Consider the following 909,991-nt stretch of genomic DNA (forward strand, 5'->3'; position numbering starts at 1 on the left):
GAGGGCGGCGGCCTGGTGGGGGTTCTCGCCGTAGCGGAGGGTCGACTTGCGCTCCCAGGCGCCGGCCAGGAACTCGGGCAGGACGGCCTCGGGCTCGGGGGCGTAGGTGTTTGTGAACCAGGAGGCGACGGCCACGTCGTAGGCGGCCGTGTGCTGGAAGGCCTCGGCCGCGAGCCGCTTGCGGGCGGTCAGGTCGAAGCCACCTCCCTGGGCGGCGGAGAGGACGTCGGCGTACCGCTCGGGGCTGGTGACGACGGCGACCGAGGGGTGGTTCTTGGCGGCGGCGCGGACCATCGAGGGGCCGCCGATGTCGATCTGCTCGACGCACTCGTCGGGGGTGGCTCCGGACTGGACGGTCGCCAGGAAGGGGTAGAGGTTGACGACCACCAGGTCGAAGGGCTCGACGCCCAGCTCGGCCAGCTGCCGCCGGTGGTCCTCCAGGCGCAGGTCGGCGAGGATGCCGGCGTGCACGCGCGGGTGCAGGGTCTTGACCCGGCCGTCCAGGCACTCGGGGAAGCCGGTCAGCTCCTCGACCTTGGTGACGGGCACACCGGCCGCGGCGATCTTGGAGGCGGTGGAGCCGGTGGAGACGAGGGCGACGCCCGCCTCGTGCAGGCCGCGGGCCAGCTCTTCCAGTCCCGTCTTGTCGTAGACGCTGATGAGCGCACGACGGATCGGCCGCTGGGTCGTGGTCGGGTCGTTGCTGCTGTCTGCGGTCTCTACGGCGGTCACTGGATTGTTACCTTTCGTCCCTCAATGCGGTAGCCGTGCCGGGCCAGGCGCCCCACGACGTCGACGAGCAACGTGCGCTCGACTTCCTTGATGCGCTCATGGAGAGCGGCTTCGTCTTCCTCGTCCCGGATCTCGACGACACCCTGGGCGATGATGGGCCCGGTGTCCACGCCGCCGTCCACGAAATGGACGGTGCAGCCGGTGACCTTGGCCCCGTAGGCGAGGGCGTCGCGGACGCCGTGCGCGCCCGGGAAGGCGGGCAGCAGCGCGGGGTGGGTGTTGATGAACCGGCCGCCGAAGCGGCCGAGGAACTCCGGGCCGACGATCTTCATGAATCCGGCGGACACCACCAGGTCCGGCTCGTGGGCGGCGGTGGCCTCGGTGAGTGCGACGTCCCACTCCGCGCGGGTGTCGTACGCCTTGACCGGGCACACGAAGGTGGGGATACCGGCCTTCTCCGCGCGCTCCAGGCCGACGATGCCGGCGCGGTCGGCGCCGACCGCGACGACCCGGGCGCCGAAGCCCTCGGGGCCCTCGGGGTGGGAGTCGATGGCGTCGAGCAGGGCCTGGAGGTTGGTGCCGGAACCGGAGACCAGCACGACCAGGCGAGAGGCGGCCATGGAAGGCCCTTTCTTGGGGGGCATCGCTTGCACTTCTTGCGCTGTGACACTTGTACGGTCATACGAAACTCAGGGTCCCCGATATACGGGGAACCATACGAAGCGGTGGACCGCCTGCAACGATACCGGCACACGGGACCGCCCCCGAGGTACGGGGGGACGGCCTGGGGGTAGCGTGCGGCGTGGAAGCCGCGAACCGCGTGACGCGACGTGTTCCACACCGGAACCACGCGATGCCACGTCCACGACACCTCTACGACACAGTCCACGACACAGGGGAAGTAACGCACTCGATGCCGGACCGCCGTCAGCCCGACTCCTCGACCGACGACAACCCCTTCGCGGCGCCCCCCGAGGGCAGGCCCGACCAGCCGTGGCAGCCGCGCGGCGGTGACGGCGCGGGCGGCCCCGGCGGCGGCCGGGACGGCCGGGACCCGACCCCCGAGGGCCCGGCCCGCTGGGACCCGACGGACCCGATCCAGCGCCGCGCCCGGTACGCGCTGCTCGCGGGCATGTGGGGGTTCTTCTTCGGCATCTTCGGGATTCCGTCGGTGGGCCTGCTGCTGGGCGCGCTCGCTCTTTACTGGGGCGTCAGCGCCCTCCGCGGCGGCGTCGAGGCCCTCGGCCCGGCGGCTCGCCCGCAGCGCACGGCGGCGGTCAGCGGCCTGGTGACGGCGACGCTGGCCCTGATGCTGGCGGCCGGCTCGTACGCGGTGCAGTTGACGTACAAGGACTTCTACGTCTGTCGCGACGACGCCCTGACGAAGACGGCCGAACTCGAGTGCAACACCCTCCTCCCGGACAACTTCCTCGGCAAGGTCCTCAAGGTGCAGCGCTGACCCGCCCGCCCTGGCGGTACGCCCCCCGGCGGTGGCCGGGGGAGTTCGAGGCGCGCGGGGGTTGAGGTGCGGGTGTACGGAGGGCCGGCCCCGGCGCCGGCCCGCCGCACGTTCCGTCAGGCGGTCGGCCGCCGCGACAGCACGCGCGCCCCGGACACCCCGGGCACCAGCTCCGCCGCCACGACCGGCACGGCCGGCACGACCGCTGCGGGCTCCGACGGCGCGTCAGGGCTCGCAATGACGACCGGCCCCGTGACCACCGCTCGCGACGCCCCGTCAGCGACCGAACCCGGCTCGACCACGCCCCGCTCGACCACGCCCCGCTCGACCACGCCCCGCTCGACCACGCCCCGCTCGACCACGCCCCGCTCGACCGCACCCCGCTCGACCGCACCTGACTCGGCGGCACCTGACTTGGCGGCACCTGACTCTGCGACACCCCGCTCGACGGCACCCGCTTCAGCCACCCGGCGCTCGGCCGCGACCGGCTCGACCGCACCCGACTCCGCTTCAGGCGACTCGGCCGCACCCGCGGCCCCCGCCGGCGAAGCCACCATGGGGACCGCCGCCTCCTTCAACACCGCCCACCGCAGCTCCCGTACGCCCGAGTCGTGCCACTCGTCCGCCACATGCACCGCCCTCGCCCCCCTCACCGGCCGGACCCGCCACGCGTGCACCGCCACGGCCACCGGTACCGCCAGCACCACCGCCCACACCACCGCCGCGCCCCCCACCTGCCACCACACCGGCCCGAACCGCACCAGTTCCCGCGACCCCAGCGGCCCCGCCGACACCGCGGCGAGCCCCGCCATCAGCACCCCGCACACCACCGCCCCCAGCGCCGCGGTCCACGCCGTCTCCCCGTACGAGACCTCCCGCGCCCGCCGCACCGCGAACCACCCCACCGCCAGCCCCGCCACCATCGGCACGGCCAGCGTCGCCCACGTCAGCGGCGTCCCCGGCCCCACCCCGGGCAGCGCCTCCAGCAGCGGGAACCTCGGCAGCGCCGCATGCGATCCGACGGAGCCGAGCGGCGTCGCCGTCGCCCCCGCGCCCAGCGCGAAGCCCGGCCCCAGGCCGTACGCCGCGCCCCACACCATCGCGTTCGGGACCAACGTCACCGCCAACAGCAGCACCGCGAACCTCCCCGACCACACCCCGGTCAGCCCCAGGAACGATCCCCGCACCTCCGCCCCGTGCCACACCAGCGACGCCCCGACCAGCAGCACACCGCCTCCCAGCAGCACCAGGGCTCCCGCCGCGCCCGAGCGCAGCGCCAGCTCATAACGGGGGCGCGCGATGGCCCTCCGTACGCCCCCCGCCAGCCGCGCCGGCACCCATCCGGGGAACTCCCCGAGCGGCCTTCCCCGCGCCGCCCACACCCCGGCCGCCGCGGCCAGTACGGCGACCAGCGGCACGTGCCACGCCGCGCTCAGCGGGTCGGCCGGCATCGGGCCGCCCGACGCGTACACCGTCGCCAGCGCCCCGACGCCGAGGTACCCGCAGGTCACCGCCGAGAACACGACACCGGCCGGCAACACCTCGTCGTCCCCTTGGCCGTCGCCCGGGGTGTTCCCCAGCCGCGCGGCCCGCCGCATCAGCAACACCGGCAGCGCCACCAGGAGCAGCGGTGTCACCCCGACGGGCGAGGGCACTCCCGACAGCGTCTCGTAGCGCACGAGTTCGGTCCCGTGGGCGAGCAGCCACAGCCCGGCCGCGAGGTGCAGCGCGCCGCCTGGGCCGCTGTCGGGATAGGGGGAGCTGATCCACAGCACGATCACGAGCACGGCCAGGAAGCCGAGCCCCAGTCCCGCGGCCACCGCCCCGCCGAACACACACGCGGCGGCCGCCGGCGAGCGGCGGCGCCGCAGGGCGGCAGGCGGGACGGTCGGCAACGAGGTACCGCGTTCGGTCACTTGGGTCACCCCGCCATGGTGCCAACGACACGCGCTATGGGCGGGTAACAGGCGAATGTCCGTGGTGTCGCCCAATATACGTTTATGTACTTTTTCGCGCAGAGCTACCGGGTCGCGGGGAGAGTGGCATGACACAAGGCGTCGGAACGACCTCCTCCCCGGGCGAGGCCGACCTCCCCTCCCCCCAGGAACGCCGAAGGCTGCGCGAGTCCGCCGAACTGACGCACGGTGAGGTGGCGGCAGCCGTGGGGGTCAGTCCTGCCACGGTCCGTTCGTGGGAGTCGGGCCGGACGCAGCCGCGCGGCCGCAAACGCAAGGCGTACGCCCGGTTCATCACCCGTCTCGCGGCGTCCGGCCCCGCCGACGGGGCCGAAGGCGAAGCCGAGGCGTCCGAGGGCGCGAAGACCGCCGCTCCCGCCGCCGTTCGGGTCTCTCCGGCGCCCGCACGGCCGATCAGCTCGCGCAAACGGCCCAAGGCGGCGGCGAAGCGGGCCGCGAAGCCCCCTGCCGACTCCTCGCGCCACGAGAGCAGGCCCCCCGGCGGGACCGGCGGGACCGGCGGGGACCACGCCCCGCCTCCCCCGACACACGGGCCCGACCCTCAGCCGCGACCCGAGCACCGGACCGACCCCGCACCCAGCGCCGACGCAGGCGCAGGCACAGGCGCCGGTACCGACACAGGCGCAGGCGCAGGCGCGCCGACCGTAGCGGCCGACACGCCGACCGCCGAAGCCGACGCACCCCCCGCGGACCCACCCGCCGCGGACCCACCCGCCGCCGAAGCCCCGGCCGAGGTGGAGGCCACGGCCGAGGTGGAGGCCAGGGCCGAGGTCGAAGCCCCGGTCGACCCGGGTCCTTTGACTCCCGCTCGCGCCTTCGACGCCCTGCACGCCTATGCCGCCCCGGCCCTCGTCCGCCAGGCGTACCTCCTCACCGGTCGCCGCTCCCTCGCGCTGGAGGCCGTCGACAAGGCGTTCCTCCAGGCCTGGGCGCGCTGGCCCGAGGTCGCGACCGACCCGGACCCGGTGGGGTGGGTGCGCGCGGTCGCGTACGAGTACGCCCTCTCTCCCTGGCACCGGTTCCGCAGGGCCTTCCGCCACCCCGACAAGCCCCCGGCCGAACCCGCCGACCGGATCACGATGGACGCGCTGCTCGCGCTGCCCACCGCGTACCGCCGTGCCGTCCTGCTCTACGACGGGGTCGGCCTCGACCTGCCCGACACGGCCGCGGAGATCGAGGCGTCGACTCCCACGGCGGGGCTGCGCCTCCTGAACGCGCACGCCGAGCTCACCGCCCGGCTTCCCGATCTGGACGGCCTGCCGCCCGCCCAGCGCTCGGCCCGGCTGCGCGAACGCATGGGCTCGGTCCGTCCGGCCGTCTGCCTCGACCCCCGTCCGGCAGCGGCCGTACGCACCTCCTGTGAGCGCCGTTCCCGGGCGCTGAGCCGGGCCGCGCTCGGGCTGACGGCGGTGATCGCGGTGGCGACGGCGTACACGGCGACCACGTCCCCGAACCAGTACATCGCCCCGATCGCCCCGGGTTCGAGCGTCTCGGGGGTGCCTCCGCTCAGCGGACCCCAGCGGTTCACCGAGCAGAGCAAGGAGCTCCACGACCGGCTCCACTCCCATCCGGCGGCCGGCCCGGCCCGCCTCGCCCCGAAGGTCGAGTAGCGGCGGCGGGCAAGGAAAACGGGCGTGGCCCGCACCCCGGAGGGTGCGGGCCACGCCCGTACGTACGGTGACTGCCTACTGGGCGGCGTTCAGGATCTCGCGCGCCAGCTTGGCCGTCTCGGTCGGCGTCTTGCCGACCTTCACGCCCGCGGCCTCAAGGGCCTCCTTCTTGGCCTGTGCGGTGCCAGAAGAACCGGAGACGATGGCGCCGGCGTGACCCATGGTCTTGCCCTCGGGGGCGGTGAAGCCCGCGACGTAGCCGACGACCGGCTTGGTGACGTTCTTCGCGATGAAGTCCGCCGCACGCTCCTCGGCGTCGCCGCCGATCTCGCCGATCATGACGATCAGGTCGGTGTCGGGGTCCGCCTCGAACGCCTCCAGGGCGTCGATGTGCGTGGTGCCGATGACCGGGTCGCCACCGATGCCGACGGCGGAGGAGAAGCCGATGTCACGGAGCTCGTACATCATCTGGTAGGTCAGCGTGCCCGACTTGGAGACGAGACCGATGCGGCCGGGCTTGGTGATGTCGCCCGGGATGATGCCGGCGTTGGACTGGCCGGGGGTGATCAGACCCGGGCAGTTCGGGCCGATGATCCGGGTCTTGTTGCCCTTGGCGATCGCGTACGCCCAGAAGGCGGCGGAGTCGTGCACCGCGATGCCCTCGGTGATGACGACGGCCAGCGGGATCTCGGCGTCGATGGCCTCGACGACGGCGGCCTTGGCAAAGGCCGGCGGGACGAAGAGGACGGAGACGTTGGCGCCCGTCTTCTCCATCGCCTCGGCGACCGACCCGAAGACCGGGACCTCGGTGCCGTCGAAGTCGACGGTGGTGCCGGCCTTGCGCGGGTTCACGCCGCCGACGATGTTGGTGCCGTCAGCCAGCATCAGCTTGGTGTGCTTCATGCCCGTGGCACCGGTCATGCCCTGGACGATGACCTTGCTGTCCTTGTTGAGGAAGATAGCCATGTGAGTCTTTGACCTCTGCCCTTACTTCGCAGCCGCGAGCTCGGCGGCCTTGTCGGCCGCGCCGTCCATGGTGTCCACGCGCTGCACCAGCGGGTGGTTGGCGTCCGAGAGGATCTTGCGACCCAGCTCGGCGTTGTTGCCGTCGAGACGGACGACGAGCGGCTTGGTGACCGCCTCGCCCTTCTCCTCCAGCAGGGCCAGCGCCTGGACGATGCCGTTGGCGACCTCGTCGCAGGCGGTGATGCCACCGAAGACGTTGACGAAGACGGACTTGACGTCCGGGTCGCCGAGGATGATCTCGAGACCGTTGGCCATGACGGCGGCGGAGGCGCCACCGCCGATGTCCAGGAAGTTGGCGGGCTTGACGCCGCCGTGGTTCTCGCCGGCATAGGCGACGACGTCGAGGGTGCTCATGACGAGACCCGCGCCGTTGCCGATGATGCCGACCTCACCGTCGAGCTTGACGTAGTTGAGGTTCTTCGCCTTGGCGGCGGCCTCCAGCGGGTTCGCGGCCGCGTGGTCCACGAACTCCTCGTGGCCCGGCTGGCGGAACTCGGCGTTCTCGTCGAGCGAGACCTTGCCGTCCAGCGCGATGACGTCGCCGTTGGCGACCTTCGCGAGCGGGTTGACCTCGACGAGGAGCGCGTCCTCGGCGATGAAGGTCTGCCACAGGGTCACGAGGACCTCGGCGACCTTCTCGGCGACCTCGGAGGGGAACTTCGCCTGGGCGACGATCTCGCGGGCCTTCTCGATGGTCACGCCCTCGTTGGCGTTGACCGGGACCTTCGCGAGGGCCTCGGGGGTCTTCTCCGCGACCTCCTCGATGTCCATGCCGCCCTGCACCGAGGCCATGGCCAGGAAGGTGCGGTTGGTGCGGTCGAGGAGGTACGAGACGTAGTACTCCTCAAGGATCTCGGGAGCCGTCTCGGCGATCATCACCTTGTGGACCGTGTGGCCCTTGATGTCCATGCCGAGGATGTCCGTCGCCCGGGCGACGGCCTCGTCCGGGGTGGCGGCGAGCTTGACGCCGCCGGCCTTGCCTCGGCCACCGACCTTCACCTGCGCCTTGACGACCGACTTGCCGCCCAGCCGCTCGGTGGCCTCGCGAGCCGCCTCAGGCGTGTCGATCACTTCACCGGCCAGCACCGGTACACCGTGCTTGGCGAAGAGGTCCCTCGCCTGGTACTCGAACAGGTCCACGCGCGTCCGTCCCTTGTCTTCAAAGATTCGCAGTGATTCGCGGTTGTCTGCTATCTGCGTGGGCGTGCCGCGGAGGGCAACGTGACGGCGCTGTCACAAGGAAGGCGCACACGGTGACCGTGGACGCGGCATGTCCGTCTCGCAGGTTATCCCCGTGGGACGTGCGTCCCTAAATCGCAGGTCACACCTGAGCGGTGATACCTGTCACAGATCGCCTCACGGTTGAGCTGCGCGTTCGTACGATCCGCCGAGTGCCGGTCGGGGGCGCCGGGGCGCTCACGGCACGGGCAGCGGCCGCTTCTCCAGCGCCGCGGCCATGACGTCCGGGAAGAGGTCCGGGGTGCAGGCGAAGGCGGGCGCGCCGAGCGCGGCGAGGGCCGCCGCGTGCTCGCGGTCGTATGCGGGGGCGCCTTCGTCGGACAGGGCCAGCAGCGCCACGAACTCCACTCCGGCGCCCTTCATCGCGGCGACCCGCTTGAGCATCCCGTCGCGTATGCCGCCCTCGTAGAGATCACTGATCAGGACCACGACGGTGTCGGCCGGTCGGGTGATCTTGGACTGGCAGTAGGCGAGGGCCCGGTTGATGTCGGTGCCGCCGCCGAGTTGGGTGCCGAAGAGCACGTCGACGGGGTCGTCGAGCTGGTCGGTGAGGTCCACCACCGCCGTGTCGAACACCACCAGCCGGGTGGCGATCGCGCGCATCGAGGCGAGGACCGCGCCGAAGACGGAGGCGTAGACGACGGAGGCCGCCATGGAACCCGACTGGTCGATGCAGAGGATGACCTCCTTCTTCACCGACTGCGCCGCCCGGCCGTATCCAATCAGCCGCTCGGGCACGACGGTGCGGTACTCGGGAAGGTAGTTCTTGAGGTTGGCGCGGATGGTGCGGTCCCAGTCGATGTCCCGGTGGCGGGGGCGGCTCACGCGGGCGGAGCGGTCGAGGGCTCCGGTGAGGGTGGCGCGGGTTCGGGTGGCGAGGCGCCTCTCCAACTGTTCGACGACCTTGGCCACCACGGCGCGGGCGGTCTCGCGGGTCGTCTCCGGCATGGCCTTGTTGAGGGAGAGCAGGGTGCCGACGAGGTGGACGTCCGGTTCCACGGCCTCCAGCATCTCCGGCTCCAGCAGCAGGGCGGACAGGCCGAGCCGCTCGATGGCGTCGCGCTGCATGACCTGCACCACGGAGCTGGGGAAGTACGTCCTGATGTCGCCGAGCCAGCGGGCCACCTGCGGCGCGGACCCGCCGAGCCCGGCCGAGCGCTCCCCCGCTTTCTTGCGCGCACCGCCGCCGCTGCGGCCGTAGAGCGCCGTGAGCGCGGCGTCCATCTCCGCGTCCCGCCCGGAGAGCGCGTGTCCGGTGCCCTCGCCGTCTCCTCCGCCGAGCACCATCCGCCACCGCCGCAGCCGCTCCCCCGCGTCCGTCGGCCGCCCCGTGCTGATCTCCATCTCCACCTGTCCGTCCCCCTCGTCCCGTGTCCCGTTGTCGCGCTGTCCCGCTGTCCCCGCCCCATCGGCTCTCGCCGGTGGCGCCCTCCCGTCCGGCGGCGCCGGGCGTCAGCCGGCCCCCACAGCCGCCCCGGTCGCCTCCGCCGCCCGGGCGAGCAGCATGCGGACCAGGTCCGCGGCCGCGTCCGCTCGGACGGGGTCCAGCTCCGGGCCGAAGCCCTCGGGCGCCGAGCCGGGTCCGGTCGGGCGCGCCCGACCGGACGGTCCCCGCCGGACCAGTTCACCCAGGGCCCGCTTCACACCCGGCTCGTACGCCCCGAATGTCCGCCGCAGCAGGGGCAGTACGTCGACGAAGGCGTTCGCCGGCACCGACACCAGCCAGGTGTCGATCAGGCCCAGCAGCCGCTCGTCGTGGACGAGCAGGGTGCCGCCGCCCGCGCTGCCGCCGGCGAAGCCCTCGATCCAGCCGGCCGCGTCGGCGGGGGTGGCCGCCGGGGACAGCGCGAGCCCCATCAGCCGGGCGGTCTCCTCGGGCGGGAGGCGGCCGTCGTCCAGCAGCAGGCGGGCGGCCCGGCCCCGGATCAGCCCGGCCACGGTGTCCCGGCCGGCCAGCGTCCGCAGCACCGCCGACCAGCGCTCGCGCAGCCCCTCGTCGACGTCGGCCAACAGGGCGATCGCCCCGTGGACGGCGTCGACGTGCCCGCGCAGCTCCGCCGCGGCGTCGGCGTCCAGCCCGGCCGCGCAGGCCGACGGCAGCGCCACACATATCCGCTCCGCCAGCCCGGCGGCGACGGTGCCGAGCGCCTCGGCGTCGGTGCCGCGTACGTCCCCGTACCGCAGCGAGCGGGCCAGCGCCGGCAGCGCTTCGGCGAGGCGCGCCACATCGGTGTCCAGCGCGGCGCGGTCGGCGAGGGCGCGCAGCACGGCGGGCAACGCCTCCGACAGCCCGGCGAGCAGGCACCGTTCGGCGAGGGCGGTGACCTCGCCCAGTTCCCCCGCGCCCGCCGCGAGGGCCTCGGCGCGGGCGGCGGCCGCCCCCAGGACGGTGGTGCCCCAGATCCCGGCCTCCGCGACCCGCACGGACAGCTCGGGCTCCCAGCGCAGCCGCCAGGTCTCGCGGAAGGTGCCGGTGCTGCCGCGGGAGGCGGTGGGTATCCCCCAGTCGACGCCGAGCAGCCGCAGCCGGTGCAGGAGCAGGGACTTGGCAGCGTCGGTGTCCTTGCGCAGGTCCAGCTCCAGCTCGCGTTCCTGCGCCTCGGCCTTCAGGCGCAGGGACCGCTGTCTGCGGGTGAGGTCCCGCTGGAGCGGTACGACGGGCGCCGCGTCGGGGACTTCGCCCAGCACGTCCCCGACCACCAGACGGTCCTGGATGAGGGCGAGCGGTATGTCGGAGCCGTCGCACATGACCGCCCGGACCGCTTCCAGGGTTTCGGTGAGCCCGGCAACCGGCCGCCCCCGCACGGCGGCTAGGGTCTGCGCCAGCCGGACGGCCTCGATGACGTGGGCGGAGGAGACCTGCCGGTCCTCGTCCCGGAGCAGGCCCGCGACCTTCGTCAGCCAGCGCTCGACGGGCCGGTCGCGGGCGGTGAAGAGGTGCGCGTACCAGCCGGGCGAGGTGATGCCGGCGCCGTAGCCCCCGGCGCGGGCGAGCCGGCGGTGCGTCCAGGGCACCCAGGTGGTCTCCACCTTGATCCTGGGCAGTCCGCCGAGCAGCGCCTTGTCGGCGGTGGCCGTGGCCGGGGCGCGCAGGGCCGGGACGTGCCAGGCCCCGCAGACCACCGCGTAGTCGTCGCCGAACTCCCGGCGCGCGGCCCGCATGCGCTGTCGCATGTTCGCCTCGCGCACCAGGTCTCGGTGGCTGCCGCAGCCGTACTCCTCGCGCAGCGCCCCCATCGCTTCGCCGAGTGCCTCGAACACGGCCAGGGGGGCTTCCCGTACGGCGTCCCGGTGCTCGACGGCGTCTTCCCACCAGCGCTCGGGTTCGTCGTACCCGGCGCTCTCGGCCAGCACGGCGAGCGGGTCGATCCGGACGGAGTCGGCCTGCGCGTCCCCGTCCCGCGCCTCCTCGTCCCGCGTCGCGGCCAGCGAGTGCGCGGCGGGGAGGTCGATGAACCGGACGGGTACGCCCCGGGCCTGGGCCCAGCGGATGGCGACCCATTCCGGGGAGAAACCGGCCAGCGGCCAGAAGGCGGCCCGGCCCGGATCGTCGGCCGCGTGGGCGAGCAGGGCGACGGGCGGCCGCATCTGCGGGTCGGCGGCGAGCGGCAGCAGCGCGTCGCCTTCCGGCGGCCCTTCTATGAGCACCGCCGACGGCCCGGCTTCGTCCAACGCGGCCCGCACGGCGCGGGCGGAGCCCGGTCCGTGGTGCCGGACCCCCAGCAGGAGGGGGCCCTGGTCCCGGGGGTTCATACCGTCACCTCCCGGCAGGCGCGGTAGAAGTCCTTCCAGCCCTCCCGCTCGCGGACGACGGCTTCGAGGTACTCCTGCCAGACCACCCGGTCGGCTGCCGGGTCGCGGACGACGGCGCCGAGGATGCCGGCTGCCACGTCGGAGGGGCGCAGGACGCCGTCCCCGAAGTGGGCGGCCAATGCCAGGCCGCCGGTGACCACGGAGATGGCCTCGGCGGTGGACAGCGTGCCGCTGGGCGACTTGACCTTGGTGCGGCCGTCGACGGTGACACCGTCGCGCAGCTCGCGGAAGACGGTGACGACGCGGCGGATCTCCTCCAGGCCCTCGGGCGCGGCCGGCAGGTCGAGGGCGCGGCCCATCTGGTCGACCCGGCGGGCGACGATGTCCACCTCGGCGTCGGCGGTGGCGGGCAGCGGCAACACCACGGTGTTGAAGCGGCGGCGCAGCGCGCTGGACAGCTCGTTGACCCCGCGGTCACGGTCGTTGGCGGTGGCGATGAGGTTGAAGCCGCGCACGGCCTGCACCTCCTGCCCGAGCTCCGGTATGGGGAGCGTCTTCTCGGACAGGATGGTGATGAGGGAATCCTGGACGTCGGCGGGGATGCGGGTGAGTTCCTCGACGCGGGCTGTCATGCCGTCGGCCATGGCGCGCATGACGGGGCTGGGGACGAGGGCTTCGCGGCTCGGGCCGTGGGCCAGGAGGCGGGCGTAGTTCCAGCCGTAGCGGATGGCCTCCTCGGGGGTGCCGGCGGTGCCTTGGACCAGGAGGGTGGAGTCCCCGCTGACCGCGGCGGCGAGGTGTTCGGACACCCAGGTCTTGGCGGTGCCGGGGACTCCGAGCAGGAGTAGGGCGCGGTCGGTGGCCAGGGTGGTGACGGCGACTTCGACGATGCGGCGCGGTCCGACGTACTTGGGTGTGATCACCGTGCCTCCCCCAGACTTCGTCCGGGAGGTGCCCCCAGGGAGCGTGCCGCCGAGCAGGTAGGTGGCGACGGCCCACGGGGAGAGCTTCCAGCGGGTGGGACGGGGCCGGTCGTCGGCGGCCGCCAAGGCTTTCAGTTCGTGCGCGAAGGCGTCTTCGGCATGCGGTCGCAGTGCCTCTGCGCGGTGTTCGGTCCCGATCGTGCTCATGGTCCCCCTCCAATGCTCGGCAGCCGCTTCCGACTGCTGACACCACGGTGCACCACCCCACTGACAACACCCCTCGTTCACAACGTTGTTGCAGGTCAGAGCGATTGTCAGTGGGGGTCTCTACGGTGGGACACATGACTGAGCAGGGGGTCCGCTGGACAGCGGAACAGGTGCTGGCTCTGGCTCCTGACGAGGCGTCGCGCAAGGCGGGCGGCAAGCTGGGTGGGGCGGGTCCGTGGTCGCAGACCGGAGGTTCCGCTTCCGGTGCGGTGTGGGGCTCGTGCAAGGGCAGCGGCAGGACGCCGTACCGGACGGTCGTGGACCTGACGGGCCCGGCGTACAAGTGCTCTTGTCCGAGCCGGAAGTTCCCGTGCAAGCACGCGCTGGGGCTGCTGTTGCTCTGGGCGGCGGAAGGAGTGGGTGATCCGGCGCAGGCGCCGGAGTGGGCCGGCGAGTGGCTGGCGGAGCGGGCGGCGAAGGCGGTCCGGCCGGTGGTCGCGAAGCCGGTGGACGAGGAGGCGGCCAGGAAGCGGGCCGAGCGACGGGCGGCCCGGATCGGGGCGGGGGTCGGCGAGCTGGAGCAGCGGCTGGCGGATCTACTCCGGGGCGGACTGGCCGGCCAGGAGCAGGCGGGGTACGCGGCATGGGAGGAGACGGCGGCCCGTATGGTCGACGCCCAGGCTCCGGGACTGGCCGCCCGCGTGCGGGAGTTGGGGACAATACCCGGTTGCGGCCCCGGCTGGCCCGCCCGGATGCTTGAGGAGTTCGCGCTGCTGCACCTGCTCGACCGGGCCTGGCTGGGGGTGTCCGGGCTGCCGGGGCAGATGGCCGCGACGGTACGGACCCGGGTGGGACTTCCTCCTTCGGCGGAGGGCGAAGCCGTACGGGACCGCTGGCTCGTGCTGGCCCAGTACGACTCGGTGTCCCCGGACGGCCGGCTCACCACCCGCCGGATATGGCTGCGCGGGCTGGCGAGCGGGCGGCCGGCCCTCGTGCTGGACTTCGGACCGCCCGGGCGGCCTCCGGGACTGGCGCTGCCGGTCGGACTGGTACTGGAGGCGGAAGCCCACTTCCGGCCCGGTTCGGCGGGGCTGCGGGCGGACCTCGGAGAACGGGGTGCGGCAGCGGTGCCGGGCGGTCGGGCACCGGTCGGGGTAGGTCCGCAGGCGGCTCTGGAGGCGTACGGGGCCGCGCTGCGGGAGGACCCCTGGCTGGAGTCGTGGCCGGTGGTGCTGGGCCCGGTGGTGCCGATACCGGGTGAATCGGGTTGGCGGTTGGCGGACCCGGAGGGGACGGCGGCGCTTCCGGTACCGCTCGCGGGGCCGGGGAGCAGATCCCGATCGGGTTTGTGGCAGCTCGCCGCGCTCTCGGGCGGGGGTCCGGTGACGGTGTTCGGGGAGGTCGGCCACCGGGGGTTCACGCCCCTGACGGCCTGGCAGCCGGATTCGGCGGAACCGGTGGCCCTGGTCTGACGGCCGGGGCCGGTGGCCCGCGGTCCGCGGCCAGCTGTCCGCGGTCTGCGGTCTGCGGTCTGCGGTCTGCGGTCTGCGGGGAAGGCAAGGGGCGATCGACGCGGGGGAGCGTCGGCGCCGGGGAGGGACCGGCGGCGCGGGGGCGCCGTCGTGCGGGACCGAGAAAGCCGGGGGGCTTTGATGAACGACAACCACGCCAGCTGACAGGCGTTTTGAGCCGACATTTCACCATACTGCTCCGGTCCCGTGGAGGGGGCGGGACCGGAGCACCGCACGGCACACCACGAGGGAGGGGTCCGATGAAGACGGCTGGGACGGCGCACGCCGCACACACGGCGCAGGCGGGAGACGCGGCGGAGCGGAAGGCGTACGCCGACTGGGACGAACTGGTGGCCACGGCGCTGCTCGGCACCGAGCGGCGCCGGGGCGGCTCGCCGGAGGCGTTGCTGGACGAGGCGGCCGTACAGACCCTGCGGCGCCGGGCCGGTCTGCGGCCGGCGCCGGTGCGGGCCGGGGAGTGCCCGGAGTCGGCACCGCGCGATCCGCGTCCGGAGCCCCCGGAAGCGGCCCGGCGGCGCCTCGCGCAACTCCTGGCGGGCCGAGCGGGCACGGGTGGGTCGGGCGGGCGGCGGGGGGCCGCGCCGGATCTGACGGAGCTGCTGCCGCAATGGCTGGCCGCGGCCGTCCGGCACGGGTACCGCGCTCCGGCGGCGCTGGTCCCGGCGCTGCTGGACGCGGCCAAGGCCCGCACCGATCTGCGACCGCTCGCGCTGGCCTTGGCCGGGAGCCGGGGCTTGTGGCTGGCCCGGCTGAACCCGGACTGGCGGTTCGCGCTGCGCGGTGGGGCCGGCGGCAGCCTGGAGCTGCCCGACCCGGAGGACCGCGAAGGGGTGGAACGGCTTTGGGAGGAGGGCCTGTTCGCCGAGCGGGTGGCACTCCTGGACGCCGTACGGGCCCACGACCCGGCCGCCGCGACCCGGCTGCTCGAAACGACCTGGAGCACCGAACGGGCCGAGGACCGGCTGATGTTCCTGGACTCGCTGAGGGTGGGGCTCTCGGATCAGGACGAGCCGTTCCTGGAGGCGGCCCTGGGCGACCGCAGCCGCAACGTCCGGGCGACGGCCGCCGAGCTGCTGTCGGCCCTGACGGGTTCGGCGTTGGCGGGGCGGATGGCGGAGCGGGCGCTGGCCTGCGTCGGCCCGGAGGGGATCGCTCCCCCGGCGGAGTGCGACGCGGGGATGCTGCGGGACGGCGTGGTCAAGCGGCCGCCCGCAGGGCGCGGTGAGCGCGCCTGGTGGCTGGGCCAGCTGGTGGAGGCGGCTCCGCTGTCCTGTTGGCGGGAGCGGTTCGGGGGACTCGATCCCGCGGGGATCGTGGCGCGGCCGGTGGGTGACGGCTGGGCGGAGGAACTGCATGCCGCGTGGTGCCGGGCGGCGGTGCGCCAGCGTGACGCGCGGTGGTCGAAGGCGCTGCTCGGCTCTGCCTCCGCTCCGCCGGCGGCCGGTCCGGGCACGGCGTCCCTCGCGGAACGGGCGAAGCTGCTGTCGGTCCTGCCGGACGGGGAGCGGGCGCGGTGGGTGGCGGAGTTCGTACGGGCGCACGGGCTGTCGGAGGCGTTCCAGCTCCTCGGGGTGTGCGTGGTGCCCTGGGCGGGAGTGCTGGGCCGGGCGGTGGTGGACGCGCTGGACGCGGCCCGGGAGGCCGGCGGCTACCCGTGGAGCTTCAGCGGGGTGATGGGCCTGGCGGAACGCTGCCTGGACCCGGCGGACGCCTCACGGCTGCAAGCCCTGACCAGAGCCCCGGCGGACCCCGCGGAGCCGGCGAACCCGGCGGACCCCGTCGAGCCCGCCGCGGGGGCGGCGGCGTACTGGGAGGAGGCCTTCCAACGTCTGGCCTCCACCCTCCACCTCCGCGCCGCCATGCTCGCGGAGCTCATACCACCCGTCTGAGCGGCCCGCCACCGGGCCGGGGGGCCCTTGGCCGGCCGGGCGGCCGCCGGGGTCAGGGGCGGCGGATGTTCGCGTTGACCCAGTCCACGATGGCCGTGGTCGTGGCGCCCGGGGTGAAGATCTCCGCCACGCCCTTCTCCTTGAGCGGGGCGATGTCGTCCTCAGGGATGATTCCCCCGCCGAAGACCTTGATGTCCTCCGCGTCCCGTTCCTTCAAGAGTTCCAGCACCCGCACGAACAGCGTGTTGTGGGCGCCCGACAGGATCGAGAGGCCGATCGCGTCCGCGTCCTCCTGGATCGCGGTGTCCACGATCTGCTCGGGGGTCTGGTGCAGCCCCGTGTAGATGACCTCCATGCCCGCGTCCCGCAGCGCACGCGCGATCACCTTGGCCCCGCGGTCGTGGCCGTCGAGACCCGGCTTGGCCACCACCACACGGATCGGACCGGTCACACCCATCGCACTGCCTCCCGAGTGAACGAACGTTAAGTACAGCATCGCGCACCAGCCCGTTTCGCGGTCAAGCAGGAGGGGGAAATCACACGTGGGAGCGTGGAGCCATCGCCAATGGTTCACCGCCCCCACCAGTGATTCACGGGGAGCGACACCGAGTCGTCCCGCCACCGTGCCGCCAGCCGCACGGCACGGAGGCGGGGCACGTCGGCAATACGGCCGCATTCCCAAGAGGCCCGGAGGCCGCCATGGGGCTGTCGATCACGCCGATATCCACACCCTTACCGCCCTCCGTCTCACAGTCGGCGGCGGCCCTTCGGGCAGCCGTCCTGGAGGCGGTGGTGCTGACTGGGCACCTGTTCCTGTACCCCACCGGGGTTCTCGCCGAACGGCTCGCCGCCGATCCGGCCGCCGGGGTGACGGGACAGCGCCCCCCGGTGTTGCTGCTGCACGGCTTCACCGACAACCGTTCCGTGTTCGTCCTCCTGCGCCGCGCGCTCGCCGCGGAGGGTACGCGGCGGGTGGAGACGTACAACTACTCGCCCTTCACCCGCGACCTGCGCGCCACCGCCGGGCACCTGGCCCGCCGCGTCGAGGAGCTGTGCGAGCGCACCGGTCAGGAGCGGATCGACCTCGTCGGGCACAGCCTCGGCGGTCTGGTCGCCCGGTACTACATCCAGCGACTCGGCGGTGACGCACGCGTGCGCACGCTCGTGACGCTCGGCACCCCGCACGCCGGCACCAGCGTGGCGCCCTTCATGGACGCCCACCCGCTGGTCCGCCAGATGCGGCCGGGCTCCGAGGTGATGAGGGAGTTGGACGGACCCGCACCGGGCTGCCGCACCCGCTGCGTGGCCTTCTGGAGCGAATTCGACGCGCTGATGACGCCGCCGGGCACGGCCCGCCTCGACCACCCCGACCTGATCGCCGAGAACGTGCTGGTCACCGGCATCGGTCATCTGGCGCTCCCTGTCCACCCCACCGTGATCGGCGCGATCCGGCGCACCCTGGACGGACCGCTCGCACGGCCGTCGTCGCCCGCCGAGGAAACCGAAGTGCGCCGTATCGCCCTGTGAGGTAGGGGCAACACCGGACGACCGACAGTCGAACGAATATCGAACTCAAGGCCAAGGCTCGGTGTGTACGGGACCGAAAGACAGCCGAATGCCCGGTTCCCCCGAGGTCGAAACCCGCCGAAGATTGTCGTCTCCAGTAACCGCCGGGTACAGTCGCGCCACTGCTCTCCTCCGGGGAACCTTCGATTCCCCGGCCACCCAGGCCCCCACTGCCGAGGCGAAAGAGAAGTTGGTGAACGACCGCCCCTCGTCGGGCCAGTACCCCGAAAACGGGTACGACGGCCTCTCCACCACCACTTTCGCTGGTGACCAAGCCTACGTTTCCTATGAAACGCAGGGCCAGGGTTACAACTACGTTGATTCCGCCGGGTACAACACCTACGGCGGGTACGAGTCGACCGGCACCTACGACGCCACCGCCTGGACCGGACAGGAGAGTTACCTCTCCTCGGTCCCGCACCAGGCCGTGTCCGAGGACACCACGGGCCAGTGGGACGCGAACGCCTGGACCGACGCGAACTCCGCCGCGTTCCAGCCGACTTCCTACGGCTACGACGCGACGGGCGCCGAACAGCCCTCCGACCAGACCGCGCAGTGGAACACGTTCACCGCGTACGGACAGCAAGACACCGGCGCGTACGACGCCACCGCCTGGAACACCGGCCACGCCGACGGCGGCTACGACGCCACCCCGCACCACGACTCGGCGCACACCGGTTATGAGAGCTACGCGTACGAGGCGACCAGCGTCGTCCCGATGGTCGTGCCGCAGGACGCCCCCTCGGGCGCCGGCGATCACCACGCCGCCGACCACCACCCCGCCGACCTGCACGCCGCCGAGACCGCCGTCTTCGAGACCATCTCGGACGAGGACGGTCCGGAACCCCCGGCCACGGTGCACGCCATGGCCACCCAGACGATGCCTGTCGTGCCCGCGGAGCCGCGCGCCTCACGCCGCGCCGGCAGCAACAAGCCCGGCAGCACGTCCAACTCCAAGGCCACCAACACCAAGGCCGCCAATTCAAAGACCACCAACTCCAAGACCACCGGCGGGAAGACGACCGGCGGCAGCAGCCGGCGCCGCACCCCGGCGAAGCGTTCCGCCCTCCTGACCGTCGCCGTGCCCTCGGCCTGCGTCATGGGCGTCGCCGGAGTCGCGGCCGCCTCGGTCGGCGGGCTCGGCGGCACCGACCAGCCCGCCAAGGACACCACGACGATGGCCGCCGCCGATCCGGCCTCGGTGAAACCCGTCGCGGCGAACAACAAGCTGGACACCCAGCTCACCGCCCTGAGCGCGGACGCCGGTGACTTCGCGGACCGCGCGAGCCGCACCCAGGAACGCCTCGACCTGAAGCAGCGCCAGGAAGACGAGAAGAAGAAGCGTGCCGAGGAGGCGGCGGCCAAGGAGGCCGCCCGCCCCAAGTTCGCGCTCCCCGTCACACAGCACGGTCTCAGCGCCGGGTTCGGGCAGGCCGGCGGCATGTGGATGTCCGTGCACACCGGCATCGACTTCCCGGTCTCCTACGGCACCCCGGTCATGTCCGCCACCGACGGCACCGTCCGCACACAGTGGAACAGCGCCTACGGCAACATGGCCATAGTGACTTCCCCCGACGGCACGGAGACCTGGTACTGCCACCTCAGCAGCACCAAGATCCGCTCCGGCCAGGTCAAGGCCGGTGACGTCATCGCCTACTCCGGCAACTCCGGCAACTCCACCGGCCCGCACCTGCACTTCGAGGTACGCCCCGGAGCCGGCTCGCCCATCGACCCCCAGGCGTGGCTGCGCAATCACGGCCTCGACCCGACGTAGGCCGGCCTCCATGGCCTTCCCGTTTCCCCACCCGGCCTCCCGCTCCCTCCCGTTCCCCACCGGGCCCGCTGTCGACCTCCGCTGTTGACCCTCGACTTGGTGGAGGGCCCAGAGTCGCGGGTGTGGAGAGCGAGATGCGCAGTATCGGTGAGATGGCCCGGGACAGTGGACTGGGCGTGAGCGCCCTGCGGTTCTACGACCGGGCCGGCGTACTGGTCCCGGCCTGGGTGGATCCGGTGAGCGGCTACCGCTGGTACGGCTCGCGGCAACTGGAGGAGTCCAAGTTGCTGGCCCTGCTGCGCCGGACCGGTATGCCGTTGGCGGACATCCGTCTGGTGCTGGCCGGATGGTCCGGTAGGGACACCGAGTTGGTCCGGCAACTGCTCCAGGCGCATCTGCGCCGTCTCGAACTGGGGCTGTCCGATGCCCGCGGCGCGTTCTCCACGATCCGAGCACTACTCGAGGACAGGGAGAACCCCATGGCAGTACCGCGCACGATGACCGTCCGACTGACCGTTTCCGCACCGGACATGGCCGCCGCGCTCGACGCGGTCCGTTTCGCCGCCGGCGCCGACCCGGAGCTGCCGATGCTCGGCGGCGTCCTGTTCGACATCGAGGGCGACGAGCTCCGTCTCGTGGCCACCGACCGGTACCGGTTGGCTGTCGCGCGAGCCGCTACCGCCGGACACGGCGGGCCCAGGGCGCAGGTCACCGTGCCGTCCCCGCTCGTCGACGCGATGCGGGCACTGCTCGCTGACGACGCACCCGCCCGGCTCACGGTGGACGGCGACCGCGTGCTCCTGGAGACGGAGGGCCGTGAGGCGGCCGGCCAGTGCCTCGGTCACGACTTCCCCGACTACCGTCGCCTCGTTCGGCTGCCGGCAGGGCGCCGTGCCCTCGTCGACGTCGCGGCCCTCCGGGAGGCAGTGGAAACCGGCCCCGTCCGGTCGAACGCCGTGCGGGAGCAGGACGGCGTCTCTTGTGACCTCAGTGTGCTCAAGGTGTCCGCCGACGGTGCTGTGACCGTCTGCGAGGACGGCGAGGACGGCGACGACGACTGCGACCACGTCGCCGTCAACCGCGACTTCCTCCTGCACGCCCTCGCCGCCGGAGCCCGGAACCAGTTGGTTCTGGAGTTCGGCGCCCCCACGGCGCCCCTGGCGATCCGCCGGACCGACAGCGAGGACACCTTCTCGCTACTGATGCCCGTCCGACTGGAGAACTGACCCCTCGGGCAAGCGGCGGCAAGCGTGGTCGGCTGTTGTTCCTGGGCCGGGATCACAGTCCCGGGACCAGGGACAACGGTCCACAGAGCCAGGGACTACAGCTTCTGCACCGGCGCGTAGCGCAGGAGCAGCCGCTTCGGCTTGTCGTCCCCGAAGTCGATGGTGGCCTGCGCGTCCGCGCCCGCTCCCCGGACCTCCATGACGGTGCCCAGACCGAACTGGTCGTGGGTGACCCGGTCTCCGACGGTCAACGCGATGACCGGCTTGTCGGAGGCCCGGCGCGTCGCGAAGCCCGACGGGCCCGACCTCGTCCGCGACGAGGACAAGAACGACTCGGGCGAGGTCCCGAACGAGGCCTTGCCACCGCCCGAACCGCGCACGGGACCGGCCGGCTTCTGGGACGCGCCCGTCCGCTTCCACTGCAGGTACTCCGCCGGGATCTCCTCCAGGAAGCGTGACGGCGGGTTGTACGAGGGAGTGCCCCACGCGCTGCGCATCGAGGAGCGGGTCAGGTAGAGCCGCTCGCGCGCCCGGGTGATGCCGACGTACGCGAGGCGCCGCTCCTCCTCCAGTTCCTTGGTCTGGCCGAGCGCGCGCATGTGCGGGAAGACCCCGTCCTCCATGCCGGTCAGGAAGACCACCGGGAACTCCAGGCCCTTCGCCGTGTGCAGGGTCATCAGTGTGATGACCCCGCTGCCTTCGGTGTCCTCGTCGGGGATCTGGTCGGAGTCGGCGACGAGCGCGACCTGCTCCAGGAACTCGGCGAGGGTTCCGGGGTTCTCGTCGTCCCGGGCCTGCTCGAATTCGAGCGCCACCGCCGCGAGTTCCTGGAGGTTCTCGATCCGCGTCTCGTCCTGCGGGTCGGTGGAGGCCTGGAGTTCGGCGAGGTAGCCCGTGCGCTCCAGGACCGCTTCGAGCACCACCGCGGGGCCCGCGCCGGATTCGACGATCGTGCGCAGTTCCTCCATCAGCGCGTTGAACCGCTTGACGGCGTTGGTGGAGCGGGCGGCCATGCCGAAGGCCTCGTCGACCCGACGCAGCGCCTGCGGGAAGGTGATCTTCTCGCGCATCGCGAGGGCGTCGATCATCGCCTCCGCCCGCTCGCCGATCCTGCGCTTGGGGACGTTGAGGATGCGGCGGAGGGGGACGTTGTCCTCGGGGTTCGCAAGCACGCGCAGGTACGCGAGGACGTCGCGGACCTCCTTGCGCTCGTAGAAGCGGACGCCGCCGACGACCTTGTAGGGGAGGCCGACGCGGATGAAGATCTCCTCGAACACGCGGGACTGCGCGTTGGTCCGGTAGAAGATCGCGACATCGCCCGCCTTGGCGTCGCCGGCGTCCGTCAACCGGTCGATCTCGTCGGCGACGAACTGCGCCTCGTCGTGCTCGGTGTCCGCGACGTAACCGGTGATCACGGCGCCGGTGCCGGCCTCGGTCCACAGGTTCTTGGCGCGGCGGTTCTCGTTGCGCTCGATGACCGCGTTGGCCGCGGAGAGGATCGTCTGGGTGGAGCGGTAGTTCTGCTCCAGCAGGATCGTCGTCGCGTTCGGGTAGTCCTCCTCGAACTGGAGGATGTTGCGGATCGTCGCGCCGCGGAAGGCGTAGATCGACTGGTCGGCGTCGCCCACGACGCACAGTTCGGCGGGGGGCAGGTCCGGGTAGCCGGTGCCGACCAGCTCGCGCACCAGCGTGTACTGGGCGTGGTTGGTGTCCTGGTACTCGTCCACCAGCACGTGGCGGAAGCGGCGCCGGTAGTGCTCGGCGACATCCGGGAACGCCTGGAGCAGGTGCACGGTGGTCATGATGATGTCGTCGAAGTCGAGCGCGTTGGCCTCGCGCAGCCGCCCCTGGTACATGGCGTACGCCTGCGCGAGGGTCTTCTCGAAACCATCGGTCGCCTGGCCGGCGAAGGCCTCCTCGTCGATGAGCTCGTTCTTGAGGTTCGAGATCTTCGCGTTGAAGGCCTTCGGCGGGAACTTCTTCGGGTCGAGGTCCAGGTCCCGGCAGACGAGCGCCATCAGGCGCTTGGAGTCGGCCGCGTCGTAGATCGAGAACGAGGAGGTGAATCCGAGCCGCTTCGACTCGCGGCGCAGGATGCGTACGCACGCGCTGTGGAAGGTGGAGACCCACATGGCGTTGGCGCGCGGGCCGACGAGGCCTTCGACGCGCTCCTTCATCTCGCCGGCGGCCTTGTTGGTGAAGGTGATCGCCAGGATCTGGCCCGGGTGGACGCCGCGCGCGGCCAGCAGGTGCCCGATGCGGTGGGTCAGCACCCGGGTCTTGCCGGAACCGGCGCCGGCCACGATGAGCAGCGGGGAGCCCGCGTGCACCACGGCGGCGCGCTGCTCCGTGTTCAGCCCGTCCAGGAGCGCCGCCGGGTCGATGACGGGCTTGGGCGCCCCGTTGCGGTAGTAGGCGTCCCCGCTCATGGGTGCGTCGAACCGGCCGCCGAATAGGTCGTCCGCGCCCGGCTCGGGGGCGGGGTGGTCCTCGGGCGGCGGGGGAACCTCGTCCGAGGGGGAGAGGTCCGCCAGGAAGCTGTCGTCAAAGAGGCTGCTCATCGCTTTCCGAGTCTAGGGGGCGGGACCGACAGCCGGTCCCGTCCCGGGAAATCTCACAGGCCCCGCCCACGGCCGGCGGTGCGGCGCCTCAGCGCAGTACGAGCGCCAGCAGCCCCGGGAAGCGCCGTTCGAGGTCGTCGCGGCGCAGTGTGAGGTACTGCCGCCGGCCCTCGGGGCGCTGGCAGATCACGCCGCTCTCGCGCAGCGTCCGCAGGTGGTGGGTGACGGAGGAGCGGGGCAGGTCCGGGACGACCTCGCCGCAGAACGCCTCCTCGCCGGAGGCGAGCTTGCGGACGATCTCCAGTCGGGCGGGATGCCCGAGTGCCGCGAGGACCTCGGCCAGGTCGAGGGCGTCGGCGGCGTCGGCGCGGTCGACGTCGGGGTCTGCGTCGACATCGGGGTCGCCGTCGGGGCGGGTGGGTTCGGCTGCGGCCATGGCCCCACTGTACGCAAATCCGGTACGGACATTGACCGACCGTACGAAGATCCCGTACGGTCACCGTTGCAGCGATCGTACGAAATCTTCGTACGGAGCCGTTCCGACCGGAGGACTCCCCATGCCCACCCCCGCACCCCTGGACGACGCCTCCCTCGCCGCCTCCCTCGACGGCGGCTTCACCAGCCGCCACGCCGACGTCAACGGCATCCGGCTGCACTACGTCGACGGCGGCGCCGGCCGGCCGCTCGTGCTCCTCGGCGGCTGGCCCCAGACCTGGTGGCAGTGGCACAAGGTGATGCCCGCCCTCGCCCGCACCCACCGCGTCATCGCGGTGGACCTGCGCGGCATGGGCGGCTCCGCCAAGCCCGAGGGCGGCTACGACAAGAAGACGATGGCCGCCGACGTCCGCGCCCTGCTCGCCCACCTCGGGATCGAGCGCGCCCACCTCGTGGGCCACGACATCGGCGCGATGGTCGCCTACGCCCACGCCGCCAACCACCCCGGGGCGACCGACCGGATCGCCCTGCTCGACGTCTCCCACCCCGACCCCGGCTGGTACGAGGGCACGCTCCTCCCCCGGCCCGGCCGGTTCCACAAGTGGTGGTTCGCCTTCAACCAGGTGGAGGAGCTGCCCGAACAACTCCTCGCCGGCCGCTACCACCACCTGCTGGACTGGCTCTTCGCCCGCGCCGCCGCGGACCCCGTCGCCGTCGACGCCCACTCCCGGGCGGTCTACGCCCGCGCGTACGACTCCCCCGAGGCGATCCGGGCGTCCAACGACTGGTACCGCGCCTTCCCCCAGGACATCGAGGACCTCGCCGGCTACGCCCCGGTGGCCGCCCCGCTGCTCGCCCTCGGCGGCGAGTTCAGCAACCACGACCTGCTGACGGAGGCGGTGCCGCCGCTGGGCACCGACACCCGGGTGGTGCGCGTCGACAAGAGCGGCCACTACCTCCCCGAGGAGCGGCCGGAGGTCGTCGTCGAGGAGTTGCTCCGCTTCCTCGGCTGACGCCCGACCTGGCCACGGGCCGCCGCCGGCCGCCCCGTACGCTCGACGCCATGGACGTACTGATCAGCGTTTTCCTCGGCCTGCACATCATCGGCATAGCCTCGCTCCTCGGCGGCTTCCTCACCCAGATGAAGGCGATGGGCGCCGGTACCGCCCGCTTCGTGCCGGCGATGCTGCACGGAGCGCTGACGATGCTCGTCACCGGTGTGCTGCTGGTGGGCTTCCACGAGATGGACGGCGGCAGCGTCGACAACATCAAGATCGGCGTGAAGCTCGCGGTCCTGTTCGTCGTCCTGGCGCTCGTCTACGTCAAGCGCGACGAGGAGCGGGTGGAGAAGGCGCTGTTCGGCGCGGTCGGCGGTCTGACCATGGCCAATATCTTTATCGCCGTCCTCTGGCACTGATCGTTCAACACCACTGATCGTTCAACAACGGTCAGTTCGGGGCATCTCGTCATCTCCCCGTTACCTCCAGGTTTAGCGTCCTCCCCCAAGACCGACGGAAGGACGTGAGGCCCCCGTGGCCAGTCATCGAAAGCCCAGGCAGCGCCCGTTCTCGGGCGGCCCCGCACGGGCCGCCGCCACCACCCTCGCCCTCGCGGGCGCTGCCACCGCCACCGCCTTCGAAGGCACCTCGCAGGCCGAACCCCGCCAGACGCCCGCGCAGGTCAAGGCCGAGGTGGACCGGCTCTACCAGGACGCCGAAGCGGCCACCGAGCGGTACAACGGGGCGAAGGAGAAGGCCGACGAGGCCGAACGCGCGCTGTCCGGCCTGCGCGACGAGGCCGCCCGCAGGGCCGACCGGCTGGGCGCGGCCCGCGGCACGCTCGGCGCGCTCGCGGCGAGCCAGTACCGCAGCGGGGGGCTGGGCCCCGCCGTCCGGCTGGCGATGTCGGGCAACCCCCAGGAGTACCTCGACCGGGCCGCGTTCCTCACCCGGACCGGGGACCGCACGGCCGCGCGGGTGGCCGCCGTCCGCCGCGGGCTCGACGAGGCCGACCGGCTGCGCGACCAGGCGTCGGGGACGTTCGCGGAGCTGCGGGCGCGGCAGGACGAACTCGCCGCCGCCAAGGCCGCCGCCGAGGGCAAGCTGAGCGCCGCCAAGCACCTGCTGGACAAGCTCACCGCCGAGGAACGGGCCGCGTACGAGGCGCAGTCCGCGCCGGCCGGCACGCGGGGCCCGCTGCCGGTCCCGGCCGGGGACGGGAGCCGCGCCGCCCGCGCGGTGGCGTTCGCGTACGGGGCCATCGGCAAGCCGTACGTGTGGGGCGCCACGGGGCCGGGCTCCTTCGACTGCTCCGGCCTGACCCAGGCGGCCTGGGGCGCGGCCGGGGTCTCGCTGCCCCGCACCACCTACACCCAGATCAACGCCGGACAGCGCGTCTCCCGCGACGGGCTGGCCCCGGGCGACCTGGTGTTCTTCTACTCCGGAATCACCCACGTCGGCCTCTACATCGGCGACGGCAAGATGATCCACGCCCCGCACCCCGGGGCGCCGGTCCGCATCGCCCCGATCGACTCCATGCCCTGGGCCGGCGCGGCCCGCCCCACCTGAGGCGCTACGGCGCCTTGACCGTCTTGCTCAACCAGTCGAAGGTCTGCGGGATCTGCTTGGACCACGATTCGAGGTTGTGGCCGCCGGTCACCTTCTCCGCGTGCACCACGGTCGGGCTCTTCGCGATCGCCTTGAGGTCCATGCCGGACAGGTAGCCGTCCTGTTCGGCCCCCGACAACCACAGGGAGACCGGCGGCGGCGCGGGCGCGGTCGTCAGCACGCTCTTGAGGTTGTGGGTGCGGCGCAGCTCCGGGTCCTTGGCGACCAGCGACGAGGGTTCCTGGCCGGGGTCGTTGTAGCCGGACAGGGAGACGGCCGCGCTGTACCGGTCGGGGTGGTTGATCGCCAGCTTGGCGGCGCAGTACGCGCCGGCCGAGTACCCGGCCACTCCCCAGGTGCGGGCCTCCGACGTGACCCGGAAGTTGTCGGTGACCATCTTGCGTACGTCGACGCTGAACCAGCTGTCGGCGTTGACCTTGCCGGGGATGTTCGCGCAGCCGGTGTCGGCGTTGCCGAGCAGCATGGCGCGCGGCGAGACGAGGACGAAGGGCTGTACCTTGCCGCTCTTCATCAGCGGTTCCAGCACCTCGTGCGCCTTCAGCCCCTGGAACCAGGACTTGCCCGTCCCGGGTATGCCCGGGATCAGCTCGACCACGGGGAACTTCTTGTCCTTGAAGGCGGGGTCGTCGTACTGGGGCGGCAGCCACACCATGACGTCGCCCTTGACCCCGGAGACCTTGCCGTCGAGCTCGGTCTTCCTGACGCGGCCGCCGAGTCCCTCGACGGGCTGGAAGTCCTGGCGCACCTTCGGCTCGGCTTCGACCTTCTTGCCGCCGAGTCCGTCCGCCCCGAGGTCGGGGGCGGCGGTGACGTAGCTGCCGGTGCCGAGCAGATCGCCCCACGAGGCGTAGAAGGTCTCCTGCCGGTTCACCGCGACGAACACCAACGCGACCGCCGTGACCTGGGCGAAGGCCACCATCAGGGCGCGCGTGGCGACGCGTACGACGAGCGGGCCGCGCGCCCTGCCCCACAGGAACAGCGGCAGCAGTACGGCGAGGACGGTCAGGGCGATCGCCGTGGCGAACAGGGGGGTGCCGGTCAAGCTCATCACGTGTGCCAAGAGGCGCGGCGCACGCACCGGGGTTCCCGTTCCCCGGTGCGTCGTTGATCACAGCCGGTGCGGCGGGGAGCCCGTCACACCAGGCGGCGGGCCGTCGCCCAGCGGGTCAGCTCGTGCCGGTTGGAGAGCTGGAGCTTGCGCAGGACGGCGGAGACGTGCGACTCGACCGTCTTGACGGAGATGAACAGTTGCTTGGCGATCTCCTTGTAGGCGTAGCCGCGCGCGATCAGCCGCAGTACCTCGCGCTCGCGCTGGGTGAGCCGGTCCAGGTCCTCGTCCACCGGCGGCGCGTCCGTCGAGGCGAACGCGTCGAGCACGAAACCCGCCAGGCGCGGGGAGAACACCGCGTCGCCGTCCTGTACCCGGAACACGGAGTCGACGAGGTCGCCGCCGGTGATGGTCTTGGTGACGTAGCCGCGGGCGCCGCCCCGGATGACTCCGATGACGTCCTCGGCGGCGTCCGACACCGACAGGGCGAGGAACCGTACGGGGTTCTCGGCCGCCGCCATCAGCGGGGCGCAGCGCCGCAGCACCTCCACGCCTCCGCCGCCGGGCAGGTGTACGTCGAGGAGGACCACCTCGGGGCGGGTCGCGGTGATGACGGTGACGGCCTGGTCCACGTCGGCCGCCTCGCCGACGACCTCCACCCCGGTCCGGGCGGTGTCGCCGATCTCCGCCTGTACGCCGGTGCGGAACATCCGGTGGTCGTCGACGAGCACCACCCGGACGTTCCTGGTCTGCTGCGCCCCACTGTCCTCGGTCATGCCGCCCTCTCCATCTCCAGCTCGACTTCCGTGCCGCCGTCGGGCGCGGACCGCAGCCGTGCGGTCCCGCCGTTGCGCCGCATCCGGCCGATGATCGATTCTCGTACGCCCATGCGGTCGTCCGGTACCGCGTCGATGTCGAAGCCCGGTCCCCGGTCGCGGACGGACACGAACACCGTGCGGCCCTCGACTTCCGCGTAGACCTGTACGGGCCCGCCGTCGCCACCGTACTTGGCGGCGTTGACCATCGCCTCGCGCGCGGCCTGGATCTGGGCGGCCAGCTTCTCGTCGAGGGGACAGTCGCCGACGACGACGACCTCGATGGGGACGCCGTGGTGGTCCTCCACCTCGGCGGCGGTCTTCTTGACGGCCTCCGCGAGGGTGGTGGGTTCCTCGGCCTCGTCCTTGCCGGTCCCCTCGGGCTTGTACAGCCAGTTCCGCAGCTCGCGTTCCTGGGCGCGCGCGAGGCGGCGCACCTCCCCCACGTCCTCGGCGTTGCGCTGGATCAGGGTGAGGGTGTGCAGCACCGAGTCGTGGACGTGGGCGGCGACTTCGGCGCGTTCCTGCGCCCGGATGCGCATCAGGCGTTCCTCGGAGAGGTCCTGGGTCAGCCGGATCAGCCAGGGTCCCGCGAGCAGGGCGACGCCGACGAGGACGGCGAGCGTGGCCGTGAGGACGTTGCCCAGTTGGGCGGCGGAGCCCCGTACGACTATGAAGACGGTCAGGCCGACCCCGACCAGCACGACCCCGGCGAGCGCCCTGCCGACTTGGAGCAGACGCCTTTGGCGTCCGGCGGCGGCGCTCCAGTGGGCGCGGCGGGCGTTGTCGGCCTGCCGCCACACCAGGACGACTCCGGCGCCGACCAGCAGGGTGGGCCAGACGTAACGGCCGTTGGAGCCGCCGACCCGGAGCTGGGAGAAGTAGATGGCGGCGCCGACGCACAGCGCGATCAGGGCGGTGATCTGCCCCTTGTCCGGTTTGCGCAGCCGTCGGGTGCCGTCCGCCAGGGTCTCGAAGTAGGAGCGGTGGCCGGTGCGGCCGCCCACGCCGAGCGGTACGAACACCCAGAACGCGGCGTACAGCAGCACGCCGAGGCCGTCGCCCCACATGAACATGGCGAGGAACACGAGCCGGACCCAGATCACGGGCAGCCCGAGGTGCCCGGCGAGTCCGCGCGCGACGCCGCCGAGCATCCGGCCGTCGGCGCTGCGGTAGAGCTTGCGGTGCGGGGCGTCCTCCGGGTCCTTCGGCGCGTTCGGGAGGCGGGGGACGGCGGCTACGGGCATGTCACCGATGGTCACATGTCCGGCGGCCCGGGGTCATCAGGGCGTTCCCCCAGTTCGATGCGGGGGATATCAGGGTTGTCCCAGGGTCGGGCCGGATGTCACGGGCCCGGGCGGCCCGTCACCATGGACGCATGACCGAAGTACACGACTCCCCGCCGGCAGCCTCCGGGGCCCCCGCCCCGGAGGGCCGCCCCGCGCTGCGCCGCAGCAAGCGCGACAAGGTCCTCGCGGGCGTGTGCGGCGGTCTCGGCCGGTATTTCGACCTGGACCCGGTGGTCTTCCGCATCGTGCTCGGCGTCCTCGCGGTCACCGGGGGCGTCGGCCTGATCTTCTACGGGTTCGCCTGGCTGTTGCTCCCGCCGGAGGGCGAGGAGGACTCCGAGGCGAAGAAGCTGCTCACGGGCCGGGTGGAGGGGGCGACCCTGGCGGCGTTGTTCGCGGCGCTGGTGGGCTGCGCGCTGTTCCTGTCGATGCTGGACAACGGCGGCCTGGGCATCTTCTCCATCCTGGTCGTCCTGGCGCTCTGCGGGGCCGCGTACTGGTCCCGACGGCACCGCGCCTCGGCCCCGCCGGAGCCGGCTTCGCCCGAGGCCCCGCGCAGCGCCGCGCACCGGCCGGTGCCGCCGCCGGAGACGCAGGCGCCGCCCGTGCCCGGCACCCCTTCGTGGTGGCGGGACCCGCTGGTCAAGGACGGCACCACCGGCCCCGTCGGCGGGGCGGGCTACCTGTGGGGGCCGGACGACAGCGCCGGCCCGAGCGGCCCGGCCCCGGCTGCGCCGGCGCCCGCCTCCAAGGCGGCGCCCTCGGGCGCGATCGGCGGCAGGGTGTTCGTCCTGGCCCTGCTGGTGGGCGCCGGCGCCTGCGCGACGGTGTGGCGGGGCAGCACCCTCTCGCACTCCCTCCAGGTCGGTCTGGCCGCCGCGCTGGTGGTCTTCGGTCTGGGCTTGGCCGTCAGCTCCGTCAAGGGCCGCACCGGCTTCGGCACGGTCCTGCTGTCCCTGCTCACGGCCGGGCTGCTGGCGGGGGCGGCCGTACTGCCCCGCGACGTCGGCACGGACTGGCACGACGTGCTGTGGCGGCCGGCGGCGGTCACCGACGTACGGCCGCGGTACTCCGCGGGGACCGGCCTCGCCACCTTGGACCTGAGTCGGCTGGACGTGACGAAGGGCAGCACCCTGACCGTCCGGGCGTCGATCGAGGCGGGCCGGCTCAAGGTGGTCGTGCCCCGCGAGGTCACCGCGAGGACCGACGTCTCGATCCGGGTGGGCGACATCCGGATGCCGGGCGAGACGAGCCGGGACGTACGGATCAAGAGCGGTGGCGAAAGGCGGCAGGTGACCCTGCCGCCGGCCGCCGGCACCGAGGCCGGCGGGACGATCGAGCTGCACCTGGACGCGGGTGTGGGACAGGTGGAGGTGGCCCGTGCGGCGTCATGAGTTCCTGCCCGGACGGCTGATCGCCGGCTTGGCCCTGCTGGCGGGCGGTGTCCTCTACCTGCTCGACGCGACCGGTGAGACCGACGCGCCGTGGTACGCCGTCGTCCCGTTGACGATCGGTGGTTTCGCGCTCGCGGCGCTGGCGGGGCTGGTGACCTACGCCGTACGTCGGGACCGGCGCGAGCGCAGCAGCCCGTCCAGCGACAGGTAGGGCGCCCCGGCGAGGATCAGCGGCAGCCAGGCCATCAAGTAGGCCAGGTCATTGCCGTAGTAGTACGGGGAGACGGCCCAGGAGACCGTGAGCCACAGGCTGAGCGAGATCAGCGCGCCGCCGGTGGCCGCGATCCGGGTCAGCAGCCCGGCGAGGACGCCGAGGCCGACGAGCAGTTCACCGACCGCGAGGGCCACGGCGAAGCCGACGGGGGCCTTGAGGGCCAGGTCCACCAGGGCGGGAACCGCCGAGGTGTCCCGTACGCCGTGCATCAGCTCGCCGATGGAACCGGGGCCGGAGGCGGACAGGAACGCGGAGTCGGTCAGCTTGTCCAGACCCGCGTAGACGAAGGTGACGCCGAGAAAGACCCTCAGCGGGAGGAGCGCGTACCGGGCGGCACGGCCCCGCAGGCCGGCAGCGGCCTCGGGAGGGACGTCGGCCGCGGAGACATCAGTTCGGTTCACTCCCCCTGTGTACCCGCTTCATTCGGCCACGTCGACGGCACAGCGGTTGGATTCCACACCCGCGGCCGTGACGACCTGGATCTCGACCCGGCCCGGTTCCACTTCCGCGGGCACGGGCACGGTCAGCACGGTGTCCGACGGGTTGGCGAAGCCGCCCGCCACCGGCACCAGCGGCACGTGGACGTGCACGGCCCCGATCCGCACCACCAGCCGGGCCAGCATCTCCGGCGTCTGCGCCCCGGGCGGCACGAACCCGACGCCCCGGATCTCGATGTCGTCGCCGGGACGGACGGCCGCGTCCAGGTCCCCGGGCTCCCGTCGGCGCACCACCGACAGCACCAGCGGCCGGCTGCCCTCCGCGTACTTCGCCGCGAGGTACACCGCAGCCGACAGCGCGACCAGCAGGGCGAGCGCCCACGGCAGCCGTGGCAGCCGGTCGGGGAAGCGGGCCAGTGACACCGCCGCGAAGGCCAGTACCACCGTGGAGACCAGCACGTACTGGGCGTCGGGGAAACTGCCCCGACCGGCGTCGTCGGTGAGGAGGTCCGCGCCGCCGGGGCGGTCCGCGGGCAGCTTTTGCAGCCTCTGGCCCATGATCCGTACGGAGACCACCCGGCGCACCAGCACCGCGACGCCCGAGGTCAGGGCGAGCACCGCGAGCAGCGGAAGCGCCCGGCCGAGCGCCAGCCCCGCGTACAAGGTCTGGCGTTCCGGTCCGGGCGAGGAGGCGGCCAGGCGCAGCGCCGGCAGCAGCGCGGCGAAGGAGGTCAGTACCAGCCAGGCGACGGGCACCGCCTTGGAGGTGGACAGCCGGTTGTCCTCGCCGACCAGCGGGGCCAGCAGCCCACCGCGCAGCGACTGCGCCCGGGCGGCGACGGTCAGCAGCCCGGCCAGCACCAGCGCGGCCAGCAGTCCGGCGGTGCGGGTGGTGGACCAGCCGGTGCCGAGGGCGGTGCCGATCTGGACCACCAGCAGCACCCCTGCGGCGATCCACAGGGTGAGGACGGCCCGTCGGGAGAGCAGGTACAGCCATGAGTGGCCGGCCTCGCGGCCCCGGTCGGCGACGGTGCGCGCGGACAGGGTCAGCTCGTCGGAGACCCACTGCCGTGACGCGCCGGCGGAGCGGGCCACCGCGGCGGGCAGGCCCTGCCCGGCGGCGAACTCCTCCCGCTTCTCAAGGAACGCGGCCACCGCGCGGCGGTGGCCCTCCCGGGCGCCGTGCGGGCAGTCGTCGCAGGTACAGGTGCCGCCGTGGGTACTTCGGGGGATCTCTTGGACAGCCACGTGCGTGCCCGCCTCTCTGAACTCCGGTGCGATGCCAGCGAATTGTGCACCACTGCGGCACTGTTCCGGATTGCGCACGATGTCAGAGCAGGTGATTAACCGTTCATGATGTTGACGTCACCCGTCCGGCTGCTCTCTGCGCCCTGTTGCAGGGGTCCCCGCGCCACCGTCTGCCACAGCGGCTGGTAACTCACCCAGGCGGCCAGGTCCGTCCCGAACCGTTCCCGCGTCGCCGCCGCGGCGCGGTGGTCGACGGGCACCGGTTTCCCGGCCGCCCGCGCGATCAGTTGGACCCGCGCCGCCCGCTCGGCGGCGATGAACCACCAGGCCGCCGCGTCCACGGAGCCGCCGACCGTCAACAACCCGTCGTTGCGCAGGACCAGTGCCTTGTACGGGCCGAGGGCGCGGGCGATCCGTCGGGGGTCTCGTGGCTCCGCGTACTCGTCGAGGAGGGCGTGGTCCTCGTAGAAGACGCAGGCCTCACGGGAGACCGGGGCCAGCAGCTCGCCGAGCGCGGCCAGCGCACCGCCGTACGGGGCCTGTACGCGCACCACCGCCACCACATCGGGGCGCGCCCGGTGCACCGCGGCGTGCACGGCGAAAGCCAGCTGGTTGACCCGCCGGGCCCCCTGGAGCACCCGCCCTTCGCCGTCGACCAGCAGCAGGTCGGCGGCGGTCAGGGAGGCGAAGGGCCGGCCGAAGGGGTTCACCCAGTAGCAGTCCTCGAACTCGGGGTCGCGAGCGGTGAGGTGCCCACCGACGCCGTCCTCGTAGCCGAGCCGGGCGAACAGCCGCAGCGCCCCGGCGAGCCGTTCCCGGCGGTGGGCGCGCTCCTGCGCCGGGTCCGCGTGCACGGGCGGCAGCTCGAAGCGCAGCCGGTCCGCGGGCACGGGTTCGGGCCCCGATACGGGCTCGGGGTCGGATACGGCTTCGGGCACGGGTCGTTCGGCCATGGCCCTCCTTCGGTCGCGGCGCGAGGTACCGACTCGGGTCGCGGCGCAAGGTACCGGCGGGCGCCCCAAGAGGCCATACACGCGGCGGCCGTACACGCGGCGAAGCCGCCGCTCCCGGGGCGGGGGCGGCGGCTTCGTCAGCGGGTACGGGCGGGGATCACTCCCACTCGATGGTGCCCGGCGGCTTGCTGGTGCAGTCCAGGACCACGCGGTTCACGTCCGCCACCTCGTTGGTGATGCGGGTCGAGATCTTGGCGAGCACCTCGTACGGCATGCGCGTCCAGTCCGCGGTCATCGCGTCCTCGGACGAGACGGGGCGCAGCACGATCGGGTGGCCGTAGGTGCGGCCGTCACCCTGGACGCCCACGCTGCGCACGTCCGCGAGCAGGACGACCGGGCACTGCCAGATCTCCCGGTCCAGGCCGGCGGCGGTGAGCTCCTCGCGGGCGATGGCGTCGGCCTCGCGCAGCAGGTCCAGGCGTTCCTTGGTGACCTCGCCGACGATGCGGATGCCGAGGCCGGGGCCCGGGAAGGGCTGGCGGTGGACGATCTCGTCCGGCAGGCCGAGCTCCTGGCCGACCATCCGGACCTCGTCCTTGAACAGCTGGCGCAGCGGCTCGACGAGCTCGAACTCGATGTCGTCGGGGAGGCCGCCCACGTTGTGGTGGGACTTGATGTTGGCGGTGCCGGTGCCACCGCCGGACTCCACGACGTCCGGGTACAGGGTGCCCTGCACCAGGAACGCGACCGCCGGGCCGTCCTCCTGGAGGATCTCCAGCTGGGCCTGCTCGAAGACGCGGATGAACTCGCGGCCGATGATCTTCCGCTTGGTCTCCGGGTCGGAGACGCCGGCGAGCGCGTTCAGGAAGCGCTCCTGCGCGTCGACGACCTTCAGCTGGACGCCGGTCGCGGCGACGAAGTCCTTCTCGACCTGCTCGGTCTCGCCCTTGCGCATCAGACCGTGGTCGACGTAGACGCAGGTCAGCTGCGAGCCGATGGCCTTCTGGACGAGGGCGGCGGCGACGGCGGAGTCCACGCCGCCGGAGAGCCCGCAGATCGCGCGCTTGTCGCCGACCTGCTCGCGGATGGCCTCGATCTGCTCCTCGACGATGTTGCCGGTGGTCCAGGTCGGCTGGAGGCCCGCGCCGCGGTAGAGGAAGTGCTCCAGCACCTGCTGGCCGTGCGTGGAGTGCATGACCTCGGGGTGGTACTGCACGCCGTACAGCTTCTTCTCGTCGTTCTCGAACGCGGCGACGGGGACGACGTCGGTCGAGGCGGTGACGGAGAAGCCCTCGGGGGCGGCGGAGCAGGCGTCGCCGTGCGACATCCACACCGACTGGTTCTCGGGGGTGCCCTCGAAGAGGGTGGAGCCGGCCTTGGAAACGGCGAGGGGGGTGCGGCCGTACTCGCGGGAGCCGGTGTTGTCGACCTGCCCGCCCAGGGTGGTCGCCATCAGCTGGAAGCCGTAGCACATGCCGAAGACGGGGACCCCGGCCTCGAAGATCGCGCGGTCGAGCTGCGGGGCGCCCTCTTCGTAGACGGAGGACGGGCCGCCGGAGAGGATGATCGCCTTCGGGTCCTTGGCCAGCATCTCTGCCACGGGCATGGTGCTGGGCACGATCTCGCTGTAGACCCGTGCCTCGCGGACGCGGCGGGCGATGAGCTGGGCGTACTGTGCGCCGAAGTCGACGACGAGAACCGTGTCCGGGGCGCTGTCGTGGGCGGCGGAGGGTGCTTCTGGCACGGGGGCGGCCTTCCGGCGGAGAAAAGGTGGCTGTTTTGTCGATTCTAACGGCGGCGGCACCCCCTGCTTTGTCGTACCGTCCGAGGATCGGCGACCGTGACGGAGGGCGACGCCCCGCTCACCGGAAGCACACCGGGCCCGTCTCACCATCCGGGCCGGTTTGGCCCCGAACGGGGCGGATGGCCATAATCCCTTCCATGCGCAAGCAGCTGAGCTTCCTCTTTACCTATGGCACCGGCCGGTCCGGTCGCCATGGGTCATCGTGATGCTCGCTTGAGCCGCTGACTTCCCAGAGCGCCCCGGTCCGACAGGACCGGGGCGCTCCGGCGTTTCCGCTCCTGACGGCACGACCCACAGGAGAACCGCCATGAGCACGATGACCACCACCAAGACCGCCACCTTGACCGCAGCCCCGCTCGCGACCCCGCTCGCCACCACCCCCGAGCAGCTGATCACCGACTCCCGCGAGCGCATCGACGCGATCGACGACCGGATCATCGGTCTGATCCAGGAGCGGATGGCCGTCTCGACTGTCATCCAGGAGGCCCGGATCGGCTCCGGCGGCCGCCGGGTGCACCTGTCCCGCGAGATGGAGGTGCTCTCCCATTGGAGCGATGCCCTCGGGAAGCCCGGCACCTCCCTCGCCATGACCCTGCTGGAGCTGTGCCGCGGCCGGGTCTGAGGCCGCAGGGCCCCCGGCGGGCGGCTGTTCGTCACCCGTCCGGAGTGTGACCGCCGCCGCCGGGCCGTCGTTGATGCCGGTGTCCGCGCCGGCCAGGGCGGGCCTGCACCACCACGCGTGACTGCGCGGGAGCGATGAGACGTACCGCCCGACGGGTGTGCGTCGTGGGACCCCGCGCCCGCGCGTGACCGGACGGCAGGGGACAGCGGCCCGGTCACCCCAAAGGAACGGCCGGCCCCGGGGGACGCCCCGGGGCCGGCCGTTCCGTCGTGCCGCGAAGACCGGCGCGCTACCGAGAGCGCCGTGCCGCGCGGACCGCTATCCGCGCGCGGACCGCCGGCGGACCGCCACGTACAGCGCGCCGCCCGCCGCGACCAGCGCCGCGGCGCCGATCGCCAGCGGACCGACCGTGCTGCCGGTGGAGGCCAGGTTGCCGCCCTGCGCGGTCGTGCCCGTACCGGTGCCGGAGGCGCTCGCGGTGGGCGAGGCGCTCGCCGACGCGCTCACGGACGGGGACGGGGACGGGGAGGGGCTGCCGCTCGGCGACGGGCCGGGGGTCGCGCCGGTGCCCGTGCCGCCCTTGGCGTTGATGACGACGGCCGCGGTGTTGTCCGCCGCGTTCGGGTCGAAGGCGTGCGGCCTCGGCGCGCTCGCGCCCCAGTCGCCCACGGTGACGGAGCCCTTGGCGTCCTCCACCACCTTCTCCACCTTCAGGTCGAAGGGGTAGACCACCTTCTCGTTCTCGCCGATCCGGCTGCCGAGCGCGCACTCGTAGCGCGGCGCACCGAGCTGTTCGACGCGCTTGGTGCCGTCCGTGTCGACGGCGAGGCACTCCTGCGGCTTGCGGGTGACCTTCGCCCCCTCGGGGACGACGACGACCGTGCGGGCCAGGGAGTCGGCCGGGCGGGCGGCGCGAATCCAGGCCGGCCCCTTGTTCTCGAACGTGAAAGCGGTGGTGAGGGTGTCGCCCTTCTTGCCCTTGAGGGACACCGGACTCGTCGCGAAGTCGGCGGTGTTCTGGGTGTGGAAGGCGAACTCGCGCCGGTTGTCACCGGGGTTCAGGTCCGTCGCGCGCAGCGCGGACGCGGCCGGCGCGCTCTTCACGGGGGCCGCGGTCAGCTTCCGGCCGGTCGCCGCTTTGCTGCTCCACGACGTGGCCTTCGGCTCGTCACCGGCCGGGTGGATGCCGTAGACCAGCGTGTCGTCGTAGGCGTGCCGGGTGGCCTTGATGTGCAACGGGCTGTCGCCGGCCAGCTCGTAGACCGCGCCGGGGACGAAGTCGCCCTCGACGGCGCAGAGCACGGTGGTCAGGTCCCCGGCGCCGCGGGTGCGGCAGTTGTCGTACGTCTCGACGAGCTCCATGCCGCGCGTGGTGCCCAGTTCCAGGACGACGCCGTGTGCGGCCTGCGTGCCCGCGTTGGCGAACACCAGCGGCATGGGCTGGCTCTCGCCCGGCGTGAGGTCCTTCTTGAGCTTCATCTCCCGCATCACCAGGTCGGGGCCGCCGACACTGACCTTGGTGGTGAGCGGGGTGACGGTGGCGTCGGGGACCGTGCCCGTCACCGTGATCTCGCCGGTCACGCCGTTCGCGGCCCCCTTGGCGGCGGCGACGTCCAGTTCGAGGCTGACCGGCAGGCCCTTGTAGGAGCAGACCAGCTCGCCGTCCTTCTCGGTGCACTGGTGCGAGGGGTCACTCGCGTGGTCCCTTACGGTCGCGACCCCGGCCACCTTGCGCAGGTCGACCGTGAACAGGCCGGCGAAGGGTGCGCCGGTCGCGGGGTGGTCCAGGGCGATGCTCAGCCGCTGCTCCCTGGCGCCGGAGCCGTCCACGGGCAGCGGAAGGTCGAGGGCGGCGGGGCCGATGAGGGGAAAGACGGGTTCCGCGGCGTTCGCGGGGACGGTGGCCGTGCCCAAGGCCACCAGGCCGCACGCGGCCAGCAGGGAGATGCGCTTTCTCATGTCCCCCTTGACCCCCGAACGCGCGGTCCAGTTGCCCGCGCCGCCGTGTGATGGACACCACAGCCGCCTTGCGGTGATTCCGCTACAACCTTCTACGTCGGCCACCGGTCACTCATGTGGGTAAGGCGGGCACCGCGCTCGGAGGGGGAGCGCGGTGCCCGCCGCCGTCGTACGGGTCCCCCGTCCCGTCAGTTCCCGGGTTCCGCTTGCCTCGCGGGAATCTCGGGCACCGCGAGGAACGGCAGCCGCAGCGCGCCGAACGCCTCCTTCGGGACGGCCGGGGCGACCGGTTCCACCGCGGCGAGACGGACGTATCCGGCGCCTTGCGCGGGCCGCGGGTCCGGCTCGCCCTTGTTGGGCCAGTACGACATCGCCCGCTCAGCCTGCGCCGTGATCGTCAGCGACGGGTTGACGCCGAGGTTCGCGGAGACCGCCGCACCGTCGACCACCGAAATGCCCGGATGTCCGTACAGCCGGTGGTAGGGGTCCACGACGCCTTCCTCGCGGGTCGCGCCGATCGGGCAGCCGCCGAGGAAGTGCGCGGTCAGGGGGGTGCCCATCAGTTCGCCGACGTTGCTGCCGGGGAAGCCGTTGATCTCCTCTGCCAGCAGGGTCGCCGCCTCGGTGGCCTCCGCTATCTGCACCGGGTTGGGGGCGCCGTGGCCCTGGCGGGCCGTCAGCAGGCCCTTGCCGAGGCCGGCGGGCTTGCGGTGGGTGGTCAGGGAGTTGTCCAGGGACTGCATGACCAGGCCGATGATGGTCCGTTCCGACCAGCGGCGGTTGGAGAGCGAGCGCAGCAGTTGCACCGGGTGGGTGGCGGTCCGGGCGAACCAGGCCCGGACCCGGTGCGTGTGGTGGGGCACCTGGAGGATGGTCAGGAACCCCATGGCGTTGGAGCCCTTGCCGTAGCGGACGGGCTCGATGTGGGTGTCCGCGTTGGGGTGCACGGACGAGGTGATCGCGACGCCCTTGGTGAAGTCGGCCCGGCCGGCCCCGCCGTGGCGGCTGCGGTAGCGGCGGTCGTCGGTCTGGGCGCCGACCAGGCCCTCGGAGTTGGTCCGGGTCAGGTCACCGAGCCGGTCCGAGATGCCGGGCAGTTCGCCGCGGTCCTTCATCGCGTGCAGCAGGGTCTGGGTGCCGTACGTGCCCGCCGCGACGATGACGTACCGGGCGCGCAGTACCTTGGCCTTGCCCCGGCGCCGGTCATCGGTGGCGACGGTGCGTACGCGGTGGCCGCCGCCCGGGTGTTCGGAGAGCGCGGTGACGGTGGTCATGGGGTGGATGACGGCGCCCGCGCGTTCCGCGAGGTGGAGGTAGTTCTCGGTGAGGGTGTTCTTGGCGCCGTGGCGGCAGCCGGTCATGCACTCGCCGCATTCGGTGCAGGCCCTGCGGGCGGGGCCGGCGCCGCCGAAGTAGGGGTCGGGCGCCTCCTCGCCGGGCCGGACCTTGCCGTTCCCGCCGGCGTCCGCGCCGTCGCCGAAGAAGACGCCGACCGGGGCCATGTGGAAGGAGTCCCCGACGCCCATCTTCTCGGCGACGGCCTTGAGGTGGACGTCGGAGGGGGTCATCGTCGGGTTGAGCCGTACGCCGAGCATCCGCTTGGCCTGGTCGTAGTACGGGGCGAGTTCCTCGCGCCAGTCGGTGATCGACGCCCACTGCCGGTCCTCGAAGAAGGCGGTGGGCGGCACGTACAGGGTGTTGGCGTAGTTGAGGGAGCCGCCGCCCACCCCGGCGCCCGCGAGCACCATCACGTTCCCGAGCAGGTGGATGCGCTGGATGCCGTACAAGCCGAGGGCCGGCGCCCACAGGTAGTTGCGCAGGTCCCAGCTCGTGCGGGGCAGGCTCTCGCGGGTGAAGCGGCGCCCGGCCTCCAGGACGCCGACCCGGTAACCCTTCTCGGTGAGCCGCAGTGCCGAGACCGACCCCCCGAAGCCCGATCCGATGACGATGACGTCGTAGTCGTAGCCGTTGTCGTGGTCCTGGTCGTGGGCGTCGTCGTACGACACTGCCGTGCCTCCCGGTCGGTGCTGCTAGCGCAGGTGGAGAGCCTTCATGATCTTGAGGCTGCGGGTCATGAACGCGGCGTACTTCTCGTCGTCCATGCCCAGCGAGGGAGCCATCGGCAGCAGCCGCTGGTGGGCGACGGTCTGCGCCTCGGTGTACTTGAGGATGCCCTCGGAGCCGTGGCGGCGGCCGAGGCCGGATTCCTTCATTCCGCCCATGGGCGACTGGGCGCTGCCGTAGGCCGGCGCGTACCCCTCGTTGATGTTGACGGTGCCCGTGCGCAGGCGCGCGGCGACGGCGTGGCCGCGGCGGGCGTCCTTGGTCCAGACGCTGGAGTTGAGCCCGTACGGGGTAGCGTTGGCCAGCGCGACGGCCTCGTCCTCGTCGGTGAACCGGTAGATGGAGACGACGGGGCCGAAGGTCTCCTCCCCGCACACCGCCATCGGGGCGTCGACGCCGTCGAGGATGGTCGGCTCGTAGAAGAGCGGGCCGATGTCGGGGCGGGCGACGCCGCCCGCGACGAGCGTGGCGCCCTTGGCCACGGCCTCGTCCACGTGCCGTCGCACGGTCTCCAGTTGGCGTTCGCCGACGAGCGAGCCCATGTCGGCGCCGTACGCGAGGGAGTTGCCGAGCCGCATCGCCTTCGTGCGGGCGGCGAAACGCTCGACGAACGCGTCCGCCACGGAGGCGTGGACGTAGAGCCGCTCGATGGAGATGCACAGCTGGCCCGCGGAGGAGAAGCAGGCGCGGACGGCGCCCGCGGCGGCCTTCTCCACGTCGGCGTCGTGCAGGACGAGCATGGCGTTCTTGCCGCCGAGCTCCAGACTGACGCCGACGAGACGGGCCGCCGCGCCCTGGGCGACCTCGCGGCCGGTACGGGTGGAGCCGGTGAAGGAGACGTAGTCGGCGTGGCGGACCACCTCGGGGCCGACGACGGGGCCCTCGCCGAGCACGATCTGGAACACCTCCGCCGGCAGGCCCGCCTCGATCAGCAGGTCACGGGCCCACAGGGCGGTGAGCGCGGTCTCCGTGTCGGGCTTCATGACGAGGGCGTTGCCCGCGACGAAGGCGGGCAGCGCGTCACCCACGGACAGTTCGAGGGGATAGTTCCAAGGGGCGATCTGGCCGACGACGCCGCGCGGCTGCCGCAGCTCGGTGACCTTGGTCAGCGTCGGCATCGCGCCGGTATGGCCCTTGGGCCGCAGGTAGGACGCGGCCTTGCGCCCGTAGTGGCGGGCGCCGACGGCGACGGCCTGGACCTCCTCGTGGGCGTGCAGGCGGGCCTTGCCGGTCTCCAGCTGGATGAGGTCGAGCACCTCGGCCTGCCGCTCCAGGACGAGGTCGTGGAAACGGAGCAGGACGGCCGCGCGCCGCCGTACGGGGACGGCCGCCCAGGCGCCCTGGGCGGCCCTCGCCCGGTCGAAGGCCGTCGCCACGTCCTCGGGGGTGGCCTCGGGCAGGTCCGCCAGCTTGGCCCCGGTGAAGGGCGAGTGGTTGGCGGTGCGACCGGAGCCGATCACTCCGCGGGTCAGCCGGGCGACCAGTTCGGGGGTCACGACCTCGGCCGCGGTGCGGGCACCGGCCGGGGCGGCGGCTATCGGGTTGGTGGGCTGCGGTACGGAGCGGAGAGGGGCGGCGGGGGCCTGCGAGTCCGTCATGGCGGTGAGCGTATGCCGCCCCCGGGGGCTTTGGGTACCCGTCGGTAACCGGATTTTGCCATTTCCGCCAGTGTCCGCTGGCAGGATGACCGGCCGGCGCCGGTTCAGCCCGCCTTGGGGGCGGGCTGCCAGCCGCTGAGCACCGTGTCGAACTGCTGCCGGGTCGTCGCCCAGTCGGACGCCGGCCCCGACATGTACACCGCGTACTCGGCGTTGTCAGGCGTGACGTACATCTGCTCGATCGCCCTGCGCGGCCCGGCCTGCGCGCCCTTCTCGGTCCAGCTGAAGTCCCACAGGGCAGCCCGGGTGGTGTCCCGGAAGGTGTTCCCGTGCAGGTCGTGGCGCTTGTAGTCGGTCCGCTCGCGCAGCTGCTTCTCCAGGTCGAGCAGGTGCGTGTACGGGTTCTCGTAGTCCGGGGTCTTGTCGAGGGCGATCCGGATGAAGTGCCTGCCCCCGTCCGGCGTGTAGTCGATCTGGTCGCCGTCCATCCGGCGCGACCAGTCGTTCGGGACGAAGAGCGAGAAACCGGCCGGGTCGACGACCTTCTTCCAACCGGACGGCGGGGCGACGGCATCGTTGTCGACGTCCTGCTCCCCGTCCGGCGCGCTCGCGTTCTTGTCGGAGCCGCCGCCCCCGTCGGTGTCCTGCGTGAGCTTGAGCACGCCGAAGACCCCGCCACCGCCGATCAGTGCCGCCACGAGGGCGACGATCGCGGCGCGTCGGATACGGCCCCCCGCCGGATTGCCGGGCGACGCACCCGGACCGGGCGAAGTTCCCGGACCGGGCGGCGGCTGTTCGGTGAGGTGCGCCGTCCGCGCCTCGGGCGCCGTCGCGTCCGCGCGGGCCGCCCGCGCCTCCTGCGCGGGGCCCAGCTCGTCGGGGGTCACCGCGCGGGTGGGCACGTACGCATGGGCCGACCTCGGCTCCCGGCCCTCCATCGCCTCCAGCAGCATCCGCTCGGCCTCCTGCGCCGACGGCCGCTCGGCGGGGTCCTTGCGCAGCAGGGCGGTGATGACGGGCCCCAGCGCGCCGGACTGGCGCGGCGCGGGCGGCTCGTCGTTGACCACGGCCTGGAGGCTGGAGATCGGCGAGGTGCGGCGGAAGGGCGAGCGGGCCTCCACGGCGGTGTAGAGGGTGGCGCCCAGCGACCACAGGTCGGAGGCCGGGTCGGGCGCCCCTCCCGTGACCCGTTCGGGGGCCAGGTAGTCGATGGAGCCGACCAGTTCGCCGGTGCGCGTGATCGAGGTGTCGCCCTCGATCGCCGCGATCCCGAAATCGGTGAGCAGGACCCGGCCGTCCTTGGCGAGCAGTACGTTGCCCGGTTTGACGTCCCGGTGCAGGACGCCGACCGCGTGCGCCGCGCGCAGGGCGCCCAGGACGTGCAGCCCGATCCTGGCCGCCTCACGGGGCTCGATCCGGCCCGCCGCCTTGGCGGCCTCGGCCAGCGAGGGACCGTCGATGTACTCCATGACGATCCAGGGCCGGTCGTCGTGCTCCAGCACGTCGTGGACGGTGACCACCGCCGGATGCTGGATCCGGGCGGCGGCCCGGGCCTCCTTCTGCGTCCGGGCGTGCAGGACGTCCCGGTCCGCCTGCGCCACGTACAGACCCGCCGTCAGTTCCTTGACGGCCACGGTCCGGTGCAGCAACTCGTCGTGCGCGCGCCACACCTTGCCCATGCCGCCGCTGCCGATCGGCTCGACGAGCCGGTACCGGCTCGCGAGCACCGCGCCCGCGCCTGTCTGCTGTTCCACGAAACCCCGCCACTCTGTGCACTTCGGGCCAGATTACGGAGCCCCGGGCGATGCTCCCACCGCGCGGGGGCCGTGAGACAGCACTGTGACGGAATCGCCGTACTGACTGTCCGTCAACCCGCCGTCAACCCCCGGTTCGGTAACTGGCCGTGGCCTTGTCGAAGACCTCGGTCACCTTGCCCTCTTCGTCCTGCGGACCCGTCACCAGCAGTACGTGGTAACTGCCTCCGAGCGCGACGACGAAATTGCGCGCGACGACGGACCGGCCGGCGGAATCGATCCACGTGTACCGGCCGGTTGCCCGCAACTGGTTGCCGACCTTCGTCGTCTTCACGTCACCGCCGCTCGCCCAGGTGGAGGAGCGGTACGGGGACAGTTCCGGCTCCTTGTCCTTCTGGTACGTCGCCGGGTCGGGGCTGCCCTCCACCTTGTCCCGGCCCGGCACGACGGTCAGGGTGAACTGACCGTCGGTGTACCGGACCTGGCCCGCCTCGTTGATGCCGCGGCGCTCCCAGCCCTGGGGGACGGTGATCTCGAAGTGCTCCGGGTCCTGCTGCGTCGTGTAACCGGGCGGCGCCGGGGCCGTGGTCTGCGGCGCCGGCTTGGACTCGGGGCTGCCCGACGGCGTCCCGGCGCTCGCCTTGGGCGGGGCCTGGCTCGGCACGGGCGTCGTGGGCGCGCCCGGGGCGGCCCGCGGGGGCTTCGTCGTCGCGGGATCGGCGGAGCGGGGCATGAACAGCACCGCGTACGCCACCGCCGCGGCGAGGACCGCGAGGATCGCGACCAGCAGGGTCCGCCCCAGGGAGCGCGGGGCGCGGGTGGTGTCCGCGCTGCGGTGGCGGCCGTGCAGCTCACCGCGCCTGCGTACGACGGGCAGCCGCGCCGGGTCGGGTTCGGGCATCGGCAGCATCCCGAAACCGGCGTCCGGCTCGGGCGCGGAGCGGATCAGGGACCGCAGCCAGCCGCGGAGCTCCTCGAAGTCGGGCCGCTCGGTGGGGTCCTGGCGAAGCAGCGACTCCACGATCGGGCGCAGCGGTCCGCACTCCTCGGCGAAGGCGGGCGGCTCCGCACACACCATCTCGACCAGTTCGGCGACGCTGTCCTCGGGGTAGGGGGCGTGCCCCTGCACGGCGCGGTACAGCAGCGCGCCGAGCGCCCACAGGTCGGTGGCGGGGCCGACGGGCGGGGCCAGTTGCCAGTGGCCGTGCACGGGACCGGCCTGTTCGGGCGCCCACCGTTCGGTGACGGCGCCGACGACGGCCATCCGGGTCTGTCGCGCGCGCTCGGCGTCGAGGCCGGTGCGCGGGCCGCCGGCCCAGCCGGCAGTGGGCGCGGGCGGCATGGCGGGCTCCGGTGCGGCGGCCTCCGGCGCGGCGTCGGGCGCCTCGGCCTGGTGGTAACCCTGGGGCAGGGCGAGTTGCGCGGGCAGGACGGACCGGTCCGGGGGCAGGGCGACGGGGGCCGCCTGCGGCTCGGTCGCGCGCTCGGACCCCGCGTCGGGGCGGCGGCGCGGAGTGGCACCGTGCCAGGGCGCGGCGGCGTCGTCGTCCGGGCCGCCGTACGGGTACGCGTACCCCTGCGGCAGGTTGGAGCCCCCGTTGGGCCCCCCGGGCAGCGCTTCGGGGCGGCCTTCCGGCAGCCCCTCCGGCAGGGCCGCGTCGGCTGCCCGGCGCTCCTCGACGACCCGGGCGGCGGCGGCCCGTGCCCCGGCCCGGTAGGCGGCGATGGTCCCGGCTCGGGCGGCGGCCTGCCGATCGGGCCCGTCCTGCGACGGGCCCTCGGAGCCCCCGTCCGGGCGGATGTGGTCGGTGTACCGGGGCCCGGTGTCGTACCCCGGCGCGACCAGCGGTGCGTAGACGGGCGTATACGGCTCCCCTTCGGGGGCGTACGACTCCGAATCGGGTTCCGCCGCGTACGACTCCGACTCGGGCGCGTACGGCTCCGTCTGGTGACCGGTCGCGTAGGAGTCGACCTCGGGGCGGTACGGCTCGTCGCCGCGCGGCCCGGTGTCCCGCGTGTCCCAGGCCGCGGCGTCACCATCACCGGCGCCACCGTCACCGCCGGCGACGGCGCCGCCGTCGGAAGCCTCGGGCACCGGGTCGTACCCGCACAGGGCCTCCTCGGCGGCGCCCGCCGCCAGACCCGTCAGGACGACCCGCCCGTCCTCGCATATCAAGACGGTCCGGACGGTGATGTTCCGGTGGGTCCAACCGTGGGCGTGCAGCACCCGCAGCGCGGTCAGCACGTCGGAGGCCACCTCCGCCGCCCGGTAGGGGCTCAGCGGCTCATCGGCGATCAGCGCCGCCAGCGGCCTCGCCGGGACCAGTTCGCTCACTATCCACAGCGACCCGCCCTCGGCGAACACGTCGAAGACCTGGTCCAGCCTCGGATGGTCCGGCACCGACGCCGCCGCCTGCGCCGCGGCGATCGCCCGGCGCACCGCGGGAAGTTCCCCGGACGGGCGCCGCCCGCTCACCGGCCCGCGCGTACCGTCGAGCAGTTCCGCGTCCACGACCTCCGGCAACGGCACCTGCCGTACCAGGACTTCCTGACCGCTGCGCGTGTCGAACGCGCGCGTCTCGACCAGTTCGTACTCGTCCGACGGCGGCAGCGGCAGACGGTAGCGGTCCGCCAGGATCCGCCCCGCGTAGTCCTCCACTCCGCCTCCCCCGAGTGCGCCGGGTCCCCTTTGGTCCCCGCGGACACGATACGTCGCCGGGGGCGCCCGCGTCCCGGGCCCGGCGAGGCCCGCCCCCGGTCGGGGGCTGTCGGGCGGTCAGCCCAGGATCTGGAAGGTCTGGAACGCCGTGTCGCGCAGCTGCGTGCACTCCGGGCCGTCCCACTGGTCGGAGGCGCAGGTGATCATGATGGCGTAGCCGTGTTTGGCGTCGGCCCTGAAGCCGCGGTTGAGCACCCGGACCCGGGTGCCCTGCTGATCCCGCTCGAACTCCCAGTCGGCGACGGTCGGGTAGCCGCGGTAGTCGGTGGTGTCGATCCGGATCTGATGGTAGTTGTTGCTGCTGCCCGCGACGGCCGGGGCCAGCTCGACCCAGGCGAGGCGGGCGTCCTTGCCCGGGCTCTTGTTGAAGTCGACCTGGACGCTGGGGAGACCACCGTTGCGGCTGAAGATCCCGCCGGAGTCCTCGCCGGCGGTGCCGGTCTGGTGGAACCCCTCGGGCATGGCCATGGAGAAGTGGAACCGCAGGTCCGTCACCTGGGCGTAGCCCGCGGGCAGTGCGCCGCCCGGCGATCCCGGAGTGGCCCCCTGACCCTGGTTCTGGCCCTGCCCCTGGCCCTGACCGGGATTGGTCGCCGGGTTGCTCGCCGCGCCTCCCGGGGTGGTGCTCGGGGTCGGGGTCGGGCCGGCGGCCGTCGAACCGCCCGCCGACGCGCGGGGGCTCGGGGTCCGGGAGGCGGACGGTTGCGGGCCGCCCTTGCCCTCGTTCTTGTGGGCGGACGCGTCGTCATCGCTGAAGGCGTAGGCGATCAACGAGCCGACCAACGCGAGCACGACCACCAGCCCGGCTATCGCCAGGGCTATGGTGCGGGGCGCCATCACGTCGGTCAGCGGCGCCACGATCTTCGCGGGCCGTGTCGGCGGGGCCTCGACGGCCGAAGCCGCGGCCGCCTCGGCGGCGGCGGCCTTGCGGGCCGCCTTCAGCGCGGCGCGGGCCCGTTCGCGCTGCTCCCGCTCACGCCGCTCGCGTTCCTTCTTCTCGGCCTTGGCCGCGGCGGCCTCCGCCGCCCTGGCCGCCTTCTCCGCCTTCTCCGCTTTCTCCGCGGCGGCCTTGTCCGCCGTCGCCTTGTCCGCCGCCGCCTGGGCGTCGGCCAGGGATATCGCCCGGGTCTCCTCGACCGCCGGGGGCAGCACCTCCGAAGCGGGCTCGGGGTCGGGGGCGTCGATGACGGCGGTGAGCATGGCCCGCGCGCCCACCTCGTCGAGCCGCTGGGCGGGGTCCTTGACCAGCAGGCCGTAGATCACCTCGGTGAGCGGCCCGGCGTTCTTCGGCGGGTCCACCTGTTCGGTCATCACGGCGGTGAGGGTGGCGAGCGCGGAGCCCTTGTCGTACGGGGGCACGCCCTCGACCGAGGCGTACAGCAGGCCGCCGAGCGACCACATGTCGGCGGGCGGCCCGGGCTTGTAACCGCGTGCGCGTTCGGGGGAGATGTAGGAGGGGGCACCCACGAGCATGCCGGTGGAGGTGACGGAGGGGTCGCCCTCCACCTGGGCTATACCGAAGTCGGTGAGGACGACGCGGCCGTTGTCGGCCATGAGCACGTTGGACGGCTTCACGTCGCGGTGCAGGATGCCCTGGCGGTGGGCGGCGCTCAGCACGTCGAGCACGGCGAGCCCCACCTCGGCCGCCCGACGCGGGGTCAGGGCGCCGCGCTCGCGGATGAACTCCGCCAGCGAGGGACCCTCGATGAGCTCCATGACGATCCACGGCCGGGCGTCCTCGTCCACGACGTCGTAGACGGTGACGGCGCCGCCACTGCGGATGCGGGCGATGGCCTTGGCCTCGCGGAGCGTACGGGTGATGAGCCGGCGCTTCTCGTCCTCGTCGACCCCGTTGCCGAAGCGGAGTTCCTTGACGGCGACCGTCCGGCCGAGGACCTCGTCCTCGGCGCGCCACACGGTCCCCATCCCGCCCTTGCCGAGCACGGCGCCCAACCGGTACCGCCCGGCCAGCAACCGCCCCCGGTCCCGGCCCGCTCGCTTCGCCTCGTCCGCGTCCGCACGGCTGTCGGCCGCACGGCCGTCGGCGGACTCGCCGTCAGCCGCCTTCCCGGGCACCGCCTTGCCCTGCCGCCCCTCGTCCCGGGCCGCCTCGCCCGGGCCTGCCTTAGTACCCCGCGGCGCGGCGTCAGCCGCCTTCCCGGGCTCCGCGTCGCCCGACGCCGGCTTCACGGCACCTGCGTCCACGGGCGCGGCCTTGCCCAAGTCCGCCTTCGCGTCCTTCGACTCGGCGCCAACCGCCTTCACGGGCTCCGCTTCCACGGCCTCCACGGGCACGGCCTTGCCCGGCCGCGCCCCGTCCCGGGCGGCCTTGCCCGGGCCGGCCTCCGCCTTCACCCCGACAGAAGCGCCCTCTTGCGGCTTCCCGTCGGCGGGTTCGACGCCGGGCTTCCCACCAAGGGGCTCGGCGCCGGACTTCCCGTCGGCCGACTCGGCGCCGGACTTCCCGTCGGCCGACTCGGCGCCGGACTTCCCGTCGGCGGGCTCGGCGCCGGACTTCCCGTCGGCGGGCTCCGGGCTCGCCGACTCGCCGTCAGCCGCCTGTGCCAAACCCGATTCCTCCGGCCCGGGCCTGCGCGCCGCGGGGACCGTCTTCAGGGGCTTCGCCCTGCCCGAGCCTGCCGTCGCTTCGGACTCCGCCTCGGCAGCACCCCGATTCGCAGCGGCAGCATCCCCGGCGGCAGCGTCCCCGGCGGCAACGCCATCGGCAGGCGATTCGGTGTGTTCCGGCTTCGACATGCGTCCCCTCTGCGATCGTGCAGCCTGCCCCGGCTGCCCCGGCAGCCGCCGGGGGGCACGGTAAAGCGCCCCGGCAGAAACCTCATTGTTGCTCACTCCGCAACGGACGGACGCCCCGGGTCCGCGGTTCCCCCTCCCACATCCCGGAGTTACAACGGAACGATGTCGGGCGCCCCGAGCCGTGCCGCGTCCGCCGTCTGATCGTCAGGCTGACGCTGCGATTCCCGCTCGGCCTCCACCCTCTTCTCGTAGTGCTCGATCTCCTTCGCGATCTGCTGCTCGTCCCATCCCAGAACCGGAGCCATCAATTCCGCGCACTCCCGCGCCGATCGCGTCCCCCGGTCGAACGTCTCGATCGAGATCCGTGTCCGTCGCGTCAGCACGTCCTCCAGGTGCCGCGCCCCCTCGTGCGAGGCGGCGTACACCACTTCTGCCCGCAGATAGTCGTCCGCACCCGACAACGGCTCCCCCAACCCGGGATCGGCCTCGATCAGGTCGAGCAACTCCTCCGTCAGCGAGCCGTACCGGTTCAACAGGTGCTCCACCCGCACCACGTGCAGGCCCGTCCGCCCGGCGATGCCCGCTCGCCCGTTCCACAGCGCCCGATATCCCTCCGCGCCCACCAGCGGCACGTCCTCGGTCACGCACTCCGCCACCCGCTGGTCCAAGCCGTGCACGGCCTCGTCCACCGCGTCCTTCGCCATCACCCGGTACGTCGTGTACTTGCCGCCCGCGACCACCACCAGCCCCGGCACCGGGTGCGCGACCGTGTGTTCGCGCGAGAGCTTGCTCGTCGCGTCGGACTCGCCCGCCAGCAGGGGCCGCAGGCCCGCGTACACGCCCTCGACGTCGTCCCGCGTCAGCGGCACCGCCAGCACCGAGTTCACGTGCTCCAGCAGGTAGTCGATGTCGGCGCTCGACGCCGCCGGATGCGCCTTGTCGAGGTCCCAGTCGGTGTCCGTGGTCCCCACGATCCAGTGCCGGCCCCACGGGATGACGAACAGTACGGACTTCTCGGTCCGCAGGATCAGCCCGGTGGACGAGTTGATCCGGTCCTTCGGTACGACCAGATGGATGCCCTTCGACGCCCGGACGTGGAACTGGCCGCGCTCCCCGATCAGCGCCTGGGTGTCGTCCGTCCACACGCCCGTCGCGTTGACGATCTGCTTCGCGCGGATCTCGTACTCCCCGCCGCCCTCGACGTCCCGCACCCGCGCGCCGACCACGCGCTCGCCCTCGCGCAGGAATCCGACGACCTTCGCCCCGTTGGCGCAGTGCGCCCCGTACACGGCGGCCGTCCGGACCAGAGTCGTGACGTACCGGGCGTCGTCCATCTGGGCGTCGTAGTACTGCAGGGCCCCCACCAGCGCGTCCTTGCGCAGCGCCGGCGCGACCCGCAGCGCGTGGCTTCGCGTGAGATGCCGGTGGGTCGGCAGGCCCCGCCCGTGTCCGCTGGACACCGACATCGCGTCGTAGAGGGCCACGCCCGAGCCCGCGTAGAACCGCTCCCAGCCCTTGTGCTGGAGCGGGTAGAGGAACGGGACGGGCTTGACCAGGTGCGGGGCCAGCCGCCCCAGCAGCAGACCGCGTTCCTTCAGCGCCTCGCGCACGAGCGCGAAGTCGAGCATCTCCAGGTACCTGAGGCCGCCGTGGATCAGTTTGCTCGACCTGCTCGACGTGCCCGCGGCCCAGTCCCTGGCCTCCACCAGTCCGGTCGACAGGCCTCTGGTCACGGCGTCGAGCGCGGTTCCGGCGCCCACCACGCCCGCACCGACCACCAGCACGTCCAGTTCGCGTTCGGCCATTGCGGCGAGCGCCTCGGCGCGCTGCGCCGGTCCCAGTGTCGCTGTCCTCACGGCTGCCTCCCGTTGGTGCGGGCGAACCCGCTCGATGCGGGCGTACCCGCCTGCCGCGGGCGTACCCGCACACATCCCCGTTCACGATTCTCACCGGCCGGTTCCGACTCGGCCACCGCCTGTGGACAACACAACGGTAGCCAAACCCCCAGAATGCGACATTTCTGTCATATATATGCCTAGTCTGACATTGCGCCGGCTTCGATCATCCACCGACCGGATCATCCACGGACTTGCGCGCCCAGCCCGCTCATGTAAGGGAAGGGAAGGGACGGCTACCCCCATGCCCGCAGATCTCGCCGTCATCGGACTCGGCCACCTCGGCCTCCCCCTCGCCCAGGCGGCCGTCGCCGCCGGAATCGAGACAGTCGGCTACGACAGCGGTCCGGCCACGGACACCACCCTCACCGCCGCCGAGATCCGCCGCATGTCGGCGGCCGGCTTCCGGATCACCACCAACCCCGCCGAGCTGGGCCGGGTACGCACCGCCGTCATCTGCGCCCCCACCCAGCTCGGCGCCGACCGGGCACTCGACCTCTCCGCCGTCGGCGAGGCCGGCCACACGCTCGCCGCCCGGCTACGGCCCCACACCACCGTCATCCTCGAATCCGCCGCCCATCCGGGTGTCACCGAGGACTACCTGCTCCCGATCCTCGAAGCCGGCTCCGGACTGCGCGCCGGCCGGGACTTCCACCTGGCCTACTCCCCCAGCCGCCTCGACCCGGGCAACCGCACCCACGGCATCGCCAACACCCCCAAGGTCATCGGCGGCCTCACCCCCGCCTGCACCGAGTCGGCGCACGCGTTCTACGCCCGCATCACGGAGAAGGTGGTCCGCGCCCGGGGCCTGCGCGAGGCCGAGACCGTACAACTGCTGGAAACCAACTACCGGCACGTCAACATCGCCCTGATGAACGAGATGGCGGTCCTCTGCCACGACATCGGCGTCGACCTCTGGGACGTCATCCGGTGCGCCGAGACGAAGCCGTACGGGTACCAGGCCTTCCGCCCCGGCCCCGGCGTCGGCGGCCACGGCGTCCCCCTGGACCCCACCTACCTCCCCCACACCACCCGCACCCCGGGCCACCCTCTGCGCATGGTGGGTCTGGCGCAGGAGATCAACACCCGGATGCCGCAGTACGTCATCCAGCGCTCCGCCACCTTGCTGAACGAGCACGGCAAATCCGCCCGCGGCGCCCGCGTCCTGCTGCTCGGCGTCACGTACAAGCCCGACCTCGCCGACCAGGAGGGCTCCCCGGCCCCGGAGATCGCCAGCCGGCTCATCGACCTCGGCGCACTGGTCAGCTACCACGATCCGTACATCTCGGGCTGGCGCGTCCGGGACCGGCCGGTCCCCCGCGCCGAATCGCTGTACGAGGCCGCGGCCAACGCCGACCTGACGATCCTGCTCCAGCACCACCGCACCTACGACCTCCAAGGCCTCGCGGTGAAGGCCCAGTTGCTCCTCGACACCCGCGGCGCCAGCCCCCCCGGCGCCGCCCACCGGCTCTGACCTCCCGGGATCCCTCCGGTGGTCCAGGCGGCCTGGGGACAACGCAGGAGGGCCGGCACCCCGAGCGGGGTGCCGGCCCTCCTGCGTACGTACGGAAAGCGGTCAGCGGCTGTGCTGGGAGTCCGCGACCGTGACCTCGACCCGCTGGAACTCCTTGAGCTCGCTGTAGCCGGTGGTGGCCATCGAGCGGCGCAGCGCGCCGAAGATGTTCATCGAACCGTCCGGGGTGTGCGACGGGCCGGTGAGGATCTCCTCGGTGGTGCCGACCGTACCGAGGTCGACCTTCTTGCCGCGCGGCACGTCCTCGTGGACGGCCTCCATGCCCCAGTGGTTGCCCTTGCCGGGCGCGTCCGTGGCGCGGGCCAGCGGGGAGCCGATCATCACGGCGTCCGCGCCGCACGCGACGGCCTTCGGGATGTCCCCGGACCAGCCCACGCCACCGTCGGCGATGACGTGCACGTACCGGCCGCCGGACTCGTCCATGTAGTCGCGGCGGGCCGCGGCCACGTCCGCGACGGCGGTGGCCATCGGGACCTGGATGCCGAGCACGTTGCGCGTGGTGTGCGCGGCGCCGCCGCCGAAGCCGACGAGGACGCCCGCGGCGCCGGTGCGCATCAGGTGCAGGGCCGCCGTGTAGGTGGCGCAGCCGCCCACGATGACGGGCACGTCGAGCTCGTAGATGAACTGCTTGAGGTTCAGCGGCTCGGCGGCGCCGGAGACGTGCTCCGCCGACACGGTGGTGCCACGGATCACGAAGATGTCCACGCCCGCCTCGACGACGGCCTTGGAGAACTCGGCGGTGCGCTGCGGGGAGAGCGCGGCGGCGGTGACCACACCGGAGTCGCGCACCTCCTTGATGCGCTGCCGGATCAGGTCCGCCTGGATCGGCGCGGAGTAGATCTCCTGGAGCCGGCGGGTCGCGGACGTCTCGTCCAGCTCCGCGATCTCGTCCAGCAGCGGCTGCGGGTCCTCGTAGCGGGTCCACAGGCCTTCGAGGTTCAGCACGCCGAGGCCGCCGAGCTCGCCGATGCGGATCGCGGTCTGCGGGGAGACCACCGAGTCCATGGGGGCGGCCAGGAAGGGGAGCTCGAAGCGGTACGCATCGATCTGCCAGGCGATCGAGACCTCCTTCGGGTCCCGCGTACGCCGGCTCGGGACGATGGCGATGTCGTCGAACGCGTACGCCCTGCGGCCGCGCTTGCCGCGCCCGATCTCGATCTCAGTCACGTGTGGTGGCCTTTCCTCTGGGTCTGCCCGTCCAGTATCCCCGAACCCCGGGGGGCCGCGTTCCGGTGACCGCTGTACGGACGCATGACGTCGTACGGGCACGTGACGAAGGGGCGGGCACACATGACGAAGGGGCGGCCCGCCGTGCGCGGGTCCGCCCCCTTCCTCGAACCGATCAGCCCTTGCGGGAGTAGTTCGGCGCCTCGACCGTCATCTGGATGTCGTGCGGGTGGCTCTCCTTGAGCCCCGCCGAGGTGATCCGCACGAAGCGGCCCCGGTCCTGGAGCTCGGGGACGGTGCGACCGCCGACGTAGAACATCGACTGGCGCAGGCCGCCGACCAGCTGGTGCACGACCGCCGACAGCGGGCCGCGGTAGGGGACCTGGCCCTCGATGCCCTCGGGGATCAGCTTGTCGTCACCGCCGACGCCCTCCTGGAAGTAGCGGTCCTTGGAGAAGGAGCGCTGGTCGCCGCGGGACTGCATCGCGCCGAGCGAGCCCATGCCGCGGTACGACTTGAACTGCTTGCCGTTGATGAAGAGCAGCTCGCCCGGGGACTCCTCACAGCCCGCGAGGAGCGAGCCGAGCATCACGGTGTCGGCGCCGGCGACGAGCGCCTTGGCGATGTCACCGGAGTACTGGAGACCGCCGTCGCCGATGACCGGGACGCCCGCGGCCTTCGCGGCGAGCGCGGCCTCGTAGATGGCGGTGACCTGCGGGACGCCGATGCCGGCGACGACGCGGGTGGTGCAGATGGAGCCGGGGCCGACACCGACCTTGATGCCGTCGCAGCCGGCGTCGATGAGCGCCTGGGCGCCGTCGCGGGTGGCGACGTTGCCGCCGATGACGTCGACGCCGGAGTTCGACTTGATCTTGGCGACCATGTCGCCGACCAGGCGGGAGTGTCCGTGGGCGGTGTCGACCACGATGAAGTCGGCGCCCGCCTCGATCAGGGCCTGCGCGCGCTCGTACGCGTCACCGGCGACGCCGACGGCCGCGCCGACGAGCAGTCGGCCGTCCTTGTCCTTGGCGGCGTTCGGGTACTTCTCCGCCTTGACGAAGTCCTTGACGGTGATGAGGCCCTTGAGGATGCCCGCGTCGTCGACGAGCGGCAGCTTCTCGATCTTGTGGCGGCGCAGGAGCTCCATGGCGTCGACGCCGGAGATGCCGACCTTGCCCGTGACCAGCGGCATCGGGGTCATGACCTCGCGCACCTGGCGGCTGCGGTCCGACTCGAAGGCCATGTCGCGGTTGGTGACGATGCCCAGCAGCTTGCCGGCCGCGTCGGTGACCGGGACGCCGGAGATGCGGAACTTCGCGCAGAGCTGGTCGGCCTCGCCCAGCGTCGCGTCCGGGTGGACCGTGATCGGGTCGGTGACCATGCCCGACTCGGAGCGCTTGACCAGGTCGACCTGGTTGGCCTGGTCCGCGATGGACAGGTTGCGGTGCAGCACGCCGACGCCGCCCTGGCGGGCCATCGCGATGGCCATGCGGGCCTCGGTGACCTTGTCCATGGCGGCGGAGAGCAGCGGGACGTTCACCCGGACGTTGCGGGAGATGAGGGAAGAGGTGTCGATCTGCTCCGGCGCCATGTCCGACGCGCCCGGCAGCAGCAGGACGTCGTCGTAGGTCAGTCCGAGCGTGGCGAATTTGTCGGGCACTCCGTCGGCGGTCATGACACCTTCCCAATGGTCTTGCTCAGCGCGGATGTCCATGCTAACGGGATCGCGACGCGTCTCATTCCACTACCAAGGTCAACCGGCACTTTCGTCGGTTCCTACGACCGAGGGCGGATCGCTCGGCCACCGGCTCGACCACTGGCGAGGGCTTCACCACTGCTCGGCCACTGCTGGGCGACGGCCCGCGACTACTGCTCGGCGAGGGCCCGCAACCGGCTGAGCGCCCGGTGCTGCGCCACCCGGACGGCGCCGGGCGACATGCCGAGCATCTGCCCGGTCTCCTCGGCGGTCAACCCGACCGCGACCCGCAGGACGAGCAGCTCGCGCTGGTTCTCCGGGAGGTTGGCCAGGAGCTTCTTCGCCCAGGCGGCGTCGCTGCTGAGCAGCGCCCGCTCCTCGGGTCCCAACGAGTCGTCGGGCCGTTCCGGCATCTCGTCGGACGGCACAGCCGTGCTCCCCGGGTGGCGCATGGCGGCCCGTTGCAGGTCGGCGACCTTGTGCGCGGCGATGGCGAAGACGAACGCCTCGAAGGGGCGGCCGGTGTCGCGGTAACGGGGCAGCGCCATCAGGACGGCGACGCAGACCTCCTGCGCGAGATCCTCCACGAAGTGACGAGCGTCACCCGGAAGCCGCGACAGACGGGTGCGGCAGTACCGGATGGCGAGCGGGTGCACGAAGGCGAGCAGGTCATGGGTGGCCTGCTCGTCACCCTCCACCGCCCGGCGCACGAGCGCGCCGACAGCCCCGGCACCGCCGCCTTTGGCGGCGTCCGTAGGGCTCGTGGCCGCGGGTGACCCCTGGGCCTCGTCGTCGCGCATCGATCCATGGTGCCTTGGCGCGGGACCGTTCGTCGCATCGCGGTCCTGGTTGTGCGTCGAAGCGTTATGAGCGGGTGCGCCGGAACTCATGGTGTGCGCCCTCCCCTCCGCTCGGCCCGAATGTCCCTGAGGCCACATCCTCGAAAATGCGGCACACCCTCAAGGATGCGGCATCGCGCCCGAAGCGACACGTCCCCCGGATTGTGCCCCGCCAACCACCGCTTGCGCACCGGGTACGGCGGGACACTCTGGGTGGTCCGCGATCAGCGGACGAGGCCCCAGCGGAACCCCAGCGCCACGGCGTGCGCCCGGTCCGAGGCGCCGAGCTTCTTGAAGAGCCTGCGGGCGTGCGTCTTGACCGTGTCCTCGGAGAGGAAGAGCTCGCGCCCGATCTCCGCGTTGGAACGGCCGTGGCTCATGCCCTCCAGCACCTGGATCTCGCGCGCGGTGAGCGTGGGCGCGGCGCCCATCTCGGCCGAGCGGAGCCGGCGCGGGGCCAGTCGCCAGGTCGGGTCGGCGAGCGCCTGGGTGACCGTGGCCCGCAGTTCGGCGCGCGAGGCGTCCTTGTGCAGGTAGCCCCTGGCGCCGGCGGCGACCGCGAGGGCCACGCCGTCCAGGTCCTCGGCGACCGTCAGCATGATGATGCGGGCGCCCGGGTCGGCCGAGAGCAACCGGCGAACCGTCTCCACACCGCCGAGGCCCGGCATCCGGACATCCATCAGAATGAGATCGGAGCGGTCGGCACCCCAGCGGCGGAGGACTTCCTCGCCGTTGGCAGCCGTCGTCACACGCTCGACGCCGGGCACGGTGGCCACCGCGCGACGGAGCGCCTCTCGGGCAAGCGGGGAGTCGTCGCAGACGAGGACGGAAGTCATGACCGCCCTCCGCAGCTGATGCGCGTCACCTTGAGCCTCCAGGCTGGTACGTATCGTCACCTGTGCGGTCGATGCCCCCGGACACCTGTCCGAGACCTTCTTGGTTCAACCGCCTTCGCACTCTCAACGATGGTCACTCGAAAGAGTTACGGGTCGGACGGACACCTTCGGCACTCTACGTGAGGACGCGATCACGGCGCAGGAGCCACGGGCCCCCCGTCCTCCATCTGGAGCTATGCCCTATTTGGCGGCTTTCCTTCCGTTCGCCATGTGTCTGAGGCTAGATTCCCAATGAGTCATATTTACATCTACTACGACTGTAGATGTGGAGACATGGATCCCATTCGCCTCAGTACCGGCACCAAGAGGACTACCCATGGCAGATTTCTCCCGGCTCCCCGGACCGAACGCCGACCTCTGGGACTGGCAGCTACTGGCTGCCTGCCGCGGGGTCGACAGCTCCCTCTTCTTCCACCCGGAAGGCGAGCGGGGCGCGGCCAGGAGCGCGCGCGAGGCCTCGGCTAAAGAGGTCTGCATGCGCTGTCCGGTGCGCGCGGAATGCGCCGCGCACGCACTCGCCGTCCGTGAGCCCTACGGGGTGTGGGGCGGCCTCACCGAAGACGAGCGCGAGGAGCTGATGGGTCGCGCCCGGCACAGGCTGATCCCCGCGTCGAGCGCGACCGGCCCGGCCGCTCCGCACTGACCGGCGCTCCCCCCACCGCTTGAAGGAACGTTTCCTCACTCCAAAGGCGGATCATCCGAAGATCACCCCGGAAATCCCGCGACGGACGTCCGAACCCCTTCCACGGAAACTGCGACGCGGCGCACGCCCGGGCGTGTCGCACCCCTCCCCGGGCCGTGTCGTTCGCGGAGCGGTGCCGTCACGCCCCCATGGACGCGGCGGCCCGCTCCAGTTCCACCAGGGTCGCGGCCACCGCCGGTACCCGTGCCAGGTCGGGCAGGGTGAGCGCCACGACCTCCCGCTCGACGGCCGGTTCGACGACCACGGCGGCGACTCCCTTGGCCCGTACGGACTCCACCGCGAGCTCCGGCAGCACCGCCACCCCCAAACCCGCCCCGACCAGGCCGACCACCGCCGGGTAGTCGTCGGTCGCGAAATCGATCCGCGGGGTGAAACCCGCGTCCTCGCACACCTCCACCAAATGGCGGCGGCAGCGCGGGCAGCCCGCGATCCAGGGCTCCCCGGCCAGCTCGGCCATGCCCACCCGTTCGGCCCCGGCCAGCCGGTGCGCCCGCGGGACCAGTCCCACGAGCCGGTCGGTCAACAGGGGCCGCACCACCAGGTCCTCCCACTCGGCGGCGGACCCGGCCGAGCCCCCGTACCGGAAGGCCAGCGCCAGATCGCAGTCGCCCTCGCGCAGCATCTCCACCGAGCGCGGCGGCTCGGCCTCGACCAGCGAGATCCGGGTGCCGGGGTGCTCGGCGCGCATGGCGGCCAGCGCGGTGGGGACCAGGGTGGAGCTGCCGCTGGGGAACGACACCAGTCGGACCCGCCCCGCGCGCAGCCCGGCGATCGCCGCGACCTCCTCTTCGGCGGCGGTCAGCCCGGCCAGGATGCCGGCGGCGTGGCGGACCAGCGCCTCGCCGGCCTGGGTGAGCCGCATCTCGCGGCCGGTCCGGATGAGCAGCGGGGTACCGGCCGACTGCTCCAGCGCCTTCATCTGCTGGGAGACGGCCGGTTGGGTGCAGCCCAGTTCGCGGGCGGCGGCTGAAAAGGACCCGGTCCCGGCGACGGCGCGCAGGACCCGTAGATGACGTGCCTCGATCACCCTTCGAGCATAAGCCCTCCTTTGAGCGTGCAGGAGATGCCCATGGCACGCTTTGGGACTGCCCGCCGACGCCGGGGCCTGTAGGCGAACCCCGCTCCGAATAAAGCTAGGTTGCGCCTATGACGACTGCGTTGATTACGGGATCCACGGCGGGCATCGGCGCCGCCTTCGCCCGGCGGCTCGCCGCCCAGGGACACAACCTGGTGCTGGTGGCGCGGGACACGGAACGCCTGGGCGAGCAGGCCACCGAACTGCACGACCGGCACGGCATCGAGGCCGAGGTACTGACGGCCGACCTGTCCACGGAGAAGGGCATCGCCGCGGTCGAGGCGCGCCTCGACGACCGCACCCACCCGGTGGACCTGCTGGTCAACAACGCGGGCTTCGGCAACAAGGGCCGCTACCTCCAGGTTTCCATGGCGGACGAGCTGACGATGTTGAAGGTTCACATCGAAGCGGTGCTGCGGTTGACCTCGGCGGCGGCCGAGTCGATGCGCTCGCGGGGGCGCGGTGGCGTGATCAACGTGGCCTCGGTCGCCGCCTTCGTACCGCGCGGGACCTACGGGGCGAGCAAGGCCTGGGTCGTGCAGTTCACCCAGGGCGCGGCGAAGGACCTGGCCGGGAGCGGGGTGCGGCTGATGGCGCTGTGTCCGGGGTTCGTACGGACCGAGTTCCACCAGCGGGCCGGGATGGGAACCGACAACATCCCGGGCTGGATGTGGCTCGACGCCGACAAGTTGGTGGCGGCGGCGCTGGCCGACCTGGCACGCGGCAAGACCGTCTCCATCCCCGACCCCCGGTACAAGGCGTTGATGGGCGTGGTGAAGCTGACGCCGCGCGGGCTCCTCGGTGGGGTGTCCTCGCGTACGGGCCGCAAGTACGGCCCCCAGTAGGCCGCCGGAGAGCCGCGCCGACCGGGGCAAACGTCCCTAAACTGGATGTGTCCCATCCACCCCGGGAGGCGACGCGATGACTTTCGTTCAGGTGATTGATTACGAAACCAAGCGGTTCGAGGAGATGAACGCGCTCATCGACCGCTGGGCGGAGCAGGCGAGCGGCCGACGGACGGTCACCCACACGATGATCGGCCGGGACCGCGACGCGAAGACGCACTACGTCGATCTCGTCGAATTCCCCTCCTACGAGGAGGCGATGAGGAACTCTCAGCTTCCGGAGACGGACCGGATGTTCCAGGAGATGGTGGCCCTCTGCGAGGGCATGCCGAAGTTCATGAACCTGGACGTCGTCCGCGACGAGTACCTCAACAAGCTGCTCGTGAACCGGATCTTCGAGGAGCTGGCGGAGAAGGGGAACTTCGACGTCATGGAGGAATGCGTCGCGGCCGACTACACGGAACACGACATGATGCGGCAGCCGGGCACCGGCGACGGTCGCGAGGGCCTGCGCCGGAGCATGACCATGTGGCGCGACGCCTTCGAGTTCACCTTCGACCTGCACCGCCAGATCGCCGAAGGCGACTGCGTCACCACCCTGTGGAACTGGACCGGCCGGCAGAAGGGCGACTTCATGGGGATGCCCTCGACTGGCCAGGAGGTCGCCATGTCGGGCTGCACCACCTTCCGGATCGAGAACGGCCAGATCGCGGAGGGCTGGTGGTACTACGACGCCCCCGGCCTGATGAGGCAGATGGGCATGGGCATGGGCACGGGCATGGGCACGGCCTCGGGCGGCACCACCCAGGACATGGGCATGTGACGCCGCGCGGGGTGCGCACGGCGCGACCCACCGCACGGGAAAGCCCCGGTCACCACCGCTTCGCAGCGGCGGGAACCGGGGCTTCCTCAGTTCAGCTCAGCTCTGACGAGGTCAGTGGCTGTGGCCGTGGCCGTGACCGGCGTCGGCCTCTTCCTCGGCCGGCTTCTCGACGACCAGGGTCTCGGTCGTGAGCAGCAGGGAGGCGATGGAAGCGGCGTTCTCCAGCGCGGAGCGGGTGACCTTGACCGGGTCGATGACGCCGGCCTTGACCAGGTCACCGTACTCGCCGGTCGCGGCGTTGAAGCCCTGGCCCTTGTCGAGCTCGGCGACCTTGGCGGTGATCACGTAGCCCTCGAGGCCCGCGTTCTCGGCGATCCAGCGCAGCGGCTCGACCGCGGCGCGGCGGACGACGGAGACACCGGTGGCCTCGTCGCCGGTGAGGCCGAGGTTGCCCTCCAGCACCTTCACGGCGTGGACGAGCGCGGAGCCACCGCCGGAGACGATGCCCTCCTCGACCGCGGCGCGGGTCGCCGAGATGGCGTCCTCGAGGCGGTGCTTCTTCTCCTTGAGCTCCACCTCGGTGGCGGCGCCGACCTTGATGACGCAGACGCCGCCGGCGAGCTTCGCCAGGCGCTCCTGCAGCTTCTCGCGGTCCCAGTCGGAGTCCGTGGACTCGATCTCGGCCTTGATCTGGTTGACGCGGCCGAGGACCTCGTCGGAGCTGCCGCCACCGTCGACGATGGTGGTGTCGTCCTTGGTGATGGTCACGCGGCGCGCGGAACCCAGGACGTCGAGACCGGCCTGGTCGAGCTTGAGGCCGACCTCCTCGGCGATGACGGTGGCACCGGTGAGGGTGGCCATGTCCTGGAGCATCGCCTTGCGGCGGTCACCGAAGCCGGGGGCCTTGACGGCGACGGCGTTGAAGGTGCCACGGATCTTGTTGACGACCAGGGTCGACAGGGCCTCGCCCTCGACGTCCTCGGCGATGATCAGCAGCGGCTTCGAGGCGCCGGCCTGGATGACCTTCTCCAGCAGCGGCAGGAGGTCCTGGATGGAGGAGATCTTGCCCTGGTGGATCAGGATGTACGGGTCGTCGAGGACGGCCTCCATACGCTCCTGGTCGGAGACCATGTACGGCGAGAGGTAGCCCTTGTCGAAGGCCATGCCCTCGGTGAACTCCAGCTCCAGGCCGAAGGTGTTGGACTCCTCGACGGTGATGACACCGTCCTTGCCGACCTTGTCCATCGCCTCGGCGATGAGCTCGCCGACCTGCTGGTCCTGCGCGGAGAGCGCGGCCACGGCGGCGATGTCGGACTTGTCCTCGATCGGGCGGGCGGTCGCGAGGAGCTCCTGCGACACGGCCTTGACGGCGGCGTCGATGCCCTTCTTGAGGGCGGCCGGGGAGGCGCCGGCGGCGACGTTGCGCAGACCCTCGCGGACCAGCGCCTGGGCCAGCACGGTGGCGGTGGTGGTGCCGTCACCCGCGATGTCGTTGGTCTTGGTCGCCACCTCCTTCACGAGCTGCGCGCCCAGGTTCTCGTACGGGTCGTCCAGCTCGACCTCGCGGGCGATGGTGACACCGTCGTTGGTGATGGTGGGGGCGCCGAACTTCTTGTCGATGACGACGTTGCGGCCCTTGGGGCCGATCGTCACCTTCACCGTGTCGGCAAGCTTGTTCACACCGCGCTCAAGGGCGCGACGGGCGTCCTCATCGAACTTCAGAATCTTCGGCATGGGAGCGGTTCAGTCCTCTCGTTGCGATCCTCGGCCGCTCACCGCGACCGCCACCGCCTAGAACGAACCACGCCCCTCGCCCCCCGGCATCAGCAGGGTGACCAGGGGCGCAGCTCAAAGCAAAACTGGAGAAGTGTCTTACTTCTCGACGATCGCGAGCACGTCGCGGGCCGAGAGGACGAGGTACTCCTCGCCGCTGTACTTCACTTCGGTGCCGCCGTACTTGCTGTACAGCACGATGTCGCCGACGCTGACGTCCAGCGGGAGACGCTGGCCGTCCTCGAAGCGACCCGGACCGACCGCAAGGACGACGCCCTCCTGGGGCTTCTCCTTCGCGGTGTCCGGGATGACCAGGCCGGAGGCCGTGGTCTGCTCGGCGTCGAGCGGCTGGACCACAATGCGGTCCTCAAGCGGCTTGATGGCAACCTTGGAGCTGGCGGTCGTCACGATCCGACCTCCCCCTTCGGAGATCCGGGGTTAACTGTCTGAGGTGGCGACCAGGTCGATCCGTCGTCGCGGGTGCCGGACCTGCCTGTCGCTGTGTTGGCACTCACCAGGGGCGAGTGCCAGGTGCGAGACTATTCCGGCGATTAGCACTCGGTCAAGCGGAGTGCCAACACGCCACCCGACGGATTGTGGATCGCCCCCTTCCGGACCGCCCCGGCCAGGCCTCCAGGAACCATCGTCAGGGGTTCCTCGTCGTAGTGGATATGAAGATAAAACGCCCCAATAGCGACGGCGAAGGCCTCCCGTGCGGGGACTGAGGCCGCTGACGATCGCCGGCGCCCGCCGTCGTACCGAAGCATTGCTGCTCGTCCTCGTCATCGGCATCGCCGTTTTCGGCCACGCCGGGGCCGGTCTTGCCATGAACGGCGTGCTGCCGCCCCAGCTCACGGGCTTCACGATCAGCCTGTCGTTGCTCGCGCTGGTGGGGCACCTGGGCATCCGCCGGTTCGCGCCGTACGCCGATCCGCTGATCTTCCCGCTCGCCATGCTGCTGACCGGGCTCGGGCTCGTCCTCATCCACCGTCTCGACCAGGGGTACATCGAGCGGTACGGCTCCGACGCCAACGCGCCCGGCCAACTGATGTGGACCGTGGTCGGGGTCGCGGCCTGTCTGCTGGTGGTGGCACTGCTGCGCGACCACAGGCTGTTGCAGCGCTTCATCTACATCACGATGGCCGTCGCGCTGGTGCTGCTCATCGCCCCGGCCTTCTTCGGCGCGGACACCTACGGCGCGAAGCGCTGGATCATCCTGTTCGGGTTCTCGCTCCAACCCGGCGAGTTCGTGAAGATCATGATCGCGGTGTTCTTCGCCGGGTACCTGGTCGTGCACCGCGACTCGCTGGCCCTGACCGGCCGCAGGTTCCTTGGCATGCGGCTGCCGCCGATGCGCCAGCTCGGGCCGATCGTCACCGTGTGGATCGTGTCCCTGCTGGTACTGGTCTTCGAGCGCGACCTGGGGACGTCGCTCATCTTCTTCGGCGTGTTCGTGGTGATGCTGTACGTGGCCACGGAACGCACCAGCTGGATCGTCTGCGGCCTGGTCATGGCGGCGGGCGGCGCGTTCGTGGTGGGCTCGACGGAGCCGCACGTGAAGGCGCGCGTGGCCGCCTGGCTCAACCCCCTGTCCTACTACTGGAAGGACCGGCCGCCGGGCGTCACCTCCGACCAGTCGGCGCAGGCCCTGTTCAGCTTCGGCACCGGCGGGATCACCGGTACCGGGCTCGGCATGGGCCACCCGGAGCTCATCAAGTTCGCGGGGCGCAGCGACTTCATCCTGACGACGGTGGGCGAGGAACTCGGCTTGGCGGGCGTGATGGCGGTCCTGCTGCTCTACGCGCTCCTCGTCCAGCGGGGGCTGCGCATGGCCCTGGCGGCACGGGACCCGTTCGGCAAACTCCTGGCGGTGGGCCTCGCGGCGGCGCTGGCGCTCCAGGTGTTCGTGGTCGCCGGCGGCGTGACGGGCCTGATTCCCCTGACGGGCAAGGCCCTGCCCTTCCTGGCGAAGGGCGGCTCGTCCCTGTTGGCCAACTGGATCATGATCGCCCTGCTGCTCCGCATCAGCGACAGCGCGGAGCGCCAACGCGAGGCGGACGCCCAGGGCCCGGTGGAAACCACCATCACACCGCTGGTGCCGCCGTTGAGACGGTGAGGGGTCTCACGGCGGGGCGGGGGCTTCGGGGGCCGGGTTTCGGGGGGGCGGTGTCAGGGACGGTATGGGGGTTCCCCGTCAGTCCCATCGTCTCTCCGGGTCGCGCCGGTCCCTCAAGGGCGCTCCTTCGTCGCGTCGCTACGCGATGGCCTTCGGCCACCCTTGACCGACCGTCCCGCCCCGGATCAACGAAGACTGCCGAGAAACCCCCAAAGGAACGGTCACGGGGCGGAGAGGCGCAGGAACGGCCCTCTCAGGGACCGTCAGGGCGCCCCAGGACCAGCCACACCAAGGCCCGGCCCCTTTGCACGCGGATTCCGCACCGGGCAGGCCCAGACCACACCAGAGAGCGCCCCAGACAACGCAAGGGCACACCAGGCGCGTCAGATCGCTACGTGCTCCTCTCGTCCGGCGACTGCGAGCCGTCCGGGGCCGCTCATGGACCCACACGTAAAGTCGGTGGACATCGCTCGTTGGGCCGGTCGATAGTGCGCGAATGGCTTCCTTGATCCGACACATCACCATCGACTGCTCCGATGCCTACGGCTTGGCGCAGTTCTGGGCCGCTGTCCTGGACGGTTCGCTCGCCCCCGACGACTTCCCCGGCGATCCCGAGGCGACGGTCGTGACGTCCGGCGCACACCTGCTCTTCGTGACCGTGACCGATGCCAAGACGGTCAAGAATCGGGTCCACGTGGACCTGCAGCCGCAGGACCGGTCCCGGGACGAAGAGGTGGAGCGCTTGACGGCCCTGGGCGCGACGGTGGTCGGCGACCACCGCAAGCCCGACGGCACCGGCTGGGTGACTCTGGCCGATCCCGAAGGCAACGAGTTCTGCGTGGAGCGCAGCGCGGCCGAGCGCGCCAACTGACGGTCCTGTGTGCCCTTGTGTTGTCGGGGGCGCCGTCCAGTGTGGTTTGGCTCCCCTGGGGCGCCCTGACGGTCCCTGAGAGGGCCGTTCCTGCGCCTCTCCGCCCCGTGACCGTTCCTTTGGGGGGTTCCCGGCAGTCTTCGTTGATCGGGGCGGGACGGTCGGTCAAGGGTGGCCGAAGGCCACCGCGTAGCGACGCGACGACGAGGAACGAGGAGGAGCGCCCTTGAGGGACCGGCGCGACCGGAGAGACGATGGGACTGACGGGAAACCCCCATACCGTCCCTGACACCGCCCCACCGAAACCCCGCCCTCCCGAAGCCCCGCCCCCGAAGCCCCCGCCCCGCCCCCTACAGGTAGTCCTCCAGGCGGGCGATCTTGAAGCCCTGTTCCTGGATGCGCTGGAGCATGTTCGTGGTCATCCGGGTTTCCGACTCGCCCTTGAGTTCGGCCGGGCCGCGGAAGTGGGCGAGGATGATGTCCCCGGGGCGGAGGGCGGAGCCCTCGGCGTACTGGAAGCCGGTTATCTGCATCGACACGCGCCACAGCAGGACCTGCGAGATGCCGCACTCGGAGGCGGCCCTGAGGGTGTCGTCGTTGTAGTTGCCGAACGGCGGGCGGAAGCGGGTCGGTTTGGTGCCGAAGCGCTTCTCCAGGCGTTCCTGCTGACCGCATATCTCCTTCTTCTGCGCCGCGAAGTTCAGCGTCCGCAGGTTCGGGTGGGTCAGGGTGTGGTTGTTTATCGTGCTGCCGCTGCCGTTGTCGCGCAGCGTCTGGAAGTGGCCGTAGTCGGACGAGGCCACGTTGTCCGTCAGGAACATGCTGATCGGCAGCTTGAGGTCGGCCGCCATCTTCAGGAACTGCGGGTCCTTCTCCGCGCCGTCGTCGAAGGTCAGGAAGACGACCTTGTCGCCCGGCGCGACGGGTATTCGGTCTATGACGGCCGGCTTGCCCGGTGCGGGCTTGGGCAGTTGCGGCTTCTGGGCGGGCTTCGGCGCGTACTGGACCGGCGTCGTCAGGCCCCACTTGCGGTACGCCTCGTCGGCCGAGGGCGCCGGCGCGGGGGACGAGGCGGCGGTGGACGGGGAGGCCGAGGGCTTCCCCGTCTCCTGCTTGGTCTTGCGGCCCAGTCGTTCGATGGGGTCCACGCTGTTCCCGCACCCCGAGAGGGACAGCGCGAGCGCGCCGGCTGCGAGCGTTCCGGCTACCAACCGGCGCGCGTACTTCACAAGTAGTCCTCCAGGCGAGCCACGGCGTAACCCTTGTCCGTGACGGTCTTCATGACATGACGGATCATGTCAGGCATCGTGCCCTTCCAGTCCTCCCGTCCCCGGAAGTGCGTGAGGATGATGTCACCCGGGTGGAGGTCACGGTCCCATTCGCGCCAGTCCATGCGGTTGACGAACGCCTCGGCGTTCCACAGGGGGACCGCCTTGATGCCGCAGGACTTCGCGGCCTTCAGGGTGTCCTGGTTGTAGTTGCCGTAGGGCGGCCGGAAGAGCGTCGGCCGCTTGCCGAACTCCTTCTGGATGGTGTCCTGCTGCCCACAGATCTCCTCGCGCTGCTTCTCGTAGTCGAGGGCCGGCAGGTAGCGGTGGTTGAGCGTGTGGTTGTTCAGGGTGACGCCCGCGGCCTGCATCTCCTTGAAGTACGGGTAGTTGTCCCGGACCAGGTAGTCGCTGAGGAAGGCCGTGTAGGGGATCTTGAGTTCCTTCATCATCTTGAGGAACTCGGGGTCCTTCTCGGCGCCGTCGTCGATCGTCAGGAAGACGACCTTGTCCTCGGTGGGGACCGTGGTGAAGACCGGCGGGAGGTCCTCCTGGCCCTCGACCTCGAAGCCGTCGCGGGTGGTGATCTCCGGCTTGGTCTTGGGCGCGGGCGGGGCGGTCAGTGGCGGCTTGGCCAGTCTCCACTTCTTCGCCGCGGCGATCCGGGCCTGCAGTGTGGCCTTCTGCTGCTCGGCCGGGTTGGCGAGCGCGCCCGCCGCGCCCGCCCCCTCGGCGCCCTGGCCGCCCTTGGGCTTGGTGGCGGGCGGGTTGGAGGAGCCGCATGCGGTGCCCAGCGCGGCGACCAGCAGCGCGGCGAGGGCCACCCCGTACCGGCCGAGCGGACGCGCCGCCGACCGATGACCTTGTTGCGTCTTATTTCCCTTTTGTCGTACAGGCTGCATAGCGACGGATACTCCCAGGACACTCCCCCGGTCCCCGGCAGACACCGCGAGCGGACCTCGACCTTCCATCGACTGGCCCACACTGGCCGACAATGGACGGCGTGACCCCCGAAGACTTCGCCGCCCTCCTCACCCCCGAGGGGCGCGCCCTCCTCGACTCGCTCCACGACTACGACCCCGCCCAGGAGCTGGCCGTGGCCACCCGGCTGCGCCGCGAGCACCCCGCCGCCCTGGTGTCCGCCGCGCTCGGGCAGGCCCGGCTGCGGCAGCGGGCGGTGGCCAAGTTCGGGGCCGAGGACGCCTTCCGGATGTACTTCACCCCCGGCGGCAGCGAGATGGCCACCCGCGCCTCGGTCGCGACGTACCGTGCCGGCCGGCTCGCGGCCCTCGGCGTGCGCAGCGTCGCGGACCTGTGCTGCGGCATCGGCGGGGACGCCCTCGCCTTGGCCCGGCTGGGCATCCGGGTGCTGGCGGTGGACCACGACCCGTTGACGGTCGCCGTCGCCCGGGCCAACGCCGAGGCGCTGGGCCTGGCGGACCTGATCGAGGTCCGGGAGGCGGACGTGACCGCCGTCGACACCGGTGGCTACGACGCCGTCTTCATCGACCCGGCCCGGCGCGGCGGACGGGGCCGGATCTTCGACCCCGAGAGCTACTCGCCGCCGCTGTCCTGGGCCGTCGCGACCGCGCGCAGCGCCCCGTACGCGGCGATCAAGATCGCCCCCGGCATCCCGCACGAGGCCGTCCCGGCGGAGGCCGAGGCCGAGTGGATCTCCGACCAGGGGGATGTGAAGGAGGCCGTGCTGTGGTTCGGGACGGAGCCCGGCAGCGTACGGGCCACCCTGCTGCCGGGGCCGCGCGCGCTGCGCACCGCCGATCCGCTGCCCGATCCCGAGGTGGGACCGGTCGGCCGGTACCTCTACGAGCCCGACGGCGCCGTGATCCGAGCCCATCTCGTCGCGGAGGTCGCCGAGCAGTTGGGCGGCCGCCTCATCGACCCGACCATCGCCTACATCACCGCCGACGAGCTGCGCGCGACCCCGTACGCGACCGCGTACGAGATCACCGACGTGCTGCCGTTCGGCCTGAAGAAGCTCAAGGCCCTGCTGCGCGAGCGAGGCGTCGGCATCCTGACGGTGAAGAAGCGCGGCTCGGCGATCGAGCCTGAGGAGCTGCGCAAGAAGGTCAAGCCGCAGGGTCCCCACTCGGCGACGGTGATCCTGACCCGCGTCGACGGCGCTCCCTCGATGCTGATCGGGGGCCCCGCCGAGGCCCGGTGACGGGCCCGGCGCCCCAGCCGGACGCCCTCAGCCGGACAGGCCCCGGCCGGCGGTCCTGAAGGCGCGCACGGCCCAGCGGTAGTGCGCGCCGGCCTTGCCGAGGCCGAGGAGGCCGGTGATCCACAGGATCAGGCCGAGCCCCATGAAGTAGGTGACCTCGCCGTACGTCACCTGGCCCGGCCTGGCCTCCGCCGCCGTCCCGAAGGTCACCCACAGCCCGAACACGCCGAGGGCGAAGGACGTGAGCAGCCAGGTCAGGCTCCGCCAGGGGGCGCGCACCAGGGCGTCGGCCGCCGGGTCCCGGTCGGATTCGGCCCACGCGCACAGCAGGTGGCGCATCTGCCGGTCCCGTTCGATGCCCTTGGCGAACCAGATCCCGGCGGGGACGAGTACGCCGACGCCGAGCAGGCCGAAGACGAGCCCGAAGAGGGAGGAGAGCGGATCGCCGCTCTCGAACGCCATCAGGGCCATGCCGATGAAGGTCCAACCGAGGGCGAAGACGGCGGCCACCGCCCAGAGCAGCAGCAGCCGGCCCGGGCCGAGGGTGCGCCGGCCCAGCTCCCGGAGGAAGCGCGCGCGGTCGGCGCGTACGACGGACTCGTCCATCCAATCCCGCAGGTGCGCGGGCGGCGGCGGAGGCGGCAGGTCACGACGGGACATGCACATGACCATACCGGGATCTGATACAGAGTCACTCGACGGGCGCTCAGCCGCCCGCGACCTCCACGGACTCGAACCGCCAGCGGTGCACCGCCCGGGTGATGAGGTCGGTGGCCGGCTCGGGCAGCTCGGGCAACTCCGCCGCCACGCCCTCGGCGGCCTCCCACCAGGTGACCACCAGCACCCGGTCCTGCGGCGCCCGCAGCACCTCGCGGCGCACCGGCTCCCGCGCCAGGACCTGGGAACGGGCCCACTCCAGCAGCTCGTTCCCCCGGCCGGGCACCGCCCGGGCCTCCCACATCAGCGCGACCGTGCTCACGAGTAGAGGTTGTCCTTGCTCAGCTCGTGCACGTGGTCGTGGTCGTGGCTGTGACCGGGTCCGTGATCGTGTCCGGGGTCGTGCGCCTGCGTCCCCGGCACGTGCGGGTCCGTCACCGGCAGCGAGGAATCGGCCGACAGGTCCCAGTCCGAGGCCGGACGGTTCCGCTTGACCATCTCCGCGCCCAGGGCGGCCACCATCGCGCCGTTGTCCGTGCAGAGCTTGGGCCGCGGCACGCGCAGGACGATCCCCGCGTCGTCGCACCGCTCCTGGGCCAACGCCCGCAGCCGGGAGTTGGCCGCGACGCCGCCGCCGATCATCAGGTGGTCGACGCCCTCGTCCTTGCAGGCGCGGATCGCCTTGCGGGTCAGCACGTCCACCACGGCCTCCTGGAAGGATGCCGCCACGTCGCGCACCGGCACCTCCTCGCCCGCCTTCCGCTTCGCCTCGATCCAGCGGGCCACCGCCGTCTTGAGGCCGGAGAAGGAGAAGTCGTACGCCGCGTCGCGCGGCCCCGTCAGCCCGCGCGGGAAGTTGATCGCCTTCGGGTCGCCCTCCCGCGCGAGCCGGTCGATGACCGGACCGCCGGGGAAGCCCAGCTGCAACACCCGGGCGATCTTGTCGAAGGCCTCGCCGGCCGCGTCGTCGATGGTCGCGCCGAGCGGCCGTACGTCGGCGGTGATGTCCGGTGCCAGCAGCAGCGAGGAGTGCCCGCCCGACACCAGCAGCGCCATGGTCGGCTCCGGAAGCGGCCCGTGCTCCAGTTGGTCGACACAGATGTGCGAGGCCAGGTGGTTGACCCCGTACAGGGGCTTGCCCAGGGCGTACGCGTACGCCTTGGCCGCCGAGACGCCCACCAGCAGCGCCCCCGCGAGGCCGGGGCCGGCGGTGACGGCGATGCCGTCGAGGTCGCGGGCGCTGACGCCGGCCTCCTTGAGGGCGCGGTCGATGGTCGGGACCATCGCCTCCAAGTGCGCGCGGGAGGCCACCTCGGGCACGACCCCGCCGAAGCGGGCGTGCTCGTCGACGCTGGAGGCGATCGCGTCGGCCAGCAGGGTGGTGCCGCGGACGACGCCGACGCCGGTCTCGTCGCAGGAGGTCTCGATACCGAGGACGAGCGGTTCGTCAGCCATGGGTCTCACCTTGTACGTGTACGGAGGGTGCGGAGTCTGGGGTTGTGGGGCCGGAGAGGCGCATCACGAGCGCGTCGACGTTGCCGGGCTGGTAGTAGCCGCGCCGGAAACCGATCGGCTCGAAACCGAAGCGCTCGTAGAGCTTCTGGGCGCGGGTGTTGTCCACCCGCACCTCCAGCAGCACCTCGGCGCACTCGAAGGCGGTCGCCGCGCGCAGCAGGTCCTCCAGCAGCCGGGCGCCGAGACCAGTGCCCCACTGGTCGCGGGCGACGGCGATGGTCTGTACGTCGCCCAGGTCCCCGGTCGCGGCCAGCCCGGCGTAGCCGACGATGCGGCCCGCGGCCCCCGGGGCGGCGGCGCCGCTGCCCGACGGGCCGTCGGGCAGGCCCTCAGGCAGGCCCTCGGACGGGCTCTCGGCGACGACGTAGTGGCGGGTGGCGTGCGGGCCGCGCGCGTGGGCGAGCTCCGACCAGAACATGCCGGCGGACCAGGCGTCCTCGGGGAACAGCTCGTGTTCCAGTTCCAGCACGGACTCGATGTCCCACCAGCGCATCTCGCGCAGTACCGAGGTCACTGCGGGGTGACCACCTTGTAGTTCTTGGGCACCTGGGCGTCGGGCCGGCGCAGGTACAGCGGCGTCGGGGGCAGGCCCTCGGCGTTCTCGAAGGGCGCCCCGGTCGCGAGCCGTTCCGCCGCCAGGCCGGCGAGGGCGGCGGCGCTCTGGTGCTCGGGCTGCCGGGCGTCCGTGAAGACCTCCGGGTACAGCAGCGCGCCCTGTCCGACCGCGGGCAGCCCGGCGACCCGCTCGGCGATGTCGGCCGGGCGGTCCACGGCCGGGTCGCCGACGCGCGTGCGCGGGTCCTCGTACCGGGCCCAGTAGACCTCCTTGCGCCGCGCGTCGGTGGCGACGGTGAAGGGGCCCTCGATCCCGGCGGCGCCGGCCGCGTAGGCCAGGCCGTCCAGGGTGCACAGGCCGTGCACCGGGACCCCGAGGACGGCGGCGAAGGTGGAGGCGGTGACGAGGCCGACCCGCAGCCCGGTGTAGGGGCCGGGGCCGACGCCGACGACGATGCCGGTGACGGCTTCGAGCTTCACCCCGGCCTCGGCGAGGACCCTGTCGACGGAGGGCAGCAGCAGCTCCCCGTGGCGGCGGGCGTCGACCTGGTTCGATTCGGCGAGGACTGACTCGCCGTCGTGCAGGGCGACGGTGACGGCGGGCGTGGCGGTATCTACAGCGAGCAAGAGCACGCGAACAGCCTACGACTCCCCGGGCCCCGGCCCTTGCGGCCGGTCGCGGGCGACCCCGGCTGCTACCTTTCGACCGAGGCGTCAGTGCGGTACTCGACCGGGCTTTCCGGTCCCCGGCGGCCCGGCGCCCCGCGGACGACCCGACCCGGACGACGCGACACTGAGAACCGACACACAGACCCACACACAGACCCACACGGAGAACGCGGGGAGACCGCGGAGAGGCGGAGCAAGGTGGCACGCAGCAGCTCGGGAATCGTGGCCGGGCTCACCGTCGCGGCGTTGGTCGCCGTCGCCTTCCTCGGCTACCAGGCCTCGGCCACGGCACCCGCGCACCCCTCGAAGGCGGCCCCCCAGGCGCCGGCGCCCGCGCCGGGCCCCGCCAAGCCGGACCCGTCGAAGATCGCGGCGGTGCCGGCGGACTCCGGGACCGGGGTACGGGTCGTGTACTCGGTGTCGCAGAAGCGGGTGTGGCTGGTCGGCGAGGACGGGCAGCAGCCGAAGTCCTTCGCGGTCATGCCGAGCACGGTCCACCCGGCGCCGGGCAGCTACCCGGTGGGCTCGCGCTCGGGCACGGTCACCGGCTCGGACGGGGTGCCGATCGAGCACGTCGTACGGTTCGCCACCACCGACGGCATCGCCGTCGGCTTCAGCGCGCGCGTGGACGGCTCCGTGCCGGAGCCGGACCAGACGAAGAAGACCGGCGGCATCCGCATGTCGAGGGCGGACGGCGACGCGATGTGGGCCTTCGCGACGATCAACACCAAGGTGATCGTCGTGCCCTGACGGGCACCCTTCATCTTTCACCCGTACGGACGACGCTCCCGTACGGGTGACGCCCGTACGGGACGTCAGGCCGCTTCGGAGTCCGGAGCGGCCTGTTCCTCTTCAAGGGCCCCGTCTTGGCGCTCCGGGCGTCCCGACAGGGATGCGGGCGGCGTGGACACGGCGGTGGCGGCCGCGCAGGAGGCGAGCAGCGCCCCCATGGACACGCCCGTGACCGAAGCGCGCCCGGCTCCCGCTGCTGCGCGTGCTGCTCCTGCTGCCGACATGGCTGCCTCCTGGACCGGCCCGGGGCGCCGTACTTAGGTAGCCCTAACCGGCGCTCGGTACCATGTCACCACGAGCGTCCGCCCTCGCGCAACGTTTTCCCGACGGACTGTCGGAACGTCGGGCCGGGCGCCGGCCCGCTACGGGGCGACGCGTTCCGCCAGCCCGGCCACGCCGTCCGCCGCGGCGGACCAGCGGGTCCCGATCCCGCGCACGGACACCTGCCGTACGTCGTCGAGGACCTCCTCGTGGCCGACGGCGCGCGCGATCACCACGTGCAGCCGGTCGTCGGAGAGCTCCTCGACCTTGCCGTCGCCCCACTCGACGACGACCACGGACTCCGGCAGCGAGACGTCCAGGTCGAGGTCCTCCATCTCCTCCAGCCCCCCGCCCAGCCGGTAGGCGTCCACGTGCACCAGGGCCGGCCCGTCGCCCAGCGGCGGGTGCACGCGGGCGATCACGAACGTGGGGGAGGTGACGGCCCCGCGCACGCCGAGGCCCTCGCCGAGGCCGCGCGTCAGGGTGGTCTTGCCGGCGCCGAGCTCGCCTGTGAGCAGGACCAGGTCGCCCGGCCGCAGCAGGCCGGCGATCCGACGCCCCAGCTCGCGCATGGAGTCGGGCGAGTCGACGGTGATCAGGGTCTCGGTGACGGCGCCTTCGGCCGCGCCGGGCCCGGAGACCTCAGGAGCCGGGGTGCGCGGCGCTTCTCGCGGTACTTCTTCCATGCGCGCCAACGTTAGTCGCTCCGGAAGTCGCTCCGGACGCCTCGGCGGACACCGCGCCGGGCGCGTCCGCGGCCACCGCCGCCGGCACGACGCCGGTGCGCGCCAGCAGGCCGATCAGCAGCGCGGTCACGGCCTCCGGGCGCTCCAGCATCATCAGGTGCCCGGTGTGCTCCAGGACCGCCAGCTCGGCGGCCGGCAGCACCTCCTTGATGGCCAGGCTGTGCTCGGGCGGGGTGATCATGTCGCGGTCACCCGCGATGACGGTGACCGGGATGTCCGCGAACCGCCGGAGCGCGACGGTCTTGTCGTGGACCTGAAAGGCCGGGTAGAACTCGGCGACCACGTCGATCGGTGTGGCCTCGATCAGCCGCTCGGCGAAGCGGGCCACCCCCGGGTCGACGTCCCTCGAACCGAACGAGTACTGCTTGATCATGCCCGCGAACAGGTCGGCGGTGGCCCGGCGGCCCCGCTCCACGAGCTCCACCTGCGAGCCGAGCACCTTGAGCACCCCGGGGAGGAGACGGCGTACGGCGCCCATCCCGACGGCCGGGAGCCCGTAGGTGACCTCGGACAGCCGCCCGCTGGAGGTGCCGACCAGGGCCACCCCGAGCACGCGCTCCCGTACGAGGTCGGGGAACTGCTCGGCCAGCGCCATGATCGTCATACCGCCCATGGAGTGACCGACCAGCACCAGCGGGCCCTCGGGCGTGGTGGCGTCGATCACCGCCTTGAGGTCGCGGCCGAGCTGCTCGATGGTCACCGGTTCGCCGTCGGCCTGGGCGACGCCGCGCATGCTGCGGCCGTGGCTGCGCTGGTCCCAGTAGACGGAGCGGACCGTCGCGCGCAGGGCGGCGCGTTGGAAGTGCCAGGAGTCCTGGCCGAGGCAGTAGCCGTGGCAGAAGACGACGGTCGCGGCGGGCGGCTTCTTGCGGCGCGGCCTGCCGCGCCGGCCGGGCTCCTCGGGCGGTTCGTCGATCTCGTAGTACAGCTCGGTGCCGTCCTCGGCACGGCAGGTGCCCTCGGTCCCGCGCAGGGACCCGTAGTCCCCGGCGGCATCGAGCGCGAGCCGCGCCTTCCTGCGGATGCCGCGCCCCACGGTGATCCGCTCGACCGCGACGCCGGCGGCGGCGCCGGCGGCTATGACACCGATGGCCGCGCCGGCCCAGCCGGCCTTGCGCCAGTTCTCGCTCACGCGGTCGCCGTCCTCACTCGGCCGTACTCAGCAGCCGTATTCGGCCGTGGTCAGCCGTTGCGGTAAACCCTGGGCACGCGGCCCCCGATACGGGTGACGATCTCATACGCGATGGTGTCCGCCGCTTGAGCCCAGTCCTCGGCGGTGGGTTCGCCCAGGTCACCCGGTCCGAAGAGGATCGCCGGATCGCCCGCGCGGACGTCGGCGCCGTCGATGTCGACCACGAACTGGTCCATGGCCACCCGGCCGGCGACCCGCCGGACCGCGCCGCCGACGAGGACGGGACCGCTGCCCGAGGCGTGGCGGGGGACGCCGTCCGCGTACCCGACGGGGATGAGGGCCAGCCGCGTCTCGCGTTCCGTCACGTAGTGGTGGCCGTAGCTGACGCCGTGACCGGCGGGCACGGTCTTGACCAGCGCGACGGAGGCCCTGAGGGTCATCGCGGGGCGCAGGCCGAGCTGTTCGGGCGTGCCCAACTCGGGGGCGGGCGAGACGCCGTAGACGGCGATGCCGCAGCGCACGAGGTCGAAGTGGCTCTCGGGGAGGGTGAGCGTCGCGGGCGAGTTGGCGATGTGCCGGACCTCGGGCTCGACGCCTTCCTTCTCGCAGTAGGCGAGCATCTCGCGGAAGGCGGCGAGCTGGAGGGCGATGGAGGGGTGCCCGGGCTCGTCGGCGCAGGCGAAGTGCGACCACACGCCGGTGACGCGGACGGTGCCCTCGGCCTGCGCGGCGACGGCGGCGCCCACGAGTTCCGCCCAGTCGGCGGGCTGGCAGCCGGCCCTGCCGAGGCCGGTGTCGGCCTTGAGCTGGACGCGTGCGACCCGCCCGGCCTCGCGGGCGGCGGCCCGCACCTCGTCCAGGGCCCACATCCCGCTGACGGACACGTCCAGATCGGCCTCGACGGCCTCGCGCCAGGGGCCGCCGGGCGTCCAGAGCCAGCACATGATCCGGGCGCCGATCCCGGCGGCGCGCAGCGCGAGCGCTTCCTCGGGGGTCGCGGTGCCGAGCCAGGTGGCACCGGCGTCCAGGGCGGCGCGGGCGCAGGGGACCGCTCCGTGGCCGTAGGCGTCCGACTTCACGACGGCCATGAGCTCGGCCCGGGGCGCCCGCTCGCGCAGTGCGCGCACGTTGTCCCGCACGGCGGCTAGGTCGATCTCGGCGTACGCGCGCGTCGGTGTCTCGTTCATCGAGCACAGTCTCTCAGAACCCCCACCACCGGCCTTGCGCACCGCCCTCCGGCCCCTCCGGGGCACGCGAACGGCCGGCCCCGGGGCGTGACGGTGCGCCGGTCACCGACGCGGCCGACGTCCCCTCCGGCGACCGGGAGGGCCCACGCGGCAAAGCCGGCCGGGGCCCGGGGCGTCCGCCGGGCCCCGGGCACGCGGAAGGTACGCCGGTCGCACGGACGCGGCCCGGGCACGGCCCGGCAAGGGACCCACGCCCGGCCGCGGCGGGAGGACGGGGGCGAGACGCGGGAGGAAGGGCCGGTCGCGGCCGGTCGTCGGGCGCGACACCGCCGGCCCGCGCCCCGCGCCGGCGGATCAGGGGGTGCGGGTGTCGCGCCACGCGGACGGGAGGGCCTCGGCCACCTCGTGGGCGAGGAGGGGGGCGCCGGAAGCGGCGTGGCGGGCCGCCAGGCCATGGAGGTAGGCGGCCACCGAAGCGGCGTCCGGCGCGGACAGTCCCGCCGCCAGCAGGGAGCCCGCGAGCCCGGACAGCACGTCACCGCTGCCCGCGGTGGCCAGCCAGGGGGTACCGGTCGGGTTGACCCGGACGACCCCGCCGTCGCAGACCAGCGTGGTCGAGCCCTTCAGCAGCACCGTCGACCCGTACCGCTCCGCCAACGCCCGTACGGCGGCCAGCCGCCCCGCCTCCACCTCCTCGCGCCGGACGCCCAGCAGCGCCGCCGCCTCGCCCGCGTGCGGGGTCAGGAGCGTCGGCGCCGTCCGGGCCCGCAGCGCCCCGGGGTCCAGCCCGCGCAGCCCGTCCGCGTCCACCAGGACCGGCACCGGGTCCGCGAGGACCTCCGGGGCCCGCTCGTCCCCCAACCCCGGCCCGATCACCCAGGCCTGCACCCGGCCCCGCCCGATCAGCGTCTCCGGGTACCTGGCCAGCACCGCCTCCCCGGCCGCCGCCGGGCCCACGTACCGCACCGCGCCCGCGCCGCCGCGCAGCGCCCCCGCGACGGCCAGTACGGCCGCCCCCGGGTAGCGGGCCGACCCGGCCACGACCCCGACCACACCCCGCCGGTACTTGTCACTGGCCGCGCCCGGCTCCGGCAGCAGCGCCGCCACATCGGCGTGCTGCAACGCCTCCGCGTCCGGGGCGGGGAGGGTCAGCCCGATGTCCACCAGCCGCACCGCGCCGGCCCGTGAGGCCCCCGGGTCGATCAGCAGCCCCGGCTTGTACGCCCCGAACGTCACCGTGACGTCGGCCCGTACCGCCGCGCCCGCCACCTCGCCCGTGTCGGCGTCCACCCCGCTCGGCAGGTCCGCGGCCACCACCACCGCGCCGGGCGGAATCCGTTCCACCAACGCCGCGGCGGCGGGCCGCAGTCCACCGCGGCCGCCGATCCCGAGCAGTCCGTCCACCACCAGGTCCGCCCGCCCGGGCATGGCCGCGGCCACCCGGCCGCCCGCGCCCAAGAGGGCGGCCAGCCCGCCCGCGTGCACCCGCTCGGGGTCCATCGGCACGGCCGTCACACCCGCGCCGCGCCGGGCGAGCCGCGCGCCCGCGTACAGCGCGTCGCCGCCGTTGTCCCCCGGGCCGACCAGCAGCACGATCCGCGCGCCGTACACCCTTCGCAGCAGTCCGGCGCACACGGCGGCCAGCCCGGCCGCCGCCCGCCGCATCAAGGCGCCCTCCGGCAGCCGCGCCATCAGCTCGCGCTCGGCGGCCCGTACGGTCTCCACGCTGTAAGCAGTACGCATGCCACCACCCTGCCCGAAAAGCCGGCCCGGACGACGGGAAGACCGCGGCGACGAAAGCCCGCCCGGACATGGCCGGGCGGGCTATCCCTCGGCGATGACCACGGCGGAGGCCACACCCGCGTCGTGGCTCAGCGAGACGTGCCACGACTTCACGCCGAGCGCCACCGCCCGTGCCTCGACCGTCCCGGACACCCGCACGCGCGGTTGCCCGGTCTCCTCGACGTACACCTCGGCGTCGGTCCACAGCATCCCGCCGGGCGCGCCGAGCGCCTTGGCGAGCGCCTCCTTCGCGGCGAACCGGGCGGCGAGCGAGGCGGTTCCGCGCCGCTCGCCGCTCGGCAGGGTCAACTCGGCGTCGACGAAGAGCCGTTGCGCCAGGTGCGGCGTCCGCTCCAGGGCGGCGCCGAACCGCTCGATCTCGGCAACGTCAATCCCCACACCGATAATCACAACACCAGACCCCTACTCGACCGTGACCGATTTGGCGAGGTTACGCGGCTGGTCGACCTCGTTGCCCCGCGCCGTCGCCAGCTCGCACGCGAACACCTGCAACGGCACGGTCGCCACCAGCGGCTGGAGCAACGTCGGCGTGGCCGGGATACGGATCAGGTGGTCCGCGTACGGAACGACCGCCTCGTCGCCCTCCTCGGCGATCACGATCGTGCGCGCACCGCGGGCGCGGATCTCCTGGATGTTGGACACGATCTTGTCGTGCAGCACCGAACGCCCGCGCGGCGACGGCACCACGACCACCACCGGAAGGTCCTTCTCGATCAGTGCGATCGGCCCGTGCTTCAGCTCGCCCGCCGCGAAGCCCTCCGCGTGCATGTACGCCAGCTCCTTGAGCTTGAGCGCACCCTCCAGCGCCACCGGGTACCCGACGTGACGCCCGAGGAACAGCACGGTGTTCTTGTCGGCGAGCGACCGCGCCAGCGCCCGTACCGGTTCCATGGTCTCCAGCACCGTGTCCACGGCCGCGGCGATGTCGGACAACTCCCGGACGACCGCCCGGATCTCGTCACCCCACTTCGTACCCCGCACCTGCCCGAGGTACAGCGCGACCAGATAGCAGGCGACCAGCTGCGTCAAGAACGCCTTGGTCGAGGCGACGGCCACCTCCGGACCGGCGTGGGTGTAGAGCACCGCGTCCGATTCGCGCGGGATCGTCGACCCGTTCGTGTTGCAGACGGCCAGCACCTTGGCGCCCTGCTCGCGCGCGTGCCTGAGCGCCATCAGGGTGTCCATGGTCTCCCCGGACTGCGAGATCGCGATCACCAGCGTCCGCTGGTCCAGGATCGGGTCGCGGTAGCGGAACTCGCTGGCCAGTTCCGTCTCGCACGGGATGCGGGTCCAGTGCTCGATGGCGAGCTTCGCGATCATGCCCGCGTGGTACGCCGTACCGCACGCCACGATCACGACCTTGTCGACCTCGCGGAGCACCGAGGCGGGGATGCGCACCTCGTCCAGGGACAGCGAGCCGCTCGCGTCGATCCTGCCCAGGAGGGTGTCGGCGACGGCCTTCGGCTGCTCGGCGATCTCCTTGAGCATGAAGTAGTCGTACCCCCCCTTCTCGGCCGCCGAGGCGTCCCAGTCCACGTGGTACGCCCGCACCGTCGCGGCCGAACCGTCGAAGTTGGTCACCGTGACCCCTTCGCGGCGGAGCTCGACGACCTGGTCCTGCCCCAACTCGATCGCGGACCGCGTGTGGGCGATGAACGCGGCCACGTCCGAGGCGAGGAAGTTCTCGCCCTCCCCGACGCCCACCACCAAGGGGGAGTTCCGGCGGGCCCCGACCACCACGTCCGGCGCGTCGGCGTGCACCGCGACCAGCGTGAACGCGCCCTCCAACCGCCGGCAGACCCGTCGCATGGCCTCCGCCAGGTCCCCCGGGACGACGTCGAACTGCTCGGCGAGCAGGTGCGCCACGACCTCGGTGTCCGTCTCGGACTCCAGCTTGTGCCCGCGCTCGGTCAGCTCGGCGCGCAGCGCGGCGAAGTTCTCGATGATCCCGTTGTGCACGACCGCCACGCGCCCCGAATTGTCGAGGTGCGGATGGGCGTTGACGTCGGTGGGCCCGCCGTGGGTCGCCCACCGGGTGTGCCCGAGGCCCGTGGACCCGGCCGGCAGCGGATGCCCGACCAGTTCCTTCTCCAGGTTGACCAACTTGCCGGCCTTCTTGACCGCGTCCAGGCCCCCGTCCGCGAGCACGGCGACACCCGCCGAGTCGTAGCCGCGGTACTCCAGCCGCTTGAGTCCGGCGATGACCACATCGAGCGCCGACTGCGCTCCCACGTAACCCACAATTCCGCACATAGGGCGCAGGGTACGCCGTGGTCGGCCTCCTGCCCCGTACCCGGACCAGACGAAAAACCCGCCCCGGCGAATGTGCCGGAGCGGGGTTGACGCCCATCTGAGGGCAAGTCAGTCGAACAGCGGACCAAAGGCCGTCCGCTCGGCCGGTCCCGGACGGTCTCGGCCGGTCAGAGCTTCTTCGCCTGCGCCTCCACGACGGCCTTCGGCTGCTCGGCATCGCCGCTCAGGCTGAGCGCTGTGAAGGTCGCGAGGGTGCCGCCCTTGCGCAGGACGACGACGCGGGTCACGTTCTTGTCGCCGTCCCCCAGGTCCATCACGGTGACGAAGGAGACCGTCTCGTCGCCGCCGGGGAGCGTGGTGTCGGCCTTGACGCTCTCGATGGCCGTCTTCTCCCCCGCCTGCGTCACCGAGAAGCCACCCGCGCACGCCTCGATGCCCGCCTTGACGGCGTCGAAGGCCTCCTCGGCGCCCTTGCCGTCGTAGGAGACCAGCGCGACCGACGTGGCCGTCGTCTTGAAGGCGCCCACGGCCGCGTCCACCTTCTCCTCCAGGCCCGCGCCCTCGGCCGCCGCCCGGGGCTTCCCGCTCGCGACGGCACGGGCGACCCCGGCGGACGCGCCGATCGACTGCATGCCCTCGACCTGGGCCAGCGGCTTGCAGGGGGCCTTGTCGGTCTCGATCGGGTCGTCCTGCGCCGCGCTGTCCGCCACCGGCTCCAGCCGGTGGTCCGGCAGGTCCGCCTCGGTCACGAGCAGCGTGCTCAGCTCGCCGGCCGTCCTCCCCTTGGGGCCCGCCGGCGCCCCGCTCGAAGCGGCGGTGGCGGACGACCGGGCGGCGGACGGCTCGGCGCCGGCCTTGAAGGTGGCGTCCCCCGCCTTGCCCGACCCGCAGGCCGTGGCCAGCAGCGCCAAGGACACGGCCGAAGCGGTCAGGACGGCACGACGGACAATCACGGTACGCACGAAAGATCTCCCCCGGAACAAGAAAACACACAGAGGCAGCCCCGGGCGGCGCCCCCGGTCACGGGCGCGCACCGGAGCTGCGGCGATCAGCAATGTACGGGGGGAAGCCCGCCCGGAGGATCCGGTTTTCACAGACCGTCGTCAATCGTGATCGCCGCGAGACCGACACGACACTCGAATCGATACCCGGCCGTGCATCGCCTCCGGCGCGGGGACCCCGGCCCGTCCCCACGTGACCGACCACACCACCCATAAGCGAGCGCGAGCCCCGACAATGGCTGTGTGATCACTTCGCCGCCACGAAGCACGCCCGGCCGCGCAACGGAGCGCGCCGGCCACCGCCGGCCCCCCGAGGCCTCCCCCTACGTCGACCTCACCCGGGCCGAGTGGAGCGCCCTTCGCGAGCGCACCCCCCTCCCGCTCACCGCCGACGAGGTCGAACGGCTCCGCGGCCTGGGCGACGTCATCGACCTCGACGAGGTCCGCGACGTCTACCTCCCGCTCTCCCGCCTGTTGAACCTCTACGTCGGCGCCACCAGCAACCTCCGCGGCACCCTCAACACCTTCCTCGGCGACGCCGGCAACGGCCACGGCGCCCAACGGGGGACCCCCTTCGTCATAGGGGTCGCCGGCTCCGTCGCCGTCGGCAAGTCCACCGTCGCCCGTCTGCTCCAGGCCCTGCTCGCCCGCTGGCCGGAGCACCCCCGCGTCGAGCTCGTCACCACCGACGGGTTCCTTTACCCGATGAAGGAACTCCAGCGCCGCGGCCTGACCGCCCGCAAGGGTTTCCCCGAGTCGTACGACCGCCGCGCGCTCACCCGCTTCGTCGCCGACATCAAGGCGGGCAAGGACGAGGTCACCGCCCCCGTCTACTCCCACCTGATCTACGACATCGTCCCCGGCGAGCAGCTCGTCGTCCGCCGCCCGGACATCCTCATCGTCGAGGGGCTCAACGTCCTCCAGCCGGCCCTGCCCGGCAAGGACGGCCGGACCAGGGTGGGCCTCGCCGACTACTTCGACTTCAGCGTGTACGTCGACGCGCGCCCCGAGGACATCGAGCGCTGGTACCTCAACCGGTTCCGGAAGCTGCGCGAGACCGCCTTCCAGAATCCTTTCTCCTACTTCCGCAAGTACACGCAGGTCTCCGAGGAGGAGGCCCTGGAGTACGCGCAGACGATGTGGCGGACCATCAACAAGCCCAATCTGATGGAGAACGTGGCCCCGACCCGCGGTCGCGCCACCCTCGTCGTGCGCAAGGGACCGGACCACAAGGTGCAGAAGCTCAGCCTGCGCAAACTGTGAAAGCTACTGTTCGGGCATGCTGCACCTGCGGATGATCACACCGCCCGACCGGACGCACGCCGTCCTCCGCCTCGTCGAGGAGACCGTCGGCACCACCCATCTGGTGGTGCTGACCGGCGCGGCCCTCGTCCCCGCCGGTGACGTCGTCATGTGCGACGTCGCGCGCGAGGCGGGTGACGGGCTGCTCCACGGACTGCGCGAGCTGGGCATCGACAAGGACGGCTCGATCGCCGTCGACGACATCGACCTCACGCTCTCCGCGAGCGCCGACGAGGCCGAGGCGGAAGCTCCCGGGGAGGCCGCCGACGCCGTCCTGTGGGAGCAGCTGACCGAGGCGACCCAGGAGGAGTCGACCCTCTCGGTCACCTACGTGGCGTTCATGATCGTCGCGACGCTGATCGCCGCCTGCGGTGTGGTGCTGGACAACGCCATCCTGATCGTGGGCGCGATGGCCGTCGGCCCCGAGTTCGGCCCGCTCGCCGGTGTCTGTACGAGCCTTGTGCGCAGGGCCCCCAAGGCGGCCGCGCGCTCGCTGGTGGCCCTGCTGGCCGGTTTCGCCGCGGCGATGGCCGCGACCACCCTGTTCAGCCTGGCGATGAACGCGCTGGGCCTGTTCCAGCGGTCCATGCTGGAGAACCCCCGCCCGAACACCAGCTTCATCTGGCAGCCGGACTCGTTCTCCTTCACGGTCGCCCTGCTCGCCGGGGTGGCGGGCGTGCTGTCCCTGACCTCCGCGAAGTCCGGCGCGTTGGTCGGCGTGGCCATCTCGGTGACCACCGTCCCGGCGGCCGCCAACGCCGCCGTGGCCCTCGGCTACGGCGAGGTGGGGCAGATGTGGGGCTCGGCGGAGCAGCTGCTGCTGAACCTGGGCGGGATCATGCTGGCCGGCACCCTGACCCTCTACGCGCAGAAGCTGCTGTGGAACGGCCGGCGCGGCCGCTTGGACCGCACCCCGCCCGGAACCGGCTGAGCCCCGCCACCCCCGAAGGGGCGACGGGGCTCCGGCCGGTCCTGGGGCCTGGGGTCTAGCCGAGCGCCGACTTCACGACGTCCGCCAGGCGTCCGGCGACCGCGCGGGCCTGCTCGATGTCGGCGGCCTCCACCATCACCCGTACGAGCGGCTCCGTACCGGAGGGACGCAGCAGGACCCGTCCGGTGGCGCCCAGGTCGCGCTCCGCCTCGCCCACCGCGGTCGCCAGCTCGCCCGAGGTGGCGACGCGGGACTTGTCCACGTCGGGAACGTTGATCAGCACCTGCGGCAGTCGCTGCATCACGCCCGCCAGCTCCGCCAGCGACCGCCCGGTGGCCGCGACGCGGGCGGCGAGCAGCAGCCCGGTCAGGGTGCCGTCGCCGGTGGTTGCGTTGTCGAGGATGATCACGTGGCCGGACTGCTCGCCGCCCAGGGCGTAGCCGTGCTCCTTCATCGACTCCAGCACGTAGCGGTCGCCGACCCCGGTCTGCACGACCTGGATTCCCTCGGCCTCCATGGCCAGTTTGAAACCCAGGTTCGACATGACGGTGCCGACCACGGTGTTCTCGCGCAGCTGTCCCGCCTCGCGCATGGCCAGCGCCAGCACCGCGAGGATCTGGTCGCCGTCGACCTCCGCGCCGGAGGCGTCCACGGCCAGGCAGCGGTCGGCGTCGCCGTCGTGCGCGATGCCGAAGTCGGCACCGTGCTCGACCACGGCCTGCTTCAGCAGACCGAGGTGGGTCGAGCCACAGCCGTCGTTGATGTTCAGGCCGTCGGGCCCGGCGCCGATCGTGATGACCTCCGCGCCGGCCCGGGTGAAGGCCTCGGGGGAGACGTAAGCGGCCGCGCCGTGGGCCTCGTCGAGGACGATCTTGAGGCCGTCGAGGCGGTTGGGCAGGACCCCGATGAGGTGGGCGACGTACTTCTCGAAGCCCTCGGTGTAGTCCGAGACCCGGCCGACGCCCGCGCCGGTGGGACGGTCCCAGGGGGCGCCGGTGCGGTGCTCGTCGTAGACGGACTCGATCTGGTCCTCCAACTCGTCGGCGAGCTTGTGTCCGCCGCGCGCGAAGAACTTGATGCCGTTGTCGGGCATCGCGTTGTGGCTGGCGGAGAGCATCACGCCGAGGTCGGCGCCCAGCGCACCGGTGAGATACGCCACCGCCGGGGTGGGCAGCACACCGACGCGCAGGACGTCCACGCCCGCGCTCGCGAGGCCCGCGACGACCGCGGCCTCCAGGAACTCGCCGGAAGCGCGGGGATCGCGGCCGACCACGGCGGTCGCGCGATGGCCCGCGAAGGTGCCGGCCTCGGCCAGTACGTGTGCGGCCGCCACGGAGAGGCCGAGCGCCAGCTCGGCCGTCAGATCCGCGTTGGCGACGCCTCGTACACCGTCCGTCCCGAAGAGTCGTCCCACTGTTGTCCTCCCGAGTTCACGCTTCGCTTAGTACCGCTGTGTGCCAGGTATGTGCCGCTTTTGGCGGTAAACGAACCGCCCCGGCAGCACAGAGAGTGCTGCCGGGGCGGTTTCGTTGCAGAACAGCAGGCGCAGATTAACGCTTGCTGTACTGCGGAGCCTTACGGGCCTTCTTCAGACCGGCCTTCTTGCGCTCGACCGCACGGTCGTCGCGGGAGAGGAAGCCGGCCTTCTTCAGCGCCGGGCGGTTGTTGTCGACGTCCGCCTCGTTCAGCGCACGGGCCACGCCGAGGCGCAGGGCGCCGGCCTGGCCGGAGACGCCGCCACCCGAGATGCGGGCGATGACGTCGTAGCGGTTGTCGAGCTCAAGGAGCTTGAACGGCTCGTTGACTTCCTGCTGGTGCACCTTGTTGGGGAAGTAGTCCTCAAGGGTGCGACCGTTGATCTTCCACTTGCCGGTGCCCGGGACGATCCGGACGCGGGCGATGGCGTTCTTGCGACGGCCCAGGCCGGCGGCCGGCTGGGGGTCGCCGAAGCGACCGGCAAGGGACTCGGAGGTGTAGTCGCCCTCGACGACGACCTCGGACTCGCTGGTGTACTCCTCGACGTTGCCCTCGAACTCTTCGACGGGGGTCGTCTCGGCGGTGGTCTCGGCCACGATGCTCCTCAGAATTTTCTACGTCTTAGGGGGTGTGGCCGGAACTACTGCGCGACCTGGGTGATCTCGAACGGCACCGGCTGCTGGGCAGCGTGGGGGTGCTGGTCGCCCGAGTAGACCTTCAGCTTCGAGAGCATCTGACGGCCCAGGGTGTTCTTGGGGAGCATGCCCTTGATGGCCTTCTCGACGGCCTTCTCCGGGTTGTTCGCCAGGAGGTCGTCGTAGCGGACGGAACGCAGACCACCCGGGAAGCCGGAGTGGCGGTACGCCATCTTCTGCGTCGCCTTGTTGCCGGACAGGTGAACCTTGTCGGCGTTGACGATGATGACGAAGTCGCCCATGTCCATGTGGGGGGCGTAAGTCGGCTTGTGCTTGCCGCGCAGGAGGGCTGCGGCCTGGGTCGCCAGACGGCCGAGGACAACGTCCTGGGCGTCGATGACGAGCCACTGGCGCGAGATGTCGCCGGGCTTGGGGCTGAACGTACGCACGCGTATGCCTTCGCTTCTTCAGTGGTGGGTCATCCCATAGGGCATAAGCCCCGCGGGACGGGTCCTGACAGGGTCACCACGGACGATCACGACAGCCCTCGTTCACATCGGGGACGCAACCCGTGTGAACCGCTGGTCATCGGCCCGGTGGACCGGCGTAAGGCCCTTTCACGTGAGAATGAGCAAGCCAATACGCATAACAAACCAGCAGGGTACCCAAGCAAACCCGAATGGGTCAAAACGCGGTCCGCGATGCCGATTCTGCTGGCGTCGCGGCGCACTCCGGTTCGGTCCTGGGTGGGGACCCCGTAGTTGTTACGGTCTCCAGGGTAACCCGACCGGAGCGCAGCGCTTGACGCGCCAGCAGTCCCGAGAGCGTGCACAGCGTCACGCAATCGCGAAACGCCCGCCTCTTGTGCTCGAACTCCGAGGGCCACGGCACCCCCGCCAGCTGGGGTCCCAGCCCCACCCAGAACCAGGGCGAGCGCGGCATCGACCCCGCCCGCACCCCCGACGCCAGCAGCAGCGGCAGCACCACCAGCAGGTAGTGGTCGAAGGACGGCCTCGACACCAGGAATGCGGCGAGCATCACCATGCAGACCGTCTCCACCAGCCGCAGCTCGCCCTCGTCCGCGTCGTCCGTACGCCGCCAGCGGAACCAGGCCGACCACAGGCCGCCCAGCGCCCCCGCCCCCGCCAGCAGCACTGCGAACGGCTGCGGCAGCCCCAGCCGCGGCAGGACCGCGATGGGCGAGGCGTCCCACGGCAGCGCGTACGCGTCCTGCCCCTGGAACAGGAAGGGCAGCGTCTTGGTGAAGAACAGCGTCGGGCTGGGCATCATCAGCGCCCCCACCAGGGACACCGCCACCGGAACCAGCACCGCCACGGCCAGCCCCCGCCACTGCCGCGCCAGTACGAACAGCAGCCCGACCGGCACGAGCATCGGCTTGCAGGCGATGGCCAGCCCCACCACCACACCCGCCGCCACCCACGACCGCCGGTGGGCGAGCAGCAGCGCCAGCGGCAGGGCGGCCGCCGAGATCGCCGTCCAGTTCCCGATCAGAACCAGGTTCAGGTACGGCTTGTAGGCCAACGCGAACAGGGTGAAACCCCCGACCGCGAAGCGCGAGCGCACCGGTACGGAGAACAGCCGCAGCGCCGCCCACCAACCGACGCCGATCAGCCCGGACATCCCCGCCGGCAGCAGCCAGCGCAACGCCCGGTGCGGCAGCAGCGCCTCCGGTACGGCCATGATCACGGCGCTCGGCAGGTAGAGGAACCGCTTGTCCTCGTAGGGCGAGGTACCCGACAGCAGCGCGTCCGCGGCCTTCACCACGAACGCGTTGTCCGAGCCCCAGTTGTCGCGCAGGCTCGTGGAGACGGCGATCGACAGGAGGATCACGAGGGAGACGGCCCACCAGGAGCGCGGCGCCGGCCGCAGCAGCCAGTCGACCCGCCGTCCGGCCGAAACCGGACGGTCCCACTTCATGAGCCAGATGCTAGGCCGCAGCCCCACAACGCCTCCCTCGACCCGCGAGGGGGCCGGAGTCCCCCTACCGCTTGCGCTCGACCCTACGTTCGTCCCAGACGGGCTCCTGAGTCTCCCGCACAACACCGTCTGAACCGAAGACCAAGTAACGGTCAAATGTGCGCGCGAACCAGCGGTCGTGCGTGACGCAGAGCACAGTCCCGTCGTACGACTCCAGACCGTCCTGGAGGGCCTCCGCCGACTCCAGGTCGAGGTTGTCCGTCGGCTCGTCCAGCAGCAGCGCCGTGGTGCCGGCCAGCTCCAGCAGCAGGATCTGGAAACGTGCCTGCTGCCCGCCCGAGAGCTTCTCGAAGGGCTGGTCGCCTTGGCGTTCCAGCTCGTAGCGGCGCAGGACGCCCATGGCGGCGCCGAGCGGCTTGGCGGCCTCCGCCCACAGGATGTCGACGAGCGTGCGGCCGAAAAGCTCCGGGTGGGCGTGCGTCTGCGCGAAGTGGCCGGGAACCACACGTGCGCCCAGCTTCCAGGTGCCGGTGTGTTTGACGTCCTCGCCCGCCAGCAGCCGCAGGAAGTGCGACTTGCCGGAACCGTTCGAGCCGAGCACCGCGACCCGTTCCCCGTAGAAGACCTCCAGCGAGAAGGGCTTCATGAGGCCCGTGAGCTCCAGGTTCTCCACGGTCAGCGCGCGCACGCCGGTCCGACCGCCCTTGAGGCGCATCCGGATGTCCTGCTCCCGCGGCGGCTCCGGCGGCGGCCCGGCCTCCTCGAACTTCTGGAAGCGGGTCTGCATCGCCCGGTAGCGGGAGGCCATGTCCGGGCTGCTCGCGGCCTGGCCGCGCAGCCGCAGCACCAGGGCCTTCAGCCGGGCGTGCTCCTCGTCCCAACGCCGCTTGAGCTCCTCGAAGCGGGCGAAGCGCTCCTTGCGGGCCTCGTGATACGTGCCGAAGCCCGCGCCGTGCACCCAGACGTCGGAGCCCGTCGGGCTCGCCTCCAGGCTGATGATCTTCTCGGCGGCCTGGGTCAACAGCTCCCGGTCGTGCGAGACGAACAGCACCGTCTTGCGGGTGGCCTTCAGCTGCTCCTCCAGCCACCGCTTGCCCGGGACGTCGAGGTAGTTGTCCGGCTCGTCGAGCAGCAGCACCTCGTCCGGCCCGCGCAGCAGCGCCTCCAGCACCAGCCGCTTCTGCTCACCGCCCGACAGCGTGCGTACCTCGCGGAACTGCGCGGTGTCGTACGGGACCGCCAGCGCGGCCATGGTGCAGACGTCCCACAGGGTCTCCGCCTCGTAGCCCTGGACGTCGGCCCAGTCGCTGAGCGCCTGCGCGTAGGCCATCTGGGCGGCCTCGTCATCCACGGTCAGGATCAGCTGTTCGGCGCTGTCGACGGCCTTCGCGGCCGCCCGGATCCGCGGCTGGGCCACCGAGACCAGCAGGTCCCGTACGGTCGTCTCGTCCCGGACGGAGCCCACGAACTGCGACATCACGCCGAGGCCTCCGCTGATGGTGACCCCACCGCCGTGCGGCTGGAGGTCGCCGGAGATCAGCTTGAGCAGGGTGGTCTTGCCGGCCCCGTTCGCCCCCACCAGGGCGACGACCGCCCCCTCCCCCACGCGGAAGGAGACGTCGGGGAGCAGTACCCGCCCGTCGGGAAGGTAGTACTCCAGGTGGCTGGCTTCGAGATGTCCCATGCCGGGCATTGTCCAGGCCGGGCGCCGATCCGCCCAAACGGATTAGCGGACGGATAACGGACGGCTCGGAGGAAGGCCCGGCGGACCGGTCAGCAGCAGCCCGCCCCCGGCAGGGTCCGCAGGTTCCTGGCCTCCTTGCTGCGGGCGGCCAACAGCTCGTCCGCCGGGTAGCCGACCTCCTCCAGGGTCAGCCCGTGCGGCTTGACCACGTGCACCGAGGAATCCCGTACGGCGGCCCGCAGGACCTCCCCGGGCCAGGTCACCGGCCGGTGCCCGTCGCCCACGTGGAGCAGCGCGCCGACCAGCGAGCGGACCATGTTGTGGCAGAACGCGTCGGCGCGCACCGTCGCGGTGACGATCCCGTCGTCGGCACGCTCCCAGCTGAGCTGCTGGAGCGTACGGATGGTCGTGGCACCCTCGCGCTTCTTGCAGTACGCCGCGAAGTCGTGTTCCCCGAGCAGCGCGCCGGACGCCTCGTTCATGGCGGCCACGTCGAGCGGCCACTGGTGCCACAGGACGTGCCCTCGGCGCAGGGGGTCCACTCCGGCCCGATGGTCACCCACGCGGTAGGCGTAGCGCCGCCAGACAGCCGAGAAGCGCGCGTTGAAGCCCTCCGGCGCCCGCTCCGCCCTCCACACCCGTACGTCGTGCGGCAGCCGTCCGGCGAGGCGGCGCAGCAGCTTGTCGTGGTGTTCGGCCCACACCTCCTCGGCCAGGTCGAACTGGGCGACCTGCCCGCGCGCGTGCACGCCGGCGTCGGTCCGCCCGGCGACGGTCAGCTCGACCGGCTCCTTGAGCCGCATCACGGTCTGCAGGGCGCTCTCCAGCTCCCCCTGCACGGTCCGCAGCGTGCGCTGCTTCGCCCAGCCGGAGAAGTCCTTGCCGTCGTAGCTCAGGTCCAGCCGTACCCGGACGTGCCCGGGCTCCACCTCGTCACTCACGTGACCGATCCTCTCAAAGACGCGAGAACGTCGGAAAATGCAGAACGGGCCCGCCCCGGAAGGGGGCGGGCCCGTTCAGAGCCGATCAAGCAAGCGTGATCCCGGGGGATCAGGCCTCCTTGGTCTCCTCGGCGGCGGGAGCCTCGGCCACGGCCTCGGCGTCCTTCGCGGCACGCTTGGTGGCGGCCTCCGCCTCACCGGTGGCCTGCTGCGCGACCGTCAGGGCCTCGACCAGCTCGATGACCGCCATCGGGGCGTTGTCGCCACGACGGTTGCCGATCTTGGTGATGCGCGTGTAACCACCGGGGCGGTTCTCGTAGCGCGGGGCGATCTCGGTGAACAGCGTGTGCACGATGCTCTTGTCCGTGATCGTCTGAAGCACCAGGCGACGGTTGTGGATGTCGCCCTTCTTGGCCTTGGTGACCAGACGCTCGGCGTAGGGACGCAGGCGGCGGGCCTTGGCCTCGGTGGTGGTGATGCGGCCGTGCTCGAAGAGCGCCTTCGCGAGGTTCGCGAGGAGGTGCTTCTCGTGCGCGGCGCTGCCGCCCAGGCGGGCACCCTTTGCGGGACGCGGCATGGTGTTACTCCTTCATATCTGCACCGGCCGTGTCAGGTACCGGTGTCAGTTCCCCCGGAGCGGATGCCCCGGGAAAGTTCTGGTGGTGCTCAGTACTGCTCGGTCTCCACGAAACCGGCGTCCGCGTCGTCGTCGGCGCCGAAGGCGTCGGCGGCGGCGGTCGGGTCGAATCCGGGCGGGCTGTCCTTGAGGGCCAGACCCATGCCGGCCAGCTTCGCCTTGACCTCGTCGATCGACTTCGCACCGAAGTTGCGGATGTCGAGCAGGTCCGCCTCGGAGCGGGCGACGAGCTCACCCACGGAGTGGATGCCCTCGCGCTTGAGGCAGTTGTAGGACCGAACGGTGAGCTCCAGCTCCTCGATCGGCAGGGCCAGATCGGCGGCCAGGGCCGCGTCCGTCGGCGAGGGGCCCATGTCGATGCCCTCGGCGTCGATGTTGAGCTCGCGCGCCAGACCGAACAGCTCGACCAGGGTCTTGCCGGCGGACGCCATGGCGTCACGCGGGCGCATGGCCTGCTTGGTCTCGACGTCGACGATCAGCTTGTCGAAGTCGGTGCGCTGCTCGACTCGGGTCGCCTCGACCTTGTAGGTGACCTTGAGGACCGGGCTGTAGATCGAGTCGATCGGGATGCGGCCGATCTCCTGGCCCAGCTGCTTGTTCTGGACGGCGGAGACGTAGCCGCGACCGCGCTCGACGGTCAGCTCCATCTCCAGCTTGCCCTTGCCGTTGAGCGTGGCGAGGACCAGGTCCGGGTTGTGCACCTCGACACCGGCCGGGGGCGCGATGTCGGCGGCGGTGACCAGGCCGGGGCCCTGCTTGCGCAGGTACATCACGACCGGCTCGTCGTGCTCCGAGGAGACGACCAGCTGCTTGATGTTCAGGATGATGTCGGTGACGTCTTCCTTGACGCCCGGCACGGTGGTGAACTCGTGCAGGACGCCGTCCACGCGGATGCTCGTGACGGCGGCACCCGGGATCGAGGACAGGAGCGTGCGGCGCAGGGAGTTGCCGAGGGTGTAGCCGAAGCCCGGCTCCAGCGGCTCGATCACGAACCGCGAGCGGTACTCGTCGACGACCTCTTCGGTCAGCGAAGGACGCTGAGCGATAAGCATGTCTTTGTTCCTTCAGTCGTGGACGCCCACTATTTGACGCCCGACATGTACTGCTGGGTACTGCAAGGGTACGGGCGGCACGGCCCCCGAAGGGGTCGTACCGCCCGGACACTCAAGGACGCACAGGCGTCGCTGCGTCAGACGCGGCGGCGCTTCGGCGGACGGCAGCCGTTGTGCGGGGTGGGGGTGACGTCCTGGATCGAGCCGACCTCCAGGCCAGTGGCCTGGAGGGAGCGGATCGCGGTCTCACGGCCGGAGCCGGGACCCTTGACGAAGACGTCAACCTTGCGCATGCCGTGCTCCTGCGCGCGGCGGGCGGCCGACTCGGCGGCCATCTGCGCGGCGAAGGGGGTGGACTTGCGCGAGCCCTTGAAGCCGACGTGGCCGGCGGAGGCCCAGGAGATCACGTTGCCCGAGGGGTCCGTGATCGAGACGATGGTGTTGTTGAACGTGCTCTTGATGTGGGCGTGCCCGTGAGCGACGTTCTTCTTTTCCTTGCGGCGCACCTTCTTGGCAGCGCCCTGACGACCCTTGGGGGGCATCTAAATCTCCTACGGGAGGTGGTCGGTCCTACAGCGCAAGACCGCTGAACAGGACTACTTCTTGCCCGGCTTCTTCTTACCGGCGATCGCGCGACGCGGGCCCTTGCGGGTACGCGCGTTCGTGCTGGTGCGCTGACCGTGCACCGGCAGGCCACGACGGTGGCGGATGCCCTGGTAGCACTGGATCTCGACCTTGCGACGGATGTCGGCCTGGATCTCGCGGCGGAGGTCACCCTCGGTACGGAGGTTGGCGTCCACGTACTCGCGGATCTTGACCAGGTCCTCTTCGGCCAGGTCACGAACGCGGGTGTTCGGGTTCACGCCGGTGGAGGCGAGGATCTCCTTGGACCGGGTGCGCCCGATACCGAAGACGTAGGTGAGTGCGATCTCCACACGCTTTTCGCGCGGGATGTCAACACCGGAAACGCGTGCCATTCAATGGCTCCTGTGTGTTCGGGGGTCTTCCGCAGAACCGTTCCCGACCGCCGACCACTCCTGATGGGTGGTGGTACGCCCGGGTCCCCGGCCCCCGCCGGAGGTGCCGCCGGCCCCGTTCAGGGCTGGGCGGGTTCTGCGTATGTACGTTTTCTTACGTCGCGCGAAGAACTGCGGAAGGCAGGTCGGTCGGCGTGCGTCAGCCCTGGCGCTGCTTGTGGCGCAGGTTGTCGCAGATGACCATGACCCGACCGTGACGGCGGATCACCTTGCACTTGTCGCAGATCTTCTTGACGCTCGGCTTGACCTTCATGTTGGTGAGGTTCTCCGGGTCAGTGCCACCACCCGCGCCGGACCAGACGGCCGGTCGGGAGTGAGGACAAGATCTACTTGTATCGGTAGACGATCCGGCCACGCGTCAGGTCGTACGGAGACAGCTCCACCACGACCCGGTCATCGGGAAGGATGCGGATGTAGTGCATGCGCATCTTGCCGCTGATGTGCGCGAGGACTTTGTGACCGTTCTGCAGTTCCACCTTGAACATCGCGTTCGGGAGGGACTCGATCACGGTGCCCTCGATCTCGATGGCACCTTGCTTCTTGGCCACGCTTCGCCCTTCGAATCGGCTACCTTGATCAGCTCCAGCGCTCCACATGAAGACATGCGGATGCAAAGGAGCCGACGAGTCAGTCTACGTCAGGGCCCCCAGAAAGACGAATCCGGGAAGTTTGCCCCACACACTAGATCACCAATCCTGGGCGCCTCGCCCGGACCGGTGGTACGCGCTATCCGAGCGGGTCGGGGGCCGTGGTGACCCCGTACTCCGCCAGCTTCGCCTTGCCGCAGTCCGGGCTGGTCAAGACGATCGGGCCCGCCTCGGTCAGGGCGATGGAGTGCTCCCAGTGCGAGGACCAGGTGCCGTCCGTGGTGATGACCGTCCAGTCGTCCGCAAGGACCTCCGTCTGGGCGGTGCCCAGCGAGACCATCGGCTCGATCGCCAGGCACACGCCCGGGACCAGCTTGATCCCCTTGCCCCGCTTGCGCGAGACGTAGTTCAGCAGGTGGGGGTCCATGTGCATCTCGGAACCGATGCCGTGGCCGCCGTAGTCCTCGATGATCCCGTACTTTCCGGTGGCGGGCCGCGGCTGGCGGCGGATGTAGCCCTCGATCGCCTTGGAGATGTCCACCAGGCGGTTGCCGAGCTTCATCGCGGCGATGCCCGCCCACATCGACTCCTCGGTCACCCGGGAGAGCTCGATGAGCTCCGGCGCGTGACCGGTGCCCACGAACGCCGTGTAGGCCGCGTCGCCGTGCCAGCCGTCCACGATCGCGCCCGCGTCGATCGAGATGATGTCCCCGTCCTTGAGGACCGTCTTGTCGTCCGGGATGCCGTGGACGACGACCTCGTTCACGGACGTGCAGATCGTCGCGGGGAAGCCGCCGTAACCGAGGAAGTTCGACTTGGCTCCGGCGTCCGCGATGACCTTGCGGGCCACCATGTCCAGGTCCCGGGTCGTGGCGCCCGGCACGGCCGCCTCACGGGTCGCCGCGTGGATCGCGGCGACTACCAGCCCCGCCTCGCGCATCTTCGCGATCTGCTCGGGCGTCTTGAGCTGCACCATGGAACGGCCTTCCACCTTCAGAAATCGGACTTCTCAACAGTACGGCCGCGGTGTCCCTCGGACACCGCGGCCGTACCTGCACAACGGGGGGCTACTTCTTCAGGGCATCCATCGCGCGTCGCGTGACGTCCGCGACCTCACCGAGGGCGGGGATGGTCGACACGAGGCCCTGGGCCTTGTAGTAGTCGATGATCGGCTCGGTCTCGGCGTGGTAGACCGCCAGCCGGTTGCGGACCGTGTCCTCGGAGTCGTCCCCGCGCTGGTACAGCTCCCCGCCGCACCGGTCGCAGACGCCCTCGGCCTTGGGCGGCGCGTAGGTGACGTGGAAGACGTGCGCGGAGTCGTTGCGGCAGGTCCGGCGGCCGGCGATGCGCTTGACGACCTCGTCCTCCTCGACCTCCAGGTCGAGGACGGCGTCGAGGCCCAGCCCGGCGGCCTTGAGGATCTCGTCGAGCGCCTCGGCCTGCGAGAGGTTGCGCGGGAACCCGTCGAGCAGGAAGCCGTTCGCGGCGTCGGGCTGCTCCATCCGGTCCTTGGCCATCCCGATGGTGACGGAGTCCGGGACGAGCTCACCGGCGTCCATGTACGACTTCGCGCTCTTGCCGAGCTCGGTGCCCTGGCTGATGTTGGCGCGGAACAGGTCGCCCGTGGAGATGTGCGGGATCGACAGGTTCTTGGCGAGGAACGCGGCCTGTGTTCCCTTGCCGGCGCCGGGGGGCCCGACGAGGACGATACGCATCAGCGGAGGAACCCTTCGTAATTACGCTGCTGGAGCTGGCTCTCGATCTGCTTCACGGTTTCCAGACCCACACCCACGATGATGAGGATGCTCGTCCCGCCGAACGGGAAGTTCTGGTTCGCTCCGAAGCCCGCCAACGCCATTGTCGGCACGAGAGCGATCAGACCCAGGTACAGCGACCCCGGCCAGGTGATCCGGTTGAGTACGTAGCTCAGGTACTCGGCGGTAGGCCGGCCGGCGCGGATGCCCGGGATGAACCCACCATACTTCTTCATGTTGTCTGCAACTTCCTCGGGGTTGAACGAGATCGCCACGTAGAAGAACGCGAAGAAGACGATCAGGAGGAAGTAGGACGCGATGTAGTAAGGGTGGTCGCCCTTGACGAAGTGCTTCTGGATCCAGGTCGCCCAGCTCGCCGTCGAGCCGCTGAACTGCACGACCAACGCGGGGATGTACAGCAGCGACGAGGCGAAGATGACCGGGATGACACCGGCCTGGTTGACCTTGAGCGGGATGTAGGTCGAGGTCCCGCCGTACGCGCGGCGGCCGATCATGCGCTTCGCGTACTGGACCGGAATCCTGCGCTGCGCCTGCTCGACGAAGACCACCAGGGCCACCATCGCGAGACCGACGAGGATCACCACGCCGAACTCGACCCATCCATCAGCGATCTTGCCCTGGAGCTTGATCTGCCACATGGCGCCGATGAAGCCGGCCGCGATCGAGATGAACATCAGGATCGACATGCCGTTGCCGATGCCGCGGTCGGTGATGAGCTCGCCGAGCCACATCACGACACAGGTGCCGGCGGTCATGGTGAGCACCATCGTGATCATGGTGAAGATCGAGCGGTCCGCGACGATCTCGGTACGGAGCTGGCAGGAACCGAACAGCGCACCCGTCTTGGCGGTGGCCACCAGACCCGTGCCCTGGAGGATCGCGAGCGCGACCGTCAGGTAACGCGTGTACTGGGTGATCTTCGCCGTGCCGGACTGACCCTCTTTTTTGAGGTTCTCCAGCTTCGGGATGACCACGGTCAGCAGCTGCAGGATGATGCTCGCCGTGATGTACGGCATGATTCCGAGCGCGAAGATCGTGATCTGCAGCAGTGCGCCACCGCTGAACATGTTGACGAGGCCGAACAGGCTGTTGCCGGTCCCTGCCTGGTCCACACAGAACTGAACGTTCTTGTAGTTCACGCCGGGGACCGGGATGTGGGACCCGAGGCGGAACAGCACGATGATGGCGAGCGTGAAGAGCAGCTTCTTGCGCAGGTCGGGCGTCTTGAACGCCCGGGCGAACGCGGTGAGCACGGTGCCTCCTGCGACCCCCGCGCTACTGCGTCAGAGGTGACGGTCTGAGGGATCGACGAATACGTACAAGCAAAGGTGCAGCCACCTTACCGGCGACTGCGCCCCCCGTGGAACGACCAACCGGGGATGCCCCATATGTGAGGCACCCCCGGTCGGGTTTCAGCTATTTGTCACTTTTTTCGTCTTAGACGAGTTCGGTGACGGTGCCGCCGGCAGCGGCAATCTTCTCCTTGGCGGAGGCGGAGACGGCGTCAACCGCAACCGTCAGCGCCACGGAGATCTCGCCCTGGCCCAGGACCTTGACGAGGCTGTTCTTGCGAACCGCGCCCTTGGCGACCAGGTCGGCCACCGTGACTTCTCCACCCTCGGGGTAGAGAGCGCCGAGCTTGTCCAGGTTGACAACCTGGAACTCGGTGCGGAACGGGTTCTTGAAGCCCTTGAGCTTCGGCAGACGCATGTGGAGGGGCATCTGCCCACCCTCGAAGCGCTGCGGGATCTGGTAACGGGCCTTCTGGCCCTTCGTACCACGACCGGCCGTCTTACCCTTCGACGCCTCACCACGACCGACACGGGTCTTCGCGGTCTTGGCGCCGGGGGCGGGACGGAGGTTGTGGGCCTTCAGCGGGCTGTTCTCAGCCATGATTAGTCAACCTCCTCAACCGTCACGAGGTGGCGGACGGTCTGCACCATTCCGCGGAACTCGGGGCGGTCCTCCTTGACGACCACGTCGTTCAGGCGCTTGAGCCCGAGCGAACGCAGAGTGTCGCGGTGGTTCTGCTTGCTGCCGATGTACGACTTCGTCTGCGTGATCTTGAGGCGGGCCATCAGACACCCGCCCCAGCACGCGCACGAAGCAGGGCCGCGGGGGCGACGTCCTCGAGGGGCAGACCACGGCGAGCCGCGATCTCCTCGGGACGCTGCAGACCCTGGAGGGCCGCCACGGTCGCGTGCACGATGTTGATCGCGTTCGAAGAGCCGAGCGACTTCGACAGGATGTCGTGTACGCCGGCGCACTCCAGCACGGCACGCACCGGACCACCGGCGATAACGCCGGTACCCGGGGAAGCCGGCTTGAGCATGACGACGCCCGCGGCCTTCTCGCCCTGGATCGGGTGAGGGATGGTGCCCTGGATGCGCGGAACCTTGAAGAAGTTCTTCTTGGCTTCCTCGACACCCTTGGCGATGGCCGCGGGAACTTCCTTGGCCTTGCCGTAACCGACACCTACGGTGCCGTCACCGTCGCCCACCACGACCAGCGCGGTGAAGCTGAAGCGGCGACCACCCTTGACAACCTTGGCGACGCGGTTGATCGCGACAACGCGCTCAACGTAAGCGGTCTTCTCGGCGGCAGGGCCACCGTCGCGACCCTTCCGGTCCCGCCGCTCGCCGCCACCGGCACCGCTTCCGCGGCGCTGGGGTCCAGCCATTGGATTACCTCTCTCTGTTACGTCCGTGAGTCCCGGAACCGGGGCTTAGAACTTCAGCCCGGCTTCGCGGGCGGCGTCAGCCAGAGCGGCAATGCGCCCGGCGTATCGGTTGCCACCGCGGTCGAACACGACGGTCTCGACACCCGCGGCCTTGGCACGCTCGGCGACGAGCGCGCCGACAGCCTGGGCCTGGGCGCTCTTGTCGCCTTCGCCACCGCGGATCGAAGCGTCCAGGGTCGACGCCGACGCCAGGGTGTGACCCTGGAGGTCGTCGATGACCTGAGCAACGATGTTGCGGTTGGAACGCGTCACGACGAGGCGCGGACGCTCCGCCGTACCCGAGACGTTCTTGCGGATGCGGATGTGGCGGCGAGCCTTGGCAGCGCGCTTGTACGCGTCGCCCTTGGCGATCTTCACACCGTATGCCATGGCTACTTACCAGCCTTTCCGACCTTGCGGCGGATGACTTCGCCGGCGTACTTGACACCCTTGGCCTTGTACGGGTCGGGCTTCCGCAGCTTGCGGATGTTGGCGGCGACCTCGCCGACCTTCTGCTTGTCGATGCCCTCGACCGTGAACTTGGTGGGCGACTCGACCTTGAAGGAGATGCCCTCGGGCGCCTCGATCAGGATCGGGTGGCTGTAGCCAAGCTGGAACTCCAGGTCGGAGCCCTTCGCGGCGACGCGGTAACCAACACCGCTGATCTCGAGAGCCTTGACGTATCCCGTGGTCACACCGGTGATCATGTTCGCCACCAGCGTGCGGGACAGGCCGTGCAGGGCCTTGTTCTGACGCTCGTCGTTGGGGCGGATGACGTTCAGAACGCCGTCCTCACCCTTGGCGACGGCGATGGGCGCAGCGACGGTGTGCGAGAGGGAACCCTTGGGGCCCTTCACCGCGACCGTGCGGCCATCGATGGTGACGTCCACACCGGCGGGAACCTGGATGGGGAGCTTGCCGATTCGCGACATTGCTTTTCCTCCGTTCCCGACTACCAGACGTAGGCGAGGACTTCCCCACCTACGCCCTTCTTGCCTGCCTGCTGGCCGGTGAGGAGGCCGTGGGACGTGGAGATGATCGCCACGCCCAGGCCGCCGAGCACCTTCGGCAGGTTGGTGGACTTCGCGTACACGCGCAGACCGGGCTTCGAGATCCGCTTGATGCCCGCGATGGAGCGCTCACGGTTCGGCCCGAACTTCAGCTCGAGGACGAGGTTCTTGCCGACCTCGGCGTCCTCGACCTTCCAGCCGGTGATGAAACCCTCTTGCTTGAGGATCTCTGCGATGTGCGACTTGATCTTGCTGTGCGGCATCACGACGGTGTCGTGGTACGCCGAGTTAGCGTTACGCAGACGCGTGAGCATGTCTGCGATCGGGTCAGTCATGGTCATGAAGTGGCCTTCGGCCTCTCTCGCCGGGGTTTCCTGTATGCGCCATCCCTCTCCCCACTCAGTGGCGGGACGGGTGCGGTGCGGGGACCTACGGCGTAGTAAGTCGTTATGGGCGGCGGACGCCCAACCACACAAGCCTAAGGCATGCGCGGCCGGGCATCCGCCGACCAGATGCTTACCGAGAGTGCCTGGAACTTCCCAAGTCCTTGCGGACCTGCGGAGTTACCAGGAGCTCTTGGTCACGCCCGGCAGCTCGCCACGGTGAGCCATCTCACGAAGGCACACGCGGCACAGGCCGAACTTGCGGTACACGGAGTGGGGGCGACCGCAGCGCTGGCAGCGGGTGTACGCACGCACACCGAACTTGGGCTTGCGGGCAGCCTTCGCGATGAGAGCCTTCTTCGCCATCTCGCTTACGCCTCCTTGAAGGGGAAGCCGAGGTGACGAAGGAGGGCACGGCCCTCATCGTCGTTGGTCGCCGTGGTGACCACGGTGATGTCCATACCCCGGGTACGGTCGATCTTGTCCTGGTCGATCTCGTGGAACATGACCTGCTCCGTGAGACCGAAGGTGTAGTTGCCACGGCCGTCGAACTGCTTCGGCGACAGACCACGGAAGTCACGGATACGCGGCAGCGCGAGCGACAGCGTACGGTCCAGGAACTCCCACATGCGGTCACCGCGGAGGGTGACGTGGCAGCCGATCGGCTGACCCTCACGCAGCTTGAACTGCGCGATGGACTTGCGGGCCTTCGTGACGGCCGGCTTCTGACCGGTGATCGTCGTCAGGTCCTTGATGGCGCCGTCGATCAGCTTGGAGTCGCGGGCGGCGTCGCCCACACCCATGTTGACCACGATCTTCACGAGGCCGGGGATCTGCATGACGTTCTCGTAGGAGAACTCCTCACGCAGCTTGCCCGCGATGTCCTCGCGGTACTTCGTCTTGAGACGCGGAGTGGTAGCCATCAGATGTCCTCACCCGTCCGCTTGGCAACGCGGATCTTGTTGCCCTCGTCGTCGAAGCGGTATCCGACGCGGGTGACGACCTTCTGGCCGTCCTTCTCCACAACCAGCTGAACGTTGCTGACGTGGATCGGCGCCTCGGTGATCACGATGCCACCGGTCTGCGAACCACCAGCGGTCTGACCGGCCTTGGTGTGCTTCTTGACCCGGTTGACACCCTCGACGAGGACGCGGTTCTCAGCGGGGATGGCCGTGATGACCTTGCCCTGCTTGCCCTTGTCCTTACCGGTGATGACCTGAACCAGGTCGCCCTTCTTGATCTTCATGCTTACAGCACCTCCGGCGCGAGCGAGATGATCTTCATGAACTTCTTCTCGCGCAGCTCACGGCCCACGGGGCCGAAGATACGGGTGCCGCGAGGGTCGCCGTCGTTCTTGAGAATGACAGCGGCGTTCTCGTCGAAGCGGATGTACGAGCCGTCCTGGCGGCGGCGCTCCTTGACGGTGCGAACGATGACCGCCTTGACGACGTCACCCTTCTTCACGTTGCCACCGGGGATCGCGTCCTTGACGGTGGCGACGATGACGTCACCGATGCCCGCGTAGCGGCGACCGGAGCCACCGAGAACACGGATGCAAAGGATTTCCTTGGCACCAGTGTTGTCGGCGACACGCAGTCGCGACTCCTGCTGGATCACGTCTATCTCCTGATTGTCTGCCGGTTCCCGGCGAGGGGTCCGTTACCGGAGCCCCTCACCGAGCCTGGCGGAACTGACCTGAGGGAAACCCCCCAGGCTATGTCTGGCGGAACTCGCTCGCGCGAGATTCCTTACTTGGCCTTCTCGAGGATCTCGACGATGCGCCAGCGCTTGCTCGCCGACAGCGGACGCGTCTCCATGATGAGGACGCGGTCGCCGACGCCGGCAGCGTTCTGCTCGTCGTGAGCCTTGAGCTTGTTCGTACGGCGGATGACCTTGCCGTACAGCGCGTGCTTCACACGGTCCTCGACAGCGACGACGACGGTCTTGTCCATCTTGTCGCTGACGACGAGACCCTCACGGGTCTTGCGGAAACCGCGCTCGGTCGTCTCAGTCACGTTCTTCTCGCTCATCAGGCGCTCTCCACCGTCTCGATACCGAGCTCACGCTCGTGCATCAGGGTGTAGATGCGAGCGATGTCCTTACGGACGGACTTGAGCCGGCCGTTGTTCTCCAGCTGACCCGTGGCAGCCTGGAAGCGCAGCTTGAACAGCTCTTCCTTCGCCTCGCGCAGCTTGCCAACGAGCTCCTCGTTACCGAGCTCACGCAGCTCGGACGCCTTGGTTCCCGTCGCCATCACGACTCACCTGCCTCGCGCCGAACAATCCGGCACTTCATCGGAAGCTTGTGAGCAGCGCGGGTGAGCGCCTCACGAGCAATCTTCTCGTTCGGGTAGGACAGCTCGAACATGACCCGGCCCGGGTGCACGTTCGCGATCCACCACTCGGGAGAACCCTTACCGGAACCCATGCGGGTCTCGGCGGGCTTCTTCGTCAGCGGACGGTCCGGGTAGATGTTGATCCAGACCTTGCCACCACGCTTGATGTGGCGGGTCATCGCGATACGAGCCGCCTCGATCTGGCGGTTCGTCACGTACGCCGGGGTCAGCGCCTGGATGCCGTACTCGCCGAACGAGACCTCAGTACCGCCCTTGGCCATACCGCGGCGCTTCGGGTGGTGCTGCTTGCGGTGCTTGACCCTACGAGGGATCAGCATGTCGGTCAGGCCTCCGTTCCGGTGCTCTCGGCCGGAGCGGCGGCGGGAGCGTCGGCCTTGGGGGCCTCGGCACCAGCAGCCTGCTGCGGCTTGCGGCCACCACGGCCGCCGCGCTCGCCACCACGGCCACCACGGCCGGCGGGACGGTCGCCAGCGCCACCCGCGCCACGGGCCGGGCGGTTACCCGCACGGGCCGCGGCGTTCTCGGCGCGAACCTCGGCGATGTTCTTGACGTCGCCCTTGTAGATCCAGACCTTCACACCGATACGGCCGAAGGTGGTCTTGGCCTCGAAGAAGCCGTAGTCCACGTTCGCGCGCAGCGTGTGCAGCGGCACACGACCCTCGCGGTAGAACTCGGAGCGGGACATCTCGGCGCCGCCGAGACGGCCGCCACACTGGATCTTGATGCCCTTGGCGCCGGCCTTCATCGTGCCCTGCATGCTCTTACGCATGGCGCGACGGAAGGAGACGCGGGAGGAGAGCTGCTCGGCAACGGCCTGGGCAACCAGCTGAGCGTCGAGCTCGGGGTTCTTGACCTCGAGGATGTTCAGCTGGACCTGCTTGCCCGTGAGCTTCTCGAGGTCACCGCGGATGCGGTCGGCCTCGGCGCCACGGCGGCCGATGACGATGCCCGGACGAGCGGTGTGGATGTCCACACGCACGCGGTCACGGGTGCGCTCGATCTCAACCTTCGAGATGCCGGCGCGCTCCATGCCGGACGTCATCATCCGACGGATGGCGACGTCTTCCTTGACGTAGTCCTTGTACAGCTTGTCGGCGTACCAACGCGACTTGAAGTCGGTGGTGATGCCGAGCCGGAACCCGTGCGGGTTTACCTTCTGGCCCATTACCGGGAACCTTCCTTGCTGCTGACGACCACGGTGATGTGGCTGGTCCGCTTGCGGATCCGGTAGGCACGGCCCTGGGCACGCGGACGGAACCGCTTCAGGGTCGGACCCTCGTCCACGAACGCCTCGCTGATGACCAGCGTGGAGGCGTCCGGGTGGTTGTAGTTGTGTGCGGCGTTGGCAATGGCGCTGTCCAGCACCTTGCCGACCGGCACGCTCGCGGCCTGCGGGGCGAAACGCAGGACCGCCTGAGCCTCCGTGGCATCCATGCCACGGATAAGGTCCACCACTCGGCGGGCCTTCATGGGCGTGACGCGGATGTACCGCGCCTGGGCCCTGGCTTCCATGGTTGTCCCTTCGGTGTAAGTCATAGTCGTAACCACCCCGCCTTTAGCGGCGCTTCGACTTCCGGTCGTCCTTGACGTGGCCGCGGAAGGTGCGAGTCGGCGAGAACTCGCCGAGCTTGTGGCCGACCATCGACTCGGTGACGAACACCGGGACGTGGGTCTTGCCGTTGTGCACCGCGATGGTGTGACCCAGCATGCTGGGGATGATCATCGAGCGACGGGACCAGGTCTTGATGACGTTCTTGGTGCCGGCTTCGTTCTGGACGTCCACCTTCTTTACGAGGTGGTCGTCGACGAAGGGCCCCTTCTTGAGACTGCGCGGCATCTAAACCCGCTCCTAGCGCTTCTTGTTCGTCTTGCGGCGGCGGACGATGTACTTGCTCGAAGCCTTCTTCGGCGAGCGAGTACGACCCTCCTTCTGACCCCACGGGGAGACCGGGTGGCGACCACCACTGGTCTTGCCCTCACCACCACCGTGCGGGTGGTCAACCGGGTTCATCGCGACACCGCGGACGGACGGGCGAACGCCCTTCCAGCGCATGCGGCCGGCCTTGCCCCAGTTGATGTTCGACTGCTCGGCGTTGCCGACCTCGCCGACCGTGGCGCGGCAGCGCGCGTCGACGAGACGGATCTCGCCGGACGGCATGCGGAGGTGGGCCATGGTGCCCTCCTTCGCCAGCAGCTGCACGGACGCACCAGCGGAGCGGGCGAACTTGGCGCCGCCACCGGGACGGAGCTCGATCGCGTGGATCGTGGTACCGACCGGGATGTTGCGGAGCGCCAGGTTGTTGCCGGGCTTGATGTCGGCCGTGGGGCCGTTCTCAATCCGGTCGCCCTGCTTCAGGGCCTTCGGCGCGATGATGTAGCGCTTCTCGCCGTCGGCGTAGTGCAGCAGCGCGATGCGCGCGGTGCGGTTGGGGTCGTACTCGATGTGCGCGACCTTGGCCGGCACGCCGTCCTTGTCGTGACGACGGAAGTCGATCACGCGGTAGGCGCGCTTGTGGCCGCCACCCTGGTGGCGAACAGTGATCCGACCGGTGTTGTTACGGCCGCCCTTGCTGTGCAGCGGGCGAACCAGCGACTTCTCCGGCGTGGACCGCGTGATCTCGACAAAGTCGGCGACGCTGGAGCCACGACGGCCCGGGGTCGTCGGCTTGTACTTGCGGATACCCATTTCTCAGTCCTCGTCCGATTCCGGACGACTAGACCTCCGTTAGGAGGCCTGGCCGCCGAAGATGTCGATTCGGTCGCCCTCAGCGAGGGTCACGATGGCGCGCTTGGTGTTGGCGCGCTTGCCGAAACCGGTCTTGGTGCGCTTGCGCTTACCCTGACGGTTGATCGTGTTGACCCCGGTGACCTTGACCGAGAAGACCGCCTCGACGGCCTGCTTGATCTGGGTCTTGTTGGCGCCGGGCGCGACGATGAACGTGTACTTGTTCTCGTCCAGCAGCGCGTAGCTCTTCTCCGAGACAACCGGCTTGATCAGCAGGTCGCGCGGGTCAGTGAAGGTCTTGCTGGTAACGGTCGCCTCAGACATCAGGCGTCGCTCCCTTCGGTCTCATCGGCCTTGGGGCCAGACACGAAGGACTCGAGCGCGGCCTGAGTGAAGACCACGTCGTCAGAGACGATCACGTCGTACGTGTTCAGCTGGCCCGGCTCCAGGATGTGAACCTGGGGCAGGTTGCGGGCGGACAGCCACGCGGCCTCGTCGGCGCGCTCGACGACCAGGAGCAGGTTCTTGCGCTCCGAGATCTTGCCGAACAGCGTCTTGGCGGCCTTCGTGGAGGCGGCACCCTCGACCACGCCGGTGACGACGTGGATGCGGGAGTGACGCGCGCGGTCCGAGAGGGCACCGCGGAGGGCGGCGACCTTCATCTTCTTCGGGGTCCGCTGCGAGTAGTCACGCGGCTGCGGGCCGTGGACGACGCCACCGCCGGCGAACTGCGGAGCGCGGGTGGAACCCTGACGCGCGCGGCCGGTGCCCTTCTGGCGGTACGGCTTGCGGCCACCACCACGGACTTCGCCACGGGTCTTGGTCTTGTGCGTGCCCTGACGGGCAGCGGCCAGCTGTGCGACGACGACCTGGTGGATCAGCGGAACGCTGGTCTTCGCGTCGAAGATCTCCGCGGGGAGCTCGACGGTACCGGCCTTGTCGCCTGCCGGCGAAAGGATGTCAATGGTGCTCATTAACCTCAAGCCCCCTTGGCCGCGGTACGGACCAGGACGAGGCCGCCGTTCGGACCGGGGACTGCGCCCTTGATGAGGAGCAGACCCTTCTCCGCGTCTACCGCGTGGATGGTCAGGTTCTGGGTGGTGACGCGCTCGTTGCCCATACGACCAGCCATGCGCATGCCCTTGAAGACACGCCCAGGGGTGGCGCAGCCACCGATCGAACCGGGGGAGCGGTGCTTGCGCTGCACACCGTGACCGGCGCCGAGGCCCCGGAAGTTGTGCCGCTTCATGACACCGGCGAAGCCCTTGCCCTTGCTGTTGCCCGTGACGTCGACCTTGACGCCGGACTCGAACACCTCGGCAGTGATCTCCTGGCCGAGCGTGTACTCGCTGGCGTCGGAGGTGCGGAGCTCCACCAGGTGGCGGCGCGGGGTCACGTCGGCCTTGGCGAAGTGGCCCTTGAGGGGCTTGTTCACCTTGCGCGGGTCGATCTCGCCGAAGGCGATCTGGACCGACTCGTAGCCGTCGATGTCGTTCGTACGGACCTGGGTAACGACGCAGGGTCCGGCCTTGACCACGGTCACCGGGACGACACGGTTGTTCTCGTCCCAGACCTGGGTCATGCCGAGCTTCTCGCCCAGGACGCCCTTGATCTGCTTTGCCATCTTCTCGACGCCTCTCAGAGCTTGATCTCGATGTCAACGCCGGCCGGAAGGTCCAGGCGCATCAGCGAGTCAACGGTCTTGGGAGTCGGGTCGAGGATGTCGATCAGGCGCTTGTGCGTGCGCATCTCGAAGTGCTCGCGCGAGTCCTTGTACTTGTGCGGCGACTTGATGACGCAGTACACGTTCTTCTCAGTGGGCAGCGGCACCGGGCCCGCGACCGACGCACCAGTGCGCGTCACCGTCTCGACGATCTTCTTCGCCGAGGAATCGATGACCTCGTGGTCGTAGGCCTTGAGCCGGATGCGGATCTTCTGTCCCGCCATGGCTACTCCGTAGTCCTGTCTGTTGTGGAAACGCTCTGGCTCCCGGGCGGCTGTGGATCCCTCCACCGCTTCCCTCCGACCCACGCGGTCGGGCGTGTCGCACTCCCTCTACAGAAAAATTCCCATACGGAAATTCCCTCGTCCAAGGGGGTGCGGTCCCAAGACCGCGCTTCGGGGGAGAAACACCCACCGGGTGCCTGGTGGGCCCCGTGCTGACACTTCCCAGAAGATTCCCGTACGTCCGCCACCATTGCTGCCCCGAGGGACAGATAGAGACGACGAGTACTGTGGGACTCGCTTCCGGTCCTCCCGGCGGGAGGCGCGCAGCATCGGCACTCAACCGAGCAACTTGAGTAGTCTGCCATACGAGGCACGTACCTGGCCAATCGGGCGCAGAACAATACCCCGCCGCGCGGACACGTCAAACCTGCCGCGCGACGGGGGCCCTTGCGGGGACCGGGTCAGGAGCGGGAGACCGTCCCGCATCCCTCTTGCCGGCCTGTGTCGATGCTCTTGCTCCGGTCGTACGGATCGACCGGCGCGCCCGAGGGCGCCGGCCCACTGTCGGCCGGGTCCGAGAAGAAGGACGGGTGCACGTACCCGTCGTACCGGTCGCAGGCGCTGTTGGCGAGGTCCTGCCGGTACGACGTGAGCCGCACGGTACCGGGTGTCACCCGCCACTTGGCCGGGTCGGCGACCGTGAGGGTGAGCTCGCGCCGCACGATGGTCCGCGCCACGTCCTCCGAGTTCCCGCCCACCTTCACGAAGGGGTAGACGAAGGAGTAGTCCGCCTTCACGTCGGCCTGCCCGGGCTTCTTCCCCGGCTCCACCCACATCCGCCCCCGCACCTTGACCACGTCGCCGACGGGCTTCAATTCGGCCGGGTCGTACCGGGTGAACAGGTTCAGCGGGTCCCGCTCGCGCGTGGGCTGCGCCAAGGAGGCGTCCAGCTCCTGACGCAGCTCCTCGTCCTGCGGGTCCAGCAGCTTCAGCGCCGCCTCGGGCCGCTCACCGCGCAGGACCACGGGGTCCAGATTGGTGGCCACCAGGAACTGCTTCGCCTTCGCCAGCGCGTCCGCGACCCGGTCCTGGGCCACCCCGCCGACCGCCGTCGCCTGCGGGACCTCGATCGCGGCGGCGCCATCGGCCCACTGGAGCGCCGGCGAGCCCCGGAAGGGTTCCTTGAGGGTCGGCCGGTCCGGGTACTGCTGTGAGGGCGCGGCCGTCGGTCGTGCGGTCTCGCCGGGCAGCGGCCCGGCGCTCCGGGTGTTCTTCCTGGCCTCCGCCTTGCCCGTGAGCCGGTCGATGACCAGCTCCGGCCGGACGGCGATCAGCGCGAGGGCCGCGATGGCCACGATCGCCGCGGTCGCCTTGAGCCGCCGCTTGCCCTTCCCACGACCTTCCATCTCCTGCCAGGCGGGCCCGGTCCGCCACCCGGCGGGCTCGGCGGCCTGCCGGGCCTTGCGAGCCTTGCGCCCCTTCCAACCCTGCTCCCGTGCGGCCCGCTCGGCGTCCTCCCGCCGCAGCCGCTCGGTCACCATCCGCGCCCGCGCCGACGGCTCCACCGGGGCCTGTCCCACCCCGCCCTCGGCGTCCCGCACGAACCGCGCCCACTCCTCGTCGGAGACACCGGACCCACCGGCGCCGTCGTTGCTCCCCATAGCCCCACCTTGATATGTCCACACCATGCGTTGGGGAGCCTCCCACACCCCTCCGACCAGCCACTTTCCACCCCTGTCCAAAACCCCCCACCCCTGCCCCGGCACGAGCAAACTCGCCGTAACCTGCGCGGAACCATGGGGGTGGATCTTGAACAACGACAGTGGCAAAGACCTGGAGATGGACCCGGTCGCCGTCAAAAGCCTCACCGAGGGCCTGCGCGCGGCGATCGGCGAACTGCGCGAGTTCGCCCCGGACGCCGGCGCGACGGTGGGCGCGGGGCTGGAGAAGCTCACGCTGACGGGCATGGAGGCCGGCCACCCGGACGTCACCGCCGTCTTCCAGGACCTGTGCACGCGCTGGGACTGGGGAGTGCGCGCCCTCGTCGAGGAGGTCAGCGGCCTGACGGCCGCGCTGCACATCTCGGCGGGGATGATCTGGGAAGAGGACGAGTACCGCAGGGGCACGTTCAAGGTCGCGGCCAACTCCGTGATCGGCAATCCGCACGCCGACGAGGACACGGTCGAGAAGACCTCGTGGGACGAGATCAAGGCACCGTTCCGCGAGGAGACCCCCGAAGAGGCCCAGAAGGCGCGCGACGAGTTCCAGCAGCAGTGGGAACAGGCCAAGCGGGACGCGGTGACCAAGGGCTACGGCGCCCAACTGCTGGACGGGGCGGCCGATCTCGGTCAGCTGGACCCGGCCGCCCTCGCCCTCGTACGGGAACGGGCGCAACAGGGGGAGCACCATGAGCACGACGCCCCGCAGCAGGGTGAGCGCTGATGGGGCGCGACCTGCAGGGCTGGCTGCACGCCGGTACGAAGGCCGTCGGCGACGGCGTCGAATGGGTGGGTGACAAGGCGGGGGCCGGGCTCGACAAGGTAGGACTCCACGAGGCCGCCGATGTCGTACGCGACGGCGCCGACAAGGTCGCCAACCGGCTCGGCGCGGAGGTCGAAGAAGCCGAGCTGGGCCACACCGACGACCCGAAGAAGCTCATCCACGGCAGCCCGTCCAAGCTCCGGGCGACCGCCTCACACCTGGCGGACTTCCAGGCAGCCTTCGACAAGACGGGCGAGGGCCTCAAAGGGCTCGACGAGGACGGCATAAAAGGTGCGGCCGCCGAGGGCTTCCGGGTGCTCGCGCAGAAACAGCCGCCGAAGTGGTTCAAGGCCTCGGACGCCTTCGAGACGGCGGCAGGCGCCCTGAACCGGTTCGCGGACACGGTGGAGTGGGCGCAGGGTCGCGCCAAGGAGGCGTTGGACGAGTACGCGACCGCCGTCAAGGCGTCGCAGGCGGCCCACGACGCCTACAACAAGCGGGTCGACACCTACAACGCGGCGATTCACACCAAGCAGGACCCGCTGCCGCCCCGCCCCACGGGCTTCACCGACCCCGGTGCGGACGGCATCAAGGCGGCGCGGGAGAAGCTGGCCGAAGCCCGCCACCAGCGCGACGAGGCGGCACGAACGGCGGTCCAGGCGCTGACGAAGGCGCGGGACGCCGCCCCGCCGCTGCCGTCCGTGGCCAAGCAGCTGGTCTACGAAGGGGTCATCCGCGGACTGGGGTTGGAGCACCAGGGCGGGGGCTTCATCAAGGGGCTGGCGGGCACGGTCGATTTCTTCCGTGCGGTCGACCCCCTGGATCCGTACAACCGCATGCATCCGACCGAGTACAAGATGCGGCTCAGCGGCTTGGGCGTCGGCATGCTGACGATGGCGAACGACCCCGTCGGGGCCGCTTCCCTGATGTACGAGCAGTTCTTGAAGGACCCCGACGAAGCCGTCGGCAAGATCTATGGCGAGGCCGCCGGGTCGAAGGGGGCGAGCGCCGTCACCGGCACGCTCCGCAAGGCCTCCTTCCTGAGCCGGCTGGCGAACGGCAAACTGCCCGCGCCGCCCAAGCTCCCGGAGGGCCCGGCGGCCGGACACACGCCCTCGACCCGTGAGGCGCTCAACGGCAACGAAGGGCCCGGCGCCCGCGAGAAGAGGAACGTCCCCTGTGAGGGCGATCCGGTCGACGTGGCGACCGGCCGGATGCTCCTGCCGCAGACGGACCTCGTCCTTCCGGGCTCGTTCCCGCTCGTCTTCACCCGGACCTTCGAGTCCTCGTACCGCTCGGGCCGGTGGTTCGGCCCCACCTGGGCATCGACGGTCGACCAGCGCCTGGAGATCGACGCCGAGGGCGTCATCCTCGTCTGCGAGGACGGAAGCCTGCTGGCCTACCCGCACCCGGAGCAGGCCGGTCCTCCCGTCTTGCCCTCCCACGGCCGGCGTTGGCCGATGACGCTCAACCCCGACGGCGGCTATACGGTCACCGATCCCGAATCGGGGCACGTACGTCATTTCGCGGAGGACGGCGTCCTCACCCAGCTGGACGACCGCAACGACGCCTGGATCGCGTACACGTACGACGACACGACGGGCGCCCCGCTGTCGGTCTCCCACAGCGGCGGCCACGAGCTGCGCCTGACCTCCTCGGACGGTCGAATAACCGGCCTGGCCCTGGCGGACGGGACCGAAGTCCTGCGCTACGGCTACACGGACGGCCACCTCACCGAGGTCACCAACTCCTGCGGCGTCCCCCTGCGCTTCGGGTACGACGCACTCGGCCGGATCACCTCCTGGACCGACACCAACGACCGGCGCTTCGACTACGTCTACGACGAGCGGCACCGCTGCATCGCCCAGTCCGGTACGAAGGGCCACCTGAACATCCGGTTCTCGTACGAGGACGGCATCACGACCCTCACGGACTCCCTGGGCCACCGCAAGAGGTACGTGACTGACGACCGGGCGCAGGTCGTCGCCGAGATCGACCCGGCCGGGGCGACCACACGTTTCGCGTACGACCGCTACGGCCGCATGCTCTCCCGTACGGATGCGCTGGGCCACACGACCCGCCTGACGTATGACGAGGCCGGCCACCTGACGTCGGTGACCCGCCCGGACGGCAAGGTCTCGCGGGCGCGGTACAACGCCCTGGGCCTGCCGGTGACGCTCGTGTCGGCGGACGGTACGACGACGACCCACACGTACGACGCCCAGGGCAACCGCACCTCGACCACCGACCCCTCCGGCGCCACCACGCACTTCGCCTACGACACGCGCGGCCACCTGTCCTCGGTGACGGACACCTTGGGGCACACCACGACGTTCCGTTTCGACCCGGCGGGCCTGCTCGTCTCGGCCACGGACCCCCTCGGCGCGACTACGACCTACACCCGTGACGCCTTCGGCCGCCCGGTCACCGTCACCGACCCCCTGGGCCGCACGACCCACCACGCCTGGAGCACCGAGGGCCGGCTACTCCGACGCGTGCACCCGGACGGCACGTCGGAATCCTGGACGTATGACGGCGAGGGCAACTGCCTGACGCACACGGACGCCGCGGGCGGGGTGACAGTCAACGAGTACGGGGACTTCGACCTCCTCACCGCCCGCACCGGCCCGGACGGCGCACGCCACACGTTCGGCCACGACACGGAACTGCGCTTGACGGAGGTCAGCAACCCCCAAGGTCTGAAATGGAGTTACTCCTACTCGCCCACCGGTGACCTCGCCTCCGAGACGGACTTCGACGGTCGCACCCTCACCTACGAGTACGACTCGGCCGGCGCCCTCACGACCCGCACCAACGCCCTCGGCGCACGCGTCACCTACGCCCGTAACGAGCTCGGTCAGATCACCCGCAAGACGACGGCGTCAGGTTCGACGGTTTACGGCTATGACAGCTCCGACCGCCTGACCTCGTTGGTCTCGCCGGAGTCCTCGATCGCCTGGCTCCGCGACGGGAGGGGCCGGGTCCTGGCGGAGACGGTCGACGGCCGCACGGTCAGGTACGCCTACGACACCCTGGGCCGCCTTACGACCCGCACCACCCCCACGGGAGCGGAGTCCCACTGGACGTACGACGCCGCGGGCCACCGCACTGCCCTGACCACATCCGGTCGTACGATCACCTTCGAGCGCGACGCCGTCGGGCGGGAACTCAGCCGCACGCTGGGACCTGCCCTCTCCCTCACCCACGAGTACGACCCCCTCGGCCGCCGCACCGCCCAATCGGTCATCGGCCGGGACGGGCGCACCCTCCAGCGCCGGGGCTACGCCTACCGCGCGGACGGCTGTCTCACCGGGATCGACGACTCCCTGACCGGCTCCCGCACCTTCACCCTCGACGCGGCCGCCCGCGTGACGGCAGTGGACGCCGGGTCATGGTCGGAGCGGTACGCCTACGACGAGGCGGGCAACCAGACCCGCGCCACCTGGCCGGAGCGCCACCCGGGCGCCGACGCGCAGGGCGGTCGCTCGTACACGGGCACCCGCATCAACCGCGCGGGGGCGGTCCGCTACGAGCACGACGCCCTCGGCCGGATGACCCTGCGCCGCAAGACCCGACTCTCCCGCAAACCGGAGATCTGGCGCTACGAGTGGAACGCCGAGGACCAACTGCCGGCGGTCACCACCCCTGACGGCACCCGTTGGAGGTACACGTACGACCCCCTGGGTCGCCGTACGGCAAAACAACGCCTGTCGCCGGCGGGAACGGTCGCGGAGCAGATCATCTTCACCTGGGACGGCGCCACCCTCTGCGAACAGTCCACCGGCCCGATCACCCTCACCTGGACCCACCAGGGCCTGCACCCGCTGACCCAGTCCGAGAACGTCGATGACGACACGGTCGACGACCGCTTCTTCGCCATCGTCACCGACCTCGTCGGCACCCCGACCGAACTCCTCACCGAAGACGGCGCCACGGCCTGGCGCACCCGCCCCACCCTCTGGGGCACCACCGCCTGGAACCGCGACGCGACGGCCTACACCCCGCTCCGCTTCCCCGGCCAGTACTACGACCCCGAGTCGGGCCTCCACCACAACGTCTTCCGCACTTACGACCCCGAAACGGCCCGCTACCTCACCCCTGACCCCCTGGGCCTCGCAGGCGGTCCGAATCCGTGCTGGTACGGGCCCAACCCCTTGGAGTGGGTCGATCCCCTCGGCCTGGCCCTCTGCAGGGCAAAGCCCAGGCTGGAAGACGGGAACCCCAAAGAGGGCTGGCAGCATATCGACGAACGCCACATCTCGGGCAATCACGCATCAGGCCACGGAGACCTCATGCCTCCGTCCACAACGAGGCAGCAGGTGGAAGAAGCCGCCGCAAAAATGATCGAGAAAGGGAATCGCGTATCCGATCCAGCCCGTCGCATGCAGGTATTCGAGAAACGAATGAGCGTAAATGGAATGAGTGCTCGCTATCGCCTGCTCGTGGATTCACGACGGCAATCGCATCATCACCTTCTTCCCCGTAGGAAAGAGTTACATCCCATGATCGTGCAATTTACCGTTCGGCCGGGGCAGGGCAAGTCGAGCGGATTCGACCTCGGAGACATGCTGTGGACCGGCGAACTGGGCGAAGCCCGCTCCGCGGGTCGGTCGCCCGACCAGGGAATGATGATCCACGTTTCGGTCACCCAGCTCCTCGATTGCCTCGGCGAGCTCCTGAAAGGCCGGACGCAGAGCGTATCGTTCACGGGCGCCGACACCTCCTTCCACCTGACGTTCACGAAGACCAAGAAGGGAATCAGCGTTACCGGCCCATCAGGCCCCGTTTCGCTCCTCACGCCGGTCGAGCTTGCAGAGACGGTGCTTTCAGCGGCGGAAGAACTGGCACGGAAGCATCTCCACACCCTGCCCTCCGACGGCGTGGCAGATGACTACCAGGCCGCCCTCAATGGCTTCCGAAAAGCACACGTAAACGAGAATGAACGGAACCAACGGCGGTGATCGGTCAAAGCAAGCTCAACCGCACACTGGAGGAGCTCGACGGCCAACGCTCGGGTGGGCCTCCCGCCGATGCCACCGGCCTGGCGAAAGCGGTGCACATTCTGCGGCGCCGCGCCGTCGCCAGCCCGGCTGCCCGGCGGGCAAGTGATCACCCGGACCGTGTCCTACAACCGCCCCGGGTGCGTGGAGAGTGACCCGAACCCCGGCCCGAACTCCAGCCCGAATCCCGGCCCCACCGCCCGCCGCGGAATCCGCTCCCCCGACCACCCTGGTCGCCGGCGCCCCGGCGCACCCCGCCCCCCAGGCGCCCCCCGTCCCGAACCCCGCCGCCACCCCACAGGCCGCCGCCACCCCGTCCCTGCCCGGCCGGTGAACCCCGACAACCCCTGGCGGCGTGAGGCCGCCGTCACCGTCCTGGCCGACCTGCGCCGCCTCGACCCCCGCCTCCTGCTCGGTCGGCAGGACATCGAGCGGCTCGCCCCCGCGTCGAGGCCCGGCTGGAGTGCGGCGCCCGGCCCTTCGGCATCACCGCCGCGCTCACGGCCAACCTGCCGCCGCGGCTCCCAATCCCGCCGGGCTGATCGCGTACCGGCTCACCGACCAGTTGCCGCCGGCCCTGGCCGAGACGCCCCGCTCGGACGCCCCCGCACCGCCGGACCCCTTCCAGAACTGCACGGACGAGACCTGCGGCCTGGCCTTCCGGGCCCAGGAGCCGGGCCTGCGCGGAGAACGCCTGGCCGACCTGACCGACCAGACCCAGCAGACCGGCCACACCAGCCAGACCGACCACGCCGACGCGAGCGCCGCCTAGCAAGCACGCCAACGCCCCCGCGGGTACGACGAAGGGCCCCTCCCCCACCGCCGGAGCGGTGGGGAAAGGGCCCCTCTGTCAAACGTGGTGCTCGCTCGCGCGAGCTACCAGGTCAGAACACGAATTACTTCGTGATCTTGGTGACCTGGCCGGCGCCCACCGTACGACCACCCTCACGGATGGCGAACTTCAGGCCCTCTTCCATCGCGACCGGCTGAATGAGGGAGACCGTCATGTCGGTGTTGTCACCGGGCATGACCATCTCGGTGCCCTCAGGCAGGGTCACAACGCCCGTCACGTCCGTGGTACGGAAGTAGAACTGCGGGCGGTAGTTGTTGAAGAACGGGGTGTGACGGCCACCCTCGTCCTTCGACAGGATGTACGCGGCGGCCTCGAACTCGGTGTGCGGCGTGACCGAACCGGGCTTGATGATGACCTGACCGCGCTCGACGTCCTCGCGCTTGATGCCACGGAGGAGCAGACCGACGTTCTCACCGGCCTGGCCCTCGTCGAGGAGCTTGCGGAACATCTCGATACCGGTGACCGTGGTGGTGGTCTTCTCTTCCTTGATACCGATGATGTCGACGGTCTCGTTGACCTTCAGGACACCACGCTCGATACGGCCGGTGACGACCGTACCGCGACCGGTGATCGTGAAGACGTCCTCGACCGGCATCAGGAAGGGCTTGTCGGTGTCGCGCGGCGGGGTCGGGATGGCCTCGTCCACGGCGTCCATCAGGCCGAGGAGCTTGTCACCCCACTCCTTGTCGCCCTCGAGCGCCTTCAGCGCGGAGACCTGAACGACCGGCAGGTCGTCGCCCGGGAAGTCGTACTCGGAGAGCAGCTCACGGACCTCGAGCTCGACGAGCTCCAGGATCTCCTCGTCGTCCACCATGTCGGCCTTGTTCAGGGCGACGACGATGTACGGCACGCCGACCTGGCGGGCCAGGAGCACGTGCTCCTTGGTCTGCGGCATCGGGCCGTCGGTGGCGGCGACCACGAGGATGGCACCGTCCATCTGCGCGGCACCGGTGATCATGTTCTTGATGTAGTCCGCGTGACCCGGGCAGTCGACGTGGGCGTAGTGACGCGCCTCGGTCTGGTACTCGACGTGCGCGATCGAGATGGTGATACCGCGCTGGCGCTCCTCAGGAGCCTTGTCGATCTGATCGAAGGCCGAAGCCGCGTTCAGGTCCGGGTACTTGTCGTGCAGCACCTTGGTAATGGCGGCCGTGAGGGTCGTCTTACCGTGGTCAATGTGACCAATGGTGCCGATGTTGACGTGCGGCTTAGTCCGCTCGAACTTCGCCTTCGCCACGGGGGTCCTCCTGAGAGTGGTTCTGTACGCCTTACAGATCGGCGCCAGGTGATCTTTGCTGGGATGCCAGTCCCCCCGGGCAACAAGAGCGGGTGCTCCTGTTGCCCCAGAGGTACCGGTGACAAGCCTAAAGCGTGAGCTCCGAAGAGTTACTCGCCCTTGGCCTTCGCGATGATCTCCTCAGCGACGTTCCGGGGAACCTCGGCGTAGGAGTCGAACTGCATCGAGTAGCTGGCGCGACCCGAGGTCTTGCTGCGGAGGTCTCCGACGTAGCCGAACATCTCCGAAAGCGGCACGAGGCCCTTCACGATGCGAGCACCGTGACGCTCGTCCATGGCCTGGATCTGGCCACGACGAGAGTTGATGTCGCCGATGACCTCACCCATGTAGTCCTCGGGCGTGGTGACCTCAACGGCCATCATCGGCTCAAGGAGCACGGGAGAAGCCTTGCGCGCGGCCTCCTTGAAGGCCTGCGAACCGGCGATCTTGAACGCGAGTTCGGAGGAGTCGACCTCGTGGTAACCACCGTCGAGAAGAATGACGCGGACGCCAGTCATCTCGTAGCCGGCGAGGATGCCGAACTTCATGGCTTCCTGGGCACCGGCGTCCACCGACGGGATGTACTCACGCGGGATGCGTCCACCGGTGACCTTGTTGACGAACTCGTAAGCCGCCTCGCCGCCCTCGATGGGCTCGATCGCGATCTGCACCTTGGCGAACTGACCGGTACCACCGGTCTGCTTCTTGTGGGTGTAGTCGTGACGCTCGACGGACTTGCGGATCGTCTCGCGGTAGGCCACCTGCGGCTTGCCGACGTTCGCCTCGACCTTGAACTCGCGACGCATGCGGTCGACGAGGATGTCGAGGTGAAGCTCGCCCATACCACCGATGATGGTCTGGCCGGTCTCCTCGTCCGAGTGAACCTGGAAGGAGGGGTCCTCCTCCGCGAGACGCTGGATGGCAACACCCAGCTTCTCCTGGTCACCCTTGGACTTGGGCTCGATGGCGACCTGGATGACCGGGGCCGGGAAGTCCATGGACTCCAGGATGACCGGGGCCTTCTCGTCGCACAGCGTCTCACCGGTGGTGGTCTGCTTCAGGCCCATGACGGCGACGATGTCGCCGGCGCCCACCGAGTCGATCTCCTCACGCTTGTTCGCGTGCATGCGGTAGATCTTGCCGATGCGCTCCTTCTTGCCCTTGACGGAGTTCAGCACCGCGGTGCCGGCCTCCAGGCGACCGGAGTAGATCCGGACGAAGGTGAGCTTACCGAGGTGCGGGTCGCTCGCGATCTTGAACGCGAGGGCCGACAGCGGCTCGGAGTCGGCCGGCTTGCGCTTGACGACAACCTCCGCGTCCTTGACGTCGTGGCCCTCGATGGCCTCGACGTCCAGGGGGGAAGGCAGGTAGCGCACGACGGCGTCGAGCAGGGGCTGAACGCCCTTGTTCTTGAACGCGGTGCCGCAGAACACGGGGGTGACGGTGGTGTCGCCGCCCTTGCCGGACGCGATGGTGATACGACGCACGGCGGCGTAGATCTGCTCCTCGGTGGGCTCGGTGCCCTCCAGGAACAGCTCCATCATCTCCTCGTCGTTCTCCGCGACGGCCTCAACGAGCTTGCCGCGCCATTCCTCGGCGAGCTCGGTGTGCGAGGCGGGGATGTCGACGACGTCGTACATCTCGCCCTTGGACGCCTCGGCGGACCAGACGAGAGCCTTCATGCGGACCAGGTCGACAACGCCCTGGAAGTCCATCTCGGAGCCGATGGGCAGCTGCATGACGATCGGGGTCGCGCCGAGGCGGTCCACGATCATGTCCACGCAGCGGAAGAACTCGGCGCCGGTACGGTCCAGCTTGTTGACGAAGCAGATGCGCGGCACGCCGTAACGGTCGGCCTGACGCCAGACCGTCTCGGACTGCGGCTCCACACCGGCGACACCGTCGAAGACGGTGACGGCACCGTCGAGGACGCGGAGCGAACGCTCCACCTCTACGGTGAAGTCGACGTGACCCGGGGTGTCGATGATGTTGATGGTGTGGTCGACCTCGTCAAGAGGCCAGTGGCAGGTCGTCGCGGCAGACGTGATGGTGATACCACGCTCCTGCTCCTGCTCCATCCAGTCCATCGTGGCGGCGCCGTCGTGGACCTCACCGATCTTGTACGACACACCGGTGTAGAACAGGATGCGCTCGGTGGTGGTCGTCTTGCCCGCGTCGATGTGGGCCATGATCCCGATGTTGCGGACCTTGGCCAGGTCAAGCGAAGTGGTAGCCATAAGGCTTCGGTCTTCTCTCGGTCTCGATGTGGGGTGGGACTACCAGCGGTAGTGCGCGAAGGCCTTGTTGGACTCGGCCATCTTGTGCGTGTCCTCACGCTTCTTGACTGCGGCGCCAAGACCGTTGGAGGCGTCGAGCAGCTCGTTCATGAGGCGCTCGGTCATGGTCTTCTCGCGGCGGGCGCGGGAGTAACCCACGACCCAGCGCAGCGCGAGGGTGGCGGCACGACCGGGCTTGACCTCGATCGGCACCTGGTAGGTGGCTCCACCGACACGGCGGGACTTGACCTCGAGGGACGGCTTGACGTTCTCCAGCGCGCGCTTCAGCGTGATGACCGGGTCAGCGCCGGTCTTCTCGCGGAGGCCTTCCATGGCGCCGTAGACGATGCGCTCGGCGGTGGAGCGCTTGCCGTTCAGGAGGATCTTGTTGATGAGCGAGGTCACCAGAGGAGATGCGTAGACCGGGTCGATGATGACCGGGCGCTTCGGGGCGGGGCCCTTACGAGGCATTCTTACTTCTCCTTCTTGGCGCCGTAGCGGCTGCGGGCCTGCTTGCGGTTCTTGACAGCCTGGGTGTCAAGCGCACCGCGGATGATCTTGTAACGAACACCCGGCAGGTCCTTCACACGGCCACCACGCACGAGCACGATCGAGTGCTCCTGCAGGTTGTGTCCCTCACCCGGAATGTAAGCGGTGACCTCGATGCCGGAGGTCAGACGCACACGCGCGACCTTACGGAGCGCCGAGTTCGGCTTCTTCGGGGTGGTCGTGAACACACGCGTGCAGACGCCGCGACGCTGGGGCGAAGCCTCAAGCGCGGGGGTCTTTGTCTTCTCGACCTTGTCCTGCCGGCCCTTACGGACCAGCTGCTGGATCGTAGGCACTACTTCTCCGGTTTCTGTGTGCCGTGTAGTGAAGCTAACCTGGAACGTTGCCGACCCACGCGGTCGGGTGTGTCGGATCCGGTGGAGCTCCGCGCGAACGGAGACACATGGATCGCGGTGGCTGATGTGGCTCTCATGCGGTTGATGGACACGCACGGGAGCCCAGGCACACCCCAGGCACAAGGTCTGAGCGTACCCATCGCATCCACTCCGGTCAAAACAAAAGCCCGGCAGCCGCCGCCAGGCCTTCTCCCGCACAGACCCGCAGGCCAGACGGGGCAAGGGATCGGGGCCCGGACCCCCCTCCCGCAGCGGCGCGGATGTGCGGAACCCGCGCACATGTGGTACGTGGCCGCGCGCATCCTCCGCCGCCCTAGACTGACGAGTCGGACAAACCGCCGGCCGGCGAAGTCGATCAGCAGGGAGCACCGCATTGGGAACCGTGGCCTCGGAGCCCACCACACAGGAGGCTCCCGCCCGGCGGCGGCCGACGACGGCCCGGCGCCGCCTCGGCCGACTGCGCGGCCCCCTGCTCGCCTTCTTCGTCACCTCGGGCGCGTTCTGCACCGCCTGGGTGGCCCGCGGCACCTTCCCCTTCGGGAACACCGGCCGCGCGCTCAACGACCAGGCCAACCAATACGTCCCCTTCCACCGCGCCCTGTGGGACCTGGTGCACGGGCAGGCCGCCGGTGACCTGCTGTTCAGCTGGCGCGGGGGCTTCGGGCAGCAATTCCTGTCCGACTACTACACCTACCTCGGCAACCCGTTCTCCTGGCTCGCCGTCCTCGTCCCGCGCGCCCACGTCGACCTCGCGGTCTTCGTCGTCACCCCCCTCACGATGGGCACCGCCGCCGCCGTGATGACGGTGTACCTCGGCAAGCTGCAACCCGGCCCCTGGTGGCAGCGCGGGGTGCTCGGAGCGACGTACGGGCTGTGCGGGTGGGCGCTCAGCGACGCCTCGTACATCCCGATGTGGCTGTGGGGGCTGGTCGCCCTGCCCCTGCTGGGCATCGCCGTCGAGTGGTGCCTGGAGCAGCGGCGCTGGCCCGGCGTCGCGCTGTTCGTCGCCCTCGCCTGGTTCGGGAACTTCTACACCGCCATGATGGCCACGATGGCCGCCTGCGTGCTCCTGGCCGTCCGACTGGCCACCCGCGAGATGTCGGGCGCCGAGCGGCTGCGCGCCGTGTGGCGGGCCGCCACGGCCACCGTGACGGGCATCTTCCTCACCCTGCCGCTGCTCCTGCCGTCCTTCCTGTCCAGCGGCGCCGCGCAGCCCACCCGGGCCGGCTCCTTCGAACCGGTCCGGATCGAGATCCTGCTCGCCGGGATGCTCCCCGCCACGCACCTGTGGGGAGGCCGGCCGCGACTTTACGTGGCCTCGCTGGGTCTGATCCTGGCGGGCGCCTTCCTGTTCAACAGCGCGATCGCGCGCAGGACCCGCCTGGTGTGGGCGGGCGCGACCGTGCTGGTGCTCGCCTCGTTCCAGTTCCCGCCGACCCAGTACGTGTGGCACGGCCTGGCGGTCCCGAACGGCAACCCCTACCGCGAGGCCTTCGTGTTCAGCGGCATGGTGGTGATCGCCGCCTGGCTGGCGCTCGCCCACCGCCCGCGCCCGACGCACCTCGCGCTGTCGGCCGCCCTGCTGGTGGCGGCCACCTTCGTACTGCGCCACACCAACGACTTCGGCGGCTGGACGTGGCCGGCCGTACTCGGCGGCGGGGCCGTCTCCCTGTTCGCCCTGGTCGCGCTCTCCCTCAGCCACGAACACGGCCACAAGCGTCGCTACCTCGTCCCCGTCGCGGCCGTGCTGATGGTCGGCGTCGTCTTCGCGGAATCCTCCGCCGCCGCGCTCAACGCCGACATCCGGCGCGCCCGCGAACGCTGGGCGGCGCCCGCCGCCACCTCGAACGAGTCGATCAGCCGCCACTTCGACGCCGTCCGGGCCGTCGACGGCTGGCCCGCGTACCGCACCGACTCGGGCGCGCCGCAAACCTCGTACAACGACGCCCTCGCCCTGCGCGCGGAGGGACCGCAGTACTACAGCAGCTACCTCCCCGAGGCCACGTACCGGGCGCTGGAGCCCCTCGGATACGGCTTCAAGAACGACGGCCGGACCTTCTTCGGCGCCGACAACCCGGTCCTCGACGCGATCTTCTCGATCGGGGCGCGCGTACGGCCGGGGGCCACGAAGAACAGCTGGACCGCCGCGAAGTTCCCCGCCCCGCCGCTCGTCACGCTCCGCGGCGGCCCCTACGCCTCCCCCAACCCGGTCGACAGCGTCTACGCCCGCCAGGAGAACGTCCTGGGCGCGACCGTCTACACGGTCCCGCAGGTGACCCGGGGCGGCACCGCCACCGCCCAGACGTACTCGGCCCAGTGCGCCCCCGGCTCCGAGGCCTACTGGTACTCCCCCGAGCTCTACGGCACGCTCTCCCAGGGGGCCCTCTCCCGCCCCCTGGAGGACCGCATGAGCGGGGTCGTCCCGCTCGGCGAGGTCCCCGCCTCGGGCCGCCTGGACGTCACGGTCGCCACGCACACCGCGAACGCCACCGCCGGCGCCCACCCCGTCGGCTGCCTGGACCGGGCCGCGCTCGACACGACGGTCCACCGGCTCACCATCACCGGCGCCACGAAGGTCTCCGCGGACGGCCACACCATCGAAGCCACCCTCCCCAAGGGCTCCACGGGCACCGCCGTCTTCGCGATGACCGCCGTCCCCGGCTGGCAGTGCTCCGCCCCGATCCGCCCCTTCCACGGTCTGGTGGCCCTCCCCGTGCCCGCCGGCGCCACGAAGGTCTCCTGCACCTTCGCCCCGAAGGGCCTCACCCCCGGCCTCGCCGCCGCCACCCTCGCCCTCCTGGCCCTGGCCTCGGTCACGGTCGCCTCCCGCCGCCGCCGACCCTGAGGCCCGTTCCCGGAACACGAAGAAGCCCCCCGCCGCTCCTCTCGGAGCGGCGGGGGGCTTCTTCTTACGAGATCAGCCGTTGTACGGGCCGTAGTCGTAGTCCTCCAGCGGGACAGCCTGGCCGGAGCCGGTGCCGAAGGGCGAGTAGTCGATGTCGTCGTAGCCGACGGCCGAGTACATCGCGGCCTTGGCTTCCTCGGTCGGCTCGACCCGGATGTTGCGGTAGCGGGACAGACCCGTACCGGCCGGGATGAGCTTACCGATGATGACGTTCTCCTTGAGGCCGATCAGGGAGTCGGACTTGGCGTTGATCGCCGCGTCCGTCAGAACCCTGGTCGTCTCCTGGAAGGACGCCGCCGACAGCCACGACTCGGTCGCGAGCGAGGCCTTGGTGATACCCATCAGCTGCGGACGGCCGGAGGCGGGGTGACCGCCCTCGGTGACCACACGACGGTTCTCGGTCTCGAACTTCGACCGCTCGACCAGCTCGCCCGGCAGGAGCTCCGCGTCGCCGGACTCGATGATCGTCACGCGGCGCAGCATCTGCCGGATGATGATCTCGATGTGCTTGTCGTGGATCGACACGCCCTGCGAGTTGTAGACCTTCTGGACTTCGCCGACCAGGTGGACCTGGACGGCACGCTGACCGAGGATGCGCAGCACGTCGTGCGGGTTGGTGGCACCCATGGTGAGCTTCTGGCCCACCTCGACGTGGTCGCCCTCGTGCACGATGACCTTGGCGCGCTTGGAGATCGGGAACGCCGTCTCCTCGCTGCCGTCGTCGGGCGTGATGACGATCTTCTTCGTCTTCTCGGTCTCCTCGATCCGCACGCGACCGGCGGCCTCGGAGATCGGGGCGACACCCTTCGGGGTACGGGCCTCGAAGAGCTCGACGACACGCGGCAGACCCTGCGTGATGTCGTCACCGGCCACACCACCGGTGTGGAAGGTACGCATCGTCAGCTGGGTACCGGGCTCACCGATGGACTGGGCGGCGATGATGCCGACCGCCTCACCGATGTCGACCAGCTTGCCGGTGGCCAGCGAGCGGCCGTAGCAGAAGGCACAGGTGCCGACCGCGGACTCGCAGGTCAGGACCGAACGCGTCTTGACCTCCTCGACGCCGTTCGCGATGAGGGCGTCGATGAGGACGTCACCGAGGTCCACGTTCGCCGGCGCGATGACCTTGCCGTCGATGACGACGTCCTCGGCCAGCATGCGGGCGTAGACGGACGTCTCGACGTCGTCGGCCTTGCGCAGGACGCCGGCCTCGTCCTTGACACCGATCTTGAGCTTGAGGCCGCGCTCGGTGCCGCAGTCCTCCTCGCGGATGATGACGTCCTGCGAGACGTCCACCAGACGACGGGTGAGGTAACCCGAGTCGGCGGTACGCAGGGCGGTGTCCGCCAGACCCTTACGGGCACCGTGCGTGGAGATGAAGTACTCCAGAACGGTGAGGCCCTCACGGAAGGACGCCTTGATCGGACGCGGGATGGTCTCGTTCTTCGCGTTCGACACCAGACCACGCATACCGGCGATCTGTCGCATCTGCATCATGTTTCCTCGGGCACCCGAGTCAACCATCATGAAGATGGGGTTCGTCTTGGGGAAGTTCGCGTTCATCGCCTCGGCAACCTCGTTGGTCGCCTTGGTCCAGATCGCGATGAGCTCCTGCGTGCGCTCGTCCTTGGTGATCAGACCGCGCTCGTACTGCTTCTGGACCTTCTCGTCCATCGCCTCGTAGCCCGCGACGATGGCCTTCTTGGCCTCGGGCACGACGACGTCGGAGATGGCCACGGTGACGCCCGAACGGGTCGCCCAGTGGAAACCGGCCGCCTTCAGGTTGTCGAGCGTCGCCGCCACGATCACCTTGGGGTAGCGCTCCGCCAGGTCGTTGACGATCTCGGAGAGCTGCTTCTTGCCCACCGAGTAGTCGACGAACGGGTAGTCCTCGGGCAGCAGCTCGTTGAAGAGCGCGCGGCCGAGGGTCGTCTTCAGACGGAAGCTGTCGCCCGGCTGGAACTCCTGCTCGCCCTCTTCCGCCACCGGCGGCACCCAGCCGCGCGGCGGGATGGTGCCCACCGGGAAGCGGATGTCGACCTGCGACTGGAGCGCGAGCTCGCCGGCGTCGAACGCCATGATCGCCTCGGCCGTGGAGCCGAACGCGCGGCCCTCGCCCTTGGTGTCACGGAGCTCACCGTCGGTGGTCAGGAAGAACAGACCGAGGACCATGTCCTGGGTCGGCATCGTGACCGGACGGCCGTCGGCCGGCTTGAGGATGTTGTTCGAGGACAGCATCAGGATGCGGGCCTCGGCCTGCGCCTCCGCGGAGAGCGGAAGGTGCACGGCCATCTGGTCACCGTCGAAGTCCGCGTTGAACGCGGTGCAGACGAGCGGGTGGATCTGGATGGCCTTGCCTTCGACCAGCTGGGGCTCGAAGGCCTGGATGCCGAGACGGTGCAGCGTGGGCGCACGGTTCAGCAGCACCGGGTGCTCGGCGATGACCTCTTCGAGCACGTCGTAGACGACCGTACGGCCGCGCTCGACCATGCGCTTCGCCGACTTGATGTTCTGCGCGTGGTTCAGGTCGACCAGGCGCTTCATCACGAACGGCTTGAAGAGCTCCAGCGCCATGGCCTTGGGCAGACCACACTGGTGCAGCTTCAGCTGCGGACCGACGACGATCACGGAACGCGCGGAGTAGTCCACGCGCTTGCCGAGAAGGTTCTGACGGAATCGACCCTGCTTGCCCTTGAGCATGTCGCTCAGGGACTTCAGCGGACGGTTGCCGGGGCCCGTGACCGGGCGACCACGACGGCCGTTGTCGAAGAGGGCGTCGACCGCCTCCTGGAGCATCCGCTTCTCGTTGTTCACGATGATCTCGGGCGCACCGAGGTCGAGCAGACGCTTCAGACGGTTGTTGCGGTTGATCACACGGCGGTACAGGTCGTTCAGGTCGGAGGTCGCGAAGCGGCCACCGTCCAGCTGCACCATCGGACGCAGGTCCGGCGGGATCACCGGCACGCAGTCGAGCACCATGCCCTTGGGGCTGTTGCTGGTCTGCAGGAACGCGGAGACGACCTTGAGGCGCTTGAGCGCACGGGTCTTCTTCTGGCCCTTGCCGGTACGGATGATCTCGCGGAGGCGCTCGGCCTCTTCCTCGAGGTCGAAGGACTCCAGGCGCTTCTGCAGCGCCGCGGCACCCATCGAACCGTCGAAGTAGGTCCCGAAGCGGTCGCGCAGCTCGCGGTAGAGCAGCTCGTCGCCCTCCAGGTCCTGGACCTTGAGGTTCTTGAAGCGGGACCAGACCTCGTCCAGACGGTCGATCTCGCGCTGCGCACGGTCGCGCAGCTGCTTCATCTCGCGCTCGGCACCTTCGCGCACCTTGCGGCGCACGTCGGCCTTCGCGCCCTCGGCCTCAAGCTCGGCGAGGTCGGTCTCGAGCTTCTTGGCGCGGCCTTCGAGGTCCGCGTCACGGCGGTTCTCGATCTGCTGGCGCTCGACGGAGACGTGGGCCTCCAGCGACGGGAGGTCGCGGGTGCGGCGCTCGTCGTCCACGAACGTGATCATGTACGCGGCGAAGTAGATGACCTTTTCGAGGTCCTTCGGCGCGAGGTCCAGCAGGTAGCCCAGGCGCGACGGGACGCCCTTGAAGTACCAGATGTGGGTAACGGGAGCGGCAAGCTCGATGTGGCCCATCCGCTCACGACGCACCTTGGCGCGCGTGACCTCGACGCCACAGCGCTCACAGATGATGCCCTTGAAGCGGACACGCTTGTACTTGCCGCAGTAGCACTCCCAGTCCCGGGTAGGACCGAAGATCTTCTCGCAGAAGAGTCCGTCCTTCTCGGGCTTGAGGGTGCGGTAGTTGATGGTCTCCGGCTTCTTGACCTCGCCGTGAGACCAGGTTCGGATGTCGTCCGCGGTGGCAAGGCCGATCCGCAGCTCGTCGAAGAAGTTGACGTCGAGCACTGTGCGTCAATCCCTCTTTCGGGGTCGAGTCTCAATCATGGTCTGAACGGTCCCGGGGATGACGGGGGGCTCTTGAGCGAGCCCCCCGTCAGGCCCGTCAGACCTCTTCGACGCTGCTCGGCTCACGCCGGGACAGGTCGATACCGAGCTCCTCCGCCGCGCGGAAGACGTCCTCGTCGGTGTCGCGCATCTCGATGGACATGCCGTCCGAGGACAGCACCTCCACGTTGAGGCAGAGCGACTGCATTTCCTTGATGAGCACCTTGAAGGACTCGGGAATGCCCGGCTCGGGGATGTTCTCGCCCTTGACGATGGCCTCGTAGACCTTCACGCGGCCGGTGACGTCGTCGGACTTGATGGTCAGCAGCTCCTGGAGGGCGTACGCGGCGCCATAAGCCTCGAGCGCCCACACCTCCATCTCACCGAAGCGCTGGCCACCGAACTGCGCCTTACCACCCAGCGGCTGCTGCGTGATCATCGAGTACGGACCGGTCGACCGGGCGTGGAGCTTGTCGTCGACCAGGTGGTGGAGCTTGAGGATGTACATGTACCCGATCGAGATCGGGTCCGGGAACGGCTCACCGGAGCGGCCGTCGAACAGACGCGCCTTGCCGGACGGGAGGACCAGGCGGTCGCCGTCGCGGTTCGGGATGGTGTGCTCGAACAGGCCGGCGAGCTCGTCCTCGCGGGCGCCGTCGAACACCGGGGTGGCGACGTTGGTACCGGGCGCGACCTTGTCGGCGCCGATGACCTTGAGCCGCTCGGCCCATTCCTCGCCGAGCCCGGAGACGTCCCAGCCGCGGCTGGCGAGCCAGCCGAGGTGGATCTCCAGGACCTGTCCCGGGTTCATTCGGGACGGGACACCCAGCGGGTTCAGGATGATGTCGACCGGCGTGCCGTCCTCAAGGAAGGGCATGTCCTCGATCGGAAGGATCTTGGAAATGACACCCTTGTTGCCGTGACGGCCGGCGAGCTTGTCACCATCGGTGATCTTGCGCTTCTGGGCGACGTAGACGCGAACCAGCTGGTTCACGCCCGGAGGAAGCTCATCGCCCTCCTCGCGGTCGAAGACGCGGACACCGATGACCTTGCCGATCTCACCGTGGGGGACCTTGAGCGAGGTGTCACGCACCTCGCGGGCCTTCTCACCGAAGATCGCACGGAGCAGGCGCTCCTCCGGGGTCAGCTCGGTCTCACCCTTGGGCGTGACCTTGCCGACCAGGATGTCGCCGGCGACGACGTCCGCACCGATGCGGATGATGCCGCGCTCGTCGAGGTCGGCGAGGACCTCTTCGGAGACGTTCGGGATGTCCCGGGTGATCTCCTCGGGGCCCAGCTTGGTGTCACGGGCGTCGACCTCGTGCTCCTCGATGTGGATCGAGGAGAGGACGTCGTCCTGTACGAGGCGCTGCGACAGGATGATCGCGTCCTCGTAGTTGTGGCCTTCCCACGGCATGAACGCGACGAGCAGGTTCTTGCCGAGGGCCATTTCGCCCTCTTCGGTGGCCGGGCCGTCGGCGAGGACCTGTGCCTCGACGATCCGGTCGCCCTCGTTGACGATGACCTTCTGGTTGACCGAGGTGCCCTGGTTCGAGCGGGAGAACTTCGCGACGCGGTACGTGGTGTACGTGCCGTCGTCGTTGGCGACGGTGATGTAGTCGGCCGAGACCTCCTGGACGACACCGTCCTTCTCCGCCTTGATCGAGTCGCCGGCGTCGACGGCGCAGCGGTACTCCATGCCGGTGCCGACGAGCGGCGCCTCCGCCTTGATCAGCGGAACGGCCTGGCGCATCATGTTCGCGCCCATGAGGGCGCGGTTGGCGTCGTCGTGCTCCAGGAAGGGGATCATCGCGGTCGCGACGGACACCATCTGGCGCGGGGAGACGTCCATGTAGTCGACGTCGTCGCCGGCGATGTAGTCGATCTCGCCACCACGACGGCGAACCAGGACGCGGTTCTCGGTGAAGCGCATCTCATCGTTCAGGCCGGCGTTGGCCTGGGCGATGACGAAGCGGTCTTCCTCGTCGGCGGTCAGGTAGTCGACCTCGTCGGTGACGACACCGTCGACGACCTTGCGGTACGGGGTCTCGACGAAACCGAACGCGTTGACGCGACCGTAGGAGGCGAGCGAGCCGATCAGACCGATGTTCGGGCCTTCAGGGGTCTCGATCGGGCACATGCGGCCGTAGTGCGAGGGGTGGACGTCACGTACCTCGAAGCCGGCCCGCTCACGGGACAGACCACCGGGGCCCAGCGCCGACAGGCGGCGCTTGTGGGTCAGGCCCGACAGCGGGTTGTTCTGGTCCATGAACTGCGACAGCTGGCTGGTGCCGAAGAACTCCTTGATGGAGGCGACGACCGGCCGGATGTTGATCAGGGTCTGCGGCGTGATCGCCTCGACGTCCTGGGTCGTCATGCGCTCGCGCACGACGCGCTCCATACGGGCCAGACCCGTACGGACCTGGTTCTGGATGAGCTCGCCGACGTTGCGCAGACGACGGTTGCCGAAGTGGTCGATGTCGTCGGTCTCGACGACGATCGAACGGCCCGACTCACCGGTGGTCTCGGTCTCGCCCGCGTGCAGCTTCACGAGGTACTTGATCGTCGCGATGATGTCGTCGGTGGTGAGCACACCGGCGTCCAGCGGCTCGTCGGCGCCGAGCTTCTTGTTCACCTTGTAGCGGCCGACCTTCGCGAGGTCGTAGCGCTTCGGGTTGAAGTAGAGGTTCTCGAGCAGCGTCTGAGCGGCCTCGCGCGTCGGCGGCTCGCCCGGGCGCAGCTTGCGGTAGATGTCGAGCAGCGCGTCGTCCTGGCCCTGGGTGTGGTCCTTCTCCAGGGTGGCGCGCATGGACTCGTACTCGCCGAACTCCTCCAGGATCTGCTCGGTGGTCCAGCCGAGTGCCTTGAGGAGGACGGTCACGGACTGCTTGCGCTTGCGGTCGATGCGGACACCGACCATGTCGCGCTTGTCGATCTCCATCTCCAGCCAGGCACCCCGGGACGGGATGATCTTGGCGGAGAAGATGTCCTTGTCGGACGTCTTGTCGATGGAGGCGTCGAAGTAGACACCGGGGGAGCGCACCAGCTGCGATACGACGACACGCTCGGTGCCGTTGATCACGAAGGTGCCCTTGTTGGTCATGAGCGGGAAGTCGCCCATGAAGACCGTCTGAGACTTGATCTCTCCGGTCTCGTTGTTCGTGAACTCGGCCGTGACAAACAGCGGCGCCGCGTACGTGAAGTCGCGGTCCTTGCACTCGTCGACAGAGTTCTTCGCCGGCTCGAAACGGTGGTCGCGGAAAGTCAGCGACATCGACCCGGAGAAGTCCTCGATCGGCGAGATCTCCTCGAAGATCTCTTCAAGACCGGACTTGGTGGGGACGTCCTGTCCACTCTCGAGAGCCGACTCGACGCGAGCCTTCCAGGCGGCGTTGCCGAGCAGCCAGTCAAAGCTCTCGGTCTGCAGCGCCAGGAGGTTCGGAACCTCGAGGGGCTCCTTGATCTTTGCAAAGGAGATGCGCAGCGGGGCGGTGCTGGCACCGTTGTTCGTATTGGTCGAGGCGTTGCGCGAGGCGGCCAAGAGGGGGTCCTTCCGAGGGCTCGGACTCACTACGCGCGTACCGGTCCCAGCCGACACAGAAGACAGACGCTTTCAATCTGGCCCAAAAGACCAGGTCAGGGCGGATCAGTCAGGTGTGCTCAAGCGTGGGCATGCCCCTGGCGACGGGCAGGGGGCAGCTAACAGGCAGCGCAAAGGGTCAGTGTAGCCACTTGGCTCACTGATGTCCAGACCAGGTTTCCGGAAACCGGCAACAGGCCTTCCCCACTCGATCAACCAACACCGTGTTCAACCAACACGGTGCCCAACTTTGCCGCACCCGTAAACAGAGCGCGTATCAGTACTGCCCTCTTCGTAGTCGATCCATGCCTCGGACCGCAGATCCGTGACCGCCGATCCAGGGCCTCGGGCCGGAGCGGTGCGGGGGATCTCCCACGACGGGTCTGAGAATTGCGCGCCGCCGCCCGTTCGTCAAGGCCCCCTGCTCCGAGCGGATCACCTCCGGCCCCCGCTCCGGGACGACGAAGATCACCCTACTCCCCAACGAGAGCAGGGCAAATCAGGCACTCCGGGTACGCCGAAGGGCGACCACCCTTACGGGTGACCGCCCTTCGAAGAGGCCCCTGAGGGCCTCAGAGGTGTTACTTGACCTCGACAGCCGCGCCGGCAGCCTTGAGGGACTCGGCGGCCTTTTCAGCGGCCTCCTTGTTGACCTTCTCGAGAACCGGCTTCGGGGTGCCGTCGACGAGGTCCTTGGCCTCCTTCAGACCCAGGGAGGTCAGCTCGCGCACGACCTTGATGACCTGGATCTTCTTGTCGCCCGCACCGGTGAGGATGACGTCGAACTCGTCCTTCTCCTCCTCGGCCTCGGCAACCGGGCCGGCACCGGCGGGGCCGGCAACGGCGACGGCCGCGGCGGCGGTGACGTCGAACTTCTCCTCGAAGGCCTTCACGAACTCGGAGAGCTCGATGAGGGTCATCTCCTCGAACTGGGCGAGGAGGTCGTCCTGAGAGAGCTTCGCCATGATGGGCGATCCTTCCACTAATTCGGCAGGTGCCGGATGTATAGAGAGGCGGGCGTAAACGGCCCGCTACGACCCACGCGCTAGGCGGCGTGGATCAGTGCGCGAGCCGAATTACTCGGCACCGCCCTGCTCGGCGAGCTTGACGCGAAGCGCTTCCGCGGTGCGGACGAACTTCGACGGCAGCGCCTGGAAGAGCGAGGCAGCCTGAGACTGCTTGCCCTTGAACGCGCCGGCCAGCTTGCTGAGCAGAACCTCGCGGGACTCGAGGTCCGCGAGCTTCTTGATCTCATCGGCGGTGAGCGCCTTACCATCAAGGACACCCGCCTTGATGATGAGGTTCGGGTTGTCCTTGGCGAAGTCACGCAGGCTCTTCGCCGACTCCACCGGGTCACCGGTGATGAAGGCGACCGCGGTCGGACCAGCGAAGTGCTCGTCCAGCGCGGTGATCCCGGCCTGGTTGGCCGCAATCTTGGTCAGCGTGTTCTTCACCACGGCGTACTGGGCGTTCTCACCGAGCGAACGACGCAGCGTCTTGAGCTGCGCGACGGTGAGACCCCGGTACTCGGTCAGCACGGCGGCGTTCGAGCTCTGGAACTGGTCCGTGAGCTCGGCTACCGCGGCAGCCTTGTCGGGCCTTGCCATAGAGCGTCGGCCTCCTTCCGGGTGATGAGGACCGCTCAGAAGGGGCTACATACAAAACGCCCCGGCGCAGGCGCCAGGGCGTAGCTCAACCGAATCGTGAAACTCGGGAACTTTCCTCGGTCACCTACGCGGGTCGTCCGCATCCAGCGGATCCTTCGGCCGCCGCACCCTTGCGGGCACGGCAACGACCAGCGGTCTTTGGCTTCTGGAGGACTGTACGTGAAGCACGCGACCCGAGGCAAATCGCCCTCGGGTCACCCCACCGCGCCGGGCTCAACCCTGGGCGCCGCCGCTGTCCTTCATCATCTCGGCGAGGTCCACGACCTGGTCGGCCGGGGGCGCCGTGATGTCGACCGGCTTGTTGTATTCGGTGAACTTGATCGTGACGTCCATCGGGCCCTTGGCGGTCTGGCCCTGGGTGCGCACCTGCTTGGTGTGGTTGGTGTCGTCGACCCACATGTCCACCACGAGGCTCTGCACGCCCTGCGCCTCGAGCTGCTTGACGGACTTGTCCTGACGCTCCTTGGCCTCGGGCGAGCCCGCGGCCGCCGCGGCCTTCATCTGGTCCAGGCTGACCGTTCCGGACAGGTGCGTGGTCTTCTGCCCGTCGATGGTCTCCTCGCCGACCATCTTGAGGTCCTTGGCCCCCTGGAGCTGGTTCGCCCGGTCGCCCGGGTTCTCGCCGCTCTGGCCGGCCTTGCCGAGGGCGTCCAGCTGGGCCGCCGCGTCCGGGCTCGCGCTCTTGAGGTCGAGCTTGAGGAACTTGCCGTCGCTGCCGATGTACATCACGCCGCCAATGAGGCGCAGGTCGACGGTCCCGCCCTCGGCCTCCGGGGAGGCCATCTTCATCGACATGCCCACCTCGGGCTTGACGCGCATGGCGACGTCGCCCGAGACCGGCTGGCCGGCCGCGCTGCCGGACATGGTGTAGCGGAACGAGGTGATCTCCTCGGAGCCCTTCTTCACCTGCTCCAGGTAGGCGGCCGGCTCCACCTGCGCCGGCTTCTGCGCGCCTGACGCGGCGGGCGCGCCGGACGCGCTCTTCGAGGGAGCGGCGGCGCCGTCCTTCTTCCCCCCGTCGCAGGCGGTGGCCCCGCCGGCGAGCAGTACGGCCGCGGCCACGGCCACGACGGTCTTCTTGCGGTACGCGTTCACGTCCATGGAAATCCCCACCCCTGTCTGCCTCTGATCACCAGGCACATTACTCGGCGGTCATGACAGCGGTCGAACAGGTATACGCGAACGGGCCCCTCGCTCCCCAGGAAGGGAGCGAGGGGCCCGTTCAGCCACTCGGGGAGCCGTGACGCGAGTCAGGCTCGGTCCGGTCGGACTCAGACGGCAGCCGGGTCTTCCTCGACGAGGAGGTTCCGGGTGCGGTTGGAGTCCAGCTGGATGCCGGGGCCCATCGTGGTGCTGAGGGCGGCCTTCTTGACGTAGCGGCCCTTGGCGGCGGACGGCTTCAGACGAAGGATCTCGTCCAGCGCGGCGCCGTAGTTCTCGACCAGCTGCTCATCGGTGAAGGAGACCTTGCCGATGATGAAGTGCAGGTTCGAGTGCTTGTCGACGCGGAACTCGATCTTGCCACCCTTGATCTCGGTGACAGCCTTGGCGACGTCCATGGTGACGGTGCCGGTCTTCGGGTTCGGCATCAGGCCACGGGGACCGAGCACGCGGCCGAGGCGGCCGACCTTGCCCATGAGGTCCGGCGTGGCGACAACGGCGTCGAACTCGTTCAGGCGGTTGCCCTTGGCGATCTCGTTGATCAGCTCGTCGTCGCCGACGATGTCGGCGCCGGCGGCTTCCGCGGCCGCAGCACGGTCACCGGTCGCGAAGACCAGGACCCGGGCGGTCTTACCGGTGCCGTGCGGGAGGTTCACGGTGCCGCGGACCATCTGGTCGGCCTTGCGCGGGTCGACACCCAGGCGGAAGGCGACCTCGACGGTGGCGTCGAACTTGGTCGTGGAGGTCTCCTTGGCGAGACGGACGGCCTCGAGCGGGGCGTACAGCTTCTCCCGGTCGACCTTGGCGTCCGCAGCGCGGAGAGTCTTGCTGCGCTTCACTTCTGCTCCTGTATTTCGGCTTCAGGCATGGAGTCGTGGTGCGGGCCAGCGCTTGGCCCTACCACTGGTGGAACTGGGGTGGCTGAATCAGCCTTCGACCGTGATGCCCATGGAACGGGCGGTGCCGGCGATGATCTTCTCGGCGGCGTCGAGGTCGTTGGCGTTCAGGTCGGGAAGCTTGATCGTGGCGATCTCGCGGACCTGGTCACGCGTGAGCTTCGCGACCTTGGTCTTGTGCGGCTCGCCCGAGCCCTTCTCGATGCCCGCGCTCTTCAGGATGAGGCGCGCGGCCGGCGGCGTCTTGGTGATGAAGGTGAAGGAGCGGTCCTCGTAGACCGTGATCTCCACCGGCACGACCATGCCACGCTGCGACTCGGTCGCGGCGTTGTAGGCCTTGCAGAACTCCATGATGTTGACGCCGTGCTGACCGAGCGCGGGGCCGACCGGCGGAGCCGGGTTGGCCGCGCCGGCCTTGATCTGGAGCTTGATAAGCCCCGTGACCTTCTTCTTCTTGGGAGGCATTGCTCTCTCCGGGTCCTAGTGAGAGTTTTTCGCCGCCAATCCGGTCATCCGGATGGAGGCATACCGCACCACGATAACGGGTATCGGTGCGGGGCTGAAAACCGAGCAGGTCAGACCGCCCTTTACGGGGCGTTCTGACCTGTTCGGAAGCGTGGAAACAGAAGATCAGTTCTTCTGGATCTGGTCGAAGCTCAGCTCGACCGGGGTCTCGCGACCGAAGATCTCGACGAGGCCCTTGACCTTCTTCGAGTCCGGGTTGATCTCGTTGATCGTCGCCTGGAGCGTCGCGAACGGGCCGTCGGTGACGGTGACCGAGTCGCCGACCTCGAAGTCGAGGACCTCGATCTGGCGCTTGACGGCGGGCGCGGGCAGGCCGGCCTCTTCCGCGGCGGCCTTGGCGGCCTTCTCCTGCGCCTCCGGGGCGAGCATCTTGACGATCTCGTCCAGAGTCAGCGGGTACGGGTCGTAGGCGTTGCCGACGAAGCCGGTGACGCCCGGGGTGTTGCGGACGACGCCCCAGGACTCGTTCGTCAGATCCATGCGGACGAGAACGTAACCGGGCAGCTTGTTCTGCCGGACGTTCTTGCGCTCGCCGTTCTTGATCTGGACGATCTCTTCCTCGGGCACCTCGGCCTGGTAGATGAACTCCTCGACGTTCAGCGAGACGGCGCGCTGCTCCAGGTTGGCCTTCACGCGCTTCTCGTAGCCGGCGTAGGTGTGGATCACGTACCACTCGCCGGGCAGCCGGCGGAGCTCGTCACGCAGCGCCTCGATGGGGTCGACCGGTTCGGCGGGCTCTTCGGCCTCGGCCTCGGCGGCGTCCTCGACGGCGTCGGCCTCGGCGGCGTCGTCATCGTCGGCAGCGGACTCGTCGGCAGCAGCGTCGTCGGACTCGACGTCCTCGACCTCGACCTCGGCGGCGTCGGCAGCCTCGACATCGGCGTCGGCTTCCGCTTCGTCGGCGGCGGCGTCGTCGGACTCGACGTGCAGCGCGGCTTCCTCGGCAGCGGCACCCGCTTCGGCGTCGGCGGCCTCGGCCTCATCGAGGTCCGCGTCCGCCGCCTCGACGATGTCGAGCTCGTCCTCGACGGAGTCGTGGCTCGCGTTCAGGTTCGGGTCAGACACGGTGGCTGCTTCTTCCTGGATACAAAAGGTGGTCGAACATGCGAAAACGGGCGGCACCCATCAAGGCGCCGCCCTCCGCGGGGATCAGCCGAAGACGAACTTGATGGCTTGCTGGAACCCATAGTCAATCACGGTCACCAGACCGATCATGATGACGACGAAGACAATCACCACAGTGGTGTACGTCGTGAGCTGGTTGCGAGTCGGCCATACGACCTTGCGGAGCTCCGCGACGATCTGGCGGTAGAACAGCGCGAGCCGGCCCAGAGGGCCCTTCTTGCCGCGCTTGCCGCCCTTGCGGGCCTTCTTCTCGCGGGTGTCGTCCTCGGCGTCAGGCATGTCGATGGAGCCCAGGGCGTCCGTCACGTCTCTCACCTGAATCCGGGTCGTGGCCGTAGCCGCGCCCGGTTGCGCCGCACGGCGTTGCATCGAAGTACGTACCTGCGCACACGTCCGAGAAGGAGTGTGGAGCAGGGCCGGAGGGACTCGAACCCCCAACCGCTGGTTTTGGAGACCAGTGCTCTACCAATTGAGCTACGACCCTTTGCGTTCCCCAACCTACCGCATCCGGGCGAGTGCACGGAGTGCTCACGCTCTGGGACGGCCGGCGAGGACCAACGACAGGTGAGTGTACGTGGTCCGGGCCCTGACGTCGAACAGAAGCCGCCGGGGGCGCATCCGGATCTCCCGCGTCCGCTCAGTGAAACGGTGTGCGGCCGTCGTTTGCGGTCTGGGACGATTGCCGTATGACCTCTGCAACGCCTTCCTCCGAGCGCCGGGTGTCCGCCCGTATCGGCGCAATCTCCGAGTCCGCCACCCTCGCCGTCGACGCCAAGGCCAAGGCCCTCAAGGCCGCCGGGCGTCCGGTGATCGGCTTCGGCGCGGGCGAGCCCGACTTCCCGACCCCGGACTACATCGTCGAGGCGGCGGTCGAGGCCTGCCGCAACCCGAAGTACCACCGCTACACGCCGGCCGGCGGTCTGCCCGAGCTCAAGGCCGCGATCGCCGCCAAGACGCTGCGCGACTCCGGCTACGAGGTCGACGCCTCCGAGGTCCTGGTGACCAACGGCGGCAAGCAGGCCATCTACGAGGCGTTCGCCGCGATCCTCGACCCGGGCGACGAGGTCATCGTCCCGGCCCCGTACTGGACGACGTACCCGGAGTCGATCCGCCTCGCGGGCGGTGTCCCGGTGGAGGTCGTCGCCGACGAGACCACCGGTTACCGGGTCTCCGTCGAGCAGCTTGAGGCAGCGCGCACCGAGCGCACCAAGGTCGTCCTGTTCGTCTCCCCCTCGAACCCGACCGGCGCCGTGTACAGCGAGGACGACGCCCGTGCGATCGGCGAGTGGGCGGCGGAGCACGGCCTGTGGGTCCTGACGGACGAGATCTACGAGCACCTGGTCTACGGCGACGCGAAGTTCACCTCCCTCCCGGTGCTGGTCCCGGCCCTGCGCGACAAGTGCATCGTCGTGAACGGCGTCGCCAAGACGTACGCGATGACCGGCTGGCGCGTGGGCTGGGTCATCGCCCCCAAGGACGTCATCAAGGCCGCGACCAACCTGCAGTCGCACGCCACCTCCAACGTCTCCAACGTGGCGCAGGTCGCGGCGCTGGCGGCCGTCTCGGGCAACCTGGACGCGGTCGCGGAGATGCGCAAGGCCTTCGACCGGCGCCGTCAGACCATGGTCAAGATGCTGAACGAGATCGACGGCGTCTTCTGCCCGACCCCGGAGGGCGCGTTCTACGCCTACCCCTCGGTGAAGGAGCTCCTCGGCAAGGAGATCCGCGGCAAGCGCCCGCAGACCTCGGTCGAGCTGGCGGCCCTGATCCTGGACGAGGCCGAGGTCGCGGTCGTTCCGGGCGAGGCCTTCGGCACCCCGGGTTACCTGCGCCTGTCGTACGCGCTGGGTGACGAGGACCTGGTGGAGGGCGTGACCCGGGTCCAGAACCTCCTGGCGGAGGCCAAGGCGTAAGCCTCCGGCGGTCGTACGGATTCACCCCTGAGCGGTGACGCCCCTCCCGGGCGTCACCGCTCAGCCACATCCACCCCGCCCGACCCCCACCGCCGAGGGCCGCCTCGGAGCGGCGCCAATCCAGGCGGCGAGATCGAAGCGCGGGCCCGTACCCAGCCCCGCCGGCGATCGAGGCGCGGGCCCGGGCGGAGCCCGGAAAAGGCCGCCCGCGCGTTCGAGCAAGCCCCCGATCAGTAAAACCCCCTCCCGCCGAGCGCAGCGGTACGGCAGGATCACCGGATGGAGCACGTACGCGATCTCACGCTTCTGCCGAAAGCCCACCTGCACCTGCACTTCACGGGGTCCATGCGGCCGTCCACCCTGCTGGAGCTCGCCGACAAGTACGGCGTGCGCCTGCCCGACGCCCTCACCGCCGGCGAGCCGCCCAAACTACGGGCCACCGACGAGCGCGGCTGGTTCCGCTTCCAGCGGCTCTACGACGCCGCCCGCTCCTGCCTCCGCGAGCCCGACGACATCCGCCGCCTGGTCCGGGAGGCCGCCGAGGAGGACGTCCGGGACGGCTCGGGCTGGCTGGAGATCCAGGTGGACCCGACCTCCTACGCCCCCCTGCTGGGCGGCATGATCCCGGCCGTCGAGATCATCCTCGACGCCGTGGAGGCCGCCTCCCGCGAGACCGGCCTCGGGATGCGCGTCGTCATCGCCGCCAACCGCATGAAGCACCCCCTCGACGCCCGCACCCTGGCCCGGCTCGCCGTCCGCTACGCCGACCGGGGCGTCGTCGGGTTCGGGTTGTCCAACGACGAGCGCCGCGGCATGGCCCGCGACTTCGACCGGGCCTTCGCCATCGCCCGCGAGGGCGGCCTGCTCGCGGCCCCGCACGGCGGTGAGCTGACGGGCCCGTCCTCCGTGCGGGACTGCCTCGACGACCTGCACGCCGCCCGCGTCGGGCACGGCGTCCGGGCCGCGGAGGACCCCCGGCTGCTCAAGCGGCTCGCGGACCGGCAGATCACCTGCGAGGTCTGCCCCGCCTCAAACGTGGCCCTCGGGGTGTACGAACGCCCCGAGGACGTGCCGCTGCGCACGCTCTTCGAGGCGGGGGTGCCGATGGCGCTGGGCGCGGACGACCCGCTGCTGTTCGGGTCCCGGCTGGCGGCCCAGTACGAGATCGCGCGCCGCCACCACGCCTTCACGGACGAGGAACTGGCCGAGCTGGCGCGGCAGTCGGTGCGCGGTTCGGCGGCGCCCAAGGAGGTACAGGCGAAACTGTTGGACGGGATCGACCACTGGCTCACCGGGTGAGCCGCAGGTCCCCTTCGTAGCAGTCGGCGCGCACCCGGTCGCCGTCGGCGAAACCGATCTCCAGGTGCGTCCGGCCGGTCTCGGGTGTGGCGTACTCGGCGACGGTGGCGACCGTCTCGCCGAGATGGCGCAGGAAGGGGTGGTCGCCGAGGTCCTCACCGACCTCGATCCGGCCCCACTCCCCCATGTCGTACGGCTGGTGCGGGGTCTCGGACTCGATGATGAGGCACTGGTCGGAGCCCGTGGTGATGCGGGTGGACTCGCCTTCGCTGTCGAGGAGCCAGACGTCGAGCGGCGCCTCGGAGCGTTCGCCCTCGTAGACGTGCCAGGACGCGACGACCGCCTTGATCGCGCGGCCCACCAGCCGGGTGGGGTCCGTACCGGCCCCGTGCAGGGGACATCGCATGGGGGCCGGTACTCCTCAGATGCTGACGCCGACCGTCACCGGTTCGTTGACCAGGGTGACGCCGAAGGCCTCGTGGACGCCCGCGACGACCTCGCGGGCCAGCGCGAGGAGGTCCTCGGTGGTGGCCTCGCCCCGGTTGGTGAGGGCGAGGGTGTGCTTGGTGGAGATGCGTGCGGGGCCGGTGCCGTAGCCCTTGGTGAAGCCGGCCTTGTCGATCAGCCAGGCGGCGCTGGTCTTCGTACGTCCCTCGCCGGCGGGGTAGGCGGGCGGGTTGGTGTGGGCGCCGAGGCGGTCCTGGACGCGGGCGAGGAAGGCGGCGTAGGCCTCGTCGGTCAGGATCGGGTTGTGGAAGAAGGAACCGGCGGACCAGGTGTCGTGGTCGGCTGGGTCGAGGACCATGCCCTTGCCGGCGCGCAGGCGCAGGACGGTCTCGCGGGCGGCGGCGGCCGGTACGCGGTCGCCGGCCTCCACGCCGAGGGCGCGGGCGGTCTCGGGGTACTTGATGGGGGCGGAGAGCCCGCCGGCGTCTTCCAGGGCGAAGCGGACGCGCAGGACGACGTAGCGACCGGGCTGGTCCTTGAAGGTGCTGTCGCGGTAGCGGAAGTCGCATTCGGCGGCGCTGAGGGTGACCGTCTCCCCGGTGGTGCGGTCGTACGCGACGACCTCGGTGATGGTGTCGCAGACCTCTTGGCCGTACGCCCCGACGTTCTGGATCGGCGTGGCACCGGCCGAGCCCGGGATTCCGGCGAGGCACTCGACCCCGGCGAGGCCGGCGTCGACGGTGCGGGCGACCGCGTCGCTCCAGTTCTCGCCGGCGGCGAGCTCCAGCCGGGTCCCGTCGAGGTGGAAGCCGGTGGTGGCGATGCGCAGGGCGGTGCCGTCGAATCCCTGGTCGCCGATGACGAGGTTGCTGCCGCCGCCGATGACGAGCAGCGGGGTGCCGGCGGCGTCCGCGGCGCGGACGGCGTCGATGACCTCGGCGTCGGTGGTCGCGGTGACCAGCCGGGCGGCGGGGCCGCCGAGCCGGAAGGTGGTCAGCGGGGCGAGGGGGGCGTCGTGGAGTTCCTGCACGGGGACAAGAGTACGGTCCGTGCCCCTCGCATCCTCGCGGGGCACGGACCGTGGCTCGGGGGGCGGTGCGACGGCCTGTCGCCGTCGGTTCGCCGGCGTTTGGGGCTCAGCCCGCGGCGGGCACCTTGCGCGCGCCGGAGACGGCGCCGGCCGCGGTGTCCTGGGCTGCCTCCTGGACTGCGTCGGCCTCGGCCGCCGACGGGGCGGCTGCCGGCACGGTCTTCGCCTTGCGGGGCAGCAGCAGGGCCAGCACGGCGGCGAGGGCCACGGCCCCGGCGCCGATCCACAGTGCGGGAACGGTGCCGTCGGTGAAGGCCTGCGGGGTCTCGTAGCCGCCCTGGGCGGAGAACACGGAAGCCAGGACCGCGACTCCGAGGGCGCCGCCGACCTCGCGCAGCGCGTTGTTGGTGCCGGAGGCCTTGCCTTGGTCCGCGGGGGTGACGGTGGACATCAGCGCGTTGGAGGCGGGGGCGAAGTACAGCGCCATGCCGATGCCGCTGAGGATGAGTGCGGGCAGTTGGGCGGCGTAGGAGACGTCCGCGCTGAGGATCACCGCGAACCAGCCGAGGCCGACGGCCTGGAAGGCGAGCCCGGCGGTGACGACGGGGCGGCTGCCGATCCGGTCGGAGAGGATTCCGGCGATCGGCGCGACGATCATCGGCATTCCGGTCCAGGGCAGCATGCGCAGTCCCGCCTCGGTGGGCGAGTAGCCGGCGACGCCCTGGAGGAACTGGCTGAGCAGGAAGATCGACCCGAACATGCCGAGGAACATCAGGAGGCCCGCGAGGTTGATCCCGAGGAAGCCGCGGTTGCGGAAGAGGCGCATCGGGAGCATGGCGTGCGGGTTGCCGGAGCCGTGGCGGATGAAGCCGCCGACGAGCGCGACGCCGAGGATCAGGCCGGTCAGGACGGGCGTACTGGTCCACCCCTTGGCGTTGGCGTTGACCAGGGCGTAGACGATCCCGAAGAGACCACCGCTGATGAGGAGGGTGCCGGGGACGTCCAGCCGGGCGTCGGGGGCGGTGGACTCGGCGAGGCGCAGGCGGGCGAGCGGGACCAGCGCCACGCCGATCGGGACGTTGATCCAGAAGATCCACTGCCAGGAGACGTGCTCGGTGAGGCTGCCGCCGATGAGGGGGCCGCTCGCGACGGCGAGGCCGGTGACGGCTCCGTAGACACCGAGGGCCATGCCCCGGCGCGCGGCCGGTACGGCGGCGGTGAGGAGGGTGAGGGTGAGCGGCATCATCACGGCGGCGCCGACGCCCTGGACGGCGCGGGCGGCGATGAGCTGGTCGATGCCGGGCGAGAGGGCGGCCGCGGCGGAGGCGAGGGTGAAGACCGAGAGCCCGCCGAGGAAGAGACGCCGCCGGCCGAAGCGGTCACCGAGGGCGGAGCCGAACATGAGGAGGACGGCGAAGGTGAGCGTGTACGCGTTCACCGTCCACTCCAGGTCTTCGAGCTTGCCGCCGAGGTCCGCGCGGATGGCGGGGAGGGCGGTGGTGACGACGAGGTTGTCGAGGGCGGCCATGAAGCTGGCGGCGCCCGTGATGACGAGGGCCCAGACGGCGGAGCGACTGAGGGCGGGTGGTGCGGCTATCTGCTCGTTCACGGATTCCCCCTGGGAAACGTTGTTAGTTATTGCTGACTAACTTCATTGGGCAGACGAAGGGGCGGGGCACGACGCCCCACCGTTCACGCGCCCGACTTCCCGCCTGTGAGGTGGCAGCCCTCCCAGACGCGGTGGCCGGGTGGGAAGCCGAGGGCGGTGAGGGTGTTGATGAGCATCCCGTGCGCCATGAAGTCGGTGGTCTGCTCGACGTCGGCCCCGAGCGCGAGGTGGACGGTGTCCCACAGCCTCATCCAGCCGGCGCGGACCATCTCCCCGAACTCCGCCTCGCCGGCGGCCTCGGCGGCGGCGATGGTGAGGCTCGCCTGGAGTTGCATCTGGAGCTTGTCGGGGTGCTCGGCGATCAGCCGCAGGTAGGCGTCCCCCATGGAGTGGAGAGCCTCCTCCGCGGTACGCCCTTCGGCGGCCTCCTCGAAGACGGCCCGGATGTCCTCGGTGCAGCGGGCGACGGCGGCGACGAAGATCGCCTGCTTGTTGGGGAAGAGCCGGAAGAGGTAGGGCTGGGAAACACCGACACGCTTGGCGATCACCTCGGTGGAGGTGCCGTAGTAGCCCCCGCGGGCGAACTCCTGCATCGCCGCGCGGATGACGCTCTCGCGTCGCTCCTCTGCGCTCATCCTTGCCATGAGAGAAAGTTAGTGCTCAATCACTAACTTAGTCAACCGGAGCGCGCGCTGCGGGCGGGCGGACCACCTCTCCCGAGGCCCCCGCCCGTCCCACCTACGCCAGTCGGACCACCGCGCGGGACATGCCGAGCACCTTCTGGCCCGCGCTCATGGCCGTCAGGTCCACCCGGACCCGGTTGTCGTCCAGCTTGGCGGCGACCTTCGCGGTGACCTCGATCAGCGCGCCCTGGTCGTCGTTCGGGACGACCACCGGCTTGGTGAACCGCACCCCGTACTCGACGACCGCACCCGGGTCGCCCACCCAGTCGGTGACCACCCGGATCGCCTCGGCCATCGTGAACATGCCGTGTGCGATCACGTCCGGCAGCCCGACCTCCTTGGCGAACTTCTCGTTCCAGTGGATCGGGTTGAAGTCACCCGAAGCGCCGGCGTACCGGACGAGCGTGGCCCGCGTCACGGGGAAGGACGCCGCCGGCAGTTCGGTGCCGACCTCGACATCGGCGTACTGGATCTGCGCGGTCATGTCAGGCCTCCTCAGGGGCGCGGGACACGAGCTTGGTCCACGCCGTCACCACGTGCTCGCCGGATTCGTCGTGCACCTCACCGCGGATGTCGATGATGTCGTTGCCGGCCATCGACTTCACGGCCTCGATCGTCGAGGTCACCGTCAGCCGGTCCCCCGCCCGCACCGGGCGGACGTACGCGAACTTCTGGTCGCCGTGCACGACGCGGCTGTAGTCGAGCCCCAACTGCGGGTCCTCGACGACCTGACCGGCGGCCGCGAAAGTGATGGCGAACACGAAGGTCGGCGGCGCGATCACATCCGGGTGGCCGAACGCCTTGGCGACTTCCGGGTCGGTATAGACGGGGTTTTCGTCACACACCGCAACCGCGAATTCGCGGATCTTCTCCCGGCCGACCTCGTACGGATGGGTGGGCGGGTAGCTCCGCCCCACGAAGGTCTGGTCGAGGGCCATGGCTCACTACCTCCTGTTGAGGGGAAACGACACGAGGCCGCCCCCAATGAAGGGGACGACCTCATGACGGTGCCTGTGTTCGAGACTCGCTAGGGTCAGCGGGTCTCGCGGTGCGCGGTGTGCGAGTTGCAACGCGGGCAGTGCTTCTTCATCTCAAGACGGTCCGGGTCATTACGCCGGTTCTTCTTGGTGATGTAGTTCCGCTCCTTGCACTCCACGCAGGCCAGCGTGATCTTCGGGCGGACGTCGGTGGCAGCCACGTGAGTGCTCCTTGACGGACAATTGGGACGGATGAACGCATACAAGAGTAGCCGACCGGGAGACCGACCCCGCAATCGGCTACTGTGTGTAGCGGCGACCGGACTTGAACCGGTGACACAGCGATTATGAGCCGCTTGCTCTACCGACTGAGCTACGCCGCTTTGATGTGATCGACTCCCCACCCGAGGGTGGGGAACCTCTCTCACCAGAGCCCCAATGCGGAATCGAACCGCAGACCTTCTCCTTACCATGGAGACGCTCTACCGACTGAGCTATTGGGGCGAGCGATGAAGACATTACACGGTTGCCCGCCGATCGCCCAAATCCTTTGCGGCGACAGGGCTCGGCGGCCCTCGGGCCCTGATTCCCGATCGACCCACGAGCCGCGTCCGACCCGTTTTCCCCATGGATTCGCGGAAATTGTGGCGCACCTCACGAAGCGGGGAAGCACTTCGTCGCGCACCCGACCGCCCGCCTCGCGCACCCACTCCGCCGAGCCGTCTCACCCGGGCCGTCCCACCGACCGTCCCGTGGCACCACACCGGTACGACTATTGCGCTCCTCCGTGAACCGGCCACCCCCGCACCCTAGGCTCTGAACACGCTGCGTGATCTTGGGCCGCGGGCCGGGAGCCGCGGCCCAGGAACCGCCCGAGCCACCGCAGGAGCGCGATGTCCGACAGCCAGCCGCAGCAGCCCTCCCCTCCCCCGCGCGGTGGCCGGGGTGACGGCGGCGGGTACGGGCCCGCACGGGGCCCCGCCGGGGGGCCTGGCGGGGGAGGCGGAGAGGTGACCACGCTGCTCCTCACGGGCGCGCGCCTCCCCGACGGTCGCTCCGTCGACGTCCGGTTGCGCGGGGGCCGCGTCCAGGCGGTGGGCGCCGTGGGGAGTCTGCCCTCCCCCGCGCTCTCCCGGGTCGACCTGAGCGGCTACCTCCTGCTCCCCGCCCCCGCCGAACCGCACGCCCACGGGGACACCGCCATGACGGCGGACGTCGACGGCCCCGTCCCGTACACCACCGACGAGGTCCAGCGCCGGGCCACCGAGTCGGCCCTGCTCCAGCTCGGCCACGGCGCCACCGCCATGCGCTCCCACGTACGCATCGACGACGTCCACGGGCTCGGCCCGCTGGAGGCCGTGCTCCAAGCCCGCCGCTCCCTGCGCGGCCTCGCCGACCTGACCACGGTCGCCGTACCCCGGCTGCTCACCGGCGCCGCCGGGGCGGACGGCCGCGCCATGCTGCGCGACGCCGTCAAGATGGGTGCCTCGGTGATCGGCGGTTGCCCGGACCTGGACCCCGACCCCGCCGGCTACCTCCACACCGTCCTGGAACTGGCCGGCGAGCAGGGCTGCCCCGTCGACCTGCACACGGACGGTGACGATCCCGCCCGCCTCACCCGGCTCGCGGCGATGGCGCGGGACCTGCGTCCCGGCGTGACCATCGGCCCCTGCGGCGGCCTGTCGCGGCTCCCGCTGGACGTGGCGAGCCGCGCCGCCGACGAACTGGCCGCGGCCGGGGTGGGGGTCACCTGCCTCCCGCAGGGCGACTGCGCCGCCCTGGAACGCCGGGGCCTGCGCACCGCGCCCGTACGCCTCCTGCGCAGCGCCGGCGTCCGTGTCGCGGCGGGGAGCGGGGCGCTGCGGGACGCGGGGAACCCGGTCGGTCGCGGCGACCCGCTCGAAGCCGCGTACCTGCTGGCCTCCCAGGGCGGTCTGCGCCCGGCGGAGGCGTACGAGGCGGTCAGCGCCACCGCCCGGGAGGTGATGGGCCTGCCGGAGGTGCGGGTGGAGGCGGGTTTCCCGGCGGAGCTGCTCGCCGTACGCGGCGACCGCATCGCCGGGGTGCTGTCCCTGGCGTACAGCCGCATCGTGATCCACCGGGGGCGCGTGGTAGCCCGTACGAGTGCCGTACGGGAGTACTGCGACTCGGCGGTGGCGGTCGCCCTGGACCTGCCCCGGCAGGGGCGTACCGAGCCCGGGCCCTGAGCGGCGGCGGACGGGCACCGACCGTTCGCCGGACGTTCGCGGGCGGGCGGCCCCGGCTCGTCGTACGGTCGGGACATGCGCATCGTCATCGCGGGTGGACACGGTCGGATCGCGCTGCGGCTGGAGCGGCTGCTCTCCGCGCGCGGGTACGAGGTCGCGGGCATCATCCGCGACCCGGAGCAGGGCGACGACCTGCGGGAGGCGGGTGCCGAACCGGTGCTGTGCGATCTGGAGTCGGCCACGGTGGAACACGTGGCGGGAATCCTCCAGGGCGCGGACACCGCCGTGTTCGCGGCCGGTGCCGGTCCCGGCAGCGGCATCGAACGCAAGGACACGGTGGACCGTGCGGCGGCGGTGCTCTTCGCCGACGCGGCCGAACGGGCGCGCGTACGGCGCTTCCTGATGGTCTCCTCGATGGGCGCGGACGCCAACCACGAGGGCGAGGAGGTCTTCGACTACTACCTCCGCGCCAAGGGGGAGGCCGACGACCACCTCCGCACGCGCCTCGGCCTGGAATGGACGGTGCTGCGCCCCGGCACGCTGACGGATGCGGACGGTACGGGGCTGGTCCGCTTGGAGGCGCGCACGGGGCGGGGATCGATCCCGCGCGAGGACGTGGCGGCGGTGCTGGCGGAGCTGGTGGAGACCCCGGCGACGGCCGGTCTGACGCTGGAAGTCGTCTCCGGGTCCACCCCGGTCGCCGTGGCCGTCAAGGACGTGGCGGGCAACTGACCCCGGGGGCGGCGGCGCGTTGGGCGGACCGGCGGGGCGCACCGGGGTGGTGGGGCAGGCCGGCGGAGCGGCCTCGTAGGCCGCCGCGCTAGAACTCGGCCGTGACCTCGTCGTCGGAGCGGCCGACGGAGTCCTGTTCGTACTGCCGCTCGTAGGCCCGGCGGATGTGCTCGATGCGCACGCTTCGGTCGTCGGCCTCCTTCTTCGGGTAGAGCAGCACCACCTCGTACGACGTCTCGTGGACGATCGTCCCGTCCTTGCCGCGCCACTGGCCGTGGGCGCCCTGGACGGTGAGCCCTTCGGGGAACGCCGGGGTCACCTCGCGGTCGATGAAGCGGTTGAACTCCTCTTGCGCGACCGGGGCCTGACCGACCGGCCGCGCGGTGCCGAAGTAGAGCCGGGTCTCCTGGTACGGCGCCCCGACACGGGGGTGGAGGGCTGCTCCGACCAGTGCCGGGATGCCCGCGCCGAGCAGGGCGATGAGCACTCCGCCGCCGACCTTGCCACGTGTATTCGATGTCCAATTCACGCCCCGTGAACGACGGGACGTGATGATCGTTGCGCCCGGGGCGCCCGATAGGGTCACTGCGGTTCGGCCGCCGGTGGCGGTCGTGCGACGTACCGGGGGGCGGGTGTGGGCATGGGCATGGGCGAGGGCGAATGGCGCCTGGGCGCGGCGGAGGGCGGCCGGCTCGCCGCCCGGTGGTGGAAGTGGGCCATGTCGGCGCCGCGGGAGCGGAGTCCCGTCTTCGATACGACGGGGCGCGACGCGGGGTGGCGCCAGCCCGAGGACCTGTGGTTCCTCGCCGGCTCCTACGGCGGGCGGGTGGTTCGGCGGTGCGCCGTCCCGGCGGGCCGGCCGGTGTTCTTCCCGGTACTGAACACGCAGCGTGTGGCGCTGCCCTTGGTGACCGGGCCGTGGGCGCCCGGCGTGGCGAGGGCGTCGGCGGCGCTGAACAGCGCCCCGCTGACGGTGAGCGAGTTCAGCTCGAAGACCTTCTTGGTACGGGGAATCCCACGGGTGGCCTGGGGCCTGTGGTGCGGCCTCACCCTACTGCCTCCGGGCCAGTTCGTGCTGGAGATCGACGCCGCCGCGACCAACGGCTTTACCGTCGACACGACGTACCACCTGACGGTGACGGACCCGGCGAGCTAGCCCCCTCCCCGCGAGGAAGCGCCCGTCGAGGGAGGCGAGCACGGCGCGCGGCACGTCACGTCGCGTACCGGGCGGGTCCGTGCCCCGCCGCCCGCCGTGCGGCGGGACTTGCCGCCGGGCGGGGACAACGAAAAGACCCCCGTTCCACTGCGTTTCCGCAGAAGAACGGGGGCCTCACTCGCGTGGCGGCGCCAGGGTTCGAACCTGGGTAGGCTGAGCCGGCAGATTTACAGTCTGCTCCCTTTGGCCACTCGGGCACACCGCCATGGGATGTTGCCGTTTTTCCGCCTTGCGGCGGCGCTCCGTGGCAACGACGTAAACAATACCCGATGCCCGGGGGTGCTTCGCCACCGGATTGATCAGCACCGCACGGGGGCGTGGTGGCTAGGCTTTGCGGAGCGGTCCGGATGTCCGGCCGCGGCCCCACGGGGCACAGCCAGCCGACTTCAAGGAGCCACAGCACATGGCCGACTCCAGTTTCGACATCGTCTCGAAGGTCGAGCGGCAGGAGGTCGACAACGCCCTCAACCAGGCCGCCAAGGAACTCTCGCAGCGCTACGACTTCAAGGGCACCGGTGCGTCGATCGCCTGGTCCGGCGAGAAGATCCTCATGGAGGCGAACTCCGAGGAGCGCGTGAAGGCCATCCTCGACGTCTTCGAGACCAAGCTGGTCAAGCGCGGCATCTCGCTCAAGGCGCTGGACGCCGGCGAGCCGCAGCTCTCCGGCAAGGAGTACAAGATCTTCGCGACGATCGAGGAAGGCATCTCCCAGGAGAACGCCAAGAAGGTCGCGAAGATCATCAGGGACGAGGGCCCCAAGGGCGTCAAGGCGCAGGTCCAGGGCGAGGAGCTGCGCGTCAGCTCCAAGAGCCGCGACGACCTCCAGGCCATCCAGGCGCTCCTCAAGGGCAAGGACCTGGACTTCGCGATCCAGTTCGTGAACTACCGCTGACCAGCGTCTTCGCCCTGCGCGAGCGGGTCTGACGAGCGTGGCAGGGCGCGACGGGGGCACACCGCCGAGGACCGTCTCGACGGCTGCCCGCGTCGCGCCCTCGCCGTACCCCGGGACGCGATCGCGGACTTCCGGTACCGGTCCTTCTCGTACCTCCCCGTACGGCTTCCCAGACCGGTACGGCTGGCCCGCCCGTAACGGCTAGCCCCCGTACGCCGACCCGGTCGGCCGCACGCGCCCGGCGCCGGGGGCGTGACGAGGCCCGTCACGCGGGTTCTGCGCGGGGCGTGAGGCAAGGGTGGGGTGCGCCGGGCGTGAGCGGCGCGTGCTCCGCCAGGGCTCCCGGTGGTCACTAGGCACCGGGCTGGAGGCCCGTCACGCTGAGTGCCATCCGTCACCGTGTGACAGGGGGTTCTCGTATGCCTGGGGCCGACACGTTTCGCGAAGACTTCGGGGCGTCCGTCGTCGTCGCGCTCGTCGCGCTGCCGCTCTGTGTGGGGGTGGCCGTCGCCTCCGGCGTGCCGGCCGAGCTGGGCATAGTGACCGGCATCGTCGGCGGCCTGGTGACCGGCTGGTTCCGTGGGAGCTCGCTCCAGGTCAGCGGGCCGGCCGCGGGGCTGACCGTGCTCGTCTACGAGGCGGTGCAGGCGTACGGCCTGGCCGTGCTCGGGGCGCTGGTGGCCGCTGCGGGGGCGATGCAGTTGGGCATGGGGATGCTCCGGATCGGGCGGTGGTTCCGAGCGATCTCGGTCGCCGTGGTGCACGGGATGCTGGCCGGGATCGGGCTCGTGCTGATCGCCGGGCAGCTCTACGCCCTGGGCGGTGTGCAGGCTCCGGCGAAGACCCTGGAGAAGCTGGCCGGGGTCGCCGCGTTGGGCGGACGGGCCGACTGGGGGGCCGTGGCGCTCGGGGTCGGGACCATTGCCGTTCTGGTGGTGTGGCGCCGGATGCCGGCCCGGCTGCGGCTCGTGCCCGGGGCGCTGGTCGGGGTGGCGGCGGCCACCGCGGTGGCCGCGCTACTGCGGATGCCGGTCGAGCGGGTGCGGGTGACGGGCGTTTTGGAGGCGGTGTCGCCGCCCCGATGGGAAGACGTCGGGGCGCTGGCGTCCGTGGGCGCGTTCGGGACGGTGGTGGCGATCGCGTTGATCGCCTCCGCGGAGACCCTGTTCAGTGCGGCCGCGGTGGACCGGATGCATGACGGGCCCCGCACCGATTACGACCGGGAACTGGTGGCCCAGGGTGTGGGCAACCTGGTGTGCGGGCTTCTCGGCGCGCTGCCGATGACGGCGGTGATCGTACGCAGCGCCGCGAACGTGGAGGCCGGGGCTCGGACCCGGGCGGCCAGGGTCATGCACGGCGGCTGGCTCCTGCTGTTCGCCGTGGCCTTCCCCGGCGCACTGGAGGCGGTACCGCTGGCCGCGCTGGCCGGGGTGCTCCTGCACGCGGGATGGAAGCTGCTCCCCGCCAGGGCGGTCGCCGCTCTGTGGCGCACCCACCGGGGTGAGGCCGTGGTCCTGGTGGCGACGGCCGCCGCGATCGTCGCCACCACCCTTTTCGAGGGTGTTCTGGTCGGTCTGGGGCTGGCCGTCGCCAAGGCGGCCTGGGAGACCTCCCAGGTGCAGATCGAGGAGGTCTGGGAGGCGGAGGGGGACGTGCTGTGCGTGCGGATGGTGGGAACCGCCAGCTTCCTGCGGCTGCCCAAGATGCTGGACTCCCTCGATGGTCTGCCGCCGGGCCAGTCCGTGCGGCTCGACCTGACCGGCTTGCGGCATCTGGATCACGCCTGTCTGACCGCCCTTGACGGCTGGGAGAAGCAGCGCTCGCCACTCCCGCGCCCCCGGGGCGTCATGTAGGGCGGTTAGCCTCCCGCCATGGACGACCTGCCCATGGATGACTCACCGGCGGCCAACCCGCCGGGCCACAACCCCTTGGTCCACAAGCCGCCGGTGGACCCCGGGTTGAAGCGCACGCTCGGTGTCTTCGACGCCGTCGTGGTCGGGTTGGGCGCGATGATCGGCGCCGGAATCTTCGCGGCACTCGCCCCGGCCGCCCGCGCGGTGGGCCCGGCCCGCGGCGCGGTGGGCCCGGCTGGTGGCGCGCTCCTCACCGCCCTCGGCCTGGCGGCCGTCGTGGCCTACTGCAACGCGCGGTCTTCCGCGCGGCTCGCCGCCCGGTACCCGTCTTCCGGCGGCACGTACGTGTACGGGCGTGAGCGGCTCGGCCCGTTCTGGGGATATCTGGCCGGTTGGGGCTTCGTCGTCGGCAAGACGGCCTCGTGCGCGGCGATGGCGCTGACCGTGGGGGCGTACCTGTGGCCGCAGCAGCAGCACGCGGTGGCCGTGGCCGCGGTGCTGGCGCTGACCGCCGCGAGCTACGGCGGTGTGCAGAAGTCGGCCGGTATCGCCCGGCTGATCGTGGCGGCGGTGCTGGCGGTGCTGGCCGGGGTGGTGGTCGTCTGTCTGACCTCCGGCGCGGCGGAGCCGGGGCGGCTCGGCGGCGGCCTGGCGGTGGGCGGCCCGTGGGGAGGTTCGCGGGGGGTGGGCGTGTCCGGGCTGTTGCAGGGCGCGGGGCTGCTGTTCTTCGCCTTCGCCGGCTACGCCCGGATCGCCACCTTGGGCGAGGAGGTGCGCGATCCGGAGCGGACGATCCCGCGCGCCGTGCCGATCGCGCTGGGCATCTCTCTGCTGGTGTACGCCGCCGTGGCCGTGGCGGTCCTGTCGGTGCTCGGCGGCGGGGCGCTGGCGGGGTCCACGGCCCCGCTGGCGGACGCGGTGCGCGCGGCCGGGTGGCCCGGACTGGCCCCTGTTGTCCGGGTGGGTGCGGCCTTGGCCGCCTTGGGCTCGCTGTTGGCCCTGGTACTCGGGGTGTCGCGCACCGGTTTGGCGATGGCCCGGGACGGCCACCTGCCCCGTGTGCTTGCCGCCGTACATCCCCGGCGGCAGGTGCCGCACCACGCGGAGTTCGCGGTGGGCACCGTGGTGGCGCTGCTCGCGGCCACCACCGATCTGCGGGGCGCGATCGGTTTCTCCTCCTTCGGAGTGCTGGCCTACTACGCGATCGCGAACGCCTCGGCGTGGACTTTGGATTCAGGTGTCAAGGACCGGGCCGGGGCAGCGGTCGGGCTGGCCGGCTGTGTGGCGCTCGCGTGCGCGCTGCCTGTCGCTTCGGCGGTCGCGGGGGCGGCGGTACTGTTGTTGGGCGCGGTGGTCTATGCCGTGCGAGGGCGGCGCGGACAAGGCATGTGAGGACGGGTCAGGTCTTCGTGCGTGGGTGGCGGCCGCGGTCGGGAGCGGCCGCCTATGCGGTCGGCGCGGGAGCGCGTACCGGTCCCCGGTGGGGCAGATGAGGTCCTTTCGCAACTCCGAATTCGCACCGGCGGGGAGTTGGGTCCTCGGTCGGGAACTTGCTGTGGCAACCGCTTGGTCTCGTCCATGTGTTCATGGTGGACCACCCCACTGACAATCGCCCTGACCTGCGCCGATCACCTGCGAAGCCGATCAGCGGGAGGCGAAGGGGGCATCCGTCGGGACGATCTCGCGGCCCAGCGGCAGCAGTGAGAGCGGGACCATCTTGAAGTTGGCGATGCCGAACGGGATGCCGATGATCGTGACGCACAGGGCGAGGCCCGTGACGATGTGCCCGATGGCCAGCCACCAGCCGGCCAGGAGGAGCCAGAGCACATTCCCGACGCAGGACGCGGCACCCGCGTCGCGACGCTCGACCGTGGTGTAGCCGAAGGGCCAGAGGGCGTACACCGCGATGCGGAAGGCGGCGATCCCGAAGGGGATGCCGATGATGGTGACGCAGAGGATCAGACCCGCGAGGCAGTAGCCCAGGAACAGCCAGACACCGCTGAGTACGAGCCAAATGGCGTTCAAGATGGTTTTCACTGGGTTCTGCCTGCCATCTGTTCGAGCCGGGCGATGCGCTCGGCCATCGGGGGGTGCGTCGAGAACATCTTGGAGAGTCCCTCACCCGGGCGGAAGGGGTTGGCGATCATCATGTGGCTCGCCGTTTCCAGCCGGGGCTCGGGCGGCAGCGGGAGCTGCTTGGTGCCCGCGTCCAGCTTGCGCAGGGCGCCGGCCAGGGCCAGCGGGTCCCCGGTCAGCTGGGCGCCGGACGCGTCGGCCTCGTACTCGCGCGAGCGGCTGATGGCGAGCTGGATCACGGAGGCGGCCAGCGGCCCCAGGATCATGATCAACAGCATGCCGAGGAGGCCCGGCCCCTCGTCGTCATCGGAGCGGCCGACCGGGATCAGCCAGGCGAAGTTCACCAGGAACATGATCACGGAGGCGAGGGCTCCGGCGACCGACGAGATGAGGATGTCCCGGTTGTAGACGTGGCTCAGTTCGTGGCCGATGACGCCGCGCAGCTCGCGCTCGTCGAGGATGCGCAGGATGCCTTCGGTGCAGCACACTGCGGCGTTGCGCGGATTGCGGCCCGTGGCGAAGGCGTTGGGGGCTTCGGTGGGCGAGATGTAGAGCCGGGGCATGGGCTGGCGCGCGGAGGTGGAGAGCTCGCGCACCATGCGGTAGAGCGCGGGCGCCTCGAACTCGCTGACCGGGCGGGCGCGCATCGCGCGTAGAGCCAGCTTGTCGCTGTTCCAGTACGCGTACGCGTTCGTCCCGAGCGCGATGAGGACGGCGACGATCAGGCCGCCCCGCCCGAAGAAACTACCGATGACGATGATGAGTGCCGACAGCCCGCCGAGGAGTACGGCGGTCTTCAGCCCGTTGTGCCGGCGGTGCACGGTACGCCCTCCAGATGGTGCGGCAGGGGGAACCCGTCCGGATGTGTGGAACGGAGGGTCTTCCGGTCCAGTGGACCCTCCCTTCCTGGTCAACGCGAGGTGGGCGCGCCAGGTTCCCGGGGCCGCGGCGCCCCCGGCGCCCGGGGGCGGGTGGGCGTGGGGCGACCTGGGACGTTGCTCCGTCCGGGCTACCGCGCAGGTGCCGACGTACGGCTACTGCGGGAACAGGCTGCCCGACGCGAAGCGCAGCACCAGCTGCGGCGCACCCGAAAGGACGAGGGCGGTGACCGCGGTGAGCACGATCGCGACGGTGACCGGCCAGGGCGCGGGGGCCGGGGTGCGGGCTTGCCGGGTGCCGGCGTCACCGGTGGCCGCGGGGCGGAAGAGCAGGGCCGTCCACCGCAGGTAGTAGTACAGGGCGATGACCACGTTGACCGCCATGACCACGGCCAGCCACCCCAGGCCCGCGTCGACGGCCGACCGGAAGACGGTGACCTTGGCGAAGAGACCGATGATGCCCGGCGGCAGGCCGGCCAAGCAGAGCAGGAAGAACGCCATCGTCAGGGCGGTCAGGGGGCGCTCGGCGTACAGACCGCGGTAGTCGTCGATCCGGTGCAGCGGCTTCGTACGGGCCACCAGCGCGGCCACGGCGAAGGCGCCCAGGTTCACGGCCCCGTACATGAGCGCGTAGGCGACGGTGGAGCCGATCTGGTCGCGCTCCGTGTACGCGGCAGCGGCGATCGGCACCAGGAGGTAGCCGGCCTGTCCGACGGAGGACCAGGCGAGCAGCCGTACGGCGCTGTTGGTGCGGTCGGCGGCCTGGCGCAGGGCGGCTACGTTGCCGACGGTCATGGTGAGGGCGGCGAGGACCGCGAGCGCGGGGCCCCAGATGTCGGAGTACGCGGGGAAGGCGATGACCGTGACGAGGATCAGGCCGGTGAAGCCGACGGCCTTGCCGATCACCGAGAGGTAGCCGGCGATGGGCAGGGGGGCGCCGACGTAGGTGTCGGGGACCCAGAAGTGGAAGGGGACCGCGGCGGTCTTGAAGGCGAAGCCGACGAGGGTGAGGGCGACGCCCGCCATCGCCAGGGTGTCGAGCTGCGCGGGGACGTCTTCGAGGCGGTCGGCCACCCGGCCGAGGTGCAGGGAGCCGGTGGCGGCGTAGACGAAGCTGACGCCGAGCAGCGACACGGCGGTGGCGGTGACGGAGGACAGGAAGAACTTGAGGGCGGCCTCGGAGGAGAGCCGGTCGCCGCGGCGCATGCCGACGAGGGCGAAGGCGGGCAGCGAGGCGACTTCGAGGGCGACGATCAGGGTGGCGAGGTCGCGGGCGGCGGGCAGCAGGGCCGCGCCGGCGGCGGAGGAGAGCAGCAGGAACCAGTACTCGCCGGCGGGCATGCGCGTCTCGTGGACGGCGGTGACCGACAGCAGGGCCGTGACGAGGGCGCCGGCGAGGACGAGGAATTGGACGACGAGTGCGAAGTGGTCGGCGGTGTAGCTGCACGCGGTGGCGTCGCCGGTGAGGCAGAAGGTGGCGCGGTCGCCCGCGCGCAGCGGCAGCAGGCTGGCGACCGCGACGGCGAGCCCGGACACGGACAGCCAGCCGAGGAGCGCCTTGTGCTTCGGCGCCGTGAAGAGGTCGGCGACCAGGACGACGAGGGCGACGGCGGCGGGGATCACGACGGGCGTGAGGGCGAGCCAGTCGACGGACTGGACGAGGGCGGGCGCGGCGGCCGGGCCGGGGGCCGTGGCGGCCGCGACGGACAGGACCGTCATGAGTTGCCTCCTGCGAGGAGCTTCTGGACGGCCGGGTCGGTGAGGCCGAGGAGGACGGCGGGCCACAGGCCGGCGAGGACGGTGAGGGCGACGAGCGGGGTCCAGGCGGCGAACTCGTATCGCTGGACGTCGGCGAGGGAGAGTTCGGGGCCTTCCTTCGGGTCGCCCATGCACACCCGTCGTACGACGATCAGAAGGTATGCGGCGGTGAGCAGGGTGCCGAAGGCGCCGACGGCCATGTAGGTGAGGAAGGCAGGCCGGGACAGGCCCGCGGCCGGTTCGAACGCGCCGAACAGGGCCAGCATCTCGCCCCAGAAGCCGGCCAGGCCGGGCAGGCCGAGGGAGGCGACGGCGGCGAAGGCGATCAGCGCGCCGAGGCGGGGGGCACGGCCGTAGAGGGCGGCGCCGGTGACTCCGGAGAGGGTGTCGAGATCGGCGGTGCCGTAGCGGTCCTTGAGCGCGCCGACCAGGAAGAAGAGCAGACCGGTGATCAGGCCGTGGGCGATGTTGGCGAAGAGCGCGCCGTTGACGCCGGTGGGCGTCATGGACGCGATGCCGAGGAGCACGAAGCCCATGTGACCGACGGAGGAGTACGCGATGAGGCGCTTGAGGTCGCCCTTGTTGCCCTTGCGGGTCAGCGCGAGGCAGGCGAGGGACCCGTAGACGATGCCGACGGCGGCGAACGCACCGAGGTAGGGGGCGAAGGTGTGCATGCCGTCGGGGGTGACGGGGAGCAGGATGCGCACGAACCCGTACGTGCCCATTTTGAGCAGTACGCCCGCCAGGAGGACGGAGCCGACGGTGGGCGCGGCGGTGTGGGCGTCCGGCAGCCAGCTGTGCAGCGGCCACATCGGGGTCTTCACGGCGAGTCCGATGCCGATGGCGAGGACGGCCAGCAGCTGGGTGGTGTGGGTCAGTCCCCGGCCGTTGTCAGAGGCGAGTGCCACCATGTCGAATGTGCCGCTGTTCAGTCCGATCAGCAGCAGCCCGAGCAGCATGACCACGGAGCCGAGGAGGGTGTAGAGGATGAACTTCCAGGCGGCGGCCTGCCGCTGAGCGCCGCCCCAGCGGGCGATGAGGAAGTACATCGGGATGAGGACCATCTCGAAGGCGAGGAAGAACAGCATCAGGTCGAGGACGGCGAAGGTCGCGAGGGTGCCGGACTCCAGGACCAGGAGAAGCGCGACGAAGGCCTTCGGGGAGGGTCCGTCGGGCAGCTTGAAGTAGCTGTAGAGCGCGCAGAGGAAGAACAGCAGCGCCGTCATCAGGAGGAGGGGGAGCGAGATGCCGTCGACACCGAGGTGGATCCGGATGTTCAGCGCCTGGATCCAGCTGATGTCCGTCGTCGCCTGGAAGCGGGACGGGGTGTGGTGGTCGAAGCCCGCGGCGAGGGCGATCGTCGCGGCGAGGATCACGCCGGTCACGGTCACGCCGTGGCGCAGTACGGCCTGGTCGGGGCTCTTTCCCTTGAGCCCGGGCGGGGCGGGCAGCAGGGCCGCGACGGCGCCGAGGAGCGGTGCGGCCACGATGAACGCCAGAAGGAACTGCATCACGGACGGGCTGATATCAATCACGGCTGGCTCACGGCTCACGATCCGGCGTTGACGTTGGCGATGACGGCGGTGGCGATGGCCAGGACCACGGCGCCGGCGAGCAGGGCGCTCAGGTAGCTCTGCACGTTGCCGGTCTGGGCGCGGCGTACGAGGGTGCCGAGCAGCCGGGGGCCGGTGCCCGCACCGCGGACGTACGTGTCCACCACCTCGCGGTCGAGGAAGCGGACCAGGCTCGCGGCGCCGCGGACGGGGCGGACGAAGAGCCGGTCGTAGACGGCGTCGAGGTGGAAGCCGTCGGCGGCGTGGCGGTACAGCGGTCCGAGGAGGGCCTTGCCGGGGTCGGGGGCGGGACCGGCGGGCACGGCCGGGTGGTCGTGGGTGACCTCGGCGACCTCGGGGGTCTCGGCGGCCGACTCCGCGGCGGCGGCCGCGGCCGGCACCCCGGTCGCGGCGAGGCCCGCGCCGGCGGCGGCCTTGGCGGTGGCGCGCTGCCACAACCCGTAGGTCAGCAGGGCTCCGATGAATGCGGCGCCGGTGCCCAGGAGGGAGGTCGTCAGGGTGGGGGTGAGTCGCCGGCCGTCGAACCAGTCGGCGATCGGTCCGGCGGCGAGTCCGAAGCCGATCGACGGGATCGCCAGCAGCCACAGCACGCCGGTCATGGCGACGGGTTCCCTGCCGTGGTCGGGGGCGGCGGCGCCGCGGCCTCGGAAGGCCATCAGCCACAGGCGGGTGGCGTAGGCGGCGGTGAGCAGGGCGGTCAGCAGGGCGGCGACCAGCACGATCCAACCGGCGGCGCTGGGCGCGAAGTCGGATTGGCCATCGGCGGTGTGTTCGGCGGCGACGAGGACGGCTTCCTTGGAGAAGAAGCCGGCGAAGGGCGGGATCGCGGCGAGCGCGAAGAGCGCGATCGTCATGGTCCAGAAGGCGTCGGGGATGCGCTTGGCCAGGCCGTCCATCCGGGACATGGCGGCCAGGGAGTTCGTACCGGCGGCGTGGATGATGACGCCCGCGCCGAGGAAGAGGAGCGCCTTGAAGGCGCCGTGGGACAGGAGGTGGAAGACGGCGGCGCCGCGGTCGCCGACTGCCAGGGCGCCGGTCATATAGCCGAGCTGGCCGATGGTGGAGTAGGCGAGGACGCGTTTGATGTCGTCCTGCGCCAGGGCCGCGAGGCCCGAGCCGAGCATCGTGACGGCCGCCATGACGGCCATGACCACCAGCGCGGCGCCGGAGGCCGCGAAGACGGGGAGCAGGCGGGCGATGAAGTAGACACCGGCGGCGACCATCGTGGCCGCGTGGATGAGGGCGGAGACCGGGGTGGGGCCCGCCATGGCGTCGGGGAGCCAGCTGTGCAGCGGGAACTGCGCGGACTTGCCCGCGACCCCGGCCAGCAGGAGCAGTGCGATCAGCGTCGGGTGGCCGAGGCCGCCGGAGGCGACGGTGCCGAGGATCTTGGGGATCTCGAAGGAGCCGGCGTCGGCGGCGAGCGCGAACAGGCCGATGAGGAAGGGCACGTCGCCGAGCTTGGTGACGAGGAAGGCCTTGAGGGAGGCGGATCGGGCCGCCTCGGTCTCCCAGTAGTGGCCGACCAGGAAGTAGGAGCAGATGCCCATGACCTCCCAGCCGACGAGCAGCACCATCAGGTCGCCGGAGTAGACGACCACCAGCATGGCGGAGGTGAACAGGGAGACCAGGGCGGCGTACGAGGGGTAGCGCGGGTCCTCGCGCAGGTAGGCCGTCGAGTAGATCTGCACGCAGGTGGCGACGACCCCGACTAGGACGGCGACCAGTACGGCGAAGCCGTCGAGGTAGAGGGAGAGCTCGATCGGCACGGAGCCGGTCGGGGTGAGTCGGGTGGCGGCGTCGATGGCCGCGCCCCCGCCTTGGCGGATGGCGACGACCACGGCCAGGACGGCGGCGGCGAGCGTCGGCAGGACGGCCAGCGGCCGGGCGAAGCCGGGGGCACGGCGGCCGAGGAGGAGTCCGGCGACGGCGCCGAGGAAGGGGAGGACGGGGACGAGGACCGCGAGGGTCGTGGTGCTCACGCGGTGACCTCGCTCTGCTGGTTCGCGGCGGTGGAGGAGTCGGGGGCGGCCGGGGGCGGCTCGTGCCCTTCGGCGGTGTCGCGCAGCCGGTCGATGTCCGAGCTGCCCCGGTTGCGGTACACCATCAGCACGATCGCGAGGCCGATGCCGATCTCGGCGGCGGCGATGGCGATGGTGAAGAGGGTGAGGGCCTGGCCGGCGTGCAGGGTGTCGCGCAGCCAGACGTCGAAGGCCACCAGGTTGAGGTTGACGGCGTTGAGCATCAACTCGACGGACATCAGGACCAAGATGGCGTTGCGGCGGGCGAGCACTCCGTACAGGCCCGTGCAGAACAGCAGCGCCGCGAGCACGGCGGGGTAGGCGAGGTGCATCAGCGCTGCCCCTTGTTTTCGGTGTTTTCGGCGCGGGCGCGGAGGTCGGCGCGTTCGACGGGGCCGGCCGGGTCGAGGTCGGCCGGGTCGGGGTCGGCCGGGTCGGGATCGGCCGGGTCGGTCCTGCGGGAGAGCACGATGGCACCGATCAGGGCGGCGAGGAGCAGGACGGAGAGCGCCTCGAAGGGCAGTACCCAGTGCCGGAAGAGGATCTCGCCGGAGATCCGGGTGGAGCCTTGGACGGGGCCGTCGAGGTCGATCCAGGTGGTGCGGAAGGCGTCGACGACGACCCAGACGAGTGCGGCGGCGGCGACCGCCGCGACAGCGAGGGCGACCGGGCGGTTGCGGGAGTCGGCGTCCGGGGAGGGGCCGATGGGGGCCTTGGTGAGCATCAGCCCGAACAGGAGGAGGACGACCACGGAACCGAGGTAGATCAGCACCTGTACCCAGGCGATGAACTCGGCGGTCATCAGCAGGTACTCGACGGCGATCCCGCCGAGCGCGACGACCAGCCACAGGGCGGCGTGCACGAGCTGCTTCGTCGTGACGGTGATGGCGGCCGCGCCGAGGGTGGCGAGACCGACCAGGACGAAGGCGATCTCCACGCCGGTCGGGGACAGGAAACCCGGTCCCGCCGTCGCGGCCAGGGTGTGGACGGCGAGGCTCACGCGTCTGCCTCCGGCGTGCTGTCGGTGGCCGGCGCGGCGGCGGGCTCGGTGGGGGTGGCGGCCGCGGCCGCGGCGGCGGCCTCGGCCTTCTCCACCGCCTTGCGGGCGGCGGCGACTTCCTTCGGCTCCTCTGCGGCCGGGTCGAGGGCGGGCGGCGCCGGCACGGTCCACATCCACTCGCGGAGCTTGTCGCGCTCGTGGGTGAGTTCCAGGATGTCCGTCTCCGCGTACTCGAACTCCGGCGACCAGAACAGGGCGTCGAAGGGGCACACCTCGATGCAGATGCCGCAGTACATGCAGAGGGAGAAGTCGATGGCGAAGCGGTCGAGGACGTTGCGGCTGCGCTCGCGGCCGCCGGGGGCCGCGGCAGGCACCGTCTCCTTGTGCGAGTCGATGTAGATGCACCAGTCGGGGCACTCACGGGCGCACAGCATGCAGACCGTGCAGTTCTCCTCGAACAGGCCGATGACCCCGCGCGAGCGGGGCGGGAGCTCGGGCTGCACCTCGGGGTACTGGGCGGTGTGCGAACGCTTCGTCATCGTGCGCAGGGTGACGGCCAGCCCCTTGGCGAGACCGGATCCGGGGATGGGGGGCATTACTGGATCGCCACCTTCACGATGCCGGTGAGCGCGATCTGGGCGAGCGCGAGGGGAATGAGCACGGTCCAGGCGAGCTTCTGCAGCTGGTCCTCACGCAGCCGCGGGTAGCTCACGCGGAGCCAGATCACCACGAAGGCGAGGATCGCGACCTTGAGGAGGGTCCAGACCCAGCCCAGGCCGTCGGCGCCGAAGGGCCCGTGCCAGCCGCCGAGGAAGAGGACCGTGGTCAGCGCGCAGAGGACGACGATGCCGGCGTACTCGGCGAGCAGGAACAACGCGAAGCGCAGGCCGGTGTACTCGGTGTACGCGCCGAAGATGATCTCGGAGTCGGCGACGGGCATGTCGAAGGGGGGCCGCTGGAGTTCGGCGAGGCCGGCGGTGAAGAAGACGACGGCGCCGATGATCTGCCAGGGCAGCCACCACCAGTGGAACGATTCCAGGATGCCGGGCAGGGACACGGTCCCGGCGGCCATGGCGACCGAGGCGGCGGCGAGCAGCATCGGCAGCTCGTAGGCGAGGAGCTGGGCGGCGGTGCGCAGGCCACCGAGCAGGGAGAACTTGTTGGCGGACGCCCAGCCGGCCATCAGGCTGCCGAGTACGCCGACGCCCATGACGGCGAGGGCGAAGAAGAGCCCGGCGTCGATGACCTGGCCGACGGCGCCGGTACCGGGACCGAGGGGGATCACGATGAGGACGAGGAGGTACGGGAGCAGCGCGACGGCGGGGGCGAGCTGGAAGATCCGCCGGTCGGCGTTGGCCGGGACGATGTCTTCCTTCTGCGCGAACTTCACGCCGTCCGCGACGAGCTGGGCCCAGCCGTGGAAGCCGCCCGCGTACATGGGGCCGAGGCGGCCCTGCATGTGGGCCATGACCTTGTGCTCGGTCTGCCCGACGACGAGCGGGAGCACGAGGAAGACGGCGAAGACGAGGACCAGGCGCAGGGCGACGTCGAGTACGTCGTTCACGCGTCGCCTCCATCGTTGGGGTCGGGGGTGGTGGGGGTCGTGGGGGCGGTGCTGTCCGGCCGCTCGTCCGGCTCCGGAACCGGGTCGCCTGCGGCGGGCTCCGGGGAGGCCGGGGCGTCGAAGGCGGGCTTCGGGTCGTGCCACGGGGCGTCGCGCCTGGCCGGCGGTTTCGCGGTGGGGGCGGGCGCCTGCCCGGCGGCCGGGGTCTCCGGCGAGGCCTCCCCGGGCGGGGGCGCCTGGCTCGCCGAACCCTCCGACACCGAACGCGCACGCCGGGCCGGACGCACGGACGGGGTCTCCGGCACGGCCTCCCCCGGCGGGGGCGCCTGACTCGCCGAACCCTCCGACACCGAACGCGCACGCCGGGCCGGACGCACGGACGGGGTCTCCGGCGCGGCCTCCCCCGGCGGGGGCGCCTGGCTCGCCGAACCCTCCGACACCGAACGCGCACGCCGGGCCGGACGCACGGACGGGGTCTCCGGCACGGCCTCCCCCGGCGGGGGCGCCTGGCTCGCCGAACCCTCCGACACCGAACGCGCACGCCGGGCGGGGGCGCCCTCGCGCGCGGCGGCGGCGCGAGGGGTGCGGGCCGGGCGGGCCGGCGCCGGGGGAAGTTGGCCCTTGAGCGGGCCCCAGTCGTTCGGGTCGGGCACGCCCGGCGGCAGCATCTGCCGTCGCTTCGGCGCGTCCGGGTCGTGGCCCTCGCCCGGCTCCTTGGCGCCCGGCCATGCCTTCGCCACGCGCGCCGCCAAGACGAAGTCCTTGCGCAGCGGGTGTCCCTCGAAGTTCTCGGGCAGCAGCAGCGGCACCAGGTGCGGGTGATCGGTGAAGGTCACCCCGAACATCTCGAAGGTCTCCCGCTCGTGCCATTCCGCGCCCGCGTAGACCGCGACCGCCGATGGCAGCGACGGCGCCGCGTGCGAAACCGTCGTCCGCAGCAGGAGGCGACGTACGCGGTGGCCCTCCAGCGCGACCACGTGCGCGCAGATCACGAAACCGATGCCCGGCTCGTCCACCGCGCTCAGCCAGTCGAAGTAGGTGCAGCCCAGCTTGTCGCGGGCGATCTCCAGCGCGGGGATCCAGGACCCGACGGGCACGTCGATCGTGAGGACGTCGTACGCGAACGAGCCCACCGCCTCGGCTCCGAAGACCGTCGGGGCGGCGTCGGGCAGGGTGTCGTAGAGGTTCACTTCCCCGCCCCCTCGACGGCGGGCGGCGCGACCAGGCCGCTGGTGAGCTGGGTGACCGACGAGCCGGCGCCGGCGTAGCGGTCGGCGAGCGACTCCCGCGCGATCTTCTCCTGGAGCTTGAGGATGCCCTGGAGCAGCGCCTCGGGGCGGGGCGGGCAACCGGGGACGTAGACGTCGACGGGGATGATCTGGTCGACGCCCTTCGTCACGGAGTAGGAGTCCCAGTAGGGGCCCCCGCAGTTGGAGCAGGCGCCGAAGGAGATGACGTACTTCGGCTCCGGCATCTGCTCGTAGAGCCGCTTGACCGCCGGGGCCATCTTGTCCGTGACCGTCCCGGAGACGATCATCAGGTCCGCCTGGCGCGGGCCCGGCGCGAACGGGATGACGCCGAGCCGGATGAAGTCGTGCCGGGCCATCGACGCGGCGATGAACTCGATCGCGCAGCAGGCGAGGCCGAAGTTGAAGACCCACAGGCTGTACCGGCGACCCCAGTTGAGGACCACCTTCATGGGTTCGGGGGCCAGCCGGGAGAGCACGCCCAGCCTCTTCGGCTCGGGGAGGAGCTCCGGGGTGGTCGCGGCCGGCGACAGGTCCGGTGTCACGTCCGGTGTCACGTCCATTCGAGGACGCCCTTCTTGTACGCGTAGAGCAGGCCGACGGCCAGGAAGCCCAGGAAGACGAACATCTCCACGAGCGTCGTGGCGCCGTAACCGGCGGCGGCGAAGACCGTCGCCCACGGGAAGAGGAAGATCGAGTCGACGGCGAAGATGACGTAGAGGAAGGCGTAGACGTAGTAGCGGACCTGGGTGTGGGCCCAGCCCTCGCCCACCGGGTCCACACCGCATTCGTACGTCAGCAGCTTTTCGGGGGTCGGGACCACGGGCCGCAGCAGGCGGCCGGCGCCGAAGGCGACGGCGACGAAGAGCACGCCGAGTACGGCGAGCAGTCCGACGACCGAATAGCTTCGGAAGTAGTCCGCCGCGAGCACGTTTACGGTCGATACCGTTGGGTCGGGCACGTCCGTTTCCTCGCTCCTCGGCCACTGTCGACGATCTGGATGATCTGGTACGCACGGGAGTCTAGAGCCTGGGCCACAGCGGGTGGGGTTATCCCCCGTTCACTGCGGGCGGGCCACCCCATGGCATCCGGGCTGCGCACTTGGCACGCTGTGGCGCATGACCGCGAGCAGCCGCACCCCAGATGACGACCGCCCTCCCCGTGTCCGGGGCGCCTTCGACGCCTCGACGTGGAAGGAGATCGCGTACCTGCTGAGCAATCTGCCGGTGGCGTTGATCGGTTTTGTTTACACGGTTGTCATGGTTGCGGCGATGGGTGGGCTGTCCGTGACCGCCGTCGGACTGCCGTTGCTCGCGTGCGGCCTGTGGGGGGCGCGCCAGCTCGGGAAGCCGGAGCGCGCGCGGGCGCGGGCGCTGCTCGGTGTCCGCGTGGACGAGCCGACGCCGCTGCCCGGGCCGGAACGCTCAGGCGGTTTCTTCCCCTGGCTGTGGACGGGCATCAAGGATGCGGTGGCTTGGCGGACCGTGTTGTACGCGGTGGTCCGGCTGCCGTGGGCGGTGCTGACCTTCAGTATCGCGCTGGTGGGGCTGTTCGTGCTGTGGCCGGTGTTGCCGTGGCTGGTGCGCGGCATGGCCCAGGTGGACCGGGCGATGGTACGGAGCCTCCTGTCGCCGTCCGACGGGCTGGAGCGGCGCATCGCCGAGCTGGAGTCCGGACGTGGGGTGGTCGTGGACACGGCGGCGGCGGACCTGCGGCGGATCGAGCGGGGCCTGCACGACGGCGCGCAGGCCCGGCTGGTGGCGCTCGCGATGGGGCTGGGCCTGGCGAAGGAGAAGCTGCTGGAGGACCCCGACGCGGCGGCGGCGATGGTGGACGAGGCGCACGGCGAGGTGAAGATCGCCCTTCAGGAGCTGCGGGATCTCGCGCGGGGAATCCATCCGGCGGTGTTGACGGACCGGGGGCTGGACGCGGCGCTGTCGTCGTTGGCGTCGCGGTGCGTGGTGCCGGTGAAGGTGACGGTGGATCTGCCGGGGCGGCCGGCGGCGGCGATCGAGGGGATCGCGTACTTCGTGGTGTCGGAGCTGCTGCAGAACGTGAGCAAGCACGCGCGGGCGACGGGCGCGGGTGTCGAGGTGTGGCGGACGGCGGGGCGGTCGGTGGGACGGGGTCCGGGGCGGGGTGCGGGACGGCTGTTGATACGCGTGTCCGACGACGGGCGGGGCGGAGCCGATCCCCTGGCCGGGGGCGGGTCGGGGATGGCGGGGCTCGCGGAGCGGGTGGGGGCGGTTGACGGGGTCTTCGTGGTGGACTCGCCGGAGGGTGGGGGGACGGTGGTGACGGCGGAGCTGCCGTGGCGCGACCGCGAGGCGTAGGCCGTGCCCGGCTGCGGGCCTCACGGGGCTCCGCCCCGGGCCCCGCGCCTCAAACGCCGGCGAGGCTGGATCTGCTCCACTCCGGCGGGGCCGGGTGGGCCCGGGGTTGGGGGGTGGGGTTAACCCCCCGGGCGGGAGGCCCACGGGCCGGATGGTTCGGGGGTGGGGGCGGCGGCAGGGTGGAGGGGTATCCGGTAAGACGCGAAGGGGCGGGGACATGGGTGAGGGCAGTGCGGTCGGGCGAGTGGTGCGGGCGCCCTTGGCGGGGCGGACCTGGCGAGAGTTCGGGTATCTGATCAGCGGGTTTCCGCTGGGCCTGCTGTACTTCGCGCTCACCGTCACCGGGCTCAGCCTCGGCGCCGGACTGCTGGTCACCTTCCTCGGCGTGCCCGTGCTGGCCGGGGTGCTCATGATGGGCCGGGGTTTCGGTCGGGTGGAGCGGGCCCGGGTGCGGGGGCTGCTGGGCGGGAAGGTCGGGGAGCCGGCGCCGATCCGCGCCCGCAAGCCCGGGGTGTTCCCCGCCGTGGGGGCCGTGCTCAAGAGCGGGAGCGCCTGGCGGCACGCCCTGTACCCCGTGCTCCACTTCCCCTGGGCGGTGTTCGGGTTCACCCTGGCACTGGTGTTCTGGGTGTGCGGGTGGTCCATGCTGCTCTACCCGTTGTGGTTCTGGGTCTTCCCGACCTTCACCGACCAGCGTGGGCTGATCGTCTTCCAGAACGACGGCTACTCCTTCACCCTGGCGACCCCCGCGACCATCGCCGCCGCCGCCGTGTGCGGCCTCGCGCTCACCCTGGCGACCCCCTGGGTGATCCGCGCACTGACCACCGTCGACCGCGTCCTCGTGACCGCCCTCCTCGGGCCGACCCGGCTGGACAGCCGCGTCAGCGAGCTGGAGTCCGACCGGGGGGCGGTCGTGGACACGGCCGCCGCCGATCTGCGCCGCATCGAGCGGGACCTACACGACGGGGCGCAGGCGCGCCTGGTGGCGTTGGCCATGGACCTGGGTCTGGCCAAGGAGAAGCTGGCCGAGGACCCCCGGAGCGCCGCCCGGATGGTGGACGAGGCGCACGGCGAGGTGAAGGTCGCCCTCCAGGAGCTGCGGGACCTGGCCCGGGGCATCCATCCGGCCGTCCTCACCGACCGGGGGTTGGACGCGGCGCTGTCCTCGGTGGCCTCGCGGTGCGCGGTACCGGTGAAGGTGGCGGTGGAGCTGCCGGAGCGGCCGTCGGCCTCGGTCGAGGGGATCGCGTACTTCACGGTCTCCGAGTTGCTGCAGAACGTCAGCAAGCACGCGCGGGCCCGTACGGCGAGCGTCGACGTGTGGCGGACGGGGAACCGGTTGCTGCTGCGGGTGTCGGACGACGGTCGGGGCGGTGCGGACGCGCGGGCCGGGACGGGGCTCGCGGGGCTCGCCGGGCGGCTGGACGCGGTGGACGGGGTGCTGGTCGTGGACTCCCCGGCCGGCGGCGGCACCACGGTCACCGCCGAGGTGCCCTGGCGCGCCTGACCGACCGGGCGCGCAGGCCCCCACCCCCCACGTTCCCCCACTTGGCCCGGACTCCCCTGTTCCGGGCCATCGGGCTGGGATGCTTGGCTCAGCCAGGGATCACCGGGGTTCCGGCTACGAGTGGACGCGGGAGCTGCTGAGTCGTGGAAGACAGGGTGCGGGTGGTCATCGCCGAGGATTCAGTGCTGCTCCGTGAGGGCCTGACCCGGTTGCTGACCGACCGGGGGCATGACGTCGTGGCGGGCGTCGGGGACGCGGATGCCCTGATCAAGACGGTGGCGGAGCTGGACGCCGAGGGCGCGTTGCCCGATGTGGTGGTGGCCGATGTGCGGATGCCGCCGACGCACACCGACGAGGGCATCCGGGCCGCCGTGCGGCTGCGCCGCGACCACCCCGGCATAGGTGTCCTCGTGCTGTCCCAGTACGTGGAGGAGCAGTACGCCACCGAACTCCTGGCCGGTTCCAGTACCGGCGTGGGGTACCTGCTGAAGGACCGGGTGGCCGAGGTGCGCGAATTCCTGGACGCCGTGGTGCGCGTGGCCCGGGGCGGCACCGCCCTGGACCCCGAGGTGGTCGCCCAGTTGCTCGGACGCAGCCGGAAGCAGGACGTGCTCGCGGGTCTGACGCCGCGCGAGCGCGAGGTGCTGGGGCTGATGGCCGAGGGGCGCACCAATTCGGCGGTGGCCAAGCAGCTCGTGGTGAGCGACGGGGCGGTCGAGAAGCACGTCGGCAACATCTTCATGAAGCTCGGACTGTCCCCCAGTGACGGGGATCACCGGCGTGTACTGGCGGTTCTCACCTATCTGAAGTCCTGATCGACTGACACCCTGTCAGCCGGGACGGGTCGGAGCGGCCTCCATCGGCGCACCGGCCGGTCTCCAGGGCAGCACCGCCGACCGTTTGGCATATTCGCGTAATGAACGGCGTCTGTCGGACAGACCGTCCTCGAAACGACGGTCCAGAATTCGGGCGACCCAGGGACGAGCGACCTGACGGACGTAGGGTTGCCCTTGGGAGCGAACGCCCGCCTCGAAGGAGGTCCAGTTCAGTGACCAGCCAGGTCAGTAGCCCAGCCGAGCAGGCCGACGGGGCCGGAGAGACCGTGGTCGGCGAGCAGCGCACGCCACCGCGACCAGGTGGGGGTGGCAAGGAGGTCCGCCGTCTCGACCGTGTGATCATCCGTTTCGCGGGTGACTCGGGTGACGGCATGCAGCTCACCGGTGACCGCTTCACCTCGGAGACGGCGTCGTTCGGCAACGACCTCTCCACACTGCCGAACTTCCCGGCCGAGATCAGGGCGCCCGCAGGAACTCTGCCGGGCGTCTCGTCGTTCCAGCTGCATTTCGCGGATCACGACATCCTGACGCCCGGGGACGCGCCGAACGTGCTGGTGGCCATGAATCCGGCGGCGTTGAAGGCGAACATCGGCGATGTGCCGCGCGGCGCGGAGATCATCATCAACACCGATGAGTTCACCAAACGGCCGATGGCCAAGGTGGGCTACGAGACCTCCCCGCTGGAGGACGGTTCCCTCGCCGCGTACAACATCCACCCGGTGCCGCTGACGACGCTGACCGTGGAGGCGCTGAAGGACTTCGGCCTCTCGCGCAAGGAGGCCGAGCGGAGCAAGAACATGTTCGCGCTGGGCCTGCTGTCGTGGATGTACCACCGGCCGACCGAGGGCACCGAGGCGTTCTTGCGGAGCAAGTTCGCGAAGAAGCCGGACATCGCCGAGGCGAACGTGACGGCCTTCCGGGCGGGCTGGAACTTCGGTGAGACGACCGAGGACTTCGCGGTCTCCTACGAGGTGGCCCCCGCGACCCGCGCCTTCCCGACGGGTACCTACCGCAACATCTCGGGGAACCTGGCCCTCGCCTACGGCCTGATCGCCGCCGGCCGGCAGGCCGATCTCCCGCTCTACCTGGGCTCGTACCCGATCACTCCGGCCTCGGACATCCTGCACGAGCTGAGCAAGCACAAGAACTTCGGCGTACGGACCTTCCAGGCGGAGGACGAGATCGCCGGCATCGGCGCGGCCCTCGGCGCGGCCTTCGGCGGCGCCCTGGCGGTGACCACCACCTCCGGCCCCGGTGTCGCGCTCAAGTCGGAGACCATCGGCTTGGCGGTCTCCTTGGAGCTGCCGCTGCTGATCGTGGACATCCAGCGCGGCGGCCCCTCCACGGGTCTGCCCACCAAGACGGAGCAGGCCGACCTGCTCCAGGCGATGTACGGGCGCAACGGCGAGGCGCCGGTGCCGATCGTCGCCCCCCGTACCCCGGCGGACTGTTTCGACGCCGCTCTGGACGCGGCGCGGATCGCGCTGACCTACCGCACGCCGGTCTTCCTGCTCTCCGACGGCTACCTCGCCAACGGCTCCGAGCCCTGGCGCATCCCGGAAGTCGCCGACCTGCCCGATCTGCGCACCAGTTTCGCCACGGCACCCAACCACGTCCTCGCCGACGGCACCGAGGTGTTCTGGCCCTACAAGCGCGACCCGCAGACCCTGGCCCGCCCCTGGGCCCTGCCCGGCACCCCCGGGCTCGAACACCGCATCGGCGGCATCGAGAAGCAGGACGGCTCGGGCAACATCTCCTACGACCCGGCCAACCACGACTTCATGGTCCGCACCCGCCAGGCCAAGATCGACCAGATCGCCGTCGCGGACCTGGACGTCGACGACCCGGACGGGGCCCGCGCGCTCGTCCTGGGCTGGGGCTCCACCTACGGCCCCATCACCGCCGCCGTGCGCCGGCTGCGCACCGCCGGCCTGCCCATCGCCCAGGCCCACCTGCGCCACCTCAACCCGTTCCCCGGAAATCTCGGGGAGGTCCTGAAGCGTTACGAGAAGGTAGTGGTGCCGGAGATGAACCTCGGGCAGCTGGCCACCTTGATCCGGGCGAAGTACCTGGTGGACGCCCAGTCGTACAACCAGGTCAACGGAATGCCCTTCAAGGCGGAACAGCTCGCGACGGTCCTCAAGGAGGCCATCAATGACTGACGTGACCGACGCGCCGACCCCGTCGCTGCTGTCGCTGGTACCGAAGGCCCAGGCCAAGCAGTCGATGAAGGACTTCAAGTCGGACCAGGAGGTCCGCTGGTGTCCGGGCTGCGGTGACTACGCCGTCCTCGCCGCCGTGCAGGGCTTCATGCCCGAGCTGGGGCTGGCGAAGGAGAACATCGTCTTCGTCTCGGGCATCGGCTGCTCCTCCCGCTTCCCCTATTACATGAACACCTACGGCATGCACTCCATCCACGGTCGTGCCCCCGCCATCGCGACCGGTCTGGCCACCTCCCGCCGCGACCTGTCCGTCTGGGTCGTCACCGGTGACGGGGACGCGCTGTCCATCGGCGGCAACCACCTGATCCACGCGCTGCGCCGCAACGTCAACCTCAAGATCCTGCTCTTCAACAACCGGATCTACGGACTGACCAAGGGCCAGTACTCGCCCACCTCAGAGGTCGGGAAGATCACCAAGTCCACCCCCATGGGCTCGCTCGACGCCCCCTTCAACCCGGTCTCCCTCGCGCTCGGCGCCGAAGCCTCCTTCGTCGCCCGCACCGTCGACTCCGACCGCAAGCACCTCACCGAGGTCCTGCGCCAGGCGGCCGATCACCGGGGCACCGCCCTCATCGAGATCTACCAGAACTGCAACATCTTCAACGACGGCGCCTTCGAAGTCCTCAAGGACCAGGAGCAGGCCCAGGAGGCGGTCATCCGCCTCGAACACGGCCGGCCCATCCGCTTCGGCGCCGAGGGCCACAAGGGCGTGATCCGCGACCAGACCACGGGCGACCTGGAGGTCGTCACCGTCACGCCGGAGAACGAGGCGCGCGTACTGGTCCACGACGCGCACGCGGCGAGCCCGACCACCGCCTTCGCGCTCTCCCGCCTCGCCGACCCCGACACGCTCCACCACACGCCCATCGGCGTCTTCCGCGACTTCGACCGGCCGGTCTACGACACCCTCATGGCCGACCAGCTCGACGCCGCGATCGACCAGCGCGGCAAGGGCGACCTGACCACGCTGCTCACCGGCAACGACACCTGGACGGTGGTCGGCTGATCCGCCGACGCCCGCCCCGGGGCTCCTGCCGCCCCGGCTCGACCCGGCCCGGATCTCGCTACGAGGTCCGGGCTTCGTCGTAGCGGACGCGCGCCGCCTGGACGTCCGGGGTCCGCCGCTCGGTCCAACGGGCCAGCGCCCAGACCTGTTCGGCCGCCTCGCGGCCGAGGTCGGTGAGCGAGTAGTCGACGCGCGGCGGGATCACCGGGTACGCCCGGCGCAGCAGGAAGCCGTCGCGTTCCAGGGTCCGCAGGGTCTGGGTGAGCATTTTCTCGCTGACGCCGCCCACCTCACGGCGCAGTTCGGCGAACCGGTACGGCCGCTCCACGAGGGCCGCGAGGACGAGGACGCCCCAGCGGCTGGTCACGTGCTCCAGCACTCCGCGAGAGGGGCACATCGGAGCCTTCACACTTACGTCCATACCAGTACCTTACTTCAAAGTGGGTACTTCCGAATAGTTAGCGCTCTCCCTAGGGTGGTGACACAAGCGAACGTCGCACGAAGGAGAGCCGTCATGAGCCGCATCGTCGTCACCGGAGCCACCGGAGCCCTCGGCCGGCTGGTCGTCGCGGACCTGCTGGAGCGGGTTCCGGCGGGCCGGATCGCCGTCGTCGTCCGGAACGAGGAGAAGGCCGCCGACCTGGCCGCGCGGGGCGTCGACGTACGCGTCGCCGACTACGACGACCCGGCGAGCCTCGCCGGCGTCTTCGCCGAGGGCGACCGGGTCCTGTTGATCTCCGGCAGCGAGGTCGGGCGCCGCGTCCCCCAGCACACGGCCGTGATCGAGGCCGCGAAGGCGGCGGGCGTCGCGCAGCTCGCGTACACCGGCATCCTCGGCGGCCCCGAGGCCGACTTCGAGCTGGCGGCCGAGCACAAGGTGACCGAGCAGGCGATCCTCGACTCCGGGCTGCCCTACACCTTCCTCCGCAACGGCTGGTACCACGAGAACTACACCGCCCAGCTCCCCGTCGTCCTGGAGCACGGAGCGGTGGTGGGCAGCGCCGGCGAGGGCCGGATCGCCTCGGCCTCGCGGGCCGACTACGCGGCCGCCGCCGCGGCGGTGCTGACCGGCCAGGGGCACCTGAACCAGGTCTACGAACTCTCGGGCGACACCGCCTGGAGCCTGGAGGAGTACGCGGCCGAGGTGGCCGAGCAGTCCGGCCGCGAGGTCGCGTACGCGGCGCTCCCGGCCGACGCCCACCTCGACGTCCTCACCGGCGCCGGAGTACCCGAGCCGTTCGCGGCGATCCTGGTCGACGTCGACGCGGCGATCGCGCGCGGTCGGTTGGCCGGGTCGAGCGGCGACCTGTCCCGCCTGATCGGGCGGCCCACCACCCCCGTCGCGCAGGCGATCGCCTCGGCCCTGGCCTGAGTCGCCCGATCCCCGCTCCACAAGCGCTCGGACGTGTCATGAGTATCTCGCGCTGACGGGCATGACATCCGGGCGCCGCGGCGCTACGGTCGTGAAGTTGTGAGATTGGCCGGAAGTCGCACTGGAGGGCCCGTGAAGGCGGAGAACGAGCAGCGCACGGGTTTGCTCTACGGATTCGGCGCATACGGGATGTGGGGGCTGGTCCCCCTCTTCTGGCCGCTCCTCAAGCCTTCCGGGGCGATCGAGATCCTCGCCCACCGCATGGTGTGGTCCGTGGTCGTGGTCGGGCTCGCGCTCCTCGTGCTGCGCCGCTGGGGCTGGATCGCCGAGCTGGTGCGACAGCCGCGCAAGCTCGGCCTGACCGCGCTGGCCGCCTGCGTGATCAGCGTGAACTGGGGCCTGTACATCTGGGCGGTCAACCACGGCCAAGTGGTCGAGGCGAGTCTCGGCTACTTCATCAACCCGCTCGTCACCATCGCCCTGGGCGTCCTCGTCCTGGGCGAGCGGCTGCGCCGGGCGCAGTGGGCGGCCGTCGGCATCGGCTTCGCCGCCGTGGTGGTGCTCGCCGTCGGATACGGGCGCCCGCCGTGGATCTCGCTGGTGCTCGCCTTCTCCTTCGCCACCTACGGGCTGATCAAGAAGAAGCTCAACATGGGCGGCCTGGAGTCGCTGACCGCCGAGACCGCGCTGCTGTTCCCGCCCGCCCTGGCGTACCTGGTGTGGCTCGGGGTGCGGGGCGAGTCGACCTTCACCACCCAGGACCTCGGCCACTCCGCGCTGCTGGCCTCGACGGGCCTGGTCACGGCGCTGCCGTTGATCTGCTTCGGGGCAGCCGCGATCCGCGTGCCGCTCTCCACCCTGGGGCTGCTCCAGTACCTGGCGCCGGTGTTCCAGTTCGCACTGGGGGTCGTCTACTTCCACGAGGCGATGCCGGCCGAACGCTGGGCCGGCTTCTCCCTGGTCTGGGTCGCTCTCGTGATCCTGACGTGGGAAGCGCTGCGGACCTCGCGCCGGAACCGGGCACTGCTCGAAGCGGCCGCGTCGCCGGCGCCCGCGGGGCCGACCGCACCCGCGGGAACGACGGAGCCTGCCGGTCCGGCGACAGCCGGCGATACGGCGGCAGCCGCCGATACGACATCGACCGACGGTACGACCTCGGCCGCCGCGGCTCCCGCGGCCGTGGCCCCGACCCGCGAGTCCGCGTAACACCCGCTTCCCGCACCCCACCCCGATCCCCGGCACGGACCCACCGCGCCGGGGATCGTCCGTTCACCGAACATTCCGGTCCGGATTGCGCTCTTGACGGATCGTCACACCCTCGTTGAGCATCGGGCTCGCACTGACGCACGCACGCTCACTTGCTCGATCCCCGCACGTTCCGTCTCATCCCCAACGGAATCCGGAGCCCCCACATGAGCTTGTCCGTCTCCCGGCGCCTTGCCGCCGTGGCCGCGCTCGCGGTCGCGGCCACGGGACTGTACGCGGCCACCACCCCCGCCGCCCTCGCCGCACCGACCGCGCCCGCCACTGCGGCCACTGCGGTCGCTGCGGTCACGGCGGCGCCGCCCCCGCCCGACATCCCGGTGGCCAACGTCAAGGCACACCTGGCACAGCTCCAGACCATCGCCACCAACAACGGCGGCAACCGCGCCCACGGCAAGTCCGGCTACAAGGCGTCCACCGACTACGTGAAGGCAAAGCTGGACGAGGCCGGGTTCACCACGACCCTCCAGACCTTCACCTCCGGCGGCGCCACCGGCTACAACCTGATCGCCGACTGGCCGGGCGGCGACCCCAACTCGGTGCTGATGACCGGCGCGCACCTGGACTCGGTCAACGCCGGTCCCGGCATCAACGACAACGGCTCGGGCAGCGCCGCCATCCTGGAGACGGCGCTCTCCGTCTCCCGCGCCCGGCTCCAGCCCACCAAGCACCTGCGGTTCGGGTGGTGGGGGGCCGAGGAACTGGGCATGGTCGGCTCGAAGTACTACGTGAACAACCTGCCGGCCGCCGAGAAGTCGAAGATCTCCGGCTACCTGAACTTCGACATGATCGGCTCGCCGAACCCCGGCTACTTCGTCTACGACGACGACCCGAAGCTGGAACAGACCTTCAAGACCTACTTCGCCGGCCTGAACATCCCCACCGAGATAGAGACCGAGGGCGACGGCCGCAGCGATCACGCGCCGTTCAAGAACGCCGGCATACCGGTCGGCGGCCTGTTCTCCGGCGCCGACTACACGAAGACCGCCGCCCAGGCACAGAAGTGGGGCGGCACCTCCGGTCAGGCCTTCGACCGCTGCTACCACGCGTCCTGCGACACCTCCGCGAACATCGACGACACGGCGCTGGACCACAATTGCGACGCCATCGCGTACGCGGTGTGGACCCTCGGTGCGGCCGCGACGGTGCCGCCCGGCGCGTCCTTCGAGAACACGACGGACGTGGCCGTTCCGGACTCCCCCGCCCCGGCGGTGACCTCACCGATCACGGTCTCGGGCGTCGCGGGCAACGCGCCGGCGACCACCAAGGTCGACGTGAACCTCGTCCACACCTACCGCGGTGACCTGGTGATCGACCTGATCGCCCCGGACGGTACGGCGTACCGGCTCAAGAACTCCGACTCCGACTCGGCCGACAACGTCGTGGCCTCGTACACGGTGAACGCGTCGAGCGAGGTGGCCAACGGCGTGTGGAAGCTCCGGGTCCAGGACGTGGCGTCGCGGGACACCGGCTACATCGACAGCTGGCGGATCACCTTCTGACGGACCGGTACGCCACGCACGCCACGGACCGGTACGCCACGGACCGGCCGGCCCGGCTTCGCTACGCGTCCTCGCCGTGGGACCGCAGCGAGGCCGGGAGGGGCTCCCTGATGAGGGCCCGCAGTTCCTCGGCGACCGTCCCGATGTCCGCTCGACCGCCCTTCGCCGCCTCCACCAGATCACCGAGCTCCTCCGGCGAGGGCAATTGCTTCGCCCCCGCGACGCGCAGGTACGAGCGGGTCGCGGCGGCCGCGTAGAACTCGTTCATCGGGGATTCCAGCGCCGGGCAGACGGCGAGGGTGTGCAGAAACGCGGCGGCCCGCCACGCGGTGTCCGGGGCGGGCTGTTCGGGCACCAGGACGAGGTCGTTCTGGTGGCGGGCGACGGCGGCGGCCACCCCGGACGGGTCCCATACGGCGGGATCCGACGGCAAATGGTGGGCCAGGGCGGTCCAGGCCCACTCCATGGTGATCTTCAATGGCCGAACCGCTCCTGGAAGTAGCCCCAGTGGTCGGCGAACTCGTCGATGCCGGACAGGAACGACTTGCGGTCCTCGTCCAACTCGCGTTCGGTGACCTCGGTGATCAGCGCGGTGACCGTCGTACCCAGTGCCGCCGCGCGCGCCTTGAGGCGTTCGTGGAACTCTTCGTCCAGGCGGATGGTGACGTGTCTCGACATGTCCTCCACGGTACAGCGACCGCGCTGTACACAGGAGGGGAACGGCGCGAGGGTGGCCCGGGACACAGTCCCGGGCCACCCTCGCGCGCGGTGCGGCTACTTGGCGGAGTCGGCCGTCTTCACGAGCGCGTCCTTGGTGACCGCTCCCACGTAGACCTTGCCGTCGTCCGTGATCAGGGCGTTGACCAGCCGGGTCGAGAAGATCCGGCCCGAGCCGAACGAGCCGGTGACCTTGTCCCCGAGGGAGTCGAGGAACTGCTTGGCCTCCTTGGGGGCGTTCTTGTCCTTGGCCGCGCTCTCGGCGTCCTTGAGGCCCTTGCCTCCGGGTACGGAGATCTGCGCGACCGAGGCCCAGCCCTCGCCGAGCACCTTCACGTCGCCCTTGCCGGCTCCGGCGGCCCCGCCGGTCAGGCCTTCGAGGCCGGGGAGGGAGTCCAGGCCCTTCCACTCCTTGCCGTGGACGCCGTCCTTGCCGTCCTTGCCGTGCTCGTCGGCGCCCTCGGTCACCTTCGCGCCCTTGGGCGGGGTGAAGGCGAGGGCGTCGGCGGCCGGCTTGGCGAAGTCCACCTTGGTGAAGCCCGCGTCCACGATCGGCTTGCCGCCCTGGCTGGACAGCACCTGCACGCGCAGCGGCACGCCGTTCTTGGCGTCCACGGCGATCTGTACCGAGCCGACCGTGGAACCGGCCTGCTTGGGCTTGAGCACGAGCTGGTAGGCGTCCCGCCCGGCCACCTGGGCGGTGTCGCCCACACTGACGTCGGTGGTGGGGCCGGCGGCCTTGAGGGCCTCCTGCGCCATCTCCTGCGGCGAGGCCGGCATCCGCTCCCCGGCCTTGCGCCCGGTGCCGGTCCCGGACCGGTCGTCCTTCTCGTGGAAGACCTGGTTGGACTTGCTGTCGTACCCCCACACGTCCTTGCCGTCGTGGGTGAGGCTGTACTCGTCCTTGCCGTCGAGGACGGTGAGCTTCTGCCGGTCCGGTCCGTCGGCCGCGACGCGGAGGGTGTGCGTGCCGTTCGCCAGCTGCGCGACCTTGTCCTGGGGGTCGGCCGAGCCACCCGTGACACCGCCACCGGCGCGGCCGCCCAGCAGGCCGCCGGCCAGGGTGGGCAGGCCCAGGTCCGTGCTGATCTTGGCGCTGCCGGAGAACTGCTGGACGTCCGAGGCCGCGATCTTCTCGATGAGCTGCTGGGCCGTCACCTTGGGCAGGTCCGGGTTCCCGGCGTTGGCGAAGGCCGGGACCATCGCGATGGTCGCGGCCGCCACGCCGAACACCGCGACCGGTACGGCGTACCGAGCGGCCTTGCGGGTCTTCGTGTTCGTTGCCATCTTCTCTGCCTGCCTCCGTAGATGCGTCGCGTCCACTCCCCGCCGCCACTCTCACCCGATCTGGTGGGGATGTGCCTCTATCTGACCAAAGGAGGGGGGCCGAACGCGTCACTCCCCGGACTCAACCGGACGTACACCCCAGGGATGACACGACACGGGCTCGGCATCCCCTACCCGTAGGGGATGCCGGGCCCGTCGCGAGAGCCATCGGGCTAGCCCGCGCGGTGGACCACCGCGTCACACAGTTCTTCGAGCGCCGACTTGGCGAAGCACTCGGGGAGCGGGGCGAGCGTGGCCCGCGCGTCCTGCGCGTAGCGGATGGTGTCGCGTCGGGCCTGCTCCAGCGCGGGGTGCACGCGCAGTCGGGCCAAGGCCTCGGCGTGCCGGGCGTCGTCGCTGAGGTCCCCGTCCAGGAGCCGTACGAGGTCCAGGTCGTCGGGGTCCCGGTCCCGCTCCGCCATTTCCCGCAGGCGCAGTACGGGCAGGGTCGGGATGCCCTCGCGCAGGTCGGTGCCGGGGGTCTTGCCGGACTCGTGGGAGTCGGAGGCGATGTCGAGGACGTCGTCGGCGAGTTGGAAGGCGATGCCGAGGCGCTCGCCGTACTGGGTCAGGATGTCGACCACCGACTCGTCGGCACCCGCCATCAGCGCGCCGAACCGGCCGGAGACGGCGATCAGCGAGCCGGTCTTGCCCGCCATGACGTCGAGGTAGTGGGCGACGGGGTCGCGACCGTCGCGCGGGCCGGCCGTCTCCAGGATCTGGCCGGTCACCAGGCGCTCGAAGGCCTCGGCCTGGATGCGTACGGCCTCGGGGCCCAGGTCGGCCAGGATGTGCGAGGCGCGGGCGAAGAGGAAGTCACCCGTCAGGACGGCGACCGAGTTGCCCCAGCGAGTGTTGGCGCTCTCCACGCCACGGCGCACGTCCGCCTCGTCCATGACGTCGTCGTGGTAGAGCGTGGCCAGATGGGTGAGTTCCACGACCACCGCGGACGGCACGATCCCGGGGGCGTACGGATCTCCGAAACGGGACGCGAGCAGCACCAGCAACGGCCGGAACCGCTTGCCTCCGGCCCGCACCAGGTGCTGCGCGGCCTCGGTGATGAAGGGGACTTCGCTCTTGGTGGCCTCCAGCAGACCCGCCTCGACGGCGGCCAGTCCGGCCTGGACATCGGTCTCAAGAGCCTGGTCCCGCACGCTCAGTCCGAACGGCCCGACGACGGTCACGAGGGGTACTCCTGTCTGCTGACGATCACCTTGACGATCACATGGATTGTCGATGTGTCGCTGCCATCACTCAAGCCAGCGTATCCGGTCTGTTTTCGATCACCCAGAGCGCCTGCCCCGGCGCCACGCGCGCGCTGCCCGATGCGCACCGGTATGTTCGTCGGGAGCCGAAACAACCTGAGAACGCCTTTTGTCCACAAGTGTCACCGACACAGACGAGCCGACCGATCCGGAGGCGGACGCCATGGCCGGGCCGGCCCCCGTTCACCGAGGCGGTCCCGCATGATCATCCGTACCGACTTCCCCTACGAGACCACCCGCGAGGATGTCCGGATCCCGATGCCTGGGGGCACCTCCCAGGCCGAAGCCTCTGGGGGAGGGGTCGAGCTGTACGCACGGATCTGGCGCCCGGCCACCACAGAGCCCGTCCCGGCCCTGCTGGAGTACCTCCCGGACCGCCTCACCGACCGGACCGCCCCGCGCGACTCGCAGCGCCACCCCTGGTACGCGGGCCACGGCTACGCCTCCGTACGCGTGGACGCGCGCGGGCACGGCTGTAGCGGCGGCGTGCCGGGCGACGAGTACGACGCACGGGTGCTCGCGGACGGCGTGGCGGTGGTGGAGTGGCTCGCGGCGCGACCGTGGTGCACCGGCGCGGTCGGCATGTTCGGGATCGCCCGGGGCGGCTCCGACAGCCTCCGGATCGCCGCCCTCGCCCCACCGGCGCTCAAGGCGGTCGTCACGGTCTGCTCCACCGATGACCCCTACGACAACGGCGGCCACTACATGGGCGGCTCCGTCCTGGCCGTCGACATGCACGCGCGGGCCGCGAGGACCCTGGCCTTCTCCGCGCTCCCGCCGGACCCCCTGTACGCCGGCGACGGCCGGCGCGAGCAGTGGCTCACCCGACTGGAGGCCCTGGAACCGCCGATCCACACCTGGCTCGCGCACCAGACCCGCGACACCTACTGGAAGCAGGGCGGCGTCCGCGAGGACCACGGGAGCGTCCGCGCGGCCGTACTGGCGGTCGGCGGCCGGCACGACCCGCACCGGGACACCGTGCTGCGCCTGGTCGAGCACCTGCCGCGGAGCCGGGTCCGGGGGCTGATCGGCCCCTGGTCGCACCAGTACCCCGACCGGGCATCGCGGCCGGGCCCGGCGATCGGTTTCCTCCAGGAGACCCTGCGCTGGTGGGACCACTGGCTGAGGGGCGAGGACAACGGGGTGATGGACGAACCGCTGCTCCGCTCCTGGATCGGCGAGTCGCACCCGCCGGCCACCGTGTACGAGCGGATGGAGGGCCGCTGGGTCGGCGACGCCGCCTGGCCCTCGCCCTCGGTCGTGCCGGTCTCCTACGGGCTCCAGGGCGCGCCGGTGACGGTCGCCTCCCCGCAGCACACCGGGCTGGACGCGGGCCGGTTCCGCCCCCGCGGCAACGACGCGGACCTCCCGCCGGACCAGCGGGAGGAGGACGCGAAGTCGGCGTGCTTCGAGTTCCCGGTGGCGCCGGGCGACCCGGTGGAGATCCTGGGCCGGGCGCGGGTGACGCTGCGGCTTCGGATGGACGTCCCGTACGGGCAGGTGGTCGCCCGGCTCTGCGACGTCGCGCCGGACGGGGCCTCGACGCTGGTCACGCGCGGCGCGCTGAACCTGTCGGCGCGGGGCGGCCCGGACCGGGCGGCGCCCTGGCCGGTGGGCTCGTACGAGGACGTCACCTTCGAGCTGAACGGCATCGGGCACGCCTTCCCGCCGGGCCACCGCATCCGGCTGGCCCTGTCCTCGGCGTACTGGCCGTGGATCTGGCCGCGGGCCGGCTCGGAGGCGGGCTGGACCCTCGACCCGGCGGGCAGCACGCTGGAGCTGCCGTTGCGGACGGCGGGCCCCCTGGACGGCGGGATCGTCTTCGAGGCGCCGGAGCAGGCGGAGCCGCTGGGGGTCGTGTACGCGGCGACGCTGGACGAGCCGCGCCCGGAGCGGGTCGTCGTACGGGACGTCGCGCGCGGGACGTGGCGGCTGGAGGTGGACCCTCGGTACGGCGGCACGCGGACCTACCCGGACGGGCTGGAGTTCGGGGAGGACGGGGTGGAGGAGTACGAGATCCGCTCGACGGACGCCCTGTCCGCGCGGGCCGGCTCGCGGTGGCGGCTGCGGCTGCACCGGCCGGAGCCGGCCTGGGAGGTCACGGTGGAGACCCGCTCGGAGATCTCCTGCGACGCGGGCGGGTTCCTGACGTCGAACGAGGTGGTGTGCCGGGAGGGAGACGAGGTGGTCTTCCACCGCACGTGGGAACGCCGCCTCCCGCGCACGGCGGGCTGACCGGCCCGCGGGAGGCGCGTCGCCAGCCGGTCGGGGTGAGCGGGCCTGGCTCGGCAGCCGGTCGGCATGAGGCGGGTCGGCCCGGCGTGCGGTCGGGGTGAGCGGGCCGGCTAGGCGTGCGGTCGGCACGAGGTCGGTCAGTGGAACAGTCGCTCCAGGACCACCGCGATGCCGTCGTCCTCGTTGGACAGCGTCACCTCGTCGGCCACGGCCACCAGTTCGCGGTGGGCGTCCGCCATCGCCACCCCGTACGCCGCCCAGGCGAACATCGGCACGTCGTTGGGCATGTCGCCGAAGGCGATCGTGGCCGAGGCCGCCAGCCCCAGGACGTCCGCCGCCCGGGCGAGGCCGCTCGCCTTGTCGATGCCGGGCGGCTGGAGCTCCACGGTGTGCTCGCCCGCCATCGTCACGTTGACGAGGTCCCCGACCACCCCCCGGGCGACCCGGGTCAGTTCGTCGTCGTCCAGCTTGGGGTGCTGGAGCAACACCTTGTTGATCGGCGCCGACCACAGGTCCGCCCGGCGCCGTACCCGGACCGTCGGCAGGTGCGGGTGCGGCATCCGATAGCCCGGCCCTATCAGCATCTCCGCGTCCACCCCCTCCTGGTCCACGGCCACGTACACCTCGCCGATCTCCGCCTCGATCTTGCCGAGGGCGACCTCCGCCAGCCCGCGGTCCATGCACACGGAGTGCAACAGGCGCCCGCGCGCCGCGTCGTACACCTGCGCGCCCTGCCCGCACACCGCGAGCCCCGTGTACCCGAGGCCGTCCAAGACGTGGCGCACCTGCGGGACCGGGCGGCCGGTGACGATGATGTGCTGGGCCCCGGCTGCGCGGGCGCGCGCGAGAGCGGCGTGGGAACGGGCCGAGACGGTGTCCCCGGCGCGCAGCAGAGTCCCGTCCAGGTCGGTGGCGATCAAAGCGAAGGGAAGGGCCGAAGGCGGGGCGGAAGTCACGGCGCAAGGATACGGACCCCTTTGGACAAGTCCTACAAATAGCGCCCGAATCCGGCCTCCCGCACGCCCCACCAGCCACGTAACGTGTCAACGAGCCCCCGGGACACCCCCGGACCGCGTCGAAAGCGAGGCAGCAACCCATGCCCCAGCAGAGCCCCCTCGATGTCCCCGAGGGCGACCCGTTCGGACCGCACAACCTCCCCTACGGGGTGTTCTCCACCGCAGAGGACCCCCGGCGGCGGGTCGGTGTGCGGATCGGCGGGCACGTCCTGGACGCCGGAGCGGCCGCGCTCGCGCTCGGTTCCCCCTACGCGGGGCTGCTCGGGCGGCCCTCCCTCAACCCGCTGCTCGCCGCCGGGCGCACCGCCTGGCGCGACGTACGGCGCGCGCTGACCGCCTGGGTGACCGACCCCGGGCACCGCGACACGGTCGAGCCGCACCTGACCCCGCTCGACGCGGTCACCCTGCACCTGCCGTACGAGGTCGCCGACTACGTCGACTTCTACGCGAGCGAGCACCACGCCACGAACGTCGGGAAGATCTTCCGCCCGGACGGTGACGCCCTCACCCCCAACTGGAAGCACCTGCCGATCGGTTACCACGGTCGCTCCGGCACCGTCGTGGTCTCCGGCACCGAGGTCGTCCGCCCCTCCGGTCAGCGCAAGGCGCCCACGGACCCGGCACCCGTCTTCGGTCCGAGCGTCAAGCTCGACATCGAGGCGGAGGTCGGCTTCGTCGTCGGCACCCCCTCCGAACCGGGCCGTCCGGTCCCGCTGGGCGAGTTCGAGGACCACGTCTTCGGCCTGTTCCTCCTCAACGACTGGTCCGCGCGGGACATCCAGGCCTGGGAGTACGTCCCGCTCGGCCCGTTCCTCGGCAAGTCCTTCGCCACCTCCGTCTCCGCCTGGGTCACCCCGCTGGAGGCCCTGGACGCGGCTCGGGTCGCCCCGCCCGCCCGGGACTTCCCGCTGCTGCCGTACCTGGACGACGCAGACGCCGACCGGCCCGGCGGTTTCGACCTGCGCATCGCCGTCTCCATCAACGGGCAGGAGGTGGCCCGGCCGCCGTTCGCCTCGATGTACTGGACCGCCGCCCAGCAGCTGGCCCACATGACGGTCAACGGGGCCTCCCTGCGGACCGGTGACGTGTACGGCTCCGGCACCGTCAGCGGTCCCGAGATCGACCAGCGCGGCTCCCTGCTGGAGCTGACCTGGAACGGTCGCGACGCCATCGAGCTCAGCGACGGCAAGCGCACCTTCCTGGAGGACGGCGACACCGTCACCCTCACCGCCTGGGCCCCCGGCCCGGACGGCAGCCGCGTCGGCCTCGGCGAGGTCACCGGCCGTATCGTCGCCTCCCGCTGACCCCGGCCGGGGGCGACGGCCGGGGGGCGACGGCCGTCGCGACGCCCCGGACAGCCCGAGGGCCCGGCCCCCCTTCCTCGGGGGGCCGGGCCCTCGGTCGTCCGCGCGGGCGTCAACGGACGAACGTGCTCGCGTGACCCGCCAGGTCCAGGAAGTACTGCGGCGCCACACCCAGGACCAGTGTCACCGCCACGCCGACCGCGATCGTGGTCATGGTCAGCGGCGACGGCACCGCCACCGTCGGGCCGTCGGCCTTCGGCTCGCTGAAGAACATCAGCACGATCACCCGGATGTAGAAGAACGCGGCGATCGCGGACGAGATCACACCGACCACGACCAGCGCCCCGGCGCCACCCTCCGCCGCCGCCTTGAACACGGCGAACTTGCCGGCGAAACCGGACGTGAGCGGGATGCCCGCGAAGGCCAGCAGGAAGACCGCGAAGACCGCCGCGGTCAGCGGCGAACGACGGCCCAGCCCCGCCCACTTCGACAGGTGGGTGGCCTCGCCGCCCGCGTCCCGCACCAGCGTGACCACGGCGAACGCGCCGATCGTCACGAAGGAGTACGCACCCAGGTAGAAGAGGACCGACTTGACGCCCTCGGCGGAGGTGGCGATCACACCGGCCAGGATGAAACCGGCGTGCGCGATCGAGGAGTACGCGAGCAGCCGCTTGACGTCGGTCTGGGTCACGGCGATCACCGCGCCCGCCAGCATCGTGACGATCGCGACGCCCCACATCACCGGCCGCCAGTCCCACCGCAGGCCCGGGAGCACCACGTACAGCAGGCGCAGCAGCGCGCCGAAGGCCGCGACCTTGGTGGCCGCCGCCATGAAGCCGGTGACCGGGGTCGGAGCGCCCTGGTAGACGTCTGGCGTCCACATGTGGAAGGGAACGGCGCCGACCTTGAACAGCAGGCCCATGAGGATCAGTGCGCCGCCGATGAGCAGCAGCGCGTCATTGCCCATGGTGGAGGCGAGGGCCGGGTCGATCTTCGAGACCGTGCCTTCCGCCACGTCCGCGATCACCGCGTACGAGACGGAGCCGGCGTAGCCGTAGATCAGCGCGATGCCGAAGAGCAGGAACGCCGACGAGAACGCCCCGAGCAGGAAGTACTTGATCGCTGCCTCCTGCGACATCAGCCGCTGGCGGCGGGCGAGGGCGCAGAGCAGGTACAGCGGGAGGGAGAAGACCTCCAGCGCGATGAACAGCGTCAGCAGGTCGTCGGCCGCCGGGAAGATCAACATGCCGGAGATCGCGAAGAGGGCCAGCGGGAAGACCTCTGTGGTGGTGAAACCGGCCTTGACGGCCGCCTTCTCGCTGTCGCTGCCGGGGACCGACGCCGCCTGCGCGGCGAAGGAGTCGACCCTCTTGCCGTGGGCCACCGGGTCCAGTCGCCGCTCCGCGAAGGTGAAGACGGCGACGATCGAGGACAGCAGGATGGTGCCTTGCAGGAACAGCGCCGGGCCGTCCACGGCGATCGCGCCCATGGCCGCGATGTGCGCCTTGGAGTTCCCGTACCCGCCGGCCGCGAGGCCGACGACCGCCGCGAAGGCCGCGGCCAGCGCGGCGACCGCGAGGAACACCTGGACGTAGTAGCGGTGCTTGCGCGCCACGAAGGCCTCGACGAGGACGCCGAGGACCGCCGCTCCCACCACGATGAGCGTGGGCGCGAGCTGCGCGTATTCGATGTGCGGGGCCGGGATCTTGGTGGCCGGGTCCGCGGCCGCCAGTGTCAGCAGGCCCTGGGCAGCAGTCAGCGTGCTCACTTCGCCGCCTCCCCGTTCTTCGCTTGGACGGCGACCTCGGGCTTGGGGTCCGTCTGCTTCACATCCGACATGGTGTGCTTCACCGCCGGGTTGACGATCTCGGTCAGCGGCTTCGGGTACACGCCCAACCCGATCAGCAGCGCGATCAGCGGGGCGACCACCAGGATCTCCCGCAGGCGCAGGTCCGGCATCGCGCGGACCTCTTCCTTCACGGGGCCGGTCATCGTGCGCTGGTAGAGCACCAGGGTGTACAGCGCGGCCAGCACGATGCCGAAGGTGGCGATGATGCCGACGACCGGGTACCTGGTGAAGGTGCCGACCAGGACCAGGAACTCGCTGACGAACGGGGCGAGACCCGGCAGGGACAGCGTCGCGAGACCGCCGATGAGGAAGGTCCCGGCGAGGACCGGGGCGACCTTCTGCACGCCGCCGTAGTCGGCGATGAGCCGCGAGCCGCGCCGCGAGATCAGGAAGCCGGCGACCAGCATCAGCGCCGCCGTCGAGATCCCGTGGTTGACCATGTACAGCGTCGCGCCCGACTGCCCTTGGGTGGTCATCGCGAAGATGCCCATGATGATGAAGCCGAAGTGCGAGATCGAGGCGTAGGCGACCAGCCGCTTGATGTCCCGCTGGCCGACGGCGAGCAGCGCCCCGTAGACGATGCTGACGAGGGCCAGGACGAGGATCACCGGCGTGGCCCACTTGCTCGCCTCGGGGAACAGGCCGAGGCAGAAGCGGAGCATCGCGAAGGTGCCGACCTTGTCGACGACCGCGGTGATCAGTACGGCGACCGGGGCGGTGGCCTCGCCCATCGCGTTCGGCAGCCAGGTGTGCAGCGGCCACAGCGGGGCCTTCACCGCGAAGGCGAAGAAGAAGCCGAGGAACAACAGCCGTTCGGTGCTGGTCGCCATGTCGAGGGTGCCCGCGGCTCGGGCGGCGGTGATCTCCTGGAGGGAGAAGTTGCCCGCGACCACGTAGAGGCCGATGACGGCGGCCAGCATGATCAGGCCGCCGGCGAGGTTGTAGAGCAGGAACTTGACCGCCGCGTACGAGCGCTGCGCGGCCGCGTTCTCATCGGCCCCGCCCGCCGCGCCGGCTGCCGATCGGGAGGACGTCGCCCGGTCGCCGAAGCCGCCGATGAGGAAGTACATCGGGATGAGCATGGCTTCGAAGAAGACGTAGAAGAGGAAGACGTCGGTGGCCTCGAAGGAGATGATCACCATCGCCTCGACAAGCAGGATCAGGGCGAAGAAGCCCTGGGTCGGCCGCCAGCGTCGGCTCGCGGTCTCCAGGGGGTCGGCGTCGTGCCACCCGGCCAGGATGATGAAGGGCATCAGCACGGCCGTGAGCGCGATCAGCGCCACCCCGATCCCGTCCACGCCCAACTCGTAGCGGACCCCGAAGTCGGAGATCCAGGCGTGGGATTCGGTGAGCTGGTAGCGGGCGCCACCGGGCTCGAAGCGGACCGCGACGAGCGCGGCCAACGCCAGGGTCGCCAGGGAGACGAGCAGCGCGAGCCACTTGGCGGCGCCCCGGCGGGCGGCCGGGACGGCCGCCGTCAGGATCGCGCCGACCGCGGGCACGACCGCTGTCACCGTCAGAAGCGGGAAACTCATCTCACACCGCCCTCATCAGCAGGGTCGCGGCGATGAGGATCGCCGTGCCCCCGAACATCGAGACCGCGTAGCTGCGGGCGTAGCCGTTCTGCAGCTTGCGCAGCCGGCCCGACAGTCCGCCGACCGAGGCGGCCGTCCCGTTGACCACCCCGTCGACCAGGCTGTGGTCGACGTACACCAGGGAGCGGGTCAGGTGCTCCCCGCCGCGCACCAGCACGACGTGGTTGAAGTCGTCCTGGAGCAGGTCGCGTCGGGCCGCCCGGGTGAGCAGGCTCCCCCGGGGGGCGACCAGGGGGACGGGCTTTCGGCCGTACTGCATGTACGCGAGGCCCACGCCGATCAGCAGGACCACGATGGTGGAGGCGGTGATCGCCCCGGCGCCCAGGGGCGGGTTCCCGTGCTCGAAGGAGGTCACGGGCTCCAGCCACTTCACGAACGCCTCGTTGATGCTGAACAGGCCGCCGGCGAAGACCGATCCGAAGGCCAGCACGATCATCGGCAGGGTCATGGTCTTCGGGGATTCGTGCGGGTGCGGCAGCTGCCCGGCCTGGTGTTCGGCCGCGGGTTCGGCGCTGGGTACGGCGTCCGCGTCGGGCGCCGGCTGCCAGCGCTTCTCTCCGAAGAACGTCAGGAGCATCACGCGGGTCATGTAGAAGGCGGTGATCGCGGCGCCCAGCAGGGCCACCCCGCCGAGGATCCAGCCCTCGGTGCCGCCCTTCGCGAAGGCCGCTTCGATGATCTTGTCCTTGGACCAGAAGCCCGACAGGCCCGGGAAGCCGATGATGGCGAGGTAACCGAGGCCGAAGGTGACGAAGGTGATCGGCATGTACGTGCGCAGGCCGCCGTACTTGCGCATGTCCACCTCGTCGTTCATCCCGTGCATCACGGAACCGGCGCCGAGGAAGAGACCCGCCTTGAAGAAGCCGTGCGTCACCAGGTGCATGATCGCGAAGACGTATCCGATGGGGCCGAGACCGGCCGCCAGGATCATGTAGCCGATCTGCGACATCGTGGAGCCGGCGAGGGCCTTCTTGATGTCGTCCTTCGCGCAACCGACGATCGCACCGAAGAGCAGCGTCACCGCTCCGACCACGACGACCGCTGTCTGCGCGTCCGGCGCGGCGTTGAAGATCGCCCCGGACCGGGTGATCAGGTACACGCCGGCGGTGACCATGGTCGCCGCGTGGATCAGGGCCGAGACCGGGGTCGGGCCCTCCATGGCGTCACCGAGCCAGGACTGGAGCGGCACCTGCGCCGACTTGCCGCAGGCGGCCAGCAGCAGCATCAGGGCGATCGCCGTCAGCTTCCCCTCGGACGCGCCGCCCACCGCGCCGAACACCGGCCCGAAGGCCAACGTCCCGAAGGTGGTGAACATCAGCATGATCGCGATCGACAGGCCCATGTCGCCGACCCGGTTGACCAGGAAGGCCTTCTTCGCGGCGGTGGCCGCGCTGGGCTTGTGCTGCCAGAAGCCGATGAGCAGGTACGAGGCCAGGCCCACGCCCTCCCAGCCGACGTACAGCAGCAGGTAGTTGTCGGCGAGGACGAGGAGCAGCATCGCCGCGAGGAACAGGTTGAGGTAGCCGAAGAAGCGGCGGCGCCGCTCGTCGTGCTCCATGTACCCGATCGAGTAGATGTGGATGAGGGTGCCGACGCCGGTGATCAGCAGGACGAAGGTCATCGACAGCTGGTCGAGCTGGAAGCCGACGTCGGCCTGGAAGCCCTCCACCGGAATCCAGCTGTACAGCCGCTGGTGCATGGCACGGTCGTCGGCGCCGCGCCCCAGCATGTCGGCGAACAGGGCCACGCCGATGCCGAAGGAGGCGGCGGCGAGGAGGGTGCCGAGCCAGTGGCCGGCCTTGTCGAGGCGACGGCCGCCGCACAGCAGCACCGCCGCTCCGAGCAGGGGCGCCGCCACCAGCAGCGCAATCAGATTCTCCACTGTGAAGGCCCCTTACAGCTTCATCAGGCTGGCGTCGTCGACCGAGGCCGAGTGGCGGGTACGGAACAGCGACACGATGATCGCGAGGCCCACCACGACCTCCGCGGCGGCGACGACCATCGTGAAGAACGCGATGATCTGACCGTCGAGGTTGCCGTGCATCCGGGAGAAGGTGACGAAGGCGAGATTGCAGGCGTTGAGCATCAGCTCCACGCACATGAACAGCACGATCGCGTTCTTGCGGATGAGTACGCCGGCAGCGCCGATGGTGAACAGCAGCGCCGCCAGGTACAGGTAGTTGACCGGGTTCACTTCGCGGCTTCCTCTCGGCCGAGGCGCTCCGCCGACTTCTGCTCCAGCGCCTTCAGGTCTTCCAGCGCCTCGCTCGACACGTCGCGGACCTGTCCGCGGGCCCGCAGCGTCTTGTTGACGGTCAGCTCGGACGGGGTGCCGTCCGGCAGCAGGCCGGCGATGTCCACCGCGTTGTGCCGGGCGTAGACGCCGGGGGCGGGCAGCGGCGGGAGTTGGACGCCCTCGCGCACGCGCCGCTCGGCGAGTTCGCGCTGGGTGGCGGCCCGCTCGGTGCGCTCGCGGTGGGTCAGCACCATCGCGCCGACGGCCGCCGTGATCAGCAGGGCGCCGGTGATCTCGAAGGCGAAGATGTAGCGGGTGAAGATCAGTTCGGCGAGTCCCTCGACGTGCCCGGCGGAGTTGACCCGGCCCAGGCCGTTGAAGTGGGTGAGCTTGGCGTTGGCGATACCGGCGATCAGCAGGACGCCGAAGCCCAGCCCGCACAGGGCGGCCAGCCAGCGCTGCCCCTTGAGGGTCTCGGTGAGCGAGTCGGCGGCGGTGACGCCGACGAGCATGACGACGAAGAGGAACAGCATCATGATCGCGCCGGTGTAGACCACGACTTGGACGACGCCCAGGAAGTAAGCCCCGTTGGCGAGGTAGAACACCGCCAGGATGATCATCGTCCCGGCCAGGCACAGCGCGCTGTGCACGGCCTTCTTCATCAAGATCGTGCACAGCGCGCCGATGACGGCGACCGTGCCGAGGACCCAGAACTGGACGGCCTCACCCGTCGAGGTGGCCGAGGCCGCCGCGGCGATCGCGCTCATGCCCCCACCCCCTCGGCCGCGTCCTGCCCGGTGCCTTCGGCGACCTCGCCCCTGGAGCTCGCGACCTGCCGGGCGGTCCCCGGCGCCGCGCCCGTCACCAGACCTCGGTAGTAGTCCTGGTCGTCGGTGCCCGGGTACATCTCGTGCGGCGCCTCGACCATGCCCTCGGTCAGCCCCACCAGCAACTGTTCCTTGGTGTAGATCAGCGACGCGCGGCTGGAGTCGGCCAGTTCGAACTCGTTCGTCATCGTCAGCGCCCGGGTGGGGCACGCCTCGACGCACAGCCCGCACAGGATGCAGCGGGCGTAGTTGATCTGGTAGACCGCGCCGTACCGCTCACCCGGGGAGTAGCGCTCCTCCTCGGTGTTGTCCGCGCCCTCCACGTAGATCGCGTCGGCCGGACAGGCCCAGGCACACAGCTCGCACCCGATGCACTTCTCCAGACCGTCGGGATGGCGGTTGAGCTGGTGCCGCCCGTGGAAGCGGGGCGCGGTGGTCTTGTGCTGCTCCGGGTACTGCTCGGTGAGGCGCTTCTTGAACATGGCCTTGAAGGTCACGCCGAAGCCGGCCACCGGGTTCTGCCACTTCTCGTTCTCGGCGTCAGACATTCTCACCACCCTCCTCTCGGTCACTGTCAGTATTCGCCCCGCCACTGACAATCAGCTCCCGCTGCCCGCGAGGCCGCCTGCGCGGTACGGGTTCGGGCCGCTGGCCGGGCTTGGGGGGTACGGGGTATCCGCCCGCCATCGGGTCGAAGGGTTCGTCCGCCGCGCCGCCGGCCGCGCCCCGGGCCTGCTCCTCCCGCTTGTGCCGGAACAGGTCGGCGATGAAGGACAGGAGCAGTACGGCGATGACCGCGCCGCCGACGTAGAGCACGATCTGCTGGAAGTCGTAGTTCTCGTTTCGCAGCGCCCGGACGGTGGCGACCAGCATCAGCCACACCACGGAGACGGGGATGAGGATCTTCCAGCCGAGCTTCATCAGCTGGTCGTAGCGCACGCGCGGGAGCGTGCCGCGCAGCCAGATGAAGAAGAACAGCAGCAACTGGACCTTGATGACGAACCAGAGCATCGGCCACCAGCCGTGGTTCGCGCCCTCCCAGTACGTCGAGATCGGCGCGGGGGCCCGCCAGCCGCCGAGGAAGAGGGTGACGGAGACCGCCGAGACGGTGACCATGTTGACGTACTCGGCCAGCATGAACAGCGCGAACTTGATGGAGGAGTACTCGGTGTTGAAGCCGCCGACCAGGTCGCCTTCGGACTCCGGCATGTCGAAGGGGGCGCGGTTCGTCTCCCCGACCATCGTGATCACGTAGATGATGAAGGAGACCGGCAGTAGGACGATGTACCAGCGGTCCGCCTGCGCCTCCACGATCTTCGAGGTCGACATCGATCCGGAGTAGAGGAACACCGAGGCGAACGCCGCGCCCATCGCGATCTCGTAGGAGATCATCTGCGCGCAGGAACGCAAGCCCCCGAGCAGCGGGTACGTGGAGCCCGAGGACCAGCCGGCGAGGACGATGCCGTAGATCCCGACCGAGGCCACCGCGAGGACGTACAGCATCGCGATGGGCAGGTCCGTCAGCTGCATCGTGGTGCGCTGGCCGAAGATCGAGACCTCATTGCCGGAGGGCCCGAAGGGGATCACCGCGATGGCCATGAAGGCCGGGATCGCCGCGATGATCGGGGCCAGGACGTACACGACCTTGTCGGCCCGCTTGACGATGACGTCTTCCTTGAGCATGAGCTTCACGCCGTCGGCGAGCGACTGGAGCATGCCCCAGGGGCCGTGCCGGTTGGGGCCGATGCGCAGCTGCATCCAGGCGACGACCTTGCGCTCCCAGACGATGGAGAAGAGCACGGTCACCATCAGGAAGGCGAAGCAGAACACCGCCTTGACGACGACGAGCCACCAGACGTCCCTGCCGAAGAGGGACAGGTCCTCCGCGGCGAGCTGTACCGGATTCACGCGTCCACCTCCGCGGTGCTGTCGCCCGCGCCGGCCGCGACCGCCGGGCCGATGCGTACGAGGGCGCCCGGGCGGGCGCCGGTGTCGGCGAGGACGCCGGAGCCGGTGGAGTTCAGCGGCAGCCAGACCACCCGGTCGGGCATCCGCGTGATCCGCAGCGGCAGTTCCACGGTCCCGGCCGGGCCGGTGACCGCGAGGACGTCCCCGTCCTTGACGCCCGACTCGGCGGCCGTGGCGGCCGAAAGACGGGCGCTCGCCTCGTGCCGGGTGCCGGCCAGGGCGGCGTCGCCGTCCTGCAACCGGCCTTGGTCCAGCAGCAGCCGGTGACCGGCGAGGACCGCCTCTCCCGCGCCGGGCCTGGGCAGTGCCGCGGAGTCCGCCCTCTGCTCGGCGGCGCGCTCCCCGGTCCACGGTCCGAGCCGGTCGAGTTCCCGCCGTACGGCGTGTACGTCGGCCAGTCCGATCGGCCGGTCCGCCGCGTCGGCCAGCATGTGCAGCACGCGGTGGTCGGCGGGGGCGAGCCGGCGGGTCATCTGGTCGGGCTTGAGCGCCGCCTCGAAGGGCCGCACCCGGCCCTCCCAGTTGATGAACGCGCCCGCCTTCTCGGCCACGGCGGCGACGGGGAACACCACGTCGGCGTGGTCGGTGACCTCACCGGGCCGCAGCTCCAGGGAGACCACGAACGCCTCCTGGAGCGCGAGTCGGGCGCGGGCCGGGTCGGGCAGGTCGTTCACCTCGACGCCCGCGACGAGCAGCGCGGACAGTTCGCGTCCGGCGGCCGCCTCGACGATCTGGCCCGTGTCGCGGCCATAGCGGTGCGGGAGTTCGTCCAGCCCCCAGACCGCGGCGACCTCCTCGCGGGCCCGCGGGTCGGTGGCCGGGCGGGCGCCGGGCAGCAGCGACGGAAGCGCGCCCGCCTCCACCGCGGCCCGCTCCCCCGCCCGGCGCGGGATCCACACCAAGTGCGCGCCGGTCGCGGCGGCCGCCCGCACGGCGGCGGTCAGCGCTCCCGGCACCCCGGCCAGGCGCTCGCCGACGACGATGACGGCGCCGGGCTCGCGCAGCGCTTCGGCGGCGGCGTGGCCGCCCTGCTCCAGGCCGCTCCGCGAGGCCAGCGCGTTCAGCCAGTCGGGTTCGGTTCCGGGGGCGGCGGCCAGCAGGGTGCCGCCCGTCTTCTCCAGGCCGCGGGTGGCGAACGGGGCGAGGCCGAAGGTCCGCTGCTTGTGCTTGCGGTGGGCCTTGCGCAGCCGCAGGAAGACCCCGGGCGCCTCCTCCTCGGACTCGATGCCGGCCAGCAGCACGGCGGGCGCGGCCTCCAGGGAGGAGTACGTCACTCCGCCGCCCGAGAGGTCCTTGCCGGTCCCGGCGACGGTGGCGGCCAGGAACTCGGCCTCCTCGGCGCTGTGCACCCGCGCCCGGAAGTCGATGTCGTTGGTGTCCAGCACCACGCGGGCGAACTTGGCGTACGCGTAGGCGTCCTCGGCGGTGAGCCGGCCGCCCGTCAGCACCCCGGCCCGCCCGCGCGCGGCGGCCAGCCCGTTCGCGGCGGCCTCCAGTGCCTCGGGCCAGCTCGCCGGGGCGAGCACCCCGTCGGAGCCGCGCACCAGCGGGCCGGTGAGGCGGTCGGGGCGCTGCGCGTAGCGGAACGCGAAGCGGCCCTTGTCGCAGATCCACTCCTCGTTGACCTCGGGGTCCTCGGCGGCCAGCCGGCGCAGCACCTTCCCGCGCCGGTGGTCGGTCCGGGTCGCGCAGCCGCCCGCGCAGTGCTCGCACACGCTCGGGGAGGAGACGAGGTCGAAGGGGCGGGCGCGGAATCGGTACTCGGCCGAGGTGAGGGCGCCGACCGGGCAGATCTGGATGGTGTTGCCGGAGAAGTAGGACTCGAACGGGTCGCCCTCGCCGGTGCCGACCTGCTGGAGGGCGCCGCGTTCCAGCAGCTCGATCATCGGGTCGCCCGCGACCTGGGTGGAGAAGCGGGTGCAGCGCGCGCACAGCACGCACCGCTCGCGGTCCAGCAGCACCTGCGTGGAGATCGCGACCGGCTTCTCGTACGTCCGCTTCTTGCCCTCGAAACGCGATTCGGCGTTCCCGTGGGAGAGGGCCTGGTTCTGCAGCGGGCACTCGCCGCCCTTGTCGCAGACCGGGCAGTCCAGCGGGTGGTTGATGAGCAGGAGCTCCATCACCCCGCGCTGGGCCTTGTCGGCGACCTGCGACGTCAGCTGCGTCTTGACGACCATGCCGTCGGTGCAGGTGATCGTGCAGGAGGCCATCGGCTTGCGCTGGCCCTCCACCTCGACGATGCACTGGCGGCAGGCGCCGACGGGGTCGAGGAGCGGGTGGTCACAGAACCGGGGGATCTCGATCCCGAGCTGTTCCGCGGCCCGGATGACCAGCGTCCCCTTGGGAACGGACAGTTCGATGCCGTCGATGGTCAGCGAGATCAGGTCCTCGGGCGGAACCGCCGCCCCGCCGCCGCCCGCCGGGGCGTTAGTGGTGACGGTCATGCGTTCACCTCCGTGTCAGCCCAGAGGGTCGACTTCTTGGGGTCGAAGGGGCAGCCCTTGCCCGTGATGTGCTGCTCGTACTCCGCGCGGAAGTACGTGAGCGAGGAGAAGATCGGGCTGGCGGCGCCGTCGCCGAGGGCGCAGAACGACTTGCCGTTGATGTTGTCGGCGATGTCGTTCAGCTTGTCGAGGTCGCTCATCACGCCCTTGCCGGCCTCGATGTCGCGCAGCAGTTGCACCAGCCAGTACGTGCCCTCCCGGCACGGCGTGCACTTGCCGCAGGACTCGTGGGCGTAGAACTCGGTCCACCGGGTCACCGCGCGGACCACGCAGGTGGTCTCGTCGAAGCACTGGAGCGCCTTGGTGCCGAGCATCGAGCCCGCCGCGCCGACGCCCTCGTAGTCGAGCGGGACGTCGAGGTGTTCGTCGGTGAACATCGGGGTGGAGGAGCCGCCGGGGGTCCAGAACTTCAGCCGGTGCCCGGGGCGCATCCCGCCGCTCATGTCGAGGAGCTGGCGCAGGGTGATGCCGAGCGGGGCCTCGTACTGGCCGGGCCCGGCGACGTGCCCGGAGAGCGAATACAGCGTGAAGCCGGGGGACTTCTCGGTCCCCATCGCCTTGAACCAGTCCTTGCCCTTGTTCAGGATCGCGGGAACCGAGGCGATGGACTCGACGTTATTGACGACAGTGGGGCACGCGTAGAGGCCCTCCACAGCGGGGAAGGGAGGACGCAGCCGGGGCTGACCGCGCCGGCCTTCGAGGGAGTCGAGGAGCGCCGTCTCCTCACCGCAGATGTACGCGCCCGCTCCCGCGTGCACCGTGATGTCGAGCTTCAGCCCGCTCCCGAGGATGTTCTCCCCGAGGTATCCGGCCTCGTACGCCTCGCGCACCGCCTCGTGCAGGCGCCGCAGGACCGGCACGACCTCGCCGCGCAGGTAGATGAAGGCGTGCTCCGACCGGATCGCGTAGCACGCGATGATCATTCCCTCGATGAGGGAGTGGGGGTTGGCGAAGAGGAGGGGGATGTCCTTGCAGGTTCCCGGTTCCGACTCGTCCGCGTTCACGACGAGGTAGTGCGGCTTTCCGTCGCCCTGCGGGATGAACTGCCACTTCATTCCGGTGGGGAACCCCGCGCCGCCGCGTCCGCGCAGACCGGAGTCCTTCACGTACGCGATGAGGTCGTCCGGGGTCATCGCGAGCGCCTTGCGCAGGCCCTCGTAGCCCTCGTGCCGCCGGTAGGTCTCCAGCGTCCACGACTCGGGCTCGTCCCAGAACGCCGACAGGACGGGTGCGAGGAGCTTCTCCGGGCTGGTGCCGCCGCCGGCCTCCGGCCGGGAGCCCCCGTTGCCCAGTTCGGAAGACACGGACATCACTCCCCTCCCTCGGTGCCGGCGTCGCCGCGCGCTTCGCCGCGCGGGTGGACGATCGGGGTGTGCGGGGACTCGCCGCGGGCGATGCGCAGGCCGATCAGCGAGGCGGGGCCCGCTCCGCCGCCCGCCTCCACAGCGCCCTCGCGCTCGTCCGGGAACCCGGCCAGGATGCGGGCGGTCTCCTTGTACGTGCACAGCGGCGCGCCCCGCGTCGGCACGACCTGCCGGCCGGCCAGCAGGTCGTCCACCAGCGCCTTCGCGGAGTCGGGGGTCTGGTTGTCGAAGAACTCCCAGTTGACCATCACCACCGGCGCGTAGTCACAGGCCGCGTTGCACTCGATGTGTTCGAGCGTGACCTTGCCGTCGGGGGTGGTCTCGTTGTTCCCGACGCCCAGGTGCTCCTTGAGCTCGTCGAAGATGGCGTCGCCGCCCATCACCGCGCACAAGGTGTTCGTGCAGACGCCCACCTGGTAGTCGCCGGATGGCTTGCGCCGGTACATCGTGTAGAAGGTGGCGACGGCCGTCACCTCGGCGGTGGTCAGGCCCAGCGTCTCGGCGCAGAACCGCATGCCGGTGCGCGTGACGTGACCTTCCTCCGACTGCACCAGGTGCAGCAGGGGCAGCAGCGCGGAGCGGCTGTCGGGGTAGCGGGCGATGACTTGGGCGGCGTCGGCCGCCAGCCTCTCGCGGACCTCCGCCGGGTAGTCGGGGGCCGGGAGCTGGGGCATGCCCAACGACACGTCTGTCATCGGTCGACGCCTCCCATCACGGGGTCGATGGAGGCGACGGCGACGATGACGTCGGCGACCTGGCCGCCCTCGCACATCGCCGCCATGGCCTGGAGGTTGGTGAAGGACGGGTCACGGAAGTGGACCCGGTAGGGGCGAGTGCCACCGTCGGAGACGACGTGGACGCCGAGTTCGCCCTTGGGCGACTCGACGGCCGCGTAGGCCTGCCCGGCGGGGACGCGGAAGCCCTCGGTCACCAGCTTGAAGTGGTGGATGAGGGCCTCCATCGAGGTGCCCATGATGGTGCGGATGTGGTCCAGCGAGTTGCCGAGGCCGTCGGGGCCCATCGCCAGCTGCGCGGGCCAGGCGATCTTCTTGTCGGCGACCATCACCGGGCCCGGCTCCAGCCGCTCCAGGCACTGTTCGACGATCCGCAGCGACTGGCGCATCTCCTCCAGGCGGATCAGGAAGCGCCCGTAGGAGTCGCAGCTCTCGGCGGTCGGGACGTCGAACTCGTAGTCCTCGTAGCCGCAGTATGGGTCCGACTTTCGCAGGTCGTGCGGCAGTCCGGCGGAACGCAGGATCGGGCCGGTGGCGCCCAGGGCCATGCAGCCGGTCAGGTCGAGGTGGCCGACGTCCTGCATGCGGGCCTTGAAGATGGGGTTGCCGGTGGCGAGCTTGTCGTACTCCGGCAGGTTCTTCCTCATGGTCTTGACGAAGTCGCGCAGCTGGTCGACGGCGCCCGGGGGCAGGTCCTGGGCGAGGCCGCCGGGGCGGACGAACGCGTGGTTCATGCGCAGGCCGGTGATCAGCTCGAAGATGTCGAGGATCAGCTCGCGGTCGCGGAAGCCGTAGATCATGATCGTGGTCGCGCCCAGCTCCATGCCGCCGGTGGCGATGCACACCAGGTGGGAGGAGAGCCGGTTGAGCTCCATCAGCAGGACGCGGATGACGGTGGCGCGGTCCGGGATCTGGTCGGTGATTCCCAGCAGCTTCTCGACGCCCAGGCAGTACGCCGTCTCGTTGAAGAACGGCGTCAGGTAGTCCATGCGCGTCACGAAGGTGGTGCCCTGCGTCCAGTTCCGGAATTCGAGGTTCTTCTCGATGCCGGTGTGCAGGTATCCGATGCCGCAGCGGGCCTCGGTGACCGTCTCGCCGTCGATCTCCAGGATCAGCCGGAGCACGCCGTGGGTGGACGGGTGCTGCGGGCCCATGTTGACGACGATCCGCTCGTCGTCCGCGCGGGCCGCCGACCGTACGACCTCGTCCCAGTCGCCGCCGGTGACGGTGTAGACGGTGCCCTCGGTCGTCTCGCGGGCGGACGCCTGCCGCGAAGTGTTCGGGGTGTTCATCAGCTGTACGACCTCCGCTGGTCGGGAGCCGGGATCTGGGCGCCCTTGTACTCGACGGGGATGCCGCCGAGCGGGTAGTCCTTGCGCTGCGGGAACCCCTGCCAGTCGTCCGGCATCATGATCCGCGTGAGGGCGGGGTGCCCGTCGAAGACCAGGCCGAAGAAGTCGTACGTCTCGCGCTCGTGCCAGTCGTTGGTCGGGTAGACGGAGACGAGCGACGGGACGTGCGGGTCGCTGTCGGGGACCGAGACCTCCAGGCGCAGCACCCGGCCGTGGGTGAGCGACCGCAGGTGGTAGACCGCGTGCAGCTCGCGTCCCTTGTCCTTCGGGAAGTGCACGCCCGAGACGCCGGTACAGAGCTCGAAGCGCAGCGCCGGGTCGTCGCGCAGGGTGGAGGCCACCCGGACGAGGTGCTCGCGGGCGATGTGGAAGGTGAGCTCGCCCCGGTCGACCACCGTCTTCTCGATGGCGTTCTCGGGGACGAGGTCCTGTTCCTCCAGGGCGCCTTCGAGTTCGTCGGCGACCTCGTCGAAGTACGAACCGTAGGGACGGCTCGTCGCCCCGGGCAGCGCCACGGCGCGCACCAGACCGCCGTAGCCGGTGGTGTCGCCGCCGTTGTTCGCGCCGAACATGCCCTTGCGGACGCCGATCACCTCGGGGCCGGCCGTGCCCCGGGGAGCGGGAACGTTGTTGCCGTTGTCCACGGCGGGGTCGTCGCTCACCGCAGGAGCCCCTTCATCTCGATGGTGGGGAGGGCCTTGAGGGCCGCCTCCTCCGCCTCGCGCGCCGCCTCTTCCCGGTTCACGCCGAGCTTGGAGCCCTGGATCTTCTGGTGGAGCTTGAGGATCGCGTCCATCAGCATCTCGGGGCGCGGAGGGCAGCCGGGGAGGTAGATGTCCACGGGCACGATGTGGTCGACGCCCTGGACGATCGCGTAGTTGTTGAACATGCCGCCCGAAGAGGCGCAGACGCCCATGGAGATGACCCACTTGGGGGCGGGCATCTGGTCGTACACCTGCCGCAGCACCGGCGCCATCTTCTGGCTGACCCGGCCGGCCACGATCATCAGGTCGGCCTGGCGCGGGGAGCCGCGGAAGACCTCCATGCCGAAGCGGGCGAGGTCGTAGCGGCCCGCTCCGGTGGTCATCATCTCGATGGCGCAGCAGGCCAGGCCGAAGGTGGCCGGGAAGACGGATGACTTGCGCACCCAGCCCGCGGCCTGTTCGACGGTGGTCAGCAGGAAGCCGCTCGGCAGCTTCTCTTCCAGTCCCATGGAAAATTCAGCCCCTCAGTCCCATTCCAGGCCGCCGCGGCGCCAGACGTAGGCGTAGGCGACGAAGACGGTGAGCACGAAGAGCAGCATCTCGACGAGCCCGAAGATCCCCAGGGAGTCGAAGGTGACGGCCCAGGGGTAGAGGAAGACGATCTCGATGTCGAAGACGATGAAGAGCATCGCCGTCAGGTAGTACTTGATGGGGAAGCGACCGCCGCCGGCCGGCGTCGGAGTGGGCTCGATGCCGCACTCGTACGCTTCGAGCTTCGCCCGGTTGTACCGTTTTGGGCCGATCAGCGTGGCCATGACCACGGAGAAGATCGCAAACCCTGCGCCGAGGGCGCCGAGCACGAGGATGGGTGCGTACGCATTCACGCTCCTCGCTCCTTCCAGTCGTCCTTGACCGTTGGACCGCTGTGCCGGCGCCAAGAGCCCCGCCTCGCGAAGATCTTGCTCATGTGAGGCAGTTCACAAGCCGGACTGCTGCGCATCTTATGCCTGCCGATCTGTGATCTGCGACACGGGTTACAACAACGAGTTTGTGATCTCCACCACCCGACGAAGGATCATGAAGTCCGATGAGCGGTGATCTTCATACGCAAGGCATCCACATGGTTACCAAAGGTGACATCCACCCCCGTCGCCCCAGGTCGGAGCGGGGTTGCACTATCAAATGATGGCCATTGCAGGCAAATTGGCCACTGGGCGGACCCGGTGCTATGGGAAATCGCGTCCCCCGCGCGGGGGAGACAGCGTGGACCGGAGTGGACGCGTGGGGTCACCGGGGTGCCACGGGGGGCGGCGGGGAAGATCACGGCGCTCGCGAACGGAAGATCACGGGGGCGCGCGAACCGCACATCCGCCCACCAAGCCCACGGGAAGCTCACAGCCCGGTCACGGACCGGCCACAGCACCCGCACAGCGGTAGGTAACTGTGACCTGCGCCACTCGGAATCCGGACCGCCGAAAGGGGGCTTGGCCATCTGTCGGGAGGAATGGTAGGCGCGGATCAATTCGGACTTAATAGAGAAAGCCCATGATCACAGGCTTGTGAAGGCGTGTCCGATTCGCCCGTTACGGCGTCAATATGCCGCGCGGCGCGCCCGGTTAACCCGCCTCGCGCGCAACTGTGGCGCACACCACGTTTCTTGAAGCCAACCGCTGCGCCCTGATAGCGGTTGTCCCATGTCCCACACCGCTCACATACCCAGCCACCGGAAGCCCCGCCGCAGCGCATCGAAGCTCGCGGTCCGCGCCGGAGTTGCCGGTGGCGTCCTCAGCACCCTCGCCATGGCCGGCACCGCGAGCGCGTCCCCGTCCCCCGAGCCCGTGGCCGAGACGACGCTCGAAATGCCGGTCCTCAGCCTGGACCTGACCGCCGACGTCGCCTCCGCGGTCACCACCGCGGCCGAGAACACCCGTGTCGCAGCCGTCGAGGCGGCCGTCTCCGGCGAGCTGAACGCCCAGGAGGAGAGCGCCCGCAGCGGCGCCGCCGCCGAGGCCAAGCAGGCCAAGGAAGACGCCCGTCAGAAGGCCGAGAAGCAGGCGAAGGAGGAGGCGGACCGCAAGGCCGAGGCCGCGCGCGCCACCCGCGGCTCCGCCCGCTCGACCCTCCAGACCGCCTCCGCGTCCGCCGGCGTCTCCGCCGACGACGGCGAGGGCACCGTCACCGCACCGGCCACCGGTTCGGCCTCCGCCGTCATCAACTTCGCCCGCAGGCAGGTCGGCAAGGCGTACGTCATGGGCGGCACCGGCCCGTCCTCGTACGACTGCTCCGGCCTCGTCCAGGCCGCCTACCGCCAGGCCGGCATCTCCCTGCCGCGCACCTCCCAGGACCAGTCCTCCGAGGGCACCTCGGTGTCGCTGGGCAACCTGCAGCCGGGCGACATCCTGTACTGGGGCTCCCGCGGCAGCGCCTACCACGTCGCCCTGTACGTCGGTGGCGGCAGGTTCGTCGGCGCGCAGAACCCCAACACGGGCATCGTCGAGCGCAGCCTGGACTACGACATGCCGACGGGCGCCGTCCGCGTCCTCTGAGCCTCCCGACGGAGGCCGTACGCGTCCTCCGGGCCTCCCGACGGGCCCCGCAGGCCTCCTGAGCCGCTCTCAGGGCCCGCGGAGGCCCTTCGCGGCCGTCCCACGCCAGGCCTGAGGGCCGGTACTCCCCCGCTCGGGTTGGAGTACCGGCCCTTACGCATACCGATGTCCGCTTTCGTCGGCATTGCCCGAGGGTGCGTCAGGCGAGGGAGGCCGCCAACTTGAAGCGGGCATCGCGCTGCTTCTTGTAGAGGGCGAGGGTCTCGGCGTTCTCCTCCACGAGGCGCTCCTGGTACGCCTTCTCGACCGCGGCCCAGATGCCCACGAGGTTCACCTCGCGCTTGCAGGCGACATCGGCCTTGGCCGCGGTGACGGCCTTCGCACCGCCCTTGTCGTCGCCGAGGCCCAGCTTCTCCACGACGTCGTAGGGCGCGGCGATCCCCCCGTATCCGGACTTGTCCATGCACGTGGACCACTCCCGGAGCGCGGTGACGACCCGGGAGTCCTGCCGGGAGCGGTCGTGCGCCTCGGAGGCGAGCCCGAACGTGAAGAGCAGGTCGACGCTGTCCTTGGCCGGGGCGTACAGCTTCCGGTACCCCTCCCGCGCGCATCCGCCGGCCGGCACCTTCAGCCCGGCCACCGTCAGACCACTGTCCACCGCGGCGGCCTCCTCCTCCGTCCTCGCGTCGGGGATCGTCCCGCCGCGGGAACCGGGTTGTTCGCCGTTCATGACGACGTACGCGCTGTCGCTGAGCGCTGGGGCCGGGGGCTTGGGGGGTGTCCCCTCACCGGCGGACGCGTCGTACCCGTGGGCCGCCGCGAATGCCGGATCGGCCAGACCGAAGAGGTACCGGTGCCGGTCCCCGGCCCCACCGCCGGCAGACCCGGCCGACCTCACGCCCTCGTAGGCGAACCCGTACCGGGCCATGCAGCGGGAGATCAGCGTCTGTTGCACCTGGCCCATCCGGATGCGCTCGGCCTCGGTGTCCGTGTACGCGTCCATGGGCAAGGACAGGGCGGCCGTCGCCGGGTTCACCTCGACGGCTCCGAGGTCCGGTTCGCCGGCGCCCGAGCCGCCGACCCCGCCGCATCCGGCCAGTAACACGGCCGACAGGAGGACGGCCGTCAGGGCGGTGGTCGATCCGGCGGGCCGGCGACTGCGGGCGCTGCGCATCGCGTGGAGCTCCTTCTGCCGGACTACGCGTGGAGGGTGTACTTGGCGGAGCTGATCTTGTTCCTGAACTTGTCGGAGGCGTCGCCCCGGTAGCCCGACGGAAGCTCTCCGACGTTGCCGCCCATGTCCTTGTCGGTGCCGACCTGCCAGGCGTAGACGTCCCGGTTCCAATAGGACTCGGTGGTGTCGTTGATCACGGACCCTTGGGCCGAGCACGACCCCTGGTACTTGTCGTCGGAGAAGTTCATATCGGTCACCACTAGGTCGAAGACACAACCCGTTTGACCCCGGTAGTAGAAAAGACCGAATTCCTGGCTTTCCAGGGAACCGTCCCTTCCCCACGCGGCCGCCGGGCCGGCGGTACCGAGCACGACGGCGCCCACCGAAGCGGCGGCGACACAACCCGACGCCAGCTTGCGCATTACGTTTTCCCTCATCACGTGAACCCCACTCCTCGGGTGAAAATCCGGATGTCGGGGGCAGTCCTGATTCGCAGGCTGCGCCCGGCGGGGATTCAACGGTCCGCTCGCGTCCGCCAACAAGGCCATAATCGGCTGATGGGCCGTCACGTCGATTGGCCGATGTGCGTCTTGTTTACCCCTGCGTAACTTTCTACTGTCGGGCGGCGCACCCTTCCGCACCGTTGACGCGGATGCATGAATTCCATTTCCATCACCGCGAGGGAACCCCGTAGTGAACGTCCGATATCTGGTCCCGATCCTTCTCCTGTGCGTTTCCGTGACGGGGTGCGGTGGCGGTGACAAGGAGCCCCAGTCGAGCGACAGCCCGCCGCCCAGCGCCGAGGAAGTCGCCTACTACGACTGTTTGCAGAAGAACGGCGTGGCGATCGTCCACACCGATTACGGCGCGCCGCGCGAGGACAAGACGAAGCCGTGGAACGAGGCGGCTCACCAGGCCTGCCGGTCCATGCAGCCGCCACCGCCGAAGCCCCAGCCGGCCGACCCCGAGATTCTCGCCGCCGCCAGGAAGGAAGCCGCCTGCCTGCGGGCACAGGGAATTGCCTGGTACCCGGACCCGGACCCGGTCACGGCCGAGATCGACTCGAACAAGGCCACGCCCGAACAGTGGGCCGCACTCAAGTACGACCACATCGACGCGTTGAGAAAGTGCCGCTCGGACCGCTGAGCGCAACCGCGCGCCGAGACGGATTCGGCCTCGCCGATGCGACCCGACGGAATGAAGCCCCGACTCCGTCCGATTTCCGGTACCCGTGGATATTCCGGCCGGCAATGGCCGGTTTCCATGGGACTCGTCGGTACGGAAATCCGTTCTCGGGACAAGGCGACGGCGCGCTCGGCGGGTGAGCGGGTGGGGGTTGGTGGGCGAGTGAGTGGGGGAAAGCCGTGTGGGACGTGATCGAGGCGGGGCCGGGCGACGTGGCCGGGGCACAGGACGCGCCGGACGCGGGCGGGCTCGGGCGGGGGCGGCGGATCGTGCTCGGGGTCGTCGGCGGGGCCGCGCTGATGGCCATCGGCGGGCTGTTGGCCACCGCCTCGGTGAAGTCCCCCGCGCAGGTGGTCGCGGAGACCGGGCCGCCCGCGCAGGGTCCGCTGACCGCCGAGGTCGAACGGCGGGTGCTCGCGCAGACCGTCGTGATGCGGGGGACGGTCGTCGCCGACCAGAGCGTCGACGTGGCCCCGCAGCCCCGCACCGGGGACGGCACGGGCGCGCCCGTCGTGACGAAACTGCCGCTGGGGTCCGGGGACGCGGTCCACGCCGGCCAGTTGGTTGCGGAGGTGTCCGGGCGGCCGGTGTTCACCCTCAAGGGGACCCTCCCCGTCTACCGCGACTTGAAGCCCGGCGCCTCCGGCGACGACGTGGCCCAGTTGCAGCAGGCGCTGCGCGACCTCGGGCACGGCACCGGCTCCGACGCCAAGGGCGTCTTCGGCGCCGGTACGAAGGCCGCCCTCGCCGCGCGCTACCGCGCCATCGGCTACGACCCACTGCCCGCCGTGGCCGACCGCGGCGAGGGCCTCAAGGCCGCGCGGGAGGCCGTACGGTCGGCCGAGTGGGCCCTTGAGGACGCCAGGGAGCCCAAGGCGGACACGGGTGGCCAGGCGACACCCCCCGCCTCCCCGGCCCCCGCCGCAAAGCCCGCCTCCCCGGCCCCCGCCGGGAAGCCCTCCGCCCCGCCCTCCGGCGCGGGCGGCGACGCCCGGTTGCTCGCGCGCGCCCGGGAGGCGCTCACCGACGCCCGGACCCGGCTGGCCGCGGCCGAGGCCGCCGACGGGCCGATGCTGCCCGCCGCCGAGGCGGTGTTCCTGGGTGCCTTCCCGGCGCGCGTCAGCGCCGTCGGCGCGCGCGTCGGCTCGCCCGTGTCCGGAGCGGTGCTCACGCTGTCCGCCGGGGAACTCGTCATCGAGACCTACCTCAAGGACGAAAGGCGGCAGTTGCTGCGCGCCGGCATGGCCGTGGTGATCTCCTCCGAGACCGCCGGGACCGACGTACGGGGCAGGGTCGCGCTGGTGGCCACGGAGCGCTCGACGGGCCAACCGGCGGGTCGGCAACCCGATCCGGGCGGCCAGGGCGGCGACCGGGGCGACGGGCAGGGCGGGGCAGCGGGCAAGAACGGCGGCGGGGACCTCGGCCATCGGATGGTGGTCCGCGCCGACCAGCCGCTGCCCGCCGCATTCAACGGGCAGGACGTACGGCTGACCATCGAGTCCGCCTCGACCGACGGGGCGGCCCTCGTCGTGCCCGTCACCGCCGTGTCCGCCGGCGCTGACGGTCGTACGGTCGTCACCGCCGTGGCCGCCGACGGCACGCAGCGCCGTATCGAGGTCCGGGCGGGCACCGGCGGCGACGGCTACGTCGCCGTGACCCCGGTACGGGCCGACGCCCTCGCCGCCGGGGCCCGGGTCGTCATCGGCGCCGCGCCCAAGTCGGCGGGCAGGACGGCCCGATGAGGTTGCCACCCGGCCGTCACCCCGCCGACGACGCGCCCGCGGACGACCTGACCGTCGACGACGCGCCCCCCGCCGACCTGGACCCTGCGGACGCGCCCCCCGCCGAGGTGCCCGTCATCGAAGTGCCCGTCATAGAGTTCCGCGCGGTGGCGCTCACCTACCCCGGGCCGCCTCCCGTCGAGGCGCTGAGGCCTACCGACCTGACCGTGCGGCGCGGCGAGTTCCTCACCATCGTCGGCCCCTCCGGGTCGGGGAAGTCCACCTTCCTCAACGTCGCCGGGCTGCTCGACGCCCCCACCTCGGGTCGCTACCTCCTCGACGGGATCGACACCGGCCGACTGCCCGACCGCGCCCGTACCGCCCTGCGCGGGCGCCGGATCGGCTTCGTCTTCCAGGCCTTCCACCTGCTGCCCCACCGCAGCGCCCTGGAGAACGTCACCCTGGCCATGCTCTACACCTCCGTCCCCCGCTCCGAGCGCCTCACCCGGGCCCGCGAGGCCCTGCGGCAAGTCGGGCTCGGTCATCGGGCGGGCGCGGTGCCCCGCCGGCTGTCAGGCGGCGAGCGCCAGCGGGTGGCCATCGCCCGCGCCCTCGTCGGGCGGCCGTCGCTGTTGCTGTGCGACGAGCCGACGGGGAACCTCGACTCGGCCAACGCGGCTTCCGTACTGACCTTGTTGGACGAACTGCACACGGCGGGGATGACGGTCATGGTGATCACCCATGACGGCGAGGTGGCCGCGCGGGGCCGCCGGACGGTCACCGTGTGCGACGGCGAGCTGCGCGAGCGGGTGAGCACGTGAGGGGGGAGCGTGCAGCCGACCACGCCGGGGCGAGGGCCGGATCGAGCGCCGACTCCCGCGTGGATCCGACCCGGTTGACCGTCCGGGACGCCCTGTCCGAGGCCGTCGCCGGCATGCTGCGCCGCCCCGGGCGGGCAGTGCTCACCGCTCTCGGGACCGTGCTCGGCGTCGGCAGTTTCGTGGCCGTGCTCGGGCTCACCGCCACCATCTCCTCGCAGATCGACGGCCGGTTCAACGTCCTGACCGCCACCGAGGTGAGCATCGAGGACGTCGCCGCCCGACAGGACGAGTTCGCCGGCCCCGGCTTCCCCACCGACGCCGACCGGCGGCTGCGCGAGGTCGCGGGCATCCGCAACGCCGGACTGCTGTGGACCGTACGACTGGACTCGACCACCACCATCGGCGCCCTGCCCCCCGGCTCCGGCGCGAGCGGCCCCGCAGCCGCGGTCCCCGTCGTCGCCGCCTCCCCCGGCGCCGTCGCCGCCCTGGTGCCCACCCTGCGGGAGGGCCGCCTCTACGACGAGTTCGCCGAGCGGAGCCGCCAACGCGTGGTGCTCATCGGCAGCGGCGTCGCGGAACGTCTGGGCATCACCACCCTCGCCACCCGCCCCGCGCTGTACATCGGCCAGGAGCCCTTCACCGTGGCGGGCGTCATCGCCGACGTCGAACGCAAGCCGGAGAACCTGCTGTCCGTCCTCGTGCCCCAGGCCACCGCCCGGGAGCTGTGGGGGCCGCCGGCGCCCGGCGGCGCGACCATGCTGATCGCCACCGACCTCGGCGCCGCCCGCCAGGTCGCCGAACTCGCCCCGCTCGCGCTGCGCCCCGACCACCCCGAGTACCTGAAGGCCGTACCGCCTCCCGACCCGCGCACGCTGCGTTCGGGCGTCACCTCCGACCTGAGCGCGCTCTTCCTCCTGCTCGCCGGGATCTGCCTGGTCATCGGGGCGGTCGGCATCGCCAACACCACGCTCGTCGCCGTGTTGGAGCGGACCTCGGAGATCGGACTGCGCCGCGCGCTGGGGGCCCGCGGGCGGCACGTGGCGGCCCAGTTCCTCGTCGAGTCCGCCGCGCTGGGGGCGCTCGGCGGCCTGGTGGGAACGTCCCTCGGCGAGCTGACGGTGGTCGGGGTGTCCCTCGTCCGGGACTGGACGCCGGTCGTCCACCCGCTGACGGTGGCCGCGGCCCCGCTCGCCGGGCTGGCCACCGGACTGCTGGCCGGGCTCTATCCCGCCTGGCGGGCGGCCCGCGTCGAACCGGCCGAAGCCCTGCGAAGATAGCGGGGGGTGCAGCGCCCGATTCGCCCCAGGAGGTGTGGTCCGTGATCACCGAGCCGTACGACAGCCACGGCCCCGACGGCGACCCCACCGCCCTCCCCGCCGCCGGCGGTCTCGCCCTCCTCGCCCTGGGCGGCTGGCTGCTCACCACCACCCGCCCCTGGGCGAAGCCGGGACACCCCGTGACGCTCGCCGTGGACTGGACGGCCTCGGGACTGCTGCTGCTGTGGGCGCTGGTCCTGCTGACCCGCTGCGTACGCACGGTGCACACGCCCTCGCACGGCGACCTCCCCGCCCTCGACGGAGACGGCGGCCCCGGCCGGCCCGAAGGCCTCCCCGGCCGCCCCGCCGACGCGAACTAGAACAGGGCCCTACGCCTTCGGCGCCACCTTCGAGAGGCCGTTGATGATGCGGTCCATCGCGTCGCCGCCCGTGGGGTCGGTCAGGTTGGCCAGCATCTTGAGGGTGAACCTCATCAACACCGGGTGGCTCAGACCGCGCTGTGCGGCGATCTTCATCACCTTCGGGTTGCCGATCAGCTTCACGAACGCGCGACCCAGCGTGTAGTAACCGCCGTAGGTCTCCTTGAGCACCTTCGGGTAATTGTGCAGGGCCAGTTCGCGCTGCGCCGGGGTGGCGCGGGCGTTGGCCTGGACGATGACCTCCGCGGCGATCTGCCCGGACTCCATCGCATAGGCGATGCCCTCGCCGTTGAACGGGTTGACGAGCCCACCCGCGTCACCGACCAGCAGCAGGCCCTTGGTGTAGTGCGGCTGCCGGTTGAAGGCCATCGGCAGGGCCGCGCCGCGGATCGGCTGCGTCATGTTCTCGGGCGTGTAGCCCCAGTCCTGCGGCATGGACGCGCACCAGGCCTTGAGGACCTCGCGCCAGTCCAGTTCCCTGAACGCGGAGGATGAGTTGAGGATGCCGAGGCCGACGTTGGACGTGCCGTCGCCCATGCCGAAGATCCAGCCGTAGCCGGGCAGCAGCCGGTCCTGCGTACCGCGCCGGTCCCACAGCTCCAGCCAGGACTCCAGGTAGTCGTCGTCGTGCCGAGGCGAGGTGAAGTACGTACGCACCGCCACGCCCATCGGGCGGTCCTCGCGCCGGTGCAGGCCCATCGCCAGCGACAGTCGGGAGGAGTTGCCGTCGGCGGCGACGACCAGCGGGGCCTTGAAGGTGACCGGGGTCTTCTCCTCGCCCAGCTTCGCCTGGACACCGACGATGTGGCCGGTGCGCGGGTCCCGGACGGGCTCGCCGACGTTGCAGCGCTCGTACAGCCGCGCGCCCGCCTTCTGTGCCTGCCGGGCCAGGGTCTCGTCGAAGTCGTCGCGCTTGCGGACGAGCCCGTAGTCCGGATAGGAGGCGAGTTCCGGCCAGTCCAGCTGGAGCCGCTGCCCGCCGCCGATGATCCGCAGGCCCTTGTTGCGCAGCCAGCCGGCCTCTTCGGAGATGTCGATGCCCATGGAGACCAGCTGCTTGGTGGCGCGCGGGGTCAGCCCGTCGCCGCACACCTTCTCGCGCGGGAAGGCCGTCTTCTCCAGCAGCAGGACGTCGAGTCCCGCCTTGGCGAGGTGGTAGGCGGTGGTGGAGCCGGCGGGTCCGGCCCCGACGACGATCACATCAGCGGAGTGTTCGGAGAGGGGCTCGGTCACTGCCTCGGTCACTGCGGGCTCTCCCGAAGGCTCGATAAAGGGTGCCCAACGGCACGGGACATGTCGCAGTCTATGCAGCGGAAGAGATCGCGATCCGAAGGGCTGCCCCTGTGACCACCTCGCCGACCCGGCCGCCGCTCCCGGCCGTACAGCTTCGCGTGCCCACCGACGAGGACGCGCGCGCGTGGCACACCGTCTTCGACGACACCGACGTCATGGAGTTCCTCGGCGGCCCCGCCGAGCTCTCGTTGTACGAGGAGCTCACCGCGCGGCAGCGGCTGCACGACGCACAGCTCGGCTACTGCCTGTGGACCCTGCTCGACGAGGAGGGAACGGTGATCGGCTTCACCGGTGCGCAGCCGTGGCCCCGGGAGTGGGGACCTGTCGGCGAGATCGAGATCGGTTGGCGGCTGGGGCGTTCCGCGTGGGGGAAGGGGTACGCGTACGCCTCCGCGCTGGCCACCCTCGACCGGCTCAGGGAAGCCGGGGTCCCGCACGTGGTCGCGATGATCGACGCCAGGAACGCGCGTTCGGTGGCGGTGGCGGAGCGCCTCGGGATGGATCTGGCGGAGGAGCTCCTGTCCCCGGGCGGCAACCCGGCGCGCCGTTACGAGCTGACCCTCGCCTGAGCCGCCCGGCGCGGCGCCACCGGCGTCCCCAGTCCTCGGGGCCGCCGGGCGGGGGCGGCCCCGAGCCCGGAAGGCGCCCCGGCGCCGACCGGCGCGAGGGGCGCAGTGGAAGGGGAGTCAGAATACGGACATGCCGGTCAGGGTCGTGAAGCGGTCCAGCGCTGCCACACCCGCCACCGAATTGCCGTGCGCGTCCAACCCCGGACTCCACACGGCGAGGGAACACCGCCCGGGCACGACGGCGACGATCCCGCCGCCGACACCGCTCTTGCCTGGCAGGCCGACGCGGTAGGCGAACTCGCCCGCCGCGTCGTACGTCCCGCACGTCAGCATCACCGCGTTGATCTGCTTCGCCTCGCTGCGCGTCAGCAGCCGGGAGCCGTCCGCGCGCACGCCGTGCCGGGCCAGGACCCGGCCGGCGCGCGCCAGGTCGGCGCAGCTCATCTGGATGGAGCACTGCCAGAAGTAGTGGTCCAACAGGGTCGGTACCGGGTTGTCGATGTTCCCGTAGGACGCCATGAAGTGGGCCAGCGCCGCGTTGCGGTCGCCGTGCTCGTGCTCGGAGGCCGCCACTTCGGCGTCGAAGGCGACGTCCGGGTTGCCGCTCTCCTCCCGCAGGAACCGCAGCAGTTCACTGCTCGCGTCACCCGTCAGTGTCTGGAGCCGGTCGGTGACGACGAGCGCCCCCGCGTTGATGAACGGGTTGCGCGGGATGCCGTTCTCGTATTCCAGCTGCACGAGCGAGTTGAACGGGTTGCCGGACGGCTCGCGGCCCACCCGCTCCCACAGGCTGTCCCCGCCCTCGGCCGCCAGTGCCAGGGCGAGCGTGAACACCTTGGTGATCGACTGAGTGGAGAAGGGCACCTGCCAGTCCCCCACCCCGAAGACCTTGCCGCCCATGGTGACCAGCGCCATCCCGAACTGCCCCGGGTCCACGGAGGCGAGGGCCGGGATGTACTCGGCGGGGGTGCCGCCGCCGACCAGCGGGGCGACGTCCCGCTCGATCTGGTCGAGCACGGCCTGGTAGTCGAAGGGCGCGGGGTCGACGGGCGCGGGGCCGACGGGCGCGGGGTCGGACGGGGCGGAGTCCACCGGGCTCGTTCCTCCGTACGCCGCTACGCCTTGGTACCGCGGTGCAGCGCCACGATCCCGCCGCTCAGGTTCCGCCAGGCGACCTTCGACCAGCCGGCCTTCTGCAACAGCGCGGCCAGCGCGGGCTGGTCCGGCCACTCACGGATCGACTCGGCGAGGTACACGTACGCGTCGGGGTTGGAGGACACCGCTCGGGCCACCGGCGGCAGGGCACGCATCAGGTACTCCGTGTAGACCGTGCGCAGCGGCGCCCACGTCGGCTGGGAGAACTCGCAGATGACCACCTGGCCCCCCGGCTTCGTCACCCGGTACAGCTCCCGCAACGCCGCGTCGGTGTCCTGGACGTTGCGCAGACCGAAGGAGATCGTCACGGTGTCGAAGACACCGTCCTTGAACGGCAGCTTCGTCGCGTCACCGGCGGTCAGCGGCAGCCAGGGCCGGCGCTTCTTGCCCTCGCGCAGCATGCCGAGGGAGAAGTCGCAGGGGACGACGTACGCACCGGTCGCGGCGAAGGGCAGCGAGGACGTCGCCGTACCGGCGGCGAGGTCTAGAACCGTGTGCCCGGGGCGCGCGCCGACCGCCTTCGCGACCTCCTTGCGCCACAGCCGGGCCTGGCCGAGGGAGAGGACGTCGTTGGTGAGGTCGTAGTTCGCCGCGACGCCGTCGAACATGGAGGCGACTTCGTGCGGCTGCTTGTCCAGGGAAGCGCGGGTCACTGGCGTGGGGCCCCTCGGTGCGGTGTGGCTCGGGTCGGTCGATACCGGGCCATTCTCGCAGGCGGTCCCGGCGCCCCCTCGCGCGGCTCGGCGCCGGCTGGCTCGGCGCCGGCAGTGCGGCAGTCGGCGGTGCAGGGGTCGGCGGTCGGCGGGCTCAGCGCCGGCGGTGCAGGAGTCGGCCGCCGATGACGGTGGCCACGCAGCTGGTCGAGCCCTGCGCCAGGAGGTCCCGCGCGTCCGACGCCGCGAACACCGCGAACCGGGCGGGGGCGCCCGCCTCCAGCACCCCGTGGAACGCCTCCTCGGCGGCGGCCACCCCGGCCAGCGGGTCCAGGGACGGCGGAGCCCCGTACGGCAACGGCGCGAGGACCGTCAGCCCCGAGCGCACCACCGCCGTCCGCACCGCCGGCGCCGTCAACCGCCCGGCCACCGCCACCACCCCGCGCGCCAACAGCTTCTGCGTGGCCCGCCGGGCACTGTTGCCCCGGCGGGACTCGGTCAGCTTCAGGTCGGCGAGCGCCTCGGCGCCGCTGATCGGGTCCGCCCCGAGCTCGGTGGTCTCGTACGGGTCGTCCGGGTAGTACGTCCGCTCCAGCAGCTCGTCCGCCCCGCGTACCAGCAGACCCGGGGTCAGGACCCCGGGCCAGCGGCGGACCCGGGCGTGCGCGAAGGCCGCGCCGAGCTCCTCGTACGGTCCCACCCGGGCGATCCGGTCGCCCTCGACGAGGACCGCCCCGCCGGGCAGCGCGGCGCGGCCCGGCCCGGGGAGGAGGAGTTCGGCGGCGTGGAGCGTCAGCACGGCGGCGTCAGTTCGAGGAGATGAGCTTCAGCTCGGGGTGCGCGGTGCCGCCCTCGATGGCGGTGGAGGAGATGTGCGAGACGACGCGGTCGTCGACCGGGTCGTTCGCCGGGTCCTCGTGCACCAGGAGGTGCTCGTACGTCGTGGCGCGCTGCGCCGGGACCCGACCCGCCTTGCGGATCAGGTCGATGATCTCCTGACGGTTCGAGCGGTGCTTGGCACCGGCCGAGGAGACCACGTTCTCCTCCAGCATGATCGAGCCCAGGTCGTCCGCACCGTAGTGCAGGGACAGCTGGCCCGCCTCCTTGCCGACGGTCAGCCAGGAGCCCTGGATGTGGGCGATGTTGTCGAGGAACAGGCGGGCGATAGCGATCATCCGCAGGTACTCGAACACCGTCGCCTGCGTCCGGCCCTTGAGGTGGTTGTTCTCCGGCTGGTACGTGTACGGGATGAAGGCGCGGAAGCCGCCCGTACGGTCCTGCGTGTCACGGATCATCGCGATGTGCTCGATGCGCTCGGCGTTGGTCTCGCCCGTGCCCATCAGCATGGTGGAGGTGGACTCCACGCCCAGCTTGTGGGCGATCTCCATGATCTCCAGCCAGCGCTCGCCGGACTCCTTGAGCGGGGCGATCGCCTTGCGCGGCCGCTCCGGGAGCAGTTCGGCGCCGGCGCCCGCGAAGGAGTCGAGACCGGCGGCGTGGATGCGGCGGATGGCCTCTTCGGCGCTCACACCGGAGATCCGGGCCATGTGGTCGACCTCGGACGCGCCGAGGGAGTGGATGACCAGCTGGGGGAACGCCTTCTTGATGGCGGAGAAGTGGTGCTCGTAGTACTCGACGCCGTAGTCCGGGTGGTGGCCGCCCTGGAACATGATCTGCGTGCCGCCCAGCTCCACGGTCTCCGCGCAGCGGCGCAGGATGTCGTCGAGGTCCCGGGACCAGCCCTTGGCGGTGTCCTTGGGGGCGGCGTAGAAGGCGCAGAACTTGCAGGCCGTCACACACACGTTGGTGTAGTTGATGTTGCGTTCGATGATGTACGTCGCGATGTGCTCGGTACCCGCGTAGCGCCGCCGGCGCGCCGCGTCGGCGGCTTGGCCGAGCGCGTGCAGCGGGGCGTGCCGGTAGAGGTCGAGGGCCTCTTCCTTGGTGATCCGGCCCCCTGCGGCGGCACGGTCGAGGACAGACTGGAGAGCGGCCTGGTCGGTCACCGGTGCTTCACCTTTCGGCGGTGTGTCAAGGTCCGGACCGATCCAGACTACGTCAGGGCCGTCGGCCGGCGGGTTCCAGGGGGAGCCCACCGGCGGCGTCCGGGGGGGAGCGGCGCAGCGGACGGGCTCATGGGCTGCGGGTGAGGTCGCCCTCCGGGTTTCCGGCCGCCCGGTCGCCGGACCGGTAGTGGAGGGTCCCGTTCTGGTTGAGCGTGAAGCGCTCGTCGGCCGAGCCGTTGGAGCAGATCCCGGGGGCGGGGTTGGGGCCGCCCGACGTATCGAGGACCAGGGAGCGGTCGGTGGCGGAGGCCAGCTTCCAGTCGCCGCTACAGTCCGTGTCGAAGAGCGGGATGACGGACTTGTCCCGGGCGACCACCTCTCCCGTCCTGCCCCCCTTGATGGTGATCTCGAACTGGCCGGGGGCCCCGAGGTTGGTCGTGGTCGCCCCCTTCCAGGTGCCGATCAGCTCCTTGGGCACCGTGTCACGGGTGCCCTTGGCGCCGGTGGAGGGGGACGGGGATGGGGACGGCTGGGTGGAGGCGCTCGCCGAGGCCGACGGCTTGCTCCCGGCGGGGAACGGGCGCCCTTCCCGGCCGCCGTTCTGGCCGGGCAGCAGGTCCAACCCGTACAACCCGCCGGACAGCCCCGCCAGTACGGCGGCCGCGGCGACGACCACCGTGCAGCTCACCCGCCGACCTGACGCCGTGACGCTGACGCGGCGGCCCTCACGGCCATCACCGGCGGCGGCCGGTCCGGTACCGGCGTGACGCCCGGACCCGTCGGCCGTCCCGGTGGGCGCGTGCCCGGTGAAGGCGGCGGCGTCGGTGGGCGGACCGTACGGCCCGTAGACGGTCCGGCCCGCGCCCGCGCCCGGGCGGCCGGGGGCCGTGTACGAGGCGTGGGCCGGGCCGAAGCCGCCGGCGGCCGGACCGCCGTCCGAACCGCCGCCTCCGCCCGAAGCCTGAGTGAAGGGGACCGGCCCCGAGGCGAAGCCCTCTACCGGTTGCGAGTCCAGGTTCAACAGCGCCACCGCCGCGCGGCTCGCCTCCTCCACCAACGGAGCGGGCAACCACCCCGGCGCGCGCAGGGCGCCGTCCAGGGCCGTCGCGATCGCCGCCGGGGCCGGGCGGTCGGCGGGCGCCTTGGCCAGGCAGACCCCGATGAGTTCGCGCAGTTCGTCGGACGCGATCCCGTCGAGCTCCGGGGGCTCGTGCACCACCTTGTAGAGCAACGCCGCCGAGTGGTCCCCGGTGAACGGCGGACGCCCGCTCGCCGCGAAGGCCAGCACGGCGCCGAGCGAGAACACGTCCGCCGCGCCGGTGACGCCCTCGCCGATGATCTGCTCCGGCGCCATGTAGCCGGGCGAGCCGACGGAGACCCCGGTGGAGGTGAGGGAAGCCGTGCCCGCGGTGGCCCGGGCGATCCCGAAGTCGATCAATCGGGGCCCGGGGCCCTCCAGCGTCAACATCACGTTCGACGGTTTCACGTCCCGGTGCACGAGGCCCAGCGCGTGCACCGCCACCAGGGCGCGGGCAAGACCCTCGCCGATGGCCCGTACCGACGCCTCGGGCAGCGCGCCGTGCGCGGCGACCGCCCGGTCCAGGGAGGGGCCGGCCACATAACCGGCCGCCACCCACGGCACCTCCGCCTCGGGGTCGGCGTCCAGCACGGGCGCCGTCCACTCCCCGCCGACCCGCCGGGCGGCCGCGACCTCTCGGCGGAACCGGGCGCGGAACTCCGGGTCGGCGGCGAACTGGGGGTGCACGATCTTCACGGCGACGGTCCGGCCTCCGGCGCTCCGCCCGAGGTACACCCGTCCCATGCCGCCCGCGCCCAACCGGCCGAGCAGCCGGTACCCGCCGATGGTCCGCGGGTCACCGGCTTCCAGCGGCTGCATCGCGTCCCTCCCCCGTTCGCCGTGTTCCCCTGCGTGCCCCTGTGTTGCCCTGTGTTCCTTGCGCTGCCGCGTGTGTCCTGCGCTGCCGCGTGTTGTCCTGCGCTGCAACTGTTGCCCTGCGCTGCCGCGTCCGCCCTGCGCTGCCGCGTGATGCCCTGTGGCGCAGCCAAGGAGCACCTTAGGGCGGGGCGGCCGGGCGCGGCCACGGGTACCGGTATCCAGACGCCGGCGAGGGGGCGTGCGGGAGCCGGCTATGGGCCGGTTCCCCCTGCCGTCGATTCGTACGCGGAAAGCGAAAGGGAGACGAATTCTCGGGGAACGACCTATTGCGCGTTCCGCGATACGGAAAGGCGTGCGATCGCCCCCGCGTTCCCCCTCCGCCCGCCTCGGGCATAAGCCGCGCTAATGTCCGGGCGAGGCTGCGGCCAGCAGTTCCACGGCCACATCCGCCGCGTACCCCGAGGCCGATCCGGTACGGCGTGCGAATTCGCGCACGCCCGCCAACTGCTCCGGGCCGAAGCGGAAGTCGAGGGTGGTGAAGTACCGCTCCAGCAGCTCGGCGTCGAAGGCCTCCCAGCGCGCCGCCTGCTCGGCGACCTTGGTGACCTCCTCCAAGGAGACGTCCCTGGAGGCGAGGAAGGCCTCGTGGACCTTGCGGACGACGAGGGGCTCGCGGGCGAGGTAGTCCTTCCGGGCAGCCCAGACGGCGAAGACGAACGGCAGCCCGGTCCACTCCTTCCACATCAGCCCCAGGTCGTGCACCGCCAGGCCGAGCCGGGGCGCGTCGTGCAGCGAAGCGCGCAGCGCGGCGTCCCCGATCAGGACCGCCGCCTCCGCCTCCTGCATCATCACCCCCAGGTCAGGGGGGCAGGTGTAGTAGTCGGGGCGCACTCCGTACTGCTCGGCGAGCAGCAGCTGGGCGAGCCGGACGGACGTGCGGGAAGTCGAACCGAGGGCCACCCGGGCGCCGTCGAGCTGGTCCAGGGGGACCTGCGAGACGATCACGCACGACATCACGGGGCCGTCGCAGCCCACGGCGAGGTCGGGGAAGGCGACGAGCTGGTCGGCGTTGCGCAGGAACTCCACGAGGGTGATCGGCGCGATGTCCAGGTCCCCCTGGACGAGCCGTTCACTCAGCTTCTCGGGGGTGTCCTTCGTCAGCTCCAGGTCCAGCAGCGTGCCGGTTCTGGCCAGCCCCCAGTAGAGCGGAAGGCAGTTCAGGAACTGGATGTGGCCGACTCGGGGCCGGCTGCGATAGACGTCCACATCGCGAGACTAGCCCCCGGGGTCTCGTCAGCCTTCGGGCGGGTCTCAAACGTCCGAGTGACGTGATCTTTCCCTCTGGTCTCGGCCACAGGGTGCGTGCTAGGCTCGTCGCAAGTTGCAGTTTGGTTTCCCTTGCAGTACGAGGCCTGCGGAGAATGTGACCCGCAGGCTTTTGTAGTTTTCAGACTTCTTAGCAGGTTCTGGAGCAGGGCGACCCTTTGGCCCATAGGAGGGCTCATGGCTACCGGAACCGTGAAGTGGTTCAACGCTGAAAAGGGCTTCGGCTTCATCGCCCAGGACGGCGGCGGCCCGGATGTCTTCGTCCACTACTCCGCGATCAACGCCTCTGGCTTCCGCTCCCTGGAGGAGAACCAGCAGGTGACCTTCGACGTCACGCAGGGTCCGAAGGGCCCGCAGGCGGAGAACGTTATCCCGGCCTAGTCGCCTGGCCGACCGGATCGCGGTTGGATTAGCAGTACCCAAGGAGCCCTGCCTCCTCCGTGCGAGCGGAGGAGGCGGGGCTCCTGCCTTTTGTTGCCCCCTGTTGCCTGATGTGCGTCGCGTGTTGCCTGGTGTACGTCCCGTGCGCGCCTCTGCCGACCTTCTTGCTCGTCCGCAGACGTGAGCGCCCCCGACGCCGTGGGTACGGTGCCGGGGGCGCTCGGGGTTCCGCCCTACGGCTTGGTGGCCGGGGGGGTGCGGGTGGGGGCCGGGGTGCCGGCCGACGTGGAGTTGGGCGTGGAAGCGGGGGAAGGAGTGGACGTCGCGGCGGCGGTGATCTTGAGTTCCAGGATCAGTTCCACCTTGTCCGGCGTGACCACCCGGAGGAAGTAGGTACCCGGTGCCACGTCCGTGGTGAACAGCTCCGGAAGGGTGATCTTTCCGTCGGCGTCGCTCGGGTCGAGCTCCAGGGTGAACAGCTTCTTGCCGTCCTTGCCCTTGAAGTACGGGCCCGTCGTCTTCGCCGGGTCCACCGGGACCCAGACGCCGTCCTCGCCCTTCGCACCCAGGCCCGCCGTGGCCTTCGTGCCGGCGATCGGCTGGCCCTTGGCGGTCGCGAGCAGCCCGAAGTCCTTGACGCTGGTACCGGCGACGGTCTCCAGCGGCTTCGTACCGTGGTCCGCCCGCACCAGCAGGTCCGCGACCGGCTTCGCGGTGACGGCGCCCCGCAGCATCACCGTGAACTGGTTCGAGGCGTCGTAGGCCGAGGCGCGGAAGGAGAAGGTGCCGGCCTTCGGGCCCGCGGTGAGCGCGGGCACCCGCGCGATGCCCTGGGCGTCGGTGAGCGCGACGACGTCGGCCTTCTTGGAGTCCTGGAAGAGCGTGCCACCGGTGGTGTCCGCCTCGACGACGAACACGACCTTCTGCCCGACGGCCGGCTTGCCGTCGGAGAGCACCGCCTTGACCTTGGCGTCCGGGGTGAACACGGCCCCGACCTCGGCCTTGAGGTCCGGATCGCCGATCAACTCCAGCTTGGCGAGCCGGGGGGTCGACGGCTTCGGCTTCTCGGGCTCGGCCGGCTTGGTCGCCGGCGGCTTGGTGGCGGGCGGCTGGGGGGCCGGGGGCCTCGGCGTGGGCAGCGGGGCCGTGGGCGGAGGCGTCGGGTAGTTGCCCGCGGGCGGGTTCGGTACGTCGGTGACGCCACCGTCCTGGTACTGGCGCATGTACCCGAGGACGGAGTTCACGTAGTCGCGGGAGCTGTTGTAGCTGAGGATCGCCTGGTCGAGCTTGGCCGGATCGGAGAGGTCCCGGTCACCGGCGCAGAGGTAGAGGCCGGCGCCCAGCGCGGCGTCGTAGATGTTGTTCGGGTCGCGCTTGCCGTCGCCGTTGCCGTCGGCGCCCCAATCCTTCCACGTCTGCGGGATGAACTGGAGCGGCCCTACGGCGCGGTCGTACTCGGTGTCCCCGTCCCACTCTCCGTGGTCGGAGTCCTTGATCTGCGCGTAACCGTTGCCGTCGAGGCGGGGGCCGCGGATCGGCTTCTCGGTGTAGCCGTCGGACTTGAGCCCGTAGCCGGAGGCGTGGACGGACTCGATCCTGCCTATGCCCGCGAGCAACTGCCAGGGCAGGTTGCAGTGGGGAAGCGCGGCGGCCACCGACACGGCGCCGCGCTTGTAGGCGTCGAGGGCGGTCCCCGGTATGCCGCTGGCCCCCTCGGGGGCGCCGGCTCCGGGCGGCGGAGGCGGGTCGGCGACGAGCTTCGGCAGATCCAGACGGGCGTCACCGCGGTCGGTGGCCTGTGGACTGTCGGGCGTGGGCTCGGACTCCCCCGCGCCCGCGGTCGGCGTGTTGGTCACGACCGCGGCGGTGGTCAGGCTGGCCGCGAGCGCGGCGGTGCACAGGACCTTGCGCGAGGTGTTGACTACGTGGCGGTGAAGCGGCTTCACGGTGCGGCGATCCCCCCAAGGCGGCCGACAGGATGTGTGGCTGGTCGAGCCGTGAATATTCTGTCTATCAGGTATTCGCCCACGACTCGCCGTCACCCCGACAGATATGACACACCATTCGTCTCGGCTTCGCCACGAGTTCGACGGGGGTGTCTTACGGGGGGGTGTCTCACGGGGGGGGGTGTCTCACGGGGGGCATCCGACCGGGGGCGGGGGTGGGCGGAGTTGGGCGGGGGCTTCGGGGGCGGTGTTCCCCCTGGGCGGGGTCGGGTGGTGCTGGGGGCGTCCCGTCAGTCCACTGTCCTTTCGTGTCGTGCCGGTCGGTCAAGGGCGCTCCTCCTCGTTCCTCGTCGTCGCGTCGCTGCGCGATGGCCTTCGGCCACCCTTGACAGCCCGTCCCGCCCCGAAATGCCAAAGACTGCCGGAAAGCCCCCAGGGGAGAGGAACGGTCAGGAGGGTCGTGGAGGGGGCCGGTATATCCAGCCTCGCCGGCGTTTGAGGCGCGGGGTCCGGGGCGGAGCCCCGAAAGACCCCGAGCGCAGCGAGGCGGCACCCCCACGCGCCAGATCGCTACGCGCTTCCGTTGTCCCGGCGTCCGCAGCCCGGCATGGGCTAGATACGGACCTCACCGATCACCGCACGGTTGACGTGCCCTGGCGTCGAAGAGCTCGTCATCGGCTGAAAAAAAGCCGGGCGAACCGGCATCAACTACCGCCTTGAGGGCGCCCGCTGGCCGAGAAGGGCGAAATGCGCCATGTGGACCCACTGACGGGACCTGGGGTCGAACGGACCGCCGTCGATACGACTCGCAACCCGAATGGCTGGGACGGCCGCACGTGATGTTGGGCGGTTGATGTGACCTGGCGTCGATATGACCGGCGGTTCACACCGCTCGGACGAAGATGGAGGGATGACTGAAGCAGACGAAGTAGGTGAGGCGATCGCAGGTGAACTGCGATTGATGGACCCCGAGGTGCGTACGTCCCAGGCGCTCATCCGTCGTCTCCTCGACCCGAAGTTCGTGGAGGTGGGCGCCTCGGGCCGGCGTTGGACGTACGACGAGATGGTTGCCGCGCTGCCCGAAATGGAGGGTGTGGCGGAGGACGGACCGCGCTACGAGCCGTCGGAGATGACCGGCGTCGCATTGGCCCCGGGGCTGGTGCACCTCACGTACAAGACCGTGATCGACGGGCAGTGGGCCTGGCGGAGTTCTCTGTGGCACAGGAACGATGACGACGGCATGTGGCGCATGTACTACCACCAGGCGACCCCCGTTCCCCCCGAGGCCACGTAGCGATCGGGAGAGCCCGTGCTCGCCGTCCGGCCGGCCTGCCGGTTGCCGTCCGGCGGATGGGACGGTGGTTGCCCAGCGGCGTCTTCGACGCCAGGGCACGTCAGCCGTGTGGCTGTCGTTGGCGGTCATGCCCAACCCCTGGCGGGCGGCGGACGCGTGACTGCCGTCAACCGTGCGGTGATCGGTGAGGTCCGTATCTAGCCCATGCCGGGCTGCGGACGCCGGGACAACGGAAGCGCGTAGCGATCTGGCGCGTGGGGGTGCCCCCTCGCTGCGCTCGGGGTCTTTCGGGGCTCCGCCCCGGGCTCCACGCCTCAAACGCCGGCGAGGCTGGATATACCGGCCCCCTCCACGACCCTCCTGACCGTTCCTCTCCCCTGGGGGCTTTCCGGCAGTCTTTGGCATTTCGGGGCGGGACGGGCTGTCAAGGGTGGCCGAAGGCCATCGCGCAGCGACGCGACGACGAGGAACGAGGAGGAGCGCCCTTGACCGACCGGCACGACACGAAAGGACAGCGGACTGACGGGACGCCCCCAGCACCACCCGACCCCGCCCAGGGGGAACACCGCCCCCGAAGCCCCCGCCCAACTCCGCCCACCCCCGCCTTCCCATCCACCGCCCCCACCCCTACCCTGACGTCCCGTCAGGTGCAGAGCGACCGCAAGCCACAGGAGGGCGCATGCTGCTTCGTGGGAAGACCGTCATCGTTTCCGGGGTCGGCGCCGGGCTCGGGCACCAGGTGGCCGCCGCCGTCGTGCGGGACGGCGGGAACGCCGTGCTCGGGGCGCGGACCGAGGCGAACCTCGTCAAGGCCGCCGCCGAGATCGATCCCGACGGCGCGCACACCGCCCACCGCTCCACGGACATCACCGACGAGGCGCAGTGCGAGGCCCTCGCCGCGCTCGCCGTCGAGCGCTTCGGCGGCATCGACGCCGTCGTGCACGTCGCCGCCTGGGACTCCTACTTCGGTGGCCTGGAGGACGCCGACTTCGGGACCTGGCAGCAGATCATCGACGTCAACCTCCTCGGCACCCTGCGCATGACCCGGGCCTGTCTGCCCGCGCTCAAACAGGCCGGCGGATCCGTCGTCATCGTCGGCACCCAGTCCGCCGTGGCCTCGCCGTCCCAGGTGCAGCAGGCCGCGTACGCCGCGTCCAAAGGCGCGCTGACCTCCGCCATGTACTCGATGGCCCGGGAGCTCGGCCCCCACCGCATTCGCGTCAACACCGTCCTGCCGGGCTGGATGTGGGGGCCGCCCGTGCAGGCCTTCGTGACCTTCACCGCCCACTCCGAAGGCGTGCCCGAAGCCGAGGTGCACGCGCGGCTCACGGAGCGGATGGCGCTGCCCGACCTCGCCACCGACGGGGATGTGGCGGACGCCGCCGTCTTCTTCGCCTCCGACCGGGCGCGGGCCATAACCGGCCAGTCCCTGCTGGTCAACGCCGGTGAGCTGATGCGATGACCTCCCCCCGTCCGGTCGACCGGATCGTATGCTCGGGCCCATGACCACTCCGAGTGACGCTCCGACCGACAACGCGATGCGCCGCGCGCTCCGGCGTGCCCGTGACGGCGTCGCGCTCGACGCGACCGAGGCGGCCGTGCTCCTCCAGGCGCGCGGGGCGGCCCTGACGGACCTCACCGCCTCCGCCGCCCGGGTCCGCGACGCCGGTCTCGCCGCGGCCGGCCGGCCGGGCGTGATCACGTACTCGAAGAGCGTGTTCATCCCCCTCACCCGCCTGTGCCGCGACAAGTGTCACTACTGCACCTTCGCGACGGTCCCCGGCAAGCTCCGCCGCGCCGGTCACGGTATGTACATGTCGCCCGACGAGGTGCTCGACATCGCCCGCCGAGGCGCCGCGCTCGGCTGCAAGGAAGCGCTCATCACCCTGGGGGACAAGCCGGAGGACCGCTGGCCCGAGGCGCGCGAGTGGCTGGAAGCGCACGGCTACGACGACACGATCTCCTACGTACGGGCCATCTCGATCCGCATCCTGGAGGAGACGGGCCTCCTCCCCCACCTCAACCCGGGCGTGATGTCCTGGGCCGACTTCCAGCGTCTCAAGCCCGTCGCCCCGTCCATGGGGATGATGCTGGAGACCACCGCCACCCGCCTGTGGTCGGAGCCGGGCGGCCCGCACCACGGCTCCCCCGACAAGGAGCCGGCGGTCCGGCTGCGCGTGCTGGAGGACGCCGGGCGCTCCTCGGTGCCCTTCACCTCCGGCCTGCTCATTGGCATCGGCGAGACGTACGAGGAGCGCGCGGAGTCACTGTTCGCGCTGCGCCGTGTCTCGCGCGCCTACCACGGCATCCAGGAGCTGATCATCCAGAACTTCCGCGCCAAGCCGGACACGGCGATGCGCGGAATGCCTGACGCCGAACTCGACGACCTCGTGGCGACGATCGCCGTCGCCCGGCACATCATGGGGCCCTCGGGCTGTCTCCAGGCGCCGCCCAATCTGGTCGACGGCGAGTACGCGCGGCTGATCGGCGCGGGCATCGACGACTGGGGCGGCGTCTCCCCGCTGACTCCCGACCACGTCAACCCCGAGCGGCCCTGGCCCCAGATCGACGTGTTGGCCGAGCAGTCGGCGGCCGCCGGCTTCGAGCTGCGCGAACGGCTCTGCGTGTACCCGGAGTTCGTGCGACGCGGGGAGCCGTGGCTGGACCCGCGCCTGCTGCCGCACGTACGGGCGCTCGCCGATCCGGACACCGGGCTGGCGGACGAGACGGCCGAGGTGACGGGCCACCCGTGGCAGGAGCCGGACGAGAGCTTCAGCGCGTACGGGCGCACCGACCTGCACGCCACCATCGACACCGAGGGACGTACGGGCGACCGGCGTGAGGACTTCGACCTCGTCTACGGCGACTGGGACGCGTTGCGCGAGGCCGCCGCGCCCGGCATGGTGCCCGAGCGCATCGACACGGACGTACGGGCCGCGCTGGCGCGGGCCGCCGACGACCCGACGAAGCTGAGCGACGCCCAGGCGCTGGCGCTGCTGCACGCCGACGGGCCCGCGCTGGACGCGTTGTGCCGGATCGCGGACGACCTGCGCCGGTCGGTGGTGGGCGAGGACGTCACGTACATCGTCACGCGGAACATCAACTTCACCAACGTCTGCTACACCGGCTGCCGGTTCTGCGCGTTCGCGCAGCGCCGTACGGACGCGGACGCCTACACCCTCTCCCTCGACCAGGTCGCGGACCGGGCCGAGCAGGCGTGGGACGTCGGCGCGGTCGAGGTGTGCATGCAGGGCGGCATCCACCCGGACCTGCCCGGGACGGCGTACTTCGACATCGCGCGGGCGGTAAAGAAGCGGGTGCCCGGCATGCACGTCCACGCGTTTTCGCCGATGGAGGTGGTCAACGGCGCGACGCGGACGGGGATGTCCGTACGGGACTGGCTGACGGCCGCGAAGGAGGCGGGCCTGGACTCGATACCGGGCACGGCGGCGGAGATCCTGGACGACGAGGTCCGCTGGGTGCTGACCAAGGGCAAGCTGCCCACGGCGGACTGGATCGACGTCATCACGACGGCGCACGAGCTGGGCATCCGGTCGTCGTCCACGATGATGTACGGGCACGTGGACCAGCCCCGGCACTGGCTCGGGCACCTGCGCACACTGGCCCGCATCCAGCAGCGGACGGGCGGTTTCACGGAGTTCGTCACGCTGCCGTTCATCCACACCAACGCCCCCGTGTACCTGGCGGGCATCGCGCGGCCCGGCCCGACGGTGCGCGACAACCGGGCGGTGACGGCGATGGCCCGCATCCTGCTCCACCCGCACATCACCAACATCCAGACGAGTTGGGTGAAGCTGGGTGCGGAGGGCGCGGCCGAGATGCTCCGTTCCGGTGCGAACGACCTGGGCGGGACCCTGATGGAGGAGACCATCTCCCGGATGGCGGGTTCCGGTTACGGCTCGTACAAGTCCGTCCAGGACCTCGTCGCGGTCGCGGCGGCGGCCGGGCGGCCGGCGAGGCCCCGTACGACCCTGTACGGCGAGGTTCCGCAGGAGCGCCGCCGCGCGGCGGCGGCCTCGGACGGGCATCTGCCGGAGCTGCTGCCGCTGGTGGACTGAGTCCGGGCCGCGCGGCGCCCGCTCAGGCGGGCGCCGCGGGGTCCGCGATGGGCGCGGGGTCCGCGAGGGCCGCGTGGTGGGCGAGGGCCGCGTGCGGGTCGTCGTGGTCGTGGTCGGTGGTGTGGTCGGTGTGGACGGTGGCGGCAGTCAGCCGGGGCACGGCGTGGATCAGGGCGTGTTCGGCGGCGACCGCCAGGGCGTGGGCCTGTACGACGGTCAGGTGCGGGTCGACGACGATGTCGGCCTCGGCCCGCAGGGTGTGGCCGATCCACCGCAGCCGGACCTGCCCGAGGCCACGTACCCCGTCCACGCCGCGCAGCGCGTCTTCGGCGGTGTCGACGAGGGCGGGGTCGACGGAGTCCATGAGCCGGCGGTAGATCTCGCGGGCCGCGTCGCGCAGCACCATCAGGATCGCCGCGGTGATGAGCAGGCCCACGAGCGGGTCGGCGGCCCGCCAACCGAGCGCGGCGCCGCCCGCGCCGAGGAGGACGGCGAGCGAGGTGAACCCGTCGGTGCGGGCGTGCAACCCGTCCGCGACGAGTGCGGCCGAGCCGATCCGGCGGCCGGTACGGATGCGGTGCCGGGCCACCCACTCGTTGCCGGCGAACCCGACCACCGCCGCGGCGGCCACCGCCCCCAGGTGGCTGATCGGGCGCGGGTGCAGCAGCCGGTCCACGGCCGTGTGCGCGGCGAGCGCGGAGGAGGCGGCGATGGTCAGCACGATGACGATGCCGGCCACGTCCTCGGCGCGGCCGTAGCCGTAGGTGTAGCGGCGGTTGGCCGCCCGGCGGCCCAGGACGAACGCGATGCCCAGGGGCACGGCCGTGAGCGCGTCGGCCCCGTTGTGGAGGGTGTCGCCCAGCAGCGCCACCGAACCGGAGAGGGCGACGACCACGGCTTGGACTGCGGTGGTCAGCCCCAGGACGGCGAGGGAGAGCCACAGGGCGCGCATGCCCTCGCGGGAGGTCTCCATCGCGGGGTCGACCTTGTCCTGGGTGTCGTGGCTGTGCGGGACGAGGAGATGTGGCAGCCGGCGGCACGGTCTCCGCGACCGGCGGGTGGCGTGCGGGTGGTCGTGCGCATGGCCTTGGTCGTGCGCACGGCCTTGGTCGTGCGCGTGGCCGTGCGCGTGGCCGTGGTCATCCCCGTGGTCGTGGTCGTGGCCTTCAAGCACGCGACCACCATACAAACGGGCCCCCGTGGCGGCCGTCTCCCACGTCGGGTGCCCGCGCCGGGTTGCCGACGGTTTAAGGCGGGGCGGCGCCCCGGTTCCCCCCACCACATGCCCGGTGAACAGGTGTGGAACACAAGGCAGTTGGTGTTCCGGAGGTCGCTCTACGCGCGTCATCCTGGCCGACATGAGGATCTCCCCACGCATCGCAGCCCTCGGCGCGGCCGCCGCCGTCGCCGCCACTCTCCTCGCGGGCCCGACCGCCTCCGCCGCGCCCGCCCCCGCCTCCGCCTCGGCCGCCTCCGCCTCCGTCGCCTCCGTCGGCCGGATCTGTTACTCCGCCCTGCCTTCCCAGGCCCATGACACGCTCGACCTCATAGACCAGGGCGGCCCCTTCCCGTACTCCCAGGACGGCGTCGTCTTCCAGAACCGCGAGGGCCTGCTGCCCGGTCACACCACCGGCTACTACCACGAGTACACCGTCATCACCCCGGGCTCCCCGACCCGCGGCGCCCGGCGCGTCATCACGGGGCAGCAGACCGCCGAGGACTACTACACGGCGGACCACTACGCCTCGTTCCGCCGCGTCGACTTCGCCTGCTGACCCACGGCCCCACCGGCACGCGTACGCCCCCGGACGGTCGCGGACCGTTCGGGGGCGTCGCCACGCCCGCGTCAGCCGACGAGGAGGTCCTAATCCGATCGGCGAGACGATGAGACGACGAGCGACGGGACGACGGTCGGAAGTGTTCGGATTCCGGCCGTTCTCCGACCACTTCTGCGCGACCTGACTCATACCGTCCAGGTTCGACCGAACCTGTCCACTACAGTGCGCGCCAAAGCCTGGGGCCTGGGGGGAAACAGCATGGACACGAGCACAGCGACGCCTACGGCCCCGGACGCGGCGGCCCCTGCGGGCACCGGTCCGTCCGCGCCCATACCCGCGGCGGCGCCGACAGCCGGCGTCACCTCCAGCGCCACCTCCACGGCGTTCTGGGGCCGGATCGAACAGCAGGACTTCCGCAGCCGGGTCCGCGGCACCCTGCTCGGCTCCGCGATCGGCGACGCCTTGGGCGCGCCCGTCGCCGGCCTCTCCCTCGACGGCATCCGCGAGACCCACGGCCTGGCCGGTCTGACCGAACCCGCCCCCGCCTACGGCCGCCGGGGCACCGTCACCGCCTCCACGCAGCTCGCCCTCTTCACCGTCGACGGGCTGATCCGGGCCCACGTACGCCGGGACACCGGCGGCTGGCACCCGCCGACCGACGTCCACCGGGCCTACCTGCGCTGGGCCGCGACCCAGCACGACTGGGGCCCCGACGAGCGGCGCAAGGACAACGGCTGGCTCGCGCAACAGGAGTGGCTCTACGCCCGCCGCGGCCCCGACCGCGCCTGTATGACCGGCTTCGCCGACGACAAGCTCGGCACCCCCGACCAGCCGAAGAACCCCACCGCCCGGGACGCCGCCGCGACCGCGCGCTCGGCCCCCTTCGGCCTGCTGGTCGGCTGGGAACCGGCCCTCGTGCTCCAACTCGCCGTCGAATGCGCGACCCAGAGCCACGGGCACCCCACCGCGTACCTGTCCGCCGGAGCCTTCGCCGTGATCGTCCACGGCCTGACCCGCGGTGATTCGCTGGACGCCGCCGTACAGCGCTCCCTCGGCCTGCTCGGGGGCCGCCCCTCCCACCAGCCGGTCACCGACGCCCTCCAACGCGCGGTCTCCGCGGCCACGCAGGGGCAGCCGAGCCCCAAGGTGGTGGAGTCCCTCTCCCCGGGGGACGGCCGTGACGCCGAGGACACGCTCGCCGTCGCCGTGTACTGCGCCCTGGTCGCCGAGGACGTCCCGCACGGGCTGCGGCTCGCCGTCAACCACGGCGGGGACTCCACCGTCACCGGCGCCCTGTGCGGGGCGCTGCTCGGCGCACTGCACGGGGAGACGGCCCTGCCGGCGGCCTGGTTGGCCGACTTGGAGGGGCGCGCCACGATCCTGGAGCTGGCCGACGACTTCGCGCTGGAGATGACCCAGGGTCCCGCTCTCCACGGCCCCTCCGCGTCCGCCCCGGGGTGGCTGTCGCGCTACCCGCGCGCCTGACCCCTCGCCGAGATCCGCCACCGCTCGACGGACGGTGTGTCGGAGGCGTGGAGTAGCGTTCGATCATGAGCATGCCGCCGCCCCCTCCGTACTCCCCCGGCCCGTACGGGACCCCGCAACAACCCGGTCCGTACGACGGGCAGCAACACGGGCAGCAATACGGGCAGCAGCAGCCGTTCCCGCAGCAGTACGGGCCGCAGGGGCAGCCGGCCCCCCAGGGCTACCCGGGCGGCCCTCACGCGCAGCCGCCCTACCCCGGCCAAGCACCTTGGGGTCAGACCCCGATGGGGCCGCCGATGGGACGCCCGCCGCGCAAGAACCGGGGCGGGATGGTGGTCGCCGTCGTCGCGATCGCCCTGGGCGGTCTACTCGTCGCGGGCTTCGTGGTGAACCGGCTCGCCCAGGCGGGGTCCGTCATGAGCGGGGCCGGGTTCCCGGCCGCCACCTACCGCCTGACGGTGCCGAAGACGCTGCTCGGCACGTACCAGCTCTCCGAGGACGCGTCCCGGACCAAGGGCAAGGAGGTACTGGACGGCGCCTACGACCCGAAGGTCCGCAACCCCGAGCCGGTGGTCGCCCGGTACACCTCCGACTCGGACACCGACCCCGGCATCCTGGCCCTCTCCGGCATGTACGGCCAGTTCAAGGACCCGGCGGGCGCCCGCCGGAAGATAATCAAGGGCGCCCAGGAGGGCGACGGCGCGCAGCTCGCGGTTCCCCCGAGGGACATCACGCCGACCGGCTCGGACGTCGCCTTGACCTGTCAGGTGCTGACCTCGCTCCAGAACGGCACCAAGGTCACCCTCCCCATGTGCGCCTGGGCGGACGGGAACACGGCCGCAGCGGTCGGTGTGATCACCGCCGAGAGCGCCCGGCAGAGCCCCGCCTCGATCGACCTGAACCGGACGGCCGAGACGGCCCTCAAAATCCGGGCGGAGGTCCGCCAACCGATCGGCTGACGGCCGGCGAGGCGCGGCCCGCGCCCTGTCGCCGGGCGGTCGAGGCACCGTACGTTGGCCGCCCGACGTCTCGGAGGTGCCATCACGCATGCGGATCGCCACGACCATCTTCCTCACCGACCGCACCATCACCCCCACCCGCCTCGCCCTGGCCTTGGAGGGGCGCGGCTTCGCAGGCCTCTACCTCCCCGAGCACACGCACATCCCCGTCGCCCGCGACACCGCCGCGCCGATGGGCGGTGAACTGCCCGAGGAGTACGGGCGCACCCTCGATCCCTTCGTCGCGCTCGCCCAGGCCTGCGCGGTCACCGAGCGGCTGCACCTCGGCACCGGTATCACCCTGGTCGCGCAGCACGACCCGATCGTCCTCGCGAAGCAGGCCGCCACCTTGGACCACCTCTGCGGCGGCCGTCTCACCCTCGGCGTCGGCTACGGCTGGAACGTGGAGGAGGCCGCCGACCACGGTGTGGAGTGGCGCACCCGACGCGAACTGGTCCGCGACCGCCTGGCCCTGATGCGCGCCCTGTGGTCCCCCGAACCCACCCCGTACGAGGGCGCCTTCGGCTCCGTCCGGGCCAGCCAGGCCCACCCCAAGCCGGCCCGCCCGGCCCGTGAACTGGGCCCCGGCGCTCTACTGCACGGGCCGCGCACCCTCATCGGGGGCGCCGCCGGCCCGAAGCTCTTCGCGGCCGTCGCCGAGCAATCCGACGGCTGGCTGCCCATCGGCGGCGGCGGTCTCACCGAGTCCCTCCCAGTGCTGCGCCGGGCGTGGGAGGACGCGGGCCGCGATCCGAAGACCCTCCAGGTGGTCCCGTACGCCGTCCGGCCCGACCCGGGGAAGCTGGCCCACTACGCGGACCTCGGGATCGAGGAGGTCGTGTTGCAACTGCCGCCGGCGGCGGAGCCGGAGGTGCTCCGTACCCTGGACGACTTCGCCCGGTACCTCTGACGTCCGCCGTCCGCCGTTCCCCGTTCCCCGGCCCCCGGCCCCCGGCCCCCGGCGGCGCCGACGGTCCGTCGCCCCCGACGGTCCCGTGGCCTCGGGGCGGAAGTCAGCGGGCGGTCGGTGCCTCGCCCTGGGCGACCTCCACGTCGCGGTGCAGGAGGTCCAGCCCGACGCCGGTGGTGACGGTGGTTCCCGCCGCCAGGGCCACCAGCAGGCAGGCCGCCGCCGCTGCCGCGAGCGGTCGCGCCGCCGGGGGGTGGAGCAGTGCCCGTACGCGTTGCGGGACCGGGCCGCCGACGGCGCGGGCGGCGAAGGCCGGACGCACCGCGCCCGCCGCTCCGTGCCCGGCCAGCGCGGCGCGCCCGATGGCCCGCGCGGTGAGCCGGCGGTCTCCGGTGGCGGCCGCCGCGGCCTCGTCGGCGACCCGCTCCACGCTGAGGGCGATGGCGTCGCGTACGGCCCGCAGGGCCGGGTGGCAGCGCGCGGCGAGATCGGCGGCTGCGAGGAACCAGTGGTGGCGGCCGGTCAGGTGGGCCCGTTCGTGGGCGAGCAGGACCTCGCGCTCGGGCCCGTCCAGGGCCCGGAGCATGCCGGAGGTCACCACGACGCGCCCCGGGTTCCCCGGCAGCGCGTAGGCGTCCGGGTCGGGCCGGTCCAGGATGCTGAGGTCACCGGCCTCGGTGGCCCAGCGCACCTGCTCGCGAGCGCGGCGGTAGTGACGCAGCTGGCGGAGCACCGAACGGGCGATCCCGTACGCGCAGAGCGACAGGGCGCCGACGGCGAGCGCGGCCGCGGGGGCGGCGAGGACGGGCGGCGCGACGTCGAGCGGGTGGATCAGGTGGCCGAGGCGCGCCAGTGCGGCCACGCCGAGCGCCCAGGTGAGCAGCAGGCCGCCGAGTGCGGCGAGCCAGCCGGCCGCGAGGGCGCACGCGGTGACGGTCAGCGTCCACAGGGCGAGCGACGGACCCAGCCGGGGTGCGGCCCAGCGGGCCAGGGGCGGCGCGGCGAAGGGCAGCAGCAGGGAGGCGAGCAGGCCGGTGATCACTGCCCGCCGCCGTCCAGCAGTTCCCGTAGGACGCGCTCGTCGTCGGGGCTCAGCTCGGAGACGAACCGCGCGAGGACGGTCTCGCGGTCGCTGTCCTTGTCGAGCTCGTGGTGCATGCGCCGGGCCGTGAGGCCGTGGGTGTCCCGCACGGGGAAGTAGGCGTAGCCGCGGCCGGAGCGCTCCCGGGCGAGGGTCCCCTTCTCGTGGAGGCGGGACAGGATGGTCGTCACCGTCGTGCGCGCCAGGTCGGCCGTCAGGGTCCTTTGTACCTGGGCGGCCGTCTGGGGCGCTTTCGCCGCCCACAGTGCGGCGAGGACACTCGCCTCCAGCTCACCCGCCGGCCTGCGGTCGGCCGTCGACCCGCTCATCGCCCTCTCCCCGCCTCGCGATCGTCTACAGTGCCGTAGACCGTCTACGGGATTGTAGTCGACCGGATGTTCCCCCCGGCGCCCGGCTTCCGGCTGCGCGCATCCGTCACGAACCCAGTGAGAGGCCCCCCTCCATGGCCGTTGCCACCTCCTTGGCCGTTGCCACCTCCTCGGCCGTCCCCGCCGCGAGCGACCTCGCGGTCAACCTGCTCGACGCGCATTCCCTCCTGGCCACCTTCGGCATCGTCGGCATCGCGGTGGTGATGTTCGCGGAGACCGGGCTGCTGATCGGTTTCTTCCTGCCCGGCGACTCGCTGCTGTTCACTGCCGGTCTGCTGTGCGCCGGGAGCTCGGAGGGCGATCCGCGCCTCTCGCTGCCCCTGGTCCTGGCCGCCTCCGCGGTCGGGGCGCTGGCCGGGGCCCAGACCGGCTACCTGATCGGTCGGCGCGGCGGCGGAGCCCTCCTGGAGCGCAGCCGTTCCAAGCGCCTCCACGAGGGCGCGGAGCGCGCGGAGGAGTTCCTCGCCAAGTACGGGCACGCCAAGGCGATCGTCCTGGCCCGTTTCGTGCCCGTGGTGCGTACGGTCCTCAACCCGCTGGCCGGGGCCCTGAAGGTGCCGGCCCGCGTCTTCACCCTGTGGCAGGTCGTCGGCGGCCTCGTCTGGACGGTCGGTCTGGTCCTCGCCGGGTACGCGCTCGGCTCCTCCATCCCGAACGTCGACCGGTACCTGCTGCCGATCGTCGCCCTGGTCGTCGCCGTGTCCCTGCTGCCCCTCGTCATCGAAGTGCTCCGTTCCCGGCGGGCCCGCAAGCACCAGAACGGAACCGCTTGATGACCCTCGCGTACGACGGCTCGCACATCGACGGCGCGGCCTACGTCGATGTCATCGACGCCGCCCACCGGGCTCCGGGCTGGCTCAACTCCCTGACGGCCGCCTGGTCGGCCTACGGCCTCGCGCTCTTCGCCGTGCTGATGCTGGCCGGCTGGTGGCGGGCCCGCCGGGCGGCCACACCGGCGGCGGTCACCGCCCTCGCGGCCCCGCTGATCACCCTTGCCGCCTTCGGCGTGGACGCCCTGCTCAAGCTCGTGGTCCGCGAGGACCGGCCGTGCCGGACCTTCGGGGTCGCCACTTTGGAAGCCTGCCCGGCACCGGGCGACTGGTCGTTCCCCAGCAACCATTCCGCGCTCGCCGCCGCGGCCGCCGTCGCGCTGCTCCACGTGTCACGGCGGCTCGGCGCCGTCGCCCTGGCTGGGGCGGTCCTCATGGCGGCCTCCAGGGTCTGGGTGGGCGTGCACTACCCCCACGACGCGCTCGCCGGCTTCCTCGTCGGCGCCGTCGTGGCCGCCGCGGCGGCCACCACCGTCCGCCGCCACGCGCCGGCCCTCACCACGCGCTTGGCCGCGGGCCCGCTCCGCCCGCTCCTGGCTGCGGCGTGACCCGTAGGCCGCACGGGGTCCTGTCGCCCTACGGGCCTGCGGGGCCGGCGTCCCCGGCGTCCCCGGCCCGCGCGGCGACCGCCGCCTCCAGCAGGGTCCAGCCGTCGAACTCCACCGGCCGGCGCCCCCCGGGCAGCCGGCTGCGGGCCGTCGCCACGTCGAGCAGCGCCCGGACGGCGCCCGGCTCGTGCAGGTTCAACGAGGCCCCCCGGACGTAGCCCACGTCACCGGAGCCGACGTAGGCCCCGCCCGGGACGTAGCGGTCCGGCCCCTCGGCGAACACGATGCGCAGGGGAGCGCCCGTGCCGGCCGGGTGCGGTGTCAACGTGAGGGTCTGACGGCAATCCGCGGACCGGCCGCCGTCGGGGGCGCGGTGGCTGTGGCGGGTGCTCCACATGTACACGCGCCCGTCGGCGACCAGTCGGCGGGACTTCCTCTGATTGCGGGGCACGCGGGCGACGGTACGCGGCCTCGCGCCACGGGGCACCTGTTATTCGGTGAGGGACGCGACGGTGGGGGCGACGACGCCGAAGAGGTCCCCGATCGTGGTCAGCGCGGCCGTCCGGAGCGCGGCGGCGGGCACCACGGACCCGTCCGGTCCACTCAGCGCCCGGGTGGCCGTGGCCTCGGCGACGACGGTGGGACGGTAGCCGCGGTGGAAGGCGCCCTCGGCCGTGAAGGCGACGCACATGTGCGTCATGAACCCAGCCAGTACCAACTCCTTGCCCGCGCCCACCTCGCGCAGCGTCTTGTCCAGCTCCGTTTCGTGGAAGGCGTTGGGCACCTGCTTGACCACCACCGGCTCACCCTCGATCGGGGCGACCTCCTCGCTGATCGCGCCGATCTCCGCGCGGATGTCGTACGGGGTGCCCTCACCGCCGTCGTTGACGATGTGCACGATGGGAATCCCGGCGGCACGCGCCGCCCCCAACAGCCGGGCCCCGGCGGCGAGGGCCTGCTCGGCGCCTTCGAGGGCCATCACACCGGTGCGGTAGGTGTTCTGGAAGTCGATCATCACGAGGGTGGTGTCGGCGAGGCGCGGCAGCGCGTCGTCGAGGGCCAGCACGTCGCGAAGGCTCGTGGAAGCGGTCATGGCAAAGCTCCTTGGGTCGGTAGCGGAAATCACCGGACACGGCGCGCACGCGCCGGTCCGTCAGGAAGAGCGGACGCGGTGGTCCGTCGGGAAGAGCCGACGCGGCGGTCGGTCAGAGAGAGACGCGGAAGCGGCGGCGGTAGGTCGCCGGGGTGGCGCCGATCTGCTTGCGCAGCGCCCGGTGGAGGGTTTCCACCGAACCCAGCCCGCTGGCGGCCGCGACCTGCTCCAGCGGCTGGTCGGTGCCCTCCAACAGGCGACGGGCGACCTCCACCCGGGCGGCCTCGACGTACGCGGCGGCGGTCGTGCCGGTCTCCTGGCGGAACACCCGCGCGAAGTGGCGCTCACTGAGGCACATTCGCGCCGCGAGGGTCGCGGCGGACAGATCGCCATCCACGTGTTCGGCGATGTAGGTCCGCAGTTCGTCGATGTCCCTGCGGGAGGCGGCCGGCCTGCTGAGCGGGACGGAGAACTGGCTCTGGCCGCCCTGCCGCTTGAGGTACATGACCAGTTGCCGGGCCACCGCCAGTGCCACCTCCTCCCCCAGATCGTCGGCCACCAGGGCCAGCGCGAGATCCATGCACGCACTGATCCCGGCCCCGGTCCACACGTTCCCGCACCGCACGAAGATCGGATCGGGATCGACGGTCACCGCCGGGTGTTCGGCCGCCAGTTGGGCCGCGGTCGACCAGTGGGTGGTGACCGTCTTCCCGTCCAGCAGCCCGGCCGCGGCCAGCAGGTGCGCGCCCACGCACACCGAGGCCACCCGCCGGGCGAGCGGCGCGACCCTCCCCAGCCACGCCACCACCTCCCGGTCGATCCGGGCGACCGGCCCGTCCGGGTGCGCGTCCACGGCGCCGGGCACCAGCAGCGTGTCCAGCGCCCCGTCCACATCGCCGAACGCGAGGTCCGCGACCAGCCGCACCCCGGCCGACGTGGTCACCACCCCCGCCGACGGCCCCGCGAGCTCCACCCGGTACCCGGCCCGCCCCGCGGTCTCCCGGTTGGCGAGCGCGAACACCTCGGCCGGGCCGGTGACGTCGAGGAGGTCGACATCGGGGAAGACCGCGATGACGACGCGGCGGTTGGTGGACATGACCCCATCGTCACCCGGCCCCCGCATGACGGCAATGACGCCGTTCTGTCACATCCGGCCAAGCCGCCCACCGGGGACGCCGACGCTCCCGCGGCTAGGGCGGCGGAATGGGCCCGGGGGCTGTCACGCCGACCGCGGGACGCCAAAAACGCCCGTCAGGCAAGGCCTGACGGGCGCCGAGGTAGTAGTCCGCATCACGCTGGAAGCCGAGACCCGGAACGGCCTGACGCAGGTGGGGCCACAGGCCCGGCGCCACGCGGTACTCGCCCGTCACCATCCACGGGTCGTCACCCAACGCGAACAGGTGCCGTATCGCCAGGAACTGGTCCCGGGTCAGGGTGACGGACTCGACCATCTCCTCGTCGGCGCCGAAACCGGTCAGGTCCCAGACGAGGTTGTGCCCGTCGGCGAATGGATAGTCGCTGCTCACCGCCTCAAGCTAGGTCGCGCCGTTCGCGACCGCACCTGCTTTTAGGGCCGGTGACGAGCCGCGGGACCCGACCGGAAGCGCCCGCCCCCTACCCGCCCGCCGGCCAGAACTGCGCCGGCGCCGCCTCCTTGTAAGGGGCCGGACTGACACTCAGGTCCCCCGCGAACGGCCGGTCGAGGACCATCACCAGCAGCAGGCTGAAGCCGATGAGCGCCGCCACCGCCGACACGAACAGCAGCTGCATCTTCAGGCTCCGCAGCCCGAACAGGAACGTGAGCGGCAGGATCACCAGCGCGCCCCCGTACACCAGCACCTGCAACAGCGTCGGCAGTGAGGTTTCCGCCATGGTGACGCGCGCCCTGCGCTGCGCCGCGACGTCGTTGAGGCGAGTCGCGGCCTCCTGGTAGAAGGTCTCGCTGCGGGGGCCGGCGGGTTCGTACGCCTGGAGCGCCGTGTACATGGCGTGCGTCTGCTCGGCGGTCGCGTCGAAGCTGGGTCTGCCGTCGCGCATCATCGGCCATTGGACGTCGACCACGGCGTGTACGTACGCGCCCACCGCCCGGTCCACCTTGGCACGGTCGGCCGCCGGGAACGCCTCCGCGCTGCGCACGACCAGGGCCAAGTCGGTGGCCTCGCCCGCGACCACGTTCTGGGTGTTCTCCAACTGCGTCCAGAGCGTGACGACGACGAACGCGAGGATGATTCCGTAAATCGCGCCGAACATGCCCAGCGCGACCCCGACCATCTCGTTGTGCTCACCGGCCGCCAGGTGCGGGAAGCGGCGCCGGGCGGCGACGCTGCCGGCCATCGCGAGGGCCGTGAAACCACCGACGAGCAGGATGCCCAGGACGAACGTACTGAGGTTGTTGAGTAACCAGAGGATCATGTCAGGCTCAACGAGAGCGGCCGCCCGCGGCGACGGCCGCCGCGGGGGGGGGCCGTCGGCTCAGCCGACCTTCGGGGGCTTCGGCAGCCCGGCCGTCAGCGCGGAGCCGGCGCCCGTGAGGGAGTTGTCGGTGGCCTTGGTCGCGCTGCCCGCCGCCGAGGCCGTGGCGCCCACCGCCGTCTTGGTGTCCTGGACGGCTTGTCCAGGGTGGTCGACGATGTCACCGACGCGCTCGGTGATCGCGGGCGCCTGGGCGGCGGGCTCGTCGGCGTGGGCGAGGGTGGGGGTGAGGGCGAGTGCCGCGCCCCCGGTGAGGATCAGGGCGGTGAGGCTGCGCTTGATGGGCTTCATGCCCCTCCCAACGACCCCACGGCGCCGGGGGTCACCCCTCGGGCGCGTCCGGCGCGGCCCCCGGACCGCTCAGTCCTCGACCACCAGTGCCGGCGTCGACTTCGTCAGGACCTCGCCCCGGAAGAAGGCGGGGCTGCGGCGTTCGGTGACGAACATGACGACCAGGCCGAGGACGAGCAGCCCCACACCGATGATGAAGACGCTGCCGACACCGAAGACGGTCGACCCGGAGCCGTAGGCCGGGTTCCACATGTCGACCAGGGTCTTGCAGAAGACGGAGGCCAGCAGCAGTCCACCCAGGACGGGGAAGACGCCCTTGAAGAGCAGGTCACGGGCGGAGTCGCGCAGCTCGCGCCGGAAGTACCAGGCGCAGGCGAAGGCGGTCAGCGAGTAGTAGAAGCAGATCATCAGGCCGAGCGCGAAGATCGTGTCGGTCAGGACGTTCTCACTGACCAGGGACATCACGGTGTAGAAGACGCCGGTCGCGACACCGGCCGTGACCGTGGCGCGGCCCGGGGTCTTGAAGCGCGGGTGGACCTTGGCGTAGGAGGCGGGGAGGGCCTCGTACGTGGACATGGCCAGGACCGTGCGGGCCACCGGGATGAAGGTGGTCTGGAGCGAGGCGGCGGCGGAGGCGAGGACGGCGACGAAGAGCAGGATGCCGAGCAGCGGGCCCATCACGGGACCGGCGAGCGCGGCGAAGACGTTGCCGGAGGTCTGCGGGTTGCCGAGGCCGAGGCCCTTGGTGCCGGAGCCGACGGCCATCTGGGCGGCGATGCCGGTGGCCAGGTAGGAGCCGACGAGGACGACCATGGCGATCAGCGAGGCGCGGCCGGGGGTCTTGGCCGAGCCGATGGTCTCCTCGTTGGCGGTGAGGCAGGTGTCCCAACCCCAGTACATGAAGATCGAGAGGGAGAGCCCGGCGGTGAAGGCGCCCATGGACTCGACCGCGAAGGGGTTCATCCACTGCCAGGAGAAGTGCACCCCCGTGTCGAAGGTGCCGGAGGAGGCCTTCTGGAAGGCCATCGTCACGAAGATCGCGAGGACGGCCAGTTGGAGGCCGACCAGCGTGTACTGGACGCCCTTGGTGGCGGTCATGCCGCGGTAGCTGATCGCGGTCGCGGCGGCGATGAGGGTGAGGCAGGTGGCGATGTGGACGGTCTTGTCGTGGTCCAGGGCGGCTATCGCGTCGTTGCCCGTGATCTGCCCGGCCAGAAGCCAGAAGTACGAGGTGGCGACGCCCGCCAAATTGGAGAGCACGATGATCGTGGCGATCACCAGGCCCCAGCCGCACATCCAGCCGACGCGCGGACCGAAGGCCTTCACGGTCCAGGTGAAGGAGGTGCCGCAGTCGGGGACGGCCTTGTTCAGCTCGCGGTACGCGAAGGCGACCAGCAGCATCGGAAGGAAGCCTGCGAGGAAGACCGCGGGCATCCGGACGCCGACCTCGCCGGCCGTGGAGCCGAGCGTGGAGGTCAGGCAGTAGACGGGAGCGACGGTGGAGATGCCGATGACGGCGCTTCCGACGAGGCCGACGGACCCCTTGCCGAGCCCTTTGCCGCGGACGTCGCCGTCGGCGGCACCGCTCTCCGTCTCTGCGGCCGCCTGGGTCGGCCGAACGTCCAGCTGTGTCATGGGTCAGGACGTTAGAGGGTGCGGTTTCCACATCTGGAGGCTTCGACTCCGGATGACAGAGGGCCAAATGACCTTTGAATCCATCCATAAACACGGAATCTGCCACCGGAATACAAGGTTCGCTCAGGCATCTATCCCTAGGTCGAGAGGGGTCGGACAAAACCTTCCGTTATACGGAAACCGCAGTTGTGTCCGTTTTGTCGGCTCTTGAAGTTTCCGTGTGACCCGCGCCTCACCTCACCCCGCCCACACGATCGACTGGACCTCGCTGTAGGCGTGCAGCGCGTACGAACCGACGTCCCGCCCCACCCCGGACCCCTTGAAGCCGCCGAACGGTGCCTCCATGTTCCGCCCGATGGTGTTCACGCCCACCCCGCCGGCCCGCAGCCGCCGCGCGATCCGGAAGGCACGCGCCGGGTCACCGGACCAGACGTAGTTCAGCAGACCGAAGTCGCTGTCGTTGGCCAGCGCCACCGCCTCGTCCTCACCGCCGTCGAAGGGCACGACCACCACCACCGGGCCGAAGATCTCCTCCCGCACCACCCGCATGTCGTTCGTGCAGTCCACGAGCAGGGTCGGGGCCACGTAGAAGCCCCGGCCGTCCCCCACCACCGGGCGCTCGCCGCCGTACGCGATCCGACCGCCTTCCTTGCGGCCCAGCTCGACGTACGACTCGACCCGGTCCCGGTGCGCCGCGGAGATCACCGGGCCGACCACCGTGCCCCGGGCCCCCGGATCGCCCACCTTCATGAACGCCAGGTAGCCGGTGAGCTTCTCCACCAGCGCCCCGTACACCGACCGGTGCACGATCACCCGCGTCGGGGCGGTGCAGATCTGGCCGCTGTAGAAGGAGAAGGTGGTGCCGATCCCCGACACCGCCGCGTTCAGGCCGGCCTCGCCCACGTCGTCCATCACCACCGCCGCGCCCTTGCCGCCCAGCTCCATCAGCTGTCGCTTCATGGAGCGGCCGCACACCTCGGCGATCCGCTGCCCGACCGAGGTGGAGCCGGTGAACGACACCATGTCCACGTACGGGGAGTCCACCGCCGCCTCGCCGACCTCCACCGAGGCACCCGAGACCACGTTGACGACGCCCGCCGGTAGGCCCGCCTCGTCCAGCGCCTGCGCCATCTTGAACACCGACAGCGGGTCCTGCGGGGCCGGCTTGACCACCACGGTGTTCCCCATGGCCAGCGCCGGGGCCACCTTCCCCGCCGGGTTGGCCCACGGGTTGTTGTACGAGGTGACGCAGGTGACGACGCCGACCGGCTGGCGCACCTCCAGCGCGCCGAGCACGCTCGCGCCGCCCATCGGGCCCGCCTCGGTGACCTGCGGCGGGAGCCCCCGTTCCACCGGTTCCAGGGCGCCCTTCGCGTACCGCCGGAAGCGGGCCACCCCGACGCCCACCTGCATGCCGCGCGCGATGCCCGTCGGCGCGCCCGTCTCCGCCCGCGCGAGCGCCGCCCACGGCTCGTACTCCCGTTGGATGTTGTCCGCGGCCCGGTCCAGGATCGCCGCCCGCTCCTCCGGCTTCGTACGGGACCAGCCCTCGAAGGCCTCGGCAGCCGCCCGGGTCGCCTCCTCCACCTGGGCGCGGGTGGCCTCGGGGGCCAGGCCGACCACCGACTCGTCGGCGGGGTTGACGACCTCGTAGTGGCCGCCCGCGGGTTCCACCCACTCGCCGCCGATGTACAGCCTCTGCGGAGCGTTCATCGCGTGCTCACCGTCCTCGTGTCACGGCCCGAGCGCAGCACGGTGCCCGGGGTGGCGCCCGTCACCCGGTCGTCGCGGATGGTCTCCACGCCGTTGACGCGTACGGACACGATCCCGACCGCCCGCGCGTCCAGCCTCGGGCTGTTCCCGGGCAGGTCGTGGACGAGCGTCGCGGGGCCGGCCTCGATGCGCTCGGGGTCGAAGAGCACCAGGTCCGCGTGGAAGCCCTCCGCGATCCGCCCGCGCCCGCGCAGTCCGAACAGTCGCGCCGGGTCGTCGGTGAGCATCCGTACCGCCTGCTCCAGCGGCACCAGCTTGCGGCCGCGCAGGCAGTCGCCGAGGAAGCGGGTCGTGTAGGGGGCCCCGCACATCCGGTCCAGGTGGGCTCCCGCGTCGGAGCCGCCGAGCATCACGTCCTCGTGCTGCCAGGTCTCGGCGCGCAACGCCCAGCTCGCCGGGTCGTTGTCGGTGGGCATGGGCCACAGGATCGTGCGCAGGTCGTCGTTCGCGCAGATCTCCACCAGGCAGTGGAAGGCGTCGAGGCCGCGTTCGGCGGCGATGTCGTTCACGACCCGGCCCGAGAGGCCCTCGTTCTCCTTGCTGTACGTGTCCCCTATGACGTACCGGCCGAAGTTGGCGAGGCGGCGGAAGACCCCGGCCTCCTTGCTGTCGGCGCGGCGCAACATCTCGGCGCGTACGTCCGGGTCGCGGAGCTCGGCGATCCGCTCGGGGACGGGCAGGGCGAGGATCTCGCCCCAGCCGGGGATGAGGTTCAGCGCGCAGAAAGTGCGCAGCGACATGTTCATGGGGGTGAGGATCGGCATGGTCAGCGCCACGATCCGGCCACCGGCCTCACGGGCCCGCTCGCTCGGTATCAGCTGGCGCGGGACCCGCTCGGGCACGGAGGCGTCGATGGTGAGGACGTTCCAGTTCAGGGGGCGGCCGGCGGCCGCGCTCATCTCCACGAAGAGGTCGATCTCCTCGTCGGAGAACTGGTCGAGACAGCCCGCGACGATCGCCTCCAGTTGGGTGCCCTCGTGTTCGCCGACCGCCCGGGAGAGGGCGAGGAGTTCGGCCGGTTTCGCGTGCCGGGAGGCGACGGGGGCGCCGGAGCCGTCGGAGTGGGTGGAGGACTGGGTGGTGGACAGTCCCCAGGCGCCGGCGTCCATGGCGTCGTGGAAGAGGTCGAGCATCTGTCGCATCTGCTGCTCGGTGGGCTGTCCTCCGATGGCGTCCTCGCCCATGACGTGCCGGCGAAGCGCGCAGTGGCCGACCATGAATCCGGCGTTGACGGCGATCCGCCCCTCCAGGGCGTCGAGGTACTCGCCGAAGGTGGACCAGGTCCAGTCGACGCCCTCCTCGAGGGCGGCGAGGGCCATCCCCTCCACCTTGCTCATCATGCGGCGCGTGTAGTCGGCGTCCTCGGGGCGGTCCGGGTTCAGGGGCGCGAGGGTGAAGCCGCAGTTGCCGCCGGCGACGGTGGTCACGCCGTGGTTCATGGAAGGGGTGGCGTACGGATCCCAGAACAGCTGGGCGTCGTAGTGCGTGTGGGGGTCGATGAACCCGGGGGTCAACACGAGCCCGGTGGCGTCCTCGTCGGTGCGGGCCGTCTCGGTGACGGTGCCGGGTTCGCCGATGACGACGATCCGCCCGTCCCGGATGCCGATGTCGGCGACGTGCGCGGGCGCGCCCGTGCCGTCGACGACGGTGGCTCCCTTGATCAGGTGGTCGAGCATGACGCTGAGGCTCCTTCTTCCGTGACGTGACGTTCCGGCCCCGCCGGGGCGGGGCCGGGCCGGGAGCGGCCGGCGGGCGGGCCGCTCAGACGGCCTGGCGGAAGCGGGTCGTGCGGTGGACCGGGTCCGTGTCGATGTGCGGGATCACGTGTTCGCCGATGAGCTTGACGGTCGTCATCGTGTCCTCGTAGGACACGCCGGTCGGCAGGCCGAAGGACAACTGGTCGGCGCCGGCCTGCTCCCAGCGCTTGCACTGGGCGCGGACCTCGGACGGGTCGCCGCAGATCAGCAGTTCCTCGGCGATCAGCAGCTCGATGATCTCCGCGTTGTACTCGGGCAGGGTCTCGGGCCACTGCGGGATGGCCTCGGGGCGCGGGAAGGTGTCGTGGTAGCGGAACACCAGCGACTGGAACCGGTTCATGTTCGCGTTGACGGCGATCTCGACGGCCTTGTCGTGGGTCTCGGCACAGATCGCGGTCGAGGTGACCATCACGTTGTCGTTGACGAAGGCCCCGATGGCCTTCGCCTCCTGGATGGCCGTCTTGTACTGCTCCAGCACCCACTCCATGTCGGAGACCTTCTGCACGCTGAAGCCGAGGACCCCGAGACCCTTCTTCGCGGCCATGGCGTACGAGGACGGCGACCCGGCGGCGTACCACATCGCGGGGTGCGCCTTGCCGTACGGCTTGGGGAAGATCTTGCGCGGGGGCAGCGACCAGTGCTTGCCCTGGAACCCCTCGTACTCCTCCTGGAGGAACATCTTGGGGAACTCCGCGATGGTCTCCTCCCAGATCTCCTTGGTGTGGTTCATGTCGGTGATGCCGGGCAGGAACCCGAGGATCTCGTGGCTGCCCGCGCCGCGTCCGGTGCCGAACTCGAAGCGGCCCTTGGAGAGGTGGTCGAGCATGGCGACCTTCTCGGCCACCTTGACCGGGTGGTTCACCGGGGCGAGGGGGTTGAAGATGCCCGAGCCGAGGTGGATGCGTTCGGTGGCGTGGGCGAGGTAGGCGAGGAACACCTCGTTCGCGGAGAGGTGCGAGTACTCCTCCAGGAAGTGGTGCTCGGAGGCCCAGGCGTACTTGAAGCCGGACTTGTCGGCCTGGATGACGTACTCGGTCTCCTCGATCAGCGCCTTGTGCTCCGCCTCGGGGTCGACCTTGGACCGCGCCTCAGGCACGTATCCCTGCACGAAGAGCCCGAATTCCAAGGGGGTCACCGTCCTTAGTTTTCTGACGTTGCGTCAGATTCGATGAAGCCGACTGTTCCACCGCGCGCCGGGAGCGTCAATAGCTGACGCACCATCAGGAAACGTGCCCGCCGTGGTCAGAGAACGCTCACCCCGGCCGTCCAACCGCCGTCGATGACGAACGGCTGGCCGGTGATGTACGAGGAGTCCTCGCCGGTCAGGAAGAGCGCGAGCCGAGCGACCTCCTCCGGCCGCCCCACCCGGCCCAGCGGGACCACCCGCTTGTACAGGTCCGCCATCGCGTCGCGGGCCTCGTCGGTCATCCCCGCCGGGTCCAGCAGCCCCGGATTGGCCATCGGGGTGTCCACGGCGCCCGGGCACATCGCGTTGACCCGGATGTTCTTCGCGGCCAGTTCCAGCGCGGCGACGCGCGTCAGCCCGAGGACGGCCGCCTTGGTCGCGGCGTACGCGCCCACGTACGCCATGCCCGTCAGGCCCGTATAGGAGGACGTGTTGACGATCGTCCCGCCGCCCGCCGCCTCGATCTCGGGGGCCAGCGCCCTGATACCGAGGAAGGCGCCGACCTGGTTGACCCGCACGACCTGCTCGAACTCCTCCAGCGGGGTCGCGGTCAACTCGTTGAAGCGCAGGATGCCCGCGTTGTTGACCAGGCCGTCGATCCGCCCGAAGGCCTCCTTCGCCGCGGTGACGGCGGCCGCCCAGTCCTCCTCCCTGCGGACGTCCATCCGTACGTAGCGCGCCCGGTCCTCGCCGGTCTCCTCGCGGATCTCCTTCGCGACCGCGGCCCCCTGCTCGTCCAGCACGTCCCCGAGCAGCACCTTCGCCCCCTCGGCGGCGAACAGGCGAGCCTCCTGCTCGCCCTGGCCGCGCGCGGCGCCGGTGATGAGGACGACGCGTCCCTCCAGCTTGCCCATGCCGATGCTCCTAGTCGTTGAGGAGGGGGGCCACCTCGGCCCCGAAAACGGCGATCTGGTCGATCAGTTCGGAGCGGTCGCGACTGCGGAAACGCACCTGGATCTGGTCCACGCCGAGGGCCGCGTACTCCCGCAGGGACTCGGCGAGCACCTCCGCCTTGCCGGTGAGCGTGCGGCGGCCGGTGGCCCAGGCGGGCTCGCCGACGTAGAGCGCCTCGGTGATCGCACCGATCTCCAGCGGGCCATCCACACCGGCCGCCCCGCGCAGCTCCCTGATTCGGGCGATCTTGCCGGCGAGCTCCGCGCGCGGGTCGCCCTGCGGGAGCCAGCCGTCACCGCGCACGGCGGCCCGGCGTACGGCGGCGGGCGAGGAACCGCCGACCCACACGGGAATCCGCGCCTGGGCGGGCCGGGGCAACTGACCGAGGTCCGCGAAGGAGAACCGCTCGCCCTCGAACCGTGGGTACTCGTCCGGGCCGAGGGCCGCGCGCAGGGCGTCCAACGTCTCGTCCAGCACCGCCCCCCGACGCGCGAAGTCGACGCCGAGCACCTCGAACTCCTCCGCCACGTGCCCGGCGCCCACCCCGAGGATCAGCCGGCCGCCCGAGAGGTGGTCGAGGGTGGCGTACTGCTTGGCGGTGACCAGCGGGTGGCGCAGTCCGACGATCGCGACGTGGCTCAGCAGCCGGACGTTCTCGGTGATCCCGGCGAGGTAGGACAGCGTCGCCACCGGGTCGTACCAGACGGTGCTCATCGCCCCGGCGAGGCGGCGCGGGACGGCCACGTGGTCGCAGGTGGCGAGGTAACCGAACCCCGCCCGATCTGCGGCCCGGGCGACCTGCGCGAGGTCGTCGGCGGTGGCCGCGGCCTCCCAGGGCTCGGCGTACAGGGTGCTCTGCGACTGGATCGGGAGCTGCATCCCGTATGCCAGCCGGCCTTCGGTGAACACGCGCGCCATACCGTGACCGCCTCGCCTTCGTCTGGGCCGTGCCGATGCGTCGTACCGGTTCGAGGCATCGTCGTAGCTGACGGTCCGTCAGGCAAGGTGCGTGCACGAATCCCGGCGGACGCCGCGGGGCCCCCTCGCTGCGCTCGGGGCCTTTCGGGACTCCGCCCCGGACCCCGCGCCTCAAACGCCGGCGAGGCTGGAAGTGCGGGACGGCACCAGCCCATGCCGAGCGGCGGACGCGGATCTGCGGCGCCGTGGGGGTCGCCGACACTTCGCCTCAAACGCCGGCGAGGCTGGATATGCGGGACCGCTCGGGGCTTTCCGGGGCTCCGCCTCGTGCCCCGCGCCTCAACGCCGGCGGGGCTGGATGTTGCGGGACGGCGACGGCGCGCCAGCCCACGCCAGGCGGCGGAAGCCGGGACAACGGAACCGCGTAGCGATCCGGCGCGTGGGGGTCGCCGAGACCCCGCGCCTCAAACGCCGGCGAGGCTGGATATACCGGCCCCCCCCACGACCCTCCTGACCGTTCCTCTCCCCTGGGGGCTTTCCGGCAGTCTTTTGGCATTTCGGGGCGGGACGGGCGGTCAAGGGTGGCCGAAGGCCATCGCGCAGCGACGCGACGACGAGGAACGAGGAGGAGCGCCCTTGACCGACCGGCACGACACGAAAGGACAGCGGACTGACGGGACGCCCCCAGCACCACCCGACCCCGCCCAGGGGGAACACCGCCCCCCAAAACCCCGGCTCCACACAGGTACCGCCCCGACCCTTCCGACGTACCATGATCTGATGAGAACTCCACGTCAGGCAGCGCGGATTGTCGTACTCTCCCCGACTGGATCCGTGTTCCTCTTCCGAGAGAACAACAGCGAAGTCGGCATCCACTGGCTCCCGCCCGGCGGAGGCATCGACCCCGGCGAGAGCCCCGAGGAGTGCGTGCGGCGGGAGCTGCGCGAAGAGACCGGGTGGACCGACCTGGAGCCGCAGCGACTGCTCTGCACCTGGGAGCACGACTTCACCTACAAGGGCACACCGGTCCGCCAGCACGAGCACATCTACGTCACCACCGGCCCCCACCGCGATCCCGTCCCGGAGTACCCCGAGGCCCACTGGCGCTGGCTCTCCCAGAACGCGCTGGCCACGCTCGGGGAGCCGCTGTGGCCGCCGCGACTGAACGACCTGCTGGCCCGCGCCTCCACCGGACCGGTCCACCTCGGCCTGATCGCCTGACCACCTGACCACCTGACCGGCCGGGAAAGGGCCACCCACCGCCGAATCGCCCCGGCGCCGAATCGTCCCGGCGCTCAGCCCGCCGTCGCGCGGGCGTACAGGGAAGCCGCGTACTCCCCCAGCACCGTGCTCGTGGAGACGTCGTCCGTATCGCCGCCCGTCAGGATGCCGACGATCTTCCCGTCACGGGCGATCCACGCGCTGCCGCTCGTCCCGCCCGGAAAGTCGGCGCAGTCGAAGCGCTGTTCGGTCGCCTTCTCCCGGACCGACACCGCCGTGCACGTGCGGGGCACCTTGCGGTCGGCCGGGTAGCCCGTCACCGTGACCTCCTCGCCGGTACGACCCGATGTGTCCAGGACGGCCGCGCCCGTGAGGTCCTCGATGTTGCGGCCCGACGCGTCGGGGGCGAGACGGGCGAAGGCGAGGTCGTAGTCGTCGTTCCCGTCGTCCGTCCAGCGTTCGTCCTCGTAGACCTCTTCGAGCTTCCACGTACCGTACGGCGCCTTCCCGTTCGCGTACGCGGGTGCGAAGAGGGCACTGCCCACGCCGTCCTTGCCCGCCACCAGGCAGTGTCCGGCGGTGACGATCAGGTTCCGGCCGGGGCTGTGCACGACGGTCGCGGTGCAGAAGTGGTCGCCGTCCAGACCGCCCTCGAACAGCGCACCCGTGAAGGCGGACGGTCCGCCGGGACGCGGGGTCACCGGTGTCGAGCTCGGCCGCGGCGGCTTCGCCAGTTGGGGTTGCTTCGCCGATTGCGACCGCGACGGCGGCTTCGCGGAAGCCGTCCCCGAGGGGGCCGACTTCGGATGCGCCGACACCGCCCCGTCCGCGGCCGGCACCACCGTCGTCATGGCCGCGGACGCGCCCAGCGCCGCCACCCCGCACAGCACCGCGGTCACCACGGTCCGCTTGTCCACCCGAGCCACCCCTCGCCACGCTCCCCGCTTTGCTCTGGCGAAGCATGCCCTGGCACCCCCGCCGCCGCAAGGGCCGGACCCCGCCGAAACCCCGGGCTCCACCATCCCACTTGCGAGCCTTGGGCGTTGACACGAGCGGACCGCGTGAACCTCACACCCCTCTCACACGACGCGCCGGCCCCTCACCCACCCTCGGCATCCATCCTCACCCGCCCCCACCTGCCCCAACCCGCCCTCACCCCGCCCACAACCCCTCCGGGGTCAGACCGAGGAGGTCGATGGCGTTGCCCCGGACGATCCGCTCCACGACATCGGGCGCGAGGTGCCCCATCTGCGCCTCGCCGACCTCGCGGGACTTGGGCCAGGTGGAGTCCGAGTGCGGGTAGTCCGTCTCGTAGAGGACGTTGCCCACGCCGATCGCGTCGAGGTTCCGCAACCCGAACGCGTCGTCGAAGAAGCAACCGAAGACGTGTTCCGCGAACAGCTCGGACGGCGGGCGGTGGACCTTGTCCGCCACGCCGCCCCAGCCGCGGTTCTCCTCCCACACCACGTCCGCGCGCTCCAGGATGTACGGGATCCACCCGATCTGGCCCTCCGCGTACATGATCCGCAGGTTGGGGAAGCGCTCGAACTTGCCGCTCATCAGCCAGTCGACCATCGAGAAGCAGCAGTTGGCGAAGGTGATGGTGGATCCGACGGCCGGCGGGGCGTCCGCCGACGTCGACGGCATCCGGGAGGAGGAGCCGATGTGCATGGCGATGACCGTGCCGGTCTCGTCGCAGGCCTGGAGGAAGGGGTCCCAGTCGTCGGTGTGGACGGAGGGGAGCCCGAGGTGCGGGGGTATCTCGGAGAAGGCGACGGCCCGCACCCCGCGCGCGGCGTTTCGGCGGACCTCCGCGGCGGCCAGTCGGGCGTCCCAGAGGGGCACGAGGGTGAGGGGGATGAGACGGCCCCGGGCGTCGGGGCCGCACCATTCCTCGACCATCCAGTCGTTGTACGCCCGCACGCCGAGCAGCCCCAGTTCGCGGTCGGCGGCTTCGGTGAAGGTCTGGCCGCAAAAGCGCGGAAACGTCGGGAAGCAGAGGGCGGACTGGACGTGGTTGACGTCCATGTCGGCGAGTCGATCGGGAACCGAGAAGGAGCCCGGGCGCATCTGCTCGTAGGTGATGACTTCCAGTTTGATCTCGTCGCGGTCGTATCCCACGGACGTGTCGAGGCGGGTGAGCGGCCGGTGCAGGTCCTCGTACACCCACCAGTCGCCGATGGGCCCCTCATCGCCCTTGGCGCCCATGACGGGAGCGAACTTTCCGCCGAGGAAGGTCATTTCCTTCAACGGGGCGCGGACGACGCGGGGGCCGATGTCGCGGTACTTGGACGGGAGCCGGTCCTGCCAGACGTGAGGGGGCTCCACCGTGTGGTCGTCCACCGAGATGATCTTCGGGAAGGTCTCCATGACGACTACGGTAGCGTCGATCTGACGGATCGTCAGCTGGTTGCGCGTCGTTCAGGAGGGGATCACTCCGCTGCGGGCTGACGGGTAGACGCAAGACAGGGCAGACTGGCCCTTACACCGACGGAAGGCAGGGGGGACGACAGATGGACGGCATACCGGCCATCCCGCACCAGCGGAACCGCCCCGAGGCGGCCCGGAACACCCCCAGCCCCGCCGGCACACCCACGACCGCCGGCACACCCACGTCCGCCCCCACCGCCGAGCCCACCCCCGCCGGCCCCACCCCCGCCGAGTCCGTCGCCGCCGAGTCCGTCGCCGGCAACCGCTTCGCCGTCCTCGGCACCGTCCGCGCCTGGCGCGGCGCCGATTCGCTGCCCTCCGGCAGCCCACAGCAGCGCGCCCTGCTCGCCGCGCTGCTGCTCCGCGACGGCCGCACCGCCACCGCGCCCGAACTCATCGACGCCATCTGGGGCGAGGAGCCGCCGCAGCAGGCCCTCGCCACGATCCGTACGTACGCCTCACGCCTGCGCAAGGTCCTCGACCCGGGGCTCCTCGTCACCGACGCCGGTGGTTACGCGATCCGCCTGCACCACGCCGCCGCCCTGGACCTCGGCGTCGCCCGCGCCCTCGCGGCCGACGCCGACAAGGCCCGCGCCACCGGGGACCGCGTCCTCGCCCGTACGCTGCTCGCGCGCGCCCTGGACCTGTGGGACGGCGAACCTCTCGCCGGGGTCCCCGGCCCGCACGCCGACACCGAGCGCACCCGCCTCGCGGAATGGCGCCTCCAGCTCCTCGAAACCCGGCTCGACCTGGACCTGGAGGTCGGCCACCACGCGGAGGCCGTCTCCGAGCTGACCGCCCTCACCGCGGCCCACCCCCTGCGCGAGCGGCTGCGCGAGTTGCTGATGCTCGCCCTGTACCGCAGCGGCCGCCAGGCCGAGGCCCTCGCCGTCTACGCCGACACCCGCCGCCTCCTCGCCGACGAGCTCGGTGTCGATCCCCGTCCCGAACTCTCCACGCTCCAGCAGCGCATCCTGCGCGCCGACGCCGAACTCGCCCGCGCCGAGGACCCGGCCCCGGCCGCCACGCCCGTGGCCGTCCGACCCGCGCAACTACCGGCCACCGTGCCCGACTTCACCGGCCGGACCCCCTTCGTCAACGAGCTCGGCGAGATCCTGGCCGGCTCCGAGGGCCAGGTGATGGCCGTCTCCGCGCTCGCCGGCATCGGCGGCGTCGGCAAGACCACCCTCGCGGTGCACGTCGCGCACGCCGCCCGCCCGCACTTCCCCGACGGCCAGCTCTACGTCGACCTCCAGGGCACCGAACCGCGCCCCGCCGAGCCCGTCGCCGTCCTCGGGTCGTTCCTGCGCGCGCTGGGCATCCCCGACACCACCATCCCCGACACCGCCGCCGATCGGGCCGCGCTGTACCGCTCCACGCTCGACGGCCGCCGCGTGCTCGTCCTCCTCGACAACGCCCGCGACGCCGCCCAGGTGCGCCCGCTGCTGCCGGGCACCGAGGGCTGCGCCGCCCTCGTCACCAGCCGGGTCCGCATGTCGGGCCTCGCCGGGGCCCACCTCGTGGACCTGGACGTGATGAGCCCCGACGAGGCCCTCCAGTTGTTCACCCGCATCGTGGGCGAAGAACGCGTACGCGCCGAGCGGCAGGCCGCCCTCGACGTGGTCGGCGCCTGCGGGTTCCTGCCGCTCGCCATCCGCATCGCCGCCTCCCGACTCGCGGCCCGCCGCACCTGGACCGTCTCCGTCCTCGCCGCGAAGCTCGCCGACGAGCGCCGTCGCCTGGACGAGCTCCAAGCCGGCGACCTGGCCGTCAAGGCCACCTTCGAGTTGGGTTACGGCCAGTTGGAGCCCGCCCAGCAGCGCGCCTTCCGGCTCCTCGGGCTCGCCGACGGCCCCGACATCTCCCTCTCGGCCGCCGCCGCCGTGCTGGACCTGCCCGAGCACGACACCGAGGACCTCCTCGAAGCGTTGGTCGACTGCTCCCTGCTCGAATCCGCCGCGCCCGGCCGTTACCGCTTCCACGACCTCGTACGCCTCTACGCGCGCGCCTGCGCCGACCGCGACGAGCAGCCCCCGGGCGGGCGCACCGCCGCCCTCGACCGGCTCCTCGACTTCTACCTCGCCACCGCCGCCGGGGTGTACGCGCTGGAACGCCCCGGCGACCGGCTGCCCGCCCACATGTCCGCCACCCGCCACCCGGGACTGGCCTTCACCGAGGCGCGCACCGCGCTGGACTGGCTGTTCGCCGAGGCGGACCCGCTGCTGGCGTGCGTCCGGCAGGCCTCCGTACGCGGCGCCGAGCGGCCGGACGTGCTGCGCCGGGCGGTGGACCTGCTGTGGGCGGCGAAGGACCTCACCGAGTCCGGGGCCAACTCGAAGCAGTACGAGTCCGCCGCCCGCGCGCTCTGCGAGACGGCGCGCGGCGTGCGGGACCCGCACGCCGAGGGCCGGGCCCGCACCACGCTGACGATGGTCCACCTGGTGGCGGGACGCTTCGCGGAGGCCGACGACGAGGCGCGCCGGGCGATGGCCCTGGCCCGCGAGGCGGACGACCCGCTGCCCAGTTGCTGGGCCCCCAACGACCGCGGGATCATCGCGCTCTACCAGGGGCGGCACGCCGACGGCGAGCGGTTCCTGCTGGAGGCGATCGCGAACTTCCGGGCCGACGCCAACTTCGTGGGCGAGGCCAGCGCCCTGTGCAACCTGTCCCGTATCCACGTCGAACTGGGACGCCTCACCAGTGCCATAGACCTCGCGCAGCAGGGCATCGCCATCTACGACCGGATGGGACTGACCCTGCGCCTGGCCAACGGCCGCTACGCGCTGGGCATCGCGCTCACCCAGGCGGGTCGGCTGGGTGAGGCGTTGGAGCAGCTCGGCGAGGCGCTTTCGTTGTTCCACGAGAACCGGCAGCCGCTGTGGGAGGGCGTGACGCACTTCCGGCTCGCCGAAGCGCATCTGGCGGCGGGCCGGCCGACGCTGGCCGCCTCGCACGCCGAGCAGGCCATCGCGCTGCGCGGCATCGGCGGCGAGTGGCGCCGGGCGACCGTGCTTACGGTGCTGGGGAAGGCCCTGGTGCGGCTGGGTCAGCGGGACCGGGCGCGGGTGTGCTGGCGGGACGCGGAGAGCGTGTTCGCACGACTGGGTTCGGCGGAGCTGGCCGAAGTACGTACGTTACTGGCTTCACAGCTGGCGGCCTGACCTGCGCGGTAGACCGATGAACGAGACGTTCATCGTTCGTTTATCGCCGCCCGCCATCATGAATACATCGGCTCGGCGGGTCGGGGGACTCGCAGGTCGACTGGAGGACTACCCGTTCGGCGATCCACGGGGGAATCGCCGAACGGGCCCGACTCATCCATCAGGAGATCCGACGATGACGACGAACGAGAACGCCCTGCCGAACGACGGCGACATCAAACCGCTCGACAACCACGCGTCGGGCATCGAGATCAAGCCGCTGGACAACCATGCCTCGGGCGGTACGCCGCTGCTCGGGCAGGAAGACAAGGCTCCGGACGCGGACATCGTGACGCTGGACAACCACGCGTCCGTACCGCGCCCGTAACCGAGGCGAGCACAGCACGTACGGGGGAAACGTACGGGGGAGTACGGGGGAAGCCCACGGGGATGCGTACGGGGGGATGCGTACGGGGGAGACCCGAGGGCTCGTACGGGGGACGGCGGCCGCGGTGGCCCGGGGGGACCACCGCGGCCGCCGCACGTCGTTGTGACGGCCCTGTGACCGGAAGCATGGCCTCCGTCACAGCCGCGCGCATCCGCTCCTGATCTCCTGGACCGATGCGCCCCGTCACCTCCGCAACCCCGGTCGCCCTGTGCGCCCTCGCCGCCACCGTGCTCCTCGCCGGATGCGGAACGCACAGCGCCCGCTCCGGCACGGCCGGCGGCTCCGCCGCACCGAGTTGCGTCCCTTCCCCGACCACTGACCGGCCCACCGGCGCGGACCACGACGGCGTGAGCCTCATCGACCCGGCCTGCGGCCCCTCCCCCGCCTCGGACCCCGCGTTCCGGGTCACCAATACCGGCACGGAAGCCCTCACCTACACCATCACCTTCGACCTCCTGAACAGCTCCGGCCAGGACGTGGACACCGTCCGGCAGACCGTGGCGTCCGTGGGGCCGGGTCAGAGCGTCACGCGCACCGTCGAACGAGCCACCGGCGCGACCGGAACCGCTGCGGGAGCAGGAGCGCGAACCGGCGCCGGGGCCGGGACCGGAGCCGGGACCGGAGCCGGGACACAGGTGCGGATCTCCAAGGTCCGGGCCGTCCCGGCCGCCGAGGCGCCCGCCCCGCCGGGCGCCTGCCCGCCCTCCGGGGTCCGCATCACGGCCGACGACGGCGACGCCGCCATGGGACTGCGCGTGGTGGGCCTCCACCTGACCAATTGCGGCAACGGCGACTACCGGCTCGACGGCTACCCCGCTCTCCAACTCCTCGACGCGAGCCGCGAGCCGGTGACCGGCATCGAGGTCCTCCACGGTACCGCCGACATCTCCACGGGCCTGCCGGGCGACGTACCGCCCGCCCCGTTGACGCTCGGCCCGGGCGAGTCGGCGAGCTCGACCCTGGCGTGGCGCAACACCACCGGCTTCGGCGAGGCCGTGAACGCGCCGTACGCCAGGGTGACGGCGAAGCCCGGGGCTCCGGCCATGACCGTGACACCGGAACTCGACCTCGGCACCACGGGGCGGCTCGGCGTCAGCGCCTGGCGGAAGGACCGGCCGCGGACCCCGTGAGGCCGGGCGGCGCACCAGCCGTAACGGGAGAACGCGTCTAGGGTGGAGGGATGTTCACCTCCCAGGGGCCGACCCTCCGCGAGCTGGCCGTGCAGGCGCTGTCCTCCGTCGAGCGCGGTTACGACCTGCTCGCGCCGAAGTTCGACGAGACGCCGTTCCGCACCCCGGACCGGATGCTCGACTCGGTCGAAGAGGCCCTGGCGGAGCACGAAGGGTCCTTCGGCTCCGGGCTGGACCTGTGCTGCGGCACCGGCGCGGGTCTGCCGCTGCTGCGGCGGCTGTGCCGGGACCGGGTCACCGGCGTGGACGTCAGCGCCGGCATGCTGCGGCAGGCCTCGAGGGACCTCCCGGACGGGGCCGATCTCGTCCGGGCCGACGCGCTGGCGCTGCCGGAGGCGTTCGCGGACTCGTACGACCTGGCGGTGAGCTTCGGGGCCTTCGGTCACTTCCTCCCCGCCCAGCGGCCGGCCCTGTTCGCGGGCGTCCACCGGGTGCTGCGTCCCGGCGGCGTGTTCGCCTTCCCGATCGGGGCGCCGATCCCGCCGACGTCACCGCTGTGGTGGGCGGTGGCCGGCTTCGACGCGGCGATGCGTGTGCGCAACGCCGTGTGGCGCCCGCCGTTCGTCATGTACTACCGCTCCTTCCCCTGGGGGCCGGTCCGCGCCGATCTGCGCACGGCGGGGTTCACGGTCGGGACCGTTCCGTTGGAGCACTTCGGCCGCCGCCCCGACGGGACTCCGCGCTGGCGCCTGGTACTGGCCCGCAAGAACGGCCGTGCCCCGGCCGGGGGTTCACCCGGTGGGCTTTAGCACGCTTCGCCCCCTGGCGGCGGCATTCCGGTAAATTTTGTCCATTCTCCGGCAAAGGATTGGCCGGATCCTTGCCCTGCCGGGGGCAACCGGATGGGATGCGCGAAGCCCTCTGCCGAGGCACCACCCCGTGATGTGCCGGACGATCCGGTACCTCACGCACGAACATCGAGGTCGAGTCACACCGTGCGTCAGATATCCCCCGCCGGCAGGCTTCTCACCGTCGCGGCGCTTCCGCTGGCGCTGACCGCCTGCTCCACCATCGCCCCGAAGGCCGCCGGCTTGGCGGCGGCCGCCGCGGCGCCGGCCGCCCCCGATCCCAACAAGGGCCTGCTGACGGGCAAGCAGCTCAAGGCGGCGCTCGCGCCTGCCTCGTTCTTCGCGACCGGCTTCACCGCCGACCCGGAATCCACGCGCGACACCGGTGACGGCTACAGACTGCCGACCACCACAGAGGTGCCCACCCCCGACTGCGCCAAGCTCGACAAGACCGCGTGGACGGAGATCACCGGAATCACCGGGGTCTCCTTCGCGCAGGACGCGTACGTGAACAAGAACTCCTCCGAGGAGTTCGCCCAGGAGATCGACGTGTACCGGGGCACGACCGCCACGACCGTGCTGGACGCGCTGGGCAAGATATCCAAGGCCTGCCCGAAATACACCGACGCCGACACCAACGCCAAGGTTACGGTCACCGAGAAGCCCCTGGCGGGCGTGGGTGACGGCGCCTGGACCATTACCCTGACCAGCTCCGCCTGGCAGGGCGGCAACACGCTGGTGGCCGCGCGGGTCGGCACCGCGGTGGTGACCGTGCTCGCCAGCAGCAGCACCGACACCGGCCTGCCGGCCGCGACCAAGCTGACGAAGCAGGTGGTGGCGTCCCTCACGGGCAAGGCCTGACGGCAGCGGTTCTGCGACCGTAGGACGTCAAGTGCCGTCGGGGTCGGGCGCGTGATCTCCCGGATGTCATCTGGACCGCGCCTCAAACCCGGGTCCGCAGCTCCCTCTTGAGGACCTTGCCGCTCGCGTTGCGCGGCAGCTCGCTCACGAACTCCACCGTCCGCGGCACCTTGTAGTTGGCCATCTCCCGCCGGGACCAGGCGATCAGGTCGTCGGCGGTGAGGGTGGAGCCGGGGCGCCGGACCGCGTACGCCTTGCCGACCTCGCCGAGGCGCGGGTCGGGGACGCCGACGACGGCGACGTCCGCGACGTCCGGATGCAGGCCGAGGAGCTGCTCGATCTCGGCGGGGTAGGCGTTGAACCCGCCGACGATGAACATGTCCTTGATCCGGTCGGTGATGCGCAGGTTCCCGGCGGGGTCGAGGATCCCGACGTCGCCGGTGCGCAGCCAGCCGTCCGGGGTGATGGCGCGCCGCGTCTCGTCCGGGTCCTCGAAGTACCCCCGCATGACGTGGTGGCCGCGTACCCACACCTCCCCCGGGGTGCCGGCCGGCGCCGGGGCACCGTTCTCGTCGGCTATCCGTACCTCGGTGTCGGGGATGGCGCGCCCGGAGGTGGCGGCGATGACCTCGGGCGGGTCGCCGCGGCGGCACATGGTGACGATGCCGCCGGCCTCCGAGAGCCCGTAGGCGGTCAGGACGGTGGCGATGCGCAGTTCGCCGCGCAGTCGCTCGACGAGCCGGAGCGGGACGACGGCCGCGCCGGTGACGACCAGGCGCAGGGCGGACAGGTCGTGGTGGTCGCGCTGGGGGTGGTCGAGGAGGGACTGGTGGAGGGTGGGCGGGCCGGGGAGGACGGAGATCCGTTCGGCGGCGACGTTCGCGAGGACGGTGTCGACGTTGAAGACGGGCTGGGGGATCATCGTCGCCCCGCGCATCAGGCAGGCGATGATCCCGGCCTTGTAGCCGAAGGTGTGGAAGAAGGGGTTCACGATCAGGTAGCGGTCGCCTTCGCGCAGTCCGGCGAGCTCGCTCCACACGTCGTAGCAGCGCAGCGTCTGGGCGTGGGTGATGACGGCGCCCTTGGGGCTGCCGGTGGTGCCGGAGGTGAAGATGATGTCGGAGGGCGCGTCGGGGCGGAGCGAGTCGACGCGCTCGCGGACGGCCTCGGCCGGTACGGGGTCGCCACCGGCCAGGAAGTCCTTCCAGGTGCGGAAGGCCTCGGGGGCGTCTTCGGCGAGCACGACGACCTGTTCCAGGTGGGGTAGGCCGGGCAAGGGGCCGGTGCCGTTGCCTTCGGCTGTGGCGCGGCGCAGGGAGGCGACGTAGGAGGTGCCGAGGAAGGTGCCCGTGATGAAGAGGAGCCGCGCCCGACTGCGTCGGAGCACGTACGCGGCCTCGGAGCCTTTGAATCGGGTGTTGAGCGGGACGAGCACCGCGCCGGCGGAGACGGCGCCGAGGGCGGAGACGATCCAGTCGAGGCTGTTGGGCGCCCATACGGCGACCCGGTCGCCGGGTTCGATCCCGGCGGCGAGGCAGGCCGCGGCGGTGCGTTCGACGCGTTCGCCGAGCCGGCCGTAGCTCACGCGGACGCGGCCGTCGGCGACGGCCTCGCGGTCGCCGTAGCGGGCGGCGGCGTCGCGCACGAGCCTTCCGATGGTGCCCCAGCGCAGGTCGCCCCGGCGGGCGGCGGCGGGGTCGGAGTGCTCGTCGGTGGGTCGGTCCCTGTCTTGTCGGTGCTGCTCGTGCCGCTCCTCGTCCATCGCGCGTCGCCCTCCCCGGTGCCAGTAGCTGACTATCCGTCAGATTAGCTGTAGCCTTCGCGGCTGTCAGCACTGGCGCGCACCCGGAGGTGGCGATGGCGGCAACGCTCAAGGACGCTACGGCAATCGTCGGCATCGGCCAGACCGCCTTTGCCAAACGACTGCCGGGCAGCGAAAAGGAATTGGCCTGCCGCGCGATCCTCGCGGCGCTCGCGGACGCCGGCATCGCGCCGTCCGAGGTCGACGCCTTCGCCTCGTACACGATGGAGGAGACCGACGAGGTCGAGGTCGCCAAGTCCATCGGCGCCGGTGACGTCACCTTCTTCTCCAAGGTCGGCTACGGCGGCGGCGGTTCCTGCGCCACGGTCGGCCACCTCGCCGCCGCCGTCGCCACCGGCCAGGCCTCCGTCGGCGTCGCCTGGCGCTCGCGCAAGCGCGGCTCGGGACCCCGCCCCTGGAAGAACACGACCGTGCAGCTGCCCACCCCCGGGCAGTGGACCCGTCCGTTCGGGCTGCTGCGCCCGGCGGACGAGATAGGCATGCTGGCCCGCCGCTACATGCACGAGTACGGGGCCACCCGCGACCACCTCTTCAACGTGGCGATGGCCTGCCGCAACCGGGCCAACGAGAATCCCGCCGCGGTGATGTACGAGCGCCCGCTGACCCGCGAGATGTACATGACCTCCCGCATGATCAGCGAGCCGCTCTGCCTGTTCGACAACTGCCTGGAGACGGACGGGGCGCTGGCCTGCGTCATCGTGTCCGCCGAGCGCGCGCGGGACTGCCGCCAAAAGCCGGTCTACGTCCACTCCGTCGCGCAGGGCCTGCCGGCGCAGCACCACGGGATGGTCAACTACTGGAACGACGACCCGCTGTCCGGTCCGGCGTGGACGGCCGCCCGTCACCTGTGGAAGCAGGCCGACTTCGGGCCCGAGGACGTGGACGTCGCGCAGATCTACGACGCGTTCACCCCGCTGATCCCGCTGTCCCTGGAGGGGTACGGCTTCTGCGGGCGCGGCGAGGGCGCCGCCTTCACGGAGGGCGGGGCGCTGGAGATGGGCGGCCGACTGCCGATCAACACCGGCGGCGGCGGCCTGTCCGAGGCGTACGTGCACGGCTTCAACCTGATCAACGAGGGCGTCAAGCAACTGCGCGGCATCTCCACCGCCCAGGTGCCGGACGCCGCCACGTGCCTGGTGACGGCGGGCGAGGGTGTCCCGACGTCCGCGATCTTGCTGAGGAGCTGACACCGACCATGACCGCGCCCGCCGAAAGCCTCCTCCTCCCGGTCCCGGACGAGGACGGGGCCCCGTTCTGGGAGTACGCCGCGCGCGGTGAACTCCGTGTCCAGGCCTGCGCCGACTGCGGCAGACTCCGCTTCCCGCCGCGCCCCTGCTGCCCGCACTGCGGGTCGTTCGGCTCCGAATGGCGGCTGATGAGCGGCCGGGGCCGGATCTGGTCGTACGTACGGCCGCACCCGCCGCTGCTGCCCGCCTACGCGGCGCAGGCCCCGTACAACGTCGTCCTCGTGGAGCTGGCGGAGGCCCCGCTGATCCGGCTGGCGGGGAACCTGGTCACCTCGGCCGACGCCCCGCTGGACTCGGTGGACCCGGCCCGGCTGCGGATCGGGGCGCGGGTGCAGGTGGTGTTCACCGAGACGGGCGGGATGAGCGTGCCGCGCTGGGTCCTGGAGCGGCCGTGACGGTACGGGTGGATCGCGACGGGGCGAGCGGCGTCGCGGTCGTCACCCTCGACCGGCAGCGCAGGCACAATGCGATCGATCTCCCGACCGCCGGTGAACTGGCCGCCGTCTGGCGGGGGTTCCGGCAGGACGACGCCGTACGGGCGGTGGTGCTGACGGGGGCCGGTACGGCCGCGTTCTGCACGGGCGTCGACCGGGACGTTTCGGTACCGCAGCCCGCGTCCCCCTACTCCGTCGACGACCCGCTGATCGCCGTCGGCCCGAAGGCCAACGACCTGTGGAAGCCGGTGGTCGCGGCCGTCAACGGCATGGCGTGCGGCGGGGCCTTCTACCTGTTGGGCGAGTCGGAGTTCATCGTCGCGTCGTCGACCGCGACGTTCTTCGACCCGCACACCACCTACGGGATGGTCAGCGCCTACGAGGCGGTCTACATGGCCCAGCGCATGCCGTTCGGGGAGGTGGCCCGGATGTCCCTGATGGGGACGGCGGAGCGGCTCTCGGCGCGGCGGGCGTACGAGACGGGTTTGGTCTCGGAGCTCGTCGAGCCCGGGGAGCTCGTGGCGGCGGCACTGCGGTCGGCGCGGACGCTGGCCGGCTTCCCGACCGCGGCCGTCCAGGGGACGGTACGGGCGTTGTGGTCGGCGAAGCAGGCGGCGCTGCGCCAAGCCCTGGACCAGGCGCCGGCCCTGATCGCCCTGGGCAACCTGCCCGCCGCCGACCAGGCCGCCCTCTTCACCGGCCGCCGCACGTCACCGGAGCCCCGGGTTCGCTAGGCGCGCTCGGCCGGCGGCCTGCCGGGCGAGCGGGGCGGAGGTCGGGCCGGGCGGCGCCGCCCAGGCCCGGCGGCGCCCGTCCGCCCCGGCGGCATCCGTCAGGCCGGCGACGCCCGTCAGGCCGGGACGACGGACCCGACTCGGCAACCAAGGGCCGTCGAGGCCGTCGTGGGGTCGCCGACCGGGATCTCGACGGTGCGGCTCTCGCCCTTCTTGAGCGTGACCCGGCCGGAGGTGCGCTCGACGGTCCCGGACGCGTTGTCGATCTTGATCCGGACTTCGACCGTGCGCTCCGTGCTCGCGAGGGAGGTGACCTTGACGGTGACCTCGGGCCGGCCCGGGCCGGAGCAGGTGACGACCTCGGCGCGGGCGAGTGGACCCGTGTCGGTGGGGCTCGTGGTGGGACTCGCCGTCGACCCGCTCCCCCTGGTGGTGTTGCGGTTGTTGGTGGTGGTGCGGTTGGAGCTGCTGCTGCTCCTGTTGCTCTTGGAGCTGGAGCAGCCGCCCCCACCGCTGCTCTTGTGACCGCTCTTGTGGCCGGACGAGAACCCCGTGAGCGCGAACACCACCGCCACCAGCACCGCGCCGAATCTGATGCGACGTCCGACCACCACGGCCGACTCCTCCCCCTGGGCAACGGCGCGCCACGCTACCAGGCCCCCCGGACGCCCCACCCGAGGTGCGGGCACCCCGGGCCGCACGTAGCGTCGGGCACAAGATCCCTACCCCGGAGGGCCGGGCATGATCCGCAACGTACTCGGCTCGATCCTCGGTCTGATCGGGGCCGCGGTCGCCGTCTGGAGTCCCTTCCGTGCCTGGTACGACGGCCGGCACGGACGCGACTACCGCCTGGTGGAACTCTTCGCCCCGGGCGGGATCACCGGCGCCAAAGCCGCCCTGTTCACCGGGCTGCTGCTGCCGTTCTGCGCCGCGGCGCTGCTGGCCCTCATCGCGATCGTGCTGCGCTCACGCGCTCTGATGGCGCTCGCGGGGGTCGTGGTCCTCGGCTTCGCCGCACTGTGGATGGTCCGTCAGGGCCAGGCCGTGGGCAGCATCTCGGTCGGCGGCGGTCGAGGCGTCGGCGCGGGCGTGGCCAGCGCGTTCGGCGCCGGCGCGTTGCTCCTCCTGGCGGCGGCCGTCATGCGCGGCCGCCCCCGCCGCCGCGTCCGGGACCGCGACCTCCCGCCCACCAACCAGGCTCCGACCTCCCCCACCCGCCACGACGACGAGCCCTGGCCCCCTCCGCCGGACCGCCCCTGAAGCCCGTCGGACGGACGGGCCCTAGGCTTCTGTCGTGAACGACAGCACTGACGGCGAGGGCGCCGACGGCGGACGGATGCGGATCAGGCCCGGCGGCCCCGCCGACGCGGCGGTGATCTTGGGCATGCTCGACTCCGCGGTGCTTTGGATGAACGCCCGCGGCAACACCGAGCAGTGGGGCACGACACCGTATTCGCGGCGGCCGGGCGGGGTGGAGCGGGTCGGGCGGTACACGACCGAGAACACGCCCTTCATCGCGGAGTGGGACGGCGCCCCGGCGGGGGCCCTCGTCCTGGACTCCGGGCCCAGTGCGCAGCTGCCGATCGCGCCGGCCGGGGAACCCGAGCGGTACGTCCGACTGTTGGTCGGCGACCGCCGCTACGCGGGCCTCGGGATCGGGGCGGCGCTGCTGGCCCGCGCCGTCGAGGAGACCCGGCGGGCCGGCGTCGCACTGCTGCGGGTCGACTGCTGGGCGGGCGGGGGCGGCGAGCTGGTGGCGTACTACGAGCGCAACGGCTTCACGCCCACCGACCCCTTCATGTCCGGCACCTGGCCGGGCCGGGTGCTGGAGCGGCGCGTCTAGGGCGTGTTGCCGTCCGGGGCCGCCGGACCGCGGTGGCGGAGGTCCGACAGGGCGCCGGCGTACTTGAGCATCAGGCGGGCGAAGTCGAGGCGCTCGTCGTCGGACCAGTCGGCGGTGATGTATTCGTACGCCGATCGCTGGTGGCGGCGGAAGCGGGCCATCAGTTCGTGGCCGGCCTCGCTGAGGTGCAGCACCGTACGGCGGCCGTCGCGCTGGGAGGCCCCCCGGACCAGGTAGCCGGCCTTGATGTTGTCACTGACCATACGACTGGCGACCGACGGGTCCACGGCCAGCAGTTCCGCCACTCCCCCGACGGTGATCTCCTCGTCGGGCTGCCGGGTGCCCTCCAGGACGAGGTTCAGGACCAGGGTGCGACTGAGGTCCTTCGCCGAGATCGGGTTCTCGACCTCCAGCAGTGAGGTGCGACGCAGCTTGGAGAACGCCGGTCCGACGGCGTCCAGCAGTTCGTCGGCCGTCATCGTCTCGGGGTTCGCCATGCCCCGATGATACCCCGTGCTCCGACACAGACATGTGTTGACGTGGAAACGTGTGCATGCAAGCATGCATATCCATGACGATCCTTATCACCGGCGCCCGTGGTGCCGTAGCCCGGGCGATCACCGCCCGACTCCACGGCGCGGGCCATCTCGTCCGCGCCGCCAGCGCCCGCCCCGCCGAGCTCACCGTGCCGCCCGGCGTGGAGCCCTGCGAGCTGGCCCTCGACCGGCCGGAGACCTTCGCCGCCGCGCTGGACGGCGTCCGCCAGGTGTTCCTCTACCCCGAACCCGCCGGCATCGCGGCGTTCGTCGAGGCCGCGGAGAGCGCGGGCGTCGAGCACGTCGTCCTGCTCTCCTCCGCCTCCGTCCTTGAGCCCGGCGCGGAGAACGACCCGCTGGCCTCACACAGCCTCCGCGTCGAACGCGCCCTCGCCTCGGCCGACTTCACCGTGACCCTGCTGCGTCCCGACGCCTTCGCGGGCAACGCCCTCGGCTGGGCCCACTTCATCGCCCGGGGCCTGCCCGTCCCGCTCGCCTACCCGGAGGCGCGCATCGCGCCGATCCACCCCGCCGACATCGCCGACATCGCCGTCAGGGCACTGACCGGCGACTCCCTGCGGGGCCACGCGCTCACCCTCACCGGAGACCGGTCGTTGACCTTCCGGGAGCAACTCGCGATCATCGCCGACACCATCGGGCGGCCCGTCGCGGTGGCGGAGATCACCCGCGCGGAGGCCGAGGAACAGTTGGCCCGCCACATGCCCGCCGCGATGGCCGGCTCGCTCCTCGACCTGTGGGCCCGCGCCACCGTCACCCCAGTACCGATCGCCGACACCACGGCCTCCCTCCTGGCCACCCCGCCGCGCGCGTTCGCGCAGTGGGCCCGGGAGAACGCCGCGGCCTTCACCACCCGCTGACCACCGGAAACGGGGACCCGCACCCATCCAGGACACGGACAGACCCATCGGCTACTGGCTGGCACGCACCGACCAGGCCCTCACCGCCCACATGGACGCCATGCTGGCGGAGGCCGGCCTCACCCGCCTGACCTGGCAGGTCCTCAACGCGGTCGGAGCGGCCCCCGCGACCGATCGGGCGGTACGGGACCTCCTCACCGCCAACGCGGCGGCGCCGGCCCTGACGGCGGCGGTCGAGGCCCTCCTCACCACGGGCAGGCTCACCCGCCCGACCCCCGACATCCTGGCCCTCACCGACGCCGGACGCACGTGCCGCGCCGAGGCCGCCGTACGCGTCGACGCCTTCCGGGCGCTCGCGACGCGGGGCATCTGCGCCGACGAGTACACCACCGCCGTCGGCGTCCTCGCCCGCATGACCCGCAACCTCACGCCGGCCACCTGACGAGGGCCGGTCAGGGGCCGGACATGGCGGCGGCCCCGCTCCCCCGGAGGGGGCGGGGCCGGCCGGCCGGGGCTGGAGGGATCAGGCGGCGTCGACGACGCCCGAGGCCGCGATCTCGATCTTGGCCGAGGTGCGGCCGGACTGGGAGCCCAGGCCCTCGATCTTCTTGACCAGGTCCGAGCCCTCGACGACCTCACCGAACACGACGTGCTTGCCGTCGAGCCACGGGGTGGCCACCGTGGTGATGAAGAACTGCGAGCCGTTGGTGTTGCGGCCGGCGTTCGCCATCGACAGCAGGAACGGGCGGTCGTGCTTCAGCTTGAAGTTCTCGTCGGCGAACTTCTCGCCGTAGATGCTCTTGCCGCCGGTGCCGTTCTGGTTGGTGAAGTCACCGCCCTGGAGCATGAACTCGGGGATGACGCGGTGGAAGGGCGAACCGGCGTAGCCGAAGCCGTGCTGGCCGGTGGCCAGCTCGCGGAAGTTCTTCGTCGTGTTCGGGACGACGTCATCGAAGAGGTTGAAGACGATGCGGCCCGCGGACTCGCCGTTGATGTTGATGTCGAAGTAGACGTTGCTCATGGGGTCCATCCTGTCACTCCCGGTGCCGCGCGCGACTCAGGGGCCCGGCCGCGCTCACGCGGCGGTCCGGGTGCCCGTCCCCTTCGCCGCGTCCAGCGCGTACACGCAGCGGTCCTTGCTGCACGCGTACACCACGCCCGACTCCGCCACCGGGGCGCCGGTGATCTCGCCGCCCGTGGCCAGCTTCCAGCGCAGTTGGCCGCCCGCCGCGTCCAGGGTGTACAGGCAGTGGTCCGCCGAGCCGAAGTGCACCCGGCCGTCCGCGACCGCCGGCGAGCCGGTGATCTCCCCGCCCGCCGCGAAACGCCACTTCGGGGTGCCGGTGACCGCGTCGAGCGTGTACAGGGCACTGCCCGCGCCCAGGTGGACGCTGCCGGCCGCCACCAGGACCGGGTCCGGCGAGGGCCGCGACTCCGTCGCGATGCGCCAGCGGTCCTTGCCGGTCGCCGCGTCCAAGGCGTAGACGGTGCCCAGGTAGTCGACGAGGTAGACGCCGCCGCCCGTCACCGCCGCGCCCGGCGCGAAGGCCGGGGGTGCCAGGAAGACCGCCGGGGCCTCGAAGTGCCAGCGCACCCGCCCCGAGGCCCGGTCGACGGACAGGACGCGGGTGCCGGCGGCGACGTAGACGTTGCCGTCGGGCGCCGGGGTGACCCGTACCGGCACGTTCCCGCAGGACGCCGCGTCGCCGACCGGGTACGACCAGGCCTCCAGACCTGAGCGGGCGTCCAGGGCGCGCAGCCGGGCGTCCTGCCACACGTAGACGGTGCCGTCGTGCAGGACGGGCGCCGCCTCCGGGGTCTCGAAGTCGGACTGGGCGCCGCTGAGCTCCCACAGCTTCTGGCCGTTGGAGGCCTCCCAGCCCTGGACGCCGCCGCCGCGCGTGGCGGTGATCACGGTGCCCCGCTCGGCGCGCAGGGCGTAGACCCAGGCATCGGTGGCCAGCCGCCAGCGCTCGGAGCCGTCGGAGGCGTCGAGCGCGTACAGGGAAGGCCCGTCGGAGGCGTGGATGCGGCCGTCCGCGACGGCCATGGACCAGGCGACGTCCCGCGTCTTGAACTGCCTGCGGCCGCTGCCGACGTCCAGGGCGTGCACCTCGAAGGAGGTGACGTAGAGCAGGTCCCCCGCGACGGTCGGGGTGCCCCAGACCTCGTTGGACATGCGGAACCGCCAAGGCCGCCAGCGGCCGCTGTCGGGTGAGGGGCCGGACGGCCCGGGGGTCGAGGACGCCGACTGGTGCGGCACCGCCGCCACGGCGTCGGCCGCGGACGCGCCGCCCGGCGGGCGGACCCAGGCGGTGGCCACATCGACTCCGGCGCCGGCGGGCGCGGCGGCCGTCGCGCGCGGCCCGGGCCCGATCGGCACCGGGGAGGCGCCGAGCCGCACGGGCTCGCCCGACGGCACCGGGGAGGCGTCCGGCTGGTGCGCCGGGAGCGGCGGGGCGGCCTGGCCGGTGCGCGGGTCCACCCAGGACTCGGCGGGCTCGCGCCGCCGGTGCGTGGCGGGGCCCGACGCCGGACCCTCGGCCCCGCGCGGCTTGCGGGCGGGGGCGGGGACCACGGCGGTACGCAGCCCGGCCCGCCGGGCCTCGATCATGGCGACGGCCTGACCGGGCAGCCAGGCCGAGGCGGTGCCGCTGTCGTCGCCGCCGTCGAAGAGGTGCGGGGCCAACTGCGCCTGGAGGTCCGCGGGGGTGGGGCGGCGGGTGGCGTCCATCTGCATGCAGGAGTCGATGAGGGGCCGCAGCTCGTCGGGGAGCCCCTCCAGGTTCGGGCCCTCGCGCAGCAGCATGAACACCGTCTCGACCGGGTTCGCCCCGTGGTAGGGCGGGTGTCCGGTGGCGGCGAAGACGAGCGTCGAACCGAGCGAGAAGACGTCGCTGGCGCCCTTGACGCTGCGCGAGTCCTTCGCCTGCTCGGGCGACATGTAGGCGGGGGTGCCGACGGCGACGTTCGTCATGGTCAGCCGCGTGTTGGAGACCCCGCTCGCGATGCCGAAGTCGATGACGCGCGGGCCGTCCTCGACGACGAGCACGTTGGACGGCTTCAGGTCGCGGTGGACGAGGCCGGCGCCGTGGATGGACTGGAGGGCCTCGGCGATGCCCGCCGCGAGCCACCGTACGGCCTGTACGGGCATGGGCCCGCACTCGTTGACGATCTCCTCCAGGGAGGGGGCGGGTACGTACGCGGTCGCCAGCCACGGCACGGCGGCGCGCGGGTCGGCGTCGACCACGGCCGCGGTGTAGAAGCCGGAGACGGCGCGCGCCGCCTCCACCTCGCGGGTGAAGCGCACGCGGAACAGCTGGTCCTCGGCCAGTTCGGTCCGCACCGTCTTGATCGCGACGCGTCGTCCGGATGCCGACCGCGCGAGGTAGACCAGCCCCATGCCGCCGGCGCCGAGCCGTCCCAGCACCTCGAAGGGGCCGATCCGTCTCGGGTCGTGCTGCGTCAGCTGCTCCACCACTCGCCTCCACACCTCCCCGTACGGGCCGTCCGGGCCCACACCGGGCCCGCCCGCAGCGCGCGTCCACCGGCGCGCACGCCCGATTCTGTCAGGCCCGCGCCGGGTCCGGCCCCGGGTCAGGGCCGGGATTCGCCTCCGGCCTTCGTCCGCGGCTCCGAGAGCACCCCGAAGACCGCCCCTTGATTGTCGGCGACGACCGCGATGCGCCCGTACGGGGTGTCGACGGGATCGGCGGTGACCCGGCCGCCGAGGCGCCGCGCGGCGGCCACGGTCTGGTCGCAGTCGGGGACGGCGAAGTAGGCCAGGAAGTGCGACGGCATGATCTCCGGGAACGCGTCGGTGATGAGGCTGCGCCCGAGGACGGCGGTGGCGGAACCGGGGGCACTGCCGGGCGGGGACCAGACGCGGTACTCGATTCCGGAGGCGGGGTCGTCCTGGTCCTCGGGGACGTAGCCGAACACCTTGGCGTAGAAGACGTCGACGGCGTCGCGGGCGCGGGTGTAGACCTCCGACCAGCGGTACGTGTACGGCTCCCCCTGGGCTTCGAAGCCGTGGTGGGTGCCGGGCTGCCAGAGGCCGAAGACGGCTCCGCCGGGGTCGGCGGCCATCGCGGCCGTGCCGTACGGGCCGACGGGCTGCGGGTCCATGACCATCTGGCCGCCGGCGGCCCGGATGCGGGCGGCGCAGGCGTACGCGTCGACGGTGTAGAGGTAGATCCCCCAGACGGTGGGCATGCGGCCGTCGGGTTTCGGGGCGAGGGCGGCGACGTTGCGGCCCCGGCTGTAGGCCTGCGTGTAGTGCCCGTACTCGGCGCCCGCGCTGTCCCCGAAGGTCCACCCGAAGAGCTCACCGTAGAAACGCTTTCCCGCCTCGACGTCCGGGAGTGAGGCGTCGACCCAGCAGGGGGAGCCTTCCGCGAATGCCGTCATTGGCCCGGTTCCTTCCCTTGTGCGGGGGTATGCACCCCGCGTCCCGTGCGGGGGTGCGGCCCCTGCGTCCGCCACGGCCGCCCTGCGCCTCCCAGCCATGATGGGTCCGAAAACTTGTCCACAGCCTGTTGACAAGACTATTCGGGGGATTACGCCACGATACGGGTGGGGCCGGTGACGGTCCGCGACCGGCGACGCAAGCGGTGCGGGCAAGGCCGCAACGAGTGCGAAGAACGGCCGAAAAGCATCGGTCCATCGGGTGCGGGGACGCTGGGGCCCAGGTCGGCGACCGGTTAACCCCATTTGCAGGCGGCCGAATAGCGCGCCGATCACCCCTCGGTAAGCTGACGGCATGACAGGACAAGTACGCACCGTCGACGGGCGTGTCGCCGGCCGGCGCGGCCAGGCGACGCGGCAGAAGCTGCTCGACTGCCTCGGCGAGATGCTCAGCTCCTCGCCGTACCGCGACGTCAAGGTGATCGACGTCGCACGCAAGGCCGGTACCTCCCCCGCGACCTTCTACCAGTACTTCCCGGACGTCGAAGGTGCCGTCCTGGAGATCGCAGAGGAAATGGCCACGGAGGGCGCGCAGTTGACCGCGCTCGTCGAGGGCCGCAACTGGGTCGGCAAGGCCGGCTGGGCCACGGCCGAAGAACTGGTCGAGGGCTTTCTGGACTTCTGGCGCCGCAACGACGCGATCCTGCGGGTCGTCGACCTCGGCGCGGCCGAGGGCGACAAGCGGTTCTACAAGATCCGCATGAAGATCCTCAATTCCGTCACCAACTCCCTTACGGAGTCGATGAAGGAGCTCCAGGCCAAGGGCAAGGTCGACAAGGACCTGAGCCCGGCCGCGATGGCCGGCTCGCTGGTCGCGATGTTGGCCGCGGTCGCCTCGCACCAGAAGGGCTTCCAGACCTGGGGCGTCAAGCAGGCCGAACTCAAGCCGAACCTGGCGCTCCTCGTCCACCTGGGCATCACCGGCAAGAAGCCGACCAAGTAACGGCGGACCCCGGACCCCCGCCAGGGGTCCAGGTCCGCCGCCAGGGGTCCGGGTCCCCTTCCCGGGGTCGCGGTGATGAGCCGTGACGAGCCCGCGATCAGCGGCGATCAGCGGCGATCCAGGCGGAACAGCCGGATCTCACGCTCGATGCGCGCCTGGTACGTCGCGTACGGCGGCCAGAAGGCCAGGGCCTGCCGCCAGGCCTCCGCACGCTCCTCGCCTTGGAGCAGCCGGGCCCGTACGGCGATGTCCCGGCCGTGCCAACTCACCCGCGCGTCGGGGTGTCTGAGCAGGTTCGCGGTCCAGGCCGGGTGGCCGGGGCGGCCGAAGTTGGAGCCGATCAGCAGCCAGCTCGCGCCCTCGTCCAACGGCATGCAGGCGAGCGGCGTGGTGCGCGGCTCGCCGGTCTTGGCGCCCTTGGCGGTGAGGATCACCCCGGGCAGCATCTGCGCGCTCAGGATGACCTTGCCTCGGGTGAGCTTGTGCACCGCCTTGTCCATGGCGGGGATGACGTGGGGTGCGATCTTCGCGAACAGTAGGGTCGAGGAGACCTTCTGCATCAGGCGGACACCGACGGCTGTCATCGGACGACCGTCCCCTCTTGGATCGCCGGCCGCTCTGGCGTCGCCGGCCCCTCTCGCAGGGCCGGGAAGAGTCCGGCGCGCTGTGCGGCGTGCGCCCTCAGCCGGTGGGCGGGGCCGAAGAGCAGTTCGTCGGCCGCGGCCCGCTTGAAGTAGAGGTGCGCGTCGTGCTCCCAGGTGAAGCCGATGCCGCCGTGCAGCTGGATGGCCTCCCCGGCGATCAGCCGGAGCGCCTCCAGGGCCTGGGCGAGGGCGAGGCCCCCCTGATCGGGGTCCCAGGCCGCGTAGTACGCGGCGGAGCGCGCCGCCTGGACCTGTACGTAGAGGTCGGCGAGGCGGTGTTTGACCGCCTGGAAGGAGCCGACCGCGCGGCCGAACTGCTCTCGCTGCCGTACGTACTCCACCGTGCGGGCCAACGCGTGACCGGCGGCGCCGACCGCCTCGGCGGCGAGGACGGTCGCGACGCCGCGACCGGTGGCGGCGAGCGCCCCGGGCACGTCGGCGTCGGCGTCTGCCGCGCCCAGGAGTTCCGCTTCGACGTCACGCAGTTGGACGCGGCCCTGGGACCGGGTCTCGTCGAGGGTGGCCTGCCGGGCGCGTACGAGGCCGGGCGCGTCCGCCCGTACGAGGAACAGCAGGGTACGGCTGCGGGCGAAGCCGCCCGCGTGCGCGGCGACGAGCAGCAGCCCCGCGCTGTGTCCGTCCAACACCTGGGCGGCCTCCCCGTACAGGCGCCAGCCGCCGTCTTCGCCGCCCCGGGCCTGCACCCCGCCGGCGCGACCGCCCCCAGACCAGTCCCCGGGGGCGTTGTCCCCGGTCAGCGCGAGGGCCGTGGCCAGCGCCGGGCCGGGTACGGCGAGTGCGGCGGTCAGCGTCCCGGCGGCCAGCGGGGGCAGCAGCGCCGAGCGCTGGGCGGGCGTGCCGAGGGCGCCGATCAGCGGGGCGACGAGCCCGGCGGTGGCCAGCAGCGGGGAGGGCAGCAGCACGCGCCCGATCTCCTCGCAGGCCAGCGCCAGGTCGGCGGGCGCGCAGCCGACCCCGCCGTACTCCTCGGCGATGGCGATGCCCGGCAGGCCGAGCTGCCGGGCGAGCCGCTGCCACAGCTCGCCGTCGTATCCGGCGGCGGTGCGGACGGCGGCCTTGACCTCGTCCGGGCCGCAGCGTTTGCCCAGGATCTCGCGCAGGGTACGGCGCATCTCGTCCTGCTCCGCGGTGAAGGCGGCATCCATCGTCGGGCTCCTCCCGGGGGCGCTCCCAGCGGTGGCCGGGTATCTGACGGGCCGTCATGTTAGGCGGGTGAGCCGGGGATGCCCAGGGGCTGTCACCGCCCAAGTCGTCCGGCAGTACGTGCTGTTCCGCACGCGACCTAGCGCCTGACGGTACGTCAGATATACCGTCGCCCCATGCCTGGACCCCTCTCAGCCGCCTCCGCACCCCGCCGCAGGGTCGCGGTCGTCGGCGTCGCGCTCTCGGACTGCGGCCGGGTGGACGGACCCACCCCCTACGCCCTGCACGCCCAAGCCGCCCGCCGGGCGCTCGCCGACTCGGGCCTGGACCGCTCCGTCATCGACGGCCTGGCCTCGGCCGGGCTCGGCACCCTGGCCCCCGTCGAGGTGGCCGAGTACCTGGGGCTGCGCCCCACCTGGGTCGACTCCACCTCCGTCGGCGGCTCCACCTGGGAGGTCATGGCGGCCCACGCCGCCGACGCCATCGCCGCCGGCCACGCCAACGCGGTCCTGCTGGTCTACGGCTCCACCGCCCGCGCCGACATCAAGGCCCGCCGGCGCACCTCGAACCTGTCCTTCGGGGCGCGGGGACCGCTCCAGTTCGAGGTCCCGTACGGCCACACGCTCGTCGCGAAGTACGCGATGGCCGCGCGCCGCCACATGCACGAATACGGCACCACGACGCAGCAACTCGCCGCCGTGGCCGTCCAGGCCCGGGCGAACGCCGCGACCAACCCGGACGCGATGTACCGCGACCCGATCACGGTGGACGACGTGCTGTCCGCCGAGATGATCGCGGACCCCTTCACGAAGCTGCACTGCTGCATCCGCTCGGACGGCGGCTGCGCCGTGCTCCTCGCGGCGGAGGAGTACGTACCGGACACCGCGAAGGCGCCCGTGTGGGTCCTCGGCTCGGGGACCTCCGTCTCGCACACCACCATGTCGGAGTGGGAGGACTTCACCGTCTCCCCCGCGGCGGTCTCTGGCCGGCTGGCCTTCGAGCGGGCCGGGCTGACCCCGGCGGACGTGGACCTCGCGGAGATCTACGACGCCTTCACCTACATGACGCTGGTGACGTTGGAGGACCTCGGCTTCTGCGCGAAGGGCGAGGGCGGGGCGTTCGTGGAGAAGGGCCGGCTGCTGCGGGACGGCGAGTTGCCCGTCAACACCGACGGTGGCGGCCTCTCGGCCTGCCACCCCGGTATGCGGGGGCTGTTCCTGATGGTGGAGGCGGTCCGTCAGCTCCGCGGGGAGGCCGGCCCGGGCCGGCAGGTCACCCGGCGGGACGGCCGGCTGCCCGAGGTGGCACTGGCCTCGGGCACGGGCGGCTGGTTCTGCTCCTCGGGGACGGTCATCCTGGGCCGCTAGGCCTGTCCGTCCCCGTCGGCGGCTCAGTAGTTCCAGCGGGGCTGACTGCCGTCCTGGCGGCAGTAGATGAGGCGGCCGTTCGCACCGTGCGTCTCGCTGCCGACGTCGGCCTTGCGGCAGAACTGGCCCGCCTTGTAGCAGTTGCCCGCATTGGACACGATCTCGCAGGAGGCCTGCGCCGCGTGCGTAGCCTCCTTGGTCGGTTCGCGGGGCGGCTCCTGGGTCGGCTCCCGGGACGGCGGCGGGGGTGGGGCCGGGGCCTTGGTCGTCGGTGGCGCGGAGGGTGTCGATACGGCGACGCTCGCGGGGGCAGAGGCCGACACCGAGGCCGAGGGGCCGGGGAGCGGGGTGGAGGAGGGCGGTGCCGACGCGACGGCCGACGGTGTGGTCGGTGCCAGGGACCGGGCCGGGGCGCTCCCCGTGTCGGGCCCGCAGGCGACGGCCACCCCGGCCAGCAGCAGGGCCGCCAGCGTCCGTCGTAGCACCGCCCCCGTACGGCTTGCGCGTCTCGCGCCCGAGTCGTCCGCGCTGTCCATGAATACCCCCACCCCTAGCGGTCTGTTGCGGGCACATCATATGAACGCCCGGGGTGTGCCGGAGGCACTTTCCCCAGACCACCCGGGCTCGCATAACCAGCCCCGCCGGCGATTGAGGCGCGGGGGTCCGGGGGCCGGCCCCCGCAACGGGGTCGCAGCCGGGGGCGGCCGGGCCACGGGGGCGGGCCGGGCCCGTGGTGTTCCATAGGCGCATGACCAGCGATATCGGCGGCGACGACTTCCGCCGCACCCTGCACTCCCTGCGCGTCTGGGACGCCCCGCTCCCCTCCTTCGACCCGGAGGCGGCGCCCGCCGAGCCGTTGGAGCTGTTCCGGGAGTGGTTCACGCACGCCGCCCGCGCCGGGCAGCCGGAGCCGCACACGATGAGCCTGGCGACGGTCGACGCCGACGGGCGCCCCGACGTCCGCACCCTGATGCTGCACGACGCCGACGCCCGCGGCTGGCACTTCGCCTCGCACGCCACCAGCGCGAAGGGCCGCCAACTGGCCGGGCACCCCGAGGCCGCGCTGGGCTTCTACTGGCCGGCGGTGGGCCGCCAGATCCGCATCCGGGGCCGCGTCACGGCCTGCGGGGCGCGGGAGAGCCGCGAGGACCTCGCGGTGCGCTCGCGCGGGGCACTGGCCGCTGCCCTGACCGGCCGTCAGAGCGAGTTGCTGGGCTCACTCGCGGAGCTCGCCGAGGCCTCGGCGGCGGCGTGGGCCCGCGCCGGCGCCGACCCCGAGGCGGCGGCGCCGACGTGGACGCGGTACGTGCTGGACCCGGCGGAGGTCGAGTTCTTCCAGGGCGACGCCGCCCGCCGCCACACCCGGCTCCGCTACCGGCGCGACCCCGCCGGGACCTGGACGCGCAGCCTCCTGTGGCCGTGAGGCCGGCGCCCCACCGGCCCGCGCCGCACCGGCCCGCGCCTCAGCTCCGCGAGTAGGAGCCGAGCCCGATCAGGCAGTACACGTACTGGTTGATCGGCGCCCCGTTGAGGGTGTAGCTGTACGAGAACGCGTACTCGGTGCGCGCGGTGTCGTCGCAGCGGTGCAGGTCCGAGGTGAAACCGAAGCGCTGGATCACCTTGTAGTGCGCGTCCGACGCCGAGCAGGAGACCTCCTCCACGTTGTCGACGCGCTGCGCGGTGGTGGAGTCCGGCAGTTGCCCGTTCAGGCAGGTACCCGTGTCGAACGGGCTCGGATCGGCCGTCGTCGGCGCGGAGGAGGGGTAATAGGAAGGGTAGGAGGAGGGGTACGGGTTGGCGCCGGCGCCGCTGCTTCCCGTGCCGGAGGTGTACGAGGTGTCGGTCGGCAGCGGCGCCGGCGACCAGGAGCTGTACGTCGGCGTCGCAGTGGGCGACGACGAGGCGGTGTGTTTGCCGTCGTCGCCGCTGTTCACCACGATCGCCCCGATGATCACGGCCGCGACGACGCCGAGCACCACCAGACACCCGCCGACGCCGGACGACTTGGCCGGTCCGGGCTGCACGGGTACGGCGGAGGCGACGGTCGCCGGCCCGGCGGCGGCAGCCGCGCCGGCCCCCGCCGCGGGCGCGACCCGTATGCGTACCAGCACCTCGCTGTCGCCCACGCGGGCCCGTACGAGTTCGCCGTCCCGGCAACCCGCGGGAATCCGCAGGCGCCTCTCCCCGCCGGGCAGGGACACCGGCAGGATCACGCCGTAGGCGGCCTGCTCGGGGGTGATCGTGAGAGGGATCTCCTGCGAGGACACCGGCTCCTCCGAGGGGTGAGGTGGTACGGACCTTCCTGGCGAGATCCCAGGATCGCCGGGTTCCACCGGGGGACGCAGCGGTTCCGCCGGACCGGTGCCCGGCTGTGACATACGGCGTCGACCTGCGGTGCGCTACGCCGACGCCCCTGCTTCGGAGCCCTGTTGCGGGGTCGATCGCGGGTCCGGGCGGAAGACCGGGACGGCCACGCCCCCGCTGTTCTCGCGGAACGCGACCCGCAGCGGCATCCCGATGGTCAGCTCCGCCGCTTCGCAGTCCACGAGTTCCGTCATCATCCGCGGCCCCTCCGCCAGGTCCACCACGGCCGCCACGTACGGCACCCGCTCCCCGAAGGGCGGCAGGTCGTTGCGGTGGATCACCGACCAGGTGTAGAGGACGGCCGAGCCGTCGGCTTCCTCCCAGCGCACCCGGTCCTCCCCCGCCCAGCAGAAGGGGCAGAACTCCCTCGGGTAGTGGTGCGCCCGCCCGCACTCGGCGCAGCGTCGCAGCAGCAGGCGGCCTCGTGCGGCCGCCTCCCAGTAGGGACGGGTGAAGTCGTCCGCCTCGGGCAGGTCGTACCGCGCCGTCGCCGCGCTCACCGGAAGAGTCCCGTCGCCGCGTCGAGGGACCAGACCTGCCAGCCCATGGCGAAGAGCGCGACGACCGAGATGAGCGCCATCATCGCGTTCTGTCCCTGCTCGGCCCAGTCGTGGATCATCAGCACCAGGTACAGCAGGTTCAACAGCAGCCCCCCGATGAGCGCGACGGGTGTGAGCAGGCCGAGGACCAGCCCGAGACCGAGCGCGAGTTCGGCGTACACCACCACGTACGCGATGAGCTTGGGGCGCGGTCGGACGAGCCGGTCGAAGCCGCCCCTGACGAACGCCCAGCGGTGTTTGCCCGCCACGTCGGCGGCCCACGCGATGCCGGTGCCGCGTTCGAACCAGCCCTTCTTGTCCTTGTGCCGCCAGCTCTCCAGCCACCACAGGCCGAGGCCCACCCGGAGCACCGCTGTCCATTCGGCCCCAGTGAGCCAGGCGGTCCGCATCGGCAGCCTCCCATCCTCCGCGATCTGACGATACGTCAGCTGAAACGTCAGTTGAACCGATCGGGGCCCGTCCCGCAAGGCCCCCGGAGCGGGTCCGTGACCGATCCGCAATCGATTCCCTCCTTGTCCGAGACCCATCAACTCTCTGTGTCGATACGCTCACACCTCATGCCCGGTGCCCCCACACCCCCAGACCTGACCACCCAGCCGCGCCCCGTGTACGTGATCGGCGCCGGTCCCGGCGGCCTCGCAGCCGCCGCCGCGTTGCGCGCCCGCGGGGTCCGCGCCGTGGTGGTCGAGAAGTCCGATGCCGTCGGCGCCTCGTGGCGCGCCCACTACGACCGGCTCCGCCTGCACACCACGCGACGCCTCTCCGCGCTGCCGGGGCTGGCCGTGCCGCGCCGCTTCGGGCGGTGGGTCGCGCGGGACGACGTGGTGCGGTACCTGGAGAAGTACGCCGAGTTCCACGAGCTGGAACTGGTCACCGGCGTGGAGGTGTCCCGGATCGAGCGCGCCGCGGACGGCGACGGGTGGACCCTGTACGCCGGCGGCGGGCGCGTGCTGGCCGCGCGGGCCGTCGTCGTGGCGACCGGTTTCAACCACACCCCGGCGCTGCCCGACTGGCCCGGCCGGGACGGCTACGCGGGGCGGCTGCTGCACGCCGCCGAGTACCGCGGCCCGGCCCCGTACGCCGGTCGGGACGTGCTCGTGGTCGGCGTCGGCAACACCGGCGCGGAGATCGCCGTCGACCTCGCCGAGGGCGGGGCCGCACGGGTGCGGCTCGCCGTCCGCACCGCCCCGCACATCGTGCGCCGCTCCAGCCTCGGCTGGCCGGCGCAGCGCAGCGCGATCCTGGTGCGCCGACTGCCCGTACGGCTCGTGGACCGGCTCGGCGCGCTCGTCGCCAAGGCGACCGTCCCGGACCTGTCGGCGTACGGGCTCCCGCGCCCCACCACCGGGCTCTACAGCAGGGTCCGCGAGGGCGCCATCCCCGTTCAGGACGTCGGACTGATCCGCGCCGTCCGTCGCGGCACGGTCGAGCCGGTCGCCGCCGTCACCGCCTTCGACGGCGCCCGGGTGGAGTTGGCGGACGGCAGCCGGATCACCCCGGACGTGGTGATCGCGGCCACCGGCTACCGCCGGGCGCTGGAGGGCCTGGTCGGCCACCTCGGCGTGCTCGACGAGCGCGGTCGCCCCCGCACGCACGGCGCCCGCACCGCCGCCGAGGCCCCGGGCCTCTACTTCACCGGGTTCACCAACCCCATCAGCGGGATGTTCCGCGAGATGGCCCTGGACGCGGAGCGGATCGCCAAGGCCGTGGCCCGCCGACGCCCGCGCGAGGGCCACGGCGAACCTCGCTGAGGCGGCCCGCGCGAGGGCGCCGGGCGCGAGCGTGGCCCGTACGAGAGCCGCCCGCGCCGGGGTGGCCCGTACGAGAGTGGCCCGTACGAGAGCCGCCCGCGAAGCCCGGCGCCGGGTCGGCTGAAACCGTCCTGGACCCCCCGCCCGCGGATCTGGGACCGTTCCACACACCACCTCCACCATCTTTCCGGCGCAACCCTGTTCCTGACGGCGCGTCAGTTCAGTAATCTGACTGTGCGTCAGCTAGCGAGACCCATGGAGTTCATCGAGCAGGAGCGGGCGGAACGATGCTTGGATCTACTCACGGCACCCTCACCACCGACTTCCGCGCACGGGTCGAGGCCTGCGGCGAGACCCCCCGGACGGCCGTCCATTCCACGGCGGCCCCCGCCGCCGGGGACGCGGCCGCACTGGACGTCAGCGGACGGCCGCTGCGCTCCGACGTGCCCGACCTGGACCGGTTCTTCCGACCCGAGTCCGTGGCCGTCATCGGCGCCTCCGACGCCGAGGGCAGACCGAACACCGGCATCACCCGGCAGCTCATCGCCTGGGCCGAGCGCGTCGGGGCCCGCGTCCATCCCGTCCACCCCACCCGCGCCTGCGTCTTCGGTCTCCCCTGCCACGCCTCCGTGGCCGCGTTGCCCGAACAGGTGGACCTCGCGGTCCTGCTCGTGGCCGACCCGCTCCCGGTGATCGAGGAACTGGCCGAGGCCAAGGTCAAGTTCGCCGTCGCCTTCGCCTCCGGCTTCGCCGAGACCGGTGACGCCGGAGCCGCGGCCCAGGCCCGGCTCTCCGCCGCCGTCCGCCGATCGGGCCTTCGCCTGCTCGGTCCCAACACCAACCTCAACGCCTTCGAGGCGTTCCGCGACGACCTGGACGGCCCGGCCATCGCGCTGATCACCCAGTCCGGTCACCAGGGCCGGCCCCTCTACGCCCTCCAGGAACTCGGCATCCGCCTCTCGCACTGGGCCCCCACGGGCAACGAGGCCGATCTGGAGACCGCCGACTTCATCTCCTACTTCGCCGAGCGGCCCGAGGTCGGGGCCATCGCCTGCTACGTGGAGGGGCTCAAGGACGGCCGCGCCTTCCTGCTCGCCGCCGACCGGGCCGCGCGGGCCGGGGTGCCCGTCGTCGCCGTGAAGGTCGGCCGCACCGAGACCGGCGCCCGGACGGCGGCTTCCCACACCGGGAAGCTGACGGGCGCCGACGCGGTCGTGGACGCGGCCATGCGCCAGTTCGGGGTGATCCGGGTCGACGGCCTCGACGAACTCCAGGACACCGCAGCCCTGCTGGCCCGCGCGCGCGTGCCCCGGGCCGAGGGCGTCGTCGTGTACTCCATCTCCGGCGGCACCGGGGCCCACTTCTCCGACCTGGCGACGGAGGCGGGCCTGACGCTCCCGACCCTCTCGCAGGCCAAGCAGGCCGAGCTGCACCAGTGGATACCGGAGTACCTGGACGTCGCGAACCCCGTGGACAACGGCGGCCACCCCGTCGGCGACTGGCGCGGCCCCAAGATCATCGACGCGATCCTGGCCGACCCGTCCGTCGGCGTCCTGATCTGCCCGATCACCGGGCCGTTCCCGCCCATGAGCGACAAACTGGCGCAGGACCTGGTGGACGCCGCCGAGCGGACGGACAAGCTGATCTGCGTGATCTGGGGCTCCCCCGTCGGCACGGAGGAGGCGTACCGCACCACGCTGCTCGGCTCCTCCCGGGTGGCCACCTTCCGCACCTTCGGCAATTGCATCACCGCCGTACGGGCCTACCTGGGCCACCACCGCTTCACCGCGTCCTACCGCTCGCCCTTCGACGACGCCCCGCGCACGCCGTCCCCCTCGTACCGCAAGGCGCAGGCCCTGATGCGCCCGGGCCGGCAGCTCAGCGAGCACGCGGCCAAGCAGCTCCTGCGGGCGTACGGGATACGGGTACCGCGCGAGCAGTTGGTGACCAGCGCGGCGGCGGCGGTGCGGGCGGCGGGACTGGTCGGGTACCCGGTCGTCATGAAGGCCTCGGGACCCCAGTTGGGGCACAAGACGGAACTGGGTCTGGTCAAGATCGGCCTGACCTCGGCGAGCCAGATCCGTGACGCATACCGGGAGCTGACGGACATCGCCCGCTACGAGAACGTCCCGCTGGACGGCATCCTCGTCTGCCAGATGGTCGAACGGGGCGTCGAGATGGTCGTCGGCGTGACGCAGGACGACCTCTTCGGCCCGACGGTGACGGTGGGGCTGGGCGGGGTGCTGGTGGAGGTCCTGCGCGACGCCGCGGTGCGGGTGCCGCCGTTCGGGGAGGACCAGGCGCGGGCGATGCTGAACGAACTGCGCGGGCACGCGCTGTTGGAGGGCGTACGGGGCGCACCGCCGGCGGACGTGGACGCACTGGTGGAGGTCGTCCTACGGGTCCAGCGGATGGCCTTGGAGCTGGGCGACACCCTCTGCGAGCTGGACGTGAACCCGCTGATGGTCCTCCCCCGCGGCCAGGGCGCGGTGGCCTTGGACGCCCTGGCCGTCTGCCGATGACGCCGCGCCGGCTCCCCTGTGCCGTTCGTGCGCTCAATCGCCGCGGTGCCCGGTTCGTCCGGCCCCGCCGGGCCGGTACCGGGGCTCCGCCCGGACCCCGCGCCCCAAACGCCGGCGAGGCTGGAAGAACCAGCCCGCGCGGCGTTTGAGCGCACGGGCGCGGAGCGCACGTATCGGGGTCCGGGCGGAGCCCCGGGGAACGGAGGAAGGGCGGGGCGGGGAGACGGCTCCGCGCAGCGGCACCCAACGCGCCCCCGCGCCCGGAAGCGACCCGCACCGCCACCGGGATCACCACCCGGCCCACGCCGGCACCGGCACCGGCACCGGCACCGGCTCGCGCCACCACGGCCACCAACGGCACCCGCCACCCCCGAAGGGGAGTTCACATGACCAGCGCAGCCCCCGGTGACGAAGTACTGCACCGCATCGAGACCGGCGCCGTCTGCTGGATCACCCTCAACCGCCCCGAGGCGATGAACGCCCTCACCCGGGACAACCGCGAGCGGGTCATCGCACTCCTCGCCGACGCCTCCGCCGACCCCGCCACCCGCGCCGTCGTCATCACCGCCACCGGGAAGGGCTTCTGCGCGGGCGCCGACCTGCGCGGGGGGCCGGCCGCCGGTGAGCGCGTCGCGGGGGACGTGGCCCGGATGATCCGGCTCGGCGCCCAGCGGCTGATCACCGCGGTCCTCGACTGCGAGAAGCCGGTGATCGCCGCGGTCAACGGCACCGCGGCGGGGATCGGCGCCCACCTCGCCCTCGCCTGTGATCTGGTCATCGCGGCCGAACCGGCGCGTTTCATAGAGGTGTTCGTACGCCGGGGCCTGGTCCCGGACGGCGGTGGCGCGTACCTCCTGCCCCGCCTGATCGGGCCGCGGAAGGCCAAGGAGCTGATGTTCTTCGGCGACGCCGTGCCCGCCGTCGAGGCCGAACGCCTCGGGCTGGTCAACGCGGTGGTTCCGGCCGAGGCCCTGGAGGCGACCGCCCGCGCCTGGGCGGAGCGCCTGGCCCAGGGCCCGACCAGGGCCCTCGCCCTGACGAAACAGCTGGTCAACGCCTCCCTCGACGGTGACCGGGCGGCCGCGCTCGCCGCCGAGGCCGCCGCCCAGGAGATCAACATGACCACCGCCGACGCCAACGAGGGCGTCGCGAGTTTCGTGGAGCGTCGCACCCCCAAGTACCTCGGCCGCTGACCGGGTAGGGCGGCGAGCGCGTACGGGACCGCCGCCGCCCTACATCCGGGGGTTGGGCTTCAGCAGCGCGAACGTCGCCCCGAACGGGTCCGCCACCCAGGCGATCCGGCCGACGTCCGGCACGTCCGCCGCCGGCATGAGCACCGAGCCGCCGTTGCCCTGCACCGCGCCCACGGTGGCGTCCGTGTCGGCGGCGTGGAAGTACGGGACCCAGCTCGGTCCGGGCCCGCCGTCACCCAGCGGCGCGACCCCGCCGAACGACGCCTCGCGCTGGTCGCCGTCCGCGGTGCTCAGCACCCGGTACGTCATCCCGGGCGCCTGCATCTCCTCGCTGCGCCAGCCGAACACCCCGTTGTAGAAAGAGACGGCCGCGAGCGGGTCCGGCGCGTGCAGCTCCACCCAGACCAGCGAGTTCTCGGCCGAGGCCACCTCCAGGCCGGCGGTCTTCGCAGGCTGCCACGAGGCGAACTGGGCGCCCTGCGGGTCGGTGAACTGGGCGAGCCACCCCTCTCCCATGACGTCCATCGGCTCCGTCCGGACGGTGCCGCCGCCGTCCCTGACGGCCTGGGCGGTCGCCCGTACGTCCGGGCTCATGAAGTGGACCATCCAGGCGGATGTGGCGCCCTCCTCGGTGAGCGGGCCGATCGCGGCGACGGTCTTGCCGCCCTGCTGGAAGAAGCCGTATCCGCCCGCCTCCGGACCGGCGGAGACGAAGTCCCAGCCGAAGACGCCGCGGTAGAAGGCGACGGCCGCGTCGATGTCGGGGGTGCCGAGGTCGAGCCAGTTGGGTGAGCCGGTACGGAAATCGGTGCCGAGCATGGGGTCTCTCCCGGGTCTCTGCGGTGGTTCGGCGTACGGCGGCACGCCGGTTCCGCCACCATGCCGAGCCCGCGCGCGGCTGCCCGGCGTACGGGTCGGGGCCGGCCGGGGTTTCACCCGACCGGGGTAGAGCGGGTCGCGGCACCCTTGGCCGGGTCGTCCCGCCCCTTCCCATCTGACGAACCGTCAGCTTCAATCGAAGGGTGATGGGACACGCAGGGATGGCGGCCACCGTCGTCCGATACCTCAGGTCGGTCGGCTCCCCCACCTCCGCCGCGGCGGAGCCCGATCAGCTGCCGGGCGGCGCCCTGCCGCGCCCCGACCTGCGGGCCGTACGGGAGGACGAGCGGGCGCCGGTCGCCCCCGCCGAGTTCCGGGCCGTCCTCGGGAACTTCGCCAGCGGGGTCACCGTCATCACCGCCCCGGCCGCCGACGGCGCGGAGGGGCCGGCCGGCTTCGCCTGCCAGTCGTTCGCCTCGCTGTCCCTGGAACCGCCCCTGGTCACCTTCATGGTCGCGCGGACGTCGACCACCTGGCCCCGGATCGCCCGGGCGGGGGTGTTCTGCGTCAACATCCTGGGCGCCGAACAGGGTGCGCTGTGCCGGTCCTTCGCGGTCAGCGGCGCCGACAAGTTCACCGGCGTCGCGCACGGCCCGTCCCCCGCGACCGGGTCACCCCTGCTGGACGCCGTGCCCGCGTGGATCGACTGCCGTGTCCACGCCGTGCACACGGGCGGGGACCACCTCATCGTCGTGGGCCGCGTCGAAGCCCTGGGCGCGGCCGGCGAAGGCGACCCGCTCTTGTTCCACCGGGGCAGGTTCGGCCGCTTCGCCCCCTGACCGAACGGTTCGGGGCCCCCGGCCAGGGGGCCCCGGACGGCGTCAGAAGGTGAGCACCCCGCGCGCGACGCGCCCGTGCCGGGCGTCGTCCACCGCCTTCGCGAAGTCCTCCACCGGGTAGACCTCGGTCACCAGCTCGTCCAGCAGCAGCTTCCCCTGCCGGTACAGCTCGGCGTACAGCGCGATGTCGCGTTGCGGCCGGGAGGACCCGTACCGGCAACCCATGATCGTCTTGTCCAGGTACAGGGACGACACCTGGAAGGACGCCTCCTCCTTGAAGCCGGGCACGCCCAGCAGGATCGCCTGCCCGTGCCGGTCGAGGAGGTCGACGGCCTGTCGGATGAGCCGTACGTGGCCCACGCACTCGAAGGCGTGGTCCGCGCCGGTCGGCAGGATCTCGCGGACCGCCGCCGAGGTGTCCCCGGCGGTCGAGGCGTCGATGAAGTGGGTGGCCCCGAACTGCCGCGCCACCGCCTCCCTCGCCGGATTGGCGTCCACCGCGACGATGGTGGCGGCCCCCGCGATCCGGGCGCCCTGGAGCACGTTCAACCCGATGCCGCCGGCGCCGATCACGACCACCGACTCGCCGTGGTCCACCCGCGCCCGGTTCAGGACCGCCCCCACCCCGGTCAGGACCCCGCATCCGATCAGCGCGGCCGACGTCGCCGGGATGTCGTCGGGGATCTTCACGGCCTGTACGGCCTTGACGATCGTCCGCTCGGCGAAGGCCGAGTTGGCGGCGAACTGGAACAGCGGCGTCCCGCCGCGCGAGAAGGGCTGTCCCGGCATGCCGATGGCCTTTCGGCACATCGTGGGCCGGCCCCGGTCGCAGTCCGCGCACGCCCCGCAGTTGGCGAGGGTGGACAGCGACACGTGGTCCCCGGCCTCCACGTGGGTGACGCCCGGTCCCACGGCCTCCACCACTCCCGCGCCCTCGTGCCCCAGGACCACCGGCGGCGGGAACGGGATGGTCCCGTCGATCACCGAGAGGTCGCTGTGGCACAGTCCGGCCGCCGATATCGCGACCAGCACCTCCCCCGGCCCCGGGTCGCGGACCTCCAGGTCGTCGACCACCCGGGCCTGCTTGCCGTCGAACACGACGCCTCGCATGTCGTCACCGCGTCTCTCTGGGCAGGCCGAGCACGCGCTCGGCGATGATGTTCCGCTGGATCTCGTCCGAGCCGCCGTAGATGGTGTCGGCCCGGCTGAACAGGAAGAGGCGCTGTTCCTCGTCGAGCCCGTTCTCGTACGGGTCCTCCCGGCCCCAGTCCACCGGTCCGGCCGTGGCCCGCGCCCCCCGCACCGCCACGGCCAGCTCGCCGAGCCGCCGGTGCCAGCCGCCCCACAGGAGCTTCGCGACGCTCGGCGCGCCCTGGTCCCCCCGACCTCCCAGGGTGCGCAGGGCGTTCCACCGCATGGTGCGCAGCTCGGCCCACTGGCGCACCAGCCGCTCCCGCAGGACGGGATCGTCCGCGCCGGAGGCCGCGTACGCGGCGAGGACCCGTTCCAGTTCGGCCGCGAAGCCGATCTGCTGCACGAGGGTGGACACGCCCCGTTCCAGGGCGAGCAGGCCCATGGCCACGGTCCAGCCGTCGCCTTCGTCGCCGACGGTCTCGGCGGCGACCGCCCCGTCGAAGAACACCTCGTTGAACTCGCTGGTGCCGGTCAGTTGGCGGATGGGCCGGACCTCGATGCGGTCCGGCTGGTCCATCGGCACCAGCAGGAAGGTCAGGCCCCGGTGGCGCCGGGAGCCGGGTTCGGTGCGGGCCAGGACGAAGCACCAGTCGGCGTCCCGGGCGAGGGAGGTCCAGATCTTCTGCCCGGTGATCCGGTAGCGCCCGTCGGCGGGGTCGCGGACGGCCGCCGTACGGACCCCGGCGAGGTCGGAGCCGGCGCCCGGCTCGCTGTAGCCCTGGCACCACAGCTCCTCGCCGCGGGCGATCCCAGGCAGGTACCGGGCCCGCTGTTCCGCGGTCCCGTAGGTGACGAGGGTGGGCGCGAGGAGGTTCTCCCCGATGTGGCCGACCCGCCCGGGGGCGCGCAGCGCCGCGTACTCCTCCGCCCACACCACCTGCCCGGTCAGGGACAGCCGGCGCTGCCCGTAGGCGCCGTCGGGGACCTCCCAGCCCTGGCCGATCCAGCCGCCGCGGCCCAGTTCGCGCTCCCAGGCCCGCCGCGCTTCGACCCCCTCGTGCTCGCTGCCGGGCCCGCCGAGCCCCCGGGCGCGCGCGTACGGGCCCACGAGGTGCTCGCGCAGCCACGAACGGGCGTGGCGGCGCAGTTCCTCGTCCGCGGGCCCGAAGCCGAAGTCCATGGCTCTCCTCACACGTTGGGGCGGTCCTTGCCGGCTGCCGCCTTGGCCATGGCCTCCAGCTGCGCGAGCATCGGCATCGGGTCGGTGCCCACCGTCCCGGGCAGGAAGTCGGCGATCTTCTCGGGCGTCCAGGAGCCGTCCGCGTACGCGGCGCGCAGTTCGCGCGGCTGCGCCCAGACGGCAATCTTCGGGCCGGCGACGGTGTACACCTGGCCGGTGATCTCCGCCGCCTTCGCCCGGTCGCTGAGCAGGTACGTCACGAGCGCCGCGACGTCCTCGGGTTCGCCGATCTCCTTGAGTTCCATGGGGACGCCCGCCGACATCCGGGTCCGGGCGACGGGTGCGACGGCGTTGGCGGTGACGCCGTACTTGGCCAGGCCCAGGGCGGCCGAGCGGACGAGGGAGATGATCCCGCCCTTGGCCGCGCTGTAGTTGGCCTGGGCGACCGAGCCCTGGTGGTTGCCGCTGGTGAAGCCGATGAGGGTGCCCGAGCCCTGCCTGCGCATGACGGCGGAGGCGGCGCGGAAGACGGTGAAGGTGCCCTTGAGGTGGGTGGCGACCACGGGGTCCCACTCCTGCTCGGACATGTTGAACAGCATCCGCTCGCGCAGGATGCCGGCGACGCAGACGACCCCGTCGACGCGCCCGTACCGGGTGAGCGCGGTGTCGACGATGCGCTGTCCGCCCTCCATGGTGGAGACGTCGTCGGCGACGGCGACGGCCTCGCCGCCCGAGGCCTCGATCTCCTCGACCACGGACGCGGCGATCTCGCTGGTGGGTTCGCCGCCCTCGATGCCCACGCCGTAGTCGTTGACGACGACCTTGGCCCCCTCGGCGGCGGCGGCGAGCGCCACGGCCCGTCCGATGCCCCGGCCCGCCCCGGTGACGGCGACGACCTTGCCTGCCAGGAAGTTCCCCACGCCCGACCCCTTTCCGCAGTTTCTGACGGACCGTTAGATTCTATGGGCCATCCGATGCCACAGCACAAGCCCCGGGAGTTGATGAGGCCATGACCTTGCCGGCCGAGTTCCACGACATCGCCCAGCGCGTCAACAACTGGCGCCGCTGGGGCGCCGCGGACGAGAGGGGCACCTTGAACCTGATCACCGACGCGGTGGTGCGCGCCGCGGCCGGCGAGGTCCGCACGGGCCGGCGGATCGCGCTGGCGCTCCCCCTCAAGGAGGACGGGGTGCAGGCCGGCCTGATCCCCGGGCGGATCAACCCGCTGCACACGATGGTGCAGATCAACCAGGAGCTGTTCGGTCCGGGCACGGTGGCGTGCAGCGACGACGCCGTGACGATGGGGCTCCAGTCCGGGACGCACTGGGACGCCCTCACGCACGTCTCGCACTCGGGCCGGATCTACAACGGCCGCCCGGCCTCCACGATCACCGCGCACTCCCGCGCCGGGTTCAGCGGCATCGACAAGGCCGGCGCCGTCGTCTCGCGGGGCGTCCTGCTGGACGTGGCCCGCGCCAAGGGCGTGGACCGACTGCCGGGCGACCACGCGGTGACCCCCGAGGACCTCGCGGAGGCGGAGGAGTTCGGCCGGGTCACGGTCCGGGCCGGCGACATCGTCCTGGTCCGGACGGGCCAGATCCAGGTGTACCTCGCCGGTGACAAGCACGGCTACGGGTTCCCCTCGCCCGGCCTGTCGCTCCGGACCCCCGAGTGGTTCCACGCCCGGGACGTGGCGGCCGTCGCCAACGACACCCTGACCTTCGAGATCTTCCCGCCGGAGATCGAGAACCTGTGGCTTCCGGTGCACGCGCTCGACCTGGTCGAGATGGGCATGCTCCAGGGCCAGAACTGGAACCTCGAAAAGTTGTCCACAGCCTGTGCGGAAGAGGGCCGGTACGCGTTCTGGCTCTCCGCGATGCCGGAACCCTTCGTCGGCGGCACCGGTACGCCGGTGGCCCCGGTCGCCGTCCTGTGACCTGTTCACCTCATCGCCCCGGCAGGAGGCTGAACCAGACCGCCTTGACGCAGGCGCCCTGCGCCACCACCGCCCAGTCGTCGGCGTGGGCGGCGACGAGCGCGAGCCCCCGCCCGCCGGTGGCCAGGAGCGGTGGGACACCGCCCGAGGGCCGCAGTTCGGGCGCGCAGTCGTACACGTACACCGTCGCGCGCTCGTAGAGCGCCACTTCGACGGTGATCTCGCGGGTATCGGTGTGCCGGTAGGCGTTGGTGACGACCTCCGAGGCGCACAGCCGCGCCCGCTCCGCCACCTCGGCCCACCCGGCCCCGCGCAGGACGGACACCACCCAGTCCCGGGCGATCCTCACCGTCCCGGCCCGGCTCGGCGCGACCATCCGATAGGTCGCCCCCTGCCCAGACCCCTCGCCGGCGGCCGTTAACGCGCTCGTGTTCGTCATCGCGATCGTCTCCTGACGCGGTACGGGTCCGCGCGCCTGCCCGCCGTCCGTGGCATCGGCCGCCCCCAGGTGATACGCACCCCAAGGCGCGTGTCAGCGGCTGCACTTCGGTCTCACGGGCCTGCGACGCGGTGTTGGAAGAACCGTAGGGGCAACTATGCACCGGTGCAACCTTGTCGGCGAGGTTGACGGGAGGCGGTGGACCCGTGGCGCGGATACCGGCAGACTCATGCCAGACAAGGGGAAGGGACACATGCCGCCGAGGGACAACCCGACCGCACGCCAGGCACGACTGGGTGCCGAGTTGCGGAAACTGCGTGAGGCGGCAGCGACGACGGCCAGGCAAGCCGCCGGTCTGCTGTCGGTCGACCAAGCGAAGATCAGCCACATCGAAGCGGGCCGCCTGGGCATCAGCGAGGACCGCATCAGGCGACTCGCGACCTTCTACTCCTGCGACGACGAGGCCCTGATCGACGCCCTGTGCGCGATCGCCAGGGAGCATCGTGGGCAGTACTGGTTTGACGAATATCGGGGCATCCTTGCCCCAGGATTCCTCGACATCGCGGAGCTGGAACACCACGCCGTAGCGCTGCGGTCGATGCAAAGCGTGACTCTGCCGGGACTCTTCCAGACCGAGAACTATGCCCGCGCCCTGTTTTCCGGCGTCACGCCGAGGCTTCCCGCCGCGGAGGTGGAAGCCCGGGTCGAGCACCGCATGAAGCGGATCACGGTCCTCGACCGGCCGAACCCGCCCCGGTTCGACGCGATCATCCACGAGGCGGCCCTGCGCATGCGCTTCGGCGGACGCGACGTAGCCCGCGAGCAGCTTGAACGCCTCATCGAGGTGTCGATGCGGCCCGCCATAACGGTCCGCGTGATCCCGTTCACGAACGAGGACTTCATCGAAGTGACGCAGCCCGTCCTCTACGCACACGGAGTCGTTCCACAACTGGACACCGTGCAGATCGACAGCGCCTTCGGCGGGCGCTTCCTCGACGCGGACGCCGATCTGCGCAAGTACCGCACGTTGTTCGAGATCGCCGAGAAGGCCGCCCTAGACCCAGAAGGGTCGCGGCAGATCATCCACCACATCGCACGAGAACTGTGAGAGACAGCGCCATGAGCACATCCATCAGCTGGCAGAAGTCATCCTTCTCCGGAGGCGGAGGCGAGAACTGCATCGAGATCGGCCGGAAGGCCGACGGCATCGTCTTGCGCGAGAGCGACGACCCCGAAGTGGTCATCACCACGAGCCCGGCCAAGCTCGCCGCCTTCATCCAGGGGGTCAAGGCAGGGGAGTTCGACCACTTCGCTCGCTGACCGCTTTCGCCCCGGCGGACACGCCCCTCGCCGAGCCCGGCGGGGGGCATACGACTGGGCATACATGCCCCGGTGCACCCTTGCCGGGGATCACGAAGTAGCGATACGGTCACTGTACGTTGTTGATGCTGCCCGAAGCGCAACAACGCCCTTGGCCTGCGCAGTCTTTGCCGTCGCCATCCGGTGGACCGGCTAGGGCGCGCCCCAGCTCAGGAGGGCAACCGTGCCCCCATCCGACCCCCTCACATGCCGACACGGGACAAAGTTGTCCCGCGTTCGGGACTGTACGGTCGCCATCCGCACCGGATACTGGTTCGAGGCGCTCTGCTATCCCGACGCCTACACCGAGGTGCCCGAGCTGCTTGATCGGCTCATGTTGGACACTCCCGAAGAGGCCGTCCGCCTGATCCGGACGCAGATCCGGACCACCCGCCCCTTCGCCCTGGCCCCCGCCGAGGTCGATCGGGCGCTCGCCTGGGTCGACGGTGGTGGCCGCGTTCAGGCCCTCGCGGCTCTGCACCGAGGTGAACCCGCCGGCTTCAGCATCGTCCTGCGCAGCGGCTTGCGCCCCGAATGGCGCGTACGCCCCGTCGACTACCTCTCGATGGCGCCCGCCCACTGACGCGACCGGCGGCGCGCCGCGAGGTGACCTACTGGGTGGCGGCGTACGCGCATGCACGCCCCGAGCGCGGCACGGCAGCCGCCACCCCACGACCCGCACTCGTCAAGGCAGGACCCTTGGCGTCCCCTCGCGACGAATCGCTCCACACCAGAGTGATCAACAGGTGACGAGCCGTCAACACCTCGTTAGAGGTACACGCGGGGTTCCCGGATCGGGGCAAAGAATTCGGCAGGCCTTTCCGGGGCGTCCTCGGCGCGGTCGGCGCCCGCTTCCCGCGCCCGGTCGATCTCGCACCAGATCCGCTTCCCCGCGCCCTCGCGCTGCCAGCCCCAGCGGTCCGCGAGCCCGTCGACCAGCTCCAGGCCGCGCCCGCCGGTGTCGTCGCCGGCGGCCCGCCGCCGGGCGGGCGCCCGGTCGCTGGCGTCCGCGACCTCGACCCGCACTCCGGGCCCCCCGAACAGCATCCGCAGCACGGCGGGACAGCCGGTGTGCACGACCGCGTTGGTGACCAGCTCCGAGATCAGCAGGATCAGCGTCTCGGCGAGCGGCTCGTCGTCCCCTATCCCGGAGCCCGCCAGCCGGGAGCGCGCCCACCGGCGCGCTCGGCCGACCTCGGCGGGGTCCGCTCCTACCTCAAGCTGAACCTGAAGCACCTGCACCGCTCACACCATCCGAACCGGCGGACACTTCGCCTCACGACGGAACGGGGTCACGGCCAGTGACCCCCTTGAGGAGCAGCATGGTTGACATACAGTCACCACAACAAGCGCTTCGGGCATATTCCAGCGCGAAGGAGTAGGCCTGGTGCATACTGTGCGACGCTCACGCCGCGGGGCCGCTCGCATTCGTGGGAGCGTACCGGAGCGCACCCCTGACTCCGGTCCGTAAGGGGGCGAGCGAAGGACACAAACCGATATCAACTCTCTGTAATCGGACATGAGTCCCGCCTCGTTCCCCCCGTGCCTCACGCGGACGACCCCAAGAGGTCGGCCGCCAACAGCTCCTCGGCCCGCGCCGCCGTCCGCCACTGCTCCGCGCGGACCCACGCCCGCTTCAGGTGGAGGTGCACGTCCGCCTCCCAGGTGAAGCCCATCCCGCCGTACACCTGGAGACAGTCGCGGGCCCCCCGCACCGCCGCCTCGTCGGCCAGCAGCTTCGCCGCCGCGATCTCGACGCCGTCCCCCGTCACGGCTGCCGCGTACACCGCCGCACGGGCCACCTCCGCCCGCACCAGCATGCCCGCGCACAGGTGCTTGACCGCCTGGAACGCCCCGATCGGCTGCCCGAACTGCTCCCGCCCTCGCGCGTGGTCCGCCGCCAGCTCCACCGTGCGCAGGGCGCTGCCGAGTTGGAGCGCGGCCGTCAGCAGCGCGCCCTCGTCCCGGTACCGGTCGACCTCCCGGTACCGGTCGGCCCGCCCCGCCCGGGCCACCCGGTGCAGCGGCGTCAGCGGGTCCACCGAGCGCACCGGCTCGCCCTCAGGCGGCTCGGGCGCCCCCAGGACCGCGTCGGCCTCCCCGAGATGGGCCACCACGGGCCCCTCCAGGTCGTACGCCGTCACCACCGTCGTCCCGGCAGCGGCGCCCGGCACCACCCCGGCCGCCAGGAACGTGGCCACCAGCGGCCCCGGCAGCAGGGCGCGCCCGGCCTCCTCGAAGACGAGGACGGCCTCCGCGAGCCCGAGCCCGACCCCGCCGTCGGCCTCCGGCAGCCGCAGCGCGAAGAACCCGGCCTCGCCCAGCTCCCGCCACAGGCGCCGGTCCACCGCGACGCCCGCCTCCACCGAGGCCCGCAGCGCCTCGCGCCCGTACCGTCCGGCGAGGAGGTCCCGTACGCCCGCCCGCAGGTCGCGCTGGACCCGGCTCGGCTGGAAGTCCACGCCGCTCACCGCCCCTTCGGCAGGCCGAGGACGCGCTCGGCGACGATGTTCCGCTGGATCTGGGAGGTGCCCGCGGCGATGGTGTACGACAGGGACGAGAGCCGGTCCAGGACCCACTCCTCGTCCAGCGCGAGCGAGCCCGCGCCGAGCACCTGCGCCGCGGCGTCGTACAGCTCCTGCCGCGCGTGGGAGTACGCCAGCTTGAAGACGCTGCCCCCCGTGCCGGGGACGCCGCCCGAGCGCTCCGATTCGCTGACGTTCCACTGCGTCAGCCTCCAGAGGGCGCCGAATTCCCCGTGGAGCCGTCCCAGGGTGCGACGTAGGACGGGATCGTCCCAGCGCCCGTTCTCCTTCGCGCTGCGGGCCAGCCGGGCGAGCGTGCGGCGGCAGGCCACCACCTCGCCGACGAAGGCGGTGCCCCGCTCGAAGGACAGCGTCACCATCGTGACCCGCCACCCGTCGTTCTCCGCCCCCACCCGGTTCGCCACCGGCACCCGGACCTCGTCCAGGAACACCTCCGCGAACTCCGCCGATCCCGCGAGGGTGCGCAGCGGCCGTACCGTGATCCCGGGAGCGTCCATCGGCATGGCCAGCCAGCTGATGCCCTTGTGCTTGGGAGCCCCCGGGTCGGTGCGGACCAGCAGTTCGCACCAGTCGGCGACCTCCGCGTGCGAGGTCCAGACCTTGGAGCCGGTGACCACGTAGTCGTCACCGTCGCGGACCGCGCGGGTCCGCAGCGACGCCAGGTCGGAGCCGGCGTCCGGCTCGCTGAACCCCTGGCACCACATCTCGTCGCCGCGCAGCACCGGCGGCAGCCAGCGCGCCCGCTGCTCGGCGCTGCCCTCGGCGGCGATGGTGGGCCCCGCGTGCAGCAGTCCGACGAAGTTCGCGCCGACGTACGGGGCGCCCGCCCGCTCCGTCTCCTCCAGGAAGATCAGGTGCTGGGTGGGGGTCGCGCCGCGCCCGCCCGCGTCGAGGGGCCAGTGCAGGCCCGCGTATCCGGCGTCGTACAGCCGGCGCTGCCAGCCGGCGTCGTAGGCGCGGCGGGCCGGCCAGTCGTCGGGGGACGGCTTGGCGGGCAGGGCGGGCAGTTCCTTGGCGAGCCACTCGCACAGCCGGGCGCGGAACTCCTGCTCCTCGGCGGTGTAGGTCAGGTCCACTGGCGGACCTCGTGGTGACGGTCGAGGTCCAGGCCCAGCATGCGGATGGCGTTGCCGCGCATCAGCTTGTAGACGGTCTCCTCGTCGAGGCCCTTCACGTGGTCGAGCGCGACGTCCTTGGTGTGCGGGAAGGTCGAGTCGACGTGCGGGTAGTCGGTCTCGAAGGTCGCGTTGTCGCGTCCGACGACGTCGAGCGAGGCGATTCCGTGCTTGTCGCGGAAGAAACAGCAGAACATCTGCCGGTAGTAGTACGTGGACGGCGGCTCGGGGATCAGGTCGCGGACCCCGCCCCAGGCGCGGTGCTCGCGCCACACGTCGTCGGCGCGTTCCAGAGCGTACGGGATCCAGCCCATCTGGCCCTCGCTGTAGGCGAGCTTGAGCGTCGGGAACTTCACCAGCACCCCGCTGAAGAGGAAGTCCATCATCGAGGCCATCGCGTTGTTGAAGCTGAGAGAGGCCTGCACGGCGGGCGGTGCGTCGGGGGACGCGGCGGGCATCTGCGAGGAGGACCCGATGTGCATGTTGACGACGGTGCCGGTCTCCTGGCAGACGGCGAAGAAGGGGTCCCAGTACCCGGAGTGGATGGACGGCAGGCCCAGGTAGGTCGGGATCTCGGAGAAGGTGACGGCGCGCACGCCCCGCGCGGCGTTGCGCCGGACCTCCGCCACCGCGAGGTCGATGTCCCAGAGCGGGATGATGCAGAGCGGGATCAGCCGGCCGCCGCTGTCACCGCACCACTCCTCCACCATCCAGTCGTTGTACGCGCGCACGCAGGCGAGGGCCACTTCCTTGTCGTGCGCCTCGGCGAAGGTCTGGCCGCAGAATCGGGGGAAGGTCGGGAAGCACAGGGAGGCCTCGACGTGGTTGAGGTCCATGTCCGCCAGCCGGGCCGCGGGGTCCCAGCACCCGCGGCGCATCTCCTCGCGGGTGATGCCCTCCAGGGTCATGTCGTCGCGGTCGAAGCCGACGGCGGCGATGTTGCGCTTGTACGGGAACTTGAGGTCCTCGTAGATCCACCAATCGGTCGGCGGCCCGTCGGGGTCCATGGAGATCACGTACTTGCCGCCGGTGTAGACGAGCTCGCCGATGCCCGCGGTGAGCGCCTTGGGCCCGCGGTCGCGGTACCGGGCCGGCAGCCACACCTCGAAGAGGTGGGCGGGTTCGATCACGTGATCGTCGACGCTGATGATCCGTGGCAGTTCCGTGTCCATGGTGTCCGGTGTCCCCTCGCCGCGTCCGACCGTATCTGATGGATCGTCAGAAACAAGCTAGCGTCGCCCGCTCTGGACCGGCAAGCGTCGGAGCCCTACGCTCTCGCCTGATCTGACGCATCGTCAGTGGGCGGGTGGGCCGAGGGGAAGGATTCGGGATGACGAGGAAGGACCGGGCGGCGGACTCCGAAACGGCGGCCGACGTCTACGCGGCGGCGGAGCGCGGGGCGGCGGCCGACGTCCACACGGCGACGGGGCGCGGGGCGGCGGCGGACGTCCACACGGCGACGGGGCGCGGGGCGGCGGCGGACGTCCACACGGCGGCGGAAACGGCGCGGGACCTCGGCGGCTCCCGCACCCTCTGGGAGCTCGTCGCCCGCCGGGCCGCCCTCAGCCCCACCACACCCGCGCTCATCGAGGCCGCCCCGGACCCGGCCGACGACCGCACCCTCACCTTCGGCGCGCTCCACGACCGTGCGGAACGCGTCGCGGCGGGCCTGTACGCGATGGGCGTCCGCCCGGGCACGGTCGTCGCCTGGCAACTGCCGACCCGGATCGAGACGGTGCTGCTCTCCCTCGCGCTGGCCCGGCTCGGCGCCGTCCAGTCGCCCGTCATCCCCTTCTACCGGGACCGGGAGGCGGGCTTCGCTCTGCGGGAATCAGGGGCGGAACACTTCGCCGTCCCCGGGGAGTGGCGCGGTTTCGACCACGCGGCGATGGCCGCCCGACTGGGGGCGCGTGGGGTCTTCCGGGCCTACGAGGACCTCCCGACCGGCGACCCGGCCGCCCTGCCCGCACCGCCCGCCTCGGGGACGGACGTGCGCTGGATCTACTGGACCTCCGGCACGACCTCCGACCCCAAGGGCGTGCTGCACACCGACCGGTCCCTGATCGCGGGCGGCTCCTGCCTGGCGCACGCCCTGCGGCCGGCGCCGGGGGACGTGGGCTCGGTGGCGTTCCCGTACGCGCACATAGGCGGCCCCGACTACCTGGTGATGCTGCTGCTGTACGGGTTCCCGGCGGTCCTGTTCGAGAAGTTCGCGATGCCGGACGCCCTGGACGGCTACCGCCGCCACGGGGTCACCATCGCCGGCGGCTCCACCGCCTTCTACTCGATGTTCCTCACCGAGCAGCGCAAGGACCCGGGTACGAAGCTCGTCCCGAGCCTGCGCCTGCTGGCGGGCGGCGGCGCCCCGAAGCCGCCGGAGATCTACCACGCGGTGGTCCGCGAACTGGGCTGCAAGCTCACCCACGGCTACGGCATGACCGAAGTCCCGATGATCACCATGGGGGACCCGGACGACACCGACGAGAACCTCGCGACCACCGAGGGCCGACCCCCGCAGGGCATGTCGATCCGCGTCACCACCCCGGACGGCACCCCGCTACCGCCCTCCGTCGACGGCGAGGTCCGACTGCGGGGCGAGGCGGTCTGCCGGGGCTACCTGAACGCCGACCGGTCGGCGGAGGCCTTCGACGCCGACGGCTACCTGATCACCGGCGATCTCGGTCACCTCACCCCGGACGGGCACCTGGTCCTGACCGGCCGCAGCAAGGACGTCATCATCCGCAAGGGGGAGAACATCTCGGCGAAGGAGATCGAGGACCTCCTCCACCTGCTCCCCGACGTCGCCGACGCCGCCGTCATCGGCCTCCCGGACCCGGAGCGCGGCGAACGCGTCTGCGCGGTGGTCGAGCAGCCGCCGTCAGCACCCCCGTTGACGCTGACGGCGGTCACCGCCCACCTGCGAGCCCAAGGCCTGTCCCCGCACAAGCTCCCGGAACAACTGGAACTGGTCGAGGCACTCCCCCGAAACGACGCCCTGCGCAAGGTGCTCAAGTACAAACTCCGCGAGCGCTACGCCTGAGGGCGAACGCGGCGCGCCGGCCTTCGAGACGAGGGTGGGGGGACTCGGAGACCGGCGGGGTCGGAGACCGGGTGGCGTCGGAGACCGCCGGGAGCGCTTGCGCGGTGAGGGTTAGATGTTCTTCAGGTAGCCGCTCTTGAAGCCGTAAGCGTTGGCGACGACCTGATGGCGCTTGTCGATCTCGACGCCGAAGCCCTTGTAGATGATCGAGCCCTCCCAGACGACCTCGCCGATGGCGTTGCCACTGGCCAGCTGGGCCTTCGGGACGCCGTGGCCGATGGAAACGGCGCCGTTGAAGTTGCGCTTGCCGCAGTCGGCGTGGTCGACCTTGTCGATCTTGGAACCGTTGGTGTGGTAGTTCACCCACAGGCTCAGCTTGGTGATGGTGATCCCGAAGATCTTCTGGCGGACGGTGTAGGTGGTGTCCCACCAGCCGGCGTGCAGCTTGCCCGCGGCCGAGACACCGGAGGCGTCGCCGGCGTCGGGGGTGAAGGTGGCCTCGCTGTCCCCGGCGATCTGGACGTCACCGTTCTTGAGGTTCACCAGCGAGTGCGAGGGCACGCCGTCGGTGGGGACGTCGGCGGCCTCTTCGAGCAGGGCCTTGAGGTTCTCGGGGTCCTCGGCGTAGTTGAGGAACTTCACCTGCTTGTCGTGACCCAGGGCGTCGAAGTCCCGCAGGGCGTCGGCCGCGCCCTCTTCCGTGCTGCTCTTGAGGGAGTTCTGGTAGGCGGCGATGCGCGCGCCGTCCTGCGAGATGAGCGAGGCGCTGGCGTTGCCGGTGCCAAGCAGCGCGGTGGAGGCGAGAACGGCGAGAACGGCTGCGGTACGGCGGGGGGTTATGACCTTTGACATGGCTGAGCGGAAGCCCTTCACGTTGGGGGGTGGCTTGCGAAACTCAGCTAACCAGCGGAACAAATCGTTCCCGCTCAACGGATGCTCAGATCTCGGATCTTACTCGCGCCAGGATGCGTACAGGCAGTAAATACCGCGCCACAGCTGGCAGTTGGGCGAAATGGTGCGCCGGCGTCCGTTGCCGTGGGCGCCGGCCACGCCGACCTCACCCCCCAGCCAGGGGCGGCCGGCGCCGTGGCCCTCCTCGACGAGCCGGCCGTCACCCCCGCAGACCCCGAGCGACGTACCGTCACGTTTGCTCGGACAATCGAGGCGATCCCCACGGCACGGGCCACCAGGCGACCGGCCGGAGCGAGTTTCTCGGTGGTGATCACGGCGGCCAGGGCCACCATGGCCCACAGGTTCATCACACCGAACGCCGCCAGCAGCACCCGAGGCAGGAGATCCCGTGGTGGGCTCCGGCACGCAGATCGCGCGAGGCCCTGGGGTACGAGGCGTAGCGCAGCCTCAGGCCGATCGGCGAACGGCACCTTGCCAGACAACGGTCTTTGAGAGGCAGTACGGGATCTACGGGATCTCGAAGATGTCCACCAAAGCCGAAGCCAGGCGAGGACGGTCGCCGCGAACACCGAGTCCTGTTCCCGTCCACGCAGGTCGAACGGCATCCACGCCTCGCAGCAAGGCGTTGTTCACTCCTCGTCCAAGGCGTCGAGCACCTCAGATTCGAGAGAAGTAATCGGCGTGCCCGATACGTGGTCTTCCCACCTGGTAAGACGCACTCGACTCGTAACGAAATCGACAAATCCGTTCTCGATGAAAAATCCGCCACCTCGCTCAAAAAGGATGAGGAGCGGTTCGAAGGGGTCCGGGAGGTGCGAGAACCGAGCCAAAGACCGCTCCGAGAGTGACGCCCAGTTGAGAGCCGCGTGGCAGATTTTCCCAACAAGCACCCCGCTCGCATACTCGGACAGGAACGCATCGAGTCGCTGCGCAACGTCCTCTTCCGCTTGCACATGCGGGTCGACCCGTCGAGCGATGTCGAAGAATGGCCAGTTTTCCGACTGACCCACCCCGAACAGTGGGCGAGGTTCGTCCTTCTGTAGATCTTGGACCCAAAGTGCAGCCCTGCGAAGATATTCACGCATCAGATGCGCTCGGGAGGTCCCGTGCTCGAAGCTGTATTCGGCGGCTCGCCAGTCAATCCCCGTGATGCGGTCGACCAGGTGGTTAGCGCGCTCATTGCTCACGGTAGATTGAAACCCTTCTTCGCTGCCTCGACCAGGACATCGAGGTTAGACAGGTCGTCGGCCAGAGTGAAATCTGGAATTTTTAGGCCCATTTTGGGCCAGAGAACCAGCGTGCCCTTCGCAGTTAGCGGGGCCCCTCGCATGGAGATCGGCGCCACGTCGTGTGCACCCCAATGGCCGTTTGACCAGTCACGGACGTCCGCCCAAGCCGACGGGTGGCCGGAGGTGAAAGGCACTCCTGCCTCCAGGAGCTTACTTTCCACGTACTCGTGGATCAACAGACCACGGAACGCCCCCTCCATATCCTTTAGCGTGCCCCTTTCTGCTCGCGTCCACAACATCGCGATCTCGTCGTAGGCCGTAAAATAGACACCTGATTTGAAATTCTCGGGGCCCGGACCGTTGTAGACGTCATGCTTCTCCATGAAGAGGTTATTCTTCGCCCGCTCCACTATTGCAGGGTCGATCCCATAGTTCTCGGCGATCTGCGGTACGTCGTCGGTCGATGCACGGATTCGGTCGTACACTGCGACGGCCGTGTCATCCGGCTTGAAAGCATAGTTGACTGGCTCGCTATTGTGGGTCCCGTAGTTCTCCGATTCATCGGCGCCATGCGGACCTACCTGCTCCTCCGGCTCCTCGGGGTGTGGCGTAACGGGGTCGTCACCGGCGTGGACGAGGCCGTCCCCGCTTTCGCCACCGGGACCGTCCGCATGACTGCCTCTCGGGCCCTCCGTATGACCTCCGTGGGACGGGCCGTCCGGGTGGCCGCCGGTTGGGGTGGTGTCGTGGGAGTGGGGGGTGTTGTCGCCTGCGCCGCCGGGGGTTTCGTGGCTGTTGCGTGGCGTGCCGTCCGGGGCGTGGCCGCCGGGGGTGTGGTTGCCGGTGTGGGCGGCGTTGTCGGCCGCGTGGACCGGGTCGGACATGTCGGAGCCGAGGCGGATGGCGTTGTCGGCGTTGTGGGCGCCGACGCCCACCAGGACGGGGGCCTCCACCTTCGGGGCGTGGGCCGTGGTCGGGCCGGTATCGACCTTGGCGTCCTCGGCGCGCTGGAAGAGGCTGCCGTCCTTCTTGTAGAGGTTGCCGTCCGCGTCCATGTATTTTGCGGGGCTGTCGTCGAAGGGCAGCTTGACGGTGCCCGGGGGCAGGGTCGCGGTGCCCTCGGGGAGTTTGATGGTGTCGTCGGGGAGCTTGATCGCGCCCTCGGGGATCGCGGTGCCGGACGGGAGGTGAATCGTTCCGTCAGGCAGCATCGTCGAGCCGTCGGGCAGGGCGAACGCGCCCTCGGAGATCTTCGGTATCTCGATCTTGCCGATGCCCTTGAGGCCGGCCATCACATCGCCGATCTTCGACAGGCCGGCGCCCGCGCCCTTGAACACGTACGTCATCGGGTCGATGGCCCGTCCGGCCTTGCCCGCGAAGGACAGTGCCTTCGCCGCGATGCCCGCCTTACCGGCGCCCGAGGCCGCCGCGCCGGCGCCGTCGGTGAAGATGGCGGTGACCACGTTGAAGGTGACCGCGCCGGCCGCCCGCGAGGGGTTCTCGCTCCATTGGTCCCACGCCAGCATGGCCTTGCCCGTCTCCTTCATCGCCGTACGCGAATCACGGAGCCAGGACGGGAGGTACTTGCCGGGCATCGCCATGTACACCGAACCGACGCCCGGGATGATGGCGATGGACACACCGGTGGCCAGCTTCGCCAGGCCCGTCCACGCCTGCTTCGTGGCGTCCCAACCGTCGAAGCCGACCAGTGTGCCCAGGCCCTTGATGGTGCCCCACACGCCGTCGACGATGACGCCCTTGCCGAAGTCGTAGGCGTGCTCCCACACCTGCCACCACGGCACCGACTCCTCGACCGCGTCACCCCACGGCAGCGACTTGGAGTGCTTGAGCGCCTCCGCGTCATAGCCGTACATGTTCGCGCCGTGCGAGCCGTCGTCGACCTTCAGCGGCGTCCCGCACACCAACGCCACGATCTTGTCGTACGCGGTGCGCTCCGCCGCCTGGAACTGCGACCATACCTCCGCGATCTTGTTACGCCGGTCGAGGTTCTCGTCGACCAGGTCGCCGTCCTCGTTCCACTTGTGGTCGCCGGAGACCTTCGACTTGAACGAAGCCGCCTCGATCTTCAAATCGTCGAGTTGCTTGACGAGCGGACGGATCTCGTTCGCGTACGAACCGAGCGCGCCCGCGATGGTGCACATGTCGCCGCTGAAGGACATCGTGATGTCCGCGACCGGCTTCGTCACGGCGAAGAGCTGCTCGGCCTCGGGCGCCTTGTAGTACGCCGACAGGCCACCGAACGTGGTGTGCACCGACGAGCCGGCGTTCGCCAGCGCCCCGCCGTCCCCCGACAGCGCCTTCACCTTCTCGTCCAGCACCGCCAGTTCACCGGTGAACACCGGCACCTCGGCCGGATTGACGGGATCGTTGTTGCTCACTTGCCACCCCCCGTGGCGTCCCGCAGCTCGTCCAACCGCACGTTCTTCGCCGCGTCCTGGGCGTGCTTGGCCGCGTCCAAGTCACCCTCGATGTACTCGTTCGTCGCCTTCGCCGCACCCAGCACCGCGGCCTGGATCCGGTCGACCATCGCCTTCACGTCCGGCTGGCGCTTCTCCAGGTACTGCGACAACGCCGCACCCACCGGACCCATCGTCCCCCGGTGCGCCAACGGCACCTGCCCCGTCGCCACCGGACCCTGCCGCGCCGCGTTCGGCACCGTCGCCGCCGAGCCGGGCACCGCCGTACCCGCCGCGTACGCGGCCTCCGACATGTGCCCCATCAACGCGTTCAGCGCCTTCTCCAGATCACCCGCCCGCTCACCGGTGAGCTTCAACTGCGACTGCACACCCTGCGGCTTGATGTCCCACGACGTCATGCTTCCCCCGTAAAACCGTCCGGCCCGACCGACTCAGCCGATGTTGTCGACCGCGGCCTTCGCCCGCGCGATCGTCTGCGCCGCCGTCGCGTCGTTCTTCTCCAACGTCGACTTCAACAACCGGATGATGTTCTTCACCTCTTGCGACGCGTTCTTCCACCGCAGCTCCTTGCCGTGGTACTCGTCCGCCACGCCATCCGCCGCGAAGTCCGACATCGCCGCCTTCACCTGCGCGTCCCGGGCATGAATCACCTGCTCCAACTGCCCGATCACGACCTGGATGTTGCCCTGCGCCTCGGTCGACGCCCCCGTGTCATACGAACGACGGTCCGTGCCACCGGCCATCACACATCACACTCCCCGTGTGGTTGAAAAGACTTACGACCCTCAGCGATCAGCGATCAGCGATCAACGGCCGGCGAAACGCGCCGCGTCGAAGTTCGCCGCCGACATCTGCTGCCGCGCGTTGTCACCCTGCTCGTGGTCACCGGTCCCGAAGGCCTGCTCCATCCCCGACTGACCACCCAAGATCGCCGACAACGCGGCGTTCAGCTCCTTCGTGATCCCGTCCGAGTGCTCCTTGAACGAGTCGAACGCGACCTTGCCCTGACCGTTGAACTTGCCCTCCAACGGATGCGCCGCCGCGATCAACTGCCGGATCAACGTCCCCAGATCCGTACTCGACGTCCGCGACCCCGACATCAGGCTCGTCAGGACCTGCGTCCCCATGTCGAACTTCATCCCACACCCCCGTCACGATAGAACGACCATCAATATGGCCAATACTCTCAACTACCTTGGTGCCAAGCCTTTCGAATATTGCGTCAGTGGCGGGAGTCGATTGCCGGTGGGGAGCCTCAGTCCCGGTCCAGGGCGTCGAGGGCGGCCGGGGCGAGGGAAGGGATCGGTGGGGTCGTCACGTGGTCTTGCCATGAGGTGAGGCGGACGCGGTGTGCCTCGAAGTCGACGAAGCCGTTCTCGATGAAGAATCCGCCGCCCCGCTCCAGCAGGAGGACGAGCGGCTCGAAGGGGTCCGGCAGGGACGGGAATCCGCGCAAGGACTCGTCGGGAAGCGACGCCCAGTGGAGGGCCGCGCGGCTTACCGCGCCGACGAGGAAACCGCTCGCGCGCTCGGACAGGAACGTGTCCAGCCGGGCCACGACGGCCGGTTCGGCGCGCACCCGCGGGTCGACGTGGCGTGCGATGTCGAAGAAGGGCCGGTTCTCCGGTCGGCCGACGTCGAAGATCGAGCGCGGATCGCTCTCCTGTAGCTCCCGCGCCCAGAGCGCTGCTCTGCGGAGGTACTCGCGCATGAGCCGGGCCCGGGACGCGCCGTGTTCGAAGTCGTACTCGGCGGCCCGCCAGTCGACGGCGGCGAGGCGGTCCACCAACCGGTTCGGGCGCTCACGGGTGGCCGAGCTCGGTCGCCCCCGCCCGGCGCCGGTGGGCGGCGTCACTGGCGGGCGCGGCGGGCCGGGCGGGGGGTGTCGGAGGGGGCGTCGAGGGCGCCCTGCGCGAGAAGGCCGAGGATGCGCGTCAGGGCCTCGCGGTCGGTGGGCGGCAGGGAGCCGAGGGCGTCGGCGTGGACCTGGTCGACGATGCGTTGGCTCTCGGCGGCGACGACCGCGCCCCGTTCGGTGACGGCGATGACGCGGGCCCGCCGGTCCTTGGTGGAGGGGCGGCGCTCGGCCAGTCCGGCCTTCTCCAGCGCGTCGACGGTGACGACCATCGTCGTCTTGTCCATGTCGCCGATCTCGGCGAGCTGGATCTGCGTCCGCTCTTCCTCCAGCGCGTGGACGAGGACGCAGTGCATGCGGGCGGTGAGCCCGATCTCGCCGAGGGCGGCGGCCATGCGCGTGCGCAGGACGTGGCTGGTGTGGTCCAGGAGGAAGGAGAGGTCGGGCTCGGTCCGGGCGGGTGCCATCGCGGTCATGGGCCCCAGCCTAACAACTAGGTCCGCGATAAATCGTCTGCAACGAAACCATCTGCTACGGTCTCACCATCGCTCGTTCTTCCGCCGCTCACCGGAGAGAGACAGACCGATGTCCACCCTCACCCGCATCCCCCTGACCGCCGCCCGAGGCCCGCGCTCCCGCTGGACCGCCCTCGCCGTGCTTGCGACCGGCGTCCTGATGACCGTCCTCGACGGAAGCATCGTCACCGTCGCGATACCCGCCATCCAGGACGACCTCGACTTCACCCCCGCCGGCCTCAGCTGGGTCGTCAACGCCTACCTGATCGCCTTCGGCAGCCTCCTGCTCCTCGCGGGCCGGCTCGGCGACCTGATCGGCCGCAAGCGGATGTTCCTGGCCGGGACCGGCGTCTTCACCGCCGCCTCGCTCATCGCCGGGTACGCGGCCTCCCCCGCCGTCCTGCTGGCCGCGCGGTTCCTCCAAGGCGTGGGCAGCGCCATGGCCTCCGCCGTCAGCCTCGGCATCCTCATCACCCTGTTCACCGAGCCCCGCGAACGGGCCAAGGCGATAGCCGTCTTCTCCTTCACCGGCGCGGCCGGCGCCTCGCTGGGCCAGGTGCTCGGCGGGGTCCTCACCGACGCGCTCGACTGGCACTGGATCTTCTTCATCAACCTGCCGATCGGGGTCGCCGCGCTGCTCCTGGCGCTCCCCTCGATCCCCGCCACCCCCACGGCGCCCGCCGGCGCCGTGGGGGTGGGAGGCCGCCCGAGCCTGTGGGCAGGGGCCGACGTACTCGGCGCGGTACTCGTCACGGCCGGGCTGATGGCGGGCATCTACAGCGTGGTCAAGGCGGAGGAGTACGGCTGGTCCTCCGCGCGCACCCTCGGCCTCGGGGCGCCGGCCCTGGTGCTGCTCGCGGCCTTCACCGCGCGACAGGCGACGGCCCGCACCCCCCTGATGCCGCTGCGGATCTTCCGCTCCCGAGTCGTCGTCGGCGCCAACCTCGTTCAGATGCTGATGGTGGCCGCGTTGTTCTCGTTCCAGATCCTCGTCGCCCTCTACTTCCAGAAGGTGCTGGGGTACGGGGCCGGTGCGACGGGTCTGGCGATGCTGCCGGCCGCCCTGGTGATCGGCGCGGTCTCGCTGGGCGTCTCGGCCCGGCTGAACTCCCGCTTCGGCGAGCGCGCCGTCCTGTCGGCCGGGCTCGGCCTGCTCGTCGTGGCTCTGGGTCTGCTCACCCGCCTGCCGACGCACGCCGACTACGTGCGGGACCTGCTGCCGGTGATGCTGCTCGCCGCCGGCTTCGGCCTGGCCCTGCCGGCGCTCACCACCCTGGCCATGTCACAGGCCGGCGAACAGGACGCGGGGCTCGCCTCCGCGCTGTTCAACACCACCCAACAGATCGGCATGGCCCTCGGCGTGGCCGTTCTGTCCACTCTGGCGGCCTCCCGCACCACCACCCTGGCCGCCGCCGGCCGGACCCCCGCCGAGGCGCTCACCGGCGGCTACCACCTGGCCTTCGGCGTCGGGGCCGGCTTGCTGCTCACCGCGATGGTCATCGCCGCGACGCTGCTCCGGGGAGAGCGCCGCGGCTGATGTTCCACGTGAAACCTCGCGCCGTCCCGGGTCAGGCGTCCGGGGCGGCCACACCGCAGTAGCCGGCGAAGGCCGTGAGGATCTCCTCCTCCGAGATCCGTCCGTCGCCGTCCTCGTCGAGGCCCGTGGCGATCTGCGCCGCCAACTCCGGCGGGGTGCCGAGCACGCGCAGGACACGGGTGGCGGCCGCCGGGGAGGCACCGGCCGCCGAGCCGTCGTCGGAGGCCACCGCGATCACCGCGCGCAGGAACGGCCGGGCGATCTCCGCGAAGCGCTCCGGGTTGTCGCGCAGCCGCTTCACCGCACCCGTCACGAACTCCTCGCGCGACACCCGCTGGTCACCGTCGACGTCCGCGATCCCGGCCATTCCCTGCCAGAACGCCTCGGCGCCGGCGAAGACGGACTGACCCTTGTCCGATCGTGCCCGGACACCGAATTCGGCCAGCACGGCCCGCGCGGCGACGCTGAAATCCTCGCGGTCGATGTAGCCGGACCCGTCCTGGTCGAAGGTGGCGAATCGGGAGGCGATCTTGCGCTCGTACTCTGCGCTGTCCATATTCGGCGTTCCGCCTTCACATGTGCGTGTGGGTGCAGTTGAGGTGCCGTCAAGAGACGCGGTCGAGGAGTGCCGTCAAGCACCTTACGAGGCGCGGTTCAAGACAAGGCAGGAGCGTACGGCCTCGGTGGCCCGCACGTTAAGCCGAGCCGTCAGGGAGATGGCCGCATCGAACCCGCGCACGGGAAGCGCGGCGGGGCGCGTACAGATGTGCCTATGCGGGCGTCATGTTCCTTTCGTGCGGTGACGTCATGTTCCTTTCGCGCGACGCCCGATGCCGGTACCACGACGGGCACACTTCCCGGGCGGGCTTCGCCCAAAAACGGGCGCGTCCCACGTGTGCCGACTACATTCGTCGGGTCGACACACGGCTGGGAGCTGGAGGCTGGGGGCACTATGCCGAAGGACGTACCACCGCGCTGGGACCGCCGCATGCAGCAACGCCTCGCCCGCGGTGAGGCCGCCGCGCTCGGCGAGCTGTACGACCGGTTCGCCTCGCTCGTGCACAGCCTCGCGCACCGGGTGCTGGGTGACGAGACGGCCGCGGACCGGATCACCCGTGAGGTGTTCGGGTACATCTGGGAGAACCCGGACGCCTACGACCCCAAGCAGGGCTCCCTGCGTTCCTGGGTCGCCCGGATCACCCAGGGCCAGGCGGTGGCGCGGCTGCGCCAGGCCGAGCTGGGCCGCGGCTCCCGCGAGGAGCTGGAGCAGAAGGTACGAAGCGCCAACGCCGCCGCCCGCGCGGACTACATCGTCACCTCGATGCCGGCGCCGCTGCGCTCCGCGCTGGAACTCGCGTACTTCAAGCGGCGCGACTACCGGCAGGCCGCCGCCGACCTCCAGATCAGCGAGGACGAGGCGCGGCGCCGGCTGCGGCTCGGGCTCCAGTTGCTGTCGACCGCCAACGCCCTCCCACGGGAGGACACCGCCCCGCCCGGATACGGCCCACCCGGATATGGAACGCCACGATGACCGGACCCGCCGAAGACGTGCCCGACGACGGTTACGAGCGGCCCGTGGGCGGTGCGGCGCGGATACCGGGCCCGCGCGGGGCCGCCGACGACCTCGACCCGCTGCCGAGGCCCCGGCCCGCGCCGGAAGCCGCAGCGGCACCGGAGATCCCAGCCGCGTCGGAGCTCGTGGCGGAGACCGTGGCGGAGACCCTGGCCGCGCCGGAACCGCCGCCCACGCACGCCGTACTGAAATCCCTGCTCGGGGCTTGGGCGCTGGCCGCCTGCTCCGCCGAGGAGACCCAGGCGGTGGAGGACCACCTGACCGAGTGCGCGCCCTGCGCGGATGAGGCGCTGCGGCTGCGGGACGCCGTGGGGCTGCTGCACCCGGAGGAGAGCCTGGACCTGAAACCGCTGCTGCGCTCCCGGGTGCTGGAGGACTGCCTGGGCAAACGCCCGGCCCGTATCCCCGTCCCGGCGTGGGCGACCCCGTACGACACGGAGACCGCGCGGCTCGACGCCCTGCTGCGGGACTTCGGGGACTCGGAGTGGCACACCCCCGTACGGCTCAAGTGGTTCGAGGAGGAGCGGCGCCTGTCGCGGCGCACCACGGTGGCGGGTGTGATCGGTCATCTACTGACGGTGGACGGGCTCGTCGCGACGGCGCTCGGCCTGGACGATCCGCTGGGCCCGCAGGCACCCCTGGGCGGTACGACGGAACGCACCGAGTTCTTCTGGGACTCCGCGCGGCACCCGACCACCCGGCAGGTCCGCGAGCCCTGGCGGGAACAGGGGCACACCCTGGTCCGTACGGTCTCCTTCGCGGGCCACGGCGTGGCCGAGCTCGCGGTCGACTACGGGGGCTTCGCCCTGCCGCTGGGGGACGCGTTCCTGGAGCGGGCCTTCGAGTGCTGGGTGCACGCGTGGGACATCGCGGAGGCGGTGGACTACCCGTACGAGCCGCCGTCCGGGCCGCACCTGCACCGCATGATCGACCTGGCGGCGCGGCTGCTGCCGGGCGCGCTGGCCGAGCGGCGCCGCGCGGGTCTGGCGGGGCCGGCGCGCGGCCTGGTCGCGGCGGGCGCCCCGGGGCGGACCCTGCACCTGGAGATCGAGGGCGCGGGAGGCGGCGGTTGGGACATCGCACTGGACTCACCGGCGGCGAAGCCGTCGTCGGACCACACGGTCGCGGAGATCGCGCTGGACGGCCTGGAGTTCTGCCAACTGGCCGCCGGGCACATCTCGCCGGAGGAAGCGGCGGCCGGCCAGCACGGCGACCGCGAGGCCATCCGCGACGTCCTCTTCGCGGCGGCCTCCCTCAGCCGCCTCTAGTGCGGCCGTCTGTGGCTCGCCGCCTGTGACGCCGTCGTCCGGCGGCGCCACAGGCGGCTGAAACAGCTCACGCGGCTCAGACGGCTCCGGCCGCTCCAGCCGCTGGCCGCTGGCCTTGGCCGCTGGCCGCTCCAGCCACTCAACAGCTCAACGCCTCAACGCCTCAACGCCTCAGGCGAAGACCACCGTGCGGGTGCCGTTCAGCAGCACCCGGTGTTCGCTGTGCCACTTCACCGCACGGGCGAGGGCCTGGCACTCCACGTCCCGGCCGATCGCCACGAGCTGTTCCGGGGTCACCTCGTGGCCCACCCGCTCGACCTCCTGCTCGATGATCGGCCCCTCGTCCAGGTCGGCCGTCACGTAGTGCGCGGTCGCGCCGATCAGCTTCACACCCCGCGCGTGCGCCTGGTGGTACGGCTTCGCGCCCTTGAAGCTCGGCAGGAAGGAGTGGTGGATGTTGATGATCCGCCCGCTCAGTTCCTTGCACAGGGTGTCCGACAGCACCTGCATGTACCGCGCCAACACCACCAGCTCGACGTTCTGCGCCCGCACCAGCTCCAGCAGCTCCGCCTCGGCGTCTTCCTTCGTGTCCTTCGTCACCGGGATGTGCACGAACGGGATGTCGTAGGAGCCGACCAGCTCCGCGAAGTCGGTGTGGTTGGAGACCACCGCCGCGATCTCCACCGGCAGCGCCCCGATCCGCGACCGGAACAGCAGGTCGTTCAGGCAGTGTCCGAACTTCGACACCATCAGGACGATCCGCATCCGCTCGTCCGAGCGGTGGATCTGCCAGTCCATCTTGAAGGAATCCCCGATCGCGGCGAAGCTCGCCCGCAGCTTCTCCACGGTGACCGGCGCGTCCGCCTCGAAGTGCACCCGCATGAAGAACAGACCGGTGTCGCGGTCGCCGAACTGCCGGCTGTCCTCGATGTTGCATCCGGTCATGAACAGGTAGCTGGACACGGCGTGCACAATGCCCTTTTTGTCAGGGCAAGAGAGGGTCAGTACGTACTGCTGCGGCTGCGCCTGGCGCTGCGGGTCATCGCTCATGACGGCAAAGCCTTTCACACCGCGCGGGTGAGGATTCTCAGCAACTCCAGGGAGCGGGGCGCGGCGTCCGGATCGTCCCCGTCCGCCGTGGCGAGCCGCACATGGGCCTCGCGCGCCGCGCGGACCGCCTCGGGCCAGGCGTGGTGCTCCAGGTACGCGGACACCGGCGCGTCGGGGCCGACCTGGTGCAGGATGCGCAGCACGCGCAGGACCGCGAGGTCGACGAGGGCGGCCTCGCCGGAGTCGCGGAAGATCGTGCCGACGTACTTCTCGGCCGACCAGCTGTCGAGCCAGGTGTCCTCGACGAGCCGGTACACCGCGTCGGTGACGTCGCCGTACCCTTCGACGCCGGCCTGCCAGACCTCCTCCTGGAACAGCGGGTCGGAAAGCATGTGCAGCGCCGAGCGCACGTTGCTGCGCCAGCGCCACCACGGCATGTCGTTGAGGGGCATGCCGCCCATGGTGGAGGAGCGGCCGCCGCGGCGGGAAGAGTTCTTCGAACCTTGGGCGAATGTCACGCTTTCGATCGTACGTTCCCCCCTGGCGCGATCTTGAAGCACCTGCGCGCGCCCGCTCCCCCGCAATTCACCTCCTGGTCACCGAATGTTGTGTACACCTCATGCCCACGTTCCCCGTGGGGCGGAATGGTGCGTGGACATGACCGACCGGCTACGCACGACCTCCCTCTCCCGCACCTTCCTGGCCACGGCGATGGGTGCGTGCCTCATCGCCGGTTGCGGGATGGTCCCCGGGGGCTCGGGGGGCTCCGGGGGCACCATCACCGTGATGACCTTCGCCCCGATGGGGACGAAGGCGACCAACATGCCCGGCATGGTGGGCATGGCCAAGGCGTACGAACGCTGGGTGAACGCCAAGGGCGGCATCAACGGCCACAAGCTGCGCGTCCTGACCTGCAACGAGCAGAACACCCCGAGCGGCGCCGCCGACTGCGCGCGCAAGGCGGTCGCCGAGAAGGCCGTCGCGGTCGTCGGCTCGTACAGCCAGCACGGCCGCGCGTTCATGGCCCCGCTGGAGTCGGAGGGCATCCCCTTCATCGGCGGCTACGGGGTGTCCTCGGAAGAGTTCGAGAGCACCCTGTCCTACCCCGTCAACGGCGGGCAGCCCGTGCTCCTCGCCGGCGCCGGACACCAGCTCGGCAAGGCGTGCAGTCAGGTCGCCCTGATCCGCCCCGACACCCTCGCGGGCGATTCGATGCCCGTGCTCCTCAACGCCGGACTCCAGGCCAACAAGGTGCCGGAGGCCGCCGACATCCGGGCGGCCGAGGACAGCGCCGACTACACGTCCCAGGCCCGCGAGGCACTGGCCGACACCACCGGCACCGCCGCCAAGGAGCGGGGCTGCGTGACGGCGGTGCTCGGCGAGCGCACGGAAACCTTCCTCGACGCCTTCCGCCGCACCGACGAGAAGCACAGGAAGCCGCAGATCGCCTCCGTCCTCGGCAGCGTCAGTCAGGCGCTGGTCGACCGCACCGGCGGCCGGGAGAGCCCCTTCGAGGGCGCGTACCTCACCAGCTGGTACCCCGTGGCCGGCGACCCGCTGTGGGGTCCGATGCGCAAGGTGATCTCCGAACAGGCCTTCGGGGACGACAGCGTCGACCCCGACGACAGCGGGACGCAGACCACCTGGATCGCGTACACCGTGCTGAGCCAGGTCGTCGGGCGGCTCAAGGCCGACGAGGAAGTGACCGCCCACAAGGTCGCCAAGACCCTCAACCAGACCGCGGGCGTCCAGACCGGCGGTCTCACCCCCGAGCTGAGCTGGCGCCACCAGGACGTACGGGCCGTCTCCGGGTTCCCGCGCATCTCCAACGGCCGGGTGACCTTCCAGATCGTCCGGCAGGGCCGGCTGGTCGCTCAGCCGGGCGAGGAGCCCCAGGACATGACGCCGACCCTGGAGCAGGCACCCCGGGCGGCGTGACGGCCCGGGCGGCGTTCTGCCCCGGGGCCGCGGCCGTCACAGCTCGGTCTTGTCCCGTCGGGTGAGGCCGTACTTGGCCGCGATCGAGTTCCACATGGTCGCCGCCGACTCCTTCGCCCGCGTCGCCTCGCCGCTGGACTTGTTGCCGGCGGCGGCGTTGTCCGTGGACTTGGCCTTGCCGTCCTTGCACTTGCCCTTGTCGTGGCCGACGTCGTCCGCCCAGCTCGCGTAGCTGCGGTCGGCGGCGGCCGAGGACTTCCAGGCCTTGTTGAGGGCGGCGGCGAGCTTCACGTTGTCCGGCAGCCGGTCCATCTTCAGGTCCTGGAGCCGGGTGACCAGGTCCTCGCGCTGGCTGGCCGCGCCGCGCAGGTCCAGGGCCGCCTGGTCGAGGTTGCGGCAGCTCTTGATGTCGTCGACCGCCTTGATCACCGCCGCCCGGCTGTTGTTGCTGTCCGCGAGCACCTTGTCCAGCTGGACGGCCTGCGGGCGGGCCGGGTCGACCTGGGCGTCACCGGCCGCCGCCGCCGAAGATCCGGTCGGGGCGGGAGCCTCGGCGCCCGGGTCGCTGTTGGCGGGCTTGCCGCCGTCGCCGAGCAACGAACCGACGCCCAGCCCGGCCACGGCGAGACCGATGACCGCGGCGGCGATCACCCCGGCCGAGACCTTGCGCGCGGGCGCCGCCGGCGGCGGAGCGTACTGCTGCTGGGGTGGTACGGGGGGTGCGTACTGCTGCTGAGGCGGTACGGGTCCGGCGGGAGGTCCTACGGGGCCCCGGGCGCGCGGGGCCCGGGGCCCCGCCGGCTCCTGGATCTGCGGCAGCTGCTGGGTGCTGCCGGCGCTGTCGTCGTCGCTGCGGAACAGGCCGTCGAAACCCTGCACGGCGGGGTCCGCGGGCGCCGCCGGGACGGGCGGCATGAACTGGGTGGCCGCCTCGTGATGCCCCGGCCCGTCCACCACCGGCGGAATGTACTGCGTCGCCGCCTCGTTGTGACCCGGCGCCGCCGGGACGGGCGGCATGAACTGGGTGGCCGCCTCGTGATGCCCCGGCCCGTCCACCACCGGCGGAATGTACTGCGTCGCCGCCTCGTTGTGACCCGGCGCCGCCGGGACGGGCGGCATGAACTGGGTGGCCGCCTCGTGATGCCCCGGCCCGTCCACCACCGGCGGAATGTACTGCGTCGCCGCCTCGTTGTGACCCGGCGCGGCCGGGACGGGCGGCATGAACTGGGTGGCCGCCTCGTGATGCCCCGGCCCGTCCACCACCGGCGGAATGTACTGCGTCGCCGCCTCGACCGGGCCCGGCGTGCCCGGTATGGGCGGGAGGTACTGGGTCACCGCCTCCGGCAGCGGGGGGTACCCGTAGCCGTGCGGGTCCCCGGGCCCCTCGAAGCCCGGGCCGACCACGTGCCCCGGCTGCGGGTACCCGTACCCCGGCGGGCCGGCGTACTCGGGCGGCGCCTGAGCCGGGTAACCGTAGGCGGGACCGCCCGACGTACCGGGCTCCTGCGCCCCGTACCCCGGGTATCCGCCCTGCTCGGGCCGCGGCTGCTGCTGCGGAGAGCCGTGCTCGGGCCGCTCCCCGTACCCGCTCCGCGGCGCCCCTTGCCCGGGGTCCGGGCCCCACGGCGCACCGGCTTGCGGGGCGGCCTCATGACCGCTCCCCTGTCCGCTCTCCGTCACCGGGAACTCCTTCACCGACCTGCCCGCACGTACGGAACCGTCGGCCCACGCTACCCGGTCACCGGCCGCCCCGGTCGGTGACCTACGCAGCCGTACCCCGCCTCACACCGCCGCCACCTCCAGCCGGGCCGTGAACTCCCGCACCGCCGCCTCCTCCCGGTACGGCTCCAGCCGGGTCCGGAAATCATCCAGGTACTCCGCCCCGCGCCGGGACCGCAGCGAGTCCAACACATCGGCGGCCCTCGCCGCCGTCTGGCAGGCCTGCTCCACCTCCCGCTGCTGGACCCGCGCCGCCGCCAGCAGCAGCAGCCCGATCGCCCTGCGCCGCGCCTTCGTCTCGGGCAGGCCCAACAGGGCCTCCTCGGCGCGCCTGGCCGCGGCGTCGGCCTGGCCCAGGTCCCGGTGGCAGTGGGCCAGCTCGTCCGCGAGGTAGGCCTCGTCGAAGTGGCGGATCCACACCGGGTCGTCGCCGGACTCGGGCTCGGCCCGCTCCAGCGCGGTCACCGCCCGGCCCGACAGCACCGCCGTGGCCCGGGCGTCCCCCAGCAGCGCGTGCCCACGCGCCTCGGCGGCGTAGAACATCGCCTCCACCCTCGGGGTGACCTGCCCCCGCGTGCCCTCCTGGGCGGCCCGCGCCAGTTGCGCGATCTCCCTCGGGTTGCCGAGTTCGGCGGCGAGGTGGCTCATGGACGCGGCCAGGACGTAACCGCCGTACGCGCGGTCACCGGCCGCCTGGGCCAGCCGTAGCGCCTGGATGTAGTAGCGCTGGGCCAGGCCGGGCTGGCCCGTGTCCACCGCCATGTAGCCGGCGAGTTCCGTCAGCCGGGCCACGGCCGCGAACAGTGCCCGCCCGACCGGCTCCCGGTAGGAGCCGCCGATCAACCCGGACACCACGGAGTTGAGGTAGTGCACCACCACCGGGCGCACGTGCCCGCTGCCGAAGCGGTGGTCCAGCTCCTTGAGGGCCTCGGTGGTGGCGCGTACCGCTTCGACGTCGGGCATCCCGACGCGCGAGCCGCTGTTGCGCGCCACCTGCGGGTCGGCGCCGGTGATCAGCCAGTCCCGGCTGGGTTCGACGAGGGCGGAGGCGGCCACGCTGGAGCCGGAGAGGAAGTCGCGGCGACCGACGTCGCTCCGCCACAACTCGCTGACCTGCTCGATGGCGCCGATGACGGTCGGGGAGAACTGTAGGCCGACGCCGGAGGCGAGGTTCTTGCCGTTGGCCATGCCGATCTCGTCGATGGTGACGGTGCGGCCGAGTTTGCGCCCGATCGCCTCGGCGATGATGCCCGGCGCCCGGCCGCGCGGCTGTTGACCGCGCAGCCACCGGGCCACGGAGGTCTTGTCGTAGCGGAGATCGAGGCCGTGCTCGGCCCCGCACATGTTCACGCGCCGGGCGAGCCCGGCGTTGGAGCACCCGGCTTCCTGGATGAGCGCCTGCAGCCGTTCGTTCGGCTGGCGGGCGAGGAGAGGCCTGGCTGCCATGAAAACCCCCTGAAGCCGCGGGAGAGCGATGGAATGATCACTTCCCGCCTGATGTGCGGAGAATCTTCCTCTCTGCGTGGTGTCGCTACCCACGGACCGCGCTCCGGGCTCCTACGCGCCCCCGTACATGCTTCCGTGCGCCCCATTTGCAGGATCGATGCTCCGCCCACGGGCCGGTTTACGCCCGTAACCCCGGGTGGGTGCGGGAGTTGTGATGGGCGTGGAAGAGACCATCGGAGTCACGGAGACCGCACCCATCCCCAAGCAGCGCGGCGAGCAGCTGCTGGACCATGCCGTGCGGTACGCGGAAGAACGGCACTGGGATGTCTTCGCGGGCACCTGGCTGGAGGCCGGCGACGGCCGGGAGGTGTGCTCCTGCGGGGACCCGGAGTGCGCGGCGCCCGGCGCCCACCCGGCGGTGAAGGACTGGGCGGCGCTGGCCACCGGCAGCGCGGTGCAGGTGCGCCGGATCTGGGCGAAGCAGCCCGGCGCGTCCATCCTGCTGCCGACGGGGCGGACCTTCGACGCCATCGACGTGCCCTCCGCCGCCGGCATCCACGCGGTGGCGCGCCTGGAGCGCATGCAGCGCACCCTCGGTCCGGTCACCCTCACCCCCGACCACCGGATGCTGTTCTTCGTCCTGCCCGGAGCGGGGGCGAAGATGCCGGACCTCGTACGCAAGTTGGGTTGGTCGGCGTCCGCGATCGACATGATCGCGCGGGGCGAGGGCGAGTACGTCGCCGCGCCGCCCACCCGCTTCGGCGGCCGGGGCCCGGTGCAGTGGGCGTGCAAGCCCACCCCGGCCAACCGGTGGCTGCCGGACACCGAGGAGCTGATCGACGCGCTGGCCTACGCGTGCGGCAGTCAGGCGGCCGCGACCCGCGCCGGCGCGGGCATCGGTGTGGGCGTCGGTGTGGGCGTCGGCGCGGGCCACCCAGCCTGAGGTCGGGTACATGACACAAGGTTCATGACATACGTAACTGCCGCCGCCTGGCCCCTCCTCCTATGGTGAGGAACGTACGACCACGGGGATCCGAACGAGAGGCAGGCGCATGCCGGACCAGGGTGATGCGACGGGCAGGACGGACGGGGGAACGGGTGGCGCGCGATCCGCGCCACCCGCCGCCGTGCGGATAGAGGGGCTGTGGAAGCGGTTCGGCGAGCAGGTGGCCGTGGCCGGCATCGACCTGGAGATCCCGGCGGGCCGGTTCATCGGGCTCGTCGGGCCGAACGGCGCGGGCAAGACGACGACGCTGTCGATGGTGACCGGACTGCTGCGCCCCGACATGGGGCGCGTGTACGTCGCCGGACACGACGTGTGGGCGGACCCGACCGAGGTGAAGTCGCGGATCGGCGTACTGCCCGAGGGACTGAGGCTGTTCGAGCGACTCTCCGGACGGGAACTTCTCGGCTACATGGGCCGGCTGCGCGGCCTGCCGGGCGAGGAGACCGACAAGCGGACGACGCAGCTGCTGGACGTGCTGGACCTCGCGGGCTCCCAGCACAAGCTGGTCGTCGACTACTCGACGGGCATGCGCAAGAAGATCGGCCTGGCGGCGGCGCTGCTGCACAACCCGGAAGTCCTCTTCCTGGACGAGCCGTTCGAAGGCGTCGACCCGGTGTCCGCGCAGACCATCCGCGGAGTGCTGGAACGTTACACCGCGTCCGGGGCCACCGTCGTGTTCTCCTCGCACGTGATGGAGCTCGTCGAGTCGCTGTGCGACTGGGTGGCCGTCATGGCCGGCGGCCACATCCGCGCGGCGGGCCCGCTGGCCGACGTACGGGGCGACGCGCCCTCCCTCCAGAACGCGTTCCTGGAACTCGTCGGAGCACGGGACCGGACCGGCGACGACTCCTTGGACTGGCTGGGCGGCGCCCGATGAGCGCCCCGGTCACCACCATCGGCCCGGCGGCGCCCGTCACCGTGGTCCCGCCCGTCTCCCTGACACCGATCTTCGTCCGCCTCAAGCTGTCGCTGCTCAAGAACGGCCTGAAGGGCTCCTCCAAGCGCAAGGCAGCCTGGTTCACCACCCTCGCGCTGGCGCTCGTGGTGGGCTTCTTCGCCACGGTCGGGCTGGCCGTGCTGCACGGCAACGCGCACGCGGGAACGGTCGTCGTGATCCTCGCGGCGGTCCTGGCACTCGCCTGGAGCTTCATGCCGCTGTTCTTCCCGAGCGGCGACGAGACGCTCGACCCGAGCCGGCTGGTGATGCTGCCGCTGCGCCCGCGTCCGCTGGTGCGGGCCCTCCTCGCGTCGTCACTGGTCGGCATCGGGCCCCTGTTCACGCTCTGCCTGGCCGTCGGCTCGGTGGTGGCGGTGGCGCGGGGCGCGGTCGGGGCGGTGTTCGCCGTCGTCGCGGTCCCGCTGTTGCTGCTGGGCTGCGTGACCTTGGCGAGGGCGGTGGCGACCGCCAACGTACGGCTGCTGTCGAGCCGCAAGGGGCGTGACCTGGCGCTGCTGAGCGGGCTCGTGATCGCGGTCGGCGCCCAGTTGGCCAACTTCGCGAGCCAGCGGCTGTCCCAGGCGGGCGGACTCGCCCACCTGGAGCCGGCCGAGGCCGTGGTCCGCTGGCTGCCGCCCGCGACGGCGGTGGGCATGGTGGACTCCGCGAGCAAGGGCGACTACTTGGCCGCCGGGGCCCAGTTGGCGATCACCCTCGCCGCCTTGGCGGGGCTGATGTGGTTCTGGGAGCGGAGCCTGACCAAGCTCATGGTGACCCCGGACGGCTCGACCCTGGCGGCCTCGGCCCCCCGCGAGGACCGGGACTCGGGCGCGGGCGCCTGGGCCTGGCTGCCCGGGGGCCGTACGGGCGCCGTGATGCAGCGCACCCTGCGGTACGTGATGCGCGACCCGAAGACGAAGTCGGCGTGGGTGACCGCGCTGGCGATGGGCCTGATCGTGCCGGTGTTCAACGCCCTCCAGGGGACCGGCTCCCTCTACCTCGCCTGCTTCGGCACGGGCATGCTCGGCGTCCAGATGTACAACCAGTTCGGCCAGGACACCTCGGCGTTCTGGATGGTCGCTCAGACCCTGTCGACCCCGCGGGACGCCTTCGCGGAGATGCGGGCCCGTGCCGGTGCGCTGGCCCTGGTCACCGTCCCGTACACGCTGCTGGTCACCTCGGTCACGGCCGGGCTGCTCGGCGACTGGGCCGACTTCCCGACGGCGCTCGGCCTGGCGCTGGCCCTGCTGGGCGCGATGCTGTGCACGGGAGCGCTGGCCTCGGTCCGCTTCCCGTACTCCATCCCCACGGACGGGGCGTTCAAGAACGTGGCGCCGGGCCAGGGCGGGCTCGCCTGGCTGGGCATCTTCGGCGGCATGCTCGCCTCGGCGGTGATCTGCGCCCCGATGATCGCCCTGACGGTCTACTTCGCCACGACCCCGGAGCAGCGGCCCCTCGCCTGGACGGTCCTCCCCCTGGGAATCGCCTGGGCCACCCTGACGGCCTGGGCCGGCCTCCGCCTGGCAGCCCCGATGGCCTCCCGCCGCCTCCCGGAAATCCTGACGGCGGTCAGCAAGGGCTGACGGCCCGAAGCCCGGCCCGCGCTTCCCGGGGGAGCGCGGGCCGGGCTTTTCCGTGGCCCGATCAGACGGTGGGGAGCTTCGCCGTGAAGGCGGTCGGGACGCTGATCACGTCGTTGAAGCTGAGCTTGCCCTCGCCGAACTGGTCGGCGGTCATGGCCTTCTTCTTGCCGCCGATGACCTGCCAGACGGTGTTGCCGTCGGGCGACAGGAGCATGGTGCCGTCGGCCGGGGCGGCCTTGGCCGCAGCCGACTTCAGCCACTCGTCCGGGGCACCCTCCAGCGGACGCTTGTCGTAGCCGAAGCCCGTGAAGTCGGCGTACGCCAGCGGGACCGCGACGCCGCCCGCCATCACGTAGACCGTCGAATCGGCGCCCGACGCGTCCTTCACGATCGTGCCGTTGTTCAGCGGGCGCGCGGACGCCGAACGCAGCCAGTCACCGGGGACGCCCATCAGGGAGCGGGAGTCGTAACCGTTGGCGGTCCACTCGGCAGCCGAGATGTGCAGCGCCGAGCCGTTGACCATGACGTAGCGGGCCGGGTCGGTGCCCGACTGGTCCATGACCACGCGACCGTTGGACACGGCGCGCTGGGCGGCGCCCTGTAGCCAGGTGGTCGGAACGCCCATGTCGGCGCGCACGTTGTAGCCGTCGGCCGTCCAGTCCGCGGCGGAGATCGACAGCGCCGCGCCGTCGATGATCACGTAGCGGTTGGCGCCGCCCGCCTGGTCGTGGACCACGGTGCCCGCCGCGGGAGCAATCGGCAGGCCGTTGAACGCCGCGTTGTCGATGAGGACGATCTTGCCGAGGTCGTAGTGGTCGGGGGCGACGTCGGAGGCGGCGACCGGGATGCCCGCCCCATTGATCAGAACCTTGACGTCCGGGCCGTTCGGCGACTTCACCAGCGTCCCGGCCGGCAGGGTGGCGGGATCCGGGTAGGACGGGGCCGTGGGGTACGGGTTGGCGTGGTCGGCGCCGAGGCCTGCCGCGGGGCCGCAGGAGGGCCAGGCGCCTTGGCCCTGGCCGGCCAGGATCTTCTCGCCCGTCAGGATCTGCTGCTGCTTGGTCGCCTGGTCGGGGCGGGAGGCGTACTGGGTCCCGCCGAAGGCGCGCCATGTCGACATCGATATCTGGAGGCCGCCGTAGTAGCCGTTGCCCGTGTTGATGCTCCAGTTCCCGCTCGCCTCGCACTGGGCGACCTTGTCCCAGGTCGCGACGGAGGCGGCCGATGCGTTGGTGCTCGTCAGGAGCGGGGCGGCGACGGCGAGCAGGGCGGTGGCGGTGACGGCGAGTGCGGACTTCTTGCGGGCGGCGGAGCGCATCGAGGTTCCTTCGGGCAGCGTCTGGGAGGCGAGGGCGGGGCGGTTCCGAGCCGCCCGGCCGGCGGGAGCCGGGCGGCTCGGGGGTGTGCTCAGGTGCTCAAGCGGGCTTCGGTGCTCAGACCGTGGGGAACTTCGCCGTGAAGGCGGTCGGGACGCTGATCACGTCGTTGAAGCTGAGCTTGCCCTCGCCGAACTGGTCGGCGGTCATGGCCTTCTTCTTGCCGCCGATGACCTGCCAGACGGTGTTGCCGTCGGGCGACAGGAGCATGGTGCCGTCGGCCGGGGCGGCCTTCGCGGCGGCAGAGTGCAGCCACTCGCCCGGGGCGCCCACCAGCGGACGCTTGTCGTAGCCGAAGCCCGTGAAGTCGGCGTACGCCAGCGGGACCGCGACGCCGCCCGCCATCACGTAGACCGTCGAATCGGCGCCCGACGCGTCCTTCACGATCGTGCCGTTGGAGACCTGCTTGGCCGCGGAGGAGGCCAGCCACTCGCCGGGGACGCCCATCAGGGACTGGAGGTTGTACCCGTTGGCGGTCCATTCGGTGGCCGAGATGTGCACCGCGGCGGCGTTGATCATGACGTAGCGGGACGGGTCCGTGCCCGACTGGTCCATCATCACGGTGCCGGTCGAAGGGGCCTTGGCGATGGCAGCCTTCAGCCACTGGCCCGGGACGCCCATCAGGGTCTGCTCGTCGTAGTGGTCGCCCGTCCACTCGGATGCCGAGATGTGCAGGGCGGCGCCGTTGACCATGATGTAGCGGCCCGGGTCGTTGCCGGTCTGGTCCATCACCACGATGCCGGTCGTCAGCTGTCGCTGCGCGGCGTTCTGCAGCCAGGCGGTCGGAACGCCCATGTCGGCACGGGTGTTGTAGCCGCCGGCGGTCCAGTCCTCGGCGCCGATCAGCAGGGCCGTACCGTCGACGATCACGTAACGGTTGGAGCCGCCCGCCTGGTCGTGGACCACGGTGCCGGAAGCCGGGGCGCTCGGCAGGGCACGGAAGGCCGTGTCGTCCACGAGTACGACCTTGCTCAGGTCGTACTTGTCCGGGGTGACGTCGGAGGCGGCGACGGGGATGCCCGCGCCGTTGATGATGATCTTCACGTCGGGGCCGCTCGCCGACTTGACCAGCGTCCCGGCGGGCAGCGAGGCCGGGTTGGGCAGCGTGGGGGTGTTGCTGCCGGCGGGCGAGACGTAGCCGCTGATCCGCTGGCCCCAGGGCGCCGACCCCACGCCGTAGCTGGTGGTGGAGTTGGTGCTGACGTGGCCCGGCCTGCCGCCCTGGTTGCCGCCGGTGATGGTGACCGTGCCGCCGGAGACCCCGGTCACGAGCGCCACGTGGTCGGCGTAGTCGCTGCCGTTGTAGTTGTAGACGACCGCGTCACCGACGTGCGGAGTGCTGGAGATCGTCCCGTACTTCTTGCCGTAGTCCATGAAACTGGCCGCTCTGTCGTCGAGCGTGGACAGACCGGTGACACCGTTGCGGGCCCAGACCCAGCCGGCGAAGTCCGCACACCAGGCGTGGGCCGTGGTGGTACCGCCGTAACAGCTGCTCGACTGGTTGGCGCCGCCGACGTAACCGCCGTGCGCACAGGCGCCGTTGCCGTTCTCGGCGCGGGCCGTGGCCGAGATTCCGTCGGTCAGCGGCGAGGCGGCGGCAGGGGCGGCGCCGATCGCGGTGAGCACGGTGACGGCCAGGGCGGAGGCGGAGGTGAGGCGGATGGTGGCGGTCTTGACGGTGCGGGACATGACGAAGCTCCTGATGGCGTGAAATCGACGTGTGGTGGGCACCGCGGTGGCCGCAGGCCGGGCCTGACGAGGGCCGGAAGTCGGGGGGGCGCCGCGACGTGACTGCGCGGACGGCTGCCCTGCAGGAGCAGCTGTCGGACGGGCGGGCACGGGGCGCCGGGTGAAGCGCTGGGGCGGGGTGAGGGGTGGGGCAGGTGGGGCGGGCCCCGAGGGGGGGTTACTCCCAGACGGTGGTGGACTTGCCGGCCGGGGCGGTCTCCCACACGGTGGTGGCGGCGGTGTGGGTGGTGTGGCCGGCGGTCAGCTGCGAGGCGACCGCGGGAGCGAGGGCGGCGAGGGCGAAGGTGGTGACCGCGGCGGCCTGGGCGAGGCGGGTGCGAAGCATGGCAGTGGGTCCTTTGCGAGAGCTGGGGCGAAACGGTCCTGGTGTCCGGATTCGCGTCCCGCGGTGACGTCTCATCCGGTGTCGCCTGCCGGGTCCGTGTGCTGTTCCCTGCCGGCGATCACTACTTTCGCCGCAGCTCAGAGCGGGTGGAAGGGCTTTCAGGTGGACGGAAACGGCCCTGGACCGATCCGGCCAGGGAGACCGGAAGCGGCCTCCAGCAGCCGCTCGTAGTACGGCGTCACGAGCGGCGCGCCGACCCGTCCGACCGACCACCCGCACAACTCGGGCACCGCCCTCGTCGCCCGGCGGCACAGTGCCTCGGCGCGGCGTTCCGCCTCCTCCAGGGCGTCCGCGAGCAGATAGACACCGAGGACGGGGGACGGCTGCGCGTGGGGGTGGGCGGAGACGTGCTCCACAGGTATGTCGGCAGGCGCCAGGGCGCGTACGAGATCGGCCGCCTGCGACGGAAGGACGGCTTCCGCTGACGGGGCGTGCAGGCCCACGTGAATGAGGTACATGCGCGCCACTCTTGCGAACTCCCCGGAGTGGACACAGGGCGCGGACCTGGACAGTTGGGGCCGTGGCCGGAAACGTCCACGCGCTTCTCCCGCAGGTCACGACGTGCGACCATGCAGTTACCTTGATCGAAAAGGGCTCACACGGGGGGAACCGCTGTGCTCGCCACTCTCGGCCTCGACGCCACGTCAGAGGCCGTATACCGCGCCATGCTCGCTTACCCGACGGAGGGAGTGAGGGCGCTCGCAGACCGCCTCGCCACACACGAGGCCGACGTCCGGCGCTCCCTGGACGTTCTCAGTGAACTCGCGCTCGTCCGTCCGTCCTACGAGCGGCAGGGGAAGCTGCGCGCGGTGTCGCCCGAGGTCGGCATGGAGCTCCTCATGGCGCGCCAACAGGCCGAACTCGCCGCCCAGCAGTTGCGTATCGAGGCGTCGAGGGCGGCGGCGACGCAGCTCATCGCCGAGTTCGCCGACCTGACGCCGGCCTCGTCCAGCCCGGGTGTCGAGCAACTACTGGGGCTCGACGCCATCCGGGACCGGATCGCAGGCCTCGCACGGGAGGCTCGCACCGATCTGATGACCTTCGCGCCGGGCGGCGGCCACCGGGCCGAGAGCCTGGAGGCGTCCAAGCCCAATGACCAGGCGCTGCTCGGCCGGGGCGTGCGGATGCGCTCGCTCTTCCTCGACAGCGTCCGCAACAGCCAGACCACGGTGGCCTATGCGGCCTGGCTGGGCAAACTCGGCGGCGAGGTGCGGACCGCTCCGGAGCTGCCCACCCGACTGATGATCTTCGACCGGTCGACGGCCGTCATCCCGGTCAGCAGCGACGACAGCGCGGCGGGCGCGGTGGTGCTGACCGGTCAGGGCACGCTGATGGCGCTCTGCGCGCTCTTCGACAACGTCTGGGGCGCCGCGCGGCCGCTGGGGACGGCCGAGATCGTCCGTGACGTGGGCGGCCTCAGCCCGCAGGAGACCACCGTCATCCGCTTGCTGGCCCAAGGCCTGACCGACGAGGCGATAGCGAAGCGGCTGGCGGTCTCCCCGCGCACAGCCCGCCGGCTGGCCACGGACCTGATGGACCGGGTGAACGCCCGCAGCCGTTTCGAGTTCGGCGTACGGGCGGTCCAGCGCGGCTGGCTGCCGCGGTCGGCGGAGTGAGCCCGACCCCCTAGGAATCGACCTCGCTGCCGGCGAGGTCCAGGGAGGCCAGGCGGTCGGGGTCGCCGATGGCGGTGATGTCGACGATCAGGCCGTCGGTGACGGTGAGGGCCATGACCGAGAGCGGACGGCCCTTCTCGGAGACGACGACACCCGCCGTGCCGTTGACGAGCGCCGGGCGGACGAACGGCGAGAGCCCGCTGAACATGAGGGCCTGGGAGGCCACCGTCCGGGCGCCGCCCAGGACGACCGTCCGGCGGATGCGGCCGGGGACTCCACCAGCGGGGCGATGTCGGGGTGCAGCACCGAGACGAGCGCGTCGAAGTCCCCTTCGCGGGCGGCGGCGAAGAACGCGTCGACCACCCGCCGCTGTTCACCCAGGTCGGGGTCCGGGACCGGGGCCCGGCCCCGCATCCGGCGGCGGGCGCGGCTGGCCAACTGCCGCACGGCGACCGGTGACTTGTCCAGCAGCGGGGCGATCTCGTCGAAGGGCACGGCGAACATGTCGTGCAAGACGAACGAGAGCCGCTCGGCGGGTGACAGCGACTCCAGCACCACCATCAGGTGCCGGCCCGACCGAGTCGGCCGGCGTCACCTGCCGCTCGGGATCGGTGACCGCCTCACGGCTTACGACAGGGTCGGGGATGAAGGTCTCCAGCGGGTCTTCACGCCGGCCCGCACGCGAGCGCAGGGCGTCCAGGCAGAGCCGTGACACCACCGTCGTCAGCCACCCGCCCAGCTTCTCCACCGCGCCGACGTCACTGCGGCCGAGCCGCAGCCAGGCTTCCTGTACGGCGTCCTCGGCCTCGCCGAGGGAACCCGGCACGCCGTAGACCACGGCCCTGAGGTGGCCCCGGTCTCCTCGAACCGTCCGGCCGGCAGTTCGTCCTCGTCGACGACTCGCCTTCCCCCCCTCCTGCACGCTCCGCCTGCGGGAGCCACGTCCACGCATCCTCGACCCCGCCACGCCGAATCACCCAAGCGGTATCCGCGAGTCCGTCAGGAAGCGGCCCTGACGCCGTCCAGGAAGGGCTCCAGCACCGCGCGCCAGGCGGCCGGCTGGTCGTAGTGCAGGTAATGGCCGGCGTCCGGGATCTCGGCGTACCGGCCGGCCGGGAGGACTCGGACCATCTCTTGGGCTTCGGCGCGACCCAACTCGCCGTCGAGTCCGCGCACCACCAGGGTGGGGCAGCGGACCTGGGCCAGTTCCTCCCAGTGCGCGTCATGGACCCAGGTCTCACGGGCCGTCAGCATCTGGCGGCGGGAGAAGAGGGGGCGCCAGCCGTCGTCGGCCCGGTGCATGACCTCGGCGAAGAACGCGCCCCGGCCGGGGTCGGGGCGGTCCACCCGGGGATCGTCCTCGCCGAACCAGCGGCGGGCCGCGTCCTGGGTGGGGAAGGGCAACGGCCAGCGGCGGAACCAGTCCTCCCAGTCGCGCTGCGAGGCCTCGCCGAGGGCGGAGGCGCGCATGTCGCAGATGACCAGGGCCTCCACCAGATCCGGGCGGCGGGCCGCGAGCTGCCAGGCGGTGAGGGCGCCCATGGAGTGCCCGATCAGGGTGACGGGGGCGAGGCCGAGCTGCTCGACGGCGGCCTCGGCATCGGCGACGAACGCCTCGCGCCCGAATGCCACCTGCGCGGCCGGTGCGTCGGGGGCGGCCGGCGCGATGGGGGCCGCCGGTGGGCGACCGCTCTGACCGTGCCCGCGCTGGTCCAGGGCCACGACCCGGTGGTGCTCGGCGAGCCAGCGGGCGGTGCCGGCCCAGTGCAGGGCGCGGCCCATCAGGCCGTGGAGTAACAGGACGGCGGGCCGCTCGGGTTCGTCGGGCGCGCGGTTTTCCGCCCGGGGCTCACGGCCCGGTGCGAGGAACTCCCAGGCGACCAGGCGTACGCCGTCGGCCCCCGTGACATCGATGCGCTGTACCACCGCAGATGCACCCCCTTCGATCCCCGTCAGGGTATCGAACCTGTATTCGAAAACAGCCCTCTCGCCGACAACACCGCTCTTTCGAGTGACCTTGCTCAAGGATTGGCCGCCGCTGCCGATGGAGATCCTTTCAACAGGGAGGCGGGCCGCTCGGGGAAGACGGTCCGAAGGGGATGACCTTGAGAGCTCGGGGCTCCAGGTCAGTCAGGGGAGGATCGGTCCCGGCGCCGAAAGGCGCCGGGACCGTTTCATTACCCCTCCGGTGCCCGCGTCGCCGGCATCGACACGCGGCCGTCGACCGGTTTCGGTCAACGCCCCGGCCCGCCCCGAAGCCCGTCCGCCGGGGCGCCCCGGCCGCCTCAGCGCTTGGCGACGAACACGTGCGAGGCGACCTCCGTACCCAACTCCGCCGCCTCGCCGCCGCTGCCGACCAACACCCCGCCCGGGGACTCCGTCACACTCACCACCGAGCCGGGCTGCACGCCCGCCCGCCGCAGCGTGTACATCAGCTGGGCGTCCGTCTGAATCGGCTCGCCGATCCGGCGCACCACGACGGTCTTGCCCTCGCTGCCCGGATCCAACTCCGACAGGCTGACCATGCCGGCCTCCAGGAACGGGTCGGCCTCGGCCTTCTCGCCCAGCTCCTCCAGTCCCGGGATCGGGTTCCCGTACGGCGACTCCGTCGGGTGGCGCAGCAACTCCAAGACCCGCCGCTCCACCGCCTCGCTCATCACGTGCTCCCAGCGGCAGGCCTCGGCATGCACCTGCTCCCACTCCAGGCCGATGACGTCGACGAGCAGGCACTCGGCAAGCCGATGCTTGCGCATCACGCGCGTCGCCAGCCGACGCCCCTCCTCAGTCAGCTCCAGGTGCCGGTCGCTGGCCACTGCCACCAGACCGTCCCGCTCCATCCTGGCGACCGTCTGGCTCACCGTCGGGCCGCTCTGATCGAGCCGCTCGGCGATCCGGGCGCGCATGGGGACCACGCCTTCCTCTTCCAGCTCGAGGATGGTGCGGAGGTACATCTCCGTGGTGTCGATCAGTCCGGACATTCGTGCCCCTCGGATTGCGTGCGCTGGCCCTGCCCCCAATTCTGACGCATCGGGCCGACAACCGTCCCGTGCCGAACGTCCAGGGCGAAGAGGGACATGCGCCCGGGACCCCTCCCCCGCCCCCGCGTGCCTTTCGTCCACCGGTTGACGTTCGTATTGACACGCCCTTGGTACAGACCGCACGGTGAGCGGCGGACACGGAAGCAACCCACCGCACCCCACCCCTGGAAGGGCCTTCGGCGTATGAGCGAGAGCAAGCTGGCCGGGCAGTTCTTCGACGCCGCCATCGGCCTGCTGGAGCGGGTGCGGAACGAGGAAGCCGGGCCGATCGGCGCGGCGGGGGCCGTCGTCGCCGACGCCGTCGCAGCGGGGAACCGGCTCTTCGCCTTCGGCGCCGGGCACTCCTCGCTGCCCGCCCAGGACGTGGTCTACCGGGCCGGCGGGCTGGCCCTGATGAACTTCCTCGCCGTCCCGGGCACCGCGGGCATCGACGTCATGCCGGCCACCCTCGGCAGCGCTCTGGAACGCGTCGACGGCCTCGCCGCCGCCGTCCTGGACAGCAGCCCGGCCACCGAGGGCGACGTCCTCGTGATCATCTCCCTCTCGGGCCGCAACGCCCTGCCGGTCGAGATGGCCATGAACGCCCGCGCGATCGGACTCAAGGTCATCGGCGTGACCTCCGTGGCGTACACGACGGAAACCCGGTCGCGGCACGCGTCGGGCACCTTCCTCAAGGACCACTGCGACATCGTCCTCGACAGCAAGATCGCGGTCGGTGACGCCGAACTGAGCCTCGACGGCATCGACGCGCCGTTCGCACCCGCCTCCACCGTCGTGACCTGCGCGATCATGCAGGCCGTGATGGCGTCGGCGGCCGGCGAACTGGCGGCGCGCGGGGTGGAGCCGCCGCTGCTGCGCTCGGGCAACGTGGACGGCGGCCACGAGTGGAACGGCCGCGTCATGCGGGAGTACGGCGACCGGATCTTCTTCCGCCACTAGCCGGCCGCGGGCCGGGCACCCCGGCCGGGGGTCCCGCCGGCGCCGGGGCGCACCGCCCGTGGGCAGCCCGCAGGCCAGGGGGAAGGCCGCAGGCCCGGGGCCCGGGGGGCGGGCCGAGCCCCCCAGCGGACCGCAGCCCAGCACACCGGCCCGGGGACCCGCCCATCGCACCGGCCTAGCGCACCGGCCCGGGGACCCGCCCATCGCACCGGCCTAGCGCACCGGCCCGGGGACCCGCCCGAGGCCCCTCCTGGGGGCAGGCCCTGGGGAGGCAGGCCGCAGGCCCGGGGCAGGCCCGGGAGGGTGCAGGCCCAGCGGACCGCAGCCCAGTGCACCGCCCGGGGGTGGACCGGCGCGCCCGCCCGGCGGGGCAGGCCGGGAGCAGTGGCCCGGAGGTGCCGGCTCGGGGCACCGGCCCCGGGACGGTGGCCCGGGCACACCGCCCGGGAGCGGGCCCGGGGGTCCGGGGCAGGCCCGGCGCATCCACCCGGCGGGGCAGGGCCGGGGGGCGGCCCGGAGGTGCCGGACCGGGGGTTCGCCGTCGGTGGGGGCCCGGGGGCCCTCGTCGAAGGGGGTTGGTCACGGCGGGCAGGCCGACGTCCCTCCCGCGTGGCGGTGGCGTGGCCCGGGGGGCCGCCGTCGTCCCCGCGGGTTTGGTCAGAAGTCCGCCGGGCGGCTCGCCGGGCGGCGGGCCAGGTCCAGGTCCGCCGCCACGCGGGAGGCGACCTCCTCCGCGTACAGGGCGTCCGCGCGCTCGAAGGCGGGGCGCGACGGGCCCCGTAGGAAAGTCAGCGCCCCCAGGGTCCGGCCCCGGCTGCGCAGCACCGTGCACAGCGCGTGCGCCGCGTCCGGGGGCCAGTGCCGGGCCCGCGCCCACCGCTCGGAAGGCTCTCCCGCCGGGGCACTGGCCCGCACCGGGCCGATTCGGTCGAGGGCCTGCAACGCCGGGTGCGTCCCCGTGTACCGGACCGGGATCGCGCCCGGCGCCGGCAGCAGCAGGGTCTGCCCCGACGCCGACACGGCCGAGCGGACGAGCCGCCTGCGCCGCCCCGGGACGGCGGGTTCCGGGCCGGGGTCCGCGTCGGGCGGGCCGTCGAGGTCGTCCAGTACGTCCACCAGCGCGTGCTCCGCGAAGCCGGCCAGGGCGAAGTCCAGCCGTACGGCGGCCGCCTCCGCCGGGTCCTCGCACTCGGCGGCGGCCCGCCCCGCGCGGTAGAGCTGGTTCGACCGGAACCGCAGTTGCCCGGTGTCGAGCTCGGCCCGTCTGGCCTCGGTGATGTCCTGGAACAGCCAGCCGACGCCGAGCGGCACCGGCTCCTCCGCCAGTGGCGAGGCCAGCCTCAGGAACCCCGAGCGCCAGCAGCGCCGTCTCGCCCCCTCGGGCGTCCGGACCGTCACCCACAGCTCCACGGGCGCCGGCGGGGCGCCCTCCGCCAGCACGTGCTGGAGCGCGCCCTCCAGTTCCTCGACACCCTGCGCCAGCAGTTCCCCGAGCGGCCGCCCCAGCAGCGCGGTGCGCCCGGAGCCGAAGGCGCGGGCGGCGTGCAGGTTCACGACCGCCGGGCGTAAATCGACGTCGACCAGGACGACCCCCCAGGAGGCGTCCTCCAGCAGCGCCTCGCTCAGCGCGATCGAACGCTCCAGGTCGATCTGCGCGTGCACCTCGCTGAACGCGCAGTAGACACCGGCGGGCTTGCCGTCCGCGCCCGGCACCCCGGCGGACTGGGTCCGCACGAGGACCCGGCCGCCGTCCTTGGTCAGCAGCGCGAACTCGTGGACGTGCCGGCCCGGCACGTCCTGGGCGGACATCAGCCGCTCCTCCACGTCGTGCGCGTCGGCGGCGCGCACCGCCCACCCGGCGAACCCGCGCCGACCGACGGCCTCGGCCGCGGTCCAGCCCAGGATCCGCTCGGCCTCACGGTTCCAATGGGTGATCACACCGTCGGCGTCGAACGCGCACAGAGCCGCGTCCATCCCGTCCAGCAGCGCTGCGAGCAGATCGTCGGTCGTCTCGTCACGTCCGGAAACACTCACCTGGCACCCCCTGCAGGTGTTCGCGTATGCGGCACGTCAGATCATTGAACTGGAACGTGACGCAGCCCACATCCCCTTCCCGGAATCGTCCCGTTTTTTCCGTTCCGGCCGCCCGGGCGAACCCGTCGGATAAATGGCTTGAGCGACCGGCGACGGGCTCGTAGGCTCTGCGGTACACGAGAAGGGAGGTGGTTCCCGAAATGTACGGAAACCGGACGCGTGAGGTGGCTGCGGGCTAAAGCGCCCGTCGTCGCACGCACCCAGTGCGGTGCCCGGCGGGAACGCCAGGCGCCAATCCCAAGCAGTCACCCGACCCGCGGGCTCGCCGGTACGTCCGGCCGGCTCCTCTCACTGCAGGAGAGGATCCCGAGCCCGCGGGTCGTCTGCGTTCCCCGACCTGCGGGTCCGGGTCATGTGTGCCTACGCGGCTACGGGCAGAGCCGCTCGACTCGCCACTCGCCGCCCTCGCGGACGTAGCGCAGCCGGTCGTGCAGCCGGTTCTCGTGCCCCTGCCAGAACTCCACCGCGTCCGGCACCACCCGCAGACCGCCCCACTCCGGCGGCACGGGCACCTGCTCGCCCTCCGGATAGCGCTCCGCCAGCTCCGCGTACCGCCGGTCCAGCTCCGCGCGGGAGTCGATCACCTCGGACTGCGCGCTCGCCCAGGCGCCGAGCTGCGAGCCGTGCGGCCGGGAGCGGAAGTAGGCGGCCGTCTCGTCGCGGCCGATCCGGGCGGCCGTGCCCGTCACGCTGACCTGGCGGGCGATCGGGTGCCAGGGGAACAGGAGCGACACGTACGGGTTCTCGGCGATCTCGCGGCCCTTGCGGGAGGCGTAGTTGGTGAAGAAGACGAAGCCCCGCTCGTCGAACTGCTTGAGGAGGACCGTGCGGGAGCTGGGACGGCCTTCGGCGGTCGCGGTCGAGACGACCATCGCGTTGGGTTCGAAGAGGTGCGACGCGGCGGTCTGCCGGAACCACAGGGCGAACTGCCCCATCGGGTCCTCCGCGAGGGTCTCCTCGTCGAGGATCTCGGAGCGGTAGTGCTTGCGCATGGTCGCGGGATCAAGGTCCTGGTGGGTCACCCGGGCCATCCTGCCGCAGTATGACTGCCGGGGGTGTGCCGTATGTCACGCTTCCGCAGACCATCCGGAGCGGACAAAATCTTGGGGCCGGTCCGAGGGTCCCCGCACGGATGACCATCGACCGTGCCGGGCATCAACGGGGATGACCGCGCCGGACCGCGAATCACGCCGGGAGCCGCGCGTGTTCGCACTATCTGAGGAGCCGCCTGATGTCCGACTTCGTACCCGGGCTCGAAGGGGTCGTCGCGTTCGAGACGGAGATCGCCGAGCCCGACAAGGAGGGCGGGTCCCTCCGCTACCGGGGGGTGGACATCGAAGACCTGGTCGGCCACGTCTCCTTCGGGAACGTGTGGGGCCTGCTGGTCGACGGTGCCTTCAACCCCGGTCTGCCGGCCGCCGAGCCCTTCCCGATCCCCGTGCACTCGGGTGACATCCGGGTCGACGTGCAGTCCGCGCTCGCGATGCTCGCCCCCGTGTGGGGATTGAAACCGCTGCTCGACATCGACGAGCGCACGGCCCGTGACGACCTGGCGCGGGCGGCCGTGATGGCGCTGTCCTACGTCGCCCAGTCGGCCCGCGGCCAAGGGCTGCCGATGGTGCCGCAGAAGGAGATCGACAAGGCCGAGTCCGTCGTCGAGCGGTTCATGATCCGCTGGCGGGGCGAGCCGGACCCCCGGCACGTCAAGGCCGTCGACGCCTACTGGACCTCCGCCGCCGAGCACGGCATGAACGCCTCCACCTTCACCGCCCGGGTGATCGCCTCCACCGGCGCCGATGTCGCGGCGGCGCTCTCGGGCGCCGTCGGCGCGATGTCCGGGCCGCTGCACGGCGGGGCGCCGTCCCGGGTCCTCGGCATGATCGAGGAGATCGAACGCACCGGCGACGCCGTGGCGTACGTGAAGAAGGCCCTGGACAAGGGCGAGCGGCTGATGGGCTTCGGGCACCGGGTCTACCGGGCCGAGGACCCGCGCGCCCGTGTGCTGCGGCGCACCGCCAAGGAACTGGACGCGCCGCGCTACGAGGTCGCCGCTGCGCTGGAGAAGGCGGCGCTGGAGGAGCTGCACGCGCGCCGTCCCGACCGGGTGCTCGCCACGAACGTGGAGTTCTGGGCGGCGATCATGCTGGACTTCGCCGAGGTCCCGGCGCACATGTTCACGTCGATGTTCAGCTGCGCCCGTACGGCGGGCTGGTCGGCGCACATCCTGGAGCAGAAGCGCACGGGCCGCCTGGTGCGCCCGTCGGCCCGCTACATCGGACCGGGCCGGCGCGACCCGCGCGACATCGAGGGCTACGCGGACATGGCCGACACGGCCTGATCCACACCCGTGACACCGGGCGCCGCATCCCACGGGGGGTGCGGCGCCCGTCGCGTGTCCGGCGGCGGTTCAGGGGCCGAGCGTCGCGTCCAAGACGCGGGCCCACTGGCCGACGACCCGGGCCCGGCGGGCCGTGTCGTCGGACAGGACGTTGGCCAGACCGAGGCCGCGGGCCATGTCCAAGAGGCCCTGCACGGTCTCCCGTACGCCCGGCACCGACTCGTCCGCGCCGAGCAGTTCCACGGCGATGCGGTGCGTCTCGCGGCCGACGCGGGCTTCGAGCCCGGCCACGTGCGGGCGCAGCTGCTCCTCGTTGGAGGCGGCGACCCACAGTTGGAGGGCGGCCCGGAAGAGGGTGCCGGCGTACAGGTCGACCAGGGCCTCGACGACGGCCGCGCGGGGGGCGGGGCCGGCGTGGAACAGCTCGCGCAGGGCGGTGGAGCGTTCCTCGGCGACGTGCTCCACGGCGGCCGTGAACAGCTTCTCGCGGGTCGGGAAGTGGTGCTGGGCGGCGCCGCGCGAGACCCCGGCCCGTTCGGCGACGACGGCGACGGTGGAGCCCGCCCAGCCGTGTTCGGCGAGACAGGAGACGGCCGCCTCCAGGAGGTGGCGGCGGGTGACGCGGCTGCGGGCCTGCTTGGGTCCGGCCGTCGGTCCGGGGCCGGTCACCGTGCCCATGACGGGTCCCTGCGTTCGAAGCGGGCGGTGATGCCCTCGCGGGCTTCGACGGAGGCGAAGTGGCGGGCCGACAGCGCGGTCAGGGCGGCGCCGTGCTCGGCGAGTGCGGCCCTGACCGGTGCGGTGAGCAGCCGCTTGGTCGCGGCGAGGGCCTCGGGACCGGCCTTGCGCAGGCCCGCGAGGACGGGGGCGAGCACCTCGTCGACGTCCGTGCCGTGCAGGGTGAGCAGGCCGATGCGGGCGGCTTCGGCGGCGTCGAAGGTCTCGGCGGTCAGGAAGTACCGGGAGGCTGCGCGCGGGTCCAGGCGCGGCAGCAGCGGCGCGGAGATGACGGCCGGTACGACCCCCAGGTGGGTTTCGGTGAAGGCGTATGTGGACTGGGGTCCGGCAGCGGCGATGTCGCAGGCGCCGAGCAGCCCGAGGCCGCCCGCCCGGACGTGTCCGGTGACACGACCCACGACGGGCTTGGGTAGTTCCGCGACCTCCCGGAGCAGGGCCAGGAAGTCGGCGGGGCCACAGGGGGACTTGAGGTCGGCCCCGGAGCAGAAGGTGGTGCCGGTGTGGGTGAGGACGACGGCGCGGACCGACGGGTCCGCGCCCGCGTCGGCGAGGGCCGCGCGCAGCTCGCCGACGAGGTCCGCGGAGAGCGCGTTGCGGTTGGCCGGGGAGTCGAGCGTGAGCGTGGCGATGCCGGTCGCCTGGTCGGCGTGCACGAGTGGGGCCATGTCTCCTCCGGAGGGGGTGGGCCGGTCGGGGGTCCTCCCCCGGGGGAGGGTATGCGGACCCGGCGGCTGCTTGCCAAGTCACCCCCGGGCAGACGGGGGACGGGCCGGGGGGGGGCCGCGGGGGTTGCCGAGGTGCCGGGCCGGGAGGTCGGGTGGGGCGGCGTTGGGCCGGGGGTATCGGGACCGCCTCCGGGAGGTCGGGCCCGAGGGGCCGGGGGTTGGCCGCGGGCGCCCGAATTGGGCCGGGGGTGCCGGGGCCGCCTGAGGTCGGGCCGGGGGGCGTACGGGGCCGCTCGGCCGCCGGTTGCGGCCGGGCGGGGCCGGTCCGCGGGCTCGCCGATCGGTCACCGATCAGGTCCGTACGACCGGCCGACGCCCCCGCCCGCGGCCCGGCTGGGCCCCGGCCCCGCCCGGCCGTCAGTAGGACTTGGGCAGGCCCAGGGTTTGGTGCGAGACGAAGTTGAGGATCATCTCCCGGCTGACGGGGGCGATCCGGGCCACGCGGGACGCGGTGATCAGGGAGGCCAGGCCGTACTCGCGGGTGAGGCCGTTGCCGCCCAGGGTGTGGACGGACTGGTCCACCGCCCTGACGCAGGCTTCGGCGGCGGCGTACTTGGCCATGTTGGCCGCCTCGCCCGCGCCCATGTCGTCGCCCGCGTCGTAGAGGAGGGCGGCCTTGCGCATCATCAACCGGGCCAGTTCCAGTTCGATGTGGGACTGGGCGAGGGGGTGGGCGATGGCCTGGTGGGCGCCGATGGGTTCCTTCCACACCTGGCGGGTCTTGGCGTAGTCCACGGCCTTGGCGAGGGCGTACCGGCCCATGCCGATCGCGAAGGCGGCCGTCATGATCCGCTCGGGGTTGAGTCCGGCGAACAGCTGGAGCAGGCCCGCGTCCTCTCCCCCTACGCCTCCGGCTTGGGAGGGACCCCCACCGACCAGGGCCTCGGCGGGCAGTCGGACCTCGTCCAGGACCAGTTCGAACTGCTTCTCCGCCGCCTGGAGTTCCATCTCGATGACGGAGCGGGAGAAGCCCGGTGTCTCGCGGGGCACGATGAACAGGCAGGGCTTGAGCCGGCCGGTCCTGGCGTCTTCGGTACGACCGACGATCAGGGTGGCGTCCGCGATGTCCACGCCCGAGATGAAGACCTTGCGGCCGGTCAACACCCATGCGTCGCCGTCCCGGCGGGCGGTGGTGGTGATGCGGTGGGAGTTGGAGCCGGCGTCGGGTTCGGTGATGCCGAAGGCCATCGTGCGGGTGCCGTCGGCGAGGCCGGGGAGCCAGGCCCGCTTCTGGGACTCGGTGCCGAAGCGGGCGATGACGGTGCCGCAGATGGCCGGCGAGACGACCATCATCAGCAGCGGGCAACCGGCGGCGCCGAGCTCTTCGAGGACGATGGAGAGTTCGGTGATGCCGCCGCCCCCGCCGCCGTACTCCTCCGGGAGGTTGACCCCGAGGTAGCCGAGCTTGGCGGCGTCGGCCCACAGCTCGTCGGGGTGACGGCCCTCGCGGGCGGTTCGGGCGAGGTACTCGCGGCCGTACCGCTGCCCGAGGGCGGCCACGGCGGCGCGCAGGGCCTGGTGCTCTTCGGTTTCCACAACGGAGTTGCTCATGCGGGCGTTTCCTCCTGGACTACGGCGAGCAGGGCGCCGAATTCGACCTGGTGGCCGGTTGCGGCGTGGAGGGCGGTGAGCGTGCCGGAGGCGGGCGCGACGATGCGGTGTTCCATCTTCATGGCCTCCAACCAGAGCAGGGGCTGGCCGGCGGTGACGGCGCAGCCTGGGGCGAGGCCCTGGGCGACGCGGACGACGGTGCCGGGCATCGGGGCGAGCAAGGAGCCGGGTGCGGTGCGGTCCTCGGGGTCCGCGAACCGGGGCAGCCGGTTCAGGGTGTGGGCACCCAGGGGGCCGTCCACGTAGACCTCCGCAGGACCGACGCCCCCCTTGTTCGATTTATGTTTCACGTGGAACACCCGCCGGACGCCCTCCACTTCGAGGGCGACGAGTCCCGGCTCCACGGCCAGGACGCGAACACCCGGCTGGTCGACGGGGACCGGAAACCCGCCACGCGTCGGGTGGTAGCCGACCTCGTACTCGGCGCCGCCCACGGCGTAGCGGCGTACCTGCGGCTGCGAGCGCAGGTTGCGCCAGCCGCCGAGGCGGGCGGCGAGCGGGGCGTCGGGGGCGGGCGCGGCATCGGAGAGGGCGGCGGCGAGCGCGGCCAGGCAGGCAGCCCGTTCCGCGCCCGGCGCGGGCTCGGTGAGCCCGGCGAGGTGGCGGTCGTAGAACCCGGTGTCGAGCCGTCCGGCGGCGAAGTCGGGGTGTCGCAGGGACCGTACGAGGAGGTCCCGGTTGGTGGTCAGACCGTGGATACGTGCTCCGGCGAGAGCGTGGGCGAGGGTACGGACGGCCTCCGCCCGGGTCGGGGCGTGGGCGACGACCTTGGCCAGCATCGGGTCGTAGTGCGCTCCGACGGCGTCCCCGTCCTCGAACCCGGTGTCCACGCGCACCGCGCCCGGCACGGCGAAGGTGTGGAGCACTCCGGTCTGCGGCCGCCAGTCCCGGGCGGGGTCCTCCGCGTACAGACGGGCCTCGACGGCGTGACCGGTGGGCTCGGGGGGCACCGGCGGCAGGGCCGTACCCTCGGCGACGCGCAGTTGGAGGGCGACGAGGTCGAGGCTGAAGACGGCTTCAGTGACGGGGTGTTCCACCTGGAGGCGGGTGTTCATCTCCAGGAAGTACGGGCGCCCGTCGGCGGCCACGAGGAACTCGACGGTGCCGGCGCCCTCGTAGGAGACGGCTCGGGCGGCGGCCACGGCGGCCTGGTGGAGGCGCTCGCGCAACGATTCCGGCAGGCCGGGCGCGGGGGCCTCCTCGATGACCTTCTGGTGGCGCCGCTGGAGCGAGCAGTCACGGGTGCCGAGCGCCCAGACGGTGCCGTGGGCGTCGGCCAGGACCTGCACCTCCACGTGGCGGCCCCGCTCGATGTAGGGCTCGGCGAAGACCTCGTCGTCACCGAAGGCGGAGCGGGCCTCGGCGCGGGCGGCCTCCAGTTCCTCCTTGAGGCGGTCGAGGTCCCGTACGACCCGCATCCCGCGACCGCCGCCGCCCGCCGCGGCCTTGAGCAGCAGGGGCAGATCGGCCGCGGTGACGTCGGCCGGGTCGACGGGGTCCAGGAGCGGCACCCCGGCCGTGCGCATGAGTTCCTTGGCGCGGGTCTTGGAGGCCATGGCCTCGATGGCCTCGGGGGGCGGGCCGATCCAGGTCAGCCCGGCGTCGCGGACGGCGCGGGCGAAGTCGGCGTTCTCGGAGAGGAACCCGTAGCCCGGGTGGACGGCGTCGGCGCCGGCCGCGAGGGCCGCCCCGACGATCAGGTCGGCGCGCAGGTAGGTGTCGGCGGGGGCGGTGCCGGGCAGCCGTACGGCCGCGTCGGCGCGGCGTACGTGCAGGGCGTCGGTGTCGGCATCGGAGTGGACGGCGACGGTGGCGAGGCCCAGGGAGCGGGCGCTGCGGAAGATCCGTACGGCGATCTCGCCACGGTTGGCGACGAGGACTGACGTCAGGGGCGGTGTCATCTGCGGGCTCACATCCGAAAGACGCCGAAGCCGCCACGGGCGCCCTCGACGGGGGCGTTGTGGACGGCCGACAGGCACAGGCCGAGGACGGTACGGGTGTCGCGCGGGTCGATGACCCCGTCGTCGTACAGCCGTCCCGACAGGAACATGGGCAGGGACTCGGACTCGATCTGCGCCTCCACGAAGGCGCGCATCCCGGCGTCGGCCTCCTCGTCGTACGGCTGCCCCTTGGCGGCGGCGGACTGGCGGGCCACGATCGAGAGGACCCCGGCCAGTTGTGCGGGTCCCATGACGGCGGACTTGGCGCTGGGCCAGGCGAAGAGGAACCGCGGCTCGTAGGCCCGGCCGCACATGCCGTAGTGGCCGGCGCCGTAGCTGGCCCCGATGAGGACGGACAGGTGCGGGACCCGGGAGTTGGAGACCGCGTTGATCATCATCGAGCCGTGTTTGACGATGCCGCCCTGTTCGTACTCCTTGCCGACCATGTAGCCGGTGGTGTTGTGGAGGAACAGCAGCGGGATGTCACGCTGGTTGGCGAGCTGGATGAACTGGGCGGCCTTCTGCGACTCGGCGCTGAACAGGACCCCTTGCGCGTTTGCGAGGATGCCGACCGGATGGCCGTGGAGGGTGGCCCAGCCGGTGACCAGGCTCGTGCCGTAGAGGGGCTTGAACTCGTCGAAGTCGGAGGCGTCGACGATCCGGGCGATGACCTCTCGGGGGTCGAAGGGGGTCTTCAGGTCCTCGGGGACGATGCCGAGGAGTTCCTCGGGGTCGTACAGCGGGTCCCGGGCGGGCGGCGGGTCCTGATGGGGCTTGCGGTGGTTGAGCCGTGCGACGATCCGGCGGGCCTGGCGGATGGCGTCGTGCTCGTCGAGGGCGTAGTGGTCGGCGAGGCCGGAGGTGCGGGCGTGCATGTCGGCACCACCGAGGGACTCGTCGTCGCTCTCCTCCCCGGTGGCCATCTTGACCAGGGGCGGACCGCCGAGGAACACCTTCGAACGGTCCTTGATCATGACGGTGTGGTCGGACATGCCGGGGATGTACGCGCCTCCGGCGGTGGAGTTGCCGAAGACGACGGCGACCGTGGGGACGCCGTCGGCGGACAGCCGGGTGATGTCGCGGAAGACGGCGCCGCCCGGGATGAAGATCTCTTTCTGGGAAGGCAGGTCGGCGCCGCCGGATTCGACGAGGCTGACGCAGGGCAGGCGGTTCTGCCGGGCGATCTCATTGGCCCGCAGGGCCTTCTTGAGGGTCCAGGGGTTGCTGGCGCCGCCGCGGACGGTGGGGTCGTTGGCGGTGATCAGACACTCGACGCCTTCGACGGTGCCGATGCCTGTGACCATCGAGGCGCCGACGGGGTAGTCACTGCCCCAGGCCGCGAGCGGGGACAGTTCGAGGAACGGCGTGTCGGGGTCCAGGAGGAGCTCGACGCGTTGGCGGGCCAAGAGCTTGCCGCGGCCGAGGTGGCGGGCGGTGTACTTCTCGCCGCCGCCGCGCAGGGCGCCCTCGTGCGCCGCGTCCAGTTCGGCGAGGCGGTCCAGGGCGGCGGCGCGCGCCGCGGTGTGCTCGGGGGCTTTCGGGTCGACGGTCGTGGTCAGACGGGTCATGGGCCGGTCCCCTCCGGGGCGGACGACAGCAGGTGGTCCGGGATGTCGAGGTGGCGGGCGCGCAGCCATTCGCCGAGCGCCTTGGCCTGGGGGTCGAAGCGGTGGGCGGCGGCGACGCCGGCGCCGAGGATGCCGGTGATGGTGAAGTTCAGGGCGCGCAGGTGCGGCAGGACGTGCCGGGTGACGGGCAGGGCCGCGGTCTCGGGCAGCAGCAGCCGGAGCGCCTCCGTGGTCAATGTGTGCCGCAGCCACGCCCAGGCGTCGTCGCTCTCGACCCAGACCCCGATGTTGGCGTCCCCGCCCTTGTCGCCGCTCCGCGCGCCGGCCACCCGCCCGAGCGCCGCCCTGGTGGTGGGCCCGTCCCACGCCTGCGGCTCCGGCGCCCCGGTCACGGCGGGCGCGGCAGGCGCGGGCGCGGCAGGCGGGGACGCGGCGGAGGCGGGCGCGGCGGGCTCCGGCGGCGTCACCGTCGCGGCGGACGCCGGCGTGGGCGCGGATCGGGTGGACCCGGCCGGCGTGGGCGCGGCCGGGACGCGCATGCGGGTTCCGTCCGGGAGGACCGCCGTGTGGGGGACCTCCGTCGCCGGTACGAAGTCCGCCGTGAAGACCCCGTACGGCTGGGCCGGGCCCGGCGGGGCCGTGACGTGGAAGCCCGGGTAACTGGCCAGCGCCAGCTCGATCGCCGCCGAGGTCAGCGACCGCCCCACCCGGTCCGGGGAGGCGTCCCGCACCACCAGGCGCAGCAGCGCGCTCGCCGTCTCCTGCGTCGGCGCGTCCTCGTGGTCCGTGCGGGACAGGGTCCACTCCACTACGGCCGGCTCCCGCAGCGCGTCGGCCAGTTGTGCCCGGACCAGCGCGGCCTTCTCCTCGATGTCGAGGCCGGTCAGTACGAACACCACCTCGTTGCGCCAGCCCCCGATCCGGGTCACCCCCACCTTGAGGGTGTCCGGCGGCGGTTCCCCGAGGACCCCGGAGATCCTCACCCGGTCCGGGCCGGCCGGCTCCAGCCGGACGGTGTCCAGGCGGGCCGTCACGTCCGGGCCGGGGTACCGGACGCCATGGGTCTCGTAGAGGAGCTGCGCGGTTACCGTGCCGGGCGTGACGGCCCCGCCCGTCCCCGGGTGCTTCGTGATCACCGACGAGCCGTCTTCGAAGACCTCCGCGAGCGGGAACCCGGGCCGGCCCACGTCGTGCCGGGTGAAGAAGGCATAGTTGCCGCCGGTGGCCTGGGTCCCGCATTCCAGGACGTGCCCGGCCACCACCGCCCCCGCGAGCCGGTCGTGGTCCGAGGGTGCCCAGTCGAACCACCAGGCGGCCGGCCCGCTGACCAGTGCCGCGTCCGTGACCCTGCCGGTGACGACCACGTCCGCGCCCGCCCGCAGGCAAGCCGCGATGCCCGCGCCGCCCAGGTAGGCGTTGGCCGTCAAGGCGTCACCGTGCCGGGACGCGTACGGCGTCAGGTCGTCGCCCTCGACGTGCGCCACGGACACGGGGACGCCCGTCTTCGCGGCCAGCTCGCGGATCGCGCCGGCCAGTCCGGCCGGGTTGAGGCCGCCCGCGTTGGTGACGATCCGTACGCCCCGCTCGTGTGCGAGGCCCAGGTTCTCCTCCAGTTGGCGCAGGAAGGTCTTCGCGTAGCCGAGGTCCGGGTTCTTCAAGCGGTCGCGGCCGAGGATCAGCATGGTCAGCTCGGCGAGGTAGTCGCCGGTCAGGACGTCCAGCGGGCCGTCCGTCAGCATTTCGCGCACCGCGTCGAGGCGGTCCCCGTAGAAGCCGGAGGCGTTGCCTATCCGCAGGGGCCGGCGTCCGGTCATCGGGAGCCCTCCGTGTCGGACGCCGAGGGTTCGCGGCCGGGGCCCGGCGGGCCAGCGAAGGCCTGGGCGATGTCCAGCCAGCGGTCGGCGTCGGGGCCGGTCGCGGTCAGGGCCAGGTCGGCGCGGTGGGCGCGCCGGGTCACCAGCAGGCAGAAGTCCAGCGCCGGCCCCGTGACCCGCTGACCGGCGTCTGCGGGGCCGAACGCCCAGTTTTCGGCGCCGTCCGGGGCGAGCAGTTCCACCCGGAACTGCTCGCCCGGCGCCGGCAGGCCCCGTACCGCGTACGCGTAGTCCCGGGCCCGCACCCCGATCCGTGCGACGTGCCGCAGCCGGGCCGTCGGGGGGCGCCGTACGCCCAGCGCGTCGGCGATGTCCTGCCCGTGCGCCCAGGTCTCCATCAGCCGGGCGCTCGCCATCGACGCGGCCTTCATCGGCGGCCCGTACCAGGGAAAACGCGCTCCCGGGTCGGCGGCGGCGAGGGCCTCGTCGAGCGCGGCCCGCCCGCCTCGCCACCGCGCCAGCAGCTCGGCTGGTGCCAGCAGCGCACCCTCGTCGGCGCCCTCGTCCACGAAGGTGTCGGGGGACTTCGTCGCCTCCTCGGCCATGACCGCGAAGCCCTCGGGGTCGGTGAGGGCGAGCAGCGAGGCTCGGTCGGTCCAGTGCAGGTGGGCGATCTGATGGGCGACGGTCCACCCGGCGGCGGGCGTGGGCCCCGCCCACGCGTCCTTCTGCAACCCGCCCACCAGCGAGTCCAGTTCGTCCCCCTCCGCATGGAGATCGGCGAAGACGGCGACAGCGGACGGATCGGGCACGGTGCGCTCCCCTTCTCGGCGTGGGGGGAAGCCTGGCAGCCGTCCGCAAAACAATCAAGCATGCTTGCATGATTTTAGCGGAGGCTGTCGCGTTCCCGCCATGGGCACAACTGCGCTTCAGCACAGGCGAATTGAGGCGACCACGGGTCCGGCATGGGCAACGGCGGCCCGGCGCCGCGCGTCGGCACGGGGGCGATTTCGGCCGTACGCCGGAAACTCGCGGAAGGTCTGCGATGTCGCGCCGATACTGAATGCCCCGCCGGCGCCCCGCGGCGCATGCGCGCGCAGCGCGGAGCGCGGACATCCGTTCCTGTCATGGCACGTGAGGCACTCGACGAAGAGGACGAACCGACGTGACGTACGCGAACCCAGCCGCCTTCTCCCTCTACCCCGAGCTCGACGCCACCGCCCTGGCCGCCTTCGTCACCGCCCTGGAAACCGGCGATGTCACGGGGCTGTCCCCGGCCCGCGCCGCCGATGTGACCGAGGTGCGGGCGCTCGTCGTGTTCAGCCGCGGCAAGGTCACCGGAGCCGGCGGCGCGCTGCTCGACGCCGCCCTGTGGCGGCACACCGGACCGCAACCCCGCCCGGTGATCGTGATGCCCTCGCCGTGGACGGACATCGGCTGGCTCGCGTACGCCGTGCAGGCCGGCCTGTTCGCCGCTCGCGGGTACGACGTACTCGCCTACACCGCGCGCGGGTTCGGCGCCTCCGAGGGACAGGTCGAGGTGGCCGGCCCGCTCGATGTCGCCGACGGCAGCCGGGCCTTGGACCACCTCATCGAGCGCACCGCGGGGCCCGTCACGAGGATCGGCTTCCTCGGGGACTCGTACGGCTCCGGCATCGGCCAGCTCGTCGCCGCGCACGACTCCCGAGTGGACGCCGTCGTCGCGATGAGCACCTGGGGCGATCTGGGCGAGGCGTTCCTGGAGAACTCCACCCGCCACGTCGCCGCCGTACAGGCACTGCTGGGCGCCGCGGCGCGGGCCCGGCTCAGCCCGCAGACGGAGGGCGTCTTCGAGAACGTCCTGGCCAACCGCGACATCGAGGGCACCCTGCGCTGGGCCGAGCCCCGCTCCCCGTTCACCCACGTCAAGGAACTCAACCGCCGCCAGGTTCCGGTGCTGTTCGCCCAGGCCTGGCACGAGACGCTCTTCCCGGGCAACCAGACCGTGAGGATGTTCAACGAACTCACCGGCCCCAAGCGCCTCGACCTCTCCATCGGCGACCACTCGGGCCCCGAGATGTCGGGCACGCTCGGCCTGCCGAACCGGATCTGGACCGACGCGCACCGCTGGTTCGACCACCATCTCAAGGGCATCGACAACGGCATCGCCGCCGAGGGTCAGGTGGTCGCCGAGGTGATGTGGGGCAAGGCCCTCGAAGCGAGCCCCACCTGGCACGCCCTCACCGGGCGTGTCCGCCGGGTACACCTGACGGGGGACGGGGAACTGGCCGAGAAGCCCGAGGTGGGCTGGGCCGCGACCGTCGTGTGCGGGATGGACACCCCGGCGACCGTCGCCGACGAGATCGTCCGCTCCGGGTACGCGGAGATGTCCGGTCTGCCGAAGGCCTACCCGACCGGCGACATCGACCGCACCGTGGCCGCCGTCTGGGCCACGGCGCCCGAGGAGGCGGGCCTGCGCCTGCGCGGCACGCCCCGGCTGCGGGTGACGTACCGGGCCGCGAACCCGGGCTCCGGTTTCGTCGCGTACCTCCTGGACACGGCGCCCGACGGGACGGCGCACATCATCACGCACGCCCCGTTCAGCGACCTCGACTCGGCGCCGGACAGCCTGATCAGCGCGGACATCGACCTCCAGGCGACGGCGTACGACGTCCCGCGCGGCCACCGCGTCCTGCTGGTGATCGACGCCCGCGACCCGTTCTACGCGGACCCCAACCTGCCGCGCGCCACGCTCTCCTTCACCTCACCGGAGCGGACGCCCTCGTACCTGGACCTGCCGCTGGGTTGAGGACTCCCCCGGCCTACGAGGCCAAGCCGCCGGGCGGGGCGCCGGGCGGGGCGCCGACCTGGGACCGCACGGCGCCCATGCTCGCCGCGATGACCAGTGCGATCGCGAGGGCGTCCACGAGGGACATGCCCTGGTGCAGGACCAGGAAGCCGGCGCTCGCCGCGATGGCCGGCTCCAGGCTCATCAGGATCGCGAAGGTCGGGGCGGGCAACCGGCGCAGGGCCAGCAGTTCCAGTGTGTACGGCAGGACGGAGGACAGGACGGCCACGCCCAGGCCCAGCGCCAGGGTGCTCGGGACGACGAGGTCGGAGCCGGCCTCGACCACCCCGAGCGGCAGGGAGATGACCGCGGCCACGGCCATCGCCAGGGCCAGGCCGTCCGCCTGCGGGAAACGGCGGCCCGTCCGCGCGCTGAAGACGATGTACGCCGCCCACATCGCGCCCGCTCCGACCGCGAAAGCGGCGCCCAGCGGGTCGAGCCCCCCGAAGCCGCCCTCGCCGTGGCCGGCGAGCAGGGCCACCCCGGCCAGGGCCAGGGCCGCCCACAACAGGTTCACCAGACGCCGCGACACGATCACGGACAGGGCGAGCGGGCCGAGCACCTCCAGGGTGACGGCGGGGCCGAGCGGGATGCGGTCGATGGCCTGGTAGAAGAGGCCGTTCATGCCGGCCATGGTCACGCCGAACCAGAACACGGTGCTCCAGTCGGCCCGCGCGTGGCCGCGCACCTTGGGCCGGCACACCAGCAGCAGCACCAGTGCCGCCGCCGCGAGCCGCAGGGTGACCACGCCCGCGGCGCCCGTCCGGGGCATCACCATGACGGCGAGGGCGGCGCCGAACTGCACCGAGATTCCCGCCGAGACCACCAGCGCGACCGGACCGAACCGCGCCGCCCGGCCGCCGGTGGCGGACGGCGCCGCGGCGCGGGACGTGGCGTCGGGGGACGCGCCGTCGAGCGAGGCGGTGTCGAGCGAGGCGGGCACGGTGTCGGGAGCCGAGGAGGACGGGGTCATTGCACCAGGCTAAGGGGTACGTAACGGGTGCGATGCCGTGTTCTGCCTTACATTGCGCACACCCCCGTAACCCCCGCTAAAGACCCTCCTCAAGATCCTCCGCGCGGTGGCGGGCCGCGCGGCCCCCGGCCCCCGGCATCAGCCGGTGGCGCCCACCCGCGGCGCCGCCGTTCGTCTCACCGGGTGGACGCGCTCCCGAAACGACGACCGGGACCCGATACGCTCCGCTCGTGGCTGAGATCCAGATTCCCGCTGACATCAAGCCCGCCGACGGACGCTTCGGCGCGGGCCCCTCCAAGGTGCGGACCGAGGCGCTCGACGCCCTGGCCGCCACCGGTACCTCCCTGCTCGGAACATCACACCGCCAGGCCCCGGTCAAGAACCTGGTCGGCTCGGTGCGCCAGGGACTCCGGGACCTCTTCTCCCTGCCCGAGGGCTACGAGGTGATCCTGGGCAACGGCGGCTCCACCGCCTTCTGGGACATCGCGACGGCCGGTCTCATCGAGAAGAAGTCGCAGCACCTCACCTTCGGTGAGTTCTCCTCCAAGTTCGCCACCGCCGCGAAGCTCGCGCCGTGGCTGGACGCGCCCTCCGTGATCTCCTCCGAGCCGGGCACCCACCCCGAGCCGGTCGCCGAGGCGGGCGTGGACGTGTACGCGTACACCCACAACGAGACCTCGACGGGTGTCGCGGCGCCGATCAAGCGCGTCGCGGGCGCCGACGCCGGCTCCCTCGTCCTGGTGGACGCCACCTCGGGCGCCGGCGGTCTGCCGGTGGACATCACCGAGACCGACGTCTACTACTTCGCCCCGCAGAAGTCCTTCGCCTCCGACGGCGGCCTGTGGCTGGCGGCGTTCTCCCCGGCGGCCCTGGAGCGCGCGGCCCGCGTCCACGCGTCCGGCAGCCGGCACATCCCCGAGTTCTTCTCGCTGCCCACGGCGATCGACAACTCGCTGAAGAACCAGACGTACAACACCCCGGCGCTCGCCACCCTCTTCCTGCTGGACCAGCAGCTGGAGTGGATGAACGGCCAGGGCGGCCTGGAGTTCACCACCGGCCGTACCGCCACCAGCGCCCGCCACCTGTACGGCTGGGCGGAGGCGTCCAAGTACGCGACCCCGTTCGTCGCGGACCCCGCCAAGCGCTCGTCCGTCATCGGCACGATCGACTTCTCCGACGACATCGACGCCGCCGCCGTCGCCAAGGTCCTGCGCGCCAACGGCATCGTGGACACCGAGCCCTACCGCAAGCTCGGCCGCAACCAGTTGCGCGTCGCGATGTTCCCGGCGATCGACCCCGCGGACGTGCAGGCGCTCACCGCCTGCGTCGACTACGTGATCGAGAAGCTGTAGCGGGAAAGCCCGTACGAAGGGCCCCCGGTGCCGCCCGGCGCCGGGGGCTCCGTCGTTGCCCCCGAAGTCCCCGGCAGGCCTCCCGGCGGGGCTCGCAGATGTGTTCCGGGTGGTGTCTCGGGTGGTGTTCGCGCACCTCACCGGCCGGGAGGCCACCCGTACGCGATACCTTCAGGGGTCCGGGGCCGAGCGCCCCGGGTGCGGTCCACTGATACTTGGAGGCAGCGGCGTGAGCGTGCGAGTGACGGCGGCCCAGGGCGGCGTGGACCCCTTCGGTACGGCCCGGTTGCGGCGTGGGGTGCTCGACGCGTGGGGCGCGGGCCCGGCCCGGTTCCGCGAGGACGCCAACGCCGAGGAGGACCTGGCGCTGGGCGGCTACCGCGACCGCCTGGTGGTCGAACTGGCCCAGAACGCCGCCGACGCGGCCGCCCGCGCCGGGGTCCCGGGACGACTGCGGCTCACCCTGCACCCCGGTGACGGCGAACACGGTCACGCGGTGCTCGCCGTCGCCAACACCGGTGCCCCGCTGGACGCGGCGGGCGTCGAATCGCTGTCGACGCTACGGGCCTCCGCGAAGCGGGAGCCGGCCGGTTCCGGCGGTTCCGCCGAGACCGTGGGCCGCTTCGGCGTCGGCTTCGCGGCGGTCCTCGCCGTCACCGACGAGCCCGCCGTACTCGGCCGCCACGGCGGGGTCCGCTGGTCCCTGGCCGAAGCCCGCGAACTGGCCCGCGAGGCAGCGGGCGGCAGCCCCGGCCTCGGGGACGAGCTGCGCCGCCGCGACGGCCACGTCCCGCTGCTGCGCCTGCCGTTGCCCGCCGAGGGCACCGCGCCCCAGGGCTACGACACCGTCGTGGTCCTCCCGTTGCGCGACGCCGCCGCCGAAGAGCTGGTGGAGCGGCTGCTGGCCGGCATCGACGACGCGCTGCTCCTGACGCTGCCCGGGCTGCGCGAGGTCGTCGTGGAGACCCCGGCCGCCGGGCACCGGGTGCTGTACCGGCGCGCCGAGGGCCCGTACACCGTCATCGAGGACTCCGCCTCCGGCACGCACCGCTGGCGGACCGTCCGCCACAGCGGCCCCATCGAGCCCGCCCTCCTCGCCGACCGGCCCGTTGAGGAGCGGCTGCGCCCCTTCTGGACGGTCACCTGGGCGGTGCCGGCCGACATCGAGGGCGCGCCCCTCTACCCGAGCACCGCGCCCGTCATCCACGCACCGACCCCGACCGACGAGCCGCTGGGCATCCCCGCCCTGCTCATCGCCTCGCTGCCGCTGGACACCAGCCGCCGTCATCCCGCGCCCGGACCGCTGACCGACTTCCTCGTGGAGCGCGCCGCGGACGCCTACGCCGAACTCCTGGGCGCCTGGGAGCCGGTGAGCGCCGACCTCGTCGACCTCGTACCGGGCCCGCTCGGCAAGAGCGAGCTCGACGGGGCCCTGCGCGGCGCCGTCCTGCGGCGGCTGCCCCGGACGGCGTTCCTCGCGCCCGCCGCGCCCTCCGAGGAGCTGAAGGCGCTGCGACCCTTCGAGGCGGAGGTGGTCGAGGGCGCGGGCGTCGACACCGTACGGGTCCTGGCGGAGGTACTGCCGACCCTGCTCCCCGCCGGGCTGGAGCGCCGACCCGAGCTGCGTCACCTGGGTGTCGGCCGGCTTCCGCTGGGTGAGGCAATCGAGCGGATCGCGGGCATCGAGCGCACCCCCGAGTGGTGGCACCGGCTCTACGACAGCCTCGCCGGGGTCGACCCGGACCGGCTCTCCGGCCTGCCCGTGCCGCTCGCCGACGGCAGGACCGCGATCGGGCCGCGCCACATCCTGCTCCCCGGCACCGACACCCCCGCGGGGCTGGCCCGCCTCGGCCTCAAGGTGGCGCACCCCGACGCCGCCCATCCGCTGCTGGAGAAGCTCGGCGCCCTGCCCGCGACCCCGCGCGCGGTCCTGACGACCCCGCAGGTCCGGGCGGCGGTGGCGGCCTCACTGGACGCGGGTGAGATCTGGGACGAGGACGCGCCGGACCCCGACGAACTGGCCGAGATGGTCCTGACCCTGGTCCGGGACGCCGGTTTGGAGCCCGGTGACGAGCCGTGGCTGGGCGCCCTCGCCCTCCCCGACGAGGACGGCGAACCGACCCCGGCGGGCGAGCTGCTGCTGCCCGGGTCCCCGCTGGCCTCGGTGATCCGCGAGGACGAGATCCCGTACGTCGACGCGGGGCTCGCCGAACGGTGGGACGCCGAGACCCTCGCCGCCGTCGGCGTACTGGGCACCTTCCAACTCGTCCGCGCCACCGACGTGGTCCTCGACCCCGACGAATTGGAGCCGCGCGACGGCGACTTCGCCGAACCGGACGACGCGGGCCTGCTGGACGCCGTCGACGTGTGGTGCGAGGACCTCCTAGACCAGCTCCCGGACACCCCCCTGCCGCCGGTGGCCACCGAACTGATCGGCGTACGGGACCTGGACCTCGTCGACGACGACCGCTGGCCCCAGGCCCTGGCCATGCTCGCCCAGCCCCCGCTGCGGGACGCGCTGACCCAGCCCGTACGGGTCCTGCTCCCCGACGGCACCACCCGCTCCGTGCGCCCGTACACCGCCTGGTGGCTGCGCGACCACCCCGTGCTCGACGGCCGCCGCCCGGCCGGTCTGCGCGCGGCGGGCGGCGACCCGCTGCTGTCCGGCCTGTACACGCCCGCCGACGCCACCGGCTTCGAGGACGAGCAGGTGCTGCGGGCCCTGGGCGTACGGACCACCGTGCACGCCCTGCTCGACGAACCCGGCGGCGCGGCCGAACTCCTGGGCCGTCTCGCCGACGCCGACCGCGAGGTCTCTGACCGGCAGCTCCACGCCCTCTACGGGGCGCTGGCCGAGCTGGACCCCGAGCAGGTCACCCTCCCGGACGACCTGCGGGCGGTGGTGGACGGGGAGGTCCGGGTCGTGGACGCGGCCGACGCGGTGATCGCCGACGCCCCCGACCTGCTGCCCCTGACGGCGGGCCTGCCCCTGCTGCCGGTCGCCCCCGCCCTGGCCGCCGAGCTCGCGGAGCTGCTCCAGGTCCGTCGTCTGTCGGACACCGTCCCGGCGGAGGTCACCACACCGGGCGAGGAGCACGAGGTCCCGGAGGCGGTACGCGTACTGCTGGGCCCCGCGACGCCGCGGACGTTCGTCGAGCACGAGGAACTCGTTGCGGGGGGCGTCGAACTGGACTGGCGCCGCACCCCGGACGGCACCCTCCACGCCGCCACCCTGGAGGGCGTCGCGGCCGGTCTCGCCTGGTCGGCGGGCCAGTGGCCGCGCCGTTTCGAGGTCGCGGCCCTGCTGGAGGACCCCTCGCGCACGGCCGAACTGGCCCGCGACCGCTGGTTCGACTAAAGGCCCGCAGGGCGCCCCCTCGGCGGAAGAACACCGTTGGAGGGCGCCCCTCAGCGGAAGACCACCGCGGCCGCTCCCCACTGGGACGTGGTGGTCCCCGTGGCGGCGCACATCTGGGCCGCCGGAACGATCCGGTACGCCGTGGACAGCCGGTAGGACGACAGTCTGAGGGCGGGCAGCGCGGTCCACTCGGCGGTGAAGGCCGGGGCGGTGCCGCTGTTGGAGCCGACCGTGCCCACGACGAGGTCCCCGGCGGCGCAGTCCAGCCGGGTCGACGAGGTACTGAACGCGCTCTGGCCGGATTCGCCGTGCGCCTGCGCGTACCCGACGGCCCGGCTGATCCCGCTGAACTCGTCCACCGCCACGTGGTACTTGCTCGCGTGCGGATACTTCACCCGGATCGAGTCCGCCGTGGTGAGCGGACGGACGTGGAAGGCGGCGAGGACCAGCGTCCGGTGCAGGCGGGTGTCTGTCTCGTCGGCCACGATCCGGAAGGCGTTGCCCTGGGTGTCGGTCACAGTGACCGGGCCGGGGCAGGTGGCGGTCAGCATCATCGTGACGACGAGCGCGTCCCCCTCGGTGACCGCGTTGGTGACCGGCAGCACCACGTCGGTACCGCCGAGGATCTGCTGGTCCGCGGCGGCCCGCGCCACCCAGGCGGCCGACTCGTTCCCGGTCCGCGGGCCCGTGGCGGCGGCCCCTGCCAAGGAGGGCGCCGGATTGGCGGTGGGCGGCGGGCAGGGCTGCTCCTCCACCGGGAAACCCACCTTGACGCCGGCCGGACCCCCGGCGGGGTCCACGCCGGCCAAGCCCTCCACGGCGCCGACGCCGACGCAGACGCCGAGGAGCAGGCTCGCGGCATGCGTGAGCACCCGCTGTCGGGAGGGGCCGCGCCGAAGCCCTCGTACGGGTGCCGCCGCCCCTTCCACGGACCCGCCGCCCGGGGAGCCGTCCACCGGGGCTCCGTCGGCGTCCGCCGGGGTCCCGTCGGCCTGCGTGGGCGTTGTGTCGGACCCCTCCGCGTCACCCCCGGCCCGCGTACCGGCGTCCGCCGCCAACCGGAGCCCGGTCCACGCCCGCTTCCACCCGGGCAGCGCGCTCTCGTCCACCCCCAAGGCCCGCAGCAGGGCCAGGACCCGGTCCCACGGCGGCAGCGTCGGCCGCTCCTTGCGCAGGGCGTGCGCGATGGTCGTCCGGGGCAGGCCGGTGCGCCGCTGCAACTCGCGCAATGACAGCCCCTCCACCGCCTTGAGCGACCTCAACGCCCCGACGAACTCCGCGACCGACTCCGGCCTCCACGGCCCTTCCCGTTCCGGCATCGCCATGACTCCCCCGTTCCGTCCCCCTGGACCGGCCCGTCCGAAGGTGTCCCACGGCGGCCGGGTGGCCGGAGCCTACGAGGGTCCCGGGCCGCCCCGTAACGGCTCGACCGGCCAACTCCGCCGCGGCCCGCGGACCGTCCCGTCCGGGGCCGTCCGGGGCCGTCCGGGCTTGTCCCAGCACGTCGAACGGCCTTGTCGGACACCGGCGCCGCTGCTGATGGTTGGCCCCATCGCCGGACCCGGTGGACGGGCCCGGCAGCCGAATTCCGACAGGAGAACCCATGAAGTTCACGCTCGGGCGCCGCGGCGCCATGGCCGGCGCGGTCGCGGCCCTGACCGTAGGCGCGCTGGCCACGGGGATCACCACCGCCTCCGCCACCAGCGGGTGGACCCGCCTGTCCACCTCGCACGGGGTGGGCGTCTACGGCAACCACACCTCGGCGGCGGGCAAGGTCACCTCGGACCTCTTCAACGGGGACTACATCGACGTCCTGTGCTGGAAGCGTGGCGAGAACATCGCCAACCAGGGCAACGTCTGGTACTACGTCGACAACGAGTGGCACGCGAGCGGCTGGTACGGCAACAGCGCCGGCTGGGTGTACGCGCCCTACGCGGACGACTCCAACGCATGGCGCACCGGCCTGAACGAGTGCAACTTCGGCTGAGCCGGCTCCCTCGCCCGCCGGCTCCCGCCGGTTCCCGGCCTCACTGGGCAATACGCCTAGGCCGGGAACCTCCGGCCGATACGCCTAGGCCGGGAACCTCCGGCCGACCCAACGGAAGGCGAACTCGATCAGCGCGGAGGCGACGGCCGCGACGGCGACCGCCGTCCACGGCAGGGCCGTGCCCTCCAGCCGCAGCTGGAAGAAGTCCTGGAGCCACGGCACGACCAGGACCAGGAGGAACGCCGCGCCCATCGCCCCGACCAGGGTGATCCGCCACCACGTGTACGGGCGGGCGATGATCGCCAGCACCCACATCGAGGTCAGGAACAGGGTCAGCGTCGCGGCGCTGGTCTCGGCCTCCAGGCTGCCCACGCCGGTGTAGTGGTGCCGGGCGAGCAGGTACGTCACGAAGGTGGCGACCGCGGCGATCACCCCGCCCGGGATCGCGTACCGCATCACCCGTTTCACGAAGTGCGGCTGCGCCCGCTCCTTGTTGGGGGCGAGCGCCAGGAAGAACGCGGGGACGCCGATCGTGAGCGTCGACAGCAGCGTCAGGTGGCGCGGCAGGAACGGGTACTCCACCTGGGCGCAGACCACGAGGATCGCCAACAGCACCGAGTAGACGGTCTTCACGAGGAAGAGCGTGGCCACGCGGGTGATGTTGCCGATGACCCGGCGGCCCTCGGCGACCACCGAGGGCAGGGTGGCGAAGCTGTTGTTCAGCAGCACGATCTGCGCGACGGCGCGGGTGGCCTCCGAGCCGGAGCCCATGCTCACCCCGATGTCGGCGTCCTTGAGGGCGAGGACGTCGTTGACGCCGTCGCCCGTCATGGCGACCGTGTGGCCCCTGGACTGTAGCGCGGCGACCATGTCCCGCTTCTGCTGCGGGGTGACCCGGCCGAAGACCGCGTTGCCGTCCAGCACCTCGGCCATGTCCGCCTTCGCGTCCGGCAGCTCGCGCGCGTCGACCGTGTTCTGGGCGCCGGGCAGGCCGAGCTTCCCGGCCACCGCGCCGACGGAGACGGCGTTGTCCCCGGAGATGACCTTGGCCTTGACGTCCTGGTCCTCGAAGTAACGCAACGTGTCGGCGGCGTCGGGGCGCAGCCGCTGCTCCAGGACGACCAGAGCGGTGGGCATGACCCCGTCGGCCACGGCGGGGTCGTCCAGTTCGCGGGCGGAGCGGGCCAGGAGGAGGACCCGTAGTCCTTGCTCGTTGAGCGCCTCGATCTCCTCCAGGGCCGGGTCCCCCTTGGGCAACAGCACGTCGGGGGCGCCCAGCAGCCAGGTGTTGTTCTCGCCGTCGCCCTCGCTGAAGCTGGCGCCGCTGTACTTGCGGGCGGAGGAGAACGGCAGCGATTCGGTGCAGCGCCACTCCGCGTTGTCGGGGTAGGCGTCGATGACGGCCTGGAGGCTGGCGTTGGGGCGCGGGTCGGACTCCCCCAGCGCGCCGAGCACCTTCTCGACGTACGTCCCGTCCTCGCCGCCGAGCGGGCGCAGTTCGGTGACGTCCATGCCGCCCTCGGTGAGGGTGCCGGTCTTGTCGAGGCAGACGACGTCGACGCGGGCGAGGCCTTCGATGGCGGGCAGTTCCTGGACGAGGCACTGTTGGCGGCCGAGCCGGACGACACCTATGGCGAAGGCGACCGACGTCAGCAGGACGAGCCCTTCGGGGATCATCGGGACGATGCCGCCGACGGTCCGGGCGATGGAGTCCTTGAGGTCGGAGTTCTTGACGACGAGTTGGCTGACGACGAGGCCGATCGAGGTCGGGATCATCATCCAGGTGACGTACTTGAGGATGGTGGAGATGCCGGTGCGCAGTTCGGAGTGGACGAGCGTGAAGCGGGAGGCCTCTTCGGCGAGCTGGGCGGCGTAGGCCGCGCGGCCGACCTTGGTGGCGGTGAACGCGCCGCCGCCGGCGACCACGAAGGAGCCGGACATGACCGGGTCGCCGGGCTTCTTGAGCACCGGGTCGGCCTCGCCGGTCAACAGGGACTCGTCGATCTCCAGGCCTTCGGCCTCGCCCAGGGCCCCGTCGACGACGACCTTGTCGCCGGGCCCGAGTTCGACGACGTCGCCGAGGACGATCTCGGAGGTGGAGATCTCGGCGGTCCTGCCGTCGCGGCGGACGCTGGGTTTGGCCCCGCCGATGACCGCGAGGCCGTCGAGGGTCTTCTTGGCGCGCAGTTCCTGGATGATGCCGATGCCGGTGTTCGCGATGATCACGAAGCCGAAGAGACCGTCCTGGATCGGCGCGACGAACAGCATGATCAGCCACAGGACGCCGATGATGGCGTTGAAGCGGGTGAGGACGTTCGCGCGGACGATCTCGGAGGTGGAGCGCGAGGAGCGTACGGGCACGTCGTTGACGTCGCCGCGGGCCACGCGTTCGGCGACCTCCGCCGTGCTCAGACCGCCCGGCTTGAACCGGGGCGCGGGTGGACGCATCGGGTGGACCGGGTCCAGTTCGGCCCCCGCGTCGATGGCCGTTTCGAGGGCGGCCGCGCCATCGCCGCCGTCCGGCTCCGGTCCGTCGGTTTCGGTCTTCGCCCGCTGCGTCATGCTTTCGACGGTAAAGGGCGTTCGAACGCTCCACCCCTTGAGCGGCCGGAAGATCCGACTTCGGGACGACCCGAATCGTCCCCTGGTATCCCGAGCGGGCAGAGTGCCGTCAGGCCGCCTCCGGAGCCGCCGTCAGCCCTCGTGCCGGAGCTCGGCGGCCTCCGCGGCCTGCTGCTCCTTGTGCCGCTTGATCGCGGCCTCGCGGCCTCGGGCGTACCAGATGCCGAACAGGCCGAGTGCCGCGCCTGCCGCCGGGGTCCAGACCCACCACAACATGCCCCGGTCCGCGAACCACCCGTAGAAGGGGAGCTGAACGAGGAAGAGGACGAACCAGATGATCGTGCCGCCGACGACGGTCGCGACGACGGGGCCCTCCAGGGGCTCGGGGGCCTCGTGCTGTGCGGTCCATTTCGCCATGCGGCCAGTCTAGGCGGGCAGGTGGGGACGGCCGCGGAGAGGCCGTGCCGGAGGGCTTCGGGGCGGCTGGGCGTTGTCTACGCGCGGAGATGGACGGCCGTTCCCTCATGTGTTCATACTGAAACGGTTTGCCTGCGACCGGTTTTATTCGTATGAATAACCAAATGACCCCTTGAGGACCGCATGAGCACCTCGGCACCCGCCGCGGCCCCCACCAACGCCACGGACCGCTATTTCAAGATCTCCGAGCGCGGTTCGACCGTAGCCCGCGAGGTCCGGGGCGGCTTCGCGACCTTCTTCGCGATGGCCTACATCATCGTGCTGAACCCGATCATCCTCGGCAGCGCGAAGGACATGTACGGCCACCAGCTCAACGGCGGCCAGCTGGTCACCGCCACCGTCCTGACGGCCGCGTTCTCCACCCTCCTCATGGGCGTCATCGGCAACGTCCCGATCGCGCTCGCGGCCGGGCTCGGCGTCAACACCGTCGTCGCCCTCCAGCTCGCGCCCCGGATGAGCTGGCCCGACGCCATGGGCATGGTCGTCCTCGCGGGCTTCGTGGTGATGCTGCTGGTCGCCACCGGCCTGCGCGAGCGGGTCATGAACGCCGTCCCCCTGGGTCTGCGCAAGGGCATCTCGATCGGCATCGGCCTGTTCATCATGCTGATCGGCCTCGTCGACTCGGGCTTCGTCTCCCGCATCCCCGACGTCGCCCACACCACGGTGCCCCTCCAGCTCGGCGCCGGCGGCCACCTGCACGGCTGGCCCGTGCTGATCTTCGCGCTCGGCGTGCTGCTCACGCTGACCCTGATGATCCGCAAGACGCCCGGCGCCATCCTGATCTCCATCGTGGCCATGACCGTGCTCGCGGTCGTCGTCCAGCTGATCACCGACCTGCCGGCCTCGGCCTGGGGCCTGACCGTGCCGCAGTGGCCGGGCAACCCGGTGGCCGCACCCGACTTCGGGCTCGTCGGCCAGGTCAGCCCGTTCGGCGGCTTCGGCAAGGTCGGCTTCCTCACCGGCGTCCTGTTCGTCTTCACCGTGCTGCTGTCCTGCTTCTTCGACGCGATGGGCACCATCCTCGGCGTCGGCGACGAGGCCAAGCTGACGAAGCCGGACGGCACCTTCCCCGGGATCAACCGGGTCCTGCTCGTCGACGGCCTGGCCGTCGCCTCGGGCGGAGCCACCTCCTCCTCGGCCACCACCTGCTTCGTGGAGTCCACGGCCGGCGTCGGCGAGGGAGCACGCACGGGCCTGGCCAACGTGGTGACCGGCGCCCTGTTCACCATCGCGCTCTTCCTCACCCCGCTGGCGACGATGGTCCCCTCCCAGGCGGCGACGCCCGCCCTGGTGGCGGTGGGCTTCCTGATCCTGGCCGGCTCGGTCAGGGACATCGACTGGAGCGACTTCACCATCGCCGTCCCCGCCTTCCTGGCGATGGTGATGATGCCCTTCACCTACTCGATCACCAACGGCATCGGCATCGGCTTCATCAGCTTCTGCACCCTGCGCCTGACGACCGGCCGCGCCCGAGGCGTCCCGGTGGCCATGTGGGTGGTCGCGGCCGTGTTCCTCTTCTACTACGCGATGCCGGCCCTCGGCCTGACGTAGGCCCCGGGGTCAGGTGACCCCGTAGAACTTCTCCGTCTCGTCGACGGCCGCCTTGAAGCGCTCGTCGAAGTCATCGCGAATGAGCGTCCGGACGACATAGTCCTGGACGCTCATTCCGCGTTTGGCGGCATGAGTCCGGAGGCGGTCGAGCAGCTCCCCGTCTATGCGCATGCTCAGCACATGAGTCCCCATGCCGCAAAGGGTCGGGGCACGACCCCGGGACGCGCGTCGCTTTTCGCAAGCGACTCACCCGGACGAGTGACGAAACCCGCCCGCTGTCCGACGGTGTGACGTGTGACGCCCGGAAACCGGTGTTCCTTAGAGAGAGTAATGAGTTATTCTAAGGAACATGCACGACCTTTCCCACGGCGCCGACGCCGCCGCCGTGAACGACCTCCGCTCCGCCGTCATGCGGCTGGGCCGCCGGCTCAAGCACCAGCGCGTCGACGAGTCGCTGAGCCCCACCGAGATGTCGGTGCTGGGCACCCTCGCCCGCTGCGGTCAGGCCACCCCGGGTGAGCTGGCGCGGCGCGAGCACGTTCAGCCGCCCTCGATGACCCGCATCGTCGCGCTGCTGGAGGCCAAGGGACTGGTACGGCTGGAGCCGCACCCGGACGACCGCCGCCAGAAGGTGGTCAGCCAGACGGAGGAAGCCGAGGCGATGCTCGAAGAGAGCCGTCGCAAGCGCAATGCCTTCCTGGCCGGGCTCGCGGCCGAGCTCACCGAGGACGAATGGGCCAAGCTGCGTGCCGCGGCGCCCGTCCTGGAGAAGCTCGCGCACTTCTAACCGTCCGACGCCAGGAGGCGAACGCTTTTGAGTACGGGAACCGGAGCAGACTCCGCACCCGGCCACACATCCACCACTACGCGACCCGCGAGCCGGAACTCCATGTTCAGCTCGCTGAAGATCCGTAACTACCGGCTCTTCGCCACGGGACAGGTCGTCTCCAACACCGGCACCTGGATGCAGCGCATCGCCCAGGACTGGCTGGTCCTGTCCCTCACCGGCTCGGCCTCCGCGGTGGGCATCACCATCGCCCTGCAGTTCCTGCCGATGCTGATGTTCGGCCTCTACGGAGGCGTACTCGCCGACCGGCTGCCCAAGCGGCGGCTGCTGCTGGCCACCCAGGGCGCCATGGGCCTGACGGGCGTAGCCCTCGCCGCGCTCACCCTGGCCGGTCACGTCCAGGTCTGGCACGTCTACCTCGCCGCGTTCCTGCTCGGCCTGGTCACGGTTCTGGACAACCCGGCGCGCCAGACGTTCGTCCCGGAGATGGTCGGCAAGGACCAGCTCGCGAACGCGGTCAGCCTGAACTCCGCCAACTTCCAGTCCGCGCGGCTGGTCGGCCCGGCGATCGCCGGTGTGCTGATCACCGCCGTCGGCTCCGGCTGGGCCTTCCTGCTGAACGGACTGTCCTTCGCCGCGCCGATCGCCGCGCTGCTGATGATGCGGACGCGTGAACTCCACCCGGTGGAGCGGCAGCCGCGCGGGAAGGGACAGCTGCGGGAGGGCCTGCGGTACGTCGCCGGGCGCCCCGAGCTGGTCTGGCCGATCGTGCTGGTCGGCTTCATCGGGACCTTCGGGTTCAACTTCCCGATCTGGTTGTCGGCGTTCGTGGACGACGTGTTCCACGGGGACGCCGGAACGTACGGCCTCTTCAACACCCTGATCGCCGCGGGTTCCCTGGCGGGCGCCCTGCTGGCGGCGAGGCGCGGCCACTCCCGGCTGCGGGTGCTGGTCACGGCGGCGGTGCTGTTCGGCGGGCTGCTGGTCGTGACGGCCTTCGCCCCCGGCTTCTGGCTGTTCGCGGTGCTCCTCATCCCGATCGGGATGTTCGGCCTGACGGTCAACGTCACCGCGAATTCGAGCGTGCAGATGGCGACCGACCCCGAGATGCGGGGCCGGGTGATGGCGCTGTTCATGATGGTCTTCACCGGTGGCACCCCGCTCGGGGCCCCGCTGGTGGGCTGGATCACCGACACGTACGGAGCGCGGATCGGCATGGCCGCGGGCGGCGCGGTCTCCTTGGCCGCCGCCCTGGCGATCGCGCTGGTCCTCTCCCGCGTGGGCAACCTCAGCGTCCGCCTCTCCCGCCGCGGGGTCACCTTCGTCCCCGCCCACCGCGAGCTGGTCAAGGCGGCCTGACACACCCCCGCCGGCGGGCGCCCCTTCGCCCCCGCCGGCGTCGGGGGCGCCTCTCCGGCTCCCACCGGCATTCGGGGCGCGGGGTTACGGGGCGCGGGGTGCGGGCCGGGAGGCCCGGCGCGGCCGGGGCCGCCGGCGCGACGGTGTCGCCCCACCGCGGGGTACTAGGGTCACCCCATGAGGCTGTTCGCCGCCGTGATGCCCCCCGCCCCCGCCGTCGCGGAACTCCGCGAGGCCGTCCGGGCGGCGCGGGCCGCGTCGCCCCCCGCCCCGCACCTGCGCTGGACCGCGGAAGACTCCTGGCACTTCACCCTCGCCTTCATGGGTGAGGTGCGCGAGGAGCTCCTCCCCGACCTCCACGCCCGTCTCGCCCGCGCGGCGGCCCGAACCGAGTCGTTCCCCCTCCGCGTCCACGGCTGCGGCCATTTCGGCGACACCGCCCTGTGGGCCGGCGCGGCCGGGGACCTCGACCGGATGCGGCTCCTCGCCGAACGCGCCGACGCCGCCGCCCGCCGGGCCGGTATCCCGATGGAGCAGCACCGCCGCTACACCCCGCACCTGACGCTCGCGAGGGGCGCCCGCGGCGCCTCCCTCCGCCCCCACCTCGACGCGCTCGCCCCCTTCGAGGGCACGCCCTGGCGGGTCGACACCCTCAGCCTCGTCCGCAGCAACCTCCCCACGGGCGGCGTCCCCGGCGAGCGGCCCCGCTACGAGGTCGTCGGCGCCTGGCCGCTCGCGGTCAACGCCCCGCCCGTCTGATCGCCTCGTAGGAGCCCCGCCCCTCCGGCCGTTCGCGGACGGCGGCCACCCGCACCCGCCGGGTCCGTCCGTGTGAGCAGTCTCGCAGCCCCACGACCGGGAGCCGGCTGCTGCCGCGTTACGCTCGACGGGTGGATCCGAAGACCAGAAACCGTGTCATGGCCGGTGTGCTCGTCCTGATGTTCGTCGTCGTCGCCGTGGCGGCCGCCGTCGGCCAGTAACCCCCCGCGCCCGCGCTCGACGCCCGCGCGCTCTTGCCTGGAGTCGACTCCAAGCAGTTGGCTTGGGTCCCATGAAGTACACGCAGCTCGGACGCACCGGACTCAAAGTCAGCCGACTCGTCCTCGGCACGATGAACTTCGGTCCGCAGACAGACGAACCGACCAGCCACGGCATCCTGGACGCCGCGATCGACGCGGGTCTGAATTTCGTGGACACCGCCAACGTCTACGGGTGGGGTGAGAACAAGGGCCGCACCGAGGCGATCCTCGGTACCTGGTTCGCCCAGGGAGGCGGACGCCGGGACAAGACGGTCCTGGCCACCAAGGTCTACGGGAACATGGCCGCCGAGGGCGACCCCTGGCCCAACCACGACAAGCTGTCGGCCCTCAACATCCGTCGGGCCGTCGACGCGAGCCTCAAGCGGCTCCAGACCGACTACATCGACGTCTACCAGTTCCACCACATCGACCGCCTGACGCCCTTCGAGGAGATCTGGCAGGCCGTTGACGTCCTGATCCGGCAGGGCAAGATCCTCTACGCGGGTTCGTCCAACTTCCCCGGCTACAAGATCGCCCAGGCCAATGAGACCGCCGCCCGTCGCGGCTCGTTCGGGCTGGTCAGCGAGCAGTGCCTGTACAACCTCGCCGAACGGCGGGCCGAGATGGAGGTCATCCCGGCCGCCCGGGAGTACGGCCTCGGCGTCATCCCCTGGTCCCCGCTCCACGGTGGTCTGCTCGGCGGTGTCATCAAGAAGGAGACGGAGGGCGGCCGGCGTGCCTCGGGCCGCTCCGCGGACGCGCTGGCGAACAGCACGGTCCGGGGGCAGGTGCAGGCGTACGAGGACCTCCTCGAAAAGCACGGCCTGGAGCCCGGCGAGACGGCCCTGGCCTGGCTGCTGACCCGACCCGGGGTCACCGGGCCGATCGTCGGCCCGCGCACCTCCGAGCAGCTCGACAGCGCCCTGCGCGCGCTGGAGCTGGAGCTGAGCGAGGAGGTGCTGACGGCCCTGGACGAGATCTTCCCCGGCCCCGGCCCGGCCCCGGAGGCCTTCGCCTGGTAGCCGTCCGCCCCTGACCGCGGTGGCCGTCGTCCCGTTCGTCACGGGCGACGGTCGCCGGCCTCGTTCGGACGGACGCCCGCGCCGGCCCTCGTTCAGACGGTCGCCGCGCGGTAGGGGCCGCCGATGGACCAGGCCTGGTGGAGCGCCGAGGCGAACTCGGCCGCCAGGCGGTGCTCGCCGGAGGCGTTGGGGTGGGTGCCGTCGTAGGTGTCCTGTCCCAACTCGTAGCCCTGCGGGCGCGCCGCGAGCAGGATGGGCGAGGCGGGGGTGGACAGGTCCGCCACCGCCTTGGCGAGCAGCTCGTTGAAGGCCGTCACCTGGGCGGCGAAGGGCGCGTCGGAGTCGGCCCGGACGTTCGGGATGACGGGGAGCAGGACCATCCGGATGCCGGGGCGGGCCGCGCGGGCCCGCGCGATGAACCGGCGGACGTTGACGGCGGTCTGGGGCGCGTCGGTGTAGAAGCCGAGGTCTATCAGCCCGAGCGAGACGAGCAACACGTCCGGCTCTGCGGAGGCGACCGCCGGGCCGATCAGCGGCGCCATGTGCTGCCACCCCTCGCCCCACCCGGCCAGGTGGCGGCGGGCGTCCTGCGGGAACGCCGGGTCGGCGTACGCGTCGCTGACGGGCGCGTCGGTGGCGGCGTCGTAGAGCGCGTCGCGCGGGCCGACGATGCTGAAGGAGTCGCCCAGGGTGGAGCGCAGGTGCTGCCACATCCGGTAGCGCCAGGTGTAGTCGCCGGCGCGTCCGATGGTCATGGAGTCGCCGACGAACATGAAACGCATCCGGTCATCATCGCGGATCACCGGAGCACGGCCGCTGTGATGCCCGCCACGCCGGACGGCCTGGCAGGCTTGGACAATGCGCCCGCTGCCGCTCCTGACCGCGTTCACCGCCGCCGCCGTCCTCACCGCGTCCCCGACCGTCGCGTCGCCGATCGCCGCCGCCCCGACCGCCGCTTCGCCGACCGCCGCCCCCGCGCCGCCGGGCGTCTCGGACTTCACCATCCGGGACCCGCGCATCACGGAGTCCAGCGGACTCGCGGCGAGCCGCGTCCACCCGGGCGTCTACTGGACGCACAACGACAGCGACGACGGCCCGTACGTGTACGCCGTGGACTCCGCGACCGGCAGGACGGTGGCGCGGGTGACGATGACCGGGATCGGACGGCCGCGTGACATCGAGGCGATCTCACTGGGCCCGGACGGGCAGTTGTACGTCGCGGACATCGGGGACAACAGGGACGGCACCTGGGACCACGTCTGGATCTACCGCTTCCCGGAACCGCGGGAGTTGGCGGACGCGACGGTCAAGGCGGAGCAGTTCACGGTGCGGTACGCGGACGGCCCGCGCAACGCGGAGGCGCTGATGGTGCATCCGGTGACGGGACGGGTCTACATCGCGAGCAAGAACGAGCGGACGGGCGGGCTCTACGAGGGACCCGAACGGCTGTCGGCGGACGGCACCAACGTGTTCCGGCGGATCGCGGACGTGCCGTGGGTGACGGACGGGGCGTTCTCACCGGACGGCGGCCGGCTGACGCTGCGCGGCTACTTCTTCGCGAAGACCTACCCGTGGAAGGACGGGCGCCCGCAGGGGTCGGGGGAGGCGGTGGCCGCGCCCTGGCAGGGACAGGCGGAGTCGGTGACGTACTCGCCGGACGGCTCGACGCTGCTGTTCGGCTCGGAGGGGGTCAGCAGCCGGGTCATCGCGGTGCCGGTCCGCCCGACGGCCACCGCCCCCTCCGCACGGCCCTCCGCACGGCCCGCCGCACCGTCGGGCGCCCCGCCCGGGAGCGGCGCTCCCGGCGCTTCCGCGAAGCCGGAGGGCGGCGCCTTCACCAAGGGGGCGATGGTCCTCGTCCTGGCCACCGCCCTGGTGCTCGGCGGCCGTCGGCTCGTCCGGCGCAAACGCTGAAGGGGCCCGGAGCCGGCCGCGTAACCTGCGGGTATGGCCGATGACATGGTGGGGCTGAGCGGGCGGGTCACCGGGACGGTGGGGCCCGGCCTGGTGGGCGAGGTCATCGTCCGCATCCGGGGCGGAGCCGAGCACTTCCTGGCGTATCCGGCACTGGGCGAGCAACGGCCCCTGCCCGTGGGGACGGTGGTCACGGTGGTGGAACACCTGCCGCCGCGCACGGTGTACGTCAGCGCCGCGTACGTCAACTGACCCCTGGCTCCACCTGCGACTCCACCTGCGACTCCACCTGCGCGTATCAAGATTGCGACAAGACTCCGCCGACGCCTTCACGCCGGATGTCGGCAGGCGCACACTCGCCTTCACCGGTGCCGCAACGGCACCGCTCTAAGGGGGCGTTTGCCGATGGACATCGGCGTCGTGGCGGGAGTAGTTCTCGCCGCCGTACTTGTTCTGGTCGGACTGTTCAAGCTCATGTGGCGGGTGGCCGAACCGAACGAAGCACTCGTCATCTCCGGCTCCGCGCACCGGACCGAGGGCCTGGGCGACGGGATGGGGTTCCGGATCGTCACCGGGCGCGGAACGCTCGTACTGCCGGGGGTCCAGGCCGTGCGGAAACTGTCACTGGACCTGAACGAGACCCAGCTGGTGGTGGACTGCGTGACCCACCAGGGCATCCCGCTGAAGGTGCGCGGCGTGGTCATCTTCAAGGTGGGGGACGACACCGTCTCGATCGCCAACGCCGCACGCCGGTTCCTGGACCAGCAGAAGATGATCCCCGATCGCGTGCACATCGTCTTCGCGGGTCATCTGCGTTCGATCGTGGGCGGACTGACCGTCGAGGACATGATCCGCGACCGCGAGAAGCTGACCGGCCAGACCAGGGCGGCCTGCGGGAGCGAGATGGAGAAGCTCGGTCTGATCGTCGACTCCCTCCAGATCCACGAGATCGAGGACCCGACGGGTTACATCAAGAACCTCGCGATGCCGCACGCGGCGGCCGTGCAGCGGGACGCGCGGATCGCGCAGGCCGACGCGAACCTGCTGGCGACGGAGGCCGAGCAGGCCGCCTTCGCCCGGATGTCGGAGGCCACGCGGGACAGCGAGATCCTCCAGGCCGGCTACCAGGCCGAGCGGGACAAGGCCGCGGCCGCGGCCAAGCAGGCGGGTCCGCTCGCGGAGGCGGCCGCCCGGCAGGAGGTCGTCGTCCAGGAGACCAGGGTCGCGGAGCTGGAGGCCGACCGGCGCGAGCAGCAGCTCCAGGCGGACGTACGCAAGCCCGCGGACGCGAAGGCGTACGAGCAGCGCACCCTCGCCGAGGCGGACCGCGACTCGCGGATCTCGGCGGCGCAGGCGAAGGCCCAGGAGACGGAACTCGCGGCGGCGGCCGAGGCCACCCGGGTCAAGGCGGCCGCGGCGGCCGAGGCCCAGGCGGCGGAGACGCGCGGCCTGGCCAACGCGAAGGCCACCCGGGCGACGGGCGAGGCCGAGGCGGCGGCGACGCAGGCCAGGGGTCTCGCGGAGGCCGAGGCGGCGAAGGCCCGCGGTCTGGCGGACGCGGCGTCGGCGAAGGCGAAGGGCCTCGCGGAGGCGGAGGCCATCAAGGCCCGGGCGGCGGCGCTGGCGGAGAACCAGGAGGCGGTGGTCGCGCAGCAGCTCGCCGAGAACTGGCCCAAGATCGTGGAGGCCGGGGCGGGGGCGTTCGGCAACGTGGAGCACATGGTGCTGCTGAACGGGGCCGAGGGCATGTCGGAGATGTTCGCGAAGGCCCTGACGATGGGCGGCACCGGCCTGGGCCTGGCCCGGCAGCTGCTGTCCTCGATGGCGCAACCCCCGACCCAGCCGACCCCGCCCGTCCCGGCAATGACGCCCCCCGCCGGGGAGGTCATCCCGATCTCGGAACAGGCCCCCGGGGCCTGACGGCGGCACCGGAGGGGCCGTGCGGCCGCCGTGGGACGTGTCCCCGTCCCGGACGACACCGTGCGCGCGTGACGCGGCGGCCCGGGCGGCCATGCGGCCCGCCGGGGGACGTCCCCGTCCCGGACGACACCGTCCGCGCGCGACGCGGGGGGGCCGGGGGGGCCGTGCGGACCGCCTCGGAGCAGGCCACCGGGATCTGACGGCGGTACCGATGGGCCGTGCGGCCCGCCGGGGGGGCTCCGCCCCGGGCCTGTGCCGCAGTCTCGCTGCCGCGCTGCGGCGCAAGGGTCCCCGGCGCCGCCGGATTTTTCGGGGCTCCGCCCCGGGCCCGGGTCGCGGTCTCGCTGCCGCGCAGAGGACGCAAAGGCCCCCGGCGCCCGGCCCCGGGCTGCGGCTGCGGTCTCGCTGCGGCGCAAGGGCCCCCGGCGCCCGGCCTTGGGCCTGGGCCGCAGTCTCCCTGCCGCGCAGCGGCGCAAGCGCCCCCGGCGCCGCCGGGATTTCGGGGCTCCGCCCCGGGCCCGGGTCGCGGACTCCCCCCGGCTACTCCCCGGGCTCCGTTCGTGGGGGCCGACCCCCAGAGGTGCCCCCACGAGGTCGGATTCGGCTCGGCCGGCCCGGCTGACGGGCGGGCAGGGCAGGGCAGGGGCAGGCCGCACGTTGTTGGACTCGCTCCGGGGCCGCCGCGTCACGTCCGCACGGCTCGTCCGGAACGGGGACGGCCTCCCGGCACCGCCGTCGAACCGCAGCACCGGCCCAGGGCGGAGCCCGGAGGCTCTTGCGCCGCGGCGCGGCGCGGCAGGCTACGAGTGGCCCAGGTCGGACGGCGGGAGGTCCGACACCGGCACCGAGCCGGTGTCCGGCGCCGGCCGCAGCAGGAACTCGTCCGAAGCCATCGAGTCCAGCACCGGCGGCGCGGGCCGCAGCGGCTTCGGCATGACCGCGGCCTCCGAATGGCCCCCGCACCCGTAGGACAGCGACACCAGTCGCCCGTCCGCCGGACCGAACTCGTTCGCGCAGACACCGAAGGCCTGGCCCAGCGAGCCGCCGATCGCGACGAGGAACCCGCACGACACGCACGACGCCGGCGCCGCCTGGGCCATCGGGGTCTTCGCCCCGAACCCCTCGTCCCAGCGGTCCGCCGCACTGTGCAGCCCGTACCGAGACAGGACGCGCGCCCGGCGCATGCCGAGCTCCTCGGCGACCGAGGTGATGGAGCCCCGTACCGGCACCACCGTCCGGTCGGTGACGTCCGCGTCCTCCGCCTCGACCAGCTCGGCCATCTCCTCGGAGACCACCGAGTTCGGCGGCGGCGCGTCCTCGCCCGTCCAGCCCGGCTCCAGCCGCAGGTCGTCGGCCTCGGTGGGCAGCAGGTCGCCCGGCCCCAGGTCGCCCGGCCGCAGCCGCTCGCTCCACGGCACCCATTCGGGGGCGAGGAGCGCGTCATCGCCCGGGAGCAGCACCGTTTCGTCGAGGGTGACGAGCTTCGCGCGGGAGGCGCGCGTCACGGTGACGGCCCACCGCCAGCCCCGGTAGGCGGGGTCCTTGCACTCGAAGAAGTGGGTGACGACCCGGTCGCCCTCGGAGGCGACGGAGACATGCTCGCCCACCACTCCGGGGAAGGCGGCCTCCTCGGCCGCCGCACGGGCGAGGTCTACCGCCTCGGCACACAGGCGGTCGGGGGTACGGCTTCGCGTCGTCGCAGCACTCACAGGTCTCGTTCTCTCCTACGCCGTCTCACGAGTGCGCCGTCCGTACTGTCGTCCTCAACGACCCGTCGGTCTTGTCCGTACGTAGCGCGGGCGGAGCGGACCAGAGGGCCGCGTCGACGTCCGCACCCGATCGGCCTCGGGCGCACCTACCTGCAATCCATTCTGCGGGATCGCGAAGAGGCGCGCGGCCAAGAGCAACCGCCGGTGGCGCGCTACGCACGCTACCTCCTCCGACGCCTTCGGCCCACATGCAAGGTCCGATTCGCGGACAACCCGGGACCGACGGGGGCCCGAAACGCGCCGGGGCGGGTCCGGGAGGGCCGAGTGGGGCACTATGGCCAGGTGGCACCCGTACGGTCGTCCGCAGACGGCCCGGGACCGGCCAGTCGGGCCGGCCGGGCCGTCGGTCGTGCCCTGCACTTCCCCATCACCGGTACGGCCCGCGGGATTCGGCGGGCCACGCACGCGCACGGGGCGGGCGAGTCGGGGCTCGGCAGACTCATCGAACTGCACGCCATCAACGGCGCCGGCGACGTGATGATCACGGTGGCGCTGGCGTCGACGGTGTTCTTCTCGGTGCCCACGGACGAGGCACGCGGCCGGGTGGCCCTGTACCTCGCCATCACCATGGCCCCCTTCACCCTGCTGGCCCCGGTGATCGGTCCGCTGCTGGACCGGCTCCCGCACGGGCGGCGGGCCGCGATGGCGGCCGCGATGCTGGCGCGGGCGCTGCTGGCGGTGATGATGTCGGGCGCGGTGGCCACGGGCGGACTGGAGTTGTACCCGGCGGCACTGGGCGTACTGGTCGCGTCCAAGGCGTACGGGGTCGTGCGCAGCGCGGTGGTCCCCAGACTGCTCCCGCCGAAGTTCTCACTCGTCAAGGCGAACTCCCGGGTCACGCTGGCCGGGCTGCTGGCCACGGGCGCCGCGGCGCCGGTCGGCGCCGGGCTCCAGGCGATCGGGCCGCCCTGGCCCCTGTACGGGGCGTGCGCCATATTCATCTGGGGGACCTTCGCGGCGTTCACGCTGCCGCACAAGGTGGACGAGGCGAAGGGGGAACGGCGGGCGCGGCTGTCCACGCACGAGGCGCGCTCGCGCAAGCCGGGGCTGCGGACGATCAGCCGACCGGTGCTGTGCGGGCTGCTGGCGAACGCCGCGATGCGCGGGCTGTCCGGGTTCCTGATCTTCTTCCTGGCGTTCCTGCTGCGCGAGCATCCGCTGGCGGGACAGAGCGCGGCGGTGTCGCTCGGCATCGTCGGCGTGGCGGCGGGCGTCGGCAACGCGGCCGGTACGGCGGTGGGCGCGTGGCTGCGGGCGCGGGCGCCGGAGACCATCATCGCGGCGGTGCTGGCGGTGACCCTCGGGGTCGCGGTGCTGGCGGCGGTGTTCTTCAGCGGGCTGTTCGTGGCGGTCCTCGGTGCCACGGCGGGGTTCTGCCAGGCCCTCGCGAAGCTCTCCCTGGACGCGATGATCCAGCGGGACGTGCCGGAGGCGGTACGGACCTCGGCCTTCGCCCGGTCGGAGACGCTGCTCCAGATGGCGTGGGTGCTGGGCGGCGGAATCGGGATCGTGCTGCCGCTGAACGGGGTCCTCGGCATGTCGGTGGCGGCGGCCATAGTCGCGACGGGCACCCTGATGGCCTTCCGCGGCGCCCTCACCACCGCCCACCACCCCAGCTCCTCCCGGCCCCGCGTGGCGTAGCACCCCGACGGGGGCCGCCGTTCGAGGCACGGGCGGCAGATCCAGCCTCGACGGCGATTGAGGCGCGGGGGCCGGGGCGGAGCCCCGGAAAGCCCGGGCGCAGCCCGGGGCCGCACAGCGCGGCGGCGCCGCACCCACCCGGCACCCACCCGGCACCCACCCGGCACCCCCCCCCCGGCTCCCACTCCGCCTCCCACTCCGGCCCCCGCCCGGCCACCGCTCCCGCAGGGAGCCACGCCCCGCGCACCCCCCGTGCGGCAACGCGGCCCACCGGCCCGATAGCCTTCGGCTCATGACCGCACCGCTTTTCCCGGGTAGGGCCCACCGCAGCGTCGCGGCCCTCGGAGCCGTGTCCGCCGGCCTCCTCTTCCTCTCGGCCTGCGACACCAACAAGCCGACGCCGCTCGCGACCGTGACCGTCGGCAGTTCGACGGTGTCCTCGCAGGCCGCCTGCCGCCCCGGCAGCGGCGAGGAACTCTCCGTGGAGAGGGTCCAGAACTGCCTGACCAACATCAAGCACGCCAAGACCATCGAGTACGGCCGCGGCGACACGCTGCGCCTCGGTGTCGATCCCGACGTCGTCAAGGACGACAAGAAGTGGCAGGCGGTCCTCGACGGACAGCCGATCACCGAGCCGTCCGCGAACACCTACCGCAGCTTCCAGGGCGCCGACGTCTTCGCCACCGGCGGCCAGGGCGAGGCCCCCGCCTCGAAGATGCTGGGCTTCGTCCAGTTCGACGCGAGCGGCAAGCCGCTCGCCGTCTGGACCTTCAAGGTCAAGCTCAAGTAGCCGCACCGTGCGCGCGCTCATCGTGACCGCCGTGGCCGCGGAGGCGGACTCCGTGGCCGCCGGTCTCACCCCTTATCCGGACCCGGTCACCCCGGAGCCGCGCACGCTGCCCGGCAGTTATCCGATCCACCGCCGGGACCTGCCCGGTCTCGCCGCCGACATCCTCGTCGGCGGCGTCGGACCGGCCGCCGCCGCGGCCGCGACGGCCACCGCCCTCGCGCTGGCCGACTACGCGCTCGTCGTCTCCGCCGGCATCGGCGGCGGGTTCGCGCCCGCCGCCCCGCCCGGCTCCCTCGTCGTCGCCGACGCCCTCGTGGCCGCCGACCTCGGGGTCGACACACCGGACGGGTTCCTGCCGGTGGACGCGCTCGGCTTCGGCCACAGCGTGCACCTGCCCCCCACCGAGCTGGCCGCCCGGGCCGCCGAGGCGACCGGCGGACTGCTCGCACCCGTCCTCACCGTCTCCACCGTCACCGGCACCGCCGCCCGGGCCGCCGAGCTCGCCGCCCGCCACCCCTTGGCCGGCGCCGAGGCCATGGAAGGCTTCGGCGTCGCGGAAGCGGCCGTCGCGCACGGGCTGCCCGTCCTGGAGATCCGGGCGGTGTCCAATCCCGTCGGGCCCCGCGACCGCGACGCCTGGCGGATCGGGGACGCCCTGGCCGCGCTGACCGACGGCTTCCGCGCGCTGGGACCCGTACTCGTCCACTGGGGAGAACAGCATGAGCGGCAGCAACCCTGACAACGGCGACGCGCCGGTACGCATCGCCTATTCGCCGTGTCCCAACGACACCTTCGTCTTCGACGCCTGGGCGCACGGCCGGGTCCCCGGCGCGCCCGCCCTCGACGTCACCTTCGCGGACATCGACCTCACCAACGGCATGGCCGAGCGCGGCGAACTCGATGTGCTCAAGGTGTCCTACGCCGTGCTGCCCTGGGTGCTGGAGGAGTACGCGCTGCTGCCCTGCGGCGGCGCGCTGGGACGGGGCTGCGGCCCCCTCGTACTCACCCGTGAAGCCGGCGTGGACCTCGCCGGGAAGACGGTCGCCGTGCCGAGCGAGCGTTCCACCGCCTACCTGTTGTTCCGGCTGTGGGCGGCGGACGTGCTCCCCGCGCCGGTCGGCAAGGTCGTGGTCCTGCCCTTCCACGAGATCATGCCGGCGGTGCGCGACGGCCGGGTGGACGCCGGACTGGTCATCCACGAGGCCCGGTTCACCTACCAGGACTACGGACTTCACCGTCTGGCCGACATGGGCGAGCACTGGGAGTCCACCACCGGCCTGCCCATCCCGCTCGGCGCGATCATCGCCAAGCGCTCACTGGGCGCGGACGCGCTGCGTGCGCTGGCCGAGTCGGCCCGTGCGTCGGTGCGGATGGCCTGGGACGATCCCGAGGCGTCCCGCCCGTACGTCCGCGCGCACGCGCAGGAGCTGGACCCGACCGTCGCCGACCAGCACATCGGCCTGTACGTCAACGAGTTCACCGCCGACCTCGGCGACGACGGGTACGCGGCCGTGCGCGGTCTCCTGACCCGGGCCGCCGCAGAGGGTCTGGTTCCGGCCATCGCGCCCGACGCTCTGCGCTTCCCGTAGCCGGACCCTCCTGACCGCGAACGCCGGTGCCCCGCCCCCCTCCAGGGGGGCGGGGCACCGGCGTCACCTCACGTCGTGCGCCGGGCGCCTCAGACGTCGAGCTGGTCTGCGACCGCCCGCAGCAGCCCCGCGATCTTCGCGCCGTGCGTCTTGTCTGGGTAGCGGCCCCGCTCCAGCATCGGCGTGATGTTCTCCAACAGGGTCGTCAGGTCCTGCACGATGGAGGCGAGCTCGTCCGGCTTACGGCGCTGTGCCGCCGCGACAGAGGGTGCCGGATCGAGCACCGTCACCGAAAGTGCCTGGTCACCGCGCTGTCCGGCGACCACGCCGAACTCCACGCGCTGCCCGGGCTTGAGGGCGTCCACCCCGGCGGGGAGCACCGACGAGTGGACGAAGACATCGCCGCCGTCGTCGCGGGAGAGGAAGCCGAAGCCCTTCTCACTGTTGAACCACTTGACCTTGCCGGTAGGCACGTCCGTCCTCTGTTCTTGTGCGTGTCGGGTCCGGAGAGCCGTGTGACGGCTCCGGACAGCAGTGAAGCGGGTCCCCATGACCCGCCACCTCCAGGCTAATGCTCAGGAAACGGGTGACAAGTCGTTACCCGGTCCTTCCGGCACTGCTGCTTCGGCCAGGGAACTACCCTGGTGAGGTGACTGCTACTCCTGATCCCGATCACGACGATGACGCGCCCCGGCCGGGCGACGGACTGATCCGGGCCGGCGGCATCCTCTTCATCGTCGGCGCCGTCGCCACGCTCGTGACGATGGCGCCGATGTTCCTCGACATCGCCCCGTTCCCGCCGGCCGCGTGGGCGGTGTGCATGCTGATGGGCGTCGGGTTCGCCGTCTCGGCGGCCGGCGTGGTCCGCTCCGCCGCCGCGCAGCGCAGGGCGGCCCGCAAGACCCGGGCCGCCACCGGCTGAGGTCAGATCTCGCGGGTGCGGACGTACTCCTCCAGCCACTCCGGCAGCGCGGTGAGGTCCGTCAGTACGACGTCGGCACCGGCCGCGCGCAGCTCCGGCTCGGCGCAGGGGCCGGTCGGCACGGAGACCGACACGGCGCCGGCGGCGCGTGCGCCGCGTACGTCGCCGACGTGGTCGCCGACGTAGACCTGGGCCCCGTACTCGCGCAGGGCCTCCGCCTTGGCCTCGGCCCACAGCCAGCCGATGACGGCGTCGGGCTCGATGCCGAGGTGTTCCAGGTGCATACGGGCGTTGGGCTCGTTCTTGGCGGTCACGACGATCGCCCGGCCGCCGAGCCCCTGCACGGCCTTGACCGCCTCAAGGGCGCCGGGCATCGCGGGGGTGGTGTGGATCGCGTGGGTGGCGTAGATCTCCCGGTACCGGTCGACCATCGCGGGGATCTCCTCCTCGGGGAACCACCGGGCGATCTCCTCCTCCAGCGGTGGCCCGAGCCGGGTGACGGCCTCGTCGGCGTCGATGAAGGTGCCCGTCTCGGCGGAGAGCGCCAGGTAGTTGGCTCTGATGCCGGGGCGGGAGTCGATGAGAGTCATGTCGAGGTCGAAGCCCACCGTCAACGGCGGGACGGCGGGGGCGGTGGGGGGCGTCTCGGACGTCATGGGAGCCATTGTGCCGAGAGGGGCCAGACCGGTGGGTACGCGGCCTTGCGTCCGGCCGACCGCAGGGTGAAATGTACGGACTTGTCACGCTGAAACGTCCCTGCCGGTATAGGCCGCCTCAAGCGATCCATGACGCCGTGTCGAACTAACCGGAAACCCCACCCCCGCTTCCCGGCCGTTAAGTCCGAAACCAACCCCCTTCCAGCCCCGCCGGCACTTGAGGCACGGGCCGCCGCATCAAGCCTCGCCGGCGCTTGAGGCGCGGGGCGCGGGGCGGAGCCCCGCAAAGCCCGGCGCAGCCGGGGCCGCCTCGCGCGACGGCGCCGCACCCATGACCCCTCAGGGCAAGCCCGCCCCGACCAAACCCCGCCGACGCTCAAGGCACGGGCCGCCACCTCCAGCCCCGCCGGCGCTTGAGGCGCGGGGCGGAGCCCCTCAAAGGCCGGCGCAGCCCGGGCCCCGGGCAAGCCCGCCCCGCCCTCAGACCCGCCGCGAACGCCACGCCAAGTACACCGCCGCCACCACCCCCGCCACCCGCGCCAGCCACGGCCACATGTCCTGGAACACCACCCCCAGCTCCTGGTCCCCCAGCGCCTCCCCCCACCGCCCGGCGTGCCGCCCCCACAGCCACACCACCGCCCCCGCGAAGACCGTGCCCGGCACCCCGAACACCACCGCCTTGCGCTCCGTCGGCCCGAGCACCCGGGACGCGTACGCCAGCAGGAAGCCTGCCGCCAGGACCAGCCAGTACCCCGTCACCGCCCCCGCGACCAGCGCCACCGCCGCCAGCAGCAGGAACAGGTTCGGCTTCGGCCGCGCGGCCGCCACCACCACGTCCCCGACCGGCGCCGGGACCACCGCCGCCGCCTTGCGCCGCTCCCGCAGGGCCCGTACGACCACCCGCACGCGGGACGGCGGAGCCGACGGCTCGTCGGCGACGGGAGCCCGCGGCCCCTCCTCGTCCTCCTCGTCCCGCGCGAACCGGTCCGGGATCTCGATGCCCCCGGCGAAGCCCTCCACCTGCGGTCCCGCCCCGTAGCCGCCCGGCCCCAGCCGCCACCAGTCCGGCTCGCCGCCGTCGCCGTCGCCGAGCTCGTCCAGCCCGGCCAGGTGTGGCGGCACGTTCTCCGCCGGTCGCGGCTCCGGCCCCTGCTTGCGCAAGCCCCGCAAGCCCCCGCGGCCCCCGCCGACCCCGCCGCGCTGCTCCGGCACCGCCGGGGCCACCGGAGCCGCCGTCGTCGCCGCCTCCCCCGCCGGGCCCGGCAGGGCGGACAGCACCTCCTCCGGCGTACCGATCCGCTCCAGGATGCGCCGCACCGCCGCCGGGGTCTCCGGCTCGTACTTGGCGCGCCGTCGGTCGATCTCGTCCCGCAGCCCCGCCACCAGCCGCATCCGGTCCCCCGACGACAGCTGCCGCCGCTGCGCCAAGTCCCCGACCCTGCTCAGGTATTCGTAGACCAGCTGGTCGCTCTCGATCCCCACGCCCCGCCTCCTCCCGTCCCGCCTGCCCCGAAGGTAGCGCGTACGCCGTGGAGCCGCTGGCGGCGCAACGGAGACCACAGCGGATACCGTTGACCGGATGGGGACCGGCCGACGGACCGGCCGACGCGACCAGGAGGCGACCGTGCCCGACCCAAGCACCGCCGAGCCAAGCACCGCCGAGCCAAGCACCGCGCAGGCACGCACCGACCAGGCACGCACCACCGCCGCCACCGCGCCGCGCTCCCTCGCCGAGGCGCTCCGCGCCCGCGACGACGTGGCCCTCGCCGCGCTGCTGCACGCCCGCCCGGACCTGCTGACCCCGGTGCCCGGCGACGTCACCCAGCTGGCCACCCGCGCCGGGACCCGCGCCTCCGTGGTCCGCGCCCTGGACCGCCTGGACCGGTTCGCCCTCCAGACGGCGGAGGCCCTCGCGGTCGCCCCGGACCCATGCCCGTACCCGGTGCTGGAGTCGCTGCTGGCCGGAGACACCGGCAGCACCGGCGAGGACAACGGAGCCCGCGCCGCCCTCCCGCGGGCCCTCGGCACCCTCCGCGACCAGGCCCTGGTGTGGGGGGACGACGACCGCATCCGCCTGGTCCGCACCGCCCGGGAGCTGCTCGCCCCGTCCCCGAGCCGCCCCTCCCCCACCGGGCTGGGCCCGACCGTCGCCGAAGCCACCTCCGGCATGTCACCGACGCGCGTCCAGGAGATCGTGGCGACCGCCGGGTTGCCCGCCACCCACGACCCCGTCTCCGCCGTGGCGGCGCTGACCGGCCTGTTCACCGACCCCGAGCGGATGTCGGCGCTGCTGGACGAGGCCCCGGCGGAGGCGCACCAGGTGTTGGGCCGGCTCGTGTGGGGGCCGCCGTACGGGGAGGTGACCCCCGATCCGACGCCGCCGGTGCGCTGGCTGCGCGATCGGGGCCTGCTGCTGCCCGCCTCGGCGCGCACGGTCGTACTGCCCCGCGAGGTGGCCCTGTACCTGCGCGGTGGGCTCGCGCACCGGGTGACGGAGCCGGTCGCCCCGACCGTGCTCGTACACCGCGAGCACCGTCCACAGCTTGTGGACGCGAACGCGGCGGGTCAGGCGCTGGCGGCGCTGTCGACCGTGGAGGAACTGGTGAAGTCCTGGGAGCACACCGGTCCTCCCGTGCTGCGGGCCGGCGGTCTGTCCGTACGGGACCTCAAGAGGACGGCGGCGGCGCTGGACACCAGCGAGCAGTCGGCGGCGTTCTGGGCCGAACTCGCCTACGCGGCCGGGCTCGTGGCCGGGGACGCCGAGGCGGACGAGCGGTACGCGCCCACCCCCGCCTTCGACGGCTGGCTCGAACTTCCGCCCGCCGAACGCTGGACGGTGCTGGCCCGGGCGTGGCTGCCGGCGACCCGCACGGCCGGGCTGGTCGGCGAACAGGACAGCAAGGGGCGTACGTTGTCGGCCCTCGGCCCCGAGCTCGACCGCTCCGCCGCGCCCGAGGTCCGCCGCCGGGTCCTCGATCTCCTCGCCGAGCTGCCCGAGGGCGGCTCCCCCGACCCGGACGCGCTGCTCGCCCGGCTCGCGTGGGAGCGCCCGCCGCGCGGCACGAGCGACCTTCGCACCCGCCTCGCGCGGTGGACGCTGACCGACGCGGAGGTCCTCGGCGTCACCGGCCGGGGCGCGCTGAGCGCCTTCGGCCGCGCTCTGCTGGAGGGCCGCGACCCGGCGCCGGTGCTCGCCCCGCAGCTGCCGGAGCCGGTGGACCACGTCCTGCTGCAGGCCGACCTGACGGCCGTGGCTCCCGGCCCGCTGCGCCGGCCGCTCGGCGACACCCTGGCGGTGCTCGCGGAAGTCGAGTCCAAGGGCGGCGCGACGGTGTACCGCTTCACGCCGGGCTCGGTGCGCCGGGCCCTGGACGCCGGGCACACCGCCGTCGACCTGCACGCCTTCCTCGCCGAGCACAGCCGTACCCCCGTCCCGCAGCCGCTGTCGTACCTCATCGACGACGTGGCCCGGCGCCACGGGCACCTGCGGGTCGGCGCCGCCTCCTCGTACCTGCGCTGCGACGACGACGGCATGCTCAACGAGATCCTGGCCGACAAGCGCTCCGCGGGGCTGGGGCTGCGCCGGCTCGCGCCGACGGTGTTGGCCGCGCAGGCCGAACCGAAGGTTCTGCTCGACGGACTGCGGGCGATGGGCTACGCACCGGCCGCGGAGTCCCGTACGGGCGACGTCCTGGTGGCCCGGGCGGACGCGCACCGCTCCCCGGCCCGCTCGGCGCCGGCGCCGGTTCCGGACGGCCCACCGGTACCGGACGCGACCCTGCTCGGGGCGGCCGTACGGGCCATCCGCGCGGGCGACCTGGCGGCGACGGCGGTCCGCAAGGAACCCACCACCAACCCCTCGGGGGGCGCCGCCCCGGGCGAACTCCCGCGCACGAGCGCGGCGGAGACCCTGGCGACGGTGCAGGCGGCCGCGTTGACCGGCTCGGCGGTGTGGATCGGCTACGTGAACGCGGAGGGCGCGGCCAGTCAGCGCGTCATCGCCCCGGTCCGGGTGGAGGGCGGCTTCGTCACCGGCTACGACCACACGGCGGACGAGGTCCGCACCTTCGCCCTCCACCGCATCACGGGCGTGGCGGAACTGGCGGAGGACCAGGTCTAGGCGTGTCGTCCGGACGGGTCGTCTCGCCGGAAGGGTCCGGCGAGACGACCCGTGGCCACCGCCCCGTCTTCGGCGACCGTGACGCGGCGGCCCCGCCGACCTGCTGAGGCCGGTGGGAGCGGGCGGTAGGGCCCCTTCGACGTGGCACGACCCGCGTGTTCCCGGCCGGCCCCGTCGGACCGGTATACGGCACGTCGCGCGTCCACCGCCGGCGCGGCTGCCGAAACGCGGCTCCCGCGTGCGAACCGGAAGATCCGTCGCTTCCGCCGGCCGGGCCGGGTGCCGGGCGGCGGGTTCGCGGGCGCCGCGCCGCCCGGAAACCGGCCCGGCCGGCATCTGAGGCGCGGCGTCCGGGGCGGGGCCCCGGAAGCAGCCCGGGTCCGGGCAGCTCGGCGGCGCCGCAGCCGCCCCGCTCCCGCTGGGAGCCACGCCCCGCGCACCCGACGCGCGGCGACTCGGCCCACCGGCCCGACTGCGTTCGGCCGCGGCTCGGCGTACGCCGCCGCCACCGGCTCCGCGCCGCTGTGATCGGCGGCGAGCAGCGTCCGCCAGGCCGCTTCGGCCGTCCGGGCGCCGGTGGGGTCGGTCGTCCTGGCAGCGAGCCCGCCCGCCGGCGCGGGCGGAAAACCGCCGGCACGGCGGCCGGGCGCCCGGCACCCTGGGGGCATGTCCGTACAGCCGGGTCGGGCGGTCCGCGCCGCCCGCACCGCCACCACCGTCACCGTGTACCAGGCGTACGCGCCCGCCCTGGGCCTTCCCGCCGCCCGCGACGGGCGTTTCCCGGCCGCCTGGAAGCGCGAGCGGATGACCTGGGTCAAGCCCTCGTTCCTGTGGATGATGTACCGCTGCGGCTGGGCCACCAAGGCCGACCAGGAGACGGTGCTGGCCGTCGAGATCACGCGCGAGGGCTTCGACGAGGCGCTGGCCGGGGCGTGCCTGTCCCACTTCGAACCCCGCACCCACCCCGACCGCGCGTCGTGGCGGCGCGCGCTGTCCCGCTCCCCCGCCCGCGTGCAGTGGGACCCGGAGCGCGACCTGCACCTGAACCCGTTGCCTTACCGCTCGCTCCAGCTGGGCCTGTCGGGCCCGGCCTCCCGTACCTACGCCGACTCCTGGACGGTCTCCATCCGCGACGTCACCCCGCTCGCGCGGGAGATCCACGGTCTGGTCCGGTCCGGCCGGACCGACGCGGCGCGCGCCCTGCTCCCGGTCGAGCCCCCGTACCCGACGGGCCCCCTGCCCCACCTGGGCGCATAGCGGGCACCCTCGCCGGCCCCACCCCGCCCGGCCGTGCCTGGGCGGCCCGGCGGCGCTGGGGGCCGGGAACCGCCCCGACCACGCGGCGATGCGGCAGACTGGAGGTTTGGCCGTCCTCGTCAGGGCGGTCCACCCCACGCCGGAAAGGGACGCGTGTGAACGGGCCTCTCATCGTCCAAAGCGACAAGACCCTCCTCCTGGAGGTCGACCACGAGCTGGCCGGAGCCGCGCGCCGCGCCATCGCACCCTTCGCCGAACTGGAGCGCGCCCCCGAGCACATCCACACCTACCGGATCACCCCGCTCGGGCTGTGGAACGCCCGCGCCGCCGGGCACGACGCCGAGCAGGTCGTGGACGCGCTCGTCGAGTTCTCCCGCTATCCCGTGCCGCACGCGCTGCTCGTCGACGTCGCCGAGACCATGGCCCGGTACGGGCGGCTGACCCTGTCCAAGCACCCCGTCCACGGACTCGTGCTGACCAGCACCGATCGGCCCGTGCTGGAGGAGATCCTGCGGTCCAAGCGGATCGCCCCCCTGGTCGGGGCGCGACTCGACCCGGACACCGTGGCGGTGCACCCCTCCGAGCGCGGCCAGATCAAGCAGACCCTGCTCAAGCTGGGCTGGCCGGCCGAGGACCTCGCCGGTTACGTCGACGGCGAGGCGCACGCCATCGACCTGGTGGAGGACGGCTGGGCGCTGCGGCCATACCAGCAGCAGGCCGTCGAGGGTTTCTGGCACGGCGGCTCCGGTGTCGTCGTGCTGCCCTGCGGCGCCGGCAAGACGCTGGTCGGCGCGGGCGCCATGGCGATGGCCAAGGCGACCACGCTGATCCTCGTCACGAACACCGTCTCGGCCCGGCAGTGGAAGCACGAGCTGGTCAAGCGGACCTCCCTCACGGAGGAAGAGATCGGGGAGTACTCCGGCACCCGCAAGGAGATCCGGCCCGTCACCATCGCCACGTACCAAGTCCTGACGACCAAGCGGAAGGGTGTCTACCCGCACCTGGAGCTGTTCGACTCCCGCGACTGGGGCCTGATCCTCTACGACGAGGTGCACCTTCTGCCCGCGCCGGTCTTCAAGTTCACCGCCGACCTCCAGGCCCGACGGCGGCTCGGCCTGACCGCGACCCTGGTCCGGGAGGACGGCCGCGAGTCGGACGTGTTCTCCCTGATCGGGCCCAAGCGGTTCGACGCTCCGTGGAAGGAGATCGAGGCCCAGGGCTACATCGCGCCGGCTGACTGCGTCGAGGTGCGGGTGAACCTCACCGACTCGGAGCGGCTCGCGTACGCGACCGCCGAGACGGAGGAGAAGTACCGCTACTGCGCGACGACCGCGACGAAGCGGAAGGTCACCGAGGCGCTGGTGCGCAAGCACCAGGGCGAGCAGACCCTGGTCATCGGGCAGTACATCGACCAGCTCGACGAGCTGGGCGAGCACCTCGACGCGCCCGTCATCAAGGGCGAGACCTCCAACGCGCAGCGCGAGAAGCTCTTCAACGCCTTCCGCGAGGGCGAGATCAGCGTGCTGGTCGTCTCGAAGGTCGCGAACTTCTCGATCGACCTGCCCGAGGCCACCGTCGCGATCCAGGTGTCGGGCACCTTCGGCTCGCGCCAGGAGGAGGCGCAGCGCCTCGGCCGGGTCCTGCGCCCGAAGGCGGACGGGCACGAGGCGCGGTTCTACTCGGTCGTCGCGCGCGACACGATCGACCAGGACTTCGCCGCGCACCGCCAGCGCTTCCTGGCCGAACAGGGCTACGCCTACCGGATCATGGACGCCGACGAGCTCCTGGCGAGCGACTGACCCAGTCCCCGCTCCCGCCCCGGCGGACGTCCCCTTCCGCGACGGGTGACCTCGGTGAGGGCACCCGCGCGGCCGGGGCTCGCCGGCGACCGGCCGCGCGCGTCAGGAACGCCAGCAGCGGAACGCACCAGACCCACAGGTGCGGCAGCGCCGGCAGCAGGGCCCGACCGCCGGAGGCGAGGTGGCGGGTCCAGTAGTCGGCGGAGTCATGCGGGAGCACGACCAGCCCCAGCAGGCCGGTACCGGCGAACGCCGCCAGTGCCGTCAGGCCGGTCCGGATTCGGCCCGTCAGCAGCAGGTACGGGATGAGGACCGCCGGGGTCAGGGTGATCCCGGCGGCGGTGCCCAGCGCGAAGCCCTTGCCAAGCCCCCCGGACGGCCGACCCAGGTCCCAGACGGCGACGCAGGCCAGCGCCAGGTTGATCTGACCGGGCAACGGGCTCTGGATCAGCGGCTCGACCCACAGCCCGGCGACGGTGGCGGCCAGGACGTACCCCGGCCGGGCCCGCAGCCCCGCGAGGCGGCAGGACGACAGGACCAGCAGGGCGAGCAGTGCCGCACTCCCCAGGACGAGCACGGCCTTGAGCAGCCCGGCCGGCAGCCAGGCGGCCGGCGTGAACAGGATCGCGGCGAACGGCGGATAGGCGGTGGGCGGGCGCCACTCGGCGGAGGAGAAGCCGTGGACGAGGGCGTCGGCGATCGGGACGCGCGCGGCGATGCAGAGCACCCCCAGCGCGAGCAGCGAGCCGGTGATCAGCAGGCGGTAGAGGGGCGACGGCGAGCGGGCGGGCTCGGGGCTCGGGGTCACGCGCGTGACCCTAGTGGATCAATGACCCGACGCCGCCGGGATCAAGCCAGTCCACCGCGCGCGCCGCCCACGCCCGCCCGCCGGGGTACGCCCGGGAAAGCAGGCGCACACACTGGCGAACGTCCCGGACCCAGCAGGCACACGCCCTGCGCCCACCCCAGGCGCGGCCTGCGCGCATCGCGGCCTGCGCCCATCCCGGCTCGGCGCGTCGTCACCGGGCCACGCGCCCCGTGCGCCCTCCCCGCCGGCGCCCTGCGAACGTCCCGGGCACGCCCTGGTCAGCGGCGTATGAGGCCCGTCTCCTCGGAGTACTCACCGAGGACGGCGACGCTCACGGCGGTCGCGGCGAAGACCTTGACGGCGCGCAGGACGTCCCCGAGGCGGTGGCGGGGAGGGTGGTCGGAGGTGGCGGTGGCGCCGCCAGGGCGGCCGCCCCGGATAGGGGTGAAGGTTGCGGTGCTCATGTATCCATGGTGCGTTTTCTCCGGGGATGTCACATCGCCCTCAAGACGGAATCCACGGGCGTCCCGTCTCCTCCTCCCGACGCATGCCGGCCCCTGGGGCCCTCCCAAAGGTCTGACGCTCCCCCGTATGACACCCACACGGAGGTACCTGACGAGGAGCCTTAATCCATTCGCGCACCGGCCTCGCGGTGGCTACACTCGCCGCTCTTGCCGCCTCCCTCCGCCCCACCGGGAGAGCGCCCGCCGGCCGGTACCGGCGGGCACGTGTCCGTACCGCACCGCTCCCCGGAGCGAGCTCCCGCAGACCAGCCGTTGGAGGCAGCCCGTGCCCGCGCACGCCCCCGAGCCCGCCGGCCGCACCCGCGCCGAAGCCACCCCAGAAGCCCGCGCCGAAGCGCCCGCAGCCCACCCCGCCGCTGCCACCGCCACCGCCACCACCACCGCCGTCACCGGCCCCCGCTCCGGCCAGGGCCCCGACCCGGCCCACCCCCTCGCCCGGGAGCAGGCCCACCTCACCGCCTCCCGCGCCGCGCTCCGCGCGATGCGCGAGGACGTCGAGTCCCTCGACATCCGCGACGTCACCGCGAACTGGGTCAACGCGGTCGTCCTCCAAGGCCAGATCGACGACCGCATCAAGGCCCTCGCCGACCTCGCCCACACCCCCCTCTTCTTCGGCCGCCTCGACTACCTGCACGCGCCCGGCGCCGACCTGGCCGAAGGCGCCGGAGGCGAGCAGTTCTACATCGGCCGCCGCCACGTCCACGACGCCGACGGCGACCCCATGGTGATCGACTGGCGCGCCCCCGTCTCCCAGCCCTTCTACCGCGCCTCCAAGGCCGACCCGCAGGACATCGCCCTGCGCCGCCGCTTCGGCTACACCGGCGGCGAACTCACCGCGTACGAGGACGAGCACCTCAGCGACCCCGCCGAGAGCGCGGCGACGGTCAGCAAGCTCCTCCAGCAGGAGATCGAGCGCCCGCGCGTCGGCCCCATGCGCGACATTGTCGCGACGATCCAGCCCGAGCAGGACGAGATCGTCCGCTCCGGCCTCTCCGGCTCGGTCTGCGTGCAGGGCGGCCCCGGCACCGGGAAGACGGCCGTCGGTCTGCACCGGGTCGCGTACCTCCTGTACGCGCACCGCGAGCGCCTCGCCCGCACCGGCACCCTCGTCATCGGGCCGAACCGTTCCTTCCTCCACTACATCGAGCAGGTCCTGCCGGCCCTGGGCGAGTTGGAGGTCAAGCAGGCCACCGTCGACGACCTCGTCGCCCGCGACGGCCTGGAGGTACGCGGCACGGACGCCGCCGAAACCGCAGTGGTCAAGGGCGACGCCCGGATGGCGGAGGTGCTCCGCCGCGCGGTCCGCTCGCACGTCAACGAGCCGGTCGAGCCGCTGATGGTGGTGCGCGGGTCGCGCCGCTGGCGGGTACCGGCGTACGAGTTGGCCCAGATCGTCTCCGAGCTCCTCGCCCGGGACATCCGCTACGGCGCCGCCCGCGACGCGCTGCCGCAGCGGATCGCGCACACCGTCCTCGTCCGCATGGAGCAGGCGGGCGAGGCGCCCGACGACCGGGTGCAGGACGCGGTGGCCCGCAACCCGGCGGTCAAGGCGGCGGTACGGGACATCTGGCCCCCGGTCGAGCCGGCGAAGCTGGTGTTGCGGCTGCTGTCGGACGCGGACTTCCTGGCCGCCCACGCGGACGGGCTCCTCACGGACGACGAGCAGAAGCTGCTGCTGTGGCCGAAGCCGCTGCGCAGCGTGAAATCGGCGAAGTGGTCGGCCGCGGACCTGGTCCTGATCGACGAGGCGGCGGACCTGGTGGAGCGCACGCACTCGCTGGGCCACGTCGTCCTCGACGAGGCGCAGGACCTCTCGCCGATGCAGTACCGGGCGGTGGGACGGCGCTGCACCACGGGCTCGGCGACCGTACTGGGCGACCTGGCACAAGGCACCACCCCGTGGGCCACGCGCAGTTGGGGCGAGGCGCTGACGCACCTGGGCAAGCCGGAGGCGGTGCTGGAGGAGCTGACGGCCGGCTTCCGCGTGCCGCGCGAGGTGATCGCGTACGCGTCACGGTTGCTGCCGGCGATCTCACCCGGGCTGGCGCCGGTGTCGTCGGTCCGTGAGACGCCGGGCTCGCTGGTCGTGTCGGAGGTGGCCGGGGCGGAGTTGACGGCCGCGGTGGTCGATGCCTGCCGGGCCTCCCTCGCCTACGAGGGCTCGATCGGCCTGATCGCGGCGGACGCCCGCGTCCCGGAGCTGGCGCGGGCCCTGGAGGCGGCGGGGCTGCCGTACCTGGGTCCGGGCGAGGAGACGACGGAGCGGGCCCGGCTGACGTTGGTGCCGGCGTCGCTGGCGAAGGGCCTGGAGTACGACTACGTCGTGCTGGACGAGCCGGCGGCGGTCGTCTCCGGCGAACCGGACGAGCGCACCGGGCTGCGCCGCCTCTACGTCTGCCTCACCCGAGCCGTCTCGGGCCTCCACACCCTCCACGCGACCCCCCTCCCCGAAGCCCTGGCCTGACGCGCCCGGCGGCCCCCCTCCCGGCGGCCCTCGCACCGGAGCGGCTGCCGGACCGGGTGCCGGCCCACCCGTAACTCCGTTGGACACGGAGCCCGGACGGCCGGACGATGGAACCACCTCGTGAAGGTGCCCCCGGGCCGCCCCTGCGGGCGGGGTCCACGAGGCGCGGGGCCCGTGAGGGGCCACCGCTCCGAGAGCCCCGCGGGCTCCCGTCCCCCGCCGGGCCCAACACGCGCCGCACGCTGGTCGCCACGTGGTGCCCACTCAGCCGTCGCGTGGTTTCCGCTCGGCCGTCTTGTCTCCGAGAGAAGGACGAACAATGAACCGACGTGTACGACTGGCCGTACTGACGCCGCTGGCGGTGTCCTCGCTGGCCTTCGGGTCGGTGTCGCTCCTGGCGGGTTCCGCGCAGGCGGCGGCGCCTTCCCTCACCTGCAGCGTGAAGCAGACCCCGACGAGTCCGGGCCGCTACGACGTCAACGTCAAGGGCGCCCAACCGGGAGTAGAGGTGTCCGTCCAGGGCGGCACCGCCACCCACAGGTTCATCGCCAGCGGCTCCGCCAACGACGACGGTGAGTTCAACTCCAGCGGCTTCATCCCGGCCGGCAAGGTGACCGCCTCTTCGGACGACGACAAGGCCACCTGCGGCACGGTCAAGGAAGCCGAACAGCAGGGCGCGCGCGCCCAGTACTCCGCGGGCTTCAAGAAGGGCTTCGACGAGACGAAGGTCAACTGCAAGGCGGCGGCCCCGCCGAACAACCTCACCCAGCTCGACCCGAACTTCGAGAAGGGCTTCAACGCGGGCGCGAAGGCCGCGCTGGAGAGCAAGTTCTGCTGACGCCCCCCGGCCGCCGGGCATCGCCCCGCGCACCCACCGGGGTTGACGTGCCGTCAACCCCGGTGCACGACAGCCCTGCGACACCCGGCGCCCCGGCGCGGCCGCTCGGCTGAGAACCGCGCGCCGGCTTCCGGTCGGAGCGTCGCTCAGCCGAGGGCCGTACGCCACTCGGCCACCGCGGACGCCGCGACCGGGCCCGACCAGCCCGAGGCGCGGGCCGCGCCGCCGATGTGGAAGGCGTCGATGCCCGCCTCCCGCAGCGCGGGGAGGTGGTGCAGCGCCAGGCCCCCGCCGACCAGGATGCGCGCCGCGTACCCCGCTTCGCCCTGCCGGGCCGCCTCCGCCGCCAACACCGGCAGGCCCGCGTCCACGCCCGCCGCCGCCCCGGCCGTGAGGATGGTGTCCAGCCCCGGCAGGTCCGCGAGGGCCTTGCGGGTCTGGTCCCGGTCGGCGGCCCGGTCGATCGCCCGGTGGAAGGTCCAGCGGCAGCCGTCCAACTCCGCCACCACCGCCTGCACGGCGTCGAGGTCGGGCCCCCCGTCCGGGTTCAGGAAGCCGAGGACGAACTCATCCGCGCCCTCCGCCCGCAGCTCCCGCGCCTGCGCGACGAGGAGGTCGAGCCGGCCGGCGGCGAACCCGTCCGTCCGGCGGAGCATCACGCGCAGCGGGATGTCGACCGCCGCCCGGATCGCCGCGAAGGTCTCGCGCGGTGGGGTGAGCCCGTCGGCGGCCATGTCGGTGACCAGTTCGAGTCGGTCCGCCCCACCGGCCTGGGCCGCGACCGCGTCCTCCGCGTCGAGGGCGATCACCTCCAGGAGCGCACGGTTGCTCATTCGATCGATCCCATCCTTCGGAAACGCAAAATAGGTCTAGTCCAATCTCAGGGTACGGGCCCGCGCCCGCCCACCACCAGCACCCCTCACGCCACCCCCACAATGTGCCCATGACCTCAGACCTCCGCGACCGCTGGCGCGCCACCACCAGCGCCGCCGGCGCCGCCCCCGACCTCGACACGACGCCCTACGCCGACCGCCTCCTCGCCGCCTGGGCGGAGCCGCAGCGCCGCTACCACACCACCGCGCACCTGGCCGACGTACTCACACGCGTCGACGTACTCGCCCCGTACGCGCAGGACCCCGCCGCCGTCGAACTCGCGGCCTGGTTCCACGACGCCGTCTACCGCCCCGACCGGTCCGAGAACGAGGAGCGCAGCGCCGCCCTCGCCGAGCGCGCCCTGCCGGAACTGGGCATCGACGCCGCCCGCACCGCCGAGGTGGCCCGGCTGGTCCGCCTCACCGTCACCCACGACCCCGCCCCCGGCGACACCAACGGCGAGGTGCTCTGCGACGCCGACCTCGCCGTCCTCGCCGGCGCCCCGGACGCGTACGCCGCCTACGTCGCCGCCGTCCGCGCCGAGTACGGCTTCGTCCCGGACGACGCCTTCCGCGAGGGTCGCGCCGCCGTACTGCGCCAACTGCTCGGCCTGCCCCGTCTCTTCCGCACCCCCCACGGCAGCACGCACTGGGAGGCGCCGGCCCGCCGCAACCTGGCCGCCGAGCTGGCCACCCTGACGGAGACCTGACGCACGACACGGGATACGGATACGGATACGGATTACCGGATACCGATACGGGAATGCGCCACCGTTCCGGCGGGTTTGTACCGAACATGCCCGCAGCCACCGAACGCTCCCGCATGCCCGTCGCCGTCTACGTCCTCGGCCTGTCCGTCTTCGCGCTCGGCACGAGCGAATTCATGCTGTCCGGGCTCCTGCCACCCATCGCGGACGACATGGACGTCACCATCCCGCAGGCCGGCCTGCTGATATCCGCCTTCGCGATCGGCATGGTCATCGGGGCACCGCTGCTGGCCGTCGCCACCCTGCGCCTGCCCCGCCGTACGACCCTCGTGAGCCTGATCTCCCTCTTCGGCCTCGGCCAGGTCGCGGGCGCGCTCGCACCCTCCTACGAGCTGCTCTTCGCCTCCCGCGTGGTCTCCGCGCTCGCCTGCGCCGGGTTCTGGGCGGTCGGCGCGGCCGTGGCCATCGCCATGGTCGACAAGGACCAGCGGGCCCGCGCCATGTCCGTCATGATCGGCGGGCTGTCTATCGCCAACGTCCTCGGCGTGCCCGCCGGCGCCTTCCTCGGCGAGCAGTTCGGCTGGCGTTCGGCGTTCTGGGCGGTCGCCGTGGCCTCCGCCGTCGCCCTCGCCGGCATCCGGGCCCTGATCCCGCGCATCCCGCTGCCCGCCGAGAGGCCGCGGCTGCGCAGTGAGCTGCGCATCTACCGGGACCAGCAGGTGTGGCTGTCGGTGGCCGTCACCTCGCTCGCCGCAGGCGGGGTCTTCTGCGCCTTCAGCTACCTCTCGCCGCTGCTCACGGACGTGGCCGGACTGGACGCCGGTTGGGTGCCGTGGGTCCTGGGCCTGTTCGGGGTGGGCGCGCTGGTCGGTACGACCATCGGCGGGCGGGTCGCGGACGCGCACCTGTTCGGGGTGCTGCTGTGGGGCATCGCCGCCTCAACGGTGTTCCTCGTCGCGCTGGCCCTCCTGGCCTCCTTCGCGGTGGCGGCGGTCGCGCTGTCGTTCCTGATCGGCGTCTCGGCCTTCTTCACCGCCCCCGCGCTGAACGCCCGGCTCTTCAACGTCGCCGGGGCCGCCCCCACCCTGGCGGGCGCCACGACCACGGCCGCGTTCAACCTCGGCAACACCGGCGGCCCCTGGCTCGGCGGCACCGTCATCGACGCCGACTTCGGCTTCGCCGCCACCGCCTGGGCGGGCGCCGCGATGACGGTCACCGCCCTCGCCCTGACGGCCCTCGCCCTCCGCCTCGACCGCCCCACCCTCCCCCTCCCGGCGGTCACCGCCCCGCACCACACCGCCGACGCCCTGGCCGACCGCTAGGCGCGGCGTACGCGGCGGCCGACACGGACGGGGGCGGCCGGGCAACCGGGGCCGGCGACCGGGCGCGCACCGTTCCCGGGGACCAACCGGACCGCCCCGATCCGCGTCCCCGTGCCCCAGAGGCCCCGCGCCCCGGAAGCCTCGGGCCCCGGACGCCACGGGGCCACCACGCCGCCGGCAGCCGGAAGCCCACAGCCGCACACGGGTCGGCCGGGACGCCCGGACCGAAACGCCCGGGTCCGAACGCCGTCGCCCGAACGCCGGGCCGGCAGCGGGCACGTCCCCGGACCCGTGATCAGGCCGTACGTCCCTTCGGACGGCGCAGCCCCGCCTCGGTGAGCCGCCGGACCAGCTCCTTGCTGCCGATCTCCACCGCGCCCGCCGCCACCGCGTCCGCGTACCGGTACGACGGCACATCGTAGTGGTCCCGCTCGAACGCCCTCGGCGGGCAGCCGATCGACGCCGCGAAGGCGTGCAGTTCCTCGTACGAGACGTCGCTGACCAGGTGCGACCACATACGGCCGTGCCCCGGCCAGGTCGGCGGGTCTATGTACACCGTCACCCGCCGCTCACCGCCGGCCGAACACGGGTCCGAGCCCGCCCACCGCCGCCACCCGCACGCCCGCCTCCGAGCACACCCACTGCGGGTCCGGCCCGAGCTCCGGCTCCACGTCCAGCGAGTGCGGTTCGCCGTGCGCGCACACCGGGCAGAGCGGCCAGCGACCGTACTTCTCCAGCAGCGAGTCCTGGACGTCCTGCGCGACGAGTCCGGCGAGGTAGTCGACGCCCTCCGGCCACTGCTCCACCCACCACCGGCGGTGCGTGACCGCGTCCTCCACGAGGGACACGACATCGGCCTCCGCGACCTCGCCGGCGACGAGATCGGCGAGTACGAGGGCACGGGCGGCATGGAGTGCCTGCTCAAGAGGGGTCGCGTGGTCCATGGGCCCATTGTGAACCCGTACGGGCGAGTACGAGCAAAGCCAGTGCCCACTTCCACGGCAGTGGGCCGTCCGGGCATGGCGCCTTGACCCCCGCCCCGGACGAAAAATACGGTGCCGACCTCAGCCATCGGCCCGAGAAACGACCGAGCGACGAAGCCACAAGCGACCAAGCCACGAAGCGACGAAGCGACGAAGACACCCCAGCGCTAGGACCCGCCCATGACCGCCCACGCGGAACTGCGTGCCCAGCTCGACGCCCTCACCACCGAGGCCTTCCGCCCCGACCTCGCCGAGATCGACCGGCTGCCCACCCTCGACATCGTCCGTCTCATGAACGCCGAGGACGCGACCGTCCCGGCCGCCGTCGCCGCCCGGCTCCCCGAGATCGCCGCGGCCGTCGACGCGATCGCCGCCCGCATGGCCCGCGGCGGCCGGCTCCTCTACGCCGGCGCCGGCACCGCCGGCCGCATGGGGGTGCTCGACGCAAGCGAATGCCCGCCGACCTTCAACACCGACCCCCACCAGGTCGTCGGTCTGATCGCGGGTGGCCCCACCGCCATGGTCAAGGCCGTCGAAGGCGCCGAGGACTCCGCCGACCTCGCCGCCGAAGACCTCACCGCACTCGACCTCACCGCCGCCGACACCGTCATCGGCATCTCCGCCTCCGGCCGCACCCCGTACGCGATCGGCGCCGTCGAGTTCGCCCGCACGCGCGGCGCACTCACCGTCGGACTGTCCTGCAACGGCGGCTCGGCCCTCGCCTCGGCCGCCGAACATGGCATCGAGGTCGTCGTAGGGCCCGAATTCCTCACCGGGTCCACCCGGTTGAAGGCCGGCACCGCGCAGAAGCTCGTACTGAACCTCATCTCGACCGTCACCATGATCCGTCTCGGCAAGACGTACGGAAACCTGATGGTCGACGTCCGCGCCACCAACGAGAAGCTGCGCGCCCGCTCCCGTCGCATCGTCGCCCTCGCCACCGGCGCCCCGGACGACGAGATCGAGGCCGCGCTCGCCGCCACCGACGGCGAGGTCAAGAACGCCGTCCTCGTCATCCTCGGCGGAGTCGACGGCCCCACCGCCGCCGCCCTCCTCACCGAAACCGCCGGACACCTGCGCGACGCCCTCACCCGGACCCGCTGACCGGCAGCCCACCCGGGCCCGTCGACCGACACCCTCCACCGACCCGCAGCGAGGCGAACCACCACGATGTCCCCCGACCCGCACCGCGCCACCGCCGCCGCGATCCTCCCCCTGGTCGGCGGCCCGGACAACGTCACCTCCATCGCGCACTGCATGACCCGGCTGCGCATCGGCCTGCGCGACCGTTCCCTCGTCCGGGGCGAAGCGCTCAAGGCCCTGCCCGCCGTACTCGGCGTCGTGGACGACGACACCTACCAGATCGTGCTCGGTCCGGGCGCCGTCGCCCGCGTCACCCCCGAGTTCGAGGCGCTGGTGCGGGAGGCCGCCCCCGACGCAACCACCCCCACCACCCCCACCACGGCCGCCACGGCCGAGGCGCTCCGCTCGCGCGGAACGGCGCTGAAGGAAGCCCGCACCGCGCGCAACTCCACCCCCGTCAAACTGCTCCTGCGCCGGATCGCGAACATCTTCGTCCCCCTCATCCCGGCCCTCATCGGCTGCGGCATCATCGCCGGGCTGAACGGCCTGCTCACCAACTCCGGCCTGCTGCCCGCCGTCGTCCCCGCCCTCGCCGCGATCGCGTCCGGGTTCATGTCCTTGATCGCCGTCTTCGTCGGCTACAACACCGCCATGGAGTTCGGCGGTACGCCCGTCCTGGGCGGCGCCGTCGCCTCGATCATCGTCTTCCCGGGCGTCGCGAAGATCGAGGTGTTCGGCCACCACCTCGCCCCCGGCCAGGGCGGCGTCCTCGGCGCGCTGGCCGCCGCGCTGCTCGCCGTGCACGTGGAGAAGTGGTGCCGCACCTGGGTCCCACAGGCCGTGGACAACCTGGTCACCCCCACCCTCACGGTCCTCCTCCCCGGCCTGGTCACCCTCTTCGGCCTGATGTACGTCGCCGGTGAAGTAGCGGAGGGCATCGGCTGGTTCGCCGACCGCCTCCTCGCCACGGGCGGCGCGTTCGCCGGGCTCGTCCTGGGCGGTCTCTTCCTGCCGCTGGTCATGCTCGGCCTGCACCAGGCCCTGATCCCGATCCACACGACCCTCATCGAGCACTCCGGCTACACCGTGCTGCTGCCGATCCTCGCCATGGCGGGCGCGGGCCAGGTCGGCGCGGCCATCGCCGTCTACTACCGCCTGCCGCGCAACCGTTCCCTGCGCACGACCATCAAGTCGGCCCTCCCGGCCGGTTTCCTGGGCGTCGGGGAACCGCTGATCTACGGGGTCTCCCTGCCGCTGGGCCGCCCGTTCGTCACCGCCTGCGTCGGCGGGGCGGCGGGCGGCGCCTTCGTCGGCCTCTTCAACCAACTCGGCGCCGGCTTCGGCTCGACGGCCATCGGCCCCTCCGGCTGGGCCCTCTTCCCCCTGCTGGACGGCCCCGCCGGGCTGGGCACGGCCATCGCCGTCTACGCGGGCGGCCTGGCGGTCGGCTACGCGGTCGGCTTCGCCGCCACCTACTTCTTCGGCTTCACCCCACAGATGCTGGCCGACCTCGACACGGACCCGGACCCGTCCCCGGCCACCCCAAGCCCCTCCGCTGAACCGGCCCCGGCTTGACCGGTTCTCCGGACGGCGTGCATAAGGTGATCGGATGATCGAGATACGCCGCGCCACACCGTCCGACGGGGACGTGCTCGGGGAGATCCACGCCGCCTCCTGGGAAGCGGCGTACGCCCCCTTCTTCGAGGCGGAGTTCGCCTCCCGCGAGGTACGCGCCCGGCGCACCCGCTGGCACGCCCGCGTCGCCGACGACACCGGCACGATCCTCCTCGCCCGACTCGACGGCCGCCCTCTCGCGCTGTCCTTCTCCGTACCGTCCCCGGACCGGGCCGGCCTCGCGGAGATCCGCACCTTCTTCGCCCACCCCGACGCCTGGGGCACCGGCATCGCCGGCGCCCTCATGACCGCAACGCTCCGGCGCCTGCACGAAGACGGGTACGGCGGCGCGCACCTGTGGACCCTGCGCGACACGCCTCGCTCCCGCCGCTTCTACGCGAAATCCGGCTTCAGCGAATCCGGTGCTGTGCGGACCCACGACTTCGGCGACGGCGCCCCCCTCGCCCAGGTCGAGTACCTCCGCACCCCCTCCCCGGAACCGGCCCGCGCCTGACCGGCGTGCTTCCGCGCCGCGATACGGGCGGCCCCTGCCGTCACGCCCCACACCCCCCGGCGGCGGTGCGCAGGTAGGCCACCATGTCCTCGACGCCGTAGCCCAGCTTCGGTCCCCGCTCGGCGGCCATCAGCAGCAGTTGCCCCACGATCTCGGCGCCCCAGCCGTCCGCGCCGTCCCGCGACCACTCCCACAGCTTCTCGATCCCCAGACCCGACATCTGGAGCCCGTACCCGGCCCGGATCTCCCCGCACAGCGGGGCCACCGCGTCGAGCAGCCGCGCCCCCGGACGCTCGCAGCGCAGCCCGAAGCACCCGCCGAAGTCCTCGACCACGCACCCCGTCGGCGGCCGGGCCTTGATGGCGTCGTAGCGCCGGTCATCGAACCCCGGGGACTCGTCCACCGGGGTGTGGACCAGCGAGAACCGCTGCCAGCCGGGCGGCGGAGGCGGCTGCGGACGCCAGGCCTTGAGACCGAACGCCTCCTGGACCAGGGCCGTCGCCTCGTCCGCCGTGTCGGCCGTCTCACAGACTCTTCGCTTCCCGTCGTCGCCCACAGCGGTCCACAACCCGCTGCGCTCGTCCCGCGCCACCCGCACCGACAGACCCATACCCGCACGCTTCCACCCGTCCCTGACCATCCCCTTCTCCAGCCAGCACAGCTTCCACGCCAGCTCGAACTCCCACCCGCGCGCCGCCTCCGCCAGCCCCCTCAAGACCGCTTCGCAACGCGCCCGTTCGTCACCCGTCACGGGTGTGCCCGCTCGTGCAGCACGGCCGCGAGCCGCAGGGCGGTGTCCAGGTTGCAACGCCCGAGGTCCACCAGCGGCAGCCCGTAGGTCCCTGCGGCCGACACCCCGTCCACGCCGAGCGAGGGAAACACCACGCCCACGTCCCCGAGGGCCTCCTTCAACTGCCCCACGGCTTCCTCGGCCGCCAACAACCGTTCCTTGGGTGAGAGCACCATGACATGTCCCTTTCGCTCTGAGTAATCGCGTTCCGCACACAGCGTGGTCACTCGGTAGCTAGCCTTTCAACGTCGGGCAGCGCACAAACGCACTTGTTGGACCAGGAGTTGCCATGCCAGGGCCGAAGAGCCTCGATCCCGCCTCCTCACCGCGCGCCCTCCTGGGCGCCGAACTCCGCGTCGCCCGCGAACGCGCGGGCCTCACCCAGGCCGAACTGGCCGAACGGCTTTTCGTCAGCGGCTCGTTCATCGGCCAGCTCGAAGCGGGCACCCGCAGGATGCTCCCCGACGTGGCACGCCAGATTGACGAAGTCCTCCAGACGGATGACTTCTTCGCTCGCAACTGTGCGGCGGCCGCCAAATCCAAGTACCCGGACCACTTCGCGGCGGCAGCCGAGGCGGAGGCGCTGGCGAAGACGATCCGGGAGTACGCGCCGCTGATCATCCCAGGCCTGTTGCAGACGGAGGCGTACGCGCGGGAAGTGTTCCGCGCCTACCAGCCGACGGCAACGGAGGAAACGATCGATGAGCTGGTCAGGAACCGGCTGGAGCGGACGGCGCTGCTCAACGATCCAACAACCCCCGTGTTCTGGTGTGTGCTTGACGAGGCCATCCTGCGCCGCAGCGGGGACGACCCGGCGATCCTCGCCGACGCGCTGCGCCACATCGCGCGACTGACACGGTCGCACCGGATCGTCGTGCAGGTGCTGCCGTTCAGCGGGGGCTTTCACGCGGGCCTGCTGGGCTTCCTCCAACTGATGTCCTTTGAAGACACTCCCCCACTCTCATACGTACAGGGCGTGGGAACGGGCCAGTTGTTCGACGATCCAGCCACCGTCGCCCGACACTCCCTGACCTACGATCTCCTCATGGCCAACGCGCTCTCCCCGCGGAAGTCCCTGGCCCTGATCGAGTCGGTGGCGGAGGAATACGAACATGGCCAGCACGCCTGAGTACGATCTGTCGGCAGCCACATGGCACAAGTCCAGCTACAGCGGTGGCGACGGCGGTAGTTGCGTCGAAATGGCCACTTGGCGGAAGTCCACCCACAGCGGAGGCGACGGCGGCAACTGCCTCGAAGTCGCCGACGGCCTCCCCCACATCGTCCCCGTCCGGGACTCCAAGCGCCCCGAAGGCCCGCACGTGGTGTTCCGCGCGCGGGCATGGGCCGACTTCGTGGGGTCGCTCAGAGACCGTTGGTGAAGAGCAGCTCGTTGGGGCTGGCCGTGCCGACGCTGCTCAGCACGTCCTTGCTGGACCCGGTGGTGAGGAATTCGGTGATCTCCGTCGGGGTCGCGGCCGGGTGCGCCTGCTTGTAGAGCACCGCGACGCCGGCGACGTGCGGCGAGGCCATGGACGTACCGCTCAGAGCCACGTTGCCGCCGCCGAGCTTCGCGGAGGTGATGTCCTGGCCCGGGGCGTAGAGGGTTACGCAGGTGCCGTAGTTGGAGAAGCTCGTCTCCTCGTCGTACACGTTGGTCGCGCCGACCGTCACCACGCGCGACGCAGACGCGGGTGAGTCGTCGCAGGCGTCCGCCGAGGAGTTGCCCACCGCGAGGACCGGCAGCACGCCCGCGTCCGAGAGCGCGGTCGCCGCGTTGTTGACCGCGTCCGACTTCGCGCCGCCGAGGGAGGCGTTCAACACGGCCGGCTGCTTGGCGTTCTTGGCCACCCAGTCCAGGCCCGCGATGATCCCGGAGTAGGAACCCGTCCCGTCACAACCGAGTACGCGGACGCTGACCAGGTTCGCCTTGCGGGCCACGCCGTACGTCGAGCCCGCGACCGTGCCCGCGACATGGGTGCCGTGCCCCTGACAGTCCATGCCGTCCCTGCCGTCGCCCATGGCGTCGAACCCGAACGTCGCGCGACCGCCGAACTCGGCGTGCTTGTAGTCGACGCCGGTGTCGACGATGTACGCCGTGACCCCGGCGCCGTTGCCCTTGGTGGTGAAGGTCTTGTCGAGCGGCAGTTCCTTCTGGTCGATCCGATCCAGGCCCCAGAGCTCGGTCGGCGAGGTCAGCGCCCGGCCTTCGCCGCCCTCCCGCGAGGCGACGACCTTCGTGTCCTCCTCGATCGTCTTCACCCCGAGGGCCACCCGGGCGATCCGCAACTGGAGCGGGGTCATCCTGACGGCGAAGCCGTTGATGGCGTGGCTGTAGAGGAACGTCGCCTTCAGGCCCAGCTTCTTCGTCAGCGCGGCCGGGTCCACGCCCTTCTCCAAGGTCACGATGTACTGGCCGGGCACCGCGTTCGCGGAGGCGATCAGGGGCGCCGGAGTCGGCTCCGGGACGGCGGCGGACGCGGTTCCGGCCAGGGCCGGGGTCATGGCGAGCAGGGCGGCGGTCGTCACACGGGCGAGCAGGCGCATGGAGGAACTCCCTGGATGCGGGCGGAGGGTGTGGGGCCCGCCACCCCATCTCACGGACGGGTGTTCGGGGTGCGCGCCCCTTCCCTGCATCGGGCACCCGCCGGTGGGACTTGAGGGGGCCGCCCCCGGTCGGCCGACGGTCCGGAAGCGGGCGCGGACGCCCGCCGTACCGACCGCAGAACGATCGGCTCCCAAGCCCCGCACCACCTGGCGGCCGGCCGGCCGCGCTCGGCCCGGTCGCACCGCCCCCGCGATTTCCCCCGTACGGCCCTGCCCGCGTAAGCCCGCGTGGGGGCGCATTCGGCGGTCACCACCGGCGGCCGGGGCCACGCAGCCGGACGTTGTTGACCGGGGCACCCGCGCGTGATGGCCTCGCCCCCATGCGCACTCGACCGAGTTGGACCCGCCGGGCGGCCCTCGCCGTCACCGCACTCGCCGCCGTGGCCGCCCTCCCCCTCACCGCCGCCTCCTCCACCGCCGTGCCCCTCCCGGCGCCCGATCCCGCGCCCGCCACGGCTCCGACCCTGGTGCCGGTGCCGGCTCGGACTCCGGCTTCGGCTCCGGCGCACTGGCCGACGTACCTCGTGACCGTCCGGCGGGGCATGGACCCGGCGCTCCTGGCGAGCCACCACGGGATCACCCCGGTCCACGTCTTCCGCACCGCGATGAACGGCTTCGCCGCCCCGCTCTCCCCCGCCCAGGTCACCGCCCTGCGGGCGAACCCCTTGGTGGAGTCCATCGAGGAGGACGGCGTCGGCTCCTCGTTCGGCATCGCCGCCTGAACCGACCCGCCGGGAGTGTGAGCCGGCTCACCGGCAAAGGGTGACACGACGTCGTCGCCGACCACTGCGACCGTTTACGGCATGAACATCACAGACGAGGACTGCCTCGCCGAGACATTGGCGTTCAACGAGCAGTTCGAGGCCGCTGCCGCCGGCCGGCCGGCGCGCGAGGAGATGGGCCCCGACCTGCTCACCACCCTGCGGCGCAACCGGCTCGGTGGCGACGCGCCACCGGTGAGGCTGCCACACGGGGAAGACCGGAACGTCGCGGGCGGGGTCGGAGTACGGGTCTTCGTGCCGGACCACGTCGACGGTGTGTACCTCCACATCCACGGAGGCGGCTGGGCGTTCGGTTCGGCGGACGGGCAGGACGAGCGGCTTTGGCTGCTCGCCGAGCGGGCCGGACTGGCCGTGGTGAGCGTGGACTACCGCCTCGCGCCGGAGCACCCCTTTCCCGCCGGGCCCGACGATTGCGAGGCGGCCGCCCTGTGGTTGGCGCGGAACGCGGCGACCGAGTTCGGTACCGAGCGGCTGCTGATCGGCGGTGAATCGGCGGGAGCCCACCTCAGCGTGGTGACGCTGCTGCGCCTGCGTGACCGACACGGCGTCAGCGGCGCGTTTCGCGGGGCCCACCTGTCCTTCGGCCCGTACGACCTGTCCATGACCCCGAGCCAGCGGTCGTTCGGGTCCAAGCGGCTACTGAGCAACACCGACACGCTGCGGCGGAGCTATGAGCTGTTCACGCCCGGCATGGACGCGGAGCAGCGCCGGGATCCGGAGATCTCACCGCTGTTCGCCGACCTGGCCGGCCTGCCGCCGGCGCGGATCGTCGTCGGCACCGAAGACCCGTTGCTGGACGACTCGGTGTTCCTGGCCGGGCGGTGGCGGGCGGCGGGCGCGGCTGTGCGGCTCGATGTCGTCGCCGGCGCCATGCACGGCTTCACCCTGTTCCCGCTGACCGTCACCGAACGAGAAGCACGTCGGCAGCGGGACTTCCTGTCCGCGGCCGGGCGTCGGTAGCGTCACCGGCATGAAGCGCACGGCCCGCATGTACGCGCTGGTGGAGGAGTTGCGTTCGGCGGCGCCGCGACCGCTGACGGTCGCGGCGCTCGCCGGGCGGTTCGAGGTCAGTACCCGTACGGTGCAGCGCGACCTCCAGGCACTGATGGAGACCGGTGTCCCGGTACGCACCACGCCCGGGCGGGGCGGCGGCTGGTCGATCGACCCGGAGATGACCCTGGCCCCCATCCACTTCACCGCCGACGAGGCTTCGGCACTGGCCGTCGCGCTCGCCACGACCGACGCCTCCACCCCGTACGCCGGCGCGGCCCGCACGGCGGCCCAGAAGCTCGCGGCCTCGATGGGCCGCCCGGCCTCGGCAGCGGCGAGGCGACTGGGCGCACGCATCGTCACACTGCCATCGGCCGTCGACTCCACGGTCCGCGCGGCAGTGGAGCAGGCGCTCACCGCCGGCACGGTCCTACGGCTGTCCTACACCGACGCGACCGGCCACGAGAGCGACCGCGCGGTGGAGCCCGCCGGACTGCTCACCGTCGACGGCCGCTGGTACCTCATCGCGTGGTGCCGCACGCGACGGGCCGGCCGGGGGTTCCGGTTGGACCGCATCACCACGGCGGCAGCCACCACCGAGCGGGCCGGGTCCCACGACCTGACCGGGCTGTTGCGCGGCTCGGCCGCGGCGGGCGCGGTCCCGCCCGCCGCTCTGGCTTCCCTCTCGGCCGCCCCGCCGCGACCGACGGGGCTCAGGTGACGGGTCTCGGGTGACGGTCTCAGGCCCGGTCGGTCTCCAACGTGTCCGCGTGGCGGTGGGCGACCTTCCACTCGCCGTCCTCGCGGCGGTAGACCTGGGTCGCGCGCAGGACGTACCGCCGGGGCTCGCCGTTGACCGACGCGTGCGTGCGCTCGTAGCCGACCGTGTAGGCCGTGTCCCCGACGACATCGACCGCGATGATCTCGTGCTCGTACGAGGTGCAGTCCGAGAACGTCCGCGCCAGCTTGTGGAAGAGCGCGCCGAGCTCCTCGTACCCGACGACCGATTCCCAGGCGCCCATCACCGAGACCGGCTCGCGCCGGGACCAGATCGCGAAGCGCGGACCGGCGTCACCGTTGTGGAGGGCGATCTCGGCGTCCCGCAGACGCGTCCGCGTCCACTCCAAGAACGCGTCCCGTTCGTCGCCCATCGTCGGCCTCCCGGGGTTCTCCCGCCTCACCTTTCCACCGTACGCCGCTGTTCCCGGCCCCACCGGCCCCACCGGCGCCCTTCGGGGGAGACTGGAGGGGAGGCCGCAGCGGCGGGAGACGTGGGAGACGGCTCCGCGATCGATCTTGGAGGCGCCATGGCACACGCCGAACGGGTCCTTTGGAGCTCACACGCCTCGAACCGGTGGATGCAGGCGACGGCCGCCCTCCTCGCCCTCATCGCGGTCGGGCTCGCCGTCGCCGGGATCGTCGGGCCGGGGGGCGCGATGTGGGCGCCGGCCGTGGTGCTGTTCTTCTCTTCCCTCCTGCTCCTGGTGTTCGCCTCCGTGACCGTGCGGGTCACCGGCACGGCGCTGGAAGTGGCCTACGGGCCGGTCGGGCGGCCCGTGCGGCGCTGGTCCCCCGAGGAGATCGAGGTCCCGGCGCGCGTGGAGGAACGCCGCCCCTCACAGGTCGGCGGCTGGGGCTACCGCGTCAGCCGGCTCGGGACGACGGTGATGGTACGAGGGGGCCCGTGCCTCGTGATCCGCTCCCGCGGCCGGGACTTCGCGATCAGCGTCGACGACGCCCAACGCGGCGCCACCCTGGTGAACGCTCTCCCCCGCACCACCCCCTGACCCGCGGAACCGGCCGCCGGACCGCGCCCCACCGGCCGGGCCGCCGGTGGGGGTTGGCCGGGGGAAGTGACCGGGAGGGCTAGCCGCGGTAGACGCGCAGTTCGGAGACCTCGTAGGACATCTCCGTCACCTCCGGCTCGGGAGCCGGGTGGTAATTGCCCGCGCACACCGACAGGTTGACGATGAGGTACGCGTGCCAGCCCCGCCCCACGCCCCGGCGGTCCGAGAAGACGCGGGCCCCGTTGACCCACCAGACGACCGAGTTCCGCCCGAACTCCACCTTCAGGTCCACCCAGGCACCGGGCCGAACCGAGGGGTCGCGGTGGTAGCGGTGCGCCTCGCGGACGTGGTTGGAGAGTTCCAGCAGGTCGGGGTTGTCGGGGTGGTACTCGAAGACGTCGATCTCTTGGCCGCCGTCCCGCCAGGTCCAGATCGCGGGCCAGGCGCCTTCCTCCACCGGGAGCCGCACCCGCGCCTCCAGCAGGTCGCCGGTGCGGACCATGAAGCCCTCGTCGCTGCCCTCGGTGGTGAGCAGGCCGGTGTCCCAGTTGCCGTCCGGGCGGCGCGTGGCGCGGAAGACCCCGCCACGGCTGTAGGCGGGGTCGTCCACCAGGTGGTCGAGCTTGTTGTCGCCCGGGTTGACGGGGCCGCCGTCGGGATAGGCCCATGAACGGCCGGCGACCCATTGGGTGGGGGAGGCGAAATCGGCGGTGAAGACGGGGGCGCGGCGGGGGGCGGGTACCGCCGCTCCGCCACCGCCCCCCGGGGCGAGGCGGGACGTCAGGCGTCCAAGCCAGCCGAGCAGGTCCGTGTCCATACAGGGTGTCTGCCCGGCAGCGGAAGCAGCCATGCCGGATTCATCGCCCTGGGTAGTCGAACGGTTGCGTTCAGCTATCACCGTCGCGGGTGTCGCGCGCCGCCGCCAGGAACGCGCGGATGAGCTCCGGTGACTTCACCCCGCGCTCCCGCTCCACGCCGCTGGAGACGTCCACGCCCCAAGCGCCGGTCGCCCGCAGCGCCGCGCGCACGTTGGCGGGGTCGAGCCCCCCGGCCAGCAGCCAGCGGCCCCGGGGGGCGGTGAACTCGGCGGAGCCCCAGTTCCACGGCTTGCCGGAGCCGGGGTCGGGGGCGTCGATCAGCAGCAGGTCCTCTCCGTACTCCCCGGCCTCCGTGACGGCGGTGGCCGTGGCGCGGATGAGGGTACGGCCTTCGGCGCGCAGGGCCTCGTAGTACTCGGGGCCCTCGTCGCCGTGGAGCTGTACGGAGCGCACCCCGCTCTCCCGCGTCAGCCGCCCGACCTCCTCCACGGACTGCCCGCGGAACACCCCGACGGTGAGCACCCCCGCCGGGACTCGCGCGGCCAGCTCCCGCGCCGTCGCGGCGTCGACGGTCCGCGGACTGCCCGGGGCGAACACGAACCCGATGGCGTCGGCCCCGGCCTCGACGGCCACGTCGACGTCGTGCGCGGTCTTCAACCCGCAGATCTTGACGAAGGGTGCGCTGCTCTCGCTCATGCCTCCGAGTCAACCAGACCGCCGCCCGGCCCGCGGTCCCGTTCCGAGTGCCGGGCACACCCTTACGGCCGCCGCCCCGGCGACCGGCCGGGCGGGGACCTGGCCGGGCGGCGGACCTGGCCGGGCGGCGGACCTGGCCGGGCGCGAACGCCCGAGGGCGGCACCCCCAGTGGGGGTGCCGCCCTCGGAACGTGGTGCGTGAAGCGGATTACCGATCAGCCGGGGCCGATCAGAAGTCCATGTCGCCGCCCGGCATGCCGCCCGGCGCGCCGGCGCCGGCCTTCTCGGGCTTGTCGGCGATGACGGCCTCGGTGGTCAGGAACAGCGCGGCGATCGACGCGGCGTTCTGCAGCGCGGAGCGCGTGACCTTCGCCGGGTCGATGATGCCCTCGGCGATCATGTCGACGTACTCGCCGGTCGCGGCGTTCAGGCCGTGACCGATCGGGAGGTTGCGCACCTTCTCGACGACGACGCCACCCTCGAGACCACCGTTGACGGCGATCTGCTTGAGCGGGGCCTCCAGCGCGAGCTTCACGGCGTTGGCGCCGGTCGCCTCGTCACCGGTGAGCTCCAGCTTCTCGAAGACCGAGGAGGCCTGGAGCAGGGCCACGCCACCACCGGCGACGATGCCCTCTTCGACGGCCGCCTTCGCGTTGCGAACGGCGTCCTCGATGCGGTGCTTGCGCTCCTTGAGCTCGACCTCGGTCGCGGCGCCGGCCTTGATGACGGCCACGCCGCCGGCCAGCTTCGCGAGGCGCTCCTGGAGCTTCTCGCGGTCGTAGTCCGAGTCGGAGTTCTCGATCTCGGCGCGGATCTGGTTGACGCGACCCTGGACCTGGTCGCTGTCACCGGAGCCGTCGACGATGGTCGTCTCGTCCTTGGTGATGACGACCTTGCGGGCGCGGCCGAGCAGGTCGAGACCGGCGTTCTCCAGCTTGAGGCCGACCTCCTCGGAGATGACGGTGCCGCCCGTGAGGATGGCGATGTCACCGAGCATGGCCTTGCGGCGGTCGCCGAAGCCCGGGGCCTTGACGGCGACGGACTTGAAGGTGCCGCGGATCTTGTTGACGACCAGGGTCGACAGGGCCTCGCCCTCGACGTCCTCGGCGATGATCAGCAGCGGCTTGCCGGACTGCATGACCTTCTCCAGGAGCGGCAGCAGGTCCTTGACCGAGCCGATCTTGGAGTTGACGATCAGGATGTACGGGTCGTCGAGCGACGCCTCCATACGCTCCATGTCGGTGGCGAAGTACGCCGAGATGTAGCCCTTGTCGAAGCGCATGCCCTCGGTGAGCTCGAGCTCCAGACCGAAGGTCTGCGACTCCTCGACGGTGATGACGCCTTCCTTGCCGACCTTGTCCATGGCCTCGGCGATGAGCTCGCCGATCTGGGTGTCGGCGGCGGAGATGGAGGCCGTCGAAGCGATCTGCTCCTTGGTCTCGACATCCTTGGCCTGCGCGAGCAGGGCGGCGGAGACGGCCTCGACGGCCTTCTCGATACCACGCTTGAGGGCCATCGGGTTGGCGCCGGCGGCCACGTTGCGCAGGCCCTCGCGGACCAGCGCCTGGGCCAGCACGGTTGCGGTGGTCGTACCGTCGCCCGCGACGTCGTCCGTCTTCTTGGCGACTTCCTTGACCAGCTCGGCGCCGATCTTCTCGTACGGGTCCTCGAGCTCGATCTCCTTGGCGATGGAGACACCATCGTTGGTGATCGTGGGGGCGCCCCACTTCTTCTCAAGGACGACGTTGCGACCCTTGGGGCCAAGGGTGACCTTGACGGCGTCGGCGAGCTGGTTCATGCCACGCTCGAGACCGCGCCGGGCCTCCTCGTTGAACGAAATGATCTTGGCCATCTGAAGTGGTCCTCCAGGACTGGGGTGGATTGCTCCTGGACCGCGCCCGCGCCCGCGACGGACGGCCTGCGAGCCCGGCGGTTCCTTCCCGCCGGACCCTCGGGCCTCACCGACCCGGTCCTCGTTTCAGTAGCACTCTCGACTGGAGAGTGCTAACGCCAATGATTAGCACTCGACCCCGTCGAGTGCAAGCGGCTTCGGGCAACGCCGGGCGAAGTCCCCGGCCGGGACGCACGAGGGGCCCACATCCCGTGTCCGGGATGTGGGCCCCTCGTGCGTGTGTGGTCCTGAGACCTGTTGCGTCGGTGGTCGATCGCGCCGGGTCAGCCGAGTGCGAGCTTGACCATGTCCGCCTGAGGACCCTTCTGGCCCTGCGAGATCTCGAACTCGACCCGCTGACCCTCTTCAAGGGTGCGGTACCCGTCCATCTGGATGGCGCTGTAGTGGACGAACACATCCGCACCACCGTCGACCGCGATGAAGCCGTAGCCCTTCTCCGCGTTGAACCACTTGACGGTGCCCTGAGCCATGCCTAACTCCCCTATTACTGGCCCTTGCGCAGGACCGCACTTCGCGGACCCGGGTCAGAACTTGCGCCGGAACGCCTCGACCGCGGCTGAATGTATCCGCACCGGTGCTGTCTGCAACAGGTCATTCCGACGAGAATTCCGGACAAGAAGGAATAGGGATATCAAGCGAAATTTACGCATACTCCCGGGCAACTCGGGCCCGACATCAGGCACCAAAGGCCCATACCAGGCTCGCATGTTGACTCAATGTCAACCATCCGGTGGCCCGCTCATATGCGGCGGGCAAGAACAGCGGAGGGGACTTCCCCAACTCTACCGCGCCCAATCAACCAGAATTGCCCCCTCCGCTTTTAGCGGAGGGGGCAATTCAGGGATGTGGTGTCGGTGACCCCGGTGTCAGCAGCCGCCCGCCACGGCGGGGATGATCGAGACCCCGGCGCCGTCCGGCGTCGCCGCCTCCAGGCCGCCCTCGAAGCGCACGTCGTCGTCGTTGACGTAGACGTTCACGAAGCGGCGCAGCTTGCCCTGGTCGTCCAGGACGCGGGCCGCGATGCCCGGGTGGTTCTTCTCCAGGGACTCGATGACCTGGGAAAGGGTCGCGCCCTCGGCGGGCACCTCGGCCTGGCCACCGGTGTAGGTGCGCAGGATGGTGGGGATGCGGACGTTGACGCTCATGGCGCTACTGCCTTTCCGGGAACAGGGGGGTGGGTCGGACCTCAGGCCAGGCCGGCGGCGCGGAACGCGTCCAGGCTGGGGCGGATGGTGGCGGTCTGGCCGCTGTCGGCGGCCACCGCCTCCAGGGTCTTGAGGCCGTCACCGGTGTTGAGGACGACCGTGGTCAGCGAGGGGTCGAGCTGCCCGTTCTCGATGAGCTTCTTCGTCACGCCGACGGTCACACCGCCCGCGGTCTCGGCGAAGATGCCCTCCGCCCGCGCGAGGATCTTGATGGCTTCCACGACCTGCTCGTCGTTGACGTCCTCGACGTAACCGCCGGTGCGGCGGGCGATGTCCAGGACGTACGGGCCGTCCGCCGGGTTGCCGATCGCCAGGGACTTGGCGATGGTGTTCGGCTTCTGCGGGCGCACCACGTCGTGACCGGCCTTGAAGGCGGTCGACACGGGCGAGCAACCCTCTGCCTGCGCACCGAAGATCTTGTACGGCTTGTCCTCGACCAGGCCGAGCTTGATCAGCTCCTGCAGACCCTTGTCGATCTTCGTCAGCTGTGAACCGGACGCGATCGGGATCACGATCTGGTCGGGCAACCGCCAGCCGAGCTGCTCGCAGATCTCGTAGGCCAGCGTCTTGGAGCCCTCGCCGTAGTACGGGCGCAGGTTGACGTTGACGAAGCCCCAGCCCTCGCCCAGCGGGTCTCCGATGAGCTCGGAGCAGAAGCGGTTGACGTCGTCGTAGTTGCCCTCGATGCCGACGAGGTCGCCGCCGTAGACACCGGCCATGACGACCTTGCCCTGTTCCAGGTCGTGCGGGATGAACACGCAGGACCGGAAGCCGGCGCGGGCTGCCGCGGCGCCGACGGCGCCGGCCAGGTTGCCCGTGGAGGAGCAGGAGAGCGTGGTGTAGCCGAAGGCACGGGCGGCCTCGACGGCGATGGCCACGACGCGGTCCTTGAAGGAGTGCGTCGGGTTGCCGGAGTCGTCCTTGACGTAGAGCTTGCCGGTGACGCCGAGCTCCTTGGCCAGGTTGGCCGCGTCCACGAGCTTGGTGAAGCCCGGGTTCAGGTTCGGCTTGGACGCCACGTCCGCGGGGACGGGCAGCAGCGGGGCGTAGCGCCAGATGTTGTCGGGTCCGGCCTCGATCGCGGCGCGCAGCGCCTCCGGATCACCGGTGGGCAGGTCGTAGGCGACTTCCAGCGGTCCGAAACACTCGACGCAGGCGAAGATCGGGCCGAGCTCGAAGCGGGTACCGCACTCACGACACGAAAGGCCGGTGGCAGGTCCGAGATCGACAGAGGTGGCGACAGTCTGTGCAGCCATGATGGCGAGGCCCTTTCTCCTCATCTTCCCCATGGCGCACTTCGCCATGAGACGGAATTGGCACCTTCCCTAGCCGGGGACCTCGCTGACGTCGCCGTGGTGCGCGATCGCGAGAACCGACTGGAGGGTTGCCGGGGCTTCAACGGGCCGTGTCCCTCTGCCCCTCTGGATGAGCGGTATGGCACCGGGCCGCGCGCTCTGTGGCGCACCCGGGCATTTGTGCACGAGGACCCCGGCATGCCGTGGTCCTTCGCGTTGTTCAAGACTGTAACCGAAGGGCCGGGTGGTTGAGACAGCCGTCCGAACGGCGAGATGGATCATATTTCGCCCGAAAACCACCGCCCGATCCGTCCGCCCCGTCACCGATCCCCTGGAGTGTCCGAAGTGCTGGAAGAGGTGGAGCGCTGGCTGGCCGACCGGTCCTGGTCCGCCGCCGACCGACCGCTCGCCCAGCTGCTCGACCGCAAGCGCGCGTCGGGAGCCACGGTCAGCGTGGTGCTGCCCGCGCTCGACGAGGAGGCCACGGTCGGGGCGATCGTCGAGGTGATCCGGCGCGACCTGATCGAAGGATTGCCGACCCCCCTGGTGGACGAGCTGGTCGTGGTCGACTCCGGGTCGAGCGACCGTACGGCGGAGGTCGCCGCGAAGGCCGGTGCGCGGGTCGTGCACCGCGACGAGATCCTGCCGCGGCTCCCGGCGGTGCCCGGCAAGGGCGAGGTGCTGTGGCGCTCGCTGCTCGCGACCACCGGCGACATCGTCTGCTTCGTGGACGCCGACCTGCGGGACTTCTCCTCCACCTTCGTCTCCGGCATCCTCGGCCCGCTGCTGACCGAGCCGGACGTGCAGTTCGTCAAGGCGATGTACGACCGGCCGCTCGGCGACGCGCCGGGGCAGGGCGGCCGCGTCACGGAACTGGTGGCCCGGCCCCTGCTCAACCTGCACTGGCCGCGGCTGGCCGGATTCGTCCAGCCGCTGGGCGGCGAGTACGCCGTACGGCGCTCCCTGCTGGAACGTCTCCCCTTCCCCGTCGGCTACGGCGTGGAGCTGGGGCTGCTGGTGGACGCGCTGCACACGGTCGGGCTGGACGGGCTGGCGCAGGTCGACGTGGGCGTACGGCTGCACCGCCACCAGGACGGTCAGGCGCTCGGCCGGATGGCCGCGGCGATCTACCGCACGGCGCAGTTGCGGCTCTCGCGCGGGCATCTCACCCGGCCCGCGCTGACCCAGTTCGAGCGGGGCCCGGACGGCTTCGTACCGCGGACGCACGCCGTGGACACCGAGGAAAGGCCGCCGATGCTGGAGATCCGGGAGTACGCGGTCCGCCGCGTGGCGTGATGCGGCGTGATGCGGCGTGGCGTGGCGTGATGCGGTGTGGCGTGACGCGGCGGCGGGTTTGAGGCGCGTGCGGCGGGGTTAGGTTCGCGGCATGGCTTCCCAGGTACTCGTCGCCGCGAACCGCGGCCCCCTCTCGTACGCCCACGCCCCCGACGGCACCCTCAGCGCCCGGCGCGGCGGAGGCGGTCTCGTCTCCGGTCTCTCCGCCGCGCTCGCGGAGCAGCCGGACGCGGTGTGGATCTGCGCGGCGCTGTCGGAGGGCGACCGGGAAGCGGTGCGGCGGGGGGTTTCCGAACCCGGCGTCCGGATGCTGGACATCGATCCCGCCGTGTACGACGCCGCGTACAACGGCATCGCGAACTCGGTCCTCTGGTTCACCCACCACCACCTGTACGACATCCCGCGCGAGCCGGTCTTCGACGCGGAGTTCCGGCGGCGCTGGGACGCGTACGTCCTGTACAACCGTGCCTTCGCGGACGCGCTGGCGGCGGAGGCCGACCAGGGCGCGGCGGTGCTCGTGCAGGACTACCAGCTGGCGCTGGTGCCGGGCATGCTGCGCGTCCTGCGGCCCGACCTGCGCATCGCGCACTTCACGCACACCCCGTGGGCCTCGCCAGACGTCCTGCGGATGCTGCCGCGGTACGTGGTGGAGGAGCTGACGTGGGGGATGCTCGGGGCGGACCTGCTGGGCTTCCACACCGGGGAATGGGCGCGGGCGTTCTTGTCGGCGATGCCGTTCGACGGCGCGGAGGGCAGCGCGGAGGAGGTCCGGGAGGGGACCGTGGAGCACCGCCGGGAGTCGGGGTGGGCGCGGCGCACGACCGAGGTACGGGCGTTCCCGCTGGGCGTGGACGGGGACGACCTGCGGGCGCTGGCCCACCGGCCGGAGGTCGACGACAAGCTGGCGGGGCTGCGGGCAGAGGTCGGGGACCGCAAGTCGATCGTCCGGGTGGACCGGACGGAGCTGTCCAAGAACATCCTGCGCGGCCTGCTGGCGTACCGGGAGCTGCTGACGACGCACCCGGAGTGGCGCGAGCGGGTGGTGCACATGGCGTCGGCGTACCCCTCGCGGCAGGACCTGGCGGTGTACCGGGAGTACACGGCGGCGGTGCGGGACCTGGCGGCGGAGATCAACGCGGAGCTGGGGACGGCGGACTGGCAGCCGGTGCTGGTGTCGGTGGAGGACGACTTCGCGCGCTCGCTGGCGGCGTACCGGATGGCGGACGTGGCCCTGGTGAACCCGGTGCGGGACGGGATGAACCTGGTGGCCAAGGAGATCCCGGTGGTGTCGGAGGCGGGGTGCGCGCTGGTCCTGTCGACGGGGGCGGGGGCGTACGAGGAGCTCCGCTCGGACGCGCTGACGGTGAACCCGTACGACGTGTCGGAGACGGCGGCCGCGTTGCACGCGGCGCTGTCGATGCCGGAGGCGGAGCGCGCGGAACGCACGAAGCGCCTCGCGTCGGCGGCGACGGCCCTCCCACCGACGGCCTGGTTCACGGCCCAACTGTCGACCCTCCGCGACGCGTAACGCCGCCGCCCTGCCCGACGCACGGCCCGGCGTGCGCCCTGACCGGGGCGAGCCCGACGGGACCGGCGCGCGACCCTGACCGGGGGGACGGCCGGGCGCGGGACGGTGCGCGGCTTGATCGTCTGCGGCGCCACCGCGCAAGCGCCCCCGGGCTCCGCCCGGGCCTTGCGGGGCTCCGCCCCGCCCCCCGCGCCTCAAACGCCGGCGAGGCCGAAAATACCGGCCCCACCGGAGCACGAGGCTGAACCTGGACGGAGCCCAAGGCCGGCCCCGACCCAGCCGCCGCCTCAGCCGCAGGGCCGGGACTTCCCGGCCTGGCCGGCGCTTGAGCCGCGGGCCCGGGCACTCCCAGCCTCGCCGGCGATTGAGGCGCAGGTCTGAGCGGAACCCAGAACCCCCAACCCGGCTCACGGCTGAGATGCCGACCGGGCAAATCCAGCCCCGCCGGCGATTGAGGCGCGGGTCTGGGCAGAGCCCAGGGCCCCGGTTCCGGCCGGCGCACGCGGCACGGACCCCGGGTACACGCAGCGGTACACGCAGCCTCGCCGGCGATTGAGGCGCGGGCCTGGGCGGAGCCCAGAACCCCCGGCCCCGGCACCCCGCAGGGACCGGTACCCCGCAGGTCAGCCCCGCAGGGCCGCCGCCAGGGTCGCGAGGAACGCCGCGACCTCCGCCGGTCCCGGGAGGACCAGGTCCGCGCGGGACGCCAGTTCAGGGACCTCCGACGAGCTGCACACCAGCAGCCCCGGCAATCCCTCCGCGCGCCGCTTCTCGACGGCGGCGTACGCCGCCAGGTCCCCCAGGTCGTCGCCCGCGTACAGCACCGCCTCCGCGCCGACCTCCTCCAGGTACTCCGTCAGGGCGACGCCCTTGTCGACACCCGGCGGCCGCAGCTCCAGCACCGCCCGCCCCGGCTCCACCATCAGTCCGTGTCGGGCCGCCAGCTCCGCCAGCGGCGCCCGCAGCGCTTCGAACGCCGCCTCCGGGTCCTCGGCGCGCCGGGTGTGGACGGCCAGTGCCCGGCCCTTCTCCTCGATCCAGGTCCCGCGCCACGCCCCGATGGATTCCAGGAACCCGGGCAGCTCGGCCCGTACGGCCGCCACCCCCGGATGCTCGGCGGGCGCGTGGACCAGCCCGCTGACGGCGTCCCACCGCTCGGCCCCGTAGTGCCCGAGGACCACGAGGTGTTCCAGGCCCGGGACCCCCGCGAAGCCCCCGTGGCGGACGGCGACCCCGGCCGGCCGGCCGGTGACGACCGCCACGGACAGCACCTCCGGCGCGAGCGCGGACAGCGCCGGCACGGCGTCCGCGTGGGCGCGCGCCTGGTCGGGGTCGGGAACTATGTCGGCGAGGGTGCCGTCGAAGTCGAGGGCCACCACGGATCGGCGCGGCGCGCGGAGGAGGGCTTCGAGTCCCTCGCGTCCGGCGGCGGTGGCGGGCACGGGCATCGGCATATCGTGCGCATTGCTCCCCATGGGGAAGACCCTAACGGTCCATTCGTACGACTGCTATCGCCGGGCGCGCTGTGCCGCGCGGATTCTGCGGAGCCGGTTGACCGTGCCGGGGGCGTGCTCCAGGGCCCGCGGATCGTCCATCAGGGCGTTGAGCAGCTGGTAGTACCGGACCGGGGTCATCCCCAGCCCTTCCCGGATGGCCCGTTCCTTGGCTCCGGGCCCCGACCAGGTGCGTCCCTCGTACGCGAGCACGGCGGCCTCGGCGGCCGTCAATCGCCCGTCGTCCGTCATACGGCCAGATTAACGCCGTCCACCGACACGCCCCCGGCCGGACCCGAACGCCCCCGGCCGGACCCGCCCAGACCCACCCGGCCCCGGCCGCCGCCGCCTCAGCGGTCGCCGTCGGCCTTCCGCGCCGCGTCGGCGATGCCGCCCAGCACCTTCTCCGGTTGCCCGCCCGGCTGGACCACCTTGCCGATGTTCTGCTTGACGTCCTCGCTCACCCCGGCCCACGACTTCTTGCCGACCGGGTACAGCCGCGCGGTCGGCAGCGCCGTCAGGAAGGTCTTGAGCTGCGACGCCGAGCCCCCGCCGCCGGCCGCGGCGGCTTCCATGGCCCGGTAGCCGCTGGTGGTGACGGGCAGCAGGTCGTACTTGTTGGTGAAGGCCGTCACGTTCTTCGCCTCGTACAGGTAGTCGAGGAACTTGCCCGTCTGCGCCTTGTGGCCGTTCTTGAACGCCATGACCCAGTCGGCGACGCCCATCGTGGGGTGGTCGGTGCCGTCGGCCGTCGGCATGGGCACCATCCCGAACTTGATCCCCTTGCCGCCGGCCTGCTTGAGCAGGGTCGGGTGGCCGTTGAGCATGCCGACCTCGCCGCGCGCGAAGGCGTCGAAGGCGGCCTGCCGGTCGAGCTTGCCGGGCTCGACGGGACCGGTCAGGCCCTGACCGACCATCTTGTCGCGCAGGAACTCGAAGGTCTTGACGTTCTCGGGGGAGTCGATCTCGTAGCTGTCCTCGTTGTCGGTGTAACCGCCCCCGCCCGACAGCATCCACATCATCGACTCGGCCTGTGCCTCCTCGCGGCCCAGCGGCAGCGCGAGGGGGGTCGGGACGCCCGCGGCCTTGAGCTTCTTGGCGGCCGCTTCCAGGTCCGCCCAGCTCTTGGGCTGCCAGCCGCCCTTGGCGTCCTTGGGTATGACGCCGGCGTCGGTGAGCAGCTTCTCGTTGTAGAAGAGCAGCCGGGTGCTGGCGACGAAGGGCATGCCGTACTGGGTGTGCCTGACCTTGCCGGCGTCGGCGAGCGGCCCGAGGAAGTCGGCCTCGGTCTGCACGGAGAGCAGTTCCTCGGCGGAGTACAGCTTCCCGGCTTCCGCGTAGTCGGCGTAGGCGCCGATCTGCGCGATGTCGGGGGCCTTGTGGGCCTTGACCATCTCGGCGACCTTGGCGTCGACCTCGGTCCAGGAGTAGACGCTGACCTCGACGTTGATCCCGGGGTGGGTCTTCTCGAAGGAGTCCCCGAGCTCCTTCCAGTAGGCGGCGGAGGAGTTCTGTGGATTGTCGCCGTAGTCGGCCGCCACGACCCGCAGGGTCACGTCGTTGTCCCCGGTGAGGCCCAAGGCTCCGCAGCCCGTCAGCGTCACGACGGTCAGACAGAGCGCGGCCCCGGTCGCGGCCAGGCTCAGGTAACGGCCCTTCACAGTTCTGATCCACCCCTTGTCGTACCTACTATTCGTCGTAAGGTCTACACCACTTTCCGGCTGCTTCACATCCGGAACGCGCCGCTCGCCCGGACCGTGTCCGGACCGTTGTGGGAGCGGGCTCCCGGATTCGTATGGCTGCTCAACATTCCTCCCAATGGACTAGACCTTTGCCTCCCGAGCACGCGAGACTGTCCTCTGTGAAACCCGTGAAACACGTCATCGCCCTCGATGTGGGCGGCACCGGGATGAAGGCCGCCCTCATCGCCGAGGACGGCACCCTGCTGCACGAGGCGCGCCGCGCCACCGGTCGCGAGCGGGGCCCCGAGGCCGTCGTCGAGACGATCCTCGGCTTCGCCGCCGACCTCCTCGCGCACGGCCGCGAGCACCTCGGCGAGGCCGCCTCGGCCGCCGGCGTCGCGGTGCCCGGCATCGTCGACGCCGAGCAGGGGACCGCCGTCTACGCGGCGAACCTGGGCTGGCGCGACGTACCGATGCGCGAGCTGCTCGGCGCCCGCCTCGGCGGCATCCCGGTGGCCCTCGGGCACGACGTGCGCACGGGCGGCCTCGCCGAAGGCCGGATCGGCGCGGGTAGGGGCGCCGACCGGTTCCTGTTCGTCCCGCTCGGCACCGGCATCGCCGGCGCCATCGGCCTGGCCGGCCGCATCGAGGCGGGCGCCCACGGCTACGCGGGCGAGATCGGTCACATCGTGGTCCGTCGGGGCGGCCCGGCTTGCGGCTGCGGTCAGCACGGCTGCCTGGAGACCCTCGCCTCCGCCTCCGCCGTCAGCCGCGCCTGGGCCGCCGCCTCCGGCGACCCCGACGCGGACGCCGCGCACTGCGCCAAGGCCGTCGAATCCGGTGACGCCCGCGCCCGCGAGGTGTGGCTGGCCGCCCTCGACGCCCTCGCCGACGGCCTGGTCACCGCCATCACCCTGCTGGACCCGCGCACGGTGATCATCGGTGGCGGCCTGGCCGAGGCGGGGGAAACCTTGTTCACACCTCTTCGGACGGCCGTCGAGGAGCGCGTGACGTTCCAGCGGCTGCCCGAGATCGTTCCGGCGGCCCTCGGGGACACCGCCGGATGCCTGGGCGCAGGGCTGCTCGCCTGGGACCTACTCGCCACGGAGGTACCTGCCTGATGGCCGCAAGCACACAGAGCACTGTTCTGTCAGGTGCCAAGGTGGTGCTGCCCACCGGGATCGTGGCCGGCGGCCGCGTCATCGTCGACGGCGAGCGGATCGCGGGCAGCGCCGCCCCGGACACCCCCGTGACCGACCTCGCCGGGCACTGGATCGTCCCCGGCTTCGTGGACATGCACAACCACGGCGGCGGCGGCGCCTCCTTCACCTCCGGAACCGCCGAAGAGGTCCTCAAGGGCGTACGCACCCACCGCGAGCACGGTACGACCACTCTGGTCGCCTCCACCGTCACCGGCGAACTCGACGAACTGGCCCGCCGCGCCGGGCTCCTGGCCGAGCTGACGCAGCAGGGCGAGATCGCGGGCGTCCACTTCGAGGGCCCCTTCATCAACGCCTGCCGCAAGGGCGCCCACAAGGCGGAGCTGCTCCGCGACCCCGACCCGGCCGAGGTCCGCAAGCTGGTCGACGCCGCCCACGGCGCCGCCCGTATGGTCACCCTCGCCACCGAACTCCCCGGCGGCCTGGACTCCGTACGCCTGTTGGCCGAACACGGGGTCATCGCCGCGATCGGCCACACCGACGCCACCTACGACCAGACCCGGCGGGCCATCGACGCGGGCGCCACCGTGGCCACCCACCTGTACAACGCGATGCCCGGTCTCGAACACCGTGCCCCCGGCCCGATCGCGGCGCTGCTGGAGGACGAGCGGATCACCGTCGAGCTGATCAACGACGGCACGCACCTGCACCCGGCGATGCTGGAACTGGCCTTCCACCATGCGGGCGCCCACCGCGTCGCGCTGATCACCGACGCGATGGACGCGGCCGGTTTCGGCGACGGCACCTACCATCTCGGGCCGCTGGAGGTCGAGGTCAAGGACGGGGTCGCCCGCCTCGTGGAGGGCGGCTCGATCGCCGGCTCCACGCTGACCCTGGACACCGCCTTCAAGCGCGCGGTGACCGTCGACAAGCTGCCCGTCGAGTCGGTGGTCCAGGCGATCTCCGCCAACCCGGCCAAGCTGATCGGCCTGTACGACCAGGTCGGCTCGCTGGAGCCCGGCAAGTACGCCGACCTCGTGGTGCTGGACGCCGAATTCGGGCTCAAGGGCGTCATGCGGCGCGGCGAATGGATCGTCAACCCCGGCGTCGACCCCGGCGCCTGAGAGGCCGATCGGCTGGACGGGAAGGGCCGTCGCGCCGCCGGACTGGGCGGACGGCCCGCGGTTTGGCATGATCCCGGCACACACCAAGACCGGGGCTGACCATGATCCTCACCGTGACCCTCAACGCCGCACTCGACGTCACCTACCGGGTGCCTCGACTGCTCCCGCACACCTCGCACCGGGTCACCGGCGCGACCGAACGCCCCGGCGGCAAGGGCGTCAACGTCGCCCGCGTGCTCGCCGCGCTCGGCCACCGGGTCACCGCGACCGGGTTCGCGGGCGGCGCGGTGGGCGCGGTCGTACGGGAACTGCTGGCCGCCGACCCCGGCGTGACGGACGCCCTGCTCCCCTGCGCGGGCACCACCCGGCGCACCCTCGCGGTGGTCGACGAAGCCTCCGGCGACACCACGCAGTTCAACGAACCGGGCCCGCAGATCACTTCCGCGGAATGGACGCGCTTCCAGTCCCGCTACGAGGAACTCCTGGCCGGGGCCCGCGCGGTCGCGCTCTGCGGGAGCCTGCCGCCGGGCGTGCCCGTGGGCGCGTACGCGGTACTCGTCCGCACCGCCCGCGCGGCCGGCGTCCCCGTACTGCTGGACACCAGCGGCGAGGCGCTCCGCCGGGGCGTCGCCGCCCGCCCCGAGATGATCAAACCGAACGCCGCCGAGCTGGCCGAACTGACCGGCTCCCGCGACCCGCTGCCCGCCACCCGCGACGCCCGCCGGCGCGGCGCCCACGCGGTGGTCACCTCCCTCGGCCCGGCCGGGCTGCTCGCCGCCACCGCCGACGGCACCTGGCAGGCCGCCCCGCCCCGCCCGCTCACCGGCAACCCCACCGGCGCCGGTGACTCCGCCGTCGCGGGCCTGCTCTCGGCCCTGACGGAGGGTCTGGACTGGCCCGCCCGCCTGACCCGCGCCGTGGCCCTCTCGGCGGCCACCGTGCACGCCCCGGCGGCGGGAGAGTTCGACCCCCGCACCTATGAACAGGTACGGCACGCCATCTCCGTCACCGGCAGCAACTGACCGCCCCACTGAGGCGTCCGGGAAGGTCGTCGACCACCTCGCCGAGCAGCTGGACATCGCAGACACCTCGGCGCTGAGGGTAAGAAACGGTTATGAGACCGAAGACCCGCTCTAGCTTCTGAACGACCGTCAGTGCCGCTCTGTGCTTCTGCACTTGACAGCTGCTACAGGGGCAGGCCCGGAAGGCCGGTCGGGCTAAGATCAAAAGGTCATTTGATCTTAGAAGACACGAGGCTGAATCACGTGAACCGAATCGCCCGAAGGGCACTCGCCATCATCACCGGGGTGGTGGCCGTCTCCACTCTGGCCGCGGTCCCCGCTCAGGCCCAGACGATCTCGTCGGGCTCCTGCGGCGCGGGCTACTACTACCAGGACGCCTACCCACTCGGCGACGATCAGGGCGCTACCGGTGCCGGCGTCATGTTCCTTTACTACAACAGTTCCAATGGTGTGAACTGCGCGATCCTCCGCCGCGACCAACAGTTCTCTGTCACCGACGGCATGAACATCAGCATCGAGGACACCAGCGGCAATAGCGACATCGATGGCCAGCGGGCCTACACGAACTACGCGGGCCCGGTCTACCTCCGCGCCCCTGGCAGGTGCATCAAACTCTGGGGCTCTATCACAGGCGCCTGGGTTAGCCCCGGCTCCTCCTACCTTGTGAAGACACACTCCGAGAGCACGGGCTGGGTCCACTGCGGCTAGCACGCCGATGAAAGATGTCGGACTCTGGCTCTGCCGCGTGTGCGGTGGGGCCAGACCCTTCCGAGAACTGACCCCCTCCAGCCTGCTCCCTAGGTGTGTTGCCCGGACAGGTTGGTGACGCGGCCAGCTGGGGTTTGGCCTGCGATGCAGGTGTGGGGTCAGGGGCCAGGAGCGGCATTCCGTGACGGACCAGGATCCGGTGGGCGGTCGAGGGTGCGATTCCACAGCGGACCGCCAGCAGCAGAGGTCCGATGCGGTGCTCGCGTCGTAGTCGCAGGACGTGTTCGTCGGCGGCGGCCGGGGTTTGGGAAGGCTGGTGGTGGCGGTGGCTGGAACGGTCGCTCATTCCGGCGATCCCCAGGGTCCGGTAGCGGGCGGCGGCGTGTGGCTGACCTGGCAGCGTTCCGCAGCCCGTCGGACAGGTCAACCGTCGTCCACGACACAGCAGGCCAGACGAAGTCGCCAGTAGGCGTCAGTGGGGCATTCCGGCGGGATACGAGGGCCTCCCGGGCCGGTGGAGATGTCGCAATCCACACCAAACTGGGAGGCCCTCACCCATTTCAAGAACCCAACACGCGTGTCACCAACGTCCCCGGACAACACACCTAGGTCCTGGCGGCAGCGGTCATCCCGCAGACGGTGCGCGGCCCTTGCTAGGCCGTCCAGAACCTGCAGTGCGACCTGCGGGAGAAGGCCGCGTACCGTCTCCTGCACAACACCGAGTTCGACTCTCCGCTACCGGCCCAATTCCACCGCCGCCTGGCGCGTTCCGCCGTCGACGGCCCGTGGCGCCCCCACTCTGCGACAGGTCAGCGCTTGGTGTGCCCCTGTCCCAAGTAGAGCTGATCGAAGATCGCGTCGCACTGGTTGCCTGCCTCGCAGGAGATCTTCAGCGTGTTGGTGCCCTTCTTGAGGTCGATCCACGCGAACGTGCGAGTCCAGCCCTTTTCCCAGGCGCCGGCTTCGGCCTTGGCGAAGTTCGCCAAGTTGAGGGACTGTGTTGGGCTCTGCCCGTTGACCGTGAGGGTCACCTTGGCATCCTTTCCGGGCACTGCATAGTTCACGAACAGCGTGTACTCCCCGGCAGCCGGTATGTCCACGGTCCAGGTCAGCGCCGCGCCCGGCTGGTTGAAGTTGCCGACGTACTGGCCGCCCGTGCTCTTCGCACCGGGCACCGTGCTCGTCAGCGCCGCACCGCCGGTCAGGGTCATGCCGGAGCCCGAGGCGTCCGCCTTGGGCAGCGGCGCCTCCGAGGGCTGTCCGGAACCGCTCGGCTGCGGACTCGGCGAATTGTTCTGGGGCGCGCCCGACTGCTGGCTCTGGCCGTTCGCCTGGTTCTTGTCCTTGCCCTTGTCGCCGAAGGCCAGGGCCGCGCCGATGCCGATCGCGACGGCGGCCACCACCGCGACCGCCGCGATGAGCAGCCCGCGGCGGCTCGACCCTCCGCCACCGCCGTGCCCGCCGTGGCCCGGGGCCGGGTGTGTCTGCGTCTGCTGCTGCGGAACGGCGTAGCCACCGGCCTGGAGCGCCTCGGGAGCCTGGTACTGGGCCTGGTAGGCCTGCGGACCCGGCTGCGCCGGACCCGGCTGGTACGGGACGGCACCGCGCTGGCCGCGCCGATCGCCGACCGTGCGCACCTGGTTGTACGAGGTACGGGGGACACCGGGCTGTGCACCGCCCTGCCCACCGGCCGCGGGGCCGGGGTATCCGTACCCGCCGGGGGAACCGGGCGGGGTGGCACCGGCAGCCTGGCCGTCCGCGTAGAGGTAGCCGAACGGATCTTCGTCCTCGGGCTGGTTCGCCCCGCCGTGCGGACCGCTGTTCGCGGGCGTCGTCATCGCAGGTCACTCCTTTCGACCCACGGGAGCCTACCCCGAACACGTGCGCCCACGAGCGGTCGATCGACTCAGCCCGCCCGGCGGTGCGCCTTGGAACGGGACCTTTTCTCGATGTACATCCGCTGGTCGGCGGAGCGCAGCACCTCGTCCGCCGACATGCCGCAGCTGGCCCAGCCGATCCCGAAACTCGCCCCGACGCGGACCGCGCGGCCGTCCACCCGGATCGGCGGGATGATCGCGTTCCGCAGCCGGACGGCCAGGTCGGCGGCGTCGGCCGCGCCCAATCCGTCGGCGAGGACGACGAACTCGTCACCGCCGAGCCGGGCCACCGTGTCCCCGTCGCGCACGCCCGTCGTCAGCCGCCGGGCGACCTCGATCAGCACCGCGTCGCCCGTGTGGTGACCGAACCGGTCGTTGATCGACTTGAAGCCGTCGAGGTCGCAGAAGAGCACCGCCAGCCCCTTCGTCCCGTCGTCGATGTCGGTGGCGGGCGCGACGGTGTGGACGTGGTGGTCGTACGGGCCCACCTCGCCCGGGGGCGCCGCGGGACTTTCGAAGGGGTCGCCGTACCCGTCGGGGCGAAAGTCGTGCTCCCCGGCATCGCCTCCCGTCTCCGGTCGCCCCTCGAAGGCCGCGTCCAGCGCCTCCACGGCGGTGGCCCGCACCGACTGTGGCCGGCGACACAGTCGGGCCCCGAGCCGCGAGCGCAGTTCCGCGCTGTTGGGCAGGCCGGTCAGCGCGTCGTGGCTGGCCCGGTGCGCGAGCTGCAGCTCGTGCCGCTTGCGCTCCTCGATGTCCTCGACGTGGGTGAGCAGGAACCGCGGACCGTCGGCGGCGTCCGCGACCACGGAATTGCGCAGCGAGACCCACACGTACGTACCGTCGCGCCGGCCCAGCCGCAGCTCGGCCCGGCCCCCCTCGGCCGAGGTGCGCAGCAACGTGCCGATGTCCTCGGGGTGGACGAGGTCGGAGAAGGAGTACCGGCGCAGCACGGAGGCCGGCCGCCCCAGCAGCCTGCACAACGCGTCATTGGTCCGCAGCAGCCGGCCGTGCTGGTCGCCGCCCATCTCGGCGATGGCCATGCCGCTGGGCGCGTACTCGAAGGCCTGGCGGAACGACTCCTCACTGGCGCGCAGCGCCTGCTGCTCGCGCTCCAGCCGGACCAGGGCCCGTTGCATGTTCGCGCGCAGTCGCGCATTACTGATCGCAATCGCCGCCTGGAAGGCGTACATCTGCAGCGCCTCGCGCCCCCACGCGCCCGGACGGCGGCCGTTGCGCGGTCTGTCCACCGAAATGACACCCAGAAGTTCCCCGCCGGACGCATACATGGGGGCATAGAGCCGGTCCTCGGGATGCCACTCGTCCACGAAGCGGGGATCGGGTCCCTCGGTGTGCCACTGGGGCACGTCGTCCTCCAGCAGGACCCAGCCCTCGGTGTGCGGGATGAAGCGGAGCCCGTCCCAGTTCTCACCCATCGTCAGACGGCGTTCCCAGGAGAGGCGGGAGCCGACGCGACCGGTGATCAGGGCCTCGGCGGCCGGGTCACCTGCGAAGGCGGCCACGACGAGATCCCCGTCGGGGCGTACGAGGTTGACGCAGGCGAGTTCGTAGCCGAGGCCCGCGACGATGCCGTCCACGACGGTCTGCAGTGTGTCAGCCAGGCTCCGGGCCGTGTTGAGGTCGGCCACCACCCGGTGCAGCTGCCGCAGGGTCGCAAGACGGACGTACGGCTCCGACTCGGTCTCCATTGCTCGCTCTCCCCGAGACCTCGACAGCAACTCCAGGTGTGTCATCGGCGGTTCGTTGCGGTGTCCCGTCCACTGAATCACAGTGAGCTGTGCGGCAGGTACACAGGGTCAACAAATCTTGCCGTCTGTGACTCAAGTCACATGAGATGAAGAACGTGCTCCGAAGAGGCGCGAGTTCCCTCGTCCCGACGGGGAGCGCTCCCTCTCCTTTCCAGGGGCAAACGATACGCGCGGTCCCTCGTCCTCGGGGGTTCCGACGACGCCGGTGGCCGGGGGAAGTGCCCGGGAAGGGGCTTGGACGGCAGGGCCTAGGACCGGGGCCCGTACCCGCCTCGGACCAAGGCCCGATGTGCGGGGCGGGGAGCGAGACTAGCGTTCCAGGCGTGCCGAAGACGACCCTGGAACCCGCCCCCGCAGCCACCACCCCGCATCCTGAGGGGGTGACCGACGAAGAATTCCGGGCCGCGATGTCCCGCCTGGCGGCCGGCGTGACGCTGATCACCGCCCACGAGCCCGCCCTGACGGCCGACGGCCCGCGGGGGGAGGACGTCGGCATGACAGCGACCGCCTTCATGTCGGTGTCCCTGGACCCGCCGCTGGTGCTGGTGAGCCTGCGCGAGGGCTCACGGATGGACGACCTGCTGGCGGAGCAGCCGCTGTGGGCGGTGTCGATCCTTGCGGACAACCAGCTCCAGGTCGCGGGCCGGTTCGCGATGAAGGGCCGGATCAGCGACCGGCTGCTGTTCCAGGGCGTGCCCTACGAGCGGGGCGCGCTCTCGGGGGCCCTGCTGCTCACGGGGGCGCTGGCCACGCTGGAATGCCGCACGGAGTCCCGCGTCCCGGCGGGCGACCACACCCTGGTCGTCGGCCGCGTCCTGTCGGCCACCCTCCCCACCCCGGACGCCCCACCCCTGACCTACTTCCGCGGCCGCTACCGCCACCTGACGCCGTGACGGCCGAATCGAGCCCCGCGGCGAGCGAGGCGCGACCGGCCCACGGCAACCCCGCCGGCGATCGAGGCCCGACCGGCCACATCCCATCCCGGCCGCCGTTTGAAGCGCCGCCGACCGAAACCAGCCCCGCCGGCGTTTGAGGCGCAGGGCGCGGGGCGGAGCCCCGTAAGCCCGGCGCAGCCGACCGAAATCAGCCCCGCCGGCGTTTGAGGCGCGGGGCGCGGGGCGGAGCCCGAAAGCCCGGCGCAGCCGGGGCCGCACAACACCGCCGCACCCGACCCCCGGCGGCCCATCCAGCCCACACCGCCGAAACCAGCCCCGCCGGCGATTGAGGCGCGGGCCCGGGGCAGAGCCCCGAAAACCCGGCGCAGCCGGGGCCGCACAACCCAACGCCGCCGGAGCAACCCCGCGGAGCACCCCGCGGAGCGACCGGTCTACCAGTCCCGCCCCGTCCGCCCCCGCTTGGTCTCGGCCCGCGCCTTCTTCTCCCGCAGCCGCCGCTCATTGATCCCGCGCGGGATCTTCGTCGCCCGCCGCTGCTTCGGCGGCGGCGCCGTCGCCTCGGCCAGCAGCGAAGCCAGCCGCACCAACGCCATCTCCCGGTTGCGCAACTGCGAGCGGTGCTCGGACGCCCGGACCGTCAGGACCCCGCCCACCAGCCGGGACGCGAGCCGCTCCAGCGCGCGCTCCTTCCACACCTCCGGCAGCGCCTTCGTCGCCGCCAGGTCGAACAGCAGCTCCACCCGCGAGTCGGAGGTGTTCACGTGCTGACCACCCGGCCCGGAGGAACGCGAGAACCGCCAGCCGAGCTCCCCCTCGGGCAGCACGACGGAACCACGGATGACATAGGGACCAGGCATGCCCCTATGATCCGCCCCCGCACGGCGCCCCGTCACCCCATTTCCCCTCCGCCGAGCCTGCGCCACACGGGCCGGCGGAACCTACCGACCCCCTCCCCGCGTTATGAGGGGCAGCGGTAACTTGGCCACGTCCGGCGGTCATGTGATTGAGGAAGGGACACCAGTCAAAATGGCAGTAAGCCTGTCCAAGGGCGGCAACGTCTCGCTTAGCAAGGAGGCTCCCGGCCTCAGCGCCGTCACGGTCGGCCTCGGCTGGGACGTCCGCACCACCACCGGTGTCGACTTCGACCTCGACGCCTCCGCCATCGCGGTCAACGCGACGGGCAAGGTCGTCTCGGACGGTCACTTCGTCTTCTTCAACAACAAGTCCACCCCGGACCAGACCATCGTCCACACCGGTGACAACCGCACCGGCGAGGGCTCCGGCGACGACGAGTCCATCAAGGTCAACCTCGCCGGCCTCCCGGCCGATGTCGACAAGATCGTCTTCCCGGTCTCCATCTACGACGCCGAATCCCGCAGCCAGAACTTCGGCCAGGTCCGCAACGCGTACATCCGCGTCGTGAACCAGGCCGGCGGCGCCGAGATCGCCCGTTACGACCTCTCCGAGGACGCGGCGACCGAGACCGCCATGGTCTTCGGCGAGCTCTACCGCAACGGCGCCGAGTGGAAGTTCCGCGCCGTCGGCCAGGGCTACGCCTCCGGCCTGACCGGCATCGCCCAGGACTTCGGCGTCAACGTCTGAGTTCCCCGGCACCGCCGCCGGCGAGGCCCCTTCCCGCCATCGGGAGGGCGCCTCGCCGCGCCCTCGCCCGACCCCACCGCCCGTCCGCGCGGCACACCGGCCCGCACTTCCGTCCGACGGCGGCCCGCGAAAAAGCCCGGCACTGGCCGGGCTACGGCTTCGGGCTGTCCGCGCCGTACAGCCACACGTCCCAGACCTTCTTCAGGTCATGGCCCGTCTTCCGCTGCGCGTAGGCGGTGAACTCCGCCGTACTCGCGTTCCCGTGGTGGTGGTCCGCGGCCCAGCCCCGCAGCAGCGCGAAGAACCGCTCGTCGCCGACCTCCTGCCGAATGCGGTGCAGCACCATCGCGCCCCGGTAGTACACCGGCCCCTCCGAGATGTCCGCGGGCCCCGGCGGCGCCGCCGGCGGGAACGCGTCCCAGTCCGAGGCGAGCTTCCCGTCGAGGGAGGTGTCACCGGCGAGCAGCGCGTCGAACCGTTTCTGCGCGCTCGGCCCACCGTGGTCCTCCGACCACAGCCACTCCGCGTACGTCGCGAACCCCTCGTTGAGCCACATGTCCTTCCACGACTTCGGCGACACCGAGTCCCCGAACCACTGGTGCGCGAGCTCGTGCACGACGAGCTCCACCGAAGGGGCCCCCGAGAAGACGGGCTTGGTCTGCGTCTCCAACGCGTAGGGCAGCGTGCCGTCCGGCACCACGATCGTGCCCACGGTGGCGAAGGGATACGGCCCGAACCGCCCGGAACCCCAGTCCACCACCTCCGCCAACCGCCCCAGCGCGGCGGTACTGCGGGCCTCCTCCCCGGGCGCGACCGCGTCGTAGACGCCGATGCCCGAGGATGTGCGGCCCGTGGCCACCTTGAACTTCCCGATGGCGACGGTGGCCAGGTAGCTCGCCATCGGCTCGGTGCTGTGCCAGGCGAAGGTGGTCCGGCCGTCTCCGGTGTCCGTGCGGGAGCCCAACTCGCCGTTGGACACCGCCTCGTAGCCTTGCGGGACGGTCAGCGTGATGTCGTAGGACGCCTTGTCACTGGGGTGGTGGTTGCCCGGGAACCACGTCATCGACCCGACGGGCTCGCCGACGGCGACGGCCCCGTCCGCGGTCGTGATCCAGCCCTCGGGGGAACCGTCCGCGTCGGTGAGGGGCTTCGGCGTGCCGCTGTAGCGGACCTCCGTACGGAAGACCTCGCCCTTGCCCACGTCCTCGCGCGGACGCACGGTGAGCTCCCGGCCCGTCCGGTTGTAGCGGGCCGGCTTCCCCCCGACGGTGACCGAGTCGACGCGCAACCCGCTGAAGTCGAGATTGAAGGAGCTGAGCGTCTGCTCCGCGCGGGCGGTGATGACGGCCCTGCCGGTCAGCTGCCCGCCGGCGGGCCGGTAGCCGAGGTCGAGGGCGTAGTGGTCGACCTGGTAGCCGCCGTTGCCCGCCTTGGGGAAGTACGGGTCGCGCAGCCCCGACGCGCCGGGCCGCCCCTGCACGGTCGTCCCCGTACACCCCGCGGTGAGGGTGAGGAGGGCGGCGACCGCGGGGGCGGCGAGGCGGGTGAGCACGCGGTGATCCACGCGTTCGATCCTATGCGGGAGGGCCGGAAGGGCAGCCTGTTCACCGCCTCGCGCACTACTTGTCGAGGGCGTCGACCCCGGCCTTGGCGAACTTCTCGTCCAGGTCACCGCTCGGGGCGCCGGCCACGCCGATGCCGGCGACCGGGGCGCCCTTGGCCTGCACCGGGGCGCCGCCCGCCAGGAAGAGGGTGCCGGGGATGTCCTTCAGGTTCGGGGTCTGGGCGAGCCGGCCGGCGAGCACCGAGGTCGGGGCGTTCCAGGACACGGCGGTGTAGGCCTTGCGCTGCGCCGACTCGTAGGACTGCGGACCCGCGCCGTCGCCGCGCAGGGTGACGACGGTGTTGCCGTTCCGGTCCACCACCGCGACCGTCACCTTCTGGCCCTCCTTCTGGGCGGCCTGGAGCGAGGCCTGGGCCGCGCGGGTGGCGGCGTCGACGGTGAGGTGCGTCGTGGTGGTGAAGTTCTTGTCATCGCCGCCGTCGCCCTTCTGGGCGTCGCCCTTCTGCGCGTCGTCCTGCGCCGTGACGGCCGCCGGGGCGGACCCGGTCTGCGCGGCGCTCGCGCTGACGGCGCCGAAGGTCCCGGCGCCGAGCGCGACGGCGAGGGCGGTACCGGTGAAGACGCGGGTGCGGGTGTTCATGTCTGCTGCTCCTGAGGACGTCGGGGGCCGGGACCTGTACGGCCGGCGCGGCTGCTCCTGCTCGTGCTGCTCCGGCTGCTCGGGCTGTTCGCCGCTGGTCCAAGCCTCGGGCCGGACCCCGGGGTCGGCCGTCCCCGTACCGGCTCGCGTCGGCCACCGCACCGGATGACGCCGGGGTCATCCGATCGGTCGATGCGGACCCGGCACGTCAGGGATTGGCTCAGGATGGACGTACGCACCACCCACCCCAGGAGCACCCGTGAGCAGCCAAGCACCACCGCCCGGGACACCTGCCACCCCTGCTGCCCCTGCCCCTCTTGGCCCCGCTCCCGCCGGCTCCCACACCGGGACGCGGATGCTGGCCGCCGTCACCCACACCGCGTTCTTCCTCCTCCTCGGCGCCTCGATGGCCCGCTTCCTCCTCCACCACCCCGGCGACCCCCGCACCCCCTGGGTGATCGCCCTCGGCACCGCCCTCGCCCTGCTGTACGTCCTCGGTCCGGCCCTCGGCGCCGCGCCGACCCTGCGACGGCTGATCTGGCTCGGCGTGGTCGTCGCCACCTGGGTCGTCCTCGTCGTCCTCGCGCCCAGCTTCGCCTGGTGCGCCGTCCCGCTCTTCTACACCTCGCTGCGCACGCTGCCCCCGCGCGCCGCGGTCATCCTGGTCGCCCTGCTCACCGCCCTCGTCGTCGCCGCCCAGCTCAAGCTGTCCCCGTCCTTCGATCCGAACCTGCTGCTGGCCCCGCCCGCCGTCGCCGCGCTCGCCACCGCCGTCTTCGTCCACATGGAGCGACAGACCCGGGCCCAGCGGACCTTGATCGAAGACCTGCTGCGCACCCGGCGGGAACTGGCCGCGACCGAGCGCCGCGAAGGCACCCTCGCCGAACGCCAACGGGTCTCCATGGAGATCCACGACACCCTGGCGCAGCACCTGTCCAGCCAGCAGATGCTGCTCCAGGCCGCCGACCGCACCTGGGACAGCGACCCCGCCACCGCCCGCGCGCACGTCCGTACCGCCACCGACATCGCCGCGCGCGGCCTCGCCGAAGCCCGCCGACTGGTCCACGACCTGGCCCCGCCGGAACTGGCGGGTGGCGGGCGCCTCGCGGACGCCCTGCGCGCGCTGGACGCGGGGCCGGACATCGAGGTCCGCTTCCACCTGGAGGGCACGCCCGCGCCGCTGCCCGAGCGCGCCGAATCCGCCCTGCTGCGGATCGCCCAGGGCGCCCTCGCCAACGTCCGGGAGCACTCGGGGGCCCGTACCGCGGCCCTGACCCTGAGCTTCCTGGGCGATCAGGTCGTCCTGGACGTCGCGGACGACGGTCACGGCATCACCGCACGGCGAGGACCCCGCGGCGAGGACCCCGACCGGGGCCACGGCCTCCCCGCGATACGTGCCCGCGTACAGCAGCTCGGCGGCGCCCTCACCCTCGAATCCGCCCCCGGCGAAGGCACCGTCCTGTCCGCCGCGATCCCCCTGGAGCCGGTCCGATGACCACGATCCTGCTCTGCGACGACCACGCGGTGGTCCGCGCCGGTCTACTGGCCCTGCTGGGCAGCGAACCCGACATCGAGGTGCTCGGCGAGGCGGGCAGCGGCGAGGAGGCGGTCGCGCTGGCCGCGAAGCTCCGGCCACAGGTGGTACTGATGGACCTCCAGCTGGGCGACGGCATCGACGGTGTGGAGGCCACCCGCCGCATCACCTCGACGCCGAACCCCCCGCACGTGCTGGTCCTGACGACGTACGACACGGACGCCGACATCACCCGCGCCATCGGGGCGGGCGCCACGGGCTACCTGCTCAAGGCGGAACGCCCCGAGGAGCTCTTCACCGCGATCCACTCTGCGGCAGCGGGCCGCACCACCCTCTCCCCGCCGGTGGCGAGCCGCGTGATGGCCCACATGCGGGGGTCGCGTCCGACCCTGACGGACCGTGAACTGGACATCCTCGGCCAGCTCGCCCACGGCCTCGGCAACCGCGACATCGCCCGCGCCCTCTTCATCAGCGAAGCCACGGTCAAGACCCACTTGGGCCGCATCTACGACAAGCTCGGAGTCGACACCCGCGCGGGAGCCGTCTCGGTGGCCAAGGAACAACGTCTCCTCCCCTGACCCCCGGCCCCGCCCCACCGCCGGGGCCGCCCCAAGGCCCCCGCCCCCCGGCACCGGCCCGCCTCCCCACCGTGACACCATCAATACGTGCTCGACATCGGCTACTCCCTCTCCCGCCGCTTCCCCGACCCCCCGCAGACCGACTACCGCTCGGCGGACGTCCACACCCTGCGCCACGACCTCTTCTGCGGTGACGTCTACCTCGCCGACACCCACGCCGACCGCGAACTGTCCACAGCCTGGGGATGGGTCCCCGTCCTCGACTTCGCCTGGGCGCTCTGCGACATCGTCGAGCAACTCGACCAAGACCCCCGCGGCAGCCGTTCCGCCAATCGCCAGTACGCCGAACTCGACTTCACCGAGTCCTCCGACCGCATGCTCTTCGAGCGCCGCTTCGGCTGGGTCGACATCGAGGCCGACTGGATGCCGTCCGAGGAAGCCCCCCTCACCTTCACGCACCGCCTGCTCCGCCGCGAGGCCCGCGACTTCCTGCACGACCTCGTCGCCGACCTCATCGACATGCACGACGGCCTCGCCGACAACCCCGCCATCTGGACCCTCCAGGCCCGCTTCCCCCGCGTCCCCGCCTGACCCGCAGGCCCCGCCGCGGCCCCCGGGCCCGGGCCCGGCCGTTCCACCCCATACGGCCAATCCGGCCGTTACGGCACCACCCTCAGCCCCAGTTGCGCCGCCAACGCCGGCGCCAAGTCGTAGAGCTGCGCCGGACTGATCACCGCCCCCGCCAGGGCCTCCACCCCCCGCGCGATCCCCAGCTCCACCGCCTCCCGCAGGTCCACGTCCGCCATCCGGGCCCCCTGGAAGTCCGCTCCCCGCAGCGTGCAGTCCCGGAACTCCACCCGCTCCAGCACCGCCCCCGCGAAATCCGGCTCCACCAGCACGCACCCCTCGAAGACCACGTCCTTGAGCCGCGCCTTCCGCAGGTTCAGGTAGTCGATCTTGCCGCCCCGCACGACCACCCGCTCCAGCACCGCCCCGTGCAACTGGACGCCGCCCAGCCGCGCCTCGACCAGTTCCACGTCACGCAGCGACGCCCCCGACAGGTCCGTCCCCACCCCCCGCACCCCCTCCAGCACCGAGTCCAGGATCCGCGCCTTCGCCAGCCCCGCCTCGTCCAGCGCGCACCGCCGCACCGCGCAGTCCATGAACCGGGCCCCGATCCCCTCCTGGCCACCCAGGTCGAGGTCCGCGAACTCCACCCCGTCGTAGTCCCCGTCCGGTTCCAGCTCACCCCCCTCCCACGCCACGAGCTCCGGCAGCCGCACCTCCGCCCGCTTCGCCGCCTTCACCGAGCCGCCCTGCCCGCCCGGACCACCTTGACCGCCCTGACCCTGCCCCTTGCGCACCATCCCCCCATCGTGGCGCACACCACTGACAGCGGCCCGCCTACGAGGTCCCCGGCAAGCTCCCCGGCCCGGCCCCCGGCCCGGCCAGCCTGCCCAGCGCCTCGTCCGTCAGCCGGTACACCGTCCACTCGTCCTGCGGCCGCGCGCCCAGGGCCTCGTAGAACGCGATCGTCGGCTCGTTCCACTTGAGCACCGACCACTCCAGCCGCTCGTACCCCCGCTCCCCGCAGATCCGCGCCAGCTCCACCAGCAGCGCCTTCCCGTACCCGCCCCCGCGCGCGCCGGGACGTACGTACAGGTCCTCCAGGTAGATCCCGTGCACCCCGCGCCACGTCGAGAAGCTGAGGAACCACAGCGAGAACCCGACGGGCTCCCCCTGCTCCGTCTCCGCGACGTGCGCGAACGCCGCCGGCCGCTCCCCGAACAGCGCCTCCCGCAACTGCTCCTCGGTGGCCCGCGCCTCCTGGGGCACCTTCTCGTACTCGGCCAGCTCTCGGATCATGGAATGGATGACGGGAACGTCCGCCGCCTCAGCGCTACGAATCATGCCCGCACCCTACGACCGGCCCGTTCGACCGCCTCGCCCAGCCGCCCGCCTCGCCCGTCCGCCCACTCGGCCACCCGCCCGCATCAGCCAACCGGCCCCCGATCCGCCTCCGAAACGCGACACCGCGTCCCTGGACACCCCTGCGAAACCGGGTGTAGCAACTCCCCCATGACGATCAACGGCGGCATTTCCTTCTGGTACGCGACGGATCACACCGCCACCGCACCGCCCCGCGCCCCCCTCACCTCCGACTCCACGGCAGACGTCGTCATCGTCGGCGGCGGCTACACCGGCCTGTGGACCGCCTACTACCTCAAGGCCTCCGCACCCGACCTCCGCGTCACCGTCCTGGAGCAGAAGTTCTGCGGCTACGGGGCCTCCGGCCGCAACGGCGGCTGGCTCTACAACGGCATCGCCGGACGTGACCGCTACGCCGCGCTCCACGGCCACCAAGCCGCGCTCCGCCTCCAACGGGCCATGAACGAGACCGTCACCGAGGTCATCGACATCGCCGCCAAGGAGGACATCCGGGCCGACATCCACCACGGCGGCGTCCTCGAAGTCGCCCGCACCCCCGCCCAGCTCACCCGCCTCAAGGCCTTCCACGAGTCCGAGCTCTCCTTCGGCGAGACCGACCGCGTCCTCCACGACGCCACCGACACCCGCGCCCGCATCGACATCGCGGACGCCGTCGGCTCCAGCTGGTCCCCCCACGGCGCCCGCGTCCACCCGCTCAAGCTGGTCGCCGGCCTGGCGGCGGCCTGCGAACGGCTCGGCGTCGTCATCCACGAATCGACCCCCGTCACCGAGATCGCCCCCGGCCGCGCCCACACCCCGTACGGCACCGTCCGCGCCCCGTACGTACTGCGCTGCACCGAGGGCTTCACCGCCGCCCTCAAGGGCCACAAGCGCTCCTGGCTCCCCATGAACTCCTCGATGATCGCGACGGCGCCCCTCCCGCCCGAGGTGTGGGACTCCCTCGCCTGGTCGGGCCGCGAAGTGCTCGGAGACATGGCCCACGCCTACATGTACGCCCAACGCACCGCCGACGACCGCATCGCGATCGGCGGCCGAGGGGTCCCCTACCGCTACGGCTCCCGCACCGACAACGACGGCACCACCCAGCAACGCACCATCGCCTCCCTCACCACCCTGCTGACCTCCTTCTTCCCGGTCCTCACCGGAGTGGAGATCACCCACGCCTGGTCGGGGGTGCTCGGCGTCCCCCGCGACTGGTGCGCCACCGTCACCCTCGACCGCACCACCGGCCTCGGCTGGGCCGGCGGCTACGTGGGCTCGGGCGTGGCCACCGCCAACCTCGCCGGACGCACCCTGCGCGACCTGGTCCTGGGCGAGTCCACGGACCTCACCGCCCTCCCCTGGGTCAACCACCGCGTCCGCCGGTGGGAGCCGGAACCCTTCCGCTGGCTCGGCGTCCAGGCCCTCTACGCCGCCTACCGCGAAGCCGACCGCCGCGAGACCGCCACCCACACCCCCGCCACCACCCCGCTGGCCCGCCTCGCCGACCGCATCTCGGGCCGCTGACCGCCCCCGAACGCGCGGAATGCCCCGGACCCTGAGGGCCCGGGGCATTCCGTTTCCGTACGAATCCCTACGGTCCACAAACCTTCGACCCGGGACGGAGCCCCCTGTCGGATTCGAACCGACGACCTACGCATTACAAGTGCGTTGCTCTGGCCGGACTGAGCTAAGGAGGCGAGGCGACGCTGCGCGGCGCGCAGAATCGCCTTCACTTTACACAGCCCGCCAACCCGCCAGCCAAGAACTTTCCGACGTCATGTCGCGGGGGTGCTGACAGGAGGCGGGCGGGCCGGTAGCGTCGGGCGGAGTCCGGTTACTGGACTAGACCTTCCACTCGGATCGTCCGGCACGTTCCTGCCGGTAGAAGGGATTCACCACCATGGCTTCTGTCACCTTCGACAAGGCGACCCGGCTTTACCCCGGCGGCGACAAGCCCGCCGTCGACCAGCTCGAGCTGGAGATCGAGGACGGGGAGTTCCTCGTGCTCGTCGGCCCCTCGGGCTGCGGCAAGTCCACCTCGCTGCGCATGCTCGCCGGCCTGGAGGACGTCAACGGCGGCGCCATCCGCATCGGCGAGCGCGACGTGACGCACCTGCCGCCGAAGGACCGGGACATCGCGATGGTGTTCCAGAACTACGCGCTCTACCCCCACATGTCCGTCGCCGACAACATGGGCTTCGCCCTGAAGATCGCCGGCGAGGACAAGGCGACCATCCGTCGCAAGGTGGAGGAGGCGGCGAAGATGCTCGACCTCACCCAGTACCTCGACCGCAAGCCGAAGGCGCTCTCCGGCGGCCAGCGCCAGCGCGTCGCGATGGGTCGCGCCATCGTGCGCAAGCCGCAGGTTTTCCTCATGGACGAGCCGCTGTCGAACCTCGACGCCAAGCTCCGCGTGTCGACCCGTACGCAGATCGCCGCGCTCCAGCGGGACCTCGGCATCACCACCGTCTACGTCACCCACGACCAGGTCGAGGCCATGACCATGGGCGACCGGGTCGCGGTCCTCAAGGACGGCCTCCTCCAGCAGGTCGACACCCCGCGCAACATGTACGACCGGCCCGCGAACCTCTTCGTCGCCGGGTTCATCGGCTCGCCCGCCATGAACCTCGTCGAGGTTCCGATCACCGACGGCGGCGTGAAGTTCGGCGAGAGCGTCGTCCCCGTGTCCCGCGAGGCTCTGACCGCCGCCGCCGACGCGGGCGACCGCACGGTGACGGTCGGCGTGCGTCCCGAGCACTTCGACATCGGCGACACCGGCGGCCTGACGATCACGGTGAACGTGGTCGAGGAACTCGGCGCGGACGGCTACGTCTACGGTTCCGTCGCCGACGCCACCGCCGGCAAGCAGGACCTCGTGGTCCGCGTCAACGGCCGCAAGGTGCCCGAAAAGGGCTCGACGCTGCACGTCATCCCGCGCCCCGACGAGATCCACGTGTTCTCCACCTCCTCCGGCGCGCGCCTCTCCGACTGACGGTCCGCACACCACCGGTGAAGGGGCGCTCCGCCAAGGGGCGCCCCTTCGCCGCGAGTTGCGGCAGGCCGTAACCGGAATCCCGGGCAGATCGGGCCATTCGGCCCTACTCGTCAACCCGGGAATCGAAAAGCCACGTCGAACCGTCCCCCGACCGGGTGACTGAATGTCGCCACGTCTTCACCGAGCGCTACTCTCGCCTTCGTGACCCACACTGCCCGCCGTATCGGCCGTTCCCTCGCCCTGGTCCTGCCCGTCGTCCTGGTCCTGTCCGGGACGCTGGCGGTCACCATGGTCCCCTGGGCGGACAACTCCTCCTCCCAGATCCTGACCGCCTCCGCCGAAGGCGTGTCCGTTCCCGCCAAGCCGCGCGCCGCGCAGGATCTGCTGCGCGACAAGCTCCTCACCGAGCTGCGCCAGGGCGAGGAGCCGGGCGACGTCCTCACGCACCTCCAGCAGGAGGTCGACCGGCGGCCCTCGCTCGCCGAGCACTGCGTGGGCATCGCGCGGGCGCTGGGCCGGGCCGCCGTGGAGGCCTACGGGCCGACGAAGGCACAGTCCTTCGCCCGCCCCGTCTGCGACACCTCGTACGCGTCCGGCGTCGCCTCCATGGGCTGACGCTGCTTCCGGCCGGTTGACGGCCGTCCGGTCGGGGCCCGGTCGGGCGTCAAGGCTGCCGTCCGGTCGCCAGTCGAGTCGGCCGCCGCCACAGGAGGCCCCCTCCTAGGCTGGCGGACATGACCGACGTTTCTCCCGTACCGCCCCAACCCCCTTACGACGCGGCCGCGTTCCCGGCGGCGCCCGCCCAGGCCGTGGTCCTGGCGGGCGGCCAGGGCACGCGGCTGCGGCCGTACACGGACGACCGGCCCAAGCCGATGGTCGAGATCCCGGGAACGGGCATGCCGATCATCGGGCACCAGCTCGCCTGGCTGGCGGCGGAGGGGGTGACCGATGCCGTCGTCTCCTGCGGGCACCTCGCCGGTGTCCTCCAGGAATGGCTGGGGCGGACCCGGCTGCCGCTGCGCGTGACGACCGTGGTGGAGGCGGAGCCGCTGGGCCGCGGCGGCGGCCTCAAGTACGCCGCGCGGCACCTCCCGTATCCGGAGCAGCCCTGGTACGCGACCAACGGGGACGTCTGGACCCGTTTCTCGCTGCGCGAGATGGCCGCGTTCCACAAGGAGCGGGACGCGGTCGCCACGCTGGCGCTGGCCCGGCCGCGCATCCCGTGGGGGGTCGTGGAGACCAACGAGTTCGGGCAGGTGCTGGACTTCATCGAGGCGCCTCAGTCGCCGTATCCCGTCAACGCCGGCGTGTACGTGTTCAGCCCGCGGTTCGCGGCGCTGCTGCCCGACGTGGGCGACCACGAGCGCACCACCTTCCCCCGGCTGGCCCGCGAACGCCGCCTCGCGGGCTTCCCGCTGCCCCAGGGGGCCTACTGGCGGGCGATCGACACGGCCAAGGACCTGACCGAGGCCGCGCGGGAGTTGGCCGCGTACGGCGGCTCCTGAGCGATCGTACGGGGCGGGGCGTCCCGCGACTCGCCGAGGCGTACGGAGCCACCCCCGCGCGGAGCACCCGCCCGGGGCCCGGCGTACCCGGGCCCCGGCTCCCGACTACGCCGCAGGCCCCGGCACTCCAAAGCGCCCAGACACGCCCAACCGCCCAGCCCGCCGAACCGCCCGGCACACCGCAGACCCCAGCCCGCCGAACCGCCCGGCACACCGCAGGCCCCGGTACGCCGCAGGCCTGGCGTACCCCCGGGCCCCGGCTACACCGCAGACCCCGGCGCGCCCGGGGCCCGGGCCCCGGCTACACCGCAGACCCCGGCGCGCCGAAGGGCCCGGCGCGCTCTTCGCGCGCCGGGCCCCGGGCCTCGTAGGGCGGTCCCAGCCGGACCGGCGGTCCTCAGCCGAGCAGACCGCCGACCAGACCGGGCTTCTTGGCGGCGCCGCCACCGCTGCCGCCACCGCTGCCGTTGCCGTTGCCGCTGCCCGAGGACGACGTCGGCGGCTGCTGCGGGCTGGACTGGCGCGGAGCGCTGCTGCGCGGAGCGCTCTGGCTCCCGGCGCCGCTGCGGCTCGCGGACGGTGACTGCGCGCCCGCCCCGGCACTCTGCGAGGGCGCCGAACCGGCTCCGTCGCGACCGGACTTGGCCGCCGGAGTGGACGCGCTCGCCGAGGGCGTGGCGGGCTTCGAGGGCTGCTGCGAGGGCTGCCGCTGCTGCTTGGCCGGGGCCTGCGCCGGCAGCGGGGTACCGGGCAGGTAGTTGCTCGGGGCCCGACCGGGTCCGGGAACGGTGACCACGGCGGTGGACCGGACGGCCCCGCCGAGGAGGGAGCCGACGAGCAGGGTCAGCCCGCAGATCACACCGCCCATGAGGGCTCCGCGCCGCAGTACGCGCCGGCGCAGTTGCCAGACCTCGGAGCGCGGGCCGAGCGTGCGCCAGGCTTCGCCCGCGAGGCGCCCGTCGAGCGAGTAGACGGGGGCGCCCGCGATGATCAGCGGGCTCCAGGCGGCGAGGTAGATGATGTCGGGCGCGTCGTACGCCGGGACGGTCTTCCAGCTGACCGTCATCAGCAACGCGGCGGACAGCAACGCGCCGAAGCAGGCGGCGAACCGCTGCCACAGCCCGAAGACCGTGAGCACGCCGACGATGACCTGGAGGAACGCCACGGTGAGCCCGGCGCCGACGGGGTGCGCGAGCGCGAAGTCGCGCAGCGGCTCGGCCAGTGCCCAGGGGTGCAGGGTGTGCAGCCAGGTGACCATGGAGCCGCGTTCGCCGCCGTCGAAGTAGACGGGGTCGCACAACTTGCCCATGCCGGCGTAGATGGAGATGAAGCCGAGGAAGACGCGCAGCGGGAGCAGCACGACGCCCAGGTTCATCCGGCGGCCGGGGTAGTACGAGGCTTGCGCGCGGGCGTCGGAGGCCGGCCGCCGGGACTGGTCGACGCTGTCGCCGTCCCCGTCGTAGGCGTCGTCGTACTCGCTGTCGTACCCGTGGGGCGGCCCGTAGTCGTAGGCCGGCTGCCGGACCGCGCCGATGGGGCGGGTCTCGTCCGGGTCGCCGTAGGTGCGCTGCCCGATGACGGTCGGCGTGGCGAACGTGTCGTCGGCGAGGTCGTGCGCGAGGTCGACGCGCGGGATGGTCTGGGTGGCTCCCCCGTCGAACCTGTCGTGGCCCCGCCCCGCCTCCCGGGCGGCCTGGAGCAGTCCTCCCATCGCGGCGGTGTCGCCGGCGTCTGCCTTGCCGCTCCAGACGACGGGGGCCCGGCGGCGGGTCGCCCCGGCGGCCGCGACCACGGCGCCGCCGAGGACGGGGGCCCGGCCCGGGGCGTTGGAGGGCATCGAGGGCTTGGAACGCGCGCTCGGGCTCGGTGCGAGCCGCACGCGGAAGCTTGCGTGGTTGACGATGACCTGTGCGGGATCGCACGGCACCTTGACCATGCTCAGCGCGGGCTGGTCGTCGAACCCTGACGTTCTGGTGTCCACACTCATCTAACCGAGTGACGAGTGATAAGGACACTGCCTTGACAGCAGGGATGTGTCCGAGACCCGTCAAGATCAAGTCACCCCGCCCGCACGGGGCGGGGTGACACGCTCACGGGTCACGCTCCATGAGCCAACTGGATCAAGGAGCCAACCGAATCAAGGGAGTACGCCGGGTGCGCCGGGCTATCAGGTGCGCGGCGCCTCGGCGCGGCGGCGGGCGGCCTCGTACAGCACGACGCCCGCGGCGACACCGGCGTTCAGCGACTCGGCGCCGCCCGGCATCGGGATACGGACCAGGTAGTCGCAGTTCTCGCCGACGAGGCGGCCGAGGCCCTTGCCCTCGGAGCCGACGACGATGACGACCGGGCCGGCGAGCGCCGCCAGGTCGTTGACGCTGTGCTCGCCTTCGGCGGCGAGGCCGACGATGGCGATGCCGGCCTTCTTGTAGTCCTGGAGGGCGCGGGTCAGGTTGGTGACGCGGGAGACCGGCGTACGCGCGGCGGTGCCGGCGGAGGTCTTCCAGGCACCGGCGGTCATACCGGCGGCGCGGCGCTCGGGGATGACCACGCCGTGACCGCCGAAGGCGGAGACGGAGCGGACGATCGCGCCGAGGTTGCGCGGGTCGGTGACACCGTCGAGGGCGACGATCAGCGGGTCCTCGCCGTTGTCGTAGGCGGCGGTGGTGAGGTCCTCGGGGTGCGCGTACTCGTACGGCGGGACCTGGAGGACCAGGCCTTGGTGGTTGAGCCCGTTGGTCATGCGGTCGAGCTCGGGGCGCGGGGCTTCCATCAGGTTGATGTTGCCGCGCTGGGCGGCGAGCTGGAGGGCTTCGCGCACGCGCTCGTCGTTGTCGATGAACTGCTGCACGTAGAGGGTGGTGGCCGGGACGCCGTCGCGCAGCGCCTCGAAGACCGGGTTGCGGCCGACGACCATCTCGCTGGTGCCCTTGGGGCCGCCGCGGCGGGGGGCGGGGCGGCGCTTGGCGGCCTGGCGGGCCATGGCGTTGCTGATGCGGTTCGCCTTGTGCTTCTTGCGGTCCTCGGCCTTGGGCGTGGGGCCCTTGCCCTCCAGGCCCCTGCGCCGCTGGCCACCGCTGCCGACCGTAGCGCCCTTCTTGTTGGACGTGCGGCGGTTCCTGCGCTGGCTGTTCCCGGCCATGACCTCTACCTGTTTTCGTTGGTGCTGCGGTGTGTACGTATGAAGAGTGTGCCGCCCGGGACGCCGGGCGGCACAGCGGGACTGCTCCGGCGGGCTCAGCGGGGGCCGAGCGTCCAGCGGGGTCCCGTGGGGCTGTCCTCGATGACCAGGCCGGACTGCTGGAGCTGGTCGCGGATCGCGTCAGCGGTGGCCCAGTCCTTGCGGGCACGGGCGGACTCGCGCTGCTCCAGGACCAGGCGGACCAGCGTGTCCACGGCGCCGTGGAGGTCCTCCCCGCGATCGGCCTCGCCGGCCCAGGACGGGTCGAGGGGGTCCAGGCCGAGGACGCCCAGCATGGCCCGTACCTCGGACAGGCGCGCGATGGCCGCGTCCTTGTCGTCGGCGGCGAGCGCGCTGTTGCCCTGCCGGACCGCCGTGTGCACGATCGCGAGCGCCTGCGGCACGCCCAGGTCGTCGTCCATGACCTCGGCGAAGGCGGGCGGCACTTCGGCGGCCGGCTCGACGGGCCCGCCGGCCTTCTCGATGACGCGCTGGCAGAAGCCCTCGATGCGCGCGAAGGCGGACTCCGCCTCGCGCAGCGACTCCTCGCTGTACTCGATCATCGAGCGGTAGTGCGGGGTGCCGAGGTAGTAGCGCAGCACGATCGGACGCCACTGCTTGACCATCTCGGAGACGAGCACCGAGTTCCCGAGGGACTTGGACATCTTCTCGCCGGACATGGTGACCCAGGCGTTGTGGACCCAGTACCGCGCGAACTCGTCGCCGAAGCCCTTCGCCTGGGCGATCTCGTTCTCGTGGTGCGGGAAGATCAGGTCCAGGCCGCCGCCGTGGATGTCGAAGACGCTGCCCAGGTACTTGTGCGCCATCGCGGAGCACTCCAGGTGCCAGCCGGGACGGCCTCGGCCCCAGGGGGTCTCCCAGTCGGGTTCGCCCGGCTTGGACGCCTTCCACATGGCGAAGTCGCGCGGGTCGCGCTTGCCGGTGATGCCGTCCTCGGGGGGCTGGCGCAGGTCGTCGATGGTCTGGTTCGACAGGGCCAGGTAGCCGGGGAAGGAGCGCACGTCGAAGTAGACGCTGCCGTCGGCCGCGTAGGCGTGACCGCGCTCGATCAGGACGCGCATCATCTCGATCATCTCCGGCACGTGGCCGGTGGCGCGGGGCTCGTAGGTGGGCGGGAGGCAGCCCAGGGCCTCGTAGCCGTCGTTGAAGGCGCGCTCGTTGTCGTAGCCGATGGCCCACCAGGGGCGGCCCTGCTCGACCGACTTGGTGATGATCTTGTCGTCGATGTCCGTCACGTTGCGGATGAAGGTGACGTCGTAGCCGCGGTAGGCGAACCAGCGGCGCATGATGTCGAAGTTCAGGTACGAGCGGACGTGCCCGATGTGCGGGGCGGCCTGCACCGTGGCGCCACACAGGTAGATCGAGACGCAGCCCGGGGTGACCGGGGTGAAGTCGCGGATCTGCCGGGCGCTGGTGTCGTACAGGCGAATAGTCACGGCATCCAGGGTAGTGGGCCCGTAGCAGTGCCCCGCGACCGTTCGGGGACGCGGGGCACTGTTTGTTCTCGGAGTGCTGTCGCCGTACGGGCCCCTAGGCCCGGTTCGTCCGGTAGACGAGGGCCGTGGCGATGGCCGCGAGACCCTCGGCCCGGCCGGTGAGCCCGAGACCGTCGGTGGTGGTGCCGGAGACGGAGACGGGAGCGCCGGCGGCGGCCGTGAGCACCTTCTGCGCCTCTTCGCGCCGCTTGCCGATCTTCGGGCGTACGCCGATCACCTGGATGGCGACGTTGCCGATCTCGAAGCCCTCGGCCCGGACGATACGGGCGGCCTCCGCGAGGAGCGTGACCCCCGCGGCGCCGGACCACTCGGGGCGGGAGGTCCCGAAGTGCGCGCCGAGGTCGCCGACCCCGGCCGCCGAGAAGAGGGCGTCACAGGCGGCGTGCGATGCGACGTCGCCGTCGGAGTGTCCGGCGAGGCCGTCCTCGCCCTCCCACAGCAGGCCGGCGCACCACAGTTCGCGCCCGGCCTCGAAGGCGTGCACGTCGGTGCCGATGCCGACGAGCGGCATGGGCGGGGCGGCGGCGGCTCGGGCGTCGTGACCGGTGGGGTGGGTGGGGCCGGGGGGGTCAGTAGGCATCGGTGGCCCTCCTGCGGGCGAGTACGGCCTCGGCGAGGACCAGGTCGAGCGGGCGGGTGACCTTGAAGGCCTCTTCGTGGCCGGGGACCGCCACGACGGTGACGCCGAGGCGTTCCACCATTCCGGCGTCGTCCGTGGCGCCCTCGCCGTTGACGGCGAACTTCTCGTGGGCGCGGCGCAGCGTGGCGAGGTCGAAGCCCTGCGGTGTCTGGACGGCGCGCAGCCGCGCCCGCTCGGGAGTGGCGACGACGGGCTCCGGCTCGCCGGGCTTGCCGGGCTCGACCTCCTTGACGGTGTCGGCCAGCGGCAGGGCGGGCACCACGGCGGGCGCACCGTCGCGGACCGCCTCCACGACGGCGTCGACGGTCTCGACGGGGACCAGCGGGCGCGCCGCGTCGTGGATGAGCACGCAGGTGACGTCCGTCGGGAGCGCCTCCAGGCCCGCGCGCACGGACCCCTGGCGGGTCTCGCGGCCCGGTACGACGAGGATCTCGGTCCGCTCCGGCAGCGGGTGCTCGTCCAGCAGGCGGCGCACCTCGGCCGCGCCGTCAAAGGGGGCGACGACCACGACGAGGGACACCGCTCGGGAGCGGGCCATGGCGCGGACGGCGTGGATCAGCATCGGTGTCCCGCCGAGGGCCCGAAGGGCCTTGGGGGCGCCGGGGCCCAGGCGTACCCCCCGCCCGGCGGCCGGGATGACGGCGGCGGTGCGGTGGGTGCGCGATTCGTCAGACATCAGTAGCTCCGAGCCAGGTTTGTGACTTCGGCCGACATGGGTATGGCGTTGAACGTGACTCCGGGTGCGCCGCCCTCGCCCCTTCCGTGACGACCGGTCGAGTCGGCTGCCCGAGCCCGGCGTGAGGGCCCGTGACACGTGCGACCTGCGTGACACGTGTGATCTCGCTCAGGCGGGATAGACGTGAAGGACGCGACGAAGGATGTGGGGACAGACATGCCGCAGCGCCCGGCAACAAGTCTCCTTGTCATCGGGCACCGCGGCACAACTGTCTGCGAAGGGCCTGTACGACGGGATCTGTGGAGCTGACCCGTCCGGCTCGTCGCGTAGGGGTTCTCGCGTCAGGACGCGAGAACCTCGTCGAGGAGGGCCTCGGCCTTGTCCTCGTTGGTGTTCTCGGCGAGCGCGAGCTCGCTCACCAGGATCTGGCGCGCCTTCGCGAGCATGCGCTTCTCGCCCGCGGAAAGCCCGCGCTCGCGCTCACGGCGCCACAGGTCACGCACTACTTCTGCGACCTTGATGACGTCGCCAGAAGCGAGCTTCTCCAGATTTGCCTTGTAGCGCCGGGACCAGTTCGTCGGCTCTTCTGCATACGGTGCGCGGAGCACCTCGAAGACCCGGTCCAGCCCGTCCTGGCCGACTACGTCGCGAACGCCGACGAACTCCGCATTGTCCGCAGGCACACGAACCGTCAGGTCGCCCTGGGCGACCTTGAGCACCAAGTAGGTCTTGTCCACGCCTTTGATCTGACGAGTCTCAATGGCCTCGATCAGCGCGGCCCCGTGATGGGGATAGACCACGGTGTCGCCAACCTTGAACGTCATGTGACAGGTACCCCTTCCGTGGCTATCCAGGGTAACACGAGAACTGACCGTTATGAATGGCGTTTTCGCAGGTCAGGGCACATCTCGGGGCTTGACAACAGCGACACGTACGTGCTGCGAAGGGCTTCCGGAAGGGGGTATTCGCAGGTCGGAGGCGCTGTGCGGACCGGACGAAACGACCACGCTACACCCGGGGGACGCGCCGTTCGATGTGATGTACGTCCCGTTTTGCCGGGTTCGAAGGCCGGAAACCGAACTACTCCGTTCGACTGGCGGGCGCCCGTACGGAGCGGTTCCGGCCCAATCCTCGAATTGATCACCGGGTGGCGTTCGGGGGAATCCGGAAATCGATCAACGAACGGCGTCCGAACGGCATGCGAACCGCGGCCCTCGCGATCTTCGCGCGATTTGGGGAATGCGAGATCACCGGGCGGACGGCAGTGGATGTCGCGGTGATCGTGGACGGACGCCACAAGTGATCGTGGACGGATGCCGCAAGTGATGGTGGACGGATCTCGCGGTGATCGCGGGGGCCCGTACAGGGCGGCCCGGGCACTGCGGAGGGTCGGGTGCGGGGGCGGGGCGGCGGCTCGGTAACCTAAGCGCGCTGACACACCCTTAGGGCGGCTTTACCTCAGCCGTCCGACGGGGCACCTCCCCCAGCGCGAGCTGGGGTCGTCCACCTTCCGTCCGTACGTCCAAGGAGTTGCCGCCGCCGTGAGCCGCAGCCTTCGACGCGGCGCTCTCGCCGCTACCGCCATCGTGTTCTCGATCGCTTCGCTCTCCGCATGCGCTGCGGGCAGTGACGCGCAGACTCTGGAGATCAAGCCGGACAACGCCGCCGTCACCAAGGGCGACATCAAGATCCAGAACGCGCTCGTGATCACCCCGAGCACGAAGGACAAGAAGGGCCCGGCCGCCGTCTCCGCGACCGTCTTCAACGGCGGCAGCAGCCCCCAGACCCTCGACGGCATCACCCTCGCGGGTGGCAAGACCAAGGTGACGGTGAAGCCGGCCGAGGGCTCGGGCAAGGTCGTCGTCCCCGCCGGCGGCTCCCTGGTGCTTGGCAGCAAGGGCAACGCCTCCGCCGTGGTCGAGGGCGGCCGCGAGGCCGTTCAGGACGGCAACGTCCAGGAGGTCGTCTTCCAGCTGAGCAGCGCGGGCGACGTGAAGCTGAACGCCAACGTCGTCCCCGGCGCCGGCATGTACGCCGCCTTCGGCCCGACCGAGGCCCCGGCTCCCGCCCCCGGCGCGGCCGGCGCGAGCCCCTCGGGCAGCCCGTCCGGGACCCCGTCCGGCGCGCCGTCCGGCACCCCCTCGGGCGCCGCGTCGGGAGCCCCGTCGGGCGCCCCCTCGGGCTCGGCCTCCCACGCCGCCGGTCACTGAGCCGCGTAGGAACACCACGCACACACGGGAAGGGCCCCCATCCGCCGCGGATGGGGGCCCTTCCCGTGTGTGCGACGCCTACCGGTGCGGTTTACGGCTCGAACTTGTAGCCGAGCCCTCGGACCGTGACCAGGTAGCGCGGTGCGCCCGGGTCCGGCTCGATCTTGGCGCGCAGGCGCTTGACGTGCACGTCGAGGGTCTTGGTGTCACCGACGTAGTCGGCGCCCCACACCCGGTCGATCAACTGCATACGGGTCAGGACCCGGCCCGCGTTGCGCAGCAGCATCTCCAGCAGGTCGAACTCCTTGAGTGGGAGGTCCACCTTCCCGCCGGCGACGGTGACCACGTGTCGGTCCACGTCCATCCGCACGGGCCCGGCCTCCAGGGCCGCCGGGGTGACCTCCTCCGGCTCGCCGCGGCGGCGCAGGACCGCGCGGATGCGGGCGACCAGCTCCCGCGAGGAGAAGGGCTTGGTCACGTAGTCGTCGGCTCCTATCTCCAAGCCGACGACCTTGTCGATTTCGCTGTCCTTGGCGGTCACCATGATCACCGGGACGTTGGAGCGGCCGCGCAGCTGGCGGCAGACCTCGGTGCCGGGCAGGCCGGGGAGCATCAGGTCGAGGAGGACGAGGTCGGCGCCGTTGCGCTCGAACTCGTCAAGCCCGTCGGGGCCGGTCGCGGCGATCGCGACCTCGAAGCCCTCCTTGCGGAGCATGTAGGACAGGGCGTCGCTGAAGGATTCCTCATCCTCGACGACGAGCACTCGGGTCACGGAAGGACCTCCGGGGCAGGGATGACTGTTTCTGAGTCGAGCAGGGGTCGGACGGTGGAGGCGGTGGCCGGTTCGACGGACGGGCTGCCGGCCGAGTCGGTGGGGGGCGCTGCTCCCGGGGCGGGGGCGCCCGCCTCGGGAAGGCGCAGGGTGAAGGTGGAGCCCTGTCCCTCCGAGCTCCACACCGACACCTCTCCGCCGTGCGAAGCCGCCACGTGCTTCACGATGGCCAGCCCCAGCCCGGTTCCTCCCGTGGCACGGGAGCGGGCGGGGTCGACGCGGTAAAAACGCTCGAAGATGCGCTCGCGGTCCTTTTCCGGGATGCCGATGCCCTGGTCGGTCACGGCTATCTCGATCAAGTCTCCTCCCGGCGCGGTCACCCGGCGCGCGGCGATGCCGACGCGGGTGCGGGCCGGACTGTAGTTGACGGCGTTCTCCACGAGGTTGCCGAGGGCCGCCGCGAGCTGGCCTCGGTTGCCCCACACCCGCAGGTCGGCGGTGCCTCCGGCGGCCATGGTGATCTGCTTGGAGGTCGCGGTGTGGCGGCAGCGGTCGATGGCCTCCGCCACCAGGGTGTCCACCCGTACGGGCTCGGCGTCCTCCAGCGGGTCGTCGTTCTGTACCCGGGAGAGGTCGATGAGCTCCTGTACGAGGTTGATCAGGCGGGTGGCCTCGATCTGCATGCGGCCGGCGAAGCGGCTCACCGCCTCCGGGTCGTCACTGGCGTCCATGACGGCCTCGGAGAGCAGGGAGATCGCCCCGACCGGGGTCTTCAGCTCGTGCGAGACGTTCGCTACGAAGTCTCGGCGGACCGCCTCGATCCGGCGCGCCTCGGTCAGGTCCTCGACGAGCAGCAGCACCAGGCGGGAGCCGAGCGGCGCGACACGGGCGGAGACGGCCAGGGCCTCGCCGCGGCCGGTGCCGCGCCGGGGCAGGTCCAGTTCGATCTGGCGTATCTCGCCGTCCCGGCGGGTGTCGCGGGCCATGTGGAGCATGGCCTCCACCGCGAGCTTGCCGCCGCGGACCAGGCCGAGGGCATATGCCGCCGAGCTGGCCTTGACGACCGCGTCCCCCTCGTCGAGCACGACGGCGGAGGAGCGGAGCACGGAGAGGACGGTGTCCACTCCGGGCGGGAGCACCGCGTTGATGTCGGGGCGCATGGAGCTCCGGGTGGGGCGGGCCTGGTCGCGCTCGCTCCAGCGGAACGCCAGCATCGCGATCACACCGGTACACAAACCGGCAATCGCTGCAGCTGCGGCGACCGCCGCGTTCACGTCCATGCATCCAGGTTAAGCAGGCGCGATGACACTTCCACAGCCGTTCGGGTGGCAGCTCGAACACTCGTCGCCCAGAGTTCACCCTGGGGACGGGACTGATTCACTTGGGGTGCCGGAGTCGGACGCGTTCACGGCCCACCGTGTTGACGTGGGGCCGGATGCCCACGTGGCCGCCCGAGCGCATCACAGCGCCGAAAGAGCGAGCGGTAAGCAGTAGCGAGCAGGCAGAGCAGGCAAGAGAGGGACACCAATGCGCGACGCGTACCACGAGGAACTGGACTCGATCGGAGAAAGCCTGGTCGAGATGGCCCGGCTCGTCGGTTCCGCGATCGGGCGGGCCACCACGTCCATGCTCGACGCCGACCTGAAGCTGGCGGAGAGCGTCATCGCCGCCGACCAGAAGGTCGACGACCTCCAGCACGACCTGGAGGCCCGCGCCATCGCGCTGCTCGCCCGGCAGCAGCCCGTCGCCACCGATCTGCGCATCGTCGTGACCTCGCTGCGCATGAGCGCCGACCTGGAGCGCTCCGGCGACCTGGCGCAGCACGTGGCGAAGCTGGCGCGGCTGCGCTTCCCGGACACGGCGGTGCCGCGGGACCTGCACGCCACCATCCTGGAGATGGGGCAGCTGGCGCAGCGGCTGATGGCGAAGGCGGCCGAGGTCATCATCACGAAGGACGTGGACCTGGCGCTCCAGCTGGAGCAGGACGACGACGAGATGGACCAGCTGCACCGCACGCTGTTCCAGCACCTGATGGACGACCGCTGGAAGCACGGCATCGAGACCGCGGTCGACGTGACGCTGCTGGGCCGCTACTACGAGCGTTTCGCGGACCACGCGGTGTCGGTCGCGAAGCGGGTCGTCTACCTGGTGACGGGTGAGCACGCGGACGAGTTGCAGCCGCCGACCCAGGTCGAGGGCGTCTGAGCGCGTCGAGCTCCAATGCGCCGTTGACGCGCCGGGGCCACTGGGCGTGAATGGGTGCGAAGGCACACCGCCTGCGCACCGCCCGCGAGGAGGATCCATGCCCGATTCCCCCGTCCCCATCACCCCGGAGCACGAGCAGCCGCAGCCCCCGCCGTCGAGGGAGCCGCTGCGCCTCCCGCTGCTGGCGGCCTGCGGCTGCGGCTCGGGCTGCGGCTGCGGCTGCCAGTCCGGCGCCCCCTGCCAGTGCGGCGGCTGACGCCGACCCGGCTTCCGGTACACGCAGGGCCCCGGCCGCACCCGCGGCCGGGGCCCTGCGTGCCGGAGGGAGCCCTGCGCCGGACGGGGCCCTGCGCGCCGGCCGGGGCTCGCTCGGGCCTACTTGCTCCGGCTCTGGGCCTCGGCCCCGGCGTCAGCCATCGCCTTGGCCTCGCTCTCCTCCATGCCGATGGCGAAACCGAGCGCCTTGGCGATGTGCCCGGAGGCCGACATGACACGTGCCGTGCCCACGACGGGGGCGATCGCGATGAGTACGTCCTGCAACTGCTCGGCGCTCAGGTCGGCCTTGGCCGCGGCACCGATGTGGGCGAGGTAGGAGATCGGCGGCGCGTCCATGGCCACGAGCGCGGCGATGCGGGTCAAGATGAGCGTGCCCTCGTCCATGCCGCACCGCTCGATCGAATCGAGAGTCATCGCGGCGAGGGTGTCGAGGACCGGTGTGTCTGAGGTCATGGCCATGTTCGGACCGCCTATCGGTACGCGCGGAGCCGACACTCGTCACCCGGCGAACACGGGACCCCCGCGTGCCGGCCATTGCCCCTCCACCGTAGAACCGCCCCGAGTCGCGCGCTCGTCGGCCGGTGAGGGCGACCGAACGGCCCGCGGGACGACGCGTTGCCCCCTACCCGCTGGAAAGCAGCAGGTAGGGGGCTGTTTCGTGCGTGAGGGTTACTTCTTGCCCTGGTTCTTGACGGCCTCGATGGCGGCCGCGGCGGCGGTCGGGTCGAGGTAGGTGCCGCCCGGGGTGAGGGGCTTGAAGTCGGCGTCCAGCTCGTAGGAGAGCGGGATGCCCGTCGGGATGTTGAGGCCCGCGATGTCGGCGTCCGAGATGCCGTCGAGGTGCTTGACCAGGGCGCGCAGGGAGTTGCCGTGCGCGGCGACCAGGACGGTGCGGCCGGTCAGCAGGTCCGGGACGATGGCGTCGTACCAGTACGGGAGCATGCGGACGACGACGTCCTTGAGGCACTCCGTGCGCGGGCGCAGCTCCGGCGGGATCGTCGCGTAGCGCGCGTCGTCGGACTGCGAGAACTCCGAACCGTCCTCCAGGGCCGGCGGCGGGGTGTCGTACGAGCGGCGCCACAGCATGAACTGCTCCTCGCCGAACTCGGCGAGCGTCTGGGCCTTGTCCTTGCCCTGCAGGGCGCCGTAGTGGCGCTCGTTCAGGCGCCAGGAGCGGTGGACCGGGATCCAGTGGCGGTCGGCGGCCTCCAGCGCCAGCTGCGCGGTGCGGATCGCGCGCTTCTGGAGCGAGGTGTGCACGACATCGGGGAGCAGGCCGGCGTCCTTGAGCAGCTCACCGCCGCGGACCGCCTCCTTCTCGCCCTTCTCGTTGAGATTGACGTCCACCCAGCCGGTGAACAGGTTCTTCGCGTTCCACTCGCTCTCGCCGTGGCGGAGGAGGATCAGCTTGTACGGTGCGTCGGCCATGCGTACGAGCCTAATGGACGGCCCGGGGCGCTCGCGCGCGGCGTCCACGGCGGTCGGCGGGCCCTTTCCCACGCCCCTCCCTGCCCTTCCCGCCCTTGCCACGCCCGCCGTCGATTGACGCACGACGTCAATTGGGTGGCGTGTCCGCGACAGGCCCTCGTAGGGTGCCGAGAGCCGAAGAGGCACTTACTTGCTGACGCTTGATCGCCTGGGGGAATCCGTATGTCGGTGGGCCGTTTGACACGCGGGGCGCGGGAGAGCGTGGCAGGACTGCCGCGCGCCTTCTGGTGGTTGTGGACGAGCACGCTGGTCAACCGGCTCGGGGCCTTCGTCGCGACCTTCATGACCCTGTACCTGACCATCGACCGCGGCTACTCGGCCTCCTTCGCGGGCCTCGTGCTGGCCCTGCACGGTCTGGGCGGCGTGCTCTCCTCGCTGGTCGCGGGCGTGATGACCGACCGGCTGGGGCGGCGGCCGACGCTGCTCGCGGCGCAGCTCTCCACCGCCTTCTCGGTGGCGCTGCTGGGCTTCATGGAGCACCCGGGGGCGATCGCGGCGGTGGCGCTGCTGGTCGGCATGACCTCGAACGCCTCGCGCCCGGCGGTCACGGCGATGATGGCGGACATCGTCCGGCCCGAGGACCGGGTACGGGCCTTCGCGCTGAACTACTGGGCGATCAACCTCGGCTTCGGCGTCAGTGCCATGGCGGCCGGGTTGGTGGCGGAATACAGCTACCTGGCCGGCTTCCTGGGCGAGGCGACCCTGACGCTGCTGTGCGCGGTGCTCGTCTTCGTCAAGCTCCCCGAGTCCCGCCCGGTGAGGGACACGACCCCCGGCGCGGAGGACGGGCCGGCGATCGGGCTGGGGACGGTACTGCGCGACGGGCGGTTCATGGGGGTCGTCGGGCTGTCCTTCCTGATCTCGCTCATCTTCACCCAGGGGTCGGTCGGGCTGCCGGTGGCAATGGGCTCGGCCGGGTACTCGGCGGGGGACTACGGCTTGGTCATCGCGGCGAACGGGCTGCTGATCGTGCTGCTCCAGATCCCGGTCACGCGGTTCATCGAGCACCGGGACCCGCAGCGGCTACTGGTGGTCTCGGCGCTGCTGGCCGGTTACGGGTTCGCCATGACGGCCTTCGCGGGGTCGCTGTGGGCGTACGCGCTGACGGTGTGCGTGTGGACGCTGGCGGAGATCGTGAACTCGCCGACGCAGATGGGCCTCGTGGCGCGGCTGTCCCCGGTGCACGGGCGGGGGCGCTACCAGGGGATGTACACGATGTCGTGGGCGGTGGCCTCGCTGGTGGCTCCGCTGATGGCCGGTTACGTGATCGACCACCTGGGGGCCGCGTGGCTGTGGGGGGCGACCGGGGTGTTGGGGACGGTGGCGGGATCGGGGTACTGGCTCCTGATGCGCGGGCTCCCCGAGGGTGAATCGGCCGCCGTCCCGTCGGCCCGGCCGACGGCTGAGGGTCAGGGCGCCGTGGTCTCCGCTTCCCCCGCCCCCACCCAGGTGCAGGCCCCGGACCCGGCCGTCGCCTGAAAGCCGGCGGCCGGGCGGCGTCGCGCGTCAGGCCGGGCGGCTCAGGCCGAAGCGCGTCAGGCGGGGCGCGTCAAGTGCCGGAACGCGTCCAGGTTGCGGGTCGATTCGCCGCGCGAGACGCGCCAGTCGTACTCGCGCCGGATCGCGCTCGCGAACCCGAGTTCCAGCAGCGTGTTGAACGCGCCGTCCGCCGCCTCCAGGACCGTGCCGAGAAGGCGGTCCAGGTCTGCGGGGGTGACCACGCTCAGCGGCAGCCGCGCCGTCAGGTAGACGTCGCCGAGGCCGTCGACCGCGTACGCCATCCCGTACAGCTTGAGGTTGCGCTCCAGCAGCCAGCGGTGGACGCCGGCCTCGTTCTCGTCGGGGTGGCGGATGACGAAGGCGTTCACCGACAGGGAGTGCTTGCCGACCTTCAGCGAGCAGGTGGTGCTCAGCTTCCGCGTGCCGGGCAGTTGGACGACGTACGAGCCCGGTGACGGGCTCTCCCAGTCCAGTCCGGCCTCGGAGAGGGTCGCCTCGACGATCGCGGTGGTGTCAGCGTCTGCGTCAGCCATGGTGGGAGCGTACGCGACGGCGATGATCATGCATCGCCGCGGTGTACACGTCCGCCGTACCGCTCGCCGCCGTGTCCCAACCGAAGAACTGCGCGTGCCGCGCGGCCTCGGCCCCCATCCGGTCCGTCAGCCCCGGCTCGTCCAGGAAGCGGCGCAGCTCGCGCGCGTAGTCCACCGGGTCGTGTCCGGGTACGAGGATTCCCGTCACGCCGTCGTTGACCGCGACCGGCAGCCCGCCGACCTCGGCCGCGAGCACCGGGGTGCCCGTGGCCTGTGCCTCGATCGCGACGAGCCCGAAGGATTCGTTGTACGAGGGCATGACCAGCACGCTCGCCGCCCGGAACCAGTCGGCGAGCCGGTCCTGCGCCACCGGCGGGTGGAAGTGGACGACGTCCGCGATGCCGAGTTTCGCGGCGAGCTTCTGCAGCCCCTCGGGCTTGGCGAGGCCACTGCCGCTGGGGCCGCCGACGACGGGTACGAAGAGCCGCGCGCGCAGCGACGGATCGCGGTCGACCAGCTCCGCGACCGCGCGCAACAGGATGTCGGGGGCCTTGAGCGGCTGGATGCGGCCGGCGAAGAGCGGGATGACGGCGTCCTGTGGGAGCCCGAGGCGGGCTCGGGCGGCGGCCCGGCCGTCGCCGACGGTGAAGCGCTCCAGGTTCACGCCGGGGTGGACGACGGCGACCTTGCCGGGGTCGGCCTCGTAGTGCCGGACGAGCTCGTCGGCCTCCTCGGCGGTGTTGGCGATGAGCCGGTCGGCCGCCGCGACGATCTGGGTCTCGCCGATCACGCGGGCTGCGGGCTCGGGGGCGTCTCCCTCGGCGAGCGCCGCGTTCTTGACCTTGGCCATGGTGTGCATGGCGTGTACGAGCGGCACCCCCCAGCGTTCGGCGGCGAGCCAGCCGACGTGGCCGGAAAGCCAGTAGTGGGAGTGGACGAGGTCGTAGTAGCCGGGGCGGTGCCCGGCCCAGGCCTGCATCACGCCGTGGGTGAAGGCGCACAGCTGGGCCGGCAGCTCCTCCTTGGCGAGGCCCTCGTACGGGCCCGCGTCCACGTGCCGCACGAGGACGCCGGGCGCCAGCTCGACCCGGGGCGGCAGGCCGCCGGTGGTGGCCCGGGTGAAGATCTCGACCTCGATGTTGATCGCGGCCAGGCGCTTGGCGAGCTCCACGATGTACACGTTCATGCCACCGGCGTCGCCGGTGCCGGGCTGGTGCAGCGGTGAGGTGTGCACGCTCAGCATGGCGACGCGGCGGGGCTTGCGGGAGTGGCCCACGGCCGGGAGCCGCAGTCGGGGCGGCTCGTGGCGTGTCGAGCGGGCGGCGGCGATGCGGCCGCTGATACTGCCGCCGAGGCGGGACACGTACTGGCTCAAGGGAGCAGTTCCTCTCGCTCGGACGGCGCGCTGGTGGCATGGGGTAGGGCATGGCTCGCGGAGCGCGGTCAGCGCCCTGCAAGGAGTGCAACCCGGATGGACGCGTCCCGCATTCCGGGGTGGACGGATTTCCTCCCGATCTTTATGGGGAGAGCGGGGCGCCCTTTACGGGGAGAGGGGGCGCCGGCGCGTTTTCCGCTCCTCCGCCCGCTCCGCATACGCTCGGCGCATGGCTTCCCGCAGCACCCCACCGCCCCCCAGACGCCCCGTGGGCACGGTCACGCGCGGGACCACGAACCCGAACCGTCTACGCCGGATGGACCGCTGGATCGCGGCCACGCACGGGGCGGCCCTGCGGCGCGCCGAGGCGCCGGTCGCCGTGGACCTCGGCTACGGGGCCGCGCCCTGGACGGCGGTCGAGTTGCTGGACCGGCTGCGGGAGGCGGCGCCGCGCGTGCGGGTGGTCGGCATCGAGATCGAGCCGGCGCGGGTGGCGGGGGCGAAGCCGTACGAGCGCGACGGGCTCAGCTTCCGGCACGGCGGCTTCGAGGTCCCGCTGGACGGCGGGGCGGCGCCGATGCTGATCCGCGCCGCGAACGTGCTGCGCCAGTACGACGAGGAGCAGGTCGAGGCGGTGTGGCGGCGGCTGTGCGCACGGCTGGCCCCGGGCGGGCTGCTCGTCGAGGGGACGTGCGACGAGATCGGGCGGCGCCACGTCTGGGTCGCGCTCGGCCCGGAGGGGGCGCGCACGGTGACCTTCGCGACCCGGCTCGGCTCCCTTGAGCGCCCCTCGGACCTGGCGGAGCGGCTGCCGAAGGCGCTCATCCACCGCAACGTGCCGGGTGAGCCGGTGCACGCGTTCCTGCGCGACTTCGACCGCGCGTGGGCGGCGGCGGCCCCGTACGCCTCCTACGGGGCACGGCAGCGCTGGATACGGACGGCGCGGGCGCTGGCCGGCGACTGGCCGCTCGCGGACGGCCCGGTGCGCTGGCGGCAGGGGGAACTGACCGTGCGCTGGGAGGCGTTGCGCCCGGCGGGGTGAAGATCGCCCATCGGGGAACCGGTGTTGGCAACCGACCGTTGAGCCGGGAGGGGTGAGGGTGGCGCGACTCGGTGCGTCCCGGGCGATGTCGGGCGGTACCGGGGTTATCCACAGAGGGTGTCGGAATCCACCGACTCGTGGCACCATCCCGATGTCGGCAACAAGTTACTGATGAATAGTCAGATGTGATACCGGGTGATGTCCGGGATGTCTCCTCTGACTTGGGGCGCCTGGGGGGAACCATGGGGACCGTGAAGCGAGCGCGACGGCGAGGCGTCTCCGCTCTCACGCTGCTGTGCGCGATGGCGGTCCTGGCGAGCGCGCCGGCCCTCGGCCTTACGGGGACGGCGTACGCGGCGCCGAGCGCGCCCACCGCTCCCGGGGCTCCCACCGCTCCCGCGGCGCCGAGCGCGCCCACGGCGCCGGAACCCGGGACCAAGTCCCTGGAGCAGGTGCGCAAGGAGATCGACGAGCTGTACCGCCAGGCCGGGACGGCCACGGACGCCTACAACCAGGCGGAGAGCGAGACGAAGGCGCAGTCCGAACGGGTCGTGGAGCTCGCCAAGCAGATCGCGGCCGGCCGGGAGCGGATCACCTCGCTGAAGGACCGCGCGGGCGCCGCGGCCCGCGCCCAGTACCGCTCCAGCGGGCTGCCGCCGGGCGCGCGCCTGGCGCTGAGCGGCAGCCCGAGCCAGTACTTGGACGGCGCGGACCGGCTGCGGCAGGGCGAGAAGGCCACCGCGGACCTGCTCGCCGAGCTGAACCGCACCCAAAGCGACCTCCAGCGGTACTCGAAGGACGCGAGCGCGCTGTGGCAGAAGCTGGAGGCGAACCGGGTCAAGAAGGAGACCGCCAAGAAGGAGATCGAGGAGAAGATCAAGGCGGCTCAGGAGCTGGAGAGCAAGCTGGAGGCCGAGGAGAAGGCCCGGCTGCTCCAGCTGGAGCAGGACGCGCAGCGCCAGGCGCAGGCGGCCTGGCTGTCGTCCGGCGTCTTGAAGGAGATCAACGGCGCGGCCTCGGAGGCGGGGAAGAAGGCGATCCGGTTCGCCACCGCCCAGGTCGGCAAGCCCTACGAGTGGGGGGCCGTGGGCCCGCAGTCGTACGACTGCTCCGGGCTGACCTCGCAGGCGTGGCTGGCCGCCGGTCGGGGCATCCCGAGAACCTCGCAGGAACAGTTGCGGCTGCTGCCGAAGGTGGCGATCAAGGACATGCGTCCGGGCGATCTGATCATCTACTTCGACGACGCCAGTCACGTCGCCCTCTACGTCGGTGACGGCGCGATCATCCACGCACCGCGCCCGGGCCGAAACATCACCCTGGCCGGTGCGGGCTCGATGCCGATCAAGGCGGTGGTCCGCCCGGACGCGTAACCGGGCGGAGCGATCCGCCCGGGCCGGGCGGATGGTGGGATCGGCCGGGCGGATCGGATGGGGTCGGGGTGCGGGCATCCGGGAGCTCCGGAGGGGCGGGGCGCCGTCTCGATGGGCGGGACGCGAGGCGACCCGCGTCGTGACGTTGGTCATCCCGCGTCCGGGCTTTCCCCGCGATAACGGCATATGACGCGGGCTCCGTCCCGCGCCGCCGTTCCCCCGCCCGCACCGGCCCGCTAGGGTCAAGCGCATGAGCGCACCCTCGGGGGGAGCGAAGGAACCGGAGACGATGCCCGCACCCGTACCGCGGCAGCGGGACACCCTTGTCACGCAGGTCGGCCAGGCAGTCCTGCCCGCCGCCCCGGCCCCGACGGCCCCCGCGCCCTCCCTGACCCTCCTGGTCATCGAGGACGACCCCGCCGGCGACCTCACCGTCCCGGAGATACTCCACGCCGACGGCCACCGCATCCGGCTCCGCACCGCCCGCAACCTCACCGAGGCGGCCCGGCTCCTCACCCCCGACGTGCAGTGCGTGCTGCTCGACCTCTCCCTGCCCCACCCCGGCGGTGACAAGGACGACCCGCTCGCCACCCTCCGCGAGGTCCTGCGTCTCGCCCCGCGCCACGCCGTGCTCGTCCTCACCGCGGAGGCCGACGCCGAGCGCGCCGCCGAGGCCGTCCGCGTGGGGGCCCAGGACTTCCTCTTCCGCGACGAACTCGACGGCCGTCTCCTCAGCCGTGCGATCCGCTACGCCGTGGAGCGAAAGCGGGCCGACATCGCCCAGTACAAGCTTGCAGAATCGAAACTGCGCGCCCAGGAGAACGCCCGTCTCGAACGCGGGCTGCTGCCCAACCCGCTCCTCGAGGGCTCCGACCTCCGCTTCGCCGCCCGCTACCGCCCGGGCCGCAGCCGCGCCCTGCTCGGCGGCGACTTCTACGACACCGTCCGCACCCCCGACGGCACCGTCCACGCCATGATCGGCGACGTCTGCGGCCACGGCCCCGACGAAGCCGCCCTCGGCGTGGAGCTGCGCATCGCCTGGCGCGCGCTGACCCTCGCCGGTCTGTGCGGGGACGACCTGCTGGCCACGCTCCAACAGGTGCTGGAGGTGGAGCGGCCCTGCGAGGAGATCTTCGCGACGCTGTGCACGGTGGACATCTCCCCCGACGGCCGCCACGCCGGACTGTGCCTGGCCGGCCACCCGGCGCCGCTGATCGTCCGAGCGGGCGGCACGGCCCGGCTCCTGCCGTACGAGAGCAGCGGTCCGGCGCTCGGACTGCTGCCGAAGGCCCGCTGGCCCCGCCGGCAGGTCGAACTGGGCGGTGCGTGGAGCCTGATGCTCTACACCGACGGCCTGATCGAGGGCCGCGTCGGCGAGGGCAGGGAGCGGCTCGGCCAGGACGGCATGGTCGCGATGATCAACCGCCACCTCGACGCCGGACTGAGCGGCGAAGGCCTGCTGGAGGCTTCCGTCACCGAGGCCCGCCGACTCAACGGCGGCGAACTCACCGACGACGTCGCCGTGGTGCTGCTCTCCCGCGCCGAAGGCTGACCCGGCCGGCGCCGCCCTGGTCCGCTGACCCGGCCGGCGCCGAAAGGCGCACCCCTGATCCGCGGGAACTCCGGCGCGGGCCCGTCCGCTGCGGCGCCGGCGCGGCGCGGAGTCGCCGACGCCTGGCCGCCGGCAGCAGCCGGCTAACGCCCGCCGTTGTACGGCCCGTACGGGCCGTCGCTGCTGCTGCCGCCACTGCGCCGGCCACCGCCCGAGACCTGCTTGAGGGCCGGCCGGACATCGACCAGGAAGACGATGCTGGCCACCAGACCGGCGATCTCCAGGAACAGCATCCCCAGGAAGAAGTCCATGAGGACCGTGACACCGAGGATGACCAGCCAGAACGTCTTCGTCTGCTTGTCCGCGGCCCGGTAGGCGTCCTCGCGCGCGATCAGCGCGAGCACGAAGGCCACGACGGCGAGCGCCAGCATGGCGAAGCCGAGCAGGGGGAGCACCCCGTTGTCGAAACCGTTCATCAACATCGCCCGACCGCCTTTTCCCGCATCCGCCGCTTGATACCGCCCGATACCGCCTGACTCCACGCTACTGGCAGAGCCGCCCTCACCAAGGACAACGGACCGGGCACCTTCCAGGTGCCCGGTCCGTCATCGCTTCACTCGGCCCCGCTCGGCCTGGCGATCAGCTCTCCTCGCCGGGCGCGACGGCGGCCTTCTTGGCCGGGGCCTTGCGGGCGGCGGGCTTCTTCGCGGCCTTCTCCTCGTCCGAGGAGGCGGAGGCGGACTGCGCCTCGGGCCCGGACTGGGCCGGTACGTCCGGCTCCACGACGGCGGCGATGTCGACGATCTCATCGGAGACCTCGCCGCGCCAGGCCCGTACCGCCTGCTCACCGTGCTCGGCGACCTTGTCGTAGGTCTCCTTCGCCCGTACGGCGTACTCGGCGGCCACGCCCACCCCGCGCAGGGCCAGGTCCTGCGCGGTCTCGCCCAGCTTTTTCGGGTCGATCGCACCGAGGACCTCGGCGACCTTGGCCGTGACGACCTCCTGCGCCTCCCTGGCCTTCTCCTGCACGATCTTCGCGTCGGTGTTCCTGACGGCCTCGATGCGGGCGGGCGCCTCGGCGCGCAGCTGCTCGATCAGCCCGGGCACCTTCTTCGCCTGCTGCACGGCGAGGTCGGCGGTGCCGGCGGCGAAGTAGAGGGGGGTCGGGTCGGTGAGGGTCTTCTTCAGGTCATCGGCGATGGCCATGTGCTGGTCCTCCCGGATCACAGTCGGTTGGTGCGTAGGTCTTCGTGCTTGAGGTCCGCGTGCGTCAGTCCGCTTGGGGCTGCTCGTCGTCGGCCCGGACCGGATCTGCCTCTGCGGCGCTCTCCTTGCGGAACGAGTCGTAGATCTGGAGCAGTACCTGCTTCTGCCGCTCGTTTATCGACGGGTCGGCGAGGATGACGGCACGCGTCTCCACCTCGTCGCGATCCCGTTCGTCCAGGATCCCGGCCTGCACGTACAGCGTCTCCGCGGAGATCCGCAGCGCCTTGGCCAGTTGCTGCAGGATGTCCGCGCTCGGCTTGCGCAGCCCGCGCTCGATCTGGCTCAGGTACGGATTCGACACCCCCGCCGCGTCGGCCAGCTGCCGCAGCGAAAGCTGGGCCTGCCGCCTTTGCTCACGGAGGTACTCGCCGAGATTTCCGACGTTGAGCGATGCCATGCGCCCATGCTGCCCCACCCCGCTAACTATTGCAAGCAGCCGCTTGCAATAGCTCCCACGGGCCCGGTTCGACGGAGACCCCGGTGATACCGTCGGGTGATGGACCCGCAAGAACTCGCCAACCTCGCGCACCTGCGTCGGGCGCGGGACCTGATCGACCGGGAGTACGCCCGCCCCCTCGACGTACCCACGATGGCGCGCCACGCACTCATGTCACCGGCGCACTTCTCGCGGCGGTTCCGGGCCGTCTACGGCGAGACCCCCTACAGCTACCTGATGACCCGCCGGATCGAGCGGGCGATGGCCCTGCTGCGCGGCGGCATGAGCGTCACCGACGCGTGCATGACGGTCGGCTGTACCTCACTCGGCTCGTTCAGCACGCGATTCACCGAAATCATGGGAGAGACGCCCAGCGCTTACCGCGGTCGGGAGCACCGCGCGGTGACGGCCATGCCCGCCTGTGTGGCGAAGGTGTACACCCGGCCGACCCGGGAAACACCGAGCAGGATCGAAGAAGCGGGCCCCGCTGCCGCCGCCTAGCGTGGACGGCATGAACATCTCCCTCCAGTACTGCCACATCACCGTCAACGACGTGGACGAGGCGCTCGGCTTCTACCGCGACGCACTCGGCCTCGAAGTCCGCAACGACGTCGCCTCCGGCGATTACCGCTGGGTCACCCTCGGCAGCCCCGCGCAGCCGGGCCTCGAAATCGTCATCTCCGAACCGCACGCGGGCCGCTCCCAGGTCGACGGCGACGCGCTCCAGGAGCTGCTGACCAAGGGGGTCCTGCCGATGGTGGTCTTCCGCAGCGACGACCTCGACGCGACGTTCGAGAAGGTACGGGCGTCGGGCGCCGAGGTGCTCCAGGAACCGATCGACCAGCCGTGGGGACCGCGCGACTGCGCGTTCCGCGACCCCTCCGGCAACCTCGTACGCATCAACCAGGCGCCGGCGGCGGCCTAGCCCACGCCCCGGGCCGGGGAGTCGGGCCCCCGGGCCGGGGAGTCAGGCCACCGGGGCGGTGCCGATCACCACGGTGGCGTGGAACTCGTCCGAGGTGACGGCGCGCACCGCGAGGCCGCCCGACGTCAGGGCCGACGCCGTCAGCGGGGACTGCCGGGCACTCGTCTCGATCAGCAACCGGCCGCCCGGGGACAACCACAGGGCGGCCTCCGCCGCGACCCGGCGGTGGACGGCCACGCCGTCCGGGCCGCCGTCCAGGGTGGCGAGGGGCTCGTGGTCCCGCGCCTCCGTCGGCAGGAAGGCGATCTCCTCGGTCGGGACGTAGGGGGCGTTGACCACGAGCACGTCCACCCGCCCCCGCAGCGAGGCGGGCAGCGCCGCGTACAGGTCGCCCTGGTGGACCCGGCCCCGGTACGGCGCCACGTTGCGCCGCGCGTACACCAGCGCCCCCGCGTCGATGTCCGCCGCGTGCAGCTCGACCTCCGGGACCCGCGAGGCCACCGCCGCCCCGAGCGCGCCCACCCCGCAGCACAGGTCCACGACCACGGCGCCCCGACCGGCCTGCGCCACCGCCTGCCGCGCCAGGAACTCGCTGCGCCGGCGCGGTACGAAGACCCCCTCGCCCACCTCCATGCGCAGCCCGTGGAACTCCGCCCAGCCGACGACCGTCTCCAGCGGTTCGCCGGCCACCCGGCGCGCCCGCAGCTCCGCCAGGTGGTCCTCGTCGCGGGCGGCCTCCGTCAGCAGTGCCGCCTCCTCCTCCGCGAACACGCAACCGGCCGCGCGCAGGAGCTCCACCAGTGTCGCCACGTATCCCCAGTCCTCGGTTTAGACAGTCCTCGGTTTCGGCCGTCCTCGCCGGCGATGCTACGGGCGCCGCCGGCCGGCCGTGCACGGTGAGGGTCGCTCAGAACATGTCCGGGCACCACGGCCGGCGTGCCGTGCGGAACACCGCGTCCGCCAGTGCCACCGCGCCCGGCCGCTCCTCCCCGATCAGGCCGAGGGCCGCCAGTCGCACCGCCGACTCGTCGCCGAGGTACAGCGATCCGAGCGTGGCGACGTCCAGCCGCAGGTCGGCCGGCTCGCGCGTACGGGCGCACTCCCCCGTTCCCGCGTCCAGCCGGTAACGCCCGTCCGACAGGCCCGCCGGGTCCGTCACCTCCAGGACGAGGACACCCGGCACGGCGTACGTCCGCGCCCCCAACGCCCGTACGACGTCGAGCACCCGCACCCACAGGAAGTCCGCGGCGGTGACGAGGCGGGCGGCGCGCGGGTCCGGCAGGAGGCGCGGGAGCAGGTCGTCGGGGGCGCGGTAGCCGGTGCGTACCTGTTGCACCCAGTCGATGGAGCACAGGAAGTGCCACAGCGCGCGCTCCGCGGCCGGGCTCAGCGCGATCAGGTCCTGCACCCGCAGGGTGTTCTGCGGGGTCTTCGCGTCCGTCCACTTGTCGTCGGCGCGGTAACCGGCCAGTCCCGCCACCTCGCCGTCCGCCGTGCGGTACACCGCGAAGAACTTCTCCCGGTACGGGTTGGACGACATCTCCTCCGCGCCGGTGAACAGGTCCCACCAGCGCGCGTTCCGGTCGACCGCGCCGTGCGTCGCCGCGCGCAGCCGCTCGTGCAGGGCGGGCCCCACTCGCCGTACTTCGGCGCCGTCCACGAGGTCGATCCGGCCGCCGTCGGCGGGCACGGACCGGTGCGGGTCGAGTCCGCTGCGCGGTACGTCGATCTCCCACTCGCAGGTGCTCGCCGCGGGCCCGAACCCGTAACGCCCGTAGATCGGGAACTCGGCCGCGATGAGGGTCGCCACGACGTCGCCGCGCTCTTGGGCGGCCGCCAGCTCGGCGGCCATCATCCGCGTCAGCAGACCCTGGCGGCGGTGCGTCGGCAGCACGGTGACGTTCGTGACCGCGGCGGCGGGCACGGCCGCCCCGCCGGGCACCGTCAGCCGCTGGGCGAAGGAGCGGAAGGTCGAAACGCACCGGCCGGTGTCGGTGTCGAAGCCGCCCTGGGTACGGGCGAGACCACCTTGCTTGGCGCGCTGTGCGACATCCGAGTCGGTCACCCGGGAGGCCATCAGGAACCCGGTGTTCACGGTCTGGACCCATTCGCGGAGTTCCGCTTCGGCTATCGGCCGGATGTCAGCGCTCATAGCCGCCCACGCTAGCCGTCCGCCCGGCCGAGGTCGCTTGATTTTCCGGGCGGTCCGCCACCCGCGCGCGGTGAGCGCCGTGGGCCGGCCACCGCGCGATGGCGCCCGCGCCGCGCTAAGCCAGCAGGTCGTCCACCTGCGCCTCGCCCTCCCGGTAGCGCCGGGTGATCTCCGCGCTGGAGTCGTCCGCCATGCGCTGCAACTGCTGTCTGCGCCGCGACACCTGCTGCTCGTAGCGGATCAGCCGGGCCATCGCCTCGTGCAGCTCGGCGTCCGTGCGCGCGCCGAGGTCCGACAGCTCCACGTCCGACAGCATCTCGGCCGCCAGCAGCCGCGACTCCTCGCTCTGCGGGGTGCCGAGCGTGACGTGCCGGGCGGAGGCGCTGCGGCTGGACGGGGCGTCCGCGAGGATCTCCGAGAGCCGGTCCACCACCGGCGTCTCGGGGTCCGTACGCCGGGCCAGCTCGGCGCGCAGGATGTCGATGCGGCCGTGCAGGAGTCTGCGCACGTAGCTCAGATCGGCTTCGTCGCGCTGCGCGTCGCGGCGCAGGGCGCGCAGCTCCGGCAGCCCGAGCGCGGTGGCCGGGATGGTCATTCCCGGGTCGTCGCCGTTGCGCTGGGCGGGCGGCCGGCCCGCCGACGACGTGGATGACGCGGGTGACGCGGGTACAGGTACGGAGGTACCAGAGGTGTTCATGCGTTCGTGTCCGTCCCCTCGACCGGTGCTGGGGGCACCGCCTTCCTGCATCGTGCCACTGACCGTGGTGCCGACGCAGTCCCACGCCACCCGATCGGCCCCGGACGGGTGCACGCCTGGTACACAGGTGGTATGCGAGCAGTGGTGCAGAGGGTGGACGGCGCGAGCGTCGTGGTGGCCGGCGAGACCGTCGGGGAGATCGTCGGCGAGGGGCTGTGCGTCCTGGTGGGGGTGACCCACGACGACACTCCGGAGAAGGCGGCGCTACTGGCCCGCAAGCTGTGGTCGGTACGCATCCTGGAGGCCGAGAAGTCCTGCAGCGACGTGAACGCGCCGCTGCTGGTGATCTCCCAGTTCACGCTCTACGGGGACGCCCGCAAGGGCCGGCGCCCCACCTGGAACGCGGCCGCGCCGGGCCCGGTGGCCGAGCCGCTGGTCGACGAGGTGGTGGCGCAGTTGCGCGCGCTGGGCGCGACGGTGGAGACGGGCCGGTTCGGGGCGGACATGCGCGTCTCGCTCACCAACCACGGCCCGTTCACCATCGTCATCGACATCTGACGCGCCTACGGGGCGACGACGACCTCCTGCGCGGCGGCCGTCGTACCGACCAGCAGCGGCGCGTCCACCGGGACGTTCCGCTTGACCAGGGCCAGCGCGATCGGCCCCAGCTCGTGGTGGCGGACGGCGGTGGTCACGAAGCCGAGCTGGCGGCCGTCCTCCCCGTCCGCGGCGAGCCGTACCGGCGCGCCGTGCGCCGGGAGCAGCACCTCGGAGCCGTCCAGGTGCAAGAACACGAGGCGACGCGGCGGCTTGCCCAGGTTGTGGACGCGGGCCACCGTCTCCTGGCCCCGGTAGCAGCCCTTCTGGAGGTGCACGGCGGTGCCGATCCAACCCAGCTCGTGCGGGATCGTCCGGTGGTCGGTCTCCTGGCCGAGCCGCGGCCGGTGGGCCTCCACGCGCAGCGCCTCGTACGCGAGCAGTCCCGCGGCCGGCGCGTGCGCGGCGGCGAAGGCCTCAAGTTCGCCTCGGGGCAGGAACACGTCCCGGCCGTGCGGGGTCTCGCGTACGGCGAGTTCCTTGGGAACCTCGGCGATGGAGCCCGCCGGCAGGTGCACCACCGCGAAGTCGTCCGTCCGGTCGGCGACCTCGACGCGGTAGAAGAACTCCATCGACTCCAGATAGGCGATCAGCGACTCCTGGGTGCCGGGTTCGACGTGCGCCCACACCGTCTCGCCGTCGTCCACGAGGTAGAGGGCGTGCTCGATGTGCCCGTTGGCGGAAAGGATCAGGGCCTCGGTGGCCTGGCCCGGCGGCAGGTCGGTGACGTGCTGGGTGAGCAGCAGGTGCAGCCAGCTCAGCCGGTCCGCCCCGGTGACGGTGACGACCCCGCGGTGGGAGAGGTCCACGAAGCCGCGGCCGTCCGCGAGGGCGCGCTGTTCGCCGTACAGCTCTCCGTAGTGGGCGGCGACGCCCTCGTCGCGGCCTTCGGCCGCTACGGCGCCGGGGAGATGGAGCAAGGGGCTGCTGGTCATGGCTCCAAGCCTACGGCCCCCTCAGACGGAGTCGGAGCGCTTCTCGGCGGCGCAGTCGGCGCACAGTCCGAAGATCGCGAAGTGCTTCATGTCGGTCTCGAACCCGAAGGTGCTACGGAGCTTCGCGGTGAACTCGGCGGCGATGTCCACATCGGCCTCGATCACCTTGGTGCAGTCCCGGCAGACCAGGTGGATGTGGTGGTGGCGGTCCGCGAGGTGGTAGGTGGGGGCGCCGTGCCCGAGGTGGGCGTGGGAGACCAGACCGAGCTCTTCGAGCAGCTCCAGCGTGCGGTAGACGGTGGAGATGTTGACCCCGGAGGCGGTCTTGCGCACTTGGGCGAGGATCTCGTCCGGGCTGGCGTGCTCCAGGGCGTCGACCGCTTCCAGCACGAGCTGGCGCTGGGGTGTCAGCCGGTAACCGCGCCGGCGCAGGTCGGTCTTCCAGTCGGTGCCTTCGGTGCTCTCGGTGCTCACCACCCGGCCAGTGTAAGCGCGCGAAGGGGACCTGCGGTCGGCCCGCGGTCCCCTTCGTGCACGTGCTGTCGCTCCGGCTCGGCTCCGGCTCAGCGGAAGAACGCGATGCCGTCGTCCGGCATGTCCGGAAGGTTGCGCGCCATCTCGGCGACCTCCTCGGGCGTGACGACCTTCTTGAGCTGGGCCGACATGTACGGACGCAGCTCGACCTCAGGGGTCGCCTTCTCGCCGACCCACATCAGGTCGCTCTTGACGTACCCGTAGAGCCGCTTGCCGCCGCTGTACGGGCCGGAGGCGGCGGTGCGGGCGACGGCGTCCGTCACCAGGTCGATCTGCGGCTTCTGGTCGGCGAGCTCGCCGTACCAGACCTCGACGACGCCCTGGTCGCGGACCATGACGATCTCCACCTTGCGGTCACCGTCGATGCGCCAGTAGCCGCTCTCGGTCTCCAGCGGCCGCACCTTGTTGCCCTCGGCGTCGAGCACCCAGGTGCGCGAGCGGTACTCCAGGAAGTCCCGGCCGTCGTGGCCGAAGACGACTTCCTGGCCGAAGTTGCACTTCTCCTCACCGGGGAAGTCGAAGACGCCCGCGCCCTCCCAGGTACCGAGGAGGAAGGCGAGGGGGACGAGGCCCGGGTTCAGGTCGGACGGGATCTGGATCATGGGTGGCTGCTCAGACGATCTGTGTGAGGGGTTCCGGGGGCCGGGGCGGGCGGTGGCCGATCAGCGAGGGATCAGCGCTGGCCCTGGTACAGCTTCTTCACGGCGAGGCCGGTGAAGGCGAGGACGCCGACGCAGACCAGGATCAGCAGGGAGGTGAAGACTGCCTCAAGCACAGGGTGCTCCTCGGAGTTTTGTGGGCGGTACGGGGCCGGTCCCCAAGCCTACTGGCCCGGGGAGCGGCGCACTGTGTGAGGTAGGCCGTACCCGCCCTCAGCCGAGCAGCCGGCTCTGCAGGACCACCGTCTGGTGGAAGGGGACCACGGCCGCGCCGCCCTTTCGGGACTGGATGATCCCGGCCTGTACGTCGCCCGCCTGGAGGCACCCGAACCGGGTCTGTTCCTCCCCGAAGGGCTTGGGTTCCTCGTACACCTCGAAGTCGCTGCCGCTGCTGGCCGTATTGGTGTTGCCTTCGCTGCCGAGCTTGTCCCACCGCGCGTCGAGCGCGAGCGACGCCGCGCCGGACAGCCGGACGTCCGGCCGGCAGCCCTGGAAGGCGTCCGTGAAGCTCGACGAGTGGAAGCGCAGCAGGTAGATACGGGTGCGGGTGCCGTCGGGCGTGACCCAACCCCGACCGGCGATCCTACGGAGTCCGTCCCACTGGAGGGACTCCTTCAGCTTGGTCCGGTCCTCGGCCCGATACTCCTCCAAGAACGCGTCGGACGACACGATCCCGTCCTTGTCCGCCTTGAGCCCGGTGTCGGGCCGGGCGCCCGTGGGCGCCATCAGCAGCAGGGCGCCCAGGTCCGCGTGGTGAACGGCGCCCTTGTTGTCCGCGCCCCCGGGGAGGGGAGCGCCCGCCAGCAGCGCGGGCAGGGCCTGTGCCGGGTACGCCCAGCGGCCGTCGGACCGCGTCGACAGCCCCGGGAGGTCGGTGCGCTGCTGACGCGCGATCCCGTACGCGGTACCCGCGCCGGCGACCGCGAAGACGAGTGCGGCGGCGGTCCAGCGCAGCCCGGCGAACAACCTGCGGCGGTCCTTCGGCGCCGCGCCCCCGGCTGCCGGCGCCTGGATCCCCTCCGGTTCGGCGGGTGACAGGGCCTCGGCGGTCATCTGCTCGGTCACGCCGATTCCCCGGGGGCCTTGAGACGGGTCAGTTGCTTTTTGAACAGGTCGACAGCCTTGTTCACATCGATCGCGGAACCGTACGTCTGGAAATTCACCAAGACGTCCCCTTCGGCCGCCACGCATTCCAGCGAGTCGAGCGTGCCCTTGTTCGCACTCGCGTCCGGCCGTCCGTTGACGACGTCGGACAGGACTCACTTGGCCTGTGGGAAGCCGTCCACGGCAGGCGCCCGCCGGGTGCCTCCGGCCTTCTCCAAGACGTCGAACACCTTCTTGTTGACCTCCGCGAGGGAGGAGACGGCTTGGGGGTCGGCCTGCGTCAGCTCGATCTCGCTCACCGCCCCGCTCCGCCAAGTGCTGTAGCTGCGCCCGGCCACGCCCTTGAGCTTGAGACCGGCCAGCGCCTTGTCGCGTCCGGCTCGCGCCTCTTCGGAGAGGCCGGACCGGGAGGTTCTACTCTTCCCGCCGATCCTCGCGGCGGTCCTCCCGGCGTCGTTTCCCGTCCAGTTCGTCCCACCACTCATCGGACTTGGGATCGCCCGAGGGGTCGTCCCACCACCGGTCGTCCGGGCCCCGCCGGTTCGCGGTCATCGCGGCGATCGGCGGGATGACCATGGCGACGACGCACAGCGCGACGGCCGCCTCCACCGACCACAGGCGCACGAACGCCCAGGCGGAGACGAAGAGGAACAGGCATCCGCCCATCATCAGGAAATAGACGCGGCGCCGCTTGGCGTACATATCCCCAGGGTAGGGCGGAGCCGGGACGGCGGCGAGGGTCGTGCCGACCCCGGACGGCACGAAGGGCCGCACCCCGTTCCAGTGGCGTCCAACCCCCTGGGGTGCGGCCCTCCGGCCGGTCATACGTGGAGCGGCGGTCAGACCGCGATCGCCACGTCCGTCACTCCGCCGGCCTCGGCGACGACGACCGCACGGTCCGCCTGGGCACCCGGGACGAGCGCCCGCAGCGTCCAGGAGCCGGTGGCGGCGTAGAAGCGGAACTGGCCGGTGGCCGAGGTCGGGACCTCGGCGGTGAACTCGCCGGTCGAGTCCAGCAGGCGCACGTAACCGCTGACGGGCTCGCCGTCCTTGGTCACCTGGCCCTGGATGGCGGTCTCACCGGGCTTGAGCGTGGCGAGGTCGGGCCCGCCGATCTGTGCTCCACACATGTTTCTCTGTCCTGTCCTAGAGAGAGCTGGTACCGCGTACGGGGCGACGCGTGCCGCTGGTTACTTGTTCGGGCCGAGCTCGATCGGCACGCCGACCAGCGAGCCGTACTCGGTCCACGAGCCGTCGTAGTTCTTGACGTTCTCCTGGCCCAGGAGCTCGTGCAGCACGAACCAGGTGAGCGCGGAACGCTCACCGATGCGGCAGTAGGCGATGGTGTCCTTGGCCAGGTCGACCTGCTCGGCCTCGTAGAGGGCGGTCAGCTCCTCGTCGGACTTGAAGGTGCCGTCGTCGTTGGCGTTCTTCGACCACGGGATGTTGCGGGCGCTCGGCACGTGGCCGGGGCGCTGCGACTGCTCCTGCGGAAGGTGCGCCGGGGCGAGCAGCTTGCCGGAGAACTCGTCGGGCGAGCGGACGTCGACCAGGTTCTGGTTGCCGATCGCGGCCACGACGTCGTCGCGGAAGGCGCGGATCGAGGCGTCCTGGGGCTTGGCCTTGTACTGGGTGGCCGGGCGGTTCGGGACGTCCTTGCCGTCCACCAGGTCGCGGGAGTCGAGTTCCCACTTCTTGCGGCCGCCGTCGAGCAGGCGGACGTCCTGGTGGCCGTAGAGCTTGAAGTACCAGTAGGCGTAGGACGCGAACCAGTTGTTGTTGCCACCGTAGAGGACGACCGTGTCGTCGTTGGAGATGCCCTTGGCGGAGAGCAGCTTCTCGAAGCCCTCCTGGTCCACGAAGTCACGGCGTACCGGGTCCTGGAGGTCGCTCTTCCAGTCGATCCGGACGGCGTTGGTGATGTGGTTCTTGTCGTAGGCGGACGTGTCCTCGTCCACCTCGACGATGACGACGTCGGCGTCGTTCAGGTGGGCCTCGACCCAGTCGGCGTCAACGAGGACGTCACTGCGGCTCATGGTGTTCTCCTCCGGGGCAGTGTGCGGCGGGACGGTGCTGGTGCTGCTGCGGGGTGGTGCTGGTGCGCGACGCCCGGACCACGGCCGGCGGTGCCCTGCGCGGGGAGGCGTCAGGGGGCAGCGGGGCGGGTCGCGGATACGGTCACGCGGGAAAGGCCGTCGACGGCCGGTGGAGCGGAAGGGCTCACACCGCTAGATGGAGCGACAGAGCATGGCGGCGACGCGACACAGGTCTACTGCCCGCCGCTTCGTGAGGTCCGCCTGCTGATGCTTCATAGGTAGGGATCGTAGGGACGAATCGGCCGCCCTGTCACCGGCGTGTCATATGGCGAGACAGGATCGTCCGAATGGCGGGACGAGAGGAGCCCCGGAGGTCGTTTCGCGGCCTCCGGGGCTCCTCCTCGCGGTCCGTCCTCCTACGGGTCGGACCGGTTGTCTCACGATCCGGCCAGCACCACGTCCGTACCGGTCAGGGAGAGGTGTACGCCCTGCTCGTCCGAGGTCAGCGTGGAGAGCTGGAGCCCGGCCGGCAGGCCCCCGTCGACGGAGCGGTCGAAGTCGGTCTGCTTGCGGATGAGCCGTTCGACGCCGGGGATCCCCTCGCCCGGCACCTCGTCGGCGTGCACCCGGACGATCTTTCCCTTGCCGGACGGGGCGTCCGCGAGGCTGACGGTCGACACCACACTGCGCGTCAGGGTCTTGCCCAGGATGTCCACGCGGGCCGTGACCTTCACCTTGCCCGGCCGGCCGCCGTAGGCGACGGTGACGCCGGTCTGCGAGGCCTCGGTGAGGTCCGCGTACGAGACGAACGCGGTGCCCTCGGCACGCCGGGCCGTGCCGCCGCTGTAGTCCCCGTTCAGCTTGACCCCGTGGAAGGCCGCGTCGAGACGGGTCAGACGGGTCTTGCGGCCGTCGGCCGTGGCCTCGACCCCCTTGAGCGTCACGTCGACCCGGTCGAGGTCGTGGCTGAGCGCCTGGGTCAGGAAGGGGAACCCGCGGATGTCCACCTCGGCGCTGCCCGCCAGTCCCTGACGGGCCTGTATGCGTTCGGCGATCCGGTTCTCGGCATAGCCGACCGCCCACCGGTCGGCGCCCACGAAGAGCCCGCCCAGGATCACTGCGATGATGACGACGACGCGTAGAAAACGCACGTGCCCCTCCCCCTACTGATCGGTACGTGCGCTCTAGTTGACCATGTCCCGACATGTGGCCGCCGTCAGCACGGCGGTCAGCCGACCACCCGACCCATCAGGTAGACGGCGGGGGCGGCCGCCGCGAGCGGCAGCGCCACACCGGCCGTCATGTGGACGAACTTCGACGGGTAGTCGTACGCGGCCACTCGCAGCCCCACCAGCGCGCACACACCGGCGGCAAGACCGACCAGTGCCCCGCCTGCCCCGAGACCGTTCAGCGAACCGACGGCGATGCCCGCGCCGGCCGCGGCGGCCAGTGAAACGGCGACGGAGGCCGGGGTCGGGAGCGGCAGCGCACGGGCGAAGACGGCCACCGCCACGGCTGTCGCGCCGACTCCCACGGCGGCCGAGCCGGCGGCCAGGTACCCGGCACAGACGATGGCGAGCGCGGCGGAGGCCACCGAGGCCATCAGGCCGTACATCCGCTCGTCGGGGTCGGCGTGGCTGCGCAGCTGGAGGACCAGCGTGAGCAGCACCCAGGCGCCGAGGGTGCCGACGATGGCGCCGGGGCCGTACACGTCGTCCACCGCGAGCACCGCCGCGTCCGCGACGACGGCTCCGGCGAAGGCGAGGGCGATGCCCTGGCGGGCGGGCCACATGCCGTTGAGGCGGAACCAGCCGCCCGCGGTGAGCCCCTGGAGGGCGATCAGCGGTGCGAGCAGCGCGAGGCCGCCGAGCGCGGCGGCTCCGGCCAGCAGCAGCCCGAGGGCGGCGGTCAGCAGGGCCGACTGCGGGCCCGGGTCGATGATCGGCGACCGGCCCTCGGCGCGGGCCTGGGCGGGGTCTATGGCGCGCAGGGTGTTGCCCGCCAGGGTGGGCGGCGAGTACTCGGGCTCCTCGCCGGGCGCGGGCTGTCCCTGCGGGGTGGCGGGCTGTCCCTGCCGGGTGGCGGTCGGCCGCGGGGCGGCGTGCGCGCCGGTCGGCGGGGCCATCGCGTCCGTGATCGGCGGCAGATAGGCCGTGGCCGGGTCCCCGTCCCGCACCGGCGGAAGGTAGGCCGTGGCTGCGGCGTCGTCCCGCACCGGCGGCAGGTAGGCGGTCGCGGCGGCGTCGTCCCGCACCGGCGGCAGGTACGCGGTCGCGGCGGCGTCCGCGTGCTGGGGGGCGGCCGTCTGCGGCGGGAGGTACGCGGTGGTCTCGGCCCAGTTCCCGGCGGGAGCGGAAGCCGGGGACGCGGGGGCCGGAGCCTCGGGGGCGGGGCCCTCCTCCCGGAACCAGTCCTGGGGGACTACGCCCTCCCGGACCGGCGGCAGGTACGCCGTCTGAGCGGCCCAGTCCTGCGCGGGCGCCTGGGCCGGGGCCTCCTCGCGGAACCACCCCTCGGACGCCACCGGCTGCTGGTGCTGCGGCTCGTTCCGGTGCTGCGGCTCGTACTGCTGGTGAGGCTCGTACTGCTGGTGGGGCTGCTCGTACTGGTGAGGCTGCTGGGGTGCCTGCTGGTGCTGGTGAGGCTGCTGGGGCGGGGCCTGCTCCCGGTAGGGCGGCAGGTACGCGGTCTCCGCGGCCCACTCCTGCGCCGGCGGCCGGGCCGGGGCCTCGTCCCGGAACCAGCCCTCGGGCGCCACCGGCTGCTGCACCTGCCCGGGCACCCCGCCCAGCGGCGGGGCGGGCGGCTGCGGAACCTGCCGCACCGGCTGGTGGCCGGTCTCCCACGTGTCGGACTGCCAGGTCTGGGTCCCGTACGGGTCCTGCGGACCGCCCTGCGGCTGCTGTTGTTCGTCGGAGTTGCTCATCTGCTCCCGCTCACCCGCCCGCGAACGGCGGGAGCACCTCGACGGTGCCCCCTTCCGTCAGCAGGACGGCATCGTGCGGGCGCTTGCCCACAGGCTCGTCGTTCACGAGGAAGGAGCAGCGCAGCAGGACCCGGGTCAGTTCACCCGGGTGGCGTTCCCGCACGGCGTCGAGCGCCTCGGCGAGCGTGCGCGCCGAGTACGGCTCCTCCGCCGTCTCGGCGGCGGCCTTGGCCGCCGCCCAGTAGCGGATGGTTCCGGTTGCCACTGCTGCTCCCATCGTCGGCTCCTACCGTCGGCCTCCATGATGACGCCTCCCACCGGATGCCCGGCGTGGCGGGAACCACAGAAGCGGGATCGAATGAGTCCTCGGCCGCGAAAGGGCCCGTGGGCTATCCTGGCGGTGCAGAGGATCCGGGCAACGTTGCCCCCGGGTCCTTTTGTGCTTTCAGCACGTTGAACGGACCGAGAACAGGTGCCGTCCGGGCCCCAGGGCGCGGGGACCGGGCAGGCACCGCACGAAGTCGTACGAAGCAGTGCCGCGAAAGTCCTCGACGGGACCGAGGAGGAACCGAGTGATGGACCAGCGAACCGTGCACGCGCACAGGGGCGTGCACGACCACCCGACCCGGGCAGGTGGTCGGGCATGAGCTCGCTCCTGCTCCTCACCAACGCCCTACAGCCTTCCACCGAGGTGCTTCCGGCACTCGGACTGCTGCTGCACAACGTCCGGGTCGCCCCCGCGGAGGGCCCGGCCCTCGTGGACACGCCGGGTGCCGACGTGATCCTCATCGACGGCCGTCGCGACCTGCCGCAGGTGCGGTCGCTGTGCCAACTGCTTCGCTCCACCGGGCCCGGCTGTCCGCTGATCCTCGTGGTCACCGAAGGCGGCCTGGCGGCCGTAACCGCCGACTGGGGCATCGACGACGTCCTCCTCGACACCGCCGGACCGGCCGAGGTCGAGGCACGGCTGCGGCTGGCCACCGGCCGGCAGCAGCTCGGCTCGGACGACTCCCCGATGGAGATCCGCAACGGCGACCTGTCGGTCGACGAGGCGACGTACTCCGCGAAGCTGAAGGGTCGGGTCCTCGACCTCACCTTCAAGGAGTTCGAACTGTTGAAGTACCTCGCCCAGCACCCGGGCCGGGTCTTCACGCGTGCCCAGCTCCTCCAGGAGGTCTGGGGGTACGACTACTTCGGCGGCACCCGGACGGTGGACGTCCACGTACGGCGGCTGCGCGCCAAGCTGGGCCCCGAACACGAGTCGCTGATCGGTACGGTCCGCAACGTCGGCTACCGCTTCGTCACGCCGGAGAAGGTGGAACGGGCGGCGGCGGAAGCGGCGGCCCAGGCCGCCGCGGCCCTCCCCCGTATGGAGGAAGCTCCGGTAACCGTCCAGTCGGCAGGACGCCCTGCCCAGAGGTAGGTCACCCCGCGTAGACTGCCGCGCGTGGCCAAGGTGACGCGGGATGACGTGGCGCGACTTGCGGGTACCTCTACCGCCGTCGTGAGCTACGTCATCAACAACGGACCCCGGCCGGTTGCCCCGGCCACGCGCGAGCGTGTACTCGCCGCGATCAAGGACCTGGGCTACCGGCCAGACCGGGTGGCCCAGGCCATGGCCTCGCGGCGCACCGACCTCATAGGCATGATCGTGCCGGACGCGCGGCAGCCGTTCTTCGCGGAGATGGCGCACGCGGTCGAGCAGGCCGCCGCCGAGCGCGGGAAGATGGTTCTGGTCGGCAACTCCGACTACCGCGACGAGCGCGAGGTCCACTACCTGCGGGCCTTCCTCGGCATGCGGGTGTCCGGCCTGATCCTGGTCAGCCAGGGCATGAGCGAGCGCGCCGCCTCGGAGATCGAGGCGTGGGACGCCCGGATCGTGCTGCTGCACGAGCGGCCCGAGGCGATCGACGACGTCGCGGTCATCACGGACGACATCGGCGGCGCGCAGCTCGCGACGCGGCACCTGCTGGAGCACGGGCACCCGTACGTCGCCTGCATCGGCGGCGTCGAGAACACCCCGTCGGTCGGCGACCCGGTCGCGGACCACGTCGAGGGCTGGCGTCGGGCGATGCTGGAGGCCGGGCGGTCGGTCGAGGGCCGGCTGTTCGAGGCCCCGTACAACCGCTACGACGCGTACAAGGTCGCCCTGGAGGTCCTGTCGGGCCCCGACCGGCCCCCGGCCATCTTCTGCGCGACGGACGACCAGGCGATCGGTGTGCTGCGGGCGGCGCGGGAGCTGCGGATCGACGTGCCGGGCGAGCTGGCGGTGGCCGGCTTCGACGACGTCAAGGAAGCGGCCCTGACGGACCCGCCGCTGACGACGATCGCCTCGGACCGCCCGGCGATGGCCCGCGCGGCGGTGGACCTCGTCCTGGACGACGCCCTGCGGGTGGCGGGCTCGCGTCGGGAGCGGCTGAAGCAGTTCCCGTCGGCACTGGTGATCCGCCGCTCCTGCGGCTGCCGCCCTTGACGCGCCCCTCGCCTCTTTGACGCGCCCCCTCGCGCGACTCGGCGCGAGGGCGCCTTGTCGGCTTCGGGCCGCTGCGCCGGACTCCGTCCCCTATCCACCCTTCCACCGTTCCCCGGGGCTCCGCCCCGGCCCCCAACCGACCACTCCTGGGCGCCAAGGACGAGGGAGCCAGGCCGGGCAGGCCCCAGGCAGCCGCACCGCACCCGGCCACCGGGGCCAAATCCAGCCCCGCCGGCGATCTAGGCGCGGGGGCCCGGGGCCAGGCCCCCCGGCAACGGCGCCGCACCCGGTCACGGGGCCCTGCCAATCCAGCCCCGCCAAATCGAGCCTCGCCGGCGTTTGAGGCGCGGGGGTCCGGGGGCAGGCCCCCGGCAACGGCGCCGCACCCGGACACCCACGGGGCCCCGCCAAATCCAGCCCCGCCGGCGTTTGAGGCGCGCGGCGCGGGGCGGAGCACCGCAAAGCCCGGCGCAGCCACCCCGCCCGGGCGCGGCCTTATATCGGGCATACGCGGTTCTGTCGGGCTTCTCAGCCGGGACTCAGAGTGCTCTCATGAACCGCGGACATAGTCCGAGTCATGACCGACAGCTTCCGCCGCGAAGGCGAGTACCCCCAGGAGTACCCCCCGCCCCCCGCGTACCCCCCGGCGGCCCCGGCACCGGCATCGGCACCGGCTCCGCAGCGGGCCCGGCGGCCCGTCGCGCTCATCGCCGCCGTCGCCCTCGCCGCCGCCCTCATCGGCGGCGGGACCGCCGCCGCCGTCGAGGAACTGCTCGGCGCGCACGGCGCCGGCGCCGGCGGCGTATCCGGCACCAACGTCTCGCAGTCCAGCACCGGCACGGTGGCCGGCGTCGCCGAACAGGTCAGCCCCTCCGTCGTGCGGATCGACACCAGCACCGGCTCCGGCCAGGGCACCGGCTCCGGCGTCATCCTCAGCGCCGACGGCGAGATCGTCACCAACAACCACGTCGTCAGCGGCGCCACCGAGATCCAGGTGACGACGAGCGACGGCAAGAAGTACGCCGCCAAGACCCTCGGCACCGACCCCGCCAAGGACCTGGCCCTCATCAAGCTCCAGGGCGCCTCCGGCCTCAAGTCCGCGAAGCTCGGCAACTCCGACGACCTCCGCGTCGGCGACCAGGTCGTGGCCATCGGCTCCCCCGACCGCCTCACCGGCACCGTCACCAGCGGCATCGTCTCGGCGCTGAACCGGGACGTGAGCGTCCCGAAGTCAGAGGAGCAGCAAACCCCCCAGCGCCGCCAGGGCGGCGGCGGTTGGCCCTTCTCCTACGACGGCCGGCAGTTCAACGGCGGCACCGGCAAGAACACCACCTCGTACAAGGCCATCCAGACCGACGCCTCCCTCAACCCGGGCAACTCCGGCGGGGCCCTCGTCAACATGAACGGCGAGATCGTCGGAATGCCCTCCGCGATCTACTCCCCCTCCACGGACAGCTCCGGCGCCGGCAGCGTCGGCCTCGGCTTCGCCATCCCGGTCAACACGATCAAGGGCGAGCTGTCCTCGCTCCGCCACGGCGGAACCGGCACCGACACCGACAACGGCTCCGACAACGGCACCAGCGACAACGGCGGCAGCGACAACGGCGGCCTGAACTCCTTCTGACGCCCTAGCCTGGGGAAGCCGCCGCAGCACCGATCACACCACCACCCTGGGGGACCGACCATGGCCGCAACGACTGCCGGGAGCGCCGAAGGCGACCCCCAGCGCGTCCTCGTCGTCGACGACGAGCCGGCCGTCCGCGAGGCCCTGCGCCGTAGCCTCGCCTTCGAGGGGTACGCGGCGCAGACCGCCGTCGACGGGCTCGACGCCCTCGACAAGGCGGCCTCGTACGCCCCCGACCTGATCGTCCTGGACATCCAGATGCCCCGGATGGACGGTCTCACCGCGGCCCGCCGGCTGCGCGCCTCCGGCAGCACCACCCCGATCCTGATGCTGACCGCCCGCGACACCGTCGGCGACCGTGTGACCGGCCTCGACGCGGGAGCCGACGACTACCTCGTCAAACCCTTCGAGCTCGACGAGCTCTTCGCGCGGGTCCGGGCCCTGCTGCGCCGCAGCGCCTACGCCGCCCCCGCCACCGCCCCCGGCGGCGCACGGCCCGAGCACACCCTGACCTTCGGCGATCTGCGCATGGACCTCACCACCCGCGAGGTCACCCGGGCCGGCCGGCCCGTGGAGCTGACCCGTACCGAGTTCACGCTGCTGGAGATGTTCCTCTCCCACCCCCGACAGGTCCTGACCCGTGAGCAGATCCTGAAGACCGTCTGGGGCTTCGACTTCGAGCCCAGCTCCAACTCCCTCGACGTGTACGTCATGTACCTGCGCCGCAAGACCGAGGCGGGCGGTGAACCGCGCCTGGTGCACACCGTGCGCGGCGTGGGGTACGTGCTGCGCGCGGGCGAGAGCGGACCCGAATGAGCCCGGTCGCCCGGTTCCGCGGCCTGCCGCTGCGCTCCCGGCTGGCCCTGCTGGTGACCGTGGCGGTGGCGGTCGCCGTGGCGGCGGTCGCCGTCGTCAGCTGGTTCATGGTCCGTACGCAGCTGGTCGATCAGCTCGACAGCTCGCTGCGCTCCACCAACGCCAGCGCGCAGGCCAACCAGACGCTGTCCGAGGTCGGCTGCCGCGAGAAGGTGCCCGGCGCCATCGTCAACAACCTGAGCGCGCAGGTGCAGATCGTCCTGCCCTCGGGCGGTCGGTGTTGGGTGGACGGCAAGAACACCCTCCCGGTGACGGGGTACGACCTCCAGGTCGCCCAGGGCCGGCGCGGGGCCGTGCTGTACGACGGCCGCACCACCGAGGGCACCCCGGTCCGCGTCTACACCCAGCCGGTGAACGTCAGCGGGCCGGTGGGCGGCACCGTGGCCATCTCCGTCGCCAAGCCGCTCGCCGATGTCGACAAGCCGCTGTCCACCCTGGCCTGGGTGCTGCTGTTCGTCTCGGGCGTCGGCGTCGTCGGTGCGGGCGTGGCTGGGCTGTGGGTGGCCCGGACGGGCCTGCGGCCCGTGGACGAACTGACCGGCGCGGTCGAGCACATCGCGCGCACCGAGGACCTGACCGTGCGGATTCCCGACGACGGCGACGACGAGATCGCCCGCCTGTCGCGGTCGTTCAACTCGATGACGGCGGCCCTCGCCTCCTCGCGCGACCGGCAGGCCCAGCTGATCGCGGACGCCGGGCACGAGCTGCGCACCCCGCTGACCTCGCTGCGCACCAACATCGAACTGCTCGCGCGCAGCGAGGACACCGGTCGGGCCATCCCGCCGCAGGACCGCAAGGAGTTGCTGGCCTCGGTCAAGGCGCAGATGACGGAGCTGGCCGCCCTGATCGGCGACCTCCAGGAGCTGTCCCGGCCGGACGCCGCCGCGCACGTACGGCTGGAGGTGGTGGCCCTGCACGACATCGCGGAGACGGCGCTGTCCCGGGCCCGCCCGCGCGGTCGTGAGCTGACCTTCGGTTCGGACCTTCGGCCCTGGTACGTCCGGGGCGAGGCGGCGGCGCTGGAACGGGCGGTGGTCAACCTGCTGGACAACGCGGTGAAGTTCAGCCCGCCGGGCGGCGTGGTGGAGGTGGCGTTGCGGGCAGGCGAACTGACCGTGCGCGACCACGGGCCCGGTGTCCCGGCCGACGACCTCCCTTACGTCTTCGAGCGGTTCTGGCGTTCCCCGTCGGCGCGCGCCCTGCCCGGCAGCGGGCTGGGCCTGTCGATCGTGGCCCGTACGGCGCAGCGCGCGGGCGGGAGCGCCGAGCTGCGGGCGCCGGCGGACGGCGGGCCGGGGACGGAGGCGGTGCTGCGCATCCCGGGCGCTCCGACCCCGCCGCCGGCGCCGCCGGCGGCGCCGGGGAACGGGTCAGTTGTGCCGGATCAGTGAGTCGACCAGGCCGGTCCGGGTGTTCGGGAAGTCCATGGGGACGATCCCGAGCCCGGTGCTCCCGGTCAGCTCGCCCCCGTCGACGAACGCGTGGACCTGCGGGTTGAGCCGGTCGGAGTTCCAGCGCGGCGGCATGTACGCGGCGGTGCTGGTGTAGTTCACGAAGAGCTTGCCGGGCTGTCGGACGGCCCGACGGAACTGGTCCTCGATCTTGCCCCGCTTGGCGAACGGCTCCGCGTTGTAGTCGTCCTGGATGTCGAAGACGTTGCCGTCGCCGTACCGCAGGCCGGGCAGTCCGCCGTTGTCGGCGAGCAGGACGACCTTGCCGCGGGCCTGGCCCAGGGTGGGCAGGGTGTCGGAGATCCGGAAGAGCGGACGCCACCCGCGGTTGTCGAGGTAGTCGTCGAAGACCGCGCGGAAGGTCGCGTCGCTCTCTCCCGAGTACTCCTGCTTGACCCTCATCAGGACCGTCTCGGAGGGGTGCGCGGCGAGGAAGTTCCAACAGGCGACGAGGACGTCGCCGAACATCAGGTCCTGGAAGAAGGCCGCGTGGTGGATGGCGAAGGAGCCACCCGTGACGCGGCAGCGGACGTCGAGGAAGCGGATGCCGGAGTCCAGCTGCTGTGCGATCGACGTGTTCTGGCAGGCGACGTAGAGCCCGCCCTTGGTGGCGCCCGAGTCGTGGGTGCCGGGGATCGTCATCCGGTGTAGGGCGGTGGAATCGCCGAGCCCCGCCATCCAGTCCTGCCCGGCCAGGGTGCGGGCGGAGGCCGTCCCCGCGCCGGCGCCGAGGGCCAGGGCGGCGCCCGCCGCCAGCGCCCCGCCGAGGAACCGCCGCCGGTCGAGGCGCGTCGCCGACAGCGCGCCCCCGCCCGTGCGTGCGTCCGCCCCCGTCCGCGCGTCCGTGTCCCCGCCCACGCCTGTCTCCACGCCCATGTCCGCCCCTTTGCCGACTCGGTTGGTCGCCCGGATTATGGCGTGGCGGAGCGACGTTTACTACCCGTCGGTAGCGCTCACCTTTCGAGCAACTCGGCCATCGTGCGCAGACCTTGGGCGAGTTCCCGGCCGTCGGGCGCCTGCTCCGGGTCGGTCAGCGCCTGCACCATCACCCCGGACAACAGCGCGAGGTGCACCGACCCGAGGGACCGTACGTCCTCCTCGGCGACCGCGTCCTCGGGTACGCCGCGCAGCCCGGCGGCGACCGTGCGGCGCGAGCGGCGCTGACCCTCGGCGAGGGTGGCCAGCAGCTCGGGCGAGGACTGGGCGTGGACGAAGGCCTCGATGGAGGCGATCCAGAGCCAGCGCATGTCGCGGAAGTCCCGGATCTTGCGGTTCCACATGTCGGCGTACCGTTCCGCGTGCGTCTCCCCCTGCCCGGCGAGCCGGCCGGCCTCCGCGGACCACTCGTCCATCGCCGCGAAGAGCGCCTGGTTGAGCAGTGCCTCGCGCGAGCCGAAGTGGTAGCCGATCGCGGCCATGCTCACCCGGGCCGCCGAGGCGATGTCGCGCACGGTGGTGCGCAGGTACCCCTTCTCCTCCAGGCAGCGGCGCGCTCCGGCCAGCAGGTCCTCGCGATTTCCCATGCCCGGATGGTAGCCGCGCCCCGATTTTGGGCAGACGCCCAAGACGAACGTATTGCGCACTTGCCCAAATCCTGGCAGGCTCGTACGCGTCACCTTCACCGCACACACGGGTTCACCACACTCAGCGGGTTCACCGCACACACGGGGAGAACGGACCATGCGCCACACGCTGACCATCGACGGCCGCACACTGTCCTACCGGGACTTCGGCGGCCCCGGCCGCCCGCTGCTCGCCCTGCACGGAGGGATGTCCGAGGGCATCGCCTTCACCGGCCTCGCCGACGCCCTCGGCGAGCAATGGCGGGTCATCGCCCCCGACCAGCGCGGCCACGGCGACTCCGACCGGGCCCCCGACTACGGCCGGGCCGGGTACGTCGCCGACGCCGTCGCGCTCCTCGACCACCTCGGCCTGGATGAGCCCGTCGCCGTACTCGGCTACTCCCTCGGCGGGATCACCGCCTACCAGTTGGCCGCCGCCCACCCCGGCCGGGTCTCGGCCCTGGTCGACGTGGACGCCACCGTGAAGATCGACCCCGACACGGCGGGAGGGCTGTTCACCTTCCTCGGGGGCATGCGGTACACCGCCCCCACCCGCGAGGAACTCCTCGCCGCCGCCGGGCCGGTGGGCTCCCGGTTCGTCGAACAGGCGCTGCGCCCGCTCCCCGGCGGCGAGGGCTGGCGACTGCCGTTCCACCCGCAGGACATGACCGACTCCGCCGAGGCCTGCCGCGGCGACCACTGGGACAGCTGGCTCGCGAGCACCTGCCCGGCCCTGCTGATCCACGGCACCCGCAGCCAGACGCTCCCGCAGGACACCGCCGACGCGATGGTCACCCGGCGGCCCGGGACCTCGTACGCACCCCTCGACGGGGACCACTTCGTGCCGTTCACCGACCCGGACGGCTTCCACGAGGCCGTCCGGACGTTCCTCGCCGGACTCTGAGAACACGCGGACTCTGAGAACACAGCGGAAAGCACCGCAGGGGCGGCGGGCCGACCGGCCCACCGCCCCTGGTCTTGACTCGGTTGCTACTTGATGACGGTGATCCGGTCCGCGGCCGGCGGGGCGATCGGGGCCGCCGCGGAGGACTTGTTCAGGTACGCGTTGAAGCAGTCCAGGTCGGACGCGCCGACCAGCTTGTTCTTGTGGTCCTTGAGCACGGTGAAGCCGTCGCCGCCGCCCGCGAGGAACTCGTTCATCGCGACCCGGTAGGTCTTGGCGGGGTCGATCGCCGCGCCGTTCAGCTTCACCGAGTCCACGACGACGCGGTCCGCGCCGCTCTTGGTCGAGTCCAGGGTGTAGGTGAAGCCCTTCGAGACCTGGAGGATCTTCGGGTTGGGGCCGTTGACCGGCCCGGAGACCTGCTGCTGGAGCGCGGTGATCAGCTGGGCGCCGGTCAGGTCGACCACGTTCATCATGTTGGTGAACGGCTGGACCGTGTACGACTCCCCGTACGTCACCACGCCGTCGCCCTCGCTGCCGGCGGCCTTGTAGGCCAGGTCCGCGCGGATACCGCCCGGGTTCATGAGCGCGAGTTGGGCCCCGCCCTTGTCGGCCGGCGCGAGCGCCTCCAACTGCGCGTCGGCGATCACGTCACCGAGCGGCTTCTCCGGCGCCTCCGAACCCCGGCCCGGCAGGTCCGCCGAGATGTAGCCCTCGGTGCGGTTCGCGACCGGGGCCGCCAGCGCGTTCCAGCGCTGGATCAGCTCGGTCATGTCCCCGGCCTTCGGCAGGTCGCGGCTGACGACCTTCTGGACCGGCTTGGGCGACTTGACCGGCGTACGGACGATGTCCTTGGTCTGCCGGTCGTAGGTGAGGGTGGTGTCCGTGAACAGCCGGCCGTAGGAGGCCGCCGAGGTCACCGTGCGCGGGTTGCCCGCCGGGTCGGGGATGTTGCAGGAGTACGCCTGGTGCGTGTGACCCGTCACCAGCGCGTCGACCTTCGGGTCGACGTTCTTCGCGATGTCGACGATGGCACCCGAGATGCCCGCGCCCGCGCCGGGCACGTCACAGTCGTAGTTGTACGCGCCGCTCGCGGGCAGGCCGCCCTCGTGGATCAGCGCGACGATCGACTTCACGCCCTGCTTGTTCAGCTCGTTGGCGTACTTGTTGATCGTCTCGACCTCGTCACCGAACTTGAGGCCCTTGACCCCTTCGGCGGTCACGACGTCCGGGGTGCCCTCCAGGGTCACGCCGATGAAGCCGATCTTCACGTCCCCCTTCTTCCAGATGAAGGTGGGCGACATCATCGGACGCTTGGTCTTCTCGTCCGTCACATTGGCCGCGAGGTACTGGAACTGCGATCCACCGAAGGTCTTGCCGTACTCGAAACAGCCCTCGACGGGGTGACAACCGCCGTACGCCATCCGGCGAAGCTCCGCCTTGCCCTCGTCGAACTCGTGGTTGCCGACGCTGGTGACGTCCAGCTTCAGCTTGTTCAGTGCCTCGATGGTCGGCTCGTCGTGGAACAGGCCCGACAGCATCGGACTGGCGCCGATCATGTCTCCGGCGGCGGCGGTGACGGAGTACTCGTGGCCCTTGCGGGCATCGCGCAGAGCGGTCGCCATGTACTCGACGCCACCTGCGGGTATGGCCTTGGTCGTGCCGTCGGCCTGGCGCTCGCTCACGGTGCCGGACGAGCCCTGCGGAGGCTCCAGCGTGCCGTGGAAGTCGTTGAACGACAGCATCTGCACGTCGACGGTACGGCTCTTGGCCGCGCCGCCACCACTGGCCGCACCGGCCGGCAGTGCGGCGGCGACCATCGCGCCGGCCCCGGCCGTGAGGGCCAAGGCGGAGAAGGTCAACCGGCGGGCACGACGGTGCCGTTGTGGCGTCGCTGACATTTGGTCCCCTTTGTGGACAGCGATACAACTTGGGAGGTCCGCCGAAGCCTAAGGTCAACGCGCGTAGCGTGTCAGGCCCTAATCGGTTACGGGCAGGTTGCGGTCGTACCGTGGAGTCATGACTGACGCAGCAGCGGCCTTGGAGCCGGGACGGCAGATCGACATCCTCGACGAACTGACGGAGGAACAGGCCGACGCGGTACTGGCCCTGATCGCGGACGCGGCGCGGAGCGACGGCACCACCGCCGTGTCCGAGCAGGGCCGGCTGCAACTCCGCGGCGGACGCCGCGAGGGCATCCGGCACTTCCTCCTCACCGACAAGGGCCACCTCGCCGGATACGGGCAACTGGAGGACACCGACCCGGTGGAGGCCCCCGCCGCCGAACTCGTCGTGGACCCCTCACTGCGCGGCCGCGGCCACGGCAGGGCCCTCGGCTCCGCCCTGCTCGCCGCCTCCGGCAAGCGCATCCGGGTGTGGGCGCACGGCGGCAAGTCCGCCGCCCGCCACCTCGCACAGGTACTCGGCCTGACCCTCTTCCGCGAACTGCGCCAGCTGCGCCGCCCCCTCGGCCCCGACGCGCCGCCGCTGCCCGAGGCGGTCCTGCCGCCCGGCGTCACCGTCCGCACCTTCGTCCCCGGGGCGGACGACGCGGCCTGGCTCGCGGCCAACGCCGCCGCCTTCGCCCACCACCCCGAACAGGGCACCTTGACCCAGCGGGACCTCGACGACCGGATGACGCAGCCCTGGTTCGACCCCAAGGGCTTCTTCCTCGCCGAACGCGACGGGGAACTGATCGGCTTCCACTGGACGAAGGTCCACGCCGACGAGCGGCTCGGCGAGGTCTACGTCGTCGGCGTCCGTCCCGGCGCCCAGGGCGGCGGCCTCGGCAAGGCACTCACCGCGATCGGCCTGCGCCACCTCGCCGAGGCGGGCCTGCCCACCGCCATGCTGTACGTCGACGCCGACAATCCGGCGGCCCTCGCCGTCTACGAGGGCCTCGGCTTCACCACCCACGAGGTGGACCTCATGTACCGCACGGAGAGCTGAGCCGCGCCGGCGCACGCGGTACGGTCCCCGGAGCGCACGCGGTACGGTCCCCGCCCGAGGGCCGTACCGCCCGCGCCACCCCGTACCGCCCTGCCACCCCCTACCGCCCTGCCACCCCGTACCCCGACGGAGAGCCGTACCGCCCCGGCGCACGCCTTACGGGCGGGCCCCGCGCGCCCGGGGCCCGTGCCGCACGCGGGCGGACGCCGCGGGACGCGTACGCCACCGCGCGCCGCCGACGACGACGTACTCGTGCGCCAGGCGGACCCGGGAAGCCATGCGCCATTCACCGCGCATTAAGCAGCGCTTGCCAGTCTCCCAAACATGCACCCCCGACTCCGACTGACGGCCGATCCGTCCGACGCGCCTGTCCTTCCGCTCGCGCGGAAGAATGGAGTCATGAGCCACCAGCCCAGCGCAGGCCCCGCCGAGGTCCCCGCCCAGCAGCCGTCTCACACGTCCCCCGCGGCGAAAGCGCGCATCGGCTCCATAGCCGCGCACCGCCCCCACGTCGATCTCGCGCCCGACCTCGCGCCCGACCTCGACTCCGACCCGGACGCCTACGACGGCAAGGACAGCGACGAGCTGCCCGACGGGCGGTTCCTCGACCGGGAACGCAGCTGGCTCGCCTTCAACGAGCGGGTCCTGGAGCTCGCCGAGGACCCGGCCACCCCGCTGCTGGAACGCGCGAACTTCCTCGCGATCTTCGCGAGCAACCTGGACGAGTTCTTCATGGTCCGCGTCGCCGGCCTCAAGCGCCGCATCGCGACCGGCGTCGCCACCCGATCGGCCTCCGGCCTCCAGCCCCGCGAGGTGCTGGACCAGATCTGGACCCGCTCCCGCGAGCTCATGGCCCGGCACGCCGCCTGCTACCAGCAGGACATCGCCCCCCAGCTCGCCGAGGAGGGCATACACCTCATCCGGTGGCCCGACCTCACCGAGAAGGAGCAGGCCCGCCTCTTCACCCTGTTCCGCAACCAGATCTTCCCGGTGCTCACCCCACTGGCCGTGGACCCCGCACACCCCTTCCCGTACATCTCCGGCCTCTCCCTGAACCTGGCCGTCGTCGTACGCAACCCCGTCAGCGGCCACCGCCACTTCGCGCGCGTCAAGGTCCCCCCGCTGCTCTCCCGCTTCCTGGAGGCCTCGCCGCAGCGCTACGTCCCGCTGGAGGACGTCATCGCCGCGCACCTGGAGGAGCTCTTCCCCGGCATGGAGGTGCTCGCGCACCACATGTTCCGCGTCACCCGCAACGAGGACCTCGAAGTCGAGGAGGACGACGCCGAGAACCTCCTCCAGGCCCTGGAGAAGGAACTCATGCGGCGCCGCTTCGGCCCACCCGTGCGCCTGGAGGTCGAGGAGTCCATCGACCCCGGCGTACTGGACCTCCTCGTACAGGAACTCAACGTCAGCGCCGCCGAGGTGTACCCGCTGCCCGGCCCGCTCGACCTGACCGCCCTCTTCGGGATCTCCTCCCTGGACCGGCCCGAGCTCAAGTACCCGAAGTTCATCGCCGGCACCCACCGCGACCTCGCCGAGGTGGAGTCCGCGTCCGCGCCCGACATCTTCGCGGCGCTGCGCGAGCGGGACGTCCTGCTGCACCACCCGTACGACTCCTTCTCCACCTCCGTCCAGGCCTTCCTGGAACAGGCCGCCGCCGACCCGGACGTCCTCGCGATCAAGCAGACGCTGTACCGGACCTCCGGCGACTCCCCCATAGTCGACGCCCTCATCGACGCTGCCGAGTCCGGCAAGCAGGTCCTCGTCCTCGTCGAGATCAAGGCCCGCTTCGACGAACAGGCCAACATCAAATGGGCGCGCAAGCTGGAGGAGTCCGGCTGCCACGTCGTCTACGGCCTCGTCGGCCTCAAGACCCACTGCAAGCTGTCGCTCGTCGTCCGCCAGGAAGGCGACCAACTGCGCCGGTACTCGCACGTCGGCACCGGCAACTACCACCCCAAGACCGCCCGGCTCTACGAGGACCTCGGCCTGCTCACCGCCGACCCGCAGGTCGGCGCGGACCTCTCCGACCTCTTCAACCGGCTGTCCGGGTACTCGCGGCGCGAGACCTACCGCCGGCTGCTCACCGCCCCCAAGTCGCTGCGTGACGGGCTCATCGCCCGCATCGACAAGGAGGCCGACCACCACCGGGCCGGCCGGCCCGCGTACGTCCGGCTCAAGATGAACTCCATCGTCGACGAGGCCCTCATCGACGCCCTCTACCGGGCCGCCCAGGCAGGCGTGCCCGTGGACATCTGGGTCCGCGGCATCTGCGCCGTACGACCCGGCGTCCCCGGGCTGTCGGAGAACATCCGGGTCCGCTCGATACTCGGCCGCTTCCTCGAACACTCCCGGGTCTTCGCCTTCGGCAACGGCGGCGAACCCGAGGTGTGGATCGGGAGCGCCGACATGATGCACCGCAACCTCGACCGCCGCATCGAGGCACTGGTCAGGGTCGCCGACCCGGCCCACCGCACGGCACTGGACCGGCTGCTGGAAACCGGGATGTCCGACGACACCGCCTCCTGGCACCTGGGGCCGGACGGCGAATGGACCCGGCACAGCACGGACTCCGAAGGCCAGCCGCTGCGGCACGTACAGGAGATGCTCATAGACGCCCGGAGGCGCCGGCGTGGCTCAGCCAAACCATGACCTTATGACGGGGACCGCAGCGGCAGGCGACGTGCTCGGCACGTACCTGCACTCCCAGGCCACCGCCTTCCTGCGTGCGTTGCGCCTGCACGAGGAGAGCGCGGTGGGCGGGGCCGGGCCGGCCGAGGAGGGCGATGCGGCGCGCGGCCTGCGGGGGGCCGCCCGCCGCATCGCCTCCTCCCTGGCCACCTTCCGCGGCGTGGCCGAGTCCTCCTGGGCGGACGGGCTGCGCGGCGAGCTGGTCTGGCTGTCCTCGACCCTGGCCGACGAGCACGCGTACGCCGCCCGGCTGTCACGGTTGATGGAGGCCCTGCACCGGCTCTCGGGAGCCTCCGACGTCCCCGCGCAGCGGGGCGGGGCGGAGTCCTTGACGGTCGGCTCGGCGCGGGCGGGCGCGCTGCTGGAGCGCAGGCTGACCCTGGCCCGGACACGGGCCCACTCGGCCACGCTGTCCGCGCTGGGCTCCTCCCGCTTCCACGCGCTCGCCGACGCGGTGGCGGTCCTCGCCTCGGAGGTACCGCTGGACCCGGTCGCGGCGCGGGGGCGGGTCGAGGACGTGCTCGTCCCGCTGGCGGAGGTGGCGCGCACCCGCCTGGACGCGGCGGTGGAGGCGCTGCCGCCGCGGCACTCGCCGTACTCCGCGCAGGACGACGGCGCGTGGCACGAGGTGCGGCGGCTGCTGCGGGTGCACCGGTACGCGCGGGAGACGCTGGGCGTGGAAGTGACCCGCCTGGCGGCGGCCGGCGAGGCGTTGGACCGGCACCGCGACGCCTCCGAAGCGGCGGCCGCCACGGCGACGGCGGCCCGCACCCCGCGCATCGCCCCGACGACGGCCTACGCCCTGGGCGTCCTCCACGCGGACCAACGCCACGCGGTCCAGGCGGCCCGCCACTCGTTCGTCTCCCTGGTCCCCCTCCACCCCACGCCGTCTCCCTGACGCCCCCTCCCCCGCCCCGACACCGGGGCGGGGAACCGCCTTCGGACCGCTGCCCCGGACTCCGTCCACCATCTCCACCACCGGGGCCCGCCTCCCGGGGCGTGGGGCGGGGGCCGGCTCCCGGCCGCTGCCCCGGACTCCGTCCACCATCTTCGGGCCGGGGCCCGCGCTCCTGCCGTCTCCCGGCCGTTAGGCGCGGGCGCGCGCGGCGAGGGCCGGCTTCAGGCCCCCGCGCCGGACTCCGTCCACCGGTCTCCCGCGCCGAGGCCCGCGCCCCGGCCGATGGGCGCCCGGGGCGCCATGCCGGAGCCGGGCGGGGCGCCTTACCGGAACCGAGCCGCTGCGCCGGACTCCGTCCACCGGGGCCCCGCGCCGAGGCCCGCGCCCCTGCCGGGCCCCGGCCGCTGGGCGCCCGGAGCGCCGTGCCGGATTCAGGCCGCTGGGCCCTATCCGTTGTCCTCCGGGCCAGGGCCCGCGCCCTATCCGCCCTTGCGGCCACCGGCCGATGGGCGCCGGGCGCCCTACCGGTTCGAGGCCACTGCGCCCCGACTCGGTCCGCCTTCCCCGGCCGGGGACCCGCCGCAGCCATCCTTGGGGGCGGCCACGCGGGGCTGTCCCCTACCCGCACTTCCACCGTTCCCCGGACCCGCCCCGGACCCCGACCGGCCATTCCCGGCCTTAGGGCCCGGAGGCCGGGACCCGGGGGCGCCATGCCAACCCGACCAGCCCCGCCAAATCCAGCCCCGCCGGCGTTGGCGGGGCGCAGGCCCGGGCCCTGCGCCCCGAAAAACCCGGCGCAGCCAGGCCCGCCCAGCGCAGCCGCACCGCACCGCACCCGGTCGCGCAAGCCACCTTCGCCGTCCCGGCCCCACCGGCGTTTGAGGCGCGGGGCCCGGGGACCGGCCCCCGGCAACGGCGCCGCACCCGACCCCCGGACCACCGCCCACCCCAGCCCCCACCGGCGTTCGCGGGGCGCAGGCCCGGGCCCGCCCCGAAAAGCCCGGCGCACCCAAGGCGCCCAGCGCACCGGCGCCGCACCCGGTCACGGAAACCGCCTTCGCCACCCCGGCCCGCCAAAGCCGGCCCCGCGGCGTTTGAGGCGCAGAGGCCCGGGGGCGATTTCCGGCCACCACCACCCCACCCCAACGGCCAGGACAAGGTCACGACGGCATAACGTGCGGGTAACGTCCCGTTACGTCCAACTACAAACGCGCCACCCACACCAGCCCGTCCGCCATGGTTCACCCCCCGTTAACCAACCCCCGTCGACCGCTTCACCTGTTCTGCCTAATTTCAGTACCGCAAGGTGCGAGCCGAAGCCCCGGCCCGAGTTCGAGCCGACCCCGGCCCGCACCGACCCACCTGTAGTCCTCTTCGCACGCCGCCCCGATGCAGAAAGCGGCCGGCGGCTTCTGGAAGGAACACCCGAAAGTGAAGCTTCAGCGCAAGAGCATGCTTCGTGCCTCCGCCCTCGGGGCACTCGTCGTGTCCGGCGCCCTGGTCCTCACGGCGTGCGGCTCGGACGACAACACCAAGGCCGACTCCTCGGCGAGCGGCAAGGCCTCCGCGCCCGCCGCCGGCGACATCAAGTGCGACGACGCCAAGGGCAAGCTGCTCGCCTCCGGCTCCTCCGCCCAGAAGAACGCCGTGGACCTGTGGGTCAAGGCCTACATGTCCGCCTGCTCCGGCGTCGAGGTGAACTACAAGTCGTCCTCCTCCGGTGAGGGCATCGTCGCCTTCAACCAGGGCACCATCGGCTTCGCCGGTTCGGACTCCGCGCTGAAGCCCGAGCAGGTCGAGGACTCGAAGAAGGTCTGCACCGGTGGCCAGGGCATCAACCTGCCCATGGTCGGCGGCCCCATCGCCATCGGCTTCAACGTCGCCGGCGTGGACAAGCTGAACCTCGACGCCCCGACCCTCGCCTCGATCTTCAACGACAAGATCAAGAAGTGGGACGACGAGGCGATCAAGAAGCTGAACCCGGGCGTGACGCTTCCCTCCACCGCCATCCAGGCCTTCCACCGCTCCGAGGACTCCGGCACCACCGAGAACCTCGGCAAGTACCTCAAGGCCACCGCCCCCGACGCGTGGACCTACGAGCCTTCCAAGAAGTGGCCGGCTCCGGGCGGCCAGGGCGCCTCCAACTCTTCGGGTGTCGCCTCGCAGGTGAAGGCCGTCGACGGCGCGATCGGCTACTTCGAGCTCTCCTACGCCGCCTCGCAGAACATCAAGACCGTCGACATCAACACCGGTGCCGCCGCCCCGGTGAAGGCGTCCGCCGAGAGCGCCTCCAAGGCCATCGCCGCCGCCAAGATCGCCGGGACCGGCTCCGACCTGGCGCTTAAGCTCGACTACACGACCAAGGCCGACGGTGCTTACCCGATCGTCCTGGTCACGTACGAGGTCGTCTGCGACAAGGGCAACAAGGCGGAGACCCTGCCCACCGTGAAGTCCTTCCTGAACTACACCGCCTCGGACGCCGGTCAGAAGGTCCTGTTCGAGAACGGCTACGCGCCGATCCCGGCCGAGATCAACACCAAGGTCCGCGAAGTCGTCAAGTCCCTGTCCTGATCGCGACGCGCGACTCGCCCAGGCGGGTCGCCGTACGCGCGAGCAGCGCACACGTGAGTCGCCGAACACCTGAGCCGCTGAACACGTGAGCCCCTGGGTGCGGTGTCCGGTCCCCGTCCGGACCGGACACCGCGCCCCGAGGCCCCTCCCCTCCCTGGAGGGGACCCCGGACGAGGTCCGGGGAGAATCCGGTGCACCGCCGCCAGGGGGCCCGCCCCCGTCCAGACCGGAAAGACCATGGCTTCCACCACACCCACCCCGCTCGACACGGCTCCGCCGGTCTCCACGAGCGCAGGATCCACCGGCCGCGCCGGTGACAAGATCTTCGCCGGGCTCTCCAAGGGTTCCGGCATCCTGCTCCTGGTGATCATGGCGTCGATAGCCGTCTTCCTCACCTACCGCGCCTCGATCGCGCTGTCGAAGAACGAGGGCAACTTCCTCACCACCTTCGACTGGAACGCGTCGGCCAACCCGCCCGTCTTCGGCATAGCCGTCCTGCTCTTCGGCACGGTCGTCAGCTCGATCATCGCGATGGCCATCGCGGTTCCGATCGCCGTCGGCATCGCCCTGTTCATCTCGCACTACGCGCCGCGCAAGCTGGCGACGCCCCTCGCCTACGTGGTCGACCTGCTGGCCGCCGTGCCGTCGATCATCTACGGCATCTGGGGCGCCCTCTTCCTCGTCCCGTACCTCGGCGGTCTCAACATGTGGCTCGACGAGTACATGGGCTGGACCTACGTGTTCGACAAGACCCAGGTCGGCGTCGCCCGCTCGCTCTTCACCGTGGGCATCCTGCTCGCGATCATGATCCTCCCGATCGTGACCAGCGTCAGCCGCGAGGTCTTCCTCCAGGTCCCGCGCATGAACGAGGAGGCCGCCCTGGCCCTCGGCGCGACCCGCTGGGAGGTCATCCGCATGTCGGTGCTGCCCTTCGGGCGCTCCGGCGTCATCTCCGCCTCGATGCTCGGCCTCGGCCGCGCGCTCGGCGAGACCATGGCCGTGGCCACCGTCCTCTCCCCGAGCTTCCTGATCTCCGGCCACATCCTGAACCCGGGCGGCGGGACCTTCGCGCAGAACATCGCCGCGAAGTTCGACGAGGCCAACGAGTTCGGCCGGGACGCGCTGATCGCCTCCGGTCTGGTCCTCTTCCTCCTCACCCTGCTGGTCAACGGTGGAGCACGCGTGATCATCGCCCGCCGCAAGGAGTACTCGGGGGCGAACGCCTGATGAGCCACACGATCCAGGACCAGCGGCCCGCCCGGGCCCCCAAGTCCGCCGCCCCCTCCCGGCTGACCCGCGGCGGTCTGCCCCGCTGGGCCCCGGCCGGCATCGCCGCCCTCTCGGTCGCCCTCGGCTGCGGCATCGGCGCCGCCTTCGGCCTCCAGAGCAAGATCCAGTGGGGGCTGCTCGCCGCCCTGCTCTTCGTCGCCGTCACCTACCTCGCCAGCTCGATCGTCGAGAACCGTCGCCAGGCCAAGGACCGGGTCGCGACCTCCGTCGTCTGGGTCTGCTTCCTCCTCGCGGTCATCCCGCTGCTCTCGCTGATCTGGACCACCGTCAGCCGCGGCATGAACGCCCTCGACGGCGACTTCCTCAGCCACTCGATGAACGGCATCACCAGCTTCGAGAAGGGCGGCGGCGTCTACCACGCGCTGCTCGGCACCATCGAGCAGGTCGCCTTGGCCACCGCGATCGCCGCGCCCGTCGGCCTGCTGACCGCCGTCTACCTGGTCGAGTACGGCCGGGGTTCGCTCGCCAAGGCCGTGACCTTCTTCGTCGACGTCATGACCGGCATCCCCTCCATCGTCGCGGGCCTGTTCATCCTCACGACCTGGAACCTGATGCTCGGCTTCGGCCCCTCCGGCTTCGCCGGTTCGATGGCCCTGTCGATCCTGATGATGCCCGTCGTGGTCCGCTCCACCGAGGAGATGCTCAAGCTCGTCCCGAACGAGCTGCGCGAGGCCGCCCTCGCCCTCGGCGTACCGAAGTGGCGCATGATCCTCAAGGTCGTGCTCCCCACCGCCATCGGCGGCATCGCCACCGGCGTGACGCTCGCCGTCGCCCGCATCGCCGGCGAAACCGCGCCGATCATGCTGCTGGTCTTCGGTACGCAGCTGATCAACGGCAACCCCTTCGAAGGTGCCCAGTCCTCGCTCCCCCTGTACATCTGGGAGCAGTACAAGGTCGGCAGTGAAGCCTCCTACGACCGGGCGTGGGCCGCTGCCCTCGTCCTGATCGCCTTCGTCATGATCTTGAACCTGGTGGCTCGCGGCATCGCGCGCTGGAAAGCCCCGAAGACCGGCCGCTAGGTATCGACTATGCGGCTCCGCCGCGTGTGACCGCATGAAAGAGAAGTGACCCCCTCATGGCCAAGCGAATCGACGTCAGCGGCCTCTCCGCCTTCTACGGCAACCACAAGGCCATCGACGACATCTCGATGACCGTGGAGCCGCGCTCCGTGACCGCCTTCATCGGCCCCTCCGGCTGCGGCAAGTCCACCTTCCTGCGCACCCTCAACCGCATGCACGAGGTCACCCCCGGCGGCCGCGTGGAGGGCAAGGTCCTGCTGGACGACGAGAACCTGTACGGCCCGGGCGTCGACCCGGTCGCCGTCCGCCGCACCGTCGGCATGGTGTTCCAGCGCCCGAACCCCTTCCCCACCATGTCGATCTTCGACAACGTGGCCGCGGGCCTGCGCCTGAACGGCAGCTACAAGAAGTCCGAGCTGGCGGGAATCGTGGAGCGGTCCCTCCAGGGCGCCAACCTCTGGAACGAGGTCAAGGACCGCCTGAACAAGCCCGGCTCCGGCCTCTCCGGCGGCCAGCAGCAGCGCCTGTGCATCGCCCGCGCCATCGCGGTCGAGCCCCAGGTCCTGCTGATGGACGAGCCGTGCTCCGCGCTCGACCCGATCTCCACCCTCGCCATCGAGGACCTGATCGGCGAGCTCAAGGAGCGCTTCACGATCGTCATCGTGACGCACAACATGCAGCAGGCGGCCCGCGTCTCGGACCGCACCGCCTTCTTCAACCTCGCCGCGGTCGGCCGGCCCGGCAAGCTCGTCGAGATCGACGACACGGACCGGATCTTCTCCAACCCGTCCGTCCAGGCCACCGAGGACTACATCTCGGGCCGCTTCGGCTAAGCCCCGACCCCCGCGGATGTACTGAACGTCCTGCGGTGCTGCATGGCGGTGCCACCGCAAGGCGAAGGGCCGGCTCCCCCTGGGTGGGTGGAGCCGGCCCGCTTTCGTACCGTCGTCCTACGTCGCTTCGTACGACCGCTTTCGTACCGGGCGTCAGCCGACGAAGGCCAGGTCCACGATCCAGAAGCACAGCGCGGCGACCATGGCCGCCGCCGGCATGGTGATGAACCAGCCGAGGATGATGTTCTTGGCGACGCCCCAGCGGACCGCGTTGACCCGCTTGGTCGCGCCCACACCCATGATCGCCGAGGTGATCACGTGCGTGGTGGAGATGGGCGCCTGGTACAGGTAGGAAGCCGTGTACATGATCGACGCGCCGGTCGTCTCGGCGGCGAAGCCCTGCGGCGGGTCCAGCTCGATGATCTTGCGGCCGAGCGTGCGCATGATGCGCCAGCCACCCGCGTACGTACCGAGCGACAGCATCAGGGCGCACGCGAACTTGACCCACACCGGGATCGGATCGTTGGCCGACTCCACATCGGCGATGACCAGCGCCATGACCACGACGCCCATGGTCTTCTGCGCGTCCTGCAGACCATGGCCGAGGGCCATGGCGGCGGCCGAGACGGTCTGTGCGATCCGGAAGCCGCGCTTGGCCTTGTGCGGGTTGGACCGACGGAACATCCACATGATCGCGACCATCACCAGGTAGCCCACGATGAGGCCGACGACGGGCGACAGGAACATCGGGATGACGACCTTGTCCAGCACCCCGCTCCAGATGACGCCGATCCCGCCCGCGAGCGCCGCTCCCACCATGCCGCCGAAGAGGGCGTGGGAGGAGGAGGACGGCAGGCCGAAGTACCAGGTGACCAGGTTCCAGACGATCGCCCCGACCAGCGCGGAGAACAGGATCCACATGCCGCGGTTGCCCTGCGGCGTCTCGATCAGTCCCTTGCTGACCGTCTTGGCCACGCCGCTGCCGAGGAAGGCACCGGCCAGGTTCATCACGGCGGCCATGGCGAGAGCGGCACGCGGAGTCAGCGCCCGCGTCGAGACCGAGGTCGCGATGGCGTTCGCCGAGTCGTGGAAGCCGTTGGTGTACGTGAAGCCGAGCGCGACACCGATGGTCACGATCAGCGCGAAGGTGTCCACGAGGTTCAGGACTCCTTGACCGCGATGGTCTCCACCGTGTTCGCGACGTGCTCGAACGCGTCGGCGGCCTCTTCCAGCACGTCGACGATCTGCTTGAGCTTCAGCACCTCGATGGCGTCGTACTTGCCGTTGAAGAGCTGGGCGAGCAGCTTGCGGTGGATCTGGTCGGCCTGGTTCTCGAGGCGGTTGACCTCGATCCAGTACTCGGTCAGGTTGGTCATGGTCCGCAGGTGCGGCATGGCCTCGGCGGTCAGCTCGGCCGCCCGCGCCAGTACCTCGATCTGCTGCTCGACGCCCTTGGGCAGTTCCTCCACGTTGTAGAGGACGACCAGGTCGACCGCCTCTTCCATGAAGTCCATGATGTCGTCGAGACAGGACGCCAGACTGTAGATGTCCTCGCGGTCGAACGGCGTGATGAAGGAGGAGTTCAGCTGGTGGAAGATCGCGTGGGTGGCGTCGTCCCCCGCGTGCTCCGCAGCCCGCATCCGCTCCGCGATCTCGGCCCGGGCGGCGGTGTCCGCTCCGAGCAGTTCCATCAGGAGTTTCGAGCCCGTGACGATGTTGTCCGCGGATGCGGCGAACATGTCGTAGAAGCTCGTCTCCCTGGGGGTCAGACGAAATCGCACGTGGGGTCCTCGGGGTGCATTGGATTCGGTCAGGCTGATGCTAGGCGCATCCCCCGGTCACGGCTAACCGGCGGTTCCCCAGTGTCCTCCATCAGGCAGAGTGGGGAGCACGGACCCCCGCCCCCTCGGGCGCGGCCCAGTACCCTATACCCATGAGGGGTATACATCCCAGGTATACATCCCTCGTCCGGACCACGGGAGGACGCATGACGACCATCGAGGCGGAAGGCCCCGGAGCCGGCGGGGCCGCCGCGGCGCCCGTCCACGGCTACCACCACCAGAAGGACGAGCACCTCAAGCGGCTGCGCCGGATCGAGGGCCAGATCCGCGGTCTCCAGCGCCTGGTCGACGAGGACGTCTACTGCATCGACATACTCACGCAGGTCTCGGCGAGCACGAAGGCGCTCCAGTCCTTCGCGCTCCAGCTGCTGGAGGAACACCTGCGGCATTGCGTCGCGGACGCCGCCGTCAAGGGCGGGACCGAGATCGACGCCAAGGTCGAGGAAGCGACGAAGGCGATCGCCCGGCTCCTTCGGACCTGAGCGCCCCCGAGAACCCCGCGCACGAGCACCCACCCCCGACACCCAGCCAGGACACCAGCCCCGGGCCCGGCGGCCGACCGCCGCCGCGGCCGTCCCACGACCACGTCCCCGCCCGGTTTCCGAGGCTCAGGGCGCGATGCCCATCAGCACTTCGTCGATGCGGTCCTGGCTCAGCCGGTCCTCGGCAGCCGCCGAGGCCGCGATGATCAGTTCACCGCACAACTCGATCTCGGCGAGCGCCACGTGGTCCTGCACCGTCGTACCGCACACGGGAGTCACGCGTGTCACCTCTCTCTGCCGGTCTCTTGCCGCCCGGCTTCCCAGCGTAGGGAGCGCACCTCGCGGTGCGCATGACACGGATGGACCATTTCCGGATACCGGGCCATGGCCCGATCGCGGGGTCCCAGACGCGAAGCCCGACTATCCGGCGATCTTTCCGGCGTAAATGTCCCCGCTTGGCGGCAATGTGACGGTCACCGGAGTCCCGAAGCCGTACAGCAGCGTGGTCGACGCCACATCGATCACGCCATTGTTGACGTAGCTGAACCGGTGCCGGACCTTGCGCAGCCGCCCCTCCATGTCCAGGTACGCGTCGAAGGGGACCGTGTCCTTGCTGAACCCTTTCGCCGCCGCCTCCAGCGCTCCCCTGACCCCCGGCGAGGCGCTCCGCGCGGCCCGCCCGATGTCGGTGGTGCCCTGGTAGTGCCGCACCTTGGTACCCGCCAGGTCGGTCTCGCCGACGTACGTGACCTGCTGCGCACCCCGCAGCAGTTCGGCGGCGGCCAACGGGTCGGTGGCGCCGCCCGTGACCAGGTTCCCGTCCGCGAGGGTCGTCGTGTCCACACGGACCCACTTGTCGGCGGGGACGCCCGCGCCGCGGTTCTTCATGTAGAGCGCGCCGGGAACGAGGAGCTCGGTGATGGGTCTGTGCTCCGCCTTGCCGGTCACATCGGCCGGGAGCATCACCAGGAGCTGGCCCATCCGGCTCTTGAAGTCGACGCCGCCCTCGCCGCGGATGGTGACCCGGGTTCCGCCGGTCGCCATCTCCATCGCCGTACGGGCCTGCGCGCTGCCCGCGCCGATGAGCGCGTCGGCGGCGCCGCGGACCACCGCGGCCGGGTCCTGCGGGGGCCGGTCGTCGCCGCTCGCCGGGCCGCCGCAGCCGCTCGCCAGGGCCACGGTCACCGCGACGCCGACGGCAAGCACCGCCCCACCCGCACGCCCTCGTCGCCGCCTGTGCTGGTGCACCACCATCGCCTGCCAACCCCCAACGCGTGCCCGCTGTTTGCCCGAGGCCCCACCCGTTCCGTTTAACGAGGTCGGGGGTTTCCCGTCACGGGCGGCGGCGGTTCCGGGGCAGGGCCGCTCCGGGTACCGTGGTGGCGTGGATACGCACACCCAAGCGAGCGTGTTACCTCCGCTTACCGCTGTGCCGCTGCCCCGTGACCCGGGTGAGCCCGCACACACCACCAGCACCGCCGAACGCGGGGCGTTCTGCCTGGCCGTCTGCACCTGCGGCTGGACCGGCCCGGCCCGCCGCTCCAGAGACCTGGCCCGCAGGGACGCCACCCGGCACTCGGCGGGGTAGCCGGGCGCATCGCCCGTTCGGACGGCCCGGCTGGCCGGGTCGCCCGCCACCGGGTGCCCTTGACTCATGCCACGACCTCGACGGGGACCCCGACTCGCGGCGCTCGTCTGGGCCGTGTCGCTCGTCGCCCTCACCCCGGCCGCGGCCTGGGCCCGCCCGGCGGGCTCCGCCGACGGCCCGGCCGACGTGGCCTTGGCCATCGGCCTCACGACGGCCGCGGCGGTGGCCACGGGCCTCTGGCTCCGCTCCCGCTACCGCCGCGACGACCCGAACGACGACTGACCCAACCCCACCGGCCCCCCAACCCCACCGGACCACCCGCCCCGCGGGCCAAACCCAGCCCCGCCGCCGTTTGAGGCGCGGGGGGGGGCGGTTCAGCCGCACCGGCGTTTGAGGCACGGGGCCCTGGCAAATCCAGCCCCGCCGGCGTTTGAGGCACGGGCCCGGGGCGGAGCCCCGGAAAGCCCGGCGCAGCCGGGGCCGCTCCGCGCAACGCCGCCGCACCCAACCCACGCCACCCCCCGGCGGCCCGTCCAGCCCACACCGGCCAAACCCACCCCCGCCGGCGCTCAAGCCGCAGGCCAAACCCACCCCCGCCGGCCCTAAAGCCGCAGGCCAAATGCAGCCCCGCCGGCGTTTGAGGCGCGGGGCCCGGGGCGGAGCCCCGGAAAGCCCGGCGCAGCCGGGGCCGCTCCGCGCAACGCCGCCGCACCCAACCCACCGCCCGCGCCGCACACCGGCGACCCGCACCCGCACCGGCACCCGCACCCCCAACCGCCCGGCCAGGGCCTACGCCGCGAGGTCCTTCTCCCCGGCCCCCGCCTCAACCCCGGCACCCAACACCGGCCGCGCCACAACGGCCCCCCGCCCCTGCCCCCGCATCACCCGCACCACCGGCCCCAACACCGCCATCGCCAACGGCGCCGGCACCAACACCACCGCCGTACCCAACGCCAGCCCGCCCACCACGTCCGTCGGGTAGTGCACGCCCATGTACACCCGGCACAGCCCTTCCAGCAGCGCCAGCCCGACCCCGATCAGCCCGAGCCGCCGGTTCGCGACGAAGATCCCCACACCGAGCGCCATCGCCAGCGTCGCGTGATCGCTGACGAACGAGAACCCCGACCCGTCGAACCCGTGCCCCGCCCCGCCGCCCACCACTTCCAGCCCCTCGTGCTGGAGATACGGGCGCGGCCGCCCCACGAGCCCGCGCAGCGGCACGTTCACCAGCAGTGCGATCCCGGCCGCCAGCGGCGCCCACACCAGCGCGGCGAACGACTCGCCCGCGCTCGCCTCGTCCTGCCCCCGCACCCCGCGCCAACACCACAGCACGAGCAGGACCAGCGCCAGCGGAATCCCGTAGTCGCCGATGACGCTCACCGCGCGGTCGATCCAGTCCGGCGCGCGCCGGGCCAGGCCGTTGATCTCGTACAGCAGGCTTACATCCACATTCGGCCCACCGGTCGTGAGTCCAGCCATGGTGATGCGGTCCCTTGCCCTTGCCTAGGTCCGTGCGGACGCACCCGGCGCACGCTCCGTCAACCCCCGCCGATCAGCTCCTGTGCCCATGGAACGCCCGTGGTGGCACGTACGTTCCACTCTCCACGGGATGATCACTCCAACGTTATCCAAGAGTGACTGATCATCGCAGCTCAGGGCCCATGCTTAACGCTCCGTCACAAGGCTTGCGCGGGGGCCGCCGTGCGCTCCGGAAGAGCTTCCGCGCCGTCCTTCGTGACCCTGGTCGCACCGAAGTAGTCGGGGGTGTCGATCTTGTCGAAACGAATCACCGCACCCGTGTAGGGAGCGTTGATCATGTAGCCCCCGCCCACGTAGATGCCGACGTGCCGAATGTCCCGAGAGTTCGTCAGATCGTCGGAGAAGAAGACCAGATCACCGGGGAGCAATTCCTGCCGCGAAGGATGCGGCCCGGCGTTGTACTGGTCGTTCGCGACGCGCGGCAGCTCCACACCCACCGACTCGTACGCCGCCTTGGTCAACCCCGAGCAGTCGAACCGCCCGTCCTGGTCGGGCGTTCCGTTGCCGCCCCACAGATACGGGGTCCCCAGCTGCTTCTGCGCGAAGTACAACGCCCCGGCGGCCTGTTGCGAGGGCGAGACCCGGCCGAGCGGCCGCTCGAAGCTCTTGGCCAGGGTGGTAATCGTCTTTACGTACCCCTGCGTTTCCTTGTACGGCGGCACCCCGCCGTACTTGATGACCGCGTACGAGCCCGCGTTGTACGCCGCGAGCATGTTCCCGGTCGCGTCACCGCCCACCCCCGCCACGTCCTTGGCGAGCTCACAGTCGTACGAAGCCGCCGAAGGGATGGCGTCGTTGGGGTCCCAGATGTCGCGGTCACCGTCACCGTCGCCGTCCACCCCGTGCCCGGCCCACGTCCCCGGGATGAACTGCGCGATCCCCCGCGCGTCCGCCGGACTGACGGCATTGGGGTTCCAGCCGCTCTCCGAGTACAACTGGGCGGCCAACAGCGCCGGGCTGATCGCCGGGCACAAGGTGCCCCATTTCTGCACCAGCGACTGGTACTTCCCCGGTACGGCGCCCTTCGCGAGCCCCAACGCCCTGCCGCCCGCACCCGCGCCCACCAGGCCCGCCGCCGCGGAGTACGTCCCCACGACGAGCAGCACGAGGAAGCTCAGGGCCACTGCGATTCCGATCCCGCCTACCATCCAGAATCTGCGCACCCGTCAACCCTCCCCCACCCCGCGCCATTCTGACGGGTCATTCCCGTCTCCCGCGCCGACAACCCGACTAACCCACCCGGAAGCCGGAACAGGCGACGCCCCCGTACCGGTTCGGACCGTCCCCGACGCCGGAGAACACCACCCTCCAGTCTCCGGGGTCGTCGACAAACGGAAAAGCCTTACGGGCCCTCTCGGCCAAGTGCTCGGCGAAATCGTCCGAAACCGGCGCACGCCTCGGCCCGCGCCCGGAACGGGGCATGGCCTTCCGCGTCCCCGCCGGTGCGTCCCTCCACCCGGCGGCACCCTTACCCGGCCACCCCTACCCGGCCACCCCTACCCCTACCTCGGCGCGACGAACAGGCTCTGCGCGCCCCGCCCGATGGGCCCCTTCTCGTCGTGCAGTCGCGCGTCGGCGAGGCCGATCCCGGCCGCGTCCACGCTCGTACGGGCTTCCACGCACGTCCACTCACCCACCGGGTGGCGGTGCAAATGCACGGTGAGGTCGCCGTTGACGAACACGTACCGGCCGAAGTCCAGCACCGCGCTGATGCCGTTGCCCGAGTCGGCGGCGATCAGCACCCGGTCCAGCGGGCGGGCCTCCTCCCCCACGATCAGCGGCACCCTCATGCGCATCCAGCAGGTGCCCGGGCCCGGCTCGGCGAACGCCCCGGCGGCGAAACGGGTCTCCATGGCCGTGTGGTAACCGGTCTCCCACGGCAGCTCGAAGGGCGTTTCCGCCACCTCGCCCGGCGAAGGCAGCTCCGGCCCCGGCGCCACCGCCGGCACCGTTTCCCGATCGACCCGGATGCGCAGTGCCCGCGCGAGCATCACCGGCGCGGCCCCCGTCGGAGCGAGGGCGGCCTCCACCACCTCGGTACCGCGGCCTGCGCGCAGCACGCTGGTGGTGATCTCCAGCTCGCCGATCGGCACCGGCCGCAGGATCTCGTACGTGATCCGCGCGATCCGCATGTCCGCGCGTGCGCCGGCCCGCTCCTCGACGGCCCGCCCGAGCAGCGCGGCCGGCGGCCCCGCGTGCTGGGAGCGCTCGTCCCACGGCCCGCGCGTGTAGGCGGTGGCCAGGAAGCGCCCCGCGTCGACCCGCTCGAAGAACCCTTCAACAGCACCCATGCCCCGCACGCTACCCAGTGGTAACCCCGGGCACCACCCCCTCACCGCACACGAGCGGGGGCCAGGGCCGCCGGCATCCGCGACGGGCGACAATGGACGGGTGTCGACCAACCCCGCCCCCGCTCTGCACGCCGACTGCGCCAACTGCTTCGCGCTGTGCTGCGTCGCCCTCCCCTTCGCCAAGTCCACCGACTTCGCCGTAGACAAGGCCGCCGGGACCCCCTGCGCGAACCTCAAGCGGGACTTCCGCTGCGGCATCCACACCGGCTTGCGCGACAAGGGCTTCCAGGGGTGCACGGTCTTCGACTGCTTCGGCGCCGGCCAGCAGGTCTCCCAGGTCACCTTCGGCGGCCGCGACTGGCGCACCCACCCCGGCACCGCGCGGCAGATGTTCGAGGTCTTCCCCGTGATGCGGCAACTGCACGAGCTGCTCCACTACCTCACCGAAGCCCTCACCCTCCCCGCGGCGGCCCCGATCCACGAGGACCTGCGCGCGGCGCTCGCCACGACCACCGAGGCGACCCGGGCGGACGCCGACACCCTGGCCCCGTTCGATGTCGGCTCCCTGCGCCAGGAGATCAACGCCCTCCTCCTGAAGACGAGCGAACTGGTCCGCGCCACGGCACCCGGCCGCAAGAGGAAGAACCACCGCGGCGCCGACCTGATGGGCGCCCGCCTCGCGGGCGCGGACCTGCGCGGAGCCAACCTGCGCGGCGCCTACCTGATCGCCGCCGACCTCTCCGGCGCCGACCTGCGCACGGCCGACCTCATCGGCGCGGACTTCCGCGACGCCAACCTCCGCGGCGCCGACCTGCGCGAGGCCCTCTTCCTCACCCAGCCCCAGCTCAACGCCGCCCACGGCTCGCCCGCCACCCGCATCCCCACATCCCTGACCCGCCCCTCCCACTGGGCCTGAGCCGGCCCCACCCCTCCGCGCCGCGGCCGGCGCCTCAACGCGCACCGCCACACGACACCCGCCCCCACTGCGCCGAACGGCCGCCACTCGATCGGCCCGCCGCACGGCGGGACGGCAATCATTGCCCGACGTCACCCACCGTGATACACAGAGTGACCATACGTTCTTCCGTATACACACCACCTCCGCCCAGGTCAGGGCAACGAGGCGGGGGCCGGCCCGGGAGATCGGGTAAAGAGAGCCGTCAAGTCGACGACGAGGGCGGTTTCATCAGCGAAGATAGTGCGTAACCCCTGCCGTCGGGCAGGGACTACCGGAACTACCCATACTGGGGCGGTGAGTTACATGATCCTGGCAGCCGAAAAGGGCGACATCACCACCATCATCGGCGGAATCGCCCCGAACTGGGGGCCGTTCGGCAGTCTCGGCAACGAAGCGAAGGTCATGGTCGAGGTGGTCATGGCCGTCGCGATCCTCCTCTGCCTCGGCATCGCCATCTGGGGCGCCGCCAAACAGCGCATCGGCGCGACCGCCCTGCGCGACACGTTCAGCGCGGAACAGGGCAAGGGCCTGATCGTGGCCGGACTCACGGGCGTCTTCATCATCGGCTCGCTGGGCACCCTCTTCACGATCGTCTACGGAATGGCCGTCTAACCATGCCGCCCGCCGGCCGTCGTACCTGATGGCGAATCAACACACCGCGGCCACCGGGCCACGAGCGCTACCGTCGTACGACGCGGAGGGGGCGGACACGCAATGAGCAACGACGACCAGTACGGTGGCGGCGGCTACGGCGAGGTCGGCGGCACGGGCCAGACCCGCACCCGCCTCCCCGAGGCCCCCACCGACCCCTACGGCACCCCCCGTCGCGCCCCCCGCGCCTCCCGCGGCCTCATCACGGTGGTCGGCGTCGTGGTCCTCCTCATCGCCGCCATCGCGTTCGCGAACCAGTCGGGGGACACCACCCCACCCCCCACGTCCGACAAAGCCCCGACCACCACCCCCACCTCCCCCACGGGCACCCACCCGGTGAACACCACCCCCGGCGCCCTCCCCAAGGGCTTCGCCCACGACGAACAGGGCGCCCAGTCCGCCGCCGCCAACTACACGGTCGCCCTCGGCTCGGACGGCATGCTCAAGCGGGACCTACGCCACGCGATCATGGACGCGCTGTACACCCCCGCGGCGGCGGCCGCCCGCAAGGGCACCCAGGACTCCGCGTACTCCCCGACCTTCCTCGCGAGCCTCGGCCTCGACGCCGACGGCAACCCCCCACAGGGCAGCACCTTCGTCACCCGCGCCGTCCCCATCGGGACCCGCGTCGAGAACTACACCCCCGCCAACGCCAAGGTCACCGTCTGGTACACGGGCCTGCTCGGCATGTCGGGACCCAAGTCGACCGACCCCGTACGCACCACCTGGAAGACCTGGACGTTCGAGCTGTCCTGGGCCGGCGAGGACTGGAAGGTCACCGCCGACACCCAGCAGGACGGCCCCGCCCCCGTCCCCGGCGACGTAGCCGCCTCCACGTCCGACGACATCAGCAAGGCCGTCAAGGAGTTCGGAGGGTTCACCTATGCCCGGTAGCCGCCGCAGCCGACCCTTCCGCATCGCCGGAACACTGGCCGCCGTACAGACCGCACTGGTCCTGCTGACCGCCCGGGCCTACGCCGCACCCACTCCGACGCCCACCCCCACGCCCAGCGCGTCGGCTTCCCAGAGCGGCAAGTGCGAAGGGGTCATCGGCCCGCTCAAGGAATCCTGCGAGCGCAGCGTCGGCGGCAGCCCCAGCGGCAGTCCCAACACCGGCCTGACCACCAACACCCCCGACGCCATCAACCCCCTCGCCTCCCTCGCCAAAGGCTGCGCCGACGCCGCCGCCTGGATCATCGGCAAGCTCGGCGAAGCCATCAAGGGCACGGCCACCGTCGACTTCACCAACCCCGCCTTCCTCCAGCAGTACGCGGTCGTCTTCGCGGCCAGCACCATCCTCACCCTCGTCCTGTGGCTCCTCGCCGTCGCCAAGCGCGCCATCCGCGGCGTCCCCCTCACCACCGCCATGTCCGAGGCCATCGGCTTCCTCTGGCTCACCGTCCTCGCCTCCGCCTTCACCCCCCTCATCCTCTACACCGTCGTCTCCGCCACCGACGCCGTCACCCAAGTCATCGCCACCGCCACCGGCGGCCAGGGCGACGTCTTCTTCGGCTCCTTCGCCGAAGCCCTCAAGAAGGGCGACAACATCGGCGGCGGCCCCATCATGCTGATCGTCGTCGCCCTCGTCACCGTCCTCGCCGCCGGCGTCCTGTGGCTGGAGCTCGTCATCCGCGCCGCCCTCCTCTACGTCGGCGCCCTCCTCGGCACCGTCGTCTACGCCGGCCTCGTCGACCGCAACATGTGGGGCCACGTACGCCGTTGGGCCGGCATCATGATCGCCGTCATCCTCGTGAAGCCGGTCATCGTCATCGTCCTCGGCCTCGCCGGCGCCCTCGCCGGCGACAAGGGCCCCGACGCCTTCTCCGCCGTCGTCTCCGGCCTCGCGATCATCCTCCTGGCGATCTTCGCCTCCGCCATGATCTACCGCTTCGTCCCCGGCTTCGGCGACGAGATCGCCTCCGCCCGCTCCAACCGCAGCAAGGCCACCGACGGCGCCCAGGCGGCCGCCGTCATCAGTTCCCCGGCCTCCCTCGTCTCCCAGGGCATCAAGACACACAGCAGCCGCGGCGCCCACCGCGCCGGCGGCGGCGAAGGCGGCGGCGCCCCCCGCCCCGCCAACCCCATCTCCGGAGGCGTGGCCGCCCACAGCAGCCGCCCCACCTCCGGCGGCGCGTCCGGCGGCGGAACCGTCCCCTCCGCCGCACCCGCGCCCCGCACTGGATCGAGTACGAGGAACACAGGAGGTGACGGGCGTTGACGACCCAGTCCCACCAGCTCCACCCGGTCGCGCCCCGCCGCACGTATCTCATCGGCCGAGCCCGGCCGAACGCGATCGTCGGCAAGAACCGCGAAACCGGCGAGATCGCCCTGATCATCGTCGGCGCGTTCTTCGGCATGATGAGCGGACTGCTCGTCCCCGACCTCGCCCTGCGCATCGTGAGCCTCGCCGGCTTCCCCCTGCTCGCGCTCGCCGCCGTGTACGTCCCCTACAAGGGCCGCACCTTCTACAAGTGGTTCGAGATCAACCGCAGCTACAAGCGCACCCTGCGCCGCGGCGCCGCCTACCGCTCCGGCGCCATGGAAGCCGGCGTCCGCGCCGCCGACGGCCGCGAAGTAGAAGTCGGCCCACCCCCCGGCATCGGCCGCATCAACTGGCTCGCCGCCCCCTTCGGCCCCGACGAGATCGCCGTCCTCCTCCACGCCGACCGCCGCACCGTCACCGCCGCCATCGAAATCGAAGGACCCGGCGTTGGCCTGCGCGACAGCGAGGACCAAGAAGCCCTCGTCGACCGCTTCGGCACCCTCCTCAAGCACGTCGCCAACGGCGACGGCTTCGTCACCCGCCTCCAGATGCTCGCCCGCACCCTCCCCGCCGACCCCGACGCCCACGCCAAGGACGTCGCCCAGCGCGGCGACACCAAGGCCCCCGTCTGGCTGCGCGACTCCTACGACCAGCTCCAGTCGATGGTGTCCACCTCCTCCGAGCAGCACCGCGCCTACCTCGTGGCCTGCATGCACTTCACGCGCGAACTCGCCGCCGAGGCCCACACCATCGCCCGCGCCTCCACCCCCCACAAGGGCCGCAAACTCGACCGCGACGCCGGACTCGCCATCGTCATGGCCCGCGAACTCACCGACATCTGCGCCCGCCTCGCCGAAGCCGACATCCGCGTCCGCCAGCCCCTCGGCCAGGGCCGCCTCTCGTCCCTCGTGCACTCCATGTACGACCCGGACCACCCCATCGACCACATCCAGGCCATGACCAAACGCAACGCCTGGCCCGCCGAACTCGACGCCGTGGAACCCACCTACCTCCAGGCCAAGACCCGCGAGTCCTCCACCCGCGCCCCCTGGTGCCACGCCACCGCCTGGGTGAAGGAATGGCCCATGACCCCCGTCGGCGTCAACTTCCTCGCCCCCCTCCTCGTCCACACCCCCGACGTCATCCGCACCGTCGCCGTCACCATGGACCTGGAGCCCACCGAAGTGGCCATCGAGCGCATGCTCACCGAGAAGACCAACGACGAGGCCGACGCCAGCCGCGCCGCCAAGATGAACCGCACCGTCGACCCCCGCGACATCGCCGCCCACGGCCGGCTCGACCAGAGGGGTGAAGATCTGGCCAGCGGTGCGGCGGGAGTCAACCTCGTCGGGTACATCACGGTGTCCTCGCGATCACCCGAGGCCCTCGCCCGCGACAAGCGCACCATCCGCGCCTCGGCCGGAAAGTCCTACCTGAAACTCGAATGGTGCGACCGCGAGCACCACCGCGCCTTCGTCAACACCTTGCCGTTCGCCACCGGCATCCGACGCTAGCCGGAAGGAAGTGCCGCCCATGCGAGATCCCATGTCCGCTCTGACGGACGCCTTCACCAGCTTCCTCTTCGGCAAGGTCGAAACCACCCGCCTGCCCGTCCGCACCTCCACCGGCCAGGCGCAGGCCGTCTACCTGCCCACCGCCGCCCCCGGCCTCGGCGACTCCGGCGTCATCATCGGCCGCGAGGTCTACAGCGGCAAGGGCTACATCTACGACCCCTTCCAGCTCTACGGGCAACAGCTCCCCGCCCCCCACTGGCTGGTCCTCGGCGAATCCGGCAACGGCAAGTCCGCCCTGGAGAAGACCTACGTCCTACGCCAGCTCCGCTTCCGCGACCGCCAAGTCGTCGTCCTCGACGCCCAGGGCGAGGACGGCGTCGGCGAGTGGAACCTCATCGCCCAACAGCTGGGGATAACCCCCATCCGCCTGGATCCCATCGCCGCCAACGACGACGGAATCCGCCTCAACCCCCTCGACCCGGCGATCACCACCACCGGGCAGCTCGCGCTGCTCCGCACCATCATCGAAGTCGCCATGGGACACGGCCTGGACGAACGCTCCGGCTTCGCCCTCAAGGTCGCGCACGCCTACGTCGTCGCAACGGCCCGCGACCGTCAACCCGTCCTCACCGACATCGTGGAACAGCTGCGCCACCCCAAACCCGAGTCCGCCGAGGCGATGAACGTCGACATAGACGATGTCCGGGCCTGGGGCCTCGACGTCGCCCTCGTCCTCGACCGCCTCGTCGACGGCGACCTGCGCGGCATGTTCGACGGCCCCACCACCGTCGGCATCGACCTCGACGCCCCGCTCATCGTCTTCGACCTGTCCCACATCGACCGCAACTCCATCGCGATGCCGATCCTCATGGCGATCGTCGGCGTCTGGCTGGAACACACCTGGATCCGCCCGGACCGAAAAAAGCGCATCTTCCTCGTCGAAGAGGCCTGGCACATCATCAACAGCCCCTTCGTCGCCCAGCTGTTCCAGCGCCTCCTGAAGTTCGGCCGCCGCCTCGGCCTGTCCTTCGTCGCCGTCGTCCACCACCTCTCGGACGTAGTCGACGGAGCAGCGGCCCGAGAAGCCGCGGCCATCTTGAAGATGGCCTCCACCCGCACCATCTACGCCCAGAAAGCCGACGAGGCACGCGCCACCGGCCGCGTCCTCGGCCTGCCCCGCTGGGCCGTGGAGATCATCCCGACCCTCACCCCCGGCATCGCCGTCTGGGACGTCAACGGCAACGTACAGGTCGTCAAACACCTGATCACCGAAGCCGAACGCCCCCTCGTCTACACCGACCGCGCCATGACGGAATCCTCCGCCCCGCAACTCCCCGACGATTTCCTGGCCGCCGAATTCGAAGCGGAACAGCGCGCCCTGCGCATGGAACGCCATCGCAACGGCGGCCCCGGCTCGGCGACCACGGTGGCGTAGCCATGCCCGACCCCCGACGTACGGACCCACCCGCGCGCACCGGCGGCATCCCCGACGGAGTCCTGGTCGGCCTCCTGGCCTTCCTCCTCGGCCTCGCCGTCCTGATCTGGTCGACCACCGGCCTGGCAGCCCTCTTCGCGAAGGGCGCCTGGCCGGCCACGGTCACTTTCACCCGTACGCCGGGGGCCGTCCGCGCCCTGATAACGGAACCACACGACATCGCCGCGGCATGGCCCGACACCGACCCCTCGGCCCTCTCCGGGTGGGGCCTCTTCTGGGGCCTCTTCGTCAGCCAGCTGCTGATCCTCCTGGTCGTCACCGTCTTCACCATGGGCGTCATCACCCGCACCAAAGCCCGCCGCCGGCTTCCACCCTCCCCGGCGTTCGAGCCCGCCCCGGCACACCCGACCCCGCCGGCGTTCGAGGCCCGGGAGCCCGGGAACATCACCCCCGACAAGACCGCCACTCCGACCCTTACACCCACACCCGCGCCCACACCCGCCCCCACTGAAGACGCCTACCGCTACGGCTTCGGCTACGCCCCGACCCCCACAACCCCCCAGGGCCCCACAGCTGCCCCCCTCACAACCCCCACCCCCCGCATCTCCTACGCCCCACCCTCCACGCGCCACCACGCGGCTACGACCTTCCTCGCCTCCGCAGAAGGCGCGGCCCTCGTCGTCACCTCCTCCCCCACCCTCTGGGCCACGACCAAGGACGCCCGCGCCAAACTCGGCCCGGTCCTCCTCTACGACCCCTCCCACCTGTGCGACACCCCGGCCCGCATGCACTGGAACCCGACCGAAGGCTGCGCGGACCGCGACACCGCCGCCGCCCGAACGGTCGCCCTACTGGCCCCCGTACGCCCCCAGGCCCGCATGGACGCCGCCATCGCCGACACCGCGGAAACCCTCCTGCGCAGCTGGCTCCACGCCGCCGCCCTCGACGACCGGCCCTTCAAGCAGCTCCACCGCTGGGCCCAAGGCACCAACGCCCAGGACCCGGTCCGCATCCTGCGCACGCACCCCCAAGCCGTCGCGGGCTCCGCCGGCGAACTCGAAAGCGCCCTGACCGCCCACCCCCAACGACGCGAGCAGGCCCAGCACCTGACGGCACGGGCCCTGTCCTGCCTCACCTCGGTACACATCCGCGAGGCATGCAATCCCAATCGAACGGATTCGCTGACCCTGGCATCGTTCGTCACCGAGGGGGGAACCCTCTACGTGGTGGGCGAACCGCTGGAAGACCCCCGTACCCACCCGGGTGCGATGCCCCTGCTGACCGCACTCGCCGCAAGCGTGGTCGAGCACGGCCGTCGCATGGCCGCCAGGTCATCCCACGGTCGGCTCGACCCACCACTCACGCTCATCCTGGAAGACATCGCCGCGGTCGCCCCCGTCCCGCAGCTCCCCGAACTCCTCCAAGACGACACGCTTCCCCTCCTCGCCCTGTGCCGGAGCCGGGAACAGGCCCGCGCCCGCTGGCCCGAGGCCGCCGAGTTCACCCCCGCCGGCCCCCGGCAGCGCGACTAACCCCGCCCGGGCCTCGCGAAGACGTACTCCCGCTCCTTCGCCCCGCCCAGATCCCCCGGCATCGGCACGGTCACGCCGCTCTCCCGGAAACCGAACCTCCGGTAGAACGCCTCGGCCCGGGCGTTCTCCTCGTGCACGAAGAGACGTACGCGCTCCACCTCGGGCCCCTCCAACGACCACGCCCACTCCAGCGCGGCCTGGAACAACGCCTCGGTCAGCCCCGTCCCCCGCTGCTCGGCGCGCACGAACACACCCACCAGGTGCCCCTGCTCCTGCTCGACCACCTCACCGAAGTAGTCCGGCACGCCGGCCCCCTCGACCAGCAGCGTCACCGAGCCGTCCCACCGCCCGTCAGGCGCTTCGGCAATGAACTGGCGCGCCCCCCGCCCCTGGGCGGCCCGCTCGGTACGGCCCTGCCAGAACTCGTCCGGCTGGGCCTCCGCCTGCTCCACCGTCTCCAGGAAAGCGACGGCCGCAGCCGGGTCCCGAAGCGCGGTGAGCCGCAACTCCTTCGCCTTCTCCCACTCGTCGCGCCGCACCGGCCGTATTACATGTCGATTCATAGCAGCGAATCCAACCACTCCCTCTCGCGCAGCGCACGACATATTTCAGCGGTCGGGGCAACAGGGTCCGGAACGCAGAAAAGCCCCGCACCGAGCCGGTAAGGGCTGGTGCGGGGCTTTCCCACAATGATTGTTCGGCGGCGTCCTACTCTCCCACAGGGTCCCCCCTGCAGTACCATCGGCGCTGAAAGGCTTAGCTTCCGGGTTCGGAATGTAACCGGGCGTTTCCCTAACGCTATGACCACCGAAACACTATGAAGATATCCAACCGGATGAAAACACGGTCGTTACTTCAGAACTAACACAGTGGACGCGAGCAACTGAGGACAAGCCCTCGGCCTATTAGTACCAGTCAGCTCCACCCGTTACCGGGCTTCCACATCTGGCCTATCAACCCAGTCGTCTACTGGGAGCCTTACCCTCTCAAGGAGGTGGGAATACTCATCTCGAAGCAGGCTTCCCGCTTAGATGCTTTCAGCGGTTATCCCTCCCGAACGTAGCCAACCAGCCATGCCCTTGGCAGGACAACTGGCACACCAGAGGTTCGTCCGTCCCGGTCCTCTCGTACTAGGGACAGCCCTTCTCAATATTCCTACGCGCACAGCGGATAGGGACCGAACTGTCTCACGACGTTCTAAACCCAGCTCGCGTACCGCTTTAATGGGCGAACAGCCCAACCCTTGGGACCGACTCCAGCCCCAGGATGCGACGAGCCGACATCGAGGTGCCAAACCATCCCGTCGATATGGACTCTTGGGGAAGATCAGCCTGTTATCCCCGGGGTACCTTTTATCCGTTGAGCGACGGCGCTTCCACAAGCCACCGCCGGATCACTAGTCCCGACTTTCGTCCCTGCTCGACCCGTCGGTCTCACAGTCAAGCTCCCTTGTGCACTTACACTCAACACCTGATTGCCAACCAGGCTGAGGGAACCTTTGGGCGCCTCCGTTACCCTTTGGGAGGCAACCGCCCCAGTTAAACTACCCATCAGACACTGTCCCTGATCCGGATCACGGACCGAGGTTAGACATCCAGCACGACCAGAGTGGTATTTCAACGGCGACTCCACCATGACTGGCGTCACGGCTTCAAAGTCTCCCACCTATCCTACACAAGCCGAACCGAACACCAATATCAAACTGTAGTAAAGGTCCCGGGGTCTTTCCGTCCTGCTGCGCGAAACGAGCATCTTTACTCGTAGTGCAATTTCACCGGGCCTATGGTTGAGACAGTCGAGAAGTCGTTACGCCATTCGTGCAGGTCGGAACTTACCCGACAAGGAATTTCGCTACCTTAGGATGGTTATAGTTACCACCGCCGTTTACTGGCGCTTAAGTTCTCAGCTTCGCACGCCCGAAAGCGCACTAACCGGTCCCCTTAACGTTCCAGCACCGGGCAGGCGTCAGTCCGTATACATCGCCTTACGGCTTCGCACGGACCTGTGTTTTTAGTAAACAGTCGCTTCTCGCTGGTCTCTGCGGCCACCCCCAGCTCAGGAAGCAAGTTCCTTCACCAGTGATGGCCCCCCTTCTCCCGAAGTTACGGGGGCATTTTGCCGAGTTCCTTAACCATAGTTCACCCGAACGCCTCGGTATTCTCTACCTGACCACCTGAGTCGGTTTAGGGTACGGGCCGCCATGAAACTCGCTAGAGGCTTTTCTCGACAGCATAGGATCATCCACTTCACCACAATCGGCTCGGCATCAGGTCTCAGCCTTAATGAGGGACGGATTTGCCTACCCCTCGGCCTACACCCTTACCCCGGGACAACCACCGCCCGGGCTGGACTACCTTCCTGCGTCACCCCATCGCTTACCTACTACAAGTCTGGTTCGTCGGCTCCACCACTTTCCTTTCCCCGAAGGGTCCGGAACGGCTTCACGGACTTAGCATCGCCTGATTCGATATTGGGCGTTTCAAAGCGGGTACCGGAATATCAACCGGTTGTCCATCGACTACGCCTGTCGGCCTCGCCTTAGGTCCCGACTTACCCTGGGCAGATCAGCTTGACCCAGGAACCCTTAGTCAATCGGCGCACACGTTTCTCACGTGTGTATCGCTACTCATGCCTGCATTCTCACTCGTGAACCGTCCACAACTAGCTTCCGCTGCTGCTTCACCCGGCACACGACGCTCCCCTACCCATCACAACACCCGTTGGGGCTTATTGCTGCAATGACACGACTTCGGCGGTACGCTTGAGCCCCGCTACATTGTCGGCGCGGAATCACTTGACCAGTGAGCTATTACGCACTCTTTCAAGGGTGGCTGCTTCTAAGCCAACCTCCTGGTTGTCTCTGCGACTCCACATCCTTTCCCACTTAGCGTACGCTTGGGGGCCTTAGTCGATGCTCTGGGCTGTTTCCCTCTCGACCATGGAGCTTATCCCCCACAGTCTCACTGCCGTGCTCTCACTTACCGGCATTCGGAGTTTGGCTAAGGTCAGTAACCCGGTAGGGCCCATCGCCTATCCAGTGCTCTACCTCCGGCAAGAAACACACGACGCTGCACCTAAATGCATTTCGGGGAGAACCAGCTATCACGGAGTTTGATTGGCCTTTCACCCCTAACCACAGGTCATCCCCCAGGTTTTCAACCCTGGTGGGTTCGGTCCTCCACGAAGTCTTACCTCCGCTTCAACCTGCCCATGGCTAGATCACTCCGCTTCGGGTCTAGAGCGTGCAACTCAATCGCCCTATTCGGACTCGCTTTCGCTACGGCTTCCCCACACGGGTTAACCTCGCTACACACCGCTAACTCGCAGGCTCATTCTTCAAAAGGCACGCAGTCACGACCGTTGTTCCGAAGAACAACGGCGACGCTCCCACGGCTTGTAGGCACACGGTTTCAGGTACTATTTCACTCCGCTCCCGCGGTACTTTTCACCATTCCCTCACGGTACTATCCGCTATCGGTCACCAGGGAATATTTAGGCTTAGCGGGTGGTCCCGCCAGATTCACACGGGATTTCTCGGGCCCCGTGCTACTTGGGAGATTCTTAAGCAAGCCGCTGATGTTTCGTCTACGGGGGTCTTACCCTCTACGCCGGACCTTTCGCATGTCCTTCGACTACATCAACGGTTTCTGACTCGCCGACCGGCCGGCAGACCGATCAAAAGAATTCCCACAACCCCGCATGCGCAACCCCTGCCGGGTATCACACGCATACGGTTTGGCCTCATCCGGTTTCGCTCGCCACTACTCCCGGAATCACGGTTGTTTTCTCTTCCTGAGGGTACTGAGATGTTTCACTTCCCCTCGTTCCCTCCACACTGCCTATGTGTTCAGCAGTGGGTGACAGCCCATGACGACTGCCGGGTTTCCCCATTCGGACACCCCCGGATCAAAGCTCAGTTGGCAGCTCCCCGGGGCCTATCGCGGCCTCTCACGTCCTTCATCGGTTCCTGGTGCCAAGGCATCCACCGTGCGCCCTTAAAAACTTGGCCACAGATGCTCGCGTCCACTGTGTAGTTCTCAAGCAACGACCAGCCACCCATCACCCTGCACCGAAGCACAAGTTCACTGGGGCCGGCATCGCAGAAGGACAGCCATACGGCCGTACCCTCAGACACCCAACAACGTGCCAAGCACGATCCCGTCCACTGTCACTGTGTTCCACGCCGAAGCAGTACTTACAGGAAGTTTCCGAAACCGTGCCAACTAATCAACGTTCCACCCATGAGCTGACCGTGCAGAACATTTGTCTGCAATCGGTACTGTGCTCCTTAGAAAGGAGGTGATCCAGCCGCACCTTCCGGTACGGCTACCTTGTTACGACTTCGTCCCAATCGCCAGTCCCACCTTCGACAGCTCCCTCCCTTACGGGTTGGGCCACCGGCTTCGGGTGTTACCGACTTTCGTGACGTGACGGGCGGTGTGTACAAGGCCCGGGAACGTATTCACCGCAGCAATGCTGATCTGCGATTACTAGCAACTCCGACTTCATGGGGTCGAGTTGCAGACCCCAATCCGAACTGAGACCGGCTTTTTGAGATTCGCTCCACCTCACGGTATCGCAGCTCATTGTACCGGCCATTGTAGCACGTGTGCAGCCCAAGACATAAGGGGCATGATGACTTGACGTCGTCCCCACCTTCCTCCGAGTTGACCCCGGCGGTCTCCTGTGAGTCCCCATCACCCCGAAGGGCATGCTGGCAACACAGGACAAGGGTTGCGCTCGTTGCGGGACTTAACCCAACATCTCACGACACGAGCTGACGACAGCCATGCACCACCTGTATACCGACCACAAGGGGGGCACTATCTCTAATGCTTTCCGGTATATGTCAAGCCTTGGTAAGGTTCTTCGCGTTGCGTCGAATTAAGCCACATGCTCCGCTGCTTGTGCGGGCCCCCGTCAATTCCTTTGAGTTTTAGCCTTGCGGCCGTACTCCCCAGGCGGGGAACTTAATGCGTTAGCTGCGGCACCGACGACGTGGAATGTCGCCAACACCTAGTTCCCAACGTTTACGGCGTGGACTACCAGGGTATCTAATCCTGTTCGCTCCCCACGCTTTCGCTCCTCAGCGTCAGTAATGGCCCAGAGATCCGCCTTCGCCACCGGTGTTCCTCCTGATATCTGCGCATTTCACCGCTACACCAGGAATTCCGATCTCCCCTACCACACTCTAGCTAGCCCGTATCGAATGCAGACCCGAGGTTAAGCCTCGGGCTTTCACATCCGACGTGACAAGCCGCCTACGAGCTCTTTACGCCCAATAATTCCGGACAACGCTTGCGCCCTACGTATTACCGCGGCTGCTGGCACGTAGTTAGCCGGCGCTTCTTCTGCAGGTACCGTCACTTTCGCTTCTTCCCTGCTGAAAGAGGTTTACAACCCGAAGGCCGTCATCCCTCACGCGGCGTCGCTGCATCAGGCTTTCGCCCATTGTGCAATATTCCCCACTGCTGCCTCCCGTAGGAGTCTGGGCCGTGTCTCAGTCCCAGTGTGGCCGGTCGCCCTCTCAGGCCGGCTACCCGTCGTCGCCTTGGTGGGCCATTACCCCACCAACAAGCTGATAGGCCGCGGGCTCATCCTTCACCGCCGGAGCTTTCAACCCCCGCCCATGCAGGCAGGAGTATTATCCGGTATTAGACCCCGTTTCCAGGGCTTGTCCCAGAGTGAAGGGCAGATTGCCCACGTGTTACTCACCCGTTCGCCACTAATCCACCCCGAAGGGCTTCATCGTTCGACTTGCATGTGTTAAGCACGCCGCCAGCGTTCGTCCTGAGCCAGGATCAAACTCTCCATGAATGCTTACCCGTAATCGGGTGAAACACACACTTAGAGCGGGTCAACCAAGGTCGGAATAAGACCGGTCGACCACAACGTCCTCGCTGTGTTCATTGCCTGCCCCCAACGAATCGGGGCCAGGACTTTTTCAAAGGAACCTCATCCACCGAAATGGACGGGGTATCAACTTCTGGCGTTGATTTTTGGCACGCTGTTGAGTTCTCAAGGAACGGACGCTTCCTTCGTACTCACCCTCGCGGGTTTTCCTCCGGGCGCTTCCTTTGTTCTTCGTTTTGTTCTTGCGTTTCCGACTCTATCAGACTCTCTCGTGTCCGATTCCCGGTCGAAGCGGGATTCGCTTTCCAGTTCTTCGCTTTCGCGTTTCCCTTTCCGGCGAGACCGACTCTATCAGAACTTTTCCACCGGATTTCCCGGCTTCAGAATCCTGATCGAAGGGTCGAGGCGCCCCGATCGGAATTGCCTTCCTCGGGGGCGTGCTGCCGAACCTCTCAGCTCCAGGCAACCGTTCTACTCTACAACCCTGCCCCCCGCACGGTCAAAATCGCCCGTCCCCGACGCCGTGCAGGCCCCCGTGCGGACGCGGACTGCGCGATGGCGCCGCCTCCGCCCTGGCGGCGGATCGCCGACCTGTACCCCGGCGAGGCGAAGAACGACGCGAAAGACGCGTTCATCGTCGCTGACGCCGCCCGCGCGATGCCGTACACGCTGCGGACGATCGACGACGAGGACAAGACGATCGCTGAGCCGGAGATGCTCCTCGGCGCTGGGGCCACGCTTGCAGCACCCGGCCGTCCCCACGGTGCTGGAACGGTTCGGGCCACCGGCTCAGATACGCAAGACCGGACAGCGGCGGCTGGTCGCCCTGCTGCGACCGAAGCCCCCGAAGGTGGCCGAGCGGCTGGTCGAGGAGATGCCGGCCGGCCGGAGCGAGGAGCTGCTGGAAGCTCCCCCTTTCCAAGGGCCGGACCCTCGCTGCCGGGAGTCGGCGTCAGGACCGGAGCCCGCGTCCTGATCGAGGTCGGCGACGGCAGCACCTTCCCGACCGCCGGCCACCTTGCCCCCTACGCCGGACTCGCTCCGGCGACCCACAGCTCGGGCTGCTCAATCCGCGGCGAACAACCCTCCCGAAGTGGAAACAACCAGCTCAAGCGGGTCGGGCCGAACGCAGGCCGACGTCCTGTTACGCAATGCTCCTGGACGAAACTTCTGCCCAGCGGCGCCGAGCCGGCCGGGGCCAGGTCGCACCGGTCATCGGGGGAACCGGCACAAGAACGATGTCTGCGTCCGTGTCGAAGACGGGCAGCCCCGGTCCGGCAAAGGCGGCTCTCCGCTCAGACCCCGCGGTGAACACGAAGCGAGTCGGGCTCCACGGCCCGGCTCGTCGACCGATCCCCCGGTGGGCTGCCGCGGTGGACAGGTCACCGGCGGCTCAAGCGGCGGGCGGTGGAGCTCATCGACGCAGTGAACTGCGAGGGCGTGCGGAGATTGGGCCCCACGACCGGTGCGACGCAGGCCGGATGGATCGGAAGTGTGGGTCCAGCGACCGACGAGCCAGGGCGGTCTCACATCCGGCCTGGCGAAGCCGGTCGTACTGCTCGAAGTCTGGTTGAGCAGTGTGTCGTGCCATCCTCCGGGTCTGCCATCACGTTGTTCAACCACGGCAGCTCCCTCCCGAGGCACGTCACCCCCGCGCAGGGGCTGCTCGGGGGTGACGTCGTGCAGGCCGCGCCGCAGGCACAGCACACCGTCTGCGTAGAACACGAGGTAGGGATCATGCAGCCCTACTTCCACCACCATTGCCTTCAGTTCTTGCGGAGGGTTCAAGGTGAGAGCCCATTGCGCCTAGTGCTGTGACCGGCAAGGTTCGCCGATTGCTCGTTGTGCTGGTTGGAGATGAGTTCTCCAACCAGTCTGAGTAGGCGGGCTGACGCAACCGGTGCGAGTTCGCGGGCTGCCGGAGCAGGCGGGGCAGAGACTCCAGCACATCGTCCGGCGGGGCAGCACGAGTTCGGTGCGGTTCCGGCGGGTCGACAGTACTCCGGCTTCGGCCGGGGGCGGCGTGGCCCGTTTGCCTGAACCCTCGGGCGTGGCCCGTTTGCCTGAACCCTCGCTGGGCGGGAGCCGTCCCCGCCTTCCCGACCGTGAGGACGAGGGCTTCGTCGTCCAGACGACCACCACCTGACCAACCATGCCGGGAGGCCCTGCGGTGCTTACTCACCCGCCGCAGGATCTCCTGCCAGCACAGGAAGACCTGGAAGGAGTCTCCGGACTGCTTCCACGGGTGCTACTCCGTCGGTGACGACCAACTGTGGGGCACCAGCCGGCGCCGCAAGGGCATCGGCCACACCTCGGCCGCCCTGAGAACGATCCGAGCGGCCCGCCCGAACGGCGCCCCGCTCTACGTGATCCTCGACAACCTCACCGCCCTCCGGAACCGGAGAATCCGCAGGTGGGGGTCCACAACAAGGTCGAGCTGTGCTTCACCCCGACCCAAACGCCCGGCCGCCCCGACGTCCTCGCAGCACGACGACGCGAGCTAGCCCGAATCCGCCGCGAAAAAGGCATCCGCTGGGGCGGCAGACCACTACCCACCGCGGCCTGACCGCCCAACTCGGCGAACCTTCGCGGTCACAGCACTAGCCACCCAGCCAGGCAACCGGGGCCAGCTGTCCCCGGTGTTCCGTTAAACCACGGTTGCTCGTGCAGCCGGCACACCGTGGCCCGGCCGTCGGCGACCTCGTTGCGTTGCGCCACAAGTCGAACACGCCGCCCAAACCACCATCCCCGGCTCCGTACCACCCCGTGCCGTTTCGCCGGCCAGTCCGGTCCGGCCACGGCGTCGTGCGTGATGGGCGGGTGGCTGGCGAGGTCGGAGCGGGCGTCATGTCGCTACGTCACCCTGGCTGGCCGCCGACCTGGACGGTGCGGCGAAGCTAGTGGCCTCGACGTCGGCCTCGAGCTGGGTGATCTGCTCGGCTTCGAATGGTCTCTTCGCGGACCACCTCGCACAACGACCGCCTCGAGTCTGTCTGGCCGGCCGACCGTTCGCGGCGCCGTCAGAGGTTGACCCGCTTGAGGTACACACGGCTTCGGTGTGGGACGGTCTGGTACCAGAGCATCAGGTGCTCGTCCTCGTACGTACGCAGCCTCATGGGGTGGGGGTCCTCGTAGAGGCTGCCGTCCTTGGGGTCGATGGCCATGGAGGCCAAGTCGACCAGACCGTCCATCACCGCGCTGACGAGCATTTGCTGCTCAACGGGCATGTCCCCGAGCACCCATACCCGGCCGGGATCGCACTCCCAGGCCCAGCCGCTGTCGCTCTCGACGCCCTCCCCCCGCGGGGTCACAGACCGATCTCCGCCTGGGCCTCGGCCAGGATGCGGCTGCTCGTCTCCATGGCGGCCCGGAACTCCTGTTCCGTCGATGCCGGGTCCCCGGCGACACGTTCCGCCTCCAGGAGCGCTGCCGACCGCGCCGGCCACCGATGGATGGCCACATGAGTGGCCCACTTGATCAGGAAGAACCGCAGCGGGTTGATGGCACCGGTCTCCGCGGCCCGGTCGAACGCCTCGTTGCATTCCTTGTCGAGCGCGGCGAGGCTCGCCATGTCGATCCGCCGCACCGCGTCCCGCAGTGCCTCGCGCGTCATGGCCGGCTGGGGGATGAGCGGGCCGCCGGCGTCCAGCTGCTGTGCTGTCATCTGCCCTCCAGGGAACGTCGCCAGGATACCCAGCCCCACCGCCAAGCCGAGTGGCTTCCGTCGCCTCGAAAATGGTCCGGAACGCAGAAAAGCCCCGCACCGAGCCGGTAAGGGCTGGTGCGGGGCTTTCCCACAATGATTGTTCGGCGGCGTCCTACTCTCCCACAGGGTCCCCCCTGCAGTACCATCGGCGCTGAAAGGCTTAGCTTCCGGGTTCGGAATGTAACCGGGCGTTTCCCTAACGCTATGACCACCGAAACACTATGAAGATATCCAACCGGATGAAAACACGGTCGTTACTTCAGAACTAACACAGTGGACGCGAGCAACTGAGGACAAGCCCTCGGCCTATTAGTACCAGTCAGCTCCACCCGTTACCGGGCTTCCACATCTGGCCTATCAACCCAGTCGTCTACTGGGAGCCTTACCCTCTCAAGGAGGTGGGAATACTCATCTCGAAGCAGGCTTCCCGCTTAGATGCTTTCAGCGGTTATCCCTCCCGAACGTAGCCAACCAGCCATGCCCTTGGCAGGACAACTGGCACACCAGAGGTTCGTCCGTCCCGGTCCTCTCGTACTAGGGACAGCCCTTCTCAATATTCCTACGCGCACAGCGGATAGGGACCGAACTGTCTCACGACGTTCTAAACCCAGCTCGCGTACCGCTTTAATGGGCGAACAGCCCAACCCTTGGGACCGACTCCAGCCCCAGGATGCGACGAGCCGACATCGAGGTGCCAAACCATCCCGTCGATATGGACTCTTGGGGAAGATCAGCCTGTTATCCCCGGGGTACCTTTTATCCGTTGAGCGACGGCGCTTCCACAAGCCACCGCCGGATCACTAGTCCCGACTTTCGTCCCTGCTCGACCCGTCGGTCTCACAGTCAAGCTCCCTTGTGCACTTACACTCAACACCTGATTGCCAACCAGGCTGAGGGAACCTTTGGGCGCCTCCGTTACCCTTTGGGAGGCAACCGCCCCAGTTAAACTACCCATCAGACACTGTCCCTGATCCGGATCACGGACCGAGGTTAGACATCCAGCACGACCAGAGTGGTATTTCAACGGCGACTCCACCATGACTGGCGTCACGGCTTCAAAGTCTCCCACCTATCCTACACAAGCCGAACCGAACACCAATATCAAACTGTAGTAAAGGTCCCGGGGTCTTTCCGTCCTGCTGCGCGAAACGAGCATCTTTACTCGTAGTGCAATTTCACCGGGCCTATGGTTGAGACAGTCGAGAAGTCGTTACGCCATTCGTGCAGGTCGGAACTTACCCGACAAGGAATTTCGCTACCTTAGGATGGTTATAGTTACCACCGCCGTTTACTGGCGCTTAAGTTCTCAGCTTCGCACGCCCGAAAGCGCACTAACCGGTCCCCTTAACGTTCCAGCACCGGGCAGGCGTCAGTCCGTATACATCGCCTTACGGCTTCGCACGGACCTGTGTTTTTAGTAAACAGTCGCTTCTCGCTGGTCTCTGCGGCCACCCCCAGCTCAGGAAGCAAGTTCCTTCACCAGTGATGGCCCCCCTTCTCCCGAAGTTACGGGGGCATTTTGCCGAGTTCCTTAACCATAGTTCACCCGAACGCCTCGGTATTCTCTACCTGACCACCTGAGTCGGTTTAGGGTACGGGCCGCCATGAAACTCGCTAGAGGCTTTTCTCGACAGCATAGGATCATCCACTTCACCACAATCGGCTCGGCATCAGGTCTCAGCCTTAATGAGGGACGGATTTGCCTACCCCTCGGCCTACACCCTTACCCCGGGACAACCACCGCCCGGGCTGGACTACCTTCCTGCGTCACCCCATCGCTTACCTACTACAAGTCTGGTTCGTCGGCTCCACCACTTTCCTTTCCCCGAAGGGTCCGGAACGGCTTCACGGACTTAGCATCGCCTGATTCGATATTGGGCGTTTCAAAGCGGGTACCGGAATATCAACCGGTTGTCCATCGACTACGCCTGTCGGCCTCGCCTTAGGTCCCGACTTACCCTGGGCAGATCAGCTTGACCCAGGAACCCTTAGTCAATCGGCGCACACGTTTCTCACGTGTGTATCGCTACTCATGCCTGCATTCTCACTCGTGAACCGTCCACAACTAGCTTCCGCTGCTGCTTCACCCGGCACACGACGCTCCCCTACCCATCACAACACCCGTTGGGGCTTATTGCTGCAATGACACGACTTCGGCGGTACGCTTGAGCCCCGCTACATTGTCGGCGCGGAATCACTTGACCAGTGAGCTATTACGCACTCTTTCAAGGGTGGCTGCTTCTAAGCCAACCTCCTGGTTGTCTCTGCGACTCCACATCCTTTCCCACTTAGCGTACGCTTGGGGGCCTTAGTCGATGCTCTGGGCTGTTTCCCTCTCGACCATGGAGCTTATCCCCCACAGTCTCACTGCCGTGCTCTCACTTACCGGCATTCGGAGTTTGGCTAAGGTCAGTAACCCGGTAGGGCCCATCGCCTATCCAGTGCTCTACCTCCGGCAAGAAACACACGACGCTGCACCTAAATGCATTTCGGGGAGAACCAGCTATCACGGAGTTTGATTGGCCTTTCACCCCTAACCACAGGTCATCCCCCAGGTTTTCAACCCTGGTGGGTTCGGTCCTCCACGAAGTCTTACCTCCGCTTCAACCTGCCCATGGCTAGATCACTCCGCTTCGGGTCTAGAGCGTGCAACTCAATCGCCCTATTCGGACTCGCTTTCGCTACGGCTTCCCCACACGGGTTAACCTCGCTACACACCGCTAACTCGCAGGCTCATTCTTCAAAAGGCACGCAGTCACGACCGTTGTTCCGAAGAACAACGGCGACGCTCCCACGGCTTGTAGGCACACGGTTTCAGGTACTATTTCACTCCGCTCCCGCGGTACTTTTCACCATTCCCTCACGGTACTATCCGCTATCGGTCACCAGGGAATATTTAGGCTTAGCGGGTGGTCCCGCCAGATTCACACGGGATTTCTCGGGCCCCGTGCTACTTGGGAGATTCTTAAGCAAGCCGCTGATGTTTCGTCTACGGGGGTCTTACCCTCTACGCCGGACCTTTCGCATGTCCTTCGACTACATCAACGGTTTCTGACTCGCCGACCGGCCGGCAGACCGATCAAAAGAATTCCCACAACCCCGCATGCGCAACCCCTGCCGGGTATCACACGCATACGGTTTGGCCTCATCCGGTTTCGCTCGCCACTACTCCCGGAATCACGGTTGTTTTCTCTTCCTGAGGGTACTGAGATGTTTCACTTCCCCTCGTTCCCTCCACACTGCCTATGTGTTCAGCAGTGGGTGACAGCCCATGACGACTGCCGGGTTTCCCCATTCGGACACCCCCGGATCAAAGCTCAGTTGGCAGCTCCCCGGGGCCTATCGCGGCCTCTCACGTCCTTCATCGGTTCCTGGTGCCAAGGCATCCACCGTGCGCCCTTAAAAACTTGGCCACAGATGCTCGCGTCCACTGTGTAGTTCTCAAGCAACGACCAGCCACCCATCACCCTGCACCGAAGCACAAGTTCACTGGGGCCGGCATCGCAGAAGGACAGCCATACGGCCGTACCCTCAGACACCCAACAACGTGCCAAGCACCGAAGACCTTCCGTCTCCTCTTTCCACGCCGAAGCAGTACTCGAGAACCATCAGACCATCCGGTGCCAACTAATCAACGTTCCACCCATGAGCTGACCGTGCAGAACATTTGTCTGCAATCGGTACTGTGCTCCTTAGAAAGGAGGTGATCCAGCCGCACCTTCCGGTACGGCTACCTTGTTACGACTTCGTCCCAATCGCCAGTCCCACCTTCGACAGCTCCCTCCCTTACGGGTTGGGCCACCGGCTTCGGGTGTTACCGACTTTCGTGACGTGACGGGCGGTGTGTACAAGGCCCGGGAACGTATTCACCGCAGCAATGCTGATCTGCGATTACTAGCAACTCCGACTTCATGGGGTCGAGTTGCAGACCCCAATCCGAACTGAGACCGGCTTTTTGAGATTCGCTCCACCTCACGGTATCGCAGCTCATTGTACCGGCCATTGTAGCACGTGTGCAGCCCAAGACATAAGGGGCATGATGACTTGACGTCGTCCCCACCTTCCTCCGAGTTGACCCCGGCGGTCTCCTGTGAGTCCCCATCACCCCGAAGGGCATGCTGGCAACACAGGACAAGGGTTGCGCTCGTTGCGGGACTTAACCCAACATCTCACGACACGAGCTGACGACAGCCATGCACCACCTGTATACCGACCACAAGGGGGGCACTATCTCTAATGCTTTCCGGTATATGTCAAGCCTTGGTAAGGTTCTTCGCGTTGCGTCGAATTAAGCCACATGCTCCGCTGCTTGTGCGGGCCCCCGTCAATTCCTTTGAGTTTTAGCCTTGCGGCCGTACTCCCCAGGCGGGGAACTTAATGCGTTAGCTGCGGCACCGACGACGTGGAATGTCGCCAACACCTAGTTCCCAACGTTTACGGCGTGGACTACCAGGGTATCTAATCCTGTTCGCTCCCCACGCTTTCGCTCCTCAGCGTCAGTAATGGCCCAGAGATCCGCCTTCGCCACCGGTGTTCCTCCTGATATCTGCGCATTTCACCGCTACACCAGGAATTCCGATCTCCCCTACCACACTCTAGCTAGCCCGTATCGAATGCAGACCCGAGGTTAAGCCTCGGGCTTTCACATCCGACGTGACAAGCCGCCTACGAGCTCTTTACGCCCAATAATTCCGGACAACGCTTGCGCCCTACGTATTACCGCGGCTGCTGGCACGTAGTTAGCCGGCGCTTCTTCTGCAGGTACCGTCACTTTCGCTTCTTCCCTGCTGAAAGAGGTTTACAACCCGAAGGCCGTCATCCCTCACGCGGCGTCGCTGCATCAGGCTTTCGCCCATTGTGCAATATTCCCCACTGCTGCCTCCCGTAGGAGTCTGGGCCGTGTCTCAGTCCCAGTGTGGCCGGTCGCCCTCTCAGGCCGGCTACCCGTCGTCGCCTTGGTGGGCCATTACCCCACCAACAAGCTGATAGGCCGCGGGCTCATCCTTCACCGCCGGAGCTTTCAACCCCCGCCCATGCAGGCAGGAGTATTATCCGGTATTAGACCCCGTTTCCAGGGCTTGTCCCAGAGTGAAGGGCAGATTGCCCACGTGTTACTCACCCGTTCGCCACTAATCCACCCCGAAGGGCTTCATCGTTCGACTTGCATGTGTTAAGCACGCCGCCAGCGTTCGTCCTGAGCCAGGATCAAACTCTCCATGAATGCTTACCCGTAATCGGGTGAAACACACACTTAGAGCGGGTCAACCAAGGTCGGAATAAGACCGGTCGACCACAACGTCCTCGCTGTGTTCATTGCCTGCCCCCAACGAATCGGGGCCAGGACTTTTTCAAAGGAACCTCATCCACCGAAATGGACGGGGTATCAACTTCTGGCGTTGATTTTTGGCACGCTGTTGAGTTCTCAAGGAACGGACGCTTCCTTCGTACTCACCCTCGCGGGTTTTCCTCCGGGCGCTTCCTTTATTCTTCGTTTTGTTCTTGCGTTTCCGACTCTATCAGACCCTTTCGGGCCTGACCCCCGGTCAGCGGGGTTTGTCTTCCGGGCTGTTGGGCCCTTCCGACTCCCAGAACTCTAGTGGATTTCCCCGGCGATTCATAATCGGCCTTCGGGAATTCATTCGGGCATGCCGAATTGGTTCCCGGTGGGAGATCGTGCTGAGTTGGGTGCCGCAACGAGGCGGCGGGATATGCTGTCGCCGGAACCTTCCGATCCTGGGACAACTCGAAGAACCTTACGGACCTGTGGGGGGCGTGTCAACCCCGGGCTTGGAGGTCTTCCACGCGGTCCAGGAGGCGGGTGAGCATGTCGCCCAGCACCCCGCGTTCCGCCGTGGAGAGGTCCTGGAGCAGGTCCTCCTCGAAGACGGTCGCCGCGCGCATGGCGTCGAGCCACTTGCTGCGGCCCTCGTCCGTCAGCTCCACGATCACGCGGACGCGGTTCGACTCGTCCCGTTCGCGGGTGACCAGTCCCTCCGCCGTCATCCGGTCGATCCGGTGGGTCATCGCCGCCGGCGTCAGGCCGAGCTGCTTCGCGAGCTCGCTCGGGCCCATGCGGTACGGGGCTCCGGAGATGACGAGGGCCTTGAGGACCTCCCACTCCGCGTTGCTGATGCCCAGGGCGGCTGTCTGGCGCCCGTACGCGACGTTCATGCGGCGGTTCAACCGGCTCAGTGCCGAGACCACCTTCTCGACCTGGGGGTCGAGGTCCTGGAACTCGCGCTGGTAGACGGCGATCTGCTCGTCGAGGCTCGGTTCGTGGACGGGGGTAGTGCCGTCGGTTTCACCCATGCCCCGAAGTATCGCACGAGCTCATTGGCATCTAACTCCTTCGATGTGTAGAGTTAAGCATCGAACTTTAGGTATGAAGTCTTCAGGCTTCAGTTATTGGGGTGGGTGAGAAGTGACCAAGGTGATGGGCGCTGCGATGCGGCGGATCCAGGCCGGCAACGCGTTGACCGCGTTCGGCATCGGCTTCACGGTTCCGTTCCTCTACATCTACGTGGCGCAGGTGCGAGGTCTGGGTTCCATGGCTGCCACGAGCGCGTTCGTGGCGTTCGCGCTGGGTGCTCTGATCGCGCTGCCCTTCACCGGTCGCGTCATCGACCGGCGTGGTCCGGTCCCGGTCGTGATGGGTGCCGCGGTGGCCGCGGCCGCCGGCGCGCTGTCGCTGGGGCTGTCCACCGGTGTCGTACCGGTCCTGCTGTCCGCTCTGGCGCTCGGTGCCGGGCAGGCCGTGATGCAGCCCGCGCTGGCCACCATGATCGTGTGGTGTTCCACCCCGTCCACCCGGACGCGCGCCTTCGCCCTCCAGTTCTTCATGCAGAACCTGGGGCTGGGCATCGGCGGCCTCATCGGCGGTCAGATCGTGGATGTCGGCCGCCCGGGCAGCTTCACCATGCTCTTCGGCATCGAGGCCGTGATGTTCCTGGTGCTGGCCGGCGTCATCGCCACCGTGCGCATGCCGCACGCGCCGAGCATCAAGGACGCCGTACCGAAGGACCCGGGGGCCGGGGGCGGCTGGAAGCGGATGCTCCGGCACCAGGCCATGGTCAAGTTGTTGGTGCTGGGCTTCGTGATCTTCTTCGCCTGCTACGGGCAGTTCGAATCCGGGCTCGCCGCCTTCGGGACCGAGGCCGCGGGGATCTCCCCGTCGACCCTGGGGTTCGCGCTCGCCGCCAACACGGGGGCGATCGTCGTCGCGCAGTTCGTCGTGCTGAAGCTGGTCGAGAAGCGTCGGCGTTCCAGGGTCATCGCGTTGGTCGGTCTGATCTGGACGGGGGCGTGGGTGATCGCCGGGTTCTCCGGGCTGGGGCACGGAAGCACGCTGATGGCCGCCGGTGCGTTCGTAACGACGTACGCGCTCTTCGGTATCGGTGAGGCCATGCTGTCGCCGACGCTCGCCCCGCTGGTGGCGGATCTGGCGCCGGAGGGTTCCGTGGGTCAGTACAACTCGGCGTTCGCGCTGGTCAAGCAGATGGCGCTGGCCCTCGGGCCGCTCGGTGTGCCGCTGGGTGCGGGCGTGCCGATGCTCTACATCGGGGTCTTCATCGCCGTCTCGCTGGGGATCTCGTGGCTGGCGCTGCGGATCGGCAAGCAGCTGACCGCCGTGCAGGACAACCCGTCGACGGCCAAGGTCGTGGTGCGGGTGGAGCCGGCCGCCGTACAGGTGCCGGTACCCGTCGCCGTGTAGTCCGTGGGCTGGGCGTGGGTGTGGGCGTAGAGGTGATGTGGGGAGAAGGCCCGGTCCGTGGTGACCGGGCCTTCTCCGTGTCCGGCTAAGTGGTCGGCAGGGCGAATTCGCACCAGACGGCCTTGCCTCCGCCGGGGGTGCGGCGGGTGCCCCAGCTGGAGGCGATGGTCGCGACGATGGAGATGCCCCGGCCGGTCTCGTCGGCGGGCTCGGCGCGGCGGCGGCGCGGGAGGTGGTCGTCGCCGTCGGTGACCTCGACGATCAGGCGGCGGTCGGTGCGCCGCAGCCGGAGCCGCATGGGCGGGGTTCCGTGTTGGAGGGAGTTCGCGACGAGTTCGCTCGCGGCCAGGACTCCGAGGTCGCACAGCTCGACGGGGAAGCGCCAGGAGGTGAGGACGCCCTGTGCGAAGGCGCGGGCGCGGGGGGCGGCCTCGACTCCGCCGAGCAGTTCTAGGGCGGCGTTGTGGAAGAGCTCGGCGTCGGCGCCGGTGCGGGCGGGTTGCTGGAGGACCATGACGGCGACGTCGTCGTCGTGGTCGGCGTCGATGCCGAGGGCGCGCATCAGGCGGTCGCAGATGACGGCCGGGGTTCCTTGGGCGCCGGAGAGGGCGCGTTCCAGAGCTGCGACGCCTTCGTCGATGTCCTCGCCACGGCGTTCGACCAGGCCGTCGGTGTAGAGGACGGCGGTGGAGCCGGGGCCGAGCGCGATGGTGCCGGAGGTGTGGAGCCAACCGCCCGTGCCGAGCGGCGGGCCGGTGGGGTCGGCGGCGCGGCGTACGGTGCCTTCCTCGTCGCGGACCAGGATGGGGAGGTGCCCGGCGGAGGCGTAGGCGAGCAGGCCTTCGTTGGGGTCGTGGACGGCGTAGACGCAGGTGGCGATCTGGCTGGCGTCGATCTCGGCGGCGAGGCCGTCGAGGAGCTGGAGCACCTCGTGGGGCGGGAGGTCGAGGCGGGCGTAGGCGCGGACGGCGGTGCGCAGCTGACCCATGACGGCTGCCGCGCGGACGCCGCGGCCCATGACGTCGCCGATGACGAGGGCGGTGCGGCCGGCGCCGAGGGTGATGACGTCGTACCAGTCGCCGCCGACGGCCGCCTCGGTGCCGCCGGGCTGGTAGGTGGCGGCGATACGGAGGTCGTCGGGCTGTTCCAGTTCCTGCGGGAGGAGGGAGCGCTGGAGGGTGACGGCGGCCTCGCGCTGGCGTCGCTCGCTGGCGCGCAGGCGTTCGGCGGCCTCGGCGTGGTCGGTGACGTCGGCGAGGTGGACCAGGACACCGGTGTGGTGGGGGTCGGTTCGGCCCTCGCCGCCGGCCTTGGGGAAGGAGACGGGGGTGCAGGTGACGGTGTAGGAGCTGCCGCCGCCGGGTGCGGAGCGGTTCTTGGCGGTACGGGGCTTGCCGCTGCGCTGGACCTGGTCGAGGAGCGGGAGCAGGCCGAGCTCGCCGAGTTCGGGGAGGGCGAGGTGCGCGGGGGCGCCGGTGGTGCGGGCGCCGAAGCCGGCGGTGTAGGCGTCGTTGACGTAGGCGACGCGGTGCTCGGGGCCGTGGACGAGCGCGACGAGGGCGGGGAGCAGGCCGAGCACTTCCCGCGCGGAGAGTTCGTCGAGGGACGGCACTGCCGTGAGGGGGCCCGTGCCGGTGCCGCGGACGGTGGGGTCGGCGGGGACCCCCTCCGGGGGCGGGGGCGGGGAGGAGGTGGCCGCGCCGCGGGCCGCCGGGACCGAGCCCTCACCCCGTTTGGCCTGGGCGGCGGCGTGTTCGGTCCGGGCGGCGGCGCGGCGCTGCGTTCCGGGGAACCGTGCGCTCCAGCGCGTGAAGTTCACTGCGTTCAAGCCTCGTGGTGTCGCAAGTGGTCGCTGTATCTGCCCCAGCAACGGCCGGGAGCTGCCCCCGGGGTCGAGCGCTGGACGGTGTCACTCTGTGCAGGTGTGAGCCCACCTATGGTCACACGTCCAGTGTGGCCGGGCGCACTGACAGCGTCAGTCCCCCTTGTCTTTCGGGGGGTTGGCGGCGGGGCCCGATGGGGGTGCGGGCGGTGGTGGGGGCGTGGACGCGGGCGGGGGCTTGGGGGTGCCACCTACGGCGAGTTCGAACTCGGCGCGGGGGTGTTCCAGGGAACCGAGGGAGACGATCTCGCGCTTGAACAGGCCGGAGAGGGTCCACTCGGCGAGCACGCGCATCTTGCGGTTGAAGGTGGGGACGCGGCTGAGGTGGTAGGCGCGGTGCATGAACCAGGCGGGGTAGCCCTTGAGCTTGCGGCCGTAGATGTGCGCGACGCCCTTGTGGAGGCCGAGGGAGGCGACCGAGCCGGCGTACTTGTGCGCGTACTCGGTGAGGACCTCGCCGCGCAGCGCGGCGACGAGGTTGTCGGCGAGGGCCTTGGCCTGGCGGACGGCGTGCTGGGCGTTGGGGGCGCATTCGCGGCCGGATTCGTCCGCGGTGATGTCGGGGATGGCGGCGGCGTCGCCGGCGGCCCAGGCGTGTTCGACGCCTTCGACGGTGAGGAAGGCGGTGCAGGCGAGGCGGCCGCGTTCGTTCTTGGGCAGGTCGGTGGCCGCGAGGATCGGGTGCGGTTTGACGCCGGCGGTCCACACGACGGTACGGGTGGGGAAGCGGGAGCCGTCGCTGAGGACGGCGACGCGGTTCTCGCAGGATTCGAGGCGGGTTTCGAGACGGACGTCGATGTTGCGTCTGCGCAGTTCACGGACGGTGTAGACGCCCATCTCCGGGCCCACTTCGGGGAGGATCCGGTCGCTGGCCTCGACCAGCACCCACTTCATGTCCTCGGGCTTGATGTTGTGGTAGTACCGGGCCGCGTACCGGGCCATGTCCTCCAGCTCGCCGAGCGCTTCGACGCCGGCGTAACCGCCGCCGACGAAGAGGAAGGTGAGGGCGGCGTCGCGGATCGCGGGATCGCGGGTGGAGGAGGCGATGTCCATCTGTTCGATGACGTGGTTGCGCAGGCCGATGGCCTCTTCGACGCTCTTGAAGCCGATGCCGTAGTCGGCGAGTCCCGGGATGGGGAGGGCGCGGGAGATGGAGCCGGGCGCGAGGACGAGTTCGTCGTACTCGATGTGCATCGGGCCCGTTCCCTCGTCGGCGGTGGCGAGGGTGGAGACGGTCGCGGTGCGCTTGGCGTGGTCGATGTGCTCGGCTTCACCGATGACGATGCGGCACTTGTCGAGGACGCGGCGCAGCGGGACGACGACGTGGCGCGGGGAGATGGCTCCGGCGGCGGCCTCGGGGAGGAAGGGCTGGTACGTCATGTAGGGGTCCGGAGTGACCACCGTGACCTCGGCTTCGCCCGGTCTCAGCTTCCGCTGGAGCCGGAGGGCCGTGTACATGCCGACGTACCCGCCGCCGACGACGAGGACGCGCGCGCGGGGCGGGGTGCCGGGTGCCGTGCCCGGGGAGTTAGCAGCCTTCACCATCCCATGACGCAACGTGGCTGGGAGTTTGTCCACAGGCTGGGCAAATTGTGTGACCGGGGGGAGGGGTGGGACGGGGGTGTCCCAGGGTCTGGATACGAGAGAAGCGCAGCAGGTCAGAGGGTGCGGAGGCGATGATTCCGGAGGCTTCCGCCGGAAAAGTGGGGGTGAATGCTCCGATCGGGCGGTGCTCCGTGCGGGGCTGCCTCTTCTGAATTGACTCTGGCTCAACTATGTTCGTATCTCGTCGAGGAGCAGGACCGGGGCCCACTGACCGTGGCCCACCTCGGCACGAAGGCGGGGAGTGTCTCCGGGGGGAGACAAAAGATTACCGGGGGATACATATGAACATGTCCGATTTCCATGGTTCTGCGACCGCTCTGTCCGCTGACAGCGGCCGCGTGATGACTGGCGCGACGACTCACGGCGTGGGCCGTTCCACGCCCCTGCGCGTCGACGCCCAGCGCAACCTCGAACACGTCCTGCGCGCGGCGCGCGAGGTGTTCGGCGAGCTGGGCTACGGGGCGCCGATGGAAGACGTGGCCCGGCGGGCGCGGGTCGGTGTCGGAACCGTGTACCGGCGTTTCCCGAGCAAGGACGTGCTGGTCCGGCGGATAGCCGACGAGGAGACCGCCCGGCTGACCGACCAGGCGAAGGCCGCGCTGGGCCAGGAGGAGGAGCCGTGGCAGGCCCTCTCCCGCTTCCTGCGCACCTCGGTGGCGTCGGGAGCAGGACGGCTGCTGCCGCCGCAGGTGCTGCGGGTCGGCGGGGCCGAGGAGGACGGCGTCGAGGAGGCGGACGCCGTCCGCGTTCCGCACCAGCGGCAGGCCGTCGTGGCGGGAGCCCCGGACCTGCGTGTGGTCGGCTCGCGGACCGCCCAGGAGGAGCCGGCCGAGGAGTCCGGGGCCGCCGCGCTGCTGGAGGTCGTGGGCCGGCTCGTGGACCGCGCCCGGGAGGCGGGCGAGCTGCGCGCCGATGTCACGGTGGCCGATGTGCTGCTGGTGATAGCGACCGCCGCTCCGGCACTCCCGGACCCGGCGCACCAGGCCGCCGCGTCCGCGCGGCTGCTCGACATCCTGCTGGAGGGGCTGCGCTCGCGGACGGCGTGACGCCGGGCGGGTCTCGTCGGGGCGGCTCGCGGGGTTGGCGACTTGAGCGGGGGCTGGCCTGCATGACTTGAGCGGGCGCCTGCCCGAGTGGCCGGGCTGAGCGGGCTCCTGCCCGAGTGGCCGGGTCGCCGGCCGGGCTGAGTGGGCCGCCGGGCTGAGTGGGCGGCCGGGAGGTGCCTCACTCGAACGTCGGCCACTCGAACGGGTGGGGATCGGTACGGCGCTCGGCCGGATCGTCCCCGGACGAGTGGATGGTGCGGAGAGCTGCCCGGGGCGCCTGTGCCGTGTGCCACGCTGGGCCGGTGTACCGGTTGAGTGTGGCGTGCGGAGGCTTCCGCGATGAGCGTTGACGGGCGGAGCGAGTCGGTCGGTGACGCCGGTGACAAGGCCGAGGCCGGCGGAATGCCCGCCCGGCAGGTACCGGCGCAGCGTGAACGCCCCGGCCGGCACGCCGCCGCGGGTGGCTCGGGTGGAGAACTCCCGCCTTCCGACGCCGACTTGCTCGCCCGGATGCGCGCCGGGAACGACGGCGCCTACGAGGAGTTGTTCCGCCGGCACGCCGATGCCGTACGACGCTACGCGCGCACCTGCTGTCGGGACGTGCACACCGCCGACGACCTGACCGCCGAGGTGTTCGCGCGGACGCTACAGGCGGTACGGGGCGGAGCCGGGCCGGACCACTCGGTGCGGGCCTACCTGCTGACGACCGTACGACGGGTCGCCGCGACCTGGGCGAAGACGGCCAAGCGGGAGCATCTGGTCGAGGACTTCGCGGTGTTCGCCGAGCAGGCGACCGCGGGTACGGAGGCCGGCGGCGGGTTGGGCGGGGTGTCGGGGGACGACACCCTGGAACTGGGCGCCGATGTGCGGGCCATGCACGAGGCCGAGCGATCGCTGGCGATGCAGGCGTTCCGCAGCCTGCCCGAGCGGTGGCAGGCGGTGCTCTGGCACACCACCGTGGAGGAGTCGACGCCGAGCGCGATCGCCCCGTTGTTCGGGCTGAGCGCCAACGCCACGGCAGTGCTGGCCGTCAGGGCCCGTGAGGGCCTCAAGCAGGCCTACCTCCAGGCGCATGTGAGCTCGGCGCTGAGTGAGGGCGGCGACTGTGCCCGGTACGCGGACCGGCTGGGCGCGTACGCGCGGGGCGGTCTGCGGCTGCGGGCGGAGCGGGGGCTGCGCAAGCACTTGGAGGAGTGCGCCAAATGCCGGCTGGCCGCGCGGGAGCTGAAGGACGTGAATGCGGGGATTCCCGCACTGCTGCCGGTCGCGGTCATCGGGTGGTTCGCCGCCGGGTACGCGGCGAAGGCGGCCGGTGTGGTGGCGGGTGGGGCGTTGGCCGCCGGTGGGGCCGGGGCTGCCGCAGCGGCGGCCGGAGGTTCCACGGCGGGTGCCGGAGCCGCGGGAGCGGGGGCGGGAGGGGCGGGGGGAGGGGCCGGGAGCGCGGTGGTGTCCGAGGGGTTGGGGATGCCCGCCAAGGCCGCCATCGCCGCCGGGCTCGCGGTCGCGGCGGCCGCCGGGGTGGTGTTCGCCCTGGCCGGGGACGATGCCGAGCAGCAGGCCGCAGCACCGCCGGTGCCGGGGGTGGCGGCGCCGGTGCGGCATGCGCCCGGGTCTGCCTCGCCGCCCGTGGCGGAGCCGGGGCCGCCGCGGGCGGAGTCACCGGTGGCGGAGGTGCACGTACCGTCGCGGCCGAGTGTGGCGGCGCCGTCCGGAAGGCCGGTGGCCAAGCGGCCGGCTTCCCCGTCGCCGTCCCCGTCGCCGTCGCTTTCGAGGTCCCCGGCCGCGTCCCGGTCCCCGCTGCCCGCGCCGAAGCCGCCGCAGGGGTTCCAGCTGGCCCGGTTGGAGCACTCCGCGTACGGGCGGCACAGCGGGCCCGAGCTCGAGACCTGGCACAGCAGCTGGGTGTGGCAGCGCTGGGGGCTGGTCGTGGGTGGCCGACGGTTCGCGCAGGGGATCACCGTCGACTCCCGTTCGTCGGTGGAGATCAGCCTCAACCAGCAGTGCCGCGCCTTCTCGGCGCGGGTCGGGGTGGACGGCATGTCCCTGCTGACCGACGGCGAGGTGCGGTTCTCCGTGTACGGGGACGGACGGCGGCTGTGGCAGTCCCGGGCCCTCGGCCACGACGACGGCCCGGTCGGCGTCGACGTGCCGCTGGCCGGGACCAGGACGCTGCGGCTGGTCGTGGAGCGGGCCGGGGAGGGGCGGCTGCCGACGCTCGCGAGCTGGGCCGACGCGGTCGTCGACTGCGGGTGAGCAGCCCCGCGACCGCGGCCGGGGTGGGTGCGGCGCCCGCCGTCTCCTCCTCTGCGTAGCGGGCCCGTCCGAGTGCGGCGAGGTTCTTGCCCGGGAGCGCCCGCAGTGCGGTGGCCTCCGGGACAGACCGCGGCCGGCCCGCGCGCCAAACGGATGGCGGCCCCAGGGCCCGTACGGATTTGGCGGGCCGCCTGGCGGAGGCGAGTAACGAGGCAACGGTCGCCAGGACGCGTTCGGCGCAGTGGGCGGTGACGGCCGCCTCCAGGGCCGGCCCGATCCGCGCCAGTCCTTAGGTCAGGCCATGGCCGCAAACCGGGCAATTCTGCCGGGTCCCTGACCGGGTGGGCGGGGGTTTTCGGCGGGTGGTGCGGGCGCGGGCGCGCAGGGCTGCGCCGGGCAGTGTGGACCCGGACCGGCGCCTCGGATGCTGGCGAGGCTGAACAGGCACCGGGCGGGGCCGTCGCCCGGGCGGCCAAGGCTGTGCCGGACCGTGCGATGCGGGGGCCGAATCGGCGCCTCGGACGCCGGCGAGGCGGAACGTTTCCGGAGGCGGGGGGTCGGCTACGGCGCCGTCACCCACGCGGCCCCGGCGCGGCCCGGCAAGGGGGGCAGCCCGTGCCGAGCCCGGGCGGTCGCCCGAGCAGCCCCGGGTGCGCCGGGACGCGCGGGGGTCAAGCGCGCACCCCACGCCTTGGACTCTGGCGAGGCTGCTGGTGTTGGCCGGGGCGGGGTGCGGCGGTGGTCAGCCTCCGGGTGGCGGGGACAACTGGGGCGCAGCCTCGGGTGGTGGCCGCTTGGGGATCCTCCGCCGACCCGTGGCCGCCCAACGGGGCGGGAGCTCCGGCGGTTCATGTCCGGGCGCGGGGCGCGGGGGTGTCGCCCGAGCGGGCACGGCTGCGCCGGGCAACGTGGGGCTCGGCTCAACGCCTGGTACCACCCACGCCGGCGAGGCCCGACGTGCCCGGGACCGGGGCTGCGTAGGAACGCCGCCGCATGACTGCGCGCGCAGAACCCCGGCGCGGGCGGTACGACCCGGTGCCCGGAGCGGGGTGTGCTGCGGGCACGGCGCCGGCACGCGGGCGGGCGCAGGGCTGCGCCGGGCAGCGTGGAGCCGGCCCGCGCCTCAAACGCCGGCGAGGCTGAACAGGGACGGGGGCGGGGCCGCCCGGGGGGCCAAGGCTGCGCGGGGCGATGCGGGGGTCGAACCGGCGCCTCGGACGCAGGGTGCGGTCGGACGCGCCTTCACCGGTGGCTCCGCGATTGCGGGCGGCGGGTCAGGAGAGGGCCGGGCGGCGGTGGGGGAGGCCGGTTGGGACCGCGCGGCGGCGGGGGGTTGAAGTGCCCGTCCAGCAGGTGCCGCGGCGGGCCAGCAGGCGGCGGAGCCACAGTTCCATCGAGACGAGTTCCGCCAGCCCGTCCAGCGGCACCGGCCGCCCGTCCGCCGCGTCGAGCAGGGCCTGGCGCACCACCCGGGCCTCGATCAGGCCGGCGTCCGCCAACAGCGGTGCGGTGAACAGGGGCAGCAGGGAGGTCAGGGCGGCGCGCAGCCCCAGGCGGGTCGCCGTCTCATTGGGCTCGGGGGAGCTCACCCCCCAGCCCGGCGGGAGTTCCCGTACCCCGGAGGCCGACAGCACGCTGCGCAGGATCGTCGCCCGGGCCCCGGGCTGTACCCGCAGGGACTCGGGCAGGGCCCGCGCGGCCCGTACGACCTGGTTGTCGAGGAACGGGGCGTGCAGGCGCTGGCTGCGGACCTCCACGGCCTGCTCGAAGACCCGGTGGTCGGCGGCGTGTCGGGTCAGGGCGGCGCGGGCCCGGGCCTCGCCGGGGCGCAGGGACAGCGGTGGCCGGCCCGCGGCGGTGGCGAGCCGGATCGATACTTCCGCCAGCGCTTCGCCGGTCAGCCAGCCCGCCGCAGGTCCGGGCCTGGACCAGGTCAAGGCCGCCAGCGAGGCGTCCACCGGCCCGCCGGCGGCCGCCGCGACCGCTCCTTCGCGCAGCCGGGTCGCGGCTGCTTCCATGCCCGCGCGGTACGAGGTACGGGCGAGCCGGCGGGCCGCGGCGTAGACGGTCAGCGGCACCAGCAGGGAGCGTGAGTCCGCGGGCGCCGTCCGCGCCAGTGCGGCCACCGGGCGCAGCAGGTGGCGTCTGCGGCGGTCCATCAGGAGGTCGGCCAGCCGGGCGGGGTGCGCGTCGAGGACCTGGCGGGCGCCGTGCCCGGTGAAGTGGTCGGCGGAACCGGCGGCCAGGCGGCGCCGCTCGCGCGCGGCGAAGACGAGGGAGGGTCCGGGTTCGTCGGTCAGGGGTCCGTCGAGTTCCGCGTACGGGAGGGCTTCCTCGGCGGCGGCCACGACGACGTGGTGGAGCCGGGGGTCGGTCGCGATGGCGTGGGCCCGTTCCAGTTCGGCCTCGCGCCCCAGGGGTGTGGCGAGGTCGTTGAAGGTGACGGCGAGGAGCCGTGAGCCGGTTCCGGGCAGGGTTCCGGGTACTCCGGGCAGGCCTGCCGCGAGGAGGGCCAGGGTCGCGGAGGCGCTGCCGCCGGAGAGGTCGGCGCCGACTCCGGGCACGGGTGCGGGGGCGCCGCGTGCCGCGCGCCGGTCGGCGGGACCCATTCCGGGCACCGGGCCGGGGTCGGGACCCAGTGCGTCGGGAGCATGCCGGGGCGCCGTGAGCCGGGCGCGCACCGCGTCGACCAAAGCTTCCCGTACGCCCTCCACCGCGCGCTCGGGGTCGGCTTCGGGGGCGGCGACCGCGAGGGAGGCGACCGGTTCGTATCCGGTGATCTCCCTGGAGCCCTCGCGCAGGATCAGCGTGTGGCCGGGCGGGATGCGTCGGACGCCGACGTACGGTGTGCCGTCGCCCAGTGCCTCGGGGCTGTCGGGGCAGGCCAGCAGGGCGGCGAGATGGCCGATGTCGAGCTGTGCCTCGATGAGGTCGGCGAGCGGCAGGGCGGCGGTGGCGTACGCGGTGCCCCCCGCCCAGGGCGTGTAGAAGACGGGTCGGGCGCCGGCGAGGTCACCGAGGACGGTGATCCTGCGGCCGGCCTGTACGACGGCGGTGTAGCTGCCGGACCACTGGGTGAGGTGGCGCAGCGCCCCGCCCCTGGCGGCGTAGAGCGCGCGGCGCAGTTCGGCGTCGGTGGCGCCGCAGCAGCCGAGGACGGCGAGCCGGGTGAAGGGGTCGGTGGGGTCGGCCGTGATGGTGCGGATCTCGTCGGGGCGCCAGTCTCCGACGGCCCAGAGCGGGTCGGGGTCTCCCCACAGGAGTTGTGCCCCGACGGGGTGGACGGTGCGTTCGGCGTCCTGGGCGGCCGGGTCGTCGGCGTAGGCGGCGTCCGCGAGGCCGCCGCGGGGGGTATCCGCGTAGGGGGTCCCGGCGGTGGAGTCGTACGCGGTGGAGGTGTGGGCCGTCGAGCCGTACGCGGAGCCGCCCGTGGACCCGCCCGTGGACCCGTATGCGGACGCGGAGCCGGAAACGCCCTGGCCGGAGACCCTTCCGGCCGTGCCGAAGCTCGCGGCGATACTGCTCCACCCGACCAACCAGCGCACCGCCGCCGCCTCCCCAGCCTGTGGGCAAATGACCGGGGCACGGGCAGTGCGGTCGGCGTGCGGGCACGACCGTCCGGGGCCCCGGGTGGCTCGGGGTCCATGCTGCCACGAGACATGGCGTGCGAGAGGGGTTCGGGGGGCGCACATGCAAACGAACACGCCCCCAGCACACGGTATTTGGCGTTCCGTTCCCACCGTCCCATAGGTCGGTTTCAGCCATTCTTCGGCCGTACTGAGGGGTCGTGACGGCCCGCGACGGGCCCGTACGGTCCGTCGGCGGGGCGCGGCCCGGGGGGCGCGATCCACCCCCCGGCCCGTTCCGCCACCCGCGGGGATTGAGGCAGCGGCATCCCTCGGCCCACCCGGTTCCCACGGGATCCGCGCGGCGGGCCGACCCACGCACCGGACATCGAATCGTCGGGTCCGGCGGGCGGCCAGAGCGCACGGCCGGGCGCACGGCACCACGGGCGGAGCACGCGCTGACGCGTGCGCCCCGGGTACGGGCCCCCTCCCGACTGTGCGTGCGGACAACAATCTCGCCATACGGAAGTCGGGGCCTTAACGCTTGGGAGGCGGGGAACTACGCTGGGTTTACGAAATGCCGGGCGCCTATGCCCCGGCGGCGTCTGCGTTCCGCGTGTGACGAGGGGTGGCGCATGTCCAGGGAGCTCCGCGAGCCCAATGAGAAGCTCGGCGCCGTGCTCGCCCTGGCGGGCATCAGCAACGCCGGGCTGGCCCGGCGGGTGAACGACCTCGGCGCGCAGCGCGGCCTGACGCTCCGGTACGACAAGACCTCGGTGGCCCGGTGGGTGTCGAAGGGGATGGTGCCGCAGGGTGCGGCGCCGCATCTGATCGCCGCGGCCATCGGCGCGAAGTTGGGGCGTCCGGTGCCGCTGCACGAGATCGGGCTGGCGGACGCGGACCCGGCGCCGGAGGTGGGGCTGTCCTTTCCGCGTGACGTGGGGGCGGCGGTGCGGTCGGCCACCGATCTGTACCGGCTGGATTTGGCGGGGCGGCGCGGGGGCGGCGGGATCTGGCAGTCGCTCGCCGGTTCGTTCGCCGTGTCGGCGTACGCGACGCCCGCTTCCCGCTGGCTGATATCGCCCGCCGACACTTCGGTGGCGCGCGAGCCGGGGGGCGCGGGACCTGGGCGGGAGCCGGCGGCTGTACCGCCTGCGGCGGTGGAGCCCTCGGTGGCCGCCGGTCCCCCGGCGCCGGCCCCGCACAGCCCGCGCACCACGCACGCGCCGCGCGAACCGGGTGCCGAAGTGGCGCGCCCGGCAACGGGAAGCGCGGCAACGGGAAGCACGTACACGGGGAGCACAGGCACGGGAAGCACAAGTTCGGCGTCGGGAACTTGGGCGGGCGGCGGCGCGTTCGCGGACTCCTCGCCGCAGCGCGTCGGGCACAGCGATGTGACGAAGCTGCGCGAGGCCGCAGAGGACGCCCGCCGCTGGGACTCGAAGTACGGCGGCGGAGACTGGCGTTCGTCCATGGTGCCGGAGTGCCTGCGGGTGGACGCGGCTCCGCTGCTGCTGGGTTCCTACACGGACGAGGTGGGCCGGGCGCTGTTCGGCGCGACCGCCGAGCTGACCCGGCTGGCGGGGTGGATGGCCTTCGACACCGGTCAGCAGGAGGCCGCCCAGCGCTACTACATCCAGGCGCTGCGGCTCGCCCGCGCGGCCGCCGACGTACCGCTCGGCGGGTACGTGCTCGCCTCCATGTCCCTCCAGGCCACCTACCGGGACTTCCCCGACGAGGGCGTGGACCTCGCCCAGGCGGCCGCGGAGCGCAATCGCGGCCTGGCCACCGCCCGCACCATGAGCTTCTTCCGCCTCGTGGAGGCGCGGGCGCACGCGAAGGCGGGCGACTCCGCCGCCGCCGGGTCGGCCTTGCGGGCCGCGGAGGGCTGGCTGGAACGGGCCCGGGACGGCGACCCCGACCCGACCTGGCTGGGTTTCTACTCGTACGACCGTTTCGCGGCTGATGCGGCGGAATGCTACCGGGACCTCAAACTCCCCCGGCAGGTGCGTCGGTTCACCGAGCAGGCCCTGTCCCGTCCGACGGAGGAGTACGTGCGCTCCCACGGGCTGCGCCTGGTGGTGAGCGCGGTCGCCGAGTTGGAGTCGGGCAACCTCGACGCGGCGTGCGCGGCGGGCACGCGGGCGGTGGAGGTCGCGGGCCGCATCTCCTCCGCCCGGACGAACGAGTACGTACGGGACCTCCTGCACCGGCTGGAGCCGTACGGGGACGAACCGCGCGTCGCGGAACTGCGCGAACGGGCCCGGCCACTGCTGGTGACACCCGCGTAGCCGCGCTGTCGGTGGCGGGGTGCAGTATGCAGGGGTGGGAGGTGTCGGCTTGGGCGGCGGCGTGGGCGTGGGCGTGGACTGTGACGTGCTGGTGATCGGTGGCGGGATCGTCGGTCTGTCGACAGCGCATGCCTTGTCACGTCTGGCTCCGGGCACCCGGGTGGTCGTCCTGGAGAAGGAAGCCGGCCCCGCCCGGCACCAGACGGGCCGTAACAGCGGGGTGATCCACAGCGGGATCTACTACCGCCCCGGCTCGCTGAAGGCACGGTTCGCGGTGAGCGGGGCCGCCGAGATGGTCAAGTTCTGCGCGGAGCACGACATCGCGCACGAGGTGACCGGGAAGCTGATCGTCGCCACCGAGCGGGACGAATTGCCGCGGCTGCACGCGCTGGTGCAGCGGGGGCGGGAGAACGGCATTCCGGTGCGGGAGCTGGGCCCGGCACAGATCGCGGAGTACGAGCCGGAGGTGCGGGGCCTGGCCGCGATCCATGTCGGCACGACCGGGATCGTGGACTACGGGCGGGTCGCGGCGCAGCTGGCGGAGTCCTCGGGCGCGGAGATCGTCTACGGGGGGACGGTGGACCTGATCTCGCGCCGCCCGGCCGGGGTCGCCGTGCGTACGACGGCCGGGACGGTGGTGCGCTCGCGGGTGCTGGTGAACTGCGCGGGCCTGCAGTGCGACCGGATCGCCCGGCTCGCCGGGGACGAACCCGGGATGCGGATCGTGCCGTTCCGGGGCGAGTACTACGACCTGGCCCGGCCGTCGCTGGTTCGCGGGCTGGTCTACCCGGTCCCGGACCCGGCCTTCCCCTTCCTCGGGGTCCATCTGACCCGGGGCATCGGGGGCGGGGTCCATGTCGGGCCGAACGCGGTACCGGCCCTCGCGCGGGAGGGGTACGGCTGGGGGACGGTCTCGCCGCGGGACCTCGCCGACGAGCTGGCCTGGCCCGGATCGTGGCGGATGGCCGCGCGGCACTGGCGGTACGGGACGGGGGAGATCCGGCGTTCGCTGTCGAAGCGGTCCTTCACCGAGGCCGTACGGCGCCTGCTGCCGGCGGTCTCGTCGGCGGACCTGGTGCCGGCGGCGGCGGGGGTGCGGGCCCAGGCCGTACTGCGGGACGGGACGCTGGTGGACGACTTCCTGATCCGGGAGGCACCGCGCACGGTGCACGTCCTGAACGCCCCGTCCCCGGCGGCGACCGCGTCGCTGCCGATCGGCCGCGAGGTCGCACGCCGCGCCTTGGCGGCACTCGCCGCAGGCTGACCCGTGTACGGCGGCCCGGGACCCGGCCTGTCCATGACCGGTAACCGGCCTCACACCGGGAACCGGCCTCGTGCGGACCGGCCTGTCGTGCGGACCGGCCTGTCGTGCGGACCGGCCTGTCGCCGGGGGAGAACCGCCCTGCCGCAAAGGACCGACCTTCGAACCGCCACCGCCAGACGGCGCCACCGCCCGGCGGGGCGACGGTGAACGGCGGGGCGGCGGCGGACAGCGATGGACGGCGGGGTGGCGGTGGACGGCCTGATCGGGCGGGCGGGGTCCTGCGGGCTGCCCCTTGCCCACCCTCCCCCGCCCCGGCGCGGCGGACGGGGCGGCGCCACCACCCGTCCGCGGACGAAGCCGGCGCCGCCGGGCGGCCCGGTGCCCGGGTCGCCGGGGGCGGAGCCGGGCGGTGCCCGCGTCGTAGAATCGGCACATTGTGTCTGAGTCCCTGAACCCCCAGCAGTCGAGCGCCGACGACCCCGCAGAGGGCGCCGCCGCGTACACGCCCCCGAAGTGGCGCACCGAGCCCCGCTTCCCCGACGGGCCCGCCCCCGACCCGGCCGGCTCGCACCACGAGCGTCGCATCCGCAGCTTCCAGCCGCGCCGCAGCCGGGTGACCACCGGGCAGGGCGAGGCCTTGAAGCGGCTCTGGGGCACCTGGGGCCTGGACATCGACGGGCACGAGGTCATCGACCTCAAGGCCATGTTCGACGGGCTCCCGGTCGTCCTGGAGATCGGCTTCGGCATGGGCGAGGCGACCGCCCAGATGGCCGCCGCCGACCCGGACACCGGCATCCTCGCGGCCGACGTTCACACCCCCGGCCAGGGCAACCTCCTGGCCCTCGCCGAGCGGAGCGGGCTGACCAACGTCCGCGTCGCCAACGGCGACGCCATCATCCTGCTCCGCGAGATGCTGCCGCCGGACTCCCTCGCCGGGCTGCGCGTCTACTTCCCCGACCCCTGGCCCAAGGCGCGCCACCACAAGCGGCGCCTGATCCAGCCGGAGTTCCTCGACCTGGCCGCCACCCGACTGGCGCCGGGCGCGGTCCTGCACTGCGCGACCGACTGGGAGCCGTACGCCGAGCAGATGCTCGAAGTGCTCACGGCGCACCCGCGGTTCGAGAACACCCAGCCGGACGGCGGCTATTCGCCCCGCCCCGACTTCCGTCCCCTCACCCGCTTCGAGGGTCAGGGTCTCGACAAGGGGCACGTGGTACACGACTTGCTCTTCCGTCGCACGGAGAACTGACAACGTCACTCCCCGTGTCAGACCGGCTCGCTAGGGTGATGACGTGGAGTACCGAGCGCTCTCAGGTCTGCTCGTACGTCCGTCGGACCCGGTCCGTACGCGCGTGCTCGTCGTCCTGCTCGCCGCGCCCGGCGTCGCGATCCTCGAACTCGTACGGCAGCAGACCGGCACGGCCGGCTTCTGCGTGGGCCTCGCCCTGGCCGTGCTGCCGGTACCGCCGCTCATGGCGGCGTTCCGGTGGCTCGGGCGGGCCGCGCCCGGCCCCTGGCGGCAGTTGCTGTTCTGCTGCGGCTGGGGGGCCTGCGCCGCGGCGCTGATCGCCATACTGGCCAACAGCTTCGCCACCCAGTGGATAGCCGCGGCCACCGCCGACCCCTCCGATGCCGATCGGCTCGGCTCGGTGTTGATCGCCCCAGTGGTCGAGGAGAGCGCCAAAGCGGCGGCCCTGCTGCTGGTGTTCGTGTTCCGCAGGAGACAGCTGGCCGGGCCGGCCGACGGTTTCGTCATCGCCGGGTTCACCGCCACCGGCTTCGCCTTCACCGAGAACATCCTCTATCTGGGCAACGCCTTCGACGAGGACGCGGCAGAGGGTACCGGCGTGCTGGATTCCGTCACGGCGGCGACCTTCTTCGTACGGATAGTGCTGTCGCCGTTCGCGCACCCGCTGTTCACGGTGCTCACCGGACTCGGCTTCGGCATGGCCGCGCTCGGCCGACGCCGCCGGAGCCGGATCGGCCGGCCGCTGCTCGGGCTGGTCGCCGCCATGTGCCTGCACGCCCTGTGGAACAGTTCCTCGCGTTTCGGGGAGTACGGGTTCTACGTGGTCTACGGCTGCGTGATGGTCCCGGCGTTCGGGTTGCTGCTGTGGCTGGCGGTGCGGATACGGGAGCGCCGGCTGCGGGCCGTCGCCGCCGAGCTGGCGGTGTACGCCGCCGCGGGCTGGCTGGGTCCGGCCGAGGTCCCGGCCCTGGCTTCGATCCCGGCCCGCTCGCTGGCCCGTTCCCTGGCCCGGCGTAGCGGTGGCCGGGCCGCGGGCAGGGCCGTCGCCCTGTACGAGGCGGACGCGGCCGCCCTCGCCCTGCTACGCCACCGCGCCCGCCGGGGCGGCCCGGTCCGGGAGCGGGACTTCGCGGTGCACGAGCGGGAGTTGCTGCGGGGCCTGTGGCTGCGCCGGGCGACCGCCGGACCCGCTCTCGCCCGAGCGGCGGTGATGGAGGAACTCCTGCCACCGTGGTTCGACCCCGTCCCGGTACCGGCCCGGCCCGTCGTCGCCCCGAGTCCCAGGCCGGCGCGGGCCAGGACTGTGGGCACCCCGGTCGCGGACGCTAGACGTTGAGGCCCTTGGACGTCAGCCACGCCAGCGGGTCCATCGTGGAACCACCGCGGCGTACCTCCAGGTGGAGGTGGGCGCCGGTGACATTGCCGGTCGCGCCGACCCGACCGATGGTCTCCCCGGCGCCTACCACCCCGGCGGTCACCGACATCGACGACAGGTGGCAGTACCAGATCTCCGTGCCGTCATCGAGGCGGAGCACGATCCGGTAGCCGTACGCGCCGGACCAGCCCGCCGAGATGACGGTCCCGCCGCCCACGGCCTTCACCGGGGTGCCGGTGGGCGCGGCGAAGTCGAGGCCGGTGTGGTGGCCGGAGGACCACATGGAACCGGAGTCCCCGTAGTGGGAGGTGAGGGTGTAGGCGGAGGTCGGCAGCGCGTAACCGCCGGCCGCCTTCCCCGCGCCCGCCCCCTCCGCGTGGGCCGCTCCCGCCCGGGCCTCCGCCCTCGCAACCGCCTGCTGCTCGGCGGCCTGTTGCTCGGCGGTCTGCTTCTCGGCGGCCGCGCGGGCCTCATCGGCCGCCTTCTGAGCCGCCTCGCGCTGTGCCCTGGCCTCCTGGGCCGCGGCTTCGCGCGCCACCCGTTCCGCCTCCGCCCGGGCCTGGCGCTCGGCGGCGTCGTGCTGCGACTCGGCCTGCTGGAGAATCCGATGGCGCAGCGCCTCGCCCGCGTCGGCGTGCCCGAGGGCCGACGCGGGGCCCTGCTCTCCCGCCGGGGCGTTCGTCGCGGCGGAGGGCGCCTCGACGGTGTGACCGGCTCCCTCGTCCGCCGCCCCGCCGCCCGTCAGATCCGGGAACGAGGGCAGGGATATGGCGGCTTGGGGCCGGTCCTGCGCGGTGGCGATGCCGCCCGCGCCGACTGCCGCGATGACGCCGACACCGAGCACGGTCGAACTGCGGGCCAGCCCACCGCGCGGCTTGGGCACCCGGTGCTTGCCGCGGACCGGGCGGGCCGAGTCCTCGGTCGGGTTCCACTCGCCCCAGGCGCCGGCGGTGGGCGTTTCCTGGATGTCGGTGCCGTCGTGGGCAGGCGAGTTGGAGGCCACGGGGGCACACTCCTCATGGGCGGGAACGCGCACGGCGCCGTCTCTTGCGACGGCTGGGACGACCGCGCTGCGTTATCGAACGGTAATAGACACGGGGGAGTGATTCCAAGCTGTGGCGATTGATCGTTAACCCCAATCGGCCACCGCTTGCACAGCCTTGGCCGGAACATTGCGGCTGTTTGCCGCGATATCGGGGCGAACTCCCCCTAGAGAACGGCTACTTCGCGCCACGCCGGCCGTACAGCGCACCCGCCACGCCACCTCACGCAAGGGCGCCGATCGACCACCTTGAGTAACGAGCCGGTGGGCACCAAACGGTCCCATCCCGATCGCCCCTCGCCGACCGTCCCACCCCGCTCTCCCCGCCGGTTCGGGCCCTCGGGGCCTACGCTCCGCCGCGCCGTACCACCGGAACCGTGCGGCGGCGGTCCGGTTGACCCCGCGCCGGACGGCCCACGGCCAACAGCGCCATGTCGTCCGTGGCGCCGCCACCCGTGTGCCTGCGCACGTCGCTGGTCAACGCGTCCAGCAACGCGTCCGGCCCCGGGAAGATCCGCCCACCGAGCCGGGCCGCCGGGTCGTAGAACTCCCCCGCCGCGTCCCGCGCCTCCGTCAACCCGTCCGTGTACAGCAGCAGCGTGCTGCCTGCGGGGAACGGCCCTTCCTCCGCCCGGTCGGGCCACGCCCCCAGCTCGCCCATCCCCAGCGGCAGCGCCGGTTCGCCCGGCGCCAACACCTCCAGACGGCCGTCCGGATACAGCAGCAGCGGCTCGGGATGGCCACGGTTGACGATCCGCAGCACCTCCCGGTCCGCCGGGACCTCGGCCAGGACACAGGTCGTGAACCCCTCCACCGCGTCGAGGGTGTCCCGCCGCACGCCCTCCCGGGCCAGGGCGCGCTCCAGCCGCTGGGCGAGCGCCTCCAGCGTCGGCTCGGTCTCCGCCGCCTCCCGGAAGGCTCCGAGCACCACCGCGACGGCCTCCACCGCCCCCAGTCCCTTTCCCCGTACGTCCCCCACCACCAGCCGCACCCCGTACGGGGTGTCCTGCACGGCGTAGAGGTCCCCGCCGATGAAGGCGTCGGCCCGAGCGGCCTCGTACCGGGCGGAGACCTGCAAACCCGCGATCCGCTCGGCCGGCGTGGGCAGCACCGCGCGTTGGGCGGCCTCGGCGATCTGGCGCGCCGAGGCGAGCCGCTCCCCGCTGCGCCGCACGACCCGATTGATCAGCAGCGCCATGCCGGACACCGTCATCACGGTCGCCAGCTCGGTCAGCGCCTCGGCCCGCCGTCCCGTGTCCGCGTACGCGCGCAGGACGACCACCGCGAGCGAGGCCGCACAACCGGTCAGCGCGGTCGCCCGGAACGAGTAGAGCGGCGCGGCGATCAGGGGAGCGGCGGAGAAGAACGGTGAGCCGGTAAAGCTCGGTGGGGACGCCAGGTCGAAGACGAAGCCCAGGACGATCAAGAGGAACGGCAGCGACCGGACCACCCCCCGGGCCACACCGTCGCCGGCGCCCGTCCCGCGCTCGTCGCTGCCCTGCCGGCTCCGCCCCACCACACTGTCTCCTGCCGCCCGGTCCCTCGCGGGGTGCGGGCACACCGCCGCCTCGCCCCCCAAGGCTGCCGCCGGCCGGGCCCGTACGGCGACCCGGCCAAGGCCGTCCGGGTGACGACGACAGCGGCGACACCGACGCCGACCACGCGGACGACGCCGACGGACACCGGGAAACGGCCATCAGGAACAGGGACCGGGAACAGGCACCGGGAACCGGGAACGTGCCCGGGAACGACGAGGGCCCGGCTCCCCAAGGGGAACCGGGCCTTCGTACTGAGTAGCGGGGGCAGGATTTGAACCTACGACCTCTGGGTTATGAGCCCAGCGAGCTACCGAGCTGCTCCACCCCGCGTCGGTAAACACAACTCTACGTCATTCGGGGGACGCCCCTTGCCAATTAACCTCACGAAGCCCCCTCAGCCAGCCATAACCGCAGGTCAGAGGCGTGCAGAAAGGTTCCGCAGGGCAGTCCCACCGTCAGACGCCCCCACCCGGCACGACATCCGACAGGGCTGAACACCGGCCCGCGCGGTGGAAGTTCCCGCCCCCGGCCCCACGATCGCCGCTCCCGCGCACCCGCCGACACCCCCCGGCCGGAAGCCGCCCGGCCCGTTCCGGTCGATACCCGATCGGCCTTCCGCCCCTCTGCGGCTATGCTCTGGGGTGAGCACGCCGAGGGCCATTAGCTCAATTGGCAGAGCAGCGGACTTTTAATCCGTTGGTTGTCGGTTCGAGTCCGACATGGCCTACTGCTCCACGAACGCCCCGCCCGGTGGAAACCGGGCGGGGCGTTCGTCGTCTCCGTGGGCCGACAGGGCGGGGGAAGGGCCGGGGAACGGGCTCGGCCCCCACCGCACCGGAGTGCCGTGGGGGCCGAGTCTTCGTCAGAGGGCGTTCAGCCGTCAGCCGTTGCGCTTCCAGCGCGGCTTGTCGTCACGACGGCCACCGAAGGAGCCGGTGGAACCGGAGCCGGAGGGGCGGTTGTCGTCACGACGGCCGTAGGGGCGGTCGCCGCCACCGGAGCGGAAGCCACCGGACGGACGGTCGTCACGACGGAAACCACCGGACGGACGGTCACCACCGGAGCGGAAGCCACCACGGTCGCCACCGCGGTCGTCACGGTTGAAACCACCCGAGGGACGGTCATCGCGACGGAAACCACCGGAGGGACGGTCACCACCCGAGGGGCGGTCGTCACGACGGAAACCACCGGACGGACGGTCACCACCCGAGGGACGGTCGTCACGACGGAAACCACCGGACGGACGGTCACCACCCGAGGGGCGGTCGTCACGACGGAAACCACCGGACGGACGGTCACCACCGGAGCGGAAGCCACCACGGTCGCCACCGCGGTCGTCACGGTTGAAACCACCCGAGGGGCGGTCGTCACGACGGAAGCCACCGGACGGACGGTCACCGCCGGAGCGGAAGCCACCGGAGGGACGGTCGTCGCGACGGAAGCCGCCACGGTCGCCACCGCGGTCGTCACGGTTGAAACCACCCGAGGGACGGTCGTCGCGACGGAAGCCACCGCCACGGTTGTCGCCACCCCGGTCGTCACGACGGAAACCACCGGACGGACGGTCACCGCCGGAGCGGAAGCCACCACGGTCACCACCGCGGTCACCACCGCGGTCGTCACGACGGTTGTCGCGGCGCTCGTAGTTGCCACGCTCGTCACGGCTCTGGAAGGCCGGGCGCTCCTCGACGACCGGCTCGGCCGCGACGGCGGCCGCGACCTCGGCCACGGCGGCCTCGGCCACCTCGGCGACAGCGGCCTCCGGGTCCTCGCCGCGCTCACGGGCGGAACGGGCGACGAGGCGGTCGGCCTCCTCGCGCAGCTCCGCGGCGCGACGGGTCGCGCGCTCCAGCTGCTTGGTGAGGTCGGCGACCTCGCGCTCGGCCTGCTTGGCGGCGTTGTTCGCGGAGTCGGCCTGGACCTGCGTCAGCGAACGCGCACCGGTGATCTCGGCGACCTCGGGGTCGAAGGCGCCGACGCCCTGGACGATGTGGCGCGAGGCGTCGACGCCCGCGTCCTCCATCAGGCGGAAGATCTGGCGGCGCTGGTGCGGGAGCGCCAGCGACACGACGACACCGGACTTGCCGGCGCGGGCGGTACGGCCCGAGCGGTGCAGGTAGTCCTTGTGGTCACCGGCCGGGTCCACGTTCAGGACCAGGTCGATGCCGTCGACGTGGATGCCGCGGGCGGCGACGTCGGTGGCGACGAGCGCGTTGACGTAACCGTCCTTGAAGTCGGCGAGGACGCGGGTACGGGCGCCCTGCGTCATGCCGCCGTGCAGCGCGTCGGCCTTCACGCCGGCCTCGATGAGCTGCTCGGCGATGCGGTCGGCGCCCAGCTGGGTGCGGACGAAGATGATGGTGCGACCCTTGCGGGCGGCGATGGCGGCCGTGACCGGCGCCTTGTCCTTCGGCTTCACGACGAGCACGTGGTGCGTCATGGTCGTGACGTTGCCCTGGGCGCTGTCGACCTCGTGCGTGACGGGGTTGGTCAGGTAGCGCTTGACCAGGGTGCCGATCTCGTTCTCCATGGTGGCGGAGAAGAGCATGCGCTGGCCGCCGCCGGGGATCTGGTCGAGCAGCTCGGTGACCTCGGGCAGGAAGCCGAGGTCGGCCATCTGGTCGGCCTCGTCGAGGACCGCGATCTTGACGTTCTCCAGGGAGCAGGCGCCGCGGTTGATGATGTCGCGCAGGCGGCCGGGGGTGGCGACGAGGACGTCGACACCGCGCTCCAGGGCGTAGATCTGGTTGCTCATGGAGGTACCGCCGCAGACGACCTTCATCTTCAGGCCGAGGACGTCGCCGTAGGGCTGGAGGGCGTCCGCGACCTGCATCGCGAGCTCACGCGTCGGCGTGAGGATGATCGCGCGGGGCTTCTTCTTCTCGGTGTGCCCGCCGGCCAGCGAGGTCAGGGTCGGCAGACCGAAGGAGAGGGTCTTGCCGGAGCCGGTGCGGCCACGGCCGAGGATGTCCTTGCCGGCCAGGGCGTCCGGGATGGTCGCGGCCTGGATCGGGAAGGGGGCGGTGACACCGTTCTGGGCGAGCTTGCGCACGATGCCCTCGGGCAGACCGAGGTCGCCGAAGCTGATGCCGGGCTCGGCGTCGGCGTCGGCCTCGTCGGAGGCGGTGTCGGTGGACTGGTCGGTCGTCACATCGGCCTCAAGAGCCTCGATGATGTCGTTCGCCTCGGCGGCCTCGATGGCCTCGGTGACCACAAGGGCCTCAACGGCGTCGACGATCTCGTTGGAGTCGTTCTCGGGCATGACGGCACGGTCAGAACTGGAAATGGACATGCGAAATGCGAAACCTTCCGGAGTCTCGGCACGCGCCCAAACTCCGTGAATCGCAAATCGACCGCCTCAATGCGGTCAGCCACGGCTAGGGAGAGTACGCGCCACACGGCGCTCTTCGGATTCGGCGCCGGGCAATGGGATCAAACGATCTATAACCATACGCACCCTCCCCGGGGTCTGGCAAGTTCAGCCCAAAGAAAGGTTCTGACCTGCGGCTATGCCCGGGGGTGGAGTGCGTGCGGTGGTGCGGCGAGAGCCGCCGAACGGTCCTACGCCCCCGCGGGGGTGCTCGGTTCGGGCTGCGGCGGAGTGGTGGGCGTCGGCGTGGGTTCCGTCACAGGCGGCTGGGTGGGCGGCTGCGTGGTGGGCGGTACGACGGGGCCGCCCGAGCCCGATCCCGACCCCGAGCCGGACCCGGAGCCCGAGCCGGACCCTCCGGAACCGGAGCCACCACCTGCCCCGGATCCGCCGCCCGAGGGCACCTGGGACCCCTGACCGCCCGCCCCGCCACCGGGCCCGGCCGACGGCGAGGGGATCCCGGGCCGGGCGGCCGGAGCGCCCGGGCTGGGCGAGGCGCCCGCCCCGCCACCGGCCTTGCCGGCCTCCCCGGGCTTGCCGGACGGGTTGCCGGACGCGTCCTTGGTGCCGTGGCCGTCACCGTGTACCCCCGATCCCCGGCCGGAGGTGCCGCCCCCGACGGCGGCGGCGTCCTTGCCGCCCACTGAGGAGGAGGGACCGGGCTTGGCGGCGTCCTCGCCGACGCTCATGCAGCCGGCCGACGCCGCGACCGCGAGCGCGGCAGCGGCCAGTCGGAGGGAAGCGGACAACTGGCGCACGGGTGGCACCTCCGGAAGGGGACGGGGAGCGCGGCCCGCACCGGGCGGGTCAATGTGCCCAACTCCCTTTACCCCGTAAGAGACACGCCCTCAGGCGAACAGCGCTCGCGCCACCTGGGACCCGAGGTGTACGGAGCCCAGCCCGACCAGCACCGAAGCCAGCACGTTGGCGACGGCCAGGAATCCCCAGCCTCGCTCGGCCAGCCGCAGCGTCTCGTACGAGAACGTCGAGTACGTGCTGAGCGCCCCGCACAGCCCCGTCCCGAGCAGCGGGCCGAGCCGCGAGGGGGCCGCCCCGGCGAGCAGCGCCCCCGTCAGCAGGCCCAACACCAGGCAGGCGACGGCGTTCACCACGAAGGTTCCCCAGGGGAAGACCGAGTCGTGCCGGGCCTGTACCGCCCGGTCAGTGAGGTAGCGCAGCGGCGCCCCGACCACCGCGCCCGCGATCACGAGCAGCCAGTTCACCCGAGCCCCCGCACAGCGGAGCGGGTCGCCGTCGCCGCCGCCCAGACCGCCCCCAGCGCGGCGACCACCGTCAGCGCGGCGTACCCGAGCGCGGTGGCGGCCTCCCCCTCGTCCAGCAGCCGCGAGAAGTCGACCGCGTAGGTGGAGAAGGTGGTGAAACCGCCCAGCACGCCCACCCCCACGAACGGCCGGACCAGCGGGTGCGGCGCCGTCCGACCGCCCTCGCTGATGAGCACCATGAGCACGCCGATCAGCGCGCAGCCCACCACGTTGGCCCAGAAGGTCGCCCACGGGAAGGCGCCGGGCCCGGCCGGCCAGAGCAGGGCGAGCCCGTACCGCGCCGACGCGCCCACGGCCCCGCCCGCCGCGACGGCGGCGAGCACCCGCCCCTGCGGTTCGGTGCGTTGCTGCGGCACATGGAGGTCTACGTCCGGGTCGATGGCCTCCGCGCCGCGGACCGGCCGGGTCATCCGTAGCCCAGGTCGTGGAGTCGCTCGTCGTCGATCCCGAAGTGGTGGGCGATCTCGTGCACGACGGTGACCTCCGTCTCCGCGACCACGCTCTCCCGGTCCTCGCACATGCGCAAGGTGGGGTTGCGGTAGATGGTGATGCGGTCGGGGAGGACCCCCGCGTACCACTCGCCGCGGTCGGTCAGGGGCGTGCCCTCGTAGAGACCGAGCAGCTCCGGGTCCTCCGCGGGCGGCTCGTCCTCGACGAAGACCGCCACGTTGTCCATCAGTCGGGTGAGCTCCGGCGGGATCCGGTCCAGGGCCTCTGCGACGAGTTCCTCGAACTCCTCGCGCGTCATCTCCAGCACCCGGTCATTGTCCCTCCGGGACACTCGCGGAAACCGTTTTGGCGATAGGTCCCGACATCCCATATGCTTCTCACGTCCCCGACGCGCTGAAAAGTGCCCGGCGGGCCTTTAGCCCTCATCGTCTAGTGGCCCAGGACGCCGCCCTTTCAAGGCGGTAGCACGGGTTCGAATCCCGTTGGGGGTACGCAACACCATGTGCAAGACTTGTTCTTGCACAAACCAGGTCCTGTGGAGCAGTTGGTTAGCTCGCCACCCTGTCAAGGTGGAGGTCGCGGGTTCAAGTCCCGTCAGGATCGCTGAGGCTGGAAACAGTCTCGTGGCTGGGTAGCTCAGTTGGTACGAGCGATCGCCTGAAAAGCGATAGGTCGCCGGTTCGACCCCGGCCCCAGCCACCAGAGGAAGGCCCCGTCCATCGGACGGGGCCTTCTCGCGTTACCCGGCCGTCTCCGGGGCGACCGTCTCCCGGGATGCCGCTTCCCGGGCCTTGCGGCGCCACCGCGCCACGCCCACGGCGGGTGCTCCCACGGCGACCAGCGCCAGCACCGCCCAGTCCGGTACGGCCTCCGCCACCGACTGGACCCACCACTCGACGGCGAACGAGTCGTCCACGTCCAGCAGCCCGGGCAGGGCGCTCGCCCCGTCGTAGAGCAGGAACAGCGCGCCCAGGGTGACGAAGAACAGGCCGGAGAGCAGCGAGGTGGTGTGGAGCCCGTACCGGCCGACCCGGACGGTCCGGCCGCGCAGCCAGCGCCGCCCGCCCAGGTCGAACCGCTCCCACAGCAGCGCCAGCAGGAACAGCGGTACGGCCATCCCCAGCGCGTACACCGCCAGCAGCAGCCCGCCGTAGACGGGGCTGCCGCTGACCGCCGCCACCGTCAGCACGCTGCCCAGGATCGGCCCGGCGCAGAATCCGGCCAGCCCGTAGAGCGCGCCGAGCGCGTACACCGACAGGGCGGTGGTCGGACGGATGCGTCCCGAGAGTTCCGCGGCCCGCTTGGAGGCGAAGCCCAGGCCGAGGATCTGGGCGAGGCCGAGCGCGATGATCAGCCAGCCGCCCGCCAGGACGAGCGCGTCCCGGTGGCCGTGGAAGAACCGGCCCGCGTACGAACCGGCCGCGCCCAGCGGTACGAGGGTGCTCGCGAGGCCCGCGTAGAAGATCCCGGTCCGGGCGAGCAGCCGGGAGGCGGAATCGATCGAGTACGCGAAGAAGGCGGGCAGCAGCAGCGCGCTGCACGGGCTGAGCAGCGCCAGCAGGCCGCCCAGCAGGGCGGCGAGGTATCCGATGCCGTTCACTTCGAGGCCTTCGCGGACGCCTTGGCCCGGGCGATCGCGGCTTCGAAGGCGTCGAGCGGCTGCGCGCCGGCCAGCGGCTCTCCGTTGATCAGGAAGGACGGGGTGGAGGTCACCCCGATGCGGTAACCCTCCTCCTGATCTTCGCGGAGGGCGGCCGAGGCCTCCGGGCCGGCCATGTCCTGCCGGAAGCGGTCGAGATCGGGCACCCCGGCCTGCCGCGCCAGCTCGGTGAGGCGTTCCTCGCCGAAGCCCTTCTCCTTGGCCCCGTCGGCGTAGGCGGCCGCGTGGAACTGCGCGAACCGGTCCTGCCGACCGGCGGCCCAGGCCGCCTTCGCGGCGGCCTCGGACTCGGCCCCGAAGATCGGGAAGCCCCGCCACTCGATGCGCAGGGTGCCGTCCGCCACGTGCTCGCGGATCAGCGCGGGTTCGGTGTCGCGGGCGAACTTGCCGCAGTAGCCGCACTTGAAGTCGGAGTACTCGATCAGCACCACGGGCGCGTCGGCGCGTCCGACGGCCGTCTTGTCGTCGGGGTCACGGCGGGCGAGGGCCGCGAGCGGGTCCGGGGCCTCGGCGGCCTCGCGTGCGGAGGCCGCCGAAGAGGAGGAGGAAGAGGGGGCGACGGGCTGGTCCCGGGACCCGGCGGCCTGCCAGGACACCACCCCGAGGGTGATCGCGGCGAGGGCGGCCCCGGCGGAGTACAGCAGGGGCTTGCGGGAGGGGGCGGAAGGCATACGGGTGCTCCAGAGCGGTGATGCGGGAGGGTGAGGGGACCGGTGGGAAGGCCGGTCCGCTACACCCGCATCACGGACAGCTCCAGCGGCCCCGGGGCCGGGCGGTCCGGCCCTCGTACGCGCACACCCGCCCGTGCCGTCCGGCCGCCCGGGTCCGGCTCGGCGGGGAGCCGCACCGCCGGGACGCAGGCGTGGTCGCGACCGTCGCGCGGCGGTACCGCCGGGGCCTGACCGTGGTTTCCCGAGCCGGGCGAGCAGGCCGGGCCCCGACCCTCGTACGCCACCGCGGTGGCCTCGAAACCCGTGCCCCGGACTTCGGTGGCCACGAAGGCCCCGGAGCGCGGGGGAGTCGGCGGCGAAGCCACGAAAGCCACCGCGGTCGCGGGAGCCCCAAGCGCCCCGGCTGCCGCGGGCGCCGCCTGGGCCGTGCCCGCCGACAGCACCGCGAGGACGGCGCCGAGCAGCAGCCACCACACTCCACGGGCGCGGGACATGGCGGGCCTCTCACTCACGGGACGGGCGGTTTAAGGTGATCTCGTCCCGAAATGGTACGGGTAGGTGCGGCAAATGCGTTCGCCACCCGACGCTCCCGGGTGAGATCCTCGACCAGGTATGTCTACTTCCTTCGCCGCCCTGCAGACGCTTCTCGGTGAGATCTCCCTCCGTGACGCGCACCGCCTCGGCCGCCGCCTCGAAGGCGCCCGCCGTATCCGCAAGCCCGAGGCCAAGCAGGCCGTGCTCGACGAGATCGCCGCGGAGGCCGAGAAGGCCGCCGCGCGTCTGGCCGGCCGTGCCTCGCGCAGACCTACGGTCACGTATCCCGAGAATCTGCCAGTCAGCCAGAAGAAGGACGAGATCGCCGAGGCGATACGCGACCACCAGGTCGTGATCGTCGCGGGCGAGACCGGCTCCGGCAAGACCACACAGATCCCCAAGATCTGTATGGAACTCGGCCGCGGTGTGCGGGGCATGATCGGCCACACCCAGCCCCGCCGGATCGCCGCCCGCACGGTCGCGGAGCGCATCGCCGAGGAGCTGAGGTCCGAGATCGGGCAGACGGTCGGTTGGAAGGTCCGCTTCACCGACCAGGTGGACCAGGACGCCACCTTCGTGAAGCTGATGACGGACGGCATCCTGCTCGCCGAGATCCAGACGGACCGCGAGCTGCGCGCGTACGACACGATCATCATCGACGAGGCGCACGAGCGGTCCCTGAACATCGACTTCCTGCTCGGTTACCTCTCCCAGCTGCTGCCGAAGCGCCCCGACCTCAAGGTCGTGATCACTTCGGCGACCATCGACCCGCAGCGATTCTCCCGGCACTTCGGGGACGCTCCGGTCGTGGAGGTCAGCGGTCGGACGTATCCGGTGGAGGTGCGCTACCGGCCCCTGCTGGAGGAGGCCGATGAGGACGCGGCAGACAGCGACCGCGACCAGATCACCGCGATCTGCGAGGCCGTCGACGAACTCCAGGCGGAGGGCCCCGGCGACATCCTGGTGTTCCTCTCCGGCGAGCGGGAGATCCGCGACACAGCCGACGCGCTGAACAAGCGGAATCTAAGGTTCACCGAGGTCCTGCCCCTGTACGCCCGGCTTTCGCACGCCGAACAGCACCGGGTGTTCCAGCAGCACACCGGTCGCCGGATCGTCCTCGCCACCAACGTCGCCGAGACCTCGCTGACCGTCCCGGGCATCAAGTACGTGATCGACCCGGGCACCGCCCGGATCTCCCGCTACAGCCACCGCACCAAAGTGCAGCGGCTGCCCATCGAGCGGATCTCGCAGGCCAGCGCCAACCAGCGAAAGGGCCGCTGCGGCCGTACCAGCGACGGCATCTGCATCCGGCTCTACTCCGAGGACGACTTCGAGGCCCGCCCGGAGTTCACCGACGCCGAGATCCTGCGCACCAACCTGGCCTCCGTCATCCTGCAGATGACCGCGGCCGGCCTCGGCGAGATCGAGAAGTTCCCCTTCATCGACCCGCCGGACCACCGCAACATCCGTGACGGCGTACAGCTCCTACAGGAGCTCGGCGCGCTGGACCCGTCCGAGAAGGACGCCCGCAACAGGCTCACGCCGATGGGCCGCCAGCTCTCCCAGCTCCCGGTCGACCCCCGCCTGGCGCGCATGGTCGTCGAGGCGGACAAGAACAACTGCGTCCGCGAGGTCATGGTGATCGCGGCGGCCCTGTCCATCCAGGACCCGCGCGAGCGGCCCTCGGACAAGCAGACGCAGGCCGACCAGAACCACGCCCGCTTCAAGGACGAGACGAGCGACTTCCTGTCGTTCCTGAACATGTGGCGCTACATCCGCGAGCAGCAGAAGGAGCGCGGCTCGTCGTCCTTCCGCCGGATGTGCAAGCAGGAGTACCTGAACTTCCTGCGCATCCGCGAGTGGCAGGACATCTACTCGCAGCTGCGTACGGTCGCCAAGACGATGGGCATCCACGTCAACGACGCCGACGCCCCCGAACAGAACGTCCACGTCTCGCTGCTGGCGGGGCTGCTCTCGCACATCGGGCTCAAGGACACCGACAAGAACGAGTACCTCGGCGCCCGGGGTGCCAAGTTCGCCGTCTTCCCGGGTTCGGCGCTGTTCAAGAAGCAGCCGAAGTTCCTGATGTCCGCGGAGCTGGTGGAGACCTCGCGGCTGTGGGCGCGGGTGAACGCCAAGGTGGAGCCGGAGTGGGTGGAGCCGCTCGCACAGCACCTGATCAAGCGCACCTACAGCGAGCCGCACTGGGAGAAGGACCAGGCCGCCGTGATGGCGTACGAGAAGGTCACGCTGTACGGCGTGCCGATCGTGGCCCAACGCAAGATCAACTACGGCCGGATCGATCCCGAGGTCTCGCGGGAGCTGTTCATCCGCAACGCGCTGGTCGAGGGTGACTGGCGGACCCACCACAAGTTCTACGCAGACAACCGCAAGCTCCTCACCGAGGTGGAGGAGCTGGAGAACAGGGCCCGGCGCCGGGACATCGTCGTGGACGACGAGACCCTGTTCGACTTCTACGACCAGCGCATCCCCGACCACGTGGTCTCCGGGGCGCACTTCGACTCCTGGTGGAAGCACAAGAAGCGCGAGGAGCCCGAACTCCTCGACTTCGAGCGCGAGATGCTGCTGACCGAGAAGGCAGCCGGGGTCACCAAGGCCGACTACCCGGACACCTGGCGGCAGGGGCCGCTGAAGTTCCGGGTGACCTACCAGTTCGAACCGGGCGCGGACGCGGACGGCGTGACCGTGCACATCCCGCTCCAGGTGCTGAACCAGGTCACCGACGAGGGCTTCGACTGGCAGATCCCGGGCCTGCGGGAAGAGGTCGTCACCGAGCTGATCCGCTCGCTGCCCAAGCCGATCCGCCGCCACTACGTGCCCGCGCCGAACTTCGCGGCCCGTTTCCTGGCGACGGCGCGGCCCCTCCAGGAGCCGTTGCACGTGACCTTGGGGCGCGAGCTGCACCGGATGGTCGGGGTGCCGGTCTCGGCCGAGGACTTCGACCTGGGTCGAGTCCCCGACCACCTGAAGATCACCTTCCGGATCGTCGACGAGCGGCGCAAGAAGCTGGCCGAGGCCAAGGACTTGGAGGCGCTGCGCCTCCAGCTGCGGCCGAAGGCCCGCCAGGCCCTGTCCCAGGCCGCCGCGGCCACCGCCGAGCGGGCGGGCGGGGAGTCGGTGGAGCGGACCGGTCTGACGGACTGGACGATCGGCACGCTCAGCAAGGTCTTCGAGACCCGGCGCGCCGGGCAGCCGGTGAAGGCGTACCCGGCGCTGGTGGACGCCGGTGAGAGCGTGTCCGTACGACTCTTCGACACCGAGGCCGAGCAGCAGCGGGCGATGTGGCTCGGCACGCGGAAGCTGATCCTCCTGGGCATCCCCGTCAATCCGGCGAAGTTCGCCTCGGACAAGCTGACCAACCAGCAGAAGCTGGCCCTCTCGCGCAACCCGCACGGTTCGATCCAGGCACTGTTCGACGACTGTGCGACGGCCGCGACGGACAAGTTGATCGCCGACCACGGGGGCCCGGCATGGGACGAGGCCGGCTTCCGCAAGCTGTTCGACGCGGTGCGGGCCGATCTGGTGGACACGACCGTACGGACCGTCGGGCAGGTGCAGCAGATCCTGGCCGCCTGGCAGGCCTGTGAGCGGCGCGTGAAGTCGACGAACAGCCTGGCCCTGATGGCGAACGTCCAGGACGTGAAGGCGCAACTGGCGGAGTTGATGCCGGCCGGCTTCGTGACGCTGACGGGGCTGCGGCGGCTGCCGGACCTGATGCGGTACCTGGTGGCGATCGACCGGCGGCTCCAGCAGATGCCCACGGGCGTCCAGCGGGACACGACCCGCATGGAGAAGGTCCACGAGATGCGGGACGAGTACCTGTGGCTGCTGGAGCAGTTGCCCAAGGGCCGTCCGGTGCCGGAGGCGGTCGGCGAGATCCGCTGGATGATCGAGGAACTGCGCGTCAGTTACTTCGCGCACGCGCTCGGCACGGCGTACCCGATCTCCGACAAGCGGATCGTGAAGGCGGTGGACGCCGCGGCCCCGTGATCGGTTCGACTGCACCCCCTGAGCTGCTGTACAGTCTGTTTCGCAGCCGCCCGACGGGTGGTCGCATCGAGGACCTGTGGAGCAGTTGGTTAGCTCGCCACCCTGTCAAGGTGGAGGTCGCGGGTTCAAGTCCCGTCAGGTTCGCAAAAACGTCAGGGCCCGTATCCCCCAGGGGATGCGGGCCCTGACGCGTTGTCGGATGCGTTCAGCGTCTCGGCGTTTCAGCATGCCGAGCGCCCCGGCGCACCCGGGGGCCGCGCCGGGGGTGCCGGTACCGACTCCGAGTCGCCCTCGGGGCCGTGCGGGCGCTCCTGGGGTTGGGGCGAGGGACTCGGGCGCCCACGGGGGCCGTACGGGTCCCCATGAGGCGGCTGCGGCGTTGGGGGGGCGGGCGGGCCTGGGCCGCACTCCCAAACCCCTCCTTCGCGTGAAACCGCGGATGCGACACGTCCCCTTGCGGGCGCATTGCCGGATGTACAAGAGTCATCAGATGTGACGGGTGTCACCATGCGAGTTTTCGTGAGTCACACATTTATCGCACCCATATGCCGACTCAATTTAATATGTGCAATGGCACCTGCCCGGCCTGACCCCCGGGCGCCGGCGATTCGAGCCCCTTCCGGGCATAAAAAAGATCGCGCTGGACCCGGCGGAGTCCAGCGCGATCGAACAACGAGAACCTGTTGGGGCAGGTCCCGCCGTTTGAAGCCTTGTGGGTTTCCTCGGATTGGGGGATCCGGTTCATGCCCTCCCCCGGCCCTCAGCCGGGGGTGTCCCCAAAAAAAATGGGGTGGTGCCGCGAGCCTCAGGCCTCGCTGCGCTGCTGCGGAATTCCCGCGAGCAGTGCGCGGACCTCAGCCTCGCGATAACGGCGGTGTCCACCCAGGGTGCGGATGGACGTGAGCTTGCCAGCCTTGGCCCAGCGGGTGACCGTCTTCGGGTCCACGCGGAACATCGTGGCAACCTCAGCCGGGGTCAGCAGCGGCTCGGCATCAGGGGTGCGAGCGGTCATGAGCGGCCTCCTCGGGAGAACCGAACCATCTCGGTTCTTTCCTCTAAATTCTGCACCTTGGCCCACGTTGCCCGAAATGGACATACGCAGGCCGAGTCGGTTATAGGACGAACGGCTTGTCCTCGGCACTACAACTACACCATCTGTCCAGCCTTGACGGCCAAACCGATGGAATTGCCCTCCGAGGTGTTCATCAGCGGCGGAAGCCGATGGACCGTCCCATAACGGACAGTCACCCCACTGTGACGATCAGTCACAGAGCGATCAGGAGTCGTCAGACCCCCCGTAGAGTGCAATACCGAGCATTCCGCCCAAAGTTGGGTGGAAGGAACCCTCCCCGGACTCCTTGTCCTATTTTGGCACGAGGGTAGGGGAAGGGCGCAAGGGTGTGGTTAGTGCGGTCCGTCACGCTTGAGTCAATGGCCCGGATCGGGACGTAGGTCCTGGAACAAAGACCCAAATGCCGCGATCAAGCCTCTGATCTGCGTTTTACGGCCGATCGGACGATACGGGTGACCCGGCGGCCTGCGCTAGGGACAATCCGGGCCGGTTCGGCAGATGCCGCCCCCGGAACGGGCCCGGCGGCCTGCGGGGAAACCTCACCGGCCCCCGAGGACCGGGCACGAGCGACGGTCCGGCCCGGGTCCCGCGCAGCGGCGGCGACCGACCGGTGGGCGTCCTAGTTGGCGAAGAGCCGCTCGCGGACCGCCCTCCAGCGTTCCGCCAGATCCGCGAACGCCTCGGCAGCGCCCTCCGTGTCCCCCGCCCGCAGCGCCGCGAGGCCCGCCGCCATGTCGCGGGCCGAGCGGTCACCGGCCAGGCCGGCCTCCGACAACGCGTGCGGCAGGCCGCCGTAGTCCAGTTCCACCATCGAGCGCGGGTGGAACTCCTCCAGCCAGCTGCCGACCCCCACCAACCCCTCCGCGAGCGACGCGTACCCCTCGGCGGCCCGCAACGTCCGCAGCCCGCGCGCCAAGCGCCGCCGCGCCTGCACCATCGGCGTCCGGTAGCGCAGCCGCTCGCCCGGCAGGTACTCCCGCTCCTCGTCCGCCACCAGCACGAACCAGCGCAGCGGGACCTGCCAGACCGCCGTCCGGATCCAGGGGCGTCCCTCCGGGTTCCGCTCGCGCCAGGCCTCGTACGCCTCGGTCGCCGAGCGCCGGGTCGACGGAGGCAGGGCCGCGTCCAGCACCGGGCGCGGGAAATCGGCCTCCAGTTCCTGGAGCGCCAGCCAGCCGCGCAGCCTGGTCCGCCACGGGCACACCAGCAGCGCTCCGTCCAGCTCCGCCGTGAACGCGTCCCCGCTCTCGTGCGCCGGCACCCCGACCACGGGCACCCGGACCAAGTCCACCAGCGACCTGTGCAGTTCGTCCTGGGCCGTGGGGGCGTCCCCGCGCCGGGCGTAGCCCGCCCAGTGCGCGCGCTCGGCCACGGGGAAGGCGGCCAAGGGCTCGTAGACTCGCAGGTAGGAGGCGTACGGGACGGTCGGCCCGGTGCGCGCGGAAGGCAGTCGGCGGTCGGGGTATTCGCTCACGCTCTCGTACTCCCCCGCCCCGCCCGGCCGTACTCCGGACGAGGGTCCCCGCATCACCGGTAACCCGGAGGTGTTCCGATCTACGGACAGGGAGTTCCCATCCGCCTCCCAGGTCTTACGCTGCTCCCAGCGCGCCCTCCCCCACCCGCAGGGCGGGCGTCTTTCCGCCGCATCTCTTCCATGGGAGTCACCACCGTGACCGAAATGACCGACGGCGTCCTGCACACCCTGTTCCGTACGGAGCAGGGCGGCCACGAGCAAGTCGTGCTGTGCCAGGACCGAGCCACGGGCCTCAAGGCCGTCATCGCCCTCCACTCCACCGCCCTGGGCCCGGCCCTCGGCGGCACGCGCTTCCACGCGTACGCCTCGGACGAGGAAGCCGTCCGTGACGCGCTGAACCTCTCGCGCGGCATGTCGTACAAGAACGCCCTCGCCGGTCTCGACCACGGCGGCGGCAAGGCCGTGATCATCGGCGACCCGGACACCCTCAAGAGCGAGGAACTGCTGCTGGCCTACGGCCGGTTCGTGGACTCCCTCGGCGGTCGCTACGTGACCGCCTGCGACGTCGGCACGTACGTCGCCGACATGGACGTCGTGGCCCGCGCGACCCGCTGGGCGACCGGCCGCTCCCCCGAGAACGGCGGCGCCGGCGACTCCTCGGTGCTCACCTCCTTCGGCGTGTTCCAGGGCATGCGCGCGAGCGCCCAGCACCTGTGGGGCGACCCGACGCTGCGCGGCCGCAAGGTCGCCGTCGCGGGCGTGGGCAAGGTCGGCAAGCACCTGGTCGAGCACCTGCTGGAGGACGGCGCCGAGGTCGTGATCACCGATGTCCGCCAGGAGTCGGTGCAGGCGATCCTCGACAAGCACGCCACCGGGAAGTACGCGGGCCGGGTCACCGCCGTCGCCGGCACGGACGCGCTGATCCGCGTCGAGGGCCTGGACATCTACGCCCCCTGCGCGCTGGGCGGCGCCCTGAACGACGAGTCGGTGCCCGTGCTGACCGCCAAGGTCGTGTGCGGCGCCGCGAACAACCAGCTGGCGCACCCGGGTGTGGAGAAGGATCTCGCGGACCGCGGAATCCTCTACGCCCCCGACTACGTGGTGAACGCGGGCGGGGTCATCCAGGTCGCGGACGAGCTGCACGGTTTTGACTTCGACCGCTGCAAGGCCAAGGCGGCGAAGATCTTCGACACCACGCTGGCCATATTCGCACGTGCGAAGGCGGACGGTATCCCGCCGGCTGCCGCCGCCGACCGGATCGCCGAGCAGCGGATGTCGGACGCCCGCGCCGCGCGGGCCGTCTGATCCGTCCCGCGACCCCGGGGGGACCCTTCCGCACCGCCGGAAGGGTCCCCCCGGGCGCGAGGGAGACGGAACTCACTGTGCTTCGGCGGGTCGCCGGCCCGGAACGGGTTAATATCGCAGCTGACCAGCGAGTACGGGGTGTCTCGTTGGTCCTGCACCGGGGCGCGTCATGCGGGCGGCGTACCGTATGGCCGCGGAAGCAGGTACCGTTGAACCCCTACGGACGGTCTCTTCACGGAGAGCCCGCTCCGAACCATGAACGCGTGTCAGACTCTGGGGCCGTCGAGCCCCGTCACCGAGGGGGTCGAGCCATGGGGCGCGGCCGGGCCAAGGCCAAGCAGACAAAGGTCGCCCGCCAGCTGAAGTACAACAGCGGCGGGACTGACCTCTCGCGTCTGGCCAATGAGCTGGGCGCATCGCCGACAGAGCCGCTGCCTATCAGCGCGCCGGTCGAAGTCGATGACGATCTGGACGACGACGACCCGTACGCCAAGTACGCGGAGCTGTACAACAGCGATGACGACGAGGACGAGGACGAAGAGTCCGGTCCGTCGGCGCACCGTCGCGGCGCTTGACGCACACCGCGTCTGCACCCGCTCAGAGTCTTGAGCGACTCGAAGTAGTGAAACCCGGTCCAGGGCATCGCCCCGGACCGGGTTTCAGTGCTGCTCAGCTCGCGTAGGAACCGGTGAGGGTCGCGCCTTCGGTGTGGTCGCGGTCTACGCCGCGTCGATCCTCGATGGCGCCCGCGACCCAGGCGTCGACGCCCCGGTCGGCCAGCGCGGTCAGGGCCACGTCCACCGACTCCTGCGGGACGACGGCCATCATGCCGACGCCCATGTTCAGGGTCTTCTCCAGCTCCAGCTGCTCCACCCGGCCGGTCTTGCCGACCAGGTCGAAGATGGCGCCGGGGGCCCACGTCGAGCGGTCGATCGTGGCGTGCAGGTGGTCCGGGATCACCCGGGCCAGGTTCGCGGCGAGGCCGCCGCCCGTGATGTGCGAGTACGCGTGGACCTCGGCCGTACGGGTGAGGGCCATGCAGTCCAGCGCGTAGATCTTGGTCGGCTCCAGCAGTTCCTCGCCGAGGGTCCGCCCGAGCTCGTCGACGTGCTGCTCCAGGCCCATCTTCGCCTGGTCGAGGAGCACGTGGCGGACGAGCGAGTACCCGTTCGAGTGAAGGCCGGACGATGCCATCGCGATGACGGCGTCACCCGTACGGATGCGATCCGCGCCCAGCAGGCGGTCGTACTCGACCACACCGGTGCCCGCGCCCGCCACGTCGAAGTCGTCCGGACCCAACAGGCCGGGGTGCTCGGCGGTCTCGCCGCCCACCAGGGCGCAGCCGGCGAGGACACAGCCCTCGGCGATGCCCTTGACGATGGCCGCGACACGCTCGGGGTGCACCTTGCCGACACAGATGTAGTCGGTCATGAAGAGCGGCTCGGCGCCGCAGACGACGATGTCGTCCATGACCATCGCGACCAGGTCGTGGCCGATGGTGTCGTACACGCCGAGCCGGCGGGCGACGTCAACCTTGGTACCGACGCCGTCGGTGGCGGACGCGAGCAGGGGGCGCTCGTACCGCTTGAGGGCGGAGGCGTCGAAGAGGCCGGCGAAACCGCCGAGGCCGCCGAGGACCTCGGGGCGCTGCGTCTTCTTCACCCACTCCTTCATGAGCTCGACGGCGCGGTCTCCCGCTTCGATGTCGACACCTGCTGCTGCGTAGCTGGCACCGGTGGTCTTCTCTGTCATGACAGGAGAGAGCTTTCGTGTCGTTACTGCGGGTGGTGCACGGCCCTGGGAAAAGCCTGAAAGACAGGGCCGGGCGCAGGTTGAACGGGGTGGGCGGAGCGGACCCGTCCATGGGAAGGGACGGGTCCGGTGCGTCCTACGGGCGCCGGAGCGCGTCGGCGGCGTCGGTGCCGCCCGCGAGCTCGCTCTCCAGGAGCTGCTTTCCGAGCAGCTGCGGGTCGGGCAGCTCCATCGGGTACTCGCCGTCGAAGCAGGCACGGCAGAGGTTGGGCTTCTGGATGGTGGTCGCCTCGACCATCGCGTCGAGCGAGATGTACGAGAGCGAGTCGGCGCCGAGCGACGTGGCGATCTCGTCGACCGTCATGCCGTTGGCGATCAGCTCGGCCCGGGTGGCGAAGTCGATGCCGAAGAAGCACGGCCACTTCACCGGCGGCGAGGAGATCCGGATGTGGACCTCGGCCGCGCCGGCCTCGCGGAGCATCTTGACCAGGGCGCGCTGGGTGTTGCCGCGGACGATCGAGTCGTCCACCACCACCAGGCGCTTGCCCCGGATGACTTCCTTGAGGGGGTTGAGCTTGAGCCGGATGCCGAGCTGGCGGATCGTCTGCGAGGGCTGGATGAACGTCCGTCCCACGTAGGCGTTCTTGACCAGGCCGGAGCCGTACGGGATGCCGCTGGCCTCGGCGTAGCCGACCGCGGCGGGCGTGCCGGATTCCGGCGTCGCTATCACCAGGTCCGCTTCGACCGGGGCTTCCTTGGCCAGGCGCCGACCCATCTCGACACGCGAGAGGTAGACGTTCCGGCCGGCGATGTCGGTGTCCGGGCGCGCCAGGTAGACGTACTCGAAGACACAGCCCTTGGGCTTCGCTTCCGCGAATCGGGAGGTTCGCAGACCGTTCTCGTCGATCGCGATGAGCTCGCCCGGCTCGACCTCACGGACGAAGCTGGCGCCGCAGATGTCGAGGGCGGCGGTCTCGCTCGCCACCACCCAGCCGCGCTCCAGGCGGCCGAGGACCAGCGGGCGGATGCCCTGCGGGTCACGGGCGGTGTAGAGGGTTCCCTCGTCCATGAAGACCAGCGAGAACGCGCCCTTGACCTGAGGCAGGACCTTGGCTGCCGACTCCTCGATGGTCAGGGGCTTGCCCTCGTCGTCGGTCTGGCCGGCCAGCAGGGCGGTGACCAGATCGGTGTCGTTGGTGGCCGCCACTTGCGTGGCACGGCCGTCCTGACGGGGGAGGTCGGCGACCATCTCGGCGAGCTCGGCGGTGTTCACCAGGTTGCCGTTGTGACCCAGGGCGATGGAGCCGTGGGCGGTCGCGCGGAAAGTGGGCTGGGCGTTCTCCCAGACGGAGGCCCCGGTGGTCGAATAGCGGGCGTGACCGACCGCGATATGACCCTGGAGCGAGCCGAGAGAGGTTTCGTCGAAGACTTGGGAAACGAGGCCCATGTCCTTGAAGACGAGGATCTGGGAACCGTTGCTCACAGCGATTCCCGCGGACTCTTGTCCGCGGTGCTGCAGTGCATACAGTCCGAAGTAGGTGAGCTTGGCGACCTCTTCACCCGGAGCCCAGACACCGAAGACGCCGCAAGCGTCCTGGGGGCCCTTTTCGCCGGGGAGCAGGTCGTGGTTGAGTCGTCCATCACCACGAGGCACGCTTCCGAGTGTAGGCGAGATCGACCACTGGTCCGAATTGGGGACGGCCGGGAAATGTCACAGCACAGAGGGTGACGGGACGCTTCCGTCTCGGTATCCGGAACTCTTTGTTGACAGGTACGCGGGCATTCGACAGGCTCTCGCCCCATGCAGCCCCTCGGTGACCGCGCCGTCACCCTCGTCGAGCGCCGACACGTGGACCTGGTCCGCGTCGCGAGCGCCATCTGTCGCTGCTGCGCGTAGTCACACGCCGCTTCCCCGCGCACTTCTCGCGCCCCTTTCCCGCTCCCTTTGCGCGCTCCCCTTGCGCGCTCCGTTTGGCGCTCCCTCTTCCCGCTCCCCGCCGGAGCCCGTTCCGCCGTGTCGTGCGCCGTCCCGCGCCGCCCGGAGCCGGGCCGGCGGGCACTGCCTTGGAGTACTTGTGACCACGTACGAATCCCCCCTGTCCCGGCGCGCCTTCGGCGGCGCGGTCGGTGTGAGTGCGGCCGCCGCCGCGCTCGGCCTCGGCTCGGCGCCCGCCGCGGCCCGGACGCGGGAGGCCACCGCCTCCCGGGCCCCGGAGGCCGCCCGCGGCGAGCAGGAGTTCCGGGCGGCGCGCGGGCGCCAGTCCCGGCGCCCGAACGTCCTGTTCATCCTGGGTGACGACCTCGGCTGGGCGGACCTGTCCTCGTACGGCTCCCCGCACATCAAGACCCCGAACCTGGATCGGCTGGGCCGCCAGGGCGTCCGCTTCACCGACGCCTACTCGGGTTCCGCGACCTGCTCCCCGACCCGGTTCAGTCTGTACACGGGCCGCTACCCGGGCCGTACGAAGGGCGGCCTGGCGGAGCCGATCGCGGACAAGTCGGCCGGACTGGAGCCCACGCATCCGACGTTGGCCTCGCTGCTGCGCGACTCGGGCTACGCCACGGCGCTGATCGGCAAGTGGCACTGCGGCTACCTGCCCGACTACAGCCCGACCCGCTCGGGCTGGGACGAGTTCTTCGGCAACTTCGGCGGGGCGCTGGAGTACTACTCCAAGCTGGGCCTGAACGGCGAGTACGACCTGTACGAAGGCGACGCCGAGTACAAGGACCTGCGCTACTTCACGCGGATCATCACCGAGCGGGCGTGCGAGTACGTCTCCCGCGACCACCACGGCGAGCCCTGGCTGCTGAACCTCAACTTCACCACCCCGCACTGGCCGTGGATCGCGGAGGGCGACACCGCGGAGAGCGCCGAGATCGTCCGGCGGATCAAGGCGGGCGACCCCCGGGCGCTTTGGCACCAGGACGGCGGGTCGGTGGAGAAGTACAAGCAGATGGTGGAGGACCTGGACCGCTCCGTCGGCGAGGTGTTGAAGGCGCTCGAACGGTCGGGACAGGAGGAGGACACCCTGGTCGTCTTCGCCAGCGACAACGGCGGCGAACGCTTCTCCTACAACTGGCCGCTGTCGGGCAACAAGGCGTCCCTGCAAGAGGGCGGCATCCGGGTGCCGACGCTCGTGCGCTGGCCCGCCCGGCTGGACGCCGGTCAGGTCAGCCACGTCCCGGTGTTCAGCCCGGACTGGACGGCGACGGTGCTGGAGCTGGCCGGCGCCCGACCGCACCCGGCGTACCCGCTGGACGGGGTGAGCCTCGCCGGGTACCTGCTGCGCGGGGAGCGGCTCGCGGAGCGGGACCTGTTCTGGCGGGTGCGCGGGGAGCGGGCGCTGCGCCGCGGGGACTGGAAGTACTACCAGGGCAAGAGCGGCCGGGACCAGCTCTTCGACCTGGCCGGGGACGTGCGCGAGCAGGCCGACAAGGCGGCCGTGGAACCTGAGCGGCTGGCCCGGTTGCGGGCGGCGTGGGAGAAGACGAACGCGGGGCTGCTGCCGTACCCGGCGTGAGGCGTCACTCCGCCGCGGAGGCCGCCTCGGCGGTCAAGCCGAAGCCGGCCGCCCCGGTGAGGGTGAGGGTCCGGCCGTGGACCTGCCAACCGAGCGGGCCGGAGCCGAACAGGGCGGTGAGGGCCCGTTCGACCTCGCCCGCGCCTCCCGCGCAGGCCATGCGGGTCGAGGCGATCGGCCCGAAGGTGAGCGAGGCGCCCTCGACGGTGGCCCTGGCCGTGAACCGGTTGCAGCCGAGGCCCCCGCTCGCCGCGCCGTCGGGGGCGAGGGTGAAGCGGGCCCTCCCGTCGGCGTCGGCGGGTACGCGGGAGCGCTCGGCGTTCCGGTCCAAGGCGGTGACGATCCAGGAGGTGGCCGTCAGCGGGGCGTCGGCGTCCGGGGAGGGTTTCCCGTCGACGGTCCCGGAATGGACGGGCCGGGGCGTGGCGTCCTGCGCTCCACAGGCGGTGGCGCCGGCCGGCAGCAGGACGAGGGCCAAGGCGACGGCGGGCAGCGAGGGGCGTGGGGTACGCATGTCCCTGTGACGGACGGGCCGCCCGGCCGGTTCCCCGCTCAGCTCATCAGGGGCAGCAGCGCCGACAGGTCCGCCCGCTCCCCACTGGCCCGTACGTGCGCCTCCCGCACCGCCTCGGCCCAGCCGGTGCGGCCCGTCGCGAGCCGCAGCCAGGTCAGCGGGTCGGTCTCGACCACGTTCGGCGGGGTACCCCGGGTGTGGCGGGGCCCCTCCACGCACTGGACCACCGCGAAGGGTGGGATACGTACCTCGACCGAGCCGCCCGGCGCGGTCGAGGCGAGGGCGTCGGCGAGCAGCCGGGTGCACGCGGCGAGGGCCTGCCGCTCGATCGGGACGTCCAGCCCCGCCGCCCGGTTCAGGTCATCGGTGTGCACCACCAACTCAACGGTCCGGGTGACCAGGAAGTCCCCGAGGGTCATGGCCCCGATCCACAGGTTCAACACCCGGCGGTCCGGGTTCGCGGCGAGTTGTTCGGCCAGCCGCGCCCCGGCGCGCTCGTACAGCTCGGGCAGCGGCGCGCCGAGCAGGGTCTCCTTGGCCGCCTCGGCGATCTTCCCGGCGAGCGACCCGGTGGCGGAGGGCCACTCGACGGCGCTCAACTCCGGCACGGCGGCGGGCGGTCGGGCGAGACCCGCGGCCAGCGAGTCCGCGATCCACGCGATGTGCGCGGCCAGGTCCCCGACCGTCCACTGCCCGAGCCCACTGGGCCGGGCCAGCTGCTCGGGGGTCAGCTCCCGTACGGCGTCCGCGACATGGTCGAACTGGGCCGTGACGGCGGCGCGGATCTTGGCGGAGTCGTAGGTACGCGTTTTCCTCTTGGCGGGCGGCATGGCCCGACCCTACTTCGGCCGCGGCACGCCCCGCGGCGTGCGCGGGACGGTGAGCGCACGCACGAGCCCCCACCCGGAACTGCCGGGCGGGGGCTCGTGGAGGGGGACGTCTCAGGCGAGGAGAGCCGGGATCGTCGCCTCGTGGGCGGTACGCAGTTCCGCGAGCGGGATCGTGAACTCGCCCTGGACCTCGATCTCCTCACCGTCGACCACGCCGATGCGGGTCGCCGGCAGGCCCCGCGCACCGCACATGTCGGTGAAGCGGAGCTCCTCGCTGCGCGGGACCGCCACGATGGCGCGGCCCGCGGACTCGGAGAACAGGAAGGTGAAGGCGTCCAGGCCTTCCGGGACCACGACCCGCGCGCCGTTGCCGCCGCGCAGGCAGGACTCGGTGAGCGCCTGGATCACACCGCCGTCCGACAGGTCGTGCGCGGCGTCGACCATGCCGTCGCGCGAGGCCGAGATCAGGATCTCGCCGAGCAGCTTCTCGCGGCCGAGGTCGACCTTGGGCGGCATGCCGCCCAGGTGGTCGTGGACCACCTGCGACCACGCCGAGCCGCCGAACTCCTCGGCCGTGTCGCCCAGCAGGTACAGCAGCTGGCCGGCCTCCGCGAACGCCATCGGCGTACGGCGGTTGACGTCGTCGATCACACCGAGGACCGCCACGACCGGGGTCGGGTGGATCGCCATGTCACCGGTCTGGTTGTAGAGCGATACGTTGCCACCGGTCACCGGGGTGCCCAGCTCCAGGCAGCCGTCCGCGAGACCCCGGGTGGCCTCGGCGAACTGCCACATGACGCCCGGGTCCTCGGGGGAGCCGAAGTTCAGGCAGTCGGAGATCGCCAGCGGCTTGGCACCGGTCGCGGCGACGTTGCGGTACGCCTCCGCCAACGCGAGCTGCGCGCCCGTGTACGGGTCGAGCTTCGCGAAGCGGCCGTTGCCGTCGGTGGCCATCGCGACGCCGAGGTTGGTCTCCTCGTCGATGCGGACCATGCCGGCGTCCTCGGGCTGCGCGAGCACCGTGTTGCCCTGCACGAAACGGTCGTACTGGTCGGTGACCCAGGACTTCGACGCCTGGTTCGGGGACGAGACCAGCGCCAGGACCTGCGCGCGCAGCTCCTCGGAGGTCCCCGGACGCGGCAGCTTCCCCGCGTCGTCCGCCTGGAGCGCGTCCTGCCACTCGGGACGGGCGTAGGGCCGGTGGTAGACCGGGCCCTCGTGGGCGACGGTGCCCGGGGGCACGTCCACGATCTGCTCGCCGTGCCAGAAGATCTCCAGACGCTCGCCGTCGGTGACCTCACCGATGACGGTGGCGATGACGTCCCACTTCTCGCAGATCTCCATGAAACGCTCGACGTGCTGCGGCTCGACGATCGCGCACATGCGTTCCTGCGACTCGCTCATGAGGATCTCCTCGGGCGAGAGGGTCGCGTCGCGCAGCGGCACGGTGTCCAGCTCGACGCGCATGCCGCCGGAGCCGGCGGAGGCCAGCTCGCTGGTGGCGCAGGACAGCCCGGCGCCGCCGAGGTCCTGGATGCCGGCTACCAGCTTCTCCTTGAAGATCTCCAGGGTGCACTCGATGAGGAGCTTCTCCTGGAAGGGGTCGCCGACCTGGACGGCGGGGCGCTTGGTCGGCTTGCTGTCGTCGAAGGTCTCCGAGGCCAGCACGGACACGCCGCCGATGCCGTCGCCGCCGGTGCGGGCACCGTAGAGGATGACCTTGTTGCCGGGGCCGGACGCCTTGGCGAGGTGGATGTCCTCGTGCTTCATCACGCCGATGCACCCGGCGTTGACCAGCGGGTTGCCCTGGTAACAGGCGTCGAAGACGACCTCGCCGCCGATGTTCGGCAGGCCCAGGCAGTTGCCGTAGCCGCCGATGCCCGCGACCACGCCGGGCAGGACGCGCTTGGTGTCGGGGTGGTCGGCCGCGCCGAAGCGAAGCGGGTCCACGACGGCGACCGGGCGGGCGCCCATGGCGAGGATGTCGCGGACGATGCCGCCGACGCCGGTGGCCGCGCCCTGGTAGGGCTCGATGTACGAGGGGTGGTTGTGCGACTCGACCTTGAAGGTGACCGCGTAGCCCTGGCCGACATCGACGACGCCGGCGTTCTCGCCGATCCCGACGAGCATGGCCGTGTTCTCGGGGGCCTTCTCGCCGAACTGCTTCAGGTGGACCTTGCTGCTCTTGTACGAGCAGTGCTCGGACCACATGACGGAGTACATGGCCAGCTCGGCGCCCGTGGGGCGGCGGCCGAGGATCTCCCGGATGCGGGCGTACTCGTCCTCCTTGAGGCCGAGTTCCTTCCACGGCTGCGCCGCGTCCGGGGTGCCGGTGGCGTTCTTGACGGTATCGAGGGTCATGCGGAAACCAGCTTCTTCAGGACCGACGTGAAGAACGGGAGGCCGTCGGTGCGGCCGGTTCCGATCAGCGGCTCGACCGCGTGCTCGGGGTGCGGCATCAGGCCTAGGACGTTGCCGGCGGCGTTGGTGATGCCGGCGATGTCACGGAGCGAGCCGTTCGGGTTCGCGTCGAGGTACCGGAAGGCCACTCGACCCTCGGCCTCCAGTTCGTCGAGCGTGCGCTCGTCGGCGGTGTAGCGGCCGTCCATGTTCTTGAGCGGGATGGAGATCTCCTGGCCGGCGCTGTAGTCGCCGGTCCACGCGCTTCCCGCGTTCTCCACGCGCAGCTTCTGCTCGCGGCAGATGAAGTGCAGGTGGTTGTTGCGGAGCATCGCCCCCGGCAGCAGGTGCGCCTCCGTCAGGACCTGGAAGCCGTTGCAGATGCCCAGGACGGGCATGCCTGCCTTCGCCTGGTCGATGATGGTCTCCATCACCGGCGAGAAGCGGGAGATGGCCCCGGCGCGCAGGTAGTCCCCGTAGGAGAAGCCGCCCGCGAGGACGACCGCGTCGACCTGGTGGAGGTCCTTGTCGCGGTGCCACAGCGAGACGGGCTCGGCTCCGGCGAGGCGCACGGCGCGCAGCGAGTCACGGTCGTCGAGCGTTCCGGGGAACGTGACGACTCCGATGCGAGTGGTCACCGTCAGGCCTCGACCTTCACGGTGAAGTCTTCGATGACGGTGTTGGCGAGGAACGTTTCGGCCATCTTGTGGATGCGGTCGAGGGCGGCCTGGTCGACCGGTCCCTCCACCTCCAGTTCGAAGCGCTTCCCCTGGCGGACGTCGGCGATCCCGTCGAAGCCCAGGCGCGGCAGTGCACGCTGCACCGCCTGGCCCTGGGGGTCGAGGATCTCCGGCTTGAGCATGACGTCGACTACGACGCGTGCCATCGGGCACTCCCGTGTGGTGGTTGGTGCGAAGGCGGTTCCTCCAGCGTACCCGTCCGAAATTTCTACGCGGGTAGATATCTCTCGCCCCCACTGGCGCGCCGTTTGGGCTTCACCAACGCTTCGCAAAATCCACCGGAAAACCACTCGCCCGGCATTGCGGCCGGACACGCGGAGAGAATTAACTGGGCTTCGCAATTCAATGAGAATCGCGGTACAAAGGAATCCGTCGACTCGCGGACATTTTTCACCCCGCGACCGGGACGGATTGACGCATTGCTCCGAAACATCCACACAGGCGACATCACCGCACGTCAGCACGTGGTGACCTCGCACGAAGGGACCGATATCCGTGGCGCAGCGCGTAGTAGTCACGCTCTCCGATGACATCGACGGCGGAGAAGCGGCGGAAACGGTCTCGTTCGCCCTGGACGGTAAGTCGTACGAGATCGACCTCAATCCGGCCAACGCAAAGAAACTGCGGAAGAGCCTGGCGCCTTACGTGGCCGCCGGCCGCAGGCAGGCCCGCTCGGGCAAGGCGTACCGGCACACCAGCATCGCCCCCGACCCGGCCGCCGTCCGCGCCTGGGCCCGGTCCCACGACCACGACGTGCCGCCGCGCGGCCGCATCCCGAAGCGGGTCTACGAGGCCTACAACGCTGCCCACTGACCCCGGATTTGCCATCCACCCCCTCCGATCGGCTAATGTGTGGATCACGCCGAGGGGCCAGACCGCAGGTCAAAGCCCCGAAGGTCGTGCGGGTGTAGTTCAGTAGCAGAACACCCCCCTTCCAGGGGGGAGGCGCAGTGTGCAATCCCTGTCACCCGCTCTGCACGCTTTACCGGCCACGGTTGTGGATCGGGTAGAGTGTTGCACGCACCGCGACGGCACTCGTGCCGTGGCGAGCATGCGGACGTAGCTCAGTTGGTAGAGCACCACCTTGCCAAGGTGGATGTCGCGCGTTCGAGTCGCGTCGTCCGCTCAGTCGCAAAGGCCCTGATCATCGATCAGGGCCTTTGTCGTATGTGGTGTCGGGGTGGCCGGGAACTCGGGAGGCGGGGACGTGCCCAAGATGACCGGGTGGTGGCGCAACCGCGGCAGCGCGGGCAAGGTCGAGCTGTACACCCGCTGGTCGTTCCACTCCTTCGTGGTGCTCGAAGTCGCGTCCTTCGGCCTGGGCGTCCTCGCGTCCGCGGCCGGGCAAGACCCCACGCGCTCCTCCTGGCCCGTCGCCGGCGGATTGTTCCTGCTGGTGTGCGTACAGGCCGTGCTCGTCGGGTTCCTCTCCTCCCGGGCCCTGGACTGGCTCACCGGGCGCCGTGCGCGCCCGGTGCGGCTCACGATCGCGACGGCGGTCTTCACGGGCGCCGCCTGCCTCACCGCCCTCCTCCTGGTGAAGACGGGCCGTATGGACGAGGCCGTGGTCCCGGCCCCGATGATCGGCATGACCGGTTTCGCCTGCGGATCGTTCGTCCTGTGCCTCGAACGGGTCCGGCACATGACCTACGCGCCGCTCTGCGCGGCCGTCCTCACCGGTGGGGCCTCGTTCGCCACGGGCCTCCCGGCGGGCGTCTCCCTCGGGTGCGCCATCGGGGTGTTGGCGAGCGGTCTCTTCCTCAGCGTCGCCTGCGGCTTCTCCGCGTGGCTGCTGCGGACCGTGCGCGAGCTGGAGCGCTCGCGGGAGTACCAGGCGCGGTTGGCGGTGGCCGAGGAGCGGCTGCGGTTCGGGCGGGACCTGCACGATGTGATGGGCCGCAACCTCGCCGTGATCGCCCTCAAGAGCGAGCTGGCCGTGCAACTGGCCCGACGGGAACGTCCGGAGGCGGTGGACCAGATGATCGAGGTGCAGCGGATCGCGCGCGAGTCCCAGCGGGAGGTGCGGGACGTCGTGCGCGGCTACCGGGGAGCGGACCTGGCGGTCGAATTGGAGGGGGCGCGGGGGGTGCTGAGCGCCGCCGGGATGGACTGCCGGGTCGAGTTCGACGCCGGGCGCGCACTGCCGGCCGACGTGCAGTCCGCGCTGGGCTGGGTGGTCCGGGAGGCGACCACCAACGTGCTGCGGCACGGGGACGCCAGTAGCTGCCTGATCCGACTGTCGGCCGAGGAAGGGCCGGACGGCGCGCTGACGCTGCTGGTGGAGAACGACGGCGTCCGCGCCGGGGCTCCCGCCGGGCCGCCCGGGTCGGGGCTCGCCGGGCTGCGCGAGCGGCTCGCGGTCGTGGACGGCGCCCTGCGGGCCGGACCGGTGGAGGGCGGCCGGTTCCGGCTCGTCGCGCGGATCCCCGGCGCGCGGACGACGGAGGTGGGCGCGTGAACCCCGTACGGGTCCTGCTGGCCGACGACGAGCACCTGATCCGCGGGGCGCTGGCCGCGCTGCTGGCGCTGGAGGACGACCTGCTGGTCGTCGCGGAGGCGGCCACGGGACCGGAGGCGCTCGCCATGGCCCGGGCCCACCGGCCGGACATCGCGGTCCTGGACCTCCAGATGCCCGGTGCGGACGGTGTGAGTGTGGCCACATCACTGCGGTCCGAACTCCCGGACTGCAAGGTCATGATCGTGACGAGCCACGGCCGTCCCGGTCACCTCAAGAGGGCCCTGGCGGCCGGTGTCCGGGCCTTCGTGCCCAAGACCGTCTCGGCACAGCGGCTGGCCGAACTGATCCGGACCGTGCAGGCCGGAGGGCGTTACGTGGACCCCGAGTTGGCGGCCGACGCGATCAGCGCGGGGGATTCGCCGCTGACCGCCCGCGAGGCGGAAGTGCTGGAACTGGCCGGGGACGGGGCGCCGATCGCGGAGATCGCGGAGCGGGCGCGCCTGTCCCCGGGGACGGTACGGAACTACCTGTCCTCGGCGGCGACGAAGCTGGGGGCGGAGAACCGGCACACGGCGGTGCGTCTCGCACGGGAGCGGGGTTGGGTATAGTGGGTACCGCGCTACGGCGCCTGCGGACATAGCTCAGTTGGTAGAGCACCACCTTGCCAAGGTGGATGTCGCGCGTTCGAGTCGCGTTGTCCGCTCAATGTGGGAAGCCCCCCGGTCCGAGGACCGGGGGGCTTCTTCGTGTTCAGGACTCGGGGGTCGCGGGCGCCGCCTCGGACGCGGAGCGCGTCTGCGCGCCGTGTTGGGCGGCCCAGCTGAGGCCGGTGAGTCGCTCGTAGGCCTCGATGTACTTCGCGCGGGTCTGCTCGACGACCTCGCGCGGCAGCGCCGGCGGCGGGAGTTCGCCCTTCGGGTCCCAGCCCGAGGCGGGGGAGTTCAACCAGTTCCGCACGTACTGCTTGTCGTAGGAGAACTGCGTGCGGCCCGGCTCCCACTGGTCGGCGGGCCAGAAGCGCGAGGAATCGGGGGTCAACACCTCGTCGGCGGCGACGAGGGAGCCGTCGGCCGCGTGACCGAACTCGAACTTGGTGTCGGCGAGGATGATCCCTCGGTCCCGGGCGATGTCCCGGGCGCGGCTGTAGACGGCGAGGGTCAGCTGGCGCAGTGCCGCCGCCGTCTCGGCGCCGACGGTGCGCGCGACCTCCTCGTAGGAGACGTTCTCGTCGTGCTCGCCGACCTCGGCCTTGGCGGCCGGGGTGAAGATCGGGGCGGGCAGCTCGGAGCCGTCGACCAGCCCCTCGGGAAGCGCGAGTCCGCAGACGGTGCGGGTCTGCCGGTACTCGGCGAGGCCGGAACCGGTGAGGTAGCCGCGGGCCACGCATTCGACGGGGACCATGTCGAGGTTGCGGCAGACCGTCGTGCGGCCTGCCCAGTCGGCGGGGGCGCCGGCGGGCAGGTCCGTGCTGATCACATGGTTCGGGACGAGGTCCGCGAGCTGGTCGAACCACCACAGGGAGAGCTGGGTGAGGACGCGCCCCTTGTCAGGGATCTCGGTGGGCAGCACCCAGTCGAAGGCGGACATCCGGTCGCTGGCGACCATGACGAGGTTGCCGTCCTCGTCGCGGTAGAGGTCGCGGACCTTCCCGGTGTGGAGGTGGACGAGGCCGGGCACCTGAACCGGCTCGGGCTTTTCGACGAATCCGGACACGGGGTCTCCCTGTGGTTCTGTACGAGCGCGACCCCATTGTCCCGTACCGGGCCGGGCGGCCCGACTGGGGGTCGTGTCAGTCCCGCTTGCAGATCCGGTCGAGGAGGTTGGCGGTGGCGCGCTGCACCCGCTCGTCGACATGGCCCGGGCGGTCGAGCGCGGGGGACCAGGCGAAGGTCCCGGACGCGAAGACGAGGGCGCCGCTGGGCGCCCGGTAGAGGGACGTCTCCTGATGGCGCTTGGCGCCCTCGCTGTCGCGGTACGGCGAGTGCGCGAGGAGTATCCGGTCCTGGTGCTCGGGCAACTGGGTGCGCGGGAAGTACCGGTCGGCCTCGCCGGCGACCAGACCGTCGAGTTCGTCGTTCTCGACGGCACCGGTGGAGTCCCACAGCCAGTGGCCGGCGTTGCGGACGATGAGGGGCGCGGGTTCGGGGACCCGGCCCGCGTACTGGATGCCGAGCAGTTGCTGCTCCGGGCGGTCGACCTCGCGCCACAGGCCGGGTCGGCCGGGGCCACGGCGTTTTCGGCAGGTGAGGAGGCGGTCGGGGACCCCGGAGGGCGACGGGCCGAGCTCGACCTGCCAGTACATGGTGTTGGCGGAGAGGAACACCAGGGAGGTGCCGTGCTCCCGGGCGCGCTCGACGGTGCGGCGCATGGGCGCCGACCAGTACTCGTCGTGGCCGGGGAAGACCAGGCCCCGGTAGCGGGTGGGGTCGACGCGGCCGGCGTGGAGGTCGCGGGTGTCGGCGTAGGCCAGGTCGTATCCGTAGCGTTCGGCCCAGCGGATGAAGTCGTAGGCGTGGCCCACATGGAGGGGCAGGCCGGCGCCCGCGTACGGGCGGTCGAAGGACACGGTGGTGGCCGCGTCCTGTTCCCCCAGCAGTCGGCCCTCCTCGTCCCAGGCGTGGTAGAGGCTCGCGCCGGTGCGGCCGTCCTCCGGGTAGAGGTTGTAGGCCTGCCAGGTGATGTCGGGCAGCAGCAGGAGCAGATCGGCGCGGTGGTCGTCCCGGACCGTGAAGGGGATGTGGGACCGGTAGCCGTCGGCGGTGGTGAGGACCGCGACGTACGCGCCGACGCTCCAGTACGAGGGCACCTGGAGCCGCCACGACAGCCACCAGTGGTGACAGGAGACCGTGCGGTCGGCGGTGAGCGGGGCCGGCTGGACGATGCCGGAGAGGCGGGGGCTCGAATGGATCTTGCTGGCGCCGTCGCCGCCGTAATGGCCGATGCGGTAGATGTCGACGGAGAACTGCTGGGGCGGATCGACGGTGATGTGGAAGTCGATGGCCTCGCCGGGAGCGACGGCACCGGTGGACGCGAAGCCCTTGATCTGCCGGTGGACGTCATCGGCGGTGCGGGGACCGCCGTTGCTGCGGGCGCGGGGGATCTGTCCGGGAGCGACGGCCGGGTCGACGTACCAGGGCACGACGTGACCGGTGTCGTCGAAATACAGCTCGCTGCCCCGGAACCAGGGCAGCGGACCCTGGCCGAAGGGATCGGTCACCGCGTGCGCGAGCGCACCCGACTCCCACCGCCGGATCTGGTCCGTAGCCATACCGTTGCTCCCCTCCCTCGTCCCCGAACGTACATCCACGGCTTCCCAGCACATCACATAAAGCACGCGCTCCGTCACCGTTCGTCGCGAAAAGACCTTCGCGAATTCAACTTGTCGGGGGAGCGCCGCCCGCACGCGGGAACCGGTGACGGCGAGAGGGCCTAGACGAGCCGGACCGGCTTCTCCGGGCGTACGCCGATCTTCGCGAGCCACGCCCGCAGGGGCTCCGGGTCGCCGTCCTCCACCAGGCAGAGCACGCTCGGCGCGAGGTCCGAGCGCCGCTCGCCCGCCACTCGCAGCACCGGGCCGTCCAGCCAGTCCAGGCCCGGCTCCGCCCGGGCGGAGTCCACCGCCGCGCAACACACCAGCGCCGTCACGTGGTCGGTCAACAGGTCCCGCCCGCTCCTCGGCTCCTGGAGCGGGAACAGGGGCATCGCGTCGGCGGCCCGCGCCGAGCCCCCTGCCGGCTCCGACCCGCCTCCGACGGACCGTTCCTCCTGGGCCAGGTACCCGGCCAGCGACTCCCCGCGCGCCGCCGCTTCGGCGCCCTGCCCGGCGGTGCCGGTGAGGAAGCCCAGGACCCGCTCCACCGGCGGCCCCGCGGGCACGGCCAGCGCGTCGAGGGCCGTGTGCAGCCGGGCCGCCTCCAGGCGCCACTTGCGGTCCACGACCTGCTCGGGGTACTCCGCCCAGTCCACGGGCGACCACTGCGGCCCCGCCTCCCCCGGACCGCCGTGGAACAGCCGCGCGGCCAACAGCGAAGCGGCCTCGTCCACCGCGCCCGGCTGCTCCAGGAGATCGCAGGCGGGTCGCTCGCCCAGCCGGGAGGTGAAACCTTCGGCCAGCCGGTCCCGCCGGGACAGCTCGGTCAGCGCGGAGACCACCCCGGCATCGAGCCGCGCCGGCCACCGTCCCATGCGCCAGGCCGGCAGCGCGACCCGGGTGAGCAGCCGGTCCCAGCCCGCGTAGGCGAGACCGACCTGCTCCTGGGCCGTGATGCGCAGCCCGTAGTCCACGTCCTGGGCGCGGTCCGAGGCGGCGGCGGCCACACCACGCTCCATCTCCGCCGCGTCCACCCGGCACAGCCGCAACAGCAGCCTCGCGGGCCGGGCGACCCAGCCCAGCCCACGCCGGGACCCCACATCCACAGCGGCGTCCAGCCCGCGTACGAAGCCGCGCGCGTCGGCTATGTCCGGATGCGCGGAAGGGCCGGTACCGGCGATGACGGGCGCCAGCACGGCGCGGAGCTCCGCGACCCGCATCCACCACAGGAACGGCGAGCCGATCACCAGCACGGGGGCGGCGCCGGGCTCTGACTCCGGTCGGCCCGCCGCGATGCCCGACCGTCTGTGGGCCGGGTGCGTCCGGTCCTCCAGCCAACTGTCGCAGTCCGGTGTCAGGGCTATCGCGGAGGGCGCGGGGACGTCCATCCGGTCGGCGAGGTCCCGCACCAACCGATAGAGGTCGGGCGCGGCCGCCTCCGACAACGGCACGGTCGGGGTCAGCGCCGGGCCCGCGCGGAGCACCACCGCGGCGAAGGTTCCGCCGACGAGCAGCACCAGCGCGGCGACCACACAGACGACGAGGGTCACGGCGGGCCAGGGACCACCGGCCAGCCGGCCCGTAATCCGGGCGGCCACGAGCACCACGGCGACGGCGGCCGGGAGCAGCACGACGGCCAGCGCCCTGCTGCGCACCCGCAGCACGGCGAGGGCGCGGGAACGCGCGGACGGCACGCCCACTTCAGCGATCGAACCGATTCCGGACACGGCCGGACCTCACCCCCTCTGCCCTGCGGCGGCTTTGCTCACTCCCCCACTGTGACACCCGCCACTGACATCGCAATGCCGGTGGGCCATGTGCCGGAATGCTTGCGCCGCACCCTAGTTGGGGCGGGGCCGGACGTCAGGCAGACCGCGGCACGATCACCCGATGGAATGGCTTTGGGTAAAGCTGGCCGCCTTCGAACGCGGCTGGATGCACTCGCACGCGCGGGCCCGGGCGCGCTCTGCTCACCCGGGCCCGCGAGGAACCTGGAACCGCTGCTCAGCGGCGCTCGGCCGCCTTGGCCGCGATGTCCGTGCGGTGCTGCGAGCCGTCGAGCCTGATCCGCGCGACGGCCTTATACGCCCGCTCGCGCGCCTGCGCCAGATCGGAACCGGTCGCCGTCACCGACAGCACCCGACCACCCGCGCTGACGACGGCGTCGCCCTCGCGGCGCGTCCCGGCGTGCAGGACGTAGGCATCGGGGGCGTCCTCGGCGGCCACCTCGGCCAGGCCCTCGATCGGGTCGCCGGTACGAGGGGTGTCGGGATAGTTGTGCGAGGCGATCACGACCGTGACGGCCGCGTCCTCGCGCCAGCTGAGCGCGGGCTCCGCGTGCAGGGTGCCCTGGGCGGCGTTCAACAGCACGCTCGCCAGCGGGGTGCGCAGCCGGGCCAGGACCACCTGGGTCTCGGGGTCGCCGAACCGGGCGTTGAACTCGATGACGCGGACGCCGCGCGAGGTGATCGCGAGTCCGGCGTAGAGGAGCCCGGAGAAGGGCGTGCCGCGGTGGCGCAGCTCGTCCACGGTCGGCTGGAGGACGCTCTCCATGACCTCGTCGACCAGCTTGGGGTCGGCCCAGGGCAGCGGGGAGTACGCGCCCATGCCTCCGGTGTTGGGGCCCTCGTCCCCGTCGAGCGCGCGCTTGAAGTCCTGCGCGGGCTGGAGGGGGAGCACGGTCACGCCGTCGGTGATGGCGAAGAGGGACACCTCGGGCCCGTCGAGGAACTCCTCGATGACGACGCGGTCGCAGGCGAGCGCGTGCGCGCGGGCCGCGGCCCGGTCCTCGGTGACCACGACGCCCTTGCCCGCCGCGAGGCCGTCGTCCTTGACGACGTACGGCGCGCCGAAGGCGTCGAGGGCGGCGTCCACCTCTTGCGGGGTGGTGCAGACGTAGCTGCGGGCGGTCGGGACCCCGGCCGCGGCCATCACGTCCTTGGCGAAGGCCTTGGAGCCCTCCAGCCGCGCCGCCTCGGCGGACGGGCCGAAGACGGGGATGCCGACGGCGCGGACGGCGTCGGCGACACCGGCGACCAAAGGGGCCTCCGGGCCGACGACTACCAGGTCGGCACCGAGTTCGGTGGCCAGGCGGGCCACGGCCTCGCCGTCGAGGGCGTCGACCGGGCGCAGCTCGGCCACCTCGGAGATGCCGGCGTTGCCGGGAGCGCAGTACAGCGCGTTGACGTCGGGGTCGAGGGACAGAGAGCGGCACAGGGCGTGTTCGCGGGCGCCGCCGCCGATGACGAGGACCTTCACGTCGTGCAGCCTAGCCCGGCCGGCCGGACCGGCTTCGTGCGGCCACCCAATTACGAGCCTCTACTCGTTCGTGTATTCCTCTATGACGGTGGCTCCGAGCTCGCGCACGATCAGGTCGTGTCCGGTCAGCGCGCTCTCGACGAGATCGGGGTCGTCCTCCTCGGGGACGTCGTCCTCGGGGGCGACCGGCGGCGGCGCCTGCTGCGCCGGAGGCTGTGACGGGGGCGGCGCCTGCTGGTGCTGCTGGGGCTGCGGGTGCTGCGGGGCCGACTGGTACGCGGACTGCTGCTGCGGGGCCGAGGGCTGATGCGGGGGCGACGCGGGGGCCGGGGGCGGCGTGTACGAGGTCGGGGCAGACCCGGCCGGCTGGCCTCCGCCGCCTCCCACCACCGCGTCGATCTTCCAGTGGACCTGGAACTGTTCGGCCAGGACCGCCTTCAGGACGTCTTCGCTGCCACTGCTGGCGAAGTTGTCGCGGGCGCCGACATTGGGGAAGCCGAGCTGGAGGGTCGTCCCGTCGAAGCCGGTGACCTGGGCGTTCTGACTGAGCAGGATCCAGGTGAAGCGTCGGCGGTTCTTGACCGCCTCCAGCACTCCGGGCCACATCGCCTGCACCTGGCCGACGCCGGCCGCCATCCCCGGCGAGGGCGCGGCTGCCGGTGCGGCGGGCTGCCGGGCGGGGGTGGAGGGGGTGGGCGCGGCGGCCGGGGCGGACGCGGACGCGGCGGTGGGCCAGGCACCGGCGGCGGGGGTGGCGGGACCGGCCGGGGCGGACGCGGACGCGGCGGTGGGCCAGGCACCGGCGGCGGGGGCGGCCGGGGTGGCGGGGCCGGCCGGGGTGGCGGCTCCCGGCCAGGCCCCGGGCGCGGCGGCGCCACCGCCCGGCTGCGCGGCCCCGGGCCAGGCACCGGGGGCGGGGGCCGCGGGCTGCTGTACGGGAGCGGGAGTAGGGGCGGGGGCGGGGGTGGCCTGGGGGCCGGGCTCGGGCTGCGGCTGCGCCTGCGCGTGTGGCTGCTGCTCCTGCGGCTCGGCTTCCGGGGGCCGTACGGCGGCACGCGCCGCGGCGACGCCCCCGGCGGGACCGGCCGGAGCCATCGGGTGGGCCTCGGGGCCGGGAACGTACCCCATGGCCGGCACGGCCGGCGTCCCGACGGGCGCGGAGGCCATACCGGGCCCGGCGAACCCGCTCCGCTCCAGCCGGTCGAGCCGGGCCTGGAAGGACCGCTCGTCATCGAAGGCGGCGGGCAGCAGCACCCGGGCGCAGATCAGCTCCAACTGGAGCCGGGGCGAGGTGGCCCCCCGCATCTCGGTGAGCCCGGTGTTGACCAGGTCGGCGGCCCGCGACAGCTCGGCCGCGCCGAACACGGAGGCCTGGGCCTGCATGCGCTCGACCACATCGGCGGGCGCGTCGATGAGGCCCTTCTCTCCCGCATCGGGCACGGCGGCCAGGATCACCAGGTCGCGCAGCCGTTCCAGCAGGTCGGCGACGAACCGGCGCGGGTCGTTCCCGCCCTCCACGACACGGTCCACGACCTCGAAGGCGGCGGCCCCGTCCCCGGCGGCGAAGGCGTCGATCACCGAGTCCAGCAGCGAGCCCTCCGTGTATCCGAGCAGGGAGGTCGCCATGGCGTACGTCACACCCTGCTCGGCGGCGCCCGCGAGCAGCTGGTCCATCACGGACATCGAGTCGCGCACCGACCCGGCGCCGGCCCGCACCACGAGCGGCAGCACCCCGTCCTCGACGGTGGCTCCCTCCCGTCCGCAGACCTCGCCGAGGTAATCGCGCAGGGTGCCGGGGGGCACGAGCCGGAAGGGATAGTGGTGCGTCCGGGACCGGATCGTCCCGATCACCTTCTCCGGCTCGGTCGTGGCGAAGATGAACTTGAGGTGCTCCGGCGGCTCCTCGACCACCTTCAGCAGGGCGTTGAAGCCCGCCGAGGTGACCATGTGGGCCTCGTCGATGATGTAGATCTTGTATCGGCTGGAGGCCGGCCCGAAGAAGGCCTTCTCCCGCAGGTCACGGGCGTCGTCCACACCACCGTGCGAGGCGGCGTCGATCTCGATGACGTCGATCGACCCGGGGCCGTTGCGCGCGAGGTCGCGACAGGACTGGCACTGCCCGCAGGGATCGGGAGTGGGACCTTGCTCACAGTTCAGGCACCGGGCGAGGATGCGCGCGCTGGTGGTCTTGCCGCAGCCGCGCGGCCCGCTGAACAGGTACGCGTGATTGACCCGGTTGTTCCGCAGGGCCTGCATCAGGGGGACAGTGACATGCTCCTGTCCGATGACCTCGGCGAACGACTCGGGGCGGTAGCGGCGGTACAGCGCAAGGGACGACACGACTACGAGGTTATCCGGGCCCACCGACAACGGCGGCCCGTCCGATGCCCGCGCCCCGGCCCCGGAACGCAAAGCGCCCCCCACGCACCCGCCAGAGCCCACTTACCCTTGCTGCCTTCCGGCCCTGGGGGAGTTGGGTGAGATAGCGCCACGTGAGGGGCTGGGCCCCACCCTAGCGGATGGAACCCCCCGGAATCGACCCGCCTCCCACCGCGACCTCCGGCCGGCGATCACGTTCGCGAGCACCCCTCAACGTCTTGTATTGTTTGCGGCGGAGGATTCGCCTAGTGGCCTAGGGCGCACGCTTGGAAAGCGTGTTGGGGGCAACCCCTCACGAGTTCGAATCTCGTATCCTCCGCACCCGCCCGCAAGGGCACACGAAGACCCCGGATCGCGTCAGCGACCGGGGTCTTCGGCATCCCCGGGTCTCGACATTCACCACACGTCGGGCGGCATGTCGAGACCGTCGACAATCGGCCCTCACCGCTCGCCCCGGGTGAACCCGTCCGTACGGCACCCGCGGACCCGATGGAATGCGCGATCCTGGTCCCGGTGCGGGCCGGATCCGGCCCTCTTCTCCCTTCCCGGCCCGGCGAGGTGCTGTCATGACGTCCCGATCCACGCTGACCGCCTGGCTGGCCGGTCTCGACGGCGCGCGGCTGGCACGCGTCCTCGTGGCGCGCAAGGACGCTGTGGCCTCTCCGGAGCCCCGATCGTTGGGGGAAGTGGCGGAACGCCTTCAGCGGCCGGGGTCGGTGGCGCTCGCTCTGTCTCAGCTCCCGCTCCCGTGCGTGCAGGTAGCCGAAACGCTGGCCGCCTTGGGGAGCTTGTCGCGCGGGGACCTGGCGAGGGCGCTGGGAGCGACGGCGCCCGCCGCCGCCCGGGAACTCGACGTCGTATTGGAGGCTCTGGCCGATCACGCGCTGGTCTGGCCGGACGGTGACGGAGATCTCCACATGGCCGCGCCGTTGCGGAACGCATGGGACACCCCCCTGGGGCTGGACGCTCCGCTGGAGAAGTTGCTGGAAGGCGTGACCTCCGAGGAACTGCGCGGCATGCTCGTGGCACTGGGCATCAAGCCGGTCAGCACCAGGCAGCAGCGCGCGGCCGCCGTCCTGGAACACCACGGCGATCCGGAGCGCGTGGCCTCCCTGATCGCGAAGGCCCCTGCTGCCTCCCGGGAGCTGCTTCAGCGGCGAGCGAAGTCGGTGTCGCCGCAGACGGAGTTCATCGTGTTCGGGGCCTCCGAGGCCGATTCCCGACCGGGCGTGCGATGGGCCTTGGACCGGGGCTTCCTCGTCCGCGATCGCCGCGGATACGGGAGGGACCGCATGCCCGCCGAGGTGGCGCTGGCGTTGCGCGGGCCCGACTGGCATGCCCCGTTCCAACCCGTACCGCCCGCCACGGAGCTGGTGTCCGTCACCGCTGTGGAGGTGAACCGAGAGGCAGCGGCGGCAGCCACGGCCTTCGCGGCCCACGCCGCCTCGGTCCTGTCGGTCTGCTCGGCGGCTCCACCGGCCCGGCTGAAGTCCGGTGGGATCGGCGCACGTGAACTGGGCCGGATCGGCAAGGCCGCACATGCCATTGACGTCGTGGTGCGCATCGCCTTGGAGAGCGCGTACTCGGCCGGGCTACTGGCCGCGGACGGACCCCGCGTCACGCCCACCGAGGCGTACGACGCCTGGGCGGCGCAGGAACCCGCGGACCAGTTCGCCGTGCTGCTCCAGGCATGGTGGAAGCTGCCGCTCACCCCGTCCCAGGCCCTCGACGAGGACGGCAAGGCACTCCCCGCCCTGGCCGGAGCACCTCCCTGCGACGGCTGCCTGCAAGCGCGCGGTGGGCTCCTCGCCGCGGCGGCACGGCTCCCGGAGGGGCGGGGCGCGCGGGTCGCCACGGATCTGGGCGCGCTCGTGGCATGGCACCGTCCGCTCGCCCACCCGTCGTGCCAGGACGAGACACCATTCGCCACCGCGGTCCGCGAGGCCGAGTTGTTGGGCGTCATCGCCCGAGGCTCCGTTTCCCCGCTCGGCGCGGCTCTGCCGGCCGGTGACGCCGAGGAACTGGCCGCCGAGTGCCGGCGACTGCTGCCCGAGGCCACCGGCACGGCCCGGCTCGGCGGCGACCTCACGGCCGTCGTCAGCGGCACGCCCGCGGCACGCCTCGCCGAGCTCCTGGATGCGACCGCGGACCGGGAGACCAGCGGGACGGCCTCGGTATGGCGGTTCAGCGCCAACAGCATGCGACGGGCCCTGGACGCCGGCCGCACTCCGGACGAGGTCTCGGCCGAGCTGGCCGCCATCGCGGCAGGGCCCCTGCCCCAGCCGTTGTCCTGCCTCATCGCCGATGCCGCACGCCGTCACGGCCGGGTACGCATCGCCCCCGCCGCCTGCGTCATCCACGGCGACGAACCGGCGCTCTTGGCAGAACTCGCCGCCCACCGAGGACTCGCGCCGCTCGGGCTGCGGCGGCTCGCGCCGACGGTGCTCCTCAGCGCCGGCACGCCCGACCAGACCCTTGCCGCGCTCCGGGACCAGGGCTATGCCCCCGTCGCCGAGGCCGCGGACGGGACCGTACGCATCGAGAAGCTCCCTGCTCGGCGGGCCGCCGCTGTTCCGACGCCGCGAAGGGCCTCCTCGAGGGCCGGCGCAGGACGCGTGGCGCACCGGGCGGCAGAGGCGTCGATGGTCGTCGACTCACACACATTGGCGGCCCGGCTGCTGAACGCCCCGCCAACCGCCCCGGAGCCCGATCCCTTGGGCACCGGAGTCCCCTTCGGGACGGATACCGAGGAGATCGTCGCCGGGTACGCCAGGCAGCTGACGTACGCCGACGTCCGCCAGCTCGGCCACGCCCTCGACGCCGGCACCGCCATCACGGTCGAATACGTCGCCGCCTCGGGCAGCCGCACCGTCCGTACCCTCAGCCGCCTCGAACTCGACCCGCCCTACCTCGAAGCGTGGTGCCATCTGCGGGACGCCGAACGAGTCTTCACACTGTCCCGCATCCACGGCGTCATGCCGGTGTAGGGCGGGCCGCACACACGGGGTCAGCGCCGCGGCCCGAGGATCGGACGAACCGAGTCCTCCACACGTGTACGACTCGTCGTACTTCGTCGATCCGGTGTCAGGCCCGATCGGAACATGGGTGACCTGCGGGCCGGGCGTGCCGGTGATCGGCGCGACCGTCACCGAAGCGAGCGGTTCCGCGATCCGGTTGACGGCGAGGACGACGACGGGGCGCGGCCCACCGGTTGTGCAGTGCGCGGACCCACACCTCGCCGCGAAGCGCGGTGCCCGGGTTCACCACGGTCAAGGCCGAGAACCGCCACGAGCGGGACCTGGAGGGCAGCCCGGCCGACCGCACGCGGTCTCAGTTCCGAAGTCGTCACCGGGCTCCGCCACGTCCTCCACCGGCTCTCCACCAAGGCAAGAGCGTGAGGCGCACATGCTGCACGTCCGTCGACCATTCACGCCGGGGCCCGGCTCACCGGCCCGGCCGGAAAGGAACACCGCCATGCTCACCCTGACTCCCCGCGAAGGCGCGGCCCCGAGGGTCTTCGGCCCGGCCCCGCACGGCCAGGGCTCCCAGATCTCCCCGATCATGCTCCAGGAGGAGCTGTGGGGGCGGATGCGCTCGCTGCCCTACGTGTACATGGCCCCCACGCTCGTCTCGGTGCCGCACGCCCGTGCGCTCCACCTGCCCGAGGGCATCGGCACGGGGCCCGCCGAGGCCTTCCAGCGCGGTCGGGAGTGGGCCCACATCCATCCCCACCACGACGGCTCGCTCCACCTCACCCTGCCGAAGGAGGCCGAGGACGAGGTCATCTCCACGGGCTGGGGCGTGCACCACCCGGTCCAAGACGTGACGCTCGTCTACGGGCCCAGGACCTCGGCGGAGCTGGAAACGGTCTGGAAGATCATCCAGTACTCCTACCGGTACGCGGTCGGCGCGCGGTGAAACACCCGCCACCGCCGATCGGCGCGGTGGTTCAGGAGTAGGCGACGTCGTCCCACCCGAAGGAGTCCTGCCCTGATGCCCCGACAGAATGGGGGCATGGTCGCTGACTCGGTGTTCTTGGTGCCCGGGCCGCGCGGTAGTACCGCCGAGCTGTTGTGCGCGGAGGCCGCGCGGCGGGGGATGGAGGTGCGGGGGACCGTCGGTGGGCCGCGGGGCGAGGTGTATTGGCGCGGGGGGCCGCGGGCCGCCGGGCGCGTCGGGGCCGGGCTGGGGCTCGGGCTGCTGGAGCCGCCGGACGACTGGCTCGCGCGACTGCCGGAACGTCTCACCGGTCGGCGCGTCCGGTTGACCACCCTCGGCGCGGCGCGCGGCTCGGCGGGTCCGGCATTCGTGAAACCGCCGCGGGAGAAGTCGTTCCCGGCGTCCGTGTACCCGGACGGGTCCCACCTGCCGCCCGGGCCGGACGCGCGAACGCCGGTACTGGTGTCCGAGGTGGTGGAGTTCGCCGCCGAGTACCGGCTGTTCCTGTTGGACGGGGAGATCGCCGCCGCGAGCCGGTACGCCGTGTACGGACGGCTGGACTGCGCACCGCTCGGCGCCGATCCACGCTCCGGCGAGGTACGGCGCTTCGCGGAGGACCTGGGCGGGACCGGGCTGCCCAGCGGGGTCGTCGTGGACGTCGGGCTCACCGCGGGTGGCCGCTGGGCGGTGGTCGAGGCGAACATGGCCTGGTACGCGAACTGCTACGCCGCGCCGATCGCGGGCGTCCTGGACGTGGTGCTGCGGTCCGGGGGCCCGCTGGCCCGGGTGGCCGGGCCCGACCTGCCGTTCGTACGCGAAGGGGAGCGGGAGGACTGACGGCTCGTGCCCCGGGACCGAGTGGCAAATACTTTCGCCAGTAAGACTGTTCCGTCCGTGCGGGTGGACGGCGGGCCGGGGTCGGCCGAGTGGGGAGGGACCGCGTCTATAAAGGGCCCGTCCTGTTGACCTACCGGATGGGCTCCCACCATGCTGCAGGCCGCTCTGCGCGTACTCGCCGCCGTTTCCGTCGTCTCCGCCGTCGCCGTCTCGCCCAAGCCGTCGCGGCCACCTCCCTGGACGAGAACTGGCAGTGGCGCGACGACACCAACACCCTCTGGCGCGGCGACACCCGGGAGAACGTCGACGAGCTCTTCAGGACGGGTTTCACGCCCCGCGGTGACGAACTGATCCCGCTGGCCGACTACATCGTCAAGGGCGGCGGGCAGAACAGCGCCCACCTGAGCACCAGTTGTGAGAAGTGGGTGGCCCAGAAGTTCGCCACGTACGGCTCGGCCAAGACGGGATGGGTGTACGAGATCGAGGCCCCCGGCGGCATCGACGTGAACGCCACCGCGCACCTCAACCACTACGAATCGCCCTACCTCTGGAACAAGGAGATCGACTTCCCGGGCGGGGTCGAGGGTCGCTACATCAAGGGCGCCTGCAAGTTCCACCTCGTCTCCACCGACCCGGCCACGAAGGTCAACACCTACGAGAACCTCGGCTGCAAGCAGAACGACCGCTTCGCGCCGCTCGTCCTGGAGCCGGTCACCGCCCTCCGGTAGCGGCCCGGAAGCGGCCGGCGTCCCGCCCCGGCGGGGAGGATCTTCACGGGGAGCGCCTCGCCGGGGAGGGACCGGGACGCCGGTACCTCCCCAGGGGCGGGGCCGGGCCGGGGGTCGGCTCAGGCGGTCGCCAGGCTGATCTCGGTGGACTTGATCAGCGCGACGACGGAGGAACCCTCGGCGAGGCCGAGCGCCTCGACGGCGTCGTTGGTGATGGCGGCGGTCAGGCCGCCCCCGTCCACGTCGATCTTGACGGATGCCATGGCCCCGCCGCTGGCGAGGCCGGAGACGGTGCCCCGGATCTGGTTGCGAATGCTGATGCCGTCGACGGCGTCCGTGGCGAGGGCCACCTCGGTGGCCTTCACCAACGCCTTCACAGCCGTTCCGGGGGCGATGCCGAGGTCCTTCACGGCGTCGGTGGTGATGGCCGCGGTGATCACCTGGCCGCCTTCCAGCCGCACCTTGACCGTGGTCATGGCCTCGGCGGTGGTGACGTCGCTGACGGTACCGGCGATCTGGTTGCGGATGCTCAGGCTCATGGTGGTTCGACCTCTCGGGTGGACGCGTCGTACGGCCGGAGGAGCCGTACAAGATCGACGCTAACCGGCTCCGCGCCGGCCGGCGGCGGACCCGTCGCATCCGCCAGGCGAAGCCACTCGTGCGGCTCGCCCTTGCGTTCGGGCGTCCGGAGATCGGCAGTTGGGGATTGGCAGTTGGGGATTGGCAGTTGGTCCGATCGTCGCTACGCGAACTTCGGGGTCTCACCGACCGGTGTCGACATGTCGATCACCGCGAACGCCGCGCCCTGCTGGTCGGTCAGGGCCGCGAAACGCCCGAAGGGGCTGTCCATCGGCCCGAAGTGGAGCCGACCGCCCCGCGCCTTCGCCTTCTCCACCGCCTCGTCGCAGTTCGGTACGCCGAAGAACACCTGGATGTAGGGCGGGATCTCCGGCGGGAACTCGTCACCCATGTTCATCCGGCCCAACACCGGGTTCTCCGGGCCGCCCAGGCTGAACATCTTGTAGTCCATGCCCGCCGCCTCGGGGTCGTCGCCCAAGTCCATCTGCCGGGCCTGGTACGGGAAGACCTTGGGCAGGAACCCGTCCACCTTCGCCACGTCCCGGGTGAAAACCTCCGCCCAGGCGAACGAACCGGGCTCGCCGATCTTCTCGAAGCCCTTGTGGTCGCCGGGCTGCCAGATGCCGAAGACCGCGCCGCTCGGCTCCTTGGCGATCACCATCGTGCCGAAGCCGGCGACCTGCATCGGCCCCATCGCCACCTCGCCCCCCGCCGACCTGATCTTCTCCGCCGTCGCGGCCGCGTCCGGCGAGGCGAAGTACAGACACCATTGGGAGGGGGCGTCGACGCCCGGCATCGGCGGCACGACGGCCGCGACCGCCTTGCCGTCGGAGTAGGCCTGCGTGTAGTTGCCGTACTCGCTCGACGCGTCGCCGAACGTCCAGCCCAAGACATCACCGTAGAAGCCCTTGGCCCCCTCCACGTCGGCGAACATCGCGTCCACCCAACAAGGAGCGCCTTCCGGGTACTCAGTCATGATCGATCGACTCCCGTGTCGTGTACGTCGTCGTGACCCGTCTCGGTTCACACGCTAGGGGGCCGGTGCGCCGCCCGCGCGCGGAGGACGGCCAGGAGGGAGGCTGGGTCCATGGACAAGGACATCACCATCCGGTTGGCCCAGCAGCCGGAGGCCGACGCCCTGCTCGGCCGGAGCCCGCTCGCCGCGCTCGTCGGGATGCTGCTGGACCAACAGGTGCCGATGGAGTGGGCCTTCTCGGGGCCGTACACGATCGCCCGCCGGATGGAAGCGGACGACCTCGACGCCCACGCGATCGCCGCCTACGACCCGGAGGCCTTCGCGGCGCTGCTCTCCGAGAAGCCGGCCGTGCACCGCTACCCGGGCTCCATGGCGAAGCGGGTGCAGCAGCTGTGCGCGTACCTCGTGGAGCACTACGACGGGGACGCGGAGGGGATCTGGCGGGACGCGGGAACCGGTGCGGAGCTGCTGGGACGGCTCAAGGACCTGCCCGGCTTCGGGGAACAGAAGGCGCAGATCTTCCTCGCCTTGCTCGGCAAGCGGTTCGGGGTGCGGCCGAAGGGCTGGCGCGAGGCGGCCGGGGGCTACGGGGAAGCGGGTGTCCACCGCTCGGCGGCGGACATCACGGGACCGGAGTCGCTGGCCGAGGTGCGGGCGTACAAGCAGGAGCACAAGGCCGCCGCCAAGGCCGCGAAGGCCGCGGAGGCGCATCCCGCGAAGGAGTAGACCGGCGCGGCGCGGACTGCGAAGGGGACGGTCCGGGCAGGGCGCGGCCCGTGACGGCCCGCGCAGGGGACGGTCCGGGCAGGGCGTGGCCCGGCCGGCGTCGGAAGCCGGCCGGGCCACGACGACCGCTACGCGGAGAGCGAGGCCTTGGCCGGACCCCCGCGCAGCGCCGAGGCGTAGACCACGTCGGCGTCGAGCCGCCGCAGTTCCTCCGCGATCAGCTCGGCGAGGCTACGGATCTTCAGGGCCACCTTCCGGTCCGGCCACCCCGGCAGTGACAGGGTGGCCAACACCCCGTCGGGCCGGTCCACCCGGATCTCGCCCCCGGTCGTCTCCAGCCGGACCCGCGTCACCACCGGCCCGTCCGTGACCACCCGCTCCACCGTCACCCCGAGCCGGACCTCCAGCCAGCGCGCCAGCAGCTCGGCGCTCGCGTTGTCGGCCTCGCTCTCCACCGCCGCGCCCGTCACCGGCAGCGGCGCCTGCTCCAGGGCGCCGGCCAGCAGCGAGCGCCACGGCGTGAGCCGGGTCCAGGCGAGATCGGTGTCGCCTGGGGTGTACGAGGCCGCCCGATCGCGCAGTACGCCCACCGGGTCGGCGGTCGCCTGCGCGTCGGTGATCCGGCGCTGCGCCAGTGCGCCCAGCGGATCGCGGGCCGGCGCGGCGGGGGCGTCCGCAGGCCACCACGCCACCACCGGCGCGTCCGGAGCCAGCAGGGGCAGCACGACCGAACCCGCGTGCTCGGTCAGTTCGCCGTGCAGCCGCAGCAGCACGATCTCCCCGGACCCGGCGTCGGAACCGACGCGCAGCTCGGCGTCCAAACGGGTCTGGTGCAGCTTGCGCGGACCGCGAGTGGTCCTTTTGATCACCGCGATGATGCGGCTTGGGTGTTCGCGCGAGGCCTCGGAGGCCGCGCGTACCGCGTCGTAGGCGTTCTCCTCGTCGGTGACCACGACGAGCGTGAGCACCAGCCCCATGGCGGGGCTGCCGACAGCTCGGCGCGCTTCGAGGAGGGCCCGGTCGATCTTGCCGGACGTGGTGTCGGTGAGGTCTGTCCGCATGATCCGAGTCTGTCAGCGAAAGCCGTGGAAGTCGCAACCGGTTCACTGGATTCCGCCTGGACCGCCCGGGCGGAGGTGGCGTTGGGTTCAGCGTCGGCGGCGGGCCGTTCCGAAGATCGAGCGTGAGATCTCCCGGCCCAACTGGGTGCCGACGGACCGGGCCAGCGAGCGGAACAGCCCGCTCCCCACCACCTGCTGCGCCAGGGACGGCTCCGGCCGGGCCGCCCCGGGGGCCGGCTTCGCGGCCTGCCGGCCCTCCTTCTCGGCCTCCGCCGCGGCGGCGGCCCGTTCCGCCGCCGCCTCGGCGGCCGCCTGCTCGGCGCTGATCTTCTCGTAGGCCGACTCCCGGTCGACCGGATGGGCGTAGCGGGAGTAGAGGGGCGAGGAGGTCACCGCCCGGTCGAGCGCGGCCGCGTCGACCGGTCCCATCAGCGACTGCGGGGCGCGCAGCCGGGTCGCCGCGACGGGCGTGGGGGCGCCCTTCTCGCTCAGCACGGTGATCACCGCCTCGCCCGTACCGAGGCCGGTCAGCAGCTCCTCCAGGTCGTAGGCCGAGTGGGGGAACGTCTTCACGGTCGCCTTGAGCGCCTTCGCGTCGTCGGGGGTGAAGGCGCGCAGCGCGTGCTGCACCCGGTTGCCGAGCTGCGCCAGTACGTCCGCCGGCACGTCCTTCGGCGTTTGCGTCACGAAGAACACGCCGATGCCCTTGGACCGGATGAGCCGGACCGTCTGCGTGATGGATTCCAGGAACGCCTTCGAGGCGTCGTGGAACAGCAAGTGCGCCTCGTCGAAGAAGAAGACGAGTTTCGGCCGCTCCAGGTCCCCCACTTCCGGCAGGTCGGCATAGAGGTCGGCCAGCAGCCACATCAGGAAAGTGGAGAACAGCCGCGGCTTTTCCTGAACCGCCGCAAGTTCCAGTACGGACACCACCCCGCGCCCGTCGGGAGCCGTCCGGAGGAATTCGGCGCTGTCGAATTCGGGCTCTCCGAAGAAATCCACCGCTCCCTGCTGCTCGAAGGCGGTCAGGGCCCGAAGAATCACCCCGGCCGTCACCGTGGAAAGCCCGCCGATGCCTTTGAGTTCGGCCTTTCCCTCTTCGGATACGAGGAAGGCGACGACCGCGCGCAAGTCTTTGAGGTCGATCAGCTCCAGGCCCTTGGAATCGGCGTAATGGAAGATCAGACCGAGCGACTGCTCCTGCGTCTGGTTGAGCTGGAGCACCTTCGAGAGCAGGACCGGTCCAAAACCGGTAACGGTGGCCCGGAGCGGAATACCCGGCCCGATACCGCCCAGGGAGTAGAACTCGGCGGGACAGCCGCCGGCCGACCATTCCTGGGCCACTTCCCCGGCCCGCTCGCGGATCTTGTCGTTCGCGACGCCCGGCGCCGAAATCCCCGAGACGTCGCCCTTGATGTCCGCGAGGAAGACGGGGACGCCCGCCGCGGAGAGCTGCTCGGCGATGAGCTGGAGGGTCTTGGTCTTGCCGGTGCCGGTGGCGCCGGCTACCAGTCCGTGCCGGTTGAGCACGGCCAGTGGAACGCGCACCTGCCGGTCCGGCAGGCACCGGCCCTCCCAGAGCAGGGCTCCCAGATCGAGCGCGGGGCCGGTGAAGGCGTACCCGGCGGCGATCTCGTCGGCCGGGGACAGGGGGTCGGTGCTCTCGCTCATACGTCCCTCGCGGATTGGCCTTGCTCCCGGATTGGCCTCGTGTGCCACTTTTGCACCGCCGTCACGATGCTGCGCCCGCAGGCACCGGCCCGGTAGGCTTTCCGTGTGATCTTCAAGCGCATCGGAAGCGGGCGGCCGTACCCCGACCACGGCAGGGAAACCACCCGGCAGTGGGCGGATGTCGCCCCGCGCCCGGTCCGGCTCGACCAGCTCGTGACGACCAAGGGACAGCTGGACCTCGAAACACTGCTCGCCGAGGACTCCACCTTCTACGGGGACCTCTTCGCGCACGTCGTGAAGTGGCAGGGCGACCTGTACCTGGAGGACGGGCTGCACCGCGCCGTGCGCGCCGCCCTCCAGCAGCGGCAGGTGCTGCACGCCCGCGTCCTCGAAATGGACTGAACTGAACTGGACTGAAATGGACTGACCGGGCACGACGTGCGAGGCCCGGGGCTCCCTGCGCGGGGGGCCGCGCCGCCGCGACCGGCCGACGGTGGGCCGCCGCGACCGGCCGACTGCAAGCGCCCTGCACGGCGCGCCCTGCCGTGCTGACCGGCGACCATTGCCGTCATGTCCGGTGATGACACCCGCGCTGACCGGCCGATTGCGCCTTTCGGGTCGGCCTTTGCCGATCAATAGATCATTTAGTAGGCATCGTTCCGGTACGGCACTACGCTGCGCCCATGAGCATGCTCACTCCCCCCGGCATGGGCGGAAAGTACCGCGTCACCGGAGCTGCCTTCCCCCGCATGAGCCGCCCGCGGCGACGCCGCCGGATCATCCTCGCCCTGCTCGGCTCCGCCCTCGCGCTGGCCCTGCTCGGCTACGGGGCACTGCAGCTCATGGACGTCTTCCGGGGCGACACCAAGCACAAGACGGCCGCGTCCAAGGACTGCCCGACCGGCGCCCCCAAGGCCGGCCCGGCGGCGGCCCCGTCCAAACCCGCGGTGGTACTGCCCCAGCCCGGCCAGATCACGGTCAACGTCTACAACGCGACCCCGCGCGCCGGTCTCGCCAAGGCCGTCGGGGACGAGCTGAAGAAGCGCGGCTTCCTGGTCGGCCAGGTCGGCAACGCCCCCGCCGACTTCGACAAGAAGATCCCCGGCACCGGGATACTGCTCGGTTCACCGAAGACCGACAAGGCCGCGTACTCCGTGCTCGGCACCCAACTGGCCGGCATGACTCAGCACACCGACGCCCGCGAGGGCGCGGACATCGACCTGATCCTCGGCGACGGCTTCAAGGAGCTGAGCACGAAGGAGGACGCGGACAAGGCGCTGGCCGTACTGGCCAACCCCGAGCCCGCGCCCGCCGCCAAGAAGTGCTGATCCGCGCCTGAGGCGCGGCTCGGCCGAGCCGTTATTCGGCCGAGCCGTACATGCGGTCGCCCGCGTCGCCCAGGCCCGGCACGATGTAACCGTGCTCGTTGAGCCGCTCGTCCACCGCGGCCGTCACCACGGTCACCGGCGTGCCCGCCAGCTCGCGCTCCATGACCTCGACGCCCTCCGGCGCGGCCAGCAGCACCACGGCGGTCACGTCGTCGGCGCCGCGCTTGATGAGCTCCTGGATCGCGGCGACCAGGGTGCCGCCGGTGGCCAGCATCGGGTCGACGACGTACACCTGGCGGCCGGAGAGGTCCTCCGGCATGCGCGTCGCGTACGTGGAGGCTTCCAGGGTCTCCTCGTTGCGGACCATGCCGAGGAAGCCCACTTCGGCGGTCGGCAGCAGCCGCACCATGCCGTCCAGCATGCCGAGACCGGCGCGCAGGATCGGGACGACCAGCGGGCGCGGGTACGAGAGCTTCACACCGGTGGTCGCGGCGACCGGGGTCTGGATGTCGGCCTGCTCGGTGCGCACGTCCCGGGTGGCCTCGTAGGCCAGGAGGGTCACCAGCTCGTCGGCGAGGCGACGGAAGGTGGGGGAGTCGGTGCGCTTGTCGCGCAGGGTGGTCAGTTTGTGCGCCACCAAGGGGTGATCGACGACCTGCAAACGCACAACTTCCTCCAAGACCTCAACTGCCGCCAGCTGCCGGGTTTCGACCTGCGACCTGCGAAAACGGCCGCGATGTGCGGCCCACACCCGAAAGGCTACGCGTTGGGCGACGTCTTCCGTGTCCTCGGTGGCCGAAGGTCGACCTCGGGCGCCCCCCGGCATCGGGATTGCGGGCCGTACCCGGGCCCAGCACCCTGGACTGATGAGCAACGGACTGGTGATCGCCGCGGTCGACGGCTCCGAGCACAGCCTGGAGGCCCTGGAGTGGGCGCGCCTGGCGGCTCTGCGACACCGCGCCGGGCTGCTCGTGGCGCATGTGCTCTCCGACAGCGCCCAGTTGTACGCGGGCCGGCGCTCGTCCCTGCACGACGCCTCCCAGCCTCAGGAGTACGCCGATCCGGTGGGTGACCACGTACGGGCCCTTCTGGCAGCGGCGCCCGAACAGCCGGTCGAGGTTCGGTACGAGGCCCTGGAGGGGTCGGTTCCGGAGGCGCTGCGGGTGATCGGGGCCGAGATGCGGCCGCTGACGCTCGTGATGGGCTCCAGGGGCCGCGGGGGCTTCGCCGCGCTGCTGCTCGGGTCGAACAGTCGCGCCGTGGCCGGCTCCGCGCCGTGCCCGGTGGTGGTGGTGCCGCCGGCGGGGCGCCCCGGCGCCGACGCGGGCGTGAGCCCCGACACCGGCGTGGGCGGCGACGCCGGCGTGGCGGTGATCCTCGGGCTGCACACCGCCGAGACGCACGACGACGTGGTCGCCTTCGCGTTCGCGGAGGCCGCCGCGCGGGGGACGGCCGTCCAGGTGGTCTCGGCCTACCCGGTACCGCCGTCGCCGGCGGCCGCCGCACCTCCGGTCCCCGCCTTCGCGGTGATCACGCCCGAGGAGTTGGCCGGGGACGACGGCGACACCGCTCCGGCCGAGCGGGACACGCTGCGGGCCCAGCTGGAACGCCTCGCGCCGTTCCGCGAGCGGTATCCCGAGGTGCGGGTGGAGCAGGCGGCCGTGCCGGGTGAGGCGGCCGGGCCACTGGTCGAGGCCTCGCGCTCGGCGCCACTGGTGGTGGTGGGCCGCCACCACCCGAGGCGGCGCTTGGGGCCCGTGATGATGGGCTCCGTCGCGAACGCCGTGCTCCAACACGCGCACGGCCCGGTGGTGGTCGTCCCCGCGACCCACGACGAACCTTCCTGAGCTGGGACGACTTGGGTGGCATCAACTCGGAAGTCCCGGGGAAGGTGGGTAGCACAACCGGAGCAGAGCAGCCGGGGCGGTGGGCGATGGGGCCAGAGAAAGAGCCGGGCGATCCGGGGGAGCCGGAAAGCATGGCGCAGCGGCGGGCGCGCCGCGCGCAGTTCCTCCGCGACCTGAGCGAGGCGCGTGAACTGCGCGACCGCGTGCAGCCCAGACGCGCCCGCGCGGCCCGTATGCGCCAACAGATGCGGATGCGCACCTTCCGCTGGTAGACCGGGAAGACGCCGGCGTACCGCCCGGCCCACGCCTGCGTTCGAGGCGCGGGCCCCGGGGTGGTGCCGACACACCCCCGCACGAAACGACCGCATCACCCAGCCACCCAGCCCGGCCCCGGCCCCGGCCCCGGCCGCCCCGGCGCGGCGCGGACAACCCTGGGACCGGCACGCCGCGGCCCGCACCCCGGGCCGCCGCCCCCCGACCCCCGGGGGACACGCCCGCCCCTCAGGCGGGTCCCTGCCGCCCAACGCCGCCCCCGCACAACCCGTGGAGCGCACGGCACGGGACGACGCAAGCGCGGAAGACCTCTCGCAAAGCCGCTGTTTCTGCCACGATGCCGATGGGGCAGGGTACGAACGGCTCGCACACGGCCGGCGCGGACCCCAACCTCAGGCCGGGGGGACCTCCAACCGGCACGCCTACGACCAGTGGGAGAGTCACGGTGTACTTCGCCGCACTGCTCGCGCGCACCGAAGACGGGTGGGAAGCGAGCGACATGGAACTCGACGCCGTCGAGTCCTTGAGTGATCTGATCGATCTCGCCCGGTCCGCCGCTGTCGACGACGACACGGTGGTCGCCCTCATCGAGCAGGAGGACGCCTGGTTCGGCGTCATCCGCGTGGACGGCGAGGAGGACCCTCGGTACTTCGTATCGAACGCCTCCGCGGCCGACCGCAGCTCCTACGGCTCGATGCTGACCAAAGAGCTGCTGGGCAGCGAGGAGGAGGACGACGAACTCGACGAACTCGACCTGGACGGCACCGAGGACGGTGAGGGGGACGCCATCGTCGCCTTCACCACCGAGGCCGACGACGCAGACGAAGGGGTCCGTGGCGGCGCCGAGCCGGTACCGGCCGGTCCGCTCGGCGACCCTCGACTGCTCGACGACCTCGGTGTGAGCCACAAGCAACTGATGACCCTCGACGGAGAGGCCCTCTCGGAGATCGCCGAGTCGCTCGGTGCGACCGAGGTCCTGGAGGCCGTCCGCTAGTGATCCACGAGCACCACACGCACCACCCCGGTCCCGACCCCGTACGGGACCCCTGGCGGGACTCCATGCGCCTGGCCCTCCAGGAGGCCGCCCTGGCGGTGCCGGCCGGCGACGTGCCGGTCGGCGCCGTCCTGCTCGGCCCGGACCGGGAGGTCCTGGCCACCGGGCACAACGAGCGCGAAGCGACCGGTGACCCCACGGCACACGCCGAGGTGCTCGCGCTGCGCCGGGCTGCCGCCGGGCTAGGGGAGTGGCGGCTGACCGGGTGCACCCTGGTGGTGACCTTGGAGCCGTGCGTGATGTGCGCGGGCGCCTTGGTGCAGTCCCGGGTGGCCCGGGTCGTCTACGGCGCCGACGACGAGAAGGCGGGCGCGGCGGGGTCGCTGTGGGACCTCGTACGGGACCGCAGGCTCAACCACCGGCCGGAGGTGATCCGCGGCGTCCTCGCGGACGAGTGCGCCCGACAACTGACGGACTTCTTCCGCGACCTCTGACGCCACCACCGACGCGACCACTGGTTGACCTCCGACCCGACCTCCGACTCGACGTCCGACCGTCCGGGGGCGGCTCGCGGCCCGGTCCCGGATACGGATTTCAGAGCACGGCGCTCTTTGGGCTAAGCTCTCTCTCGGTAGCGTGTCCGAGCGGCCGAAGGAGCACGCCTCGAAAGCGTGTGATGGTGCAAGCTATCCGTGGGTTCAAATCCCACCGCTACCGCTCTGATCGAGAGCCCCGCCCCGCAAGGGTCGGGGCTCTCGTCGTTCCCGCCCGGCGGCGCGGCGCCCGAGCGGGAAGCGCTCATACGGCCGCCCTCTCGGAGCTCGTACGGCCGCTCTCCGGGGCACCCGCGTGACCGGGCGCCCGCTCGGCCGTTGTCACGACATGACCAAGACCCAGCGCATGCTCGCCGCCTTCGCCCTCGCGGGGGCCGCCGCGGGCCTCGCCGCACCCGCCGCCTCCGCCGCGCCCATCGCCCCGCTCACCCTGCCGGACCTGCCGCAGGCCGCCCCGGGGATGCCGAAGGGTGCCACGCCCGGCTCCGTCCAGGAGATCGGCGCGAAGCTCAACGACCTCAACCAGCTCAACAGGTTGATGGACCTCCCGAACGACCTCGCGCCGGTGATCGCCCCCGTCCAGCCCCTCACGGACCTGGCCGGCGCCATCGGCTGAGCCGACCGGCGCACCGCCCGGCGTGCACCCCGCCGATCGGCACGCACCCCGCTCGACCGGCCCGACGTCCCTCGACGCCCCCCTCGACACCGCCTCGCCACCCGAACCCGTGACGCGAAGAAGGCCCCGGCCGTAGCCGGGACCTTCACACGTGGACGGGGGAAGCGGCGTCGGGGGACAAGCCGCTCCCCCCGATGAGACGGAACCTGCCGGTCCGATCCGCGGTCAGGGGAAGCCCGCGGCTCGGACCCCGCAGCGAGGCCCTTTTCCCTCACCCGCCGGCTTCCTGCCAGAACCGGTGGGCTCGTGTCCCATCCTGCGTCCTCTCCCGTCACCCCGGGACCGACAAAAGGCCTGTAACGACAGGTCATTGGTCCTTAAAGGGCAGGTGAGTGTCCAAACATGACCGGTTAGACTCACCCGACTCAGCAGGACCGGTTGGGGAGGCCGACACCGCTCGTGGACACCAAGAAGATCGTCATGGGCGCGCTCGTCGTCTTCGCACTCTTCGTGATCATCACTCAACCCGTCAAAGCCGCCGATATGGTCCAAATAGGCTTCCAAGGCATCTCGGATGCCGCCCACGGGATCGGCGAGTTCATGACCGAACTGGTGCGCTGAACCCGTACGCCGAAGCGGATTCCGGGCTTACCGGCCCCCCACTCCGACGGGTGGGGGGCTTTTTGTGTTATCCGTGTTCACGACGAATATCCCGGTATGTCCAATCCATCCACTCTACCCTCAACACGGCGATATCAGGTGCTTGCACAAAGTACGCATCTCTTGTGATGCTATGACCGCTTTTGACGGATAGTTGACTGAAGGGGTGGCGTGACCGTGCCGGCCAGTACTGCGCCTCAGGTGCCACCCCAGCAGGACCCCCAGAGCCCCCAGAACCCTCAGAGTCCCCAGAGCACACAGGAACCTCCGGAGCCGACCGAGCAGCCGCAGCACGACCCCCAGGTCCCCCCGCAGCAGGAGTCCGCGCCGGACGTGCCGGAGGAGCCCCCGGCCGCCCCCAGGCCGCAGAGCAGGGGTGCCGACACCCGAGCCCTGACGCAGGTGCTGTTCGGTCAGCTCAAGAACCTCCAGCCGGGGAGCCGCGACCACGCCCGGGTCCGCGGGGCCCTCATCGAGGCCAACCTTCCCCTCGTCCGGTACGCGGCCGCCCGCTTCCGCAGCCGCAACGAACCGATGGAGGACGTCGTCCAGGTCGGAACGATCGGGCTCATCAACGCGATCGACCGCTTCGACCCCGACCGAGGTGTGCAGTTCCCGACCTTCGCGATGCCCACCGTGGTGGGTGAGATCAAACGATACTTCCGCGACAACGTGCGCACCGTGCACGTCCCGCGCCGCCTCCACGAGCTGTGGGTCCAGGTCAACGCGGCCACCGAGGACCTCACCACGCTGCACGGACGCACTCCCACCACCTCCGAGATCGCCGAGCGCCTGCGCATCACCGAGGACGAGGTGCTGTCCTGCATCGAAGCCGGCCGGAGCTATCACGCAACCTCGCTCGAAGCCGCCCAGGAAGGCGACGGAATGCCCGGCCTGTTGGATCGCCTCGGCTACGAGGACCCCGAACTGGCCGGCGTCGAGCACCGCGACCTGGTCCGCCACCTCCTCGTACAGTTGCCCGAGCGCGAGCAGCGCATCCTGCTGCTGCGGTACTACAACAACCTGACGCAGTCGCAGATCAGCGCCGAGCTGGGGGTTTCCCAGATGCACGTGTCGCGACTGCTCGCCCGGAGCTTCGCGCGCCTGCGATCCGCAAACAGGATCGAGGCGTAACCGGAACGGGTGGAGATCACCTGACGCGTTTCCCGACAGACCGGGCTCATTCCGGTCTGTCGCTGGAGATACATGTCGACATGGCGCTACAGCGCGTTGCCGACATGTGACATTCTGCTGGAACCGCGTTTGCCGCAGCCCCGCCTCCGGTATTCAGGTGGAGGCTGCGTTCCTCCGACGGGCGCGCAGAGAAGCGCGACCGTCCGCGACCTCAAGGGGGTGGCATGTCCGTAGACCAGGGCAGCTCCAAGGTGCTCACGCTCGTCAAGCGTGAACTGCCGGCAGTGTCCAACCGCTCGGAAGCCATCGACACCCGCACGCTCTCCCGCTCCCTCTTCCAGCGACTTGCCGCCCTGGACGTGGACAGCCCCGAACGCGCGTACGTACGAGACACCCTGATCGAGCTGAACCTCCCCTTGGTGCGGTACGCGGCGGCCCGCTTCCGCAGCCGCAACGAGCCGATGGAAGACATCGTCCAGGTGGGCACCATCGGCCTCATCAAGGCGATCGACCGCTTCGATTGCGAACGCGGTGTCGAGTTCCCGACCTTCGCCATGCCGACGGTCGTGGGCGAGATCAAACGATTCTTTAGGGACACTTCCTGGTCCGTGCGCGTCCCGCGCCGCCTCCAGGAGCTGCGTCTGGCCCTCACCAAGGCCAGCGACGAACTCGCGCAGAAGCTCGACCGGTCCCCCACCGTGCCCGAGCTGGCCGCCGTGCTCGGCGTCTCCGAGGAGGACGTGGTCGACGGCCTGGCCGTCGGCAACGCGTACACCGCCTCCTCGCTCGATTCGCCCTCCCCCGAGGACGAGGGCGGCGAGGGCTCCCTCGCCGATCGTCTCGGGTACGAGGACAGCGCGCTCGAAGGGGTCGAGTACCGGGAGTCGCTCAAGCCGCTGCTGGCCAAGCTCCCGCCGCGGGAGCGGCAGATCATCATGCTGCGGTTCTTCGCCAACATGACGCAGTCGCAGATCGGCGAGGAGGTCGGCATCTCCCAGATGCACGTCTCCCGGCTGCTCACGCGCACGCTCGCACAACTGCGGGTCGGCCTCATCGGCGAGTGACCGTCGAACGACCGCTGCCGCTCGCTTCCCATGTGACGGATCGTCAGTAACACTGGCGCGATGCGAACGGGAACCCGCCGGGCGGCAGCACTCACCCTCTGCGGCGCGGTCGCCGTCGCGGCTGCCCTGGGCGGCTGCGGCGGCCCGGCCCGCGGCGGCTACGTCGCCGTTGGGGCGGCCGCGCCCGGCCCGGGTGGGAACGTACCGCCACGCGGCGAGGTGGAGTTCCAGCGGCTCGGCGCCCCGGCGGCGGGCGGCGCCGCCGCGTCGGCCACCAGTGGTACGTCGCCCGGTGCGGGGGACTCGCGGACCCCGGCCGACTCCGCCCGGGGCGGACCCACGTCCACCTCACCCGGCGGCTCCACGCCCTCCGGCGCCTCCCCGGGCGCCGACCCCACCACCACCGCCCCCGGCACCCCCGCGAACCCGGGACCGGGAGCCGGGTCCGGGACGGGACCGGGTTCAGGGACCGGACCGGGGTCAGGGACGGGACCGGGGTCGGGATCGACGTCCTCGCCCACGCCGCCCGCGCCGGGCAGACCCGGCACTCCGCCCCCGGCGCCCGCCGGCCCGGCCCGGCTGACAGTCGGCGTCCCGCTCCGGTCGGCGGCCCCCGACCGCTGGTGCGAGCGCGTCACGGTCACCTTCACCAACACCGGCGGCACAGCCGTCCGCTCGGGCACGGTCGGCTTCGCCACGCACATCATCGGCGCGCTCGGAGTCGACTGGGCCACGATCAGTACGACCCAACCGCTGCCCGCGCCCATCGCGGGCGGCACGTCGAAGACGCAGACCTACACGGTCTGCGTCGAGTCCTGTCGGGTACCCCTCGGAATGCGGGTGGAAACCCGGAACGTCACCGCCACCTGGAGCTGAGTACGCGACACCACGGACCGCACGCCACGACGCCTCGAGACTCCCCGCCGCGAAACCCCACGCCGCGACGCCGCGAGGGGAAGGACTATCCCAGCGCCAGCCAGGCGACCGCCGCGATCACGACGAGTCCGACGAGGCCCAGGCCGATCCACAGGCCGGTCTTCGGGGCCGCCTTCTCCGGCCGGCGCCTGCGGGCTCCCGGCACGGTCGCCCGCACCGGCTCGGCCTCCTCGACGAAAGCCCGGAACATCTGGGTGCTGCCCGCGGGGTCGTAGTTGCCCTCGGGACCTGCCGAGTTGGGGCCTGATGAGTTGTGGTTCGCAGCCATGGCTCCGCACCCTAGCGGGTTTTCCCATCCCCTTTACCGCCCGGCCCCACGAATCCGTTTCCACAGTCCTCCTACACCTGGGACGTCACCGCCGCCCTCCTGTCGATGGCCTCCGCGCGCCCCCCTTGTGGAGCAAGCTGACCGCCCTCGTCCCCCGGCCTGGGTCACCTCGGCGATGACCGGCGGCGCCGTGGTGCTCGGCCTGCCCTTCCTGCGCGTCGAGGCCCGGGCGAGCGACCCATCACCCAGCTGCGCAGTTCCGCGACAAGACCATCGGGCACGGTCTTTTTCAGCCAGTACTTCCGGCTCGCCCCCGGCGAGTCCCCCACGATGTCCGGAATCCTCCCGGTTCCCGTGATCGGCGATCTCTTCGTCCCTTCCACCGTTTCCGGTCGGGTGATCACCACGGCCGGTCGCCGGCAGCCGTGGCTGCCCGCCGGCGGTGCGTTGCTGACGGCCGGCCTCGTAGTCGCCGGGCAGGGCCGCCCGCGAAACGGCAGGGCGCCGCAGACGAGGGTTTCGTCTGCGGCCCCCTGCGTTTCGCGGGTTCGGATCGGATCAGGACCCGCCGGTGGTGGGCGCGGTCAGGTCGTAGAAGGTGGCTCCTCCGACCGTGGTGGCCTTGAAGGTGGTCTTCACCCAACTTTCGATGGCGCCGCTCGTGCCACCGCCCGGACCGAAGACGGCGCGTCGGGAGCCGGTCGTCTCTCCGCCGGCTCCGCCCCGGCCCTGAGCCCGCGGCCTGCCCTGGTCCTGGTACTCGCTCTGCCCGATGAACCAGTGGATACGGCCCGCCTTCACATAGGCCTTGAACTGCTCCAGGGTCGGCGAGGGATCGCTGCCGTTGAAGCCGCCGATCGCCATTACCGGCGCACCGGAGGCAAGTTGATGGCTCGCTGCGTTCTGCGAGCCGACGGCCGCCGCCGCCCACGTGTAGCGCGCGGCGTCGGCCCGCAGTGCGGCAATGGCCTCGGCGCTCGCCTTGGTGCCGTTGAGCAGGCCGCCGGGGCCGCCGCCGGCGGTGCCCCGCGGACCGGTCGGACCGGTCGGACCGGTTCCCCCGGGGGCCTTGCCGCCCGGAGCACCGGGGGGCATCTGTGACCCGCCACCCCGGGTGCCTGGTGGCACGGCGCCGCCGGGGAAGTAGAACGCGCGCGTGCCGCGGCCGCCCGGCCCTCTGCCGCCCGCCACCGCCGGGCCCGCCGTCACGATGGAACCCGTGTGCGGGGTGTTCACCGTGGTCAGGCAGTAGGCGAAGGGTCCCGCCAGCGCAGCGCCGAGCCCGACGCCCGCCACCGCCAACAGCGCCCTGCGACCCAGCGGTGCGGCGAACGGCAGTGCGACGGCCGCGCCGAGCCCCGCGACGAGAACCGTCCAGCGCAGCCACGGCAGATATCCGCCGGCGCGGCCGAGCAGCACGAAGGCCCAGTACGCGGTGAGCGCGAGGGTTCCGGCAAGGGTCAGCGAGGCGGCCCGGCTACCCCGCTCCTCCCACAAGACGGCCACGCCCATGCCGACGAGCGCGGCCACGAACGGCGCGAGGGCCACGGTGTAGTACTCGTGGAAGATCCCCTGCATGTAGCTGAAGATCAGACCGGTGATCAGCAGCGAGCCGCCCCACGCCAGGAAGGCCGCGCGGGCCATGCTCTCCAGCGAATCCGTGGCCCGGCGGGCCCGCCAGGTGATCACCAGCCCGGCGACCAGCATGACGAGGGCCGCCGGGAGCAGCCAGGAGATCTGACCGCCGATGTTGGTCGAGAAGAGCCGGTCGATGCCGGTCTCGCCCCAGCCCCCGCCCGCGCCCCCGCCGGGGCGCCCGCCGCCGACGCTGCCGGTCTCGTTGCCGTTGATCCGACCCAGCCCGTTGTAACCGAAGGTCAGTTCCAGGAAGGAGTTGTTCTGCGAACCTCCGATGTAGGGGCGGGACGCGGCGGGCCAGAGCTCCACCACGGCCACCCACCAGCCGCCCGCCACCACCATCGTGACTCCGGCGAGCAGCAACTGGCCCAACCGCGCGCGCAACCGCGTCGGAGCGCACACCGCGTACAGGACGGCCAGCGGAGGCAGGATCACCAGGGCCTGGAGCGTCTTCGTCAAGAAGGCGAAGCCGACCGCGGCACCGGCCGCCACCAGCCAGCCAGTGCGTGCGCCGTCGAGCGCCCGCAGGACGCAGTACACGGTGACGGTCATCAGCAGGGCGAGCAGCGCGTCGGGGTTGTTGAAGCGGAACATCAAGGCCGCCACGGGCGTCAGTGCGAAGACCGTGCCGCTCAGCAGGGCCGCCACGGGGCCGAACTGGCGCCGTACGGCGGCGTAGAGCACCGCGGTGGTACCGACGCCCATCAGGGCCTGCGGGACGAGGATCTGCCATCCGCCCAACCCGAAGAGCCGCACCGACAGGGCCATCGGCCACAGGGCGGCCGGGGGCTTGTCGACGGTGATGGAGTTTCCGGCGTCGGAGGAGCCGAAGAAGAAGGCCTTCCAGCTCTCGGCACCCGCTTGGACCGCGGCCGAGTAGAAGGAATTCGCGTAGCCCGAGGCACCCAGGTCCCACAGCAGCAGGACCGCGGTGAGGAGCAGGAGCACGGCGTACGCGGGGCGCTCCCAACGGGGCCGACCGGTCGCCGCGGCGGTGGTGGCGACCGGCGGAGCGGGTGGGAACAGGGGCACTGCTGCCGTCGTCATCGGATGTCGTCCTTCGTGGGGTTGCCGCGCCGCTCGGGGAAGACCCAGGCGCGGAAGAGCAGGAAGCGCAGCACGGTGGCGGCGAGGTTGGCGGTGATCAGTACGGCGAGTTCGGTGCTGTGGGCGGGGTCGTTGGCCGCCGCGTCGAGTGCGGCGAGCGAACCGCTGGTCAGGGCGAGACCGATGGCGAAGACCAACAGCCCCTGTGCCTGGTGGCGTACCGCGCGGGCGCGTCCCCTCACCCCGAAGGTGAGCCGGCGGTTGGCGGAGGTGTTGGCGACGGCCGAGAGCAGCAGGGCGGCCGCGTTGGCCACTTGGGGACCGGCCGCCGTCCGGCAGACCGAGTACAGCGCCAGGTAGAGCAGGGTGCTGAGCAGCCCGACCGCGCAAAAGCCGAGGAGCTGGCGGGCCAGCCCCCGCGGTACTCCGGGCAGTGCCGTCCGGTCCCGAGGGTCGTCACCGAAGGGCCGGGCGAGCCGGTCGAGCGGCAGAGCGCCGACTGCGAGCCCCCGGCCGACCCGCCAGACGCCCTTGAGGTCCTCGGCGGCGGTGCGTGCGATGTGGACCGTGGAGTCGGGGTCGTCCACCCAGTCCACCGGGACCTCGTGGATGCGTAGCCCGGCTCGCTCGGCCAGCACCAGCAGCTCCGTGTCGAAGAACCATCCGGAGTCCTGCACCAGTGGCAGCAGCCGTTCGGCGACTTCGCGCCGGATGGCCTTGAACCCGCACTGGGCGTCGCTGAAGCGGGCGGCGAGGGAGGAACGCAGCAAGAGGTTGTAGGCCCGGGAGACGAACTCGCGCTTCGCTCCGCGGACCACGCGGGAGGAGCGCGCGAGCCGGGTGCCGATGGCGAGGTCCGAGTGACCGGAGATCAGCGGGGCGACCAAGGGCAGCAGCGCGTTGAGGTCGGTGGACAGGTCCACGTCCATGTAGGCGAGGACGGGAGCCTCCGAGCGCGACCAGACGGTGCGCAGGGCGCGTCCGCGCCCCTTCTCTTCCAGCCGGGTACTGCGTACCCCCTCCACGGCGGCGGCGAGGGCGGTCGCGACGTCGGGGGTCCGGTCCGTGCTGGCGTTGTCGGCGATGGTGATCCGGAAGGGGTAGGGGAACGTCCTGGTGAGGTGATCGTGGAGTCGGCGCACGCACGGGCCGAGGTCCTTCTCCTCGTTGAACACCGGGATCACCACGTCGAGTACGGGCTCACCGGGCACGGGTGCCAGGTGCCCGCGGGCCGGGAGGGCTTCGGGGCCGGAAGAGGTGTCGGTTGACATGCTCCGACCCTTGTCGGGCGAACTGTCACCGCTGTGTGGTGAGCCTGTGCTCCGTCTGTGAGTCGGTGCGCACCGTCGGTGAGTCGGTGCCCGTCCTGGCGTGCGCGAGGGGCAGGACGACCTCGAAGCAGGTCCGGCCGGGTCGGCTGTGGACCTCGACCCGCCCGCCGTGGGCGGTGACGACGGCCTGGACGATGGCGAGTCCGAGACCGGTGGAGCCCGCCGCCCGGGACCGGGACGCGTCGCCGCGGGCGAACCGCTCGAAGACGTGCGGGAGCAACTCGGCCGGTATGCCCGGCCCGTTGTCCTCGACCCGGAGGCGGACGAGCGGTGTTTCACGTGAAACACCGGACCCCTTGGGGCTTGTTTCACGTGAAACATGTGCGGTGACGGTGGTGCCCGGTGGGGTGTGGGTGCGTGCGTTGGCGAGGAGGTTCACCAGGACCTGTTGGAGACGGGCCGGGTCGGCCCGGATGGTCGCGGGTTCGTCCGGGAGCTCCAGCCGCCAGTGGTGTTCGGGACCGGCGGCCCGGGCGTCGCTGACGGCGTCGACGACGAGGGGGGCGAGGTCGGTGGGGGTGTCACCGGTGACGAGCGGCCGCCCGGCGTCCAGCCGGGCCAGCAACAGCAGGTCTTCGACCAGGCCGGTCATCCGGGTGGCTTCGGACTCGATGCGGCCCAGGGCGTGGCGGGTGTCCGGTCCGGGCTCCTCGTGGCCCCGGCGGGTCAGCTCGGCGTAGCCCCGGATCGAGGCCAAAGGGGTACGCAGCTCGTGGCTGGCGTCGGCCACGAATTGACGTACTCGGGTTTCGCTCTGCTGCCGCGCGGTGAGGGCGGAGGAGACATGCCCCAGCATCCGGTTCAGCGCCGCTCCGACCTGACCGATCTCGGTACGGGGGTCGGCTTCGGCGTCGGGCACCCGCTCGTGGAGGGCCGGCTCACCGCTGTGCAGGGGGAGTTCGGAGACCCGGGTGGCGGTGACGGCCACTCGCCGCAACGGGCGCAGCGCCACACCGACCAGCGCCTGACCGGCGAGGGAGGCCGCGATCAGGCCGGCCAGGGTCGCGAAGACCTCCACCGCGATCAGCGTCCGCACGGTGGAGTCGACTTCACCGAGCCGAAAGCCGAGGACGAGGCTTCCGTCGGGAGCGGTGAGTACCCGATAGCTCCCGAGCTCGGGCAGGTCCAGGTCATGCGGGCCGGACCGGCCTTGAGCCGCCTTGCGGGCGGCCTTCTTCAAAGCCGCGGTCTGGGCTTCGGTGAGGGGCTGGCGGTGGTCGAGCTCGGGGCCGCCGACTGCGGCGTTGCGGGCGCTGCCGATGACCTTGCCGTTCTCGTCGAGCCTGATGCCGGCCGCGTCCGGCGGGGTCCCGGCGAGCACGAAGCCGAGGTTGCCCTCCCGGGCCGCTTTGCCGGCGCCGGGACCCCGAGTGGCCATCGTGATGGAGGTGCGCAGCTGGTTGTCGAGTTGCTCGACCAGGTACTGGCGCAGGGCGAAGGTGGTGACGGTGCCGATGGCCGCGCCGACGACCGCGATCAGCGCCACCGCCGCCAGGACGAGCCGGGACCGCAGCGACCAAGGCCGCCGTGTCCGACTCCGCCTGACCCGCGCGGAGGGAGCCTCGACGGACCGGTGGTTCGCGGTGGGACGGGCCGGGGCGTCATCGTCGTCACTCGCGGCGGGACGGTCGGGCCCGAAGGCGAGGTGACGCCGCCCGACGCGCCCCCCGCGCCCGCGCCCGGGAAGACGTACGGCCACTACTCGGCCGGCTTGATCAGGTAGCCGGCGCCCCGCCGGGTGTGGATCATCGGCGGCCATCCCGGACCGCTCTCCAGCTTGCGCCGCAGGTAGGAGATGTACAGCTCGACCACATTGGCCTGGCCGCCGAAGTCGTAGGACCACACCCGGTCCAGGATCTGCGCCTTGCTCAGGACCCGGCGCGGGTTGCGCATCAGGTAGCGCAGCAGCTCGAACTCCGTGGCGGTCAGGTGGACCTCCTGGCCGCCACGGGTCACCTCGTGGCTGTCCTCGTCCAGCCGGAGGTCACCGACGGCCAGGACCGAGCCGCCGCGGGCCGCTTGCGCCGCGCCCGAGCGGCGGACCAGGCCGCGCAGCCTGGCCACGACCTCCTCCAGGCTGAACGGCTTGGTGACGTAGTCGTCGCCGCCCGCCGTCAGCCCGGCGATGCGGTCCTCCACGGAGTCCTTGGCGGTCAGGAACAGCACCGGCACGTGCGGGAGCTCCCGGCGCAGCCGGCCGAGCACGGCGAGGCCGTCCATGTCCGGGAGCATGATGTCGAGGAGCACCACGTCCGGGCGGAATTCCCGCGCGGTCCGCACCGCGGCGGCCCCGTCACCGGCGCTGCGGACCTCGCACCCCTCGTAGCGCAGGGCCATGGACAGGAGTTCGGAGAGCGCGGCCTCGTCGTCGACGACGAGCACCCGGCACGGGCCGCCGTCGGGCCGGACGAGGGCAGTGTGCTTGCCGGTGGACGTGGACGCTTGGGAGGTGGTCGTCGCGGTCATGCGTACACGCTGGACGGCACCTCTGAGAGCGTTCTTGCCCCTGCCTGTGAATTTCCTGAGAACCGGGGACCGGCGCGTCCTGGCCGTTCCGGTTCAGGTCAGGCGGAAGAGCCGCACACCGTTGTCGTGGCAAACCGCCCGCAGCCAGTCGTCCCCGAGGCCGAGCCGTTCGAGAGCGGCCAGCTGGTGCTCGTAGGGATAGGGGATGTTCGGGAAGTCGGTGCCGAGCAGAATCCGGTGGCCGAGGTCCGCTAGCCGCCCGAGGCCGGCCGCCGGGAAGCCGCCGAACTGCTCGGAGAAGTCGGTGAAGGCCATGGTGGTGTCGAGGCGGACCTCGGGGTACCGGTCGGCCAGGTCGAGGAAGTCGACGTATTCCGGCATGCCCATGTGCGCGATGATCAGGGGCAACCGGGGGTGCCGGGCCAGCAGGCGTGCGATTGGTTCCGGACCGGTGTGCTTCCCCGCCACCGGCCCCGAGCCACAGTGGATCACGGTCGGGACGGCGGCCTCGGCCAACAGCCCCCAGACCGGCCGGAGCCGTTCGTCGTTCGGGTCGTATGCGCCGACCTGGAGGTGCGCCTTGAAGATCCGGGCTCCCGCGTCGACGGCCTGGCCGACGTACTCCGCCACGCCCTCCTCCGGGAAGAAGGTCGCGGTGTGCAGGCAGTCGGGCGTCCGCGCGGCGAAGTCCGCGGCCCACGCGTTGAGCCAGGCGGCCATCGCCGGCTTGTGCGGGTAGAGCATGGCGGTGAAGGCCCGTACACCGAAAGCGCGCAGCAGCGCGACCCGCTGATCCTCCTCGTGCCGGTAGGTGATCGGCCACTCGACTCCGGTCAGCGGGCCGACGGCGTCGAAGTAGTCCCACACCTTGTCCAGGACCCGCTCGGGCATGAAGTGCGTGTGCACGTCGACCAGCCCGGGCAGTCCGAGCCGGTCACGGAAGGCGCGGACCGCCTCAACCGTCGTCGCGGACAAAACCGTGGCTCCGTTCGACCGTGGCGACGTGCAGCGTGTAGCTCTCGTACCAGTGGGCGCGGCCGTGCTCGATCGCGGCCCGGTGTTCCAGGTCCTCCCGCCAAGCGGAGAGGGAATCGTGGTCGCGGAAGTAGGCGACGGTGATGCCGAGGCCGCCGGGAGTGCGTGCGGACTCGTGGCCGAGGAACCCGGGGTTGCCCCGGACGATCTCTGCCATCCGGGCATTGGTCTGTGGGTATCCGCTGTCGTCGGAGGTGCGGACGCTCGTGAAAACGGCCATCACGTAAGGCGGTTCGTACGCGGGTAGGGGGTGGGTGCTCATGGCAACCACCCTCCGTGGCGGCCCTTCGCGTGTCCACCCGAAAGGGGGCCGCAGGGCCAAAGGGATCCAAGTTTTGACCTTGGTACCTCCCGGTCGGGACTCGGCCGGGGCGCCCGGTCCGGGCACCGAGGGGGCCGTCGGCGGTCGGGGGCCGGTCGGCGGTCGGGGGCCCGGCCCGGTCAGAACAGCCCGTCCTGCTCGGCGTCGGTGGGCGGCGCGATCACCGCCACCGGCACGTCGGTGACGGCGTTCCCCGGCGCGGCCACCAGTTCCCAGCCGGCCAAGAGTCGGGTGTCCACCACGAGCCCGTCCGCGAAGTGCAGGTCCGGCCCGGCCGCGCCGACCAGCAGCCCGGCCACGGCCCCGCCCGCCGCCAGCTCGGCGACCACCCCCGTCGGCGTGGGGAGCGCGTCCAACCCGAAGGCGGCCGCGTGGTCGACGACTTCACAGCCCACCGGCTCCAGGGACTCCGGCCACCCGGGCAGCGCCACGGCACGGGCGTGCAGTTCCGCTACCTCCCGGGCCCGTTCGGCCGGCGGCGGCAGGTGGGCCCGTACCGCTCGCTTGCGGGCGTAGGCGATCCGGTCCGGGACCCCGAGAACCGCCCGCAGGAGTTCCTCGGTGCGCCGCGCGGCCATCAGCGGGCCGCGCCCCAACCAGGCCCAGGTCACGGCTCCCTGTTCCAGCAGCCGGGCCGACCCCCGCTCCTCGGCGGTGATGCCGACCTTGATCAGGCCGGCGCCGAACCAGGCGAGGTACACGCGGTAGGGCCGCGGATCGGCGGCGTTGGTGTCGGCGGCCACGGAGAAGGACCGATCCAACCGTGCGCACTCGGGGCACTGGGCGCTCCCCGTCCGCCCCGGCACCGTCCGGCGCGCGGGACACGGCGTCCGCTTTCCCGCCCGCCGTACTCCCAGACAGTGCCGCTCGCCCCGGGCGACGAAAGCCAGCCGCTGTCCGTAGCCGAGCAGGCTTTCGCGCTCGGCGCGGTCGACTGCGTACCAGCCGACGCCGGGCCGCCCGTCCTGCCACCGGATGCCGGTGCACCACCAGGTCACAGCGGGAGCGGCCGCTCGAAGAAGGTCTCCAGGACGACGGTGGCCTGCGTTCCGCTGACGCCGTCGATGGCGTACAGGCGGCGCAGCACGTCTTGCAGCTGCTCGGTCGAGCCCGTGCGCACCTTGACGAGCACGGAGGCGCTGCCGGCGATGATGTGCGCCTCCTGGATCTCCGCGATGTCCTCGAACGCGGCCCTGGAATCCCCCATCCAGGCATTCGAATCGACCATCACGTAGGCCAGGACACCGCTCCCGACGGCCGCCGGTTCCACGTCGACCGTGGTCCGCCGGATGACTCCGCGGTCCCGCAGTTTCCGTACGCGTTCGTGCGTGGCCCCCGCCGAGAGCCCGACCGCCGCGCCGAGGGCGGCGTACGACTGGCCCGCGTCCTGCTGGAGCCGCTGGAGCAGCGCCCGGTCGATGTCGTCCACGCCATCTTCCCCTCATCCACCCATCAACACTTGCGAAGACAGTACCTGATCCTGCAATCTCGACCTCGCACCGAACAGAATTCGGATCACTCGACCATCGGGGGAAAGATGTCATCCATAGCGGACGCCACTCTGTACGAGATTCTGGACGATCGCTTCCGTACGGGCCGCTGCGCCAACGGTGACGACCGGCTGCAGCGGCTCTACGACGACTGCCGCTGGGCGGAGGGCCCCCTCTACCTGCCGGCGTGGCGACAGGCGGTATGGAGCGACATCCCCAACGACCGGATGTTGCGCTGGGACGAGGCCACCGGCGCCGTCTCGGTGTTTCGCACCGGCGCCGGGCACCCCAACGGCAACACCCTCGACCGCGAAGGCCGCCTGATCACCTGCGAGCAGGGCAACCGACGCGTCACCCGCACCGAACCCGACGGAACCCTCACGGTGATCGCCGAGCGGTGGGACGGCAAGCGCCTCAACAGTCCGAACGACGCGGTGGTGCGCTCCGACGGCTCGATCTGGTTCTCGGACCCGGACTTCGGCATCACCAGCGACTACGAGGGCCGGCGCGCGCCGAGCGAGATCGGCGCCTGCAACCTCTACCGCGCCGACCCGTCGACGGGCGAGGTCCGCCTGGTCGCGGACGACTTCCTCGGCCCGAACGGCCTCGTCTTCTCCCCGGACGAGAGCGAGCTCTACGCGGCGGACACCCGAGCGGGCCACATCCGCGCCTTCGAGGTCACCGAAACGGGAACCCTGACGAACGACCGCGTCTTCGCCGCCTGCCCCTCGGTCGACAACATCCGCTTCGATGACGACGGCCGGCTGTGGGCGGCCGCGATGCGGGACGGCGTCCGCTGCTACGCGCCGGACGGCGACCTCATCGGCCGGCTGCGCGTCCCCGAGCCGGTCTCGAACATCGCCTTCGGCGGACCGAAGAACAACCGCCTCTTCATCACCGCCACCACCTCGCTCTACTCCCTGGTCCTCTCGATGACCGGCCTGCCCCGCGTCCACCGAGCCTGACTCCAGCGGAAACAACGCAAGAGGCCCCCCGGCGAACCGGGGGGCCTCTTCGGCTGTGCACTCGGCAGGATTCGAACCTGCAACCTTCTGATCCGTAGTCAGATGCTCTATCCGTTAAGCTACGAGTGCTTGGGCTGTTCGGGGTTTTGCGCCCCGTTGGCCTTGCGAGAACAACAATACATGGACCACGGCGGGACGCGAAATCCATTAGCCCCACCGCTGCTGACCTGCGGAAACAGCGTGGAGGGAGATCATCCGGAGGCCTCCGGACGGCTCCCGGGAACCGGCCCGGTACCCCTCCCGGGGCGTTCGAAACACGAAGAAGCCCCGGTCCTCATGGACCGGGGCTTCTTCGAGGTGCGGAGGCGGAGGGATTTGAACCCTCGATGGGGGGTAAGCCCCAAACCGCATTAGCAGTGCGGCGCCATAGACCGGACTAGGCGACGCCTCCAGCACACCCTCGCGTACGAGGGTGCGTGCAGATGATGACACAGGCGCGGGGCCGGTCACCAATCCGCTCCCACGGTACAAGGAACGACGGGCCCGGGGCAAAGTCTTAAGGGCATCCACCAGCCGAAGCGCCGACGCTCCCGAAGCGGCCGCGAGAACCGCTCGCGCGGCCCCGGCCGGCCGCCTCGAACAGCCGCGTACCGCCGGGTGCCGCCGGGTGCCGCCGGGTGCCGCGTCGAACGGTCGCGTGCCGCCGTGGGCCGCAGGGACACGTACACGTACACGCGCACGCGTCGGCCCGGACGCAACGTCGGGGCGCGCGGGTCGTTGGTGAGGCGTACGACGTACGGACGACCTGGAGTGCCCATGCTGCGTCTCGCCGCCTTCGCCGTCACCTCCGCCCTGGCCGCCGCGGCCGCCGGGCCGCTGCCACCCCTGCCGTTGGAGCGGCTGCTGTCGACCCCGGACCGGCTCGGCATCGCCGTGTCCGACACCGGCAACCCGCGCACGGACGGCGAGTACCGGCTGGAGTGCGACCCGGTCGGCGGGAACCACCCGAAGGCGGAGGAGGCCTGCGCCCGCCTCGACACACTCGCACGGGAGGGCAAGGACCCCTTCGCCCCCGTTTCCAAGCGTCAGATGTGCACGATGGTCGACGGCGGCCCGGCCACCGCCCGGATCACCGGAACGTGGCACGGCAAAAAGGTGGACGCCACCTTCCGGCGGAGGAACGGATGCGACATCGCCCGGTGGAAGACCCTGGAACCTGTGCTTCCGAGTGGGCGCTCCTGACCTGGGAGGATGTCAAGGATGTGCGGTATCCGCCCCTCATCGGCCCTCCCGCCGCGGGGCGGTGCCCTTAGACTCCTCCCGTGACATGCCGGTAGTCGTGGTCAGGGAGGAAGCTCGTCGTGAGCAGCAGGCCATCCCGAGGCGCTGCTCGCCTCGCAGCAATACTCGACGCGCTTCCTGACGCGCTGTTGCTCGTCAATGCCAACGGCACTGTGGTCAACGCGAATTCGATCGCCCTCGAGATCATGGAGAGCCCCGGCACCGGTCTCGTCGGCCGCGGCGTGTTGGACCTCCTGCCCGAGTTCGACTCGAAGCTCATCCCCGGCTCGATGCGCCGTCCCGGTGACGACGAAGAGGGACGGGCGAAGCCCAAGAGGATGACGGCCCGACGCACCGACGGCAGCGAGTTCCCCGTCGAGGTCACCGCCGCGCACCTCGACGGCCGTGACGCCTACCGCGAGCCGCAGCCCGCCTACACCGGCGACGAACTGCTGATGCTCGTCGTACGGGACCTGTCCCAGACCGTCGACACCGAGGCCGAGCTCGCCCGCTCCCAGCGACAGACCGAGATGATCCTGCGCGCCGCCGCAGAGGGCGTGGTGGGTACGGACACCGACGGCAGGGTCGTCCTCGTCAATCCGGCCGCGGCGCAGATCCTCGGCTACCGGGCCACCGATCTGGGCAACCGCGAGCTGCACGGGCTGGTCCAGCACTCGCGCGCGGACGGTTCGCCGTTCCCCTTCGAGGAGTCCCCGCTCGCCGACACCCTGCGCAGCGGACGCAAGCACCGGGTCCGCAGCCAGGTGCTGTGGAACAAGGCCGGCCAACCGGTCTCGGTCGACCTGACCACCTCGCCCGTACGGGACGGTGATCTGCTCGTCGGCGCCGTCATGACCTTCACCGACCGGCGCCCCTACGACGCCCTGGCGGCCCGGCACGCCCAGTTGCTGGCGGTGCTCGGTGAGTCGCTGCGGGGCCCGTTGGAGGAACTGCGCGGGGAGCTGGCGACGCTGGCCGCCGATGACGCGGGCCAGCTGTGGCCCGAGGCGAACCAGCTGCTGCACCACCTGGCGGCCGGCTACTCGCGGATGACCACGCTCGTGGACAACGTGCTGGGCTATCAGCGGTTGGACGCGGGCAGCGACAAGCTCGCCAAGGAAAAGACGCTGATCAACAAGGTCGTCGCGGCGGGTGTCGACGGCGCGGTGGAGTTGATCGGTCCGGGCCGGGCGCAGTTCGCCGTGCACGCGCCGACGATCGAGGCCGAGGTGGACGGGGAGCGGATCGCGACCGCGCTCGCACACCTGGTCGCTGACGTCGCCGGGGTGGACGCGACGGGCAAGACCCGGCAGGGCAGCGGGTACAGCGACTCGACGATCGTCGTGGCCGCCGCGCAGCGCGGTGACGTCGTACGGATCGAGGTGCGCGGGCCGTACGAAGGCGGCAACCCGGTGCACGAGCCGATCGTGCGGGGCATCGTGGCCGCGCACGGCGGAGTCCTGCAGACGGTCGACGTGCCCGGCGCGCCGGGCGGTACCTACGTGCTGGAGTTGCCGCTGGGTGCGGGAGCCGGGACGGTGACGCTGCCGGAGCCGGAACCGGAGGAGCCCACGGCCGCGGAGGCGGCGGCCGAGCCGAACGCCAAGGACGGCGCCGGAGTCAGGGCCGAGTCCGGGGGCCGGCGGGCCCGGCGCGGCGTGGACGCTTTCCTCGACGACGCCGCCGACGAGGCGAAGGGGCCGCGGGAGACCGGCGGCGCGCTCGCGCTGTCGTCGGGGCGGCGCCGTGTGGACGGCGCGCTCGACGGAGCCGGTACGAACGGGCCCGGTGCGAATGGACCCGGTGCGAATGGACCCGGTACGAACGGGCCCGAGCTGGCGCAGTCTCCGGTGAACCCGGCGGGTCTGGGTACCGGGCGCAGGCGCGGCCGGGACGGTGACGGCAGTTCGGGCGGCCCGGGCGGACCCGGCGGCATCGGCGCCCCCGACGCCCCCCGGCGTCCCGGCGGACCGCAGCCCGCCCAGTCTGGACCCGGGCAGCCCGTGCCGGCCCAGTCCGCGGCGCGGCAGCCCGTGCCCCCGCGGGGGACCGGGATGCCGGCGCTGCCGCCCGTGCCCGCGGTGCCGCCTGTTCCGCTGACCGAGCATCCGGCGGGTCGCCGCCGCGCGTTGGGCCCGGCCGCGTCGGCCGGCTCGGCGGCGGGTCCGGTGGCGAGTGCGCTCCCGCAGCCGGCCGGTCCGGTTCCGGCGGCCGGGCTCACGGCTCCCGTTCCCCAGCGCCCCATCGCCCCCGAGGGCGGCTTCGCCCTGCCCGCCGGTACGACTCCCGCACCGGGCGCCGCGGCGGGACCCGCTCCGGCCGGGACCGACGCGGAGGCTCCGGTGGGCCGCCGAGGGCGCCGGGTGCTCGGCGCGCCCGCGGCCGAGGCTCCCGAAGCCGGCCCCGCTGCGGCCCCGGAGGTTCCCGGGCCGGTACCGCCCACCGGGCGGCGCCGCGCCCTGCCCGACACTCCCGCCTGGCCGGTGCCCGCGGCCCGTACCGCTTCCGAGGACGACGAGCCCTCGGCGGGCTCCGTACCCGTACCCGGTGCCCGGCAGCCGCACGACACTCCGACCGAGGCCTCTCAGCCGATCAGCGTGCGCGCTCTCGGCACCCTCGGCCAGGGCATCTCGGTCGACGCGGGCGGTTCCGGTCGTCGCCGTCGGCTGTCGGAGCCCGCGCCTCAGGGTCGCGCCTTCGCCATAGGAGCGCCCGAAGCGGGGTCCGACGAGGGCCCGGAGCCGCTCGACGGCCCCGGCGGCGCGGTCGAGGTGGTCAACCGGCCCGTACCGCTGCCCGTGGACGACGAGCTTCCGCCGGAGCCGCTGGACAACCCGCGTCGGCTGCTGGTGTGGCCCGCGCCCGACGCCCAGACCCAACAGGCGCTCAGCGACCGGGGCTACCGCCCGGTGATCGTGCACTCCCGCGAGGAGGTGGACGCCCAGATCGCCGCGTTCCCCGCCGCCTTGTTCGTGGACCCGTTGACCGGTCCCATCACGCGCACCGCCCTTCAGTCGCTGCGTCAGGCGGCGGTGGCGGCGGAGGTTCCCGTCCTGGTCACCGCCGGACTCGGGCACGCCACGCGCGAAGCAGCGTACGGAGCCGACCCCGCCGTCCTGCTCAAGGCGCTCGCGCCGCGTGACAGTGAGCAGCATCCCTCGCGGGTGCTGTTGATCGAGGAGCACGACGAGATCGCCACCGCGCTCACGGCCGCCCTGGAACGGCGCGGCATGCAGGTCGCGCGGGCGGGCGCCGACACCGACGCCGTGGAACTCGCCACCCGGATGCGGCCCAACCTCGTCGTCATGGACCTGATGCAGGTACGCCGCCGGCGGGCCGGGATCGTGGACTGGCTGCGCGCCAACGGGCAGCTGAGCCGCACCCCGCTCGTCGTCTACACGGCCACCGGGATCGACCCTGGCGATCTGCCGCGCCTGGCCTCGGGCGAGAGCGTGCTGTTCCTCGCCGAACGGGCCACGACCGCCGATGTCCAGGGCCGCATCGTGGACCTGCTCGCCAAGATCGGCACCAACTAGTCATCCTGGACCGATGGCCATCATCCACACGACCGAGCACAGCGTTCCCGCCGACAACGGTGAGGTGAGCCTCCTCATCGCCCGGCAGGTCGAGCCGGGCCACGAGGAGGACTTCGAGGCCTGGGCCCGAGGAATCCTGGAGGCCGCCGCGGGCTTCCCGGACCACCTCGGGTACGGGCTGTTCCGGCCGGCGGCGGAGGGCGCCCCCTGGTTCCTGGTGCACCGCTTCCGTCACCAGGCCGCCTTCGAGGCGTGGCAGAGGTCCGCGGAGCGCGCCGCGTTCTTCGCCAACTGCCAGGGCCATCACCACCACGAGATAGCGCGGCGGGAACTGCACGGCATGGAGACGTGGTTCGCGAAGCCGGGCACGACCCGGCCCGCGCCTCCGCGCTGGAAGATGGCGATCAGCTCGGGGCTGGCCATCTTCCCGATCTCGCTGCTCGGCAACGCGGCGCTCGGGCCGTTCCTGGTGGATCTGCCCTTCGTGCTGCGGACGGCCGCCTTCACGGTGGTCTTCAGCACCCTTATGACCTACGTGGCCATGCCCGCCGTCAGCAAGCTGCTGCGGCCATGGCTCACGCGCGGCTGAGGCCTCCGGCCGGGTCGGACCGGTCGAACCGGTCGGGCCTCATGGCGTCCGGCTCGGGCCGCTCGCAGCTGGTCACGTAGGACCTACTCACATGCGGCTCGGGTCAGTCGAGCCTCGTGACGTCCAGCTCGCCGTCCGCGTACTGCCTGCGGATCACCTTCTTGTCGAACTTGCCGACGCTCGTCTTCGGCACGGCCTCGATGAACGTCCAGCGCTCGGGCAACTGCCACTTCGCGATCGACTGCCCCAGGAAGGCGCGCAGTCCCGTGTAGTCCACGGTCCCACCCTCCTTGAGGACGACGGTCGCCAGCGGACGCTCGCCCCATTTGTCGTCGGGTACGGCTACCACCGCCGCCTCGGCCACCTCCGGGTGCGCCATCAGCGCGTTCTCCAGCTCGACGCTGGAGATCCACTCGCCGCCCGACTTGATGACGTCCTTGGCCCGGTCGGTCAAGGTCAGGAATCCGTCAGGGCTGATGACGCCGACGTCACCGGTCTTGAGCCAGCCGTCAGCGCTGAACTTGTCCGACGGACGCAGCGGTTCGCCGGACGCGCCGCCGTAGTAGGCGCCCGCGATCCACGCGCCGCGCACCTCCAGCTCGCCCGCCGACTCGCCGTCCCACGGCAGGCGGTCGCCACCCGGGCCGATCAGGCGGCCTTCGACGCCCGCCGGGAAGCGGCCCTGGGTGATCCGGTACGGCCACTCTTCCTCGGCGCTCAGGCCCGCCGGCGGGTGCGCCATCGTGCCGAGTGGGGAGGTCTCGGTCATGCCCCACGCGTGGCACAGCCGGACGCCCAGCTTCTCGTACGCCTCCATGAGGGACGGCGGGCAGGCCGCGCCGCCGATGGTGACCTGCTTCATCGAGGTGAGGTCGCGGGGGTTCGCGGTGACCTCGGCGAGCAGACCCTGCCAGATGGTGGGGACGGCCGCGGCGTGCGTCGGCTTCTCCCGCTCGATCATCTCGGCGAGCGGGGCGGGCTGGAGGAAGCGGTCGGGCATCAGCAGGTTGATGCCGGTCATGAAGGTGGCGTGGGGCAGGCCCCACGCGTTCACGTGGAACTGGGGAACCACGACGAGGGACGTGTCCCGGTCGGTCAGTCCCATCGACTCGGTCATGTTGACCTGCATGGAGTGCAGGTAGATGGAGCGGTGGGAGTAGATGACGCCCTTGGGGTCCCCAGTGGTGCCCGAGGTGTAGCACATGGCCGCGGCCTGACGCTCGTCCAGCTCGGGCCAGTCGTAGTGGTCGGAGCGCCCCGCCAGGAGCTCCTCGTACTCGTGCACGCGCACGTCGAGGCCGTCGAGCACGGAACGGTCGCCGATACCGGAAACGACCACGTGGTCGATGGTGGGCAGATGCGGCAGCAGCGGCGCGAGGAGCGGTAGCAGCGTGCCGTTGACCAGCACCACCCGGTCCACGGCGTGGTTGACGATGAAGATCAGCTGCTCCGGAGGAAGCCGCAGGTTGAGCGTGTGCAGGACGCCGCCCATGGAGGGGATCGCGAAGTACGCCTCGACGTGCTCGGCGTTGTTCCACATGAGGGTGGCGACCCGGTCGTCCTGCCGGACGCCCAGCTCGTCGCGCAGGGCGTTCGCGAGGCGGGTGGCGCGGGCACCGATGTCGGCGAAGCTGCGGCGGTGCGGCTCGGCTTCCCCGGTCCAGGTCGTGACCTGGGACTTCCCGTGGATCGTCATCCCGTGTCTCAGGATGCGGCTGACGAGAAGCGGTACGTCCTGCATGGTGCTCAGCAAAGCGTCCTCCCGGTGGGCGCTGCGGCGCTACGGCGGCTACGGATGCTGCCGATTCTGCGCACGTACCACGCGGTATGTCACTACCCGGGGGTAGAAACCGCGTCAGGCGCCCTGGCCGTTTCACGTGAAACATCCAACCGCGAGCGGCCGACGCGCCGTAGTGCGGCGTGGTTTCACGTGAAACATCTGGCCGGTTCGGGGCGTCGGGTCAGCGGACCGGGGCGAGCTCCGGGTCCTCGCGAAGCTTCCCCAAGGCCCGGGAGACGGCACTCTTGACCGTGCCGACGGAGACTCCGAGCAGCTCGGCGGTCTGCGCCTCGCTGAGGTCTTCGTAGTAGCGCAGGACCACCATCGCGCGCTGGCGGTCGGGCAACCTGGTCACCGCGCGCCACATCGCGTCTCGCAGGGCCTGCGCCTCCGCGGCGTCCGTGAACGGCTCCTGCTCGGCCTCCGGAAGCTCCTCGCAACAGAATTCGTCGACCTTGCGCTTGCGCCACTGGGAGGTGCGGGTGTTGACCAGGGCTCGCCGGACGTAGCCGTCCAGGGCTCGGTGGTCCTCGATACGGTCCCACGCGGCATACGTCTTGGCGAGGGCCGTCTGCAGCAAGTCCTCGGCGTCGCAGGTATTGGCGGTGAGCGAGCGCGCCGTGCGCATCAGGGACGTGCCGCGGGTCCTGACGTACGCCGAGAACGACGGGTACGGCGTCGGGTTCGAGGCGAGCGTGCAGACAGGCGTGGTCATGCCTCAACGCTAGAAGTGCGACGCCGCCCTGGGATCGGTCGCAGGTGCCGAAGCGAGATCCGTCTCAGGTTGTAGAGCCGGCCTCGGCCGCACCTCCTGAAGGTGGAGGAGACGGTATGCCGGACCGGCTTCCGGCTCAGCCGTCGGCACTGAGGATCAGGCCGGACGTCGGCACCCCCGTGCCGGCCGTCACGAGGCTGTGAGCAGCGCCGGAGAACTGGTTGACGGAGGTGCCGCGCAGCTGCCGAACGGCCTCGGCGATGCCGTTCATGCCGTGCAGGTACGCCTCTCCGAGCTGGCCACCGTGGGTGTTGAGGGGGAGCGCGTCGGCGGCCACGAAGTCCGCGGCCTCCCCTCGACCGCAGAAACCGAACTCTTCCAGCTGCATGAGAACGAAGGGGGTGAAGTGGTCGTAGAGGATGCCGACGTCGATGTCCGACGGCCGCAGTCCACTGGTCCGCCACAGCTGGCGCGCGACGACGTCCATTTCCGGCAGCCCGGTCAGGTCGTCCCGGTAGAAGGAGGTCATGGCCTCCTGGCGGCGCCCTGCGCCCTGCGCCGCCGCGGTGATCACGGCGGGCACCTGCCGCAGGGAGCGGGCCCGGTCGGTACTGGTGACGATCAGGGCCTGGCCGCCGTCCGTCTCCTGGCAGCAGTCCAGGAGCCGCAAGGGCTCGACGATCCAGCGCGACGCGGTGTGGTCGGCGAGGGTGATGGGTTTGCCGTGGAAGTAGGCGGCGGGGTTGTTCGCGGCGTGCCGGCGCCCGGTGACGGCGACGTGGCCGAAGGCCTCAGGGGTCAAGTGGTACGCGTGTAGGTAGCGCTGGGCCGCCATGGCCACCCAGGACGCCGGGGTGAGCAGTCCCCAGGGCAGCGACCAGCCGAGGGCCGCGCCTTCCGCCGAGGGTTCGCGCTGCTGGACCCCGGACCCGAAGCGGCGCCCGGAGCGCTCGTTGAAGGCGCGGTAGCAGACCACGATCTCGGCGACGCCGGTGGCGACGGCGAGCGCGGCTTGTTGGACCGTTGCACAGGCCGCGCCACCTCCGTAGTGGACCCGGGAGAAGAAGGACAGTTCTCCGATACCGGCCGCCTGCGCGACGGTGATCTCGGGGCTCGTGTCCATCGTGAAGGTGACCATGCCGTCGACATCGGCGGGGACCAGTCCGGCGTCGTCGAGGGCGGCGTGAACGGCTTCGACCGCGAGTTTGAGCTCGCTGCGGCCGGAGTCCTTGGAGAATTCGGTCGCGCCGATGCCCACGATGGCGGCCCGGCCGCCCAGCTCGTCCCGGGTGCGGACGCTCACTCTCCGGCCCCCTGGCGCTCCGGGGCGCCGTGGGCGCGGCGAGCTCCCAGGGACACCGTGACGGTGCCGGTGACGTGGTTCCCGATGCCGTTGGCGCCGACCACCCGGATCTCGGCGGTGTCCCCGTCGAGGGCGGTGACCGTGCCGGTGAGGGTCATGGTGTCTCCGGGGTGGTTGGGGGCGCCGAGGCGGATGGCCACCTTGCGGAGGGTGGCGGCCGGCCCGAGATGATCGGTGATGTAGCGACCGACCAGGCCGTTGGTGGTCAGGATGTTCATGAAGATGTCCGGGGAGCCTTTCTCGCGCGCCAGCTCGGCGTCGTGGTGCACGTCCTGGTAGTCCCGGGAGGCGATGGCGCCCGCGACGATGAGCGTGCGGGTCACCGGGATCTCCAGCGGCGGCAATGCGTCACCGACCCTCATGTGTCATCCCCTCTGTGCGGGTGGTCGCTGCGGAGGTGATAGCTGTGGAGGTCGACGTCCCCACCGCGGTTGTCAGGGGTACGTGCGACTCGGCGGCGTCCTGGGCCTGCGTCGGTCCCTCGGCCAGGAGCGTGCCCAACTCGGCCAGCAGCTCGCTGCCACAGCCCAGGTAGGCGTCCAACTGGCGCCCCCACAGGAAGTGGCGGTGGACGGGGTGGTCCAGGTCCGCGCCCATGCCGCCGTGCAGGTGCTGACCGGTGTGGACGACCCGCTTGCCGGCTTCCGATGCCCACCAGGCCGCCGTCAGCGCGTGCTCATGGGCGGACAGACCCTCGTCGAGGCGCCAGGCCGCCTCGTAGGTGGTGACCCGGATCGCCTCCGTGTCCATGTGGGCGTCGGCGGCCCGCAGCATGACCCCCTGGTTGGTGGAGAGGGGCCGGCCGAACTGTTCGCGGGTGGAGGTGTACTCAACGGCCCGGGCCAGCGAGCCCGCGCAGACGCCCGCCTGGAGCCCGGCGAAGGCGGTACGGGCGACGGAGAGGACGTCCTCGTAGACCCCCGGCCCCTGCCCGAGCGGTTCCGCCTGTACGCCGGTCAGCGTCAGCCGGCCCGCGCCCCAGGGCGCGGTGGTCTCCACCGCGGAGGTTTCCACACCGGGCAGGTCGGTCCGTACGAGCCACAGGGACCGCCCCGCGTCCGGGACCAGGACATGGGTGGCGTCGCGCAGCCACGGGACGACCGGGGCTGTGCCGGTGAGCCGGCCGTCCGGTGTGGCGCTGATCCCGCCCCGCCCGGGGAAGGCGCCCGTGGCCACCGCCTCACCCGTCCCGAGGGCGGGCAGCAGCCGGGCGCGTTGGTCGGGGCTGCCGTGCCGGACCAGGGGGAGGATTCCGTAGGCACAGGTGGCGGCGTACGGGACCTGGGCCGTCGTGCGGCCCTGTTCCTCCAACAGGAGCACCAGGCCGAGCAGGCCGATGTCCTCGACGGCGGCCGTCAACCCGGCACTCGTCAGGGCCTTCCACAGTTCGGCGTGGCTTCCGGTCCCGGCGGCCGCCAGGCGCTCGTGGGTGGAGAGGTCGCGGAAGATGCGGGCGGCGAGGCCGGCCGCGGCGGCCTGTTCCTCGGTCGGCCGGAAGTCCATCAGCCCTCGCCTCCTCGGAAGACGGGCAGTTCCAGGTCCTCGTCCACGCGCAGGAACTCCAGTCGGACGGGCAGACCGACACGCACCTTGTCATAGGGGACACCGGTGATGTTGCTGATGATCCGGACTCCCTCGGCGAGTTCCACGAGCGCGACCGCGTAGGGAGGGTCGAACGCCGGGAAGGGCGGGTGGTGCATGACGACGTAGCTGAAGACGGTGCCGGCCCCGCTCGCCTCGACGGTGTCCCACTCGGGGCTCGCGCAGGCGTGGCAACCGGGGAGCCAGGGGAAGCGGAGGGTGCCGCAGGCGGCGCAGCGCTGGATCAGCAGCTTGTGCGCGCGCACGCCGTCCCAGAAGCCCTGGTTGTCGCGGTTGATCACCGGCCGCGGGCGGCGCGCTTCGGGTTGTCGCTGTTGCGGGGGCCGCCGGGCCGGCGCGAACTTGAGGATGCGGAAGCGGTGGGTACCGGCGAGTTCCCCGTTCGCGCGCACGTCCATCCGGGTCGTCACGAAGTGGCCGGCGCCGAGCTTGGTCGACTTGCGCGGCGAGACCGACTCGATCACGGCGTCGAAGGTGACGGCGTCCCCCGGGCGCAGCGGGCGGAGGTACTCCTGCTCGCAGTCGGTGGCGACCACCGAGGTGCACCCGGCGCCGTCCAAGAGCGCGAAGAGCTCGTCGTAGGCGGAGGAGCGGTCGCTGTGTCCGGAGAGCCCGCCCATCGTCCACGCTTGGAGCATGGTCGGCGGGGCGATGGCGTCGGGACCGGTGTAGGCGGGATTGGTGTCGCCCATCGCCTCGCACCAGTGGCGGATCATCGGTGCGTTCACCAGGTCCTTGGCGCGTCCCGCGGTGGCGGCGGGCCGCCCTTCGAATTCCTTCAGCAGCGCGTGGAAGCGGGCCGCCTCGTCAAGGCCCCCGGCCGGGTCCGCGGTCATCGCTTCCTCCCCTTCATGCCGAGCCGCATCATGGCGACGATCTCCCGCTGGACCTCACTGACCCCGCCGCCGAATGTGTTGATCTGGGCGGCGCGGTTCATGCGCTCCAGCTCGCCTCCCGCGAAGCCCGCGGGCCCGCGTACGAGGGCCTCCTCGCCCACCGCTTCCTGGCACATCCGGTACACCTCGACGGTGGACTCGGTGCCCAGGAACTTGACGCCGCTGGCATCGCCCGGGCCGAGGGTGCCGTCGCCGACGTCCTGGACGAGGCGCCAGTTCAGGAGGCGTACGGCGGCCAGCCGTGCGTGGGCCTCGGCGAGGCGGGAGCGTACCCAGGGCCGGTCCGCCGGGCGCTCGCCGGTGACGGGGTCGGGGGTACGGGCGTGGGCCAGCGCGCGTTCGTAGAAGTCCTCGGCCTGCATGCCTATGGCGGCCAAGGCCACGCGTTCGTGGTTGAGCTGGTTGGTGATCAACCCCCAGCCGCCGTGTTCGGGGCCGACGAGGTGGCCGGCGGGCACGCGGACGGAGTCGTAGTACGTGGCCGTGGTGGTGAGTCCACCGACCGTTTCGATCGGGGTCCAGCCGAAGCCGGGGGCGTCGGTGGGCACCAGGATGATCGAGATGCCCTTGTGCTTGGGGGCCCGGGGATCGGTTCGGCAGGCGAGCCAGATCCAGTCGGCGTTCTGGGCGTTGGAGGTGAAGATCTTCTGCCCGTCGATCAGCCACTGGCCCTCGGGGCCGCCCTCGCGCACCGCTCGGGTGCGCAGCGAGGCGAGGTCGGTACCGGCCTCGGGCTCCGAGTAGCCGATGGCGAAGACGAGCTCGCCCTTGAGGATGCGCGGGAGGAAGTGTTCCTTCTGCGCCTGGGTCCCGTACCTCATCAGGGTCGGCCCGACGGTGTTGAGGGTGACCATGGAGACGGGGGCCCCGGCCCGATACGCCTCGTCGAAGAACACGAACTGCTCGTCGGCGCCGCGTTCTTGGCCGCCGTACTCCACGGGCCAGCCCAGGCCGAGCAGTCCGTCATCGCCGATGCGCCGCAACAGCGCGCGTTGGGCGTCAGGTTCTTCGGGCGGCCCGTCGGGGAGGAGTTCGCGGAAGTACTCCCGCAGTTCGGAGCGGAGCCGCAACTGGCTTCCGGTCGGGGCGAGGTGCACGCGCGGGCCTCCCGGCTTCACATCGACGAATAAACTGACTGTCCGTCAGATTTGCGGTCGGTGTCAAGGTGCCGACGAGCAACGAAGAGCGGCCGGAGGGCGCGAGGAGGGCACGACGATCAAGAGCGGTGGACATCAGGTGAGCGGGCATCGGCTGAGCGGGCATCGGGGGGAGGGGCTGCACACGGGGGCGCCCGCGCTACCGGACCCCAGCCGGTCCGGTCACACGGGCGCCCCGATCAGTCAGCCCCGATCAGGCGGCGTCACCGCCACGGGAAGAAGTTCACCGCCACATTGGTGCTGTGCTGCTGGATCGCCGTCCAGGCCGATCCGTTGACCTGCGCGGTGTTGTTCTGGTTGGACGCGCCTGCGCCCGTGGCGACCTGCTGCGAGGTGGAGGAGTTGCCGTGGTTGTTGCCGGCCACACCACTGCCGATGATGCCGGCGACGGTGGCGATGACGTGGGCGGTACGGATGCTTGCCATGTCTGAATCCTGCAGAAGACCGAAGTGGGTTCTCTCCCAAGGCAGTTGGCCGACCGCAATAAACCTGATTCGTGCCACCACAGCCTCAGATCAGCACCCCTGAATCGGCTGACACTCCTGCCACAGGGAAGGAGGATCGTTTCTCCAATCCCGCCAGGTCCGGGCATGCCAAAAAGGGCCGCGCTGTCCGGGAACCCACTGCCTCCCGGGCCTGCGACCCTGCGATGCCTTGCTTTGCGCTCCCGTGCGCCCCGGCGCCGCCGGAGCTCATCCACTCACGCCCCTCCGACGGGGCGCCTTGGGCGCGCTCCACGGCCGTACCCGGCCGGGCTCCAGCGCCCACTGTTCCACTTCGACCTGCCGCGCCCGCCTTGCACCTACGCGGCGAGCCCCCACTGCCGCGCGACGTCCCGGGCGCGGCCGGCGGCGACGGCCGTGGTCTGCGGGGCGGGGCCACCGGCCTCGGGAGAGCCGGTCGGCTGCGCGGCGGCTCCCGCGAGCCCACCCGCGGCCAGGGCGGTGGTCGAACGACGGACAGAGGGGGTCTTGCCGTGCGCCTCGGCCCTGATCCGCTGCTTGATCGTGGGCGGGAGCGATCCTCCCCGCATCATCGCCCGCCACGTCCGCCGTGCCACCATCGCCGGTCGGCGCCGACTCGCGGGAACCGCCATGGCCGTCTCGGCCGAGCGGGGCGCCTCAGTGGCCTTCACATCGAAACCGAGCGCGGCGAAGAAGGCCACGATCATGGCGAGGAGAGTGGTCCAGAACGACGAGACGGTGCTGCGGAGAGCCATGACGGGGTCCCTCATTTCGCGATGTTCCGAAGGGCGGATCTGAATACATTCGTCATGATGGTTCCGCAACCGCACGGACCCCACTGCGCACGCCGATCTTCCGACAAACACCACTCAAAGGGATCAATCTCTCTCAGTGGCTCCCCAGGCGATCCGAGGCCGTCGGCATCGGACAGAGGATCGGACCGTGGCTCCCGGCCCCGAAACGACAGAACGGCCCCCGACCGTGTTCCTGGTCGGGGGCCGTCCGTTCACCGGCGGTGGGTGTGGGATTTGAACCCACGGTGACTCGCGCCACGACGGTTTTCAAGACCGTTCCCTTAGGCCGCTCGGGCAACCCACCTGGCCGGTACAGAGTACCGGGCGAAGGGAGTGTGTGGGCCCTGGGTCAGGCGGATTGGCGCTGGTCGTAGGCCGCCTTGGCCGCGTCTCCGAAGTACGGGCCGAACATCTCGTTCGGTTGTTGCAGCCCCCGTTGAGCGGATGGTGTCTCCACTGCGGCCGAGGGACCGACGGACGCCGGGGCGCCGACGAGGAAGGCGCCCGTGGCGAGCGGGACGGCTGCGGCGGTGCGGCGTCGGTTCACGTACGGCTCCCCCTGCTCCGGCTTCAAGTGGTGAGCAGGACGCCCCCGTAGGACACTCCGGCGACCACCACCCAGGCACCGAGACCCAATACCGCCGCCCGGCCTCCGGTCCGGGCCAGGGTGGGGAGGTGGACTGCGGTGCCCAGGCCGAACAGGGCTGCGGCCAGCAGGGCCTCCTGGGCGGTGTGTGCCCAATCGAGCGCAACCTCGGGCAGTACGCCGGTGGCGCGCAGCGCGGCCGTCAGCAGGAAGCCGGCCACGAAGAGGGGCACCGGGGCGGGGCGCCGCCCCGAGGCCGTACGCACCCCGCGCCGCCGGGCCCGCACCGAGAAGGCCACCGCCGCCACGAGCGGGGCCAGCAGCGCCACCCGCATGAGCTTGACCAGGACCGCCTCACCCAAGGCGCCGGGACCGGCCGTCTGCGCGGTCGCCACCACCTGCCCCACGTCATGGACGCTCGCGCCCACCCACCGGCCGAATTCCAGGTCGGACAGGCCCAAGGGGCTTTGGAGGAGCGGAAGCACGGCAATGGCCAACGTTCCACACAGGGTCACCAAGGCTACCGATGAGGCCACGTCTTCCTCGTCGCTGCCGGACACCTCGCTCACCGCGCCGATGGCCGAGGCCCCGCAGATCGAGTACCCGGTGGCGATCAACAACGGCTGGTCTCCCGGCAACCCCAGACGCCGACCCAGCCACAGGGTTCCGAAGAAGGTGGCCGCGACCACCCCGCTCACCATCACCGCCGTCGACCAGCCCAGCCGGAGCACTTGGTCGAGGCCCAAGCCCAAGCCGAGCAGAACGATGCCGATGCGCATCAGCCTCCGTCCCGCCAGGGACAGCCCCGGACGCGCGGGTCCTCGTACGACGCTCCGAGTGACCGGTAGGTGTGCGACGAAGATGCCCAGCACCACCGACGCGGTCAGCATCGGCACCGCCGGCACCACCAGATGCACACACCACGCCAGTAAGGCGCCGAGGGCCGCGAACGCCAGTCCGGGCCAGGAGGAAGGAGAGGTTTCACGTGAAACACGAGCGACCGGGGCTGTTTCACGTGAAACATGGCGCAGCCGGTCCCACAGCGGACGGTGGGTGGGCCGGTTCAGCAAGGCCATCAGCCGGCCGGGATCGTGTAGACACGCCGGACGCTACTGCCCAGGCGGGCGACGTCCGCGCCATAGATGTGAACGGATATGGCGGTCGCACGACAGGAGTTGCGGACCTTGTGGATATCGCCGGGCGGGGCGAACCCGCAGACGTCACCCGGCCCGTTGACGACCTCCTCCGTCGGCACCAGGTGGGCGCCCGCCGTCGCCGTGGCCGGCGCCAGCCGGTAGCGGAGCTCGCTCTCGGCCCCTTCGTAGACGCCGGCCACGCACCACGCGACGTGATCGTGGATGGCGGTCTCCTGACCGGGTAACCACACCAGCGCAACCACCGAGAAACTGCCGTCCGGCTCGGCGTGCAGCACGTGCTGCCGGTAACGGTCCGCGTGCCCCTCCCGCTGTTCGGGCGTGAGGAGATCATCTCCGCGCAGGTAAGGGGCGAGACGCTCACCGACGAGGTGGGCGGTCAGGTCGGGTACGAGCCCACGCTCCACGACGGCGCGGATCTCACTGACGAGGGCGGCCATGCTCGTGGTCGTGCGGGCCGGTGTGGTGGTGGTCATACAGGGAGCGTCCGGGCAGCCCACCCATCACGTCCAACGACAGTTCCGACCCGAAATCCCAAGCTGCGTTTATGAATCGGCGGAGTCGCGGTACCCGGTGTCAGCAACCGACACGGTTCTCCGCGACCCGTTTCAGTTGCTCCAGGACCACCGCTGTCGCGGGAATCCTCAGGTGGTCGCGGTACACGTACGCGGCGATGTGGCGGCGCGCGGCCGGCTGGAGCGGGCGACCACAGACCTTGTTCAGTGAGAGGGAGGGGAGCACCAGGGCGGGCATCATCGCCACGCCCAAGCCCTGCGCGACGAGGCTCTGCACCACGAGGTTGTCGTCGGTCGCGAATCGAATGTCGGGGACGAATCCGAGCTCCGCACACTCGTGGAGCAGGTTGGCCCGGCACCGCGGGCAGCCGGCGATCCACCGTTCCCCGGCCAGATCGGCCAGATGGACGGCCCGGCGTCGGGCCAATGGGTGCCCTGTCGGCAGGAGCACCGTCAGCTGGTCTTCCAGCAGCTTTACCTCGGCGACCTCCTCCGGAACCTCCTCGTGCAACCCGGGGTAGGTGAAGGCGAGCGTGATGTCGCATTCCCCGCGCTGAAGCCTCCGCAGGGACTCCGGTGGTTCCCCTTCCAGCAATTCGACCTGGATGCCCGGGTGCTCCTTCCCCAGCCCACTGAGCGCCTCGGGGACGAGCGTGACATTCGCACTGGGGAATCCGCAGAGCCGCACCCGCCCGGTGCGCAGACGCGCGTACGCCTTCAGCTGGGCTTCGGCCGCCGAGAGGCTGCCGAGGATGGATTCGGCGTGCCGGGCCATGGACTCGCCGGCCTCGGTGAGCTGCATTCTCCGGCCGACCCGGGTGAAGAGCGGGGTGCCGACGGCGCGTTCCAGCGCCTTCATCTGCTGGGTGATCGCGGGCTGGGTGTACCCCAAGACGCGTGCGGCCGCCGAGTAGGACCCCGAGGCGACCACTTCATGGAATGTCCGTATGTGCCGAGAATCGAACACGAAGGAAGCATAAGCGGACGTTGGGAGGGGCCGTAGGCGGAATCCCGCCCACGGCCCCTCTCCATCAAGCCATTGGCCGGCACGCGTTGAGCGCGCGCCCCTGCCGTGCCCCGGTCAGGGCTTGTCGCCCACCCGAGAGCCGAGCGTGATGTCCACCGTGTTCGGCTTGCCATCGCGCAGGTACGTGAGCTTCACCGTGTCGCCCGGCTTGTACGTCCAGATCTCGCTGATCAGGGTCGGGCCACTGTCGATCGGCTTGCCGCCGAACTGGGTGATGATGTCACCGGGCTTGAGGCCCGCCTTGCCGGCCGGACCGTTGGGGTCGACCAGCTCGTTGGCGGAGGCGCCCTGCTCGGAGATCTTGGCCCCTTCGACCTTGGCCTGGAGGTCCACCGACACCGAGATGATCGGGTAGACCGGCTTGCCCGTCTTGATCAGCGACTGGGCGACGTTCTTGGCCTGGTTGATCGGGATCGCGAAACCTAGGCCGATCGAACCGGCCTGCCCACCACCGAAACCGCCGTTCCCGGCGGACTGGATCGCCGAGTTGATGCCGATGACCGCGCCGCGCCCGTCGAGGAGCGGGCCGCCGGAGTTGCCCGGGTTGATCGAGGCGTCGGTCTGCAGCGCGCTCATGTACGAGTTCTTGCCCCCGGAGGCGTCACCTGAGGCGACCGGGCGGTTCTTGGCGCTGATGATGCCGGTGGTGACCGTGTTGGACAGACCGAAGGGGGCGCCGATGGCGATCGTCGAATCACCGACGGCGACCTTGTCGGAGTCGCCGAGCGGAAGCGGCTTCAATCCGGTGGGCGCGTTCTTGAGCTTGATCACGGCCACGTCGTAGCCCTGCGCCCGGCCGACCACCTCGGCGTCGTACTTCTTGCCGTTGGAGAAGGTCGCGGTCAGCTTGCCGCCGTTGGCGGCGGAGGCGACGACGTGGTTGTTGGTGAGGATGTGGCCCTCTTCGTCATAGACGAATCCGGTGCCCGTGCCGCCTTCTCCGTCGCCGGCCGAGGCCTCGATGGTGACCACGCTCGGGAGCGAGCCCGCCGCCAGGCCCGCGACCGAGCCGGGCTCGCGCTTGAGGTCCTTGGGGGTACTGGCGGTGATCGTGGTCGAGCCGACGCCGTCGTTGCCGCGTTCCGCCGCCCAGTAGCCGACCCCGCCGCCGACGCCGCCGGCGAGGAGGGCCGCGACGAGTACGGCCGCGATCAGGCCGCCCCGGCCCTTGGGCTTGGGGGCGGGAGCGCCGTGTGCGGTCAGCGGGGCTCCCCAGGTGCCACCGCCGTGTCCGCCGTCACCGCCGTACGCCGGGACGGTGGGCGGCGGCGGAGGCCAGCCTTCCGCGCCGTGCGCCGCCGGGGCCTGACCGTGCGGGGCTTGACCGTGCTGGGCTTGACCGTGCTGGGCCTGGTCCTGAGGAACCTGCCCGTACGGGTCCTGCGCCCCCGGGGCCGTCTGCCCGTACGCAGGAGCGGCGGGCGGAGCCACCGGAGCCGCCGCCGGGATCTGCCGGGTCGGCTCGGTACCGGCCGCGTGCGCCGGAGGGTGCGCCTCGTGCGCGTTCGCGTCGACCGGTGCGGCACCGGGCTGGGCGGCGGACGAGGGCTCGGGGGTGGTGGAAGCGGCCACGGGCACGGGGGGTGCGGACGGGGCCGCGGGGGGAGTCGGGGCCGCGGTGCCCTCGTTCTCGGTGCTCACAGCGCTCTCTCCTCGTTCACACACACGGCTACTGGTGCTGGATATCTGGTATACCGGTCCGACTGAACGTTCGACGTGCCGCACAAGTTCCGGTACAGAGCTTTTCCCATCACCCGTCAGAGCACTGTAAGCCGGACCTGTGCATCTCCCCCCATTCTTTATATCCGACATTTCACACGCATCAGCAGGACTCACCCCGACGCGTGAGGCCCCCTCGGTGGCACCATGACCCGGTGACCCATGCAACGCCGCACCCCATTCAGGTCGTCGCCCACCGGGGCGCCTCGGAGGATGCCCCCGAGCACACTCTGGCCGCCTATCGGAAAGCCATCGAAGACGGCGCCGACGGCCTCGAATGCGATGTCCGGCTCACCGCCGACGGCCACCTCGTGCTGGTCCACGACCGCCGGGTCAACCGCACCTCCAACGGGCGGGGCGCCGTCTCGGCCCTGGAACTGGCCGATCTCGCCGCCCTCGACTTCGGATCGTGGAAGGACCGCGAGGAATCGCCCGACTGGGACGCCGACCCCGAACGCACCTCGGTCCTCACCTTGGAGCGGCTCCTGGAGCTGGTCTCCGACGCCGGCCGCCCGGTGCAGCTGGCGATCGAGACGAAGCACCCGACCCGCTGGGCCGGACAGGTGGAAGAACGGCTCCTCTTCCTCCTCAAGCGCTTCGGACTGGACGCCCCGACCACCGAGGGCCCGCATCCCGTCCGGGTCATGAGCTTCTCCCCCCGCTCCCTGCACCGGGTACGGGCGGCGGCTCCGACGATTCCGACCGTCTACTTGATGCAGTTCATCTCCCCGCGGCTGCGGGACGGGCGGCTTCCGGCCGGGGTGAGCATCGCCGGCCCCGGCCTTCGGATCGTGCGCAACCACCCCGGTTACATCCGAAGGCTTCAGGCAGCGGGCCGGCCCGTGCACGTATGGACCGTAAACGAACCAGAGGACGTTCAGCTGTGCGCTGATTTGGGTGTAGAAGCGATCATCACGAACAGACCGCGTCAGGTTCTGTCACAGCTAGGCCGCTGACGTCCCGATTTGCGCAGCCGCCGCATTCACCTCTCTCGTAACAGGGTGTGCGCTGGCGCATCCGGACCGCATTCGACCTCGTGAATGCGTCAGAGCTCCCGTCCGCGGCGGTTTCCGGTCCAGGCCATTGGGGCATCCAGACCATGGCGTGGGGCTAAGGAGGTTCCGGGGGTGGCGTTGGTGATGGCACAGGAAGTGCCCACGTCGTCGTGCATGGGCGTGCGCCATGGTCCTGCGGGCGTGGGCGAGGCGAGGCGCCGGATGCGCAAAGAGCTGCGTATCAGCGGGGTGTCCGAATCGGTCGTGGACGACGCTGTTCTGATCCTTTCCGAACTGCTCAGCAACGCTTGCCGACACGGCCGGCCGCTGGGTGCGCGGGAGGTCGGGGACGGGGAGATACGCGCCGCATGGGGCGTCGACGAAGCGGGACGACTGACGGTCGAGGTCACGGACGGTGGCGGGCCCACCCGCCCGGTTCCCGCCACGCCTTCGGTCACCGCGCGGGGCGGTCGGGGGCTGAACATCATCAGCGCCCTGGCCCAGGACTGGGGTGTCCGGGACGGAGCGGCGGGTGAGGTCACCGTTTGGGTGATCGTCGCCTGTGGGACCCGGCACGAGGACTTCGCTACGCGCGTCGCGTCCCCGGCGATCGACTTCGTCACGGCCTTCGGCGATCTCGACACCTGAGAGGCGACCTCGGTCACTCGGAGGGGTTCGACGGGGGCCGTCCGTGGGACGCGAGGAGATTCGCGGGCCTCGAAGAAGGCAGAGGGCGGCCGTCCGGGAGCGCACGCCGACCGTGCTCCCGGCCGCATCCACCGGCTGCGGCGGTACCAACGGCTAGGCTCGCGCCCAGAACCCGCCGTACCGCCGCAACCGGGAGACACCCACGATGGCAAAGAAGCGCCCCGCCGCGAAGACCGCGAAGCCTCAGCTCGACAACGGGGAAATCCCGGTGGTGGGCGCGCGTGAGCCCTGTCCCTGCGGTTCCGGGCGCCGCTACAAGGCCTGCCACGGCGCCGCGGCCGCGCACGCGGTCACCGAGCACGTGCGGCGCCCCTTCGAGGGTCTGCCGGGCGAGTGCGACTGGGTGGCGCTGCGCGAGCTCGTCCCCGCGGCCACCGTGCCGCTGACCCTCAAGGGCGGCCTGCCCGAGGGCGTCCCCTCCGTCACGCTGGTCACCGTACTGCCGATGGCATGGCCGGCCCTGCGCCGCGAGGACGGTTCCGTCCTGCTCGGCCTCCAGAACGACTCGACCACCGGCGACCTCGCCCGGGACATGGCGGACACGTTGGAGCGCGCGCTGACGGCGGAGCCGGGATCTCCGGTTCCGGCACGCCGGGTTCCGGCCGAGGGCCCGCGACTTCAGGATCTCCTGGACTCCGACGGCGTTTTCGAGCCGGTTGTGCACAGTGGCTTCGAATTCTGGATTCCGGATGCGGAGAGCGCTCAGAACGCCTCCCCCGAGGTCGCCGCCTCGCTGGAACGCGCCAACGCCGCGGCCATCCCGACGGTCAAGCTGACCGGCGTGGACGCCGCCTACTGGTGCGAGACCCCCGAGAAGAACCACCTGCGGTGGGTCATGCCGCACCCGGAGGAGAAGCTGCTTGACGCGCTGGCGCGGCTGCACGCGGCCGGCACCTCCTCGCTCGGCGAAGGCACCAAGCTCGTCGGGTCGTTCCGCGCCCACGGCCTGATGGTCCCCGTATGGGACCTGCCCACAGGGGTCTCGGCCGAGGACGTGGAGAAGCCCGCCGCGGAGCTCGCGGAGCGCCTGGCCGCGGCCTTGGCGACGGATGCCCCGCTGACCCCCGAGGAGCGCCGGGCGCGCGGTGGGCTCACCAACCGTCAGGTGACGCTCAGCTGACCCCACCACGTCCCCGAGGGGTCCGGTGACTGGAGTCACAACTCCCGCTCCCCGCCTGCAAATCGCTGTCTGAATATCAGAGATCGAATTTGCGAACAGGCGATCTCTTGTTACGGTTCTTGTAGCCCGGTCGCTGGTGCATCCCCCGTCGCCAGCGACCGGGCCCTTCCTTTTCCGGTGGTGATCAACCACCGTTCGGTGCCGGTGCGTTGCTCCCGGACCGCAGGAGCAGTGCACCTTCATCATCCGGAACTGCAAACTCCGCTACGGCCGAGTAACCGTTCGCGGTGCCCGCCGACGCCTCCTTCGGCGTCTCGCACAATCCCGGCTCGTCCCCCGCGCCCACAGGGCAGTGGATCTGCGTCGTGCGCCCTGCCGGCCCCATCACGGTCAGCACGGCTTCCAGTGGACGGCCGCTGGTGTTGCGGTAGTAGCTGCGGCCCCAGGTGTCGCCCTCGCTCATCAGGACGCAGGTCTGGGCCTCCAAGCCGTGCGGCGAGGTGAGTTCGGGACCGCACCGCGAGTCCGTACGCGGCTGCTCCGGTGGGCCCGGCTGGGCGGGGCGGCCGGCGGCCCGCGCCTTGTCCGACGCAGAAGAGCCGGAAAGGCCGAGCGAGGAGAGCAACCCGCCCGCTTTTCCGTCATCTTGACCGGCGAAATCCGGCCCGGCGATCGCTCCCGCAAGCGGAAGCGACAAGATGATCAGTACACCGGCACCGATACCGATCAGGCGGAGATTCATTCGCCGAAGATAGCGATACGGGAATGGGGCACGGAGACCCCCGCGCCCAATTCGCCTGCAAACCGGCCCTGCGGACACCCGTAAGAGTGATCCGGCAGACGCGTGACACCGTGCCCACACCACGCGCCCACCTGTCCGTACGCGGGGCAGGCCCGTGCGGCACGTACGTACGGGCCTGCCGTACGGCACATCACGGGCGGCCCGGCTCCGCATGCCGCGCGTCAGTACGCGAGCCGGCTCCCGCCGCCCGGCGCTCCACTGCTCGCCTCCACCAACGCGTGCACGAGCTCCTCGACCTCGGGCAACCAGAGTCCCTGCGATCCGGTGGACGGCTCGCGCTCCCAGCGGACCTGACCGCCGCCGGAGGCGGGGGAGGGCGGCAGGAGCAGGTATCCGCCCTCGCCGTGGAAGCGCAGCGAGGAGGGCACGTGGTCCTTGGCGTAGAGGAGTTCGCCGAGCCGCTCCAGCGAATACGGCGCCACCATGAGCGACCAGCGGGTGGGCGTCGCGACGATCGGCCCCAGCCGCATGCCCTGCGCGTCCAGTCGTACGACGGCACGCGCGGCCGCGCCGGCGGGGAGACTGACCGCGCACGGCGCCTCACCACCGGTGGCCATGAGGACCGGGGCGGCCGGTCTCCGGGACCACCACCAGGCCACCATCCGGGAGTCCGTGGTCGCCGCGAGCAGCCCGGGGTCGAAGGGGTGCGCGCCGGGCACCACGCAGTCGGGGTCCGGGCAGGCGCATCGGGCGCTGTCGGCGCCGGCCCGGCCCACGCCGGGCAGTACGGGCCACCGCCATACGGTCGCGCAGGTCAGGGCCGCATCGAGCAGGGAAGCGGCGCCGCCGTCCGGGCCGGTGGCGGCGGGAGAGATCGGGAACCGGGATTTCAAGCGATCGCGGAGCCGCTGGAGACGCCTTCCGAGGATCTCGCGCATGAGCGCTCGTTCCTTTCCGTTGAACGCCGAGGGCCACATCACACCACGTAAGCGGTGTTTCACCACACGTACACGTTTCGCGTCACTGTCCGCCGGAAGCAGGTTCACACGGTTCGTGCAGTTTTCTTACGGGTCCATCCAACGTACGACGGGGCCGAGCGCGACCCCCACCGGCACCGAGACCGGTTGCCACCGGTGACGAGACCGGCTGCCGCCGCTAAGGACGACGGCACGCGCCGGGCGGTTCCCGGCGGATGCCGATGGGCGTCAACTGACTTCGGGCACCACCGTTTACGTACCCGGACCCGCAGGGACGCCCGCTCAGTCGATCGCAAAAACCGTCTGCTTCCGGCTTTTTCCGGCCAAGTTTTACCCTTGACCGGACAGCGAGTTGTGGTTCGGCGGACACCAGGATTCCCACCTGGGCAATGCTGGACATCGCTCCTCGTGTGCGTGTAGATGTGGAGCCATTGATGGCGCGCAGCACGATCTGGGGGTTTGCGATGCTATATGGCGAATCGCACCAGGTGGAAAGGCGGACGCCATGAGCGCGTCGCATCTCCCGAAAGTGGCCGGAATCGATTCAGCAGTTACCGCGTCACCGCACACTGCGGCGCCCACCGCAGCGGCTCCCGCACGAACGACCGCCCCCGCCCCGACCGTGCCGCCCGCCGCGAGCACCGTCATCCAGGACCGGTTGGCGGGAATGGTCTCCGACCTGACCACCCTCCACGAGCTGACCGAACGCCTCGCCCGGGCCGTCGATCTCGACGCCTCCCTACGCGAGTTCGTGCGCGCCGGCGCGGCGCTGGTCGGAGCCCGCCGCGGCCTCGTCGTCCTGGAGCCCTCCGACGGGCTCGGGCCCAGCACCACCATCGGTCTCGGGCTCGGTCACGCGGACCTCGGCCACATCGAAACCGTGCCCCGCAGTGCCACCTCGTACGGCCGCATCCTCGACGGACTCCCGGACGCGCGGGGCGGCTCCGACGTGCTCCCGGAACCCGGCACCGCGGCGGGGCCGGGCGCGTTCGCCGTACCCGTCGACCCCCGGCACCGCGAGGTCGCCGCCCGGCTGGGATACGCCGCCAGCTACGCGCTCCCGCTGGCCGCCGAAGCCACCGGCAGGCTCGGCGCGGCCGTCTGGCTCTACGACGAACAGGCCGAACCGAGCGAACGCCAGCGCGACCTGGCGGGGCTCTACGTCCGGCATGCCGCCGAGCACCTGGCGCGGATGATGGAGGTCGAGCGCTCCCGCTCCCGGCTGGCCACCGTCGCCGAGGAGCTGCTGCCCAGCCGGCTGCCCAGGATCGTCGGGGTGCAGCTCGCGGCCCGCCACCACACCGGACCGCGCGGCGGAGGCGACTGGTACGACGCGCTGCCACTGCCCGAGGGCGCCATGGGGCTGGCCGTCGGCTCCGTCAGCGGCTCCGGCCCGAGCGCGGTCGCGGCGATGGGCCGTATGCGGGCCTCGCTGCGCGCGTACGCGGTCATGGAGGGCGAGGACCCCGTAGCCGTCCTGTCCGATCTCGAACTGCTGCTGCGACTGACCGAGCCCGCGCGCTCGGCGACCGCCCTGTTCGCCTACTGCGAGCCGGGCTCCCGCAAGATGATCCTGGCCGGTGCGGGCCACGCTCCGCCGCTGCTCATCGGCGAGCGGCGCACCGAGTACGTGGAGACCTCGCTGTCGGCGCCCCTGGGGATGCTGGCCTGTTGGGAGGCGCCCAGTGTCGAGATCGAACCCGCTCCCGGAGAAACGGTGCTGCTGTACACCGACGGGCTGCTGCGGCGTACCGGCGACCCCATGGACCGGGCCTACGCACGGCTGCACGCGGCGGCCGCGGGGGTGCCCCGCGGTGCCCGGGACGACCCGGCGGCCATCTGCGACCACATCCTGCGCACGCTCTTCCCGCAGGCGGACGGCGCCGAGGCGCACGGCGTCGACGGGAACGGCATCGGTGTGACGGGGTCGGGCGTCAACGGCGACGCCGCGAGGGGTGCGGGCGCGGGGGGCGACGGGGACCCGGCTGAGGACATCGTGCTGCTCGCGGCCCGGTTTGACTGATTTGTCACATGACCCGACACGGGTCTTCCGCTCACCCATACGATGGATGAGGTCCACACCCGGTCCGTTCTGTCGTAGCTGAGGAGAAGACGTGGCTGACGAGCTCACCCCGGAGACCCCGGAAGAAGAGCAGCCCCAAAAGAAGCACAAGCAGCGCAAGAACGGGCTGTACCCGGGCGTCAGCGAAGAACTCGCGGAGAGCATGCGCACCGGTTGGGCCGACACCGAGCTGCGCGGGCTGGAGCCGATCGCCCAGGCCGCCCACACCGCCGAGCGCCGCGCCGCCCTGTCCGCGCGCTTCCCCGGTGACCGCCTGGTCGTGCCCGCGGGCAGGCTGAAGACCCGCTCGAACGACACCGAGTACCCCTTCCGGGCGTCGACCGAGTACGCGTACCTCACCGGCGACCAGGCCGAGAACGGCGTCCTGGTACTGGAGCCCACGGGCGAGAACGGCCACACCGCCACCATCTACCTGCTGCCCCGCTCCGACCGCGAGAACGGCGAATTCTGGCTGTCCGGTCAGGGCGAGCTGTGGGTCGGCCGCCGCCACTCCCTCGCCGAGGCCGAGCAACTCCTGGGCCTTCCCGCGAAGGACGTCCGCGAGCTGCCCGAAGCCCTCGCCGAGGCCACCGGCCCGGTCCGCTTCCTGCGCGGCCACGACCCCGTCATCGAGAAGGCGCTGACCGACAAGGTCACCGCCGAGCGCGACGAAGAGCTCCGCGTCTACCTCTCCGAGGCCCGTGCCGTGAAGGACGAGTTCGAGATCAGCGAGCTACAGAAGGCCGTCGACTCCACCGTCCGCGGCTTCGAGGACGTCGTGAAGGTCCTCGACAAGGCCGAGGCGACCTCCGAGCGCTACATCGAGGGCACCTTCTTCTTGCGTGCCCGGGTCGAGGGCAACGACGTCGGCTACGGCTCCATCTGCGCCGCCGGCCCGCACGCCTGCACCCTGCACTGGGTCCGCAACGACGGCGACGTCCGCTCCGGTGACCTGCTGCTGCTCGACGCCGGTGTGGAGACGCACTCCCTCTACACCGCCGACGTCACGCGCACCCTGCCGATCAACGGCACCTACACCGATATCCAACGCAAGATCTACGACGCGGTCTACGAGTCCCAGGAAGCCGGCATCGCCGCCGTGAAGCCGGGCGCCAAGTTCCGCGACTTCCACGACGCCTCGCAGCGCGTGCTGGCCGAGAAGCTCGTCGAATGGGGCCTGCTGGAAGGCCCGGTCGAGCGGGTGCTGGAACTCGGCCTCCAGCGCCGCTGGACCCTGCACGGCACCGGCCACATGCTCGGCATGGACGTCCATGACTGCGCCGCCGCGCGCACCGAGGCGTACGTCGACGGCACGCTCGAACCGGGCATGTGCCTGACCGTGGAGCCCGGTCTGTACTTCCAGGCCGACGACCTGACCGTGCCGGAGGAGTACCGCGGCATCGGCGTGCGGATCGAGGACGACATCCTCGTCACCGAGGACGGCAACCGGAACCTGTCGGCCGGGCTGCCCCGCGCCTCCGACGAGGTCGAGGCGTGGATGGCCCGGCTGAAGGGCTGATCGGACGGCCCGGCGGGGGGCCCGATCGGCCGGCGCACGCGCGGGTGGGCGGGTTCCCTTCCGGGACCCGCCCACCGGTGTCTACGACACTCTGAGCAGCGCGCCCTCGCGCCACTTGAGGACCTTGTCGAAGCTGACCACCGCGCCCCGGCCCGGGCGGTTGCGGAAGCGGACGTGGTCGGAGAGCTCCGCGATGAGTCCCAGACCCCGCCCGTGCTCCTTCTCCGACGGTCCGGCCGGCCGGGGTCTGTGCCCGGAGACCGTCGACGGCGGGAAACCCGGACCCGAGTCGGTCACCTCGATACGGCAGTGATCGCCGTCCAGATAGGCCGTCACGCGGTACTCGGCGCAGACGGCGGTGTCCGGCTTTCCGACACAGGACGTGTCGGCGACCGGACCGCCGTGCTCGACCGCGTTCGCACACGCCTCGCTCAGCGCCAGCGACAGATCGAAACAGATGTCAGGGTCAACCCCCGCGGTCTCCATCGTCCCGAGCAGCAGTCGCCTGGCGAGCGGCACGCTCGCGGCTTCGCGCCTCAAGTGGAGAGACCACCAGATGCTCATACCGTTACCTATTGCCGCCCTCGGTCACCCGTAAGCCCCCGGCGGCCACCGGAGCCCTCATTCGGCCGCCGGAGTCCCCGTTCGGCCGATGCGACTCTCCCGACCGTCGGTGTATGGGGCCGCGAGCGCGGGACGGGTCGGCCGGGCGACCGTCGAATCCCGGTACCTCCGCGAGTCGGCCGCTCGAACACCGCTCGGGTTCACGTGGGGACGGATGGGATGTTCCGGACCTGCCGTATGGCGGTCCGTAGGGCAGTGCGATGATGGCCCGGCCATGACTGCCCTCCACGCGACGCGGGCCGGAGCGGGTCTCCGGGTGATACGGGCCGCGGTGTTCACCGCGGTCTGCGTCGTGTTGTCCGCGGTCGGGCACGCGATGGCGTCCTGCGCCACCGTGCCGTGGTGGGCCCTCGGACTGGGCTTCCTCGCCCTCTTCGCGATCGCCGCGCCGCTGGCGGGGCGCCGGCGTTCGTTGCCCGGCATCGCCGCCGGTCTCGCCGCCGGTCAGGTGACGCTGCACGCGGTGTTCGGCCTCGGTCAGCACGGCGCGGCGACACCGGTCGACGCAATCCCCTCGGACTCGTCGCTCGCCGCACTCGCCGCGCAGCTGATCTGCGGGGGCAACTCCGTACCGCCGAGCCCACAGGACGCCCGGCTGATCCTGGAGGCCGCCGGGTTGGACCCCGCCGCCATGGCCGCGCACGGGCACATGGCCCACACGCACATGGTCCACGCTCCGCAGACCGCCCTGTTCAGCCCTGCCATGCTGGTCGGCCACCTGCTGGCCGCGCTCGCCGGTGGCTGGCTGCTCGGGCGCGGCGACGCCGCACTGTTCCGGCTCGTCGAACTGTCCCGGCTGTCGACCGAGGCCGACCCGGTACGTCCACTGCGTACCGCCCTGGCCCTGGTCCGAGCCCTCGTCTGCGGGCTTCCGGACGCGCCGGAACTTCTCGCGCGGGCCCTTCGGGGCGCGACCTCCCCGGAGATCCCCACCGGTCGTGAGGCACTCCAGCACACCGTGATCAGGCGCGGCCCGCCGACGGCGACCCTCACCCTCGCAGCCTGACGCGGCACCCCCACTCCTCGGGACTTCACGGGAGCACCGGTGCCGTGATCCTCGCGCGCGCCCGCGTGCGGGGCCATGTCACCACTGTTTCCCTGTGGAGTGTTTCTGCCATGAAGACCTCTCGTGTCTCCTTCGCCGCAGCCCTCGCCGCCGGCGCGGTCCTCGTCCTCTCCGGTCCGGCCTTCGCCCACGTCGGTGTCCAGCCGGGCGAAGCCGCCAAGGGTGGTTACGCGGTGATCAACTTCAAGGTCCCGAACGAGCGCGACAACGCGTCGACCACGCAGGTCGAGGTCAACTTCCCGATCGACCAGCCGCTCACCTCCGTCATGCCGCAGGACATTCCCGGCTGGACCGTGAACGTCGAGAAGAGCAAGCTCGACAAGCCGCTCAACGTGCACGGCAAGCAGGTCAACGAGGCGGTCACCAAGGTGACCTGGAGCGGCGGCAAGATCGAGCCCGGCAAGTTCCAGCAGTTCCCGGTCTCCATCGGCAAGCTGCCCGACAACGCGGACCAGATGGTCTTCAAGGCCATCCAGACCTACGACAACAACGAGGTCGTGCGCTGGATCGAAGAGACCAAGGCGGGCGCCCCGGAGCCGCAGAACCCCGCGCCCGTCCTCAAGCTGACCGCGGCCGCGGCCGCTGACGGCCACCACGACGACTCCACGAAGACCGATGACGCCAAGGGCCAGGAGGACGGCCACGACAAGGCCGCCGCGACCGGCTCCGACACGACCGCGCGCGCCCTCGGTATCGCGGGCATCGTGCTGGGTCTCGGCGGAGTCGCGTTCGGCTTCGCGTCGCGCCGTCGCGCCTCCTGACCGACGGCCCCCACGGGCCCTGTCATGTAGACCATCCGAAACCCCGATCCCAGGGATTCTCCCCATGCGCACCACACGTGTGACGGTCGCCGCCTTCGTCGCGGCGGCCGCACTCGCCCTCACCGCCTGCGGTGGTGAACCGGCCAAGTCCGGCGGTTCGGTCACGCAGATCACCGGCACGACCAAGGCCGGGTCGGCGACCGTCCTCGACCGCCCCTTCGAGAAGCCGGATCTCGTCCTCACGGACACCACCGGCAAGCCGTGGAACCTGCGCGAGCAGACCAAGGGCCGGCCAACGCTCATCTACTTCGGGTACACCAACTGCCCTGACGTGTGCCCTCTGACCATGAGCAACATCGCGGTCGCCAGGAAGGCACTGCCCAAGGCGGACCAGGACAAGCTCCAGGTCGTCTTCGTCACCACCGACCCCCAACGGGACACCCCCGAATCCCTCGGCAAGTGGCTCAGGGCCCAGGACCCGTCCTTCATCGGACTGACCGGGGACTTCGCCACCATCCAGACCGCCGCCCGGTCACTCGGCGTCGGTATCGAGGCCGCCAAGACGGAGGCCGACGGCAGCGTCGTCTCCATGCACGGCGCCCAAGTCATCGCGTTCTCGCCCAAGACCGACGAGGGCTACCTCCTCTACGGCGAGAGCACCACCGTCGATGACTACACCAAGGACCTGCCGAAGATCGTCCAGGGAGAGAACCCGTGAACGCCCGCATCACCCGCACCCTGGCCGCCGCGCTCTCCCTGACGGCGGCGCTCGCGATATCCGGCTGCTCCTCCGAGTCCGAGGGCACGACCACGGACGCCATGCCGAAGCTCACGGTCAGCGGTGCCTTCATGCCCGAGCCCGTCGACGACAAGATGGCCGGTGCCTTCATGGTCATCACCAATGACTCGAAGACGCCCGACAAGCTCACCGGCCTGACCAGCCCGCTCTCGGACGATCTCCAGATCCACGAGACCAAGGACCAGAAGATGCGGCAGGTCCCGTCGCTGGGCGTGCCCGCGAACGGCCGGCTCAGCCTGGAGCGCGGAGGCAGCCACGTCATGCTCATGGGCCTCAAGAGCAAGCCGAAGGTCGGCGACAAGGTCAAGGTCGAGCTCAAGTTCGAGAAGGCCGACCCCATCACGATCGAGTTGGACGTGAAGGACCGCACGTACACCGGGCAGAGCTCCAACGCCCACTGACGGACCGAGGAACTGACACGCCATGACGGCCACCGCCCCCATCCCGGCCCGCGCCCGGGCCACGGCATTCCTGCCGCGGCTCGCGCTGGTCCTCGCAGCCCTGCTGGCAACGCTGTTCGCCGCGGCCGGACCGGCCACGGCACACGCCGCACTCACCGCGAGCGACCCGAAGGACGGGGCGGTGGTCGCCACGGCGCCCGCCCAAGTGACCCTCTCCTTCTCGGAGGAGGTCGCCATGGGCGACGACTCCATCCGGGTGGTGGACCCACAGGGCAAGCGGGTCGACACCGGCGAACTGCGCAACATGTGCAGCGGATCCACCGTCCGTTACGGCACCGCTCTGCACTCCGGCCTACCCAACGGCACCTACACGGTGGCCTGGCAGGCCGTCTCCGCCGACAGCCACCCGGTTTCGGGCGCCTTCACCTTCTCCATCGGTGCGCCATCGGCCACCCACGTCGTCCTTCCCACCCAGAAGGCGGGGGGCGGACCCGTCGGCGTCGCGTACGGCATCGCCCGGTACGCCGCCTACCTCGGCTTCACCCTCCTCGTCGGCGGCGCCGCCTTCATCCTGGTGTGCTGGCGCCGCGGCTCGGCCGAACGGCCGCTGCAGAAGCTGGTGCTGCGCGGTTGGGTACTGCTGACCGCCTCCACCCTGGCGATGCTGGTGCTCCGGGGCCCGTACACGGGGTCGGGCAAGTTCGCCGACGTATTCGATCTCGACGCGCTCAAGGGCGTCCTCGACACCAAGGCCGGTGCCTCGCTCGTGTCGAGGCTGCTCCTCCTCGGGGCGGCGGCGCTCTTCGTGGCCGTGCTCTTCGGCGCCTATGCGCGCCGGCAACAGGACGCCGGACCGGCAGCGGCGGGCACCGAACCGCTTGACGTCGGCGGGACAACCAGTAGCAACGACGCGGTGGACGAGCACAAGAACACGAGCGACCTCGCCTTCGGGCTCGGTGTCGGAGGGGCCGTCGTGGCCGGCGGCATCGCCGCCACCTGGGCCCTGTCCGAGCATGCCTCCACGGGCATCCAGCCCGGGATCGCGATGCCGGTCGACATCTTGCACCTGCTCGCCGTCGCCACCTGGCTCGGCGGTCTGGCCGCGCTGCTGGTCGCCCTGTACAAGGTCCCCGGCATTGAGCGCGAGGCAGTCCGGCGCTTCTCGAAGGTCGCGTTCATCAGCGTTCTGGTGCTGGTCCTCACCGGCGTGTACCAGTCCTGGCGCCAGCTGGGCAGCTGGTCCGCCCTGACCGGCACCAGTTACGGACAGCTCCTACTGATCAAGGTCGCCCTCGTCTGCGTCCTCGTCGGCATCGCCTATCTCTCCCGATCCTGGACCGCCCGGCTCGCCGATCGTGGGCCGGTGCCGGTGCCGGTGCAGGCGAATGTTTCACGTGAAACAGAGGGCCGTGGAGGACAGCGTCGTGACACGGAGGATGTTTCACGTGAAACATCGGAGCGTGAATCACCAAAGCCTGAGGCGTCGGAGAGTGAGACGGCTCCTGAGGCCGCGGCTTTGACGACGGTACCCGCCGACCCGGAACGCGCCGCGCAGCTGGCCCGCCAGCGCACGGTCAAAGACAACGCCCGCGCCAAGCAGGTGCGTGACGCGGACCCTGGGCGCGCCGGCCTTCGCCGCACCGTCCTGGCAGAGGCGGCGGTCGCGTTGGCGTTGCTGGCCGTCACCACGGTGCTGACCAGCACCGAGCCGGGGCGCACCGCAGAACTGGAGACCGGTCGCGGTCCGGCGACCACCACCGTTCCCAATCGCCCCATCAAGATCACCCTGCCCTTCGACACCGGCGGCCCTCAGGGCAAGGGCACCGTTCGCCTGGAACTCGCCCCGGGTCGGATCGGCGCGAACGGCCTGCACCTGTGGGCCCAGAACACGGATGGACAACCCGTCGACCTTCCCGAGGTGAAGATCTCCTTCACCCTCCCGGCCAAGGAGATCGGTCCGCTTCCGGTCCTCCCGGAGCGCGCGGCTCCGGGACACTGGAGCGCGGACGGCGTACAGCTGCCACTCGCGGGCGAGTGGCGCATCGACATCACCGTACGGACGTCCGACATCGACCAGACGACCGTCCAGAAGAACGTGAAGATCGGCTGACCAGCGTGAGCGACAGCACCGAGAGCAACCCCGACATCGAAATCTCGCGGCGTCGTCTGCTGGGCACAGTGGGCGCCGCAGGCGCCGCCGGTCTGGCACTCGGCGCCACCGGCGGCGCCCTGGCGCACTCAGCCTTCGCCGAATCCCCGCAGATCACGGCGAAGGGCGGCGCCGGTACGCTCGCCTCGCTCGGTGCCACCGAGGTCGCCTTCCACGCAGACCACCAGGCCGGCATCACCACCCCTCTCCAGGCCAAGGGGCACGTCGTGGCGTTCGATCTCGCGCCCGGCGCCGGGCGCACGGAAGCCGCCGCCCTCCTGCGCCGCTGGTCCGAAACCGCGCGGCGACTGATGGCGGGCGAGACGGCCCCGACCGCGGATACCGGGATCGCCCTGGACGCCGGGCCCTCGTCCCTCACCGTCACATTCGGGTTCGGGCACTCGTTCTTCGAGCGCACCGGGCTCGCCTCGCGCCGCCCTTCAGCCCTCGACCCCCTCCCCGATTTCTCCTCGGACCGACTCGACCCGCAGCGCAGCAACGGTGACCTCTGGATCCAGATCGGCGCCAACGACGGCCTGGTCGCCTTTCACGCACTGCGCGCCCTCCAGAAGGACGCCGGCGAAGCCGCTCGGGTCCGCTGGCAGATGAACGGTTTCAACAGGACCCCCGGGGCCACCGGCGCCGCCATGACCGCCCGGAACCTGATGGGCCAGGTCGACGGCACCGCGAACCCGAAGCCGGCGGACCCCGACTTCGACAAGCGGATCTTCGTGCCGGCGGCGGGCCCCGGCCCGGCCGAACACGCGTGGATGGCGGGGGGCTCGTACGCCGTCGTACGCCGCATCCGGATGCTGCTGGACGACTGGGACAAGCAGTCCCTCGCCCAGCAGGAGCAGGTCATCGGCCGCACCAAGGCCACGGGTGCCCCACTGACCGGCGGAAGCGAGACCACCAAGATGGATCTCGCGAAGCTCGGCGCCGATGGCAAGCCGGTGATCCCTTCGAACGCGCACGCACGGATCTCGGCCCCGGAGCAGAACGGTGGCGCCGCCATGCTCCGACGGCCCTTCTCCTTCCACGACGGCATCGGCCCGGACGGCTCCCCCGACGCCGGGCTGTTGTTCATCTGTTGGCAGGCCGATCCGCTGCGCGGCTTCGTGCCCGTCCAGCGCAAACTCGATCGGGGTGACGCGTTGTCCGAGTTCATCCGGCACGAGTCGAGCGGGCTGTACGCCGTCCCGCCCGGCCCGCGGCCCGGGGAGTACGTCGGACAGCGGCTGCTCGAAGGGTGAACATCCCGTCGGACGCGGCCGCCCCGGCATTAGGCTGATCGCATGTCGGCCACCCGCTTCACCTATCTCGGTCCCGAGGGCACCTTCACCGAAGCCGCCCTGCGCACGCTGCCGGAAGCCGCCACCAGGGAGCTCGTCCCGATGGTGTCGGTTCCGGCCGCCCTGGACGCCGTGCGCAACGGCGAAGCCGCCGCCGCGCTGGTGCCGATCGAGAACTCGGTGGAGGGCGGGGTGACCGCCACCCTGGACGAGTTGGCGTCCGGCGAACCGCTGATGATCTACCGCGAGGTGCTGCTGCCCATCGCGTTCGCACTGCTCGCCCGGCCCGGGACCAAGCTTTCGGACGTCAAGACCGTGACCGGACACCCCGTGGCGCAGCCCCAGGTCCGCAACTGGTTGCGTGCGCACCTGCCCGACGCGGTGTGGGAGTCGGCCGCCTCCAACGCCGACGGCGCCCGGCTGGTCCAGGAAGGCCGCTTCGACGCGGCTTTCGCCGGCGAGTTCGCCGCTGCCACGTACGGGCTCGAGCCGCTGGTCACCGAGATCCACGACGCGGAGAACGCCGAAACCCGGTTCGTGCTCGTCGGCCGCCCCGCCCGGCCGGCCGCTCCGACGGGTGCGGACAAGACCTCGGTCGTCCTGTGGCTGGGGGACGACCACCCGGGTGCGCTGTTGGAACTCCTCCAGGAGTTCGCCGTACGGGGGGTCAACCTGATGCTCATCCAGTCCCGGCCGACGGGAGCGGGCATCGGCAACTACTGCTTCGCGGTCGACGCCGAGGGGCACATCTCCGACCGTCGGGTCAGTGAGGCGCTGATGGGGCTCAAGCGCACCTGTCCCCAGGTCCGCTTCCTGGGCTCATACCCGCGGGCCGGCGTTGCGGTGAGTGACGTACGCGCGGCGCGTCCAGGCACCTCGGACGGCGACTTCACGGATGCCTCCGACTGGCTGGCCCGCTGTCTCGACGGCCGGCCGTAGCGTTCTCCCGCTGTCCACAGAGTTATCCACAGGTTGAGATGCGGGCCTGGGGACAAGTCGACAGAGCAGTGCGACAAGGTCGACATATCGGCAGGTGCTCTAGGGTTTCACGCAAGGGAGCGCGAGGTGAACGGCGTCACCTCCGTATCACCGATCAACTCTTTGGGGCGAGTCATTCCCACCCGAATGAGTGTGTGAGGGCGGTTTGAACCCTGATTCCCGGGGAGCGCCAACCGGTCGGGAATGATCTATTTCCGTGTCCACAGATCGGGCACACAGCCTGTGGATAAGAGTGCTCCGGGCGGAATTCCTGTGGACAAGGAACACCCTCCGCCCTGCTCAGGCTCGACCCCCACCCGAGACGGTGACCGCCCTTCGGGGAATAGGACCGCTTTTGCGAGCGCCTCGGAAGCGCTCCGAGACAAGCACGCCAGGGTAGTGGAGCAACAGTTTTACATTCCCTCAATTGGGACATAGTGACACGCAACGTGATATCGATGTGATCCTCTGAACCCCGGCCCGGTAGCCTGGAGGGGTGATTGACCTCCGGCTGCTCCGTGAAGACCCCGACCGTGTCCGCGCCTCGCAGCGCGCCCGTGGAGAGGACGTCGGCCTCGTCGACGCGCTGCTCTCCGCCGATGAGCGCCGCAGGTCCTCCGGCATGCGCTTCGACGAACTGCGCAATGAGCAGAAGTCGCTCGGCAAGCTGATCCCCAAGGCCTCCCCGGAGGAACGGGCCGAGCTGCTGAAGAAGGCCGAACAGCTCAAAGCGGACGTCAAGTCGGCCGAGGCCGAGCAGAACGAGGCGGACGAGGCGGCCAAGCAGCTCCTCCTCCAGCTCGGCAACATCGTCCACAGCGATGTGCCGGTCGGCGGCGAAGAGGACTTCACCGTTCTGGAAACGCACGGCACGATCCGCGATTTCGCAGCCGAGGGCTTCGAGCCCAAGGATCACCTCGAACTCGGCGAGTCCCTCGGCGCCATCGACGTCGAGCGCGGCGCGAAGGTGTCGGGCTCCCGCTTCTACTACCTCACCGGCGTCGGCGCCCTGCTGGAGCTGGCCTTGGTCAACGCGGCGATCGCGCAGGCCGGTGAAGCCGGTTTCATCCCGATGCTGACCCCCGCGCTGGTCCGCCCGCGTGCCATGGAAGGCACGGGCTTCCTCGGTCAGGCCGCGGAAAATGTCTACCACTTGGAGAAGGACGACTACTACCTGGTCGGCACCTCCGAGGTACCACTCGCCGCGTACCACATGGACGAGATCATCGACGCGGACAAGTTGCCGCTGCGCTACGCCGGCTTCTCGCCGTGCTTCCGCCGTGAGGCCGGAACGTACGGCAAGGACACCCGTGGCATCTTCCGCGTCCACCAGTTCGACAAGGTCGAGATGTTTTCCTACGTCGCACCGGAGGAGGCCGAGGCCGAGCACAAGCGGCTCCTGGAATGGGAGAAGCAGTGGCTGACCGGCCTGGAACTCCCCTTCCAGGTGATCGATGTCGCCACCGGTGACCTCGGCGCGTCGGCGTCCCGCAAGTTCGACTGCGAGGCCTGGATCCCGACCCAGGGCAAGTACCGCGAGCTGACCTCCGCCTCGAACTGTGACGGTTTCCAGGCCCGCCGCCTGTCGATCCGCTACCGCGACGGCAAGAAGACCCAGCCCCTCTCCACGCTCAACGGCACCCTGTGCGCCGTCCCGCGCACCATCGTGGCCATCCTGGAGAACCACCAGCAGGCCGACGGTTCCGTGCGGGTACCTCCGGTGCTCCGTCCCTACCTCGGCGGTCGTGAGGTCCTGGAGCCGATCTCCAAGTGAGCCCGGTCCCGTTCCCGTACAAGCTCGTCGCGACGGATCTCGACGGCACTTTGCTCCGCGGTGACGACAGCGTCTCGGAACGCACGCGTGAAGCGCTCGCCGCGGTCACCGCGGCGGGCGCGGCGCACATCATCGTCACCGGCCGGGCCGTGCCCTGGACCCGGAACGTATTGGACGATCTCGGCTACACGGGGATCGCCGTCTGCGGGCAGGGCGCTCAGGTCTACGACGCCGGCGCACACCGCCTGCTCACGTCGGTGACGCTGGACCGGCAGCTGGCGGGGCTGGCCCTGTCCAAGCTCGAGGCCGAGGTGGGGCCACTGGCCCTCGCGGCCAGCCGGGACGGAGTGGACGGCGAGGTGCTGTTCGGCCCCGGCTACCAGGTGCAAGAGGGCCTGCCGGCGCTCTATCTCGAGGACACCTCCGCCGTGTGGAGCGCTCCGCTGAACAAGCTGTACATCCAGCACCCCGCGATGGACGACGACACTCTCGCCAAGGTCGCCAGGGAGGTCGTGGGCAGCCTGGTGGACATCGTGATGGCCGGCCCCGGGATAGTGGAGATCCTGCCCCTCGGGCTGACCAAGGCCACCGGCCTCTCGCTCGCCGCGCGTCGGCTCGGCGTGAAGGCCGCGGAGACCATCGCCTTCGGTGACATGCCCAACGACATCCCGATGTTCGCTTGGGCGGCCCACGGGGTCGCGATGGCCAACGCCCATCCGGAACTGAAGGCCGTGGCGGATGAGGTGACGACGTCCCACCAGGAGGACGGGATCGCCGTGGTCCTGGAACGTCTGTTGGGCGCTGCCTGACAGCGGCCCCCAAGGCCCCTCGTAAGCCGGGAAGGTCCGGAACAGCCCGCGTCCGAAGACGCGCTCGAAGTGGCTGTTCCGGACCGTTTGTTACTCCCCGCACTCCTCACTCTGCCGCGCCCACAAGCCGCGTACCAGTGATTTTTCCGCAGGGGCCGGGGTCATGTTTCACGTGAAACATGCATGGCGGGACGCTGCGCGATCCCCTGCGGATGGCGGGTCAAGGGCCAGGCGAGAAGGCCGACGGCGAGTGAGATGGCGTGCCCTAGGTCGGTGAAGGTTCCGCCCGTGACCAGCGGGATGCCGAAGAAGGCGACGGTCCCGACGAGGTAGAACCATCTCCAGGGACCGGGCAGCCGGTAGGTAAGGACACCGGCGGCCGCCGCGAGTCCGTAACTCACGCCGATGTCGACGACATGGACCATGCTGCGGGGCGCCCGATGGTCCTGGATGGCCATGAGCACCACCTTCTGACTGATCAGGGTGGCGGTGATATGGGCGGTCGCCACGATCACCAGCCAGCGCAACGTGCCCAGCCATCGCTCGACGGAAGCGTGGAAGACCTCGAAGAGCACGGCGTACTGGGCGAGCGAGGCGGGGTTCTCGATCCAGAAGGCGCTGGAGACCAGGGCGCGTACCGGGTGCCGTGTGAGTTCGTGAAGATTGCTGCTGTTGCGGTGGAGCAGAACGTGCTCCAGGCGGTCGGGCGCGATCACGACGATGACGCTGGTGATGGCGATGATCAACAGCCAGATGTGCGTACCGGGCGCGGAACGTATCCAGGACCAGACGGGCCTGGACGGTTCGGCCTCGGGGTGGGGCGTCATGCCCCGATGATGCCCGGCATGTTCGTGCCCCGCCTGGCCGGTGGGCCGGGCGGGGCACAGGTGGCTGATGCGGGGCGAGGGCTACTCCTCACCGGCCAAGGTCAGCCTGCGCAGCTTCTGGCCCGCGTAGACGGTGGCCCCCACGGTGACCACCACGAGCAGGACGGCGGCGGTCGGCAGGGCCACGGTGGCGTCGACGTACCCTTCACCGGCGATCTTCTCCGCCAGTGCCAGGGACCACTGCTGCACGCTCAGCGTCTTCGCACCCGAAACGAGACTGCCGAAGAGCGACTCCCAGATCAGTGCGTAGACCAGGCCGAAGACGACGGCGTGGCGGCTTACCGTGCCCAGGAGCAGGAACAGCGCGCTGTAGGCGATCGAGGCGACCAGGGCGGCGACGGTGTAGGCGACGGCGATCTGCTGACCGTTGCCGTTGAGGATGAAGCCGGCGATCAGCGTGGGGATCGCCGAGAACGCCATCGTGACGGCGATCGCGACGATCAGCTTGGTCATGATGATCGTCGGCCGCTTCACCGGCTTGGAGAGCAGGTAGACGATCGAGCCGTCGTCGATCTCGGGGCCGATGGCCCCGGTTCCTGCGATGACGCCGATCAGCGGCACCATCGTCGCGAGGGCGAAGCCGCCGAGCAGATCGGCCGCGACCTTGTCGTCCACACCGGTGAGAGCGCGGACGGCGACGGAGATGAGGATCAGCAGCGCGGGCAGCGCGAAGAGGATCAGCGCGCGCCGCCTGCCGAGCAGGGCCCGGTAGGTGAGCCGCGCAACGGTGGGGTTGTACATGGAAGCCAGCTCCTCAGGCCGTGACGAGGTAGGAGAAGACCGACTCGAGGGACTCGTCGGAAGGGGAGACCGTGAGCAGCCGGATACCGTGCGCGCGGGCGACCCGCGGCAGCAGTTCGGTGAAACGGCCGAAGTCGACGGCCTGGATGCGCAAGGCGCCTTCCTTGAGGTCGACCTCGATGCCGGCGGTGGACGGATCGGCGATGAGGGCGGCCGCGAGCGCCCGGTCGTCGGAGGAGCGGATGAGGTAGCGGTGGGGGCGATCCGTCATCAGGCGCCGGATCTTGCGGAAGTCGCCGGAGGCGGCGTGCCGACCGGCGACGACCACCTCGATGTGCGAGGCGAGCTGCTCGACCTCCTCCAGGATGTGCGAGGAGAACAGCACCGTGCGGCCTTCGTCTCCCATGCGCCGCAGCAGTTCCATCAGCTGCATGCGCTGACGCGGGTCCATCCCGTTGAACGGCTCGTCGAGGAGCAGCACGGACGGCTCGTGGACGAGGGCGGAGGCCATCTTCACGCGTTGCCGCATGCCCTTGGAGTAGGTGGAGATCTTGCGGTCCTGGGCGTACTCCATCTCGACGGTGGCGAGCGCCCGCTGAGCGGCCGCGTCGTCGAGCCCGTGGAGTTCGGCGTTGGCGACGACGAACTCGCGTCCGGTGAGGAAGTCGTACATGGCCTCGCGCTCGGGCACGACGCCGACCTGCTTGTAGACCTGTTCGTTGCGCCAGATCGGCGTGCCGTCGAGGGTGACGCTGCCCGTGGAGGGCGCGAGGAAGCCGCCCATCATGTTGATCAGGGTGGACTTGCCGGCGCCGTTGGGGCCGAGCAGTCCGGTGACCCCCGGCCCGATGCGCATGGTCACGTCGTTGACGGCGACGACGTTCCCGAACCAGCGGGAGGTGTGGTCGATGTCGATGATGGTCACAGCCCGGCCTTCCGGTAGCGGGCCATCAGGGCGGCGTAGGAGCCGGCGATGAGGGCGAGGATGACGAGCAGGTAGACGACGCCGGCGCCGGCGGTGGGGCCCTCGCCGCCGGGGAAGGCCGAGGTAGCGCCTAGGAAGGCGGTCTGGAAGCCGTCGATCAAGGTGATCGGGGAGAACAGACCCATCCACTCGATGGCGCCGGCGGAGCCGGTGTTCCAGGCGATGCCCTGAACAGCGGTCACCGCGCCGTAGGGGATCAGCAGCACGGCGATGATCGCGGCGACACCGAACCCGCGGCGCGGGGTCAGGGCCGCCATGACCAGGCCCACGCCGGCGAACAGCAGCGACAGCAGCAGTACGGACACCAGTCCCTGCCCGAATCCCTTGGTCTGGTCCCCGAAGTCGAACTTCGCCAGCAGCGAGCCGATGTACATGATCAACAACGGGGTGGCGGTGAGGATGAACAGCGCGGAGGCCATGGCGGCGTACTTGGCCACCACGTAGTCGACGCGCTCGATGGGCCGCGAGAAGTAGAGCGGCACCGTCTTGAAGCGCAGGTCACGGGAGACCGACTGGGGCGCCTGGGAAGCGAGGTAGAGGCCGATCACCACCTGCGTGGTCAGGGCGTAGGTCGTGTACTTGACCGGAAGATCGGTGGAGCCGGGGACCGCGATGGCGACCGCGACGATGATCAGCGCGGGAACGCACATCACCGCGAAGAGGATCATCGGCAGCACCTTCGACTTGGCCGAACGGCCGAGCCCGTAGGCGCCGCGCAGGGACTGCGAGAACAGCGACTTGCGGGCGTAGGCGCGGCCGAGCCGGGGGCCGTCGTAGGACCGGTAGCCGATGTTGTGGATCTGGGTCGAGGTGTCAGGCGCCATCGGAACCGGCTCCCTTCCGCTGGGGGGTGTCACTCTGGCCGTTGTCGCGGAAGACCTCCGCGATGTGGTGGCGGCGCTGCTCCATGCGGACCAAGCCGATACCGAGGTCGGCGACGGTGTCGCGGACTTGGTCGTACGTCTCCTCGCCCGTCGCCTCCACGAGAAGGATGTGGCCCGCTCCCGGCAGGCCCTGCTCGTCGGCCGCGTGCAGCGTCAGGCCCGCCTCGGTGAGCGCCTTGCGCAGGGCGGCGCTGCCGTCGGGGTGGGCGTCTGAGTCGGTGACCTCCACGGCCAGCGTGGCGGTGTTCTGCGTGAAGTCACTCGTGGAGCTGGATCGCAGCAGCTTGCCACCGTCGACCACGACGACGTGGTCGCAGGTCCGCTCCAGTTCCCCGAGGAGGTGGGAGGTGACGAGGACCGAGATGCCGAAGTCGGTGTGGACACGGCGGATCAGGTTGAGCATCTCGTCGCGGCCGACGGGATCGAGCCCGTTGGTGGGCTCGTCCAGAAGGACCAGTTGTGGATCGTGGACCAGCGCTTGCGCGAGCTTGACCCGCTGCTTCATACCCGTGGAGTAGCCGCCGATGGGGCGGTAGCGCTCCTCGTAGAGACCTACGTGGCGCAGGGTGTCGGCGGTCCGTTCGCGTGCGGCGGTCGGCGGCAGCCCGGAGATGCGCGCCATGTGCACCACGAACTCGGTGGCCGAGACGTCGGGAGGAAGGCAGTCGTGTTCGGGCATGTAGCCGACGCGTTCGCGGATGGCGCTGCCGTGCGTGGCGACGTCCAGTCCGAGTACGGCGGCGCGCCCCTCGGTGGCGGGGGACAGTCCCAGCAGAATTTTGATCAGCGTGGACTTGCCGGCTCCGTTGGCGCCCACGAGGCCGGTAACGCCGGGCCCGATGTCCAAGGAGAGCCGGTCGAGAGCGGTCACTCGGGGGTACCGCTTGCTCAGGCTTTCGGTCGCGATGACAGTCACGGCTTCGACGTTAGTGGCGCGGCGCACCTCGATCGTCAGACCTGGAGCGGGATCGCGTCTCCGCCTTGAGGACTACGGACCCTGACGGAAGGCTTACGCGGCGGAGCCCCTGCGGGCCCTCACGCGGCCGGCGAACTTTATCCACAGGCTTGTGCACGGCCCTTGACGTGACCCCCGGTCATTGTCACATTCATCAGTGTCAAGTTACGGGCGCGTACGGCTCTATGGACGGACGGCTGGCATGACTGGGGATTCCACGCAACGCACGACGCAGGGCGCCGCGTTGACCGCGCGCCCGCCGCTCAGGCCCTCCACCGAGCTGCGCGGGTTCCGGGAGGTCCAGCGCCTCGCCTACGAGTGCGCGGAGACGGTGGCTGCGCAGCTGCGTGCCGGGGTGACCGAGCGCGAGGCGGCACGGATGCAGCGTGAGTGGCTGCGTGAGCGCGGGGTGCGGGACTGGTTCCACATGCCGTTCGCCTGGTTCGGGGACCGCACCGCCTTCGTGAACTTCAAGATCCCCCTGCAGTTCTTCCCGACGAACCGCAGGCTGGAGCCGGGGATGCCGTTCATCCTCGACATGGCCCCGGTCTACCGGGGGTTCGCGGCCGACGTCGGCTACTCGGGCAGCCTCGGGCTCAACCCCGTCCAGGACCGACTGATGTCCGATCTGCGACCCCACCGCGAGCTGATCTTGGAGCAAGTGCGCGAGCGCCGCCCGCTGCGCGAGATCTACGAGAACGTCGAGCGGCTCATGACCCGCCAGGGCTACGCCAACCGGCACCGCGCCTACCCCTTCGGCGTGATCGCGCACAAGGTGGACCGGGTCAAGAAGCGGCGCTGGTCGCCCACCGTCCTCGGCTTCGGCACCCAGTCCCTCAAGGGCCTGGCGAGCGACGCCCTGCACGGCCACCGCGAGGGCTGGTCACCGCTGTGGAGCCCCTACCACTTCTCCGACCACCCACCGCAGCCCGGACTGTGGGCGGTGGAGCCCCATCTGGGCTTCCGGGGCACCGGCGCGAAATTCGAGGAGGTCCTGGTCGTCACCGACTCCCGGGACCCCGAGGAGAGCGCCTTCTGGCTGGACGACGATCTGCCGCACGTGCGGCGCTGGGCTGAGGAGAAGGCGGCATGAGCAGCATGAACGGAGCGGGTTTCGCGGGCGCGCGCGAGCGACGGGTGCACACCGGCGGCATCGACCTTTGCGTCGTCGAGCTCGGCGAGGCGGACCGGCCGACCGTGGTCCTTGTGCACGGCTACCCGGACAGCAAGGAGGTCTGGTCGGAGGTCGCCGAGCGGCTGGCCACGCGCTTCCACGTGGTGCTGTACGACGTACGGGGCCACGGTCGCTCCTCGGCTCCGGCGCCACTACGGGGCGGTTTCACCCTGGAGAAGCTGACGGACGACTTCCTGGCCGTGGCGGACGCGGTCAGTCCGGACCGACCGGTGCACCTGGTGGGGCACGACTGGGGCTCGGTCCAGGGCTGGGAATTCGCGACGGTCGCCCGTACCGAGGGTCGGATCGCCTCCTTCACCTCCATGTCGGGCCCCTCCCTCGACCACTTCGGGCACTGGGTCAAGAAGCGGACGTCGCGTCCCACCCCGAGGCGGGTGGCCCAGCTGCTGAACCAGGGCCGGAAGTCCTGGTACGTGTACATGCTGCACACCCCCGTACTGCCGGAGTTGGCCTGGCGCGGACCGCTCGGCAAGCGGTGGCCGGGAATCCTCCAGCGCGTGGAGAAGGTCCCGGCCGGCGACTACCCGACCGCGTCGCTGCCCTCGGACGCGGCGCACGGGGCCTGGCTCTACCGCGACAACGTACGGTCGCGGCTGCGCCGTCCGCGCACCGACGCGTACGCCCACGTACCGGTCCAGTTGATCATTCCGACCGAGGACGTGTTCCTCTCGGAGCGGCTCTACGACGACCTCGAACTGTGGGCTCCGGACCTCGTGCGGCGGACGCTGTCCGCACAGCACTGGGTGCCCCGGACCCGGCCGGACCAGATCTCCTCCTGGATCGGCGACTTCGTCACCGCCACGGAGGAGCCCGCGACGCGGGCGCCGGAGCTGAAGGCGCCGGGCAAGTACGCCGACCGGTTCGGGGGGCAGTTGGTGCTGGTCACCGGCGCTGCCAGCGGCATCGGACGGGCCACCGCCTTCGCGTTCGCGGAGGCCGGGGCGCGGGTGGTGTGCGTGGACCGGGACGGGGAGGGAGTGGTGCGTACCGCCGAGATGGCCCGCCTGGTGGGCGCTCCCCAAGCCTGGGGCGAGTGCGTCGACGTCAGCGACGAGCAGGCGATGGAGAAGTTGGCGGCGAGGACCGCCGCGGAGTACGGAATCGTGGACGTCCTGGTCAACAACGCCGGGATCGGGCTGTCCGGCCCCTTCCTCGAAACGACCGCCGAGGACTGGAAGAAGGTCCTCGACGTGAACCTGTGGGGGGTCATCCACGGCTGCCGGATCTTCGGAAAGCAGATGGCCGACCGCGGCCAGGGCGGTCATATCGTCAACACCGCCTCGGCCGCCGCCTACCTGCCCTCCAAGACCCTTCCCGCCTACAGCACTTCGAAGGCGGCGGTCCTGATGCTGAGCGAGTGCCTGCGCGCCGAACTGGCGTCGAAGTCGATCGGCGTCTCGGCGATCTGCCCGGGCATCGTGAACACCAACATCACCACCACCTCACGGTTCGCTGGAGTGGACGCGACCGAGGAGAAGCGGCGTCAGGAGCGTTCCTCCCGACTGTACGGACTGCGCAATTTCCCACCCGAGAAGGTCGCCGACGCGATCCTGCTCGCCGTGGTCAGGAACCAGGCCGTGGTCCCGGTGACCCCGGAGTCCAAGGGCGCGCTGTGGATGTCCCGCTTCGCGCCCCGGACCCTGCGGCGGCTCGCCAAGCTGGAGCCCAGGCTGTGAGCCGGGCCGGGCCGTGTCACCGGGAAGAGCCCCGCACGGCCATACCCGGCGACCTGCGCCGGTCGTACCATCCCTCGCAGGAGGGCTCGCCGCGTACGGCGGTCGAGCGCCTGGTGGCATCACCTGCCGCCCGGGCCGCGGCGGGCGCGGCCGGCCGAGCCGCCATGTCGTAGGGAGCCGGGATTGTCCGATCAGGCGCTAGCCGAGTACCGGATCGAGGATCTGGCGCACCACAGCGGGGCAACGGTCCGCACGATCCGCGCCTACCAGGACCGCGGGTTGTTGCCGAAGCCGGAGCGGCGCGGCCGGTCCAACGTCTACCGGGACACCCATCTGGCGCGGCTGCGTCAGATCGCGGACCTACTGGATCGTGGCTACACCCTGGCCTCGATCAAGGAGTTGCTTGAGGCCTGGGACGCGGGGCGCGGGTTGGGCGGTGTGCTGGGCCTGGTCGCGGAGGTGCACGGGCCGTGGACCGACGAGGAGGCGGCGCGCATCAGCCGGGCCGAACTCAACGAACGGTTCGGGGGCAGACCCGACGACGACGCGGTGGGGGAGGCGTGCGAGCTGGGGGTGCTGGAGCGCATCCCGGGGCGGCCCGACGAGTTCCTCGTGCCCTCCCCGCAGGAGCTGGCGGTCGCCGCCGAGTTGTACGCGGCGGGGGTGCCGCTGGCGGCGATCACGGGGCACCTGCGGGAGTTGCGCGGTCAGGTGGAACACATCGCCTCGCGGTTCCTGGAGTTCACCACGGAGCACGTCTTCGGCCGCTATCTCGGGCACGTACCGCCCACGGAAGCGGACGCCGCCGAGGCGGCGACGATGGTACGGAGGCTGCGTCCGCTGGCCCAGCAGACGGTGGACGCCGAGCTCGCGCGGGCGATGCGGCTCTTCGCGACCCGGCACCTTCAGCAGCACCTGGGCGCCGTCGGGACGACACGGTCATCGGAGCCGTCCCCTGTGCCACTTCCCTCCGAGACGGTGCGGGCGGTGCGGGACCTGGTGGGCCCCGCACACGTGGCGGAGTTCATCCGAGCCGCAACGGAGCGGGAACTCCAGGCCCGGACGATGAACGAGCTGGCCGGCCGGGGTGGACGGCCGGTAGTGCTCGATCAGTAGTCCACAGGGCGAATCACACTCTTGCCGCCAAAACCTGCCGAACCAGCTGTGGACAACAGGGCCCTGCCTGTGGGCAACACGGCCGAGAGGTCATATCGAGACCGAATCCGCCGCGTTCGGGCGGCCGATATCAGCCACGAGCGTGGCCGGTTCAGGGGCTCGCGAGGGGCCGGGAGCGGCTACCGCCACGCCGGCGGCGGGGGCCGGGAGTTTCGACGGGGCCGCCTGGCGCGCCGCTTCGCCGTCTCCGCGCAGGCTTCCGCGCCCGGCTCCGTAGAGCAACCCGGCGAGCCCGAGGCCGAGAGCGCCCCCGAGCAGTTGGGCTGCGACGAACCCTGGCAGTGATTGCGGCGCGATCCCGGTGAACGAGTCGCTGAAGGCACGTCCGACGGTGCCGGCCGGGTTGGCGAAGGAGCCCGAGGACGTGAACCAGATCGCGGCGGCGATGTAGACGGCCACGGCCGCCGGGATCAGGCGCGGGCGACCGACCCGCCCGAGACCCTGGATGACCAGGACCAGTCCCGCGGTGGCGACGATCTCGCCGATCAGCAGGTGCCCACCACCACGAACCTGGGTGGCGAAGGTGCCCGGGGCCCTGCCGAACATGACCTCGGCGAGGACGGCTCCGCCGATGGCTCCGGACGTCTGGGCCGCGGCATAGACGAGGACGTCCCGGCCGCCCACCCCATCGCCACCGGACCGCCGCGCCCACCAAGAGGTGAGGGTGACCACCGGGTTGAGGTGGGCGCCGGACAGCGGTCCGAAGAGGGTGATGATCAGCCCGAGGCCGATGGCGGTGGCGATCGAGTTGGCGATGAGAGCGACACCGGTGTCCCGGCTGAGGGCCGTGGCCTGTATCCCGGAGCCGATCACCACCACGAGCAGTGCGGCCGTGCCGATGAGTTCGGCTGCGGCGCGGCGCGGCAGTGAAGCATCGATTGTCATGGATCCTCCCCCTGGGAAGCGGTTAATCGGAAAATGTATTCCGTATCTTGGAAACGCGATAGGGGACGTCGGAGTTCAAGGGACCGGCGAAAAATCGCTGCTGCCGCCACCCTCCAGGCGGCACCCTGGGACTATGGACGACAGACGCACCGTGAAGGTGTCCAAATACGTCTCGAAACATCTGCGGCACCAGCCGGAACGGATCGGACTGGTGCTCGACCCGCAGGGCTGGGTGGAGATCGACGACCTGCTCGAAGCCGCCGCGGCCCACGGATTCCCGGTCGGCCGGGCAGAGCTCGACAAGGTCGTCGCCACGAACGACAAACAGCGCTTCGCCGTCGTGGGAACCAAGATCAGGGCCAACCAGGGCCACACCGTCGCGGTGGACCTCGACCTGCCGGGGGCCGAGCCGCCCGCCCGGCTTTATCACGGCACCGTGGCCCGCGCCTTGGATGCCATCCGCTCGGAAGGCCTGCGGCCGATGGGCCGCCACCACGTCCACCTCTCGGCGGACCGGGAGACAGCGACCCGGGTGGGCGCGCGGCGCGGACGGCCGGTCGTGCTCTGCGTGGACGCCGCCGAGATGCACGCGACCGGGCACGTCTTCCGGATCAGCGCCAACGGTGTCTGGCTGGTCGACGCGGTTCCACCGCGATTCCTGCGCTTCGGGTAGCCACGGAAATCACGCGGAGATTGTCAGATCATCCCCCTACCCTGTTCCTCACTTCCGGGATCGGTGAGGAGGGCACCTCGCGATCGCCGAACCACCCACGCGAGCACACGAGGTGACGCTGCATGACGTCCACGACCCCTCCGCCGTCGATGGTCCCGCCGGAGCCGACGGCCCCGCCCGAACCGGCCGCCAACAGCTTTCAGGTCGACCTCCGCGGACTGGTGGACCTCCTCTCCCACCACCTCTACTCCAGCCCCCGCGTCTACGTACGCGAGCTCATGCAGAACGCCGTGGACGCCGTCACCGCACGCCAGGCCGTCGAACCGGACGCGGAGGTCCGCATCCGGTTGTGGGCCGCGGACGGAACGGTGGGCATCTCGGACAGCGGCATCGGACTGACCGCGGCCGAGGCACACTCCCTGCTCGCCACCATCGGCAGAAGCTCCAAGCGCGGTGGCGAACACGGCCTGGAGACGGCGCGCAAGGAATTCCTCGGGCAGTTCGGCATCGGTCTGCTCGCCTGCTTCGTCGTGGCCACCGAGATCCGCGTCATCACCCGCTCCGCACGCGACCTGACCGCGCGACCCGTCGAATGGCTGGCCGCGGACGACGGGTCGTACACCGTTCGCGAGCTGGACCAGGACGCCATGCACGAACCCGGCACCACCGTCCTGCTCCGCGCCCGCCACGGAGCCGAAGAATGGATGGCGCCTGCCAAGGTCGAACAGCTCGCACGCGACTACGGCTCCCTTCTGCCCTACGACATCACCTTCCGGGCCGGACCCGACGACGAGCCGCGCTCCCTCACCGACCGGCCCGCCGTGTGGGACCGCCCCTACCCGACCCCGGCGGCACGCCGGGTCGCGCTGGCGAGCCACTGCGCCCGGCTCTTCGGATTCACCCCGCTCGACAGCATCGACCTCGACCTGCCGGTCGCCGGCGTGCGCGGCGTCGCGTACGTCCTGCCCGAGCCGACCAGTCCCGCACACCGGTCCGGACACCGCGTCCACCTCAAGGGCATGCTGCTTACCGACCAGGCGGGCAACCTGCTCCCCGACTGGGCGTTCTTCGTCCGGGTCGTCCTGGACACCGACACACTGCGCCCCACCGCCTCCCGCGAGAACCTGTACGACGACGAGACCCTGGCCGCCGTACGGGAAGCGCTGGGCTCCCGCATCCGGACCTGGCTCGCCGAGCTGGCGGCCGGCGAACCCGAGCGGCTGGCCGCGTTCCTGGGCGTCCACCACCTCGGCGTGAAGTCCCTGGCCCGGCACGACGCCGAACTGCTCGGGCTGATGCTGCCGTGGCTGCCGTTCGAGACCAGTGACGGCTCGATGAGCCTGGAGGAGTTCGCTGCCGCGCACAGCGAGATCCACTTCACGCGCACCGTCGAGGAGTTCCGCCAGATCGCCCCGATCGCGGCGGCCCACGGCCTCGGCGTCATCAACGCCGGCTACACCTACGACGCGGACCTCTTGGCCCTGCTGCCCGCCGTACGACCCGAACTCAAGGTCACGGAGCTGGACGCCGGAGCCGTCACCGAGCGTCTCGATCCCGTCCCGACCACCGTCGAACTCTCCCTCGCCACCTTCCTGTCCACCGCGCGTACCCGACTCGAACCGCAGGGCTGCGACGTGGTGCTGCGCGCCTTCCAACCCGTCGCCGTCCCCGCGTTGTACCTGGACGACCGGCAGGCACGGCAGGAGCGCGATCGCACCGCGGCCCTGGACAGCGCCGATTCCCTGTGGACCGGGATCCTCGGTGCCCTGCGCGGCTCCGCACCCCGCGCCCGCCTCGTCCTGAACCACAACAATCCGCTGATCCGCCGGATCGCCGGCCTCCCCGACGAGACGCTGACCGGCACCGCCGTCGAATCGCTGTACGGGCAGGCGCTCCTGATGTCCCAGCGGCCGCTGCGCCCCGCCGACTCGGCCCTGCTCAACCGGGCGTTCCTGGGGCTCCTGGAATGGGCGACCCACTCCCACGACGCCCAGGAGGGCCAGAAGTGACGACGCTGACACGCGAAGAGATCGAGCGAGGTCTGGCGGAGAACCGTCGCGCGCCCGGTGGCGCCGCCCGCAACGCGCACGCCGAGGCACTGGCGGGCGCGGCTGAGGCAAGCGGGGACACGGCACTGTTCCGAGCGGCGTTGGACAACCTCATCAACGCCTACCTCTACAGCGCCGAGTCCCCGAAGCTGCTGGTGCCCTTCGCCCGACTGCTCCAGGAGTACGACAAGGACCCCGGCTCCTTCTCCGAGAGCGCCACTCATTCGCTGTTCTGGCAGTTCAAGTGGGTGGCCACGGCCATCGGGAACTCGCCTGACATCCCTCTGGAGTCCGCGGTCGGCTGGCTGGACGACATGGAGCGCCGCTACCGGATCGCGGGCTACAGCGAGCGGCCCGTACGGGAGGCGCAGATGTGGCTCGCCGACGTCACTGGTGACGACGAGCGGGCCGAACGCTCCTTCCATGCCTGGCGCGGCGCCGAACGCGACCGGATGAGCGACTGCCAGGCCTGCGAGGACAACAGCCAAGGCCAGTACGCCGCTCTGCGCGGTGATGACGCCCAAGCCCTGGACGTCTGGAAGCACGTGCTGGGAGGGGAGCGCGTCTGCGCCGAGGAACCCCACCGGGTCCTCGCCGTCTCGTTGCTTCCGCTGCTGCGCCTCGGGCGGTTCGACGAGGCACGCTCGCACCACCTGCGCGGCTACCGTCTGGTCCGGGGCAACGAGAGCCTGCTTCCCTCGGTCGGCAGGCACATCGAGTTCTGCGCGCTGACCGGCAACGAGTCGCGCGGGCTGGAGATCCTCGCCGAACACGCCACTCACATGGGGCCGCCGGCCAACGACCGCGACCAACTGGTTTTCCACGGCGGTGTCCTCGTATTGCTGCGTCGACTGAGGGAACTGGGCCACGGTCAGAGCCCGGCCGTCCCCTACAACGGCGCACCGCGCAGCGTCTCCGAGCTGTACGAGGCCCTCCTCGCCGGCTCGCTCGACAGCGCCCGGCGCTTCGACGCACGCAACGGCACGACCCGGATCTCCGACCGGTTCCTCGCCCGGATCGAGCGGGAGCCGCTGGTCGGTCTGCTTCCGCTCGGCGTGCGCAGCCCTGCCCTGCCGTCCACGACCTCAACCGGCTCCGGGCCCGCGCCCGCGGCGGCCCCGGCAGCGACCGGCTCGGATGACCTCACCGAACTCGTCGACCGGGCCCGGGCGGCGCGGGAGCAGGGGCATCCGGCCGCCGACGCGCTCTGGGCCCAGGTGGCGGCACGGGTGGACGGCCGCCCGGCCGACGACGTGGACCCGCTGATCTCGGCCGATGTCGCGGACCACCGGGCACTTGCGGCCGCGCGCGGCGGGGCCGACGACGCGGCGGAACTCCTGACCGCCGTTCGTGACACGTACCGGGCACTCGGACAGGCGGAGCGGGCTGCGCTCGCCCAGTTGCGGCTGGCGACCGTCGCCGCGCAGTCGGGGGCCGATCCGGTGAAGATCAAGGAGCTGCTGGGCCTGGCCATGCGGGCCGCTGAGGCACTGGACCCGATGGACCCGCTGCGCACCCGCCGGATCGCCCTCGCCGAACTGGCTTCGATCCGTGTGGACTCGTACCTGCGCTCGGTCCGAGAGCCGGCTCGGGCCACCGGGCACGACCACGCGCCCGGTGCGGAGCACGGGCACGGGCACGGCGAGATGTCGGCCGAACTCACCTCCTTCATCGCTGCCTACGCGCAGATGCTTCCCGATCTGGTGGCGGAGGCGGAGGAGCTCCTGGGGCGGGTGGCTCTGGCCCAAGGGGACCCGGAGCGTGCCCTGCCCCTGCTGGTCTCCGCTGCGAGGCGGGGGATCGATGCGGGCCGTCCCTGGAACGCGGTGGATCCTCTGGTTCTGCGGGCCGGTGTGCTGTCGTCACTCGACCGCCTGGAGGAGGCCGAGGAAGCGGCGCGTTCCGCCTGGGAGCACGCCACGGAAGTGACCGACGCCGAGACGCAGGGCGTCGTACGGCTCACGCTCGTCGACATCCTCTTGCGCCGCGCGAACACACCGGAAGGTGCGGGAGAGAGCGGGGTGGAGGAGGCCGCGGAACATGCGCTCACGGCGACCCATTGGTTCGACCAGGCCGGACTGAGCGCCGACGGTGGTGCCCAGGCCCGGCTGCTGCTGGCCCGCTCGTACGCCCGTACCGGCCGAACCGCCGATGCCGCGGAAGTGCTGCAGTCGGCCCTGCCGGATCTGCTGGAGCACGGCGAGGGACAGGCCGTCGCCGCTCACGAGTTCCTGGGTGATCTCCTGCGCGAGCTGCGGGAGTGGCGGCCCTCGGCGGAGCAGTACCTGCGGGCGGCGGAGATCGCCAGGGGCTGGGAGGACCTTCGTCCCCAAGCGGGCTTGGCCCAGTCGGCCGCCGATCAGCTCTCCGCCGCCGACCTGGTGCCCGAGGCGATCGCCGCCTACGAGCGGGCCCTCCAACTGCACCGGCAGGCAGGCGGCGCACTGGTCGCCGAGGTACGCATCCTGCGTTCGCTGGCTTGGCTGGGGCTGCGTTCGGACGTGACCGAGGCTGCTGTGACAGCGGCCCGGACCCGGATGGAGGAGGCGGCCGACGTACTGGCCTCCGCCCTCACCGTCGACCCTCAGTCCCGGGTGCTGCGGTCCGAGCTCGCCCAGACCTGGCACCAGCTGGCGCAGGTGCTGGACCGCTGGATCACTTCGCGGCAGGAAGCCGGTGACGGGGGCGAATCCGGTGACGACGCCGCCGCTCCGGCTGCCGGCTCACTCGGCGCGGCCGAGACCGAGGCGCTACGGCTGGAAGAGATCCTGCTGTGGGAGCGGGCGGCCGGTCTCTACGCCGAGCTGGGCGCCGACCACATCCAGGACCGCCTCCAGTGCCTGAACAATGCCGCGTGGACCGAGCACGAGTTGGACCGCCCCAAAGCGGGCGCCGCCCGGATCGCGGCCCTGATCGAGGAGGTACGGGCCCTCCCGGAAGACGATGTACCGGAGTGGGTCCTGCCGCAGGCCGAACGGATCATGGCAAACCTGCTGTCCTGACGCGCGTCCCGCTCTGTCCGGCCCCGCCGCCCATAGGTGGCGGGGCAGGACAGAGCGCAGGGAGGGCGGGGCTCTCCCGGCTCAGCCGTTCAGCTGGGCGAGTGCCTCGGTGGCGATCCGCTCGAAGACGGCCTCGTCGGCCGCGAAATCGGAGTCCGGAATCGGCGCGTGGATGACCAGCTCGGTGAAACCCAGCTGCTGGTGGCGGCCCGCGAAGTCCACGAACGCGTCGACGGAGTCCAGGACCGCGCTGCCCTCCGGTGTGAAGCCGGTGAGCAGGATCTTCTCCATCGAGGCAGGATCACGTCCCGTGTCCGAGATGGCCTTGGCCAGCTTCTCCAGCTGACCCCGCAGGGCCTCTCGCGACTGTTCGGGCGTACCGTCCTTCTCCAACTTCGGATCGCCGGTCGTCACCCAGGCCTGACCGTGCCGGGCGGCGAGCTTCATGCCCCGCGGGCCGGTCGCCGCAACCGCGAAGGGCAGGCGAGGCTCCTGTACGCAGCCTGGAAGATTGCGGGCCTCCTCAGCGGAGTAGAAGTCGCCGTGGTGCGTGACGGCCCCTTCGGTGAGCAGCCGGTCCAGGAGCGGCACGAACTCGGCCAGGCGGTCGGCCCGCTCTCGCGGCGTCCACGGCTCTTGGCCCAGCGCCGTCGCGTCGAAGCCGTTCCCGCCGGCGCCGATACCCAGGGTGATACGGCCACCGGAGATGTCGTCCAGCGACATGAGGTCCTTGGCGAGGGTCACGGGGTGCCGGAAATTCGGCGAGGTGACGAGGGTGCCCAGGCGCAGCCGGTCGGTGACGGCAGCCGCCGCGGTCAAAGTGGGGACCGCGCCGAACCACGGGCCGTCACGGAAAGTCCGCCAGGACAGGTGATCGTAGGTGTAGGCCGTGTGGAATCCGAGCCGCTCGGCCCGAATCCACTGGTCACGGCCTCCTTCGTGCCAAGGCCGTACCGGGAGGATCACAGTGCTCAGACGCAGACTCATGCGTTCGAGCGTACGGTGCCCCACGCGACAAGGACGCACCTCGGAGCGCAGCGACCTGCTGATGTTTCACGTGAAACATCAGCTGCGGCGTTGTTTCACGTGAAACATCGCCATGGGCGCACGCGGTGACCGATCTTGGTCTGGGTACCTGACCCCATGGGTGAAGATGGAGCGGTGACCTCGGCTCCACAGCGCCCGGACGGGCCAACCTCTGCTCCCCGGCTCATCGCCACAGACCTCGACGGCACCCTGCTGCGCGACGACAAGACCGTCTCTCCCCGCACGGTCGCCGCGCTCGCCGCCGCCGAGCAGGCCGGAATCGAGGTTTTCTTCGTCACCGGACGTCCGGCCCGCTGGATGGGTGTGGTGAGCGACCACGTCCACGGTCACGGCCTGGCGATCTGCGCCAACGGCGCCGCTGTGGTCGACCTTCACGCCGGTGGAGAGTTCGTCCAGGTCCGGCCCTTGCCCCGGGCCACCGCACAGACCGTCGTGGACACACTCCGCGCCGCAGCGCCCGGCACGTCGTTCGCGGTCGAACTGACCACCGGAATCAATTACGAGCCGACGTACCCGCCGTTCTTCCAAGACCCCGGTGCCACGATCGCCATCGCGGAGAAGTTGCTGAGCGAGGACCTCGACGACAGCGCGGCTCCGGTGCTGAAGCTGCTCGCCCATCACTCCGAACTGGCACCGGACGATTTCCTGGCCCTGGCCCGCTCCGCCGCCGGCGCCTACGCCTCGATCACCCGCTCCAGCCCTACGTCGCTGCTGGAAATCAGCGGACCCGGGGTGTCCAAGGCGAGCACGCTGGCGCTGTGCTGCGCCGAGCGCGGTATTTCGCCCGCAGAGGTCGTCGCCTTCGGCGACATGCCGAATGACCTGGAGATGCTGAGCTGGGCAGGCACCTCGTACGCGATGGGCAATGCGCACCCGGATGTGCTCGCGAGCGCCTCCGACCGTACGGCTGCCAACAACGAGGACGGTGTGGCCCTCGTCATCGAACGCATCCTGAGCACAGACGCCCCCCGGCAATCGGGGGTCTGAGCAGCGCAACCGGCGCTACTGACCAGCGCAACCCGCGGGCTGACCAGCGAGACCAGGTCTACGGGTCAGAGCGGGGCCTCCCAGACGACGGTGGTTCCGCCGCCGTTCTCGGCGATCCCCGGGCGGTACCAGCTCGCACCGCCCAATGACTCGGCCCGTCGGCGCAGGTTCCGCAGACCGCTGCGTCGACCACCTTCCGCGATGCCCACCCCGTCGTCGGCGACCTCCAGCCGCACGCCCGGTCGCCCGTCGGCCAGGTGAACGGTGGAGTCCAACAAGACCTCGATCCGGGACGCCTCCGCGTGGCGGAAGGCATTGGACAGGGCCTCACGCAGGGCCGCGATCAGGTTCTTGCCGACCAGCTCGCCGACAGCCGCGTCGATCGGGCCGACAAAGCGGTGCGCGGGCTTGAAACCCAGCGGTACCGCGGCCATGTTGATCTCACGCAGCACCCGGGTACGCAGCCCCGAGGGCGCCTCCGCCGGCCCCTGCTGCAAGGCGAAGATCGCCGTGCGGATCTCCTGGATCGTCACGTCCAGCTCGTCCACCGCCTTGCCGACTCCGTCACGGACCTCGGGGACGATGGAGCGGCGCTGGGCACCCTCCAGCATCATCCCCGTCGCGAACAACCGCTGGATCACGAGATCGTGCAGGTCGCGGGCGATGCGGTCACGGTCCTCGAAGACCGCGAGCCGCTCCCTGTCACGCTGGGTCTCCGCCATCATCAGCGCGAGCGCGGCCTGCGAGGCGAACTGCGTGGCCAGGGTGCGTTCGGCCTCACTGAACGGCCGGCCGCCCCGCGCCCTCGGGGTCACCAACGCACCCAGCACCCGCCCGCCGCTCTGCAGCGGAAGCATCATGCAGGGCCCGTACGGGCTGGTGAGCCGGCTGATCGTGCGGTAATCCGCAGCGGCGTCCTCGACGAAAACCGGTTCGCCCCGCAGCAGCTCGTGCACGACGGGGCTTTCGGGCGGGATCACCACGCCGAGCGAGGTGGCCGGATTGTCGGAGGAGACGGCGACGATCTCCATGCCGCCCTCTTTCGCGGGCAGCATCACGATCCCGGCGGCGGAGTCGGCCAGCCGACGGGCCTGCTCGGCCACCACGGCGAGTGCGTCGTCCGCGTCCCCTCCGGACAAAAGGGCAGTGGTAACGGCCACCGAACCGTCGATCCACCGCTCGCGCTGGGTGGCGGCCTCGTACAGCCGGGCGTTGCCGATGGCGATCCCCGCTTCCGTGGCCAAGACACGGACCATATGGACGTCGTAGTCGTTGAACTCGCCGCCACCGTTCTTTTCGGCAAGGTACAGATTGCCGAAGATTTCCCCCTGCACACGGATGGGGACGCCGAGGAACGACTTCATGGGCGGGTGGTGAGCCGGGAACCCCGCGGAACGCGGGTCCTTCGTCAGATCCGGCAACCGCACCGTGTCGGCGTGCGAGATCAGCGCCCCGAGCAGTCCACGCTTCCCGTCCGGGCGGTGTCCGATCTTGCGGGCCAGCGCCTCGCTCAGACCGAAGGTCACGAAGTCGGACAGGCCGTGGCGGTCGGTGTCGACGACACCGATCGCCGCGTAGTGGGCGTTGGCGAGTTCAGCGGCCGTCTCACAGATGCGGTCGAGGGTGGAGTGGAGTTCCAGGCCGGTACCGACCGAGCGCATCGCCTCCAGCAGTTGCGGCACCCGGGCGGTGAGCTCGGTGGACAGCCCCTGGAGACTGCGGGTCGCGTGAGCGGCGGCCTCCAGCGGGTCCGGTGATGCCCGTGAAGGCTCCGGCGATTCCTGAGACTGCTCCGCTGACATGCCCTTGAGCCTAGTTAGTCCCCATTAGCTGGGAAAGTCGGCCAACGCCCCATCCGTCTCCCGTTCGCGCTCCAAGAGCCGTCGCAGCGGCCCCTCGACCATGGCCAGCTCCTCGTACGCACCACGCTGCACGACACACCCGCCATCCAGCACGAGCACCTCGTCCACCGCAGCCAGGGCGGCCAGCCTGTGCGTGATCAGGACCGTGGTGCGGCCCTCGGTGGCGGCCAGCAGATCGACTGTCAGCGCGTCCGCGGTCGGCAGGTCCAAGTGCTCGGCCGGCTCGTCCAGAACGAGTACCGGGAAGTCCGCCAGCAGCGCCCGGGCCAATGCCAGCCGTTGGCGCTGCCCGCCGGACATCCGCTCCCCGTGCTCTCCGACCAGGGTCTCCAGGCCGTCGGGGAGGCTGTCGACCCATTCCAGCAGCCTCGCAGCCGCGAGCGCGTCCCGCAGCAGGGCATCGCTCGCATCGGTTCGGGCCAGGCGCAGGTTCTCCCGCACCGAGCTGTCGAAGAGGTGCGCGTCCTGGGCGCACAGGCCGACGAGGCCACGGACGTCGTCGCTGTCGAGCGTGCGGGCCTCCGTGGCGCCCAGGGTGTAAGAACCCTCGCGCGGGTCCAGGAACCGCAGCAGGATCTGCGCCAGCGTCGTCTTGCCCGAACCGGACGGGCCCACGACGGCGATCCGGCGACCGGCTTCGAGGGTCAGGTCCAGCCCGTGCAGCGCGTCCGTTTCCTGCCCGGGGTGGCGGGCCGCGATGCCCGTGAGTCTCAGGGGGAACGGCGAGGCGGGGCATTCGGCCGCCCGTTCCGGTTCGCCGACCGGCATGGGCGCGTCGATGACCTCGTAGATCCGCTCGGCGCTGCGGCGAACCCGCTGCCGGTACTGGACGGCCTGCGGGAGTCCGGTGACGGCCTCGAAGGCGGCGAGAGGGGTCAGCACGACCACGGCCATCGCCACTCCCGCCAGTCGGCCGCCGGCCACCGCGTTCGCGCCCAGAGCGGCGGCGCACACCACGGTCAGTCCGCACACGAGGGTGGACAGGCCACTGCCCAGTCCGGTCGCGGCCGCGCCCCGCGAGGCGATCTGGGTCAGAGCCCGGTCGCTGCGCTTCGCGGCGTCCTTGCGCCCCTCCAGCGCGCCGGCCACGGTCAGCTCCGCGGTGCCGGTCAGCAGATCGGCCACCCGAGTGGCCAGTTCGCCCCGGGCGGGCGCGAGCCGGCGCTCCGCGCGACGGGCCACGGCACCGCTCGCCAAAGGCACACCCACACCCGCCGCGAGCAGTCCGACGGCGAGCGCGGCCCCGGCCTCGGGCAGGAGCCACGAGGTGAAGACGATCGAACCGGATGCGACCAGGACAGCGGTGCCGACCGGCAAGAGCCAGCGCAGCCAGTAATCCTGGAGCGAGTCGGCGTCCGCCACCAGCCGGGACAGCAGATCTCCTCGGCGCTGCTCGCGCAGTCCGGCGGGGGCGATCCGTTCCAGTCGGCGGTACACGGAGACCCGCAGGTCGGCCAACATCCGCAACACCGCGTCGTGCGACACGAGCCGCTCCGCGTAACGGAAGACGGCCCGGCCGATGCCGAAGGTGCGGGTGGCCGTGACGGCCACCATCAGGTACAGCACGGGCGGCTGCTCGGAGGCTCGTGAGATCAGCCAGCCGGACACGGCCATCAGCCCGACGCTGCACCCCACTGCCAACGCCCCGAGCAGCAGGCCGAGACGGAACCGTCCTTGCCACGCTCTCGCGACCGCCCGGACACGGGTCAGCGGATGCGCGGCACCCGTGCTCCGCCCTTGGCCCTTGCCCGTGCGTTCGGGCGTGCTGCCGAGAATCCATTCCCCGGGACCGGACGGCGCGGCGCCGGGCCGCACGGTCTCCTCGGCCAATCCTTGGTACGGACCCTCGCCGGCCCTCACCGGCGGCTCGACGGTGGGAAGCTCCACCACCCGGTCCGCAACGGCGAGCAGGGCCGGCCGATGCACCACCAGCAGCACGGTCCGACCCACCGCGAGGCGCCGGACCGCCTCCACGACTCCCGCTTCGGTCTCACCGTCCAGCGCTGCGGTCGGCTCGTCCAGCAGCAGTACCGGCCTGTCCGCGAGGAATGCCCGTGCCAGCGCCAGCCGCTGGCGCTGCCCGGCGGAAAGCCCGGTCCCGCCCTCACCCAGCGGCGTGTCCAGGCCTCGGGGGAGGCCGGCCACGAACTCCCACGCCCCGGCGTCCTTCAACGCTTGGGTCACCGCGACGTCAGAGGCGGCGGGTCGGGCCAGCCGTACGTTCTCGGCGATGGTCCCCGCGAACAGGTGCGGCCGCTGCGGCACCCACGCGATTCGTTCCCGCCACTGCTCCAGCGCCAGTTCGGCCAGGTCCGTGCCCTGGACCCGTACCCGCCCGGAGGTGGGCGTCACGAAGCCCAGCAGGACCTGGAGCAGGGTGGACTTCCCCACGCCGCTCGGCCCGGTGAGGGCGACGCACTCTCCCGGTTCGACGGTCAGCGAAACGGGACCCGGCGAGTCCGCCGTCCGTCCGGGATACCGGACCGCCACCGCGTCGAGCTCGATCCGCAGCCTCCGCGCGGGCACTTCGCCGGTCCCACCCGCGGCGGTACCCGGTGTCTCCAGGACCTCGAAGATCTCCTCTGCGGCCGACAGTCCCTCCGCTGCCGCGTGGTACTGCGCCCCCACCTGGCGCAGCGGCAGGTAGGCCTCGGGCGCCAGGATCAGGATGACCAGTCCGGTGTACAGGTCCAGGTCTCCGTGGACGAGTCGCATGCCGATGGTCACCGCCACCAGGGCCACCGACAGCGTGGCGAGCAACTCCAGGGCGAACGAGGACAGGAAGGCGATGCGCAGGGTCCGCATCGTGGCCTGTCGGTAGTCCTCGGTGATCTTGCGAATCGATTCGGCCTGGGCCTTGGCCCGGCCGAAGACCTTGAGCGTGGGGAGCCCCGCCACCACGTCCAGGAAATGCCCGGAGAGCCGGGACAGCAGCCGCCACTGGCGGTCCATCCGGGACTGCGTCGCCATGCCGATCAGCACCATGAACAGCGGGATCAGCGGCAAGGTGACCACGATGATGGCCGCCGATACCCAGTCCTCGGTGACGATGCGGGCGAGCACTGCCACGGGCACGACCACCGCGAGCCCCAGCTGGGGCAGGTAGCGGGCGAAGTAGTCGTCGAGCGCGTCCACACCTCGAGTGGCCAGGGCCACCAGCGAACCGGTCCGTTGTCCGCTCAGCCACCCCGGCCCCAGGTCGGCGGCCCGGTCCAGCAGCCGGCCCCGTAGCTCCGACTTGACCGCCGCGCCCGCCCGGTGCGCGGCACGTTCCGTGAGCCAGGCGATCAGTGCGCGCCCCAGCGCCACCGCCGCGAGCAGCAGCAGAGGCGTCCGGAGCGTCCCCGCGTCCAGCCCCTTCTCAAAGGCACCGACCACGATCTCAGCGATGAACATCGCCTGACCGACGACCAGCCCCGCCCCGGCCAGCCCGAGGGCGACCACCGCGGCCAGGAAGACGCGGGTGGAACGGGCGTAGCGCAGGAGCCGCGGGTCGATCGGTTTCACGTGAAACATCCCCTCGGGAGGGTCAAGCGGGAGGGTCGGACAGCGCGCACCGGATCAGTGCGCGTCGACGATGTGCTGGGTCCCGATCCGCTTGCGGAAGACCCAGTAGGTCCAGCCCTGGTAGAGCAGGACGACCGGGGTGGCCACCGCGGCGCACCAGGTCATGATCTTGAGCGTGTACGGGCTGGACGAGGCGTTGGCGACCGTGAGGTTCCAACCGTCGTTCAGCGAGGAGGGCATGACGTTCGGGAAAAGCGTCAGGAAGAGCATCGCGACGGCTGCCGCGATGGTGATCCCGGAGAGCGCGAACGACCAGCCTTCGCGGCCCGCCAGGTTGAATCCCAGGGCCGCGACGAGGGCCGCGACCGCGATGGCCATGGCGATCAGGCTCTTGCCGTCACCGCGCGAGTACTGGGTCCAGAGCAGGAAGGCCAGTGCCAGGACGGCGGTGACGACACCCAACCGGGTCGCGAGCCGGCGCGCCCGGTCCCGGATGTCACCGATCGTCTTGAGCGAGGCGAACACGGCGCCGTGGAAGGTGAACAGGGTGAGCGTGACGAGCCCGCCGAGGAGGGAGTACACGTTGAGCAGGTCGAGGAAGGTGCCGACGTACTCCTTGTGCTGGTCGATCTTGACGCCCCGGACGATGTTGGCGAACGCCACACCCCACAGGAACGCCGGGATCAGCGATGCCCAGAAGATCGCGTGTTCCCAGTTGGTCTGCCACTTGTCCTCGGGGCGCTTGTGCCGGTATTCGAACGCGACACCGCGGACGATGAGGCAGACCAGGATGATCAGCAGCGGCAGGTAGAAGCCGGAGAAGAGGGTGGCGTACCAGTCCGGGAAGGCCGCGAAGGTCGCCCCGCCCGCTGTGAGCAGCCAAACCTCGTTGCCGTCCCAGACGGGCCCGATCGTATTGATCAGGACCCGCTTTTCCTGTCGGTCACGGGCGAGCAGCTTGGTCAGTACGCCGATCCCGAAGTCGAATCCCTCCAGGAAGAAGTAGCCGATCCACAGGACGGCGATGAGTACGAACCAGACGTCGTGGAGTTGCATGGTGTGGTCTCCTCAGCCTCAGTACGAGAAGGCCATCGGCCGGTCGGAATTCTTGTCGTCCCCACCGATCCTGGTGGGCGGGTTGAGGTCGTCCTCAGTGAGCTCGGGAGGTCCGGCCTTCACGTACTTCACGAGCAGCCGCACCTCGATCACTGCGAGCACGGCGTACAGAGCGGTGAAGACGAGCATCGAAGTGATCACCTCGCCCTGCGTGACGCTCGGGGAAACCGCGTCACGAGTGCGCAGCACGCCGTAGACGACCCACGGCTGGCGGCCCATCTCGGTGAAGATCCAGCCCCACGAGTTGGCGATCAGCGGGAAACCGAGCGTCCCGATGGCCGTCAGCCAGTACAGACGGGTGAGACGCGGGTTCAGGGCCCTGCGGAACAGGACCAGGTGCGGCCGCTCGTCATCGCCGGTGCGCAGGGCCGCCGGCAGCATGAACTTGCGCCGGGTCAGCCACAGCCCCAGGGCGCCGATGCCGAAGGACGCCATGCCGAAGCCGATCATCCATCGGAAGCCCCAGTAGGCGACGGGGATCGCGGGCCTGTAGTCACCGGGGCCGAACTTCTCCTGCTCGGACTTGTTGACGTCGTTGATGCCGGGCACGAAGGAGCCGAAATCGCTGTCGGCGAGGAAGGACAGCAGACCGGGCAGCTCCACGGCGACCTTGTTGTGGCCCTTGTCGACGTCACCGACGGCGAAGACCGAGAAGGGCGCGCTCTTCTGCCCGTCCCAGAGCGCCTCGGCCGCGGCCATCTTCATCGGCTGTTGCTTGAACATGACCTTGGCGAGCGTGTCCCCGCTGATCGCCGTCAGCAGGCCGCCGATGACCACCGCGATCAGGCCGAGCCGCAGCGAGGTCCGCATCACGGGGATGTGATTCTTGCGCAGCAGGTGGTAGGAGGCGATGCCGACCATGAACGCGCCGCCGGTCAACGCGGCCGCGGTGAGGGTGTGAAAGACCTGGGCGACGGCCGTGTTCTGGGTGAGGACCTGGAGGAAGTCGGTCAGCTCGGCGCGCCCGGTCTCCTTGTTCATCCGGTATCCGACCGGGTGCTGCATCCAGGAATTCGCGGCGAGGATGAAGTACGCGGAGAGGATGGTGCCGATCGAGACCATCCATATGCAGGCGAGGTGGATCTTCTTGGGGAGCTTGTCCCAGCCGAAGATCCACAACCCGATGAAGGTGGACTCGAAGAAGAAGGCGATCAACGCCTCGAAGGCCAGCGGAGCCCCGAAGACGTCACCGACGAATCGCGAGTAGTCGGACCAGTTCATGCCGAACTGGAATTCCTGGACGATGCCGGTGACGACACCCATCGCGATGTTGATCAGGAACAGCTTGCCCCAGAACTTGGTGGCCTTGAGGTACTTCTCCTTCTCGGTGCGCACCCAGGCGGTCTGCAAGATCGCGACGAGCGCGGCGAGCGAGATCGTCAAGGGGACGAAGAGGAAGTGGTAGACGGTGGTGATACCGAACTGCCATCGCGCCAGGGTTTCCGGCGCCAGAGCCAGGTCCACGGTCATCTCCTTCGGGTCGCCGTGGGTCGTCAGAGCCTCACTCCGCCTGTCACATCCCACGTGACGCGGGACAAAACAGCCGAGCTTGTGAACGCGTTCACATTCACAAGCATTATGGCGCACATCATTTTCGATCTTTCGAGCGGGGGGTACCCCTAGCCAAGAGATTCAACAGATTGTTGAATGCGGCTCATGAAGATTCGAATCTCCTGGCCCGCGGGCCAGCTCACCGCAACCCTGGAAGAGACCCCGACCAGCAAGGCCCTGGCTGCCGCACTCCCGATCTCCGCCTCCGCGAACACCTGGGGCGAAGAGGTCTACTTCGACACGGGCGTCTCCGTCGCGCTGGAGCACGACGCCCGGCAGGTCGTCGAGCCGGGCACGGTCGCGTTCTGGACGGAAGGCGACGCGCTCGCGCTTCCCTACGGCCCGACGCCCATCTCGCGCGCCGGCGAGAGCCGCCTCGCGAGCCCGTGCAATGTGCTCGGCTCGTTCGACGGCGACCCCCGCCTGCTGGACACCGTCCGCGACGGCGACCCGGTCCGCGTAGAACTCGCGTAACCGACGCGTAGAACTCGCGTACCCGATCCGCGTCGAGCTCGCGTAATCAGGTGCCGCCCTCTGCGGTTTGGCTACAGCTCCTTGAAGAACGCCCCCGCCGTCTGCAGGAAGATGTCATTCGCCTCGGACTCACCGATCGTGACCCGCAGGCCTTCGCCCGGGAACGGCCGGACCACCACACCGGCCTTCTCGCACGCCGCCGCGAACTCGGCGGTCCGCTCCCCCAGCCGCATCCAGACGAAGTTCGCCTGAGTGTCCGGGACCACGGTCCAGCCCTGCGCGAGAAGCGTGTCGTACACCCGCTTGCGCTCACAGACCAGCGAGCCCACCCGCCCGAGCAGCTCGTCCTCGGCCTGGAGCGAGGCGACCGCCGCGTCCTGGGCGAGCTGGCTGACGCCGAAGGGCACCGCCGTCTTGCGCAGCGCGGCGGCCACCGGCTCGTGCGCCACCGCGAAGCCGACCCTCAGACCGGCCAGGCCGTACGCCTTGGAGAACGTACGGAGGACGCACACGTTCGGGCGGCCGCGGTAGAGCTCGATGCCGTCCGGGACGTCCGTGTCGCGCACGAACTCCCGGTACGCCTCGTCCAGGACCACCAGCACGTCCGACGGCACCCGGTCCAGGAACCGCTCCAGCTCGGCACGGCGCACCGCGGTACCGGTGGGGTTGTTGGGGTTGCAGACGAAAATCAGCCGGGTCCGCTCGGTGATCGCCTCCGCCATCGCGTCCAGATCGTGCACGTCCCCGTCGGTGAGCGGGACCTGCACCGACGTCGCGCCGGAGATCTGCGTGATGATCGGGTACGCCTCGAAGGAGCGCCAGGCGTAGATGACCTCGTCGCCCGGGCCCGCGGTCGACTGGATCAGCGACTGGGCCACGCCCACCGAGCCGGTGCCCGTGGCGATGTGCTCGACCGGGACCCCGAAGCGCTCGGCGAGCTCGTTCACCAGGCCCGTACAGCCCATGTCGGGGTAGCGATTGAAGTGGCCGGCCGCCGCGATCGCGGTCTCCAAGACCCCCGCCAGCGGCGGGTACGGGTTCTCGTTGGAGGACAGCTTGAACGCCACGCGCCCATCCGCCGCCGCGGGCTTGCCGGGCTTGTACGTGGGGACGCCGTCCAGCTCGGGGCGCAGCTTCGGGCTCTTCTCGCTCACCGCAGGTCCTCCTCGACCGTCCCGTCGACGTCGCCGTCGACTCAATACTGCTCACCTTATGAGGATTACGCCGATCAGAGAATGGCGGGCGCCAGGATCACCGGGGGAGCGCACGCATATATGCGCGCGCTGGTGGCCTGCGCCGTGGCGCGCGTCCCTCGTGCAGGTGAGTTGAGAACCGCCCCGAACCGCACCGTTTTGGCGGGCCCGTCGCCGCCGACTCGCGGCTCACTGCCGTTCGGCGGCAAATCACCTTCTGTTCCAAGGTCATTGGGGGTGGCGAACCATGCAGAATCGTGCCTGTCAACGAGTGCATATGCAGCCGGGCCAACCACCCCATCGAGCCCTACTATCGGCTCGCCATGACAGCAGCAGGGAAGCATCAGGTGAGCCGGACCGAGACCACCCGGCGGGTCGGCGGCCGACAGGGCCGGGCCGGCATCAGGGACGTGGCCGCCGCGGCGGGCGTCTCCATCACGACAGTCTCCGACGCGCTCAATGGCAAGGGACGGCTGCCCGACGCCACCCGCCGCCACGTTCGCGAAGTCGCCGACCGGCTGGGCTACCGACCGTCCGCCGCCGCACGCACCCTCCGTACCGGCAAGTCCGGCCTCATCGGCCTGACCGTGACGACGTACGGGGATGAACCTTTCACCTTCACTGAATTCGCCTACTTCGCGGAGATGGCGCGGGCCGCCACGTCCGCCGCGCTCGCCCGCGGCTACGCCCTGGTCATCCTCCCCGCCACCTCCCGCCACGACGTGTGGTCCAACGTCGCCCTCGACGGCACCGTCGTCATCGACCCCTCCGACCACGACCCCGTCGTCAGTGAGCTCGTCCGCCAAGGCCTGCCGGTGGTTTCCGACGGCCGTCCGGCCGGTTCCCTCCCCGTCACCGCCTGGGTCGACAACGACCACGAGGCGGCCGTCCTCAACCTCCTCGACCATCTCGCCGCCGCAGGAGCCCGCAGGATCGGACTCCTCACCGGCACCACGACCGACACGTACACCCGCCTCTCGACCACCGCCTACCTCAGCTGGTGTGAGCGCGTCGGGCAGGACCCCGTCTACGAGTCCTACCCCGCCCACGACCCGTGTGCGGGCGCCGTCGCCGCGGATCGGCTGCTCGCGCGCCCCGACCGGCCCGACGCCGTCTACGGGCTCTTCGACCCGAACGGCACCGATCTGCTCGCCGCCGCCCGGCGCTACGGCCTGCGCGTCCCCGAGGACCTGCTGCTCGTCTGCTGCAGCGAATCGACCGTCTACGCCGCCACCGAACCGCCCATCACCACGCTCTCCCTCAAGCCGCGCCGCATCGGCACGGCCGTGGTCCAGCTCCTGATCGACGCCATCGAAGGGGTCGACACCGACCGGCCCGTCGAGCAGGTGGTCCCGACCGAACTCATCATCCGTACGTCCTCCCAGCGCAGGCAGCCCCGTACGACCGTCAGTCCGCCGCGCTCACCCGCACAGGACTGATCACCGGCGCACGATGGGGACTTGGTGCCACTCTGGCGGGGCTGACGGCCCCGCCAGAGATGTCAACAATCACCGAAATCGGGATAAAGGGGTGGAAAGGAACGGCTCCGGCCAGGATTCACCACCCCTGGTGCGTCACAGAGCGCGAGCTGCATTCCTATGATGGGCGCACGACATCACGGACCCTCCGCCACGGAGGCCAGAGGGTCCGCAGGTGTACGGCAGTGCGACGGTGGTGGAGGGGTCGATGACTCAGGGGGCCGGTCAGGGACCCGCGATGCGGACGGACACGCTGCGGGACTTCCGGGTTCCCGTCACCGAACCCGCGCCGTACACCACGTCCGTCGGCGTGCCCGGCGAAGCTCCCGTCTACGGCGAGTACCCGGCGTACTACGAGGAAGGCACTCCCGTGCCCCCGCCGCCCGCCTACGCACCCGAGGCCGCACCGCCTCCCGCGACCGGGCCGGAGGTGACGCCCGCGACCGCGGCCCCGCAGGACGAGGAAGCCGAAGACGGCTACACGCCCACGCAACGCGACCTGCCCGTCATCGGCCGCGGAGCGTCCGAGGGTCCGGGTGACACCGTCCAGGTCCACTACGTGCCCCAGGACCCGGCACCCACCGGTCCCGGCCCCCTGTACGTCGTGGGAGACGTCCATGGATACCTCGACGAGCTCGTCACGGAACTCCAGGCGCAGGACCTGATCGATGCCGACTGCCGCTGGTCCGCCGGCAATGCCCGGCTCTGGTTCCTCGGCGACTTCACCGACCGGGGCCCCGATGGCATCGGCGTCATCGACCTCGTCATGCGGCTGTCCGCCGAGGCAGCCGCGGCCGGCGGCTACTGCAAGGCCCTGATGGGCAACCACGAGCTGTTGCTCATCGGCGCCAAGAGGTTCGGCGACACCCCGGTCGTGTCCGGAGCCGGAACCGCGACCTTCCAGGCCGCCTGGCTGCTCAACGGCGGTCAGCGCACCGACATGGAACGCCTTCAGGACGTGCACCTCCAGTGGATGTCGCGGCTCGACGCCGCCACTCTGGAGGACGGACACCTGCTGCTGCACTCGGACACCACCGCGTACCTCGACTACGGCGACTCCATCGAGGACGTCAACGACACCATCCACGAGCTGCTCACCCGCAACGACGCCGACATCACCTGGGACCTGTTCCGCAAGTTCACCAAGCGGTTCGCCTTCCGGGACGAGGAAACGGGCCCGCAGGCCGTACGAGAACTCCTCGGGACCTACGGCGGCGGCCGCGTCGTGCACGGCCACAGCCCCATCCCCTACCTGCTCGGCGAGGTGGGCACCGAGGACGGCGACAACTCCCACGGACCGGAGAGGGTGGACGGCCCGCACGTGTACGCGGACGGTCTGGCCATCGCGATGGACGGCGGCGTCACCATGGCCGGCAAGCTACTGGTCGTCCAACTCCCTTTGCGCGACTGAGCGTTCCCCGAGCGGGGTATTTCCGGAAAGCCCCTGTCACCTCGTGGCATGGGCGCTCTACCATCGCTCTATCCGTAGCAGGCTCTCCTCCGTTTGTGCCGGCGCCCGAATCTACGCGGGCATACCGGCTTGTACGGAGCATCGGGGGATGCACATGACCAGCGCTCCGCACCTGCTCACCGAAGACCGACCGGAGTTCGATCGGCTCCTCGACGAGGCGCTGCGCACGGCGAAAGAACGGCCGGAACTCGCTTCCATAGGCGAACGGCTGAACGCCGAACAATTGCGCACCATGGCCATGAGTGCCATCGCCTTGCTGACGGCCGCGGCCGCGGCCGAGTACCACCACTACGTCAAAATCCGCGCGGAACTGCGCGTCGAACATCTATCGGCCCCGGGCACGGCGGGCGAGGGCGACGGGGACGGACAGAGCGGCGGCGTGGGCGTGAGCGCCGTGGTCGCGGTGCTGGCGCCGGTCCTGGCCGGTACCGCCATGCTGATCTTCCTGTTGGTCGGCTACAGCCTCAAGATGATCGATCCCGAGCCTGCCTTCGCCCGGACGATGCTGACGGCGGGCTGGCTCTTCGGCGGGCTCACCGTGGCCGCACTGCTCTTCGCGGTGATCGGGTTGCTCGTGACCGCCGTCCGCAACAGCTCCACCGAGGTCGCGGCCGAGGAGGCGGTGGCCGTACCCGACGAGCTCTCGCGGGCCCGAGAAGCGTGGCGCAATGCCCTGCTGGAACGCGGCATCATGCCGTTCCTCCGGGACGCACTGGCCGATCCGAGCGCCGGTCCCGGGTATCCCACCCCTCGAACACCGCACGCGGGACGCATCCCCAACCTGGGATACACCCGGCCGGACTTCACCAGCCCCGGTGCCACCTCCCAGAGCCCACTTCCCGACTACGCCCCACCGGACTTCACCAGTCCCGACTTCGGCGGCCCAGAGCCCGATCGGGAGTGATGTTTCACGTGAAACACCCGCGTGGAACGGACCCGCGACTCCCCCCATGGGTCGCGGGTCCGTTCCGTTCGGGTACTGCCCTCAGTCGGCGAGAGGGAGGTAGACCCGGTTGCCCGAGGCTGCGAACTCCGCCGACTTCTCCGCCATGCCGGCCTCGATCTCCTCGGCCTTGAGGTCTCCACCGTGTTCGCGACGGATGTCCTGGGAGATCTTCATCGAGCAGAACTTCGGACCACACATGGAGCAGAAGTGCGCGGTCTTGGCCGGCTCGGCAGGCAAGGTCTCGTCGTGGAACTCACGGGCGGTGTCCGGGTCGAGGGCCAGGTTGAACTGGTCCTCCCACCGGAACTCGAACCGGGCGTCCGACAGGGCGTCGTCCCACTCCTGGGCTCCGGGATGGCCCTTCGCCAGGTCCGCGGCGTGCGCTGCGATCTTGTAGGTGATGACACCGGTCTTCACGTCGTCCCGGTTGGGCAGGCCCAGGTGCTCCTTGGGCGTGACGTAGCAGAGCATCGCGGTGCCCCACCAGGCGATCATCGCGGCGCCGATGCCCGAGGTGATGTGGTCGTACGCGGGCGCGACGTCGGTGGTCAGCGGGCCGAGGGTGTAGAACGGCGCCTCCTCGCAGATCTCCTGCTGGAGGTCGATGTTCTCCTTGATCTTGTGCATCGGGACGTGGCCCGGTCCCTCGATCATCGTCTGGACGTTGTGCCGCTTGGCAATCGTGTTCAGCTCGCCCAACGTCTTCAACTCCGCGAACTGCGCGGCGTCGTTGGCGTCCGCGATGGAACCGGGACGCAGGCCGTCACCCAACGAGTAGGTGACGTCGTACGTCGCGAGGATCTCGCAGAGCTCCTCGAAGTTCGTGTAGAGGAAGTTCTCCTTGTGGTGCGCGAGGCACCACGCGGCCATGATCGAACCACCGCGCGAGACGATGCCGGTCTTGCGCCGGGCGGTCAGCGGCACGTACGGCAGCAACACTCCGGCGTGCACCGTCATGTAGTCGACGCCCTGTTCGGCCTGCTCGATGACCGTGTCCTTGTAGATCTCCCAGGTCAGCTCTTCGGCGCGACCGTCGACCTTTTCGAGCGCCTGGTAGAGCGGCACGGTGCCGATCGGGACCGGGGAGTTGCGCAGCACCCACTCACGCGTCGTGTGGATGTTGCGGCCGGTGGAGAGGTCCATGACCGTGTCGGCGCCCCACTTGGTCGCCCAGGTCATCTTGTCGACCTCCTCCTCGATGGAGGAGGTGACCGCGGAGTTGCCGATGTTGGCGTTGACCTTCACCAGGAACCGCTTGCCGATGATCATCGGCTCGATCTCCGGGTGGTTGACGTTGGCCGGCAGCACGGCGCGACCTGCGGCGATCTCTTCGCGGACGACCTCGGGAGAGACGTTCTCTCGGATCGCCACGTACTCCATCTCCGGGGTGATCTCGCCCCGGCGGGCGTACGCGAGCTGGGTGACCGCCGTGCCGCCACGGCCGCGACGGGGCTGGCGCGGGCGGCCCGGGAAGACCGCGTCCAGGTTCTTGAGGCCACCGCGCGGCGAGGTGTGCTTGATGCCGTCGTCCTCGGGGCGCACGGGACGGCCCGAGTACTCCTCGGTGTCTCCCCGCCCGATGATCCAGTTCTCCCGGAGCGGGGGAAGGCCCCGGCGGACGTCGGTCTCGATCTGCGGGTCGGTGTACGGACCGGAGGTGTCGTAGAGCGTCACGTCCTTGCCGTTGGTGAGGTGGACCTGGCGGACCGGCACCCGGATGTCGGGGCGGGACCCCGCCACGTATCCCTTGTGCCAGCCGGGCTGGCGCCCGGTCTGGCCGTCGGCGTCCTCGCCGACGGCAGGCGTGCGTGCATCCTGAATGGTCATGAGACCTATCTCCCTACGCCGGCATTACCCGGTAACAGGTTCGGCGGTCGACGCAGCCTCCTCCCGTACCCGCCCTTTCGGCGTGCGTACGGTGATCAGCGCCCTCTCAGCCCGGTGCTCCGAGCTCCCGCGTTGTGCAAAGTAGCCCCCACGCTAGCGTCATCTGTGGCGTGCTGAACAGTGGGCCCCCTCATCTCTTGCGATGATCGGTCGGTGACGTCCTCGCCGCAGCTTCCCACCCAGCCCTCCGAGCCCCCTGGTCACAATGACCACGCGCACGCGCCCCACGAAGATCACCACGGGTCCGCGAACGGTCACGCCGGGTCCGCGCACGCGCATTCCCACAGCCATGGCCACGGTCCGGCGGCGCCGGTCTCCCTGCACCTGCGCAAGGTCATCGCCGCCGTGCTGATCCCTTTCGCGACCGCCGTCTTCGTCGGGATGGTGGTGCTTTGGCCGGGCGGAGCTCCCGCGCACGAGCGGACCGGCGTCGGTTTCGACCGGCAGACGCAACAGGGCAAGGTCGTCGCGTTGGCGAGGGTGGACTGCAAGTCCGTGAACGCCTCCCAGGTCCCACCGACCGGCGACACCTCGACCCCCTCGGGGCGCGAGGCCACGGCGGAACAGACCGGTGCCTGCAAGAAGGCGACCGTCGAGGTCGGCACCGGCCCGGACAAGGGACGCACCTTCGTGGAGGTCGTCCAGCCTGGGGCTCCCCGACAGTTGGCGAACGGCCAAGAGGTGGTGGTGGCGTACGCGCCGGATGCTCCACGCGACCTCCAGTACTCGGTCATCGACCTGAACCGGAAGTTCCCGTTGGCCCTGCTGGCGGGCATCTTCGCCATCGCGGTCGTCGTGGTCGGTCGGATGCGCGGCCTGTTCGCCCTTGTGGCACTGGTCGTCAGCTTCGGCGTGCTGACCCTGTTCATCCTTCCGGCGATTCTCCAAGGCTCCAACCCGCTGGTCGTGGCGGTGGTCGGGGCCAGCGCCATCATGTTGATCGCGCTCTACATGTGTCACGGCCTGACCGCACGTACCTCGGTCGCCGTGCTCGGCACGCTGGTGTCGCTGTTGCTGATCGGGTTGTTGGGCTCGCTGTTCATCGGGTGGGCCTTCCTCAGCGGCAATACCGACGACAACACGGGGCTGATCCACGGCCTGTACCCGGACATCGACCTGAGCGGTTTGCTGCTGGCAGGAGTGATCATCGGATCGCTCGGTGTGCTTGATGACGTGACGGTCACCCAGACTTCCGCCGTCTGGGAGCTCCACCAAGCCGATCCCACGATGGGGTCACGGGCCTTGTACCGGGCCGCCATCAGGATCGGACGCGACCACATCGCCTCGGTGGTCAACACCCTGGTGCTCGCCTACGCGGGTGCGGCGCTTCCCCTGCTGCTGCTCTTCTCCATCGCCAACAGCAGCATGGGTTCGGTGGCCAACAGCGAGTTGGTGGCCGAGGAGATCATCAGAACGCTGGTGGGCTCCATCGGGCTCGTGGCCTCCGTACCGGTGACCACCGCCCTGGCCGCGCTGGTGGTGTCCGCCGACCGCCCCGGGGACCCTCACACCACCCCGGCCGCAGGGCCCGCGCGCGGTGGCCGAGGGCGTCGACGCAAGCGCTGATCCGTCGGAACCGATCATTCCGAGGGGGCAGGCCGTTTGACTGAGGGAACTTCCGTCAGCCGGCGTTCTGCTCGTTCTGCTCGTTTTGCCGGGCTTCGGCGAGGATTCTGTCGAGTGCCTCGTCGAGCGTCCCCTCGAAGTCCCCGAGGTTGCGCTCCTGACCGAGCGGAACGAGCCGGTCGGTGCGGTCGAGAAAAGCGACCAGCGGCGCCGCTCCCGCGCGGAACAGCGCCCGCTCGCCGCCCACCTGCAGACGGATGTGGACGTCCGACAGCTCGTCGGGGTGGGACGGGGCGATGTGCACATCGCCGTCGCCGCAGGGCTTGTTGATGCCATCGAGGAGCAGTTCGCGGCCGAACGCCCAGGTCACGGGCGCGTCTCCGGGCAGGTGGAAGGTCAGTCGCACCGCGTAGGGGTCGTGAGCGTCGTACCGGAGTTCCACCGGGATTCGGAAGGAGAGCTCCTCGGAGACGAGAAAGCTCATCATGACCTCTGCCTGTACCGACTCGCGCATTGACTACCCCGATGTTGTGGAAGTGGCCAGGAATGGTCCCCCCATGGGCCCTCTTGACAAGAGTGGTGGAAGCGCTAGCAGATCACAAGGAGTGAGATTTCAGATACTGATAGAGAACGAGAGGGTGCTCAACAGCGCGCCTACTTCACTACGTAGTCGCTCAACTGCATAGCGCAATCGGTCTTCTTGGTGCAAAGGGAACGAAATCGCCATGGTTGCGACGGTATCTCCCGCCGTAATGGGGATGGCGGCGCACACCGTGCCCAGTACATATTCCTGACGCTCCGTAACCACGTCCATGCGCTGCATGGAGGCGAGACGTTGCTCCAGAGCACGCTCGTTCCGCACTGTGTAAGGGGTTACCGCGCCAACCGGATGCCGGTCGTAGTGGTCCTTCCGCGCCTTCTCGTCGAGTTGCCCGAGCAGGCACTGCCCGATCGCGTGCGCGTGACCGGTCTCGCGGAAATCGGCCCACTCCTCACATGCGGGAGCGGCCGGAGTATCGGATACGCCCACCACCTCGATTTCACCCTCGCGGTAGACGGCGAAGTAGACGGGGGCACCGACCACGTCGCGAAAGTGCGCGAGAGAGTCGACGATCATGCTGCGACGTTTCTGCTGGAGCCCACCGCGGGCCAGACGCCAAGCCGCGTCGCCGAGGACGAAGACCCCGCCTTGGCGGCGCAGGTAGCCCTCGTGGGTCAGGGTCCGCAGCAAGTGGTAGGCGGTGGGCAGCGGGAGGCCGGCTTCCCGCGCCAGTTGTTTCGCCGGGGCCCCCTCGCTGTGGGAACCGACCGCTTCGAGCAGTCTCAGCGCCCGCTGCACGGAAGCGATCAGCGTCGGCACACCGGCGTTGTGGACTGCGGACAAGGCTCACCCCCAGGCGTGACGGCGAGCTCAGGAGCGGCCCGCCCTGCGGGGGCCACCCCCGCGTATGCCGTGCCTGGGGGTCGCGCTCGACAAGCTGATGAAGATAACCGCAGGTCAGAACGGTGATACCGCTATGGGTACCCAGGGACGGCCCAGATTGGCACTCTATCGGCCGGTTCTGACGACGTGGGAGGTTTCGTACCTCACGTTCCCTCGCCTGGGTTAATGCGGGTACCGCCTTCGGCGTGTCCTACCACTCACCGGCGGAGGACTTCGATCCACCTCGAGTGAACTTCTTCACCACGAAGATCAGTCCGCCCACCAGGGCCACGAAGAGCAGCAGCTTGAAGACGAAGGCGATCAGCGTCCCGAGGATGCTGGTGATGACACCCCCGAAGACGAACAGTGCGAGCAGCGGAACGGCGACCCACTTGACCCACCAGGGCATGCCCTCGAACATCGCTCGGATCCCGTCCATGTCCACAACCTCTTCCTCGTCCGTGACTTCCTGCTTCGATGCTAGGAGGCCGCGTTCTCGTCCGGGGGCCCGCGAGCCCTCGGAACCCCCTGATCCGACCCTTAGGGGGATCAGGGGCCTGACCCTCAGCCCTCGGGCGGGGAGAACACCACCATCACCTTCAGCGGCTCGGTGATGTGGTGGAACCTGTGCGGCACACCGGCCGGGACATAGACGACGCTCCCGTTCGCCACCGTCGTCGTCTCCTCCCCGACCGTGACCGACGCCCGGCCGCTCACGACGAAATACACCTCGTCCTGGCCATGCGGTTGCTGGGGGTCGGTCTGCCCGGCGTCGAGCGCGTAGAGCCCGACCGACATGTTCCGCTCTCTCAGGAACTGCAGGTACGCACCGTCGTTGGCAGCCCGTTCCGCTTCGAGCTCGTCCAGCCGGAAGGCTTTCATCCTCGTCCTACCCCTTACTCCGCCGCGTCGTCGAATCCGCTGATCTGACGATGTCCCACCAACATCTTCTCTGCAACGATCGGACCCATGACGAATTTCGTAGTCAAGACGCTCGCCAACGCGGCGGCCCTGGCCGTGGCCATCTGGCTGGTCGCGGGCATCACGCTCGACGAGGACGGGAACAGCACCGGCAAGCGGGTCCTCACCCTGGTCCTGGTCGCCCTGGTCTTCGGCCTGGTCAACCTGATCGTCAAGCCCGTGGTGAAGCTGCTCTCCCTCCCGCTCTTCATCCTCACTCTGGGTCTGTTCACCCTCGTGGTGAACGCCCTCATGCTGATGCTGACCTCTTGGCTGGCCAAGCAGTTCGATCTCAGCTTCCACGTCGAGGGGTTCTGGGCCGCGCTCATCGGCGGTCTGATCATTTCCGTCGTCTCGTGGGCCGTGAACCTCGCCCTGCCCGACAAGAACTGAGCGGGACCCGTACGAGTGCGTTGAAGGAGCCCACCCCGTGAACGATCACCACGCCTCATCGGTGGACCGGTACGGTGACGGGACCCGGGCCGTCCGCGCCGGGCTGCCCGATCCCGTGAAGAACGAGCCCCCACTGCCGGGGCCCGTCTTCGCCGCCCACTTCCACCTCCCCGGCGACGTCGAGGGGCCGTACGCCTACGCCCGCGACAACAATCCGACGTGGACTCTGCTCGAACGGGCCATCAGCGAGTTGGAGGCACCCGGACAGGACGACGTGGAGACCGTCGTCTTCGCTTCCGGGATGGCCGCCGTCTCCGCGGTCCTCCTGTCGCAGACCCGAGCGGGCGACACCGTCACGCTCCCCTCCGACGGTTACCAAGCGCTGCCGCTGCTCGGGGAGCAGCTGGAGGCGTACGGGATCCACGTGCGCACCGCGCCGACCGGCAACGACGTCCAACTCGCGGAACTCGACGCGGCCCGGCTGCTGTGGATCGAGACGCCCTCGAACCCCGGCCTCGACGTCTGCGACATACGGCGCCTCGTCGCGGCCGCGCACGCCGGCTCCACCCTGGTCGCCGTCGACAACACGCTCGCCACACCCCTCGGGCAGCGCCCGCTGGAACTCGGCGCGGACTTCTCCGTCGCCAGCGGTACCAAGGGGCTCACCGGTCACGGTGACCTTCTGATCGGCTACGTCGCCTGCCGCGATCCGGAGCTGGCCGCCGGTGTCCGCCGTTGGCGCAAGATCGTCGGCGCGATCCCCGGTCCGATGGAAGCCTGGCTGGCCCACCGCTCGCTCGCCACCATCCAGCTACGGGCGCAGCGCCAGTGGACCAACGCACTGGCCGTCGCGGAGGCGCTGCGCGAACGCGCCGATGTCGCCGGGCTGCGTTACCCGGGGCTCCCCTCTGACCCGTCGCACAAGACGGCCGCCATGCAGATGAGCGGCTTCGGATCGGTGGTCTCGTTCACCCTGGCGGACCGGCCGCACGCGGAACGCTTCATGAGCGCCCTGCGCCTGGTGGAGGACGCCACGAGTTTCGGTGGGGTACGGTCCACCGCCGAACGGCGTGGACGGTGGGGCGGGGACGCCGTGCCGGACGGCTTCATCCGCTTCTCGGCGGGCGCCGAAGACACCGACGACTTGGTCGCGGACGTCCTGCGGGCCCTTGATTCCGCGGGCCGGGACGGCTGACCGGACGAAGCAGGCGGTCCGAGCCTCCCCCCTCTTGGCTCGGACCGCCCTCGGGTTCCTTCGGCGAAGAACCACGTTGACAAGGCTAGTTGACTCTGCGTCAGAGTCCAATCACGGTAGCGACAGGGGCCTATCGGCATATTTATAGTTGAAGGCCCCCAACGAGAGGGGCCGCCATGGACCTGGCCCTGCTGCGTACCTTCGTCGCGGTGCACCGGGCCGGCTCGTTCACCCGGGCCGCCGCACTCCTCGGGCTGTCCCAGCCCGCCGTCACCTCGCAGATCCGCACCCTCGAACGACAACTGGGCCGGCCGCTCTTCCACCGCCGGGCCCGGGGGGTGACGCCCACCGCCATCGGTGACGAACTCGCCCACAAGGCCGCTCCCCACCTCGACGCGCTGTTGCGCATCGCCGAGACCGAGCGGGAGGCCGCCGGCGCGTTACGCACGTTGCACATCGCCGGACCCCCCGAGTTCGTGTGCCAGCGCGTGCTGCCCGCCCTGGCCCCTCTGGTCGGCCAGGGCCAGACCCTGCGCACCGCTCTCAGGACCGACGCCGAGGAGGTTCTGGACGGCCTGTCCGCCGGGCAGCACGACCTCGTGGTCACCACCGGCCGGCCGCGGGGCGGACCGGTCAGCGCGACTCCCCTGTGCGACGAGGAACAGGTCCTCGTCGCCGCTCCCTACTGGGCCGCCCTCGTCGATCCGGACCTGCTGCGCGACAAAGGCCCCGGCAGCCCGGCGGCTCTCGACGGGATCCCGGTCGTGGAGGTGCACGAGAGCCTCCCACTCGTCACGCGCTACTGGGCCGCCGTCTTCGACGCACCGCCGGAAGCCGCCGCCACGGTCGTCGTGCCCGACCTCAGGGCCGTACGCGAGTGCGTCCGGGCCGGAGCGGGTCTGGCCGTCCTGCCTCGCTACCTCTGCCAGGACGCCCTGGACCGCGGCCAGATCGTCTCCCTGCTTGAGCCCGTGGTGCCACCCCTGCGTACCTGGTTCGTCGTCGTACGGACCGGCAGTCTTGCGCTCGCCCACCTCGCGCGGGCCCACGATCGGCTGCTGCGCGCCGCCGCGGACTGGTGATCCGCCGCATCCCGGAGTCGCCGTCATCGCGCGGCGCACGGTCTGGGACCGCGCGTTTCGCGGGCACGCGTTTCAGAAGCGGAAGAGTGGGCCACTCTTCACCCATGACCGAACGTCCCGTGGTCAAACGCACCGCCCGCGCGATCCTGCTCGACGGTGACGACCTGATCCTCATCAAGCGCACCAAGCCCTGCGTCGATCCGTACTGGCTCACTCCCGGCGGGGGAGTGGAGCCCACGGACGCGACCGTGGTCGACGCCCTGCACCGGGAGGTACACGAAGAACTCGGCGCCAAGATCATCGATGTGGTGCCCTGCTTCGTGGACACCGTCGAGCACATCGCCGATGGCGGGGTGACCGGCGTCAAGGTGCAGCACTTCTTCGTCTGCCGCCTCGAATCGATGGATACCGACCAACGACACGGCCCCGAGATCGACGAGCCCGAGGGCGAGTACGAGATCGTCCGCGTGCCGTTCAGCCGGGTGGGTATCGCGGCCGTCCACCTCGTCCCACTGTCCCTGCGCCACTACCTAGACGGAAACATCGAAGGTGTGCGGGCGATGCACGCCCCGGACCTCGGCTGATCCACACGAGGAGCCGACGGGCGCTCGCCGGCGTCAGCCGGCGACGCCCACCAACTCCTCGACCGAGTCGTAGCGGATGCGCTCCCCCGGAATCCCGATCCGCTTGAGCGCGTCCACACCGCTGCGGATCATCGCGGGCGGACCCGAGATGAAGGCGTCGTACGAGCTCCACGGCCCGTTCACACCGACTGCCTGGGGCAGCTGCCCCGCAAGTCCTTCCCCCACGACCGGACGCACCGACAACCAAGGGTGCGAGCGCTGAAGCCCGAGCAGCGTGTCCTTGTCGTACAGGTCGTCATCACTGCGCGCCCCGAAGAAGACTTCCATCCGGCGCCGCTCACCGTGTTCGGCCACGTCTTCGATCAACGCTTTGATCGGGGCGATGCCCGTCCCGCCGCCGAGACAGAGCATTCCGTTGTCCGTGCTGTGGTCCACCACCATGGAGCCGGCCGGCGGGCCCAGACGTAGGACATCTCCCGGCCGCGCGTGCCGGACCAGGGCGTTGGAGACCCAACCGGCCGGAACGGCCTTGACGTGGAAGGACAGCAACCCGTCGGCCCGCGGGGCGGAGGCGAAGGAGTAGTGCCGCCAGACCCTTGGCCACCATGGGGTTTCCAGGCTGGTGTACTGGCCCGCCAGGAAGGCGTACGGCCGGTCCGGGCGCACGGTCAACACCGCGATGTCGGGGGTCCGCAGATCGTGGGCGACCACCTCCGCGTGCCACCACGCCGGCGCCTTGGTCTCGTCTTCGGCCGCCGCGTCGATCATGATCTGGGAGATCGTGGTGTACGCCCGCACCCACGCCGCCTCGGCTTCCGGCCCCCACGTCAGTTCCGCGTACCGGGCCAGTGCCCCCATCAGTGCCTCGCCCACCACCGGGTAGTGGCCGGCCATGGTGCCGTACTTGCGGTGCCCGGTGCCGAGCCGGCGCAGATAAGGAGTGAGCACCTCAGGATCGTCGATGTGTTCGGCTGCTGTGAGGAGCGCCTTCAGCAGTCGGTCGCGCTGGACGTCCATGGCCACGGGGAACATGTCCCGCATCTCGGGATGCCGCGTGAAGATCAAGGCGTAGAAGTACGAAGTGACCTTGTCGGAGATGGGCGCGACCTCCGCGAGCGTCTTGCGGATGAGTACGGCATCGGGGGAAGGCTCGGTCGCCCCGGCGCCGGGGGGTATCCGGTCCGTCCCCCGTCTCGCCGTTCTGGTGGGCGGAGCGTCCATGCGGTGCCTCGCTTAGAGCATCTGGGTCGGTCTGCACACACCACGGTCGAATCCGTGGTTCCGGGCTTTACAGCGTGCCAGCGGACCGTGTGCCCCGCGGGGGAATACGGAAACTTGGCGCTCGTTTTCCACCTTCCCCCTAAGATGCGGCGAGTTCCGGGCGTGCCGTCCCGAGGAGCCGGTACGCCTCCCGGAGGTCCCTGCCCTCGTAGACGTAGGTGGCCCGCTCCGCGAGATATGCCCGTGCGTTGACCGCCACCGATGTCGGCACCGCCTCGAAGAGCACCGAATCGGTCAGGGAGTCCCCGTACGCGACGCAGTCGGTGCGACTCAGTCCGAACCGTGCGCACAGACGGTCCGCGACCTCGACCTTCCCCTCGGGTGTGAGGATTCCGGTCACGTCCAGCGGCCCGGCGAACGGCACCGCGGGGTAGACCGAGCCATGCGCCGCGTCCGCTCCCCATTCCAGGAGCAGTTCGACGAAGAACGAGGGGGACAGCGAGATCACGGCGCAGAGATCACCGCGTTCCTTGATCTCTCGCCACACCTCTCGGATGCCCTCCAGCCACGGGGCACCGTCGAACGCCGCCCTGACGTGGGCGGCGGTCAGGTCCGACCACAACGCGTGCGCCGCCAAGGAGAACTCCCGCGGGCCGATCTCCCTGGCCGCGAAGGCCCGTTCCAGCTCGGTGATCTCGTGACCGACACCGAGTTGGCGGGAGATCTCGACCGGTGCCGCCGAGCCGTACATCAGGGTGCCGTCGAGATCGAAGAGGTGCAGACGCGTCATGGTCGTCGAGGCTAGCCGTCATGTTTCACGTGAAACAGCGTGTTTCACGTGAAACATGACGGGTCCGGCGGCGGGTCTGTCAAATCCCCTGGACGGCCTCCGTGCCATGATCCAGGCTGAACCGGTGACCGCACCAGATCTCACCGACCTACCGATCCGCTCGCTGGCCCTGAAAGATCTCCGCCACTGCGCCGACCTGTCCCAGGATCGCGGCTGGCCCCGCGAGGATCACAAGTGGGGACTCCTCCTGGCCGCCGGCGACGGTTACGGCATCGACGCTCCCGACGGCAGTGGCCTCGCCGCGGTGTGTGTCGTCACCCGCTACGGCCCGGCACATGCCGATCCGGAGCTCGCCGCGATCGGAATGGTCCTCGTCGCCGACCGGTACGCCCGGCAGGGCCTGGGGCGTCGCCTCATGACCTACATCTGCGACGACGTCCTCAAAGGGGCCCCGCTGACGCTTCACGCCACGCCCTACGGACGAGCGCTCTACGAGGAACTCGGCTTCGACACAGTCGGCAGCGCGGAGATGCTGTGCGGAAGCTTCCAACCGGATTCCACACCGTCTCCCCCCGGAGCCGCGTCCGTCAGGCGCGCCACCGCCGGCGATCTCGTCCGAATCGTCCGCTTGGACACGGAGGTATTCGGTAGCGACCGCACCCATGTGATCACGCGGCTGCCCGCCTTCGCGGACAGGTTGTTCGTCGCCGAGGACAATTCCGGCGAGCTCGTCGGCTACGCCGCCATCTGGCCCAACATGGAAACGCATGTCATCGGCCCTCTGGTCGCCCGGGACACTGTCACCGCCCAAGCGCTGGTCACGGCCCTCGCCGCCACCACCGAACGACCGCTGCGCACCGATGTCGACGTGCGCCACGAAGAGTTCCGCGCATGGCTCAAGGGCCGTGGTCTGAGCTCCTTGGCCTTCAACGCCGTGATGACCAGGAACCTCTCCTGTCTCCCGGGCGACTGGACCCGCCGCTGGGCTCCGGTCACCGTCGCCGCAGGCTGAGAAAGGAAACCCGCCATGGCCTACGACACCGAACCGACCATCCGCCCCGCCACCGAGGCCGATCTGCCCGAGATCGTCTCCATGCTCGCCGACGATCCGCTCGGAGCGACCCGCGAATCCCCGGACGACCTCACTCCCTACGTCGAGGCTTTCAGGCGTCTGGCGACCGATCCCCATCAGCACGTGATGGTGGCCGTCCGGGGTGAGCGGGTGGTGGGAACCCTCCAGCTCACCATCATCGCCGGCCTCTCCCGCAGGGGAGCCACCCGCTCCGTCATCGAAGGAGTTCGGGTCCACGCGGACGAACGCGGCAGCGGCCTGGGCACCCGATTCATCGAATGGGCGGTCGAACAGTCCCGCCGGGAGAACTGCGTGCTGGTCCAGCTCACTTCGGACGTCACACGAACCGACGCGCACCGTTTCTACGAACGGCTCGGCTTCACCGCCTCCCACGTCGGCTTCAAACGCGCGCTCTGACCAAGCTCACCGACGGCCGGGCCGCTGTCCGCGGCCCGGCCTACGATCGGGAGGGTGAGCCTCACCCTCCCTCTGATCACGCGAGCCGAACGCCGCCACCGGCTCGGCCACCGCCACGGCTTGGCCCCTTCGGCGCGCGCGGCCGGCGTCCCCCAGGCGGCGGATGCCGTCGTCGCCCTGCACGCCACGGACGCGGCAACCGTGTTCCTCTCACTCCGTGCGCGGCTCACCGCGAGCGACCCGACCACGGTCGAGCGGGCCCTTTACGAGGACGTGAGCCTGGTCCGGTTGTTGAGCATGCGCAACACCCTGTTCGCCGTCTCCACCGAACTCGCGCCCTACGTGGACTCCTCCACGGCCCGAGCCATCGCGATCAAGGAACGCCGAAGCCTCCTCAAGCACCTGGAAGAGGACGGCCAAGGCCTCGACGCCGCCTGGCTGGCCGGAGCTGAGCAGGCCGCACTCGACGCGCTCGACACCCTGGGTCCCTCCACCGGCAGTCAGTTGTCCGCCGCCGTACCCGCCCTACGTCGGAAGATCACCGTGGGCCGGGGCAAGAAGTACGAGGCGCAGACCGGTGTCGCGACCCGCGTCATCCGCCTCCTGGCAGCCGACGGGCGGATTCGGCGCGACCGCCCGCGCGGGGCGTGGACGTCCAGTCAGTACCGCTGGGTCCACACCGAGCCCTGGCCGGCCGTGGCCGTCGCCGAGGCGCGCGCCGAGATCGCCCGCCGGTGGCTGCGCGCGTACGGTCCGGCCACGGAGGTCGACTTCAAGTGGTGGACCGGCTGGACCCTGACCGAAGCGCGCAAGGCGCTGGCCGCCACCGGCGCGGAACAGGTGCGCCTCGAAGACGGCATGACCGCTCTCGTCAGCCCCGGTGACACCCTTTCCGAGCCCGCCCCGGAGCCATGGGCCGCGCTGCTTCCCGCGCTGGACCCCAGCGCGATGGGTTGGGCCGACCGGGGCTTCCACCTGTACCCGACGTACCGGACCGCTCTCTTCGACTACGCCGGCAACATCGGCCCCACCGTGTGGTGGAACGGCGAGATCGTCGGCGGCTGGGCGCAGCGCGCCGACGGCCGGATCGTCTGGCGGCTACTGGGCAGCGTGGAGCGTGCAGCCGAGCGGGCCGTGACCGCCGAAGCCGCCCGCCTCGCCGAGTGGATCGGGGACGCGCGGATCACCCCGCGCTTCCGCACTCCGCTGGAGCGCGAGCTGGTCTCCTGAGGAGCGGACGCCGGGCCCCTGCGCGAGTCGGCCCGCGACCGCGCCCTGGCGCCCGATCACCGTGCTACCCGATGCCGCGCCACCCCCCGGGGTCCACGCCCCCGGGAACCGGTGCCCCGGCGTCATACGGCTCACGTGTGAAGACGAACGAACCGAGGTCCAGGTGGCTCACGGAGCCGTCCGCCCGTCGGACCGCGCGCAACGTCTCGCCCGCGTAATAACCGTTCAGGCCGGTCCACGTGCCGTCCCGCCCGGCCCGGAACCGGGCCGCACGACCCGTCTGACCCATCGGTCCCAGCTCCAGCAGCCCGTCCGATGTCAACCGCACCACCTGGGCCGCCGTGCCCCAGTACCAGGGGCCGCACAGTTCGAGTGCCACCGGGTCCGAACCGAGGAAGGGCCGCCACGGCTCGGGGATGCGCGGCTCGGCTTCCGCCACGATCCCGAGCAGGTCCAAGGCGACCGCGGTGGCGGGCAGTCCCGACGTGCAGTTCGCCAGCACCACCGCCGCCACGTCGTCCGCCTCGCTCAGCCACAGTCCCGCGACGAACCCGGGCAGTGACCCGCCGTGCCCGGCGAGCGCCCGCCCACCGTGATCCAGCACTTGCAGCCCGAGTCCGTAGCCGTTCGCGGTGGCGCCGGGTTCGGGGGCCACGGCCGGTGTCCGCATCTCCCGCAGGGAGTCCGCGCTGAGCACGCGGGAGTCACCTCGTACGAGGAACGCCGCGAATCGTCCCAGATCCTCGGTTGTCGACCACAGTTGCCCGGCCGCGGCCATGATCCCCAGGTCCTCGGCAGGCTCCGGCATCATCACGTCCGCCCAGGGATGCACCGCCCAACCACCGGCGTGCGGGGCCCGAGGAGCCACCGTCGTACGTTCCAACCCCAGGGGCTCCAGGACCTCTGCCTGAAGCACCTCTTCCCACGGCTTGCCGCGAAGCGCCTCCACGAGCGAACCGAGCAGGGTGTAGCCGGGGTTGGAGTAGTGGTGTCGAAGGCCCGGCTCGAAGCGGAACGGCTCGTGCCCCAGCACGTCGTCCAGCGCCGGCCGCAGCCCGGCCGGGCTCCGCTCCCACCACTCGCCCGGCGTCTCGGCAGCCAGCCCGCCGGTGTGGGCCAGGAGCTGGCGGACGGTCACCGCACCGGCCGCCGTGCCCGGCAGGTGCCTCTCCAGCCGGTCGCCGAGGTCCAGCAGCCCCTCGTCCCGCAACCGCATCACAAGTACGGCGGTGAACGTCTTGGTGATCGAGCCGATGCGGTACTGGACGTTTCCGTCCGGGCCGTGCCCTTCGACGGACGTCCGGGACCCTTCCCAGACCGCCTCTCCCGCACGGACGACGGCGGCGACGACGGACGGCGCACGCCCCTCGCTCTGCGCCACGGCGATCCGGTGCCGCAGAGCGCGACGGGTGGATGGGAGCAGGTGGTGGTCCTCAGATACGGCAGCCATGATCGGATGCTACGTGTTGGCCATGTCCACGAACCTCGAATAATGGCCCTGGAAGGCCACGGTGATCGTCGCCGTCGGACCGTTACGGTGCTTGGCGACGATGAGGTCGGCCTCGCCCGCGCGGGGCGACTCCTTCTCGTACGCGTCCTCGCGATGCAGCAGGATCACCATGTCCGCGTCCTGCTCGATCGAGCCCGACTCACGCAGGTCGGAGACCATCGGCTTCTTGTCCGTACGCTGCTCGGGTCCACGGTTCAGCTGGGACAGCGCGATCACCGGGACCTCCAGTTCCTTCGCCAACAGCTTGAGGTTTCGGGACATGTCCGAGACCTCCTGCTGGCGGCTTTCGGGACGGCGTGACCCACCCGATTGCATCAGCTGGAGGTAGTCGATGACGACCAGGGAGAGGTCGTTGCGCTGCTTGAGCCGGCGGCACTTGGCGCGGATCTCCATCATCGACAGATTGGGTGAGTCGTCGATGTACAGAGGGGCGGCGGAGACATCGGGCATGCGGCGGGCCAGCCGGGTCCAGTCGTCGTCCGTCATGGTGCCGGAGCGCATGTGGTGCAGCGCGACCCTCGCTTCCGCCGAGAGCAGGCGCATCGCGATCTCGTTGCGGCCCATTTCGAGGGAGAAGATGACGCTGGGCAGATTGCTCTTGATGGAGCACGCACGGGCGAAGTCCAGGGCTAGCGTCGACTTGCCCATGGCGGGGCGGGCCGCGATGACGATCATCTGTCCCGGGTGCAGGCCGTTGGTCAGGGAGTCGAGGTCGGTGAAGCCCGTGGGCACCCCGGACATCTGGCCGCTGCGCGAGCCGATCGCCTCGATCTCGTCGAGGGCGCCCTCCATGATGTCGCCCAGCGGCAGGTAGTCCTCCGACGTCCGCTGCTCGGTGACCGCGTAGATCTCCGCCTGGGCGCTGTTGACGATCTCATCGACATCGCCGTCGGCCGCGTATCCCATCTGCGTGATCTTCGTACCCGCGGCGACGAGGCGACGCAGGACGGCCCTCTCGTGGACGATCTCCGCGTAGTACTCGGCGTTTGCCGCCGTCGGCACCGACTGCACCAGGGTGTGCAGGTAGGCGGCGCCACCCACCTTGCTGATCTCACCGCGCCGGGTCAGCTCGGCTCCGACGGTGATCGGGTCGGCGGGCTCGCCCTTGGCGTACAGGTCGAGGATGGCCTGGTAGATCGTCTCGTGTGAGGGCCGGTAGAAGTCGTGCCCCTTGATGACCTCGACCACGTCGGCGATGGCGTCCTTGGACAGCAGCATGCCGCCGAGGACGGACTGCTCGGCGTCGAGGTCCTGGGGCGGGACCCGCTCGAACCCACCTCCCCCGCCGTCCCAGGAGCCGCCATCGCGTCCTCGGTCTTCCTCACCGCGGCCGCGACCGTCACCGCTCCGGCGCGAACGGGCAGGCAGACGGTCACCCGGACCGCTGTCGGCCCAGGGGTCGTCCATGGGCTCGGGCATACTCACCGGGCCGCCTCCTCCCGTCCGCAACGCGGACCTCGCCGTGCCACTCTTTCTAGGGCACGGCTCTGACATTCGGGGACCCCGAATCGGCTGTCGGCGCACCGGGGCAACGCACAACGGTAGGCCCGCGGACGACGTCAGCCAATCTTGTTATCCACAGGCTGTGTGGATGAGATGTGGATGACGGCGCCAATGCTGTGGGTAAGTCCCCCGAAGCTGTGCACGGACCGGGGGACGACGCTGTGGACAAAATCACCTGGCCGCTCCGGCTACCCCACTGACCTGCACTTTTGCCTCTCCCCAACGAGGGCGTAGAAAAATCTTGGCCACTGTCTCAAGATCGCCTCCAAAGGGGTGCGGAGAAGTCCCAAGTCTGCGGTCAGGTAAGGATCACTGATAGCTTGTATCTATTACCTGTGGAAGATTGGACGGGGCTTGTGAAAGTGGCCTCCACAGCGCCCGAAGCGGGCCCGCGACGACACGACCGCGAGATCCTCGCGCTCGCCCTCCCGGCCTTTGGCGCACTGGTAGCCGAACCGCTCTTCGTGATGGCCGACAGCGCCATCGTCGGGCACCTCGGCACCCCTCAGTTGGCCGGCCTCGGCGTCGCGGCCGCCTTGCTCACCACCGCGGTCAGCGTCTTCGTCTTCCTCGCCTACGCCACCACCGCGGCCGTCTCCCGACGGGTCGGCGCGGGTGACCTTCAGGCTGCCATCCGCCAGGGCATGGACGGGATCTGGCTGGCACTGCTACTCGGCGCCGCCGTCATAGCCGTCGTCCTCCCCGCCGCTCCCTGGCTGATCTCCCTCTTCGGGGCCTCCGACACCGTCGCCCCGTACGCGGTCACCTACCTGAGGATCTCGGCTCTGGGCATCCCGGCCATGCTCATGGTGCTGGCCGCCACCGGTGTGATCCGCGGCCTCCAAGACACTCGCACCCCGCTCTACGTCGCCATCGGCGGTTTCACCCTCAACGGAGTCCTCAACCTCGCGCTCGTCTACGGCGCCGGGCTCGGCATCGCCGGATCGGCGTGGGGCACCGTCACCGCCCAATGCGCCATGGCGGCCGTCTACCTGGCCGTGGTCACCCGCGGCGCCCGTCGCCACGGCGCCACACTGCGGCCCCACACGGCAGGTATCCGCGCCTGCGCGCAGGCCGGCGCGCCGCTGCTGGTGCGCACACTGTCCCTGCGCGCGATTTTGATGATCGCGACCGCCGTAGCCACCCGCTTGGGCGACGCGGACATCGCCGCTCACCAGATCCTGCTCTCGCTGTGGGCACTGCTGGCGTTCGCACTGGACGCGATCGCCATCGCCGGGCAGGCCATCATCGGCCGCTACCTGGGCGCCGGGGACACGGAAGGAGCCAAGGCCCTGTGTCGCCGAATGGTGCTGTGGGGGACCATCGCCGGTCTCGTGCTGGGACTGCTCGTCGTCCTGGCCCGGCCCGTGTTCGTGCCGCTCTTCACCAGCGATCCCGTGGTGGAAGACACCCTGCTGCCCGCCATGCTGGTCCTCGCCGTCTCCCAGCCGCTCTGCGGCATCGTTTTCGTTCTCGACGGAGTCCTGATGGGCGCGGGCGACGGCCGCTACCTCGCCTGGGCGATGCTGCTGACGCTCGCCGTCTTCGCCCCGGCAGCGCTGCTCCTGCCGACTCTTGGAGGCGGCCTGACCGCCCTCTGGTGGGCCATGACCCTGATGATGGTGGTCCGCATGGCAACCCTCCAGCTGCGCGCCCGCTCAGGGCGGTGGCTGGTGGCCGGCGCGACCCGGTGAACCTGCCACCGTGTTTCACGTGAAACACCACTTGGTTTCACGTGAACACGGTGTTTCACGTGAAACAAGTCCTAGGACGAGGAACCGCGAACAACGACGAAGGGCCGCACCCCAGTGGGGTGCGGCCCTTCATGCGCAGCACTTAGGCGGCGACGACCTCGACGCCCACGTTCGCCAGGACGTCGGCGTGCAGACGCACGGAGACCTGGTAGGAACCGAGGGTCTTGATCGGCGAGCCGAGCTCAACGCGGCGCTTGTCGACCTTCGGGCCACCAGAAGCCTCGATCGCCGAAGCGATGTCGGACTGCGTGACGGAACCGAAGAGACGGCCGGCGTCACCCGAGCGGGTGGCCAGACGCACCTTGACGCCCTCGAGCTTGGCCTTGACCTCGTTGGCCTGCTCGATGGTCGCGATCTCGTGGATCTTGCGGGCGCGGCGGATCTGCGCCACGTCCTGCTCGCCACCCTTGGTCCAGCGGATCGCGAAGCGACGCGGGATCAGGTAGTTGCGGGCGTACCCGTCCTTGACGTCGACGACGTCACCGGCGGCACCGAGGCCATTGACCTCGTGGGTCAGGATGATCTTCATTAGTCGGTCACCCTTTCCTTATCGCGCGGTGGACGTGTAGGGCAGCAGCGCCATCTCACGGCTGTTCTTCACGGCCGTGGCGACGTCACGCTGGTGCTGCGTGCAGTTGCCGGTAACGCGGCGGGCACGGATCTTGCCGCGGTCGGAAATGAACTTCCGCAGCATGTTCGTGTCCTTGTAGTCCACGTACGCGGTCTTGTCCTTGCAGAATGCGCAGACCTTCTTCTTAGGCTTGCGCACAGGCGGCTTCGCCATTGTGTCTCTCCTGTGTGATCAAGAAGTGGGGATGCGAGCTGCCCTAGAAGGGAGGCTCGTCCGAGTAGCCACCACCGGAGCCGCCGGAGCTTCCGCCCCAGCCGCCCCCGCCGCCGCCCTGCTGCTGGCCACCGGCCGGCGCGCTGGACGCCCACGGGTCGTCGGAGGGAGCTCCGCCGCCCTGAGGTGCGCCGCCGCTGGGGGCTCCGCCCCAGTTGCCGCCGCCGCCCTGAGGCTGGCCGCCGCCGTATCCACCCTGGCCACCGCGGCCCGTGGTCTTGGCGACCTTGGCCGTGGCGCTCTTCAGGCTGGGGCCGACTTCCTCGACGTCCAGCTCGTAGACCGTGCGCTTGACACCCTCACGGTCCTCGTACGACCGCTGCTTCAGCCGGCCCTGCACGATGACGCGCATGCCCCGCTGAAGGGACTCGGCGACGTTCTCCGCCGCCTGACGCCAGACCGAGCAGGTCAGGAACAGGCCTTCGCCGTCCTTCCACTCATTGGTCTGCTTGTCGAAGATGCGGGGAGTGGACGCGACACGGAACTTCGCGACCGCCGCACCCGAGGGGGTGAAGCGCAGCTCGGGGTCGTCGACGAGATTGCCGACGACCGTGATGACGGTCTCGCCTGCCATGGATGAACCTCTCGGCGGGGATTGCTGCTGGGCTGCTGTGCTACTCGGTCCCGATTACCGCTGAACCGAAGTTCAGTGGGTCTCGGGGCGAAGGACCTTGGTCCGGAGAACCGACTCGTTCAGGTTCATCTGTCGGTCAAGCTCCTTGACGACCGCAGGCTCTGCCTGAAGGTCGATGACCGAGTAGATGCCCTCGGGCTTCTTCTTGATCTCGTAAGCGAGACGACGACGGCCCCAGGTGTCGACCTTCTCGACCTTTCCGTTGCCCTCACGGACGACGGAGAGGAAGTTCTCGATCAGCGGGGAGACAGCGCGCTCCTCGAGATCGGGGTCGAGGATGACCATCACTTCGTAGTGACGCATGTGGAACCCACCTCCTTTGGACTCAGCGGCCACGGTCGTTCCGTGGCAGGAGGGTCGTGATGCGTGCGCACGGCGTCCACAGAGCAGACACCGCGCAGACCGTACAGACTACCTGCTCGACTCCTTCCGGTTGAAATCCGGCAGGAGAAGGCCACACTCTGTATCCATCGGGTGTGCACGGTGCTATGCCCCCGGCTCTCCGGAGGCGGCCCCGTCGCACCGCTCTGCGGCAGCCAGGAGGTGCCTTCCGATGGCACAGGCAATGCGACCTCAGTCCTCCATCTCGCTCTTCGCGACCGACGGCAAGCCCCATCCGCTCCAGGACACCCTGATGGCGGCCACCGTGATCCTCGGGATCGTGGCGTTCGTCACGGGGTTCTTCGACAATCTGCACCTCCTCGCCTCGTGGACAGGGCTGATCGGGATCCTGACCGGCGCGTACGGCCAGTTCATCTCGGAGACGACGCGCGAGCGTTTCGCACTGATCATCGGGCTCGGCGCCTCGGCCGTGGGCTTCTACCTCGGCATGGCACACGGCGGCCTCTTCGGCGGCTAGGCCGGTTGACCGGGATACCTCCGCGAGGGGGGCGCCGGCCGCCAAAGGCCCGGGCCCGGCCCGTCCCCCACAAGGGTGGCGCCCCCGTCGCAGTAGGCTTCGCGCCATAGCCAGCGAAGCCGCCGGAGGAGCACCCCGCATGAGCCTGTCCCTGAGGACCATCAGCCGAGAGCAGCATCTGGGTTACCTCCAGAGCCTGCCCTCGGCTAGCCACTGCCAGGTCCCGGCGTGGGCCGACGTCAAGAACGAGTGGCGTTCGGAGAACCTCGGTTGGTTCGACGCGTCCGGCGAACTCGTCGGTGCCGCACTCGTGTTGTACCGCCAGCTGCCCAAGGTGAAGCGGTACCTGGCGTATTTGCCCGAGGGCCCTGTCATCAACTGGTACGCCCCGAACCTAGAGGAATGGCTCCAGCCGATGCTGGCCCACCTCAAGCAGCAGGGTGCCTTCACGGTGAAGATGGGTCCGCCCGTCGTCATCCGCCGCTGGAACGCGGCCGCCATCAAGGCCGGCATCCAGGACCCGGACGTCAAGCGCCTGCGCGACGTGGAGGCTTCGGTCATCGAGCCCCGTGCCTTCGAGGTGTCCGACAAGCTGCGCCGGATGGGCTGGCAGCAGGCAGAAGACGGGGGCGCCGGCTTCGGGGACGTCCAGCCCCGCTACGTCTTCCAGGTCCCCCTGGCCAACCGCTCGCTGGACGATGTCCTCAAGGGCTTCAACCAGCTGTGGCGCCGCAACATCAAGAAGGCCGAGAAGGCCGGTGTCGAGGTCGTCCAGGGCGGCTACGACGACCTCCCGACCTGGCAGCACCTGTACGAGATCACGGCCGAGCGCGACAAGTTCCGCCCGCGCCCGCTCAGCTACTTCCAGCGCCAGTGGACGGCCCTCAACTCCGAGGACCCCAACCGCATGCGGCTGTACATCGCAACGCACGAGGGGGAGCCGCTGGCCGCCGCCACGATGCTCACCGTCGGTCAGCACGTCTGGTACTCCTACGGCGCCTCCGCCAACCACAAGCGCGAGGTCCGCCCCTCGAACGCGATGCAGTGGCGGATGCTGCGCGATTCGTACGCGCTCGGTGCGAGCGTCTACGACCTGCGCGGAATCAGTGACACCCTGGACGAGAACGATCACCTGTTCGGTCTGATCCAGTTCAAGGTCGGCACCGGCGGCGAGGCGGTCGAGTACGTGGGCGAGTGGGACTTCCCGCTGAACAAGGTGCTGCACAAGGCGCTCGACATCTACATGTCGCGCCGCTGACGGCACCCGCCCCATCCACATACACAGCACCGCCGCACCCAGCGGCTTATCGGAGAGGTTCCGGACGGGCATGGCGCTCACGCTCTACGTCGACACCGCGCGCTGGCGTGCGCACCAGAAGCAGATCGCGGATCAGTTCCCCGACGTGATCCCGGTCTGCAAGGGCAACGGCTACGGCTTCGGCCACGAGCGGCTGTGCGAGGAGGCGACCCGGATGGGCGCCGACGTCCTGGCCGTAGGCACGACGTACGAAGCCGCGAGCATCAAGGACTGGTTCGGCGGCGACCTGCTCGTCCTCACGCCGTTCCGGCGGGGCGAGGAGCCGGTGCCCCTGCCGGACCGCGTGATCAGGTCGGTGTCCTCGGTGGACGGGGTACGCGGCCTGGTCGGCGCCCGCGTCGTCATCGAGTGCATGAGTTCCATGCGCCGCCACGGTGTCTCGGAGCAGGACCTCGGTCTGCTCCAGTCGGCGATCGAGGACGTGCGTCTGGAGGGCTTCGCCCTGCACCTTCCGCTCGACCGCCCGGACGGCTCCGATGCCGTCGAGGAGGTCATCGGCTGGATGGACCGGCTGCGCGCGGCGCGGCTTCCGCTGCACACCATGTTCGTCAGCCATCTGCGGGCCGAGGAGCTGGCCCGGCTCCGGCAGCAGTTCCCGCAGACCCGTTTCAGGGCCCGCATCGGCACCCGGCTGTGGTTGGGAGACCACGAGGCGACCCAGTACCGCGGCGCCGTCCTGGACGTCACGCGCGTGGCCAAGGGCGACCGGTTCGGCTACCGCCAGCAGAAGGCCGCCTCCGACGGTTGGCTCGTGGTGGTCGCCGGCGGTACCTCGCACGGGGTGGGCCTGGAGGCCCCCAAGGCCCTGCACGGGGTGATGCCGCGCGCCAAGGGCGTCGCACGGGCCGGTCTCGCGACCGTCAACCGGAACCTCTCGCCGTTCGTCTGGGCGGGCAAGCAGCGATGGTTCGCGGAGCCCCCGCACATGCAGGTGTCGATCCTGTTCGTGCCCTCCGACGCCACGGAGCCCAAGGTGGGTGACGAGCTGGTGGCGCACCTGCGCCACACCACCACGCAGTTCGACCGGGTGGTCGACGCCTGAGCCCTGCTCGACGCCTGGGCCCTGACTCAGTGCCGGGGGCTGACGCCCCACTCCACCCGTTGTGCCTCCGAGGGCGCCGCGTCATGCGGCGCCCTCGCGGCGTTGGACAGCGTGAAGACGTCGCGCGCCCCGTCCAGGACCCCGCCCGACGGATCGTCCGAGCCGTCGCGCCGTACGACGTCCCGCTCGGGCAGCAGGATGTCCCGTACTACCACCGCGCACAGGTAGAGGGTCGCCAGCAGGTGGAGTGCGATCGCCAGCTGGTACCCCTCGACCGGCAGGCCCAGGTGCTTGTCGCCGCTGGTCGTGTAGGCCAGGTAGAACCAGATCCCGAGGAAGTACAGGACTTCGCCGGCCTGCCAGATCAGGAAGTCCCGCCAACGCGGACGGGCGAGCGCCGCGAGGGGAATGAGCCACAGCACGTACTGCGGCGAGTACACCTTGTTGGCCAGGATGAAAGCCGCGACGACCAGGAAGGCCAGTTGCGCGAAGCGCGGCCTGCGAGGTGCCTTGAGGGTGAGCAGCCCGATGCCGGCGCACAGCAGCAGCGTGAGGCAGGTGGCGTAGGTGTTCGCGCCGGTCAGGGGGTTCCCCGTCCGCTGGGAGATCAGCAGCCACACCGAACCGAAGTCGATGGGCCGCTCCTGGCTGAAGGTGTAGAACTTCTTCCAGCCGTCCCAAGCGAAGTACATGACGGGAAGGTTCACCACGAGCCACGCGCCGGCCGTCCCGGCCGCGGCGGCGCCGAACGCCCGCCACTTCCCGGCCCTGAGACAAAGGACGAAGAGCACGCCGAGCAGCAGTACCGGATAGAGCTTGGCCGCCGTGGCCAGGCCGACGAACACGCCGAAGAGCACCGTGCGGCCGCGGGACCACATCAGCATCGCGACGGCGGTCAGGGCGAGGGCCAGCAGGTCCCAGTTGATCGTCGCGGTGAGCGCGAAGGCGGGTGCCAGGGCGAGCAGCAGGGCGTCCCACGGCCGTCGACGGTGAGTGCGGGCGACGCAGACGGCGATGACGGCCGCGCAGATCATCAGCATCCCCGCGTTGACCATCCAGTACATCTGCTCGCGGTGCTGCATCGAGCCGCTGCCCGGGGTCAGCCATGAGGCGATCTGCATGAAGAGCCCGGTGAGGACCGGGTACTCCAGGTACTCCATGTCGCCCGGGAGCCGGTCCCAGTAGGGGGTGAGGCCGTCCGCGAAGCCCCGAACCACGTACAGGTGCGGGATGTCGGAGTAGCAGGCGTGGGTGTACTGGGAGCCGGCTCCGCGGAACCATGCCCAGTCGTAGCACGGCACCTTCTGGACCATGCCGAGCGCGAACATGCCCAGCGCGACGAGGACCACGACGCGTACGGGGGTCAGCCAGTGGGCGCCCAGCCGGGCGTGGCGGCCGAACGGGCCGCCGATGAGTTCGCTGCCGGCGGCGGCGACCTCGTCCTGCTGGGTCGGCAGAACGGGCCGGTCCTCGTACACCTTCGTCATGGGGCTCATCCTGCCGTACCGCGCCGGGCACGCACGAGGGCCGCCGCACGGTGTGCGACGGCCCTCGTGGATTCGGGCGCGGTCGGGGTCAGCCCCCGGTGCCGAGGCTGGTGCCCCAGCTGGTGCCGCCCGGGCGACCCGGTTTGCCGGTGGGGGGCGGCGACGGCGATCCGGAGGTGCCGCCGTTCGGTCCGCCGTCGACGCCGCTGCTGGTGCCCGTATCTGTGCCCCCGCTGGGGTCCGGGGGGCACAGCTTCCACGGCGGGCAGTTCGGCTTGCCGCCCTTCGAGGGGGACGGGGAGACCGAGGCCGAGGGGCTCGCCGGAGGGGTGGACTGGGATGCGGAGGGGGAGGGGGTGGGCGCCGCCGGAGTCGGGGTGGGAGCTCCCGGGGCGTCGGCGACCACGCCGATGTCCTCGGCCTCGGGGAAGTCCTTGACCGGCTTCCCCTTGAGCGCTTCCTTCATGTACTCGGTCCAGATGGTGGCGGGGATGTCACCACCGTGGATCGAGTCGATGTTGCCGACGCCGTTCATGGACTGCAGTCCCTGGTCCGGCTTGCTCGGGTCGCTGCGGAAAAGGGTCACAGCGGTGGAGAGCTGCGGGGTGTAGCCGACGAACCAGGCCGACTTGTTCTTGTCGGTCGTACCGGTCTTGCCGGCCACGGGCCGTCCCAGCTTCTTGGCCTTGTTGCCGGTTCCCTCGGGGCTCTCGACGACGTTCTTGAGCACCTTGGTGATGTTGTCCGCGACGGAGTTGTCCATGGCGCGCTGCGGCTTGGGCGCCTCGAAACCGGGCAGCTCCGTGCCGTTCTTCTCGACCTTGGTGACCGAGAAGGGCTCGTGGTGAGTGCCCGAGGCGGCGAAGGTGGCGTAGGAGTCGGCCATTCGGATGGCGCTGGGAGTGGAGGTACCGAGGGCGAAGGAGGCGTTGTCGTTCGGGTCCATGGAATCCTTGAGGATGCCGGTGGACGCGGCCACGTCCCGGACCTTGCTGTGACCGACGTCGAAGACGAGCTGGGCGAACGGAACGTTGATGGACTTCTCCATCGCCTCGTTCAGCGTCACGTAGCCGTAGGCCCGTTCGCTCTCGTTCTTCTGCTTGAACGGCGTGCCGTCCTTGCCGAGCAGCGGCTTGCCGTCCCGGTCGTTGATGACCGTCATGTCATTGGCGTTGTACTTGCTGTCGGCCGAGATGCCCTCGCCCTTCGACTTCTTGGTGCCGTACTCCATCGCCGCCGCAAGCACGTACGGCTTCCAGGTCGAGCCGACCGGGACGCCACTGGTGTTGGCGTTGTTGTTGAAGTACTTCTTGTCCATGCCTGGGCCGCCGTACAAGGCCACGATCGCGCCGGTGTTCACGTCGACAGAAGCGGCGCCGAACTGGACGAAGGTGTCGGTCGCAGGGCGTGCCTTCTCGTCGATGAAACCGTTGCGGGTGTCCTCGACGGCCTTGGACAGCGCGTCCACCCTCGGCTTCTCGAAGGTGGTGTGGATCTGGTAGCCACCGCGAGCCAGATCGTCGGCGCCGATGTGCAAGGTCTTCATGACGTACTGCTTCGCCGTGTCGACCAGGTAGCCGGTCTGTCCGGACAGGCTGCGGACCTGCTCGGCTTCGATCCGGTCGGGGAACTTCGTGTACTTCGCCCGCTCGGTCGGGTCCATCCGGCCCACGGCGACCTCACGGTCCAGCACCCACGCCCAGCGCTGGCGGGCCCGCTCCTCGTTCAGCTTCGGGGTGGCCGCCGAGCCGATGCCGCCGTCCGGGTTGTAGAGGTTGGGCCCCTTGAGCATCGAGGCCAGGAAGGCGCATTCCGAGGGGTCCAGCTTGTCGCTGTCCTTGCCGAAGTACGCGCGGGCGGCGGCCTGGATGCCGTAGGCGTCCCGGCCGAAGTAGGCGGTGTTGAGGTAGCCCGCGAGGACCGTGTTCTTGTCCACCGTCACACCGAGCTTTATCGCGATGAAGAGCTCGGTCACCTTCCGCTTCAGCGTCTGGTCGGAGCTCAGGAAGGTGTTCTTGACGTACTGCTGGGTGATGGTCGAACCACCCTGGGTCGAGCCGCCCTTGGCCATGTTCACCACGGCGCGGGCGATGCCCATCGGGTCGACGCCCTTGTCCGTCTCGAAGCTCTCGTTCTCCGCCGCGATCACGGCATTGCGCATCGAGAGGGGGATCTTGTCGATGGTCACGATCTGGCGGTTCATCGAACCGCCGGTGGCGACCATCTGGGAGTTGTCCGCCCAGAAGAAGACGTTGTTCTGCGCCTTCGCCGCCTTGTTCGCGTCAGGGGTGTTGACCATGGCGATACCGATGCCGGCGCCGGCGATGATCACCGCGAAGAAGCCGACGATCGTACCGCTCACCAGCTTCCAGGACGGCATGAAGCGCAGCCAGCCGTCCTTGTCGGAGCGCGGGTAATTGACGAGCCGCTTGTCCGGCCGACCCTTGCCTCCCGCACGCCCACGGGCAGCGGGCCCTCTCTGGGTGGATCTGCGCCCGTCGGCCCGGCTGCCGTGGGAGGGCTGGGCTCCTCCGTGTGGGCCGCTGCGTGAGGCCATGGGGACGTCACGTCCGGCCGCGGGGCCACGGCCCGGGCGCTGCTGGGCGGCCCGGCGGGACGCGGCACGCCCGCCGCCTTGGGGCTGATGCGGCGGTTTGCGGCGGTGCTCGCTCATCGAACGACTACTCCTCGGGCAGGCGAGTGGCCTGGAAGCGGCGGTTACATTCCGGTTCCCCCGGTGTCATGCGGCAAAGAGTACGCAGGGTCAAAACCCAACCAGTGCCGAAGGTCACCCCAAATCCGGCAACTTGCATCGTACGAATTGGTGATGTGACGCCGGTCACCACCCCACCACTTGTCGCCACGAGCTGCCCGCTCTATCGTCTGGATGTATCGAGTCGATACATCAGCTCGACATAAACTCGGAGCCGGAGGAGGGCAGGCGGATGAGCAGGCGCTCAGGCATCCTTGAGTTCGCCGTCCTCGGCCTGCTCCGCGAGTCCCCCATGCACGGTTACGAGCTGCGTAAACGGCTCAACACCTCGCTGGGAGTCTTCAGGGCGTTCAGCTACGGGACGCTCTACCCCTGCCTCAAGACGCTGGTCGCCAACGGCTGGTTGATCGAAGAACCGGGCAACGCCCCGGAAGACGCGCTCGCCGCGTCACTCGCGGGGCGCCGCGCCAAGATCGTCTACCGGTTGACGGCGGCGGGCAAGGAGCACTTCGAGGAGCTCCTCTCCCACACCGGCCCGGACACCTGGGAAGACGAGTCCTTCGCCGCCCGGTTCGCCTTCTTCGGTCAAACCGAGCGAGAGGTGCGGATGCGCGTGCTGGAGGGCCGTCGCAGCCGGCTGGAAGAGCGTCTGGAGAAGATGCGCGCCTCGCTCGCACGCACGCGGGAGCGGCTCGACGACTACACCCTTGAGCTGCAGCGGCACGGAATGGAATCCGTGGAGCGCGAAGTGCGCTGGCTGAACGAGCTCATCGAGAGCGAGCGGGCGGGACGGGATCAGAGACGACCCGGCCCGTCCGACGAAACTGCAAAGTGAGGCCTGCATCTCGCAGGCCTCGTCCGAGAACAAACAGGGAGCAACCGGAATGGGTTCGGTTCGCGTAGCCATCGTCGGCGTGGGCAACTGCGCCGCCTCGCTGGTGCAGGGCGTCGAGTACTACAAGGACGCCGACCCGGCGGCCAAGGTCCCCGGTCTGATGCACGTCCAGTTCGGCGACTACCACGTGGGTGACGTCGAGTTCGTCGCCGCGTTCGACGTCGACGCGAAGAAGGTCGGCCTCGACCTTTCGGACGCCATCGGCGCCAGCGAGAACAACACCATCAAGATCTGTGACGTCCCGAACACGGGCGTCACCGTGCAGCGCGGCCACACCCTGGACGGTCTGGGCAAGTACTACCGCATGACCATCGAGGAGTCCGCCGAGGCTCCGGTCGACGTGGTCCAGATCCTCAAGGACCGTCAGGTCGACGTCCTGATCTGCTACCTCCCCGTCGGTTCCGAGGCCGCGGCGAAGTTCTACGCCCAGTGCGCCATCGACGCCAAGGTCGCCTTCGTCAACGCCCTCCCGGTCTTCATCGCCGGCACCAAGGAGTGGGCGGACAAGTTCACCGAGGCCGGTGTCCCGATCGTCGGTGACGACATCAAGTCCCAGGTCGGCGCCACCATCACGCACCGCGTGATGGCGAAGCTGTTCGAGGACCGCGGCGTCCGTCTCGAGCGCACCATGCAGCTCAACGTCGGCGGCAACATGGACTTCAAGAACATGCTCGAGCGTGACCGCCTCGAGTCGAAGAAGATCTCCAAGACGCAGGCCGTCACCTCGCAGATCCCCGACCGTGAGCTCGGCGAGAAGAACGTCCACATCGGCCCCTCCGACTACGTGGCGTGGCTCGACGACCGCAAGTGGGCCTACGTCCGCCTGGAGGGTCGCGCCTTCGGCGACGTCCCGCTGAACCTCGAGTACAAGCTCGAGGTGTGGGACTCCCCGAACTCGGCCGGTGTCATCATCGACGCGCTGCGCGCCGCGAAGATCGCCAAGGACCGCGGCATCGGTGGCCCGATCCTGTCGGCGTCGAGCTACTTCATGAAGTCCCCGCCGGTGCAGTACTTCGACGACGAGGCCTACGCGAACGTCGAGAAGTTCATCAAGGGCGAGGTCGAGCGCTAAGCAGCTTCGTCTCGACGCGTTCCACACGGAGCGCGCGAGGTCCGAGTCCTCCGGACATCCGGACGTCGACTGTTCTTCCGCCGAGGGTCCCCGGGCAACTGTGCCCGGGGACCCTCGGCGTATGTGACCCTTGCCCTCATGCCTGTCGTACGTGATCTGCGCGTACTCCTGCGCCTGAGGAACTTCCGCAACCTGCTGACCGTACGGCTGCTCTCGCAGGCCGCCGACGGCGTCTACCAGGTCGCGCTCGCCACCTACGTGGTGTTCTCGCCGGAGAAGCAGACCTCACCCGCGGCCATCGCCTCGGCGATGGCGGTGTTGCTCCTGCCCTACTCCGTGATCGGCCCGTTCGCCGGTGTGCTGCTGGACCGCTGGCGCCGCAGACAGGTCTTCCTCTACGGCAACCTCCTGCGGGCCTTTCTCGCCTGCGTCACCGGCGTCCTGATCGTCTCCCACGTCCCCGACTGGTTGTTCTACGCCTCGGCCCTGTCCGTGACCGCTGTCAACCGCTTCGTCCTCGCCGGACTGGCCGCGTCGTTGCCCCGGGTCGTCGGACCCGGCCAACTGGTGACCGCGAACGCACTGTCGCCGACCGCCGGAACACTGGCGGCGACCGCGGGCGGGGGACTGGCCTTCCTGATCCGGCTCCTCGCCGAGAACTCCGACGCCTTGGTCGTACTGTTCGGCGCCGGGCTGTACCTGTGCGCCGCGCTCGTTTCGCTGCGCCTGGCCATCGGCCTCCTCGGGCCCGACCATCCCGCCGGCCGGTCACACCCCTCGCTCCGCCAAGCGGTGGCCCTCACCGCGCGAGGCATGGTCGAAGGTCTCAAGCACCTGGCCGGCCGCCGGGAAGCCGCGCAAGCACTCACCGCGATGACCCTGATGCGGTTCTGCTACGGGGCGCTGCTCGTCACCCTGCTCATGCTCTGCCGCTACTCCTGGTCGGACGACGAGTCCGCCGGGCTCGCGCTGCTGGGCGTCGCGATCGGCGTCTCGGGCGCCGGGTTCTTCGTGGCCGCCGTGATCACACCATGGCTGGTGAACCGGCTGGGCACCCGCGGCTGGATGATCCTCTGTGCGGGTGGCGCCGCGTTCCTGGTACCTACGCTCGGCCTGTTCTTCGCACCAGGACCGATGCTCGTCGCCGCCTTCGCCCTGGGCATCGCGACACAGGGAGCCAAGATCTCCACCGACACCATCGTGCAGTTCCAGGTCGAAGACGAGTTCCGCGGCCGGGTCTTCTCCGTGTACGACGTGCTCTTCAACGCCGCCTTCGTGGCAGCGGCGGCGGTCGCCTCACTGATGCTCCCCGCCGACGGCCGGTCCGTTCCCCTGGTGGTGAGCGTGGCCGTCCTCTACGCCGTCACGGCGGCGCTCCTCATGCGGCAGGGCCGACGCCCTACCGGGAGCACCACCCGGCAGTAGTCACGACGGGAGGCGGCCCATGCGTTGTTTCACGTGAAACATCGGGGATTCCAAACACCGGAGGTTTCACGTGAAACATCACGGCCGTTTCACGTGAAACATCACACCAGGCCGCCTCATGCCTGAGAGGCCCACCATTCCTGCAACGCCGCCACCGCCGAGTCACGTCCCATCGGTCCGTTCTCCAGCCGCTGCTCCAACAGGAACGCGTACGCCTTGCCGATCACCGGACCGGGGCCCACGCCCAGAACCTGCTGGATCTCGTTGCCGTTCAGGTCGGGCCGAATCGCGTCCAGCTCCTCCTGCTCCTGGAGCTGCGCGATCCGCTCCTCAAGGCCGTCGTACGTCCGGGAGAGCGCACTCGCCTTGCGCTTGTTGCGCGTGGTGCAGTCGGACCGTGTCAGCTTGTGCAGGCGCTCCAGCAGCGGACCCGCGTCACGGACGTAGCGGCGCACCGCCGAGTCGGTCCACTCGCCGTCGCCGTACCCGTGGAAGCGCAGGTGCAGCTCCACCAGCCGGGACACGTCCTTGACCATGTCGTTGGAGTACTTCAAAGCGGTCATGCGCTTCTTGGTCATCTTCGCGCCCACCACCTCGTGGTGGTGGAAGGAGACGCGGCCGTCGCTCTCGAATTTGCGGGTGCGGGGCTTCCCGATGTCGTGGAACAGCGCAGCGAGGCGCAGCACGAGGTCCGGGCCGTCTTCCTCCAGGTCGATCGCCTGTTCCAGCACTGTCAGGGAGTGCTCGTAGACGTCCTTGTGCCGGTGGTGCTCGTCACTCTCCAACCGAAGGGCGGGCAGCTCGGGCAGTACCCGGTCCGCCAGACCGGTGTCCACGAGCAACCCGAGGCCCTTACGGGGGTGGGCCGACAGCAGGAGTTTGTTCAGTTCACCCTGCACCCGCTCCGCCGAGACGATCTCGATCCGCTCGGACATGGCCTTCATCGCCGCCACGACCTCGGAGGCGACCTCGAAGTCCAGCTGCGCGGCGAAACGGGCCGCGCGCAGCATCCGCAGCGGGTCGTCCGAGAAGGAGTCCTCGGGGGTGCCGGGGGTACGCAGGACGCCTTCCCGGAGGTCCTCCAGGCCGCCGTGCGGGTCCACGAACTCCTTCTCGGGCAGCGCGACGGCCATCGCGTTCACCGTGAAGTCGCGGCGGACAAGATCCTCCTCGATGGAGTCGCCGTAGGACACCTCCGGCTTGCGCGAGGTGCGGTCGTACGACTCCGAGCGGTACGTGGTCACCTCGATCTGGAAGTTCCGGTCGACGTCCTCGACACGAGCCAGCTTGTGCGCCCCGACGGTGCCGAAGGCGATACCGACGTCCCACACCGAGTCGGCCCACGGCCGCATGATCCTCAGCACGTCCTGGGGACGGGCGTCGGTGGTGAAGTCGAGGTCATTACCGAGACGCCCGAGCAGCGCATCGCGTACGGAGCCACCGACCAGGGCGAGACGGAAGCCCGCCTCCTGGAAACGGCGGCCGAGCTCGTCGGCGACAGGGGCGACGCGCAGCAGTTCACTGACCGCTCGGCGCTGCACCTGACTCAGGGCACTGGGGGTGTCTTCATTGGCGTTCGGCACAACAGAAAAGGGTACGTGGCCCGCCCGGCGGGGGCCGCCGCGTTTTGCGGCCACCCCGCCCCACCACGCCCGCAGGCCGGTACCGATCATGTGGAGCAAGGCGCGGCACTCGCGCACAGCGCGCCTCGTTACCATTCGTGGACGCACAACCGACGACCACTGACACTTCGAGGGACGGGCGAGCGCGTGGCCGAGGCGGCAGACATCCTGGGGGCAGCCGCCCCCGCCCGGCGCCGCTGGCTGCGGCGGGCAGTCGTCCTGCTCGCCGGCACGCCGGTCCTCGCCGCCCTGATCTACGCCCCGGCCCCACCGGCGCAGGCCGCCGATTCATCCGTCGACGTCCAACTGCTCGAGGTGTCGCCCAGCGCTCCTGTGAAGAGCGACACCCTCACCATCTCCGGCAGCGTGGTCAACAACAGCCGCGAAGTGATCAAGGGCGCGCATGTCGGGTTGCGCGTTGGCCCCGTCCTGGGTGATCGGGCGTCCATCGACGAGGTGGCGGACCGCACCGGCTTCCGGGCCGGCGTGGACCCGGGGGAGGTCGACTCGGCGTACGCGGTCAAGATCGACTCATTGCCCTCGAAGGCCAGTCGGCAGTTCACCATCAACGTCCCGGTCGGCAAGCTGGACCTGGGCAAGGACGGCGTCTACCAACTGGGCGTCTCGCTGTCGGGAGAGACCGACAGCCGACCGTACGAGCAGGTGCTCGGCATCCGGCGGACGTTCCTGCCGTGGCAGCCCGAGGCCGCCGCCAAGCGCTCCTCCCTCACCTACGCCTGGCCGCTGATCTCCGCCACCAGGGTCACGGCGGAGACAGGCTCCGACGAGTCTCAGACGCCCGTCTTCCTCGACGACTCCCTGGCCAAGGAGCTGGCGTCGGGGGGCCGCCTGGAGCGGATGGTTTCCCTCGGCAAGGACCTGCCCATCACCTGGGTCATCGATCCGGACCTGCTCTACACGGTCGACGCCATGGCCAAGGGCTACCGAATTCGCAACCCCGACCCCGACGGCAAGCCCCTGCCGGGCAGGAGCAGAGCCGTGGCGGAGCAGTGGCTGAGCGCGCTGGAGAGCGCGGTCCAGGGCAAGAAGGTCGTCGCGCTGCCCTACGCCGACCCCGACCTCGCGTCCCTCGCACACCACGGCAAGGACGTCTCGGGCACCCTCGGTCAGCTGCGGCCCGCCACCGACAAGGCGAAGCAGGCCGTCGAGACCGTCCTGCACGTCACCCCGTCCACCGACTTCTCCTGGCCGGTGAACGGCGCGATCGACCCGTCGATCGTCAACGTCGCCACCTCGGCCGGGGCCCACAACGTCCTCACCCGCAGCGACAGCCTCCAGGAAACCGGCACCCTCGGTTACACCCCGACGGCCGCCCGTCCCATCGGCGCGGGGGCGACCGCGATCGTCGCCGACGCCGAGCTGTCGACGGCGTTCGAAGGCGACATGCTCAACGCCAGGGATTCCACGCTCGCCGTGCAGAGGTTCCTGGCCCACAGTCTCGCCCTCAATCTGCAGGGCGGCGACGAGCAGCGCAGCTTCGTCGTCACCCCGCAGCGGATGCCGTCCGCCAGTCAGGCCGAATCCATGGCGGCCGCGCTGCGGGGCCTGCAAGGCGGCCGCTGGACCCAGCCCGCCGACCTCGAGGCAGCGGCTTCCGCCAAGCCCGACCCCGGCGCCGCCACCCAGGTCCCGGGCGCCGGCCAATACCCGGAGGCACTGAGCCGTCAGGAACTCCCGGTGTCGGCGTTCGAGAAGATCCGGACCACCCAGGACACCCTCGACCGCTTCAAGGTGATCCTCGCGGCGCCCGAGCGGGTCGAGATCCCCTTCGGCAACACCACGAACCGGGAGATGTCCACCTCGTGGCGGGGTCGGCCCGAGGAGGCCGGCGTCTACCGGGACCAGGTGCAGGACTACTTGATCGGGCTCACCGAGAAGGTCAAGGTCGTGCCCAAGTCCGACGCCACCTTGTCCGGACACAGCGCGATCATCCCGGTCAGTGTCCAGAACAGTCTCGTGCAGGACGTCCACAACCTGGTCCTTCGCGTGAAGTCGGCCAATCCCACGCGTCTGATGTTCGGCGACAGCGGAACGGCCGAGCAGGACGTCAATGTCCCGGCCGATCACAGCCAGACCCTGAAGTTCACCGCGAACGCCACCGCGAGCGGCCCCGTCGAGGTCACCGCGCAGTTGTTCACGAAGGACGGCGTCCCCTACGGCAAGGAACAGAAGTTCACCGTGGAGGCCACCGAGGTCACCCCCACCGTCATGCTCGTCATCGCGGGCGGCGTTCTCCTCCTCGTGCTCGCAGGCATCAAGATGTACGCGAGCCGCAAGCGCGTGGCGGCCCGCGCGGCCGCCGAGGAGAGCACGCAGCCGAGTGACGAGTCCCCGGACACCGGACCGCAAAGCACAAGCGGGTCCGGCACGGGTGAGACAGTGGACCGTTGAAGCGATGCCGTGGCCGGTCGGCCTGGGGACGATGAGGTGGGGTTTCGATGAACGCGCCGTACGACGGTGACCGCGCGCAGGGCACTGGTGGGCCGGCGCCCTCCCAGGGCACCGCGCCGGGTGCCCCTGTGCCCGGGCAGGCCTCAGCGCCCGCACCCGCGCCGGATCACGACCCGTATGTCCAGGATGCCTACGACTACGACCCGTACCGGTCCCAGGACCTGTCGGCCCAGGACCCGGTGGCGGAGGCCCTGTACGACCGGGCCTCCCACCCCCCGCCGCCTCCGGGCACCTACCACGAACCGGGCCCCCTTTACGCGGCCCCGCAGCCGCCCTCGTACGGCGGTCCCGACGCGCGCGTCTGGGCCCAGACCCCACCGCCCGAGCCGGACGGCCCTTCCCGCCACCTGCCCTACGGCGACCGCCCTACGACGACGGAGTTCGTCGGCGTGGACTCGCTGGTGACCAAGGCCGCGGACGAGCAGCCTGAACCGGATGCCTTCGCGCACCTGTACCGGGACCAGGAGGCGGCCCCGCAGGTTCTCGCCGAGGAGCCCCCGGTCGCCGTCCCGGCGCCGGCCAAGCCTGCCGGGAAGGCCTCCGGCCTCCTCAAGTCCAGCGCCCTGATGGCCGCCGGCACGATCGTGTCCCGCATCACGGGCTTCCTGCGGACGCTCGTGATCGGCACCGCGATCGGTGTCACCACACTCAACGACAGCTACCAGGTCGCCAACACCCTGCCGACGATGATCTACGTGCTGGTCGGCGGCGGCGCCCTGAACGCCGTGTTCATCCCACAGCTGGTCCGTGCGATGAAGAACGACGACGACGGCGGCGAGGCGTACGCCAACCGCCTCCTGACTCTCGTCGTGGTGTTGCTCGGCGCCGTAACCACCGTCTGCGTTCTCGCCGCCCCGCTCTTCATCGGCATGATGTCGCAGAAGATCGCCGACGACCCGCACCGGATGGAGGTCGCGGTCGCCTTCGCCCACTACTGCCTGCCCACCATGTTCTTCATGGGCGTGCACGTGGTGCTCGGTCAGATCCTGAACGCTCGCGGCCGCTTCGGCGCGATGATGTGGACCCCAGTCCTCAACAACATCGTCGTCATCGCCACGTTCGGCGCGTTCATCTGGGCGTTCGGCGGCTTCACCAGCACCGGCATCGACGAGGCGGGCATCACCCCGGAGGGTGTCCGGCTGCTCGGCCTGGGCACGCTGCTCGGTCTCGCCGTCCAGTCTCTGGCGATGATCCCCTACCTGCGGGACGCCGGCTTCAAGCCGCGCCTGCGCTTCGACTGGAAGGGGCACGGACTCGGCAAGGCCGCCGGCCTCGCCAAGTGGACGTTCTTCTTCGTCCTGGCCAACCAGCTCGGCCTCATCGTGGTCACCCAGCTGGCGACCTGGGCGGGTGACGTCGCGCACTCCCAGGGCCACGACGGCACCGGCATCGCCGCCTACAACTACGCGCTGCTGCTGTGGCAGATGCCCCAAGCCATCATCACCGTCTCGGTCATGACCGCGGTCCTGCCCCGCATCTCCCGCTCGGCACACGACGGTGACGTCGCCGCCGTCCGCGACGACATCTCCTACGGTCTGCGCACCTCGGCCGTCGCGATCGTGCCCTGCGCCTTCGCGTTCCTCGCGCTGGGCGTCCCGATGTCCACCCTGCTCTACGCCGGTTCCGGCGCGGCGACCGCCCAGAACATCGGCTACATCCTGATGGCCTTCGGCCTCGGGCTCATCCCGTACTCCGTCCAGTACGTCGTCCTGCGCGGCTTCTACGCCTACGAGGACACCCGGACGCCCTTCTACAACACCGTCATCGTCGCCGCCGTCAACGCGGGCGTCTCGGCCCTCGCCTTCTTCGCCCTGCCCGAGCGCTGGGCGGTCGTCGGCATGGGCGCCGCCTACGGTCTCGGATACACCGTCGGCGTGGGCGTCGCCTGGCGTCGCCTGCGGACCCGCCTCGGCGGCGACCTCGACGGGGCGCACGTGATGCGTACCTACACCCGTCTCATCGGCGCTTGTGTCCCGGCCGCGGTCGTGGCGGGCGCGGCCGCGTACGGGGTCACCCAGTGGCTGGGCAGCGGAGCCCTCGGGTCGCTCGCCGCCCTCGTGGCCGGCTTCATCGCCTTGGGGGCCGTCTTCCTCGCCGCCGCGAAGCGGATGCGCGTCGAGGAACTCAACGCGATGGTCGGTATGGTGCGCGGACGTCTGGGGCGCTGATGGGCAGACCCGCCGACGGTCCGGCCCTCATGCGCGTGTCGTGCGGAGCGCCGGACTGTGGGCACAATTGGCATGGCTTCGCAGACTGGCCGACAGCGCGCAACGGATGGGGAGGCAGGGACGACGGTGGCGGAACGTAGCACGGCTGCCGTCGACGTGGCCGACAACAGCGGCGATGAGCCGCTGACCGCGGAAGCGGTCAAGGCCACGGCCGACGGGGTGGACACCCAGAACGACCGAGCCGCGGACGGGTCCATGCGCGAAACGGACGGCGAACGCAGAACAGCCGCGCCCGTGGCAGCGCCCGAACTGCACAGCGGCCACAAGCTCGCCAGGCGCTACCGGCTCGAGGAGTGCGTCACCCGTCTGGACGGATTCAGCAGCTGGCGTGCGATGGACGAGAAGCTGCGTCGCGCCGTCGGGGTCCATCTGCTGCCCGCGGACCACCCCCGGGCCCGCGCCGTCTTGGCCGCGGCACGCTCCTCCGCGCTGCTCGGCGATCCCCGGTTCGTCCAGGTCCTCGACGCCGTGGAGGAGAACGACCTCGTCTACGTCGTGCACGAGTGGCTGCCCGACGCCACCGAGTTCACCGCCATCCTCGCCGCCGGGCCCCTGGAAGCCCACGAGGCGTACCAACTCGTCAGCCAGGTCTCGCAGGCCATGGCCGCGGCCCACCGCGAAGGCCTGGCGCACCTGCGGCTGACGCCCAGCGCGATACTGCGCACCTCCACCGGCCAGTACCGCATCCGCGGCCTCGCCGTGAACGCCGCCCTGCGGGGCATCACCAGCGACACCCCGCAGCAGGCCGACACCGAGGCGATCGGCGCGCTGCTGTACGCGGCCCTCACCCAGCGCTGGCCGTACGAGACGGACGCCTACGGTCTCACCGGCCTGCCCAAGGGTGTCGGACTGATCGCCCCCGACCAGGTGCGCGCCGGGGTGCACCGGGGTCTGGGAGAACTGGCCATGCGCGCGCTGGCCAACGACGGGGCCACCGCCTCCCGCCAGGAGCCCGCCTGCACCACTCCGGAGGAGTTGGCCAAGGCCGTCACCGCGATGCCCCGCATCCGACCGCCGGAGCCCGCATTCACCGCCCCGCCCGAGTACCAGCACACCACCTACCAACAGGGCAGTTACGTCCGGCACCCGGCGACCGGCCTGCCCACCGTGCAGAGCCTCGCCGTCCCGCCCCCTTCGCCGTTGCAGAGCCGTACCGGCCGCGCCCTCAAGTGGGGCGTCGCGGCGCTGCTCATCGCCGCCCTCGGCCTCGGCAGCTGGCAGCTCGCCGACACCCTCCTGGACCGTGTCAAACAGAGCGGCAACGGCGGCAGCACCAACACCGAGACCGGCAAAACGGATGAGACCCCGAAGAAGCCCGAACCGGGCAAGCCGCTCCCGATCGCGCACGCTTCCGTCATCGCCCTCGGCGGAGACGCGGTGAAGCCGGAGGACTCCGGCAAAACCGTCGACGGCGACAGTGGAACGGCCTGGATCACCCCCCGGTACGTGGGCTACCCCAACTTCGGAAACCTGGAAGGCCGCAAGGACGGCAGCGGCATCCTCGTCGACTTGGGCAGCGTCCAAAACGTGGCGGGGCTGGACATCGACCTGTACGCACCGGGGCAACGGATCGAGGTCCGTGCGGCGGCGCCGGAGACTTCCTCGCCCAGTTCCCTGTCCGAGTTCCCCCAGCACCTCACCAAGCCGGAAGCCGCGGGGAAGCAGCTGAAGAGCACCCTGGACGCGCCGATCAGGACGCGCTACGTACTGATTCACGTCATCGAGCTGCCATCCGACGGTACGGGTGGATTCCGGGGCGGCATCAGGGAGATCAAAGTTCTGGGCCCAGGTTCCTGAGCCACCGCTCATTGCGAGGAAGCCGCCGTCCCGGGAGGCAGCTCTCCACGGGGCGGCTCCCTCGTGGGCTCTCTTACCTCGTGGCCCCTCGTGCTCGGCCCGTACAGGCCCTACGCTCCACCTCGGAAGGAGCGAAGCGTGACGCACGAAGCAACACCGGGCAACCACGGCGACGAGGACTTGCTCGCGCGGCACGTCGCGGGGGACCCCGATGCGTTCGGGGAACTGGTGCGGCGACACCGCGACCGGTTGTGGGCCGTGGCGCTGCGCACGCTCGGGGACCGGGAGGAGGCCGCCGACGCCGTACAGGACGCGCTCGTCTCGGCCTACCGCGCCGCGCACACGTTCCGAGGTGACTCCGCCGTCACCACCTGGCTGCACCGGATCACCGTCAATGCCTGCCTCGACCGGGCCCGCAAGGCGGCGTCCCGCAGGACGGCGCCCCTCGACGACACGGAACGGCTGGAGCGGCTCCTGGAGCCCCATGAGTCGGCCGAGGCCCCCGCGGAGCGTCAGGACCTCCACCGCCAGCTACTGGCCGCCCTGGGCACCCTCCCGGCCGAGCAGCGGGCCGCGCTCGTCCTGGTCGACATGCAGGGATACCCCGTGGCCGAAGCCGCGCGGGTCCTCGATGTCGCCGTCGGAACGATCAAGAGCCGCTGTGCGCGCGGCCGGGCGAAACTGCTTCCGCTGCTCACTCATCTGCGCTCGAATGCCGGGGATAACAGCGCCGCCGCGCGGGGAAGGAACCGGACGCCGGGCCCATCCGTCCCACCAGCGGCAGAACCCAGGCAGCCAGACCCAGACGCATTGAAGGGCGGAGGTGGACGACCGTGAGCCCCACAACCGGCACGACCGGCACGATCCGGCACCCGGACGTCGCGGAGATCTCCGACCTGACTGAAGGGTTGCTCTCACCGGCCCGCACCGCCGCCGTACGCGGCCATCTCGACGACTGTCCCCTGTGCGCCGACGTCCTCGCCTCCCTCCAGGAGATCCGCGCCCTGCTCGGAACCCTCCCCGGCCCGAGCCGGATGCCCGCCGACATCGCGGGCCGTATCGACGCGGCCCTCGCCGCCGAGGCGCTCCTGGACTCCACTTCCCGGCACGCCGAGCCGGCACCCGCATTCCGGGGCCGCGATGTTTCACGTGAAACATCACCGTCCTCTCCCGCTCGGCCTGCGGGTCACCCGGCCGGCCCTACCGGCCCGGGTCGTCGACGGGCCCGTCGACGGATCGCCGTCCTCGCCGGTCTCGCGGGGACCGCGGCCTGTGTCCTGGGCCTCTTCCTCTCCGGTGCGCTGGGCGGCTCGCCCCAGCACACCGTCGCCCGCACCGGCACCTCGGCCACCGCCGGCCCGCACACCTCCGACAGCTTGTCCTCCCAAGGGCTCCAAGGCAGCGTCGATCGCCTCCTTGCTTCCGGCCAGAAGCCGCAGAGCAATCCGGAGGAGAGGAACAACACCTACGGGATGGAGAACGCCTCTCCCGAGATCGCCCCCGACGAACGGCAGTCCACTTCCGTTCCGCCGTGCGTGCGGCAGGCCACCGGCCGCTCCGACGCGCCACTCGCCGCTGAACACGGCACCTATCAGGGCACCGACGTCTACCTCGTCGTCCTCCCACACCCCGGCGACCCCGCCCGGGTGGACGCCTTCATCGTCCCGAGCGGCTGCGCGGACATCCCTTCGACGACCCCGGGCAAGCCGATGCTCACCGGTACGTACGCCCGACCCTGACGCGTTCAGGCCTGAGCCGGGCCCAGGCGGGAATGCGCGCGCCGTAGGATCCGTTGGGTGGGGTGAGAGTCCACACCGGCCCCCCGGTAGGCAGCACGCAGTCCGCAGAGACGAGGAACGAACCCGTGAGCGACGTCCGAAACGTGATCATCATCGGCTCCGGGCCGGCCGGTTACACGGCCGCCCTGTACACCGCACGCGCTTCGCTCAACCCCCTCGTCTTCGAGGGTGCCGTCACCGCCGGCGGCGCGCTGATGAACACCACCGAGGTCGAGAACTTCCCCGGTTTCCAGGACGGCATCATGGGTCCTGACCTCATGGACAACATGCGAGGACAGGCGGAGCGCTTCGGCGCCGAGCTCGTCCCCGACGACGTCGTGGCCGTGGACCTCACCGGCGACATCAAGACCGTCACCGACACCGCCGGCACCGTGCACCGCGCCAAGGCCGTGATCGTGACCACCGGTTCCCAGCACCGCAAGCTCGGCCTGCCGAACGAGGACGCGCTCTCCGGACGCGGCGTCTCCTGGTGCGCCACCTGCGACGGGTTCTTCTTCAAGGACCAGGACATCGCCGTCGTCGGCGGCGGTGACACCGCGATGGAGGAAGCGACCTTCCTCTCCCGGTTCGCCAAGTCGGTCACCATCGTCCACCGCCGCGACAGCCTGCGCGCCTCCAAGGCCATGCAGGACCGCGCATTCGCCGACCCGAAGATCACGTTCGCGTGGGACAGCGAGGTCGCCGAGATCCACGGTGAGCAGAAGCTCTCGGGTCTCACGCTGCGCAACACCAAGACCGGCGAGACCTCCGAGCTGCCCGTGACCGGCCTCTTCATCGCCGTCGGACACGACCCGCGCACGGAACTGTTCACCGGCCAGCTGGACCTGGACGACGAGGGCTACCTCAAGGTCGACGCCCCGTCCACGCGCACCAACCTCACCGGCGTCTTCGGTGCGGGCGACGTCGTGGACCACACGTACCGTCAGGCGATCACCGCCGCCGGCACGGGCTGCTCCGCAGCCCTCGACGCGGAGCGTTACCTCGCCGCCCTCGCGGACGCCGAGCAGGCGCACGCGACCGTCTGACCCCCGCACCACCCCCCTCACCCACACCCCGCAGGAAAAAGGAGGCCGCTGTGGCCGGCACCCTCAAGAACGTTACCGACGCCAGCTTCGACGCCGACGTCCTCGCCGCCGACAAGCCCGTCCTGGTTGACTTCTGGGCCGCGTGGTGCGGCCCGTGCCGCCAGATCGCCCCGTCCCTGGAGGCCATCGCGGCCGAGTACGGCGACCAGATCGAGATCGTCAAGCTCAACATCGACGAGAACCCGGCCACGGCCGCCAAATACGGCGTCATGTCCATCCCGACGCTGAACGTCTACCAGGGCGGCGAGGTCGTCAAGACCATCGTCGGTGCCAAGCCGAAGGCGGCCATCCTGCGCGACCTCGACCCCTTCGTAGAGGTCAAGACCGCCTGATGTTTCACGTGAAACGGGGCCGCTCCCACCGGGAGCGGCCCCGTTCGCATGTCCGGCGGCCACACCTCACAGCGGACGCAGCGCCGGCTCCTTGCGGGCCCGTGCCCCGCCCAACAGCCGGTCGAGCGCGAGTTCCACGTCTTCCTTCCAGGAGAGCGTCGAGCGCAGTTCCAAGCGAAGCCGGGGGTGCACCGGATGCGGCCGGACCGTCTTGAACCCCACCGACAGAAGGTGGTCCGCCGGAAGCAGACAGGCCGGTCGTTCCCATCGCGCGTCACCGAACGCCTCGATCGCCCGGAACCCACGCCGTAGCAGATCCTTCGCCACCGTCTGGACCATCACCCGTCCCAACCCTTGCCCCTGATACCCCGGCATGATCCACGCAGTGATGAGCTGGACCGCGTCGGGTGAGACCGGGCTCGTCGGGAACGCCGTCGCACGCGGCACGTAAGCCGGCGGCGCGTAGAGCACGAAACCCACGGGGACATCGTCCACATAGACGACGCGGCCGCAGGATCCCCACTCCAGCAGGACGGCGGAGATCCACGCCTCTTTCTCCGGCTCCGCGGTGCCCGCCTTCACGGCGGCCTCACCACTGACCGGATCCAGCTCCCAGAACACACAGGTCCGGCAACGCCGGGGAAGGTCCTGGAGGTTGTCCAGCGTGAGCGGTACCAACCGACGACCCATACACGCATCGTATCCGCTACGACAAAGAGGCGAGCCGTACCGGCTCACGCCGTACGACTCGCCTCCCGAACCCGGGGCCGGTTCCGGAGCTACTCGCCGGACAGGCCCTGTTCCAGCACCCGGCCCTCGCCCGGCGCCAACGTCCCCAAGATGCGCTCCAGATCCTCCATCGAGGCGAACTCGACGGTGATCTTGCCCTTCTTCTGACCGAGATCCACCTTCACCCGCGTCTCGAACCGGTCCGAGAGCCGCGTCGCCAGCTCACTGAGCGCCGGAGCCACCCGGGCACCCGCCCGCGGGCCCTTCGGCTTCACCGGGCTCTCCGGCTCCGAACCCATCAGCGACACGATCTCCTCGACCGCGCGCACCGAAAGACCCTCGGCCACGATCCGGTGCGCCAACCGATCCTGCGCCTCGGAGTCCTCGACCGACAGCAGCGCCCGGGCGTGCCCCGCGGAGAGCACGCCCGCGGCCACCCGGCGCTGCACCGGAGCGGACAGCCTCAGCAGCCGCAGGGTGTTCGACACCTGGGGGCGCGAGCGCCCGATCCGGTCCGCCAGCTGGTCATGAGTGCAGTGGAAGTCCTGCAACAGCTGGTCGTAGGCGGCTGCCTCCTCCAGCGGGTTCAGCTGCGCCCGGTGCAGGTTCTCCAAGAGGGCGTCCAGCAAGAGCTTCTCGTCGTCCGTCGCCCGGATGATCGCCGGAATCCGGTCCAGCCCGGCCTCGCGGCACGCCCGCCAGCGGCGCTCACCCATGATCAGCTCATAGCGGCCAGGGCCGGACTGCCGCACCACAACGGGCTGGAGCAGGCCCACTTCCTTGATGGAAGTCACCAGCTCCGCCAGCGCGTCCTCATCGAACACCTCACGGGGCTGTCGTGGGTTGGGCGTGATCGCGTCCATCGGAAGCTCCGCGAACGTCGCCCCCGCCACCTCTACGGCCGCCGGCGCCGCCGGTTCCGGCACACCCATCGACGCGAGCGCCGGCGCCGCTCCTTCCCCAGCCACAGCCGGGGGAGCCTCGAAAGAGGCATCGGCCTGCGCCAGCGCCGCCAACTTCGCCGCGGCGATGCCCCGCTCCGACGTCAACACCGGCACCGCCGACGGTGACGTCGACCCGGCACCCACCACGGGCGTCTTCTCCTGGGGAGCGGCGGGAATCAGCGCGCCGAGCCCCCGCCCCAGACCCCTACGTCGCTCACTCACTGGATCCCCTCCGCCGTACTCTGCGTGCTGTTCATGCCGGCGCCCAGATGGGCGTGCCGGGCGTCGTAATGGATTCCGACCCCCCGCAGCGCGATCTCCCGCGCCGCTTCCAGGTAGGAGAGAGAGCCGCTGGAACCCGGGTCGTAGGTGAGCACCGTCTGTCCGTAGCTCGGCGCCTCCGAGATGCGCACCGAGCGCGGAATGCTCGTCCGCAGCACCTCCTTGCCGAAGTGCGTACGCACCTCCTCCGCCACCTGCGAGGCGAGCCGCGTCCTGCCGTCGTACATCGTCAGCAGGATCGTCGACACGTGCAGCGACTGGTTCAGGTGGGCCCGCACCAGGTCGACGTTGCGCAGCAACTGACCCAGCCCTTCCAGCGCGTAGTACTCGCACTGGATCGGGATCAGCACCTCCGCGCCCGCCACCAGCGCGTTCACCGTGAGCAGGCCCAGCGAGGGCGGGCAGTCGATCAGGATGTAGTCGAGCGGCTGCTCGTACGCCTGGATCGCCCGCTGGAGCCGGCTCTCCCGAGCCACCAGCGAGACCAGCTCGATCTCGGCGCCCGCCAGATCGATCGTGGCCGGGGCGCAGAACAGGCCCTCCACGTCCACCACGGGCTGGACGACCTCCAGCAGCGGACGGCTGTCGACCAGCACGTCGTAGATGGAGGGCACGTCCGCGTGGTGGTCGATGCCGAGTGCCGTGGAGGCGTTGCCCTGCGGATCGAGGTCGATCACCAGGACCTTCGCCCCGTGCAGGGCCAGTGAAGCCGCCAGGTTCACGGTCGTCGTCGTCTTCCCGACGCCGCCCTTCTGGTTGGCCACCACCATCACCCGGGTCTGCGCCGGTCGCGGCAGCGGCTCGGCGGAGCGTCCCAGGGCGTCGGCCACCGGCTGGGCGGCTCGACCGATGGGGGTGTCGTCGTTGTCCACCAGGGGCGGAGGTGGTGCTTCTACCCCAGCGATAGCTGGGGAAGAGACATCCTCGCCCGGCGATTCAGAGCGGGGACCGGGGACCGGGTCGGCCATCGGCCCCGCGAGGTTGGCGTCGGACCGCACGGTGTCACTCTCCTCGACATCAGGCTCGCGATGAACAGAGCCTGCCATGTCACCGGGGTCACGAACCAGCGGGGCCCGAACTCCTGTGGATGAATCCACCGATGTGGACAACTCCGTCACCCCCACGCCGTCACGCGGGCGGGGGGACGCGGCCGCACGACCGCGGCTGATGATTCCGTGCAGCAGAGAGCGACGTTTCACGTGAAACACGATGCCCGGACACGGTCTTCCGCCCGCTACGACACTCCGAAATCCATACCTATAGGGCTCAACACGCCTGAAACGGCCGGGCCCGGACCCAAAAGGACGATCGTCAGCGGCGGCGGCGGGTCCGCCCCACCCGGGCGGCCTTCGCGCGCTTGGTCGCGAACCTCACCCCGCCGGGGCTCTCGCCCACCTCGACGCGCACCACCGTGGTCAGGGGGTCCACGACGCCCTCTCCCACATGGAGCACCGAGGTCTTCACCACACCGAGCTTCGTCAGCGCGGCCTTGGCCGCCACCAGCTCCTCGTCGGCCGTGTCGCCCTTGAGCGCCAGCATCTCGCCGTAAGGACGCAGCAGCGGCACGCCCCAGCCGGCCAGCCGGTCCAGCGGAGCCACCGCGCGCGCCGTCACCACATGGACGGGCTGGAGCTTGCCGAGCACCTCTTCCGCCCGACCGCGCACCACCGTCACATGGTCCAGGCCCAGCAGCTCCACGGCCTCCTGGAGGAAATTGGTCCGCCGCAGCAGAGGCTCCAACAAGGTGATCTTGAGATCCCTCCGCACCAGGGCCAGCGGGATGCCCGGCAGGCCGGCGCCCGAGCCCACATCGCACACCGAGACGCCTTGGGGCACCGCCTCGGACAGCACCGCGCAGTTCAGCAGGTGCCTCTCCCAGAGCCGGGGCACCTCACGCGGGCCGATCAGACCGCGCTTGACCCCCGCGTCCGCCAGCAGCTCCGCGTACCGCACGGCTTCCGGGAAAAATTCGCCGAATACCGCACGCGCCTCTTCAGGCGCCGGGGGAAGCTCAGCTGCCTCCGTCACGGGGGACCGTCCTTCCGTACAGAACTCACTCTTCACACAACGGGCACTGCCAGGCTTACAAACATCGGCCCCGCCTGCGAGACAGACGGGGCCGACCACACACTTTTCCGGTCAGGCCGGGAGCACAACGACGAAGCGCTGCGGCTCCTCGCCCTCGGACTCGCTCTTGAGACCGGCGGCCGCCACGGCGTCGTGGACGACCTTCCGCTCGAACGGCGTCATCGGCGCCAGCTTGAGCGGCTCGCCGGAGGCCTTCACATCGGCCGCCGCCTGGGCGCCCAGCGCCGCCAGTTCCTCACGCTTCTTGGCGCGGAATCCGGCGATGTCCAGCATCAGCCGGCTGCGGTCCCCGGTCTCCCGGTGCACGGCGAGGCGCGTCAGCTCCTGCAGGGCCTCCAGGACCTCACCGTCGCGACCCACGAGCTTCTGCAGGTCGCGGCCGGCGGAGTCACTGACGATCGACACCGCGGCCCGGTCGGCCTCGACGTCCATGTCGATGTCGCCGTCCAGATCGGCGATGTCCAGCAGGCCCTCAAGGTAGTCGGCCGCGATCTCGCCCTCCTGCTCGAGGCGGGTCAAGGTGTCGCCGCCCTCAGCGGCGGCGGTGGTGGTGCCTTCCGTCACGGGAGGGGCTCCTTCTTGCTTCTTGGAGGGCTACTTCTTGGTGGGCTTGCTGGGAGGCGTCTGACGCTTCGCCTTCGTCTGCCGCTTCGGCTGCTGCCGCTTGGTGGCGACACCGCCGCTCGCCGCGTCCGCGTCGGCCGTCGCCTCGACGCTGCTGATCACGGAGCCGTCCGGCTGCGCGGCCATGCCCTGCTTCGTCAGCGCCGTGATGAACTTGCGCTCGTTGTCGTTGCGGTCCGGCCCCTTGGCCACGATCGCCGCGACGATCTTCTTCTTGCCCCGGCCCTTGAGCTCACCGTGCGTGCTGACGTGCTTGAGCAGGCGGGTCAGGTACTGGTCCTGGGCCTTGCTGCCCGGCGTCGGGTTCTGGTTGATCACATACATCTGCTGGCCCATGGTCCACACGTTCGTGGTCAGCCAGTAGACGAGGACACCGACGGGGAAGTTGATGCCCATGAAGGCGAAGATCAGCGGGAAGACGTACATCAGCATCTTCTGCTGCTGCATGAACGGCGTCTTGACCGAGAGGTCGACGTTCTTCTGCATCAGCTGACGCTGGGTGTAGAACTGTGACAGCGACATCATGATGATCATGACCGCGGTCACGACCCGCACGTCGGTCAGGGAGGCGCCGAGCGCGGCGACCTTGTCCTCGCTGTCGGTGAACTTCGCCGCCAGCGGGGCACCGAAGATGTGCGCCTGACGCGCGCTCTCCAGCAGCGACTGGTTGATGACGCCGATGGTCTTGCCGTTGGCGATGGCCGAGAGCACGTGGTAGAGCGCGAAGAAGAACGGGGACTGCGCCAGGATGGGAAGGCACGAGGACAACGGGTTGGTACCCGTCTCCTTGTACAGCTTCATCATCTCTTCGGACTGGCGCTGCTTGTCGTTCTTGTAGCGCTCCTGGATCGCCTTCATCTTCGGCTGGAGCGCCTGCATGCCACGCGTCGCCTTGATCTGCTTCACGAAGAGCGGGATCAGGCAGATACGGATCAAGACCACCAGGGACACGATGGACAGGCCCCAGGCCCATCCGCTGTCGGGGCCGAAGATCGCGCCGTACAGCGAGTGGAACTGGACGATGACCCACGAGACGGGTGTGGTGATGAAACTGAACAGACTGGCAATCGTGTCCACTAATCAGGCTCCTTGAGCATTGCGAGATCTACGCAACGCACTGCGCAGCTGCTCGTGCCAACGCGGGCGTTTCCGGGGTGGGACATGATCCACACCACCCGGGGACCACGGATTGCACCGCAGGATCCGCCAGGCGGTAAGAACCGTCCCCTTCACCGCACCATGCCGGTCGATGGCCGTGTACCCGTAGTGCGAGCACGAGGGGTAATAACGGCACACCGGTCCGAGCAGCGGACTGATAGTCCACTGGTACAGCTTGATCAAAGCGAGCAGCGGGTACTTCATCGAGCCGCGCCTCCCAGGAGCCGCTGTACAGCGGCATCCAGGTCACGGGCCAGCTCATCGAGGCCGGCGTCACCCGCACCGGGCAAAGCCCGCACCACCACCAGGCTACCGGCGGGCAGCTGGGACAGCCGCTCCCGGACGAGATGGCGCAAACGGCGCTTGACCCGGTTCCGTACGACGGCGTTGCCGACAGCCTTGCTGACGACGAAACCCGCACGCGTCGAGGGATCGATCTCCCCCGGCTCGTGCGGGTCCGTTGCACCGCTTGTACGTAGGTGGACGACGAGGAGCGGGCGGCCGGCCCGGCGCCCTCGTCGTACCGCGCTCGCGAAGTCCTCGCGCCGCCTCAGCCGATTTTCGGGAGACAGCACGACGTCACGACCCGCGCGTGTTACGCGGAGAGGGCGGCGCGGCCCTTGCTGCGACGGTTCGCCAGGATGGCGCGACCGGCGCGGGTACGCATCCGCAGGCGGAAGCCGTGGGTCTTGGCACGACGGCGGTTGTTCGGCTGGAAGGTGCGCTTGCTCACTCGGGGGCTCCAGAGAATGAATCGTTGTGGCGGGACATCGCCTGGCTGTCACCGTGCGCCCACGAAGGAAATCTCGCGTGTTCGCCCGAGTGGCACCGCTACATGATCACAACCGGTGATCTTCGCCCATCGGTAGGCAGGCGGCAGCAGCCATCGACAACTCGACCTCGTTACGGTACGCGCGGCTACGCCATCCGGTCAAACCGAGCCCTGACTGCCGCACACTGTGCACAGGCTGTGGACAACGACTTGAACCGCACCCACCGGCCTGACTACCGTTGTCTGATCCCGGATTTTTTGTCCCGACCGTCCCAAAGAACCACACATTCGTGGAACCGGGACCTGTGAGAGAGCGTGCTCTGTGGCTGACGTACCTGCCGATCTTGCCGCAGTGTGGCCACGCGTGCTCGACGTACTCCTGGGGGAGGGGCAGCCGGGCATCGAGCCCAAGGACAAACAGTGGGTCGAACGCTGCCAGCCCCTGGCCCTCGTCGCCGACACCGCTCTGCTCGCCGTACCCAATGAATGGGGCAAGCGGGTCCTCGAGGGCCGGCTCGCCCCCCTCATCAGCGACGCCCTCAGCCGCGAGTGCGGCCGGCCCATCCGGATCGCGATCACCGTGGACGACTCCGCGGGCGAGCCGACGCCGCCCGCCCCCTCCGGCCAGCAGCGCGATTCCTACGAGTCCTACGGCGGCCAGCGGTCCGGCGGGCACACCGGCCCCGGCGGCGACGACGAACGTCTGCCCACCGCGCGCCCCGCCTACCCGGACTACCAGCAGCAGCGACCCGAGCCCGGCTCGTGGCCCCGCGGCGGCCAGCAGGACGACTACGGCTGGCAGCAGCCCCGCCTCGGCGGCTTCCCGGAACGCGACCCCTACGCCTCCCCCCAGCCCGGTTACCTCCAGCAGTCCGAACCGGGTGGCTACGACCAGGGGTCCTACGAGCAGGGTTCCTTCGATCAGCAGCAGTACGAGCAGTCCCCGTACGAGAAGCAGCAGCACCAAAAACACCAGTACGAGCAGCAGCAGCAGTACGAACAGCCCTCCCCGCGGCCGGCCCCCCACCGTCCCGCGCCCCCGGCCCCGTCCGGCGGTTCGACCTCGGGCCCGCTGGAGCCGACCGCCCGGCTGAACCCCAAGTACCTCTTCGACACCTTCGTCATCGGCGCGTCGAACCGCTTCGCGCACGCCGCCGCGGTGGCCGTCGCCGAGGCGCCCGCCAAGGCGTACAACCCCCTCTTCATCTACGGGGAGTCGGGCCTCGGCAAGACGCACCTGTTGCACGCCATCGGGCACTACGCGCGCAGCCTCTACCCGGGCACCCGGGTGCGGTACGTGAGCTCCGAGGAGTTCACCAACGAGTTCATCAACTCGATCCGCGACGGCAAGGGCGACGCGTTCCGCAAGCGCTACCGCGAGATGGACATCCTGCTGGTCGACGACATCCAGTTCCTCGCGAGCAAGGAGTCGACGCAGGAGGAGTTCTTCCACACCTTCAACACCCTCCACAACGCCAACAAGCAGATCGTGCTGTCCTCCGACCGGCCGCCCAAGCAGCTCGTCACCCTGGAGGACCGGCTCCGCAACCGCTTCGAGTGGGGCCTGATCACCGACGTCCAGCCCCCCGAGCTGGAGACCCGGATCGCGATCCTGCGCAAGAAGGCGGTCCAGGAGCAGCTCAACGCCCCGCCGGAGGTACTGGAGTTCATCGCTTCCCGCATCTCGCGCAACATCCGCGAGTTGGAGGGGGCGCTGATCCGCGTCACGGCGTTCGCGAGCCTCAACCGGCAGCCGGTGGACCTCGGTCTGACGGAGGACGTGCTGAAGAACCTGATCCCCGGCGGCGAGGACAGCGCGCCGGAGATCACCGCCTCGGACATCATGGCCGCCACCGCCGATTACTTCGGGCTCACCGTGGACGACCTGTGCGGCTCCTCGCGCAGCCGGGTCCTGGTCACCGCCCGGCAGATCGCCATGTACCTGTGCCGGGAGCTCACGGACCTCTCCCTGCCCAAGATCGGGGCACAGTTCGGCGGCCGCGACCACACCACCGTCATGCACGCGGACCGCAAGATCCGCGCCCTGATGGCGGAACGACGCTCGATCTACAACCAGGTCACGGAACTCACCAACCGCATCAAGAACGGCTGAGCCGGCCTGCCCCACCCCCGCACGCGGACCCGGCGGAAGGCCCTTCGACGCGCCTGCGCCCGTCTGTCCACGCCAGTCCAGCCACGCCCGTACAGCCCATGCACGCCCGTCCACGCTCATCTACAGGGGCGCTTCCGGATCGAACCGGGGGCGCCCTTCTTCGTGCGCGCGCTGTTGCTCTGTTCGAATACGCCCCCTGGGAGCCAACTCATCCACAGATGGGGCGACTTTCTTCCGTCCACACCCTGGGGAGGGGCGCGGTCACCCACAATCTGTCCACAGGGATGCCGGGTGAGAGGTCATCAGGGCAGTTCAACCCCCTGTGGAATTGTGCACAACAACTATCCACAGGCTGTGGACAGAAAATTCGTCCACAGGCGCATCCACGCCTCTGTCCACCGCCCACTCACAGGTTCTCGCATCCTGTGCACAGGATGCGAGGACTTCTCCACACCGTTGTCCACTGTTCGGCAACCCGGACCCCCGCGTCACCGCCCCGAGTGAAAGCGGTCACACGGAGGTCGATGTTTGGTCTGTGGAGTACTGGGGAAAAGCTGGGGACACACCTGTGGAGTAGTGGGGGTCGTCTGGGGACGGCCTGTGCAGAAGTTTTCGTTCTCCACAGAGACACCGTGTTGTCCACCGGTGCCACCCACAGGGTGTGGGGATAAAAAACCGGGCCTGACCTGCGACAACGGGCTTATCCACCGTTTCCACAGGCCCTACTACTACCCCCATAGAGATTTAGGCCGGATTCGGTTTTCAAGCAGGTCCTGTGCACAACTCGTCGTGCGGCCGCCCCGACGCCGTGCTCCCGACTTGACCGCCGACAGCGCCGACTGTCGGCGCCGTACGTCAGACTGGTTCCCGGCACCGAGGCCTCGGTCCGTCGAGACCCTGGGCCAGGAGCCGACGACGAACGCCGGCAGACGAGCGAGCAACAGCAGGAGGCGGTTCCGGTGAAGATCCGGGTGGAGCGCGACGTACTCGCGGAGGCGGTGGCCTGGGCTGCCCGTAGCCTCCCGGCCCGGCCGCCGGTGCCCGTTCTCGCGGGCCTGCTGCTCAAGGCCGAGGACGGCACGTTGTCGCTTTCCGGCTTCGACTACGAGGTTTCGGCCCGCGTCTCGGTCGAGGCCGACGTCGAAGAGGACGGCACGGTCCTCGTCTCCGGCCGGCTCCTCGCCGACATCTGCCGCGCCCTCCCCAACCGTCCGGTGGAGATTTCCACAGACGGTGTACGGGCGACCGTGGTCTGCGGCTCCTCCCGGTTCACCCTCCACACCCTGCCTGTGGAGGAGTACCCGGCGCTGCCGCAGATGCCGACCGCGACCGGCACCGTTCCCGGTGAGGTCTTCGCCTCCGCCGCCGCCCAGGTCGCCATCGCCGCGGGCCGCGACGACACGCTGCCCGTGCTGACCGGTGTCCGCATCGAGATCGAGGGCGACCGGGTCACCCTCGCCTCCACCGACCGCTACCGCTTCGCGGTACGCGAGTTCCTGTGGAAGCCGGAGAACCCTGACGCCTCCGCCGTGGCCCTGGTGCCCGCGAAGACGCTCCTGGACACCGCCAAGTCCCTGACCAGCGGTGACACCGTCACCCTCGCCCTCTCGGGCTCAGGTGCGGGCGAGGGGCTCATCGGCTTCGAGGGCGCGGGCCGTCGCACCACGACCCGTCTGCTCGAAGGCGACCTGCCGAAGTACCGCACGCTCTTCCCGACGGAGTTCAACTCCATCGCGGTGATCGAGACCGCCCCGTTCGTCGAGGCCGTCAAGCGCGTCGCCCTCGTCGCCGAGCGCAACACCCCGGTCCGCCTGAGCTTCGAGCAGGGTGTGCTGATCCTGGAAGCCGGCTCCAGCGACGATGCACAGGCTGTGGAACGCGTCGACGCGAAGCTGGAGGGCGACGACATCTCGATCGCCTTCAACCCGACGTTCCTGCTGGACGGCCTGAGCGCGATCGACTCTCCCGCCGCCCAGCTGAGCTTCACCACCTCCACCAAGCCGGCGCTGCTCAGCGGCCGTCCCGCGGTGGACGCCGAAGCGGACGAGGCGTACAAGTACCTGATCATGCCGGTGCGCCTGTCCGGCTGAGTCCGTCCCGTCGGGCCCGGTCTCGCGACTGCGCGGACCGGGCCCGACGGCGTACCCGGCACGTTGGGTGGCGTCCCGCCCGACAGCCCGGCGTAGGCTCGGAGCCGGGGACGGCCCCGGATCGCGGGGAGCCCGGCACAGACGGCCACAACGCTTAAGGAAGCACCTGATGGAGCTTGGTCTCATCGGTCTCGGCAAGATGGGCGGCAACATGCGCGAGCGCATTCGCCGCGCAGGCCACACCGTCATCGGATACGACCGCAACCCCGACCTCGCGGATGTCCACAGCCTGCGGGAACTTGTGGACGGCCTCCAGGCCCCCCGCGTGGTGTGGGTGATGGTCCCGGCCGGTGCGGCGACGCAGTCCACCGTCGACGAACTGGGCGAGCTGCTCTCGCCCGGCGACATCGTCGTCGACGGCGGCAACTCGCGCTGGACCGATGACGAGAAGCACGCCGAGGAACTGGCAGCCAAGGGCATCGGCTTCGTCGACTGCGGTGTCTCGGGCGGCGTGTGGGGCCTGGAGAACGGCTACGCGCTGATGTACGGCGGCGAGAAGGAGCACGTCGCGACCGTCCAGCCGATCTTCGACGCCCTCAAGCCGGAGGGCGAGTTCGGCGCCGTGCACGCCGGCAAGGTCGGCGCCGGCCACTTCGCGAAGATGGTCCACAACGGCATCGAGTACGCCATGATGCAGGCCTACGCCGAGGGCTGGGAGCTGCTGGAGAAGGTCGACTCGGTCACCGACGTCCGCGAGGTGTTCCGGTCCTGGCAGGAGGGCACGGTCATCCGTTCCTGGCTGCTGGACCTCGCCGTGAACGCGCTGGACGAGGACGAGCACCTGGAGAAGCTGCGCGGCTTCGCGCAGGACTCGGGCGAGGGCCGCTGGACGGTCGAGGCGGCGATCGACAACGCCGTCCCGCTGCCGGCCATCACCGCCTCGCTCTTCGCCCGGTTCGCGTCCCGTCAGGACGACTCCCCGCAGATGAAGATGATCGCCGCGCTGCGCAACCAGTTCGGTGGGCACGCGGTCGAGAAGAAGTAGCCCGCGCACGGCACCACCGGCACCACCGGCACGCCACGCAAGACGGCACCACAGCAGCACCACAGCAAGCAGCAGGAAGCCGGGGGAGGTCGGCGCACCATGCACGTCTCGCATCTCTCACTGGCCGACTTCCGCTCGTACGCCCGGGCCGAGGTTCCCCTCGGTCCGGGCGTCACCGCGTTCGTGGGGCCCAACGGCCAGGGCAAGACCAACCTCGTCGAGGCGATCGGCTATCTCGCGACCCTGGGCAGCCACCGCGTGTCCTCGGACGCCCCGCTGGTCCGGATGGGCGCGGACCGGGCGATCATCCGCGCGGCCGTGGCGCAGGGCGAACGCCGCCAACTGGTCGAGCTGGAGCTCAATCCGGGCCGTGCGAACCGCGCCCGCGTCAATCGGTCCTCGCAGGTCAGGCCACGGGACGTGCTGGGCATCGTCCGTACGGTGCTGTTCGCCCCGGAGGACCTGGCGCTGGTGAAGGGCGATCCGGGAGAGCGGCGCCGCTTCCTGGACGAGCTCGTCACCGCCCGCTCGCCGCGGATGGCCGCCGTCCGCTCCGACTACGAGCGGGTGTTGAAGCAGCGCAACACCTTGCTGAAGTCGGCGGCGATGGCCCGTCGGCACGGCGGGCGTTCCATGGACCTCTCGACCCTCGACGTGTGGGACCAGCACCTCGCCCGGGCGGGCGCGGAGCTGCTGGCGCAGCGGCTGGATCTGATCGCGACCCTGCTGCCGCTGGCGGACAAGGCGTACGAGCAGCTCGCGCCGGGCGGCGGTCCGCTGGGGCTCGCGTACAAGGCCTCGGCCGGCGAGGCGGTGGACAGCGGCGCGGCGCGGACCCGGGAGGCGCTGTACGAGGTGCTGCTCGCGGCCCTGGCCGAGGTGCGCAAGCAGGAGATCGAGCGGGGCGTGACGCTGGTGGGTCCGCACCGCGACGACCTACTGCTGCGGCTCGGGGAGCTGCCGGCGAAGGGGTACGCGAGCCACGGCGAGTCCTGGTCGTACGCGCTCGCCCTGCGGCTGGCCTCGTACGAGCTGCTGCGGGCGGAGGGCGACGAGCCGGTGCTGATCCTGGACGACGTGTTCGCGGAACTGGACGCGCGGCGCCGGGAGCGGCTGGCGGAGCTGGTGGCCCCGGGTGAGCAGGTCCTGGTGACGGCGGCTGTGGACGATGACGTTCCGGACGTGTTGGCGGGGGCGCGGTTCGGGGTGTCCGGCGGCGAGGTGACCCTGCTGTGAGCGAACACGAGCCCCCACGGCACGAGCAGCGTCCGGAGCACCCGGAGCGCAAGGCGCCGCCGCTGTCCGGGGTGGACCTGGCGCGCCAGGCCCTGGCGGCGGCGCGCGAGCAGGCGCGGGCGCGGGGCAACGCGGCGCCCGGGAAGAAGCGGCAGCAGACCGGTCTGCGGTCGGGCGCACGCGCCGACGGCCGCGATCCGATGCCGTTGATGGCGGCGCTGGCGCGGCTGCGGACGGAGCACGGCTGGGAGATGCCGATGGCGGTCGCCGGTGTGATGGAGCGCTGGCCGGAGATCGTCGGCCCGGACATCGCCACGCACTGCGTCCCCGAGCGGTACGAGGACCGCGAGCTCGTGGTCCGGTGCGATTCCTCGGCGTGGGCGGCGCAGCTGAAACTGCTGGCGCCGCAGCTGGTCGCGCGGCTGAACGCGGAGCTGGGACAGGGCACCGTGCGGGTGATCAAGGTGCACGGCCCCGGCGGCAGGCCGAAGCAGTACGGGCCGTGGCGGGTGCCGGGCGGCACCGGCCCCGGCGATACGTACGGCTGACCCCTCAGGAGCCCTGCGGAACGTCTGCTCCCCCTTCGCGCCCCCTCGGACGTGGCCGCGCGCCCGCTGAGCGGTGCGTCGCGCCCGCCCTGCGCCATGTTGATCACGGACCGGCGACGGTGCGGTTTCGGCCGGGTCGCGGCCCCGCTCGGGCGCGCACGCGCGGGTGGTGTCCCTCACGGTAGCCAGAGGTTGACAGGCCGAAGCTCTCAATGCCCGTGTGAGCCTCTTTGAGCCCCTCCCCGGATATGGGGAGTCGGAGAGAGGAGGTTCAGGGCGGCACATGCGGACTCAGGTACCGGCAAACCCCCATTCATGTCCGTGGTACCGGTAGACTGAAGCGAATCCCGCCCGCTTGCGGGATCCGCTGACAAACGCTGACAACGCAGATCGACGCAGCCGCTCCTGCTTGCATGCCTGCTGGCCCGGAGTACGGCCTGTGCTGTGCCAGAAAGGGCGCTTCGTGGCCGATTCCGGCAACCCCAACGAGAAGAACGAGTCCACCGCCGGCGGCGAGGCCGGTGAGTCCTCTTACACCGGCAGCAACATCCAGGTCCTCGAGGGTCTGGACGCGGTCCGCAAGCGGCCCGGCATGTACATCGGCTCGACCGGTGAGCGTGGCTTGCACCACCTCGTCTACGAGGTCGTCGACAACTCCGTCGACGAGGCCCTGGCCGGGCACGCGGACACCATCGACGTCACGATCCTCGCCGACGGCGGCGTGCGCGTGATCGACAACGGCCGTGGCATCCCCGTCGACATCGTGCCCTCCGAGGGCAAGCCGGCGCTGGAGGTCGTGCTGACGGTCCTGCACGCGGGCGGCAAGTTCGGCGGCGGCGGCTACGCCGTCTCCGGCGGTCTGCACGGCGTGGGCGTATCCGTCGTGAACGCGCTGTCGACGAAGGTCGCGGTCGAGGTCAAGCGGGACGGCTTCCGCTTCACCCAGGACTACAAGCTCGGCGCCCCGACGGCTCCCCTCGCCAAGAACGAGGAGACCGACGAGCACGGCACGTCGGTCACCTTCTGGGCCGACCCGGACATCTTCGAGACGACCGAGTACTCCTTCGAGACGCTGTCGCGGCGCTTCCAGGAGATGGCCTTCCTCAACAAGGGCCTGACCCTGACGCTGACCGACGAGCGCGAGTCCGCCAAGGCGACCATGGGCGCCGACAACCCGGACGCCGACGCGGTCGAGCCGCCGGCGCGCACGGTGAAGTACTACTACGAGGGCGGCATCGTCGACTTCGTGAAGTACCTCAACTCGCGCAAGGGCGAGCTGATCCACCCGACCGTCATCGACGTCGAGGCCGAGGACAAGGAGCGCATGCTCTCGGTCGAGATCGCGATGCAGTGGAACTCGCAGTACACCGAGGGCGTCTACTCCTTCGCGAACACCATCCACACGCACGAGGGCGGTACCCACGAAGAGGGTTTCCGCGCCGCGTTGACGGGTCTGGTCAACCGCTACGCCCGCGACAAGAAGCTGCTGCGCGAGAAGGACGACAACCTCGCCGGCGAGGACATCCGCGAAGGCCTGACGGCGATCATCTCGGTCAAGCTGGGCGAGCCCCAGTTCGAGGGCCAGACGAAGACCAAGCTGGGCAACACCGAGGCGAAGACCTTCGTGCAGAAGGTCGTGCACGAGCACCTCAACGACTGGTTCGACCGCAACCCGGTCGAGGCCGCGGACATCATCCGCAAGTCGATCCAGGCGGCCACCGCGCGCGTCGCGGCCCGCAAGGCCCGTGACCTCACCCGTCGCAAGGGCCTGCTGGAGAGCGCCTCGCTGCCGGGCAAGTTGTCCGACTGCCAGTCGAACGACCCGACGAAGTGCGAGATCTTCATCGTCGAGGGCGACTCGGCCGGCGGCTCCGCGAAGTCCGGCCGCAACCCGATGTACCAGGCCATCCTGCCGATCCGCGGCAAGATCCTGAACGTCGAGAAGGCCCGTATCGACAAGATCCTCCAGAACACCGAGGTCCAGGCGCTCATCAGTGCCTTCGGAACCGGTGTGCACGAGGACTTCGACATCGAGAAGCTCCGCTATCACAAGATCATCCTGATGGCGGACGCCGACGTCGACGGCCAGCACATCAACACCCTGCTGCTGACCTTCCTGTTCCGCTTCATGCGGCCGCTGGTCGAGGCCGGGCACGTCTACCTGTCGCGTCCCCCGCTGTACAAGATCAAGTGGGGTCGGGACGACTTCGAGTACGCGTACTCGGACCGCGAGCGCGACGCCCTGGTCGAGCACGGCAAGGCACAGGGCAAGCGGATCAGGGAAGACTCCATCCAGCGCTTCAAGGGTCTGGGCGAGATGAACGCCGAGGAACTGCGCGTCACGACCATGGACGTGGACCACCGCGTGCTCGGCCAGGTCACCCTGGACGACGCCGCGCAGGCCGACGACCTGTTCTCGGTGCTGATGGGTGAGGACGTCGAAGCCCGGCGCTCCTTCATCCAGCGCAACGCCAAGGACGTCCGCTTCCTCGACATCTGAGTCGGCTCAGCTGACTGCCTGAAAGGACTTCTGACCAGCAATGGCCGACGAAACCACCCCGACCGCCGAGAACACCGAAGAGGAAGGCCAGCAGCTGCGCATCGAGCCCGTCGGGCTCGAGACGGAGATGCAGCGCTCCTACCTCGACTACGCGATGTCCGTCATCGTCTCGCGCGCCCTGCCCGACGTACGGGACGGCCTCAAGCCCGTCCACCGGCGCGTGCTGTACGCGATGTACGACGGCGGCTACCGGCCCGAGAAGGGCTTCTACAAGTGCGCCCGCGTCGTCGGTGACGTCATGGGCACCTACCACCCGCACGGCGACTCCTCGATCTACGACGCCCTGGTCCGCCTGGCCCAGCCGTGGTCGATGCGGATGCCGCTGGTGGACTCCAACGGCAACTTCGGCTCGCCGGGCAACGACCCGGCGGCAGCCATGCGCTACACCGAGTGCAAGCTGATGCCGCAGGCCATGGAGATGCTCCGGGACATCGACGAGGAGACCGTCGACCTCACGGACAACTACGACGGCCGCAACCAGGAGCCGACGGTCCTGCCGGCGCGCTTCCCGAACCTGCTGGTCAACGGCAGCGCCGGTATCGCGGTCGGCATGGCCACCAACATCCCGCCGCACAACCTGCGCGAGGTCGCGGCCGGCGCGCAGTGGGCGCTGGAGCACCCGGAGGCCTCGCACGAGGAGCTCCAGGACGCGCTCATCGAGCGCATCAAGGGCCCCGACTTCCCGTCCGGCGCCCTCGTCGTCGGCCGCAAGGGCATCGAGGAGGCGTACCGGACCGGTCGCGGCTCCATCACCATGCGCGCGGTGGTCGAGGTCGAGGAGATCCAGAACCGCCAGTGCCTGGTGGTCACCGAACTCCCGTACCAGACCAACCCCGACAACCTCGCGCAGAAGATCGCGGACCTGGTCAAGGACGGCAAGATCGGCGGCATCGCCGACGTCCGCGACGAGACCTCCTCGCGGACCGGCCAGCGGCTGGTCATCGTCCTCAAGCGGGACGCGGTCGCCAAGGTCGTGCTGAACAACCTGTACAAGCACACCGACCTGCAGACGAACTTCGGCGCGAACATGCTGGCGCTGGTGGACGGGGTGCCGCGCACCCTGTCGATCGACGCGTTCATCCGCCACTGGGTGCAGCACCAGATCGAGGTCATCGTCCGGCGCACCCGCTTCCGCCTGCGCAAGGCGGAGGAGCGCGCCCACATCCTGCGCGGTCTGCTCAAGGCGCTGGACGCGATCGACGAGGTCATCGCGCTGATCCGGCGCAGCAACACGGTCGAGATCGCGCGCGAGGGCCTGATGGGCCTGCTGGAGATCGACGAGATCCAGGCGAACGCGATCCTGGAGATGCAGCTGCGCCGCCTCGCCGCGCTGGAGCGGCAGAAGATCGTCGCCGAGCACGACGAGCTCCAGGCCAAGATCAACGAGTACAACGGGATCCTCGCCTCCGAGGCGCGTCAGCGCACCATCGTCAGCGAGGAGCTGGCGGCCATCGTCGAGAAGTTCGGCGACGACCGGCGCTCCAAGCTGGTGCCCTTCGACGGTGACATGTCCATCGAGGACCTGATCGCCGAAGAGGACATCGTCGTCACCATCACCCACGGTGGTTACGTCAAGCGCACCAAGACCGAGGACTACCGCTCGCAGAAGCGCGGCGGCAAGGGCGTGCGCGGCACGAAGCTGAAGCAGGACGACCTGGTCGACCACTTCTTCGTGTCCACCACGCACCACTGGCTGCTGTTCTTCACCAACAAGGGCCGGGTCTACCGGTCCAAGGCGTACGAGCTCCCGGACGCCGGACGTGACGCGCGCGGTCAGCACGTCGCGAACCTGCTGGCCTTCCAGCCGGACGAGAAGATCGCCCAGATCCTGGCGATCCGCGACTACGAGGCGGCGCCGTACCTGATCCTGGCCACCAAGGGCGGCCTGGTGAAGAAGACGGCGCTCAAGGACTACGACTCCCCCCGTGCGGGTGGTGTCATCGCCATCAACCTCCGCGAGACGGGCGCCGACGGCTCCGACGGCAGCGCCGACGAGCTGATCGGTGCCGAGCTGGTCTCCGCCGAGGACGACCTGCTGCTCATCAGCAAGAAGGCGCAGTCGATCCGCTTCACCGCGACCGACGAGGCGCTGCGTCCGATGGGCCGTGCCACCTCCGGTGTGAAGGGCATGAGCTTCCGCGGAGGGGACGAACTGCTCTCCATGAGCGTGGTCCGACCCGGTACCTTCGTCTTCACCGCGACCGACGGCGGCTACGCCAAGCGGACGCCGGTGGACGAGTACCGCGTCCAGGGTCGTGGTGGTCTGGGCATCAAGGCGGCGAAGATCGTCGAGGACCGCGGTTCGCTCGTCGGCGCGCTGGTGGTCGACGAAACGGACGAGATTCTCGCAATCACCCTCAGCGGTGGTGTGATTCGTACGCGCGTCAATGAAGTCCGGGAGACCGGCCGTGACACCATGGGCGTCCAGCTGATCAACCTGGGCAAGCGGGACGCCGTGGTGGGTATCGCGCGAAACGCCGAGGCCGGTCAGGAGGCCGACGAGGTCGACGACGAGAACCCGTCGGAGACCGAGGAAGCCGAAGGACAGGCCGTTGAGGCCGCCGAGGGCACGCAGCCTTCGGCTGGGGAGCACGAGGAGTAAGTCGTGAGTGGAGCCACGGGCGCCGGACCGGCCAAGACTGGAGCGAACGGTGCCCGTGGCCCCGCCGCGGATTCTGATGGCGGGGGCGCCGCCGCGAAGGGCAGGGGGAGCACGGTGACGGACACCCGAGGGCCTAAGCCGAAGGCGAAGGCCGGCGCGGGCCAGGACGCGGGCGCGCAGCCGCACAAGCCGCCGCAGGCCTACGCGGCACCCGCGGGCCCGGGCGCGCAGCGTCAGGCGCGCACGGGGGTCCGTACGGCTCCCCGCACCCGCAAGGCGCGGCTTCGGGTGGCCAAGGCCGACCCGTGGTCCGTGATGAAGGTCAGCTTCCTGCTGTCGATCGCGCTCGGCATCTGCACGGTCGTGGCGGCCGTGGTGCTGTGGATGGTCATGGACGCGATGGGCGTGTTCTCGACGGTCGGCGGCACGATCAGCGAGGCGACCGGTTCCAACGAGAGCAACGGCTTCGACCTCCAGTCGTTCCTGTCGCTGCCCCGCGTGCTGATCTTCACGTCGGTGATCGCCGTGATCGACGTGGTGCTGGCGACGGCCCTCGCGACGCTCGGCGCGTTCATCTACAACGTCTCGGCCGGGTTCGTGGGTGGTGTCGAGCTCACGCTCGCCGAGGACGAGTGAGCCTGACTGACCTGCGGGGACGGCCTCGCGGAACGGATTTGGGACCTGCCGGGTCTGTGCGCTAACCTTCAGGAGTCAGCGCGCAGCGCGGATGGGGCTATAGCTCAGTTGGTTAGAGCGCATCCCTGATAAGGATGAGGCCACAGGTTCAAATCCTGTTAGCCCCACAGTGTCGAAGACCCCCGACCGATTCCGGTTGGGGGTCTTCGCGTTGTGCGGCCCGGGGGCCGCGGGCGCGCCGGTCGTAGGGTGTTGAGCATGGACAACGACCCTCAGCCGCAGTCCTTGCACTTCCACGGGGACTATCTCGACGCCGTCCGCACGGGGCGGAAGAAGACGACCGTGCGCCATCGGGACCCGATCGCCGAAGGGCCGGTCGACCTGGTCTTCGAGCTGGACGAGGAACTGGTGCTCCGGGGCGTCGTCACGCGGCTCGATTCGAAAAGGGTCCGGGAGCTGACCGAGGAGGACGCCGTCGCCGACGGGTTCCGTGATCTCGCGGAGCTGCACGACAGGCTGCGGTACCACTATCCCGCCCTGGCTCCCGCCGATGAGGTCACCGTCGTCCGTTTCCGCTTGGCGGCGGACGCTCGGTGAGGGCCTTGGGGAGCCTTCGGCGGGCCGGTTTCGTTGAGCCGGTCGAGTGGCGCCGGAGGGGCCCCCTCAGATAACCGATCGGTATCGGTCGGTGTGTATTGTGGGCCGTCAGAAGTCCCGAACGTCAACGAAAGACGAGGTCGCGCGGTGAAGAAGCTGCTCCTGGTCGCACTGGCCGCCATCGGCGGGCTCCTCGTGTACCGCCAGATCCAGGCGGACCGCGCCGAGCAGGACCTGTGGACGGAGGCAACCGACTCCGTGCCTTCTGGTTCCGGCGTGTGAGACCCACCGTTTCCCATAAGGCCCCGGCTGCCGCTGCTGCCGGGGCTTTGTGCTGTTCGGGTACGAAAAGTTGCGGTACGCAAAGTTCGGGCTTGCGGGAGTGAATCCGGGGTGTGGGTGGGCGTGAGGGGTCGGGTACGGACAACGGTGCTGGTCGGGACGGTGGCCGTGGGGCTTGCGGTCGGGGCGTCGGGGGCCGCTTTCGGGGCCGGACCCGCGCCGGGGCCGCTGCCGGAGTACCGCGTCGCCGACGGAGCCCGCCCGGTCCAGGGCAAGCCCTCCAGCGCGGACGCCCCGCTGCTGGAGCCCGGGACGGTCTACGAGGACACCGTCTCCCCCGGTGAACGGTTCTACCGGCTCGGCCTCGACGACACGTCCGACGTGTACGTCTCCGCCGTGGTCCGGCCCACCAAGGGCTCCAAGGTGGGCTACAGCGACGGCGTCGAGGTCGAGATCATGACGAAAGAGGGGCGGCGCTGCCCCGATCCGGGCCGGGCCGGCTTCGCTTACGACCCCGTCCCGATCGGCGCGGCGGCCGTCCGGCGGGTACGGGAGGACGCCGACTGCCAGGCGGGCGGCATCTACTACGCCAAGGTGACGCGGACCGCGGCCAAGGACTCCGCCCAGGGGCCTTGGCCGGTGGAGCTCCTGGTCCGGCGCGAGCCGGGCCTGGGCGGCGCCGTGCCCACGGTCGCGCCCAGCGTGTGGCCGTCCGCCTCGCCGACGCTCCCGGGTGCGGAACCCGTGGCCCGTACCGGCGGAACCGGCTTCAACGACGCGCGCGCCCTGGGCGGTGGGGTGTGGCGCGACGACCTGAGGCCCGGACAGACCCGTTACTACCGCGTCCCGTTGGACTGGGGACAGCAGTTGGGGATCGGCGCGGAGATCGCGGCCGCCGAGATGACCAAGCCGTACGGATCGGCCCCGGGCGGGCTCACCGTCTCGCTGTACAGCCCGTACAGGGGCCTGGTCGGCTCCCGGGACACCTCCTACGACGGCAGGCAGGCGGCCGTCACCCTGCCTAAGACGGCACCGGTGGCGTACGAGAACCGCTTCTCGAACGACGTCGCGGTACGGGGGACGGGGGTGGCCGGTTGGTACTACCTCGCCGTCACGCTGGGCGGGAAGGTCGCGGAGTTCACGCGGGACGCGACGCCGGTGCCGCTGACGCTGCGGATGGACGTCATCGGCGTCCCCCGCAAGGCGCCCGCGTACCGGGAGAGCCTGAGCGCGGCCGGCTTCGGGGTGGGCGCCGCCGACCGGACGGCCGCGAAGGAAGGGCTCACCGGTCCGGAGGCCGCCGCCGCGGAGGACGACCGCTCGGTGATGCGGGTGGTGGCCGGTGCGGGGTTCGGCGCCGGGGTGGTGCTGCTGCTCGGGCTCGGCGGCTGGTTCCTTCTGGCGCGGGCCAGGCGGGACTTTCGAAACACGCCCTAGTCTTCTGAGTCAGGAATTCTGTTCAGATAGCTGGCGAGGCGTTCGAGGATCTCATCTGCGGTCTTGGTCCAGACGTAGGGCTTCGGGTCACTGTTCCATGCGGCGATCCAGGCCCGGATGTCCTGCTCCAGGGCCTGGACGGTCTTGTGGACGCCTCGTCGTATCTGCTTGTTCGTCAGCTCGGCGAACCACCGCTCCACGAGGTTGAGCCAGGACGACCCGGTGGGTGTGAAGTGCAGGTGGAACCGGGGGTGGGCCACCAGCCAGGTCTTGATGGCCGGGGTCTTGTGGGTGGCGTAGTTGTCCAGCACCAGGTGGACGTCCAGGCCGGCCGGGACTTCTTTGTCGAGCTTGATGAGGAACTTCTTGAACTCCTCGGCGCGGTGGCGGCGGTGGAGTGAGCCGATCACCTTGCCGGTGGCGACCTCCAGGGCGGCGAAGAGGGTGGTGGTGCCGGCCCGGACGTAGTCGTGCGTGACCCTTTGCGGGACGCCGGGCATCATCGGCAGGACGGGCTGCGAGCGGTCCAGTGCCTGGATCTGGGACTTCTCGTCCACGCAGAAGACCAGGGCCCGTTCCGGCGGATCGAGGTAGAGGCCGACGACGTCGTGGACCTTGTCGACGAAGTACGGGTCGGTCGACAGCTTGAAGGTCTCAGAGCGGTGCGGCTGCAGGCCGAACGCCCGCCAGATCCGCGACACGGTCGACTGCGACAGGCCCGTTTCCTTCGCCATCGACCGCGTCGACCAGTGCGTCGCGTTCTTCGGTGTCGACTCCAGTGTCCTGGCGACCAGAGCGGCGACCTGCTCGTCCGTGACCGACCGCGGACCGCCGGATCGCGGCATGTCGCCCAGGCCGGCGATCCGGTGCTCGACGAAACGCGCCCGCCAGCGGCCCACCGCATGCGCGGTCGAGCCGAGCCGGGCCGCTACATCCTTGTTCGAAGCGCCTTCCGCGCAGGCCAGGATGATCCGGCAACGAAGTGCCCACGCCTGCGGCGTGGAACGGCGCCGCACCCACCCCTCGAGTGCGGCCCGCTCCTCATCCGACAACCTCAACTCGGCCTTCGGCCGCCCCATCCGCGCCATACCGCAAGCCTACACATCTGAACAGAATTCCTGACTCAGAAGACTAGAGCACGCCTTGGAGCCGGGTCAGCGCCCAGGTGCCCACGGCGAAGCAGAGCAGGGCGGCGGTGAGGACGGCGACCGTGACCCGGCGCGAGGGCGGGGCGATCGCGCGGCGCGCCGGGGACGGCCGCGGGGGCGCGCTCGGCGGGGCGAGGTGGAAACTCCCGGTCTCCGACGAGCCGTAGCCCACCGGCGGTCCGAACGGGGAGTGCGGCGGGGGCGTGGGCGGAGCTGCTCGGGGGACGAAGGCGACCGCGAGTGGCGGGACCTGGGGCACCACCGGGGCCTGGCGGACTCCGGGCTCGGCGGCGACGCCGGGGCCGGCGGCGACGCCGGGGCCGTGGGTGACTTCGGGACCGGCGGTGGCTCCAGGGCCGTGGGTGACTTCGGGCCCGTGGGTGACTTCGGGCCCGCCAGGGCCGAAACCGGCGGGGAGCGGACCGAGTTGGTCGAACACTTCGACGGGTTCTTCGTCCGGCGGGGTCGGCGGCAGCAGCTCGACGGCCTCGGCAAGGGCCTTGCGGGCCCCTGTGGCGGTCCGGAACCGCTTCTCCGGGTTCGGGTGCAGGAGGCTCGCGATCACGTCCCACAGGGGCGCGGGAACGCCCTCGGGTGCGTCGGGTGTTCCCCGGGTCAGGAAGTGCTCCACCAGCTTCTGGGCGTCGGGCTTGCTCCCTCGCAGCAAGTACAGCGCCACGAGGCCCACGGCGAAGAGATCCGCCGGGAAGTCCGGCTCGGCGCCCAGCATTTGCTCGGGGGCGAAGTATCCCGGCGTACCGACGACGACATGGGTGTCGGTGAGCCGTGGCTCACCCTTGCGCATCGAGATCCCGAAGTCGGACAGTCGCAGGTGGGGCCGCCCCGTCCCCGTCGCCTCCATCAGGATGTTGGCCGGTTTGATGTCGCGGTGGACGACGCCCTCCGCGTGCACCGCCGCCAGCCCCGCGAGGAGCTGATCGAGCAGGGTGCACACGAAGCGCGGCGGCAGCGGTCCGTAGTCCGCGATCACATGGGCGAGGGAACCGCCGTGGACGAGGTCCATGGTGAACAGCACCTTGTCGTCGTCCGCCGCCCAGCTGGCCGGGGCGAGGACGTGCGGGTGATCGATCCGCAGGGCCTGCTCGCGCACGAAACGCAGCAGGGTGTGGGCGTCGCCCTGGAGGAGGACCTTCGCGGCGACGTACCGGCGACGGCGTTGGTCCCAGGCCCGCCAGACGGCGCCGGCGCCGCCCCGTCCGATCGGGTCGATCAGCTCGTACCGGCCGGCGAAGACCTCACCCATCGCTCTGCCCGTCCCCCCGTCGTCGCTCGTGCGGTCAGTTCTGGTGTGCCTCGTAGTGGGCGACCGCGTCGGAGGTGCGGCCGGCTCCGTAGACCCGCAGGAACTCGGAGAGTTCCGGATGGCTGGCGGCGAGCGTGTCCGCCGCGTCGATGATGTCGCCCGCGGCGGAGACCGAACGCAGCAGGGACTGGATCTCGCGGACGATCCGCTTCACCGTGGGTGCGCCCGAACCGGTGCTCGTCTGCCCGCTGTTGCTGAGGACGGAGCCGCCCTGCGTCCGCTTGATCTCGTCCATGCGGTCGGTGGCCTCGGCCGCGCTGACGCTGCCGTCGGCGACTTGGCCGGCGAGATCCTGGAGCGCCTGGACGCGCTGGACCACGGCGGGGTTCCCGATCTTGGCGCGCTGGCCGCTCATCAGCTGGGAGAGCATCGGGGCCGACAGTCCGAGGACGGCAGCGAGGCGGGCCTGATTCAGCCCGAGGTCGTCTATGAGCCGGCGAAAGAGCGCTCCCAGGGGCTCGCCGTACCAACTGCGCTGGAGCTCCCTGGCTCTGGCGGTGGCCTCTTGCTGTACTGCGTCCACGCTGACAACTCCCCTTCGCTGGTGCGAACCTCGCGAGCATCTTACGGAGAGTGGTCGCGGGGCGGGAGTCCCTATCATTTTGCGGGATGAGGGGGTACACCCGGTACTCTGTTCTGCGGAACGACCACTCCTGCACCGGGGGAGGGGCGTATCCGTTTTCGGGGCCTTAGCTCAGTTGGTAGAGCGCTGCCTTTGCAAGGCAGATGTCAGGAGTTCGAATCTCCTAGGCTCCACTCCTGAAAGACCCCCTTGACCAGCGGAAACGCTGCTCAAGGGGGTCTTTTTCGCTTGTGGCGCGGGCCGGCCGGAGCGAGCGCGCCGCCGACCGGGCGGCTGTTTCACGTGAAACATCGCCCACACCGGGAGCGGACTCCGGCCCGGGTCGCGTCGGCGATGGCGCCGCGTCGCCCGGACGGATCAGTCACGGAGCCGGGGCGTGGATGGTGGTCGAGAGTGGGGTGAGGCACTGTGAGCAGGGGGGCGAAACCACGCCGGAGGCGCACACACCATGGGAATCTTCGACTTCCTGAAGTCCGACAAGAAGAGGCAGGAAGAGGCCGCCGAGAAGGCGAAGGAGCAGGTCGAACAGCAGGGCCCGGTCAGGCCGACGGGGCCCAACGACATGGGCGGGAAGTACACCGACGCCGCCTCGGGCCCCAGGGCGGCGGCCGAGCGGATGGCTGCCGCGGCTCCTCCCAAGCCTGCGCCCGGGCACGTACAGCACAAGACGCCCACGCCGGGCTCGGCCGCCCACAAGGCGGTGCCGACAGCGCCCAAGCCGCCGTCGGAGGCGCAGCGCACGTACATCGTCGCGGCAGGTGACTCGCTTTCGGCCATCGCCCGCCGCGAGCTGGGCAACGAGGGGCGCTGGCGCGAGCTCTACGCCATGAACAAGTCCGTCGTCGGCCCGAACCCGGACATGCTCCGGCCGGGCATGGTGCTCATGCTCCCGAACTGACCCCGGACACGGTGAAGGGCCCGGATCGATTTGATCCGGGCCCTTCACCGTGCCTTGCGCGCTGTCCGTCAGGCCTGCGGCTCGCCGTTCGAGCCGGCCTCATCCTCCTTGGCCGCCAGTTCGCCGTCGAAGCTCGCCGGTTCGGCGGCTCGTCCCGGTTCCGTGGCCGCCGGAGGCTCCACGAGCCAGTCCGGGTTGGACTGCTGGTCCCACCACTTCCACGCGGCATAGGCGGCGCCCGCGACGAGGCCGGCCACCGCGATGCCCTTGAGCAGCCGGCCCGCGCGTGCCCGCCGTTCGTGCCTGCGCAGCAGCCGCTGCACCTCCTTGGCCGTCACCTGGCCGCGCAGCGCCGCGAGTGCCGCCGCGGAGCGCGACGCGGCTTCCTCCGCCATGGGTTGGGCGGCCGCGAGCGCGCTCTCGAGTCGAGGCTGCGTGTAGTCGGCGGCTTGGCGCGCCACCCGGCGCGTCTGGTGCACGGCGGTGGTGGCGGCACGGTCGACCGGCGGAGGCACTTGCGCCCACGCGGCCTTGATCCGCGGCTGCAGGTGGCTGTCGTAGGTCGTACGGGCCTGTCGGGCGGCCTCTCCGGCCGCGTACGAGACCTTCGGCGCCAGCCGCTCGTTCGCCTCGTGCGCGTAGTGCACAGCCGCGTCCTTGGCGGTTCCTGCGTACGGCGCCACCACTTCCGCTGCGTGCCGCATGCTCTCCCTGGCGTTCTCGGCTGCCAGGCGCACGCTGTCCTTGCGGGTCACGGGATCCTCCTCCTCGGTGGCGGACACAGTTCACCTTTCCACCCTTTGTCGGATCATGCCTGTACCGACGCCAACGGGCATGTGTGACAGGGCATACGGGTGGAGGGTTTTCCGTGTGGCGGGCCCCATCGTGGGAGGATCGGGAACCGACAGCGAGCACTAGGGAAGGCAGATCCCGTTGGCCGAGAAGCTCTACGCCACCTTGAAGACGAATCACGGCGACATCGAGATCGAGCTGTTGGAGAACTTCGCTCCGAAGACCGTACGGAACTTCGTGGAGCTGGCCACCGGCGAACGCGAGTGGACCCGGCCGACGGACGGTCAGAAGACCACGGACCCGCTGTACGACGGCACGGTGTTCCACCGCGTCATCAGCGGTTTCATGATCCAGGGCGGCGACCCGCTCGGCAACGGCACCGGCGGGCCCGGCTACCAGTTCGCCGACGAGTTCCACCCGGACCTGGCCTTCACCAAGCCGTACCTGGTCGCCATGGCCAACGCCGGCCCGGGCACCAACGGCTCCCAGTTCTTCATCACCGTCGCGCCCACCGCCTGGCTGACCCGCAAGCACACCATTTTCGGTGAGGTCACCGACAAGGCCAGCCAGAAGATCGTGGACGAGATCGCCGCCCTGCCGACCAACCCGCGTACCGAGCGGCCGCAGGACGACGTGATCATCGCGACGGTGGTCGTCGAGAAGCGCTGACCCGGCGCGGCGCCGCGCCGGGAACCTTTCCGCCCCGCCCGTCCGTCCTCGATACATACCGTGACCGGACCGGTGGGGCGGCGCCCGCGCGCCCGTCCCGCCGTAGACCGAGGGGACCGATGGACACCGACCGTCTGCCGGGCTGTTACCGCCACCCGGAGCGCGACACGGGGATTCGCTGCGTCCGCTGCGAGCGCCCGATCTGCCCGGAGTGCATGATCAGCGCCTCGGTCGGCTTCCAGTGCCCCGAGTGCGTCCGCGAGGGTTCCGGCACGGGCCGGCGCGCCGCCAACACGCCGCGGACCCTGGCGGGGGGCACGGTCGCCGCCGATCCGCACCTGGTCACCAAGATCCTGATCGGCATCAACGTCGCGGTGTTCCTCGCCGCGCAGGCGGTGCCCGGCCTGCCCGTACGGCTGGAGCTGCTCGGCCGCTACGTGGAGTACTACGGAGCACCCTTGGAGGGGGTGTCCACCGGCGAGTACCACCGGCTGCTGACCTCTGTGTTCCTGCACACCGAGTGGTGGCACCTGATCGGCAACATGATCGGCCTGTGGGTGCTCGGCGGCCCGCTGGAGGCGGCGCTGGGCCGGGTCCGCTACCTGGCCGTGTACCTGCTGTCCGGCTTGGGCGGCAGCGCCCTCGTCTATCTGCTGACCGCGCCGAACACCGCGACCCTCGGTGCGTCGGGCGCCGTCTTCGGCCTCCTCGGCGCCACGGCCGTCCTCGCCCGCCGGATGCGGTACGAGATGCGCCCGGTGATCATCATGGTCGCCCTGATGCTGGCGCTGACCTTCGTGCGGATCGGCGGTATGAGCGTGTCCTGGCAGGCGCACGTGGGCGGCCTGGTCACCGGCGCGCTGGTCACGCTGGGTCTGCTCGTACCCGCCGCGGGCAGGAAACGGGTCCTCTTCCAGTGGGGGAGCTGCGCGGCGGTGTTCCTGCTGGCAGTGCTGCTGATCGCCATCAGGACGGCCGGTCTGACGGCGCTCGGCTGAGCGCCGCCTGGCCCGCACCCCGTCTGCGGCGGCACTCACCTGATCACACCGGCGTCAACTCTCCACAGAGTTATCCACAGATCTTCTGCCTTTTCCTCAGGTGTGGATGACGCTGTGGATAACTCATGGGGAGAGCTTCCTTCGGCGGGGCAAGTGCGCTATGCCCGCCCGGCTACTTCCACTGCGTCGAGACGCCGAAGCCCGCCGCGATGAACCCGAAACCGACCACGATGTTCCAGTTGCCCAGTGACTCGATGGGCAACTGGGTGTCGGTCACATAGAAGACGACGATCCAGGCGAGGCCGACGAGGAAGAACGCCAGCATGACCGGGGCGACCCAGCTGCGGTTCGTCAACCTGATCGCCTGCGGCTGCCGCGTCGGCGGCGGCGTGTAGTCGTCCTTCTTGCGGATACGTGACTTCGGCACGAGGGGCTCTCCTGTCGATGCGCTGGGGACCTTGCCTGCCCCGGGCGTCCGTTAGCGTAGTGGACCTGTGGCGTTGAAGGAGAAGGGTACGTTGAGCGATTCCGACGACTCCTCCGCGGGTCCCCGCCGCCGGCTGCGACCGGTGCGGCTGCTGACCGCCGCCGTTTTCGCCCTCGCCGGCCTCATTTTCGTCACCAGCTTCAACACGTCCAAGGGTACGAACATCCGCACGGACGCGTCGCTCCTCAAGCTCTCCGACCTGATCCAGGAACGCAGCCAGAAGAACGGCGAGCTGGAGAGGACCACCGCGGCCGTACGCGCCCAGGTGGACGCCCTCGCCGAGCGTGACGACGGCAGCACCAAGGCCGAGGACGCCAAGCTGGCCGCCCTGCGCACCGCCTCCGGCACCGAGGAGATCTCCGGCAAGGGGCTGACCGTCACTCTCAACGACGCTCCCCCGAACGCCACCCCCCGCATCCCCAATGTGCCCGACCCCCAGCCCAACGACCTGGTCATCCACCAGCAGGATCTCCAGGCCGTGGTGAACGCGCTGTGGCAGGGCGGCGCCACCGGCATCCAGATCATGGACCAGCGCCTGATCTCCACCAGCGCTGTGCGCTGCGTCGGCAACACGCTGATCCTCCAGGGCCGGGTCTACTCGCCCCCGTACAAGGTCTCCGCGGTCGGCGACCCGGGCGCGTTGCACAAGGCTCTGGCGGCCTCGCCCGCCCTGCAGAACTACCAGATGTACGTCACCGCGTACGGCCTCGGTTGGAAAGTGGACGACCACAAGGCGCTGACACTGCCCGGCTACTCCGGCACAGTGGACCTCCACTATGCGAAGCCGGTGGAAACCGCCACGTCCACGCCGACGCCCTGACGCCGTACCGCGCCTGCTGGTACGGACGTTCAGCGAGGTGTGTCTGACGGTCGGCGCGCTGATCGTGCTGTTCGTGGCGTACCTGCTGCTGTGGACGGGGGTCCGGGCCGATCGGGACATGGAGGACCAGGTGGCCCGGCTGCGCCAGAGCTGGTCGGCCCCCGAGCGGCCCGCCGGGCAACCGGCCCCCGCCGTCCCCACCCCGACCGCCACATCCGCCACATCCGCCGCACCCGCCGCCCCGCCGCCACCGTCGGTCGACGGGCGGGCCTTCGCCGAGATGTACGTACCCCGCTTCGGCGCGGACTGGAACAAACCCGTACTGGAGGGCACCGGCCCGGACACCCTGAAGAAGGGCCTCGGCCACTACCCGGGCACGGCCCGCCCCGGGGAGAGCGGCAACTTCTCGGTGGCCGGGCACCGGCGGACCTACGGGGACCCCTTCAAGGACGTGCCGGAGCTGCGCCCCGGGGACGCCGTGATCGTCAAGGACGCCGCGACCTGGTACACGTACACCGTCCGGGCCGCGCCGTTGCGCGTCCTGCCCACCGAGACGGGGGTGCTCGACCCGGTGCCGCGGAGTTCCCCCTTCACCGCCCCCGGCCGGTACCTCACGCTGACCACCTGCGAACCGGAATGGGGCCACAGCCACCGCTTGGTGGTGTGGGCGGAACTCACGGGGACCCGCCCGTCCGCACAGGGTCCGCCGGAGGGATTGCCGAGGTGACCCCCTTGGCGGGGCCGCTGGCTTTAGTCTGTTGCGGTACCGCTCCCGCGGTGCGTGGGAGGAACGTGGAACGAGAGGGAAGCGGGCACGATGTACGGCTGGATCTGGCGGCACCTGCCCGGCAACGCACGGGTACGCGCGCTGATCTCGCTCGCACTGGTCCTCGCGGTGGTGTTCGTGCTGTTCCAGTACGTCTTCCCGTGGGCCGAGCCGCTCCTTCCGTTCAACGACGTGACGGTGGACGAGGGATCGGGAGCTGCTCAGTGAGCGCGCGCATTCTGGTTGTCGACAACTACGACAGCTTTGTCTTCAATCTGGTCCAGTACCTCTACCAGCTCGGCGCCGAGTGCGAGGTGCTGCGCAACGACGAGGTGGAGCTCGCGCACGCCCAGGACGGCTTCGACGGCGTGCTGCTGTCGCCCGGCCCGGGAACCCCGGAGGAGGCGGGCGTCTGCGTCGACATGGTGCGGCACTGCGCCGGGACTGGCGTTCCGGTCTTCGGCGTCTGCCTCGGCATGCAATCGATGGCCGTCGCCTACGGAGGGGTCGTCGGCCGGGCGCCGGAGCTGCTGCACGGCAAGACCTCGCCGGTGGTGCACGAGGGGCTCGGCGTGTTCGCGGGGCTGCCCTCGCCGTTCACCGCGACGCGCTACCACTCGCTCGCGGCCGAGCCGCAGACCCTCCCCGACGCGCTGGAGGTCACCGCGCGCACCGGGGACGGGATCATCATGGGCCTGCGGCACCGCGAGCACGACGTCGAGGGCGTGCAGTTCCATCCCGAGTCCGTGCTGACGGAGTGGGGCCACCGGATGCTCGCGAACTGGCTCGTGCGCTGCGGTGACGCCGGGGCCGTCGAGCGGTCGGTGGGGCTGGCCCCGGTGGTGGGCAAGGCCGTCGCGTGACGACCGTCGCGCCGTCCGCCCCCACGGGGGGCCGGGCCGCGCGGCGCAAGGCGGCACAGGAGGCCGCGAAGCGTACGCACGCGCGGGAGCGCAAGCGGGGCGGTGGACGCCGCCGCGGGCGCCCGCGCTCGGGCGGCCCGCTGGTGGTGCTGAGCCGGGCCCTCGGGGAACTGTTCATCACCGTCGGGGTGGTGATGCTGCTGTTCGTCACCTACCAGCTCTGGTACACCAACGTGCTGGCCGAGCGGACGGCGCACGGGGCCGCTGGCTCGCTCCGGCAGAACTGGGAACACGCCCCCGGCGGGTCGGCCGCACCGCCGCCGGCGGCCTTCGAGCCCGGCCAGGGCTTCGCCATCCTGCACATCCCCAAACTGGATGTGAAGGTGCCGGTGGCGGAGGGCGTCAGCAAGACGCAGGTGCTCGACAAGGGGATGGTCGGGCACTACGGCGAGGGACCGCTGAAAACGGCCATGCCGGCCGACGCGCAGGGAAACTTCGCGTTGGCCGGTCACCGCAACACCCACGGCGAACCGTTCCGCTTCATCAACCGGCTGGTGCCGGGTGACCCGATCGTGGTGGAGACCCGGGACGCGTACTACACCTACGAGATGACCTCCGCGCTGCCGCAGACCTCACCGGCCAACGTGTCGGTGATCAAGCCGGTTCCCGAGGGCTCGGGGTTCACCGGACCCGGCCGGTACATCACCCTGACGACCTGCACGCCGGAGTTCACCAGCACCTACCGGTTGATCGTATGGGGCAGGATGACCGGGGAACGCCCCCGCGGCCAGGGTCCCCCGCCCGCGCTGAACAGCCCGTAAGCCGACCGTACGTACGCCACAGAGGACGAATCCGCAGTGTCACGTGCCCGCCGCCACCGTTCCGCACCGCCGCCCGGCGGCCGCAGTGTCCTCGCGGGAGTCCTGAGCCTGCTCGGCGAGCTCCTGATCACCCTGGGCCTGGTGCTGGGCCTGTTCGTGGCCTACTCGCTGTGGTGGACGAACGTCCTGGCAGACCGGCAGGCGTCGGCGCGCGCCGACGAGGTCCGGCGCCAGTGGAAGCAGCAGCCGCCGCCGGGCGGGGCGCCGCGGCAGGCTGCGCCCGGAGCACTGGACACCCGGGGCGGGATCGGGTTCCTGCACGTGCCGGCGATGGACAACGGCGAGGTGCTGGTCAAGCCGGGCACGTCGCCGGAGGTCCTCAACGACGGGGTCGCCGGGTACTACACGGAGCCGGTGAAGGCGGCGCTGCCGTGGGAGGAGAAGGGCAATTTCACGCTGGCGGCGCACCGCGACGGACACGGCGCGAAGTTCCACGACATCGACAAGGTGCAGAAAGGCGACGCGATCGTCTTCGAGACGCGCGACACCTGGTACGTGTACAAGGTCTTCGCGGAGCTGCGCCAGACCTCCAAGTACGACGTGGACGTGATCAACCCGGTCCCGAAGGAGTCGGGCAGGACGGCTCCGGGGCGCTACATCACGCTGACGACCTGCACCCCCGTGTACACCTCGAAGTACCGGTACGTGGTGTGGGGCGAGTTGGTGCGCACGGAGAAGGTGGACGCCCGGCGCACCCCGCCCGCGGAACTGCGCTGACGGGAACGGCCCGGCCCTCCCCGCCCAGGGGGAGGGCCGGGCCGTTCCCGTCGGGCCGGGGTCAGCGGCGGTTGCCTCCGGTGAGGCCGCCGAAGAACCCGCCGTCCTGACCCTTGGCCGTGCGGACGTTGATCACCGTTCCGGAGGGCAGGGGCGTGCCGACCGGCGGGTTCGAGTCCAGCACCACCGCGTTGTCGTCCGTCGGACCGGCGAGGACCGAGCCGAAGGCCAGGCCGCTCGCCTGGAGGGTCAGCTTGGCCTGGGCCACGGTCTGACCGGTCAGCGGCGGTACGACGGTCGGCTGTGGCGCCGCGGCCTTGGCGATGCTGACGTTGACAGTCGTGCCCTTGGCCAGCTCCATCCCCGGCGCGTACTGCTGCTGCACGATCGTCTTGGGTGCCGGAGTGGTTCCCGCCGGAGGGTCGACCTCGGTGACGCTGCCGAGCTTGAGCTTGGCGTCGGAGAGCAGCTTGGCCGCCGCGTCCTGCGTCTTGCCGGTGAGGTCCGGGACCGTGCCCTTCGCGATCTCCTTCGAGACGGTCAGGGTGACGACCGAACCCTTCTCCGCCTTGACGTCGGCCTTGGGGTCCTGATCCAGGACGATGCCGGGCGACTGATCGGACTCGACCAGCTTCTTCTCCACCTGGAAGCCCTTGCCCTGCAAGATGGACTCGGCCTGATCCGACTTCGCCCGCAGCACGTCGGGGACCGCCACCGGGGGCGCACCCGAGGAGATCTTGACCTTGATCGTGGAGTTCTTGTCGACCTTGCTGTCGGGCGCCGGGGTCTGCTGGCAGACCCGGTCCTTGGGCTGGTCGGCACATTCCATCGTGCCGTCCTGCACCACCGTGAGGCTGACGTTCTTGCCGCGTTCCTGGGCGGAGGCCAGGGTCTCGCCGATCAGCCTCGGGACGGAGGGCCGGTTGTCCGCACCGCCGCTGAACACGGTGCGGCCGATGAGGATGGCACCGACCAGGACGAGGACGGCGGCGACGGCCAGCAGGACCGTCGAGGCGCGGCTCTTCTTTTGCGGCCGGCGGCCGTGGCCGCCCTGGTCGTAGCCGCCGTGGCCCTGGTCGCCGTACCCGTAGCCGCCGTCACCGGGGGTCGGGGGCATCATCGAGGTCTGGCCGGCGTCGGCGCTGCGCAGGGCGGTGGTGGGCTGGTCGTAGCCCTGGTGACCGTACCCGTTGCCCTGGTCGCCGTAGCCGTATCCGGCGGCGCCCATGGCGGCGGTCGCGGCGACGGGCTGCCCGTCGAGGCAGGCCTCGATGTCGGCGCGCATCTCGTCGGCGGACTGGTAGCGGTAGTCGGGGTCCTTGACCAGTGCCTTGAGGACGATGGCGTCCATCACCGGCGTGATCTCGGGGTCGAAGTTCGACGGGGGCTGCGGTTCCTCGCGCACGTGCTGGTAGGCGACGGCCACCGGGGAGTCGCCGACGAACGGCGGCCGTACGCAGAGGAGCTCGTAGAGCAGGCAGCCGGCGGAGTAGAGGTCGGAGCGCGCGTCGACCTGTTCGCCCTTGGCCTGCTCGGGGGAGAGGTACTGGGCGGTGCCGATGACCGCGGCGGTCTGCGTCATGGTCATGCCGGAGTCGCCCATGGCGCGGGCGATGCCGAAGTCCATGACCTTGACCTGGCCGGTGCGGGTGAGCATCACGTTTGCGGGCTTGATGTCACGGTGCACGATGCCGGCTCGGTGCGAGTACTCGAGGGCCTGGAGGATGCCGATGGTCATTTCCAGGGTGCGCTCGGGCAGCAGCTTGCGGCCGGAGTGCAGCAGCTCGCGCAGGGTGGACCCGTCGACGTACTCCATCACGATGTACGGGATGGAGATGTTGTCTACGTAGTCCTCGCCGGTGTCGTAGACGGCGACGATCGCCGGGTGGTTGAGCGACGCGGCCGACTGGGCCTCGCGGCGGAACCGGGCCTGGAAGGACGGGTCGCGGGCGAGGTCGGCGCGCAGGGTCTTGACGGCGACGGTACGGCCGAGCCGGGTGTCGTGACCGAGGTACACCTCGGCCATGCCACCACGGCCGAGCACGTGGCTCAGCTCGTACCGGCCGCCGAGGCGACGCGGCTCTTCCATAACTTGCAGCCCTCTCCGTCAGTCCCGACCGCACCTGTGTGTGGTCCGGCGGTGTGCTGTTCGCGCAAAGGCTACCGGCCGATCGGAGGTGATCGTCTCGTGACCACAGGCTGATACGAGACCGGTACCGAGTGCTCGGATACTGTCTTCGCTTTTATCCCTTGGTCTTGAGGACGGCTTCCATGACCGCCTTGGCCACGGGTGCCGCCAGACCGCCTCCGGTGATGTCCTCACGGTCGGCGGCGCTGTCCTCGATGACGACCGCGACCGCCACGGGAGAGGAACCGTTGGGGAGCTTGGCGTAGGAGATGAACCAGGCGTAGGGGCGCTTGGCGTTCTTCTCGCCGTGCTGGGCGGTACCCGTCTTGCCGCCGACGGTCACGCCCTCGATCTTGGCCGGGGTGCCGGTGCCCTTCTCGACGACGTTGACCATCATCTGCTGGACCTTCTGCGCGGTCGCGGCGGAGACGGGCCGGCTCATCTCCTGCGGTTCGTGCTTCTCGATCACGTCCAGGTTGGGCGCGGTCAGCTGGTCGACCATGTAGGGCTTCATCAGCTTGCCGTCGTTGGCGATGGCCGCGGTGACCATGGCCATCTGGAGCGGGGTCGCCGCCGTGTTGAACTGGCCGATGGAGCTCTGCGCGTTGCCGTCCCGGCCCATGGTCTTGTCGTAGACGCTGGCGAAGGCGCGGACCGGGGTGTCGATGGTGCTGTTGAACCCGAACTTCTGGGCCATGTCGACCATCTTGTCGCGGCCGACCTTGTCGCCCATGTTCGCGAAGACCGAGTTGCAGGAGACCCGCAGCGCGTTGTTCAGGCTCGACTTCTCGCAGCCGCTGGCGTGGTTGACCATCGGGGTCTTCGTGCCGGGCAGGATGTACGGCTCGGGGGTGTCCGTGGGGGCGTCGATGTCCGTGACGACGCCGTTCTCCAGCGCGGCGGAGGCCGTGACGACCTTGAAGGTGGAGCCCGGCGGGTAGGTCTCGCGCAGGGCGCGGTTGACGAGGTTCTTGTCCTCGCTGTTGTTGAGGTCGCGCCAGGCCTTGCCGTCGTCCTTGGAGAAGCCGGCGAAGCTGGACGGGTCGTAGGACGGCGTGCTGACCAGGGCGAGGATGGCGCCGGTGCTCGGGTCGAGCGCCGCCACGGCGCCCTTCTTGGTGCCGAGCTGCTGGTAGGCGGCCTTCTGGGCGGCGGCGTTCAGGGTGGTGACGACGTTGCCGCCCTGCTTCTTCTCGCCGGTGAACATGCCGATGGTGCGGTCGAAGAAGAGCCGGTCGTCGTTGCCGGTGAGGATGCCGTCGTCGATGTTCTCCAGCTGCGTCGAGCCGAAGGCCTGCGAGGCGTAGCCGGTCACGGGCGCCCACAGGGGGCCGTCGATGTAGGTCCGCTTGTACTTGAAGTCGCTGCCGTCGGTGACCTTGGAGCCGGTGACGGGCTGGCCCTGGACGATGATGTTGCCGCGCTCGGTGGCGTACTGGGCGATCTGGACCCGGCGGTTTTCCTTGCGGGTGCTGAGTTCCTCGGCCTGGACGTACTGCAGCCAGTTCGTACGGATCAGCAGCGCGAGGACGAGCAGCCCGCAGAACAGCGAGATGCGGCGCAGGGGCTTGTTCATGACGGGCGGACCACCTGGGTCATCTCGGAGTCGGGGGACGGGGCGGGAGCCGGGGCCGGCCGGCGTGCGGTGTCGCTGATCCGGATCAGGATGGCGATGAGCACCCAGTTCGCGAGGACGGAGGAACCGCCGGACGCGAGGAAGGGCATGGTCATGCCGGTGAGCGGGATGAGGCCCATGACTCCGCCGGCGACGACGAAGATCTGCAAGGCGAAGGCGCCGGAGAGCCCGATGGCGAAGAGCTTGCCGAACGGGTCGCGGGCGGCGAGGGCGGTGCGGACGCCGCGCTCGATGATCAGACCGTAGAGCAGGAGGAAGGCCATGACGCCGGAGAGGCCGAGCTCCTCGCCGACGGTGGAGAAGATGAAGTCGGAGTTGGCCGCGAAGCCGATCAGGTCCGAGTTGCCCTGTCCCCAACCGGTGCCGAGGACCCCGCCCGAACCGAAGCTCATGATCGACTGGCCGACCTGCTCGCAGGCGCCGGACTTGCTGTAGCAGGCGAACGGGTCGAGCCAGGCGGTGACGCGGACCTTGACGTGGCTGGCGGTGGTGCCGACGACGACGGCGCCGCCGACCGACATGAGCAGACCGATCACGATCCAGCTGGTGCGCTCCGTGGCCACGTACAGCATGATCACGAACATGCCGAAGAAGAGCAGCGAGGTGCCCAGGTCGTTCTCGAAGACGAGGACGAGCAGGCTCATCGCCCAGATCATCAGGATCGGGCCGAGGTCACGGCCGCGCGGCAGGTAGAGGCCCATGAAGCGGCGGCTGGCCAGCGCCAGGGCGTCACGCTTCACCATCAGGTAGCCGGCGAAGAAGATCGCGATCACGATCTTCGCGAACTCGCCCGGCTGGATGGAGAAGCCGCCGACGCTGATCCAGATCTTGGCGCCGAAGACGTCGGCGCCCAGGCCCGGGATGACGGGCAGGATCAGCAGGACCAGCGAGGCGGCCATGGAGATGTAGGTGAACCGCTGGAGCACGCGGTGGTCCTTCAGGACCAGCAGCACGACCGCGAAGAGGGCGAGGGCGAGCGCCGTGTACATCATCTGCCGCGGGGCGGACTCGGTGAAGGTGCCGAACTGGCGCTTGGCGAGGTTCTGTAGCCGCTCGGACTGGTCGAGCCGGTAGATGATCACGAGCCCGAGCCCGTTGAGCAGCGTGGCGATCGGCAGCAGCAACGGGTCGGCGTACTTGGCGTAGCGGCGTACGACGAGGTGCGCGAGACCGGCGAGCACGCCGAGACCGAGCCCGTAGGCGATCATGCCCGGGGGCAGCTTGCCGTGTATCGACAGGCCTACGTTGGCGTACGCGAAGATCGGGATGACCACGGCGAAGCCGAGCAGCAGGAGCTCGGTGTTCCGCCGGCTCGGCAGCTCGATCGCGCCGATGGTGGTCGTGTTGGTGACAACGCTCATGGTGTGGCAGGCCCCCTGTGCCCGCGTGTGGCTACGGCTTTTCGCACTGGGCGGCCAGCTGCTGCTCCGCGGGAGTCAGGCTGGGGCCGGGTGTCGGGCTGTTCTGCGCCTCGGCGGCGCGACGGGCTTCGTCCTTCTTGCAGGCGGACACCTGGGCGCCGAGCTCGTCGATCTTCTTGCGGGCCCCGTCGAGGCTGCCTTCGCCGATCGTGGCCTCGACCTGCTTGCGCTTGAAGGACGGCAGGTACTTCAGTTCGATGTCGGGGTGGTCCGTCTCCACCTGCGAGAGGTGGATCCAGGCGAGGTTCTGGCTGATGCCGCGGTACAGGGCGACGTGCTCGTCCTTGACGCCGACGTAGAACTGGGTCTGGGTCCAGCGGTGCCCGGCGTACACGCCGCCGCCGATCACACCGGCGACGAGGAGCAGCAGCAGGGTCCGGGTGGTCCACTTGCGCCCTTTGCCGCGACGCCTGCTGGGCTTGTCGTACGTGGCCTCGTAGCCGGACTCGGTGTCGTACGCGCCGGCGTCGGCGTCGCCGAAGCTGCCGTAGCCGCCCCCGCCGTGGCCCTGGTCGGGGTATCCGTAACCGGGGTGGTCGCCGCTGCCGGGGGGCCCGAAGGCGCCCGCGGGCGGGGCGGCCGGGCGGCCGAGCCCGGAGGCGCGGCCGGCCGGGGTCTGCATGGCATTGCCGTCGAAGAGCTGGTGCTGGTTCTCGGCGACCGCGCCGACGACGACCGGGGTGTCGTTCAGCTGGGCGGCGAGGGTGTCGCCGCTGTCGGTGTCGAGGACATCGGCCACGATGCAGGTGATGTTGTCGGGGCCGCCACCGCGCAAGGCGAGTTGGATCAGCGACTGCACGGTCTCGTGCGGACCGTGGTAGTCGGCGAGGGTCTCCTCCAGGGTCTGGTGGGAGACCACGCCGGAGAGCCCGTCGGAGCAGATGAGGTAGCGGTCACCGGGTCGGACCTCGCGGATGGAGAGGTCCGGTTCGACGATGTCGCCGCTGCCGAGGGCCCGCATGAGCAGCGAGCGCTGCGGGTGGGTGGTGGCTTCCTCTTCGGTGATGCGGCCCTCGTCGACGAGGCGCTGCACCCAGGTGTGGTCCTGGGTGATCTGGGTGAGGACGCCGTCGCGCAGCAGATAGGCGCGGGAGTCGCCGACGTGGACCAGGCCGAGGCGCTGGCCGGTCCACAGGAGGGCGGTCAAGGTCGTGCCCATGCCCTCGAGCTGGGGGTCCTCCTCGACCATGGCGCGCAACTGGTCGTTGGCGCGCTGTACGGCGACGCTGAGGGCGGTGAGGATGTCGGAGCCCGGGACGTCGTCGTCGAGCTGCACGAGGGTGGAGATCACCTCGGAGCTGGCGACTTCGCCGGCGGCCTGGCCGCCCATGCCGTCGGCGATCGCGAGCAGGCGGGGGCCGGCGTAACCGGAGTCCTCGTTGCCCTCGCGGATCATGCCCTTGTGCGATCCGGCGGCGAACCGCAGGGACAGACTCATGCGCACCTGCCCTGTCGACGCTGCCTCCGGGTACAACCGGTCTCGAGCCACACTGCCCACCCTCCGGTCGGGAGCGCGCTCGGGTCCGTGTCCCCGATGGGACGGACCGACGCGGCTCGCTCGCTCCGCTCGCTCATTCTCGTACTACTTCCGCAGCTCGATGACGGTCTTGCCGATGCGGATCGGGGCGCCCGGCGGGATGGGCGTCGGGGTGGTCAGCCGGGTCCGGTCGAGATAGGTGCCGTTGGTGGACCCGAGATCCTCGACGATCCACTGGCCGTCGGTGTCGGGGTAGATCCTGGCATGACGACTGGACGCGTAGTCGTCGTCCAGCACGATCGTCGAGTCGTGGGCGCGGCCCAGGGTGATCGTCTGCCCCGAGAGGGCGACCGTGGTTCCCGTGAGGGTGCCCTCGGACACGACGAGTTTGGTGGGCGCCCCTCGGCGCTGCCGCTGCTGCGGGGGCGCACTGGGGCGCCCCGTCTGCTGCGGCGCACCGCCTGCGCCGCCGCCTCGGCGGGAGCCGCGTTGCGTGACTCTCGTTCCGAAGAGGTCGCTGCGGATGACCTGAACGGCCACGATGACGAACAGCCACAAAACGGCCAGGAAACCCAACCGCATGACCGTCAGGGTCAGCTCTGACATTGCCCCCGCTTCACCCTTCGGCTTGCCGGTAAATGATGGTGGTACTGCCCACGACGATCCGCGAGCCGTCGCGGAGCGTAGCGCGGGTGGTGTGCTGCCCGTCCACCACGATGCCGTTGGTGGACCCGAGATCCTGGATCGTCGGGGGCGTTCCGGTCCGGATCTCACAGTGCCGGCGCGATACGCCGGGGTCGTCGATCCGCACATCGGCCTCGGTGCTTCGGCCGAGTACGAGCGTGGGGCGCGAGATCTGGTGGCGGGTGCCGTTGATCTCGATCCAGCGGCGCGTGGTGCCCGGGGCGCCCGCTCCCGGGCCGGCGCCGGGGCCGCCCCTGCGGGCGGCGGGACCGCCGGGCGGCGGGGCGCTGGGCATGGGCGGGGCGGCGACCGGGGGGTACCCGTATCCGCCCTGCTGCGGGCTCTGGGGAGCCTGTCCCTGTCCCTGTGCGGCGGCGCCCGGCTGGGAGGTGCTGGAGGCGAGGGTCCGACTGCGGACGCGGTACAGACCGGTGTCCAGGTCGTCGGCCTTCTCCAGGTGCACCTTGATGGGCCCCATGAAGCTGTAGCGCTGTTGCTTGGCGTAGTCGCGGACGAGGCCCGCGAGCTCGTCGCCGAGCTGGCCGGAGTAGGGGCTCAGGCGGTCGTAGTCGCCGGTGCTGAGTTCCACGATGAAGTCGTTGGGAACGACGGTCCGCTCGCGGTTCCAGATCGTGGCGTTGTTGTCGCACTCGCGCTGGAGGGCGCCGGCGATTTCCACCGGCTGTACTTCGGACTTGAAGACCTTGGCGAAGGTGCCGTTCACCAGACCTTCGAGTCGCTGCTCGAACCGCTTCAGAACTCCCATGGGGCACCTCCTCCGTCGTTGTCGCCCTGTACTGCTTACTGATCGTATCCACGCGTGGCGGATTCGGGTGGTTCCCCTCCACTCCCTTGCCCAGGAGTGTTGGTCCTCACAAGGATCGTAGGTGCGCTTCAGGGACAGTGTCCCGCACCGGGAGCGGAGTGCGGGAGGGGACCGTCGTGGCGGTGGTCGCGGGCGGTCGGAAAGCGATGTGATTCCACCCCGTCCGACGTGCTAATGTTTCGACGTCGCCAGGGGAACGGCCCGAAAGGGAAGAACCACTGGAGAGCTGCTCGGGCGAGTGGCGGAACGGCAGACGCGCTGGCTTCAGGTGCCAGTGTCCTTCGGGACGTGGGGGTTCAAATCCCCCCTCGCCCACTGAGGACTCCGATGAAACGGTGTTCTTGGAAACGACGAAACGGTCGTCATCGCGAAAGCGATGGCGGCCGTTTTGCTTTGTCCCCGCGTGTGTTGGGGCGGGGGTGCGTGTGTGACCGCTCCGTTGAGGACGCGTCAGGCGTGGGGTGCCGGTGACGTACGTCATGGAGGGGCCGTGGGTCTTCCACGCGAGCCGGTGACATCCGTACCCGCTGATCCGGCGGCGCCGCGGGCAGGGTGGGGCCGTGCGGGCGGCCCCGACTTTCGGCGTGCGGTGCGCGACGAAAGAGGACAGCCGCCGCAGTGCCAGGGTGTCTAGGGTCGGGCGCGTGGATGTGACGGCGAGGATACGGGCGGGCTGGGACTGGTCGAAGGGACCCGAGCAGTGGACCCGGCGCACCCTGGCGGTGGACCTGGCACTCGTGGGGGTGCTCGTGGTGCTCGGCCTGGGTGTGGAGGAACTCGACCACGGCTCCCCGCCGCGGATGCTGACCAGCGCGGTCGCCGTGGCGCTGCTGGTGCTGCTGCGGCGACGCCTGCCGGTGACGACCCTCGTCGTGGCGGCGGCCGTGTCGCCGTTCCTGCCCGGAACGCTGTTGGTGACGAGCCTGTTGGGCTGGTCGGCGGGGCGGCGGATCGTCGGGGTGGGCCGGGCGCTGGGCGCTTTCACGGTGGCCTTCATCGCGGAGGTCGGCCTGAGCGTGGTGGAACAGGGCTCGTACCTGCGGCCGTTGCTGGTGATCGTCTTCTCGGCGCTGATGTTCCTGGCGACCACGGTGATGCCGGGTCTGGCCAGCCGTTACTGGTCCCAGCGACGCACCCTGTTGCGCGCCCTCCGGGAACGCAACGGCCAGTTGTTGCGGGAGCGGGCGATGGTCGCCGGGCAGGCCCGGCTGCGGGAACGGCAGCGCATCGCTCAGGACATGCACGACAGCCTGGGCCACCAACTGGCGTTGATCTCGGTCCACACGGGGGCGCTCGAAGTCGATCCCAAGCTCACCGACCACCAGCGCGAGGCGGTGGGCGTGCTGAGACAGGCTTCGGTCGCGGCGATGCACGAGCTGCGCGAGGTCGTCGGGATCCTCCGGGACGGGGTCGAGGCGCCCGCCCCGGTCGAGGAGGCGGCGCAGCCGGCGGCGCGCGGGGTGGCGGGCATCGCCGGGATCGTGGAGGCGGCCCGGGGCGCCGGGACCGATGTGCGGCTGACCACCTCGGGGCGGCCGAGGCCGTTGGCCGCGGCCTGTGACCACGCGGCGTACCGGATCGTGCAGGAGGCGCTGACCAATGCCTACAAGCACGCCCCGGGCGCGCGCATCGCGGTGGAGCTGCGGTACGAGGACGACTCGCTGGTGGTGGAGATCGCCAACGGTCCCGCGGCCGGACCGGACGACGCCGAGGTGGTTTCGGGCGGACAGGGGCTGACGGGGCTGCGGGAGCGGGCCCGGCTGGTCGGAGGGATGGTGTACGCGGGCGCGGCCGACGGCGGGGGGTTTCGGGTGGCCGGTGTTCTGCCGTACGGAGCGGAGCCGGCGGGGGCCGAGGAGCCGGCCGACGACTTCGGCCAACAGGCCCGACCGCCGGCGTCGAAGGACGCGCCGCCGATGGACTGGGCGGCGGTGGACCGCGAGCTTGAGGTGCGCGGCCGCAGTCGTACCGGGGGTGTCGCCCTCGGGTGCGGCATCGCCTTCGCGGCGGTGGTGTTGCTCGTGATCGTCATCGGGGCCGGGGTGGCGCTGGTGGTGAGTTCGGCGACGGACGCGATGATCAGCCGTGCCGACTTCGACGCGGTCCGTGTGGGCGAGCCCGAGCAGGCGGTCCGCGATCGGTTGCCGGACGGGGAGAACTTCCTGACCTCCGGAATGGAGGGGAAGGGGCCGGCGCGGCCGGAGGGCAGCCACTGCCTGGTGCTGCTGTCCGAAGAGGACTCGCGGTTTGGCACCGATACGGCTTTCCGGTTCTGCTTCAAGGACGGCAAGCTCGTCGACAAGCAGGCGTACGAAGTCGAACAGTAGGAGCGCGGGTGCCGGCACGAGTGATCAGAGTGGTGATCGCCGACGACGAGCCGTTGATCCGGGCCGGGATCAGGATGATCCTGACCTCGGCGCCGGACATCGAGGTCGTGGCGGAGGCGGCGAACGGCCGGGAGGCCGTGGAGCTGGCCCGCGCTCATGGGCCGGACGTGCTGCTGCTCGACATCCAGATGCCCGTGACGGACGGGCTGACGGCCCTCGGTGAGCTGGGTCGCGCGGCTCCCGACGTGCGGGCGCTGATCCTCACCACCTTCGGGGAGAAGGAGAACGTCCTGCGGGCCCTGAGCCGGGGCGGTGCGGGGTTCCTGCTGAAGGACTCGGCACCCGGCGAGCTGATCGGCGCGGTACGGGCGGCGGCGGCCGGGGACGCGTACCTTTCGCCCGGGGCGGCCCGGCACGTCGTCGACCAGTTGGTTTCGGGACGGTCGGCCGGGCGGGCCGAGGAGGCCCGGCGCCGGGTCGCGGAGTTGAGCGAACGTGAACGCGGGGTGTTGGCCGTTTTGGGCGAGGGACTGTCCAACGCGGACGCCGGCCGTCGGCTGCACATGAGCGAGGCGACGGTGAAGACGTACGTGAGCCGCATCCTGGCCAAGCTGGAGTGCGAGAACCGGGTCCAGGCCGCCCTGCTGGCCAGGGACGCCGGGCTGTAGATACGGTCAGCCCGAATCATTGATGTTGGCCGGGAAGTACGGCAGTTACGGGTGGGGGGCGGCACGCATGGTGGCGGTACCGGCGGAGCGGGCAGTGGAAGTGGAACCGGCGACGGGAGCCGGGCGGATACCGCGGGTCGCCGGGTTCGCGCCGCGGGTCGTGGCGGGCTCGGCCAAGGAAACCGGCAGGGCGCTGCGGGTACGCGTGCCGCGCTCCGCGCACGCGCGGTTCGAGGCCCCGGCCGGGCGGCCGGACGCCGTGCGCGCGGTCGAGGAGTCCAACGTGGGGCGGGTCGCCGAGCTCACCCCGATCCGCGTGGGCCGGATGGCCGCGAACCCCTTCGCGTTCCTGCGGGGCGCGGCCGGCCTGATGGCCCACGACTTGTCCGGCGGTCCGGTGACCGGCGTCGGCGCACAGATCTGCGGCGACGCGCACGCGGCCAACTTCGGCCTCTACGGGGACGCGCGCGGCCGACTCGTCATCGACTTGAACGACTTCGACGAGACGGTGTTCGGTCCGTGGGAGTGGGACGTGAAGCGGCTGGCGACCTCGCTGGTCCTGGCCGGCCGCGTGGCCGGAGCCGATGAGGACACCTGCCGGGCCGCCGCCCTGGACGCGGTGGGCGCCTACCGGCGGACCATGCGGCTGTTGGCGAAGCTGCCGGCGCTCGACGCGTGGAACGCCATCGCGGACGAGGAACTGGTCTCGCACACCGATGCCCGGGACCTGCTGGGCACGCTGGAACGCGTCTCGGAGAAGGCCCGCAACAACACCTCAGCCCGGTTCGCGGCCAAATCGACGCAGGCCGGTCCCGACGGGTTCCGTCGTTTCGTGGACGCGCTCCCGGTCCTGCGCCGGGTCGGTGACGACGAAGCGACTGCCGTGGCGGCCTCGCTGGGCCCGTACCTGAACACCCTGCAGGGCGACCGACTGCCGTTGCTGGCCCGGTACGCCATTCACGACGTGGCGTTCCGCGTGGTCGGCACCGGCAGCGTGGGCACCCGCTCGTACGTGGTGTTGCTGCTGGACCACCGCGGGGAGCCGCTGGTGCTCCAGGTGAAGGAGGCGCGGCCTTCCGTGCTGCTGCCGCACCTGCCCGCGCTGGGCTTCCACGCGCCGGAGGAGGAGCACGAGGGGCGCCGGGTGGTGGCCGGGCAGCAGCGGATGCAGGTGGTCTCGGACATCCTGCTGGGTTGGACCACCGTGGAGGGACGGCCCTACCAGGTCCGCCAGTTCCGCAACCGCAAGGGCAGCGTGGACCCGGCGGCGCTCGCACCCGAGCAGATAGACGACTACGGACGGATGACCGGCGCTCTGCTGGCCCGGGCCCACGCGCACAGCGCCGATCCGCGGGTGCTCGCGGGGTACTGCGGCAAGAACGAGGAGCTGGACGAGGCGATGGCGGCCTTCGCCATGGCCTACGCGGACCGGAGCGAGGCCGACCACGCCTATCTGCTGGCGGCGGTCCGGTCGGGCCGGATCGCGGCGGAGTTCGGCGTCTGAGCGGCCGGTCCCTCCGGGTGGTGGGCGGTGGGCCGGACCCGGGTGGATGTTTCACGTGAAACGCCCCCGGTGGATGTTTCACGTGAAACACGAAGCTTCCACCGGGGCGGACGGGCCGTAGGCTGGCCGGGTGAGCGAGCACACGGAGCAGACAGTCCCCCAAGAGCCCGCCGACTCCGGCGACGAGCGGCCCGAGGCCCGGCTCGATCGGGCGGTGCGGGCCGCCGAGCAGGCACTGATCGAGTTCGAGATCGCGGTGGAGACCTTCCGGGTGGAGGTGGAGAACTTCTCCCGGTTGCACCACCAGAAGCTCGGCCCGATGTACTCGCGGCTCGACGAGCTGGACGCGCTGATCGCGGAGGCGAAGGCAGCGCGTACCGGCGAGCCCGAGGACCTGCGGCGGGCCCGCGACGCGCGGTCCCTGGTGATGCCGATGCCCGGGGTCGACGAGCTGTTCCACGACTGGATGGACTCCGACGGGGTCTCCGACGACGCCTCCGCGATGCTCACCGACCGTACGGTGCGCCCGCCGGAGCGGGTGCGTCCGACCGAGGAGGTACGTCGGCTGTACCGCGAGCTGGTACGCAAGGCGCATCCGGATCTCGCCCAGGACGAGGCCGAGCGGGTACGGCGGGACGCGTTCATCGCGCGGGTCAACGCGGCGTACGGGCGGGGCGAGGAAACCGTGCTCCGCGAGCTGGCCGAGGAGTGGGCGGCGGGTCCCGCGCCGGAGGCGGCACGGCCCAACGAGAGCGAGGAGCTGTACGCGCGGCTGGAGTGGCTGGCTCGGCGCAAGGAGCTTCTGGCGGCGTTGGCGCGCGAGCTGGAGGAGGGCGCGATCGGGTCGATGCTGCGGATGGCTCCGGAGGACCCGGACAGGCTGCTGGAGGAGATCGCCGAACAGTTGCTGGCCGATGTCTCCCGGCGTGAGGCGGAACTGGCGGGTCTGATCGCCGAGCAGTGAGGCGCCCGGCGCGGGGCGCTCAGCCCGGATGAGGCCGGCGCGGATGGGATCGGAGCCGAAAGGACCGGCGCGGATGAGGTCGGCGCCCGCCTCGGATTCCATGGGACCCGGGCCGGTATAGGTTGGCTTTCAGGTCTGCGACCAGAGATCTGTGACGAGAGAAGGCGACGTATGAACTTCGGACCGCTTCCCTCGGTGGGTGCCGCCGAGGTGCCCTCCGAAGGCTTTGTCCTGGACGTCCGCGAGGACGACGAATGGGCGGCCGGGCATGTCGAGGGCGCGCTGCACATCCCGATGAGCGACTTCGTGGCCCGCTTCGGCGAGCTCACGGAAGCCATCGAGGACGGCGGCCGGGTCCATGTGATGTGCCGGGTGGGTGGACGTTCCGCGCAGGTCACCCAGTACCTCGTCCGTCAGGGCGTCGACGCCGTGAACATCGACGGCGGCATGCAGGCCTGGGACGGCGCCCGGCGCCCGATGGTCAGCGAGAGCGGCCAGCCGCCCTTCGTGCTCTGAGTCGCGCCTGCCTGCTGTGAGCCGGAGCCGCCGGGGCCGGGGAGGGGCCGGCCCGGCGGGTCAGCCGAGGGAGTGGGCGGCCAGCAGGTCGCCGAGTGCCTCCTCGTGCGCGGCGGCCGGTCCCAGCTGGAGTTCCAGCTGCTTGGCCCAGGCGTGGTAGCGGTGCAGGGGGTAATCGGTGTCGGCGCCGAAGCCGCCGTGCAGGTGCTGGGCGGTCTGCACGACGCGGCGTACGCCCTCGGCGGCCCAGATCTTGGCCACGGCGACATCGCCGGCGAGCGGCAGCGGGCCCCCCGCGCCCGCCGCCGCGCTCTCCAACCTCCAAGCCGCCTGCCACAGGGTGACCTCCATGGCGCGCAGGTCGATGTACCGGTCCGCGGCCTGCACGGCGACGGCCTGGAACGTTGCGACGGGGAAGCCGAACTGCTCGCGTTTCCCGGTGTACCGCCCGGTCATGCCCAGCACGGCCTCGCCGAGACCGAGCGCGAGGGCGCACGTGCCCGTCGCCAGCAACCGGTGGAGCCGGTCCCATGCCTCGGGGTCCTCGATGACGTGTGTGCCGGGCACCCCCACACCGTCCAGGGTGAGGTGGGCGAGCCGCTCCCCGCTGGTCGAGTACTGGTTTGCGAGGGTCAGACCCTCGGTGACACGGGGAACCAGCGCGAGGACCGCCGCTCCCTCCCCGGTGTGGGCGGGTACGGCGATCCAGTCGGCGCTCTGCGCCCAGGAGACCGCGGTCTGCACCCCGTTCAGGACCCAGCGCGAGCCGTCGCGGCGGGCGGTGACGGCGAGTTCGGCCGGATCGTGGCCGGTTCGGCCGTGTGCGGCGGCGGTCAGCACGAGGGTCCCGCGTCCGGCTCCGGGGAGCAGGTCGGCGGCCAGTTCCGGGCCGCCGTGTGCCTGGACCGCCATGGCGGTGGCGCAGTGCTCCAGCAGCGGTACCCGGGCCAGCACCTTCGCCGCCTCGCGCAGCACGAGGCAGAGTGCGATCGCGTCGAGACCGGCCCCACCGTGTTCCTCGGCGAGGACCAGACTCAGCAGGTCGGAAGCGGCGAGCTTGGCCCACAGCGGCCGGTCGAAGTCGTCGGCCACCGCTCCCGGGGTGAGCGCGGGGCTCGGAACGCTGTCGGGCGAGACACCCGCGAACACGGCCCTGGCCGCTTCGACGGCGGCCTGCTGCTCCTCGGTGAAGGTGAAGTCCACTGCCAGTCCTCCCGGGTGTCCACCGGACGGTGTCGGGTCAGAGCCGCCCTCGAATCTGACGGAGCGTCAAGATAGAGCACCCTCCGCCAAAAGCACAGCCTGTGAAAGCACAGCCCGCGCAGAGCACAGCCCGTGGACCGGGAGGACCGGCCGGTCAGCGGTCGAAGTCGATCTCGACTTCCTCCGTCACCGCGTGGGACTGACAGGCCAGCACGAAACCGGCCTCAGTCTCCTCCGCCTCCAGCGCGAAGTTGCGGTCCATTCGCACCTCGCCCGACACCAGGAACGCCCGGCAGGTCCCGCAGACGCCGCCCTTGCAGGCATACGGGGCGTCCGCGCGGTTGCGGAGCACGGCATCCAGCAGGGACTCCCCGTCCTGGACCGGCCAGGTGCCCGAACGGCCGTCGAGACGGGCGGTGACCCGGCCCCGCGAGGCGGCGGCCGAGGGCGACCGGCCTCCGGCCGGCGCGGTGTCCTCGACGTGGAAGATCTCCTCGTGCACCCGGGTCCGCACTACGCCCAAGGCGCGCAGCGCCCGCTCCGCTCCCTGTACGAGCCCGTACGGGCCGCACAGGAACCACCCGGTCACTTCCGCGACGGGCAGCAACGCCGGGAGCAGGGTGGTCAGCCGTTGCTCGTCCAGCCGGCCGGAGGGCAGTCCGGCCTCCTGCTCCTCCCGGGAGAGCACGGTGACGAGCTGGAAGCGGTCGGGGTAGCGGTCCTTGAGGTCGGCCACCTCCTCCAGGAACATCGTCGAAGCAGCCGTACGGTCGCTGCGCACCAGGCAGAAGCGGGCGTCCGGGCGGGCTGCCAGCAGGGAGGCGGCGATCGACAGCACCGGGGTGATCCCGCTGCCGCCGACGATGGCCGCGTAGTGCGCGGCGGCGGGCGCCTCGGCCGGGTCCAGGACGAACCGTCCGGCCGGGACCATCACGTCCAGGACGTCCCCGGCGGCGATCTCCTTGTGCGCGAAGGTGGAGAACTCGCCACCCTCCACCAGCCGCACGCCGACCCGCAGCGCGGAGGGGCCGGCCTCACCCGGGGCCGGGGAGCAGATCGAGTAGGTACGGCGGACCTCGGAACCCTCGGGAGTGGCGCGGCGCAGCGTCAGGTGCTGGCCCGGCGCGTGCCGGTATTCGACCCGCAGTTCCTGCGGGACCCGCAGGGTCAGGGCCACCGAGTCGTCGGTGAGCCGGTCGACCGCCGCCACCGTGAGGGCGTGGAAAGCGCCGTGGCGCGCGGGACGCGGCGACCCGGACGTGGGCGACGTCGGCGGCACGGCCATTTACAGCTCCTTGAAGTGGTCGAACGGTTCACGGCAGGCGACGCAGCGGCGCAGCGCCTTGCACGCGGTGGAGGAGAACCGGCTGAGCAGTTCCGTGTCGGTCGATCCGCAGTGCGGGCAGCGGACCGACAGCGTGAGCGGGACCGGGCCGCCGGCGGCGTGCGGGCGGGGCGGGGCGATCCCGAATTCGGCGAGCTTGCGCCGGCCCTCGGCGCTGATGTCGTCGGTCGACCAGGCCGGGGCCAGCACGGTGGTCACCCGCACATCGGGGATGCCGTGCCCGGTCAGGACCCGCTCGATGTCGGCGGACATGGCCTCGATGGCCGGGCAGCCGGTGTACGTGGGCGTGAGGAGGACCTCGACGTGGCCGTCCTCATGCATCCGTACCCCGCGCATGACGCCGAGCTCGGTGAGGGTGAGGACGGGCAGCTCGGGGTCGGGTACGGAGCCGGCCAGCTCGGCGAGCTCCGCCTCCAGGCGGGTCGTCCCGTCACCCGTGGCCGGTCCCTTTCCCGTGCCGGGCGCCGCGTCGGTCACCATGACGCCCCCGGATGACTGCGGTGCAGATGCTGCATCTCGGCCAGCATCCGGCCGAACGGCTCGGTGTGCAGCCCCTGCCGGCCGGCCCCGGCGGCCCAGGCGCCCGTACGCGGTCCTTCGGGCAGGTCGAGGCCGGCGCGCACCAGGACCGCTTCGAGGGCGGCGAGCCAGCGCTCCTCCAGGGCGCCCCACTCGACGCCTTCGAGTCCGTCCACCGGCTGGAACATCTCGCCGGTGTACTTCCACAGCGCGTCCAGCGCGGCCCGTATCCGGGCGTGGCTCTCCTGCGTGCCGTCGCCGAGCCGGAGCGTCCACTGTTCGGCGTGGTCGCGGTGGTAGGCGGTCTCCTTGACTGCCTTGGCCGCCAGGGGCGCGAACGGTCCGTCGCCGGCGGCCAGTTCCGTGTACAGCTCCTGCTGGTAGAGCGAGAAGCAGAGCTGTCGGGCGATGGTGTGGGCGAAGTCGCCGTTCGGCTGCTCGACCAGCTGGAGGTTGCGGAAGGAGCGTTCCTCGCGGAGGTACGCCAGTTCGTCCTCGTCGCCGGCCATGGACAGCAGGAGGCGGGCCTGGCCCAGCAGGTCGAGGGCGATGTTGGCGAGGGCCACCTCCTCTTCCAGGACAGGCGCGTGGCCCGCCCATTCGCCGAGGCGGTGGGAGAGGATCAGGGCGTCGTCCCCGAGGGCCAGGGCGGCGGACCGGACTGCCTCGCCGTCGGTCGCCTCGCCGGTCGCGCGGGTGGTCACGGGCGGGGTGTTCGCGTGGCTGTTCACAGGTGGCGCACCCCCTCGGGGATCTCGTAGAAGGTGGGGTGCCGGTAGGGCTTGTCGGCGGCCGAGGCGAAGAACGGGTCCCGCTCGTCCGGGGAGGAGGCGGTGATCTCGGTGGAGGGCACCACCCAGATCGAGACGCCTTCGCTCCGCCGCGTGTAGAGGTCACGGGCGTTGCGCAGGGCCATCTCCGCGTCCGGGGCGTGCAGGCTTCCCGCGTGCGTGTGCGAGAGGCCGCGCCGCGAGCGGACGAACACCTCCCACAGCGGCCAGTTCTGCGTCATGCCTGTGTCTCCTCGTCGTTGGTCGCCGGCCGTCCGGCGTGCTCTGCGATGGTGCCGTCCGCCGGGCGGCCGGCTTGGCGCTCCGCCTGCTTCGCCGCGTACGCCGCGGCCGCGTCCCGTACCCAGGCGCCTTCCTCATGGGCGGTGCGCCGCTGGTCGAGGCGCTGCTCGTTGCACGGACCGTTGCCCTTGAGCACGTTCCAGAACTCGGCCCAGTCGATCGCGCCGAAGTCGTAGTGGCCGCGCTCCTCGTTCCACTCGAGGTCCGGGTCGGGCAGGGTCAGTCCCAGCGACTCGGCCTGCGGGACGGCGATGTCCACGAAGCGCTGGCGCAGCTCGTCGTTGGAGTGGCGCTTGATCCGCCAGGCCATCGACTGCGCCGAGTGCGCCGATTCCCCGTCCGGCGGGCCGAACATCATCAGCGACGGCCACCACCAGCGGTCGACGGCGTCCTGGGCCATGGCGTGCTGGGCCTCGGTGCCCTTCGACAGGGCCAGGAGCAGCTCGTACCCCTGGCGCTGGTGGAAGGACTCCTCCTTGCAGATGCGGACCATGGCGCGGGCGTACGGACCGTACGAACAGCGGCAGATCGGCACCTGGTTGGTGATGGCCGCCCCGTCCACGAGCCAGCCGATCGCACCGACATCGGCCCAGGTCAAGGTGGGGTAGTTGAAGATCGAGGAGTACTTCTGCTTCCCCGCGTGGAGTTTGTCGAGCAGCTCGTCACGGCTGGTGCCGAGGGTCTCCGCGGCGCTGTACAGATACAGGCCGTGGCCGGCCTCGTCCTGCACCTTGGCCATCAGGATCGCCTTGCGGCGCAGCGAGGGCGCGCGGGTGATCCAGTTGGCCTCGGGCTGCATGCCGATGATCTCGGAGTGGGCGTGCTGGGCCATCTGGCGGACCAAGGAGGCTCGGTATTCGTCGGGCATCCAGTCGCGCGGCTCGACGCGCTCGTCCGCGGCCACGGCGGCATCGAACGCCGCGGCGAGCTGTGCGCCGAGGTCGCCCTCACCGCCCGGGGCTGCGTGCCCCGGCTGCGCGGGGCCCGTGCCCAGGCCTGCTTCCTGCCCAGATTCCGGGGTCACTGTGACCATCCCGGCCCCCTGTCAGAGTCTGCTTTCCGCCCGACCGACCGATCGTTCGGTTCATTCTCTTCAATGGTGAGACGACGGCCCGTAGGGTGTCAACCTCTGTGGGCAACCCTGTGGACGCCGGACGATCGGGACGCGATGGATTCGAACGAGCGAAAGCCCGTGGAACAGGCCGTTCCGCCGCCGGTCGCGCCGCCCACCGCCACGGCGCCGCGCGCCCCCGGAATCGCCGGTCTGTCCACGCCCTACCGGGTGCTCGCGGCTTCGGCCCTCGGCGCCGTCGCCGTGACCGCCTGCGCGCACCTGGCGTTCGTCTTCCTCCACGTCGCGCCGTCCAACACGGTCGGCAAACGTCACGCCGCGACCATCGACGGTTGGATCTACCCGGAGTTCGAACAGAACTGGAAGCTCTTCGCACCCAACCCGCTCCAGCAGAACATCGCGGTCCAGGTGCGGGCCCAGGTGCGGACGGCGGGCGGCGAACTGACCACCAGCGGCTGGCGCGACCTGTCCGCCGAGGACGGCGCGGCCATCCGGCACGACCCGTTGCCGAGCCACACCCGGCAGAACGAGCTCCGGCGGGCCTGGGACTTCTTCACCGGCTCCCACGACGACGACAACAGGCCGAACGGCGAACGCGGCGAGCTGTCGGAGGCCTACCTGCGGCGGATCGCCCTGGAGCGGCTCGCGGGGTGGCAGCGCGGCGGCGACCGCGTCGTACGCATCCAGCTGCGCTCGGCGACGACGGCGGTCGCGGCGCCGAAGTGGAGCCAGGAGCGCACCGACACGCAAACGTACTACCGGGAGCTGCCGTGGTGGACGGTCTGAACCGGGCGCGGGCCGCGGCCGCGCGGGGCCTGGCCAGGGTCACCGGGGAGGCGCTGGGCCCGTACCAGAGCGCGGTCGTACGCATCGGCTTCGCCGGGACGTGGCTCTTCTTCCTGCTGCGCGAGTTCCCGAACCGGCACGAGCTGTACGGGCCGGACGGGCCGTGGAGTTGGGCGTTGGCGAAGCGGCTGATCGCCTCGAACCACGCGTTCACGGTGCTCATGTGGTCGGACGCCACGTGGTGGTTCGAGATCGTCTACGTCGTCTCCGTGCTGGCGAGCGCGCTGTTGGTGTTGGGCTGGCGGACTCGGGCGACATCGGTGCTGTTCATGGTCGGAGTGCTCTCGCTGCAGAACCGCAGTGTGTTCATGGGGGACGGCGGGGACAACGTCATCCACCTCATGGCGATCTACCTGGTGCTGACGCGGTGCGCGCGGGTGTGGTCGCTGGACGCGCGGCGCGCGGCACGGGGCGGGGGCGGAGCGTGGGGACCGGTGCTCTGGGGCGTGCTGGGGGCGGTATTCGTCTACGGGACCTTGGCCGGGCGGTTCGGCGCGCTGTGGGCGGCGGCGTTCGGGGCCCTGTGGGTGACGGCCGGGGTGTGGTGGCTGGCCGGGCGGCACGCCCCCCAAGGCGAGGGGCGGGCGGCCCTCGACGTCCTGGCGAACCTGCTGCACAACGCGGGGATGCTGGTGATCATGGCGGAGGTGTGCCTGATCTACGCGACGGCGGGCTGGTACAAGATCCAGGGGTCCAGGTGGCAGGACGGGACGGCGCTGTACTACCCGCTCGGGCTGGACTACTTCACCCCGTGGCCGGGGCTGTCGGCGGTGCTGGCGGGGAGCGGGACGGTGGTGATGCTGCTGACCTACGGGACGGTGGTGGTGCAGGTGGCGTTCCCGTTCACGCTGTTCAACCGGCGGATCAAGAACGTGCTCCTGGGGCTGATGATGCTGGAGCACCTCGGGATCGCGGTGGTGTTGGGGTTGCCGTTCTTCTCGCTGGCGATGATCGCGGCGGACGCGGTGTTCTTGCCGACGGGGTTCCTGGTGTGGCTGGGGGCCCGGGTGGTCGCGCGGGCGCGGCGGCGTGAGACCGGGGCGGTGGTGGCGACCGAGGCGGTCGCCGGGGCGGGTGCGGCCGGGGCGGGTGTGGTGGGGCGGTGACGCCGCGCCGCCCCGCGGGTGGGCCGGCGGGCGCTGCCCGGGCCCGCACCGGCGCCGGCGCCGGCGTGCCGGAGAACGCCGGCGAAGCCTGAGTGTCCCTGAGAGCGTCGGCGGGGCCGGCGTGCCGGAGAGGCGGCGCCGCAGGGCGGTGATGGCACCGCCGAGGCTGTGAGGGGCGCCGGAGGGGGTCGCGGGGTGCGGGCCGGGTCGGGGGAGGGCCGTAGGGTCGGCGGTATGAGTGAGCAGCGCGGTGGTGGCGACGAGGTCGGGCGGATGTGGCGGGAGGCCGTCGGACGGGAGGACGTCGTACTCCTCGACGGGTTCCACGCGCTGAAGCACGCCCTGCGCTTCGGCGCCGATGTGCGGGCCGCCGTCGCCGACGACCCCGACGCAGTACGGGCGCTCGCCGCCGAGCTCGCCCCTGACGTGGAGGCGGAGGTGGTCCGGCTGGTCGGCAAGGCGGAACTGCGCTCGCTGCTGCCCCGCGTGCACCCCACCGGGGTCGCGGCCCTGGCGGTCAGGCCCGACGCCACCGAGGGGCGGGCCCGCCTGGAGCGGATGCCCCGCACCGCGCCCGTCGTCGTCCTGGACAACCCCCGGAACCTGGGCAACGTCGGAGCCGTCGTCCGCCTCGCCGCCGGCTTCGGCGCCACGGGCGTCGTCACCCGCGGCGACCTCGACCCCTGGCATCCCAACGTGGTCCGCGCCGGAGCCGGGTTGCACTACGCCACGACCGTCGCCGGGGTGGACATCGACACCCTGCCGCCCGGGCCGGTGTACGCGCTCGACCCGGAGGGCGAGGACATCCGTGCCCTCACCCTCCCGGACGACGCCCTGCTCGCCTTCGGCTCGGAACGCCACGGCATCTCGCCCGAGCTGCGCGCCCGCGCCGATCACCTGGTGTCCCTGCCGATGCGGCCGCAGGTGTCCAGCTACAACCTGGCCACCAGCGTGGCCATGACCCTCTTCCACTGGGGAGGGCCGCACACCGGCCGGGCCGCCCCGGCCTAGCCGACCGTCGCGGTACTAGCCCTGGCGGCGGACCTCAACCACGCGGAAGCGGTTCGCGACGAACGCGCCGTCGCACAGAGCCGCGTTGGCCGCCGGGTTGCCGCCCGAGCCGTGGAAGTCGGAGAACGCCGCGGTCTGGTTCACATAGACGCCGCCGGTCAGGTTGAGCGACAGCTGCGCCGACTCCTCCAGGCAGACCTCCTCGATGGCCCGCTCGGTGTCGGCGGACGTGGTGTACGCCCCGACCGTCATCGCGCCCTTCTCCCGGACCGTGCGCCGCAGCAGCTCCAGCGCGTCCGCCGTCGAGTCGACCGCCACCGCGAACGACACCGGGCCGAAGCACTCCGACAGGTACGGCGCGGAGTCGTCCGGCTTGGAGCCGTCCAGCTTCACCATCACCGGGGTGCGGACCACCGCGCCCGGGAACTCCGGGTTCGCGACCTCCCGCGAGGCCAGCGCGACCTCGCCCAGGCCGGCCGCCGCCTCCAGCCGGGCCTTCACGTCCGGGTTGACCAGCGCGCCCAGCAGGGCGTTGGCCCGGGCGTCATCACCGAGCAGGCCGCCGACGGAGGCCGCGAGGTCGGAGACGACCTCGTCGTACGTCTTGTGGCCGGCGTCGGTCTCGATGCCGTCCCGCGGGATCAGCAGGTTCTGCGGGGTGGTGCACATCTGGCCGCTGTACAGGGACAGCGAGAACGCGAGGTTCGACAGCATGCCCTTGTAGTTGTCGGTGGAGTCCAGGACGACGGTGTTCACGCCCGCCTTCTCCGTGTACACCTGCGCCTGGCGCGCGTTGGTCTCCAGCCACTCGCCGAAGGACGTCGAGCCGGTGTAGTCGATCAGCTTGATCTCGGGGCGCAGCGCGAGCGTCTTGGCGATGCCCTCGCCCGGCCGGTCCACCGCCAGCGCGACCAGGTTCGGGTCGAAGCCGGCCTCGGCGAGGACCTCGCGCGCCACCCGCACCGTCAGCGCCAGCGGGAGGACGGCGCGCGGGTGCGGCTTGACCAGGACCGGGTTGCCCGTGGCCAGGGAGGCGAAGAGGCCCGGGTAGCCGTTCCAGGTCGGGAAGGTGTTGCAGCCGATCATCAGGGAGATGCCGCGCGGCACGGCGGTGAAGGTCTTGCCGAGCTCCAGCGGGTCCTTCTTGCCCTGCGGCTTCGACCAGTCGGCCTGCCCGGGGACGCGGGTCTGCTCCTCGTAGGCGTACGCGATCGCCTCCAGGCCGCGGTCCTGGGCGTGGGGGCCGCCGGCCTGGAAGGCCATCATGAAGGCCTGGCCACTGGTGTGCATGACCGCGTGCGCGAACTCGTGGGTCCGCGCGGAGATCCGGGACAGGATCTCGACGCAGACCAGCGCGCGCGCCTCGGGGCCCGCGTCGCGCCAGGCGCCCATGCCGGCCCGCATGGCGGGCAGCAGCACGTCCGGGTCGGCGTGCGGGTACTCGACACCGAGGTCGAGGCCGTACGGGGACACCTCCCCGCCGGTCCAGCCGTCGGTGCCGGGCTGTCCGAGGTCGAACCGGGTGCCGCGGACGGCTTCGAACGCCGCGAGGCCGTCGGTCGGGGCGGTCTCCCCGTAGGCCTTGGGGTGCTCGGGGTGCGGGGACCAGTACGCGCGGCTGCGGATGGCCGCGAGCGCCTGGTCCAGGGTGGACCGGTGCTTCTCGGACAGCTGGGGGAGGGTGAGCTCGGCGGCCATCAGGGACCAACTCCTCGTTGAGCCGGGCGGGATCAGGCTGGTTCACACGATCACAGGGGTGCGGATCGGGGGAACCGGATCGGGCAAGGGCGGGTGAAGAAGAGCAGACTGGAGTTAGAGTAACCGAACGATCGGTCGGGACAAGAGGGCCCGGCAAGCCTGTGGATAAGTCCGTGCGGGAGGATCGGGTCATGACAGCAATCGAGCGGTCCCGCACAGTGGCGGTCATCGGCGCCGGCACGATGGGGCAGGGCATCGCCCAGGTCGCCCTCCTCGCAGGTCACCGCGTGCTGATCCACGACATCGACCCCGACGCGGCCCTCGCCGGCGTCGGCCAGGTCCGCGACCGCGTCGAGCGACTGGCCGCCAAGGGCCGACTGGAACGGGCCGACGCGGACGAGGCGAACGGCCGGATCAATGCGGCCCAGGCCCTCGCCGAGCTGGCGGACGCCGCTCTCGTGATCGAGGCGGTCGTCGAGGACGTCACCGTCAAGCGCGCTCTCTTCGCCGCACTTGAAGGAGTGGTTTCGCCGGACGCACTGCTGGCGACCAACACCTCCTCCCTCTCCGTCACCGAGCTCGCCGCCGGCCTCGCCCACCCCGGCCGCTTCCTCGGTCTGCACTTCTTCAACCCGGCTCCGCTGCTCCCGCTCGTCGAGGTGGTGAGCGGCTTCACGACCGACCCGGCCGCCGCCGAGCGCGCGTACGGGACCGTCCTGGGCTGGGGCAAGACGCCGGTCCACTGCGCCGATACGCCCGGCTTCATCGTCAACCGGATCGCCCGCCCCTTCTACGCCGAAGCCTTCGCGGTGTACGAGGAGCAGGGCGCCGATCCGGCGACGATCGACGCCGTGCTCCGCGAGAGCGGCGGCTTCAAGATGGGCCCCTTCGAGCTGACCGACCTGATCGGCCAGGACGTCAACGAGGCCGTCACCCGCTCCGTCTGGGACTCCTTCTTCCGCAGCCCCAAGTTCACCCCCTCGCTCGCGCAGCGCCGCCTCGTCCAGTCGGGCCGCCTCGGCCGCAAGTCGGGGCACGGCTGGTACCCCTACGGCCCGGACGCCCGGCTTCCGCAGCCGCACACCGCCGGCCCCGAGGAGGCCCCGGCCAAGGTCACCGTCGTCGGTGAACTCGGTCCCGCGGCCGGTCTCGTGGACCTGCTGGAGGAGGCGGGGATCGCCGTCACGGCCACCGGGCACGGGGGCCCGTACATCCAGCTGCCCGGCGAGGGACAGTTGGTGCTCGCGGACGGCAAGACCGCGGTGGAGTTCGCGGACGTCGTCTACTTCGACCTCGCGCTCGACTACCGCGCGGCCACCCGCGTCGCGCTCTCCGCGGGCGAGGACACCAGCGAGCGCACCCTCGCCGAGGCCGTCGGCCTCTTCCAGAAGCTCGGCAAGGAGGTCTCCGTCATCGGTGACGTCCCCGGCATGATCGTCGCCCGGACCGTCGCGATGCTGATCGACCTGACCGCCGACGCCGTCGCGCGCGGCGTGGCCACCGCCGAGGACATCGACACCGCGATGCGGCTCGGCGTCAACTACCCGCTGGGGCCGTCCGCGTGGCACGAGCGCCTCGGCCGTGACTGGGCCTACGACCTGCTCCACCACCTCGACGAGCGCTGCCCGGGCGGCCGGTACGCGCCCTCTCTGGCGCTCTTCAAACTCGGCTACGCGGAGGACGAGGGCGAGGGCGAGGACGAGAGCGAGTTCGCGGTCGAGCGCGAAGCCGCGTACGGAGACGACGGCCGGGACGCGCGGGGGGATGCCCGGTGACCACCGCCAGGCGGGACACGTACACCCCCGAGACACTGCTCTCGGTCGCGGTCCAGGTCTTCAACGAGCGCGGCTACGACGGCACCTCGATGGAGCACCTCTCCAAGGCCGCGGGGATCTCCAAGTCCTCGATCTACCACCACGTCGCGGGCAAGGAGGAACTGCTCCGACGGGCGGTCAGCCGCGCCCTCGACGGCCTCTTCGCCGTCCTGGAGGAGCCGGGGGCGCTCCGGGGCCGCGCGGTGGAGCGGGTCGAGTACGTCACGCGGCGCACCGTGGAGGTGCTGCTGGGCGAGCTGCCGTACGTGACGCTGCTGTTGCGCGTCCGGGGCAACACGCGCACCGAGCGCTGGGCGCTGGAGCGCCGCCGGGAGTTCGACCACGCGGTGGCCGACCTGCTGAAGGCCGCCGCGGCCGAGGGCGACCTGCGCGCCGACGTCGACAGCCGGCTCGCCACCCGCCTGCTGTTCGGCATGGTGAACTCACTCGTGGAGTGGTACCGGCCCCACCCGGGCGCCGACCACTCCCAGCTCGCGGACGCCGTCGTGCACATGGCCTTCGACGGGCTGCGTACGAGCACGATCTGAGCGGGTGAGCAGAGGCGCGGGCGGCGTCGCCTGACGGCCGTCTCGCGGCCGACGCCACCTGAACGGCTCCGTCCGTGCGGCGCCCGCCGCCCGCCGCCGTGACGATGGCCGCATGCCCCTGGACCCGGACATCGTCGCGCTCATGCACCGCTTCGGCGTCGGCGGCCCCCCGCCCGTCCCGCCTCCGGACACGGCGGAACGACGGGCCGGCAACCGGCGGCTCGCGCTCGCGCTCGCCCCCGACCCGCCACTCGCCGTGGGCTCCGTCGCCGACGACACCCTCGCCGGGGTCCCCGTCCGGATCTACCGCCCGCGACCCGCGGGCCCCGCGCCGGCCGTCGTCTACTGCCACGGCGGCGGGTTCATCGTCGGCGATCTCGACACCCACGACGCGATCTGCCGCCGCCTGTGTCGGGACGTGGAGGCCGTGGTGGTCGCCGTCGGCTACCGTCTCGCGCCCGAGCACCCCTTCCCGGCCGCCTACGAGGACTGCCTCGCCGTCGCCCGCGACGTCGCCGGCCACCCCGAGCGCTTCGGCGGCGGCAGCGGCGTGTTCGCCCTCGCCGGGGACAGCGCGGGCGCCAACCTCGCCGCCGCCGTGGCCCTGGCCCTTCGTGACGCGGGCACGCCGGTCGCCGCGCAACTGCTGGCCTACCCCATGACCGATCTGACCGGCCGCGGCGGCTACCCGTCGATGGAGGAGAACGCCACCGGCTACGGACTGACCACGGCCGAGATCGAGGAGGAGATCCTGCTCTACGTCGGCAACGACCCCGCAACCGCCGCCGACGGCCGCGCGTCGCCGCTGCTCGCCGAGGAGCACCGCGATCTGGCCCCCGCGGTGATCGGCGTCGGGGAGTTCGACCCCCTGCGGGACCAGGCCATGGCCTACGCCCGGACCCTGGGGGACGCCGGGGTCGCGGTGCGCTCGTACCTCTACCCCGGCCTGGTCCACGGCTTCCTGAGCTACGACGCCCTCGCGCCCGCGGCGGACGCCGCCGTCGCGGAACTCTTCCGCGAGCTGCGCGCCCTCGTACGGCCCGCGGCCGATCCCGCCACCCCTACGGCTGCTCCTCGGTGAGCGGGGCGAGCGGGTTGAGCGAGGCGAGCGCGGGGCCGCCGACCGGGCCGGACTCCAGGAGGTCCGTTTCCTCGAACACCAGCAGAGTGCGCGTGGACAGCACTTCCGGGATCGACTGGAGGCGGGTGAGCACCAGCTCGCGCAGGGTGCGGTTGTCGGGGGTGTGCACCAGCAGGAGCACATCGAAGTCGCCGCTGACCAGGGCGATGTGTGCCGCGCCCGGAAGCTCGCGCAGCTTCTCGCGGACCGTGCGCCACGAATTCTGGACGATCTTCAACGTGATGTACGCCGATGCGCCTTGACCTGCGCGTTCGTGGTTCACCCGGGCAGTGAAGCCCTGGATCACGCCGTCGTCGATGAGCCGGTTGATCCGCGCGTAGGCGTTGGCCCGGGACACGTGGACCTGTTCCGCGACCGACCGTATCGAGGCCCGGCCGTCCGCTTGGAGCAGCCGCAGGATCGACCGGTCGATCGGGTCCAGGGGGCGTGGCGGGGCGGGCGCCGCGGCGGCGGAGGGCTGCGGTCCGGAGGGCGTGGCCGGCGGCCCGGAGGGGGCGGTCGGTGCGGTCGGTGCGGTCGGGGCCCCTTTTGCGCCTCCGGGCGCGGCCGGTCCGGCGCCTGCCTCGGAGCCCGCCGCGGCCATTTGTTCATCCGGCATTGCCCACTGCCTGCCTCTCCTGGACGTCCTGCACCCATCCCAGGGCCCCGGCGCCACTTTGTCCACAGCCTGGAGGTGCCTGTAGCCAAATTGCGCAGTCAACCGAACAATCGGTAGGTGAGGGGCCTCACATCCGGGGCACTCATGCCCGCTTCCTACGAGGAGGTGTACGCCGCCATGACGGTCCAAGAGCTGCCCGGTGCCGGGGCGTCCCACCGTTTGACCCCGCCGCCCGCCTGGAGGCCGCGTACGGACGCCGCCGCGCTGCTCCCGGACCCCGAGCCCTACCGGGTGCTGGGCACGCCGGCGGCGGACGGGCTCGATGCCGAGCTGATGCGCCGGTACTACGCCGAGCTGGTGCGCGGACGCCGCTACAACGCCCAGGCCACCGCGCTCACCCGGCAGGGGCGGCTCGCCGTCTACCCGTCGACCGTCGGCCAGGAGGCTTGCGAGATCGCCGCCGCGCTGGTCCTGGAGGACCAGGACTGGCTCTTCCCCAGCTACCGGGACACCCTTGCGGCCGTGGCGCGCGGCCTGGACCCCGTACAGGCCCTGACCCTGCTGCGCGGCGACTGGCACACCGGCTACGACCCGCGCGAGCACCGCATCGCCCCGCTGAGCACCCCGCTCGCCACCCAGCTGCCGCACGCCGTGGGCCTGGCGCACGCCGCCCGGCTGCGCGGGGACGACGTGGTGGCGCTGGCCATGGTCGGCGACGGCGGCACCAGCGAGGGCGACTTCCACGAGGCGCTGAACTTCGCCGCCGTGTGGAAGGCCCCGGTCGTCTTCCTGGTCCAGAACAACGGCTTCGCGATATCCGTCCCGCTCGCCAAGCAGACCGCCGCCCCGACGCTGGCCCACAAGGCCGTCGGGTACGGGATGCCGGGCCGGTTGGTCGACGGCAACGACATCGCCGCGATGCACGAGGTGCTGACCGAGGCCGTCCGGCGGGCGCGCGCGGGCGGCGGTCCGACGCTCATCGAGGCGGTCACGTACCGGATCGAGGCGCACACCAACGCCGACGACGCGACGCGCTACCGCACGGACTCCGAGGTGGAGGCCTGGAAGGCGCACGACCCGGTGGAGCTGCTGGAGCGCGAGCTGACCTCGCGCGGGCTGCTGGACGCGGAGGGCATACAGGTGGCCAAGGACGCGGCCGAGACGATGGCGGCGGCCCTGCGGGACGCGATGAACGCCGAACCGGTGCTCGACCCGATGGACCTCTTCGCGCACGTCTACGCGGAGCAGACCGGGCGGCTGCGCGAGCAGGCGGAACTGCTGCGTGCCGAACTGGAAGCGGAGAACGAGTGATGGCGACGGTGGCGGTGAAGCCGGAGACGAAGCCGGCGACCATGGCGCAGGCCCTCGGCAGGGCGATGCGCGACGCGATGGCGCAGGACCCGACGGTCCACGTGATGGGCGAGGACGTCGGGACGCTCGGCGGGGTCTTCCGGATCACGGACGGCCTCGCGAAGGAGTTCGGCGAGGACCGCTGTACGGACACCCCGCTCGCGGAGGCCGGAATCCTGGGCGCCGCCGTCGGCATGGCCATGTACGGATTGCGGCCGGTCGTGGAGATGCAGTTCGACGCGTTCGCCTACCCGGCCTTCGAGCAGTTGATCTCGCACGTGGCGAAGATGCGCAACCGCACGCGGGGCGCGATGCCGCTGCCGATCACCATCCGCGTGCCGTACGGCGGCGGGATCGGCGGGGTGGAGCACCACAGCGACTCCTCCGAGGCGTACTACGTGGCGACGCCCGGGCTGACCGTGGTCACCCCGGCGACCGTCGAGGACGCGTACGGACTGCTGCGCGCGTCGATCGCCAGCGACGACCCGGTGGTGTTCTTGGAGCCGAAGCGGCTCTACTGGTCGAAAGCGCCGTGGTCGCCCGATGCCCCGGCGGAGGTTCCGGGCATCGGCAAGGCGATGGTGCGGCGGGCGGGCACGAGCGCGACCCTGATCACGTACGGGCCGTCGCTGCCGGTGTGCCTGGAGGCCGCCGAGGCGGCGCGTGAGGAGGGCTGGGACCTGGAGGTCGTGGACCTGCGCTCGCTCGTCCCGTTCGACGAGGAGACGGTCGTCGCCTCGGTACGTCGGACAGGGCGCGCGGTCGTGGTCCACGAGTCCGGCGGCTTCGGCGGGCCGGGTGCGGAGATCGCCGCCCGGGTGACGGAGCGGTGCTTCCACCACTTGGAGGCGCCGGTGCTGCGGGTCACGGGGTTCGACATCCCGTATCCGCCGCCGATGTTGGAGAAGCACCATCTGCCGGGCGTGGACCGGATTCTGGACACCGTGGGACGCCTGCAGTGGGAGAACTGATGCCGCAGGTACTGGAGTTCAAGCTGCCCGACCTCGGTGAGGGGCTGACCGAGGCGGAGATCGTCCGCTGGCTGGTGGCGGTCGGCGACGTCGTCGAGATCGACCAGCCGGTGGTCGAGGTCGAGACGGCCAAGGCGATGGTGGAGGTGCCGTGCCCCTACGGCGGTGTGGTCACCGCCCGGTACGGGGAGGAGGGGACCGAACTGCCGGTCGGCGCACCGCTGATCACGGTCGCGGTCGGTCCCGCGGACGCGGAGTCGCCGTCGAAGTCCTCGGGCTCGTCGGCGTCCTCGGAGTCGTCGGGTTCGGAGTCGTCGGGCTCGGGGAACGTGCTGGTCGGGTACGGCACGGACCACTCGCGGCCGGCGCGCAGGCGGCGGATTCGGCCCGGGGCCCCGGCCGGCGCGGCCACGGCCGTGGCGGCTCCCGTCGCCCCGGCGCCTGTGGTCACCGCTCCTGCTCCTGCTGCTCCTGCTGCCGTTGTCGTCCCGCTTTCGGTGGGGCCGGTTCCGGTGATCTCGCCGCTCGTACGGAAACTGGCCCGCGACAACGGGGTCGATCTGCGGGCGCTGCGGGGGTCGGGGCCCGAGGGGCTGATCCTGCGGGCGGACGTGGAGGCGGCCCTCCGGGCGGAGGTCGCACAGGCGCCGGTGGCCGTCGCTCCCGCGGCCGTCGCCCCCGCCGCCGGCGAGCGGATTCCGCTCAAGGGGCTGCGCGGGGCGGTGGCGGAGAAGCTGTCGCGGAGCCGCCGGGAAATCCCGGAGGCCACCTGCTGGGTGGACGCGGATGCCACCGAGCTGATGGCGGCGCGGGCCGCGATGAACGCGGTGGGCGGCCCCAAGATCTCGGTGTTGGCGCTGCTGGCCCGGATCTGCACGGCCGCGCTCGCCAAGTATCCGGAGCTCAACTCCACCGTGGACCTGGCGGCGAAGGAGATCGTCCGGCTCCCTGCCGTGCACCTGGGCTTCGCCGCGCAGACTGAGCGGGGTCTGATGGTCCCGGTGGTCCGGGACGCGCAGACGCGCAGCCCCGAGTCCCTGTCGGCCGAGTTCGCCCGGCTCACGGAGCTGGCGCGGGCCGGGAAGCTGACGCCGGCGGACCTCACGGGCGGGACGTTCACCCTGAACAACTACGGGGTGTTCGGCGTCGACGGCTCCACGCCGATCATCAACCACCCGGAGGCGGCCATGCTGGGCGTCGGCCGGATCATCCCCAAGCCATGGGTCCACCGGGGCGAGTTGGCGGTACGGCAGGTGGTGCAGCTGTCGCTGACCTTCGACCACCGGGTCTGCGACGGCGGCACGGCCGGGGGTTTCCTGCGGTACGTGGCCGACTGTGTGGAATCCCCGGCGGTGCTGCTGCGCTCGCTGTAACCCGCCCGGGCGCGAGCTCGAAGGGCGCGCCACGCAACGGGGCGCGTCCTTCCGTCGTCGCCGCGCCGGGCCGGGTGCGGGTGGGCTGCACGGGGCCCGCCCCGGCCGGCTCGTGCCAGCCGGACCGGTCCGTGCCGGATGGGTTGGTGGCGCTTGTCGGCCCGCTGCGCCTGCGGCGCGGTGGGGACCGCGATCCCGGGCCGCACGTAGGTCCTCCTGCCACGCGAGGAGGCGGGGCGGGTGTCGTACGGGTTTTCCCGACGCCCCGTGGCGGGCCCGAGACGGAAGCCCGGGCCGTCCTCGGCCGGGTGCCTGCCCGATGGGCGGCGAGGTGCCCGGGGGACCCGGGGAGGGCTCGTTACGGCTGCCGTCGGACGGTCGGCGTCACACGGTCAGCAGCAGCTTGCCGACATGCGCGCTGGACTCCATCACCCGGTGCGCCTCGGCCGCGTCCGCCATCGGATACGCCGCGTGCACCACCGGGCGTACCCGGCCCGTCGAAACGAGCGGCCAGACGTGTTCCCGCACCGCCGCCACGATCGCCGCCTTCTCCTCCAGCGGCCGGGACCGCAGCGACGTCGCCGTGACCGCCGCTCGCTTGGCCATCAGCGCGCCCAGGTTCAACTCCGCCTTCACCCCGCCCTGGAGCCCGATGACCGCGAGCCGGCCGTTCACGGCCAGCGCGTCCAGGTTCCGCGCCAGGTACTTCGCCCCCACGATGTCCAGGATCACGTCCGCCCCGGCTCCGTCCGTCGCGGCCCGCAGCTCTTCCACGAAGTCCTGCTCGCGGTAGTCGATCAGGATGTCGGCGCCCAGTTCCGCACAGCGCTCCAGCTTCTCCTTGCCGCCCGCGGTCACCGCCACCCGGGCGCCGACCGCCTTGCCCAGCTGGATCGCCATCGTGCCGATGCCGCTGGACCCGCCGTGCACCAGCAGGGTCTCGCCGGGACGCAGCCCGGCGACCATGAACACGTTCGACCAGACGGTCGTCACGACCTCCGGCAGCGCTGCCGCCGTCACCAGGTCCACCCCGGCCGGCACCGGGAGCAACTGCCCCGCCGGGATCGCGACCAGCTCCGCGTAACCGCCGCCGGCCAGCAGCGCGCACACCTCGTCGCCCACCGACCAGCCGGAAACGCCCTCCCCGACCGCGACGATCCGCCCCGAACACTCCAGGCCGGGATAACGGGAGGCGCCGGGCGGCGGATCGTAGAAGCCCTGTCGCTGGAGGACATCGGCGCGGTTCACGGCGCTCGCCGCGACCTCGACGAGTACCTCGCCCTGGCCTGCCACCGGATCGGGTACTTCGGCCCACACCAGGGCCTCGGGTCCGCCGGGCTGCTCGATGGTGATCGCATGCATGGCCCGGAGGCTACGCGAACCGCGTCTCGACCGCATCGGTGACGGCCCTCTCCCCCTTCCGCGCGGCGGACTGCCCCGCTATCCGCCTGACAGCAGGCACCGCTGACCGCCCGGCAGCTATCGGGCGAACCCGGGCGAGGCCGCCGGTCCGGCCCGGACGATGGTGATCAGACGGTCCGTCGACTGGAGCGGGCTCGCCTGGGGATCGTCGTAGCCCAACAGCCGATGCCCCCGCACCACACTCACCACCAAGTCGTCCGTCTCCCGCACACCTCTGCCCACCTCCGGCCTGGTGACGGGCCGTTCGATCAGGTCCAGGCCGCTTCCCTGCTGGATCAGATCCTCCATCACGGTGCCCGCGCTGGGACTGAGTACCGACAGGCCCAGCAGCCGCCCGGCCGCACTGGCGCTGGTGATGACCGCGTCCGCGCCCGACTGGCGCAGCAGCGGGGCGTTCTCCTCTTCCCGGACCGCGGCGACGATCTTCGCACCGCGGTTGAGCTGGCGCGCCGTCAGAGTCACCAGGACCGCTGTGTCGTCGCGCTGCGTGGCCACGACGATCTGCCGGGCCTTGGGCAGTTCGGCGCGCAGCAGCACATCCGAGCGGGTGGCGTCGCCGACGACTCCGGTGAACCCCTCGGCAGCCGCCACGTCGATCACCTTGGCGCTGGGGTCGACGATGACGACCTGCTCCTTGCGCAGGCCGGTGGCCAGCAGCGTCTGGAGGGCCGAGCGGCCCTTGGTACCGAAGCCGATGACGACCGTGTGGTCACGCAAGTTCTTCCTCCAGCGGTTCAGCCGCCACTCTTCCCGGGTCCGCTCCGTCAGCACCTCCAGCGTGGTCCCGACCAGGATGATCAGGAACAAGATGCGCAAGGGTGTGATCAGCAGGACGTTGGTCAGCCGCGCACTGGCGCTGTAAGGGACGATGTCGCCGTATCCGGTCGTCGACAGCGTCACGGTCGCGTAGTAGACGCAGTCGAGGAAGTCGACAATGTCGTTGGCGTTGTCGTGGTAGCCGTCGCGGTCGAGCCACACGATCAGCACCGTCAGGCACATCACCAGGAAGGCGACCAGGAGCCGTCGCGCCACCTGCCGCAACGGCTTGTGGACCACGCGCTTGGGCAGGGTGACCTGCCGTGCCACGAGGGCCTCGTCGGCGCGCCGGGCCATCGCGTCCTGGCCGGGCTGTTTCACGTGAAACATCCCCCCGAGGCCCAGGGCAGATCGAGCATTTCGAGCTCCTGCCCCGACCGCGCGCCGTGTGGCGGTACGACGGCCAGCGCGTCGGCGGCCGCCACGCCACGCAGCATCGCGGGACCGTGGTAGCGCAGCGGTACCGCGTGCTCCTCGGTCAGGAGCACCGGCACCAACCGGGTGTCGTACGGATGGCCGGGCACGTCGCCCTGGACCGCGACCGCGTACCGCGGGCGGCGCCGCCGCCCGGCCAAGGCCCGCAGCAGCGGTTCGGCCAAGGTCAGCAGGCCGGACACCGCGGCCAGCGGATTGCCGGGCAGTCCCACCAGGTGCCGGCCGTCGACGCGGTCGCCGATCCGGGCCAGCAGCATGGGGTGTCCGGGGCGCACGGCGACCCCGTCGATGAGCAGTTCGGCCCCGGCCCGCTCCAGGACGGGGTGTACGTGGTCGACGGGGCCCGAGGCGGTGCCGCCGGTGGTGACGATCAGATCGGCGGTGGATGTGGTCACGGCCTCGAACAGGGCATCGGCCCCGGCAGGGTCGTCACCGAGCCGCCGTGTCCCGGTGACTTCGGCGCCGAGCCGGCCGAGCCAGGGGCCGAGCATGGGGCTGAGGGCGTCGCGGATGAGGCCGTCGTGGGGGCGCCCCTCGGTCAGCAACTCGTCCCCGAGCACCAGGATCTCCACCGTGGGACGGGGCCGGGTCTCCAGCTCGTCGTACCCGGCTGCGGCGGCCAGCCCGAGCAGGGCCGGGGTGACCAGGGAGCCGGCCGGCAGCAGCAACTCGCCGGAGCGGCACTCCTGACCGCGGGGCCGGATGTCCTGACCGGTGACGACGGGCCGCTGCGCGTACAGCTGGGAGCCGTCCTCACGGGCGTGCTCGCTGCGGATCACGGCGGTGGTGTCCGCGGGGATACGGGCGCCGGTGGCGATCGGCACGGCCTCGCCGTCCCCGAGGGGCTCGGGCCGGTCGGAGCCGGCCAGTATCCCGGCGCCGGGCCGGACGGTCCAGGGGCCGGGACCGGCAACGGCCCAGCCATCCATGGCGGAGGTGTCGAAGGAGGGCAGGTCCGTGAGCGCGTCGAGCGGCGTGGTCAGCACCTCGCCCAGGGCGTCGGCCAGCGGCACGCGGTGGCTGCGGGCGAGGACGCCCGAACCGGCCCGGATGGCGGCTTCCCTGGCCCTGGGCCAGGACGCCGCGCGGTGGGCGCCGGTGGCGCGGACCGCGTCCGGCGCGTCGAGGGGACCGGAGCCGCCCGCGGGGGCCGCTGCGTGGGGCGACGGGTCGCGGCTCACCAGGGCGAGGGCTTCGTCCAAGGCGCGGTCGGCATCGGTGCGGGTCATCCCGTGCCGTCTTCCGTGCCGGCCGCGGGGGCCTCCTCGGCCCAGCGCAGGGCCAGGGCGGCGGCCTTGCGGGACGCTTCGGCGACGGCCCGGACCGGGTCCGCCCCGGTCGCCTCGGCGCGGGCCGCGGCGTACCCCACGAGGAAGGTGGTCAGCGGGGCCGCTGGCCGGTCGACGCCGTGGGCGGCGTCACGGGCGAGGTCGAGGAGGGCCTTGGTGTCGACGGGGAGGTCGATGCCCAGCTCGTTCTTGACGGCGGTGATCCATTGCTCCAGCACGGTCCCATGCTCTCTGATCCGGGCGCGGGCCGTCGCGAGATCGTCCCAGGTGTCGCAGTCGAAGGAGGCGAGTGGCGCAGCGCCGGTGACGGTGGTGAGGTCCAATTCGGCGGTGAGGGCACGGAGCGGCAGGCCGGCGAGGGTGCCGTGTTCGGTGGCCAGCAGGGAGATTTCGCGGCGCAGGGGCTCGGTGCGGTAGGCGGCGACGAGGGGTTGATCCCTGCCGTCGGGGTCGCGGAGCATGACGCCGTCGGGGCCGGGCGCGTCGAGAAGGGTGCGGACTGTGTCCCGGTCCAGGAAGGGCAGGTCGGCGGAGAGTACGAGGACCCGTGCGGCCGAGGTCTGACGGAGCCCGGCGTCGAGCGCGGCCACCGGGCCGCCGCCGGGCGGCTCCTCGCGGGTCCATCGGACGGGGCGGGCGGTGGGGCGGCGGCTGCCGACGACGACGGTGGCGGCGGCGTCGGCGCAGGCGTCGAGGACGCGGTCCAGGAGGGTGCGGCCGCCGACGAGGAGGCCGGGCTTGTCGGCCCCGCCGAGTCGCCGCGCGGCGCCGCCGGCGAGGACGATCGCGTCGTAACTCATGCCGATGAGTATGCGGGGGGTGTGTTGCGGGCGGGTTCCGGGCTGCGCCGGGGGCCGGGCTGTGGGCCGTGAGCCGGTCCCCGTGCGGGTGGCTGCGCCTCACTGATCGGGGCTCCGCCCCGTACCCCGCGCCTCAAGCGCCGGCGGGGCTGGGTTTGGCCGGTGGGGCCGGTGTGGGGCCTGCCCCGGCTGGGCGGCGTCGTGCGGCTGGTGTCGGTGTGCGGTGGGTGCGGCTCACTGATCGGGGCTCCGCCCCGTACCCCGCGCCTTAAGCGCCGGCGGGGCTGGTTGGCGGGCGGGGCCGGAGTGGACTCCGCCCCGTACCCCGCGGATCAACCGCCGGCGGGGCTGGGTTTGGCCGGTGGGGCCGGTTTAGGGCTCTGCCCCGGGCGGGGCGCCGCGAGCGCTGGTGGGCTGGGTTTGGCGGGACTGTGTCCTGGGCCGGGAGCGTCGTGCGGTTGGTGTTGGTGTCGGTGCGTGGTGGGTGCGGCTCACTGATCGGGGCTCCGCCCCGGGCCCCGCGCCTCAAATGCCGGCGGGGTTGGTTTGGAGGGCGGGGCCGGTGTGGACTCCGCCCCGGGCCCCTGGCTCAAGCGCCGGCGGGGCTGGGTTTGGGGGGCGGAGCCGGTGTGGGGCTCTGGCCCGGACGGGTGCCGCAAGCGCCGGCGGGCTGGGTTTGGCTGGCGTGTAGGTGCGGGCTGCGGCCCGCGCCCCGGACCCGGGCCTCATACGGGTTTGCCCGCGGGGATGGGGTTGGGCTCCGCTCCGGGCCGGGAGCGGGGGAAGGCAGCGAGGTTGGTTGGGGGCTCGGCCTCGGCTCCCGTCCAGCCTCCGCCCCTCAGGGACCTGTCCGGCCCGGCCTTGGAGCCCGGGGTGCCGTCGAGCCTCCGCCCCTCGGGGACCGGTCCGGCACCTGGACCCGGGGTGCCGTCGAGCCGCCCTGCCGAGCACCGGCCGGGCGGTCCGCCCTCGGGGACCGGTCCGGCGGCGCGGCCTTGGGCCCCGGGGTGCCGTCGAGCCTCCGCCCCTCGGGGACCGGTCCGGCGGCGCGGCCTTGGGCCCCGGGGTGCCGTCGAGCCTCCGCCCCTCGGGGACCGGTCCGGCGGCGCGGCCTTGGAGCCCGGGGTGCCGTCGAGCCTCCGCCCCTCGGGGACCGGTCCGGCACCTGGACCCGGGGTGCCGTCGAGCCGCCCTGCCGAGCACCGGCCGGGCGGTCCGTCCCTCCGGGGCCGGTTCGGACGGGGCGGGGTGGGTTAGAGGTAGGGGCCCGAGCGGATGGCGCCGTGGGGGCCGTCCTCGTCGTCCTCGTGGGACGCGCCCGGAGGGAGGGCGCGGCGCATCTGTTCCAGCTGGGCCCGCGCCGCCATCTGCTGCGCGAACAGGGCCGTCTGGATGCCGTGGAAGAGGCCCTCCAGCCAACCGACCAACTGCGCCTGCGCGATCCGCAGTTCCGCCTCCGAAGGGATCGCCTCCTCCGTGAACGGCAGGGAAAGGCGCTCCAGTTCCTCGACCAACTCCGGGGCGAGGCCGTCTTCCAGTTCCTTCACCGACGCGGCATGGATGTCCTTGAGCCGGACCCGGCTCGCCTCGTCAAGAGGTGCGGCGCGTACCTCTTCAAGGAGTTGCTTGATCATGCTGCCGATCCGCATGACCTTGGCGGGTTGTTCGACCATCTCCGTCACCGGGACCTCGCGCGACTCGTCATCGGCGTCGCCGACCGCCGACCCGTCCTGTCCCAGGATCAGGACGTGCGGGGGGCTGTCCTGCGACCGTTCACTCCTCGGCATCTCCATACCGACATTCTCTCGCACACCTTCGTACTCACACGGTGTGCCCCCGCACAGGCGTGATCCACCCTGTGCGAGGGCCCGTAATCAAACAGTGAGGCCGGTGGGCGCTCAGCCCGTCGCGCGCCGCGCCGGCGCGCCGCTCGACTTCGTCACGAGTGCCGCCAGCACCGCCGCGCCCAGCGGCACCAGGACCAGCAGCCCGCCCAGGGTCTCCCACGGCACGGCGAACGGCACGTACGCGACCTCGTTCGAGCCGGAGTGGGCGATCAGTCCCTCCAGCGCGTGCCGCTCGGTCAGTCGCAGGCCCGCGGCCGGAAGCAGTCCGGCGGCGGCGCCGAGGGCGACGCCCATGAGGGCCACCACCCCGCACTGGAACCCGCTCAGCGTCCGCCGCACCCGCGGCGGCGCCCCTACCGCGGCCAGCGTCTTGAGGTCGGCTTCGGCATCGGCCTGGGCCAGGCCGGTGGCGATGCCCGCTGCTCCGATGGTGACCAGGCCCGCGAAGATCGTCAGAGCGAGGATCTCCATGCTGTCCCTGCCCTGGAAGCCCTCCTCGATCTTGACGGGGGCGTCGATGCCGATCCGGTCTATCTGGCCCGCCAGCGCCTGACGTTGTGCGCTCGTCGGCTTCTCGGCGAGGGTGAAGTAGGTGCCGAAGGGGGCTGTGCCCAGGCCCGCCGCCTTGACCGCCGAGGAGGGCAGGACCACCTCGATCCCGTATCCGGTGACCCTGTCGGGCACCTGGTGGACCGGGAAGACCTTGTCGACGCCCTTCGGCTCGCCCGCGGCTCCCGGCGTGCCCTGGCCCTGGGCGTCCTCGGTGACGACCCGCAGAGTGATCGTGTCCGCCTTTACGTTGCGCCGGTCGAAGGAGACGGCCTGCCCGGACCTCAGCGCGGCAGCCGCGCCCGGGTCGTCGACGCCCAGCACGGTCATCAGCTTCTCGTCGGCCACGACCGTGCTGCGTGGCTGCCTGTACTGCTGATCCTGGCAGCGGAAGTCCTTGCGCAGGGCGCGCGTCTGTTCCAGGCTGAAGTCCGACATCCCGTTCTTCGACGCGTAGAGCGGGCAGCGGTTCTCCGGCGGGGTGACGATCTCCAGCCGCCCACAGCCCGGTTCCGTCGAGTACGAATCGCAGGACGGTTTGCCGGTCACCACCCGGTCGACGTCGGCGCGTACGGCCAGGGAGAAGGACTTCGTCAGGGCCGCGCGGGCGGCCGGCAGGTCCTTGTAGCGGTCGTCCTCTTGGTTCGTCAGCATTCCGGCGCCTGCGGGCAGCGAGGCCACGTACTCGTGGCGCGCCTGGAGTTCGGTGCTGTGCTGGTACGTGGCCACGGCCACGGTTCCCGCCACGGCTGCGAGCACGGCCGCCACCGCCGGGGCCGTACGCCCGCGGTTGCGCACGGCGTCCCGCAGCGCGAGCCGCGGCGACAGCGGCAGCCACCGCCCGGCCCGTCCGAAGAGGCCGACCAGTGTCGGTGTCAGGGCGACGACGCCCAGCTCGGCCAGGGCGCTGCCACAGGCGACCACCAGGGTGCCCCTTCCGGAGAGGGCCCCGTACAGTGCGAGGGCGGCGCCCGAGGCGATGGCGACGATCCCGATGACGGGGAGGACGCGGTTGGCGCGCCGGACCCCGCGACGGCCCGTCAGCGAGGCCAGCACGGTCTGTCGGGAGGCGGTGACGGCCGGGACGACCGCGGCGAGCAGTCCGGTCAGTACGGCGACCAGGGCGACGGCGAGCAGTTCCAGGGGGCGGACTTCGAACCCGCCCCAGCGGAGCCCCAGATACTCCTCCAGCACCGGCCGGAGGCCCAGGGTGAGCGCCGCGCCGAGGGCGGTGCCGGCGACGGCGGAGGCCATACCGATGACGAGGCCGCCGGACAGGACGATGGCTCGGATGTGCCGCCGGTCACCGCCGTTGGCGCCGACCAGGCCGAGCTGGCGGGCGGAACGGCGGGCCCCGACCGCGAAGGCGGGACCGGCCAGCAGACAGATCTCCAGCACGGCCAGACCCACCACGGTGGCGAGCACGGTCAGTTCGACCGCTCGGATCGACGAGCCGTCGTAGTGGCCGGCCGTGCCCTTCTCGCGCTGCTGCGCGTACAGAGGGACGTCCGAGTCGGCCGGCGGGTGCAGGGCGGCGTCGCGCGAGATGGCGAGGATTCCCTTGGCGTTGGCGGCCCGCACCATGTTCCACGTGAAACCATCGCCGCCGACCGCGACGAGGAAACTGTCATTCACGCTCAGCCCCTGGCCCCCGGCCCGCGTCAGGGCCTGGTCGAGCGGGGCGAGCAGGGTCTGCGGCGGCGCGATGATCTGCGTGCTCTTGAGGGCGGACGGAAGCTCGTACGCGCCCACGATCCGGTAGGACCGGGGGGCGCCACGCGGGGTCAGTTCGGAGCCGACGAAGAAGCCGGACTCCTTGAGGAAGGAGTCGGTGGCGATGACCTCGCCCGCCGTTGCGGGCAGTCGACCCCGCTTGAGGGTGAACAGCCCCTCCACCAGGGGGCTGGCCGTGTCCACCTCGCGGAGTTCGGTGTCGAGCAGTCCGTGGGTGGTGCGGACCCTGGCGCTGACGTGACTGTCCTGCACCACCTGGGCATCCGGCGGGAGGACGGACGGGACCCGCACGTCCTCCTGCTTCATCTTCGACGGGTCGTAGTCGCGGTATCCGCCGACGGGCTCGTGCCGGTCGCCCGCCGGGTTCTGGTAGATGGCCGTGCCGAGGGAGGTGGCCTCCAGCCGCGCGTCGGCGGCGCCGATCCGGCGGGACAGGGACTGTTCGACGGAGAGCGCGGAACTGCGCCACGTCAGGTCGACGGCGCTCACACCGACGATGGGCAGGGCGATCATCGCGAGCACGAGGGCGCTGCGTCCCCTGGCGCGCCAGGCGTCACGGCGCGCTATGCGCACCGCCGCGACCCACCCGTGGTACCAGGACGAGAGGAACGAGAGGCTCACAGACCGGCCGCCCGCCCCGAGAGCAGCGAGTCGGCCCCGCTGCGCAGCGTCTCGTCGACGACGCTGCCGTCGCGCAGGAACACGACCCGGTCGGCCCAGGCGGCGAAGCGTGGCTCGTGCGTGACCAGGATTCCGGCCGCCCCGGCGTCGCAACGCGAACGCAGCAGCGCGAGGACGGACTCCCCGGTCTCGGAGTCGAGGGCGCCGGTGGGTTCGTCTGCCAGGACCAGGCGGCGGTCGCCGACCAGGGCGCGGGCGATGGCGACGCGCTGCTGCTGACCGCCGGACATCTCGTCGGGGAAGCGGTCGGCGAGCTGACCGAGGTTCATCTCCTCCAGCGCCGCCAGGGCGCAGGCCCGCGCCTTGCGCGCCGAGACGCCGTCCAGTTCGCGGGGCAGCGCCACGTTCTCGGCCGCGGTGAGGGCGGGGATCAGGTTGTAGTCCTGGAAGACGTAACCGATGCTTCGGCGGCGCAGCGCGGCCAGTTGCCTGCGGCTCGCGGTGGTGAGGTCGGTGCCTTCGACGACGACGCGTCCGGAGCTGGGGGTGTCGAGTCCCCCGGCGAGGGTGAGCAGCGTGGACTTGCCGGAGCCGGAGGGGCCCATGACGGCGACGAGTTCGCCGGGATGGACGGCCAGGTCGATTCCGCGCAGGGCGTGTACCTCGGTGGCGCCACTGCCGTGCGTACGGACGAGTTTCTCCAGTTGGAGTACGGGGCGCTGCGTGTGCTGGTCGGGCATGTGGGGTCCCCCCTGGGACGGTGGTTCAGCGCCGCCGCATGCGTACGGTGCGGGGCGGGTCGGTGGTCGCTGCGGCGCCGGGGCCGCTCGCGGGGGTGGTGACCGGCGAGGCGCCGGCCGCGGTGTGGCTCGCGGGTGGGGGAGCGGGCGCTTCGGCTGCCGGGCCTGCCGCGTGGGCGAGCCGGACGAGCCGTGTCTCGCAGTGGTCGAGCCAGCGAGCTTCGGCCTCGGTCTGGAAGATCAGCTGTTCGAGGACGAGCAGCCAGGCCAAGTCGTCGCGTTCCTGTGTCCTGCCGCTCTCGATCGCGGTGAGGGCCTGGGCCTTGAGCCGTGTGTAGTCCTGCATCGCCTGGATGGTGGCGTGCCGCTGCGACTGGATGACCGCGCGGATGTCGACGCCCGGAGCGCCGACGGCCATGGCGAGCTTGATCGAGAGCTCGTCGCGCGGCGGGTTGGTGCGGTCGACGGGGCGCTCGTACCAGGCGTGCAGTTCGGCGCGTCCGGTGTCGGTGATGGCGTAGAGCGTGTGGCCGGCCGGGTCCTCGCCGCCGGGGGCGACGAGACCGTCGCGCTCCAGGCGGGCGAGGGTCGTGTAGACCTGCCCGACGTTGAGCGGCCAGGTGGAGCCGGTGCGGGATTCGAACTCGGTACGCAGCTGAGAGCCGTACCGAGGACCCCTTTCGAGCAGGGCGAGGAGGCCGTGGCGGATGGACATACTCAGTATGTATACCGAGTATGTGCCGCGCCGCAACCATCCGGGGTCGTATGTCACGAGGGGGACGCGGCGCCTCGGGACGCCCCCGGCCGCGACTTCGGCGGCAAGCTCCGGCAGGGTTCGGCAGGGTTCGGCAGGGTTCGGCAGGGTCCGACGGGCTCGGCAGGGTCAGGCCGGAGGCCCCCGGGGTCAGGGCCCCCGGCGCAGGCGCACGCCGATGAACCCCAGGCCCAGCCCCATCAGGGCGAGCCCGGTTCCCAAGGGCAGCATGTGGGCGGCGAGGTCGGCGGCCCGGTCGTTCGACCCGTTGTCGAGCGCGCTGACTCCGGCGCCCGTACTCGGCTCGCCGCTGGGGGCGCGGCTCGCCGCTCCGGAAGCCGCCCCGGACGGAATGTTGGAAGGCGCCCCGGTCGGCCGGCCGTTCGGCCGGCCGGTCGCAGGGCCCGCCGGAAGGTCGGTCGGAGGGCCTGTCGCAGTGCCCGTCGGCGCAGTGCCGGGAGGAGCTACGGGCGGTCGCTGCGGACGCACGGGTCGCCGCGGCCCGGAGGCCACCATCGCCTCGGGGTCGGCCGGCTCGCCGACGGGCCGACCGGGCCGCTCCCGCCCGACGCCCGCCGCACTGCCGGCCAGCTCCTCGTGAGCCTCTTGGGGTACGTCGGCCTCCGCGTCGGCGCTCGCGGAGGCGATCGGGACCCGCGCGGCGGCGGAACCCGGGCCCTGCGCGGGCGCGACGCCCAGAACCGCGACGGCGGCCAGCGCGGCCCAGGCCGCCCACACCGGCGCGCGGAGACGTTGGGTCACCGGGAAGCCCCTCCCGTCCGAGCGGCGCGGGCGGCGCGAGCGCGCGGGACGGAAGTCGCTCGGGCCTGTACAGGGCTCACATTCGCACGGGGGGACAAAAGCGGCATCCCGGGCCGCCCATCAGGGTGGCACGGGATGCCGGAGCGCCGCGGCGGCGGCCCGCGTCAGCGCGGCCGCCGCACCCGCCTACTGCGGATCGCCGGTGGACACGGTCAGCGTGTACTCCTGGTCCTTCGTCACCCCGGTCCCGGCGGGCGGGAATTGCGCCAGCACGGTGTCCTGCCCGAAGACCGCCTCGTCCTTGTTCTCGATCTTGTACTTGCCTCCCGCGGCCTGGATGCAGAGCTTCACCGAGCCGAGGTTCTTGTAGGTGAAGTCGGGGGCCGACACCTTCGAGGCGTCCCTGAAGTCCTTGGACGGGTTCTTGCACTTCTCCGCGTCCATCGTGCGCGAGGTGTCCGGACCCTTGTGTCTCGCCTTCGCGGCGCCCGACGCCGCTGCGGAGGCCGAAGCGGAGGTGTCCCCGCCGTCCTTCGCCTCGTTGTTGTTGTCACCGCCCGAGCTGAGGGCCGCGATCAGACCGCCGATCGCCAGCAGCGCCACCACGATCGCACCGATGATCACCGGCGTGTTCGACTTCGGCGCCGCGGCCTGCGAGCCCCCACCGCCCGGATTCGGCGAGATGGTGAACGGGGGCGGGGTCTGCGGGGCGTACTGGTGCTGCGCGTGCTGGGGGGCCGGAGTGTGCTGCTGGGGCGGGTACGCGTAACCGCCCTGCGCCGGGGCGTGCGGCGCGTACGGGGACGGCGTCTGGTACGGCTGCTGCACGGACTGCGGCGGCGTCTGGAAGGCGGAGTCCACCGGCGGGAACACGGCCGAACTCACCCCGGCGCCGCTGCCGCCCGTCGCCGTGCCCGGGACGATGACCGGCGCACCGGTCTGACCTGCCGCCAGGACCCGCGCGATCTCGTCCCCCATGGCCGCGGCCGTCGGGAAACGCTCGTTCGGGTTCTTCTTCAGGGCCCGCGCCACCAGCGCGTCCATCGCCGGGGTCACGGCACGGTTCACGGAGGACGGGGGGACCGGCTCCTCCTGGACGTGCGCGTACGCGATGGCCAGCGGCGAGTCCGCGTCGAAGGGCAGTCGACCGGTCAGCAGCTGGAACAGCATGATGCCGACCGAGTACAGGTCGGAGCGGGCGTCCACGGCCCGCCCCAGCGCCTGCTCGGGAGACAGGTACTGCGGAGTGCCCACGACCATGCCGGTCTGCGTCATCGAGGTGACCCCCGACTGCATGGCCCGCGCGATGCCGAAGTCCATGACCTTGACCACGCCGCGCTTGGTCATCATCACGTTGCCGGGCTTGATGTCGCGGTGCACCAGCCCCATCTCGTGGCTGGTCTCCAGCGCGGCCAGCACGTCGGCCGTCACCTTCAGCGCCCGGTCGGCCGGCATCGCGCCGTACTGCGCGACGTCCGCGTGGAGAACGGAGCCCAGCGGCTGCCCCTCCACGTACTCCATCACGATGTACGGCATGGGGGCGCCGTCGTCCGCGGCGGCCCCGCCGAACGTCACCGTGCCCTCACCGGTGTCGAATACCGAGACGATGTTGGTGTGCGACAGTTTCGCTACAGCCTGCGCCTCGCGGCGGAAACGTTCCCGGAAGGAAGCTTCCCGGCCCAATTCGCTGTGCAGGGTCTTGATGGCCACCTGTCGATCGAGCGCCGAGTCGTAGGCGAGATAGACGGACGCCATGCCGCCTTCGCCCAGCAAGTCCCTTAGCTGGTAACGGCCACCGGCCAGGGAACCGCCTGCGTACCGGCCCCGTGTGCCGTCCTGGCTCATGACTGTTGCTTCCCCTCGGGCTGTGTCCGAACGCGTCTGGCAGAGCGCATGTCGCGCCCAGTCTGCCGGAGGGTAAGCACCAGTCAAGCCAGGTGCCCGTTCCGTGACCGGGAGGCCACGGGGCGCCATTGCCCGAACGGCGACCTGTTCCGAGGCTGTAGCGTTCGTCGGAGCATGCGAAGAGGACCCACAGAAGTTACGGACGAGAGAGACGACGGCGAGGACTGATGGCACCCGAACCCGACGGAACCGGCGCCGGGATGGCCGAGGATCCTGAGCATTGGGGCGCAGGCGGCCTGGTGGGCGACGGCCGCTACCGCCTCACCCACCGCCTGGGCCGTGGCGGCATGGCGGAGGTGTTCGCCGCCGAGGACGTCCGGCTGGGACGTACCGTCGCCGTGAAGCTGTTGCGCGCGGACCTCGCCGAGGACCCGGTCTCCAAGGCCCGCTTCACCCGCGAGGCACAGTCGGTCGCCGGGCTCAACCACCACGCCGTCGTCGCGGTCTACGACTCGGGCGAGGACCGGGTCGGCCCGAACGTCGTCCCGTACATCGTCATGGAACTGGTCGAGGGGCGCACGATCCGCGAGCTCCTGATCAGTGCCGAGGCCCCGGGGCCCGAGCAGGCCCTGATCATCGTCTCGGGCGTGCTGGAAGCGCTGGCGTACTCGCACCAGCACGGCATCGTGCACCGCGACATCAAGCCCGCGAACGTCATCATCACCAACACCGGCGCGGTGAAGGTGATGGACTTCGGCATCGCCCGCGCCCTGCACGGCGTGCAGTCGACGATGACCCAGACCGGCATGGTCATGGGCACCCCGCAGTACCTGTCGCCCGAACAGGCCCTCGGCAAGGCCGTGGACCACCGCTCGGACCTCTACGCCACCGGCTGCCTGCTCTACGAACTCCTCGCGCTGCGGCCCCCCTTCACCGGTGAGACGCCGCTGTCGGTGGTCTACCAGCACGTCCAGGACGCGCCGGTCCCGCCCTCGCAGCTGCCCGACGGGCACCACATCCCGCAGGAGCTCGACGGCCTGGTCATGCGCTCCTTGGCGAAGGACCCGGACGACCGGTTCCAGAGCGCCGAGGAGATGCGCGGGCTGGTGCAGTACGCGCTCCAGATGCTCCACGAGCAGGGGCCCAATTCCGGTACCTGGAACACCGGTCCGGTCACCATGGCGCTGCCGCACGGTCAGCCCGGCGCGAGTGCCCCGACGGCACAGATGCACGGGCCCGGCGGATCGCGTCCGCCGTACGGTCAGAACGCCACGACCTCGCAGTTCCAGCGGCCGATGGTGCCTCCGCTCAACCCGGACGACGGCTCGGCCTTCCCGGGCGGCGGCGGCAACGGGGGCCACGGCAACGGAGGCTACGGCAACGGCGGTTACGGCAACGGCGGCTACGACGACCGCCGCGGCAGCCGTTGGAAGATGTGGGTGTTCGCGGTGCTCGCGATCCTCGCGATCGCCGGCGGCGTGGCCTACGCGGTCAAGACGATGGGCGGTGGCGGCGGGGGACACGCGCCGTCCACCACCAACAGCGTTTCCCCGAAGCCCTCGCAGAGCTCCTCTTCCTCCTCGGACACCACGCCGTCCGCGCCGTCCTCGGACTCCTCGGAGTCGAGCGACGAGGAGACCTACAGGCCGCCGACGGGCCGCACCAAGTTCACGCCGAGCCCCAGCTCGACGCCGTCGACGGAGCCGACCACCTCGGAGAAGCCGACGACTTCGGTACCGCCGTCGGAGAAGCCGACCACGCCGGACAAACCGACGACGTCGACGAAGCCTTCCCTGCCGATCACCCTCGGCCCGGACAACGCCGAGTCGCAGTAGGAACGAGCAGGCGAACGGGCCCGGCGGGAATCCCTCCCGCCGGGCCCGGCCGTTTCCCCAGGGCCGCGCTCGCAGGCGGCTCGCACGCCACTGGCGTACGGCCCGTGCACGACCCGTGTGCCGGTGGTACGCGCTAGACGCGCCGCTCCGCTTGGAGGCGGGCCACGTAGGCCGCCGCCTGGGAGCGGCGCTCCATGCCCAGCTTCGCCAGCAGGCTGGAGACGTAGTTCTTGATGGTCTTCTCGGCCAGGTGCAGCCGCTCGCCGATGACCCGGTTCGTGAGTCCCTCGCCGATCAAGTCGAGGATCTTGCGCTCCTGTTCGGTCAGGTGCGCCAACCGGTCGTCACCCCGGCCCTTGTTGCCGTCGCGCAGCCGCTCCAGTACCCGGGCGGTGGCCACCGGGTCCAGCAGCGACTTGCCCGCCGCCACGTCCCGCACCGCGCTGAGCAGCTCGTTCCCGCGGATCGCCTTCAGTACGTACCCCGAGGCGCCCGCCATGATCGCGTCGAACAGGGCCTCGTCGTCCGCGAACGAGGTCAGCATCAGGCACTTGATGTCCTCGTCCTGCGAGCGCACCTCCCGGCAGACCTCCACCCCGCTGCCGTCCGGAAGCCGGACGTCGAGGACCGCGACATCGGGGCGGGTCGCCGGAATCCGCACCAGCGCGTCCGCGGCCGTACCCGCCTCGCCGACGATCTCGATGTCGTCCTCGACGGACAGCAACTCGTGTACACCGCGGCGCACCACTTCGTGGTCGTCCAGGAGGAATACCTTGATTTTACCGTTTTCGGGCACGGAGTCAGTTTCACACACTCACCCCTTCCCAGGCGCTGTTACCCGGGATAACGTGCCGTTGTTCCGGCCCCCTGCAAGGCTGTGACCAGTGGTTGTTCCCGCAACCGCCGATTTACTTGGATATCCAAGCAAAATCGCAGGTCAAACGGGGTTTCGCAGTTATGCGAGGCACTGGGTAACGTGCATTGCGCAGGGCACTCGCCGGGGCACCTGTCACGCCTGAATCCCGTACCTTCCTCGCACCCACCCCGTGCGCGGGTACGCATACAGGTGAGCCGCACTGGACCCCGGAGAACCCGGGTGCCGGACCGACGGAGGAGCACACGTGACCGTGGAGAGCACTGCCGCGCGCAAGCCGCGACGCAGCAGCGGCACCAAGCGGGCGGCCGGCGCCGATAGCGCCCGCAAGACCGCCGCTGCCACCGCACAGCCGCACGACGCCGAGCCTCAGCTCGTACAGCTGCTGACGCCCGAGGGAGAACGGGTCGAGAGCGCCGACAGCGCGCGGTTCGCCCCCTACGTCGCCGACATCACCACCGAGGACCTGCGCGGGCTCTACCGCGACATGGTCCTGACCCGCCGTTTCGACGGCGAGGCGACCGCCCTGCAGCGTCAGGGCGAGCTGGGCCTGTGGGCCTCGCTCCTCGGTCAGGAAGCCGCGCAGATCGGCTCCGGCCGGGCGCTGCGCGACGACGACTACGTCTTCCCCACCTACCGCGAGCACGGTGTGGCGTGGTGCCGCGGGGTCGACCCGACCAATCTGCTCGGCATGTTCCGCGGCGTGAACCACGGTGGCTGGGACCCGAACACCAACAACTTCCACCTGTACACGATCGTCATCGGCTCCCAGACGCTGCACGCGACCGGGTACGCGATGGGCGTGGCCAAGGACGGCGCGGACTCCGCGGTCATCGCCTATTTCGGTGATGGTGCGTCGAGCCAGGGTGACGTCGCCGAGGCGTTCACCTTCTCGGCGGTGTACAACTCCCCCGTCGTGTTCTTCTGCCAGAACAACCAGTGGGCGATCTCCGAGCCCACCGAGCGCCAGATGCGGGTGCCGCTCTACCAGCGGGCCCAGGGCTTCGGCTTCCCGGGCGTCCGCGTCGACGGCAACGACGTCCTGGCCTGCCTGGCGGTCACCCGCTGGGCGCTGGAGCGGGCGCGCAACGGCGAGGGCCCGACCCTGGTCGAGGCGTTCACCTACCGCATGGGCGCGCACACCACCTCCGACGACCCGACGAAGTACCGGCGCGACGAGGAGACTGCGGCCTGGGAGGCCAAGGACCCGATCCTGCGCCTGAAGGCCCACCTCTTGGCGACGGGCGGCGCCGACGAGGCGTTCTTCGCGCAGCTGGAGGAGGAGAGCGAGACGCTGGGCAAGCGGGTGCGCGAGGTCGTGCGCGCCATGCCCGACCCGGACACCATGGCGATCTTCGAGAACGTCTACGCGGACGGGCACGCGCTCGTCGACGAGGAGCGCGCCCAGTTCGCCGCCTACCTCGCGTCCTTCGAAGGCGGGGAGTGACCACCATGGCCGTACAGAAGCTGACCATCGCGAAGGCGCTCAACGACTCGCTGCGCAAGGCCCTGGAGACGGACCCCAAGGTCCTGATCATGGGCGAGGACGTCGGCAAGCTCGGCGGGGTCTTCCGCATCACCGACGGCCTGCAAAAGGACTTCGGCGAGGAGCGGGTCATCGACACCCCGCTCGCCGAGTCCGGCATCGTCGGCACGGCGATCGGCCTGGCCCTGCGCGGGTACCGCCCGGTCGTGGAGATCCAGTTCGACGGGTTCGTCTTCCCCGCCTACGACCAGATCGTCACCCAGCTGGCGAAGATGCACGCGCGCTCGCTCGGCAAGATCAAGATGCCGGTCGTCATCCGCATCCCCTACGCGGGCGGCATCGGCGCGGTCGAGCACCACAGCGAGTCCCCGGAGACGCTGTTCGCGCACGTCCCGGGCCTCAAGGTGGTCTCGCCGTCGAACGCGAGCGACGCGTACTGGATGCTCCAGCAGGCGATCCTCAGCGACGACCCGGTGATCTTCTTCGAGCCGAAGCGGCGCTACTGGGACAAGGGCGAGGTCGACGTCGAGGCGATCCCTGACGCTCTGCACGCCGCCCGGGTGGCGCGGTCCGGTACGGACCTCACGCTGGCCGCGTACGGTCCGATGGTGAAGGTCTGCCTGGAGGCGGCGGCCGCGGCCGCCGAGGAGGGCAAGTCGGTGGAGGTCGTCGACCTGCGGTCGATGTCCCCGATCGACTTCGACGGCCTGCAGGCCTCGGTCGAGCGCACCCGCCGGCTGGTGATCGTCCACGAGGCCCCGGTGTTCCTGGGCGTGGGTTCGGAGATCGCCGCCCGCATCACCGAGCGGTGCTTCTACCACCTGGAAGCCCCGGTGCTGCGCGTGGGCGGCTTCCACGCGCCGTACCCGCCGGCCCGCCTGGAAGACGAGTATCTGCCGGGCCTGGACAGGGTGCTCGACGCCGTCGACCGCTCGCTGGCGTACTGAGGAGCCACGTTCATGACCATCCGCGAATTCAAGATGCCCGACGTGGGCGAGGGCCTCACCGAGGCCGAGATCCTCAAGTGGTACGTCCAGCCGGGTGACACGGTCACCGACGGGCAGGTCGTCTGCGAGGTGGAGACGGCGAAGGCGGCCGTGGAGCTGCCGATCCCCTTCGACGGCACCGTGCACGCGCTCCTCTTCGAGGAGGGCACCACGGTCGACGTCGGCCAGGTGATCATCTCGGTGCGGACCGAGGGCGAGGCCGCCGAGGCCCCGGCCCAGGAGGTGGCCGCCCCGGCCGCCGCCCCGGCCGCCGGTGACGAGCCGGCCGCCGAGGCGCGTCAGCCCGTCCTGGTCGGCTACGGCGTGTCCACCGCCTCCACGAAGCGCCGGCCGCGCAAGGCCGTGGCGGCGGCTCCCGCCGCCCCGGCAGCCTCGGCGGCCCCCGCCGTCCCGGCCGTCCCCGCTGTCCCCGCGCAGAACGGGACGGCGGCGCTGAACGGCGGCACCGGGAACGGCAACGGCAACGGCACCGCCCTCGGGGTCACGGAGCGCCCGCTCGCCAAGCCGCCGGTCCGCAAGCTCGCCAAGGACCTCGGCATCGACCTGGCCACGGTGGTCCCCACCGGCGAGGGAGGCGTCGTGACCCGCGAGGACGTGCACGCCGCCGCGTCGGCCGCCCTCGCCCCGCAGGCCGCCGCGCCGGTCCAGGCCCCGGCCGCCCCGGCCGCCGCCCCGGCCCCGGCCACCGCGCAGGCACCGGCTCCGGCCGACGCGACGGCGCGCGAGACCCGCATCCCGGTCAAGGGCGTCCGCAAGATCACCGCCCAGGCGATGGTCGGCTCGGCCTTCACCGCCCCGCACGTCACCGAGTTCATCACGCTCGACGTGACGCGCACGATGAAGCTGGTCCAGCAGCTCAAGGAGGACCCGGACCTCGCCGGTCTGCGGGTCAACCCGCTGCTCCTGATCGCCAAGGCCGTCCTGGTGGCCATCCGCCGCAACCCGGACGTCAACGCGTCCTGGGACGAGGCGGCCCAGGAGATCGTGCTCAAGCACTACGTCAACCTCGGTATCGCGGCGGCCACCCCGCGCGGCCTGATCGTGCCGAACATCAAGGACGCCCACGCCAAGACGCTGCCCGAGCTCTCCGAGGCCCTGTCCTCGCTGGTCGCCACGGCCCGCGACGGCAAGACCTCCCCGGCCGACATGCAGAACGGCACGATCACCATCACCAACGTCGGTGTCTTCGGCGTCGACACCGGTACGCCCATCCTGAACCCCGGCGAGTCCGCGATCATCGCGGTCGGCGCGATCAAGCTCCAGCCGTGGGTCCACAAGGGCAAGGTCAAGCCGCGCCAGGTCACCACGCTGGCCCTGTCGTTCGACCACCGTCTGATCGACGGCGAGCTCGGCTCCCGCTTCCTGGCCGACATCGCGGCGGTCCTGGAACACCCCCGCCGCCTCATCACCTGGTCGTAACAGGACGTACGCGGCGCCGGTGGCCGGTCTCCCTCCGGGGAGCCCGGCCACCGGCCGTTGCGGCTCGGCGAAAACCCCTGGCCGGGGCCGCGCCCCTACCCGATCATCAGTCGGATGATCTTCCGCGCTGCGACCGCAGACCCCACGGACCTCGACGGGGCTCTCACGTATCCCGCGGACGGGCCCCTCGAAGCCCTCGCCGCCGACCGCGTCCGGGAGGAGGTGGCCGCGCGGCGGCTGCGCCCCGAGTGGATCTGGTTCGCCGAGGACGAGGCAGGCGAGGTCCTCGCCCGGGCCCTGTGGTGGGGCCGCGAGGACAGTGAGCGGCCCGTCGCGCTCGACTGCCTCCAGGTCCGGGCCGGCGTCGCCGACCCCGCGACCGTCGCCGCCGGACTGCTCACCGCCGGACACGCGGCGTTCGGGAACCTCCCCGTCTACAACATCTCGCTGCCCCGCGACTGGCGTGCCCGCCCCGACATAGCCGAGGCCGTCGCCTGGCGCCGGGAGGCGGCGTACAGGGCGGGGCTGTCCAGCGTGATCGAGCGCCTGCGCTACGAGTGGACCCTCCCCCGGCTACCGCTTGGGGCACCCCCGGCCGCCGGGACCGCGGGGCCCGCCGGACGGCTGGTGTTCCGCGAGGGAACGGACGAGGAGTTCGTAGAGGCGTTCGCCCGCGTCTCGGCGGGCAGCCTGGACGCGCACACCCGGACGGAGCTGCGCTCCATGGACGCGGAGCAACTGGCCCGGGAGGACGTCGAGTTCTACCGCGACTGTCCCGGTGAACGCTCCTGGTGGCGCCTGGCGGAGCTGCCGGACGGCACCCTCGCCGGCCTGGCCGTCCCCTCCGCGACCCCCTACCACCGCAACGTGGGCTACCTCGGGGTCGTACCGGAACAGCGCGGCAAGGGCCTGATCGACGAGATCCTCGCGGAGATCACCCGCTTCCACGCGGCCCAGGGCGCGCGCCGCGTCACGGCGACGACGGACGTCGTGAACGCCCCGATGGCCACCGCGTTCGACCGTGCCGGTTACGAGGTCACGGAGATCCGCCTGGTCCTGGAAGGGCCGTCACGGGCGTGAGCGCGGGGCGGTAGCCTCCGGGCCGGAGGAAGACCGCGGCAGACCGGAAGACCGCGGCAGACCGGAGGACCGGGGCAGACCGGAGGACCGGGGCGGGCCGGAGGACGGCCGGGCCGGTGGAAGGGGGGACGGATGCCGATCGCCGAGTTGCAGGTGTACTCCGTCGAGGAGGCCGACGTCACGGGCGGGGTGTGCGTCGTCCGCGTCGTCGGCGGGACCGCGCGGGCCGGCCAGGTCTACACCGCCGGGGCCTGAGGCTGGGTCTGGCCCGCATCGAGGCGTGGGGAGCGCCCCGGGACTTCCTGGACCCCCCGCACGCGGCGCGGGTCCACCTCACCGGGCCGATGGTCGCGCTCCTGTCCCGGGGGCAGGTGCTGACCTGCGTACCGCCCGCCGGGCACGCGCCGGCCGACCTGGAGACCTGGCCGGCCACCGATCCGCCGCTGTGCGAGGAACCGCACCCGGGGCCCCTGCGCGCCCTCGCCGTGGCCCGTATGCACGACGAGACGCTGCCCGACGCGGTGCGGCTGCGCTGGGGCCGGGTGGCACTGGCCGCGGTCGCCCGGGTGGAGCACCGGGACGCCGTGGAACGAGGGGTCGAGCGGGCGGCGGTACGGGGCTACCTCATCGAGCGGTTCGGGCCCGGCCCGGGCGGCGACCCCGCCGAGCTGTGTCGCGAGGTGCTGGCGCTGATCGACCTGACCCCGGCGCGGGCGGCGGTCGAGGCCCGGGTCTGGCGGGACCTCCCGCGGGAGCGCATCCTGCGCCTGCGCCGGATCAAGAACCTGCTCCCGTGGATGACCCTGGTCCGGGCCCACTTGACGGCCGACGACCCCCTCCGGGCGGCCGTCGACGCCTGGACGGCCCTCGCGCCGCGGCTTCCCTGAGCCGCGGCCCGGCGGTTTCTTGAGCCGGAGGCTCCCCCGAGCCGCGGCCTGGTGGCTTCTCAAGCCGGAGGCTCTCCCGAACCGCGGACCGGCCCGGCGTAGCCCGTGTCTCCCTAGCCGGCCCTGGCGGCGTTGCCCAGCACGTTCGTCGGGGTGATGCGCAGGACCACCCGGACGTTCTCGGCCGGCGCCTGCGCGTACTCCTTGCCGCCGCCCGGCCCCAGGTACTCCTCGGCGATCCGGACGGCGACCGCCCGCCCCGTGTCCTCGGTGACCGAGGCGGTGCCGCGGATCTCCGCGTAGAGGAACGGGTTGGTCAGGTCGAAGACGGTCAGGCCGACCCGCGCGTCGCGGACGATGTTCCGTTCCTTGCGGCGCCCCTGCTCGGTGGAGACCAGCAGTTCGTCCCCGTCACGCGTCACCCAGACCACCGAACTCTGCGGGCCGCCATCGGGGTTGAGCGTCGTCAGCACGGCCGGGTGCGGCGCGTCCAGGAGCTTGCGTACGGCGTCGTTCAACTCAACAGTCATACGGCGCAGGCTATTCGGGGGTGCGCGCCGGCACGCCGGGTTTCCGCGCCGTCGGTGCGATTAACCGAGGTCCGCCCCCTCAGCCCCAGGCGAGGTTGCGCCAGGGGCTCCCCGGGTCGCCGGTCAGCTCACGGTGCGCGGTCGCCATCTCCTGGTACCACGGCCCGAATTCCTCCTCGTCGAACTGCATGCAGCGCCCGAGGACGAACCCCGCCGAGAGCTCCTCCCAGGACCGGTAGGCGAGCCGACAGGCCTTCCCCGCCCGCACCACGGCGTCCTCGGCCTCGGCGAGCGTCCCGAAGCGGGCTCCGACACCCCAGCGGGCCATCTGGGAGGCCCGGCCGTAGTCCCAAGCCTCCACGGACCGCACGTGCTTGTCCTCGCCGAGCACCCCGTCCGCCCGGAAGCGCTGTTCGTAACGGGTGATGCGGCCGATGACCCGCTGGACGCCCGCGATCTCGCCCTCCACCTCGGCGGTCGGGCGCGGTTGCGCGACCGTCACCCCTTCGGGGGTCAGCCGGGGCTCGGCGGCCCGCTCGGCGTTGGCGCGCAAGGTCGCCTCCGTGGCGTGCCGCCAGTGCTCGATGTCCACGGGCCCGGCGAACTCCTGGGCGAGCGCCTGGCGCACCCGGAGCGCGAACTCCCATACGGGGCTGACCATGTCGGCCCGCAGCAGCCGCTCGACGGTGACGAGCCATTCCTCCCGGGTGGTGACGCCCCAGCTGTCACGGAGCTTGTCGCGCTCCTTGGTGTAGCCCCGCCCGTGGTGGGCCAGGGCGTTCCAGAACTCGCCCGTGCGCACGGACAGGTGCGCGCCGCAGGCCAGCCCGAAGGCGACGGGGCCGTGCAGGGGCCCGCCGACGTGCAGGGCGTGCACCTTGCCCTGCTCCAAGCCCACGTACCGGGGCCGGCGGCCGTCGTGGTGGGCCCAAGTGGCGCGGTGCGCGGGCGAGGCCGGCAGCAGGGTCTCGAAGGGGGTCCCCGGGTTGACCGCCAAGTACGCGGGCCCGTCGGGCGGATAGCTCTCGCAGAACCAACCGAGGTCGACGCTTTCGAAGACCAGGTCGGGGGAGGGTGCGGGCAGCATCCCCTTGGTGAAGACCACGTACGCGTCGGCGCGCGCCTGGGGCAGGTGGACCCGGCGGCGCCGTATTCGGGTGGGGTGGGCGTCCTGGAAGGACCGTTCCTGTGGAACGAAGAGGTCGGCGAGCGCGAGGGCGTCGAAGAACGCCGGCCAGTTCCCGGCGGTCTTGGCCTCTTCCAGCTCGTGTTCTACGGTGCTCGGCGCGGTCCACGTCCCCATGGGGAGACCCTATCCGGGCGTATCGGACGGCAGTCGGCGGGCGAGGCGACCCCGACGTCCAAGCGGATTCGTGACGCTGGGTGAGAGGGACGCGTCCGTATGGGTCGCGGCCGGGGGTGAAGGGATGTGAGCAGGTCAGGCGGTGCTTTAGCGCTGTTGCGCGGCGTGTCGGAGGCTGCGGAAGGGTTGCTCCGGTTGCGGTCGGTGACCGGCTGTCGGTCAGTGGTAGGGGGCACCTCCAAGGCCCCGCGTCATCGGAACCAGACGTTCACTGACATCTCTGAACAGGAGCGAGCCGTTGCACCGCATCACCCGCTACTCCATCCCCGCCGCCCTCTGCGTGACCCTGCTGACCGCCTCCCCCGGCATCGCGGCAGCCGTGTCCACGCCGGAGCGATCGGCCTTCGCCGCCTCGGAGCAGGCCGTTCCCGGCAGTGAGGCGCTGCTCGCGCAGGTCCAGTCGCTCGGCGCCGCCGCCGGAGTGCTCGAACCCGTCACCGACCTGGTCTCGGCGGTGCTGAAGTCGCCGAACGGGAAGGTTTCGGAGGCCGACCTGGCCGCCGTCAAGACGAAGCTGGAGCCCGCGTTCGCGGAGCTGCGGCAGAGCCTGCCCGCTTCGGCGGCGCCGCTGCCGGCTCCCGTACCGGCGAACCCGGTGCTCGCGAAGCCCGCCGCCGGGCCGATGGACCCGCCGGCCGACCCCGCGGCGAAGCCTCCGGTCGCCCAGCCCGCGAAGCCTCCGGTCGCGGAGCCGGCGAAGCCTCCGGTCGCCCAGCCTCCGGCGGCCCAGCCGGCGAAGCCCGCCGACCCGGCTGCGAAGCCTCCGGTGGCCCAGCCGGCCAAGCCTCCGGTCGCGGAGCCGGCGAAGCCTCCGGGGGCGCAGCCTCCGGTCGCCCAGCCGGCGAAGCCCGCGGACCCGGCTGCGAAGCCCGCGGACCCGGCCGCGAAGCCTCCGATGGCGCAGCCGGCGAAGCCCGCCGACCCGGCGGCCAAGCCTCCGGTCGCCCAGCCGGCCAAGCCGGCCGCCCCGGCCGTCATGCCCGCCGTCGCGCCCAAGGCCGCTCCCGTCGACAAGGCCGGCGCCGCCGTCGACAAGCTCAAGGCCTCGGTCGACGGCCTCATGAAGGTCGCCGCGACCGGTAGCGGCTCGGCCGACGCCAAGGCCAAGGCCGACACGGTCGTGACCGACCTCGGTGCGGTCCTGCTCGCCCTGATCAACGGTTCCGGTCAGCACAAGGCGCCCACCGCCTAAGCGGTACCCCGGTACCCACGAACCCCGCGTCCCCGGCGACCTTCTCGCGTCGGGGACGCGGCGGATCGCGGCCCCCACCCCCGCCGGGGCCCGCGAAACCGTACGACCCCCGTGCCACCGCGCGACCGTACGACCCCTCTTGACGCCCCCTCGCGCCGGGGAGACGCTCCCGGGTCTCGCCCGTATCCGAACGGGCGATCGCACACTGGGGGGCCGGTATGCCGCAGGAGTCCGTGCGGACGGCGGGGGAGCTGCGCACGCGGCTCGCGGAGCGGGAGGCACGCTGGTCCGTCAGCGAGCACCTCGCCGACGAGGAGCCGGTTCCGCGCCCCTCCCTCGGCCTGGACCCGGCGTCGCGCCCGACGACCGCCGCCGCGGCGGGAACCGTCGATCTGCGCGCGCTGATCGGCCGCGCGAGCGGCAATCCCCACCTGACCCGGCGCAGGGCGGCGCACGGCCTGTTGCCCGGGAGCCGGGAGTCGGCCGCGGCGCTTGCGACCTCCGTGGACTGGCGCGAGCGGTGGGGATGGCGGTGGATCACCCGGGTCAAGGACCAGAACCCGTGCGCGTCCGGCTGGGCCTTCGCGGCGGCCGGCCTGGTGGAGTCCATGGCCCGGATCGAGCACCACGTGTGGGCCGTGCGTTCCGAGGGTGACCTGCGCGACGGGCTGCGGCTGACCTGTGGGCAGGCCTCGGACCCGGAGACCGGGCTCGACTGGATCCGTGACAACGGCGGCCTCGCCGACCCCGGCTGCCGTCCGTACACCACCCCGCCCCCCGGCCTGCCCGCCGAGCGGCGCGACGCCTGGGGTTCCGAGTACACGCCGAGCTGGGACCGGTCGGGCCGGACCGTACGGATCGGCGACTACGTGCGGCTCGGGGACGTCCACCAGCAGAAGGTGTGGCTGGACACGGTCGGCCCGCTCACCGCCTGCCTCGACGTGTACGAGGACTTCTTCGGGCTCGGGTCTGGCGTGTACCACCGTACGGGCGGCCGACTGGCGGGCCGGCACTGCGTGTTGATCGTCGGCTATGACGACGCGGCGGGCTGCTGGCTCTTCAAGAACTCCTGGGGCACCCGGCACCACGCCGAAGGTTACGGGCGGATCGCGTACGGCGAGGCGCGCGTCGACCACTGGGCCAAGTGCGGGCTGAGCGGCACCAACATCGACCCGTGGAGCAAACGCCGGTTGCACGCGGGCAACGTCTACGAGAGCGGCAACGGCCGCGCCCACCGCAACTTCGAGCTGGTGGCGCCGACGGGCGACGGCGGTCTTCGGCACTGGTGGCGCGAGGGCGAGCCCCCCTTCGCGTGGACCCCGGGCAAGACCTTCGCCCACGACGCCTCGGGCCGGCCCGCCTTCACCGGCTCCACCTACAACCGGAACATGGAGTCCCTGCACGTCACCACCGGCGGCCGGCTGCGCCATTGGTACTACGAGCAGTCCGGCGGCGCCTGGCGCGACGGCGGCGCCTTCGGCCCGGGCGACGCGGCGATCGGCTCGACGCCGGCCTTCATCCAGAGCGACTACGGAAAACCCGGCAACTTCGAGGTGGTGGTGCGCACCGCCGACGGACGCCTGAACCACTGGTGGCGCATCAACGGCGCGCCCTGGACCTGGAACGACGGCGGCCGCTTCGCCTCCGGCATCGGCCATTACGGGCCCGCCCTCGTCCAGACCCGCTCCCGCCGGCTCGAACTCGTCGCGACGCGCACCGACGGCCGGATGCAGCTGTGGTGGCGCGACGACCGCGACCACTTCGCCTGGCATTCGGGCGAGGTCTTCGGCAGTGCGATCACCTCCGCGCCGTGTCTGATCGAGGGGCAGTACGGGGCCACCGACGAGGAGACCGCCGGGAACTACGAGCTGTGCGTCGCGGGGGCGGGCGGCCGGGTCGAGCACTGGTGGCGGGCGAACGCGGGCGGCGGGGCCTGGGTGCGCGGCGCGGTCTTCGGGCGGGACGCCCTCGCCGTCACGGGGATGCTCCAGGGCAGTTTCGGGTTCGACCTGGAGGTGATCGTCCTGCGCGTCGACGGCCTGCTCCAGCACTACCGGCGTGACGGCTCGGGGTGGCACACCGGGCCGGTGATCGGCCCGGCCTGAGGCCGCGATCCGAGGCGGGGGCCCGACGAGGCCTGGCGGGCGGCCGAGGCGGCCCGGTGGTCCGCATCCCGGACGGACGAGTCCCTTGTATCGCTCATGTATCTATCCTGTGCGCATGACCTCCGCGCCCCCCGCCGTGACCGCAGCCGACCGCGTCTACCACCACGTCAAACAGGGCGTGCTCGGCCGCCGCTACGAGGGCGGCGTCCTGCTCACCGAGGGCGAGGTGGCCGGAGCCGTCGGGGTGTCCCGCACGCCGGTGCGCGAGGCGCTGCTGCGCCTGGAGACCGAGGGGCTGCTCAAGCTGTACCCGAAGAAGGGCGCGCTGGTACTGCCGGTCTCCGCGCAGGAGATCGCCGACGTCATCGAAACCCGTCTGCTGGTGGAGGAGTTCACCGTCCGCAAGGCCGTGCCCGCCCCACCCGGCCTGCAGGAGCGGCTCGCCGAGCTCATCGAGGAGCAGCGCCGGCACGCCGTCGAGGGGGACCTGGTCGCACTGATGGCCGCCGACCGCGCCTTCCATGCCGAGATCGTGCGCAGCGCCGGGAACCGCATCCTGGAGCGGCTCTACGACCAGCTTCGGGACCGGCAGCTGCGGATGGGCGTGGCCCTGCTGCACGCCCACCCCGAGCGGGTGGAGCGGACGCTGGTCGAGCACGCCGAGATCCTGGATGCCCTGCGCGCCGGGGAGCCGGAGACGGCCGCCGCCGCCGTACGGGCGCACGTGGGCCGGGTCGAGGCGCTGGTGCGCGGGGCCGGCCGATGAGCCTGCCCGCGCGGTCCGCGCGCCCGCCCCTCGATCCCCCCGGCGGTCGCAGGGCCCTCGCCGTCTGGGCGATCGGCGTCGCCGTGTACTTCGTCGCGGTGATCTTCCGGACCAGTCTGGGCGTGGCCGGGCTGGACGCCGCCGACCGCTTCCAGGTCAACGCGTCGGCGCTCGCGACCTTCTCCCTCCTGCAACTGCTCGTCTACGCGGGCATGCAGATACCCGTGGGGCTGATGGTGGACCGGCTCGGCACCAAGCGGGTGCTGACGCTCGGGGCGCTGCTGTTCACCGCCGGGCAGCTCGGGTTCGCGCTGGCGCCCTCCTACGGGACGGCGCTGGCCGCGCGCGCCCTGCTCGGCTGCGGCGACGCGATGACCTTCATCTCCGTGCTGCGGCTCGGCACGCGCTGGTTCCCGGCGCGCCGGGGACCGCTGATGGCGCAGTTGGCCGGACTGGTGGGCATGGCGGGCAACCTCGTCTCCACACTGGTGCTGGCGCCGGTGCTGCACGGGGTCGGCTGGGTGCCGGCCTTCGCGGGGAGTTCAGTGGCGGGGCTCGTCGTCCTGGTGCCGCTGGTGCTGTTCCTGCGGGACCACCCGGAGGGGCACGCGCCGCCGCCCGTGGCCCGCGCCGCCGGGGGAGGGTTCGTACGCCGTCAGATCGCCGATTCGTGGCGGGAGCCCGGGACCCGGCTCGGGTTGTGGGTGCACTTCACGACGCAGTTCCCGGCGATGGTGTTCCTGCTGCTGTGGGGGATGCCGTTCCTCGTCGAGGCACAGGGGCTGACGCGGACCACCGCGGGCGGGCTGATGACGCTGATCGTCGTCGCGAACATGGGGTTCGGGCTGCTGTACGGCCAGCTCGTCGGCCGCCGCCAGGCCGCGCGGATACCGCTGGCCCTGGGCACGGTCGCGGTCACCGCCGCGCTGTGGGGCGCGGTGCTCGCCTACCCCGGCGAGCGGGCGCCGATGTGGCTGCTGACCGCGCTGTGCGTGGTGCTGGGGACCTGCGGACCGGCTTCGATGATCGGCTTCGACTTCGCCCGCCCGGCCAATCCGGCGGAGCGTCAGGGGACCGCCTCGGGAATCACCAACATGGGTGGTTTCCTCGCGTCCATGACGACGCTGCTGGCAGTGGGCGTCCTGCTCGACGCCACCGGCGACGACTACCGGATCGCCTTCTCGTCGGTCTTCTTCCTGGAGGTGCTCGGAGTCACCCAGATCCTGCGGCTGCGCCCCGCCGCCCTCGCCCGCGAACGCCTCCCGCTCGCGCCCGACCCCGTCGATCCCGTCACCCCGGCCCGCGCCCGCACCTAGGGGCCCTGACGGGGCGAGGCCGGCCCGGGTTCGGGGTGTCTACGGGGTCACGGCGAAGTGCGCCAGGATCGCTTCCGCCAAGGCGGTGTCGCCCTCGACCTTCACCCGGTCCGCGACGGTGTGCGGCCGTACCCGCCCCGCGGCGAGCCGCACGTACGTCTCCCAGTCCATGGCCAACGTCACCGCCGGACCCAACGAGGGTGCCTTGTCCAGGGTTCCCCGGCCCTGCGCGTCCACCCGCACGGTCCGCATGAACTCCAGCTCCCCGTGCACGTCGAGCACCACGGCCGAGTTCGGGGGCGCGCCCGCCTCCTTCGCCACCACCTTCGGCAGCCCGGCCAGCAGCAGGTCCCGCGCCACATGGGCGCCCGGCGAGTCCAGGTTCCCCGGCACGCCCAGCGCCCTGCGCAGGTCCTGCTCGTGAACCCACACGTCGAACGCCCGCAGCCGCAACGCGAACTCCAACGTCACCTGGTCGCCCAGCGGGCCCCGCACCAGCGCGTCCGGCTCCCGCTTCTCGTTGCGCAGCTGACGCTGTCGCCGAATGACGGTGTACTCCAGCTCGGAGGTCATCTCCGGGGCGGTGTGGTGACGCCGGACGTCGACCTGCACCTCCATGTACCGGGTGAACTCGTCCACCACGTGGCGCAGGTCGCGCGGCAGCGTGTGGATCGGCCGCGGATCGCCTAGCTGCTCGCACTCCATGCCGATGATGTGTGACACCACGTCACGTACGGACCAGCCGGGGCAGGGCGTCGCCCGGTTCCACTCGCCCTCTGTCAGGGGGAGGACCAGCTCGGATATCGCCTCGATGGAATGGGTCCACGCGTCGGCGTAGGGCTGAAGGCTGGGATGGACGGTCAACGGGACCCCTCGCGTGCTGTTCAGTGGCGCGTTGTGGACTGTGCCCAAAACTACGCTGCCGGTGAGCGCCCCGGCAGTGCTTTCGTGTGACGATCGTAGGCCGAGCTGACGGACACAATGCAAGGACGGTGGTAGTGTGCGCGCCTCTCTGATCCAAGTCGCCGTGAGCGACGGCGAGTCGGTCGTCTCCCGACGGGCCCGTGTGGCCGATCTCGTACGGGAGCAGTCCGCCTCAGACCTCGTCGTGCTGCCGGAATTGTGGACGGTCGGGGCGTTCGCCTACGAGCAGTTCGAGACCGAGGCGGAGCCGCTGGACGGCCCGACGTACGAGGCGATGTCCAAGGCCGCGAGCGACGCCGGGGTCTGGCTCCACGCGGGCTCGGTCGTCGAGCGCGCCGGCGACGGCTCGCTCTACAACACGGCGCTGGTCGTCTCCCCGGCCGGCGAGCTCGCCGCCAGCTACCGCAAGATCCACCGCTTCGGCTTCGATCAGGGCGAGGCGGTGCTGATGGCCGCCGGGGACACCCTGACCACGGTGACCCTGCCGGAGCAGACGCTCGGCGTCGCGACCTGCTACGACCTGCGGTTCCCCGAGATGTTCCGCGGCCTGGTCGACGCCGGGGCGACGACGATGGTCGTGGCCGCGGGCTGGCCGGCCCGGCGTAGGGCCCACTGGACGCTGCTGAACCGGGCCCGCGCCGTGGAGGACCAGGTGTACGTGCTGGCCTGCGGTCTGGCCGGCACCCACGCGGGCGTCGAGCAGGCCGGACACAGCCTCGTGGTGGACCCGTGGGGCGAGGTGCTCGCGGAAGCCGGACCGGGCGAGGACGTGCTCACGGTGGAGCTCGACCCGGCGAAGGTCGCGCAGACGCGTGAGCAGTTCCCGGCGCTGAAGGACCGCCGGCTCGGGCGCTGAGACGACGGTTGGCCGCCCGGCCGCGGGGTAGACGTGCGGCGACGGCGCAAGGAACCGCGCAGGGAGCGGCGCGAGGGGAGGGCCTCATGTCCGAGGAGACCGATGCCGTGGTCGAGGCCGCACTGGAGCCGCACGAACCGACCCCGGGCGAGGTCGCGGCCCGCGACCGGGTGCGCGCCGAGGCCACGGGCACGACCCACCACCAGGCGGCCGCCGCCCGGGACCGGGCCCTGCACGCCGTCGGCGACGCGGCCGGCGCCGAAGCCCCCACCCGCGCCGCCCTCGCGGAATGGCAGCGGATCACCGACCTCCTCATCGACCACGGTGGCCCGTACACCCCGGAGGCCGACCCCTACGCGCAGGGCCAGTTGACCGCGCGCCACCGCGCCCACCACCGCTGACGCGGTCACCGCGCCCACCGGACTACCGCTCCTCCCGTTCCTTCTCGGCCATCCGGATCACGCACACCGCGACGGCGATCAGCAGCGCCGCGTCCGCCTCCTCCCGCACCACGTCCACCGCGTACGTGTCGCGGACCCGGAACCACTGGCGGGAGACCAGCGCGAGCAGCTCGCCGTCGTACTCGACCTTGAACTCGCGGTCGAGGAGGCGCCCACTGACATCCAGCTCGGTGCCCTCGGCCAGTGTGACGAGGTAGTGGTTGCGCAGCAGGGAGAGCCGCTTCTTGCGGATCACCGCGAGTCGGCGGTCGTCCCGCTCCAGGGTCATCGCGTCCCGGAAGGAGAGCCACTTCTCCCGCAGGGTGATCAGGACCCGGCCGTCGCGGTCCTTCAGCTCCAGGGTGTCGCGCAGGCGCAGGGCCTTGCCGTCGACGAGGAAGGCGTGGCGGCCGTCCTCGTCCTCGATCCAGTAGTCGTCCCCGATGCCCAGTACTTTGTCCCGTACGAGGTATTTCATGGCGTGATCCGTGCCCGCGATAGGTTGCCGCCATGCCTCTGCTCTATGTCACCGACCTGACGTACCCGGCGCGCGGTCGTCGCTACTGCGACGAGGACATATTCCTCACCGGGCGCCTGCGCCGGCACTTCCCGCTGGCCCTGTGCCACCCGCGCGACGCCGAGGCCCTGATGGGCGGCTTCGACGCGGTGGTGGTCCGCAACAGCGGCCCGGTCCTGCACTACCAGGAGGCCTACGACGCCTTCCGCGCCGCCGCCCTCGCCGGCGGCGCCCGCGTCTACAACCCGCTGACGGGGCGCGGCGACATGGCGGGCAAGCAGTACCTGCCGGACCTGACGGCGGCCGGCTACCCCGTGATCCCGACCGTCGACGACCCGGCGCACCTGCACCTGCTGCCACAGGTTCCGCAGTACGCGGTCAAGCCCAAACAGGGCGCGGACTCCATCGGCCTCACCTTCACGGCCGACCCCTCGACCGCCGAGCCCGGGCGCTCCCTGATCCAGCCACGGATCGACTTCGCGTACGAGGTGTCGTTCTACTTCGTGGACGACGCCTTCCAGTACGCCCTCTACGCCCCGGACCCGGAGCGCCGCTGGGAGCTGGAGCCCTACGACCCCACCCCGGCGGACCTGGCCTTCGCCCGCACCTTCATCGAGTGGAACACCCTCACCCACGGCATCCAGCGCGTGGACGCCTGCCGCGCTCCCTCCGGCGACCTCCTCCTGGTCGAGCTGGAGGACCTCAACCCCTACCTGTCCCTCCACCTCGTCCCCGCCGAGGTCCAGGACGCCTTCGTCACGTCCCTCGCCCGCTCCCTGGACTCCTTCCTGTCCTGAGGCGGCTCAGAGCTCGCCGGTGTCGAGGACGATCCCGAACGGCTGCGGCAGCCGCACGGGCGTCCCGCACGGGTGCGGCCCGTCGACCTGGGCGTAACCGAGCCGCCCGGGCTCGGAGAACAGGGTCACGGTCGTCCAGCCGGGATCGATGCCCTCGCCGTGGTCGTACGCGCTCGTCATGCCGGACGCCTCCCTCGATGCCTGCGGCCAGCCTGCCACGGGCGCCTCCCGACCGTCGTCACCCCTGGGGGTGCACCCGGACCGGGATGGCAAGCTTGAAACATGAACGATGCTGCCCCGGCGCCCACCCCCGCGCCCGCGCCCCGCCGCCGTGCCCGTGTCCGTGCCCCCGAGCTGATCGGCAAGGGCGGCTGGCTGAACACCGGTGGGAAGGACCTGACGCTCGCCGACTTCCGAGGTCGCGTACTGATTTTGGACTTCTGGACCTTCTGCTGCATCAACTGCCTCCACGTCCTGGACGAGCTGCGCGAGCTGGAGGAGAAGCACCGCGACACCGTAGTGATCGTCGGCGTGCACTCGCCGAAGTTCGCGCACGAGGCCGAGCACGCGGCCGTCGTGGACGCCGTCGAGCGGTACGAGGTGCACCACCCCGTCCTGGACGACCCCGAGCTGGCCACCTGGAAGCAGTACGCCGTACGCGCCTGGCCCACGCTCGTGGTGATCGACCCCGAGGGGTACGTCGTGGCCCAGCACGCCGGTGAGGGGCACGCGCACGCCATCGAGCGGCTCGTGGAGGAGCTGGAGGCGGAGCACGCCGCCAAGGGGACCCTGCGGCGCGGGGACGGGCCGTACGTCGCCCCCGAGCCCGTGGCGAGCGACCTGCGGTTCCCCGGGAAGGCGCTGCTGTTGCCCTCGGGGAACTTCCTGGTGTCGGACTCCACCCGGCACCAGCTGGTGGAGATCGGGGCGGACGGGGAGAGCGTCGTCCGGCGCGTCGGCAGCGGTGAGCGCGGGTTCACCGCCGACGCCTTCAGCGAGCCGCAGGGCCTGGCACTGTTGCCCGACGGCCGGGTCGTCGTCGCCGACACCGTCAACCACGCGCTGCGTACGTACGACCCCGCCACCGGGGCCGTCGAGACCGTCGCCGGGACGGGCCGCCAGTGGTGGCAAGGTTCGGCCACGTCCGGGGCCGCCCTTGACGTCGACCTGTCCTCGCCGTGGGACGTGGCGTGGTGGCAGGGCAAGGTGTGGATCGCCATGGCGGGCGTGCACCAGCTGTGGACCTGGGACCCCGCGGCGGGAACCGTCGCCGTCGCCGCCGGCACGACCAACGAGGGGCTCGTGGACGGGCCCGCCGCCGAGGCCTGGTTCGCGCAGCCGTCCGGGCTGGCCGCGACCGAGGACCGGCTGTGGGTCGCCGACTCCGAGACCAGCGCCCTGCGGTACCTGGAGCCCGAGGGTGAGGGGTACGTCGTACGGACCGCCGTGGGCACCGGCCTCTTCGACTTCGGCCACCGCGACGGCGCCGCCGCCCAGGCCCTGCTCCAGCACCCCCTCGGGGTGACGGCGCTGCCCGACGGTTCGGTCGCGGTCTGCGACACCTACAACCACGCGCTGCGCCGCTTCGACCCGGCGGCGGCCGAGGTCTCCACGCTCGCCACCGACCTGCGCGAGCCGAGCGACGCCGTCCTCGTCGACGGGGACATCGTGGTGGTGGAGTCGGCCCGGCACCGCCTGACGCGGTTGCGGCTGCCCGAGGAGGCGGTACGGGTGGACGCGGTCGCCCACCGCACGCGGCGCGCCGCGACCGAGGTCGCGCCCGGCACGCTCCGGCTCGACGTGGTCTTCCAGGCGCCGAGCGGGCAGAAGCTCGACACCCGCTACGGGCCCTCCACCCGCCTGCTGGTCTCCTCGACCCCGCCCGAGCTGCTGGCGGCGGGCGAAGGCGCGGGCACGGACCTCTTCCGGGAGCTGGCGCTGAACCCGGACGTCTCCGAGGGCGTGCTGCACGTCTCCGCGATGGCCGCCTCCTGCGACGACGACCCGGCCAACGAGTACCCGGCCTGCCACGTCCACCAGCAGGACTGGGGGGTTCCGGTGACCGTCACCGCCGACGGGACCACCCGCCTTCCCCTCGTCCTCGCCGGGATGGACGCGTAGCGGGGACCACGACGACGAGCCGTACGGCCGCACGAGATCGACCCGCCCGGCCGAAGCCGCGCCGCATCCCGGGTGCCGGGAGCGGCGCGGCCCGCGGGAGGGGCTCAGCCCTCCAGGAACGCCACCAGCGCGTTGGCCAGCAGGAACGGGTCGTCCGCGCCGCACAGTTCGCGGGCGCTGTGCATAGACAGGATCGCCACGCCGATGTCGACGGTCTGGATGCCGTGCCGGGCGGCCGTGATGGGGCCGATCGTCGTGCCGCACGGCATGGAGTTGTTGGAGACGAAGGTCTGCCACGGCACCCCGGCCCGCTCGCAGGCGGCCGCGAACACCGCGCGCCCGCTGCCGTCGGTGGCGTACCGCTGGTTGACGTTGACCTTGAGGATCGGGCCGCCGTTGGCGCGCGGGTGGTGCGTCGGGTCGTGCCGCTCCCCGTAGTTGGGGTGCACGGCGTGGCCCGTGTCCGAGGACAGGCAGATGGTGCCCGCGAAGGCGCGCGCCCGGTCCTCGTAGGAGCCGCCGCGGGCGAAGACAGAACGTTCCAGCACGTTGCCCAGGAGTGGGCCGTCGGCGCCGGTGTCGGACTGCGAGCCGTTCTCCTCGTGGTCGAAGGCGGCCAGCACCGGGATGTGGTCGAGCTTGGCGTTCCCCGAACCGGCCGCGGAGACGGCCGCCAGCGCCGCGACGCCCGCGTGCACCGACAGCAGGTTGTCCATGCGCGGTCCGGCGAGCAGCTCGCGGTCGCGGCCCAGGTAGGCGGGCGGTTCGATCGAGTGGACCATCAGGTCCCAACCGGCCACCGCGCCCTGGGGCAGGCCCTCTTCCTCCTCCAGGAACGCGATCAGGTCGCCTTCCTGGACCTCGCCCAGGCCCCAGATCGGCTGCATGTGGCGCTGCTTGTCGAGCTTGAGCCCGTCGGAGTTCACCGACCGGTCCAGGTGCACCGCGAGTTGGGGTACCCGCAGCAGGGCCCGGTCCACGTTCACCAGTCGCTCGCTGCCGTCGCGCAGCGTCAGCCGGCCGGCCAGGCCCAGGTCGCGGTCCAGCCAGGTGTTGAGCAGCGTCCCGCCGTAGATCTCGACCGCGATCTGGCGCCAGCCCTGTGACCCGATGTCAGGGACGGGCTTGACGCGCAGGTTGGGGGAGTCGGTGTGCGCGCCGATGATGCGGAACGGCGTGTGGGCGGCGGCGCCTTCCGGGACGTACCAGGCGATGATCGCACCGCCGCGGAGCACGAACCTGCCCCCTGTGCCCGAGTCCCATGCGTCCGTTTCCGACAGCTGCCTGAAGCCTGCCTTTTCCAGCCGCTCGGCCGCGTTGGCGACGGCATGGTACGGCGACGGACTGGCCGTCAGGAAGGCCATCAGGTCGTCGGTGTGGCCGCGGTCGAAGTGGGCGGGAGAGGTCATGTGGTTCACCTTAACGACGGTCGTGTTCGCCATGGCCGGACTGCGGCGGATAGCGGAAAGGTCAGGGCGGCGCGGGGTGTGTGGCCCGCGATCCCGTCGTTTTCAGCCCGGCGGACGCTCGAATCTGCGCTGCAGTTGTCGCCGCTCGCCCCGGCGGATGCGCGGGAGCATCTCGGGGGTCTGCGGCGGTCGCTGCGCACGTCTTTTGCGTCCGGCGCAGAAGATACAGGCCTCACCCGGCGGTGCATCGGGGTCGATGGGCGCCCCGGGGTGCTCGGAGCACCCGGAGGCGTTGCGGGGGCGGGACAGTTCCCGGGCGACGATGAAGGCGCGGTGCAGGTCGTCCGCGATCCGTACGAAGTCGCCGGCGGGGGAGGAGATCCCCAGGTGGAAGCGCTGGTCCTCGATCGTACGGAGGTAGCCGCGCAGCAGCTCCGGGGTGTACGGGGGCTCGGGCACCGGGTAGCCCAGCCGGCGCTGCTCCCCCGGGACGGGCGCGGCGGGGCCGGGGCGTCCGCCGTGCCTGCGCATGCCGAGCCTTCGGCGGTCGTTGCAGATCAGGCAGCGGCCCCAGCCTTCGGGCGCCTCGGGGTCGAGGGCGCCGTTGGGGTGTTCGGGGCAGCCGGTGTAGCTCTTGGCGGGGGCCAGTCCCGAGGCGGTCTGGAACGCGATGTAGAGCGCGTCGGCGAGGCCCTCGTACTCGGCGGGGTGGGAGCCGTCGTACAGCTCCCGGGCGTGGTCGCCGAGGCTGCCCAGGGTCGCCTGCAGCTCCTTGAGGGCGTACGGCCGCCCGGTGGGGACGGAGTACCCCCTGCCGTTGCTGTGCTGATCCTGTGGAGTCATGCCTAGAGCGTCCCACGGCCGACTGACAAGCAAGGAATGCGCAGGTCGCCGCACCCCTGGCGGCCCGCCGCCCCGCGCCACCGTCGGCACCCCGGGCTCCCGGACCGGCCCCGGCGGCCCGAAGTGCCCCGCCGGTGCGCTGCCCGGGGTCCGGGACGGGTCCCGGGCGCAGACCCGAGGTGCCATCGGGCACCGCCCCGGGTCCGGCCCGCCGGTCAGGCGGGCCTGCCCCGGGCTTCCGGGGTGGTCCCGGCAGCCCGAGGGACGGCCAAAGGTGCCGCCGCCCCCTGCCCCGGGGGCCCGGGCCGGGCTCGGCGGCCCGAAGCGCCCCGCCTCCACCTGCCCGGGTCTGCGGGCCGGGCCGGCGGCCGGGAACGGTCCAGGCCGCCCGAGGGGTGGCCAGAGGTGTTGCCGGGCACCGCCCGGGGCTCCCGGCCGGGTCCGGCGGCCCGAAGGCCCCGGCCACCTGCCCCGGGCTTCAGCGCCGGGCCCGGGCCTGCGGCCGGGGGCCCGGACGGCAGCGGCCGGACCCCCGCGAGGGGGTCCGGCCGCTGTGACCCGCCGAAGCGGCGCAGCCTAGAACGCGGCCTCGTCGAGCTCCATGAGGCTGTTGTCGACGCTCTCGGCCAGCGCGCGCTGGACCGAGACGCCCGGGAGGACCTCCGCGGCGAAGAACTTCGCGGCGGCGATCTTGCCGGTGTAGAAGGGAACGTCCTTCGCGGCGGCGCCGGCCAGCTTCTCGGCGGCCACGGCGGCACCCTTGAGCAGCAGGTATCCGACGACGACGTCACCGGAGGCCATCAGCAGGCGGGTGGTGTTCTGGCCGACCTTGTAGATGTTCTTGACGTCCTCGCCGGTGGCGGTGAGGTCGACGATCATCCGGCCGACGATGGCCTCCAGGTCCACGGCGGCCTTGGCGAGCGCGTCGCGGGCCGGGGCGAGGTCGTCGCCGCCGACGGCCTCGGCGAGGAACTTCTTGATCGTCTCGGAGAGGACGTTCAGGGAGGCGCCCTGGTCGCGGACGATCTTCCGGAAGAAGAAGTCCTGGCCCTGGATCGCGGTGGTGCCCTCGTAGAGGGTGTCGATCTTGGCGTCCCGGATGTACTGCTCGATCGGGTATTCCTGGAGGTAACCGGAACCGCCGAAGGTCTGCAGCGACTGCGCGAGCTGCTCGTAGGACTTCTCGGAGCCGTAGCCCTTCACGATCGGCAGCAGCAGGTCGTTCAGGCCGACCAGCGCGGAGGCGTCCTCGCCCGCGGCCTGCTTGACCTGGATCTCGTCCTGGACGGACGCGGTGTACAGCACCAGGGCGCGCATGCCCTCCGCGTACGCCTTCTGCGTCATGAGCGAGCGGCGCACGTCGGGATGGTGGGTGATGGTGACCTTGGGCGCCGTCTTGTCCATGAAGTTGGCCAGGTCCGGGCCCTGTACGCGCTCCTTGGCGTACTCCAGCGCGTTCAGGTAACCGGTGGAGAGGGTGGCTATGGCCTTCGTGCCGACCATCATCCGGGCGAACTCGATGATCATGAACATCTGGCGGATGCCGTCGTGCTTGTCGCCGATCAGCCAGCCCTTGGCGGGGTGCTGGTCGCCGAAGGTCATCTCGCAGGTGTTGGAGGCCTTGAGGCCCATCTTGTGCTCGACGTTCGTGGCGTAGACGCCGTTGCGCTCGCCCAGCTCGCCGGTCTCCCAGTCGAAGTGGAACTTCGGGACGAGGAAGAGGGACAGGCCCTTGGTGCCCGGGCCGTGGCCCTCGGGGCGGGCGAGGACGTAGTGGAGGATGTTCTCCGACATGTCGTGCTCACCGGAGGTGATGAAGCGCTTCACGCCCTCGATGTGCCAGGAGCCGTCGGCCTGCTGGATCGCCTTGGTGCGGCCGGCGCCGACGTCCGAGCCGGCGTCCGGCTCGGTGAGCACCATGGTGGAGCCCCACTGCTTCTCGACCGCGATCTGGGCGATCTTCTTCTGCGCCTCGTTGCCCTCTTCGAAGAGCACGCCGGCGAAGGCCGGACCGGAGGAGTACATCCACACGGCCGGGTTGGCGCCGAGCAGGAGCTCCGCGTAGGCCCAGATGAGCGAGCGGGGCGAGGTGGTGCCGCCGATCTCCTCGGGCAGGCCCAGACGCCAGTACTCGGAGTCCATGAAGGCCTGGTAGCTCTTCTTGAAGGAGGCCGGTACCGGCGCGGTGTTGGTGGCCGGATCGAAGACCGGCGGGTTGCGGTCGGCGTCCTCGAAGGAGGCGGCCAGGTCGTTCTCGGCGAGCTTGGTGAGCTCGGCCAGGATGCTCTTGGCGGTCTCGGTGTCCATCTCGCCGAACGGGCCGGTGCCGTACAGCTTGTCGCGTCCGAGCACCTCGAAGAGGTTGAACTCGATGTCGCGGAGATTCGACTTGTAGTGCCCCATGGCGACGGCTCCGTTAAGGCTCGGGGAGACAGGTTCCTCGTACATACCAATCGGTAACAACATGATGCTACCCGCCGGTAATAAGGGCAACCCTTCGGTCCGGACTGTGACCAGGCTCAAGCTCGCACCACACCGTCTTGCATCCCGGCCCCTGTGTCACCCCCCAGCGCAGGGCCACCGCGTCCAGCAGCGCCAGCCCGCGGCCGGACTCGTCGGTGTCGGCCGCCCGTCGCAGCACGGGCCACACGCGCGGATCGGGGTCGGTGAGCTCGACCCGCGTACGGGTTGCCCTTCCGTTGATCCGCGGGGTGGTGACGCGCAGGGTGACGGGGGTGCCCTCGCCGAGGTGCGTGATCACGTTGGTCAGCAGCTCGCTGACGCAGAGCTGTACGTCGACGCACGGCTCCCGCAGGTGCTCCCGCACGGCCCGCCGGACGCCGGCCACCGCCTCGGGCGTGGCGAGCAGCCGGATGGCGAGGCCGTTCACCGCTCGGCCAGGACGGCGGCCAGGCGCTGCGCGGTGGCGGTGTTGCAGTTGCCGAGGGTGATCAGGGGCGGGTTGCCGTAGCCGCTCGCGTAGGAGGCCAGGTGGAGGTCGAGGGAGGGCAACGTGATCCCGTGCGCGTCGAGCGCGGCGCGGAGCCGGGCCAAGGTGTCGATCGCCTCGCGGTCGGCGGGGTGGGTGCTCATGGGGGGCTTCCGTTCCTGTGCGGACTGACTGTGACGAACTGCTCACAGCCTGCGGCCGGGGTGCGTACCGTGGGAAGGGCTTTCGGCTCCACTGTGCGAGGTGTGGAAAGGCGGGCCCGACGATGGCCGCACGGAAGGACATTGACGGCTCGGCGAGCGTGCCGGCCTTCTACGGCAAGGAGTTGCGCTGGCGCAGGGATGCGGCAGGCCTCACGCTTCAGCAGACCGTGGAGAACAGCTTCTATGGGGCCACCTACCTGAGCGAGATCGAACGGGGCCACCGGCGTATGCCGTTGGATCTGGCGCGCCACGTGCACGTCGTTCTGCGAACGGACGGCTTCTTCGAGCGGTGCTGCGAGGACGCACGCAGAGCCCGGACGATCGGGCAGGCCAAGTACGCCGAGAAGGTTCTCGAAGCGGAGAAGGTCGCAGAGACGATCGAGGAATGGTGCCCGACCGCCTTTCCGGGGCTGCTGCAGACGGCCGAGTACGCGCGCGCTCTCGCGCGGGCCGAACGTCCACTTGAGCCCGGGGAGGAGACCGACGTCAAGATCCGGGCCCGACTGGCGCGGGCGTGCCTGTTCGAAGAGGCCCACGGTAGGCCGGAGTACTGGGTCGTCCTGCACGAGTCGCTACTGCGGCTGCCCGTCGTGCCACCGGCCCAGATGGCGGACCAACTCGACCACATCGCCGGTCTGGTGCGGCGGAATCGGATCGTTCCACAACTCATCCCGTGGAACGCGGGTGCACACCCTTTCATGTCGGCCGGAACCACCATCATCATGACCTTCGCGGACGCTCCACCCCTGGTCTACACGGAGTCGCTGCACAGCGGTGTGACCGTCGACGATCCGGCGCTCGTGAAGAAGTACCGGAGGTCGTACGATCTGCTGAGGGCCGTCGCGCTACCGCCAGAGGCGTCCCTCGCCCTGATGGAGGCGGCGGCAGAGGACTACCGAAATGGCCAGCACGGGGATTGACTTGAGCGCCGCAGCCTGGCGTACGAGCAGCTACACCAACAGCGATGGCGGTACCTGCGTCGAGGTCGCAGACGGGCTGGACGGGGTCGTGCCCGTGCGGGACTCCAAGCGGCCGGGCGGGCCCGCCATCGTCGTCACCGCGGCGGCGTGGGCGCCCTTCGTGGACGCCCTCAAGGGGGCCTGACCGGAACTCGGCGTCCCGGCGGGCCACCGCCTCGGTAGGCTTCGGCGCATGTACGGCTACGACCAGAACCCGGGTGCCCAGCAGGGCTACGCGCAACAGCCCCCGCAGGGGTACGCGCAACAGGCGCCGCCGTTGTACCCCGAGCCGTCCCCGCCCTCCCTCGCGGACGCCGTACGGGCCTTCACGACCGGGCAGCTCGCCGCCGAGGACTTCCAGCAGATCTTCGCCACCTCGAAGGTCTACTGCCCGCGCGGCGAGACCCCCGGTTTCCTGGCGCTGCACAACACTCAGCACCCGGTCATCCCTATGTTCACCACGCTCAAGGAGCTCCGCCGGTACGCCGGCAAGGAGTCCAAGTACTTCGTGATCACCGGCGCCGAGGTCATCGACCTGCTCCCGACCGGGTACGGCTTCGTCCTCGACATGGAGGGCGACCACCGGATGGTGTTCGACGCGAAGGCCGTCGAGCAGATGGTCGACTACGCGATGCGCCGCATGTACGGCTAGACGCCATTGCCGCGCAGGCGGCTGGCAGTCATGGCCGCGCGGCCGGCCGCCCCCACCGCCGCGCAGACGGCCGGGCCGCTTCCTTCGGACCCGGCCGGTAGGGCCCGCGTACTCGGCTGCGCCGCCGCGGGTCGAGGCCGGCCGGACGCGGGCGGTCCGGGCGGGGCGCAGGGCCCGTGCGGCACGGCGCCCGGGTCCCGAAGCCCCAGCGTCCGACGCTGATGCCTCCCCCTTCGCAGGAGGCCCGTGAGCGACCGGTCCCCCGCGTGACACCCCGAGGCCCGCACCCGCCGCACCCGGGCGATGACGTTCCCGCGCCCCCGGGTGCTCGGCGTCGGGCTCGCCGCCGCGCCGCGCACAGACCTCCTAGCTCCCCGTGCCGCCTGATCTCGCGGCGCGGGCGGGCTTTCCCCTGTCCGGGGACGGGCCGGGAATGAGGACGAGGGGGGCGCTGTTCAGTGGGGTGTGGCAGAAAGTTCGACTTTCAACTAAAGTCGAAGCAGAAGGAGGTTCCGACCATGCCTGCAGTGACTGTGGAGAACCCGTTGACGCTCCCCCGCGTCGCGGAACCGGCCCCGGAGACCGCCGCCCGTAAGGTGCTGGCCGTCACGACCGCCCCCGGTGGTTTCGAGGGCGAGGGATTCCCGGTGCGCCGCGCGTTCGCCGGGATCAACTACCAGTACCTCGACCCGTTCATCATGATGGACCAGATGGGCGAGGTGGAGTACGCGCCGGGCGAGCCCAAGGGCACCCCCTGGCACCCCCACCGCGGCTTCGAGACCGTGACGTACCTGATCGACGGAACCTTCGTCCACCAGGACAGCAACGGCGGCGGCGGAGTCATCAACGGCGGCGACACGCAGTGGATGACCGCCGGTTCGGGCCTCCTGCACATCGAGGCCCCGCCGGAGTCGCTCGTCGTCAGCGGCGGGCTCTTCCACGGCCTCCAGCTGTGGGTGAACCTCCCCGCCTCGGACAAGATGATGCCCCCGCGCTACCAGGACATCGGCGGCGGTCAGGTGCAGCTGCTGACCACCCCGGACGGCGGCTCGCTGCTCCGCGTGATCGCCGGTGAGCTCGACGGCCACCAGGGCCCGGGCATCACCCACACCCCGATCACGATGATCCACGCGACCGTCACCCCGGGCGCGCAGATCACCCTCCCGTGGCGCGAGGACTTCAACGCCCTCGCCTACGTCATGGCCGGGCGCGGCTCGGTCGGCGAGGACCGGCGGCCCGTCCAGACCGGGCAGACCGCCGTGTTCGGCGAGGGCGGCTCGCTCACGGTGCGTGCGGACGCCTCGCAGGACTCCAACGCCCCGGCACTGGAGATCGTCCTGCTCGGCGGCCGTCCCATCCGGGAGCCGATGGCGCACTACGGACCGTTCGTGATGAACAGCAAGCACGAACTCCAGCAGGCGTTCGACGACTTCCAGGCCGGCCGACTGGGCACCGTCCCCACCACCGCCCGCACCCGCTGACGGCGAGTGGCGCGCCCCCGCGCGCCACTCCCCTCCCGACACCGGTGCCCGCTTCGGCGGCACCGGCGGGAGGCGTCAGCCCTCGGAGTCGTCGGCCTTCGCCTGCTCGTACAGCTCGAACCAGATCGACTTGCCCTCGCCGCGGGGATCGACCCCCCACGTGTCCGCCAGCATCTCCATCAGCAGCACCCCGCGACCGCTGGACGCCATCTCCCCCGGGTGCCGCTTGTGCGGGAGCTCGTCGCTGGAGTCCGCGACCTCCACCCGCAGCCGCCGGGTGCCCAGCTCGCCCACCGCCTCCGCGACCAGCAGGGCGTCGCCGTCGGTGTGCGTCAGTACGTTGGTCACCATCTCGGAGACCATCAGTTCCGCCGAGTCCACCTGGTCGGGGTCCGCCCAGTCGTGCAGCAGCTCCCGGATGTGCCGCCGCGCGCCCGAGATCCGTTCCGGCTCCGCCTGGGCCACGCTCAGCATGGTGCGCCGGCCCGGGCGCGTGTAGTGCGGGGAGGTCGTGCCGCAGCCGCAGCCCGCCCCCTCGCGGCACAGCAGGACCACGGCTATGTCGTCCTCGCGCCGGTCGGCCAGCGGGCCGGTGGTGTGGTGCGAGGACGGGCCGTGGACGGTCCGCACCAGCAGGTCCGCGAGCTTCTCCAGGTGCTCCCCGTCCGGCCCGTCGCCGTCCGTGCCACCGGCGCCACCCGCGTCCGGGGCCTCGGCTTCCAGGACGGCCCGCAGCCGCGCCCACCCCGTGTCCAGGTCGTGTCCGCCGGTCTCGATGAGCCCGTCGGTGCACAGCATCAGCGTCTCGCCCGGCTCCAGGGTGAAGCGGGTGGTGGGGTAGTCGGTGTCGGGGACGATGCCCAGCGGGAGGCCGCCCGCCGTGGGCCGCGTCAGGACCGTGCCGTCCGTCATCCGGACCACCGGGTCGGGGTGACCGGCGCGGGCCACCTCCAGCAGGCCGGTCCGGGGGTCGCACTCCATGTAGAGGCAGGTGGCGAAGCGCGGGCTGGTGAAGTCCGGGTCGGGGCCGCCGGCGGTGTAGGCGGCGGCGTATCCGTCGGCGTACCCGTCGGGGCCGTCCTTCTCCTGCGAGGAACACAGCCCGGCGAGGAAGCGGGAGGCCCGGGAGAGGACCGCGTCCGGCCGGTGCCCCTCGGAGGCGTACGCCCGCACCGCGATCCGCAGCTGACCCATCAGGCCCGCCGCGCGTACGTCGTGACCCTGGACGTCCCCGATGACCAGCGCGAACCGGCCCGAGGGGAGCGGGATCATGTCGTACCAGTCGCCGCCGACCTGGAGCCCGCCGCCGGTCGGGACGTACCGCGCGGCGATCCGCATGCCCGGGATCTCGGGGCCGAGCTGCGGCATCATCGACCGTTGCAGCCCGGTGGTGAGTTCCCGCTCGGACTCCGTCACCCCGGCCCGCTGGAGGGCCTGGGCCAGCATCCGCGCCACCGTGGTCAGCACCGACCGCTCGTCCGGCGAGAAGGACACCGGGTGCTTGAAGGCCGCCATCCACGCGCCCATGGTCCGACCGGCCACGACCAGCGGGACGAAGGCCCAGGAGGACCGGCCGAAGGGCTCCGCCAGCGGCCACGTGGCCGCGAAGCGCCGTTTGTACTCCTCGGGCGTCGGCAGGTAGACCGCCCGTCCGGTCCGCACCACCTCCGCGGCGGGGTAGGCCGTGTCCAGCCGCATCTCCGTGAAGGGGCTCTCGTCCCCCGGGCCGTGCCCGTGGTGGCCGATGATCGACAGCCGCTCGCCGTCCACGCCGAACACCGCCAGCCCGTCCGGGCTGAACCCCGGCATCGAGAGGGAGGCGGCGACCCGCAGCACCTCCGCCGTCGACCGGGCCTCGGCCAGCGCCCGGCCCGCGTCCAGCAGGAACGCCTCCCGGGAGCGCCGCCAGTCCCCGGTGATCGGGGTGTGCGCGGCGGCCGTCCCCGGCTGCGGCTCGGCGATTTCCTGGACCGTGCCGATCAGCTCGAAGTCGACCCGGCCGCGCGTGGTGGGCGCCTGCACCGGCTTGGAACGGCTGCGCACGGTGCGCAGCACCCGCCCCTGCGCGTCCACGATCCGCAGCCGGGCCTCGGCGAGGGTGCCCTCGGCGACGGCGAGGTCCACGATGGCGTTGATCTCGTTCCAGTCCACCGGGTGGAACCGCGACCGTACGGCCACCTCGGGCAGGACGGCGGGCTCGGCGGGCAGCCCGAGCAGCCGGGCGGCCTCGCTGTCGAGAGTGACCATCCCGGAGGCGTTGTCCCATCGCCACAGACCGGTCGCGATGGCTGCCAGGACGTCCTCGGTGCGCACCCGGCCATCTTTACAGGTGATCGGCCGACGCTGCCTGTTCAGGCCGGACCGGGCTCATCTTCAGGCTGGACCGGCCGCCTGTTCAGGCTGTACCGACCGCCTGCTCAGGGCCGGACCCCCTGTCCGTCCCGGGCGCCCCGGCTTCCCGTACGGGGCCCCTCCGCGGCCGCGCCAGCGCGGTACCCGTCCCGGACGGTAACCTTGTGACGGTTGAATCCACCCTGGTATCGCGAAGAACTGGATGACTGATGCATCGGTACAGGTCCCACACGTGCGGCGAGCTTCGTGCCTCCGACGTCAACGCTGACGTCCGGCTGAGCGGCTGGGTGCACAACCGTCGAGACCTGGGCGGCATCCTCTTCATCGATCTGCGCGACCACTACGGCATCACGCAGCTCGTCGCCCGCCCCGGCACCGCCGCGAACGAGGCGCTGAGCAGCGTCAGCAAGGAGACCGTCGTCCGGATCGACGGCAAGGTCGTCTCCCGCGGCGCGGACAACGTCAACCCCGAGCTGCCCACCGGCGAGATCGAGATCGAGGTCTCCGAGGTCGAGGTGCTCGGCGCGGCCGGCCCGCTGCCCTTCACCATCAACACCGACGACGGTGTGAACGAGGAGCGGCGCCTGGAGTACCGCTTCCTCGACCTGCGCCGCGAGCGCATGCACCGCAACATCATGCTGCGCTCGGCCGTCATCGCCTCCATCCGCTCCAAGATGGTGGCCCTCGGCTTCAACGAGATGGCGACCCCGATCCTCACCGCGACCTCCCCCGAGGGCGCCCGTGACTTCGTCGTCCCCTCCCGTCTGAACCCGGGCAAGTTCTACGCCCTCCCGCAGGCGCCGCAGCAGTTCAAGCAGCTGCTGATGATCTCCGGTTTCGACCGCTACTTCCAGATCGCGCCCTGTTTCCGTGACGAGGACGCCCGCGCCGACCGTTCGCCGGGCGAGTTCTACCAGCTCGACGTCGAGATGTCCTTCGTCGAGCAGGAAGACGTCTTCCAGCCCATCGAGAAGCTGATGACCGAGCTCTTCACCGAGTTCGGCGGTGGCCGCGCGGTCACCTCGCCGTTCCCGCGCATCCCGTTCCGCGAGTCGATGCTCAAGTACGGCAACGACAAGCCCGACCTGCGCGCCAAGCTGGAGCTCGTCGACATCTCCGACGTCTTCGAGGGCTCGGAGTTCAAGGCGTTCGCCGGCAAGCACGTGCGTGCGCTGGCCGTCCCGGACACCGCCGGGCAGCCGCGCAAGTTCTTCGACGGTCTGGGCGAGTACGCGATCTCGCTGGGCGCCAAGGGCCTGGCCTGGGTGCGCGTGGGCGAGGACGGCGGCCTGACGGGCCCCATCGCCAAGTTCCTCACCGAGGAGAACATCAAGGTCCTCACAGAGCGTCTCGGCCTGGCCGCCGGGCACGCCGTGTTCTTCGGCGCGGGCGAGTTCGACGAGGTCTCCAAGATCATGGGCCCGGTCCGGGTCGAGGCCGCCAAGCGCGCGGGCCAGTTCGAGGAGAACGTCTTCCGCTTCTGCTGGATCGTCGACTTCCCGATGTACGAGAAGGACGAGGAGACGGGCAAGATCGACTTCTCGCACAACCCCTTCTCGATGCCGCAGGGCGGCATGAAGGACCTGGAGGAGAAGGACCCGCTCGACATCCTGGCCTGGCAGTACGACATCGTCTGCAACGGCATCGAGCTGTCCTCCGGCGCCATCCGCAACCACGAGCCCGAGGTCATGCTCAAGGCCTTCGAGATCGCCGGTTACGACGCGGAGACCGTCGAGCGGGAGTTCGCGGGCATGCTGCGCGCGTTCCGCCTCGGCGCCCCGCCGCACGGTGGCATCGCCCCCGGCGTCGACCGCATCGTGATGCTCCTGGCCGACGAGCCGAACATCCGCGAGACGATCGCCTTCCCGCTGAACGGCAACGCGCAGGACCTGATGATGGGCGCGCCGACGGTGCTGGAGGAGTCCCGTCTGCGCGAGCTCAACATCGCGCTGCGCAAGCCGGTGGAGACGAAGTCCTCCGAGCCGGTGGAGAAGTCGGTCAAGCCGCACCAGTAGGCCGCGGCCGCGGCTCCACGCGGAGCCGCCGTGGACGACGCGAAGGGCCCGGGATCGGTGATCCCGGGCCCTTCGCGTCGTCCCGTCTCGTCTCGCGTTGTCTCGCGTCGATCAGAAGCGGTCGAGGACGCCCTTGAGCAGGGCCGCGGAGGTCAGCTCGCGCGGGGCGGGGCCGGCGTGGAAGAAGCCGGCGTTCTCGGCGTCCAGCTTGCGCAGGAAGTCGAACGCCTTGGAGTCGTGGTCACCGAAGGCGACGAACTGCCAGAGGATGTCGTGGGCCGCCGCGTCGGTGATGGCCTGCTTCGCGGGCTGGCGGCTGTCGGGGGCGCCGTCGGTCTGGAACACCACGAGCGCGCGGTGGTCGCCGCCGTCCTTCTGGTAGCGCTCGACGACCGCCTCGACCGCCACGTGGTAGCTGGTCCGGCCCATGCGGCCGAGTTCGGCGTGGCGGGACTCGACCCAGGCGTCGTCGTGGGCGTCCAGGGTGAGGTCGGCGGTGCCGTCCACCTCCGTGGAGAAGAAGACGGTGTGCACGGTCGCGTCTTCGTCGAGGTGCGCCGCGAGGGCGAGGGCGTGGTCGGCGAGGTACTGGGCGCTGCCGTCCTTGTAGAAGCCGCGCATGGAGCCGGAGCGGTCCAGGACGAGGTACACCTTGGCGCGGGAGCCGGTCTTGCCCTTGCCCCGCAGCACCTGACCGGCGGCCTTGTAGGCGGCGGCCACCTCGGGCGCCTGCCGCTTGACGGCGGCGAGCGCGACGGCCGGCCCGGCGGCGACCGCCTCCGCCTCCGGCTCGGGGGCGGCGGTCTCTTCCGGCGCCTGCGCCACGGGCTCCACCTCGGCGGCGGTGGGCTCGGGCTCCGTCGCGGCCTCGGGCTCGGCCACGGCGGCGGGCTCCGTCGCCGCTGCGGCGACGACGGGCTCGGGCTGGGCTTCCGGCTCGACGGCTACGGCCGCCGCCTCGGGCTCCGGCTCGGGTGCGGCGTGGGCCGCCGGCTCGGGCTCCGGCGTGACCTCGGCCTCGGGCTCGGCGACGGCGTGGGCCTCCGGCTCGGCTACGGCCGCCGGCTCGGGCTGCGGGTCGGCGGCGGCCTCCGGCGCGGGTTCCGCTTCGGCGGCGGGCGCTGCTTCCGGTTCCGGGTCGGCTGCGGGCTCCGGCGCGGGTTCCGTTTCCGCGGCGGGCTCCGCGACCGGCTCGGGCTTCGGCTGGGTCGGCTGCGTAACCGGCGTGGCGGAGCCACCGGTTGCCGCCTCCGATGTGGCCGCAGGCGACGGACGGCGGGCCTCCGGGACGGTCGGGTCCGTCGTCTGCGGCGGCGCCGTCAAAACCGTGCCCGGCTCACGGTCGCGCGGCGCGGACTGCGGCGGGACCGTCGGGTTGTCGAAGGACGCCGCCACCAGCTCGGCCGCCACGTCCAGCGGCGCGCGTTCGGCCTGGTTCGGGACGGCCGCCGACGGGGCGTCCGACGAATCCGGAACCGGTTCGGGAGACCGTCCGAACACCTTGCGCAACAAGCTCCGAATACCCATGGGCCAGGCCTTTCGCATGTGTGCGTGCGTCATTTGTCCGAGCTGCGCGGTAGATCCCTACCCAGAGTGGACACGTAAGGTTATCGGCCCCTTGGCTGGAACGTCGGCAGGGGCGCCAATCGTGGCGTTCCTGTCACCTACGCACACTCGGGGCCTGCGGGAACTCCTCCTTCACCGCGTCCCCTTCACGCAGCGTTCATCTCCTCGCCATGGCATCCGCGCCCTTTTGGAGGCGGTTTCACGTGAAACATCGGCCGCTGCGACTGCCAACTGCCGTCAGTGTTCGGTGGCGATGGCCCGGGCGGCGGTGACCTCCTGGTGCACCGGGGCCAGTACGGAGTTCTCCGCACCCGCCGGCAGCGGGGCGACCCGAACCCCTCCTGGGTTCCTGTTGGTCCGTACCCCCTCGGCCAAGCCGCGCAGCTCGGCGGTGACGACCGCCACCTCCTCGGGAGCGGGCGGTGCGACTCCGTGGTTGACCCGCACCCTGGCGGCGGTCGTGGCGTCCACGATCCGCTCGACGGCCACGACCAGGGGCCACCAAGCGGCGGCGCGCGCCCCGGTGGGCGGAGGCTCCGTCAACGCCCTCTGGAACTCGCTCCGTACGCCCGACAGCTCGCGGTAGATCCGCCGGCGGGCGTGCAGCCGGGCGGTCCGCGCGGCCGCCTGATCGGCATCGGTGGTGTCGGGGACGCTGAAGGCGCGCTCCACGTACCGTGCCGAGTCCTCGACGGCGTCGGCCAGCCGGTCCCCGATCCGGGTGTGCCAGCTCTCCGGCCACAGCAGGTATCCGGCGACCAGGGTGATGGCGCAGCCGATCAGGCTGTCCAGCAGCCGGGGTCGGATCAGGTCGAAGCCCTGATGGTTGAGCTGGTCGGACAGCAGCAGGATCACCGGGGTGATCGCGGCGGTCTGGAAGGCGTAGCCCTTGACGGAGAACGCCGGGATCAGCGCGGCCAGCACCATCATGACCGGCACGTCCCACCAGCCGCGCGGCACTTCGGAGAGGACGGCGGCTGCCAGGACCAGCCCGACCGCCGTGCCCAGCGCCCGCAGCACCGCCCGCGAGAACACCGAACCGAAGTCCGGCTTGAGGACGAAGGTGACGGTCAGGGCGACCCAGTACGAGCGCTCGACCGGCACGAGGGAGACGAGCGACTGCGCCAGCCCGATGCACAGGGCGAGCCGCAGCCCGTACCGCCAGGAGGCGCCCGACAGCGCCATGTCGCGCACCGCGCGCTGGGCCCGGACGCGCAGGGCGGCGGGCCGGCCGAGCCGGTCGTCGATGTTGTACGGGTCGGGTTCGTCCTGGTACACGGTGGTCGCCGCGTACCGGAGGGCCTTGTCGACAGCCCGCTGGGACGGCCCGTGCGGTGCGGGAAGCTCCAGGGCGGATTCCCCGGTCTGCCCCTCCTCCACGACGCGGCCCAGCTCCCGTACCGCCGCCGGGACCTCGGGCGGTAGGGGACGGCCGCTCAGGTGCGCGGCGGGTGCCGCGTCCACGAGCGGGACCAGCACGTTCAACTGGGCCAGGATCCGCACGAGGGAGGGGTTGCGCCCGTGGACCCGGGCCCGACGGCCCAGGACGAGGTCATAGGCCTGGTTCAGCGCCTGGGTGACCTCCAGGCGCCGCTCCTCGTAGGTGGGTCGGCCCGCCGCTTCCAGGGCGTCGGCGAGGGCCCGGTAGCAGGCCGCGACGGCGGCCCGTTCGGGTTGGCGTCCGCGCAGCGGCCAGCCCAGCAGGCTCAGCGCCAGCACGAACAGTCCGCCGGTGGCCAGCAGCAGCGGCGCCGTCCACCAGGGCTCGGGAAGCGGCAGCCCGGCCCCCACCACGGCGTTGAGTAGGAGCAGCAGCCCGGAGACGGACGCGACGGTGCCGATCGAGGAGATCATCCCGGAGACGAGGGCGATCAAGGTGAGGACGCCCACGGCCAGCCATCCGCGCCCGAAGACGAGCGTCCCCAAGGCGACGCCGACGGCACCGAACAGCTGGGGGACGGCGATGTTCAGGATGCGCATCCGGTAGGCGTCGGCGGTGTCGCCGATCACCCCGGACAGGGCGCCCATCGAGACGAGCGCGCCGTACTCGGGTTCGTCGAGGGCGAAGCCGACGGCGAGCGGGGTCGCCATCGCGATCCCGGCGCGCACGACGGCGGCCCACGGCACCGGTGTCCGGCTCGGTCGCAGTCCCCGGAGCAGCCAGGCGGGCGGCGTCAGCGGGATCTGCCGGGCGCCGGGCCGGGCCCCTGGCTGCCCGGGCGGTATGTGCTCCGTGCGTCGTTCGCTGCTCATTCCCGCTTCCGTGGCGCCGCTCGCGAATCGGTTCTGCTGGGTCTGTGTGGGGAGGGTCTGCGGGGAGTTCTACGGGGGTCTGTGGAGGTCTGGGCCTTTGGGCACGTTCCGAGCTTATGGGGTGCGGCGCAGTCGCCCGGTCAGCCAGGCGGCCAGCGCGGCGGCGAGCCCGATGGCCAGCACCACCCACGCGGTGGTGCGCAGGAACGAGGTGAGCGCGTCGTACACCGCACCCGCGGCCGGGCGGTCGACATCGGGCGGCAGGTCGTCCAGGGTCAGGCGGCGGCAGACTTCCACGGTGATCCAGAGCAGCACCGCCCCCACGGCGAGCCCGATGCCGGTGGCCAGAACGGCGCGTCGGCGCCGCACGGCGACGGCTACCGCCGTCAGGGCCAGGACGAGGGTCAGCAGGGGAAGCCATACACCGGCGACCTGGAGCATGCGGAATCCTCTCCGGAGCGCGCCGAGATCGTCGTACTCCATGACCTTCACGGACAGGTGCGTGACGGGGATGCGGTCCGCGAACGGCACCCCGTCCCCCATGAGTTCCCCCTTGACCTCGGCGAGCACGGGCGCCAGATCGATGGTCAGGGCGTTGCCGTGGCCGGTGCTGAGCGCCCGGAAGAACGCGGCGTGCGCGGCGCGGTTCGCGGCGTCCCACGCCGTCCGGTAGGCCGGTGTCCCCACGAAGGACCGCAGGGCCTCGCCCAGCAGCGTGTCGACACCACCCTGAAAGGGCCCGGCGTCGATCTGACCGGCCAGGGCGCGGGTGCCCTGGGTGACGACCACGTTCTGCACGGCGGGGTCCCGGGCCAACGGGGACATGGCCGCGGTGTAGCGGTCGGCGTTCCCCAGCTCGCGATCGGCCCAGTACGCGATGGCGCTCGCGGGCACCAGCAGGGCCACGAGCACGATCAGTACCGCCGACAGCGAGGTGCGCACGTCACCAGGGAACGCTCTCGCGACCCCGTCGGGCCAGCCCTGTTGCTGCGATCGGGTGACCCCGGACGCGGCGCGTCGCCCGGGTGGCCGCCTTGATCCACTTGCCGCGCCGGAGCGGCGGGTGTGCCCTGGAGGGTGGACAGAAAGGAGCCTGCCATGGCACACGCGGCACCCACCGCTCCCCGGCGGCCCCAGCTGATGACAGGGGCGGACCCCCGGCACGTCAGTAGGAGCGCACTGGTTCTCCCCCTGCTGCTCGGCCTCGTCTACGGGGTCTGGGCGGCCTTCATCCAGCGTCAGATGGGACCGGTCGACGCCGGTAACGTCTTCTACGGAATCCTGTGCGGCGTCGTCTTCGCCGGCTGCGTGTTCGCCCTCGCCCGGTTCGGCCCGCGGCTCGCACGAGAAGCGCACGCGGCCGCCTGGGGCGCCTTCGCGGGCATCGCCATCGGCTACCTGTTCAGTCTCACCAACGAATCGGTGCTCCGCTCCACGGGGATCGGCTTGGCCGTGGCCGTGGCCACCGGCCTCACCGCCTTCTACCGTTACTACACGCACGAGGACTGATCCCGGTACGTGCCGCCTGGCGGCGCCGGTCCCGCGGGGACCGGCGCCGCCTACGACTCACTCCGCCGGCGCGGCCGCGGCCGGGCGCTGCGGGACGTTCCCCGGAAGGGGGTTGTCGCGGCCGGTGTCACCGCCGGTGTCCCGGTCGGTGTTCTCGGACTGGGGGCGGCGGGCCGAAGGCGGGGTGCGGCGGGCGGCTTCGGCGCGGAGCATGGCGTTCAGGGCCGCGTACGGGTCGATGGGCATGACGGAACCTCACGGTGTCGCAGGAGTGTGGGCAGGAAGCGCTGCTGTGGGCGCACCGACCCGCGCGGGCAACCTCGCGCGGTGGGCACGCCCGGGCCCGCTCAGCAGCGGAGGACCACACTCCGTACCGCCTGCCGCGACGACCCCGCCCCAGCCGCCCCGACCGGGATGGCGCTCGGCGGGTGAGCGGCACGTTTCACGTGAAACATCGTCGGCGGCCGCCGTACGCCCGGCGTCTCGCGCGCGAACGCCCGCAGAGCCGGCCGTGCCTCGATGTCCGGGGCCGGATCGGACGACCCGTCGGAGGGCTCCGCCGGTGCGGTGGTGGCAGGACGGGACTCGGCAGCCGTGGCCGCCGAGGGAACGGCGCCGAACACGCACAGCAGTACGACGCAGATCACCGTCAGGGCCTTCGCCGTCACCGCCCGCGCGTACCGCGCACCGTTCATGCCCTGCTGTGTGCCCAGACGCGCCGACGCCCTGGCCGTCGTAGGACGAGAAACGCCCGTTGGGGGGAGGAATGCACCCCTGTCGGGGGACGAGGACCCTTGCCGGCTGACCAGGCCCGGTTGACGGCGCGGCTCAACGCGTGTGGTGGCGCCCCGTCAACCGGGCCACGACGACGGCGTCACCGCCGACGAGCCTCAGCCCCGCGCGTTCCGGCCGTTCGGTCCGCTCCGCCCGTTTCCTCGGCTCCGGCATCCCGCCCGTCTCCACCGGCATGACCCGGACCACGCTGAACACGGCCGTACGGTGGTCCGCGCGGGCGACCTCGATGAGGCGCCCGCGCCGCAGACCGGCGAGCCGCAGCTCCTTCCCGCTGACGACGGCGGTGCCGGCCGACCCCGGGGCCGGGCTGCCCGGGTCCCACCGGACCCTGCCCTCCGGGTTCCGTGAGGAGACGTGGACGTCCACCTCCAGGCTCGGAATCCGCAGGCGCACCGGCCGCGCCGCCCGCATCGGCAGGACGGGGGTGGCGGAGGAGCCCCGGGCCGGCCGGGAGCCGGTGCCGGGTGCGTCCGGACCGGCCTGGCCGGGGTACTCACCGCCGTGCTCCAATTCCCGCACCAAGCGCCGGTGGCCGGTCAGTCCCAGCGCCCGCGACGGCAGTGCGTCGCTCACGGTGACGGCCTCGGGCTCGGCGCCCTGGGTACTGTGCAACATCGCTACGCCGGTGCCGAGCAAAGTGACCGTCAGCGCACCGACGGCCCACTGGGCGCGGGCCATGGCATTCCCTCCTGGTCCGGCTCGGGCGGCCGAATCCTGTCAGCAGTGGATCGCTCCCGGCCCCCGCACACATCGGGAGGCGCCGGACACCGCCGACATGTCACCGGAGTGTCGTAACAGCTCGGGCGCGTCTTCGCAGCTGGAGGAGGGTGAGGGCGCCGTTTTTCGGCCGGCGCGACCGGTACGCCCGTACGGGTGGGCGGGAGACGGGAGTGGCCACCGCCGGGCGTGGTCATCTTGGGGCGGGATCGGCCATCGCCGAGCGGGCACACCCCCCGGGTCAGACCACCACCAGTGCCGCCGCGGTGCCGCCCATCAGGGCGGCGGCGACATGGATGGCGGGATGCCCGTAGTCACCGAACCAGAGTTGCCGGGCCAGACCGCCGAGGCCGGCGAGAGCCAGGATGACGCCGATCTGGGCCAGCAAGGTGATGGCGGTGAAGGGGGCCAGGAGCAGCAGGACCGAGCTCAGCCAGAACGGGGCAGCGCCCGTCCAGCCACGCCATTGCCAGATCGCCGTCTGCATGTGCCACCGGCCCCTTCACCGTCAACTTGTCGGCTGCACAGCCTCCTTGGGCGCGATCGCGGGCACAAGTGCGCGTTCGGCTAGATATCCGAAGGACAGGCCGAAAGTCGCCCACAGCGCCGCTTGGATGGTGAGGGTCGCGATCCGGAACTGCCAGATCAGCACGGCGGGGAAGTCCGCCGGTACCTCGTTGATGCCGGGCAGGAAGGCGTACGCGAGGGCGATGGCCACGACGAACGCGAGCCCGGCGACGATCGAGGCGTTCCAATTGCCCGTGCGAGGTGCCAGCCGCCGCCCCAGGATGAGCGCACCCGAGGCGAGGAGCACGCTCAAGGCGATCATCAGCACGAAGAGGGTCGTACGGCGTACGACCGTCTCGGGGTCGCCGACCGCCGGCGGGTTGGAGGGGTACTTGAAGAACGGCACCAGGTTGATGGTGACGAACAGGCCCCCGGCGACCAGAGCCGCCGTGGCCCGCGGGCCGAAGCGGCCGACGCGGCCCAGGGCGTAGCAGAAGACGAGCGCGGCGATGCCGCCGAGCGCGACCCCGTAGAGCAGGGTGCCGGTGCCCAGGCCGGCCGTGGCCTGGAGGGCCCGGCTGACCGGGGCGGCGGCTTCGTCACCGTGGTGGTGGCCGGCGGAGGCCGCCTCCTCGATGGCGATCGCGGCGTCCACCTTCGACTCGCCCAGCACGTAGGCGACGAGGAAGGCGGCCAGACCGGCCAGCAGGCCGGCCAGCATGCCCCGCACGAGGAGCACGCGAGGGGATACGGAGTTCATTTGGATCGGAACTCCGGATCAGTGGCAGGGGAAGCCGAGGAGGTGACGGCCGTCGTGCATCCACTCGTGGACGGTGTTGCCCTCGAAGAGCGCGGTCGCGCCCTGCTCGGCGCCGACGAGGTAGAGCAGGAAGAGCGTGACGATTCCCGCGAAGACGGCCCAAGGGGCGAGCGCGGAAAGGGAAATGGGGGCAACGGCGGCGGGAGCCGTCGTGGGCGCGGCAGAGTGAGCCATGGCAGAACCTCCAGAGGGAACACGCGTCCCGGTCAGTGGTGCTCTTTGACGACGGTGGCGGGTCTGACTTCCCTCCCCGTATCCGTGCGGGAGGTTTCACAGTGGCGCGACCGTGCCGGATTCTCACCGGTACTTCCGTCATACCGTCGTCATGTCGTCCGTGACCGTACCGCGCGCGTGGCCCGAACACCACGGCGTGTGGGCGCCGTCTCACGCCCCGGGCGCGCGCCGGGCCCTTCGGCCCTACCCTCTTCGCATGCCTGTCGTACGCCTGCGCCTCGTGACGCCACCGCTCGGTCCGGCCGCCCGCCAGGGGCGGTTCGGGGTCACAGAACCCTGCCCGGGACACGAGGGCCTGCGCGGCCAGGACATGGGCGAGTGGGCGGGCCGGACCCTGGACGAGGTCGCCGCCGGGGATCCGCGGGCGGTCGGGCAGTGGCTCACGGACCCGTCGTACGCGCCCCCCGGCGGCGGGGAGTCGGTGGCGGCCCTGATCGCGCGCACGGGCGCGCACCTCACCGGTCTCGGCCCCGGCACGCACCGCGCGGTGGTGGAACAGGCCGTCGTACGGGCGGCCGTGGTCCACGCCCTGGACTTGCCCGCGGCGACCTTCTGGCGGCTGGACGTGCGGCCGGACACCGTCACCATCCTCACAGGACGCTCCGGCCGCTGGAACCTGCTCCTGGGACAGCCGGACGGCCCGGACCCCGCGACGCGGTCCGGGCCGAACTGAGCGCTGCGCGAAGGAGCTAGGCGACGATCCAGTCGCTGGTCGCGATGACCGGCTGCACCCCGTCACGGTGGATGGTGCCCTCGATCAGGCCGTACATCCGGTCCGCCGCGAAGTAGACCTCGTTGTCGTTCTTGAGACCGAAGGGCTCCAAGTCGACGAGGAAGTGGTGCTTGTTGGGCAGGTTCAGCCGGACCTCGTTGACCCGCGGGCAGTTGTCCAGGACCCGCTCGGCCATCTGGTTCAGCGTCTGCTGGAGGGAGTACGAGTACGTCTCCGCGAAAGCGTCCAGCATGTGCTTGCGGACCTTCTTGTACGACCGGTCCCAGTCGTACTCCGGGTCGTCGGCGGCGAGCGCCGAGTGCGCCCAGCGCGCGGTGACCTTGGTCGCCAGGATGCGGTCGTACGCCTCCTGGAGGGTCGTGTACTTGTCCTTGATGTAGCCGTGGAACTCGGAGTTCGTCGAGTTCATCACCGTCAGGTCCTTGAGGCCCGAGATGACTTGGAGCCCCGTGGTCTCGCTGTAGGTGATCTGCGCGGTGCGCACTTCCTGGCCCTTGCGGACGAAGGAGTGCTGCTCCTTGCGCGTCGGCACCGGGATGCGGTCCCAGACGTACTCCTCGATGCGGATCTGCGCCTCGCGGATCGGCTGCTGGGAGGAGACGAAGTGCTTGGCGAGGAGGATGCCGAAGGCCTCGGGGGAGTCGATGCCGTGTTCCTTGCCGAAGGCGTACACGGTGTTCTTGGTGGTGTCCGTAGGCAGGCAGTTGGCGTTGTCGCCGGTCAGGTGGACGTCGCGGAACTCACCGCGGAGCGCGACCGAGACGTTGAGGTCACGGATCTCGTGCCAGGAACCGTCGCCGCCCTTGCGGGTGACCTTGACGATGCGGTTCTCGGCCTTGCCGTACTGGTTCTGGGCCAGGACGTGCTTGCTCATGCTGTCTTCCTTCGGGTCTCGGGAACACGGAGTCCGGTGGTCTGGATCCCGTACGCCCGGCGTCCAGCGTCCGCCCGAAAGAAGGCGTGCCGCTCCCCGCCGTTCGGCCGCGTGGGGCCGCCCCGGGACTGACGTGCATCCCGGTCCGTAGGTGCTGGTGGTGGTGCTGGTGGTGCTGCCGCGGTGCTCCGTGGCGCTTCGCACCGCTCCACGGATTGCAACACGCGTACGGTGCGATATCCACCGCACGGATCATCCGAATACCCGCACCCACGCATTGGGCGACCCCACAGCAGCGGGGCTGTTCGCGCAGGTCAGACCATGTGCGCGTCCGCGACCGACAATGCCTCGTCGAGGATCGCCAAGCCCTTGGTCACGTCCTGCTCGGAGATGTTGCACGGCGGCGCGACGTGGATGCGGTTGCCGGCGATCAGCGGCCACAACCCGCCCTTCTTGCAGGCCGCCCCGAACGCGGCCATCGGCGCGTTGTCGGCGCCCGAGGCGTTGTACGGGACGAGCGGCTCTCCCGTCTCCGCGTCCCGTACGAGTTCCAGTGCCCAGAAGGTGCCCACGCCCCGGACCTCGCCGACCGAGGGGTGCCGCTCGGCGAGGGCGCGCAGGCCCGGACCGAGCAGCTCGGCACCGGTGCGGGCGGATTGCTCGACGATGCCCTCCTCCTCCATCGTGTTGATCGTGGCGACCGCCGCGGCGCACGCCAGCACGTGACCGGAGTACGTCAGCCCGCCCGGGTAGGGCCGGCGGGCGAAGGTCTCGGCGATCGCGGCGGAGATGGCGACGCCCCCGAGCGGCACGTATCCGCTGGTGACGCCCTTGGCGAAGCAGAGCAGGTCGGGGGTGACGTCCCAGTGCTCGCAGGCGAACCACTTCCCGGTGCGGCCGAAGCCGACCATGACCTCGTCCAGGATGAAGACGATGCCGTAGCGGTCGCACAGCTCGCGCACCCCGGCCAGGTAGCCGGGCGGCGGCACGAGGACGCCGGGGGCGCCGCCGACCGTCTCCAGGATGACCGCGGCGATCGACCGCGGGCCCTCGAAGACGATGGTGTCCTCCAGGTGGCGCAGGGCGCGGGCGCTCTCCTCGGCGTCGGTGGTCGCGTGGAAGGGCGAGCGGTAGCGGAAGGGGCCCCAGAAGTGCACGACACCGGCGGTCGCCGAGTCGTTGCCGAAGCGGCGGGCGTCACCGGTCAGGTTGATCGCGGCGGACGTGGCGCCGTGGTACGAGCGGTAGGCGGCCAGCACCTTGGGGCGTCCGGTGTGTACGCGTGCCATCCGGACGGCGTTCTCGACCGCCTCGGCGCCGGCGTTGGTGAAGAAGATCTTGTCGAGGTCGCCGGGGGTCCGCTCCGCGATGAGGCGCGCGGCCTCGGAGCGGGAGTCCACGGCGAAACCGGGAGCGACGGTGCAGAGCTTCCCGGCCTGTTCCGCGATGGCGGCGGCGACCTTGGGGTGCTGGTAGCCGATGTTCGTGTAGACGAGCGCGCTGGAGAAGTCGAGGAAGCGGTTGCCCTCGTCGTCCCAGAAGTACGAGCCCTCGGCCCCCGCGACGGCGAGCGGATCGATGAGTTCCTGCGCCGACCAGGAATGGAAGACGTGCTTCCGGTCGGCGTCCTTCACGGCGTCTTTCACGGCGGCGGGGCCGTCGGCGGCTGCGTTCATAATCCGAGGGTAGTTGTCCAGAATGTGGACAGCCGTGCCGGCGACCTGACGGATCGCCGGGCGCGCCTTCGACGCGGCCCTGGGGGCGGGCTAGCGTCGGCCGCCGGTCGCCGGGGCGGACTCGCCGGGGCGGCCGGGCGAGGCGATCCGGGAGGTTTCCGCACGGGGGTGGGAAACGTTCCGGTCGACGAGCCCATCCGGGACGAGCCCACCCGAAGACCCCACCCGGACGAGCCGCGCGGACGAGCCCGCACGTCCGGATCGCACCGCGTGCCGGATCGCATCACGTTCCGGATCACACCGCGTGGCGACCGCCGTCGACGGTGAGGACGCCCCCGGTCGTGCAGGCGGCGTTCGCGAGGTGGAGCGCGGCCTCCAGGTCGTCCAGCGGGCGGAAGCGGGTCACGCCGGCGTTGGTGACCAGGACGTCCAGGCGACCGAAGGCGTCGACGGCGCTCTGCGCCACGCGGCGGCCGCCGGCCGCGTCCAAGACGCCGCCCCGGACGTGGAGCGCCTCGGGCAGTTCCGCGGCCAGGGCCATTCCGGCGGCTTCGCTGCGCGCGGAGTTCACCATGACGCGCATGCCTTCGCGGGGCAGGCGGCGGGCGATGGCGGCGCCGATCCCCGAGGACGATCCGGTGACCAGGGCGACACGGTGTTCGGGCATGGCTCTTCCTCCTGGAGGCGGGGGTGCGACCGAGGGGAGCAGAGCATGGCTTATCGCACAGCGGAATCATTTTTCCGTCGTGCGGAAGAAACTGGTGGGATTCTGTGACGTTAACGGGGTGGTTGAGTAGGGGTGCATAAAGGAATATCGGGATTGGTTGCCCCGGGCGGGGGTAGGTGCGGCGCGCAGGAGTGCGCGCGGAGACCGGCGTGCGGACACGTGCGCGCGGAGACGGGAGGCCCTGTGGCCGAGCAGACTCGGAGGCTGGTCCTGGGCGGCGCGACGACCGGTGTCGTCACCCGGTGCCGGGACTTCACCCGGCAGGCGCTCACGGACTGGCTGTGGCCCCGTGATCCCGAGGCGATGGAAGACGTGCTCCTGCTCGTCTCGGAGGTCGTCACCAACGCCTGCCTGCACGGCGGTGGTCCCCGGGAGCTGGTCTTGCGCCACAGCCCCCTGGGCCTACGGGTGGAGGTCAGCGACGACAGCCCCGAGCCCCCGCGCCGCCGACCGCCGGGCGACCGGACCCGGCCGGGAGGTCACGGCCTCATCGTGCTGGAACGGCTCGCGAGGAGCTGGGGCGCCGAGCCTTCGGGCGGCGCGTTCCCCGGGAAGACGGTCTGGTTGGAAGTACCGCCTCCTGCCGTACCGAGTCCGACTGATTCCCCTCCGCCGCTTCCGGGCGGGAGGCGAGGGCCTCGGGGGACGAGCCAGGAGCCGCCGGCTCCGGGGCCCCAGGACCGCTCTCCTCGTCCTCCCCGTCCGTGAGGAACTCCGCGCGCAGCCTGGTCAGGGTGCGGTTCAGCAGCCGCGAGACGTGCATCTGCGAGAGTCCCAGCAGCCCGCCGATCTCGGACTGGGTCAGCTCCTGCCCGAAGCGCAGCTCCAGCAGCTTCCGCTCGCGCGGGGAGAGCCCGGCCAGCATCGGCTTGAGCGACTCCAGGCACTCGATGAGGTCGTAGGCGGGCTCCTCCTCGCCCAGCGCCGTCGGCGCGGCGTAGGGGTCGCGATCGCTCTCCTCCTGCGCCGGGGCGTCCAGGGAGCGCGCGGAGTAGGCGCGCGCCGCCTTGCGCCCCTCTGACAGCTCCTCCGGCGTGACGTGCAACTGTTCGGCGAGTTCGGCGTCTGTGGGCTCGCGGCCGAGGTCCTGCTCCAGTGCGTCGTGCGCCTTGGCCGTGTCGATGCGCAGCTCCTGGAGCCGGCGCGGGACCTTGACGGCCCAGCTGGTGTCGCGGAAGAACCGCTTGATCTCGCCGGTGATGGTGGGCATGGCGAACGAGGTGAACTCGACACCGCGATCCGGGTCGAACCGGTTGATGGCCTTGATCAGGCCGATCGTGCCGACCTGGACGATGTCCTCCATCGGCTCGCTGCGCCCGCGGAACCGGCGCGCCGCGTACCGCACCAGGCTGATGTTCAGTTCGACGAGGGTGTTGCGTACGTACGAGTACTCCGCCGTGCCTTCCTGCAGCCGGGCCAGCCTACGGAACAGGGCCACCGAGAGGGCCCTGGCTTCGTGGGTCGCGACGTCTGTGAGCTCTGTACGTTCCATGTCTGCGCTCCAAGCGACGGAGAGGTCCCGAGTCCGGGGCCGTCGTTGCGCTGTCCAGAGGGATATACCCGACCAAACCATTCAATACCCGAACTTTCGCTCCGGCCATCCGGCTCACGCCACCGGGTGCGGCGGCACGCCCACGCGGCCGCGCGTCCGGCGCCGGGCCTTCCGGGCCTCCGGCGCCGGGCTTTCCGGGGGGTCCCGTGGGGGGCCTGCCCCCCGTACGGTCGTCCCGGCAGCCGGATGGGGCCGCGCCGAGCGGTCCACAAACATGGGGCCATGCCCACCAACCGCCGCCGCAAGGCCGCCGCCGTCGCCCTGTCCACCGTGGCCGTCGCCGCCCTGACCGGGGTCACCGCCCCGCAGGCCATCGCCCTGGCCGGTGCCGCCGCCCCGCAGGCCACCGCCACCGTGCCCGCCCTCGACTGGCACGACTGCACCCACCGGGGCGCCCTGCCCGGGCAGCAGTGCGCCACGCTCCCCGTCCCCCTCGACTACCACGACCCGGGCGGCCGGCAGCTCGGCCTCGCCGTGACCCGGCTGCGCGGCGACCGCCCGCAGGCCAGGCACGGGACGCTGCTGGTGATCCCCGGCGGCCCGGGCGGCTCCGGCGTCCAGCGGCTGACCTCGAAGGGCGAGGCCCTGGCCCGGGAGATGGCCGGCGCGTACGACCTCGTCTCCCTCGATCCGCGCGGGGTCGGTGGCAGCACTACCGTGTCCTGCGGACTGGCCGAGGAGGACCGCCACCTGGTCACCCTGCGCTCCTGGCCCGGCCCGGACGGCTCCATCGCCGAGAACGCGGCCCGCTCCCGCAGGGTCGCCGAGGCCTGCGCTGAGCACGGCGGCCCCGAGCTGCGCAGCTTCACCACCGCCAACGAGGTGCGCGACATCGACCGCCTGCGCCAGGCCCTGGGCGAGCGGAAGCTCTCCGCCTGGGGCACCTCGTACGGGACCTACGTGGGCGCGCAGTACGCGCAGCGGTACCCGCAGCACACCGACCGCTGGGTGCTGGACAGCAGCGGCGACCCCGACCCGTCCCGCGTGGCGCGCGGCTGGCTCGCGAACATGTCGGTCGGCGCCGAAGACCGCTTCCCCGACTTCGCGGCCTGGGCCGCCGACCCGGCGCGGGACGCCGAAGGCCTGCGGCTCGCCGTACGCCCCGAGGACGTACGACCCCTGTTCCTGAAGGTCGCGGCGGAGCTGGACCGTGCGCCCCGGCAGTCGAACGTGCCGGGAGTGCCGCTGACCGGGACCCGGCTGCGCCAGGCGCTCCAGACCAGCCTCTACGGCGACTCCTTCGCCCCCTTCGCCCGGCTCCTGCGAGCCGCCCAGGAACCGGCCGCCGTACCCGTGCTGACGCCCGACGTCTCCGGCCCCATGCCGGACACGGACGCGGCGGTGACGGTCGGGGTCATCTGCAACGACGTGAGCTGGCCGAAGGACGTCGCCGCGTACGAGCGCGCCGTGGCCGCGGACCGGGCCGCGCACCCCCTCACGGCCGGGATGCCGGCGAACATCACCCCCTGCGCCTTCTGGAAGGACCGCCCGACGGAGCAGCCCACACGGATCACCGCGGACGGGCCGTCCAACATCCTCATGATCCAGAACCTGCGGGACCCCTCCACCCCGTACGCCGGCGCCCTGAAGATGCGCGAGGCGCTCGGCGCGCGGGCCCGGCTGGTCACCGTCGACCAAGGCGGCCACGGCTCCTACCTGGGCACCGGCAACGCCTGCGGAGACCGGGCGGTGACCCGGTTCCTCACCACCGGGCAGCGGCCGGGGGAGGACACGTACTGCGGGAGCTGAGCCACGCACCTACCCTTGGTGCGGACAGGGAGAACCGGTCGTCCAGAGGGAGCGGTCCATGGCCCCGCGTCGTTCCCCACGGCCGGCGAGCGCCGACGACCTCCTGACCACGCTCGGGAGGCTCACCGCGCAGGCCCGCCTGGGGGCCGAGTTCCAGCAGGCCCGGGTGGAACTGGCCGAGGCCCTGCAACGCGAGATGCTGCCGGCGTCGCTGCCCGACGTCCCCGGGCTTCGCACGGCCGCCCGCTACGCGCCGGCCCGGCACGGCCTGGAGATCGGCGGCGACTGGTACGACGGTTTCGGGCTCACGGACGGATCGCTCGCCTTCTCCATCGGCGACGTCCAGGGCCACGACGTGGAAGCGGCGGCCTTCATGGGGCAGATCCGGATAGCGCTGCGCGCGGTGGCGGCCGCCGCGGCCGACCCCGGGGACGTACTGGGGCGGGCCAACGACCTGCTGCTGTCGGTCGGCCGGGACCTCTTCGCGACCTGCAGCTTCCTCCGTTTCGACCCCCACACCTGGCGGATCGAAGGCGCCCGTGCCGGGCACATCCCGGCGGTGTGGGCCACCGTGGACGGCGCGTACGGCATCGCGGAGGACGAGGGGGGCCTGCCGCTGGGCGTGCTGTCCGGCGGCGACTACCCGGTGACGACCCGGCCCCTCGCGCGGGCCGGCGCGTACGTCCTGCTCACCGACGGGGTGGTCGAGGGGCCGTCGTTCCCGATCGAGACGGGGTTGGGGCAGGTGGCCCGGGTGGTCAGGGACGGCGCGGCGGCCGACCCGGAGGAGCTGGCCGCCGAGGTGTTGCGGGTGGCCGACTGCACCGGTCACGCGGACGACGCGGCCGTCCTGGTCCTGCGCCACGACGCGCCGCCGGCCCGCTAGGGCGTCACCGGTCCGCTAGGCGCCGCCGGCCCGCCAGGGCGTGTCAGGAACCCGCGCGGGGTCGGCGCCGTTGTCTCATACGTGGGGTGAGCACCGAGCGAGGGCAGTGGCGGCGGGGTCTTTCCACCGCCCTGTCCCCACAGCGTCTCTTCCCACCGCGGCAGGTGCTGTGGATCCTCGCGGTCGCCGCCGCCTACTACGTGACCGGCCGGCTGGGCCTGCTCCAGCGCCTGGTCGTCGCCGGCGCGCAGGTCACGCCGTTGTGGCTGCCCACGGGGATCGCCGTCGCCGCCCTGCTGTGGCGGGGGCCGCGGATCTGGCCCGGTATCGCCCTGGGCACCTACCTGGTGATACGGACGCTCGGCCCCGTCGACCCCAGCGGACCGGCCATCATCGCCGGCAACACCCTGGCCCCGCTCTGCGCCTACGCGCTGCTCCGCCGGGCCCGGTTCCGGCTCGAGCTGGACCGGCTGCGCGACGGACTGGCCCTGGTGTTCCTGGGCGGTCTGCTTCCGATGCTGCTCAGCGCGACCGTCGGCACCGGGGTGCTGGCGCTCGCCGGGAGCCTGCCGTGGAGCGACTTCTGGCCGGTGTGGGCGGCCTGGTGGGCCGGGGACGCGATGGGGGTGCTCGTGGGGACGCCGGTGTTGCTGGCCCTGCCCATGATGGGACTGCCGCGGGACGTGTACCGCACGGCCGAGGCGGTGGCCCTGCTGGTCGTAGCCGTACTGGTGACCCTGGTGGTGACGCGCAGCTCGCTCTCGCTGCTCTTCCTGGTCTTCCCGCTGCTGATCTGGGCCGCCGTCCGGTTCCAGCTGGCGGGGGCGGCGCCGTGCGCGCTGCTGATCTCCGTGGCGGCGGTTTCGGCGGCCACCGACCGGGCGGGGCCGTTCGCGCACCACAGCACCCTGGAGGTCATGGCCAACCTGATGGCCCTCAACGGCTGCGTGGCCCTGACCGCGCTGCTGCTGTCGGCGCTGGTCACCGAGCAGAACAACGTCCGCCTGAAGATCGAGCAGGCCTGCGAGGACCTGGCCGAGCTGGTGAACCGGCTGTCCCCGCGCGCCCGGGGCTGAGCGCCGGCCGGCTCCGGGGACCGGCCGCGCTGTCGCGAGCGGGCGCGGGCTCGGGCCGACGGCTACTCGCTGACCAGCACCGGGATGGTCAGGACGGCACTGGCCGGGGTGCCGGTGAGCTTGCCCGGCGACACGGTGAAGTCGATGCCGCCACCCGCCGCGCGCGGACCGTCGTGGTGCTCGGCGCCGTGCGCGTCCTCGCCCTCCTCCTGGTACTGGAACGCCCCGGTCCCCACGAGGTGGCCGGAGGCGTCGTAGTAGGCCACCGCCAGTTCGAGGGCCAGGGTGTCGCTGACGTCCGCCGTGATGGCCAAGTGGCCGGTGACGGTCTGCCGGTCGGTGAGTTCCAGCCCGTCCAGCCGTACCCGGTCGGTGAACGGTCCCTGCTCCACGCGCACTTCGCCCTGACGGGCGGGCTGTGCGAGCACGGCCGCCGGTGCGGGCGCGCTGCGCGGCGCGGGCAGGGCCACGGGCGACGCGGCGGCGACCGGTTCCCCGGCGGGGGCGGTACGGGGTGCGCCGCCCGAGCAACCGCCGGCGAGGGCGAGTACGGCCACGGCCGGGACCAGCGCGGCCGCGGCGCGGCGCAGGGGGTTTCTCATCGAACGCTCCTGAAAGGGGGGCGGGGCCGGGGGGAGTCCCCCCGGCCCCGGGTGCGCGAGGGTCAGTGGTGCTGCGGCGAACGGCCGAACAGCGAGCGGTACATCTTGGTGTAGAGCTCGGTGTTGTTCTGGCTCGCGGCGAACGCGCCGCCGTTCGGGCCGTAGGCGAAGATCGGCACGTCCGCGCCGGTGTGATTGCCGGACAGGTAGGTCAGCCACAGGCTCGCCTCGGGGCTGCCGTCCTTCACGTCCGGCGCGTCGTCCGGGGTGCGGAAGGTGGCCGGCGCGAAGTTCTTCGCGTCACCCGAGCCCGCGCCGTTGACGATGCCGGTCGAACGGGTGGTGTCCTTCGCGCCCGACGTCGCACGCGACGGGGTGCTGTTGTTCGCCGGGTTGCCCGCGTCGGTGTTGGCCGGGGGCGCGACGGCCTCGGCGTTGGTGTAGGTGCCGTGCTCGATGATGTTGAAGCCGGCGCACTCGTGGTCGGCCGTGACGATCACCAGCGTGTGGCCGTCCTTCTTCGCGAAGTCGTACGCGGCCTTGACCGCGTCGTCGAACGCCTTGACCTCGCCGAGCGTCTGCGCGGCGTCGTTGGCGTGCGAGCGCTTGTCGATCTGGGCGCCCTCGATCTGGAGGAAGAAGCCCTTGCCCTTGCCGCGCTCCTGCTGCTTGCGGTCGGAGAGCAGCGCGATCGACTTGCGGGCCATGTCGGCCAGCGTCGGCTCCTGCTTCTGCGGGGCGTCGGCGGGCAGCCCGGCCTTGGCCTGCTCGACCGTCAGGTTGCCCCGGTTGAAGAGGCCGATGACCTTCTTGCCGTTGGCCTTGTCGAGGTCGGCCTTGGTGGCGACCTTCTGGCTGGCGGCGGTCTGGGCGGGCAGCGCGGCGTCACCGAAGTTGCCGAGCACCTGGTAGCCCTGGGCCTGGAGGGCCTTTTGGTCGTCCGGCTCGAAGCGGGCGAGACCACCGCCGAAGACGACGTCGGCGGTGCCGTTGCGGGCGATCTGCTCGGCGATCGGCGTGATCAGCGTCTTGTCGGAGGGCGCGGCCTCGTACGTACCGTCCTCCTTCTTGGGGAGGCAGGCGGCGTCGGAGTAGACCGGGCCCTGGCAGCCGCGCAGCAGCGCGTGGCTGAACTGCGCCGCCGGGGTGGCGTCGGTGATCTCGGCGGTGGAGACGTTGCCCGTGGCGAAGCCGGCCGCCTTGGCCTGCTCCATCAGCGTGGCGACCTTCTTCTCGTACGAGTCCACGCCGATCGCGGCGTTGTACGTCTTGACGCCCGTCGACCAAGCTGTGGCGGAGCTGGCCGAGTCGGTGACCAGGGACGGCTTGGCGGTGCCCTTCTCGACGGCGTACGTGGCGACCGCGCCCGTGTAGGGGAGGGTCTCCATGGTGAGCTTCCCGCCGGCGCCGTAGTACCGGTCGCGGGCGGCCGTGACGTGCGTGCGGCCCATACCGTCACCGAGCAGGTAGATGACGTTCCGGATGTCCTTGGCACGCTCGTCGTTCTGCGGCGCGGAGTAGGCGGTGGCCGCCGTCCCCGCGGTCATGGCCCCCGCCAGGGCGAGAACGGTCAACGTCTTCACTGGTCTGCGGCGCATGTGCTGGGAGATCCCCTCGGGAAGGACGACGTGGTCCTCTCGAAGCTATGAGCGCCACATGAACGGCCCCTTCTCAACACGTAACCACCACCCGAACGCCGGAAACCGTACCTTCGCCCGTCCGTCGAACGGCTGCGCCCCCTTGGGCCGGGGCGGGTAGGGACGGCCTACGCCTTCCGGCCCGCCCGCAGGCCGGTGTACGCCGCCCCCGCCCACAGCACGGCCGCGCAACCGATGCCCGGCACGGACTGCCAGACGTTCTCGGTCGCACCCGGCAGCAGCGTGGCCAACGCCGCGAGACCGACGGTGGCCGCCATCGCGGCGCCGACCCACCGCAGCATCGGGGCGCGCAGACTCCGGGCCATCGGGAAGAAGTGCGCGCCGACCACCAGGGCCGACCAGGTCAGCATCAACTCCGGGCGGTGCAGGGTGGTGCGTATGTAGTTGTTGCCCACCCCGAGGACGGCCACCTCGATCAGTACGACGGTGAGGAACTCCGGACCGCCGCCGCCCGCGGCCGGGGGCGCACCCTCCTCGGTGGCCGGGGTGTGGCGGGCCAGGAGGAAGAGGCGTACCACGGCGGCCGCGCTCGCGGCGAACAGGAGGAGGCCTGACCCTCCGCCGCCCACCGCACCGCCCCGTGAGGCCTATCGCCCGAGCCCCGCCCTCACCGCCTGGGGCGGGGCCGCCTGTGGCTCACCGCACCGCGCGGTCTGACGTGGTGCCCGCTCACCCGCAGTCACCCAGGATCGGCCCCGAGCCGTCGGGGGTGTGCATGGCCCACAGCATGAACAGCTCCAGCAGGATCGCCGGCACGTTGAACCACACGCTGATGAAGGCCAGCAGCCGGCCAGGTGTCCCGGAGCCGCACACCGTGGCGCCGGCGGAGCCGCTTGGTGAGCAGGACGCACACGACCACCGCCGCCAAGCCGAGGGTCGGACCCGCCCAAGCGGCCACCTGTTCCGTCTTGGGAAAGGGCAAGTGCCGGCACGCCGCCTGTTGCCGGTCGACCCAATCACCGTGGATGACCTGCACGTAGTAGGAACTGACCACGCCGCAAGCGGCCACGACCGGGACGAGTAGCGCCGTGATCACAGTGGCAGGCGTGACCGGACGCTGCCGCGTGGTGTTGTCCGACGCGGCGGTGGGGTGGAGAGATTCCATCAGTACCAATTCGGGTGCGGTCGGACGATGTGGACGCGCTGCTCGCCGTGGTTCCTGGTTGCGACGTGCTCGCGGCTGTCGAGGCTCACGTTCTCGAACGAGCTGGTGTGCTGGGTCAGGTTGATGTCGCCGTCAGGGGTCACCGATGTGACAACTGCGGCGTGGTAGATCTCGCCTTGGGGCTCGTCCGGATCGGGAGCCACCTGCTCGTAGAAGATGACGTCGCCAGGGCGCACGTCCGATCTCGTCACTTCTTCGCCGCCGTTGTGCAGAAGGAATTCGTGCAACCCTTTGGCCTGCGCCCACGAACGGGAGTAATAGGCCCGTTGGTCCACCCAGTCCCAACCCAGGCCGCTCTCCCGGCCCCAGGTGTTGTCACCACGGGGGCCCGTCCAGAAGTCGAACTTCTTCTGCATCCCTCCGGCCTCAAGGGCCGACGAGGTGAAATTGGCGCAGTTGTTCTCGAACTTGAGATCGTCCTTCTTGTCCCAGTGATCCAGCGCGTACCGCACCATCTCGACTCGGTCGATCTTCCCGCGGTTTCTTGCCCTGCGCGCGGATGTCCTCGGCGGCGGAAGAGGAGCGCCGGGCGAGGTCGCCCCAGTCGTCCGCCGCCTTCTGCCACTGGTCCACACGGCAGTCGTACAGGTCGTGATAGGCGACTACGCGTCAGTTCCCCCCGAAATCGGCGAGGCCGCGCCGGAGCCTGCTGAAGGCGTCCTTCGCCTGCGCGTCCGTGGTGTCGTAGGCGTTGGCCGTGGTGTGGAGGTTGTCGGCCATGGTGTTCATCTGCTTCCCCAGGTCGACCATGTGGTCCTCCCAGGCCGTCGCGCACCGCTTCAACGCCGAGGCCGAGGACCAGCCGGGTGGCTGTCGGCTGCCGTGTCGCTCGAATCGAGTGATCGCCGAAGGTTCTCCAGTGCCCCTTCGGCGACCGTGCGGGCGCCCCCTGCGCTTTGCCGCACATAGAGCGTCTTGATGTCTACGTCCACAAAATCCCCCATGAGCGGTTTGAGGGCCATTTTAATCTCGATCAGGCGTGCGGATCGGTCAGCGGTGTGACCTCCGGCCGGCGCCCACGCGTGGGGTCCACAAGGGTTCTTCAGGCTGACGTGCCCGGTGCGGGGCGCGGGCGTCCATCCGGTGTTGTTCGACCCCCGGACGGTTCGGGACCTGTTCGAAAAGATCCGGTTACTCCCACTCGACCTGAACCCGCACAAGCGGACCGTCTGGTTCATCCACCAGTCCGCCGGCCCGTCTGAGCTGGGGTTCCGTAGAAACACACGAACTGTGGATCTTGGGACGATCAGACTTTCATGTCTTCAACACCTGTCTGGAAAAGGGCTGTTGGCGATGTACTCCTCGAACAAGCCGAACCAACGAACGGGGAAAGCCTTGTCCGAGAAGCTGCCTGGCCGACAGATCGAAATCTCTTGGCCCGACCTGGGCATCACGGTCACCGCCGACCTTGACGACCGCAACCCGGCACTCGCCGACGCCCTGTGGGAGTCGCTGCCGTACCAGAGCCTCCAAGGGCACGCGCTCATCGCGGGAGAGCACCTCTACCACGTGGCGCCGATACCCGCCCTGCTGCACACCCCGCACGCCACCCGCGTCCCCGATCGACGCGAGGCCCCCGACGGCACCGTGTTCTGCTCCGGTTTGCAGCACCTGGGCATCAAGTACGGCACGCTGACCGAGCCGATGCCCGCCACCCCCGTCGGCCGGATCCGCGAGGCGGACATGCCGGCCCTGCTGGAAGCCGGGGCCGCGATCTGGGACGCCGTCTACTCCACGAAGAAGCAGATCCTCGTCGAGGTCCGCCGCGCGGGCGGGCCGGGCGGCCACCGCATCCCGACGCTCCACGCCGCCAACACGGACGCCGCCCGCCTGATCGCCGACATCGTCGCCGAGACCGAGAAGATCTGGCTCGCACCGCCGGTCGAGCTGGACGACCTGCACCGGGGCATCATCCCCTCCCAGGCGGGCAACTTCGGCACCGTCCTCCCCACCCTGCTGTTCGTCAACGGCGAGACGCGACCGCTGGGTTACGCGGCCTACGGCGGACTCGTCCGCGCCACCGTCCAGGACATGCCCATGGCGTCCCTGGTCCACATGGCCCGCCTCCTGGTCGGCGTCCCCGCCGAGTTCCTGGGCTACTGCGGCCTGGAGAAGCTGTGGACCTTCACCCAGCGCTTCTTCGACGTCATCGACGACCTCGACCGTGACGACTTCTACGCCGTCACCAGCCAGATGGCCCTTTACATCAACTGCCTCGGCGGCTGGAACCTCCAGCTGTACCCGTGGGAGACGGGAGACCACCTGCGACAGCAGGTCGTCTAGGAGGCGCGCGGCCATGCCCGGAGCGGAGTCCGCCGAAGAGAGGACGACACCGGCACTCAGCCCCGCGACCGGAACCCCACACCACAGGAGAAGATCTTGAGCGCAAGCGCCCTGCCGGCCCGCGCTGACGCCGTCGTCATCGGCGGGGGAGTCATCGGAACCTCCGCCGCCTACCACCTCGCCGAAGCCGGCGTGAACACCGTGCTGCTGGAACGCGCAGGCCTCGGCGGTGGGGCATCCGCGCACACGGCGGGCATGGTCCGCACCTACTTCCCCGGCGCGCCCGCCACGGGGCGAAGGGCCGTGCGGAGCCTGAACGCCTACCACGATTTCGCGCGCCACACCGCGGCGCCCCTGGCCCTGAAGCGCCTCGGGTTCATGGTGCTGTTCACCGACGAACAGCAGATCGCCGACTTCGCGGCCGAACAGCAGGACCAGCAGGCCGTCGGCGTCGAAGTCGGCCTGATCAGCGCCCGCGAAGCGGCCGAGCTCAACCCGCTGGTCGACGAACGGGCCGTCCTGGCCGCCGCCTGGTCTCCAGAGGCGTACCACGTCGACGGCCTCGACATCGTCCGGGGCTACGCCGCCGCCGCCCGCAATCACGGCGCCAGGCTGTTCACCCACACGCCCGTCACACGCATCGACGACGACAACACCGTCCACACCCCGCAGGGCAGCATCAAGGCGGACAACGTCGTGTGCACGGCCGGCCCCTGGTCCGGCGAGGTGGCGTCCATGGCATCGGTCGACCTGCCGCTGACACCCCGCACGATGGAGATGCTGTTCACCGACGTGCCGCCGTCCCCGCACCGAGAGATGCCCATGACGATGCACGCCGCGTCCGGCCTGCGGATCCGCTCATGGAAGGACCGCATCCTCCTGGCCATGGGCGCACCCAAGGCCGGCGAAGCGCGCGAGGCCTGGCTCGGCCGCATCGCGGAGCACCTCGGCACCCTGTTCCCCGCCTTGGACGGCATCGGCCTGCACCGCGCGTGGTCCGGTGACTTCGACGCCGGCCCCGACAACCGCGCCCTCATCGGGGAACACCCCACCCGCCGCTTCCTGTACGCGGCCGGATTCACCGGCGCGGGCCTGTGCCAGGCGCCCGCGGCCGGAGAGAAGCTCCGCGACCTGCTGATCGCCAAGTAGCGACCTGCCCCGCTCGCCCAGTAGCCACCTGTTGATCGTCAAGTAGCCCCATAACAGGAAAGAATGCCGTGATTGTTCTTGGATGTAATGGTTTCAGCCGGGTGTCGGAGTTCTTCTCCGAACGCCTCGGCGCGACCGGCATCAACAAGCATTACCTCTTGGGCCACGACGCCGCCGCCGCACTCCTGGTGGACGGCCGCCTGGTCGCCGCCGTAGAGGAAGAACGCCTCAACCGGGAGAAGAAGACCACCGACTTCCCCACGCACGCGATCGACTGGTGCCTGAAGGAAGCCGGGATCACGTTCGATGACGTGGACCTGTTCGCCTTCCCCTGGAACTGGTCCACCCAAGTGCGGGACGAGATCCTGGACGGCATCCGCGCCTCGCCGTTGACGCGGGACGCGAAGGCCGCCCTGAGCGGCAACATCGCCGACTTGTTCGACCAGATCGTCAGCCCCGAAGCGATCCTCGCGGACTTCGAAGCCCGCACCGGACACCGCCCCGACCCGGCCAAGGTGCGTTTCGTCCCGCACCACCTGGCCCACGCCACGACCGGCTACTACCTCGCCGGCATGAAGGACTCCGCGTTCCTCGTCAGCGACGGCCGCGCCGAACGCTTCTCGACCTTGACGGGCGAGATCCGCGACGGCCGGATCACCGTCTTCGACGACACCGTCACCGGTGCCGAGTACTCGATCGGCACCCTGTTCTCCGCCATCACCCGGTTCCTCGGCTTCGTCCCGAACAACGACGAGTACAAGGTGATGGGCCTGGCCGGATACACCACGCCGCCGACCCCGAACCCGTTCGTCGAGCGCCTTCTGACGCTGCACGACGACGGGCGCTACACCTTCGCCAAGCCCCTTCAGACCGACAACCTGCACAGTCACGACGCCCTGTTCGAGGAGTACTTCGGCCCCTTCGAAGACACCCTCGAATACAAGGCCCGCGTCGCCGCCGCCGCGCAGCAGATGCTGAACGTGGCCACCGCCCACCAGGTAAGCCACCTGGAGAAGAGGACGGATCTCGACCGGCTGTTGTTCGAGGGCGGCGTCGCCCTCAACTGCCTCAACAACACACCGATGTTCGAGGGTTCACGCTTCGAGGACATGCAGGTCAGCTTTGGTGCCTCCGACACCGGCATCACCATCGGAGCCGCGGCCCACGCCTGGCTCAACCACGCCGACACCACCCCCGCGGACGTCCTCGCCGCCGCCGCGGAGCCCGTAAGCCCTTACCTGGGGCCGGCCTACGACGAGGCCGCGATCGAGGAGGCGCTCAAGGGCTTCACCGGCCGCGTCAGCGTCTCGCGCCTGGACGACGACGAGGTCATCGAGCATGTGGCGAAGCTCCTGACGGAGAAGGTCGTCATCGGCTGGTTCGAAGGCCGCATCGAGCACGGGCCGCGCGCGCTGGGGCATCGCAGCATCCTCGCCAACCCCGGGTTCGGCGACATCAAGGACATCATCAACACCCGGGTCAAGCACCGCGAGCCCTTCCGTCCGTTCGCTCCCCTCGTCCTGGAGGAGCAGGCGCCGAAGATCTTCGACATGGGGCGCAAGACCAGCTCCCCGTACATGACGTTCGTCTTCCCCGCCCGCGACGAGTACAAGGACCGCATCCCCGGCGCCGTACACGTGGACGGCACCTCCCGTATCCAGACCCTGACGGACGAGGGGACCCCACGGCTCACGGCGCTGCTGCGGAAGTTCATCGAACTCACCGACACCCCGTGCCTGATCAACACCTCGTTCAACGTCGCCGGCGAACCCATCGTCTGCACGCCCACGGACGCCCTGAACTGCTTCCTGGGGACCGAGATCGACTACCTGATCCTCGGAAACCACCTCGTGACCAAGACCGACCTCGGCAACAGCCAGTAGAAGGAGCACCCCATGCCGATCCAGCGCAAGCACACCATGTACCACTCGACCGTCCTCGACGCCGACCCGGACACCGTGTGGGCGACCGTCCGCGACGCCATGCAGATCCTGGACATCGTGTCCCCCGGCGACCTGGACATCCACCGGGACGTCACCTGGACCGAAGGCGGCTCGGTCGACACGGTCCCGGCCCGCTACGACTTCAAGCTCACGCTCAACGGCCGCCTTGTCCAGCAGGAGATCGCCGCCCGCGACGAGATCAACCGGACCCAGTCCTACCGGGCCGTCGCTCCCACCAGCGGAGTCGCCCGCTACGAGGCCACCATCCGCGTGTTCGCCATCACCAACGACCCGAACCGCAGCTTCTTCGACTGGTCGCGGGTCCTGGACATCGCCGAAGACGCCGACCTGAAGGTGGTCGAGGCCATCATCGACGTGATGGAGAAGCAGACCGACGCCGTAAGGGACCACTTCGCGAAGACTGCGAAGACCGCGAAGTGAGCGAGGTGACGACGCTCGTACTGCTGAGGCACGGCGAGACCCTGCTCACCCCGCAACGGCGGCTCTCCGGCAGCGGAGGGTCCAACCCGGGCCTCTCACCGGCCGGACGCCGCCAAGCCCAGGCGGCAGCAGACGCCCTCGCCCACCGCGGCGGCATCGAGGCGGTCGTCACCTCACCGATGCGGCGCTGCCGGGAGACCGCGCAGTCCGTGGCCGCGCGCCTCGGCCTGAGCCTCCAGGTGGACCGGGAACTACGGGAAGCGGACTTCGGCGCCTGGGAGGGCTTGACCTTCAAGGAAGTCCGCGAACGCTACCCGGACGACCTGAGCGCATGGCTCGCCTCGCCCGAGGTTGCGCCCTCGGGCGCGGGCGAGACCATGCGGGAGGTCACCCGGCGGGTCACCGCCGTACGAGACGGCCTCCTGGCCCGGTACGCCGGCGGCACGGTCCTGGTCGTCTCCCACGTCGGACCGCTCAGAACCCTGATCCGCCTCGCCCTCCAGGCCCCGCCGCACACCTTGTTCCGCATGGAGGTCGCGACAGCCTCCCTGTCGACGCTGACGTACGACGAACACGGCACCGCCACGCTCCAGGCCCTCAACGACACCCACCACTTGACCTGAACGACGCCAAGGAGCCCGGCACACCTCACGTGTGCCGGGCCCCTTGCATGCTGTCGCACCAACCCTGACCAGTTCTGTTCGCAGCCAGGTCACCGGCAAGTCTGGGCAGTGGAAGGCGCCTCCCGCAGCTTCGCCTCGGCTTCCTGGCCTGATGGGTGGCTATCTGAAGAGTGTGATGAGTGCGGCGGCCCCAGTCGTCGGGCTTCCCGAGGGCTTCACGCTGTACGACCCCCGGCACACCGGGCACACCCTCTCCACCCAGTCCGGCGCCACGCTCAAGGACACGATGGTGCGGGCCGGCCAGTCCTCGGAGAGGGCGGCGATGAGGTACCAGCACTCGAACCTTGAGCGGCGGCGGGAGGTCGCAGCAGGGATCGATGCGCGGGTGCGTGCCATGAGGGACAAGGCCTCTGGCACGGATCTGGCACGTGAGGGGTAGAGAGGTCTAGGCAACACAAAAGCCCCGGGTCGCTGACCTGGGGCTTTGTCGTGGAGCGGATGACGGGAATCGAACCCGCGCTATAAGCTTGGGAAGCTCATGTTCTACCATTAAACTACATCCGCATAGGTGTCCAGTTGTCTGGAACCTCATCTTTGCCCACTCTACCTCATGATCGACCCCCGGTGAATCCGCCGCGGGGTCGTTGTCGTTTGCGGGGTACAGGAGGGGTCGTGGAGGCGGGAGTTGGGGTGTGGCTTAAGGTTCGGAGCGGCGACTGGAGCGAGTCTGGGTCATCCCCTAATGTGGCGATTCGTCGTAGTACGGCTTGGGGAAAGGGACTCGATGGAGCACACCGTCGTCCGTTGTGCCGAAGGGCACGTTTTCAGCACCGCTTCGTTCCCGTTGCGGCAGCTCGGTGCCGCCCGGATCGGTCCGGGGCGGTTGCTGCGGTGTCCGCGGTGCGCGCGGCTGAGGCACGCCGTGCCCGTGGGTGGCGCGAAGCGCTAGCCGTCGGGGTGGAGTGACGGGGCGCGCGGGTCCAGCTCTCGATTGGGGGTGGCCCGCGCGCTCTGCGTATCCTCGGGACGTGCTTCTCTCTGACAAAGACATCCGGGCCGAGATCGACAGCGGACGGGTTCGCATCGACCCGTTCGACGAGTCGATGGTGCAGCCCTCCAGCATCGATGTGCGTCTCGACCGGTTCTTCCGGGTCTTCGAGAACCACCGTTACGCCCACATCGACCCCGCCACCGAGCAGCCGGACCTGACCCGGATGGTCGAGCCGGACGGGGACGAGGCGTTCATCCTCCACCCGGGCGAGTTCGTCCTCGCCTCGACCTACGAGGTCATCTCGCTGCCCGAGGACATCGCCTCCCGGCTGGAGGGGAAGTCCAGCCTCGGCCGCCTGGGGCTGGTCACGCATTCGACCGCGGGCTTCATCGACCCGGGCTTCTCGGGCCACGTGACCTTGGAGCTGTCGAACCTCGCCACGCTCCCGATCAAGCTGTGGCCGGGGATGAAGATCGGCCAACTGTGCCTGTTCCGGCTCAGCTCGCCCGCCGAGTTCCCCTACGGCAGCGAGCGCTACGGATCGCGCTACCAGGGCCAGCGCGGCCCGACGGCGTCGCGCTCCTTCCAGAACTTCCACCGCACCCAGGTGAGGCACGAGGCATGAGCGAAGTACGCGAGAACCTGACCTACGACGGGTTCGGGCGCGCGGTGCGCGAGCTGGCGCAGACCATCGCAGACGACGGCTACGAGCCCGACATCATCCTGAGCATCGCCCGCGGCGGCGTCTTCGTCGCGGGCGGCTTGGCGTACGCGCTGGACTGCAAGAACATCCACCTGGTCAACGTGGAGTTCTACACGGGCGTCGGCACGACGCTGGAGATGCCGGTCATGCTGGCCCCGGTGCCGGAGGCGATCGACTTCACCGACAAGAAGGTGCTGATCGCCGACGACGTCGCCGACACCGGCAAGACGCTCAAGCTGGTGCACGACTTCTGCCTGGGCACGGTGGCGGAGGTCCGGTCGGCCGTCATCTACGAGAAGTCGCACTCGCTCGTCAAGTGCGAGTACGTGTGGAAGAAGACCGACGAGTGGATCAACTTCCCCTGGTCGGTCGAGCCGCCCGTCGTCAAGCGCGAGGGCCAGGTGCTCGACGCCTGACGGTGGCGAGGATGTGAGGACGTACGGAAGGGGACCGGCGCGGTGGCGCCGGTCCCCTTCGTTCGTGTCCGCAGGGGTCAGATCGTGCCGAGCTTGATGATCGACAGCAAGGCGATCAACTGGATCGCGGACGCGCCCAGCGCCTTCGGCCAGGGCAGGTCGTGCGACTTGCTCATCAGCGAGGTGAAGAGCGCACCCGCCGCGAGCCAGGTGGCCCAACCGAGGATCTGGACGACCATGTTGTCGCCGCCGAGGAACACCGCGAACAGCAGTCGGGGCGCGTCCGTGATGGACATGACCAGCATCGACAGGCCCACGGTCGGCTGCCACGCGCCGTCGCCGCCCAGCTGACGCGCCAGGGTGTGGGTCACACCGCCCAGGATCAGCCCGCAGATGACGAAGGCGACGCCGGTGCTGAGGACGATCGGGACGGCCTGGCCGAGCGTGGCCTTGATGACGTCCTCGCGGGCCTTGTCGAAGCCGAAGACCGCGAGCATGCCGTAGAGGAACGTCACGATCAGCGCCGGACCCCAGACGGGGTAGTCGCGCATCCGGAAGAAGGTCGGGCCCGGCCGCATCACGATGCCGCGCAGGAGTTCCTTCCAGGGCAGCCTCGGCCCGGCCGGGGCGGCGGTCGAGCCGGCCTGGTACGTCGCGCCCTGGTAGGGCGCGGCCTGGCCGTACGGGTCCTCGCCGATCGAGAAGGCCTGGGTGTAGCCGGGGTTGTCGGCGTACGAGGCCTCGTGCGCGGGCGGCTGCTGGTACGCCTGGGGGTGAGGTTGACCGTACGGGTCGAAGTACTCGGGCTCGCCGTGGTCCCGGGCGCCGCCGGTGGCCTGCTGGGGCCACTGCTGCTGCGGCGGGGGACCGGCGGGTGGGTAGGGCTGACGGCCGTACGGTGCCTGCGGCGCGCCTGGCGCCTGCTGCCGACCGTACGGCTGCTGCCGCGGGGGTTGCGGGGGTTGTTGCGGGGTGCGGTTGTTGTCCCGGCCGCGTCCGATCCTGAATCCAGCCACGTGATCGAAAGTACCTGGTCCGGCGGGCGGGGGTGCGCGGGCGGCCGGAACCGGCGTCCTTTGCGGCTGAGCTGTGACATCCCCTAGGGGAACTCCCGGGGGTGTCACGGCGGGTGCGGGAAGCCGGAACGGCCGGCCCCCTTGGTCGGGGGACCGGCCGTTCCGATGCCGTTGTGGCGGTGCGGGTCTACGCGGACCCGCGCGAACCCACGTGGTCGTACGTGGTCGTACGTGGGCCTACTTGGCACCCTCGGGTGCGTCGGCCTTGTCCCCGGCCTCCGGCTCGGCGGCTTCGGCCTTGGGCGCGGGCACCTCGGTCTCGGCCTTCGGCTCGGCTTCGGCCTTGGGCTCGGTGGCGTCGGCCTCGACCTCGGCTTTGTCCTCGGCCTTGGGCGCGACCTTCGGCGCGGGCACCTCGACCTGGTTCTTCGGCTCGGCAGCCTCAGCTTCCGGCTCGGCCTTGGGCGCGGGCACCTCGGTCTCGGCCTTCGGCTCGGCTTCCGCGTCGGCCGGCGTCTGCGCGGTCTTCGCCTCTTCCTCCGCCTCAGCGTCCGCCTCCGCCTTCGCGGCAGCGTCCGCCTCAGCCTTGGCCTTGGCATCCGCCTCAGCCTTCGCCTTCGCGGCCTCCGCCTCCGCCTTCGCGGCCTCAGCCGCAGCAGCCGCCTCCGCCTCGGCCAACGCCAGCGCCTCCGCGTCCGGGCCCGGGGTCTTCACCGACTCCAGCAGCAGCTGCGCCACGTCCACCACCTGGACGGACTCCTTGGCCTGGCCGTCGTTCTTCTTGCCGTTCACCGAGTCGGTCAGCATCACCAGGCAGAACGGGCACGCGGTCGACACGATGTCCGGGTTCAGGGACAGGGCCTCGTCGACGCGCTCGTTGTTGATGCGCTTGCCGATCCGCTCCTCCATCCACATCCGGGCGCCACCCGCTCCACAGCAGAAGCCCCGCTCCTTGTGGCGGTGCATCTCCTGCTGCCGCAGCCCCGGCACGGCCGACATGATCTCGCGCGGCGGAGTGTAGACCTTGTTGTGCCGGCCCAGGTAGCAGGGGTCGTGGTACGTGATCAGTCCGTCGACCGGCGTCACCGGCGTCAGCCGGCCCTCGTCGATCAGGTGCTGGAGCAGCTGCGTGTGGTGGATGACCTCGTACTCGCCGCCCAGCTGCGGGTACTCGTTCGCGATGGTGTTGAAGCAGTGCGGGCAGGTCGAGACGATCCGCTTCGCCGACTTGGGCTTGCGCGTCTCGGGGTCCTCGTCGTCCTCGCCGAAGGCCATGTTCAGCATGGCCACGTTCTCCTGCGCCAGCTGCTGGAACAGCGGCTCGTTGCCCAGGCGGCGCGGCGAGTCACCGGTGCACTTCTCGTCGCCGCCCATGATCGCGAACTTGACGCCCGCGATGTTCAGCAGCTCCGCGAAGGCCTTCGTGGTCTTCTTCGCCCGGTCCTCCAGCGCGCCGGCGCAGCCGACCCAGTAGAGGTAGTCGAACTCGGAGAGGTCCTCCGCGTCCTTGCCGACGATCGGGACCTCGAAGTCGACCTCCTTGGTCCACTCCACCCGCTGCTTCTTGGCGAGGCCCCAGGGGTTGCCCTTCTTCTCCAGGTTCTTGAGCATCGTGCCCGCCTCGGACGGGAACGCGCTCTCGATCATCACCTGGTAGCGCCGCATGTCGACGATGTGGTCGATGTGCTCGATGTCGACCGGGCACTGCTCGACGCACGCGCCGCACGTGGTGCAGGACCACAGCACGTCGGGGTCGATGACGCCGTTCTCCTCGACCGTGCCGATCAGCGGACGCTCCGCCTCGGCCAGGGCGGAGGCGGGAACGTCCTTCAACTGCTCGGCGGTCGCCTTCTCGTTGCCCTCCATGTCCTTGCCGCCGCCCGCGAGCAGGTACGGCGCCTTGGCGTGCGCGTGGTCGCGCAGGGACATGATCAGGAGCTTCGGGGAGAGCGGCTTGCCGGTGTTCCAGGCGGGGCACTGCGACTGGCAGCGGCCGCACTCGGTGCAGGTGGAGAAGTCGAGGATGCCCTTCCAGGAGAACTGCTCGACCTGGGAGACGCCGAAGACGTCGTCCTCGCCCGGCTCCTCGAAGTCGATCTCCTTGCCGCCGCTGGTCATCGGCTGGAGCGCGCCCAGCGCGGTCGCGCCGTCCGCGTTCCGCTTGAACCAGATGTTCGGGAAGCCGAGGAAGCGGTGCCAGGCGACACCCATGTTGGTGTTGAGCGAGACCACGATCATCCAGATCAGCGAGACGCCGATCTTGACCATCGCGGTGAAGTAGATGGCGTTCTGGAGGGTCCCGAGCGAGAGGCTCTTGAAGGCCAGCACCAGCGGGTACGAGGCGAAGTACGCCGGCTCGTACGAGTCCACGTGGTGGATCGCGCCCTCGAGGCCGCGCAGGGTGAGGATCGCGAGGCCGATGGTGAGGATCACGTACTCGACGAAGTACGCCTGCCAGGCCTTGGAGCCCGCGAAGCGCGACTTGCGACCGGCCCGCGAGGGCAGCGACAGCAGTCGGATCGCCATCAGGACGACGATGCCGAGGATCGTCATGACGCCGATGAACTCGATGTAGAGCTCGAAGGGCAGGAAGTCGCCGACGATCGGCAGCGTCCAGTCGGCCTGGAAGAGCTGGCCGTACGCCTGCAGCAGCGTCGGCGGCAGCGTCAGGAAGCCGATGGCGACGAACCAGTGCGCGAAGCCGACGATGCCCCAGCGGTTCATCCGGCTGTGGCCGAGGAACTCCCTGACCAGGGTGAGCGTTCGTTCCTTCGGTCGGTCCGTGCGGCTGCCCGCCGGCACGGGTTGGCCGAGTTTCACGAACCGGTAGATCTGCGCCACGGCTCGGGCGAGCAGCGCAACGCCGATCACGGTCAGGACCAGCGACACGATGATCGCGGCGAGTTGCATGGGACGGCTCCTCGGGCGGGACTTACTAAGCGGTAACTTATTGAGTCAAGGTTTGAGGTTACCCAGTTCCCGCGCCCCAAAGTAGGTGGGCGTGCGGTGATCTGTGTCGCTCAGGGGTGCCTCTGTCGGTAGGCGGCCCCGGGGGTCCGCGCGAGGATCGCCAGATCCATCCCCAGCCAGTGACTCTCCACATAGTGCCGGTCCAGCAGGGCCATCTCTTCCCAGGGCAGGTCGGAGCGGGAACCCACTTGCCACAATCCGGTCATACCGGGCCGTACGAGCAGCCTATCGGCCCTGTCCACGCCCGCTTCGGGGCGCGGGCCGACCAGTGACATCTCGCCCCGCAGCACATTGAGCAGCTGTGGCATCGCGTCCAGGGCGCACCGTTCCACCAGCTCTCCCGCCCGCCCGGCGCCCTCCGTCCGCAGCCGCCACGTCCGGAACGTCCGTCCGCCCGTCCCGGCGGCCGGCTCCCGTACGAGGACCCGCGCGCCCTGCCCCCCGCGCCGCCGGGGCCCCTGCCCGGCCGCGTACAGCAGCGCGCCCGCCGCCAGGAGCGGGGCGGCGAACGCGGCGGTCAGGAGCAGCGCGCCGAGCAGGTCGAGCACCCGCTTCGCGGAGAGGTCCGGCCGGGGGAACGGCCGGGCGGGACGCCGGAGCGCGGGGAGCGTGAGGGGCGGCAGCGGCATGCAGGCACCGTCCCGCACGGCCGCGCCGCGCCCGGGTCGGCGCGCTGCGGGCGTCGCCCGGTCGGCCCCGCCGTCCAGGGGTCGGTGCCGCTGGTTGAGCGTAAGGGCGGCGTAAGAGTTGAGTCGACTCGGCTCACCTCTGTTGACGCACGAGGAGGCTTCCTGCATCCTTGAGTCTGTTCCACTCAAGTCAGCTGGAGGAATCAAAATGGCACGTGCGGTCGGCATCGACCTGGGCACCACTAACTCCGTCGTCAGCGTTCTGGAAGGCGGCGAGCCCACCGTCATCACCAACGCCGAGGGCGCCAGGACCACGCCGTCCGTCGTCGCCTTCGCCAAGAACGGCGAGGTCCTCGTGGGCGAGGTCGCCAAGCGCCAGGCGGTCACGAACGTGGACCGTACGATCCGCTCGGTCAAGCGCCACATGGGCACTGACTGGAAGATCAACCTGGACGGCAAGGACTTCAACCCGCAGCAGATGAGCGCCTTCATCCTGCAGAAGCTGAAGCGCGACGCCGAGGCGTACCTGGGCGAGAAGGTCACGGACGCGGTCATCACCGTCCCGGCCTACTTCAACGACTCCGAGCGTCAGGCGACGAAGGAGGCCGGTGAGATCGCGGGCCTCAACGTCCTGCGCATCGTCAACGAGCCGACGGCCGCCGCCTTGGCCTACGGTCTCGACAAGGACGACCAGACCATTCTCGTCTTCGACCTCGGTGGCGGCACCTTCGACGTGTCCCTCCTGGAGATCGGCGACGGCGTCGTCGAGGTGAAGGCCACCAACGGTGACAACCACCTCGGTGGTGACGACTGGGACCAGCGTGTCGTCGACTACCTCGTGAAGCAGTTCCAGAACGGCCACGGCGTCGACCTGTCCAAGGACAAGATGGCGCTCCAGCGTCTGCGCGAGGCCGCCGAGAAGGCGAAGATCGAGCTGTCCTCCTCCACGGAGACCTCGATCAACCTGCCCTACATCACGGCTTCCGCCGAGGGCCCGCTGCACCTGGACGAGAAGCTCACCCGCGCCCAGTTCCAGCAGCTGACCGCGGACCTGCTCGACCGCTGCAAGACCCCGTTCCACAACGTCATCAAGGACGCCGGCATCCAGCTGTCCGAGATCGACCACGTGGTCCTGGTCGGCGGCTCCACCCGCATGCCGGCCGTCGCCGAGCTCGTCAAGGAGCTCACCGGTGGCCAGGACGCCAACAAGGGCGTCAACCCGGACGAGGTCGTCGCCATCGGCGCGACCCTGCAGGCCGGTGTGCTCAAGGGTGAGGTCAAGGACGTCCTGCTCCTCGACGTGACCCCGCTGTCCCTCGGTATCGAGACCAAGGGCGGCATCATGACCAAGCTCATCGAGCGCAACACGACCATCCCGACCAAGCGGTCGGAGATCTTCACGACGGCCGAGGACAACCAGCCGTCGGTGCAGATCCAGGTCTACCAGGGCGAGCGCGAGATCGCGGCGTACAACAAGAAGCTCGGCATGTTCGAGCTGACCGGTCTGCCGCCGGCGCCCCGCGGCGTCCCGCAGATCGAGGTCTCCTTCGACATCGACGCCAACGGCATCATGCACGTCACGGCGAAGGACCTCGGCACGGGCAAGGAGCAGAAGATGACCGTCACCGGCGGCTCTTCGCTCGGCAAGGACGAGGTCGACCGCATGCGCCAGGAGGCGGAGCAGTACGCGGACGAGGACCTGCGTCGCAAGGAGGCCGCGGAGACGCGCAACCAGGCCGAGCAGCTCGTGTACCAGACGGAGAAGTTCGTCAAGGACAACGAGGACAAGGTCCCGGGTGACGTCAAGACCGAGGTCGAGGCGGCCGTCGCAGAGCTGAAGGAGAAGCTCAAGGGCGAGGACACCGCTGAGATCCGTACGGCCACGGAGAAGGTCGCGGCGGTCAGCCAGAAGCTCGGCCAGGCCATCTACGCCGACGCCCAGGCGGCCCAGGCCGCCGGCGGCGCGGACGAGGCCGGCCAGGCCAAGGCCGACGACGACGTCGTCGACGCCGAGATCGTGGACGACGAGAAGCCGAAGGGTGGCGCTGCCTGATGTCGGAGGAGACCCAGGGTTTCGACGAGAAGCCCGAAGTCCCCACCGGCGCCGGCGCGGACGACGCGGCAGCCGAGCCGAAGGCCGCCGACTCCTCCAAGGAGGACGAGGCGGCCCCGGCCGGGGACGCAGCAGCCGAGGCCCTCGGCAAGGAGACCGCCCTCGTGGCGCAGCTGGACCAGGCCCGTACCGCGCTGGGCGAGCGCACCGCGGACCTCCAGCGGCTCCAGGCGGAGTACCAGAACTACCGCCGCCGGGTGGAGCGGGACCGGATCGCCGTCAAGGAGATCGCGGTCGCGTCCCTCCTGACGGAACTGCTCCCGACCCTCGACGACATCGGCCGGGCGCGGGAGCACGGCGAACTGGTCGGCGGCTTCAAGTCGGTGGCCGAGTCGCTGGAGACGGCGGCCGCCAAGATGGGGTTGCAGCAGTTCGGCAAGGAGGGCGAGCCCTTCGACCCGACGGTCCACGAGGCCCTGATGCACTCGTACGCACCGGACGTCACCGAGACGACCTGTGTGGCGATCCTGCAGCCGGGCTACCGGATCGGCGAGCGCACCATCCGTCCCGCCCGGGTCGCGGTGGCCGAGCCCCAGCCGGGCGCGGCTCCCGCCGCGAAGTCCGAGTCCGCGGACGGCGACACGCCGTCTGACAAGGACACGGATGCCCCGGACAAGGGCTGACGTCGAACATGTAGTCGTACGAGAGGAGGGCCACCGGGGATGAGCACGAAGGACTTCGTCGAGAAGGACTACTACAAGGTCCTCGGTGTCCCCAAGGACGCCACCGAGGCCGAGATCAAGAAGGCGTACCGGAAACTCGCCCGCGAGTTCCACCCGGACGCCAACAAGGGCGACGCCTCGGCCGAGGAGCGCTTCAAGGAGATCTCCGAGGCGAACGACATCCTCGGGGACGCCAAGAAACGCAAGGAGTACGACGACGCGCGCGCCCTGTTCGGCAACGGGGGCTTCCGCCCCGGGCCGGGCGGGGCCGGGGGTTCGTTCAACTTCGACCTCGGTGACCTCTTCGGCGGCGCCCAGCCGGGCGCCGGCGCGGGCGGCGGCTTCGGCGGCGGCCTCGGGGACGTCTTCGGCGGCCTGTTCAACCGCGGCGGCGCGGGCCCCGGTGCGGGAACCCGCACCCAGCCCCGCCGCGGCCAGGACATCGAGTCGGAGGTCACCCTCTCCTTCACGGAGGCGGTGGACGGGGCCACGGTCCCGCTCCGGATGTCCTCGCAGGCCCCCTGCAAGGCGTGTTCGGGCACCGGCGACAAGAACGGCACCCCCCGGGTGTGCCCGACCTGCGTCGGTACCGGGCAGGTGTCGCGGGGCAGCGGCGGCGGCTTCTCGCTGACCGACCCCTGCGCGGACTGCAAGGGTCGCGGCCTGATCGCCGAGACCCCCTGTGACGTCTGCAAGGGCAGTGGTCGGGCCCGTAGTTCCCGCACCATGCAGGTCCGTATCCCGGCGGGCGTCTTCGACGGCCAGCGGATCCGGCTGCGCGGCAAGGGCGCGCCGGGCGAGCGCGGCGGTCCCGCGGGCGACCTGTACGTGGTGGTCCACGTGGGCAGCCACCCCGTTTTCGGCCGCAAGGACGACAACCTCACGGTGACCGTCCCGGTGACCTTCGTGGAGGCGGCCCTCGGCGCCGAGATCAAGGTGCCGACGCTGAACGGTCCTTCGGTCACGCTGAAACTGCCGCCGGGCACCCCGGGCGGCCGTACGATGCGCGCCCGGGGCAAGGGCGCGGTCCGCAAGGACGGCACCCGGGGCGACCTGCTGGTGACGGTCGAGGTGGCCGTCCCGGCGGAGTTGTCGGACAAGGCCCGCGAGGCGCTTGAGATGTACCGCGACGCGACGGGGTCCGAGGACCCGCGTGCCGCGCTGTTCGAGTCCGCGAAGGGAGCATGAGATGGACGGCCGCCGCAAGAACCCGTACCAACTGACCGACGAGACACCGGTCTATGTGATCTCGGTGGCCGCCCAGCTCTCAGGACTGCATCCGCAGACCCTGCGCCAGTACGACCGTCTCGGCCTGGTCTCACCTGACCGGACGGCCGGTCGCGGGCGTCGATATTCGGCCAGGGACATCGAGCTGCTCCGCACGGTGCAGGCGCTGTCCCAGGACGAGGGCATCAACCTCGCGGGGATCAAGCGGATCATCGAGCTGGAGAACCAGGTCGCGGCCTTGCAGCAGCGCGTGGCCGAGTTGTCCACGGCTGTGGACGGGGCGGCCGCCACCCTGCGGGCCAGGGAGGCGCAGGTGCACGCCTCGTACCGGCGGGACCTGGTCCCGTACCAGCCGCCGCAGCCCGGCAACGCGCTGGTCGTCTGGCGTCCCAAGCGCCCGCAGGTCTGACCGCCGGGCGCGGTGTGTCGGTCGTAGGCGGCCCGCGGCAGGAAGTGTGGACCCCGTCCGGGGAACCGGGCGGGGTTCCGCGCGTCAGGGGGCCAGGCGTGCCCCGGGGGGCAGCGGCGGGGCCGCGCTGTGCAGGATGCCCGACTGCGCGATGAGGAAGCCCAGTTGCGCGCGGCTGCCGCTGCCCAGGACGGTCGCCAGCTTCGCGATGTGCGCGCGGCAGGTGCGTACGTTCATCCCCAGCCGGCGCGCGATCGCCTCGTCCACGTGCCCCTCGATGAGCAGCTGGGCGATGGAGCGCTGCACGCCGGAGATGCCGTCCGGCGTGTGCGTGTACGGCACCTCGTCGCCCAACGGGACCGCCCTGCGCCAGAGTTGCTCGAAGACTCTGATGAGGTAGTCGACGAGCCCCGGGTGCCGCAGCTCCAGCGCCACGCGGCGGTCGTCGCTCGCGGGGATGAAGGCCACCGTGCGGTCGAAGATCATGAGGCGCTCGATGAGTTCTTCCAGCGTGCGGATCTCCACCTTGCCCGTGGAGATGCGGTCCACATAGGCCAGCGTGCCCTGGCTGTGCCGCACGGTGTGCTGGTAGAGCGTACGGATGCTCACCCCGCGGTCGATGAGCGGCGCGGCGCGCTCCAGGGCCTCGCTGAGTATGAAGGTCGGCCGGGCGCCGCCCGGCTGGACGGTCAGGGCCTCGGTGTGGCACTCGGCGGTGGCGAGGTCGAGAGCGGCGTTGATCTGGTCGATTCCCTCCAACACCGTGATGGCGTGGGTGTTGGCCGGACTCTGCGCACTGATGGTCAGGAACGGCTCGAATGCATCGGTGAGATCTACAGCAGTGCGTCTGCGGTCCTGGATCTCGCGTTCGATGGGGTGGAGCCGTTGTGCGAGCGCGACGGACGGAGGAACCGCGCGGAGCTGGTTCGCGTCATCGGGGTCGGGTCGCAGCAGAGCGAATTCGAGCAGGCAGGGGGCGTTCCTGACCTCGCCGCGGGCGACACGGCCGGTGCTAAGGGCGGCCGCGTAGAGACGTGCCCCTTCGGCGCACATCTCCGTGACAGGGTGGGGATGTGTCGCGTTTGTCTCGCTTCTTACCAAATCTCCACCCCCCAGGGTCCTGAACATGTAAGAACATGATGCATCGTCCCTGTGGCACTGACGTGCCTGAATAAGCCATCGTCTGTCACTGCGGGGGAGAGGATTCCATCAAGTGAGGACGAAGCCGACCATGTATAAGAGAATGCTTCGCTCGGCGCTTGCCGTTGTTTTCTCCGCCGTTGCGGTCTTCGGGGCAGTCGTCGCCGTCAACGGGGACGCGGGAAGCGTTCAGGCCAGTGCCGGTACGCCCGTCGAGTCGGTAGGCAAGCAAGATCTCGGCTGGAACACGGCTCCCCAGGACCTAGGCTGGAACAGCGCTCCTGCGCAGGTCTCCCAGTGACCCCCGACGACCGGGACTTCCGCCGCGAGATGGCTTCGGCGTACCGGTCGGGGTGGCAGTTCATCGACCTCGCCACGGCGATCCCCCATGCCGGCGATTCGCTGATGGTCACCCTGTTCGGCCAGCCGATCGTCGTCGTACGAGAAGAGGACGAGGACGTCCGGGCCTACCGCTGTCTGCGCCGCCCCCGGGGCGCACCGCAGCCCGTCCGCTGTGAGGTGCGGTACGGAATGGTCTTCGTCAACCTCGACCAGCGTGACCACCAGCTGTTCGAGCCCGATATCACCGCCGCCACCCCCCGAAGTGCCTGAAGCGATTCCCCCTCGTTGCACATCGCTCAGGCGCTACCCCCACACAACGGCGCCATCGTGGACCTGACCACGATGGCGCCGTTGTGATGTCCGGGCCCGGCGGCGGCCACGCCGCACGCCATCGACGCTGCCCGGTCGCCCCGGTCGCCCCGGTCGCCCCGGTCGCCCCGGTCGCCCCGGTCGCTCAGGCGCGGCCCATGGCGCGGTCCAGGGTGATCTCCAGGACGACCCGGTCCGGGTTCGGCGAGGGCGTCCGCCCGTACCGTCGCGCGTAGCGCTCCACCGCTTCGGCCACCGACGCCTCGTCCGTGCGGATCGTGGCGAGCCCCTCCAGGGTGGCCCAGCGCCGGCCCTCCATCTGGCACACCGCCACCCTCGCGATGCCGTCGGGCGCTTCCATGACGTTGCGGACCTTCTTGCTGTGCTTGTTGCTGATGACCCTGGCCAGTCCGGCCCCGGGGTCGTACGTCACGCCCACCGGCACGACGTGCGGGCTGCCGTCCGGGCGGTGGGTGGTGAGGGTGCAGACGTGCCGTTCCTGCCAGAAGGCGAGGTATTCGGGCGTCGGGTGGAGTACGTCGTGGGCCATGGGCGAAGCGTACGTCCGGGGGCCGGCGGTGCTCTGGCCGGTCGACTCTTGAAAAGCACCTTGAGTGGAATAGACTCAACTTTGTGCACGCTGTACTTGTCACACCGGATGTCATGCTGGGACGTGACGATCCGAACCTGCCACGGAGAGGAGAGCGGCGGTGGACGCCGAGCTGACGAACAAGAGCCGGGACGCGCTGAACGCGGCCACCAGCAGGGCCGTGAAGGACGGCCACCCGGACCTGACCCCCGCGCACCTGCTGCTGGCTCTGCTCGCCGGCGAGGACAACGAGAACCTCATCGACCTGCTCGCCGCGACCGGCGCCGACCAGGCCGCCGTGCGCACCGGCGCCGAGCGGCTGCTGGCCGCCCTGCCCAGCGTCACGGGCTCCACCGTCGCGCCGCCGCAGCCCACGCGCGAGCTGCTCGCCGTACTCGCCGAGGCCGACGCCGAGGCGGGCGGACTCGGCGACGAGTACCTCTCCACCGAGCACCTCCTCATCGCCCTCGCCGCCAAGGGCGGCGCGGCCGGCGAGGTCCTTTCCGACCAGGGCGCGACCGCGAAGAAGCTGCTGGACGCCTTCGAGAACGCAAGAGGAGGCCGGCGGGTGACCACTCCCGACCCGGAGGGGCAGTACAAGGCCCTGGAGAAGTTCGGCACCGACTTCACGGCGGCCGCCCGCGAGGGCAAGCTCGACCCGGTCATCGGCCGCGACCAGGAGATCCGGCGCGTCGTCCAAGTCCTCTCCCGTCGTACGAAGAACAACCCGGTGCTCATCGGCGAACCCGGCGTCGGCAAGACGGCCGTGGTCGAGGGCCTGGCCCAGCGCATCGTCAAGGGCGACGTACCCGAGTCCCTCAAGAACAAGCGGCTGGTCTCCCTCGACCTCGGCGCGATGGTCGCCGGCGCGAAGTACCGCGGCGAGTTCGAGGAGCGGCTCAAGACCGTCCTCGCCGAGATCAAGTCCAGCGACGGCCAGATCATCACCTTCATCGACGAGCTGCACACGGTCGTCGGCGCGGGCGCCGGCGGCGATTCCGCCATGGACGCGGGCAACATGCTCAAGCCCATGCTCGCCCGCGGCGAGCTGCGCATGGTCGGCGCGACCACGCTCGACGAGTACCGCGAGCGGATCGAGAAGGACCCCGCGCTGGAGCGCCGCTTCCAGCAGGTGCTGGTGGCCGAGCCGTCCGTCGAGGACACCATCGCCATCCTGCGCGGCCTCAAGGGCCGCTACGAGGCCCACCACAAGGTCGTCATCAACGACAGCGCCCTCGTCGCCGCGGCCACCCTCTCGGACCGGTACATCACCTCCCGGTTCCTCCCGGACAAGGCCATCGATCTGGTGGACGAGGCCGCGTCCCGGCTCCGCATGGAGATCGACTCCTCCCCCGTGGAGATCGACGAGCTCCAGCGCTCCGTCGACCGGCTGCGCATGGAGGAGCTGGCACTGAGGAACGAGTCCGACCCGGCCTCCATCGAGCGTCTGGAGAAGATCCGCAAGGACCTCGCGGATCGGGAGGAGGAGCTGCGCGGCCTGACCGCGCGCTGGGAGAAGGAGAAGCAGTCCCTCAACCGGGTCGGCGAGCTCAAGGAGCGCTTGGACGACCTGCGCGGGCAGGCCGAGCGCGCCCAGCGCGACGGTGACTTCGACGCGGCGTCCAAGCTGCTCTACGGGGAGATCCCGGCCCTGGAGCGCGAGCTGGCGGAGGCCACGGAAGCGGAGGCCGAGGCCTCCCAGGCCGGACCGTCCAAGGACGCCATGGTCAAGGACGAGGTCGGCCCGGACGACATCGCGGACGTGGTCGGCGCTTGGACGGGCATCCCCTCGGGCCGCCTGCTCGAAGGCGAGACGCAGAAGCTGCTGCGCATGGAGGCCGAGCTGGGCCGCCGCCTGATCGGCCAGGAGGAGGCCGTACGGGCCGTTTCCGACGCCGTGCGCCGCACCCGGGCGGGCATCGCCGACCCCGACCGGCCGACGGGCTCGTTCCTCTTCCTGGGCCCGACGGGCGTGGGCAAGACCGAGCTGGCGAAGGCGCTCGCGGACTTCCTCTTCGACGACGAGCGGGCGATGGTCCGCATCGACATGTCCGAGTACGGCGAGAAGCACTCCGTGGCCCGGCTGGTCGGCGCGCCGCCCGGGTACGTCGGCTACGAGGAGGGCGGTCAGCTCACCGAGGCCGTACGCCGGCGCCCGTACTCCGTGGTCCTGCTGGACGAGGTGGAGAAGGCCCACCCCGAGGTCTTCGACATCCTGCTCCAGGTCCTGGACGACGGCCGCCTCACGGACGGCCAGGGCCGCACGGTGGACTTCCGCAACACCATCTTGATCCTGACCTCCAACCTGGGCAGCCAGTTCCTGAGCGGGCAGGGTGCGATGGACCCCGGGGCCTCCCCGGAGGACAAGAAGGCCAAGGTCCTCGAAGTGGTGCGGGCCTCCTTCAAGCCGGAGTTCCTCAACCGCCTGGACGATCTCGTGGTCTTCTCCGCGCTGAGCCGCGACGAGCTGGCCCACATCGCCGAGCTCCAGATCGGCCGCCTCGCCAAGCGGCTGGCCGACCGCCGGCTGTCCCTGGACGTCACGCCGGAGGCCCTGGCCTGGCTGGCGGACAAGGGCAACGACCCGGCCTACGGCGCCCGACCCCTGCGCCGCCTGATCCAGACGGCCATCGGGGACCGCCTCGCCAAGGAGATCCTGGCGGGCGAGGTCCGCGAGGGCGACACGGTACGCGTGGACGTGGCGGGGGAGGACCTGCTGGTCGGCAAGGCGCTGTGACACCCCGCCGGGGCCCGGGCGACCGGGTCCCGGTGCCCACCCGTCCTTACCGGAGTCCTACTCGTGTCCGCCCGGAGCGGATCGGGCGTGCGGGGCTGGACACGGGGTGGGACCGATGGGGGAGGATGACATCATCCGCACGAAGGGAAGTACACGGTGAGCATCGACCCGGCCTCGATTCCGAACTTCGGAGGGCAGCAGCCCGATCCGCAGGCCACAGGACCGGCGGGCCCCGTCGTCCCCGACCAGGATCTGGTCAAGCAGCTGCTGGAGCAGATGGAGCTCAAGTACGTCGTCGACGACGAGGGTGACCTCGCGGCGCCGTGGGAGGAGTTCCGCACGTACTTCATGTTCCGCGGCGACGGCGAGCAGCAGGTCTTCTCGGTGCGGACCTTCTACGACCGTCCGCACGGCATCGAAGACAAGCCGCAGCTGCTGGAGACGATCGACGACTGGAACCGCCGCACCCTGTGGCCGAAGGTCTACAGCCACACGCACGACGACGGCTCCGTCCGCCTGATCGGCGAAGCACAGATGCTGGTTGGTACCGGCGTCAACCTGGAGCACTTCGTGTCCTCCACCGTCAGCTGGGTCCGGGCCTCGATCGAGTTCGACAAGTGGCTCGTCGAGCAGCTCGGCCTGGAACAGGACGCCGACTCCGCCGACGGCGGGGACGACAAGGGCGACGAGGAGAACTGACCCGTCACAGCGGTACCCGCGCCACCAGGAGCAGGTACACCCCATAGCCGTACGAGAGCCCGGCCAGCCCCGCGGTCACCACGACCGCGGTGCGCGGCCGGGCTTTGGCCATTACGGCGGCGGGCGCCAGCAGCAGCGGGAACGCGGGCAGCAGGAAGCGCGGCTTCGACTCGAAGAAGCCGCCCCCGCCGTAGGTGATCAGCATCAGCACCCCGGTGTAGGCGAGCAGCGCCAGCGGGGCCCGGTCCAGCAGCAGCGGCACCGCGAGGAGTGCCGCCACGACCAGTACCGCCACGGTCACGGTGGTGGCCAGCGGCACGGGCGCGCCCGTCAGCACCTTCTCGGCGTCGCGCAGCGTGCCCACGCCGAAGTCGAAGCGGGAGCCCCAGCGCCGCTGGACGGTGAAGTACCCGCCGACCGGATGCCCCGTGCGGGCCCCCACAACCAGGACGTACGCCACCCAGCCCGCCGGGGCCAGCAGCGCGGCCGCCCACACCTCGGGGGCGCGCCGGCCGCGTATCGCCAACGCGTGCAGGGCCGTCACCGACACCGCGGCGGCGGCGGCGATCCCCGTGGGCCGGGTCAGCCCCGCGAGGACCGCCAGCGCCGTGGCCCACAGCCAGCGCTCCCGCAGCACCGCGTACAGGGCCCAGGCGGCGAGCGCGGCCAGCAGCGCCTCGGTGTAGCCGGCGCTCAGCACCACGGCGTGCGGCAGCGCCGCCCACAGGGCGACCAGGAGCACTCCGCCCCGGGCCCCCAGCAGCCGCTCCCCGACCCGGTGGACCCCGAGGGCGGCCCCGGCCGCGGCGGCCCACGCCACCGCCAGCGCGGCGAGGGCGCCGCCGCCCGCGAGGCGCACCAGCGCGGGGTAGAGCGGGAAGAACGCGTAGTCGCTCTGTACGGATCCGTCCGCCCACATCTGGGTCCGGCCGTACCCGTGGGCGGCGATGCCGAGGTACCAGACGGAGTCCCAGGACCCGCCGAGGACCCGAACGGGGTCCCGCCCGGCCCACCAGGCGCCGATGGCGATGATCAGCACCCCCGCCCCGCGTACGGCGGCGAACACGCCGAGGGCCAGGAGGGCCGGCGACGGGCCGTCCGTGCGCGTCCGCGGCAGCCGCGGGGACAGCCTCGGACCCGTCGAAACCGCAGCCATGTCTCCCGGTCCTCCCGCCGGCGCTTCCGGCGCGTTCGCGTTGCGTCAGCCTCGATCCGGCGCCGATCACCCCGGAGCCCGCGGTGGAAGGGACGGCTCCCGGCCGGCCTCCCCACGACGGGCCAACCCTACGAGGCCGGCTCCCGCGCCGATTCGCGGCCGACACCCGCCGCACCGCTGTTTGCCCAGGTGATCGCCCCGCACCCCGCTCCGGCGGCAAGTCTTTCGGGGGACGCCGGCGCGCCCGTTCGGGTGCCCCGTCCGTCCGTCGCGCTACAGCCGCCCGAGCCGCGTCACCGCCTCGGCCAACACTTCCCTCCGCTTGCAGAAGGCCCAGCGGACCTGGGTGGCGCCGGCCGAGCGGTCGTCGTAGAAGACCTGGTTGGGGATGGCGACCACGCCGCAGCGCGTCGGCAGGGCGCGGCAGAAGGCGAGGCCGTCCTTCTCGCCCAGCGGGGTGATGCCGGTGGTGATGAAGTACGTGCCCTGGGGGCGGAACACCTCGAAGCCCGCTGCCGCGAGGCCGTCGGCGAGGAGGTCGCGCTTGGCGAGGTGGTCCGCGCGGAGGGTCTCGTAGAACGTGTCCGGCAGGGCCAGCGCTTCGGCGATCGCGTGCTGGAAGGGGCCCGAGGAGACGTACGTGAGGAACTGTTTCGTCGAGCGGACGGCCGCCACCAGCGCGGGCGGCGCGGTGACCCAGCCGACTTTCCACCCGGTGAACGAGAAGGTCTTGCCGGCGGAGGAGATGGTGACCGTGCGCTCGCGCATTCCGGGCAGGGAGGCGAGCGGGGTGTGCGAACCCTCGAAGACGAGGTGCTCGTAGACCTCGTCGGTGACGACCAGCAGGTCCCGCTCGATCGCCAGCTCGGCGACGGCGGCCAGCTCCGCCGGGGTCAAGACCGTGCCCGTGGGGTTGTGCGGGGTGTTCAGCAGGAGCAGTCGGGTGCGGGGGGTGACGGCGGCGCGCAGGGCGTCGACGTCGAGGCGGAAGAGCGGGGCGCGCAGCGTCAGCGGGACGCGGACGGCGCCGGCCATGGCGATGCAGGCGGCGTAGGAGTCGTAGTACGGCTCCAGGGCGATGACCTCGTCCCCCGGTTCGAGCAGGGCGAGGAGGGCGGCCGCGATGGCCTCCGTGGCGCCCGCCGTGACCAGGACCTCGGTGTCGGGGTCGTACGTCAGCCCGTAGAAGCGCCGCTGGTGCTCGGTGATCGCGAGCCGCAGTTCGGGGACGCCGGGACCCGGCGGGTACTGGTTGCCCCTGCCGTCCCGGATCGCGCGTACGGCCGCTTCCGCGATCTCGGCCGGGCCGTCGGTGTCGGGGAACCCCTGGCCCAGGTTGATCGATCCGGTGGCGGTGGCCAGGGCCGACATCTCCGCGAAGATCGTTGTGCCGAAGGCCGCCAGACGGCGGTTCAGGAAGGGGCGGCTGCCGCCCGCGGGTGCGCTCATGGCGGCCATCCTGCGGGGAACCTCTGGAGTTGCTCAAGTGTGCTTTGGCGCGGGTGGCCCGCGGGAATCTCCCCCGCACACGGGACACGGGGGTCCCGCACCCCGGGGGTCCGGGGGTTCAGAGAGGGGCGAGAAGATGGTTCTTGCCATAGTGCTCTTGGGTGTCGTCTTCGTCGGGATCGTCATCGCGGTGGCCGTCAAGGCCGCGGGCGGCGGGAGCGGTGGCAGTGGCAGCAGCTGGTGGGCCACGAGCGGCTCCGACGGTTCCTCGGGCGGGTGCTCCGGCGGCTCGTCCTGCGGGTCCTCGTCATCCTGCGGTTCGTCGTGCGGTTCCTCCTGCGGTGGCGGCGGATGCGGATCCAGTTGAGGATCGGTACGGCCGGTACCGCGTAAACGGGACGCCCAGCGGGGACAACTTCCCTTGGGCGTCTCCTCGTTGGCACCTCGTCAACACGCCGCGTCAGTGACTCGCCAGTGCCCTGTCGGTCCTCGTCAGTACCTCATCCGTACCTCATTCGTACCTCGTCAGAACCCGCGTCCGCCTCCGCGTTACGACGTACGGGCGGCATGTGGTGAACACGTGAACCGGGTAGCCCCCGGGGGGATGTAAACCCCGTCAAGTTGGGTAAAAACGCTGTGAGTGCCGTGCCTTTCATGATTCCCTCGGTTGAGTAGACCAGTCCTCGGACCTCCCTGGACTTCCTGTGGACCCGTGCCGGTGTCCCCCCACCCGTTGACCAACCGCTGGCGGTCCCCGGCCCACCTCCCTCGCGCGTTTGCGGAGCCGACTCATGCTCACGACCCTCCAGACCACCTACACCGACACGCGTGCCGCCGATCTCGCCTGGGCCCTGGGACGGGACCGGCTGCCCGCCCTCGCCGTACTGAACCTCCAGCTCGCGGGCGCGAAGGTGGAGTTGCGCCTGCTCGGCGCCTCCCACCAAGTGTTCCTGGAGGAAGGCGAGGTGCTCTGCTCGGAGACGGTCGCCTGCATGCCCGGCAGCAGCACCCCGCTGCCGCTGGGCGTGGCCGAGCGGGTGGGCGACTGGGAGTACGAGTTCGCCGCGCGCGTCGAGACCCTCTCGCGCGGCTCGTTCGCCGGGCGCGCCCAGGAACTCCTCGCGCTGGTCGCGGATCACCCGAACGGGCTCGCCGGTACCTTCCCCGGCAGCCCGCACGCCTTCACCGCCCTGCTGGCGCAGCGCCACGAGGGACAAGTGCGGTGGCGGACCTGGCACGCGTACCCGCAGGAAGGCCAGTTGGTCGCCACCCGCACACGGGTCGGCGTGCGGACGGGCGCGGGCGTGGGCACGCCGGAGTCGGTGGCCGTGGCGTCGCTGTGAGACCCGTCGGGGGCCGGCTCGCGGTTACGCCGATTGGCTGGATCGGGGCACCACCTACACCCTTGTGAGTGACGGGGTGCGAGTGGGCGGTGACGTACGGTTCGCTGCATGATCGACCGTTCCGTACCGCGCCGGGTGCTGCCGGCTCCGGGGCCGCGGGGCGTGGCGACCGTCCCGGCCGCCCTGCCCGTACGGCCCCGGACCGGCCGACTCCTCGTGCTGGCCACCGTCTTCGTCTGCGCCGCCTGCGGTCTCGTCTACGAGCTGGAGCTGCTCGCGCTGGGCTCCTACCTCATCGGGGACTCCGTCACCCAGGCGTCGGTGGTGCTGTCCGTCATGGTCTTCGCCATGGGTGTCGGCTCCCTGCTCGCCAAACGGCTCCGCGCACGACCCGCGTTCGGGTTCGCCGCCGTCGAAGCGACCCTCGCCCTGCTCGGCGGCCTGTCCGCCATGGCCCTGTACGCGAGCTTCGCCTGGTTGGGGGAGTCGCGGCCGGCGCTGGTCGCCTTCTCGTTCTCCATCGGAGTCCTCATCGGCGCCGAGATCCCGCTGCTGATGGTGCTGATCCAGCGCATCCACCGGCAGGACGCGGGCGGCGCGGTCGCGGACCTGTTCGCCGCCGACTACGTGGGCGCCCTGGTCGGCGGGCTCGCCTTCCCCTTCCTGTTGTTGCCGGTCCTCGGCCAGCTCACGGGCGCGGTGCTCACCGGCGCCGTCAATGCCGCGGTCGGCGGCGGACTCGTCCTGTGGCTGTTCCGCCGAGACCTCAGCCGCCGCTGCCGCTGGCTGCTGTTCGCCGCGAACGTGACCGTCCTCGCCGTGCTCGCCTCCGCGGCCCTGCTGGCCGACGACTTCGAGCGGGTCGCGCGCAGCGCCGTCTACGGCGGGGACGTGCGGGTCGCCGTCCAGAGCGAGGTGCAGGAACTGGTGCTGACCGGACCGGCCACCGGATCGCCGCGCTCGCTCGACCTGTACCTCGATGGACGGCTGAGGGTCAGCGGCTACGACGAATACCGCTACCACGAGGCCCTCGTGCACCCCGCGATGGCCGGCCCGCACGCCCGGGTCCTGGTCCTCGGCGGTGGTGACGGGCTCGCCGCCCGCGAGGTGCTGCGCTACCGGGACGTCGTCTCCGTGACCGTCGTCGAGCTCGATCCGGGAGTGGTCCGGCTCGCCCGCACCGACCCGATGCTGTCCGAGCTGAACGGCGAGGCGTACGAGGACCCCCGCCTCGGCGTCGTCACGCAGGACGCCTTCAACTGGCTGCGGGGCCCGGCCGCCCGGGATCGCTTCGACGTCATCGTCTCCGACCTGCCCGACCCGGGCATCACGCCCAGCACGAAGCTGTACTCGCAGGAGTTCTACGGTCTGGCCGCGCGCGCCCTGCGCCCCGGCGGCCGGATCGCGGTGCACGCGGGGCCCCTGGCCACCCGGCCGCGCGCGTACTGGACGGTGGACGCCACGCTGCGGGCGGCCGGTCTGCGGACCGCGCCCTACAGCGCGGGCGGCCGTCTCTCCGGCTTCGCCGCCGGCCCCGACCGCGCCCAGGGCGGCACCGGCGCCAAGCCGCAGGACTGGGGCTTCGTGCTCGCCGCGCGGGACGCCGTACCGCAGCTGCGGGTCGAGTGCGACACGCCGGGGCTGCGCTCGGTGTCCACCGCGGCCCTCCAGGACGCGGCGCGGGTGGCCGAAGGCACCCGGGTGGCCGGCCTGCCGCCCTCGACGCTCCCGCACCCGAGGTACACGTAGGGCCCGGGTCGGCGCAGGACCGGGTACAGGAACCGGTCTCATCGGTAGGCTCGTCCGCATGGAGCATCAGGTGTTCGTTCCGGTACCGGCAGAAGACCTCCGCGCCGTGCTGCGCGATCCCGCCCGGGTGGCCCGTTGCGTACCCGGGCTCCAGCAGGACGCCGACACCGCGTCCGGCCCGCTGGCGGGCCGGATCAAGGTGCGGGTGGGCGGGCACACCGTGACCTATCGGGGGGCGCTGGCCGTCACCGAGCGGGACCCGGGGCACTTCGCCGTCGAGGGCGAGGGAGCCGAGGTACGGGGCAGCGGGACCGTCAAGCTCGCGCTGGCGCTGCGGCTCACCCCGCAGGGGGACGGGACCCGCCTGGAGATTTCCGGGGAGGGCTCCGCCGACGGGCGCGCGGCGGGCTTCACGCCGGAGGACACCGACGCGGCCGTGCAGCGGCTGCTGGACCGCGTCGCCGCGAACATCGTGGCGGCGGCGGCGCTCGAGGCCGAGCCCGTGGCCGAGCCGGCCGTCGAGTCCGTGGCCGATCCTGTGGCCGATGGCGAGGAGGCGGAGCTCGCCGACTCGGACGACGCCGACGACTTCGAGGGCGTTGAGAGGGACGGTGTCACCGAGGTCACCGAGGCGGTGTTCGACGCCGAAGTCCCGCCCCCGGCGCTCGACCCGTCCCTCGCCCCCTTCGCCGAAGGCGGCTTCGAGGGCCTCGGTGAGCCCGGCGCGCTCGACGGACCCGCTCGGCCCCCCGCCGAAGCCGCCCACGCCCGCCGCACGATGATCGGCCGCAGCGCCGAGGAGGTCGACCACGCGCCTCCGCGAGGCCGCTACGCCCCCGTCCCGGCCCCCTCCTCCTCCGCCGCCGGAGTCGGTCTGCGCTGGCTCGCCCCGGCCGCGGCCCTGGCCGTCGCGTCGGCCGTCGTGGTGGGCCGCGTCCTGCGCCGCCGGCGTTAGGCGGTCAAGGACCCAGGCGTACGGTCGCGTACGGTCAAGGAGCCAGGCGTACGGTCAAGGGGCCGTGCTGTCGGAAGGCGGCCCGGTCGGCGCCACTCAGGCGGGACGACCTTGGCCCGCGCGGACGGCCCCGGCCGTTTAGGGTCGGCCGTATGAGTACGCGACTGAGCGCCGGCGGCGCCGAGCTGACGATCGACCAGGAGAACGGCTGCCGGATCAGCAGTCTGCGCGTCGACGGGACCGAGCTCCTGCGGCAGGGCCCCAAGTACGGGGCGTTCCCCATGGTCCCGTGGTGCGGGCGCACCGCGAACGGGCGGTTCCGCGACGGGGCGACCGTCCACCAGCTGCCGCTCAACCACCCCCCGCACGCCATTCACGGGTTCGGTCGCGAGGCCGCCTGGCGCCCGGCCCACAGCACCGACACCGAGGCCGTGTTCACGTACGACCTCGCCGACCCGTGGCCGTACCCCGGCCGGGTGACCCAGGTCTTCGAACTGGGCGAGGACGCGCTGACGCTCACGATGGGCGTGGAGACGTACGGTGACTCCTTCCCGGCCCAGGCGGGCTGGCACCCCTGGTTCAACCGGAACCTCGCTCCGGGCGGCGCCGAGGCGCAGCTCGACTTCGCCGCCGCCTGGCAGGAGGAACGAGGCCCCGACCACATCCCCAGCGGCCACCGCATCGACCCGAAGCCCGGGCCGTGGGACGACTGCTTCGGAATGCCCGACGGGGTGGAGGTCACCCTCACCTGGCCCGGCGCGTTGGAACTGAAGATCACCAGCCGGGCCGAGTGGGTGGTCGTCTACGACGAGGAGCCGGAGGCGATCTGCGTCGAACCCCAGTCCGGCCCGCCGAACGGCCTGAACACCGCGCCGCGGCTGGTCACCCCCGTGGACCCGTTGGAGATCTCCACCACCTGGACGTGGCGACGCCTGCCGTAGGCGCTGTCGTCGAAGCGGGAGCCGGCGTCCCTTTAAGCTCAGAGCCATGAGTGACGTACGCGATGAGCTTCTGCAGCAGATCAAGGACAAGGCCGTCGTGCACGGCAAGGTGACCCTGTCCTCCGGGCGGGAGGCCGACTACTACATCGACCTCCGTCGGATTACCCTCGACGGCGAGGCCGCCCCGCTGGTCGGTCAGGTCATGCTCGACCTGACCGCCGACCTCGACTACGACTGCGTCGGCGGTCTGACCCTGGGCGCCGACCCGGTGGCGACCTCGATGCTGCACGCCTCCGCCGCGCGCGGGGGGCGCCTGGACGCCTTCGTCGTCCGCAAGGCGCAGAAGGCGCACGGCATGCAGCGCCGGATCGAGGGCACGGAGGTGCGGGGCAAGCGCTGCCTGGTGGTCGAGGACACCTCGACCACCGGTGGATCTCCGCTGACCGCCGTCGAGGCGGTTCGCGAGGCCGGCGGCGAGGTGGTGGCCGTGGCGACGATCGTGGACCGCGGCGCGGCCGACGCGATCGCGCAGGCGGGCCTGCCCTACCTCACCGGCTACCAGCTCTCGGACCTGGGCCTGTCCTAGGTCCCGACCGGGGGGCCGGCGGAGGCCGGGCGTGCACGCGGCGGGGCCGGGCGTCCACGGGCCGAGACGCCCGGCGGAACCCGTCCTTCCGGGCGTGTGGTCGTTGACCTGCTGTTTTCGCTCCGCCCCCGGGTTCGGCCGGATGTTTCACGTGAAACGTCCACCGGGCCCGGGTCGAGGCGGGTATCGAATCTGGAAAGATAGGCGCGACGGCAACGTCGCCCCCAGGTCAGGGCCAGCAATCGCACACTCCCCGCACATCCAAGGAGCGGACAGATGCCCATCGCAACCCCCGAGGTCTACAACGAGATGCTGGACCGGGCGAAGGCAGGAAAGTTCGCCTACCCCGCCATCAATGTGACCTCGTCCCAGACCCTGCACGCTGCGCTTCGCGGCTTCGCGGAGGCCGAGAGCGACGGCATCATCCAGATCTCCACCGGTGGTGCCGAGTTCCTGGGTGGCCAGTACAACAAGGACATGGTCACCGGTGCCGTCGCCCTGGCGGAGTTCGCCCACATCGTCGCCGCGAAGTACGACATCACGGTCGCACTGCACACGGACCACTGCCCGAAGGACAAGCTGGACGGCTACGTGCGTCCGCTCCTGGACATCTCGGCCGAGCGCGTCGGCCGTGGCCTGGACCCGCTCTTCCAGTCGCACATGTGGGACGGTTCCGCCGAGACCCTGGCAGACAACCTGGCCATCGGCCAGGAACTGCTCGCCAAGGCCGCTGCCGCCAAGATCATCCTTGAGGTCGAGATCACCCCGACCGGCGGCGAGGAGGACGGCGTCAGCCACGAGATCAACGACGAGCTCTACACCACCGTCGAGGACGCGATCCGCACCGCCGAGGCGCTCGGCCTCGGAGAGAAGGGCCGCTACCTGCTGGCCGCCTCCTTCGGCAACGTGCACGGCGTCTACAAGCCGGGCAACGTCGTCCTGCGCCCCGAGCTCCTCAAGGACCTCCAGGCCGGTGTCGGTGAGAAGTACGGCAAGGCCTCCCCGTTCGACTTCGTCTTCCACGGCGGTTCGGGCTCCACGGCCGAGGAGATCGCCACCGCCCTGGAGAACGGCGTGGTGAAGATGAACCTCGACACCGACACCCAGTACGCCTTCACCCGCCCCGTCGTGGACCACATGTTCCGCAACTACGACGGCGTCCTGAAGGTCGACGGCGAGGTCGGCACGAAGTCCAAGTACGACCCCCGCACCTGGGGCAAGGCCGCCGAGGCGGGCATGGCCGCGCGGGTCACCGAGGCGTGCAAGAACCTGCGCTCCACGGGCACCAAGCTGAAGTAGTCCCTACGTCACGGCGACGTCCGTGACAGGGCCCACGACAGGGGCCCGACCGCCCCCCCCGGAGGGGCGGTCGGGCCCCTGTCGCATGTCCGTTTCCGGGCGCAATGGCCGGAGGTGACATACGGCGGTGGACTGCGGCAGCGCGATGGTGTGGAATCACCTCACAAGAACGTACTCCCGGGGATGTAAATCCGGGGGTCAGGAGAGGCCCACCCATGAGAACAGAGCGCCCGCCGGTGAAGCAGGACCGGGCGGTACGCACCCGGCAGGCCATATTGGAGGCGGCCGCCACGGTGTTCGAGGAGTACGGGTACGACACCGCCAAGCTCTCCGACATCGTCAACATCGCCAAGGTCACCAAGGGTGCCCTGTACTTCCACTTCGGCTCGAAGGAAGCCCTGGCGCAGGCCGTCATCGACGCCCAGAACCAGGGGCAGCCCCAGGCCCTGCCGCAGGAGTACAAGGCGCAGGAGTTCCTGGACATGGGTATGGTCTTCTGCCACCAGTTGCGGCACGACGTGCTGATGCGGGCCAGTGCCCGGCTCACCCTCGACCGCGCCGGCCACGCCCTCGACAAGGCGGCCCCCTACCAGGCCTGGATCGCCCTGCACACCAATGTGCTGGCGGAGGCGAAGCAGCGTGGGGAGTTGCTGCCGGGTGTCGACCCGGCGATCCCCTCGCAGCTGATCGTCGGCGCGTACGCCGGTCTCAACACCATGTCCCAGACGCTCGGCCTGGACATGGACCGCCAGGTCTCGGAGCTGTACTCGCACGTCATGCCGAGCGTGGTCGTCCCGGCCGTGGCGATCCGGTTGGACACCGCCCCGGGGCGGGGTGCGCGGGCGCTCTTCGGCGGCCGGGGCACCCACGAGTGCCGGGAGGGCTGCGTGACGGGCGTGGCGCCGCACGAGACCGACGCCGGGCGGGTATCCCCGCACGAGGCCGGCGGCGAGCGCGTGTTCCCGGGCGAGGTCGACGCGGCGGGCGGACCGGGTGTCGACCTGCGGGAGGCGCTGGGCGCCTGACGAACTCTCCTGTCCCACAGGCCACTTCCGCTCGCCTTCCCCCCTTCCAAAAAAGATGCTTCCGGGTATTATTTTTTGGGGGCGAAGCCTCCTGTGGCCAGGGGGAGAAAACTGTGGACATTCAGCTGCTCGGAGAGCCGCGCGTCACCGAGAACGGCGTGCCGATCACGGTGCCCACACCCGAGGCCAGACACGTACTGGCGGTGCTCGCCGCCTCCCCCGATCGCGTCGTACCGGAGGCCGTCCTCGCGGACGAACTGGCGCACCGCGCCTCCTCCCCCTACCACCACGCCGTCCTGCACACCGCCGTACGCCGCCTGCGCGAACGGCTGGCGGAGGTCCTGGTGGCCGGTTCGGTACGCACTCCCGAGACCGTCCTGTCCGCGAGGCCCGGTGGGTATGTTCTCGACACCGGCGGCGGCCGGTCCGACGTCCGGGAGTTCGAGCGCGAGGCGGGCGCCGGCTACCGCGCCATGAGCCGCGGCGACTTCGAGCAGGCCGCCCGCCGGCTGCGCCGCGCCCTGGCCCTGTGGACCGGGCCCGTCCTCGACGGCATCGAGGTCGGCCCCTGGCTCGGCGCCCGCGTCACGATGCTCGACGCCGACCGGCGCTCGGTGCTGGAGCAGTGGGTCGAGGCCGAACTGGCGTTGGGACGCGGCCTTGAGCTCCGGTGGGAACTGGCCGGCCTGCGCGGCGCCGGAGGCGGGGAGCGGGCCGGCGGGGCCTTCCTGGAAGGCGTGCGCCGCGCCGAGGAACGCGTCGAGGCCGTTTTTGCCGCCCGCCCGCTCCGCGGTTCGCCCGTGGTGTGTGGTGCTTGACCCTCCGCCGCGCGGAACCTAGGTTCACGATCGGGGCTGAAAACAGCAGGTCGGACGGGGGAAGCGCCGTATGGGGGACATCGGGACGCGGGACGGGGACGCCGCCGACGCCGTCCTCGCCGTACTGGAACTCCTCGCCAAGGAGGCGCCGCAGAGCGCCTACGACGCCCTGCTGGACGAGGCCCACGGCGCGGGAACGGACCCCGACCGAATCGCCGGGCTCACCCGCGCCGTGGCGCTGGCCCGCTCCGTCCGGGCGAGCGCGAGCCGCCGCAAGCAGCGCGAGGCGGCGCTGACCGCCCTCGTCGACACCGCGCACGACCTGACCTCCCCCTACGACATCGACGGCCTGTTGCGCCTGATCACCCGCCGGGCCCGACGCCTCCTCGGCTTCGACATGGCGTGGCTGTCCCTGAGCCGCCCGGACGGGTCCGCGTACGTACGCACCTCGGAGGGTGAGACCACCGCCCTCAACATCGGGCTCGAACTGCGCAGCGGCAGCGGCCTCGGCAGCATCGCCCAGCAACGCCGCTCCCCCGTCTGGAGCGCCGACTACCTGAACGACGACACCATCGTGCACGCGCCCGGCATCGACGCCGTCGTCCGGGCCGAGAGCCTGCACGCGATCATCGCGGTGCCGCTGCGGCGCGGGGACTCCACCCTCGGCGCGCTCTACGGGGCCGACCGCCGCGTGCGCCGGTTCACCCCGGACGAGATCGGATTGCTGCTCTCCCTCGCCGACCTGGCCGCCGTGGCGCTGGAGAAGGCGCGACTGTTGGAGCAGACCCGCGACGAGGTCACCGAGTTGGCGGCGTTCGGCACGCGGACCAACACCGCCCTCACACGCGTCCGTTACCTGTGGGAGTGCCACGCCAGGCTGGCCGGGCTGGTCCTGGACGGAGCCGGGCTGGCGACCTTGGCGCACGCCACCGCGGACGCGTTGGACGGTGTGCTCCAAGTCCGCGACCCCGGCGGCCGGGTGCTGACAGTCACCGGGGAACTCGACGCGATGGACGAGGAGTCGGTGACCAAGGCGTCTCTCCAGGCGCTGACCGGGCGGCGCCCCGTCCGACTGTCCGGCGAGGTGTGGCTGGCGCCGGTGCTGGCGGGAGCCGAGGACCTCGGGGTGCTGCTGCTGAGCGCGTCCGCGCCGCTCGCGGAGGAGGACGTACGGCTGCTGGGGCTGGCGGCGCAGTCGGTGGCCTCGCTGATGCTGATCCAGCGGGGTACGGCGGCGGCGGAAGGGCCCGTGCACGACGAACTGCTGGCCGATCTGCTCGATCGGCCGCACTCGTTCGACCTGCGCCTGGCGGAGCGCACCCGGAGGCTCGGCGTCGACCTCGACCGTCCGCACGTGGTGGTCGTGGCCCGGCCGGAGGGTGGGGAACTGGGCCGGGCGGTGGCGTGGGCGTCCTCGTACGCGTACCGGATGGGCGGCCTCAAGGGGGTGCGTCGCGGCTGCATCGTGCTGCTCCTGCCGGGTACGGACGCCTCCGCTGCCGCGCATCGGGTCTCCGGGGAGCTCTCGCCGCTGCTGGGTCACGCCGTGTCGACGGGCGCCGCCGGGCCGGCCGGGGGGCCGGGGGAGGTGGCCCGTGTGTACGCCGAGGCGGTGCGCTGCCTGGACGCGCTGACCGCGCTCGACGGGGCGGGGGGTACGGCCTCGCTGCGGGAGTTGGGGTTCGTGGGGCTGCTGTTGTCCGCGGATCACGACGTGGAGGCCTACATCGCGTCCACGATCGGGCCGGTGCTGGAGTACGACGCGGACCGCCTGACGGACCTGACGAGGACGCTGGACGCGTACTTCGCCTCCGGCGGCAGCCCCACCCACGCGGCGGAGGCACTGCACGTCCACCCGAACACGGTGTCGCGGAGGCTGGAGCGGATCACGGAACTGCTGGGCGAGGGCTGGCAGAAGCCGGGACAGGCCCTGGAGATCCAGATGGCGCTCCGGCTGCGCAAAACCCGCGCGGTGCTCCACGCCCGCCGCTCGACGGAGCGCCACGACCCGGCCGCACCCTGAACACCGGACAACCCCCCGGCACGCCCCGCGACCCGGACGCCCCGCGGCTTGCCTCCCCGGGGCCCGGAGGGCCGTGGGGGAAGCCCCCCCGGCGGGGGCGCCGGGTGACGGGTACGCCCCGCGGCGGGAGCGTCCGGTGATGGGCACGCCCCGCAACCCGGGCCCGCGACGGCCCGGGCGCCCTGCGGCCCGGAGTGCCCGTGACCGGAACGAACGCACCTCGGTCCGGGCGTCCGGCGAGGGATACGCCTCCCGACCGAGTACCGGGTCACCCCGCGCGGCGCGTCAGCAGCGGGCCAGGGTGGCGCAGGGGCGGCGCGGGTGGGCGCTCGCCTCGGGGTCCGGGGCCGCCGGCGGCAGTCCTCCGGTCAGCCACAGCCCCGCGTGCGCCACCGACGCCAGCGTCACGTGCCGGTGCCACCCCGAAAGGGACCGCCCCGCGAAGTCCCTCAGTCCCACCCGGTCCATGCTGGCCCCGGCCGCCCGGGACACCTTCCCGGCCTCCTTCGTCAGCCGCACCAGCGCTCCCGGCGCCACCCGCGTCATGTCCGTGATCCACATCGTCCCCGGCAGCCGCCGCGCATCGGACCACTCACCGAACAGCAGCATCTCCCGCCCCGCGAGCAACACCCGTACCGCCGCCACGAGCGAGCTGCGCCGCGCCCCGGGCCGGTCCGGGTCCGCCCAATCCACCGGCATCCGCATCCCCCGCACGCTCTGCAGGATGTCCCGCGCCGCCATTGGCAACGCCCCGTAACTCGGCAGCCGCTGGTCGACCACCCCCAGCCGCGCACCGGGCCCGATGCGCGCCACCACCGGCACCCTGGCCGCCGCGAAACGGTTCAGCGCGCCCCCGGTCGCGATGTCGGGGACATCGAGCACGACGGGCCGTACGCCCGCCTCGGACCGCCGGGCCAGCTCCGGCACTCCCGCGACCGCGCACGCCTCGTAGGAGTCCGCCGACTCCACCGGGCCCTCGCCGCCGAGGAACAGCCGCCACCCCACCGGAGTCGCCCCGCCGGCCGAGGCGAACCACGTGGCGAAGGCCTGCTGCCCCCGGAACATCTGCCCCTGGTAGGGGTCGAAGCGGTTCCCGACGCCCACCGAGTGCTCACCGCCGCGCGGGATCGCCACCGGACGCACCACCCACGCGCCGAGCGGCGCCGACCGGGCGAGGTAGTGCGCCAGCGCGGTACGGATCGGCTCCCAGTCCCAGGTGGAGCCGGCGATGAAGTGGTGCAGCGCCTGCTCCTCCGCCGCGCCGCCGGAGCCCGTCTGCAGTGCCATGTTGCGGATCGACTTGCGCCCCTCGGCGGCGAGCAGCCCCCGTACGTACTGGCGCCCCCGGTCACGCTGGTCCCGGCGCCGCAACGGCGCGAACACCGCGGCGCACAACTCCTCGACGACCTCGTCCATGTGGTCGGGCCGGCCGATCCCCACGCCGGTGCCGGTGTTCACGCGCTACCCCCTCCGTCGAAATACCCCCCTACCGTCCGCCCCCGAGCCTCCCCGCGGGGAGGTGCGCCCGGCACACCCCTGCCGCCTCTGGTGGTGGGGCGCCCACCACCGGGCGGCGTGGAGCGGGCGCGATACCCCAGACTGGGCGCATGTCGATTCACCAGAACCTGCTCGGGGGCCCCGCCCCCACCCACCTGCCCGACGAACCCGCCCCGCGCGAGGCCCTCGCCGCCGGCACCCCGGCCGCCGAGGTGGCCGCCGCCCACCCGACGTCCTCGCTGGCCTGGGCCACCCTCGCCGACGAGGCCTACGCCGCCGGCCGCACCGTCGAGTCGTACGCGTACGCCCGTACGGGCTACCACCGCGGTCTGGACTCCCTGCGCCGCGCCGGCTGGAAGGGCCACGGCCCGGTGCCGTGGGAGCACGAGCCCAACCGCGGCTTCCTGCGCGCCCTGCACGCCTTGGCGCGCGCCGCCGGGGCCATCGGCGAGAAGGACGAGTACGAGCGCTGCTCGACCTTCCTGCGCGACTCCTCCGAGACGGCGGCGGACACGCTCGCGTAACGCCCTGGCCTGCCGGCCTAGAGGGGCCCCGGAAGTCCTGTTTATGATGCGAGCAGGGGACCGGGGCTCCACTTACCTCACCGGAAGGAGCGGACCGCTACCCGGAAGCACGTGTCGAGGAGACAGAGATGTCGCAAGCCCTTGATGCCTCCGGAGCCGGTTCGGACACCCCGAACCTCGACTTCGCCGGCACCACCCCCTACGAGGACTACGTCCAGGCGGACGTCCTCACCCACCTCCAGCACCTCCGCTCGGACGACCCCGGCGAAATGGTCTTCCTGGTGACGACCCAGGTCATGGAGCTGTGGTTCACGGTGATCGTCCATGAGTGGGAGACGGCCGCGAAGGCCCTCCGCGAGGACCGGGTCCCGGCCGCGATGGACGCGCTGAAACGTTCCCTCCGTGAGCTGGAGGCACTCAACGCCTCTTGGCGCCCGCTGGCGCAGCTGACCCCCGCGCAGTTCAATTCGTACCGCTCCGCGCTCGGCGAGGGCTCCGGCTTCCAATCGGCGATGTACCGCCGCATGGAGTTCATGCTCGGCGACAAGTCCGCGTCGATGCTGGTGCCGCACCGGGGCGCCCCGCGCGTCCACGCGGAGTTGGAGAAGGCCCTGCACGAGCCGAGCCTCTACGACGAGGTGCTGCGGCTCCTCGCGCGGCGCGGCCTGCCGGTGCCCGCGTCCGTCCTGGACCGGGACCTGTCGCAGCGCTACGAGCCGTCCCCGCAGGTCGAGGCCGTCTGGACCGAGCTGTACGCCGATCCGGACGGGCAGCCCGACCTGCACCGGCTCGGCGAGGTACTGACCGACGTGGCCGAGCTGGTGTGGCGCTGGCGCAACGACCACCTGGTGGCCACCCGCCGCGCGATGGGCGCGAAGACGGGCACGGGCGGCTCCGCGGGCGTGACGTGGCTGGAGAAGCGCGCCCAGAAGAACGTCTTCCCCGAGCTGTGGACGGCGCGCAGCCATGTCTGAGCCGATGACGACCACACCGTCGGCGGCTTCCGTACCGTCGGCGGCCTCCCCACCGACCACGATCGGGTCGGGCCCAGGGGAGCTCGCCTCCCGCGCGGCGGCCCTGGACGCCGCCGACGAGCTGGCCGGGCTCCGTGAGCGCTTCACCCTGCCGGCCGGCGTCGTCTACCTCGACGGCAACTCCCTGGGCGCCCTCCCGGCGGGTGTCGCGGCCACCACCGCCGATGTGGTGAGCCGCCAGTGGGGCGAACTCCTCATCCGCTCGTGGGACGAGTCCGGGTGGTGGACCGCCCCGCAGCGCATCGGGGACAAGATCGCCCCCCTGGTCGGGGCGGCGCCAGGCCAGGTGACCGTCGGTGACTCCACCAGCGTCAACCTGTTCAAGGCGCTGGTCGGCGCGGCCCGCCTGGCGGATCCCTCCCGCACCCGGCTGCTGGTCGACGCCTCCACCTTCCCCACCGACGGCTACATCGCGGCGTCGGCCGCCCGGATGACCGGCCTGACGGTCGTCCCGGTCGACCCCTCGCAGGCCGCGGCGGCGATGGGGGCGGACACCGCCGTCGTCCTGCTCAACCACGTCGACTACCGCACCGGTCGGCTCCACGACCTGCCGGCCCTCACCGCCGCGGCCCGTGCCGCCGGCGCCGTCACGGTCTGGGACCTGTGCCACTCCGCCGGGGCGCTGCCCGTGGGCCTGGACGAGAACGCGGTCGACCTCGCGGTGGGCTGTACGTACAAGTACCTCAACGGCGGCCCCGGTTCGCCGGCGTACCTGTACATCGCCGAACGGCACCAGGCCGCCTTCGACTCCCCCCTCCCCGGTTGGAACGGGCACGCGGACCCGTTCGCGATGACCGTGGAGTACGTCCCGGCGGAGGGCGCGGCGCGCGGCCGGGTGGGAACGCCGGACATCCTGTCGATGCTGGCGCTGGAGTCGGCACTCGACGCCTGGGACGGGGTGTCGATCGAGGCGGTACGGGCCAAGTCCCTCGCGTTGACGGACTTCTTCCTGGAGTGCGTGGCCGCGTACGTCCCGGCGGGCACCGTGGAATCGGTGACTCCCGACGACCACGGCCGCCGCGGCAGCCAGGTCTCCTTGCGCACGGAGAACGCCCGCGCGGTCATGACCGAACTCATCGCGCGGGGCGTGATCGGGGACTTCCGGGCACCCGACGTCCTGCGTTTCGGTTTCACCCCGCTCTACGTCTCGTTCGCCGACGCGGAGCGCGCGGCCCGGACGCTGGGTCACATCTTCGGGTGATCTAGCGGAGAAACGTCACATCGCGAGGCACGACACAGCGCGGGCGGAGCTTCGGCTCCGCCCGCGTCCACATTGTCTCGGGGCGCCACGTAACGGCGTGTTCAGGCCTGATACGGTCCCGCTCTGCGGAACACCGGAACACGAGTCCCTGACGTAACTCCTGCTGCTCCTGTTCACCCTTGCCCCATGCGTTACCGAGAGGTTGAGCCGATGACGGACCCCGCAGTCGAACGGGACGCCGCCGAGTCCGCTTCGGCCTTCTCCCATCCGCCGGTCGAGCCGGACGCGACCCGCGCCTACGGGGAACACCCGGACCAAGTCATCGACTTCTACGCCCCGCGCGGTGACGCCCCGCCCGGCACCGCCCTGGGGCCGTCCCCGCTGGTCGTGGTTCTGCACGGCGGCGCCTGGCGGGCTCCGTACGACCGGCAACACGTCACTCCGCTGGCCGACTTCCTGGCGCGCAAGGGTTTCGCCGTCGCCAACGTCGAGTACCGCCGCGGTGGTTCGCTGCCGCACCAGGGGGGCGACGGTCCCGTCGCGGGACGTTGGCCCGAGACCTTCGACGACGTCGCCGCCGCCATGGACGCGCTGCCGCGGCTCGCGGCCGAGGCGCTCCCGCAGGCCGATGTGCGCCGGACCGTGGTGACGGGCCACTCCGCCGGCGGCCACCTCGCGCTGTGGGCCGCGGCCCGCCACGTCCTGCCGGTGGGCAGCCCCTGGCGGCTGCCCACCCCGCCGCCCCTGCGCGGCGTCGTGGCGTTGGCGCCGATCGCGGACTTCGCGGTGGCGGAGGAACTGGGCGTCTGTGGTGGCGCGTCGGCGCAACTGCTGGGCGGAGAACGGTGCTGGGACGAGCGGCTGCCGTACGCGGACCCGGCCGCCCTGCTCCCGACGGGCATCGCGACGGCCGTGGTGCAGGGCCGGGACGACATCGTGGTCCCGGAAGAGGTGGCGGAGGCGTACGTCGCCGCGGCGGCCAAGGCGGGCGAACTGGTCGGCCTGACCCTTCTGGACGGCGTCGGGCACTTCCCGCTCATCGACCCGGCCGCCGATGCCTGCGCGGTGGTCGCCGAGGAGATCTCGCAGCTCGCCTGGTAGCCGGCCCGGGAGGTCTCGAAAACCGTCCCGGGAGCGGGGCGGGGAAGGGTCTCAGGCGGGACAAAGCTGCCCAAGGGGCCTGGTTCTGGCCTTGTTGATCTTACGGCGTGGCCGGTATCCGGCAGGTGGGTTGGCTGATGATGCCCACCTGACTACGGTCGTTCGCGGCGTGGGACATCGCGCCGTTGCCCTCTGGACGGGCCCGGTTTCCCGTCCGGTCGAGCGAAGAGGAGCACGCATGGCCGAGGACGAGCGCAAGCTCTGGCTTTCCGTCTACAGCACGGCGGGCGGCTGGCAGGCCGACCAGGTCTTCGCCGACCGGACGTGTGCGGCCGCGCCCGCGATCGCGGTCAACGAGGGCAAGCTGTACTGCGCTCACCGGGGCGCGCGGCAGCAGGACGGGCGGTACCTGCCGCTGCGGGTGGCCACGTACGCGCCGGAACTGCTGGACGTACTGCGGGGCGAGGTGACGGAGGAACGGCTGCTCGGCGAGGCGGTCGAGACGCCGGCCCTGACCGCCCACGGCGGCGAGCTCCACCTGGCCGTCACCCTCGCCGACCCCTCGGGCCGCCGATGCATCACCGTCACCGCGCTCGCCGGGGACGAACCGGAGGCGCCCGCCGTCGCCCTGGAGGACGGGATCGCCCCGGCGCTGGTCTCGTACGGGGACGCGCTGCACCTGTTCGCCGTCGCACCGCTGCACGGGAAGATCATCCACAGGGTGGCGCGCACCGCACGCGGGCCGTGGGAGAAGCCGGCCGACGGCGACAGCGTGTACGGGATGCTGCGCGTCTGGAACAAGAACGGCCCCTACCCGGCGAACCTGTCCGCCACCGTCCACGACGGGAAGATCCACCTCGTCTACCGCTTCGGTACGGACGACGCCCGTCTGATGCACGCGGTCTACGACGGCGGTGCCTGGCACAAGCCCGTTCCGCTGGGCGAGGGCCACACGAGCCGGCGCGGGGCGGCCGTGGCCTCGTACGACGGCAGGCTGCACGCGGTGTACCCGTCGTCGCGCGAGGACCGGCTGCGCCACGCGGTCTTCGACGGCAAGACCTGGGACGAGGGCACGGACCTCGACGAGCACGACAGCCGCAACACCCCGGCGCTGACCGCGGTCCACGACACGGTCACCGGCACCTACACCCTCCTCCTGATCCACCGCTCCACCTGACGGACGTCGGCGGGGCCGGACCGGACGCGCCGAAGGGCCGGGTGCGTGGTGGCACCCGGCCCTTCGGGGACAAGGGGGTTTACAGGCGTGGGGGTTTACAGGAACGAGTTGATCTCGATCGTCTCGGTCCGGCCCGGGCCGACGCCGATCGCCGAGATCGGGGCGCCCGACATCTCCTCCAGCGCCTTGACGTACGCCTGGGCGTTCTTCGGGAGGTCCGCGAAGGTCTTGGCCTTGGTGATGTCCTCGGACCAACCGGGGAGGTTCTCGTAGATCGGCTTCGCGTGGTGGAAGTCCGTCTGCGAGTACGGGAGCTCCTCGACGCGCTTGCCGTCGATCTCGTACGCGACGCAGACGGGGATCTCCTCCCAGCCGGTCAGCACGTCCAGCTTGGTGAGGAAGAAGTCCGTCAGACCGTTCACGCGGGTGGCGTACCGCGCGATCGGGGCGTCGAACCACCCGCAGCGGCGGTCACGACCGGTGGTCACACCGCGCTCGCCGCCGATGCGGCGCAGGTCCTCGCCGTCCTTGTCGAAGAGCTCGGTCGGGAACGGGCCCGCGCCGACGCGCGTCGTGTAGGCCTTGAGGATTCCGATGACGCGGCTGATCTTCGTCGGGCCGACACCGGTACCGGTGCAGGCGCCGCCCGCGGTCGGGTTCGACGAGGTCACGAAGGGGTACGTGCCGTGGTCGACGTCGAGCAGGGTGCCCTGGCCGCCCTCGAACAGCACGACCTTGTCCTCGTCCAGCGCGTCGTTGAGGATCAGGGTGGTGTCGGCGACGTAGGGCTTGATCTGCTCCGCGTACTGGAGCATCTCCTCCACGATGGCGGCGGCGTCGATCGCGCGGCGGTTGTAGAGCTTCGCGAGGAGCTGGTTCTTGCCCTCCAGCGCCGCTTCGACCTTCTGCTGGAGGATCGACTCGTCGTAGAGGTCCTGGACGCGGATGCCGATGCGGTTGATCTTGTCCGCGTAGGTCGGACCGATGCCGCGGCCGGTCGTACCGATCTTGCGCTTGCCGAGGAAGCGCTCGCCGACCTTGTCGAGGGTGACGTTGTACGGCGTGATCAGGTGCGCGTTACCGCTGATCAGCAACTTGGAGGTGTCGATGCCGCGCTCATTGAGCCCGCGCAGCTCGGAGAGGAGTACGGCCGGGTCGACGACGACACCGTTGCCGATGACCGGGGTGCATCCGGGGGAGAGGATGCCGGAGGGGAGAAGGTGCAGCGCGTACTTCTGGTCGCCTACGACGACCGTGTGGCCGGCGTTGTTGCCGCCCTGGTAGCGCACCACATAGTCAACGGATCCACCGAGCAGGTCGGTGGCCTTTCCCTTGCCCTCGTCACCCCACTGAGCTCCGAGCAGCACAAGAGCGGGCACAGGCGTACACCTCTTCCGGATGGGGCATGTCCAAGGTCAGGGGGCGTACGACGATGTACACCGCAGGCTGAGCCGTCGGACCGGTACCCCGGAATAGACGAAGGCCCTGGCGCAATAGCGCAAGGGCCTCTTGCACAAAGATGCTACCCGAGGAAGGACCGAGGTGTCGGCTCCAGAGCCCACCATGAGCCATGCGGGCGCGCCGGTAGGCGGCCTGCTCGTGCTCGTCGACCCGGTCGCCCGCCGTCTTGACGGCGAGTCCGTGCGGATCGCGAAAGATGTGTTGTGCGCCGGTGCGACGGCGAAAGTTTCTCTTCCCGACTCGCCGGAGGAGTTTGCGCGGGCGCTCGCCCGCAGGGGACATCGACGCCCGGTGATCGTGGGCGACGACGGGGCGCTGCTACGGGCGGTGACGCTCCTGCACCGTTCCCGTGACCTGGCGGGAGAACCCTTGTCGCTGATTCCGGTGGGGCCGGCGCACTCCCTCACGCTGGCGGGGTCGCTGGGCGTGCCGCTGTCGGCGGTGATGGCGGCGCGGGCCGCCCTGGACGGGGTGGTGCAGGCGCGTGACCTGCTGGTGGACGACAGTGACGGGGTGGTCCTGGGCGGCCTGCGGATTCCGCCGCCCGTGCGGAAGGGGGTCCCACCCGTACGGAGCTACCGCTCGTTGCTCCGGATGCTGCTCCCGAGCCCGCCGGGGGCGGGGGGCCCGGGGCCGGTGCACCGGCTGAGGGTGGAGGCGGACGGGGTGGTGCTCGCCGACGTGGACCACCCGGTGCAGGACGTCGCCGTGGTCACCCGGGAGCCGGGCGGCCGGGCGGAGGTGGTGGTCCGGCTGGTGGGGTGCGCGGCGGTGACCGAGCGGGCCGCGACGGTGACGGTGTCGGGTGCGGACTTCCGCTACCGCGCCGACCACGCGGCCGTGACGGGCCCGCTGCGCCGCCGCACCTGGACCTTGCGCCCGGGCGCCTGGTCCCTCACCGTGCCGCGCTGAACCCGGCCCGGCCGGGAGGCGTCGCGCGGACCGCCCTCTCAGAAGGTGACCAGCAGCTCCCGCAGCCCCCGGATGACGTACCCCTCCCGCCACTGCGGCTCCTCCACGAGCCGTGGCGGCGGGACGCCGGCGGCCAACAGGGCGCCGAAGGAGGCCTTGAGTTCGAGCCGGGCCAGCGGTGCGCCCAGGCAGTAGTGGATTCCCGCGCCGAAGGTCAGATGGGGGTTGTCGGCGCGTACGAGGTCCAGCGTGTCGGGATGCTCGAAGCGCGCGGGGTCCCGGTTGGCCGACCCGAAGAGCAGCGCGACCTCGGCGCCGCGCGGGATGACGGACTCCCCGATCCGGATCTCGTCCAGCACCCAGCGTTCGAACATTTGTAGGGGTGTGTCGTATCGCATGAGTTCATCCACAGCTGTGGATAACTTTTCGGGATGACGCCGGAGGTCGTCGAGCTGAGCGGGATTGCGGAACAGCGCCCACCAGCCGTTGACGGTGGTGTTGACCGTCGCCTCGTGGCCCGCGTTGAGCAGCAGCACGCAGGTGGAGATCATCTCCTGTTCGCTGAGCCGGCCCTCCTCGTCGTGGGCCGCGATCAGGCCCGAGATCAGGTCCGCCCCGGGGCGCTCCCGCCGCACTGCGATCAGCGCGCGCAGGTAGTCGCTGAACTCGACGCTCGCCCGGACGGCCCGCCGCGCCGTCTCCTCGTCCGGCCGGAGCTCGAACATCCCGCAGATGTCCGCCGACCAGGGCCGCAGCAGCGCCCGGTCGGACTCCGGGATGCCGAGCAGCTCCGCGATCACCGCGACCGGCAGCGGCTCCGCGACCGCCGTCAGCAGATCACCACCCCCGGCGGCCAGCAGACCGCCCGCCAGTTCCCCGGCCAACCGCTCGACGGCGGGGGCGAGACGCTCCACGGTGCGCGGGGTGAAGGCCTTCGCCACCAACCGGCGCACCCGCGCGTGCGCCGGGTCCTCCAAGTCCAGCAGCCCGTTGCCGTTGAGGACGTGGAAGGGCTCGTGCTCCGGCGGCGGGGCCTGCCGCCCGAACTCCTCGTGCGTGAAGCGGTGCAGGTACGTCCGTCCCAGCCGGCGGTCGCGCAGCAGCGCGCTCACATCGGCGTAGTGAGGCACCAGCCACTGGCCGGTCGCCTCCGACCAGACCGCCCTTCCCCGCTCGCGCAACTCCCGGTAGGCGGGGTAGGGGTCGGCTACGAACGCGGCGTCCCACGGATCAAAGCGCATCCCCGCAGCCTAGATCGACATCACGCCCCCGCACCCTTTTCACCACACCACGGCGATCCAAGCCGCCTGTCGTGTCCCGCATCCCGCCCCGGTTCCCGTATCCCCTGTCGCCTGATTCCCCCTCACCCCGGTGTCACCAGCCGGGTCTCGTAGGCGAACACCGCCGCCTGCGTGCGGTCCCGTAGGCCCAACTTGACCAATATCCGGCTCACATGGGTCTTGATGGTGGACTCCGCCACCACCAGCCGCTCCGCTATTTCCGCGTTGGCCAGCCCCTGGGCTATCAGGATCAGCACCTCCGTCTCCCGCTCCGTCAGCTGGGCGACCCCGGCCGGGTCGGCGAGCTTCGGTGCCTCCGCGAGCTTCGAGAACTCGGATATCAGCCGCTTGGTCACCGAGGGGGCCAGCAGTGCCTCGCCGCCCGCCACCACTCGCACCCCCTCGGCCAGCTGCCGCGCGGACGCGTCCTTCAACAGGAACCCCGACGCCCCGGCCCGCAGGGCCTGGTACACGTACTCGTCGAGGTCGAAGGTGGTCAGGACCAGCACCTTCGCACCCGTGTCGGCGGCCACGATCCGCCGCGTCGCCTCCAGCCCGTTCATCTCCGGCATCCGGATGTCCATCAGCACCACATCAGGCCGCAGGGCGCCGACCTTCGCGATGGCCTGGAGGCCGTCGACCGCTTCGCCGACCACCTCGATGCCTTCCATCGCGTTCAGCAGGACGGAGAAGCCCTCGCGGACCATCATCTGGTCGTCGACGATCAGCACCTTGATCGTCATACCGGCCGCTCCCGGGATGACGAGGGGAGCGCCGCGGAGGACGCCCCCGGCGCCGAGGGGGAGGAGGCCTCCGTAACGCGGGGCACCGGTATGAACACGGCCACCTCGTACCCGCCCGCCGCCGTCTCCCCGGCCGTCATCTCTCCCTCCAGCATGGCCACCCGCTCCCGCATCCCGGTGATCCCGTGTCCGGCGCCCGGCGACGGCAGTACCTTCTCCGTCGGCGGACCGTTGACCACCCGTATCCCCAAGCCACCGAGCACGTACGACACCTCCACCGCGGCCACCGCGCCCGGCGCGTGCCGCAGCGAGTTGCTCAGCGCCTCCTGGATGATGCGGTACGCCGACAACTCCACGCCCTGCGGCAGTTCCCGGACCGCTCCGGTGACCGTCTTGTCGACACTCAGCCCGGCCTCCCGCACATTGGCCAACAGCCCGTCCAACGAGGCCAGCGTCGGCTGCGGCGCGTCCGGCGCCTCGTAGTCCGCGGAACGCACGACCCCCAGCACCCGCCGCAGCTCCGTCAGCGCCGCCACCGCGTTCTCCCGAATGGTGACGAACGCCGCCTCCAGCTCGGCCGGCGGGTTCTTCACCCGGTACGGCGCGGCCTCCGCCTGGATCGCCACCACCGACATGTGGTGCGCGACCACGTCGTGCAGCTCGCGCGCGATCGTCGTCCGCTCCTCCAGCAGCGTGCGCCGGTCCCGCTCGACGGCCGTCACCTGCTGCTGAGCGGTGACCGCCCGCTCCGCCTGGCGGCGGGTGTTGCGGACGGTGACCGTCAGCAGGGTGAGGGCTGAGGCGAACGCCATGGGCGCCGCGTTGGCCGAGTCGTAGGTGCTCGTGAGCACCGGCATCGCCGTCCCGAACAGCACGGTGGTCAACCACAGCCAGCAGGCCGTCCGAGGTCGGCTCCGCATGGCCACGACGGTCACCACCGCGAGGTAGGCGATGAAACTCCCCGGAGACCACGGCCAGGTGAAGTCGCGGTCCTGGACGAGCGCGAGGACAGCCGTCGTACCCAAGGCGACCCAGAACGCCCCCACCGGCCGCACCAGCGTCATCACGACCGGCACCGCCGCTATCAAGCCCGTGAACAGGCGCAGGGCGTGCGGCACACCGTAGGAGTCGAAGCTGCTCGCCAGTAGGACGATCACCGCCACCAGTCCCACGAGCGCGTGCGGGAGGTAGCCGGCCTTCCCGCGTATTCCCGCCGGCAGCAGCCGCAGCAGCGGGCCATCGGTGCGCATCGGCGGCAGGGGCCGGTAGTCGAACGCCCCCTCGATCAGGTCTTGGCGCAGGATCTTCATGAGCCCTGACGCCATTGTCAGTTCCGGTGTCCGGGCTGTCCCCCCGGCGGTCGTCTCGGTCATGTACGAACCGTAGGTCCGCGTCCACGTCATCCGCGTCGCCGCTGATGGGGATATCCGGATCTCCCCCTCAAGTACTACGGCGGTGCGTCAGTAGCCCGAGGGACGGACCAGGCCCGTCTCGTACGCGAACACCGCGGCCTGTGTCCGGTCGCGAAGGCCCAGCTTCACGAGGATGCGGCTCACATGCGTTTTGACGGTCTGCTCGGCCACGACCAGGTGCTGTGCGATCTCCGCGTTGGACAGGCCTTGCGCGATCAGGGACAGCACCTCCGTCTCCCGTTCCGTCAGCTCGTCGATCCGGGCCCGCGACGGCGCGCGGGGCGCCCCCAACCGGGAGAACTCGGTGATCAGCCGCTTGTGATGTTCGGGGACAGCAGCGCCTCACCGGCCGCCACCACACGCACCGCCTCCGCGAGCTGGTCCGCGGAGGCGTCCTTGAGCAGGAACCCGGAGGCGCCGGCGCGAAGGGCCTCGTAGACGTACTCGTCCAGGTCGAAGGTGGTCAGGACCAGCACCTTCACGGCGGTCGCGGGGTCGGCTGTGATGACGGACGTGGCCTCGATGCCGCCCATGCCGGGCATGCGGATGTCCATCAGCACCACGTCAGGACGGAGCTCGGCGACCTTCGTCACCGCCTCGGAGCCGTCCACGGCCTGGCCGACGACCTCGATGTCGGGCTGGGCGTTCAACAGCACGGTGAACCCCTGCCGGACCATCATCTGGTCGTCGGCGATCATCACCTTGATCGGGGCGGTCATGAGGCCTTCTCCGTCTCGTCGGTCCCGGACGCGGCGCCCCCGGGAAGATCCATGGGCAGTACGGCGCTCACTTCGTACCCGCCTCCGGGGCGCGGGCCGGCGGCCAGTTCACCGCCCAGCATGCCCGCCCGTTCGCGCATCCCCAGCAGCCCGTGCCCGGCCCCGGGGGACGGTGTGGCCGCCCGGGTCGGAGCGCTGTTGGCGACGCACAGGTGCAGCTCACGCGGACCGTAGGCGATCCCCACCTCCACGCGGGAGCCCGGTGCGTGACGAAGGCAGTTGCTCAACGCCTCCTGCACGATCCGGTACGCGGTGAGTTCGGCACCGGGGGTCAACGGCCGCCGGACGCCCGCTATCTCCGTGGTGACCTCCAGCCCGGCCGCGCGCACGTTGTCCACGAGAGCATCGAGTTCCGCGAGGGTGGGCTGCGGATGGTGCGGGTTCGCCGGGTCGTCGGGCTCGGAGCGCAGCACACCGAGCACGCGGCGCAGCTCGGTGAGGGCTTCCAGCGCGTTCTGGCGGATGCCCGCCAGATTCTCCTTGAGTTCCTCCGACGGGTTCTCCACCAGGTGGGGGGCGACCTGAGCCTGGATGGAGATCACCGACATGTGGTGGGCGACGACGTCGTGCAACTCGCGGGCGATACGGCTGCGTTCCTCCAGCAGGGTCCGCCGAGCCCGCTCCTCCTCGGTCATCGTCTCCTGCGCTACGAGCTGGCCACGGGCAAGGCGCATCGCCCGCAGCGCATAACCGAGGAGCCCGGCGAAGCCGAAGACGAGGAGGGCTACGAGGAGGCTGCTCCGGCTCTTGTCCGGCTTGAAGACCCCCTCGACCAAAGCGCCGGCGGCGACGGAGACGCTGATGACCGCGACGGTCACCCGAGGCGGTACGCGCAGGGCCACCAGCAGGATCAACGGGGCGAAGGAGAACGGTCCGATGGCCGTCCACGGCCACGCCTGTCCCTGTCCGACATGGTCGCGGATCACCCAGGCGATGAAGCCGGCGTTCAGCAGGCCCAGCCACCAGGCGCCGACCGGACGGAACATCGCGATCACCAGTGACAAGCCGGTGAAGAGCGACAGCAGGACGATGCTTGGATCATGGACGTCGTAGTGGTCCTGGAGCTGGCTCGAGGTGAGGGAGCCGAAGAACACCGCCGCATAGACGACGAGGACATGGGGCAGCCGGGCCAGCCAGCGGGGCCGCGCCATCGGCGGGAGCGGGTCCTTCTTCAAGGTGAACAACTCCCGTGCCAGGCCGCCCGGGACGGGACCGTCCGGGACGGGACCGCCCGAGACAGGGCCGCCTGGCACGCGGCCGGCCGTCAAGGGGGCTGCCGGGTAAGGGTCATCGCTCTGCGCATTCACAACGGTCAGCCTAGGCATGGCCGACTTCTGTCAGCGGAGCACCTCGGCGGTCGCGGGCAACCGATCGCGGCCCGGCAGCGGGGCCGCTGCGCAGGGTGGCGCCGCCCCGCTCGTACCCGTGGAATGCGATCCAACAGACGCCCAGCGCGGCGGCGAACAGTGGCAGCCACAGCAGCCGACTCACTATCCACTCCGGAGAGCCGGGCACGGTGTGCAGGCCAGGCAGGTCCGCAGACACGAGGAGCCCGAGGGCGGTGACGGCCATCATCGCCGTCTGGTGCCAGAGGAAGACCGTCATCGCGGACAGGTTCAGCAGCGCCACCTTCGCCCACGCCCGGGGCCGTCGCATGGCCCAGGCGAGCGGTTCACGGACCAGCAGGGCCAGCCCGCATTGGGCCAGGCCGAAGCACGCGACCGCAAGGGTGGGCGGGTTCAGGTTGGAGATCGCGGCGCCCGGGACTCCCACCATCGACGCGGGATACCCGCCCCACGGGACCAGCGCGGCGGTGGCGACGGCGCCGCCCACGAGCAGGGCCGCCGCCGGTGCGCGGCGGGAGAACGCCCCTCGGGACCATGCGGCGCCCAGGGTGAAGGGGACGAGCCAGCCGGCGGCGACATTGACCCAGCCGATCCGATCGGGGCCCTCGAAGCCGAACCGCCAGACATCCACACCCGCGACGACGGCCAAGGGCCACACCGGGTGGAGCCGCGCGACCAACGGCGTCGCGGCGGTGAGCGCGGCGAACACCAGCAGGAACCACAGCGGGGACAGGACAAGATTGAGCAGCGTGTGGAGGGTGTCCGGTGCCACCCCGCCGAGCAGCATCCCGGCGGAGGCCACGCCCCACAGCGTGAGCACCGCGGCCACCGGCCGGAACAGCCGCCCCAGCCGCTGTCCGACCCAGGTGCGGTACGGAACTCCGCGGGCCCGGGCCGACGCGTACCCCCGGGCCGCGACATGACCGCCGACCAGGAAGAACACGGCCAGCGTCTGGAACACCCAGGAGACCGGGGCCAGCCAGGGCATGCGGGCCAGCGGGCTCGTGGTGCTCAGGCCGCCATCGGTCGCGGTCAGCGCGGTGACGAGCCAGTGGCCCAGCACCACACCGAGGATGGCCAGGGAGCGCAGCGCGTCCACGGAACGGTCTCGGGAAACGGGTGTCCCGGCATGTATGCGGTCCGCGAGCCGGGACCAACGGGCGTGGGCCTTACGCATGGGAAGCCTCCGGCGCGCCGACGGGACCGGTGGTGGGTCCGGTGGTGGGTCCGGTGGTGGGGGCCGGCCCGAGGACGATGCGGGCCAGGCTGTCGAGGGATGCGGTGCCGGGCTTGAGGTAGTCGCTGTGGCCGGCGTTCCCGGCGGCGAAGGTCCATGCGCCGAAGGCCGGGTCGACGGGATCGGTGCCGAACCCGATACCACCGAGCCGTACATGGGGGACATGGCCGATCCAGTCGCGGCTGCCCCGACCGCTCCACACCCGCGCCCGGGTGGGCAACCCGACGATCGAGTCGGCCCCGGTACCCGGACTGCCGTACAGCACCAGGTCGGTGACCTTGGGACCGGTAGGCGTCCGGGCGCAGACCACGGAACCGTAGGAGTGGCACAGCAGCGAGAGCCGGGTCTCGGGGCGGGTGAGGACTTCGACCTCGGACAGGAAGCGAGCCAGTTCGGCCGCGGCCCCGTCGGCGCGGTCGGTCGTCAGCACCGTGGTGCTGACCGTGCCGGGGGTGTCGTACCCGAGCCAGGCGACCACGGCGGAGTTCGGGTGCTCGGCCTGGAGGCGCTGCTCAAGGGCGACCGCCCCGGCACGGAATCTCGGGTAGGTGTCCAGCGTGGTGTCGGACCCGGGCACCAGGACGGTGACCCGATCGGCGTTCCCCAAATCACCGAGCACCTCGACTGCCCGGCCTTTGCCGCGACCGTCGAAGGCGAGGAACCGCCCCCCGCCCGAATCCGCCGCCATCGCCCGCAACTTCGCGGCCCGACCGGTACGCCCCACATCCCGCGCCATCCGGGCCGCCTCGGCGATGTTGTCGAGGTTCGCGGTGTACCGGTTGTGCGGGGAGGCCGTGGCGGGGAAAGCGGCGGGCTTCGGCGCCGGTACGTCGGGGGAGGCCGCGGCGGAGACGGGGAACACCACGGCCGCCGCGATGAGGGCGGCCGGCAGAGCGCGGCGCAGGCGGCTGACCATGGTGTTCATGAGGGTGTCCTTCGGGTCCGGAGAGCCTGCCGCTCTTCTCTGGTACCGAAGTTAGGAACCATCCCCACTCGTCGGCGTCCCGCTGTGGAGCGGCCTTCGCAGGTAGCTCTCAGGTATGAGGTGGGCTACGGCTACGGCTACGGTTACGGCTACGGCTACGGCTACGGCTACGGGCACGGACACGGACACGGGCACGGGCGCCGACCCAGAAGTGGACGTGGATGCGGAGGCAGGCGTGGCCTGGGGACAGGGCAGGCAGGCCGGCCGGCCGGTTACGAGGCCGCCGTCGCCACCCGGACGCCGAAGGCGATCAGGACGGTGCCCGTCACCCGGTCCAGAGTCCGGCGGACGCTCGGGCGCGCGAAGAAGTGCCGGGCGCGGGAGAGCACGTAGACGTACGTGCCCAACCAGAGCAGGGTCAGTAGGACGTGGACCCCTACGAGCAGCGCCATGCCCGCCGCGGGGCGCAGACCGGCGGGGGAGAGCGTGGGCAGCAGACCCGTGTAGAAGACGGCGATCTTCGGGTTGAGCGCGTTGCTGACCAGGCCGGTGCGCCAAGCGCTCCCCCCTCGCCCGTCCGGCCGCCCGCCGTCCGGCCGCCCGCCGCCCGGTACCGCCTCCTTGCCCGGCGCACCCGGCACCACCGGCCCGCCACCCGCGTGACGCAGCGACTGCACGCCGAGGAAGCAGAGGTATCCCGCACCCGCGAGCTTGACCACGAGGTACACCTCGGCGGAGGCGGCGAGCAACGCCGCGAGCCCCGCGACCGTGAGGGCGCCCCAGAGGAGCAGCCCGACGGCGATCCCGCCGACCGTGCGCAGCCCGTCGGCACGGCCGCGCGACACGGCCCGCTTCGTCACGATCGCCATGTCCGGCCCGGGGACGAGGGTCAGCAGGGCCAGGACACCGGTGGCGGTGAGCAGTTGGGTGTACACGCGGCACAGTCTGGCACTCCCGCCTCGACCGCGACTGGGCCCCTGGCCGCGCCCGTGACCGGGCCCGCAGCCATGCCCGCGACTCAGTCCGCGACCAACGGCTCGACGTATCCGGCCCGCCAGCGCGGCGCCGGGTCCTGGCCCGGGCTGGTCCAGTACTCCCGGGCTCCGACGACCTCACCGTTGCGCACCGTCCACAGCGAGACGGCCCGGTAGACCACGTGCTCCTGAGGTATCTCCACCTCGGTGACGACGAGGTCCCCGTCGGCGAGGAGTCGCAGGACCTCCACGGACGCCCCGTGCGCGTCCTCGCCCGCGTCCCCGCCCCCGGCTCCGACCCCAACCCCGTCCGCGTCGTCGTCCTCGGCGAGCACGGCGATGAAGTTGGCCCGGCCCACGATGCGCTCACCGCTGACCGGCCACTCGATCACGGCGTCCTCGGCGACCAGCTTGGCGACGCCGTCCCAGTCGCGCGCCTCGATCCGCTCCCACAGTCGTGCCACTACGTTCAACGGCTCCATGTGCGGCAGTCTGCGACGGGCTCACGGCACGCAACAAGCTTTGCTTGCAGGCTTATTGACTTCGACACAATCGGCGCGGCGCGGCCTACCGCCCGGTGTCCCGCGCGCCGACCCCGTCGACTGCGTCGGACGGACCGAGCGCGTCCGCCGGATCGAGCGCGTCGGGCGGACCGAGCGCGTCGGGCGGACCGAATACATCGAGCGGATCGAGCGCGTCCAGTGCGGCGGACAGCCGTTCCAAGGTACGCACCGTTTCCGCGAAGGCCTCCTCGCCGAGTTCCTCCGCCAGCCGGCCGGCCAGCGCCGCGTGCCCGGGGGCGATACGGGCGATCGCCGCGCGCCCTTCCTCCGTGGGCCGCAGGAGCTTCGCGCGCCGGTGCGCGGGATTCGGTACGTACTCGGCGAGACCGTTCGCGGCCAGCAGGTCGGCTACGCGTTGGACGCTCTGGCGGGTGATGCCCATGACGCGGGCGATGCCGGCGACCGGCAGGGGTTCGCGCAGCACCGCCCCGAGCACCTGCCAGCGCGCCGCCGTCAGACCGGCCGGGCGCGCCAGTTCCTCGGAGACGGCCAGGAACCGGCCGTTCAACCGGAAGACACCGAGGGCGGTGCGGCTCAGCAGGTCCTGGCGTGCCCGTACGGAGGGCTCCGGGGCCGACGCGGGCACGGGCCCCGGCTCAGGCATCGCCGGATACCGCGGCGGCCATCAGGACCGGGAACGCACTTGCGTCCGAGTCGTGGAAGAGCCGGTACCAGGCGTCCAGGACCTCCGGCTCGTACACCTCCAGCCGGGCGAAGACCTCGCGGGCGAAAGCCACCGGTTCGGTCGGTCCCGCCGTGATCAGGTCGCCGTCCGTGACCGCGTCGGCCTCGACGTAGTGCGGGCCACCCGCGTAGCCGGGCTGCGCCGCGAGGTAGGCGGCGGCCCCGCTCGTGTGCCGGCGCCCGTCCAACAGGCCCTCCCGGGCGAGGCCGGCCGTCGCGCCGCAGATCGCCGCGACGGGTACCCCCGCCGCGAGGAACTCCCGCGCCTTGGCCGCGAACGGCGCCAGGGCGTCCCCCGCGTCCCACAGGCCGGCGCCCGTCAGGAGCAGCAGGGAGGAGTCCTCGGGGCGGAGGTCGGCCAGGGCCAGGTCGGGCAGGACGCGGACGCCGCCCATGGTGGTGACGGGCTCGTCGGCGGCGAAGCCGACCGTACGGACCCGGTGGCCGCGCCGGGTGAGGTGCGCCGTGGTGTGCCCGGCCTCCCAGTCCGCGTACGTGTCGTACACCGCGAGGTGGACCGGCTTGCGGGATGTCCCGCGCGAGGTGTCGTCCATCGTGCTCGCCTCCTTGTGAGGACGGGCCGACCCTCGGCGGGGGGCCGGACCCCAAGGCCTTGAAAATGACCTGCTCGTCTTATGACAACATGTTGTCATCTTGGCAGGATGCTGTCCATCGACCGGGCGCCCGCCAAACGTCCACAGACAGACTGCCGAGGGTGGGCCGCCACCCCCATACAGTCCGCCGATGTCCCGCCCTACCCGCGCACTCCTAGCGTGACCGCATGACCCCTCATGTCACCGGCGCGGCAGTGAAGGCCGCCGATCGCGCCCACGTCTTCCACTCCTGGTCCGCCCAGGCCCTGATCGACCCCCTGGCCGTCGCCGGCGCCGAGGGGTCGTACTTCTGGGACTACGACGGGAACCGCTTCCTCGACTTCGCCTCCCAGCTGGTCAACACCAACATCGGACACCAGCACCCCAAGGTCGTCGCCGCGATCCAGGAGCAGGCCGCCCGGCTCTGCACGCTGGCCCCGGGCTTCGCCGTGGACGTCCGCTCCGAGGCCGCACGCCTCATCGCCGAGCGCACGCCCGGTGACCTCGACAAGATCTTCTTCACCAACGGCGGCGCCGAGGCCGTCGAGAACGCCGTCCGGATGGCCCGGCTGCACACCGGCCGACAGAAGGTGCTCTCCACTTACCGCTCGTACCACGGGGCCACCGCCGCCGCGATCAACCTCACCGGTGACCCGCGCCGCTGGCCCTCCGACACGGCCGCCGCCGGCGTCGTGCACTTCTGGGGGCCCTACCTCTACCGCTCGCCCTTCCACGCGACGACGGAGGCCGAGGAGTGCGAGCGCGCCCTCGCCCACCTCGCCGACACCATCGCCTTCGAGGGACCGCAGACCATCGCGGCGATCATTCTGGAGACCGTGCCCGGCACGGCCGGGATCATGACACCGCCGCCCGGCTACCTCGCGGGCGTCCGCGAGCTCTGCGACCGTTACGGCATCGTCTTCGTCCTGGACGAGGTCATGTCCGGCTTCGGCCGCACCGGCACGTGGTTCGCGGCCGAGCACTGGGGTGTGACCCCGGACCTGATCACCTTCGCCAAGGGCGTCAACAGCGGCTACGTGCCGCTCGGCGGCGTGGCCATCTCCGGCGCGATCGCCGAGACCTTCGCCACCCGCCCCTACCCGGGCGGACTGACGTACTCCGGCCACCCCCTGGCCTGCGCGGCGGCCGTCGCGACGATCAACGCGATGGAGGAGGAGGGCGTCGTGGAGAACGCCGCCCGCATCGGGGAGGACGTGCTCGGCCCGGGGCTCGCAGCGATCGCGGAGCGGCACCCGTCGGTCGGCGAGGTCCGGGGGCTCGGTGCCTTCTGGGCCGTCGAACTCGTACGGGACAAGGAGACCCGCGAGCCGCTCGTCCCGTACAACGCGGCCGGCGCCGACAACGGGCCGATGGCCGAGTTCGCGGCCGCCTGCAAGGCCTCCGGCCTGTGGCCGTTCGTCAACATGAACCGCACCCACGTCGTCCCGCCCTGCACCGTCACGGAGACGGAGGCCAAGGAGGGTCTGGCCCTGCTGGACGCGGCGCTGGAGGTCGCCGACCGCCACACGACGGCCGGCTGACGGGCCGACCCGGCGGGCCGCACGGCCCCCCGGCGCGCAACGGCCGGCTGCCGGGCCGACCGCCGCGCGCCGACCGCCGTGTGCCCACCGCCGCGCGCCGATCGCCGCAGGCCCGGCCAACGAACCGCGTCGGCGTCACGCGTGACATAGCGCCCGAATATCGGGTGCTATGTCTGCTTAATGCCTGCCTGGCGATCGGTTTCGGCCGAATCGGCCGGCCTAAGGTGTCCGAAGTCCTACGGAGGAGACGGACCCCTATGCCAGGCAGCGGAGCTGTCACCCGCAACACACTTCGCCAGCAGATAGCGGACGCGCTGCGCGACGAGGTGCTCGCGGCGCGCCTGGCTCCCGACACCGAGTTCACGGTCAAGCAGATCGCCGAGCAGTACGAGGTCTCCGCCACCCCCGTACGCGAGGCGCTGGTCGACCTCTCGGCCCAAGGCCTGCTGGAGTCCGTGCAGCACCGCGGGTTCCGGGTGCGCACCTACAGCGTCGAGGACTACCGAGGCATGATCGAGGCCCGCGTCCTGGTCATCGAAGGGATCTTCCGCCGGCTCGTCGAACGCGGCACCGCCGTAGGCTCCGCCGAGCTGCTGGTCTCCGTACGGCGTCGGGCCGAGGAGGCGCGACGGGCCGCGCAGAGCGGTTCCCTCGAAGTCCTGATCGGCTACGACCTGCGCTTTTGGCGGGAGCTGAGCGGGCTGGTCGGCAACGCGTACATCACCGAGTTCCTGCACCGCATCCGCGTCCAGTGCTGGGTCTTCTCCGTGCCCCACCTGCGGAAGGCGACGGCGGCGGAGATGCGGCGGGTCCTGTGGGACGGCCACGGCGAACTGGTGGACGCCGTGACGCGGGCCGACGCCGGGGAGGTGCGCCGCATCGTGCACGCGTACAACCAGCACGGCCTGGACTGGGCCGCCGGGCTGTAGCCGCCGGCCGCCCCACCACGCGAGCCGCCCCCACCGTCCCACCGAGGCCCCCACCGCCCGAGCCGCCCCCACCGTCCCACCGAGGCCCCCACCGCCCGAGCCGCCCCCACCGTCCCACCGAGGCCCCCACCGCCCGAGCCGCCCGCTCCCACCACACCCACCGACACCGACGGCCGCCCCACCGACTCCGCCCCCCACAGTCCGGTGGCCGCCGACCCCTTCGCGGAGCGTGTTCGGCGCACTACGCTGGCCCGATCGGCGGCAACGACTGATCGGAGCCCGCGTGGCCTGTGACCTGTGGCTGGTCCCCCTTGTCGACGTGCTGTGCCACAGCCCCGACAACCCCTTCGCGGAAGAGATCGCCTCGTACGACAAGGCGCTGGGCGAGGCGGGTCTGCCGTCCGTCCCGGTGTTCGCCTACATGCCGGGCCTGAGCGGCGACGTCGCTCCGGTGGCCGGTTTCGACTACGACGCCCTGCACTTCCTGCGCCGGGCGTACCTGCTCCAGATCTGCGGGCTGCCGGTGACCCCGGTGGACGAGCTGGGCGGTGACTACGAGCAACTGCTGGAGATGTTCGAGCCCACGGCCCAGCAGTCCCACCTCGTCTGGCACTACGACCACGCGGGCGCGTACGTCCCGGTGGACTTCGCCGCTCCGCTGGCCAACGAGGAACTGCTGGCCGGCGGCGGACCGCTGGGCTCCGCGCAGGGCCTGCTGCGGGAGCTGGCCTTCGTGGCGCCCGCGATCGGGATAGATCCCGGCAATCCACCGGCCGCGCCCGCGCCGCCGGGCCGTCCGACCTCGCTGGAGGAGCCCGCGGGGCCGATCCCGTACGACGACAGCCCCTTCGCGCGGGAGCGGCACGTGTGGCTCGGACTGCACGCGGCGGCGACCCGGAGCCTCGGTCAGGGCTCGATGATCATCTTCAGCTGAGCGCGCCGGTCGGGCCCCGGTCCGGCCTCACCGGGGCTGTTCCGGGGGCCGCTGGCGCGGCATGTTCGGACGGGTACCCGGGGGGAGGGCGAAACGGGTCGGGGGGACGCCCGGCTCGGGCCGGGCCCCCGCGGCGCCCAGCGACTGCATGACCAGCGGCGCCGGTCCGGCACGGAATTCGACCATCCAGTCGGCGGTCTCGGACCGCACCAGCTCCGTGACGTCCTCCGAGAACCGTCGTAGGACGGTCAGGCAGCGTTCCGCCGCCTCGCTCGCCGTGCCCTCGGTCGGTCCGAGCACCTCCCGTACGTTCTCCGAGGCCCAGTCGAACTGGAGGGTCTGGAGCCGGCGCTGCACGGCCTGCGCCGTGGCCACGTCCCGCATCCATCCGGAGGTCAGCCCGAAGAAACGGTCGCAGGCCAGGCAGGCCGCACCGAGCAGCAGGCACAGGTAACCGTACGAGGACGCCCCGGGTGCGGAGCCCGTCAACTCCAGCAGTGGCATCGAGGCACCCGCGACGGCGCCCACGGCCGCGCCCACCCGCAGGGTGCGTGCGCCGCGCCGCTTCAGCGCCCGGTCGGCCAGGTACCACTCGGCGGTGCGCAGGGCGTCGGCCTCGACCCGCCGGTAGAGCTCGTCGAGCCGCTCGGCGGGCTCGCCCCAGTCCCCGAGAGGAAACGGCCGGCCGGTCAGGTCGCCGTCCTCTGCGGGATCCCGGGGTGGCCCCTCGGGCTGCATCTCCGGCTGACTCACCGGCACTCCCTCTGCCTGCGCTGACGTGTGGTGGTGCGCGTGTGCGCAATGGTGCGCATGCACTTCCTACCTTCGAATGACGCGCGATGGGCAACGAATCCCGCGATTTCCGCTCACAAGGAGGGCTCCAGCAGGTGCGCGCACCCCGGCTCTCTCACTCGAAAGAGTTGGTCCTCACGGCGTAGGGCGCCGCGCGCGGGGAGCACGTAGGCTCGGATTGACCGAGCGTTGAGAAGTATCCGTAGTGATGGAGTGAGTGCCCTGTGATTCCCGGTGGTGGCCAGCCCGACATGCAGAAGCTGCTCCAGCAGGCCCAGAAGATGCAGCAGGATCTCGCCGTGGCCCAGGAGGCATTGGCGCAGGCCGAGGTGGAGGGCCAGGCCGGCGGCGGTCTGGTGAAGGCGACGGTCACCGGCTCCGGTGAGCTGCGCGCCCTCGTCATCGACCCGAAGGCGGTGGACCCCGAGGACACCGAGACCCTGGCGGACCTGGTGGTCGCGGCGGTCCAAGCGGCCAACGAGAACGCCCAGGCGCTCCAGCAGGAGAAGCTGGGCCCCTTGGCCCAGGGCTTCGGCGGCGGCGGCATCCCCGGCCTGCCGTTCTGACCGTTCCGGCGGCGGTGGGATCCGCCGTGTGAACGTCCGTAGAAGTCCGTGAGACGCAGACATCGAAAGAAGGCAGTCCGTTGTACGAAGGCGTGGTCCAGGACCTGATCGACGAACTGGGCAGGTTGCCCGGCGTCGGGCCCAAGAGCGCGCAGCGGATCGCCTTCCACATCCTGCAGGCCGAGCCCACCGACGTCCGTCGCCTCGCGCACGCGCTGCTTGAGGTGAAGGACAAGGTCCGGTTCTGCGCGGTGTGCGGGAACGTGGCGCAGGAGGAGCGGTGCGCGATCTGCCGCGATCCGCGCCGCGACCCTACGGTGATCTGCGTCGTGGAGGAGCCCAAGGACGTGGTCGCCATCGAGCGGACGCGCGAGTTCCGGGGGAAGTACCACGTCCTCGGCGGTGCGATCAGCCCGATCGAGGGCGTCGGCCCGGACGATCTGCGCATCCGCGAGCTGCTGGCGCGCCTCGCCGACGGCACGGTCACCGAGCTGATCCTCGCCACCGACCCGAACCTGGAGGGCGAGGCGACCGCCACCTACCTCGCCCGCATGATCAAGCCCATGGGCCTGAAGGTCACCCGCCTGGCCAGCGGCCTCCCCGTCGGGGGAGATCTGGAGTACGCGGACGAGGTCACGCTCGGGCGGGCCTTTGAAGGAAGGCGACTTCTCGATGTCTGACGCAACGCTGCACGCCTTGGGCCAGGATCCGGACGACTTCGCCGTCCAGATCGCGGACCAGATCGACTCCTTCATCGTCGCGGTCACCGAGGTGGCCAAGGGCGAGGACCCGGACAGCGCGGTGCCCTTCCTCTTGCTGGAGGTCTCGCAGCTGCTGCTGGCGGGCGGCCGGCTGGGCGCGTACCAGGACGTCCTGCCGGACGAGCGGTACGAGCCCGACCTGGGCCCGGAGCCGGACGTGGACGACCTGCGCGAGCGGTTCGCGTACATGCTCGACCCGGTCGACGTGTACTCGGAGGTCTTCGACCCCTACGAGCCGCGCAAGGCGCCCGTCGCGCACAGGATCTCCGACGACCTCGCCGATGTCGTCGCCGACCTGCGGCACGGGCTCGCGCACTACCGCGCGGGCCGGACCACCGAGGCGCTGTGGTGGTGGCAGTTCTCCTACTTCTCCAACTGGGGATCGACGGCCTCGGCCACTCTGCGCGCACTCCAGTCGCTGGTGGCCCACGTCCGCCTCGACCAGCCGTTGGACGCCCTCGACGGCCTGGACACGGACGAGGACCTCGCCGAGGACGACCTCGCCGAGCAGGCGGGCGAGGTCATGGCGCAGGAACTGGGCGGCATCGGACGCGCTTAGACCGTCGCCCCGGACGCGCTTGGACCGTCGCCCCGGACGCGCTTGGACCGTCGCCCCGGACGCGCTTGGACCGTCGCCCCGGACGCGCTTGGACCGTCGCCCCGGACGCGCTTGGACCGTGGCCGTGGACGCGCTTGGGCCGCCGCCGCGGGCGCGCTTCTGGGATGAAGCGAACATCTCATGATGTGGTACGTGCCGGTCGGATTCCGGTCGCTCGTTAGACTGCGTGACTGACCGCAGTAATGGATTGAGCGAGGAGCGCACGTGGGCCTTGTCGTGCAGAAGTACGGAGGCTCCTCCGTAGCCGATGCCGAGGGCATCAAGCGTGTCGCCAAGCGGATCGTGGACGCCAAGAAGAACGGCCACCAGGTGGTCGTCGTGGTATCCGCGATGGGCGACACGACGGACGAGCTGATCGATCTCGCCGAGCAGGTATCCCCGATGCCTGCCGGTCGTGAGTTCGACATGCTGCTGACGGCGGGAGAGCGGATCTCCATGGCCCTGCTGGCCATGGCGATCAAAAACCTGGGCCACGAGGCCCAGTCGTTCACCGGCAGCCAGGCAGGTGTCATCACCGACTCGGTCCACAACAAAGCGCGCATCATCGATGTCACGCCGGGCCGTATCCGCACCGCGCTGGACGAGGGCAACATCGCCATCGTCGCCGGCTTCCAGGGTGTCTCGGCCGACAGCAAGGACATCACCACGCTCGGCCGCGGCGGCTCGGACACCACCGCCGTCGCGCTGGCGGCGGCGCTGGACGCCGAGGTCTGCGAGATCTACACCGATGTCGACGGCGTCTTCACCGCGGACCCCCGCGTCGTGAAGAAGGCCCAAAAGATCGACTGGATCTCCTCCGAGGACATGCTGGAGCTCGCGGCCTCCGGCTCCAAGGTGCTGCTGCACCGCTGCGTCGAGTACGCGCGCCGCTACAACATCCCGATCCACGTCCGCTCGTCCTTCTCCGGACTGCCGGGCACCTGGGTCAGCAACGAGAATCCGCAAGGGGACGAGCCGGTGGAGCACGCCATCATCTCCGGAGTCGCGCACGACGTCTCCGAAGCCAAGATCACGGTCGTCGGCGTCCCGGACAAGCCGGGCGAGGCCGCGGCGATCTTCCGCGCTATCGCGGACGCCGAGATCAACATCGACATGATCGTGCAGAACGTGTCGGCCGCCTCGACCGGGCTGACGGACATCTCCTTCACGCTCCCCAAGACCGAGGGGCACAAGGCCATCGAGGCCTTGGAGAAGGCGAAGGGCGCGATCGGCTTCGACTCGCTGCGCTACGACGACCAGATCGGCAAGATCTCCCTGGTCGGCGCCGGCATGAAGACGAACCCGGGCGTCACCGCCTCGTTCTTCCAGGCGCTGTCCGACGCGGGCGTCAACATCGAGCTGATCTCGACCTCCGAGATCCGCATCTCGGTCGTGACCCGCCAGGACGACGTCAACGAGGCCGTCCGCGCCGTGCACACGGCCTTCGGCCTCGACTCCGACAGCGACGAGGCCGTCGTCTACGGAGGCACCGGACGATGACCACCCGGTCGGCCCCGGCCCCGGCGCTCGCCGTGGTCGGGGCGACCGGAGCGGTCGGCTCCGTCGTCCTGCGGATACTGTCCCAGCGCGCCGACGTCTGGGGCGACATCCGCCTGATCGCCTCGCCGCGCTCCGCCGGCCGCCTACTGCTCGTGCGCGGGCGGGAGACCGAGGTGCTCGCCCTCAACGAGGACGCCTTCGACGGCCTCGGGGCGGGCGATGTCGTGCTGTTCCTGACGCCGCCCGAGGTGTCCGCGCAGTGGGCTCCCGCCGTGACGGCGCGCGGAGCCGTGGCCGTGGACCAGTCCGCGGCCTTCCGGGACGATCCCGAGGTGCCGGTGGTGGTGCCCGAGGTGAACGCGCACGCCGTACGGGTCCGCCCGCGCGGCATCGTGGCGGGGCCCGACTGCGTGACCGCCACCATGATCGCCGCCCTGGGGGCGCTGCACGCCGACTACGGCCTGACCGACCTGGCCGTTTCCTCGTACCAGGCGGCGAGCGCCGCGGGCCGGGCGGGTACGGAGGCACTGCGCCGCCAACTGTCGCTGGTCGCCGGGACGTCACTGGGGGAGCAGCCCGGGGACGTGCGGCGGGTCGTGGGCGACGACACCGGGCCCTTCGCGGCGCCGCTCGCGCTGAACGTCGTGCCCTGGTCCGGTGAGCTGCGCGAGGGCGGCTGGTCCTCGCACGAGCTGGCCGTGCGGTCGCTGACCCGGCGGATCCTGGAGCTGGCGGAGCTGCCGATCGCGGTGACCTGCGTACAGGTTCCGGTGCTGGAAGGGCACTCGTTGACGGTACGGGCCCGGTTCGAGCGCGAGGTCGACGCCGGGCAGGCCCGCAAGACGCTGGAGACGGCGCCCGGGGTGGTCGTCGTGGACGATCCGGCGGTGGGGGAGTTCCCGACGCCGGTGGACGCGGCCGGGACCGATCCCGCCTGGGTGGGCCGGGTGCGGGGCTCCCTCGACGACAGTCGTTCCCTGGAGTTCTTCGTCTGTGCGGACAACTTGCGCAAGGGCGCGGCTCTTAACGCGACGCAGATCTCGGAACTGATCGCGGGTGAATTCGCGTAAATCGCTTTGTAGGATCTGTGGTGATCCCTCGATCAAGGTGATGGCCCGACTGCCGCCTGGACAAACGAGGCGAACGGGAAGATCGGGTGCGCATGAGGGCAACGGGGAAAGGGCCGACCACCACGCCCCGCGCGTACAACCCCGGAGGGACGACGCGAGTCCAACGGGCGTGGCAGAGGCATTGCTCGACTTCACCGTCGCCCCGGCGCGAGGCACCACCGGCCGTACCGCCGGGGGGCTCGGCGCTCCGGCGCGTCGGCGCTCCCCCGTGCCCGGCGGGTACCCGATGATCCTTCCCGTCCCGCCGACCGGCGTCCCGGCGGCCGCCCTGCCGTCCCGGGCCGGTCGCGTGCCCGCGCCCCGCGAGAGCGCGGAATCCGCCGGCAGCGCGGCCGTGCGGCCCGCGGCGGAGCCCGCCGAGTCCCCCGTCGAGAAGGCCGTGGTCGCGGGCACCACGGTCGACCACCTCACGGAGACCTACCAGGCCCACTACCGCTCCCTCCTCGGGCTGGCCGCGCTGCTCCTCGACGACACGGCCTCCTGCGAGGACGTGGTTCAGGAGGCCTTCATACGCGTCCACTCGGCCCGCAACCGGGTGCGGGACCGCGACAAGACGCTTGCATACCTCCGCCAGACGGTCGTCAACCTGTCGCGCTCCGCGCTGCGCCGCCGCATCCTCGGCCTGAAGCTCCTCTCGAAACCCATGCCCGACATGGCGAGCGCGGAGGAGGGCGCCTACGACCGGCTGGAGCGGGACGACCTGATCAAGGCGATGCGAGGCCTCCAGCGACGGCAGCGCGAGGTACTGGTGCTGCGGTA

Annotated in this window: 822 protein-coding genes, 23 tRNA genes, 6 rRNA genes, 1 other RNA gene, 13 pseudogenes and 1 riboswitch (2 of these 866 running past the window's edge); of the genes and pseudogenes, 376 read left to right on the forward strand and 489 right to left on the reverse strand. The window is 71.2% G+C overall.

The genetic code is table 11. The features are described from left to right. Both purH and purN read right to left on the reverse strand, forming a co-directional pair. Positions 1-732: the start of a bifunctional phosphoribosylaminoimidazolecarboxamide formyltransferase/IMP cyclohydrolase gene (gene purH / locus ACV7NM_RS13120; RefSeq protein WP_463410469.1), read on the reverse strand. 864 nt of this gene lie to the left of the window's left edge; 732 of the gene's 1,596 nt are visible here — the first part of the coding sequence; it begins with the start codon at positions 730-732; its stop codon lies off the left edge, out of view. Further along, positions 729-1,352, reverse strand: coding sequence for a phosphoribosylglycinamide formyltransferase (gene purN / locus ACV7NM_RS13125; RefSeq protein WP_463410470.1), 624 nt, complete (start codon positions 1,350-1,352; stop codon positions 729-731). Before purN ends, purH begins: the two co-directional genes overlap by 4 nt. A 293-nt stretch (positions 1,353-1,645) precedes the next feature. Here purN and ACV7NM_RS13130 point away from each other — a divergent pair, with 293 nt between their 5' ends. Further along, positions 1,646-2,191 carry a hypothetical protein gene (locus tag ACV7NM_RS13130; RefSeq protein ID WP_463410471.1) on the forward strand — a complete coding sequence of 182 codons (546 nt, stop codon included), beginning with the start codon at positions 1,646-1,648 and terminating at the stop codon, positions 2,189-2,191. Between the two features lie 116 nt (positions 2,192-2,307). Here ACV7NM_RS13130 and ACV7NM_RS13135 read toward each other — a convergent pair whose 3' ends face one another. After that, complete coding sequence (locus ACV7NM_RS13135; RefSeq protein ID WP_463410472.1) at positions 2,308-4,116, reverse strand: cell division protein PerM; 1,809 nt, start codon at positions 4,114-4,116, stop codon at positions 2,308-2,310. Between the two features lie 119 nt (positions 4,117-4,235). On the opposite strand from ACV7NM_RS13135, the gene ACV7NM_RS13140 reads away from it, so the two are divergent. Continuing rightward, positions 4,236-5,777, forward strand: coding sequence for a helix-turn-helix domain-containing protein (locus ACV7NM_RS13140; protein ID WP_463410473.1), 1,542 nt, complete (start codon positions 4,236-4,238; stop codon positions 5,775-5,777). 75 nt (positions 5,778-5,852) lie between these two features. Here the strand turns inward: ACV7NM_RS13140 and sucD are convergent, their stop codons facing one another. The 5 genes from sucD to ACV7NM_RS13165 form a co-directional block, all read right to left on the reverse strand. Then, positions 5,853-6,743, reverse strand: a complete 891-nt coding sequence (sucD, locus tag ACV7NM_RS13145) for a succinate--CoA ligase subunit alpha (protein WP_215147771.1) — start codon at positions 6,741-6,743, stop codon at positions 5,853-5,855. A 21-nt stretch (positions 6,744-6,764) separates the two neighbouring features. After that, on the reverse strand, positions 6,765-7,943 hold the full coding sequence (sucC, locus tag ACV7NM_RS13150) for an ADP-forming succinate--CoA ligase subunit beta (protein WP_361312320.1): 1,179 nt from the start codon (positions 7,941-7,943) through the stop codon (positions 6,765-6,767). A 276-nt stretch (positions 7,944-8,219) separates the two neighbouring features. Continuing rightward, positions 8,220-9,386 carry a VWA domain-containing protein gene (locus ACV7NM_RS13155; protein WP_463410474.1) on the reverse strand — a complete coding sequence of 389 codons (1,167 nt, stop codon included), beginning with the start codon at positions 9,384-9,386 and terminating at the stop codon, positions 8,220-8,222. A gap of 108 nt (positions 9,387-9,494) precedes the next feature. Continuing rightward, positions 9,495-11,795 (reverse strand): DUF5682 family protein, encoded by a 2,301-nt coding sequence (locus ACV7NM_RS13160; protein WP_463410475.1) that lies wholly within the window; start codon positions 11,793-11,795, stop codon positions 9,495-9,497. Further along, entirely contained in the window at positions 11,792-12,925 is a 1,134-nt protein-coding gene (locus ACV7NM_RS13165; RefSeq protein WP_463410476.1) for an ATP-binding protein, read from the reverse strand. The genes ACV7NM_RS13160 and ACV7NM_RS13165 overlap by 4 nt, the downstream gene beginning before the upstream one ends. Positions 12,926-13,059: 134 nt before the next feature. On the opposite strand from ACV7NM_RS13165, the gene ACV7NM_RS13170 reads away from it, so the two are divergent. Continuing rightward, on the forward strand, positions 13,060-14,397 hold the full coding sequence (locus ACV7NM_RS13170; protein ID WP_463410477.1) for an SWIM zinc finger family protein: 1,338 nt from the start codon (positions 13,060-13,062) through the stop codon (positions 14,395-14,397). A gap of 299 nt (positions 14,398-14,696) precedes the next feature. Further along, on the forward strand, positions 14,697-16,346 hold the full coding sequence (locus tag ACV7NM_RS13175; RefSeq protein ID WP_463410478.1) for a DUF5691 domain-containing protein: 1,650 nt from the start codon (positions 14,697-14,699) through the stop codon (positions 16,344-16,346). 52 nt (positions 16,347-16,398) lie between these two features. Here the strand turns inward: ACV7NM_RS13175 and ACV7NM_RS13180 are convergent, their stop codons facing one another. After that, positions 16,399-16,803, reverse strand: a complete 405-nt coding sequence (locus ACV7NM_RS13180; protein WP_463410479.1) for a cobalamin B12-binding domain-containing protein — start codon at positions 16,801-16,803, stop codon at positions 16,399-16,401. A 242-nt stretch (positions 16,804-17,045) separates the two neighbouring features. On the opposite strand from ACV7NM_RS13180, the gene ACV7NM_RS13185 reads away from it, so the two are divergent. The 3 genes from ACV7NM_RS13185 (at position 17,046) to ACV7NM_RS13195 (ending at position 20,912) form a co-directional block, all read left to right on the forward strand. Beyond that, positions 17,046-17,873: an esterase/lipase family protein gene (locus tag ACV7NM_RS13185; protein WP_463410480.1), complete on the forward strand. Its 828-nt coding sequence runs from the start codon at positions 17,046-17,048 to the stop codon at positions 17,871-17,873. A gap of 88 nt (positions 17,874-17,961) precedes the next feature. Continuing rightward, complete coding sequence (locus ACV7NM_RS13190; protein WP_463410481.1) at positions 17,962-19,686, forward strand: M23 family metallopeptidase; 1,725 nt, start codon at positions 17,962-17,964, stop codon at positions 19,684-19,686. 134 nt (positions 19,687-19,820) lie between these two features. After that, complete coding sequence (locus ACV7NM_RS13195; RefSeq protein ID WP_463410482.1) at positions 19,821-20,912, forward strand: DNA polymerase III subunit beta family protein; 1,092 nt, start codon at positions 19,821-19,823, stop codon at positions 20,910-20,912. 95 nt (positions 20,913-21,007) lie between these two features. Here ACV7NM_RS13195 and pcrA read toward each other — a convergent pair whose 3' ends face one another. Beyond that, complete coding sequence (gene pcrA, locus ACV7NM_RS13200) at positions 21,008-23,473, reverse strand: DNA helicase PcrA (RefSeq protein WP_463410483.1); 2,466 nt, start codon at positions 23,471-23,473, stop codon at positions 21,008-21,010. Between the two features lie 88 nt (positions 23,474-23,561). Further along, positions 23,562-23,909 carry an ArsR/SmtB family transcription factor gene (locus tag ACV7NM_RS13205; RefSeq protein WP_463410484.1) on the reverse strand — a complete coding sequence of 116 codons (348 nt, stop codon included), beginning with the start codon at positions 23,907-23,909 and terminating at the stop codon, positions 23,562-23,564. 121 nt (positions 23,910-24,030) lie between these two features. On the opposite strand from ACV7NM_RS13205, the gene ACV7NM_RS13210 reads away from it, so the two are divergent. From ACV7NM_RS13210 to ACV7NM_RS13220, 3 genes are all read left to right on the forward strand, one after another. Beyond that, complete coding sequence (locus ACV7NM_RS13210; RefSeq protein ID WP_463410485.1) at positions 24,031-24,921, forward strand: alpha/beta fold hydrolase; 891 nt, start codon at positions 24,031-24,033, stop codon at positions 24,919-24,921. 50 nt (positions 24,922-24,971) lie between these two features. Beyond that, complete coding sequence (locus ACV7NM_RS13215; protein ID WP_463410486.1) at positions 24,972-25,325, forward strand: hypothetical protein; 354 nt, start codon at positions 24,972-24,974, stop codon at positions 25,323-25,325. Positions 25,326-25,440: 115 nt separating this feature from the next. Continuing rightward, a complete protein-coding gene (locus ACV7NM_RS13220) occupies positions 25,441-26,475 on the forward strand; it encodes a C40 family peptidase (RefSeq protein ID WP_463410487.1) in 1,035 nt (344 codons plus the stop codon). Between the two features lie 4 nt (positions 26,476-26,479). Here the strand turns inward: ACV7NM_RS13220 and ACV7NM_RS13225 are convergent, their stop codons facing one another. From ACV7NM_RS13225 to ACV7NM_RS13235, 3 genes are all read right to left on the reverse strand, one after another. Next, a complete protein-coding gene (locus ACV7NM_RS13225; RefSeq protein ID WP_463413931.1) occupies positions 26,480-27,583 on the reverse strand; it encodes an alpha/beta hydrolase in 1,104 nt (367 codons plus the stop codon). Between the two features lie 86 nt (positions 27,584-27,669). After that, the gene (locus ACV7NM_RS13230) at positions 27,670-28,359 is read right to left on the reverse strand and encodes a LuxR C-terminal-related transcriptional regulator (RefSeq protein ID WP_463410488.1); all 690 of its coding nucleotides are present in this window, start codon (positions 28,357-28,359) and stop codon (positions 27,670-27,672) included. Next, positions 28,356-29,645 carry a PspC domain-containing protein gene (locus ACV7NM_RS13235; RefSeq protein WP_463410489.1) on the reverse strand — a complete coding sequence of 430 codons (1,290 nt, stop codon included), beginning with the start codon at positions 29,643-29,645 and terminating at the stop codon, positions 28,356-28,358. Before ACV7NM_RS13235 ends, ACV7NM_RS13230 begins: the two co-directional genes overlap by 4 nt. 131 nt (positions 29,646-29,776) lie before the next feature. On the opposite strand from ACV7NM_RS13235, the gene ACV7NM_RS13240 reads away from it, so the two are divergent. Both ACV7NM_RS13240 and ACV7NM_RS13245 read left to right on the forward strand, forming a co-directional pair. Then, positions 29,777-31,081: a PspC domain-containing protein gene (locus ACV7NM_RS13240; RefSeq protein ID WP_463410490.1), complete on the forward strand. Its 1,305-nt coding sequence runs from the start codon at positions 29,777-29,779 to the stop codon at positions 31,079-31,081. Then, a complete protein-coding gene (locus tag ACV7NM_RS13245; protein ID WP_463410491.1) occupies positions 31,068-31,292 on the forward strand; it encodes a hypothetical protein in 225 nt (74 codons plus the stop codon). Before ACV7NM_RS13240 ends, ACV7NM_RS13245 begins: the two co-directional genes overlap by 14 nt. On the opposite strand, the gene ACV7NM_RS13250 is transcribed toward ACV7NM_RS13245, so the two are convergent. The 4 genes from ACV7NM_RS13250 to guaA all read right to left on the reverse strand — a co-directional run bounded on the left by ACV7NM_RS13250 (position 31,238) and on the right by guaA (position 35,737). After that, positions 31,238-31,756 (reverse strand): DoxX family protein, encoded by a 519-nt coding sequence (locus tag ACV7NM_RS13250; RefSeq protein WP_463410492.1) that lies wholly within the window; start codon positions 31,754-31,756, stop codon positions 31,238-31,240. The two genes, ACV7NM_RS13245 and ACV7NM_RS13250, sit on opposite strands and share 55 nt — an antisense overlap. 18 nt (positions 31,757-31,774) lie before the next feature. Next, the gene (locus ACV7NM_RS13255; RefSeq protein WP_463410493.1) at positions 31,775-33,040 is read right to left on the reverse strand and encodes a hypothetical protein; all 1,266 of its coding nucleotides are present in this window, start codon (positions 33,038-33,040) and stop codon (positions 31,775-31,777) included. 95 nt (positions 33,041-33,135) lie between these two features. Continuing rightward, the gene (locus tag ACV7NM_RS13260) at positions 33,136-33,993 is read right to left on the reverse strand and encodes a class II aldolase/adducin family protein (protein ID WP_463410494.1); all 858 of its coding nucleotides are present in this window, start codon (positions 33,991-33,993) and stop codon (positions 33,136-33,138) included. A 157-nt stretch (positions 33,994-34,150) separates the two neighbouring features. Then, complete coding sequence (gene guaA, locus ACV7NM_RS13265) at positions 34,151-35,737, reverse strand: glutamine-hydrolyzing GMP synthase (protein ID WP_463410495.1); 1,587 nt, start codon at positions 35,735-35,737, stop codon at positions 34,151-34,153. A gap of 376 nt (positions 35,738-36,113) precedes the next feature. Between guaA and ACV7NM_RS13270 the strand changes: the two genes are divergently transcribed. Beyond that, positions 36,114-36,419 (forward strand): chorismate mutase, encoded by a 306-nt coding sequence (locus ACV7NM_RS13270; protein WP_463413932.1) that lies wholly within the window; start codon positions 36,114-36,116, stop codon positions 36,417-36,419. 318 nt (positions 36,420-36,737) lie between these two features. Here ACV7NM_RS13270 and ACV7NM_RS13275 read toward each other — a convergent pair whose 3' ends face one another. The 7 genes from ACV7NM_RS13275 to ACV7NM_RS13305 form a co-directional block, all read right to left on the reverse strand. Beyond that, positions 36,738-38,378: a peptidase gene (locus ACV7NM_RS13275; RefSeq protein WP_463410496.1), complete on the reverse strand. Its 1,641-nt coding sequence runs from the start codon at positions 38,376-38,378 to the stop codon at positions 36,738-36,740. Between the two features lie 188 nt (positions 38,379-38,566). Next, positions 38,567-40,384, reverse strand: coding sequence for a GMC family oxidoreductase N-terminal domain-containing protein (locus tag ACV7NM_RS13280; protein ID WP_463410497.1), 1,818 nt, complete (start codon positions 40,382-40,384; stop codon positions 38,567-38,569). A 24-nt stretch (positions 40,385-40,408) separates the two neighbouring features. Next, positions 40,409-42,040, reverse strand: a complete 1,632-nt coding sequence (locus ACV7NM_RS13285) for a succinic semialdehyde dehydrogenase (protein ID WP_463410498.1) — start codon at positions 42,038-42,040, stop codon at positions 40,409-40,411. Between the two features lie 104 nt (positions 42,041-42,144). Continuing rightward, positions 42,145-43,794, reverse strand: a complete 1,650-nt coding sequence (locus ACV7NM_RS13290) for a serine/threonine-protein kinase (RefSeq protein WP_463410499.1) — start codon at positions 43,792-43,794, stop codon at positions 42,145-42,147. Positions 43,795-43,918: 124 nt separating this feature from the next. Next, the gene (locus tag ACV7NM_RS13295; protein ID WP_463410500.1) at positions 43,919-46,453 is read right to left on the reverse strand and encodes a serine/threonine-protein kinase; all 2,535 of its coding nucleotides are present in this window, start codon (positions 46,451-46,453) and stop codon (positions 43,919-43,921) included. 117 nt (positions 46,454-46,570) lie between these two features. After that, positions 46,571-49,081 (reverse strand): protein kinase domain-containing protein, encoded by a 2,511-nt coding sequence (locus tag ACV7NM_RS13300; protein WP_463410501.1) that lies wholly within the window; start codon positions 49,079-49,081, stop codon positions 46,571-46,573. Positions 49,082-49,419: 338 nt separating this feature from the next. Next, positions 49,420-51,126 (reverse strand): glycerol-3-phosphate dehydrogenase/oxidase, encoded by a 1,707-nt coding sequence (locus ACV7NM_RS13305; RefSeq protein ID WP_463410502.1) that lies wholly within the window; start codon positions 51,124-51,126, stop codon positions 49,420-49,422. 283 nt (positions 51,127-51,409) lie between these two features. Between ACV7NM_RS13305 and ACV7NM_RS13310 the strand changes: the two genes are divergently transcribed. Further along, positions 51,410-52,639 carry a nucleotide sugar dehydrogenase gene (locus tag ACV7NM_RS13310; RefSeq protein WP_463410503.1) on the forward strand — a complete coding sequence of 410 codons (1,230 nt, stop codon included), beginning with the start codon at positions 51,410-51,412 and terminating at the stop codon, positions 52,637-52,639. Between the two features lie 102 nt (positions 52,640-52,741). Here the strand turns inward: ACV7NM_RS13310 and ACV7NM_RS13315 are convergent, their stop codons facing one another. The 4 genes from ACV7NM_RS13315 to ACV7NM_RS13330 all read right to left on the reverse strand — a co-directional run bounded on the left by ACV7NM_RS13315 (position 52,742) and on the right by ACV7NM_RS13330 (position 57,237). Next, positions 52,742-53,866 carry a GuaB3 family IMP dehydrogenase-related protein gene (locus ACV7NM_RS13315; RefSeq protein ID WP_463410504.1) on the reverse strand — a complete coding sequence of 375 codons (1,125 nt, stop codon included), beginning with the start codon at positions 53,864-53,866 and terminating at the stop codon, positions 52,742-52,744. Between the two features lie 175 nt (positions 53,867-54,041). Continuing rightward, positions 54,042-55,541, reverse strand: a complete 1,500-nt coding sequence (gene guaB / locus ACV7NM_RS13320; protein ID WP_136213262.1) for an IMP dehydrogenase — start codon at positions 55,539-55,541, stop codon at positions 54,042-54,044. A gap of 191 nt (positions 55,542-55,732) precedes the next feature. Continuing rightward, on the reverse strand, positions 55,733-56,362 hold the full coding sequence (locus ACV7NM_RS13325; RefSeq protein ID WP_463410505.1) for a sigma-70 family RNA polymerase sigma factor: 630 nt from the start codon (positions 56,360-56,362) through the stop codon (positions 55,733-55,735). Positions 56,363-56,625: 263 nt separating this feature from the next. After that, positions 56,626-57,237, reverse strand: a complete 612-nt coding sequence (locus ACV7NM_RS13330) for a response regulator transcription factor (RefSeq protein ID WP_003948568.1) — start codon at positions 57,235-57,237, stop codon at positions 56,626-56,628. A gap of 376 nt (positions 57,238-57,613) precedes the next feature. On the opposite strand from ACV7NM_RS13330, the gene ACV7NM_RS13335 reads away from it, so the two are divergent. Further along, complete coding sequence (locus tag ACV7NM_RS13335) at positions 57,614-57,940, forward strand: WhiB family transcriptional regulator (RefSeq protein ID WP_136213260.1); 327 nt, start codon at positions 57,614-57,616, stop codon at positions 57,938-57,940. A gap of 178 nt (positions 57,941-58,118) precedes the next feature. On the opposite strand, the gene ACV7NM_RS13340 is transcribed toward ACV7NM_RS13335, so the two are convergent. Continuing rightward, positions 58,119-59,027: a LysR family transcriptional regulator gene (locus tag ACV7NM_RS13340; protein ID WP_463410506.1), complete on the reverse strand. Its 909-nt coding sequence runs from the start codon at positions 59,025-59,027 to the stop codon at positions 58,119-58,121. A 119-nt stretch (positions 59,028-59,146) separates the two neighbouring features. On the opposite strand from ACV7NM_RS13340, the gene ACV7NM_RS13345 reads away from it, so the two are divergent. Both ACV7NM_RS13345 and ACV7NM_RS13350 read left to right on the forward strand, forming a co-directional pair. After that, entirely contained in the window at positions 59,147-59,920 is a 774-nt protein-coding gene (locus ACV7NM_RS13345) for an SDR family NAD(P)-dependent oxidoreductase (protein ID WP_463410507.1), read from the forward strand. A 91-nt stretch (positions 59,921-60,011) separates the two neighbouring features. Continuing rightward, a complete protein-coding gene (locus ACV7NM_RS13350; RefSeq protein ID WP_463410508.1) occupies positions 60,012-60,743 on the forward strand; it encodes an ester cyclase in 732 nt (243 codons plus the stop codon). A 111-nt stretch (positions 60,744-60,854) separates the two neighbouring features. Here the strand turns inward: ACV7NM_RS13350 and groL (ACV7NM_RS13355) are convergent, their stop codons facing one another. Both groL (ACV7NM_RS13355) and groES read right to left on the reverse strand, forming a co-directional pair. Further along, the gene (gene groL / locus ACV7NM_RS13355) at positions 60,855-62,477 is read right to left on the reverse strand and encodes a chaperonin GroEL (protein WP_463410509.1); all 1,623 of its coding nucleotides are present in this window, start codon (positions 62,475-62,477) and stop codon (positions 60,855-60,857) included. Between the two features lie 138 nt (positions 62,478-62,615). After that, the gene (groES, locus tag ACV7NM_RS13360) at positions 62,616-62,924 is read right to left on the reverse strand and encodes a co-chaperone GroES (RefSeq protein ID WP_030230757.1); all 309 of its coding nucleotides are present in this window, start codon (positions 62,922-62,924) and stop codon (positions 62,616-62,618) included. 304 nt (positions 62,925-63,228) lie between these two features. On the opposite strand from groES, the gene ACV7NM_RS13365 reads away from it, so the two are divergent. Next, positions 63,229-64,632, forward strand: coding sequence for an FtsW/RodA/SpoVE family cell cycle protein (locus ACV7NM_RS13365; protein WP_463410510.1), 1,404 nt, complete (start codon positions 63,229-63,231; stop codon positions 64,630-64,632). Between the two features lie 496 nt (positions 64,633-65,128). Continuing rightward, positions 65,129-65,503, forward strand: a complete 375-nt coding sequence (locus ACV7NM_RS13370; protein WP_463410511.1) for a VOC family protein — start codon at positions 65,129-65,131, stop codon at positions 65,501-65,503. 350 nt (positions 65,504-65,853) lie between these two features. Here the strand turns inward: ACV7NM_RS13370 and ACV7NM_RS13375 are convergent, their stop codons facing one another. Beyond that, complete coding sequence (locus ACV7NM_RS13375; protein ID WP_463410512.1) at positions 65,854-66,732, reverse strand: polysaccharide deacetylase family protein; 879 nt, start codon at positions 66,730-66,732, stop codon at positions 65,854-65,856. Further along, on the reverse strand, positions 66,729-67,673 hold the full coding sequence (locus tag ACV7NM_RS13380) for a polysaccharide deacetylase family protein (protein ID WP_463410513.1): 945 nt from the start codon (positions 67,671-67,673) through the stop codon (positions 66,729-66,731). Before ACV7NM_RS13380 ends, ACV7NM_RS13375 begins: the two co-directional genes overlap by 4 nt. A gap of 92 nt (positions 67,674-67,765) precedes the next feature. On the opposite strand from ACV7NM_RS13380, the gene ACV7NM_RS13385 reads away from it, so the two are divergent. Continuing rightward, on the forward strand, positions 67,766-68,953 hold the full coding sequence (locus ACV7NM_RS13385; protein WP_463410514.1) for a class I SAM-dependent methyltransferase: 1,188 nt from the start codon (positions 67,766-67,768) through the stop codon (positions 68,951-68,953). A gap of 27 nt (positions 68,954-68,980) precedes the next feature. Here the strand turns inward: ACV7NM_RS13385 and ACV7NM_RS13390 are convergent, their stop codons facing one another. The 5 genes from ACV7NM_RS13390 to tsaB are packed head-to-tail and all read right to left on the reverse strand — an operon-like array spanning position 68,981 to position 72,313. Further along, the gene (locus ACV7NM_RS13390; RefSeq protein ID WP_463410515.1) at positions 68,981-69,613 is read right to left on the reverse strand and encodes a hypothetical protein; all 633 of its coding nucleotides are present in this window, start codon (positions 69,611-69,613) and stop codon (positions 68,981-68,983) included. A gap of 46 nt (positions 69,614-69,659) precedes the next feature. Then, positions 69,660-69,914 (reverse strand): hypothetical protein, encoded by a 255-nt coding sequence (locus ACV7NM_RS13395; RefSeq protein ID WP_463413933.1) that lies wholly within the window; start codon positions 69,912-69,914, stop codon positions 69,660-69,662. Between the two features lie 14 nt (positions 69,915-69,928). Further along, a complete protein-coding gene (gene tsaD, locus ACV7NM_RS13400; RefSeq protein WP_463410516.1) occupies positions 69,929-71,065 on the reverse strand; it encodes a tRNA (adenosine(37)-N6)-threonylcarbamoyltransferase complex transferase subunit TsaD in 1,137 nt (378 codons plus the stop codon). Then, a complete protein-coding gene (gene rimI / locus ACV7NM_RS13405) occupies positions 71,058-71,618 on the reverse strand; it encodes a ribosomal protein S18-alanine N-acetyltransferase (protein WP_463413934.1) in 561 nt (186 codons plus the stop codon). Before rimI ends, tsaD begins: the two co-directional genes overlap by 8 nt. A gap of 17 nt (positions 71,619-71,635) precedes the next feature. After that, positions 71,636-72,313 carry a tRNA (adenosine(37)-N6)-threonylcarbamoyltransferase complex dimerization subunit type 1 TsaB gene (tsaB, locus tag ACV7NM_RS13410; protein ID WP_463410517.1) on the reverse strand — a complete coding sequence of 226 codons (678 nt, stop codon included), beginning with the start codon at positions 72,311-72,313 and terminating at the stop codon, positions 71,636-71,638. Between the two features lie 234 nt (positions 72,314-72,547). On the opposite strand from tsaB, the gene ACV7NM_RS13415 reads away from it, so the two are divergent. Then, positions 72,548-73,099, forward strand: coding sequence for a hypothetical protein (locus tag ACV7NM_RS13415; protein WP_463410518.1), 552 nt, complete (start codon positions 72,548-72,550; stop codon positions 73,097-73,099). Positions 73,100-73,164: 65 nt separating this feature from the next. Here ACV7NM_RS13415 and ACV7NM_RS13420 read toward each other — a convergent pair whose 3' ends face one another. From ACV7NM_RS13420 to ACV7NM_RS13455, 8 genes are all read right to left on the reverse strand, one after another. Then, positions 73,165-73,365: a hypothetical protein gene (locus ACV7NM_RS13420; protein WP_463410519.1), complete on the reverse strand. Its 201-nt coding sequence runs from the start codon at positions 73,363-73,365 to the stop codon at positions 73,165-73,167. A 138-nt stretch (positions 73,366-73,503) separates the two neighbouring features. Beyond that, entirely contained in the window at positions 73,504-74,088 is a 585-nt protein-coding gene (gene tsaE, locus ACV7NM_RS13425) for a tRNA (adenosine(37)-N6)-threonylcarbamoyltransferase complex ATPase subunit type 1 TsaE (RefSeq protein WP_463410520.1), read from the reverse strand. Further along, on the reverse strand, positions 74,045-75,280 hold the full coding sequence (locus tag ACV7NM_RS13430) for an alpha/beta fold hydrolase (protein ID WP_463410521.1): 1,236 nt from the start codon (positions 75,278-75,280) through the stop codon (positions 74,045-74,047). Before ACV7NM_RS13430 ends, tsaE begins: the two co-directional genes overlap by 44 nt. Before the next feature lie 50 nt (positions 75,281-75,330). After that, a complete protein-coding gene (gene alr / locus ACV7NM_RS13435) occupies positions 75,331-76,467 on the reverse strand; it encodes an alanine racemase (RefSeq protein WP_463410522.1) in 1,137 nt (378 codons plus the stop codon). Between the two features lie 354 nt (positions 76,468-76,821). After that, positions 76,822-78,210, reverse strand: a complete 1,389-nt coding sequence (locus ACV7NM_RS13440) for an NAD(P)H-hydrate dehydratase (RefSeq protein WP_463410523.1) — start codon at positions 78,208-78,210, stop codon at positions 76,822-76,824. Between the two features lie 81 nt (positions 78,211-78,291). Then, the gene (locus ACV7NM_RS13445) at positions 78,292-78,660 is read right to left on the reverse strand and encodes a holo-ACP synthase (RefSeq protein WP_463410524.1); all 369 of its coding nucleotides are present in this window, start codon (positions 78,658-78,660) and stop codon (positions 78,292-78,294) included. 12 nt (positions 78,661-78,672) lie between these two features. Further along, positions 78,673-80,523: a glutamine--fructose-6-phosphate transaminase (isomerizing) gene (glmS, locus tag ACV7NM_RS13450; RefSeq protein WP_463410525.1), complete on the reverse strand. Its 1,851-nt coding sequence runs from the start codon at positions 80,521-80,523 to the stop codon at positions 78,673-78,675. A gap of 167 nt (positions 80,524-80,690) precedes the next feature. Continuing rightward, positions 80,691-81,485: a hypothetical protein gene (locus ACV7NM_RS13455; protein ID WP_463410526.1), complete on the reverse strand. Its 795-nt coding sequence runs from the start codon at positions 81,483-81,485 to the stop codon at positions 80,691-80,693. Positions 81,486-81,767: 282 nt separating this feature from the next. On the opposite strand from ACV7NM_RS13455, the gene coaA reads away from it, so the two are divergent. Both coaA and ACV7NM_RS13465 read left to right on the forward strand, forming a co-directional pair. Next, positions 81,768-82,787: a type I pantothenate kinase gene (gene coaA, locus ACV7NM_RS13460; RefSeq protein ID WP_463410527.1), complete on the forward strand. Its 1,020-nt coding sequence runs from the start codon at positions 81,768-81,770 to the stop codon at positions 82,785-82,787. Positions 82,788-82,803: 16 nt separating this feature from the next. Beyond that, positions 82,804-83,757 (forward strand): DUF389 domain-containing protein, encoded by a 954-nt coding sequence (locus tag ACV7NM_RS13465; protein ID WP_463410528.1) that lies wholly within the window; start codon positions 82,804-82,806, stop codon positions 83,755-83,757. Between the two features lie 55 nt (positions 83,758-83,812). On the opposite strand, the gene glmM is transcribed toward ACV7NM_RS13465, so the two are convergent. From glmM to ACV7NM_RS13650, 37 genes are all read right to left on the reverse strand, one after another. Beyond that, positions 83,813-85,171: a phosphoglucosamine mutase gene (gene glmM, locus ACV7NM_RS13470; RefSeq protein WP_463410529.1), complete on the reverse strand. Its 1,359-nt coding sequence runs from the start codon at positions 85,169-85,171 to the stop codon at positions 83,813-83,815. A 136-nt stretch (positions 85,172-85,307) separates the two neighbouring features. After that, on the reverse strand, positions 85,308-85,829 hold the full coding sequence (gene rpsI, locus ACV7NM_RS13475) for a 30S ribosomal protein S9 (protein ID WP_053682604.1): 522 nt from the start codon (positions 85,827-85,829) through the stop codon (positions 85,308-85,310). 44 nt (positions 85,830-85,873) lie between these two features. After that, a complete protein-coding gene (gene rplM, locus ACV7NM_RS13480) occupies positions 85,874-86,317 on the reverse strand; it encodes a 50S ribosomal protein L13 (RefSeq protein WP_030230678.1) in 444 nt (147 codons plus the stop codon). Between the two features lie 235 nt (positions 86,318-86,552). Beyond that, positions 86,553-87,806, reverse strand: a complete 1,254-nt coding sequence (locus ACV7NM_RS13485; protein ID WP_463410530.1) for a glycosyltransferase family 87 protein — start codon at positions 87,804-87,806, stop codon at positions 86,553-86,555. A 64-nt stretch (positions 87,807-87,870) separates the two neighbouring features. Next, complete coding sequence (locus tag ACV7NM_RS13490; protein WP_463410531.1) at positions 87,871-89,499, reverse strand: ABC-F family ATP-binding cassette domain-containing protein; 1,629 nt, start codon at positions 89,497-89,499, stop codon at positions 87,871-87,873. Positions 89,500-89,579: 80 nt separating this feature from the next. Beyond that, positions 89,580-90,431: a tRNA pseudouridine(38-40) synthase TruA gene (gene truA / locus ACV7NM_RS13495; protein WP_463410532.1), complete on the reverse strand. Its 852-nt coding sequence runs from the start codon at positions 90,429-90,431 to the stop codon at positions 89,580-89,582. Between the two features lie 109 nt (positions 90,432-90,540). Continuing rightward, complete coding sequence (rplQ, locus tag ACV7NM_RS13500) at positions 90,541-91,008, reverse strand: 50S ribosomal protein L17 (RefSeq protein ID WP_030298228.1); 468 nt, start codon at positions 91,006-91,008, stop codon at positions 90,541-90,543. An 89-nt stretch (positions 91,009-91,097) separates the two neighbouring features. Next, on the reverse strand, positions 91,098-92,120 hold the full coding sequence (locus tag ACV7NM_RS13505; RefSeq protein WP_008739666.1) for a DNA-directed RNA polymerase subunit alpha: 1,023 nt from the start codon (positions 92,118-92,120) through the stop codon (positions 91,098-91,100). 137 nt (positions 92,121-92,257) lie between these two features. Further along, complete coding sequence (gene rpsK, locus ACV7NM_RS13510) at positions 92,258-92,662, reverse strand: 30S ribosomal protein S11 (RefSeq protein ID WP_003956432.1); 405 nt, start codon at positions 92,660-92,662, stop codon at positions 92,258-92,260. A gap of 54 nt (positions 92,663-92,716) precedes the next feature. After that, positions 92,717-93,097, reverse strand: coding sequence for a 30S ribosomal protein S13 (gene rpsM / locus ACV7NM_RS13515; protein WP_030710357.1), 381 nt, complete (start codon positions 93,095-93,097; stop codon positions 92,717-92,719). Between the two features lie 199 nt (positions 93,098-93,296). After that, positions 93,297-93,410, reverse strand: coding sequence for a 50S ribosomal protein L36 (rpmJ, locus tag ACV7NM_RS13520; protein ID WP_003956441.1), 114 nt, complete (start codon positions 93,408-93,410; stop codon positions 93,297-93,299). A gap of 73 nt (positions 93,411-93,483) precedes the next feature. Beyond that, complete coding sequence (infA, locus tag ACV7NM_RS13525; protein WP_003956442.1) at positions 93,484-93,705, reverse strand: translation initiation factor IF-1; 222 nt, start codon at positions 93,703-93,705, stop codon at positions 93,484-93,486. A gap of 178 nt (positions 93,706-93,883) precedes the next feature. Beyond that, on the reverse strand, positions 93,884-94,720 hold the full coding sequence (gene map, locus ACV7NM_RS13530) for a type I methionyl aminopeptidase (RefSeq protein ID WP_463410533.1): 837 nt from the start codon (positions 94,718-94,720) through the stop codon (positions 93,884-93,886). A 91-nt stretch (positions 94,721-94,811) separates the two neighbouring features. Next, on the reverse strand, positions 94,812-95,459 hold the full coding sequence (locus tag ACV7NM_RS13535) for an adenylate kinase (RefSeq protein WP_463410534.1): 648 nt from the start codon (positions 95,457-95,459) through the stop codon (positions 94,812-94,814). Next, entirely contained in the window at positions 95,459-96,772 is a 1,314-nt protein-coding gene (gene secY, locus ACV7NM_RS13540) for a preprotein translocase subunit SecY (protein WP_463410535.1), read from the reverse strand. The genes ACV7NM_RS13535 and secY overlap by 1 nt, the downstream gene beginning before the upstream one ends. 184 nt (positions 96,773-96,956) lie before the next feature. Then, the gene (gene rplO, locus ACV7NM_RS13545) at positions 96,957-97,412 is read right to left on the reverse strand and encodes a 50S ribosomal protein L15 (protein ID WP_463410536.1); all 456 of its coding nucleotides are present in this window, start codon (positions 97,410-97,412) and stop codon (positions 96,957-96,959) included. Between the two features lie 2 nt (positions 97,413-97,414). Next, complete coding sequence (gene rpmD / locus ACV7NM_RS13550) at positions 97,415-97,597, reverse strand: 50S ribosomal protein L30 (protein WP_053682614.1); 183 nt, start codon at positions 97,595-97,597, stop codon at positions 97,415-97,417. After that, positions 97,597-98,199 carry a 30S ribosomal protein S5 gene (rpsE, locus tag ACV7NM_RS13555; RefSeq protein WP_136213231.1) on the reverse strand — a complete coding sequence of 201 codons (603 nt, stop codon included), beginning with the start codon at positions 98,197-98,199 and terminating at the stop codon, positions 97,597-97,599. The genes rpmD and rpsE overlap by 1 nt, the downstream gene beginning before the upstream one ends. Before the next feature lie 45 nt (positions 98,200-98,244). Beyond that, positions 98,245-98,628 (reverse strand): 50S ribosomal protein L18, encoded by a 384-nt coding sequence (rplR, locus tag ACV7NM_RS13560; RefSeq protein WP_030026334.1) that lies wholly within the window; start codon positions 98,626-98,628, stop codon positions 98,245-98,247. Positions 98,629-98,630: 2 nt separating this feature from the next. Further along, positions 98,631-99,170 carry a 50S ribosomal protein L6 gene (gene rplF, locus ACV7NM_RS13565; protein ID WP_053682616.1) on the reverse strand — a complete coding sequence of 180 codons (540 nt, stop codon included), beginning with the start codon at positions 99,168-99,170 and terminating at the stop codon, positions 98,631-98,633. Positions 99,171-99,190: 20 nt separating this feature from the next. Next, positions 99,191-99,589 carry a 30S ribosomal protein S8 gene (gene rpsH / locus ACV7NM_RS13570; RefSeq protein ID WP_007265911.1) on the reverse strand — a complete coding sequence of 133 codons (399 nt, stop codon included), beginning with the start codon at positions 99,587-99,589 and terminating at the stop codon, positions 99,191-99,193. Positions 99,590-99,811: 222 nt separating this feature from the next. Beyond that, positions 99,812-99,997 (reverse strand): type Z 30S ribosomal protein S14, encoded by a 186-nt coding sequence (locus tag ACV7NM_RS13575; protein ID WP_003956452.1) that lies wholly within the window; start codon positions 99,995-99,997, stop codon positions 99,812-99,814. A gap of 5 nt (positions 99,998-100,002) precedes the next feature. After that, a complete protein-coding gene (gene rplE, locus ACV7NM_RS13580; RefSeq protein ID WP_030388859.1) occupies positions 100,003-100,554 on the reverse strand; it encodes a 50S ribosomal protein L5 in 552 nt (183 codons plus the stop codon). Next, the gene (gene rplX, locus ACV7NM_RS13585; protein WP_463410537.1) at positions 100,554-100,877 is read right to left on the reverse strand and encodes a 50S ribosomal protein L24; all 324 of its coding nucleotides are present in this window, start codon (positions 100,875-100,877) and stop codon (positions 100,554-100,556) included. The genes rplE and rplX overlap by 1 nt, the downstream gene beginning before the upstream one ends. Positions 100,878-100,879: 2 nt before the next feature. After that, positions 100,880-101,248 (reverse strand): 50S ribosomal protein L14, encoded by a 369-nt coding sequence (gene rplN / locus ACV7NM_RS13590; protein WP_003956455.1) that lies wholly within the window; start codon positions 101,246-101,248, stop codon positions 100,880-100,882. A 131-nt stretch (positions 101,249-101,379) separates the two neighbouring features. Beyond that, the gene (rpsQ, locus tag ACV7NM_RS13595; protein WP_352214014.1) at positions 101,380-101,661 is read right to left on the reverse strand and encodes a 30S ribosomal protein S17; all 282 of its coding nucleotides are present in this window, start codon (positions 101,659-101,661) and stop codon (positions 101,380-101,382) included. Next, positions 101,661-101,885 carry a 50S ribosomal protein L29 gene (rpmC, locus tag ACV7NM_RS13600; RefSeq protein ID WP_008739703.1) on the reverse strand — a complete coding sequence of 75 codons (225 nt, stop codon included), beginning with the start codon at positions 101,883-101,885 and terminating at the stop codon, positions 101,661-101,663. The genes rpsQ and rpmC overlap by 1 nt, the downstream gene beginning before the upstream one ends. Continuing rightward, complete coding sequence (gene rplP, locus ACV7NM_RS13605) at positions 101,885-102,304, reverse strand: 50S ribosomal protein L16 (protein WP_030026326.1); 420 nt, start codon at positions 102,302-102,304, stop codon at positions 101,885-101,887. The genes rpmC and rplP overlap by 1 nt, the downstream gene beginning before the upstream one ends. A gap of 5 nt (positions 102,305-102,309) precedes the next feature. Continuing rightward, on the reverse strand, positions 102,310-103,152 hold the full coding sequence (gene rpsC / locus ACV7NM_RS13610; RefSeq protein WP_356811231.1) for a 30S ribosomal protein S3: 843 nt from the start codon (positions 103,150-103,152) through the stop codon (positions 102,310-102,312). After that, positions 103,152-103,499 carry a 50S ribosomal protein L22 gene (gene rplV, locus ACV7NM_RS13615; protein ID WP_037792011.1) on the reverse strand — a complete coding sequence of 116 codons (348 nt, stop codon included), beginning with the start codon at positions 103,497-103,499 and terminating at the stop codon, positions 103,152-103,154. Before rplV ends, rpsC begins: the two co-directional genes overlap by 1 nt. Positions 103,500-103,542: 43 nt before the next feature. Further along, complete coding sequence (rpsS, locus tag ACV7NM_RS13620) at positions 103,543-103,824, reverse strand: 30S ribosomal protein S19 (protein WP_008739713.1); 282 nt, start codon at positions 103,822-103,824, stop codon at positions 103,543-103,545. A 12-nt stretch (positions 103,825-103,836) separates the two neighbouring features. Beyond that, positions 103,837-104,673 (reverse strand): 50S ribosomal protein L2, encoded by an 837-nt coding sequence (gene rplB / locus ACV7NM_RS13625; protein WP_008739715.1) that lies wholly within the window; start codon positions 104,671-104,673, stop codon positions 103,837-103,839. 39 nt (positions 104,674-104,712) lie between these two features. After that, positions 104,713-105,036, reverse strand: coding sequence for a 50S ribosomal protein L23 (gene rplW / locus ACV7NM_RS13630; protein WP_037792012.1), 324 nt, complete (start codon positions 105,034-105,036; stop codon positions 104,713-104,715). Then, entirely contained in the window at positions 105,036-105,686 is a 651-nt protein-coding gene (gene rplD, locus ACV7NM_RS13635; RefSeq protein ID WP_031152736.1) for a 50S ribosomal protein L4, read from the reverse strand. Before rplD ends, rplW begins: the two co-directional genes overlap by 1 nt. 5 nt (positions 105,687-105,691) lie before the next feature. Next, positions 105,692-106,336 (reverse strand): 50S ribosomal protein L3, encoded by a 645-nt coding sequence (gene rplC / locus ACV7NM_RS13640; protein WP_007265899.1) that lies wholly within the window; start codon positions 106,334-106,336, stop codon positions 105,692-105,694. Positions 106,337-106,350: 14 nt separating this feature from the next. Beyond that, positions 106,351-106,659 (reverse strand): 30S ribosomal protein S10, encoded by a 309-nt coding sequence (gene rpsJ / locus ACV7NM_RS13645; protein ID WP_003948644.1) that lies wholly within the window; start codon positions 106,657-106,659, stop codon positions 106,351-106,353. A 461-nt stretch (positions 106,660-107,120) separates the two neighbouring features. Beyond that, positions 107,121-108,320 carry a hypothetical protein gene (locus ACV7NM_RS13650; RefSeq protein ID WP_463410538.1) on the reverse strand — a complete coding sequence of 400 codons (1,200 nt, stop codon included), beginning with the start codon at positions 108,318-108,320 and terminating at the stop codon, positions 107,121-107,123. A 148-nt stretch (positions 108,321-108,468) separates the two neighbouring features. On the opposite strand from ACV7NM_RS13650, the gene ACV7NM_RS13655 reads away from it, so the two are divergent. The 3 genes from ACV7NM_RS13655 to ACV7NM_RS13665 all read left to right on the forward strand — a co-directional run bounded on the left by ACV7NM_RS13655 (position 108,469) and on the right by ACV7NM_RS13665 (position 114,912). Further along, entirely contained in the window at positions 108,469-109,101 is a 633-nt protein-coding gene (locus ACV7NM_RS13655; RefSeq protein ID WP_463410539.1) for a hypothetical protein, read from the forward strand. Then, entirely contained in the window at positions 109,101-114,101 is a 5,001-nt protein-coding gene (locus ACV7NM_RS13660) for a putative T7SS-secreted protein (RefSeq protein ID WP_463410540.1), read from the forward strand. Before ACV7NM_RS13655 ends, ACV7NM_RS13660 begins: the two co-directional genes overlap by 1 nt. Positions 114,102-114,603: 502 nt before the next feature. Further along, positions 114,604-114,912: a hypothetical protein gene (locus ACV7NM_RS13665; protein ID WP_463410541.1), complete on the forward strand. Its 309-nt coding sequence runs from the start codon at positions 114,604-114,606 to the stop codon at positions 114,910-114,912. A gap of 124 nt (positions 114,913-115,036) precedes the next feature. Here ACV7NM_RS13665 and tuf read toward each other — a convergent pair whose 3' ends face one another. The 4 genes from tuf to rpsL form a co-directional block, all read right to left on the reverse strand. Further along, a complete protein-coding gene (gene tuf, locus ACV7NM_RS13670; RefSeq protein WP_361312440.1) occupies positions 115,037-116,230 on the reverse strand; it encodes an elongation factor Tu in 1,194 nt (397 codons plus the stop codon). A 149-nt stretch (positions 116,231-116,379) separates the two neighbouring features. Then, positions 116,380-118,506, reverse strand: coding sequence for an elongation factor G (fusA, locus tag ACV7NM_RS13675; RefSeq protein ID WP_463410542.1), 2,127 nt, complete (start codon positions 118,504-118,506; stop codon positions 116,380-116,382). Positions 118,507-118,545: 39 nt separating this feature from the next. Beyond that, positions 118,546-119,016, reverse strand: coding sequence for a 30S ribosomal protein S7 (rpsG, locus tag ACV7NM_RS13680; RefSeq protein WP_053682626.1), 471 nt, complete (start codon positions 119,014-119,016; stop codon positions 118,546-118,548). 2 nt (positions 119,017-119,018) lie between these two features. After that, positions 119,019-119,390, reverse strand: coding sequence for a 30S ribosomal protein S12 (rpsL, locus tag ACV7NM_RS13685; RefSeq protein WP_007265893.1), 372 nt, complete (start codon positions 119,388-119,390; stop codon positions 119,019-119,021). Between the two features lie 442 nt (positions 119,391-119,832). On the opposite strand from rpsL, the gene ACV7NM_RS13690 reads away from it, so the two are divergent. After that, positions 119,833-122,295 carry a YfhO family protein gene (locus tag ACV7NM_RS13690; RefSeq protein ID WP_463413935.1) on the forward strand — a complete coding sequence of 821 codons (2,463 nt, stop codon included), beginning with the start codon at positions 119,833-119,835 and terminating at the stop codon, positions 122,293-122,295. A 72-nt stretch (positions 122,296-122,367) separates the two neighbouring features. On the opposite strand, the gene ACV7NM_RS13695 is transcribed toward ACV7NM_RS13690, so the two are convergent. The 10 genes from ACV7NM_RS13695 to ACV7NM_RS13740 all read right to left on the reverse strand — a co-directional run bounded on the left by ACV7NM_RS13695 (position 122,368) and on the right by ACV7NM_RS13740 (position 135,744). Next, positions 122,368-126,267 (reverse strand): DNA-directed RNA polymerase subunit beta', encoded by a 3,900-nt coding sequence (locus tag ACV7NM_RS13695; protein WP_136213219.1) that lies wholly within the window; start codon positions 126,265-126,267, stop codon positions 122,368-122,370. A gap of 97 nt (positions 126,268-126,364) precedes the next feature. Further along, on the reverse strand, positions 126,365-129,847 hold the full coding sequence (gene rpoB, locus ACV7NM_RS13700; protein WP_463410543.1) for a DNA-directed RNA polymerase subunit beta: 3,483 nt from the start codon (positions 129,845-129,847) through the stop codon (positions 126,365-126,367). Between the two features lie 620 nt (positions 129,848-130,467). Continuing rightward, positions 130,468-130,851, reverse strand: coding sequence for a 50S ribosomal protein L7/L12 (rplL, locus tag ACV7NM_RS13705; protein WP_463410544.1), 384 nt, complete (start codon positions 130,849-130,851; stop codon positions 130,468-130,470). Between the two features lie 111 nt (positions 130,852-130,962). Then, a complete protein-coding gene (gene rplJ, locus ACV7NM_RS13710) occupies positions 130,963-131,493 on the reverse strand; it encodes a 50S ribosomal protein L10 (protein ID WP_030710304.1) in 531 nt (176 codons plus the stop codon). Between the two features lie 273 nt (positions 131,494-131,766). Beyond that, positions 131,767-132,654 (reverse strand): SCO4651 family lipoprotein, encoded by an 888-nt coding sequence (locus tag ACV7NM_RS13715; protein WP_463410545.1) that lies wholly within the window; start codon positions 132,652-132,654, stop codon positions 131,767-131,769. 170 nt (positions 132,655-132,824) lie between these two features. After that, positions 132,825-133,553 (reverse strand): 50S ribosomal protein L1, encoded by a 729-nt coding sequence (rplA, locus tag ACV7NM_RS13720; RefSeq protein WP_030154662.1) that lies wholly within the window; start codon positions 133,551-133,553, stop codon positions 132,825-132,827. 87 nt (positions 133,554-133,640) lie between these two features. Beyond that, on the reverse strand, positions 133,641-134,075 hold the full coding sequence (gene rplK / locus ACV7NM_RS13725; protein WP_136213216.1) for a 50S ribosomal protein L11: 435 nt from the start codon (positions 134,073-134,075) through the stop codon (positions 133,641-133,643). 165 nt (positions 134,076-134,240) lie between these two features. Next, the gene (nusG, locus tag ACV7NM_RS13730) at positions 134,241-135,200 is read right to left on the reverse strand and encodes a transcription termination/antitermination protein NusG (RefSeq protein WP_463410546.1); all 960 of its coding nucleotides are present in this window, start codon (positions 135,198-135,200) and stop codon (positions 134,241-134,243) included. Between the two features lie 84 nt (positions 135,201-135,284). Then, positions 135,285-135,566 carry a preprotein translocase subunit SecE gene (gene secE, locus ACV7NM_RS13735; RefSeq protein WP_037792022.1) on the reverse strand — a complete coding sequence of 94 codons (282 nt, stop codon included), beginning with the start codon at positions 135,564-135,566 and terminating at the stop codon, positions 135,285-135,287. Positions 135,567-135,671: 105 nt separating this feature from the next. Continuing rightward, positions 135,672-135,744 (reverse strand) — tRNA-Trp (locus ACV7NM_RS13740). Positions 135,745-135,946: 202 nt separating this feature from the next. Between ACV7NM_RS13740 and ACV7NM_RS13745 the strand changes: the two genes are divergently transcribed. Both ACV7NM_RS13745 and ACV7NM_RS13750 read left to right on the forward strand, forming a co-directional pair. After that, positions 135,947-137,173, forward strand: a complete 1,227-nt coding sequence (locus ACV7NM_RS13745; protein WP_463410547.1) for a pyridoxal phosphate-dependent aminotransferase — start codon at positions 135,947-135,949, stop codon at positions 137,171-137,173. Positions 137,174-137,452: 279 nt separating this feature from the next. Then, on the forward strand, positions 137,453-138,472 hold the full coding sequence (locus ACV7NM_RS13750) for an adenosine deaminase (protein WP_463410548.1): 1,020 nt from the start codon (positions 137,453-137,455) through the stop codon (positions 138,470-138,472). Here ACV7NM_RS13750 and ACV7NM_RS13755 read toward each other — a convergent pair. From ACV7NM_RS13755 to ACV7NM_RS13795, 9 genes are all read right to left on the reverse strand, one after another. Further along, a complete protein-coding gene (locus ACV7NM_RS13755; protein WP_463410549.1) occupies positions 138,462-138,878 on the reverse strand; it encodes a hypothetical protein in 417 nt (138 codons plus the stop codon). The genes ACV7NM_RS13750 and ACV7NM_RS13755 overlap by 11 nt on opposite strands. Before the next feature lie 15 nt (positions 138,879-138,893). Beyond that, positions 138,894-139,994 carry a UDP-N-acetylmuramate dehydrogenase gene (locus ACV7NM_RS13760; protein WP_463410550.1) on the reverse strand — a complete coding sequence of 367 codons (1,101 nt, stop codon included), beginning with the start codon at positions 139,992-139,994 and terminating at the stop codon, positions 138,894-138,896. Positions 139,995-140,055: 61 nt separating this feature from the next. Next, the gene (locus ACV7NM_RS13765) at positions 140,056-141,546 is read right to left on the reverse strand and encodes a DHA2 family efflux MFS transporter permease subunit (RefSeq protein WP_463413936.1); all 1,491 of its coding nucleotides are present in this window, start codon (positions 141,544-141,546) and stop codon (positions 140,056-140,058) included. Positions 141,547-141,641: 95 nt separating this feature from the next. Next, the gene (locus ACV7NM_RS13770; RefSeq protein WP_463410551.1) at positions 141,642-142,202 is read right to left on the reverse strand and encodes a TetR/AcrR family transcriptional regulator; all 561 of its coding nucleotides are present in this window, start codon (positions 142,200-142,202) and stop codon (positions 141,642-141,644) included. Between the two features lie 94 nt (positions 142,203-142,296). Next, on the reverse strand, positions 142,297-142,725 hold the full coding sequence (locus ACV7NM_RS13775) for a MaoC family dehydratase (protein ID WP_463410552.1): 429 nt from the start codon (positions 142,723-142,725) through the stop codon (positions 142,297-142,299). Between the two features lies 1 nt (position 142,726). After that, positions 142,727-143,179, reverse strand: coding sequence for an FAS1-like dehydratase domain-containing protein (locus ACV7NM_RS13780; protein ID WP_463410553.1), 453 nt, complete (start codon positions 143,177-143,179; stop codon positions 142,727-142,729). A gap of 95 nt (positions 143,180-143,274) precedes the next feature. Beyond that, positions 143,275-143,439: a 50S ribosomal protein L33 gene (gene rpmG / locus ACV7NM_RS13785; protein WP_006604855.1), complete on the reverse strand. Its 165-nt coding sequence runs from the start codon at positions 143,437-143,439 to the stop codon at positions 143,275-143,277. Between the two features lie 89 nt (positions 143,440-143,528). Beyond that, positions 143,529-143,601: transfer RNA gene (locus tag ACV7NM_RS13790), tRNA-Met, on the reverse strand. Between the two features lie 48 nt (positions 143,602-143,649). Further along, a tRNA-Thr gene (locus ACV7NM_RS13795) sits at positions 143,650-143,722 on the reverse strand. Between the two features lie 389 nt (positions 143,723-144,111). Between ACV7NM_RS13795 and ACV7NM_RS13800 the strand changes: the two genes are divergently transcribed. Further along, positions 144,112-145,425 carry an amidohydrolase family protein gene (locus tag ACV7NM_RS13800; RefSeq protein WP_463410554.1) on the forward strand — a complete coding sequence of 438 codons (1,314 nt, stop codon included), beginning with the start codon at positions 144,112-144,114 and terminating at the stop codon, positions 145,423-145,425. Positions 145,426-145,500: 75 nt separating this feature from the next. Further along, positions 145,501-146,157, forward strand: a complete 657-nt coding sequence (locus ACV7NM_RS13805) for an SDR family oxidoreductase (protein ID WP_463410555.1) — start codon at positions 145,501-145,503, stop codon at positions 146,155-146,157. Positions 146,158-146,245: 88 nt separating this feature from the next. On the opposite strand, the gene ACV7NM_RS13810 is transcribed toward ACV7NM_RS13805, so the two are convergent. Continuing rightward, positions 146,246-146,644 (reverse strand): DUF3574 domain-containing protein, encoded by a 399-nt coding sequence (locus ACV7NM_RS13810; protein WP_463410556.1) that lies wholly within the window; start codon positions 146,642-146,644, stop codon positions 146,246-146,248. A gap of 153 nt (positions 146,645-146,797) precedes the next feature. Between ACV7NM_RS13810 and ACV7NM_RS13815 the strand changes: the two genes are divergently transcribed. Next, positions 146,798-147,313 carry a hypothetical protein gene (locus tag ACV7NM_RS13815; protein WP_463410557.1) on the forward strand — a complete coding sequence of 172 codons (516 nt, stop codon included), beginning with the start codon at positions 146,798-146,800 and terminating at the stop codon, positions 147,311-147,313. Between the two features lie 183 nt (positions 147,314-147,496). Here the strand turns inward: ACV7NM_RS13815 and ACV7NM_RS13820 are convergent. Further along, positions 147,497-147,578: transfer RNA gene (locus ACV7NM_RS13820), tRNA-Tyr, on the reverse strand. Between the two features lie 198 nt (positions 147,579-147,776). Here ACV7NM_RS13820 and ACV7NM_RS13825 point away from each other — a divergent pair. The 3 genes from ACV7NM_RS13825 (at position 147,777) to ACV7NM_RS13835 (ending at position 151,510) form a co-directional block, all read left to right on the forward strand. After that, entirely contained in the window at positions 147,777-148,265 is a 489-nt protein-coding gene (locus ACV7NM_RS13825; protein WP_136213204.1) for a YajQ family cyclic di-GMP-binding protein, read from the forward strand. Positions 148,266-148,684: 419 nt separating this feature from the next. After that, positions 148,685-150,118, forward strand: coding sequence for a SulP family inorganic anion transporter (locus tag ACV7NM_RS13830; RefSeq protein ID WP_463410558.1), 1,434 nt, complete (start codon positions 148,685-148,687; stop codon positions 150,116-150,118). Between the two features lie 18 nt (positions 150,119-150,136). Further along, positions 150,137-151,510, forward strand: coding sequence for an APC family permease (locus ACV7NM_RS13835; protein WP_463410559.1), 1,374 nt, complete (start codon positions 150,137-150,139; stop codon positions 151,508-151,510). Between the two features lie 252 nt (positions 151,511-151,762). Here ACV7NM_RS13835 and ACV7NM_RS13840 read toward each other — a convergent pair whose 3' ends face one another. The 12 genes from ACV7NM_RS13840 to ACV7NM_RS13895 all read right to left on the reverse strand — a co-directional run bounded on the left by ACV7NM_RS13840 (position 151,763) and on the right by ACV7NM_RS13895 (position 163,197). Further along, a complete protein-coding gene (locus tag ACV7NM_RS13840; RefSeq protein WP_463410560.1) occupies positions 151,763-152,155 on the reverse strand; it encodes a YccF domain-containing protein in 393 nt (130 codons plus the stop codon). After that, positions 152,152-153,015: a zinc metalloprotease HtpX gene (gene htpX, locus ACV7NM_RS13845; protein WP_463410561.1), complete on the reverse strand. Its 864-nt coding sequence runs from the start codon at positions 153,013-153,015 to the stop codon at positions 152,152-152,154. Before htpX ends, ACV7NM_RS13840 begins: the two co-directional genes overlap by 4 nt. Before the next feature lie 213 nt (positions 153,016-153,228). Further along, entirely contained in the window at positions 153,229-154,791 is a 1,563-nt protein-coding gene (locus tag ACV7NM_RS13850) for an NADH-quinone oxidoreductase subunit N (protein WP_463410562.1), read from the reverse strand. Continuing rightward, entirely contained in the window at positions 154,788-156,341 is a 1,554-nt protein-coding gene (locus ACV7NM_RS13855; RefSeq protein ID WP_463413937.1) for a complex I subunit 4 family protein, read from the reverse strand. Before ACV7NM_RS13855 ends, ACV7NM_RS13850 begins: the two co-directional genes overlap by 4 nt. A 38-nt stretch (positions 156,342-156,379) precedes the next feature. Continuing rightward, complete coding sequence (locus ACV7NM_RS13860; protein ID WP_463410563.1) at positions 156,380-158,386, reverse strand: NADH-quinone oxidoreductase subunit 5 family protein; 2,007 nt, start codon at positions 158,384-158,386, stop codon at positions 156,380-156,382. After that, entirely contained in the window at positions 158,383-158,757 is a 375-nt protein-coding gene (gene nuoK / locus ACV7NM_RS13865; RefSeq protein ID WP_136213198.1) for an NADH-quinone oxidoreductase subunit NuoK, read from the reverse strand. Before nuoK (ACV7NM_RS13865) ends, ACV7NM_RS13860 begins: the two co-directional genes overlap by 4 nt. Beyond that, on the reverse strand, positions 158,757-159,425 hold the full coding sequence (locus tag ACV7NM_RS13870; RefSeq protein WP_463410564.1) for an NADH-quinone oxidoreductase subunit J family protein: 669 nt from the start codon (positions 159,423-159,425) through the stop codon (positions 158,757-158,759). Before ACV7NM_RS13870 ends, nuoK (ACV7NM_RS13865) begins: the two co-directional genes overlap by 1 nt. After that, complete coding sequence (locus ACV7NM_RS13875; protein WP_463410565.1) at positions 159,422-160,021, reverse strand: NuoI/complex I 23 kDa subunit family protein; 600 nt, start codon at positions 160,019-160,021, stop codon at positions 159,422-159,424. Before ACV7NM_RS13875 ends, ACV7NM_RS13870 begins: the two co-directional genes overlap by 4 nt. Further along, entirely contained in the window at positions 160,021-160,989 is a 969-nt protein-coding gene (locus tag ACV7NM_RS13880) for a complex I subunit 1/NuoH family protein (RefSeq protein ID WP_463410566.1), read from the reverse strand. Before ACV7NM_RS13880 ends, ACV7NM_RS13875 begins: the two co-directional genes overlap by 1 nt. Next, positions 160,986-162,179 carry an NADH-quinone oxidoreductase subunit C gene (locus tag ACV7NM_RS13885; protein ID WP_463410567.1) on the reverse strand — a complete coding sequence of 398 codons (1,194 nt, stop codon included), beginning with the start codon at positions 162,177-162,179 and terminating at the stop codon, positions 160,986-160,988. Before ACV7NM_RS13885 ends, ACV7NM_RS13880 begins: the two co-directional genes overlap by 4 nt. Then, the gene (locus tag ACV7NM_RS13890) at positions 162,176-162,799 is read right to left on the reverse strand and encodes an NADH-quinone oxidoreductase subunit B (RefSeq protein WP_463410568.1); all 624 of its coding nucleotides are present in this window, start codon (positions 162,797-162,799) and stop codon (positions 162,176-162,178) included. The genes ACV7NM_RS13885 and ACV7NM_RS13890 overlap by 4 nt, the downstream gene beginning before the upstream one ends. Beyond that, entirely contained in the window at positions 162,790-163,197 is a 408-nt protein-coding gene (locus tag ACV7NM_RS13895) for an NADH-quinone oxidoreductase subunit A (protein WP_136213193.1), read from the reverse strand. The genes ACV7NM_RS13890 and ACV7NM_RS13895 overlap by 10 nt, the downstream gene beginning before the upstream one ends. Positions 163,198-163,354: 157 nt before the next feature. Here ACV7NM_RS13895 and ACV7NM_RS13900 point away from each other — a divergent pair, with 157 nt between their 5' ends. The 5 genes from ACV7NM_RS13900 (at position 163,355) to ACV7NM_RS13920 (ending at position 170,140) form a co-directional block, all read left to right on the forward strand. Next, positions 163,355-164,569 (forward strand): sensor histidine kinase, encoded by a 1,215-nt coding sequence (locus tag ACV7NM_RS13900; protein ID WP_463410569.1) that lies wholly within the window; start codon positions 163,355-163,357, stop codon positions 164,567-164,569. Positions 164,570-164,720: 151 nt separating this feature from the next. Next, on the forward strand, positions 164,721-166,076 hold the full coding sequence (locus tag ACV7NM_RS13905; protein WP_463410570.1) for a sensor histidine kinase: 1,356 nt from the start codon (positions 164,721-164,723) through the stop codon (positions 166,074-166,076). 155 nt (positions 166,077-166,231) lie between these two features. Beyond that, entirely contained in the window at positions 166,232-166,891 is a 660-nt protein-coding gene (locus ACV7NM_RS13910) for a response regulator transcription factor (protein WP_463413938.1), read from the forward strand. Positions 166,892-167,124: 233 nt separating this feature from the next. Then, positions 167,125-169,074, forward strand: a complete 1,950-nt coding sequence (locus ACV7NM_RS13915) for a 2-oxoacid:acceptor oxidoreductase subunit alpha (RefSeq protein ID WP_463410571.1) — start codon at positions 167,125-167,127, stop codon at positions 169,072-169,074. Further along, positions 169,067-170,140 carry a 2-oxoacid:ferredoxin oxidoreductase subunit beta gene (locus tag ACV7NM_RS13920; protein WP_463410572.1) on the forward strand — a complete coding sequence of 358 codons (1,074 nt, stop codon included), beginning with the start codon at positions 169,067-169,069 and terminating at the stop codon, positions 170,138-170,140. The genes ACV7NM_RS13915 and ACV7NM_RS13920 overlap by 8 nt, the downstream gene beginning before the upstream one ends. Positions 170,141-170,198: 58 nt before the next feature. Here the strand turns inward: ACV7NM_RS13920 and ACV7NM_RS13925 are convergent, their stop codons facing one another. Continuing rightward, positions 170,199-170,561, reverse strand: coding sequence for a winged helix-turn-helix transcriptional regulator (locus ACV7NM_RS13925; protein WP_463410573.1), 363 nt, complete (start codon positions 170,559-170,561; stop codon positions 170,199-170,201). 93 nt (positions 170,562-170,654) lie between these two features. Here ACV7NM_RS13925 and ACV7NM_RS13930 point away from each other — a divergent pair, with 93 nt between their 5' ends. The 3 genes from ACV7NM_RS13930 (at position 170,655) to ACV7NM_RS13940 (ending at position 174,277) form a co-directional block, all read left to right on the forward strand. After that, positions 170,655-171,512 (forward strand): SDR family oxidoreductase, encoded by an 858-nt coding sequence (locus ACV7NM_RS13930; protein WP_463410574.1) that lies wholly within the window; start codon positions 170,655-170,657, stop codon positions 171,510-171,512. Between the two features lie 132 nt (positions 171,513-171,644). Then, entirely contained in the window at positions 171,645-172,718 is a 1,074-nt protein-coding gene (rarD, locus tag ACV7NM_RS13935) for an EamA family transporter RarD (protein ID WP_463410575.1), read from the forward strand. Between the two features lie 206 nt (positions 172,719-172,924). Then, on the forward strand, positions 172,925-174,277 hold the full coding sequence (locus tag ACV7NM_RS13940) for a M28 family metallopeptidase (RefSeq protein WP_463410576.1): 1,353 nt from the start codon (positions 172,925-172,927) through the stop codon (positions 174,275-174,277). Between the two features lie 61 nt (positions 174,278-174,338). Here the strand turns inward: ACV7NM_RS13940 and ACV7NM_RS13945 are convergent, their stop codons facing one another. The 4 genes from ACV7NM_RS13945 to ACV7NM_RS13960 all read right to left on the reverse strand — a co-directional run bounded on the left by ACV7NM_RS13945 (position 174,339) and on the right by ACV7NM_RS13960 (position 177,504). Next, positions 174,339-174,755 carry a hypothetical protein gene (locus tag ACV7NM_RS13945; protein ID WP_463410577.1) on the reverse strand — a complete coding sequence of 139 codons (417 nt, stop codon included), beginning with the start codon at positions 174,753-174,755 and terminating at the stop codon, positions 174,339-174,341. After that, on the reverse strand, positions 174,752-174,955 hold the full coding sequence (locus ACV7NM_RS13950) for a hypothetical protein (protein WP_229873387.1): 204 nt from the start codon (positions 174,953-174,955) through the stop codon (positions 174,752-174,754). Before ACV7NM_RS13950 ends, ACV7NM_RS13945 begins: the two co-directional genes overlap by 4 nt. Before the next feature lie 96 nt (positions 174,956-175,051). Next, on the reverse strand, positions 175,052-176,281 hold the full coding sequence (locus ACV7NM_RS13955) for a LolA family protein (protein WP_463410578.1): 1,230 nt from the start codon (positions 176,279-176,281) through the stop codon (positions 175,052-175,054). A 212-nt stretch (positions 176,282-176,493) separates the two neighbouring features. Then, the gene (locus tag ACV7NM_RS13960) at positions 176,494-177,504 is read right to left on the reverse strand and encodes a polyprenyl synthetase family protein (protein WP_389662281.1); all 1,011 of its coding nucleotides are present in this window, start codon (positions 177,502-177,504) and stop codon (positions 176,494-176,496) included. A gap of 282 nt (positions 177,505-177,786) precedes the next feature. On the opposite strand from ACV7NM_RS13960, the gene ACV7NM_RS13965 reads away from it, so the two are divergent. After that, on the forward strand, positions 177,787-179,820 hold the full coding sequence (locus ACV7NM_RS13965) for a CocE/NonD family hydrolase (RefSeq protein ID WP_463410579.1): 2,034 nt from the start codon (positions 177,787-177,789) through the stop codon (positions 179,818-179,820). Between the two features lie 137 nt (positions 179,821-179,957). Here ACV7NM_RS13965 and ACV7NM_RS13970 read toward each other — a convergent pair whose 3' ends face one another. Continuing rightward, complete coding sequence (locus ACV7NM_RS13970) at positions 179,958-180,776, reverse strand: HAD family hydrolase (RefSeq protein WP_463410580.1); 819 nt, start codon at positions 180,774-180,776, stop codon at positions 179,958-179,960. Between the two features lie 140 nt (positions 180,777-180,916). Between ACV7NM_RS13970 and fahA the strand changes: the two genes are divergently transcribed. After that, entirely contained in the window at positions 180,917-182,140 is a 1,224-nt protein-coding gene (gene fahA / locus ACV7NM_RS13975; protein WP_463410581.1) for a fumarylacetoacetase, read from the forward strand. A gap of 112 nt (positions 182,141-182,252) precedes the next feature. On the opposite strand, the gene nuoN is transcribed toward fahA, so the two are convergent. From nuoN to ACV7NM_RS14045, 14 genes are read right to left on the reverse strand one after another with little or no spacing between them, the layout of a single operon-like run. Continuing rightward, the gene (gene nuoN, locus ACV7NM_RS13980) at positions 182,253-183,899 is read right to left on the reverse strand and encodes an NADH-quinone oxidoreductase subunit NuoN (RefSeq protein ID WP_463413939.1); all 1,647 of its coding nucleotides are present in this window, start codon (positions 183,897-183,899) and stop codon (positions 182,253-182,255) included. Between the two features lie 5 nt (positions 183,900-183,904). Next, the gene (locus ACV7NM_RS13985; RefSeq protein ID WP_463410582.1) at positions 183,905-185,524 is read right to left on the reverse strand and encodes an NADH-quinone oxidoreductase subunit M; all 1,620 of its coding nucleotides are present in this window, start codon (positions 185,522-185,524) and stop codon (positions 183,905-183,907) included. A 1-nt stretch (position 185,525) separates the two neighbouring features. Further along, the gene (gene nuoL, locus ACV7NM_RS13990; protein WP_463410583.1) at positions 185,526-187,466 is read right to left on the reverse strand and encodes an NADH-quinone oxidoreductase subunit L; all 1,941 of its coding nucleotides are present in this window, start codon (positions 187,464-187,466) and stop codon (positions 185,526-185,528) included. Between the two features lie 12 nt (positions 187,467-187,478). Beyond that, positions 187,479-187,778 carry an NADH-quinone oxidoreductase subunit NuoK gene (gene nuoK / locus ACV7NM_RS13995; RefSeq protein ID WP_007265827.1) on the reverse strand — a complete coding sequence of 100 codons (300 nt, stop codon included), beginning with the start codon at positions 187,776-187,778 and terminating at the stop codon, positions 187,479-187,481. Then, entirely contained in the window at positions 187,775-188,587 is an 813-nt protein-coding gene (locus ACV7NM_RS14000) for an NADH-quinone oxidoreductase subunit J (RefSeq protein ID WP_463410584.1), read from the reverse strand. The genes nuoK (ACV7NM_RS13995) and ACV7NM_RS14000 overlap by 4 nt, the downstream gene beginning before the upstream one ends. Further along, positions 188,584-189,195, reverse strand: coding sequence for an NADH-quinone oxidoreductase subunit NuoI (nuoI, locus tag ACV7NM_RS14005; RefSeq protein WP_463410585.1), 612 nt, complete (start codon positions 189,193-189,195; stop codon positions 188,584-188,586). Before nuoI ends, ACV7NM_RS14000 begins: the two co-directional genes overlap by 4 nt. Further along, positions 189,188-190,555 (reverse strand): NADH-quinone oxidoreductase subunit NuoH, encoded by a 1,368-nt coding sequence (gene nuoH / locus ACV7NM_RS14010; RefSeq protein WP_463410586.1) that lies wholly within the window; start codon positions 190,553-190,555, stop codon positions 189,188-189,190. Before nuoH ends, nuoI begins: the two co-directional genes overlap by 8 nt. After that, complete coding sequence (locus ACV7NM_RS14015; RefSeq protein WP_463410587.1) at positions 190,552-193,059, reverse strand: NADH-quinone oxidoreductase subunit G; 2,508 nt, start codon at positions 193,057-193,059, stop codon at positions 190,552-190,554. The genes nuoH and ACV7NM_RS14015 overlap by 4 nt, the downstream gene beginning before the upstream one ends. Further along, positions 193,056-194,429 carry an NADH-quinone oxidoreductase subunit NuoF gene (gene nuoF / locus ACV7NM_RS14020; protein WP_463410588.1) on the reverse strand — a complete coding sequence of 458 codons (1,374 nt, stop codon included), beginning with the start codon at positions 194,427-194,429 and terminating at the stop codon, positions 193,056-193,058. The genes ACV7NM_RS14015 and nuoF overlap by 4 nt, the downstream gene beginning before the upstream one ends. Then, entirely contained in the window at positions 194,429-195,178 is a 750-nt protein-coding gene (gene nuoE, locus ACV7NM_RS14025) for an NADH-quinone oxidoreductase subunit NuoE (RefSeq protein WP_463410589.1), read from the reverse strand. Before nuoE ends, nuoF begins: the two co-directional genes overlap by 1 nt. Continuing rightward, complete coding sequence (locus ACV7NM_RS14030) at positions 195,175-196,509, reverse strand: NADH-quinone oxidoreductase subunit D (RefSeq protein WP_463410590.1); 1,335 nt, start codon at positions 196,507-196,509, stop codon at positions 195,175-195,177. Before ACV7NM_RS14030 ends, nuoE begins: the two co-directional genes overlap by 4 nt. Next, complete coding sequence (locus ACV7NM_RS14035) at positions 196,509-197,231, reverse strand: NADH-quinone oxidoreductase subunit C (RefSeq protein WP_463410591.1); 723 nt, start codon at positions 197,229-197,231, stop codon at positions 196,509-196,511. Before ACV7NM_RS14035 ends, ACV7NM_RS14030 begins: the two co-directional genes overlap by 1 nt. Further along, on the reverse strand, positions 197,228-197,782 hold the full coding sequence (locus tag ACV7NM_RS14040) for a NuoB/complex I 20 kDa subunit family protein (RefSeq protein WP_007265818.1): 555 nt from the start codon (positions 197,780-197,782) through the stop codon (positions 197,228-197,230). The genes ACV7NM_RS14035 and ACV7NM_RS14040 overlap by 4 nt, the downstream gene beginning before the upstream one ends. Before the next feature lie 15 nt (positions 197,783-197,797). Continuing rightward, positions 197,798-198,157 carry an NADH-quinone oxidoreductase subunit A gene (locus tag ACV7NM_RS14045; protein WP_030379754.1) on the reverse strand — a complete coding sequence of 120 codons (360 nt, stop codon included), beginning with the start codon at positions 198,155-198,157 and terminating at the stop codon, positions 197,798-197,800. Between the two features lie 810 nt (positions 198,158-198,967). Between ACV7NM_RS14045 and ACV7NM_RS14050 the strand changes: the two genes are divergently transcribed. Continuing rightward, positions 198,968-199,819, forward strand: a complete 852-nt coding sequence (locus tag ACV7NM_RS14050) for a C40 family peptidase (RefSeq protein ID WP_463410592.1) — start codon at positions 198,968-198,970, stop codon at positions 199,817-199,819. A gap of 199 nt (positions 199,820-200,018) precedes the next feature. Here ACV7NM_RS14050 and ACV7NM_RS14055 read toward each other — a convergent pair whose 3' ends face one another. Next, positions 200,019-200,993 carry a hypothetical protein gene (locus ACV7NM_RS14055; protein ID WP_463410593.1) on the reverse strand — a complete coding sequence of 325 codons (975 nt, stop codon included), beginning with the start codon at positions 200,991-200,993 and terminating at the stop codon, positions 200,019-200,021. 23 nt (positions 200,994-201,016) lie between these two features. Further along, on the reverse strand, positions 201,017-201,430 hold the full coding sequence (locus ACV7NM_RS14060; protein WP_463410594.1) for a hypothetical protein: 414 nt from the start codon (positions 201,428-201,430) through the stop codon (positions 201,017-201,019). Between the two features lie 256 nt (positions 201,431-201,686). Between ACV7NM_RS14060 and ACV7NM_RS14065 the strand changes: the two genes are divergently transcribed. The 5 genes from ACV7NM_RS14065 (at position 201,687) to ACV7NM_RS14085 (ending at position 206,356) form a co-directional block, all read left to right on the forward strand. Further along, the gene (locus ACV7NM_RS14065; RefSeq protein ID WP_463410595.1) at positions 201,687-202,139 is read left to right on the forward strand and encodes a hypothetical protein; all 453 of its coding nucleotides are present in this window, start codon (positions 201,687-201,689) and stop codon (positions 202,137-202,139) included. A 218-nt stretch (positions 202,140-202,357) separates the two neighbouring features. Continuing rightward, positions 202,358-203,920 carry an efflux RND transporter periplasmic adaptor subunit gene (locus tag ACV7NM_RS14070; RefSeq protein WP_463410596.1) on the forward strand — a complete coding sequence of 521 codons (1,563 nt, stop codon included), beginning with the start codon at positions 202,358-202,360 and terminating at the stop codon, positions 203,918-203,920. Next, positions 203,917-204,720, forward strand: coding sequence for an ABC transporter ATP-binding protein (locus ACV7NM_RS14075; protein ID WP_463410597.1), 804 nt, complete (start codon positions 203,917-203,919; stop codon positions 204,718-204,720). The genes ACV7NM_RS14070 and ACV7NM_RS14075 overlap by 4 nt, the downstream gene beginning before the upstream one ends. Next, complete coding sequence (locus ACV7NM_RS14080; protein WP_463410598.1) at positions 204,717-205,997, forward strand: ABC transporter permease; 1,281 nt, start codon at positions 204,717-204,719, stop codon at positions 205,995-205,997. The genes ACV7NM_RS14075 and ACV7NM_RS14080 overlap by 4 nt, the downstream gene beginning before the upstream one ends. Positions 205,998-206,038: 41 nt before the next feature. Continuing rightward, positions 206,039-206,356, forward strand: coding sequence for a hypothetical protein (locus tag ACV7NM_RS14085; RefSeq protein ID WP_463410599.1), 318 nt, complete (start codon positions 206,039-206,041; stop codon positions 206,354-206,356). Between the two features lie 9 nt (positions 206,357-206,365). On the opposite strand, the gene ACV7NM_RS14090 is transcribed toward ACV7NM_RS14085, so the two are convergent. Beyond that, positions 206,366-207,649 carry a geranylgeranyl reductase family protein gene (locus ACV7NM_RS14090; RefSeq protein ID WP_463413940.1) on the reverse strand — a complete coding sequence of 428 codons (1,284 nt, stop codon included), beginning with the start codon at positions 207,647-207,649 and terminating at the stop codon, positions 206,366-206,368. A 110-nt stretch (positions 207,650-207,759) separates the two neighbouring features. Here ACV7NM_RS14090 and ACV7NM_RS14095 point away from each other — a divergent pair, with 110 nt between their 5' ends. Further along, positions 207,760-208,278: a GNAT family N-acetyltransferase gene (locus ACV7NM_RS14095; protein ID WP_463410600.1), complete on the forward strand. Its 519-nt coding sequence runs from the start codon at positions 207,760-207,762 to the stop codon at positions 208,276-208,278. Positions 208,279-208,395: 117 nt separating this feature from the next. Here the strand turns inward: ACV7NM_RS14095 and ACV7NM_RS14100 are convergent, their stop codons facing one another. From ACV7NM_RS14100 to ACV7NM_RS14125, 6 genes are all read right to left on the reverse strand, one after another. Next, positions 208,396-209,295 carry a glutaminase gene (locus ACV7NM_RS14100; RefSeq protein WP_463413941.1) on the reverse strand — a complete coding sequence of 300 codons (900 nt, stop codon included), beginning with the start codon at positions 209,293-209,295 and terminating at the stop codon, positions 208,396-208,398. A 98-nt stretch (positions 209,296-209,393) separates the two neighbouring features. Beyond that, on the reverse strand, positions 209,394-210,086 hold the full coding sequence (locus ACV7NM_RS14105; protein ID WP_463410601.1) for a demethylmenaquinone methyltransferase: 693 nt from the start codon (positions 210,084-210,086) through the stop codon (positions 209,394-209,396). Between the two features lie 154 nt (positions 210,087-210,240). Beyond that, positions 210,241-210,885 (reverse strand): imidazolonepropionase-like domain-containing protein, encoded by a 645-nt coding sequence (locus ACV7NM_RS14110; protein ID WP_463410602.1) that lies wholly within the window; start codon positions 210,883-210,885, stop codon positions 210,241-210,243. A gap of 7 nt (positions 210,886-210,892) precedes the next feature. Then, entirely contained in the window at positions 210,893-212,092 is a 1,200-nt protein-coding gene (gene mqnC / locus ACV7NM_RS14115) for a cyclic dehypoxanthinyl futalosine synthase (protein ID WP_463410603.1), read from the reverse strand. 127 nt (positions 212,093-212,219) lie between these two features. Then, positions 212,220-213,989: a serine/threonine-protein kinase gene (locus tag ACV7NM_RS14120; RefSeq protein ID WP_463410604.1), complete on the reverse strand. Its 1,770-nt coding sequence runs from the start codon at positions 213,987-213,989 to the stop codon at positions 212,220-212,222. Between the two features lie 402 nt (positions 213,990-214,391). Then, a complete protein-coding gene (locus ACV7NM_RS14125; protein WP_463410605.1) occupies positions 214,392-215,255 on the reverse strand; it encodes a menaquinone biosynthetic enzyme MqnA/MqnD family protein in 864 nt (287 codons plus the stop codon). 237 nt (positions 215,256-215,492) lie between these two features. Here ACV7NM_RS14125 and ACV7NM_RS14130 point away from each other — a divergent pair, with 237 nt between their 5' ends. Beyond that, the gene (locus ACV7NM_RS14130; RefSeq protein ID WP_015610594.1) at positions 215,493-215,696 is read left to right on the forward strand and encodes a cold-shock protein; all 204 of its coding nucleotides are present in this window, start codon (positions 215,493-215,495) and stop codon (positions 215,694-215,696) included. 233 nt (positions 215,697-215,929) lie between these two features. Here ACV7NM_RS14130 and ACV7NM_RS14135 read toward each other — a convergent pair whose 3' ends face one another. Beyond that, positions 215,930-217,642, reverse strand: a complete 1,713-nt coding sequence (locus tag ACV7NM_RS14135; protein ID WP_463410606.1) for a lytic transglycosylase domain-containing protein — start codon at positions 217,640-217,642, stop codon at positions 215,930-215,932. Between the two features lie 910 nt (positions 217,643-218,552). On the opposite strand from ACV7NM_RS14135, the gene ACV7NM_RS14140 reads away from it, so the two are divergent. From ACV7NM_RS14140 to ACV7NM_RS14150, 3 genes are all read left to right on the forward strand, one after another. After that, positions 218,553-218,936, forward strand: coding sequence for a nuclear transport factor 2 family protein (locus ACV7NM_RS14140; RefSeq protein WP_463410607.1), 384 nt, complete (start codon positions 218,553-218,555; stop codon positions 218,934-218,936). Positions 218,937-219,615: 679 nt separating this feature from the next. After that, positions 219,616-220,398: an SDR family oxidoreductase gene (locus tag ACV7NM_RS14145; RefSeq protein WP_463410608.1), complete on the forward strand. Its 783-nt coding sequence runs from the start codon at positions 219,616-219,618 to the stop codon at positions 220,396-220,398. A gap of 40 nt (positions 220,399-220,438) precedes the next feature. Beyond that, positions 220,439-223,015, forward strand: a complete 2,577-nt coding sequence (locus ACV7NM_RS14150; protein WP_463410609.1) for a bifunctional FO biosynthesis protein CofGH — start codon at positions 220,439-220,441, stop codon at positions 223,013-223,015. A gap of 22 nt (positions 223,016-223,037) precedes the next feature. On the opposite strand, the gene ACV7NM_RS14155 is transcribed toward ACV7NM_RS14150, so the two are convergent. Next, positions 223,038-224,189 (reverse strand): cation diffusion facilitator family transporter, encoded by a 1,152-nt coding sequence (locus tag ACV7NM_RS14155; RefSeq protein WP_463410610.1) that lies wholly within the window; start codon positions 224,187-224,189, stop codon positions 223,038-223,040. A 184-nt stretch (positions 224,190-224,373) separates the two neighbouring features. Here ACV7NM_RS14155 and ACV7NM_RS14160 point away from each other — a divergent pair, with 184 nt between their 5' ends. The 4 genes from ACV7NM_RS14160 (at position 224,374) to ACV7NM_RS14175 (ending at position 228,186) form a co-directional block, all read left to right on the forward strand. Then, a complete protein-coding gene (locus tag ACV7NM_RS14160) occupies positions 224,374-224,790 on the forward strand; it encodes a guanyl-specific ribonuclease (RefSeq protein WP_463410611.1) in 417 nt (138 codons plus the stop codon). 261 nt (positions 224,791-225,051) lie between these two features. Further along, complete coding sequence (locus ACV7NM_RS14165) at positions 225,052-226,278, forward strand: ADP-ribosylglycohydrolase family protein (protein WP_463410612.1); 1,227 nt, start codon at positions 225,052-225,054, stop codon at positions 226,276-226,278. 65 nt (positions 226,279-226,343) lie between these two features. Further along, entirely contained in the window at positions 226,344-227,237 is an 894-nt protein-coding gene (locus ACV7NM_RS14170) for a hypothetical protein (RefSeq protein WP_463410613.1), read from the forward strand. Positions 227,238-227,325: 88 nt separating this feature from the next. Next, positions 227,326-228,186, forward strand: a complete 861-nt coding sequence (locus ACV7NM_RS14175) for a TIGR03619 family F420-dependent LLM class oxidoreductase (protein WP_463410614.1) — start codon at positions 227,326-227,328, stop codon at positions 228,184-228,186. A gap of 103 nt (positions 228,187-228,289) precedes the next feature. Here ACV7NM_RS14175 and ACV7NM_RS14180 read toward each other — a convergent pair whose 3' ends face one another. Continuing rightward, on the reverse strand, positions 228,290-229,228 hold the full coding sequence (locus ACV7NM_RS14180; protein WP_463410615.1) for a M56 family metallopeptidase: 939 nt from the start codon (positions 229,226-229,228) through the stop codon (positions 228,290-228,292). Next, complete coding sequence (locus ACV7NM_RS14185) at positions 229,225-229,596, reverse strand: BlaI/MecI/CopY family transcriptional regulator (protein ID WP_463410616.1); 372 nt, start codon at positions 229,594-229,596, stop codon at positions 229,225-229,227. Before ACV7NM_RS14185 ends, ACV7NM_RS14180 begins: the two co-directional genes overlap by 4 nt. 134 nt (positions 229,597-229,730) lie before the next feature. On the opposite strand from ACV7NM_RS14185, the gene ACV7NM_RS14190 reads away from it, so the two are divergent. Then, the gene (locus tag ACV7NM_RS14190; RefSeq protein ID WP_463410617.1) at positions 229,731-230,429 is read left to right on the forward strand and encodes a DedA family protein; all 699 of its coding nucleotides are present in this window, start codon (positions 229,731-229,733) and stop codon (positions 230,427-230,429) included. After that, positions 230,429-231,034, forward strand: a complete 606-nt coding sequence (locus ACV7NM_RS14195; RefSeq protein WP_463410618.1) for a phosphatase PAP2 family protein — start codon at positions 230,429-230,431, stop codon at positions 231,032-231,034. The genes ACV7NM_RS14190 and ACV7NM_RS14195 overlap by 1 nt, the downstream gene beginning before the upstream one ends. 28 nt (positions 231,035-231,062) lie before the next feature. Here the strand turns inward: ACV7NM_RS14195 and ACV7NM_RS14200 are convergent, their stop codons facing one another. The 12 genes and pseudogenes from ACV7NM_RS14200 to ACV7NM_RS14255 form a co-directional block, all read right to left on the reverse strand. Continuing rightward, entirely contained in the window at positions 231,063-231,485 is a 423-nt protein-coding gene (locus ACV7NM_RS14200; protein ID WP_463410619.1) for a hypothetical protein, read from the reverse strand. Between the two features lie 39 nt (positions 231,486-231,524). Next, a complete protein-coding gene (locus tag ACV7NM_RS14205; RefSeq protein ID WP_463410620.1) occupies positions 231,525-232,127 on the reverse strand; it encodes an isochorismatase family protein in 603 nt (200 codons plus the stop codon). A gap of 112 nt (positions 232,128-232,239) precedes the next feature. Next, positions 232,240-233,223 carry a GlxA family transcriptional regulator gene (locus ACV7NM_RS14210; RefSeq protein ID WP_463410621.1) on the reverse strand — a complete coding sequence of 328 codons (984 nt, stop codon included), beginning with the start codon at positions 233,221-233,223 and terminating at the stop codon, positions 232,240-232,242. Positions 233,224-233,317: 94 nt separating this feature from the next. Continuing rightward, entirely contained in the window at positions 233,318-233,653 is a 336-nt protein-coding gene (locus ACV7NM_RS14215; RefSeq protein ID WP_463410622.1) for a hypothetical protein, read from the reverse strand. 88 nt (positions 233,654-233,741) lie between these two features. Further along, positions 233,742-234,539: a bestrophin-like domain gene (locus tag ACV7NM_RS14220; protein WP_463410623.1), complete on the reverse strand. Its 798-nt coding sequence runs from the start codon at positions 234,537-234,539 to the stop codon at positions 233,742-233,744. A gap of 60 nt (positions 234,540-234,599) precedes the next feature. Further along, positions 234,600-234,890 carry a hypothetical protein gene (locus tag ACV7NM_RS14225; protein WP_463410624.1) on the reverse strand — a complete coding sequence of 97 codons (291 nt, stop codon included), beginning with the start codon at positions 234,888-234,890 and terminating at the stop codon, positions 234,600-234,602. 69 nt (positions 234,891-234,959) lie between these two features. Beyond that, positions 234,960-236,525: an APC family permease gene (locus tag ACV7NM_RS14230; RefSeq protein WP_463410625.1), complete on the reverse strand. Its 1,566-nt coding sequence runs from the start codon at positions 236,523-236,525 to the stop codon at positions 234,960-234,962. 237 nt (positions 236,526-236,762) lie between these two features. Beyond that, positions 236,763-238,238 (reverse strand): aldehyde dehydrogenase family protein, encoded by a 1,476-nt coding sequence (locus ACV7NM_RS14235; protein ID WP_463410626.1) that lies wholly within the window; start codon positions 238,236-238,238, stop codon positions 236,763-236,765. Continuing rightward, positions 238,235-239,998 (reverse strand): annotated as a pseudogene (locus ACV7NM_RS14240) (N-acyl-D-amino-acid deacylase family protein); the annotation flags it as partial. The gene ACV7NM_RS14235 and the pseudogene ACV7NM_RS14240, both read right to left, overlap by 4 nt. A gap of 61 nt (positions 239,999-240,059) precedes the next feature. Next, on the reverse strand, positions 240,060-241,181 hold the full coding sequence (locus ACV7NM_RS14245) for an LLM class flavin-dependent oxidoreductase (RefSeq protein ID WP_463413942.1): 1,122 nt from the start codon (positions 241,179-241,181) through the stop codon (positions 240,060-240,062). A gap of 116 nt (positions 241,182-241,297) precedes the next feature. Next, positions 241,298-242,095, reverse strand: a complete 798-nt coding sequence (locus ACV7NM_RS14250; protein WP_463410627.1) for an SDR family NAD(P)-dependent oxidoreductase — start codon at positions 242,093-242,095, stop codon at positions 241,298-241,300. Positions 242,096-242,105: 10 nt separating this feature from the next. After that, the gene (locus tag ACV7NM_RS14255; RefSeq protein WP_463410628.1) at positions 242,106-243,053 is read right to left on the reverse strand and encodes an LLM class F420-dependent oxidoreductase; all 948 of its coding nucleotides are present in this window, start codon (positions 243,051-243,053) and stop codon (positions 242,106-242,108) included. 834 nt (positions 243,054-243,887) lie between these two features. Between ACV7NM_RS14255 and ACV7NM_RS14260 the strand changes: the two genes are divergently transcribed. Then, positions 243,888-244,274 (forward strand): NUDIX domain-containing protein, encoded by a 387-nt coding sequence (locus ACV7NM_RS14260; protein WP_463410629.1) that lies wholly within the window; start codon positions 243,888-243,890, stop codon positions 244,272-244,274. Between the two features lie 74 nt (positions 244,275-244,348). Here ACV7NM_RS14260 and ACV7NM_RS14265 read toward each other — a convergent pair whose 3' ends face one another. Together ACV7NM_RS14265 and ACV7NM_RS14270 are read right to left on the reverse strand one after the other, a co-directional pair. Further along, positions 244,349-245,191, reverse strand: coding sequence for a trypsin-like serine peptidase (locus ACV7NM_RS14265; RefSeq protein ID WP_463410630.1), 843 nt, complete (start codon positions 245,189-245,191; stop codon positions 244,349-244,351). Between the two features lie 235 nt (positions 245,192-245,426). Continuing rightward, positions 245,427-246,644 carry an amidohydrolase family protein gene (locus tag ACV7NM_RS14270; RefSeq protein WP_463410631.1) on the reverse strand — a complete coding sequence of 406 codons (1,218 nt, stop codon included), beginning with the start codon at positions 246,642-246,644 and terminating at the stop codon, positions 245,427-245,429. Positions 246,645-246,787: 143 nt separating this feature from the next. Between ACV7NM_RS14270 and ACV7NM_RS14275 the strand changes: the two genes are divergently transcribed. The 5 genes from ACV7NM_RS14275 to ACV7NM_RS14295 all read left to right on the forward strand — a co-directional run bounded on the left by ACV7NM_RS14275 (position 246,788) and on the right by ACV7NM_RS14295 (position 253,131). Continuing rightward, a complete protein-coding gene (locus ACV7NM_RS14275; protein ID WP_463410632.1) occupies positions 246,788-249,865 on the forward strand; it encodes an AfsR/SARP family transcriptional regulator in 3,078 nt (1,025 codons plus the stop codon). A 175-nt stretch (positions 249,866-250,040) separates the two neighbouring features. Next, positions 250,041-250,232 carry a hypothetical protein gene (locus ACV7NM_RS14280; RefSeq protein WP_463410633.1) on the forward strand — a complete coding sequence of 64 codons (192 nt, stop codon included), beginning with the start codon at positions 250,041-250,043 and terminating at the stop codon, positions 250,230-250,232. A gap of 233 nt (positions 250,233-250,465) precedes the next feature. After that, complete coding sequence (locus tag ACV7NM_RS14285; protein ID WP_463410634.1) at positions 250,466-251,422, forward strand: DUF4232 domain-containing protein; 957 nt, start codon at positions 250,466-250,468, stop codon at positions 251,420-251,422. A gap of 50 nt (positions 251,423-251,472) precedes the next feature. Then, complete coding sequence (locus tag ACV7NM_RS14290; RefSeq protein WP_463410635.1) at positions 251,473-252,231, forward strand: class I SAM-dependent methyltransferase; 759 nt, start codon at positions 251,473-251,475, stop codon at positions 252,229-252,231. A gap of 186 nt (positions 252,232-252,417) precedes the next feature. Then, entirely contained in the window at positions 252,418-253,131 is a 714-nt protein-coding gene (locus tag ACV7NM_RS14295) for a hypothetical protein (protein ID WP_463410636.1), read from the forward strand. Between the two features lie 82 nt (positions 253,132-253,213). Here ACV7NM_RS14295 and ACV7NM_RS14300 read toward each other — a convergent pair whose 3' ends face one another. Then, positions 253,214-254,893 (reverse strand): FadD3 family acyl-CoA ligase, encoded by a 1,680-nt coding sequence (locus ACV7NM_RS14300; protein WP_463410637.1) that lies wholly within the window; start codon positions 254,891-254,893, stop codon positions 253,214-253,216. A 95-nt stretch (positions 254,894-254,988) separates the two neighbouring features. On the opposite strand from ACV7NM_RS14300, the gene ACV7NM_RS14305 reads away from it, so the two are divergent. From ACV7NM_RS14305 to ACV7NM_RS14315, 3 genes are read left to right on the forward strand one after another with little or no spacing between them, the layout of a single operon-like run. Further along, complete coding sequence (locus ACV7NM_RS14305) at positions 254,989-256,140, forward strand: lipid-transfer protein (RefSeq protein ID WP_463410638.1); 1,152 nt, start codon at positions 254,989-254,991, stop codon at positions 256,138-256,140. A gap of 8 nt (positions 256,141-256,148) precedes the next feature. Further along, positions 256,149-256,595 (forward strand): Zn-ribbon domain-containing OB-fold protein, encoded by a 447-nt coding sequence (locus ACV7NM_RS14310; RefSeq protein WP_463410639.1) that lies wholly within the window; start codon positions 256,149-256,151, stop codon positions 256,593-256,595. Next, positions 256,592-257,368: an enoyl-CoA hydratase/isomerase family protein gene (locus ACV7NM_RS14315; RefSeq protein ID WP_463410640.1), complete on the forward strand. Its 777-nt coding sequence runs from the start codon at positions 256,592-256,594 to the stop codon at positions 257,366-257,368. Before ACV7NM_RS14310 ends, ACV7NM_RS14315 begins: the two co-directional genes overlap by 4 nt. Before the next feature lie 116 nt (positions 257,369-257,484). Here the strand turns inward: ACV7NM_RS14315 and ACV7NM_RS14320 are convergent, their stop codons facing one another. Then, the gene (locus ACV7NM_RS14320) at positions 257,485-257,982 is read right to left on the reverse strand and encodes a hypothetical protein (protein ID WP_463410641.1); all 498 of its coding nucleotides are present in this window, start codon (positions 257,980-257,982) and stop codon (positions 257,485-257,487) included. Positions 257,983-258,109: 127 nt separating this feature from the next. Here ACV7NM_RS14320 and ACV7NM_RS14325 point away from each other — a divergent pair, with 127 nt between their 5' ends. Together ACV7NM_RS14325 and ACV7NM_RS14330 are read left to right on the forward strand one after the other, a co-directional pair. Next, on the forward strand, positions 258,110-258,628 hold the full coding sequence (locus ACV7NM_RS14325; protein WP_463410642.1) for a hypothetical protein: 519 nt from the start codon (positions 258,110-258,112) through the stop codon (positions 258,626-258,628). Between the two features lie 76 nt (positions 258,629-258,704). Further along, the gene (locus ACV7NM_RS14330; protein ID WP_463413943.1) at positions 258,705-259,211 is read left to right on the forward strand and encodes a GNAT family N-acetyltransferase; all 507 of its coding nucleotides are present in this window, start codon (positions 258,705-258,707) and stop codon (positions 259,209-259,211) included. On the opposite strand, the gene ACV7NM_RS14335 is transcribed toward ACV7NM_RS14330, so the two are convergent. Further along, the gene (locus ACV7NM_RS14335) at positions 259,208-259,708 is read right to left on the reverse strand and encodes a MarR family winged helix-turn-helix transcriptional regulator (RefSeq protein WP_463410643.1); all 501 of its coding nucleotides are present in this window, start codon (positions 259,706-259,708) and stop codon (positions 259,208-259,210) included. The genes ACV7NM_RS14330 and ACV7NM_RS14335 overlap by 4 nt on opposite strands. Positions 259,709-259,782: 74 nt before the next feature. Here ACV7NM_RS14335 and ACV7NM_RS14340 point away from each other — a divergent pair, with 74 nt between their 5' ends. Next, complete coding sequence (locus ACV7NM_RS14340; protein ID WP_463410644.1) at positions 259,783-260,625, forward strand: SDR family oxidoreductase; 843 nt, start codon at positions 259,783-259,785, stop codon at positions 260,623-260,625. A gap of 91 nt (positions 260,626-260,716) precedes the next feature. After that, a complete protein-coding gene (locus ACV7NM_RS14345; RefSeq protein WP_463410645.1) occupies positions 260,717-261,067 on the forward strand; it encodes a MarR family winged helix-turn-helix transcriptional regulator in 351 nt (116 codons plus the stop codon). A gap of 81 nt (positions 261,068-261,148) precedes the next feature. Here the strand turns inward: ACV7NM_RS14345 and ACV7NM_RS14350 are convergent, their stop codons facing one another. From ACV7NM_RS14350 to ACV7NM_RS14360, 3 genes are all read right to left on the reverse strand, one after another. Beyond that, on the reverse strand, positions 261,149-261,646 hold the full coding sequence (locus ACV7NM_RS14350) for a peptidylprolyl isomerase (RefSeq protein ID WP_463410646.1): 498 nt from the start codon (positions 261,644-261,646) through the stop codon (positions 261,149-261,151). A gap of 54 nt (positions 261,647-261,700) precedes the next feature. Next, positions 261,701-264,106, reverse strand: a complete 2,406-nt coding sequence (locus ACV7NM_RS14355; RefSeq protein ID WP_463410647.1) for an outer membrane protein assembly factor BamB family protein — start codon at positions 264,104-264,106, stop codon at positions 261,701-261,703. A 116-nt stretch (positions 264,107-264,222) separates the two neighbouring features. Next, a complete protein-coding gene (locus ACV7NM_RS14360) occupies positions 264,223-265,035 on the reverse strand; it encodes a VOC family protein (protein WP_463410648.1) in 813 nt (270 codons plus the stop codon). A gap of 352 nt (positions 265,036-265,387) precedes the next feature. On the opposite strand from ACV7NM_RS14360, the gene ACV7NM_RS14365 reads away from it, so the two are divergent. Then, positions 265,388-266,035, forward strand: a complete 648-nt coding sequence (locus ACV7NM_RS14365; RefSeq protein ID WP_463410649.1) for a TetR family transcriptional regulator — start codon at positions 265,388-265,390, stop codon at positions 266,033-266,035. A gap of 107 nt (positions 266,036-266,142) precedes the next feature. Here the strand turns inward: ACV7NM_RS14365 and ACV7NM_RS14370 are convergent, their stop codons facing one another. Together ACV7NM_RS14370 and ACV7NM_RS14375 are read right to left on the reverse strand one after the other, a co-directional pair. Next, positions 266,143-266,619, reverse strand: a complete 477-nt coding sequence (locus ACV7NM_RS14370; RefSeq protein ID WP_463410650.1) for a nitroreductase family deazaflavin-dependent oxidoreductase — start codon at positions 266,617-266,619, stop codon at positions 266,143-266,145. Then, positions 266,616-267,845, reverse strand: a complete 1,230-nt coding sequence (locus ACV7NM_RS14375) for an acyl-CoA dehydrogenase family protein (protein WP_463410651.1) — start codon at positions 267,843-267,845, stop codon at positions 266,616-266,618. The genes ACV7NM_RS14370 and ACV7NM_RS14375 overlap by 4 nt, the downstream gene beginning before the upstream one ends. Positions 267,846-268,019: 174 nt before the next feature. Here ACV7NM_RS14375 and ACV7NM_RS14380 point away from each other — a divergent pair, with 174 nt between their 5' ends. Beyond that, positions 268,020-269,210, forward strand: a complete 1,191-nt coding sequence (locus ACV7NM_RS14380; RefSeq protein WP_463410652.1) for a thiolase C-terminal domain-containing protein — start codon at positions 268,020-268,022, stop codon at positions 269,208-269,210. Positions 269,211-269,233: 23 nt separating this feature from the next. Here the strand turns inward: ACV7NM_RS14380 and ACV7NM_RS14385 are convergent, their stop codons facing one another. Next, complete coding sequence (locus ACV7NM_RS14385; RefSeq protein WP_463410653.1) at positions 269,234-269,746, reverse strand: hypothetical protein; 513 nt, start codon at positions 269,744-269,746, stop codon at positions 269,234-269,236. Positions 269,747-269,958: 212 nt separating this feature from the next. On the opposite strand from ACV7NM_RS14385, the gene ACV7NM_RS14390 reads away from it, so the two are divergent. Then, entirely contained in the window at positions 269,959-270,633 is a 675-nt protein-coding gene (locus ACV7NM_RS14390; protein ID WP_463410654.1) for a pyridoxine/pyridoxamine 5'-phosphate oxidase, read from the forward strand. A 40-nt stretch (positions 270,634-270,673) separates the two neighbouring features. Here ACV7NM_RS14390 and ACV7NM_RS14395 read toward each other — a convergent pair whose 3' ends face one another. The 3 genes from ACV7NM_RS14395 to ACV7NM_RS14405 form a co-directional block, all read right to left on the reverse strand. Further along, a complete protein-coding gene (locus ACV7NM_RS14395; protein ID WP_463410655.1) occupies positions 270,674-271,477 on the reverse strand; it encodes an LppU/SCO3897 family protein in 804 nt (267 codons plus the stop codon). 132 nt (positions 271,478-271,609) lie between these two features. Next, entirely contained in the window at positions 271,610-272,074 is a 465-nt protein-coding gene (locus ACV7NM_RS14400) for a Zn-ribbon domain-containing OB-fold protein (RefSeq protein ID WP_463410656.1), read from the reverse strand. Then, complete coding sequence (locus tag ACV7NM_RS14405; protein WP_463410657.1) at positions 272,071-272,523, reverse strand: DoxX family membrane protein; 453 nt, start codon at positions 272,521-272,523, stop codon at positions 272,071-272,073. Before ACV7NM_RS14405 ends, ACV7NM_RS14400 begins: the two co-directional genes overlap by 4 nt. A 168-nt stretch (positions 272,524-272,691) precedes the next feature. Here ACV7NM_RS14405 and ACV7NM_RS14410 point away from each other — a divergent pair, with 168 nt between their 5' ends. The 3 genes from ACV7NM_RS14410 to ACV7NM_RS14420 all read left to right on the forward strand — a co-directional run bounded on the left by ACV7NM_RS14410 (position 272,692) and on the right by ACV7NM_RS14420 (position 277,600). Beyond that, entirely contained in the window at positions 272,692-273,885 is a 1,194-nt protein-coding gene (locus ACV7NM_RS14410; RefSeq protein WP_463410658.1) for a flavin-containing monooxygenase, read from the forward strand. A gap of 287 nt (positions 273,886-274,172) precedes the next feature. Beyond that, positions 274,173-276,407: an acetate--CoA ligase family protein gene (locus ACV7NM_RS14415; RefSeq protein WP_463410659.1), complete on the forward strand. Its 2,235-nt coding sequence runs from the start codon at positions 274,173-274,175 to the stop codon at positions 276,405-276,407. Positions 276,408-276,793: 386 nt separating this feature from the next. Continuing rightward, positions 276,794-277,600: an enoyl-CoA hydratase/isomerase family protein gene (locus ACV7NM_RS14420; protein ID WP_463410660.1), complete on the forward strand. Its 807-nt coding sequence runs from the start codon at positions 276,794-276,796 to the stop codon at positions 277,598-277,600. A gap of 39 nt (positions 277,601-277,639) precedes the next feature. Here ACV7NM_RS14420 and ACV7NM_RS14425 read toward each other — a convergent pair whose 3' ends face one another. Next, on the reverse strand, positions 277,640-278,419 hold the full coding sequence (locus ACV7NM_RS14425; protein WP_463410661.1) for a VOC family protein: 780 nt from the start codon (positions 278,417-278,419) through the stop codon (positions 277,640-277,642). Between the two features lie 221 nt (positions 278,420-278,640). Here ACV7NM_RS14425 and ACV7NM_RS14430 point away from each other — a divergent pair, with 221 nt between their 5' ends. Then, on the forward strand, positions 278,641-279,258 hold the full coding sequence (locus tag ACV7NM_RS14430) for a flavin reductase family protein (protein WP_463413944.1): 618 nt from the start codon (positions 278,641-278,643) through the stop codon (positions 279,256-279,258). 42 nt (positions 279,259-279,300) lie between these two features. Here ACV7NM_RS14430 and ACV7NM_RS14435 read toward each other — a convergent pair whose 3' ends face one another. From ACV7NM_RS14435 to ACV7NM_RS14445, 3 genes are read right to left on the reverse strand one after another with little or no spacing between them, the layout of a single operon-like run. Beyond that, positions 279,301-280,368, reverse strand: coding sequence for a Zn-dependent alcohol dehydrogenase (locus ACV7NM_RS14435; protein WP_463410662.1), 1,068 nt, complete (start codon positions 280,366-280,368; stop codon positions 279,301-279,303). Between the two features lie 4 nt (positions 280,369-280,372). Further along, positions 280,373-281,572, reverse strand: a complete 1,200-nt coding sequence (locus tag ACV7NM_RS14440; protein WP_463410663.1) for an acyl-CoA dehydrogenase family protein — start codon at positions 281,570-281,572, stop codon at positions 280,373-280,375. 8 nt (positions 281,573-281,580) lie between these two features. Continuing rightward, positions 281,581-282,492 (reverse strand): SDR family oxidoreductase, encoded by a 912-nt coding sequence (locus ACV7NM_RS14445; RefSeq protein WP_463410664.1) that lies wholly within the window; start codon positions 282,490-282,492, stop codon positions 281,581-281,583. A gap of 89 nt (positions 282,493-282,581) precedes the next feature. Between ACV7NM_RS14445 and ACV7NM_RS14450 the strand changes: the two genes are divergently transcribed. Further along, positions 282,582-283,508: a cyclase family protein gene (locus ACV7NM_RS14450; RefSeq protein WP_463410665.1), complete on the forward strand. Its 927-nt coding sequence runs from the start codon at positions 282,582-282,584 to the stop codon at positions 283,506-283,508. 10 nt (positions 283,509-283,518) lie between these two features. Here ACV7NM_RS14450 and ACV7NM_RS14455 read toward each other — a convergent pair whose 3' ends face one another. After that, positions 283,519-283,884 carry an ATP-binding protein gene (locus ACV7NM_RS14455; RefSeq protein ID WP_463410666.1) on the reverse strand — a complete coding sequence of 122 codons (366 nt, stop codon included), beginning with the start codon at positions 283,882-283,884 and terminating at the stop codon, positions 283,519-283,521. 316 nt (positions 283,885-284,200) lie between these two features. On the opposite strand from ACV7NM_RS14455, the gene ACV7NM_RS14460 reads away from it, so the two are divergent. The 3 genes from ACV7NM_RS14460 (at position 284,201) to ACV7NM_RS14470 (ending at position 285,889) form a co-directional block, all read left to right on the forward strand. Continuing rightward, positions 284,201-285,055: a helix-turn-helix domain-containing protein gene (locus ACV7NM_RS14460; protein WP_463413945.1), complete on the forward strand. Its 855-nt coding sequence runs from the start codon at positions 284,201-284,203 to the stop codon at positions 285,053-285,055. 11 nt (positions 285,056-285,066) lie between these two features. Continuing rightward, positions 285,067-285,267, forward strand: coding sequence for a DUF397 domain-containing protein (locus tag ACV7NM_RS14465; RefSeq protein WP_463410667.1), 201 nt, complete (start codon positions 285,067-285,069; stop codon positions 285,265-285,267). A gap of 265 nt (positions 285,268-285,532) precedes the next feature. Further along, complete coding sequence (locus ACV7NM_RS14470) at positions 285,533-285,889, forward strand: hypothetical protein (protein WP_463410668.1); 357 nt, start codon at positions 285,533-285,535, stop codon at positions 285,887-285,889. A 185-nt stretch (positions 285,890-286,074) separates the two neighbouring features. On the opposite strand, the gene ACV7NM_RS14475 is transcribed toward ACV7NM_RS14470, so the two are convergent. The 4 genes from ACV7NM_RS14475 to ACV7NM_RS14490 all read right to left on the reverse strand — a co-directional run bounded on the left by ACV7NM_RS14475 (position 286,075) and on the right by ACV7NM_RS14490 (position 290,139). Further along, positions 286,075-286,548, reverse strand: a complete 474-nt coding sequence (locus ACV7NM_RS14475; RefSeq protein WP_463410669.1) for an ATP-binding protein — start codon at positions 286,546-286,548, stop codon at positions 286,075-286,077. 305 nt (positions 286,549-286,853) lie between these two features. Then, entirely contained in the window at positions 286,854-287,768 is a 915-nt protein-coding gene (locus tag ACV7NM_RS14480) for an acyl-CoA dehydrogenase family protein (RefSeq protein ID WP_463410670.1), read from the reverse strand. A 5-nt stretch (positions 287,769-287,773) separates the two neighbouring features. Next, positions 287,774-288,928: an acyl-CoA dehydrogenase gene (locus tag ACV7NM_RS14485; RefSeq protein ID WP_463410671.1), complete on the reverse strand. Its 1,155-nt coding sequence runs from the start codon at positions 288,926-288,928 to the stop codon at positions 287,774-287,776. Then, positions 288,919-290,139, reverse strand: coding sequence for an amidohydrolase family protein (locus ACV7NM_RS14490; protein WP_463410672.1), 1,221 nt, complete (start codon positions 290,137-290,139; stop codon positions 288,919-288,921). The genes ACV7NM_RS14485 and ACV7NM_RS14490 overlap by 10 nt, the downstream gene beginning before the upstream one ends. A gap of 158 nt (positions 290,140-290,297) precedes the next feature. On the opposite strand from ACV7NM_RS14490, the gene ACV7NM_RS14495 reads away from it, so the two are divergent. Continuing rightward, positions 290,298-292,007, forward strand: a complete 1,710-nt coding sequence (locus ACV7NM_RS14495) for a class I adenylate-forming enzyme family protein (RefSeq protein ID WP_463410673.1) — start codon at positions 290,298-290,300, stop codon at positions 292,005-292,007. A gap of 111 nt (positions 292,008-292,118) precedes the next feature. Here ACV7NM_RS14495 and ACV7NM_RS14500 read toward each other — a convergent pair whose 3' ends face one another. From ACV7NM_RS14500 to ACV7NM_RS14540, 9 genes and pseudogenes are all read right to left on the reverse strand, one after another. Continuing rightward, positions 292,119-292,859: a hypothetical protein gene (locus tag ACV7NM_RS14500; protein WP_463410674.1), complete on the reverse strand. Its 741-nt coding sequence runs from the start codon at positions 292,857-292,859 to the stop codon at positions 292,119-292,121. A 74-nt stretch (positions 292,860-292,933) separates the two neighbouring features. Then, positions 292,934-293,508 (reverse strand): annotated as a pseudogene (locus tag ACV7NM_RS14505) (DUF2182 domain-containing protein). A gap of 40 nt (positions 293,509-293,548) precedes the next feature. Then, positions 293,549-294,106 (reverse strand): hypothetical protein, encoded by a 558-nt coding sequence (locus ACV7NM_RS14510; protein WP_463410675.1) that lies wholly within the window; start codon positions 294,104-294,106, stop codon positions 293,549-293,551. Continuing rightward, a complete protein-coding gene (locus ACV7NM_RS14515) occupies positions 294,103-296,547 on the reverse strand; it encodes a hypothetical protein (RefSeq protein WP_463410676.1) in 2,445 nt (814 codons plus the stop codon). Before ACV7NM_RS14515 ends, ACV7NM_RS14510 begins: the two co-directional genes overlap by 4 nt. Beyond that, positions 296,544-296,984, reverse strand: coding sequence for a DUF6507 family protein (locus ACV7NM_RS14520; RefSeq protein WP_136213609.1), 441 nt, complete (start codon positions 296,982-296,984; stop codon positions 296,544-296,546). The genes ACV7NM_RS14515 and ACV7NM_RS14520 overlap by 4 nt, the downstream gene beginning before the upstream one ends. 33 nt (positions 296,985-297,017) lie before the next feature. Beyond that, on the reverse strand, positions 297,018-297,329 hold the full coding sequence (locus tag ACV7NM_RS14525; RefSeq protein WP_463410677.1) for a pore-forming ESAT-6 family protein: 312 nt from the start codon (positions 297,327-297,329) through the stop codon (positions 297,018-297,020). 63 nt (positions 297,330-297,392) lie between these two features. Further along, positions 297,393-297,725, reverse strand: a complete 333-nt coding sequence (locus tag ACV7NM_RS14530) for a hypothetical protein (RefSeq protein ID WP_463410678.1) — start codon at positions 297,723-297,725, stop codon at positions 297,393-297,395. A 116-nt stretch (positions 297,726-297,841) separates the two neighbouring features. After that, positions 297,842-298,372 carry a hypothetical protein gene (locus ACV7NM_RS14535; RefSeq protein WP_463410679.1) on the reverse strand — a complete coding sequence of 177 codons (531 nt, stop codon included), beginning with the start codon at positions 298,370-298,372 and terminating at the stop codon, positions 297,842-297,844. 65 nt (positions 298,373-298,437) lie between these two features. Then, positions 298,438-298,917, reverse strand: a complete 480-nt coding sequence (locus ACV7NM_RS14540) for a MarR family winged helix-turn-helix transcriptional regulator (RefSeq protein ID WP_463410680.1) — start codon at positions 298,915-298,917, stop codon at positions 298,438-298,440. Positions 298,918-299,026: 109 nt separating this feature from the next. On the opposite strand from ACV7NM_RS14540, the gene ACV7NM_RS14545 reads away from it, so the two are divergent. Further along, positions 299,027-300,493, forward strand: coding sequence for an MFS transporter (locus tag ACV7NM_RS14545; RefSeq protein ID WP_463410681.1), 1,467 nt, complete (start codon positions 299,027-299,029; stop codon positions 300,491-300,493). A 31-nt stretch (positions 300,494-300,524) separates the two neighbouring features. On the opposite strand, the gene ACV7NM_RS14550 is transcribed toward ACV7NM_RS14545, so the two are convergent. Further along, a complete protein-coding gene (locus tag ACV7NM_RS14550) occupies positions 300,525-301,049 on the reverse strand; it encodes an EF-hand domain-containing protein (protein WP_463410682.1) in 525 nt (174 codons plus the stop codon). 396 nt (positions 301,050-301,445) lie between these two features. Here ACV7NM_RS14550 and ACV7NM_RS14555 point away from each other — a divergent pair, with 396 nt between their 5' ends. Next, on the forward strand, positions 301,446-302,024 hold the full coding sequence (locus ACV7NM_RS14555; RefSeq protein ID WP_136217034.1) for a sigma-70 family RNA polymerase sigma factor: 579 nt from the start codon (positions 301,446-301,448) through the stop codon (positions 302,022-302,024). Then, complete coding sequence (locus ACV7NM_RS14560) at positions 302,021-303,334, forward strand: maleylpyruvate isomerase N-terminal domain-containing protein (RefSeq protein WP_463410683.1); 1,314 nt, start codon at positions 302,021-302,023, stop codon at positions 303,332-303,334. Before ACV7NM_RS14555 ends, ACV7NM_RS14560 begins: the two co-directional genes overlap by 4 nt. Positions 303,335-303,505: 171 nt before the next feature. Here the strand turns inward: ACV7NM_RS14560 and purU are convergent, their stop codons facing one another. Together purU and ACV7NM_RS14570 are read right to left on the reverse strand one after the other, a co-directional pair. Next, a complete protein-coding gene (gene purU, locus ACV7NM_RS14565) occupies positions 303,506-304,384 on the reverse strand; it encodes a formyltetrahydrofolate deformylase (protein ID WP_463410684.1) in 879 nt (292 codons plus the stop codon). A 14-nt stretch (positions 304,385-304,398) separates the two neighbouring features. Next, positions 304,399-304,845, reverse strand: a complete 447-nt coding sequence (locus ACV7NM_RS14570; RefSeq protein ID WP_136217059.1) for an SCO4402 family protein — start codon at positions 304,843-304,845, stop codon at positions 304,399-304,401. A gap of 196 nt (positions 304,846-305,041) precedes the next feature. Between ACV7NM_RS14570 and ACV7NM_RS14575 the strand changes: the two genes are divergently transcribed. Next, positions 305,042-306,322, forward strand: coding sequence for an ABC transporter substrate-binding protein (locus ACV7NM_RS14575; RefSeq protein ID WP_463410685.1), 1,281 nt, complete (start codon positions 305,042-305,044; stop codon positions 306,320-306,322). Between the two features lie 36 nt (positions 306,323-306,358). On the opposite strand, the gene ACV7NM_RS14580 is transcribed toward ACV7NM_RS14575, so the two are convergent. Then, the gene (locus tag ACV7NM_RS14580; RefSeq protein ID WP_463410686.1) at positions 306,359-308,002 is read right to left on the reverse strand and encodes a hypothetical protein; all 1,644 of its coding nucleotides are present in this window, start codon (positions 308,000-308,002) and stop codon (positions 306,359-306,361) included. Positions 308,003-308,104: 102 nt separating this feature from the next. Beyond that, a complete protein-coding gene (locus ACV7NM_RS14585) occupies positions 308,105-309,487 on the reverse strand; it encodes a transcriptional regulator (protein WP_463410687.1) in 1,383 nt (460 codons plus the stop codon). 220 nt (positions 309,488-309,707) lie between these two features. On the opposite strand from ACV7NM_RS14585, the gene ACV7NM_RS14590 reads away from it, so the two are divergent. From ACV7NM_RS14590 to ACV7NM_RS14600, 3 genes are all read left to right on the forward strand, one after another. Further along, complete coding sequence (locus ACV7NM_RS14590) at positions 309,708-310,430, forward strand: bifunctional DNA primase/polymerase (RefSeq protein WP_463410688.1); 723 nt, start codon at positions 309,708-309,710, stop codon at positions 310,428-310,430. A gap of 109 nt (positions 310,431-310,539) precedes the next feature. Continuing rightward, a complete protein-coding gene (locus ACV7NM_RS14595) occupies positions 310,540-311,370 on the forward strand; it encodes an ABC transporter ATP-binding protein (protein ID WP_463410689.1) in 831 nt (276 codons plus the stop codon). Continuing rightward, positions 311,367-313,013 (forward strand): transporter, encoded by a 1,647-nt coding sequence (locus ACV7NM_RS14600; RefSeq protein WP_463410690.1) that lies wholly within the window; start codon positions 311,367-311,369, stop codon positions 313,011-313,013. The genes ACV7NM_RS14595 and ACV7NM_RS14600 overlap by 4 nt, the downstream gene beginning before the upstream one ends. A gap of 61 nt (positions 313,014-313,074) precedes the next feature. On the opposite strand, the gene ACV7NM_RS14605 is transcribed toward ACV7NM_RS14600, so the two are convergent. The 4 genes from ACV7NM_RS14605 to ACV7NM_RS14620 all read right to left on the reverse strand — a co-directional run bounded on the left by ACV7NM_RS14605 (position 313,075) and on the right by ACV7NM_RS14620 (position 316,981). Continuing rightward, positions 313,075-314,331, reverse strand: a complete 1,257-nt coding sequence (locus ACV7NM_RS14605) for a transglycosylase family protein (protein WP_463410691.1) — start codon at positions 314,329-314,331, stop codon at positions 313,075-313,077. A gap of 115 nt (positions 314,332-314,446) precedes the next feature. After that, positions 314,447-316,078: a CHAP domain-containing protein gene (locus tag ACV7NM_RS14610; protein WP_463410692.1), complete on the reverse strand. Its 1,632-nt coding sequence runs from the start codon at positions 316,076-316,078 to the stop codon at positions 314,447-314,449. 217 nt (positions 316,079-316,295) lie between these two features. Continuing rightward, positions 316,296-316,463, reverse strand: coding sequence for a hypothetical protein (locus ACV7NM_RS14615; RefSeq protein WP_463410693.1), 168 nt, complete (start codon positions 316,461-316,463; stop codon positions 316,296-316,298). Between the two features lie 158 nt (positions 316,464-316,621). Then, a complete protein-coding gene (locus ACV7NM_RS14620) occupies positions 316,622-316,981 on the reverse strand; it encodes a hypothetical protein (protein WP_463410694.1) in 360 nt (119 codons plus the stop codon). 156 nt (positions 316,982-317,137) lie between these two features. Here ACV7NM_RS14620 and ACV7NM_RS14625 point away from each other — a divergent pair, with 156 nt between their 5' ends. After that, positions 317,138-318,139, forward strand: coding sequence for a LuxR C-terminal-related transcriptional regulator (locus ACV7NM_RS14625; protein ID WP_463410695.1), 1,002 nt, complete (start codon positions 317,138-317,140; stop codon positions 318,137-318,139). A 10-nt stretch (positions 318,140-318,149) separates the two neighbouring features. Here the strand turns inward: ACV7NM_RS14625 and ACV7NM_RS14630 are convergent, their stop codons facing one another. Then, positions 318,150-318,365 (reverse strand): hypothetical protein, encoded by a 216-nt coding sequence (locus ACV7NM_RS14630; RefSeq protein ID WP_463414157.1) that lies wholly within the window; start codon positions 318,363-318,365, stop codon positions 318,150-318,152. Positions 318,366-318,436: 71 nt separating this feature from the next. Between ACV7NM_RS14630 and ACV7NM_RS14635 the strand changes: the two genes are divergently transcribed. Next, positions 318,437-318,598, forward strand: a complete 162-nt coding sequence (locus ACV7NM_RS14635; RefSeq protein ID WP_463414158.1) for a hypothetical protein — start codon at positions 318,437-318,439, stop codon at positions 318,596-318,598. 12 nt (positions 318,599-318,610) lie between these two features. Here the strand turns inward: ACV7NM_RS14635 and ACV7NM_RS14640 are convergent. From ACV7NM_RS14640 to ACV7NM_RS14655, 4 genes and pseudogenes are all read right to left on the reverse strand, one after another. Next, positions 318,611-318,700 (reverse strand): annotated as a pseudogene (locus tag ACV7NM_RS14640) (RNA polymerase subunit sigma-70); the annotation flags it as partial. Positions 318,701-318,875: 175 nt separating this feature from the next. Then, positions 318,876-319,091: pseudogene (locus ACV7NM_RS14645) on the reverse strand (RNA polymerase subunit sigma-70); the annotation flags it as partial. 47 nt (positions 319,092-319,138) lie between these two features. After that, on the reverse strand, positions 319,139-320,065 hold the full coding sequence (locus tag ACV7NM_RS14650) for an alpha/beta fold hydrolase (RefSeq protein WP_463410696.1): 927 nt from the start codon (positions 320,063-320,065) through the stop codon (positions 319,139-319,141). A gap of 359 nt (positions 320,066-320,424) precedes the next feature. Beyond that, positions 320,425-321,117, reverse strand: coding sequence for a metal-dependent transcriptional regulator (locus ACV7NM_RS14655; protein ID WP_463410697.1), 693 nt, complete (start codon positions 321,115-321,117; stop codon positions 320,425-320,427). 243 nt (positions 321,118-321,360) lie between these two features. Between ACV7NM_RS14655 and ACV7NM_RS14660 the strand changes: the two genes are divergently transcribed. Then, positions 321,361-322,116 carry an SIS domain-containing protein gene (locus ACV7NM_RS14660; RefSeq protein WP_463410698.1) on the forward strand — a complete coding sequence of 252 codons (756 nt, stop codon included), beginning with the start codon at positions 321,361-321,363 and terminating at the stop codon, positions 322,114-322,116. Between the two features lie 657 nt (positions 322,117-322,773). Here ACV7NM_RS14660 and ACV7NM_RS14665 read toward each other — a convergent pair. Further along, positions 322,774-324,150 (reverse strand): PAS domain-containing protein, encoded by a 1,377-nt coding sequence (locus ACV7NM_RS14665; protein ID WP_463410699.1) that lies wholly within the window; start codon positions 324,148-324,150, stop codon positions 322,774-322,776. Positions 324,151-324,578: 428 nt separating this feature from the next. After that, complete coding sequence (pdxH, locus tag ACV7NM_RS14670) at positions 324,579-325,241, reverse strand: pyridoxamine 5'-phosphate oxidase (RefSeq protein ID WP_463410700.1); 663 nt, start codon at positions 325,239-325,241, stop codon at positions 324,579-324,581. Positions 325,242-325,441: 200 nt separating this feature from the next. Here pdxH and ACV7NM_RS14675 point away from each other — a divergent pair, with 200 nt between their 5' ends. Further along, a complete protein-coding gene (locus ACV7NM_RS14675) occupies positions 325,442-326,548 on the forward strand; it encodes a citrate synthase 2 (protein WP_463410701.1) in 1,107 nt (368 codons plus the stop codon). Positions 326,549-326,617: 69 nt separating this feature from the next. Here the strand turns inward: ACV7NM_RS14675 and ACV7NM_RS14680 are convergent, their stop codons facing one another. The 7 genes from ACV7NM_RS14680 to ACV7NM_RS14710 form a co-directional block, all read right to left on the reverse strand. Continuing rightward, positions 326,618-327,226 carry a TetR/AcrR family transcriptional regulator gene (locus ACV7NM_RS14680; protein WP_463410702.1) on the reverse strand — a complete coding sequence of 203 codons (609 nt, stop codon included), beginning with the start codon at positions 327,224-327,226 and terminating at the stop codon, positions 326,618-326,620. Continuing rightward, positions 327,214-327,951: an enoyl-CoA hydratase family protein gene (locus tag ACV7NM_RS14685; RefSeq protein WP_463410703.1), complete on the reverse strand. Its 738-nt coding sequence runs from the start codon at positions 327,949-327,951 to the stop codon at positions 327,214-327,216. The genes ACV7NM_RS14680 and ACV7NM_RS14685 overlap by 13 nt, the downstream gene beginning before the upstream one ends. A 417-nt stretch (positions 327,952-328,368) precedes the next feature. Continuing rightward, positions 328,369-329,562, reverse strand: a complete 1,194-nt coding sequence (locus ACV7NM_RS14690; protein ID WP_463410704.1) for an acyl-CoA dehydrogenase family protein — start codon at positions 329,560-329,562, stop codon at positions 328,369-328,371. Then, positions 329,559-331,523 (reverse strand): acetyl/propionyl/methylcrotonyl-CoA carboxylase subunit alpha, encoded by a 1,965-nt coding sequence (locus ACV7NM_RS14695; protein ID WP_463410705.1) that lies wholly within the window; start codon positions 331,521-331,523, stop codon positions 329,559-329,561. The genes ACV7NM_RS14690 and ACV7NM_RS14695 overlap by 4 nt, the downstream gene beginning before the upstream one ends. A gap of 8 nt (positions 331,524-331,531) precedes the next feature. Further along, the gene (locus ACV7NM_RS14700) at positions 331,532-333,130 is read right to left on the reverse strand and encodes an acyl-CoA carboxylase subunit beta (RefSeq protein WP_463410706.1); all 1,599 of its coding nucleotides are present in this window, start codon (positions 333,128-333,130) and stop codon (positions 331,532-331,534) included. Continuing rightward, on the reverse strand, positions 333,127-334,944 hold the full coding sequence (locus tag ACV7NM_RS14705; protein WP_463410707.1) for an acyclic terpene utilization AtuA family protein: 1,818 nt from the start codon (positions 334,942-334,944) through the stop codon (positions 333,127-333,129). Before ACV7NM_RS14705 ends, ACV7NM_RS14700 begins: the two co-directional genes overlap by 4 nt. After that, a complete protein-coding gene (locus ACV7NM_RS14710) occupies positions 334,941-335,756 on the reverse strand; it encodes a TIGR03084 family metal-binding protein (protein WP_463410708.1) in 816 nt (271 codons plus the stop codon). The genes ACV7NM_RS14705 and ACV7NM_RS14710 overlap by 4 nt, the downstream gene beginning before the upstream one ends. Positions 335,757-336,109: 353 nt before the next feature. Between ACV7NM_RS14710 and ACV7NM_RS14715 the strand changes: the two genes are divergently transcribed. After that, positions 336,110-337,732, forward strand: coding sequence for an alpha/beta fold hydrolase (locus ACV7NM_RS14715; RefSeq protein WP_463410709.1), 1,623 nt, complete (start codon positions 336,110-336,112; stop codon positions 337,730-337,732). Positions 337,733-337,745: 13 nt separating this feature from the next. On the opposite strand, the gene ACV7NM_RS14720 is transcribed toward ACV7NM_RS14715, so the two are convergent. Then, complete coding sequence (locus ACV7NM_RS14720) at positions 337,746-338,744, reverse strand: EamA family transporter (protein WP_463410710.1); 999 nt, start codon at positions 338,742-338,744, stop codon at positions 337,746-337,748. 230 nt (positions 338,745-338,974) lie between these two features. On the opposite strand from ACV7NM_RS14720, the gene serC reads away from it, so the two are divergent. Beyond that, entirely contained in the window at positions 338,975-340,096 is a 1,122-nt protein-coding gene (serC, locus tag ACV7NM_RS14725; RefSeq protein ID WP_463410711.1) for a phosphoserine transaminase, read from the forward strand. A gap of 229 nt (positions 340,097-340,325) precedes the next feature. After that, positions 340,326-343,454 (forward strand): sacsin N-terminal ATP-binding-like domain-containing protein, encoded by a 3,129-nt coding sequence (locus ACV7NM_RS14730; protein WP_463410712.1) that lies wholly within the window; start codon positions 340,326-340,328, stop codon positions 343,452-343,454. 50 nt (positions 343,455-343,504) lie between these two features. Here the strand turns inward: ACV7NM_RS14730 and ACV7NM_RS14735 are convergent, their stop codons facing one another. Further along, the gene (locus ACV7NM_RS14735) at positions 343,505-344,773 is read right to left on the reverse strand and encodes a helix-turn-helix domain-containing protein (RefSeq protein ID WP_463410713.1); all 1,269 of its coding nucleotides are present in this window, start codon (positions 344,771-344,773) and stop codon (positions 343,505-343,507) included. A gap of 284 nt (positions 344,774-345,057) precedes the next feature. Between ACV7NM_RS14735 and ACV7NM_RS14740 the strand changes: the two genes are divergently transcribed. Then, positions 345,058-345,441: a hypothetical protein gene (locus ACV7NM_RS14740; protein ID WP_463410714.1), complete on the forward strand. Its 384-nt coding sequence runs from the start codon at positions 345,058-345,060 to the stop codon at positions 345,439-345,441. Positions 345,442-345,525: 84 nt separating this feature from the next. On the opposite strand, the gene ACV7NM_RS14745 is transcribed toward ACV7NM_RS14740, so the two are convergent. Both ACV7NM_RS14745 and ACV7NM_RS14750 read right to left on the reverse strand, forming a co-directional pair. Continuing rightward, complete coding sequence (locus ACV7NM_RS14745; protein ID WP_463410715.1) at positions 345,526-348,003, reverse strand: HAD-IC family P-type ATPase; 2,478 nt, start codon at positions 348,001-348,003, stop codon at positions 345,526-345,528. A 132-nt stretch (positions 348,004-348,135) separates the two neighbouring features. Continuing rightward, complete coding sequence (locus tag ACV7NM_RS14750) at positions 348,136-348,420, reverse strand: DUF2530 domain-containing protein (RefSeq protein ID WP_463410716.1); 285 nt, start codon at positions 348,418-348,420, stop codon at positions 348,136-348,138. A gap of 183 nt (positions 348,421-348,603) precedes the next feature. Between ACV7NM_RS14750 and ACV7NM_RS14755 the strand changes: the two genes are divergently transcribed. After that, the gene (locus ACV7NM_RS14755) at positions 348,604-350,031 is read left to right on the forward strand and encodes an NCS2 family permease (protein ID WP_463410717.1); all 1,428 of its coding nucleotides are present in this window, start codon (positions 348,604-348,606) and stop codon (positions 350,029-350,031) included. Positions 350,032-350,040: 9 nt separating this feature from the next. Here ACV7NM_RS14755 and ACV7NM_RS14760 read toward each other — a convergent pair whose 3' ends face one another. Further along, positions 350,041-350,223: a ribbon-helix-helix protein, CopG family gene (locus ACV7NM_RS14760; RefSeq protein WP_463410718.1), complete on the reverse strand. Its 183-nt coding sequence runs from the start codon at positions 350,221-350,223 to the stop codon at positions 350,041-350,043. Between the two features lie 157 nt (positions 350,224-350,380). Between ACV7NM_RS14760 and ACV7NM_RS14765 the strand changes: the two genes are divergently transcribed. The 4 genes from ACV7NM_RS14765 to ACV7NM_RS14780 all read left to right on the forward strand — a co-directional run bounded on the left by ACV7NM_RS14765 (position 350,381) and on the right by ACV7NM_RS14780 (position 354,218). Then, complete coding sequence (locus tag ACV7NM_RS14765; protein WP_463410719.1) at positions 350,381-350,818, forward strand: MarR family winged helix-turn-helix transcriptional regulator; 438 nt, start codon at positions 350,381-350,383, stop codon at positions 350,816-350,818. Positions 350,819-350,845: 27 nt separating this feature from the next. Further along, entirely contained in the window at positions 350,846-352,177 is a 1,332-nt protein-coding gene (locus ACV7NM_RS14770) for an MFS transporter (protein ID WP_463410720.1), read from the forward strand. Between the two features lie 177 nt (positions 352,178-352,354). Continuing rightward, positions 352,355-352,936 (forward strand): RNA 2',3'-cyclic phosphodiesterase, encoded by a 582-nt coding sequence (thpR, locus tag ACV7NM_RS14775; protein WP_463410721.1) that lies wholly within the window; start codon positions 352,355-352,357, stop codon positions 352,934-352,936. Positions 352,937-353,228: 292 nt separating this feature from the next. After that, positions 353,229-354,218 carry an aldo/keto reductase gene (locus tag ACV7NM_RS14780; RefSeq protein WP_463410722.1) on the forward strand — a complete coding sequence of 330 codons (990 nt, stop codon included), beginning with the start codon at positions 353,229-353,231 and terminating at the stop codon, positions 354,216-354,218. A 92-nt stretch (positions 354,219-354,310) separates the two neighbouring features. Here ACV7NM_RS14780 and ACV7NM_RS14785 read toward each other — a convergent pair whose 3' ends face one another. Next, positions 354,311-355,000, reverse strand: a complete 690-nt coding sequence (locus ACV7NM_RS14785) for a GDSL-type esterase/lipase family protein (protein WP_463410723.1) — start codon at positions 354,998-355,000, stop codon at positions 354,311-354,313. Between the two features lie 76 nt (positions 355,001-355,076). Between ACV7NM_RS14785 and ACV7NM_RS14790 the strand changes: the two genes are divergently transcribed. From ACV7NM_RS14790 to ACV7NM_RS14800, 3 genes are all read left to right on the forward strand, one after another. Then, entirely contained in the window at positions 355,077-356,132 is a 1,056-nt protein-coding gene (locus ACV7NM_RS14790) for a WD40 repeat domain-containing protein (protein WP_463410724.1), read from the forward strand. Positions 356,133-356,177: 45 nt separating this feature from the next. Continuing rightward, positions 356,178-356,384, forward strand: coding sequence for a hypothetical protein (locus ACV7NM_RS14795; protein ID WP_453354431.1), 207 nt, complete (start codon positions 356,178-356,180; stop codon positions 356,382-356,384). A gap of 153 nt (positions 356,385-356,537) precedes the next feature. Further along, entirely contained in the window at positions 356,538-358,052 is a 1,515-nt protein-coding gene (locus tag ACV7NM_RS14800; protein WP_463410725.1) for an SPFH domain-containing protein, read from the forward strand. 800 nt (positions 358,053-358,852) lie between these two features. Here the strand turns inward: ACV7NM_RS14800 and ACV7NM_RS14805 are convergent. Continuing rightward, the gene (locus ACV7NM_RS14805; protein WP_463410726.1) at positions 358,853-359,761 is read right to left on the reverse strand and encodes a DUF3027 domain-containing protein; all 909 of its coding nucleotides are present in this window, start codon (positions 359,759-359,761) and stop codon (positions 358,853-358,855) included. Positions 359,762-360,085: 324 nt separating this feature from the next. On the opposite strand from ACV7NM_RS14805, the gene ACV7NM_RS14810 reads away from it, so the two are divergent. From ACV7NM_RS14810 to ACV7NM_RS14825, 4 genes are all read left to right on the forward strand, one after another. Further along, positions 360,086-361,462 (forward strand): MFS transporter, encoded by a 1,377-nt coding sequence (locus ACV7NM_RS14810; RefSeq protein WP_463410727.1) that lies wholly within the window; start codon positions 360,086-360,088, stop codon positions 361,460-361,462. A 292-nt stretch (positions 361,463-361,754) separates the two neighbouring features. Next, a complete protein-coding gene (locus ACV7NM_RS14815) occupies positions 361,755-362,252 on the forward strand; it encodes a DUF2771 domain-containing protein (RefSeq protein WP_463410728.1) in 498 nt (165 codons plus the stop codon). Positions 362,253-362,259: 7 nt separating this feature from the next. Continuing rightward, a complete protein-coding gene (locus tag ACV7NM_RS14820) occupies positions 362,260-362,991 on the forward strand; it encodes a futalosine hydrolase (protein WP_463410729.1) in 732 nt (243 codons plus the stop codon). Continuing rightward, complete coding sequence (locus tag ACV7NM_RS14825; protein WP_463410730.1) at positions 362,972-363,841, forward strand: 1,4-dihydroxy-6-naphthoate synthase; 870 nt, start codon at positions 362,972-362,974, stop codon at positions 363,839-363,841. Before ACV7NM_RS14820 ends, ACV7NM_RS14825 begins: the two co-directional genes overlap by 20 nt. A gap of 89 nt (positions 363,842-363,930) precedes the next feature. Here the strand turns inward: ACV7NM_RS14825 and ACV7NM_RS14830 are convergent, their stop codons facing one another. Continuing rightward, a complete protein-coding gene (locus ACV7NM_RS14830; protein ID WP_463410731.1) occupies positions 363,931-364,314 on the reverse strand; it encodes a cold-shock protein in 384 nt (127 codons plus the stop codon). A gap of 176 nt (positions 364,315-364,490) precedes the next feature. Here ACV7NM_RS14830 and ACV7NM_RS14835 point away from each other — a divergent pair, with 176 nt between their 5' ends. Further along, positions 364,491-364,763, forward strand: coding sequence for a hypothetical protein (locus tag ACV7NM_RS14835; protein WP_463410732.1), 273 nt, complete (start codon positions 364,491-364,493; stop codon positions 364,761-364,763). Positions 364,764-364,765: 2 nt separating this feature from the next. Here the strand turns inward: ACV7NM_RS14835 and ACV7NM_RS14840 are convergent, their stop codons facing one another. After that, positions 364,766-365,428: an HAD family hydrolase gene (locus tag ACV7NM_RS14840; RefSeq protein ID WP_463410733.1), complete on the reverse strand. Its 663-nt coding sequence runs from the start codon at positions 365,426-365,428 to the stop codon at positions 364,766-364,768. A 471-nt stretch (positions 365,429-365,899) separates the two neighbouring features. After that, positions 365,900-366,901, reverse strand: coding sequence for a hypothetical protein (locus ACV7NM_RS14845; RefSeq protein WP_463410734.1), 1,002 nt, complete (start codon positions 366,899-366,901; stop codon positions 365,900-365,902). 142 nt (positions 366,902-367,043) lie between these two features. Between ACV7NM_RS14845 and ACV7NM_RS14850 the strand changes: the two genes are divergently transcribed. From ACV7NM_RS14850 to ACV7NM_RS14860, 3 genes are all read left to right on the forward strand, one after another. Continuing rightward, entirely contained in the window at positions 367,044-369,539 is a 2,496-nt protein-coding gene (locus ACV7NM_RS14850; protein ID WP_463410735.1) for a helicase C-terminal domain-containing protein, read from the forward strand. A 666-nt stretch (positions 369,540-370,205) separates the two neighbouring features. Then, positions 370,206-370,796, forward strand: coding sequence for a DUF4291 domain-containing protein (locus ACV7NM_RS14855; protein ID WP_463410736.1), 591 nt, complete (start codon positions 370,206-370,208; stop codon positions 370,794-370,796). Between the two features lie 155 nt (positions 370,797-370,951). Continuing rightward, entirely contained in the window at positions 370,952-372,595 is a 1,644-nt protein-coding gene (locus tag ACV7NM_RS14860; RefSeq protein WP_463410737.1) for a DNA repair helicase XPB, read from the forward strand. On the opposite strand, the gene ACV7NM_RS14865 is transcribed toward ACV7NM_RS14860, so the two are convergent. Next, a complete protein-coding gene (locus ACV7NM_RS14865) occupies positions 372,561-373,403 on the reverse strand; it encodes a glycosyltransferase family 87 protein (protein ID WP_463410738.1) in 843 nt (280 codons plus the stop codon). The two genes, ACV7NM_RS14860 and ACV7NM_RS14865, sit on opposite strands and share 35 nt — an antisense overlap. 278 nt (positions 373,404-373,681) lie before the next feature. After that, positions 373,682-373,867 carry a hypothetical protein gene (locus tag ACV7NM_RS14870; RefSeq protein WP_463410739.1) on the reverse strand — a complete coding sequence of 62 codons (186 nt, stop codon included), beginning with the start codon at positions 373,865-373,867 and terminating at the stop codon, positions 373,682-373,684. 541 nt (positions 373,868-374,408) lie between these two features. On the opposite strand from ACV7NM_RS14870, the gene ACV7NM_RS14875 reads away from it, so the two are divergent. Together ACV7NM_RS14875 and ACV7NM_RS14880 are read left to right on the forward strand one after the other, a co-directional pair. Further along, positions 374,409-376,391 (forward strand): HelD family protein, encoded by a 1,983-nt coding sequence (locus tag ACV7NM_RS14875; protein WP_463413946.1) that lies wholly within the window; start codon positions 374,409-374,411, stop codon positions 376,389-376,391. 319 nt (positions 376,392-376,710) lie between these two features. Beyond that, the gene (locus ACV7NM_RS14880; protein ID WP_463410740.1) at positions 376,711-377,229 is read left to right on the forward strand and encodes a hypothetical protein; all 519 of its coding nucleotides are present in this window, start codon (positions 376,711-376,713) and stop codon (positions 377,227-377,229) included. 146 nt (positions 377,230-377,375) lie between these two features. Here the strand turns inward: ACV7NM_RS14880 and ACV7NM_RS14885 are convergent, their stop codons facing one another. Then, positions 377,376-378,062, reverse strand: a complete 687-nt coding sequence (locus ACV7NM_RS14885; protein WP_463410741.1) for a copper homeostasis protein CutC — start codon at positions 378,060-378,062, stop codon at positions 377,376-377,378. A gap of 110 nt (positions 378,063-378,172) precedes the next feature. On the opposite strand from ACV7NM_RS14885, the gene ACV7NM_RS14890 reads away from it, so the two are divergent. Together ACV7NM_RS14890 and ACV7NM_RS14895 are read left to right on the forward strand one after the other, a co-directional pair. Then, entirely contained in the window at positions 378,173-378,811 is a 639-nt protein-coding gene (locus tag ACV7NM_RS14890; RefSeq protein ID WP_463410742.1) for an HD domain-containing protein, read from the forward strand. A 113-nt stretch (positions 378,812-378,924) separates the two neighbouring features. Continuing rightward, the gene (locus ACV7NM_RS14895; RefSeq protein ID WP_463413947.1) at positions 378,925-380,130 is read left to right on the forward strand and encodes a Cmx/CmrA family chloramphenicol efflux MFS transporter; all 1,206 of its coding nucleotides are present in this window, start codon (positions 378,925-378,927) and stop codon (positions 380,128-380,130) included. 295 nt (positions 380,131-380,425) lie between these two features. Here the strand turns inward: ACV7NM_RS14895 and ACV7NM_RS14900 are convergent, their stop codons facing one another. Both ACV7NM_RS14900 and ACV7NM_RS14905 read right to left on the reverse strand, forming a co-directional pair. Beyond that, positions 380,426-380,692 (reverse strand): DUF4031 domain-containing protein, encoded by a 267-nt coding sequence (locus tag ACV7NM_RS14900; RefSeq protein WP_361314682.1) that lies wholly within the window; start codon positions 380,690-380,692, stop codon positions 380,426-380,428. A 7-nt stretch (positions 380,693-380,699) separates the two neighbouring features. Then, a complete protein-coding gene (locus tag ACV7NM_RS14905; protein WP_463410743.1) occupies positions 380,700-381,074 on the reverse strand; it encodes a hypothetical protein in 375 nt (124 codons plus the stop codon). 219 nt (positions 381,075-381,293) lie between these two features. On the opposite strand from ACV7NM_RS14905, the gene murQ reads away from it, so the two are divergent. The 3 genes from murQ (at position 381,294) to ACV7NM_RS14920 (ending at position 384,324) form a co-directional block, all read left to right on the forward strand. After that, entirely contained in the window at positions 381,294-382,217 is a 924-nt protein-coding gene (gene murQ, locus ACV7NM_RS14910) for an N-acetylmuramic acid 6-phosphate etherase (RefSeq protein WP_463410744.1), read from the forward strand. Positions 382,218-382,283: 66 nt separating this feature from the next. Next, positions 382,284-383,771 (forward strand): PTS transporter subunit EIIC, encoded by a 1,488-nt coding sequence (locus ACV7NM_RS14915; protein ID WP_463410745.1) that lies wholly within the window; start codon positions 382,284-382,286, stop codon positions 383,769-383,771. A 34-nt stretch (positions 383,772-383,805) separates the two neighbouring features. Continuing rightward, positions 383,806-384,324: an N-acetyltransferase family protein gene (locus tag ACV7NM_RS14920; RefSeq protein WP_463410746.1), complete on the forward strand. Its 519-nt coding sequence runs from the start codon at positions 383,806-383,808 to the stop codon at positions 384,322-384,324. A gap of 40 nt (positions 384,325-384,364) precedes the next feature. Here the strand turns inward: ACV7NM_RS14920 and ACV7NM_RS14925 are convergent, their stop codons facing one another. Continuing rightward, a complete protein-coding gene (locus ACV7NM_RS14925) occupies positions 384,365-385,039 on the reverse strand; it encodes a hypothetical protein (RefSeq protein ID WP_463410747.1) in 675 nt (224 codons plus the stop codon). A gap of 32 nt (positions 385,040-385,071) precedes the next feature. Beyond that, positions 385,072-385,290, reverse strand: coding sequence for a hypothetical protein (locus ACV7NM_RS14930; RefSeq protein WP_389663488.1), 219 nt, complete (start codon positions 385,288-385,290; stop codon positions 385,072-385,074). Positions 385,291-385,403: 113 nt separating this feature from the next. Here ACV7NM_RS14930 and ACV7NM_RS14935 point away from each other — a divergent pair, with 113 nt between their 5' ends. Beyond that, complete coding sequence (locus ACV7NM_RS14935; protein WP_463410748.1) at positions 385,404-386,243, forward strand: helix-turn-helix domain-containing protein; 840 nt, start codon at positions 385,404-385,406, stop codon at positions 386,241-386,243. Continuing rightward, positions 386,227-386,493 (forward strand): DUF397 domain-containing protein, encoded by a 267-nt coding sequence (locus ACV7NM_RS14940; protein WP_463410749.1) that lies wholly within the window; start codon positions 386,227-386,229, stop codon positions 386,491-386,493. Before ACV7NM_RS14935 ends, ACV7NM_RS14940 begins: the two co-directional genes overlap by 17 nt. Here the strand turns inward: ACV7NM_RS14940 and ACV7NM_RS14945 are convergent. Further along, the gene (locus ACV7NM_RS14945) at positions 386,477-387,658 is read right to left on the reverse strand and encodes a S8 family peptidase (RefSeq protein ID WP_463410750.1); all 1,182 of its coding nucleotides are present in this window, start codon (positions 387,656-387,658) and stop codon (positions 386,477-386,479) included. The genes ACV7NM_RS14940 and ACV7NM_RS14945 overlap by 17 nt on opposite strands. Before the next feature lie 380 nt (positions 387,659-388,038). Between ACV7NM_RS14945 and ACV7NM_RS14950 the strand changes: the two genes are divergently transcribed. The 3 genes from ACV7NM_RS14950 to ACV7NM_RS14960 all read left to right on the forward strand — a co-directional run bounded on the left by ACV7NM_RS14950 (position 388,039) and on the right by ACV7NM_RS14960 (position 390,211). After that, positions 388,039-388,440 (forward strand): protease inhibitor I9 family protein, encoded by a 402-nt coding sequence (locus ACV7NM_RS14950; protein WP_463410751.1) that lies wholly within the window; start codon positions 388,039-388,041, stop codon positions 388,438-388,440. Between the two features lie 81 nt (positions 388,441-388,521). Beyond that, positions 388,522-389,460, forward strand: a complete 939-nt coding sequence (locus ACV7NM_RS14955; protein WP_463410752.1) for an alpha/beta hydrolase — start codon at positions 388,522-388,524, stop codon at positions 389,458-389,460. A 10-nt stretch (positions 389,461-389,470) separates the two neighbouring features. Further along, on the forward strand, positions 389,471-390,211 hold the full coding sequence (locus ACV7NM_RS14960) for a helix-turn-helix transcriptional regulator (RefSeq protein ID WP_463410753.1): 741 nt from the start codon (positions 389,471-389,473) through the stop codon (positions 390,209-390,211). Between the two features lie 19 nt (positions 390,212-390,230). Here the strand turns inward: ACV7NM_RS14960 and ACV7NM_RS14965 are convergent, their stop codons facing one another. After that, positions 390,231-390,641, reverse strand: a complete 411-nt coding sequence (locus ACV7NM_RS14965; protein WP_463410754.1) for a nuclear transport factor 2 family protein — start codon at positions 390,639-390,641, stop codon at positions 390,231-390,233. A gap of 156 nt (positions 390,642-390,797) precedes the next feature. Between ACV7NM_RS14965 and ACV7NM_RS14970 the strand changes: the two genes are divergently transcribed. Beyond that, entirely contained in the window at positions 390,798-391,277 is a 480-nt protein-coding gene (locus tag ACV7NM_RS14970; RefSeq protein ID WP_463410755.1) for a hypothetical protein, read from the forward strand. A gap of 79 nt (positions 391,278-391,356) precedes the next feature. Here the strand turns inward: ACV7NM_RS14970 and ACV7NM_RS14975 are convergent, their stop codons facing one another. The 6 genes from ACV7NM_RS14975 to thrC form a co-directional block, all read right to left on the reverse strand. Further along, positions 391,357-392,127, reverse strand: coding sequence for a LamG domain-containing protein (locus ACV7NM_RS14975; RefSeq protein WP_463410756.1), 771 nt, complete (start codon positions 392,125-392,127; stop codon positions 391,357-391,359). 37 nt (positions 392,128-392,164) lie between these two features. Continuing rightward, positions 392,165-392,791: a phosphoribosylanthranilate isomerase gene (locus ACV7NM_RS14980; RefSeq protein ID WP_463410757.1), complete on the reverse strand. Its 627-nt coding sequence runs from the start codon at positions 392,789-392,791 to the stop codon at positions 392,165-392,167. 229 nt (positions 392,792-393,020) lie between these two features. Next, positions 393,021-394,643, reverse strand: a complete 1,623-nt coding sequence (gene groL, locus ACV7NM_RS14985) for a chaperonin GroEL (RefSeq protein WP_389663469.1) — start codon at positions 394,641-394,643, stop codon at positions 393,021-393,023. A gap of 323 nt (positions 394,644-394,966) precedes the next feature. Next, complete coding sequence (locus ACV7NM_RS14990; RefSeq protein ID WP_030009783.1) at positions 394,967-395,173, reverse strand: cold-shock protein; 207 nt, start codon at positions 395,171-395,173, stop codon at positions 394,967-394,969. A gap of 396 nt (positions 395,174-395,569) precedes the next feature. After that, a complete protein-coding gene (locus ACV7NM_RS14995) occupies positions 395,570-395,848 on the reverse strand; it encodes a MoaD/ThiS family protein (protein WP_463410758.1) in 279 nt (92 codons plus the stop codon). 41 nt (positions 395,849-395,889) lie between these two features. Then, the gene (thrC, locus tag ACV7NM_RS15000; RefSeq protein ID WP_136213774.1) at positions 395,890-397,164 is read right to left on the reverse strand and encodes a threonine synthase; all 1,275 of its coding nucleotides are present in this window, start codon (positions 397,162-397,164) and stop codon (positions 395,890-395,892) included. 17 nt (positions 397,165-397,181) lie between these two features. After that, positions 397,182-397,340, reverse strand: a riboswitch (SAM riboswitch). A 208-nt stretch (positions 397,341-397,548) separates the two neighbouring features. Between thrC and ACV7NM_RS15005 the strand changes: the two genes are divergently transcribed. Next, the gene (locus ACV7NM_RS15005) at positions 397,549-398,499 is read left to right on the forward strand and encodes a glucosyl-3-phosphoglycerate synthase (RefSeq protein ID WP_463410759.1); all 951 of its coding nucleotides are present in this window, start codon (positions 397,549-397,551) and stop codon (positions 398,497-398,499) included. 91 nt (positions 398,500-398,590) lie between these two features. Then, complete coding sequence (locus tag ACV7NM_RS15010; protein ID WP_463410760.1) at positions 398,591-400,027, forward strand: alpha,alpha-trehalose-phosphate synthase (UDP-forming); 1,437 nt, start codon at positions 398,591-398,593, stop codon at positions 400,025-400,027. A gap of 623 nt (positions 400,028-400,650) precedes the next feature. On the opposite strand, the gene otsB is transcribed toward ACV7NM_RS15010, so the two are convergent. The 3 genes from otsB to ACV7NM_RS15025 form a co-directional block, all read right to left on the reverse strand. Next, on the reverse strand, positions 400,651-401,502 hold the full coding sequence (otsB, locus tag ACV7NM_RS15015; protein ID WP_463410761.1) for a trehalose-phosphatase: 852 nt from the start codon (positions 401,500-401,502) through the stop codon (positions 400,651-400,653). A gap of 33 nt (positions 401,503-401,535) precedes the next feature. After that, positions 401,536-401,772 carry a DUF3263 domain-containing protein gene (locus tag ACV7NM_RS15020; protein WP_136213770.1) on the reverse strand — a complete coding sequence of 79 codons (237 nt, stop codon included), beginning with the start codon at positions 401,770-401,772 and terminating at the stop codon, positions 401,536-401,538. A 98-nt stretch (positions 401,773-401,870) separates the two neighbouring features. Beyond that, positions 401,871-403,181 carry an extracellular solute-binding protein gene (locus tag ACV7NM_RS15025; RefSeq protein ID WP_463410762.1) on the reverse strand — a complete coding sequence of 437 codons (1,311 nt, stop codon included), beginning with the start codon at positions 403,179-403,181 and terminating at the stop codon, positions 401,871-401,873. Between the two features lie 209 nt (positions 403,182-403,390). Between ACV7NM_RS15025 and ACV7NM_RS15030 the strand changes: the two genes are divergently transcribed. The 4 genes from ACV7NM_RS15030 (at position 403,391) to ACV7NM_RS15045 (ending at position 407,216) form a co-directional block, all read left to right on the forward strand. Continuing rightward, complete coding sequence (locus tag ACV7NM_RS15030; protein WP_463413948.1) at positions 403,391-404,323, forward strand: ROK family protein; 933 nt, start codon at positions 403,391-403,393, stop codon at positions 404,321-404,323. Continuing rightward, positions 404,323-405,486 (forward strand): N-acetylglucosamine-6-phosphate deacetylase, encoded by a 1,164-nt coding sequence (gene nagA, locus ACV7NM_RS15035; protein WP_463410763.1) that lies wholly within the window; start codon positions 404,323-404,325, stop codon positions 405,484-405,486. Before ACV7NM_RS15030 ends, nagA begins: the two co-directional genes overlap by 1 nt. Before the next feature lie 101 nt (positions 405,487-405,587). Further along, complete coding sequence (locus ACV7NM_RS15040) at positions 405,588-406,508, forward strand: 1-phosphofructokinase family hexose kinase (protein ID WP_463410764.1); 921 nt, start codon at positions 405,588-405,590, stop codon at positions 406,506-406,508. Between the two features lie 243 nt (positions 406,509-406,751). Further along, complete coding sequence (locus tag ACV7NM_RS15045) at positions 406,752-407,216, forward strand: hypothetical protein (protein WP_463410765.1); 465 nt, start codon at positions 406,752-406,754, stop codon at positions 407,214-407,216. A gap of 163 nt (positions 407,217-407,379) precedes the next feature. Here the strand turns inward: ACV7NM_RS15045 and ACV7NM_RS15050 are convergent. The 3 genes and pseudogenes from ACV7NM_RS15050 to cdgB all read right to left on the reverse strand — a co-directional run. Continuing rightward, a pseudogene (locus ACV7NM_RS15050) lies at positions 407,380-407,746 on the reverse strand (IS481 family transposase); the annotation flags it as partial. A 279-nt stretch (positions 407,747-408,025) separates the two neighbouring features. Beyond that, positions 408,026-409,054 (reverse strand): CBM35 domain-containing protein, encoded by a 1,029-nt coding sequence (locus tag ACV7NM_RS15055; protein WP_463410766.1) that lies wholly within the window; start codon positions 409,052-409,054, stop codon positions 408,026-408,028. A 68-nt stretch (positions 409,055-409,122) separates the two neighbouring features. Beyond that, on the reverse strand, positions 409,123-410,802 hold the full coding sequence (cdgB, locus tag ACV7NM_RS15060) for a diguanylate cyclase CdgB (protein ID WP_463410767.1): 1,680 nt from the start codon (positions 410,800-410,802) through the stop codon (positions 409,123-409,125). 347 nt (positions 410,803-411,149) lie between these two features. Between cdgB and ACV7NM_RS15065 the strand changes: the two genes are divergently transcribed. Further along, positions 411,150-411,755: a flavin reductase family protein gene (locus ACV7NM_RS15065; protein WP_463410768.1), complete on the forward strand. Its 606-nt coding sequence runs from the start codon at positions 411,150-411,152 to the stop codon at positions 411,753-411,755. 434 nt (positions 411,756-412,189) lie between these two features. On the opposite strand, the gene arfB is transcribed toward ACV7NM_RS15065, so the two are convergent. Next, the gene (arfB, locus tag ACV7NM_RS15070; RefSeq protein WP_136213764.1) at positions 412,190-412,615 is read right to left on the reverse strand and encodes an alternative ribosome rescue aminoacyl-tRNA hydrolase ArfB; all 426 of its coding nucleotides are present in this window, start codon (positions 412,613-412,615) and stop codon (positions 412,190-412,192) included. 169 nt (positions 412,616-412,784) lie between these two features. On the opposite strand from arfB, the gene ACV7NM_RS15075 reads away from it, so the two are divergent. Next, a complete protein-coding gene (locus tag ACV7NM_RS15075) occupies positions 412,785-413,360 on the forward strand; it encodes a TerD family protein (RefSeq protein ID WP_136213763.1) in 576 nt (191 codons plus the stop codon). A 151-nt stretch (positions 413,361-413,511) separates the two neighbouring features. Here the strand turns inward: ACV7NM_RS15075 and ACV7NM_RS15080 are convergent, their stop codons facing one another. Further along, complete coding sequence (locus ACV7NM_RS15080; RefSeq protein WP_463410769.1) at positions 413,512-414,924, reverse strand: M1 family metallopeptidase; 1,413 nt, start codon at positions 414,922-414,924, stop codon at positions 413,512-413,514. A gap of 55 nt (positions 414,925-414,979) precedes the next feature. Further along, positions 414,980-415,564 carry a GlcG/HbpS family heme-binding protein gene (locus tag ACV7NM_RS15085; RefSeq protein WP_463410770.1) on the reverse strand — a complete coding sequence of 195 codons (585 nt, stop codon included), beginning with the start codon at positions 415,562-415,564 and terminating at the stop codon, positions 414,980-414,982. Between the two features lie 355 nt (positions 415,565-415,919). Here ACV7NM_RS15085 and ACV7NM_RS15090 point away from each other — a divergent pair, with 355 nt between their 5' ends. The 3 genes from ACV7NM_RS15090 to ACV7NM_RS15100 all read left to right on the forward strand — a co-directional run bounded on the left by ACV7NM_RS15090 (position 415,920) and on the right by ACV7NM_RS15100 (position 418,267). After that, the gene (locus tag ACV7NM_RS15090) at positions 415,920-417,059 is read left to right on the forward strand and encodes a sensor histidine kinase (RefSeq protein WP_463413949.1); all 1,140 of its coding nucleotides are present in this window, start codon (positions 415,920-415,922) and stop codon (positions 417,057-417,059) included. Next, positions 417,056-417,676, forward strand: a complete 621-nt coding sequence (locus ACV7NM_RS15095) for a response regulator (RefSeq protein WP_463410771.1) — start codon at positions 417,056-417,058, stop codon at positions 417,674-417,676. The genes ACV7NM_RS15090 and ACV7NM_RS15095 overlap by 4 nt, the downstream gene beginning before the upstream one ends. 87 nt (positions 417,677-417,763) lie before the next feature. Beyond that, a complete protein-coding gene (locus ACV7NM_RS15100; protein WP_463410772.1) occupies positions 417,764-418,267 on the forward strand; it encodes a hypothetical protein in 504 nt (167 codons plus the stop codon). A 68-nt stretch (positions 418,268-418,335) separates the two neighbouring features. On the opposite strand, the gene ACV7NM_RS15105 is transcribed toward ACV7NM_RS15100, so the two are convergent. Both ACV7NM_RS15105 and ACV7NM_RS15110 read right to left on the reverse strand, forming a co-directional pair. After that, positions 418,336-419,043, reverse strand: coding sequence for a pentapeptide repeat-containing protein (locus tag ACV7NM_RS15105; RefSeq protein ID WP_463410773.1), 708 nt, complete (start codon positions 419,041-419,043; stop codon positions 418,336-418,338). Between the two features lie 37 nt (positions 419,044-419,080). After that, complete coding sequence (locus ACV7NM_RS15110) at positions 419,081-419,587, reverse strand: N-acetyltransferase family protein (protein WP_463410774.1); 507 nt, start codon at positions 419,585-419,587, stop codon at positions 419,081-419,083. A gap of 168 nt (positions 419,588-419,755) precedes the next feature. On the opposite strand from ACV7NM_RS15110, the gene ACV7NM_RS15115 reads away from it, so the two are divergent. Next, positions 419,756-421,132 (forward strand): NAD(P)/FAD-dependent oxidoreductase, encoded by a 1,377-nt coding sequence (locus ACV7NM_RS15115; RefSeq protein ID WP_463410775.1) that lies wholly within the window; start codon positions 419,756-419,758, stop codon positions 421,130-421,132. A 98-nt stretch (positions 421,133-421,230) separates the two neighbouring features. Here the strand turns inward: ACV7NM_RS15115 and ACV7NM_RS15120 are convergent. Next, positions 421,231-421,305 (reverse strand) — tRNA-Thr (locus ACV7NM_RS15120). 203 nt (positions 421,306-421,508) lie between these two features. On the opposite strand from ACV7NM_RS15120, the gene ACV7NM_RS15125 reads away from it, so the two are divergent. The 3 genes from ACV7NM_RS15125 to ACV7NM_RS15135 all read left to right on the forward strand — a co-directional run bounded on the left by ACV7NM_RS15125 (position 421,509) and on the right by ACV7NM_RS15135 (position 424,108). Continuing rightward, entirely contained in the window at positions 421,509-422,600 is a 1,092-nt protein-coding gene (locus ACV7NM_RS15125; protein ID WP_463410776.1) for an ABC transporter ATP-binding protein, read from the forward strand. A 204-nt stretch (positions 422,601-422,804) separates the two neighbouring features. Further along, the gene (locus ACV7NM_RS15130) at positions 422,805-423,218 is read left to right on the forward strand and encodes a hypothetical protein (RefSeq protein ID WP_136213738.1); all 414 of its coding nucleotides are present in this window, start codon (positions 422,805-422,807) and stop codon (positions 423,216-423,218) included. Positions 423,219-423,337: 119 nt separating this feature from the next. Continuing rightward, a complete protein-coding gene (locus ACV7NM_RS15135; protein ID WP_463410777.1) occupies positions 423,338-424,108 on the forward strand; it encodes a nucleotidyltransferase family protein in 771 nt (256 codons plus the stop codon). A 397-nt stretch (positions 424,109-424,505) separates the two neighbouring features. Here ACV7NM_RS15135 and ACV7NM_RS15140 read toward each other — a convergent pair whose 3' ends face one another. The 6 genes from ACV7NM_RS15140 to ACV7NM_RS15165 all read right to left on the reverse strand — a co-directional run bounded on the left by ACV7NM_RS15140 (position 424,506) and on the right by ACV7NM_RS15165 (position 430,943). Continuing rightward, complete coding sequence (locus ACV7NM_RS15140; protein ID WP_463410778.1) at positions 424,506-426,095, reverse strand: DoxX family protein; 1,590 nt, start codon at positions 426,093-426,095, stop codon at positions 424,506-424,508. Positions 426,096-426,275: 180 nt separating this feature from the next. Continuing rightward, on the reverse strand, positions 426,276-427,247 hold the full coding sequence (gene rlmB / locus ACV7NM_RS15145; protein ID WP_463410779.1) for a 23S rRNA (guanosine(2251)-2'-O)-methyltransferase RlmB: 972 nt from the start codon (positions 427,245-427,247) through the stop codon (positions 426,276-426,278). Between the two features lie 95 nt (positions 427,248-427,342). Next, a complete protein-coding gene (cysS, locus tag ACV7NM_RS15150; RefSeq protein ID WP_463410780.1) occupies positions 427,343-428,743 on the reverse strand; it encodes a cysteine--tRNA ligase in 1,401 nt (466 codons plus the stop codon). A gap of 94 nt (positions 428,744-428,837) precedes the next feature. Beyond that, positions 428,838-429,383: a 2-C-methyl-D-erythritol 2,4-cyclodiphosphate synthase gene (gene ispF / locus ACV7NM_RS15155; protein ID WP_463410781.1), complete on the reverse strand. Its 546-nt coding sequence runs from the start codon at positions 429,381-429,383 to the stop codon at positions 428,838-428,840. Beyond that, complete coding sequence (gene ispD / locus ACV7NM_RS15160) at positions 429,373-430,119, reverse strand: 2-C-methyl-D-erythritol 4-phosphate cytidylyltransferase (protein ID WP_463410782.1); 747 nt, start codon at positions 430,117-430,119, stop codon at positions 429,373-429,375. Before ispD ends, ispF begins: the two co-directional genes overlap by 11 nt. A 341-nt stretch (positions 430,120-430,460) precedes the next feature. Then, positions 430,461-430,943, reverse strand: coding sequence for a CarD family transcriptional regulator (locus tag ACV7NM_RS15165; RefSeq protein ID WP_003953493.1), 483 nt, complete (start codon positions 430,941-430,943; stop codon positions 430,461-430,463). A gap of 717 nt (positions 430,944-431,660) precedes the next feature. Here ACV7NM_RS15165 and ACV7NM_RS15170 point away from each other — a divergent pair. Continuing rightward, a complete protein-coding gene (locus ACV7NM_RS15170; protein ID WP_463410783.1) occupies positions 431,661-432,329 on the forward strand; it encodes a DUF461 domain-containing protein in 669 nt (222 codons plus the stop codon). A gap of 91 nt (positions 432,330-432,420) precedes the next feature. Here ACV7NM_RS15170 and ACV7NM_RS15175 read toward each other — a convergent pair whose 3' ends face one another. Together ACV7NM_RS15175 and ACV7NM_RS15180 are read right to left on the reverse strand one after the other, a co-directional pair. Next, on the reverse strand, positions 432,421-433,101 hold the full coding sequence (locus tag ACV7NM_RS15175; protein ID WP_030387286.1) for a two-component system response regulator PhoP: 681 nt from the start codon (positions 433,099-433,101) through the stop codon (positions 432,421-432,423). Then, positions 433,098-434,381, reverse strand: coding sequence for a two-component system sensor histidine kinase PhoR (locus ACV7NM_RS15180; protein ID WP_463410784.1), 1,284 nt, complete (start codon positions 434,379-434,381; stop codon positions 433,098-433,100). The genes ACV7NM_RS15175 and ACV7NM_RS15180 overlap by 4 nt, the downstream gene beginning before the upstream one ends. 247 nt (positions 434,382-434,628) lie before the next feature. Here ACV7NM_RS15180 and phoU point away from each other — a divergent pair, with 247 nt between their 5' ends. Next, on the forward strand, positions 434,629-435,306 hold the full coding sequence (gene phoU / locus ACV7NM_RS15185) for a phosphate signaling complex protein PhoU (RefSeq protein WP_190187206.1): 678 nt from the start codon (positions 434,629-434,631) through the stop codon (positions 435,304-435,306). 97 nt (positions 435,307-435,403) lie between these two features. Then, positions 435,404-435,562, forward strand: a complete 159-nt coding sequence (locus tag ACV7NM_RS15190; protein ID WP_168714046.1) for a hypothetical protein — start codon at positions 435,404-435,406, stop codon at positions 435,560-435,562. Between the two features lie 119 nt (positions 435,563-435,681). On the opposite strand, the gene ACV7NM_RS15195 is transcribed toward ACV7NM_RS15190, so the two are convergent. Further along, positions 435,682-436,041: a carboxymuconolactone decarboxylase family protein gene (locus ACV7NM_RS15195; RefSeq protein ID WP_463410785.1), complete on the reverse strand. Its 360-nt coding sequence runs from the start codon at positions 436,039-436,041 to the stop codon at positions 435,682-435,684. Between the two features lie 210 nt (positions 436,042-436,251). Further along, entirely contained in the window at positions 436,252-437,010 is a 759-nt protein-coding gene (locus ACV7NM_RS15200; protein WP_463410786.1) for a phosphoglyceromutase, read from the reverse strand. 222 nt (positions 437,011-437,232) lie between these two features. Between ACV7NM_RS15200 and ACV7NM_RS15205 the strand changes: the two genes are divergently transcribed. Further along, a complete protein-coding gene (locus ACV7NM_RS15205) occupies positions 437,233-438,549 on the forward strand; it encodes an MDR family MFS transporter (RefSeq protein WP_463410787.1) in 1,317 nt (438 codons plus the stop codon). A gap of 56 nt (positions 438,550-438,605) precedes the next feature. On the opposite strand, the gene ACV7NM_RS15210 is transcribed toward ACV7NM_RS15205, so the two are convergent. Continuing rightward, positions 438,606-439,103: a type III secretion system chaperone family protein gene (locus ACV7NM_RS15210; RefSeq protein ID WP_463410789.1), complete on the reverse strand. Its 498-nt coding sequence runs from the start codon at positions 439,101-439,103 to the stop codon at positions 438,606-438,608. Then, positions 439,096-440,478 (reverse strand): D-inositol-3-phosphate glycosyltransferase, encoded by a 1,383-nt coding sequence (mshA, locus tag ACV7NM_RS15215; RefSeq protein ID WP_463410790.1) that lies wholly within the window; start codon positions 440,476-440,478, stop codon positions 439,096-439,098. The genes ACV7NM_RS15210 and mshA overlap by 8 nt, the downstream gene beginning before the upstream one ends. Before the next feature lie 229 nt (positions 440,479-440,707). Here mshA and ACV7NM_RS15220 point away from each other — a divergent pair, with 229 nt between their 5' ends. The 3 genes from ACV7NM_RS15220 (at position 440,708) to ACV7NM_RS15230 (ending at position 444,442) form a co-directional block, all read left to right on the forward strand. Then, on the forward strand, positions 440,708-441,520 hold the full coding sequence (locus ACV7NM_RS15220) for a class I SAM-dependent methyltransferase (protein WP_463410791.1): 813 nt from the start codon (positions 440,708-440,710) through the stop codon (positions 441,518-441,520). 242 nt (positions 441,521-441,762) lie between these two features. Beyond that, entirely contained in the window at positions 441,763-442,890 is a 1,128-nt protein-coding gene (locus ACV7NM_RS15225; protein WP_463410792.1) for a C40 family peptidase, read from the forward strand. Positions 442,891-443,179: 289 nt separating this feature from the next. Beyond that, the gene (locus tag ACV7NM_RS15230; RefSeq protein WP_463413950.1) at positions 443,180-444,442 is read left to right on the forward strand and encodes a PP2C family protein-serine/threonine phosphatase; all 1,263 of its coding nucleotides are present in this window, start codon (positions 443,180-443,182) and stop codon (positions 444,440-444,442) included. 143 nt (positions 444,443-444,585) lie between these two features. On the opposite strand, the gene ACV7NM_RS15235 is transcribed toward ACV7NM_RS15230, so the two are convergent. From ACV7NM_RS15235 to ACV7NM_RS15245, 3 genes are all read right to left on the reverse strand, one after another. Then, entirely contained in the window at positions 444,586-444,924 is a 339-nt protein-coding gene (locus ACV7NM_RS15235) for a DUF2516 family protein (protein ID WP_463410793.1), read from the reverse strand. 157 nt (positions 444,925-445,081) lie between these two features. After that, the gene (locus ACV7NM_RS15240; protein ID WP_463410794.1) at positions 445,082-445,648 is read right to left on the reverse strand and encodes a hypothetical protein; all 567 of its coding nucleotides are present in this window, start codon (positions 445,646-445,648) and stop codon (positions 445,082-445,084) included. A gap of 64 nt (positions 445,649-445,712) precedes the next feature. Then, positions 445,713-446,105, reverse strand: coding sequence for a helix-turn-helix domain-containing protein (locus ACV7NM_RS15245; RefSeq protein ID WP_463410795.1), 393 nt, complete (start codon positions 446,103-446,105; stop codon positions 445,713-445,715). Between the two features lie 99 nt (positions 446,106-446,204). Here ACV7NM_RS15245 and ACV7NM_RS15250 point away from each other — a divergent pair, with 99 nt between their 5' ends. Both ACV7NM_RS15250 and ACV7NM_RS15255 read left to right on the forward strand, forming a co-directional pair. After that, positions 446,205-446,645 (forward strand): helix-turn-helix transcriptional regulator, encoded by a 441-nt coding sequence (locus ACV7NM_RS15250; protein ID WP_463410796.1) that lies wholly within the window; start codon positions 446,205-446,207, stop codon positions 446,643-446,645. Between the two features lie 10 nt (positions 446,646-446,655). Continuing rightward, positions 446,656-447,069, forward strand: coding sequence for a VOC family protein (locus ACV7NM_RS15255; protein WP_463410797.1), 414 nt, complete (start codon positions 446,656-446,658; stop codon positions 447,067-447,069). 42 nt (positions 447,070-447,111) lie between these two features. Here ACV7NM_RS15255 and ACV7NM_RS15260 read toward each other — a convergent pair whose 3' ends face one another. From ACV7NM_RS15260 to ACV7NM_RS15270, 3 genes are all read right to left on the reverse strand, one after another. Next, positions 447,112-447,879, reverse strand: a complete 768-nt coding sequence (locus ACV7NM_RS15260; protein ID WP_463410798.1) for a putative protein N(5)-glutamine methyltransferase — start codon at positions 447,877-447,879, stop codon at positions 447,112-447,114. A gap of 97 nt (positions 447,880-447,976) precedes the next feature. Continuing rightward, positions 447,977-449,221: a GNAT family N-acetyltransferase gene (locus tag ACV7NM_RS15265; RefSeq protein WP_463410799.1), complete on the reverse strand. Its 1,245-nt coding sequence runs from the start codon at positions 449,219-449,221 to the stop codon at positions 447,977-447,979. Positions 449,222-449,336: 115 nt separating this feature from the next. Next, entirely contained in the window at positions 449,337-449,918 is a 582-nt protein-coding gene (locus ACV7NM_RS15270; protein WP_463410800.1) for an RsiG family protein, read from the reverse strand. A gap of 132 nt (positions 449,919-450,050) precedes the next feature. Here ACV7NM_RS15270 and dtd point away from each other — a divergent pair, with 132 nt between their 5' ends. After that, the gene (gene dtd, locus ACV7NM_RS15275) at positions 450,051-450,476 is read left to right on the forward strand and encodes a D-aminoacyl-tRNA deacylase (RefSeq protein WP_136213713.1); all 426 of its coding nucleotides are present in this window, start codon (positions 450,051-450,053) and stop codon (positions 450,474-450,476) included. A 5-nt stretch (positions 450,477-450,481) separates the two neighbouring features. On the opposite strand, the gene ygfZ is transcribed toward dtd, so the two are convergent. From ygfZ to ACV7NM_RS15335, 12 genes are all read right to left on the reverse strand, one after another. Then, positions 450,482-451,450 (reverse strand): CAF17-like 4Fe-4S cluster assembly/insertion protein YgfZ, encoded by a 969-nt coding sequence (ygfZ, locus tag ACV7NM_RS15280; protein ID WP_463410801.1) that lies wholly within the window; start codon positions 451,448-451,450, stop codon positions 450,482-450,484. Positions 451,451-451,471: 21 nt separating this feature from the next. Next, the gene (locus ACV7NM_RS15285; RefSeq protein WP_463410802.1) at positions 451,472-451,927 is read right to left on the reverse strand and encodes a Fur family transcriptional regulator; all 456 of its coding nucleotides are present in this window, start codon (positions 451,925-451,927) and stop codon (positions 451,472-451,474) included. 86 nt (positions 451,928-452,013) lie between these two features. Continuing rightward, on the reverse strand, positions 452,014-452,586 hold the full coding sequence (locus ACV7NM_RS15290; protein WP_136213711.1) for a heme-binding beta-barrel domain-containing protein: 573 nt from the start codon (positions 452,584-452,586) through the stop codon (positions 452,014-452,016). Positions 452,587-452,856: 270 nt separating this feature from the next. Next, the gene (locus tag ACV7NM_RS15295) at positions 452,857-453,708 is read right to left on the reverse strand and encodes a hypothetical protein (protein ID WP_463410803.1); all 852 of its coding nucleotides are present in this window, start codon (positions 453,706-453,708) and stop codon (positions 452,857-452,859) included. A 194-nt stretch (positions 453,709-453,902) separates the two neighbouring features. Continuing rightward, on the reverse strand, positions 453,903-454,046 hold the full coding sequence (locus ACV7NM_RS15300) for a hypothetical protein (RefSeq protein WP_463410804.1): 144 nt from the start codon (positions 454,044-454,046) through the stop codon (positions 453,903-453,905). Between the two features lie 115 nt (positions 454,047-454,161). Next, positions 454,162-454,449, reverse strand: a complete 288-nt coding sequence (locus ACV7NM_RS15305; protein ID WP_463410805.1) for a DUF3099 domain-containing protein — start codon at positions 454,447-454,449, stop codon at positions 454,162-454,164. A gap of 137 nt (positions 454,450-454,586) precedes the next feature. Continuing rightward, positions 454,587-454,877, reverse strand: a complete 291-nt coding sequence (locus ACV7NM_RS15310; protein WP_030030422.1) for a DUF1416 domain-containing protein — start codon at positions 454,875-454,877, stop codon at positions 454,587-454,589. 60 nt (positions 454,878-454,937) lie between these two features. Continuing rightward, positions 454,938-455,783: a sulfurtransferase gene (locus ACV7NM_RS15315; protein WP_463410806.1), complete on the reverse strand. Its 846-nt coding sequence runs from the start codon at positions 455,781-455,783 to the stop codon at positions 454,938-454,940. Positions 455,784-455,975: 192 nt separating this feature from the next. Beyond that, positions 455,976-456,059 carry a putative leader peptide gene (locus tag ACV7NM_RS15320; RefSeq protein ID WP_359921537.1) on the reverse strand — a complete coding sequence of 28 codons (84 nt, stop codon included), beginning with the start codon at positions 456,057-456,059 and terminating at the stop codon, positions 455,976-455,978. Positions 456,060-456,220: 161 nt separating this feature from the next. Beyond that, a complete protein-coding gene (locus ACV7NM_RS15325; RefSeq protein WP_463410807.1) occupies positions 456,221-456,934 on the reverse strand; it encodes an LmeA family phospholipid-binding protein in 714 nt (237 codons plus the stop codon). 77 nt (positions 456,935-457,011) lie between these two features. Next, positions 457,012-458,307 (reverse strand): hypothetical protein, encoded by a 1,296-nt coding sequence (locus ACV7NM_RS15330; RefSeq protein ID WP_463413951.1) that lies wholly within the window; start codon positions 458,305-458,307, stop codon positions 457,012-457,014. Positions 458,308-458,719: 412 nt separating this feature from the next. Continuing rightward, positions 458,720-458,974, reverse strand: a complete 255-nt coding sequence (locus ACV7NM_RS15335) for a MoaD/ThiS family protein (RefSeq protein ID WP_190187233.1) — start codon at positions 458,972-458,974, stop codon at positions 458,720-458,722. Positions 458,975-459,352: 378 nt separating this feature from the next. On the opposite strand from ACV7NM_RS15335, the gene ACV7NM_RS15340 reads away from it, so the two are divergent. The 5 genes from ACV7NM_RS15340 to ACV7NM_RS15360 all read left to right on the forward strand — a co-directional run bounded on the left by ACV7NM_RS15340 (position 459,353) and on the right by ACV7NM_RS15360 (position 465,073). Beyond that, the gene (locus tag ACV7NM_RS15340) at positions 459,353-460,132 is read left to right on the forward strand and encodes a response regulator transcription factor (RefSeq protein ID WP_136213704.1); all 780 of its coding nucleotides are present in this window, start codon (positions 459,353-459,355) and stop codon (positions 460,130-460,132) included. A gap of 24 nt (positions 460,133-460,156) precedes the next feature. Beyond that, positions 460,157-461,182, forward strand: coding sequence for a LacI family DNA-binding transcriptional regulator (locus tag ACV7NM_RS15345; protein ID WP_463410808.1), 1,026 nt, complete (start codon positions 460,157-460,159; stop codon positions 461,180-461,182). A gap of 577 nt (positions 461,183-461,759) precedes the next feature. Then, on the forward strand, positions 461,760-462,806 hold the full coding sequence (locus ACV7NM_RS15350) for a S1C family serine protease (protein WP_463410809.1): 1,047 nt from the start codon (positions 461,760-461,762) through the stop codon (positions 462,804-462,806). A gap of 60 nt (positions 462,807-462,866) precedes the next feature. Then, positions 462,867-463,622 carry a response regulator transcription factor gene (locus ACV7NM_RS15355; protein WP_463410810.1) on the forward strand — a complete coding sequence of 252 codons (756 nt, stop codon included), beginning with the start codon at positions 462,867-462,869 and terminating at the stop codon, positions 463,620-463,622. Beyond that, positions 463,619-465,073 (forward strand): sensor histidine kinase, encoded by a 1,455-nt coding sequence (locus ACV7NM_RS15360; protein WP_463410811.1) that lies wholly within the window; start codon positions 463,619-463,621, stop codon positions 465,071-465,073. The genes ACV7NM_RS15355 and ACV7NM_RS15360 overlap by 4 nt, the downstream gene beginning before the upstream one ends. On the opposite strand, the gene ACV7NM_RS15365 is transcribed toward ACV7NM_RS15360, so the two are convergent. Together ACV7NM_RS15365 and ACV7NM_RS15370 are read right to left on the reverse strand one after the other, a co-directional pair. After that, on the reverse strand, positions 465,053-466,009 hold the full coding sequence (locus ACV7NM_RS15365; protein WP_463410812.1) for a phosphatidylinositol-specific phospholipase C: 957 nt from the start codon (positions 466,007-466,009) through the stop codon (positions 465,053-465,055). The two genes, ACV7NM_RS15360 and ACV7NM_RS15365, sit on opposite strands and share 21 nt — an antisense overlap. Before the next feature lie 77 nt (positions 466,010-466,086). Continuing rightward, complete coding sequence (locus ACV7NM_RS15370) at positions 466,087-466,656, reverse strand: TetR/AcrR family transcriptional regulator (protein ID WP_463410813.1); 570 nt, start codon at positions 466,654-466,656, stop codon at positions 466,087-466,089. 157 nt (positions 466,657-466,813) lie between these two features. Between ACV7NM_RS15370 and ACV7NM_RS15375 the strand changes: the two genes are divergently transcribed. Continuing rightward, positions 466,814-467,599 carry an alpha/beta fold hydrolase gene (locus tag ACV7NM_RS15375; protein ID WP_463410814.1) on the forward strand — a complete coding sequence of 262 codons (786 nt, stop codon included), beginning with the start codon at positions 466,814-466,816 and terminating at the stop codon, positions 467,597-467,599. 86 nt (positions 467,600-467,685) lie between these two features. Here the strand turns inward: ACV7NM_RS15375 and ACV7NM_RS15380 are convergent, their stop codons facing one another. Further along, complete coding sequence (locus ACV7NM_RS15380) at positions 467,686-469,500, reverse strand: bifunctional metallophosphatase/5'-nucleotidase (RefSeq protein ID WP_463410815.1); 1,815 nt, start codon at positions 469,498-469,500, stop codon at positions 467,686-467,688. Between the two features lie 118 nt (positions 469,501-469,618). Here ACV7NM_RS15380 and mshD point away from each other — a divergent pair, with 118 nt between their 5' ends. The 7 genes from mshD to pstB all read left to right on the forward strand — a co-directional run bounded on the left by mshD (position 469,619) and on the right by pstB (position 479,850). Next, positions 469,619-470,548, forward strand: a complete 930-nt coding sequence (gene mshD, locus ACV7NM_RS15385; protein WP_463410816.1) for a mycothiol synthase — start codon at positions 469,619-469,621, stop codon at positions 470,546-470,548. A gap of 399 nt (positions 470,549-470,947) precedes the next feature. Then, positions 470,948-473,200 (forward strand): RNA degradosome polyphosphate kinase, encoded by a 2,253-nt coding sequence (locus ACV7NM_RS15390; protein WP_463410817.1) that lies wholly within the window; start codon positions 470,948-470,950, stop codon positions 473,198-473,200. A gap of 4 nt (positions 473,201-473,204) precedes the next feature. Further along, on the forward strand, positions 473,205-474,137 hold the full coding sequence (locus ACV7NM_RS15395; RefSeq protein ID WP_463410818.1) for a CHAD domain-containing protein: 933 nt from the start codon (positions 473,205-473,207) through the stop codon (positions 474,135-474,137). Positions 474,138-475,568: 1,431 nt separating this feature from the next. Then, positions 475,569-476,708 (forward strand): phosphate ABC transporter substrate-binding protein PstS, encoded by a 1,140-nt coding sequence (gene pstS, locus ACV7NM_RS15400; RefSeq protein WP_463410819.1) that lies wholly within the window; start codon positions 475,569-475,571, stop codon positions 476,706-476,708. Between the two features lie 237 nt (positions 476,709-476,945). Further along, positions 476,946-477,935 carry a phosphate ABC transporter permease subunit PstC gene (gene pstC / locus ACV7NM_RS15405; protein WP_463410820.1) on the forward strand — a complete coding sequence of 330 codons (990 nt, stop codon included), beginning with the start codon at positions 476,946-476,948 and terminating at the stop codon, positions 477,933-477,935. Further along, positions 477,935-479,017: a phosphate ABC transporter permease PstA gene (pstA, locus tag ACV7NM_RS15410; RefSeq protein ID WP_463410821.1), complete on the forward strand. Its 1,083-nt coding sequence runs from the start codon at positions 477,935-477,937 to the stop codon at positions 479,015-479,017. Before pstC ends, pstA begins: the two co-directional genes overlap by 1 nt. A 56-nt stretch (positions 479,018-479,073) precedes the next feature. Next, positions 479,074-479,850, forward strand: coding sequence for a phosphate ABC transporter ATP-binding protein PstB (gene pstB, locus ACV7NM_RS15415; RefSeq protein ID WP_463410822.1), 777 nt, complete (start codon positions 479,074-479,076; stop codon positions 479,848-479,850). A 153-nt stretch (positions 479,851-480,003) separates the two neighbouring features. Here pstB and ACV7NM_RS15420 read toward each other — a convergent pair whose 3' ends face one another. After that, positions 480,004-481,005, reverse strand: a complete 1,002-nt coding sequence (locus tag ACV7NM_RS15420; protein ID WP_463410823.1) for an anion permease — start codon at positions 481,003-481,005, stop codon at positions 480,004-480,006. Between the two features lie 5 nt (positions 481,006-481,010). Then, positions 481,011-481,631: a DUF47 domain-containing protein gene (locus tag ACV7NM_RS15425; RefSeq protein WP_136213688.1), complete on the reverse strand. Its 621-nt coding sequence runs from the start codon at positions 481,629-481,631 to the stop codon at positions 481,011-481,013. Between the two features lie 206 nt (positions 481,632-481,837). Between ACV7NM_RS15425 and ACV7NM_RS15430 the strand changes: the two genes are divergently transcribed. After that, a complete protein-coding gene (locus ACV7NM_RS15430; RefSeq protein ID WP_463410824.1) occupies positions 481,838-482,173 on the forward strand; it encodes a metal-sensitive transcriptional regulator in 336 nt (111 codons plus the stop codon). 126 nt (positions 482,174-482,299) lie between these two features. Here ACV7NM_RS15430 and ACV7NM_RS15435 read toward each other — a convergent pair whose 3' ends face one another. Both ACV7NM_RS15435 and ACV7NM_RS15440 read right to left on the reverse strand, forming a co-directional pair. After that, on the reverse strand, positions 482,300-482,452 hold the full coding sequence (locus ACV7NM_RS15435) for a hypothetical protein (protein WP_389663623.1): 153 nt from the start codon (positions 482,450-482,452) through the stop codon (positions 482,300-482,302). Positions 482,453-482,593: 141 nt separating this feature from the next. After that, on the reverse strand, positions 482,594-483,427 hold the full coding sequence (locus ACV7NM_RS15440; protein WP_463410825.1) for an SCO4651 family lipoprotein: 834 nt from the start codon (positions 483,425-483,427) through the stop codon (positions 482,594-482,596). Positions 483,428-483,602: 175 nt separating this feature from the next. Between ACV7NM_RS15440 and ACV7NM_RS15445 the strand changes: the two genes are divergently transcribed. Together ACV7NM_RS15445 and ACV7NM_RS15450 are read left to right on the forward strand one after the other, a co-directional pair. Next, on the forward strand, positions 483,603-483,761 hold the full coding sequence (locus ACV7NM_RS15445; RefSeq protein ID WP_463410826.1) for a hypothetical protein: 159 nt from the start codon (positions 483,603-483,605) through the stop codon (positions 483,759-483,761). A 66-nt stretch (positions 483,762-483,827) separates the two neighbouring features. Beyond that, positions 483,828-484,043 (forward strand): hypothetical protein, encoded by a 216-nt coding sequence (locus tag ACV7NM_RS15450; RefSeq protein WP_463410827.1) that lies wholly within the window; start codon positions 483,828-483,830, stop codon positions 484,041-484,043. Between the two features lie 507 nt (positions 484,044-484,550). Here the strand turns inward: ACV7NM_RS15450 and ACV7NM_RS15455 are convergent. From ACV7NM_RS15455 to ACV7NM_RS15465, 3 genes are all read right to left on the reverse strand, one after another. Continuing rightward, a complete protein-coding gene (locus ACV7NM_RS15455; protein WP_463410828.1) occupies positions 484,551-485,240 on the reverse strand; it encodes a phosphatase PAP2 family protein in 690 nt (229 codons plus the stop codon). A gap of 197 nt (positions 485,241-485,437) precedes the next feature. Next, complete coding sequence (locus tag ACV7NM_RS15460) at positions 485,438-486,448, reverse strand: C40 family peptidase (RefSeq protein WP_463413952.1); 1,011 nt, start codon at positions 486,446-486,448, stop codon at positions 485,438-485,440. 354 nt (positions 486,449-486,802) lie between these two features. Next, a complete protein-coding gene (locus ACV7NM_RS15465; protein ID WP_463410829.1) occupies positions 486,803-487,591 on the reverse strand; it encodes a thioesterase family protein in 789 nt (262 codons plus the stop codon). A gap of 100 nt (positions 487,592-487,691) precedes the next feature. Here ACV7NM_RS15465 and ACV7NM_RS15470 point away from each other — a divergent pair, with 100 nt between their 5' ends. The 7 genes from ACV7NM_RS15470 to ACV7NM_RS15500 all read left to right on the forward strand — a co-directional run bounded on the left by ACV7NM_RS15470 (position 487,692) and on the right by ACV7NM_RS15500 (position 495,944). After that, on the forward strand, positions 487,692-488,507 hold the full coding sequence (locus ACV7NM_RS15470) for a pentapeptide repeat-containing protein (RefSeq protein WP_463410830.1): 816 nt from the start codon (positions 487,692-487,694) through the stop codon (positions 488,505-488,507). A 345-nt stretch (positions 488,508-488,852) separates the two neighbouring features. Then, complete coding sequence (locus tag ACV7NM_RS15475) at positions 488,853-489,161, forward strand: hypothetical protein (protein ID WP_136213834.1); 309 nt, start codon at positions 488,853-488,855, stop codon at positions 489,159-489,161. Between the two features lie 102 nt (positions 489,162-489,263). Continuing rightward, complete coding sequence (locus ACV7NM_RS15480; RefSeq protein ID WP_463410831.1) at positions 489,264-490,094, forward strand: hypothetical protein; 831 nt, start codon at positions 489,264-489,266, stop codon at positions 490,092-490,094. Continuing rightward, positions 490,084-491,418: a hypothetical protein gene (locus ACV7NM_RS15485; protein ID WP_463410832.1), complete on the forward strand. Its 1,335-nt coding sequence runs from the start codon at positions 490,084-490,086 to the stop codon at positions 491,416-491,418. Before ACV7NM_RS15480 ends, ACV7NM_RS15485 begins: the two co-directional genes overlap by 11 nt. Next, positions 491,415-492,977, forward strand: coding sequence for an SCO6880 family protein (locus ACV7NM_RS15490; RefSeq protein WP_463410833.1), 1,563 nt, complete (start codon positions 491,415-491,417; stop codon positions 492,975-492,977). Before ACV7NM_RS15485 ends, ACV7NM_RS15490 begins: the two co-directional genes overlap by 4 nt. 19 nt (positions 492,978-492,996) lie before the next feature. Then, the gene (locus tag ACV7NM_RS15495) at positions 492,997-494,412 is read left to right on the forward strand and encodes an ATP-binding protein (protein WP_463410834.1); all 1,416 of its coding nucleotides are present in this window, start codon (positions 492,997-492,999) and stop codon (positions 494,410-494,412) included. A gap of 2 nt (positions 494,413-494,414) precedes the next feature. Next, positions 494,415-495,944: a type VI secretion protein gene (locus ACV7NM_RS15500; protein ID WP_463410835.1), complete on the forward strand. Its 1,530-nt coding sequence runs from the start codon at positions 494,415-494,417 to the stop codon at positions 495,942-495,944. On the opposite strand, the gene ACV7NM_RS15505 is transcribed toward ACV7NM_RS15500, so the two are convergent. From ACV7NM_RS15505 to ACV7NM_RS15520, 4 genes are all read right to left on the reverse strand, one after another. Then, the gene (locus ACV7NM_RS15505; RefSeq protein ID WP_463410836.1) at positions 495,941-496,507 is read right to left on the reverse strand and encodes a GNAT family N-acetyltransferase; all 567 of its coding nucleotides are present in this window, start codon (positions 496,505-496,507) and stop codon (positions 495,941-495,943) included. The genes ACV7NM_RS15500 and ACV7NM_RS15505 overlap by 4 nt on opposite strands. A 132-nt stretch (positions 496,508-496,639) precedes the next feature. Then, a 5S ribosomal RNA gene (rrf, locus tag ACV7NM_RS15510) occupies positions 496,640-496,756 on the reverse strand. A 73-nt stretch (positions 496,757-496,829) separates the two neighbouring features. Continuing rightward, positions 496,830-499,953 (reverse strand): 23S ribosomal RNA (locus ACV7NM_RS15515). Positions 499,954-500,236: 283 nt separating this feature from the next. Beyond that, positions 500,237-501,761 (reverse strand): 16S ribosomal RNA (locus ACV7NM_RS15520). Together the 16S, 23S and 5S rRNA genes form the textbook arrangement of a ribosomal RNA operon. 606 nt (positions 501,762-502,367) lie before the next feature. Here ACV7NM_RS15520 and ACV7NM_RS15525 point away from each other — a divergent pair. Together ACV7NM_RS15525 and ACV7NM_RS15530 are read left to right on the forward strand one after the other, a co-directional pair. Continuing rightward, positions 502,368-502,913: pseudogene (locus ACV7NM_RS15525) on the forward strand (transposase); the annotation flags it as partial. A 772-nt stretch (positions 502,914-503,685) separates the two neighbouring features. After that, a pseudogene (locus tag ACV7NM_RS15530) lies at positions 503,686-504,363 on the forward strand (hypothetical protein). A gap of 454 nt (positions 504,364-504,817) precedes the next feature. Here ACV7NM_RS15530 and ACV7NM_RS15535 read toward each other — a convergent pair. The 6 genes from ACV7NM_RS15535 to ACV7NM_RS15560 form a co-directional block, all read right to left on the reverse strand. Beyond that, the gene (locus ACV7NM_RS15535; RefSeq protein WP_463410837.1) at positions 504,818-505,108 is read right to left on the reverse strand and encodes a hypothetical protein; all 291 of its coding nucleotides are present in this window, start codon (positions 505,106-505,108) and stop codon (positions 504,818-504,820) included. Continuing rightward, a complete protein-coding gene (locus ACV7NM_RS15540; protein WP_463410838.1) occupies positions 505,105-505,461 on the reverse strand; it encodes a hypothetical protein in 357 nt (118 codons plus the stop codon). Before ACV7NM_RS15540 ends, ACV7NM_RS15535 begins: the two co-directional genes overlap by 4 nt. A 141-nt stretch (positions 505,462-505,602) precedes the next feature. After that, a 5S ribosomal RNA gene (gene rrf / locus ACV7NM_RS15545) occupies positions 505,603-505,719 on the reverse strand. Between the two features lie 73 nt (positions 505,720-505,792). Continuing rightward, a 23S ribosomal RNA gene (locus tag ACV7NM_RS15550) occupies positions 505,793-508,916 on the reverse strand. 283 nt (positions 508,917-509,199) lie between these two features. Next, a 16S ribosomal RNA gene (locus ACV7NM_RS15555) occupies positions 509,200-510,724 on the reverse strand. A 554-nt stretch (positions 510,725-511,278) separates the two neighbouring features. Next, positions 511,279-511,812: a MarR family winged helix-turn-helix transcriptional regulator gene (locus ACV7NM_RS15560; protein WP_136210625.1), complete on the reverse strand. Its 534-nt coding sequence runs from the start codon at positions 511,810-511,812 to the stop codon at positions 511,279-511,281. Between the two features lie 112 nt (positions 511,813-511,924). On the opposite strand from ACV7NM_RS15560, the gene ACV7NM_RS15565 reads away from it, so the two are divergent. Further along, entirely contained in the window at positions 511,925-513,214 is a 1,290-nt protein-coding gene (locus ACV7NM_RS15565; RefSeq protein WP_463410839.1) for an MFS transporter, read from the forward strand. 85 nt (positions 513,215-513,299) lie between these two features. On the opposite strand, the gene ACV7NM_RS15570 is transcribed toward ACV7NM_RS15565, so the two are convergent. Beyond that, positions 513,300-515,033: an ATP-binding SpoIIE family protein phosphatase gene (locus tag ACV7NM_RS15570; protein ID WP_463413953.1), complete on the reverse strand. Its 1,734-nt coding sequence runs from the start codon at positions 515,031-515,033 to the stop codon at positions 513,300-513,302. 156 nt (positions 515,034-515,189) lie between these two features. Next, positions 515,190-516,641, reverse strand: a complete 1,452-nt coding sequence (locus tag ACV7NM_RS15575) for an NAD(P)/FAD-dependent oxidoreductase (RefSeq protein ID WP_463410840.1) — start codon at positions 516,639-516,641, stop codon at positions 515,190-515,192. A gap of 341 nt (positions 516,642-516,982) precedes the next feature. Here ACV7NM_RS15575 and ACV7NM_RS15580 point away from each other — a divergent pair, with 341 nt between their 5' ends. Then, on the forward strand, positions 516,983-517,747 hold the full coding sequence (locus tag ACV7NM_RS15580; protein WP_463410841.1) for a TetR/AcrR family transcriptional regulator: 765 nt from the start codon (positions 516,983-516,985) through the stop codon (positions 517,745-517,747). 339 nt (positions 517,748-518,086) lie between these two features. Then, positions 518,087-520,000 carry a sigma-70 family RNA polymerase sigma factor gene (locus tag ACV7NM_RS15585; protein WP_463410842.1) on the forward strand — a complete coding sequence of 638 codons (1,914 nt, stop codon included), beginning with the start codon at positions 518,087-518,089 and terminating at the stop codon, positions 519,998-520,000. Positions 520,001-521,274: 1,274 nt separating this feature from the next. Here the strand turns inward: ACV7NM_RS15585 and ACV7NM_RS15590 are convergent. Further along, positions 521,275-523,545 (reverse strand): asparagine synthase-related protein, encoded by a 2,271-nt coding sequence (locus ACV7NM_RS15590; protein ID WP_463410843.1) that lies wholly within the window; start codon positions 523,543-523,545, stop codon positions 521,275-521,277. A gap of 656 nt (positions 523,546-524,201) precedes the next feature. Between ACV7NM_RS15590 and ACV7NM_RS15595 the strand changes: the two genes are divergently transcribed. The 4 genes from ACV7NM_RS15595 (at position 524,202) to ACV7NM_RS15610 (ending at position 529,706) form a co-directional block, all read left to right on the forward strand. Beyond that, positions 524,202-525,857, forward strand: a complete 1,656-nt coding sequence (locus ACV7NM_RS15595; RefSeq protein ID WP_463410844.1) for a sporulation protein — start codon at positions 524,202-524,204, stop codon at positions 525,855-525,857. 19 nt (positions 525,858-525,876) lie between these two features. Continuing rightward, positions 525,877-527,121, forward strand: coding sequence for an L-2-hydroxyglutarate oxidase (lhgO, locus tag ACV7NM_RS15600; protein WP_463410845.1), 1,245 nt, complete (start codon positions 525,877-525,879; stop codon positions 527,119-527,121). Positions 527,122-527,557: 436 nt separating this feature from the next. Beyond that, positions 527,558-528,370, forward strand: coding sequence for a tRNA (guanosine(46)-N7)-methyltransferase TrmB (trmB, locus tag ACV7NM_RS15605; protein WP_463410846.1), 813 nt, complete (start codon positions 527,558-527,560; stop codon positions 528,368-528,370). Between the two features lie 43 nt (positions 528,371-528,413). Beyond that, a complete protein-coding gene (locus ACV7NM_RS15610; RefSeq protein WP_463410847.1) occupies positions 528,414-529,706 on the forward strand; it encodes a PrsW family intramembrane metalloprotease in 1,293 nt (430 codons plus the stop codon). Here the strand turns inward: ACV7NM_RS15610 and ACV7NM_RS15615 are convergent. From ACV7NM_RS15615 to ACV7NM_RS15625, 3 genes are all read right to left on the reverse strand, one after another. After that, a complete protein-coding gene (locus ACV7NM_RS15615; RefSeq protein WP_463410848.1) occupies positions 529,696-530,748 on the reverse strand; it encodes a M23 family metallopeptidase in 1,053 nt (350 codons plus the stop codon). The genes ACV7NM_RS15610 and ACV7NM_RS15615 overlap by 11 nt on opposite strands. A 385-nt stretch (positions 530,749-531,133) precedes the next feature. Further along, on the reverse strand, positions 531,134-532,303 hold the full coding sequence (locus tag ACV7NM_RS15620; RefSeq protein WP_463413954.1) for a PP2C family protein-serine/threonine phosphatase: 1,170 nt from the start codon (positions 532,301-532,303) through the stop codon (positions 531,134-531,136). A gap of 278 nt (positions 532,304-532,581) precedes the next feature. After that, a tRNA-Met gene (locus tag ACV7NM_RS15625) sits at positions 532,582-532,655 on the reverse strand. A 324-nt stretch (positions 532,656-532,979) separates the two neighbouring features. On the opposite strand from ACV7NM_RS15625, the gene ACV7NM_RS15630 reads away from it, so the two are divergent. Then, positions 532,980-533,052: transfer RNA gene (locus ACV7NM_RS15630), tRNA-Lys, on the forward strand. Positions 533,053-533,205: 153 nt separating this feature from the next. Here the strand turns inward: ACV7NM_RS15630 and ACV7NM_RS15635 are convergent. The 5 genes from ACV7NM_RS15635 to ACV7NM_RS15655 all read right to left on the reverse strand — a co-directional run bounded on the left by ACV7NM_RS15635 (position 533,206) and on the right by ACV7NM_RS15655 (position 537,735). Then, positions 533,206-535,617 carry a DEAD/DEAH box helicase gene (locus ACV7NM_RS15635; RefSeq protein ID WP_463410849.1) on the reverse strand — a complete coding sequence of 804 codons (2,412 nt, stop codon included), beginning with the start codon at positions 535,615-535,617 and terminating at the stop codon, positions 533,206-533,208. 269 nt (positions 535,618-535,886) lie between these two features. Beyond that, the gene (locus tag ACV7NM_RS15640) at positions 535,887-536,453 is read right to left on the reverse strand and encodes a hypothetical protein (protein ID WP_463410850.1); all 567 of its coding nucleotides are present in this window, start codon (positions 536,451-536,453) and stop codon (positions 535,887-535,889) included. Positions 536,454-536,543: 90 nt separating this feature from the next. Then, positions 536,544-536,918, reverse strand: coding sequence for a fluoride efflux transporter CrcB (gene crcB, locus ACV7NM_RS15645; protein ID WP_463410851.1), 375 nt, complete (start codon positions 536,916-536,918; stop codon positions 536,544-536,546). Then, positions 536,915-537,388, reverse strand: a complete 474-nt coding sequence (locus tag ACV7NM_RS15650; RefSeq protein WP_463410852.1) for a FluC/FEX family fluoride channel — start codon at positions 537,386-537,388, stop codon at positions 536,915-536,917. The genes crcB and ACV7NM_RS15650 overlap by 4 nt, the downstream gene beginning before the upstream one ends. Beyond that, positions 537,385-537,735: a metallopeptidase family protein gene (locus ACV7NM_RS15655; protein ID WP_206308618.1), complete on the reverse strand. Its 351-nt coding sequence runs from the start codon at positions 537,733-537,735 to the stop codon at positions 537,385-537,387. Before ACV7NM_RS15655 ends, ACV7NM_RS15650 begins: the two co-directional genes overlap by 4 nt. 111 nt (positions 537,736-537,846) lie before the next feature. Here ACV7NM_RS15655 and ACV7NM_RS15660 point away from each other — a divergent pair. From ACV7NM_RS15660 to ACV7NM_RS15670, 3 genes are all read left to right on the forward strand, one after another. Beyond that, a tRNA-Glu gene (locus ACV7NM_RS15660) sits at positions 537,847-537,919 on the forward strand. A gap of 38 nt (positions 537,920-537,957) precedes the next feature. Further along, positions 537,958-538,031: transfer RNA gene (locus ACV7NM_RS15665), tRNA-Asp, on the forward strand. A 22-nt stretch (positions 538,032-538,053) separates the two neighbouring features. After that, positions 538,054-538,130: transfer RNA gene (locus ACV7NM_RS15670), tRNA-Phe, on the forward strand. Positions 538,131-538,167: 37 nt separating this feature from the next. Here the strand turns inward: ACV7NM_RS15670 and ACV7NM_RS15675 are convergent. The 3 genes from ACV7NM_RS15675 to ACV7NM_RS15685 are packed head-to-tail and all read right to left on the reverse strand — an operon-like array spanning position 538,168 to position 540,253. Beyond that, positions 538,168-539,028, reverse strand: coding sequence for a cytochrome c biogenesis CcdA family protein (locus tag ACV7NM_RS15675; protein ID WP_463410853.1), 861 nt, complete (start codon positions 539,026-539,028; stop codon positions 538,168-538,170). Further along, positions 539,025-539,759 carry a DsbA family protein gene (locus ACV7NM_RS15680; protein ID WP_463410854.1) on the reverse strand — a complete coding sequence of 245 codons (735 nt, stop codon included), beginning with the start codon at positions 539,757-539,759 and terminating at the stop codon, positions 539,025-539,027. Before ACV7NM_RS15680 ends, ACV7NM_RS15675 begins: the two co-directional genes overlap by 4 nt. A 59-nt stretch (positions 539,760-539,818) precedes the next feature. After that, positions 539,819-540,253 (reverse strand): hypothetical protein, encoded by a 435-nt coding sequence (locus ACV7NM_RS15685; RefSeq protein ID WP_463410855.1) that lies wholly within the window; start codon positions 540,251-540,253, stop codon positions 539,819-539,821. 118 nt (positions 540,254-540,371) lie between these two features. Here ACV7NM_RS15685 and hrpA point away from each other — a divergent pair, with 118 nt between their 5' ends. Further along, positions 540,372-544,304, forward strand: a complete 3,933-nt coding sequence (gene hrpA / locus ACV7NM_RS15690) for an ATP-dependent RNA helicase HrpA (protein WP_463410856.1) — start codon at positions 540,372-540,374, stop codon at positions 544,302-544,304. A gap of 70 nt (positions 544,305-544,374) precedes the next feature. Continuing rightward, positions 544,375-544,448: transfer RNA gene (locus tag ACV7NM_RS15695), tRNA-Asp, on the forward strand. A 661-nt stretch (positions 544,449-545,109) separates the two neighbouring features. On the opposite strand, the gene bldC is transcribed toward ACV7NM_RS15695, so the two are convergent. Together bldC and ACV7NM_RS15705 are read right to left on the reverse strand one after the other, a co-directional pair. Beyond that, positions 545,110-545,316, reverse strand: coding sequence for a developmental transcriptional regulator BldC (gene bldC / locus ACV7NM_RS15700; protein WP_003949541.1), 207 nt, complete (start codon positions 545,314-545,316; stop codon positions 545,110-545,112). 679 nt (positions 545,317-545,995) lie between these two features. After that, positions 545,996-546,850, reverse strand: a complete 855-nt coding sequence (locus tag ACV7NM_RS15705) for a hypothetical protein (protein WP_463410857.1) — start codon at positions 546,848-546,850, stop codon at positions 545,996-545,998. 195 nt (positions 546,851-547,045) lie between these two features. On the opposite strand from ACV7NM_RS15705, the gene ACV7NM_RS15710 reads away from it, so the two are divergent. Together ACV7NM_RS15710 and ACV7NM_RS15715 are read left to right on the forward strand one after the other, a co-directional pair. Next, on the forward strand, positions 547,046-548,155 hold the full coding sequence (locus ACV7NM_RS15710; protein ID WP_463410858.1) for a Leu/Phe/Val dehydrogenase: 1,110 nt from the start codon (positions 547,046-547,048) through the stop codon (positions 548,153-548,155). 311 nt (positions 548,156-548,466) lie between these two features. After that, positions 548,467-548,730, forward strand: coding sequence for a DUF3073 domain-containing protein (locus ACV7NM_RS15715; RefSeq protein ID WP_136210589.1), 264 nt, complete (start codon positions 548,467-548,469; stop codon positions 548,728-548,730). A 94-nt stretch (positions 548,731-548,824) separates the two neighbouring features. Here the strand turns inward: ACV7NM_RS15715 and purM are convergent, their stop codons facing one another. Further along, the gene (gene purM, locus ACV7NM_RS15720) at positions 548,825-549,907 is read right to left on the reverse strand and encodes a phosphoribosylformylglycinamidine cyclo-ligase (RefSeq protein WP_463410859.1); all 1,083 of its coding nucleotides are present in this window, start codon (positions 549,905-549,907) and stop codon (positions 548,825-548,827) included. 136 nt (positions 549,908-550,043) lie between these two features. Beyond that, on the reverse strand, positions 550,044-551,561 hold the full coding sequence (gene purF / locus ACV7NM_RS15725; protein ID WP_463410860.1) for an amidophosphoribosyltransferase: 1,518 nt from the start codon (positions 551,559-551,561) through the stop codon (positions 550,044-550,046). Between the two features lie 147 nt (positions 551,562-551,708). Between purF and ACV7NM_RS15730 the strand changes: the two genes are divergently transcribed. Both ACV7NM_RS15730 and ACV7NM_RS15735 read left to right on the forward strand, forming a co-directional pair. Next, the gene (locus tag ACV7NM_RS15730; protein ID WP_386391725.1) at positions 551,709-551,804 is read left to right on the forward strand and encodes a putative leader peptide; all 96 of its coding nucleotides are present in this window, start codon (positions 551,709-551,711) and stop codon (positions 551,802-551,804) included. 178 nt (positions 551,805-551,982) lie between these two features. Then, positions 551,983-553,428, forward strand: a complete 1,446-nt coding sequence (locus ACV7NM_RS15735; RefSeq protein WP_463410861.1) for a sulfatase family protein — start codon at positions 551,983-551,985, stop codon at positions 553,426-553,428. Positions 553,429-553,432: 4 nt separating this feature from the next. On the opposite strand, the gene ACV7NM_RS15740 is transcribed toward ACV7NM_RS15735, so the two are convergent. The 5 genes from ACV7NM_RS15740 to purS form a co-directional block, all read right to left on the reverse strand. After that, a complete protein-coding gene (locus ACV7NM_RS15740) occupies positions 553,433-553,942 on the reverse strand; it encodes an META domain-containing protein (RefSeq protein WP_463410862.1) in 510 nt (169 codons plus the stop codon). Between the two features lie 38 nt (positions 553,943-553,980). Then, complete coding sequence (locus ACV7NM_RS15745; RefSeq protein ID WP_463410863.1) at positions 553,981-554,772, reverse strand: maleylpyruvate isomerase family mycothiol-dependent enzyme; 792 nt, start codon at positions 554,770-554,772, stop codon at positions 553,981-553,983. A gap of 111 nt (positions 554,773-554,883) precedes the next feature. Further along, positions 554,884-557,133, reverse strand: a complete 2,250-nt coding sequence (purL, locus tag ACV7NM_RS15750; protein WP_463410864.1) for a phosphoribosylformylglycinamidine synthase subunit PurL — start codon at positions 557,131-557,133, stop codon at positions 554,884-554,886. Beyond that, a complete protein-coding gene (gene purQ / locus ACV7NM_RS15755) occupies positions 557,130-557,810 on the reverse strand; it encodes a phosphoribosylformylglycinamidine synthase subunit PurQ (protein WP_463410865.1) in 681 nt (226 codons plus the stop codon). The genes purL and purQ overlap by 4 nt, the downstream gene beginning before the upstream one ends. Positions 557,811-557,812: 2 nt before the next feature. Beyond that, on the reverse strand, positions 557,813-558,058 hold the full coding sequence (purS, locus tag ACV7NM_RS15760; protein ID WP_042801325.1) for a phosphoribosylformylglycinamidine synthase subunit PurS: 246 nt from the start codon (positions 558,056-558,058) through the stop codon (positions 557,813-557,815). 349 nt (positions 558,059-558,407) lie between these two features. On the opposite strand from purS, the gene ACV7NM_RS15765 reads away from it, so the two are divergent. The 6 genes from ACV7NM_RS15765 (at position 558,408) to ACV7NM_RS15790 (ending at position 561,073) form a co-directional block, all read left to right on the forward strand. After that, positions 558,408-558,725 (forward strand): histone-like nucleoid-structuring protein Lsr2, encoded by a 318-nt coding sequence (locus ACV7NM_RS15765; protein WP_136210573.1) that lies wholly within the window; start codon positions 558,408-558,410, stop codon positions 558,723-558,725. 88 nt (positions 558,726-558,813) lie between these two features. Then, a tRNA-Gly gene (locus tag ACV7NM_RS15770) sits at positions 558,814-558,885 on the forward strand. 80 nt (positions 558,886-558,965) lie between these two features. Continuing rightward, positions 558,966-559,038: transfer RNA gene (locus ACV7NM_RS15775), tRNA-Gly, on the forward strand. A gap of 90 nt (positions 559,039-559,128) precedes the next feature. Beyond that, positions 559,129-560,370: a sensor histidine kinase gene (locus ACV7NM_RS15780; RefSeq protein WP_463413955.1), complete on the forward strand. Its 1,242-nt coding sequence runs from the start codon at positions 559,129-559,131 to the stop codon at positions 560,368-560,370. After that, positions 560,367-560,978: a response regulator gene (locus ACV7NM_RS15785; RefSeq protein ID WP_463410866.1), complete on the forward strand. Its 612-nt coding sequence runs from the start codon at positions 560,367-560,369 to the stop codon at positions 560,976-560,978. The genes ACV7NM_RS15780 and ACV7NM_RS15785 overlap by 4 nt, the downstream gene beginning before the upstream one ends. Before the next feature lie 22 nt (positions 560,979-561,000). Continuing rightward, a tRNA-Gly gene (locus ACV7NM_RS15790) sits at positions 561,001-561,073 on the forward strand. Between the two features lie 47 nt (positions 561,074-561,120). Here ACV7NM_RS15790 and ACV7NM_RS15795 read toward each other — a convergent pair. From ACV7NM_RS15795 to ffs, 6 genes are all read right to left on the reverse strand, one after another. After that, on the reverse strand, positions 561,121-562,083 hold the full coding sequence (locus tag ACV7NM_RS15795) for a phosphoribosylaminoimidazolesuccinocarboxamide synthase (RefSeq protein ID WP_463410867.1): 963 nt from the start codon (positions 562,081-562,083) through the stop codon (positions 561,121-561,123). Positions 562,084-562,159: 76 nt separating this feature from the next. Further along, entirely contained in the window at positions 562,160-563,638 is a 1,479-nt protein-coding gene (locus tag ACV7NM_RS15800; protein ID WP_463410868.1) for a N,N-dimethylformamidase beta subunit family domain-containing protein, read from the reverse strand. 161 nt (positions 563,639-563,799) lie between these two features. Beyond that, positions 563,800-565,407, reverse strand: coding sequence for a M48 family metalloprotease (locus tag ACV7NM_RS15805; protein ID WP_463410869.1), 1,608 nt, complete (start codon positions 565,405-565,407; stop codon positions 563,800-563,802). A 277-nt stretch (positions 565,408-565,684) separates the two neighbouring features. Continuing rightward, entirely contained in the window at positions 565,685-566,938 is a 1,254-nt protein-coding gene (purD, locus tag ACV7NM_RS15810) for a phosphoribosylamine--glycine ligase (protein WP_463410870.1), read from the reverse strand. Positions 566,939-566,998: 60 nt separating this feature from the next. After that, positions 566,999-569,278 carry a DNA polymerase III subunit gamma and tau gene (locus ACV7NM_RS15815; protein ID WP_463410871.1) on the reverse strand — a complete coding sequence of 760 codons (2,280 nt, stop codon included), beginning with the start codon at positions 569,276-569,278 and terminating at the stop codon, positions 566,999-567,001. 66 nt (positions 569,279-569,344) lie between these two features. Further along, positions 569,345-569,443: signal recognition particle sRNA small type (ffs, locus tag ACV7NM_RS15820), an RNA gene on the reverse strand. 108 nt (positions 569,444-569,551) lie between these two features. Between ffs and ACV7NM_RS15825 the strand changes: the two genes are divergently transcribed. The 5 genes from ACV7NM_RS15825 (at position 569,552) to ACV7NM_RS15845 (ending at position 574,821) form a co-directional block, all read left to right on the forward strand. After that, positions 569,552-569,636 (forward strand) — tRNA-Ser (locus ACV7NM_RS15825). Between the two features lie 247 nt (positions 569,637-569,883). Further along, complete coding sequence (locus ACV7NM_RS15830) at positions 569,884-572,304, forward strand: helicase-associated domain-containing protein (RefSeq protein ID WP_463410872.1); 2,421 nt, start codon at positions 569,884-569,886, stop codon at positions 572,302-572,304. A 487-nt stretch (positions 572,305-572,791) separates the two neighbouring features. Beyond that, entirely contained in the window at positions 572,792-573,235 is a 444-nt protein-coding gene (locus tag ACV7NM_RS15835) for a luciferase domain-containing protein (RefSeq protein WP_463410873.1), read from the forward strand. A 96-nt stretch (positions 573,236-573,331) separates the two neighbouring features. After that, positions 573,332-574,093, forward strand: coding sequence for an ATP-grasp domain-containing protein (locus ACV7NM_RS15840; RefSeq protein ID WP_463410874.1), 762 nt, complete (start codon positions 573,332-573,334; stop codon positions 574,091-574,093). A 125-nt stretch (positions 574,094-574,218) separates the two neighbouring features. Continuing rightward, entirely contained in the window at positions 574,219-574,821 is a 603-nt protein-coding gene (locus tag ACV7NM_RS15845; RefSeq protein WP_463410875.1) for a scabin-related ADP-ribosyltransferase, read from the forward strand. 119 nt (positions 574,822-574,940) lie between these two features. On the opposite strand, the gene ACV7NM_RS15850 is transcribed toward ACV7NM_RS15845, so the two are convergent. Both ACV7NM_RS15850 and ACV7NM_RS15855 read right to left on the reverse strand, forming a co-directional pair. After that, positions 574,941-575,360: a TOBE domain-containing protein gene (locus tag ACV7NM_RS15850; protein ID WP_463410876.1), complete on the reverse strand. Its 420-nt coding sequence runs from the start codon at positions 575,358-575,360 to the stop codon at positions 574,941-574,943. A gap of 203 nt (positions 575,361-575,563) precedes the next feature. Next, complete coding sequence (locus ACV7NM_RS15855; protein WP_463410877.1) at positions 575,564-576,376, reverse strand: VOC family protein; 813 nt, start codon at positions 576,374-576,376, stop codon at positions 575,564-575,566. Positions 576,377-576,487: 111 nt separating this feature from the next. On the opposite strand from ACV7NM_RS15855, the gene ACV7NM_RS15860 reads away from it, so the two are divergent. After that, a complete protein-coding gene (locus ACV7NM_RS15860; protein WP_463410878.1) occupies positions 576,488-577,102 on the forward strand; it encodes an HhH-GPD-type base excision DNA repair protein in 615 nt (204 codons plus the stop codon). 128 nt (positions 577,103-577,230) lie between these two features. Here ACV7NM_RS15860 and opcA read toward each other — a convergent pair whose 3' ends face one another. Both opcA and ACV7NM_RS15870 read right to left on the reverse strand, forming a co-directional pair. Continuing rightward, positions 577,231-578,163, reverse strand: a complete 933-nt coding sequence (opcA, locus tag ACV7NM_RS15865; protein ID WP_463410879.1) for a glucose-6-phosphate dehydrogenase assembly protein OpcA — start codon at positions 578,161-578,163, stop codon at positions 577,231-577,233. A gap of 87 nt (positions 578,164-578,250) precedes the next feature. Next, a complete protein-coding gene (locus ACV7NM_RS15870; protein ID WP_463410880.1) occupies positions 578,251-579,831 on the reverse strand; it encodes a helicase HerA-like domain-containing protein in 1,581 nt (526 codons plus the stop codon). A gap of 105 nt (positions 579,832-579,936) precedes the next feature. On the opposite strand from ACV7NM_RS15870, the gene ACV7NM_RS15875 reads away from it, so the two are divergent. Next, positions 579,937-580,233 carry a type II toxin-antitoxin system VapB family antitoxin gene (locus ACV7NM_RS15875; RefSeq protein ID WP_008740979.1) on the forward strand — a complete coding sequence of 99 codons (297 nt, stop codon included), beginning with the start codon at positions 579,937-579,939 and terminating at the stop codon, positions 580,231-580,233. Positions 580,234-580,514: 281 nt separating this feature from the next. Continuing rightward, positions 580,515-581,159 (forward strand): LytR C-terminal domain-containing protein, encoded by a 645-nt coding sequence (locus ACV7NM_RS15880; protein WP_463410881.1) that lies wholly within the window; start codon positions 580,515-580,517, stop codon positions 581,157-581,159. Positions 581,160-581,190: 31 nt separating this feature from the next. Here the strand turns inward: ACV7NM_RS15880 and upp are convergent, their stop codons facing one another. Next, positions 581,191-581,826, reverse strand: coding sequence for a uracil phosphoribosyltransferase (gene upp, locus ACV7NM_RS15885; protein ID WP_463410882.1), 636 nt, complete (start codon positions 581,824-581,826; stop codon positions 581,191-581,193). 199 nt (positions 581,827-582,025) lie between these two features. Here upp and ACV7NM_RS15890 point away from each other — a divergent pair, with 199 nt between their 5' ends. From ACV7NM_RS15890 to ACV7NM_RS15935, 10 genes are all read left to right on the forward strand, one after another. Further along, entirely contained in the window at positions 582,026-583,006 is a 981-nt protein-coding gene (locus tag ACV7NM_RS15890; RefSeq protein ID WP_463410883.1) for a universal stress protein, read from the forward strand. 86 nt (positions 583,007-583,092) lie between these two features. Next, complete coding sequence (locus tag ACV7NM_RS15895) at positions 583,093-583,278, forward strand: hypothetical protein (protein ID WP_463410884.1); 186 nt, start codon at positions 583,093-583,095, stop codon at positions 583,276-583,278. A 446-nt stretch (positions 583,279-583,724) separates the two neighbouring features. Further along, complete coding sequence (locus tag ACV7NM_RS15900) at positions 583,725-584,273, forward strand: tRNA adenosine deaminase-associated protein (RefSeq protein ID WP_463410885.1); 549 nt, start codon at positions 583,725-583,727, stop codon at positions 584,271-584,273. Between the two features lie 65 nt (positions 584,274-584,338). Then, positions 584,339-584,767 carry a tRNA adenosine(34) deaminase TadA gene (gene tadA, locus ACV7NM_RS15905; RefSeq protein WP_463413956.1) on the forward strand — a complete coding sequence of 143 codons (429 nt, stop codon included), beginning with the start codon at positions 584,339-584,341 and terminating at the stop codon, positions 584,765-584,767. 136 nt (positions 584,768-584,903) lie between these two features. Next, positions 584,904-584,990: transfer RNA gene (locus tag ACV7NM_RS15910), tRNA-Ser, on the forward strand. 165 nt (positions 584,991-585,155) lie between these two features. Further along, positions 585,156-585,443, forward strand: coding sequence for a hypothetical protein (locus ACV7NM_RS15915; RefSeq protein WP_136210529.1), 288 nt, complete (start codon positions 585,156-585,158; stop codon positions 585,441-585,443). A gap of 459 nt (positions 585,444-585,902) precedes the next feature. After that, on the forward strand, positions 585,903-586,064 hold the full coding sequence (locus tag ACV7NM_RS15920) for a hypothetical protein (protein WP_168713923.1): 162 nt from the start codon (positions 585,903-585,905) through the stop codon (positions 586,062-586,064). Between the two features lie 372 nt (positions 586,065-586,436). Next, positions 586,437-587,237: an RNA polymerase sigma factor SigF gene (locus tag ACV7NM_RS15925; RefSeq protein ID WP_463410886.1), complete on the forward strand. Its 801-nt coding sequence runs from the start codon at positions 586,437-586,439 to the stop codon at positions 587,235-587,237. Between the two features lie 224 nt (positions 587,238-587,461). Further along, complete coding sequence (locus ACV7NM_RS15930) at positions 587,462-588,301, forward strand: RNA polymerase sigma factor SigF (protein WP_190185484.1); 840 nt, start codon at positions 587,462-587,464, stop codon at positions 588,299-588,301. 60 nt (positions 588,302-588,361) lie between these two features. Next, the gene (locus ACV7NM_RS15935) at positions 588,362-589,177 is read left to right on the forward strand and encodes a hypothetical protein (RefSeq protein WP_463410887.1); all 816 of its coding nucleotides are present in this window, start codon (positions 588,362-588,364) and stop codon (positions 589,175-589,177) included. A gap of 85 nt (positions 589,178-589,262) precedes the next feature. Here the strand turns inward: ACV7NM_RS15935 and ACV7NM_RS15940 are convergent, their stop codons facing one another. The 9 genes from ACV7NM_RS15940 to ACV7NM_RS15980 all read right to left on the reverse strand — a co-directional run bounded on the left by ACV7NM_RS15940 (position 589,263) and on the right by ACV7NM_RS15980 (position 598,773). Further along, positions 589,263-589,505 (reverse strand): hypothetical protein, encoded by a 243-nt coding sequence (locus ACV7NM_RS15940; RefSeq protein WP_463410888.1) that lies wholly within the window; start codon positions 589,503-589,505, stop codon positions 589,263-589,265. A gap of 558 nt (positions 589,506-590,063) precedes the next feature. After that, positions 590,064-592,190: an ArnT family glycosyltransferase gene (locus ACV7NM_RS15945; protein WP_463410889.1), complete on the reverse strand. Its 2,127-nt coding sequence runs from the start codon at positions 592,188-592,190 to the stop codon at positions 590,064-590,066. Beyond that, on the reverse strand, positions 592,187-593,461 hold the full coding sequence (locus ACV7NM_RS15950; protein WP_463410890.1) for a bifunctional glycosyltransferase family 2/GtrA family protein: 1,275 nt from the start codon (positions 593,459-593,461) through the stop codon (positions 592,187-592,189). Before ACV7NM_RS15950 ends, ACV7NM_RS15945 begins: the two co-directional genes overlap by 4 nt. A 25-nt stretch (positions 593,462-593,486) precedes the next feature. Further along, positions 593,487-595,007: a sensor histidine kinase gene (locus ACV7NM_RS15955; RefSeq protein WP_463410891.1), complete on the reverse strand. Its 1,521-nt coding sequence runs from the start codon at positions 595,005-595,007 to the stop codon at positions 593,487-593,489. Positions 595,008-595,219: 212 nt separating this feature from the next. Next, entirely contained in the window at positions 595,220-595,987 is a 768-nt protein-coding gene (locus ACV7NM_RS15960) for a response regulator transcription factor (RefSeq protein ID WP_136210515.1), read from the reverse strand. 93 nt (positions 595,988-596,080) lie between these two features. Next, positions 596,081-596,962 (reverse strand): amidohydrolase family protein, encoded by an 882-nt coding sequence (locus tag ACV7NM_RS15965; RefSeq protein ID WP_463410892.1) that lies wholly within the window; start codon positions 596,960-596,962, stop codon positions 596,081-596,083. Further along, on the reverse strand, positions 596,943-597,284 hold the full coding sequence (locus ACV7NM_RS15970) for an antibiotic biosynthesis monooxygenase family protein (protein WP_463410893.1): 342 nt from the start codon (positions 597,282-597,284) through the stop codon (positions 596,943-596,945). Before ACV7NM_RS15970 ends, ACV7NM_RS15965 begins: the two co-directional genes overlap by 20 nt. A gap of 179 nt (positions 597,285-597,463) precedes the next feature. Further along, a complete protein-coding gene (locus ACV7NM_RS15975) occupies positions 597,464-598,342 on the reverse strand; it encodes a DUF2797 domain-containing protein (RefSeq protein ID WP_463410894.1) in 879 nt (292 codons plus the stop codon). Continuing rightward, positions 598,339-598,773: an Lrp/AsnC family transcriptional regulator gene (locus ACV7NM_RS15980; RefSeq protein WP_463410895.1), complete on the reverse strand. Its 435-nt coding sequence runs from the start codon at positions 598,771-598,773 to the stop codon at positions 598,339-598,341. The genes ACV7NM_RS15975 and ACV7NM_RS15980 overlap by 4 nt, the downstream gene beginning before the upstream one ends. A gap of 108 nt (positions 598,774-598,881) precedes the next feature. On the opposite strand from ACV7NM_RS15980, the gene ACV7NM_RS15985 reads away from it, so the two are divergent. After that, positions 598,882-599,799: an SMP-30/gluconolactonase/LRE family protein gene (locus tag ACV7NM_RS15985; protein WP_463410896.1), complete on the forward strand. Its 918-nt coding sequence runs from the start codon at positions 598,882-598,884 to the stop codon at positions 599,797-599,799. Positions 599,800-599,855: 56 nt separating this feature from the next. On the opposite strand, the gene ACV7NM_RS15990 is transcribed toward ACV7NM_RS15985, so the two are convergent. Further along, a tRNA-Arg gene (locus ACV7NM_RS15990) sits at positions 599,856-599,928 on the reverse strand. A 231-nt stretch (positions 599,929-600,159) separates the two neighbouring features. Continuing rightward, positions 600,160-600,250: transfer RNA gene (locus ACV7NM_RS15995), tRNA-Ser, on the reverse strand. A gap of 365 nt (positions 600,251-600,615) precedes the next feature. Here ACV7NM_RS15995 and ACV7NM_RS16000 point away from each other — a divergent pair. The 3 genes from ACV7NM_RS16000 to ACV7NM_RS16010 all read left to right on the forward strand — a co-directional run bounded on the left by ACV7NM_RS16000 (position 600,616) and on the right by ACV7NM_RS16010 (position 605,205). Further along, positions 600,616-601,041 carry an SSI family serine proteinase inhibitor gene (locus tag ACV7NM_RS16000; RefSeq protein WP_463410897.1) on the forward strand — a complete coding sequence of 142 codons (426 nt, stop codon included), beginning with the start codon at positions 600,616-600,618 and terminating at the stop codon, positions 601,039-601,041. A 119-nt stretch (positions 601,042-601,160) separates the two neighbouring features. Then, positions 601,161-604,616 (forward strand): response regulator, encoded by a 3,456-nt coding sequence (locus ACV7NM_RS16005; protein WP_463410898.1) that lies wholly within the window; start codon positions 601,161-601,163, stop codon positions 604,614-604,616. A gap of 13 nt (positions 604,617-604,629) precedes the next feature. Next, complete coding sequence (locus ACV7NM_RS16010; RefSeq protein WP_463410899.1) at positions 604,630-605,205, forward strand: antibiotic biosynthesis monooxygenase; 576 nt, start codon at positions 604,630-604,632, stop codon at positions 605,203-605,205. A 103-nt stretch (positions 605,206-605,308) separates the two neighbouring features. On the opposite strand, the gene ACV7NM_RS16015 is transcribed toward ACV7NM_RS16010, so the two are convergent. From ACV7NM_RS16015 to ACV7NM_RS16085, 15 genes are all read right to left on the reverse strand, one after another. After that, positions 605,309-606,958: a long-chain fatty acid--CoA ligase gene (locus tag ACV7NM_RS16015; protein WP_463410900.1), complete on the reverse strand. Its 1,650-nt coding sequence runs from the start codon at positions 606,956-606,958 to the stop codon at positions 605,309-605,311. Between the two features lie 208 nt (positions 606,959-607,166). Next, the gene (locus ACV7NM_RS16020; protein ID WP_463410901.1) at positions 607,167-607,700 is read right to left on the reverse strand and encodes a SigE family RNA polymerase sigma factor; all 534 of its coding nucleotides are present in this window, start codon (positions 607,698-607,700) and stop codon (positions 607,167-607,169) included. Positions 607,701-607,836: 136 nt separating this feature from the next. Then, positions 607,837-609,003, reverse strand: coding sequence for a lipid-transfer protein (locus ACV7NM_RS16025; RefSeq protein WP_463410902.1), 1,167 nt, complete (start codon positions 609,001-609,003; stop codon positions 607,837-607,839). Beyond that, entirely contained in the window at positions 609,000-609,425 is a 426-nt protein-coding gene (locus ACV7NM_RS16030; RefSeq protein ID WP_463410903.1) for a MaoC family dehydratase, read from the reverse strand. The genes ACV7NM_RS16025 and ACV7NM_RS16030 overlap by 4 nt, the downstream gene beginning before the upstream one ends. Then, positions 609,412-610,566, reverse strand: a complete 1,155-nt coding sequence (locus ACV7NM_RS16035; RefSeq protein WP_463410904.1) for an acyl-CoA dehydrogenase family protein — start codon at positions 610,564-610,566, stop codon at positions 609,412-609,414. Before ACV7NM_RS16035 ends, ACV7NM_RS16030 begins: the two co-directional genes overlap by 14 nt. Continuing rightward, positions 610,566-611,501 (reverse strand): bifunctional MaoC family dehydratase N-terminal/OB-fold nucleic acid binding domain-containing protein, encoded by a 936-nt coding sequence (locus ACV7NM_RS16040; protein ID WP_463410905.1) that lies wholly within the window; start codon positions 611,499-611,501, stop codon positions 610,566-610,568. Before ACV7NM_RS16040 ends, ACV7NM_RS16035 begins: the two co-directional genes overlap by 1 nt. Beyond that, complete coding sequence (locus ACV7NM_RS16045) at positions 611,498-612,658, reverse strand: acyl-CoA dehydrogenase family protein (protein WP_463410906.1); 1,161 nt, start codon at positions 612,656-612,658, stop codon at positions 611,498-611,500. Before ACV7NM_RS16045 ends, ACV7NM_RS16040 begins: the two co-directional genes overlap by 4 nt. 263 nt (positions 612,659-612,921) lie before the next feature. Continuing rightward, positions 612,922-613,158, reverse strand: a complete 237-nt coding sequence (locus tag ACV7NM_RS16050) for a hypothetical protein (protein WP_463413957.1) — start codon at positions 613,156-613,158, stop codon at positions 612,922-612,924. 362 nt (positions 613,159-613,520) lie between these two features. Continuing rightward, positions 613,521-613,937: a DUF6344 domain-containing protein gene (locus tag ACV7NM_RS16055; RefSeq protein WP_463410907.1), complete on the reverse strand. Its 417-nt coding sequence runs from the start codon at positions 613,935-613,937 to the stop codon at positions 613,521-613,523. A 258-nt stretch (positions 613,938-614,195) separates the two neighbouring features. Beyond that, positions 614,196-614,280 (reverse strand) — tRNA-Ser (locus tag ACV7NM_RS16060). A gap of 45 nt (positions 614,281-614,325) precedes the next feature. Continuing rightward, positions 614,326-614,523 (reverse strand): hypothetical protein, encoded by a 198-nt coding sequence (locus tag ACV7NM_RS16065; protein ID WP_463410908.1) that lies wholly within the window; start codon positions 614,521-614,523, stop codon positions 614,326-614,328. 23 nt (positions 614,524-614,546) lie between these two features. After that, positions 614,547-615,638 (reverse strand): YeiH family protein, encoded by a 1,092-nt coding sequence (locus tag ACV7NM_RS16070; protein WP_463410909.1) that lies wholly within the window; start codon positions 615,636-615,638, stop codon positions 614,547-614,549. Continuing rightward, entirely contained in the window at positions 615,638-616,192 is a 555-nt protein-coding gene (locus ACV7NM_RS16075; protein WP_463410910.1) for a cysteine dioxygenase family protein, read from the reverse strand. Before ACV7NM_RS16075 ends, ACV7NM_RS16070 begins: the two co-directional genes overlap by 1 nt. A gap of 100 nt (positions 616,193-616,292) precedes the next feature. Next, the gene (locus tag ACV7NM_RS16080) at positions 616,293-617,198 is read right to left on the reverse strand and encodes a LysR family transcriptional regulator (RefSeq protein ID WP_136210476.1); all 906 of its coding nucleotides are present in this window, start codon (positions 617,196-617,198) and stop codon (positions 616,293-616,295) included. Between the two features lie 114 nt (positions 617,199-617,312). Continuing rightward, complete coding sequence (locus ACV7NM_RS16085) at positions 617,313-618,899, reverse strand: S1C family serine protease (RefSeq protein WP_463410911.1); 1,587 nt, start codon at positions 618,897-618,899, stop codon at positions 617,313-617,315. A gap of 233 nt (positions 618,900-619,132) precedes the next feature. Here ACV7NM_RS16085 and ACV7NM_RS16090 point away from each other — a divergent pair, with 233 nt between their 5' ends. From ACV7NM_RS16090 to ACV7NM_RS16100, 3 genes are all read left to right on the forward strand, one after another. Next, positions 619,133-619,933, forward strand: coding sequence for a glycerophosphodiester phosphodiesterase (locus ACV7NM_RS16090; protein ID WP_463410912.1), 801 nt, complete (start codon positions 619,133-619,135; stop codon positions 619,931-619,933). Between the two features lie 84 nt (positions 619,934-620,017). Next, positions 620,018-620,620: an ATP-binding protein gene (locus tag ACV7NM_RS16095; RefSeq protein ID WP_463410913.1), complete on the forward strand. Its 603-nt coding sequence runs from the start codon at positions 620,018-620,020 to the stop codon at positions 620,618-620,620. 205 nt (positions 620,621-620,825) lie between these two features. Beyond that, positions 620,826-621,800, forward strand: coding sequence for a DUF5926 family protein (locus ACV7NM_RS16100; protein ID WP_463410914.1), 975 nt, complete (start codon positions 620,826-620,828; stop codon positions 621,798-621,800). 184 nt (positions 621,801-621,984) lie between these two features. Here ACV7NM_RS16100 and ACV7NM_RS16105 read toward each other — a convergent pair whose 3' ends face one another. Then, positions 621,985-622,542 (reverse strand): hypothetical protein, encoded by a 558-nt coding sequence (locus tag ACV7NM_RS16105; RefSeq protein WP_463410915.1) that lies wholly within the window; start codon positions 622,540-622,542, stop codon positions 621,985-621,987. A 221-nt stretch (positions 622,543-622,763) separates the two neighbouring features. Next, positions 622,764-623,480, reverse strand: coding sequence for a bifunctional DNA primase/polymerase (locus ACV7NM_RS16110; protein ID WP_463410916.1), 717 nt, complete (start codon positions 623,478-623,480; stop codon positions 622,764-622,766). A gap of 544 nt (positions 623,481-624,024) precedes the next feature. Here ACV7NM_RS16110 and ACV7NM_RS16115 point away from each other — a divergent pair. Continuing rightward, positions 624,025-625,542: a PP2C family protein-serine/threonine phosphatase gene (locus tag ACV7NM_RS16115; protein ID WP_463410917.1), complete on the forward strand. Its 1,518-nt coding sequence runs from the start codon at positions 624,025-624,027 to the stop codon at positions 625,540-625,542. 91 nt (positions 625,543-625,633) lie between these two features. Next, entirely contained in the window at positions 625,634-627,100 is a 1,467-nt protein-coding gene (locus ACV7NM_RS16120; protein WP_463410918.1) for an aminopeptidase P family protein, read from the forward strand. Positions 627,101-627,181: 81 nt separating this feature from the next. Here the strand turns inward: ACV7NM_RS16120 and ACV7NM_RS16125 are convergent, their stop codons facing one another. Next, positions 627,182-627,664, reverse strand: a complete 483-nt coding sequence (locus ACV7NM_RS16125) for an ATP-binding protein (RefSeq protein ID WP_463410919.1) — start codon at positions 627,662-627,664, stop codon at positions 627,182-627,184. Between the two features lie 274 nt (positions 627,665-627,938). Here ACV7NM_RS16125 and ACV7NM_RS16130 point away from each other — a divergent pair, with 274 nt between their 5' ends. The 9 genes from ACV7NM_RS16130 to ACV7NM_RS16170 all read left to right on the forward strand — a co-directional run bounded on the left by ACV7NM_RS16130 (position 627,939) and on the right by ACV7NM_RS16170 (position 637,753). Next, complete coding sequence (locus ACV7NM_RS16130; RefSeq protein ID WP_463410920.1) at positions 627,939-628,730, forward strand: hypothetical protein; 792 nt, start codon at positions 627,939-627,941, stop codon at positions 628,728-628,730. A gap of 110 nt (positions 628,731-628,840) precedes the next feature. Then, positions 628,841-629,551 carry a YcnI family copper-binding membrane protein gene (locus ACV7NM_RS16135; protein WP_463410921.1) on the forward strand — a complete coding sequence of 237 codons (711 nt, stop codon included), beginning with the start codon at positions 628,841-628,843 and terminating at the stop codon, positions 629,549-629,551. 64 nt (positions 629,552-629,615) lie between these two features. Beyond that, positions 629,616-630,269, forward strand: a complete 654-nt coding sequence (locus ACV7NM_RS16140) for an SCO family protein (protein WP_463410922.1) — start codon at positions 629,616-629,618, stop codon at positions 630,267-630,269. Further along, positions 630,266-630,751 (forward strand): copper chaperone PCu(A)C, encoded by a 486-nt coding sequence (locus tag ACV7NM_RS16145; RefSeq protein WP_463410923.1) that lies wholly within the window; start codon positions 630,266-630,268, stop codon positions 630,749-630,751. The genes ACV7NM_RS16140 and ACV7NM_RS16145 overlap by 4 nt, the downstream gene beginning before the upstream one ends. Before the next feature lie 22 nt (positions 630,752-630,773). After that, complete coding sequence (locus ACV7NM_RS16150) at positions 630,774-632,861, forward strand: copper resistance CopC/CopD family protein (protein ID WP_463410924.1); 2,088 nt, start codon at positions 630,774-630,776, stop codon at positions 632,859-632,861. Positions 632,862-632,866: 5 nt separating this feature from the next. Beyond that, positions 632,867-634,153: an iron uptake transporter deferrochelatase/peroxidase subunit gene (gene efeB / locus ACV7NM_RS16155; RefSeq protein WP_463410925.1), complete on the forward strand. Its 1,287-nt coding sequence runs from the start codon at positions 632,867-632,869 to the stop codon at positions 634,151-634,153. A gap of 42 nt (positions 634,154-634,195) precedes the next feature. Then, positions 634,196-635,131: a prephenate dehydratase gene (gene pheA, locus ACV7NM_RS16160; protein ID WP_463410926.1), complete on the forward strand. Its 936-nt coding sequence runs from the start codon at positions 634,196-634,198 to the stop codon at positions 635,129-635,131. A gap of 535 nt (positions 635,132-635,666) precedes the next feature. After that, positions 635,667-636,944: a serine--tRNA ligase gene (gene serS / locus ACV7NM_RS16165; RefSeq protein WP_401529567.1), complete on the forward strand. Its 1,278-nt coding sequence runs from the start codon at positions 635,667-635,669 to the stop codon at positions 636,942-636,944. Beyond that, positions 636,941-637,753, forward strand: a complete 813-nt coding sequence (locus tag ACV7NM_RS16170) for an HAD family hydrolase (RefSeq protein WP_463410927.1) — start codon at positions 636,941-636,943, stop codon at positions 637,751-637,753. Before serS ends, ACV7NM_RS16170 begins: the two co-directional genes overlap by 4 nt. 161 nt (positions 637,754-637,914) lie before the next feature. Here ACV7NM_RS16170 and ACV7NM_RS16175 read toward each other — a convergent pair whose 3' ends face one another. The 5 genes from ACV7NM_RS16175 to ACV7NM_RS16195 form a co-directional block, all read right to left on the reverse strand. After that, entirely contained in the window at positions 637,915-638,580 is a 666-nt protein-coding gene (locus ACV7NM_RS16175) for a rhomboid-like protein (RefSeq protein ID WP_463410928.1), read from the reverse strand. A gap of 81 nt (positions 638,581-638,661) precedes the next feature. Further along, complete coding sequence (locus ACV7NM_RS16180) at positions 638,662-639,381, reverse strand: ABC transporter permease (RefSeq protein WP_463410929.1); 720 nt, start codon at positions 639,379-639,381, stop codon at positions 638,662-638,664. A gap of 13 nt (positions 639,382-639,394) precedes the next feature. Further along, positions 639,395-640,306 (reverse strand): ABC transporter ATP-binding protein, encoded by a 912-nt coding sequence (locus ACV7NM_RS16185; RefSeq protein ID WP_463410930.1) that lies wholly within the window; start codon positions 640,304-640,306, stop codon positions 639,395-639,397. Further along, positions 640,303-641,190: an ABC transporter permease subunit gene (locus ACV7NM_RS16190; protein ID WP_463410931.1), complete on the reverse strand. Its 888-nt coding sequence runs from the start codon at positions 641,188-641,190 to the stop codon at positions 640,303-640,305. The genes ACV7NM_RS16185 and ACV7NM_RS16190 overlap by 4 nt, the downstream gene beginning before the upstream one ends. Continuing rightward, positions 641,180-642,166 carry an ABC transporter ATP-binding protein gene (locus tag ACV7NM_RS16195; RefSeq protein ID WP_463410932.1) on the reverse strand — a complete coding sequence of 329 codons (987 nt, stop codon included), beginning with the start codon at positions 642,164-642,166 and terminating at the stop codon, positions 641,180-641,182. The genes ACV7NM_RS16190 and ACV7NM_RS16195 overlap by 11 nt, the downstream gene beginning before the upstream one ends. Positions 642,167-642,407: 241 nt before the next feature. Here ACV7NM_RS16195 and ACV7NM_RS16200 point away from each other — a divergent pair, with 241 nt between their 5' ends. From ACV7NM_RS16200 to ACV7NM_RS16210, 3 genes are all read left to right on the forward strand, one after another. Continuing rightward, positions 642,408-643,298 (forward strand): M24 family metallopeptidase, encoded by an 891-nt coding sequence (locus ACV7NM_RS16200; protein WP_463410933.1) that lies wholly within the window; start codon positions 642,408-642,410, stop codon positions 643,296-643,298. Between the two features lie 5 nt (positions 643,299-643,303). Continuing rightward, positions 643,304-645,076 (forward strand): SDR family oxidoreductase, encoded by a 1,773-nt coding sequence (locus tag ACV7NM_RS16205; protein ID WP_463413958.1) that lies wholly within the window; start codon positions 643,304-643,306, stop codon positions 645,074-645,076. A 183-nt stretch (positions 645,077-645,259) separates the two neighbouring features. Next, positions 645,260-646,192: a MerR family transcriptional regulator gene (locus ACV7NM_RS16210; RefSeq protein WP_463410934.1), complete on the forward strand. Its 933-nt coding sequence runs from the start codon at positions 645,260-645,262 to the stop codon at positions 646,190-646,192. Positions 646,193-646,282: 90 nt separating this feature from the next. Here the strand turns inward: ACV7NM_RS16210 and ACV7NM_RS16215 are convergent, their stop codons facing one another. Next, the gene (locus ACV7NM_RS16215; RefSeq protein ID WP_463410935.1) at positions 646,283-647,137 is read right to left on the reverse strand and encodes an aquaporin; all 855 of its coding nucleotides are present in this window, start codon (positions 647,135-647,137) and stop codon (positions 646,283-646,285) included. A gap of 133 nt (positions 647,138-647,270) precedes the next feature. Here ACV7NM_RS16215 and ACV7NM_RS16220 point away from each other — a divergent pair, with 133 nt between their 5' ends. The 3 genes from ACV7NM_RS16220 to ACV7NM_RS16230 all read left to right on the forward strand — a co-directional run bounded on the left by ACV7NM_RS16220 (position 647,271) and on the right by ACV7NM_RS16230 (position 652,860). Continuing rightward, positions 647,271-647,810 (forward strand): RNA 2'-phosphotransferase, encoded by a 540-nt coding sequence (locus ACV7NM_RS16220; protein WP_463410936.1) that lies wholly within the window; start codon positions 647,271-647,273, stop codon positions 647,808-647,810. Positions 647,811-647,932: 122 nt separating this feature from the next. Continuing rightward, entirely contained in the window at positions 647,933-649,819 is a 1,887-nt protein-coding gene (locus tag ACV7NM_RS16225; RefSeq protein ID WP_463410937.1) for an HSP90 family protein, read from the forward strand. Further along, positions 649,816-652,860 (forward strand): ATP-binding protein, encoded by a 3,045-nt coding sequence (locus ACV7NM_RS16230; protein ID WP_463410938.1) that lies wholly within the window; start codon positions 649,816-649,818, stop codon positions 652,858-652,860. The genes ACV7NM_RS16225 and ACV7NM_RS16230 overlap by 4 nt, the downstream gene beginning before the upstream one ends. Positions 652,861-652,941: 81 nt before the next feature. Here the strand turns inward: ACV7NM_RS16230 and ACV7NM_RS16235 are convergent, their stop codons facing one another. Continuing rightward, positions 652,942-653,847, reverse strand: coding sequence for an LLM class flavin-dependent oxidoreductase (locus ACV7NM_RS16235; RefSeq protein WP_463410939.1), 906 nt, complete (start codon positions 653,845-653,847; stop codon positions 652,942-652,944). A gap of 156 nt (positions 653,848-654,003) precedes the next feature. Here ACV7NM_RS16235 and ACV7NM_RS16240 point away from each other — a divergent pair, with 156 nt between their 5' ends. Then, positions 654,004-654,894 carry a Cof-type HAD-IIB family hydrolase gene (locus ACV7NM_RS16240; protein ID WP_463410940.1) on the forward strand — a complete coding sequence of 297 codons (891 nt, stop codon included), beginning with the start codon at positions 654,004-654,006 and terminating at the stop codon, positions 654,892-654,894. A 65-nt stretch (positions 654,895-654,959) separates the two neighbouring features. Here ACV7NM_RS16240 and ACV7NM_RS16245 read toward each other — a convergent pair whose 3' ends face one another. The 4 genes from ACV7NM_RS16245 to ACV7NM_RS16260 are packed head-to-tail and all read right to left on the reverse strand — an operon-like array spanning position 654,960 to position 662,843. Continuing rightward, entirely contained in the window at positions 654,960-656,696 is a 1,737-nt protein-coding gene (locus ACV7NM_RS16245; protein ID WP_463410941.1) for a sensor histidine kinase, read from the reverse strand. Positions 656,697-656,720: 24 nt separating this feature from the next. Next, complete coding sequence (gene cydD, locus ACV7NM_RS16250; RefSeq protein WP_463410942.1) at positions 656,721-660,263, reverse strand: thiol reductant ABC exporter subunit CydD; 3,543 nt, start codon at positions 660,261-660,263, stop codon at positions 656,721-656,723. Between the two features lie 54 nt (positions 660,264-660,317). After that, the gene (gene cydB, locus ACV7NM_RS16255; RefSeq protein WP_463410943.1) at positions 660,318-661,319 is read right to left on the reverse strand and encodes a cytochrome d ubiquinol oxidase subunit II; all 1,002 of its coding nucleotides are present in this window, start codon (positions 661,317-661,319) and stop codon (positions 660,318-660,320) included. 18 nt (positions 661,320-661,337) lie between these two features. Beyond that, positions 661,338-662,843 (reverse strand): cytochrome ubiquinol oxidase subunit I, encoded by a 1,506-nt coding sequence (locus ACV7NM_RS16260; protein ID WP_463410944.1) that lies wholly within the window; start codon positions 662,841-662,843, stop codon positions 661,338-661,340. Positions 662,844-663,035: 192 nt separating this feature from the next. On the opposite strand from ACV7NM_RS16260, the gene ACV7NM_RS16265 reads away from it, so the two are divergent. Beyond that, on the forward strand, positions 663,036-663,404 hold the full coding sequence (locus ACV7NM_RS16265) for a cyclophilin-like fold protein (RefSeq protein ID WP_463410945.1): 369 nt from the start codon (positions 663,036-663,038) through the stop codon (positions 663,402-663,404). Between the two features lie 71 nt (positions 663,405-663,475). Here the strand turns inward: ACV7NM_RS16265 and hisC are convergent, their stop codons facing one another. Further along, on the reverse strand, positions 663,476-664,558 hold the full coding sequence (gene hisC, locus ACV7NM_RS16270; RefSeq protein ID WP_463410946.1) for a histidinol-phosphate transaminase: 1,083 nt from the start codon (positions 664,556-664,558) through the stop codon (positions 663,476-663,478). 362 nt (positions 664,559-664,920) lie between these two features. Here hisC and ACV7NM_RS16275 point away from each other — a divergent pair, with 362 nt between their 5' ends. From ACV7NM_RS16275 to ACV7NM_RS16285, 3 genes are all read left to right on the forward strand, one after another. Continuing rightward, complete coding sequence (locus ACV7NM_RS16275) at positions 664,921-666,036, forward strand: LacI family DNA-binding transcriptional regulator (protein WP_463410947.1); 1,116 nt, start codon at positions 664,921-664,923, stop codon at positions 666,034-666,036. A gap of 247 nt (positions 666,037-666,283) precedes the next feature. After that, entirely contained in the window at positions 666,284-667,486 is a 1,203-nt protein-coding gene (locus ACV7NM_RS16280) for a metallophosphoesterase (RefSeq protein ID WP_463410948.1), read from the forward strand. 148 nt (positions 667,487-667,634) lie between these two features. Further along, entirely contained in the window at positions 667,635-668,450 is an 816-nt protein-coding gene (locus ACV7NM_RS16285; protein ID WP_463410949.1) for a hypothetical protein, read from the forward strand. 81 nt (positions 668,451-668,531) lie between these two features. Here ACV7NM_RS16285 and thiC read toward each other — a convergent pair whose 3' ends face one another. Further along, positions 668,532-670,319, reverse strand: a complete 1,788-nt coding sequence (thiC, locus tag ACV7NM_RS16290) for a phosphomethylpyrimidine synthase ThiC (RefSeq protein WP_463410950.1) — start codon at positions 670,317-670,319, stop codon at positions 668,532-668,534. A 213-nt stretch (positions 670,320-670,532) separates the two neighbouring features. Between thiC and ACV7NM_RS16295 the strand changes: the two genes are divergently transcribed. Further along, positions 670,533-671,945, forward strand: coding sequence for a YibE/F family protein (locus ACV7NM_RS16295; protein WP_463410951.1), 1,413 nt, complete (start codon positions 670,533-670,535; stop codon positions 671,943-671,945). A gap of 55 nt (positions 671,946-672,000) precedes the next feature. Here ACV7NM_RS16295 and ACV7NM_RS16300 read toward each other — a convergent pair whose 3' ends face one another. From ACV7NM_RS16300 to ACV7NM_RS16315, 4 genes are all read right to left on the reverse strand, one after another. Beyond that, complete coding sequence (locus ACV7NM_RS16300) at positions 672,001-672,459, reverse strand: SsgA family sporulation/cell division regulator (protein ID WP_463410952.1); 459 nt, start codon at positions 672,457-672,459, stop codon at positions 672,001-672,003. 99 nt (positions 672,460-672,558) lie between these two features. After that, entirely contained in the window at positions 672,559-673,296 is a 738-nt protein-coding gene (locus tag ACV7NM_RS16305; RefSeq protein ID WP_463413959.1) for an IclR family transcriptional regulator, read from the reverse strand. A gap of 283 nt (positions 673,297-673,579) precedes the next feature. Next, positions 673,580-673,807, reverse strand: coding sequence for a DUF5326 family protein (locus ACV7NM_RS16310; RefSeq protein ID WP_206308614.1), 228 nt, complete (start codon positions 673,805-673,807; stop codon positions 673,580-673,582). A 125-nt stretch (positions 673,808-673,932) separates the two neighbouring features. Further along, the gene (locus ACV7NM_RS16315; RefSeq protein ID WP_463410953.1) at positions 673,933-674,250 is read right to left on the reverse strand and encodes a cupin domain-containing protein; all 318 of its coding nucleotides are present in this window, start codon (positions 674,248-674,250) and stop codon (positions 673,933-673,935) included. Positions 674,251-674,337: 87 nt separating this feature from the next. On the opposite strand from ACV7NM_RS16315, the gene ACV7NM_RS16320 reads away from it, so the two are divergent. The 4 genes from ACV7NM_RS16320 (at position 674,338) to ACV7NM_RS16335 (ending at position 677,582) form a co-directional block, all read left to right on the forward strand. After that, complete coding sequence (locus ACV7NM_RS16320; RefSeq protein WP_463410954.1) at positions 674,338-674,721, forward strand: phage holin family protein; 384 nt, start codon at positions 674,338-674,340, stop codon at positions 674,719-674,721. A 37-nt stretch (positions 674,722-674,758) separates the two neighbouring features. Further along, complete coding sequence (locus ACV7NM_RS16325; RefSeq protein ID WP_463410955.1) at positions 674,759-675,916, forward strand: cystathionine gamma-lyase; 1,158 nt, start codon at positions 674,759-674,761, stop codon at positions 675,914-675,916. A 176-nt stretch (positions 675,917-676,092) separates the two neighbouring features. Beyond that, positions 676,093-676,998, forward strand: coding sequence for a LysR family transcriptional regulator (locus tag ACV7NM_RS16330; RefSeq protein WP_463410956.1), 906 nt, complete (start codon positions 676,093-676,095; stop codon positions 676,996-676,998). Positions 676,999-677,102: 104 nt separating this feature from the next. Beyond that, on the forward strand, positions 677,103-677,582 hold the full coding sequence (locus ACV7NM_RS16335; RefSeq protein WP_463410957.1) for an NUDIX domain-containing protein: 480 nt from the start codon (positions 677,103-677,105) through the stop codon (positions 677,580-677,582). A gap of 33 nt (positions 677,583-677,615) precedes the next feature. Here ACV7NM_RS16335 and ACV7NM_RS16340 read toward each other — a convergent pair whose 3' ends face one another. Both ACV7NM_RS16340 and ACV7NM_RS16345 read right to left on the reverse strand, forming a co-directional pair. Then, complete coding sequence (locus ACV7NM_RS16340; protein ID WP_463410958.1) at positions 677,616-678,803, reverse strand: globin domain-containing protein; 1,188 nt, start codon at positions 678,801-678,803, stop codon at positions 677,616-677,618. A gap of 139 nt (positions 678,804-678,942) precedes the next feature. After that, the gene (locus tag ACV7NM_RS16345; RefSeq protein WP_463410959.1) at positions 678,943-679,593 is read right to left on the reverse strand and encodes an HAD family hydrolase; all 651 of its coding nucleotides are present in this window, start codon (positions 679,591-679,593) and stop codon (positions 678,943-678,945) included. 124 nt (positions 679,594-679,717) lie between these two features. On the opposite strand from ACV7NM_RS16345, the gene ACV7NM_RS16350 reads away from it, so the two are divergent. From ACV7NM_RS16350 to ACV7NM_RS16360, 3 genes are read left to right on the forward strand one after another with little or no spacing between them, the layout of a single operon-like run. After that, the gene (locus tag ACV7NM_RS16350; protein WP_463410960.1) at positions 679,718-680,605 is read left to right on the forward strand and encodes a GNAT family N-acetyltransferase; all 888 of its coding nucleotides are present in this window, start codon (positions 679,718-679,720) and stop codon (positions 680,603-680,605) included. A 15-nt stretch (positions 680,606-680,620) separates the two neighbouring features. Next, positions 680,621-681,082: an N-acetyltransferase family protein gene (locus ACV7NM_RS16355; RefSeq protein WP_463410961.1), complete on the forward strand. Its 462-nt coding sequence runs from the start codon at positions 680,621-680,623 to the stop codon at positions 681,080-681,082. A 54-nt stretch (positions 681,083-681,136) separates the two neighbouring features. Next, complete coding sequence (locus tag ACV7NM_RS16360) at positions 681,137-682,312, forward strand: winged helix DNA-binding domain-containing protein (RefSeq protein WP_463410962.1); 1,176 nt, start codon at positions 681,137-681,139, stop codon at positions 682,310-682,312. Between the two features lie 64 nt (positions 682,313-682,376). On the opposite strand, the gene ACV7NM_RS16365 is transcribed toward ACV7NM_RS16360, so the two are convergent. Then, the gene (locus ACV7NM_RS16365) at positions 682,377-683,762 is read right to left on the reverse strand and encodes a serine hydrolase domain-containing protein (RefSeq protein WP_463410963.1); all 1,386 of its coding nucleotides are present in this window, start codon (positions 683,760-683,762) and stop codon (positions 682,377-682,379) included. 9 nt (positions 683,763-683,771) lie between these two features. Beyond that, positions 683,772-685,229: a replicative DNA helicase gene (dnaB, locus tag ACV7NM_RS16370; protein ID WP_463413960.1), complete on the reverse strand. Its 1,458-nt coding sequence runs from the start codon at positions 685,227-685,229 to the stop codon at positions 683,772-683,774. Between the two features lie 452 nt (positions 685,230-685,681). Between dnaB and ACV7NM_RS16375 the strand changes: the two genes are divergently transcribed. Then, entirely contained in the window at positions 685,682-687,019 is a 1,338-nt protein-coding gene (locus tag ACV7NM_RS16375) for an MATE family efflux transporter (protein WP_463410964.1), read from the forward strand. A gap of 142 nt (positions 687,020-687,161) precedes the next feature. On the opposite strand, the gene rplI is transcribed toward ACV7NM_RS16375, so the two are convergent. The 4 genes from rplI to rpsF form a co-directional block, all read right to left on the reverse strand. After that, complete coding sequence (gene rplI, locus ACV7NM_RS16380; protein ID WP_463410965.1) at positions 687,162-687,608, reverse strand: 50S ribosomal protein L9; 447 nt, start codon at positions 687,606-687,608, stop codon at positions 687,162-687,164. A gap of 18 nt (positions 687,609-687,626) precedes the next feature. Then, complete coding sequence (gene rpsR / locus ACV7NM_RS16385; protein ID WP_005315025.1) at positions 687,627-687,863, reverse strand: 30S ribosomal protein S18; 237 nt, start codon at positions 687,861-687,863, stop codon at positions 687,627-687,629. Positions 687,864-687,906: 43 nt separating this feature from the next. Further along, on the reverse strand, positions 687,907-688,497 hold the full coding sequence (locus ACV7NM_RS16390; protein WP_463410966.1) for a single-stranded DNA-binding protein: 591 nt from the start codon (positions 688,495-688,497) through the stop codon (positions 687,907-687,909). Between the two features lie 72 nt (positions 688,498-688,569). Next, the gene (rpsF, locus tag ACV7NM_RS16395; protein ID WP_004950685.1) at positions 688,570-688,860 is read right to left on the reverse strand and encodes a 30S ribosomal protein S6; all 291 of its coding nucleotides are present in this window, start codon (positions 688,858-688,860) and stop codon (positions 688,570-688,572) included. Positions 688,861-689,110: 250 nt separating this feature from the next. On the opposite strand from rpsF, the gene ACV7NM_RS16400 reads away from it, so the two are divergent. From ACV7NM_RS16400 to ACV7NM_RS16410, 3 genes are all read left to right on the forward strand, one after another. Further along, positions 689,111-689,416 (forward strand): hypothetical protein, encoded by a 306-nt coding sequence (locus ACV7NM_RS16400; RefSeq protein ID WP_463410967.1) that lies wholly within the window; start codon positions 689,111-689,113, stop codon positions 689,414-689,416. Positions 689,417-689,555: 139 nt separating this feature from the next. After that, the gene (locus ACV7NM_RS16405; protein ID WP_136210363.1) at positions 689,556-690,674 is read left to right on the forward strand and encodes a lipid II:glycine glycyltransferase FemX; all 1,119 of its coding nucleotides are present in this window, start codon (positions 689,556-689,558) and stop codon (positions 690,672-690,674) included. A 70-nt stretch (positions 690,675-690,744) separates the two neighbouring features. Next, entirely contained in the window at positions 690,745-691,776 is a 1,032-nt protein-coding gene (locus ACV7NM_RS16410; RefSeq protein ID WP_136210361.1) for an alanine racemase, read from the forward strand. A gap of 26 nt (positions 691,777-691,802) precedes the next feature. Here ACV7NM_RS16410 and ACV7NM_RS16415 read toward each other — a convergent pair whose 3' ends face one another. Together ACV7NM_RS16415 and ACV7NM_RS16420 are read right to left on the reverse strand one after the other, a co-directional pair. Then, positions 691,803-693,263, reverse strand: coding sequence for a glycosyltransferase family 87 protein (locus ACV7NM_RS16415; protein ID WP_463410968.1), 1,461 nt, complete (start codon positions 693,261-693,263; stop codon positions 691,803-691,805). An 88-nt stretch (positions 693,264-693,351) separates the two neighbouring features. Continuing rightward, a complete protein-coding gene (locus tag ACV7NM_RS16420; protein WP_463410969.1) occupies positions 693,352-695,937 on the reverse strand; it encodes a transglycosylase domain-containing protein in 2,586 nt (861 codons plus the stop codon). Between the two features lie 271 nt (positions 695,938-696,208). Here ACV7NM_RS16420 and ACV7NM_RS16425 point away from each other — a divergent pair, with 271 nt between their 5' ends. From ACV7NM_RS16425 to ACV7NM_RS16435, 3 genes are all read left to right on the forward strand, one after another. Then, positions 696,209-696,811 (forward strand): PadR family transcriptional regulator, encoded by a 603-nt coding sequence (locus ACV7NM_RS16425; RefSeq protein WP_136210355.1) that lies wholly within the window; start codon positions 696,209-696,211, stop codon positions 696,809-696,811. Positions 696,812-696,860: 49 nt separating this feature from the next. Beyond that, the gene (locus ACV7NM_RS16430) at positions 696,861-697,943 is read left to right on the forward strand and encodes an inositol-3-phosphate synthase (RefSeq protein ID WP_463410970.1); all 1,083 of its coding nucleotides are present in this window, start codon (positions 696,861-696,863) and stop codon (positions 697,941-697,943) included. A 138-nt stretch (positions 697,944-698,081) separates the two neighbouring features. After that, positions 698,082-699,368 (forward strand): MFS transporter, encoded by a 1,287-nt coding sequence (locus tag ACV7NM_RS16435; RefSeq protein WP_463410971.1) that lies wholly within the window; start codon positions 698,082-698,084, stop codon positions 699,366-699,368. Between the two features lie 116 nt (positions 699,369-699,484). Here ACV7NM_RS16435 and ACV7NM_RS16440 read toward each other — a convergent pair whose 3' ends face one another. Beyond that, positions 699,485-700,951 carry a CCA tRNA nucleotidyltransferase gene (locus tag ACV7NM_RS16440; RefSeq protein ID WP_463410972.1) on the reverse strand — a complete coding sequence of 489 codons (1,467 nt, stop codon included), beginning with the start codon at positions 700,949-700,951 and terminating at the stop codon, positions 699,485-699,487. 186 nt (positions 700,952-701,137) lie between these two features. Here ACV7NM_RS16440 and ACV7NM_RS16445 point away from each other — a divergent pair, with 186 nt between their 5' ends. From ACV7NM_RS16445 to trxA, 7 genes are all read left to right on the forward strand, one after another. Next, entirely contained in the window at positions 701,138-703,402 is a 2,265-nt protein-coding gene (locus tag ACV7NM_RS16445) for a DUF6049 family protein (protein WP_463410973.1), read from the forward strand. A gap of 47 nt (positions 703,403-703,449) precedes the next feature. Further along, complete coding sequence (gene murJ / locus ACV7NM_RS16450) at positions 703,450-705,630, forward strand: murein biosynthesis integral membrane protein MurJ (protein ID WP_463410974.1); 2,181 nt, start codon at positions 703,450-703,452, stop codon at positions 705,628-705,630. A 126-nt stretch (positions 705,631-705,756) separates the two neighbouring features. Continuing rightward, positions 705,757-707,487 carry a protein kinase family protein gene (locus ACV7NM_RS16455; protein WP_463410975.1) on the forward strand — a complete coding sequence of 577 codons (1,731 nt, stop codon included), beginning with the start codon at positions 705,757-705,759 and terminating at the stop codon, positions 707,485-707,487. Positions 707,488-707,625: 138 nt separating this feature from the next. After that, positions 707,626-708,324 carry an RNA polymerase sigma factor SigM gene (gene sigM, locus ACV7NM_RS16460; RefSeq protein WP_463410976.1) on the forward strand — a complete coding sequence of 233 codons (699 nt, stop codon included), beginning with the start codon at positions 707,626-707,628 and terminating at the stop codon, positions 708,322-708,324. Beyond that, positions 708,321-709,226, forward strand: a complete 906-nt coding sequence (locus ACV7NM_RS16465; protein WP_463410977.1) for an anti-sigma factor family protein — start codon at positions 708,321-708,323, stop codon at positions 709,224-709,226. Before sigM ends, ACV7NM_RS16465 begins: the two co-directional genes overlap by 4 nt. Positions 709,227-709,351: 125 nt before the next feature. Beyond that, positions 709,352-710,311, forward strand: coding sequence for a thioredoxin-disulfide reductase (gene trxB / locus ACV7NM_RS16470; RefSeq protein ID WP_463410978.1), 960 nt, complete (start codon positions 709,352-709,354; stop codon positions 710,309-710,311). 50 nt (positions 710,312-710,361) lie between these two features. Further along, positions 710,362-710,703, forward strand: a complete 342-nt coding sequence (gene trxA / locus ACV7NM_RS16475) for a thioredoxin (protein WP_329196669.1) — start codon at positions 710,362-710,364, stop codon at positions 710,701-710,703. Between the two features lie 66 nt (positions 710,704-710,769). On the opposite strand, the gene ACV7NM_RS16480 is transcribed toward trxA, so the two are convergent. From ACV7NM_RS16480 to rpmH, 9 genes are all read right to left on the reverse strand, one after another. Beyond that, positions 710,770-711,393 (reverse strand): GNAT family N-acetyltransferase, encoded by a 624-nt coding sequence (locus ACV7NM_RS16480; protein ID WP_463410979.1) that lies wholly within the window; start codon positions 711,391-711,393, stop codon positions 710,770-710,772. An 89-nt stretch (positions 711,394-711,482) separates the two neighbouring features. Beyond that, positions 711,483-712,598: a ParB/RepB/Spo0J family partition protein gene (locus ACV7NM_RS16485; RefSeq protein WP_463410980.1), complete on the reverse strand. Its 1,116-nt coding sequence runs from the start codon at positions 712,596-712,598 to the stop codon at positions 711,483-711,485. Then, the gene (locus tag ACV7NM_RS16490) at positions 712,595-713,704 is read right to left on the reverse strand and encodes a ParA family protein (protein WP_463410981.1); all 1,110 of its coding nucleotides are present in this window, start codon (positions 713,702-713,704) and stop codon (positions 712,595-712,597) included. The genes ACV7NM_RS16485 and ACV7NM_RS16490 overlap by 4 nt, the downstream gene beginning before the upstream one ends. A gap of 265 nt (positions 713,705-713,969) precedes the next feature. After that, a complete protein-coding gene (gene rsmG / locus ACV7NM_RS16495) occupies positions 713,970-714,686 on the reverse strand; it encodes a 16S rRNA (guanine(527)-N(7))-methyltransferase RsmG (RefSeq protein ID WP_463410982.1) in 717 nt (238 codons plus the stop codon). A 111-nt stretch (positions 714,687-714,797) separates the two neighbouring features. Then, complete coding sequence (locus ACV7NM_RS16500) at positions 714,798-715,310, reverse strand: Jag family protein (protein WP_136210325.1); 513 nt, start codon at positions 715,308-715,310, stop codon at positions 714,798-714,800. Between the two features lie 30 nt (positions 715,311-715,340). Next, the gene (yidC, locus tag ACV7NM_RS16505; RefSeq protein ID WP_463410983.1) at positions 715,341-716,447 is read right to left on the reverse strand and encodes a membrane protein insertase YidC; all 1,107 of its coding nucleotides are present in this window, start codon (positions 716,445-716,447) and stop codon (positions 715,341-715,343) included. Between the two features lie 3 nt (positions 716,448-716,450). Continuing rightward, complete coding sequence (yidD, locus tag ACV7NM_RS16510; RefSeq protein ID WP_075970728.1) at positions 716,451-716,732, reverse strand: membrane protein insertion efficiency factor YidD; 282 nt, start codon at positions 716,730-716,732, stop codon at positions 716,451-716,453. Beyond that, positions 716,729-717,103, reverse strand: coding sequence for a ribonuclease P protein component (gene rnpA, locus ACV7NM_RS16515; RefSeq protein ID WP_463410984.1), 375 nt, complete (start codon positions 717,101-717,103; stop codon positions 716,729-716,731). Before rnpA ends, yidD begins: the two co-directional genes overlap by 4 nt. Positions 717,104-717,123: 20 nt before the next feature. Continuing rightward, complete coding sequence (rpmH, locus tag ACV7NM_RS16520; protein WP_018547628.1) at positions 717,124-717,261, reverse strand: 50S ribosomal protein L34; 138 nt, start codon at positions 717,259-717,261, stop codon at positions 717,124-717,126. Positions 717,262-717,664: 403 nt separating this feature from the next. Here rpmH and dnaA point away from each other — a divergent pair, with 403 nt between their 5' ends. The 12 genes from dnaA (at position 717,665) to ACV7NM_RS16580 (ending at position 732,446) form a co-directional block, all read left to right on the forward strand. Then, entirely contained in the window at positions 717,665-719,413 is a 1,749-nt protein-coding gene (gene dnaA, locus ACV7NM_RS16525) for a chromosomal replication initiator protein DnaA (RefSeq protein WP_463410985.1), read from the forward strand. 959 nt (positions 719,414-720,372) lie between these two features. Further along, a complete protein-coding gene (dnaN, locus tag ACV7NM_RS16530) occupies positions 720,373-721,503 on the forward strand; it encodes a DNA polymerase III subunit beta (RefSeq protein WP_136210318.1) in 1,131 nt (376 codons plus the stop codon). Positions 721,504-721,672: 169 nt separating this feature from the next. Further along, a complete protein-coding gene (gene gnd, locus ACV7NM_RS16535; protein WP_463410986.1) occupies positions 721,673-722,548 on the forward strand; it encodes a phosphogluconate dehydrogenase (NAD(+)-dependent, decarboxylating) in 876 nt (291 codons plus the stop codon). A gap of 99 nt (positions 722,549-722,647) precedes the next feature. Next, positions 722,648-723,784, forward strand: coding sequence for a DNA replication/repair protein RecF (gene recF / locus ACV7NM_RS16540; protein WP_463410987.1), 1,137 nt, complete (start codon positions 722,648-722,650; stop codon positions 723,782-723,784). Continuing rightward, entirely contained in the window at positions 723,781-724,332 is a 552-nt protein-coding gene (locus tag ACV7NM_RS16545; protein WP_463410988.1) for a DciA family protein, read from the forward strand. The genes recF and ACV7NM_RS16545 overlap by 4 nt, the downstream gene beginning before the upstream one ends. A 439-nt stretch (positions 724,333-724,771) precedes the next feature. After that, positions 724,772-726,832 carry a DNA topoisomerase (ATP-hydrolyzing) subunit B gene (gene gyrB, locus ACV7NM_RS16550; protein WP_463410989.1) on the forward strand — a complete coding sequence of 687 codons (2,061 nt, stop codon included), beginning with the start codon at positions 724,772-724,774 and terminating at the stop codon, positions 726,830-726,832. Positions 726,833-726,872: 40 nt separating this feature from the next. Next, the gene (gyrA, locus tag ACV7NM_RS16555; RefSeq protein WP_463410990.1) at positions 726,873-729,494 is read left to right on the forward strand and encodes a DNA gyrase subunit A; all 2,622 of its coding nucleotides are present in this window, start codon (positions 726,873-726,875) and stop codon (positions 729,492-729,494) included. 3 nt (positions 729,495-729,497) lie between these two features. Continuing rightward, entirely contained in the window at positions 729,498-730,130 is a 633-nt protein-coding gene (locus ACV7NM_RS16560; protein ID WP_463410991.1) for a DUF3566 domain-containing protein, read from the forward strand. Positions 730,131-730,223: 93 nt separating this feature from the next. Beyond that, positions 730,224-730,297, forward strand: a tRNA-Ile gene (locus ACV7NM_RS16565). A gap of 91 nt (positions 730,298-730,388) precedes the next feature. Next, a complete protein-coding gene (locus ACV7NM_RS16570; RefSeq protein ID WP_463410992.1) occupies positions 730,389-730,727 on the forward strand; it encodes an ASCH domain-containing protein in 339 nt (112 codons plus the stop codon). A gap of 147 nt (positions 730,728-730,874) precedes the next feature. Then, positions 730,875-731,009 (forward strand): DLW-39 family protein, encoded by a 135-nt coding sequence (locus ACV7NM_RS16575; protein WP_208809277.1) that lies wholly within the window; start codon positions 730,875-730,877, stop codon positions 731,007-731,009. Positions 731,010-731,177: 168 nt separating this feature from the next. Continuing rightward, positions 731,178-732,446 (forward strand): hypothetical protein, encoded by a 1,269-nt coding sequence (locus ACV7NM_RS16580; RefSeq protein WP_463410993.1) that lies wholly within the window; start codon positions 731,178-731,180, stop codon positions 732,444-732,446. On the opposite strand, the gene ACV7NM_RS16585 is transcribed toward ACV7NM_RS16580, so the two are convergent. The 3 genes from ACV7NM_RS16585 to ACV7NM_RS16595 are packed head-to-tail and all read right to left on the reverse strand — an operon-like array spanning position 732,443 to position 735,441. Next, positions 732,443-733,525, reverse strand: coding sequence for an IS630 family transposase (locus tag ACV7NM_RS16585; protein ID WP_463413961.1), 1,083 nt, complete (start codon positions 733,523-733,525; stop codon positions 732,443-732,445). The two genes, ACV7NM_RS16580 and ACV7NM_RS16585, sit on opposite strands and share 4 nt — an antisense overlap. Positions 733,526-733,577: 52 nt before the next feature. After that, positions 733,578-734,858, reverse strand: coding sequence for a serine/threonine-protein kinase (locus ACV7NM_RS16590; protein ID WP_463410994.1), 1,281 nt, complete (start codon positions 734,856-734,858; stop codon positions 733,578-733,580). 34 nt (positions 734,859-734,892) lie between these two features. Continuing rightward, a complete protein-coding gene (locus ACV7NM_RS16595) occupies positions 734,893-735,441 on the reverse strand; it encodes a helix-turn-helix domain-containing protein (RefSeq protein ID WP_463410995.1) in 549 nt (182 codons plus the stop codon). A gap of 160 nt (positions 735,442-735,601) precedes the next feature. Between ACV7NM_RS16595 and ACV7NM_RS16600 the strand changes: the two genes are divergently transcribed. Both ACV7NM_RS16600 and ACV7NM_RS16605 read left to right on the forward strand, forming a co-directional pair. After that, positions 735,602-735,674: transfer RNA gene (locus tag ACV7NM_RS16600), tRNA-Ala, on the forward strand. A 275-nt stretch (positions 735,675-735,949) separates the two neighbouring features. Further along, the gene (locus tag ACV7NM_RS16605) at positions 735,950-736,399 is read left to right on the forward strand and encodes a LysM peptidoglycan-binding domain-containing protein (RefSeq protein ID WP_463410996.1); all 450 of its coding nucleotides are present in this window, start codon (positions 735,950-735,952) and stop codon (positions 736,397-736,399) included. Between the two features lie 68 nt (positions 736,400-736,467). Here the strand turns inward: ACV7NM_RS16605 and ACV7NM_RS16610 are convergent, their stop codons facing one another. After that, complete coding sequence (locus ACV7NM_RS16610; RefSeq protein WP_463410997.1) at positions 736,468-737,154, reverse strand: DUF5324 family protein; 687 nt, start codon at positions 737,152-737,154, stop codon at positions 736,468-736,470. A 178-nt stretch (positions 737,155-737,332) separates the two neighbouring features. On the opposite strand from ACV7NM_RS16610, the gene ACV7NM_RS16615 reads away from it, so the two are divergent. Both ACV7NM_RS16615 and ACV7NM_RS16620 read left to right on the forward strand, forming a co-directional pair. Beyond that, entirely contained in the window at positions 737,333-737,860 is a 528-nt protein-coding gene (locus ACV7NM_RS16615; protein WP_463410998.1) for a peptidylprolyl isomerase, read from the forward strand. 119 nt (positions 737,861-737,979) lie between these two features. Next, a complete protein-coding gene (locus ACV7NM_RS16620; RefSeq protein ID WP_463410999.1) occupies positions 737,980-738,858 on the forward strand; it encodes a rhomboid family intramembrane serine protease in 879 nt (292 codons plus the stop codon). A 172-nt stretch (positions 738,859-739,030) separates the two neighbouring features. On the opposite strand, the gene crgA is transcribed toward ACV7NM_RS16620, so the two are convergent. Beyond that, complete coding sequence (gene crgA / locus ACV7NM_RS16625; protein WP_463411000.1) at positions 739,031-739,285, reverse strand: cell division protein CrgA; 255 nt, start codon at positions 739,283-739,285, stop codon at positions 739,031-739,033. 91 nt (positions 739,286-739,376) lie between these two features. Between crgA and ACV7NM_RS16630 the strand changes: the two genes are divergently transcribed. The 6 genes and pseudogenes from ACV7NM_RS16630 to ACV7NM_RS16655 all read left to right on the forward strand — a co-directional run bounded on the left by ACV7NM_RS16630 (position 739,377) and on the right by ACV7NM_RS16655 (position 743,392). After that, on the forward strand, positions 739,377-740,165 hold the full coding sequence (locus ACV7NM_RS16630) for a DUF881 domain-containing protein (RefSeq protein ID WP_463411001.1): 789 nt from the start codon (positions 739,377-739,379) through the stop codon (positions 740,163-740,165). Next, on the forward strand, positions 740,122-740,892 hold the full coding sequence (locus ACV7NM_RS16635) for a class E sortase (RefSeq protein ID WP_463411002.1): 771 nt from the start codon (positions 740,122-740,124) through the stop codon (positions 740,890-740,892). The genes ACV7NM_RS16630 and ACV7NM_RS16635 overlap by 44 nt, the downstream gene beginning before the upstream one ends. Before the next feature lie 90 nt (positions 740,893-740,982). Then, on the forward strand, positions 740,983-741,159 hold the full coding sequence (locus ACV7NM_RS16640; protein ID WP_463411003.1) for a hypothetical protein: 177 nt from the start codon (positions 740,983-740,985) through the stop codon (positions 741,157-741,159). Continuing rightward, complete coding sequence (locus ACV7NM_RS16645) at positions 741,156-741,794, forward strand: aminodeoxychorismate/anthranilate synthase component II (RefSeq protein WP_463411004.1); 639 nt, start codon at positions 741,156-741,158, stop codon at positions 741,792-741,794. Before ACV7NM_RS16640 ends, ACV7NM_RS16645 begins: the two co-directional genes overlap by 4 nt. Before the next feature lie 143 nt (positions 741,795-741,937). After that, positions 741,938-742,615 (forward strand): annotated as a pseudogene (locus ACV7NM_RS16650) (class E sortase); the annotation flags it as partial. Positions 742,616-742,651: 36 nt separating this feature from the next. Beyond that, positions 742,652-743,392, forward strand: a complete 741-nt coding sequence (locus tag ACV7NM_RS16655) for a class E sortase (protein WP_463411005.1) — start codon at positions 742,652-742,654, stop codon at positions 743,390-743,392. Positions 743,393-743,453: 61 nt separating this feature from the next. On the opposite strand, the gene pknB is transcribed toward ACV7NM_RS16655, so the two are convergent. The 6 genes from pknB to ACV7NM_RS16685 all read right to left on the reverse strand — a co-directional run bounded on the left by pknB (position 743,454) and on the right by ACV7NM_RS16685 (position 751,504). After that, positions 743,454-745,481, reverse strand: coding sequence for a Stk1 family PASTA domain-containing Ser/Thr kinase (pknB, locus tag ACV7NM_RS16660; RefSeq protein WP_463411006.1), 2,028 nt, complete (start codon positions 745,479-745,481; stop codon positions 743,454-743,456). Between the two features lie 154 nt (positions 745,482-745,635). Further along, on the reverse strand, positions 745,636-747,096 hold the full coding sequence (locus ACV7NM_RS16665; protein WP_463411007.1) for a peptidoglycan D,D-transpeptidase FtsI family protein: 1,461 nt from the start codon (positions 747,094-747,096) through the stop codon (positions 745,636-745,638). After that, positions 747,093-748,517: an FtsW/RodA/SpoVE family cell cycle protein gene (locus ACV7NM_RS16670; protein ID WP_463411008.1), complete on the reverse strand. Its 1,425-nt coding sequence runs from the start codon at positions 748,515-748,517 to the stop codon at positions 747,093-747,095. Before ACV7NM_RS16670 ends, ACV7NM_RS16665 begins: the two co-directional genes overlap by 4 nt. A 31-nt stretch (positions 748,518-748,548) precedes the next feature. Further along, the gene (locus ACV7NM_RS16675; RefSeq protein ID WP_463411009.1) at positions 748,549-750,015 is read right to left on the reverse strand and encodes a PP2C family protein-serine/threonine phosphatase; all 1,467 of its coding nucleotides are present in this window, start codon (positions 750,013-750,015) and stop codon (positions 748,549-748,551) included. Positions 750,016-750,159: 144 nt separating this feature from the next. Further along, positions 750,160-750,660, reverse strand: a complete 501-nt coding sequence (locus tag ACV7NM_RS16680; RefSeq protein ID WP_329196616.1) for an FHA domain-containing protein FhaB/FipA — start codon at positions 750,658-750,660, stop codon at positions 750,160-750,162. 10 nt (positions 750,661-750,670) lie between these two features. Next, positions 750,671-751,504, reverse strand: a complete 834-nt coding sequence (locus tag ACV7NM_RS16685; protein ID WP_463411010.1) for an FhaA domain-containing protein — start codon at positions 751,502-751,504, stop codon at positions 750,671-750,673. A gap of 292 nt (positions 751,505-751,796) precedes the next feature. Between ACV7NM_RS16685 and ACV7NM_RS16690 the strand changes: the two genes are divergently transcribed. The 6 genes from ACV7NM_RS16690 to ACV7NM_RS16715 all read left to right on the forward strand — a co-directional run bounded on the left by ACV7NM_RS16690 (position 751,797) and on the right by ACV7NM_RS16715 (position 757,543). Next, positions 751,797-751,879: transfer RNA gene (locus ACV7NM_RS16690), tRNA-Leu, on the forward strand. 329 nt (positions 751,880-752,208) lie between these two features. Beyond that, entirely contained in the window at positions 752,209-753,891 is a 1,683-nt protein-coding gene (locus tag ACV7NM_RS16695; RefSeq protein WP_463411011.1) for a sensor histidine kinase, read from the forward strand. A gap of 8 nt (positions 753,892-753,899) precedes the next feature. Then, positions 753,900-754,559 (forward strand): response regulator, encoded by a 660-nt coding sequence (locus tag ACV7NM_RS16700; RefSeq protein ID WP_463411012.1) that lies wholly within the window; start codon positions 753,900-753,902, stop codon positions 754,557-754,559. Positions 754,560-754,626: 67 nt separating this feature from the next. Beyond that, positions 754,627-756,063: a DUF2252 domain-containing protein gene (locus tag ACV7NM_RS16705; RefSeq protein ID WP_463411013.1), complete on the forward strand. Its 1,437-nt coding sequence runs from the start codon at positions 754,627-754,629 to the stop codon at positions 756,061-756,063. Between the two features lie 130 nt (positions 756,064-756,193). Next, the gene (locus ACV7NM_RS16710; RefSeq protein ID WP_463411014.1) at positions 756,194-757,027 is read left to right on the forward strand and encodes a J domain-containing protein; all 834 of its coding nucleotides are present in this window, start codon (positions 756,194-756,196) and stop codon (positions 757,025-757,027) included. 171 nt (positions 757,028-757,198) lie between these two features. Beyond that, positions 757,199-757,543 (forward strand): rhodanese-like domain-containing protein, encoded by a 345-nt coding sequence (locus tag ACV7NM_RS16715; RefSeq protein ID WP_463411015.1) that lies wholly within the window; start codon positions 757,199-757,201, stop codon positions 757,541-757,543. 60 nt (positions 757,544-757,603) lie between these two features. Here the strand turns inward: ACV7NM_RS16715 and ACV7NM_RS16720 are convergent, their stop codons facing one another. The 6 genes from ACV7NM_RS16720 to paaA form a co-directional block, all read right to left on the reverse strand. After that, a complete protein-coding gene (locus ACV7NM_RS16720) occupies positions 757,604-758,746 on the reverse strand; it encodes an acyl-CoA dehydrogenase family protein (RefSeq protein WP_463411016.1) in 1,143 nt (380 codons plus the stop codon). 154 nt (positions 758,747-758,900) lie between these two features. Continuing rightward, entirely contained in the window at positions 758,901-760,031 is a 1,131-nt protein-coding gene (locus ACV7NM_RS16725; RefSeq protein WP_463411017.1) for a 2Fe-2S iron-sulfur cluster-binding protein, read from the reverse strand. After that, complete coding sequence (paaD, locus tag ACV7NM_RS16730; RefSeq protein WP_463411018.1) at positions 760,032-760,571, reverse strand: 1,2-phenylacetyl-CoA epoxidase subunit PaaD; 540 nt, start codon at positions 760,569-760,571, stop codon at positions 760,032-760,034. Continuing rightward, positions 760,565-761,314: a 1,2-phenylacetyl-CoA epoxidase subunit PaaC gene (paaC, locus tag ACV7NM_RS16735; RefSeq protein ID WP_463413962.1), complete on the reverse strand. Its 750-nt coding sequence runs from the start codon at positions 761,312-761,314 to the stop codon at positions 760,565-760,567. The genes paaD and paaC overlap by 7 nt, the downstream gene beginning before the upstream one ends. A gap of 23 nt (positions 761,315-761,337) precedes the next feature. Further along, a complete protein-coding gene (gene paaB, locus ACV7NM_RS16740) occupies positions 761,338-761,622 on the reverse strand; it encodes a 1,2-phenylacetyl-CoA epoxidase subunit PaaB (RefSeq protein ID WP_463411019.1) in 285 nt (94 codons plus the stop codon). After that, positions 761,619-762,716 (reverse strand): 1,2-phenylacetyl-CoA epoxidase subunit PaaA, encoded by a 1,098-nt coding sequence (gene paaA, locus ACV7NM_RS16745; protein WP_463411020.1) that lies wholly within the window; start codon positions 762,714-762,716, stop codon positions 761,619-761,621. Before paaA ends, paaB begins: the two co-directional genes overlap by 4 nt. 135 nt (positions 762,717-762,851) lie before the next feature. Between paaA and ACV7NM_RS16750 the strand changes: the two genes are divergently transcribed. From ACV7NM_RS16750 to ACV7NM_RS16760, 3 genes are all read left to right on the forward strand, one after another. Beyond that, complete coding sequence (locus tag ACV7NM_RS16750; protein WP_463411021.1) at positions 762,852-763,541, forward strand: DUF5819 family protein; 690 nt, start codon at positions 762,852-762,854, stop codon at positions 763,539-763,541. After that, positions 763,526-764,707 carry an HTTM domain-containing protein gene (locus ACV7NM_RS16755; RefSeq protein WP_463411022.1) on the forward strand — a complete coding sequence of 394 codons (1,182 nt, stop codon included), beginning with the start codon at positions 763,526-763,528 and terminating at the stop codon, positions 764,705-764,707. The genes ACV7NM_RS16750 and ACV7NM_RS16755 overlap by 16 nt, the downstream gene beginning before the upstream one ends. A 234-nt stretch (positions 764,708-764,941) precedes the next feature. Beyond that, positions 764,942-765,718: a TrmH family RNA methyltransferase gene (locus tag ACV7NM_RS16760; protein WP_463411023.1), complete on the forward strand. Its 777-nt coding sequence runs from the start codon at positions 764,942-764,944 to the stop codon at positions 765,716-765,718. Positions 765,719-765,733: 15 nt separating this feature from the next. Here ACV7NM_RS16760 and paaN read toward each other — a convergent pair whose 3' ends face one another. Further along, entirely contained in the window at positions 765,734-767,416 is a 1,683-nt protein-coding gene (gene paaN / locus ACV7NM_RS16765) for a phenylacetic acid degradation protein PaaN (protein ID WP_463411024.1), read from the reverse strand. Between the two features lie 191 nt (positions 767,417-767,607). Between paaN and ACV7NM_RS16770 the strand changes: the two genes are divergently transcribed. The 3 genes from ACV7NM_RS16770 to ACV7NM_RS16780 all read left to right on the forward strand — a co-directional run bounded on the left by ACV7NM_RS16770 (position 767,608) and on the right by ACV7NM_RS16780 (position 770,859). Beyond that, positions 767,608-769,191 (forward strand): 3-hydroxyacyl-CoA dehydrogenase, encoded by a 1,584-nt coding sequence (locus ACV7NM_RS16770; protein ID WP_463411025.1) that lies wholly within the window; start codon positions 767,608-767,610, stop codon positions 769,189-769,191. Then, positions 769,188-769,778 (forward strand): TetR/AcrR family transcriptional regulator, encoded by a 591-nt coding sequence (locus ACV7NM_RS16775; protein WP_463411026.1) that lies wholly within the window; start codon positions 769,188-769,190, stop codon positions 769,776-769,778. The genes ACV7NM_RS16770 and ACV7NM_RS16775 overlap by 4 nt, the downstream gene beginning before the upstream one ends. 112 nt (positions 769,779-769,890) lie before the next feature. After that, a complete protein-coding gene (locus tag ACV7NM_RS16780; RefSeq protein WP_463411027.1) occupies positions 769,891-770,859 on the forward strand; it encodes an alpha/beta hydrolase in 969 nt (322 codons plus the stop codon). Here ACV7NM_RS16780 and ACV7NM_RS16785 read toward each other — a convergent pair. Next, positions 770,840-771,517: an Lrp/AsnC family transcriptional regulator gene (locus ACV7NM_RS16785; RefSeq protein WP_463411028.1), complete on the reverse strand. Its 678-nt coding sequence runs from the start codon at positions 771,515-771,517 to the stop codon at positions 770,840-770,842. The two genes, ACV7NM_RS16780 and ACV7NM_RS16785, sit on opposite strands and share 20 nt — an antisense overlap. 177 nt (positions 771,518-771,694) lie before the next feature. Between ACV7NM_RS16785 and pdhA (ACV7NM_RS16790) the strand changes: the two genes are divergently transcribed. The 3 genes from pdhA (ACV7NM_RS16790) to ACV7NM_RS16800 are packed head-to-tail and all read left to right on the forward strand — an operon-like array spanning position 771,695 to position 775,211. Further along, positions 771,695-772,828 carry a pyruvate dehydrogenase (acetyl-transferring) E1 component subunit alpha gene (gene pdhA, locus ACV7NM_RS16790; protein WP_463413963.1) on the forward strand — a complete coding sequence of 378 codons (1,134 nt, stop codon included), beginning with the start codon at positions 771,695-771,697 and terminating at the stop codon, positions 772,826-772,828. Then, entirely contained in the window at positions 772,828-773,838 is a 1,011-nt protein-coding gene (locus ACV7NM_RS16795; protein ID WP_463411029.1) for an alpha-ketoacid dehydrogenase subunit beta, read from the forward strand. Before pdhA (ACV7NM_RS16790) ends, ACV7NM_RS16795 begins: the two co-directional genes overlap by 1 nt. Then, positions 773,838-775,211 carry a dihydrolipoamide acetyltransferase family protein gene (locus ACV7NM_RS16800; RefSeq protein ID WP_463411030.1) on the forward strand — a complete coding sequence of 458 codons (1,374 nt, stop codon included), beginning with the start codon at positions 773,838-773,840 and terminating at the stop codon, positions 775,209-775,211. Before ACV7NM_RS16795 ends, ACV7NM_RS16800 begins: the two co-directional genes overlap by 1 nt. A 384-nt stretch (positions 775,212-775,595) precedes the next feature. On the opposite strand, the gene ACV7NM_RS16805 is transcribed toward ACV7NM_RS16800, so the two are convergent. The 10 genes from ACV7NM_RS16805 to ACV7NM_RS16850 all read right to left on the reverse strand — a co-directional run bounded on the left by ACV7NM_RS16805 (position 775,596) and on the right by ACV7NM_RS16850 (position 788,825). After that, positions 775,596-776,573 (reverse strand): NAD(P)H-quinone oxidoreductase, encoded by a 978-nt coding sequence (locus ACV7NM_RS16805; protein ID WP_463411031.1) that lies wholly within the window; start codon positions 776,571-776,573, stop codon positions 775,596-775,598. 117 nt (positions 776,574-776,690) lie between these two features. After that, on the reverse strand, positions 776,691-777,779 hold the full coding sequence (locus ACV7NM_RS16810) for a potassium channel family protein (RefSeq protein ID WP_463411032.1): 1,089 nt from the start codon (positions 777,777-777,779) through the stop codon (positions 776,691-776,693). Continuing rightward, the gene (locus ACV7NM_RS16815) at positions 777,767-779,113 is read right to left on the reverse strand and encodes a molybdopterin molybdotransferase MoeA (protein WP_463411033.1); all 1,347 of its coding nucleotides are present in this window, start codon (positions 779,111-779,113) and stop codon (positions 777,767-777,769) included. The genes ACV7NM_RS16810 and ACV7NM_RS16815 overlap by 13 nt, the downstream gene beginning before the upstream one ends. After that, positions 779,110-779,973 carry an NTP transferase domain-containing protein gene (locus tag ACV7NM_RS16820; RefSeq protein ID WP_463411034.1) on the reverse strand — a complete coding sequence of 288 codons (864 nt, stop codon included), beginning with the start codon at positions 779,971-779,973 and terminating at the stop codon, positions 779,110-779,112. The genes ACV7NM_RS16815 and ACV7NM_RS16820 overlap by 4 nt, the downstream gene beginning before the upstream one ends. Positions 779,974-781,226: 1,253 nt before the next feature. Then, positions 781,227-781,766: a bacterial proteasome activator family protein gene (locus ACV7NM_RS16825; protein ID WP_463411035.1), complete on the reverse strand. Its 540-nt coding sequence runs from the start codon at positions 781,764-781,766 to the stop codon at positions 781,227-781,229. Between the two features lie 105 nt (positions 781,767-781,871). Continuing rightward, positions 781,872-784,616: an ABC transporter permease family protein gene (locus tag ACV7NM_RS16830; protein WP_463413964.1), complete on the reverse strand. Its 2,745-nt coding sequence runs from the start codon at positions 784,614-784,616 to the stop codon at positions 781,872-781,874. Between the two features lie 104 nt (positions 784,617-784,720). Beyond that, the gene (locus ACV7NM_RS16835) at positions 784,721-785,464 is read right to left on the reverse strand and encodes an ABC transporter ATP-binding protein (RefSeq protein ID WP_463411036.1); all 744 of its coding nucleotides are present in this window, start codon (positions 785,462-785,464) and stop codon (positions 784,721-784,723) included. 25 nt (positions 785,465-785,489) lie between these two features. Beyond that, complete coding sequence (locus tag ACV7NM_RS16840; protein ID WP_463411037.1) at positions 785,490-786,179, reverse strand: PadR family transcriptional regulator; 690 nt, start codon at positions 786,177-786,179, stop codon at positions 785,490-785,492. A gap of 189 nt (positions 786,180-786,368) precedes the next feature. Beyond that, positions 786,369-786,980, reverse strand: a complete 612-nt coding sequence (locus tag ACV7NM_RS16845) for a hypothetical protein (RefSeq protein ID WP_463411038.1) — start codon at positions 786,978-786,980, stop codon at positions 786,369-786,371. 186 nt (positions 786,981-787,166) lie between these two features. Beyond that, the gene (locus ACV7NM_RS16850; RefSeq protein ID WP_463411039.1) at positions 787,167-788,825 is read right to left on the reverse strand and encodes a protein kinase domain-containing protein; all 1,659 of its coding nucleotides are present in this window, start codon (positions 788,823-788,825) and stop codon (positions 787,167-787,169) included. A 227-nt stretch (positions 788,826-789,052) separates the two neighbouring features. Between ACV7NM_RS16850 and ACV7NM_RS16855 the strand changes: the two genes are divergently transcribed. Next, positions 789,053-790,660: a protein kinase domain-containing protein gene (locus ACV7NM_RS16855; RefSeq protein ID WP_463411040.1), complete on the forward strand. Its 1,608-nt coding sequence runs from the start codon at positions 789,053-789,055 to the stop codon at positions 790,658-790,660. 133 nt (positions 790,661-790,793) lie between these two features. On the opposite strand, the gene ACV7NM_RS16860 is transcribed toward ACV7NM_RS16855, so the two are convergent. Beyond that, positions 790,794-791,456, reverse strand: coding sequence for a response regulator (locus ACV7NM_RS16860; RefSeq protein WP_463411041.1), 663 nt, complete (start codon positions 791,454-791,456; stop codon positions 790,794-790,796). 325 nt (positions 791,457-791,781) lie between these two features. Here ACV7NM_RS16860 and pdhA (ACV7NM_RS16865) point away from each other — a divergent pair, with 325 nt between their 5' ends. The 6 genes from pdhA (ACV7NM_RS16865) to ACV7NM_RS16890 all read left to right on the forward strand — a co-directional run bounded on the left by pdhA (ACV7NM_RS16865) (position 791,782) and on the right by ACV7NM_RS16890 (position 797,413). Beyond that, on the forward strand, positions 791,782-792,981 hold the full coding sequence (pdhA, locus tag ACV7NM_RS16865; protein WP_389661312.1) for a pyruvate dehydrogenase (acetyl-transferring) E1 component subunit alpha: 1,200 nt from the start codon (positions 791,782-791,784) through the stop codon (positions 792,979-792,981). A 5-nt stretch (positions 792,982-792,986) separates the two neighbouring features. Next, entirely contained in the window at positions 792,987-793,967 is a 981-nt protein-coding gene (locus ACV7NM_RS16870; protein ID WP_136210213.1) for an alpha-ketoacid dehydrogenase subunit beta, read from the forward strand. 12 nt (positions 793,968-793,979) lie between these two features. Further along, positions 793,980-795,446, forward strand: a complete 1,467-nt coding sequence (locus ACV7NM_RS16875; protein ID WP_463411042.1) for a dihydrolipoamide acetyltransferase family protein — start codon at positions 793,980-793,982, stop codon at positions 795,444-795,446. Between the two features lie 114 nt (positions 795,447-795,560). Continuing rightward, entirely contained in the window at positions 795,561-796,526 is a 966-nt protein-coding gene (locus ACV7NM_RS16880; RefSeq protein ID WP_463411043.1) for a GNAT family N-acetyltransferase, read from the forward strand. Positions 796,527-796,658: 132 nt separating this feature from the next. Continuing rightward, positions 796,659-796,781, forward strand: a complete 123-nt coding sequence (locus ACV7NM_RS16885) for a hypothetical protein (protein ID WP_463411044.1) — start codon at positions 796,659-796,661, stop codon at positions 796,779-796,781. 89 nt (positions 796,782-796,870) lie between these two features. Then, the gene (locus ACV7NM_RS16890; RefSeq protein ID WP_463411045.1) at positions 796,871-797,413 is read left to right on the forward strand and encodes a hypothetical protein; all 543 of its coding nucleotides are present in this window, start codon (positions 796,871-796,873) and stop codon (positions 797,411-797,413) included. 113 nt (positions 797,414-797,526) lie between these two features. Here the strand turns inward: ACV7NM_RS16890 and ACV7NM_RS16895 are convergent, their stop codons facing one another. Together ACV7NM_RS16895 and ACV7NM_RS16900 are read right to left on the reverse strand one after the other, a co-directional pair. After that, on the reverse strand, positions 797,527-797,943 hold the full coding sequence (locus ACV7NM_RS16895) for a PPOX class F420-dependent oxidoreductase (RefSeq protein WP_463411046.1): 417 nt from the start codon (positions 797,941-797,943) through the stop codon (positions 797,527-797,529). Positions 797,944-798,022: 79 nt separating this feature from the next. After that, positions 798,023-799,246 carry a DUF1266 domain-containing protein gene (locus tag ACV7NM_RS16900; RefSeq protein WP_463411047.1) on the reverse strand — a complete coding sequence of 408 codons (1,224 nt, stop codon included), beginning with the start codon at positions 799,244-799,246 and terminating at the stop codon, positions 798,023-798,025. A gap of 298 nt (positions 799,247-799,544) precedes the next feature. On the opposite strand from ACV7NM_RS16900, the gene ACV7NM_RS16905 reads away from it, so the two are divergent. From ACV7NM_RS16905 to ACV7NM_RS16920, 4 genes are all read left to right on the forward strand, one after another. Continuing rightward, the gene (locus ACV7NM_RS16905) at positions 799,545-800,498 is read left to right on the forward strand and encodes a hypothetical protein (RefSeq protein ID WP_463411048.1); all 954 of its coding nucleotides are present in this window, start codon (positions 799,545-799,547) and stop codon (positions 800,496-800,498) included. A 218-nt stretch (positions 800,499-800,716) separates the two neighbouring features. Continuing rightward, the gene (locus ACV7NM_RS16910) at positions 800,717-802,603 is read left to right on the forward strand and encodes a C1 family peptidase (RefSeq protein ID WP_463411049.1); all 1,887 of its coding nucleotides are present in this window, start codon (positions 800,717-800,719) and stop codon (positions 802,601-802,603) included. A 115-nt stretch (positions 802,604-802,718) separates the two neighbouring features. Further along, positions 802,719-803,369: a GntR family transcriptional regulator gene (locus tag ACV7NM_RS16915; protein ID WP_463411050.1), complete on the forward strand. Its 651-nt coding sequence runs from the start codon at positions 802,719-802,721 to the stop codon at positions 803,367-803,369. Beyond that, the gene (locus ACV7NM_RS16920; protein WP_463411051.1) at positions 803,366-804,685 is read left to right on the forward strand and encodes an MFS transporter; all 1,320 of its coding nucleotides are present in this window, start codon (positions 803,366-803,368) and stop codon (positions 804,683-804,685) included. The genes ACV7NM_RS16915 and ACV7NM_RS16920 overlap by 4 nt, the downstream gene beginning before the upstream one ends. A 39-nt stretch (positions 804,686-804,724) precedes the next feature. Here the strand turns inward: ACV7NM_RS16920 and ACV7NM_RS16925 are convergent, their stop codons facing one another. Beyond that, positions 804,725-805,549 (reverse strand): maleylpyruvate isomerase family mycothiol-dependent enzyme, encoded by an 825-nt coding sequence (locus ACV7NM_RS16925; RefSeq protein ID WP_463411052.1) that lies wholly within the window; start codon positions 805,547-805,549, stop codon positions 804,725-804,727. Between the two features lie 136 nt (positions 805,550-805,685). Here ACV7NM_RS16925 and ACV7NM_RS16930 point away from each other — a divergent pair, with 136 nt between their 5' ends. Both ACV7NM_RS16930 and ACV7NM_RS16935 read left to right on the forward strand, forming a co-directional pair. Then, a complete protein-coding gene (locus ACV7NM_RS16930) occupies positions 805,686-806,465 on the forward strand; it encodes a carbon-nitrogen family hydrolase (RefSeq protein ID WP_463411053.1) in 780 nt (259 codons plus the stop codon). A gap of 86 nt (positions 806,466-806,551) precedes the next feature. Beyond that, on the forward strand, positions 806,552-806,866 hold the full coding sequence (locus tag ACV7NM_RS16935) for a hypothetical protein (RefSeq protein WP_463411054.1): 315 nt from the start codon (positions 806,552-806,554) through the stop codon (positions 806,864-806,866). Between the two features lie 22 nt (positions 806,867-806,888). On the opposite strand, the gene ACV7NM_RS16940 is transcribed toward ACV7NM_RS16935, so the two are convergent. Beyond that, positions 806,889-807,383 carry an LURP-one-related/scramblase family protein gene (locus ACV7NM_RS16940; RefSeq protein ID WP_463411055.1) on the reverse strand — a complete coding sequence of 165 codons (495 nt, stop codon included), beginning with the start codon at positions 807,381-807,383 and terminating at the stop codon, positions 806,889-806,891. A 32-nt stretch (positions 807,384-807,415) separates the two neighbouring features. On the opposite strand from ACV7NM_RS16940, the gene ACV7NM_RS16945 reads away from it, so the two are divergent. Further along, a complete protein-coding gene (locus ACV7NM_RS16945; RefSeq protein ID WP_463411056.1) occupies positions 807,416-808,219 on the forward strand; it encodes a hypothetical protein in 804 nt (267 codons plus the stop codon). Positions 808,220-808,225: 6 nt separating this feature from the next. Here ACV7NM_RS16945 and ACV7NM_RS16950 read toward each other — a convergent pair whose 3' ends face one another. Then, entirely contained in the window at positions 808,226-808,399 is a 174-nt protein-coding gene (locus tag ACV7NM_RS16950; RefSeq protein WP_463411057.1) for a hypothetical protein, read from the reverse strand. Between the two features lie 102 nt (positions 808,400-808,501). Between ACV7NM_RS16950 and ACV7NM_RS16955 the strand changes: the two genes are divergently transcribed. Next, positions 808,502-810,340: an NHL domain-containing thioredoxin family protein gene (locus tag ACV7NM_RS16955; protein WP_463411058.1), complete on the forward strand. Its 1,839-nt coding sequence runs from the start codon at positions 808,502-808,504 to the stop codon at positions 810,338-810,340. 104 nt (positions 810,341-810,444) lie between these two features. Here ACV7NM_RS16955 and ACV7NM_RS16960 read toward each other — a convergent pair whose 3' ends face one another. The 5 genes from ACV7NM_RS16960 to ACV7NM_RS16980 all read right to left on the reverse strand — a co-directional run bounded on the left by ACV7NM_RS16960 (position 810,445) and on the right by ACV7NM_RS16980 (position 815,685). Next, positions 810,445-811,749: a M18 family aminopeptidase gene (locus ACV7NM_RS16960; RefSeq protein WP_463411059.1), complete on the reverse strand. Its 1,305-nt coding sequence runs from the start codon at positions 811,747-811,749 to the stop codon at positions 810,445-810,447. 102 nt (positions 811,750-811,851) lie between these two features. Then, positions 811,852-812,592, reverse strand: coding sequence for a hypothetical protein (locus ACV7NM_RS16965; RefSeq protein WP_463411060.1), 741 nt, complete (start codon positions 812,590-812,592; stop codon positions 811,852-811,854). 576 nt (positions 812,593-813,168) lie between these two features. Next, the gene (locus ACV7NM_RS16970) at positions 813,169-814,995 is read right to left on the reverse strand and encodes an acyl-CoA dehydrogenase (protein WP_463411061.1); all 1,827 of its coding nucleotides are present in this window, start codon (positions 814,993-814,995) and stop codon (positions 813,169-813,171) included. A 67-nt stretch (positions 814,996-815,062) separates the two neighbouring features. After that, positions 815,063-815,482, reverse strand: a complete 420-nt coding sequence (locus ACV7NM_RS16975; RefSeq protein WP_463411062.1) for an ATP-binding protein — start codon at positions 815,480-815,482, stop codon at positions 815,063-815,065. Continuing rightward, positions 815,479-815,685 carry a hypothetical protein gene (locus tag ACV7NM_RS16980; protein WP_463411063.1) on the reverse strand — a complete coding sequence of 69 codons (207 nt, stop codon included), beginning with the start codon at positions 815,683-815,685 and terminating at the stop codon, positions 815,479-815,481. Before ACV7NM_RS16980 ends, ACV7NM_RS16975 begins: the two co-directional genes overlap by 4 nt. A gap of 122 nt (positions 815,686-815,807) precedes the next feature. On the opposite strand from ACV7NM_RS16980, the gene ACV7NM_RS16985 reads away from it, so the two are divergent. The 4 genes from ACV7NM_RS16985 (at position 815,808) to ACV7NM_RS17000 (ending at position 818,837) form a co-directional block, all read left to right on the forward strand. After that, positions 815,808-816,665 (forward strand): Scr1 family TA system antitoxin-like transcriptional regulator, encoded by an 858-nt coding sequence (locus tag ACV7NM_RS16985; protein ID WP_463411064.1) that lies wholly within the window; start codon positions 815,808-815,810, stop codon positions 816,663-816,665. Between the two features lies 1 nt (position 816,666). Beyond that, complete coding sequence (locus ACV7NM_RS16990; protein ID WP_463411065.1) at positions 816,667-816,849, forward strand: DUF397 domain-containing protein; 183 nt, start codon at positions 816,667-816,669, stop codon at positions 816,847-816,849. A gap of 48 nt (positions 816,850-816,897) precedes the next feature. Then, entirely contained in the window at positions 816,898-817,356 is a 459-nt protein-coding gene (locus tag ACV7NM_RS16995) for an SseB family protein (RefSeq protein WP_463411066.1), read from the forward strand. 518 nt (positions 817,357-817,874) lie between these two features. Further along, entirely contained in the window at positions 817,875-818,837 is a 963-nt protein-coding gene (locus ACV7NM_RS17000) for a pirin family protein (RefSeq protein ID WP_463411067.1), read from the forward strand. Positions 818,838-818,912: 75 nt separating this feature from the next. Here the strand turns inward: ACV7NM_RS17000 and ACV7NM_RS17005 are convergent, their stop codons facing one another. Beyond that, positions 818,913-821,150 carry a SpoIIE family protein phosphatase gene (locus ACV7NM_RS17005; RefSeq protein ID WP_463411068.1) on the reverse strand — a complete coding sequence of 746 codons (2,238 nt, stop codon included), beginning with the start codon at positions 821,148-821,150 and terminating at the stop codon, positions 818,913-818,915. A gap of 248 nt (positions 821,151-821,398) precedes the next feature. Here ACV7NM_RS17005 and aspS point away from each other — a divergent pair, with 248 nt between their 5' ends. Beyond that, positions 821,399-823,204 (forward strand): aspartate--tRNA ligase, encoded by a 1,806-nt coding sequence (aspS, locus tag ACV7NM_RS17010; protein ID WP_136210167.1) that lies wholly within the window; start codon positions 821,399-821,401, stop codon positions 823,202-823,204. Positions 823,205-823,315: 111 nt separating this feature from the next. Here the strand turns inward: aspS and ACV7NM_RS17015 are convergent, their stop codons facing one another. From ACV7NM_RS17015 to ACV7NM_RS17025, 3 genes are all read right to left on the reverse strand, one after another. Then, on the reverse strand, positions 823,316-824,731 hold the full coding sequence (locus tag ACV7NM_RS17015; protein ID WP_463411069.1) for a VWA domain-containing protein: 1,416 nt from the start codon (positions 824,729-824,731) through the stop codon (positions 823,316-823,318). Positions 824,732-825,007: 276 nt separating this feature from the next. Continuing rightward, the gene (locus ACV7NM_RS17020; RefSeq protein ID WP_463411070.1) at positions 825,008-827,023 is read right to left on the reverse strand and encodes an FUSC family protein; all 2,016 of its coding nucleotides are present in this window, start codon (positions 827,021-827,023) and stop codon (positions 825,008-825,010) included. A 114-nt stretch (positions 827,024-827,137) separates the two neighbouring features. Then, positions 827,138-827,965, reverse strand: coding sequence for a hypothetical protein (locus tag ACV7NM_RS17025; protein WP_463411071.1), 828 nt, complete (start codon positions 827,963-827,965; stop codon positions 827,138-827,140). A gap of 156 nt (positions 827,966-828,121) precedes the next feature. Here ACV7NM_RS17025 and ACV7NM_RS17030 point away from each other — a divergent pair, with 156 nt between their 5' ends. Further along, entirely contained in the window at positions 828,122-828,532 is a 411-nt protein-coding gene (locus ACV7NM_RS17030; RefSeq protein WP_463411072.1) for a hypothetical protein, read from the forward strand. Between the two features lie 57 nt (positions 828,533-828,589). On the opposite strand, the gene ACV7NM_RS17035 is transcribed toward ACV7NM_RS17030, so the two are convergent. The 6 genes from ACV7NM_RS17035 to ACV7NM_RS17060 form a co-directional block, all read right to left on the reverse strand. After that, a complete protein-coding gene (locus ACV7NM_RS17035) occupies positions 828,590-828,778 on the reverse strand; it encodes a hypothetical protein (RefSeq protein WP_463411073.1) in 189 nt (62 codons plus the stop codon). A 101-nt stretch (positions 828,779-828,879) separates the two neighbouring features. Next, positions 828,880-829,227 carry a hypothetical protein gene (locus ACV7NM_RS17040; RefSeq protein ID WP_463411074.1) on the reverse strand — a complete coding sequence of 116 codons (348 nt, stop codon included), beginning with the start codon at positions 829,225-829,227 and terminating at the stop codon, positions 828,880-828,882. 133 nt (positions 829,228-829,360) lie between these two features. Next, positions 829,361-830,005 carry a sortase family protein gene (locus tag ACV7NM_RS17045; RefSeq protein WP_463411075.1) on the reverse strand — a complete coding sequence of 215 codons (645 nt, stop codon included), beginning with the start codon at positions 830,003-830,005 and terminating at the stop codon, positions 829,361-829,363. A gap of 280 nt (positions 830,006-830,285) precedes the next feature. Next, positions 830,286-830,531, reverse strand: a complete 246-nt coding sequence (locus tag ACV7NM_RS17050; protein ID WP_463411076.1) for a hypothetical protein — start codon at positions 830,529-830,531, stop codon at positions 830,286-830,288. 21 nt (positions 830,532-830,552) lie between these two features. Next, entirely contained in the window at positions 830,553-831,311 is a 759-nt protein-coding gene (locus tag ACV7NM_RS17055) for a CbtA family protein (RefSeq protein ID WP_463411077.1), read from the reverse strand. Positions 831,312-831,329: 18 nt separating this feature from the next. Further along, on the reverse strand, positions 831,330-831,545 hold the full coding sequence (locus ACV7NM_RS17060; protein ID WP_136210149.1) for a CbtB domain-containing protein: 216 nt from the start codon (positions 831,543-831,545) through the stop codon (positions 831,330-831,332). A gap of 256 nt (positions 831,546-831,801) precedes the next feature. Here ACV7NM_RS17060 and ACV7NM_RS17065 point away from each other — a divergent pair, with 256 nt between their 5' ends. Beyond that, positions 831,802-832,278, forward strand: coding sequence for a histidine phosphatase family protein (locus ACV7NM_RS17065; protein WP_463411078.1), 477 nt, complete (start codon positions 831,802-831,804; stop codon positions 832,276-832,278). A 16-nt stretch (positions 832,279-832,294) separates the two neighbouring features. On the opposite strand, the gene pucL is transcribed toward ACV7NM_RS17065, so the two are convergent. The 3 genes from pucL to ACV7NM_RS17080 all read right to left on the reverse strand — a co-directional run bounded on the left by pucL (position 832,295) and on the right by ACV7NM_RS17080 (position 835,555). Further along, on the reverse strand, positions 832,295-833,212 hold the full coding sequence (gene pucL / locus ACV7NM_RS17070; RefSeq protein WP_463411079.1) for a factor-independent urate hydroxylase: 918 nt from the start codon (positions 833,210-833,212) through the stop codon (positions 832,295-832,297). Positions 833,213-833,526: 314 nt separating this feature from the next. Next, positions 833,527-834,888, reverse strand: coding sequence for an aminotransferase class III-fold pyridoxal phosphate-dependent enzyme (locus ACV7NM_RS17075; protein WP_463411080.1), 1,362 nt, complete (start codon positions 834,886-834,888; stop codon positions 833,527-833,529). 295 nt (positions 834,889-835,183) lie between these two features. Continuing rightward, entirely contained in the window at positions 835,184-835,555 is a 372-nt protein-coding gene (locus ACV7NM_RS17080) for an SDR family NAD(P)-dependent oxidoreductase (RefSeq protein WP_463411081.1), read from the reverse strand. Positions 835,556-835,918: 363 nt separating this feature from the next. On the opposite strand from ACV7NM_RS17080, the gene ACV7NM_RS17085 reads away from it, so the two are divergent. Then, complete coding sequence (locus tag ACV7NM_RS17085) at positions 835,919-836,323, forward strand: ATP-binding protein (RefSeq protein WP_463413965.1); 405 nt, start codon at positions 835,919-835,921, stop codon at positions 836,321-836,323. On the opposite strand, the pseudogene ACV7NM_RS17090 reads toward ACV7NM_RS17085, so the two are convergent. Beyond that, positions 836,316-837,107 (reverse strand): annotated as a pseudogene (locus ACV7NM_RS17090) (SigB/SigF/SigG family RNA polymerase sigma factor); the annotation flags it as partial. The gene ACV7NM_RS17085 and the pseudogene ACV7NM_RS17090 sit on opposite strands and share 8 nt — an antisense overlap. Before the next feature lie 282 nt (positions 837,108-837,389). On the opposite strand from ACV7NM_RS17090, the gene ACV7NM_RS17095 reads away from it, so the two are divergent. From ACV7NM_RS17095 to ACV7NM_RS17105, 3 genes are all read left to right on the forward strand, one after another. Beyond that, the gene (locus ACV7NM_RS17095; RefSeq protein WP_463411082.1) at positions 837,390-838,916 is read left to right on the forward strand and encodes an alpha/beta hydrolase; all 1,527 of its coding nucleotides are present in this window, start codon (positions 837,390-837,392) and stop codon (positions 838,914-838,916) included. A gap of 58 nt (positions 838,917-838,974) precedes the next feature. After that, positions 838,975-839,802, forward strand: a complete 828-nt coding sequence (locus ACV7NM_RS17100; protein WP_463411083.1) for a PP2C family protein-serine/threonine phosphatase — start codon at positions 838,975-838,977, stop codon at positions 839,800-839,802. A gap of 131 nt (positions 839,803-839,933) precedes the next feature. Further along, on the forward strand, positions 839,934-840,878 hold the full coding sequence (locus ACV7NM_RS17105; protein WP_463413966.1) for an MASE1 domain-containing protein: 945 nt from the start codon (positions 839,934-839,936) through the stop codon (positions 840,876-840,878). 62 nt (positions 840,879-840,940) lie between these two features. On the opposite strand, the gene ACV7NM_RS17110 is transcribed toward ACV7NM_RS17105, so the two are convergent. From ACV7NM_RS17110 to ACV7NM_RS17130, 5 genes are all read right to left on the reverse strand, one after another. Then, a complete protein-coding gene (locus ACV7NM_RS17110; protein WP_463411084.1) occupies positions 840,941-841,480 on the reverse strand; it encodes a hypothetical protein in 540 nt (179 codons plus the stop codon). A 62-nt stretch (positions 841,481-841,542) separates the two neighbouring features. Then, positions 841,543-843,078, reverse strand: coding sequence for an alkaline phosphatase (locus ACV7NM_RS17115; protein WP_463411085.1), 1,536 nt, complete (start codon positions 843,076-843,078; stop codon positions 841,543-841,545). A 167-nt stretch (positions 843,079-843,245) separates the two neighbouring features. Further along, entirely contained in the window at positions 843,246-843,707 is a 462-nt protein-coding gene (locus ACV7NM_RS17120) for a hypothetical protein (protein ID WP_463411086.1), read from the reverse strand. A 535-nt stretch (positions 843,708-844,242) separates the two neighbouring features. Next, positions 844,243-844,878, reverse strand: a complete 636-nt coding sequence (locus tag ACV7NM_RS17125; RefSeq protein WP_463411087.1) for an amidase domain-containing protein — start codon at positions 844,876-844,878, stop codon at positions 844,243-844,245. Between the two features lie 34 nt (positions 844,879-844,912). Continuing rightward, positions 844,913-845,053: a hypothetical protein gene (locus ACV7NM_RS17130; RefSeq protein ID WP_463411088.1), complete on the reverse strand. Its 141-nt coding sequence runs from the start codon at positions 845,051-845,053 to the stop codon at positions 844,913-844,915. Between the two features lie 585 nt (positions 845,054-845,638). Here ACV7NM_RS17130 and ACV7NM_RS17135 point away from each other — a divergent pair. From ACV7NM_RS17135 to ACV7NM_RS17160, 6 genes and pseudogenes are all read left to right on the forward strand, one after another. Beyond that, positions 845,639-846,586 carry a cucumopine synthase-related protein gene (locus ACV7NM_RS17135; RefSeq protein WP_463411089.1) on the forward strand — a complete coding sequence of 316 codons (948 nt, stop codon included), beginning with the start codon at positions 845,639-845,641 and terminating at the stop codon, positions 846,584-846,586. A 96-nt stretch (positions 846,587-846,682) separates the two neighbouring features. Beyond that, complete coding sequence (locus ACV7NM_RS17140; RefSeq protein ID WP_463411090.1) at positions 846,683-847,735, forward strand: NAD(P)/FAD-dependent oxidoreductase; 1,053 nt, start codon at positions 846,683-846,685, stop codon at positions 847,733-847,735. 101 nt (positions 847,736-847,836) lie between these two features. Further along, the gene (locus tag ACV7NM_RS17145; RefSeq protein ID WP_463411091.1) at positions 847,837-849,618 is read left to right on the forward strand and encodes a carbamoyltransferase family protein; all 1,782 of its coding nucleotides are present in this window, start codon (positions 847,837-847,839) and stop codon (positions 849,616-849,618) included. A gap of 12 nt (positions 849,619-849,630) precedes the next feature. Beyond that, entirely contained in the window at positions 849,631-850,119 is a 489-nt protein-coding gene (locus ACV7NM_RS17150) for an SRPBCC family protein (RefSeq protein ID WP_463411092.1), read from the forward strand. Further along, positions 850,116-850,742, forward strand: coding sequence for a histidine phosphatase family protein (locus ACV7NM_RS17155; protein WP_463411093.1), 627 nt, complete (start codon positions 850,116-850,118; stop codon positions 850,740-850,742). The genes ACV7NM_RS17150 and ACV7NM_RS17155 overlap by 4 nt, the downstream gene beginning before the upstream one ends. A 184-nt stretch (positions 850,743-850,926) precedes the next feature. Next, positions 850,927-851,181: pseudogene (locus tag ACV7NM_RS17160) on the forward strand (tyrosine-type recombinase/integrase); the annotation flags it as partial. Positions 851,182-851,232: 51 nt separating this feature from the next. On the opposite strand, the gene ACV7NM_RS17165 reads toward ACV7NM_RS17160, so the two are convergent. Then, positions 851,233-851,306: transfer RNA gene (locus ACV7NM_RS17165), tRNA-Gly, on the reverse strand. A 464-nt stretch (positions 851,307-851,770) separates the two neighbouring features. Between ACV7NM_RS17165 and dcd the strand changes: the two genes are divergently transcribed. Both dcd and ACV7NM_RS17175 read left to right on the forward strand, forming a co-directional pair. After that, complete coding sequence (gene dcd / locus ACV7NM_RS17170) at positions 851,771-852,358, forward strand: dCTP deaminase (protein WP_190186080.1); 588 nt, start codon at positions 851,771-851,773, stop codon at positions 852,356-852,358. Further along, the gene (locus ACV7NM_RS17175) at positions 852,355-852,852 is read left to right on the forward strand and encodes a phosphoribosyltransferase (protein ID WP_190186079.1); all 498 of its coding nucleotides are present in this window, start codon (positions 852,355-852,357) and stop codon (positions 852,850-852,852) included. The genes dcd and ACV7NM_RS17175 overlap by 4 nt, the downstream gene beginning before the upstream one ends. Positions 852,853-852,929: 77 nt before the next feature. Here the strand turns inward: ACV7NM_RS17175 and ACV7NM_RS17180 are convergent, their stop codons facing one another. The 3 genes and pseudogenes from ACV7NM_RS17180 to ACV7NM_RS17190 all read right to left on the reverse strand — a co-directional run bounded on the left by ACV7NM_RS17180 (position 852,930) and on the right by ACV7NM_RS17190 (position 857,467). Then, the gene (locus ACV7NM_RS17180) at positions 852,930-853,868 is read right to left on the reverse strand and encodes a Yip1 family protein (RefSeq protein WP_463411094.1); all 939 of its coding nucleotides are present in this window, start codon (positions 853,866-853,868) and stop codon (positions 852,930-852,932) included. Between the two features lie 702 nt (positions 853,869-854,570). Continuing rightward, positions 854,571-856,778, reverse strand: a pseudogene (locus tag ACV7NM_RS17185) ((Fe-S)-binding protein); the annotation flags it as partial. A gap of 110 nt (positions 856,779-856,888) precedes the next feature. After that, on the reverse strand, positions 856,889-857,467 hold the full coding sequence (locus ACV7NM_RS17190) for a sugar transferase (RefSeq protein ID WP_463411095.1): 579 nt from the start codon (positions 857,465-857,467) through the stop codon (positions 856,889-856,891). Positions 857,468-857,675: 208 nt separating this feature from the next. Here ACV7NM_RS17190 and dnaK point away from each other — a divergent pair, with 208 nt between their 5' ends. The 4 genes from dnaK to ACV7NM_RS17210 are packed head-to-tail and all read left to right on the forward strand — an operon-like array spanning position 857,676 to position 861,878. Next, on the forward strand, positions 857,676-859,520 hold the full coding sequence (gene dnaK, locus ACV7NM_RS17195; protein WP_136210075.1) for a molecular chaperone DnaK: 1,845 nt from the start codon (positions 857,676-857,678) through the stop codon (positions 859,518-859,520). Then, positions 859,520-860,203 (forward strand): nucleotide exchange factor GrpE, encoded by a 684-nt coding sequence (gene grpE, locus ACV7NM_RS17200; RefSeq protein WP_463411096.1) that lies wholly within the window; start codon positions 859,520-859,522, stop codon positions 860,201-860,203. The genes dnaK and grpE overlap by 1 nt, the downstream gene beginning before the upstream one ends. Before the next feature lie 39 nt (positions 860,204-860,242). Next, on the forward strand, positions 860,243-861,430 hold the full coding sequence (dnaJ, locus tag ACV7NM_RS17205) for a molecular chaperone DnaJ (protein ID WP_463411097.1): 1,188 nt from the start codon (positions 860,243-860,245) through the stop codon (positions 861,428-861,430). Between the two features lies 1 nt (position 861,431). Next, positions 861,432-861,878 (forward strand): heat shock protein transcriptional repressor HspR, encoded by a 447-nt coding sequence (locus ACV7NM_RS17210; protein ID WP_463411098.1) that lies wholly within the window; start codon positions 861,432-861,434, stop codon positions 861,876-861,878. Positions 861,879-861,962: 84 nt separating this feature from the next. Here the strand turns inward: ACV7NM_RS17210 and ACV7NM_RS17215 are convergent, their stop codons facing one another. After that, the gene (locus ACV7NM_RS17215) at positions 861,963-863,006 is read right to left on the reverse strand and encodes a helix-turn-helix transcriptional regulator (RefSeq protein WP_463411099.1); all 1,044 of its coding nucleotides are present in this window, start codon (positions 863,004-863,006) and stop codon (positions 861,963-861,965) included. 342 nt (positions 863,007-863,348) lie between these two features. Here ACV7NM_RS17215 and ACV7NM_RS17220 point away from each other — a divergent pair, with 342 nt between their 5' ends. Continuing rightward, the gene (locus tag ACV7NM_RS17220) at positions 863,349-863,630 is read left to right on the forward strand and encodes a Rieske (2Fe-2S) protein (RefSeq protein ID WP_136210630.1); all 282 of its coding nucleotides are present in this window, start codon (positions 863,349-863,351) and stop codon (positions 863,628-863,630) included. 184 nt (positions 863,631-863,814) lie between these two features. On the opposite strand, the gene ACV7NM_RS17225 is transcribed toward ACV7NM_RS17220, so the two are convergent. Further along, positions 863,815-864,219, reverse strand: a complete 405-nt coding sequence (locus tag ACV7NM_RS17225) for a pyridoxamine 5'-phosphate oxidase family protein (protein ID WP_463411100.1) — start codon at positions 864,217-864,219, stop codon at positions 863,815-863,817. A 160-nt stretch (positions 864,220-864,379) separates the two neighbouring features. On the opposite strand from ACV7NM_RS17225, the gene clpB reads away from it, so the two are divergent. Then, on the forward strand, positions 864,380-866,995 hold the full coding sequence (gene clpB, locus ACV7NM_RS17230; RefSeq protein ID WP_463411101.1) for an ATP-dependent chaperone ClpB: 2,616 nt from the start codon (positions 864,380-864,382) through the stop codon (positions 866,993-866,995). Between the two features lie 156 nt (positions 866,996-867,151). Next, complete coding sequence (locus tag ACV7NM_RS17235) at positions 867,152-867,694, forward strand: type III secretion system chaperone family protein (RefSeq protein ID WP_136210059.1); 543 nt, start codon at positions 867,152-867,154, stop codon at positions 867,692-867,694. Positions 867,695-867,698: 4 nt separating this feature from the next. On the opposite strand, the gene ACV7NM_RS17240 is transcribed toward ACV7NM_RS17235, so the two are convergent. Together ACV7NM_RS17240 and ACV7NM_RS17245 are read right to left on the reverse strand one after the other, a co-directional pair. Then, on the reverse strand, positions 867,699-868,850 hold the full coding sequence (locus ACV7NM_RS17240) for a hypothetical protein (RefSeq protein WP_463411102.1): 1,152 nt from the start codon (positions 868,848-868,850) through the stop codon (positions 867,699-867,701). A gap of 273 nt (positions 868,851-869,123) precedes the next feature. Next, positions 869,124-870,308: a pyridoxal phosphate-dependent aminotransferase gene (locus ACV7NM_RS17245; RefSeq protein WP_463411103.1), complete on the reverse strand. Its 1,185-nt coding sequence runs from the start codon at positions 870,306-870,308 to the stop codon at positions 869,124-869,126. 231 nt (positions 870,309-870,539) lie between these two features. Here ACV7NM_RS17245 and ACV7NM_RS17250 point away from each other — a divergent pair, with 231 nt between their 5' ends. The 10 genes from ACV7NM_RS17250 to ACV7NM_RS17295 all read left to right on the forward strand — a co-directional run bounded on the left by ACV7NM_RS17250 (position 870,540) and on the right by ACV7NM_RS17295 (position 881,038). Beyond that, a complete protein-coding gene (locus tag ACV7NM_RS17250) occupies positions 870,540-870,692 on the forward strand; it encodes a hypothetical protein (RefSeq protein WP_463411104.1) in 153 nt (50 codons plus the stop codon). A gap of 398 nt (positions 870,693-871,090) precedes the next feature. Further along, on the forward strand, positions 871,091-871,642 hold the full coding sequence (locus tag ACV7NM_RS17255) for a DUF2617 family protein (protein ID WP_136210053.1): 552 nt from the start codon (positions 871,091-871,093) through the stop codon (positions 871,640-871,642). A gap of 108 nt (positions 871,643-871,750) precedes the next feature. Beyond that, the gene (locus tag ACV7NM_RS17260) at positions 871,751-873,391 is read left to right on the forward strand and encodes a polyamine aminopropyltransferase (protein ID WP_463411105.1); all 1,641 of its coding nucleotides are present in this window, start codon (positions 871,751-871,753) and stop codon (positions 873,389-873,391) included. A gap of 58 nt (positions 873,392-873,449) precedes the next feature. Further along, on the forward strand, positions 873,450-874,346 hold the full coding sequence (locus tag ACV7NM_RS17265) for an SRPBCC domain-containing protein (protein WP_463411106.1): 897 nt from the start codon (positions 873,450-873,452) through the stop codon (positions 874,344-874,346). 152 nt (positions 874,347-874,498) lie between these two features. Beyond that, positions 874,499-875,287, forward strand: coding sequence for an aldose epimerase family protein (locus tag ACV7NM_RS17270; protein WP_463411107.1), 789 nt, complete (start codon positions 874,499-874,501; stop codon positions 875,285-875,287). A gap of 46 nt (positions 875,288-875,333) precedes the next feature. Continuing rightward, positions 875,334-875,873 carry an orotate phosphoribosyltransferase gene (gene pyrE / locus ACV7NM_RS17275; protein ID WP_463411108.1) on the forward strand — a complete coding sequence of 180 codons (540 nt, stop codon included), beginning with the start codon at positions 875,334-875,336 and terminating at the stop codon, positions 875,871-875,873. Between the two features lie 276 nt (positions 875,874-876,149). Beyond that, a complete protein-coding gene (gene fbaA, locus ACV7NM_RS17280) occupies positions 876,150-877,172 on the forward strand; it encodes a class II fructose-bisphosphate aldolase (RefSeq protein WP_463411109.1) in 1,023 nt (340 codons plus the stop codon). 215 nt (positions 877,173-877,387) lie between these two features. Next, complete coding sequence (locus ACV7NM_RS17285) at positions 877,388-878,197, forward strand: ScbR family autoregulator-binding transcription factor (protein ID WP_463411110.1); 810 nt, start codon at positions 877,388-877,390, stop codon at positions 878,195-878,197. A gap of 113 nt (positions 878,198-878,310) precedes the next feature. Then, the gene (locus ACV7NM_RS17290) at positions 878,311-879,015 is read left to right on the forward strand and encodes an AfsR/SARP family transcriptional regulator (RefSeq protein ID WP_463411111.1); all 705 of its coding nucleotides are present in this window, start codon (positions 878,311-878,313) and stop codon (positions 879,013-879,015) included. A 70-nt stretch (positions 879,016-879,085) separates the two neighbouring features. Then, on the forward strand, positions 879,086-881,038 hold the full coding sequence (locus ACV7NM_RS17295; protein ID WP_463411112.1) for a helix-turn-helix domain-containing protein: 1,953 nt from the start codon (positions 879,086-879,088) through the stop codon (positions 881,036-881,038). A 285-nt stretch (positions 881,039-881,323) separates the two neighbouring features. Here ACV7NM_RS17295 and ACV7NM_RS17300 read toward each other — a convergent pair whose 3' ends face one another. Then, positions 881,324-882,496 (reverse strand): IS701 family transposase, encoded by a 1,173-nt coding sequence (locus ACV7NM_RS17300; protein WP_463411113.1) that lies wholly within the window; start codon positions 882,494-882,496, stop codon positions 881,324-881,326. Positions 882,497-882,645: 149 nt separating this feature from the next. Here ACV7NM_RS17300 and ACV7NM_RS17305 point away from each other — a divergent pair, with 149 nt between their 5' ends. The 5 genes from ACV7NM_RS17305 to ACV7NM_RS17325 all read left to right on the forward strand — a co-directional run bounded on the left by ACV7NM_RS17305 (position 882,646) and on the right by ACV7NM_RS17325 (position 887,572). Then, positions 882,646-883,059, forward strand: a complete 414-nt coding sequence (locus tag ACV7NM_RS17305) for a DUF3151 domain-containing protein (RefSeq protein WP_463411114.1) — start codon at positions 882,646-882,648, stop codon at positions 883,057-883,059. Positions 883,060-883,187: 128 nt separating this feature from the next. Beyond that, a complete protein-coding gene (locus tag ACV7NM_RS17310; RefSeq protein WP_463411115.1) occupies positions 883,188-884,033 on the forward strand; it encodes a tryptophan 2,3-dioxygenase in 846 nt (281 codons plus the stop codon). Positions 884,034-884,037: 4 nt separating this feature from the next. Beyond that, a complete protein-coding gene (kynU, locus tag ACV7NM_RS17315; RefSeq protein ID WP_463411116.1) occupies positions 884,038-885,294 on the forward strand; it encodes a kynureninase in 1,257 nt (418 codons plus the stop codon). A gap of 210 nt (positions 885,295-885,504) precedes the next feature. After that, entirely contained in the window at positions 885,505-886,395 is an 891-nt protein-coding gene (locus ACV7NM_RS17320; RefSeq protein ID WP_463411117.1) for an alpha/beta hydrolase, read from the forward strand. A gap of 238 nt (positions 886,396-886,633) precedes the next feature. Beyond that, positions 886,634-887,572 (forward strand): hypothetical protein, encoded by a 939-nt coding sequence (locus ACV7NM_RS17325; RefSeq protein ID WP_463411118.1) that lies wholly within the window; start codon positions 886,634-886,636, stop codon positions 887,570-887,572. Between the two features lie 95 nt (positions 887,573-887,667). Here the strand turns inward: ACV7NM_RS17325 and ACV7NM_RS17330 are convergent, their stop codons facing one another. Beyond that, a complete protein-coding gene (locus ACV7NM_RS17330) occupies positions 887,668-888,951 on the reverse strand; it encodes an adenylosuccinate synthase (RefSeq protein ID WP_463411119.1) in 1,284 nt (427 codons plus the stop codon). Positions 888,952-889,135: 184 nt separating this feature from the next. On the opposite strand from ACV7NM_RS17330, the gene ACV7NM_RS17335 reads away from it, so the two are divergent. Next, positions 889,136-889,945 (forward strand): diacylglycerol kinase family protein, encoded by an 810-nt coding sequence (locus ACV7NM_RS17335; RefSeq protein WP_463413967.1) that lies wholly within the window; start codon positions 889,136-889,138, stop codon positions 889,943-889,945. A gap of 38 nt (positions 889,946-889,983) precedes the next feature. On the opposite strand, the gene ACV7NM_RS17340 is transcribed toward ACV7NM_RS17335, so the two are convergent. The 11 genes and pseudogenes from ACV7NM_RS17340 to ACV7NM_RS17390 form a co-directional block, all read right to left on the reverse strand. Beyond that, positions 889,984-891,186 carry a cytochrome P450 gene (locus ACV7NM_RS17340; protein WP_463411120.1) on the reverse strand — a complete coding sequence of 401 codons (1,203 nt, stop codon included), beginning with the start codon at positions 891,184-891,186 and terminating at the stop codon, positions 889,984-889,986. 122 nt (positions 891,187-891,308) lie between these two features. Further along, positions 891,309-891,968: a response regulator gene (locus ACV7NM_RS17345; RefSeq protein WP_463411121.1), complete on the reverse strand. Its 660-nt coding sequence runs from the start codon at positions 891,966-891,968 to the stop codon at positions 891,309-891,311. Next, positions 891,965-893,341, reverse strand: a complete 1,377-nt coding sequence (locus tag ACV7NM_RS17350; RefSeq protein WP_463411122.1) for a sensor histidine kinase — start codon at positions 893,339-893,341, stop codon at positions 891,965-891,967. Before ACV7NM_RS17350 ends, ACV7NM_RS17345 begins: the two co-directional genes overlap by 4 nt. 87 nt (positions 893,342-893,428) lie before the next feature. Continuing rightward, positions 893,429-894,099: pseudogene (locus tag ACV7NM_RS17355) on the reverse strand (response regulator). Continuing rightward, positions 894,096-895,412 carry a sensor histidine kinase gene (locus tag ACV7NM_RS17360; protein WP_463411123.1) on the reverse strand — a complete coding sequence of 439 codons (1,317 nt, stop codon included), beginning with the start codon at positions 895,410-895,412 and terminating at the stop codon, positions 894,096-894,098. The pseudogene ACV7NM_RS17355 and the gene ACV7NM_RS17360 overlap by 4 nt, the downstream one beginning before the upstream one ends. Before the next feature lie 64 nt (positions 895,413-895,476). Further along, complete coding sequence (locus ACV7NM_RS17365) at positions 895,477-896,682, reverse strand: acyltransferase family protein (protein WP_463411124.1); 1,206 nt, start codon at positions 896,680-896,682, stop codon at positions 895,477-895,479. Then, positions 896,675-897,667, reverse strand: a complete 993-nt coding sequence (locus ACV7NM_RS17370) for an alpha/beta hydrolase (protein ID WP_463411125.1) — start codon at positions 897,665-897,667, stop codon at positions 896,675-896,677. The genes ACV7NM_RS17365 and ACV7NM_RS17370 overlap by 8 nt, the downstream gene beginning before the upstream one ends. Before the next feature lie 272 nt (positions 897,668-897,939). Beyond that, a complete protein-coding gene (locus ACV7NM_RS17375) occupies positions 897,940-898,602 on the reverse strand; it encodes a LysE family translocator (protein ID WP_463411126.1) in 663 nt (220 codons plus the stop codon). Between the two features lie 83 nt (positions 898,603-898,685). Next, entirely contained in the window at positions 898,686-899,123 is a 438-nt protein-coding gene (locus ACV7NM_RS17380; protein ID WP_463411127.1) for a nuclear transport factor 2 family protein, read from the reverse strand. Between the two features lie 199 nt (positions 899,124-899,322). Further along, positions 899,323-899,808 (reverse strand): annotated as a pseudogene (locus tag ACV7NM_RS17385) (MarR family winged helix-turn-helix transcriptional regulator); the annotation flags it as partial. After that, the gene (locus tag ACV7NM_RS17390) at positions 899,801-900,442 is read right to left on the reverse strand and encodes a DJ-1/PfpI family protein (protein WP_463411128.1); all 642 of its coding nucleotides are present in this window, start codon (positions 900,440-900,442) and stop codon (positions 899,801-899,803) included. The pseudogene ACV7NM_RS17385 and the gene ACV7NM_RS17390, both read right to left, overlap by 8 nt. 227 nt (positions 900,443-900,669) lie before the next feature. Between ACV7NM_RS17390 and ACV7NM_RS17395 the strand changes: the two genes are divergently transcribed. The 3 genes from ACV7NM_RS17395 (at position 900,670) to ACV7NM_RS17405 (ending at position 903,885) form a co-directional block, all read left to right on the forward strand. Beyond that, positions 900,670-902,022, forward strand: coding sequence for an aminotransferase class III-fold pyridoxal phosphate-dependent enzyme (locus tag ACV7NM_RS17395; protein ID WP_463411129.1), 1,353 nt, complete (start codon positions 900,670-900,672; stop codon positions 902,020-902,022). A 257-nt stretch (positions 902,023-902,279) separates the two neighbouring features. Then, the gene (locus ACV7NM_RS17400) at positions 902,280-902,951 is read left to right on the forward strand and encodes a GntR family transcriptional regulator (RefSeq protein WP_463411130.1); all 672 of its coding nucleotides are present in this window, start codon (positions 902,280-902,282) and stop codon (positions 902,949-902,951) included. Between the two features lie 283 nt (positions 902,952-903,234). After that, positions 903,235-903,885, forward strand: coding sequence for a hypothetical protein (locus ACV7NM_RS17405; RefSeq protein WP_136217620.1), 651 nt, complete (start codon positions 903,235-903,237; stop codon positions 903,883-903,885). Positions 903,886-903,912: 27 nt separating this feature from the next. Here ACV7NM_RS17405 and ACV7NM_RS17410 read toward each other — a convergent pair whose 3' ends face one another. Further along, positions 903,913-904,623: an SLATT domain-containing protein gene (locus ACV7NM_RS17410; protein ID WP_463413968.1), complete on the reverse strand. Its 711-nt coding sequence runs from the start codon at positions 904,621-904,623 to the stop codon at positions 903,913-903,915. A 278-nt stretch (positions 904,624-904,901) separates the two neighbouring features. Between ACV7NM_RS17410 and ACV7NM_RS17415 the strand changes: the two genes are divergently transcribed. The 6 genes from ACV7NM_RS17415 to ACV7NM_RS17440 all read left to right on the forward strand — a co-directional run. Then, complete coding sequence (locus ACV7NM_RS17415; RefSeq protein ID WP_136217621.1) at positions 904,902-905,243, forward strand: YbaB/EbfC family nucleoid-associated protein; 342 nt, start codon at positions 904,902-904,904, stop codon at positions 905,241-905,243. Between the two features lie 80 nt (positions 905,244-905,323). Further along, a complete protein-coding gene (gene recR, locus ACV7NM_RS17420) occupies positions 905,324-905,923 on the forward strand; it encodes a recombination mediator RecR (protein WP_453351819.1) in 600 nt (199 codons plus the stop codon). Next, on the forward strand, positions 905,916-906,563 hold the full coding sequence (locus ACV7NM_RS17425) for a DUF5063 domain-containing protein (protein WP_463411131.1): 648 nt from the start codon (positions 905,916-905,918) through the stop codon (positions 906,561-906,563). The genes recR and ACV7NM_RS17425 overlap by 8 nt, the downstream gene beginning before the upstream one ends. A gap of 264 nt (positions 906,564-906,827) precedes the next feature. Then, the gene (locus ACV7NM_RS17430; protein ID WP_463411132.1) at positions 906,828-908,102 is read left to right on the forward strand and encodes an aspartate kinase; all 1,275 of its coding nucleotides are present in this window, start codon (positions 906,828-906,830) and stop codon (positions 908,100-908,102) included. Continuing rightward, entirely contained in the window at positions 908,099-909,172 is a 1,074-nt protein-coding gene (locus ACV7NM_RS17435) for an aspartate-semialdehyde dehydrogenase (RefSeq protein ID WP_463411133.1), read from the forward strand. Before ACV7NM_RS17430 ends, ACV7NM_RS17435 begins: the two co-directional genes overlap by 4 nt. Before the next feature lie 169 nt (positions 909,173-909,341). Then, positions 909,342-909,991, forward strand: partial view of a SigE family RNA polymerase sigma factor gene (locus ACV7NM_RS17440; RefSeq protein WP_463411134.1) — the 5' portion only. 124 nt of this gene lie beyond the right edge of the window; 650 of the gene's 774 nt are visible here — the first part of the coding sequence; its start codon is at positions 909,342-909,344; its stop codon lies beyond the right edge, outside the window.

The sequence above is a fragment of the Streptomyces sp. Tek67B01 genome, assembly GCF_055231995.1.

Coding starts and splice junctions, on each gene's coding strand:
- ACV7NM_RS13330 (WP_003948568.1), bottom strand. CDS start 57,237: ATGACTTCCGTCCTCGTCTGCGACGACTCCCCGCTTGCCCGAGAGGCG.
- ACV7NM_RS13270 (WP_463413932.1), top strand. CDS start 36,114: ATGACCACCACCAAGACCGCCACCTTGACCGCAGCCCCGCTCGCGACC.
- ACV7NM_RS17130 (WP_463411088.1), bottom strand. CDS start 845,053: ATGGTCGACCTGGGGAAGCAGATGAACACCATGGCCGACAACCTCCAC.
- ACV7NM_RS17305 (WP_463411114.1), top strand. CDS start 882,646: ATGTCGATTCACCAGAACCTGCTCGGGGGCCCCGCCCCCACCCACCTG.
- ACV7NM_RS16895 (WP_463411046.1), bottom strand. CDS start 797,943: ATGACTGTTGAGTTGAACGACGCCGTACGCAAGCTCCTGGACGCGCCG.
- ACV7NM_RS16760 (WP_463411023.1), top strand. CDS start 764,942: ATGAGTGAGCAGCGCGGTGGTGGCGACGAGGTCGGGCGGATGTGGCGG.
- nuoF (WP_463410588.1), bottom strand. CDS start 194,429: ATGTCCGTGTCTTCCGAACTGGGCAACGGGGGCTCCCGGCCGGAGGCC.
- rpsF (WP_004950685.1), bottom strand. CDS start 688,860: ATGCGTCACTACGAAGTGATGGTCATCCTCGACCCCGATCTCGAGGAG.
- recF (WP_463410987.1), top strand. CDS start 722,648: ATGCACGTCTCGCATCTCTCACTGGCCGACTTCCGCTCGTACGCCCGG.
- ACV7NM_RS14795 (WP_453354431.1), top strand. CDS start 356,178: ATGGTGGGGCTGAGCGGGCGGGTCACCGGGACGGTGGGGCCCGGCCTG.
- ACV7NM_RS14895 (WP_463413947.1), top strand. CDS start 378,925: ATGCCCGTCGCCGTCTACGTCCTCGGCCTGTCCGTCTTCGCGCTCGGC.
- ACV7NM_RS16020 (WP_463410901.1), bottom strand. CDS start 607,700: ATGACCACGCCTGTCTGCACGCTCGCCTCGAACCCGACGCCGTACCCG.
- ACV7NM_RS14785 (WP_463410723.1), bottom strand. CDS start 355,000: ATGCGTTTCATGTTCGTCGGCGACTCCATGACCATCGGACGCGCCGGC.
- ACV7NM_RS14545 (WP_463410681.1), top strand. CDS start 299,027: ATGTCCACCCTCACCCGCATCCCCCTGACCGCCGCCCGAGGCCCGCGC.
- ACV7NM_RS14365 (WP_463410649.1), top strand. CDS start 265,388: ATGACAGGACAAGTACGCACCGTCGACGGGCGTGTCGCCGGCCGGCGC.
- dtd (WP_136213713.1), top strand. CDS start 450,051: ATGCGAGCAGTGGTGCAGAGGGTGGACGGCGCGAGCGTCGTGGTGGCC.
- groL (WP_389663469.1), bottom strand. CDS start 394,643: ATGGCCAAGATCATTTCGTTCAACGAGGAGGCCCGGCGCGGTCTCGAG.
- purU (WP_463410684.1), bottom strand. CDS start 304,384: ATGAGCGATGACCCGCAGCGCCAGGCGCAGCCGCAGCAGTACGTACTG.
- gnd (WP_463410986.1), top strand. CDS start 721,673: ATGGAGCTTGGTCTCATCGGTCTCGGCAAGATGGGCGGCAACATGCGC.
- ACV7NM_RS15110 (WP_463410774.1), bottom strand. CDS start 419,587: ATGATTCGTAGCGCTGAGGCGGCGGACGTTCCCGTCATCCATTCCATG.
- ACV7NM_RS13660 (WP_463410540.1), top strand. CDS start 109,101: ATGGGGCGCGACCTGCAGGGCTGGCTGCACGCCGGTACGAAGGCCGTC.
- ACV7NM_RS16815 (WP_463411033.1), bottom strand. CDS start 779,113: ATGACCCGCACCGATGCCGACCGCGCCTTGGACGAAGCCCTCGCCCTG.
- ACV7NM_RS17115 (WP_463411085.1), bottom strand. CDS start 843,078: ATGCGCCGCAGACCAGTGAAGACGTTGACCGTTCTCGCCCTGGCGGGG.
- ACV7NM_RS15830 (WP_463410872.1), top strand. CDS start 569,884: ATGACGTCCCGATCCACGCTGACCGCCTGGCTGGCCGGTCTCGACGGC.
- ACV7NM_RS15895 (WP_463410884.1), top strand. CDS start 583,093: ATGGGGCCAGAGAAAGAGCCGGGCGATCCGGGGGAGCCGGAAAGCATG.
- ACV7NM_RS16970 (WP_463411061.1), bottom strand. CDS start 814,995: ATGGGGCACTACAAGTCGAATCTCCGCGACATCGAGTTCAACCTCTTC.
- ACV7NM_RS13205 (WP_463410484.1), bottom strand. CDS start 23,909: ATGGCCGCAGCCGAACCCACCCGCCCCGACGGCGACCCCGATGTCGAC.
- ACV7NM_RS15190 (WP_168714046.1), top strand. CDS start 435,404: ATGCCCGATTCCCCCGTCCCCATCACCCCGGAGCACGAGCAGCCGCAG.
- ACV7NM_RS15585 (WP_463410842.1), top strand. CDS start 518,087: ATGAGCGTTGACGGGCGGAGCGAGTCGGTCGGTGACGCCGGTGACAAG.
- ACV7NM_RS17370 (WP_463411125.1), bottom strand. CDS start 897,667: ATGAACACCATGGTCAGCCGCCTGCGCCGCGCTCTGCCGGCCGCCCTC.
- ACV7NM_RS14490 (WP_463410672.1), bottom strand. CDS start 290,139: ATGGACACGGAACTGCCACGGATCATCAGCGTCGACGATCACGTGATC.
- ACV7NM_RS14695 (WP_463410705.1), bottom strand. CDS start 331,523: ATGACACCGCCCCTGACGTCAGTCCTCGTCGCCAACCGTGGCGAGATC.
- ACV7NM_RS17335 (WP_463413967.1), top strand. CDS start 889,136: ATGAGCCATGCGGGCGCGCCGGTAGGCGGCCTGCTCGTGCTCGTCGAC.
- ACV7NM_RS16430 (WP_463410970.1), top strand. CDS start 696,861: ATGGGTTCGGTTCGCGTAGCCATCGTCGGCGTGGGCAACTGCGCCGCC.
- pknB (WP_463411006.1), bottom strand. CDS start 745,481: ATGGAAGAGCCGCGTCGCCTCGGCGGCCGGTACGAGCTGAGCCACGTG.
- ACV7NM_RS17175 (WP_190186079.1), top strand. CDS start 852,355: ATGAGCGAAGTACGCGAGAACCTGACCTACGACGGGTTCGGGCGCGCG.
- ACV7NM_RS14290 (WP_463410635.1), top strand. CDS start 251,473: ATGTTCACCTCCCAGGGGCCGACCCTCCGCGAGCTGGCCGTGCAGGCG.
- ACV7NM_RS14285 (WP_463410634.1), top strand. CDS start 250,466: ATGCGCCCCGTCACCTCCGCAACCCCGGTCGCCCTGTGCGCCCTCGCC.
- ACV7NM_RS16585 (WP_463413961.1), bottom strand. CDS start 733,525: ATGGGGCGGCCGAAGGCCGAGTTGAGGTTGTCGGATGAGGAGCGGGCC.
- ACV7NM_RS13930 (WP_463410574.1), top strand. CDS start 170,655: ATGAGCCGCATCGTCGTCACCGGAGCCACCGGAGCCCTCGGCCGGCTG.
- bldC (WP_003949541.1), bottom strand. CDS start 545,316: ATGACCGCTCGCACCCCTGATGCCGAGCCGCTGCTGACCCCGGCTGAG.
- ACV7NM_RS15890 (WP_463410883.1), top strand. CDS start 582,026: ATGAGCAACGGACTGGTGATCGCCGCGGTCGACGGCTCCGAGCACAGC.
- ACV7NM_RS15915 (WP_136210529.1), top strand. CDS start 585,156: ATGACCAAGACCCAGCGCATGCTCGCCGCCTTCGCCCTCGCGGGGGCC.
- rplF (WP_053682616.1), bottom strand. CDS start 99,170: ATGTCGCGAATCGGCAAGCTCCCCATCCAGGTTCCCGCCGGTGTGGAC.
- ACV7NM_RS14680 (WP_463410702.1), bottom strand. CDS start 327,226: ATGGGCACGGTGACCGGCCCCGGACCGACGGCCGGACCCAAGCAGGCC.
- ACV7NM_RS16390 (WP_463410966.1), bottom strand. CDS start 688,497: ATGGCAGGCGAGACCGTCATCACGGTCGTCGGCAATCTCGTCGACGAC.
- ACV7NM_RS16420 (WP_463410969.1), bottom strand. CDS start 695,937: ATGAGCGAGCACCGCCGCAAACCGCCGCATCAGCCCCAAGGCGGCGGG.
- ACV7NM_RS17380 (WP_463411127.1), bottom strand. CDS start 899,123: ATGGAGCCGTTGAACGTAGTGGCACGACTGTGGGAGCGGATCGAGGCG.
- ACV7NM_RS15440 (WP_463410825.1), bottom strand. CDS start 483,427: ATGGTGGTGCACCAGCACAGGCGGCGACGAGGGCGTGCGGGTGGGGCG.
- ACV7NM_RS16900 (WP_463411047.1), bottom strand. CDS start 799,246: ATGGGGACGTGGACCGCGCCGAGCACCGTAGAACACGAGCTGGAAGAG.
- pdhA (WP_463413963.1), top strand. CDS start 771,695: ATGACGGTCCAAGAGCTGCCCGGTGCCGGGGCGTCCCACCGTTTGACC.
- ACV7NM_RS16835 (WP_463411036.1), bottom strand. CDS start 785,464: ATGCCCGACCAGCACACGCAGCGCCCCGTACTCCAACTGGAGAAACTC.
- ACV7NM_RS15595 (WP_463410844.1), top strand. CDS start 524,202: ATGTCCAGGGAGCTCCGCGAGCCCAATGAGAAGCTCGGCGCCGTGCTC.
- ACV7NM_RS17040 (WP_463411074.1), bottom strand. CDS start 829,227: ATGAACGGTGCGCGGTACGCGCGGGCGGTGACGGCGAAGGCCCTGACG.
- ACV7NM_RS15460 (WP_463413952.1), bottom strand. CDS start 486,448: ATGGTAGGCGGGATCGGAATCGCAGTGGCCCTGAGCTTCCTCGTGCTG.
- ACV7NM_RS16915 (WP_463411050.1), top strand. CDS start 802,719: ATGACCTCCGCGCCCCCCGCCGTGACCGCAGCCGACCGCGTCTACCAC.
- ispD (WP_463410782.1), bottom strand. CDS start 430,119: ATGTCTGACGAATCGCGCACCCACCGCACCGCCGCCGTCATCCCGGCC.
- ACV7NM_RS16365 (WP_463410963.1), bottom strand. CDS start 683,762: ATGGCTGCCGTATCTGAGGACCACCACCTGCTCCCATCCACCCGTCGC.
- ACV7NM_RS14000 (WP_463410584.1), bottom strand. CDS start 188,587: ATGAGCGCGATCGCCGCGGCGGCCTCGGCCACCTCGACGGGTGAGGCC.
- ACV7NM_RS13900 (WP_463410569.1), top strand. CDS start 163,355: ATGACCGCGAGCAGCCGCACCCCAGATGACGACCGCCCTCCCCGTGTC.
- rpsK (WP_003956432.1), bottom strand. CDS start 92,662: ATGCCCCCCAAGGGTCGTCAGGGCGCTGCCAAGAAGGTGCGCCGCAAG.
- ACV7NM_RS15395 (WP_463410818.1), top strand. CDS start 473,205: ATGACGGGGACCGCAGCGGCAGGCGACGTGCTCGGCACGTACCTGCAC.
- ACV7NM_RS14755 (WP_463410717.1), top strand. CDS start 348,604: ATGAGCACCTCGGCACCCGCCGCGGCCCCCACCAACGCCACGGACCGC.
- ACV7NM_RS14420 (WP_463410660.1), top strand. CDS start 276,794: ATGACCAGCGCAGCCCCCGGTGACGAAGTACTGCACCGCATCGAGACC.
- ACV7NM_RS16890 (WP_463411045.1), top strand. CDS start 796,871: ATGGTCGCGCTCCTGTCCCGGGGGCAGGTGCTGACCTGCGTACCGCCC.
- ACV7NM_RS17270 (WP_463411107.1), top strand. CDS start 874,499: ATGAGTACGCGACTGAGCGCCGGCGGCGCCGAGCTGACGATCGACCAG.
- ACV7NM_RS14595 (WP_463410689.1), top strand. CDS start 310,540: ATGCCGGACCAGGGTGATGCGACGGGCAGGACGGACGGGGGAACGGGT.
- ACV7NM_RS15430 (WP_463410824.1), top strand. CDS start 481,838: ATGACGACCATCGAGGCGGAAGGCCCCGGAGCCGGCGGGGCCGCCGCG.
- ACV7NM_RS13420 (WP_463410519.1), bottom strand. CDS start 73,365: ATGTCGGCAGCAGGAGCAGCACGCGCAGCAGCGGGAGCCGGGCGCGCT.
- ACV7NM_RS13260 (WP_463410494.1), bottom strand. CDS start 33,993: ATGGCCGAACGACCCGTGCCCGAAGCCGTATCCGACCCCGAGCCCGTA.
- rplD (WP_031152736.1), bottom strand. CDS start 105,686: ATGAGCACCATTGACATCCTTTCGCCGGCAGGCGACAAGGCCGGTACC.
- ACV7NM_RS14750 (WP_463410716.1), bottom strand. CDS start 348,420: ATGGCGAAATGGACCGCACAGCACGAGGCCCCCGAGCCCCTGGAGGGC.
- ACV7NM_RS17080 (WP_463411081.1), bottom strand. CDS start 835,555: ATGCCCGAACACCGTGTCGCCCTGGTCACCGGATCGTCCTCGGGGATC.
- ACV7NM_RS14610 (WP_463410692.1), bottom strand. CDS start 316,078: ATGTCCCGCACCGTCAAGACCGCCACCATCCGCCTCACCTCCGCCTCC.
- ACV7NM_RS17055 (WP_463411077.1), bottom strand. CDS start 831,311: ATGAACTCCGTATCCCCTCGCGTGCTCCTCGTGCGGGGCATGCTGGCC.
- ACV7NM_RS16405 (WP_136210363.1), top strand. CDS start 689,556: ATGAGCCTGTCCCTGAGGACCATCAGCCGAGAGCAGCATCTGGGTTAC.
- ACV7NM_RS14305 (WP_463410638.1), top strand. CDS start 254,989: ATGGCGGCAACGCTCAAGGACGCTACGGCAATCGTCGGCATCGGCCAG.
- ACV7NM_RS15840 (WP_463410874.1), top strand. CDS start 573,332: ATGGTCGCTGACTCGGTGTTCTTGGTGCCCGGGCCGCGCGGTAGTACC.
- pstA (WP_463410821.1), top strand. CDS start 477,935: ATGAGCCACACGATCCAGGACCAGCGGCCCGCCCGGGCCCCCAAGTCC.
- ACV7NM_RS13505 (WP_008739666.1), bottom strand. CDS start 92,120: ATGCTTATCGCTCAGCGTCCTTCGCTGACCGAAGAGGTCGTCGACGAG.
- ACV7NM_RS14975 (WP_463410756.1), bottom strand. CDS start 392,127: ATGGCTGCTTCCGCTGCCGGGCAGACACCCTGTATGGACACGGACCTG.
- ACV7NM_RS13395 (WP_463413933.1), bottom strand. CDS start 69,914: ATGTGGGAGGCCCGGGCGGTGCCCGGCCGGGGGAACGAGCTGCTGGAG.
- ACV7NM_RS13780 (WP_463410553.1), bottom strand. CDS start 143,179: ATGGCCCTCGACCAGACCTTCGTGGGGCGGAGCTACCCGCCCACCCAT.
- ACV7NM_RS14410 (WP_463410658.1), top strand. CDS start 272,692: ATGCCCGGTGCCCCCACACCCCCAGACCTGACCACCCAGCCGCGCCCC.
- ACV7NM_RS14570 (WP_136217059.1), bottom strand. CDS start 304,845: ATGGGCGGCATGCCCCTCAACGACATGCCGTGGTGGCGCTGGCGCAGC.
- ACV7NM_RS14790 (WP_463410724.1), top strand. CDS start 355,077: ATGCGCCCGCTGCCGCTCCTGACCGCGTTCACCGCCGCCGCCGTCCTC.
- ACV7NM_RS16715 (WP_463411015.1), top strand. CDS start 757,199: ATGAACTTCGGACCGCTTCCCTCGGTGGGTGCCGCCGAGGTGCCCTCC.
- ACV7NM_RS14990 (WP_030009783.1), bottom strand. CDS start 395,173: ATGGCTCAGGGCACCGTCAAGTGGTTCAACGCGGAGAAGGGCTACGGC.
- rplL (WP_463410544.1), bottom strand. CDS start 130,851: ATGGCGAAGCTCTCTCAGGACGACCTCCTCGCCCAGTTCGAGGAGATG.
- ACV7NM_RS17285 (WP_463411110.1), top strand. CDS start 877,388: ATGAGAACAGAGCGCCCGCCGGTGAAGCAGGACCGGGCGGTACGCACC.
- ACV7NM_RS13165 (WP_463410476.1), bottom strand. CDS start 12,925: ATGAGCACGATCGGGACCGAACACCGCGCAGAGGCACTGCGACCGCAT.
- ACV7NM_RS14870 (WP_463410739.1), bottom strand. CDS start 373,867: ATGAGCACCGCAACCTTCACCCCTATCCGGGGCGGCCGCCCTGGCGGC.
- rplJ (WP_030710304.1), bottom strand. CDS start 131,493: ATGGCAAGGCCCGACAAGGCTGCCGCGGTAGCCGAGCTCACGGACCAG.
- rpsJ (WP_003948644.1), bottom strand. CDS start 106,659: ATGGCGGGACAGAAGATCCGCATCCGGCTCAAGGCCTACGACCACGAG.
- ACV7NM_RS14525 (WP_463410677.1), bottom strand. CDS start 297,329: ATGGCCGGTGGCACGGACCGTCGTTCGTATGACACGGGGGCGTCGACC.
- ACV7NM_RS15210 (WP_463410789.1), bottom strand. CDS start 439,103: ATGGCTGACGCAGACGCTGACACCACCGCGATCGTCGAGGCGACCCTC.
- ACV7NM_RS15240 (WP_463410794.1), bottom strand. CDS start 445,648: ATGGCCATCGCCGATGACCTGAAGAAGACCCTCACCGACCCGACCCCC.
- ACV7NM_RS14255 (WP_463410628.1), bottom strand. CDS start 243,053: ATGGCGCGCGTGTTCACCGAAGGCCGGCTGGCATACGGGATGCAGCTC.
- ACV7NM_RS14050 (WP_463410592.1), top strand. CDS start 198,968: ATGTCCCACACCGCTCACATACCCAGCCACCGGAAGCCCCGCCGCAGC.
- ACV7NM_RS14450 (WP_463410665.1), top strand. CDS start 282,582: ATGACCTTGCCGGCCGAGTTCCACGACATCGCCCAGCGCGTCAACAAC.
- ACV7NM_RS14165 (WP_463410612.1), top strand. CDS start 225,052: ATGGACACGAGCACAGCGACGCCTACGGCCCCGGACGCGGCGGCCCCT.
- ACV7NM_RS14945 (WP_463410750.1), bottom strand. CDS start 387,658: ATGCGCCTGCTCGCCCGTGTGACGACCGCCGCCCTGCTCGCCATGACC.
- ACV7NM_RS16275 (WP_463410947.1), top strand. CDS start 664,921: ATGACAGCAGCAGGGAAGCATCAGGTGAGCCGGACCGAGACCACCCGG.
- ACV7NM_RS16285 (WP_463410949.1), top strand. CDS start 667,635: ATGCACATGACCAGCGCTCCGCACCTGCTCACCGAAGACCGACCGGAG.
- ACV7NM_RS14380 (WP_463410652.1), top strand. CDS start 268,020: ATGCCTGGACCCCTCTCAGCCGCCTCCGCACCCCGCCGCAGGGTCGCG.
- ACV7NM_RS14300 (WP_463410637.1), bottom strand. CDS start 254,893: ATGGACGAGGAGCGGCACGAGCAGCACCGACAAGACAGGGACCGACCC.
- ACV7NM_RS17240 (WP_463411102.1), bottom strand. CDS start 868,850: ATGGCTGCGGTTTCGACGGGTCCGAGGCTGTCCCCGCGGCTGCCGCGG.
- ACV7NM_RS17395 (WP_463411129.1), top strand. CDS start 900,670: ATGACCCCTCATGTCACCGGCGCGGCAGTGAAGGCCGCCGATCGCGCC.
- ACV7NM_RS16910 (WP_463411049.1), top strand. CDS start 800,717: ATGCCGCAGGAGTCCGTGCGGACGGCGGGGGAGCTGCGCACGCGGCTC.
- ACV7NM_RS17345 (WP_463411121.1), bottom strand. CDS start 891,968: ATGACGATCAAGGTGCTGATCGTCGACGACCAGATGATGGTCCGCGAG.
- ACV7NM_RS17050 (WP_463411076.1), bottom strand. CDS start 830,531: ATGCAGACGGCGATCTGGCAATGGCGTGGCTGGACGGGCGCTGCCCCG.
- ACV7NM_RS14760 (WP_463410718.1), bottom strand. CDS start 350,223: ATGGGGACTCATGTGCTGAGCATGCGCATAGACGGGGAGCTGCTCGAC.
- ACV7NM_RS14950 (WP_463410751.1), top strand. CDS start 388,039: ATGCGCACTCGACCGAGTTGGACCCGCCGGGCGGCCCTCGCCGTCACC.
- ACV7NM_RS17365 (WP_463411124.1), bottom strand. CDS start 896,682: ATGCGTAAGGCCCACGCCCGTTGGTCCCGGCTCGCGGACCGCATACAT.
- ACV7NM_RS14705 (WP_463410707.1), bottom strand. CDS start 334,944: ATGACCGGACGCCGGCCCCTGCGGATAGGCAACGCCTCCGGCTTCTAC.
- rplK (WP_136213216.1), bottom strand. CDS start 134,075: ATGCCTCCCAAGAAGAAGAAGGTCACGGGGCTTATCAAGCTCCAGATC.
- ACV7NM_RS13335 (WP_136213260.1), top strand. CDS start 57,614: ATGGCAGATTTCTCCCGGCTCCCCGGACCGAACGCCGACCTCTGGGAC.
- fusA (WP_463410542.1), bottom strand. CDS start 118,506: ATGGCTACCACTTCGCTTGACCTGGCCAAGGTCCGCAACATCGGGATC.
- ACV7NM_RS16665 (WP_463411007.1), bottom strand. CDS start 747,096: ATGAACAAGCCCCTGCGCCGCATCTCGCTGTTCTGCGGGCTGCTCGTC.
- ACV7NM_RS13750 (WP_463410548.1), top strand. CDS start 137,453: ATGGAGCACGTACGCGATCTCACGCTTCTGCCGAAAGCCCACCTGCAC.
- ACV7NM_RS17085 (WP_463413965.1), top strand. CDS start 835,919: ATGGAAGACGTGCTCCTGCTCGTCTCGGAGGTCGTCACCAACGCCTGC.
- ACV7NM_RS17220 (WP_136210630.1), top strand. CDS start 863,349: ATGGCTTCGGCGTACCGGTCGGGGTGGCAGTTCATCGACCTCGCCACG.
- rpsM (WP_030710357.1), bottom strand. CDS start 93,097: ATGGCACGCGTTTCCGGTGTTGACATCCCGCGCGAAAAGCGTGTGGAG.
- ACV7NM_RS16310 (WP_206308614.1), bottom strand. CDS start 673,807: ATGGACGGGATCCGAGCGATGTTCGAGGGCATGCCCTGGTGGGTCAAG.
- ACV7NM_RS13155 (WP_463410474.1), bottom strand. CDS start 9,386: ATGGAGATCAGCACGGGGCGGCCGACGGACGCGGGGGAGCGGCTGCGG.
- tsaE (WP_463410520.1), bottom strand. CDS start 74,088: ATGGAAGAAGTACCGCGAGAAGCGCCGCGCACCCCGGCTCCTGAGGTC.
- ACV7NM_RS16055 (WP_463410907.1), bottom strand. CDS start 613,937: ATGGCTCTCCGCAGCACCGTCTCGTCGTTCTGGACCACTCTCCTCGCC.
- ACV7NM_RS13535 (WP_463410534.1), bottom strand. CDS start 95,459: ATGCGTATCGTCCTCGTCGGGCCCCCCGGCGCCGGCAAGGGAACACAG.
- mshD (WP_463410816.1), top strand. CDS start 469,619: ATGACTGACGCAGCAGCGGCCTTGGAGCCGGGACGGCAGATCGACATC.
- paaA (WP_463411020.1), bottom strand. CDS start 762,716: ATGGTCACAGTGACCCCGGAATCTGGGCAGGAAGCAGGCCTGGGCACG.
- ACV7NM_RS16820 (WP_463411034.1), bottom strand. CDS start 779,973: ATGAGTTACGACGCGATCGTCCTCGCCGGCGGCGCCGCGCGGCGACTC.
- ACV7NM_RS13965 (WP_463410579.1), top strand. CDS start 177,787: ATGATCATCCGTACCGACTTCCCCTACGAGACCACCCGCGAGGATGTC.
- ACV7NM_RS14330 (WP_463413943.1), top strand. CDS start 258,705: ATGCGGATCAGGCCCGGCGGCCCCGCCGACGCGGCGGTGATCTTGGGC.
- ACV7NM_RS13175 (WP_463410478.1), top strand. CDS start 14,697: ATGAAGACGGCTGGGACGGCGCACGCCGCACACACGGCGCAGGCGGGA.
- ACV7NM_RS14740 (WP_463410714.1), top strand. CDS start 345,058: ATGAAGTTCACGCTCGGGCGCCGCGGCGCCATGGCCGGCGCGGTCGCG.
- ACV7NM_RS17225 (WP_463411100.1), bottom strand. CDS start 864,219: ATGGCCCACGACGTACTCCACCCGACGCCCGAATACCTCGCCTTCTGG.
- ACV7NM_RS15200 (WP_463410786.1), bottom strand. CDS start 437,010: ATGGCCGACGCACCGTACAAGCTGATCCTCCTCCGCCACGGCGAGAGC.
- ACV7NM_RS16920 (WP_463411051.1), top strand. CDS start 803,366: ATGAGCCTGCCCGCGCGGTCCGCGCGCCCGCCCCTCGATCCCCCCGGC.
- ACV7NM_RS15040 (WP_463410764.1), top strand. CDS start 405,588: ATGATCCTCACCGTGACCCTCAACGCCGCACTCGACGTCACCTACCGG.
- ACV7NM_RS15020 (WP_136213770.1), bottom strand. CDS start 401,772: ATGACGGACGACGGGCGATTGACGGCCGCCGAGGCCGCCGTGCTCGCG.
- ACV7NM_RS15010 (WP_463410760.1), top strand. CDS start 398,591: ATGGCTTCCCAGGTACTCGTCGCCGCGAACCGCGGCCCCCTCTCGTAC.
- ACV7NM_RS17295 (WP_463411112.1), top strand. CDS start 879,086: ATGGGGGACATCGGGACGCGGGACGGGGACGCCGCCGACGCCGTCCTC.
- yidD (WP_075970728.1), bottom strand. CDS start 716,732: ATGAAGTACCCGCTGCTCGCTTTGATCAAGCTGTACCAGTGGACTATC.
- ACV7NM_RS15140 (WP_463410778.1), bottom strand. CDS start 426,095: ATGAGTGTGGACACCAGAACGTCAGGGTTCGACGACCAGCCCGCGCTG.
- ACV7NM_RS14955 (WP_463410752.1), top strand. CDS start 388,522: ATGAACATCACAGACGAGGACTGCCTCGCCGAGACATTGGCGTTCAAC.
- ACV7NM_RS14655 (WP_463410697.1), bottom strand. CDS start 321,117: ATGTCCGGACTGATCGACACCACGGAGATGTACCTCCGCACCATCCTC.
- ACV7NM_RS13715 (WP_463410545.1), bottom strand. CDS start 132,654: ATGGACGTGAACGCGTACCGCAAGAAGACCGTCGTGGCCGTGGCCGCG.
- ACV7NM_RS16670 (WP_463411008.1), bottom strand. CDS start 748,517: ATGAGCGTTGTCACCAACACGACCACCATCGGCGCGATCGAGCTGCCG.
- ACV7NM_RS16885 (WP_463411044.1), top strand. CDS start 796,659: ATGCCGATCGCCGAGTTGCAGGTGTACTCCGTCGAGGAGGCCGACGTC.
- ACV7NM_RS17060 (WP_136210149.1), bottom strand. CDS start 831,545: ATGGCTCACTCTGCCGCGCCCACGACGGCTCCCGCCGCCGTTGCCCCC.
- ACV7NM_RS16410 (WP_136210361.1), top strand. CDS start 690,745: ATGGCGCTCACGCTCTACGTCGACACCGCGCGCTGGCGTGCGCACCAG.
- rplP (WP_030026326.1), bottom strand. CDS start 102,304: ATGCTGATCCCTCGTAGGGTCAAGCACCGCAAGCAGCACCACCCGAAG.
- rplB (WP_008739715.1), bottom strand. CDS start 104,673: ATGGGTATCCGCAAGTACAAGCCGACGACCCCGGGCCGTCGTGGCTCC.
- rplQ (WP_030298228.1), bottom strand. CDS start 91,008: ATGCCGCGTCCCGCAAAGGGTGCCCGCCTGGGCGGCAGCGCCGCGCAC.
- ACV7NM_RS14120 (WP_463410604.1), bottom strand. CDS start 213,989: ATGCAGCCGCTGGAAGCCGGTGACCCGCGGACCATCGGCGGGTACCGG.
- ACV7NM_RS14040 (WP_007265818.1), bottom strand. CDS start 197,782: ATGGGACTGGAAGAGAAGCTGCCGAGCGGCTTCCTGCTGACCACCGTC.
- ACV7NM_RS17350 (WP_463411122.1), bottom strand. CDS start 893,341: ATGACCGAGACGACCGCCGGGGGGACAGCCCGGACACCGGAACTGACA.
- rpmJ (WP_003956441.1), bottom strand. CDS start 93,410: ATGAAGGTCAAGCCGAGCGTCAAGAAGATCTGCGACAAGTGCAAGGTG.
- ACV7NM_RS13325 (WP_463410505.1), bottom strand. CDS start 56,362: ATGCGCGACGACGAGGCCCAGGGGTCACCCGCGGCCACGAGCCCTACG.
- ACV7NM_RS13385 (WP_463410514.1), top strand. CDS start 67,766: ATGGACGGCGTGACCCCCGAAGACTTCGCCGCCCTCCTCACCCCCGAG.
- ACV7NM_RS14055 (WP_463410593.1), bottom strand. CDS start 200,993: ATGCGCAGCGCCCGCAGTCGCCGGCCCGCCGGATCGACCACCGCCCTG.
- ACV7NM_RS16725 (WP_463411017.1), bottom strand. CDS start 760,031: ATGGCCGTGCCGCCGACGTCGCCCACGTCCGGGTCGCCGCGTCCCGCG.
- murQ (WP_463410744.1), top strand. CDS start 381,294: ATGACCGCCCACGCGGAACTGCGTGCCCAGCTCGACGCCCTCACCACC.
- nuoI (WP_463410585.1), bottom strand. CDS start 189,195: ATGTCTGACGCCGAGAACGAGAAGTGGCAGAACCCGGTGGCCGGCTTC.
- dnaJ (WP_463411097.1), top strand. CDS start 860,243: ATGAGCACGAAGGACTTCGTCGAGAAGGACTACTACAAGGTCCTCGGT.
- ACV7NM_RS17020 (WP_463411070.1), bottom strand. CDS start 827,023: ATGAGCAGCGAACGACGCACGGAGCACATACCGCCCGGGCAGCCAGGG.
- ACV7NM_RS16805 (WP_463411031.1), bottom strand. CDS start 776,573: ATGCATGCGATCACCATCGAGCAGCCCGGCGGACCCGAGGCCCTGGTG.
- ACV7NM_RS14360 (WP_463410648.1), bottom strand. CDS start 265,035: ATGACGGCATTCGCGGAAGGCTCCCCCTGCTGGGTCGACGCCTCACTC.
- ACV7NM_RS14840 (WP_463410733.1), bottom strand. CDS start 365,428: ATGGCTCCCATGACGTCCGAGACGCCCCCCACCGCCCCCGCCGTCCCG.
- ACV7NM_RS16480 (WP_463410979.1), bottom strand. CDS start 711,393: ATGGGTCGTCGGTTGGTACCGCTCACGCTGGACAACCTCCAGGACCTT.
- ACV7NM_RS14235 (WP_463410626.1), bottom strand. CDS start 238,238: ATGAACGCTCCGCAGAGGCTGTACATCGGCGGCGAGTGGGTGGAACCC.
- ACV7NM_RS16235 (WP_463410939.1), bottom strand. CDS start 653,847: ATGAGTCTGCGTCTGAGCACTGTGATCCTCCCGGTACGGCCTTGGCAC.
- ACV7NM_RS16220 (WP_463410936.1), top strand. CDS start 647,271: ATGGACGACAGACGCACCGTGAAGGTGTCCAAATACGTCTCGAAACAT.
- purN (WP_463410470.1), bottom strand. CDS start 1,352: ATGGCCGCCTCTCGCCTGGTCGTGCTGGTCTCCGGTTCCGGCACCAAC.
- ACV7NM_RS16415 (WP_463410968.1), bottom strand. CDS start 693,263: ATGACGAAGGTGTACGAGGACCGGCCCGTTCTGCCGACCCAGCAGGAC.
- ACV7NM_RS14345 (WP_463410645.1), top strand. CDS start 260,717: ATGGACGCCATGCTGGCGGAGGCCGGCCTCACCCGCCTGACCTGGCAG.
- ACV7NM_RS15715 (WP_136210589.1), top strand. CDS start 548,467: ATGGGGCGCGGCCGGGCCAAGGCCAAGCAGACAAAGGTCGCCCGCCAG.
- ACV7NM_RS14185 (WP_463410616.1), bottom strand. CDS start 229,596: ATGAGCGGGTCGACGGCCGACCGCAGGCCGGCGGGTGAGCTGGAGGCG.
- rpsS (WP_008739713.1), bottom strand. CDS start 103,824: ATGCCGCGCAGTCTCAAGAAGGGGCCCTTCGTCGACGACCACCTCGTA.
- rplR (WP_030026334.1), bottom strand. CDS start 98,628: ATGGCATACGGTGTGAAGATCGCCAAGGGCGACGCGTACAAGCGCGCT.
- aspS (WP_136210167.1), top strand. CDS start 821,399: ATGCATCGGTACAGGTCCCACACGTGCGGCGAGCTTCGTGCCTCCGAC.
- ACV7NM_RS16705 (WP_463411013.1), top strand. CDS start 754,627: ATGGTGGCGGTACCGGCGGAGCGGGCAGTGGAAGTGGAACCGGCGACG.
- rplE (WP_030388859.1), bottom strand. CDS start 100,554: ATGGCTACCACTCCGCGTCTCAAGACGAAGTACCGCGAGGACATCGCG.
- fahA (WP_463410581.1), top strand. CDS start 180,917: ATGCCCCAGCAGAGCCCCCTCGATGTCCCCGAGGGCGACCCGTTCGGA.
- ACV7NM_RS16795 (WP_463411029.1), top strand. CDS start 772,828: ATGGCGACGGTGGCGGTGAAGCCGGAGACGAAGCCGGCGACCATGGCG.
- ACV7NM_RS16935 (WP_463411054.1), top strand. CDS start 806,552: ATGTCCGAGGAGACCGATGCCGTGGTCGAGGCCGCACTGGAGCCGCAC.
- opcA (WP_463410879.1), bottom strand. CDS start 578,163: ATGCGGACAGACCTCACCGACACCACGTCCGGCAAGATCGACCGGGCC.
- ACV7NM_RS15360 (WP_463410811.1), top strand. CDS start 463,619: ATGAGCCCGGTCGCCCGGTTCCGCGGCCTGCCGCTGCGCTCCCGGCTG.
- ACV7NM_RS14435 (WP_463410662.1), bottom strand. CDS start 280,368: ATGCGAGGCGTCGTGTTCGACGGCAAGCAGGCCCGGGTGGTCGACGAC.
- purM (WP_463410859.1), bottom strand. CDS start 549,907: ATGACAGAGAAGACCACCGGTGCCAGCTACGCAGCAGCAGGTGTCGAC.
- ACV7NM_RS15560 (WP_136210625.1), bottom strand. CDS start 511,812: ATGGGTGAAACCGACGGCACTACCCCCGTCCACGAACCGAGCCTCGAC.
- ACV7NM_RS14600 (WP_463410690.1), top strand. CDS start 311,367: ATGAGCGCCCCGGTCACCACCATCGGCCCGGCGGCGCCCGTCACCGTG.
- ACV7NM_RS15935 (WP_463410887.1), top strand. CDS start 588,362: ATGCGAACGGGAACCCGCCGGGCGGCAGCACTCACCCTCTGCGGCGCG.
- ACV7NM_RS16125 (WP_463410919.1), bottom strand. CDS start 627,664: ATGAGCATCTGGTGGTCTCTCCACTTGAGGCGCGAAGCCGCGAGCGTG.
- ACV7NM_RS13575 (WP_003956452.1), bottom strand. CDS start 99,997: ATGGCGAAGAAGGCTCTCATCGCGAAGGCTGCCCGCAAGCCCAAGTTC.
- ACV7NM_RS17400 (WP_463411130.1), top strand. CDS start 902,280: ATGCCAGGCAGCGGAGCTGTCACCCGCAACACACTTCGCCAGCAGATA.
- ACV7NM_RS15465 (WP_463410829.1), bottom strand. CDS start 487,591: ATGGGTGCTGTTGAAGGGTTCTTCGAGCGGGTCGACGCGGGGCGCTTC.
- ACV7NM_RS17100 (WP_463411083.1), top strand. CDS start 838,975: ATGGCCCCGCGTCGTTCCCCACGGCCGGCGAGCGCCGACGACCTCCTG.
- ACV7NM_RS15680 (WP_463410854.1), bottom strand. CDS start 539,759: ATGCCTTCCGCCCCCTCCCGCAAGCCCCTGCTGTACTCCGCCGGGGCC.
- ACV7NM_RS13345 (WP_463410507.1), top strand. CDS start 59,147: ATGACGACTGCGTTGATTACGGGATCCACGGCGGGCATCGGCGCCGCC.
- ACV7NM_RS16875 (WP_463411042.1), top strand. CDS start 793,980: ATGACCATCCGCGAATTCAAGATGCCCGACGTGGGCGAGGGCCTCACC.
- rimI (WP_463413934.1), bottom strand. CDS start 71,618: ATGCGCTGGTGGGACATCGAGTCCGTGCTGGAACTGGAACACGAGCTG.
- ACV7NM_RS16140 (WP_463410922.1), top strand. CDS start 629,616: ATGCGCACCACACGTGTGACGGTCGCCGCCTTCGTCGCGGCGGCCGCA.
- ACV7NM_RS13210 (WP_463410485.1), top strand. CDS start 24,031: ATGCCCACCCCCGCACCCCTGGACGACGCCTCCCTCGCCGCCTCCCTC.
- ACV7NM_RS15475 (WP_136213834.1), top strand. CDS start 488,853: ATGATCCTGGCAGCCGAAAAGGGCGACATCACCACCATCATCGGCGGA.
- ACV7NM_RS15095 (WP_463410771.1), top strand. CDS start 417,056: ATGACCACGATCCTGCTCTGCGACGACCACGCGGTGGTCCGCGCCGGT.
- ACV7NM_RS15855 (WP_463410877.1), bottom strand. CDS start 576,376: ATGACTGAGTACCCGGAAGGCGCTCCTTGTTGGGTGGACGCGATGTTC.
- ACV7NM_RS15245 (WP_463410795.1), bottom strand. CDS start 446,105: ATGGCATCGCTCAACGTCGGAAATCTCGGCGAGTACCTCCGTGAGCAA.
- ACV7NM_RS15380 (WP_463410815.1), bottom strand. CDS start 469,500: ATGTCAGCGACGCCACAACGGCACCGTCGTGCCCGCCGGTTGACCTTC.
- ACV7NM_RS16620 (WP_463410999.1), top strand. CDS start 737,980: ATGGACACCGACCGTCTGCCGGGCTGTTACCGCCACCCGGAGCGCGAC.
- ACV7NM_RS16995 (WP_463411066.1), top strand. CDS start 816,898: ATGTACGGCTACGACCAGAACCCGGGTGCCCAGCAGGGCTACGCGCAA.
- ACV7NM_RS16675 (WP_463411009.1), bottom strand. CDS start 750,015: ATGAGTCTGTCCCTGCGGTTCGCCGCCGGATCGCACAAGGGCATGATC.
- ACV7NM_RS15370 (WP_463410813.1), bottom strand. CDS start 466,656: ATGGGAAATCGCGAGGACCTGCTGGCCGGAGCGCGCCGCTGCCTGGAG.
- ACV7NM_RS13770 (WP_463410551.1), bottom strand. CDS start 142,202: ATGGCAAGGATGAGCGCAGAGGAGCGACGCGAGAGCGTCATCCGCGCG.
- ACV7NM_RS15220 (WP_463410791.1), top strand. CDS start 440,708: ATGGCTTCCCGCAGCACCCCACCGCCCCCCAGACGCCCCGTGGGCACG.
- ACV7NM_RS16010 (WP_463410899.1), top strand. CDS start 604,630: ATGGCCATCATCCACACGACCGAGCACAGCGTTCCCGCCGACAACGGT.
- ACV7NM_RS14335 (WP_463410643.1), bottom strand. CDS start 259,708: ATGGCGAACCCCGAGACGATGACGGCCGACGAACTGCTGGACGCCGTC.
- ACV7NM_RS16605 (WP_463410996.1), top strand. CDS start 735,950: ATGGGAATCTTCGACTTCCTGAAGTCCGACAAGAAGAGGCAGGAAGAG.
- ACV7NM_RS14815 (WP_463410728.1), top strand. CDS start 361,755: ATGACCGCACCGCTTTTCCCGGGTAGGGCCCACCGCAGCGTCGCGGCC.
- ACV7NM_RS16965 (WP_463411060.1), bottom strand. CDS start 812,592: ATGACTCCACAGGATCAGCACAGCAACGGCAGGGGGTACTCCGTCCCC.
- pdxH (WP_463410700.1), bottom strand. CDS start 325,241: ATGGCCCGGGTGACCCACCAGGACCTTGATCCCGCGACCATGCGCAAG.
- ACV7NM_RS16850 (WP_463411039.1), bottom strand. CDS start 788,825: ATGAGCCAGGACGGCACACGGGGCCGGTACGCAGGCGGTTCCCTGGCC.
- ACV7NM_RS15375 (WP_463410814.1), top strand. CDS start 466,814: ATGCGCCACACGCTGACCATCGACGGCCGCACACTGTCCTACCGGGAC.
- ACV7NM_RS14530 (WP_463410678.1), bottom strand. CDS start 297,725: ATGAAGTTCGACATGGGGACGCAGGTCCTGACGAGCCTGATGTCGGGG.
- ACV7NM_RS15685 (WP_463410855.1), bottom strand. CDS start 540,253: ATGTCCCGCGCCCGTGGAGTGTGGTGGCTGCTGCTCGGCGCCGTCCTC.
- ACV7NM_RS16000 (WP_463410897.1), top strand. CDS start 600,616: ATGCTGCGTCTCGCCGCCTTCGCCGTCACCTCCGCCCTGGCCGCCGCG.
- tadA (WP_463413956.1), top strand. CDS start 584,339: ATGCGCCTGGCCCTCCAGGAGGCCGCCCTGGCGGTGCCGGCCGGCGAC.
- ACV7NM_RS16215 (WP_463410935.1), bottom strand. CDS start 647,137: ATGACAATCGATGCTTCACTGCCGCGCCGCGCCGCAGCCGAACTCATC.
- ACV7NM_RS13490 (WP_463410531.1), bottom strand. CDS start 89,499: ATGCCCGGCATGGGACATCTCGAAGCCAGCCACCTGGAGTACTACCTT.
- ACV7NM_RS16315 (WP_463410953.1), bottom strand. CDS start 674,250: ATGAAAGCCTTCCGGCTGGACGAGCTCGAAGCGGAACGGGCTGCCAAC.
- ACV7NM_RS14930 (WP_389663488.1), bottom strand. CDS start 385,290: ATGGTGCTCTCACCCAAGGAACGGTTGTTGGCGGCCGAGGAAGCCGTG.
- ACV7NM_RS14230 (WP_463410625.1), bottom strand. CDS start 236,525: ATGACACAGCTGGACGTTCGGCCGACCCAGGCGGCCGCAGAGACGGAG.
- ACV7NM_RS17035 (WP_463411073.1), bottom strand. CDS start 828,778: ATGCCCATCGACCCGTACGCGGCCCTGAACGCCATGCTCCGCGCCGAA.
- ACV7NM_RS17190 (WP_463411095.1), bottom strand. CDS start 857,467: ATGCCGCTGCCGCCCCTCACGCTCCCCGCGCTCCGGCGTCCCGCCCGG.
- ACV7NM_RS16435 (WP_463410971.1), top strand. CDS start 698,082: ATGCCTGTCGTACGTGATCTGCGCGTACTCCTGCGCCTGAGGAACTTC.
- ACV7NM_RS16190 (WP_463410931.1), bottom strand. CDS start 641,190: ATGGCGCCTGACACCTCGACCCAGATCCACAACATCGGCTACCGGTCC.
- ACV7NM_RS16245 (WP_463410941.1), bottom strand. CDS start 656,696: ATGTCAGCGGAGCAGTCTCAGGAATCGCCGGAGCCTTCACGGGCATCA.
- ACV7NM_RS14195 (WP_463410618.1), top strand. CDS start 230,429: ATGACCCTCGCGTACGACGGCTCGCACATCGACGGCGCGGCCTACGTC.
- ACV7NM_RS15580 (WP_463410841.1), top strand. CDS start 516,983: ATGAACATGTCCGATTTCCATGGTTCTGCGACCGCTCTGTCCGCTGAC.
- ACV7NM_RS14560 (WP_463410683.1), top strand. CDS start 302,021: ATGACCGGACCCGCCGAAGACGTGCCCGACGACGGTTACGAGCGGCCC.
- ACV7NM_RS16855 (WP_463411040.1), top strand. CDS start 789,053: ATGGCACCCGAACCCGACGGAACCGGCGCCGGGATGGCCGAGGATCCT.
- ACV7NM_RS13390 (WP_463410515.1), bottom strand. CDS start 69,613: ATGTCCCGTCGTGACCTGCCGCCTCCGCCGCCGCCCGCGCACCTGCGG.
- ACV7NM_RS14620 (WP_463410694.1), bottom strand. CDS start 316,981: ATGTACCTCATTCACGTGGGCCTGCACGCCCCGTCAGCGGAAGCCGTC.
- ACV7NM_RS16355 (WP_463410961.1), top strand. CDS start 680,621: ATGGCCTACGACACCGAACCGACCATCCGCCCCGCCACCGAGGCCGAT.
- ispF (WP_463410781.1), bottom strand. CDS start 429,383: ATGCCTACTGACCCCCCCGGCCCCACCCACCCCACCGGTCACGACGCC.
- ACV7NM_RS13850 (WP_463410562.1), bottom strand. CDS start 154,791: ATGACGGTCCTGTCCGTCGCGGCCGCCACGGCCCCCGGCCCGGCCGCC.
- arfB (WP_136213764.1), bottom strand. CDS start 412,615: ATGCCTGGTCCCTATGTCATCCGTGGTTCCGTCGTGCTGCCCGAGGGG.
- rplV (WP_037792011.1), bottom strand. CDS start 103,499: ATGGAAGCCAGGGCCCAGGCGCGGTACATCCGCGTCACGCCCATGAAG.
- ACV7NM_RS14205 (WP_463410620.1), bottom strand. CDS start 232,127: ATGACCGCTTCCACGAGCCTTCGCGACGTGCTGGCCCTCGACGACGCG.
- ACV7NM_RS14130 (WP_015610594.1), top strand. CDS start 215,493: ATGGCTACCGGAACCGTGAAGTGGTTCAACGCTGAAAAGGGCTTCGGC.
- ACV7NM_RS14690 (WP_463410704.1), bottom strand. CDS start 329,562: ATGAGCAACTCCGTTGTGGAAACCGAAGAGCACCAGGCCCTGCGCGCC.
- ACV7NM_RS15355 (WP_463410810.1), top strand. CDS start 462,867: ATGGCCGCAACGACTGCCGGGAGCGCCGAAGGCGACCCCCAGCGCGTC.
- ACV7NM_RS15930 (WP_190185484.1), top strand. CDS start 587,462: ATGTCCGTAGACCAGGGCAGCTCCAAGGTGCTCACGCTCGTCAAGCGT.
- ACV7NM_RS16870 (WP_136210213.1), top strand. CDS start 792,987: ATGGCCGTACAGAAGCTGACCATCGCGAAGGCGCTCAACGACTCGCTG.
- ACV7NM_RS13190 (WP_463410481.1), top strand. CDS start 17,962: ATGCCCGGTTCCCCCGAGGTCGAAACCCGCCGAAGATTGTCGTCTCCA.
- ACV7NM_RS15780 (WP_463413955.1), top strand. CDS start 559,129: ATGACCGGGTGGTGGCGCAACCGCGGCAGCGCGGGCAAGGTCGAGCTG.
- alr (WP_463410522.1), bottom strand. CDS start 76,467: ATGAACGAGACACCGACGCGCGCGTACGCCGAGATCGACCTAGCCGCC.
- cydB (WP_463410943.1), bottom strand. CDS start 661,319: ATGCAACTCCACGACGTCTGGTTCGTACTCATCGCCGTCCTGTGGATC.
- ACV7NM_RS17150 (WP_463411092.1), top strand. CDS start 849,631: ATGCCGATCCAGCGCAAGCACACCATGTACCACTCGACCGTCCTCGAC.
- ACV7NM_RS14555 (WP_136217034.1), top strand. CDS start 301,446: ATGCCGAAGGACGTACCACCGCGCTGGGACCGCCGCATGCAGCAACGC.
- ACV7NM_RS16130 (WP_463410920.1), top strand. CDS start 627,939: ATGACTGCCCTCCACGCGACGCGGGCCGGAGCGGGTCTCCGGGTGATA.
- rpsH (WP_007265911.1), bottom strand. CDS start 99,589: ATGACCATGACTGACCCGATCGCAGACATGCTCACGCGTCTGCGTAAC.
- ACV7NM_RS17095 (WP_463411082.1), top strand. CDS start 837,390: ATGCCCACCAACCGCCGCCGCAAGGCCGCCGCCGTCGCCCTGTCCACC.
- ACV7NM_RS14880 (WP_463410740.1), top strand. CDS start 376,711: ATGAACCGACGTGTACGACTGGCCGTACTGACGCCGCTGGCGGTGTCC.
- phoU (WP_190187206.1), top strand. CDS start 434,629: ATGCGCGACGCGTACCACGAGGAACTGGACTCGATCGGAGAAAGCCTG.
- ACV7NM_RS16785 (WP_463411028.1), bottom strand. CDS start 771,517: ATGCCGGATGAACAAATGGCCGCGGCGGGCTCCGAGGCAGGCGCCGGA.
- ACV7NM_RS13140 (WP_463410473.1), top strand. CDS start 4,236: ATGACACAAGGCGTCGGAACGACCTCCTCCCCGGGCGAGGCCGACCTC.
- ACV7NM_RS15230 (WP_463413950.1), top strand. CDS start 443,180: ATGCCCGCACCCGTACCGCGGCAGCGGGACACCCTTGTCACGCAGGTC.
- ACV7NM_RS16320 (WP_463410954.1), top strand. CDS start 674,338: ATGACGAATTTCGTAGTCAAGACGCTCGCCAACGCGGCGGCCCTGGCC.
- ACV7NM_RS14765 (WP_463410719.1), top strand. CDS start 350,381: ATGCACGACCTTTCCCACGGCGCCGACGCCGCCGCCGTGAACGACCTC.
- ACV7NM_RS16175 (WP_463410928.1), bottom strand. CDS start 638,580: ATGACGCCCCACCCCGAGGCCGAACCGTCCAGGCCCGTCTGGTCCTGG.
- rpsE (WP_136213231.1), bottom strand. CDS start 98,199: ATGGCTGGACCCCAGCGCCGCGGAAGCGGTGCCGGTGGCGGCGAGCGG.
- ACV7NM_RS17390 (WP_463411128.1), bottom strand. CDS start 900,442: ATGGACGACACCTCGCGCGGGACATCCCGCAAGCCGGTCCACCTCGCG.
- ACV7NM_RS17030 (WP_463411072.1), top strand. CDS start 828,122: ATGGCACACGCGGCACCCACCGCTCCCCGGCGGCCCCAGCTGATGACA.
- ACV7NM_RS15745 (WP_463410863.1), bottom strand. CDS start 554,772: ATGCCGCCCGCCAAGAGGAAAACGCGTACCTACGACTCCGCCAAGATC.
- ACV7NM_RS16040 (WP_463410905.1), bottom strand. CDS start 611,501: ATGACCGCGGACCCGGCCGGGGGCCTTGACGAGGCGGCCCGCTTCCAC.
- ACV7NM_RS14855 (WP_463410736.1), top strand. CDS start 370,206: ATGTCCGTACAGCCGGGTCGGGCGGTCCGCGCCGCCCGCACCGCCACC.
- ACV7NM_RS15800 (WP_463410868.1), bottom strand. CDS start 563,638: ATGGCTACGGACCAGATCCGGCGGTGGGAGTCGGGTGCGCTCGCGCAC.
- ACV7NM_RS14800 (WP_463410725.1), top strand. CDS start 356,538: ATGGACATCGGCGTCGTGGCGGGAGTAGTTCTCGCCGCCGTACTTGTT.
- ACV7NM_RS13830 (WP_463410558.1), top strand. CDS start 148,685: ATGCCTGGGGCCGACACGTTTCGCGAAGACTTCGGGGCGTCCGTCGTC.
- pstB (WP_463410822.1), top strand. CDS start 479,074: ATGGCCAAGCGAATCGACGTCAGCGGCCTCTCCGCCTTCTACGGCAAC.
- ACV7NM_RS15940 (WP_463410888.1), bottom strand. CDS start 589,505: ATGGCTGCGAACCACAACTCATCAGGCCCCAACTCGGCAGGTCCCGAG.
- ACV7NM_RS13890 (WP_463410568.1), bottom strand. CDS start 162,799: ATGGACGTGACACCGGACGTGACACCGGACCTGTCGCCGGCCGCGACC.
- ACV7NM_RS14390 (WP_463410654.1), top strand. CDS start 269,959: ATGACCAGCGATATCGGCGGCGACGACTTCCGCCGCACCCTGCACTCC.
- ACV7NM_RS14890 (WP_463410742.1), top strand. CDS start 378,173: ATGACCTCAGACCTCCGCGACCGCTGGCGCGCCACCACCAGCGCCGCC.
- ACV7NM_RS16105 (WP_463410915.1), bottom strand. CDS start 622,542: ATGAATCTCCGCCTGATCGGTATCGGTGCCGGTGTACTGATCATCTTG.
- ACV7NM_RS14745 (WP_463410715.1), bottom strand. CDS start 348,003: ATGACGCAGCGGGCGAAGACCGAAACCGACGGACCGGAGCCGGACGGC.
- fbaA (WP_463411109.1), top strand. CDS start 876,150: ATGCCCATCGCAACCCCCGAGGTCTACAACGAGATGCTGGACCGGGCG.
- thrC (WP_136213774.1), bottom strand. CDS start 397,164: ATGGCTGCACAGACTGTCGCCACCTCTGTCGATCTCGGACCTGCCACC.
- ACV7NM_RS14960 (WP_463410753.1), top strand. CDS start 389,471: ATGAAGCGCACGGCCCGCATGTACGCGCTGGTGGAGGAGTTGCGTTCG.
- ACV7NM_RS17410 (WP_463413968.1), bottom strand. CDS start 904,623: ATGCAGCCCGAGGGGCCACCCCGGGATCCCGCAGAGGACGGCGACCTG.
- ACV7NM_RS13310 (WP_463410503.1), top strand. CDS start 51,410: ATGCCCGCAGATCTCGCCGTCATCGGACTCGGCCACCTCGGCCTCCCC.
- pheA (WP_463410926.1), top strand. CDS start 634,196: ATGTCGGCCACCCGCTTCACCTATCTCGGTCCCGAGGGCACCTTCACC.
- ACV7NM_RS14275 (WP_463410632.1), top strand. CDS start 246,788: ATGGACGGCATACCGGCCATCCCGCACCAGCGGAACCGCCCCGAGGCG.
- ACV7NM_RS14885 (WP_463410741.1), bottom strand. CDS start 378,062: ATGAGCAACCGTGCGCTCCTGGAGGTGATCGCCCTCGACGCGGAGGAC.
- ACV7NM_RS14415 (WP_463410659.1), top strand. CDS start 274,173: ATGCTTGGATCTACTCACGGCACCCTCACCACCGACTTCCGCGCACGG.
- ACV7NM_RS15340 (WP_136213704.1), top strand. CDS start 459,353: ATGAGCTCGCTCCTGCTCCTCACCAACGCCCTACAGCCTTCCACCGAG.
- ACV7NM_RS15105 (WP_463410773.1), bottom strand. CDS start 419,043: ATGGTGCGCAAGGGGCAGGGTCAGGGCGGTCAAGGTGGTCCGGGCGGG.
- ACV7NM_RS16590 (WP_463410994.1), bottom strand. CDS start 734,858: ATGGGTGAGGTCTTCGCCGGCCGGTACGAGCTGATCGACCCGATCGGA.
- ACV7NM_RS14220 (WP_463410623.1), bottom strand. CDS start 234,539: ATGATCCTCTGGTTACTCAACAACCTCAGTACGTTCGTCCTGGGCATC.
- otsB (WP_463410761.1), bottom strand. CDS start 401,502: ATGGGGAGCAATGCGCACGATATGCCGATGCCCGTGCCCGCCACCGCC.
- ACV7NM_RS15205 (WP_463410787.1), top strand. CDS start 437,233: ATGTCGGTGGGCCGTTTGACACGCGGGGCGCGGGAGAGCGTGGCAGGA.
- ACV7NM_RS14980 (WP_463410757.1), bottom strand. CDS start 392,791: ATGAGCGAGAGCAGCGCACCCTTCGTCAAGATCTGCGGGTTGAAGACC.
- rplI (WP_463410965.1), bottom strand. CDS start 687,608: ATGAAGATCATCCTGACCCACGAGGTCAATGGCCTCGGTGCCGCCGGT.
- ACV7NM_RS15125 (WP_463410776.1), top strand. CDS start 421,509: ATGGCTTCTGTCACCTTCGACAAGGCGACCCGGCTTTACCCCGGCGGC.
- sucD (WP_215147771.1), bottom strand. CDS start 6,743: ATGGCTATCTTCCTCAACAAGGACAGCAAGGTCATCGTCCAGGGCATG.
- ACV7NM_RS14920 (WP_463410746.1), top strand. CDS start 383,806: ATGATCGAGATACGCCGCGCCACACCGTCCGACGGGGACGTGCTCGGG.
- ACV7NM_RS15090 (WP_463413949.1), top strand. CDS start 415,920: ATGCTGGCCGCCGTCACCCACACCGCGTTCTTCCTCCTCCTCGGCGCC.
- ACV7NM_RS15860 (WP_463410878.1), top strand. CDS start 576,488: ATGGACAAGGACATCACCATCCGGTTGGCCCAGCAGCCGGAGGCCGAC.
- nagA (WP_463410763.1), top strand. CDS start 404,323: ATGGCCGCAAGCACACAGAGCACTGTTCTGTCAGGTGCCAAGGTGGTG.
- ACV7NM_RS14460 (WP_463413945.1), top strand. CDS start 284,201: ATGCCGCCGAGGGACAACCCGACCGCACGCCAGGCACGACTGGGTGCC.
- ACV7NM_RS17255 (WP_136210053.1), top strand. CDS start 871,091: ATGCTCACGACCCTCCAGACCACCTACACCGACACGCGTGCCGCCGAT.
- ACV7NM_RS16425 (WP_136210355.1), top strand. CDS start 696,209: ATGAGCAGGCGCTCAGGCATCCTTGAGTTCGCCGTCCTCGGCCTGCTC.
- ACV7NM_RS13835 (WP_463410559.1), top strand. CDS start 150,137: ATGGACGACCTGCCCATGGATGACTCACCGGCGGCCAACCCGCCGGGC.
- ACV7NM_RS13235 (WP_463410489.1), bottom strand. CDS start 29,645: ATGCCCGTAGCCGCCGTCCCCCGCCTCCCGAACGCGCCGAAGGACCCG.
- ACV7NM_RS15575 (WP_463410840.1), bottom strand. CDS start 516,641: ATGGTGAAGGCTGCTAACTCCCCGGGCACGGCACCCGGCACCCCGCCC.
- pcrA (WP_463410483.1), bottom strand. CDS start 23,473: ATGAGCAGCCTCTTTGACGACAGCTTCCTGGCGGACCTCTCCCCCTCG.
- ACV7NM_RS17425 (WP_463411131.1), top strand. CDS start 905,916: ATGTCTGACGCAACGCTGCACGCCTTGGGCCAGGATCCGGACGACTTC.
- ACV7NM_RS13805 (WP_463410555.1), top strand. CDS start 145,501: ATGCGCATCGTCATCGCGGGTGGACACGGTCGGATCGCGCTGCGGCTG.
- ACV7NM_RS16635 (WP_463411002.1), top strand. CDS start 740,122: ATGCGAAGCCGGTGGAAACCGCCACGTCCACGCCGACGCCCTGACGCC.
- ACV7NM_RS13815 (WP_463410557.1), top strand. CDS start 146,798: ATGGGCATGGGCGAGGGCGAATGGCGCCTGGGCGCGGCGGAGGGCGGC.
- ACV7NM_RS15115 (WP_463410775.1), top strand. CDS start 419,756: ATGACGATCAACGGCGGCATTTCCTTCTGGTACGCGACGGATCACACC.
- ACV7NM_RS14310 (WP_463410639.1), top strand. CDS start 256,149: ATGACCGCGCCCGCCGAAAGCCTCCTCCTCCCGGTCCCGGACGAGGAC.
- ACV7NM_RS17110 (WP_463411084.1), bottom strand. CDS start 841,480: ATGAGAAACCCCCTGCGCCGCGCCGCGGCCGCGCTGGTCCCGGCCGTG.
- ACV7NM_RS13195 (WP_463410482.1), top strand. CDS start 19,821: ATGCGCAGTATCGGTGAGATGGCCCGGGACAGTGGACTGGGCGTGAGC.
- ACV7NM_RS16685 (WP_463411010.1), bottom strand. CDS start 751,504: ATGGGAGTTCTGAAGCGGTTCGAGCAGCGACTCGAAGGTCTGGTGAAC.
- ACV7NM_RS15180 (WP_463410784.1), bottom strand. CDS start 434,381: ATGGACGTGAACGCGGCGGTCGCCGCAGCTGCAGCGATTGCCGGTTTG.
- ACV7NM_RS17210 (WP_463411098.1), top strand. CDS start 861,432: ATGGACGGCCGCCGCAAGAACCCGTACCAACTGACCGACGAGACACCG.
- ACV7NM_RS15740 (WP_463410862.1), bottom strand. CDS start 553,942: ATGCGTACCCCACGCCCCTCGCTGCCCGCCGTCGCCTTGGCCCTCGTC.
- ACV7NM_RS14385 (WP_463410653.1), bottom strand. CDS start 269,746: ATGGACAGCGCGGACGACTCGGGCGCGAGACGCGCAAGCCGTACGGGG.
- ACV7NM_RS15390 (WP_463410817.1), top strand. CDS start 470,948: ATGAGCCACCAGCCCAGCGCAGGCCCCGCCGAGGTCCCCGCCCAGCAG.
- rpmC (WP_008739703.1), bottom strand. CDS start 101,885: ATGGCGACGGGAACCAAGGCGTCCGAGCTGCGTGAGCTCGGTAACGAG.
- ACV7NM_RS13370 (WP_463410511.1), top strand. CDS start 65,129: ATGGCTTCCTTGATCCGACACATCACCATCGACTGCTCCGATGCCTAC.
- ACV7NM_RS15870 (WP_463410880.1), bottom strand. CDS start 579,831: ATGAGCGAGAGCACCGACCCCCTGTCCCCGGCCGACGAGATCGCCGCC.
- ACV7NM_RS14465 (WP_463410667.1), top strand. CDS start 285,067: ATGAGCACATCCATCAGCTGGCAGAAGTCATCCTTCTCCGGAGGCGGA.
- ACV7NM_RS13950 (WP_229873387.1), bottom strand. CDS start 174,955: ATGTCGAGACACGTCACCATCCGCCTGGACGAAGAGTTCCACGAACGC.
- ACV7NM_RS17015 (WP_463411069.1), bottom strand. CDS start 824,731: ATGGGTATTCGGAGCTTGTTGCGCAAGGTGTTCGGACGGTCTCCCGAA.
- ACV7NM_RS17000 (WP_463411067.1), top strand. CDS start 817,875: ATGCCTGCAGTGACTGTGGAGAACCCGTTGACGCTCCCCCGCGTCGCG.
- ACV7NM_RS15985 (WP_463410896.1), top strand. CDS start 598,882: ATGTCATCCATAGCGGACGCCACTCTGTACGAGATTCTGGACGATCGC.
- cdgB (WP_463410767.1), bottom strand. CDS start 410,802: ATGGAGACCGAGTCGGAGCCGTACGTCCGTCTTGCGACCCTGCGGCAG.
- ACV7NM_RS14060 (WP_463410594.1), bottom strand. CDS start 201,430: ATGAGGGAAAACGTAATGCGCAAGCTGGCGTCGGGTTGTGTCGCCGCC.
- ACV7NM_RS14225 (WP_463410624.1), bottom strand. CDS start 234,890: ATGAAGCCCATCAAGCGCAGCCTCACCGCCCTGATCCTCACCGGGGGC.
- ACV7NM_RS14615 (WP_463410693.1), bottom strand. CDS start 316,463: ATGCTTCGCACCCGCCTCGCCCAGGCCGCCGCGGTCACCACCTTCGCC.
- ACV7NM_RS13130 (WP_463410471.1), top strand. CDS start 1,646: ATGCCGGACCGCCGTCAGCCCGACTCCTCGACCGACGACAACCCCTTC.
- ACV7NM_RS16300 (WP_463410952.1), bottom strand. CDS start 672,459: ATGCGCGAGTCGGTACAGGCAGAGGTCATGATGAGCTTTCTCGTCTCC.
- ACV7NM_RS17245 (WP_463411103.1), bottom strand. CDS start 870,308: ATGGCCGCCATGAGCGCACCCGCGGGCGGCAGCCGCCCCTTCCTGAAC.
- ACV7NM_RS16945 (WP_463411056.1), top strand. CDS start 807,416: ATGCCTCTGCTCTATGTCACCGACCTGACGTACCCGGCGCGCGGTCGT.
- ACV7NM_RS13285 (WP_463410498.1), bottom strand. CDS start 42,040: ATGACGGACTCGCAGGCCCCCGCCGCCCCTCTCCGCTCCGTACCGCAG.
- ACV7NM_RS13485 (WP_463410530.1), bottom strand. CDS start 87,806: ATGAAGTGGGACCGTCCGGTTTCGGCCGGACGGCGGGTCGACTGGCTG.
- ACV7NM_RS14935 (WP_463410748.1), top strand. CDS start 385,404: ATGCCAGGGCCGAAGAGCCTCGATCCCGCCTCCTCACCGCGCGCCCTC.
- ACV7NM_RS14735 (WP_463410713.1), bottom strand. CDS start 344,773: ATGCCGGAACGGGAAGGGCCGTGGAGGCCGGAGTCGGTCGCGGAGTTC.
- ACV7NM_RS17260 (WP_463411105.1), top strand. CDS start 871,751: ATGATCGACCGTTCCGTACCGCGCCGGGTGCTGCCGGCTCCGGGGCCG.
- ACV7NM_RS16940 (WP_463411055.1), bottom strand. CDS start 807,383: ATGAAATACCTCGTACGGGACAAAGTACTGGGCATCGGGGACGACTAC.
- ACV7NM_RS13230 (WP_463410488.1), bottom strand. CDS start 28,359: ATGACCGAGGACAGTGGGGCGCAGCAGACCAGGAACGTCCGGGTGGTG.
- ACV7NM_RS15500 (WP_463410835.1), top strand. CDS start 494,415: ATGCCCGACCCCCGACGTACGGACCCACCCGCGCGCACCGGCGGCATC.
- ACV7NM_RS13940 (WP_463410576.1), top strand. CDS start 172,925: ATGAGCTTGTCCGTCTCCCGGCGCCTTGCCGCCGTGGCCGCGCTCGCG.
- groL (WP_463410509.1), bottom strand. CDS start 62,477: ATGCCGAAGATTCTGAAGTTCGATGAGGACGCCCGTCGCGCCCTTGAG.
- ACV7NM_RS16070 (WP_463410909.1), bottom strand. CDS start 615,638: ATGGCCTTGCTGAACCGGCCCACCCACCGTCCGCTGTGGGACCGGCTG.
- ACV7NM_RS17215 (WP_463411099.1), bottom strand. CDS start 863,006: ATGTTCAGGACCCTGGGGGGTGGAGATTTGGTAAGAAGCGAGACAAAC.
- ACV7NM_RS15250 (WP_463410796.1), top strand. CDS start 446,205: ATGGACCCGCAAGAACTCGCCAACCTCGCGCACCTGCGTCGGGCGCGG.
- ACV7NM_RS17325 (WP_463411118.1), top strand. CDS start 886,634: ATGGCCGAGGACGAGCGCAAGCTCTGGCTTTCCGTCTACAGCACGGCG.
- dnaK (WP_136210075.1), top strand. CDS start 857,676: ATGGCACGTGCGGTCGGCATCGACCTGGGCACCACTAACTCCGTCGTC.
- ACV7NM_RS13215 (WP_463410486.1), top strand. CDS start 24,972: ATGGACGTACTGATCAGCGTTTTCCTCGGCCTGCACATCATCGGCATA.
- ACV7NM_RS15085 (WP_463410770.1), bottom strand. CDS start 415,564: ATGAACACCCGCACCCGCGTCTTCACCGGTACCGCCCTCGCCGTCGCG.
- ACV7NM_RS15235 (WP_463410793.1), bottom strand. CDS start 444,924: ATGTTGATGAACGGTTTCGACAACGGGGTGCTCCCCCTGCTCGGCTTC.
- ACV7NM_RS14585 (WP_463410687.1), bottom strand. CDS start 309,487: ATGGCAGCCAGGCCTCTCCTCGCCCGCCAGCCGAACGAACGGCTGCAG.
- ACV7NM_RS14015 (WP_463410587.1), bottom strand. CDS start 193,059: ATGACCGTCACCACTAACGCCCCGGCGGGCGGCGGCGGGGCGGCGGTT.
- ACV7NM_RS13755 (WP_463410549.1), bottom strand. CDS start 138,878: ATGCGATGTCCCCTGCACGGGGCCGGTACGGACCCCACCCGGCTGGTG.
- ACV7NM_RS15255 (WP_463410797.1), top strand. CDS start 446,656: ATGAACATCTCCCTCCAGTACTGCCACATCACCGTCAACGACGTGGAC.
- ACV7NM_RS16490 (WP_463410981.1), bottom strand. CDS start 713,704: ATGGCAGGCTCTGTTCATCGCGAGCCTGATGTCGAGGAGAGTGACACC.
- ACV7NM_RS13170 (WP_463410477.1), top strand. CDS start 13,060: ATGACTGAGCAGGGGGTCCGCTGGACAGCGGAACAGGTGCTGGCTCTG.
- ACV7NM_RS16180 (WP_463410929.1), bottom strand. CDS start 639,381: ATGTACAACCCCACCGTTGCGCGGCTCACCTACCGGGCCCTGCTCGGC.
- tsaD (WP_463410516.1), bottom strand. CDS start 71,065: ATGGCTGACGAACCGCTCGTCCTCGGTATCGAGACCTCCTGCGACGAG.
- ACV7NM_RS16985 (WP_463411064.1), top strand. CDS start 815,808: ATGGCCGCACGGAAGGACATTGACGGCTCGGCGAGCGTGCCGGCCTTC.
- ACV7NM_RS16345 (WP_463410959.1), bottom strand. CDS start 679,593: ATGACGCGTCTGCACCTCTTCGATCTCGACGGCACCCTGATGTACGGC.
- ACV7NM_RS15960 (WP_136210515.1), bottom strand. CDS start 595,987: ATGACCGCGACGACCACCTCCCAAGCGTCCACGTCCACCGGCAAGCAC.
- ACV7NM_RS17320 (WP_463411117.1), top strand. CDS start 885,505: ATGACGGACCCCGCAGTCGAACGGGACGCCGCCGAGTCCGCTTCGGCC.
- ACV7NM_RS15505 (WP_463410836.1), bottom strand. CDS start 496,507: ATGAATCGACATGTAATACGGCCGGTGCGGCGCGACGAGTGGGAGAAG.
- ACV7NM_RS14605 (WP_463410691.1), bottom strand. CDS start 314,331: ATGCGCTCCGCCGCCCGCAAGAAGTCCGCACTCGCCGTCACCGCCACC.
- ACV7NM_RS14575 (WP_463410685.1), top strand. CDS start 305,042: ATGACCGACCGGCTACGCACGACCTCCCTCTCCCGCACCTTCCTGGCC.
- ACV7NM_RS14720 (WP_463410710.1), bottom strand. CDS start 338,744: ATGACCCCGTCCTCCTCGGCTCCCGACACCGTGCCCGCCTCGCTCGAC.
- ACV7NM_RS16980 (WP_463411063.1), bottom strand. CDS start 815,685: ATGAGCACCCACCCCGCCGACCGCGAGGCGATCGACACCTTGGCCCGG.
- ACV7NM_RS14965 (WP_463410754.1), bottom strand. CDS start 390,641: ATGGGCGACGAACGGGACGCGTTCTTGGAGTGGACGCGGACGCGTCTG.
- ACV7NM_RS16240 (WP_463410940.1), top strand. CDS start 654,004: ATGGGTGAAGATGGAGCGGTGACCTCGGCTCCACAGCGCCCGGACGGG.
- guaB (WP_136213262.1), bottom strand. CDS start 55,541: ATGACCGCCGACGGAGTGCCCGACAAATTCGCCACGCTCGGACTGACC.
- ACV7NM_RS14175 (WP_463410614.1), top strand. CDS start 227,326: ATGCGGATCGCCACGACCATCTTCCTCACCGACCGCACCATCACCCCC.
- ACV7NM_RS14030 (WP_463410590.1), bottom strand. CDS start 196,509: ATGAACACCCCGAACACTTCGCGGCAGGCGTCCGCCCGCGAGACGACC.
- ACV7NM_RS16330 (WP_463410956.1), top strand. CDS start 676,093: ATGGACCTGGCCCTGCTGCGTACCTTCGTCGCGGTGCACCGGGCCGGC.
- ACV7NM_RS14825 (WP_463410730.1), top strand. CDS start 362,972: ATGAGCGGCAGCAACCCTGACAACGGCGACGCGCCGGTACGCATCGCC.
- ACV7NM_RS14700 (WP_463410706.1), bottom strand. CDS start 333,130: ATGACCCGTCTGACCACGACCGTCGACCCGAAAGCCCCCGAGCACACC.
- ACV7NM_RS15350 (WP_463410809.1), top strand. CDS start 461,760: ATGACCGACAGCTTCCGCCGCGAAGGCGAGTACCCCCAGGAGTACCCC.
- ACV7NM_RS14280 (WP_463410633.1), top strand. CDS start 250,041: ATGACGACGAACGAGAACGCCCTGCCGAACGACGGCGACATCAAACCG.
- kynU (WP_463411116.1), top strand. CDS start 884,038: ATGACGACCACACCGTCGGCGGCTTCCGTACCGTCGGCGGCCTCCCCA.
- ACV7NM_RS15970 (WP_463410893.1), bottom strand. CDS start 597,284: ATGAGCACCCACCCCCTACCCGCGTACGAACCGCCTTACGTGATGGCC.
- ACV7NM_RS14405 (WP_463410657.1), bottom strand. CDS start 272,523: ATGCGGACCGCCTGGCTCACTGGGGCCGAATGGACAGCGGTGCTCCGG.
- rplX (WP_463410537.1), bottom strand. CDS start 100,877: ATGAAGATCAAGAAGGGCGACCTGGTTCAGGTCATCACCGGTAAGGAC.
- ACV7NM_RS14075 (WP_463410597.1), top strand. CDS start 203,917: ATGAGGTTGCCACCCGGCCGTCACCCCGCCGACGACGCGCCCGCGGAC.
- paaN (WP_463411024.1), bottom strand. CDS start 767,416: ATGGCCGCCGAGCTCACCCTCCCCCAGCTGTCCGAGAAGCACCGGTCC.
- ACV7NM_RS16100 (WP_463410914.1), top strand. CDS start 620,826: ATGGCAAAGAAGCGCCCCGCCGCGAAGACCGCGAAGCCTCAGCTCGAC.
- ACV7NM_RS14160 (WP_463410611.1), top strand. CDS start 224,374: ATGAGGATCTCCCCACGCATCGCAGCCCTCGGCGCGGCCGCCGCCGTC.
- ACV7NM_RS16135 (WP_463410921.1), top strand. CDS start 628,841: ATGAAGACCTCTCGTGTCTCCTTCGCCGCAGCCCTCGCCGCCGGCGCG.
- ACV7NM_RS15950 (WP_463410890.1), bottom strand. CDS start 593,461: ATGTCAACCGACACCTCTTCCGGCCCCGAAGCCCTCCCGGCCCGCGGG.
- thiC (WP_463410950.1), bottom strand. CDS start 670,319: ATGACCATTCAGGATGCACGCACGCCTGCCGTCGGCGAGGACGCCGAC.
- nuoE (WP_463410589.1), bottom strand. CDS start 195,178: ATGACAGACGTGTCGTTGGGCATGCCCCAGCTCCCGGCCCCCGACTAC.
- ACV7NM_RS16640 (WP_463411003.1), top strand. CDS start 740,983: ATGTACGGCTGGATCTGGCGGCACCTGCCCGGCAACGCACGGGTACGC.
- ACV7NM_RS14540 (WP_463410680.1), bottom strand. CDS start 298,917: ATGACCGCGATGGCACCCGCCCGGACCGAGCCCGACCTCTCCTTCCTC.
- ACV7NM_RS17310 (WP_463411115.1), top strand. CDS start 883,188: ATGTCGCAAGCCCTTGATGCCTCCGGAGCCGGTTCGGACACCCCGAAC.
- ACV7NM_RS13985 (WP_463410582.1), bottom strand. CDS start 185,524: ATGAGTTTCCCGCTTCTGACGGTGACAGCGGTCGTGCCCGCGGTCGGC.
- ACV7NM_RS14660 (WP_463410698.1), top strand. CDS start 321,361: ATGAGCGAGAGCAAGCTGGCCGGGCAGTTCTTCGACGCCGCCATCGGC.
- thpR (WP_463410721.1), top strand. CDS start 352,355: ATGAGGCTGTTCGCCGCCGTGATGCCCCCCGCCCCCGCCGTCGCGGAA.
- ACV7NM_RS13465 (WP_463410528.1), top strand. CDS start 82,804: ATGCTGCACCTGCGGATGATCACACCGCCCGACCGGACGCACGCCGTC.
- ACV7NM_RS15835 (WP_463410873.1), top strand. CDS start 572,792: ATGCTCACCCTGACTCCCCGCGAAGGCGCGGCCCCGAGGGTCTTCGGC.
- ACV7NM_RS14940 (WP_463410749.1), top strand. CDS start 386,227: ATGGCCAGCACGCCTGAGTACGATCTGTCGGCAGCCACATGGCACAAG.
- ACV7NM_RS16570 (WP_463410992.1), top strand. CDS start 730,389: ATGGACAACGACCCTCAGCCGCAGTCCTTGCACTTCCACGGGGACTAT.
- hrpA (WP_463410856.1), top strand. CDS start 540,372: ATGTCTACTTCCTTCGCCGCCCTGCAGACGCTTCTCGGTGAGATCTCC.
- rpsG (WP_053682626.1), bottom strand. CDS start 119,016: ATGCCTCGTAAGGGCCCCGCCCCGAAGCGCCCGGTCATCATCGACCCG.
- rpmD (WP_053682614.1), bottom strand. CDS start 97,597: ATGGCCCGCCTCAAGATCACGCAGACGAAGTCGTACATCGGCAGCAAG.
- ACV7NM_RS14425 (WP_463410661.1), bottom strand. CDS start 278,419: ATGCTCGGCACCGATTTCCGTACCGGCTCACCCAACTGGCTCGACCTC.
- ACV7NM_RS14995 (WP_463410758.1), bottom strand. CDS start 395,848: ATGAGCGTCAACGTCCGCATCCCCACCATCCTGCGCACCTACACCGGT.
- ACV7NM_RS16770 (WP_463411025.1), top strand. CDS start 767,608: ATGACAGCAATCGAGCGGTCCCGCACAGTGGCGGTCATCGGCGCCGGC.
- rpsR (WP_005315025.1), bottom strand. CDS start 687,863: ATGGCGAAGCCGCCTGTGCGCAAGCCTAAGAAGAAGGTCTGCGCATTC.
- ACV7NM_RS16825 (WP_463411035.1), bottom strand. CDS start 781,766: ATGGAGATGCCGAGGAGTGAACGGTCGCAGGACAGCCCCCCGCACGTC.
- ACV7NM_RS15650 (WP_463410852.1), bottom strand. CDS start 537,388: ATGACCCGGCCGGTCCGCGGCGCGGAGGCCATCGACCCGGACGTAGAC.
- map (WP_463410533.1), bottom strand. CDS start 94,720: ATGGTGCAGCTCAAGACGCCCGAGCAGATCGCGAAGATGCGCGAGGCG.
- ACV7NM_RS14430 (WP_463413944.1), top strand. CDS start 278,641: ATGGCGGCCACCGTCGTCCGATACCTCAGGTCGGTCGGCTCCCCCACC.
- ACV7NM_RS16115 (WP_463410917.1), top strand. CDS start 624,025: ATGAGCGCGTCGCATCTCCCGAAAGTGGCCGGAATCGATTCAGCAGTT.
- ACV7NM_RS14170 (WP_463410613.1), top strand. CDS start 226,344: ATGAGCATGCCGCCGCCCCCTCCGTACTCCCCCGGCCCGTACGGGACC.
- ACV7NM_RS15945 (WP_463410889.1), bottom strand. CDS start 592,190: ATGACGACGGCAGCAGTGCCCCTGTTCCCACCCGCTCCGCCGGTCGCC.
- purS (WP_042801325.1), bottom strand. CDS start 558,058: ATGGCACGCGTCGTAGTCGACGTCATGCTCAAGCCGGAGATCCTCGAC.
- ACV7NM_RS15480 (WP_463410831.1), top strand. CDS start 489,264: ATGAGCAACGACGACCAGTACGGTGGCGGCGGCTACGGCGAGGTCGGC.
- ACV7NM_RS15265 (WP_463410799.1), bottom strand. CDS start 449,221: ATGAGCGCTGACATCCGGCCGATAGCCGAAGCGGAACTCCGCGAATGG.
- ACV7NM_RS14685 (WP_463410703.1), bottom strand. CDS start 327,951: ATGGCCCCACTCGTGCACGCCGACCAGGCGACCGGCATCGCCACGCTC.
- glmS (WP_463410525.1), bottom strand. CDS start 80,523: ATGTGCGGAATTGTGGGTTACGTGGGAGCGCAGTCGGCGCTCGATGTG.
- ACV7NM_RS15055 (WP_463410766.1), bottom strand. CDS start 409,054: ATGACGACGCCCGCGAACAGCGGTCCGCACGGCGGGGCGAACCAGCCC.
- ACV7NM_RS17045 (WP_463411075.1), bottom strand. CDS start 830,005: ATGGCCCGCGCCCAGTGGGCCGTCGGTGCGCTGACGGTCACTTTGCTC.
- ACV7NM_RS13855 (WP_463413937.1), bottom strand. CDS start 156,341: ATGCAGTTCCTTCTGGCGTTCATCGTGGCCGCACCGCTCCTCGGCGCC.
- ACV7NM_RS13875 (WP_463410565.1), bottom strand. CDS start 160,021: ATGCCCCCCATCCCCGGATCCGGTCTCGCCAAGGGGCTGGCCGTCACC.
- ACV7NM_RS14375 (WP_463410651.1), bottom strand. CDS start 267,845: ATGGATGCCGCCTTCACCGCGGAGCAGGACGAGATGCGCCGTACCCTG.
- ACV7NM_RS15315 (WP_463410806.1), bottom strand. CDS start 455,783: ATGAGCCGCAGTGACGTCCTCGTTGACGCCGACTGGGTCGAGGCCCAC.
- ACV7NM_RS13775 (WP_463410552.1), bottom strand. CDS start 142,725: ATGACCGCGCAGATCCAGTACGCCGATGTCGAGGTCGGCACCGAACTG.
- ACV7NM_RS15310 (WP_030030422.1), bottom strand. CDS start 454,877: ATGTGTGGAGCACAGATCGGCGGGCCCGACCTCGCCACGCTCAAGCCC.
- ACV7NM_RS14520 (WP_136213609.1), bottom strand. CDS start 296,984: ATGACGTCGTGGGACATCAAGCCGCAGGGTGTGCAGTCGCAGTTGAAG.
- ACV7NM_RS14370 (WP_463410650.1), bottom strand. CDS start 266,619: ATGACAGCCGTCGGTGTCCGCCTGATGCAGAAGGTCTCCTCGACCCTA.
- ygfZ (WP_463410801.1), bottom strand. CDS start 451,450: ATGACCAGCAGCCCCTTGCTCCATCTCCCCGGCGCCGTAGCGGCCGAA.
- ACV7NM_RS15195 (WP_463410785.1), bottom strand. CDS start 436,041: ATGGCCATGACCTCAGACACACCGGTCCTCGACACCCTCGCCGCGATG.
- ACV7NM_RS13920 (WP_463410572.1), top strand. CDS start 169,067: ATGACTGACGTGACCGACGCGCCGACCCCGTCGCTGCTGTCGCTGGTA.
- ACV7NM_RS14875 (WP_463413946.1), top strand. CDS start 374,409: ATGCGCGAGGACGTCGAGTCCCTCGACATCCGCGACGTCACCGCGAAC.
- ACV7NM_RS17435 (WP_463411133.1), top strand. CDS start 908,099: ATGACCACCCGGTCGGCCCCGGCCCCGGCGCTCGCCGTGGTCGGGGCG.
- rpsC (WP_356811231.1), bottom strand. CDS start 103,152: ATGGGCCAGAAGGTAAACCCGCACGGGTTCCGGCTCGGCATCACCACC.
- ACV7NM_RS14455 (WP_463410666.1), bottom strand. CDS start 283,884: ATGGTCGCGCCGAGCCGGGCCGGGACGGTGAGGATCGCCCGGGACTGG.
- ACV7NM_RS15730 (WP_386391725.1), top strand. CDS start 551,709: ATGCAGCCCCTCGGTGACCGCGCCGTCACCCTCGTCGAGCGCCGACAC.
- ACV7NM_RS15635 (WP_463410849.1), bottom strand. CDS start 535,617: ATGTCCATTTCCAGTTCTGACCGTGCCGTCATGCCCGAGAACGACTCC.
- ACV7NM_RS14150 (WP_463410609.1), top strand. CDS start 220,439: ATGACCACTCCGAGTGACGCTCCGACCGACAACGCGATGCGCCGCGCG.
- ACV7NM_RS15850 (WP_463410876.1), bottom strand. CDS start 575,360: ATGAGCCTGAGCATCCGCAACCAGATCGCCGGTACCGTCAGCGACGTC.
- ACV7NM_RS14140 (WP_463410607.1), top strand. CDS start 218,553: ATGACTGAAGCAGACGAAGTAGGTGAGGCGATCGCAGGTGAACTGCGA.
- ACV7NM_RS14145 (WP_463410608.1), top strand. CDS start 219,616: ATGCTGCTTCGTGGGAAGACCGTCATCGTTTCCGGGGTCGGCGCCGGG.
- ACV7NM_RS16840 (WP_463411037.1), bottom strand. CDS start 786,179: ATGTCCATCCGCCACGGCCTCCTCGCCCTGCTCGAAAGGGGTCCTCGG.
- ACV7NM_RS15225 (WP_463410792.1), top strand. CDS start 441,763: ATGGGGACCGTGAAGCGAGCGCGACGGCGAGGCGTCTCCGCTCTCACG.
- ACV7NM_RS16335 (WP_463410957.1), top strand. CDS start 677,103: ATGACCGAACGTCCCGTGGTCAAACGCACCGCCCGCGCGATCCTGCTC.
- ACV7NM_RS14550 (WP_463410682.1), bottom strand. CDS start 301,049: ATGGACAGCGCAGAGTACGAGCGCAAGATCGCCTCCCGATTCGCCACC.
- ACV7NM_RS13825 (WP_136213204.1), top strand. CDS start 147,777: ATGGCCGACTCCAGTTTCGACATCGTCTCGAAGGTCGAGCGGCAGGAG.
- gyrA (WP_463410990.1), top strand. CDS start 726,873: ATGGCCGACGAAACCACCCCGACCGCCGAGAACACCGAAGAGGAAGGC.
- paaD (WP_463411018.1), bottom strand. CDS start 760,571: ATGGTGACCGACGCGGCGCCCGGCACGGGAAAGGGACCGGCCACGGGT.
- ACV7NM_RS13905 (WP_463410570.1), top strand. CDS start 164,721: ATGGTTCGGGGGTGGGGGCGGCGGCAGGGTGGAGGGGTATCCGGTAAG.
- ACV7NM_RS13240 (WP_463410490.1), top strand. CDS start 29,777: ATGACCGAAGTACACGACTCCCCGCCGGCAGCCTCCGGGGCCCCCGCC.
- ACV7NM_RS13160 (WP_463410475.1), bottom strand. CDS start 11,795: ATGAACCCCCGGGACCAGGGCCCCCTCCTGCTGGGGGTCCGGCACCAC.
- ACV7NM_RS15165 (WP_003953493.1), bottom strand. CDS start 430,943: ATGACGTTCAAGGTTGGCGACACCGTGGTCTATCCCCATCACGGGGCC.
- nuoK (WP_136213198.1), bottom strand. CDS start 158,757: ATGCACCTCGCCTACCCCGCCGTGCTCGCGGCGCTGCTGTTCTGCACG.
- ACV7NM_RS15135 (WP_463410777.1), top strand. CDS start 423,338: ATGACCGACGTTTCTCCCGTACCGCCCCAACCCCCTTACGACGCGGCC.
- ACV7NM_RS13800 (WP_463410554.1), top strand. CDS start 144,112: ATGTCCGACAGCCAGCCGCAGCAGCCCTCCCCTCCCCCGCGCGGTGGC.
- pstC (WP_463410820.1), top strand. CDS start 476,946: ATGGCTTCCACCACACCCACCCCGCTCGACACGGCTCCGCCGGTCTCC.
- ACV7NM_RS13955 (WP_463410578.1), bottom strand. CDS start 176,281: ATGGCAACGAACACGAAGACCCGCAAGGCCGCTCGGTACGCCGTACCG.
- ACV7NM_RS16200 (WP_463410933.1), top strand. CDS start 642,408: ATGACTGGGGATTCCACGCAACGCACGACGCAGGGCGCCGCGTTGACC.
- ACV7NM_RS13275 (WP_463410496.1), bottom strand. CDS start 38,378: ATGAGAAAGCGCATCTCCCTGCTGGCCGCGTGCGGCCTGGTGGCCTTG.
- ACV7NM_RS16110 (WP_463410916.1), bottom strand. CDS start 623,480: ATGCGCGAGATCCTCGGAAGGCGTCTCCAGCGGCTCCGCGATCGCTTG.
- ACV7NM_RS15305 (WP_463410805.1), bottom strand. CDS start 454,449: ATGTACGCCAAGCGGCGCCGCGTCTATTTCCTGATGATGGGCGGATGC.
- ACV7NM_RS17065 (WP_463411078.1), top strand. CDS start 831,802: ATGCCTGTCGTACGCCTGCGCCTCGTGACGCCACCGCTCGGTCCGGCC.
- dnaB (WP_463413960.1), bottom strand. CDS start 685,229: ATGGACGACCCCTGGGCCGACAGCGGTCCGGGTGACCGTCTGCCTGCC.
- ACV7NM_RS13925 (WP_463410573.1), bottom strand. CDS start 170,561: ATGGACGTAAGTGTGAAGGCTCCGATGTGCCCCTCTCGCGGAGTGCTG.
- ACV7NM_RS15270 (WP_463410800.1), bottom strand. CDS start 449,918: ATGAACACCTCTGGTACCTCCGTACCTGTACCCGCGTCACCCGCGTCA.
- ACV7NM_RS15320 (WP_359921537.1), bottom strand. CDS start 456,059: ATGAAGCATCAGCAGGCGGACCTCACGAAGCGGCGGGCAGTAGACCTG.
- ACV7NM_RS16830 (WP_463413964.1), bottom strand. CDS start 784,616: ATGATCGCCCTGCCCATCGTCGGTGTGAGCGCCGTCGACCTGACGTGG.
- ACV7NM_RS14190 (WP_463410617.1), top strand. CDS start 229,731: ATGGCCGTTGCCACCTCCTTGGCCGTTGCCACCTCCTCGGCCGTCCCC.
- ACV7NM_RS14210 (WP_463410621.1), bottom strand. CDS start 233,223: ATGTCCACCAACCGCCGCGTCGTCATCGCGGTCTTCCCCGATGTCGAC.
- ACV7NM_RS16955 (WP_463411058.1), top strand. CDS start 808,502: ATGAACGATGCTGCCCCGGCGCCCACCCCCGCGCCCGCGCCCCGCCGC.
- ACV7NM_RS14905 (WP_463410743.1), bottom strand. CDS start 381,074: ATGGACCACGCGACCCCTCTTGAGCAGGCACTCCATGCCGCCCGTGCC.
- ACV7NM_RS15880 (WP_463410881.1), top strand. CDS start 580,515: ATGAGCATGCTCACTCCCCCCGGCATGGGCGGAAAGTACCGCGTCACC.
- ACV7NM_RS16880 (WP_463411043.1), top strand. CDS start 795,561: ATGATCTTCCGCGCTGCGACCGCAGACCCCACGGACCTCGACGGGGCT.
- ACV7NM_RS15495 (WP_463410834.1), top strand. CDS start 492,997: ATGCGAGATCCCATGTCCGCTCTGACGGACGCCTTCACCAGCTTCCTC.
- ACV7NM_RS16400 (WP_463410967.1), top strand. CDS start 689,111: ATGGCACAGGCAATGCGACCTCAGTCCTCCATCTCGCTCTTCGCGACC.
- ACV7NM_RS17075 (WP_463411080.1), bottom strand. CDS start 834,888: ATGAACGCAGCCGCCGACGGCCCCGCCGCCGTGAAAGACGCCGTGAAG.
- rplO (WP_463410536.1), bottom strand. CDS start 97,412: ATGGCTGAGAACAGCCCGCTGAAGGCCCACAACCTCCGTCCCGCCCCC.
- ACV7NM_RS16075 (WP_463410910.1), bottom strand. CDS start 616,192: ATGACCACCACCACACCGGCCCGCACGACCACGAGCATGGCCGCCCTC.
- ACV7NM_RS13225 (WP_463413931.1), bottom strand. CDS start 27,583: ATGAGCTTGACCGGCACCCCCCTGTTCGCCACGGCGATCGCCCTGACC.
- ACV7NM_RS16950 (WP_463411057.1), bottom strand. CDS start 808,399: ATGACGAGCGCGTACGACCACGGCGAGGGCATCGATCCCGGCTGGACG.
- ACV7NM_RS16205 (WP_463413958.1), top strand. CDS start 643,304: ATGAACGGAGCGGGTTTCGCGGGCGCGCGCGAGCGACGGGTGCACACC.
- ACV7NM_RS15485 (WP_463410832.1), top strand. CDS start 490,084: ATGCCCGGTAGCCGCCGCAGCCGACCCTTCCGCATCGCCGGAACACTG.
- ACV7NM_RS17340 (WP_463411120.1), bottom strand. CDS start 891,186: ATGCGCTTTGATCCGTGGGACGCCGCGTTCGTAGCCGACCCCTACCCC.
- ACV7NM_RS16800 (WP_463411030.1), top strand. CDS start 773,838: ATGCCGCAGGTACTGGAGTTCAAGCTGCCCGACCTCGGTGAGGGGCTG.
- ACV7NM_RS13185 (WP_463410480.1), top strand. CDS start 17,046: ATGGGGCTGTCGATCACGCCGATATCCACACCCTTACCGCCCTCCGTC.
- ACV7NM_RS14915 (WP_463410745.1), top strand. CDS start 382,284: ATGTCCCCCGACCCGCACCGCGCCACCGCCGCCGCGATCCTCCCCCTG.
- ACV7NM_RS16030 (WP_463410903.1), bottom strand. CDS start 609,425: ATGAGGGTCGGTGACGCATTGCCGCCGCTGGAGATCCCGGTGACCCGC.
- ACV7NM_RS16225 (WP_463410937.1), top strand. CDS start 647,933: ATGACGTCCACGACCCCTCCGCCGTCGATGGTCCCGCCGGAGCCGACG.
- pucL (WP_463411079.1), bottom strand. CDS start 833,212: ATGAGCAAGCACGTCCTGGCCCAGAACCAGTACGGCAAGGCCGAGAAC.
- rlmB (WP_463410779.1), bottom strand. CDS start 427,247: ATGGCCGGGAACAGCCAGCGCAGGAACCGCCGCACGTCCAACAAGAAG.
- ACV7NM_RS16340 (WP_463410958.1), bottom strand. CDS start 678,803: ATGGACGCTCCGCCCACCAGAACGGCGAGACGGGGGACGGACCGGATA.
- ACV7NM_RS16265 (WP_463410945.1), top strand. CDS start 663,036: ATGAAGATTCGAATCTCCTGGCCCGCGGGCCAGCTCACCGCAACCCTG.
- ACV7NM_RS15290 (WP_136213711.1), bottom strand. CDS start 452,586: ATGATCCAGATCCCGTCCGACCTGAACCCGGGCCTCGTCCCCCTCGCC.
- rpsQ (WP_352214014.1), bottom strand. CDS start 101,661: ATGAGCGAGAAGAACGTGACTGAGACGACCGAGCGCGGTTTCCGCAAG.
- ACV7NM_RS16035 (WP_463410904.1), bottom strand. CDS start 610,566: ATGGACTTCCGGCCGACCGAGGAACAGGCCGCCGCGGCCGGCCTCGCC.
- ACV7NM_RS15455 (WP_463410828.1), bottom strand. CDS start 485,240: ATGGCTGGACTCACGACCGGTGGGCCGAATGTGGATGTAAGCCTGCTG.
- purL (WP_463410864.1), bottom strand. CDS start 557,133: ATGACCCTCGATACCGTCAAGAACGCCACCGGCACCCCGGACGCGGCG.
- ACV7NM_RS13745 (WP_463410547.1), top strand. CDS start 135,947: ATGACCTCTGCAACGCCTTCCTCCGAGCGCCGGGTGTCCGCCCGTATC.
- ACV7NM_RS14440 (WP_463410663.1), bottom strand. CDS start 281,572: ATGGACTTCGGCTTCGGGCCCGCGGACGAGGAACTGCGCCGCCACGCC.
- ACV7NM_RS16150 (WP_463410924.1), top strand. CDS start 630,774: ATGACGGCCACCGCCCCCATCCCGGCCCGCGCCCGGGCCACGGCATTC.
- paaB (WP_463411019.1), bottom strand. CDS start 761,622: ATGACGCAGAACTGGCCGCTGTGGGAGGTGTTCGTCCGCTCGCGGCGC.
- ACV7NM_RS16750 (WP_463411021.1), top strand. CDS start 762,852: ATGGATTCGAACGAGCGAAAGCCCGTGGAACAGGCCGTTCCGCCGCCG.
- ACV7NM_RS16280 (WP_463410948.1), top strand. CDS start 666,284: ATGACTCAGGGGGCCGGTCAGGGACCCGCGATGCGGACGGACACGCTG.
- ACV7NM_RS16680 (WP_329196616.1), bottom strand. CDS start 750,660: ATGTCAGAGCTGACCCTGACGGTCATGCGGTTGGGTTTCCTGGCCGTT.
- ACV7NM_RS14270 (WP_463410631.1), bottom strand. CDS start 246,644: ATGGAGACCTTCCCGAAGATCATCTCGGTGGACGACCACACGGTGGAG.
- ACV7NM_RS16960 (WP_463411059.1), bottom strand. CDS start 811,749: ATGACCTCTCCCGCCCACTTCGACCGCGGCCACACCGACGACCTGATG.
- ACV7NM_RS14350 (WP_463410646.1), bottom strand. CDS start 261,646: ATGAGCAACGTCTACTTCGACATCAACATCAACGGCGAGTCCGCGGGC.
- ACV7NM_RS16780 (WP_463411027.1), top strand. CDS start 769,891: ATGCCCCTGGACCCGGACATCGTCGCGCTCATGCACCGCTTCGGCGTC.
- ACV7NM_RS15065 (WP_463410768.1), top strand. CDS start 411,150: ATGTGCGGGGCGGGGAGCGAGACTAGCGTTCCAGGCGTGCCGAAGACG.
- ACV7NM_RS15540 (WP_463410838.1), bottom strand. CDS start 505,461: ATGACAGCACAGCAGCTGGACGCCGGCGGCCCGCTCATCCCCCAGCCG.
- ACV7NM_RS14340 (WP_463410644.1), top strand. CDS start 259,783: ATGACGATCCTTATCACCGGCGCCCGTGGTGCCGTAGCCCGGGCGATC.
- ACV7NM_RS13180 (WP_463410479.1), bottom strand. CDS start 16,803: ATGGGTGTGACCGGTCCGATCCGTGTGGTGGTGGCCAAGCCGGGTCTC.
- ACV7NM_RS14970 (WP_463410755.1), top strand. CDS start 390,798: ATGGCACACGCCGAACGGGTCCTTTGGAGCTCACACGCCTCGAACCGG.
- ACV7NM_RS14495 (WP_463410673.1), top strand. CDS start 290,298: ATGACGAGGAAGGACCGGGCGGCGGACTCCGAAACGGCGGCCGACGTC.
- ACV7NM_RS15365 (WP_463410812.1), bottom strand. CDS start 466,009: ATGGGCGTGGAGACAGGCGTGGGCGGGGACACGGACGCGCGGACGGGG.
- ACV7NM_RS14500 (WP_463410674.1), bottom strand. CDS start 292,859: ATGTCAAAGGTCATAACCCCCCGCCGTACCGCAGCCGTTCTCGCCGTT.
- ACV7NM_RS13440 (WP_463410523.1), bottom strand. CDS start 78,210: ATGCGTACTGCTTACAGCGTGGAGACCGTACGGGCCGCCGAGCGCGAG.
- ACV7NM_RS14780 (WP_463410722.1), top strand. CDS start 353,229: ATGAAGTACACGCAGCTCGGACGCACCGGACTCAAAGTCAGCCGACTC.
- ACV7NM_RS14325 (WP_463410642.1), top strand. CDS start 258,110: ATGATCCGCAACGTACTCGGCTCGATCCTCGGTCTGATCGGGGCCGCG.
- murJ (WP_463410974.1), top strand. CDS start 703,450: ATGAACGCGCCGTACGACGGTGACCGCGCGCAGGGCACTGGTGGGCCG.
- rplW (WP_037792012.1), bottom strand. CDS start 105,036: ATGTCTGAGGCGACCGTTACCAGCAAGACCTTCACTGACCCGCGCGAC.
- rplC (WP_007265899.1), bottom strand. CDS start 106,336: ATGGCAAAGCAGATCAAGGGCGTCCTGGGCGAGAAGCTCGGCATGACC.
- ACV7NM_RS15075 (WP_136213763.1), top strand. CDS start 412,785: ATGGCAGTAAGCCTGTCCAAGGGCGGCAACGTCTCGCTTAGCAAGGAG.
- ACV7NM_RS13650 (WP_463410538.1), bottom strand. CDS start 108,320: ATGGGGAGCAACGACGGCGCCGGTGGGTCCGGTGTCTCCGACGAGGAG.
- ACV7NM_RS14675 (WP_463410701.1), top strand. CDS start 325,442: ATGTCCGACTTCGTACCCGGGCTCGAAGGGGTCGTCGCGTTCGAGACG.
- ACV7NM_RS16810 (WP_463411032.1), bottom strand. CDS start 777,779: ATGTTTCACGTGAAACAGCCCGGCCAGGACGCGATGGCCCGGCGCGCC.
- ACV7NM_RS15450 (WP_463410827.1), top strand. CDS start 483,828: ATGCCACGACCTCGACGGGGACCCCGACTCGCGGCGCTCGTCTGGGCC.
- grpE (WP_463411096.1), top strand. CDS start 859,520: ATGTCGGAGGAGACCCAGGGTTTCGACGAGAAGCCCGAAGTCCCCACC.
- pyrE (WP_463411108.1), top strand. CDS start 875,334: ATGAGTGACGTACGCGATGAGCTTCTGCAGCAGATCAAGGACAAGGCC.
- ACV7NM_RS16095 (WP_463410913.1), top strand. CDS start 620,018: ATGCGTCAGAGCTCCCGTCCGCGGCGGTTTCCGGTCCAGGCCATTGGG.
- ACV7NM_RS13380 (WP_463410513.1), bottom strand. CDS start 67,673: ATGCAGCCTGTACGACAAAAGGGAAATAAGACGCAACAAGGTCATCGG.
- ACV7NM_RS17265 (WP_463411106.1), top strand. CDS start 873,450: ATGGAGCATCAGGTGTTCGTTCCGGTACCGGCAGAAGACCTCCGCGCC.
- ACV7NM_RS14250 (WP_463410627.1), bottom strand. CDS start 242,095: ATGGGCAAGCTGGAGGGACGCGTCGTCCTCATCACCGGCGCCGCGCGC.